Origin of the sequence: Dactylosporangium sp. McL0621, assembly GCF_049995355.1 — a bacterium.
Classification (GTDB): Bacteria; Actinomycetota; Actinomycetes; order Mycobacteriales; family Micromonosporaceae; genus Dactylosporangium.
This window is the reverse complement of record NZ_CP188259.1, coordinates 3,402,294-4,295,247: the sequence shown is the minus strand read 5'-3', so window position 1 is coordinate 4,295,247 and position 892,954 is coordinate 3,402,294. Positions and strand designations below refer to the sequence as shown.

The window sequence follows — 892,954 nt, the reverse complement described above, 5'->3', positions numbered from 1 at the left end:
CATGCCGAGTGCATCGCGACCTGCTGGCTGACCGAGCCCAGCATCGCGCACGCCGCCCGGTGCCGGCCCCGCGTGCCGACGACCAGCAGGTCCGCGCCGGCCGCCGCACGCAACAGCACGTCGGCCGGGTGACCCGGTACCGCCTCGGCCCGGACGTCCACGCCGGGGGCGGCGGCGCGCGCCTCCCCGGCCACGTCGGCCACGAACATGTCCGCCAGCCGCCGGGCGGTCTCGGCCGGGCCGCCGCGCGGTGCGAGGGCCGCCGGCAACCGCCAGTGGTACGCCAGCAGTACACGCAGGGGCGCACCGCGCAGGGCGGCGGTGGTGGCCGCCCATCGCAGCGCCGCCAGCGATGGCTCTGCGCCGTCGACACCGACCACGACACCCTCGTCGACCATGTGATCCACCTCCCTGGTCGCCGCGGGCCGACTTGCCCCCTCGAACGCCGATCATGCGCCCGCGCCGCATTCGCGTGACTTTCGGCCTTGTCACTCTCACCCCTCGCGGAGGCAGCATGAGGTTGGGGGAGCTTCCGGACCGACGAGGAGGACTCCGATGACATACAGATACGGCCCGGTCGTCGCCGGGTTCGACGGCTCGGCCCACAGCCTGGGCGCGCTGCGGTGGGCCGCCGACGAGGCGTGCCGGTGCACCCGGACACTGCAGCTCGTCACGGTGCTGCCCGAAGAGGCCGACGAAACCCCCGCCCGGGACATCGCGCAGCGGGCAGCCGAAGAGGCACGGCGCTGGCGGGTCGGCATCGCGGCGATCGCCGAGATCCGGCACGGCTCGCCGACGGACGTGCTGCGCGAGCTCGCCCAGGACGCCCGGCTGGTCGTGGTCGGCGGGCAGGGCGCCAACGCCGCCGAGGACCGGCCGACGGGCTCGGTCAGCCGGGCGCTGGCCGCCCGGGCGGACGCACCGGTACTCGTCGTGCACGCAGCCGACCGCTGGGCCGGGCCGGAAGCGACGCTGCCGCTGGCGGCTCCCGTCGTCACGGGGTTCGACGGTTCCGACTCCGGACGCCGGGCGCTGCGGCTGGCCTTCGAGGAGGCCGCGGCGCGCGGCCTGCGGCTCGTCGTCGTGCAGGCGTGGGCCCATCCGGACCTGTGGCGGCCGGGTTCGGTGCGCGGCTGCGACCTCAGCGCCCACGAACGGGTCGTCCACGAGGCACTGTGCGAGGCCACCGCGCGCTGGCACGCCGATTTCCCCCTGGTCGACGTCGAGGTGCGCAGCGAGCCGGGCGACGCCGTCCGAGCGCTGGCGGTGGCCTCGCAGTGGGCCGGGCTGATGGTCGTGGGAACCCGCTGTCCGGCCGACCGGGTACAGCCGGACAGTCCGTCGGTCGCCGGGCGTGTGCTGCAGCACGCCGCCTGCCCGGTGCTCGTCGCCCACGGACCCGCCGAGGCCTCCGCGCCGCGGGTGATGCACGCGGCCTGAAGCCCCGGCCGGCCGCCGGCAGGGGCTCAGGCGGTTCCGGCCGAGACATGGACACCGGCGATGCCGGCCGTCGTGCGGACCAGCGCCTCGGCCACCGCCAGCTCCCTGTCGTCGTCGAACCGCCCGTCGATTGTCGCGACGCCGTCCTGCACGGCGACCGGCCAGCGCCGCCGGCCGCCCGCGTAGTTGTCCAGACGCCGCTGGGCCTCCTGCTCGGCGGCGGCGTCGCACGGCACCAGCGTGCGCAGTACGTCACAGCGGCTGACCACCCCGACGACGTGCTCCTCGTTGACGATCGGCACCGTGTGGGCGTCGCGCTGCACCATGACGGCGGCGAGATCCGCGACGTCGGCCGTGGGCCACGCCGTCACCGGCAGACCCCCCATCACGTCACGCACGAACGACGGCTCGCCGTCCCGCCGGCTCACCGACGCCGCCCGCCGCAGCACGTCGCGCTCGCCGACCATGCCGACCAGCGTGCCCCCGTCGTCGACGACGGGGACCGCGGTGATCGAATACCGTTCCAGCAGCGCCACCGCGTCCGCGACCGGTGCATCGGCGCGGACGGTGTACACCGGGGTACTCATGATGTCCTTGGCGTGCATCGCTCCTCCTCGTCTCGTCCGGGCCGCCGGCTCACCGGCCGGCGGAGCCGTGTGGCAGGCCGGCCCCGTCCAGGGCACCCCGCGCGATCGCGGCCACGCGCCGCTGCTGCGGGGTCTCGGCCGACATCTTCGTCGCACCTCGCTTACCGGGCTTGCGGATTCTCCGTACACCTTCATCGTCTTCGGCCGCGTGCCGATCGTTCAGGGACCTTGGTCCGCAGTCGCCGTGGCGCAGGTCCGGACTTCCGCGGCGACCTCCGCCGCCACCCGGTCGGCCGCCCGTTCCACGGCGGGCGACAACCCGACGCCGTATCCGAGGTCGGCGGCCTCGATCGCGAACACCAGCATGCGGGCCGGCAGCCGCCCCAGCTCCCCGGCCAGCCGAACGGCGTCGCCCAGGGCCACCGTGGGCGTGCTGGACGAGCCGCTGTCCGGCTTGAGCGGCCCGGGCACCGGCCAGGCGGTGACGAGCCGGTGGACCCGTCCCGGGTGCGGCGGCCGGATCCGGACGGCGTCGACGAGCACGGCCAGGCGTCGTTGCTGCCACAGCAGGATGAGCGCGCACGCCTCGCCGTCGCTCTCGGCCAGCGTGACGCCCGGCAGCCCGGCGGCCCGCAGCCGCGCCACGACCGCCGGCCCGACCCCGTCGTCGCGCCGGTACGGGCTGCCGACCCCGATGACCACCGCGTCGGGCCTCATGTCCGCTCCACCGTCAGGTCGAGCGCCCGCAGGTCCTCCGGGGCCGGGGCCCGGTAGAAGCCGCCGACCCGCACGTTGACGGGACGGATGGCGCGGCCTCCGACGAGTTCGAGCACCGCGTTGCCGGCCTGCTTCCGGGCCGGCCCGCGCTCGACGGCGCCGCGGTGGTCGCGGGCCATCTCCACGACGCCGTCACCGACCGCGGCGGTGAACGCCTCGGGCCTCCAGGTTGCCGGCGTCGTCGACGTAGTCATCACCGCACCTCCTGAGCACGCGCGGCCGCCAACTCCACAATGCTCTGCGAATCGGGGCACCGGCGAGCATCACGCGCAGCACACCGTTGCCCACCGGTCAGCCGGGCGGCCGGTAAAGGTCCAGCAGCCGCAGCCGGGTCGCCTGCATGCGGTCCACCACGACCGCCAGGAAGCGGGTGGTGAGCTCGTAGCCGAGCGCCGGATCGGCGTGGCACAGGCCGCGCACCCCGGCGGCGTCGAACGCGATGCTGAGCACCGGGCTCACCGTCTCGGCGCTGAAATGCCAGCGGTACGGCGGGAAGAGCCAGGACCAGCCGAGGACGCTGCCCGGCCCGAGCGTCTCGATCACCAGCTCGCCGCGGCCGGGCACCTGCGTGCGGAGGCTGACGGTGCCGTCGCGGATCAGCCACCAGCGCCCGGCGTTGCCGTTCTCCTCGAAGATCCTCGTGCCGGCCCGGAACGGCGCGCGCCGGGCCCACCGCGAGAGCACGTCGATGTGCTCAGCCGGCAGGCCGGCGAGAAACGGGTGCGCGGCGAGCAGGTCAAAGGTCGTGATCATGACGGTCCCCTGTCGTTCGAAGCCCACGTTGCAGCGTCGCCCCAGGCCGCACCCGGCGTGGCCCGTTGGCGCGACCTCACCCCGTCGGCGCTGCCTGCGCCGGCGCCTTGCCGTCGCCCGGCGCCGCAGCGACGGTCTGCGCCGCAAGGTCGCCATGCTCACCGCGCAACGGCAGCGGCTCCGGGAACGGGCCGACGCAACCGCGCGGACCTGGCGAACGGCGCTGGATACCCCGGCTCGAGGCCGGGCTCGCCGCGACGGAGTCCCAGCTGGCCGAGCTGGAGGTCGCCGACACGGTACGACGGATCCGTGCGGTCCCGCGGCGGTGATTGCGGCCCGGAATGGGCAGATCGTCGTGGACCGGTCCCGACGACACCGAGGAGATGGCCATGTCCGCACACGCATCCAGTCCGGCCACGACGTACCGGGTCGGACCGGTCAGCCGGGAGCTCACCCGCGCGGCGGCGGCCGCGTTGCATGCGCCTTCCTTCCTCAACACCCAGCCGTGGCACTGGCGCATCACCCACGACACGGCGCTGCTGTACGCCGACCGGCGACGGCGGCTGGGCATCCTCGACCCCACCGGCCGGCTGCTGGTACTCAGCTGCGGCGCCGCGCTGCACCACGCCTGCGTGACACTTGCCGCCGACGGGGTGTACTTCGAGGTGGACGCGCTGCCGTCCGACGGCGACCCGGACCTGCTCGCGGTGGTGCGGCACCGCGGCGCGGCCGAGCCCTCCACCCGGGCCCAACGCATGCGCCGGGCCATCCACTCGCGCCGCTCCGACCGGCGCCCGTTCGCCGACCGGCCCGTGCCGGAGCCGGCGATCGAGCGGCTGTGCGTGGCCGCCCGGCGCACGGAAGCGCGCCTGCAGATGGTCTGGGCCCGGGATCTCGGCGATCTCGCCCGTGCCGCGGGCGAGGCGGCCGACGCGCAGTTGGCCGATCCGGAGTACCGTGCCGAGCTCGCCGCGTGGATACGGTCCCCGGGCGAGGGCCACGACGGCGTGCCCGTGGACACGCTCGCGGCGCTGGGTGCGCGCCCGGTCCCGGTGCGCGACTTCTCCGCCGCTGGCGCGGCCGCGACCATCACCAGCCGGGTCGACATCGCCGACCGGCAGGCCCGTTACGGCATCATCGTCACCGATGGCGACGGGCAGCACGACTGGCTGACCGCCGGCGTCGCCCTCTCCGCGGTCCTGCTCACTGCGAGCGCCGAACACCTGGCCGCGTCGCCGATGAGCGACCTGGTGGAGCACGAGGTCGCCCGCGGTACCCTGCGGCGGATGCTGGGTGGCGTCGGCTACCCCGCGATCGCGGTACGGATCGGTGTTCCGGCGCCCGGCGAGCCGCCGCACCCCGCGCCCCGCCGGCCGGCCGCCGAGGTCATCGAGGTGATCGCCGACGAGATCGTCGACCCTGCGCGAGGGCCGGCCGACGGGCGCACCGATGATGGGAACAGGCCGCCCGGCGTCGGGCCGCCCGCCCGCTGACAACCGATCAGCCGCCGAGGGGGGCAACGACCGGCGATTGCGTGCGCATCGGCGGGCCCGAGCCCGCGGACGGCCCGGGCGGGCGCTGATCGCCCGGCGTGCCCGGCGTACCGCCGCCGAGCGTGCGCTCAGCGCCGACCTCGAGCCCTGGCGGGGCAAGTTCCCCACCGTCGAGGTCGTTCCCCGCGTCGAGCACTGCCCCACCGTCCCGGCCATGCTGGACGCCGCCCGCGACGCGCTCATGTTCGTCATCGGCGCCCGCGGTCACGGCGGATTCCTCGGCGTACGGCTCGGCGCCGTGGCGCTGCAGGTGCTCGAGCACGCCGGCACGCCCGTGCTCGTGGCCCGCCGCTCCTGAGCGGCCCGACGGCCGCACAGGACGAGCCCGCCGGGCCGGCCATGGCAGTCCGGCCTCGTGGCCCGCCGCCCTTGAGCGGCCCGACGGCCGGGCAGCCATGCACGAGCCCACCGGGCCGGCCATGGCTGCCCGGCCGGGGCCCGGCGCACGATGGAGTGAGGCGCCCGAGGAGATGATCGTCATGACGATGACCGCGGAGACCACGCACGAGGCACGCAGCCGTGCCGCCGGCCGCCGCATCGCCGTCGGCGTCGACCTCACCCCCGGCGGGCTGGCCGCCCTGTCCTGGGCGACCGAGGAGGCCATCGCGTCCGGCGCCCGGATGACGATCTGCCACGCCCGCGCCCCCGGGGACCCGCACGCCGCGGCGCCCGATCTCGACACGCTGATCCTCACCCATCCGGACCTGGTGCGCCGTGTGCGCTGGTGCCGCCAGATACTCGGCGGGAACAACGTAACCCTCGAGCTGCCGCTCGACGACGTGACAACGGCGCTGCTGGAACTCAGCGAGCGCGTCGATCAGCTGGTGCTCGGCGCCCACGACGCCGTCCGCCACCGGCCCCGGACCCAAGTCGCCCAGGTCACCGCGGGCGCGATGTGCCCGGTCGTCATCGTCCGGCCGGTGCCGGCGCATGGGAACGCACCGTTCGCCGGTCATATCGTCATCGGTGTCGACGGATCGCCCGGGTCGGCGGCGGCGATCCCGTTCGGCTTCGGCCTTGCGTGGCGGCACCACCGGCCGGTCGCGGCCGTCCACGTCGACAACGAATGGCCCGGCGACTACTGGTTCGACGAGCAGTGCCTCGAAACGCACTTCGCCGCCGAGCCGGCCGCCCTGGAGCTGCTGGCCCGCGAGATCGAGCCCGTCGCCGCCGGCTATCCGCACGTCGCCGTCAAGCGGGCGGTGTTCGGCGGCGACCCGGCCACCGGGCTGCGCCACGCGGCGACCGGCGCGGCCCTGCTGGTGCTGGGCCGCAACGGCCACCACCTTCCAGCGCTGCTGCGCCTCGGATCGGTGAACCACGCGTTCACCGAGCGGGCCGACTGCGCGGTGGCGATCGTGCCGGAGCACGCGGCGGCCGGCCGAGCCTGAGGAGGTGGCCCCGAGCATGCACACCGACCCTGCGGTGGTCGTCGGCGTCGACGGCTCGGCGCAGAGCGCTTGCGCCGTGGACTGGGCCGCGGCCGACGCCGCCCGCCGGCGGCGCCCGCTGCGGATCGTCCACGCGTCCCTGTGGCCGGTGCTGCACGCGCCGCTGGGCCTGCCGATGCCGCTCGGCTACGAGCGGGCGATGCGGGAGATGGCCGGCGACATCGCGCGCGAGGCCGTCACCCGGGCCACCCGCATCGCGCCGTCACTCGACGTTTCTACGGACATGCCGGTGCAGCAGGCCGCCGCCGCGCTCCTCGACGCGTCCCGGCACGCCGACCTCGTGGTGGTCGGCAACCGCGGGCTCGGGGGCTTCACCGGCCTGCTGATCGGCTCGGTCGGGGTGGCCCTGGCCACGCACGCCGTCTCACCAGTCGTCGTCGTCCGGCCCGGCCGGTCCCCGGGCGACCGCAGGGCCGGTCAGGTGGTCGTCGGTATGGACGGATCGCCGGATGCCGAGCGGGCGCTGCAACTCGCTCTCGAGCAGGCGTCCGTCCGGGGCTCCGGCCTCACGGCGGTGCGCGCCTGCCGCCGGCCCGGGGACGGCCTGGACGGCGATGCCTTCGCGGCGTCGATCGCCGGCTGGGCGGCCAAGTATCCGGATGTCGAGATCAGCCAGGCCGTCGTGCCCGGCCGGGCGGCCGCGGTTCTCGTCGAGCGGTCGGCCGGTGCCGAGCTGCTCGTCGTGGGCTCCCGCGGGCGCGGTGGCTTCACCGGTCTGCTACTCGGCTCGGTGAGCCAGGCGGCCATTCACCACGCGGCCTGCCCCGTCGCCGTCGTCCGCTGATCAGGGACGCGGCGACCGGGGACTTCCGGCCTGGTCGGTGCGCTGCGGCGCAGGTAGTCATGGAGAAGACACGACGTGTCCGGAGGTAGCCATGAACGCGAATATCGGTGACCGGATCGTGCTGGAAGGCACGCATCTCGGCGACGCCCGCCGCGAGGGCGTGATCGTCGAAGTGGCGCACGGCGACGGTACGCCGCCGTACACCGTCGAGTGGGAGGACGGCCGGCGCACCGTCGTCTTCCCGGGGCCGGACGCCCGCATCGATGGCACGGCCGCGGGCCGGGCCGGCCGGTGACGAGCACGAGGCGAACATGTGGAGAGCGCGCCGGAGAGGTTGGAGGTCATCATGCTGGTAGCGAAACAATGGACGGTCGAGATCGCCATCGGTGAGCACGACGGCAACACGGCCGCGGAGGCGCGGCTGCAAACCGAGGACGACACACACCTGGTCGGCATCGGCAGCGCCCGGCTGCACCCGGCCGACGAGGACATCCCCGAGATCGGCGACGAGGTGGCGGTGGCGCGGGCGCTCAGCGACCTGGGGCACCGGCTGCTGCTGGCCGCCGCGGCCGACATCGAGGCGGTGTCCGCGGAGCCGGTACGGCTGACCTGGTGACCGTGCCGGCCGCCGTCCGGTCCCTGGTGCGAGCCGCGCCGGTGGTGTACAACCGGCACAGGCCCACCAGGCGGCCGGAGGGCGGACCGCATGCGGGAGTTCGCTGAGTTCCTCGGCGCACAGGCGCCGTTCGACACGCTGGACACCGACGACCTGGCCCGCCTCGTCGCGCACGCCGAGGTCGAGTACTTCGCGGCCGGGGCGACCGTCGTCACCGAGGGCGAACCCCTCACCCATCTGTGGGTGGTCCGCACCGGCGCCCTCGAGGTCGTCGAGGCGGACCGGGTCGTGGATCTGCTCGGCACCGGCGACACGTTCGGCCAGGAGTGGCTGCTGTCCGGCCTGGCGCCGCCGATGCGGGTGCGGGCCCACGAAGAGAGCCTCTGCCTGCGCATCCCCGACCCGCGCGGCTACCTCGCCCACCCCGATCGGCTGCGCTACTCCGCCCGCCCGGACCGGCGGACCAGCACGGTCGGGCTCGCGCGGGCCGGCCAGCCGCTGGGCCGCGTGATGCGCCCGATCGTGTGGTGCGACGCGACGGAGCGGGTTCGCGACGCCGCCGAGCGGATCGGCGCCGCCGGGCTGTCGTGCGCGCTGGTGCGCACCGGCACGGCCGCGGGCCCGGGAATCGTGACCGACCTCGACTTCCGCCGCCGGGTGGCGACCGGTGAGGTCGGCATCGACGATCCGGTGGCCGCGCTCACCTCGACGCCGGCGCTGACCGTCGAGGAGGATGCGGCCCCGGCCGGCGCGCTGCTGCGCATGCTCGAGCACGGCGTGCACCACCTGGTGGTGACCGGCCGCGGCGGCGAACCGGTGGGCGTGCTGCGGGCGGTGGACCTGGCCGGGGCCGAGGTGCGCGACCCGCTCGTGGTCCGCTCGGCGATCGCCGACGCCCGCGACCCCGGGCAGCTGGCCGCCGCGTGCGAGCTGCTGCCCGCGATGCTCGCCGAGCTGGGCGCGAGCGGCGTGCCCGCCACCCAGATCGGCGCCATCCACGCGGCGGTGGTCGACGCGGCGATCCGGCGGACCATCCGGCTGCTCCCCCACCCGGCCCTCGACGGGCTGCGGCACTCGTGGGTCCTGCTCGGCTCCCTCGCCCGCCGCGAGCCGCTGCCGCTGTCCGATGTGGACACGGCGTTGATCTGGGCCGACCCGCCCGCGGGCACCCCCGACCCGGCGGCGGCGATCCGGCCCGAGGCGCGCGACGTGCTGCGGAGCCTGCAGCGGTACGGGTTCACGCTGTGCGGCAACGGCGCCAACGCCCACAACCCGGTGTTCAGCCGCGCCCGCTCCGCCTGGATCGCCGCGGCCCGCGACTGGCAGCACGACCCGACCCTCGACAACGCCCTGCTGCTGTCGGCGATGGTCGCTGACAGCCGCCCGCTGACCAACCCGCGGCTGGGCGAGTCGCTGACCGAGACGATCCGCTCCCACACCCGCACCAGCCAGTTCCTGCGGGCCCTGCTCGACGAGGCGCTGCGCTGGCGGCCGCCCACCGGGTTCTTCCGTGACTTCGTGGTGCAGCACAGCGGCGAGCACCGCGGCCGGCTCGACCTCAAGCCCGGCGGGCTCACCCCCGTCGTGTCGCTGGCCCGCTGGATCGCCATCGCGGCCGGCGACGCCACCGGCACGACCGTCGAGCGGCTGCGCCGCGGCGCCGCGCTCGGCCTGCTCACCGGCGACGAGGCGGAGACGCTCGCGGGCGGGTTCGAGAGCATCTACGACCTGTTGCTGCGCCACGAGACCCGGGCGCTGGGGGCCGGTGCGTCGGCGGCGTCGACGTTCATCGCCCCGAAGGAGCTCGACTCGCTCACCCGGCGGCACCTGCGCGAGACATTCCGCGCCATCGCGCTCGTCCAGGCCCGCGTGGACCGCACCTGGCTGCAGCGGCTGCCGGACTGAGGGCCCGGCGATGCGACTGCGGCCCACGGTACCGCTGCCGGCTCCCGGCCCGGACACACCGTGGCGCGCGGCCGAGTTCTGCGTCATCGACCTCGAGGCGACCGGCCTCGACCTGCGCCGCGACGAGATCGTGTCGTTCGGCGCCGTCATCGTCCGGCACGCCCGCATTCCGTGCGGGGAGACGGTGTACCGCCGGCTGCGCCCCTCCCGCCCGATCTCCGTCGCCGCGATGACCGTCCACGGCCTGCGCGGCGCCGACCTCGCCGACGCCCCACCGCTCGACGACGTCGTGGACGAGCTCGCAAGCCTGCTCGGCGGCCGGGTGCCGGTCGCCCACGCGGCCTGGGTCGAGCGCGCCTTCCTGGACCGCGCGCTGCGACCGCGTGGCCGGCGGCTCAACCGGACGCTGATCGACACCGCCGCGCTCCTGCGCGCGGCGCGGCTCGCCGAGGCCGCCCCCGGCCGCGAGCCGAACCTGGAGTCCGCGGCGCGGCGGCTCGGCCTGCCGGTGCACACGCCGCACCACGCGCTCGGCGACGCGTTCACCACCGCGCAGCTGCTGCTCGCCCTGGCCACCCGGCTGGAGGGCGGCCGGCGGCCGCTCACCGTCGGCGATCTGGACGCCGTGACCCGCCACCACCGGACGGCCTGACGCGCCACCGCCGCAGCGCGGCCACGCTCACCCCCGGGGCATCACCCGCGACCGCGCAACGCTGAAAGGGAACAGACACCCGGACAGCCAGGAGGTCTCCATGCTTGCGGAGCACAGCGTCGTCGTCGGCGTCGACGGTTCCGAGTCGAGTCTCGACGCGGTCGCCTGGGCGGCGGCCGATGCGTCGCGGCGCGCCCGGCCTCTGCACATCCTGCACGCGTTCCTGTGGCCCGCGATGTACGCGCCGATCACCGCGCCCATGCCGATGAGCGCCCCCTACGAGGAAAGCATGCGGCAGGTCGGCGAGCAGACCCTCGCCGCCGCGGAGGCCCGGGCCCGGACGGTGGCGCCCGGCATCCGGATCACCACCGCCACGCAGGTGCAGTCGTCGGCATCCGCGCTGCTCGAGGCCTCCCGGCACGCCGGCGTCCTCGTGGTCGGCAGCCGGGGCCACGGTGGCTTCGCGGGGCTGCTGCTGGGCTCGGTCGGTGTGCAGCTGGCCGCGCACGCCGAGTGCCCGGTCGTCATCGTGCGCAACGAGGAGCGGCCGGCCGGGCCCGAGGCGGGCCGGGTGGTCGTCGGGGTCGACGGCTCGGGCGACAGCGACGATGCGCTGCACTTCGCGTTCGAGCAGGCGTCGTACCGCGGCGTGGGCCTGACCGCCGTGCTCGTGTACGAGTGGTCGGCGTCGACCGGCCCCGCCCGCGGCATGTGGCCGCCGGCCGCCGACGCCGACGCGGTGCGCGAGGAGCACGAGCGCGCGCTTGTCGAGTCGGCGAGCGGGTGGGCGGAGAAGTACCCCGACGTCGACTTCCGGCCCGCCGTCGTGAGCGGCCGCCCGGGGCCGGCCCTGAACAACCGGTCCGCGGGCGCCGAGCTGCTCGTCGTCGGCTCCCGCGGCCGGGGCGGGTTCACCGGGATGCTGCTCGGATCGGTGAGCCAGACCGCGATCCACTACGCCGGCTGCCCGGTGGCCGTCGTCCGCCAGCGCTGAAGCGTCAGCCGGCCGCTGGGAAGGAGAGCACGGCGGCCCCGGAGACGCGGTCGGCGGCCAGGTCCGCGAGAGCCTCGCCGGCCGCGTCCAGCGGGTAGGGCGTGGTCGCGACCCGAAGGTGGTGCCGCTGCGCGAACTCGAGGAACTCCCGGCCGTCCCGGCGCGTGTTCGCGGTGACGCTGCGCAGCGTGCGTTCCTGGAACAGGTGCTCCTCGTACCGCAGCGGCGGGATGTCCGTCAGGTGGATCCCGGCGACGGCCAGGGTGCCGCCCCGGTCCAGGGCCGCGAGCATCGGCGGCACCAGCGTGCCCACGGGCGCGAACAGGATCGCCGAGTCGAGCGGCTCCGGCGGGGCGGTGGCCGAGGCCGACGCGGCGCCGAGCGACAGGGCGAGGTCGCGGGCGGCCTCCGAGCGCGACACCACGTGTACCGTCGCACCCTCCGCGATCGCGACCTGGACGGCCAGGTGCGCGGACGCGCCGAAGCCGTAGAGGCCCAGCCGGCCGCCCGGGGGCAGCTCGCTGCGGCGCAGCGCCCGGTAGCCGATGATCCCGGCGCACAGCAGCGGCGCGACCTCCTCGTCGGTGTAGCCGGTGGGCAGCCGGTACACGTATTCGGCGGGCGCGACGCAGTACTGCGCGTACCCGCCGTCGGCGTCCCAGCCGGTGTACCGCGAGTACGGGCACAGGTTCTCCGCGCCCTGGCGGCAGTACCGGCAGCGTCCGCACGTCCGCCGCAGCCAGGCCACCCCGACGCGGGTGCCGGCCGCCGGCTCGGACACGTCCGCCCCGACCCGCTCGACGGTGCCGACGACCTCGTGCCCGGGCACGGTGTCGGGGCGCCGCGGCGGCAGGTCGCCCTCGGCCAGGTGCAGGTCGGTGCGGCAGACGGCGCAGGCCCGCACCCGCACGAGCACCTCGTCGGCGGCCGGCTCGGGCACGGGAATCTGCACGCGGCGCAGCGGCTTCCCGGCGATCGGCCCGGGCGCGTGCACCTGCCAGGCGGTCATCATGGTGCCATGCTGCCCGGGCCCCGGCGGATAATGCACCCATGACCGACTCCCAGACCCTGCTCGAGGCCGAGCGCCGACTCCAGGCCGCCCAGCGCGCCGGCGACGTGGCCGCGCTCGACACGCTGCTCGACGACCGGCTGATCGCCATCGGCCCCGACGGCAGCAAGGTCACCAAGGCCGACGACCTGGCCGCCCACCGCAGCGGCACGTCGGTCGTCACCGGCCTCGTGGAGGAGGATCTCGACCTGCTCCTGATCGGCGATCTGGGCGTCACCTTCTTCCTCGGTACCGTCACCGGCACCTACGACGGCGCGCCGTTCGATGCCCGGCTGCGCTACACCCGCACCTGGGCCCGCGACGCGGACCTCGGCTGGCGGGTCGTCGCCGCGCACATCAGCCCCGCCTGAAGCCCCCGGGGGCCGGGATCAGGCGCGGGCCCGCGGCGGCGCCGAGCAGGGCGAGCCCGCCGAGCAGCAGCGGGGTGAGCACGAGGCCGGCGATCAGGTTGCCGCCGATGGCGTCGCCGAGCACGTAGCTGGCGACGTCGGGGTAGCCGCTGTGCGGGAACGCCGCGACGTCGTATGCGGTGCCGAGCGCGAACCGCCCCTGCCCGAGGACGACGCCAAGGCCGAGCGCGAAGTGCAGCGGCGCGGCCAGCACCACGGCCAGCCACCCGGCCCGCACGCCCGCCGCGCGGTCGTCCGCACGGAGCGCGGCGCCGACCGCCACGAACAGGACCACGGCCGCGGCAACGGGCGGCACCAGCGGCGCGACCCCGCCCGTCAGGCCCCGCGCGGTCCAGGCGACGGCCGCCGCGACGGCGCCGCCCAGCCCCCACCACAGCACCGCGGGCGTGTCCGCCCCACCCCGGGGCGGGGCCAGCGCGACGACGAGGTACGCGGTCAGCACCAGCGCGAAGACCACCGTCAGGACGTGGGCGTCGTCGGCCGTCGCCGCCGGGTGGACCGCGGCGATGGCGACCACTACCGCAACCGCGGCGGCGACGCCGGCCAGCGCCACGCCGGCCACGACCCGCTCGGGCGCCGTGCGGGCCGGGCGCGGATGCCGGGCGGCCGCGAGGGTGGCGTACCCGCCGAGCAGCCCGCCGAGCACGGTGACGAACAGCCACAGGCTCGGCACCGCCCGCGCGGCGGCCAGGCTGCCCGTCGCCGCGCCGGCCAGCCCCGCCCCGGCGACGAGGGCGACCCGGGCACGGCGCTCGGGCGGCGGGAACAGCCCGACCCACACCACCCCGGCGGCGAAGCGCCGGCGGGCACCGGGGCCGTCGATGTGGCCGAGCTCGGCGAGCATGGCTCGGCCCCACTCGCGGCGGTGCGACGGCAATCGGCGGACCGCAAAGCCGGCGACCCGCGCCGGCAGGTCGCCGCGGTCCCGGCCGGACAGCAACCAGACCGCGGCGACCACGATCAACACCACGAGCACGACGAAGACCGGCATCACACGCTCCGAACCCGAGTTGGAAGGGCCGCTGACTAACTCTATATAGCAAGAGTTATCCCGGCAAGTCCCGCGGCCGGTCCTGTGTGCGGCGGCGCGGGGCGGGTAGTCGGGTCCGGACGTGACGTCTCTGGAGGTGGCGAGGTAGCCATGAACGCGAATGTCGGTGACCAGATCGTGCTGGAAGGCAACCACGTCGGCGACGCCCGCCGCGTGGGTGTGATCGTCGAGATCGGGCACGGCGACGGCACGCCGCCGTACACGGTGGAGTGGGAGGACGGCCGGCGTACCGTCGTCTTCCCGGGGCCGGACGCCCGGATCGGTACCGCGGCCGTCGGACACCGGTCGGCCTAAGTCGGCCGCCGCGGGGAAGAAACGCCCCATGCATCGGTACGGAGCCTATGCGACGGAGTTCGTCGGAGCCTTCTTCCTGCTGTTCACCGTCGGCACGAGCGTGCTGTCCAATGCGCCCCTCGCGCCGCTGGCGATCGGGGCCGTCCTCATGGTGATGGTCTACGCGGGCGCGCACGTGTCCGGCGGGCACTACAACCCGTCGCTCACCCTCGCCGTGCTCGTGCGGCGGCGCATGGCGCGGCCCGACGCCATCGCCTACTGGGCGGCCCAGGTGCTCGGCGGCGTCATCGGCGCGGCGTTCGCGCTCTGGGTCGTCAACCCCGCGGCCGTGGGCCAGCTCGCCCCGGACGGACGGCAGCTCGCCGCGGCGCTGCTGGCCGAGTTCCTGTTCACGTTCGCGCTGGCCTACGTGATGCTCAACGTGGCCACGAGCCGCAGCAACCCGAACAACTCGTTCTACGGCCTCGCGATCGGCTTCACCGTCGTGGCCGGCGCGATCGCGGTCGGCCGCGTGTCCGGGGCGGCGTTCAACCCGGCGATCACCCTGGGGCTCACCGCAATGGGGCTGCTGCCGTGGTACCTCGCGCTGCTGTACCTGCTCGTCCAGCTGCTCGCCGGCGTGGCCGCGGGCCGCGTCTTCCTGATCCTGAACCCGGACGAGGCCCGCGTGGCGCACGAGGAGCCGGTCGGGGCCGAGCGATGAAAGCGCACGGCCCCGACCAACGGTTCACACGAGCGACAGCGCCCGGTCGCTGATGACGCACTGCATGCCGAAGAGCGCGGCGCGGCGGCGGGCGAAGTCGGCCAGGCCGGGCGAGTCGGCGTAGTCGAGCGCGTACAGGTCCACGCCGTAGCGCGGCAGCTCCTCGGCGACCCGGGCGTGGCCCTCGAGGACGTCCGGCGGCCACGGCGCGTACCCGTCCGCCGTCCAGCGGGCCGAGAACGACTCGAAGAGGATGCCGTCGACGTGCCCGGCCAGCTCCGGCAGCAGCCCGAAGCCCCGGTTGGCCAGCACGTAGCCGGAGCCGGGCAAGGCGCGGATCGCGGCGACGAGCTCCATCAGCGCCGGCAGGTCCTCCGGGAACGTCAGCTCGACGTTGAGCGTGTCCAGGAACAGCCCGGCGAAGCCCGCGTCCACGGCGTCACGGGCCTGGCCCAGCACATGCTCGCGCCAGCCGGGATGCCCGACGTGCACGAACGCGCCGCCCCAGTCCGGGTTGCGCTCCGCGCGCTGCCACGGCGCCGGCGGGCCCTGGTCCTCCGACAGCGACAGGTACGCCAGCGGGTCGGTGCCCGCCGCGCGCAGCCGGTGCAGCTCCGGCGTCGGGTAGAACTCCGGCTGCAGGACCGCCCGCGGGTAGTCGGCCAGCTCGGCGACCCGGCCGGTCCCGTAGTAGAACACGATCGGCGGCGCGTCGCTCATCGGCGGTACCACTCGACGGTGCGCCGAACGCCTTCCTCCAGCGGCACGGTCGGCTGGTAGCCGGTCAGGTCCCGCAGCAGCGTCAGGTCCGGGCAGCGCCGGGTGACCGCACCGGGCGCGCCCGCGGCCGGCTCGATCTCGGCGTCGGCGCCGGTGAGCCGCAGGACGAGCTTGGCCAGGTCGGCGATGCCGGTCTCCGCGGTGTCGTCGCCGATGTGCACGATCCGGCCGTCCGCCCGCGGGCTGGCCATGAGGCGGACCATCGCCTCGACGGCGTCGTCGACGTAGCAGAAGGCCCGGGTCTGGTCGGCCCCCGGCACCCGCAGCGGCCGCTCGCCCCGCAGCGCGCGCAGGGTGAGCTCCGGGATGGCGTGGTCGGTGCCCATCCGGGGCCCGTACACGTTGTGGAAGCGGCCCACCACGGCCCGGAAGCCCTTGGCCCGCGCGCCGTGGACGACGGCCGCCTCGCCGAGCAGCTTGCTCACCGCGTAGGCGTAGCGCGGGGCGGTGACGTCGCCGACGGTGACCGGCACCGACTCGCCGGTCGGCACGGGGGCGATCCCGGCGTCGACGGCGCCCGCGTACACCTCGCTGGTCGAGGCGAAGAAGACGTGCTCCCCGGCCGCGACCCAGTCCAGCAGGTGCAGCACGGCGAGACTGTTGACGCGCACCACCCGGGCCGGGTCGGCCTCGACGTTGCGCACCCCGACCACGGCGGCCAGCAGGTAGATCTGGTCCCAGCCGTGCGGCAGCACCCGCCACGTGGCCGGGTCGGTGAGGTCGCCGTGCTGGACGCCGAGGCGCGGCCCGCGGGCCAGCTCGCCGAGGTCCAGGTCGTTGCGGCCGCGGGAGAAGTCGTCCACGATGGACACCTCGCACCCGTCGTCGAGCAGGCGGCGGGCCAGGTGCAGGCCGATGAAGCCCGCCCCGCCGAGCAGCAGCGCCCTCATGCGAGCACCCCCTGCGGCTGGTAGCCGATGCCGGCGTAGCGAACGCCGGCGGCCCGCAGCGCCTCCTCGTCGAGGATGCGCCAGGAGTCGAAGACGACGGCCGGATGCCCCACGCCGAGCACGGAGTCGGGCTCGATCGCGCGGTAGTCGGGGTGGTCGTTGACCACGAGCACGGCGTCGGCCTCGCTGAAGGCCTTGTCGATGCTGATCGGCTCCCCGCCGTACTGCCGCATGACCGCGTCGGAGACGAGCGGGTCGTGGCCGAGCACGGTGAGGCCCGCCGCGGAGAAGACCGGCATCATCGTGGCGATCGGGGTGCCGCGCATGTCGTCGGTGGCCGGCCAGCCCTTGTAGGCCCAGCCCAGCACCGCCAGCGTCATGCCCTCCGTGCCGCCGCACTCCTGCCGGATGAGCTCCACGACGGTCCGCGCCACATGCACCGGCATGAACTCGTTGAGCCGGCGGGCCGGCTCGATCAGGAACGGCTGCCGCTCGCCGCTCTCGCTGAGCATGATGTACGGGTCCTTGGACAGGCAGCCGCCGCCGACGTAGCCGGGCCGGGCGAGGTCGGGCCGCGGATAGTCGAGGTTGGCCGCGCCGATCACCTCGAGCGGGTCGAGGCCGTGCCGCTCGGCGATGAGCGCGATCTCGTTGCCGTACGCGTAGATGAGGTCGGTGTGGCAGTTGTTCGACAGCTTCACCAGCTCCGCCGTCTCCAGGCCGGAGACGGGCACGAGCCGCTCGGCGAGCCCGCCGAACAGGTCGAGCCCGTCGAGCAGGCTCTCCTCGTCGAGGCCCCCGACCACCTGCGGCAGCTCCACGAGCTCGCGCAGCGCCTGGCCCTGGATGGTGCGCTCGGGCGCCATCACCAGCCGGGCCGCGCCCCACGCGGCGCGCAGCGGCGGCAGGACGATGCGCCGGCTCGCGCCGACCGGCACGGTGCTGCGGACCACGACGAGCGTGCCGGGCGTGCACGCCTCGGCGACGTGGCGGGCGGCGGCGGCGAGGCTGGTCAGGTCGGGCCGGCGGGTGCGCTCGTCGACCGGCGTGGACACGCAGATCACGGCGGCGTCGACCGCGCCGTTGGGCAGGGCCGTGTCGACGAAGATGTTCCGCCCGACGTGCTCGGCGAACGCCTCGGCGACGCCGGGCTCGTAGATGTGCGGATGGCCGCGGTTGAGCGAGTCGACGACGGCCGGCTGCACGTCCATGCCGTGGACGGTGAAGCCCTTGCGGGCCAGGGCGGCGGTGAGGGTCAGGCCGACGTAGCCCATCCCGATCACGCCGATGGTGCGTGCCATGTGCGGTGTTCCTCTCGGTGTTGGTTGCCCGGTGCTGGTTGCCCGGTCCTGTATGTCCGGTGCTGTATGTCCGGTGCTGTATGTCCGGTGCTGTATGTCCGGTGCTGTATGTCCGTGCTGGTTGCCGGTCAGCCGCAGGGCGCGGCGACGCGGTCGAGCTCCCGGGTGGTGACGGTGCCCAGGAAGCCCTCGGTGCGGTAGCGGGTGCAGGCGTCGCGCACGGCGGCGGGGCGCCGGGCGTAGTCGACGGCGAGCACGAGCTTGCCGGCGTCGCGCAGGGCGCGGGCGTCGGCGAGGTTCTCGGCGCAGTAGTCCTCGGTGCAGGGCCGGTCGGTGGCGCGGTAGAACAGCTCCTCCAGGCCGATGCCGTCGATCGCATCGGTGTAGCCGGGGTAGCGGCGCAGCTCGGGCGAGTTCTGCGGCACCACCCAGAAGCCGGGCCGCCGCTCGCGGGCGTACCGGCCGATCCGGTCGAGGAGCCCGACCATCGCCAGCGCGAGGCGCTCGCGGGTCCAGCCGCGGGCCAGGCCCAGGTCGAGCTCCTCGTACGCGAGCGGGGTGTCGAGGTACACGCCGTCGAACCCGGCGGCCAGGGCCCGGTCGAGGCGCGGCCGCACGACCCGGTCCCACCACCGCTCGTCCCAGTACCGCACGAAGTACTCGTCCGGCCAGTCCTCCCAGCGGTTGAGCACGAGGTCGCCGGCCTCGCGGGCCAGCGCCGGGTACTCGGGCCGGAACTTCTCGACGCTGCCGATCTCGAAGTAGGCCAGGACGCGCTTGCCCGAGGCCCGCAGCGCGGCGATCTCGTCCGGCCGGAACCAGTCCGAGCCCGCGTCCCGGGCCAGGTCGATGACGGCGAGGCGCTGCGGGGCCCGCGCGAGCGCCGCGAGCCCGTCGTCGTCGTAGCCCTGCAGCTGGTACACCCAGCCGTCCCCGGCCACCGGCGAGCCGTGCTGTCCGCCGCCCGAGCAGCCCGGGACGGCGAGCGCGACGGTCGCGGCGAGCGCGGCCCCGCGCGCCAGCGAGCCGTTCACCGCCCCGCGCCGTCGAGCGTGGCCCAGATCTGCTTCACCGACTCGGCGAGGGTGTGGGTCGGCACCCAGCCGAGCACCGCCTCGGCCCGGGTGATGTCGGCGCGGATCCAGTCGACCCCGGCCGAGCGGGCCGGCCCGGCCCCCTGCTCCATGATCGCGCCGCTGTACCCGGCCGTCTCGGCCAGCCGCCGCACGGCCTCGCGCGCGGTCACGGCGCGCCCGCTGCCGATGTTGACGACGCCGGCGCCGGGCTCGGGCCCGGTGGCCGCGGCCGTGACCGCCGCGGCCACGTCGCGCACGTCGACGAAGTCGCGGTACGCGCCGAGCGGACCGAGCAGCACCTGCCCGGCCGCCCCGGCCAGCGCGTCGCGGATGAGCACCGCGGCCCGGCCGAGCAGGTTGTCGCGGTTGAGGTTGGGCCCGATCGGGTTGAACACGCGCAGCGTCACCCCGTCGACCTGCCCGGCCGCGGTGGCCAGCTGCAGCAGGCGGGTGCCCGCGAGGTGGGTCGTGCCGTACTCGCCGACCGGCGCGCACGGGTGGTCCTCGGCGACGCTGACGCCGTGCGCGACCGGGCCGTACTCCCCCGCCGAGCCGAGCCGGACCAGCCGCGCGCCCGGGGCCGCGGCCGCGACCGCGTCGATGAGCCGGACGGTCGCCACCGTGTTGGCCTCGAGCAGGTCCAGGGCGGTGCCGCCGAGCCGGCCGGTGCAGTTGACGACGACGTCGGGGCTCGCCTGGCGCACCAGCGCGGTCAGGGCGGCGATGCCGCCGGTGACGAGGTCGTGCTGCGCGCGGCCCGGGCTGGTGAGGCTCGTGACCCGCGGGTCGGCGGCGAGCGTCGCGGCGACGCTGGAGCCGACGAAGCCGGACGCGCCGAAGAGGAGAATCCGCAGTCGCTTCACGCCGCCACCTCGCTGCGCACCGGGAGCAGGGCCGGCTCGAGCTCGCCGAAGCGCCGGTTGGCCTCGTCGTACTCCTCGGGCCGCCCGATATCGAGCCACACCCCCTCGAAGTCGTAGCTGTCCGGGAACTCCCCCTGCCGCAGCAGGTCCTGGATCAGCCGGTCGAAGCCGAGGGCCAGGCCCGGCGGGTACGGCTCCAGCGTCTTGCGGGCCATGCCGTAGATGCCCATCGAGACGCGGTGGCGGTACGACGGCTTCTCGGTGAAGCCGACCACCCGGTCCTCGACGACGTCGAGGACGCCGAACTCCATCCGGGTCGTCTGGGCCGCGGTCGCGATCGTCAGCGGCGCCCCGCCGCGGCAGTGCCGGGCCAGCAGGTCGGCGAAGTCGAGGTCGGTGAGCAGATCGCCGTTCATGACCAGGAAGTGGTCGGGCAGCTCGTCCTTGACGAGGAACAGCGGGCCGGCGGTGGACAGCGGCACCCGCTCCTCGGCGTAGCTGACGTCGAGGCCCCAGCGGGAGCCGTCGCCGACGAACGCGCGGATGAGCGGGCCGAGGTGGTTGATGGCGAGCGTGACCGAGGCGAAGCCGCGGGCCGCCAGCTGCTCCAGGACGATGTCCAGGATCGCGTGCCGCTCGCCGATCGGCATCAGGGGCTTGGGCAGGGCGGTGGTGAAGGGGCGCAGCCTCACGCCCTTGCCACCGGCCATGATGACCGCGTGCATATAGGTTCCTGCTTTCGAATTGAGGTCCGACGGTGTTCAGGCGCCGCCGAAGGCGTCGTCTTGGGAGGAGCCCGTCACCGGTACTGCCGCACGCGGCCCAGCGACGGGAGGAGGGCCGCCACGAGCAGCCCGAGCAGCAGCGCGACGCTGCCGAGGAAGGCGGTGTGCGCCACTAGCGCGGCGGCCAGCGCGACACAGAGCCGCAGGTAGCCGCCGTGCGCCGCCAGGACGAACACGAGCAGGACGGCGCCGGCCAGCAGCACGCTCGCCGCGGCCATCGCCGCCACGGCCGGGGTGAGGCGCCCGGCCTCGCCCAGGGCGGCCAGCACGACCGCCGCGCCGGCCCCGGCGACGAGCGCGCACGCGCCGACGTCCAGCGCCAGCCACCACCACAGCCGCCACCGGAAGCCCGGCGGCCCCCAGGGGTCGTGCAGCAGCTCCCGGGCCCGCTCGCCGAACCGGCGGGCCCGCCACTCGACGAAGCCCATCGACACCACCAGCGGCACCGTGGCCAGCAGCACGTCGAAGTGGTGCGCGAGCAGCGGCGCCTGGGGCAGCAGGACCAGCGCGGCCAGCAGCGCGGTGGAGAGCACGACCAGCGCGAAGGTGCCCCACCGGCCGCGCATCACCGTGCGCAGCCGGCCGGACCCTGACGCGCCGGGGCCGGCCGCGCCGGGCACCTGCAGCGCCCGGCTCAGCGCGACGCCGAAGGTGACCGCGATGCTGACCACCGCGGGCACGATCGCGGCCACCGGCGGCCAGTCCCCGGCGAGCACGAACCCGCCGCCGGCCACGACCGCCGGCGCCATCAGGGTCACCAGCCAGGCCTCGTCGCGGAAGAACAGCAGCACTGTCGCGGCGAGCTGGTACACCGTCACGGCCGGCACGAGCACCGCGGCGATCGGGTCGCCGCTCACCGCGGTGATCGCCGCCCCGAGCGCCCCCGCCGCCGCGACCCCGAGCACGCTGCCGCGGGCCAGCAGCCGGCCCGCGGCGGGCTCGTCGCCGGCGTTGACGTGCTGGTGCGCCAGCCAGGTCAGGCCACCTGACCACACCCAGCCGAGCAGGCCGGCGGCGACGATCGCGAGCACCGGCGGGCGCGGCGCGGCCGTGATGACCGCCGGGAACAGCACGCTCGGCAGCAGGTAGAGCCCGCCGTGCAGCAGCTCCCGCCACCCGTGCCGCCGGGCCCGGCGGCGAGCCGGGGGCTCCTCACGACCGGACAGCCGCCGGTGTACCGCACCGGCGAGCGCGAACACGTCGGCGTAGCCGTAGCCGACCCGGGCGTCGCGGTCGGTGACGCCCTGGGCCTCCAGGAGCGCGGCCACCTGTAATCCGTCCACGAACCCGCCGACGGCACGGTCGTGCAGCTCCGCGGCGAGCGCGTCGACAGGGTCCGCGCCGGTCCCGGGCCGCCCCGGCCGTGGCGCGAGGGACACGATCGGCAGTGCGACCGTGGCCGCCGCCGCCCAGCCGCGGGCGGCCAGGGCCATCGAGCCCGGGCGCGCCCCGACGGCCGTCATCGCAGCGCCGCCGCTGGCCCCCGCGCACCCAGCGCGGTCGGCACGATCAGCCGCTGGTACAGGCTGCGGTACGCGTCCAGCGACTGCGCGAGAGTGAACCGGTCGAGCACCCGCTGCCGGGCCCGGGCCGCCATGTCCCGGCGCAGCGCCGGATCCAGCAGCAGCGTCACGCACGCGTCGGCGACGGCGGCCGGGTCGCGCGGCGCGACCACGAACCCGGTGTCGCCGACCGCCTCCGAGACCCCGCCGACGTTCGTGCACACCATGGTCCGGCCGCACGCCATCGCCTCGATGACCGAGTACGGGAACCCCTCCGAGATGCTCGTGAGCGCCACGACGTTGCCACTGTGGTACGCCGCGACGGCGTCGGGCGCGCTGCCCTCCAGCCGGGCCGAGTTGGCCAGGCCCAGGCCCTCGATGAGGGCGCGGCAGCTGTCGCGGTACCGCAGATCGATCGCCGCCCCGTAGATGCGCAGCCGTGCGTCGGGCACCCGCGCACGGACCCGGGCGAAGGCCCGGATCAGCGTGTGCAGGTCCTTGAGCGGGTCGATCCGTCCCACGTAGACGATCGTCGGCTCGTCCGGCTCGGTGTGGGCGCTCGGGAACAGCTCCGGCGAGATCCCGTTGTACATCGTCCACATGCGGTCGGGGTCGGCGCCGTTCTGCAGCTGCCAGCGCCGGTTGTACGCCGAGTGCGGCGCGAGGGCGTCGGCGAAGTGGTACGCGGCCCCGGCCAGGCCGCGCTGGAAGGCCAGCAGCAGCGCCGCGACGGCGTGCGGCAGCTCCCCGCCGACCTGCTCCAGGTAGCGCTCCCGCAGGTATACGCCGTGCTCGGAGATGAGCATGGGCGTCTCGTACTCCCACTTCGCCGCCATCGCCACGAGCGTCGAGAGCCCGTTCATCGCGCAGTGCACCACGTCGGCCCGCGGCGGCGGCACGCTCAGCGGCCGCAGCATGTTGCCGATCAGCCCGGTCGCGTGGGCCGCGTCGGCGAGCGTGAGCCGCCCCTTGTCGGCCTCGCCCCACCGGTCCTGCAGCCGGCCCAGCGCCGCATTGGAGCGCAGCGCGCCCGCCACGTCGCCGCCGTCGGCCGCGTACTCGTACAGCCCCCGCAGCGCCAGCAGGAACCGGCTGCGCTGGACGACCCCTAGCTGGGGATCCGGCTCCGGCACCGTGACGAGCGCGGCCAGGAACGCGTCCAGCGCCGCGTGGAACATCGTGCGCGTGGGCCGGCCCGGGCGCCGCACCCGGGGCCGGCGGCGCTCGGCGCTCCACAGTGGAATCGCCATCACCCGCTCGAGGTTCGCCGGCAGCTCCCACCGCACCGTCTCGGTGCCGTCGACGGTGAGCGCGACCGCCTCCCAACGGTGCTCGGGCAGGCCGTGCACGAGCTGGTCGCACCAGACGCTGACCCCGCCGAGCGCCTGCGGGTAGGTACCCTCCGACACCAGCGCCACCCTCATGAGCGCGGGCTCGCCGGGACGGTCACCGCGGTGCTGCCCAGCGTCAGCCGCGAGGAGACCTCCGGGCCGTACGCGGTCGAGCCGGTCCCCGAGGCGCCGCTCACGGTCAGCGAGCCGGCCAGCGGGGCGGTGACCGTGATGGTGCGCGCCGCCGGGTCGTAGACGGCGTCGGCGCCGCCGCGCAGCTCCGCGAAGTGCGCGTTGCGCTGGGTCGCGTACGCGGCCAGGGTCGGCCAGTCCGGGCTGAGCACCGGCACGTTGTAGTAGGCGCTGTACTTGGCCAGTACCCGGTCGAGCCAGTCGGTCAGCAGCGTCTTGCCCGAGCCGTAGTCGTGCAGGTTCGCGATGTGGAAGGTGTGCGTGTACAGCGATCCGGTGGCGAGGTGGGCGAGCGCGACCTCGGCCTCGGCGTCGAGCACCTGCGCGTAGGTCAGGTTCGCCGGCCAGAACGGGAACTTCCCCGTAGGCCCGTAGAACGAGTTGTAGAACGCGGTCTCCTCGGCCGGGGTCGTGGTGTGGTACGCGATGTTCGTCGGCCAGTCCGGCACCACGGTGATGCTGGGCTCCAGCGGGTGCACCCGGGCGCAGTTGAAGCAGTCGGGCACGTGGCTCGGGAACGACATGTTGCCGTGCACGTACTTCACGCCGAGGTCCTTCGCCGCGGCGAGGAACTGCGGGTTGGAGGCGGCGAGCCCGTGGTCCGTCGGCGGGTCGACGTCGTCGTCCGGGTTGTCGTTGTAGACGCCGAGGCCGGAGTACTCCCCCGTCTTGAGGATCGTGTTGGGCTGCGGCAGGCCGAGCTGGGTGGCGACGGTGCGGTTCCCGGCGATCTCGTTGGTCGTGGTCGCGTAGTCGGTGGTGTTGAGCTCCGGGTGGGTCAGCGTGTGGTTGATCCAGCGGAACTTCGTGGCCAGGCACCGGCTCGTCGCGGTGAGCGTGCTCGCGTTGCCGTTGGGGCTGCAGGTCGTACCGGCGTTGAGGTTCGCGTCGCCGCCGTTGTAGGCGAGGTTCAGGGTGAGACCCGAGGCGAGGGGGTAGGCGGCGCGCAGCGCGACCTGGCGCTGGTTGGCGTTGTACGCCTCGTGGCCGGTCATCGCCCAGCCCGGGTCGGATTCGACGTGCCCGTCGGGGTAATAGTGGTCCGCGGTGTTGAACCAGTCGTCGACGTCGACATCGAGGAAGTGCCGCTGCTCGCCGAGGAACAGCCCGCGGCTGGCCCAGCGGAACATCCCGTACGTGAGCAGGTAGGACTGCGTGAGGTACTGGTTGGAGGTGAAGGTGAGGGCGAGGCGCTCCCGCCCGTCCGTGGACGTGGTCCGCACGCCGAGCACGTCGGCGCCGTTGACGAGCACCGGGTCGGCGGCGCAACCGGCGGTGACGCGGGTCCGGTACACGTACGACTGCAGGATCGGGACCTTGGCGGTCGACTTGAGCGCATCGAACACGCCCGCGCCGGCCGCGGTCAGCGACGCCGGCAGGATCGTGTCGCCGGTGGCGGCCTCACTCGACGCGGACAGGCAGTAGTCCTCGGGGAAGGTGCCGTAGCTGGTGTACAGCGTGGCCTGACGCACGGCGTAGTCGCGCTCGTAGGCCCACAGGGTGTTCCACTCCGTGCCGTCGAGCCCGCTGACGTAGGCGCCGCCGTTGTCGTACAGCAGCATGCTGCTCGTGAGCAAGATCGCGTTGTACTTGCCGGCGCCGTCAGGCCTGGTCAGGGTGGCCGCGGTGAGCGGCTGGCCCCTGGTCAGCAGCACGTCGTAGGCGGCGCCGACGCGGTCGAGGGTCGAGCGCCAGGTGTCGACGCCCCAGTCGGCCGCGTCGACGCCGACGACGAGCGCGCGCAGCCCGACCTTGGCGGCCGCCGGCGCGGCGAGCGTCGACGGTCCGGCCAAGGTGGACTGGGCCTTCGGGCGCACGGAGAGGTCACGCTTCAGCGGTACCGAACCCTTGACCTTGGGCAGCGGTGCGCCGGGCTTCACGGCCTTGCGCGTTCCCGGTTCGCCGAGGATGACGGCGTGATCTTTACTGGGCTTGGTGGGAGCGCGCGGCGGCGCGGCGGCGGCCCCTTGGACGGTGCCGAGCATGAGTACGGTGCTGACGGCGGTGGCGGTGAACAACTTGAGCAGGCCCATGGAAACTCCGGTTCGAACTGGCCGTGCGGCGAAAGAGGGCGCACGAGGCCAAGGCCGGACAGCGCGACGGCGTGCCGGCGGCGAGGTTTTGGTGGAACGTGCCGATGTTACGAGCGCGAAACGCGGCGCAGAGCCGGACACAGCATGACTTCGGGGGTGGCCTTCGCCCGCGCTGCGGGTGGCGCTCGCCCGCGCCCCGGGGTAGCCCCGCCCACGCCGCGGGTGATCCGGAAGCGGTCGTCCGGACGGCCAGGCCGGGGATCGTCCCGATGCAGCCACTCGACGGATGCCGGCCGCCGGTGCGGGGCGCGTTCAATGGGCTTGGGGTCGTCGTGGCAGCAGGTGGCGCCAACCGGACGCCATCGCCCTCCGCAGCACGGCTGCCGCCGCGGCGACCCGATCAGCCCCGGCACCGCGCCATCCGGGCCCGACCCGTATGGACGGCGCCGCGCCCTTGCGCGCCCCGCCGGCTCCGGAGAAGACGCCGGGTAACGGCGGCGGGCCCGCCGGGAAAGTGACGCGGTTCAGCGCCGCATCGACGGCGAGCTCGATCACGCCGGCTACCACGAGGCCATGGCGGCGCTCGCGGAGCAGGATGCGATCGCGTATCCGCTCGCGGTTGCCAAATCGCTGTTGTGAATCGCCGGCGGCCGAGGTGTCGTCGTTCGTGCCTCGTCGCCTCGCCTGATTCCGGAGTGATTCCGCCCCGGACGGCACATCAAACCGCCCGGCCCGGGCAGCCAACGTCTTGTAGCCGCAGGTGGAGTGAGTGCAACGGCACTGCTCACCACCGGCGCCGGGGCCGCTGCGGCCACCGGGCTCCGTGGCAACCCGAAATCGCCTGGGTGATTTCTCGCGAACCAGCACATGGAGCCGTCCGGACCGGGCAGCCGCGAGCGATGCACACGGCCCTGCTCGATGCGGCGAGGGACGCCCGGCTCGCCCCGTCGATCCTCAACACCAAGCCGTGGCGCTGGGAGACCGTCGGCGCCGCGCTCGAGCTGCACGCCGACCCCGCCCGCCGGCTGCCGCACCTCGACCCGCACGGCCAGCTGATGACCCTCAGCTGCGGCGCGGCGCTGCACCACGCCCGCCTGGCGCTGGCCGCCGCCGGCTACGAGCCCGTCGTCGAGCGCCGGCCCGACGCCGACCACCCGACGCTGCTGGCCCGCATCGGCCTCGGCGAGGAGCGCCCGGCGGGGCGCGAGTGCCTGGAGACGTACCGCTGCCTGCCCTTGCGCCGCACGGACCGCCGCCCGTTCCCGCCCAGCGCCCGCGTACCGGACGCCACCCTGACCCGCCTGCGCGCCGCCGCCCAGGCCGAGCGCGCCCACCTGTACGTCCTCGCGCGTGAAGACGTCGCCTATCTGCGGTACGCCGCCCAGGGCGCGCACACCCTCGGCGCCCACGACGCCGAGATCGCCGCCGAGCTCGAGCGCTGGGCCGGCGCCGCCCGCCCCGCCCCGCTGCGCGACGCCGGCTCCGGCGCCGAGTACCTGGTCGTCGCCACGGACGCCGACGGCCCGGACGACTGGCTCAGAGCGGGCGAGGCGACGAGCGCGGTCTGGCTGACCGCGACCGCCTGCCGGCTGGGCGCCTCACCCCTGAGCGAGGTGGTGGAGGTACCGGGCGCCCGCGCGCTGATCCGCAGCCTGCTGCACCCGCCGCGCGAGCCCCAGCTGGTCCTGCGCGTGGGCATGGCCGCTCCGAACTGACCGGGCTCCCGGCTGCGGGCCCCGGCTCGGGAAGCCGCTCGCCCGTGTACCGCACCGCCCTCAGCGACGCCGAACCGCCCAGCCCGTGCACCTCGAAACCGGAATGCGCGAGCACGGCGAGCAGCCCGCCGCCGTCGACGTCGTCGGCCGGCGCGGGCAAGCACAGCCTTGCCTTCGTTGCGGAGCAAGGGTTTGCGGCCGTACCGTCGCCTCTGGGGGTGGGTGATCGGCGATGAGTGAACAGACACTGGACCGGACGGTCGCGGCGGCCGCGCACACCGGTGAGCCGCACGGCGGCGGGCACTCCGGGCGGGCGAACTGGCTGCGCGCCGGGGTCCTCGGCGCCAACGACGGCATCGTGTCCACCGCGGCGCTCGTCGTCGGTGTGGCCGGCGCGACCACGTCCACCGTGGCGATCCTCGCGGCCGGGACGGCCGGGGTCGTGGCCGGCGCGGTGTCGATGGCGCTGGGCGAGTACGTATCGGTGAGCACCCAGCGCGACACCGAGCGCTCGCTGCTCGCCCACGAGCGGCGCGAGCTCGAGGAGTTTCCCGAGCAGGAGCTCGAGGAGCTGACCACGCTGTACCGCGCGAAGGGTCTCTCCGAGGCGACCGCGCGGCTCGTGGCGCAGGAGCTGACCGCGAAGGACGCGTTCGCCGCGCACGCGGAGGCCGAGCTGCACATCGACCCGGAGGCGCTCACCGACCCCTGGCAGGCGGCCGGGGCGTCGGCGGTCTCGTTCACCATCGGGGCGCTGCTCCCGCTGCTGGCGATGGTCCTGCCGCCGCCGGGCAGCCGGATCGCGGTCACCGTGGTGGCCGTGGTGCTGGCGCTGGCGGTGACCGGCGCGGTGAGCGCGCGGCTGGGCTCGGCCGCGGTCGGGCGGGCCGTCTCCCGGCTGGTGGCCGGCGGCCTGCTCGCGATGGCCGTCACCTACGGCATCGGGCAGCTGGTCGGCACCGCACTGGGCTAGGGCCTATCTGACGGATCTTGAGGTGGCATGGCGCCGTGAAGGCCGGCGGCCTGCGGCGGTTGCGCGCCGGACGGGTCGGTGCGATCAACAATATGGCCAGCATCGACAACCGGACGCTGCTGGCCCGGCGGCAGGTGCGCCACGACGGCCGGGTCGTGCTGTTCATCCCCGAGGGGGAGACGCCGCGGGTGCGCAGCGTGACGGTCCGTGGTGACGAGGGTGCGCAGTTCGCCGGCCGGTGGTTGAGCGCCGAACTCGCCGTCCGGCGCCGGACCTGACGAACCCTGGGTTGACCGCCGGCCGGGGACGGCCGGTCGGCGGTGCCTCAATGGTGCGCCGGCTTCGACGGCCCGGTATTCTTGAACTTGATGCCGCCGGCCGGCTCGGACGACGTGCAGGCCGTCATCGCCTGGGTCACCACTGTGTTGGTTTCGATGGGCTGCAGGCTCTGCGGCGGATCGAAGTAGCCGTCGCTGTCGGGGTCCGGCCAGCTCGGCACGTCATGTGCCCGGATACACTCCGCCCATTTGCGTGCCTTGGCCAGCTCCTCGGCGCTCAGCGGTGGCCGCGACGGCCGCTGTCCGCCCCCCTTGCCGGCGCGGAACAGGTCTGCGCAAGCGGCCGGCTTCTCCACGTCGGGTGCGGAGTCCGGGATCACCCAGTCGCCACTGTCGTTCATGACGGGGTCGGGCCAGTCGGGATACCCGTTGGCACGCATGCACTTGGCCGCATCGATCAGCGTCTGGTGGGCGTCCCTCGCGCTCGGTGTGGCGGCCGGCTGGTTGGCGGATCCGTGCGTGCCACCGCTGCACCCGGCGAGGGCGAACATCGCGGCTCCTGCCACGGCGAGCGTACGTAGCTTCATGGCTTGACGTTGGCTGACGCCGCTGGCATTGGCCTCCCCCAAATGTTGCCGCAGGTGGCCCGATTTTGGGGGTGGGCCGCGCCGCCGCGAGCTCAGCCGCTCCGGACATCGATCAGCGTCGGGTACCGTGTGGCGTGGCCGGTGATCTGTCCGATGTGGAATGGCAACGGCTGGAGCCGCTACTGCCGAGCATGGTTCCGGGGCGGGGTGGCCGGCGGCGGGATCACCGGCAGGTGATCAACGGGATCTTGTGGCGGATCGAAAATGGCGCGAAGTGGCATCAGGTGCCGGACCGGTACGGGCCGTGGAAGACCTGCTATCACCGGTTTGCGCAGCGGGAGTCCGACGGAACGTGGGCGCGGATCGAGCAGCGGTTGCAGGCCGACGCCGATGCCGCCGGCGAGTTGGACTGGCGTGCCCAGGCCGATGCCACGATCGTGCGGGCGCATCAACACGCGGCCGGTGCGCGTAAAGGGGGCTGAGCACGGATGAATCACGTGCCGCACAGGCGATCGGCCGGTCCCGGGGCGGGTTGACCACGAAGGTTCATCTCCTCGCCGAAGGTCGCGGCCGGAGCCTGGTCAAGCGGCTGACCGCCGGGCAGGCGGCGGATAGCAAGAAGTTGGTGGCGCTGCTGGATGCGGTCGCTGCCCCGCGTCCGGGTGGGGTGGGCCAAACCCGACCGGACCACCTCAAGATCCGTCAGATAGGCCCTAGCCGAGAAACGGCGGTGCCGGCCCCGACGCGTGAGCGGGGCCGGCACCTTTTCCGGGGTGCGGTTATGCGGTGGCGCAGCTCACCGACGTCGGCGCACTGCCGCTGGCGGTGAAGCCGTAGGTCGTCGAGGCGCTCGCCCCGAGCGAGCCGTTGTACGTCTCGTTGCGCACGGTCACCGGCGAGGTCGACGTGACCCGGCCGTTCCACAGTGAGCTGATCGAGACGCTGCCGCCGGACCAGACGGTGTTCCAGCCCGAGATCGCGGCCGTGCCGGAGTTGCGCACGGTCACCTCGCCCTGGAAGCCGCCAGACCAGCTGTTGATGGTGCGGTAGGTCGCGGTACAGCCGGACGTACCGCCGCCGGGAGGAGGCGTCGTGCCGCCGCCGCCGTTGATCGTGGCGGAGAACGCGGTGACCGCGAGGCCCTGACCGCCGATCCACGGCTCGAAGCCGGCCTGGATGCTGGTCAGGTACCACGCCGTGGTGGCCTTGCCGCGGGAGATGACGTCGTTGATGAACGCCTTGACGTCGAAGTTCCAGCTGCTCATCGCCGACGGCGCGACGTACGACACCACGTCGTTGCCGCCGTTGTTGCCCTGCCAGACCGCCCACGAACGCCCGGCGACGCTCGCCGAGCCGACCTGGCTGCCGACCGGCTGGATCGAGCCCTGCCGGTTGAACCAGATCATGATCTCGGTCGCGTTGACGCCGTCCTTCTTGGCCGTCGGGTCGAGCCAGATGTCGTACGCGGCGTCATACGTGGCGCCGTTGATGAAGTTGTACGAGATGCTGGTCTGCGCCGAGCTGATCGCGCTGATCTGCATCGGCAGGTTGGTGCCCGGCGAGCAGTTCGTGTAGTGGCAGCCGACGTAGATCGCGGGGTACGACGCCGGCGCCCCGTTCGTCGGCTTGTTCGCGTTGATCTGCGAGATCGCGAAGCCGGTACTGGTCACGTTGATGCACTGGGTCGCACTGTTGCCCCAGTTGTTGTTCATGACCACGTACTTGCCGCCGATGGTGGTGGAGCCGTACTGCTCACAGATCTGGGTGTCGGCACCGGCCGGCGATGCGGGCCCCATCACCGCCACCAGGCCGCCGACGACGAACAAGCCGGCCGCCGCGACTGCGCGCAGCGTTCTGCTCATGTGTTGCCTCCTTGCATCGGTGGAGCGAGCGGGAGCGCTCTCCTGAACGCGGACGCTAGGCAACCGCGCGCACCCGGGCGACCCGGAGGCGTGACATTCAGTATTGTCGCTGCTCAATGGGCCCGAGCGACGGTGAAACGTACACGTGCTTGATTCGCCCCGTCCGTGCTGGGTAGGGGCAACGGATGTGACAGGTCCACGCACGTTCTTCGGGCAGCCGCGGCTGCTCGCGCACCTGTTCGGTGTCGAGCTGTGGGAACGGTTCTCGTTCTACGGCATGCAGGGAATCCTGCTGATCTACCTGTACTACTCGGCCGAACGCGGCGGGCTCGGCATCGACCAGGACACCGCCACGAGCATCGTCGGCGCGTACGGCGGCGCCGTGTACCTGTCCACGATCCTCGGCGGCTGGGTGGCCGACCGGCTGCTGGGCCCGGAGCGGGTGCTCTTCGCCAGCGCCGTGCTCGTCATGGCCGGGCACATCAGCCTCGCCGTGCTGCCCGGGCTCGCCGGCGTCGCCGTCGGGCTGGTCCTGATCGCCGTGGGCAGCGGCGGCGTGAAGGCCAACGCGACCTCGCTCGTCGGCTCGCTGTACGCCGAGGACGACCCGCGCCGCGACGCCGGGTTCTCGCTGTTCTACCTCGGCATCAACCTGGGCGCCCTGGCCGGTCCGCTGCTGACCGGGCTGCTGCAGCAGGAGGCCGGCTTCCACTGGGGCTTCGGCCTCGCCGCCGCGGGCATGGCGGTCGGCCTCGCGCAGTACACGGTCGGCCGCCGCCACCTGACCGGCCCGGCCCGCGAGGTGCCGAACCCGCTCCCGGCCCGCCGCCGGCCACTCGTCGCCGCCGTGGCCGCGGCCGTGGTACTGCTGATCATCGCCGTCGTCGCCTTCGGGCTGCTGCCGGCCGACCGCCTCGCGACCGCCGTGGTGGTGCTCAGCGCCGTCGCGGCCGCGGCCTACTTCGTCGTCATCCTCACCAGCCGGGCCGTCACCGGCATCGAGCGCCGCCGCATGCTGGGCTTCATCCCGATGTTCCTGGCCAGCGCCGTGTTCTGGTCGCTGTACCAGCAGCAGTTCACGGTCGTCACCATCTACTCCGACCAGCGCCTCGACCGCACCATCCTGGGCTGGGAGATGCCGGTCTCCTGGGTCCAGTCGATCAACCCGGTGTTCATCATCGTGCTGTCGGGCGCGTTCGCCGCCCTGTGGACCCGGCTCGGCGACCGCCAGCCGTCGACCCCGGTCAAGTTCGCCGCCGGTACCGCGCTCATGGGTGTGGCGTTCCTGCTGTTCCTGCCGCTGGCCGGGGGCGGGCCGAACAGCGCGCCGCTGCTCGCCCTGGCCGGGATCCTCCTGGTGTTCACGGTCGCCGAGCTGCTGCTCTCCCCCGTCGGGCTCTCCCTGGCCACCAAGGTCGCCCCCGCCGCGTTCCGCACCCAGACGGTCGCACTGTTCTTCCTGTCCGTGGCCCTGGGTACCGCCGCCTCCGGAGTCCTCGCGCGCTACTACAGCGCCGAGCACGAGGTGTGGTACTTCGGCATCCTCGGCGTCACCGCCCTGCTCTTCGGGGCCGTGCTGGCCGCGCTCACCCCGCTGGTGCGCCGGCTGCTCAGCGGCGTGCGCTGAAAACCGTGCCACAATGGTCCAATGAGCACCGTCAATGCGCTGGGCGCGGTGCCGCTGCTCGTGGCGCTGGCCCTGACCGGTGCGTGCAACAGCCGGGCCGCCCCGCCGCCGGTGCCCAGCGCGGCTCCGTCGCCGGCCGTGCCGCGGCTGCGCCCGGGCACCCGGGTCGAGCTGACCGCCGCGGTGATCCGCGTGTTCGGGCCGCACGCGTTCCTGGTCGCCGACGCGGACCTGCCGCCGGCCGGTCAGCTCGTCGTGTCGGACGCGCCGGTGACGGTGGAGGTACCCGACCTCGTGACCCTCACCGGCCGGGTCGAGCAGCTCGACCGGGCCGCGCTGCAGCGCTACGGCGCGGAGGACCCGACCGGCGTGGTCATCGTGGCCGCGTCGGTACGCGGGTATCCCGCCGAGTCCCCGGCGCCGTAGGCACGTCCGTGCCAGGATCGGGGAATGGACGAGCAGCAGCGGGCGAAGATCGCATCGGGCCGCGGGTTCGTCGCCGCGCTGGACCAGAGCGGCGGCAGCACCCCGAAGGCGCTGGAGCACTACGGGGTGGCGGAGTCGCAGTACGCGACCGACGCCGAGATGTTCGACCTCATGCACGAGTTCCGGTCGCGGATCATCACCTCGCCCGCGTTCACCGGTGAACGCATCCTCGCCGCGATCCTGTTCGAGCAGACCATGGACCGCGACGTGGCCGGCCTCGCCACCCCGGCGTACCTCTGGCAGCACAAACAGATCGTGCCGTTCGTCAAGGTCGACGAGGGCCTCGCCGAGGAGCACGACGGCGTGCGGCTCATGAAGCCGTTCACAAGGCTCGACGACCTGCTCGCGCGGGCCGCCGGCCGCGGCGTCTTCGGCACCAAGATGCGATCGGTCATCACCGGCGCCGCCCCGGCCGCGATCGGCGCCGTGCTCGACCAGCAGTTCGGCTACGCCGAGCGGATCCTCGACGCCGGCCTCGTGCCGATCATCGAGCCCGAGGTCGACATCCACAGCCCCGACAAGGCCGCGGCCGAGCAGGTGCTGCGCCGGGGCATCCTGGAACGCCTGGGGCGCCGGCCGGTCATGCTCAAGCTGACCATCCCGGACGAGGACGACTTCTACGCGGAGCTGATCGGCCACCCGCAGGTGCTGCGGGTGGTCGCCCTCTCCGGCGGGTACTCCCAGGAGGAGGCCGACGAGCGCCTCGCCCGCAACCACGGCCTGATCGCCAGCTTCTCGCGGGCGCTGACCGAGGGCCTGCGGCGCGACCAGTCCGACGACGACTTCAACGGAGCGCTCGACCGCTCGATCGCGGCGATCTACCGGGCGTCGACCACGTAGCGGCGGGCGGTCCGGGCGCTCCACCGGCCGTCGCGGTGCTCGACGTCGATCTCGTGCTGGAACGCCCGGGTGATGTTCGCGCTGGTCAGCACGTCCAGCGCGGGGCCCGCGGCGACCACCCGGCCCTCGGCCAGGATCAGCGCGTGGGTCGTGGTCTCCGGCAGCTCCTCCAGGTGGTGCGTGACGAGCACCGAGGTGAGCCCGGGGTGCGTCCGCGGCAGCAGGGCGATCGTGTCCAGCAGCTGCTCGCGCGCGGCCACGTCGAGCCCGGTCGACGGCTCGTCGAGCAGCAGCAGGCGCGGCTCCGAGACGAGCGCACGGGCGATCAGCGTGCGCCCGCGCTCGCCCTGCGACAGCGTCGGCCACCGGTCCGCGACACGCGGAGTGAGCCCGAGCAGGTCGATCAGGTCGTGCGCGCGGGCCCGTTCGGCCGCGGTCGGTTCCCAGCGGTTGGGCGTTTCGACGGTACCCGTAATGCCGGTCAGGACCACCTCTCCCACGGTGAGCGGCGAACGCAGCGGGTGCCGGGGGTTCACGTGCCCGATGGACCGCCGCAGCCGCTGCAGCTCGACCCGGCCGAGCTCATGGCCGAGGACGTGGACGGTGCCGGTGGTCGGGTGGGTGACGGCGCCGCAGAAGCCGAGCACCGTGCTCTTGCCGGCGCCGTTCGGCCCGAGCATCGCCCAGTGCTCGCCGGCTTCCACCTCGAAGCCGACGCCGTGCAGGATCTCCTTGCCCTCGCGCCGGAACGTGACCTCGCGCAGCCGCAGGACGCTCACATGTACTCCTTCACGCCGTCGATCAGCCCGTACGACGCGGCGACGGCGCCTTCTGCGTCCCTGGCTCGGATGGCCCGCACGATGGCCGCGTGGGCATCGCGCACGTCCGGGTCCTCGGGAAAGACCGCGGTGTCCTCAATGGACTGATGGATGACGCCCTCGACCGCGTCGAAGAGCCGCAGCAGCAACGGATTGCCGCTCGCGACCACGACACCACGGTGGAACGCGGCATCGGCGGCGACGTACCCGGCCCGGTCCCGCGCCTCGTGCGCCGCCGCCCGGGCCGCGAGGGCGTCCTCGAGCGCGGCCACCGCATCGGACTTGGCTTGCCGGGCGGCGAGCCGGGCCGCGGCCGCCTCCAGTCCGGCGCGCGCGTCGAGGACCGCGGTCAGCCCGGCCGCGACCTCGTCGCGCACGAGCACGCCGGTGATCTCGTCGGTGGCGCGCACGTAGGTGCCGTCGCCGATGCGCGGCTCGAGCAGCCCGGTGGTGCTGAGCGCCCGCAGCGCCTCCCGCACCGTCCCGCGGCTGACCCCGAGATCCCCGGCGAGCTGGTGCTCCCCGGGTATCCTCGCCCCGACGGCCCAGTCGCCCCGCTGGATGAGCCCACGGAACCGCTCGGTCACCTGCAACACGAGCGGCGCCTGCCGGACAAGATCGCGCACCCGGCGAGGGTACAACAGATGTCCGACATTTGCACGGACCCGGTGAGGCCGCCCGGAATGCCGGAAATCCTGGGGATCGCGAAATTGGGCAATGGGCCGGCGCGTTGTACCCGGGCGGGAGCATCAGTAAATATTTCAATTGATAAATGTCGTCACCCCGGGGGGGCCGTTGCGGGATGGAACTGAGCCGTCTCATCGACTTCGACCGCGTCGACGTCATCTCCCAGATGAGCTATCCGCCCCGGCCGGTGCTGGTCGTCGGCGGAGTGCTGCCCACGCCGGGCACCACGGTCACGTTGGTTCCCCTGATGTACATCAGCCGGCCGCAGTACTACGGCATCCAGGTCGTCGGCACGATCGAGAACATCGGCGCGCAGCCGATGCCGGTCGCCGAGCCCGCCGAGTACCACGTGCAGCTGGACCTGACGGGCATCACCGGCACCGAGGGGATCGAGGTGATCGGGGCTACACGCACCGAACGAGTGGCACTGCCGACGCCCGAGCCGACCGAAGAATCGAGCTGATCCCATGCCGAACCCGTCCATGCCCACCGTGCAGTACGGTGACAAGGGCGAGGCCGTGTCCCAGGCCCAGCGCGCCCTGCGCCGCACCCCGAACCTGACCCTCGAGGTCGACGGCGACTTCGGCTCCAAGACCGAGGCCGCCACCAAGGAGTTCCAGAAGCAGGCCGGCCTCCCGGTGACCGGCGTCGTCGACGAGGCGACCTGGCAGGCCCTGCCCACCGGCCTGCCGATGCCGACCCTGCGCAAGGGCGCGAAGGGCGACCTCGTGCGCAACCTGCAGACCATCCTCACCATGGGCGCGTTCGACCTGTGGAAAACCACCCCGCAGGGCATCGACGGCAACTTCGGCAGCAACACGGAGGCCTCGGTGCGCGCGTTCCAGGCCTGGGCCCGGATCGGCGTCGACGGCATCGTCGGGCCGGAGACCTGGAACACGCTGAGCGCCCTGGAGTTCGTGGTCGGCATCCAGCACACCGTCGGGGTCATGCCGGCAGCCGGGCCCTGAGACCCTCCGCCTGTACGCGCACCACGGCCCGATCCCGCCGGAGTTCCTCGGCCCGCTCACCCCGGCCCCGGTCCTGACCCACTTCGCCGAGTTCCTCCCGCCCGCCCGCGTGGCGTCCGTGGCCGACCAGGCCCTCCGGGAGTCCGGCAGGGCCGCGGCCGGCTGAACGCAGTGACGGCGCGGACCGCATCGTCCGCGCCGTCAGGCCGAGCTCGAGCCGCCGAGGCGACTAGGCCCTGTCCTGCCGATCATGCCGGCCTGCGCCGGGCCCAGATTCCCCCTGCGCGCACCCCGCGAAGGCCGGGTTACAACACCGGTAGCCAGGCCTCCGCGGGGCACACGCAGGCGAAATCTGGACCTCGTCTCGGCTCGGCATGACCGGCAGGACAGGACCTAGTTGCTGACGCCGCGGCGGCTGTAGAAGCCGGCCACCGCCCAGACGCCGAGCGCGGCGAGCACGACCTGGATGACGATCTCGAGCCAGTCCACGCCCGACGTGTCGGCCCAGCCCGCGGCGCGGGCGATCGCGGTGCCGATGAGGGCGGCCACGATACCGATGACGATGGTCAGCCAGATCGGGATGTTCTGCTTGCCGGGCACGACCAGGCGCCCGAGCGCGCCGATGATCAGGCCCACGATCAGTGCGGAGATGATGCCGCCGACGGTCATGTCGTACCTCCAAAGCTGCGGACCGTTCCGCTCACCACGGACGATTCCCGACGCGGCGCGCCAGCAAACACCGCCACCGAAGGGATCGGCTCGTCCGCCGCGCCGGCGCCGAGGACACTCAGCAGTGCCAGGGCCTCGGCGTCCCGGGACCCCGGCGGCGCACTGTAGAGCACCAGGTGCTGGTCGCGGTCCGTGAGCGTCAGCGCGTCGCAGTCGACGGTGATCTCCCCCACGACCGGGTGCCGGAACGTCTTGCGCAGCATCGGCTCGGCCTGCACGTCGTGGCGCGCCCAGAGCCGGGCGAACTCGGGGCTGCCGGCACGCAGGTCGGCGACGAGGGCGGTCACGGCGGGGTCGGACGGGTACCGGGCGAGGGTCGAGCGGAGCTCGGCGACGACGTGGCCGCGGAACTGGGTGGCGTCGGAGACCCCGTACAACGGCGTCCCGCCGGGCGCCGGCTCCAGGAACGCCCGGCGCGCGAGGTTGCGCTCCGGCGGGGCGAGCGCGGCGAAGTCCTCCATGAGCGCGGCCGCGAGGTCGTTCCAGGCCAGCACCTCGAAGGCGGCCGACGTCACGAACGCGGCCGTCTGCGGCAGCCGTTCCAGCAGCGCCAGGATGCTCGGGCGGACGTCGCGCCGGTGGCGTCCGGTGCGGCTCGGCGCCGTACCGGCGAGGACGTGGAGGTGATCCGACTCGGCCTCCGTGAGCCGTAGCGCGCCGGCTATCCCGGCGAGCACCTCGCCCGACGGGCGCGGGGCCCGGCCCTGCTCGAGCCGCACGTAGTACTCCGTGGAGATGTGCGCGAGGACCGCCACCTCCTCGCGGCGCAGGCCCGGCGTCCGGCGCCGCGGGCCTGACGGCAGGCCGGCCTCCTCCGGGCGGACCCGCTCGCGCCGGCTCCGGAGAAACGCGCCGAGCTCCTGTTTGTCCATACCTCGAGTGTGCCCGCCGCGCGGCGGTGGAGCCTGGTACCGCCTGTACCTGCCTCCGGCCGGCGAACCGCGCTGACATGGTCCTCATGCGCAACGACATCGACATCGCACCCATCGGCCTGCTCACCGGCAAGGTCGTGTTCATCACCGGCGCCAGCCGCGGCATCGGGGCGGCCGCGGCCCGGCTCTTCGCACGTGAAGGGGCCGCGGTCGTGCTCGCCGCCCGCGGTACCGACGCCCTCCAGCGGATCGCCGCCGAGATCCGCGCCGCCGGGGGCGTCGCGGATGCCGTGCCGCTGGACCTCGCGGACCGGGCGAGCATCCGCGCCGCCGTCGACCGCGTCGAGGAGCTGCACGGCCGGCTCGACGGGGCGTTCAACAACGGCGCGGCGATCCAGGCGCCCGGCCCGCTCGACACGACCAGCGACGAGGACGTCGAGCACCAGTTCGCGGTCAACTTCCGGGCCCACTGGACCGCGATGACGGCCGAGGCGGCGCTCATGCGGCGGGGCGCCGGCGGGGCCATCGTCAACACCTCGAGCATCGGCAGCCGCCGCGCGAACCCGGACCTTCCCGCGTACGGGGCGATGAAGCGCGCGCTCAACAGCATCACCGAGACCGCCGCCGTGACCTGGGGCAAGCACGGGGTCCGGGTGAACGGCATAACCCCCGGCGGCACCGCGACGGAGATGATCGACGCGTGGGAGGCGGCGTCCCCGGGCGTCGTCGCGCGGATCAACGCCAGCATCCCGCTCGGCCGGATGGCGGAGCCGCGCGAGGTCGCCGAGGTGGCCGCGTGGCTGCTCAGCGATCGGGCCTCGATGGTGAACGGGGCGATCGTGCCGGTGGACGGGGGCGCCGGCGCCTGACGGGAAGGGCGGCGGGACCGTCCCGTGCGGCGTCCCGGGGACACCGTTCCGCCGCAGGTCACGGCCGGGATGTCGTCCCAGCGTCCCAACTTCGGGGTGATCCGTTGTGCCCGTACCGGCGGTGCTGCCACGGTACTCACCGCGGTCGATGGAGGTCCCGTCGGCCACCGGAGTACACGAGGGGACTACGGGTGACACGAGAAGTATCCCGGCGGCGCTGGGCGCGCCGTGCCGTACCGCTGGCCGTGGGCGCGCTGCTCGCCGGCGTCGTGCCGAGCCTGGCGCCGGCGAGCTCGGCCTACGCCGACCCGGGCTGCGGCAGCCAGCCGGTGGCGAACAACGACGACGGCTACATCGTGCTCGGCGAGGCGGCCCCGCTGCACAAGGCGCCGTACAACGCGTGCGGCGTGTTCCAGACGGTCGCGGCCAACACCAAGATCTGGACCTGGTGCACGATCGAGAACGACTACGGCAACACGTGGATCTGGGGGCGCATCGACGGCACCCAGACCCAGGGCTGGATGTACATCGAGCACGCCAAGGAGGTCCAGGAGGTCCCCACCGTCGACGACGGCTGGTGCCCCGGTGAGGCCCCGGCGAACCCGGCCGCGATCGACGGGACCGACCGGATCGTCGAGCAGACGCCGCCCGTCGACGCCGACGACGCGCTGCCGCCCACCGTCTTCGACCCGGCGACCGACGTCGACGCCACGGTACCGCCGGTCGGCGGGGCCGAGAAGGGCACCGAGCCGGCCGCCGACTACGTGGCCCCGGAGGGTGTGGAGGACGTCCCCGCGGCGGCCGCGCTCGCCTCGTCCATGTACGGCAAGCCGATCAAGCGCGACAAGGTGATCGCGCGGGCCAAGAACTGGTACAGCCGTAACGCTCCGGCCTGCCGCACCCGGGCGCAGGCGTCCGAGAGCTCCAGGGGGCCCCGGTAGGCGTGGCGCAGCAGCTCCAGCTCGATCGGGTCCAGCATCGCCGCGCCTACTCGGCAACCGCCCGCAGCTCCACGAGCAGGCCGTCACGGTCCTTGAGCACGGAGCCGAGGATCCGTCGTCCGGCGGCGAGGAGGTCGGCGACGTGCGGGGTGCTCAGTTGGTACATCACCAGGGACCCGTCCCGGTAGGACGTCACGATCCCGGCGCGCCGGAGGACCGCCAGCTGCTGCGACAGGTTGGACGCCTCGATCTCGATCTCGGCGAGGAGGTCGCGCACCGGCCGCGGGCCGTTCTGCAGCAGTTCCAGCACGCGGATCCGCACCGGATGGCCGAGCGTGCGAAACATCTCCGCCTTCGCCTGATACAGCGGCACCGACATCGCTGGATCCACCTCCGCCCCGAATCCTTCGCCGCCAGGCTAGCAGTTGGTTGACGCAGGGCACCGTTTCCGGAAGGTGGCCTCAACCCTGCGTGCTGTAGCGGAGATTGGCCTCGGACCGGCCGTCCAGGAGGTCGAACATGAACGTGAGCTGGGACGAGCAGACCACGGTGCAGCCGCCCGGCACCGCGGCGGCGGCGGTGATGAGCAGCCGCGCGGTGAAGGCGTCGGCGAACCGCAAGCCCGCGGCGTCCACCGTCATCGGGCGCGGGCGTCGGCGGTGGTCAATTTCTGGATGTGCCCCTCGAACGGGTGATCCTCCCGATCGAGTCGGTTGGTCACCGCGGGTTCCGACGCCCTACCACGGGGCGAGGGTGCCGTCGTAGTGGTGGAACCCGCCCGTCGGGCCGTCGGCGGGGAGCAGGGCCAGCCGTACCGCCGCCTCGGCGGCCTCGGCCGGGTCGCCGTCCGCCGCCGCCGCGCGCGGGTTCAGGTCCGTGCGGCGCAGGCCCGGGGCCAGGGCGTTGACGCGGAAGTCGGGCAGGGCCTGGGCGTAGAACAGGGTCAGCGCGTTGAGGGCCGTCTTCGAGGAGCGGTACGCCGCGCCGCCGCCGCCGGTCTGGAACTGGCGGCCCTCGGCGCTCCAGGTCAGGGAGCCGGTACCGCTGGAGATGTTGACGATCCGCGGGTTCGGCGAGCGGCGCAGGGCCGGCAGGAAGGCGTTGGTGACCGCGAGGACCGCGAACAGGTTCGTCTCGTAGGTGCGGCGGAACGCGTCCAGGGTGGCGTCGGGCGGGGCGGCGCCGTCGACGATGATGCCCGCGTTGTTCACCAGGACGTCCAGGGAGGGCACCGCGGCCGCCGCGGCGTCGATGCTCGCCTGGTCGGTGACGTCGAGCTGGATCGCGCGGGCGCCGGAGCCGATCTCGGCCGCGGCGGCCGAGCCGTTGGCGAGGTTCCGGGAGCCGACGTACACCTGCAGGCCCGCCGCCGCCAGCTGCTGGGCGATGTGCCGGCCGATGCCCTTGTTGGCGCCGGTGACCAGGGCCGTGGAAAAGTTGCTCATGAGGTCAGCCTGGCGCCCGGCGAGCCGTGGTTCCAGGCACAACCGATGCCTGGCAAGACGGAGGTGCGGCCATATGGCACGGGTGGAGCTGGGCCGGTTCCTGCGCGACCGGCGCGAGGCGCTGCTACCCGGCGACGTCGGGCTCCCGGTCGGGGCCCGGCGGCGCACGCCGGGGCTGCGCCGGGAGGAGGTCGCGGGGCTGGCGAGCATGTCCGTGGAGTACTACGCCCGCCTCGAGCAGGCCCGCGGGCCCCAGCCGTCGCGGCGCATCCTCGATGCGCTCACCGCCGCGCTGCGCCTGGACCCGGCCGAGCGGCGGCACCTGTTCCGGCTGGCCGGGGCCGCGCCCGTCGCGCCGCCGGGGCCCGTCCGGCACGTGCGGCCCTACGTCGCGGGGCTGCTGCACCGGGTGGACGCGGCGGCGGTGGTCACCTCCGCGGCGTACGACATCGTCGCCTGGAACCCCCTGGCCGAGGCGCTGCTGTCGAATCTGGGCACCGAGCCCAACCTGGCCCGCCGGCACTTCCTCGGCCGGACTCCCGGCACGGAGGAGTTCGGACACATCGTGGTCGCCCGGCTACGGGCCGCAGCCGACCGGTACCCGCACGACGAGCGCCTCGCCGCGCTGCTGACCGAGCTGCGGGGCAGCGCGGAGTTCCGGCACGTGTGGGGGCTCAACCCGGTTCGCGCCGCGGGGCACCGATCGAAGACGCTGACGCACCCGCGCCTGGGGCCCCTGCGCGTGGACTGCGACGTCCTGGAGGTCCCCGACGACGACCAGCAGGTCGTCTTTATCACCGCCGACCCCGGCTCGGCGTCGGCCCGGGCGCTGGACGAGCTGGCCGGACGCCGTCTTTCCTCGCCCGGTCCTGGTGCTATACGGTCGCGGTGTGAGAATTGAACGCCACTGGTGGAACGGCGACAACAGCCTGCGCGGGCGTCGGGACGTGTACATCCGCACCGATGGCGAGTCATGGGAGGTCGAGGCCCGCGTCGGCGGCGGGGCCGGCCGGTCGAAGGTTCATCAGTGCCCGGGCCAGCAGTCGGCCGAGATCCTGGCCGGGGCGTGGCGGGCGAGTGGGAGCCGGTGGCAGGTCGTGACTCCCTGATCACCACCTGGCTTCGGGTAGATCTTCGGGTAGACTAGTATCTCGGCCGCCCCCAATGGCGGCCGAGTTCGATGTCCCACCGCCACGCGCCGCGGCCGCGACGGTCAGCGCCGGGCTGGGATATCCCCCTTCGACGTTCGGAGCCTCCATGGCGGCACGCCGCCCGCACAACACCACCACAGACACCACAGACACCACCTTCGCCGGTCTCGGCGTGCCCGCCGCGCTCACGCGCGTGCTGGCCGCGAGCGGCGTCGACCGGCCGTTCCCGATCCAGGCCGCCACGCTGCCCGACGCGCTCGCCGGGCGGGACGTGCTCGGCCGGGGCCGCACCGGCTCGGGCAAGACCTACGCCTTCGTCCTGGCGGTGCTCACGCGCCTGGCCGCCGATCCGACGCCCCGGCGGGCCGGTCGGCCCCGGGCGCTGATCCTGGCGCCGACCCGCGAGCTGGCCACCCAGATCCACGAGGTGATGGCGCCACTGGCCCAGGCGCTGCAGCTGCGCACGACGACCGTCTTCGGCGGCGTCGCCGCCCGTCCCCAGATCAACGCGCTGCGTGCCGGGGTCGACGTCCTCGTGGCGTGCCCGGGCCGGCTCGCCGACCACGTCGACGCCGGTCACGCACGCCTGGACGCCATCGAGATCACGGTGCTCGACGAGGCCGACCACATGGCCGACCTGGGCTTCCTGCCGACGGTACGGCGGCTGCTCGACCTGACCCCGCGCACCGGCCAGCGCCTGCTGTTCTCGGCCACGCTCGACGCCGGCGTCGACGTGCTGGTGCGGCGGTACCTCACCGACCCGGTCGTGCACAGCGTCGACACGGCGCTCTCCCCGGTCTCGGCGATGACCCACCACGTGCTGCACGTGCAGGCCGAGGACCGGTTCGCCGTCCTGGTCGAGCTGACCGCCGCGCCGGGCCGGACCGTCGTGTTCACGCGCACCAAGCGCGGCGCGAAGGCGCTCACCCGCCGGCTCGTCACGGCCGGCGTGTCCGCCGTGGAGCTGCACGGCAACCTGGCCCAGGCCGCCCGCACCCGCAACCTGCGGGCGTTCTCGGACGGGGCGGTGGGCACGCTCGTGGCCACCGACATCGCCGCCCGGGGCATCGACGTCGAGGACGTCGCCCTGGTCGTGCACGCGGACCCGCCGTCGGAGCACAAGGCGTACCTGCACCGCTCGGGCCGCACCGCCCGGGCCGGCGCGGCCGGGACGGTCGTCACGCTCATGACCGGCGGGCAGGCGTCCGAGGTCCAGGATCTGACCCGCAAGGCCGGCATCACCGCGACCACGACCCGGCTCCGCCCGGGCGACGCGCTGCTGCGCACCCTCGCCCCGGGCGAGCGGACGCTGGTCCCGCAGCCGGCCCTGCCGGAGCCGGAGCAGCGCCCCCGCCGGCAGGCGGCGGCCAAGCGGCCCAACACCGACAAGCAGCGCTCCGCGCCCACCCGGGCCGGCGCCGAGAAGCGGTCGAACACCGACAAGCGGACCAGCACCGACAAGCCGCGCTCCAGCGGCGAGAAGCGGACGAGCGTCGACCAGCGGGCCGCCCCGGCCCGCGGCAGCGCGGCCAGCTTCTCCAGCCGGGCCCGGCCGGGCGCCCGCCGCGGCGGCCGCTGACCCCGAACGATCAGGCGGCCGGCTCAGCCCGGCCGCCCACGAAAAGCCCACAAAAAAGGCGGCCGGGTGCAAAGCCCCGGCCGCCGACAACGCGTGCATTCCCGATGAGCCTGAGTCAGGCCCCCGCCGCCTGCGGCGTGCGCCCGACCGCGTGCAGGTGTCGCAGCGCCTGCGCGTAGGACGTCAGCAGGCCGGTCTGGCAGTAGGTCAGGTCGTGGGCGCGGCAGAACTGCCGGACCACTTCCTGGGCGCGGCGCAGGTTCGGCCGCGGCATGCTCGGGAACAGATGGTGCTCGATCTGGTAGTTCAGGCCGCCGAGCATGAAGTCGGTGAGCCAATGGCCGCGGACGTTGCGCGAGGTGAGCACCTGGCGGCGCAGGTAGTCGGTGCGGTCGTCCGGGTCCAGGATCGCCATGCCCTTGTGGTTGGGGGCGAAGGAGCAGCCGAGGTACAGCCCGAACAGCCCCTGATGCGCCAGCACGAAGACCAGCGCCTGCAGCGGCGAGAGCACCAGGAACACCGTCGTGAGGTAGCCGACGACGTGGACGCCGAACAGCGCGGTCTCCCACGCGGAGCGGCCGGTGGCGCGCTTGGCGAGGGCCCGGACGCTGGACAGGTGCAGGCTGATCGCCTCGAGCAGCAGCATCGGGAAGAACAGGTAGGCCTGGCGGCGGTAGATCGCCGCGGCGATCCGGCCCCGGCCGCTGGCCTGGGCGGCCGTGAACGCCAGGGCCCCGATGTCGATGTCGGGGTCCTTGCCCTCCTCGTTGGGGTGGGCGTGGTGCCGGTTGTGCTTGTCGACCCACCAGCCGTAGCTCAGGCCGATGGCGAGGTTGGCGTGCAGCACGCCCACGACGTAGTTGGCCCGGTGGGAGCGGAACATCTGGCGGTGCCCGGCGTCATGGCCGAGGAACCCGAGCTGGGTGAAGACAAACGCCAGGAAGGCGGCCGTCGCCAGCTGCCACCAGGACCGGCCGATCAGCACGAAGGCGACCCAGCCGCCGAGGAACAGTGCGGTGGTGACGGCGATCTTCCACCGGTAATAGGTGGACCGTCGCTCGAGGAGCCCGGCGGCCTTGACGAGACGGAGCAGATGCGCGTATTGACTGCCGGATCCGGGCCGGACCGCGGGCAGCGTCGGCTGCGGTGATGTCATGGTTCGGCCTCCTGGCTGGCGCATGGATGCAAACCCGGCCGGCCGGTGGTCCACCGGCCGGCCGGGTTTACGCTTCGAAGCTCAGAGGGCGCGGATGTTGGCCGCCTGCGGCCCCTTCTGGCCCTGGGTGATCTCGAACTCCACCCGCTGGTTCTCCTCGAGGCTACGGAAGCCGCCCGTCGAGATCGCGGAGTAGTGGGCGAACACGTCCGCGCCGCCACCATCCGGGGCGATGAAGCCGAAGCCCTTTTCCGAGTTGAACCACTTCACGGTGCCGACCGTCATGTCCTGCTCCTTAGCAAGGCAGTCGGAGGTCACACTGTGTGACCTCCCCGCGTCGCCGCTTTGATGACCTTGCTCCGGGAACCCGGCAATACTGAACTGCGCCCGTAGGTGTGATACCCACGGGCGCGGCAACGTATGTGGAAATCAAGACTGCAACAGTCTTAACCGTAGCACGTACGGGGCCCCTGGGCTGGGTTGTCGGCCCCGGGCATACCCGTGAGTGGGCGCGGGGCACCTGGGCCCGGCCTAAGGTCGACAGGGTGAGTCCCGAGACCTTGCTGCTGCTCGCCCTGGGCGCCCTCGCCGTCGTGGCCGCGGCGCGGTGGCTCGGCGAGCGGACCGCGCTGCCGGCCGCCGCCCTCCTGCCGGTCCTCGGCATCCTCTACGCGGTGCTGCCCGGCCCGAACATCGAGCTGGACCCGCACATCGTGCTCACGTTCATCCTGCCACCGCTGCTGTACTCGGCGGCGCTGGACTCGTCACTGCTGGCGATCCGGGCCAACCTGCGCATCGTCATCGGCCTGTCGGTGCTGCTCGTGCTGGCCACGGCGCTGCTCATCGGGGCCGGGTTCGCCCTGTTCGTCACCGGGGCCACCCTCGCCGCCGGGGTGGCCGTCGGCGCCGCGGTCGCCCCGCCGGACCCGGTCGCGGCGCTGGCCGTCGGGCGCAAGGTCGGGCTGCCGCCGCGGCTGATCACCATCATCCAGGGCGAGGGGCTGCTCAACGACGCGACCGCGCTGACCATCCTCAACGTGGCGGTGGCCGCGGCCGTCGGCGGGCACTTCTCGTTCCCGGTCGCCGCCGGGCGGTTCCTGCTCGCGGCGGCCGGAGGCACCGCGGTCGGCGTCGCTGTCGCGTTCGCGATGCGGATGCTGCGCCCGATCGCCAAGGACGCGCTGCTGGCCAACGCGGTGTCGCTGGCCACACCGTTCGTCGCGTACCTCGCGGGCGAGCGGCTGCACGTGTCGGGGGTGCTCGCCGTGGTGGTCGCGGGGCTGATCGTCGGGCACGACACGCCGCGCTCGGGCACCGGCGCGGGCCGGCTGCAGACCAGCGCGGTCTGGCGGCTCGTGGACTTCCTGCTGGAGGGGCTGGTCTTCCTGCTGATCGGCCAGCAGCTGCCGGCGGTGCTGCGCGGGCTCAAGCAGTACGACGGCAGCACCATCGCGATCGCGCTGGTCGTGTCGCTGGCGGGCACGCTGCTGCTCCGGCCGGTGTGGCTGGTCCTGACGCAGGCCGCGCACCTGCTGCTGCGCCGCGAGGACGAGGGTCTCGCCGGGCGCGAGATCGTGGCCCTGAGCTGGTCCGGGACCCGGGGTGTGATCAGCCTCGCGGCGGCGTTCACGATCCCGCTGACCACTGACGCGGGCGAGGGTTTCCCGGACCGGGACCTGCTGCTGTTCTGCACGTTCGTGGTGGTGCTCGTCACGCTCGTCGGGCAGGGGCTGACCTTCGCGCCGCTGGTGCGGCTGCTCGGGCTGCGGCCGAACGCGGTCGACGAGGCCCGGGAGCGCAACGAGGCCCGGGCGGCGGCGGCGCACGCGGCGCTGGACCGCCTCGACGACCTCGACGAGGACGAGCCGGCCGAGCAGCGCGAGATCGAGGCGCTGCGGCGCAAGTTCAGGGAGCAGCTGCGGCGGTACGAGCACCGCCTGGACGTGCTGCAGAACGCCGACTCCGACGAGCTGCCGGTCTCCGAGCGCTACGAGGCCGCCCTGCGCATCCGGCGGCTGGCGATCGAGGCGCAGCGGGAGGAGATCCTGCGCCGCCGGGATGCGGGCGGCCTCTCCGACGAGGCGCTGCGCCGGCTCGAGCGCGAGCTCGACCTGGAGGAACGGGTCCTGCCCGACCGTCCGAACTAATCCCATCTGATGACTGGGATTGACGAACCACGCCCATCTTTACTACATTACCTACTCACTAAGTAGGCAACCTAGACTTTAGACTTCGAGGATGGCTCCGTGAAGCTGCGTACCCGCGTGCTCGCTGTCAGTACAGCGTTCCTCCTCTCCGGGACCGCGCTGAGCGCCTGCGCCGGCACCGCCGACAACTCCACGTCCGCCGACAGCGGGGGCGCCGTGACGCTCGCGCTCGTCGCGTACTCCACCCCGCAGGCCGCGTACGAGCAGCTCATCGCCGCGTACCAGAAGACCGACGCGGGGAAGAACATCAAGTTCACCCAGTCCTACGGCGCCTCCGGCGACCAGAGCCGGGCGGTGGCCAGCGGCCTGAAGGCGGACATCGTCGCCTTCTCGCTGGAGCCGGACATCACCCGCCTGGTCACCGCCAAGCTCGTCGACGCGAGCTGGAACAGCGACCAGTACAAGGGCATGATCACCGACTCCGTCGCGGTCATCGGCACCCGCAAGGGCAACCCGAAGAACCTCAAGACGTGGGACGACATCGCCAAGCCGGGCGTGCAGGTGCTCACGCCGAATCCGTTCACCTCCGGCGGCGCGAAGTGGAACATCCTGGCCGGCTACGGCGCCAAGTCGAGCAAGGGCAAGAACGCGGCGGCCGGGGCGACCTACCTCGACGCGCTGTTCAAGAACGTCCCGGTGCAGGACAACAGCGGCCGCGCCTCGCTGCAGACGTTCACCAGCGGCAAGGGTGACGCGTTCATCTCCTACGAGAACGAGGCCCTCTTCGCCCAGAAGAACGGCCAGGCCGTCGACTACACCGTGCCCGACGACACGATCCTGATCGAGAACCCGATCGCGGCGACCACCAACAGCGCCCACCCGGCCGAGGCCAAGGCGTTCGTCGAGTGGCTGCACACGTCGGCCGCGCAGAAGATCTACGCCGAGAACGGCTACCGCCCGGTCGTCAAGGACGCCGGCGGCCCGTCGTTCCCGACCCCGTCCGGCCTGTTCACCATCGGCGACCTCGGCGGCTGGTCGAAGGTGAACAAGGAGCTGTTCGACCCGGGCACGAGCGTCATGGCCTCCATCGAGCAGAAGCTGGGCATCTCCACCTCGGCCGCCCCGAGCCCGGCGGCGTCCAAGTAATGACCGCCACGGCCGTTCAGAAGCCCACCGGGTCCGGCACCGCGCCGGGCCCGGCCGGGCCGCGTGCGCACCGGCGCCGGCCGCCGGTCGGCACCGCCCTCAGCCTCGGCACGGCGGTGCTGTACCTCAGCCTCATCGTGCTCATCCCGCTCGCCGCCGTCGTGTGGCGCTCGACGGACGGCGGCTGGGACACGTTCTGGCGGGCCGTGCGCACCCCGGATGCGTGGGCCGCCCTCGAGCTCACCGTCGGCGCCTCGCTCGTCGTCGCGCTGATCAACGTCGTCATGGGCACCGTCATCGCCTGGGTGCTCGAGCGCGACAAGTTCCCGGGCAAGAGCGTCGTCGACACGCTCATCGACCTGCCCTTCGCGCTGCCGACAATCGTCGCGGGCCTGGTCCTGCTGGCGCTGTACGGCACCAACAGCCCGCTGCACATCAACATCGCCTACACCAGGTTCAGCGTCGGGGTGGCCCTGCTGTTCGTGACGCTGCCGTTCGTGGTGCGCACCGTGCAGCCGGTGCTGCGCGAGCTCGACCGGGACATGGAACAGGCGGCGTACTCGCTGGGGGCCTCCCCCGCCACCACGTTCCGCCGGATCATCCTGCCCAACCTCGCCCCCGCCATGATCTCGGGCGCGGGCCTGGCCTTCACCCGGGCCATCGCCGAGTACGGCTCGACGAACCTGCTCACCGGCAGCATCCCGTTCGAGACCCAGGTGTCGGCGGTGAACATCTTCGGCCGCATCGAGAGCGACGACACCACCTCCGCGGCCGCGATCTCGACCGTGCTGCTCGTGGTCGCGTTCGTGGTGCTGATCGGCCTCGACCTCTTCCAGCGCTGGAGTGCCCGCCGTGGCTAAGTACCCGTTGCGCATCCTCGCCCTGGTGTACCTGCTCTTCCTGCTGGTGCTGCCGGTCGGGCTGGTCATCTGGCGCACCTTCGAGCACGGCCTGCGGCCCGTCCTCGACACGCTGACGTCGGAGAACGCGACCCACGCCTTCGCCGTCACGCTGTCGGTGGCGATCTGGTCCGTGCTGGCCAACACGCTGTTCGGCATCGTCGCCGCGCTGCTGCTCGTGCGGCACCGGTTCCCCGGCAAGCGGCTGCTGAGCGCGCTCATCGACCTGCCCCTGGCCGTGTCGCCGGTGGTCGTCGGCCTCGCGCTGATCCTGGTGTACGGCAAGTTCGCCCCGGCCGGCGGCTGGCTGGAGCGCAACGGCCTGCAGATCATCTTCTCGCTGCCCGGCATGGTCCTCGCGACCGTCTTCGTCTCCCTGCCCCTCGTCGTGCGCGCGATCGTGCCCGTGCTGGAGGAGATGGGCGACGAGCAGGAGCAGGCGGCGCACACCCTCGGCGCGTCGCGCTGGCAGACGTTCCTGCGCATCACGGTGCCGGGCATCCGCGGCGCGCTCGGCTACGGCATCGTGCTCTGCCTGGCCCGGGCCCTGGGCGAGTACGGCGCGGTCGCCGTCGTCTCCGGCCGGCTCGTCGGGCAGACGCAGACCGCGACGCTGTTCGTCGAGGAGCGGTACCAGAACTACGACCAGACCGCGGCGTTCACCACCGCGACCGCCCTGGCCATCATCGCCATCGCGATCCTGCTCATCACCAAGCTCCTGCGGCCGAAAGAGAACGCCTGATGGCCATCGAAGTCCGCGACGTGAACAAGTCGTTCGGCAAGACCCCGGTCCTGCGCGACATCTCCGTCGACATCGCCTCCGGCTCCCTGACCGCGCTGCTCGGCCCGAGCGGCGGCGGCAAGTCGACCCTGTTGCGCGTCATCGCCGGCCTGGAGCGCCCCGACACGGGCTCGGTGCTCATCAACGCGGTCGACGCGACCGGCCTGACCCCGCAGCGGCGCAACGTCGGCTTCGTGTTCCAGCACTATGCCGCGTTCAAGCACATGACGGTGTACCGCAACGTCGCCTTCGGCCTCGAGGTCCGCCGCCGCCCGAAGGCCGACATCCGCAAGCGCGTCATGGAGCTGCTCGAGCTCGTCCACCTCGACCAGTTCGCCGACCGCTACCCGGCCCAGCTCTCCGGCGGCCAGCGCCAGCGCATGGCCCTCGCCCGCGCCCTCGCGCCCGAGCCGGAGGTGCTGCTGCTCGACGAGCCGTTCGGCGCCCTCGACGCCCAGGTTCGCAAGGAGCTGCGCACCTGGCTGCGCCGCCTGCACGACGAGGTCCACGTCACCACCGTCTTCGTCACCCACGACCAGGAGGAGGCGATGGACGTGTCCGACTCGATCGTCGTCCTCGCCGACGGCGTCGTGCAGCAGGTCGGCACCCCGGGCGAGATCTACGAGAACCCGGCCAACCCGTTCGTGATGAGCTTCCTCGGCCCCGTCACGCACCTCGACGGCAAGCTGGTCCGCCCGCACGACGTGGCGCTGTCCCGCGACCCCGGCGGTACCGCGGCCACCGTCACCCGCGTGGTCTCGCTCGGCTTCGAGGTCCGCATCGAGGCCCGGGCCGGCGACCGCGACGTGTGGGCCCAGCTGACCCGCGCCGGCGCGAAGGCGATCGACGTCAAACCCGGCGACACCGTGTACTTCAGCCCATCCGCCGAGGCCCGGACCTTGGCCGCCGTGTGACGTCGTCCGTTCGCATGCTGCCCAAACGCATCGAGTACTCGATCCGGGCCCTGGTCGCCCTGGCCGGCGCCGCCCCGCAGACGGTGAAGGCCCAGGACGTCGCCGACGCCCAGGACATCCCGCCCGGCTACCTCTACGACCTGCTGGCCGACCTGCGCCGCGCGGACCTGGTGCAGGTCCAGCGCGGCACGGGCGGCGGCTACGCGCTGGCGCACCCGGCCGCGACCCTGACCCTCGGCGAGATCGTCCGCCGGCTGGACGGGCCCGGCCAGGACCCCCCGGCGGGCCATGACCTGCCGCCGGACCGCGCGATCGAGCGCCTGCACCACCTGTGGGACCGCGCGAACCGCGTGCGGCTGGACTACCTCGACGCGGTCACCCTGGCCGACCTCATCAACACGTCGGCGTAGATTCCGGGGCATGGCCACGCTGACGCCGGTGCGCGATCAGCCGTACGGGCTGCGGCAGGGGCGCATCGCCGACCCGTTCGGGCACCACTGGCTCATCGGGCGCCCGCTCGACGATCCGAGCGGCGACTGAGCCCGGTGACCGGGTCCAGCAGCGCCGACGCGTCGGGCCAGGCCAGGCGGAGCTTCACCGGGTTGCCGTTGAGCCGGGCCGGGTCGCCGCCGGGCGCGGACACCGGCGCCTCCTCGACGCAGCGCGCCCCGCACGCGGAGTAGAACGCCCGGGCCGCGGTGTTCTGCCGCAGCACCCACAGGTACACGCCGCCGCTCTTGACCGCCCGGGCGCCGCGGGCCAGCAGCTGCGAGCCGATCCCGCCGCGGCGGGCCTCGTGCGCGACGTGCAGGTTGTCCACGAGGCTGCCCCACCGCGGATGGTCGCCGAGCACGACGTGCACGAAGCCGACGAGCCGCCCGTCGCGCTCGGCGAGCACCGTCGCCGTCCCGGCGGGCGCGGCGAGCCTCGCCGACCACACGGTCCGCCGGTCGGCGACCACGTCACCGTCGAGGAACGCGTCGGAGTAGGCGCCGCGGTAGTGCCGGCGCCAGCTGTCGGCGTGCAGCTCGGCGACGCGGCCGGCGTCGCGCACGTCGGCGGACCGGAACTGGACAGCAATCATGGGTCGGACACCCCTCGAACCGTCGCGGCTTGCCCGGCACGGGATGCGCCGAGCCCGGTCCTCACCCGGGGCACCCCGCCCGCGAACGGAGGGTTGCCGGCCAGCAAGCCGGGGCTGAACGCTGACACTCATGACCGTCGCCGGGAACCTATCACCCGTTCCCCGGTCCGGGCTCGGGGGTTTCCCCGGTGCCGGGACCCGATCACCGCGGACAGGATGATCGGCGATGGTACGCACCGCTCTCAAGGGCCTGCTGACCCGCCGGCGCCGGCTCACGCTGTCCGGCGTGGCCGTGGTGCTCGGCGTCATGTTCGTGTCCGGCGCGCTCGTGCTCACCGACACCCTCGGGCACTCCTACGAGGAACGCTCCGTGCGCGCGTACGCCCGCACCGACGTCTCGGTCGCGCCGCCGGCCGGCTCGGTCGCGCTCGACGCCGCGATGGTCGACCGGCTCGCGGCGGTGCCCGGCGTGGCGAGCGCGACGGGTGTCGTGTCCGCCGACGGCGCCCGCCTGATCGGCGCGGACGGCAAGGTCGTCGCCTCGCCCGACCGGCCCCGGCTCGGGGTGAACTGGTCCTTCCAGGCCGGGCTGGCCGCCCTGCGCTCCGGGCGCGGGCCGGGCGCGGACGATGAGATCGCCGTCGACGCGGACCTCGCCCGGCGGGCCGGGGTCGGGGTCGGCGACCGGGTCGGCGTCCTGACCCTCCAGCCCCGCCGCACGTTCACCGTGGTCGGCGTCTTCGAGCCGGTCACGGGGCAGCCGACGGTCGCCTTCACCGACGCCGCCGCGCAGCGGCTGATGCTCGGCGAGCCCGGCGCGTTCTCGTCGGTCTCGCTCACCGCCGCCGCCGGCGTGCCGCCCGACGTGCTGCGCGACCGGGTCGCGGCCGTCCTCGGCCCCGGCTACCCGGTCCGGACGGGCCGTCAGCTCGGCCGTGTGGCCGCCGCCGCGTTCGCGTCGTCGCTCGGCCTGTACAACGACATCCTGCTGGGCTTCGCCGGGGTGGCGCTGTTCGTCGGCTCGTTCCTGATCCTCAACACGTTCGCGATCCTCGTGGCCCAGCGCACCCGGGAGCTGGCCCTGCTGCGCTCGCTCGGCGCGAGCCGGGGCCAGATCGTCGGTTCGGTGCTGGCCGAGGCCGGCGTCGTCGGGCTCGTCAGCTCGGCCGTGGGGCTCGGCGCCGGGATCGCGGCCGGCGCTCTGCTGGCGTTCGGCGCCGTTCACTTCCGCGGTACCGCCGGCTCGGGCCTCGACGTGACCGGCGTGGCGGTGCCGGCCGACGCCGTGGTCGCCGCGTTCGGCGTGGGCCTCACCGTCACCGTCGTCGCCGCCCTGATCCCGGCGCTGCGCGCGACCCGGGTACCGCCCCTGGCCGTGCTGCGTGAGGTGGCCGTACCCGACCGGCCGCTGACCCGGCTGAGCGTCGCCGGCGCGGTGGTGCTGACCGCCGGCACGGCGCTGCTCGGCCTCGGCCTCGCCGGCCGCGCCGGTGACGGGCCGGCCGCCGCCATCGTCGGCGGGGTGCTGCTGGCCTTCGCCGGCGCGGCCCTGCTGACGCCGATCGCGGCCCGGCCGGTCATCGGGCTGCTGCGGCGCGGCTTCGCCCGGTCGGTCCCGGCCCGCCTGGGGCTGCTCAACGCCGGGCGCAACCCGCGCCGCACCGCGATCACGGCCGCGGCGCTCATGGTCGCGGTCGCGCTCGTCAGCGGCGTCTCGACGGTCTTCGCCTCGGCGATGAGCAGCGTCGGGTACCTCGTCGACGACCAGGTCAAGGCCGAGTTCGTCGTCGCCGGGGACACCAACGGCAGCGGCCGGGCGGGCTTCGACCCGGCGGTGCTGGCCCAGGCCGCGCGGCTGCCCCAGGTGCGGGCGGTCACCGGCCTGTACGAGGGGACGGCGCTGATCGGCGGGCAGCCCGCGTACGTCGAGGCGGTCACCGACCTGCCCGCGCTGCGCGACATGCTCAGCCTCACCCCGGCCGCGGGCACCATCGGCCCGCTCGGCGACGACCAGGTCATCGTGGACGAGCGCAACGTCACCGCGGCCGGCCCGCACGTCGGCGACCGGATCACCGTCCGGCTGCCCCGCGGCCCCGAACGGCGGTTCACGCTGGCCGGGATCTACGCCGACACCGACCTGCTCAACGGCTGGCTGCTGCCCGCCGCGGCCGGCGCGCAGCTGCGCAACCCGCTGCCCGGCAAGGCCTTCGTCGACCTGCGCCCGGGCGCCGACGTCGCCGCGGCGAAGGCCGCCCTGACCGGCCTGCTGGCGTCGAGCCCGGAGATCGGCGTCGCCGACCGCCACGAGTACGTCGGGCAGCGCAACGCGAAGGCGGGCCGCCTGCTCACGCTGACCCAGATCCTGCTCGCCCTGGCCGTCCTCATCGCGGTGCTGGGCATCGTGAACACCGTCGCCCTGTCGGTGCTGGAGCGCACGCGGGAGCTCGGGCTGCTCCGGGCGATCGGCCTGCACCGCGCCCAGACCACCCGGATGATCTCCATCGAGGCGATGGCGATCTCCGTCTTCGGCGCCGTGCTGGGCGTCGCCGTCGGCGCGGGCCTCGGCGCGGCCATGGTGCGGGCCCTGCGGCAGCAGGGCGTCACCGCGCTGACGCTGCCGTGGGGGCAGATGGCGGCCTTCCTGGGGCTGGCGGTGGCGGCGGGCGTGCTCGGCTCGATCCCGCCCGCGATCCGGGCGGCCCGGATGCACGTGCTGCGCGCGATCGCGGTTGAGTGAGCCGGCTACGGCCTGGTCGCGTACGCCCCGACGAACGCCGGGGTCCACAGCACGGCGCCGCGGGCGACGGCGTCGGCGCGGAGGCGGTCGGCCAGGGTGTCGAGGTCGAGCCGCTCCGGGTCGGCGACGTCCAGCTTGGCCATCATCGGGGCGAGGCCGCGCGTGATGCCGGCGAGCCACGCGTACCCGCCGTAGTGCTCGCCGCCGCCCACGAGGGCCTCGTGCAGCATGGCCGGCTCCGGCAGGCCCGCGGCGACGTACGCGGCGAAGAGCTGCGGGCCCATGCGCGTCTGCATGCCGGCGCGGCGGAACGTCTCGATCGCGAGGTGGCCGATGTCGTTCCAGAGCAGGTCCGCCGGCAGCGAGCGGGCCGGGATGTCCGGGTCGAGGTCGATCTCCTGGAAGGCGATCACGCCGCCCGGGCGGACGCGCTCGGCGACGTGGCGCAGGGCCTCGGCGGGGTCGGCGCGGTACATGAGCACGAGCCGGCCGACGGCGGCGTCGAAGGGGCCGTCGAGCTCGGCGCCGCGCACGTCACCCTCGACGAAACGGACGTTGGCCAGCCCCAGCGACTCGGCGCGGCCGCAGGCGACCCGCAGGACGGCGGGGTCGACGTCCACGCCGACCACCTCGCCCTCTGGGCCCACGAGCTCCGCGGCGAGCAGCGCCACGTCGCCGCTGCCGCTGCCGACGTCGAGCACCCGCATGCCGGGGGCGAGCCCGGCCGCGCGGAAGAGGCGTTCGGTGGTGCCGTGCAGGAAGACCGCCTGCCGGCCGAGGCGCGCGTACTCCTCCTGAGTCCGCGCCAATGCGTACGCCGGGTCGCCATCGGTTGCATGCACCATCGCCCCAGCCTCCTCTCTGCGATCCTGCGGCGCTGTCAGCTAACTGCGATGAGCACGAGCGCCGCGGCCACCGGCGCCGTCGCCAGCAGGATGTTGCCGACCCGCGGCCGGCGCAGCACCGGGCCGCCCGGGCCGGGCCCGGCCGGGGTCCGCTCGACCAGCTCGACGACCGGGCGCATCCGGGCGTCCGCGGTACCCGGCCGGATCGAGCTGACGGACAGCATCGCCGGCTCCCAGACGCGCACGCTGATCTTCCGGCCGTCGTCGAGGACCATCCGCAGCGACAGGTACTCGGCCGTGGCGAACCCGGTGATCCGGGACCGCGGCACCTCGTACCGCACGAACGTGTTGCCCACCACCACCCGTGCCGGGTCGACGGTGAAGGTCACGGCCGGCCCGTCGAGGTAGGCGAAGACGACCACCAGGGCCGCCGCGCAGCCGAGCAGGCCGACGGGCAGCCACGGCGACGGCTGGTTCGCGGCGACGGCGATGGGGAAGATCAGGATGACGCCGCCGCCCACGAGGAACGGCAGCAGATCCATCCGGCGGATCGTCATGGACCGATGATGGCACCATCGCGCGAGGTCACCTCCGGAACCCGGCCCGCGTAGCGCTCGTACTCGCGGCCGTACCGGGCGCGCAGGTCCCGCTCCTCGAAGCGGATGCCGACCGCGATGTACCCGCTGGAGGCGACGGCGAAGACGAGGTGCCCGGCGCTCATGTGCGGCGTGGCCCAGAACGTGATGAACAGGCCCAGCATCATCGGGTGGCGGACCAGCGCGTACAGGCCGCGGCCCGTGAACGGCGGCTCGCGGTAGGCGCGCCGGCGAAGGTACACATAAGCCTGCTTCAAACCCAGGAAGTCGGCGTGGTCGACCGCGAACGTGGCCCAGACGACGAGTATCCACGCCGCTGCGAACAGGGCCCAGATCGCGGCCGACCACGGCCCGCCCACCCGCCAGATCGTCGCGGGCGCCGGCTGCCACCAGCCGAACACCGCGAACAGCATCAACCCGGCGGCCAGGACGTAGGTGCTGCGCTCGACCGGCGCCGGGATGAGCCGCTTGAACCAGGCGCGGGCCATGACCGTGTGCTGGACGGCGAACGCGAGCAGCAGCGCCCCGTCGATCGCGAGGGCGGCGCCGGCCGGTCGGGTGGCGGGCCCGTCCATGCCGCCCGCGAGGAACACGACGGCCCAGGCGGAGCTGAGCAGGAAGCCGGCGTACGCGATGACGGCGTATCCGGCGATGACGAGGCGCATGCCCCCGATCGTGCCCGGGCCGCCCGCCCGGAACAGGCGGGGAAATACCTCAGTTCGCGGCCCACCAGGCGGCGATCTGCGCCCGCGACCGGAAGCCCATCCGCGCCCGGATCCGCTCGACGTGGGCCTCGGCCGAGCGTTCGGTGATGCCGAGGCGCTCGCCGATCTCCCGGTTCGTGGACCCCGCGGCGATGAGCGCGGCCACCTCCCGCTGCCGCGCGGTGAGCGTCGGCCCGGCGCCCCGGTGCCGCCCCGGCAGCCCCAGGAACTGGCGGATCAGGCTGGTCACCGGCCGGGTGTCACCGATGTACGGCAGGTGCGAGCGCCCCGCGACCGCCTCGAACCGCGCGTGCGCGATACCGCCGGCGAGCCGCCGCCCCTGCTCGACGGGCGCGGCCCGGTCCCGGAGCCGGTGCACGACGAGCGCCGGCGCGCCGATGCGCGGGAGAAGATCCAGAACGTCGATGCGGTACGCGAGCCCGAGCATCGCGTGCGCCGTGTCCGCGTCGGCGGCCTCGCGCTGGTAGCGGGCGAACGCGGCCCGGGTCACGGCGTCGGCGTCGGGCGCGAAGACGTCGGTGAGCAGGTCGGAGCCGAGCCCCCAGTGCTGGCGGACTAGGCCGAGCACGTGCCCCCGGATCTCGGGCGAGGCGATGTCGGCACCGCGGGCCCAGCCGCCGTACAGCACGAGCCGCCGCACCGAGCCGGGCTCCAGCGCGGCCCAGGCGGCCGCGACGGGCGCGCCGAGCGAGATGCCCATCAGATCGAACCGCTCGACCCCGGCGGCGGCGACGACCGCGCGGAGGGCGTCGAGCTCGTGCTCCAGGGTGTACTCCCCCGCGCCCTCCCGCGGCGGGGAGAGCCCGGTGCCGGGCTTGTCGTACCGGATGAGCTTCCGGCCGTCGGCGAGCGCCTCGTAGAAGGCCCGCTCGGCGGGGAGCGCCCAGCCGCGCTCCAGGTGGCCGAGCCAGCCGGAGACGTACACCAGCGGCGGCCCGGACCCGGTCACCGCGTAGGCGACCTGCCCCCCGGCGGCCGGGGCCGCCATCGCGATCCGCTGGCTCATCCCGGCATTGTGCCCTTTTTCCGGCGCTTGGCGATGAGATCCGCGATCGCGTTGTACAGGCGGCCCACCCAGGACGGGTCGCCGCCGCCCTGCAGCGACTGGACGCCGAGGAACTGCGCGTTCGGGTCGGCACCGCTGCGCTCGTAGTCGGCGTTGGACTGGCCCGGCAGGCGTTTCGGCTGCGCGCTCATCCCCCCATGATGGACGGCACAACGACTCTCGTCGAACTTTTGCCCGAGTACAGTTCGATCATGAGGCTGGGAATCGTCGGGGCGGGCGAGGTGGCGTGGCGCCATGCGGCGGCCGCGGCCGGGGTGGACGGGCTCACGCTCACCGTCGTGGCCGACCGGGACCCGGACCGGGCCGCGCGGCTGGCCGGGCGGTACGCGGCCCGCGCCGTGACCGCGTTCGACGACGTGCTCGCCGCCGCGGATCTGGTCGTGCTCGCGGTACCGCACGCCGACCACGAGGCGCTGACGGTCCGCGCCGCCGCGGCCGGGCGGCAGGTGCTGGTCGAGAAGCCGATGGCGGTCACGGCCGCGGCGTGCGACCGAATGATCGCGGCGGCCGGGGAGCGCCTGCGGGTCGGGCAGCAGGGGCGGTTCTTCGCGCAGGTGCGGGCCGCCCGCGAGGAGCTCGACAACCTCGGGATGCCGCTGTTGTACCTCGAACGCCGCTCCACCGACTACGCCCGCGCCGACCGCCCGGCCTGGTTCGCGGACCCCGCCCGGGCCGGCGGCGGGATCGCGATGCTCGTCGGCGTGCACAGCATCGACCGGGCGAGCTGGCTGCTCGGCGGCCGGCCGCACGCGGTCGCCGGGACGGTCGCGACCCCGTCCGGCTGGACGGTCGAGACGAGCGCGGCCGCCACCGTGTACCTCGACAACGGCCGCCGCGCCCACCTCACGCTCGTGGACTCGCCCGCGTTCTTCCACGAGACCACGATCGTCTGCGAGCGCGGCACCCTGACCATCGACCCCGGCGGCGTGAGCGTCGGCGCCCGCCGGGTGCTGGACGTCGACGGCGACGCGGAGTACACCGCATCCTTCCGCCGCCAGTACGAGGCCATCCTGCGCGGCGACCCGACGGCGACCCCGCAGGAGGGCCGGCACGCGGTCGCGGCGGTCGAGGCGTGGTACCGCTCCGCCGCCGGCACCGGCGAACCGGAGACGGTCAGGCTCTAGGCGAAACCGCGGCGCCTTCTCAGCGGTCCTACACGGTATGCGACTCGTGACCGCACTGTGCGGCGTGCTGCTCCTCGCCGCCTGCGCCGCCCCCGCGCCCGCGCCCGCCGGACCGCCCGCCTCCGCCGCGCCGACCCCGCGTTCGCCGGCCCCGACCCCCGGCCTGTGCGGCGACCCCGGGCTCGACGACAAACAGGTGGCCTTCCCCAGCGGCCACGGCACGTTCCTGGCCGGGTACCTGCTCGGCACCGGCGACGTGACGCTCGTGCTCGCCCCGCAGGCCAGCGCCACCGGCTGCTCCTGGCTGGCGTGGGCGAAGGGCAAGGCGGCGGCCGGGTACCGCGTGCTCGCCTTCGACTTCAACGGCGAGGGCCGCTCGCCCCGCGCCGACACCGGCCACGGCTCCGACGACGTCACCGCCGCCGTGGCCTTCGCCCGCACCGCCGGCAGCGGCCGCGTGGTCCTGGCCGGCGCCTCCCGCGGCGCGACGGCGACCCTGATCGCCGCGGCCCGCCTCGACCCGCCGCCGGCCGCCGTGATCAGCCTGTCGGGCCCGGGCGACTACGCGGGCGAGAGCGCGCGGGCGGCGGTACCGAAGCTGACCGCCCCGGTCCTGTACGTGGCGGCCACGGGCGACAGCGCGTTCGCGACGGCGGCCCGGTCCATGTACGACGCCACCCCGGGCGAGCGCCGCAAGCTCGTCCTGGTCCCGGGCAGCCTGCACGGCACGGGCCTGCTCACCATCACCGCCGAGGGCACGGCCGAGGCGACGCGGGCCGTCGACGACTTCCTGCGCACCATCGCCTGACCCCCTTAGGGAAGCCCCTTGACCCCGAATGACCTCCGACGTCCGGAAGCTGCCGGCCGGGTTCGGGCGGCTGTGGACGGCGCAGACGGTGTCCTCGCTCGGCGACGGGGTGACGCATGCCGCGCTGCCGCTGCTGGCGTTGACGTTGACGTTGACCCGGGACCCGATGGCGCTGGCCGTCGTCACGGCCGCCGGGACGCTGCCCTGGCTGCCGCGACTTTGCACGGTTGCGATCGCGGCTGTGCGCGCGATATCAGGTCAGCGCTATCGCCGGGCGGACGCGCATCGTGCCGAAGCCGTCGTCGGCCGCGACCTGCGCCGCGTAGTCTGCGTCGCGGTACGCGGTGGCGATCGTGAGCCAGGACAGGAAGCTGCCGACGCCGCCGCACACGGCACTGCCTCCGTCGCCGCCGCACACGATGTCGCGGCTCGCGGTGCGTTCCTCGCAGTAGGGGTCCTGGCCGATGTGGAGGCCGAACCGGTTGGGCCCGCGATGCGGCCCCGTCTTCGCCGTCCACGGGTCGCTGTCCGGGCTGGCGTCGCCCCACCGGAACAGCGTCGTCGCGCCGGCGCCGCAGGCATGTTCCCATTCGTCCGGCGACAGCAGCCGCTGCCCGAGCGCGGCCAGCCGGGCCACTTCCCCGTCGTAGGAGGGCTTGCCGAGCAGCCAGGCGGCCTCGACCGTCCAGTCCGGCCGGATGATCGCCCGGGCGGCGCCCGACCACTCGATCTGCCGCGGCACGGACGGCAGCCCCGGGCCGGGGAGGCGCCGGGTCTTCTCGACGCGCCGCACCACCTCGGGATGGTCGGGCGGCACGGCCACAAGGCCCGCCTCGACGGCCTCCACGGCCACGAGCAGCGGTGGCACCACGACGGTCCGCGCGGGTGAGGTGACCGAGTCGGTGAACTGCCGGATGTCGCCCTCGATGCCGTACTCCTCCGCGGTGTCCGCGAAGCTCGCCTCCTGCTCCGGCGTCGGCTCGAACCGGCCGCCGTCGAACCCGACCGTCACCGCGCCGCCGGGCACGAACGCGAACTGCTCGTCGCCCACCGCGAACAGCGCGACGGGCCCGCGCCGCCCGGCGTACTCATGCGGCCGGACCTCGGTCAGCTCGGACCCGGACCGCTCGGCGATCGACCGCGCCACCGAGGGGGCGGCGTCGGTATCGAGGCTGAACCACTGCGCGGCGTCGACGATCACCGCCGCAGCCTAGCGGCCGTTGGAGGGCGTCGCGGGCGGCGGCCGGGTCTAAGCCTGTTTGGTAAGGCGTTGGATCGTCGGCCTGAGTGGCTCCGCCGGGGCCGGTGGAGCCACTCAGCCTGAGGAGCCGGCCCGGATCAGGCCCGTCTCGTACGCGTACACGCGGTCGCGCAGGTTGAGCTTCATGAGCACGCGGCCCACGTGGGTCTTCACGGTCGCCTCGCGCAGGGTGAGCTCGGCGGCGATCTCCGCGTTCGAGCGGCGGCGGGCGGCAGCGATACCGCATCACCGGAACGACGCACCGTCACCGAGAGGCCGGTGTCGTGCATCTGCGCGACCAGGTCGTCCAGGAGGTCCAGGCCGACCGGCGGGCCGGTGGCGCCATCCCCGCGCAGCCGGCCCAGGCCCGTCACCCGGATCGAAGCGCGGGTATGCGTTCTTGCCATCGGACGACCGGTCCCTTACCGTGAACTGGCCAGTTAACACTGAATGGTTAACATCATGGGGAAGCGGCATGACGATCCTGGATTCCACGGCTGCGCAGATTGGACGCCCGCGGATTGGACGCCCGTGGGCGGTCGCCGCAACGGCCGTCAGCTACGTGCTGGCGACACTGCTCGCTTCGTTCCTCGCCAATCCTGCGCACCCGAAGGCCTTCGCCGTGGTGCCGATCGTCCTGGCGATGATCACGGGGGCGGTCGGCGCGGTGACCATCGGCCCGCTCGCCCAGCGCCTGCCCATCCGGCTGCCGACTCGGTTGGCCGTGGTCACCATGCTGGTCTACCTGCTCATGACCGTGAGCAACGCGGTTGAGGCCCTGCTGTTCATCAAGGACGCTTCCGCGCTGATCCTGCTGACCGGAGCTGTCCTGGCCGTCGGCATAGCCGTTCCGGCCACGGTGCTGTGGCCGCCGCCGGAGACCGGCCGCAGCGTCCCCGCCGCGCTGCGCTCGACCCTGAACAGCCGGCCATGGTGGGCGTGGAGCTGGCGGTTCGTCGTTGCCAGTCTGGTCTGGGTGCCGGTGTACTTCGTGTTCGCCGCCGCCGACGCGCCGTTCGTGCATCGCTACTATGCCGAGCAGCACACACCGTTCGTGCGGCCCGACGACGGTCTGGTCGCATTGGCCGAACTTTCCCGCGGCGTTCTGCACGCGCTTGTGCTGGCCGTCCTGGCGGCCCTGCTGCTGCGCTCGCGGCGGTCGACATGGTGGTGGCTGGCCCTGGCCTTCGCGGTGCTCAACAGCTGGCTGCCACTGATTCAGCGTTCAGACTGGCCGTTGTATCTGCGCACCGCAAACCTCGTCGAGATCACCTGCGACGCCATAATCTACGGCGGCCTCGTCACGGTACTGCTCACAGCCCGGCGCGATAAAGATCGGCAATGAGCGATGCGGCATGATTGGAGGTCATGCCTGAGCGACCGACCCGCCGACTGCTCGCCGCCCCCGAGCGCGCCGCGAGCATCCTTACGGCGGCCGCCCGGGTGTTCGCTCGGCAGGGCTATGCGGCCACCACCGTCGATCAGGTGGCGGCCGAGGCGGGGGTGAGCAAGCTCATCGTGTACCGCCACTTCAACTCCAAACGTGAGCTGTATCTGGCCATCATCACGCAGGTACGGCAACGACTCGCGAACGTGCCCAGACCCACCGCCCCGGTCCAGCCCGAGGACGGCCTGGCCGCGATCCGTCACGCGACGGCGACGCTGGCCGCCACATTCGCCGTGGCTCGTGAGCTGCCCGACGCATTCCGGCTTCTGCATCGGCACGCTCCCCGGGAGCCCGAGTTCGCCGAGCACGCCGCCCTGCACGGCGGCACAGTGGAAGCCGAGGCGATGCTCGCCGGCATCGACGATCCGTTGATCCGGGGCTGGATGGCCCGGATCATCAGCAAGACCGTGGACGAGGCCTTCCTCGACTGGCTCGACGCCGGGGACCCTGACCGCGACGACGAGATGGTCGAGCGGGTCGCGTTCCTGCTGGGCGGCATGGTCGGCTCCGCCTGGGTCCGCGCCCGCGCACTCGGCCGACCGGTCGATCCGCCCAGCGACACGACACCACCCACCGCGACCTCCGCGTAGCAGGCCCACACCCACCCCATCTGCCGCGGATCAAGTACGGCGCAGGTGTCGTGGATTACGCGGAGTTTGACGGGGCGCCGCAGGTCGGGCAATGGGTCGTCTCGGCGGGCAGTGACCGGCCGCCGGCCGAGCGTCGATCCGTTGCGGCGAGGGTCAGGAGCAGCAGTGCCGGTCCTACGACGGCGACCACTACCCCAGCGGCGGCCATGGCTGACCATTCCGGAACGATCGGCCGGCCCGGGCCGGCGTTGTCGAGCATCGCACCGATCGGGTTCAGGGCGAGTATGCCGATCGGCGTGAGCAGGATCAGCAGCGCCCAGACACCGCGGGAGTCATGGCGGGCGGCCAGGGCAAGCGCGAGCAGCGTTGCGCCGATGAGCAACGTCGTCGCGGCGGCCGGCAATGCCACTACGGCGCACGGGTAGTAGTCGCCGTTGAAGCCCAGGCGCGGTTCGGTGGCCGCGGCAACCGGCACGGTCAACGCCGCGGCGGCGAGCGGCGCCAGCCGGACCCACCAGCGGTACCGTGCGGAGGCGCCGAGCGCGACCACACCGAGAACGACCTGGGGCAGCAGCACGCTCAGCGGTGGGCGGAGGATTCCGGTCAGCATCGCGGCCGGCAGGACGCCCGCGGTGACCAGCACGGCGAGGAGCACCGCGCGGCGAAACCACCGGCCGGGAGCGACGGCGTGCACGACGGCGGCCAGCAACCACAGCGCCCACGCCGCCACCCCGAGGGACAGGAACGGCCCGGTCTGCGCAGACCAGGGCGCTCTGGGTGCCAGCACCTCGAGGACCGCCCACCAGCTCGCGAACGCGCTGGTGGTCGTCAGCGCGAGCAGGCCGGCGAGCCGGAAGCCGACGCCGGGCGCGGTCCGCAGGCGCCGGCGCAGCCCACCGGCCGCGAGGTCGGCGATGTCGGCGGGCGAGGGTCTCCTGCGGCCGGGCGCGGCCAGGGCCAGATAGGTGTCCACCAGTTCCGAGCCACGCTTGCGCCGATCGTGGGCCGGATAGAACAGCGCCATCCAGCGCGCATAGCGCCGTTCGAGATCGGTCATCGCCGGGCGTCCCCGGTCATGCCCTTCCGGGCGGTCCGGCTGGCTTTCCGGCAGGCTCATGCGAATCCTCGGCTCGGGCGGGGCGCGGCCTTGGCGGCGCGCAGCCGGGTGGTTGCCGCCTTGACGTTGCGGCGCATGCGTTCGGTCTCGGCGGCCAGCACCTCGCCGCCCGGCTCGGTGAGCCGGTAGTAGCGGCGCAGCCGGCCGTCGACGATCTCCTCGTGGTCGACGCCCACCAGGCCCGCGTCGACCAGCCGGTCCAGCGCGCCGTACAGCGTGCCGGGCCGCAGCGAGATGCGGCCGTCGGACAGCCGGGCCACCTCGGCGATCAGGCCGTAGCCGTGCATCGGCTCGCCGGCGAGGGCGGTGAGGATCAGGAACGTGGGTTCACGCAGTGGGGTTTCCACGCGGACCAATATATCGGCTGCGAAGGTATGACGGAACATCGCCACCGCCTGTGACCTCGTCACGTCGGAGGAGCCTGCCATGGGGAACGCGACGTGGGGCGCCGGCCACCACACAGGCGGCGTCGACGATCACCGCCGCCGCCCAGTGGCCGTCGGAGGGGTCCAGACCGGCCGTGGGTTCGCCGAGGGACAGGATCTCCGGGTCGGCCGCCCTTACGGCACGGCCGGATCGGCGGCGCCGGCGCGCTCCAGCAATCCCGGGAGGTCGCGCATGTCGTGGAAGACGGTGGTGCCCGGACCCGCCAGGCGGTCCGCGGCGGTGAGCCCGCCGGCGTAGGCCAGGCAGGGCATGCCCGCGGCCCGGGCCGCCTGGGTGCCGTACCGGCTGTCCTCGACGACCACGCACGCCGCCGGTGGTACACCCAGGCTGTTCGCGGCGTGCAGGAACAGGTCGGGCGCCGGCTTGCCCCGGGCCACCTCGGTGGCGCTGAAGATCCGCCCGGCGAAGCGCTCGTACAGCCCGGCGTGGCCCAGGGTGTGCCGCAGCTTCTCGTGCGTGCCGCTGGAGGCCACGCACGTCGGCGTGGTGATGCGGTCCAGCGCCTCGACGACCCCGTCGACCGCGGTCAGCCCGGCGTCCACGGCCAGCCGGTGCTCGGCCTCGAACCGCTCCGTCCAGGCCGCGGCCGCGGCGGGGCCGAGCTGTGCCCCGATACTTTCGGCGATCGCCGCGTGGGAACGGCCGATGAACCGCTCGATCACCTCGTCCGCGGTCAGCGGCCAGCCGAGCCGCGCCAGGACGGCCACGTTGACCCGCACCGCAATACGTTCACTGTCGACCAGCACGCCGTCGCAGTCGAAGATGACGAGCTCCGCCTTGTTGATCATCGAGCCAGCATAGCCACGGGCACCCGAAGACCCGGCCCGGCCGACTGTCGCTGGTCGGCCGGGCCGGGGTTGTGCCGGGCCGGAGTTGTGCCGGGCCGGGGTTGTGCCGGGCCGCGGCCCGGAGCTCACCTCAGGCGGTGCAGGACACCGTCGGCGTGGCGTTCGTGCCGGTCCACGTGCCCGTGAAGCCGAAGGACGTGGTGCCGTTCGCGGGGATCGTGCCGTTGTACGCCATGTTCGTCACCGTCACCGCGGAGCCCGACGTCGTCAGGGTGCCGTTCCACAGCTGGGTGATGGCCTGGCCGTTGGCGTACGTCCACTTGACCGTCCACTTGGAGATGGCCGACGTGCCGGCCTTCACCGTCACCGCGACCTGGAAGCCGCCCGGCGAGCCCGGCCATTGGCTGGTGACCTCGTACGTGGCGGAGCAGGCGCCGTTGGTCGGTGGCGGCGACGACGAGGCCGGCGGGGACGACGGCGGGCGGGAGGACGGGGGCTGCGAGGACGGCGGGCGGGAGGTCGGGCCGCCGGTCGGGCCGCCGCCGCCCGCGGGCGGGTTCAGGTACGGGCCGACGATGTTCATCTTCGTCTGGTTCACGGTGTTCCAGTCGTCGCCGACGATGCCGCCGGTGTCGCCCGAGTCCGGGTTCCACGACCAGTACGTGAACGACATCCCGTTGGTGCCGCTGCCCATGTACGCCATCAGCTTCGTCAGCCACTGCGTGTCCAGCGGGTTCTGCAGGGTGCTGCCGAACTCGCCGACCAGCACCGGGGCGATGTTCTGCTTGTACAGGTAGCCCCAGAAGTGGTCCCACACGTCGGGCAGGTTGTTCGGGAAGTTCGGGTCCTTGAACCACGGCTGCCGGTCGTACACCGAGATGCCGTAGTCGTGCGCCGAGTACACCAGGCGGTTGGCCACGTTGAGCCGGACCGGGTACGTGCCCGCCTTGGACAGGTTGCCGCCCCACCAGTCGCACGCCATCGGGTCGTCCGGGACGTTGTCGTACACGTTCGGCGACCCGCCGTTGCCGTCGCAGCTGACGCCCTCGACGAAGATCAGCCAGTTGGGGTTCGTCTGCAGGACCGCGTTGCCGATGCGCTCGGCGGCCAGGCGCCAGTCCTTCGTGGTGTCGCCGCAGCCCCAGCAGGAGCCGGTGCCGTTGGGCTCGGTGCCGTCGGCGTGCGGCTCGTTGAACAGGTCCGCGCCGATGACCGTCGGGTTGTTCGCGTACCGCGACGCCAGCGACTGCCAGTCGGCGATCTCACTGGCCTCCGACGCTGCGGCGGTGTACCACAGGGCGGTCTGACCGGCGGCCGTGGGCCGGTGCCGGTCGAGGATGATGCGCATCCCCTTGCCGCCGGCGTAGTTGACGACCTTGTCCAGGATCTGCAGCGGGGACAGCCCGATGAGGTCCGGGTTGGTGTCGGTGTTGATGCTCGTGGCCGTCGCGCCGGCGCGCAGGGAGTCGCCGGTGTACGGCACCCGGATGGTGTTGAACCCGAGCTGGGCCATGTGGTCCAGCTGCTGGGTCCAGCTCGCCGGCTTGCCCGCCCACAGCCCGTGGAAGGTGTGGTTGTCGGTCTCCATGCCGAACCAGTTGATACCGGTGAGCCGGACCGTCGCGCCGGTCGAGTCGACGATCTTGTTGCCGCTGGTGTGCAGGTAACCGGTGCCGGTCCCGGCGGATGCGCTGCCGGCGCTGAACGTGACGGCGATCAGCGCACCGGCCGCGACCGCAGCCAGGGCCGCCGCACCGCCGACCGCTGTTCTCGTCCTGGAAGGTCTGAGGCCCATGCCCGCATCGTGAGCGCCGAAAACGATCGCCGTCAATCACGGACCGTCACGGACCACCGCTTACGTGCGGCGGCGGCTGAAACTTACGGTCACGACGACGCCAGCCGGTACACCGACACGTGCGAGCGCGACTCGCCGGTGAACTCGGCCCCGGACCAGTCGGCGTCGCGCGACTCGAGGGTGAACCCGGCCAGCTGTCCCATCAGGTCGAGCTCGGACGGCCAGATGTACCGGTGCGGGCTGCGCCCCAGCCGGGCGTGCCGGGTGCCGTCGAAGTCGAACGTGAAGTGGTGCGACACGATCCGCTGGTTGAGCACGTCGAACGTGTCCAGGCCCAGGTAGCCCGGCTCCGAGCCGAACACGACCGCGGTCTGCCCCGGCGGCAGCCGGCGCAGGTCCGGCACCTCCAGCTCGACGACGAACCGTCCGCCCGGCACGAGGTGGCGGGCCGCGTTGCGGAAACACGCGACCTGCTCCGGCTGGGTCAGCAGGTTCGAGATGGTGTTGAAAACCAGATAGACGAGGTTGTACTCGCCCGGCGCCGTCGCGTGCGCCATGTCGCCGACCACGACCGGGATCTCGGACTCCTCTGCCTTGGACCGCAGCCGCGCCAGCATCGGCCCCGACAGCTCGATCCCCGTCACCGGCACCCCCGCGGCGTGCAGCGGCACCGCAATGCGCCCGGTGCCGATCGCGAACTCCAGGGCCGCGCCACCGGCGGCGAGGGACGCGAGCCGGGCCACCGCCGGGTCGACGACCGCCGCGGCGAACATGCCCTCCCCCGGCGTGTCGTAGCGCTCGGCGGTGTCGTCGTCCCAGATCTCGTCCTGTCGCATGGCCTCGACCATTTCGGACCGCGGCGCCGGTTGTCCAGTCAATTGGGCCCGGGGAACACGGCGGTGTCCTCGCGCACGACGGTCGGCAGGTGGTCGGGGATGCGCCGGGCCGGGCCGAGGCCCGCGGCCCCCGGCTCCGCGGCCGGGAACAGCGTGATGTCGTGGAAGTGGCGCAGCCCGCGCTCGTCGCGCCGGCGGGACCACCGCTCGCCCGGGTGCTCGGCGTGGTCGGGGAGGCTCAGCCGGTACCGCCGCCGCAGCTCCTCGATCGTCGACGCCGTCGCACGCCAGGTCGTCGTCACGTGCCCGCCGCCGACGGCGTACGTGCGCTGCTCGTCCAGCATCAGCTCGGCCAGGCCCGCGGGCTCGCCGCCGGCCAGTAGCAGCGCCCCGGCCGTGACCGCGAACCGCGGGTGGCGCAGCACCAGCGGCTCCCCGCCGATCAGCCGGGCCACCAGCGGCGTCGCCGCCGCCCGCCCGGTCAGCAGCCACGGCACGCCGTCGCCGAGCCCGGCCGCGGCCAGCGCCGAACGCGCCGTCACGACCGTCGCGGCCAGGGCCGGGCGCAGCGCCGCCTCGAGCTCGCCGCGGGTCAGCAGCCCGGCGCCGGCGTTCAGCGGCTCCAGGGTCTCCTGCCGCGACAGCGCCTCCCGGGCCTCACGGGCGTTGTCCAGCAACAACATCCAGCCCCGCCGGTCGTGCGCCGGCTCGCCGAGCGCCTCGCGGAACCGGTCGGCGGCGAGCCGGTCGAGCACCAGCCCGCCGGTCGGGTTCGTGTCCGCCGCCACCACCTCGAACGCATCCCCGGCCCGCACCACGACCGCGGCCTCGAAACCGCCGGCGCCGAGGTGGTACACCAGCACCGCCCCGCCGTCGGGCACCTCCCGCCCGGGCAGCAGCGCGCAGTACGCGGCCGCGGCGACCGGCCGGGCCACCAGAGACGGCGTCGGCAGCCCGGCGGCGACGGCCGCGTCGGCGAGCGCCTGCCGCCGCGATTCGGGCCAGCTCGCCGGCACCGTGAGCACGACCCGCTCCGGGCGCGCGTCCCCGGCGATGCGGCGCAGCGTCTGCGCGGCGTCGCGGACCGCGGTCGGGCTGCGGCCCAGCTCGAGCTTCGGCGCGGGCCGGAACCAGTCGAAGTCGATCCGGGCCCGCCGCACCGCGTCGGCGCCGGTGACGTAGCCGGCCGCGTTGACCAGCACCGCCGACGGCAGCTCCTCGGGGCCGTCGACCCGCACCGGCGCCACCACCCCGTCGGCGCCGCACACCAGCGCCACCGTGGCGGCGGTGCCGTAGTCCACGACGAGCCACCGCACGCTCATCGGCCCACACTAATGCCATTCAGTACACGTCGCGCACGTACCGTTTCTCCGCCGCCAACTGCTTCACGTAGGCCGCCGCCGCGCCCTCGTCCATCCCGCCGTGCGCCGCCACGATCTCGCGCAGGGTCGCGTCCACGTCCTTCGCCATCCGGGTCGCGTCGCCGCACACGTAGAAGTGCGCCCCGTCGCGCAGCCACGACCACAGGTGCGCCCCGTGCTCACGCATCCGGTCCTGCACGTACACCTTCGCCCGCTGGTCCCGCGAGAACGCCACATCCAGCCGGGTCAGCACCCCGCCGTCCCGCAGCCGCTCCAGGTCCTCGGCGTAGTAGAAGTCCGTCGCCCGCCGCTGCTCGCCGAAGAACAGCCAGTTCGCCCCGCGCGCGCCCCGGGCCTGCCGCTCCTGCAGGAACGCCACGAACGGCGCCACCCCCGTCCCCGGCCCCACCATGATCATCGGCACAGTGTCGTCGGCCGGCGGCCGGAAGTGCGGCGACCGCTGCAGGAACACCCGCACCGGCGCGTCCGGGCCGGCATCGGCCAGATACGTCGAACAGACCCCCTTGCGCACCCGCCCGGCCCCGTTGTCGAAACGCACCACCGACACCGTCGTCGCCACCCGGGTCGGCGACAGCAAAGGCGACGACGAGATCGAGTACTGCCGCGGCTGCAACCGCTTCAGCACCCCCACCCACTCGTCCGCGTCCGCCTTGACCGCGTGCTCGGCGACGACATCGACGGCCTGCCGCCCCCAGGTGTACTTCGCCAGTTCCCCCTGGTTGTCCGGGCGCAGCAGCGTCCGCAGTGGACTGTCCGGGCCCCGGTCGGCGACGAAACGCATCAGATCCGGGGTGATCCGCGTGATGTCGAGCCGGTGCAGCAGCGCCTCCCGCAGCTCGACCTCCCCGCCGACGTCCACGATGGACACCGGGTCCAGCCCGGTCACCGCCAGCCACTCCTCGACCAGGTCGGCGCAGTTGACCGGCCACACGCCGAGCGCATCCCCGGCCGCGTACCCGAAGTCGGCGTCCACGTCGAAGACGAACTGCCGCACCTCCTTGGCCGACCCGGGCCGGCTCAGCAGCCGGTTGCCGCGCAGCGTCGCCGCCACCACGTCCCCGCGGCCCGCCTTGCGCGGCGCCGCCGCCGTCGCGGGACTGCGCAACGCCTGCAGCACCGCATCGAGCCAGCCGTGCGCCGCCGTCTCGAAGTCCGGCTCGCAGTCGACCCGCGCCGTCAGCGGCTGCGCCCCCAGCTCCGTCAGCCGCGCGTCCAGACGCCGGCCGTGCCCGCAGAAGTCCGCGTAGCTCGAGTCGCCGAACGCCAGCACCGCGTACCGCCGCCCGTCCAGCCGCGGCGCGTCACCCTGCAGCGAGTCCCAGAACGCCGCCCCGTTGTCCGGCGCGTCACCGTCGCCGAACGTGCTGGTGATGACCAGCAGGTCGTTGCGCCCGCCGAGCAGGTCCCCGGCCGCCACCGTCATCCCGCGCAGGTTCGCCCGCCAGCCCTCGTCGGCCAGCCGCCGCTCGACGTGCGCGGCGAACTCCTCCGCGTTGCCGGTCTGCGACGCCCACAGGATCTCGATCGTCCGCGCCGGGCTCTCGGCCGCCGCCGGCGCCCCCGGCCGGTGGTAGGAGCCGGCCAGGTACCCGTCCACCCACGCGCCCCGGCCCGCGTCGAACGGCGCCCCCGCCGGCAGCCGCGGCACGAACCCCGGCGCCGGCGGGTTGTGCTCCAGGGCCCGCAGGAAGCCGCCGAGGTACATCCGCTCGACCTCCGTGAACGGCGGCGGCCCGGAGTCCAGGGCGTCCACCGCGGGCCCGGCCGCGACCCGGGTCAGGCTCACCGCGCAGACCTTCAGCTCCGGCTGGAACGAGATCGGGTCCACCGCGTCCGACGTGACCGCGTTCACCGCGACATCGGCGCCGAACAGATCGCCCCAGTGGAACGGCGCGAAACAGTTCCCCGGCCGCACCCGGTCGGTGACCGTCGCCGGCAGCACCGCCCGGCCCCGCCGCGACGCCACCTCCACCGAGTCGCCGTCGACGACCCCGAGCCGCTGCGCATCCGCCGGGTGCAGCTCCACGAACGGGCCCGGGTTGAGCTTGTTGAGCTTCGCCACCTTGCCGGTCTTGGTCAGCGTGTGCCACTGGTGCTGCACCCGGCCGGTGTTGAGCAGGAACGGGAAGTCGTCGTCGGGCAGCTCCGCCGGGTCCAGATGCGGACGCGGGAAGAACACCGCCCGGCCGCTCGCCGTCGCGAACGTCAGGCGCGGCCCGGCGCCTTCGTTGCGGTACCGGATGGGATTGCGGCTCTTCGACCCCGGCGCGGCGGGCCACTGCACCGGCCCCTGCCGCAGCCGCGGGTAGTCCACCCCGCGCAGGTCATAGCCCGTCTGCGGGTTGTAGAAGCCGCGGATCTCGGCGAACACCTCCTCCGCCGACTCGTAGCGGAACGCGTCGCCGTAGCCCATCGCCACCGCGACCCGCGCGATCAGCTCCCAGTCCGCCAGCGCCTCCCCGGGCGCGTCGGCGACCGCCCCGACCAGCGTCAGGTTCCGCTCCGAGTTGATCATCACACCGTCGATCTCCGACCACATCGCGGCCGGCAGCACGACATCGGCGAAGGCGTTGGTCTCCGTCTCCGCGTAGGCGTCCTGGGTGATCACCAGCTCGGCCCGCTCCAGCCCGGCCACCACCGTCTTGCGGTTGCCGACCGACGCGACCGGGTTGGTGCAGATGATCCAGCACGCCTTCACCTCGCCGGCCGCCATGCGCTCGAACAGCTCGACGGTCCCCCGGCCGACGTCGGTGCGCAGCGTGCCCCCGGGCAGCCCCCAGGCCCGCTCCACGAACACCCGGTCGGCCTCCACCAGCACCGAGCGCTGCCCCGGCAGGCCCGGCCCCATGTACCCCATCTCCCGGCCGCCCATCGCGTTGGGCTGCCCGGTCAGCGAGAACGGCCCGCTGCCCGGCCGGCAGATCGCGCCCGTGGCCAGGTGCAGGTTCACCAGCGCGTTCGTGTTCCAGGTGCCGTGCGTGCTCTGGTTGAGCCCCATCGTCCAGCAGCTCATCCACTCCCCGGCGCCCGCGATGGCGTCCGCGGCCCGCCTGAGGTCGGCCTCCGGCACGCCGGTGATCTCCGCGACCCGCTCCGGCGCGTAGTCGGCCAGGAACGCCGGCATCGCCTCCCAGCCCTCGGTGTGCTCGGCGATGAACGCCTCGTCCACGTGCCCGCCGGCCACCAGCAGGTGCAGCAGCCCGTTGAGCAGCGCCAGGTCGGTGCCGGGCCGCACCGGCAGGAAGATGTCGGCCTTCTCGGCGGTCGCGGTGCGTCGCGGGTCGGCCACGATGAGCTTCGCGCCGGCCTTGATGCGGTCCAGCATGCGCAGGTACAGGATCGGATGGCAGTCGGCCATGTTGGAGCCGATCACGAAGAACAGGTCCGCGCGGTCGAAGTCGTCGTAGGAGCCCGGCGGCCCGTCGGCGCCGAGCGACAGCTTGTACCCGCTGCCCGCACTGGCCATGCACAGCCGCGAGTTGGACTCGATCTGGTTCGTGCGCACAAAACCCTTGGCGAGCTTGTTCGCCAGGTACTGCGCCTCGAGCGTCATCTGCCCCGACACGTAGAACGCCACCGCGTCCGGCCCGTGCTCGTCGATGATCGCCCGCAGCCGCGCCGCCGTGTACGCGATCGCCTCGTCCAGCTTCGCCGCGGCCCGCGGCTCGTCACGGCCCCGCCGCAGCTGCGCGCGCTCCAGCCGCCCGGGCCCGGCGAGCATCTCGGCGCTCGTGGCCCCCTTGGTGCAGAGCCGCCCGGCGTTGGCGGGGTGCTCCTTGTCGCCGAGCACCTTGAGCACGCGGCGGCGGCCGTCGGGGTCCGTCGCCACGTCGAGGACCATGCCGCAGCCGACCCCGCAGTAGGAACAGACCGTGCGGGTCTGCATCACGCGACGAACGTACAAACGCTCAGTTACGCACGTGTCACACCGACTTCTCTTCCTGAATTACGCCGAGCCCACATCGCCGCCTTTCACGCTGTGAAGACCCCTCACCGGCGGTCTTTCGGCCCGGCTTGTTCATGTCCACGTTATGTTGGCGTCCTAGGAAACTAGGATCTGAGCTCGGCGGTGGCGCGGTCCAGGCCGAGGTCCAGCTCGGAGCGGTACCAGCGGATCTTCTCCCGGATCCGGCCCTGCTCGTCGCGCAGGGCGGCGATCTTCGCCTCGATGTCGCGGTCGTGCTCCTCCAGCAGCTCGGCGCGCTCGGCGAACGTGTCGTCGCCGCCGCGGGCCAGCTCTGCGTAGCGCAGCATCCGGGCGATCGGCATGCCGGTGTCGCGCAGGCAGCGCAGAATCCCCAGCCAGTTCAGGTCGTCGTCGGTGAAGACGCGCTGGCCGCCGGCGTTGCGGTCCACGCTGTCGAGCAGGCCGATGCGCTCGTAGTACCGCAGCGTGTCGAGCGTGAACCCGGTCCGCTCGACCGCCTCTCGCGGGGTGTAGGTCATGCCCCAGTTGTACCGGTACAGCGGCCGGAAGGCGACCCCGCCCGGCCCGCGCAGCACCGGAAGATGAACGGCAGGTGGACGACGGTCGAACATTCCGGGCGTACCGCTTCCCTGCACTGTCGCCACCGCAGAACCGGCGCGACGATCAATGCGTGACAGAAACCACCGTGGTGCTTGTCCTGGTGATCGTGACCGCCCTCGGGTTCGACTTCACCAATGGCTTCCACGACACAGCGAATGCGATGGCCACCTCCATCGCCACGAAGGCCCTGCGGCCCAAGACCGCCGTGCTGCTGTCGGGCATCCTGAATCTCGTCGGTGCGTTCCTCAGCGTCGAGGTCGCGCTCACCGTCACCAACGCGGTGGTGAAGATCCAGAACTCGGACGGCACACCGAAGGCGAACCTGCTCGAAGGCGGCGGTTCCGCGCTGCTCCTCATCGTGCTCGCCGGCCTCTGCGGCGGGATCGTCTGGAACCTGCTGACCTGGCTGCTGGGCCTGCCCTCCAGCTCCTCCCACGCGCTGTTCGGCGGCCTGGTCGGCGCCACCATCGCGGGCCTGGGCTGGGCCGGGGTCAATTGGAACGGCAACGGCACCAAGCTCGACGGTCTCGTCGGCAAGGTGCTGCTGCCCGCGGTCATGTCGCCGGTCATCGCGGGCGTGATCGCCGCGGTCGGCACCTGGCTGATCTACAAGGTCACGATCGGGGTCGCGCAGCGGTTCACCGACAACGGGTTCCGCTGGGGCCAGATCGGCTCGGCGTCGCTGGTGTCGCTGGCGCACGGTACGAACGACGCCCAGAAGACGATGGGCGTCATCACCCTCGCCCTCATCGCCGCCGGCGAGTGGCACGACACCAAGAGCATCCCGTTCTGGGTCAAGGCCGCGTGCGCCCTCGCCATCGCGGCCGGCACGTACCTCGGCGGCTGGCGGATCATCCGCACACTCGGCAAGGGCCTCGTGGAGATCGCGCCGCCGCAGGGCATGGCCGCCGAGTCGTCCTCGGCCGCCGTCATCCTCGTCTCCAGCCACCTCGGGTTCGCCCTGTCCACGACGCACGTGGCGACGGGCTCCATCCTCGGTACCGGCGTCGGCAAGCCCGGCGCCCAGGTGCGCTGGGCCGTGGCCGGGCGCATGGTCCTCGCCTGGCTGATCACGCTCCCGGCGGCCGCCGTCGTCGGCGGCGTGATGTGGTGGATCGGCCACCTCATCGGCGGCCTGGCCGGCGCCGTCGTGGTCTTCCTGATCCTCGTCGCGCTCGCCGGGTACATGTACTGGCACTCGCGCAAGAAGCCCGTCGATCACAACAACGTCAACGATGAGTGGGAGCCCGCTCCCGCCGAGATGGCCGAGGCGGTCCGCTGATGTCCCACAACCTGCAGTTCGCCTTGCAGGCCGCCTGGCGGGTCCTGCTCGCGGGCCTGATCCTCGGCGCCGGTCTGCCGACCCTCTTCGCGCTCGGCGTGCGCTCGCTCGCCTGGGGCGCCGGCGGCGACGCCGAGGTCCACGCCGGCGGCACGGCCGGCCCGAAGGCGCAGCCGATCGGGACGGTCCTGGGCTGGGTGTGCTTCATCGTGGTGCTGCTCGGCGTCGTGCTGGGCATCACCTTCATCGTGGCCAGCGGCTTCGGCAAGGCGCTGAGCTTCGAGCACATCTACCCGACGATCGTCGACAAGAAGTAGGGAGCATCCGTGAGCGAGTCCCGCTCCAACTTCCTCGTACGCAGCATCGGCTGGCTGCGCGCCGGCTACCCGACCGGCGTGCCGCGCCAGGACTACGTGGCCCTCCTGGGCATCCTGCGCCGCAAGCTGACCGAGGACGAGATCCGCAAGATCGCCCGCGACCTCGCCGACCAGTCCGAGGGCGACCCGATCTCGGCCGAGGACATCGAGGGCATGATCAAGGACGAGGTGCTGCAGACGGCGACCCCCGAGGACGTCGTCCGCGTCTCCGCGCACCTCGCCGCCGGCGGCTGGCCCCTGGCCGACCCGCCGACCGAGTAGAGCGAACTACCGCGAGCGCCCGCACAGTCCTGTGCGGGCGCTCGCGGCTGTGGTGGGCTTTAAGGAAGCTTTAGAAAGGTTCCGGAGCCGCGCCGGTCGCGCCTACCATGGCCGCGGCCGTGATCAGCTACGTGTGGAGTGGGCTCGTGTCGAACACCGTGCTGGCACGGTTCACCCGGAACAGGCTCGCGATCGGCGCGGGCGTGGCCGTCGTCGCCGTCATCGGCGGCCTGACCGTGTACTTCAGCGGCGCCTCCGCCGAGCCCGAGCCCGTGGCCGCCGGCGCCGACAGTGGCCTGGCCACCGCCTCCGGCCCGGCCGACCAGTCGTCCGCGGCCGCCACGGCCCCGTCGGCGTCCGCACCGGGGGCGGCGACCGCGTCGGCTACCGCGGCGGCCAAGCCGCCCGCGACCGGCTGGGTGCCGGTGGACAAGGCGGCGTGGAAGGCGCAGACCGACGCGTACAACGCGCTGAAGACCGACCCGGTCCCGGCCGGCGTGGGCAACCTGGCGGAGTTCCGGGCCGACTGCGCGTACAGCCACTCCGCCGCCGACGACCCGATCGTCTTCCCCGGCCTGCCGGGCGCCTCGCACATGCACTCGTTCGTCGGCAACGCGGCCACGAAGGCCGACACGACGCCGGCGGACCTCATGAAGTTCACGGCCACGAGCTGCAAGCCGGCCCAGGACCACTCCGCGTACTGGGTGCCGACGCTGTACGACGCCGCGACCGGCAAGCCGGCGGAGACGACGGGCTTCCGGGTGTACTACCGGACGCTCGCGAGCACGTCGGCCGGTCAGCTGCCGATGCCCACCGGGCTGCGCATGATCTCCGGGGACGCCAAGAAGAGCCAGCCCACCCCGCGGGGCGCGAAGGGCCAGTTCTACTGCGCGTTCTACGGCCCCGGCGACCTCGACGGGATCGCCCGCAGCACCAACGGCAACTGGCCGATCTGCGGCGGCACCGCGACCCTGCACTTCATGCTGCAGTTCCCGGACTGCTGGGACGGCGAGCACCTGGACAGCCCGAACCACAAGGACCACGTGGCGTACGGCGGCAACAACACGTGCCCGGCGAGCCACCCGGTGAAGATCCCGGCGCTCACCTTCGACATCCAGTACGGCGTGAAGGGCACGACCGAGGGCTACTACCTCTCGTCGGACAAGGAGGGCCGCAGCGCGTCCTCCATGCACGGCGACGCGTTCGTGGTGTGGGACCCGGCCACCATGAACAGCCGCACGAAGAACTGCCTCCTGCAGCGCCGCACCTGCGACGACTTCGGCTACCAGAAGTGACGCGGCCTACGGCCCGTCGCCCGGAGCCTGCCGCGCCGTAGCGCGGGCGTTCAGGAAGGCGCGCTCGGGCTCGTTCGTGGCCAGGGCCGACGCCCGCCGGTAGGCCTCCGCGGCCTCGCCGGCGCGGCCCAGGCGCTCCAGCAGGTCGGCCTTGATGGCGGGCAGGTAGTGGTAGCCGGCCAGGCGCGGGTCGCCCTCCAGGGCCTCGACCTCGCGCAGGGCCGGGCCGGGGCCGTGCACCCGCGACAGCGGCACGGTGCGGTTCAGGGCCACGACCGGCGACGGCCAGACGGCGAGCAGCTCGTCGTACAGCCGCAGGATCTGCGGCCAGTCGGTCGCCGCGAAGGTGGGGGCCTGGGCGTGCAGCGCCGCGATCGCGGCCTGCAGGACGTAGCGGCCCGGGCGGCGGCTCAGCGCGCCGGCGATGAGCTCGTGGGCCTCGGCGATCGCGGCCCGGTCCCAGCGGGAGCGGTCCTGGTCCTCCAGGCGCACCGGGCGGCCGTCGGCGCCGGCGCGGGTCGCACGGCGGGCGTCGGTGACCAGCAGCAGGGCCAGCAGGCCGCGGACCTCCGGCTCGCCGGGCAGGAGCCCGCGCAGCAGGCGGGCCAGCCGCAGCGCCTGGTCGGCGAGGTCGGCGCGCAGCAGCGTCCCGCCCGACGGGGCGGTGTGGCCGGTGGTGTACAGCAGGTGGATCACGCCGAGCACGCCGCGGAGGCGTTCGGGGAGGTCGGCCGCGGCGGGGACGCGGTACGGGATGCGCGCCGCCGCGATCTTCTTCCTCGCGCGGGTCAGCCGCGCGGCCATGGTCGCCTCGGAGACCAGGAAGGCGCGGGCGATCTCGGCGGTGGTCAGGCCGCACACGATCCGCAGGGTGAGGGCCGGCTGCACGTCGGGGGCCAGGGCCGGGTGGCAGCACAGGAAGACCAGGCGCAGCCGCTCGTCGGGCGCGGCGTCGGCGAGCCGGTCCAGCGCCGGATCGTCACGCTCGTCGTCGTTGTCGTCCGGGGGCGGGGTGAGGAACGCGAGCTTGGTGCGGTAGACCCGTTCGCGGCGGATCGCGTCGACGGCGCGGCGCCGGGCGGTGGTGGTGAGCCAGCCGGGTTCGCCGGGACGCCGTCGGCGGGCCACGACCGCAGGGCGGCGGCGTACGCCTCCTGCACACACTCCTCGGCGAGCTCCAGGTCGCGCGCGACGCGCACCGTGGCGGCGAGCACGAGGCCCCAGCCGCTGCGGTGCGCGTCGGCGAGCGCGGCCTCGACGCTCACGAGCCCGACGGCGGGCGCACGAAACCGCCCGCGATCGGCCGTACCTCGACGCCGCCGCCCATGGCGATGACCGGGTTGCCGCCGGCGATCCTCAGCGCCGCGTCGAGGTCGGGCGCCTCCAGGATGTAGAAGCAGGCGACGACCTCCTTCGCGTCCACGAACGGCTCGTCCGTCACCCCGTCGCCGCGCAGTGACGTCGCCGTCGCGCCCGGCTCCAGCGCGAACGCCGCCACCAGCGCGCCCGACGCCTCGAGCTGCTGCGCGTGCCGGTCGTGCACCTCCAGCTCGCCGGCGTCGGCGGCCGCGTCCGCCGCGTAGATGAGCACCGCGTACTGCACCATTTTCGTCCTCCTTGCCGAAATCCTGAACGTCCTGCACTGCCCTGTCGAACGGACCACCGAAAATCGACAGCTCAGCCGAAAACTTTCAGAATGCTTTTCAGGGCGGTGGCCCGGGTTTTCGGCGTGCGGGCCTTGAGCAAGGGCAGAAAGAGGGTGTGCCGCGCGCTGCGGGACAGCGCCGCGTACGCCGCCGCGGCCCCGGGGTCCGCCGCCAGGGCCGCCGCGCCCGCAGCACGAGGTCGTCGAACCCGCCCTCGGCGAGGTCGAGCGTGCACAGGCCGTGCTGGCTCATGTGCCCGGCGGCATCGGCCAGGCTGGAGCGGAACCGGTTGTTCACCGTGATCATCGTCGCCACCCGGGTGACGCCCGTCGCCTGCCCCAACGCGTCCGCGAACGCCGCGTACAAGGACGGGTGTCGTGGTCACACCGAGCCGCGCGGCGATGGCGCGCAGGGCCCGCTACAGGGCGGGTGACAGGAAGTCCAACTCCCAGTAACGGTCCTCCGGCGGTGCGGCGTCGTCCGGTCCAGCGTCGTGCCGGGTTCCAAGGCCCTGACGGCGGTCATCGCCAGCGAGCTGCCGGATGCTGCCATCTCCTTCCAGATGGACGGCTGACCCCAGCTCAGCGGGCCCATCCCGCCACCGTCACCCGCGAAACGGGACGCCGATTCGCTCTACCAGCCGCTCATCATCCCGGTGGCTCCGTTCGACCGACGATACCCAGCGAGGCACTTTATCGGTCGACAGCCATACGCCCAGGCGGCCCGGGCTCGGACGGCCACCGGGAAGCGGCGTCACACTGGTCACGCGTCGGCGGCTTCCGCCGCGACCCTCCCCGGATCGCTGGAGCGGGGTGGGCGGTGCGGGTGGTCGTGGCCGGCGGGGCGTCCTGCCAGGAGATGCGCGCGGGTGGTGACGTCGCCTGTGACCACGGTGCCCCGGGCGGTGAGCACATCTTCGACGGCGCCCAGCCAATGCTGGTAGTAGGTCCACTGCGTTCCCGTGGCCGGCGTCGCCTCCCACGCCGCGATCCGGGTGACGAGCGCGGCCCGGAACTGTGGCCAGTCGAACACGCCGGCCTCGCACAGCGCGACCGCCATGCCGAAGGCGCGGCTCTCCCACGGCTCGGCGAACACCAGCTCGCCGTTGGCGCGGGGCGGGGCGGCCGGGCCCTCGACGTCCAGCGGGGCGCTCACAGCGGCTGTACCTTCGCCACGCCGACCATCGCGTCGCGGGTTACCAGCGGCACGAGCTGCTGCTCGGACAGGTGGTCGGTGCCGGCCGGGCGCTCGGGCAGCACCAGCCAGCGGACCTCGCTGGTCGAGTCCCGCACGATGATCCGCACGGTGTCGGCGAGCTCGAGCCCCATCTCGGCGAGCACCGCACGCGGCTCGCGGACCATACGCGCCCGGTAGGCCGGATCCTTGTACCAGCTCGGCGGGAGCCCGAGCACGGGCCACGGGTAGCACGAGCACAGCGTGCAGACCACGACGTTGTGCACGGCCGGGGTGTTCTCCACGACCACGATGTGCTCGCCCTGCGAGCCCGAGAAGCCCAGCTCCTTGATGGCGGTTGTGCCATCGAGGAGCAGACGCCGTCGGTACTGCGGGTCGGTCCACGCCCGGGCCACAACCTTGGCCCCGTTGAGTGGGCCGATGTCCGACTCGTAGTCGGCGATAATCCGGTCCAGCGTCTTCGGGTCGATCAGGCCACGCTCGGTGAGCAGCTGTTCGAGCGCCTCGGTGCGCAGCGCGGCGGCAGGACGTTCGGTCACGCGGGTGTCTCCAGATAGGACTCGAACAGCTCAGCGGTGACGGCGAAGGGCTCGGCCGCGGCGCCCCACAGCTCCCGGGCGTCGAAGCGGACCGAGTACACGTGCTGCGGGTTCTCGCCCAAGAAATGGGCGTTGGTGTCCGGCAGTACCGAGGCCGGCTGGACGAGCTCGACAACGCCGGCATGGCCACGGAGGTACCGCGGCAGCCTGGTGTGCCCGGGCGGCGACAAATTCCGGGCCCGGACCCGCTGGCCGGCGGAGAAGATCGGCGCGGTGTCCACGCTGCGCAACGAACCGGGGCCGCTCGGCGCGTAACCGGGCCGGGCCGGCGCGGGGATCGGCGGCTCCGCGACCCGTTCCCCGCGCAGGTTGGCCGCCCGGGCGTCAACCGCGGCCGGCGCCAGGATCGCGCTGTCGGTCAGCATCAGCTCAGCGGCGTTGCGCCAGCGCCCGAAGTACCCGTCATCGAGGTAGGCGGACCGGTCCAGACGTTCGAGTGCATGCCGGAACGCGTCGATGTTCCCCCCGGCCACCCGGATGGACAGGATCGTCAGCGCGAACGCCCGCCCCTCCCACCGTTCAGCGAAAACCGGTTCGCCGGCTCTCGGCGGCCGCACACGGCCCCAGCCTCCGGTTCCCCCCATGTCGGCGATGCCGTCCATGGGCGGTCGCTACCCGCCTTCGGGCCCACGACACCTGCAGAGACCGCCCGGTTAGAGGATCTTGGACAGCTTCGAGTCTTCAGGCGGCGCTGAGTCGGTACCGGGTGCCGCTGCTGCTCTGGACCCATTGGTCGGGCAGCGCGGCGGCAAGGGCGTGCTGGGCCCGCCACCCGGTGCAGTGTCCGGGGACGAGCAGGCCGGGCGCCATCTCGGTGAGCGCTCGGACGGTGGGGCCGATGCTCGGAGCGAAATACGCGCCGTTGAGGTGCAGCCCACCGAGCAGCGCGTGCAGCCGGGAGATCCCGGTCAAGCGCTGGGCGTGGCGGACGATGTTGACGGCGCCGGCGTGCCCGCAGCCGGTCACGATGACCAGTCCCTGGCCGCGCACGTTGACGACGAGGGCCTGGTCGTCGAGGACCAGCGGGTCGGGTTCCCAGGTTGTGCCGGTCCAGTGCTGGTGTGCTGGGGGCATGCCGTGTTCGAAGTCGGTGGTGCGGTCGACCTCACCGGTGAGCAGGATGGAGCCGCCGACGAGCAGGGACGGCTGGCGGCGCTCGATCACGTCGAAGCCCTCACCGGTCAGCGCGCGTTTGCTGAGTGTCGGCAGGTCGTCGAACCCGCCGCCGGGCCGGGCGAGGCGGCGGCGGGTCCACACCAGCGGGTGGACAACCATCGGCAAGGACCGGGTACCGCGCCGCCCGGCGAGTCCGGCCAGGCCGCCGGCGTGGTCGAAGTGGCCGTGGCTGACCACCACGGCGTGCACGCCGGACAGGTCGAGGCCGAGCCGGTCGGCGTTGGTGACCATCGCATCCGGGGACAGCCCGGTGTCGAACAGCACGGACGTCGTGGTGTCGCCGCGGCGGACGGTGACCAGGGCGGAGAAGCCGTGCTCGGCCATCAGCCCGACGTTGGTGAACCCCGGCTCGAACTGGGGCGCTTGGGTTGTTCCGGCCGTGAACGGCGCTCGGGTGATTGTGTTGTCACCCGTGAGCAGGGCGTCGTAGACGTTGTCGACCAGCGTGGTGACGACGACGTCGTCCACCGGCTCCAGTGCGATCGGGTCGGCCGCGCTGCCCACGACCGTGCGCGGCATCGCGGCGTGGACGTCGTCGGCGGTGGCCGATTCCTTGCACAAGGCTGCTACTCCTGGGTGGCCGGGTCGATGATCTCGATGAGCCCGGTGTTGACGTCGTAGACCAGGCCGGACACGAGCCGGCTCGGCGGCAGAGCATGCCGGGCGATGGCGGTGTCGACGCGCACCGACGCGTACGGGTCGTCGACCGCCTTGTTCTGCAGCTCGTCCGCCGGGATCTCGAAGAACGCGGCGAGCTGCTCGGGGTAGTCCGCGAGGCGGGTGATGCCGCAGTCGGTGTGGTGCAGGATCACCAGGTGCCCGCTCCTCGGGGGCCGACCCTGGCCAAGCCGGCCCAGCAGGGCCCATTCGCGCAGCGTCGCCGGGGTGATCCGGCCGCCGATGTTGCGCATCACGACACTCTCGCCGAGCTCGAGACCGAGGACATCACCCGGGTCGACCCGGGAGTCGACGCAGCCGAGCACCTGCAGGGTGTCGGCGGTCGGGAAGGGAAGGCCGGCGAACGCCCGCGTCGCGGCGAACGCCGCGTTGCGCCGGAGCAACTCGCCTGTGCTGATGCCCATGGCCAGCAACGGTACCCCCGCCGGAACATCCCAACCGAGATCGCTTTGACCGTCATTCGGAGTGAAGGAGGTTGACGGCGACAGACCCCCACTTCGATACAGCCCCTGGGTTCAGGGCGACGGTCCCGACGCGCCGATCACCCGGCCACGGTCGCCGACTCGTCGGAGATGAAGCGGTCGTAGCGGTCCAGCCAGTCCCCCACATCGAAGGCGGCGCGAGCGGCGTCCGTCACGATACCCGGGACCACTGCGTGCGGGACTTCAGGATCCGGGCCTCATCCCGAGTCGCCTCGCGGAAGAAGTTGCCGAAGTGGTCCTCGACGAACGTGCTCATCGACGTGGTGCTCATCTTGTAGACTTGGGGAGTACCGCTGCCGGAAGTGGCTCCCGCTGAGGGCCCGCCGATGGCTGTCGATCCAGCCGTGGGCGATGGCGACGTCGCCGGCCTCGTCAGTGGTCAGACCACTCTCGCCCTTGCGCGCCACGACCAGCCAGGCCTCCCGCTCGGTCGCGCCCGGCCCGGACAGCCAGGCGTCGAAGGCCGCGCGTCGCCGAAGACGAGGCTCACAGCATCTCCAGGTAGTGCGGGTTGTACATGATGCCGAGCAGGTTGCCGAAGGGGTCGAGCACCGTCGCGGTGACGAACCCGTGGCCTCGGTCCTGCGGCGGCTCGTGCTCCGTCGCGCCCAGCTCCAGCAGGCGCGCGACCTCGGCCTCGACGTCGTCGACGTGCCAGTACAGCACCGCGCCGACCGGGCCCGCCGGGGTGCCCGGGGCTCGGAAGCGGGCGTCGATCAGGCCGAGCTCGGCCTGGCGGTCGCCGAGGCGCCACTCGGCGTAGCCGTCGCGCAGGAAGTACGGCTCGGCGCCGAGCATCCGCGTGTACCAGGTCCGGGCGGCGGCCCAGTCGGAAGCGAAGTAGCTGACGGTCGCCATTCCTCTGAAGGTCATGCCACTTACCCTCTCCGCAGTTGCGGAACGTCTGGTTCCTAAAATCAAGAAATGTTGGTCCGGGTACTGCGCCTGCTGTCACTGCTGCAGCAGCGGCGGGAGTGGCCGGGCGGCGAACTGGCCGCGCGGCTCGAGGTCACCACCCGCACGGTGCGCAACGACGTGGAGCGGCTGCGCGAGCTCGGCTACCAGATCGACGCGACGACCGGGCCCGGCGGCGGGTACCGCCTCGCCGCCGGCGCCGCCCTGCCGCCCCTCGTGCTCGACGACGACGAGGCCGTCGCCGTGGCCGTCGGGCTGCGCGCGGCCGCGGCCGGCAGCGTCGCCGGGATCGAGGACGCCTCCCTGCAGGCGCTGACCAAGCTGGAGCGGACCCTGCCGAGGCGCCTGCGGCCGCGGGTCGACGCGCTCAAGAGCGCCACCGTCTCCGCGGCCGGCGGCGGCCCCGCGGTCGACCTCGACACGCTCACCCGCATCGCCGCCGCCGCGCACGGCCACGAGCGGCTGCGGTTCGACTACGAGTCGCATGGTGGCCAGGCCACTTTGCGCGACGTCGAGCCGCACACCCTCGTCTACACCGGGCGCCGCTGGTACCTGCTCGCCTGGGACGGCGACCGCGGCGACTGGCGCACGTTCCGCGCCGACCGGATCATCCCGCGGCCGCCCGACGGCCCGGTGCAGCGGTTCGTACCGCGGGACCCGCCCGGCGGCGACGCGGCCGCGCACGTGCTGCGGGGCGTGACCGCCGCCCCGTTCCGCCACCGCGTGCGGATCCGTTTCGCCGCGCCGGCCGCGGTGATCGCCGAGCGCAGCACGCCCACGTCCGGCCGGATCACGCCGCTCGGCGACGACGCCTGCGAGCTGGCGACGGGCACCGACTCGCTGTACGACCTCATGACGTACATCGGCAAGTTCGAGGTCCCGTTCACCGTCCTGGACCCGCCGGAGCTGCGCGACTTCCTGCGCACGCTGGCAACGCGGTATCTGCAGGCGGCCGGGGACGTACCATCGCAGGGGTGCGGGAGCTGACCTCCGACCGGCTGCGGCTGCGCGAATGGCGCGCCGACGACGCGCCGTTCGTGCTGGACATGTGCTCGCGGTGGGAGGTGCAGCGCTACATCGGCGCCGCCCCGCGCATGCTCACCGACCTCGACGACGCCCGCGCCACGATCGCCCGCTGGCGGAGCCACGACGACGGCACGCACGGCGTGTGGTCGGTGCGCCGCCGGGAGGACGACGCCCCGCTGGGCACGCTGCTGCTCATCGGCATCCTCGCGTCGGGGCCGGACCTGCCGCTGCAGCCCTCCGGCGAGACGGAGATCGGGTGGTACCTGCACCCGGACGCCTGGGGCCGCGGCTACGCGACCGAGGCGGCGGACCTGGTCCTGCGCCAGGGTTTCTTCGACGAGGTCATCGCGGTGACGTACCCGCAGAACGCCGCGTCGCGGGCCGTGTGCACGCGGCTGGGGATGCACCACCTGGGGCCGACGGACCGGTACTACAACATGACGTGCGAGCTGTTCTCCACTACGCCACCGCAGTAGGGGCGCCGGGGTCCAGGGCCGCCTCGACCGCCACCGCCTCGAGGCCGCGCAGCAGCGCCTCCACGTCGTCCGGGGCGATGACGTGGGTGTCGCAGAAGACGATCGCCTGCGTCGCGCCCGGCAGCTCGTCGACGTGCACGATCAGCGGCTCGAACGGCACGTCCTGCCGGGTCGTCCAGGTGAACGTGCCGCCCCCGGCCGCGGCGGCCACATCGGCCGGGTCGGGCACCGGCGCGCCCGCGGTCGCGGCGTCGTCGCGGCGGTCGTTGAAGTAGCACGGCAGCTGCAGCCCGGGCCGCTCCGCGCTCACGCGGTCCACGAGGGCGTCCAGGCCGGCCGGGTCGTAGTACGCGTGCTTGTACGTGCTCAGCGCCGACCGCCGCGCCCGCTCGAACGCGTCGGCGAACGTGACCCCGGCGACGTCGAGGCGGCCCAGGCCGTACTGCGCGAGCATGCACACCACCCGGTCCAGCCCCGGCCGGAAGCGGTTGTTCACCATCGGCCGCACCACGACCGGGTTCAGGCCGGTGACGCGGGCGAGCGCGATCGCGAACACGGCCAGCAGCACGGGCGCGGCCGCGATGCCGGTACGGGCCGTGACCGAGCGCAGCGCCATGCTCAGCGCGGCCGACTGGAACTCGCCGCGCCAGTGCCGCGGGGCCTGCGGGGCGCGCGACTCGGGGTACCGCCGCAGCGGCATCTCCCGCAGGATCCCGTCCCAGTGCCGCAGCGCCATCGCGTGCTGCCGCTGCCCGGACGCGGAGGCCTGCCAGCGGGCCTGCTCCAGGGGCTGCAGGTCGGGCACCGGCGTCTCGGGCCGCTTGTCGAGCTCCTCGAGCAGCACCCCGGCCCCGAAGCCATCGGTCACCAGGTGGCACATGACCACGACGAGGTGGGTGTACGCGTCGCCGTGCCGGATCGCCGCCATGCGGATCGGCCAGTCGCGCTCGAAGTCGTACGGGTCGTTCTGCAGCTTCAGCCGGATGCGCTCGGGATCGGCGGCGTCGAAGACGTCGAGGGGGACCTCGCCGGCGTCGGCCACGATCTGCACGGGCTCCTGCCCGGGGCGCAGGCGCAGCCGGGTGCGGGCGGTGGGGAAGCGGCTCATGAGGTACCGCAGCCGATCGCGGATCTCGTCGAGCGTCGTGCCCTCGGGCAGCGGGCCCCAGGCGCCGTTGGGAATCCAGGACTCCTGCCGCACCATGGCGCGCCAGATGTCCTGCTGGCCCCAGGAGAGCTCGCCCTCCCCGGCCCCGTCGCCGCCGAAATCCACCATGTACCGCTCGGTCATCCACAGGATGCTATGCAAGCATCGATCTTCGACCACATCGGTTCGGCGACCGATGTTCTTCCTGTGCATGCGGAGGCCGTACATGCCATTCACGGGGGCCCGGCGACGGGAGCTGCGCCGCCTGGCCCGCCGGGGCCTGGCCCACCCCGACCCGCAGCTGCGGCGCCCGGCGGTGGCGTGGGCCCGCCGCCGGCGCGTGAGCGCGCTCGCGGTCGGGCTGGAAGCGCTCGGGGTGGCGGCCCTCGCCGCGGGCGCGTTCTACGGGTCGGCGGTCCTCGTCGCGCTGGTCCGGCAGTACACCTGCAACGACGGGCTCAACCAGCTCTTCAGCTGGTTCCACCCGCGGTGACACGGCCCGGCGGCGGGCCCCTCGTGAGGGCCCGCCGCCGGTCTCGGCCCGGTCAGCCGTTCGAGGTGTACAGCTGCCGGATCTCGTCCGCGCTCAGTGCACGGTCGTACAGGTGGACCTGGTCGACGGTGCCGTCGAGGTAGTCCACCGGGTTGCCGCCGTACTTGCCGCGGCCGATCACCGTGTTGCCGGTCGGGGCGGCCTGGGGCAGGCAGGCGCTCGCGGTGCCGGCCAGCTCGCCGTCGACGTACAGCCGCAGCTCGCCCTTCACCGTGTCCCGCACGCCGACCAGGTGGTACCACTGGCCCACGTTCGGCTTGACCGGGGCCAGGGCCCGCACGCCGGCGAAGCTCATCGCGAAGCGCTGGTCGGCGCCGGAGTACTGCAGGTAGAAGTCGCTGTTCGACGGCCCGTCCTGGCTGACGACCGTCTGGAACGCGCCGTCGGCCTTGTCGAGCTTGACCCACGCCGCCGCGGAGTAGTCCGAGGCGGTGTTCAGCAGCGGCTTGCCCGCGTCCAGGTACTGCGTCGAGCCGTCCAGCGACACCCCGTTGCCGTTGTGCGCCTCCACGAACGCGGCCCCGCCGACGAGGTTCGCGTCGTTGTCGCCGGCCGCGTCGGCCGCGACCGTGCCGTCGGTCTCGTCCAGCGGGTAGAACACGACGCCGGTGAGCCCGGGGGTGCCCGGCGGCGGCTGCGGGACGTTGGCGGCCGAGCCGTCGGCCTCCTTGATGATCTTCTGGTTGATCGCCTTGACCTGCTTGAGGTCCATCTTGGTGACCTGGCGGTCGTAGGTGAAGAAGCCGTTGAGCTCGGCCTCGACGTCGGTGATCTGCGTGTAGATCGAGCCGCTGATCCCGCACGACCTGGCCGAGGTGATGACCGCCTGCTGGTTCTCGACGTACTTGCGGGTCAGCGTGGCCGAGTCCGGCTCCATCTCGTACGCCTGGCCGTCGCCGAACCACATGTGGTTGGACGTCTTGAGGCCGAAGCCGCCGTGCTCACCGTCGATCGCCACCCGGTTGCCCGACGGCGACGGCGAGGCCGGCCCGAGGTACTGATGGAAGTCGATCACGTCGCCCCGGCCCGAGTCGCCGTGCGAGTTGCAGCAGTTCACGCCGCTGTGCGCGTCGACGAGCCGGGTCGGGTCCTGGGCCTTGACGTCGTCGGCGATCCGGCCGGTGGCGGCGCGGTCCCACTCGCCCCAGCCCTCGTTGAACGGCACCCACGCCACGACCGACGTGAACGAGCTGTGCTCGCGCACCATCTCGTGCAGCTCCGACTCGAACTGCCCGCGCCAGGCCTCCGGGATCGGCCCGGTGTTCGCGGCCGGCATGTCCTGCCAGATCATGAGGCCGAGCTTGTCCGCCCAGTAATACCAGCGGTCGGGCTCCACCTTGATGTGCTTGCGCACGGCGTTGAAGCCCATCGCCTTGTCCTGCTCGAGGTCCCACTTCAGCGCGGCGTCGGTCGGCGCGGTGTACAGCCCGTCCGGCCAGAAGCCCTGATCCAGGTTCGCCAGGTTGAACAGGATCTTGCCGTTGAGCGTGATGCGCAGCTTGCCGTCGGCGCCCGGGGCCGTCCCGATCTGGCGCATGCCGAAATAGGAGCCGACGGTGTCGACGGTCCGGTTGCCGTCGACCAGGCTGACCTGCAGGTCGTAGAGGAACGGGTTGTCGGGCGACCAGAGCTTCGGATTCGGTACCGGCAGCCGCAGCTCGGCCCCGGGCGCGCCCGTCACCGTGCCGACCACCTTGTTGCCGTTCTTGGCGACGGCCTTCACCCTGAGGCCGGCCCCGCCCGCGACGGTCGCGGTCAGCTTGAGCGCGCCGCCGGCCACGTCCGGCGTGGTGGCCAGGCCACTGATCGAGGCCGCGGGAACGGGCTCCATCCAGACCGTGCGCCAGATGCCGGAGCTGCCCTGGTAGAAGATCCCGTGGTCGGAGGTGCGCCGCTGCTTGCCGATGGGCTGGCCGGTGGCGTCCGTGAGGTCCTCGGCCCACACGATGAGCTCCTGCGGCCCGGTGGCGGTGAGCGCGTCGGTGACGTCGGCGTCGAAGCCGTCGTACCCGCCGCGGTGCGTGGCCACCTGGGTGCCGTTGACGTACACCTTCGCGTCGTAGTCGACGGCCCCGAAGTGCAGCTGGAGCCGCTGCCCGGCCCAGCCCTCGGGGACGGTGAAGGTCCGGCGGTACCACATCCGGTCCTCGTGCCGCTGGATGCCCGACAGCGCGGACTCGATCGGGTACGGCACCAGCACCCGCTCACCGAGGCTCTGCCCGGTGGGGACGGCCTGGTTCACGTCGGCGCGCGCGAACTCCCACACGCCGTTGAGGTTCTGCCACTTGTCCCGGGTCAGCTGCGGCCGCGGGTACTCGGGCAGCGCGTTGTCCGGGCCGACCTTGCCGGTCCACTTGGTCGCGAGCGGCGGGATGCCCACGTGCCAGGCGGGCGAGGTGTCCGGCGGCGGCGCGGCGCCGGCCCCGGCCGGGACGGCGAGCACGACCGCGAGCGCGGCGGCGCCGGCGGCCATGAATTGGCCAAGTCGTCTGTCCAGTCTTCGCATGACGGAGTGCCCCTTCGGCGGTGGCGGAGCGGGTGAAGAGTGCACTCATCTGAACAAATATGCTCAGCAACCGTCAAGAGACGCCGACAAGTACGTGCCAATCGAACACATTCGCACAAGCCGGTGGACGGTACCCTGGCGCGATGTCGGAGCATGACATCGAAGACCTGGTGCACGAGTCGATCCTGCTGCTGGACCGGCAGCGCCCGGCCGACGACCCGCGGCTGCGCGACCGGTGCACGACCCTGTACGCGTTCCAGCGCGGCCACGACTGCTCGCACACCATGGGACGGGTCGAGGACATCCTGCTGCGGTGCGGGCACACATACCGCTTCCCCCTGGCCGAGCTCCCCCAGCACGCCGGCGTCCCGAAGCTCGGCGACGAGACCGACGACGAGCTGCAGGACGGCTACACCCGCGGGCCCTGGCTGTACTGCGAGGCCGGCACCCGGATGTGGCGGGCCATGGTCCGCGAGGGCCGCCTGCGCGGGGCCGACGCGAACCCCCCGCGCCCGGCCCCGCTCGTCGAGGTCGTCGCGGCCGTGGCCGAGGCCGCCGAGCGCGACGGCGAGGTCGGGCTCATCGCGTTCTGGTGGGGTCTCGGCCATCGCACGGTCGTCGGCGGCACCCCGTTCGCGCCCGAGGACCTCGCGGAGATCCCGGCGGTCATGCGCCTGCGAGAGGCGGTCCGGCGCACGGAGGCCTGGTCGTACGAGCTGCCGGACGGTTTCCGCCCCACGGACGACGAGCTCGAAACGCTCGACGACGAGCTGGAATCCTGGTGGTACCGTATCGCCGCCTGACCCCAACTACGGCGCGGAAGCGGGCGTGCGGTGGCCTCGATCGGTTTGTTCCAGCTCGTGCTGATGCTGCTCGTCCTGCTCCTGATCCTGGTGCCGATCCTGGTGGTGCGGCGCCGCGCCAAGGCCCGGCGCGCGAGTCCGGCGAGGCCGTCGCCGCCGCGGCCCTCGTTCCCCCCGGCCGCGCCGGCCTCCGCCGCGCCGGTCGCCGCGACGCCGGTCTCGCCCGCGCCTTACTCCGGGCCGGCGACGCCCATCTCCGGGCCGGCGACGCCCATCTCCGCCCCACCGGTGGCCGCGCCGGTGTCACCCGCGGCCGTGCGTTTCCCCGATCCGGCGATGCCCGCCGGCCGCGGCGCGCATCTCGGCATCGACTTCGGGACCTCGAACACCGTCGCCGTCCTGCGCACCGCCGACGGCCGGCACCTTCCCCTGCTGTTCGACGGCTCCCCGGTGCTGCCCTCCGCGGTCTTCGCCGCCGACGACGGCCGCCTCGCCGTCGGGCGCGACGCGCTGCACCTCGCCCGCACCGCCCCCGAGCGGCTCGAGCCGGCGCCGAAGCGCTGCATCGACGACGGCCACCTGCTGCTCGGCGGCGACGAGCACGCCGTGCCCGCCGTGATCGGCGCCGTCCTGGCCCGCGTGCTCACCGAGGCGCGCCGCACGCTCGACGGCGCGACCCCCGCGGTGACCGTCACGCACCCGGCGGCGTGGGGCCCGGCCCGGCGCGAGACGCTGCTGGCCGCCGCCGAACGCGCCGGGGTCGCGGCCGCCGAGCTGCTGCCGGAGCCCGTCGCCGCGGCCCGGTTCCTGACCCGGCTGCACGGCACGGTGGTGGCGCCCGGCGGCGCGATCGCGGTGTACGACTTCGGCGCCGGCACCTTCGACGCGACCGTGCTCGTCCACCGCGGCGGGCGCTTCGACGTCGCCGCGACCGAGGGCCTCGGCGACACCGGCGGCCGCGACATCGACGCGGCGCTGCTGGATGAGGTCGCCCGCGTGTACGCCGCTCGCGACGCCGCGACCTGGCAGCGCCTCGAGCGCCCGGCGACCGCCGCCGACCGCCGCGCCCGCTGGACATTGCTCGACGACGTGCGCAACGCGAAGGAAATGCTCTCGCGCGCCTCCTCCACGCTGCTGTACGTCCCGCTCTTCGACGACGAACTGCTGCTCGCCCGCGAGCAGCTCGAGGCCGTGGCCGCCCCGATCGTCGAGCGCACGGTGGCCGCAACCAAGTCGGCGCTGTGGACGGCCGGGCCCGCCGCGAGTACCGTCGCCGCGGTGTTCCTGGTCGGCGGAGCGAGCCGGCTGCCTCTGGCCACGACCGCCCTGCACCGCGCGATCGGCGTCACCCCGACCACGCTGGAGCGGCCCGAGACCGTCGTCGCCGAGGGCGCCGCGGCCTGAGCGGGAACGCCGGGGTCCAGCCGGCCGGGGTGCAACACAGCGCTACCCGCTGAACCGCCCGGCGGTCGCGCCCTCGAGCCGACCGGCCGGGAGCCGCCGCCCGCAGATCGCCAGCAGCAGGTCCTGCGCCGCGCCCCGCACGGGCTCGCCGGTGCCGTGCCGCCAGTCGAGATCGGTGGCCTCCAGCCGAAGCCCCTGCAGGTCCACGCCGAAGAACGCGATGTTGCGCGGCTGCAGGCCGCCGAGCACCAGCGCGATCCGGTCGAGCGGCACCCGCCGGCCCAGGCCGAGCCCGGCGGTGATGTCCAGGCCGTGGATGACCTCGTGCGACAGCGCGCCGACCGGCCCGCCGCCGGGCGGGGTCCACGGGTTCCCGGCGTTGTCGCGCACCGCCGCCAGCAGCTCGCCGGCGCTCATCCGGGCCGCGTCGCGCCGGGCGGTGCGGTCGGCCATGCGGTTGAAGCTCCCGCCCGCCCGGGCCAGTTCGAGCAGCGTGCGCGGCACCGAGGTACGGAACGGCTGGGTGGTATGCGCGACCACCTCCCGCACCCGCCAGCCCGCGCACAGCGTCGGCGCGTCCCACTGCTGCGAGGTCAGCCCGGCCAGCACCTCGGCGAGGTCGGCGCGCTCCCCCGCGGTCGCCGCCCGGATGTCGTCCTCGGTCACGTACAGCTCCTTCCGTCGGGATGTCCCGGTGGAGATACGGGCCGGGCGCGGCAGACTCATCGGGTGGTGCTTGACGAATTTCGGGTGGAGCTGACGGGGTACTGCTACCGCATGCTCGGCTCCGGCTTCGAGGCCGAGGACGCCGTGCAGGAGACCCTCGTGCGGGCGTGGCGCGCGGCCGACCGCTACGACGAGCGGCGCGGGTCCGTGCGCACGTGGCTGTACCGCATCGCCACGAACGTCTGTGTCGACATGCTGCGCAGCGCCCAGCGCCGCGCCCTCGCGATGGACCTCACCGCGCCGGCGCGCGCCGGCGACGCCCTCGGCCCGGCGCTGGCCGACGGGGTGTGGGTACACCCGATCCCCGACGCCCGCGCCCTGCCGGAGGACCTCGTCGTGCGGCGCGAGACGATCCGGCTGGCGTTCGTGGCGGCGCTGCAGCACCTGCCGCCCCGCCAGCGCGCCGTGCTCATCCTGCGCGACGTGCTGTGCTGGAGCGCCGAGGAGGTCGCCGGGCTGCTGGAGTCGAGCACGGCGTCGGTGAACAGCGCCCTGCAGCGGGCCCGGGCGACCCTGCGCGCGCACGCCCCCGCACCCGGCGACCCGTGGCGGCCGTCCGACACGGCCCAGCGCGAGCTGCTCGACCGGTACTGCACCGCCTTCGAGCGCCACGACATCGACGCGCTCGTCGCCCTGCTGCACGAGGACGCGACCATGTCGATGCCCCCGTTCGCGTGGTGGCTGCGCGGCCGCGCCGACATCCGCCGCGCCCTGCTGGACCCGGAGGCCGCGTGCGCGGGCGCGCGCCTGGTGCCGGTTCGCGCGAACGGCTCCCCCGCGTTCTGGCAGACCCGCCCGGGCCCGGACGGCACCCACACCCTGTTCGCGCTGGTCATCCTGGACGTGGTGGACGACGCGATCGCGGGCATCGTCACCTACCTGGACGCGCCCCGCCTGCGCCCCCTGTTTCCGTGACGACCTCGACGTCAAGCTCCGGCCACCCGGCGCGGATCAGCGCCGCCAGCTGCGGCAGCGGCCCCGGCGCCGACTTGAACGTGACCGTCGTGCCCGTGCTCCCGTCCCCGGGCACGGCGAGCAGCTCGCCGGCCGGGATCCCGAAGTGGTACCGCTGACTCCACGCCCCCTCCCGGCGCCGGTTGGTGTGCACGAGCCACTCGCTGAGCGCCGCGACGACGGAGATCCCCCGGCGCGGATGCCCGTCCGGGAGCCGCTGCGCCTCGGGGTGGTCGAAGAACCGCAGGTCCGGCGTGCCCATGACGGGCTTGCGAACGGCCCGCCCACGCTCGTCGACCCGCGTGTCGGTGCCCCGCCCGTCGTCCACAATGGACACCGACCCGTCGCGGTGCCGGGTGACCCGGCACCATCCGGCCTCATCCGCGGCGTAGGCGACGACCTCGAGGACGAGGTGCACCAACCCTCCGGGCGCGTACTCCTCCGGCCGCGCCCGGACGGCCGCGAGGTGCCCGGCGTCGACGTCGCGCTCCCAGGCGTGCGTCACACGGCCGCCCGCACGGCGAGGGCCGCGGGCGGCATCAGCACCACGCCCGCAACGCCGCGGCCGCCCAGTCCAGCGCCGTCGAGGTCGGGGCCCGCGCTGCGCCGCTTCGGGTTCGGCTCGAACCGGGTCGGGTCCAGGCGCGCGCCGCGTTCGGCGTCGCGGCCGGTCTGCAGGCCGCCGGCGTCGTCGGCGAGGATCGCGGAGGGCAGTAGCGGGGAGGCGTCGAACAGCAGCGGTTCGTACCGCTCCCCGCCCAGGTGCAGCACCGCTACGGTGTGCGAGCTGCCGAAGTCGATGCCCAGCCGGGCGCCGCGACCCACCATGGTAGTCGACGGTAGAGGGACGGCGGCCGGACTCGGATCGCCCGATCGGTCACGAGACCCCGGACGACGCCACGACAACCGGCCGGGCCGCGGTATCGGCGTCGGCATCGGCATCGGCATCGGCATCGGACTCTGCTTCGCCACGATCCCCGCCGTTGCCCTCGGCGACGCGAAACCCGACGAAGCCGGCAGCGCCGGCGGCTCGCTCAGCTCCATCCAGCAGCTCGCCTCGGCCGCGGTCACCTCGATCTTCTTCCACGCCGCCGCCTCCGGACTGGCCCATGCGATGAAGGTCAGTCTCATCGTCGTCCTGGCCGTCACCGTCCTGAGCCTCCCGATCGTCGCCCTGATGCCCCGCACGGCACCGCCAGAACCCCGGCAGTGAGCAACCGGCCGGCGTGGACGAGCGTGTCAATGCAGGCCTTGAACTAAGTCGCATATTGACGCCGGCCCGCGCGACGAATAGCCTCCGATGGATCTGTTAAGTAACCTCACAAATCCGCCTGGGGAGGTAAGCAGATGCGCAGACTCAGGTCGTTGGCGTCCGCCGCGCTGATGGCGACGATCGCCGCGACCGGCCTGATCGTGGTGGCGTCACCCGGCGCCGCGCAGGCCGCGGTCGTGTGGAACGAGGACTTCAGCGGGGCGTCCGGGCAGGGCGTCGACGGGTCGAAGTGGAACTTCGACACCGGCGGCGGCGGCTTCGGCAACTCCGAGCTGGAGTACTACAACAGCGGCACCAGCAACGTGTACCAGGACGGCCAGGGGCACCTGGTGATCGAGGCCCGGCGCGAGAGCGGCGGGCACAGCTGCTGGTACGGCACGTGCCAGTGGACGTCCGGGCGCATCCAGACCGCGGGGAAGTTCACCCAGCAGTACGGTCGCATCGAGGCCCGGATCCAGGTGCCGAAGGGCAACGGGCTGTGGCCCGCGTTCTGGATGCTCGGCGGCAGCAACTGGCCGGGCGACGGCGAGATCGACATCATGGAGAACGTCGGCCGGGACCCGAACACGGTCTACGGCACGATCCACGGCCCCGGGTACTCCGGCGGCAACGCGGTCGGCGGCACGCGCAACATCGGCCAGCCGCTCGGCAACGCGTACCACACGTTCGCCGTCGACTGGTCGCCGAACCTGATCGTCTGGACGATCGACGGCTCGGAGTACTTCCGGGCCACCCCGGCCAGCACCCGCGGCAACCCGTGGGTGTACGACCACCCGTTCTTCATCATCCTCAATCTGGCCGTCGGCGGGAGTTTCCCCGGCAGCCCGGACGGCAGCACCCCGTCGGTGAACCGCATGCTCGTCGACTACGTGCACGTGAGCACCACGGGCACCCCGCCGGCGGGCGGCACCAGCGCGCTGCGCGGCAACGAGAGCGGCCGCTGCATCGACATCCCGTCGGCGAACCCGGTGGACGGGGCGCGGCTGCAGGTGTGGGACTGCAACGGCACCGGCGCCCAGCAGTGGACGATCGGCTCGGACGGCACCGTCCGGGCGCTGGGCAAGTGCATGGACGCGGCCGCCGCCGGCACCGCGAACGGCACGGCGGTCCAGCTGTACACGTGCAACGGTACCGCCGCCCAGCGCTTCACCCTGTCCGCCGCGGGCGACCTGGTGAACGTCAACGCGAACAAGTGCGTCGACGTCGCCGGGCACGGCACCGCCAACGGCTCGCAGCTGCAGCTGTGGGACTGCACCGGCGGGGCCAACCAGAAGTGGACCCGCGTCTGAAATTCCCGTTGTACAGGGCCCCGGCCGCAACCGGGGCCCTGTACAAAGGCTCTATGACGACGCTCGATGCACTCGAGGGCCTGCACGGGGCCGTGGCGGTCCGCGACGGCGAGACGCTGCTGGAGCACTACGGGTCCGGCCCCGACACCCGGTGGGCGCAGGCCCTCGGCGACATCGACTTCGGGCCAGAGACCCTGCACGACATCCGGTCGGTCACCAAGAGCGTGACGGCGCTGCTGTACGGCATCGCGCTGGGCGAGGGCAAGGTGCCCGCCCCGTCCGAGCCACTGCTGCGGTACTTCCCGCAGTACCCGGACCTCGCCGCCGACCCCGAGCGCGCCCGGCTCACCGTCGAGCACGCCCTCACCATGTCCCTCGGCCTCGAGTGGCGCGAGGACGTGCCCTACACGACCGTGGACAACTCCGAGGTCGCGATGGAGTTCGCGCCCGACCGGTACCGCTACATCCTCGAGCGCCCCGTCACCGCGCCGCCCGGCGCCGCCTGGTCCTACTGCGGTGGCGCGACGGCGCTGCTCGGCCACCTGATCGCCGAGGGCACCGGCACGGCCCTGCCCGAGTACGCGCGCACGAGGCTCTTCGAGCCGCTCGGCGTCGAGCACTTCGAGTGGATCATCGGCCGCGACGGCGTCCCGTCGGCCGCGTCGGGCCTGCGCCTGACCCCGCGCGCCCTGGCCCGCGTCGGCGAGCTGCTGCTCGACGCCGGCGCCGGCATCGTCCCTGAGCCGTGGGTGCACGAGGTGATGCGGCCGCGCCTGCGGACCGACTGGGGCCACGACTACGGCTACCAGTGGTACCTGGGCGAGTTCGACGGTCACCGCGAGTGGGCCGCCATGGGCAACGGCGGCCAGCGCCTCTACGTCCTGCCGGACCTGCGCCTGGTCGTCGCCGTGACGGCCGGCAACTACGACGGCGACGAGCAGTGGAAGACCCCCGACGCCGTGCTGCGGGAGTTCGTGCTGCCGAAACTGGCCTGACCGGACCGTCCATTTTCGCCCGTCCCGTTCGTCGTATTTCGTAGGAGCACGACTTCGCAGGAGGAGGGGAACGATGACGCTGCCCGAGATCGTCTCGCGGGAGGAGTGGCTCGCCGCGCGGCAGGCGCTGCTCGAGCGCGAGAAGGAGGCCCGGCGGGAGCAGGACCGCATCAACGCCGAGCGGCGGCGGCTGCCGATGGTCCGCATCGACAAGCCGTACCGGTTCCACGGCGCGGACGGCCCGGCCGGGCTCGCCGACCTGTTCGCGGGGCGGCCGCAGCTGATCGTGCAGCACGTCATGTTCGACCCGGACTGGGACGCGGCCTGCCCGAGCTGCACGGCGGGCATCGACGAGATGGCCCCCGCGCTCCTCGAGCACCTCGCCGCCCGCGCCACCACCTTCGTGCTGGTGTCGCGGGCGCCGTACGAGAAGCTCGCCGCCTACGCCGCGGCGCGGGGCTGGGAGATCCCGTGGTACTCGTCCCACGGCGACGACTTCAACTTCGACTTCGACGTGTCCTTCGACGAGTCGGTGAAGCCGCCGGTGTACAACTACCGGGCGCTGCCCGTGATCCCCTCCCCGGAGCTGCCCGGGTTCAGCTGCTTCCTGGCCGACGGGGACGCGGTCTTCCACACCTACTCGACGTTCGCCCGCGGCACCGACTTCGGCGGCGCCTACGCGCTGCTGGACCTGACGGCGCTCGGGCGGCAGGAGGAGTGGGAGGAGCCCAAGGGCCGCGCCGAGCACGCGCGGGCCGCGGTGCCCGACTTCGCGGTGTGAGGTCACCCCACCGCGCGGAGGGGCCAGGTCGACGGGTCGTCGAGGTTCGCGCTCGGGGTCAGGCGCAGGGTGTACCAGGTCGCCTCCGCGGGCGTGAACCAGGTCGCGTGCGACTCGAAGTCGGTCAGGTAGAGCTCGTAGCCACCGAAGTCGGGGATCCACAGGCCGTCGCCGAACTGGCCGGCCTCGGCGCGCCACTGGGCGGGGCGGCCGGCGATGGTGCGGTCGGCGGCGAAGGAGCTCGTCTCCGTCCTGGGCCGGCCGTCGGCCCAGATGAGGATGATCTTACCGTCGGCGCGCTCGACCGTCAGGCCCGAGTACACCCACACGTTCTTCGGTCCGGGGCCGCCGCGGCGGATCGCGGTCTGGCACTCCGACCAGTGCGCGCCCTCGGGCAGCTCGGCGAGGCGCAGCGGCATCACGCAGCGCTGCACCGCGTCGAGCCGCACCGCCCGGGCGACCTCGGGCAGCAGGTCGCGGTCGTCCCAGTCCAGCGCCGACAGGCCGTCGACGCCGCCGAGCCGCCACTGCACCGCCCGGGTCGAGCCGGCGTTGGCGAACACCCAGCCCTTGACCGTGTCGGGGTCGCTGCCCAGCTTGATGGCGACGACCGGCCGGAAGTCCGCGTCCATGCCGGTGAACTGCTCGTAGCCCTCGCCCGACACCCACTCGGTCATCGCGATCCGGCTCGCGAGGTTGCCCGGCAGCTTGGCCAGGTCGACGTCGAAGTGCAGCAGGGCGCGGTCGCTGCCGATGCCGCCGGGCGGCGCCGCGGTCTCGGCGGGCAGGGTCGTGCGGCCGGGCGCCGGGGCGGTCTGCCCCGACACCGCGATCGCGGCGATGGCGACAATGCAAACGGCGGCGGCGGTACCGGTGAGCCGGCGTCGGCGCCGGACAGTCCGCGCGCGGCGGGCGGCCCGCTCACCGAGATCGGCGGCCGCCCGGGTGTGCGCGGCCCGCTCGGCCAGCGTCGCCCTGACCCGGCTCTCGAGGTCCGTCATCGGTGTCGCTCCCCTCGTAGTCGTCGCGCAGGCGGCCGAGCGCGCGCATCGCATGTGTGCGCACCGTGACCGCGCTGCAGTCGAGAATCCGCGCGATCGTGGCGTCGTCGAGGTCCTCGTAGTACCGCAGCACGACCACGGCCCGCTGCTGTTGTGGCAGCGCGCGAATGAGCCGCCACAGCGCGTCGCGCTCGGCCGCCTCCGCGTCGAGCTCGCCCGGCACCGCCACCTCTTCGCTCACCGTGACCACGAGCTCACGGTTGCGCCGGCGGCGCCACCACGAGCGCGAGCCGTTGAGCACGAGCCGGCGCAGGTAGACGTCCGGGTCGTCGCCGCGGCGGATGTGGGCCCAGCGCAGGTACGCCTTGGTCAGCGCCTCCTGCACCAGGTCCTCGGCGCGGTGCTCGTCGCCGGTCAGCAGCGCCGCGAAGCGCACGAGCGCCTGCCCCCGGGCCGCGACGTACTCCTCGAACGTCACACCAGACAGAGTCCCCGCCGGGGCCGCCGCGTTGACCGCCGATCGGGCAAACTTTGGCGCGTGGAGCACGTGACGTACCCGAAGATCCCCGCCGTGCTGGCCGGCGCGTCCTCGGCCGGGCCCTGGATCGCCACCGAGAAGATCCACGGCGCGCAGCTGACCATCGCGTACGACGGCGCCGCCCTGCGGGTCGGCAAGCGCAAGGCGTGGCTGCGCGACGACGAGCCCTTCTTCGGCTGGCAGCTGCTGCGCGCCACCCTCGAACGGACCGCCCGCGCCGCGCTCGGGCGCGGGGGCGCGTCGGTGCGCCTCTACGGCGAGCTCTACGGCGGGCATTACCCCGGTGCCGCGGCGGTGCCCGGGGCGAGCCCGGTGCAGACCGGCGTCTGGTACGCCCCCGGCATCCGGTTCGCACTGTTCGACGTGCTCACCGACGACGGGCCGGTGTGGCTGTACGCCGACGTCGCCGCGGTCGCCGCCGAGGGGGGCGCGGACGTCGTGCCGCTGCTCGCCCGGGGCACCAGGTCCACTGTGGACGCCGTGCCGATCCGATTCCCGACCCGGGTGCCGGCACTGCTCGGCCTGCCGCCGCTGGACGGCAACCTCGCCGAGGGGGTCGTGCTGCGCCCCGACGCCCGCCGGCCGCTGGCGTCCCGGCCGGCCCTCAAGCGGAAGATCCCCGAGTTCGACGAGGCGCGCTTCGGCGAGGCCCGGCCGTGGGACCCGCACCTGTCCCCCGCGGCCGCCGGCCCCCTCGCGGCGACGCTCGTCAACCCGGCGCGGGTGGCGAGCGCCCGCTCCAAGGTGGGCCCGGACGACGCCGCGGCGCTGGAGGAGGAGCTGGTCCTGGACGTGCTCGTCGACCTGGTGGACGCGTTCCCGGCACTGCCGGCCCGCGACGACCTGGAGGCCGTCGTGCGGGCCGCGGTGGTGGCACGTTTCCGGGATTCGACGGCCGGCGAAGCTCCGTAACGTATTCCTCAACAGCGACAACGACATCCCAGGGGGATACCGATGAGCGACATCGACACCTACGACGGCGGGCACGACGGCGGCGACGTGGACTACGGCCACTACGAGGCCGGCCAGGAGCACGGCGCCCTGGACCAGCTGCACCAGGCCCACGGCTCGGAGCACGACGCGCACAGCCAGTTCGGCGTGTACGAGAACGACCACCACGCGGCGGAGGCCACGAACTTCGCGCAGGGCCACCACCAGGAGTTCGACCAGCCGGGCGTCGTGCACGCCGAGTCGGACGACTACACCAACTACAACCACAACGCGTCCGAGGACGACCACGTCTTCGCCGCCGAGGGCTCCCAGGACTCGCACCAGGCCGAGTTCGGCGAGCTCGACGCCCTGTCGCAGCGCTTCGACGCCGCGTTCGCCGAGGGCACCCAGTACCACGGCGGCGAGGGTCAGTACGGCGTCGCGGCCAACTGATCGCCTCCCCCTGGCTCAAGGCCGGTCACCCTCGGGTGACCGGCCTTCGCCGTGTTTCAAGCAGGGACGTGCAACAGGTCCCCGCCGCGCGACCGGGCGGCCACGAGCACGGCCAGGATCACCAGGTCGGCCAGGCCGAGGATGACGCCGAGCGCGGCGAACCCGCGCCCGCGCCGCCCGTTCGCCGGCCGCCGTAGCGCCCACAGCCCGAGCACGACCGCGAACGGCCCGAATACGACGTTGAAGAAGAACAGGCCCGCCACCCCGAGCACCAGCGACGCCACGATGCGGTCATCGGGCCGGCGCCGCGTCACGGCCGGTTCCGCCATGGTGTGCCCCCTCACCGGTCACGCAGCCGGCGCAGCGGCCACCGCCGGGCGACCAGCAGTACGGCGCCCGCGAGCGCGACGCCCAGCAGCATGAGCAGCGGCTGCCCGGTCAGCGCGGCCGGCCCGACGACGAGCAGCGCGACGAGCACCGCCCCAACGAGCAAGGCCATCGGTCACCCCTTTCAGTGGACAGTTGTTCACTCAGTTGTACACGATTTCGGTGCACGGGTGTTTACTGAGTGATGTGCCCCATACCCGGCAGGAGCAGAAGGCCCAGACCCGCCAGTCGCTGCTCGACACCGCCCTGCGCCTGCTCGAGCACCGCAGCCTCGACAGCCTCGGCCTGCGCGAGATCACCCGCGAGGTCGGCATCGTGCCCACCGCCTTCTACCGCCACTTCCCCGACGTGCCGAGCCTGGGCGTGGCGCTGGTCGAACAGTGCCTGGGCGGCCTGCGCACGGCCGTACGCTCCGTTCGCGACGGCATCGCCGACAGCGACGCGGTGATCGGCCGCTCCCTGTCGGTGCTTGTCGCGCAGCTGCACGAGCGCCGGGAACAGTTCCGGTTCATCGCCCGCGAGCGGTACGGCGGCGTCGCCGACGTCCGCCGTGCGATCCGCGAGCAGCTCGACCTGTCGGCGGCGGAGCTGGCCACCGACCTGCTGACCCGGCGCCTGCCCCACGCGGCCGCGCTGGAGCGCTGGGACGCCCAGGACCTGCGGATGCTGGCGGGCCTGCTCGTCGACCACATGGTGCAGACGGCCGCGGCGCTGCTCGAGCTGCCCCCGTCCGACGCGGCCGCCGAGGCGGACGTGCTGGACCTGGCCGGGCGGCAGCTGCGCCTCATCGCCCTGGGCAGCCGCCACTGGGCGACCGGGTCCGCGCCCGGACGGTAGGGTCGCGGCGTGGGCTGGCGCGACGCCCTGGACTGGCGGCCGCTGCCGCCCGATGCCTGACCGGATTTTTTCCGGGCGCGGTAAATGGATCGCGTACTTCAGCGTCTTCGCCGTGCCCAAGGGCGAGGGTTACGCCAAGGCCGCCCAGTTCCTGGTACCCAAGGACGCCCAGATGAACTGCCGGACCATCGCCTGACCCGGGCCGCACGGCCGGGGCCCGGACCACGACCCCGTGGTTCGGGCTCCGGCCGTTTCAGTCGAGCTTGCGCCGGGGCGTTTCCCAGCGCATGACGAGCTCGGTGCGGCCGGTCGCGGTACGGCGGGCGGACCACGAGGCCTTGGGCGTGCGGGCGTTGCTTTCGGTCGTCATGACGGCTCCTCTCACTACGTTCTGACCATCGGTTGGTCAGCTGAAGTCATCATGCCGTTAACCTCCGGTTCAACTCCTTCGCCTAGTTGACACAGCGCCCGTGAGCCCACCCACACGCGGACGGCGCAGACTGGTGCCCGATGAGCTTCAGCGCGTTCGCCAACCACGTCCGCAACCCCGCGCACCCGCACCGGCGGCGCGTGTCGGCCCTTCGCTCCTGCGTCCAGCTGTACCGGCCGATCGGCTTCGAGGCCGGCCTGAGCTACCTGCGCGAGGTCGCCGGCCAGTACGACGCCGACGAGGCGGCCCTGCTGCGCGCGCTCGACGCCCTGGCCGCCAGCCGCCGGGGATGGCACGAGCACCAGCGCCGCTACGACGCCGAGCGGCGGGCGGCCAAGCTCCTCGGCGGGCGCCGCCCGCGCCGGTCCGTGCCGAACCCGTACCTCGGCCCGGCGGTCTGGTACGGCGCCGCCCGCCCGGCCGCCCGGCACGCCGTGGCCTTCTGGCAGCGCCGCCGCCTGCCCGCCCTCGTGGCGACCCACGACCCGCTCGCGGCCCGGCTGGGCGTCCTCGCGGAGACCTGCCGGGTCAGCGGCGGCGAACTGTCCTCGTCGGCCCGCGACGGCCTCACCGCGACGGCGGACGCGCTGCGGGCACGCCTCGGATCCGGGCTCTACGCCGACGACGTGGTCGCGTACTTCCGGACCCGGGACCTGCTGTCCCTGGTACACCTGCTGCGCACGGCAACTCAGGAGTAGGCGAAGAACCGCGTGTGGTCCAGCATGTCCCGCGGCGTCACGTCGTTGCAGGGCGGCATCGGCTCGTCCAGCGCGACGACGTTGCGCGTCCGGGCCGCCGGCAGGTAACCGGCGGCGGGGTGGGCCGCCCGCCACCGCGCCCACAGGCTGTCGACGAAGCAGTGGTGAGCCAGTGGAATGCCGGTTCTATCCACGCCCCCTCAACGATCGTGCGCCCGATCCGGGTGTCTACGCTGCGCCCATGCGCACGAGCCGCCGTTGTGTGAAATGCCAGTGCCCGCGCCTGTGGCACATCGACCCGGTCATGATCCCCGACAACGACGGCAGCAACCTGGTCGCGCTCCTGCCGGGCGTGGCCCGCCTGGCCTCGGGCGCGGCCACGGGCGGCGAACTGCGCCAACGCATCGAGGCGGGCCGCTTCGAGGCGTGGGTCTGCACCGCCTGCGGATACACCGAGTGGTACGCCCACGAGGTAAACGAAACCCTGGCGCGGCTCGCGCGCAACCCCCGCTCGGGCGTGCGCCACCACGACGCCGACGCGCCGCCGGCCTGAGCCTCAGGCGAGGGCCTCGGCGATCATCCGGTGGCCCTGCGCCTCGAACCCCTCGTCGCCGACCTGGTACGCCCAGCACGCGGTCCCGATCGCCTCCCGCACCCGGTTGCGATGCCACGCCCCGGCCTCGCGCGGGTCGCGGCCGTACCCGGCGAGGAAGGCCTCCTCGCAGCGCGGATCGCACCGGAACTCCTGCACGGCGAGCCGCGCGAAGTCGGTGAGGGCCGGCCGCAGCCCGGCCCGGCCGAAGTCGATGACGCTGACGGTGCCGTCGCGGATCAGCCAGTTGCGGGTCTGCCAGTCCCCGTGCGTGGGCACGAGCACGGCGGGCGGCGCCGGCCACGACGCGATCTCGGCGCGCAGCCGCTCGGTCGTGTGCGCGTCGATGCGGTGCGCCGCGTCGAGCCGCGCCAGCTGCTTCGCGTTCTCCCGCCGCTCGTAGTCGTCGTCGGCCACGGCGCCCTGGGCGTGCAACAGCGCCAGCAGCTCGCCGGCCTGCCGGTACACGTCCGGCTCGCCGGCGTGCCCGGTGCCGAGCACGAGTTCGCCCTCCAGGTACCGGGTGACGAGCACCTTCGCGTCCACGCTGCCGTGCACGAGCTCCGGCGCCCGCCCCCGGCTGGTCCACGGGCCCAGCCAGTGGCGGTGCGCCTGCAGCTCGCGCTCGATGTGCTGGTCGCCGGGGCCGCCGGCCTTGAGGATGTACCGCATCCCGCCGTGACGCATCTCCAGGACGGTGGTCTCGACCAGCCCCCAGCTGTGGTCCCGCTCGACGGCCGCGCCGGGCAGCCACCGCTCGACCAGCGCCCGTTGCGGCGCCGAAAGGCTCTCGAGGCCGGAAGTCACAGCAGGCATCGTACGAGCAACGGGTCAGCGCCGCCGGTAGTGGAGCAGGAGACAGCCGCCGGAGCGGTCGGAGTCGACGAGCTCGAAGCGCTGCATGTCGCCGGGCTCCTCGAAGAGGCGGGCGCCGCGGCCGGCCAGCGTCGGCGCGACGACGAGGCGCAGCTCGTCGACGAGCCGCTCGCGCAGCAGCGAGCGGGCCAGGGTCAGGCTGCCGTGGATGCCGATGTCGCCGCCGGTGGCGCGCTTGAGGCCGGCGACGTACGGCGCCGCCGGGCCCGGGACGTGCGTGGTCGCCGACCAGGGCAGTGCGGGCGCGGCCGCCGAGAACAGGAACTTCGGCGTGTCGTTGATGAAGTCCGCGAACGGCTGCATCGTGGAGGACGGCCAGTGCGGCGCCCACTTCTCGTACGTCCGCCGCCCCAGCAGCACCGTGTCCTGACTCGCGATCACCCGGTCGAGGTTGTCCATGAGCCGCTCGTCGGCGTCGGTGAACCACCCGCTCTCCCCCGGCTCCTCGGCCACGCCGTCGAGGGACATCAGCTCGTACAGCACCACGTTGCGCATCGCGTCGGTCCTCTCAGCCCCGGCGGGGCTTCTCGCCGTCCGGCTTCACGAGCCGGTCGCCCACTTCGAGCTGGCTCCACAGCTCCCGATCCACCTTGACGTCCAGGTGGGTCCCGTCCTCGAGCCGCACCTCGAGCCGCCGGTACAGGTTGGAGCCGTCGAACAGCGCCCGCGACTTCTTCGCCACCGTCCCGCTCCACGCGTCCTTGTTCGTCGTCATGTACAAACCGTAGGAAATCGCGGAGCCGGGCGCCTCCGGCTCGGGACGGGTCTTGCGTCTACGACTTCAGGATGAGAAGAGCACCGTACGATTCCAGGGGTGCTGCTGACGGATCATCTCATCACCGTGCCGCTCGACCACGACCGCCCGGACGGCCCCACCATCGAGGTGTACGCGCGGGAGATCGCGGCCGCCGACGGGCGCGACCGGCCCTTCCTGGTCTACCTGCAGGGCGGCCCGGGCCACGAGGCGCCGCGGCCGTCGGCCCGGCCGATGGCGCCCGCCTGGCTCGAGCGGGCGCTGCGGGACTTCCGGGTCATCATGCTGGACCAGCGGGGCACCGGACGCTCGACCCCCTACGGCGCCCCCGGTCCGGACGCCGCGGCGGACGCCGAACGGCTGACCCACTTCCGCGCGGACGCGATCGTGCGGGACGCCGAGTGCCTGCGGGAGCATCTCGGCGCGCGCCGCTGGAGCCTGCTCGGGCAGTCCTTCGGCGGGTACTGCTCGCTGCACTACCTGTGTGTCGCCCCGGACAGTCTCCGCGAGGTCCTGTTCACCGGCGGCCTGCCGCCGGTCGGGCGCCCGGTCGACGACGTCTACTCGGCCACCTTCGACGCGATGCGCGTGCTGAACCGGCGCTACCACCGGAGGTACCCGCAGGACGCGGCCCGGCTCCGCGAGCTGCTCGACCGCTGCGACGCGGGCGAGGTCCGGGCCCCGGACGGCCATCCGATCTCCCGGCGGCTGATGCGCACCATCGGCCACCACCTGGGCACGGACGGCGGCGCGGAGAAGGTGCACCACGTCCTGGAGCTGGACCACGCCTCCCCCGGCTTCCGGCACGACGTCGCCGCGATGCTGCCGTTCGACGCCCGCAACCCGCTGTACGCGGTCCTGCACGAGTCGAGCTACGCCGACGGCGGCGCCACCCGCTGGTCCTCCGACCGCGTGCAGCCCGACGACTTCGCCGGCGGCTCCCTCCTGCTCACCGCCGAACACCTCTACTCGTGGCACTTCGAGGACACGCCGAGCCTGCGACCGTACCGCGACGTCGCCGCGATCCTCGCCGAGCACGAATGGCCGCGCCTCTACGACGCTGAGGTCCTGGCCCGGGTCGACGTGCCGTGCGCGGCAATCATCTACGCCGACGACCCGTACGTGATCCGGCGGTACTCGGAGGAGACCGCCGACCGGCTGCCCGGCCTGCGCCGGTGGCTCACCGACGAGTACCTGCACAACGGCCTGCGCACGGCCGGGCACCACGTGCTCGACCGCCTGCTCACCCTGGCCCGGAACTGAGCCCGCCGGCGGCATCGAGGATCACCCGGGCGATCCGCCCGGCGCACGACCGGCGAACGGCGCCGCGGTGGCGGAGCCGCCTCCGCGAACGGCAGCGGCAACGGGCGCACCCCGACCACCTCGACCGGGCGCGGCTCGCCGGGCTGGGTGTTGATCACCGACGCAAGGTAGCGGACGCTCAGGCCCGGAGGCGGCGCGCCCCGGTCACAGGTGGGCCTTCACCCACGCCGGGGCCGGGTTGACCCGCGACTCCCCGCCGAAGACGACGGTCGGCACGGTCTCGTCGCCGCCGGTCACCGCGCGTACCGCCGCCGCGCCCTGCGGGTCGGCCCAGATGTCGACCCAGTGCAGGCGCCGGGCGCGCCGGCCCAGCGACGCGCGCAGGCGGACGCAGTACGGGCAGCCCGGCCGCCAGTAGACGATGCCGCGGCCGTCGGCGGCGCTGAGCCGCTGCGCCTCGGCCGCCGGCAGCGAACGCGGAAAGCCGCGCGGCGACACGGCCACGGCCAGCACCACGAACACCGCGGCCAGGACGTACCCCACCGGCTTCGTCGTGCCGAGCGAAAGCACGCCGACAGCCAGGGCGACGATCGTCGCGGTCCATCTGCGCATGCCGCCGACGGTACCCGAGCCGGCCGCGGGCACCAGGCTCGGCGGGCCAGGGCGGCCGCCAAGAGGCTGGGCCGCGAGGTCGGCCCACCGGCGACCGAGTGGCCGCCGGGTGGCTAGGCTCGGCGGATGATCACGGAGTTCGGGGTGGAGCTCGAGGACGGGCGGCTGCTGCACGCGTACGACTCGGGCGGCGACGGGCCGGTCGTGTACTGGCACCACGGTACCCCCAACATCGGCGAGCCCCCCGCCCCGCTGTTCGAGGCCGCGGACCGGCTCGGGCTGCGCTGGCTGTCGCACAACCGGCCCGGGTACGGCGCCTCGACCGCCGACCCCGGCCGCACCGTCGGGTCCGTCGCCGCCGACGTCGCGGCCGTCGCCGAGGCGGCCGGCGTGCGGCGGATGGCGGTGATGGGGCACTCCAGCGGCGCCGCGCACGCGCTCGCGTGTGCCGCGCTGCGGCCGGAGCTGGTCGTCGCCGCCGTCGGGATCTCCGGGCTGGCGCCGTTCGAGCTGTCGGCGGCGAGCGGCTTCGACTGGTACGCCGGAATGTCCGACGGCTCCGCCGGCTCGCTGCGCGCGGCGCGCGCCGGCCGGGCGGAGAAGGAGCGGCACCTGGCCGCGGCCACCGGCGAGGAGGACATCGGGTTCCTGGCCGCCGACTGGGAGGCGCTGCAGTCCGACTGGGCCTGGTTCGACGAGATCGTGCCGGCGGCGCTGCTCACGGGGCCCGGCGGGCTCATCGACGACGACCTGGCCAACGTCGGGCCGTGGGGCTTCGACCCGGCCGCGATCGCCTGCCCGGTGCTGCTCATCCACGGCGCCGCCGACCGCATGGTGCCGGCCGCGCACAGCGCGTGGACGGCGGCGCAGATCCGCGGCGCCGAGCTGCGTCTCATCCCCGACGCGGGCCACATCACCGCCATGCGTCAGGGCGCCGCGGCCCTCGCGTGGATACAGGAAAAGGGGGACGGCCGGAGCCGTCCCCCCGCGAATCCCTAGGCGTATGCCTCCAGTTCGTAGATGCGCGCGGCGTTGTCCGTGGTCTGCGTCGCGGTGATGATGTTCAGCCGGACGTACCGGCCGGTGACGTTCACCGCGCTCGTGGTCACGTCCGCGGTGTTGCCGCGCGGCGAGGCCACCGTCGTCCACGTGCTGCCGTCGCTGGACACCTGCAGGTCGAAGTCGCGGGTGTCCCAGGTGGCCGACTCGCCGCCGGCGCCCGCGTGGCGGACCACGATCGAGCTCAGGTGGTTCGAGGCTCCCATGTCGACCTGGAGGAACTTGTTCGTGCCCAGCGAGCACCACTTGTCGGAGTTGCCGCCGGAGACGCTGCCGTTGACCGCCTTCTCCGGGCCCTCGCTCGTGGCGCAGGAGGAGTCGGCCGTGGCCGCCTTGTTGAGCAGGAGGTTGCCGCCGGTCGCGGCGCCGTAGACCTCGAACTCGTAGATGCGCGCCGCGGCGTTGCCGTCGTTGGCCGGCGTGGTGATGTCCACCTTCACGTAGCGCGCGGTCCGCGCCGTGAACTGGTTGAGGGTGCGGCTGGACCGGTTGCCGGAGACCGTCGCGGCCTGGCTCCAGTTCGTGCCGTCCGTGCTGGTGGAGATGGTGTACGCGCCGGTGTTCCAGCCGGTCTGCTCGGCGCCGAGGCCGGCGTGCTTGAGCACGACCGAGCCGACGGACTGGTTGGAGCCGAGGTCGACCTGGAGGAACTTCGTCGCCGCCGAGGAGCAGAACTTGCTGTTGTTGGCGAGGCTGCCGTCGACGGCCTTGTCGGCCGACTCGGCCGCGGCGCAGCTGGCCGAGCCCGTCGCGGTCTTGCCCTGGGCGAGGTTGGTGCCCAGGTTCGGCGGGGTCGCCGGCTGGGTGGCGCCGTCGGTGAAGGACGGCGGGACGTCACCGGTGCCGGTGCCCCACGACGAGGGGCTGGTGCCCATCGTGTACTGCAGGGTGCCGCCCGCGGCCAGGTCCGGGTAGCGCAGGTAGTTGTGCGAGACCGCGTTGCCGTTCAGGGTCAGGCTCTGCACGTACTGCGACCCCGAGCTTCCGCCGTTGATCTGGACGTTGCCGCCGGGCCGCTGGATGAGGATCGACGAGAACGACGGGCCGTTGATGGCGAGGGTGTCCGCGCCCGGGGTCGCCGGGTACATGCCCAGGGCCGCCCAGACGTACCAGGCCGAGGTGGCGCCCAGGTCGTCGTTGCCGGGCAGGCCGCCGGCGCCGGTGGTGAACTGCTCGTTCATGACGCGCCGCACCGCCGAGGAGGCGCCGGCCGGGTACTGGGCGAAGTTGTACGCCCACGGCACGGCGTGCTCGGGCTCGTTTCCGAGGTAGAAGTACGGCCGGGACAGGCCGGCGTTGAGCTCGGTGAAGTGGTGGTCGAGGCGCTGCTTGGCGGTCTGCGGGCCGCCCATCAGGTTGATCACGCCGGCCTGGTTGTACGTGGTCATCCAGGTGTACTGCGCGGCGTTGCCCTCGGTGTAGGGGCTCTCCTGGGCCGGGTTGAGCGGCCAGGGCCAGGTGCCGTCGCTGTTGCGCGGGTGGATGAAGCTCGACTCGGTGTTGAACGTGTTGCGCCAGTACTGGGCGCGGGTCATCGCCGAGTTGTAGGTCGTGGTGTCGCCGAGGGCCTTGGCGAACTGGGCCACGGCGAAGTCCGAGGCCGAGTACTCCATGGAGTCCGACGGCGCCCCGGGGATGTACTTCTTGGACTCGTACTCCGCCTCACGCCCGCGGATCGGCGAGCCCTGCGCGCCGGCGCCGGCGACCGCGTTCTTCATCAGCTGCAGCGCGGCCGCGGTGTCGAAGTTGCGGGCGCCGAACTGGTAGGCGCTGCCGACGATGATCGGGCCCGGGTCGCCGGTCATGACGAAGTCCTCGTTGGTCTGCTGCGACCACTTGGGCAGCAGGCCCCCCTGCTGGCCGTCGAGGACCATCGACTTCATGATGTCGCTGGTGATGTCGGGTGCGATGAACGCGACGAGCGCGGCCCAGGAGCGGTAGATGTCCCAGCCCGAGTAGTTCTGGTACACGTTGTGGGTCGCCGTGTGGGTCGCGTTGTCGAAGCCGCGGTACTGGCCGTTGACGTCGCTGGAGACGTTCGGGCTCTGCAGCACGTGGTACAGCGACGTGTAGAACTTCTGCAGCTCGGTCGCGCTGCCGCCGGTGGCCTGGATGCGGTTCAGCGCGCTGTTCCAGGCGTTGTTGGCGTTGGTCCGCGCGGTGTCGAACGACGCGGTCTCGGCGTTGAGGTTCGCGGTCGCGTTGGCGACGCTGACGAACGAGACGCCGATCTGGGCGTTGACTGTCGCGTTGGACGTGGTGTCCCAGGTGACGAAGCCGCCGGTGTTGGTGCCCGAGGTGCTCGCCGAGCCGTTGCTGATCGTCGAGCCGTTCCAGGTGCCGAAGGACGCCGGGGCCCGGTCGAAGTGGATCGAGAAGTAGATCGGGTAGGTCTTCGACGAGCCGCAGAACCCGCCGGCGGTGACGTTGCCGGTCACGTTGCTGCCGGAGATGCTGATGCCGCCGCTGCGGTTGCCCGTGGCGCTCCGGCTGGTGTTGATCAGCAGCCGGGACTGGGTGTTGGACGGGAACGTCAGGCGCATCGCGCCGGTGCGGGTGGTCGTGGTGACCTCGACGTCCGTCGAGTACTTGTCCAGCCGGTTCTTGTAGTAGCCGGCCTGGGCGGCCTCGTTGGTCTTCGTGTACGCCGAGGCGTAGCCCGTCCACCCGGTGCCGGGCGAGGTGCCGAGCGCGCCGGTGACCGGCAGCAGCCCGATGTCCTCGTTGTTCGAGCAGCCCGCCCCGTCGAAGTGGGTGAGGCTGAACTCCTCGATGGTCCGGTCCTTGTCCCGGTACCCGGACGGCGACGCGGTCGGCGTGTCCGGGCTGAACTGCAGCATGCCGAAGGGAACGGTGGCACCGGGGTAGGTGCTACCGCCCGCGCCGCCGCCGACCGGGTTCGGCGAGTTGCTGTCGTCCGTACCGATCAGCGGATTCACGTATTGGGTCAGGTTGAGGTCGGCGGCCTGGGCGGGGGCCGCGAACTGCACAACGGCGAGGGTGCTGCCCAAGAGGGCGGCTCCCGCGCCGGCGAGCAGCCGGTCGACCTTGCGGGATCGGGGCATGGTGTCTCCCGTTCGGTGGCGGTGAGGACGGGAGAGCGCTCTCGATGGACATTCATAGTCCCTGATCCGCGTTTGGTCAACATTTGTCAATACAGACGCTGGTCAAACCCTCGTCACTCCCCGCAAATCCACCGCAACGGTGTGCCACCGCCCGGGCCGCCGTGCGGCATCGCCGTCCCGGCGACCACCCGCGCGTCCTCGCTCAGGCCGCCGACGGTGTAGTAGCCGAACCCCTCGAGCGCGGGCAGCCGGACGTCCCCGCGCGGGCCCGCGAGGTAAGGCGACGTGCCGTTGCCGCCCGCGACCGTGCCGTCCGCGGCGATCGCGCGCACGCGGCCGGCACCGCGGTCGAAGCGCTGCGGCTCCGGGTCGGCCGCCCCGTCCAGCGGCCACCGCACGCCGTTGCCGAAGTCCACGGCCCAGCGGCCCACGATCGCGTCGACGCTGCCGTTGGTGTCGCCGCCCGGCAGCCGCAGCGCGACGGCGGTGCCGTCGGGGCGCCAGAGGTACGGCTGGAAGACGGTCTTGTTGTCGGTCACGTAGCCGCCGGCGGTCCCGTCCGCCCCGAGCGCCAGCGCGACGGAACCGTGCTGGGCCGGGGTGGCCAGCAGCACCGGACGGCCCGGGTCCCGGAACCGCCACAGCACGGCCCGCCGGCCGCCGTCGAACGTGGCGGTGCCGGCCACGTCGCGGCCGGCGTTGACGGCGGAGCCCTCGGACCGCACGTCGCCGGCGAGACCCGTCGGCCTGGTCATGATCTGGTCGAACCCCGTCGTGATGATCATCGCGCCCTGGGTCGCGCCGTCGAGGGCGACGGTGCCGTTCGCGGTGATCCCGGCCAGGGCGGTCACCGCGATGTCCCGCCGGACGGCCACGAGCTCGCTGTCGTGCCAGATCGCCACACCCGGGCCGTCCGCCAGCCGGGCCGCCGCCCAGTGCCCGGTGGGGTCCACGACCGGCGCGAGGGTCTCGCCGTTGCCGGGCATCGGCAGCGCCTCGGCGCGGCAGGACGGTGCCGACGCGGACGGGGTCCGCCCGGGGTGGGCCGGCCGGTCGTCGGGGACGGGCGAGCGCACGCCGGCGAGCGCGGCGGCGCCGATGGTCACGACGAGCACCAGCGCGGCGGCCCCGCCGGCGATCGCGTTGCGGCGGCGGCGCACCCCCGCCCGCCCGATCCGCACGAGACCCTCGGCGGTCAGCTCGGTGCCGGGCGCGTCCACGTCGCGCAGTTCCTGCAGCGGGTTCATACGGCACTCTCCTCGGCGCGGAGCAGCATCCGGCGCAGCGTTCGCAGTCCATGGGAGGTCTGGCTCTTCACGGTCCCCTCCGAGCGGCCGAGCACCCCGGCCACCTCCTCCACCGGCAGGTCGCACAGGAACCGCAGCACGAGCACGGTGCGCTGGCCCTCCGGCAGCGCCCGCAGCGCCTGCCGCAGCACCATCACCTGCTCGACCCCCGGGCCGTCGGGCTCCCGCACGACCTCCGGCGGGCTGTCCCAGAGCGCGACCCGGGACCAGAACCGGCGCCGGTCGGACAGCGCGGCCCGCACGACCATGGTGTGCACGTACGCGTCGAGGTTGCGTACCTCGCGGATGCGGGTCCAGCGCTGGTACAGCGTGGTCAGCGCGTCCTGCACCGCGTCGTCGGCCCGGTGCCGGTCGCCCAGGAGCTGGTAGGCGATGCGGTGCAGGCGCGGCAGCCGCGCCGCCACGTACTGCGTGTAGTCGTGCTCGGGTTCTGGTCGCAACGCTGGCGATCCCTTCGGCCGGCGGTCACAGGGTAGAGGCGGCCGCGCGGCGCTCGGGTTGTATGCGATTTCGATCTGTCAATGGTTGGCAAAAGTGCCGTGTACATTTCACGGACTCAACAACTTCGAACAGGTACCCATGAAATCCATGGGGATCGTTGACACTTTGCATCGGAAAATGTTTGCTACGTCACGTGAGCCCGCCATCGCACCCCACTCGCCGGGACCTGTTCCGCCTGGCCGCCCTCGGCGGGATCGTAGGCTCGGCGCTCGGCCCACTGCTGTTCGAAGAGGCCGCGCACGCCGCCACCACGTTCGCCCCGATCCGGCCGCCGGCCACGCCCCTCGCCGTGCGCTCGCCGTACCTGTCGACCTGGCTGCGCGCCGACACCCTGCCCGGCAACTGGCCCACGTTCTGGGCCGGCGCGGTCACCGCGATCACCGGCATCGTGCGCGTCGACGGCCAGCCGTACGTCTTCATGGGCGCCCCGTCCGGCGGCTGGCCCCTGGCCGCCCAGACCGCGCTCGTGATCACCGCGACCCGCTCGACCTTCACCATCGCGGCGGGCCCGGTGCGGCTCGAGGTCGAGTTCTTCTCCCCCGTCGACCCGGCGAGCCTGCGCCGGCAGTCGGTGCCGATGTCGTACCTGAGCATCACCGCAACCTCGGCCGACGCCGGCACGCACCAGGTCAGCCTCTACGTCGACGTGTCCGGCGAGTGGGCGCACGGCGACCGCACGAAGCAGATCACGTGGGCCACGCAGACCGCCGGCTCCCAGCGGGTGCACACGTTCCAGCCCGCCGCGCCGTCCGTGCTCGCCGAGACCAACGACCAGGCGTCGTGGGGCACGGTCGTCTTCAGCACCGACGACGTGGCCGGGCTGACCTGGCAGACCGGGGCGGACGCCACCGTGCGGGCCGCGGCCGCCGGCACCGGCGCGCTGCCGGACACCGCCGACGCCAACCAGCCCCGCGCGATCAACGCGAGCTGGCCGGTGTTCGCGTTCAACCGGGCCCTCGGCGCCGTCGGCCCGGCCGGCAGCGGCCCCGTCGTCTTCGTCATCGGCCACGTGCGCACGCCCGCGGTGTCCTACCTCGGCACCCAGCTCGACCCGTACTGGCGCACCCAGTGGGCCGCCTGGCCGGACATGCTCGCCTGGTTCCGGGCCGACCGCGACACCGCCCGGGCCGTCGGCGCCGCCCTCGACGCCCAGATCGACGCCTGGGCGCGGGCGGCGGCGAACGACCAGTACGCCGCCCTCTGCGCCCTCGTGGTGCGCCAGGCCTTCGGCGGCACCGAGCTGGTCAGCCGCGGCGGCACGCCCTGGGTGATGCTCAAGGAGATCTCCTCCAACGGCGACTTCAGCACGGTCGACGTCATCTACCCGGCGTTCCCGGCCTTCCTGCAGCTCAGCCCGCGCTGGCTGGAGCTGCTGCTCGCCCCGCTGTTCGACTACACCGAGGCGCAGGGCTTCGACAAGCCGTTCGCCCCGCACGACCTCGGCGTGTACCCCAACGCGTTCGGACGCATCGGCCAGGACGAGGAGGACATGCCGGTCGAGGAGTCGGCGAACATGCTCGTGATGGTCGCGGCGCTGCTCTCGCGCCTGCCGGCGGCCAGGGCGGGCGCGTACGCCACGGCGCACTACGCGAAGCTCAAGAGCTGGGCCGACTACCTCGTGGCGAACCTGCCGGACCCGGGCAACCAGAACCAGACCGACGACTTCACCGGGTTCATCGCGCACAGCGTGAACCTGGCCCTCAAGGGGATCGTGGGCATCGGGGCGATGGCCGACATCGCGCGCCGGGCCGGCCAGCCCTCGACCTACGCGGCGACGGCGCGGCAGTACATCGCGCAGTGGGCGGCCATGGCGCAGAACAGCGCGCACAGCCACCTGAAGCTGACGTACGACGGCGCGGACCCGACGTGGAGCCTGAAGTACAACGGCTTCGCCGACCGGGTCGCGGGCACCAACCTCGTGCCGCCGGCCGTCGCGGCCGAGGAGGCGGCCTGGTACCTGCAGAACCAGCACGCCTACGGGGTGCCGCTCGACCCGCGGCACACATACACGAAGGTCGACTGGGAGCTGTGGACCGCGGCGTTCCTCACCGGGCAGAGCGCGGCCCGGGACATGCTCATCGGCAAGGCGTACACCTTCGCGAACACCACGCCGGCGCGCGTGCCGTTCACGGACTGGTACGACACGGACAGCGGCAACCAGTCGGGCTTCGCCGCGCGGCCGGTCGTAGGCGGGGCCTTCGCCCTCATGACGTTGCGCCACACGCCGAACGGCCTGACCGGGTCGTGGCCGCTGGGCACGCCGGCCGCGTCCGAGCTCCCGGTGGTGCGCACCGACAGCTCGTTCACGGTCATGGCCCGGGTCAACCCTTCCGACCTCTCCGGGTTCCGTACCGCGGTCAGCCAGGACGGCGCCCGGGTCAGCGGGTTCTACCTGCAGTACTCCGGCAGCGATGCCCGGTGGGCGTTCGCGATGACGGCCGCCGACGCCGACAGCACCGGCTCGACCCGGGCGCTGTCCTCGGCCGCGCCGGCCCTGAACACCGCGGTGCACCTGGCCGGGGTGTACGACGCCGAGGCGGGCCAGCTGCGCCTGTACGTCAACGGGGTGCTGCAGGGGCAGGCCGGGTACACCTCGGGCTGGCCCGCCAGCGGCGCCCTCGTCATCGGCCGGGGCAAGTGGAACGGGGCCGCGGCCGACACGTTCGCCGGCACCGTCGCGGACGTGCGCACCTACGACCACGCGCTGCCGGCCGCCACGATCGCCGCCGCCGCGGGCCTGGCCACGAGCCAGGTCGCGGCGTACCCCTTCGACTCCGCCGACGCGTCCCTGACCCTCAGCGGCGGCGCGGCGCTCGGCGGCGGCTACAGCGGCACGGGGCTGGAGCTCAACGGCAGCACCGGCTTCGCGACCGCGGCCCGGCTGGTGGACACCGCGGCGAGCTTCTCCGTCTCGGCGTGGGTCCAGCTCGCGGCGACGTCGAACTTCGCCACGGTGGCGGCGCAGGACGGCGTGCAGGCGAGCGGGTTCTATCTGCAGTACTCGGCGGCGGACAACGCATGGGCGTTCGCGATGCTCGCCGCCGACACCGCGAACGCCGCGGCGACCCGGGCGGTGTCGCCGTTCCCGCCGCGAACCGGCGGATGGACGCACCTCGTGGGGGTGCGCGATGCGTCCGTCGGCCGGCTGCGGCTCTACGTGGACGGTGCTGCAGTGGCGGATGCCGCCATGGGCGTCGCGTGGGCCGCGGGCGGGGCGTTCACGATCGGCCGGGGCAAGTGGAACGGCGGCGACGCCGACCACTTCCCCGGCCGCATCGACCAGATGAGGGTCTGGACCAGGGCATTGACCGACGCCGACGTCCGCGCCATCGCGTAACCCGTATCTGGCAGGAAGTTTGCCTGTTGACCGAGGGCTGAGCACCGACGTACAACGTTGTGAGAGCGCTTTCTGTAAAGGAAGTTAATCGTGGCCGCCATCCAACGAACGCTCGCCGTCCTGCTGCTGCTCGTCGCCGGCCTCGCCGTCGCGCCCGCAACCGCCCAGGCGGCGGCCGCCGTCTGCGCGCAGTACTGCGACACCCGCGACCCGTCCCTGGCCCGCCAGGAGACGTTCCCGGCCGGCACGCTGCTCATCAACAACCGCCGGATCGTGCTGCACCTGTCCGACCTCGACGGCCTGGCCTGGGGCTCGATCGACGCCGGCACCGAGGGCGAGTCGGTCTGGCTGGACCGCTCCTTCGACGGCGGCGCCACCTGGGAGGGGCTGCTGGGCAAGGCGGCCATCCCGGCCACCTGGACCGGCACGCGCACCCTGATGTACAACCTCGCCGACCCCTCGCACCACCGCCGCGGCATGGTCCGCGCCTGCGGCGACGCCCACGCCGTGGCCTGCACGGGCTGGGTGCACGCGTCGGTCTGCGCCGCGACCTGCGACAACGCGACCGGCGGCACGGACGCCGACCCGGTGCGCGCGGTGACCCTCAGCGGCCGCACGATCGCCCTGCACGTCGACGCGGGCGGCCTGGCCTGGGGCACGATCACGAACAACCGGGCCGGCGACGAGGTGTGGCTGGACCGCTCCTTCGACGCCGGCGCGAGCTGGCCGGGTGGGTCATCCCTGGGTCGTACCACCGGCGGCCGCACGAACCGCTTCAACGTCACCGACCCCACGTCACTGCTGTACGGCGGGGCGGTGCGCGCCTGCGGCCGGGCGGTCGAGAGCCAGAACGGCGCGTGCACCGCGTGGGCCCGCCCGTCCTCGGCTCGCATGCGTGCCGCGGCCGACGCGCTCATGTACTCCTACGACCCCTACCCCGCCTGGTACCCGTCCAGCTGGTGGAACTCGGCGGTCGCGCTCAGCACGGTCATCCAGTACATCCGCCGCACCGGCGACCAGACCTACGCCTGGGCGGTCAAGCGCACCTTCGACGTCAACCGGGTCGCCTTCCCGGCCGGCGCCCGCTCCTCCGACCCGGTCGAGGGCCACTTCATCAGCCGCTCCGTCGACGACACCGCCTGGTGGGGCCTGACCTGGATCGACGCCTACGACCTGACCCACGACGTCACGTACCTGAACGAGGCCGTGACGATCGCCGGCTACGTGTCCGGCTTCTGGGACACCTCGACGTGCGGCGGCGGGGTCTGGTGGGACCGCGAGCGGACCTACAAGAACGCCGTGACGATCGGGCTGTACCTGCGCCTGACCGCCGCGCTGCACAACCGAATCGCCGGCGACACGGCGTGGCTCAACAAGGCCGTCACCGGCTGGAACTGGTTGCAGAACAGCGGCCTCGTCAACGCCGCGAACCTGGTCAACGACGGCCTGACGACCGACTGCCACAACAACGGCCAGACGGTGTGGACGTACAACCAGGGCCTGGCGATCGGCGCCGCGATGGAGCTGTACCGCGCGACCGGCACCGCCAGTTACCAGGACGCGGCCCGCCGGCTCGGCAACGCCGCCGTCGGCTCCTCCCTAGTGCGCAACGGGGTCCTGACCGAGTCCTGCGACCCCGGCCAGTCCTGCGACGACAACCAGAAACAATTCAAGGGCGTGTTCATGCGGTACCTCGCCGAAGCCGGCCAGTTCCAATCCTTCGCCGACACCCAGGCCAACTCCCTGTGGCCGACCCGCGACCCGATGAACCGCATCGGCAGCCGCTGGGCGAGCCCGCCGTCCCCGCCGGACTGGCGCACCCAGGCGAGCGCCCTGCAGGCCCTGCTGGTGGCATCGTGAGCGCGCGCCACGCGCGGCACGTGGGCATCCTGCTCCAGCTGCGCTCCCGCCCGTGGGTCTCGGCCGCGGCCCTGTCCTGCCGCTTCGGCGTGGACGTACGCACCATCTACCTCGACATCGACCTGCTGACGGCCGCGGGCCTGCCGATCGAGGCGGTCCCGGGCCGGGCGGGCGCGTACCGCCTGGCGGCGCACGCCGTGGTCCCGGCGGTGGAGGAGCCCTTGGGCGACACGGTCGAGCCGCTGGACCACTACCTGCGGGGCGCCCGGAGCCGGGAACAGCTGCGGCAGCTGGGCCAGCGCGCGTACGCCCGCCAGCAACGCTTACTCCTGCACCGCCTGGCCGCTTCCTAGCTCGCTGCGCTCGCGGTGGGGGAGCTTCGCTCCACCCACACCCCCTCAAAATCTCCGCCGGCGCGCTCGGGCGGCGAACAGTTGCGCGAGCACACGGCACGCCGCCGCGTCGACGAGGAGCACAGGCGCTTCGCGAGCCGCCGACACGACCACCAGGAACCCAGCCGCCGCGCGAACCGGCGACGCGGCGCGGTCCCCGCCGCGTCGCGATCTGGCGCGGCGTCCGCGCCTGTGCTCATCGGGGGCTCGCAGTGCGGTGCAGGCGGGTCACACGAGGCGCTGGCCGCCGTCGACGTGCGGCAGGGTTCCGGTGATGTGATCGTTGCGGATCAGGGCCAGGATCGCCGCGGCGATGTCCTCCGGCGCCGCCCGGGTAGCCGGCGGCGGCGGCTGGTTCGGCCTCAGCGGGTCTTCGGCTCGCGCTGGACCACCTCCACGACGGCGCCGGAGGCGGCGTCGACCCGGAAGTGCCGCCCGGCGGACAGCGGCCGGTCCAGCGGGCGGACCCGCAGCTGCACGCCCTCGGGCGCGACCTCGCGGGCGGCGGCCAGCGCGTACTCGTCGGGGTCGAGGTCCGGCTCGCCGGCGTCCTCGGTGCGGGACACGGCGAGGGTGAAGTGGATCGCGCCGGTGATCGCGTCGAAGACGAGCCGGTAGTCCTCGAGCGTCACCCTGCCGTACTGCGGCGGCACCAGGCCTGTCTGGAAGACGAGCCCGTTGACCGCGGCCCAGCCCTGCCCGACGTACACCCGGAAACTCACGGCCTTGCAGTCGTCGTGCTCGGCCCGCGACGCGGTCGGGTACTCCCACACGCCGGTGCCGCCGTGGCGGAACCCGACGAAGGAGTGCGCGGCGACCGAGTAGTGCCAGGGCGCCGACGGTACCTGGGGGAACGGGTACTCCGGCGGCCGCACGTCGGACAGGCAGGCGACGGCGAGCACACGGCAGCGGGGAATGCGCACGATGTGCTCGCCGATCACGTACGACTGCGCGGCGGGCGTGACCGAGTAGTCGAGGATGTTGTCGGCGGCGACGTCGGTGCTGGCGATGAGGTCCATAGGGCCGTTGTAGTCGCGGTTCGCCGCTCACCGCCGTTGCTGCCGCATTTACGACTGCCGTTGCCGGTCCAGCGCGTCCGGGTCGCCGGAGGTCGCGGGGCCGATGCCGGGCGGCAGGTGGCGCACCGCCAGGGCCACGGCCTCCTCGGCGGTGGCGGCCGTGGCGAGCGGGCCGTCCTCGTCGGCCACAAAGCCCCTGGTGACCGAGAAGTTCGGACCCCGCCCGGCGTGCAGGCACACGGGGACGATGTCCAGCGCGGGACGGGTCCGGGTCGAGAACCGCAGGGCCACGTGAGTGGTGAACGGGTAGAGCTGCCGCAGCCGGGGCTCGGCGTACGCGGCCTCGACCAGCGCCTCGTACTCGGGCCAGGTCCACTTCAGCGCCAGTTCCGCGGCTTCCCGGCGCAGCTGCTCCCACTCCGCCTCGGCCATCTGAGCCGGTTCGCTGCCCGGCCACTCCGACCGCCCGGTCAGCTCCATGAACGACGCCGCCTCGACGATCCCGGCGAGCGCCGCCCCGTCATGCCACCCCTGCGCGGCCCGGGCGACCTGCGCCAGATCCGGCGTCTCCCCTCCGATCACGGTGAAGCCCTGAGCCCGCTCGCGGCCGGTGACGTACCAGAGCCGCTCGACACGGCTGGCGGACACCTCCAGCTCCTCGCGGTGCGCGACGGCGGCCGGCACGACCGCCGAGTACAGCGACTCCGACTCCCCGACCGGCACCGGAACGGCCAGCCCGAGCTCGGCCACGACGTCCCGCAGCGCGGCGGCGAGGCTGCCCGCGACGGCAACCTCCGGATAGAGAACAGCGGGCTCGGGGTACGTCGGCATGCGGCAGTTCTCCGTTCAGCTGGTGTGGCCCAGTGCGCCGGTGCGCAGGATATCGGCCGTGCAGCGCAGCAGCCGGTGGCAGAGGACGGACTCGTCAGCCCACCGCTGCCAGGACTCGGCGTCCTCCGCCACGCGGGTGTCGAGGCCCGCGAACGACCGGTCCTCGACCGGGTCGCCGGTGACCGGGTCCACCACGGGCGAAGCAGGCTCCGACGGGTCCGGGTACCGCAGCACGAACGCCAGCGCCGCCGCCTCGGTGCGCAGCCGCTGCGCCGAGACGAAGCACATGACCCCGGCCGGCGAATCGGCGCACAGCACCCGTTCCAGCCGGCGCGGGAGCACGACGACCTCCTGCTGGCAGGCGGCCAGCAGATGGTCGAAGGCCGCGCCGCGGTCCGGCAAGGTGTCGTACGCCTGGTACATCCCGGGCTCGTACGGCGGCTCGGCCGCCGGTGCCGAACCCACCACCGCGACGTGCCGGGCCAGCCAGTCGAGCCGGTCCGCCCGGCGGGCGTGGGACGAGTACGGACCCATCGACTCGCCCAGCAGGCACGGATCGGTGCCCGGGTCCAGCGGCGGGTCGATCTCGTCGAGTGCGCGGGGCTCCCGGTGCTCGGCCAGGCCGAGACCGCGCAGGGCCTCGTTCATCGCGCCGAGGTAGGCCTCGCGAGCGGCGAGCGGCCAGTGCTCCTCGCCGTCGGGATCGGTGCACAGGAACAGGCCGACGTCGAGGCTGAAACCCATCGCCGGATGCTACCGGGTGCGCAGGCCGTCGAGGATGAGCGCGAGCATGTGCGGGGACCGGTCCCCGGGCCCCGGCGCGGACCGCCAGAGGGCGCCGGTGAGTTGCAGGAAGTCGCCGGGGTCGGCGTCCGGACGGATGCTGCCGTCCCGCCGGCCGGCGTCGAGGAGCTCGGTGATGGCGCCGATGACCGGGCCGTAGGTCTGTTCGGCGATGGCCTGATGCGCGCCGGAGCTGAGGGCGTCGCCGAGACCGTGCTTGCGGCGCATGGCCTCGACGAGATCGGTGGTCCACCGGCGCAGCGCCTCCAGCGGCGGCAGCTCGGCCAGCAGCGGGGGCACGGTACCGATGATCCGCTCGATCTCCTCCTGGTAGACGGCGAGGACGAGCGTCTCGCGGCTCGGGAAGTTCCGGTAGAGGGTGCCCGCACCCACGCCGGAGCGCTGGGCGATCTGGTTCATCGACGTCTCGCCGTCCTCGGCGAACGCCTCGCGGGCGGCCTGCAGGATGCGAGCCCGGTTCTCGCGAGCGTCGGCACGAACCATCGGATCCCTCACCCTTGCTAAGTGGAGAGCTCTCCACTACCGTAACTGGAGAACTCTCCACAAAGTCTAGCGGAGGAGCAGCGGATGACAACTGTCCTGGTCACCGGGGGATCCGGGTTCGTCGGGAGCCGGTGCGTGCTCGCGCTGCTCGAGGCCGGGCACGACGTGCGCACGACGGTCCGCGACCTCGGGCGCGAGCCGGCCCTGCGCGCGCAGCTGCGCGCCGCGGCCGCGTTCGACGACGCCCGGCTGACCGTCGTGCGGGCCGACCTGCGCGGCGACGACGGGTGGGCCGGCGCGGCCGACGGATGCGAGTACGTGCTCCACGTCGCCTCGCCGACCCTGCGGCACGCGCCGGGGGACGAGCGGGCGATGGTCGACGCCGCCCGGGACGGCGTGCTGCGGGTGCTGCGGGCGGCCCGGGCCGGCGGCGTCCGGCGGGTCGTGCTGACGAGTGCGTTCGGGGCCGTCGGCTACGGGCATGCGCGCCGGTCGGCGCCGTTCACGGAGGAGGACTGGACGAACGTCGATGCCGACATCGCGCCGTACCAGCGGTCGAAGACGCTGGCCGAGCGCGCCGCCTGGCGGTTCGTCCATGAGGAGGGCGACGGGCTCGAACTGTCGGCCGTGCACCCCACCGCGGTGCTCGGGCCCCTCCTCGGCCCCGACGACCCGCCCTCGCTGCGGGTTATCCGGGGCATGCTGTCCGGCGACATGCCCGCATGCCCGCCGTTCGGCACCGGCTGGGTCGATGTCCGCGACGTCGCCGAGCTGCACCTGCGCGCCATGACCGACCCGGCCGCGGCCGGGGAGCGGTTCCTCGCGACCGCCGGGCCCAGCCTGCGCGTCGTCGAGGTCGCGCGCATCCTGCACGAGCGGCTCGGGCCGCGGGCGGCCAAGGTCCCCACCCGCGAGATGCCGCTCGTGGTGGCCCGCGTGCTCGGCCTCTTCAACGCGCGCCTGCGAGCGCTGCGCCCGCAGCTGGGCCGGGACTTCGACGCGTCCAGCGCCAAGGCCGAGCGCCTCCTCGGGTGGGTGCCGCGCCCGATCGGGGACACCATCGCCGAGACCGCCGAGAGCCTCCTGGCGCACGCCTGATCAGGCGCGGCGCAGGGCCATGAGGGAGCGCGAGCCGGCCGGGGTGACGTCGACGGTGGCGAGGCCGGCCCGGGCGGCCACGGTGCGCAGGTGCTCCAGGGTGCGCTCGCGGCCGTTGAAGTAGCACAGCATGCGCAGGTCGCCCTCGGTGTCGAAGGTGTCGCCGATGTGGTCGCAGACGAGGACGGTGCCGGTGTCGCCGGCCGCGTCGGCGCAGCGTTGCAGGATGCGCTCGGCGTCCTCGTCCGGCCAGTCGTGCAGTACACCCGAGAGCACATAGCCGCCCGCGCCCGGCGGCAGCTCGTCGAAGAAGCTGCCCGCAACGACGCCGGCCCGGTCGGCCAGGCCCGCCGCGGCGATCGCCCGCTCCGCGCGGTCCACGGCGCCCGGGAGGTCGACGACGGTGCCGCGCAGGCCCGGATGCGCGGCCAGGATCGCGATGAGCAGGCTGCCGTCACCGCCGCCCACGTCGACGACGTGGCCGAGGGCGGCCCACGGGTAGGCGGCGGCGACGTCGGGGCCGGCGGTCGTCAGCCGCGACCGCATCAGGCCGTCGAACTGGGCCTGCCTTGCCGGGTCGGCGACCAGGTCCTCCCAGAACGGCCGGCCGAAGCGGCGCGGGAAGACCGGCTCGCCGGTGCGCACGGTGTGCAGCAGGTCGGCGAAGCACAGGTCGGCGCGGCCGACGGAGCCCTCGAGGTCGAGCCACGGCCGCTGGCCGCCGGGGTGGTCGTCGCGCAGCTGCTCGCCGAGGCCCGTGAGCGCGTAGCCGGTCTCGGCCCGTGTCACCACGCCGGCCGTCGCCAGGTGCCCGAGCAGCCGCGCGAGCGCTTCCGGGTCGGCGCCGACGCGGTCGGCGAGGGCGTCGGCGGTCGTCCGGCCGGCGGCGATGTGGTCGGCGAGCCGCAGCGTCGCCGCGACCCGGATCGCCATCGGCGTGAGCAGGTCCGCCGCCGCCCACAGGCTCGGTTCTTCGCTCATCGGGCCGCCTCCAGCCATTGCTCGGGGTCCCGGCCGCCGACCAGGCCGAGGTACTCGCTCGCCGGCGCCACCCCGGCCAGGCGGCGCAGCTGCGGCGTGAGGCTCCGCAGCCGTTCGGGCCCGGTCGCCAGGGTGTGGTTGTCGGCGGGCCGCAGCCACGGCAGGACGTGCTCGCAGATCAGGGCGCGGCGGGTCGCCGGGCCGCGGTTCTCACCGGCGGCGTGCCACAGCCGGCCGCTGTACACCACGGCGCTGCCGGCGGGCATAACGACCGGGACCAGCTCGTGGGGCTCGGGGCGCCGCCCGGCCGGCCAGCGGTGGCTGCCCGGCGCGACAACCGTCGCGCCGTTGTCCGCGGTGAAGTCGTCGAGGGCCCAGATGACGTTCGTCTCCGCCTCGACGTCGCGGGGCAGCGGATACACACCCGCGTCGAAATGCAGCGACTGGGCGCCCTGGCCCGGGTCGACCGCGGTGAGGAACAGCATGCCGAACTGGTACACCGGGCCCAGGCGCTCCGCGACGAGCGCGTGCACCGCCGGGTGGGTCAGCGGCGCCTCGAAGGCGCCGACGCTACCCAGCAGGGAGTACACGCGCCGGGTCTTCCGCCCGTCGAAGTCGTTGCCGCTCCACCCGACGCCGTGCAGCAGGTCGTCGGCGTGCCGGACGGCCGCCGCCAGCCGCTCGCCGGCGAGCAGCGCGGGCAGAACGACGAAGCCGTCGGCCTCCAGCGTCACGGGTGCGTCCCCTGGTACTCCTGCGCCGCCGCCGTCGGGTCGAGCGTCGGTCCGGAGGGCAGCAGCGCCACGAACGGCAGCGGCAGGCGGCTCGCCGACGCCGGGTTGAGCTGCAGGCGGGCCACCGCGTCGGCGGAGACGATCGGGAAGCGCTGGCCCGACTCGGTCACGAGGTTGTAGCCGCCGTCCTGGCCGGCCGTCGTCGTCGCCAGCACCAGCGCGCCGGTGCCCGGGACGATCGCGACCGACGTGGCCAGGTCAGTGTCGGGGCCGGCCTTGGTGGCGATCGGCGGGGCCGACGCCGGCGCCGGCATCTCCGGCGGCAGGCTCACCGACACGGCCCAGGGCGCGTCGCCGGGCGGCGTGCCGGGCGTGGTGGAGATGCACAGCGGCTGCCCGCGGACGGGGTCGACCGCCTTCGGTACCTCCTTGGGCCAGCCGGACCTCCCCGGCACGGCCTGCTTGGAGGTCGCGGCGTTGACGGCCCCGCGGTCGGCCTTGACCAGCTTGCTGTCGCCGGCCAGCAGCAGCGTGGCGGTCAGCGGCGAGACGGCGCTGAGCCCGTCGGACTGCACGAGGAAGTAGCCCGGGCCCGGGCCGGTGCCCTGGGTCTGGAGCACGTCGCCGACGTTGGCCTGGACCGGCAGCGTCGTCTGCGGGGCACCGCCGTGCTGCACGGCCGGCACCGCGATCTCCGGGCCCTCGGGCAGCGTGTCGAGCACGCGCGGCGGCACGGCGATCGGGCGGGCGTCCTGCAGGCCGAGCAGCGCGCGGGTGTTGCCGGTCAGCCGGTACCGCCGGCCGAGGGTGACGAGCCAGGTCGTCCCGCCGTCCTCGGCCACGACCGCGGACTCGGCGCCGAGCGCCCCCGGCGCCGGGGCGGGCAGGCCGACGAGCACCTCGACCTCGGGCCGCACCACCTGGGAGCCCGACGGGAGCATGCACACCGTCCACGGGCCGGCGGCCAGGCGCTGCGGGATGCCGTCGGGCGCGCCGGGGATGCCGACCGGCAGGCCGCGGCGCTTGCCGTCGAGGGCGGAGGAGCGGACCTCGGTGGGCCGGCCGCCGCCGACGAGCAGCGCCGAGCTGAGGTTGAGCGCCGGGTGGAGCACGCCGTCGACCAGCACGTACCGGTCGCCGCTGCCCTTGACCAGGACCGCGCCCGAGTCCGGCAGCGAGGGGCCGCCGCCGCCGCCGAGCAGTCCGGCGACGCCGAAGCCGGCCATGACGAGCACGGCGATGACCGTGCTGCCGACCATCGTGCGGTTCAGGCGGCGGTGCGGGTCCTGGCCGGCCTCGTCGGAGCCCAGGACCAGGCTCGTCACCCGCCGCCGGCTCTCGTAGTCGTAGGCGGCGACGTGGTCCCGGGTGGTCGCCATCGCGTCGCTGCATCCTCACCGTCGGGTTGTCCAGGTGCGTCCTGCGGCACCATGATACGGGCAACGGATCGATACCACTGACCGGAACGGGGCGGCGGAAGTGGCGGTACAGGCGTACGAGGCGGGGGCCCGGCCCCGTCGCAGCGGCGGGCGGCTGCGCATCGGCCGGGGGCGTCTGCTCGCGCTCGAGGCGGCCGTCGGGGCCGCGGTCGCGGGCGGGGCCCTGCTGGGCGTCGGCGGCTGGACCCTCGTCGGCGTCGCGGTCGTGGTGCTGGCGGTCGCGCTGGCCCGCCGGGACCGGCGCTGGCTGACCGACCTGCTGGCCGCGCGGGTGCGCCGGGACGCGGCGGCGAGCGTGCTCGCGGCCGCCCGGCCCGCGGCCGCGCCCCCCGTGGCCGGCCTGACGGCTCCCCCGCCCGTCGCGGCGCCCGTGCTGGGCGGCCCGGCCCAGCTGGGCGCGGCGGCCCGGATCGCGCCGCGGCTGGAGGTGGCCGAGTGCACCGACCGCAACGGGCACCCGCTCGGCGTCGCGTGGGACGGGCAGGGCTTCGCGGCCGCGCTCGAGCTGGACACCCGCACGCCGGTGCGGGTGGACCTGGGCCGCCTCGCCGCGTTCGCCGCCGACGACGACGTGCCGCTGGCCGGCGTACAGGTGCTGATCGAGCAGCTCGGGGTCGCCCGCACCAACGGCAACGGCGCCGTGCCGCAGGCCCGCGACCCGTGGCCGGGGGCCGGCATCCCGCTCATGCGCCGCGCCTGGGTGTCGGTGCGCTACGAGCCGATCTGGGCGCCCGAGGCGGCCCGGCGGCGGGGCGGGGGCGGCGCGGACGGCGCGCGGCTGGCGGTCGCCGCGGCGCTGGCCCGGCTCCGGGTGCGTCTGCTGGGTCAGGGCGTGTCGACGGTACCGATGGATGCTCCGTCTTTGGCCCGAACGCTGCGCGGTGTCGGGGACCCCGCCCCCGACGGCGCCGTCCGGCGCGACGCGTGGGTCACCGGCGGCGGCCACCACCACTGCCTGGGTGCGGCGGTCGCGTCCCCGGCCGACTGGCTCGCGCTGCTCGACGCCGTCGCGCGCGGCCCCGCGAACCGGGCCGTGCTGTCTCTCGCCGTCGAGCTGGACGGCCCGGCCGCCCGCACCCGCGCCGCGCTGCGCGTGGTCGGCGCCGACCCGGCCGACGCGCGCCAGGCCCGGCAGCGCCTCCTCGACGCCGGCCTGGCCACCCCGCTGCCCGGCGCCCAGGCCGCCGGCGTGCTGGCCACCCTCCCCCTCGGCGGCGGCCCGCGCCCGCTGACCGGCGCCATCGGCTGGACGTCGCGATGAGCCGCCGCGACACCCGCCCCCGTGCGGCCGCCCCGGCCCCGCGCCCGGCCGCGCCCGGCGACGCCGACCTGACGATGCTGCCGTCCGTGCGCTGGGACTCCCCCGGCCACGTCGGCCTGGCCCTCGACATCCCGATCGGCGGGCTGTACCTGGGCACCGACCGCGCCGGCCGCCCCGCCGCCGTCGCCGCGATCCAGCCGCACCCGGTCCGCCTCGGCGTGCTCGGCCACCCCGCGCTCGCCGCGGCGCTGGTCTACCGCCTGGTCGGCGTCGGCTGCCACGTCGCCGTGCTCACCGCCGACGACCGCTACTGGGCCACGCTGCGCACGCTCATCAGCGGCCCGGGCCTGACCTGGCTGGACGGCCCGTCGAACTGGCCCCCGGCCCCGGGCAGCGCCCCGGCGACGTACCCGGGCCCGCAGGTCCTCGTCGTCGACCACCCGAGCCCGCCGCCGATGTGGGTCGGCGAGCACCCGTGGTGCACGGTCGTGCACGTGAGCGCGGCCCCGCCGGAGGGCACGGAGTTCTGGTCGCGCGTGGACGCGATCCTGCTGACCGGCCAGGGGTACTCGGGCGTGGTCGCGCGGCGCTTCGGGCACCCGGACGCGGCCCTGGCCGACGAGCTGCGCCCGGGCGAGATCGCGCTGGCCGACCGGCACGGGGTGCTGCCGATCCTGTTCCCGCGCACCCCGTAGCCGTTCGGGTCGACGACGGTCGCCGGATCGCCGGGGGCGGTGCACGGGCGGGCGATCCACTCCGCGATATCGGCCGCCTACGATGCGCATGCGGGCCGGGTCCCGCCATCCCCGAGCGGAGGCGGCGTGCTGATCTGCGGCGTGATCGCGTACGGCACCGTGCCGGGCTGGTTCCTGCTCGACGCGCTCGCCGGCCGCGACCGGGGGCGCGTCGCCGGCGGCGTCCTGATGCTCGTACTCACCGCGGGCATCGCCGCGCTCGCGGGCGGTCCGGCCGCGGCCGGGCCGGCGGCGCTCGGCGCGCTGCTCGGCTGCGCCGCACACCGGCTCGTCCGGCACCGGGCCCGGGCGGCCGCCGTCCAGGAGGAGTTGCCGTGACGTTCATCGAGTGGGGCGCGTTCGCGTTCGGCGCCGTGATCGGCTGGTTCACCTACTACGTGAACCGGTACCGCGCCTCGGTGCAGCTCGCCGACGTCGCGACGATCGTCGGCGCCCTCGGCGGCGGGGCCGTCCTCGCCCTGTTCCCCGAGAAGACCCGGCTCTTCGCCGCCTACGGCCTGGGCCTCGCGGCCGGGTTCTTCGTGTACTTCGTGCTGCTGGTCATCATGGTGTGGCGCGCGAAGGGGTTCACCGCCGCGTACTTCCTCGACGGGCGCCGGCCCGCGCTGGACAAGCACGAGATCGCCGGCGACGACTCCCACCCGATGCTCGCGGGCGAGAACGCGGCCGCGGGCCTCTGATGCCCGGCTGGCTGCATTGGCTCCTCGACGCGGGCCGGGTCGCACTCGGCGCGGTCGCGCTGGCCATGGTGTGGAAGCTGCGGGAGGCGTGGCGCCGGTGGCGGTACCACGAGGTCCGGCGCTGGTCCGACCTGCTGCGGATCCGACGGCCGGTGTGGCCCCGGCCGGACCTGGTGGCGGTGGCGATGGTCCACCCGCCGTCCGTCGTGAGGTGGGTGCTCGGGTGGTTCCCCCGGCGGCCCGCGACGAGCGGGCCGCTGGTGAGCACCGGCATCGCCGAGCACGGGAAGCCGAGACGGACGCTGCCCCCGGACCGGTGCCTCGAGCCCGGCACCGACTACGTGTTCTGGTTCGCGACGGGGGCCAGGCCGCTGCGCGGCGCGATCGACATCTCGTTCCGGGCGCTCGTCCCGCCGCCGGACGCCGGGCCCGGCACGCAGCTGCACGTCGCCGTCTTCGCGTACCCGGACGAGCTGGTCCTCGACCCGGCCGCGGACGTCGGCGTGCTCTCCGTGCACCCCGGCGGCATCCGGATCGCCGAGCAGCCCGCGGCCCGCTACACCGGCTCGGACCGGCTCTGCTTCCCGTTCCGCACCCCCGCCCGCGAGGGCCGGTTCCGGCTGCGCTGCAACGTGTACTGCCGCCGGACGCTGCTGCAGTCCCGGGTCGTCGAGGTCACCGTGCGAGCCGGCGGCACGGCCCCCGAGGCCCTGCGGACCGTCGTGGACTACGTCGCCGGAGGCGCGCTCGACCACGACACCCTGACGGACGTCGAGCCCCTGCGCCTGTCGGTGCTCGTCAACGACAACGGCGACGGCACCAGCGCCTTCCGGTTCTTCGGCGAGCAGCGGCTCAAGGCCGACGTCGTGCTGGACCGGGGCGAGCTGCAGGACGAGATCGACCGGGCCCGCCGCACCCTGTCCCACGTCGCCTGGGGCGACGCCGGCGGCTGGACGGAGGGGGCACGGTACCGGTACGGGCGGCTGCCCGGCTCGACGTTCCACGACGACCTGATCACCATGGCGCTGTCCGGGTACCGGTTCTGGGCGCACACCGCCGGGCGCTTCGCCGAGCGGGTTGAGCCGCCCCTGCCCCGGGAGGTGGACCCGCCGATCAGCGGGCTGCAGTCGCTCATGCGCCGTCCGGGCGTGGTCGAGGTGGCCGGCAAGAGCGGCCTCACGTTCACCGTCCCGGTGGCGCTGTTCTACGACCATCCGCTGGACACGGTCCGCGAGCGGCTGCGCGTCTGCCCGGACGCGCTGGCCGCGATCGGTGCGGCCGGGTCGGGCGCCGAACTGGCGGCCACGGCGTGCTTCCGCGGTGAGTGCCCGGCGTACCACGATCGGAACATCGTCTGCCCCGGCGGGTTCTGGGGCTTCCGGCACGCGGTCGCGCTGCCGCAGTCGCTGACCTACGCCGTCGCCGGCGACGCGGTCCCGGACGACGGCCCCGACGGCCGGTACCTCGACGTGACCGACCGGCCGAACGTCATCGTGGGCGTGGCCGACGAGTTCGCCGGCGCTCACGAACAGTGGGTCGCCTCGCTCGGCGCGACCCATCGCCGCTACGACGACCGCGACGCACTGCTGGCCGGCCTGCGGGACCGGGCCTTCGGCCCGCACCTGGTCTACCTGTACTGCCACGGCAGCGACCGCGCCGGCCTGCCCGCCGTGGTCGTCGGGCAGTCCGGCTCGCCGGGAATCGGGTACGAGCTCATCGCCGACGGCGGGGTGTACTGGCCGCGGACCCACCCGCTCGTGTTCCTCAACGGCTGCCGCACCGCCACCGTCGAGCCGCGCGTGGCGATGAACTTCGTGGACGCGTTCGTCCGCGTCGCCCGCGCCTCGGGCCTGATCGGCACCGAGATCACCACCGACGAGCGGCTCGGCGCCCGGTTCGGGCGGGCGTTCCTGGAGTGTTTCGTCGAGCGGCGTGACCCGCTGGCGGCGGCCCTGCTCGATGCCCGGCTCACGCTCCTGGCCGAAGGGGACCCGCTCGGCATGGCCTTCGTCGGGTACGCCGCCCCGCAGCTGCGCATCCGCGTCCGGCCGCCGGCCGCCGTACCCGCCTGAGCGGTCCTGTCCCGGGCCGGCCCGTCAGGCGCGTCCGGCCGCCGGCCGCCGTACCCGCCTGAGCGGTCCTGTCCCGGGCCGGCCCGTCAGGCCCGCGGCGCCTCCGGCAGGGCGGGGCGCAGGTAGACCGTGGTGCGGGCGCCCTTGGCCGAGCGGGCCCGCGTGAACAGGCTGTGCAGGCGGCCCGTCCGCTCCGGCCAGCCCGGCAGCAGCCGCGCCGCGACCGCGTCGAACGCGCGGCGGTCGCCGGTCGTGCCGAGCCAGGCGCCGACCCGCCGGGCGATCTCGGCGTGGCCGATCATCGGCCGCATGAAGCCGGAGGCGGTCGACACCTCGCAGACGCGGCCGGTGGCGAGGTCGACGCGCAGCATGATGCCGGCGCGGTGGGTGGCCGCCACCTCCTCGGTCAGCACCCCGGGGATCGCCGGGCGGACCGGGTCGAGCTCGGCCGGCAGTCCGGCGTCGGCGAGCACGGCGGTGACCAGCTCCGGGCGCCAGCCGGGCAGCTCGTAGTACACCTTGACGCCGATGCGGCCGCCGGGCGCCAGGCCGATGCCGAGCTCCTGGCAGAAGCCGTGCCCCTCCAGCTTGGCCAGCACGTCCAGCGCCGGGGCCCCGGCCGGCAGGCCCAGCCCGCGCAGCGCCGCGGTGACCCGCCGCCGGGCCCCGCCGTCGTCGAGGTGCTGGTGCAGGCTGCTGAGGTACACCTTGAGGACCTCGCGCCCGCCCGCCTCGGCGTCGACGCCGGCCCAGACCCAGAAGCGGTTGCCCTCGGGCACCGGCAGGGCCGGGTCGACCATCGCCTGCAGGGCCGGGCGGGCGTCGAGCCACGCCTGCTCGCAGCCGAGGAGCCCGGCGGCCCGGCCGATCGCGTGCAGGCCGCTCACGGCCCGCGAGAACGCCGGCAGGACGGGGTCGCCGACCTCCACGGTGTACCGCAGCGCCGGCGCCCCGTCGGTGACCGACAGCTCCACCGGCAGCCCGCCGGCCAGACCCGACAGCTGCGCGCTCGGCCACGGCGCGGGCGCGGCCAGCGACTCCCGGGTCAGCTCGCCGAAGACCGCGACCGCGCGGGACGGTTCGACGCCGAGGTCGGCCGCGACCTGCCCGATCAGCCGGTCGTAGCCGTGCCCGAGCGCGTCCCGCCCGGGCGCGGCCGTGACCGGCGCCGGCGGGGCGGACGGCAGCGGCCCGGCGGCCAGCAGCGCCCGCAGCGCGGTGGCGGTGGTGAACACCCCGCGGGAGTCGATGCTGCGCTCGGTGAGGCCGCCGCCGCTCGGGTCGGGCACGAGCAACTCGGCGTCGCCGGCCCAGCCGCCGCCGGGGCGCTCGGCGGCCAGCAGCGGGGCCGCGTCGGCGGGCGCGTCGGTGAGCACGAGGGCCTGCAGCCACAGCGCGTGGCCGAACGCGGTGACCGGCGGGCGCACCGGCGCGGGCACCGGGGTCAGGCCGGGCCGGCCGGCGACCGCCCACGCCTCCAGCGCGAGCACGGTCGGGTACCCGTCCTCGGCCCACCAGATGCTCGTCCACCGGCCCGGCGGCTTCTGCCAGCCCGCGACGAGCCGCAGGAAGCCGTCGGCCAGCGCGGCCCGGTCGAGCACGCCGGCCTCGTGCTGGGCCAGCAGCGCCGCCGCCGACACGTCCGGCGTGGGCTCCGACCAGCGGCGGGTGCGGGCGACGTCGCGATAGGTGCGGTACCCGGTGCCGGTCTCGTGCGCGGCCAGGAAGGCCAGCGCCGGCGGCGGCACCGGCCGGCCGCGGGCGGCCAGCAGCCGCACGGCCCACGCCGTCGAGTCGGCGTCGGGCGCGACGCCGCGGTTGTAGCCCCAGACGCCGCCCGGTCCGGCCGCGCCCAGCAGCCAGCCGGCGGCCGCGTCGGCCCCCTCGGCCGCGGCCGCGCGCACCGGCGGCGGCAGGTGCTCCGCGTTCGCCGCGGCGGCCAGCGCGGTGCCGGCGTAGCCGGTGACCCACGTGTCCGAGCACCCGACCGCGACCATGAAGTCGCTCCAGCTCCCGCCCGGGTGCTGCAACCGGCGCAGGTGCTCCACCCCCCGTGCCGCAGGCTGCATGACGCACCGACCCCCATCCGGCGCGGCCGGGCGGAATCGCCGGGGCCGCGGCTTATCGACGTGCATGGCAGAATACGGGGTAACCGTGATCCTTCGAAGCGCCGCCCGCGGGGGGCAGGAAACGGGGAGTGTATCGATGGGTGACTTCTCGCAGGAGTCGTTGGTCGCCGCGGCCGGGGTGGACCCCTGGAAGCTGCGCGACCAGTTCACCGCCGGTGATCCGGAAGAGATCTACGCCATGGCGCGCGGGTTCAACCAGGCCGCGGCCCAGCAGGGCGACGCCGTCACGCTGGCGACCAAGGGCCTGGAGACCGCCGGCGACGGCTACAAGGTGAACAACGCGACGCCGATCGACGTGAACGCGCAGGTCGCCGAGGCCAGCAAGCAGCTGGGCAACAACGGCGAGAAGCTCGGCAAGATCGCGAAGCTGCTGTCGGAGACGGCCAGCGACCTCTCGCAGCGCTCGTCGACGGCGAAGACCCAGGTCACCACCCTGGAGAACGACGTCAACGGGATCATCGGCGAGTGGAACCAGCAGGTCCGGCAGTATCACAACGACCCGGACTTCCAGCAGAACCGCCAGCAGTACATGGCGCCGTTCATCTCCCGGGCGGTGCAGAAGGTCAAGGACGCCGGCGGGCCGCTGAACACGTCGATCGGCGACTACGAGAAGTACCTGTCCGACCACCTCAAGGCGATGGCCGACCTCGGGTACATCCCGCCGACCCAGCTCGACGAGGGCCCCGGCGACGTCGACGTGCCCGACCCGAAGGCGGCCGCCGACGGCACCGTGGCGGCGACGAAGAACGGCGACCCGGCCGCGGCCAAGGCCGCCTTCGACAAGAACACGCAGTACCTGAACCTGCTCAACGCGAAGCAGAAGGCCGGCGTCCCGCTCACCGAGGCGGAGAAGAACTGGCTGAAGGGGTACTACGAGGAGATCACCCCGCACTTCGGCGAGATCAAGGACTGGGCCGACAAGCAGGCCGGGGTCAAGCCGGGCGAGAAGCCCGACCAGAAGAACCCGTTCGTGCAGATGGTCAGCCGCGTCGGCGACGGCTTCCTCAACCTCTCGCAGAACGTGCCCTACAACGAGCTGCCGAAGTCGGCGCGCGACATCATCGCCAGCAACCTCGGCGTCACCGACCCGAGCGACCAGGCGGGCCTGTGGGCCACGCCGGGCGAGCGGCACCTCGGCGACGAGTTCCCGCCGAAGACCGACCCGGCCCTGCTCAAGGCCGCGGGCTTCGTCGGGCTGCTCAACGACTACTCCAGCGACACGGTGAAGCCCAGCGACGCCCTCGCGTCCAACCTCAAGGACGCGTCGCTGCGCTGGAAGCACCAGATGAACGTCATGTACGCCAACTACAAGGCCGACTTCCCGATCGCGCACGGGTACAACGGGTCGCTCAAGGAGCTGTCGGTCGACGACTGGAACAAGCTCATGCCGGACGAGCTCTCGTCCGACGCGCTCGGCGTGGTGGCCCGCAACCGCACGTTCACCAACGACTGGATCGTCAACAACGCGGCCGAGCGGCGCGAGGTCATGGGCATGAACTGGCAGTCCGGCCAGGGCGCCGCCGACGTGCTGATCTCGGCGAGCATGCGCGGGCACGGCCTCGACGACACCAAGGCGGCCCAGGCCGGCCTGGCCATCGTGCAGGACGCCGGGACCGACTACAACGGCCTCGCGCACATGGCCAACGAGAAGGTCAAGGGCGCGATCGCGAACGTCGGCATGACCTACGTCGACTCGTTCGCGCAGTACGACACCGGCCCCAACGGCGTGCAGACGATCACGCTGCCCGACGGCACGAAGATCTCGGGCTTCCAGATGGACGCGGCCACCCGCAGCAACTTCCTGAAGTTCGTCGCGGCCAGCGACCCCGACGTCTACCAGCACTTCCGCGAGGGCACGCTGACGCGCGGCCAGGAATACCTGCAGATGGTGATGGCGCAGGGGCACACCGATCCGCACGACCCGGTCTACCAGCAGGCGATGGCCGACGCGATCCGGCTCACGAGCAGCACCGACGCCGCCGCGGCCGGCGTGCTCAACGATGCGGTCAAGGAAGGCGCCACCGCCGACCAGACCAAGAAGATGGCCGAGGACCTGGCCTACGCGCAGGCGATGTCGGACTACAACACCAAGAAGGGCTACGTCGACGGCGTCAGCACGCTGTTCGACATCGCCGGGCTGGCTCCGCTGCCGGGGCCGTACAGCACGGCGCTGAGCGTCGGCTCGACGGCGTTCGGCATCATCACCGACGCCGCGATCCAGGAGCCGGGGGCGCCGGACCAGAACACCTACATCACCAACCTGCAGGGGTACGTCAACGACCTGGCCAACGCCAACACCTCCGAGGCCGCCGCGCACGCGCGGGTGCAGGACAACATCGTGAACATGACGGTGGGCGCCCGCAACGCGACCGGCCACCCGATCATGGTGAGCGACGGCCACGGCGGCCTGGTCCCGGTGAGCATCGACTCCGACGGGCAGTATCCGGAGTCGACGGTCCGGGCGATCTACAACAACCTCGACCCGTACACCCAGGACCTCGGCAACCGCACCGTCGACGGCACCATCGGTGGCCCGGACACCGACAGCAACCAGCACGGCGGCGGGTACAACACCCAGTTCGCCACCGACGCCTCCGGCACCGGGCCGACCCAGGTCGGCTCGCTCGGCGACTCGGGCGGCAACTGGTCCAACACCGACGACCAGTACCGCATCTACTACGGCGACGAGACCCGCTGGACCTACCACGAGCCGACCACCTGGGACGGCGGGTACCAGGATCGGCAGGTTCCCGACGGCAAGGGCGACACCGAGACCACCGCCCCGGTCATCCCGGTCAAGTGACGCTCGCCCGGCTCGGCACCGCGGCGCGCCGCGCCGCGGTGCTGATCGGTCTGGCCCTGCTCGCCGCGTGCACGTCGTCCGGCCCGGCGCCCGGCCCCACGCCGACCAGCGCCGGCGCCCCGGCCCCGTGCCGCGTGGACCTGTTCACCGGCGGCCCGAGCGCGGGCCTGGCGATCCTGTGGGCCGGCCCGCTCCCGGGCGCCGACGCCGAGCAGGACGCGCGGGCGTCCCTGCCGGCCGCCCTCACGGCGATCGACGTGCGCACCGGCCAGACCCGCTCCTACTGCCCGCTGCCCGCGCCCTCGGCCGGCGTCCTGCGCGGGCAGGACCACGTGCTCGGCATGCAGCAGGACGGCGCCGGCTACCCGCCCTTCCTGACCGACCTCGACCTGCTGCTGCGCACCCAGTTCCTCTCCCCCGACCTCCACTGGTTCGCCGCTCCCGGCCTGCCGCTGGTCGACGTCGCCGCCGGCCGCATCACGCCGACCGACTGGGCCGGCACGACCATGGGCCTGGGCCGCGACCTGGCCCTGATCAAAAACGAACAGGGCGCCTGGTGTACCCGCTCGCTGCCCCCGAAGTCCGGCGAGCCCTGCACCCCGCTCACCGCCCCGGCCGGCGCCGGCGGCTTCGTGATCGGCGCCGACGGCCGCCCCGCCTGGGTCCCGGCGGCCGCCCAGCCCTTCGCGTTCGGCTCGACGACGGCGTACGCCATTACCGACGGCACCCGCCTCTACGCCGGCGACACCCGGACCGCCGCCGCGCGCAAGGCGGCCCCGCAGGCCCTGCTGCCCGCCGACCCCCCGCTCGACCTGACCCCGACCGGCCGCGGCGGCTTCGCCACCCTCGTGCCGGGCCAGCCCCAGGCCCTGCACAGCGTCAACGACTGGTTCACGGTGGACTCGATCGCCGGCGGCCGGATCCGCACCGCCTACCACCACACCGCCGCGCCGAACGCCGACACGGCGTGGATGTGGGGCGGCGCGGTGGAGCGCTCCCGCACCATCACTGACGACGGCCGCGTCGCGGTGACGGCCGCCGCGGACCAGCCATCGGGCACGCGCTTCGGCGCCGTGGCCGAGGGCGACACCAAGGCCCACGACCTGACCCGGGAGCGCGGCCTGCGCTGCCCGAGGCCGGACTCGTTCTGCCGCATCCTCGCCTGGCCGGACGGCACCCTGAGCAACGAGAGCGCCCCCGCGCCCTAGGGGCTGTATCGAAGTGGATGGCCGGGCTGCGGCGGACTCAGACGCCGCCGGGAACCGTAGCGGTCACACCCCGATACAACCCCGGTATCGGGGCGCGCCCGGCGCGGCCCCAGCCGACGCCTGAGCCTCGCCTCGCTCCGACCCCCACTTCGATACAGCCCCTAGTGTCCTGAGTCGTTGATTCGTTGGCAGTATGCGGCGACTGTTTCGAGGATCTGGTCTGCCGATTTGGTCCAGACGAACGGTTTGGGGTCGGCGTTCCAGGCCTCGATCCAGGTGGCGACGTCGGCTTCCAGGGCGGCGACGCTGCGGTGGGCTGACCGGCGGAGTTTGCGGTTGGTCAGCTCGGCAAACCAGCGTTCGACCAGGTTGAGCCAGGATGAGTACGTCGGCGTGAAGTGCAGGTGGAACCTCGGGTGGGCCAGCAGCCACTGCTGGATGGCGGGAGTCTTGTGGCTGGCGTAGTTGTCCAGCACGAGATGCAGGTCCAGGTCGGGCGGGGTGGCCTGGTCGATGGTGCGCAGGAACCGCAGGAACTCCTGGTGCCGGTGTTTGCGCTGGGTCTGGCCGATGACTTTGCCAGTGGCGACGTCCAGAGCGGCGAACAGGCTGGTGGTCCCGTGCCGGACGTAGTCGTGGGTGACCCGGCCGGGCACAGCAGGCATCATCGGCAGGATCGGAGCCGTGCGGTCGAGAGCCTGCATCTGCGACTTCTCGTCCACGGCCAGAACCATCGCGGCATCGGGCGGGTCCAGGTACAGCCCGACGATGTCGCGGACCTTGTCGATGAACAGCGGGTCGGTCGAGAGCTTCCAGCTGTCGACCTGGTGCGGCTTGAGCCCGAATGCCCGCCAGATCCGCGAGACGGCGGTCTGGTTCAGACCCACAGCTTTGGCCATTGACCGGGTCGACCAGTGACTGTCCTGATTGGACGGTGACTCCTCCAGTGTCTTGACGATGACCGCCTCGACCTGGGCATCACCAATCTTGCGGGATGCGCCGGGGCGTGGTTCGTCGAGCAGTCCGTCGAGACGGTCGACGACGAACCGCTTGCGCCACTTGCCGATCGTCGGCAGCGACACCCCGAGCTGGCGCGACGCCTCACTGTTGGACAGGCCATCCGCACACGCCAGTACGATCCGCGCCCGCAGGGCGAGAGCCTGCGCCGTCTTCGGCCGACGCGCCAGCCCCAGTAACGCCTCCCGCTCCGCGTCGGTCAACTCCAGCGCGGCGAGCTTCGGACCGCGACCATCACCCACGCTGGCAATCTATCAACGAACCAATGACTCAGGACACTAGTAGTGCTTTGTTAGGTTTGTCCGTGTTTGTTGCGGCGTAACTACCACCGGCACGAGTTCGCGTTCTCCGAGGCCGCCTGGTCCGGCGGATGGCGGGTCGGCCTGCTCGGACCGCTCGACTGCCGCGTGCTGATGAGCGGGCCTGACCACGAGGACCCGCGGCACTGGCTCGCCTCGACGATGTTCCACACCTACGGCGGCCAGTGGGCGCGGTGCGTGCAACGGCTACGCGCCGAGCCCTCCACGCCCGGCTGGCTGCGGGCGCTGCTGCCGCCGGAGCACTCGCCGCGCCCCGGCGGCCGGGCCTGAGCGCTACGCGGCGTGCTCCTTCGCATCGCCGGCCCGTGCGTGTTGACGAAGGCGGGAATCGCCATGCGCCGCGGTCCGCGTACACCTCGATGGCCCGACCGGCCCCGGCTGCGGACCCATGTGGACGATGATCGAGCGACTCACGGGCCGCTCCGATACGTTGCCCGGCCCAGCGCTGTGAGCACGGCGTGTGCGGTGTTACGGCCGCTGGCACCCCATACGCCCGCGCCCGGGAAGGTGCCGGCACCGGTCAGAAACAGGCCGTCCACCGCCGTGCGGTAGCGGGTCAGCTCGCGTCGCCGGCCGAGCAGCGCGCTCAGCGGCCCGCCGCTGAACGATGGCGCGTAGCCCCGGCTCAGGCCGAAGTCCCGCTCGTAGTCCACCGGCGTCATGGCCCGCCACGCGCCCACACCGTCCAGGAAACCCGGCTCGGCCAGCGACGCCAGCTGGGTGAGCCAGCGTCGCGGCTCGGCGGAGCCGGCCCAGCCTCCGGTCAGCCCGTACGGTGTCCACAGCACCTCCAGGCTGAGCAGGTGCCCGCCGCCGGGCGGACGCATCGCCGGGTCGCGCACCGACGGCACGTTGACGAGGAACATCGGCGGATCGCTCACCGCGGACGCCGGCCCGGCGACCATCGAGGCGGGCGGCGGGCTCACGACCGTCGTCGCCACGTGCGGGACAACGTCCACAGTGGACAGCGCGCGGAATGCCGGCGGCGCGGCGACCACGGCGTCCACCTTGGACTCATAGCCGTCTCGGGACGGCCAGGTGCCGCGCCGCAGTGAGGGCGGCAGCCAGTCGATGAATACGGTACGCGGGTCCACCGCGCACACCACGGCCGGCGCCGCCAGCTGGGTGCCGTCCGCGAGCCGCACGCCCCGCACGGCCCGGCCTTCCACAACAAGCTCCGCGACGGGGCTGGCGGTGCGGATCGAGCCGCCGGACGCGGACACCACCGCCGCGAGCGCGCTGGGTAGCGCACCGCTGCCGCCGGCCGGGCGACCGACGCCGACGAGGTGGCGCACGACCGGCCCGGCGGCGGCCATCCCGGTCCCGGGCGCAGCCGGCGACACGCCCCACACGCCGGGGCCGGTGGTCGCGAACGCCGACTGGATCCAAGTTGGCAGGCCGAAATCGTCGAGCACGTCGAGGAGGCTGCGCCGCCGCCACGAAAGCAACTGGGCGGCGGTCCGCGGCGCGGCCAGCCGCAGCAGCGATCGGAACGACGGCGGCGCTGCCGCCGCCGCGAGCACCAGCCGGGCGAGCGGCAGGGTGGCGTCGACATAGCGCCGGTAGGCGGCGGCGACGGCGGCGGGCAGTCCGGCGACGGTCCGGTCGACCGAGCGGTACTGCACGAACGCCGGCTCGTCGCCCCAGCCGATGGCCACCTCGACCGGGTCGACGTCGAGATACGTCAGCCCGTGCTCGGCCAGGCCCAGTTCCTCGACGATGCCGGAGGCCAGCACCATGGTGTGGTCGCAGTTGCAGATGTTCACCCTGGCGCCGATGGCATCCACCGTGGACGCACAGCCCCCGACGGTGCCGCGGGCCTCGACAACAACGACCCGGACCCCGGCGCGGGCCAAATAGGCGGCGCACGTCAGCCCGTTGTGGCCGGCCCCCACGACGATGACGTCAGCCACCGTGAGAGAACCGCGCGATCTCGGCGAACGCGAGGCCGGCCTGGCGGAGCATGCCGTCGTAGAGCGCCTTGCCGTGTTCGGCGCTGGCAAGGGTCGGGTCGCCGAGGGTCCCGTCGGTGCCGAAGTCGTCGCTCGACCAGCCGAACGACACCGGCCCGCCGAACCGGACCAGGTCGAAGCCACTGAGCTGGGTGGGCACGTTGCGGGTCGCCAGGTCCATCCGCACCAGGTCGGGCCGCAGGTGCAGGACCAGCGAGGTCTCGTCCTTGCCGCCGTGGATGCCGGTGCCGAACTCCTCGGCTGCAGACGCGCCGCCGTGGTCCGGCGGCAGCGACGGGTGCATGACGAACGTGGCGAGGCCGAAGTCGAGCCGCAGCTCGCGGGCGCAGACGTTGAGCAGCGCGGTGTTGCCACCATGGCCGTTGAGGAAGACGAGCTTGCGCAACGGCGTGTTCGCCACGCTGCGGCCGAGGTCGTGGACGACCGCCATGAGCGTGGCGGCGGACAGCCACAACGTACCGGGCGCCCAGGCGTGCTCGTTCGACTTTGTGCAGGCGAGCGCCGGCAGCAGCCACAGCTCGTGCTCGTTGCCGCAGGCCTCGACGACGTCCTGCGCAAGGGTCTCGGCGACGAGGAGGTCGGTCGCCAGCGGCAGGTGCGGCCCGTGCTGCTCGATCGCGCCAACCGGCAGGACGGCGATCCCGTGCGCGGGCAGGGCGGCGACCGCCGGCGACGTCAACGAGGCCAACCGTCTCATGGCGCTCCCAAGAAGCCTGGAGGTCTCGCTCCCGAGGAGCCGAACACGTCCTTGGCGTGCCGATCGGTGATCACGCCGTGCTCGGCGCGGCGTGTCCACGTGGACGGTACGTGGATCACGGCCGGTCCAGCAGGGGTAGCACCTCGGTCGCGACCCGCGTCAACTGGTCCTTCACCCGCGAGTAGGGGTCGCCGGGCATCGCCGGGAACAGGACGAGATCGTGCAGGCCGAGCTCGTCGCGGTACCGCTGGATGGCGGCAGCGACGTCGACCGCGCTTCCGACGGCCCACACGCCCTGGCCGACCGACTCCTCCAGCGTCGGCAGGAAGCCTGCGGGTGCGGGCGCGCCGTCCGGCCCGTTGTAGCCGCGGCCCCAGCCGTAGGGGCCGAGGAACTTCCAGAACTCGTCGTGGCCGGGCCGGACCTCGTCGAGGGCCTGTTCCCGGGAGTCGGCGACGGCGACGTTGAGGACCAGCAGGCGCCGCTCCCCCGGTCCGAGCGGCCGGCCGTGGTGCTGCTCGAAGAGCGCGCCGAACTCGTCCCAGTCGCGCCGCATCCGGTTGCGTTCCTTGAGCCAGAACACGCCGCCGTAGCCTCGGCGCGGCACCTCCTTGAGCGTCGGCGCACTGGTGACCGCCTGCCACGTCTCGAACGGGAACACCGGCCGCGGCACGAGGGTCAGCGTGGTCACCTCGCCACCGCGGTCCGGGATACCGGGCGGCGGAAGGCTGAAGTGCTTGCCCTGGAAGGCGAAGGTCTCCTGCCCGACCGCGGCTTCGATGACGTCGAGGGCCTCGGCGGTGAGTTCGCGGTTGCGCCGGTCGGCATCGGCGGCGTCCGGGTTGTCGTGGCTGCCAACCGAGAACTGCCCGGCGGTCAGTGGCAGCATCTCACGCGGCACGGTGCCGCGCCCGACGCCGAGGATGCCGCGCCCGCCGCTGAGGTTGTGCACCAGTGCGAAGTCCTCGGCCAGGCGTAACGGGTGCCACTGTCCGACGACGTTGAACATGGTGCCGATCCGCAGCCGACTCGTCCGCGCGGCCAGAAACGCCGAGAAAAGCAAGCCGTTGGGCACCACCTCGTAGCCCTCGTGCTGAAAGTGGTGCTCGGTCAGCCAGAAGCTGTCGTAGCCGAGCCGTTCGGCCAGGATGCCGCATTCCAGCAGCTCGCGATGGGCGTGCAGGACGGCATGCTGGTCGTAGCGCCGGTCCAGCGGATCCGGGCCGCCCGCACCGGAGTCGGGCATCTCGACGCCGCCGAAGAGGAAGATGCCGACCCGCATGTACACCACCCGATGTTGGGCCCATCAACATTCGTCACGATGGTCCCGGCAGGTGTCGCCGCGATCAGCGAGTTGTTTCGGCGAGAAAAACTACTCCCGGATGCCGACGTTGTGCTGGACCAGGATGACGCGCACCGGGCCCGGGGCAGCGCGGCGCCACCGATGGCGGATGCCACCCGCGTAGTACAGGCTGTCGCGCTCACCGAGCACGCTGAGCGCGCCGTCGACGTCGACGTCGATGGTGCCCTCGGCGACATAGAGGAACTCCTCGCCACGGTGCACGTAGTACTCCTCGAAGGTGTCCGGGGCGCCGGTGAACTCCAGCGGCAGCATCGCCCGCTCGCCGTGGACCAGCGAGCGCACCGTGCCGCCCGGCGAGTCCACCGTGGGCAGCTCGGCCAGGGCGGCGCGGCTCGGCACGACGGAGACCGGCTCGGCGCCGGGTAGTGCGAGCAGTGCCTGCGCGGTGGTGTCCAGCGCCGCGGCGACGGCGGTCAGCGATCGCATGCTGGGCCGGGCGACGCCTCGCTCGACCTGGCTCAGGAACGGATGGCTGAGCCCGGCCCGGCCGGCGACGTCGACCAGCGTCAGGCCGAGGCTGCGCCGCCTGGCCCGGATCGCGCCGCCGAGCTGACGCAGGATCTGGTCCTCAGTCACTCGCGCTCACTCGATGCTCATTGCCCGCCGAGATCGATCCGTTGACGGTCCGCGAGCGGCACCGGCCTCGGACCGGCCGGCACCGTCCACCCGCCGGCGTCCTCGGGCCCGACGGTCCACCCGTTGCGGGGAGTGCCGATGTTGACCACACCAACATGCTGCCCCCGGGGCGTTTCGGCGCGATTACCGGACGGGCTCGCCCGGATCAGGTCCGGGGCAGCTTGCCGGGATTGAGCAGGCCGTCGGGGTCGAAGCGTTTGGCGGCGGCGCGGATCAGGTCGAGCCGGTCGTGGTGCAGCACCCAGGTGTGGGGGTCGTCCACGTGCACCTCGACGCCGGCCAGCGCGTCCATGCCCGCATAGAGCGACGGCGTGTCGACGTACCGCGTGAACAGCATGCCGACCCAGGTGCGGGATCCGCCGATGTGGAAGCCTTCCAGGTGGACCAGTGAGTCGGGGACCGTTGCGGCGACCTCCGCGCGGCGGTGGATCAGGCCGCGGCCCATGCACTGCAGGTGGGTCAGGTCGGGCCGGACCTTGCGCACCCGGTGGGTGACATGGTTGTACGACAGCGAGGCGAGCAGCGCCGGGCCGTTGGCCCGCACGCCGGTCACCGTGCCGCCGGACGACACCACGATCGCGGTCGCCTCGGCCACGCTGCCGACCGACAGGATCGCCCGCAGCGAGACCTTGTCCGGCGGCATCGCGGCGTCCATCGGTCGGTAGGTCGCGACGATGCCCGCCTCGTCCAGCGACACCAGCCGCGGCGTCGGGGACAGCTCGAAGAGCGCCTCGCCGGCGGCCGCGGCCTGCTCCAGCGTGTTGAAGGCTGCGAACAGCGCGGTCCACTCGACGGCTGGGCGCAACGCCACGGTGGCCCCGGCGATCACGCCGCTGACGCCGAAGGCGTGCGCCATGGCGGTGTTCTGCGGATACGGCACGGTGTGAAGCTGCGCCCGGTCGGTGCATGCGGCCACCCGCAGCTCGTGGAGGTAGCCGGTCCAGATGGCGCCGTTGGCCAGGGAGCCGGTGCCGCCGGACCCGCCGGCGATGAACCCGCCGATCGTGCTGCCCACGGTCGACGGCAGGATCGCCAGTTCCTGGCCGGTGGCTCGCGCCGCCTTCTCCAGCGCGACGAACGAAGCACCCGCGTCGGCGCTGATCGCACCGTCGGAGACCCGGTGGATTGTGGTGGCGCGGCTGGTGTCGAGCACCATCCCGCCGTACAGCGGGATGCCCTGCCCGTAGTTGCCGGTGCCCTGCCCGCGCGGCGTGACCGGCACGCGGTGCCGGTGCGCAAGCGCCACGGCGACGGCGATCCCCTCGGCGTCCCGCGGGAACACCACGACGTCGGCGACTCCGCCGGGCAGCAGCGGCGCGAGAACCGGGCTCATGTGCGCCCAGTCGGTGGACGCGGAGAGCCGCCCGGCGTCGTCGCGGCGCAGCGCCTCGGCGCCGAACGCCTCGACGAGGTCGTCGGTGAGGGCGTCCACGGTGGACGGCGGCACAGGGTGCGCGTCCTCGGGCAGCCGGGCCGGCTCCCGGCCGGGAGCGCGACGGCTCCCGGCCGGAGAGATGGCGTTCATCACTTGAGACCGATGGACGGGTCGATGAACTCGTTGGTGGCGATGTCGGACGCCTTGATGTCGGGCTTCATCTGCTTGTTCTGCGCGGTGAAGATGGGCTTGGTGATGTCGATGAGCGCCGTCAGCCGGGAATCCTCGAAGTTGCCCAGGGTGCTGTCCTTGCCGTTGCCGACGATGCCGAGCGCCTTCATCTGCTTCACGCAGTTGTCGGCGACGCCCTGGCTGTACGTCCAGCCGTTGTTGTACCTGGTTACCAAGTCAAGGATCAGCTTGTTCGTCGACGCCGGGTCGTTCATGAAGTCGACCTGCGCCTGCTGCATGATCGGCACCAGCTTCTTCAGGCAGGGCGCCAGCTTGTCCTTCTCTCCGCTGCGGATCGACAGCATCTGCTGGTAGAAGTCGAACCCCGCGTCGGCGATCAGCTGGTACTTCACCGGCTTGCCGAACGCCTTGACCTCGTGCTCGTAGATGTAGGGCTCGGCGGTGGCGAAGCCCTGCTGGGCGAACTTGCCGCCGCTGGCCACGAAGTTGGCCGGCGTCCCGTCGTAGGAGCCGTCGACCTGGGACTTCTTCAGGATGCCCTTGCCGGTGAAGTACTCCATGTAGGTGGCGCCCTGGAAGTACAGGACCTTGCTATCGGTCTTGCCGATGTCGGCGATCGTCGTCCAGTCGGGGTGCGCGTCCGGCGACCACATGACGATCTGCGGGCTCTTCTCCAGGCCCGCGAAGACCCCGAGCGTGGGCTGGGTCTTCGACAGCGCGATCGCGTCGTCGCTGCCGCCGTAGCCGAGGGTGATCGAGGTGTCGGTGTACATCTGCGCGGCGACGCTCTGGAAGCCGATCGCCGGGCCGCCGGCCCGAATCTCGATGTTGACGCCGGTGTTGGTGCCGTCCTTGGCGACCAGCGCGCCGGTGACCCGCTTCTTGTCCGCGTCGATCTTCGGGTTGGGGCCGACCATCTTGTAGGTGCCGCCGTGCTCGCTCTCCGGGTTCCAGTCGGTCTGCACGACGACCGTCGACGGGCAGACGCTCGCGAGGTCGTATTGGGACCCGGCCGACGTGGAGGGGGCGGGCGGGGCGCTGGAATCGGTGCTGTCGTCGGTCGCACAACCGGCCAACGCGAGCATGGAGAAGGCTGTCACCATTGCTGTCCACTTCGGACGGATCATGTACACGCTCCCCTGGGGGTGGGAATTTACTCAGCCACGGCCGGCCTGGTACCACTTGCCGACGACACGCCGGCCCAGCCAGCCGAAGAACAGGAACACCGCGATGCCGAGCAGGCTGGCGAGGAGGACGGCCGCGTACATCTGCTCGGTCTGCAAGCGTGATCGGTATACGTCGATGAGAATGCCGAGGCCCGGCTCGCCCTGCTTGAAGAAGAGATCACCGACGAGCGCGCCGATGACCGACAGGCCGGCCGAGATGCGGAAGCCGGCGAACATGGCCGGCAGACTGGCCGGGAACAGCAGCTTGAACAGCCGGGTGAACCGGCCCGCGCCGTGCAGCCGGAACAGGTCGCGTAGCCCGGCGTCGGCGGACTGCAGGCCGAAGAGGGTGTTGGCGATGATCGGGAACAGCGCGATGAGCACGCACACCAGCAGCCGGCTCTGGAAGCCGAACCCCGTCCACAGCGCGATCAGCGGCACCAGCGCGAGGACCGGGATGGTCTGGAGAATGACGGCCCAGGGGTACAGCGACAGCTCCAGCCACCTCGCCTGGCTCATGACCACTGCGCCGGCGACCCCGATGACGATGGCGATGGCGAGGCCGAGCAGCGCCACCTCGGTGGTGAGCCACAGGCCGCGCATGAGGTTCTGGAAGTTGATCGGATCGAGGAAACCGACGTCGATGATCTGGTGCGGCGGCGGGAGCAGGAAGCGGCGGCTCTCGTCCAGAACGTAGTAGGAAATCGTGTACCAGCCGCCGACGATCAGCGCGAAGACGCCGACAGGTGGCAGTACCCGCCACAGCCGCATCCGCCGGCGCCTCCTTTGCGGCATCTCGCCGGCGTCGATCACGGCGATGCCGGTCGAGGCTTCCAGGACACTCATGCGTGCGCTCCCCGGAGATGAGCGGAGATCGAACCGCACACCGCCGCGAACTGCGCAGAGAAGCGCAGCGACGGCTCGCGCGGGTACTCGAACGGGATCTCGACGTCGGCGAGGATCCGGCCCGGGCGGCCGGACATGACGAGCACCCGGGTCGACAGGAATACCGCCTCCATCACCGAATGGGTGATGAACAGCGCCGCGAAACGCTGCAGGCGGAACAGTGACAACAGCTCGTCGTTGAGCCGCTCCCGGGTGATCTCGTCGAGCGCGCCGAACGGCTCGTCGAACAGGAACAGGTCCGGCGACAGCGTCAGCGAGCGGGCGAGCGACGTACGCATGCGCATGCCGCCGGACAGCTCGTGCGGCATGTGCTTCGCGAACGCGCTGAGCCCCACCAGCTCGAGGGCCTCGGCCGAGCGTTTGCGCCGCTCCGCCTTCGGCAGGCCGTGCAACTCGGCGAGCAGTTCCACGTTGGCCCGTACGGTGCGCCACGGCAGGAGCGTGGCGTCCTGGAAGACGTACCCGAGCCGGGCGGCGCCGACGTGGACGTGGCCCGCGGTGGCCTCGTCCAGGCCGCTGGCGATGCGCAGCAGGGTGCTCTTGCCGCAGCCCGACGGCCCGACGATCGAGGTGAAATCGCCCGCCGCGACGGCGAAATCGGCGCCGGTCAACGCCACCGTGCCGTCCTTGAACGTCTTGTCCACGCTGCTGAACTGCAGTGCTGTCTTCGTCGCGAGTGTCACGGGCATGGGGTCCCTTCGAGCGAGTTCACCTTCGTGGTCAGTCGGGCGCGGGCGGTACGTGCAGGATGCGGGTCACCGTCGTCCTGGCGACCAAGCGACCGGCACGCCAGACGAGGCGGTCCTGATCGGCGGCCCCGAGCGCGGCGACGAGGTCCTCGCCGCGCAGCGCCACCAGGTCGGCCGGCCGGCCGGCCTCCACGGCGACCGCGGGCAGGCGGAGCGCCGCCCGCGGCGCCGCTGTCACCGAGGTCACCGCGTCGGCCGGGCTGAGGTGGCCGGCGGTCACCATGAGGGCGGCGACCTCGAGCGGGTCGCCGCGGCCGACCGGGTGGAACGGGTCGCGGAGGTTGTCCCCACCGGCCGCGACGAGCGCCCCGGCCGCCCGCAGCGCGTGCACGGCGGTCAGCCCGCGTGGTGTGCCCACCGGCCGGTCGCGCCCTTGCAGGAACAGGTTGGTCTGCGGGAGCGCCACCACCGCCACCCCGGCCGCTTGTACAAGTTCGGCGACCCTCTGCTGGACCGCTACCGGCTGTACCGCCAGGCTCACGCAGTGGCTGGCGGTGGCGCCGTGCGCGAATCCGGTCTGCAGCACCAGCTCGGCCAGGACGGCGAGGGTCAGCTTGGCCGGGTCCAGGGTCTCGTCGGTGTGCAGGTCGATCGGCTTGTCCGCCTCACCGGCGGCGTCGAGGCAGATGCCGACGGCCCGGTCGGGCGCGGGGTCGAGGTGCGGGCAGCCGCCGGCGATGTCGGCGCCATTGCGCAGGGCGTCGCGGAGGTTTGCCCCGGCCTGGCCCGCCAGAGGGTTGCCAACGAGGGCTACGAGCTGCAGGTCCACGGTGCCGGCCCACGCCTCGCGGACCTCGGCGAGGGCCTCGAGCGCGCGCATGCCCATCGTGGAGCCGACGTTGACATGGCTGCGGACCGCCGTCGTGCCGTGGGCGAGCATGACCCGCAGGGCCTTGTCGGCCCGCCGGGCGATGTCGGCCTTGGTGAAACGGTCCGCGGCGGCGTCCATCGCACGGATGGCGCCGAGCAGGTCGCCGGTCGGGTTGCCGATCTGCGAGGCGGTGAGTGCCTTGTCGAGGTGGGCGTGCGGCTCCACGAACGAGGGCAGCAGGACGTATCCGGTGAGGTCGGTATCGCCGTCGTCCAGACCCGCCGACGGCACAACGGCCGAGATGGCGCCGTCCGCCAGTCGGACGTCACACTGCCGCCCGTCGGGCAACGTCGCGTTGCGCAGCCAGGTCATGGGCGCAGCTCCCGTCCGATCGTGGCCAGGTCGCGCGCCGTGGCGAGTTCGTGGCCCGCCCGGGTGCCGGCGGACAGGTTGACACCGTCGACGCCGGGGTGCGCGAGCAGTCCGCGGGCGAGCGAGATCGCCGCGTCGATGCCGGCGACGCGCTGGTCCGCAGCCTCGAACAGGCGCGCCAGGTAGCCGGGCGGGAGCCGGCCGGCGGCGAAGCCGGCCAGTACACGTGCGGAAACCGCATCCGTGGCGACGGGAACGCAGACGAGGACCGTCCCGGCGAACCCCGCGCCCCGCAGCGCGTCGACCGCTCGTCCGACCGGCTCGGCGCCGCCGCAGTGGTCGACCACGACGACGTCGGCGCCGGCGGCGACCTTGGTGAGCAGGCGCGGGAGCCGCAGCCCGGCCGGCGGGCTCGCCGGGTTGTGGGCCACCGACACGCGCAGCCCCGCCCGGCGGGCCAGGGCAGTGAGGTCGGTGGAGTCGAGGTCGAACACCGGCATCGCGTCAGGGCGGTGGCCGAGCGCCGGGTGGTCGCCGGTCACGCAATGCACCCCGGCGGCCCCCGCGTCCGCGCAGGCGGCAAGCTCGCCTTCGAGCGCGACGCGGTTGCGATCGCGGCAGTTGATGCCTGGCCAGGCAGCGACGCCCTCGTCAGCGAGGAGGCGGGCGCGGTACGACGGCGGGAACTGGACCCGTTCGGCGCCGTGATCGCCGAGCAGGAACGCGTCGGCCGAACCGGCGAGGATACGGGCGCTCGCCCGCAGGCTCGCGGCGTCCAGCGGCGCGCCCGGCAGGTCGGTGAGGACGAACGGCTTCGCGCTTTCCCGGCGTGTGCCCTCCTCGAACGCAATCGGGAACGGCCACGCGCCGGTGTACGGGCAGGGGCCGAACGACGGCACCTCGCACGCGCCGGAGTCCGACACGCCGGCGCAGGGGCCGTGTGCCATGTGCTTCGGACACGCCGCTCGGGCGACCTCCCAGGCGGTCGACGCGATGTTCGCCACATCAACAATCTCGTGGTCTTCGCAACACCGGCGGTTTCACTCCCATGACACTTGCGTTTCCACGCCGCCGGCCGCCCCACCCGCCCACCAACCCGACGAGAAGGGCAAGCTCCCTGCCGACCACGGTCTACCAGGCGATCGACGCTCTCCCGGCGAACCCCGCGCCCCGCAGCGCGTCGACAGCAATGCGAGCGTCACGCCGCGTAACTGGCGACGCGCGTCAGGCTGCCGCACTGCGGGGGCGCTGCGCCGAACCGGGGTGATCCCGGCCGCCGGTGGCGGCGGGATCACCCCGGTCGTCGGTCGGCCGGGAGGCTAGAGCTGGCCGAGGCTGAACGTCCAGATGCCGCGTCCGTGCGTGGCCACGTACACCGTGTTGTCGGTCGCGGAGTACTCCACGTCCATGCCGACCGTCAGCGGCAGGCCGGCGCCGAGGCGCTGCCAGCCCGTCTGCCCGGCGGCGCGGTAGAACGTGGCCAGGTCGGTGGCGAGCACCAGGGCCCCGTTGGGCAGGATCTTCACCGCGTTGGACGGCACGTCCGGCAGGTTGCCGGTGACGTCGGTCCAGGTGGTGCCGGAGTCCTTGGACTCGAAGACGTGGCCGACGCCGGCGCCGGGGCCTTCGGTGAAGCGGCGGTTGAAGCCGTTGATCGCGACGAACACGTGCGCCGCGTCCGCCGGGTCGACGCCGAAGCCGGAGACGTACCGGTTCGGCACCGTGCCGTCGATCGGCAGGGTGACCTGGTGCCAGCTGCCCGGGTCGTTGACCTTGCCGACCGCGATGCCGCGGGCGAAGCCGGCGTTGTTGCACGGGCCGCACCAGCCCACGTACGCGACGCCGTTGGACACGCTCACCGAGGTGGCCTGGTGCCCGGCGCCCAGGTCGTACACGTTGTTCCAGCCCTTGCCGTTCTGGATCGCGAAGCCCTTGGTGTTGACCCAGATGTGCTGGCCGCCGGCCACCCACACCGAGCTGTTGTGGTCGTCGGCCGCGAACGGCGCGATGAACCGGGCCGGCTCGTCGCCGGGGCTGGCGGTGTACGGCTGGATGTCGCGCGACGTGGACTGGCTGAGCGTGCCGTCGCCGGTGTTGGCGTTGCAGTTCTCGGTGACCCGCATGGCCAGGTTGGTGTACTCCTGGACCTGCTTGCAGCCGTTGGCCGGGTCGGCGAGGGAGTCGCCGCCGTCACCGCCGAAGTTGGAGCCCATCACGGTGTCGTTCGCGCGGAGCACGGACGCGCCGTTGTCCTGCAGGCCGCCGCTGACCACGACGCCGTTCGCGGCCGGGTCCTTGCCGACGGAGACCGAGTAGTACTGCAACGCGTCGATCGTGCCGTCGTTGAGGCTGACCCAGTCGGTCGCGTGCCCCTCGCGGTTGGTCTTGCCGTTGACCGGGCGCTTGAAGACACCGCCGTCGTTGCCCACGTACACCGAGCCGCCGGCCACCGCGACGGAGTGCTGGTCGGAGTGGGTCGTCTTCGGGCAGCCGTTCTTCGCGTCGTAGATGCTCCAGCAGGAGAAGTAGAAGTTCCAGTATGGCCCCACCGTCTTCCACGACGAACCGCCGTCGGTGGTCTCGTACACCTCCTCCAGGCCCAGCCAGACGTGCATCGGGTTGGCCGGGTCGACCTGCAGGAACTGGTTGTACCAGGCCTGGATGCCGGGGCCGTAGCCCTTGCCGCCGACCGACTGCTTGAGCGCCGAGCCGGAGTTCGCGAGCTTCTGCGAGTCGGCGATCTTGCTCCACGGGCCGGCCGGGGAACCGTTGTTCGACACGTACACGCCGCCGAGGTAGCTGTTGACCGTGCCGGAGGCCTTGTTCAGCAGCCGCGGCGACTGGTTGATCGCGTACAGCTTCGAACCGTCACCGGCGAACGCGAACGTCACGTTGCCGATATCGTCGGCCGGGATGGAGCCGGTCGGGTTGACCTTCCTCCAGCCGCCCGCGGTGTAGTCGGCGGTCTCGTAGAAGCCGTTGTACGTGTCGCCGGAGCGCCACGCCGACGCGACGATGACGTGCTTGCCGTTGTGCGGGTCGCCCGCCACGTCGTTGACGATGTTCTTGTACGCGGCGTTCGCCGCGCCCGCCTGGGAGCCGCCCGGCAGGTAGTCCGGGTTCGGCGTGAACTCGAGCTTCCACGCGCCCGCGGCGCTGCCTACCGGGTGCGAGTAAAGGCCGCGGTTGGTCGCGGCCCACACCTTGCCGTCGAAGAAGCGCAGCTTCTTGATCGTGGTGCTCTCCAGCTCGGTCCCGCCGACCCGGTCGGCCGGGCTGAAGGTGCCGGTCCGGGGGCTGGCCAGCCGGTACACGCCGGCGCCGACGTAGCTGGTGCCGCCGGTGTTCGCCTCGCCGGTCGCATACCACAGCGACCCGTCGCCGGCCAGCACCAGGTACCCGCTGGACAGGCTGGGCAGGCCGTCGGCGATCGGGGTCCAGTTGCCGCCGCCGGTGCTGGAGCGCCAGACGCCGCCGTCGGCGCCCGCCGCGTAGACGTAGCCGGCCTCGTCCGCCGCGAGCCCGGTCATCCGGCCGGTGACCGGGCCGGAACCGCCGGAGGAGTTCGACGCGTAGTCTCGGTAGCGCGGGTCGTCCGAGTCGTACTTGAGCTTGGTGATCTCCCGCCAGTTGCCGGCCGTCGACGGCATGGCGGTGAGTTGACTGTACGCCGCGCCGTACGCGCCCGGGGCGACGATCCCGGGGGCGTAGCGGGCCTGGGAGAACTGCTCGGCGATGGTGGCGGCCTCGAAAGCCTCCTCGCCGGCCTCCGCGGGGTCCTCGCCCGCGATCATCTCCGCCCGCTCGCGCGGCTGGAACGGCAGGCCCTCGCCCGGTTCGTGGGCTATGCCGAAAAATTCCTGCAATTCGTGATTGGTCGCGGTGACGGCGGTTAACGCCACCACGACCGCCACGGCGCCCAGGGCGATAGCGCCCTTGCGCCGTCGGGATAGTGCCATCTGTCGGTTCCTCTCCGGCGTTGCGGTGTCGATGAGGAAGCGAGAGAGGCGCCCGCGGCGTTACTCCAGGTCGCGCCCGCTGTTCATGGCGACCCGCCGGCCCGCGGTGTCGCAGGTGTGAGCGGTGGCCAGCCCGCCCGGCTGGCTGCGCCCACACTGCTCCACCCTGATCACAGCCACAGGCAATGCGAAACTCCGTACCGGAGCAGCCGTGCGGTTCTCGGCCGTGGCACACTCAAGCGACGCCCACGACTGGTAGGTGCACATGCGACACGATCAATCAGCGACCCCGCTGCCGAAGATCGACACGACGGTGCCGCATCCCGCCCGCCGCTACGACTACTGGCTGGGCGGGAAAGACAATTTCGCCGCCGACCGGGAGTCCGGAGACGCGGTCGCCGCGGCGTTCCCGACCATCCGGACCGCGATTATCGAGAACCGTGCTTTCCTGCGCAGAGCCGTCACCTTCCTGACCGCGCAGGCGGGCATTCGCCAATTCTTCGACATTGGCACGGGTATCCCGACCAGCCCCAACGTGCATGAGATCGCCCAGAGCATCGCACCGACCGCCCGGGTGGTCTACGTCGACAACGATCCGGTCGTGCTCTCGCATGCACGTGCGCTGATGACCAGCGCACCGGAGGGCGCCACCGCCTACATCGACGCCGACCTCCGCGACCCGAACAAGATCCTCAACGACGCGGACCTGCGTCGTGTGCTGGACATGTCTGCGCCGGTCGCGCTGATGCTGGTCGCGATCCTGCATTTCATCCCGGCGGAGGCCGACCCCTACGGCATCGTCGCCCGACTGGTCGACGCCCTACCTTCGGGCAGCTACCTCGTCATGTCGCACGCGACCTACGACTTCATGCCGCCGGAGGCCATCGCCAAACTCGACGCCGCGGACAGCGGCCAGATCAAGTTCAACCCACGCAGTCGCGACGACTTCGCGCGGTTCTTCGATGGCCTGGAACTGCTGCCTCCAGGGATCGTGTCGATTGCCGAATGGCGAGCCGAGGACGAGCCCGCCCCCCGCCCCACGGCGGCCGAGATGGCCTCACATTGCGCCGTTGCGCGGAAACCCTAGGCCCAGGTCCAGGGATCTCGAACCCGGCCAGCCGGTCCGCCCGGATCTGGGCGAGCTCAGCGGCTGGAACTTCTACGCCGGAGGCGCCCTGGACGAGTCCGACGTGACCGACGACGTGCAGCGGGCGACCGGCACGCCACCGCGCACATTCGCCGCGTGGTGCCAGGCCCACGCCGCCGAGTTCAGCGCGTAGCGCCCGACCGGGCCGCTGTCACGGGCGGATGCCGGTCAGTCCGCCCGCCGATGTGGCGCCGCACGTGCGACTGGCGTACCTATGGGCGGTCATTGCTCGCTTACGCGACCGCGCTGGTCGGCGATCCTCCCGGCAGAGCCCGGCGGCGCGGCGCCGCGCCGCGCCATACGTCGTGTACCGCGGGAATGAGCGTTACGCCACGTCCGGGGTCTCGAACACCGCGGCCGAAACATTGGTGGTGGACGCTCGCGCTGGCTGGATTCCCGGTTGAGCGAGAGGTGGGACATATGGAGCTCCTGGTGGTGACGGCCCAGTTAGCCGATGGGCCGGCGAGCCGGGTGTTGCCCGCCCTGGACCTGCTGGCGCATTCGCGGCGGCTTGTCGGGTATGACGTGCGCGCCTGGGGCTCGGGCCCGGACTTCGACGTGGTGCTGATCGATGCCCGGCGCAAGCTGATCGAGGCCCGCGGGGCATGCCGCATGCTGCGCACGACCGGGCTGCGCGTGCCGATGCTCGCCGTGGTCGAGGAGGCCGGGTTGGTCGGCGTCGGCGTCGACTGGGGCCTCGATGATGTCGTACTGGCAGATGCCGGCCCGGCTGAGGTCGAGTCCAGGCTGCGACTGGCCACCCAGGCGGCCTCGGCAGCGGCCGGTGCGTCTGCCGGCCTGATCAACGCCGGCGCGTTGAGTATCAACCCGGACACCTACGCCGCCAAGCTCAAGGGCCGCTCGCTCGACCTGACGTACAAGGAGTTCGAGCTGCTGAAGTTCCTCGCGCAGCACCCCGGCCGGGTGTTCACCCGTGACCATCTGCTGCGGGAGGTGTGGGGCTACGACTACTTCGGTGGGCACCGCACGGTCGACGTGCACGTGCGGCGGCTCCGCGCGAAGCTCGGCACTGAGTACGAGTCGATGATCGGCACGGTGCGGCAGGTCGGGTACACGCTGGTGCTCCCGCCCCGGGCCGTGATCCAGCCGATCGTCGCCGAGGCGGAGGCCCTGCTGCTGCAGGCCTAGCGGTGCGGGCGGGCGGTGGGCGGCCGACAGCAGCACCTCGCGCCGGCGGTGCCCCCGGCGCAGGACAGCCGCTGTCAGGCCGGCCACCGGCACCGCCGTGTCGCCTAGCGCTGCAGGGTCAGCACGCCCGGCCGGTACGGCAGGCGGTCGTAGTCCGTCCCGTCGGAGCTGGGGCTGCGGCCCTGGTAGAGCATTTTCAGGTTGCAGGGGTCGACGGTCTTGGTCTGGTCGGGGTTGGTGCGGACGAGGTCGCCGTGGCTGATGTCGTTGGTCCAGGTTGCGCCGCTGTTGGCCTTGCCCGCGAAGGGGCTGCTCTCGGTGGCGGCGTTCGGGGTCCAGGTGCCGGAGAGGCTGGTGGCGGTGAACGAGCGGAAGTAGCGGCCGTTCGCGCCCATGGCCTCGACGAGCATGAGGTACTGGCTCTGGCCCTGGATCTTGTACACCTCGACCGCCTCGAACAGGTTGGCCCGCGTGTCGCTCATGATCGTGGTGTAGTTCGAGCCGAAGCTGCCGGGGAAGTTCCCGATCGGCATGCCGGCCCGGTAGATGTTGCCGTTGTCCCCGGCGAAGAACAGGTACATGTTCGTGCTGTCGCCGATGACGGTCTGGTCGATCGGGGCCCCGCTGGGAAAGCTGCCCGAGAACAGCGTCTGCGGCGCCGACCAGCCGTTCACGTTCGCCGGGTCGCTCGACGTGCGGTAGGAGAACGCCGGGCCGCCCCACTGGTACGCGAGCACCCAGGTCTTCTTCGGGGCGAAGTAGAACAGCGTCGGGGCGACGGCGGCGAACGGCATCGCGTTCTGCCGGGCCGCGGTCATGTCGGACCAGTTCGTGAAGGGGCTGAAGTTCATCGAGCCGTATGTCGATCCGGTGTCGTGGGCGCTGGCGTAGACGATGTGCTGGCCGTTGTACACCACATTGGTGAAGTCCTTGAGCGCGACCCAGCCCGCCTTGGGGGTGGCCAGCGGGCCGGTCGACGTCCACCGGTACGTCGAGGGCAGCGCGCAGGTGCCGGTGCTGCCCCCGTCGACCCGGCCGAGACCGCTCGACGCTGACGCGCTGGGCCTCGTCCGGGCCGACGGTCCGGCGCTCGCGGCGGCCGCCGGCGCCGGCGACAGCGACCCGGTGTCGGTCGGGGTTGTGCCGGCGGCCACCGCGCTCGAGGCATCGTCGGCAGCCGGTCGGGGCGAACTGCCTGCGCAGCCGGCGGCGGCCACCAGCACGGCCGCCGACACGGCGGTCGTGAACGCGGGCCGCCACCGGCGGCGCAGGTGCGAGGGGAGCATGTCCAGGTTCTCCTTCAGCCGTTCCCGGTCGACTCGACCACCTTCAGTGGTTCGCGGGGACGGAAAGGCTGCCCGGACACGCAAGAATCGCGCAGGGTGACGGGACACATCCCCCGGACACATCGTTGCTGGTCTATGCGCGTCGGCGTAGGAAGGACTCGACGGCGGCGCGTACCTCCGGCGCGGAGGAAGACCGCGCCGACCCCGCGCCCGCGCGGCAGTTTCACCGCCGCCGACAGGTCGTCGTCGTAGCGCGGATCGACCGGCACCCCCGCGGAGGCCTGCGACGCGCCGTAGCCGTTCAGGTCGATCGAGAAGGCGAGGTAGCCGAGGTCGGCGAGGACCCGTGCACGCGGGCCGGGGCCGCGGGCGTGTGCCCGCGGCCCCGGATATCGTGCTTGTCGCTCAGGCCATACCGTCGGCGACCGACTTCGAGACGCCCGTCTGGGCGGCTACCGTCGTCACCTGGACGAGTTCGTCGCCCGCGGCGGCCGTTGTGTCGGCGCGCTGGCCGTGGACGTCGGTGTTCACCGACGCGGACTGGGCGCCCTTCGCGTGCTCCGCCTTCGCCTGGTCGAGCACGTTGGCGAGGGCGCCCGCCGGGCCGACGTCGCCGAACGCGCCCGCCGAGACGAGCGTGCCGTTCACGGTCTGGCCGGCCGTGTCCGCCTGCGCGCTGGCCTGGCGGCTGGTCCGGCCGCCCTGCCGCAGGGTCTCGGTGTCGTACGACATGTCCGCCACGACGGCCTCCTCGTCAGTCCTCGCCCAGCACGCGCGGGCCGGCTTGGTCCAGGTTCGCCGACCATACATCGTCCTCGACGAGCCATTCCGGGCGCTTGCGCTGCTTGTCCTTGCGCTCGTCGCCGTGGCCCGCCTGGGTCGGGGGCAGGTACGCCCCGCGGCCGCCCTGGCCCGCCGCCCCGCCCGCACGGCCACCGGCCGCCTCGAGCGGCTCGCCCGGCAGGCGCCCGGCGCGGCCGCGTACGGCCCCGCCCGTGCGTCCCCCGGCCGCCGCGGTGGCGCCCGAGCCCGGGTACAGCAGCGACTCCTCCGCCACGCCGCCCATGCCCCGGCCGCCACCGGCCCGGCCCAGCCGTCCGGCGCGGCCGTTGAGCAGCGCCTCCTCCTGGGCCGACCCGCCGCCGGAGCGTGCGGTGGCCCGGGCCCGGCTGGTCCAGGTCGACTCCGGCTCGGTGACGAGCGACTTGCGGACGCTGCCGCGGCGCCCGTCGAGGCCGCCCGTCTGGCCGCCGGCCGACATCGGGGGCACGAACGGCCGGCCGCCCTGGCTGGCCTCCTTCAGCGCCAGCTGCTCGGCCGCGTAGGCCTTGGCCGCCATGCGGTCCGCGGCCTGCTGACGCAGCTGGTTGGAGGCCGGGTTGTTCGGGTCGAGGCTCGGCGGGACCAGCCCGCCGTACATGCCCGCGAGGCCGGTGGTGCCGCCGCCGCCCCCGCCGCCCCCCGCCAGCGGCGGGGTGAGCGAGAGGTTGCCGCCGCCGAGGAGGCCGGTCGAGGGGTTGCCCCCGTCGAGGCCCTCCAGCCGCGACGCGTACTGCTCCACGTCGCCGAACGGCTTGCCGGTGACCGGGTCGATCCAGCGGCCGGTGGTCGGGTCGAACTCCTGGCCGGTCGCCGGGTCGATCAGGTATCCGGTGCGCGGGTCCTTGACCCAGCCGCCGAAGTCGCCGTCTTCCGGGCCGAGCACCGAGCTGCCGGGGTAGGTGCCGGAGCCGACCTGGGAGCCGTTGCCGGTGGTGATGGTACCGCCGGAGACGGAGCCGATGAAGGCGCCGGTCGAGCCGCCGTTGCCGTCGCCGCCGCCGGTCGACATCGGCTGGGCGGAGCCGTTTGAGCCGCCGGACCCGCCGCCGGATCCGGAGCCGCCGGTGTCGGAGCCACCGCCGCCGGCCCGGGTGGGGGCGGCGTCGAGCGAGCCCGGCTTGAACGCGTCGTAGGCCGTGGACCACTTCTCGATCTCGCCGTTGAGCACCGCGGCGGCCTGGGCCTCGCGGCGGTTCATGGCGTTGACCTTGCCCATCGACAGGGCGTCCTCCGGACCGAGGATCCGGTCGACGTCCTGGCTGAAGGAGTAGTCCTCCTCGTACATCGTGATCTGGGCGTTGCTGCCGGTGGTGGACGCCTTCGACAGGCCGCCCGCCACCTGGTCGGCGTAGCCGCCGACGTTCGTCATCCACTTCGCCAGCGGGGCCGCACGGTCGCCGAAGTTCTGGTACGGCTCGCCGTACTGCGCGGTGACGTCGTCCGCGGTGCCCTGCAGGTGCCCGGAGGCGCCGCGCACCGCCTCGGCGAAGTTGCGCCAGGTCGTCGCGACCGACTCGATCGTGTACGGCTGGCCGCTCTCGAGCTTTTCCTTGGCTGTCCAGTAATCGTAGTTGGCCATGATCGCTCCGGGTTATTCGGCGCGGGAGTGGCCGCGGCGCGCCGCGGCCTGGGTGGCCGGATCAACGTCGTGCGCCAGCTGCGCCGCGGCGAGCGTGCGGCTGGCGAGGTCGGAGAGGTCGAGGCCGACCTTCTCCAGCTCGCCGAGCATCGCGTGCGTCGCCTCGTACAGCCGCGAGTAGGCCGCCTGCCCGCCGGGGATCTGGCCGACCGCCGCGCTGGGCAGCAGGTTGTCGACCAGTTGCTGGCGCAGGTCGGCCGGCGCCTGGTTCTTCCGAAGGTCGGCGGCGGCCTTCTCCAGCCGCAGCGGGTCGAAGACCTGCCGACCGTTGTCGGTCCATCCGTACGCGTCGCCCACCGTCATTCCCTCCAGAGGCGCCGTGACCAGCGGGCCGGGTGGTTGACCCGGCCCGTCCTGCCCGTGTTCAGCCGGCGATGACCCGGCTCATCTGCTGGTTGGTGTCGGCCGAGATCGACGCGACGTTGTTCACCGCGACCTGCTGCGAGTTGAGGTCGGCCGTGTACTGCGCCGTGCGCTGGTGGTAGCGCGCGGTGCGGTCCTCCAGGGAGGAGCCCGTCAGCGCGTCGAGCGCCTCGGACACGACCCCGGTCAGCTTGCTGCGCACGCCTTCCCAGATGCGGTCCCAGTCGGCCTGGGAGTTCTTGGTGACGGATGCGATGCTGACGATGTCTTCGTTCTTGAACTCGATGTAGCCGTTGCCGCTCATACGATGACCCTCTCTCTCACATTCCGTTGGCGACCGACGAGCCGACGCCGGCCTTCGCGGCCTGCGTGGCCTGGTCGGACCCGGACTCCGCGGTGGCCCGCAGGGCGGCCAGGTCGTTCTGCAGCTCGGTCAGCGTCTCGGACAGCGCCTTACCGCCACCGCCGAGGCCGGAGAACGTCGACGAGGTGATCTGCCCCGCCGGCGCCTTCATCGCGGCCTCGCTGAGCCCCGCCTGAGCGAGGATCTTCTGAGTCACGCCCTCCATCTCGGAGACCGCCTGGTTCACGACGCTCTCCGCGGACAGAACGGCCGCCAGATCAATCTTCACACCGGACACTTCGCACCCTCCTCAAGGTGGTGGTTCGTTCAGCTCGCCGGTTTGTCCTCCAGCACCCCGCAGGACTCGGTGAAGTGGTCCTCGGCCGTACGGAGTGCGATGTACACGGGGATCACCTTGGAGTCGTCCTTGGCCTTGGAGGCCGCGATCGCGGCGTCGATGGCGGCGTCCGCGTCGGCCATGTCCTGGTAGACCACGTAGCTCGCGGGGACCTTCTGGCTCTTCAGCCGGGACCGGGAGTCCTCGATGCCGCCCTTGTAGGTGGGCAGCAGGCCTACCCCTTCCGCCCAGACGTCGTCGGGCACCTTCTGACCCTTCGTCACGTACGGCACCTGGTTGTTACCCCAGGACGCCCCGACGAAGTGGATCGCGACCTGGGCATACCCGCAGGTCGAGTTCGACACCGCGGCGACGCCCGCCGGGCGGGTCAGATTGCGTGACGGCGGCTTGGTGTAGCTCGCCGACGGCGGCCCCGAGGTGGTCGGCGCGGCCGTCGTTGCGGGCGCCGCGGGACTGCCGGGAGCCGAGGTCGCGGGGCTGCCCACCTGCGGGTCCTTCGAGTCCGAGCAGGCGGCGACGAGTGCAAGCACCGCCACCGCGCCGGCTGCGGCACGAATGCCCCGCGCGGTTGAACGCTCCTTCATGACCTTGAACACCAGGCTCCCCCGTCGGATACCTTCATCAATATATCGGTCCTGGCAACCTTTGTCCGTCCAGAAGACTCATTCCGCGTCGGGACGGGCGTCGAGCCGGGCCAGCTGGACGGGGACCGACCCGTAGCGGCGGTGCACCAGGGTGCCGCGCCCCGGCGGCAGCGGCGCCGGCCGCACGCCGAACATCGGCGCCTCGTCGCGCGGGGCGCTGAGCACCACCGCCGGGTAGCTCAGCTCGCGCATCGCGCCGAGGAACGGGTCCATCAGGGCCCGGGCGGCGCCGCCGGCCCGGCGGGCGACGTACGGGTACATGCCGATGTCGCGGGCCTGGGCCATGAAGGGCAGCAGCGGCAGCAGCGGGTTGCTGCCGGCCGTCACCAGCTCGTAGTCGTCGACGACGACGTACACGTCGGGCCCGGTCCACCAGGTGCGGTTGCGCAGCTGCTGCGGGGTGACGTCGGCGCCGGGCAGCCGCTTGGTGAAGCCCTCGACCAGGCCGGCGACGAGCTCCTCGGCCTGCGTCTGGTTGGCCGCGTAGCCCAGCAGCGACTCGCCCTCGAACTCGCCGAGCATGGTGCGCCGGTAGTCGAACAGGATCACCTTGGCCTGCTTGGGCTCGAAGGTGTCGACCACCTGCCGGGCCACCATCCGCAGCGTCGAGGTCTTGCCGCACTCGGCGTCGCCGAACACGACCAGGCCCGGCTCGCGCCAGTCGAACTCGACCGGGCGCAGCCGCCGGCCCTCCAGGCCGAGGACCATGCCCTGCTCCTTGGACTCCTTGGGCAGGTCCGCGAACTCGACGAGATGCGGCAGCAGCCGCACGGGCGGCGCCGACGGGCCGTCCCAGTAGTCGGTGACGGCCTGCACGAGCCCGTTGACGCCGGTGGACAGGTCGTCGGCCTGGCGACGGCGGTCTATTCGCGGTACCGCCGCCAAGAACTGCATCTTGTCGGAGCTCACGCCCCGGCCCGGCCGGTCGCCCGGCACCGTCAGCTGCGCCTTGCGGTCGATCTCGGAGTCGAGCGCGTCGCCGAGCTTGAGCTCGAGCTTGGTGCCGATCAGGTCGCGCAGGCCGAAGCGCAGGTCGAGCCAGCGGTTCGCGGTCAGCATCAGGTGCACGCCGTAGGTCAGCGACCGGGCGGCCAGGCTGATCAGCGACGTCTCGACGTCCTCGTAGTCCTGCCGCACCACCGACCAGCCGTCGACGACGAGGAACACGTCGCCGAAGCGGTCGTCGTCGACGGTGCCGGCCTCGCGCAGCCGCCGGTAGTCGGCCATCGTGTCCACGCCCAGCTCCCGGAACCGCCGCTCGCGGTCCTCGATGACGGCGGTGACCTCGGCGACGATCCGGCGGGCGACCTCGGCCTCCTGCCGGCCCGCGACCCCGCCGACGTGCGGCAGGCCGGACAGCCCGAACAGGGTGCCGGAGAAGTCCAGGGCGTAGAACTGCACCTCGGCCGGGGTGTGCCGCAGCGCGAGCGCGCAGATCAGGGTGCGCAGCAGGGTGGACTTGCCCGAGCGCGGGCCGCCGACGATCGCCGCGTGCCCGCCGGAGCCGGCCAGGTCGACCCACATCGGGTCGCGTCGCTGGTAGAAGGGCCGGTCCACGATGGCCACCGGCACCCGCAGCGGCGGCGAGAGCGGGTCGGCGCCGTAGCCGCGGCCGGGGCGCACGCGCAGGTCGGGCACGAGCGTGTCGAGGGTGTCGGGCGCGCCCAGCGGCGGCAGCCAGACCCGGTGGGCCGGCGTGCCCTGCCCGGTGAGCTGGCCGACCATGGTGGAGAGGATGGTCCGGCCGCCGGCCTCCGCCTCCGCGAGGTTGATCGTCTCCGTCGTGTCCTCGGAGCTCGAGCCGGGCCAGGGCACGGTGGTACCCGGGGCCGCCGGCGGGCTCGGCTGGTACTCGGCCCGGAACGCCCGCACCTCGAGCCCGCCGGCCAGCAGCTGGTCGCCGACCTGCTCCTGGCTGCCGTACGGCCCCGACACGTAGGCCGCGCGGAAGCGGCGCAGGTTGGCCGACTCGCCGCGCATGTACCCGTGCCCGGGCGCGCTGGGCAGGCTGAACGCGTCGGGCACGCCGAGCACGGTGCGGCTCTCCTGCTCGGTGAACGTGCGCAGGCAGATGCGGTACGACAAATTCGCTTCGAGCCCGCGCAGCCGCCCCTCGTCGAGCCGCTGCGAGGCCAGCAGCAGGTGCAGGCCCAGCGACCGGCCGAGCCGGCCGATCTGGGCGAACAGGTCGGCGAAGTCCGGCTTCTGCGACAGCAGCTCGGAGAACTCGTCGACGACGATGAACAGGCTCGGCAGCGGCGGCAGGTCGGCGCCGCGCTGGCGGGCCCGGTCGTAGTCGCGCACCGAGACGAGGTTGCCGGCCGCGCGCAGGATCTCCTGCCGCCGGTTCATCTCGCCCGACAGCGCCTCCTGCATGCGGTCGACGAGCGCGAGGTCGTCCTGCAGGTTGGTGATGACCGCGGCGACGTGCGGCAGCGTGGCCATGCCGGCGAAGGTGGCGCCGCCCTTGAAGTCGACAAGCACCAGGTTGAGCTGCTCGGGCGCGTGCGTCGAGGCCAGCGCCAGCACCAGGGTGCGCAGCAGCTCCGACTTGCCCGAGCCGGTGGCCCCGATGAGCAGGCCGTGCGGGCCCATGCCGTCGTACGCGGACTCCTTGATGTCCAGCTCCAGCACCGCGCCGTCGGCGGCGATGCCGATCGGGGCCCGCAGCCGGTCGCGCAGGGGCCGCGGCGCCCACAGCGCCGGCAGGTTGAGCTGGCCCGGGTCGTCGATGTCGAGCAGCCCCGGCAGCGTCTGGTCCACAGTGGACAGGTCCTCGGCCTGCGCGGTGGCCACGTCGAGGCGGAACTCGGCGATCTGCTGGGCGAGGGACTCGGCCACGGCGGGCCGCAGCACGTCGGGCCGGCCGAGCGGGGTCAGGCTGGTGCCGACCCGGGTGTCGAGCCGCCCGTCGGCGACGACCAGCTCGACGCCGTGGCCGCGGACCAGCTCGGCGGTGCGCCCGTCGAGGTCGACGACGGTCGCCGCCTGCAGCCCGTCGGGGTTGAGCAGCAGCTCCAGGCCCGTGGTCAGGCCGCCGTCGAGCACGATCAGCAGGTGCGGCACGTCGGGGTCGGCCGCGGCGTGCCGGTTGAACCCGGGCCGGTTGGCCAGCTCGTCCTCGAGCCAGTCCTCCAGCGCGGCCAGCGACGGGTTGACCAGCCGCACCGGGCCGGCGTGGTCGACCTCGGTGCGGTGCTGGGCGTGCGGCAGCCACTTCACCCACGACCAGCCCGACGCGTCGGCGTCGGCGGTGCAGACGACGACCCGCAGGTCGGTCGGGGCGTGCCAGGTGACCGCCTGGGCGACCAGGGCCCGGGCGAGCGTGCGGGCCTCGTCGCGGTCGCCGGAGAGCGCCACGGCGGCGTACCGGCGCAGGGACAGCTGCACCGGCAGGCCGGGCACGGCCGAGTGGCTCGCGATGAACCGGCGCAGGGCCAGCGCGCACAACGGGTCGAGGTCCTCGACCGGGCCGGTCTCGCCGGGCACCAGCTGGGTGGCCAGGAACTGCGGGCCCAGGCCGAGCCGCAGCCAGCCGAAGTCGGGGTCCAGCGGGCGCCGCTCCCACAGCCGCGGGCTCGCCGCGGCCGCCCACAGCTGGTCGGGCGTGGGCGCGACCCAGCCGGCGGCCTCGCGCTGCGCGTCGGCGGTGCGCCGCACCCGCTCCCGCATCCGGGTCAGGTAGCGCAGGTAGTCGCGGCGGTTGTTCTCCGCGTCGGCGCGGGCGGTGGCCCGGGCCCGCAGCAGCGAGCCGGCCACCATGGCCAGCGAGGAGAACAGGAAGAACGAGCCGGCGACGTACGTGATCGGGTTGGGCGGTGCGGCGAAGAGGTACGCCACCGAACCGAGGCCCGACAGTGCGGGCAGCGCGGTCAGCCAGACGTTGCCGGAGTCCGCCCGGTGGACCTCGGGCGGCGGTTGCAGCAGTACCTCACCCTCCGGCACGCTCGGCCGCGGAACCCGGGGCGGGCGGCGGAACGCGGTGGTGGGCAACTCAGAACCCCCGTGTGACGTAATGTGACCGCCGTTGCGGCCGGTGGAACTCTTCGATCGATGAAGTTACCCTACTGACCGGCACGACAAGGGGACACGAGCAGCACCGGCATCGCCCGCGGGGGACCTTGATGACACGGAGTACGGCGACGTTACCGCCCGCTGACACCGGACACGGCGGCGCCTTCTGCCGCATCCGGCTGGCCGCGCCCGGCGTGCAGGTCGATCTGGCCGTGCCGTCGGCGGTACCGCTGGCGCGTCTGCTGCCCATGCTGCTGCGGCAGGTCGGGCAGGCCGACACCGACGCGGCCGGCTGGGCGCTGTCCACCGCCGAGGCCGACCGTCTCGACCCGGGCACGACGCTGTCCGAGGCCGGGGTGGCCGAGGGCGGGCTGCTGGTGCTGCACCGCGCATCCGAGCACATCGCGCCGCCCGTCTACGACGACGTCGTCGAGCTCATCACCGAGGGCGGCGTGCTGCGGCCCTGGGGCAGCCGGGAGCTGCGGCTGGCCTGCGCGGTGCTCGTCGCCGTGGCGATGCTCGGCGTCTTCGGCGCCCTCGCGGCCGCCGGCGGCATCCTGCCCGGCGCGCTCGCCGGCGGTGTCGCCGCCCTGCTGCTCGCCGTCGCCTGGGCGATGTCCCGGGCCGCGAACGACCTGCCGGCCGCGACCCTCGCGGCCGCGCTCGCGGTGCCCGGCGCGGCCCTGTGCGCGGCCGAACTCCTCGGCGGCGACTGGGGCCGCGGCCACCTGCTCGTCGCCGGCGCCGCCGCGCTGCTCGTGGCCGCGGTCGGCCCGGCCGTGGTCGGCGGCGGCGACCACGTCTTCGCCGCGCTGGGCATCGCCGCCCTGGGCGCGGGCCTCGGCGCGCTCATCGCGATCCTCGCCGACACCCGGCCCGCCGCGGCCGCCGCCGCCGTCGCCCCGCTCGCGCTGGCCGCGACCACGATGCTGCCGGCCCTCGCGCTGCGCTCGGCCCGCCTGCCCCGCCAGCCGCTGCCCCGCTCGGCCGAGGACCTCGCCGGCGTGCAGGGGCAGCTCGACCTCGAGCGGGCCACCGCCCAGATCGCCCGCGCCCGGCGGCTGCTGTCCGGGCTCCTCGCCGGCTGCCAGGCCGTCGTCGCCGGCGGCGCGCTGGTGCTGGCCGCGGACTCCTCGCTGTGGTCGCGGCTGCTGGCCGGCGTCCTCACGCTGCTGGCGCTGCTGCGCGGGCGGCTGTTCCGCGAGCGGGAGCAGGTCGCGGCGATCGCGGTCGCCGTCTCGGCCACGCTGCTCGCCGGCGCCGCGATCCTCGTCGTGCGCTTCGCCGGGCACACGGCCCTGCTGACCGGCGTGCTGGCCCCGGTGCTGGCGGCCATTGCGCTGCTCGCGGCCGTGATCGGCGGGCTGACCGGGCGGCGCAAGAGCACTCCGCGGCTGGCCCGGAGCCTGGATGTGCTCGAGACGATGATGATGCTTTCCGTGGTACCGCTGGCTCTGGCCGTCTGGGACGTCTACCGCGCGCTGATGGATCTGCGGGCGTGAGGCTCTCCGCCCTCGCCACCGTCGCCGTGCTGCTCGTCCCGGCACCGGTGCCGGCGCTGGCCCCGGCCGGCTGCCGCAACCCGCCGCCGAACGGCCAGCCGCTGCCGGCCAACGCGCCCCGCGACCCGACCATCGCCCGCCTGGGCCTGGAGCGCGCCTGGGACCTGTCGACCGGCGCCGGCGTGACCGTGGCCGTGGTCGACTCCGGCGTCGACGACCACGCCAAGCTCAAGCCGGCCCTGTCCCCCGGCTTCGACTACGTCGGCTCGCAGACCCCGCCGGGCTGGCAGCGCGTCCCGGGCGGCGTGGGCGACTGCGGCGACAACGGCAACAGCCACGGCACCGCGGTCGCCGGCCTGATCGCGGCCCGCCCGGCCGACGACGACCGCGTGATCGGCGTGGCGCCGGGCGCGATGATCGCCCCGGTGCGCTTCCCCGACGGCATCGACAACGCGGCCCCGGAGATGATCGCCGCCGCCATCCGCACCGGCGCCGAGTCGGGCCAGGTCCTCAACCTGTCGTTCGCGCTGCCGGTGGACCGCCCGCAGATCCGCGACGCGATCCAGTACGCGCTGAGCCGCAACGTCGTCGTCGTGGCCGCCGCGGGCAACGAGTCGTCGACCGGGGACACGAAGTGGTACCCGGCCGCGTACCCCGGCGTCCTCGCGGTCGCCGCGCTCAAGCAGGACGGCACCCCGCTGGCCCAGTCCAACCGCGGCGACTGGGTCGGCATCGCCGCACCGGGCGAGGGCCTCACGGCGCCGTCGGCGGGCGGCGGGTACGTCGGCGTGAGCGGCACCAGCTTCGCCACCGCGCTCGTCTCGGGCGTCGTCGCCCTGGTGCGGTCCCGCTTCCCGAACCTGTCCGCCGCCGAGGTCGTCCGCCGCCTCACCGCGACGGCGGTCCCGCTCGGCGCGGCCCGCGACGACCGCGTCGGGGCCGGCATGGTGGACCCGTTCGCGGCGCTCACCGCGCGGGTCGCACCGGCCCCGCCGAGCCCGAGCGGCTCGGCCGCGGCGGCGCCGGTGGGCCAGGTGCGCGTGCTGCCCCGGCCGGACGAGGGCGGCGGGCTGGCCGAGCGCTGGGGCGTGCTGCTGGGCGTGTTCGGCATCCTGATGCTGGCGGCGGTCCTGGCGTACCTGGGGCGGCTGGCACTGCGGGCGGCGCGGCAGCGGCGGGCGGGGGCGGGCGGGCCGGAGACGCCCGCGGAGCCGGTGGTCGACCCGCCGGACATCCGGCTGGCCTGAGCGGGGCCGGCCCGAGCCGGCCGAAATCACGTGGATCGATATCGCGCGGCGGGCTATGGTCGCCGCATGATGTACCAGCATCCGTTGGCGTACCTGCTCGGGATCGAGGGCCTGGCGCTCCTGCACGGGTGGGGCGGGGAGTACGACGAGGAGTTCACGCAGCGGCGGCTGGCCGAGGTCCGGACGCTGCTGGCCAACCCGGCGTTCACCGGGCACGAGGGGGTGCCGGTCGGACGGGGCGACACGCGCACCGGGTACCGGCAGTGGGCGGCGACCTACGACGAGCCGCGCAACAGCCTGTTCGACATCGACGAGCCGGTCATGCACCGGCGCATCGAGGCGCTGCCGGTCGGCGACGCCCTCGATGCGGCCTGCGGCACGGGGAGGCACGCCGAGTACCTTGCCGGGCAGGGGTTCACGGTGATCGGCGTGGACAGCTCGCCGGAGATGCTGGAGCGGGCCCGCAACCGGGTACCGTCCGGCGACTTCCGCCTGGGCGACCTGCGCGAGCTGCCGCTCCCCGACGACAGCGTCGACCTCGTCGTCTCCGGCCTCGCACTGGCCCACTCGCCCGCGCTGGAGCCGGTGCTGACCGAGTTCGCCCGCGTCCTGCGCCCCGGCGGGCACGCGGTGATCTCCGATACGCACTGCGAGATCGACTTCCGCGGCTCCGTCCCGCACGCGCTCGGGCCGGACGGCGAACCCGGCGTCGTCGCCACGTACCGGCACACCGCCGGCGACTTCGTACGCGCCGCGCTGGCCGCCGGGCTCCGGATCCGGGCGTGCGAGGAGCCGCGCGGCTCGGGCACGGACCAGTCGCCACCGCCACCGCCGGTACCTCTCGCGGAGGCGCACCCCGGCGACTGGGCCGGTTGGCCGTGGTCGCTCATGGCGCTACTGCCCGAGGCGGCGTCGGCCGCGTGGGCGATACCCGCGGTCATCGTCTGGGACTTCGAGCTTCCCCCGGAGGATCCCTGGCCGGCGTAGCCGGGCTCGGTGGCCCCGGGCAGCGACGCCAGCTCGCCGGTGCCCGCCGGCCGCACGGCGATGACGATCATGAGTGCCCTCCACCGGCGGTCGGCCCGGGCCATCCACCAGGCCCTCGGCCTGGCCGCCGCGGCGGACGTCACCTGACCCGGACCCGCGGCGGGTGATGGCGGGGCAGGGGGCCGGGCCGACCGTTGCGGGTATGGCGTTCTTCGACGGGTTCGAGGAGTTCGACATCGCCGCGGCGGGGACGACGATCCACGGCCGCCGCGGTGGCAGCGGGCCGCCGGTACTGCTGCTGCACGGCATCCCCGAGACGCACCTCATGTGGCGGGAGGTGGCGCCGCGCCTGGCCGAGGAGTACACCGTCGTCGCCACCGACCTGCGCGGGTACGGCGACAGCGGCAAGCCGCCGAGCACGCCCGACCACGAGCCGTACAGCATGCGCGCCATCGGCCGCGACCAGCTCGAGGTCATGGCGGCGCTCGGCTTCGACCGGTTCGCCGTGGCCGGGCACGACCGCGGGGCGCGGTGCGCGTACCGGCTCGCGCTCGACCACCCGGAGGCGGTCGAGCGGCTCGCGGTCATGGATGTCGTACCCGTCGGCGCCGCGTACGACCGTGCGGACCGCGACTTCAGCCTGGCGTACTGGCAGTGGTCGTTCCTGGCCGCGCCCGAACCGGTGCCGGAGCGGTTCCTGGACGCGGCCCCGGCGAACCTGGTCGAGCACATGCTCGACGCGTGGACCGCGGTGCCCGGCGCCGTCCCGGCCGACGTGCGGGCCGAGTACGTCGCGAAGTTCCGCGACCCGGCCACCGTGCACGCGGTGTGCGAGGAGTTCCGGGCCTCGGCGACGCTGGACTTCGAGCACGACGAGGCCGACCGCGGGCAGCGGACCATCAAGTGCCCGGTGCTGGTGCTGTGGGCCGAGCACGGCGAGGTCGCGCAGCTCTACGACGACCCGCTCGAGGTCTGGCGCGAGTGGGCCGGCGACGTGCGCGGCGGGCCGATCGCGGCCGGGCACTTCATCCCGGAGGAGTCACCCCGGGACACCACCCAGCGGCTCCTCGCGTTCCTCAACCATGGCTGAGGTCCGGTACGGGTTCGCCGACGTGGACGGGCTCGCGGTGCACTACCGCGAGGCCGGGCCGACCGGGGGGCCCGTGCTCCTGCTGCTGCACGGCTTCCCGTCGGCGGGCCACATGTACCGCGACCTGATCCCGCTGCTGGCCGACCGCTTCCGCCTCGTCGCGCCCGACCTGCCGGGCTTCGGCCGGTCCGGGCCGCCGGCGCGGAACACCTTCGAGCACCTCACCGACGTCGTCGACCGGTTCACCGAGGTGCTCGGCCTGCGGGAGTTCGCGTTGTACCTGTTCGACTACGGCGCGCCCGTGGGGTTCCGGCTCGCGGCGCGGCACCCCGCGCGTGTCACCGCGATCGTCTCGCAGAACGGCAACGCCTACGAGGACGGGCTCAGCGACGCGTGGGCGCCGATCCGGGCGTACTGGCGCGACCCGTCGGCCGCGAACCGGGCGGCGGTGCGCACGATGCTGGCCCCGGAGACGACGATCTGGCAGTACACCCAGGGCGCCGCCGACCCGTCGCGCGTCGGACCCGACGGGTACGAGCTGGACAACCACTACCTGGCCCGGCCCGGCGCCGCCGAGATCCAGCTCGACCTGCTGCTCGACTACGCGAGCAACGTGGCGAGCTACCCCGCCTTCCACGCGTACTTCCGCGCCCACCGCCCGCCGCTGCTGGCGATCTGGGGCCGCAACGACCCGTTCTTCCTGCCGGCGGGGGCCGAGGCGTTCCGGCGCGACCTGCCCGGGGCCGAGGTGCGGCTCCTGGACGCCGGGCACTTCGCCCTGGAGACCCACGCCGAGCCGATCGCCGCCGCGGTGCGCGAGTTCCTGTCTCAGGCGTTGACGCGCAGCCACGCGGTGGCCTCGGGCGCGGGCAGGGGCCGGGCGTAGAGGAGCAGCGACCGCGCGCCGTACCGGACCATCCGCGCCCCCTCCGCCCCGGCTATTCGGTCGCGGCGGGGCGTTGTTTAGGGTGATCCGATGGAATCGTCTGCCGTCGAGCCGTTGTCGATCGGGGTCCAGATCGGGCTGCGCGTGCCCGTCATCCTCGTGGCGCTCGCGGGCGTGTTCGTCGCGCTGCTCATGATCAAGCGGCTGGGCGCGCTCAGCGGGATCCTGGCGGCGGGCGGGAGCCTGCTGATCGCGGCCGACCAGGCGGCGACCATCGCGTGGGTGCTGCACCTGCGGTCGATGACGTCGGGTGGCGATCTCGACATCGACACGTACAACACGGTCGCCAACGCGTATCTGGTCGCCGACGCCGTGCTCATCACCATCGGCGTGGGCCTGGTCGTGGCGTCCTTCCTGACGCGCCGCCCCTCCCCGCCCGACCTGGCGGCACCGCCCGTGTTCGCGCCGCCACCGCCGGTGCAGATCCCCCCTCCGCGCCTCTGACCGGAGGTGGCGCGTTGACCACGGACAGCGACACCTGGCAGCGGCCGATGCCCGACGCCCGCCGGCTGCGCATCGACATCGCCATCGGCCTCGCCGTCGCCGTCATGGCGCTGGCCAACTTGACCCTGACCCGCAGCGTCGGGGCGTTCATCGGGCACCCGCCCGGCCTGCCCGAGCAGGTCGTCTGGGCCCTGCTGTGCACCCTGCCGCTGGGCTGGCGCCGCCGCCGGCCCGACGCCGTGGCCGTGATCGTCTCCGTCGCCTTCATCGCCGGCCAGACCCGCTACGCCCCGGAGCAGCAGCTCACCACCGGTGCCCTGTTCGCGGCGATCTACACCCTGGGCGCCTGGGGCCCCAACCACCGCCGCTCCCAGTGGCTGCGCGTCGGCATCATCGCCGGGATGTTCATCTGGCTGGGCATCTCGTACCTCATCGCCCTGCCGCACCTGTCCGCGGCCGAGTTCGTCAAGGCCGACGGCCCGGTCTCGCCGATCCTGGCCGCGCTCATCAACGGCGTGCTCGTCAACGTCCTGTACTTCGGCTTCGCGTACTACTTCGGCGAGATCGCCTGGACCGCGGAGCGCCGCCGCCACCTGGTCGAGGCCCAGGCCGCCGAGCTCGTGGCCGCCCACGAGGAGGAGGCCGCGCGCACGGTACTGCACGAGCGCCTGCGCATCGCCCGCGAGCTCCACGACGTGGTCGCGCACCACGTGTCGGTCATGGGCGTGCAGGCCTCAGCCGCCCGGCGCGTCTTCGACCGCGACCCGCCGAAGGCGAAGGAGGCCCTGGCCGCGGTCGAGCAGAGCGCCCGGACGGCGGTGGACGAGCTCCACCGCATGCTGGGCCTGCTCCGCCACGCCGACCCGGAGCCCCCACCGCACCCGGTCGCCGCACCCGCACCCGGCGGCGCCCCGGACTCCTCCCCCGCGACCGCGCCCGCCGCCGTCGGCCTGCACCGCCTGGCCGAGCTGCTGGACTCCGTGCGCCACGCGGGCCTGGAGACGACCCTGGGCGTCTTCGGCGACGAGGTCGACCTGCCGGAGTCGCTGTCCCTGGCCGGCTACCGGATCGTCCAGGAGGCCGCCACGAACACCCTGAAACACGCGGGCGCCACCCAACTGGACGTGCGGATCCGCTTCCACACCGACGAGCTCGAGCTCGACGTCGCCGACAACGGCCACGGCACGGGCCGGCGCACGACGGGGGGCCTGGGCCTGATCGGCATGCGCGAGCGCGTGGCGGCGCACGCCGGCACCCTGGAGACCGGCCCCCGCACGGGCCGCCCCGGCTTCCGCGTCCGCGCCCGCTTCCCCCTCACCCGCCCCGCCCCGAACCCCTGACTCGGTCCCGCCGATCCCGGCACCGGCCGAAGGCGTGCGCACCGGTGAGCACGGGGCGGCCGGACGCCACCGCCGGAGACACCCCCGACACCGGGCAAAGCGGGCGGCCACCTCCCCGCCGAATGCGGTCACCTATTCGTCCACCGCCTACGGTGTCCCGATCTCCGCCGGTTCCGCTTCGGCCGCCCGCCGCGTCCACATATCGGCCTCGGCTGTCTCGCCCCGCTGCCGGAGGAGGGCGGACAGATCGGTCATCGCGAAGTACAACCCGGCCTCGGCGGCCTGACGGAGCAGCGGTTCACCGGCCTCCGGCCGGCCCGTCTGCCGTTCGAGACAGGATAGGAGGTACCGCCCGAGAGGATCGCCCATGTTGGCGGCCTGCCGCCACCAGGCCTCGGACTCCTCGCCTCTTGACTGCTGGTTGAGGACCATGCCGAGCCGAGTCATCGCGTCGACCTCGCCCTGCTCGGCGGACCGCCGTAGCCACAGCTCGGCTTGGGCGAGATCGCCACCCTGCCACCACAGGAGGCCGTAGTTGGTCATGCTCAGGGCGTCTCCCTGTTCTGCCGCGACCTTCAACCAGGGCGTGGCGTCCTCCACGGCACCGAGACTCAGGAGCAGGCCGCCGAGGCGGACGCCCGCATCCTGGTGGCCCAACTCGGCAGCGCGCCGGTACCACGGCAGTGCGGCCTCTGGGTCATCAGCGTGACGAAGCGCGGCAAGTATGAAGGCGGCATGGGCACTCCCGCGATCCGCGGCCCTGGTGAGCCACCGCTCCCCGCTGCCGGTGTCGCCGCCCAGCCACAACTGAGCTCCGACCGAGGCCGCGGCTTGGGCGTGACCGGCCTTCGCTGCCTGTATCCACCAGACCATGGCGCCCTCGGTGTCATTGCGATTCCCATGCAGGCAGCCGAGCTCCCACATGGCGTCGGCGCTGCCGTACCGCGCCGCCTGTCGCCACCATCTGACGGCTTCCGCCTCGTCGCCCCGATCGCGGCACTCGACGCCGATCTGATGGCTCGCGTCGCCGTGGCCGGCCTTCGCCGCCCGCCTACGCCACATCTCCGCCTGCTCGTCATCGCCCCGACCGTGCATCAGGTAGCCAAGGCCGTACATGGCCTCCGGCAATCCTGCGGCAGCCGCCACGCGGTACCGCTCCTCGGCGGCGCCGACGTCACCCCGTTGGGCCAGAAGAACGGCGAGGTTGTAGGTAGCCTTCACGTAACCCCGCTCGGCCGCACGGTGGAACCAGTCGATCGCAGCGTCGACATCGCCGGTTCTACTGCTCACCAGCCCCAGGCAGTAAACGGTTTCGACGTTGTCAGCTCCGTCCAGAGCACGCTGCAGCCACTCCTGCGCCCAGCCTGAATAACCATGTTCGCCCAACCGGACGCCGATGTCGTGCGCCGCGTTCGGATCAGAGTCACCCGCGCATCGGTCGAGCCAGTCCCGTGCCTCCGCGTCGGCGCCGCGGTCGGCCAGCAGTAGGGCGAGCTCGATCATCGACTCTGTCCGACCGGCAAGGGCGGCCTCCCGATGCCACCGCTCGGCCGCTTCCCGGTCACCACGCTGCGTGGCGCGGACCGCAAGATTGGCCATGGCGCCCGAGTTGCCCATCTCAGCGGCGCGGACGAACCAGCTCTCCGCCGACTGTTCCTCCCCGCGCAACACCGCCGTGATCCCACGGCCCGCGATGGCGTCGACATCCCCGGCTTCGATGCCGACCTGCAACGCTGCATCCGCCGCGTCGAGATCGCCGTACGAAATGGCGTGGAAAGCGATGACCACCGCGTCGAACGGCGGAACGAGATCGAGCACGCCCCGCCAGACGGCGGACACTGGTCTGTCCTCGACAGGTCCGTCGCCGCGCTGCGCAGCGTCCAGCAGATAATCCGGCGCGACGTAGGTGTTGCCGTCACGTGGCTCCAGGCAGGAGCTCGCGCCCAGCTGGAGACGTGCCGCCCAGCGGAGGCCCTCGTCGGCCGGGGGAAGATCGCTGCGATGCCGAAGTGCGGGGGGCAGGTAATGACGGTGCAGCCGGTCGAGTACCTCGGCCGGGACCGGCTTGTCGTAACCGGCTCGCCGGCAGTCGACCGCGGCACTGATCAGCGCCTGCCCGACGTGGAAGAGCAGTCCGCCCCCATCCCTCCAGCGACGCAGCAATACATGGCCGGCGGCGAGGAACTCGCCGAACCCTACCCGTGCTCGCAGCGCCTGAGCGATGCGCTCGTCGGCCAGGAGGTCGACACGGAGGTCGGCGACTTCCTGGTCGCTGAGCACCGGGGCCACCGATATTTCGCGGTGCAGGGGCAGCACGCCACCGCCCTCGGCCCGGCTCAGCTCCTCGTCGCGCATGGTGGCGATGATCGGAATCTGGCGCAAGTGCATCAGTGCGGCGGCCAGGCCGTCGCCACCCAGATAGTGCTCCAGATCGTCGAGCCAGATCACCACGTCCTTGCCGAGGCGTGACGCGGCCAGTTCCCGCAATGCCGGTCCGTTCAGTGGCACCACCAGCCGGTGGTCCGGGCACCGGCGCCGCAGAAGTTCGTACGCTGTGCGGGTCTTGCCGGACGCCGCACGTCCGCGCACGATCGTCAGGCCACCGCCGCTCAGGGCATCGTCCAGAAGGCGGTCGCAGTCTCGGGGAAGGTAAGGCGGAAGCGCGCGTCTCCGTCCGTCACGACGGTAGGTGCCGATGGCCGGCTTGACGCCCAACTGAAGAGGGTCGAGCTCGCGGACCAAGGGAAGCCGGCCGTCGATCAGGTGGCTCGTCAGGCCGACGGGGCTACTGCCGCGCAACCGCCGCCAGACGCCGGCAAACGGCGGCTGCGCGCGAGGACCGTTGACGTTCAGCTGCTGGACCACGTTGGCGTGGACACCGACGTGACCCGGCAGGTCGTTACCGGAGGCGACCGGTCCTACGCCGTCCCCGGAAAGAAAGGGTGGGGCGGGCTCCCGTAGTTCACCGTTACCGGGCCAGTCATCGTGACCGCTGCCGCCCCATAGTTGGTGGTGATCCGCAGCGTCTTGTCGCCCAACGCCGCCGACAACCGCCGCGCCGCGGCGAGGATCTCCGTATCGCGATCGGCGCCGGAGTCGGCCAGATCGTTGCCGAGCCGGTCGCGCAAGGCATCCCGTTCGGGATAAGGCGAATCCACCACCGCCTGGGCGTGCGGCCGGCCGGCAAGGCGGCGGTTCAGCAGAACGCGGAGGCCGTCGTAGGCGTCTCGCGCCTCGGCGTTGATCGCGTGATCCGCGCCGGCCTCAGCGTACCGGGCCAGCGCCTCGTACAGCTCCTCCCCGACATCCACGGCCGGTCACATTACCAACATCGACGCGCCGATCCAGTCGTGTCACACGCAAGGATGAACGTCGCCGCGGTGCCGCCGGAGACCATCGCGGAGATCGCCGACCGGGTGTACGTCCCGCTGATCCGTTCCACCGCTGTAGGGAAGGCGACTGCGATCGAGGGCCGCGGGCGGGACAGTGGGCGCCAGCATCGACCCTAGTCGATAGGAGTGTTCATGCTTCCACGCCCCCGCCAGGTCGTCGCCGTCGTCGTGGCCGTGCTGGCCGCCCTACTGATCGTCCCCGTGTCACCGGCCGCGGCCGCCACCGCCGACCGCTTCGGGTTCGCCCTGGTCGACAACCCGACCGTGCCGATCTGGACCGCGCTGAACCCCGCCTACTCCTACGGACCCGGCGCCACCGGCGGCCGGGTCGCCCCCGGCCGGTTCCTCGTGCGCTTCCCCGGCGTCGGGACCGGCGCGCGCGGCAACGTGCACGTGACCGCCGTCGCCGCCGACGGCCGGTTCTGCGAGACCGTCCGCTGGTACTCCTCCGGCCTCGACGAGATCGTCGACGTCCAGTGCTTCAAGCCCGGCGGCGGCCCGGCCGACACCCCGTTCACGGTGCTGTGGACGGTCAGCTCCGGCATCCTGCTCGGCGGCCCCGGCGCCTACGCGTCCGTCCAGGTGGTCTCGAACGCCGTCGCCCAGTCGTACAACTCCGCCGGCGGCGCGGTGACCGCCACGCCGGTGGGGATCGGGATCTACGCCCTGCGCTTCACCGGCGTCGGCGACCCCTCCGGCGTCCTGGCCGGCAACGTGCAGGTCACCGCGGCCCAGCCCAACGCCCAGCCGCGCCGGTGCAAGATCCTGCGCTGGGGCGCGTCGGGACTGGACGTCATCGTGTACGTCACCTGCCACGACCCGGCCACCGGCGCCGCGCTGAACAGCGACTTCACCGCGTCGTTCCACCGGGAGCGCTCGGTCTACGCGTCGTTCGGGCCGCCGAAGTACTTCGGGTACCTGTCGACGCCGTTCGGCGGACCGACGAACTACTCGTACCCGCTCGGCGTGGGCGCCAACGGCTTCGGCCCGTCGGGCCCGGGCACGTACACCGTCAAGTTCCCGCTGCTGCACGAGAAGGAGACCACCGCCCACGTGACCGCCATCGGCGACGGCCCCGTGTACTGCACGATCCAGAAGGTCTGGGCCCGCGCCGGCAGCGACGCCGTCGTGCCGGTCGCGTGCTTCGCCAACAGCGGCGCACCCGAGAAGAGCGAGTTCAGCGTCACCTTCTCGTCCAGCGTGTGATGCGCTAACGTCTCGCGGATCATGGGACAGGTACTGGCCCGGCCGGCCGGGCACGGGGTGGTGCTGCTGGGGTACTGGCCGTACACCTACGCGCGCCACCCCTCCGCGCCGGACGCCGTCGAGGTCGCCAGCCGGCGGCCCGGCGGCCCGGCGACGGCGGTCGTCGACCCGGCCCGGCCGCACGGCGCGGACGGGATCGTCGACGTCGAGCCGGGGCCGGACCATCCGTCCTGGGTCATCGCGCTCGTCTTCACCGCCCGGTCGCGGGCGGCCGGGCGCGGACCGACCCGCCACGGCCTCGAGTGGATGCTGGGCCTGGTCTGATGCTGGTACGGCTGCTCGGGCCGGTCGACGTCACCGTCGGCGGGCAGGTGCACGCGCTCGCCGGGCTGCGGCGCAAGGCCGTGCTTGCCGTGCTCGGTCTGCACCGCGGCGCCGTCGTCGGCGTCGAGCGGATCGCCGCGCTCGCGTGGGAGGACGGCGACGCCGAGGTGGCGCCGAACACCGTGCAGCGGCACGTGTCCGGGCTGCGCGAGGTACTGCAGGACCGGCACGCCATCGAGTCCCGCCCGCCCGGCTATGTGCTGCACGCCCCGACCGACCTCGCGCTGGTCGAGGAGCACGTGCGGGCCGGGCGCGCGGCCGGGGCGGCGCGGACGGCGGCCGGGCACTTCCGGGCCGCGCTCGAGCTGTGGCGCGGGGCGTCACTGGACGGCCTGGAGCTGGACTGGCTGCGTGCGCAGGGCCGGCGCCTCGACGAGCTGCGCCGCGACGTGCGCCTCGACCTGCTCGACGCGCGGCTGCGCCTCGGCGAGCACGACGCGCTGGTGTCGGAGCTGGCGGCGCTGGCCGCGGAGCACCCGTTCGACGAGCGGGTCCACGGGCAGCTGATGGCCGCGCTGTACCAGGGCGGGCGGCCGGCCGAGGCGATCGCGGCCTACGAGCGGCTCGAGGCGGCCCTCGACCGGGAGCTCGGCCTACGCCCCGGCGTCGAGCTGCGGGCCCGGCGGCAGGCGATGTCAGCGATGCCCGTGACCCGCCCGGCGCAGCTGCCGGCCGCCGTACGCGCGTTCGCGGGCCGGGCCGCGGAGCTCGACGCGCTCGACGCTTTCGATGCCCAGGAGGGAGTCGCGGTCGTGTCCGGCACCGCCGGGGTCGGCAAGACGGCCCTCGCGCTGTTCTGGGCGCACCGGGCGGCCCCGCGGTACCCCGATGGGCAGCTGTACCTCAACCTGCTCGGATTCGACCCCGCCGGTGCCGCGGTCCGGCCCGGGGACGCCCTCGCGGTGCTGCTGGAGGCGCTGGGGGTGCCGGCTCAACAGGTACCGAACCAGCCGCCGGAACGCGAGGAACTGTATCGATCCGTGGTCGCCGGGCGGCGCCTGCTCATCGTGCTCGACAACGCCCGCGACGCCGAGCAGGTGCGGCCCCTGCTGCCGGGCGCGGGCCCGTCGCTGGTGCTCGTGACCAGCCGCGACCGCCTCGCCACGCTGACCGGGCACGCGATCTCGCTGGGGCTGATGAGCACCGGCGAGGCGCGCGACCTGCTGCGGCGCCGGCTCGGCGAGGCGCGGGCGGCCGCCGAGCCCGACGCGGCCGACGACATCATCGGCCTGTGCGCGCGGCTGCCCCTCGCGATGAGCGTCGCCGCGGCCCAGGCCGTCGCCCGGCCCGGCGTCGCGCTGCACCGGCTCGCCGCCGAGCTGCGCGACGCGGCCCGCCGCTGGCAGGTGCTCAACGGCGGCGACCCGGTCTCCGACGTGCGGGCGGTGCTGTCCTGGTCGTACCGGGCCCTGGGCCCCGGCGCGGCGCGGCTGTTCCGGCTCATCGGCGCGCACCCCGGCCCCGAGTTCGGCGTCGCCGCCGCCGCGAGCCTCGCCGGGGTGCCGGCCGCGACCGCGACGGACCTGCTGGGCGAGCTGGGCCGGGCGAGCCTGCTCGCCGAGCCGGAGCCGGGCCGGTTCACGCTGCACGACCTGCTGCGGGAGTACGCCCGCGAGCTCGCCGCCCGCGACGGCGACGACGGCGCCGGCCGGCGGGTGCTCGACCACTACCTGCACACCGCCATCGCCGCGGCCCTCGCCATCAACCCGTCCTGGCTCCCGGTCGCCCCGCCCCCGGCCGCGCCGGGCGTCGTGCTCCCCGGCCCCGGGGCCGGGCTGGAATGGCTCCTGACCGAGCGGGCGAACCTGCTCGCCGCCGTCCACGCCGGCCCGGACGTCCACGCCTGGCAGCTCGCCTGGGCCCTCACCGACTTCCTCGAACGGCAGGGCCGGTGGGACGACTGGCAGGCCGCGCACACCGCCGGCCGGGGCGCGGCCGAGCGCCTGGGCGACGCGCGGGCGCTCGCACACCTGCACCGGGGCCTCGGGCGACTGCGAATGTGGCAGCGTCGGTACCCGGAGTCGCGCGCCCTGCTCACCGGGGCCCTCGAGCGCTTCCGGACCCTCGGCGACCGGCACGGCGAGTCACGCACCGAGCACAACCTCTGCCAGCTCGCCGACCGCGACGGCCGCCTGCCCGACGCGGCCGCGCACGCCCAGCGCTCCCTCGACCTGTGCCGGGGGCTCGGCGACCAGGCCGACGTGGCCAAGGAGCTCAACGCCATCGCCTGGTGTCGCATGGAGCTGGGCGACCTCGAGCCCGCCCGGGCCGCCGCCGAGGAGGCCGCCGCGATCTACCGCGGCTTCGCCGACCCGGCCCAGGAGGGCGCGGCCCAGCACACCCTCGGCGACATCCACCGCCGGCTCGGCGACTTCGCCGCGGCCGCCGCCTGCTACGAGCGCGCCCTGGAGCTCTCCGGCGGCGTGGGCGACCGCTTCGCCGAGGCCCTGGCGCTGGACGGTCTCGGCGACGCCCGCGCCGCCCTGGACGGCGACGACCGCGCGGCCCGGCCGTTGTGGCGGCGGGCCCTGCGGATCCTGACGGACCTCGACCGCGCCGAGGCGGACGGGGTCCGCGCCAAGCTGCCGGTCAGCGGGCGGCCTTCGGCCTGAACACGCGGTACGAGTTGGCGGTCGCGGTCACGACGGCGGCGATGAGCACCACCCAGACGACGATGGGGCTGAAGCCGCTGCCGGCCTCGGCGCGGCCCTGCGCGGTCTGCACGAGGGACCCGCTGTTGGCGATGTCGACCTCGGGCAGCGGGATCGGGGGCAGCTCGCCGAACCGGACGAGGTTGGTGCTCTCCAGCATGGACAGGTGGCCCTCGACGACGGTGTTCGCCTCCTGCGCGACCTTGCGGACGATCTCGTTGCGGGTGCCGGAGCGGACCGCGGCGATGATCGGGAAGATCTTGCCGTGGGCGGCCCGCAGCCGGGTCACGAAGATCTGGTCGAACTCCTGGTTGGAGGAGGCGCCGCGCATCTCGTCGAGCCAGCCGGTCTGCTGGGCGGTCGGCGTGGTGGGTAGCGTGACGCCCAGCTGGTTGGCCGCGTCCACGACGTCCTGGTCCAGCTTGACGTGCTGCTGGGCGATCATGGACCCGATCTGGCGGACCACCGGGTGCGCGCCGCGCTCGGCGGCCATCTGACCGGCCGGCATCTCCCACAGGCCGGCGGTACGCACGCCGTTGAGCAGGGTCAGGTCGGCGTTGCTGAGCTGGGTCGGGATCGGCGGCCCGGCCATGGCCACGGCCGGCGCCGCGAGCGTCACGGCCCCGGCGCCGAGCAGCACGAACCAGGCCCGCAGGAGCATGCCCGCCCGGCCCCGGCCGGAGAATCGTCGTCGGCTCACACCATGCAGTTCGGACGGCGGGGCCGGTTCGGTTCAAATCCCTGAGCAATAATTTCCCTGTGCAATGAACCCGCGGCCCGGTCCCGCCGTACCCCGGAGCGACGGCACCTCACGTCCGGTGCGAACCGGACCCGGGCGGGGAAAGGTCGGACGCGGATGCGCGGCAGGCAGGCGGGAGACGATCTGACCCTGACTCGGAGCAGCCGCGAGGTGCGACCCCGGCGCCGCCCGATGCCGGTGGTCGCCGCGGCCGTCGCGGTCGCCGTGCTGCTGCCGGTCGCCACGTACACGCACGTCGGCCGGCTGGCGACCGCCTACGTGTTCGTCGTCCTGCACTACTACGTCGGCGTCGTCGCGCTGGTCGCGCTGTCCCTGACGGTGATGGCCGGCCTGGCCTCCACCGACCGCGTGGTGCTGCGGATCGGCCAGCGCGTCCTGCTGCAGACGGCCCACCGGGCGACGGCCATCGTCGCGATGGTCGCGCTGGGCGTGCACATCGCGGTGAAGGTGCTCGAGGCGCACGCGGCGATCGGGGACGCGGTGGTGCCGTTCTTCTCGCAGGGCCGCTCGCTGTTCATCGGCTTCGGTACCGTCGCCGCGTACCTGATGCTCCTGGCGTACTGGTCGGGCCTGGCCCGGACCCGGTTCGTCGGCCGCGTGCGCCCCTGGGTGTGGCGGCTGCTGCACAGCTGCGCGTACCTGTCCTGGCCGGTCGCGATGCTGCACGGGCTGAACGCGGGGCGCGCGGCCGCCACCTGGGTGACGGTGAGCTACCTGGTCTGTGTCGTGCTGGTGGGGCTGGGCCTGCTGGTACGCGTCCTGGCCCGGTTCGGCCGCTACTCCGTCGGGGTCAAGCCGGCGCCGTTCGTCGGCCTCAACACGCAGACGGTGGTCATGCCCCGCATCCCGGCCTCGCGTCCGTCCGCCGATTATCCGTCCACCGGCTACTTGGATGCACCGCCGCGACGGGGCGGCGGCTCGCAGCTGCGGCTGACCGCGGCCGGCGCCGCGCCCGAGCGGCCCGCTCGCGGCCGGCACAGCGCCTGAGCCCGGCGGCGTCGCGATGGACTCGGAACAGGTGATCAGCCTGGGCTGCCACGGCCCCGCCCGGCTGCTGGCCGGCGTGCGGGAGTACGGCCGGCTGGACCTGTGGGCCCAGACGAAGGTGTACGGCGAGCCGGAGCCCATCCCGCTGCCGGAGCTGATCGAGCTGGCCCAGCAGGTGCGGCTGGGCGGGCGCGGCGGCGCCGGCTTCCCGTTCGCGCGCAAGCTCGAGGCGGTGGCCAGGTCGGCCCAGCGCCGCGCCCTGCCCGCGGTGGTGGTCGTCAACGGTACCGAGGGGGAGCCGGCCGCCTTCAAGGACAAGATGCTGCTCAGCATGGTGCCGCACCTCGTCCTCGACGGGGCCCTGATGGCCGCGTGGGCGCTGCGGGCCCGCGAGCTCGTGATCACGATCGCCGACGACGGGTTCGCCGAGGAGTCGCTGCTCGACGCCCTGGAGGAGCGCCACGGCATGCCGATGCGGACCCGGGTGGTGATCGTGCCCCACCGGTTCATCTCCGGCGAGGCCGGCGCGCTGGTGCGCGGCATCAACGGCGAGGCCCACATCCCGCCGGGCCGGAAGGTCCGGGCCAGCGACACCGGGGTCGACGGGCTACCCACCCTGGTCTCCAACGCGGAGACCTTCGCGCAGCTCGCGGTGGCCGCGGCGGTCGGGCCGCGGGAGTACGCCGCGGTCGGCACGGCCGAGGAGCCCGGCACCGTGCTGCTCACCGTGACCGGCGCGGCCCGCCGCCCGGGCGTGATCGAGACGCCGACCGGCACCCCGCTCAAGGAGATCCTGCGGGTCTGCGGCGCCCCCACCGGCCAGGGCGTGCTGACCGGCGGGTACCACGGCACCTGGATCACTCCGGAGGACGCCGGCCAGGCCGAGATCTCCCGGCGGGGCTTCGAGGAGGTCGGGGGCTCGCTCGGTGCCGGAATCCTCGTGCCGCTGCCCGAGGACACCTGCGCGCTCGGCGAGGTGGCCCGGGTGGCGTACTACCTGGCCGCCGAGTCCGCCGGGCAGTGCGGCCCCTGCCGGCTGGGCATGCCCGAGCTGGCCGGGCTGCTGACCGGCGTCCTCGACGGCAGCGCGTCCCCCGATGCCGTCCGGGCCCGGTCCTCGGCGATGCGCGGCCGCGGCGCCTGCAGCCATCCCGACGGCAGCTCCCGGTTCGTGCTCTCCGCGCTGGAGACCTTCGCCGACGACGTGACCGCGCACCTGTACCACCGGGGCTGCGGCCGCAAGGTCCGCGGCGTGCTGCCCGTCCCGGACGGCACGGCCGACGGTGGCGCCGGGCGCCTGTCGGTGGACTGGAGCAGCTGCGCCGGCCACGGCCTGTGCGCCCACGTCCTGCCGGAGCTGATCCGCCTCGACGAGAACGGCTTCCCCACCATCCCCGACGCCGCCGTGCCGTCGTGGCTGGAGGCCCAGGCCCGCCGCGCCGTCGACATGTGCCCCGCGCTCGCCCTGCGCCTCGGCGGCTCCTCCGGCCACGACTCCCCGCGCCCCGATCGCCCGGCACCGCGGCGCCGGGAGATCACCGGCGGCTGACGCCGGCCGGCGCCGCCGCGCCCGGTGATCACAGGTAGCTGACGCCGGTCAGCGACTCGGCCGCCGCCCACAGCCGCTTGCCGACCGCCGGATCGGCCGCCTCCCGGCTCATCCGCGCCTCGGTGACCGGCCCCCGCGTCTCCCCCAGCCGGGCCGGCCCGAAGAACTGCCCGCCCCGCACCTCCGGCCCGGTCGCCGCGCGCAGCTGCGGCTGGGCGCCCTCCTCCACCGGCTGCGTCAGCAGCAGCCCGGCCCGCGCCATCAGCCGCCCGGCCCGGCCGCGGTGCTCCCAGGCCCGCGGCGTCAGGTTGGTGCGGGTCAGCCCCGGGTGGGCCAGCACGCTGAGGATCGGCGAGCCGGCCGCGCGCAGCCGGCGGTCCAGCTCGACCCCGAAGACCGTGGTGGCGAGCTTCGACCGGCCGTAGGCGGCCGCGGCCCGGTACCGGCGCTCGAACATCAGGTCGTCGAAGTCGAGGTGCGCGTTCTTGTGGGTGATCGAGCTCAGACTGACGACCCGGGCCGCCTTCGCCGCGGCCAGGTTGTCCAGCAACAGCCCGGTCAGTGCGAAGGGCCCGAGCATGTTGGTACCGAGGTGCAGCTCGAACCCGTCCGCGGTGGTCCGGCGCGGCCCGAGCAGCACCGCGCCGGCGTTGTTGACGAGCAGGTCGACCGTCCCCAGGCCGGCCGCGAAGGCCCGGACGGAGGCGAGGGAGGCGAGGTCGAGCTCGCGCACCTCGACGTCCCCGCCGATCCGGCGGGCGGCCTCCGCCCCGGCGGCGGTGTTGCGCACGGCGAGCACGACGTGGGCGCCGCGGCGGGCCAGCTCGGCCGCGGTGACGAGGCCGAGGCCCGAGTTCGCGCCGGTCACGACGGCGGTCGATCCGTTCATCTGCTGCTCCTGGTGGTGGTCATTCGGGGCCGGACGGACTCCGACGCTAGGACCACCGCGGCCGGCTTCGGTCGTACGCGGTTGCCTAGGTCTGCGGGTCCTACCCGCCGCGCCCGGGGCGGGGGCACACTTGCGGCATGGCCCATCCGTACGCCCGCGAGCTCGGCGACTTCCTGCGCGCCCGGCGCGGCCGCCTGCACCCGCACGACGTGGGCCTGGAGCCGGGCGGCCGGCGCAAGGTCACCGGGCTGCGCCGCGAGGAGCTGGCCCTGCTGGCCGGCCTGAGCACCGACTACTACCAGCGGATGGAGCAGGGCCGGGAGGTACGCCCGTCCGACGACGTCCTCGACGCCCTGGCCGACGCCCTGGCCCTCGACGACGAGGAGCGCCGCCACCTCTTCACCCTGGCCCACGCCGCCCGCCGCCCGATGCCGGCCCGGCCGGACCACGCCCCGGAGCGGGTCCCGGACGGCACGCGCCGGCTGCTGAGCGTGCTGGACACCCCGGCGGTGGTACTCGGCCGGCACCTGGACGTGCTCGCCTGGAACCCAATGGCCGAGGCCCTGCTCGGCGACCCGAACGCCGTCCCGCCCGACCGGCTCAACATGCTCCTGCTCATGTTCGACGACACCATGACGAACTCCCGGCGCTGCGCGGACTGGGAGCGCCAGGCCCTGGACTACATCGGCATGATGCGCGCCGCGGTGGCCACGGACCCGACCCACCCGCGCGCGACGGCGGTCGTGGGCGAGCTGAGCATCCGCAGCGCCGAGTTCCGCCGGCTGTGGGGCCGACACGACGTACGCGAGTCGGTGAGCGGCACCAAGACCTTCCACATCCCGGAGGTCGGCGACATCGCCCTGGACTGGGACACCTACCCGCTGCCCGGCAACCCGGGCCCGGTCATGCTGGTCTTCACCGCGGAGCCGGACAGCCCCGACGCGGACCGCCTGCGCCTGCTGGCCACGCTGCACGCAACCCGCACCGCCGGACCCGGTCGTCGACCGGCCTGACCACCCGCGCCAGCGCCGCGGCCGCCGGCCCGGCGAGCTCGTCGAGCGCCTCCTGCAGGAGCGCCCGGGGGTGGCGGCCGCAACAGTCGCGGCAGTCCGCCTGTCGCCCGGGCGGGCGATCCATGGCCGTCGTGACGATGGCCGCCGGTCAGCCCGGCCGCACGGCCACGGTGGCGACGACCTCGATGCCCTGGCGGAGGGTCGCGACCACGAGGCAGCCCCGCTCGGCGACCTCGACGAGGTGGGCGAGGTCGGCGGGCAGGCACGAGTCGCAGGTCACCTCGAGACGGATCGCGCCGAACCGGCGGGGGTTCGCCGCGAACGAGCCGGTGACCCGGCACCGCACGCCCTCGACGGGGATCGAACGCGCCGCGGCGGCCGCGTACAGCGTGCTCAGGAAGCAGCCGCCGACCGACGCGAGCAGCATCTCGCCGCCCATCGGTCCCGCGTCCGAGCCGCCCTGGGCCGACGGGCGGTCCATGACGATTGTGTACTCCCGGATGCTGGCGACGGATGCCGTGCGGCCGGATTGCACCAGGGCGACAGCCAACTCATCCATGTTCGTCATCCTGCCGTCCCGGCGGGCGCGGCGGCAACACAGCATCGACGCTCGGTGAGTATCGGTGTCCGTCAATCAGCACCATAGAAGTAGACAGTGCGGAAGCACCATGGCCATTAATTATGGCTATGCGCCGTCCACGGATTCTCATCATCGGGTCAGGCCTTGCCGGCACCGCTACGGCGATCCGGCTGCTGCGGTTCGCACGCACGCCGCTCGAAATAGTGTTACTCGAGCGGCGGCCCGACTACCGGTACGCCGGCGTGGCCTACCACCGGGACGGCAACCCGTGGGACCACGTCTTCAACATCCAGGCGGGCCGCATGTCGGCGTTCCGGGAGGACGTCGACGACTTCGTCCGCTGGGCCAACCACGAGGCCGACCGGCGGCAGTGGCCGGCGCCGTGGACCGACTTCGAGTTCGTCGAGCACGGGCCGGCCCCCCGCCGGATCTACCACGACTACCTGACCGACCGGATGGCCGAGGCCCGCCGCGAGGCGTATCCGGACGTCGACCTGGTCGAGGCCGAGGGCGAGGCGATCGACCTGGGGGTCGCCGCCGGCCGTGTGGAGGTGGCGATCCGGCCGGCCGGCGAGGCCGCGACCCCGGCGACGCTGACCGCGGACCACGTCGTGCTCGCGACCGGCCTGGAGCTCAAGTCGCCGGCGTTCGCCACCGGCGTGCTGGACCATGCGGCGTTCGTCCGGCACCCGTACTCGACCGACGGCGTCCGGAGGCTCCTGGCGGTACCGCCGAAAGCCAGCGTGGTGATCGTCGGCACGGTCCTCAGCGCGTTCGACTCGGCGGCCCTCCTGCTGCGGCAGGGCCACACCGGCGCCATCCACCTGGTCTCCCGGTCCGGGACCACACCGCGCACGTACCCCGACGACCACCAGCACGGCGTCGTCGAGCTGCCCGCGCCCGAGCGCCTGCTCGAGCCGTACCGCGACCGGGAGGAGTTCCTGGCGCGCATCGAGGCCGAGTGGGAGACGGCGTGCGGCGCGGTCCGCGGCGACCATCCCGGCATGGACCGGACCGTCGTCACCGAGCGCGTGGCCAAGGCCTGGGAGCCGTACCTGCCGAAGATCATCGAGCGGATCCCGACGGACGAGCTGCGGCGCCTGCTCGACGACTTCGGCACCCAGATCGCGGCGCTGCGCGTCGGGGCGGTGCCGTACACCACCTCGATCGTCGAACACGCCATCGCCGCCGACCACGTTCCGGTCGAGGTCGTCCTGGGCCGCATCGAGCAGGTCGACCCCGTCGGGCCGGACCGGCTGGCGGTCACCGTCGCGGCCCCCGCGACCAGGCGGGTCATCCTGGCCGACCTGGTCGTGTGCAACTTCGGCCGGCAGACCGACTACACCCAGGTCGGCTCGCCGCTGTGGAAGAACCTGCTGGCCAAGCACCTGGTCATGCCCCATCGGCGCACCGGGCGGGGCATCGAGATCGACGACCGCGGCACGCCGCTGGGCCACGACGGCGAACCGGTCACACCGCTCTCGGCCATCGGCGTGATGCGCGAAGGCGACGAGATCGTGCGCAACGGCCGGTCCGGCGCGTTCGCCTTCAACCTCGCCGCGATCAAGAACCACTCGATCGTCGTGGCCGCCCACGTGATCGAACGGTTCGAGCTCCACGGCGACGACGCGGCGCGCCGGGCGGCCACCGATCACCGGCACCGCCTGCTGGCCGGCGAGTCGACCCAGATGGCGTTCGACCACGCCGTCTCGCTCGAGGTCAAGCGGCTCGCGGCGCGGTCGCGGGCGGAGCGCCGGCGGCTCGACGACCGTCTCGGGGCCCACCTGCGGGCCATGGACGGCGGTCAGGACGACCTCATCGGCACGCACGACCACCTGACGCGGGTCGCCGTGAACCAGGCGGCGGTCGAGCGGCTCACCGACATCTCGGTCACCCCGCGCCAGCTGCGCCGGCAGCTGCGGATCACGAACGACGAGGAAGCGGGGATCTCGTGACGGAACGACGGATTCGCGGCGTCCTGCTGACCCCCGGGCCCGAGCCGGTGCTGCGTGGACCCTGCAACCGCACGGGCCGGCCGTCCGAAGGCTCCATCCTCGTCGTGGCCTCGCTCAGCCCGAACCTGTACGACGCCGTCCTGGCCGCGCGCGCGGTCATCTGCAGCCGCGGCGGATCGACCGGCCACATGCAGTCGATCTGCCGCGCCAAGCGCATCCCCGTGCTGCGCGTCGACCCGGCCGACCTCGACGAGCTCGTCGGTGTCGTGACGCTCGACCTGGAGGCGCAGTCCGTCACCATCGGCGCCGGCGGCGGTACCGGCCCCGCCGCGGCGCCGGCGAGCCTGCCGTCGCCGGACCTGCTCGGCTCGGCCTGCGCGGTGGTCGCCGACGTCGAGGACGTCCGCACCGTGAACGCCGACGACGTCGGGGCGGCGCGCATCGAGTCGTTCTTCCTGCGCGAGGAGTTCCTGTGCCTGGCCGCGGGGCTCAGCCCGATCGACGCGCTGCATGGCGGGGCGGCCGCCGTCGACGCCTACGGCCGGGCCGTCGCCGGGCAGCTGCAGACGTACATGGCCGCGCTGCGGCCCGGCCAGCGGCTCATCCTGCGGATGCTCGACCTGCGCTCCGACGACGCCGCCCGCATCACCGAACGCACGCCGATCCACAACGAGCCCAACCCCGATATGGGCCTGCACGGCACCCGCTGGCTGCTCCGGTCGGCCTCCTACCCGCGGGCGTTGCACGTGGCGCTGGAGACGCTGCGGGCCCGGCTCGGGTCCGGCGCCGGCCGCGTGAGCCTCTCGGCCCCGTTCCTCAACGACGCCGAGGAGTTCGCCCGGCTGCGGCCGCATCTCGGGCTGCCCGCCGAGACGCCGCTGTCGGCGTTCATCGAGACGCCCGCGGCCGTCCACGCGACCTCGGCCATCTGCGCCGCCGGCGCCGACGAACTGTTCATCGGTACCAAGGATCTGGTCCAGTTCTATCTGGCCGCCGACCGCAGCAACCACCTGGTGGCCGAGTCGTACCGCACCCGGCACCCGGCCGTGCTCGACGGTCTGCGCCGGGCGGTCGCCGACGCGCGGGCGGCCCGGACCCCGGTCCGGCTGTTCGCCCTCGCCGCCGACCTGCGGCACTACGCGGAACGGCTGCCGAGCCCGACCGGGTACATGATGTGCGTCGGCGAGCTCCGGCAACTGTTCGCGGATCTCGCGCGCATCTAGAGCGCCGGGTGCAAGTCGGCGGCGATTCCCGGGTTCGCGGTGGCCTACGTCGCGGTGGGATGCGCCGGTCAACGGGGGCGGCGGCCCGAATGCCCGGAGGATCGGCTGTGTTCGGACGGGGTCGTCACCGTGAACGTGTCGTGGTCACTCGTGCCGCATTGGGCGGTGCGGTGCTGGCCGTCGTGCTGACCGGTAGCGGCGGCGCCGCAGGGCCGGTGGCGGCCTGGGCCGGATCGGGGGCACACGGCGGCGGCACGCCCCAAGCAGCACGGCGGCGCGATCCACCTGGCCGGCCGGGACACCGGCGGCACCACGGTCACCCTGCCCCTGCCCCTGCGCAGCGCCCCGAGCGGGTAGGAGGGCCCCGCTACAGCAGGTCGGCGTCGTGGACGAGCATCGCCAGCTGGGTGCGGTTGTCCAGGTCCAGCTTGGTCATGATGTGGGTCAGGTGGGCCTTGACCGTCGCGACGCTCATCGACAGCTCGGCCGCGATCTCGGCGTTGGTCAGGCCGCGCGCGACGCCGACCGCCACATCGCGCTCCCGCGGGCTCACGGCGGACAGCTGGCCGCGGGCGCGCTCGAAGCCGGCCGCGTCCGCCGCGACCCGCGCCATGAGGCGGCGGGTCACCGCCGGGGACAGGATCGGATCGCCCGCCGAGACGCGGCGTACGGCGTCGACGATGCGCTCCGGCGGGGTGTCCTTGAGCAGGAAGCCGCTCGCGCCGGCGCGCAGCGCGCGGACCACGTGCTCGTCGGTGTCGAAGGTCGTCAGGACGATGACCTCGGGCGGCTGGGGCCGGGCCCTTGCGCGGCGCGTGGCCTGGATGCCGTCGACCCGGGGCATGCGCAGGTCCATCAGGACGACGTCGGCGCGGTGGCGGTCCAGGGCCGCCGGGAGCTCGTCGCCGTCCGTCAGCGTCGCCAGGACCTCGATGCCGGCCGCGCCGTCGAGCATCATCGTGAGCGCCGCGCGTACCAATGGATCGTCGTCCACCACCAGGACCCGGACTAACCGCTCGTGCACGGCAGCTCCGCCCGCAGCCGGAACTCGCCCGTGGCCGTCACGGCGTGCTCCAGCGTGCCGCCGGCCAGGCCGACGCGCTCGGTCAGGCCGATCAGGCCCACCCCCGAGCCGGACAGGTCCGGCAGGTCCTCCGTGACCGGGTTGCGTACGTCGAGCACCAGTCGACCCCCATCGATCTCCAGCCTGATCGTAACCGGCCGCCCGGCCGCGTGCTTGCGGGCGTTGGTGAGCGCCTCCTGCACGACCCGGTAGGCGGTGCGGCCGACCGCGGGCGGCACGTCCGCGCCGGCGCAGCGGTGGTCGAGGTGGACGGTCTGGCCGGCGGCGACGGCCTCCGCGACCAGCTCCGGCACGTCGGGCAGGGAGTGCACGGCGCCGAGGTCCTCGTGGCGCAGCACCGCGATGACCTCGCGCAGCTCGTCCAGCGCCTGGTGCACGCCCTGCCGGATGACGCCGGCGGCCTCGGTCAGGCGTTCGGGCGGGGCGTCGGGGCGGTACTCCAGCGCGCCCGCGTACATGGCCAGCAGCGACAGGCGGTGGGCGAGCACGTCGTGCATCTCCCGGGCGATGAGCGTGCGTTCGGCGAGCCGGGCCTCGCGCACCCGGCGGCCCTGCTCGGCCTCGGCCCGCCAGGCCCGCTCGCGCAGGGACAGCAGCAGCTCGTGGCGGGCCCGCGCCCACACGCCCCAGCCGAACAGCGCCGCGTGGGCAACGGCCATGAGCAGCAGCCACCAGCCGTAGGCGAGCCCGGGGTACGGCCGCCAGAACCCCTGCACCGCGTGCCCGGCGAGGCCGGTCAGCGCGACCACCACCGCATCGCGCAGCGGACGGCGCCGCGCGGCGGTGAAGACGGCGGAGGTCGCGGCCGGCGTCGCTGCCGGGGAGAGCGCGGCGAGCACGCCCAGCGCGAGGCCGCCCGCGATCGGCCGGTACAGCGCCACCACGACGCCCGCGACGGCGAGCCCGCCGGCCGCGATGTCGAGCGGGCCGTGCGTCGCCAGCAGGCTCGCCGCGGTCAGCGCGCCGATCGCGACCGCCACGATGGCGGCGGCGAGGCGCGGCGGTCCGTTGGGGGTCACGGATGCAGGCTAGGCGTTGATCAACTGCGGCGGCCACCGACCAAAGTCGTAGCCGGGCGTGCCGGGCGGTCGATGTGGCGGGCCCGGCCCCGCGCCCAGACTCGTCGGCATGACAACTTCCTTGCCGCGGGCCGGGGTCGTCGGGGCCGCCGTCGTCGCGGCCGAGGCCGTGTTCCTGCTCGTGCACGCCGCCGGCGCCGACCTGAGCGTTCCCGGGCAGGGCCCGGTCGGGGCGGTCGCGGTCGGGGTCACCGCCGCCCTCGCCGGGCTGCTGGGCTGGGCGCTGCTCGCGGTGCTCGAGCGCACCACACGCCGGGGCCGGACGATCTGGGTCGTGACGGCGGCGGCGGTACTGCTGCTGTCGTTGCTCGGTCCCCTGGGCGCGGCGACCGCGGGCGCGGTGGCGGGGCTCGCCGCCCTGCACCTGACCGTCGGCGCCGTCCTGCTCGCCGGGCTGCCCCGATGACCGCGCACCTGGTCCGGCGCGCACACGGCCGCTGGACCTTCGGCGACGCCACCCTGCACACCCGCGGCTCGATGCGGCGCGGCACCCTGCGCACCGCGGCCGGCGACTTCGACGTCGAGGCCACCGACCGCCGCCGCCTCGGCGTGGCGGCGCGCATCGACGGCCGGCCGGTGGTCGCCCTGCGCCCGGACGGCGCCCGCGTGCCGGGCGCGGGCGCGGCGGCGCGCTGGAGCCTGGGCCGGCACTCGGCCACCCTGACCCGCGGCGAGGCCCGGGTCCACGTGCAGTCCGGCTGGCGGGGCGGACGGCTGCGGGTCGAGGTCACCGGCGACTGGGCCGAGGCGGACCTCGTCGTGCTGACCGCCTGCTTCGCCGTGCTGACCCGCCGGCGGCAGCGGCTGATCACCGCGATGGCGATCGCCATGGCGTCGGGGGCCAGAGGACCGCGGTAAGCCGGCCCCGACCCGTTCGACCTCGCGGGCTGGACCGTCGTGCGGCCGAGATGGCGCGCCGGCTCGGCGGTGACCCGGCCGAGCCTGGTCCGCTTCCGGCCGGTCGGGCCGGTGGTCGACGAGTCCCGCGGCCGCCGGGCCTGGCTTGGTACTGGCGCAAATTGGTTTGTTATGGAAACCTATTGGCATGACAACCAAGCCCGAACTGACCCGCCGGCGCCTGCTCGCCGCCGCGCTCGCCGCCGGGGTTGCCGCTCCGCTCGCCGCCGGCCGCGGGTGGGCCGCCGCGCCCGGTGGTCCGGCCCGGCTCACACTGCCCCGCCCCACCGGGCCGTACGACGTCGGCACCGTGGACCTCCGCCTCGCCGGCGCCCCCGGCGGGCGGGACCTGATGGCCGGCGTGTGGTATCCGGCCGCCGCGGACGCCCGGCGCCATCCGGTCGCGCCGTGGATGCCCGCGGCGCCGATGCGCGCGCTGCTCGCGGACAACGGCTTCGACCCCGGCGTCGCGGCGGCGCCCCTCACGGCCGGCCGCACGGGCGCGGCGGTACTGCGGACAACCGACCGGCGGCCCGTGGTCCTGTTCTCGCACGGCGCCGGCGGCCACCGCTCCGAGACCACCATCGTCGTCCAGGAGCTCGCCAGCCACGGCTACGCCGTCGTCACGGTGGACTCCGCCGACTCGTACAACGAGCTCACCGTCCCCGCCGACGACCTGCCGGTCACGCCGTGGGACCACGCCCACGACGTCCGCTTCGTCCTCGACCGCATCGAGGACATCGCCGCCGGGCGCAACCCCGACGCCGGGCGCCGCCCGCTGCCGGCCGGACTGGGCGACGCGCTCGACCTGCGCCGCGTCGGCATGTTCGGCTGGTCGAAGGGCGCGACCGCGACCGCCCTCGTCATGAACCAGGACCGCCGCGTGCGGGCCGGGCTCGGCTTCGACGGCCCGATGCAGTCGCAGCCGCCGGTCGAGGGCCTCGACCGGCCGTTCATGCTGATGACCGCGGAGTTCGGCCGGGCCGCCGAGCCGAGCGTCGAGGAGTTCTGGTCGCGGCTGCGCGGATGGCGGCTCAACGTGCAGGCCGACGGCGCGCGCCACGGGGCGTACTGCGACCACCAGTGGCTGATCCCGCAGCTGGCCACGCTGACCGGGATGAGCGCCGAGGACCGCGCCGACTGGATCGGCACCCTCGACCCGTCCCGGGCCGTGCGGATCCAGCAGGTGTACCCACTGGCCTTCTTCGACCAGCACCTGCGCCACCGGCGGCAGCGCATCCTCGGCGGCCCGAGCCGTGCCTTCCCGGAGCTGCGGTTCATCCCTTGATCCGCGGCGGCGGGGTGAGTCCCCGGGGTAGTCCTCGCCGGGCGGGGCTTACGCCGGGCGGCGCGGGTAACTGCGGGCGTGCGGCAACGACTGATCCGGCGCGGTACCGAGGAAGGCACCGCGGCCGGGATCTACGGGCTCATCGTCAGCGCCGCCGTCATGGCGACCTCGCACGCACACTCCGCGGCGGCGACCGCGGCGGCGGTGCTACTCACGCTCGCGGTCTACTGGAGCGCCGAGCGCTATGCCCGGCTCGTCGCCGAGCGCATACACGACGGCCACCGGCCGAGCTGGGCCGAGGTACGCCGGCAGCTCTCGCTCGGCTGGGAGATCGTGACGGCGTCGGCGCTGCCGCTGGTCGTGCTCGTCGGCCTCGAGGTCCTGCGGGTCGAGCAGTACCAGGCGGTGCTCGTCGCGCTGGCGTGCAACACCGGCCTGCTGGCCCTGGGCGGCTGGGAGATCGGCCGCCTCGGCCGGCTGAGCACCGGTGAGCGCCTCGCCTCCACCGCCGTGGCCGGCAGCTTCGGCGTGGCGCTCATCGTGCTCAAGGCCGCTCTTCACTGACCCGGCATCGTCACAGCGGTTGCCGGGCCGGCTTGCCGTTCATGCCGAGCAGTGCCGACTTGGCCCGCTCGTACTCCGAGTCGCTGAGCACGCCCCGCTGCCGCAGATCGGCGAGCTTGCCGAGGTCGTCGGCGGGGCTCGACACGGCCGGCGCCCCCGCGGAGCCGGCGGCTTCGCGCACGTACTGCCGCATGCGCTCGTCCTGCTCCCGCGCCCGCTGCGCCGAGCGCTCGTTCATCGAGCGGCCTCGGGCGATGAGGTACGTCAGCGCCCCGATCCAGGGCAGCACGATCAGGAAAACCGTCCAGACCGCCTTGCCCCACCCGGACACCGACGGGTCCCGGAACAGGTCCGTCAGAATGCTGATCATCAACCAGATCCATGCGAACACGAGCATGAACCAGATGGTCGAAAGCACAATGTCACCAAACGACAGGTCCATCGTCGACCTCCCAGACGTCAAACCGTTGATTTCTCGATCGGCGCGGCCGCGGACCGCCGCGCCTGAACCGCGATCGCGATCTCGACCGCCCCGAGCACCACAGCGCTGATGCCGGTCAGCAGCACCAGCACGCGCAGCGACACGCCGGGCCATGCCACGAACAGCACGCCGACCACGATCGCCGCGCCGCCCAGCGCGAGCAGCGACGTCCGCGCCCCTCCGGACGCGAACAGCCCGAGCAGCACCGCGGCGAACCCGCTGAGCAGCCAGGCCAGGCCGATGAGCACCGACACCGTGACCACCCCGGCCCGGGCCGAGCTCAGGCTCGCGATGCCGACGGCCAGCAGCAACACCCCGAACAGCCCGTCGACGACCTGTTGGACCGACACGTGGCGCGCGGTCGCCGGACGCCGCCGGAACGCCCCGGCAATGCGCATCGCCCCGATGACCAGCAGCCAAACGCCGGCGAGCACCCCGAGCAACCGCAGCGTGGCATGTGGCCAGGCGAGCACCGCAACACCGAACAGCGCCGTGGCCACACCGACGCCGACCAACCGCCAGAACGGCACCTCGACGTCACGACGAACCGTCGCCGCCGCCGGGTGCTGAGCGTGCCCCGACATGCTGGCCATGGGCCGCACCTCCCTTCGCACACCGCTCCTTGTGCGAGGCCGGAATCACCTCACAACCTCACGGTCCACCCGCGGGGGAGGCCGTCCATGACCCGCGCGGGGTGAATGGGCGGGACTGCCCAGCCCGTGCGATCGCGAAGGCGCGGGGCGCCAGCTTCCCGGGCGGCTTCGATCTGCGTCATGGTCGCGGCGCGCAGCAACCGGTCCACGTCATCGTCGTCGTCTTCGCTCGGTGGCCCCGGCCGGAACCTTGCGTAGAACTGATCGGAGGCATCCGTAGGTGTCCGGAACCGGCGGCGGCATGGCCGGGAAGCCGCCGCGTAAGGGCAGCTCAGCACGTTGCCGGCGTCCGGATGCCTTCGGACTGCTCCGGATGCGTGGCCGGAGGGCGGCCCGGGCTGGTGGAGTGCCAATCGTCAACCAAGGGCGCCCCGGCCGGGACCCGATCATCTGGCAACCAGGAGTCCCGATGCAGCAGTTGCACAACATCCTCGCGCGCCGCCGGCTCACGAAGGCGCGCCCGCCGGAAATGACGGCGCGGTACATGTGTCTCGCGGTCGACGTCCAGGCGTACAGCGGCCGCGACGACCTCGGGCAGGCGGAGATTCAGCGGCATCTGATCGACCTGCTGGACCTCGCGGGAGCACGGGCCGGCCTCGACCGCCGCCGCTGGACCCGGCAGCCGAGCGGTGACGCGGAGCTCGCGTTGATTCCCGCCGGCGAGCCGCTGGGGCGCGTCGTCGGCGACTTCGGCCTGGAGCTCGCGGCGGCCCTGTGGCGGTACAACCGGGCCCGGGACCCGCAGTCGTGGCTGCGGCTGCGGCTTGCCCTCGACGACGGCCCGGTCGACCTGTCGCGGAACGGCTTCGCGGGCCGGGCGGTCGTGGGGGTCAGCCGGCTGGTCAACGCCCGGCCGCTGCGCCAGGCGATCGGCGCGGCCGAGGGCGTGGAACTGGCGGTCCTCATGTCCGAGGGGGTACACCGCGACTGGGTCGAGAGCGGGCGGTCGGCGGTCCGTCCCGGCTGGTGCCGGCGCGTGGGGGTGTCCGAGAAGGAACACGTGGTCGACGCCTGGCTGTGGCTGCCCGGTGCGAACGCCCACGGCGTGGCGCTGCTGTGACGGGCCCGACCGGTTGCAGCGTGCCGGGGTGCAGCACCGGGCGGCGGGGGCGACGGCAGGTCGGCCACGATGTTGTACCAGCGGCGGGGCATCTCGGCCTCGGTGAGCAGGATCTTGGTGTCGGCGTCGTTGCGCATGGCCACCATCAAACGTCAGCGGCCGCGGGGTTCGCGATCCCTCGTGGCGGTGGACCGTGCCAGGCCAGCTGGACGACCTGCCGTCCGTGCCGGCGCGACACGTGCCGGCCCCGGCCGGGCGGGAGGGGCTCGGGCCGGACGCCGGCGAGCACCTGGCCCTCCTCGCGCGGGCCGGACAGCACGATCCCCGCCGCGGACAGGTCGCGCAGGAGCGCGAGGACCGGCTCGAACATCGCCCGCGCGGCGCCTTGGACCCGGCGGGCGACCACGAGGTGCAGCCCGATGTCGCCGGCCCGCGGCAGGAGGTCCAGCAGGCCCGACAGCGGGTTGGCGGCCCCGGCCACGAGGTCGTAGTCGTCGACGAGGAGGAACAGCTCGGGCCCGCGCCACCGGCCGGGCACCCGCTCGCCGAGCGCCTTGACGACCTCGCCCAGGACGTCGGCGGCGGCCGAGGGGCCGGTGCAGTACCCGATCAGGTGCGACCGCGCCACCGCGCCGAGGAGGTGCCGGCGGTAGTCGAGCACGACGATCCGGGCCTCCTCCGGCCGGTACGCCCGCTCGATCGAGCGGGCGAGCCCGCGCAGGAACGAGGTCTTGCCGGACCCGTCGTCGCCCAGCACGATCAGGTGCGGGTCGGCCTCGAAGTCCGCGACCACCGGCCGCAGGGCGAGCTGCTCGACGCCGATCGGGATCCGGCCGCGCCGCGGCTCGGGCAGCGCCTCGGGCGACAGCCGTCCGGGCAGCTCCTCGACGGCCGGCACCGGCTCGAACGGCCAGGCCGCGCGGATCGCCGCGACCGCCGCGTCGAGGTCGCCGTCCCCGGCCAGCCGCGGGCGGGCCACCATCATGGGCCGGCGGTCGGCGGTGAGGCCGCGCCCGGGGAGGTCGTACGGGATCCGGCTCGCGTCCCGCCGGTCGAGCTCCGACTCGGCCGGGTCGCCCAGGCGCAGCTCGATCCGGGTGGTGAAGGCGTCGCGTAGCCCGGGCCGCAGCTCGGCCCAGCGCCGCGCCGTGACGACGAGGCGGATGCCGTGGGCGGGCCCGCGCCGGGCCAGGTCGTGGAGCAGCACCTCGAGATCCTCGAAATCCTGGCGTACCGCGCCCCAGTCGTCGATGAGCAGATAGGCGCGTCCGGCCGGCTCGCGGTCCAGGCGGGCGTGCAGCTCGCCGACGATCCGCGGCACCAGGTCGCGCCGGTGGCGGTCGGCGACGGCGGCGGTGTGCGGCAGGCCGGCCAGCGGGGCGAGGGTCCGGCCGCCGAGGTCCAGGACGTACAGCTGCGCCTCGACCGGCTTGTGGGCCAGGGCCAGGCCGAGCGCGAGCGTTTGCAGCGCGGTCGACTTCCCGCTCTGGTGGGCGCCGACGATCGCGATGTTGCCCTCGTCGAGCGGGGTCCTGAGGACGTCGTACCGCCGCTCGAAGGGCCGGTCCACCCGGGCGAGTGGCACACCGTCCCGCCGCAGGCCCTCCGGGTCCGCCACGAGCGGGCCCAGGAGGTCGCCCAAGGTCGGCGACTCGGTCAGCGGCGGCAGCCACATCGGGGTCGCGGGCGGGGCCGCGGCGCGCATCCGTTCGGTGAGCACCTCGGCCACGTTCGGCCGGCCCCAGGGCGCGAGGCCCCGCAGGACGCGCTCCCAGGCCGGGCCGGCCGGGGGCCAGTAGCGGTGGTACGCCATCGGCCCGCGGAACCGGACCGGCGCCTCGGAACCGGACCGCACGTACCCGGCGCCGGGGGTCATGGGCAGCTCGAACGCGTCGGGCATGCCGACCAGGACGCGGCTCTCCCGCGCGGTGAACGTGCGCAGCGCGATCCGGGACGACAGGTAGTTGTCCAGGCCGCGCAGCCGCCCCTCCTCGAGCCGCTGCGAGGCGAGCAGCTGGTGCACGCCGAGCGACCGCCCGACCCGGCCGATCTGCACGAACAGGTCGACGATGCCGGGGTTGAGGGAGAGCAGCTCGGTGAACTCGTCGACGACGACGAAGAGCGCCGGCGCGGTCCGGGCCGGCTCGGCCCGCCGGGCGAGCTCGCCGGCGACGGTGTCGAGGAAGCGGTCGACCAGGTCCGGCGACGCCGCGATCCCGGTGATCATCGCCGCGACGTGGGGCAGGCTCTGCAGCGCGCTGAAGGTCGAGCCGCCGTAGTGGTCGACGAAGACGAAGTTGAGCTCCTCGGGCGAGTGCGTGACGGCGAGCGCGAGGATCAACGTGCGCAGCAGCTCCGACTTGCCCGAGCCGGGCGCGCCCACGATCAGGCCGTGCGGGCCCGCGTTGAAGTCGAGCGTGACCGGCGCGCCGTCCGTCCCCACGCCGAGCGGCACGCGGAGCCGGTCGCCGCCCGGGCGGGACGGCCAGCACCGCGCCGGGTCGAAGGCGGCCGGGTCGCCGAGGCCGTGCAGCGCCTCGAACGGCACCTGGTCGCTGCGGCCGTCGTCCGCCACCGCCGGCGCGGGCACCTGCCGGGTGATGTCCAGCAGCGCGGACCGCGCGGCGGCCACCAGCGGCTCGGGCCCGTCCTCGGTCGCGCCGGCCAGCGCCCGCACGATGGCGAGCAGGTCGCTGCCGGGCCGCAGCGCGAGCTCGCCCAGCTCGTCCACCGCCCGCAGCGCGGACTCCACCGGATACCGGCGCTCGAGCGTCTCCCGCGCGGCGGCGAGGCGGGGGTCTGACACCGCCCCACCGTAGCCGGAACGCCCGGTGAGCGCGGCCCCCGCCTACGGCAGGAACCCCGGGTCCGCGGCCAGCGCGGCCAGGTGCGCCGGCGTGAGCACCGGTTGCGACAGCCAGTCCGCGGCGCCGGTGGGGCGGTAGGTGTAGGGGAACTCCGCCGCGATGACGAGCCAGCCGCGCCGCGTAGTACTCGGCGAACTCCTGTTCTCGGTCCACGGCCTGGACACGTAACGAGTCGCGCGGGGGTTGCATCGACGTCGTCAGATGCTGCGCAGCTCGCGGTCGCGCCAGGCGGTGGCCCACGACGTGCGGCCGTTCGTGCGCAGCAGCGAGCCCTCGTAGATGCGCGCCCCGGCCAGCAGCGCGCCGGCCGCCGCCGCGGCCAGGATGACCAGCGACGCGAACGGTTCCCAGGCCGCCGCGGAGCCGTCGAAGAGGCGGACGGGCATCGCGGTGGGGGCGGAGAACGGGACGTAGGACAGGATGCGCATCGCCGCCGGGTTGTCGCCGAGGAAGATCACCAGGAAGAACGGGAGCATCACCAGCAGCTGCACGGGCATGCCGACGCTCGACACGTCCTCGAGGCGGTTGACGAGTGCGCCCACGGCGGCCCACAGCGCGGCCAGCATGATGAAGCCGAGCACGAAGAACGGGATGAACCAGCTCATCGCCGGGGCCAGCAGCGGCAGCAGGGTGCCGGCGTCGTCGCTGAACTGCGAGCCGACGATGCTCACGACCGCGATCAGCGCGACCTGGGCGAGGGCCAGGATGCCGCCGGCGGCGACCTTGCCGATGAGCAGGGCCCGCACGGGCACGGCCGCGACCAGGATCTCGACCATGCGGGTCTGCTTCTCCTCGACGACGCTCTGCGCGATCTGGATGCCGAACGTCAGCGATGTGAAGAAGAAGACCAGCGCGAACATGAAGGGCACGAGGAAGGCGGCCAGCTGGTCGACGGCGTCGGGATCCAGAAGGTGTACCTCCGGAGCGACCGACAACGCCGAGACGACGTCGTTCGGCGCGTCCTTCATCGCGAGCACCTCGGCCGAGTCGCCCTCGGCCACGACCGCGGCGTCGGCGTCGCCGTCGCGGACGGTCTTCTCGGGGTCGGCGACGACCTTCACGTTCAGGCCCGCGTCGCGCAGCCTGCCCTCGTACGGCGAGGACTGCGCCACCGCGACCGAGGACGGCCCGCCCGCGAACAGGGCCGGCAGCACCGAGGAGCCGAACGCGAACAGCAGGAAGAACAGGGTGCTGAACAGGAACGTCTTGTCGCGCAGCTTCACCTTGAGCTCGCGCGCGGCCACGAGCCGGACCGCCTCCAGCAGGTTCATCGGGTCACCTCTCGGAAGATCTCGGCGAGCGAGGGAACGACGGGGCCGAACGCGCGCACGGGGCCGCGGGCGAGGGCTTCCCGGAGTACAACCTGGTCGTCCGCGGTTTCGGCGAGGTCGAAGACCGCCCGGTCGCCGTCCAGGTCGACGACCGTGACCCCGGGGTGGTCCCGCAGCCAGCCGGTGTCGCCGTCGACCCGCAGCTCGTAGCGGGGCTCGGCGAACCGGGCGCGCAGCTCGTCGCCGGTGCCGGTGGCCCGGATCCGCCCGGCGGCGATGATGACGAGGTCGTCGCAGAGCCGCTGGACGACGTCGAGCTGGTGGCTGGAGAACAGCACCGGCACGCCCGCCGCGGTCCGCTCCCGCAGGACGCCGACGACGGTGTCGACCGCGTGCGGGTCGAGGCCGGAGAACGGCTCGTCGAGCACGAGCAGGACCGGTTCGTGCACGAGCGCGGCGGCGATCTGGGCGCGCTGCTGGTTGCCCAGCGACAGCTGCTGCAGCGGGTCGTCGGCGCGCTCGGTGAGGCCGAGGCGCTCGAGCAGCTCGACGGCGTTGCGCCGGGCCCGTTCCAGCGTCAGCCCGTGCAGCCGGCCGAGGTAGATGAGCTGCTCGCGGACGCTCATCTTCGGGTACAGCCCACGCTCTTCCGGCATGTAGCCGACCTGCCGGCGGATCTCCTTGCTCAGCGGCGCGCCCTGCCAGGTCACCGTGCCCGAGTCGGCGGCGAGGACCCCGAGAATGATGCGCATCGTCGTGGTCTTGCCGGCGCCGTTGGCCCCGACGAAGCCGGTCATCCGCCCGGTACCGACATCGAACGTGATGTCGGAGAGCACCTGCCGGTCGCCGAAGCGCCGGTTGACCGCCTCCACCCGCAGTGCGTCACTCATGGGCATCACGGTAGGCGCCGCGCGGCCGCCGCGAATCCGGCTGGCGATTTACCCGCGGGGTCCGTCGCGCGACGGACCCGGCGTCACCACCGCGTGCTCGTACGCGAAGACGACCGCGGCCGTGCGGTCGCGCAGCCCCAGCTTGGTGAGGACCCGGCTCACGTGCGTCTTGACCGTCGCCTCGCCGAGGTGCAGGCGGCCCGCGATCTCGGCGTTGGTCGCCCCGCCGGCCAGCTCCACCAGCACCTCCCGCTCGCGCGGGGTCAGCTCGGCCAGCAGCGCCGCGCCGCCGCCCGCGGGCCGCCGCCCGGGCCGCGCGAACGCCGCGATGACCCGCCGCGTGATCTCCGGCGCCAGCAGCGCGTCGCCGCGCGCGACGATCCGCACCGCGTCGATGAGCGCCTCGGGCGTGCCGTTCTTGAGCAGGAAACCGCTGGCCCCGGCCTCGAGCGCGGCGAAGAGGTAGTCGTCGCGGTCGAACGTGGTGAGCATCAGCACCGCGGGCGCCGGCCCGGCCGCGGTGATCTCGCGGGTCGCCGCGAGCCCGTCGACGCCGGGCATCTCCACGTCCATGAGCAGCACGTCGGCGGGGGTGCTGCGGGCGAGCTCGACCGCCTGGCGCCCGTCGGCGGCCTCCCCGACCACGCTGAGGTCGTCCTCCGTCTCGAGGATGACACGGAACCCAGTGCGGACGAGCTGGTGGTCATCGGCGAGCAGCACCCGGATCATGCCCGCGACCTTAGTATCCTCTCGCTCCATGGGTGCGATGGTGTTCACGGGTGGCCCGATCTGGACCGGCGACGGCGGCCGGCCCACGGCTCTCGCCACCGAGGGCGGCCGGATCGTGGCGGTCGGTGACCTTCCCTCGGTCCGTGCGGCCCTCCCGGGCTCGTACGAGCTCGTCGACCTCGCGGGCCGCCTGCTCGTCCCCGGCCTGCACGACGCGCACGTCCACCCGGTGCAGGGGGCCCTGGAGCGCCTGCGCTGCGACCTGTCGCACCTGGCCGACCGCGCGGCCTACCTGGCCGCGGTGGCCGCCTACCCGGCGGACCGGCCCTGGGTCACCGGCGGCGGCTGGTCGATGTCGGCGTTCCCGGGCGGCCTGCCGAGGCGCGAGGACCTCGACGCGGTGGCCCCGGACCGCCCGGTCTTCCTGCCCAACCGCGACCACCATTCGGCGTGGGTCAACTCGGCCGCCCTGCGCGCGGCCGGGATCGACGCCGGCACCCCGGACCCCCGCAACGGCCGCATCGAGCGCTCCGCCGACGGGACGCCCTCGGGTGTACTGCACGAAGCCGCGATGGACCTGGTGACCCCGCTGCTGCCGGAGGACACCGAGGCCGACTACGACCGGGCGCTCGCGGAGGCCCAGCGGTACCTGTTCTCGCTGGGCGTCACCGGCTGGCAGGACGCGATCGTCGGCTCGTACGCGGGCTCCCGCGACCAGTTCGGCACCTACACGCGCGCGGCGGCCTCGGGCGCGCTGCGGGCCCGCGTCGCCGGCGCCCTGTGGTGGGACCGCGACCGCGGCCTGGACCAGCTCGAGGCGCTGCTGGAGCGGCGGCACACCGAGGGCCGTTTCGTCACCCGCACCGTGAAGATCATGCAGGACGGCGTGGCCGAGAACTTCACCGCCGCGATGCTCGACCCCTATGTGGGCAAGGACTTCTGCGGTACCTCCAATGTGGACCCGGCACTCCTGGGCTCCTATGTGTCCACGTTGGACGCCGCGGGGTTCGCGGTGCACTTCCACGCCATCGGCGACCGCGCGGTCCGCGAGTGCCTGGACGCGGTGGCGGCGAGCGGCAACACGCAGCGCCACCACATCGCCCACCTGCACGTGGTCGACCCGGCCGACGTGCCGAGGTTCGCGGCTCTGGACGTGACCGCGAACATCCAGTCCCTGTGGGCGACGCACCACGAGCAGAACGACACCCTGTGCGTCCCGTTCTTCGGCCCGGAGCGAACGGCGCACCAGTACCCCTTCGGCGCGATCCTGCGGGCGGGCGGCCGGTTGGCGGCGGGCAGCGACTGGCCGGTGTCGACGCCGGACCCGTGGCCGGCCATCCATGTGGCGGTACACCGGACGGAACCCCCCGGCTCGGCCGAGTCGGCGTGGCCGTCGGCGCAGACCCCGATGCTGCCGGAGCAGGCCCTGACCCTGGAGCAGGCGCTGCGGGCCTACACGGCGGGCTCGGCGTACGTGAGCCACCTCGACGCGGAGATCGGCACCCTGACCCCGGGCAAGGCCGCGGACCTCGTCGTGCTGGACCGCGACCCGTTCGAGCCCGGCGCCGCCCTGCACGACACCCGGGCGGACCTCGTCCTCGTCGACGGCGCCCTCGTCCACGAGCGCTGACCGCGAATCCTCGCCCGGGCGGCCACCACTTGGTTCACCCAAGGGCGACGGGTCTTCGCCCTGGATACCGGACGTATCGTCAGGACGCGGGCCCGGAAAGTAGGAAAACCGTCTACTTCCGGGCCTACGCTGATGATGGACTGGCAGCATCTGACGCCGTACCTTACTTCGGTGTTTTCCATGTCTTCCGTCAGTGGGGAGCAGCGGTGACCGCTGCGCAGGACGCCGCCGTGAGCGGCGAGGGGACGTCGGCCGAAACCGGCCGCGGTCCGGCGGTCGTCCGGGTGGAGCGCCCGGATGCCGCCGCCGTGCGTGAGCTCGCGGGCCGCGTGATCGCCGGCGCGGCCGGGCGGCCGCTCGACACGCAGCTGCGGCGCGTCGCGGTGCTCTGTCACGAACTGCCGCTCGCGCTCCGGGAGGCCCTCGTCGGCCTCCGTCTGGCCGACGACACATCCGGGGGGCTGGTCGTCTCCGGCCTCGCGGTACACGAGACGGACCTGTGCCCGACCCCGGCCACCGGCCGGCGCGAGGACCGGCTTCCGGGCCAGGACGGCTACGACCCGGAGCTCGCCCTGGCCGATGCCACCCTGCTCCTCATCACCTCATTCCTCGGTGACCCGATCTCGCACGCCGACATCGAGGGCGGACGGCTGATCCGGGACGTCTGCGCCAAGCGCGGCGACGAGACGCAGCAACTGGCCACCGGCTCGCGGGGTGAGCTGACGTACCACTGCGAGGACGCGTACCACGACCTGCGGGCCGACTGGGTGCTCCTGCTGTGCCTGCGCAACCCGGAGCGCGCCGCCACGAGCTTCGCCAACATCGACGACATCGAACTGGACTCCGAGGTCCGGTCGCTGCTGTTCGAGGAGAAGTTCTCGATCGACCTCGACTCGTCGCACCAGCCGGGCCGGCTCCGGCCGCCGACGAGGCAGATCGCGGTGCTGAGCGGCGATCCGGCGCAGCCGTTCGTGTGCCTGGACCCCGAGTACATGACCAAGGACCTGGCCGACGGGGCGGCCCGCCGCGCGCTCGAGACGATCGAAGGGGCGGTGCAGCAGGGCCTCCACGACGTCGTCCTCGAGACCGGCGACCTCTTCGTCATCGACAACCTGCGCTCCGTCCACGGGCGGCGGTCGTTCCGCGCCCGGTACGACGAGAAGGGACGCTGGCTGCGGACGGTGCACGCCGCCGCGGACCTTCGCCGCTCGGCCGGTCAGCGCACCGGGTCACACGGACGGGCGGTCCTCGCGCACCTGTGACGCCGGCCCGGCCGGCTGGAGCGGATCCGGGATCGGCCGCTGCTCGACCGCGGCCTCCCACAGCTCCTGGAAACGCAGGACCCGGCCCTCCACGAGCACCCGGTCCAGGACGAGGCGGGTGGTCAGCGCCCCGGATTCACCGCGCTTGGTGACCGGGGCGGTCTCGTGCGAGATCTCCTCATCGAAGATGACCAGATCGGCGATCGTGACATCCGTCGGCACCGGGCCGATGCCGAGCAGCCGGATGTCCACACCCATCGTCCGCTGCGTGCTCAGGATCCGCTGGACGAGCTCGTTGCCCATGTCGTCCGGGTCCTCGAAGATGAAGACCCGCTTGATCTGCACCCCGCGCCGCAACGCCAGCCGCTGCTGATCCAGGTAGCGCAGACCGAGATCGGTGAGCCAGAACTCGCCCTCCCCACCCTGGATCGTCGTCCAGGCCGTCGCCATGATCGATTTCTGCGACTGTTCGGTGAGGGCGAGCAGGTACTCGCGGTCCTCGCCGTCGTAGAACAACTCGAGCCCGCCCGACAGGTGTTGCAGCGTTCCGGCGAGGCGCTCCATCTCGCTGTTGGCCACCCGCAGCACCAGCGGGCTGCTCGGCTCGGAGAAGTAGCCGACCCGGCGGATGAGCTGGTGCACCGCCTCATGGTCCAGCGCGGAGTTCTCGATGTCCTCGTGCAGCCGGGTCGCGTCGTTGACCCCGGCGAAGCCCTGCCGGATCGACTCCTGGAGATCGCGGACGATGCGCCGCTCGTCGCGCTCGAAGGCCTTGAGGCGCTGCTCGAAGTCCGCCAGGTACTGCACGAGCAGCGCCGAGCCGCCGGCGATGAAGGTGAGCACCAGCTGGTCGGCCAGCGAGACCTGCAGCGCCTTGTCCAACAGCGCGGACCCGGCGAACGTGACGAAGCCGGTCAGTGTCGTCCAGCCGATCTTCTGCAGGAACGGCGTCCTGGTGGTCGCCCCACCACCGCGATCGTCGGCCACGCCGCCTCGCCTTCGCCGGGGAAGTGGACCCAGATAGATACAGTTTAATATCTTTGGGCGTCCGACCGTGTCCGAGATCCGGGGCGCTTTTTCATGCGGGCGGCCACGATGCCACCATGGACAGACATCGCCTCGCCCTCGGGCCCGCGTGCGTGCTGGCGTCCGCCGCCGCGCTCGTCGCCACCCCGGCCCCCGCGTCCGCCGACCCCGTGCCCACGTGTGCCGCCCAGGTGATCCCGTTCGCGCCCGGATTCCAGACCTTCGTGACCGTCAACAACACCACCGCCGCCCCGCTCACCGGCTGGCGGATCACGTTCCAGCTGGCCGGAACGGCGACGATCACCAGCTCCTTCGGGGGGAGCATCGCGCGCGCCGGCTCGGCGGGCACGATCACGCCGGCGGTGTACTTCGCGACGCTGCGGCCCGGCGGTCAGGCGAACGTGGGGTTCGGCGGATCGGCTGTACCTTTCACGCCGCCCATGGGCTTCGCGCTCAACGGTCTGCCCTGCGCGGCGGCGGGCTGGTAGCTCCGCCGGCCGAGGCCGGATAGCCTCCCCGGCATCGGCGGGCGGTCCTCGACATCGGCGGCCGCCGGGTCGAGCCTCGATCCGGCGGCCGGCATCGCGACGCTCGCCGACCTCGGCCGGGCCCTGCGCGACCTGCGCCGGCGCCACGCCCGGGACGGCGGGGGCGGCGAGCTCACCTACCGCCAGCTCGCCGCCGCGACCGGATGGTCCCGCGGCGTGATCGGCGGGTACCTCGCGGGCCAGGTCCTCCCGCCGACCGACCGGTTCGACGCCCTCGTACGGCTGCTCGGCGCGACGCCCGCCGAGCAGGGCGCGCTCGCCACGGCCCGGGACCGGGTCGCGGACGCGCGCCGCCAGGGCGGACCGGCCTGGGTGGCCGTACCGCGGCAGCTCCCCCTCGACAGCGCCGGCTTCACCGGCCGCGAACAACAGCTCGCCGACCTCGCCGGCACGCCCGACGGCACCGTCGCGCTCGTCGTCGGCACCGCGGGGGTCGGCAAGACCGCGCTCGCCGTGCGGTGGGCGCACCGGGCCGCCGCCCGCTTCCCCGACGGCCAGCTCCACGCCGACCTGCGCGGGTACGACCCCCGCCGGCCCGTCGCGGCGGCCGACGCCCTCGCCGGCTTCCTGCGCGCGCTCGGCGTCGACGGCGCCGGCATCCCCCGGGCGGTGGCGGAGCGGGCCGCGCTGTACCGCAGCCTCGTCGCCGGCCGCCGCGTGCTCGTGCTGCTGGACAACGCGTTCGGCGCCGACCACGTACGCCCGCTGCTGCCCGGCGCCGCGTCCTGCCTCACGGTGATCACCAGCCGCGACGACCTGGCCGGCCTGGTCGTCCGCGAGGGCGCCCGCCGGATTCCGGCTCGACCCGCTGGGCGAGGCCGACGCGGCGCGGCTCCTGCGGGCGCTGCTGGGCGAGCGGGTCGACACCGAACCGGCGGCCGCCGCCGCGCTCGCGCGCCGGTGTGCGGGCCTGCCGCTGGCGCTGCGCATCGCCGCCGACTTCGCGGCCGGCCACGAGGGGCTGCGCCTGCACGACGTGGTGGCCGACTTCGACGGCGCCGCCCTGGACCGCCTGGACGTGGGCGACCCGCGCAGCGCGGTGCGGGCCGTGTTCTCCTGGTCGTACCGTCACCTCGGCCCGGCCGCCCAGCGACTCTTCGCACTCCTGGGCGTGCACCCCGGCACCGACCTGGACGGCCCGGCCATCGCGGCCCTCGCGGAGCCGCGGGACGCCCTCGCCGAGCTGGTCCGCGCGCACCTGGTGGCCCGGATCGGCCCGGACCGGTACGGCCAGCACGACCTCCTGCGCGCCTACGCCGCCGAGTCCGCGCACACCGCCCTCTCCCCCGACGAGCACCGGGCCGCCCTCGTCCGCCTGCTCGACCATCACGTCGGCGCCGCGTCGGCCGCCGCGGCCGCCCTGTTCCCGCACGACCGGCCGGGCGTGCGGCCCGCTCCCGGCGGTACCGAAGCCGCGCGTTTCGCCTTGGACCGGGAGCGGGACAACCTGGTGGCCCTGGCCGGGCACGCCGCCCGCCACGGCCTCGCCGCGCACGTCGTCGAAATTTCCGAAGCCCTGTGGCGGTACTTCGAGGTCGGCGGCCACGCCCGCGAGGCGCTCGCGGTGCACGGCGCCGCCGCGCGGGCGGCCCTGCGCGCGGTGCCGCCCTCGCCGCCGGAGCGGGTCGCCCGGGCGCTCGCCAACCTCGGCGGGACGTACTGGTGGCTGGGCGAGCACGCCCGCGCCCGGCACCTGTTCGAGCGGTCCCTGGTCTGGCACGAGCGCGGCGGGGATCGCGCCGGACGGGCGCGGGCGCTGGCCCGGCTGGGCCTGGCCCACGAGCGGCTCGGCGACTACCCGCAGGCCCGGGCCGGCCTGATCCGGGCCCTCGCCGCGTACCGCGCCCTCGCCGACCGCCACGGCGAGGGCTCCCAGCTGCTCAACCTCGGCGGCCTGCAGCGGCGCCTCGGCCGGTACGGCCCGGCCCGGCGGCACCTGCGGCGGGCGGCGGCCCTGTTCGCGGAGCTGGGCGACGCCCGGCTGGAGGGCTACGCGCTGGGCAACCTCGGCGTGCTCGAGAGCCTGGTCGGCCGGCACGAGGACGCGCTCGAGCAGCTGCGGCGGGCGCTGGCGGCCTGCCGCTCGTGCCGCGACCGGGGCGGCGAGGGCAGCGCGCTCGCCGCCCTCGGCGCCGCCCAGCTGCGGCGGGGCCGCCCGGCGGAGGCGCTCGACCCGCTCGACCGGGCGCTGGCGATCAGCCGCGAGACCGGCGAGCGCGGCCTGCGCATCGAGGCCCTGAACGGACTCGGCGCGACCCTGCACGCGCTGGGCCGGGCCGGCGCCGCCGCGGACCGGTACCGCGCCGCGCTCGACCTGGCCCGGCGCGCGGGCGACCCGCACGAGGCCGCCCGCGCCCTGGCCGGCCTCACCGAGCTCGGCCGCCGGTAGTAGGCGAGCCGATCAGAACTCGGCCTCGAGCGTCGCCAGCCGGTGGCCGAGCGGCGGGGCCGGCAGCAGATCCGGGCTCTTGTACGCGGGCCGCACCTCCGGGAACCGGTCGAGCAGGATGCGGAAGCACTCGTCGGTCTCCATCCGGGCCAGCGCGGCGCCCAGGCAGTAGAAGGTGCCCATCCCGAAGGCCGTGTGCCGGTTGGGCTTGCGCGTGATGTCGAAGCGGTCCGGCTGCTCGAACACGTCGGGGTCGCGGTTGCCGGCCAGCATCGCCAGGTAGAACTGGCTACCGGCGGGGAACGGATGCCCGGCGACCTCGACCGGCTCGGTGCTGACCCGCACGATGACCCCGGCCGGCCCGTCACAGCGCAGCATCTCCTCGACGGCCGAGGGGGTGAGCCCGGGGTCGGACCGGAGCAGCGCGAGCTGGTCCGGGTTGTCGAAGAGCAGCAGCAGCCCGTTGGCGATCAGGCCCGCGGTCGTCTCGTGCCCGGCGAAGAGCAGCAGCACACAGTTGGCGACGATCTCGTCCTCGGTCACGGTGCCGTCCCGCTCCGCGGCGGCGAACATGCTCAGAATGTCCTCGCGGGGCTCCCGGCGACGCTCATCCACCAGTACCCGCAGATAGTCCTGCATCTCCAGCACGCTGCGCTGGGCCTGCCGCAGCATGGCCATGTCCGCGATCTGGAAGACCGCGAGAATGTCGCGGGACCACGCCTGCAGCTTCTCGCGCTCGCTCGTCGGCATGCCCAGGATCTCGGCGATGACGTTGGCCGGCAGCGGATAGGCGAGGTCCTTGACGACGTCCATCCGCCCGTGCGGAGCGACCGCGTCGAGCAGCTCGTGCGTGATCTCACGGACCCGCGGGCGCAGCGCGTTGACGGTGGCGGGCGTGAAGTACCGCTTCAGCAGTTGCTGGAACCGGACGTGGTCCGCGGGAACGGTGTGGCCCATCCACATCGCGATGGAACGCCGCAACGGCAGCAGCTCCTCCTGCTCCGTCTCGCTCAGCCGCTCCAGGCCCCGGCCCAGGTTAGCCGTGTCCAGCCGACGGTCCTTCAGCACCGAGACGATGTCGGCGTGGCGCGTCAGCAGATACGCGTCGAGCTGGGGAATCCAGCTGACCGGGCTCTCGTCGCGGATCCGGTGCAGCAGCGTCATCGGATCGGCCATCGCCTCGGGCGTGAAGATGTCGTACGACCGAAGTGCTCCGCTCACATCTGTCATAGCCCGATCCTTGCCAACAAATCGTCTGACGGCTATGTCCGCGGCGGCGTCCGATTTGGCGGTTGGTGCGCATACCGCTCATGCGAGGGCCGGCCCCGGCCACAGGGCACCGCGAGCCAGGGCCGGCCGGTTCCCGGTCAGACGTCGGCGCGGGCGGCGGACGGCGCCGCCGGTACCGCCCCGGACGGCTTGCCGCGCATCTTCATCGGTTCCCCCTCGCGGCCGCCCGCAGCGGCCTCTCGCACCGGTACACGGTCCAACCCGTTCCGCGGGAAGGAACGGCTTGCGAACCACTGCCGAAACCCGTCGTTCGGCGATTGGCTCGCCCGGGCCCAGCACACCGCAAGTCGTCTGGCCACTCGCGGCGTCCGGCGCGGGGAACGGGCTGCCGCTGGCCGGCGAGGTCTGGACCGGCCTACGGCCGATCAGCGCTCGCCGCTGAGGGTCCCGCCGCGGGCCGCCGGACTCAGAACGTGCGCGTGAGCCGCCGCACGGTGAAGTGAATGCGCGCCTCACCGGCGAGCGTGCGCGCGGCCACGCCGGCCAGCGAGCCGACAAGCCACACGCAGGGCACGAGCACCATCCCGGCCATGATCGACAACACCACATCGGCTCCTTCCACGGGTCTACATCGTCGCTCCGCCGGGTGACCCTACCGGGTGCGCGCACGTTGCCGTCGCGGTGCAAAAAAAACTTGGCCGTGGGGTAGCCATTTCGCGCCGGTCGGCGCGTTCCTTGAGCGTGACGTTCGAGGAGTTCGTGGCCGCGCGGCTGAGTGCGCTCGTGCGCTATGCCACGGTCGTCACCTGGGACCCCGACCTCGCCGAGGACATCGTGCAGAACGTGCTCGTCCGCGCCCAGCCGCGGTGGGCGCGCATCGGGCGGTTGGAGGCGCCGGAGCGGTACGTGCACCGCATGGTCGTCACCGAGTTCCTCACGTGGCGCCGGCGGCGAAGGGCGCGGCTGCTGCACGCCGGGGAGAGTCTCGAGGGGCTCGTCGCGCCGCAGGACGATCCGACCGGGCGGTACGACGAGCGCGACGCGGTCATCCGGGTCGTGGGTACCCTGCCGCCGCGCCAGCGGGTCGTGATCGCGCTGCGCTTCTACGAGGACCAGACCGTCGAGTCGATCGCCGAGGTGCTCGGCTGCCGGGTCAGCACCGTGCGTACCCACCTCGGCCGCGCGCTGACCACGCTGCGGGCCGCGCTGCCCGCCGCGCTCACGCAGCTGGAGGAGGCGTGATGAGCGACCGGCTCGAGACGGTGCTGCGGGAGGCGCAGCGGGTGCGGGCCGCGCAGGCCCCCGACCCCGACCGGATCCGTCGGGCGCTGCCCGTCCTGGCCGCGCGCCGGGCCCGCCGGCGCCGGGCCGGGCTGGTCGCCGGGGCCGCGCTCGGGGTCGCGGTCGTCGTCGTCGCCGCGCTGCTGGTACCAGGGCGCCGGACGACGCCATTGCCGGAGCACCGGCCGGACTCGAGCCCTCCGGTCGCCGCCTCCGCGCCCGCCCCCGTGGTGCTGCCGCAGGTCACGGAGTCGTACGCGCCCGGCTGGGTGCCGTCCGGATTCCGCGAGCGCAGCCGCGGCGCCGTGTTCGACACGAACGGCGTGCGGGTCGGGCGGACCTGGCGCAAGCTGCCGTTCGGGCCCGGCGGGCGGCCCGCGGTCAGCGACCCGTTCCTGCGGGTGGTCAGCGTGCCGGAGCAGCGGTACGACGGCGGCACCCCGATCGAGGTCGGCGGGATCAACGGCTGGTACGTCGGCCCCCAGCCGGGCAACCGGACCGCCCTCGTGGGCTGGTCCCCCGCGCCGGGCCGCACGGTCATCGTGGACAGCAACGCGGTCCTGGACCGGGCGGACCTGCTCCACGTCGCCGAGTCCGTCCGTCTCGACACCGCGACCGTGCTGCGCCCGCCGCTGGCGCTGACCTGGTCCCCGGCCACGGTCGGCGTCGTCTCCTACGAGTACGGCGGCGACAGCCCGGCGGCGTGGTTCGCGTCGGTGGACCTGGAGAACCCGGTCGACATCGCCGGCTCGCTGAGCGTCACGGTCGCCCCGGGCACCGACGCCGTGGACGGCGGGGAGACCGTCCACGTGCACGGCATCCTCGGCCGTTTCGTCGTCGACGAGTCGACGACCGACCGCAACCCCAGAGAATGCGCGGTTGCACCGGTCGAAGCCGCCGGTGACCGCCGGTTGACCGTGTGCGGGCCGATCCTCGGCCCGGGCGGCCCCCGCATGGCGAAGGACGACCTGCTCCGCGCGGCGGAGACGGTCGATCCGGCCATGCGCGCGGACACGGCCTGGCTGGGTTGACGGCGGATCAGGCGGTGACGGTCACGTGCAGCCGCCACGGTACCTGCGGCGACGGGCACGGTATCGGCTGGTGCAGGCACGCGGCGTCGGAGACGGTGGACACGTCGGCCCGGCCGACGGCGGCCGCGGTGTACCGGGCGAGCAGCGCCTGCCCGGTCGGGTAGCCGCCGGTGGAGCCGGCCAGGGCGAGGACACCGGCGGGCGCGACCGTCGGCGGCCCGTACATGGCGGGCAGGCTCACCACGAGCGTGTCGCCGGTGCGCAGCGTGACGGTGCCGGCGTTGTCGGCCTGGGTGACGGTGACCGTGCGGCCCGCGGAGGGCAGAACGGTCACGTGTACCAGCCATAGCGCCACGGGCCGCGCGCACGGCGGTGTCGTGTGCAGGCACGGGTCGTCGGTCTGCGAGCTGACGTCGGCGGTTCCGGGCGCGCTCGCGCGGTACCGTGCCAAAACCGGCTGACCGCTCGGAAAACCGCCGGTGCTCGACTGCGCCGACAGCGCGGGGCCGGATGCGACCGGCGGGCGGTAGTTCGCCGGCAGGGACACGGCGAGGGTCTGCCCGACGTAGAGGGTGAGCGTGGTGCCGTTGTCGGCGACGGTCGCGGTGACGTCGGCGGAGCCCTGCGCGGCGTCGTTCGCGCAGTCCAGGACGGGCGCGGGCCCGGTGCCGGCGAGCTGCATCCCGAACGTGATGGACGCACCGGGGGCGAGGGCGCCGTTGTAGGAGGCGTTGACCGCGGTCGCCGTGGTGCCCGCCGCCGACACCGTGGCGTTCCAGGCCGAGACGACCCGCTGCCCGCTCGCCGGCGTCCAGGTGACGGTCCAGCTCGTCGCGGCCGCCGGCGCCGTGTTGACGACGGTCACCGTGACGATCTGCCCGCCGCCCCACTGCGAGTCGATGTGCGCGGTGGCGGCGCAGCCTCCGGCCGCGGCGGTCGCCCCGGAGGCGCTGCCGGCGAGCACCGGCGCGAGGGCGAGGGCGACGAGCGCCGCGGTGGCCACCGCCGTCCCGGACAGTACGCTCCGCTTCGAAACAGCCATGCCAGTCAGTCTCGACCCGGGAGCCAACGATGACCACCGATACGACGCTGGCTCGCATCGGCGAGGCGGTAGAGCTGCACCACGGCCGGCACCAGCCCGCGGCCGCCCGTGAAAGGTTCACGGAGATCTGGGCGGACATCGGCGGGGAGGACGGGGATCCGCTGCACGTCTGCGTGCTCGCGCACTCGATGGCCGACGTCCAGGACGACGTACGCGAGGAGCTGGTCTGGGATCTTCGCGCGCTCGCGGCCGTCGACCGGCTCACCGAGGACCGGGTGGCCCGGGCCGGCGTGACGCTGTCCGTGGCCGGCCTGCAGCCGTCGCTGCACCTCAACCTGGCCGACTGCTACCGCCGGCTCGGCGATCCCGGGCGCGCCCGCGAGCACCTGCGCCTCGCACGGGAGGGGATCGGCGCGCTCGGCGACGACGACTACGGACGGCTGATCAGAAACGGACTGGAGCGGCTGACGCGGCAGCTGGCCCCCGAGTGACCGGGGCGGGCCGGGAGCCGTGGCCCCCGGCCCGCCGCGGGGTCAGCAGAAGTAGCCGTCGATCACGTAGCCGTACCGGTTCAGGATCGGCGAGAAGCCGTACAGCATGTTGTTCGCCGCGTGGTACGACACCGCGAAGTGCCAGCCGTTCTCCAGGTGGTCGACCGCATGGCCGTCGGGCTTGGCCTCGCTGCGCAGGTACAGGCCGTCCGCGTGGCAGATGGTCTCGGTGACGCCGTCGTGGCCGCCCGCGGCCGCGGCCGGGGTCGTGGTCGCTCCCAGGGCCAGCGCGGTCGCGACGACGGCGCCGGCGATCAGACGTGTACGCATCGGGTTCTCCTCAGCTCATGCAGTTCAGCTGCATCCAGCCCCAGTCGTTCGGGCCGAAGTCCTGGGTGTAGCCCCAGCCGTTGTTCTCGGCCTGGGCGCCGTGGGTGTGGCCGACGTCGTTGCCGTAGTACAGCGTCCGGACCAGGTCGAACGGGCCCGAGCCGACCGCGTAGTGGGCGTAGAAGCTCGCCGACTGGCAGATCACGGAGTGGTGCTCGGGCGGGGTGGCCGCGCCGGCGGGGGTGGCGGCCGCCGCGACCAGCGCGACGGCGGTGCCGACGGCGGCGATGGTCCTCTTCATGTCCGGTCTCCGATCAGTCGTTGTCGTTGAACAGTCGAGCGGGCCGGGTCACGCACCCGATCGGCACGAAGCCCCAGCCCAGGCCGGCGTCGCGCACGACTGCGGCGGCGCCGTCGTCGGTGGTGAAGCGGTACCGCACGCTCGCCCCGATCGGCGCGGCGGCCGGGTTCGCCCAGTGCCCGCCGTTGGCGCCGAAGTCGCTGCCGTGGAAGTAGTTGTAGTAGAGGGTGCAGCCGGTGACGGCGGGCACGGCGGTCCCGTCCGTGGCGTCGTGCGCCGGGGCGTTGTAGTCGCGCCCGACCGTGCGGCGGTGCGACAGCGCGTCGCTCGTGGCCGCCGAGCAGGTGTCGGCGACGTCACCGCGGGCCGCGCCCAGAGATCCGGGCAGGACCCAGCCGCACATGTTCACGGCCGTGACCGCCCGGCCGTAGTGCCAGTTGCCCGCGGTGGTGACCTCGTCGTCGAAGGTGTCCCCAGGCATCGCGCGGCCGATGTAGTACCCGCTGGGCTTGTTCACGATCCAGCTGCCGCCCCCGGCGATCGGTGCGCCGGTGCTCGGCGACGGCGCGGTCTGAATCGCGTGCGTGTGGCCGGCGTGGGCCGGCTCGGCGCCGAGGAGCACGGCCGCCGCCGCGGCCCCGGCGGCCGTCACAACCATCCGTCTGTCCATGTCTCGTTGGTATGCCGGCGCGCGGCCGTTCGGCTAGGCTGGCGGACGAACCCGGATAGACCCGAATGGATTCGACGGAGTGTTCGGATGGTTTCGGACGGCGCCGCCACCTCGGACGTTGTGGAATTCCTGGCCGATCTGCGGGCGCTGCGGGCCGAGGCCGGCGCGCCCAGCTACACCGCCCTGGCCCGTGGCTCGGGGCTGCCGCGCAGCACCCTGCACGACGCCCTGACCGGCGCCCGGCTGCCGAGCCGGGAGGTGACGCTCGGCCTGGTCCGGGCGTGCGGCGGCGACCCGGACGCCTGGCAGCGGCGCTGGACGGCGGTCCGCACCGACCTGGACGAGCCGACGCCCACGCCCCCGGCCGCGCCACCCCCGCCGCCGTCGCACCGGCTGCGTGTCGCCGTGGTCGCGGCCGCGCTCGTCGTGGCCGCGGCGCTGGCCGGCGGCTGGGCGCTGTGGCACGACGGCGACTGCACCGGCACGCGCGTCTACCGCGTGGACGAGGCGGGCGCGGTCCTCGACGGCGACGAGCACCCGATCGGCCGGGTCAGCGCGGGCGACACGGTCCGCGTCCGCAGCCTCGCGCACGACAGATTTCCGCATCGGTACCGGGGGACGGTCGACGCCTCCGGCACGACCGGCTACCTCGACGAGGCCAAACTGACGTTCGTGCGCACGACCTGCTGAGTCAGCGCACGCTGCCCGCCTCGATCCGCCGGCTGTCGGAGCCGCCGCCGAGACCGTCGCCCTCGGCCGCTGCTGGCACGCCGGCGGTGCCGCGGACGCGATCGGCCAGGTGCTCGTGCGCGACTCGACGCTGGGCGGGCACGTCCGCCAGGCTGGCGCGTGGCAGGACATGAGCGGGTTCTTCTGGAAGACGTGCCGCTTCTCGGAGTACAACAGCACCGGAGCCGGCGCCACCCAGGGCACCAGCGACCGGCCGCAGCTGGGCGCCTCGACCGCCGCGTCCTACACGGCCCAGAACTACCTGCTCGGAAGGCCAAGCAGCTGCTCGCGATCGTACGCAAGCGGGTCTGACTAATCCTCCAGCCGGGCGGCCGAGAGCCGGGGGTCGGGCTCGCCCTCCTCGTTGAGGCCGTCGAACACCTCGGCGCGGTACTCGCGGCCCGCGTCGTCGTACAGCGTCACCCCGAACGGCTTCTGCAGCCCCTGCTCCCGGATCTCGGCCAGGCTGCGCGGATGGCGCAGCCAGACCCGGCCCAGCTCGTCGCGGTCCGACATGTCGGCCCAGACCCGCGGGAAGGCGTCGTTGCGCACGAAGACCTCGAAGCCGTCGGGCCCGTCGATGGTGATCCGGCCGCAGTTGGGGCACCGGAACAGGTCCTGCGAGACGTACAGCGGGTCCCCGCCGTCGGTCGTGAACAGGGCCGCCCACGGTACGAGCCGGTGGTGCGCATCGCTGAAGTCCCGCAGGACGTGGCCGCATCGGCAGATGAATCCGCTCCCCATGCTACGGAATGATCCACCCTTCGCACTCGAAGTCCATGCCCGCCCGGGGTACCCGTGCGGTCTTCGGGTCGATCTCCCCCCAGGCGCCGGACAGCTTGACCTCGTCGTTGCCCACCGGCGGGGCCACGCCGGCCGGCTTGTAGGTCTGGATGCTCAGCTCCGCCTCCGGATCGGTGAAATCGACGGTGGCGTCGAGCCACTCATCGTTCTTCATGTTCAGGAACCGCACCGACTTGATCGACGAACCTTGCCGCTTGAGCTCGTCGATCGTGGCCTGGGCCTTGGCGTGGGCGTCCTCCTCGCCCTCCCGGGACCACACGACCACGTGGTCGGCCTGCTTGTCCTTGCCGATGAGGTCACCCGCCTTGCCCATGATGTAGCTGGCCCGGCCTCGGGCGTCCGTGGTCACCTTGGGCTCGTAGATGTCGACGGTCTCGACGTCGACGATCTCGCCGTCCATCCACGTGACCCGGAGCAGATCGGGCTTGCGGTTGTCGTTGTTCCGCACGACCGGGATGTACTGGGTGCCGCTGCGGGTCTCCGCGTTGTACCCGTGGCCGGTGTCGCGCAGGTCCTTGTTCAGGAAGCGCATCGCCTCGGCCTCGTCCGCCGACTGGGCCCGGTCGTTGATCCAGTAGGTCTGGCCGTCCTTCGTCGTGAGCGGACGGTCGTGGCTGTGGCCGGGGTTGGGGTCGCCGAGGACGCCCGCGGGGGGCGGAGTTTCGCCGGGGGTCTTGTCGCTGCCCGGGCCGTAATACTGGTAGTCGAAGCGGAGGCCGGTCGGGTCCGAGCCGTTGACGGGGTCGTCGGCGGCGTAGGTGTAGCCGCCGATCTGGCTGACATCCGCCGTCTCCAGCACCGGGTCGCGCTGCAGGAAGTGCCCGGCACCGGGGTCGTAGGCGCGGGCGCCCAGCAGGTCGAGCCCGGTCGCCGGGTCCTGCGGCCGGCCGACGAACGCCCGGCCGTCGACCCACGACGGCGCGGCCGCACCGCGCGGCGCGCCGAACGGGGTGAAGCCGCGCCGGGCCTCGGCCTGACCGGCGCCCGCGGCGATGGTCAGGGTGTGGGTGCCCTGGCCGTTGCCGAACTTGTAGACCAGGCTCCCCGCTGACGAGCGCACCACGGTCGGGCCGCCCGGGATCTGGTAGTACCGCACGCCGCTGACCGCCGCCGCGCCGACGTCGAGCGTGAGCTCCTCGTCGCCGAGGTACAGCGTGACCTTCGCCGCGCCGCCGGTGGTGTCGCGCTGCAGCAGCAGGTTGCCGTCGGCGTCGTAGCGGTAGGTCGCGCTCTTGCCGGCGGCGCTGTCGGTGACCGAGGCGGTCAGGTTCTGCGGGTTGTAGGTGATGGTCTGGTTGGGGCCGCCGGCCATGGTCCGGGTGACGGTGTTGCCGGTGTTGTCGTACACGTAGTGGTCGGTGCCGGCGCCACCAGGCCCGGCGTTGATGGTCGACTGGACGGCGTCGGGCTGGCCGGAGTCACCCGTCGAGCCGGTGTAGGTGCTCGTCCGGACGTTGTCGTGGGCCGCGTTGCCGTCGAGCGCGTGGCTCACCAGGCTGGTGCGGTTGCCGGCGGCGTTGTAGGTGTACGTCTCCCAGTACTTCGCCGGTCCGCCGAGCGTCGCGGCCGACGGCACGGTGGTGTTGCAACCGCCGATGTTCGGCACCGACGGGCTCGCCGCGGCATGCGCGCCGGCGCTGTCGGTCCAGGCCTCGCCGAGTTGCCCGAGCGGCGTGTAGGCGAAGCACTGCAGATCGGTCGGGCCGCCGTCCTGCACGTCGCGGCTGGCGGTGAGGCGCCCCGCCGGGTTGTAGAAGTTGACGATGTCGTCGACGTGGGTCGAGCCCGTCTGCTTGTCGATGAACTGCTCGGTGACGCGGCCGGTCGCGCGGTCGTAATGCGTGGTCTGCACGACCTGGTTCGGCATGTCGCCGAGGGTGACCGTCGTCAGGTTGCCGTACGGGTCGGCGATGTCGGAGGTCAGGTAGTCGGCGGCGCCGGCCACGACGGTCGGCACGCCGTTCTGGTTGTACTGCCTGGTGACCGTCTCGGCCGGCAGCCCGCCGTCCGCGTTGTACGTCGTCGTGGCCGTCGCGCCGGTGATCGGCTTGTACGCCGTGGCCGTGGAGTAGGTGCCGGCCAGCAGGTTCTCGTCGGCGGGGGCGCCGTGCAGCGCGTCCGGGATCGTCACGGATGCGCCGGTCACGGCGCCGCGGTTGGTGTACCCGGTGATCGTCCGGACATAGGCGGCGCCGTCCACGTAGGCGGTCGACGTGGCCAGGCTGCCCTTGCCGCCCGGTGCCGTGTCGTACGTCCACGCGGCGACCGGCTTGCCCCCGCCGGTCTCGGAGGTCTTGCGGCCGAGCTTGTCGTAGACCCACTCGACGGTCTGCGGGCGGGAATCGGTCGACGACAGCAGGTCGCCGGCCGGGCTGTACGACGTCGTGGTCGTGCCTGAGTCCGGGTCCTTGGCCGTCTTCACGTAGCCGTGCAGGTCGTAGGTGTAGCTCCAGACCTGGCCGCCCGGGCCGGTGACCGTCGCCTGCTTGCCGTTGGGCAGGTAGGTGTAGGCGATGGCCGAGGCGTGGGCGGGGTCGCCGTCCGGCGTGGCCCTGGTGTAGTGCCACAGGGCGGTGACCCGGCCGCGAGCGTCGGTGAACTGGCTCGTCGGCGTGCCGCCGGCCGGCGGGATGACGTCGGTGCGGTCGGCCCCCGGGTAGGCCGTCGTGGTGGTCCACTGCGGCTGGCCGAGGGAGTACAGCGTCACGCCCGTGGGCCGGCCCTGCCCGTCGTACGCGGTGACCTGCTCGCCGGGCACCGAGGCGTCCGCGGCGGGGTACAGGCTGGAGCTGGGGAATGCCGTGACGTCGTAGGCGTCCGTCTTCTTCGTGGTCCAGCCGTGCGAGTCGTAGAAGGTGTCGGCGACGAGCGAACCGTTGTGGCCGTCGAGCGCGACGCTCTGACTCTGGCGTACCCGGCCGAGTCCGTCATAGATGGTGTACGCCCACGCGTAGGTCGAGTCGTCGCGCAGCGACCGGGTCGAGGACCACGACGGGCCGGCCGTGCCGTTCACGGTATACGCGTAGACGATGCTCGCGGACTGGGTGGTCGCCCGGCCCGGCAGCCACACGCCGGTGAGCCGGCCCAGCCCGTCGTAGGCCTCCGAGACCGCGTTGCCGTTCGGGTCCACGGTCTTCGTCGGCAGCTGCCGGGCCTGATCCACCGTCGTGGTGGTGGCCTGCCCGTAGGTGACGTCGGTGGTGGTGACCGTCGTCGGCAGCTGCCCCGACGGCGGGGCGTAGTCGGTCCGGGTGACGAGGCCACGGCCGTCGGTGCCCAGCCCGAGCCGGCCGTAGTCGTCGAATGCACCGTCCGTCAGGGTGTTGGCGTAGACGGGGGTCGCGCCGGCGTAGTGGTCGATCTCGGCCGTCTGCGTGACGTTGCCGACCGTGGCGATCACGCCGGGCGTGGTGGTGTTGCCGTCGTAGTAGGTCAGGCGGTCCAGGACGGTGTTCGCCGCCGTGGGCGCCGGGCAGTTGCCCGTGCCGATCGGGGCGCCGCTCACCGCCACGGTCGTCCGCCGCGTCTCGTAGTTGACCATCCCGGTGTTCCGGCCGGAGCCCGGCGGGGTGGCGTAGGCGGTGGTGGAGCAGACCTCCTGGGTGCCGGCGGTGCCGGCGAGCGACACGTCACCCTGGTCGTCGGAGTGCAGGAGCAGCCCGCTGGTGGGCGAGTGGACGTTGACCGTCTGGGTGGTGCGCCAGGTGCCGTCGGCCCGCAGCGAGAGGTTCTTCGACACGCCGTTGGCGACGAAGTGGGCCGCGCTCGGCGGGAGCCCCGGCGGTGTCGTCCGGGCGTGCGTGGCGGTCTGCGCGGACCACGGCAGCCCTATCGTCTTGGCCGTGACCGTGCCGCCGGCCTGCGTGTACGTGTCGGTCTCAAGCAGCGTGCCGGAGTACTCGTTCGCGTCGACGACGGCGTCGCCGACACTGTCGGTGACGGTGACCGACTTCTGGGTGCCCCCGGTCTGGCTGTTGTAGTCGCCGTTCATGCCCCGCAGGTAGGTCGCCGATTTCTGCGTGACCGGGTCGGGCGCGGCGCCTTCCAGGGTGAGGACCTGCCCGAAGCCGCGGAACTGGTTCCACGACCGCTGGGCGTTCTTGGTTGTCACCGAGTCGTCCCGGTGCCAGGCGGCGTCGCCGACATAGGTGTAGCCGGTGACCTTGTCCACCGAGCCGGCCACCGGGTCGTGCTGGACGACCTTGGACACGACCCACTTCTGGAACCAGTCGGAGACCGGGTCCGTCTGCCCCTTGCCCTGCCAGTACTGCTGGTAGCAGAGCATGGTGTTGTTCGTCGTGGACGGCAGGCGCGAGGCGCCGGGGGTCTGGTCGCAGGCCGGGATCGTGGCGGTGCTGTTGGCGTAGGTGACGGTGACCTGTTCACCGGTCTCGGTGGTGATCTTGTCGATCCGCTGGTGGTTGTACGCCGGCCACGTGCCCGAGCCCGGCACCCGGTTGGCCATGGTCTGCGTGCCGGTGAAGACGACCGGCGGCAAAGCGGCCGCGGTCGGTGCGTTGTTCCCGGTGTGCGTGACCGAGTCGAGCCACAGCGACGGGCTCGAGCCGTCGTTGGCGTCCGGGAACGAGTGCGCCAGCGCGTAGGTGTCGACGGGCTTGTAGGTGCCGCCCTTGTTCACCAGGGTCTGGATCTGGGCCAGCTCGACCGTGGAGAAGTACGAGATGCCGGTGTTGTTGCAGGTGCCGGTGGACGGGCAGATCTGGTCGAACGGGGTGTCGGGCCAGTCCGGCGCCGTCGTCTTGGTCAGGTTGTCCACGGTGGAGCATTCGGCGGCCGTACCCTTGCACCGCTGGACCGTGCTGAACACGACCTCGGCGGCCGGGTTCGGCGTGGCCTGGCCGGCAACGTCGGAGGCCCGCCAGCCGTAGTTGATCTGCTTCAGGTAGCCGGCGCGGGTGTACGGCGTCAGGGTGCGCGCGCTGCCGCGGGCGTAGTAGTTCGTCTCGGTGCCGTAGGAGTACGTCGTGGTGTTGCCGTGCGGGTCGACGACGTAGTCGAGGTTCCACCGGTACGCCATGTTCGGCGTGAAGCTGTTGGCGCCCTGCCCCGCGTTGTAGCAGGGGTCGCCGGCCTTGGGGCAGTAGATCGGTTCCGTCCAGGCCGAGCTCGACGCCGGGTCGGCGCCGGTGCCACCCTCGGCGGCGGGCAGGTGACCGGCGCCGAAGTACAGCCGGGTGCCGTCCTGCTGCGTGACGACCCAGTACTCGCCGTTGTAGGCGCCGTTGCCGCCGCCGGTCTTCAGTTCGACCGTTGCGCCGTTGTCGGTCCCGATGTGCCACTTGTGGGACGAGTCGTCGTAGACGAGGTCGCCGGACATGCCGGCGGCGTCCAGCGAGACCTCCTGGCCGCCCCAGCCCCAGCAGGTGTCGCCGGAGCTCGCGATGTCGTCGTCCTTGCACGGCAGGTACGACCGCTCGATGTAGCCGGGGTTGTACGACCAGCCCGAACCGACCCAGTCCGACTGCGCGTTCGTCGAGGCGGTCATGCCGTCGACGGACGCGGACGAGTAGGCCAGCGTGACCTCGGGCGCCTTGCCGCCGAGCGTGGGCGGCAGGGTCACCGGATACGAGTACGAGAAGGCCCCGGTGTTGGAGGTGGACCACCCGTCCGACGGCTTCAGGCTCGTCGCCGCATAGCTGCCGGCGGAGCCGTCCGGCGCGCTCTCGGCGGCCAGGGCGACCAGACCGGCCACGGGCCGCGCCGACTCGGCGCTCATCGTCGATGCGCCGGCGCCGCCGGTGGCCGCCGGCACGGTGACCAGGGTCGTGAGCCGGCCGGTGGCCGGGTCGACGGACGTCGCAAGCGGGGTGCGGGTCTGGCACTCGACCAGCTGCGGCGTGCTGAGCGCGCACGACGGCAGCTGCACCAGGCGCAGCCGCTGCGCGTAGTTGCCGCCGAAGCGCCCCGCGAACGCGCCGGGCGAGACCTGGACCTGCACCGGGGCCGCGGCGGTGGACGCGTCGGCGCGGCGCACGCCGAGCAGCAGGCCGGACGCGACGCCGGCGGCGTCCGCCCGGTCCGGCGCGGCGACGTCGACCTGGACCACACCCGGCGCGGCGGCGTTCCCGCCGACCCAGACCGGCGCGCCGTCGACCGCGGCGGGCCGCCCGCGGTGCTGGCGCTCGTGCTGGTCGAGCGTCCGCGCCGCGACGTCCGGCGCGGCGAGCGTCACCGTCCGCGTGCCGGCGGCCGGCGGGACGAACGCCGGCGCCTGGTACTGCGGCATCTTCGGCACGCTCGTCGCCTCGACCGACTCGCCGCGCTGGTGCCCGCGCGGGACCGGCTGGGCGGTGGCCTTCGGCGTGTTCGGAGGCGTCCAGGCCCCGCCCGTCGCCGCCGGCGCCGCCACGGCGTTCGCGGCGAACGCGAGCTGCACCCCGACCACGATCGTCGCCGCGAGTACGGCGGCGCGGCGCAGCGAGTCGCGGCGCCGGCCGAACATCAACTTGAACGCGAAACCGTCCATCGCAACCCCCGCTGCCCGGATGACCGCCGACGCCCGCGTCGAGACCAGGTTCGGTGACGCGCATCGATGCCGACCAGACCGTAGACCCGCCGGCCGCCCGGGCGCCCTCCCGTTCCCCGTGACAAACCTCACGCGGCGCAGTCAAACGGCTGCTCGCTGCGAACATGCGGTGGCGACCCGCCAAAGTGTCCACTTCGGACGTAAAGCGATCATTGACGCTGGACGATTGCAGGCCGCCGGATTGATCGCGACGGCTCTATCATTTGCGCCATTTCCGCGACCCGGAACGGGGCTGGGTCGCCGCGCGCTGTTCGGCGCGGCCGGGTCCCGACGCTCCGACCGCACCAGGAGGCAGCAGGATGCACAGCAGGAAACGGCTCGCAACGGCGTTGTCCGTCGCGCTGGCCTTACCCGTGGGCGCGCTGGCGCTCGCCACACCCGCCCAGGCCGCACCGCCGGCCGGTTCCGAGGCCGCCGCCACGGCGCAGGCCAAGTCCACCGGCAAGGCCGTGCCCGTCGAGTCGGCCCGCACCGCCTACACCGACACGCTCGCCAACCCGGACGGCTCCTACACCTTCACCTCGGGCGCGCAGCCCCGGCACGGCTGGAACGGCAAGGCCTGGGCCGACCCCGACGCCACCCTGCACGCCAACAGCGACGGCAGCCTCTCCCCCGCCGCCGCGGCCTCCGGGCTACGCCTGTCCGGCGGCGGCACCGGGCCCCTCGCCGTCTTCGACGACCGCACCGGCCACCTCATGTCCATCACCATGCCGATGACCCTGCCCAAGCCCACCCTCGACGGCGCCACCGCCACCTACACCAACGTCCTCACCGGCGTCGACCTGCGCGTCACCGCCACCGTCCACGGCGGCATCACCGAAGTCCTCGTCGTCCACGACGCCGCCGCGGCGGCCGACCCGGCCCTCGCCGACCTCCGGCTGCACACCAAGCTCACCGGCCTCAAGATGGCCACCGACCACCAGACCGTCGACGCCGTCGACACCACCACCGGCCGGTCCGTCTTCGCCGCACCCCCACCCACCATGTGGGACTCCGCCCGACCGGCCACCCTCCGCGGTCACGCCGACGAGTCCGCCATCACCGGCGACGAACGGCCCGCAACCTCCACCGGACGCGGCCCCGGCAAGGCCGCCCACATCACCGGGATTCCGCTCCGCACCGACGGCGGGTCCATCACTTTGACCCCGCCCGCCGCGGCCCTGCACGGCGCGGACGTCACCTACCCGCTCTACATCGACCCGGCCATCGCCCCGGTCGCCAGCCCCGAGGCCTACGTGCAGTCGTACCACACCTCGACCCCGGCCTATAACCCCGGCGACAACCTCCGCGTCGGCTTCTCCGACTGGAGCGACGGCAGCGGCTGGCTCCCCGGCATCACCCGCAGCTACCTGCACTTCGGTCAGATCTCCGCAATGGCCGGCAAGCAGATCACCGAGGCCCACATCCAGCTCACCCAGACCGGCGCCTCCTGCAGTGGCAGCTACACCCTGAAGGCCGCCACCAGCTCCGACTTCGGCTCGAACCTGACCTGGAGCAACCAGCCCGGCATCGGCGGCAGCCCCACCGACTCGATCACGGTCAGCGGCACCAACGGCGGCTACCAGATCCCGGCCACCAACATCGCGACAAATGCCCGCGACGCCGGCTGGGCGACGGTGAGCGTGGTCCTGTGGATGTCGACCGAGAGCGACCACTGCGCCTACCGCAAGTTCGCGCTGAACCCGTCGCTCGTCATCACCTACTGGTCCACGCCCGACCAGCCGACGGCTCTGAGCGAGACCAACGGCGGCCAGACGTACCCCTGCAACACCACCGCACCCGGCACCCTGATCCCCGCCGCGACCAGCAACCAGATCGTCCTCAACTACAGCATCTCCAGCCCCGACACCGGCGGCGACGCCCTCTACGGCAACGCCTGGGTCGGCGTCGACGGGGGTGCCCGGTCGCCGATCACCACCTCCATCCCGTACTCCGGCGGCAGCTACGCCATCCACGACACCATCACCGTCGCCGACGGCAAGCAGTACTCCTGGAACGCCCAGGCCGACAACACCCACCTGTGGGGCCCGGCCACCGCGGTCTGCTACTTCCAGTACGACGCCACCGCACCCGGCGCACCCGCCGTCAGCAGCGCCGCCTACCCGCCCCAGGGCCCGACGACCGTGACTGCCGGCGGCTCCGGCACGCTCACCCTGACGGCGTCGGACGGCGGCAACAATCCCAGCGGCGTCACCTCCTTCAACTACAACGTCAACGGCACCGGCATCGCCTCCGGCGGCAACGGGCAGCAGGCCATCGCGGCCGCCGGCGGCTCGGCGACGCTGACGGTCCCCCTGTCGGCGCTGCGCTGGGGTACCAACACGGTCTGGGTCCAGACGGTCGACGCGGCCGGCAACGTCTCACAGCCGGTGCACTACGACTTCTACGTCCAGCAGTCGGCGTTCGGCGCCTACACGCCCGGCACCGCCGGCGACCTCAACGGCGACAACAAGCCCGACCTCGTCTCGATCGACGCCGCCGGGAACGTCCGCATCTTCTCCAACCCGGACGTCGTCTCGCCGGACCCGTACGGCAACACCGGGACCGATCCGCTGCAGTACGGCGGCCGCGTGCTGCTGGCCTACAACCAGGACACCCTGTGGCCGGGCGGCACCTTCGCCGGGGCCCTCGTGACGCACGGCGGGTCGTTCAGCGGCAACAACACCGACGACCTGGTCATCGTGCAGAACGGCAACCTCGCCGTCGCCCAGAACGCCGCGGGCAACGGCACCACCTGGACCATGACGACCGACCTCGGCAAGCCGGCCTGCGCCTCGTGCGCGCACTACAACGGGGCCGACTGGTCCTCGGTGACGCAGGCGATCGCGGTGCCGACCACCCCCGGGGCACGCCCGGACCTGCTCACCGTCGAGTTCTACGACGGCGCCACCCGGCTCTGGCTGTACACCCCGGCGAGCGGCGCGATCGGCTTCACCACGCCGACGCTCATCTCGAGCAACTCGGGCACCTGGCAGTGGGACCACATGCAGCTGCTCGGGGCGGGCTTGGTGCCCGGCGTCGGCGGCACCGCGCTCTTCGCCCGGGACATCGGCAACGGCAACATCGTGATGTTCCCGAACGGCACCAGCCCGATCGACGTCAGCCTGGCCGCGGCCGTCGTCTACGCCGGCAAGGGCCTCGACGGCAGCTACCCGCTGGTCGCCACGACCGGGCGGGTCGACCCCAACGGCAACTGGCCGCTCTGGGCGGTGGCTCCCGACGGCACGCTCAACGTCTTCAACGCGCACACCGCCGCCGGCAAGACGACCTGGGCGAGCACCACCGGCCGGCCCATCTCACAGGCCGCCTGGGGATCGCACGAGGTGGCGCTCGGCTCCTCGTACTCCCCGCCGGGCGTCAGTGCAATCAACCCGGACGCCGCGTGGTACTCGACGCTGTTCGGCACCCAGTCGTACAGCGCGCCGGCCCTGGCCACCGCCGCCCTGGCCCCCGGGGTGACCTCGGGCTGCGCGTGGTCGGCCTGCGCGCTCGGCGTGGCCCCGGGCCAGTCCCTGTCCATGCCCAACGGCGACCTCTTCACACTGCGCCCGGTGTCCGTCGGCGCGTTCGACGCCTGGTACACCAAGGGCGCGATCCTGCCCGCGCCCGTGGACAGTAACGGCACGTTCGCCGAGCACATCTCGTTCCTGGGCTCGGCCACGACCGTGGCCGGCGGCACGGGTGTCACCATGAAGGTCACCTACACCAACGGCCATACCCAGAACATCCCCGTCCGCTTCTCCGACTGGACGCTGGGCAACGGCGCCTGGGGCGTGGACCCGGGCAACACGATCGTGGCCACCAGCACCTACCGGGTGGACGCGACCGGCGCCAAGCAGACGCGCAACGTGTACATGTTCGCGACCACGCCGGCGGCGCTGCTCGACAACGGCCAGCCGCTGTCGGCGACGGGGGCCCAGATCGCCTCGATCACCCTGCCCAACGTGTCCGGGGTGGCGGTGTTCGCCATCGCCGTGAACTGACCGCACCCGGCGAAACGGCCCGGCCGGGCTCCGGCCGGGCCGTTTCATCGTGCGCAACCGCCTGACCAGCGGCCGGACCCCGGGCAGCCCCCGCTCGGGCCACGGCGCGAGGGCCGCTACCGTGTTGCGGTGCGCAGCCTGGGACGCGGTCGGTGACCACCTACTACCCGGCGCGTCCGGCGCCGGCCCGGCGCCCGGCGCCCGCACCCCCGCGGGCGGCGGCCGGCGCGGAGCCGAAGCAGCGGCGGTTCCGCCCCGACATCGAGGGGTTACGGGCCGTAGCCGTCCTGCTGGTCGTGGCCGACCACGCCGGTGTCGGGCGGATCACGGGCGGTTACGTCGGCGTCGACGTGTTCTTCGTGATCTCCGGCTTCCTCATCACGCTGCACCTGTTCCGGGAGCTGCAGAAGACCGGGCGCATCCGGTTCGGCGCGTTCTACGGCCGGCGCATGGTCCGGCTGCTGCCCGCCTCCACCGTGGTGGTGCTGACCACCGTCGCGGCGGCCTGGGCGTGGATGTCACCCATTGCGGCGAAAGCCGTCTCGATCGACGCGCTCACCGCCGCCGCGTACGGCATCAACGTCCGGCTGGCGGTGCAGGGCACCGACTACCTCTCCGCCGAACGGGAGCCCTCCCCGCTGCAGCACTTCTGGTCACTCGCGGTCGAGGAGCAGTACTACTTCATCTGGCCCCTCCTGCTCGTCGCCGCGTCGGCGGCCTGGATGCGCCGCGGGCGGCCGAGCCGGCTGTCGGCGGCGCTCGCGCTGACCGGTCTGGCCGCGGTGTCGTTCGGTATCTGTGTGTGGCAGACCGGCCACGCCCAGCCCTGGGCGTACTTCGGCATCCAGGCCCGCGCCTGGGAGCTGGCCGCCGGGGCGCTCGTCGCGCTCGCCGCCGACCGGCTCGAGCGCCTCCCCGCCGCCGTCGGGGCCGTGGCCACCTGGGCCGGGCTCGTCATGATCGTGGCGGCGGCGTTGCGGTACAGCGAGACGACCGTGTTCCCGGGCAAGGCGGCGCTGCTGCCCGTGGCCGGCGCGGCGCTGGTCATCGCCGGGGGCTGCGCGGCACCGGCGTACGGCGCCGGGGTCCTGCTGCGCACGGGCCTGTTCCAGTGGTTCGGCAAGCTGTCGTACAGCTGGTACCTGTGGCACTGGCCGCTGCTGATCCTCGCCCCGCACATCGCCGGGCAGGAGCTCAACGTCTGGGTGCGGGTGGCCGTCGCCGCGGGCGCGCTGATCCCCGCGCGGCTGTCGCTGCTGCTGGTGGAGAACCCGATCCGGTTCCACCCCGTGTTCAAGCGCCGGCCGCGGCGGGGGCTGTTCCTCGGCGTGACGACGACGGCCCTGGCGGTCGGCGCCTCGGTGATCTTCATGGGCCTGCCGATGCGGGTCCAGGGCGAGGGCACCGCGCAGGACACCGCCGCGGTCGTCTCCGACGCGCAGCAGCTCGCCGAGGCCCGCCAGCACCTGCTCGAGCTCATCCGGACCAGCGCGACCGTCGCCGCCATGCCGCAGAACCTCGTCCCGCCCGTGACCGCGGCCGGCAAGGACCTGCCCCAGGCCGACAAGGGCTGCCTGGCCTCCCTCGACGAGTCCGCGACCGCGCCCGCCGTCGCCCTGGGCTGCGACCGCCACGGCGTCCCGAACGCCCAGACCACCGTCGTGCTGTTCGGCGACTCGCACACCGAGCAGTGGTTCGACGCGATGGACGCCGTCGCCAAGAAGAAGCAGTGGCGGCTCGTGGTCCTCGCGAAGAGCGGGTGCACCCCGGCCGCCGCGCTGACGATCAAAATCAACTCCCGGCGGGCGTACACTGAGTGCGCCGACTGGCGCGAGGACGCCTTCGCGTTGATCAAAAAGCTCAAGCCCGCGCTCGTACTCCTGTCGACCCGTACCTACACCGACCCGCCGGTCAACGGCCAGGGCGCGCCGGCCGTCGACAAGGCCCACGCCGACACGGCCTGGGCCCAGGCCACCGTCGCCTCCGCCACGAGGCTCGCCCAGCTCGGCGCCCGCCCGATCATCATGCAGGACACCCCGGACCCGCGCGGCGTGAGCGTGCCGGACTGCGTCGCCCAGCACCCGGCGGCGGTCCAGCAGTGCGCGCTCAAGGTGCCGACCGCCGAGTACGCCGCCCGCAAGACCGCCATCGAGACCGCGGCCCGGCCCGCGGGCGTCGCCGTGCTGGACCCGACCGAGTGGTTCTGCACCGACACGCTGTGCCCGGCGATCATCGGCAACACCCTCGTGTACCGCGACGGCAGCCACGTCACCGACAGCTACGTCAAGCTGCTGACCCCGCTGCTGACCGCCGCCCTGACCGGGTGACGACCGGCCCTCAGGACGTGCGCAGGGCGTCGGTGGGGTTGAGGCGGGCGGCCCTCGTCGCCGGGTAGAGGCCCGCCACCGCCCCGATGACCAGCGCGGCGCCGAGCCCCGCCCACACCCCCGTCGCCGGCAGGAGCGGTTGCCAGCCGCGGTAGGTCGCGACGGCGTACGTGACGACCGCGGCCAGGACGGTGCCCCCCACGCCACCGAGGGCCGACAACAGCAGCGACTCGCCGAGGAACTGCACGGCGATGTGCCCGCGCGCGGCGCCGAGGGCGCGGCGCAGGCCGATCTCGGTGCGCCGTTCGAGGACCGAGATGACCATCACGTTGGCGATGCCGACGCCGCCGACGAGCAGGGCCACGGCGCCCAGGCCGAGCAGCAGGGCGGTGGTCGAGTCGGCGACGAGCAGGCGGGAGGCGAGGGCGTCCGACGGGCGGCTCACCGCGACGCTGCTGGGCTCCATCGGGTTGGCCGCGCGGGCCAGCATCGTGGCGACCTGGGCCGTGCGGGCGGTGTCGGTGCGCACGTACAGGCGGGTCGGGTGGCCGTCGTAGCCGAAGTAGTCCGCGGCGACGGGCAGGCCGATGAGCACGGCGCGGTCGACCTCCGGCGCGAGCTCGAACGGGCGCAGGATGCCGGCCACGGCGAACCAGTGCTCGCCCACCCAGACCCGGGTGCCGGGGTCCACGCGGACGATGCCGAGGGCGGAGGCGGCGTCGTGGCCGAGCACCACCACCGGGTACCGCTGCGTCGCGTCGTTGAGGAAGACCCCGGTGTCGAGGTGCCCGTCGAGCGTGTCGAGCAGCGACGTGTCGGTCGCCCGCACCTCGATGCCTCCCCCGCGGTACGCCGGGATCCGGTCGGTGCGGAAGACCTGGACGCGGGCGATGGCCGCGGTGGCGGTGATCTTCTGCACGCCGGGCGTGCGGGCGACGCCCGCGGGCGCGGTGGGCGGCAGCTTGGCCTCGTCGCCGCCGACGCGGGTGCCGTTGGCCACGGTGAGCAGGTCGGTGCCGAGCCGGTCGATGCGCGAGAGCAGGTCGGCCTGGCTGGAGCGGGTGATGCCGAGCACGCCGGCGATGGCCGCGATGCCGATCGCGATGCCGAGGGTGGACAGGGCGGCGCGCAGGGCGCGGCTGCGGATGCCGATGGTGGCCAGGGGGAGCAGGTCGGCGGCGCGTACCCGGGATCTCATGCGGTCCGTCCGGTGTCGGCGACGACCCGGCCGTCGCGGAGGTCGACCCGGCGCGGGCAGGCGCCGGCGACGGTGGCGTCGTGCGTGATGACGAGCAGGGTGACGCCGTCGGCGTGCAGGTCCTGCAGCAGGGCGAGGATCTGGGCGCCGTTGGCGCTGTCGAGGTTCCCGGTCGGCTCGTCGGCGAGGACGAGCGCCGGGCGGCCCACGATGGCCCTTGCGATGGCCACGCGCTGGCGCTCGCCGCCGGAGAGCTTTCCGGCCGGATGCGCGGCCCGGTGACTCAGGCCGACCCGGTCGAGGGCCTCGGCGGCCGCCCGCCGGCGCTGCCGCGCGGGCACCCCGCGGTACAGCAGGCCGTTGGCGACGTTGTCCACGGAGGACAGCTGGTCGAGCAGGAAGAACTGCTGGAACACCACCCCGAGCGCGTGGGCGCGCAGCCCGGACAGCTGCCGGTCGGTGAGGTCCCCGACCGCGCGGCCGGCCAGCCGGACCGAGCCGGACGTCGGCCGGTCGAGCCCGGCGGCGAGGTTGAGCAGGGTGGTCTTGCCGGAGCCGGAGGGCCCGACGACGGCCACCATCTCGCCGGTACCGACGGTGAGGTCCACCCCGCGCAGCGACTCGACCGGTGGCGTGCCGGGGTAGGTGCGGCCGGCGTTGCTCAGGCACAGCACGGCGTCGTTCACGAGGCCGGCACCTCGACCCGCACGCCCACGGTCAGCCCGTCGCCGGTGACCTCGACGGTGCCCGCGTTCTCGTCGAACAGCCCGGTCTGCACGGTCACGAGCCGCCGCCCGGCGCCGTCCACGACGGCGACCTGGTAGCCGCCCGCGGCCCCGGCGAGCAGCGCCGTCACCGGCACGAGCAGCACGTTGCGCCGCTGCGCCCCGGTGATCGCGACCTGCACGGGCGCCTGGTCGAGCACCGGCGCGCCGGGCGGCAGGGTGACGGTGACGACCATCGGTACCGTCGCCGGCCCGGGCGCCCCGTTGCCCTCGGTGGCCGTCGTGGCCACGGTGCCGACCTCCCGGACGGTGCCGTCCAACGCGGTGTTCAGCCCCGGAACGGTGACCTTGACCGGGTCGCCGGGGTGGACACTGGCCTGCCGGGAGGCGGTGAGCGCGACCCGGACCACGCGCGCGGTCGACGACACCGACAGCACCGGCGCGCCCGGCCCGGCCGTGCCCCCGGGCGCGACGACGGCGTCGCCGACGCGCAGCGCACCGGGGAGGAACACGACCTGGCCGAGCGGCAGCCCGCCGGTGCGCTCGGCCACGGGCAGGCCCCGCGCCTTCTGCCAGCGCCGGATCGCCGTCGCCGTGGCGTCGCCGAAGTGCCGGTCGACGGTGATGCCGTGCTGCGGGTCCAGGCCGAGCTCGACGAGGTTCTGCTCGAGCTGCAGCACGTCGGCGCCGTCGCTCATGCCGAGGGCGAGGTCGCGGTAGGCGGGCGTGGTGCCGTAGAGCAGCACGGCGGGCACGCCGGCGACCGCGTACAGGTCCGCGCCGCGCACGACCGCCGTGCCGGGCGTGGCCACGGCGGTCACCACGCCGCCGGGCAGCTGGTTGACGATGGTGTACGCACCGTCGAAGCCCAGCGTGCCGGCGACCTGGACGCGGGCCGTCACATCGCCCCGGGCCACCGGCGCGGTCGTCGTGTGCAGCTGCGGCGCGGCGACCGGCGCGGCCGAGGGCCTGCGGGTCACCGCCCAGCCGATCAACCCGGCCGCCACCGCGAGCACCGCGGCGACGACCGTCCACGGGCGGCCCTTCACGAGATCGCGATCTTCTTGTCGTACAGGTGCTTGCAGGCGTCGATCGCGGTGAGGACCCGCTCCGACTTGCCCTCCTGCTCCAGCGGCGTGCCGACGAGCGGGAAGGTGCCGTCGGGCTTCGGGTCGGGGAAGCCTTCGATGCCCTGGTCGCGCATGCACTTGGCGAACGCGCGCAGCTTCTCCATGTCCTGCGCGCTCGGCGTCGTGTCCCGGTGGGGATCGCCGAGCGACATCGACTCGTCCATGATCGCCTTGCACTCGGGCTGCTGCTCCATGATGGTGCGGATCTGGTCCTTGAGGTCCGGCACCTCGCCCGGCCAGGCGAGGTTGCCGTCCTGGACCACCGGATCCGGGAAGGCGGGGTACCCGTGGTCCCGGGCGCACTGCGCGAACCGGCGCCCGATGCTCAGCGCCCGCTCCGAGTCGAAGCTCGCACTCGGCGACGCCCCCGGGCCGCCGGAGCCGGAGGAGCAGGCGGACGCGCCGCCGGCCAGCACGGCCAGCAGGGCGATCACCACGAACGGTCGACGTGTCATGCCGCCCAGCTTCGTCGCCGGAACCGTCGTGCGCGTCTGGCCGCCGGCCGACCCCGGCATCTGTCGCTCGACGGATGTCCGGCCCCGCGCACCCACGTACGCTGGGCCGATGCAGCACAGCCCGGAGCGCCGCCGGCTCTTCCTGGACGGGGCGCTCATCGTCGTGCTCGTCGCCGCGACCCTGCTCTGGAGCGACGCCTTCCTGATGTTCAACCAGCGGGACGCCAAGGTGCTCGACACGTTCGGCACGGTGGAGGCCTGGCACGCCCACGTCTTCTGGTGGTGCCTGGCCGGCGTGCCGGCCGCCGTCGCGATCCCGCTGCGGCACTTTCGGCCCCTCACGGCGATGGTCCTGGCGTCCGGCTCGGCCACCGTCCACATGCTCGACGGGTTCATGAAGTCGCCGCCGATGGACGTCGCCGTGCTGGTCGCCATGTACACGCTGGCCGGGTCGCACCACGCCCGCCGGACCGTCGTCGCCGCGCTGGTCGCCGTCGAGGCGGTGCTGTTCGCCGGCGGCTTCTCGAACGAGACCGGGCTGTTCACCGGCAACTACGGCGGGCCGCCGAGCACCTTCGGCGACCGTTCGGCCAAGACCGCGTACGCCATCGTGCACGGCGACGGCCTGCCGCTGCTGCTGCAGGTCATCCGGTCCATCAGCGTGCCCGCCCTGCTGCTCGCCGCGACCTGGGCCGTCGCCGACAGCGCGCGGACCCGCCGGGCCCATCTCGCGACGCTGCAGGCCCGCGCCGACGACCTCGAGCGCGAGCAGCAGCAGCGCACCGCGCTCGCCGTCGCCGCCGAGCGCGGGCGCATCACCCGGGAGCTGCACGACGTCGTCGCGCACGGCCTGTCGGTGATGGTGGTGCAGGCGCAGGGGGCCAAGGCGGTGCTGAACCGCCAGCCGGAGCGCACGGAGGCGGCGCTGGGCAACATCGTCACGACCGGCCGCGCGTCCCTCGCCGAGATGCGCCGGCTGCTCGGGCTGGTGCGCACCGAGCCGCACGCCGACCTGGCCCCCCAGCCGAGCCTCGCCACCCTGCCCGGCCTGGTCGACCGGGTGCGGGACAGCGGCACGCCGGTCGACTTCCGGGTCACCGGGGAGCCGGCGACGCTGCCGGCCGTCGTCGAGCTGGCGGCCTACCGCATCGTCCAGGAGGCGCTGACGAACTCGCTCAAGCACGCGACGCCCGGGGCGCACTGCACGGTCGGGCTCGACTTCGACCACACCGGCGTGACCGTCCGGGTGGCGGACAACGGCGCGGCGGTACCGTCACCCGTGCCCGGCAACGGCCTGCGCGGCATCACCGAACGGGTCCATGCCCTCGGCGGCGACCTGCGGGCCGGCCCCGCGGACGGCGGCGGGTTCGAGGTGCGGGCCCGGCTCCCGGTCACCGCCGTTCCCGCGGAGCTCGTCGCGTGATCCGCGTCGTGATCGCCGACGACCAGATGCTGGTCCGGGCCGGCTTTCACATGATTCTCGACGGTACCGACGACATGGCGGTCGTGGGCGAGGCCGCCGACGGCCTGCAGGTGCTGACCGTCGTCGCCGGCACCCGCCCGGACGTGGTCCTCATGGACGTGCGGATGCCCGGCATCGACGGCATCGAGGCGACCCGCCGCATCCGGGCGGGCCTCGAGCCGGACGAGCCGCCCCACGTGATCATCCTGACGACGTTCGACCTCGACGAGTACGTCTACGCGGGGCTGCGCGCGGGCGCGGCCGGCTTCCTGCTCAAGGACACCCTCGACGGCGAGCTGCTGCAGGCCGTGCGGGCGGTCGCGGGCGGGCACAACGTCGCCGCGCCGACCGTCACCCGCCGCCTCGTCCAGCACTTCGTCGCCACCGGCCCGCGGATCGTCGACACCGCGCCGCTGGCCACGCTGACCGCCCGCGAGCGCGACGTCCTCGAGCGCATCGCCGAGGGCCTGTCGAACCAGGAGATCGGCGACCGGCTGGCCATCTCCGAGGGCACCGTCAAGACCCACGTCAGCCGCATCCTGGCCAAGCTCGGCCTGCGCGACCGCATCCACGCCGTCATCTACGCCCACCAGAGCGGCCTGGTGTAGCCGCTCAGGACGCGGCGAGGGCCTCCGTGGGCGACAGGCGTGCGGCCCGCAGCGCCGGGTAGAGCCCGGCCAGGCCGCCGACCAGCAGCGTGGCCGCGACCGCGCCCGCGGTGGCCCACGGCGGCACGACCGCCGGCCAGCGCTGGTAGGCCGCGTACCCGGCGGTGACGGCGACGCCGAGCAGCACGCCGCCGCAGCCGCCGAGCGCCGACAGCAGCAGCGACTCGGCGAGGAACTGCAGCCGGATGTGGCCGCGGGTGGCGCCGAGGGCCCGGCGCAGGCCGATCTCCGACCGGCGCTCCAGCACCGAGATCACCATCGTGTTCGCCACCCCGACCCCGCCGACCAGCAGCGCCACTGCGCCCAGACCGAGCAGCAGGGCGTTGAGGGTCTCGTCGGCGGCGCGGCGGGCGGCCAGCACGTCGGACGGCTTGGAGACCGCGACGGTGCCCGGCGCCTGGGGGTTGGCGGTGGCGGCCAGGACGGCGCGGACGGCCTCGACCCGGCTCTCCTCGCTGCGGGTGTACACCGTGGTCGCGTGCCCGTCGAAGCCCAGCGCCGCGGTGGCGACGTCCCAGCCGACCAGGACGGCGGTGTCCAGCTCGGGGGCGAGCGCGACCGGCGCGAGGACGCCGATCACCGTGAACCGCCCGGCGCCGACGAGGATCTCGGTCTGCGGGCCGGGCCGGCCGACGCCGAGCCGGTCGGCCGCGGTCGCGCCGAGCACGGCCGCCGGGTAGCGGCCGGTGGCCGCGTTCAGCCAGGTGCCGGCGCGGACGGTGGCGCCGACCGTCCGCGGCAGGCCCAGCCGGGCGGCCAGCACGACCAGGCCGTTGGTCTCGGCCTTCGGGATGCGGTCGGAGCGGTACACGTGGGCGCCGTCGACCGCGCCGGTGGCCGCGACGGCCGTGACCGGGCCGATCCGGCCGATCATCGGCTCGGCCTCGGCCGGCAGGGTCGCGCGCTGCCCGTCGATGGTGTGGCCGGGCGCGACGGTGAGCAGGTTGGTGCCGAGGGCGGCCAGGCGCTGGTCGAGCTGCGCCTGCGAGGAGGACGAGATGCCGACCACGGCGACCATCGCGGCGATGCCGATGGCGATGCCGAGCGCGGAGAGCAGCGCCCGGGCCGGGCGGGCCCGCAGCCCGGCGCCGCCGGCCCGCAGGAGGTCACCGGGCGCCAGGCGGGACGGCGACGGGCGCGTCACGCCGGCATCCCCACCGTCAGGCCCTCGCGCACCCCGTCGCCGCTGATCTCGACCCGGCCGCCGGCGAACAGGCCGGTCTGCACCCGGACGTAGTGCGTGCCGGCGCCGTCGACGACCTCGACCCCGTAACCGCCCTCGGCGAGGGCGAGCAGCGCGGCGACCGGCACGGTGAGCACGTTCTCGCGCCGGTCGGCGGTGAACACGACGGTGACCACGGCGGCGTCGATGCCGTTCGCCGCCGCCGGGTCGGCCAGCGCCACGAGCGCCTCGATCCGGGTCCGCGGCGCCGCGGCGGCGCCCGGCGGCTGCTCGACGACGGTCGAGACGCGCTCGACCCGGCCCGGTACCGACCGCCCGTCGGGCAGCCGCACCCCGACGGCGACGCCGGTGCGGGCCAGCCGCTGTTCGGACACGTCGAGCAGAACGGTCACGCGGCGGCCGGTCCCGGTGTACTGCAAGATCTCGTCGCCGCCGCCGGTGGAGCGGTTCACGCCCACGGTGACCGCGTCGATGCGGATCTCGCCCGGCGCGAACAGCACCCGGCCCAGCTCGACCGCCCCGGTCGGGGGCAGGCCCAGGTCGTGCTGCCAGCGCCGCACGGCGGTGGCGGTGCTCGCGGAGTACGTGGTGTCGACGGTGAAGCCCGCGTAGCCGAGGGCCGTGAGGTTCTCCTCGAGCTGCCGCACGTCGGGGCCGGTGACCCCACGGGCCAGCGTCCGGTACGCGGTGATGTCGCCGTAGAGCAGGACGACGGGCGTGTCGTCGACCCGGTACACCGCCTGCCCGCGGGTGACGACGTCGCCGGCGAGCGGCACTTTCGTGACGATGCCGTCGATCCGGCCCGCGAGCGTCGTCCGGGCGCCGTAGCCGAGCTCGCCGGGCTGCTCGTCGGTGTCGAGCATGGTCTGCCGGGTCACCTCGGCGGTCGCCGGCGGCCGGGCCGCGGGGCCCGGGTCGGGGCCGCCGCCGCGGAACCCGAACCCGCCCGCGGCCACGGCGGCCGCGCCGGCCGTCAGCACGCCCAGGCCCCACAGCGCGGCGGTGGCGCCGCGCGGGCGGCGGCTCACCGGGACGGGGCGGGCGACTGGCCGCCGTGGCGCATGCAGGCCGCCGCCGCCTCGTCGTACTGCGGATCGCGCAGCACCGACTCGGGAACGTTGTGCTCGAGGTTCGGCTCCGGGTCCGGGAACTCCTCCACGCCGTGGGCCCGCATGCAGCGCGCCTCCTCCCGCGCCGCGCCGACCTTCAGGGCCAGGTCGTCGGCGCTCATCCCGACCTCGAAGGGCTTGCACGCCTCGGTCGCCCGGGCCAGCACGTCGGCGTCGATCGCACTCTTGTCGTAGCCGCCGCCGATGCGGACGCCGCCGGCCGCGTTGACCACCGGGTCGGCCTCCGGGACCCCGTGCTCGCGCATGCACCGCGCGTGCCGCAGGCCCTGCTCCTGGGCGCTCAGCGACGCGGTCGCCGCCGGCGTCGCCCCACCGCCCGCGCTCGCCACGTCCTTGCCGTCGTCCGCCTTCGTGCACGCGGCCGCGGCGGCCAGCAGCAGTGGCAACAGGACGGCGATCCGCCCACCCCTCGTCATGCGCTCCAGTGCAGCGCAACGGCCGCAACGGTACCGTTGCGGCGCCTGTAACGCTGGTGTAACCCCCGATCGCGCAGAATGGCCGGGTTGTGGAGGGTGCGTCGTGCGAGTGCTACTCATCGAGGACGAGCCGCTGCTGGCCGAGCAGGTCGCCGACGGGCTGCGCGACCAGGGCATGGCGGTCGACGTCGCCGCCGACGGGCTGGACGGGCTGCACAAGGCGGTGACCAACCCGTACGACGTCGTCGTGCTGGACCGCGACCTGCCGCGGCTGCACGGCGACCAGGTGTGCACCGCGCTGGCGGCCGCCGACGGCACCGCGCGCGTCCTCATGCTCACCGCGGCCGGCGAGGCGGCGGACCGCGTCGCCGGGCTGACCCTCGGCGCCGACGACTACCTGCCCAAGCCGTTCGTCTTCGCCGAGCTGGTGCTGCGCATCCGGGCGCTGGCAAGGCGGGCCACCAACGCGCCGCGGGTGCTGCGCCGCGCCGGGCTCACCTTCGACACCGCCCGGCGCGCCGTCACCCGCGACGGCCGCACGGTCCCGCTGACCACCAAGGAGCTGGCGGTGCTGGAGATCCTGATGAGCGCCGACGGCGCCGTGGTCAGCTCGGAGGCGCTGCTGGACCGGGCCTGGGACGAGCACGCGGACCCGTTCACGGCCACCGTGCGGGTCACCGTGGCCCGTCTGCGGCGCAAGCTCGGCGACCCGCCGCTCATCGCGACGGTCGTGGGATCGGGGTACCGGCTGTGAGACACCCGTCGATCCGGCTGCGCCTGACCGTGGTCTACGCGATCGTGCTCGTGGTCACCTCCGCGGCCCTGCTGGCGCTCAACTACTGGCTGCTGTACCACACGCTGTACAACAACATCCACGACCCGACGGCGGCGCAGCTGGCGCAGATGCGCGGCGCCGCGCCCGACGCCGGCTCCGACCTGGACGTGAAGCTGCGCAGCGTCGACATCGACGCGGCCCGGATCGCCGCCCTGCGCCGTCAGACCCTGCTCGGTACCGCCGGCGCGTCCGCGATCGGGCTGCTCGTCACCGCGGTCGCCGGCCTCGCGATCTCCTGGATCGTCGCCGGGCGCCTGCTGCGGCCGCTGCGCACGCTCACCGCGACGACGCGGCGGATCTCCCAGGACCGGCTGCACGAGCGGATCGCGCTCACCGGCCGCCAGGACGAGCTCAAGGAGCTGGCCGACACGTTCGACGAGATGGTCGGGCGGCTGGAGGCGGCCTTCGCCAGCCAGCGCCGGTTCGTCGCCGACGCCGCGCACGACCTGCGCACCCCGCTGGCGATCGTGCGCAGCGGGATGGAGGTCCAGCTGGCGAAGCGGCGGAGCACGCCCGAGCAGTGGCGGGCCACGGCGGACCGGGTCCTCACCGCGACCGCCCGCGCCGAGCGGATGCTCGACGGCCTGCTCGCGCTGGCCCGCAGCGACAGCGGCGTCATCGCCACCGAGCCGTACGACCTGGCCACGGCGGCGGCCGCGGCGGTCAGCGGCGCCGACGAGGAGGCCGACCGGGCCGGGCTCGCCGTGACCTGCGACCTGCGCCCCGCCCCGGTCGCCGGGGACCCCGTGCTGCTGGACCGGCTGGTCGGCAACCTGGTCGACAACGCCGTCCGGCACAACCACGACGGCGGCTGGGTCGAGGTCGTCACCGGTCGGGGCGACGGGCGGGCGGTCGTCAGCGTCCGCAACAGCGGCCCGGAAATCCCGCCCGCCGCGGTCGACCGGCTGTTCGAGCCGTTCCAGCGGCTGGTCTCCGGCCGCGCCGCGGGCGCCTCGTCGACCGGCCTGGGCCTGGCGATCGTCCGCTCCATCGTGCACGCCCACGCCGGCACGATCACCGCGACGCCGAACGCGGACGGCGGCCTCACGGTCGCCGTCACGCTGCCGGTCTACGGGTACACGTAGGCGTAGAACCGCTGGTCGCGGACGCTATCGCTCCCCCGGGAATGATCTCGGCCCGGCCGTGGTTGAGCCCTTTGTCGGTGTGCTTGTGTCCCCGGGCCGCAACTACAAATGCCGTCGTGGACTACCGTTCGGCTGGAGCCACGTCGCGCCACTCGCCGCGAGGCGACCACACACCGGCACCCTGGAGACCCGGCGCCATGACGGCGCCGGGTTTCTGGGGCTGAGGGTCCGCCTCGGCCAGGCGCGCCGACGGCAAACCGAGCGCACGCGGGCTCTCCATCGCACTCCTCAGCCGCCCGGTGGGGCACCGGACGGCGCGGTCGGTGCCGTGGTGACGTAGCGGCCGGTCGGCTCCAGGTCCGCGCACAAGCGGCGGGGGAAGCTCGGCGCCGCGCGCAGCACGGCGTCGCAACCGCCGGTGGTCGTCTGGGCGACGACGGTCCAGCCGGCCGGCTCGTTGTGCAGGAAGTACCGTCGCACGGCCGTGTCGACCGTGCAGCCGGGGCGGGGCTCGGCACCGCACGCCGCCGGGTCGTCGGGCACCGTCATGACGAGCCAGGTGCCGTCGCAGGCCTCGACGCTGCCCTGCGAGTGACGCGACACGTCCAGGCCGCGGACGGCCGCGCGCGTCCACACCGGGTCGCAGCGGTCCGCCGGCGGGTCACAACCCAGATCTTCCGAGCAGCGGGTGTACGCCCCGTCGCGCAGCGCCCACGCCTGCTCGTTGAGGGTCAGCGGGCGGTGGCCGATCGGCTCCTTCGCGGTGATCGTGACCCGGACGGGCGTGAAGGTGGGGCAGGCACCGAAGGTGGCCGACTCCGCGGAGTCCTGCACGATGCTGGCGAAGATGACGCCGTTCTCCTCCTGCTGGTTCGTCACCCGCACGTCGCGTGAGCAGCCCTCGCGGCCGGCGAGCGCCCTGACCTCGACGGTGACCGTGCTGTCGCCGGGGCCGGGGGTCACGCCGCTCACCTCGGCCTGGTACGTGGTCCAGGTGGCGGACGCGCTCGGGCCGGGCGGAGGCGTCGCCGGCCCGGGCGCGGCGCACGCACCGAGCAGGACCGGCATGAAGAGCAGGGCGGCGATGCGGCGCATGTCCCCATTCTGCGGGATCAGCCGATGACGACCTGCCCCTCGGCGTCGACCGCGGCCGGGTACACGGTCAGGCTCGGCTGGCCCGTCGTCGAGCAGCCCGTCGTCAGGTCGAAGGCGTGCTGGTGCAGCGGGCACACCACCTGCCGCAGGTCGGTCAGGCCGTCGGCGAGGGGGCCGCCCGCGTGCGGGCACACCGCAGACACCGCGCGCACCGTCCCGTCACGCAGGCGGAAGACCGCGACGACCGCGCCGTCGACGTCGTAGGCGCGACCCTCCCCCACCGGGATGTCGGCCAGCGGGCCGAGGACGGTCACGGCTGCGCCACCGACTGGAACTGGCCCGGCGTCGCGGCCGCGCGCCGTTCCAGCCACGGGTCGCGGTACGCCGCCACGGAGGCGGACATCGCCTCGTCGAGGCGGGCCGCCCAGCCCATCGCGTCCTCGACCACGACCGCGCGAATGTGGTCGATGCCCAGCCGCGGGACCCAGGAGTACGTGCGCTCCAGCCAGTTCGCGGACTCCCGGTAGTACTGGATGAAACGCCCGGTCAGCGTGAGCACCTCGGCGGCCGTGGACACGGTGGTGAGCAGGTCGCCCTTGCGCACGTGCGCGCCGGCCGCGCCGCCGACGTACAGCTCCCAGCGGCCGCCCTCGATGGCCACCACGCCGAGGTCCTTCACGTAGGCCTCGGCGCAGTTGCGCGGGCAGCCCGTGACCGCGAGCTTCAGCTTGCCCGGGGCCTCGATCCCCTGGTACCGCTCCTCGATCGCGATCCCGAGGGCGGTCGAGTCACCCAGGCCGAAGCGGCAGAACTCGGCGCCGACGCAGGTCTTGACGGTGCGGAAGGACTTGCCGTACGCCCAGCCGGAGGGCATGTCGAGGTCCTCCCACATCGCCGGGAGGTCCTCCTTGCGCACGCCCAGCAGGTCGATGCGCTGCCCGCCGGTGAGCTTCACCATCGGCACCTCGTACTTCTCCGCGACCTCGGCGATGCGCCGCAGCTGGGCCGGGGTGGTGACGCCGCCCTTGAGCTGCGGTACGACCGAGAAGGTGCCGTCGCGCTGGATGTTGGCGTGCACGCGGTCGTTGATGAACCGCGCGTCGCGCTCGTCGACGTAGTCGGCGCCCCACATCATGCGCAGCAGCGAGGCGAGCCCCATCTTGCTCTTGGCGTCCTCGGCCCCGCCGGGCGCGAGCGCCGCGAACACCGCCGACACCGAGCGCAGGCCCTGAGCCCGGATCGCCGTCATCAGGGCGTCCTTGTCCAGCGGTACCCCCGGCACGTACCACGACGCCGAGGGGTCCTCGGCGACCGCGCCGCCCGCGGCCCACTCGACGATCTGCGCCACGAGGGACTTGCAGGAGCCGCAGCCCTTGCCGGCGCGGGTGGTCTCCATCGCCGCGCCCACGGTGGGGAACTTCGGCTCGGCCAGCATCTTCTTCGTGACGCCGTTGCAGTTGCAGACCTGCACGTCGTCGGCGAGCTCGGCCACGGCCGCGGCGTCGTCGGGCGCGCTCAGGTCGAACAGCAGCTCGGCGCGCTCGGGCGGCAGGGGCGAGCCCTCGTGGTACGCCTGCGTCAGGAAGGCGACGCGGCGCACGTCGCCGACGAGGGTGGCGCCGACGAGCCGGCCGTCACGGATCACGACGCTCTTGTAGACGCCGCGGCCCGGCTCGGCGAAGACCAGCGTCTCGTCGTCGTCGCGCTCGCCCTCGCGCAGGCCCATCGAGGCCACGTCCACGCCGGCGACCTTGAGCTTGGTGGCGGTACGGGTGCCGTGGTACTCGGCGGACGGGTCGGCCCCGGTGATCTGGTCGGCGAGCACCCGGGCCTGCTCCCATAGCGGCGCGACGAGCCCGTAGGTCTCGCCGCGGTGCTGCACGCACTCGCCGACGGCGTAGATGTCGGGCTCGTCGAGGGCCTGCAGGTGGTCGTCGACGACGATGCCGCGCTCGACCACGAGCCCGCTGGCCGCGGCGAGCTCGGCGTCGGGGCGGATGCCGGCCGCGATGACCACGACGTCGCAGGGCAGGTCGCGGCCGTCGCGCAGCCTGACCCCGGTGACGGCGGTGCGCCCGAGGATCTCGGTGGTGCGGGCGCCGGTGATGACCTCGATGCCGAGCGCCTCGATGCTGCGCCGCAGGATCGCCCCGCCCTGCGCGTCGAGCTGGGCGTGCATGAGGTGGCCGCCGGAGTGCACGAGCGTCACGTGCGGCAGGTGCGCCTGCAGGCCGCGGGCCGCCTCGAGGCCGAGCAGCCCGCCGCCGATGACGACGGCCCGCTCGTGCTGGCGCGCGTAGCGGACCATGGCGCGGGTGTCGTCGAGCGTGCGGAACGCGAAGACGCCCTGGTGGTAGCCGCGGCTCGGGTGCCGGATGCCGGGGATGGCGGGCACGTGGGCGCTGCTGCCGGTGGCGATGATGAGCTTGTCGTACGCGCGCTCGGTGCCGTCCTCGGCGTGCACGACCCGGGCGAAGCGGTCGATGCGGGTGACGCGGACGCCGGCGCGCAGCTCGATGCCGTGCTCGCGGTACCACTCCAGGTCGTTGAGGAAGATGCCGGACTCGTCCTCGGCGCCGCTGAGCACGTTGGACAGCAGGATGCGGTTGTAGTTGCCGTACGGCTCCGCCCCGAACATCGTGATGTCGAACTGCTCCGCGCCGCCGCGCTTGAGGATCTCCTCGACGGTCCGCGCGCCGGCCATCCCGTTGCCGACCACGACCAGCCTCGACCTGGTCATGCGCCCTCCGCTTCGCTCCGGACCGGTCATGCGATCTCCACCAGCCCGAGGTCGACGACGACGGTCGCGCTGACCCCGGCGGGAGCGGCGGCGTGCAGCTCGATGCTCGTGCCGGGCTCGAGGTCCTCCACGACCCGCAGGGCCACGTGGGTGCCGTCCTTCGCGCCGACCGGGAAGTACCGCATCGGCTGCCCGTCCCGCACGAGCACGAGGCACACGAGCTCGGCGGCGGAGTTGCCGGCGCGAAGGTACACCGGCTGCATGGTGACCCCGTCGGGCACCACGTAACTGAGCGCCGCGTCGAGCAGTGCCGGCGCGTCCAGTCCCTTGCCCTCGAAGCGGTAGACGCCTTGCAGGAAGCGTGGAGTGCTGCGCATGCCGCCATGGTGGCCACGCGGTGTTGCCAGGCCGTCGCCCGCTTGTTACCGCCGCCTGCCCGGTCTGCTCACAACGGCGGATCCGCCGCGGAGAGGTCCGCCGGTGTGCTGTGCTGGTGGAGTGCGGGACCGTCGGGTGGGTCGGCTTCGACCGTGACGTTCGCACGCACCGGCCGACGCTGCGCGCCATGACGGCCACCATCACGGGCGCCACGGAGGACGCCTCGACCAGCCGGGCCATGCCGGTCAGGGTCACCGCCGTCTCGGCGCCGGCACGCTCGAAGCAGCCGGTCAGGGCCAGGGCGCCGAGGAGCAGCACCGCCGCCCCCTTCGTACGATTCACCGCTCGTCTCCCTCCGGTCGGGGGCCTTCCACGACCGACGTTACGGGATAAAACGGGCAAATGCTTGGGAAACGGGAAACGATAGAGTGTTGACCATGAGTGTCCGGTCCTTCATCGCAGCGGCCGAGCGTGACGTCGACGCGCTACACAGCCTGGTGTTCCGGCGCGGCGGCGAGGTGGTGGCCGAGGGCGCCTGGCACCCGTACACGCTGGACCGGCCCCACCGCCTGTTCTCCCTCAGCAAGAGCTTCACGAGCACCGCGGCCGGGTTCGCGGTCGCCGAGGGCCTGCTGTCGGTCGACGACCCCGTGGCCGCCCACTGCGACGGCCGGGGCGACCCGCGCCTGCTCGTGCGGCACCTGCTGTCGATGACGACCGGGCACGTGATCGAGCCCCAGCTCGCCGGCCGGGACTGGCTCACGTCGTTCCTCGACACGCCGGTCGAGAAGGAACCCGGCACGCACTGGCTGTACAACACCCCCGCCACCTACACCCTGGGCGCCATCGTGCAGCGGCTCACCGGGCAGCGGCTGGTCGACTACCTGCGGCCGCGGCTGTTCGACCCGCTCGGCTTCGGGCCCGTCACGTGGGAGCAGTGCCCCGAGGGCCGCGACGTCGCCGGCTGGGGCATGTTCGCACGGACGCACGAGATCGCGCGGTTCGGCCAGCTGTACCTGCACGACCCCGACGGCATCCTGCCGCCCGGCTGGGCCGCCGAGGCGACCCGCACGCAGGCCGACAACGACGACGGCGGCGGCGACCTGCCGGACTGGAACCAGGGCTACGGGTTCCAGTTCTGGCGCTGCCGGCACAACGCGTTCCGCGGCGACGGCGCCTTCGGGCAGTTCTGCGTCGTGATCCCCGATCGGGACGTGGTGCTGGCGATGACCGCGGGCACCACCGACATGCAGCGCGTGCTCGACCTGGCCTGGGAGCATCTCCTCGACGACCTGGCGCCGGACCCGGACGCGACCGCGAGGCTGGTGCTGCCGGCCGTCCCCGGTGGACCGTCGGCCGTGGAGGGACGGTTCGTCGTCGCCGCGCCGCGCCAGGCCCACCCGAGCGACTGGCGGCCCAGCCACGAGCGGGTGCCGACGATCCGCGCGGTGACGCTCGCCCCGGGCCGGGTCGTGTTCGAGGACGCGGCCGGCACCCAGGAGCACCCGTACGAGCCCGGCGCCTGGGTGCCCAACGGCGCCACCGCCGCGACCGGCGCCTGGGAGGGCAACGTCTTCACGCTGCGGGTGGCCTATGTGGACGGACCGTTCATCCGGACGTACCGCTGCGAAGCCGACGGCGACGAGCTCGTCATCCACCCGAGCGACAACGTCTCCTTCGGCCCGACCGGCTATCCGGCGGTGCGCGCCACCCGGGCCTGAGCGGTCACGCCCGGCTGTAGCGGTGCTTGACCCCGGGCGGGAACCACTCGGGGTCGCCCGGCGCGCGCAGCTGCACGACCGGCGTCTGGTACGTCGGCGGCACGTAGTTCGCGAACTCGCTGTTGAGCCGCAGCAGCGCCTGCCGGATCGCCGCCGCCACGAGCGCGGTGTCGGGCGCGGGCCGGTCCGGGGCGCGCTCCACGACGACGGCGAGGCGGCGCTCCTCGTCGGCCTCGGTGCGCACCTGCAGCACGAACTTGCCTGTCACGTCGTCGGCGATGTCGGGGTGCTCCAGGGCGACGGTGACGTTCTCGGGGTACACGTTGGCGCCGAAGTACGACACCGTGAACAGCGAGCGGCCGAAGACGTACACGAACGGCCGCTCGTCGCCGTCGCCCGGCTCGAACCCGTGCGCGCGGCAGAACGCGACCAGCTCCGCGTGCGCCAGCAGCCCGCCCTCGTCCGCGATGTGGTACCGGATCAGCGGCACGCCGCCGTCGCCGGTGAACAGCAGGGTCCCCTCGTGCGTTTCGAAAAGGCGGGTCATGGGGTCGTACTGCACCAGCGTCGGCAGCCGCGAGTCGCCGAACAGCTCCCGGGCCAGCTCGGGCCGCCCGGCGAGGAACCGGCGCACGCGCACGCTCAGCGGCGTCTCGTTGCCGAGCACCCCGGCGTCGGCGGTGCCGTACAGCGACGCCGATCCGCGGTCCGGCTCGCCCATCCCGGCCCGGCGCCCCAGGAGGTCCCGCCACTGCTCGGAGAACACCTCGCCGGCCAGCAACATCCGCACCCCGAACGCGGGCCAGTCCACGCCCCGGCGCACACCCTCGTCGACGACGTTCTTCACGAACGGCGGATACCCGGCCAGCACCGTCCGCTCGTACCGCGGCGCCAGCTCGGCCACCACGCGCAGGATCTCCTCGACGCTGTTGCCGGGCGTGGCCACGGTGACCGGGTAGCCCTTGGCCGCGAGGTGCCGGCACGCGGCCGCGGTGTACATCCCGCCGACCCAGCTGCCGAGCGCGAAACACACCACGACGAGGGTGCTCGACGCGCCGGCCCCCAACCCGTTGACCAGCGCGTCCTCGAACCGCCGGGCCACGGCGAGCTCGTCGACGACCGAGCGCGGCCACACCGTGGGCTGCCCCGACGACCCGGACGACACGGCGACGGTGTCGTTGCCGTCGAGCCGCCCGCCCCGGCAGCGCTCGGGCAGCGGGAACCTGCGCAGGTACGACTCCTTGGTGACCATCGGCAGCCGCGCGAAGTCGCCGGGCGTGCGCACCGCCGCCGGGTCGACGCCGTGCCCGGCGAGGAACGCCGCGTAGGCGGGCACGGCGGTCGCGACCTCGCGGAACAGCTCGAGGGCCCGCTCGGCCGGATCGCCCTCGAGCGGCGCGGCCGGCGCCGCGTAGAACTCCGAGAGCCGCTCCAACGTCCGCGCCGCCCGCTCCTGCATGCCCAGGACGCTATCGCCCTACGGCTAGGATGAGGAACCTATGGCGCGCATTCTGGTCACCGGTTCGACTGACGGCATCGGGCTGGAGACGGCCCGCACCCTGCAGGGGCTCGGGCACGACGTGGTCTTCCACGCCCGCAGCGAGGAGCGCGCCGCGGCGCTCGAGGACAAGCCGGAGGTGCTCGTCGCCGACCTCGCCGACCTCGGGCAGACCCGCGAGATGGGCCGCGCCGCCGGGGCCTTCGACGTGGTCATCCACAACGCGGGCATCGGCGGGCAGGACGAGCGCCGCGAGACCGGCGACGGCATCGAGCGGATCTTCCAGGTCAACGTGCTCGCGCCCTACGTGCTCACCGCGCTCATGCCACGCCCCCGGCGCATCGTGTACCTCACCAGCGGCCTCGAGTCCGTCGGCGTCGCCGACCTCGCCGACCTGCAGTACGAGCGCAAGCCCTGGCACGGGATGCAGGCGTACAGCGACTCCAAGCTGCACGACGTGGCGCTCGCGTTCGCTGTCGCACGGCGCTGGCCCGAGGTGTACAGCAACGCCGTCGACCCCGGCTGGATCCGCACGAAGCTCGGCGGCCCCAACGCGACCGACAACCTGCCGGAGGGGGCCGAGACGCAGGTCTGGCTGGCCACCGGGGCCGGCGACGCGCTCGTCACCGGCCGGTACTTCAAGCGCCGCCAGGACCTCGAGCCCAACGCCGCCGCGCGGGACGTGCGCTACCAGGACGGGCTGCTCGCGGCGTGCGCGGCGCTGTCCGGGGTGCGGCTGCCTTGAGGTACGCGATCGGCCTGCCGACCGTCGGACCGTTCGGCGACGCGCGGGCGCTGCTCGACCTGGCCGTCGCCGCCGAGCGGCACGGGTGGGACGGGGTGCACCTGTGGGACCACGTGCTGTACCACGAGCCCGGCTGGCCGGTCACCAGCCCGACCGTCGTCGCCGCCGCGATCGCCGCGGCCACGACCCGCGTCCGGATCCTCCTCACCGTCGCCGTCCCGCGCCGCCAGGTGCAGGAGGTCGCCCAGGACACCGCGGCGATCGACGCGCTGTCCGGCCGCCGGCTGACGCTCGTGGCCACGCTGGGCTCGATGGACCGCGAGTACACCGAGTTCGGCCTCGACCCCGGCCTGCGCGCCCGCGGCCGGGAGATGGACCTGCGGCTCGACCGGCTGCAGGACCTGTGGCGCTCCGCGGGCGCCCCGCCGGTCCCGATCTGGTGCGGCGCCTTCTGGCCGCGCACCGCCGGGCTGCGCCGGGCCGCCCGGTTCGACGGGGCCATGCCGATCTTCGAGGACCAGCGCTCGGCACCGGTACCGGTGGCCGGCGTCGAGGGCTGCGCGGCGTTCGTGCCCGGGAAGGACCTGGCCCTGGAGGGGTTCACGGACGGGCCCGCGGACGCGGACCGGCTCGCGCCCTACGCCACGGCCGGGGTCACCTGGTGGATCGAGGCCCTCGGCTGGTGGCGCGGCGACCTCTCCGCCGCCGCGGCCCGGGTCGCGGCCGGCCCGCCGCGCCGGTAGCAGCTGACCGCGACGGGTTCGCGGGCCGAGCCGGAACGCGCTCCCCCGCCGGGCCGGACGACAGACCCGGACGGCCGCTTGCCCCGCGACGCGGGCGACCCGGAGACTGGCGGGTGCCATGGACACCTTTCACATCGTCACAATCGGGCCGCCGGAGTCGGGCAAGACGGTGTACCTCGCCGCGATGAACCACGCGCTGGGCAACCAGGCCGCGCTGGGCCGGCACCTGTCCGCCGTCATCGAGGACCCGGCCCCGCGGTCCGCACTGCGCCGGCTCTACCAGCGCATCTGCGACCCGTCCGAGCGCGCCTGGCCGCCGAGCACGCTCGCGTTCGACCCGATGCGGGAGTACGCGTTCCGCGTCTCGGTCACGTGGACGCGCCGCCTGCTCGGGCAGCGCACCCGCCTGTACAACTACACCGTCTTCAACGTCTCGTACGTCGACTACGCCGGCGAGTGGGTGTCCGACAGCGACGAGCACGCCGCCGAGCTCGTCGGGGCCCTGGCCGCGCGGGCCGAGCAGGCGCACGCGCTCGTCGGGGTCATCGACGGGCTGCGGCTGCTGCAGTACATGGAGGGCAACCCGGCCGCCGAGTCGTTCCTGACCACACAGGTGCGCCCGGTGGTCGAGTTCATGGAGGGGCGCAGCGCGCCGGTGCACTTCGTGATCACCAAGTGGGACCTGTTCGCCGGGCGGTACACCCTTGCCGACGTGCGGGCGCGGCTCCTCGGCGTGCGAGCGTCCGGGTTCGAGCGGCTGATCGGGGCGCGGACGGCCGAGGGCGGCGGGCGCCGCTCGGCGGTCGGCACCGTCCGGCTCATCCCGGTCAGCTCGGTCGGCGGCCTGGCCGTGCTCAAGGACGACTGGACCGTGGAGAAGGCGACGGGCGGCGAGCCGGAGCCGGTCAACGTGATCATCCCGTTCGTCGCGGCCGTCAACGACATCGCCGCGCACGCGGCCGAGCAGCTGCGCGCCGCCCGGCCCGACCCCGCGGGGAACGACCGGCTCGGCGACGGCGTGCAGAAGGCCGGGGCCTCCCTGCGCGAACGGCTGGCCGCGGCCGACGCGCCGGACCTGCGGATCGGCGTCACCGGCATCGCGATCAACCTGCGCACGATCGTGACGTTCATGGCCACCGGCGGCAAGGAGGCGGTCAAGATCCTCGGCACCCCGGCCGCGCGCACGTACCGCTCGGTGCACCGCCAGGCCCAGCGCGTCCGGGCCCGCGACATCCGGGGCGTGACCAGCCCGGAGGGCGCCCTGTACTACATCGCGCGGGAGCTGCGCCGGCACCTCGACGCGTTCGAGGCGCGCGAACCGGCCTCGATGTTGTCGGCGCCCGGCTCCGTGCCACACTGACGCCGTGGAGGCGTGGCCGTTCCTGGTCGGCCGGGGGCGCACGACGACCTCCCGGACGATCGTCGCGCCCGCCTTCCTGGTCCCCGGCGGCCGCTACCGCGACCTGGTCCCCCGCCCCGACGACGCCGCCGAGACACCGGGCGGGCTGCTGCGCCGGCCGTACGGCGCCACGCACACGATGTTCTTCCGCACCGTCGCGGCGACCGACGACGCCGGCGCCGCGCTGCTGGACCGGGTGAACCGCCCGATCACCCTGGCCGTCGGGGTGCTCGTCGACGGCGAGCGCCCCGACGTGGACCCGGACACGTTCGCCGCGGGCGAGCGGGCGGCGCTGACCGTGTACCGGCGGTTCCTGCTCGACGGGGAGCGCCACGACCTGCCCATCGCCGCGCACGCCCTGGGTACCGGGGCCCCGGCCCCCGCCGTGGACTCCGGGCCGGCCGCCGGGCCGCCGGCCGTCGTGCCGCCGAGGCCGGTCGGCGATCCCGGGGCCGACCCGGGGACCGATTCCGACTCCGGTTCCGGGCCCGGACGACGGCCGGGCTGCTCGCTGTGGCCCGTGTTCATCGTCATCGGGGTCGCCGTTCTCGTGCTGCTCGCCGGGGCGTTGCTCGTCGCCCTCGGCTGACCGGCCCGGGCCGCCTACGTTAACGTGCGCCAATGGCTTCCACGTTCGGCGAGCTGCGCAGCGGGCTGGTGATCGTGAGCCCGTTCGTGGTGAGCGCGCTCGCCGCCGTCATCCCGAAGTTCTGAGGCCCGGGCGGATCAGGCCGGTCTCGTAGGCCAGGATCACGGCGTGGACGCGGTCGCGCAGCTCCAGCTTGGCCAGGATCCGCTTCACGTGGGTCTTGACCGTGGACTCCTCGATGACCAGGGCCGCGGCGATGTCCCCGTTGGACAGTCCCTGGGCGATCAGGGTCAGCACGTCGCGCTCGCGCGGCGTGAGCTGCTGCAGGCGCCGGGCCGCGCGGGGGTCGGGCTCGGCCGCGCCGGTCAGGTGGGCCACGACGGTGCGGGTCACCTGCGGCGCGAGCAGGCTGTCGCCGCCGGCGACGGTGTGGATGCCGGCGATGAGCTGCTCGGGCTGGATGCGCTTGAGCACGAACCCGGCCGCGCCCGCGCGCAGGGCGCCGAGCACGTAGTCGTCGTCCTCGAACGTGGTGAGGATGAGGATCCGCACGGCCGGCGCGGCGGCGGCGATGCGGCGGGTCGCCTCGATGCCGTCGAGCACCGGCATCCGGATGTCCATGAGCACCACGTCCGGGCGCAGCGCCACCGCGCGCTCGACCGCCTCCGCGCCGTTGGCGGCCTCGGCCACGATCTGCAGCGACTCGTCCACCGACAGCACCGCGCACAGCCCGGCCCGCATGAGGTGGTCGTCGTCGACGACGAGCACGCGCAGCGGGGCGGTCATCGGTGCGGGAGGACGGCCGAGAGCCGGAACTGACCGTCGGCGCCGGCCGCGTGCAGGGTGCCGCCGAGCAGGGTGGCGCGCTCGCGCATGCCGACGATGCCGTGGCCGCCGGGGCCCTCGCCGCGCGGCGCCCGGGCCGGGGCCGGGTTTGTCACGTCGATCTCCAGCCGGTCCGGCGCCGAGCGGACCGCGACCGCCGCGCTGCCCGCCCCGTGCCGGGCCGCGTTGGTCAGGGCCTCCTGCAGGATTCGGTACGCCGCCCAGGCGACGCTGCGCGGCAGCGGCGGGACGGGCTCGGGCAGGTCGGCGTCGATGCGCAGGCCGCCGACACGGTGCCGGTCGATCAGCTCGCGCAGCGCGCCCGGCTCGGCGGGCACGTCCTGGCGGTCGTCGCGCAGGGCCCGCACCAGCCGGTCGATGTCGGCGATGGTCTCGCGGGCGACGGACTCGACGGTGTCGAGGGCCTCGCGGGCCCGCCGCGGATCGCGGTCCTGCAGCAGGCGGGCCGCCCCGGCCTGGACCAGGATCACGTTTATCGCGTGGCCGGCCGAGTCGTGCAGCTCGCGGGCGATGCGGGTGCGCTCGTCGGCGGCGGCGAGCCGGCGTTCGCGCTCGGCGTCGGCGCGCACCTGGGCCAGCCGCAGGTCGCGCAGCCGGCTGCGGTCCCCGGCGACCCAGAGCCCGGCGAAGGTGGCCGCCCACGCGAGCAGCTCGGTGGAGATGTCCCAGACCCGCACGCCGATGGACGCGTAGGCGAGGGCGACGGCCGGGACGAACGCGTTGACGCCGGCGAGCGCGAGCCAGCGCGGCCCGGGGCGGGCGCCGCTGTACGCGAGGGCCACCGAGTAGGCGGCCGCGCACGTGGCCACCGGCGCGTCGAGGGGGTAGCCGAGGCGCAGCAGCGCGACGCTCGCCAGGGCGCTTACCGCGTAGCCGGCACCGGGAGCCCGGTGGCGCACCGCGAGCGGGGCGGCGGCGACCACGGCGAGGACGACCCCGAGCGCGTCGAGGTGGCGGGACTGCGGGTCGGGGGTGCCGAAGCCGCCGGCCGCGAGGATGGCCAGCGTCGCCACCAGCGCCCCGGCGGCGAGCAGGCCGCCGGCCACCGTCCGCCGCGCTCCGGGATGGGCCATGAGTCCCAGCGTAGGCCGCCCGCGAGCCCGTCGGATCGTGCCGGGGACCGAGCCGGCCGTCCCCCCACGGGGGTACGGCGCATGGCTACCACGGGGTGTTTCGGGGCGGTGCGTGTCATTCGTACGGTCGCCGGGTGTTCGAGCGAATCGCAGGTTGGGCGTATCGGCGGCGCTGGCTGGCGCTTGCCGCATGGGTGCTGGTGCTCGGCGCGGTGTCCCTCGGGGCCCGGGCGGCCGGCGCGGAGTACCACAACGATTTCTCTTTGCCCGGAACCGAGTCGCAGCGCGCACTGGAGGCGCTGGAAGGCTCGGCCCAGGCCGGGGCGACCGTGCAGGTCGTGCTGCACGCGAGCGGCGGGCTGGCCGGGCAGCGGGCGCGCACCGGCCCGATGCTGGAGCGGCTGCGGACCCTGCCGCACGTCGCCGACGTGCGCGAACCGGTCGCCAACGGCGACGGTACCGTCGCCTATGCCACCGTCACCCTCGACGGGCAGGCCCAGGACGTGCCCGCGGCCGACGTGCGCCGCGTCATCGACACCGCCCGCGGGGCGGCCGGCGACGGGCTGCAGGTCGAGCTCGGCGGCGACGCCGTGCGCGGCGCGCAGGAGTCCGGCGGCGGGGCGGCCGAGGGCGCCGGGCTGCTCGCCGCGCTCGTCATCCTCGTGCTCATGTTCGGTTCATTGCTCGCCGCGACCCTGCCGGTCATCATCGCGGTGTTCGCCGTCGGCAGCGCGATCGGGCTGGTCACCCTGGCCTCGCACGCGGCCACGGTCGCCGACTTCACCACGCCGCTGCTGATCCTGGTCGGGCTGGGCGTGGGCATCGACTACGCGCTGCTCGTCTTCTCCCGGTACCGCACCGAGCTGCTCGCCGGCCACCCGCGCGAGGAGGCGGTCCGCCGCGCCCTGGACACCGCCGGCCGGACGGTGTTCTTCGCCGGCTGCACGGTGATCGTGGCGCTGCTCGGCCTCGTGGTGCTCGGCCTCGGCTCTCTGCAGGGCGTCGCGGTCGCGGTGGCGGCCACGGTGCTCGTCACCATGCTCGCCGCCCTGACGCTGCTGCCCGCCCTGCTGGCCGTGTTCGGCGGCCGCGTCGAGCGGTCCGTGCGCAGGCGGGCCCCGAAGGGCGACCGCTGGCGGCGCTGGTCCGGCGCGGTCCAGCGCCGCCCGTGGCTCGCGGCCGTGCTGCCGGCGATCGCGCTGCTGGCCCTGACCGCGCCGCTGCTCGGCCTGCGCCTCGGGTTCGCCGACTCCGGCACCGACCCGGCCGACACCACCACCCGCCGCGCGTACGACCTGCTCAGCACCGGCTTCGGGCCCGGCTTCAACGGGCCGCTGGTCGTGGTCGTGCAGGGCGGCTCCGGCGCCGCGGACGCCGCCCGGGAGGCGATCGCCGGCACCGCGGGCGTGGCCGAGGCTTCTGCCGGCGGTACCGCCACAGTCATCGTCTTTCCCACGACCGGACCGCAGGACCGGCGGACCACCGAGCTGGTCGGCCGCCTGCGCGCCGAGGTGCTGCCGCCCGTCGCCGCCCGGACCGGGGCCACGTTCCTGGTCGGCGGCTCCACGGCGGCGGTGGTCGACTTCGCCGACGCGGTCGCCGGGCGCCTCCCGGCGTTCGTCGGGGTCGTGGTCGCCGTGTCGGCCCTGCTGCTGCTCGCGGTGTTCCGCTCGGTCCTGATCCCGATCAAGGCGGCGATCCTGAACCTGCTGAGCGTCGGCGCCGCCCTGGGCGTGGTCACCGTCGTCTTCCAGCACGGCCTGCTGGGCGAGCGCCCCGGCCCGGTCGAGGCCTACGTCCCGGTGATGATCTTCGCGATCGTGTTCGGCCTGTCGATGGACTACGAGGTATTCCTCCTGGCCCGCATGCACGAGGCCTGGCGCCGCGAACGGGACCCGGCGGCCGCGGTCACCGAGGGCCTGGCCACGACCGGTCAGGTGGTGACGGCCGCCGCGGCGATCATGGTGCTGGTGTTCGGCTCGTTCCTGCTCAGCCCCGACCGGATGCTGCGCCAGTTCGGCCTGGGCCTGGCCACCGCGGTGCTGCTCGACGCCGTGGTCATCCGCTGCCTGATCGTGCCGGCGGTCATGCAGCTGCTGGGGCGGCATGCGTGGTGGCTGCCCGCCCCGGTGGCCCGCCGCCTGCCCGAGGTTGCCCTGGAGAGGTCCGCCTGACATCATCTAGGTTGTCTAGATGACCTGGAGGACCTCGGTGACGAAGGCGCCGCTGTACGTGCGGATCGAGCGGGAGCTGCGGGCCCGGCTGGACGGGGCCCGGCCGGGCGACCCGCTGCCGGCCGAGGCCGCGCTCGCGGAGGAGTTCGGCGTCGCGCGCATGACGATGCGCGCGGCCCTCAATGCGCTGGAGACCGACGGGCTGATCGAGCGCATCCAGGGCCGGGGCACGTTCGTGCGGCAGCGCCCCGTCCCCCGCGCCGCCGGCACGCTGATGAGCTTCCAGGACCAGGTCCGCAGCTGGGGCCGCACCCCCTCGTCGCGGCTGCTCGCGGCCGGGCTCCGAGCGGCCACCGCGGAGGAGGCCGCCGCGTTGCAACTGACCGCGGCGGCACCGCGCGTGGTGGCGATCGCCCGCGTGCGGCGGGCCGACCGGACGCCGCTCGCGGTGGAGTACGCCTGCTTCCCCCCGCACCTGACCGCCCTGCTCGACGCCGACCTGGAACGCGGCTCCCTGCACCGCGCCCTGCACGACCTCGGCCTGCGACCGACCCTCGGCTCGTCGACCCTGACCGCCCAGCCGGCCGGCCCCGACGGCGAGCGCCTGCACGTGCCCGCGGCCGAGCCGCTCCTCGTGGAGACGCGGCTCATCGTCGACCAGCACGCGGCGCCGCTGGAGTACACCGTCAGCCGCTACGTCGGCTCCCGCTATGCCCTGCACGTCACCTTCGACGTGCAGCCGCCCACGACCGGAGCACCGTCATGAACGTCGCCAAGATGATCGACCACTCCCTGCTGCGCCCCGAGCTGACCATCGCCGACGTCGCGCACGGCTGCGAGATCGCGGCCCGGCGCGCCACCGCCTCGGTCTGCGTGCGCCCGTCCGACGTCCCGTTCGCCGTGACCGCCCTCGCCGGCACCGGCGTGCTCGTCGGCACCGTCGCCGGCTTCCCGCACGGCGACACCACCACCGCCGTCAAGGCGGCCGAGACCCGGTCCCTCGTCGAGGCCGGCGCCGACGAGATCGACATGGTCCTGCACATCGGCCGGCTGCGCGACGGCGACGCCGCCTACGTCCGCGACGACATCGCCGCGGTGGTCGCCGCCGCGCAGGGCCGCGTGGTGAAGGTCATCCTCGAGAACGCCTACCTGACCGACGAGCAGAAGGTCACCGGCTGCCGCGTCGCCGAACAGGCCGGGGCACACTTCGTGAAGACCAGCACCGGCTTCGCCCCGGGCGGCGCCACCCTGGCCGACATCCGACTCATGCGCGCCACCGTGTCCCCGTCAATCGCGGTCAAGGCCGCCGGCGGCGTACGCACCCTCGACACGCTGCTGACCCTGCACGAGGCGGGCGCCACCCGCTTCGGCGCGACCGCCACCGAGACGATCCTGGACGACTTCGCCGCGCGAGAACGCGGCGAGCACCCGACCCCGCCGCCTTCAAGCGACGGCTACTGACCGAGTGTGAGGTCCGATTTCCGCCGGACCGGAACACGGCGAACCGGGCAAGCCTGCCTGGATGGCCATCCCCCCGGCGGCGCCGGCGATGATCCGGCCCTGGCCGACCGCGCCCGTGCTCGCCGGGGCCATGTTCCCAGAGCGGCCCCCGCCCGTGGGCCGGGCGGGGGCTCTGTTCAGTAGGCGATGTCCACTACCACCCGGGTCGGGCTGTCCAGCAGCATGACCCGGAAGCCGTGCGCGGCCGCCGTCGTGATGTCCGCGGTCATCAGGCCCGCGCCCAGCACGTCGAAGTGCACCGAGCGCAGCGCCGGCAGGCCGATGTTCACGGTGTCCGGGATGCTCGCGGCGTGCGAGGCGTGCGGGGACGTCGTCGCCGAGCCGGCGCCGGTGAAGAGCACGCGGACGACCGGGCCGCTGCCGGTGTACCGCACGTCGAGCGTCGGTCGCCGGTCGCCCGCCATGTCGAAGACGATCCGGTCGTACCCCGGGTGGCTCCCCGACCGTACCGCGTCGACGAGCGCGTCCGGGGCGTCGCCGGAGTACACGAACGGCCCGGACCCGAACGGGTCCGTCGGCTGGTGGGCCACGTCCACGGCGATGCGGTCCGGGCCGGTCAGGACCAGCACGCGGAACCCGACGCGGTCGTTGACGCCCAGGCCGAAGCTCGCGTGGCCCTCGAAGTACCCGCCGGACTTGATCTGGCGCAGGGTCGGCAGGTTCGGGTCGTACACGGTGCCGAGGTTCACCGCCGGGACGCCCGTGCCGGTGAAGACGACGAGCAGGGTGGTGGCGCCGGCGACCGGGATGGTGTTCCCGCGGCCCTGTTCGACCAGCGGGGCGTACTCGACGCGCCAGCCGGGCGTGCCGCCGGTGAAGTCGAAGACGGTCCGGTCGTAGGCGTCGTGGCGCCCGGTGCGGATGCCGGTCAGGACCGGCTGCCCGGGGCCGGAGGGTGCTCCGGCGACGGGAGAGGTGCTCGTCGGGGCGGGCAGGTCCGCGGCCTGGGCGGTGGCCGGCAGGGCCAGCACCAGACCGGCGCAGGCCGCGGCGGCGAGCAGAGAACGACGCATGATCGTGCTCCTTCCTGTTTCGAGGTGCACGGTTGACGCGGGATCATGCGCGCCGGTTTACGTCGCGTGCCCGACACTCACCGCCCGCGACGGCGCGGCCGGGGCGCCACGGCGCCCACGGCCCAGGCGAGGTGGCGGCGCGGCCACGACGCCGCAGGGCCGGAAACGTTGACATTTGTCGATCAAAGGTCGTGTGATGGTGGGATGCGCAGCGTTGCCATCATGGCCGTTCTGCTCGGCCTCCTCACGTTCCCGGGGAACGCGCACGCCGCTCCGCCCGCGTGCGCACCGCCCGTCGCGAGCACCACCCAGCCCGGTTACACCGTCGTCGACCCCGCCTGCGACCCGGACGGCACGCCCTTCGTGCCCGTCGCCGGCTCGGCGGTGTACACCGGCATCCTCAACGGCGCCGCCTACCGCCTGGAGAAACCGTCGCACTGGAACGGCGAGCTCGTCGTGTACGCCCACGGCTACCGGGGCGACGGCCGGACCGTCTTCGTCAACAGCCCGTCGCTGCGGGCCCACTACCTGGCGCGCGGCTTCGCCTGGGCCGCCTCCGGGTACCAGACCAACGGCTACGACGTCGGCCAGGGCGTGCGCGACTCCTACGCCCTCATCGACCTGTTCAAGAACCGCACCGGCACCCGGGCCCGGGACGTGTACATGACCGGGGAGTCGATGGGCGGGCACGTCACCGCCGCGGCGATCGAGCACTACCCGCGGGCGTTCGTCGGCGCGATGCCGGTCTGCGGCGTGCTCGGCGACGCGGAGCTGTTCGACTACTTCCTCGACGCGAACCTCACCGCGGCCGCGCTCACCGGCGTCAAGGTCACGTTCCCGGCCGACCCGGCCGCGTACGAGGCCCAGGTCCGCCAGGAGCTGCCCCGCCTCGACGGGCGCTGGGCGGACGTGGTCGAGCAGCGCAGCGGCGGCACCCGGCCCGGGTTCGACCAGGCCTTCGCCTACTGGAACGCGCTGCCCTCGATCCCGCCGCTGACCACGGTGCCGTTCCTGTTCGGCCTGTACCCGGGGCTGACCGCCGGCACCATCGGGATCGCGAAGGGCAACGTCACCTCGAACCGGTTCACGGTGTACCAGGAGGACGCGAGCCCGTGGCTGACGCGCGACGAGCTGCGGCTCAACCGTGACGTGCTGCGCGTGGACCGCACCGACAGCCCGAGCCGCGACCTGAGCGGCGTCCCGCGCGTGGACGGCCGCCCGCCGGTGCCGACCCTGTCGATGCACACGGTCGGCGACCTGTTCGTGCCGATCAAGATGGAGCAGGTGTACGCCGAGCGCGCCCGCGCCAACGGCCGCTCGAACCTGTTCGTGTCGCGCGCGATCCGCGCGCTGGGGCACTGCGAGTTCACGCAGTCGGAGCTGGAGCAGGGCTTCGACGACCTGACCCGGTGGGTCCGCACCGGCCACCACCCGGCGGGCGACGCTATCCTCGACCCGCGCGCGGTCGCCGACCCGCGCTTCGGCTGCCGGTTCACGCTGTCGGACCGGCCGAACTTCGGCCCCGCCTGCCCGTCACACGCGGCGTAGGACGGCCACGACCTTGCCGAGAATGGTGGCGTTGTCGCCGGGGATGACCTGGTACGCCGGGTTGCGCGGCACGAGCTCCACGTGCCCGTCGCGGCTGCGGTACGACTTCACGGTCGCCTCGCCGTCGAGCATCGCCGCGACGATGTCGCCGTTCTCGGCCACCTGCTGCTGGCGCACGACCACGATGTCGCCGTCGCAGATCGCGGCCTCGATCATCGAGTCGCCCTTGACGTGCAGGGCGAAGAGCGTGCCGTGCCCGACCAGGGTGCTCGGCAGCGTCAGCTCGTCGTCGGGCACCTGCTCGGCCAGGATCGGGCCACCGGCGGCGATGGTGCCGACGAGCGGCACCGCCACGCCCGGGTCGGTGCCGTGGGCGGCGCCGTCGTAGGGGCCGCGGATGTCGACCGCGCGCGGCCCGTGCGCGTCGCGGCGGAGCAGGCCGAGCTTCTCCATCGCCTTGAGGTGGTGCGCGACCGAGGACGGCGAGCCGAGCCCGATGGCCGCGCCGATCTCGCGCACGGTCGGCGGATATCCGCGCCGCTCGATCGACTCGCGGATGACCGCCAGGATGCTCTGCTGCCGCGGGCTCGTCATGTCCGCACGATACCGCAGAGCTTCGATCAGGTGTACGAATCGCGTCAAGATTTGATCCATCCGTGGGACGGCCCGCGCGCTGTTCGGCCCAGTACATCGACGGCCGCGAGGCTTATGCTGACCGCCATGCTCGACAGGCCACTGGTGTCCCGGCACACGTACCCGGACCGCGTCGCGCACATCCGCACTCTCGCCGGGGCCGGTGACGACGACGGCCTGGCCGCCGAGCTGGTCGACCTCGCCGCCGCGAACGACGACCGCTGGGCCTTCGACGGGGCGACCGTCCGCGCCGAGCTGCAGGCGCTGCCCGACGGCCGCCGCTCCGGGCTGATCCTGCGGGTGATCGAGCGCGCCACCGCCGCGACCCCGCCGGTGCGCACCGAGCGGCTGCTGGTGCAGCTCCTCGAGGGCATCAGCGCCGACGGGCTGTCCTGGCGCGCCGGCCGGTACCTCATCGACGCCGTCTCGGTCTGGACCGCCGCCGCGCCCGAGATCCTCGCGGTGTTGGCCGAGGTCGCCGAGCGCGAGACGGGCGCGTGCCCGCCGGCGCTCCTCGCGGTCATGCGGCGCACCGCGCACGAGGGCGACAAGCACTGGCCGGCCTGGTTCCGCGCGCCGATGCAGCCCTGGCTGGACCGCACGGCCGGCCGGCTCAACGTCGGCGAGGCGTGGGCCGAGGCGGCCGACACCGAGACGCCCGGTCCCGCGCTGCTCGCCCACGCGCTGGCCGCCTCCGGCGCGAAGCCCGCCTCCCGCTGGGCCGTGCGCGCCCGGACCCTGTTACCGGAGCTCGGCGGCGACGAGACCCGCGCCCTGATCCGCCGCTGGTTCGCCCTCGTACCCCGGCCCCGCACCATCGCGCTGCGCTCGGCGGAGCGCTGGGACCCGAACGAGGTCCCCGACCCGTACAACGCGCGGGCCCTGCGCGGCCTGCTGTACCTGCTCGCCGTCACCCCGCCGCACGAGGACGACGTCGCCGCGATCGGGCGGCTGGTGCAGTACAGCGGCGAAAAGATCCCCGGACACGGCCCGCGCAGCCAGATGCTCGCGCACGCCGGCATCCACGCCCTGGAGCGCTTCAGCACCCTGGCCGCCCTGCGGGAGCTGACCCGGCTGCGCTCCATCGGCCAGCCGCCCGGCATCGCGGCCGCCCTGACCGCCGCCATCGCCGCCCGGTCCGTGGCGCTCGGCGTCGACCCGGCCCGGCTCTGACGCCCGGCCGGGGAATGCGCGGCCGGGGCCGGGCGTCACATCTGGCATGAGTTCGCGGATCGTCTCCTGTGTCCGGTGCGGGCAGCGCAACCGCGTGCCGGCGGCCGCCTCCGGCAAGCCCGTGTGCGGCAAGTGCCGCGCGGCGGTGCCCTGGATCGTCGACGCCGACGAGACCACGTTCGGCGAGGTGGCCGAGCGCTCCACCACGCCCGTCCTGGTGGACCTGTGGGCCCCGTGGTGCGGCCCGTGCCGGATGGTCGGCCCGGCCCTCGAACAGGTCGCGGGCGAGCTGGCCGGCGCGGTGAAGCTCGTGAAGGTCAACGTCGACGACGCGCCCGGCCTGCAGCGCCGATTCGACGTGCGCGCGGTGCCGACGCTGATGATCGTCAAGGACGGCCGGGTGATCGCCCGCCAGGCCGGGGCCGCCTCGCCCGCGGCGCTGCGCGGCTGGGTCGAGCGCACCCTCCAGGCGACGAAGACCGCCTGAGGCGGGCGCTACCGGACCGCGGCGCGGGCGGCGACGTCGGCCATCGCGGCCCGGTACGCCGATCGCTCCAGCTCCCCGCGCAGCAGCCCCTCGATCGCCTCCCACTCGGCGGCGGCCAGCCCGTCGGCGTCCGGCGCCGCGGCCCGTGCGCCCGCCCGCGCGGCGAACCGCGTGCGCGGCGGCGGCAGCGGGCCGAAGCGCGACGCCAGCCAGAGCGCGGCCCGCGGCTCGTAGGCGCTGCGGCGCCGGTCGCGGCGGATCAGCCGGGCGTGCGCGGCGATCAGCCCGGCGTACACGAGCGCGATGAGCAGGGCGACGATCAGCGGTGCGGGCACGACCCAGTCTCCCACGCGTAGGCTGTCCGCCGTGGCCGACATCCGGGTGTACCGCGCCGGGCCCGCCGACCTCGCCGCGATCCTGCCGCTCGTGCGGGAGTTCTGCGCCGCCGACGGGCACGAGTACGACGAGCCGCGGGTCAGCCGCGCGCTCGGCCCGCTCCTCGCCGGCGATGCGCACGGCCAGGTCTGGCTGGTCGGGTCGGCCGCCGGGTACGCGGTCGTCACGTGGGGCTGGAGCCTCGAGTCGGGCGGGCGCGAGGCGCTGCTCGACGAGATCTACGTGCGCGAGCGCGGCCACGGGGCCGGGGCCGCGCTGCTCGAACGGGTGCTCGCGGCCGCGGCGCAGGCGGGCGCGGCCGTCATGTTCCTGGAGACCGAGGCGCACAACGACCGGGTCCGCGGCTTCTACGCGCGGCACGGGTTCACCGCCGACGACTCCGTTTGGATGAGCCGGGCGCTGGACTGACGAACGGGTAACCGTACAGTGTCACGTGCGGAAGCGTCCGGGGCACGGCACCGCCCCGGACGCCTCCCCTCAGCGGAGCCGCGGCGTGAGGCGCCCGAGGATCTCGGCCAGCACCGCGGGGCTTGTCGCGAAGTTCAGCCGGGCGCAGTCGCCGGTGTCGACGTCGGTACCCTCGGCGAACTCCGCCCCTTCGCTGAGCCGCACCCGGGCGGTCTCCTCCAGCCAGGCCGCCGGCGCGGGGGCCCGCAGGCCGCCGAGCCAGGCGAGGTAGGTGCCCTCCGGCTCGGTGTACCGCAGCGGCAGCCCGCCCGCCCAGGCGCTGACCGCGGCCCGGTTCGCGGTGAGCGTGGCCCGCAGCCCCTCCAGCCAGCCGGCGCCGTCGCGCCACGCGGCCACCGTCGCGAGGCGGCCGAGGGTGCTCGGGGTACCGAAGATGTCGGGTGGCATCGCGTCGAGCCGGGCGCGCAGGGCGGGCGGGCCGACGTGGGCGACCGCGCAGCGCAGCCCGGCGAGGTTGAAGGCCTTCGTCGCCGAGGTGGTGGTGACGGTGCGCCGGGCCGCCTCCGGGCCCAGCGCCGCGAACGGTATGTGCCGGTGCGGGGCGTACACCAGGTCGGCGTGGATCTCGTCGGCGAGCACCGGCAGGTCGTGCCGCTCGGCCAGCTCCAGTACCGCCTCGAGCTCGGCGCGCCGGAACACCCGGCCGCTGGGGTTCTGCGGGTTCACGAGCACCAGCAGCCGCACACCGTCCATCGGGGACTGTCCGAGCGGGACGATCCGCCGGCCGCTGCGGACGATCGCGGCGAGGAACGGCGGATACGCGGGCACGTGGATCGCCACCCCGTCGCCGGGCCGGGTGGTCTGCTCGATCATCACCTGGAGGACCTGCAGCACGTCGGTGAACACGCGGGTGTGCCCGCCGCTCGGCGTCCACCCGTGGCGGCCGGCCATCCACGCCTCGAACGCGGCCGGCACCGGGTCGCCGTCCGGCCAGTGCGGATAGCCGAAGTCCTCCCGGTCAACGGCATCGAGCAGCGCATGTCGTACCGCGGGCGCCACCCCGAGGTCCATGTCGGCGACCCAGGCCCCGATCGTGTCGGGCGCGACCGCGCCCCACTTGACCCCGGTGCCGCGCCGCAGCCGCGCGGTGTCGACTGTGGACTGCGGCCGGAGGAGGTCGCGCAGGATCTCCATCTGGCCGTGGTGCTGGGCGAGCTCCTCGTACACGTGCAGCAGCGCCGCCCCCTGCGTAGCGATGCCGGCCGGCCCGAGGAAGCTCTTGTCGGGCACCGCCCGCAGCGGCGCCGCGAAGTCGGCCGCGCGCGCATCGGCCGCCAGCTGTACCCGCGTAGCGTCCACCCGCGCGATGAGCGGCGCGACGGGCCCGGCGGCGGTGAACTCGGCGTCGCGGTCGCGCTCGACCACCCGCCCGGCCACGAGCGCCCCGGCCCAGTAGTCGACAACGCCCAGGCAGTGCGTCAGCAGCGCGTACGGCGAGCTGGCCCCCTGCACCGGCGGCCGCGTGCTCGCCAGCTCGTCCCCGAGCCCGCCCACGATCCCGGCCATCCCGGACAGCGCCCGCCCGGTCGCGTCCAGGTACTCCTCGACGGTGATCACCCCTGCGCCTCCCCTCGCGTCACCGCCTTGACCGGTGACGCGAGGAAGCTTGCGCCGGCCCGCCGCCGCCTGTCAAGCGGGCTTGCCCAGGACGGCGTCACCTGCCATGGTGGTGACGTGACGTTCGTGTTCGTCAGCGGCGACCTCGCCCTGGACTTCGCCGCGACCCGCAAGTGGCGCCGCCGCCCCGACCCCGACGAGCTGCTGCCCACCGGTGCCGACGCCGCCCGCTGGGCCGTCGAGGCCGGCGTGCTGACCCGCCCGCCCCGGATCGCCGACGAGGAGCTGCGCGAGCTGCTGACCCTGCGCGAGTCCGTCTACCGCCTGGTGCACCCGGCCGCGGCCCCGCCCCGCCCGGCCGACGTGCGCGTGCTGAACCGCGCCGCGGCCCACCCGGGCCCCCGCGCGTCGTTGACGGCGGACGGCGTACGCCGCACCGGCGACGGCCAGGCCCTGGCCGCCGCGATCGCCGGCGCGGCCCTGACCCTGCTGGAGACTCACCCGTCGATCCGCGAGTGCGCGGGCGAGGACTGCACGCGCCTGTTCGTCGACCGCTCGCGCGCGGGCAACCGCACCTGGTGCGGCATGGAGGAGTGCGGCAACCGGGTGAAGGCCGCGTCCTACCGCGCCCGCCGCGCAGCGCCCCGGACCGGCCGCTGACGCGCGCACCAGTCCAGGTGCACGCCGGCGACGCGCCCGGCCACGGGCACTGTAGTCGGCGGTCAGCCGAGAACCAGCGTCCCGCCGACGCGGCGCGGGATGCGGCCGCCCTCGGGGACGTCGCGCAACTCGTCCGGCAGCAGTTCCGGCGGGACGTCCTGGAAGCAGACGGGGCGCAGCCAGCGGCGGATCGCGCTCGTGCCGACACTGGTGTGCAGGGCGTCGGTGGTGGCCGGGTACGGGCCGCCGTGGTGCATCGCCCACGCGACCGCCACACCCGTCGGGTAGCCGTTCCACACGACGCGCCCGGCCGTGCGGTGCGCGTGGTCCAGTAGCCGGGCGGCCAGCGGCCGGTCCTCGTCGTCGGCGTGGATGGTGACGGTGAGCGCGGGCCCGAAACGGCGCAGCGTGGTGAGGGCGTCGTCGTCGGTGTCGTACTCGACGACGATCAGCTCGGGCCCGAAGCACTCTTCCAGCAGCGGGCCCTCGAGCGCGTCCGGCCGGGCCCGCAGCAGCAGCGGCGAGCCCCGGAAGCCCTCGGCCGGCCCGTCGCCGCCCCGGGCGAGCACCTCGACGCCGGCCGCGGCGAGCAGGCGCCCGGCGCCGTCGGCGTACGCGTCGGCGATGCGTTCGCTCAGCATGATGCCGGCGCCCGCCGCGGCGACCCGGTCGGCGAGCGCCTGCGTCAGCGCCGCACCGGCCTCACTGGCCGGTACGACCGCGATCCCCGGCTTGGTGCAGAACTGCCCGACCCCGAGCATGAAGGAGGTCGCGAGCCCGTCGCCGATCTGTGCGCCGCGGTTACGGGCGGCGGCGCGGCCGACCACGAAGGTGTTGACCGCGCCGAGCTCGCCGTAGAAGGGAATCGGCGCCGGCCGGGCGGCGGCGAGGTCGGCGAGCAGCCGGCCGACGCGCAGCGAGCCGGTGAAGCCGACCGCGGTGATGTCCGGGTGCTGCACGAGCCGCGCCGCGGTCTCCTCGCGGTACACGAGCGACACCACATCGGTGCTCAGGCCCGCGGCCCGGGCGCCGGTTAGCAGCGCGTCGCGGGACTGCAGCGAGGTGGCGGGGTGGGCCGGATGGACCTTCGCGACCACGGGGCAGCCGGCGGCCAGTGCGGAGGCGGTGTCGCCGCCCGGAACGGAGAAGGCGAACGGGAAGTTGGCGGCGCCGAAGACCGCCACCGGCCCCAGCGGGACGAGCATCCGGCGCAGATCCGGGCGCGGGCCCATCGGGGTCGGACCGGCGTGGTCGATGGCCGCCTCGAGGTAGGCGCCGTCGTCGAGCACGTCGGCGAAGAGCCCGAGCTGATACGCCGTGCGGGTCAGTTCCGCGTTCAGCCGCTGCGGGCCCAGGCCCGTCTCACGGTCGGCCACCGCCACCAGCGCCGTGCGGCGCTCCTCGACCGCGGCCGCCATGGCCCGCAGCATCGCCGCCCGGCCGGCCCGCCCGGCCCCTTCGAGCTCGCGGTGTGCGGCACGGGCGCGCTCCCCCAGCCGGTCGAGGTCCTCGGCGGGGATGTCGAGAACCTCGGTGGTGGCGCGCGTGCTCGGGTCGATGCTGACGATCACGGTGTGTACTCCTGAGGGATTCCGCGCCGGACCGGATTGGTCAGGGTGCCGATCGCGTCGATGGTGATCCGGACCGTGTCGCCATCGGCCAGGGTGAACGGCGCCGCCGGGACGAGACCCGTTCCGGTGGACAGCACCGCACCGTCCGGATGAACATCGCCACGCATGACGTAACCGACCAGCTCATCCAGACGCCGGTGCAGCAACGACGTGCTGGTACGGCCCCGCCAATGCTCGCGGCCGTCCCGCTCGATCGCAAGGTCGATCGCGAGCTCGTACGGATCGCTGACATCCCAGGCCGGCGTGATCCACGGACCGAGGGCGCACGACCCGTAGTAGGTCTTCGCCTGCGGCAGATACAACGGATTCGCGCCCTCGATACTGCGAGACGACACGTCGTTGCAGACGGTATACCCGACGATCTCACCGAACCGGTTGATCACGACAGCAAGCTCCGGCTCCGGAACGTCGACCTCCGAATCAACCCGGATCCCGATCGGGGCACCGGGGCCGCGTACCCGCCACGGCACCGACTTGAAGAACAACTCCGGCCGCTGCGCGTCGTACACCAGCGAATACACGTCCGAGGCCCGTTCGCTGTCCTCGATACGGGCCTCCCGCGACACCTGATAGGTGACACCACACGCCCACACCTCGGTCGACGCGTCGACCGGGGCCAGCAACCGCACCCCGGACAGTGGCACCACGGGACCCGACCCGAACCGGGACAACCGCGTCCGCAACTGCGCGGTCGGCAGATGCCACAACTGCGCGAGCGCCGAGACCCCCTCGACCTCCGTGACCGTGCCGTCGGTATGAAGCCCGACGTGGACGTCGCCGTCCAGCTCGTACCTGACGATGTTCAAGGCCTGCACTTTCTGAAGTCGTACGTGCGATCCGCCGGCCGGACGGAGGTCAGCCCTTCACCGCGCCCGCGGTGAGCCCGTCGGTCAGGAAGCGCTGCCCGAAGGCGTACATGAGCACGACGGGGATGCTGACGAGCAGCGACGCGGCGGCGAGCTGGCCCTGCGGCACGACGTCCCCGGCGATCATCGACTGCATTCCCACGGGGAGCGTCTTGTACTCGTCCTTCGTGAGGAAGACGAAGGCGAACAGGAACTCGTTCCAGGCGTTGGTGAGGGTGAACAGCCCGACGGCCAGCAGCCCCGGCTTGGCGAGGGGCAGCATCACCCGGCGGAACGCCTGGAGTCGGGAGCAGCCGTCGACCAGCGCGGCCTCCTCCAGCTCGACCGGGATCGACGAGAAGTACCCCGTCAGCAGCCAGGTGGCGAACGGCAGGGTGAAGGTCGGGTACGTGAGCACCAGCGACCACAGCGAGTCGTTGAGCCGCACCCCGATGAGCAGCTGGTAGAGCGGGATGAACAGCAGTGCGCCCGGCATCACGTAGGTGAGCAGCACCGTGACGGTGAAGCCCTGCGCCCCGCGGAACCGCAGCCGGGCCAGCGCGTAGCCGGCCAGGGCGGCGCAGACGAGGGCGGCCACGGTGGACGCCAGGGATACCAGCACGGTGTTGAGGTACCAGCGCTCGAAGGGCTGGCTCGTGAACAGGTCGCCGAACTGCTGCAGGGTCCAGGGCTGCGGCCAAAGGTCGCTGTAATGCATGACGATCTGGTCCTCGGACTTGAAGGCGGTGACGGCGATCCAGTACAGCGGCCCCAGCCCGAAGGCGAGCAGCCCGGCGAGCGCCACACCGGACCCCAGGTTCGACACCAGGGACGACGCCCGGCGATGGCCCCGGGTGGGCAGCGCCGAGACCACCCGCCCGACCGCCAGCGCGATCAGCAGGATTCCTCCGAGTACCACCGCCGCTTTCCAGAAGATCTGCGGCGAGGCCCAGAGCAGCAGCAGGGCGACGGCCCCGGCGATGACCCACGGCCGCGCCTTCCTCAGCTTTCCGGCCGGGCGGCGCGGCGCGGCGCCGGCGTCCCGGCGCATCGACCGGACCAGGACGAACACCAGGCCGCCGATGACCGGCAGCATGACGAGCGTGACCGCCGCCCCGGCGCCGTACTGCAGCTGCAGGATCGCCTTCGAGTAGGCGACGAGCACGTACGGCGCGGTCGCGTCGCCCGGGCCGCCCTGCGTCAGCAGCCAGATCAGGTCGAAGTTGTTGAACGTCCAGATCGAGGACAGGGTCACCGTCACGGTGATCACGTGGCGCAGTCCGGGCAGGGTCACGTGGACGAACCGCCGCAGCGACGAGGCGCCGTCGATGGTCGCCGCCTCGTACAGGTCGGCCGGGATGGCCTTCAACCCCGCGAGGAACGTGACGGTGAAGAACGGCACCCCCTTCCAGACGTTGACGAGGATCACCGACGGCATGGCCAGCGACGGATCGGACAGCCAGCCGGCCGGCCAGCTGTCGACCAGGTGGGCGCCGGCCAGCAGCGGCCCGATCCCGGACTCGGTGAGCAGCGCGTTGACGCTGCCGAAGATCGGATCGAGCAGCGAGCGCCAGCTGAACGCCGTCACCACCGTCGGGACCACCCACGGCAGCAGCAGCAACCCGGCCAGCACCGCCCGGCCGCGACGCCGGTGGTGCAGCAGCAGGGCCGCGGCGAGCCCCAGCACCACCTTGAACACTTCGGCGTACGCGGTGAACACGAACGAGTTCTCCACGCCCGTGCGGAACTGCTCGTCGCCGGCGAGGGCGATGTAGTTGTCCAGGCCGACGAACACGCTGTCCGGCCCGTGCCGCTCCGTCGTGCTGGTGAAGACCGACCGGGCGATCGGCACGAGCACGAGCCCGCCGACCAGCACCGCCGTCGGCGCCAGGAACAGCGCGGCCAGCCGCCAGTCGCGGCCCAGGCGGCGCTGGGTCGGGGTGAGCGAGCCGCGCCCCGGCAGCGGCGATGCCGCCGCCGCCGGGACCGGCGCGGTGCGGACCGAACTCACTGCGGCAGCCCTTGCTGGTTGAAGATCTGCACCATCTTCGCGTGGGCGGCGGTGACGGCCTTGGCGGGCGCCGTGCCCTGGACGACCTGCTGCATCATGTCGGTGAGGACGTAGGCCCCGACGGCGGCCTGCTGGCCCGCGCTGGCCTTCTGCGGGTAGGCCAGGCCGGTCTTCGTCTTCAGCGGCAGCGACAGCTGAGTGATCTTGCGCAGGACGGAGAACGCGGGGTCGCCGCTGGTGAAGAACGGGTCGGCATCCCAGACCTTGTCCCAGGCGGGCAACGCCAGGCCGGGCGCCTCCTTCGCCACCCCGAGCAGCGCCTTCGCGCTGACCAGGTACTGCGCCAGGAGCTTGGCGAGCGGAGCGTTCTTGGCGCCCTTGAACACGACGAAACCCTGGGACTGGCCGAGCAGCAGGGGGGTGTCGGTCGCCGGACCGATGCAGTCGGCGAACACGTGGGTCTTGTCGTAGACGGGGTTCTTCTTGGTCTTGGAATCCGCGTAGACGCTGAACTGGTTGCGGGTGTAGCCGAGGATGCCGGCCAGCCAGTTCTCGTTGTTGCTGGAGTCGGTCCAGGACGCGACGCCCGGCGGGAGCATCGCCTTGTACTTGGGGTTGGTGTAGATGTCGCCGAGGAAGGTGACCGCCTGCACGGTCTCGGGGGAGTCGAAGATGACCTTCCGGCCGTCGTTGTCCACGATGGAGCCGCCGTAGGCGTTGATCAGCGCCTCGATCATGCCGTTGGCGTCACCGGACCGGTTCACGGTCATGCCCCAGCCGTACCGGCGCTTGCCCGGATCGGAGATCGCCAGGCACAGGTCGCGCAGCTCCTCCCAGCTGTAGACATCCTTGGGGGTGATGCCCTTGTCCTGCATCCAGTCCTTGCGCAGGAACGACCCGATCCCGATGAAGTGGTACGGGATGGCGTACCACTTGCCGTCGAAGACGCAGAAGTTCTTCGACTCCGCCGTGGGCTCGCCGTACTTGGCCTTCAGCGCCGTGACGACGTCCGTCACGTCCTCCAGGTCGCCCAGTGAGTGGAACTGCGCGACGAACCGCGAGTCGGTCATGAACGCCAGGTCGCGGGCCACGCCGCCCTTCACCTCGGCGTCGATCTTGGCCACCACGTCACCGGCGTCGGCCTGGACCAGACTGTTCTCGATTTTCGTGCCGGTGGTGTCGGCGAAGGTCTTGATCGAGCTGTCGAGGGCGGCGTTCGCCGCGGCCGAGTACAGCTTCTGCGACAGCACGCCCATCGCGGAGCCCTTCAGCGGCACCGCGGCGTCGACGAGCTCCTGCGGGACCTCCGGCTGCACCTTGGGGGCCGACTTCGAGGGGCCGTCGCCGCACGCGGCCAGACCAGCCGCGCCGAGCAGCCCGACCCCCATTCCTAGAACGTCGCGCCTGGACCACGACGATGTTTCCTTCATGATTCCGGACCTCCTTCATCTCGCCTCATCACTGCACGCTCAAGGGAGGCGAAGAGGCGTGCCGTCTCTGCGGATGACAGCCGCAAAACCACCGACCGCCGCGCGCGAACTCCACGACCTCAATACCTGCAAAAGAGCGCAAAACATTGACGCTTGTAGCTAGATGTGGCAATCCCTTCCGCTGGCGGGCGGGATGGCGAGGATCGTCTGTCCCCACAGGACGGTGCGACCCGCCCTGGTAGCGCTGTTCGGTATTTCGAACACCATTCGATATATCGGTAGGACGCGACGGTAAAGGACCGCGCCCAGGGGTGTCAATGACGTCGATGGCCGGTTGCCGGCATCGCGCGCCGGACGGGCGGGTCAGCGCGGTGCGCGGTACCCCAGCCGGGTCGACAACGCGGCGGCACCGTCGCGGACCAGCCGCGTCCACTCCGCGTGGGCCGCGGGCGTCCACCGGATGATCGGCGCGGAAACACTCATCGCGGCTACGGTCGCGCCGGTGTGATCGCGGACCGGCGCTCCGACGCAGCGGACCGCGCTGTCGGACTCGCCGTCGTCGAACGCCACGCCCTCGGCGCGGATGCGGTCGAGCTCGACACACAACCGCGCCGGGTCGATGATGCTGTCCGGCGTCATGCCGGGCAGCTCGCCGGGCGGCAGGAGCGCGTCGCGGTCGGCCGGGTCGAGGCTCGCCAGCAGCATCTTGCCGACCGCCGTGCAGTTCGCGGGGAGCCGCCGGCCGACCGCGGACACCATCCGGACGGGGTGCGTGCTGTCGACCTTCACCAGGTAGATCACGTCCGCGCCGTTGAGCACGGCGACGTGCACGGCCTCGTTGCAGGCGGCGGCGACGTCCTTGGCCACGTCCTGCGCCTCCCGGGCCAGGTCCAGCTGGCCGGCGAACGCGGCGCCGAGCTGGAACAACGGCATGCCGAGCCGGAACTGCACCGGCTGGCCGGGCACGGCGATCAGGTAGGACCGCGCGACGAGCGTGACGAGCAGCTCGTGGACGGTGGTCCGGGGCAGGCCGAGCCGCTCGGTGATGTCGCGGGCCGACAGCAGCGGCTGGTCAAGAAAGAGTTCGAGGATGTCGAGGGTGCGGATGACCGCGGGTACCACGCGAGGCATGTCGAGTCCTTTCGAAATACCGAACCGTGTTCGATATTTCGACAGGATAGCGCTGGCGCGGCGCTCCCACCGGCACGGCCACAGCTTGCCCCGGCTGTGCGGCCACGACGACTCTAGACCCCTGCCCGATCCGGTTCGGCGCCGCCCGTCACGATTCCGAATGTCAGATCGTCGTTCCGTCCGTGGGAAAGTAATTGGGGTAAGGGGTTCCCGGGTGTGACCGCGAGCACTACCATGCGAACACCATTCCAATGATCTGATCGATATTCCAGTGAATGGAATATCGAGGGGAAGGCGTCATGCAGTCACGTCGCAGTGCGCAGTGGTACGCGGGAAATGACCGCAACAGCTACATCCACCGGGCCTGGATGCGCCGAGGGCTGCCGGCCGACGCGTTCGACGGACGGCCGCACATCGCGATCGCCAACACCGCCTCCGACCTGACCCCGTGCAACGCCCACCTCGACGAGGTCGCCCGCAGCGTCAGCGATGGCATCTACGAGGCCGGCGGCATCGCGTTGAACCTGCCGGTGGTGTCGCTCGGGGAGACGCAGGTGCGCCCGACGGCGATGCTGTGGCGCAACATGGCCGCGATGGCGACCGAGGAGATGCTGCGGGCCAACCCGATCGACGGCGTGGTCCTGCTCGGCGGGTGCGACAAGACCATCCCGTCCCTGCTGATGGCCGCCGCCTCGGTGGACCTACCCGCCGTCGTGATGCCCGGCGGCCCGATGCTGACCGGGACCTTCCGGGGCGTCCCGCTGGGCTGCGGCACCGGCGTCTGGCAGCTGAGCGAGGAGGTCCGTGCCGGCACCCTGAGCGCCGCCGAGTTCATCCGCTCGGAGTCCTCGATGATCCGCAGCAAGGGTCACTGCAACACCATGGGCACCGCCTCCACCATGGGCCTGCTGGCCGAGGTGCTCGGCATGACCCGGCCCGGCACAGCCGGCATTCCCGCGCCGGACAGCCGCCTGCTGGAGGCCGCCCACGCCACCGGTGTGCTCGTCGTGGACATGATCGAAGCCGGTCGGCGGCCCAGCACCGTGCTGTCCCGGGGCTCGTTCCTCAACGCGATCGTGGCCCTCGCCGCCCTCGGCGGCTCCACCAACGCGGTGGTCCACCTGCTGGCCATCGCCGGCCGGCTCGGTGTCGAGCTCACGCAGGACGACTTCGACCGTACCGGCTCGCACGTGCCGCTGCTGGTGGACCTCCAACCGGCCGGCCGGTTCCTGATGGACGACCTGTACCGGGCGGGTGGTCTGCACGCGGTCCTGAACGAGGTCCGCGACCTGCTCGACCCCGCCGCGCTCACCGTCACCGGGCGGCCGCTGGTGGAGCACCTCGACACCGCGCAGGTCTACGACCGGGAGGTCATCCGGCCGCGGGAACAGCCGCTGCAGCCGGCCGCCGGGATCGCGGTCCTGTACGGCAACCTCGCGCCGGACGGCGCCGTCATCAAGCCCGCCGCCGCATCACCGGAACTGCTTTCGCACCGCGGTCCGGCGGTCGTGTTCGACTCGATCGAGGACCTGCACGCCCGCCTCGACGATCCGGACCTCGGCGTCACCGCCGACTCGGTACTGATCCTGCGGGGCTGCGGCCCGAAGGGCTACCCCGGCATGCCGGAGGTCGCCAACCTGCCGCTGCCGGCCAAGCTGCTCGCCGAGGGCAGCCGGGACATGGTCCGCATCTGCGACGGCCGGATGAGCGGCACCGCGTACGGAACCGTCGTCCTGCACGTCTCGCCGGAGGCCGCCGTCGGCGGGCCGCTGGCCAAGGTCCGCACCGGCGACATGATCGTTCTCGACGTCGCGGGCCGGCGCCTCGACGTCGACATCCCCGACGCCGAGCTCGCCGCCCGAGAGCCCGCCGCCGCCGCCGTGAACGCCTTCGCCCGCCCGCGGCGCGGCTGGGAGCGCCTCTACGTGGACACCGTCGGCCAGGCCAACGTCGGCGCCGACCTCGACTTCCTGCTCGGCTCCAGCGGCGATGCGGTCTCCCGCGAATCCCACTGACGAAGAGCCCCGGTGAGCATCCCCGCGGGGTAGCCGGGTCCCGCCGCCGGGACGGTGCCCCCCGCCCGGGCGGCCGGGCGGGGGGTCCTCGGACCGGTTCAGTTGCCGGCGGAGTTGAAGCCGGCCACCTCCGAGGCGGTCAGGGCGCGGCTGTAGAGCCGCACGCTGTCGATGGCGCCGCTGAGGTACGGGTCGGCGTACTGCGAGCGCCCCAGCCAGTTCTGCGTCGTGTTGCCCAGGCTCGACGGGCTCAGGGTCAGTGACGCGTTGCGGGCGACCTCGGCGCCGTTGACGTACAGGATGCCGAGGTTGCCGCTACGGGTCACCGCCACGTGGGTCCAGGCGCCCGCCGGCAGCGCGGCCGGGGCGTCGATGCGCTGTTCGCCGCCCGCGCCGCCGGTGGTGATGGCGAAGCGGGCCGTGCCGGCGCTGGAGCGCGGGGTCAGGAACATGTTGACGCCGGTGCCGGTGCCGAAGTCGAAGACCCGGGTCCAGCTGGTGAGGGTGTCGATGCGCACCCACAGGGCGATCGAGAACGCGGTGGCGCCGTTGAGGATGCCGGCCGGCAGCGACACGTAGCCGTTGGTGCCGTTGAGGCCGACCGCCGAGCCGGTGCGGCCCGTGGTGTACGTCGTGTTGCTGAGCGTCGCCGTCTTGCCGTTGCCCGTGGCGTCGGTGGCGCTGTTGTCGAAGGGGTAGTAGGCGACGAAGGCGGGCAGCGTCGGACCGCCGCCGGTGACCGACCAGTAGACCGAGTACCGCTGGCCGTGCACCTTGTAGAAGGGCTGGAGGGTGACGCCGTTCGCGGTGTACTGCAGCGGCGTGGACGTGGCCGTGAGCGTGGCGGGGTCGAGGACCGGCAGGGCGGAGAGGTTGTTGGTGCCGAAGAGCCCGCCGAGGACGATCGGGCCGACCTTGACCGCCTGCACGGTGCTGTTGTCGTTGGCGGACTCCCGGGTCAGGGCCATCGGCAGCGTCAGGTCGACGACGTCGCCCGAGGCCCAGGTGCGGGCGATTGTCGCGTAGGTGCCGGGCTGCGGCGCGGCCTGGGCGGTGCCGTTGACCTTCAGCTGGGCGCCGGTGGCCCAGGCCGGGATGCGCACCTTCACCGTGAAGGTGCCCGAGCCCGTGACGGTGAGCTTGGTCGCGCCGGCGTCCGGGAACGTGGTGTCCTGGCGGATGGTGACGCCGCGGGCCGACCAGGTCAGCACCGACGGGATGAACAGGTTGACGTACAGGGTGCTGCCGCCGTCGTGGAAGTAGATGGAGTCGTTGTACTTGGTGTTGCTCTCCATCCCGGTGCCGTGGCAGCACACGAAGCTGTTGTAGTCGTTGCTGTACGTCTTGATGCCGCCCGCCCGCAGCGGCACGTAGTAGCACTGGAACCCGTGCGAGGAGTTCGGGTCCTGGGAGGCGAGGGTCTGGTTGTACACCGCCTTCTCGTAGTAGTCCATGTAGTCGGCGCGGGCCGGGTTGGTGAGGAACAGCTGCCGGGTCAGCTTGAGCATGTTGTACACGTTGCAGCACTCGGCCGTCGTGTCCGACAGCTCGCTGGCGATGCGGTCCGGGGCCTTGAAGTACTCGCCGTTGGAGTTGCCGCCGATCGCGTACGTGTGGTGCCTGGTGACGATGTCCCAGAAGTTCACGGCGATGTCGCGGTAGCGGGTCGTGCCGGTCGCGTGGTACTCGCGGATCGCCCCGATGATCTTCGGGATCTGGGTGTTGGCGTGGTAGTTGTTCAGCGCGTCGGTGTTGCTCGCCAGCGGGTCGAAGATCTCGGCGTGGTCGAACTGCTGGGCGGCGGCGAGGTGGTTGGCGTCGCCGGTGAGCTGGTACAGGTTGGTCAGCACCTCGTTCATGCCGCCGAACTCGGTGTCGAGCATGTTCTGGCGCTGGGTCTGGGTGAGCCGGTCGTTGCGGAACTTGACCCACGACGCCATGCCGGTGAGCACGGTCAGCGCCTGCGCGTTGCCCGCGAGCAGGTGCATGTCGAGCAGCCCGGCCATGATCTTGTGCAGGGTGTAGTACGGCGCCCACACCGACTGCCGCGCCTCGACCCGGTCGATGAAGCTCTCCGGGAAGGCGCTGAGATAGCCGGTGTTGTACCCGGCCGTGGCGGCCCGGGCCTGGCACTGGGCGAGCACGGTGACGAGCTGGTCGCCCTTGGTCTTGAAGGCGGTGTTGCCGGAGCCGGCGTAGGCCTGGGCGAGCGCGCTGAGCAGGTGGCCGGTCGAGTGGCCGCGCAGCTCGGTGGTGGGCGACTCCCAGCCGCCGCAGGCGGTGGCGGACGAGGAGAGCCCGACGTTGAGCCGGAAGGTGTGCAGCATCCGGTCGTTGTCGAGGAACAGCAGGTACGACTGCGTCCGGCCCGCGTTGGCGGTGAACGGGCTGGACAGCAGCTGGACCGAGCTCAAGGGAAACGCGTAGGCCGAGACACCGATGTCTGACCTGGTTGCCGCCAGGGCGATTCCCGGGCGGACCAGCGCGGTGGCGGCCGCGCCGGTCGAGACCGCCAGAATGGTGCGGCGGGTGGGCATGGGGCTCCTCCAGGGTGGGGGTCAGCCGCGCAGCGCCCCCGACATGAAACCGCGGACGTAGCTGCGCTGCAGGATGAGGAACAGCACCAGACAGGGCACCGCCATGAACGTCACGCCGGCCTCCAGTGCGGCGTAGTCGATGGCTCCGAACGTGGCGGTGCGCATGTTCACCACGGCGAGCATCATGGTGAACTTGTCGGTCGAGTTGAGCAGGATCAGCGGGGCGAAGAACTCGCTCCACGAGGTGAGGAAGGCGAAGAGCCCGACGGTGATGAGGCCCGGCTTCACCGCGGGCAGCATGACGCGGACCAGAGCCTGGAAGGTGCCGCAGCCGTCGAGCAGCGCCGCCTCCTCGAGCTCCTTGGGCACCGCCTCGAACGAGTTGCGCATCATGAACACCGAGAACGGCAGCTGGAACATGATGAGCACGAGGCTGAGCCCGATGATCGAGTCCTGCAGGCCGATCCAGCCCAGCAGGACGTACAACGCGATGAGAATCGTCGCGTAGGGCACCATCAGGATGGCGAGCGTGAGCAGGAACAGTGCGTTCTTGCCGGGGAAGTCGAAGCGGCCGAACGCGTAGCCGCCGAGGCCGCTCACGAGCAGCGTGCCGCCGACGGTGAGGGCGCTGACCGCCACCGAGTTGAACACGTGCTGGAAGTGGATGCCGTTGTCGGAGGTGAACAGCCGCGCGTAGTTCTCCAGCCCGAACCCGCTCTTCGTGCGCACGGAGGCGAAGGCGCTCCAGGCGAGCGGGAACAGGAACAGGATGGCCAGGGCGGCGCCGGTGAGCCGTCGCATGTCAGCCCCTTCTGCGCAGCATGCCGAGCTGCACCACGTTGAACACGATCAGGACGAAGAGCAGCACCACCGAGATCGCGGCGGCGGAGCCGAGGTCGAGCTCGATGAACGCCTTGCGGTAGATGACCATCACCAGCGAGGTCGTGCTGTTGTCGGGCCCGCCGCGGGTGAGGATCCAGAACTGGTCGAAGGCGAGCAGGGAGCCGGTGACCATGAGCGTGGTGACGAGCGCGAGGGTGGGGCGCATCAGCGGTACCGTGATCCGCCGGAACGTCTGCCAGCGGGTCGCCCCGTCCAGCTTCGCGGCCTCGTACACGTCGACCGGGATCGACTGCAGCCCGGTGAGCAGGATGAGCATGTTGAAGCCGGCGAAGCGCCACAGCACGAGCCCGACCGCGGAGCCGAGCGCGCTGCTGGGGCTGCCACTGGTCCACGACACGTAGCCGTGCAGCAGCCCCAGTTTCTCGAGGATGTCGTTGACCGGCCCGATCTCATCGCTGAGCAGGCCCAGGAACAGCAGCGAGGCGCTCGCGAAGCCGACCGCGGCCGGGATGAAGAACGCGGTGCGCAGCAGCCCGATGCCGCGGCCGGGGTGCTGCACGAGCAGCGCCAGTCCGAAGGACAGCGCGAAGAGCAGCACCGTGACCACGACGGTGTACTTGAGCGTGAACCAGGCCGCGGTGGCGAGCAGCTCGTCGTCGGCCATGCCGGCGTAGTTCTCCGGCGCGTTGAGCTCCGGGGCGCCGAGCAGCGGCCAGTGGTGCAGCGACATGTACGCCACCAGGCCGAGCGGGACGAGGAAGAACATGCCGACCATGAAGGCGGTGGGCGCGGCGTAGAGCGCGCCCACCCACTGCCGGTTGAGCCGGCGGCGGGGCCGGGCGGCCGGCGGGATGACCGCCGGCCGCTCGTCGACGAGCAGGGTCATGGTGTCTCTTATTTCTTCAGCGAGGCCGTCAGCGCGGTAGCGCCGTCGTCGAGGGACTTCTTCGCGTCGCCGTACAGCGCGCCGCGGAACGCGGTCACCCACGGGCTCTGGGGGTCGTTGTAGGTGGCGTTGAAGTTCTTGGCGTAGGGCGTCCTGCCCTTGCCCATCAGGCTGTTGATCTTCACGACGCGGGGGTCGCTGGACGAGTACTTGTTCGACGCCAGGTCCGTGCGCACCGGCACGCCCTTGCCCTTGGCGATGACCTCCACCTGGGCCTCGTCGCCGAGGGTCCAGGCGAGGAAGTCCCACGCCTCGGTGGCGTGCTTGCTGGTGGCGCCGATGCCGATCGCGTCGCCGCCGACGAACGTCGACTCGCCGCCGGTGAGGCCGCTGATCGGGGCCACGCCGAGCTTGAAGTTCGCCTTCTCCTCGATCAGGCCGAGCCACGCGGCCGGGCCGGGGGCGATGCCGATCTTGCCGCTCTGCAGGGCGCCGAGCCAGGTCGGGCCGGCCTCGTCCTTGGACGCGGGGGCGGCCACGCCCTCGTCGTAGAGCTTGCGGTACAGCGCGAAGACGTCGGACATCTCCTTGCCGTTGATGTTGCTGGTGGTGCCGTCCTCGTTCATGACGTCACCGCCCGCGGCCCACACCGACGGCCACATGGTGAACACGTTGCAGCCGCCGCAGTTGCCGCCGAAGTAGGTGCCGTTGACGTCCCCGCCGAGCTTGTCCACGGCGCGGGCGTCGTCGGCGAACTCCTGCAGGGTCGTCGGCGGCTTCTCCGGGTCGAGCCCGGCCTTGGTGAAGAGGTCCTTGTTGTACAGCATCACCGACATGTCGATGGTGTGCGGCACCGCGTAGACCTTCTTGTTCCAGGTGCCGTTGCGCACGTGCGCGGGGGCGACCTTGTCCTTGAAGGGCAGCGCGTTGAACTTGCCGGTGATGTCGGTCCACAGGCCCTGGGACGCGTACTGTGGCGCGAAGACGACGTCGGAGGCGAAGAGGTCCGGCAGGGCCTTGGCGCCCGCGGCGGAGGCGAGCTTGGCCGGGTACTCCTCGTTCGGGTACGCGGTGACCTGAACCTGGTTCTTGTGGGTGGCGTTGTAGGCGGCCGCGTAGGCCTTGGACTGCGTCTCGGTCGCGGCGCGCGTCCACAGTGTGAGCGATGCCCCACTGTCCGCGTTGGCGGGGGCCTCCGCGGCCTTGTCGTCGCCGCACGCGGCGGCGCCGAGCACTAGCGTCGCAGCGACGATGCTGCCCATCCAGCGTTTCACGCTCGTTCCTTCCCTAGGCAGTTCATTGTTTGTGAGCGTTCTCAAGATGCAAGGGGTGTGGCGGTGGAACTGCGCACGATCAGGCTCGGCGCCGAGCGGAACTGCTCGCCGCCACGGGAGCCTGTCGAGATCTGGTCGACGAGCAGGGCCAGGCTGTGCCGGCCGAGCTCGGCGAAGTCCTGCCGGACGGTGGTCAGCGGCGGCAGGAGGTACGGCGCCTCGGGCACGTCGTCGAAGCCGACGACGCTGACGTCGCGGGGCACGCGGCGCCCGGCCTCGTGCAGGGCCCGCAGCACCCCGATCGCCATCTGGTCGTTGCCGCAGAACACGGCGGTCACCTCGGGCCGCTCGGCGAGGCTGAGTCCGGCGGCGTACCCGGCCGCGGCGCTCCAGTCCCCGGCCAGCGGCGCGGGGGCCGCTCGCCCCGCGTCCTCCAGCGCGGCCCGCCACCCGGCCCGCCGCTCGCGGGCCTCCGGCCAGTTGGCCGGCCCCGCGATGTGGTGCACGGTGCGGTGCCCGAGCTCCAGCAGGTGCCGGGTGGCCAGGGCCGCGCCGGCGGTGTTGTCGATGGCGACCATCGGTACGCCGGCGTCCTCGCCGTCCGTGCCGATGATGCCCAGCCCGACGATCGGCACGTCCAGCGGCTCCTGGCGCAGCGCCGTCCAGGCCGCCGCGACCGGCGCGAGCGTGACGATCCCCTCGACGGCCTGCTCGCGCAGGCGCCGTATGGCGTCGCGGACCTGTGGCACATCGGGCTCCCGGGCGCTGGCGATGCTGACGAAGTAGCCGGCCTCCCGGGCCGCTCGCTCGATGGCGTGAACCATGAACGAGGGCCCGAAGAGGGTCGTGTCGAACGTGACGAGCCCGACGGTCTGGCTCCGGTTGGTGGCCAGGGTCCGGGCCGCGACGTTGGGCTGGTAGTCCAGCGCCCGCATCGCGGCCAGGACCCGGGCCCGGGTCTCCGACCGAACGTTGGGATGGTCGTTGACCACCCGCGAGACGGTCTGGTGGGAGACCCCGGCGAGGTGGGCGACGTCCCGCATCGCCGGTGGTCTCCGCACGGTGTGCATGATCAGCGCCGGACCTTCATCAACCCAGCGCCTTGACCTCGAGCAGCCCCAGGGAGGAGGTGCCCGTCGCGGTCAGCTGGACTCGTAGCCGGGTCGTGGAGACCCCGGTGAAGGTGACGGTGTTGTACGCGTTCTTGGTCAGCGTGTACGAGCTCGCCCCGGGCACGTCGACGTACGCCGAGCCGTCCCAGTACTGCAACTTCCACGCCGAGGGCATGTCGATGCCGCCCTCGTCGTCGAAGAAGTACACCTGCGCCTTGTTCACCGACTGGGCCGAGGCCCACTGCAGCTCGGCCCACTGGGTGCCGGTGTTGGGCCAGGTGCCCCAGCGGGAGCCGTCGTTGGCGGCGCCGATGTTGGAGCTGGCCGGCTCGTCGCCGTTGTTGATCGCCGCGCAGCTCTCCCACGAGGACGTGAAGGAGCAGGACGGCGTGGCCGACAGGGCGAGATTGGTGACCGGTGGCGGCTGGGTGCCGCCGCGGTTGTACATCTTGATCTCGGTGAGCCCGGTCTTGGCCCCGGATGCGTTGGTGGCCAGCACGCGGACCCGCTGGGCGCTGACCGCCGGGAAGGTGACCAGGTTGTAGTTGCCCTTCGGGGTGCCCGGGCTCTTGGCCTGGCTGGGGACGCTGACCCAGGCCGTGCCGTTGTAGTACTGGATGTCGTACGACGACGGCGCCCGGTAGGTCGCCGAGGCCGGGCGGCTGTCCTTGAAGTACAGCCGGACCTCGTTGACGGTGCGGGCCTGGCCGAAGTTGACCTCGTACCAGTCCTGGCTGTTCGGCGAGCCGCCGGCGCCCCAGAAGGGCTCGTTGGTCGGGTAGCCGTCGCTCGCGCCGCCGGTGGACGAGCCCGACCCGGTGTAGGAGGCCGAGACGGTCGCGCCGGTGACGAGGTTGGTCGGCGGGGTGGTGGCGTTGTCGACGCCGGCCTTGGCCATGATGTCGACGACGCGGCTGTCGGTCTGCACGACCTGGGTCGGCGACTGCAGGCTGGTGTACGCCTGGCTGTAGGCGACCGTGCCGGTGGTGGTGACGGTGCCGGTGGCGGGGTCCCAGGTGAACGGCACGAGCGAGTTCACGGTGGCGACCCGGGTGCCGTTGATGAAGATGCTGTAGCCCTGGGGCACGCCCGGGTAGCGGGTCACGCCGTCGGCCGGGTCGTCCCACACGATCGTGAGATCGGCGTTGCGGTACCGCAGGTTGTTGACGGTGAAGTGGTCCCACCCGATGTTGATCGGGGACAGCTCGACCTTCGCGTCGTTGCGCGGCCGCAGCCCCGCGACGTCCTCGATGATCGTCCAGTTGCTGCTGCCCAGGATGTTGTGGTGGATCCACGAGCGGTAGGTGATCGACGAGCCGTTCCAGTTCGCCCAGAACTCGTTGGCGTCGGGGTACGCGACGTTGCCGTTCACGTACTGCGCCCAGGCGTTCCAGTACAGCAGCTTCTTGTACCAGTCGTTGGTGAGGTACGTCGTCGGGTAGTTGCGCAGCGCCGAGCTCAGCAGCCGGAACTGCACTGTCGAGTTGATGGTGGAGAAGTTGTTGCTACCGGTGCCCGAGGCCGCCTTGTCCGCCTGGTCGGCGGTGTAGAACGGGAAGATCGGGTACTGGGCCGGGTCGTCGAACAGCCGCAGCGCCTGCTTGTACTGCGTGGTGTTCGGGATGGCGCCGACCGCGAACGGGTAGTAGATGTTGATCTCTTTCCAGGGGTTGAACGCCCCGTCGGAGGCCATCCGGTTCTCGAACAGGTTGTGGCTGGGGTTCCACAGCACGTTGACGATCGCGGCGCCGATCTGGTCGGCGAGGGCGTTCATCTCGTTCGCCTTGGCCGTGTTGCCGACCGCCGCGTACGCCTGGGCGGCCGCCCGGGCGCCGCTGTACTGGTAGGCCGCCTCGCCGCGGTCCATGTTGCCGGAGCGCCAGTGGAACGACACCGCGTCGGCGTCGTTGCCGGTCAGCGCGCCCCAGTCGTACTCGATGAGCTTGTTGTTGTTGGTGTCGTACGTCGCGAGCTGGCCCTTGACGTCGCCCTCGGCGTACTTGGCGAGGTTCTGGGCGAGCGCCGGCTGGCCGCCGTGGATCTGGTAGCTGCGCCAGGCCGCCTCGGCGATGTACTGGGTGTAGCTGTTGGACCAGTTCTCCGGGTCGCCGGGGTTGTCGACGAACCGGCCGTTCTTGGAGACCTGCCCGACCGAGAGCCAGTCGCCGTACGCGTACAACGGCGTGCGCAGGTACTTCAGGTCGTCGATGTGCATGGGCTGGGTCAGCGCGATGGCGTTGTTGTAGCCGAGCGCGCCCTCGACGGAGGTCGGGAACTGGTACGTCTGCCCCGGGATGTTCGCGTCGAGGTTGTTGAACCGCATGAGCCACCAGCGGTAGAAGTAGTTCTTCGTCAGCGCCGGCTCGGGCGAGTCGAAGAACGGGATGTTGTCCGCCCACCACTTGTTGTACGCGCGCACGTGGGTGGCGAACGCGGTGGCGTTGTCGTAGCCGGCGTAGGCCGTGTACTCGGTGGACGACTCCGGGATCTCGCTGGCGACGAAGCCCATGACGACCTTCGCCGTGGCGGTGGCGCCGGCCGCGATGGTGATCGACCGGTTCAGCCCGCCGGAGGAGGCCGCGAAGCCGTCACCGGAGAGCTTGGTCGTGAGCGTGGTCAGGCTGTTCTTGGTGCCCGTCGAGCCGGTCAGCTCGTTGCCGCTGCCGCTGGTCGCGTACGGCGAGACGGCCCGCAGCGTCAGGGTGGTCGACCCGGTGCCGTTGTTCTTGATCGACAGGTTGGTGACCGCGACGTTGTTGTTCGTGATGAACTTCTGCTGGGTGATGGCGACCGAGCCGCTGGTGAAGACGCTCTTGGCGTAGCTGGGCGCCTGGAAGCGCTGCGCGGTCTGCTCCGTGAACGTGCCCGGGCTGGCGGTGACCGAGTACGCGTTGGCGTCGCTGATGCTCTCCCAGTACGCCACATGTCCGGCGAACCCGAGCACGCCGGGGTTGTAGGTCTTCATGAACAGCGCGCGGCCGCGGGTCATCAGGATGGCCCCGTCGGCGTCGGCGGGGTCGCTGCCGCCGCTGCGGCCGAGGAGGCGGTCGACCCAGAAGTCGGTGCCGCCGCTCTCGGCGTTGTAGATGGTCTGCATCATGTTGCCGGTGGTGTAGCCGACGGGCGCGGCCGGGATCGAGGACGAGCCGGTGAACGTGGGATAGCCGATGGTCTGGGCCGCTGCCGCCGGCGGGGCGGATGTGACGACAACGGCGACGGAGGCGGTCAGGGTGGTCGTCAACGCGAGTGCCAGCCTGGACTTCCAGCGGGGGTGTGGCATCGCGTCACCTCCAATGCGATCGGTGTTACGACGGTGTGGTGGGGAGCCAGACGCGCATGGCGGACGCGCCGCGGCGGGCCCAGCGGTGGTACGGCACGAGCGGCACGACGATCGGCTCCGGGCGCTCGGTCGTCGTGGTCCGGTCGCGGTACGGCCAGGCCAGCTCGACCGGCCGGATGGCGCGTCCCTTCACCGCGCCGTTCTCGGGGGCGACCGACGTGTCGACCTGCAGCTCGTCGAGGTCGACGCCGTCCTCCTGGTCGATCGACTCGGCGCACATGACGACCGGGCCGACCTCGACGGCGGCACACCCGCGCACGGCGTCGACGCGCGGGTCGGGGAACGTCCAGCGGGGCCGCACCGGCAGCTCGAGGCGCAGCTGCTCGCCGGCGGCGAAGACGCGCCGCTCGACGTGCTGCCCGCCGCCGGCCCAGTCGGGCACCCGCAGGGCGATGGTGCGCTCCGCGGCCGGCGCCTCGACGACGGTGACCGTGACGGTGCCGTCCTCGGGGTAGGCCGTCTCGACCTCGAGCCGCAGGCCGGCGGCCTCGACGGTCATCGGGGCGTACTGATGGATCTGCACTCCCTCGTCGTCCTCGGTGACGAAGTAGGTGCCGAGGGAGGCGGTGAGCCGGGCGACGTTGGTCAGGCAGCAGGACACCTCGAACCACGGCGCGCGCTGGCCGCCGCCGAAGCGCAGCTGCTCGTGCTCGGCCGACGGGACCTCGGCGCGGGTGCGCTGGTGCAGGGTGTGCGCGTAGAAGAAGGAGCGGCCGTCGTCGGCCACCGCAGCGGCGATGACGTTGTGCAGCACCCGCTCGACGATGTCGCCGTAGCCGCTGTCGCCGGTGGCCAGCAGCAGCCGGTGGGCGAGCATGACGGTGGCGACGCCGGCGCAGGTCTCGGAGTAGGCCCGGTCGGGCGGCAGGGCGAAGTCGTCGCCGAAGGCCTCGTCGAGGTGGCGTGAGCCCATGCCGCCGGTGATGTAGGTGCGCCGGGCGAGGGTCCGGCCGAACTGGCGGACGACGGCGGCGAGCAGCTCGTCGTCGCCGGTCTCCACGGCCACGTCGACCGCCCCGCAGGCCAGGTAGAGCGCGCGCACCGCGTGGCCGCCGAACACCTCGGCGTCGCGGATCGGGGTGTCGTCCTGGAAGTACCGCCAGCCGAACTCGTGCTCGGGGAGGCTGCGGTGCCCGCGCCGCTCGATGAACTTGGCGGCCATGTCGAGGTACCGGCGCTCGCCGGTGAGCCGGTAGAGCTCGACGAGCCCGGGCTCGACCTCGGGGTGGCCGTCGAAGCCTTCGTCGGCGAACCGCTCGCAGACGTGGTCGGCGACCCGGCAGGCGACCTGCAGCAGCTCCGGGGCGGCGCCGGTGCGCGCGGCGGCGACGGCGGCCTGCAGCAGGTGCCCGGCGCAGTAGAGGTCGTGGCCGAAGTTGGCGTCGCTGTACCGCTCCGGCTGCCCCGGCCGCCCGTAGGCGGTGTGCAGGTAGCCGTCGGCGGCCTGGGCCCCGGCGGCGAGCGCGGTGAGCTCGGCCAGCAGCTCGCGGTGGTCGGTGCCGCCGGGCCGGCCGGTCTCCCAGCTGGCCGCCTCGGCCAGCTTGTACACCTCGGAGTCGGAGAACTCGCGGCCGCGGCGGCGCAGCGAGGCGTCGGGGTCGCGGAAGTTACCCGTCCAGCCGAGGCGGTCCAGCCAGAACTTGCAGTGCTCGATGGTGGCGGTGCCGTTGACCGCCTGGCGCTGTCCCCAGAACCCGCCGGTGAAACGCACCTGGTGCGTACCGACGGGCCGCAGCGCCCCGCGCGCGGGCGCGACAGGTCCCGGATGGGCTGTCACGGCCACCACCTTTCTCAACATGCTCGAAAACCTTTTCGGGAATGGTGGCAGCAGGTTACGGCCCTGTCAACGGTCTATTCCCGGTGGTCCAATATGTGTGACAGTTGTGACGGGTCGCCGCGTTCGCTATGCTCCTCGAAAAGTTTTCGAAAGGATGCGTCTGACGTGGGCAGAAAGCGCGCGCAGGTCACCTTGACCGACGTCGCCAAGCGGGCCGGGGTATCGATCGCGACGGCGTCGAAGGCGCTCAACGCGCGCGGCGAGGTGGCCCCGGCGACCCGCCGGCGGGTACAACAGGCCGCCGAGGAGCTGTCGTTCCAGCCCAACGTGCTGGCACGCGGCCTGATCTCGGGCAACACCCGCACGATCGGGCTGCTCACCGACGAGCTGTCCGCGGCCCGGTTCGCCATCCCGGTGCTGCTCGGCGCCGAGAACGCGCTGGGCAACGAGCAGATGAGCGTGCTGCTGTGCGACGCGCGCGGCGACGCGATCCGCCGCCGGCACTACATCCGCACCCTGCTGGCCCGCCAGGTCGACGGGTTCATCATCCTCGGCGACGCCAACGACGTGCGCCCGTCGCTGACCCGCGACATCCCGGTCCCGGTCGTCTACGCGTACTGCGAGTCCGACGACCCCGCCGACCTCTCCGTCATCGCCGACGACGCCGGCGGCGCCCGCCTGGCCGTCGAGCACCTGGTGTCGCTGGGCCGCAAGCGGATCGCCCACATCACCGGCGACCCCGGCTACCGCGCCGCCCGCGACCGCGCCGCCGCGTTCGCCGAGATCCTGGACGCGGCCGGCCTCGCCCCGGCCGGCGACCCGCTGTTCGGGCAGTGGTCGCAGCGCTGGGGCCGGCACGCGACCGCCCGCCTGCTGGCCGCCCACCCGGACGTCGACGCGATCTTCTGCGGCAACGACCAGATCGCCTCCGGCGCCGCCGAGGCGCTGCGCGAGCTGGGCCGATCCGTCCCCGACGACGTGGCCCTGGTCGGCTACGACAACTGGGAGGTCTTCGCCACCGAGTGCCGCCCGCCGCTGACCACCGTGGACCTCAACCTGGAGCAGCTGGGGGCAACGGCGGTGCAGCACCTGTTCGCGGTCCTGGACGGCGTGCGCCACGAGGGCGTCGTCCGCCAGCCGGGCCGCCTGGTCGTCCGCGAGTCCACGGGCGTCGCCCCGGCACGCTGACGAAAACTTTTCGGTGGCTCAGGCCGCCGGTTTGGTGTCGAGATAGGCCAGCACGGCGAGCACCCGGCGGTGGGTGTCCGGGGACTGGTCGAGGCCGAGCTTGGCGAAGATCTGCGTCGTGTACTTGCTGACCGAGCCCTCGCTGAGGAACAGCCGCCTGCCGATGATCGCGTTGGACAGGCCCTGCGCCATCAGGGCCAGCACGTCCAGCTCCCGCTCGGTCAGCCCGGACGGGGCCCGGCCGGGGGCGAGGAGCTGGGCGATGACGTCGGGGTCGACGGCGGTACCACCGGCCGCGACCCGCCGCAGCGCGTCGACGAACTCGTCGGTGTCGGAGACGCGGTCCTTGAGCAGGTACCCGACCCCGCCGCCGCCGGCGAGCAGCTCGCGCGCGTAGAGCTGCTGGACGTACTGCGACAGGATGAGCACCGGCAGCCCCGGCACCTCGCGGCGGGCGGCGAGCGCGGCCCGCAGCCCCTCGTCGGTGTTCGTCGGCGGCAGGCGCACGTCGACCACGGCGACGTCGGGCCGGTGCTCCAGCAGGGCGGTCAGCAGATCCGGGCCGTTGTCGACGGCGGCGACGACCTCGAACCCGTAGCCGGTCAGCATCCGCTCGATGCCGGTCCTCAGCAGGTAGAGGTCCTCGGCGAGGACAACGCGCACGGCACCTCCAGGGTGGCGGTCGTCGGGCCGCCGGGGGGACTGTCGACGGTGAGCGTACCGTCGAACGGCCGCAGCCGCCGCCGCACGCCCGCCAGGCCCGTGCCGCCGGCCGGGTCGGCGCCGCCGATCCCGTCGTCGGTGACGGCGAGCCGCAGTGTCCCTCCACTGTGGATCAACCGCATTTCGGCGGTACCCGCACGAGCGTGCTTGGCCACATTGGTCAGCAGTTCCGCGGCGGCGAAGTACACCGCGGACTCCAGCGGCGGGGCGGGCCGGCCCGGCAGGTCGGCGTCCACCGTCACGGCGAGCGGATGCTCCAGCGCGAGCAGCCGCAGCGCGTCGACGAGCCCGCGCTCGGTCAGCACCGGCGGGCGGATGCCGTGCACGAGGTCGCGCAGCTGCCGTACCGCGTCCCCGGCCGTGGCCCGTGCCTCCCGCAGCAGCTCGTCGGCGCCGTCGGGGTCGGCGCGCAGCGCCCGCTGGGCCAGGCTCAGCGTGAGCTGGATGGCCACGAGCCGGGCCTGGGCGCCGTCGTGCAGGTCGCGCTCGATGCGCTCGAGCTCGGTGGCCTGGGCGTCGAGGGCCTCGGCGCGGGTGTCGGTGAGCTGCCGGACGCGCTCGTTGAGCCGCGCGCTGCCGGTCGGGGCGAGCAGCGCCCGCGTCCACCGGCCGTGGTTGCGTGGGCCGGTCAGCCACAGCAGCGTGCCCACGACCGGGTCGGCCGCCAGCCACACCAGGTCCCGCCAGGTCGCCGGGTCGCGGGCGACCCAGTTGAACCACAGCGAGACGACGGCGACGGGGCGGTTGCGGTGGTAGTCGTACCCGGTCCAGAACCAGCCCTGCTCGGTGCGCTCGATCGCCGGCCGCGGCGGGTAGGGCCGCTCGATGCCGAGGCCGAGCCGGCGGTGCAGCGCCCGGCTCACGTCGGCGAGGCGCCGCGAGCCGGCCACGAGCAGCACCAGCGCGGGGAACGAGAGCGCGCCGTAGAGGTGCGTGAAGGCCAGCGGCGGCACGGCAAGGAGCGCCACCGCGGGCACCTTGAGGGCCAGCAGGGCCAGGCTCACCGCACCGCGCCGCACGCCACCACCTTAGGATGCGGCGCGGGCGATCCACACCGTGCGGGCCGCGCGGATCGTGAGGTCGTCGCGGCGCAGCACGGACTGCGGGCCGTCGGCGAGCAGCTCGTCCAGGGCCGCGAGGTCGTCCGCGGTGAGCAGGTCGGCCAGGCCCTCGCGGGTGCGCAGCAGGGACGCGTGCGCGTAGCGGCCCGCGGCCTCCGGCAGCGGCGCCTCCATCGTCACGCCGAAACGCCGCTCGGCCTCGACCTTCAGGCCCGCCCCGGCCAGGACCGCGGCCCAGTCGGCGCCCATGTACGGCATGTCCTGCTCGCGCCGCCGGGCCATCGCCGTGTGGCAGCGCTCCTCCACGCCGCCGGCCGCGCCCTCGGGCAGGAACCGCGGGAAGGCGTCGAGCTCGGCCAGGGCGAGCCGGCCCTCGGGGGCCAGCGCGGCGCGGATGTCGCGCAGCACGCGCGCCGGGTCGGCCATGTGGTGCATCGAGTTGGCCGCCCAGATGAGGTCGAGCCCGTCGAGGTCGGCGGGCCAGCCGGCGTCGAGGTCGGCCCGCAGCGTGCGGACCCGCTCGCCGAGGCCCCGCGCGGCGGCGTTGGCGGCGAGCCGCTGCAGCATGGCGTCGTCGCTGTCGACGGCGGTGACGGTGGCCGCGCCGAACCGGGCGAGCAGCTGCAGGGTGCCCGCCCCGGTCCCGGCGCCGAGGTCGGCGATCGTGCGGGTCGGGCCTTGCGACGCCACCCACGCCACGATCCCGGCGTGGTAGTCGTGCAGCACCGCCGCGTCGAGCTCGAGCAGCTCGGCGAGGCCGTCGTGGGAACCGTGGCCGGCGTGGGCGTGGTGATCGTGATGGTGACCGTGCGTGGACATGGACCGAATGTAGCCGGACCTTGCGCGTATCGCATAGCATCTTGCGTATGAAGCAAGACGAAGGCGACGGCGGGGACCTCGACGCGCTGGTCCGCAAGCGCATCCGCGGGCTGCGCGCGGCGCTCGGCATGTCCCTCGACGACCTGGCCGCGGCGTGCTTCATCAGCCCGTCGACGCTCAGCCGCATCGAGACCGGCCACCGCCGCATCAGCCTCGACCAGCTCACCGCGATCGCCCGGGCGCTCGGCACGAGCCTCGACCAGCTCGTCGAGTCCGCCGACGCCGACGTGGTGATCCGCCCCCGCCACGAGCCGCAGCGAGGCGTCACCACGTGGACGCTGCGGCACGAGGCCGGCCCGGGCGGCACGACCGTGGCCAAGATGCGCATCGACCGGCCGCTGCCCGGCCCCGACCAGCTCAAGGCCCACCCCGGCTTCGAGTGGTTCACGGTGCTGTCGGGCACCATCGCGCTGCGCCTCGGCGAGCGCCTGATCCTCGTCGAGACCGGCGAGGCCGCCGAGTTCTCCACGATGGTCCCGCACGCGTTCGGCTCGCACGAGGGCCCGGCCGAGATCCTGGGCATCTTCGACCACGACGGCCGCCGCACCCACCTGCGCAAGCTGCCCTAGGGGCTGTGTCGAAGTGGATGGCCGGGCTGCGGCGGACTCAGACGTCGGCGGGAACCGTAGCGGTCACACCCCGATACAACCCCGGTATCGGGGCGCGCCCGGCGCGGCCCCAGCCGACGCCTGAGCCTCGCCTCGCTCCGACCCCCACTTCGACACAGCCCCTAGATCGCGTCCCAGGGGATGCTCGCCTCGGCGTCGGCGACCAGGCGCATCAGCACGGTGTCGACGCCGAAGGTCACGTCGTCGACCGCGGCGACCGAGGCCACGCCGATGGAGTTGGCGACGAAGGCGCCCCGGAACGCGCCGACGTCCGCGAGCCCGACCCGGGCGTCCTTCGACGGCAGGCGCGGCTTGAGCAGCTGCATCGCGATCCCGGGCAGGTGCGGCGCGTCCGGCCACGTCACGACGGTACCGTCGAAAAATCCGATGTTCGCGATCGCCGCCTCGCACACCGCGCCGGTCGGGTCGACCAGCAGGGCGTCGTCGAAGCCCTCGGCCTCGGCGCGGCGGCCCCAGTAGCCCTGCCCGAAGCCGCCGACGTGCTTGAGGTGCGCCGCGGGCCGCACATAGGGCGCCGAGCGCAGCCGCAGCGGCTCCGCGGGCGGCCGGTTCGGCGGCCGCACGAAGACCATTGTCGTGAGTTCTTCGCGGCGGTACACGTTGATGCGCACGGAAGCGTCGGGCACCCCGCGCACGGCGTGGGCGAGCAGCTCCCGCACCCGGCCGGTGTCCAGGTCCGTGCCGAACAGCTCGCGCGTCGCCCCGGCCAGGCGCGCCAGGTGCAGGTCCAGCCCGCGGACCCGGCCGCCACGCACCTGCATCGCGGTGAAGTGGCCGTAGTTGGACAGCAGCGGCTGGTACAGATCCGCGACGGTCGGCTCGCGCCCGTCGACCTCCACCCTGATCGGTTCCACGCTCGCCAACCATAGTCCGTCAGAGGTCCAGCGCGGCGACGACGCTCGTCCGCTCGTGCTGGTAGATGACCGAGCTGCGGAAGCCCACGATCTCGCGCCGCTTGCTGAACTTGTCCATGAGGAACGCGTGGAGGGCGTCGACGCTCGGCACCGCCACGTGCACGAGGAAGTCGTCGCCGCCGGTGAGCACGAAGTACGACAGCACCTCCGGCAGCGTGCCCAGGTAGGCCTTGAACGCCTCGATGACCTGGCGGCTCAGCGGCCGGATCTGCACGTGCAGCAGGGCCTGCACGTGCCGGTTGAGCGCCGGCAGGCTGATCTCGGCGTGGAAGCTGGTGATGACGCCGCGCTCGCGCAGGCCCCGCACCCGCTCCAGGCACGTCGACGGGGCGATCCCCACCGCGGCGGCGAGGTCCCGGTTGGTCTGGCGCGCATCGCGCTGCAACTCCTCGACGATCGCCGCATCAAGTTCGTCCACGACCGGGATTTTACGCGGCTTGCCGAACGATGTTCGGATATTCGCCGCCGGTACCGGCGCAAGTCCTAACGTCGGCCCATGGAACACGAACGCATTGTGATTCGCCGGGGCCCGCGCAGCGGCCGGCCGATCATCGTGGCGGTCCACTCGACCGCGCTCGGCCCGGCGCTCGGGGGCTGCCGGCTCAAGGAGTACGACACCTGGGAGCACGGCCTCGCCGACGCCCTGCGGCTCTCGGCCGCGATGACGGCGAAGTGCGCGGTCGCGGGCCTGGACCACGGCGGCGGCAAGACGGTCGTCGCACTCCCCCGCGGCGCCGGCTTCAACAGAACCGCGGTGCTGCACGACGTCGGCGACGTGATCGAGGAGCTCGGCGGCGCCTACGCCACCGGCCCCGACGTCGGCACCGGCCCCGACGACATGGCCGTCATCGGCGCCCGGACCCGGCACGTGTTCTGCCGCCCGGACGCGAGCGGCGACTCCTCCCCCGCGACCGCCACCGGCGTCATGGCCGCCCTGCGGGTGCTCGGCGGGGACCGGTTCGCGGTGATCGGCCTCGGCCACGTCGGCGCCGACGTGGCCGGTCGCCTGCTCGCGGCCGGGCACCGCGTGCTCGTCACCGACGTCGACGAGCGCAAGCGGCACCTGTTCCCGGCCGCCGGGTGGGTGGCGCCCGGCGAGATCCTCGACGCCGAGGTGGACGTGCTCGTCCCGGCCGCACTCGGCGGGCTGCTGACCCCGGCGGCGGTGGCCCGGCTGCGCTGCCGGGCGGTCGCGGGGCCGGCCAACAACCAGCTCGACGCGCCCTCGACCGCCGACCTGCTGCACGCCCGCGGGATCGTCTGGGCCCCCGACCACGTCGTCAGCGCGGGCGGCGTGGTGTACGCGACCGAGGTGGAGCTGCACGGCGCGACCCCGGACGCGGCGACCGCACGGGTCGAGAAGATCGGCGAAACGCTGCGGTCGATTTTGAACCGTGCGGCGGCCGAGGGCACGACCCCGCTACGGGCGGCCGAGAACCTCGCCCGTTCGCGGTTCACGGGCTCAGGTTGAGGTTCTGGAACGTCGCGGTGCCGTTGAAGGCGTTCACGCCCAGATACCCCGACGCGTACGTGCCGTCGGAGGCGTCGATCACCTTGGTGCCGTTGAGGTACACGGCGATGCCCGGGCCGCGCGCGACCACCTTGAGGTGGTACGTGCGGCCCTCCAGGATCGGGGTCGCGAACACGGCGATGTCCTGCCCCGGGCGCCACAGCTTCACAAGGCCGCCGGTGTCCACGTTGGCCGTGTAGTGCTGGGTGCCGTCGGCGCTCGCGCGGAACGTCAGCGCGGCCGCCACCCCGTTGACGACCCGCACGTCGCCCTCGTACGTGAGGTCGGCCGCCGTGGTGGCGCTCAGGGCGAACGCGTCCGTGCCCGAGTTGCCCCGCAGGCCCGCGCCCGGGACGGTCCACGACCCGCCGGCCGGGTGCCACGGGCCGGCCAGGTTGGTGCGCAGGCCGGTCCCGTTCAGGGTCGGGTTGGCCAGGATCGCGGTGCCGTGGAAGACGTTCAGGCCCAGGCGCCCCGAGGTGTACGCGGTGTCGGTGGCGTCGATGACCGGGTTGGCGCCGTGGTCCAGGTAGACGCGGATCCGCGACCCGGCCGCCACGACCTTGAGGTGGTAGTAGCGGCCCGCGACGATCGGGGTCGCGGCGACGGCGATCTCCTTGCCCGGTCGCCACAGCTTCACCACGCCGCCGGTATCCACGTTGGCCGTGTAGTGCTGGGTGCCGTCGGCGCTGGCGCGGAACGTCAGCGCGGCCGCGGTACCGCTGACGACCTTCACGTCGCCCTCGTAGGTGAAGTCGCCGGCGGTGGTGTTGCTGAGGTAGAACGCGTCGCCGGTCGCGGTGGCCTGCTTGCCGCCGGCGGTGTCGGTCCACGCTCCGCCGACGGCGCTCCAGGGGCCGGCGAGGTTGCCGTCCAGTGTGGACTCCCCGGTGCCCCAGGCCCTGCCCAGGCGGTAGAACTGCAGTGACACGAGGTTCACGGCGCCGCCCTCGGCGTACGCCTGGATGCCCTGGCTCGTGCCGGCCGAGTTGAAGTTGACGTTGTCGCTCACCGAGAGCCGGCCGTCGTTGCCGAACACCTCCAGCTGCCCGCGGTCGACGAGCACGCGCATCCTGACGCGACCGTTGACGGGGGCCAGCGGGCGGCCGTACAGCGTCGCCGCCGCCCGGTCGTAGCCCACGGCCCGGTCGTAGGTGCCGTCGGCGCGGGTGTGCAGCCGCAGGCCGAACGAGCTCGCGGTCGCGCCGGCGACGTCGAACTCGGCGGTGACCTCGTAGGTGTCGGCGGTCGCGACGGCGAGCGGGCCGCCCGGGCTCACCGACCGGTTGGAATAGGCCTGGCCACCTGACCTCAGTGTCGAAATCTCGCGGATCGGGGTGCGGGTGAGGCGTACACCTTCGGGAAAGGTCTTGAGCGCCAGCTCCGCCGGGAACGTCTGGTCGCCGGTCCAGGTGCTGCCGTGGTTGCCGGGCTGCCAGCTCATCTGCACGACCCGGCCGTCGGGGACGCCGGTGAAGGTCTGCCCGGCGTAGAAGGTGCCGTCGGCGGTGTTCGTGCCGAGGTCCATGCGTTGCGGGGCGGACCAGTCGGGGCGGAACGTGGTGCCGTCGAAGGCGCCGATGACGTACTCCCCCGAGGCGTCCGCCAGCACCCACTTCACGGTGCCGGTGCCGTCGACCGCGAGCGGGAACATGTCCGGGCACTCGAAGAACCAGCCGGCGGCGAAGCGGCTCGCGTACGTCCAGTCGAGCAGGTTGGGCGACGTGTAGAACGTGGCGCCGTTGCCCCCGCCGTCGTTCCACACGACCATCACCCAGCGGTTCGAGGCGGCGTGCCAGAACACGTGCGGGTCGCGGCTCGTCCCGCTCGGCACGGCGACCTTGCGGCCGCGGTCGAAGGTCTGGAAGGTCCGGGCGCCGTCGGTGGAGTAGTGCACGGTGACGCCGTTGGTGCCGGAGAACACCAGGATCGGGTCGTCGTCGCCGGACTTGAGCCCGGTGACGTTTGCGGTGTCGACCACGCCGTTGCCGGACCACAGGTCGCCGGGGTGCACGCCGGGCTCCAGGGCGATCGGGCGCTGGGTCCAGTGGACCATGTCGGTGCTCGTGGCGTGGCCCCAGTGCATGGTGTCCCAGGCCAGGCCGTGCGGGTTGTGCTGGAAGAACAGGTGGTAGGTCCCGCGGTAGTAGACCATGCCGTTCGGGTCGTTCATCCAGCCCGCGCGCGGGCTGAAGTGGAACTGGCCGCGGTACGGCTCGTCGTAGGCGGTGGCCGGATAGGGAAACTCGGGATAGTCGGCAACGGTGCCGGCGGAGGCGGTCCCCGGCGGCAGCGCGACGAGCGCGGCGGCGGCGAGCAGCAGCGCGGACAGCAGGCGTCTCATTTCCCGGGTCCCCTTCCTGACAACGTTGTCAAAACCGCACCCGCGATACCCCGGCCATAAGCCGTGCGCGGGTACGTCAACGTTGTCAGTGTTCGCCTTACCGTGACGTTCGTCAATATGTCGCATCGGAGGACGGTCCCGGGACTGCGCTGCGTAACTTTCACGGCCCGGTCCGGACGGTCCGGAAGCGCTTCGACTGCGATTCCGGTTGTCAGGCATCGATGGATCTCCGATGTCCCGGGACCGGCTCCCGCGGGCCGTGATCGACGTTTCGACGGTCGACAATCCGTGACAGCATTCGCAGCCACGTGGAGCCCTCACATGGGGAGACGGGCGTTCTGGCGAAAGCTGATCTTCCGAGGGCTCCACGGCCGCCACCGGCCGGAGATCTCCGGAATGGGTTTGCAGCGTAAGTTTCAGGCCCGTTACCAGGCACTTACGAGGTAGACGGCGCCTCGGCGGTCGATCGCCTTGACGCGGTCCCGGGACGGTACGGACGGTTACCCCACCTCGATTCTGACCCGTCAATGTTAGGAGAGTCGATGAGGCGCAAGATCGCCCTCATATCGGCAGCCGCCCTCGTGGCGACCGCCGGCGCCGTCGTGGTCGCCAATCAGGCGTCCGCGGCCGCCGGGTGTTCGGCCAAGTACGCGATCGTCAGCTCGTGGCCGGGCGGGTTCCAGGCCCAGGTCGACGTCACCAACCTCGGTGACTCGGTCTCCAGCTGGAACGTCGGCTGGGACTTCGGCAACAGCTCGCAGACGATCACCCAGATCTGGAACGCCAACAAGACCCAGTCGGGCGTGCACGTCAACGCCACGAACGTGAGCTACAACGGCAACGTCGCCACCAACGGCGTGATCTCGTTCGGCTTCACCGGCGCCTGGAGCGGCAGCAACCCGGCCGGCACCAACTTCACCCTCAACGGCACCGCCTGCACGGGCAGCACCACCGGTGGCTCGTCCTCGCAGTCGCCGTCGGCCTCGACCTCGCCGTCGAACCCGACAAACGGCACCCCGAGCGTGACGCTCACCAGCCCGACCAGCGGCTCGACGTTCACCGCGCCGGCCACGATCGGCCTGGCCGCCAGCGCCAGCGTCACCGGCAGCACCATCAGCAAGGTCGACTTCTACAACGGCTCGACCCTGCTGGGCACCGACACCAGCTCGCCGTACACGTTCAGCTGGACCAACGTCGCGGCCGGCAACTACACCCTGACCGCCAAGGCGACCGCCGCCAACGGCAACACCGCCACCACGGCGGGCGCGGCCGTCAGCGTCACCACCGGCGGCGGCAACACCGGCACCCACCTCGACAACGCGTTCGTGGGCGCCAAGTGGTACGTGAACCCCGACTGGTCGGCCAAGGCCGCCGCCGAGCCCGGCGGCAGCCGCGTGTCCAACCAGCCGACCGGTGTCTGGCTCGACTCGATCGCCGCCATCACCGCGCCGTCCGGTTCCGGGTACACCACCAGCCTGAGCAAGCACCTCGACAACGCCCTGGCTCAGGGCGCGACGCTGGCGCAGTTCGTGATCTACGACCTGCCCGGCCGTGACTGCGCGGCGCTGGCCTCCAACGGCGAGCTCGGCCCGACCGAGATCGACCGCTACAAGACGGAGTACATCGACCCGATCGCCGCCATCGAGGCGAACCCCAAGTACGCCGGGATTCGCATCGTCAACACGATCGAGATCGACTCGCTGCCGAACCTCGTGACCAACGCGGACGGCCAGGCGGGCGCGACCGCGGCCTGCGCGACGATGAAGGCCAACGGCAACTACGTGACCGGCATCCAGTACGCGCTGGGCAAGCTGCACGCCGCCGGCACCAACGTCTACAACTACATCGACGCCGCGCACCACGGCTGGATCGGCTGGGACAGCAACTTCGCCCCGTCCGCCCAGCTGTTCGCCAGCACCGCGAAGGGCGCCACCGGTGGCGTTGCCACCGTTGACGGCTTCATCACCAACACGGCGAACTACTCGGCCCTCTCCGAGCCGTGGGTGCAGCCCACGACCACGGTCGGCGGCCAGAACATCCGGCAGTCGAAGTGGGTGGACTGGAACCAGTACACCGATGAGCTCACGTTCGCCCAGGCGTTCCGTACCGCGCTGGTCGGCCAGGGCTTCAACTCCAGCATCGGCATGCTGATCGACACCAGCCGCAACGGCTGGGGCGGCTCGGCCCGGCCCACCGCGGCGAGCACGTCGACGGACATCAACACCTACGTCGACGCGTCCCGCATCGACCGGCGCATCCACGCCGGCAACTGGTGCAACCAGAGCGGCGCCGGCCTCGGCGAGCGCCCGCGGGCCACTCCGGCCGCCGGCATCGACGCGTACGTGTGGGTCAAGCCTCCGGGCGAGTCCGACGGCTCCAGCTCGCTGGTTCCGACCGGCCCGAACAACCCGGGTGGCAAGGGCTTCGACCGCATGTGCGACCCGACCTACACCGGTAACGGCCGCAACGGCAACAGCCTGAGCGGCGCGCTGCCCAACGCCCCGGTCTCCGGTGCCTGGTTCTCCGCGCAGTTCCAGCAGCTGATGCAGAACGCCTACCCGGCGCTCTGAGCGGCCCGCACCAACCTGTACCACCGCACCAAGGAGGGCCCCCGGTCGCCGGGGGCCCTCCGCCCGTCTCCGGCCCCGAACGGCATCACCGGACCGGCACCCGGCGCCGCCGAACGAGTGATCAGGTCACCCTCCCGATCGTGGATGGCGGCGGTGGCGACCTGGCGTCATCATGGGGGCACCCACCAGCATGGGCCTGATCGAGCGCCGCAGCAGCGACGCGGTCGGGGTGCAGCGACAGCTTCCTGGGGCTGCAGATGGCCGCCCGCCCGGACGTGTTCCAGCACCGCTTCCGCACGCTCGTGGACAAGTCGGCCCCGATCGCCGGGCCGGTCGCGCTGACCGTCTCACCCCACGACCGGGCGCTGTCCACCTCGCCCTGGGCGCGCACTCGGACATCTGGTATCCCGAGACCGTCCACCTGCTGCTTTCGCTGGCCGCGCTCAGCCGCTGACCTACCTTCCACGTTTCAGAACGCGCCCATGCGGTACAGAGGGAGCCGTGAACCAATTCGTGGTGGTGGCCAACCGGCTGCCGGTGGACGCGGGCCCCGGCGGGCTGGTCAGCGCCCTCCAGCCCATCGCCCGCAGCTCCGGCGGGGCCTGGGTGGGCTGGACCGGCAACCCCGACGAGCGGCCCGAGCCGTTCGAGCACGAGGGCGTGCACATCCAGCCGGTCGAGCTCACCGGCGAGGACGTCGACCACTACTACGAGGGGCAGTCCAACTCGACGATCTGGCCGCTGTTCCACGACGCCGTCGAGCCGCCGGTGCACCGGCGGGCGTGGCGGGTGGCGTACGAGGCGGTCAACCGGCGCTTCGCCGAGGCGACCGCGTCCGTCGCCGCCGAGGGGGCGACGGTCTGGGTGCACGACTACCAGCTGCTGCTCGTGCCCGGGATGCTGCGCCGGGCCCGGCCCGACCTGCGCATCGGGTTCTTCCTGCACATCCCGTTCCCGCCGGTCGAGCTGTTCATGCAGCTGCCGCGGCGCACCGAGTTCGTGCGCGGGCTGCTCGGCGCCGACCTGGTCGGCTTCCAGCAGCCGCTGGCCGCGCAGAACTTCATGCGCCTCACCACGCAGCTGCTCGGCCTGCACCCCCAGGGTGAGCGGGTGGCGTACGAGGGGCGCACGGTCACCGCCCGGGCGTTCCCGATCTCGATCGACGTGGCCGAGATCGAGGGGCTCGCCGCCGATCCCGAGGTCCAGCGGGACGCCGCCCAGCTGCGCAAGGACCTCGGCGGCGACCGCCGGCTGCTGCTGCTCGGCGTCGACCGCCTCGACTACACCAAGGGCATCGACCAGCGCATCGAGGCCTACGGCGAGTTGCTCGCCGACGGCACCATCAGCAACGACGAGGCCGTCCTGGTGCAGGTCGCCACCCCGAGCCGGATGCGGGTCGCGCAGTACCAGCAGCTGCGCGAGCGGGTCGAGCGCGAGGTGGGCCGGATCAACGGCGAGTTCGGCGACGTCGGCCGGGTGCCGCTGCACTACCTGTTCCAGTCGCGGACCCGGGCCGAGCTCGTCGCCCTGTATCTCGCCGCCGACATCATGCTCGTCACCCCGCTGCGCGACGGGATGAACCTGGTGGCCAAGGAGTACGTGGCCGCGCGGCGGGACGAGGGCGGCGCGCTCGTGCTCAGCGAGTTCACCGGCGCCGCGAGTGAGCTCGACGACGCCTTCCTCGTCAACCCGTACGACGTCGACGACCTCAAGCGCGGCATCGTCGCGGCGATCGCGACCGGCCCGGAGGAGCTGACCGCCCGGATGCGCCGGATGCGCGAGCGCGTGCGCGCGCACGACGTGGATCGCTGGGCCCGGGACTTCCTCGACGTGCTCGGCTGAGGGAACCGCTGCGCGCCCGGCCCCGTCCTAGGGGCATGCGTAGCGCCGCGGTCCTCGTCGTTGCCCTCGCGATGCTCGCCGGGTGCGCCCGTCCGCCGGGCGCCTCGGTGGCGGCGCCGCCGACCGGCGCGCCCGAGATCCACCCCGCGTGGACGTCGTGCGACCAGGCGGCCGGCCCGGGCTGGGCCGACTTCGCGGCGCCGCTCGGCTTCCCGCGCCTGCCCGCCGACTTCGCGCCCACCGCGGTCGTGGTGTGCGCGACCGGCCCGCAGCCGCGCGCCGACGGGGGCGAGGACATGGTGCGGCTGGAGAAGCACGGAAGCGATGTCGAGGCGCTCACCCGGGCGCTGCGCCTGCCGGACCTGCCCCGCACCGCCGGGGCGTGCACCGCCGACATTGTCGGCGTCGTGTGGTTCGCCGTGTTCGACGCGGCCGGGCGGTGGCTGCGGCCGGGCGTCGCCGGGGACGCGTGCGCCAAGCCGCGGATCGAGGTCCGGGATGCGCTAGAGCATCTGGCGTTGACGACAGTGCATACGACGGTGCTCGGGGAGACGAAGTCCTCGGCCGCGGCGAGCAGCGGGTGCGAGCAGCGCTGGGCCGACATGGTCGGCGCGGTCACCGCGATGCCGGGCGACGCGCCCGCCGACCGCCCGGCCGGCGCGCCGCCGGGCCCGATGCGCCTGTGCCTGTACCGTGTGCCGCCGTCCGAGCAGGGCAGCGGCAAGCCGGGCGGCGACTTCGAGCGCGGTGGCCCCCTGCCCGACCAGCGCTGGACGGCGTTGCGCGCCGAACTGCTCGCGGCCGGCGATGCGCCGGGGCCGTGCACCGCCCACGCGAGCCGGTTCGCCCTGTTCCGGGCGCCCGACGGGCGGGGCGGCGAGGTGTACGCCGAGCTCGACGGCTGCCACCGCCTGCTCTTCGACACCCCGTCCGGCAGCGCGCTGCGCCAGGGCACCGCCGAGCTCGCCGCGCACATCGACCAGGCCCTGTGAGCCGGGCCGGGGAGGACCCCGGCCCGGCCTCGGGTCAGGCGACGATGTGCAGCGCCGGGTCGAGGGCGAGCGCGGCCAGCTTCTCGTCGTCGAACGGCAGCGCGGTAAGCGACGGGGCGGAGTTGCCGGGCAGGAAGTTGCCGGACTTGGACTGCGCGACGAACACGACCGTGCCGTCCGGGTACTGGTACGCCGACCAGTTGGCGATCCGGTCGTCCTGCTCGCCGCCGGTCGCCACCGCGACGCTCCTGCCCCCGCTCGACACGATCCTGCAGCTGGCCGCCGCGGACCAGAACTTGAGGTCGCACGGGGTCGCGCCGGTGCGCAGGCCCGGCTCGTACACCTCCACGATCAGCTGCCCGGCCGCGTCACCCTTGCGGATCTCGGTGGCGACGAGGTAGCTCCACGCGTCCTTCCCGCCGACCTTGTCCTCGAACTGGGCCTGGACGAGGTTGGTCTCGGCGCTCGCGACCGCCGTGTACCCGGCGGGCAGCAGCTCCGACACGTGCTTCGCCAGCGCCACCGCGGCGTCGGCCTTCTTGCCGGCGCGGGCCGTGCGGTCGCTCTGCGGCGAGCCGTCGGGGCCAGTCGGCCACACCGGCTTGGTCTCGCTGCCGGTCGCGCCGCCCGGCACCCCGGGTGCCACGGTGGGCGTGCCGCTGCCGGGGGGCGCGGCCACGCTCGGCGTGCCGGGGCCGGCCGCCTGCTGGGCGCCCGAGCCGGTGGTCGCCACCACCAGCCCGAGGGCCGTGAAGGCCGCGAGCAGACCCGCCCCGGCGGCCCCGGTGGCGAGCATCCGCAGGCGCGCCGCGCGGCGGCCGGCCTGCAGAGCGCCACCCGGCGACATGCTCGGCGGCACGTTGCTGTGGTCGAGGGCATCGCGCAGCGAGGCCCGGAAGTCCTGTTCGTCCATGATGTTCGCGCTCTTCCTCAGTCGGTGGTGAACGTCGGGCTCAGCTGGGCACGCAGGGTCTGCAGTCCCCGCGCGGCCTGGCTCTTCACCGTGCCCGCCGAGCATCCGAGCAGCTCGGCGGTCTCGTCGACGGAGAGGTCCTCCCAGTACCGCAGCACCAGCACGGCGCGCTGCCGTGGCGGTACCGAGGTCAGGGCCGCGAGGACCGCGACCCGCTCCTCGGGCCCGGTGTCCACGACGGCCGGCTCCGGCGGCGTGTCGCTCGTGCGCACGCGCCGCCACCAGCCGAGCCGCCGCTCGTCGAGGTACGTCCGCACCAGCGTGCGGCGCACGTACCCGTCGAGCACCTCGTGCCGCGAGACCCGGTGCCAGGCGAGGTACAGCTTCGTGAACGCCGCCTGGGTGAGGTCCTCGGCCCGGTGCCAGTCCCCGCACAGCAGGAACGCCGTGCCGCGCATCGCGTCCGAACGCGCGGCGAAGTACTCGGCGAACGCTGTGTCCCGATCCGTCATGCGCTACTCACGACCGCGGACCCCCGCCAGGTTGCATGCTCCCGGAAAAAATCTCCGCCCGACAGGATGACCAGCTGCCGGGTGGCGCGGGTCATCGCCACGTACCGGTCGACCGCGCCCTGCACACCTTCGCTCACGAGCACCACCAGGTCGAACTCGAGGCCCTTGGCCAGCTGCGGGGTCAGCGACCGCACCCGCCCGGTCGCCGGGAACGACGGGTCGCCGATGACGCACGCGACGCCCTCCGCGTGCTCGGCCAGCCACGTGTCCACGATGGTGCGCAGGTCGGCCGTGGGGCCGTGCACCACCGGGGCGCCGTGGCGGATCGACGTGGGCACGTTCGCGTCGGGCAGGGCGGCCCGGATGACCGGCTCGGCCTCGGCCATGATCTCGGCCGGCGTGCGGTAGTTGACGGTCAGCGCGGCCAGCTCGATCTGGTCCAGGCCGACCCGCTCGAGCCGCTCCCGCCACGACTCGGCGAACCCGTGCCGCGCCTGGGCGCGGTCGCCGACGATGGTGAAGCTGCGCGACGGGCAGCGCAGCAGCAGCATCTGCCACTCGGCGTCGGTCAGCTCCTGCGCCTCGTCGACCACGATGTGCGCGAACGGGCCGGCCAGCGCGTCCGGCTCCACCCGCGTCAGCGCCGCGGTGTCGACGAGGGCGTCGTGGAAGTCTTCGACGCGCAGCATCGAGACCAGCCCGGCACCGTACTCGTCGTCGGCGACGGCCGCGATGTCGTCCACGACCCGGTGCATCCGCTCGCGCTCGGCGGCGGCCTCGGCGACCTGGCGGTGCCGGCGCCGCACCGCCTCCGGGTCGCCCAGGCGCTGCCGGGCCGCGTCGAGCAGCGGCAGGTCCGGCACCGTCCACGCCGACGGGTCCGATCGCTGCAGCCGGTGTACCTCCTCGCCGCTCAGCCACGGCGCGCACTTGCGCAGATACGCCGGTACCGTGAACAGGTCCCCCACCAGGTCGGACGCCTCGAGCAGGGGCCACGCGCGGCCGAACGCCGCCGCCAGCTCCCGGTTGCGCCGCAGTTCCCGCGGGTCGACGTCGTGCCGGTCGGCCAGGATCTCCACCAGCTCCGCCCAGACCGGGTCGCGCGCCTCGTTGTGCGCGACGCCGGGCTCGGCCGCCGCGAACGCCTCGGCCCAGACCTCGGGGGTGAGGCGCAGGTCGGCGTCCTCGGCCGGCACGAGCGTCGTCGTCGTGGGCGGCCGCTCGTAGAAGCGCACCGCTGCCTCGATCGCCGCCACCATCCGGGCCGAGGACTTGAGCCGGGCCACCTCCGGGTCCGGCTCGGCCGCGGCCGCGGCGCCCTCGGCGACCAGGTCGCGCAGCGTGCACGTCCGCACGCCCTCCTCGCCGAGGCTCGGCAGCACGTCGGAGACGTAGGCGAGGTACGGCTGGTGCGGCCCGACGAAGAGCACACCGCCGCGGCGGTGGCCCAGCCGCGGGTCGGAGTGGAGAAGGTACGCGGTGCGGTGCAGCGCGACGACGGTCTTGCCCGTGCCCGGCCCGCCGTCGACGACGAGCGCCCCGGCCGAGCCGGCCCGGATGATGGCGTCCTGGTCGGCCTGGATGGTGCCGAGCACGTCGCGCATGCGGGCCGACCGGTCGCCGGCGAGGCTGGCGATGAACGCCGACTGGTCGTCGAGGGCGGCGTGGCCCTCGAAGCCGTCCTCGGTGAACACCTCGTCCCAGTAGTCGGTGATCCGGCCGCGGGTCCAGCGGTAGCGGCGGCGACTGGCCAGGCCACTCGGGTTGGCGTGGGTCGCGCGGAAGAACGGCTCCGCGGCCGGGGAGCGCCAGTCGAGCAGCAGCCGGCGCCCGTCGGCGCCGGTGAGGCCGAGACGCCCGACGTACACCGCCTCGGACCCGTCCGCGCCGACCATCCGGCCCAGGCACAGGTCGAGGCGGTAGCGGCGCAGCGTGCGCAGGCGGGCGGTGAGGCGGTACACCTCCTGGTCGCGGTCCATGGCCGCCTGCCCGATCCCGGCGGGCGCCCGGCGCTCCGCGTCGAGGCGCGCGGACAGCTCGGCGGTCACCTGCTCCAGGCGCGCCGCAATGGCCGCGAAATGTTTTTCGTCCCCGGCGATGAGGCCCGGGTCGGCTTTCGCAAGGTTTTCGGAAAGGTCGAAAACACCGGCGGTCACTGATGGCATGTGCGCGGTCCCCCCACGAATTGGTGCAAGGCCGACGATTCTGCGCCGCCACCGGGGTCTTGCCGCAAGCCCCCACCTGCGGTATACGTTGAGAGTGGAGGAGCGCAGGGCGCTCCTCTTTTGCATGCGCTCGCTGTTCCACGCGAAGGCACGGGTTGGAACGCCCTCAGGGGCGCCGCGTCGTGCTTCGTCGACGGCCGTGTGCGACCTGGTGCTCACCGTCACGGGCAGCACGCCGCCCTGGACGTGACCGGCCTCCGGGTAGCGGGCGCGTCACGCCCGCCAGCCGACGCTCTGGGCCCAGTCGTCGGCGCGGCGGACGATGTCCCAGACGAACGCCCCCTTCGCGGCCACGTAGCCCGCCCGGTCGTCGCGGAACCGTTGCGCGCACGCGCGCTTGACCGCCGCGTACTCGCCCGCGGCGTCCGGGTGCACGCGCAGGAAGTCGCGGAAGAGCAGCGGGAACTGCTGCGAGAAGCTGCCCGCCTCCCGGACGTGGATGTGCGTGCGGCGACGGCCGGGCGGCTCGCGGAAGTACCGCTTGGTGCGCTCGGGATTGTCGGCGCGGTAGCGGTACCCGAGAAGCTCGATCGGCTCCCGGAACGGGTCGACGGGCTCGAGCGCGACCACCGAGACCTGCACGTCGATCACGGGCTTGGCGGCGAGCCCGGGCACCGCGGTGGACCCGATGTGGTCGATCCGCACCGCCGCGCCGCCGAGCGCTTGCCGCAGCGCCGCCCCGATCTGCGCGAACTCGTCCGCCCACTCGGCGCGGTACTCGACGATCTCGATCGGCTCCCCCACGCCCGCCATGATCCCACTCGGTTGGGGATTGCATTCCGTCATTGACTGCCGAAAGGTGAGGCGTTCACCGTCTTCGACTAGGGGCTGTATCGAAGTGGGGGTCGGAGCGAGGCGAGGCTCAGGCGTCGGCTGGGGCCGCGCCGGGCGCGCCCCGATACCGGGGTTGTATCGGGGTGTGACCGGCGTGGTTCCAGCCGGCGTCTGAGTCCGCCGCAGCCCGGCCATCCACTTCGATACAGCCCCTAGGAGTGGCGCCGGCGCGATGAGCGAGACGCACCAGGAGATCACTGCCTCCGACCGTGCCCGCCACGCGGAGGCCCCGCCGGCCCCGCACATCACCGAGGACCGCATCGCCATGACCAGGGCGATGGGCGGGTCCGTGCCGGCGCAGCGGAAGAAGCCCAAGAAGGGCAGGAAGAAGTAGCGCTCGCCGGCACGGCCTCCGGGTCGGCGGCTGTGTTAAACTGCAAACGTCGTTCGCAGTTTGGCTCGGGAGGAGAGCGGCATGGCTCGGGAGGAGAGAGGCATGGAGCAGCGGATTGCGGCGCCCGACGGGGCGGACATCGTCGTGCACAGCGTCGGCAGCGGGCCCGGCATCGTCGTGGTGCACGGGGGCGGGGTCACCATCGGGATCTACCGGCGGCTCGCGAACCAGCTCGCCGACCGGTTCGCCGTGCACCTCTACAACCGGCGCGGGCGCGAGGACGCCGGGCCCCGCCGCGAGCCCTATACGTTCGAACAGGACATCGACGACCTCGGGGCCGTGCTCGCGCACACCGGCGCCCGCAACGTCATCGGGCACAGCTCCGGCGGGTTCATCGCGCTCCAGGCGGCGCTCCGGCTGCCGATCGAGCGGCTCGCGCTGTACGACGCCGCCGTCGGGGTCGAGGGGATCTTCCCGGGCGGGTGGCTCGACGACGCTCGGGCGGCGGCCGCGGCCGGGGACATCCCGCGCGCGATGGCGCTCACCAGCGCCGGGATCAACACCCACTCCGCGGCCGCCCGGCTGCCGCTCGCGGTGCAGATCGCGATGTGCCGGGTGTTCCTGCGCACGCCGATCGGGCGGATGATGGGCGGGCTCCTCGCCTCGACGCTCGACGAGTCGCACCAGATCCGGCTCGCCGAGGGGCCCGCCGAGCTCTGGGCCGGCGTCCGGGCCCGGGTGCTGCTCGCGTACGGGTCCGCCGGGCCGCAGTACTACGCGCCGCTCAACGCGGCCCTCGGCGCGGCGATCCCGGACGCGCGCGTGCTGCCCATCCCCCGCAGCGGGCACGACGGGCTCAACCGGGCGCCCGGCCGGGTCGTCGAGCCGATCGCCGCCTTCTTCGGCGAAGGCGCCAGTGACGTCAGTGGAGCCAGTGACGTCAGTGGAGTCAGTGGAGTCAGTGGATCCACGGAAGATCCGGAGGCATCTCGTACGTCACGCTGACGTCGAAGCCGCCGTCCCCCTGCACGGTGAAGGTCAGCCCGAACCGGGACGGGCTGCCCTCGGCCATCATCACGGCGCGCAGCGCGAGGAGGGTGTCGCTGAGCTCCTCGGTCCACGGGTCGGCGAACGCCACCCAGCCGCTGCTGTCCAGGGGGCCCGTCGCGGAGTGGAACTCCATGCGTGTGCCGGTGTAGTGGTCGTCGACCTCGGCGAGCAGTACCGCCCGCACGGCATCGGGCGGGGTCACCTTGCGCACGATGCCGACAATGGTGTCCATACAGGACTCGGCATCGACCATGGTCACAGCATACGGGCCATCGTCGCAGGCCGGCGCGGCGGTCAGCCCGCGAGGGCCGGGTTCGCCGCCAGCAGCGGGCGGCCGTCGGCGAGCACCGTGCGGGCGGCCAGGGCGTGGACCAGGGCCCGTCCGCCGCTCACCGAGCCCTCCTCGTCGTTGCCGACCGCGGCCGGGGGCAGCCGCAGGACGACGAGGCGCCCGCCGCCGGTGTCGGTGGCGTCGACGTCGAGCCCGCCCACGTCGACCCGGGCGGCGGAGTCGCGGAGCCAGGTGGCGAGGGAGAACACCGGCAGGCCCCGCCGCCACCGGTTCCAGTCCTGGCGCACGTGCACGATGTCGATCCACGCGTAGTCGGCCTCCCACACCCGGCCGAGCTCGGCGACGAGCGCGGCCAGCTCGGGCAGCCGCTCCTCCAGCGCCGGGTTCATCAGCGGCTTGGTGCCCACCTGCAGCTCCGCGCGCGTGCCGGGCCGGCCCGAGCCGGCGTCGCGCCACGTCACCCACAGGCGTCCACGGCCGAGCCCGAGCGCCTCGACGCCGGTGTTGCCGCCCGCCTCGAGCTCCTGCCGCAGGGCTTCGGCGGTGTCGTCATCCGCGTCGGTACCGATGGGAAGCCGATCGCCGCCGGGGCTCATCCGCACGGTGTCGGCCTCACCCGGGAACGCGGCGGACAGCGCGCGCATGGTCGTGATCAGGCGGCCGGACCCCTCGGCCGCCGTGAGTAAGCGGGACGGCCCGTCGGTCCAGATCTCCCAGCGGTACATTGCGCCCTCCGAAGGTCCTCGTGCCCAGTCGTCGCACGGCGGTGCGTCACCAGCGCCTCCGAACGGCCCGTGCCCCATACCCAGCGCGCCGCAGTCGCACGCGCCGGTGCCGTGCCGCGTTCGGCCGACAAATGTGCACGTACCGAACGCATCGTTCGAACCCGTACGAGAAGCCCGTTGTGGACATGCCGAAATGCACCGCTCGTTCCGGTACGACGCGTTCGCCCCCCGGCGTCGTTCGTTCCCGTACGATTCGGCAACTTACACGCATCCCCGACGGTCCCGTCGACCGCCTCGTGTCTGCACTCGACACGGGCGTGATGCTATCGGAACCGGCCCTCTCCCCGTCGTCCCGATTACGGACCGTAGTGAGCCAGCGCCGCCAGGACCACCTTGGCGTGCGCCTTCAGGACCGGGTCGCCCAGTGCCGCCGTCGCGCGGCCGAGCGGCGTCACGCCGGTGTGGTCGGGGACGTCCGCGCGGGCGCCGTGCCCGATGAGCCACCGGATCTGCTCGAGATGACTGTCCAAGGTGGACGGTGGGGCGGTCAGGGCCCGGTGCACGGTGTCGTCCAGGGCCGTCTGGCCGTTGATCGCCGGACGCTCGTTCAGCGCCGCCGCGAAGGCGAGCGGCGGCATGTGCGCGGCGATCGCGCGCAGGCACGCGAAGTGGTTCAGCACCGCGGCGCGGATGACCGCGTCCACGGCCATCGGGTGGCGCTCCGGCCGGCTCGGCCGTCGTGGTGCTCGTGAGCCGGATCCGGAAGGGGCGGCCGTCGGAGGTGTTCAGCTCGATGGTGCGGCCGCTCTCGTCGTAGCTGATGACGTAGCCGGCGATGAGATCCGAGAAGGTGAAGTCGATGGCGTTGGGCACTGCGCCTCCTAGTGGGACAGCAACACGGCGATGCTCCGGCCGTGCACGGTGTACGCCGGGCCCGGCACCGCGGGCTCCGCGCCCTCGTCGCGCAGGTCGTCGCCGGCGGGCAGGGCGGTGTCGATGGCGCGCACCCAGCGGCGGCCGTCGGCGGGGATCTGGAAGTCCAGCGGCTCCCAGTACATGTTCATCATCAGATGCAGGTCGGGGCCGCCCGCGCGGCCGCGGACGGTGCACGCGAGCGCCCGCGACTGCGGGTCGGACCAGTTGGGCGCGCCGAGCTCGGTGCCGTGCCAGGCCACCTCGTCCGGCGTGTAGAACTCGTTGGCGCGCAGCGTGGCGTGGCCCGCCCGGAAGGCGATGAGGCCGCGCCAGTAGCGCAGCAGGCCGGCGTGCATCCCGGCCAGGTGCCAGTTGACCCAGCCGATCGGGTTGTCCTGGCTGTACGCGTTGTTGTTGCCCTGCTGCGTGCGGGCGAACTCGTCGCCCCCGAGCAGCATCGGCACCCCGCGGGCGAGCATGAGCAAGGTCGCCAGGTTCTTCATCTGCTGTTCACGCAGCGCCAGCACGCCCGCGTCGTCGGTCGGGCCCTCCACGCCGCAGTTCCAGCTCATGTTGTCGTCGCTGCCGTCGCGGTTGCCCTCGCCGTTGGCCTCGTTGTGCTTGTGGTCGTACGAGACCAGGTCGGCCAGCGTGAAGCCGTCGTGGCAGGTGACGAAGTTGACAGAGTTGCCCGGGGCGTGGCCGCGCCCCTGGTACAGCGAGGCGCTCCCGCCGAGCCGGTCGGCGACCTCGCCGACGAGGCCCGCGTCGCCGCGCACGAACCGGCGCATGGTGTCGCGGAAGCGGCCGTTCCATTCGGCCCAGCGGTAGCCCGGGTAGCGCCCGACCTCATAGGCGCCGGCCGCGTCCCACGCCTCCGCGATGATCTTCGTGTCGGCGAGCGTCTCGGACAGCTCGATCTGCCACACCACCGAGGGTTCGTCGAGCACGGCGCCGCCGGCCCCGCGGGTGAGCACCGCGGCCTCGTCGAAGCGGAACCCGTCGACGTGCATGTCGCGCACCCAGAACTCGAGGCAGTCCTTGATGAGCTTGGTGACGATGGGGTGGTTGGCCATCAGCGTGTTGCCGCAGCCGGAGTAGTCGTCGTAGTACCGCGGGTCGGCCGGGTCGAGGTGGTAGTAGTTCGCGTTGTCCAGCCCGGCGAAGCTGAACAGGGGCCCGAGTTGGTTGCCCTCGTCGGTGTGGTTGAACACCACGTAGAGGATCACCTCGATGCCGGCGGCGTGCAGGGCCCGCACCATGTCCCGGAACTCGTCGAGGTGCTCGCCGCCCCACGGGTTGCGGCAGTACCGCGCGTGCGGCGCGAAGAACGCGGCGGTGCTGTACCCCCAGAAGTTCCCCCCGCCGTCGTCGAAGTCCGCGACGGGCATCAGCTCCACGGCGGTCACGCCGAGCCGGCGCAGGTGCGGGATCTTCTCCGCCACGCCGGCGAAGGTGCCCGGGTGGGCCACCGCGGCGCTGGGCGAGCGCGTGAAGCCCCCGACGTGCAGCTCGTAGATCACCTGATCGGCGAGCGGGCGGTTCAGGGGGCGGTCGCCGCGCCAGTCGTACGCGTCCACGTCGACGACCACGCCCCGCAGCGACGTCGCGGCGTTGTCGCCCGGCCGGCAGGCGGCGTCGCGGTCCCAGCGGGCGCGGGAGACGCCCTTGGCGTACGGGTCGATGAGCACCTTCTCCGGGTCGAAGCGGTGGCCCGCGCCGTCCGGGCCGGTCACGCGGTACCCGTAGAAGGCCCCCGGCCGCAGCCCGCGCACGTAGCCGTGCCAGGTCGCGAAGCTGCGGTTGGCCTGCGGGTCGAACCGGAACGTGCGGCTCGGGGCCACCGCGTCGCACGAGTCGAACAGGAGCAGTTCGACCCCCGTGGCGTGCTCCGAGAAGAGTGCGAAGTTCACGCCCCGGCGTCGCATCGCGCCCCGAACGGATGGGCCCGTCCCAGTTCGAGCGTGAGGGTGTCCTGGTCCAGGGCCTGGGTGGTCATGGCGCCGACCGTAGCAAGACGATCACCGTCCGTGATCGGATCGCGCGTTCTGGGTCGGCCGCACCCGGCGCCCACTACCGTATGAGCGCGCGGAGTTGTGGCTCGTGCGGGACGTCCCGGCCTGGCTGGTCGGGCTCGTGCTCATCGCCGGGCTGCCCGGCCTGACCCTCGCGTTCGACACCCTCGTGCACCGGCGCCTGTCGCACCGGCGGCTCAAGCGCCACAACGAGGTCACCGGCGTCATCGTGGCCACCGTCGGCGTCGCCTACGCGATAGTCATCGGCCTGTGCGTGGTGTCGCTGTGGGACGGCTACAAGGACGCCCAGGACACCGTCCGCGACGAGGCGGTCGCGCTGACCCCGCTCGTGCCGGGCAGCGTGGTCTTCGGCGCCGACCTGCAGCGGCAGATCCGGGCCGAGATCGTGCGCTACGAGCAGGACGTCATCGACGGCTGGCCCGCGCACCTCAACACCGACCCGGACCCGCGCCGCATCGCCGACCTCGACCGCATCACCGGGATCGTGGGGGCGCTGCAGCCGGCGACGGAGGCGCAGAAGGCGTACGTCACCGAGGCGATGCGCACCATCGGCCGCGCCGAGTCGCTGCGCCAGGCCGCGAAGTCCGAGGCCGACGACCGTCAGATGTCGCCGGTGATGTGGATCGGCGTGCTCACCGCCACGCTGGCGCTCCTGGCGCTGTGCCCGCTGTTCGGCCTCGACGACACCGCGGTGCGCCGGACGCTGCTCGCGCTCGCCTCGGCCGTCATCGCCACCAACCTGTTCCTGGTGGTCGAGATGAACTTCCCGTACTACGGCGCGTTCTCGGTGGGCACCGACGCCTACCGGGCGGTGGTCGCCGCGCTGTCCTGAGCGTGGCGGTGCAGGTTGCGCATCGCCAGGATCGACGAGCGCACCTCCTGCAGCAGCTCGGTCGTGCTCAGCGGCCGGCCCCAGTCCGCCGTCGCGGCGTCGTCGAAGCCGATGGTCTCGATGCCGCAGCCGTACCGCGAGCCGAGCAGCCGGATCGCGTCGCAGTGCTGATGGCGCACGTAGGGCGCGTTGGTCACCAGCAGCACGCGATCGGTCCTCGCCGGCGTCCGTACGATCTCGGCCCAGCCGGTGAGCGTGTCGGCGGTGTTGGCACGCAGCGGCGGCCGGGTCGACGGCGCGGCGAGCACGTGGATGTCGCCGTCCCACTCGCGGTGCCACTCGTTCACGGTCCGGGCCTCGCCCAGGTGCAGGAACCTGCGGAACGCCGCGGCCATCATGTCGGCCTCGGTGTCGACCGGCCCGAGCCCGAGCCGCGCGCCCTCGCGGAACTCGCGGTCGTCGCGCCACCGCTGGCTGCCCAGCCCGGTGAGGGTGGTCGTGACGAGCCCGTCCGCGAGCAGGCGGGCGGTGTAGTCGGTGCGGCCGAGCGCGACCCGGATGCCGCCGCCGAGCACGAGCACGTGGTCGTAGCGCCGGTGCGCGGGCGCGGGCGGCCCGCCCATCCCGAGCGCGTGCATGAGGTCGCGGATCCGCCGGTCCCGGTCCGGTTCGAAGTCGATCCGCTCGGTGTCGAAGCGCTCCTTGACGCCGCCGCGGTAGTCCCAGACCGCGCAGAACCCGGCCAGCGCGTCCAGGTCGGCGCTCGGCGTCCCCCCGAACTCGGCGACCAGCTCGGCCAGCGCCGGCGCGGCGGCCCACGCCTCGACGGACGCGGCCACCTCCCGCGGGTCTTGGCCGCCGGGCTCACAGGGCGGCAGGACGAAGGGCTCCATGGTCCCCGCAGCCTACACAGCACGGCTATTGTGGCCCACGTGCCGGACGAACTCGCGTGGACCGGGCACGGCGACCCGGCCGGACCGCCGGTGGTGTTCCTGCACGGCACCCCGGGCTCCGCGGACGACCACCCGCCCGCGTCCGGCACGCGCCTGATCCGCGTCGAGCGGCCCGGGTACCGCGGCTCGGCCCCGGCCCGGCGCCCGACCCTGCTCGGCGTCGCCGACGGCATCGCCGTGCTGATGGACTCGCTGGGCATCGAGCGCTTCGGCGTGCTCGGCTTCTCCGGCGGCGCCCCCTACGCGGCGGCCTGCGGCGCCCGCTTCCCGCACCGCCTCACGGGCGTGGTGACGGCGAGCTTCACCGGCCCCGACCGCGAGCTGCACACCGTGCACGGCGCGGAACGCCGGCAGGCCTGGACGCTGCGGCACGTGCCCGGCCACGGCCGCCGGTTCGTGACCCGCGCCGCCGCCGGCTTCGGCCCGGACGCGGCCGGCGTGGCCGGCGACTGGCTCGCCACCGACATCCGCCCGTGGGGCTTCCGCCTGCGCGAGGTCGCCTGCCGCACGCTGATCTGGGCCGGCGCCGACGACCCGGGCCGGGCCGTCCCGGACGCCCCGCTGATCGCCGCGCGCCTGCCCGCCGCCGAGGTCGACATCGCCGCCGCCGGCCACACGCCGGGGGCCGCGCACTGGGCGTCGATGCTGGCCTGGCTGAGCAGCGGACCAACGTTTTCTTAACGGGCGGCGGATAGCGTCCGGCCGGCCGGTGCGCCCGGGGGGTCCCGCCCGGGCGCGCCGCCGCGGCCCGTGCGGGCTACCGGCCGAGGCCGGCGTCGCGGGCGCGGACGATGGCCTCGGCCCGGTCGGCGACGCGCAGCTTGGCGAAGATGCTCGACACGTTGTTGCGCACCGTCTTCTCGCTCAGCGCGAGCCGCTGCGCGATGGCCGGGTTGGACAGGCCGCCGGCGATCAGCTCCAGGATGTCGTGCTCCCGCGCCGACAGGGCCGGGAAGGCCGGAGCCGCCGAGCGCTGGCCGCCCTGGAAGAACGCCGCCATCCGGGCCGCCACGGCCGCGCCGAAGATGACCTCGCCGGCCGCCACGGCGGTGACCGCGCGCAGGATCTGCTCCTCGTCGGCGCCCTTGAGGATGTACCCGCGCGCGCCGGCCCGCATCGCGGCGAAGACGGACGTGTCGTCTTCCAGCATGGTGAGCATGAGCACCGCGGTCTGCGGCCGCGCGGCCAGGATCCGGCGGGTGGCGTCGATGCCGCTGACCTCGGGCATGCGGATGTCCATGAGCACCACGTCCGGCTCGGCCGCGGCGCACACCTCGACCGCCTGCCGCCCGTCGGCCGCCTCGCCCGCGTAGGTCAGGCCCGGGCTCTCCTCGACGAGGGTCCGCAGCCCGTTGCGGAACACGGGATGGTCGTCGGCGACCACGACACGGATGCTCATGAGGGCTCCAGCGGCAGACAGGCCCGCACGACCGTGCCGTGCGGGCCGGCGGCGGCGACGGTGCAGTCGCCGCCGAGCTCGGCGGCTCGTTCGCGCATCGAGGCGATGCCCACCCCGGCGCGGTACCCGTCCGGCAGGCCCACGCCCTCGTCGGCCACCTCCACGGTCAGCGCGCCGTCCAGGGTGATGCGCACGCTCGCCCGCCCGGCGCCGGCGTGCCGGGCGACGTTTGTCATCGCCTCCAGCGCGATGCGGTACGCCGCCACCTCGACCGCGGCCGGCAGCGCGAGCGCGTCCGGCGGCCCCGACACGTCGAAGTCCCCGAGGCCCAGACCCTGCTCGCGCAGCGCGCCGACCAGGCCGAGCTCGTCGAGCGCGGGGGGCCGCAGCCCGTACACCAGCCGCCGCACGTCGCCCACGGCCAGCTGCACCTGCTCGGTCAGCGCGTCGAGCCGGTCGGCCACCGCGGCCGGGTCGGTGGCGATGTCGCGCCGGGCCCGCCGCAGCCCCAGCACGACGCCGGCCAGTCCCGGGCCGAGACCGTCGTGCAGGTCGCGGCGGATGCGGCGGCGCTCCTCCTCCGTCGCGCTCACCAGGCGCTCCCGCGAGCGGCGCAGGTCCCGGGTCAGCGAGACGGCGTGCCCGGCCGCGGCGACCTGCCCCGCGAGGCCGGCCAGCAGCCGCGCCTCGGCCGGTGTGAAGGGCTGGTCCGGCTCGCGGCGTCCCGCGCGCAGCACCCCGATCGTCTCGCCCGCGAACGTCAGCGGGTACTCGTCGCACACCGTCGGCGTGCCGCTGTCCACCCGCGCCGGGCCGAGGTCGATCGCCACGTACGGCAGCCGCAGCGCCTCGCGGACCGTCCGCGCCACCCCGGGCAGCACCTCGTCGGCGGCGGCCGCGTCCTCGAGCCGGTGGCCGAGCCGGACCAGCGCCGCGTACGGGTCGTCGCGGTCGCCGTAGCTGATCCGGTTGGCCAGCCGCTGCAGCGCCTCCCGCAGCGGCAGCGCGGCGAGCAGCGTCGCCACCGCCGCGACCGGCCCGCTGAGCACCGGCGCGCCGAGCGCCCGCGCCCCGGCGGCCACGGCCAGGTAGACGGCGAGCACGGCCAGGCTGAGCCCCGTGTACACCAGCGCGCGGTTGACGACCTTGCGCACGTCGTACAACCCGTAGCGCCGGATCGCCAGCCAGGCCGTGATCGCCAGCACCAGCAGCCCGGACAGCTCGGCCCCGAGCGCGTTGTTGCTGTCGCCGGTCGCCACGACCGCCACGCCGCAGGCCCACCAGGAGGCCGCGATCAGCCAGGCCGCCGGGGTCAGCAGGCGCAGCGCCGGCGTGCGCGGCCGCCGTTGTACCGCCCACGCGTTCAGGGTCGCCAGCGGCGGGACGAGCGCGATGCTCGCGCCCAGCGCGTCGGCGACGGCACCGGCCGGGCCGGGCAGCGCGGTCGGGTTGGCCCGCTGCGGGTGGTCGAGCAGGTGCGGCGCGAACAGCTCGTTGACCAGCTGAGCGGCCAGCACCGCCAGGGCCAGCCAGAGCACCGGCCGCCAGCGTCGCGACGGCAGCCGCCCGTCGGGGAACAGCAGCAGGCCCAGCACCGGTACCAGGGTCAGGGCCGGGGTCCAGGGCCAGCCGTCGAGCCAGCCGGCCAGCGGGGTGTACCGGGCGTGCGAGTACACGAAGGCGCCGGCGGCCAGCGGCACGCTCACCCCGCAGGCGAGCAGGGTCCAGCCGACCGGGTTGCCGGGCTCGCCGCGCACCACCGCCGCCCCGACCAGGGGCACCGACAGGAACAGCAGCACCAGCGCGGCCAGTCCCAGCCCGGCCGGGTCGCGCCGGTAGCCCACGGCGAGCACCGTCGCCAGCACCGTCAGCGCGGCGGCGACGGCGACGGCGGTGCGGGCCACGGCGGCGGCGTTCGGTCGCGTCATCTTCCTTCGATTCTCGCGGCGCCGGCGGTGGCCCGGCTCAGCCGACCGGCTCGGGCACCCGGTCCGACCCGGCGGGCCGCCCGCCCCGGACCAGGTGCTCGCCGCACGCGCTCAGCCGATCGCCCCGACCGGCTCGGCCGCCCGGCTCTCCCCGGACCAGGTGCTCGCCGCACGCGCTCAGCCGATCGCCCCGACCGGCTCGGCCGCCCGGCTCTCCCCGGACCAGGTGCTCGCCGCACGCGCTCAGCCGATCGCCCCGACCGGCTCGGCCGCCCGGCTCTCCCCGGACCAGGTGCTCGCCGCACGCGCTCAGCCGATCGCCCCGACCGGCTCGGGCACCCGGTCCGACCCGGCGGGCCGCCCGCCCTGGACCAGCCGCACGGCGCACGCGGCGAAGCCGGCCAGCAGCAGGACGAACCCGGCCGCCGCGACGACCCGGACCCCGGCCGCCTGGCCGCCCATCTCGGCCAGCGGCCAGACGGACAGCGCGACCCCGGCCCAGGCCGGCACCGCCCGGGACCGGATCAGCGCGATGCCGAGCAGGATGAAGCCGACCACGTGCCCGACCAGGTAGAGCGCCACGAGCCCGGTCAGCACGCCGCTTGTCGCGTACCCCTCGACCAGCGCGACGGCCCCGGCCCGGTCGGCCTGCCCGGCCGCGACCTGGACCACGATGTCCTGGCCCAGCAGGTATCCGGCCCCGAGCGCGGTGCCGAACGTCAGCGCGGTGCCGGCCGTGGCCAGGCGCGACCGGCCGGCGACCAACCCGGCGTACAGGACCGCGGGCAGGACGAGCAGGATCGGCAGGTCGAGCACGACGGCGAGGCGCATCGCCCCGGTGTGCGCGGCCGCGGCGGCCACCTGCTCGGCGGCGGAGTCGCCCGGCCCGACCGGGCTGACCAGGAACTGGATGAGCTGGCCGAGCGGGGCCAGCAGCAGGCAGGCGACGCCCGCGCCGCGGTGCCAGAGGGAAGTACGCATCGTCTCGCTCCCTGCGATCGCCCGCCCGGTCGGCGGGGTCGCAGGCAGCGTCCCGCCGCGGGACGTCCCGGAGGTAGTGACGGCTGTCCCGCGGCGCCGGGAAACTCGAGCGGCGGTCGATCCGGCAGCGCACCGCAAACGCCGCCGGCGACTCGAGCGGCGGTCAGGCCGGCAGCGTGTAGCGTTCGCCGCCGCTGGCGAGCGGACGGTCAGCCCCGCAGTGCGCGGCAAACGCTGCCGTTCGCAAGCGGACGGTCAGCGCCGCAGTGCGCGGCAATGCTCGCCGTCGGCAAGCGGACGGTCAGCCCGGCAGCGCGCTGCGTTCGCCGCCGTTGGCCAGCACGACGGTACCGTTGACATAGCTGCTTCGATCTTCGACCAGGAACAGCACGACGTCGGCGATCTCGTCGGGCTCGCCGATCCGGCCGCGGATGTTCGCCCCGGCGAGCATGCCCGGGTGCGCGGCGATCAGCGGCTCCGAGCCCTCCGTGCGGACCGGCCCCGGCGAGACGCCGTTGACGCGGACGCCCGCGGCGCCGAACTCCGTCGCCCAGGAGCGGGTGAGCAGCTCCATCGCGGCCTTCGAGGCGCCGTACGCGGTGCCCACGGGCGCGGCGGACGTCGCCGCGGTCGAGGTCACGTTGACGATCGCGCCGCGGCCGCGCTTGGCCATGCCCGGGGCGAGCGCACCCACCAGGAGGTACGGGGCGCGGGTGTTGACGGCGAGGTGGCGGTCGAAGTCGGCCGCCGTCGTGTCGGGCGTGCCGAGGGACGTGTACATGCCGGCGTTGTTCACCAGGATGTCGACCTCGCCGGCCGCGGCGGCGAGCCGCGCGACATCGTCGGCGTCGGCGAGGTCGGCGGCGACGAAGCGCGCCCGGCCGCCCCGCCCTTCGATCTGCGCCACGACCTCGGCGCCGCGGCGCGGATCGCGGCCGTGCACGACGACCTCGGCGCCGCGGTCGGCGAGCTGGACGGCGACGGCTCGCCCGATGCCGGCGGTGGCGCCGGTCACCAGGGCGGTGCGGCCTTCGAGTGCGGACATGTCCGAACCCCTTTCTGGGTTGACCTACCCAATTTGTAGCAACGAATTTTGGGTTGAGCAACCCATTCGGTAGGCTCGGGACCCGTGAGCGACAGTCCGCCGAGGCCGCACCGCCTGACCGCGAAGGGCCAGGCGACCCGGGAGCGCATCCTGCGGGCCGCGACCGACCTGATCGCCGTGCGGGGCGTGGCCGGCACCGGCACCGAGGACGTGCGCAAGGCGGCCGGCATCAGCGGATCGCAGCTGTACCACTACTTCGACAGCAAGCAGGCCCTGATCCGCGCGGTCATCACCCGCCAGGCCGAGGCGCCCCCGGTGCCGGGCCGCCCGATCATGGGCCCGCTCGACAGCTTCGACGCGCTGCGGGCCTGGGCGGACGCGGCGATCGAGCACCACGAGGCCGGCGGCGGTCGCGGCGAGTGCACGCTCGGCTCGCTCGCCGGGGAGCTCGCCGTCACCGACGACGCCTCGCGCGAGGACCTCAGCCGCGGGTTCGTGCGCTGGCAGGGGCTGCTGCACGAGGGGCTGCGGGTCATGCGCGACCGCGGCGAGCTGCGGGCCGACGCCGACCTCGAGGAGCTCGCGCTGACGCTGCTGGCCGCGCTGGAGGGCGGGAACCTGCTGAGCCACACCATGCGCAGCTCCGGGCCGCTGCGGGCGGCCATGAACGCGGCGCTGGCCTACATCGGCTCCTTCGGGACCCGAGCGGCCTGACGGTCGGCTCAAGCCGGCAGCGGCGCCGCGCCCTTCCCCTTGAGCGACGCCTTCAGGTCGTCGTGCCCGGACGCCGCGGCCACGACGCAGCCGGTGCGGCCGTCGCGGGGGCTGGCGAGCGCGTACGAGCGCAGGTCCCGCCGGGCGGCGAACTCGTCCACCGGCTGCCCCAGATAGGCCGCGGCCGCCTGGCGGCAGCTCGCCTCGTGGTCCCCGCCGTCGACGACCGCGCCAACGTACTCGGCCGAGTGCGGCTCCCCGCAGGTCTTGTACTGCAGCCGGCCCTCGTCGTAGTAGTGGCCGCAGGTGATCGCCAGCGGGCGGTCGCCGGACATCGCCCCGTGCAGGCTGCCGGTGTACTGGGTGGCCGAGTCCTCGGAGTCGCTGACGACGACGAGCGCGCAGGCGAGCGAGGTGAAGTCCTCGCGGACGTACCGCAGCCGCTGCAGCTGCACCCGCGCGTCGGCGAGCGGGCCGCCGAGGAACTCCTCGGCCGATTCGTGGCAGCCCTTCTCGGCGCCGTCGGCGTAGAAGAAGTCGATGATCTCGGCCTCGTGCGGGTCGCGGCACGGGGCGGGCGCGAGCTGGTCGATCTCGACCGTGGTGCCGTAGCAGCCCTTGTCGCCGGACGCGTGGTGGTTCGGGGCGAAGTGGCGGAACAGCGCGAAACCACAGCAGGAGAGCACCAGCGCGACGGCGACACCGATGGCGATCTTCGTCTTCACGCGGGGAACATACACGCCCCTCAGGCGGCGCGGCGCCGGGCCATCACGGCGAGGATCACGGCCAGCGCCGCTGCCTCGGCGGCGGCGGTCGCGCCCGCGGTGCCGAGCGGGCCCCAGAGCGGTACCGCCACGGCCACCGCCACCGTGAGCAGGCCGGCGACGATGCCGATGGCCTTCGTGGCCCGGCTGTAGTGCCCGTCGCCGATCCAGTTGAACAGCACGGCCCGGGTCACCGCGAGGCACGGCAGGGCCAGCATGAACACGGCCAGCCAGGTGGAGGCCTCGCGCTGGGGCAGCGACAGCACGGTGTCGGTCAGGAACGGGGCCAGGATCGCGACCGCCGCCGCCATCGGCACCGCGCACGCCAGGGCCACCGCGACCGAGAAGCCGGCCGGGTGGGCCGTCTGCTCGATGCCGAGCCGGCTGCGGGCCCGCGCCACCATCGGCACCTGCAGCGCGGACTGCACGACGCCGCCGATGGCCTGGTAGGCGGTCACGATCGCGCCGAAGCTGCCCATGACGGCCGGGCTGGCGACCACGGACAGCACGAGCGTGCCGAAGCGGGCGACGTACAGCTCGCCGAGGGAGTAGCCGAAGAGGTGGCGGCTGGAGCGGTACCCCTCGAAGGCCCGCCGCCACGACAGCCCGCGCAGCAGATCGGCCCGCAGCGACCCGTGCTTGCCCAGCACCAGCTCGCCGGCGAGCAGCTGGGCCAGCCCGGCGGTGGCCAGGGCGACCGTGAGCGGCACGCCGAGCAGGACCATCACCAGCGAGACCGCCTTGCTGGTGCAGATGAGCACGGCGCTGGCCAGGAAGCGCATCCGGCGGTTGAAGTCGGTCTGCTGCAGCGTGGCGAGCCCGTTGCCCAGCGCCACCACGCCGGCCGCGGTGAGGGCGCCGATGCCGTACCCCCGCGTGGCGTAGAACGCGCCGACCGCCACGGTGCCCAGCAGAAGGCCGGGCACCACGACGATCATCCACTGGCTGCGCACCAGGGCGCGCTGCTCCTCGGTGCCGTTGAGGTACAGCAGCGCCGAGCCGCCGCTGAGGAAGATGAGCACGAAGGCGAGCGCGGACGTCATGACCGTGTACGCGCCGACCTCGGCGGTCTGCCCCAGTTTCGTGCACAGGGCGAGGATCGCCGCGCTCAGCAGGCCGTTCGCGACCACCGCGCCGGCCGCGATCGCCGAGTTGCGCGCGAGTGCGCGAACGCCCGGCCGCGTCGCGGGGACCGGGTCGGCGACCAGCTCTGCCATGGGCCGAACGTAGCAGGCGCGATCAGTGCGGATCGGCCGCCTCGCCCGGCGGCTGCATCAGCTCACGCAGCAGGGTGAGGTCGATCGCGGGCGAGCCGGACGGCTCGGGGTTGCGCTGGGCCGCGGCCAGGTGCGATGCGACCAGGCGGTGCACGGCCTCGGACTCGCCGGCCTCGATGAGGTCCAGAATCTTCCCGTGTACCGCTCCGGCTTCCTTGCGCTGGCTCAGCGGTACACCCCGGGGCTCGGTCCGGCTCGCCCAGCCCTCCTCGTGGCTGGACCACAGCGCCTCCAGCGCCCCGGCCAGCACGATCAGCGGCGGGTTCCCGCACAGGCCGACCAGGGCCTCGTGGAAGCGGCGCGACACGCCGACCACGGCGGGCAGGTCGCCGATCCGCGCGAGGTACTCCTCGTGCAGCTCCCGCAGGCGCGGCACCACCGTGCGCGCACGGTCCGCCCGGGCCGCGCACAGCGCCGCGCACGCCGGCTCGACGTGACGCAGGGCGACCGCGACATCACCGATCCCGGAGCGCTGGGCGGCGAGCACCAGGCCGAGGTTGTACCCCAGGTTGGCCGGGGACGGCCGGTGCACGACGGCACCGCCCAGCCGCCCCCGGCGCACCGTGATGAGGCCCTCCGCCTCCAGGATGCGCATCGCCTCGCGCAGCGTCGGCAGGCTGACCGGGTACCGCCGGATCAGCTCCTCCGACTTGGGCAGCGGGTCACCGTCGGCGAGCCCGCCGCTGATGATCTGCGCCCGGATGCGGTCGGCGACCTGCTCGGCGAGCCGATGGACGCGTACCCGGGGCTCCACGGCCGTGAGCTTAGTAGGCGTCCGGGTCCTGCTGCACGGCGTCCGGGACCGGGTGCCGGTACAGCACGGAGGCGTTCTCCCACGTCATCTTGCGCACGTCGGCCGCGGGCAGGCCGCCGATCTCCTCCTCGATCGTGCGCTGGGTGTGCGGCCAGGTCGAGTCGCAGTGCGGGTAGTCCTGCTCCAGCAGGATGTGGTCGACGCCGATGACGTCGCGCAGCGCGAACGTCGACGGGTCCTCCACGGCGCAGAAGTAGAAGTTGCGCAGCAGCACCTCGGCCGGGGTGAGGTCGATGCCCTTCCAGGTGCCGTACATCTCGTGGTAGCTCAGCATGTGGTTGAGCCGGTCGACGAGGCCGGGCACCCAGCCGATCCCGCCCTCGGAGAGCACGATCTTGATGTCGGGGAAGCGGACCGGGATGCGGGAGTACAGCCAGTCGACGGCGGAGAACATCGAGTAGCCGAAGAACAGCACGCCGACCACGTCCGGCGGCGCGTCCTCGGCGGTCGACGGCGAGCTGCCCGACGAGCCGATGTGCAGGTTCACCACCGTGCCGGTCTCGGCACAGGCGCGCATGATGGGGTCCCAGTGCCCGGTGTGCAGCGACGGCAGGCCGAGCAGGTGCGGCGCCTCGGTGAACGTCACCGCCTTGAAGCCGCGCTCGGCGTTGCGGTAGATCTCCTGCGCGCCCACCTCGGGGTCGAGGAAGTACGGCAGCTGGCACGGGATCATCCGGTCCGGGTACGCGCCCGACCACGCCTCGATGTTCCAGTCGTTCCAGGCCCGGGTGGCCGCGAGCGCGAGCTCGGCGTCGGGGGTGGACAGCTGCAGGCGCTGCCCGGCGAAGCCCGGCAGGAAGGACGGGAAGCACAGCGAGGCGTACACGCCGGACAGGTCCATGTCCTTGATGCGCTCGTGGATGTCCCACGAGCCGCGGCGCATGTCGTCGAACCGGCTCGGCTCCATGCTGTACTCGTCGACGGGCCGGCCGACGACGGCGTTGAACCCGACGTTGGGGAACTCGCGGCCGTCGTACATCCAGACGTGGCTGCCGTCCTTCTCGATGACGCGCGGGGTCTGCTCGGCGTACTTGGCCGGCATCCGGCCCTCGAAGGCGTCCGGCGGCTCGACGATGTGGTCGTCGACGGAGATGAAGGTGTACTTGCGCTCCTGGCGCGGCGGGTCGGGCAGGAACGTCACCTTGTCGCGGTCGGCGGTGGTGAAGCTCGTGTTGCGCAGGAGCTCGTCGATCGAGGCCATGTGCTCTCCTAGTCGAGGACGTCGGGTTCGTGGCGGAGGAGCTTGCGGACCGCGCCGGCCCAGTAGTAGTCCGAACCCCGCTCCAGCAGGGACTTCTTCATGCCGGCGCGCAGCCCGGGGGCGATGGCGAGGGGGTCGCGGCCCAGCAGCATGACGTCGTACGCGAGCTTGCACGCGCGGTCGATGCTCGCGGAGCGGTAGGTCGCCTCCTGGATCGTCGGCGCGGTGACGATGATCCCGTGGCTGGCGAGGATGACGACGGACTTGTCGCCGATCCGGCGCGCCAGGTCGGCCCCGAGCGCGGCGTCGTCGACCTCGCCGGTGTACTCGTGCACGAACGCCAGGTCGCCGTCGAACATCGCCCCGGTCTGGTGCACGATCTCGGGCAGCACGCCGACCGCGGCCAGCACGGTCACGTAGTACGGATGGTTGTGCACGACCACCCGGGCGTCGGGCCGCGCACGGTGCAGCTCGGTGTGGATGTGGAACGCCGGGGTCACGTCCCAGCGCCCTTCCTTGACGGCCCCGTCCCGGTCGACGACGCACAGATCCGAGGCGGACACCTCGTCCCACCACAGGCCCCACGGGTTGATCCACATGTCGCCGGAGTCGTTCTTGACCATCGTGATGTGCCCGGCGATGTTCTCGCTGAAGCCGTCGCGGGCCAGGATGCGGAACGCGCAGGCGAGGGCCTGGGCCTCGGTGAGCTCGACCCCGATGGGCGGGGTGATGCGGGGCGACCAGACGGCGGTGCCGCCGGCCTTCTCGGTCACGGTTGTCACTCGCACCTCCTGAAAATCTTTTAAAAGATTTAGCAGTCGGTACCGGTTGAGGCAAGCAAACGCTTGGTTGTTTTCTGTGCCACTTTTCGTCGGGTCTCGCCCTGTGCTCTCCCCGCTGGGTCTCGCCCGGCGCTTTCCCCGCTGGGCCTCGCCCGGCGCTCTCCCCGCTGGGTCTCGCCCGGCGCTCTCCCCGCTGGGTCTCGCCCGGCGCTCTCCCCGCTGGGTCTCGCCCGGCGCTTTCCCCGCTGGGCCTCGCCCGGCGCTTTCCCCGCTGGGCCTCGCCCGGCGCTCTCCCTGCTGGGTCTCGCCTGGCGCTCTCCCTGCTGGGCCTCGCCCGGCGCTCTCCCTGCTGAGCCCCGCCCGGCGCTCTCCCCGCTGAGCCTCCGTGTGTGCCGACTCCTCCGCCGGGTTGACGGACTTACGCCGCGCACCCGCTCTTCCGCCACGCCGACGGGCTCACACCGTGCGCCCGCTTGAACGCGACACTGAACGCGAAGGCATCGGCATATCCGGCCTCACGGGCGACCACGGCAACGGTGTCGTCCCCGGCCCGGAGCCGGTCGGCCGCGAGGGCCATGCGCCAGCCGGTGAGGTACGCCAGCGGCGGCTCCCCCACCTGCCGCACGAACCGAGCGGCAAAGGCGGCGCGGGACAGCCGCCCCACCGCGGCAAGCTCGGCGACCGTCCAGCGCCGGGCGGGCTCGGCGTGCATCCGCTGCAGCGCGGCGCCGACCGCGGGATCGGCCAGCGCCGTGTACCACCCCGGCGGCTCCGCCTCCGGCCCGGCACACCAGGCCCGCAACGCCACGACGAGCACGAGGTCGAGCAGCCGGGCGAGCACGGCATCCTGCCCCGGCTCGTCCCGGGCGGTCTCGGCGGCGAGCAGCTCGAGCACCGGCCGGGTGCGAGGCCCGGCCGGGACGACAGCCAGGGCCGGAAGCATGCCGAGGAGCCGATCACCGACGGCTCCGGTCACATGGAACGCCCCGCGGAGCATGGTCGTGGCCCCGGGGGCGTCGTCACCGTACGTGCGGGGAGCGAGCGGCACCCGCTCCGGCGCCACCTCACCCGAGCCGGCCACGAACTTACGTCCACCCCGGATGACATACCGCGCCGGCGCGTCCGGCGCAGACGCGACCGTGTACGGCCCGCGAGCGGTGATCAGCGCAATGTCCCCGGGAGCAAGCACGGCCGCCGGCCGACCAGCACCCAAGACGCGAACGGCCGCCGGCCCGCCGATGGCGGTGACAACGGTGAGGGGCGGAACATCCTCGTACGTCATCGACCACGGCGCCCGCTGAATGAGCTGCCGCACGAGCGCGTCGCCGGCCCGGCCCCGGTGCAGCAGATCGCTGAGCACGTCCACGTGAGCCGATGCTAGTCACCCCCGCGCGCCAGAGCTGCGAACGCGGGACTCGACCACGTGCCCGGGCCCAGCCCCGACACCGACCCCAGCCCCGGCCCCAGCCACGGCCCCAGCCCAAGCCACGGCCCCCGCCCCAGCCCCCGCCACGGCCCCCGCCACGGCCACGGCCCCCGGGACTTGGCCCCCGGGACTCGACCACGTGCGCCCGGCCGTGACCCTTGCACTCGACCCGATCTCCCGGCCGCGGTCCTGGCCCTGGACTCAACCACAGGGCGTCGGGCCCTGACCCCGACCACGAGGCCGCGGGGAGTCGGCGCCGCTATCGGGATCAGAAGGCGTACGGCCCGAACCGCCCCCACGCCACCACCGCGGCCAGCACCAACAGCACCCCGCTCGGCACCAACGCCGGAACCTCACCGCGCCGCAGATGCATCACCACGGCACCGACCATCACCAGGGCAAGCCCGGTACCGGCAACCGGCACCAGAATCGGCGCGACCCCGACCACGGCGGGCATGCGCACCATCGACCCGGACGGCCCATACCCCGGCCCCCGCCCGTACTAGGACCTTGCACAGCCGCGGCGGCCCAGATTTCCACCTCGCCAACCAGGCGCCGGGCGGACTCCGCCTTCCTAACCAAACGCCGGGGCGGACTTCCGCCTCACTAACCAGACGCCGGGCGGACTCCGCCTTCCTAACCAACGCCGGGGCGGACTTCCGCCGCGTCAGGCAGCAACGCCGGGCTCTGGGCGGATCGTCGGCCTCGATGGGCGACGGGGCCGCCGGGACAGGGCGACGGCATACCGCCGACCGGCATCGGCGGCAACGAGCACACCTGGGACCTCGCCCCCTCGTCGCCGGCGGCGTTGCGCCGCGAAGCACACCTGGACGACCGCAAAGGTTTCGGCGACGATCGCCCATGGCCCGTCCACCGACCGAAACGGTTTCCTAAAAGGCATGGAAAACGTTTTGGTTTTCGGCGGTACCGGCAAAACCGGCCGGCGCGTCGCCGACGTGCTGCGTTCGCAGGGCCGTGCGGTTCGCACGGCCGCGCGCACCGGCGCCGACGTCCGGGTCGACCTGGGCGAGCCCGGCACCTGGGGGCCCGCGCTGGACGGAGTCGCCGCGGCCTACCTCGTCGAGCCCGACCTGCGATCCGTGCGGCTGCCCGGTTTCGTCGCCGCGGCCACGCAGGCCGGCGTCGAGAGGTTCGTGCTGTTGTCGGCGCCCGGAGCGGTACACGATCGGCATCCGCTCTTCGCCGTTGAGGCCGCCGTGCGCGCATCCGGCGCCGCGTGGACGATCCTGCGGCCGGGCTGGTTCGCGCAGAACTTCACCGAAACCGATTGGCATGGCCACTTGACCACTGGTGAGCTCGCGCTGCCCACGGGCGACGGGCGGACCGCGTTCGTCGACGCCGAGGACATCGCCGAGGTCGCCGCGGCCGCGCTGACATCCGACCGGCACGACGGCGAGCGGTACGCGCTGACCGGCCCCCGCGCGCTGTCCTTCGGCGAGGCGGTGGACCTGGTCGCCGCCGCCACAGGGCTGCGGGCCCGGCACGTGGACGTGACGCCCGGCGAGTACGTCGAGCGCCAGGTCGCCGGCGGTGTGCCGCGCCCGGTCGCCGAGATCCTCGCGGGCGTCTTCACCGCCATCCGCGACGGCCGGGACCAGGGCGTCTCCGATGGAGTGGAGCGTGCCCTGGGCCGGCCGCCGCGGCCGTTCGAGGAGTACGTGAGCCGGCTGCGCACGGGATGACGAACGTCGCCGGGATCCTCCCGTGCGTCTGCACAGCCACCGTGGGCGGCCCGGGACCACGGCACACCCCTGGGCCAGCCTCTGCGACCGTCCGAGGACTACGTGAGCCGGCCGCGCACGGGATGACGAACGTCGCCGGGACCCTCCCGTGCGCCTGCACAGCCCACCCACGGCGGCCGGGACCGACGCACGCCCCGGGCCGGCCACCGCGGACCCCGCTGTGCACGGGATGACTACCATCGCCGCACACAGCGGACCGAGCCTCGACCAGCCGCTGCGGCCGGTCGAGGAGTGCGTCAGCCGGTTGCCCGTGGGATGGCCACCGTCGCCGCACGCAGGGGGCCGAACCTCAGGTAGGCCCAGCCGGCCTCCGGTACCGTCCCATCCGTCACCGCCTCCGCGTCGATGGCCGTCAGCCTCCGGTGGAGCGGGAACGTCTTCGTCACCCCCGGCGCGAGCTCCCCGACCGTGCAGCGCGTGATGAGCAGCGTGTTCTGCGTGACGATCGGGCAGACCGACGCGCCGGTCGGGACGCCGTGCTCGAAGTACACGTCGAGGACGGCGTCCCGGGCCGTCCCGGTCCCGTCGTTGCGCACGGTCAGGGTGAGCACGGACTCCCGGTACCCGTCGGGCTCGGCCGGGGCCAGGGCCAGCGCCGCGGTCACGACCAGGCCGTGGCTCGACGTGCTGAACGTCGTCGGGCCGCGGTCCTGTGCGAAGCCCGCGCCGGTCCAGTGGTAGCGGCGCCACTGCGGCACCGCCGGGTCCGTGTACTCGTGGCGGTCGCTGACCTCCAGCCAAACGTGGCCGTCCGCGTCGGTGCCGATGTCGGGCACCCAGCCGATCCCGCCGGGCTGAACCTGGAACGTCACGAAGTCGCCGAGCGCGCGGACGCCGTCGGCGGTGCCGGTGAAGGCGACGACCGCCTGGCTGCCCAGGTCGCTGCCCTCGCAGTTGTACAGCGCGATCGTCTCTGCCTTCCCGTCGCCGTCGACGTCCGTCTGCGCGACGCTGTCGAGGCGGACGCTGCCGCTCCGGCCGCCGGTGAAGGTCGCGGCGCCGTCCGGGCACCGTCCATTGTGGGCGGACGTGGGCATCGTGACGGTACCGTCGCACAAAAATCGCACATCGCCGGACGGACTCGTGCAGTCGGCCTTGTGCGAGTGCAGCGAGGGGGCGACGCCGTCCGGTGGGACGGGGCTGCCGGTCGGGTCGGGCGGGGGCGTTGCCGAGTCGGCCGGGGGCGGCGGTGTGCCGGTGTTGCGCGCCGCGAAGGCGGCCACCGGGGCGATGACGGCGACCGCCGCGACGAACGCGGCGACACCGATCCGCACGGTACGGCGGCGGCGCACGGTCGCGCGCACCGGCGCCAGGCCGGCGGGCTTGACGCGGGGCGCGGCGGCCGCGGTGAAGTCGGCGAACGCCGTGTCGAGCCGGCGGTCGATGTCGTCAGCCATTGCGGCCCTCCCCGGCGTCGCTGAGCCGGGCGGCGAGCGCGGCACGGCCCCGGTGGAGCCAGACGCGTACCGTGCCCTCGTTCGCGCCGAGCTGCTCGGCGATGTCGGCGACCGCCAGGTCGGCCAGGTGGTGCAGGACGACCGCCGCGCGCTGGTTCGCCGGCAGGGTCGCGAGCGCCGCGGTGAGCGCGACGCGGTCCGGCCCCGGGCCGTCGACGTGCTCGACGCGCTGCCGCTGGAGGAACTCGGCCGCGGCCCGCGCCCGCCGCCACCGGCTGGTGGCGAGGTTCCACGCGACGCGGCGGACCCAGCCGAGCGGGTCGTCGTAGGTGCGTACCCGCTCCCAGCGCGGCAGCGCCCGGCAGAACGCCTCCTGCACGAGGTCCTGCGCGGCGGCCAGGTCGCCGGTGTACGCCCACAGCTGCAGCGTGAGCCCGCGCACGTGGGCGGCGTAGAACTCGTCGATGTCCGGGCTGGCCGGCGCCCTGGCCTCCGCGCGCAACGTCTTCACACCGCTCCTCCCCGACGGCGGCCGGCGTCGCCCGGCCCTCCGGGAACGAACACGCATGGACCCGCCGCGGCGTTACACCCCGCGCTCGGCGAGTTCGGCCAGCTGGGCGGTGACCGTTCCCCAGCCGTCGACGAAGCCGAGCTCCTCGTGGCGCGCCCGGGCGGCGGGGTCGCCGTGCCGCACGACGACGCGGTACTCCGTGCCGTCCGGGTGGTCGCCGAAGGTGATCTCGGCGGTCATCGGCACCGGGGCGGGGACGGCCGGGCGCCAGGCACTGTCGAGCGCGTTCGTGAACACGATGCGCTCGAACTCGTCGACGATGATGAAGCACGCGTCGAGGTGCGGGACGAACGAGACGCCGTCCTCGCTGAGGCGGGTGACGAAGCCGCCGCCGGGCCGTACGTCGAGACGGTCGACGCGCGTCTGCGCCGGCGCCGGCACCCACCACTGCTCGAGGCGGCCGGGGTCGGTCCAGGCGCTCCACACGCTCTTGCGGGGCGCGCGGATGAGGCGGTTCAGGGTGAGGTCGAGGTCGGGGTTCACGGCTGGTCCTCCAGGGTCTCGGTGACGAACTGTTCGAGGCGGTCGGTGCGGCCCAGCCAGATCCCGCGCTGCTCGGCGAGCCAGTCGTCGACGAGCGCGAGGCGCTCGCGGTTGAGCGTGCAGGTGCGCACGCGGCCCTCCTTGACGGTGCGGATCAGGCCGGTGCCCTCGAGCATCCGCACGTGCTTCATGAACGACGGCAGCGCCATCGGAAACTCGCGGGCGAGCTCGCCGACGCTGGCCGGCCCGAGCCCGAGCCGCCGGATCACGGCCCGCCGCGTCTGATCGCCGAGCGCGACGAAGACGCCGTCCAGCTGCGCCGAATACTGAGCCATGGGGCTTAGTATTGCGCGCCGCGATAGTTAGCGCAAGAGCTAGGTGTTCTCAGCTCGATCCGCGCAGCGTCAGGGTCGTCGGCAGGCGGCCCGCGGGCGGCAGCGCCGGGTCGAGCAGCCGGCGCACGGCGGACGCGGCCTCGTCCTCCGCCGGCATGTACACCGAGGACAGGTCGGCCATCTCGGCCAGCGCGCTGCCGTCGAAGCTCACCACCGCCACGTCGTCGGGCACCCGCCGCCCGGCCTCGCGCAGCGCCTGCAGCACCCCCATCGCCGACACGTCGCAGGCCGCGAACACCGCGTCCAGCTGCGGGTTGTACGCGAGCAGCTCCTTGGCCGCCGCGTACGCCCGGGCGCGGGTGAAGTCGCCGTCGATCGAGGCGACGGGCTGCCCGGCGCCTGCCATCACGCGCAGGAAGCCGGCCTTGCGCTCCAGGGCGCACGGCGTCGCGGGGCCGAACACCGCCCCGACCCGCCGGCGGCCGGTGGTCACGAGGTGGTCCGCGGCCTGGTACCCGCCGCCGTCGTTGTCGGGCGCCACGTACGGGATCCCGGGCGCGGTCTCACCCAGCGCGATCGTCCGCGCGCGGCGCATCCGGGCCGCGGCGGCGAGCGGCATGTTGATGAGGACCCGGCCGAACGGCGGATCGTCGTCGCTCGCCGGCGGAGCGTCGACCCGCCGCACCTCGAGCGCGATGTCCTGCCCGGCCAGGGCGCGCAGGGCGCCGGTGAGAACGCGGCCATAGTACGGCTTGACGCTCATCGCATTCGGATCGGCATCGACAATCAGGACTTCGATGCGCTCCGTCCGCCCCGCACTGGAGCGCCCCGTCGCGAGCGCCCGCGCCGCCGCGTGCGGCTCGAACCCGAGCTCGGCGGCGACCGCCCGGACCCGTTCCCGCACGGCTTCGGTGGTGCCGGGCAGCCCGTTGAGCGCCCGCGACGCGGTGGCCCGCGACACCCCGGCCGCAAAGGCCACGTCGGCGAGCTTGGGACGCTGTTGATCCATGCCTAGAACGTACTTCAGGCGACCCGCGTGCTACATCCACCGGAGGCCTTCCCTGGTGACCCTCGCGACAAGCAGCGGCGGCGGTACCTCCCGAGCCGCCCACGCCTCCGCGCGCGCTACCTGATCGAGTAGTGGGCGGTGTCCCGGGCGGTGCCTAGCCTCGGCAGTGTGTACGGATACGTGATCGCCGACGTGTTTACCGATACCGCGCTCGAGGGGAACCCGCTCGCCGTCGTGCCCGACGCGGCCGGGCTCTCGTCCGAGTGCATGCAGCGCATCGCGCGCGAGATGAACCTCTCCGAGACCACGTTCGTGCTGCCGCCCGCGGCCGGCGGCGATGTGCGCGTGCGCATCTTCACGCCCGTCGGGGAGCTGCCGTTCGCCGGGCACCCGACGTTCGGCACCGCCGCGGTGCTCGCCGCGACCGGGCACCCCGGCGTGCGCGACGGCGGGCTGCGCATGGAGACCGGGATGGGCGTCGTGCCGTTCCGGTTCACCGGGTGCAGCCCCGACCGGCGCGCGCTCACCGCGCGGATGCTCCAGCCGATCCCCGTCTGGGAGCCGTACGCGCGCGCCCGCGAGCTCGAGGCGGCGCTCGGGGTGGAGGCGTCGACCCTGCCGGTCGAGGTGTACCGCAACGGGCCCCGGCACGCGTTCGTCGGGCTCGCGAGCGTCGCGGAGCTCTCCGCGCTGCGGGTCGACCTGCGCGCGCTCGCCGCGCACGAGGACCTCGCGGCCAACTGCTTCGCTCCCACCGACGACCCGATGGTGTGGCGCGCGCGGATGTTCTCGCCGGCCTACGGGGTGGCCGAGGACGCCGGGACCGGGTCGGCCGCCGGCCCCCTCGCGCTGCACCTGGGCCGGCACGGGCTGGTACCGCTCGGGCAGGCGATCACCGTCCGGCAGGGGGTGGAGATGGGCCGCCCGTCCACGATCCGCGCGCAGGTATCGATGCTCGGCGACCGCGTCGAGCGGGTCGAGATCGCCGGGAGCGCGGTCGTGGTGGCGGACGGCCGACTCCACATCTAGGGTCGCGCGGCTGAGGTTTCCCGACGTACAGCACCGCGACCGTGCCTGCGACGAGCACCGCACCCACGGTGACACCCCACGAAATTTTCATTGACGCGTTTCTCTCGCAAGCGGCCTCGCGGCGCCGAATACCTTGGGAAAACGATTTCCCCGGCGCTCGAACATAATCCTGGCGGCGAAGGCCGTCAATGGACGGGCACTGCAACAAACCTGCAAACGCCGCGCCTTGCGGACCGGGAAAACGCTTTCCTAGGATTGGGGTCCTTCGATGACCAGGAGGATCCATGCGTCCAAACAAACGCACGTGGCTGGCCGCCTCGGCCGCCGTCACGGCGGTCGCGGGCGTGGTGCTCGCCACCCAGGTCGCGTTCGCCGACACGGCGTTCAGCGCGACCTTCGAGGACGGCTCCACCAGCGGCTGGTCGAAGTCCGGCGGCACCTGGAGCGTCGTCACCGACGGCAGCAAGGTGCTGCAGCAGTCCAACGCCGGCAGCGAGAACGCCCGCGAGTTCGCCGGCGACAGCGGCTGGACCAACTACACCGTCCAGGCCAGCGTGAAGCCGCTGTCGCTGGGCTCGGGCGGGTTCGCCGGGCTGCTCGCCCGCTCCACCAGCTCGACCACGTTCTACCGGCTCGCGCTGCTGCCCGGCAACACGGTGCAGCTGCAGGCCGTGAACAGCGGCTCGGTGACCGTGCTGGGCAGCGTGTCGCGGACCGTGTCGACCGGCACCTGGTACACCCTGGCCATCGCCGTCAACGGCAGCTCCATCAGCGGCTCGGTCGACGGGACCACGGTCGCCACCGCCAGTAACAGCTCGATCACCAAGGGCCGCATCGGCCTGCAGACCGCCTACTCGAGCGCGAACTTCGACAACGTCACGGTCACCACCGGCGGGACCAGCCCGACCCCGTCACAGACCACCGGCTCGCCGACCGCCAGCGCGAGCCCCAGCCCGAGCCGCTCCGCGAGCACCTCGCCGAGCCCGTCGACGAGCCAGCCGCCGTCCTCGGCGCTGTACGTCTCCCCCACCGGCAGCGCGGGCAACCCCGGCACCCAGGCCAGCCCGACCACGCTCGCCTCGGCGATCACCCGGGTGACGGCCGGCGGGACGATCTACGTGCGGGGCGGCACCTACAGCCTGTCCTCGACGATCACCATCGCGGCCGGCAACAACGGCACCTCGGGCGCGCTGAAGAACATCACGGCGTACCCCGGCGAGACCCCGGTGCTGAACTTCTCGGCGCAGTCCGAGGACCCCGCCAACCGCGGCCTGTCCGTGAACGGCAACTACTGGCACATCACCGGCCTCGTGGTCGAGCGCGCGGGCGACAACGGCATCTCGATCGGCGGCAGCAACAACACCATCGAGCGGGTCGTCACGCAGTTCAACCGGGACAGCGGCCTGCAGATCTCGCGCATCGCCTCCGACACCCCGAAGGCCAGCTGGCCGGCCAACAACCTCATCATCAGCAGCGAGTCGCACGACAACGCCGACTCCGACGGTGAGGACGCCGACGGCTTCGCGGCCAAGCTCACCATCGGCACCGGCAACGTCTTCCGCTACGACGTCTCGCACAACAACATCGACGACGGCTGGGACCTGTACACGAAGACCGACACCGGCGCGATCGGGCCGGTCACGATCCAGGACTCGCTGTCGTACAACAACGGCACCCTGAGCAACGGCCAGGTCAACACCAACGGCGACCGCAACGGCTACAAGCTCGGCGGCGAGGACATCGGCGTGAACCACGTCGTGCAGCGCAGCATCGCCTACAAGAACGGTCACCACGGGTTCACCTACAACAGCAACCCGGGCTCGATGACCATCTCGAACAACCTGTCCATCGACAACGCCGAGCGCAACTTCTCCTTCGACGAGGGCACCTCGACGTTCCGCAACAACACGTCGTGCCGCTACGCCGGCGGCGGGTCGAACGACAAGACGATCGGCAACACGGACAGCTCCAACCAGTTCTGGACCGGCACCAACGGCTCCCGCTGCACCAACTACAGCGGCGCGCTCGCCTGGTCCTTCGCCTCCGACGGTCACCTGGTGGTCACCCTCGGCGGGCGGACCGTGAGCCTGTAACCACGCACGGCTTCCCCGCCTCGCTTACCGTAAGCGAGGCGGGGTAGTCGCGGGCGATGACGGATTGCACGATCGGCGACTACCTCCTCATGCGCCTGCGGGAGGTCGGCATCCGGCACGTGTTCGGCGTGCCCGGCGACTATCAGCTCGAGTTCCTCGACCAGATCGAGGCGGCCGACGGCATCGACTGGGTCGGCAACTGCAACGAGCTCAACGCGGCCTATGCCGCCGACGGCTACGCCCGGCTCAACGGCATCGGGGCGGTCGTCACGACCTTCAGCGTCGGCGAGCTCAGCGCGCTCAACGGCATCGGCGGCGCGTTCGCCGAGCGGGTGCCGGTGGTGTCCATCGTGGGCACCCCGGCGACGTTCGTGATGCGGGAGCGCCAGCTCGTCCACCACACCGCCGGCGACGGCGAGTTCACCCGGGCCCTGCACTGCGCCGCCCAGTACACCGCCGGCCAGGCCAAGCTCGGCCGCGACAACGCCGCCGAGGAGATCGACCGGCTGCTGCGCCTGTGCTGGCTGGAGAAGCGGCCGGTGTACCTCATGCTGCCCTCGGACGTCGCCCAGCAGCGCATCGCCGCCCCGTCGGCGCGGCTGGCCCTGCCGGAGCCGACAAGCGACCGGCCGATGCTGGCCCGCTTCGCCGCCGACGTGCGCGAGCGCCTCCGCGGCGCGGCCTCGACGACGATCCTGGTCGGGCCGGAGGTGGACCGGTACCGCCTCGGCCCGCAGCTGCTCGCCCTCGCCGACGCGCTCGGCTGCCCGGTCGCCACGCTGAGCAGCGCCAAGGGCGTCTTCCCGGAGACCCACGACCAGTTCGCCGGCGTCTACGCGGGCGCGCTCAGCCCGCCCGAGGCCCGCCTGGCCGTCGAGGACGCGGAGTGCCTCCTCGCGGTCGGGTGCTGGTTCACCGACTCGGTCACCGGCGGCTTCACCCAGCGCATCGACCCGGCCCGGACGGTCGAGCTGCACCCGTCGTCGGCGTCGGTCGGCGGCATCCCCTTCGCGAACGTCGCCATGAAGGACGGCCTCACCGCGCTCGCCGAGGCGCCGGAGCGGGCGAGCGGCCGCGGCCCGGCCGCGCACCGGCGCATCCCGTCGAGCCCCGAGCCGGTCGCGGGCGCGAGGCTGGCCCAGGAGCGCTTCTGGCCGCAGATCGCCGGGTTCCTGCGCCCCGGCGACGTCGTCGTGGCCGAGCAGGGCACGTCGTACTTCGGCAGCGCCGCCCAGCCCCTGCCGCGCGACTGCGCCTTCGTCGGGCAGCCGCTGTGGGGCTCGATCGGGTACACGCTCCCGGCCCTGCTCGGCACCATGCTCGCCGCCCCGGACCGCCGGCACGTGCTGTTCATCGGCGACGGCTCCTTCCAGCTCACCGCGCAGGAGCTCGCCACCGTGCTGCGCCTCGGGCTCAACCCGGTCATCGTGCTCGTGAACAACGACGGGTACACCGTGGAGCGCTGCATCCTGGGCGAGAACGCCGCGTACAACTCGATCGCGCCGTGGCGGTACGACCGCCTCGTGCAGGCCTTCGACCCGCAGGACCGGGCCGTCACCGTCGCGGTGGGCACCGAGGACGAGCTGGCGGCGGCGCTGGACAAGGCCGGGGCGACCCGCGACCGGCCGGTCTTCATCGAGGCGCGGATGGGCCGGATGGACGCCCCGGAGGCCCTCGTGCGCATCGGCAAGGCGTTCGCGGACGCCGACTACCACCACGCGCCGGTGTAACCACCGCAGGTGAGGCGGGTGGCAACCGACCGGCCCACCGTTGAGCCATGGAGCAGGTCGCGGTCGCGGATCGGCCGGTACAGCAACGAAAACCGCGCCTCACGCCGCTGGTCGGACCGGCCGTCGTGGCCGCCGTCGCGTACGTCGACCCGGGCAACGTGGCCACGAACCTGACCGCCGGCGCCACGAGCGGGTACCTGCTGGTGTGGGTCGTCGTCGCGGCGAGCCTCGTCGCCCTGCTGGTGCAGTTCCAGGCCGCGAAGCTGGGCGTGGCGACCGGCCGGAGCCTGCCGGAGCTGTGCCGGGAGCGGCTGCCCCGCTGGGCGAGCCTGCTGCTGTGGGGCCAGGCCGAGCTCGTCGTGCTGGCGACCGACCTGGCCGAGTTCGTCGGGGCGGCGATCGGGCTGCGGCTGCTGTTCGGGCTGCCGGTCGCCCCGGCGGCGCTGGTGACCGCGGCGGTGTCCATGGTGCTGCTGGAGCTGCGCCGCCGCGGCCGCCGCCGGTTCGAGCTGCTGACCGCCGCGGCCCTGCTGCTCGTCGGCGCCGGCGTCATCTACGACGTCGTCGCCGTCGGGCACCAGTCCCCGGCGGGCCTCGCGGGCGGCCTGGTGCCACGCCTGGACGGCGTGCAGAGCGCGCTGCTGGCGATGGGCATCGTCGGGGCGACGGTGATGCCGCACGCGATCTACCTGCACTCCGCGCTCGCGGTGCGGCCCGAGTTCCGGGTCGCCGACGCGATCGGCCGGCGGGCGCCCGGGCTGGTGCGCCGCGCGCTGCGGCTGGACTGCGGCATCGCGCTGGGCGGCGCGGCCGTGGTCAACGTCGCGATGATCGCGCTCGGGGCCGGGCTCGGGGCGCTGACCGCCGGCGGCTGGACGGGCGACATCATCGCCGCGCACGGCGAGATCGCGGCGCGGGCCGGCGGGGCCGCGGCGCTCGCGTTCGCGGTGGCGCTGCTCGCCTCCGGGGTCTCCTCGTCCGGGATCGGCACCCTGGCCGGCGACTTCGTGATGCAGGGCTTTCTCGGATGGCAGATCCCGAGCCGCGTGCGAAGGCTGCTGACGATGCTCCCGGCGGTCGCCGCGCTGCTGCTGGGGGCGCCGCTGACCACGCTGCTGGTGCTCAGCCAGATCGTGCTCTCGCTCGGGGTACCGGTGGCGCTGTTCCTGCTCGTGCACTTCTGCCGGGACCGGGCGCTCATGGGCGGGCTCGTCAACGCCGCGGCCACGACCAGGGTCGCCGCGAGCGCCGGTTTCGTGGTGGCCGCGGTCGGCCTTTTCCTGCCGGTGCTGCTGCTGCTCTGACATCCACCGAGGACTGTCCCATGCCGACACTGCCGCGCCTGCGCGCCCGCATGCTGGCCTTCGCCGTCGCCGCCGGGCTCGCGCTCGGCCTCGGCGTAGCGCCCGTCGCCGTGCTGGCCCTCGTCTTCGCCGCCGCAGCGATCCCCGCTGCCGTCCTGATTTCCGGAGGTGTACCGCAGGCGCGCGCCCTGTGCCGCCTGCGGCCCGCCGCAGCCGAGAAGGAGCGCACATGAACCCTGAACCCATTCCGCAGCCCGAGCGCGGCCTGTCGGGCGGGCCCGACACCGGGCCGCGCAACGTCGAGCTGGACCGGCAGAACCCCGACCTGCTCGCGCCGCCCGAGACCGACGCGGGCACGCTGCCGAACCTGAAGTTCTCGATGTCGATGGCGCACACCCGCATCGAGGACGGCGGCTGGACCCGCGAGGTGACCCAGCGCGAGCTGCCGGTCGCGACCGAGCTCGCGGGCGTCGACATGAAGCTCGACCCGGGCGCGTACCGGGAGCTGCACTGGCACAAGCAGTCCGAGTGGGCGTACGTGCTGGAGGGCAGCTGCCGCATCGGCGCGGTCGACCAGGAGGGCCGCAACTTCCTCGAGGACGTGGAGAAGGGCGACCTGTGGTTCTTCCCGCACGGGGTGCCGCACCACATCCAGGCGCTCGACGAGGGCGTCGAGTTCCTGCTGGTCTTCGACGACGGCCAGTTCTCGGAGAACTCGACGTTCATGATCAGCGACTTCTTCGCGCACACGCCGAGGAGCGTCATCGCGAAGAACTTCGGCTGGGTACCGGAGCAGCTGGACCGGCTGCCGGAGCGGGAGAAGTACATCTTCTCCGGGCAGGTCCCGCCGCCGCTGGAGCGCGACCAGGTGGTCAGCCCGACCGGCGACGTGCCCCGCACGTTCAAGCACCGGCTGCTGGCGCAGGAGCCGGAGCACTTCCACGGCGGCCGGGCCCGCGTCGCGGACTCCACGAACTTCGCCGCCGCGGACACCATCAGCGCCGCGCTGGTCGAGATCGACCCGGGCGGCCTGCGCGAGCTGCACTGGCACCCGACCGACGACGAGTGGCAGTACTACATCTCGGGCCATGGCCGGATGGGCGTCTTCGCCAGCTCGGGGCTGAACCGGACCTTCAACTACCGGGCGGGCGACGTCGGCTACGTGCCGTTCGCCTACGGCCACTACGTCGAGAACACCGGCCGCGAGCCGCTGGTGTTCCTGGAGATGTTCCGCAACCCGAAGTTCGAGGACATCTCGCTGAGCCAGTGGATGGCCAACACCCCGCCGCAGGTCGCCGCCGACGCGCTGAACCTCCCGCGCCACGTGGTCGAGTCGATCCCGAAGTCGAAGGCGCGGATCACGATCTGACGCCCGCCCGGCGGCGCCCCGCCTGCTACGGGCGGGGCCTCGCGTTGCGCAGCCGGATGCCGCTGAAGGCCATGCTGCCGGCGATCACCTCGTCCCAGAAGGGCCAGAGGTTGGGCAGCACGCGCAGCTGGATGCCGGCCGCGGCGTGCACGTCGAGCAGGTTGCCGACCGGCTCCGCGGGGCCGAGCGGCACGACGGGCTCCTCGGCCACGCGGGCGTGCGAGCCCGGCCCCTCGCCGAACCGGCGGAACCGCTCGGCGGCGAACCGGTACGCGTACAGCCGCGTGGTGCGCATCGCGTCGAGCCAGCCGAACTCGATGGCGTGCACGCGGTCGCCGCAGCCGGCCCCGGCGATGCGCTCCCGGTCGGCGTCGGTGGTCGTGTCCGTCGCCCAGGCGAGGGCGCGCGGGCACTGCCGCGGGAACCAGTAGTCGGGCGCGCGGGCGGCGTCGACGGCCCAGACGTAGGCCTCGGGCTGCCGGGCGGTCGCGGCCACGTGCGGGACGAACCGCTCGATCGTCGGGTCCTCCGAGAAGTGCAGCACCTGCCCCGGCTCCGGCCGCATGACGGCCCTCAGCCGGCGGCGACGTCGAGGAGGTACCAGTTGCCCTCGACCAGCGCCGCGGAGAGCAGGACACGCCAGCCGGTCCGCGCCTGGGCGGCGATCTCCGGCGGCACCGCGACCGCCCCGATCTGCTCGAACGTGATCTCGCGCCGGCCGACGGCGACGACGGCCCGGTGCTCGTCCTCGACCATCTCCTCGGCGAGCTCGACGAGCTCGGCCGGGTCGGGGGCGTCGGGGTCGTTGGCGACGTGCTCGCCGAGCGCCTCGACGAAGTCCTCGAGCGACGCGCCCGCCTCGGCCGGCTCCTGAGCATCGGCCTGCTCCTGAACCGGCGCGGTCGGCTCCTCGGCCGCCGCGACCGGCTCCTCGGCCGCCCTGACCAGATCCTGGGCCACCGTCAGCTCCGGGTAGTCGCCCGACCACGCCCAGCTGACCTCGTGCTGCCGGGTCGCGGCGCGCAGCCGGTCCCACAGCCCGCCCTCGCCGCCGCCGCGCACGTAGTCGCTGTGCACCCGCACCTCGACCACCGTCGGGCGGGTCAGGCACTCCAGGCCCGCGACGACCGCGGTGAGCGCCATCCGGTCGGCGGGCGCGCCGGGCTCGCCGCCCTGGACCTCGCGCCGGTGCCGCCCGTACGTCAGGACCGCCGCCCAGGCCCCGCCGGCCCCGGCCGCGTGAACAAAGGCCTGCTTGGAAGTGTCGTCGACCACAGGCCCATCTTCGCACCCGCCGCCGCGATGACTCCGGTCCCCCGCCGCGGTCAGTACCGGTGAGCACAACTTCTGGAGGACCGGTGGACAGCAGGGAACGGACGAGCGCGGGGCAGCGCTGGGTGCTGGGGCTCAGCGCGCTCGGGGCGGTGATGGTGGCGCTGGACGCGCTGGTGGTCGCGGCCGCGCTGAGCACGATCAGGCGTGACCTCGGCGCCTCGATCGAGCAGCTGGAGTGGACGGTGAACGCGTACAGCCTGAGCTTCGCGATGCTCATGGTGACCGCGGCGGTGGCCGGGGACCGGTGGGGGCGCCGGCGCACCTACGCGGCCGGCCTGGCGCTGTTCTGCGTCGCGTCGGCGGCGTGCGCGCTGGCGCCGTCGATGCCGGCGCTGATCGCGGCCCGGGCGGTGCAGGGCGCCGGGGCGGCGGTCGTGATGCCGCTCGCGATGAGCCTGCTCGGGGTGGCCTTCCCGCCCGAGCGCCGGGGCTGGGCGATCGGGATCTTCAGCGGGCTGACCGGGCTGGCGGTGCTGGGTGGCCCGGTGCTCGGCGGCGTAGTGACCGAGGGCCTGGCCTGGCAGTGGATCTTCTGGATCAACGTGCCGGTCGGGGCGGTGGCGATTCCGCTGGTGTACCGCATGATCCCGGAGAGCCGCGGGGTCGTGCGCCGGCTCGACCCGGGGGGCCTGGTGCTCGTCACCCTGGCCGTGCTCGCGCTCGTCTGGGGCGTCGTGCGCGGCCCGGCGGCCGGCTGGGGCGGTCCCGAGGTGCTCGGCGCGCTCGCGGCCGGGGTACTGCTGCTGGCCGCGTTCGCCGCATGGGAGCGGCGCGCGCCGCAGCCGATGGTGCCGACGGCGTTCTTCCGGGTGCGCTCCTTCACCGCCGGCAACGCCGCCGGGCTGCTGCTGACCGCGGCGCTCTACGGTGCCGTCTTCTTCAACGCGCAGTACATGCAGAACGTCCTGGGCTCGGGCCCGGCCCGCGCGGGGCTGCAGCTGCTGCCCTGGACGGCGACGCTGTTCCTGGTCGCGCCGCTGGCCGGCCGGCTGGTCGACCGCCTCGGCGAGCGCCCCCTGGCCGTGACCGGGCTGGCGCTGCAGGCGGCCGGGATGCTCTGGATCGCCGCGGTCGGCGGCGCTGCGAGCTACCCCGAGCTCATCGCGCCGTTCGTGCTCGCCGGGTGCGGGGTGTCGATGGCCATGCCGGCCACCCAGAGCGCGAGCATCGGGGCGCTGCCGCGGGAGGCGGTGGGGATCGCCTCGGGCATCTACAGCATGATGCGCCAGCTCGGCGGCGTGGCCGGCGTCGCCGTGCTGTCCGCGGTCTTCACGGCCTCCGGCGGGTACGACGCGTTCGCTCCCGCATACGGCCGCGCGATGGTCGCGTGCGGGGTACTGTCGCTGCTCGGAGCCGTGGCCGGCCTCGGCATCGCGGCCCGCCCGGCCCTGGTGCGGGAGATGGTTTCGACGTGAACATCGAGGACGAGTTCGGGCGGCGCCGCGGCGAGCTGCTCGCGCACTGCTACCACATGCTCGGCTCGCTGCACGACGCCGAGGACGCCGTGCAGGAGACCTACCTGCGGGCCTGGCGCGGGTTCGCCCGGTTCGAGCGGCGCTCGTCGGTCAAGACGTGGCTGTACCGCATCGCGACCCGGGTCTGCCTCAACGCGCTCGCGCACAGCAGCCGCCGGATGGTGCCCTCGGCCCTCGGGGCGCCCGGTACCGACCCGGACGACCTCGAGCCGCGCATCCCGGAGGCGAGCTGGCTGGAGCCGTTCCCCGACCTCGTCGGGCCCGACCCGGCGCTGGTCGTCGGCGCGCGGCAGTCGCTGCGCCTGGCGATGGTCGCCGCGCTGCAGCACCTGCCGCCCCGGCAGCGGGCGGTGCTGATCCTGCGCGACGTGCTCGTCTGGCCGGCCGCCGACGTGGCGGGGCTGCTGGAGACGAGCCCGGCGGCGGTCAACAGCTCGCTGCAGCGGGCCCGGGCCGAGCTGGCCCGGCTCGCCCCGCACGAGGAGGAGATCGGCGAGCCGGCCGAGCCCACGCGCCGGGCGCTGCTCGACCGGTACGCCGACGCGTTCGAACGCGCCGACCTGGCCGCCCTAGAGGGCCTCCTGACCGCGGACGTGCGATGGGAGATGCCGCCGGTGCCGACCTGGTTCGCCGGCCGGGCCGACGTGCTGCGGCTGCTGCGGGCGAAGCTGCGGCCCGAGCCCGGCGCCCGCGTGCTGGTGCCGACCGGGGCCAACGGGCAGCCGGCGTTCGCGTGGTACGTCCGCGACCCCGACGGCGTCCACCGCGCGCACACGATCCAGGTGCTGACCCTGTCGGGCGCCCGCGTCCGCGCGGTGCTCGCGTTCCACCGGGCCGACCTGTTCGACGCGTTCGGCCTGCCCGGCACGCTCCGCCACGCGCAGCCGGCGGCCGCCCGCCGATGAGGAACGGGGGGCGCCGGTTGCCCGGCGCCCCCGCACGGGCTATGACGGTCCGGGCCGGTCATCCTGTTCGGATATCCGGTCGGCCCGCCGGGCGATCTCACCGGCAACCGCGGTGACCTGGTCGCCGAGGTTGTGCAGCCGGTCCTTGGTGGCGGCGGCCGGCGACCGCTCGGCGCTGCGGTGCAAAATCGCCTCGGCGTCCTCGAGCTGGTCGGCGGTGTCGCGCATCACGGAGGCGGTGCGCTGCTGGCTCGTCTCCTCGTCCCTGACGGTCATGACGCCTGTGTACCCACGGCCGCGCCCGGTCATCCGTGCGACGGCGGTCACCGGGTGCGATCAGCCGACGGTGTTCACCGGGGACTGCGGGCGCCGGCCGGTGAGCACCCGGACGGCCTCCTCGGCGGCGACGGCCCGCACCGTGCGCAGCGACTGCTCGGAGTAGTACGCGGCGTGCGGGGTGACGATGGCGTTCGGCAGCTGCAGCAGCCGGTTGTCCGGGCGCCAGTCGCGCTGCTTGGCCGGCTCCTCCTCCAGGTCGTCGAGGGCGGCCGCGGCGATGGTGCGGTGCGCCAGGGCGTCGGCGAGGGCGGCGTCCTCGACGATCGGGCCGCGGGCGGTGTTGACGAGTACCGCGGAAGGCTTCATCCGGGCCAGCGTCGCGCGGTCGAACAGGTGGTAGGTGTCGCGGGTCAGGGGGGCCTGGATGACGAGGTAGTCCGACTCCTCGACCAGCGTGTCGAACGAGACCGGGCGCACGCCGGCGGCGCGGACGCGCTCCTCGGCGACGAACGGGTCGTGGCTTCGCAGCTCCACGCCGAAGGGCCGGGCCCGCTCGGCGATCAGCTCGGCGATGGCGCCGAAGCCCAGGAGGCCGAAGACCCGCCCGCGCAGCCGCCAGATCGGTTCGCCGGTCTGCCACTGCCACTCGCCGGCCCGGGTGGCGGTGTCGTACTCGTTGATCTTCCGCGCGGCACACAGCCACAGGGCGATCGCGTGGTCGGCGACCTCCTCGGCGCACCAGTCGTTCGGCGCGTTCGTCACCTGGATGCCGTGCCGGGTGGCCGCGTCGATGTCGACGATGTCGACGCCGGTGCCGTACCGGGCGATCACCCGGACGTCGGGCAGCTGGTCCATGGCGGCCGCGCCGATGTGGGCGTACTGCGTGAGGATGCCCCCGGCGCCGCGGCCGTAGCGGATGACCTCCTCCTCGGACTTGCACTGGCGCACGTCCAGGGCGAATCCGGCCTCCTCGATGATGGCGCGCTCGATGTCCGCATCGCCGAAGTCGGAGTCGGCGATCATGATGGTGCCGCGGTCAGTGTGAGTCACGGGGCAGTCCCTTCGTGTGCACGACGTCGCGGTAGGCGACGGCGAAGTCGAGGCAGCTTCCGGTGTCCATCTGGCCGGTGTGCGCCCGGAACAGCTCCTGCCAGGGCGTCTGGTTCTCCAGCGGCGGCGGCGTGTACGCGCGCCACCGTTCGGCGATCTCGTCGTCGTCGATGTCGGCGTCGAGGCGGTGGGCGGCGACGTCGAGCGTGATGCGGTCGCCGGTGCGCAGGATCGCGAGGTTGCCGCCGACCGCCGCCTCCGGGCTCGCGTTGAGGATCGACGGGGCGTCGGACGTGCCGCTCTGCCGGCCGTCGCCCAGGGTCGGGATCGCGTCGACGCCGCGCAGGATCAGGGCCGTGGGCGGCTGCATGTTCACGACCTCGGCCGAGCCCGGGTAGCCGATCGGCCCGGTGTTGCGTACCACCAGGATGCAGTGCTCGTCGATCTCCAGCGCCGGGTCTTCGATGCGCCGGTGGTAGTCCTCGGGCCCGTCGAAGACCACCGCGCGCCACGTCACCGTGGGCGCGGCCTGCAGCCGGGCCCGCAGGTCCCCGGTCAGCACCGACATCTTCATCATCGCCGAGCGGAACAGGTTGCCGTGCAGCACGAGGAAGCCGCCGCGGGGCGCGAACGCGCCGTCGTAGGTCGCGATGACGTCGGGGTCGCCGCTGGTCGCGTCGCGCACGTTGGCACCGATCGTGCGGCCGTTCACGGTCATCGCGCCGGCGTGCAGGCGGCCGGCGTCGAGCAGCGCCCGCATCACCGCCGGCACGCCGCCGGCGCGGTGGAAGTCCTCGCCGAGGTACTCCCCGGCCGGGGCGCAGTTGGCCAGGATCGGCACGTCGCCGCCGACGCGCTCCCAGTCGTCGTTGGTCAGCTCCACGCCGGTGTGGCGGGCGATCGCGACGAGGTGGATCGGGCAGTTGGTGGAGCCGGCGATCGCGGCGGTGGTGACGATCGCGTTCTCGAACGCCTCCCGGGTCATGATGGCGCGCGGGGTGAGGTCGGAGCCGACCAGCTCCACGGCGCGCCGGCCGGTGTCGTAGGCGATCTGGCCGCGCTCGCGGTACGGGGCCGGGATCGCGGCGCAGCCGGGCAGCGACATCCCGAGCGCCTCGGCGATGCTGTTCATCGACAGGGCGGTACCCATGGTGTTGCAGTGCCCGACGCTCGGCGCCGAGCGCGCCACCCGGTCCATGAACTCGGCGTAGTCGATCTCCCCGGCGGCCAGCAGGCGCCGCGACTGCCAGATGATCAGCCCGGACCCGGCGCGCCGCCCGTCGACGTACCCGTTGAGCATGGGGCCGCCGGAGAGCACGATCGCGGGGATGTTGACTGTCGCGGCCGCCATGAGGCACGCCGGCGTCGTCTTGTCGCAGCCCGTGGTCAGCACGACGCCGTCCAGCGGGTAGCCGTACAACACCTCGACCAGGCCGAGGTAGGCGAGGTTGCGGTCCAGGGCCGCGGTGGGGCGCTTGCCGGTCTCCTGCAGCGGGTGTACCGGGAACTCGAGCGGAATGCCGCCGGCGTCACGGATCCCGTCGCGTACCCGTTCGGCCAGCCCGATGTGGTGCCGGTTGCACGGCACCAGGTCGTTGCCGGTCTGCGCGATGCCGATGACGGGCCGGCCGGACTGCAGCTCCGCCGGGGTCAGGCCGAAGTTGAGGTAGCGCTCCAGGTACAGCGCCGTCATGTCGGGGTTCGCCGGGTTGTCCCACCACTGCCGGCTGCGCAACGGCGGCGCGGTCATCGCGGGGCCGGGCCTTCCGAGCCGGCCGGGTACTCCTCCAGCGGCACCAGGTCCTTCGCCCAGGCCTCCAGCACCGGCGTGACCACGCGCCAGGACTCCTCGGCCTCGTCCGCGCGGATCGACAGCGCCGTGTCGCCCTTGAGCACGTTGAGCAGCAGCCGGCCGTACGGCGGCAGCGCGCCCGGCGCCGGCGTGGCGGCGAGGGTGAGCGGCACGAGCCCGTCGGCATGGGTCGAGGTGCCGGTCAGGTGCAGCGAGACCGTCTCCGGCTCGAGGCCGAAGCGCAGCACGTTGGGCTCGGCCGTGACGCCCTCGCCGAACGGCAGGTGCGGCACGGCCCGGAAGTGGACCGCGATCTCGTGCCGGTTGACCCGCACCGCCTTGGCCGTCCGCAGCCGGAAGACCGTGCCGCGCCAGCGCCAGTTGTCGACCTCGAGCAGCAGCTCCGCGAACGTCTCGGTGTGGTGCGCCGGGTCGACGCCCGGCTCGTCGACGTAGGCGGGCACGCACGCGCCGGCGCTGTAGCGGGCCCGGCGGGTGCGGCGGGCGGCGTCGTCGAGGGTCAGCGGCCGGATCGAGCGCAGGACGTCGACCTTGCGGTCGCGCAGGTCCCGCTCGCCCAGGCTGATCGGCGGCTCCATCGCGACCAGGCACAGCAGCTGCAGCAGGTGGTTCTGCAGCATGTCCTTGAGCGCGCCGACGCCGTCGTAGTACCCCGCCCGGCCCTCCAGCGCCAGCGACTCGTCCCAGATGATGTCGATGCGCTCGATGTGCGAGCTGCTCCAGATCGGCTCCAGCACCCGGTTGGCCAGCCGGACCCCGAGCAGGTTGAGCACCGTCGCCATCGCCACGAAGTGGTCGACCCGGTAGATGCTGCGCTCCTCGTACAGCTGCGACAGCAGCCGGTTGAGCTCGACCGCGTCGTGCAGGCTCTCGCCGAACGGCTTCTCCAGCACGATGGTGCTGCCCTTGGCGGTGCCGGCCGCGTGCAGCGCCGACGCCGTGGCCGGAAAGATCGACGGCGGGAGCGCCAGGTAGGCCGCGACCGGCTCGTCGCGTGGGATCGCGACGGCGAGGGCGTCCGCGTCGGTGACGTCGGCGCGACGGTACCGGGCGGCCGTCACCACCGCCCGCCGCTGCTCGGCCGGGACGCCGGGCGCGTGCCGGTCGAGCTGCTCGGCGGCCCAGGCGCGGAACGTCTCGTCGGTCCAGTCCTCCCGCCCGACGCCGGTGAGCCCGAACCCCGCATCGAGGTGCCCGGCGGTGCGCAGCGCGCCGAGGGCGGGCAGCAGGTACCGCCCCGTGAGGTCGCCGGTGGCGCCCAGGATCACCAGTTGCTGGATCATCTCGCCAGTCCTTCCTTCGCTCGTGCGAGGTTGACGCCACTGGCGATCACGCCGATGTGGCTGAACGCCTGCGGGAAGTTCCCGACGAGCTCCCCCGTCGCCGGGTCGATCTGCTCGGACAGCAGGCCGAGCGGGCTCGCCCGGCCGCACAGCGAGGTGTAGAGCGCCTCGGCCTCCTCGAGGCGCCCCTGGCCGGTCAGGTTGTCCACGAGCCAGAAGCTGCAGAGCAGGAACGCGCCCTCGTCGCCGGCGATGCCGTCCGGGGACTCGTCGTGGCGGTAGCGGTACAGCAGCCCGTCGCCGGCGCCGAGCCGCTCGGTGACGGCCCGGGTCGTCGCCACCATCCGCGGATGGTCGGGCGCGATGACGTGCCGCAGCGGCAGGGCCAGCAGGCTGGCGTCGACCCCGCCGTCCCCGCCGAGGTGCTCGGAGATCGTCTGCGCCCCCTCGTCCCACGCGTCCTCGACGATCGTGCGGCGGATCTCGGCGGCCTCGTCCCGCCACCGCGGCGCCGGGCCGGGCAGCCCCAGCCGGTCCGCCATGGTGGCCGCGCGGTCGAGGGCCACCTGGCACAGGGCGGCCGAATAGGTGAAGACCTGACCCTCGTTGCGCACCTCCCAGATGCCCTGGTCGGGCTGGCGCCACGTCCGGGCGGCCGTGTCCGCCAGCCCGGAGAGCCCGGCCCACAGTCCCGGGTCGACCTCGCCGCCGGCCCGCGACCACTGGTCGGCGCAGTCCAGGATCTCCCCGTAGACGTCGTGCTGGCGCTGGTCGGCGGCGCCGTTGCCCCAGCGGACCGGGGCCGAGCCGCGGTACCCGCCGAGCGCCGCGTCGATCCGCTCGTCGGGGACCGGGCCGCCGGCGAGCGTGTACATGATCCGCGGGCGGCGGCTCTGCTCGAAGGCGTCGAGGACCCAGCCGAGGAACGCGTCGGCCTCGCCGCGGAAGCCGATGCGCCGCAGCGCGAAGACGGCGAAGGCGGCGTCGCGGATCCAGGCGTAGCGGTAGTCCCAGTTGCGCACCCCGCCGACCGGCGCCGGCAGCGAGGAGGTCGGCGCGGCCGCGACCGAGCCGTTGACCCAGTGGTCGCACAGCTTGAGCGTGACCGCGGCCCGGCGGACCATCGCCTCCTGGGGTCCGTCGTACCCGAAGCCGCTCATCCAGCGCCGCCAGGCCGCGGCCGTCTGCTCGAGGCTGGCCGCGGCGTCGAGCCGGTGGTGGCGGTGGATCCGGCCCCACGACAGCACCAGCTCCAGCCGGTCACCCTGGGCGAGGTCGTAGCGGTTGGTGAGCCCGCCGTCGAGCGGATGGCTGGAGCGCAGGTGCAGCCGCACCCCGGGCAGCCGCGCCGCCTGGATCTCCAGCCCGCCGAGTGCGGCCCGGGCCGCGCCGCCTCCGCGCGGCTGCACGTCGACCCGCAGCTCCACGGCGCCGTCGAGCACCTCGACGAGCCGGACGAGCTCGCCCCGGTCGGCCGGGGTGTCCTCGGTGAGGTCGGCGCCCGAGCGCAGCGCCAGCGCGTCGGTGATGCGCACGAGCCCGCCGGCGGTGCGCAGCTCCGTCTCGAGGACGCCGGAGTCGGGGCGGTACCGCTGCCGCCCCTCGATGACGCCCTCGGGGGCCACGGCGAACCGCCCGCCGCCGGCGTGGTCGAGCAGGCCGCAGAACAGCGGATCGGCGTCGAACCCCGGCACGCACAGCCAGTGCACGCTGCCGTCGAGGCCGACGAGGGCGGCCGTCGCCCCGTCCCCGATCAGCCCGAGATCCTCCAGCGGCGGGAATCCGTCGCGCAGGCGCAGCGGACGAAAGGATGGTTCGAGATCCAGCATCCCGCTGCCTCCACGGTACGACGACCGGGCGTGCCTACCCGGCCCCGCGGACGCCTAACGCGACGGCCGCTTCGGCGTGCCGGCGGGCGGCCGTGACCACCTGGGCCGCTCCCGCGAGGGTGAGCACCGCGACCGCGCCGAACGCGACAAGGGTCGCCGCGTCGGGGTGCAGCACGGACTGCCCGCGCGCGGCCTGCCGGCTCAGGATCGTGAACACCCCGGCGTAGCCGAACCCGGCGGCCCCGACCAGCCGGGCCCGGACCCGCTCCGCGCGCAGCCACGCCCGCCGGGTCGCGAGCACGTTCAGGATCGCGGCGACCGCCAGGAGCACCTGGATCGCGTGCAGACCGGCGAAGTGCGGCACGCGCAGGTCGCCGCCGGTCGTGCTCCAGTTCGTCAGGAACATGCCGTGCCCGTCCGGGTCGCCGACGCCGTGCGCGCCGACCAGCGACACCGCGTGCCCGTTCGCGTCGATCTCCGTACGCGGCGCCGGACCGGCGGAGCCGCTCAGCCACAGCGCCACGACCATGCCGGCGAACGCGAGCCCGAGCCCCGCGCGCAGGGCCCGGTCGAGGGCCCGGTCGCCGGTCCGCTGGACCAGCAGCAGGATCGCGATCACCAGCGTGGCGAGCAGCAGCGGCATGATGCCGAAGGAGAACACGGTCTGCACGGTCCGGGCCACGTCATCGGTGTCCCGGTTGAAGTGGCTGAACGTCCCGTGCGCGGCGGCCCAGGTCACCGCCCCGACGTCGAGCACCCCGGCGACCGCGAACACGGTCCCCACCCACCATCCGGCGCGCCGGCCCCGGGTCAGCCGGGTGAGCAGCCACGCCAGCGTCAGGCTGTAGACGCCCATGGCCACGCCGAACTTCATCGGCTTGGCCCACACGGGCTCGCCGAGCAGCCGCCGGTCGTCGGCGAACAGCCCCACCGCGGAGACGACCGCCAACCCGAACATGAGCAGTGCGTGGCCCACCAGCGGCCGGTGCCAGGCCCGCACCGCTCGGCCGAACCTCGTGAGGACGTTCATCGGGCGCTCCAGACCGCGATGCCGATAGATGCCCTCAGCGTCGGCGTTCCGCCCGCCGGTGACCATCCGACCACCCCCCGGACGCGACCGGGGGCTATCCCCCGTGGAAGAACGCGCGGATGTCCGCGGCGAGCAGGTCCGGCACCTCCATGGCGGCGAAGTGGCCGCCGCGCTCCAGCTCCGTCCAGTGCCTGATGTCGTACAGCCGCTCGGCCAGCGGCCGCACCGACTGGGTGATGTCGTGCGGGAGCACCGCCACGCCGACCGGCACCGGGCACGGCTCGATCCGCCGGGGCGTCTCGCGGGCCAGCCGCGCCGCGGACGCGGCGGTGCCGGTCAGCCAGTACAGCGAGACGTCGGTGAGCATCCGCTCGTCGCTGATCGGCGCGGCCGGGTCCGTCCACTGCGCGAAGCGCTCGGCGATCCAGACCAGCTGACCCACGGGCGAGTCGGTCAGCGCGTAGCCGATCGTCTGCGGGGTGAGAGCCTGCAGCGCCTGGTACGGCGGGCGGTTCGCCATCACGTGCCGGATCTTGTCCAGCCGGGCCTCGTCGGCCGCGGACAGCTCGAGGCCGGCGGCCGGGTCGGGCCGGGTCGGCAGGTAGTTGACGTGCACCCCGGTGACCCGCTCGGGGGCGACCGCACCGAGCGCCAGGGAGATGCCCGCGCCGAAGTCGCCGCCCTGCGCGCCGTAGCGCTCGTAGCCCAGCCGGTGCATCAGCTCGGCCCAGGCGCGCGCGACCCGGACGATGTCCCAGCCGCGCTCGTGGGTCGGCCCGGAGAAGCCGAAGCCCGGGATGGACGGGATGACGAGGTGGAAGTCGCGCGCGAGCGGCTCGATCAGGTCGAGGAACTCCAGGAACGAACCGGGCCAGCCGTGGGTCAGGATCAGGGGCAGCGCGTCCGGGTCGGCCGACCGGACGTGGACGAAGTGGATGTTCTGCCCGTCGATCTCGGTGGTGAAGTGCGGAAGCCGGTTGAGCTCGGCCTCGTGCTCGCGCCAGGCGTACCCGGTGCGCCAGTACTCGGCCAGCTCACGCAGCCGCGCCAGCGGGAAGCCGTAGTCCCACCCGGCGCCGGCGACCTCGTTGGGCCAGCGGGTCCGGGCGAGGCGGTCGGCCAGGTCGTCGAGGTCGGCCTGCGGGACGGCGATGCGGAACGGGGAGATCATTTGGACTCCTAACGTTTGTGTCACTAACGTTTATACACCTAACGGTGCCGCGGGCGATTCGTTAGGCTTGTCACATGGAGCAGCCGGCCGAGACGACGCCCGCACGGTGGGAGGGCCTGCCCAGCTGGCTGCTCACCCAGACCGCCGGCTATGCGCACCGCCTGGTGGGCGACGGTTTCTCGGCCGCCGACGCCAAGGGGTACCACTACCGCGTGCTGGCCACGCTCGCCGACCTCGGCCCGGCCAGCCAGGCCGATCTGGGCCGCCGCAGCGGCATCCACCTCAGCGACATGGTGGCGACCGTCAACGAGCTCGCCGACCGCGACCTGGTGGAGCGCGCCCCGGACCCCGCCGACCGGCGGCGCAACATCGTGTCGCTGACCACGGCGGGGCGGCGGCAGTTGCGGCGGCTGGAGCAGCGGCTGGCCGAGGTGCAGGACGAGCTGCTGGCGCCCCTGCCGCCGGCGGACCGGCGGCGGCTCACCGAGCTGCTGTCAACGCTGCTGGAGCACCACAGTCAGCGCCGCCCCTGAGGGAGCTACTCGGCGGCGTGGCGGCGGCTGAGGCGGCGGTACGGCCGGGAACGCATCGCGATCGCGGTGGCGACGATGCCGACCACGCCGGTGAGGACGAACACGAGCGCGATGCCGCGGTCGGCGCCGGTGCCGAACCAGCGGCCGATCGTGCGCGCGCCGAGCCCGTCGGTCATGAACGGGATGAACACGAACTGCGCCACCGGGGCGATCAGGAACGCGGTCAGCGGCGCCGCCGACTGCTCGACGCTCTGCGCGAACCCGAACACCCGCCCCTGCCGCTCGTACGGGACCACCTTCTGCAGGATCGTCTGCTCCGCGGCCTCGGCGTACGGGACCAGGAGCATGTAGACGTACATCCCGGCGGCGAGCAGCACGATCGAGGAGCGCAGCGGGAAGAGCAGCGTCACCGTCCACAGCACGAGGTTCACCGCGAGCAGCAGCCAGACCGGGTTGCGGCCGAGGCCGGTGCGCGCGATGAGCAGGCCGCCGACGATCAGGCCGGTGCTTAGCGCGCCCCACAGCAGCCCCCACGCCTGCACCGACACGAGCGACAGACCGTACGCGTCCATGAGCGCCATGAACACGCCGCCGAGGAAGTTGTTGAACGCGGAGAAGACGATGAGCGCGGCGAGGCCGGGCACCTGGGCCACGATGCGCAGCGTGCCGCGCAGGTCGACGCGGCCGTGCCCCTCGCTCGCCCCGGTGGCGGCCGCCCGCTCGTCGATCCGCACCACGGCGAGGTGCGCGAGCGCCAGCGTGAGCACGCCGGCCGCCAGGACGAGCACCCACGTCATGCCGCCGGCCGCGACGAGCACGCCGCTGATGACCGACGTGACGAGGAACGTGACCCCGGAGGTGGTACCGACGAGCCCGTTGGCCCGGTCGCGGCTGTCCTCCTCGACGAGCACGGTGACGAGCGTCGGCAGCGCGATGGTGCGGATGTTGCCGGCGATGACCCCGAGCATGAGCAGCACGATGAGCACCCACAGGCGGCCGCCGGCCGGGTCCCGGAACGCGCCCGCGGGCGCCGTCTCGTGCACGGCGAGCGCCAGGAGGTACAGCAGCAGCGAGACGCCCGCGGAGACCTGCATCATCGCCTTCTTGCCCCGGTGGTCGACGAGGCTGCCGAACCAGATTCCGGTGGCGGCGGTCAGCACCAGGAAGATCCCGGAGACGACCCCGGTCGCGAAGACCGAGCGGGTCTCGAGGAACACGTAGAACGTGATCGCGAACCACACCGTGAAGTTGATCACCGACACGAGCAGGGTGCTCACGAGCAGGTGGAAGAAGGCCGGCCGGTCTCCGCGGATGGTCATCCCCCGACCGTATGACCTGAACCCGGGTTGATGTCCAGCGATTACGGGCCGCCGCGCTTTCCCCGCCGCCGCGCCGGTACCGTCGCGGGATGGACGATCTCGAGCTCGCGGAGGAGCTGCGCGTCTCGATCGGGGACTTCGTGCGGCGGGTGCGCGTGCACGACCGGATGCCGCCGGGCCAGGCGGCCGCGCTCGGGCACCTCGACCGGGGCGGGCCGCTCACCATCGCCGAGCTGGCGCGGCGCGAGCAGGTCAGGCACCAGTCGATGACGCGCACCGTGAACCTGCTCGAGGGGCTCGGCCGGGTCGCGCTGCGGGCCGACGACCGCGACGCCCGGCAGCTGCTCGTGGCCATCACCGCGGCCGGGCGCGCCGCGCTCGACGAGGAGCGCGGGCAGCGGGCCGCCGCGATCGCCCGGGCCATGCACGACGACCTGGACGAGTCGGAGCGCGAGGTGCTGCGGCGGCTGCCGGCCATCATCCGCAAGCTGGAGCCATGACATTGCTTACAGTTCAGCTGTACAGCATTGCTGTATATTCGACGCCATGCGATTGACGAAGTACGCCCACGCCTGCGTCGCCCTGCACAAGGACGGGCGCACGATCGTGCTCGACCCGGGAACGTTCACACCCGAGGCCCGGCCGGTCGTCGCCACCGCGGACGCCGTGCTCATCACCCACGAGCACTTCGACCACGTCGACGAGGAGCTGCTGCGGGCGCACCCCGACCTGCCCGTGTACGGCCCGGCGGCGATCCGTGCGAAGCTCGGCGAGCGCGTCACGGTCATCGCGCCCGGCGACGAGCTGGACGTGGCCGGCTTCACCGTGAGCGGTCACGGCGGCCGGCACGCCCCGATCCACGCCGACATCCCCCGCGTCGACAACGTCGGGCTGCTGGTCGACGGCACGGTCTACCACCCGGGCGACTCGTACCACGCGCCGGCCGCGCCCGTGCGCGTGCTCCTGCTGCCGACGAGCGGCCCGTGGACGAAGCTGGGCGAGGCCGCCGACTTCGTGCGCGCGGTCAAGCCGGAGCGGGTACTGCAGATCCACGAGCTGATGCTGAGCGACCTCGGCCAGGCCTCGACCGCGAACATCCTCGGCGAGCACGGCCTCACCGGCGTGCCGATCGAGCGCCTGAGCCCCGGCGAGAGCACAGAGGTCATCTGAACGTCGTGCGGTAGGCCTGCGGCGTCACACCGGTCGCGCGCTTGAACTGGGCGCGGAAGTTCGTCGGCGACGCGAAGCCGGCCAGGTGGGCGATGCGCTCCACCCCGTGCTCGGTCGTCTCCAGCAGCTCCTGCGCCCGCCGCACGCGCGCCGCGGCCAGCCACTGCATCGGGCTGCGCCCGGTCTCCTCGTGGAAGCGGCGGTTCAGCGTGCGCACGCTCAGCCCGGCGTGCGCGGCGATCCCGGCCAGGCTCAGGTCCCGGTGCGCGTGCTCCTCCAGCCAGGCGAGCACCGGGCCGATCCCGGCGCCGTCCGGCGGGGCGGACGGGCGGGCGATGTACTGCGCCTGACCCCCGTCCCGGTGCAGCGGCGCGACCGCGAGCCGGGACGCGTGCGCGGCGGCCGCGGCGCCGTGATCCCGGCGCACCAGGTGCAGGCACATGTCGACGCCGGCGGTCGCCCCGGCCGAGGTGATGAACTGTCCACTGTCGACGTAGAGCACGTCGGGGTCGAGGTCGACGGCCGGGTACCGGCGGCGGAACTCCCCGGCGGCGGCCCAGTGCGTGGTGGCGCGCCGGCCGTCGAGGAGCCCGGCCTCGGCCAGGGTGAACGCCCCGACGCAGATGGACGCGATCCGGATCCCGGCCGCCGCGGCCGACCGCAGCGCGTCGAGGGTCACCGGGTCCAGCGGCTCGTCGACGTTGCGCCCGGGCACGACGATCGTGCCGGCCCGCGCGAGCGCGTCGAGCCCGTGCGGCACCTCGAGCCGCAGCGGGCCCGCGGCCACCGAGGGGGTGGCCGCGCAGACCTCGACGCGGTACCCGGGCACCCGCCCGAGCGTCTCGATCGGCGTCGCGAGGTCGAACGCGATCGTGTCGGGCAGCGCAAGCACCATCACCGTGTGCACGAGACCCCCTGGCAGGAAACAGCCGGACAACGGCAATCCTGCCACTGGGCGCGCGCGCCGCGCACGGCGAGCATCGTTTGTGTGCTGATGCAGATCGTGTTGTTCGACGGGTTCGACCCGCTCGACGTCGTCGCCCCGTTCGAGGTCCTCGCCGAGGGCGCCGCCGTGGCCGGCCAGCCCGACGAAGTGCGGCTGGTCGCCGTGGGCGGGCCGCGGGAGGTGGTCGGGGGCACCCGGGGGCTGGCCCTGCGCGCGGCGGCCGCCCTCGACCCCGACGCCCCCGGGTACGTCGTCGTCCCCGGCGCCTCCGGCCGGTCGGACGAGATCCCGGCGCTGCTCGCCGGGGTCGCGCGGTCACCGGTGATACCGGCGGTCCGGGCCGCCCTGGCCAACCCGGGCGTGACGGTGGCGACCGTGTGCGGCGGCTCCCTCATCCTGGCGATGGCGGGGCTGCTGGACGGCCGGCCCGCGGTCACCAACGCGCAGGGCATGGACGCGCTCGCGGCCACCGGCGCCCGGCCCGTCCGCGCCCGCGTGGTCGACGACGGCGACCTGGTCACCGCGGCCGGGGTCACCTCCGGGCTGGACCTGGGCCTGCACCTCGTCGAGCGCGAGTACGGGCCGCCGGTCGCGCTGGCCGTCGAGGAGATGTTCCAGTACGAGCGCCGAGGGATCGCCTGGCGCTGATCTAACAGATGTTGCGTCGATACTTGCGTCGCTGAAGGTTGAGGGGTATCACTCGGAGAAACCTTTCCATCATCGAAAGATTCTCGAGAGGGTACGCGATGCGGATTGCGACGGCGATCACCGGCCGGCTCGGTGCGATCATCGTCCTGCTGGTCGCGGCGGGCCTGACGGCGCTGGCGTTCGTCACCTCGCCCGAGCAGCCGGCCGCCCAGGCCACCGACGGGCTCCCCGCCGGCAAGCAGTCGACCCGCGTCACCGAGCTCGAGGACCGCTTCCCCAGCGGCCGCACCCAGACCGCGCTGGTGGTCTTCGAGCGGGCGGGCGGGCCGCTGACCGAGGACGACCGCAAGGCCGTCGACCGGGCCCGCGAGGCCGTGCACGCCCAGGCGCCCGCGGCACCGTCCGACGACAAGCAGGCGCTGCTCGTCGCCGTGCCGCTGAAGGCCGGCGGCATCGAGCAGGTCGCCGGCGAGGTGGAGCGGCTGCGGGCCACGGTGGCCGCCGTGCAACGACCCGAGGGTCTCACCGTCCTCGTCACCGGCGGGCCCGCGTTCGCCCGGGACATCTCGGCCGCGTTCGAGGGCGCCGACTTCACGCTGCTGGCCGCGACCGCGATCGTCGTGGCGGTGCTGCTGCTCGTGACGTACCGCAGCCCGATTCTCTGGCTCGTCCCCCTGGCGGTGATCGGCACCGCCGACCAGGTCGTCGCGAAGCTGCTGCCCTGGGTCGCGAAGGTCGCCGGCCAGCCCACCGAGGGACAGGTCAGCGGCATCGTGTCCGTGCTGGTCTTCGGGGCCGGCACGGACTACGCGCTGCTGCTGATCGCACGGTACCGCGAGGAGCTGCGCCGCACCGACAGCCGCCGCGGGGCCATGGCCGCCGCCCTGCGCGGGGCCGCCCCGGCCGTCGTCGGCAGCGCCACCACCGTGGTCCTCGCCCTGCTCACCCTGCTCTTCGCGGTGCTGACCACCAACCGCACCCTGGGCGCGGCCGCCGCGCTCGGCGTCGTCGTCGCGCTCGCCTTCGGCCTCGTGGTGCTCCCGGCCGCCCTGGTCTGCCTGCCCCGCGGCGTGTTCTGGCCGTTCGTGCCGCACGTCGGCTCCGACGAGCCGGCCCACTCGGGGCTGTGGGCCCGGGTCGCGGCCGGGGTCCAGCGCCGCCCGCGCATCGTGCTCGCCGCCGCCGTGCTGCTCCTCGCCGGCCTGGCAGCGGGGCTCGCCGGCACGAAGATCGGGCTGTCGCAGACCGAGCAGTTCCGCACCCAGGTCGAGTCCGTCACGGGCGCCGAGACCCTGGCCCGGCACTACCCGGCCGGCGCCGCCCAGCCGGTCACGGTCATCGTGAACGCTCCCAGCGCCGACCGGGCCGTCGCCGTCGCGCACGGCGTCGCGGGCGTGGCGAAGGTCGGCGACCCGGAGCGCTCCGACGACGGCACCCTGGTCACCTTCGACGTCGACCTGACCAGCGGCTCCGGCACCGCCGCGGCGGACCGCACGGTCAAGGACCTGCGCACGGGCCTGGCCGGCCTCCCGGGCGCGCTCGTGGGCGGGGACCCCGCGGCGGACCTCGACGAGCGTGACGCCAACCTTCGCGATGATTTCGTGGTGGTACCGCTGGTGCTCGCGGTCGTCCTGCTGGTCCTCGTGCTCCTGTTGCGCTCGCTCGTCGCCCCGCTGCTGCTGCTGTTCACGGTCGTCGTGAGCTTCGCGGCGAGCCTCGGCGCCGCCAGCCTCGTGCTGCGCCATCTCCTGGACATCCCGGCCCTCGGCACCGCCGTGCCGCTGCTGGCGTTCCTGTTCCTGGTCGCACTGGGCGTCGACTACAACATCTTCCTGGCCACCCGGGCCCGGGAGGAGGCGACGCACCTCGGCACCCGGGAGGGCATGGTCCGGGCCCTGGCCACGACCGGCGGCGTGATCACGTCGGCGGGCATCCTGCTGGCCGCGGTGTTCGCGGTGCTCGGTGTGCTCCCGGTCATCGTGCTCACCCAGATCGGCGTCATCGTCGGCATCGGCGTGGTCGTCGACACGCTGATCGTGCGCACGATCGTGGTGCCGGCCCTGGCCCTGCTGCTGGGCGACGCGTTCTGGTGGCCGGCCCGCGTCGCGGCGCCTCAGTCGGTGGACAGCCGGGACCAGATCTCGGTGTCGTAGCGCACGCCCTGGTACAGGTACGACTCCCGGATGACGCCGTCGAGGCGCATCCCGAGACGCTTCGCCACCGCGGAGCTGGCGGTGTTGTCGGTGCGGCACTTCCACTCGACGCGGTGCAGGCCCCGGGTCTTCAGCGCCCAGTCGATGAGGACCCGGGCCGCCGCGGTGACCAGGCCCCGCCCCTGCCCGGCGGGCTCGAGCCACACGCCGATCTCGCAGTTGCCGGACTCGGCGCTGAAGTTCACGTACATCGTGCCGCCGACCAGGGTCCCGTCGAGCCAGATGCCGAACAGCCGCCCGGCGTCGCGGGCCTGGAGGTCGGCGTACCGCTGGAGGGTGGCCCGGGTCGAGTCGAGGTCGGTGCTGACCGAAGCCCACGGAATCCACGGGTCGACGACGGCGCGGGCCCGGTCCATGTGCGCGAGGAACTCCGCGGCTTGCCAGGGCTCGAGCGGGCGCAGTTCGGCCCCGCCCTCGATTGAGACGCTGAACATGATCCTCACCGTACGCGGAGCCACTCGCCGAGTCGACGGCGCGCCGACATACGGGGCACCGCCGCGGCCGGCCTCGAACCACGGCTAGCCGGTCACTCTCACCGTGCCGAGCCACGGCACGGCCGCACGGTTCGCACGGCCGCACGGCGCAGACAGCTGCACGGCTCGCGCGGTTGCGCAGGTCATGCGGTCGCACGGTTCGCACAGCCGCACGGGTCGGGCCGGTTCAGGCGTCGACGGTCACCGTCACGGTGTGCCAGCCCGTGGCGCCGTCGGGGAATGGAGTGGCCCGCTGCTCGGGCTGGACCGCTCCGGTACGGTCGGTCGCCCGCACCCGCAGCGTGTGCGACCCCGGCGTCGCCGCCCAGGTCATCCGCCACTGCACCCATGTGTGGTCCGACGGCACCGGCAGCAGCTCCGCCCGGCTCCACGGCTCCTCGTCGACCTGCACCTCGACCTCGGCGATCCCGCGCCCCTGGGCCCAGGCGACCCCGGCCACCGGTACCGACCCGGCCCGCAAACGCCCGAACGACTCCGGCCGGTCGATCCGCGAGGCCGTCTTGACCGGCCCGCGGGGCGCCCAGCCGCGCGCGACCCAGTACGCGTCGACGGCCGCGAACGTGGTCAGCTCGATGCTGGTGAGCCACTTGCACGCCCCCGCGTACCCGTAAACGCCCGGCGTCAGCATCCGCACCGGGAAGCCGTGCTCCAGCGGCAACGGCTCCCCGTTCATGCCCACGCACAGGAGCACATCGGGGGTTTCGAGCACCGTGCGTACCGGTGTGCCGATACTCATCCCGTCGACCGACCGTGCAACCACCTGGTCGGCCGCGGGGTCGATCCCGGCCTCGCGCAGCAGCGGCGCGAGGGGCACGCCGAGCCAGCGGGCAGTGCCGATGTACGGGCCGCCGACCTCGTTCGAAACGCAGTTGAGCGTGATGTGCCGTTCGACGAGGGGCCGCTGCAACAGTTCCGCAAAGGTGTACGTGTGCGGCCGCTCGACCTGGCCGTGGATTCGCAGCCGCCAGCCACCGAGGTCGACCCGCGGCACGGTCAGTGCGGTGTCGACCCGATAGAAGTCCCGATTCGCGCTCACAAACCCCGGCTCCGTCCCCATCGGCAATGCCGGCGCCGGGTCTGCCGGCGCGGGCAACCGCACCGCCTCCCGATCCCGGGCCGCGGCGCCGCCCCGGACCCGCCGCGTGACGACCGCTCCCCCACCGGCGGCGACGGTTACGGCCGACACCGCCGCGGCCGCCTGCAGGAACGCTCGCCGGTCGAACCCCGCCGGCGCCACCTCCGACTCCGGCTGCGGCTCCAACTCCGGCGCCGGCCCTGACTCTGACTCCAGCTCCAACCTTGACGCTGGCGCCGGCTCCGGCCGCGGCCCCGAAGCTTGCCCCAGCTCCGGCTGCGACCCCGAACCTGGCACCCGCCCCGCCAACGGCCGCGTTTTCGGCGTTGGGTTTCGGTGCAGCGACCACAGGGCGATCGCGGTGACGGCGCCGCCCGCCAAGGACGGCAGCGCCGCCAGCGGGCCGGCGGTCGGGCGGCTCACCGCGGCGGCCGCCCCGGCGATCGCGAACAGCGCCGCGCCGGCCGTTCCGAACCATCGGCGGCGGGCCGCCAGCACCCCGACCGCCACGGCGACGGCGGCGAGCGCGAGCGCGATGCCGCCGAGCAGGACCGGCTTGTCGGCGGTGCCGAAGGTGCGCACCGCGAACTCCTTGACCGGCGTCGGGGCCGCGTCGACGAGTACGCCGCCGACCGCGACCGCCGGCCGGTCGCGGGGTCCGTGAGGGACGCGACCAGCTCGGCGACGGCGATCCCGGCCGCCGCGGCGAGCAGGCCCGAGAGGCCTGCCCGGCGACGAATGACCACTGTGGACATCAGCTCTTGGGTATGAGGACGGTGTCGATGATGTACACGGTGGCGTTGGCGGTCTGGACGTTGCCGCACACGACCATCGCGTTGCCGTTGACCGTGAAGCTGGTGCCGGAGCCGGACACGGTCAGCTCGCCGCCCTGCAGGGTCTTGTGCGTGCCGGCGAGGTCCGACGGGCTGAGCTTGCCGGGCACGACGTGGTAGGTGAGCACGGACTTCAGCGTGGCCGGGTCCGCGAGGACCTTGTCGAGGTCGGCCTTCGCGATCTTGCCGAACGCGTCGTCGGTCGGGGCGAAGACCGTGACGTCCGTGGCGTTGTTGAGCGAGTCCACGAGGCCCGCCTGCTTGACCGCGCCGACCAATGTGGACAGCAGCGGGTTGCCGGAGGCGGCCGAGGCGACCGGGACCTTCGCCATCGCGTCGAAGCTGCCCGGGTTGGCGGGGTCGGACGGCACCGCCGCACAGCCCGCGCCGAACTGCGTGCCCATCATCGGGGCGGCGCTGGACGGGGCGGCGCCCGTCGTCATCGGCGCACCGGTGGTCATCGTCGAGGCCGGGGCCGCCGTGTCGTCCGAGCTGTCGCCGCACGCGGCGAGCGACAGGACGAGGGCGGAGGCGGCGGCCACGGCGGCGAGCTTGGTACGAAACATCAGCAACCCCTTCAATCGGTACGTTCACCGATGATTCGCGGCCGAAGCCGTTCCGGATGGGCCGAAGATCCGCTGAACTTCCACCGATGCCCCGTCCGGGTCAACCGAGAGCGCTCTCACCATGTATCGGCAGCTCAACGCTGCAACAGAGAGCGCTCTCTACAAACCCGTCATTGACACTCGTCGCATTTCGCGCGCATGATTCGCAAGGACCCCATCCGAAGCCGCCACTTCGACCCCCACGGAGTCCACTCCATGCGCCTGAGAAAAGGCCGGCCCATCGCGGTCGGCGCCCTCGCCGTTGCCGTCGTCGCGACCGCACTGACCTTCCTCGCCCTGCCGAACGCCGAGGCCGCCACGCTCGGCTCCGGCAGCTACGCCACCACCAACCCGGCCGGCACCACCGGCCCGACCGGCTGCGGCAGCATCGCCACCAACCCCCGCCAGTACGTCACGGCCAACGCCCCCGCCGGCGCCGTGCCCACCAACGACTGGTGGTCCTCGCTGCTGTTCAAGCGCACGGACTGCAACTACGCCCTGCCGCTGGAGGCCCACCCGATGGCCTTCAAGCCCGCCGCCGGCGGACTGGGCGTGTCGTACACCACCGACGCCGCCATCTCCGGCACGGCGACCGGCGTCGGTGAGTACCACTTCCCCTACACCACCGAGTTCACCCTGGGCGTGACCGGCCTCAACGCGCCGAGCACCCTGGTGGACGGCTGGACCGACTGGACCGTCACCCCGTCGTGGTCCGACGGCGCCCGCACGCTGAAGGCGACCATCGGTCACGGGCTGCCGTTCGTGTACGCCCGGACCTCCGGCGGCAACGCCCAGCTCACCTTCGGCGGCGCGCCCACCGTGTGGTCCAACAGCGGCGCGCGCGTCGGGTTCACCGTGCGCGGCCACGACTACATGGCCTACGCCCCCACCGGCGCGACGTGGACCGTCAGCGGCTCGGCCATCACCTCGACCCTGGCCGGCAAGGACTACTACTCCGTCGCGCTGCTGCCGACCACCACGTCGACGCCGGCCGCGGACCGTACCGCGCTGGCGAACACGTACGGCCAGTACGCGCACAACCACGTCACCGGCACCCGCGTCGCCTGGAGCTACGACCAGGCGGGCAGCGCCGTGAACGCCACCTACACCGTCACCACCACCGCCCGTGAAGGCACGGGCTCCGGCACGGTGCTGGCCCTCTACCCGCACCAGTGGAAGAGCCTCGCCGCGGGCAGCCCCATCGCGCAGACCTATGTCTCTGCGCGCGGGCCGATGAAGGTGCTCACCGGACTGGGAGCGTTCACGACGACGACGCGCTACCAAGGTGTACTGCCGGAGATTCCCGCCGTCGCCGACTCCTCCGGCGCCGATCTGTCCACGGTGGGCGGCTACCTCGACCAGGTGGCCACCGGCGACCCGCTCGCCGGGTTCGGCGACGACACCTACTGGACCGGCAAGGGCCTCGGCCGCGCCGCCCGGGCCGCGGAGCTCGCCGACCAGCTCGGCCGCACGGCCCAGCGCGACGCCCTGCTCGGCGCGATCCGCACGCGCCTGACGGACTGGTTCACCGCGGGCTCGGGCGAGGCCGGGCGGCTGTTCGTGTACAACCAGGCCTGGGGCACGCTGATCGGCTACCCGGCCTCGTACGGCTCGGACCAGGAGCTCAACGACCACCACTTCCACTACGGCTACTACATCGCCGCGGCCGCGACCCTGGCCAAGTTCGACAAGGCGTGGGCGGCGTCGAGCGCGTACGGCGGGATGGTGAACCTGCTCATCCGCGACGCCAACAACCCGGACCGGGCCGACACCATGTTCCCGTTCCTGCGCGACTTCGACATCTACGCCGGGCACGACTGGGCCTCCGGGCACGCCTCCTTCGGGGCCGGCAACAACCAGGAGTCGTCCTCGGAGGGCATGAACTTCGCCAACGCGCTCATCCAGTGGGGCATCGCGACCGGGAACACCGCCGTGCGCGACGCCGGGCTGTACATCTACACGACCCAGGCCCAGGCGATCCAGGAGTACTGGTTCGACTCGGCGAACCAGAACTTCCCGGCGACCTTCGCCCACAACACGGTCGGGATGGTCTGGGGCGACGGCGGGGCGTACGCCACCTGGTTCAGCGCCGAGCCGGAGATGATCCAGGGCATCAACATGCTGCCGGTGACCGGCGGCTCCCTGTACCTGGGGTACAAGCCGGCGTACGTCGCGACGAACTACAACGAGATGACGACGAACAACGGCGGTCCGCCCACGGTGTGGCAGGACGTGCTGTGGTCGTTCCAGGCGCTGGGCAACGGCGACCAGGCGCTGGCGAACCTGCGGGCGAACTCCGGGTACACCCCGGAGGAAGGCGAGAGCAGGGCCCACACCTTCCACTGGATCCGCAACCTCGCCGCCCTGGGCACGGTCGACACGTCGGTGACCGCGAACACGCCGTTGTACGCGGTGTTCACGAAGAACGGCCAGCGCACGTACGCCGCGACGAACCTGACGACGGGAGCGCTCACGGTCACGTTCTCCGACGGCCACACGCTGACCGTCGGGGCCGGGAAGACGGCGACGAACGGGGCGTACACCTGGAGCGGCGGGAACGGCACCAGCAACCCGCCCTCGTCCCCACCGCCGACGTCGAACTCCCCGTCGCCGTCGCCGTCGGTGTCCAGCTCACCTCCGCCGCCGGCGGGCTCGAACAAGTTCTTCCTGCGCTCCGGGCCCGCGCTCAGCACCACCGCCGGCAGTGCCGCCACGACGCAGACGGTCACCGCCGCGAACGGGAACTGGGACGGTAACCCGCACAATCCCGTGACGTACACGGCCTGCGGCATCACCGGAGGAACGAACGGCACGGCGACCCAGTTCACGTTCCACGTCGACGCCGGCGGCACGGTCGGGCAGGGGATCCAGGCCCGCGTCTCGTACGACTTCACCGGCGGCGGCAGCTACGGCCGGGTCGAGACGTACCGGTACTTCGCCACCGACCCGGTCGCGGGCACGGAGCAGTACACCCAGGCCGTGGGCCTCTCCTCGGCGACCGGCACGCTGTCGGCGATGAACCACGGCTGTGTGCGGCTCGAGCTGTGGAACGCCATCGGCAACGCGAACACGACGGTGCGGGTCGACGCCAGCGCCGCCAACGGCAACCAGTCGGCGCTCACCATCCCGTACACGGTGGCCTGACCACGCGCGGCCGGGTCAGTCGTCCAGTGTGACGGTGACGCTGACCCGGCCCCGCTCGTCGCGGCGGGACACGGCGTGGCCCGGCCGGTCCTCGCCGTCCAGGTGCAGGCTGATCGGGCCGCCGGCGCCCAGGAAGTTGCGCCACCACGCCTTGGCGTCCGGGAACTGCACACCGATGAGCACGGTGTCGCCGGTACGCCGGTACGCCACCGGCGTGCTGAAGGTGTTCCCGGAACGGCGGCCCGTGTACGTGACGACGGTCAGGCGGCGCCGCACGACACGGCCGAGGCGCGGCGAGTCCCGCAGCCGCAGCACACAGGCGTTGACGCGGCGCACGGCGCCCCGGTGCAGCTCCACGGTGTCGTCCTCTCGGTCGGATTCGCTTGTGTCGCAACGGTACCGCCGAAATGGAGCCCCCTGTCCAGTTGCCGCTAAAGTGAGCAACATGGGTCACGGGGCTTCTCAGTTCGCCGCCGCCGCGCTCGCCGCGTTCCCGGGCGTGTTCGACCGGGAACGCGAGATGACCCGGGGCGTGGCGGCGTTCGCCGAGCCGGCCGGCCGGGCCCAGGCCGCCGGGCGTCTGCGTGCGGACTTCGTACCGGATGATCTGCCGCTCGTCCTGCAGGCCAACTGCGGCGTCACGGACTCGGGGCGCCTTGCGGCGTACCTGCTGGACGCGTTCGCCGCCCGATGAAAGAGGGCTCCTTGCTCATTCGCGAGTTCGGCTGGGCCGACTACGACGCCGTCGTCTCCGTGTGGCGCACGGCCGGCAGCGACCCACTGCCCCGGGCCGAGCTGGAGGCGAAGCTGGAACGCGACCCGGAACTGTTCCTGGTCGCCTCCGACGGGACGATCGCCGGGGTCGTCCTGGGGACGTACGACGGGCGGCGCGGCTTCATCCTGCGCCTGGCGGTCGACCCGGCCCGCCGGCGGGAGGGGATCGCCACCCGGCTCCTCGCCGAGCTCGAGCGCCGGCTGAAGGCGCTCGGCTGCCCGCGGATCAACCTGTTCGTGCTGCCGGACAATGCGGCCGGGCTCGCCTTCTGGCGGTACCACGGATATCTTCCGGCCCCTGACGTGGTGTGCACCAAGCCGCTGTAGCGCAGGAGTGCGGTGACCGCCGCGACCGGCGGTCACCGCACCTCGGGCCCGGGAGGATCAGGCGTAGGTCTCGAACTCGGCGACCTTGGGTGTCCCCGAAGCGCCGGTGATCCTGAACGTGACCTTCTTCAGCGACGTCGACGTGAAGCTGATGACGCCCGCGCCGCTGCCGGACTTCAGCACGGCGCCGTTGTCGGCGTTGATGACCTGCCAGGATCCGATGGTGCCGGCGGAGCCGGACGCCTCACGGATGTTGATCTTCGAGATCGACTTGGCGGAACTCCACTTGACCGAGATGTCGCCGGTCGAGCCGGACGGCGACCAGTAGGTGCTGAGGCTGCCGTCGATGACGTTGCCGTAGCTCGTCCCGCCGCCCTTGCTGGAGCCGTCCGCGCCGGCCCCGATGCTGAGGTTGGCGCCCGACGGCTGCGACTGCGTCGGGGTCGGGGTCGGGGTCGCGCTCCGCGTCGGGCTGGCGCTGGTGGTCGGCCCGCCCGTGGTGGCGGTCGGAGTCGTCACCGTGCAGGAGCCGTTGGACACCTGCAGGCCCTTGTTGGCTCCGGCGGTCTGCGTGACGACGGTCGGCACGCAGCTGGCGGCGTCGAGGGTGTACGAGTACGGGATGCTGACGCTCGTGTTGGACTGCACGTTCGGACCGGCCGGGTGGTTCTCGGTGCCCGGGCTGGTCCACGTCACGTTGTCGAAGATGTTGCCGGCGACCTGCCAGCCGCCCATCAGGTCGGTGTAGAACGTGCCCAGGACGTCGGCGGAGTCCTTGAAGTAGTTGTTCTCGACCTTGGCCTTGCCGCCGTCACGCGGGTTGATGCCCGACTTGTTCAGGCTGACGTAGTAGTTGTTGTAGATGTGCGCGGTGGCGGCGCGCAGCAGCGGCGTGCGGGAGTCGATGTTCTGGTACAGGTTGTGATGGAACGTCACCGGGCCGTTACCCGTGTCGCTGTCGCTGGACCCGATGAGGCCGCCCCGGCCGGAGTTGCGCAGCGTGTTGTACGACACGGTCACGTAGTTCGTGCCGGCCTTCATGTCGATGAGCGAGTCGTAGCCCTGGTCCTCACCGCCCGACGCCAGCAGCGAGTTGTGGTCCACCCAGACGTTGTGGACGCTGCTCTCCATGCCGATGGCGTCGCCGCCGTTCGAGGTGGGCGAGCCCGACTTCTTCACGTTCTGCACGGTCACGTTCTGGATGATGATGTTGCTGGACTCGCGGATGTGGATGCCGATCTGGTCGAAGACGGCGCCGCCGCCGACCCCGACGATCGTCACGTTGCTGATCTGCTTGAGCTCGATGACCCCGGCGGCGGTGTTGCAGCTGTCGCCGGAAACCTTGGCGGTGTTTCCGACGGTGATGGTGCCCTCGACCTGGATGGTGATCGGGGTGCTGCTCGACGCCCGGTTACACAGGGCGGTGTGGATCGCGGTGCCCGTGGTGGCCCGGACCGTCTGCCCGCCGGCGCCGCCGGTGGTGCCGCCGTTCTGGGTCGCGTACCCGGTGACACCGCCGGTCGCCGCCGACGCCTGCGGTACCACGAGTGCCACGCCGATCGCAGTGGCGGCGCCTGCCGCACCGACCGCCAGAAGCCGCAACGCGACTGGTCGTCTCATCCTCGTTCACCTTCGTCTCGCTCGAGAGGGGTGTCGCTGTTTCCCGCGGCCGCTAGGAAAGCGCATTCCTCATCAAACTGACGCCCGGTCGAACGGAAGTCAATGGATCGGCGTTTGCAGGATTGTTGCAGCCGTCGATGCCTTGGGCCCGCATCAGCCGTTGCGGTGGTGCTTCTTCACGAACGTGAAGCCGGGGGCCAGCGGCTCGTCCGGGAACTGCCCGTTGTCGATCGCCTGGCGGTGCAGGGCCAGAGCGCGCGGGGACGGCCGGGTGCCGGGCTGCAACTTTCGGATGAACCCGGCCACCCAGTGCTCGTGCCGGTTGGAGGGGTCGTGCTCGGCGGGCTCGTCGGGCCGCGCCGCGGGCTCGATCAGCGGCGCATAGAACAGCATCGGTACCGCCTCGGACCCGTCGCCGGGCGGGAACGACGGCTGCCCGCCGGCGTCGAGGCTGCCGGCGACGCGGGTGACGTACCCCTCGCGGATGAGCTGCTCGACGGCGTTGCGGAGCAGGAACGTCCCGCGGGCGCCCTTGCCGAGCCCGGCGCGCCTGACGAGATCGCCCTCGGGGAACACCGCACTCCCGTCCTCGAACACCCGGCCGTACTTGCGCACCGCGTCGAGCACCTTGCCCCGGTTCGAGTTCGCCGGGCGGAACTCGTGGGTGACGGTCAGGGGGTCGTACTCGTGGAAGTACGCGACGCCGTCGACCTTCAAGGGCTCATCCAGCGGTACCGTGCGCAGCACGATCTGCCGGCGCGCCGGCTGCCACGTGACGGCGACGAGCACGCCCACGTGGACGTCCTCGGGCCACGCGATCCCGACGCGGCCGTCCTCCTCGAGCTCGGCGTCGAACACCTGGCGCGTCGGGGTCGCGCCGTGGGCGCGGTGGTCGAGCAGCACGGTCGCGGCGCCGGCGCACTCGGGCGGAACGGGACAGGCGGCGCCGTCGAGGTCGGCGCGGCGCAGCGCGTACCTGGGGCTGGCCGTCTTCACGCTGCGAATTTACCTGGCCGGGGGGATCGACATGTCGGGCGCTTCGCGCCGCGACATGTCGGATTTATACCCTGACCGGGGATTTATCGGTGCGGAGGCGGACTCGATCGCACCCCCGGCGCGACGGCGGGGGTCATTGAGGGGCGCCGTGAGGCGGAGGCGGCGGGCCCCCGTGGTGCGGAGACGGCGGCGGGCCCCCATGCGGAGGCGGCGGCGGCGGCCCACTGTGCGGTGGAGGCGGCGGCGGCCCACCGTGCGGCGGAGGCGGCGGTTCAGCACCCGGCGGCGGAGGCGGCGGTTCAGCACCCGGCGGCGGAGGCGGCGGTTCGGCACCCGGCGGCGGGGGCGGCGGCGGAGTGGTGATCAGCGGCTGCTCCGGCCAGACGAGCAGGACCGGACACGGCGCATGGTCCACGACGAACCGGGTGTGACGCCCCAGGCTGCGCGGACCCACCCGCGTACGATCGCCGTCCCGCGCGACCACGAGCAGATCGGCGCCGAGGTCGTTGCAGGCGGCGACAACCTCGTGCTCGGTACGACCGCGGCGGATCGAGATCTCGACCGGGCGGCCCAGGCGCTCGGCGGCCGCGGCGAGCAGATCCCGTTCGGCGGCCTCGGCGGCGGCCTCCATCGCCGGCCCCGGGTCGCGGTGCCCCCGCCCGAGCAGACCGCTCCAGGCCCCGCTCACCTCGCCGGCCGCGGCCGGGTCGACGACGTGCAACAGCGTGATGCGCGCGCCGGTAGGGGCGTGGTGCGCGGCGGCCGTGGTGGCGGCGGCCCAGGTGCCCTCGGCGAGCCAGACGAGCACGTTCATGCCCTGAGGTTCGCAGATGATCCAGTAAGCCCGCCACCGCTGGAGGAATTTACCTAATACCCCGGCGGGGTATAAATCGGATATGTCGTGGCGCGGAGTGCCCGACATATCCGCTCAAACGCCCGCGATCCGCAAGCCCGCCCAGAGCGCTGCCACCGCCGCCACCAGCGCCGCCGGCACCGTCAGCAGGCCCAGGCGCAGGAACTGGGCCACCGACGGCGCCGCGTCCCGCGCGTGCAGGATCTGGCGCCAGAGGAGGGTCGCCAGCGAGCCCACGTACGTCAGGTTCGGGCCGACGTCCACCCCGATCAGCACGGCCAGGAGCAGGCCCGGGTTGTGCTGGACGGCCGGCAGCAGCACGAGGGTCGCCGGGAGGTTGTTCAGCACGTTCGCCAGCAGCGCGGCCAGCCCCGCCACGGCCAGCAGGCCGAGGAACGACGCTCCGCCCGGGGTCAGCGTGTCGACCAGCGCTCCCAGGCCGTGCTCGCGCACCGCCAGGACCACGACGCCCAGGCCGAAGACGAACGCGCAGAACGCCGGGTTCGCGGCCCGGATCGCGGCCGGCAGGGCGAGCTTGCGGGCGCGGACGAGCGGGACCGCCAGGGCCGCCGCGCCCGCCACCGCGGCGAAGGCGGGGTGCACGCCCAGCGGCTGGCCCGCGGCGAAGCCGGCCAGGGTCAGGGCCAGGACGACCAGGGCGTACCGCGGGGCCCCGACCGGCTCGGCGGCGGGCGGGTCCGAGGCCACCGCCAGGTCGGCGGCGAAGAAGCGGCGCAGGATGAGGTACTCGACGCCGATCACCGCGAGCCACGGCGCGGCCATGAGCCCGGCGAAGGTGGCGAAGCCCAGGCCGCTCGCGGCGAAGGCGAGCAGGTTGGTGAGGTTCGAGACGGGCAGGAGCAGCGACGCCGAGTTGGCCAGGTGGGTGCAGGCGTAGACGTGCGGCTCGGGGCGGGCCCGGATGCGCAGCGCGGCGGTGAAGACCACCGGGGTCAGCAGGACCACCGTCGCGTCGAGGCTGAGGGCCGCCGTGACCAGGGCGGCCGCGGCGAAGACGGCGCCGAGGAGGCGTTTCGGGCGGCCGCGGGAGTGGCGGGCGGCCCGGTCGCCGATGTACGCGAAGACGCCGTGGGCCTCCGCGAGGTACGACAGCAGCAGAACGGCGGCGAGGAAGCCCACGGTGGGGCCCAGCTCGCGCACCTCGCCCGCGGCGTCACCCCACGGGACGAGGCCGAACAGCACGGCCAGGGCCGCCGCCGGGACCGCCGCCACGGCCTCGGGCAGGCCGAAGGGCCGCGCCACCGCGAAGGCGAGGACCGCGACCAGCAGTAGCACCGCGACGACCAGCACGGCGGCAGCCTACGTGCAAGATCGGGCCACCGCAGCGCGGACCGCGGCCGAACAGAGGGCGAGCGACACGAGCAGCCCGGGGTGGTCGGTCGCCTGCTGCAGGTCCAGCGGCGTGGTGGCGGTCAGCACGTGGTCGGCGGTGGCGATCACGTACTGCACCGAGCCGTCGTCGGCGCGGACGTACGCGTCGCCGGGCACGCAGCCCTGGGCGCGGTCCGGCAGGTTGAAGTCGCCGGCGGTGACGGTGGGCTCGTACCCGGCGCTCGCGTGCAGGGCCGGGATCGCGCTGCCGAAGAGGTACCGGCACTGCGCGAACGCCACCGCGGGCACGGTGTTGGCCAGGTGCGTCGTGCACGCCTGGTACGCCCCGCGCGCGTGCACGCAGACCCAGGCGCGCTCCTCGGGGTCGTTGGTGTCCTGGTCCGGGTACAGCCCGCCGTCGACCACTGTCGCGCGGCGCGGGCCGGCGATGCGGGCGAGGAGCCCGATGCCGTACTCCTCCCCGTTCACGCACGCGAACGGCCCGCCGGTGCGCCGGTCCCCCGCCGGCTCGAACGCGCGCACGATCGTGTCGCCCGGGAACACCCACGCGAGCACCGCGCCCAGCGCCTCGACGTCCCCGGCGCAGATCTCGTTGAGCGTGACCACGTCGGGGCGGTGGGCGCGCATGACCGCCGCGGCGACGTCGATCACCCGGCTCGTGTAGCACGACGCGAACCCGCTGTGGCACAGGTTGAGCTGCAGCACCCGCAGCGGGGGCCGGGACGCCTCCCCGGGCGCGGGCGCGGCGCCCAGCACGCCGGCCGCGACGCAGGCGAGCAGGGCCGCCACGCGTCGCAGAACGCGCCCCCTCATGCCGGGCAGCATATCGACCGGGTTACGGTCGCGTCATGCCCTCGTCCGCCGCCACGCTGCTGGTCTTCGGTCGCGGGGTCGTCGCGGCCGGCGGTGGGTGGGCGCTCACCGCCGACAGCCTCGCCCGCGTGGGCGCCGCCGCCGAGCACGTGGCCCGGGCCGGCGCGCCCGCCCGGATCGTGTTCACGGGCGGGTGGGCCGGCGTGTCCGAGGGCGCGCCGGAGCCGCCCGCGGGCCGCCGCGAGGGCGACCTGATGCTGCGCGCCGCCGAGGAGGCGGGCCTGGGCCGTTTCTGCCGGTTGTACGCCGAGACGCGCTCCCGCAGCACGCTGGAGAACCTGCTCAACCTCGTCGAGGACGGGCTGGTCGGCGGCCCCTACAGCGCCGCGGCGCCGCTCGGGCTCGTCTCCCACGCGTGGCACCTGCCGCGGGTGCGGTACCTGGCGGGCAAGATCCTGCGGCTGCACGGCCCGGCGCTGCTGGACATCCCCGCGGCCGGGCCGTGGCAGTCGGAGCGGCTGCTGCGGGCCGGGTCGCGGCTGTGCTTCCTCGGCGCGAGCGGCTCCGCGGCCCTGCGCCGCCGCGAGCGCCTGGCCACCGCCCTGCTGCGCCGCACCGGGCGCTGAGTGATCTCTCCCCCGCCGGGGTATCGACGAGGGATGATCGTGCTGCTGCCGGCGTACCGCCCGGGCTTCCACCTCCCCGAGCTCATCACCGCCCTGGGCGACGTCGACCCGGCGGTCGTGGTCGACGACGGCAGCGGCCCCGAGGCGGCCGCGGTGCTGGACGCGGCCCGCGCGCTCGGCGCGACCGTGCTGCACCACCCGGCCAACCGCGGCAAGGGCGCCGCGCTCAAGACCGGCCTCGCGCACATCGCGGAGGCGTGGCCGGGCCGCGGCGTGGTGTGCGCCGACGCCGACGGCCAGCACCGCGCCGAGGACATCCTGCGCGTCGCCCGGCACACCGAGGTCACCGGCCGGATCACGCTCGGCGTGCGGACGTTCGGCGCCGGCACGCCGCTGCGCAGCCGCATCGGCAACGGGTTCACGGCGGCCCTGTTCCGCGCCGCGACCGGCCGGCGCCTCCACGACACCCAGACGGGCCTGCGCGCGTACCCGGCCGATCTGCTGCCGTGGCTCAGCGGCATCCCCGGCGAGGGCTTCGACTACGAGATGCACGTACTGCTCGCCGCGGTCCGCGCCGGCCACCCGTTCGACGAGGTCGGGGTGGCCACGACGTACCTGGACGGCAACGCCGCGTCACACTTCGCCCCGCTGGGAGACTCGGCCCGGGTGTACCGCCCGCTACTGGCCGGCCTGTTCGGGTCCGACGCCCGCGAAGGCTAGGTCCTGTCCTGCCGATCATGCCGGCCTGCGCCGGGCCCAGATTCCCCCTGCGCGCACCCCGCGAAGGCCGGCTTACAACACCGGTTGCCAGGCCTCCGCGGGGCACACGCAGGCGAAATCTGGACCTCGTCTCGGCTCGGCATGATCGGCAGGACAGGACCTAGACCGCCTCGCCGGGCTGTCCGGCGCCGACGCCCGCGAAGGCTAGACCGCCTCGCCGGGCTGTCCGGCGCCGACGCTCGCGAACGCCAGGTCCAGCACGTCGGCGAACCGGCCCGTTCCCCCGTCCGCGATCCACCCCGCATACGCCACATCCAGGCACGACAGCGCGGCGAACACGAGGGCCTGCGCGGGCACGTCGCCGCCCGGACCGGGGCCGAGCCGCTCCCGCATGATCGGCGTCAGGATCCGCGACCACATCAGGTGCTTCTCCAGGTGCCGGGCACGCAGCGAGGCGGAGCCGTTCACCACCCGCATGACCCGCAGCGTGCGCTCCGCGTTGGTGTCGGACAGCTCCGCGATCGGCTGCAGGGCCGCGCGCATCGCCCGCCACGGGGACTCCCCGGCCGGCCGGGCGGCCAGGGTCGCGGCGACCAGGTGCCCGGCCGCGGCGGCGTCGCCGAGGACGGCGTCCTCGTTGGCACCAACGCGAGAAGAGGCACGAACATGCGACAGCGCACCCTAGGGCGGCAGGGGCTGACCGTCTCCGAGATCGGGTACGGCGCGATGGGCATCCACCTCGCCTACGGACCGGGCGACGAGCAGGAGGGCATCGCCACCATCCGGCGCGCCCACGAGCTCGGCGTGACGTTCTTCGACACCGCCGAGCTGTACGGCTGGGGCGAGAACGAGAAGACCGTCGGCCGCGCGGTCAAGGACTTCCGCGACGAGATCGTGATCGCGACCAAGTTCGGCTTCACCCGCGACTTCGGCTACGACAGCCGCCCGGAGCACATCCGCGAGGTCGTCGACAACAGCCTGCGGTACCTCGGCGTGGATCAGATCGACGTCCTGTACCAGCACCGGGTCGACCCGAACGTGCCGATCGAGGACGTGGCCGGGACGGTCAGGGAGTTCGTCGACGCGGGCAAGGTCAAGTACTTCGGGCTGAGCGAAGCCGGCGCGCAGACGATCCGCCGGGCGCACGCGGTGCTGCCGGTGTCGGTACTGCAGACCGAGTACTCCCTCTTCGAGCGCGACGCCGAGCAGCTGTTCCCGACGCTGGACGAGCTCGGCATCGGCTTCGTCGCCTACTCGCCGCTGGGCCGCGGGTTCCTCACCGGCAGCGCGAAGCCGGCGGACGAGTACGACGCGAGCGACATGCGCCGGACGGACCCGCGCTGGCAGCCGGGCAACTACGAGCGCAACCTGGCGGCGGTGCGGCGCCTCACCGAGCTCGCGAAGGGCAAGGGCGCGACGGTCTCCCAGCTGGCCCTGGCCTGGCTGCTGACCCGCGGCGAGCAGGTCGTGCCGATTCCGGGCACCCGCAGCCTGGCCCGGGTCGAGGAGAACACGACCGCCGCCGGCCTGGAGCTGAGCCCGGAGGACCTCGCCACGATCGACGAGATCCTCCCGACGGGTGGCTTCGGCGCCCGGTACGCGGGCGGCCGCACCCCCACCTGGGTCTAGTACTAGTTGTCCCCGAGCGGGTCGAGGCCGCCGTCCAGGCTAGCCACGCCGCAGTTCGGGGCCGACCAGAACCGGCTCGGGCGGCCGTCGACGTGCGTGTGGTCGTTGTGGTCGGGGTAGCCGGGGCCGAGGATGCCGGCGAAGCCGTGGTTGCGGGCCTCCTGGGCGAGCTGGCACAGCGTCCGGGAGCCCGAGACCAGGTCCGCGGCGTCGCCGTAGAGGTGGCGGCTGCTGGAGGCGCCGCCGACCGCGCTGTTGCACGAGGTACTGCGGAAACCGCTCGTGACCGTGATCGGCGCGTCGCCGAGCGCGTGCCGCAGGGCCTGCAGCTTCCTCAACGCCCCATGCGCACCCGGATCGCCGTGCCCGCGGGGCCGGTCGACAGCTCCACGAGGTCGCACATCTGGTGGGTCAGCAGTAGTCCCCGGCCGCGCTCACCCGTCGGCGCGACCGGCCGGCGCCCGGCGAGGGGGTCGCCCAGGAACCCCTGGTCGCTGACCTGCACCACGAGCGCGCCATCGTCGGACCACAGATGCAACATCCCGCCGCCACCGGCGTGCCGGATGGTGTTCGTGGCCAGCTCCGTGACCACGAACTCGAGGTCGGAGACGCGCTCGCCGGACAGCCCGGCCGCCGTGGCGTGCCCGGCGACGGCGCGGCGCAGCACCCGCACGGCGGCGATCGAGTCGTACCGCAGCGCGGTGGCGTGCGCCGGGGCGGCCAGCGCCCGGCTGTGCTCGGCGAGGGCCGCGGCGGGGGCGTAGTCGGCGCTGTCCGTGACGCCCGCGGCCCCGGCCAGGCGAGGGTGGGTGCGCCGGGCCGTGTCGACGTCGGACGGGTGCAGCCCGGCGGTGTCGTACGGGCACAGCGCGGTCGCGTCCACGCCCGTGAAGGCCAGGTTCACCAGGGCCTCGTGCACGGCCACGGCGGAGCGCTCGGCGCCGGTGCGCCCCACCCACATCGGCTGGCCGAGCAGGGCGGGGCGGCGGCCGGCGTGGCGGGCGCAGTACTCCAGCAGCGCCGGGATGATCCGGCCCGGGTTGCGCGAGGTCGCCTCGGCGTCCCAGAACGTCACGGCGGCGGCCTCGTCGCCGAGCCTGGCCCGGATGCGCTCGAGCTGGGCGCCGGGCACGGCCACGAGCACGGGCCGGTCCTCGTCGCGGGCGGCGCGCACGTAGGCGACGGCCGCTTCGAGGTACTCGGCCGCGGACGCGTACAGCAGCGCGGTGTGCGTGAAGAGCGTGCCGGTCATCCGAACACCACCGGGGCCGGGCCGCACAGGCGCACGACCCGCTGGAACGTCGGCTCCGCGCCGACGATGCACAGGCCGCCGGGCACGGTCCGGGACGTGCGCAGCAGGGCGGTCACCGTGGTCAGGTCCGCGAAGCGCAGCTCGCTGACGTCGACGACCAGCGGGTGGCCGTTGGCCCGCGGTATCAGATCGGCCAGCATGGGCTCGAGGCAGCCGCCGTTGGAGGCGTCGAGCTCGCCGGTGAGCCGCACGCCGAGCGGCGCGTCGGTCCGGGCGACGCGGGCGACGGGGCGGTCGCCGTCGCCGTCCGCGGCGGCCGTGTCCGGGTGCCCGCCCGAGCTCGGCGAGCAGGGCGGGCTCGAAGCGGCGGGTGTCGTAGAGGCACAGGCCGGCCGCGCCGGAGCCGGCGTAAAGAGCGTTGATCTGCCGTTCGTACCCGACCAGCTGCTCGTCCGCCAGACGCCCGAGCGACCACACCATGTCGCCGGCGAAACGGACGCCGTCGTAGCCCTCCCGGCGGGCCTCGGCGATCACGCCGGCGAGCATCGCGATCCACGCGTCCGCGTCGAACGGGCGCGTGACGTCGACGGGCTCGGACGTGAACTGGCCGCGGCGGCGGGCCTCGGCGGCGCCCGGGATGTCCGCCTCGGCGGCCCCGCCCCGGTAGTGCACGATCTTGTGGTTGGACCGCAGGCCGCCGGCGACGTAACCGGCCAGCGCGTCGAGGTGGTCCTCGTCGTCGCCGTAACGCCAGCACACGTGGTCGCCGGGGGCCAGATCGGCAGCGGTCGCGGCGCGCGCCCTCATGCGCCCAGGGTACCGGCCTCAGACCGCCAGGTGGGAACGGGGCATCGACGGCTGCGGACGGTCGGTCCGAGCGCGGCGGCGTCGTGATTCACGCCGGTCCGAGCACGGCGGCGCCGTGGTTTAGGCCAGCACGAGCGCGGCCTCACGCAGCAGGCGCCGGGTCAGCACGATCCGGTCGGCGTCGTCGAGGCCGGGCAGGTCGCCCAGGCGGTGCGGGCGGCCGTCCAGGGCGGTGCGAAGAGCGGCGGCACAGGAGTCGGGCAGCGTCAGGGTGCGGTCCGGCAGGTGTACCGCGACCAGCCCGCCCGAGGGATCGTCGAGCCGGAACGGCAGCCCGGGCCGGGCCGCGACAAGCACGTCGGCGCCGAGGCCGGGCAGGGCCGCGGCCTGGGCGATCGGGCGCAGCGGCGAGGGGCGGGCGGCCGTCCAGGCCGGCCCGCGCAGCTGCGCGGCGACGTCCTCCGGCGTGAGCGAGTCGAGCCACGCGTGCAGGGCCGCGACCGTGTCGGCGAGCACCGGCGCGACGGCCTTGGGGTCGGCGGGGTCGAGCCCCAGCGGCAGCCCGGCCCGCAGCGCCGGCTCGGACGCGGCCATGGCGGCGAGGGCGTCGACGAGCGTGAGCCGGGTCGGGGCGTGCAGCCCGACGGTGAGGTGCAGGGACCACTCCCCATCGGTGGTGGCCGCGTGCACCCAGCCGCGGGGCAGGTAGAGGGCGTCGCCGGGGGTCAGGACCGCGTCGATCGCCGGGCGCGCCCCGGCGGCCGCGGCCACCTCGTCGGCGACGCCGCCCCACGCCTGGCGCGGCACCGGCGTCTCGAGCACGGGCTCGTGCACGAGCCACCGCTTGCGGCCGCTGACCTGCAGCACGAACACGCCGTGGGTGTCGTAGTGCGGGTCGAAGCCGCGGCTCTGCGGCGGCGTGAGGTAGGCGTTGATCTGCACCGGCGTGCCCAGCTCCTGGCGCAGGGTGGCCGCGAACGCCACCAGCGGCGGCGACATGCGGTGCAGGCCCTGCAGCACCAGGGTGGCCCCGTCGGCGAGCAGCGCGAGGACCTTCTCGTCGTGCACCTGGTCGCCGATCTCGGCGCCGGCGCCGCCCCCGCCGGTGTAGCGGGCGGCCGGGATGACGTGCCCGTCCTTGGCCATCCGCACGAACGGGGTGCGCAGCGCCCGGCCGCCGAGCAGCTCGTCGACGCCGTCGAGGGTCAGCAGGTCGAGGTAGTCGCTCAGGCCGGGCGAGAGCAGCGGGGCCCGGTCCCAGTACCGCTCGGCGAACTCCCGCCTCGCCACCGAGACGCACCGCGGCAGGCCCTTGCGGCTTTCGTCGATCGCCATCCGCGGCTCTCCTCCTGGACTCATCCGGACGGGGTGACCTGGGGGGTACCCACGTCCGGACGTCCCAACCGGATTCGCGCTCAGCCCTCGATCGACGCGGCCGCCCGGCGCAGGCGGCCCGCGGTGCGCGCGGCACCGAGGGCGACCATGGTGTCGTCCAGCGGCGGCGAGACCGGCTTGCCGACCAGCGCGAGCCGGGCGGTCATGAACGAGCGGCGGCGGTTGAGGCCGGACTCGGCCACGACCCGGTCGAGGGTGGCGGTGATCTGCTCCTTGTCGAACGGGTCGAGCACCTCGAGGTTCTTCGCGAACGTCTCCAGGATCGCGCGGGCGTCGCCGGCCGGCAGCCCGTGCTTGGCCAGGTCGGCGGCCTGGACGGCGACGGTGTCGGCGGCGAGCCAGTCCAGCTGCTCGGGCAGCTCGGCGAGCTTCTTGGTGCGCTCCCGCAGCGGTACCACGAGCGGGCGGATGTCCTCGGGATCCAGGCCCTCGGGCAGGAACGGCGCGGCGACGCGCAGGTAGGCCTCGTCGTCGAGGGTGCGCAGGTAGTGCCCGTTGAGCCAGTTCAGCTTGTCGATGTCGAAGACCGGGCCGACCGGGTTGACGCGGGCGAAGTCGAACGACTCGACCATCTCGTCGAACGTGAAGACCTCCTGCCCGTCGGGCATCGAGTAGCCCATGAGCGCCAGGAAGTTGAGGAGGGCCTCGGGCAGGTACCCCTCCTCCTGGAACCACTTCAGCCGCGCCGCGGGGTTCTTGCGCTTGCTGATCTTCGAGCGGTCGATGTTGCGCAGCAGCGGCATGTGCGCGTAGGTGGGCGGGGTCCAGCCGAGCCAGCCGTACAGCAGCAGGTGCTTGGCGGTCGAGCTGATCCACTCCTCGCCGCGGATCACGTGGGTCACGCCCATCGCGTTGTCGTCCACGACGACGGCGAGGTGGTACGTCGGGAAGCCGTCGGCCTTCAGGATGACCTGGTCGTCCGGCTCGGGCGGGGTGATCTTGCCGCGGATCAGGTCCGCGAACGAGATCTTGGCTTCGCGGGGCACGAGCATGCGGATGACCGGCACCTCGGTGAAGCCGGGCAGCTCGGCGCGCTCCTCGCGGGTCTTGCCGTAGCACATCCGGTCGTACCCGGTGGGGATCTTCAGCTGCTGCTGGCGCGTGCGCATCTGGGTGAGCCGCTCCGAGGAGCACCAGCACAGGTAGGCGTGCCCGTCGGCGAGCAGGCGCTCGGCGACCTCGCGGTAGACTGGCAGCCGCTCGCTCTGCCGGTACTGCTTCGCGGGCCCGCCCACGTCCGGCCCCTCGTCCCAGGTGAGGCCGAGCCAGTGCAGGGTGTCGAAGACCTGCTCCTCGCTGCCCTCCACGTAACGCGTGCGGTCGGTGTCCTCGATGCGGAGGATGAACTCACCGCCGTGCTTGCGCGCGAACGCCAGGTTGAACAGGGCGACGTACGCGGTCCCGACGTGCGGGTCGCCGGTCGGCGACGGGGCGATGCGGGTGCGTACGGGGGCCTCGGAAGTGCTCACTTACCGAATTTAGCCTACGCGCGGTTCTTGCCTGACTGCAGGACGGCGTCAAGCTGGTTCAGAGGTCGTACTCGAACCAGATGCGGTGGGTGCCGTCGTCGTCGACCCCCAGGCCCCCGGTGCCGGTGATGCCGGCCAGCTCGCCGGTGCCGCTCGCGGCGACGATGGTGAAGTACTCCCCGGTGCGGTCGCTGCCGCTCGTCGAGGCGCTGTGCACGAAGTTGAACGCGCCGCGGCGGCCGCCGACCGAGCCCTCGAAGGACTCCATCGCCACGTACGTCCCGGCGCCGGACGCCTGGTCGAACGCGGCGGTGAACAGCGTGGCCGCGCGGCCCTCGATCTCGCCCGCGAACGCCTTCTCCATCCGCGCGATCCCGACCGGCAGCGCCGTCTCGATCTCCGGCTCGGGCGTGACGGACGTGGGGACGAAGCTCTTCACGGTGAAGGTGCCATCGGCTCGCATGCCCGGAGCCTATCGCCGCACCCTAGGATCGTCCGGGTGAGCGGACGTTCGTACATGCTGGCGGCCCGGATGCCGATGTCACGCGAGGCGTTCGAGACGTGGCTGGACGAGCCGGCCCCGGGCCCCGAGGCGATCGGCGGCGCCACCCCCGGCGGCTGGGCCCCGCCCGCCGCGCCGGCGACCGCGCGGCAACGGCTGGCCGCCCGCGCCGCCGACGGTTTCACGCTGGCCCGCCACCGCGAGGGGATGCTGGAGCTGTACCTGTACGACTACCACGAGGACTGGGACGCCACCCAGACCGAGCTGCTGCTGCTCGCCGCGGCCGGCCGGCGCGCCGAGGCCGAGTCGGCGATCCTGTTCTGGGGCGGCAGCCTGTACCCCGACCTCCCCCTCGGCGGCGACGAGCCCATCGCCGTCCTGCTCGCCGGCCCGGACGGGGCGCGCTTCACCGACCGGTACCGGCTCTCCGCCGTCCTGGACCACCTGCGCCCGGTCGAGGCCGCGTTCCTGGCCGCCGCGGGCACCAACGGCGAGGACGCGACCTGGAACCCGGCCGGCGTGCTCGACCCGGCCCTGGAGCCGTCCGGCTGACCGCGCGCACTCGACGGCGAACGCAAGCACCGGTCACGCCGGGGCGTTGCGGGCGGCCAGGGCGTGGAACAGGCGCTTGGGCTCCCAGTGCCCGTCGTCGTAGGTGCGCACCACGGCGTACGAGGCCATGTCGAGGTCGCGCGCCGGGTCCGCGCGGTGCGGCAGCGCGGGCGCGCCGAACGTGAACACGAACGCGCCCGCGGCCCCCTCCGCGTCGAGGATGCGCAGCAGGTCCATGACCTCGGCCGCCTGCAGCTCCTCGTCGCGCACGAACGCCCCGGCGAGCCGGTCGCGGTCGTCGCGGTCGACGATGGCCCAGGCGAGCCCGCCCTTCAGCTCGGCGCCGCGGTACGTGCAGCAGCCCACCTCGGTCGCCACGACCGGCTTCCCGTGCGCGAGGTGCCGCCGGAACCGCTCCCCGAAGTCGGTACGGTTCCGCCTCCCCCGATAGGTGTCGACGCACACGACGTCGAACGGCGCCCAGTCGACGCGCTCGATGGGCGCGGAGGCGTACGAGACCCGCCCGCCGAACACGTCGCGAACCTCGCGCGAAAGCCGGCCCAGGAACGCGTTCAGCGGCCGGTTGTGCGCCCCGAGGAGCCGCATGCGCAGCATCTGCTGAGGCCGCAGCCGCTCGAAAAGCGTGTCACCCTTGAGGATGCCGCGCATGAACAGCGTCAGCTCGCACCCGGCGAGGAACACGATCCGCCCGGGGTCGAGCTCCTGCGCGGCGGCCGCGAGGGCCCGGGCGTTGGCGAGCGTCCCGGCACCGTCGGCGTCGTGCAGGTGCGGCGAGAGCCAGACCTCGAGGCCGAGCTCGAGCGCCATCTCCGTGGCGGCCAGGAGCCGGTCCCGATCGGTGCCGGAGACCCGGACCGCGTCGCAGTGCAGCTCATCGCGAATGACCGCGAGGTCGCGCCGCGTCTCCCCGTCATCGAACACGGGCCGCGAGTGGAACGGCCCGGTCACCGTCCCGACGTCGTAGTTGATTCCCCGAATCCCCATACCGTCAACCCTAGTTGACAAGTGGCGAGGCTGTCAACGACGGTTGACACGAGCTTGTCGATGCCACCCGAACGGCGGCGCTCCCCAGGCCGCGCCGTTCGGGCACGTTTCAGGCGTTGTGGTGCATGGCGTGGGCCACGCTGCGGCGGCGGGTTCGCACCGCCACGTCGATCAGCGTCGCCAGGATGATGAGCGCGGCGAAGGACTTCGCGGTCTCGTCCGCCGGGGTCGCGGCGAAGACCGGGCCGGCGCCGATCACCCACGTCAGGACCGCGCACAGCACCAGGTTGTAGGCGAGGTCGGCGGTCGCCAGCGGTGTGCGCCAGCGACCCAGGAGCGCGAGCACGACCTGGATCGCGACGCCCGCGAGCATCAGGGCCAGGACGATCGGGCCGCGGTACCGCAGAAACGCCCCGTCATAGGCGAGCGCGTCGTACGCCGCCGGGGCCGCGCGCCCGCCCGTCGCCAGGCGGAGTGCGGCCGGCGGGTCGAGCAGGATCAGGGTGCCGAGCGCGAAGAAGGCCACGCCGGCCAGGCGGGCCGGGCGGTTCACGCGGTCGGTCGGCAGCGGGCGCGGACGCCACTGGGCGGGGCGGCGGCGGCGCAACCAGGCCGCGGCCGCGAAGCCCGCGAAGAGCAGGCCCAGCCAGGCGAAGACGACGGGCCAGGCGGCGTCGGACGCGGCGCGGAAGTCACGCACAGGCTTGATGAGCTCGCCCAGGAACGCGCCGAGCTGGATGACGGCGGCGCCGCCCGCGGCCAGGGTCAGGAACCGGCGGGTGTCCACCGGGTCGATGAGGGCGACCGGCGTGCCGTAGCGCGCCGCCACGTCCGCCGGGTGGCCGAAGCGCCGCAGCAGCTCCGTGACGTCGTCCGCGCCGGCGGCCTCCTCGGCCAGCAGGTCGCGCAGCTCACGGGCGACGTCGTGGCGCTGCCGGCGCGGCAGGAGCACGACCACGTCCGCGACGTAGCGCTCGATCAGGTCTTCGGTGGTCATGGCGCCGCTCCAGTCTCCAGCAGTTGCCCCATCGCTTCGTTGAGCCCGCGCCAGGTCGAGGTGAGCCGCTCGTACAGCGCCAGGCCCTCGGCACTGAGCCGGTAGTACCGCCGCGGCTTGCCCTCCGCGGTCTGCCACTCGCTGCTCAGCACGCCCTGCGCCTCGAGCCGGCGCAGCAGCGGGTAGAGCGTGCCCTCCTCGATCGGCAGGCCCTGGTCGAGCAGCGACTGCCGCAGCTCGTACCCGTAGCGCAGCGAGCGCAGCTGGGAGAGCACGGCGAGCACGAGGACGCCCCGGCGCAGCTCCTGCTCGAGCTTGTCGTGGACGGCCGGGTTTACCATGTGCCACACAGTACCATGTGGCGCACAGCAAAAACACGATTGTCGGGCCTGCGACGATGACGCTGTGGACGTACAACGACTCGGACCGGACGACTGGGAACTCTGGCGCGACGTCCGGCTCGCCGCCCTCGCCGACTCGCCGGAGGCGTTCTCCTCGACGCTCGAGCGCGAGCAGGCCTACGGCGAGTCGCGCTGGCGCGAGTGGCTGAAGCCGGCCAAGGGGCTGAAGGCCGTGGCCCGCGAGGAGCAGAGCGTCGCCGGGACCGCCGGCGTGTGGGTGCCCGAGGACCGCGACGGCGCCGGTGAGCTCTTCGGCATGTGGGTCCACCCGTCGTGGCGGGGGCGCGGGGTCGGGGACCGGCTCGTGGCCGAGGCGCTCGCGTGGGTACAGGAGCGGGATCTCAAGGCCCTCGACCTCTGGGTCGTCGGCGCGAACGCGGCCGCGGAGGGCCTCTACACGCGCCACGGCTTCCGACGGACCGGGGAGTCGCAGCCCTACCCGCCCGATCCGTCGATCACCGAGTACCTCATGCGGCGAGAGCGGTAGCCAGCATCAGCCCCACGGCGGCGGCGCCCAGGCCGGCCACGACCGAGGCGAGCACGTTCATCGCCGCGTAGAACCGGGCCCCGGTCCGGGCCAGCCGCAGCGTCTCGTAGCTGAACGTGGAGTACGTCGTCAGGGCGCCGCAGAAGCCGGTGCCGAGCAGCGCCGTGACGGCCGGGCTCGCAGGCAGGCCCAGGATCAGGCCCAGCAGCATCGACCCGAACACGTTGACGGTGAGCGTGCCCCACGGGAACGCTGAGTCGTGGCGGGCCTGCACGAAGCGGTCGGTGAGGTACCGCATCGGCGCCCCGACCGCGGCCCCGAGCGCGATCAGCAGGATGGTCACCGCGCCCGCCGCACGACGGCCTCGGCCAGCGCGGTGCCGGCCCACACCGCCAGGACGGCGCCGACGAGGGTCGCGGCCAGATAGCCCAGCGCCGCCCAGGGCGAGCCGGCCGACGCGGTCTGATGGATGTCCACGGCATAGGTCGAGAAGGTGGTGTACCCCCCGAGCACTCCGACCCCGGCGAACGGGCGCAGCAGGCGGCGCTCGGTGGCCACCTCCGTGACGATGACCATCAGCACGCCGATCAGCAGGCAGCCGGTGACGTTGACGACCAGCGTCGACCACGGGAATCCGCCGCGGGCGTGCGGCCAGGCCTGCGCGACGCCGTAGCGGGCGAGGGCGCCGCACACGCCGCCGGCCGAGATCGCGCCCAGCACCGGCCACGGGCTCGGCCGCAGCTCGGCCCGCTGGGCCGGCACGTGGAGATCGACATCGGGGTCCACGGTGCTCCTCCCTACCAGGGCGTGGCGCAGCTCCACTGGCAGGGACCGTTGGCGTCGTCGCGGTTCATCCCGGGCGTCCCGGGATCGGCGGGCCCCACCGCCGTGCGCTCACTCTAGCGCAGGCCGGCCGAGCGCCGCCCGGGCGTTGAACCGCACGTTCTCGTCGTCGTCCCCCTCGGCCGCGGCGGCGAGGACCGCGCGGACCTCGGCGTCGCCGGCGTACGACTCCAGGGCCATGGCCGCGTGCTGCCGGACGACCTCGTCCTCGTCGTCGCGCAGGGCCGCGGCGAGCGCCCGCCCGGCCGCGGCGGGGTCGGCGGGCGGCCACAGTCGCAGCACCGTCATCGCCTCGATGCGCGCCAGGTCGTACGCGTCCGGGTCGGCCACCAGCGCGACGAGGAACGGCACCACGCGTGGGTCGCCGAGGTACTCCTCCAGGTAGCTGCCCTCCGGCGCGGTCCGGAACGCCTCGAGCCGCCGCTGCACGTCGTCCATGGCGGCCATCATGCCGCCTGAGCGTCGCGATCACAGTCAGCGGTTCTTGCGCAGGTACCAGAGCAGCAGCGCGGCCGGCACCAGCATGATCACGCAGCTGGTCAGGAAGCCGCCCGTCCTACCGAAGCCCGGGTAGGGGCGTACCGTGACCAGCGCCCGCGGCGTGATGAAGACCGCGATCTCGCGGCGAAGCGGACACACGCGAAACGTCCGGGGACCGCTCCACAGTGGACGTAGGCGGGGCCTCCGGGGCCGGTCAGCGGCGCACGCGGGACGGGGACGGGCCGCACAGGGCCGCGCGGGTGCCGGTGGCCTCCAGGATTCGGGCGGGCAGGCCTGTCGGATCGAGGACGCGGAAGCCGCAGCCGCGCTCGGCGGCCAGGTCACGGGCGTCGAGCAGGGCGCGCAGGATCGCCGGGTGGATCAGGGTGGCCCGGCCGATGTCGACCTCGACGGCGTCGGGGCCGCCCGCGATCGCGGCCTGCAGGGCGGCGGCCAGCTGGGGGCGGTTCAGGCGCTCCAGGCGCCCGCCGGCGACCACGAGCACGGTGCGTGACGCTTGGCGGTTGCGCACCGTGATCCAGCCGGTCCGATCGTCGTCCATGACCATCGTCGCCCCCGTCTCGTCGTTGCGCCGGGTGTGTTCCAGCCTCTCGGGGAACTCCGAAGGGGCACTACCGCGAGAAGCGAACGATCAATGTCACCACTTAGCTCGTGAGCGAATGTGCGTTTTCGAAACAACAGCGCGCTGAGCGGGTAACGTCGGCGGGATCGGAGGTGGTCCGTGGAGCCGAACCATGACGAACCCGGCTTGATGGAGATTCACACCCGCGACCGGGACGTGATCGCTGACGCATTGAACCATATCGTCACCCATCGGGCCGGATCACGTTCGGTGACCCGGCCGACGTGGACCTGTCGATGCGCGCGCGGGAGCACGGCGAGCTCGGCGGGGTGCGGCTGCGGCTCGGCGGGGTCGGCTACGCGGCGGCGTCGGAGCCGGCCGGGTACCTGCTGGCGGCCGTCGTCGAGGGCGGCGAGGTGGCCATGCGGGTCCGCGGGCGGGACTTCACGCTGGGCCCGGACGACGGCATGCTGTTCCCGATGAGGCACCCGTTCCTCGGCGAGTACGGCCGCTCGACGATGGGCGCGGTGAGCCTCCCGCTGGCCTACGTGGCCGAGCAGGCCGAGGCCGAGTCCGGGCTGCCCGCGGCCGACCTGCGGTTCGAGGGGGCGTTGCCGGTGTCGGAGGCGACGCGGCGGCACTGGTCGGCCACCGGCATGTTCCTGTCCCGCCAGCTGACCGCGCCCGGCGTCGACCTGCCGCCGCTGATCGCCGGGCAGCTGCGGCGCCTCGGCGCGCTGAGCCTGCTCAGCGTCTTCCCGAACACGACGATGACCGCCGCGCGCACCCCCGCCGACGGGCGCGTCGCCCCGGCGGTGGTCCGCCGCGCGGTCGAGTTCATGGAGACCAACCCCGACTGGCCGCTCACCGTCGCCGCGATCGCCGCCGAGGCGGGAGTCGGGTCGCGGGGGCTGCAGGTCGCGTTCCGGCGGCACCTCGGCCTCACGCCGATGGAGCACCTGCGCCGCGTCCGCCTCGAGCGCGTACACCGCGAGCTGCGGGCGGCCTCCCCCGGCGACGGCGTCACGGTGCGCGAGACCGCGCGCCGCTGGGGCTTCGCCAACCCGGGGCGCTTCGCCGCGGACTACCGGGCCGTCTACGGCCAGCCACCCAGCCGGACCCTGCGAGTGTGAGCATGACGACGCTGTTCGAGACGACCGACGCCGAGGCCGCCCACCAGATGCTCGTGGCGACCTACGGCGCGATGCGCTTCAGCGTCACCGGTGAGCGGCACCGGGCGCGGGTGGCGCGGCGCACGGTGGGGCCGATCGAGCTGCACCACAACACGTTCTCGATGCGCTTCCACGTGGACGCCGACCCGGTCCGCCGGGTCACGATGGGCCGCGTGCTCCGGGGCTCCTTCTCGTACCGCGGGGGCGCCGGCCAGTCCGACAACGAGACCGGCGACGTCTTCATGATCGCGCACCCGGACTCGCCGTACCAGTCGATAAACGTCGACGTCGACCTGGAGTTCGCGGTCATCGACCCGGCGCTGCTGGCCCTGGTCGCCGACACCGACGCCGGTCCCGGCGGGGAGCCGTTCCGGTTCACCGGCACCCACCCGGTCTCGGCCCAGGCCATGCGGCTGTGGGGCACCACCTACGACTTCGTGCGCGACAACATCGCCGACACGCCCGCCGCCCGCGAGCCGCTGCTGGCCGGCAACGCCGCCCGGCTGCTGCTGGCCACCGCGCTGGCCACGTTCCCGAGCAACCTGAGCCACGACCCGGCGGTCGGGGACCGTCGCGACGCCCACCCGGCGACCCTGCGCCGCGCGGTCGCGTTCATCGACGACAACGCGCACCGCGACATCAGCCCGGCCGACGTGGCCGGGGCCTCGCACGTCACGATCCGCACGCTGCAGCTCGCGTTCCGCCGGCACCTGGACACGACCCCCGGCGCGTACCTGCGCCGCGCCCGCCTGGAGCGCGCCCACCGCGACCTGCTCGACGGGGACCCGGCGTCGACGACCGTCGGCGCGGTCGCGGCCCGCTGGGGCTTCGCCAGTCACAGCCGGTTCACCGCGCACTACCACGCCGTGTACGGCCAGCTCCCATCGGACACGCTGCGCGACCTGTGACCGGGCCCGTCACTCGTAGATCGCCAGCGTCCAGGTGCACTCGTCGGCGGTGACGACCATGAGGGTGCGCGGCCCCGCGCTGCCGCCCTGCTCGAACACCCCGCGCTCGGCGGTGCCGCTCTTCGACACGATGTCCCGGCCGCCGAGCTGGTCGTCGGCGATCGCGAAGTGCTGCGGCGTGGGGCAGGCGAACCCCCACGCGAGGTTCCACGGGGTCTTCAGCGACGGGGTGTCGAGGTTGTCGTTGCCGTGGCCTTCCCTGTGCCACACCGGCGTCCGCGTGCCCGCGCCCGCGCCGGCGCCCTGGGTGACGAAGTCGAGCTGGAACTTGCAGCGGCCCTCGCTGACCACGTCGATCGGGTAGTGGTTGCGGCCCTCGGGCCCGGCACCCCAGATGTGGATGAGTCCCTGGCCGGTCGGGGTGGTGCCCTCGACCGGGTTGCGGTCGTTCTGGTCGTGCCCGTCGAGGTACCCGTTGTCGCCGTTGGTGCCGACCTCGATGCGGAACACGACGTTGTTGAACACGTCGGCCGGCGACTTCTGGCAGTCCCAGTACTTGAACCGCACCCCGTTGCCGGCGTTGCCGGGCTCGTAGTCGGGCGAGTTGTCGCCGTACCCGAAGCGGCCCGAGACGTCGGGCTCGGTGACCGCCACCGTCTTGAGGATCTGCTCGCCGAGCCCGGCCGCGGGCCCGGTGCTCGCCGCGACGGCCGCGGTCGTCGGCGGCGGCCCGGCCGGCACCGTCGTCGGCGGCGTGGCGGCCGGGGGCTCGGACGAGCCGCCGCATCCGCCCGCGAACAGGACTACCGCCAGGGACACCGCGACACCGGGTACACGCACGCCAAGATATTTGCATCAATGCAAGCAGAAAAACCTCGGCGGAACGGCTGCCGTGGTTCGTACGATGCGGCGGTGCTGATTCGCGAGAAGGCCGAGTCCGACGCCGCCGCGTGCCTGGAGCTGCTGCTCGAGGTACACCGGAAGGACCATTATCCGCTGCACATCACGGCCGGGCAGGTCCCGGAGTTCCTCGAGTCCGGGCACGAGGCGGCCGCGTGGGTCGCCGAGGAGGACGGCCGCATCGTCGGGCACGTGGCGCTGCACACCCCGCCGGCGGACCCGACGCTCGAGCTGGCCGCCGCGCGGACGGGCCTCCCGCTGGACGGCCTGGCCCTGCTGGCGCGCCTGTTCGTGGCCCCGTCGACGCGCCGCACCGGCCTCGGCCGCACGCTGCTGCGCCACGCGACGGCGCAGGCCCCGGCCCTGGGCCGCCGCGCGGTGCTGGATGTCGGGCAGACGCTGGCCTCGGCGGTCGCCCTCTACGAGGCCGAGGGCTGGTCCCGCGTCGGCGAGCTGCACCTGCCCCTCGACGAGGAGACGATGCTGGATCTTTGGGTGTACGTGAGCCCGCCGGCCGGCGCTCAGTAGCCGATCGCCGCCGCCGCGACGTTGCGCATGTTCGTGGCCACCGCCGCCGTCAGGTACAGGTTGGTCAGCCCGCGCGGGGACTCGCGGAACAGGATGCCGTACAGGGTCGCGGCGTCGAGGTAGATCGCGGTGTCGTTGGGGTGCTTGCCGTCGGCGACGATCAGGTACGACGTGCCGTTGCCCGCGATGATCGTCTCGAACTCGTCGGAGATCGGGGCGACCAGGTTCGGGGTGGGCAGCGACGCCGACAGGGCGGCGTAGTTCGTGTCGATCGCGGCGGTCTCCGCGGCCCGGGTCGCGAACGGGGCCGGGTCGACGAGCGCCCAGTTCTTGAACAGCACCACGCGGCCGCCGGGCTTCAGGGACCGGGCGAACGTGGGCGCGTACGTGCTGAGCAGCGTGTTCGTGGCCTGTGCCGGGTTCGTGGCGACCAGCGTGCTGTACTCCTGCAGCACGATGTAGTCGTACTGCTTCGCGCCGCTCAGGGCCGCCGTCACCTCGCCGCCGTCCCAGGTCTGCTGCAGGGTGTTGCCGAAGTGGATGACCTCGGTGACGTTCACGGTGCGCCCGGCCGCGATGGCCAGGTGCCGGACCAGGGCCGGGGTGTCCTCGCCGGAGGCGGCGGTCGCGGTACCGAGCAGGCTGTTGCCGACGAACAGCACGTCGAGCGCGGCCGGCGCGGTGGCGGACGATGTCACGGTGAAGTGCACGGTGGCGGCCGCGCCGAGGGCCGCCCCGCCGGGGGCGAGGGCCTGCACGGTCAGCGTGTACGTGTCCGGCGTGGCCAGCAGCGGGCAGTCGACATAGTCGTTGCACAGGAAGTACGGCGCCTGCGTCTCGGTCCGCGTATAGCTGCTGCCCTTCGCGCCGGTCAGGGTGAACGCCACGCTGCCCGGGCTCACCCCGGCGGCGATGTCGGCGCGCACGCTGAGGTTGCGGTTGGCCAGCCGGGTCAGGTCGACGACGGCGTTGTCGGTCAGCGGGCTGAGCCCGAGGATCGGCTTGTGCGAGGCGTCGTTGACCAGGGACAGGCCGGCGATCGCGCGGGTGGGGCCGGGGTTGCCGCCGGCGGTACCGAAGACCTGGAACTCCCAGAACGAGTAGCCGTAGACCGGCAGCGCCCGTGTGGTGACGTTGATGCGCACGTACCGCGCGGTGCCGGTGGCCGCGATGCTCTGCTTGCCGCCGGCGCCCGTCGTGGTCTGGAAGGCCTGGGTGTACGCGCTGCCGTCCGACGAGAACTGGATCGTGAACGCCTTCGCGTACGCGTTCTCCCAGGTGATCTCGATGCGCCCGACGGATGCGGCGGCGCCGAGGTCGACCTGGAACCACTGGGTGGCCGCGAACGCGCTGGACCAGCGGGTGCCCGTGTTCCCGTCGACCGCGGCGGCGGCCGGGGTGCCGGCGCCCTCCTGCGAGGAGGCGGTGACGGGCTTGTTCTGCGACAGCACGACCTCGCCGGCCTGGGCGGGCGGGACGAGGACCCAGGCCGGCGCGGCGGCGAGCACGAGTGCGAGAGCGCCCAGGAGCGGGCGCAGGCGAGGCGTCATGGCGGTGACTCCCGGATGCGTGACGACGGAGGCGAGAGAGCGCTCTCTCGCCTCGTCAATGTCTCACCCGTGTCAACCCCTCGTCAGCCTTTGAACACGCTCAGCCACAGTCCGGTCACGCCGGTGAGGCGCCCGGTGTCCAGGGTGTAGTGCCGCTCCCGGCCGACGGCGGTGACCACGACCAGGCCGGCCGCCTCCAGCTCGCGCAGGTGGCGGGTCACGGTCGGCCAGGCGTGCGAGAAGCGCCCGGCGAGCTGCCCGGAGGTCATCGCGCCGCCGCGGGCGTGCAGGACCTGCAGCACGTGCCGCCGCGTCGGGTGGGCGAGCGCATGGAACACCGCGTCGATGTCGGCCAGCTCGCGCTCGCCCTGGCTGAGGCCGCCAGCGCTCAGTGCGCGACCGCCAGCGGGTGTACCGCGAGATGGGTGCGCACCGGGGCCGCGCCGCCGGGCGCCCACATGGTGGCCATCCGCTCCCAGATCTCGCTGATGGCCGGGTGGGTGTGCGCCTGCTGGGCCGCGCTCTCGCTCGACCACTCAAAGATCTCGACGACCGGCACGCCGCCGTCGTCACCGGCCGCCCCGGCGTAGTACTGCGGCGGGGTGGCGGTCACGAGCTCCAGCTCGCGCAGGATCGGCCAGTGCCGGCCGAGCAGGTCGCGGAAGTCGCCGAGGGCGTCGGAGCGCACCCGGTACGTGCTGATGACGGTGAGGTCCATCGCCGAAGCTTAGCAGAATTGCTAAGTAGTGCGGACCTCCGACAGGTCGGTGCTGCGGCGCAGGAAGAGCAGGCCGGCACCGGTCGTGGCCAGCACCGACAGCAGCGCCACGCCGCCGTCGCGGCCGAGCTCGCGCCACGGGATCGCGACGGCGCGCACGACCTCCGGGCTGCGGGTCTGCGTCCAGTGCTGCGGGTCGGTCCCGGGATTGCCGCCCCGGCACACGTCCGCGGCCGCGCTGCAGCTCAGCACCGCGTCACCGCCGGCGCGCGCCTCGGTGCCGAACGAGCGCGCCAGGCTCAGCCCCACCACGAGCGCGAGGAGCACGGCCGGGATCGCGGGGAGCAGCGTCTGCCACAGGATCGCCCGGCCGAGGGTGCCGCGGGGCACGCCGGTGGCGACGAGCGAGGCGTACTCCCGGCGCCGCGAGACGATGCCCTCGGCGACGATCACGAGCAGCGCGGCCGCGGTCAGCACCATGCCGGTGAGCACGGCCGCGTCCACGAGGTCCATGGTGCGCAGGTAGAACGGGTCGGGCGGGCCGAAGTCGTCGCCCGGGTACGCGAGCCGGAAGGCGGCGAGCTGCGCGTCCTGCTGCGCCGCGAACTGGGCCCGGATCCCGGCGGCGCCCGCGCCGAAGAGCACGCAGATCAGCAGGACCGCGAGGGTACGGCTGCCGCTCCACGGGTCGGCGACCAGGCGGGCGGATGCGAGTACCGTCGACGGACGCCGGGCCCAACGGGCCATCAGCCGGCCGCTCCACCAGGTCAGCCACCCGGTGCCGAGCACGACCCCGAGCCCGGCCGAGCCGACGCCGGCGATCAGCAGCAGCGCGACGAGCCAGCCCGGCGGGTACGGGATGTGCAGGTGCCGGTGCAGCTTCGCCCACGACGCGACCAGCCCGAGCAGCAGCACGCCGGCCAGGATGAACCCGCCCGCCCAGGGCCGCGGCCCGCGCGTGCGGCGTACACGGCGCACGACCCCGAACGGGCTCACCGTCACCCGGCGCATGACCACCGCGGCGGCCAGCGCGGCGAGCACCGGGATCCCGGCCACGGCGACGAACACGAACCAGGCGGCCGGCCACACGTCGGTCGGCAGCGGCAGCAGCCCGTCGGGCCCGGGCCGGTGCAGCAGGCGGTGCCCGGCCGCGAACACGCCGAGCCCGGCGAGCGACCCGAGCAGCGCCGCGAACCCGGTCTCGGCACTGGAGATCGCGACGGTCTGGGCGGGCGTGGCGCCGGCCATCCGGAAGGCGGCGAGGCGGCGGTCGCGCTCGGGCGCGCCGAGCCGCGTGCACTGCCCGGCCAGCGCGAACACCGGGATCGTCATGAGCAGCAGGGTCAGCGTGGTCCCGGGGCGCAGGCCGGGCTCGCGCAGCAGGGCGTTGCTGTACTGGTTCGCCCACTCGTCGGAGCCGGTGCCGTGGAACGAGAACCGGCCGATGGCCACGACGTTGGCCGCGGTGAGCACGGCGAGCGTGGCGAGGGCGGAGGTGAGCGCGGTGAGCACGACGCGCACGGTGTCGGTGCGCGACCCGGCCAGCCCGAGGCGCAGCAGCGTGCCCGGCCTCATCGTCCTGCCCACTGCATCGTCCTACCCACTGCGTTGATCGCGGCCGGTTCGCGTCCCGGCCGTGCCGTCCCAGCCGCCGCCCGTGCCGTCCCAGCCGCCGTCCCGGCCGCCGGCCGTGCCGTCCCAGCCTCACCGTTCCCCGCCCAGCCGCCGGCCGTGCCGTCCCAGCCTCACCGTTCGCCGCGGCCGGTTCGCGGCCGGGCTCTGTGCCGGTCACCGGCCGTGCCGTCCGGTCGGCACCGCGATGCCCAGGCCGCTCGCGTCGAGCTCACCGTCGCGCAGGACGATCTCGCGGTCGGCGTACCCGGCGACCCCGCCTCGTGCGTGACCAGCACGACGGTGGTGTGCTGCTCGTGCGCGACCCGGACGAGCTGACCCAGCACCTGCTCACCGGTGAGCGTGTCGAGCGCACCGGTCGGCTCGTCGGCGAAGACCACCCGCGGCTCCGTGACGAGCGCCCGTGCCATCGCACACCGCTGCTGCTGCCCGCCGGACATCTCCCCCGGCCGGCTGTCGGCCACCCCGGCCACCCCGACCCGCTCGAGCCACCCGAGCGCCGCGGTCCGCGCCTCCCGCCGCCCGGCCCCGGCGAGCAGCAGCGGCAGGGCGACGTTCTGCGCCGCGGTCAGGTCGGCGACGAGCTGCCCGAACTGGAACAACACCCCGAACTCGGTGCGCCGCAGCCGCGAACGGGCCGCCTCGCTCATCGTGTCGATGCGGTGGCCGCGGTACGTCACCTCGCCCGAGTCGGGCCGCATGATCCCGGCGAGACAGTGCAGCAGCGTGGACTTCCCGCAGCCGCTGGCCCCGGTCACGGCCAGGATCTCCCCCTCGGCGACCCCGAGCGTGACGCCGCGCAGGGCGGGCGTCGCCCCGTACGAGCGCACCACCGCCCGCGCCTGCAGGATGTCGGTCATGTGGGTACCCCCGGGTGCATTTCGGCGACCCGGGCCAGCGTGGTGCGCAGCCAGACCAGGTCCGCATCGAGATGGGCGATGGCGTAGTCGGCCGCGATGACGTCCCCGAAGCCGGCGCCGGGATCGGTCTTCACGGCCGTGAGCTCGCGCAGGCGATCGGCGTGGGCCTTGCGCTGCGCGGCGAGGTAGGCGACGGCCCGCTGCGTGTCGGGCCACATGAGCGCGACCATCACCTTCGTGAGCAGCGCGGCCCCGACGTGCGGCGCGGGCGGCTCGACGGTGGCGACCCAGCGCTCCAGCTCTTCCCGGCCGGCGTCGGTGATGACGAACGCGGTGCGATCGGGCCCACCGGCACGGTCCTGCCCGGCCTGGGTGACGAGCCCGTCGCGCTCGAGCCGCCCGAGCGTGGCGTACACCTGCCCGAAGCCGAGCGGCTTGGCCTTGGGCAGCGTGCGGTCATAGGCGTGCTTGAGGTCGTACCCGTGCCGCGCCCCACCTAGCAGCCCCAGCAACACGTAAGACGCGGACACGCCCTAACTATTCATCGAATGAATAGCGGTGTCAACACGCCTTCTGAGGCTGGTCGGGTTCCCTCAGCCGGACGCCTTCCTCTTGGCCACGTCGTACGCCAGGTGCAAAAAGTCCGACCCGGCAACCGCGGCCGCGACCCCCATCCCGAACCGGGTCAGCCGCGGCGCGAACACCAGCCCCGTCGCCAGCCCTCCGGCAACCCAGACGCCGGCGCAGAATGGACAGGTCACCAGTTCACCGACGGCGTGCCGGGCCCCGTGCCCGCGCGGGCTCTCGTTGAGCTCGGCCTCCCCCGCCGCCTCCTCGAACTCGGTGAACGGCGCCCGGATGGGGCTCGTGATCGCATCCTTGGTGAGCAGCCGCGAGATCTTGTGCGTAGCCACGGCGAGCAAGGCCACGTCGCCGACGGCGGGCCGCTCGGGCAGCTCCCGCCCGGTGAGCCGCGCCACCCCGGCCACGGCCCCGGCGACGGTCGCGAAAACCCCGAGCACCGTCGCGTACCCCTTGAGCGGCCGCTCATCGCCCGCCTTGCGCGCGTAGCGACGAGCCGTCCGGGAATCGATGTCCGCCATGCCCTGTCCGCTACCCGGTCCGCCGATCGGGAAACACCGCGCGCGCAAGCCGTCAGCGCCCGGCGAGATAGCCCTCGACGAGCCGCCGCGGCGCACAGGACAGCCAACCGTCCACAAGGGATTCCTCAAGACGCCGCAGTTGTACCTCGCGCAGGGCCACGAGCACCGCCGCGTACCCGTTGAAATGCGGAATCGTGAAGAACCCGGGACGCTCCTCGGCGAGCACCGCTTCCTTCTCCCCGAGATCAGCGACCCTGATCGCAACGATCGGCCCCACGGGCGGCCGCTCGTCGCCGAAGCGCTTGATGTCGGCCTTGCTGAACGACCGCTCCCAAGCGAACACCTTCCCGCCAACCGCCCACCGCCGGTTGCCGTCGCGCTCCTCCTCGACCACCTCGGGCAGCCGCCCCGCGAGCACCGACACCTCGTCAAGGGTCACCATGCACTCAACGTACCGGCCAAGAGGCCTGACCACTGGCACGCGGGGCCCATCAGTTGTCCAGGTGTCACCAGGAGCCGCGCTAGGGATCACATGGCCCGCGGAATCCTTGACGAGCCGATCACGCTCTGCGCGGCAACGAACCAGCCACAAGCCCCACCACACCGAGCCCCACCACAACGGGCCCCACCACAACGCGTCCCACCACAACGAGCCCCACCACAACGGGCCTCGCGGCAACGAACCAGCCACCGAGCCTCGCGGCAACGAGCGGTCACCGGGCCTCGCGGCAACGAGCGGTCACGGGCCTCGCGGCAACGAGCGGTCACGGGCCTCGCAGGAACGAACCAGCCACCGAGCCTCGCGGCAACGGACCAGCCGCCGAGCCTCGCGGCAACGAGCGGTCACCGGGCCTCACAGGAACGAATCAGCCGCGAGCCCCATAGCGACCATCCGACCACGGGAGGCGCCCCCGACGGAGCCGGTCGCCGGTTTCGCCTGGAGAACGGCGGCCCGCTCTGCAAGGCTCGCGGAGTGACCCGTTCCCGAAAGCGACAGCTCGAACTGGACTGGCCAGCCGGCCCGGTGCGCGGCCTCGATCACGCCGACGCGCGGTTCGACGGCGCCGACCTGACGGAAGCGGACATCGCCGACTGCACGTTTCGTCACTGCGAGTTCGTCAACGTCCGTTTCAACTGCGCGGTTCTGCACGAAGTTGCACTCCTCGACTGCACGTTCACCGGATGCAACTTCTTCGACGCGCAACTGAGCGAGTGCCGCCTGGCCGGCAGCGCATTCGACCGGTGCTCCTTCAGCGGCACCGTCGTCACCGGCGGCGACTGGACCGAGGTCAACCTGGCCCGGGCGGACCTGTCGCTGGCCGAGTTCACCGGCGTACGCCTGCGCCGGGCCGACCTGAGCGCCGCCCGCGGCCAGGGTGCGGTCCTCACCGCCGTCGACTTCGCGGGCGCGACGGTAGCGGAGGCGGATTTTACCGGCGCCGACCTGCGCGGCAGCGTACTGACCGCGTTCGACCCGCGCGTGGCCGAACTGCGCGATGCCATCATCACCGCCGAACAGGCCGTCGACATCGCAATCGCCGCCGGCTTCCAGATTCGCCTGTAAAGAGCCCGCGCAAACGAACACGGCCTGCGCAAACGAACACTGCTAGCGAACGAAAGAGCAGGCGGCAAACGAACAGTGCGAGCGCAAACGAAGAGTGCCAGCGCGACGAACAGGGCGAGCGCGACGAACAGAGCGAGCGCAACGAACAGAGCGAGCGCGAAGAACAGGGCACGTGCAAACGAACAAGACCAGCGCGACGAACAAGGCGCGGGCAAACGAACGGTGCGAGCGTAAACGAACAGAGCGAGCGCAAACGAACAAGGCCAGCGCGAAGAACAGAGCACGTGCAAACGAACAAGACCAGCGCGACGAACAAGGCGTGCGCAAACGAACGGTGCGGCGCGACCAACAGGGCACGTGGAAACGAACAAGACCTGCGCAAACGAACGGTGCGGCGACCAAACAGAGCACGCGGAAACGAACAATGTCGGCGCAAACGAACGGAGCCTGCGCGACAGAAACGGCCAGACAGCCAGCACGACGCACCGCCGGCCGTCTGCGCTCACCGAGCGCGGTCGCCCAAGCCCGCTTCGGTCAGAATTTTGCGACGGCGGCGACCGGACAGCAGGTCGACGTACACGACGCCGTCCAAATGGTCGCATTCATGCTGCAAGCACCGCGCCAGGTAGCCCGACCCCGTCACCGACACCGGCCGCCCCTCCACGTCCACGCCCGTCACCGTGGCGACCGACGCGCGCCGCAGTTCGGTGTGCGGCCCCGGCACCGACAGGCAGCCCTCTGTCTCCTTCGTCGTGGCGCCGCGGCGCGAGAAGGGCTCCAGCACGGGGTTCACGATGTGCCCGGCGTGGCGCTCGCCGTCCGCATCCGGACAGTCGTACACGAACACGCGCAGCGACACGCCGATCTGGTTCGCGGCCAGGCCCACCCCGTCGGCCACCTTCATCGAGGCGCGCATGTCGTCGACCAGCCGAGCCAGGTCCGGGCCGAAGTCGGTCACCTCGGCGCAGGGCCGGTGCAGCACCGGCTCGCCGTACAGCGTGATCGACCGCGCCCTGCCCTTCGCCATCGGACCAAGCTACAGCAGCTCAAGCTACAAGCAGCTCAAGCCACCGCAGCTCAAGCCACCGCAGCTCAAGCCACAGAAGCTCAAGCCACAGAAGCTCAGGCCCCGAACGTGCGGCGCAACTCGCGCTTGAGGACCTTGTGGCTCGGGCCCAGCGGAAGGGTCTCGACGAAGCGGATCTGGCGCGGGTACTTGTGCCGGCCCAAACGCTCCTTCGACCACTCCACGAGCTCGTCCTCGGTCAGCGGTACCGCCGGATCCCGGACGACCACCGCGCAGATCTCCTCGCCGTGCACCGGATGCGCCACCCCGATCACCGCGACCTGCATGATCCCCGGGTGCCGGGCCAGCGCCTCCTCGACCTCCCGCGGGTACACGTTGAAGCCACCCCGGATCACGAGGTCCTTCTTGCGGTCGACGATCGTGATGAAGCCCTCGGCGTCCTTCGTGCCCAGGTCGCCGGAGCGGAACCAGCCGTCCACGATCGCGGCGGCGGTCTCGCCGGGGCGGTCGAGGTACCCGGCGAAGACGTTGTGCCCGCGAATGACGATCTCGCCCAGCTCCCCGGCCGGCAGGAGCTCGATGCGCTCCTCGATCTCAGGCCGGGCGACCTCCACCTCGACGCCCCAGATCGCGTGCCCGACGGTGCCGGCGCGCGTGCCGAAGTGGGGCTGGTTCGTGGTGGCGGTGGGCGAGGTCTCCGACAGGCCGTACCCCTCGAAAATGTTCGTACCGAAGGCCGCGTTGAACTTCTCCAGCACCGCCAGCGGCAGGGCGGCCCCGCCGGAGATGCACAGGCGCAGCTGCGGCCGGTCGGCCGCGGCGCGACCCTCGGCGGCGGCCAGCAGCGCGACGTACATGGTCGGCACGCCGTGGAAGACGGTGACGTTCTCGCGCACCATGAGGTCGAGGGCGGCCTCGCCGGTGAACCGGGCCAGCATCACCAGGGTCGCGCCCAGGCGGAAGGTGCCGTTCATGCCGACGGTCTGGCCGAACGTGTGGAACAGCGGCAGGCAGCCGAGCACGACGTCGGACGAGCGGGCGTCGTTGGCGTCGAACACGTTGACGATCGTGTTCATGACCAGGTTGAGGTGGGTGAGCACCGCGCCCTTCGGCTCGCCGGTGGTGCCGCTCGTGTACAGCACGACCGCCGGGTCCTCGGGCGCCCGCGAGACGTAGGTGCGCAGCGGCGGGGCGTCGAGCAGGTCGGCGGGGGCGACGACGTCGACGCCGGCCATCCCGGCCGCGGCCGCGCCCATCGCCGCCTGGCTCGGGTGGCAGACGAGCAGGCGGGCGCCGCTGTCCTTGAGGGTGTACGCGGCCTCCTCGGCCGTGAGCAGCAGGTGCACGGGGACGACGACTGCGCCCAGGGCGAGCGCCCCGAAGTACACCCGCGGAAAATCCACGACGTTGGGGATCTGCAGGGCCACCCGGTCGCCGGGGCCTACGCCCTGGTCGCGCAGGGCGGCGGCGCAGGCCAGAGCCTCGAGCCAAAGGGTTTCGTACGTCACCCGCTGCTCCCCGTCCACGACGGCGACTTTGTGCGGGTACTTGCGGGCCGACTCGGCCAGCACGGCGGCGAGGGACAGGGTCGCGCTCATGCGCTCTAAACTAACGCTGGAAGTTTTTCCCCGCCAGCTTCAATTTGCATCGGTACTGCACTAACCTCCTCCGGCATGGAGCGGTTCCGCACGACCGATGGGATCAGCATCGCGTACCGCCGCTGGGGCGACCCGTCCGCCCGCCCGCCGGTGGTGCTGCACCACGGTTTCATCGTCGACGCGGTCACCAACTTCGAGGCCCCGGGCGTTGTCGCGGCCCTGGTCGGCGCGGGCCGGCACGTGATCGCCCCGGACGCCCGCGGCCACGGCGCGTCGGGCAAGCCGCACGACACCGCCGCGTACGGCGAGGAGCGCATGGCCCGCGACCTCATCCAGCTCCTGGACCACCTCGGCATGCGCGAGATCGACCTGGTCGGCTACTCCATGGGCGCCGTGGTGTCGGCGATCTTCGCGGCGAACCACGACCGCGTGCGCCGCCTCGTGCTCTCCGGCGTGGGCGCGGCCGTCGCCGAACTCGGCGGCCTGGACGTCCGCGCGATGCCGCCGTCGGAGGTGGCGGCGGTACTGCTGACCGAGTCCCGCAGCGCCATCGAGTCCTCGCCGGCGGTGGGCTTCCGCACGCTGGCCGACGCCCTGGGCGCGGACCGGGTGGCCCTCGCGGCCCAGGCCAACGCCGCGAACCGCACGCCTATCGCGCTGGAGCGCATCACCGCCCCGACCCTGGTCCTCGCCGGCGCCGACGATCCCCTGGCCGTCCGCCCGCAGGACCTGGCCGCCGCGATCCCGGGCGCCCGGTCGCGGGTGGTGAGCGGCGACCACATGACCACGCTGCGCTCCCCCGCGTACCTTCCGGCGCTGCTGGACTTCCTGAACTCCTAACCGCCCTCCTCCCGCATTCCGCCGGTTGCCGTGAACCGGAATGCCTCGCCGTGGTGAGTACAGGTGACGACCTGTACTTGGAGGTGGGTATGGCCGGAGTCGAGGTGCCGACGGTGGACGACTCGTCCGTCATCGTCTCCTCGTTGCGGGAGCCGCAGCAGTTCGCGGTCCTGTACGAGCGGTACGCGGGCGATGTGCACAGGTACATCTACCGGCGGGTCGGGCCGGATCTGGCCGACGACCTGGTCGCCCAGACGTTCCTGGTGGCGTTTGCGCGGCGGCACACCTACGACGCATCGGTGCACCGTGCCCGGCCGTGGTTGTTCGGCATCGCCACGTGGGAGATCTCCCGGCATCGGCGGGTCGAGTCGGCACGGTACCGCGCGCTGGCCCGCGCCGCCCCGGACCAGCCGGTGCCGGAGGGGATCGCCGAGCGGGTGGCCGATGCCGTGACCGCCCGCGTCGCCTATCCCGCCCTGGCCGAGGCCCTCGCCCGCCTGAGGGCCGGCGACCGCGACTGCCTGCTGCTGTACGCCTGGGGTGACCTGACCTACGAGGAGGTCGCCGCCGGGCTGCGGATTCCGGTCGGCACCGTGCGGTCGCGGCTGAACCGGGCCCGGCGGAAGCTGCGCGACGCGTTCGGCGGGAACGATCCGATGGCCATCAAGGAGGAGAACGAATGAGCGCCCTCGACCAGCTCGGCATCATGCTCGACCCCGGGCACGGGCCCGCCGACCACATCGGCCACGACCTGCGGCGGGCGTTCTCCCAGCCGCCCCGCCGGGCCCCGCGGCGGAACGTCAGGCGGCTCGTCACCGCCGGCGCCCTGGCGACGATGCTGGCCGCCGCCGTCCTGGTGGTACAGGCGACCGGGCAGCCGCAGGCCGGCGCCGCCGACGTGCTGAACCGAGCGGCCGCCGCGGCCGGCCGGGAGCCGGAGCTGGCCGCACGGCCGGACCAGTTCGTCTTCAGCGAGTGGTGGGGCGTCGTACCCGACAACCAGCAGGTCCGCTACCTGCGGACCTGGACGTCGGTCGACGGCCGCCGCCCGGGCGAGCTCCGCTACCGCGTCAAGGGCAGCACCGAGTGGCACGCCGAGCCCACGCCGGCGAGCGGCCGGCCGGCCTACCACGACGACCTCCCGACCGATCCCGACGCGATGCTGCACTTCCTGTACACGCACGACATCCCGATCTGCGACGGCAACAACAGCTGCGTGCCCCGCGGCCTCGAGCCAGCCGAGAACATGGCCTTCCACGTCGCCGGCGACCTGCTGCGCGGATACGTCACCCCGAAGGCCCGCGCCGCCCTGTTCCAAGCCGCGGCCAAGATCCCGGGCACGGAGGTCGAACGCGACGTGCTCGACGCGGCCGGCCGCTCCACGATCGGCGTCCGGCTGCCCGACGGCGACGAACGGGGCGACTGGACCGAGCTCCTCTTCGACCCGAAGACCTACCGGTACCTCGGATTCCGCATGTCCACGGGCGGCAAGATCGGCGTGACGGCCATCGAGCGGGTCAGCATCACCGACCGCCCCGGCCAACTACCGTAGGCCGAGGCCCGGGCAGTCCCGGCGATCAGTCCGGCTGCGAGCCCGAGCCTCGCAGCCCGGCGATCCCCTCCCGGCCGTAGGCGGCGGGCAGCAGCAGTCCCCGCGGCCGGTCCACCGGGGCGTCTTCGGCGAGCGCCCGCTCGACCAGGAACCGGACGTCGCCCTGGACGGCGGGTTCCCACAGCGCGACGAGGTCGACCGGCGCCCCGAGCTCGATCAGCAGCCGCGCGGTCTCCCCGAACCCGCGCCAGGTGACCGACTGCAGCGACTCCGCAGTGAGCGGCGCACCCGCGGCCGGCAGCAGCCGGGCGCAGGCGGGGTTCGCGGCGTGGCCGAGGGCGTCGTGCGGGAACATGCCTCAGATGATCTCAAGGTTGGCCATCATGCCCATGTCTTCGTGCTCGGTGTTGTGGCAGTGGAAGAGGAACCGGCCGCGGTACCCGTCGAAGCGGGTGATGATCTCGGCCGACTCGCCGGGGCGCAGGGAGACGGTGTCCTTCAGGCCCGCGTCGTGGGGCAGGGGCGGGCCGCCGCCGCGCGAGAGGACGCGGAAGCCGGTCAGATGCAGGTGGACCGGGTGGTGGACGTCGGCGACGAGGCGCCACACCTCGACGTCGCCGAGCCTGGTGGTGACGTCGGCACGGGCGGGATTGAAGGGCAGGCCGCCGATCAGCCATCCGCGCTCGCCGTCCATCCGTCCGGCGCGGAAGGAGAAGTCGCGCACGGTGGCGGCGTCCGGGCGCTGCCAGGCCGGCAGATCGGTGCAGAGCACCGGCGGGACGCGGCTGTCGTCGGCGGTGGCGCGGGCGATGCGGAAGGCCATCACGTCGCGGGTGCGGCCGGTGCCCAGCCGGTTGCGGAGCCGGACGCGGCCGCCGGTCGGGACGCCGGCGAAGTCGATGATCACGTCGAAGCGTTCGGCGGGGGCCAGCGGCAGGAGTCGATGGGTGACCGGCGCCGCGAGCAGGCCCTGGTCGGCGCCGATCTGGACGAGGTCGAGCCGGCGTCCGTCGTCGGTGACCGCCTCGAGTTCGTAGTGGCGGGCGTTGGAGGCGTTGAGGATGCGCAGCCGGTACCGGGCCGCGTCGGCCTCGTGCACGGGCCACGGGGCGCCGTTGACGAGGATCACGTCGCCGAGGACGCCGGCGGAGTACGCCTCGGTCACCCCCGGGCGGTCCCGCAGGGTGGCGTCCAGGGACGGGTAGGCGAGGCTGCCGTCGGCGGCGAACGCCCGGTCGGCGATCATGAGGGGCAGTTCGCGCGCCCCGGCGGGCAGGCCGAGATCGTCCTCGGCGTCGTCGCGGACGATCTGCATCCCGGCCAGGCCCCGCCAGATCGCGGGCGCGGTGAAGTCCATCCGGTGGTCGTGGTACCACAGCAACGCCGGCCGCTGGTCCAGCGAGTAGGTGTAGTCCCGCGTCAGCTCGGTCACCACGGCTCGCGGATCGTGCCCGCCGTGCCCCATGTGCATGGCGCCGCCGGGCCCGCCCTTGGGCAGGACGAGGTCGGTCGGGTACCCGTCCGAGTCGGCCGGGGTGTGTCCGCCGTGCAGGTGCACGACGGTCGGCACGGGCAGCTCGTTGCGGTGCGTCACGGTGACGGGCCGGCCGCGGCGCGTCTCGATCGTAGGACCCGGGAACGTGCCGTCGTACGTCCACAGCCGCGTCGGGACGCCGGGGAGGATCTCGGCGATCGTCTCCCGCTGGGTGATCGCATAGCGGCCGGGGCCGACCGGCCGCAGTACGGCGGGAACCGGCAACGGCACCTGGAACGGCGGCGGCAGCGGTACGGCGCTGCGCAGCTCGGCGCCGGTGGTCGACGGCCGCCGGGCCAGCGCGGCCGAGACCGACAGGCCGGTGGCCGCGACCACCCCGAGCGCCCCGCCGATGCCCAGGATCCGTCGCCGGGACATGCCGCGGCCCTCGTCGCGTTCAGGCATCGCGGGCCTCCCGGCGCCCGAGGGGCCCGCGCCAGACGCCGATGAACTGCACGACGATCGCCGCGACGGTCATCACGCCCAGCGGGATGTGCAGCCACAGCGCACCGTCCCGGCCGGCGAAGTACTGCACCGTCTCGGCCGCCACCAGACCGATCGTGGCCGGCAGCGGCCAGATCTGACGCAGCCGTACCCAGACCACGATCGCGGCGATCAGCTGCAGGTAGCCGATGGAGGTGACCACGTCGGCGCCGGCCGAGTGCCAGCGCAGGCCGTCGAAGTCACCGGTGAGGTACAGCCCGGCGGACACCGGCTGGCCGACGAGTGCCACCACGTGCGCGCTGACGACCGCCCGCAGCGTCCACCCCGCGGGGCTCGTACGGGGCACGGCCACGATGAGCATGCGTCTCCTTCCGGTTCAGGCCGCGGCCGGGCGGAAGGCCGCCACGCGGTGGGCGACCCATTGGGCGTAGGTGAAGGGCGGCCGGCCGCTGACGTCCTCGACCACCGGCAGGACCTCCGCGGTCGTACCGTCCCGGGCGGCCAGCCCGTCGAAGAGCTGGTCGACCACGGGCCCCGGCATGCCGCGGAGCAGCATCTGCTCCCGGAACCGCGTCCGGGACACCTCCTCGAAGCGCAGCGGCCGCCCGATCGTCTCGGCGATGATCCGCACGCGCTCGACCTGGGTGAGCGACTGCGGCCCGGTGAGCGTGTACGCCTCGCCGGTGCGTCCGTCGAGGAGGGCGCGGACGGCGACCGCGGCGATGTCCCGCGGATCGACCGGGGCCATCGCGGCGTTGCCGTACACCCCGCGGACGACGCCGCCCTCGATGATCTGCGGCGCCCAGGCCAGATCGTTGGTCATGAACGCGCCGGGGCGCACGAACGTCCACGGCAGCCCGGAGGCGGCGACGGCCCGTTCGAGGTTCAGGTGCCGTTCGCCGATGTACCCGGGCGAGGGCGCCGTGACGCTCGCCGACGACAGCAGCACGACGTGCCGCAGGCCGGCCGGCCGGGCCGCGTCGAGGAATGCGTCGACCCCGGTGGAGGCGGGGAACAGCAGCGCCCGCTCGATGCCGGACAGTGCCGCGGGCAGGGTTTCCGGCCGGCTCAGGTCGCCGGGCACGACCTCGACGCCGGCCGGGAAGGTACGGCCGCCGGGGTTGCGGGTCATGACGCGGACGTCCTCGCCCACATCGAGCAGCCGGCGGACGACGTCGGCGCCGACATTTCCGGTGCCGCCGGTCACCAGGATCGGGTCAGGGCTCAAGGTCGACCACTCCCTGGCCGCCGGGCATGTCGAGGGGCACCGACACGTGGTCGTGCGCGATCAGCCAGGCGTCGTCGATCTTCCGGAAGCAGTATGTGACCCGGACCCACATGCCGCTGGTCGCCGGCCCGTGCTTCGGCGTGCCGCCGAGCCGCGCGAAGGCGTGCCCGAACGCGATGTCACCGGCGACGGTGAGCGTCAGGTCGCGAACCTCGTACCGGAGGCTCTCGAAGAACGCGAACGCCCTCTCCCAGTTCCTGAGTTTCGCCTGTACCCCGACATGCTGCAGGGGCGGCTCGACATCGAAGGACACGACGTCGGGCGCGTACACCCGCCGCAGTCCCTCAAGATCCTTGGCGGCCAGTCCTTCGATGATCCGGTCGATCTGACGGCGAATCTCTGCTTCAGCCATGCCGACCACGCTATGCCCGCGAAGCTATCCCGTCTAAGATCAGTATTGTCATGGCGTTATATCCGGGGAGGCATGATTGGAGCTGAACGCACTCCGGCAGTTCCTCGTGGTGGCCCGGCTGGAGCATCTGAGCCGGGCGGCCGACGAGCTGCGCATCGCCCAGCCCTCGCTGAGCCGCACCATCGCCCGGCTGGAGGGCGAGCTGGGCGCGGCGCTGTTCGACCGCAGCGGCCGGCTCCGGCTGAACGACACCGGCATGCTCTTCCGCGATCACGTCGAGCGCGCCCTCGGCGAGCTCGACGCCGGCCGGCGCGCCGTCGCCGAGGCCGCCAGCCACGGCGTCGGCACCGTACGCCTCGCGTCGGAGACGTTCCTGACCCTCACCGGACCGCTGGCCGCCTACAAGCGTGCCCATCCCGCCACCGAGATCGAGCTGCACTGGTCGCCGGCCGAGGACATGAACCGCCGCCTGCGGGCCCAGGACGTCGACCTGTGCGTCGCCTCGCAGCCGATCCACGCCGAGGGCCTGGAGTCGGTGCAACTGTTCGACGAGGCGGTCGGGGTGGGCGTACCGCTCGGTCATCCGCTGGCCGGCCGCCCGTCCGTGACCATCGACGAGCTCGCCGATCAGCCCTTCGTCACCGCCCGCAGGGGGCACTGGCTGCGCCGGCTGCTCGATCGGCTCTTCGCCGCCCGCGGCCTCACCCCGAAGGTCGTCTGCGAGAGCGACGAACACGGCGCCATCGCGGAACTGATCAGCGCGGGACTCGGCATCGGGCTCGTCCCGGACTTCGCAGGCCGCCTCGCCGCACGGACCGCCGGCGTCTGGATTCCCGTCGACAGCGCCGACTGCCGCCGCACGGTGAGCCTGTACTGGGCCACCGACAGCCACCCGTCGACGGCCGCCCGGCTGATGCGCACCACGATCACCGGCTGGAACTGGCTAGACTGCCGATCCAGCGGTAGTGACGAGGCCAGCGGGGGCGGCGAATGAGTACCGACGAGCGGATCGAACGGGCCCGAGAGGTCTACCGGCAGGCCGTGTACGGCGGCGACACCAGCGCGCTGGCCGACGCCCAACTAGGCCTGGACGCGCTCGAGGCCGACACCGCGCTGGCGCGCGGGATGATCCTGCACGCGCGGTTCCAGAACGCCGAGGACCCCGCCGAGGACCCGGACGAACTGCCGTTGTTCGAGCGCTCGCTCGCGCTGTACCAGGCCCTGGGCGACCCGCGCGGCGAGGGCGAGGCGTTGTTCTGGATCGGGTGCCTGCACCAGTATGTCCGGCGCGACGACGAGACCGCGGTCCCGTACCTCGAACGGTCCCTCGACCTGGCCGCGCGGGCCGGTGACAAGCCGACCTGGTCGGAGGCGCTGCGCCACCTGGGCATCTCGGCGCACCGGGCCGGCCGGCTGGACGAGGCGCGCGAGCGGCTGGAGGAGTCGTCGCGGCTGCGGCGGGAGGTCGGGGCCCTGCCGGGCGTCGCGTCCAACATGATCGGGCTGGCGTACATCGCCGCCGCCCAGGATCGCCGCGCGGACGCGGTCGCGACGCTCGACGAGGCGCACGCCATCGCCGGCGCGCACGGTGCGCACGCCATCGTGCGGCACATCGAGGAGGCCCGGACGCGGATCTGAGCGTGCGCGAGGATCGGGGTCATGGCGAACGTCTGGTCCGGAGTCACGATCGACTGTCTCGATCCCGTGCGGGTGGCGCGCTTCTGGAGTGCGCTGCTCGGCCGGGAGCCCGGCCCCGCCCAGGACGGCTGGGTGTACCTCGGCGAGCGCGGCGACCCCCAGCCGCGCCTGGTGTTCCAGCCGGTGCCCGAGCCACCGGCCGGGAAGGTGCGCATCCACCTCGACGTCGCCGTCGACGACATCGAGGACGGCATGCGGCAGGTCGAGGCGCTCGGGGGCCGGGCCACCGGCGAGCGGCACGACTACGACGCGGGCGTGGTCGTCGTGATGGCCGACCCCGAGGGGCACGAGTTCTGCCTGGTGCAGTACTACATCAGCCCTTGACCCCCGATGCGGCCACGCCGCTGACGAAGAAGCGCTGGAAGACGATGAACACCACGGCGACCGGGATGATGGTGAGGATCGAGCCGGCCATCATCACCGGGTAGTCGTAGCTCTGCCCGCCCGCCCCCCCGCGGCCCAGCGTCGACAGGCCGAACGGCAGCGTCCACAGCGACGGGCTCGCCCGGACCACGATGAGCGGCAGCAGGAACTCGTTCCACACGCCCTGGAACGACAGGATGGTCAGGGTCAGCAGCGCCGGCCGGGCCAGCGGCAGCACGATGTGCCAGTAGGCCCCGAAGATCGAGGCGCCGTCGATGCGGGCCGCCTCCTCCAGCTCACGGGGCAGCTCCACGAAGAACTGGCGCATGAGGAAGATGCCCATCGCGTCAACGGCCAAGGGCAGAATCATTCCGGTGTACGAGTTGAGCAGCGTCAGCTCCTTGAGCACCAGGAACCGGGGCACCGTGAGCACGATCGGCGGCACCGCGAGGACCGACACGACGCCGGCGAAGACGATCCCCCGGCCGCGCCACTGCAGCCGGGCGAGCGCGTAACCGGCCAGGGAGTCCAGGAACACGCGCAGCAGCGTGGCCACGACGGTGATGAGCAGCGAGTTGAACGTCCACAGTGGAAAGTCGCTGTGCAGCAGCACGTCGGACCAGGCCCGCAGGTCGGGCGAGGCCGGCCACGGGGTGACCGGGTGGGCCGCGACCTCGGGCCGGGACTTGAACGAGGTGGCCAGGGACAGGATGAACGGGTAGATGAAGATGACGGCGAACAGCGTCAGGAGGGCCCGGCGGATCATCAGCGCTCCCTGCGCAGGACCAGCCGCTGCAGGCCGGTGAAGACGAGGATGATGACGAACACGATGAAGGCGATCGCGGCCGCGCGGCCCATCGCGGAGTTCTGGAAGCCCTCGCGGTAGACGAGATACGCCGGCGTCAGGGTGCTCTTCTGGGGTCCGCCGGAGGTCATGGCGTACACCTGGTCGAACACCTGCCAGGTGCCGATCAGCCCCAGCGTGATCACGAGGAAGAGGGTGGGCTTGAGCATCGGCAGCGTCACGCGCCAGAACAGCTGCACGCGGCTGGCCCCGTCGACCTGCGCGGCCTCCTCGACCTCGGTCGGGATGTTCTGCAGCCCGGCCAGGAACATGAGCATGAAGGTGCCGGTCGTGGTCCAGGTGGCCAGGATCATCACGGAGCTCAGCGCGACGCTCGGCCCGGAGAGCCAGTCCCACCACGACAGGTCGAGGAACTCGTGGCGCAGCGGGCCGGGCGGCGCGTCGACGCCGACGGCGCGCAGCAGCAGGTGGATGAGCCCGTCGGAGTCGTCGAGCCAGACCAGCCCGACCTTGCCCGGCAGCAGCGCGGACAGCACGGTGTTGACCACGCCGGTCGGGCTGAACAGGAACACGAAGATGAACGCGACCGCGATCGAGCTGGTGACCGACGGGAAGTAGAACGCGGCCCGGAAGAACGTGCGGCCCTTGAGCAGCTTGGTGTTGACGATGACGGCGAGCACCAGGGCCAGGAACGTCTGCGCGGGCACCACGCCGATCACGTAGTACAGGTTGTTGCGCAGGCTCTTGGCGAAGTCCCCGCGCACCACGCCGGAGTGGGCGAGCAGGTCCTGGTAGTTGTCCGCGCCGGCCGGGGTCGAGGCGGACAGCGGGGTGAGGCCCGACCAGTCGCGGAAGCTCACCCACAGCGCGAGCAGGATCGGCGCGACCATGAACACGCCGAGCAGGATGAGCGCGGGCGACACGAACAGCCATCCGGCCAGTCCCTGCCGCCCGCGGATGTCGCTCCCGCGCATCAGCCCAGCACCGAGGAGCCGGCCTTCTGCGTGCCGGTCACCACGTCGTCGACGGTGTTGTTGCCCTTCGCCAGGCCCTGGATGCCGTCGTTGAACGTGTCGATGACGGTGCTGAAGCCCGGCACGAACACCGACTTCTTCGCGTAGTCGGCGCCGGAGACGAACGCCTTGAGCTCCGGCTTGTCCGCCAGCCACTTGCCGGCCAGGGACTTGCGCGACGGCATGACCGGGAACTCCTTGGTGATGGTGAGCTGCTCGTCCGGCGAGGTCAGGAACTTGACCAGGTCGACGGCGGCGGCCTTGCTCTTGGAGGCCTTCGCCACGCCGTAGCAGACGGAGAACGACATGGTGCCCTTGCCGGCCGGGCCCGCGGGGAGCTCGGCGACGGCGTACTTGGTGTTCGGGAAGTCGTTCTTCATCGCGCCGACGATCCAGTTGCCCTCGACCGTCATCGAGGTCAGGCCCTTGCCGAAGGCCTCGCCGCCCCAGCCGGCGCCGACCGCCGCTGGGGTGCCGAACCAGCCGGCCTTGTGGTTGTCGGTGAGGTACTGCAGCGCCTGCCGCATTTGCGAGGTGTCCATCGTCATCTTCGTGATGCCGTCGTCGGTCGGCCACGCGCCGGCCTGGGCGAAGAACGCGCCCCAGCGGTAGAACTCCGGGGCCAGGACCAGGCCCGGGTGGCCCGGCTTGGTGAGCGCCTTCGCGGTCGTGGCGAGCTCGTCCCACGTCGTCGGCGGCTTGAGGCCCGCGGCCTGGAAGTCTGCGGTGTTGTAGACCAGCTGCAGGGTCGAGAAGTCCTTGGGCGCGCAGTAGTACGTGCCCTGGTACGTGAACGACTGCTTCAGCGTGTCGTAGAAGTCGCCGGGGTTGTCGACCTGGTCGCCGATCGCCTCGAGGGCGCCGCTCTTGCCCAGGTCGGGCAGCTTGTTGTCGTTGACGTAGAACACGTCCGGCGGCTGCCCGCCGGCCAGCGCGGTGGTGAGCGCGGTGTCGTACTCGGGCAGCACCTTCAGCTCGACGGTGTTGCGCCCCTGCTTGTTGTAGTCGTCGATGGCCTTGCGCAGCACGGCGTCCTCGGCCGGGGAGGACGAGAACGCGAACATGGTGAGCTTCGCGCCGGTGGCGTCGCCCTGCTTGCCGCTGCCGTCGTCACCGCAGGCGGTGGTGGCCGACAGCAGGCCGGCGAGTATCAGGGCGAGGACTGGTCTGGTCTTCCGCATGGTGGGCGCTCCTCGGGGTGTCAGGGCGTAGAGCTGGACCCCCGCACGATCAGCTCGGGGGGCAGGAGGCGGGCGGCGTCGGGGGGTGGGGGGTTGAGCAGGGCGGCGATCATCGCGTGGCCGGCCGCCTCGATCGGCTGCCGGACGCTGGACAGGTCGAGGGCGGCGGCGGTCGGGGTGTCGTCGAAGCCGACGACGGCGAGCCGGGCGCCGCGGCCGCGCACGGTGCGCAGCAGCCCGGCGGCGAGGGTGTCGGTGGCGACGACGACGGCGGTGGGCGGGTCGGGGTCGTCGAGCAGCCGGGCGCCGAGCGCCGCGCCGACGGCGAGCGAGTCCTCGCCGCGCAGGTCGGGCCCGAGTCGCAGGCCGAGCGCCGCGCACGTCGAGCGCCAGCCCTCGGCGCGGCGGTCGCCGACGGCGGAGCCGGGCGGGTACCCGACGAAGGCGATCCGCCGGTGCCCGGCCTCGGCGAGGTGCCGGGTCGCGGCCGCGGTGCCGGCGGTGTTGTCGACGTCGACCCAGGGGTGGCCGTCGTCGTCGCCGGTGCGCCCGAACGCCGCGAACGGCACCCGGTGCGCGCGCAGCGCCGGCGGCCGCGGATCGCCGGAGTGCAGCCCGTAGAGCACGAGGGCGTCGATGGCGCCGGCCTTGTGCAGTGCGACGGCGCCGGCGACCTCGCCCTCGGCGTCGTCGGCGGTGTAGAGCAGCAGGTGGTGGTCCTCGGCGCGGCCGGCGTCGGCGAGGGCGTGCAGGAAGCGGTCGTGGATGCTGCCGAGCGCGTGCGGGTGCACGGGCTCGAGGCGGTACCCGATCATGCGCGACGACGAGGCGCGCAGCCCTTGGGCGAGGCGGTTGGGCCGGTACCCGAGCCGGTCGATGGCCGCCTCCACCCGCTCGCGGGTCTCCGGCCGGACCCGCTCGGGCGCGTTGAGCACATTGGACACGGTCTGCCGGGACACCCCGGCGGCCTTGGCCACGTCCTCGACGGTGGGCTGCACAATCGCTCCCGAATGTCGTAAGGTGCGTCCGTGTTGAACGTTCAAATCGACATTCGCGAGCAGTTTGAACGTTCAACACCGGATGTCGGGACAGTCTCATCCGCTCGTCGGCTTGTCAAGAGGTACCGATATGCGCCAGCCCTACCTGCACGAGCACGTCACGTGCGTGGCCGCCCCGGCGACGTGGCTGTCCGGCCCGTCCGGCGAGCTCGGCGCCGATCCGGACGGCTTGTACGTGGCGGACCGCCGCGTACTGGCCCGGCTCGCCGTCACCGTGGCTGGGCACGCCCCCGTGCCCATCGGCGTCCGCCGCACCGGCGCGTCCACGGCCGAGTTCACCGCGGTCGTACGCGAACTCGGCGACGACGGCCCCGACCCGACGGTGACCCTGACCCGCCGCCGAGCAGCCGACCCGAGCGGCGGCACCGAGACCTTGGTGCTCACCAACGCGTCCCACGCCACGCTGCGGGTAGCGGTCGAGGTGCACGCGGCGACGGACTTCGCGCGCATGGGCGCGGTCAAGGACGGCCGGACAGGTGGCCTGACCACTACGGAGCTGACCTCGTCGGCGGCGTCTCCGGATGGGATGACGGTGACGGTCGCGGCCGACCCGGCGCCGACGGGCCCCGGGCTGCGCTGGGAGGTAACGCTTGCGCCGCGCCAGTCATGGATCGCGGCCCTGACCTTCACGCGCGGCCTCGCCGCGGTGGGCCCAGACGACCTCGCCACCGAGCGGCCAGGTGGCCAAGCCACCACTCAGCGCCCGGACGGCCTCGCCACGCTGCGTCCCGAAAGCCCCGCCGCCGAGGGTCCAGGTGGCCACGCCACCACTGGGCGTCCGGACGGCCTTACGAGCGCGCTGTACGACACCGACCCCGACGTCACCCCGCGTCCCGGGAGCCCTGCCACCGAGGGACCAGGTGGCCAAGCCACTCAGCCTCCCGACCGCCTCGCGGCGGAGCGACCGGACGGCCTCGCCACCGAGCGGCCAGGTGGCCAAGCCACCACGCAGCGCCCGGACGGCCTTACCAATGCGCTGCACAACAGCGACCCCGACGTCATCCCGCGTCCCGGGAGCCCTGCCACCGAGGGGCCAGGTGGCCAAGCCACTCAGCCTCCCGACCGCCTCGCCACCAACCGGCCCGACAGCCTCACCGCGGAGCGACCGGACGGCCTCACCACCGAGCGGCCAGGTGGCCAAGCCACCACTCAGCGCTCGGACGGCCTTGTCACGCCGCGTCTCGAAAGCCCCGCCACTGAGCGACCAAGTGGCCAAGCCACTCAGCCTCCCGACGGCCTTACCACCGCGCGGACCGACGGCCTCGCCACCGCGCGGACCGACGGCCTCGCCACCGCGCGGACCGACGGCCTCGCCACCGCGCGGACCGACGGCCTCGCCACCGCGCCGCCCGATGGCCTCGCCACAGAGCGGCGCGGCAGCCTCGCCACCGCGCGGCCCGGTCGGCATGCCGCTCGGCGTCCGGACGGCCTCGCCGGTGAGTGGTCAGGTGGCCTGGTCACTGGGCGTTTCGACGGTGCGTCTTTGCTCGCCGTCGCGGCCGATGACCGGCGCCTCGGTGTGCTCGTGCGGACCGGGGTTGAGGACCTCGATGCGTTGCGCCACAGCCAAGGGTCCGACGTGTACTACGCCGCGGGCAGTCCCTGGTATCTGACGCTCTTCGGCCGTGACTCGCTGTGGGCGGCCCGCCTCGCGTTGCCGCTCGGACCGGCGGTCGCCGCCGGCACGCTGCGTGCCCTGGCCCAACGGCAGGGCGCGCGGCACGATCCGGACACCGACGAGGAGCCCGGCAAGATTCTGCATGAGGTCAGGCCACCTGACGCCTCGTACCATCTGCCGCCCGTCTACTACGGCACCGTCGACGCGACCGCGCTCTGGGTGAGCACGCTCGCCGACGCCTGGCGCTGGGGGCTGCCGGCCGCCGAGGTGGAACCGCTGCTGCCGAACGTGGAGCGGGCCCTGGCGTGGCTGGGCGGGCACGAGGGCTTCATCGCGTACCGGGCCAACGGCAAAGGCCTGACCAATCACGGCTGGAAGGACTCCGGCGACGGCGTCCAGCACGCCGACGGGCGCATCGCCGAAGGTCCGCTGGCGCTGAGCGAGGTCCAGGGGTACGCGTACCGGGCCGCCCTGGACGGCGCCGCCCTGCTCGACGCGTTCGGCCGCCCCGGCGCCGCACACTGGCGGGCGTGGGCCGCGGAACTGGCCGAGCGCTTCCGCAAGGCGTTCTGGTGCCCGGGCGGCTACCCGGCGATCGCCCTGGACGGCACGGGCGCGCAGGTGGACAGCATCGCGTCGAACATGGGCCACCTGCTCGGCACGGGCCTGCTCAACGCCGACGAGAGCCGCACGGTCGCCGGGCATGTCGCGGCGCTCGCCTCGCCGTTCGGGCTGCGCACGGTGTCGCCGGCCTCCGCCGGGTACAACCCGCTGTCCTATCATCTCGGCTCGGTCTGGCCGCACGACACCGCGATCACGCTGCTGGGGCTGGCCCGCGACGGGCACCCGGCCGAGGCCGCACGGCTGGTGCGGGCGCTGCTGGCCGCGGGCGAGCGCTTCGGGTTCCGGCTGCCGGAGTTGTACGGCGGGGACGAAGCGGCCACCGCGTACCCGGCCGCGTGCCGTCCCCAGGCGTGGTCGGCGGCCGCGGGTCCGGCGCTGCTGACGGCGCTGCTCGGCCTCGACCCGGACATTCCCGCGGGCCGGATCGCGCTGCGCCCCCTGGCCCCGTCCCCCGTCGGCGCCTACCGCGTCAGTGGCCTGACCATCGCCGGCGCCGAACTGGACGTGTCAGTCACCGCCGACGGCTCGGTCACCGTCCACAGTGCACCGCCGGGCGTTCAGGTGCTCAGGTAGCCGACACGTCGCACTCGTACCAGGTGCCGGGCTGGCCCCCGGGTTCGGCCGGGCCGACCGGGACGAACCCGTTGTTGGTCAGGACCTTCTGCGACGCGACATTCGGGTGGGAGGTGGCCGCCCGCAGCGTGCGCAGCCCGTGCTGGGCCGCCGCCAGCCGGCACAGCTCCCGGACGGTCGCGGTCGCCACGCCACGGCCGGCGACGTGCTGCGCGACCCGGTAGCCGAGATCCGCACGGTGCGCTTCGATGTTGTACAGATTGAACCGTCCGAGTACCGAGCCGTCCTCGGCGACGAGCACGTAGTACGCACAGACACCGGCGTCCTGCTCGGCCAGCGACTCGTCGTACCGGTCGGCGAACTGCTCGAAGAAGTCGTCGCCGCGATCGGAGATCGACGCCGCGAAGTAGGCGCGGTTCGCCGACTCGAAGGCCAGGACGGCCGGGGCATGACCGGCGTTCAGCCGCTCCAGTTCGGGCACGGCCCGACCTTACCGACGTCGCCCGCCGTGGTCACCGCAATTACAGCGCCGGCCGCGTCCGGCGCGAAGGTACCGCCGCGGTAGCGTGGGCCGGTGATGGAGAGCGTCGATGCGTCGGCCGACCGGATCTTCGGGTGGCTGCGGGAGCACGCGCCCGGCACGGCCGCGACGCTCAAGCCACCCGCGGGCCCGGACGCGCTCGATGCGGCCGAGCGCGAGGTCGGCGCGGCGTTCCCGCACGACGTGCGGCGATGGTACGGCCGGGCCGACGGCATGGAGTGGACGTACCCGTGGCGCGGGGCGCTGATCCCGTCGTTCCACCGGCCGTACCCGCTGGCCATGGCCCTCGACATCCGCAACATGATGCTCGAGGTCGCCGCGCAGTTTCCCCAGGAGCGGCCGCCCAGTGCGGTCGCGGGTGAGCCGAGCGCGATCTGGCAGCCGTCGTTCCTGCCCATCGCCGCCGACACCGGCGGGGTGAAGCTCCTCGTCGACCTGCGCGACGGGGAGCAGCGTGGCTGCGTCATGGAGTACGACAAGGTCTTCGCGTGTCAGGGCCGGGCGTCCTGGCCGGGCGTCGCGGCGATGCTCGCCGACGTGGCCGGGGCGCTGGTGCACGACCGGGTCGCCGGCGGCTACCGGCCGCAGGTCGACGAACAAGGCTGCCTGTATTGGCGGTACCCGGAAGGGCTCTGGCTCGGCCGCGACGCCGGCCTGTACACCCCCGGGCTGGCCCGCGACCTCGCCGAGCTGGCCGGGCACGCCGCCGCGACCGACCACGCCGACCCGGACCGGGCCGCGCTGATCACCGCCCGGGCCGCCCGCGTGGTCGACGCACTCGTGGCGGCGGGCGAGAATGCCACGGCGGGACGGCCGGCCCGCTACGACGATCCGGACCCGAACGACGAGGCGGCGCTGCGGGTGTACCTGACCGGGCACGGCGGGCTCGCCGGCGTCGCCCGGCACCTCGCGGACGCCGGTGAACGTCTCGTCGCCTTGTGTGCGCCGTTCCACGAGGAGCACGGCGCGCCCCATCGCCCGGGCCGGCCGCCGCTCCTGCCGGCCACGGTCCGCGAGCGGGGCGACATCGTCTTCGACGGCGTCATGTCGTGGCCCGATCTGGTGGCGGGCCTCGGGTGGCTGCTCCGGTCGGCGATCCGGGGCATCTCCGAGCTGCGACCGGCCGAGGCTCGCCAGCCCCACCGATCCAGGCCGCGCCGGCGCTGAGCCGTGTGCTGCACGGCAGTACACGGCACGGTGCCTGAGCCGTGTGCTGGACGGCAGTACACGGCACGGTGCTGAGCCGTGCGCCGGGACGCGGCACGGTGCAGGGTCGTGGCTGTCAACCCTTGCGCAGCGCGTCGGCCAGCAGCTCGACGAGGTGCTTGCCCGGCTTGTCGGCCAGGTCGGCGGCCTGCGTACGGCACGAGAAGCCGTCGGCCAGGAAGACGTCCCCGGGCTCGGCCTTGTCGAGGGCCGGCAGCAGCTGCTGCTCGGCGACCTGGACCGACACCTCGTAGTGGCCGCGCTCGACGCCGAAGTTGCCGGCCAGGCCGCAGCAGCCGCCGAGCCGCGTGACGGTCGCGCCGGTCGCCTTGAGCAGCTTGGCGTCGGCCTCCCAGCCCATGACGGCGTGGTGGTGGCAGTGCGGCTGGGCCACGACCCGCACGCCTTCGAGGGACGGCGGGGTCCAGCCCGGCGTACGGGCGAGCAGCTCGGCGACGGTGACCGTGGCGGCGCTGACGGCCCGCGCGGCGTCGGTGTCGAGCAGCTCCACGAGGTCGCTGCGCAGCACGCCGGTGCACGAGGGTTCGAGGCCGACGATCGGCACGCCGCGCTCGACGGCGTCGGTCAGCTTGGCGACGGTCGAGCCCAGGATGCGCTTGGCCGCGTCGAGCTGGCCGGTGGAGATCCAGGTGAGGCCGCAGCAGGTGGACTCGCTGGTCAGCTCGGGCGCGTAGCCGGCGGCGGTGAGGACCTCGACGGCGGCCTTCGCGATGTCGGGGGCGAAGTGGTCGGTGAAGCTGTCCACGAACAGCAGGACCGGCTTGCCCTCGAAGGCGCGGCCACGGTACCAACGCCGGAACGTCTGGCGCGCAAAGGCGGGAATCGAGCGGCGCGAGTCGACACCGGCGGTGAACAGCGCCAGGTTGCGCAGCCCGGGCGCCGTCGTGAGCGCGTTGGCGAGGCGCGGCAGCCGGGACGCCAGCCGCGACCACATGGGCAGGCGACCCAGCGAGTAGTGCGAGCGCGGGCGGACCCGGCCCTTGTAGCTCTGGTGCAGTACCTCGGCCTTGTAGGCGGCCATGTCGATGCCGGTCGGGCAGTCCGACGCGCAGCCCTTGCACGACAGGCACAGGTCGAGGGCGTCGTGGATGGCGGGGGCGCGCCAGTCGGGGGCCAGGTCGCCGTCGAGCATCTCCTGCAGCACGCGGGCCCGGCCGCGGGTGGAGTCCTTCTCGGTACGGGTGGCCAGGAACGACGGGCACATCACGCCGCCGAGCGCGGTGGTGTCGGCCCGGCACTTGCCGACGCCGGTGCAGCGGTGCACGGCCTGGTTGAAGTCGCCGTGGTCGGAGTGGTACCCGAACGCGAGCTTCTGCTTGACCGGGCGCGCCGCGGCGACGCGCACGTCGGCGTCGACCGGGTCGGGGTCGACGAGCACGCCGGGGTTGAGCAGGTTGCCGGGGTCGAAGGCGTGCTTGACCGCGCGGAAGAGGCCCATCGCCTCGGCGGAGTACATGCGGGGCAGCAGCTCGCTGCGCGCCCGGCCGTCGCCGTGCTCGCCGGAGAGCGAGCCGCCGTAGCCGACCACCAGATCGGCCGCGTCCTCCAGGAACGCCCGGAACTTCCCGGGCCCGCCCGGCCGGTCGAGCGGGAAGTCGAGCCGGACGTGGATGCAGCCGTCGGCGAGGTGGCCGTACGGCATGGCGGTGAGCCCGTGCCGCTCCACCAGCACGTCGAAGTCGCGCAGGTAGTCGCCGATGCGCGCCGGCGGCACGGCCGCGTCCTCCCAGCCCGCGTGCGCGGGAAGCCCGGACGGGGCGCGCCCGGCCAGCCCGACGCCGTCCTCGCGGATCCGCCACAGCGGCGCGGCCTGCGCGGTGTCCTCGACCACGAGCGCGTCGACGGCCCCGGCCCCGGCGGCCAGGCGGCGGGCGCGGTCGCGGCACTCGCCGAGGTCGTCGCCGGCGATCTCCACGAACAGCCACGAGGCCCCGCCCGGCAGCGGCGGCACGGCGTCCGCGCCGCGGCGGGTGCGCACGACCTCGACCAGGCGCGAGTCGATGCCCTCGCAGGCGGTCGGGGTGAAGCCGAGGATCGCGGGCACGGCGTCGCCGGCCGAGCCGAAGTCGGGGTACCCCAGCACCACAAGCAACCGGTGGGCGGGGTCGGCCACCAGCCGTACCGTCGCCTCGGTCACCACCGCCAGGGTGCCCTCGCTGCCCACGAGCAGCCCGGTCAGGTCGAAGCCGCGCTCGGGCAGCAGATGCTCGATGGCGTACCCGGACACCTGCCGCGGGAACGTGGCGAACTCGGTCCGCGCGACGGCAAGATTGCCCTGCACGACGGCCTGCAGGGTGTCGGCGATCGCCTTGGCCCCCTCCAGGGCGGGGCGGCCGCGCTCGTCGCGCCCGGTCGACAGCCGCTCACCGTCGATCGTGAGCGCGTCGAGCCCGACGACGTTGTCCGAGGTCCGGCCGTACCCGAGGGTGCGCGCCCCGCACGAGTTGTTCCCGATCATCCCGCCGATCGTGCACCGCGTGTGCGTGGACGGATCGGGCCCGAAGCGCAGCGCGTGCGGGCGGGCCGCGGCCTGCAGGGTGGCGTGCACGGCGCCGGCCTGGACCCGCGCCGTGCGGGTGCCGGGGTCGACCGCGAGCACCTTGTCCAGGTACCGGCTGAAGTCGAGCACGACGCCGCGGCCGATCGCGTTGCCGGCGACGGAGGTACCCGCGCCGCGGGCGGTGATGGGCACGCCCAGCGTTCGGCACACCTCCAGCGTCGCCGCGACCTCCTCCTCGGAGCGGGGCCGCACGATGGCCTTCGGCACGACCCGGTACAGCGAGGCGTCGCTGGCGTAGGCGGAACGGTGGGCCGCATCGGTGAGCACGTCGCCGACCCCGGCCCGGCCGAGGCGAGTCACCAGATCATCAGCAATGTCGGCCGTCATGTCCCTGCCACTCGCTCGTGAGCCGGACCGCGTTCGGCCTCTTCGCCGCCCCCGGAACGCTCGTTGGAGATCCCCGCAATCGTAGACGCCCACCCGAACGGGCCACGTACCACCTACTTAGCGGCTGTTGCGTCTTTCGTCCGGTTTCGGGGTATTCTTGGCAGCGTCACCGCCTAGTGCCCGCCGCAGCCACAGCGCGGCGACGGTGATGGCGGCCGCCAGTCCGGGCGGCCGGCGCCGGGCCGGCGGCATCGCTGCCGGCGCGGCGGCAGTCGCCGGCTTGGGTTCGCCGACGCCGGGCCAGCGGCACCGCGACCGGCGCGGCGGCAGTCGCCGGCTTGGGTTCGCCGGCGCCGAGCCAGCGGCACCGCGGCCGGCCCGCACCCGTTCCCGGCGATGGTCCGCAACTTCGTCGGCGGCATCAGCGTCGAGGCTCACCGCCCTGGTCGTCCTGCTCGACGGGGTCCCGGCTTTCGCCCTCACCGCCCGCCCCGGCCTCGGCGGCCTGGGCGTCACCGGCTACACGGCGCCCACTCCACCGCGTTCGTCACGGCGTGGTCGAGCCCGATCCGGGCCGGCACGGTGGCGACCGACGCCAACGGCGGCTTCACGGTGTCCGTCACGATTCCGGCGAGCCTGGCCGCGGGTCAGCACCGGGTCGTCGCACAGGGTGTGGCGCCGGACGGCACGGCCCGTGCGATGGGTATGACGGTGACCGTGCGCGCACGGTCGCACGGGTTGGCGGTGACCGGGGTCGGACGGGCGCACGGGCCGGCGGTGCCCGGCCCGGACGGGCGCACGGGCCGGCGGTGCCCGGCCCGGACGGGCGCACGGGCCGGCGGTGCCCGGCCCGGACGGGCGCACGGGCCGGCGGTGCCCGGCCCGGACGGGCGCACGGGCCGGCGGTGCCCGGCCCGGACGGGCGCACGGGCCGGCGGTGCCCGGCCCGGACGGGCGCACGGGCCGGCGGTGCCCGGCCCGGACGGGCGCACGGGCCGGCGGTGCCCGGCCCGGACGGGCGCACGGGCCGGCGGTGCCCGGGCCGGACGGGCGCACGGGCCGGCGGTGCCCGGGCCGGACGCGGCGCAGATGGCGCTGGCAGTGCTCGGGCGGCGTCAGCTCTGGCCGGTGTACCGATAGACGCTGAACACGTAGTCCGGGCAGACGAGCTGGCAGGCGGTGCATCCGGTGCAGCCCTCGTGCAGCAGCGGGTACCGGTAGCCCAGCTCGTTCAGCTCGCTCGACATCGCCAGGACGTTGGGTGGGCACGCCGCGATGCACAGCTCGCAGCCTTTACATTTGTCGATATCGATGACGAGCGTGCCTCGGGTGGTGCGGTTCACGGGTCGCTCCCTTCCACGACGTTCGCGACGTCGTCCCAGCCCTCGTCGTGCTCGTGCGCGCGGCCGGACCCGTGTGCGTTCCCGTGCTCCGGACCGTGCGCGTTCTCATCCCCGTGCGCATTCCCGGGCGCTCGGCCGGGCTTGAGTGCGTTCCCGTGCCCGTGCTCCTGCCCGTGCGCGCGGCCGTGCTCGTTCTCATCCCCGTGCGCGCGGCCGTGCTCGTTCTCATCCCCGTGCGCATTCCCGTGCGCTCGGCCGTGCTCGTTCTCATCCCCGTGCGCGTTCCCGGGCCTGTGCGCGGGCACGTGTGCGGTCCCGGGCCTGTGCGCGGGCCGGGGCCCGTGTGCGGTTCCGTGCTCTCCATCGTCTGTGGCCGGGAAGACGCCGCGGCGGTGTAGGGCGGCTATCGCGTTCTCGGCGGTCAGGTGAATGTGGGCCAGGGCCGCCTCCCCCGCCGCGACCGGGCGGCCGCCCCGCAGCGCCATGTACTCGGCGTGCAGTGCGGACCGTTCGTCGGCCAGGTTGTCGTCGATGGCGAAGCGGGCCGCTACCGGGACCAGGCCCGAGAAGGTCCGCAGCAGGGCCCTCAAGTGGTTGCCGCCGCCGGCTATGTTCACGACTCGGCGGAACTCGCGCGCCAGGGACTCGAACTCGTCCGGGTCGTCGCAGCCGGCCAGGGCCTCGTCGAGTTTGCCCAGCGCCTCGATGACCTCCGGGTCGCGCCGGCGGGCTACGCGGCGGTTGGTCAGGGCGCTGAGCATGCCGTACAGCTGGAACGCCTCCCGGACCGTGCCGTCGTCGAACTCGGCCACGAACGCGCGTTTGTAGTGTGCGCGCTCGACCAGCCCGTCGCGCTCGAGCTGGATGAGGCCCTCGCGCACCGGTACGCGGCTCACGCCCAGCTCCTCGGCGATGGCGTCGAGGTCGAGGCGCTCCCCGCTCCTCAGCTCGCCGGCGAAGAGGCGGCCGAGCACGTAGGCGGCCACGGCCTCGCTGGTGTTGGCCCGTTCGAGTTTCACGGCTTGATGATTTCACCGAGACGGTACGTCTGCTCCATCGTGTCCTGCTGATACGACGGGCCCTCGGCCGTGGGGACGAACCAGCCGGTCGGGCACATGGTGAGGATCTCCACGAGCGAGAAGCCACCGCCGGCGAGCTGGGTTTCGAAAGCCTTTCGGAGCATGCGTTTCGTCTGCAGTACCGCACCGGCCGTCGAAACCGCGCCCCGCGCTACGTAGCCGACGCCGCGCAGCCCGGCGACCAGGTCGGCGACCGGGATCGGGTAGCCGTGGGTCAGCGGGTCGCGGCCCTCGATGCTGGTCTTCGTGCGCTGGCCGAGGACCGTCGTCGCGGTCTGCTGGCCGCCGGTGTCGCCGAAGACGCCGTTGTTGAGCATCACGCAGGTGATGTTCTCGCCGCGCGCGGCCGTGTGGAGTACCTCCTGCAGGCCCTCGTTGGCCATGTCGCCGTCGCCCTGCAGCGTGAACACGGCCACGCCGGGACGCACGCGCTTGATGCCGGTCGCGCACGCGGGCGCACGGCCGTGCAGGCACTGCAGCACGTCGACGTCCATGATGCGCACGAAGCTGCCGTAGCAGCCGTGGCCCACGACGCCGATGGTCCGCTGCACGATGTCGAGCTCCTGCAGTACCTCCAGAAGGATCCGCAGCGCGACGGGCTCGCCGCAGCCGGGGCACAGCGAGTGCTCCCCGAGAATGAGGCTGGGCTTGAAGTCGGCGACCTGCTTCGCGCCGTGGCCGGGCGGCTGGGTGGTGTCGATTGTCACAGGGCCTCCAGGATGCGGCGGCGGATCACGGGGGCGTCCAGCAGCGGGCCGTACGACAGCCCCGACTCGGCGATGCTGACCCCGCCGATGAACCGGACCACGCCGCGGTCGTGGGCGTGGATGCGAACGTCGTCGAGCATCTGCCCGCCGTTGAGCTCGAACACGAGCACGCGCTTGGCGGTGCGGGTCGCGGCGGCGAGGGCATCACCCGGGAACGGCCAGAGGGTCACGGGCCGGAACCACCCGATGTCGTACCCGTCCTGCCGCAGCTCGGCCACGACGTGCTCGACGAACTTCGCGGCCGAGCCGAACGAGACGACGACCGTCTCCCCGGGCTCCGGCGACTGCTCGTGGCGGGCTTCCAGCTCCCCGATGCGGTCGAACTTCTCGGCGATCGCGCGCCAGTGCCCGTCCGGCCCGGGCCCGGGGGCGGTGGCCTTGCCCATCGCCCACGTCCACACCTGCCGGCTGTGCCCGGTGCCGCCGCCGGTGCCGTCGAGCGCCCAGTCCTTCGGCGGCAGCGGCCCGAAGTCGCGGCGCCCGACCTCCACCCCGACGCGCGTCTGGGCCAGGAGCGGGTCTGCGTACAGTACAACCGGCGCCCGATGCTTGTCCGCGAGGTGGAAGAGCAACTGGGTGTGCTCGACCGCCTCGGGGATGTCCTTGGGCGCCAGGGTGATGGTCCGGTAGTCGCCCCAGCCGCCGCCCCGCGTGGCCTGGAAGTAGTCCTGCTGGTTGCGGGCCAGGTTGAACACGACGAACGGGGTCTCGTTCAGGGCGGCCTCGGCGATCGCCTCCTGCATGAGCGCGATGCCCTGCCCGCACGACCCGGTGGCCGCGCGCGCCCCGGCCGCGGCGGCGCCGAGGGTCATGTTGACGCCCTCGATCTCGCTCTCGGCGTTGAGGCACACGCCTCCGGCCGCGGGCATTCGCTGCGACATCTGCTCCAGCAGACCGGTGAAGGGCGACATGGGGTACCCGGCGAAGAACCGGCACCCCGCGACGAGCGCGGCCTCGGCGATGGCCGCGGAGCCTTCGAGCAGTTCCAGCGTCATGCGGCAACCCCCTCCAGGGCCCGGGCGCCGGCCTCGAGCGCGCGGGCGTTGGCCGCGGCGTGCTGCCGGCGGTACGGCGGCAACAGCTCTTCCATCGCCGACACCAGCGCGGCGGCGGCGACCAGGCCGGTCAGCGCGTTGTACGCCCCCAGCAGCACGAACCCCGACGCGTTCGGCGCCTCGACGCCTTTCGCGGCGGCCATGGCGTCGACGGCGAACACGCGCAGGTCCGGGCGGAACGCCTCCGGGTCGACCAGCGGCGTGTTCGCCAGGACGAGCGCCCCGGTGCGCAGCCGTTCCTCGACGCCCTCGCTGTACCGGTGGTGGGCGAAGACGGCCGACCACGCCGACGGGAGGATGGGCAGCGCCTTGAGCGGGGCGTCGCCGATGACGACGCCGGCCTTGGAGGGGCCGCCGCGCATCTCGCCGCCGTAGTCGGCGGCGAGCATCGCGTACCGGCCCTCGCGGGTGGCGGCGAGGGCCAGGGTCTTGGCGAGCAGCTGGATGCCCTGGCCGCCGATGCCCGTGACGAGCACTTCACGCTCCACGCGCGCCTCTTCTCGATCTCATGCCCGGTCGCGCCTTGCCGCGCGCCCGTTCACACCTTTTGCGCTCCCGCCTCGGGCCGGCCGTTCCAGCCGCCCCTGCCGGTCGCACCGCGGTCTTCGTTGCTCACCGGACCGGCCATCCCGCGATCCCGGCCATCCCGGGCGGCCCCCTCGTCTCCGCCCGCGATCCGACCTTGACGCGGTTTGAATATTGAATACAAAATCTAATCCGAGCGTCAAGGGAGGCGGCGAATGCTGGCACTGGTCCTGCACGGCTTCGGCAACGCGGCCGTCGAGGAAGTTCCCGACCCCGTGCCCGGCCCGGGCGAGGTCGTCATCGACGTGACCTGCGTCCAGCCGAGCGTCACCGAATGCATGCTGCTGGCCGGCGAGCCGATCGCCATGCACCAAGTCCTCGCCGCGCGCCTCGCCGCCGGCCCGACCCGCTTCGGCGGCCACGAGTTCGCCGGCGTGATCAGCGCCGCCGGCCCACCGATTCCGACAAATCCCCCGTCAGGCGAAAAATCCGATAAGTCGTGGCGCGGAGTGCCCGACTTATCGTGCCAGCCCGGCGACCTGGTAACAGCCGTCGAGACCGCCGCCTGCGGAAGATGCGCCGCCTGCCGCCGCGACCGCCCCGATGCCTGCCCGGCCCCCAGCGTCCTCGGATTCACCGGACCCGGCGCCTTCGCCGAGCGGGTCGTCGTGCCCGCGCGGACCGTCGTGCGCGTCCCCGACGGAGTGTCCGCGGCCCAGGCCGCGGCCGTCCAGCCCCTGGCCGGCGCGATCCACGGCCACGCCGTCGCGGCCGTCCGGCCCGGCGACACCGTGCTCATCATCGGCGCCGGCGTCATGGGCTTGCTGCACACGCGGGTCGCGCGGCTCGGCAACGCCGGGCAGATCATCGTCACCGGGCGCAGTGCGGCCAAGCTCGAGCTCGCCCGGCGCGCCGGGGCCGACCTGGTGCTCGACGCGACCCGCGAGGACGTGGTCGCCCGGGTGCTGGAGGCGACCGAGGGCATCGGCGCCGACGTGGTGTTCGAGTGCGCGGGCGAGTTCGAGCAGGCGGCCCGCGGCGTCCGGCGCGGTGGCACGATCGTCATGGTGTCCGTGCTGCCGAACCATGCCCCGGCCCCGCTCGCCCTGCTGCGCGAGCGGTCGGTCGCGCTGCTGCACCCGCGCTCGGGCGCCGGCGGGTACGCGCCGGGCAGCAGCGTCTTCGAGCACGCGCTGCGCCTGGTGCGCCGCGGCGACGTCGAGCTGCAGGGGCTGATCAGCCACCGGCTCAAGGGTATCGAGGCGCTGCCGGAGGCCTTGGAGATCACGCGGTACAAACACCGGTACGGCGCTCTCGGGCCGGCCCAGGTGGAGCTCGCATGAGCCTGTTGATCGGTGACATCGTCACCACGGCGGCGCTGACGGTACCGGGTGCGACGGCCGCCACCCTCGGGGCCGACGAGCTGACGTTCCGCGAGCTCGACGCGCGCGCCGACCGCGCCGCCAACGCGCTCGCCGGGCTGGGCGTGGGCCGCGGCGACACGGTGCTGTGGTGCGTGACGCCGACGCTGCGCTCGGTGGAGGTGTTCGTCGCCTGTGCGCGGCTCGGGGCGCTCTTCGCGCCCGTGAACCCCGGCCTGCCCGGCGAGGAGCGCGACCGCATCCGGTCCTATGTGGACCCGAAGGTCGTGCTGTCCGATGTGGACTTCTCCGCGGCCGTGCTGCGGCCGTCCACGCTGGACGGCGGCGCGCCCGGCTTCGCGCGGGTCCCGCTCGACGACCGGGACGCGCACATCCTGTACCTCACCAGCGGCAGCACCGGCGCGCCGAAGGGGGCCCTGGTCAGCCACCGGGCCAGCTGGCTGCGCGCGGCCCCGGGCGGCGGCACGTTCACCAGTGGCCTGCGCGGCGACGGCGGCGTGGTGTGCACGTTCCCGCTGTACCACTACGGCGGCTGGCACTACGTCATGGAGGCCTGGCAGCACCGCACCGCGGTACACCTGGTCCGCCGGGCCGACGCCGCCGACATGATCGACGTCGTGGAGCGCCGCCGGCCCTCCGCGCTGTACTGCATCCCGGCCGTCTGGGAGCGCCTGCTCGACCCCGAGCACCGCCGTGCCGACCTGCGTTCGCTGCACCACGCCGACACCGGCACGTCGGCCGTCGCCGCCGACCTCGTGCCGCGCATCAAGTCGCGGCTGCCGGGCACGACGACCACCATCCTGTACGGCTCGACCGAGGCCGGTCGCATGGCCGCCCTGCACGACTGGGAGCTCGAGCGCCGCCCCGGCAGCGTCGGGCGGCCCGCGACCCCGAACGCGCTGTGGCTCGGCGACGACGCCGAGGTGTGCACGAGCGGCCCGGCGGTCATGAACGGCTACCTGGGCGCCGAACCCCTCGACGGCGTGTACCGCTCCGGCGACGTCGGCCGCCTCGACGAGGACGGGTACCTCTACCTGACCGGCCGCACGCGCGAGGTGATCCGCACCGGCGGGGAGTCGGTGGGCCCGGCCGAGGTCGAGCAGGCGCTGCGCGGCCTGCCGGGCGTGCTGGACCTGGCCGTCGTCGGCGTGCCCGACCCGCGCTGGGGCGAGGTGGTCTGCGCGGTACTCGTCGTGCCGCCCGGCGCCGAACCGCCGGCGGTGGCCGACGTCCGCGCGCACGTGGCCGGCCGCCTGGCGTCGTACAAGCAGCCGCGGCGGGTGTCCATCGTGGACGCCATCCCGCGCACCGCGGCGACGGGCCAGATCCAGCGCACGCGCCTGCGCGCGCTAGTGCTCGGCGACTGATGCGTCGTACAACTCCTGGGCCCTTTCGACCTCGGGCATGTGCGCCTCCGCCCAGGCCTTGACGGCGGCCATGAGCGGCAGCAGGCCGGCGCCGAGCGGGGTGAGCGCGTAGTCGACCCGGACGGGCACGCTCGCGGTGACCGTGCGCGACAGCAGCCCGTCGCGCTCCATCGTGCGCAGCGTCTGCGTCAGCATCTTCTCGCTGACGCCCGCGATGCGCCGGCTCAGGTCGCTGTACCGCCGCGGCCCGTCGGCGAGCGCGGTGAGCACGAGGCTTACCCACTTGTCGCCGATGCGGTCGAGGAGCTTGCGGGCCGGGCAGTCGGCCATGAACGCGTCGTACTCGCGCGCCGCCGCGGCCCGCCGCTCCCCCGCCGTCCGCGTCGCCATGGCGCACCCTCCCGTCCGGTACGCACCCCGAAGTGCGCCCTTCCGGTTGGAGAGTAGCTCTCCATAGGTTGGGACGCATGCGAGCAGTGATCATCCGTTCCTTCGGCGGCCCGGAGGTCCTCGAGATCGCCGAGGTCCCCACCCCGTCCCCCGGCCCGGGCGAGATCCGCGTCCGGGTGACGGCCGCGGCCGTCAACCCGGTCGACCTCCAGACGCGCTCGGGCGCCCTGGCCCGGGCCGGCATCATGGCCCCCCGCGCGGTGACGGGCCTGGGCTGGGACGTCTCCGGCGTCGTCGACGCCGTGGGCGCGGGCGTGACGGCGTTCGGCCCGGGCGAGCGGGTCATCGGCCTGTCGGACCGCCCGGGCCTTTCCCTGAAGACCCAGGCGGAGTTTGTACTCCTGGAAGCCACCGCGGCCGCCCACCTGCCCGGCGGCGCCGACCCGGTCGCGGCCGCCACCCTGCCCCTGAACGCCCTGACCGCCGCCCAGGCCCTGGACCTCGTCCCCGCCGCCGCGCGCGCCACCATCCTGGTCACCGGCGCGGCGGGCGCGGTCGGCGGCTACGCCGTGGAGCTGGCCGCACGGACGGGCGCGCGGGTCGTGGCGGTCGCGGCGGAGCGGGACGCGGCCCTGGTCCGTGCGCTGGGCGCGGCCCACCACGTCCCGCGGACCGCGGCCGCGGAAGCCGTACGCGCCCTCGTGCCGGGCGGCGTCGACGCCGTCATCGACGCGGCGAACCTCGGCATCCGGGCGATGGACGCGGTCCGGGGCGGCGGCACGTACGTCGGCGTGCTGGGCAGTCCGCCGCCGCCCCTGCGCGGCATCCGGGTCGCGAACGTGTGGATCCGCGCCGACGGCGAGCGGCTGGCGAGCCTCGCCGCGGCGGGTCTCACGCTCCGCGTCGCCGGTACCCTCCCGCTGCCGCACGTGGCGGAGGCGCACCGGAGACTGGAGGCGGGCGGGCTGCGGGGCCGGCTGGTGCTACTCGCCGAGCAGTGAGGCCAGGCCGGCCACGTACTCCGGCACGAACTCCGGGTTCCAGCGCGCGAAGTACACCGCCGTCGACAGGTTGTGCACGGCGTGGCCGAGCCGGACCCGGGCCGGCCAGTCGTCCGGGAGCGGCAGCACCGCGTCGTACGCGGCCAGGAAGGCCGGGCGACCCTCGGGGTAGGCGGCGAAGATGTGCTCGTCCAGCTTGCCGAAGTCGAGGAACCGGTCGGCCCAGCGGCCGTGCTCGAAGTCGAGCACGCACTCGATCCGCCCGTCGCGGAGCAGGAGGTTCGGGCGCCACAGGTCGCCGTGGACGAGGGACGGGGCGGCATCGACCGGTACCGCCGAGATCGCCCGGTGCAGGGCCGCTCCGGTGCACTGCAGAAGGTCGGGCGGCAGTACACCCGGCGCCTTGGCCAGCTGCTCGTCGACCCGCGCGCGCAGGAACGTGCGCACGTCGGGGTACGACGAGCGGCCCAGGACGTCGCCGAACCGCGGGCCGGTGCAGGCGTGGATGCGGCCGACCACCGTGCCGAGCTCGGCCGCGAACGCCAGCCGGGCCTCGGCCGGCATCGCGTCCCAGGCTCCGTCCGCGGGCGTGCCCGCCCGGAACTCCTGCACGAGCAGCGGCCCGCCGACGAACGAGCTGAACGGCAACAGGGCCCGGAACCGCACCACCGGAACGCCTCCGTCGGCGGCGTGGCGGGTCGCGGCGATGAGGCGGCGCATGTGCTCTGGGTCGGGGTTGCGGACCGGCGTCTTGGCCAGCAGCGGCCCCTCGTCGGTCTCGGCGACCCACTGGCGGCTGGTGTACCCGGCCTCGAGCGGCCGCACGCCGGCGACCACGAGTCCCGGGCAGGCCTCCAGCAGCGCCGAGCGCACGGCGTCGAGTCCGATCGTCACCGGGCCATGGTAGGCGGTGTCCAGGCCTGGGCCTGGACGCCCGCGGCAACGCGACAGGCAACGGCACGATCGTGCAGCAGTACACCGGCAACGGCACCAGCGCCCAGCAGTAGCGGGACGTCGACGTTCCGTGACGCCGGACGCGCGGCCGTGAGCTCCGGGCCACCCCGGACTTGCGACCGCGCGCCGGGCGTGGAGGATTGGCCCCGACACATCCGGCGGGAAGGAGCCCCCATGCAGGTCGGCGACGTGGTCGAGGACTTCGAGCTGCCCGACGAGACCGGCGGTCCGCGCCGGCTCAGCACGCTGCTGGAGCAGGGCCCGGTCGTGCTGTTCTTCTACCCCGCCGCGCTCAGCGCCGGCTGCACCAAGGAGGCCTGCCACTTCCGCGACACGGCCGCGGAGCTGCGCGAGGCGGGCGCCCAGCCGGTGGGCATCAGTGGCGACGAGGTCGAGCGCCAGGCCGAGTTCGCGGCCAAGCACAGCCTCGGCTACCCGCTGCTGGCCGACCCGGCCGGCGCCGTCCGCGAGCAGTTCGGCGTCAAGCGCGCGTTCGGCCTCATCCCGACCAAGCGCGCGACGTTCGTCATCGACACCGACCGCCGCGTGCTGGCCGTGGTCCGCAGCGAGATCCGCATGGACGCCCACGCCGACAAGGCCCTCGAGGCCCTGCGGGCCAGAACGAAATCCTAGAGGCTCCGGGCTACCGCGGCGTCCGTCGCGGGCCCGGACCGTAACTCCCGTGGCCTCACCGTCCGCCGTTTCCAACGGCGGACGACGCTGCGCGACCGACTCACCGTCCGCCGTTGAAACGGCGGCGGACGCTGCGCGACCGCCCCATCGTCCGCCGTTGGAAACGGCGGAAGACGCTGCGCGACACCTTCACTGTCCGCCGTCGAAACGGCGGAGGACGCTGCGCGGCCGCCTCACCGTCCGCCGTTGGGAACGGCGGACGGTGCCGCGCGACCGCGGAGGCGGTCGCGCAGCTGGGACTTGGCGACCTTGCCGCCCGACCCGCGCGGCAGGTCGTCCACGATCTCCAGGCGCTCGGGCCAGTTCTCGCGCGACACCCCGCGGGCGTCGAGATGCCCGCGCAGGTCGTCGAGGTCCAGGGCCGCGCCCGCCCGCAGCACCACGAACGCGCACACCCGCTCGCCGAACGTCGGGTCGGGCACCGCGACCGCCGCCACCATGGCCACCGCCGGATGCGTGCCCACCTGGTCCTCGACGGCCGCGGCCGAGATGTTCTTCCCGCCGCGGATGATGAAGTCGGACTTGCGGTCGACCACCCGCAGGTACCCGTCGGCGTCGACGGTGCAGATGTCGCCGGTCAGCATCCAGCCGTCCGGGGTGAAGAGCCGCTCGTTGGCCTCGGGGTCGTTGAAGTACCCCAGACAGGTCGCCGGCCCCGCGCACGCCGCCTGCCCCGGCCCGCCGGCCGCGGTGACGTCGGTCCCGTCCTCGGCGAAGAGCCGGACCCGCATCCCGTCGATGACCTTCCCGGCGGTGCGCAGCCGCTGCTCGACGGTGTCGGTGACCGAGGTCCGCGACAGCGCCCCGGTCTCGTTGGAGCCGAAGAACTGCAGCACCCTCGCCCCGGTACGCCGCTCGAACTCCGCCGCCCGCTCGAACGGCACCGCCTCGCCCCCGGTGAACATGCACCGCAGCGACGACAGGTCCACCTGCTCCAGGACCGGCGAGTTGAGCATCATGATGAACTGCGTGCTGACGCAGCACACCACGGTCACCCGCTCCCGCTCGATGAGCCGCAGCGCCTCGTCGGCACTGAAGCGCGGCATGACGACCGTCGGGGCGCCCAGTATCGTCGGGGTGAAGTTGGCGGTCCACTGCGCGAAGCCGTACGGCGCCGGGATGAGCGTGAGGAACGCGTCGTCGCCGTTGAGGTCGCCGCACTCCCGCGCGAGCTCGTGATAGTAGAACCAGCGGTCCTGGTTGTGCACAACGCACTTCGGCATGCCGGTCGTCCCGGACGTCGAGTTGAGCAGGTGGATGTCCCCGAGCCCCAGCTCCCGCCCGGGAAGCTCCCGGCCCGGCTCGGCCGAGACGTCGTCGATGACGAGGTGCGTCCCGATCCCGAGCCCGTCGATCAGCGCGGCCACCGGCTCGCCGCGGTGCGACTCCAGGCTCACCAAGGCCGAGGCACCGCCCACGGTCAGCAGGTGCCGCACCTCCAGCCGCGCCGCCCGCGGCCCGATCGCGACCACGACCACGCCGGCCTTCATCGCCGCGAGGTACACCACGTGCACCGCCACCCCGTCGGGCAGCAGCACCCCGACGCGCGCGCCCCGCTCGAGGCCCGCATCCACCAGCCGCAGCGCGAAGGCGGACGACCACGCGTCGAACTGGCGCCACGTCATCCGGTCGTCGCCGGCGACGAACGCGAGGCCGCCGGGGTTCCGGGCCGCGTGCCGCCGCACGACGTCCGGCAGGGTCGCTCCGTCTCCCGCCTGCGCTCGGGCGTTACCCCATCGCCCGACGTCGGCGAGCCGGTCCGCGACGTACCGTTCGTGAACGCTGCCGGCCGCCGGAGCCGTACCGGGTGGGAAGTGCACGAGCCGACCCCTCTCGCATCTACCAAACAAGCGCTTGGTTGTGTCATTCTGTGTCGGTCGGAGAGACGGTGTCAAGGCGGGAGAGCGCGCGCGTGGACGACATCTGGCTGGCCCCGATCGGTGAACCCCTGGATCTGGCGGTGACGGCGGGGCTGCCACCGGTACCGCTGCCGGATCAATGCCACGTCGAGCAGCTCATCTGGCACGGCGACCCGCTCACGGGCCCGCTGCGCGCGCACGTCACGGCGCGGAGCACGGACACGGTCACGCTGCGCATCGGCGCCGCCGGCCGGATCGTCGCCGACGTGCGCATCCGCCGCGGCCCGGCGCGCACGCCGAGGCCCCACGCCCTGCTGGACCCGCACCCGGAGCCGGGGGTGGCGTACACGCGCCTGTTCCCGGTCACGAAGGACGTGACGACGGACCACGTGCCGGACGCCGAGCCGGTGCTGAGCACGCCGTCGATGATCGCGTTCATGGAGGACACCGCGGCCGACATCCTGCGCGCGCGCTTCGCCCCGTCGACGGCGTCGCTCGGCACGTGGATCGGCGTGCGGCACACGGGCCCGGCCCGCACCGGCCAGACCGTGACCGTGACGGCGGTCCTGGCCGAGACGCGCGGCCGCCGGTACCTCTTCGACGTCCGCGCCACCGTGGACGGCCACGAGATCGGCGCCGGCCAGGTGGCCCAGATCCTGATCAGCGTCGCCCGATGAACCCGGCGCCGATGCAACGGATCGGCGGCCCGGCTTCGTGAAGGTCATGTGCGAGGCGAATCGCTCACCTTCGAGGAGTTCCTGGCCGCGCGGCTGCCGGCCCTGAGCCGGTACGCGACGGCGCTCGCCGGCGACCCCCGACACCGGCGCCGACGTGCTGCAGGACGTCCTGCTCAAGGCCCAGCCGCGGTGGTCGCGCATCGCGGCGCTGGAGGAGCCCGAGGCGTACGTGCGCCGGATGGTGATCAACGAGCTCGTCTCCGCGCGCCGGCGGATCCTGGCCCGGCGGCGAAGGGAGTCCACGCACGTGCCGGCGCCCGTCGCCGACGGCAGCGACCAGCGCGCCGACCGCGGGGCCCGGGGTGCGGCCGTACTTCGACACCGCCACCGCGACGCCGGTCGACGTCGCCGGCGGCCGGGCCTGGCTCGACGGGGCCGGCCAGGCGCTCTTCGCGGAGGCCCTGGACGGCCGCAACGTCCAGCTCAGCACCACCAGCGAGGGCGTCGGCCTGGCCCGGGTCGCGCGCGAGCTCGACTTCGGCCCCGTGCCCGACATGACCTGGTACGGCGGCCGCTGAGGGTCAGGGCACGGCGAAGCGGCGAGCGGCGTCGGCGCGCAGGGCGGCCTTGTCCACCTTGCCACCGGTACCGAGCGGCAGTCCCGGCAGTTCGACGAGGTGCTCGGGCCAGTTCTGCTTGCCGACCCCGCCCGCGTCGAGGTGGGTGCGCAGGTCGTCCAGGGTGAGCGGGCCGCGGGTCACGACGTAGGCGCAGGCCCGCTCGCCGAGCACCGGGTCGGGCGCGGCGACGACCGCGACCGCCGCCACCGCCGGGTGCCCGGCGACCGCCTCCTCGACGACGAGGGCGCTCACGTTGTGACCGCCGCGGATGATGAAGTCGGCGATGCGGCCGGTGATGGAGAGGTACCCGTCGGCGTCGATCGTGCCGACGTCGCCGGTGAGCAGGCGGCCGTCGGGGCGGAAGAGGGCGGCGTTGGCGGCGTCGTCGTCGAGGTACCCGGGCGTGCACCCCGGCCCGGCGACCGAGATCTGCCCCTCGCCGACCAGCTCCAGGCGCATCGCCGGGATCGGGCGGCCCGCGGTCGTCAGGCGGCGCTCCGGCGGATCGTCCACCGTGGTCACCGAGATCGGGCCGGCCTCGTTGGAGCCGTAGAACTGCAGCACCTTGGCGCCGGTACGCTCCTCGAACTCGCGGGCCCGGGCCAGCGGCACCCGCTCGCCGCCGGTGAACATCACGCGCAGCGAGGACAGGTCGGTCCCGGCGAAGCGCGGGGAGTTCAGCAGCATGATGAACTGGGCCGTCACCGCGCACAGGACCGTCACCCGGTGCCGCTCGATCAGCCGCAGGGTCTCGTCCGCGTCGAACTCGGCGGTCAGGACGGTCGGGTAGCCGTACATCGCGGGCACGACGTGGGCGCTCCACAGGCCGAAGCCGTAGGGGGCGGGCAGCACGCTGGCGAAGACCTCGTCCGGCCCGAGCCGGGCCGCGGCGTGGGCCAGGGGGCCGAAGTACTTGCGGTTGTTCAGCGTCTGGCGGACCACCTTCGGCAGTCCCGTCGTGCCCGAGGTGGAGTTGAGGAAGAAGATGTCGTCGGGGCCGAGACCGGGGCCCGCGAACCCCTCGGCCGGCAGTGCGTCGAGGTCCAGGACGATGTGGCGGTGGGCGCCGCACGCCGCGGCGATGTCCGCGCCCGGGCGGCCCCGGTGCTCCGCGCGGGTGGCCAGGGCGGCACCGGTCTTCTCCAGCAGGTGCCGGATCTCCGCGTCGCCCGCCCGCGGGCCGATGCCGACCGTGACCAGGCCGGCCTTCTGTGCGGCCAGGTACGCGACGTGGGTCAGCGCCCCGCCGGTCAGCAGCACCGCCAGCCGGTCCCCCGGCGCGAACCCGGCGTCCACATAGGACCGGGCCAGGCGGGAGGACCGGTCGTCGTACTCGGCCCAGGTGAAGGTGCCCTCCGGGGTGTGGAAGGCCACCCCCGAGTTGCGCGCCACGTAGTCGGCGATCGTCGCCCGGGAGGAGTCAGACACCGGCTCCCCCGTCCAGGCGCAGCACCGCTCCCGTGGCGAACCGCGCCTCGGCCGAGCCCAGGTACGCGATGGCCGCCGCGACCTCCGCCGGATCGGCCACCGGCGGGTCGACCAGCGCCCCGCCGAGCGCCGCGAGCCGGGGATGCGGGTTCGGTACCGCCGCGAGCCCGGCCCGCAGCGGCGTGTCCACGGACCCGGGGCACACGCACGTGACCCGGACCCCCGAGGGCGCGAGCTCCACCGCGAGGGAGCGGGTCAGCGACACCACCCCGCCCTTCGCGGCCGAATAGGCGGCGCTGTACCGCCAGCCGCGCACCCCCGCGAGGGAGGCCACGTTGACGATCGCGCCCCGCGCCGCGACGAGGGGGTCGAGCGCGGCCCGGGCGACCAGGAACGTGCCGGTGAGGTTGATGCCGATGATGCGCTCCCACTCGGCAAGCGTCACCTCGGACGTGTGCTGGTAGGAGGCGACCCCGGCGACGTTGGCCACCAGGTCGAGCCGGCCGCCCCAGGCCAGCGCGGCCGCGACCGCCGCGGCGACCGCGGCCTCGTCGCGCACGTCGCACTCCAGCGGCAGCACGTCGTCGGCCGGCGCGACGGGGGCCACGTCGAGGGCCGCGACCCGGGCCCCCTCGCGCAGCAGCCGCCGCACGGTCGCCGCGCCGATGCCGGAGGCGGCCCCGGTGACCAGGGCGACGCTGCCGGCGTACCGGTGTGCGCTCACGAGGACGAGTCGCGCATCGAGCGGGCGTCGTGCCCGGCCAGGGAGTCGCGGCCGACCTCGGCGTTGTGGGCGTGGGCGACGTGGTGCAGGCCGAACACCGAGTCCATCCCGGCCCGCAGGCCCATGAGGTCCTCGGCCTGGTTGACCGCCTTCTTCGTCAGCGCCAGCCCCAGCCGCGGCATGGCCGCGATACGGGCCGCGATGTCCATCGTGGACGACTCCAGGTCGGCCCGGGGCACGACGCGGTTCACCATGCCCAGCGCCAGGGCCCGCTCGGCCGGGACGCGCTCGCCGAGGAACAGGAACTCCTTGGCGTAGCGGGGGCCCATGACCCACGGGTGCGCGAAGTACTCGACGCCCGGGATGCCCATGCGCACCACCGGGTCGGCGAAGAACGCGTTGTCGGCCGCGACGACGAGGTCGCAGCACCAGGCGAGCATGAGCCCGCCGGCGATGCAGGCGCCCTGCACCATGGCGATGGTGGGCTTCGGCAGCTCGCGCCAGCGGCGGCACATGCCGAGGTAGACCTCGGACTCGCGGGCGTACCGGCTCTCGGCGCCCTCCTTGCCGACGTGGTCCCACCACAGGCCGGCGCGCCGGTCGAAGCTGGTGTCGACGTCGCGGCCGGGGGTGCCGATGTCGTGGCCGGCCGAGAAGTGCTCGCCCGCGCCGGCCAGGACGATCACCTTGACGTCGTCGTCGGCCGCGGCGCGGTAGAAGGCGTCGTCGAGCGCGTACGTCATCTGCGAGTTCTGGGCGTTGCGGTACTGCGGCCGGTGCATCGTCACCACCGCGACGGGGCCTTCGGTGCGGTACAGAACGACGTCTTCGCTCATTGGACGTCCTCCAAAAGGGATGTGGCGAGGCGGTCGAGGCGGGTTCCGGTGTCGGCGAGGGACTCCAGGGCCCAGGCGCGTTTGAGGTACCGGTGCAGCTCGTACTCGACCGTGTAGCCGATCGCGCCGTGGCACTGCACCGCGTGCCGCCCGGCGTCGTGGGCGGCCTCGGCGGCGAGCACGACCGCGGCGTCGACCGCGCGGTCCGCGTCCACGTCGTGCTCGACGGCCCAGGCGGCGGCCAGCACCTCGGGCGCGGCGAACTCGAGGCCGAGCAGAGCGTCGGCGAGGTGGTGCTTGACGGCCTGGAAGCTGCCGACGGGCGCGGCGAACTGGTGGCGCTGCCCGACGTAGGCGACGGTGAGGTCGAGCATCCGCCGCCCCAGCCCGACGAGCTCGGCCGCGAGCGCGAGCCCGGCCCGCCGCCGCGCGGCGCGGACCAGCCCCGGGTCCTCGGTCAGGATGTCGGCGCCGGTGGACACGACCGCGTCGAGGTGGGGGTCCACCGTGGACACCAGGGCCCCGGCCGCCGCCCCGATCCGGGCGACGTCCCCGTCCAGGTGCAGGATCCAGTCGGCCTTGGCCCCGAACGGGGTCAGGCCGCCCGGGCCGGCCAGCGCGATGCGGGACCCGCCGTTGCCCCGCGGATCGCCGAGCGCGGCCAGCAGCGGGCCGGCGACGAACGCCGTGGCGGAGAAGGGCGCGTCGATCGCCGCGTACCCGGCCGCCTCCAGTACCCCCACGAAGTCGGTCGCGGTGAGCCCGAGGTCGGCGAAGACATCCATCGCGACGAGGGCATCCCAGTCGCCGGCGGCCAGGGGCGCCCGGACCGCGTCGGCGAGGGCGAGTTGCTCGTCAGTGGGCGCGAATCGCATCGGCAGGCCTATCGGGGCAGGCCGAGCACGCGCTCGGCGACGATGTTGCGCTGGATCTCGTTGGTGCCCGCGTAGATCGGGCCGGCGAGGGAGAACTGGTAGCCGCGGGTCCACGGCGAGTCGAGCAGCGCCTCCGCGCCCAGCAGCTCCAGCGCCACCTCGTGCAGGTCGATGTCCAGCTGTGACCAGTAGAGCTTGTTGAGGCTGGCGCGGGCCCCGGGCGGGCGGCCCTCGACCAGGCCGGTGACCTGGTGCAGGGTGAAGTGGCGGTACGCGCGGGCGCGCAGCCACGCGCGGGTGACCCGCTCCCGGGTCGCCGGCCGCAGCCGCTCCTTGTGCGCGGCCGTCAGGGCGATGAGCCGCTCGGCGGCGTGCAGGAACCGCCCCGGGGAGCGCAGCGTGAGGCCGCGCTCGGAGCCGGTGGTCGCCATCGCCACCTTCCAGCCCTGGTGTACGCCACCGAGCACGGCGGAGTCGGGGATGTACACGTCGTCGAGGAACACCTCGGCGAAGCCCTCGTCGCCGTCGAGCCGGCCGAACCCGCGCACCGTCACGCCCTCGGCGTCGAGGGGGACGAGGAAGTACGTGAGGCCGCGGTGGCGGGGCGCGTCCGGGTCGGTGCGGAACAGCCCGAACAGGTGCGTGCAGAACGCCCCGCGGGTCGTCCACGTCTTCTGCCCGGTCAGCCGCCAGCCGCCGTCGGCGCGCACCGCCCGGCTGGCGATCGCGGCGAGGTCGCTGCCGGCGCCGGGCTCGGACCAGCCCTGGGCCCACAGGTCCCGCGCGGCGGCCATCCGCGGCAGCAGGGTGTCGCGCTGCTCGTCGGTGCCGAACTCGAACAGCGTCGGGGCGAGCAGGAAGATGCCGTTCTGGGTGACCCGCTGCGGGGCACCGGCGGCGTAGTACTCCTCCTCGAACACGAGCCACTCCCACAGCGACGCGTCGCGGCCCCCGTAGGCGGCGGGCCACGACACCACCGACCAGCGCGCCTCGAACAGCCGCCGCTCCCACTCCAGGTGCGCGGCGAAGCCCGCGCGGGTGTCGCCGGAGGGCAGCGGCTCGGCGGGCACGTTCGCGCGCAGCCACTCGCGGGCCTCGGCGCGCAACGCCGCCTCGGCGGGCGTGTCCGTCAGGTCCACCGCGGTCATCGGCCGAACTCGTCCCGCACCCGGTCGGCGACGCCCGTGAGGTTCAGCTCGAAGGTGAAGCCCTGCTCGTACCGGTAGCTGCGCTTCGGATCCCACGGGTCGATGCCGTTGAGGGACTCCTTGGCCGCCCGGATCACGTTGGGGTCCTTGGCCGCGATGTCGTGGGCGACCTCGAGGGCCGCGGCCCGCAGCTCGGCGCGCGGCACGACCCGCAGGACCGACCCGAAGGCGTGCAGCTCGGCGGCGGTCGCGGTCGCGGAGGTGTACATCATCGCGCGCATCCTGTGCTGCGGGACCAGCCGGGACAGGTGGGTCGCGGCGCCGAGCGCGCCCCGGTCGACCTCGGGCAGCCCGAACGTGGCGTCCTCGGACGCGACGATGATGTCGGCGTTGCCGCACAGGCCGATGCCGCCGCCGAGGCAGAAGCCCTGTACGGCCGCGACGACCGGCACCGGGCAGTCGTAGACGGCGGCGAACGCGGCCGCGCAGCCCTTGTTGACCTGCACGAGGGCGCCGAAGTCCCGGGCCGCCTGCAGCTCCTTGATGTCGACGCCGGCGTTGAAGCCGCGGCCCTCGGCGCGCAGCACCACGGCCCGCACCGCCGGGTCGGCGCCGGCCGCGTCGAGCGCGGCGGCGAGGTCGAACCAGCCCTTGACCGGCAGCGCGTTCACGGGCGGGTTGTCCATGACGATCTCGGCGACGCCGCGCTCGTCCACTGTGGACTCAATCATCGTTCCTCATCCGTAGCGAAGGTCGCCCAGCCGTACACGGCGACGGTGCCGTCCTGTTTCGTGCAGGTCATCTCGACGTCGAGCTCGCCGGGGCGGCGGGCGGTGACGGTGCCGTCGCAGGTGACCGTGTCGCCGGGGAACACCCGGGCGGCGAAGCGGACCCGGAACGCGCGCACGTTCTCGGCGCCGAACCGGTCGGTGGCCCAGGTGGCCAGGAACCCGGCCTGGAGCATGCCCAGCGACAGCGGGGCGGGCAGCCCGGCCGCGCGTGCGAACGTCTCGTCGTGGTGGATCGGGTTGAAGTCGCCGGACGCGCCCTGGTACCGCACCAGGTCCGTGCGCGTCAGCGGCCCGATCACGAGCGCGCTCATCCGGTCTCGACCCCCGTCAGCCTCGCGGTGGCGACGAGCCGGCCGGTCCCGTCGCGGAACTCGGTCACCATGACGGCGAACGCGAGCGGCCCCGAGCGGCCCTCCTTGCGGGTCACCGACTCGATCCGGGACACACCGGTGAGCCGGTCGCCGGCGCGCGGCGGCGGCCCGTGGAACACGAACTCCTGCTCGGCGTGCAGCCCCCGCTGCTGGTCCATGGCGACCGCGGCCCACGGGTCGGCCGCGCCGGACTGCCAGAAGAACGCGGTGGTGAGGAACGTCGGCGGCACGACCGGGTCCTCGGTGTCCAGATAGGACGGGTCGGCCGAGCGGGTCGCCCGGGCGAACTCGCGGATCTTGCCCCGCTCGATGTCGAGGGTGAACGGCTCGCCGGTGCGTCCGGCGGCGCTGTCGTCAACCATGGCAAACCCCTACGGATGCTGACTGCTGACCGAGACGACCTCGCCGGTCATGTACGTGCTGTAGTCACTGGCCAGGAAGACGATCACGTTGGCCACCTCCCACGGCTCGGCCGGCCGCCCGAACGCCTCGCGCCCGGCCAGCTCCGCGAGCAGCTCCTCGGTGGTGACCTTGGCCAGGTGCGGGTGCATCGCGAGGCTGGGCGCCACCGCGTTGACCCGCACCCCGGCCTTGGCCGCCTCGATGGCGGACACCCGGGTGAGCGCCATGACCCCGGCCTTGGCCGCGGCGTAGTGCGCCTGGCCCTCCTGGGCCCGCCAGCCGATGACCGAGGCGTTGTTGACCACCACGCCCCGGCCGCGCGGCATCATGTGCCGCAGCGCCGCCCGGGTGCAGCGGAAGGTGCCGGTGAGGGTGACGTCGAGGACCGCCGACCACTGCTCGTCGGTCATGTCGACGATGTTCGCGGTGCCGCCCAGCCCGGCGTTGTTCACGAGCACGTCGAGACCGCCGAGGCGCTCGGTCACGGTGGCGAAGAGCCGCTGGACCTGGGCCTCGTCGGTGACGTCGCACGGGACCGCGAACGCGGCCGCACCCAGGCGCTCGGCGGCCTCGGCGAGGCGGCGCTCGTGCCGGTCGCTGATCGCGACGGTGGCGCCTTCCTCCACGCAACGCTCCGCGGTCGCGAACCCGATGCCGGTCCCGGCGGCGGCGGTGACGAGCACCGTACGGCCGGCGAGCAGGCCGTGGGCAGGGGTTTTCTCCACCATGCGATCACTCTACCAAGCGCTTGTTTGGTTTACTACCGCCGGCCGCGTCCGGCGAGACCCCGGCGTCGGGCGGGCCGGCCGAGCGGGCCACGTCCGGCGGGGTCTCGGCACCGGGCAGGCCGGCCGGCCGGGCCACGTCGAGCGGGACCTCGGCACCGGGCGGGCCGGCCGAGCGGGCCGCGTCGAGCGGGACCGAGGTCTCGGTGCCGGTCGGGAGCGACGGCCGGTCGGGCTCGGGCTCGGTCAGCGGCTCGACCTCGCGGAGGGACGTGCGGCTGCGGACGGCCAGCTCCTGGTACACCCGCGTGCCGTTGGCCTTCCAGGCGAGTTCCTCGGGTGTCAGGTCACGCACGACCCGGGCCGGCGACCCGGCCGCCAGGGTGCGCGGCGGGACCACGAAGCCGGCCTTGACGAAGGCGTGCGCGCCGACGAACGCCTCGGCGCCGATCTCGGCCCCGTCCATCACGACGGCGTTCATGCCCACGAGCGCCCCTTCGCCGACCCGGCAGCCGTGCAGCACCGCGCCGTGCCCGACGTGCCCGTGCCGGCCCAGCACGGCCTCGGTGCCCGGGAACGTGTGGAATACGCACGAGTCCTGCAGGTTCGAGCCGTCGAGCATGACGATGCGGCCGAAGTCGCCGCGCAGGCTGGCGAGGGGCCCGACGTAGCAGCCGGCGCCGATGTGGACGTCGCCGATGAGGACCGCGGTCGGGTGCACGTACGCGTCGGGGTGCACGACGGGGATGACGCCCTCGATGGAGTACGCGGGCATCAGGACAGCCGTTTCAGCACGGTCTCGGCCTCGGCCATGATCCGCTCGACCAGCGCGGCGACGCTGGGCAGGTCTTCGATGAGCCCCGCGACCTGCCCGCTGGCCATGACGCCGGCGTCGGCGCGCCCGTCGACCATCGCGTTGCGGATGAGCATGGGGGTGTTCGCGGCGAGGAGCACCTGGTCGTACCGCAGCCCGTGCCCGCGCATCGCCCGCCCCTCGCGCAGCAGCGACACCCACGAACGGCCGGAAAGTTTTCGAAAAGCTTTCGCGCTGCCGAAAGCGCGGGCGAAACGGCGTCCGGGGACCGACGGTTTCGCGAGGGCGTCGACGAAACGTGTGCGCAGGACCCGCTGCGGCACCCCGTCGAGGGCGTCGGTGACGACCGTGTCGGTGACGGACGCGGCGAGGTAGCGGCGCTTGACGTCCTCGGCGATCGGGCTGTCGGTGGTGAGCAGGAACCGGGTGCCCATGGCGATCCCGGCCGCGCCGTAGGCGAGCGCGGCGACGAGGCCGCGCCCGTCGTGGTAGCCGCCGGCCGCGACCACGGGGATGTCCACCGCGTCGACGACCTGGGGCAGCAGCAGGGAGATCGGTACCGGGCCGGTGTGCCCGCCGCCCTCGCCGCCCTGCACCACGACGGCGTCGGCGCCCCAGGCCGCGACCTTCTCGGCGTGCCGGCGCGCGCCGACCGAGGGCACCACGACCACCCCGGCCGACTTCAGCTTCTCGATCAGCTCCGGCTTGGGGGCCAGGGCGAACGAGGCGACCCGGACCTGCTCGCGGATGAGCAGGTCGGCGCGGCGGGCGGCGTCCGGCGCGTCGGCGCGCAGGTTGACCCCGAAGGGCTTGTCGGTGCGGGCGCGCACGTCGGCGATCGCGGTGACGAGCTCGTCGAAGGAGAGGGTCGCGCTGGCGAGGATGCCCAGGCCGCCGGCGTCGGCGGTGGCGGCGGTGAGCCGGGCGTCGGAGACCCAGCCCATGCCGGTCTGCACGATCGGGTACCGCACCCCGAACAGCTCGCAGATCGGCGTCCGCAGCGCACTGGTCATCCCGCGACCTCCCGCGACCGCGCGCCCTTGGGGTCGATGACCTCGCGGATGAGTTTCAGCTCATTTTCGGTGGGCTTTCGGGTTTCGGGTACCTCAGCGGGTACCACCAAATCGAAAGCCGTCGCGTCCAGCACTTCGGCGATCGTCACGCCCGGGTGCACCGACACCAGGCGCATCCGGTGGTCCTCGGTGCCGAAGTCGAACACGCCGAGATTGCTGACCACCCGGCGCAGCTCGTGGAACTTCCCGGCGGCCGGGTGGGCCGCGGCCCGGTCGTAGCCGACGCCGCTGACCATGTCGACGGTCGCCACGAACGAGCGCTTGCCGTGCCGCGGCACCCAGTAGCTCGTCGGGTGGCTCACGGTGTTCCCGGGCGCGCCGCGCACGCCGAGCAGCTGGCGGGTCGGGCGCGCGAAGTCGCCGATGGCGGAGATGTTGGCGTTGCCGTACCGGTCGATCTGGCTCGGCATCATCATGACGTGCCGGTGGCCGGTGTAGAGCAGGTCGAACACGGCCCGGAACGGCATCCAGCCCTCGACCTCGGCCGGGGCCTCGCCGATCGCCCAGGTGCCCCGGGCGAGCATGGCCTCGCCGTCGGAGAGCAGCAGGTCGGGCGCGAACGTGGCCCGGGCGAGGCGGGCGGCGATGAGCGGCACCACGCCGATCGGGCTGGCGAGGATCTCGCCGTCGCCGCGCCAGGCCTCGGCGCACGCGACCGTGCAGATCTCGGCGCGGGTGACCTCGCGGTCGGCTTGCGTTTCGGCCGCGCCGCTTTGGGTTTCGGCCACGCCGTTCTGGGTTTCGGTCATGCTGCCACGCCCCGGTTTTCGACGGCGGCGTGGTAGGCGGCCTCGTCGCCGTTGAGGTAGCGGTCGTAGAAGACCTGCCAGAGCTGCGGGTCGGCGGCGGCCTCGGCGTACTCGCGCTGGAACGCCTCGTCGCGGCCGTAGTCCGGGTCGCAGGAGGTGAAGTGCGCGCCGCCGGGGGCCTCGACCACGCCGTGCACCATCCAGCGCTGCAGCAGCAGGCTCTGCACGGGCGCCTCCCGGGTGAGCTCGGCGGTGGGCACGATCCGCTCCACCGACACGTACGCCTGCTCGGCGGCGGTGCAGAAGAGGTCGTCGAAGTACGGGTCGGGCCCGAGGTACTGTGCGTTGCCGTGCACGTCGGCACGGTTCAGGTGCACCAGGGCCGCATCGAGGTGCAGGGCGGGCATCGCGACGAGCTCCTCGCCACCGTACGGCGACGCGACCGTGCGCAGCGCCGGGTTGACCGTGAGCACGTCGGAGCCGAGCCCGACGCGGCTGGGCAGGAACGGCAGCCGGCACGTGGCGGCGTAGAGCCCCCACCGGAGCATGCCCTCGTCGTACTCGGTCACCTCGACCGCCGCCGCCTGCCGCGCCGCGCGGAAGTGCGGTTCGAGCGGGATCGAGTCGAGCGACACGAACCCGTAGATCAGGTGCCGGACCTTCTTCGCGGCCAGCAGCAGGCCCACGTCGGGGCCGCCGTAGCTGACGACGGTGAGGTCGGTGAGATCGGAGCGCAGGATCGCCCGGATCAGGGCCATGGGCTTGCGCCGCGACCCCCAGCCGCCGATCCCGATGGTCATGCCGGAGCGTAACCGCGCCACGACCTCGTCTGGGGACATCTGCTTGTTCGCCATCGCTGTGTTTGGCCGCCTTACTCCCGCAGGCTGACTTGCCCCACGACCGTACCAAGCGCTTGCTTGCTTACGCTACACTCGTTTTCTCGCGGGGTCGGTACACTCCGGCGGGATACACCTCCTTCTCTGTAAAGGACATCGGGATGGCGCGGGAGTCTGGGGAAAGGCGCGAACGGATCCTCGCCAGCGCCGCGGCGCTGTTCGCGAACAAGGGCGTCGCGGCGACCACGGTGCGTGAGATCGCCGACGAGGTCGGCATCCTGTCGGGCAGCCTGTACCACCACTTCGAGTCGAAGGAGGCGATGGTCGACGAGATCGTCACCTCCTACCTCGAGGACCTGCGGACGCGGTACAAGCGGGTACTGGCCGCCGACACGGACCCGCGCACGCGGCTGCACGACCTGATCGTGGCGTCGCTCGAGGTGGTCGAGGCGCATCCGCATGCCACCGAGATCTACCAGAACGACGTCAACTATCTGATCCAGATCGAGCGTTTCGGATACCTGCGCAACGCGGGCAAGGAGGTCCAGGCCGCCTGGCTCGAGGTCATCGAGGCGGGCATCACCCAGGGCGTCATCCGCTCGGACCTGGACCCGAAGATTCTGTACCGCCTGATGCGTGACGCGGTCTGGCTGTCGGTGCGCTGGTTCAAGCCGACCAAGGAATACCCGATCACGCGCCTGGCCGAGGACTGCACGTCTCTGTTCCTGGACGGCCTGGCGCGCACCTGACCGTACCGCTACACCGCCGTCAGAGCACGGTGGAGCCGGCCCACCGCGGGCACACGCCCTCGGCACGGGCCGCACAGCGCACGGCACGGGACCGCACGGAGAGTGCACGGGCCGCACGGCACACGGACCGCACGGAGGGTGAACGGGCCGCAAACTGCACGGGTCGCACGGAGGGTGAACGGGCCGCACGGCGCACGGAGTGCACGGCGCACGGAGGTCGCACAGTTCGACGGCCGCACGGCGCACGGAGCGCACGGAGCGCACGGCGCACGGAGATCGCACAGTTCGACGGCCGCACGGCGCACGGACTACGCCGCCAGGAGCCAGCCCGCGCCGATCGCGCCCGCCACCATCAGCCAGCGCACCAGGTGCTCGGCGCGCCCGCCCGTGCCGAAGCGCAGCCCCCGCGGAGCCCGCAAGCGGCGCCAGCGGCGGCCGCCCAGGTTCAGCGGGAACAGCGCCGGCACGCCCGTGTTCGTGAGGGCGTCCCCCGCGATGTGCGCCAGGCACCCGAACGCGACCGGCAGTCCCAGCCACCACCAGCCGTCCGCGGGGCCGAACGTGATCAGCGCCGCGGCGACGACCGCCCCGCCCAGGGTCGCGCCCAGCGTGCCCCGCTTGCGCTTCGGCCACAGGGCACGCACGGCCAGCCCGGCTGTCGCGAACGTCACCACCGCCGCGGCGACAAGACCCCCGAGCCACCCGGCGGCCGCCGCGATCAGACCCGTGACGAGCGCCCACAGCACGGTGTGTGTCAGCGTGCGGTGCCCGTCGAGATCGCGCACGTCCAGCGGGGTCCGGGTCCGGGCGTGCAGCACGGCGCAGGCGCGACCGATGCGCCGGCACAGGAAGCGGCTCACCGGGCCGAACGTGTACGCGACACAGGAGCTCGGGTGGTCGCAGTCCGGCAGCAGCGCCGCCCCGGCCGCCACGACCGTGCCGACGACCACCACGGGCGGTCCGACCGGCGCCCCGGCCGCGGCCAGCAGCGCACAGCCGCCCAGCCAACCGGCCGCCCCGGACACGGCGTGTGAAGATCCCATCACGAAGTCGATAGTGATCCATCGACGCAAACGGTCATAACGGATATATAGCCATATACCCGGCGCGCAGCGGAACGGTATGGAACACCGACCTGGGTAAACCACCCAACGCGATGGAGGATCACCGTGTTGAACCACACCGCACCGCGGCGCCTGGCCGTACTGGTCGCGGCCGTCTCGCTCGCCGCCCCGGCCGTCGCCGCCGAACACGCGACCGCGCACGTCAGCCGCGTGGTCGCCGACCCGCCGCCCAGCACCGGCGGGGCCGGCCCCGGCACCGACCGGCCCTGATCACAGCCGGTGCAGGCCCACCGGGCTCACAGGGCCGACCGCCCCCGCCGCGAAGGCCGCCGCCACCGATGACACGGTCCAGGCCGGGTTCAGCGTGCCGTGGCCCTGGACCGTCGGGTGGGCGATCATCGACAGCTCGTCACCGTCGATGCGGATCACCTGGCCGTGCAGGGCCGCGGCGGCGTCGGAGAGCAGGTACACCACCGCCGGGGCGTTTTGGGCAGGTGGCTTGGCCACATTCTGGCCCTGGGCCGCCGCGCCCAGGTACGCCTCGTAGGCGTCCGCCATGCGGGTGTGCGCGTTCGGGGACACCGCGTTCACGCGCACGCCCGTGCCCACCAGGTCGGCCGCCCAGCAGTACGTCAGCGACGCCACCGCGCCCTTGCTCGCCCCGTAGGCGCCCATCGCCGCCGAACCCGCGTGCGAGCCCGACGTCACGTTCACGATCGAGCCCGTGCCACGTTCCAGCATGGCGCGGATGGCGTGCAGGCCGCAGTACGCGGTGCCGAGCACGTTCACCTCCAGCACCGCGCGGAACTCGTCCGGGTCCTGTTCGCGAGGGTCGGCCAGGCGGAAGATGCCGGCGTTGTTCACCAGCCCGTCGATCGCCCCGAACTCGGCGACGCACGCGGACACCAGCGCGCCCGCCTGCTCCCAGTCGGCGACGGAGCCCGCGAAGGAAGCGGCCCGGCCACCGGCGGCCCGGATCTCGCCGGCGACCTCCTCCGCGAACGCGGCCTCCACGTCGTTCACCAGCACCGCGGCGCCCTCGGCCGCGGCCAGGCGCGCGTACGCGGCCCCGAGCCCCCGCCCGGCCCCGGTGACGACGACCGCCTTGCCGTCCAGGTGCCCGCTCACGCCGCCACCTCCGCAAGCTCCGGTGTCGACGCGACACAACTGTGCTCATGGTGAGCGGCCCCTCCGCTCCGCTCCGGACCGCTCACGACAGGCGCTCCAGGATGAGCGCCATCCCCTGCCCGCCCGCGGTGCACATCGTCTCCAGCCCGATCGACCGGTCGCGGAAGGACAGTCCATTGAGGAGGGTCGTGGCGATCCGGGCACCGGTCATACCGAACGGGTGGCCCAGCGCGATCGCGCCGCCGTGGACGTTCACCTTTTCGGGGTCGGCGCCGATCTGGCGGTACGACGGGATCACCTGCGCGGCGAACGCCTCGTTGATCTCGATCAGGTCGATGTCGCCGATGCTCATGCCGGCGTTGGCCAGGGCGCGCCGGGTCGCCTCGACCGGGCCGAGCCCCATGATCTCCGGGCTCAGCGCCGACACGCCCGTCGCGACGATCCGCGCGAGGGGGGTGAGGCCGAGCTCCCGGGCGCGCTCGGCGCTCATGACGACCACTACGGCGGCGCCGTCGTTGAGGGGGCAGCAGTTGCCGGCGGTGACGGTACCGTCGGGCCGGAACACCGGCTGCAGCGTGCTCACCTTCTCCAGCGTCACGCCCGCGCGGGGGCCGTCGTCGCGGGCGAGCTCGGTGCCGTCGGGGAGGGTGACGGGCGTGATGTCGAGCTCCCAGAACCCGTCGGCCTGGGCCTTCTCGGCGTTGTTCTGGCTGCGCACGGCGAACTCGTCCTGCTCGCGGCGGGTGACGCCGCTCAGGGCGGCGACGTTCTCGGCGGTCTCACCCATCGCGATGTACGCGTCCGGCAGCTCCCCCGCCGCCCGCGGATCGGTCCAGGGCAGCGTGGACGCGCGCTCGGGCCAGCGGGGGTTCCGCGTGCCGGGCATGCCGTCGGCCTTGCCGGCCGGGTAGTGCGAGACGACCTCGGCCCCGGCCGCGACGAACGCGTGGCCCTCCCCCGCCCGGATCGCGTGGAAGGCCATCCGGATCGCCTGCAGCGAGGAGGCGCAGTAGCGGTTGACGGTGGTGCCGGGCACGACGTCGAGCCCGAGGTGCATCGCGACCTGGCGGCCGAGGTTGTACCCCTGCTCGCCGGCCGGCTGCGCGCACCCGAGGATCAGGTCGTCCAGGGTGGCCGGGTCGAGCGCGGGCACCTTGGCCAGCGCCCGTCCGATGATCTGGGCGGCGAGGTCGTCGGCGCGCACCCCGGCGAGCGAGCCCTTGTAGGCGCGGCCGATGGGCGAGCGCGCGGCGGAGACGATGACGGCGTCCACAGTGGAACACCCCTTTCATTGGGAGACGGTCCAGCCCCCGTCCACGGGCAGCAGGACGCCGTTGACGTACGCGGCGGCCGGGGAGAGCAGGAAGAGCACGGCCGCGGCGACGTCCTCCGGCCGCCCGGCCCGGCCCATCGGGTTGCGCTCGATCAGGGAGCGGCCCAGGGGCGTGTCGGCGAAGCCGGCCATGCGCGGCGTGTCGATGAAGCCGGGCGCGACCGCGTTGGCCCGCACCCGCGGGGCCGTCCGCGTGGCCAGATGGCGGGTGTACCCGGCGATCGCGGCCTTCCCCGCGGAGTACCAGGCGGAGTCGGTACCGACGAAATTGCCCGCGACCGAGGCAACGTTGACCACGGCCGCGCCGTCGGGCGGCCCGGTGGCGAGCCACGCGGAGGTGACGAGCTCCATGCTGCCGGCCGTCGCCACGAGCCCGTCGGCGAACGGCAGCGCCGGGCCGCCGCTGGCCGGTCCCGCGTTGTTGACGAGGTACCGCGCCGGGCCGACCTCGGCCAGGGCGGCCTCGACCGCGGCCCGGTCGCGGACGTCCACGACCATGTCGCCGCCGCGCAGGTCCCACACGACGGGGCGCAGGCCCTGCTCGGCGGCGAGCCGGGCGACGGCGGCGCCGATGCCGCTCGCGCCGCCCGTGACGATGACGGTGTCCATGTCAGCGGCTCCGGAGGGTGGTCTTGAGCACCTTGCCGCTGGCGTTGCGCGGCAAGGCCTCGACGGGCACGAACGAGCGGGGCAGCTTGTAGTTGGCCAGCCGGTCCTTGCAGTAGGCGGCGAGGTCGGCCGGGTCGAAGGCCGAGCCGGCGCGGGGCACGACGAAGGCGCGGGCGACCTCGCCGAGCCGCTCGTCGGGCACCCCGACGACGGCGACCTCGGCGACGGCCGGGTGCCGGGCGATGACCTGCTCGATCTCGGCCGGATAGGCGTTGAACCCGCCGACGATGAACATGTCCTTGAGCCGGTCGGTGATGCGCAGGTAGCCGCGCTCGTCGAGCACGCCGACGTCGCCGGTGTGCAGCCAGCCCTCGGCGTCGATCGCGTCGGCGGTGGCGGCCGGGTCGTCGAAGTACCCCCGCATCACGTTGTAACCGCGGACCAGAACCTCGCCGGAGGTACCGTCGACGCAGACCTCGACGCCGGGGACCGCGGCGCCACAGGTGGTCGCGACGGTGAGCGGGTCGTCGTCGGGCCGGCACATGGTGGCCGTCCCGCACGATTCGGTGAGCCCGTACGCGGTGAGCACCGTCTCCAGGGCCAGCTCGGCCCGCAGCCGCTCGATCATCACCACCGGGACCGTCGTCGCGCCGGTGACCGCGACGCGCAGGCTCGACAGGTCGTGGTCGTTGCGCTCGGGGTGGTCGAGCATGGAGGTGTACAGCGTCGGGGGCCCCGGCAGCACCGTGATCCGTTCGCGCCGGACGAGCTCGAGCGTGGTCGGCACGTCGAAGACCGCCTGCGGCACGATCGTGGCGCCGCGCAGCAGGCAGGCGATGACGCCGGCCTTGTAGCCGAAGGTGTTGAAGCAGGGGTTGACGAGGAGGTACCGGTCGCCCTCCCGCAGCTGCGCGAGCTCGCTCCAGGCGACGTAGAGCTCGGTGCTCTGCCGGTGGGTGAGCATGGCGCCCTTGGGCCGGCCGGTGGTGCCGCTGGTGAAGAAGAGGTCGGACAGGTCGTCGGGGTACACCACCGCGTCGACGTCCTTGCCGACGGCCATGAACCGGTCCCACTCGGCGAACGCGACGATGTCCGTCAGCGCCGGGGTCGGCGTCTCGGCCGCGGCCTCGGCGAGCCCGGCGACGAAGCGGTTGCCGAGGAAGCCGTCGTCGACGAGCAGCAGCCGGGCGCCGCTCCTGGCCAGGATGTACGCGGCCTCCGGGCCCTTGAATCGCGTGTTCAGCGGCACGAGTACCCCACCGGCTGAGACGATGCCGAGGGCGGCCACGATCCACCGCCAGCCGTTCGGCGCCCACAGCGCCACCCGGTCGCCCTTGGCGATCCCGCGCGCGGCGAGCGCCTCGGCGCAGCGGGTGACCTCGGCGCCGAGGTCGGCGTAGGTGAGCCGGACGTCGCCGTCGACGACCGCCTCGCGCTCGCGATGGTGCGCGGCGCCGGCCCGGACCAGGTCGGGGATGGTGCGCGCGTCCAACGGTTCCATGGAGGGCACCTTACCAACCAAGCGCTCGCTTGGTAAGGTCTCGACCATGACGGAGGCTTATCTGGTCGAGGCGGTCCGCACGCCGGTCGGCCGGCGTGGCGGTGGCCTGGCCACTATCCACCCGGCGGACCTGGGCGCGCACGTACTCAACGCGCTGGTCGAGCGCAGCGGCGTCGACCCGGCGGCGGTCGACGACGTGATCTTCGGCTGCGTCGACGCGCTGGGCCCGCAGGCCGGCAACATCGCGCGCACCAGCTGGCTCGCGGCCGGGCTGCCCGAGCACGTGCCCGGAGTGACCGTCGACCGGCAGTGCGGCTCCTCGCAGCAGGCCGTGCACTTCGCCGCGCAGGCGGTCCTGTCCGGCACCGCGGACCTGGTCGTGGCCGGGGGCGTGCAGAACATGAGCGCCATCCCGATCTCGGCGGCGATGCTCGCCGGGCAGCAGTACGGCTTCGACGACCCCTTCCGCGGCTCGGCCGGCTGGCACGCGCGCTACGGCACGCAGGAGATCAGCCAGTTCCGCGCGGCCGAGCTCATCGCGGCCGAATGGGCGCTCACCCGCGAGCAGATGGAGGCGTACGCGCTGGAGAGCCACCGCCGCGCCGCCGCCGCGATCGACTCGGGCCGTTTCGAAAGGGAGATCGCCCCGATTTCGGGAATCGTTGCGGACGAGGGCCCGCGCCGCGACACCACTCTGGAAAAGATGGCGTCCCTGCCCACCCTCAAGCCCGGCGGCGTCGTCACCGCGGCCCTGGCGAGCCAGATCTCCGACGGCGCCGCGGCCCTGCTCGTCGCCTCCGAGCGCGCGGTGGCCGAGCACGGCCTGCGCCCCCGCGCCCGCATCCACCACATCAGCGTCCGGGCCGACGACCCGGTCTACATGCTCACCGGCCCCATCCCGGCCACCGAACACGCCCTGCGCAAAAGTGGCCTGACCATTGACGATATCGACCTCATTGAGATAAACGAGGCATTTGTACCGGTAGTGCTGGCCTGGCAGCAGGAGACCGGCGCCGACCTGGAACGCGTCAACCCCCTCGGCGGCGCGGTAGCCCTCGGCCACCCGCTCGGCGCGACCGGCGCCCGGCTCATGACGACGCTGCTGCACGAGCTGGAGGCGCGCGGCGGCCGGTACGGTCTGCAGACCATGTGCGAGGGCGGGGGTACGGCCAATGTCACAATCATCGAGCGCCTCTAGTCCCGCGGCCGTCGTCACCGGCGGCACCCGCGGCATCGGCCGCACCATCGCGTCCCGGTTGGCCGCCGCCGGCTACCGCGTGCTCACCTGCGGCCGCAACGACCCCGGCGACCTGCCGCCCGGTGTGGCGTTCCACCGCGCCGACGTACGCGAACCGGCGGAGGCCGCGGCCCTGATCGCCGCCGCCGTGGACGCCTTCGGCCGGCTCGACCTCGTGGTCAACAACGCCGGCGGGGGCCCGCCGGCGCCGGCCGCGACCGCCTCCCCCAACCTCGTCACCGCCGTGGTGAGGCTGAACCTGCTCGCCCCGTTCTTCGTCGCCCAGGCCGCGAACGCCGTCATGCAGACCCAGCCCACCGGCGGCCTCATCGTGAACATCGGCTCGGTGTCGGCCCTGCGCCCGGCCCCGGGCACGGCGGCCTACGCGGCGGCGAAGGGCGGCCTCGAGATACTCACGCGCGCCCTGGCCCTGGAATGGGCCCCGAAGGTGCGCGTGAACACGGTCACGGCGGGCGTGGTACGCACAGCGGACAACGAGGCCCACTACGGCGACGAGGCGGCCCTGGAGGCGGTGGCGGCGACGGTACCGCTGGGGCGCATGGCCACTCCCGACGACATCGCGTCCGGCGTACTCCTCCTGGCCTCCCCCTTGGCCGGGTACATGACGGGCGCGTCCCTGCTCGTCGACGGCGGCGGCCAGCGCCCCCGCTACTCGGACGCCGTGGGCGGCTGACGGTCGCACCGTCCGGCCGCCCCTAGTAGTGCGCCGGCTGCCGTCCGTTGCGCTGGCCCGGCACCGCCTGGCCGGGATGCTCCGGAGCCGGCTCGACGGCATCGGCCGCGGCCGGGGGGCGGTGGAGCGCATCGAGATGCTGCTGCGCGTTCCTGCTCGCCCCGAGCGTCGCGCGAATCAGGACCTCCTGCATCTCGGCCGCGGCCGGGGTGGTCCAGCGCCCGGTTCTCCATCGTGCCGGTCGCCTCCTTGAGCAACCGGAGCTCGTACTGCGCGTGCCTGGTTCGCCGGGCCCGGGCGCGCTGCATCCCGATGACCGCGATCGGCGCGATGGCCGCGGCCAGGAAGCAGAACGTCGCCGCGAGCAGCATCGCGGGCATGAACGGCGCGAGCACCGGATGCCGGTCGAGCTGCATACCCCCGACCGCGAGGGCGGCGGCGGTCACGACGAAGACGAGGCCGAGCGCGACGGCGAGCCGTCTCGACCCGTTCCGGTCGTCGTCGAGCTCCGCCTGGACATCGTGGGGCAGGTCGTCATGTGCGGCCGGCTGGCTCATTCCCGTGGCCTCCTTCGCTGAGAGCTGCCGTACAGTCCGCAGTCTGCTCATCAGCGAGCTGGAATCGCATCGTCGACCGGGCCGTGGCGGGCGCCGATCAACCCCTCGGCCGAAAGGCCCACACGGTCCGCCGGGCTCTCGCGGAATCGAATGCCCGAACGGACGCCCTAATGACCGGCCGGTCCGGCGCGGCGTCACCGGATCGGGGTCGTCCGTTCGACCGAGTGCGTCTCAGATCGGGAAGTGGCCGCGGCGCCATTGCCAGTGGTGGCCGGACTTCAGGTGGTCGGCCGCCGCGCGTTGGAGGGCGGTGTTGCGCGGCAGCTGGTCCAGGGGCGTGCTCAGGCTGCGGAACACGAAGCGCAGCACCTCGACGTCGGCGTCCAGGCCCTCCGGCTCCTCGTACGGCTCCAGCTCGAACCGCCGCTGGAAGCGGACGATGTTCGAGCTCTCCGGCAGGTACTCCAGCAGCTGCGGGTCGAGCAGCCACGAGCCGCACGCGAACGCCGTGTAGGGCTCGTCCGGGAAGTGACGCGGGAAGAACGCGCGGGCCTCGTCGAGGGACGCGTCGATCGCCTCCGGGGTCAGCGGGCCCGCCTCGGGGATGTGCAGGTCGATGGCGGTGCCGCCGCGCTGGTGCTGCAGCCGGCCCAGCTCGTAGAGGCCGCCGCGCGCGTGCAGGGTCAGCCAGCTCTGCATGACCGGCCAGCCCTCGCGGTGCATCCGGCGGTCGACCGCCAGGTTGCGGCCCAGGTCGGCCAGGGTCACCCAGGACACCGTGTCGGGGATGTCGTGCTCGCGGTGGTACTCCCGGACGACGTCGACCAGGGCGAGGTACGCATATACATAGAGGTGCCGCCAGGCGAGGCCCCGGTCGCGCGGCAGCTCCGGACCCGGCGCCAGCCAGACGTGGCCGCCGAGGTCGGCGCGGACCAGGGCGATCGAGCGGTCGAGCAGCCAGCGCAGCTCCGGTGTCCACAGTGGAGAGCCGGGGTCGGGCCAGCCGGCCATGATCTCGGCGGCGTCGTCCGGCCGCACCGCGAGGCGGTCGAGGAGTGCGGGGGCGTCGGCCTTGGCGGGCAGCGGGGCCGGCGGCCGGTCGCCGGCCAGCTCGTGTACGCGGTCGATCTCTTCGACGGGTACGCCGAGCCGGGCGGCGGTTTCTTCCAGATCCACACGAACGACTCTAACGGGCTGTGGAAAAATCGCTGTCCGCGGCCGGGCCACGGTGGTAGACAGCCCGGGTGGTAGAGACTCTCCCGCTCATCGACGAGCGCTCGGCGGCCTTCCGCGCCGCGATCGCCGCCGCGCCCGACCTCGACGTGCCGGTGCCGAGCTGTCCCGGGTGGACGCTGTTCGACCTGGCGCAGCACCTGGGTCAGGGGCAGCGCCGCTGGGCCGTCATCGTCGCCGCCGGGCCCGCCGCGCACCCCCCGGCCGAGGGCGCGCCCGAGCCCGCGCCCCGGGAGCGGGAGGAGCTGGCGGGCTGGCTGGCCGCAGCGACGCAGCGGCTCCTTCACGCGGTACAAGAGGCCGGGCCCGACCGCGGTTGCTGGACCTGGTGGGACGGCTCCGAGTCGCCGCTGACGGCCGGGGCCGTCGCGCGGCACCAGCTCCAGGAAGTCGCGGTGCACACCTACGACGCCGAGCTCGCCCTGGGCGCCCCGCGGCCGCTACCGGGTGCGGTGGCCCTCGACGGGGTCGAGGAGTTTCTGGCCACGTGCTGCGCGGGCGCGTACCGCTGGCCCCACGAACCCGCCACCATCGACTACCGTGCCGCCGAGGGTCCCTCGTGGCGCCTGTCGCTCGCGGCCGGCGGCGTCCGGCTCACCCGGTTCCCCGGCGCGGCCCCGGACGCGGCCGACGCCTCCGTCCGGGGCACGGCCGGCGAGCTGGTCCTGGCCCTGTACAACCGCATCACCGTGGACGCCCTGGAGGTCGGGGGCGACCGGCGGCTGTTCGATCTGCTCCTGGAGTGGGACCCGGACGAGTAGATGAAAGTTACGGGATCGGCGGGCTCGTCTGCTTGATCATCTGGAGGCTGTCGAGGCGGTAGAAATCGCAGCGTCCGGTGCCGCCGGCCGACACGTACAGGTCGTGGACGCCGGTGGGGGTGGTGGCCACGCCGAGGCGCAGGCTGGACTGGTACCACTGGGCGCAGTTGCCCGTGGTGCCGATCTGCAACGTCAGGAACGGGGTGGTGGACGGCGAGTCCAGGCGCAGCTCGATCGTGCCGGGGCCGGTCGAGCAGGAGCGCCAGGTCGCGTAGCCGCTGGCCTGGCCGGGCGCGCCGAAGTCGACGGCGTCGAGGCGCAGTTGGTCGCCGGGCGAGAATGCGACCGCGTGGCCACCGGAGGCCGCCGGGTCGGTGAGGACGCGCACGCCGTGCTGCGCGTCGTACGACTCGGCCTCGACGACCGAGCCGAAGGTCCGCACGGTGGCGGCGGCGGGCGGGGCGGCGGCGGTCACGGCGAGCACGGCGGCGCCGGCGACGACGAGGGTTCGTCTCATAGAGCACAGTCTATTGACAAACACGTGATTGACAGTCGTCAATCAGACGCCTAGCTTGGGGCCGGGGAAAGCGCTTACCTGCCGAAATTGGAATGGGTGGTACCGCCAACACCACTCGCCCGCCCGCCCTCACAAGGGAGAAGCCATGCCAACCATGGCAACCCGCCGCCGCACCCTGATCGCCGCGTTCTCGGCCGCCGTCGTGGCCGTCGGCGGCTCACTGGTGCTCGGCCAGTCCGCGGCCGTCGCCGCGGAGTCCAGCCCCGTCGGTTACGCGAGCCTCAACGGCGGCACGTCCGGCGGCTCGTCCGGCACCGTCGTCACCGTGACCTCGGCCTCCGCGCTCAAGTCAGCGCTGAGCTCGAGCACGTCGCAGACCGTGCGGATCTCCGGAATGATCTCGATCTCCGGGATGTACAGCGTCGCCTCGAACAAGACCGTCATCGGGGTCGGCTCCGGCTCCGGTGTCACCGGCGGCGGCTTCAACCTCTCCGGGGTGCGGAACGTGATCATCCGCAACCTGGTGTTCAAGAACGCGAGCGACGACTCGATCAACCTGCAGAACAGCACGACGAACGTGTGGATCGACCACAACGACCTGTCCAACGGGTACGACGGGCTGATCGACATCAAGCGCGGGTCGGACTTCGTCACCGTGTCGTGGAACCACCTGCACAACCACGACAAGTCGATGCTGCTCGGCCACGACGACGGCAACGGCGCGCAGGACCTCGGTCACCTGCGCGTGACGTACGTGCACAACTGGTTCGACGGCACCAACCAGCGCCACCCGCGCGTGCGGTTCGCCAACCCGGTGCACGTGCTGAACAACTACTACAGCAACATCGGCTCGTACGGCGTGGCCTCGACCATGAACGCGGGCGTGTACGTCGAGCGCAACTACTTCGAGAACGTCGCGCACCCGACCGTGACGCAGACCGGCGACTCGGACCCGGGCAACATCAAGGTGCTCAACAACTACAAGGTGAACTCGGGTACCGAGGAGGTCCGCAACGGCGCGAGCGTCGCGGCGATCCCGTACTCCTACACGCCCGAGGCCAACAGCACGGTGAAGGCGACCGTCATGGCGGGCGCCGGCACGGGCAAGATCTGACCCTTGTGGACGGTGCCCGCCCCGGTGCGGGCACCGTTCCCGGGTGGCTAGGCGAACGCGCGGGCCAGCAGGAGCCGCCGCAGGGCCGGGGGGTCGCCGAAGAGCAGATGGCCCGCGGTGGCGCGTTTGAGGTACCGGTGCGCCGGGTGCTCCCACGTGAACCCGACGCCGCCGAGCAGCTGGATCGCGTCCCGGGTGATCGTCCACGCGGCCTCGGTGGCGGCGAGCTTGGCCAGGGGGGCGGCGATCGCGAACTCGGCGGTGCCGAAGCAGCGCAGGGCGTAGCGGGCGGTCGAGGTCGCCTGTTCGAGCAGCACGTAGAGGTCGGCGACCCGGTGCCGCAGCGCCTGGAACGTCGACAGCGCCACGCCGAACTGGTGCCGGGTGCGCAGATGCTCCACAGTGGAGTGCAGCGAGGCCCGGGCCACGCCGATGGACTCGGCGGCCAGCAGCGCGTGCATCACGGCCAGCGCGTGCGCAGCGCCGGCCGGGGCGACCAGGCGGGCCGGGGCCGCGGTGAGGATCAGCGTCGCCTGGCCGCGCGTGACGTCCAGCGTGGGCACCGGCTGGACGACGGCGGCGTCGGTCGCGTACAGGTCGCCGCCCACCTCGACGAGGAACACGTCGGCGGCGTCGCCGTCCAGGACGTGCTCGACCCGCCCGTCGAGCACGGTACCGTGCGCGGTCGGCCGGGCCTCGACGGCGCCGCCGAGGGCCAGGGTGGCGATCGACGTGCCCTCGGCCAGCGGCTTCAGCAGGTCGGACCCGGGGTCCAGGGCGAGGATCGCGGCCGTGGTGGACAGCAGCGGCGCCGAGAGCAGGGCGGCGCCGGCCTCCTCCAGCACGATGCCGGCCTCGACCGCGGAGGCGCCGAAGCCGCCGTGCTCCTCGGCGACGGCGAGCGCGGTGAGGCCGAGCTCGCCGGTGAGGCGGGCCCAGCTGTACCCGGGCGAGGCGAAGAAGTCGCGGACCGACTCGCGCAGGGCGACCTGCTCCGGGGTGAACTCCACAGTGGACCCTCCTACGCTCGGGGTACGCGGCCGAGGAGACGGTCGGCGATGATGTTGCGCTGGATCTCGTTCGAGCCGCCGTAGATGGTGTCGGCGCGGGTGAACAGGAACAGGCGCTGGGCGTCGGTCAGCTCGTACGGGGCCGCCCGGGCGACCGTCGCGGCCGGCCCGTCCACGGCCAGGGCCAGCTCGCCGAGGTCGCGGTGCCAGTTCGCCCACAGCAGCTTGGCGACGGACGCGGCGATCGGGTCGGGCTCGGTCGCGGACAGCGTGCGCAGCGCGTGGTGGCGCAGGCCCTGCAGTCCGGCCCACGCGGCCACGATCCGGTCGGCGACGAGCGCGTCGTCCAGCGCGCCGGACGCCCGGGCCCGGTCCACGATGGACTCCAGCTCCCGGGCGAAGCCCAGCTGCTGGCCCAGCGTGGCCACGCCGCGCTCGAAGGCGAGGGTGCTCGTGGCGACCTTCCAGCCGTCGCCGGGCGCCCCCACCACCATGTCGGCGTCGGTGCGCGCGCCGTCGAAGAAGACCTCGTTGAACTCCGAGGTGCCCGTCAGCTGCACGATCGGACGCACGTCGACGCCCGGTTGACGCATCGGCACGAGCAGGTACGACAGTCCGTTCTTGCGCGTCTGTGCACTGGTGCGAGCGAGCACGAAACACCAGTCGGCGATGTGCGCCAGCGACGTCCAGACCTTCTGGCCGGTGACGCGCCACTGGTCGCCGTCGAGCTCGGCCCGGGTCTGCACGCCGGCGAGGTCGGAGCCGGCGCCGGGCTCGGAGTAGCCCTGGCACCACAGCTCCTCGCCGCGGGCGATCGGCGGCAGGAACCGGGCCTTCTGCTCCTCGGTGCCGTGGGCGATGAGGGTGGGCGCGAGCAGGTACTCGCCGATGTGGGACAGCCGCCCGGGGCCGCCGGCGCGCGCATACTCCTCGAAGAACGCGACCTGCTCGGCGATGCTCGCGCCGCGACCGTACGGCTCCGGCCATCCGAGCCCGATCCAGCCGCCGGCGCCGAGCTCGCGCTCCCACTCGGCCCGCAGCTCGAGGTGCTCGTGCTCGCGCCCGGGGCCGCCGGTGCCGATCAGCGACGCGAACCGGCCGGTCAGATGCTCGGCCAGCCAGGCCCGGATCTCATGCTCCATAGACGGCCGCCGGTGCGGGGGCGCGGGAGAGCAGCTCGCGCACCACGGGGCCGAGCTCGGCCGGGTCCCAGCGGCGGCCCGCGTCGGTGGCCGGGCCGTGCTGCCAGCCGTCGGCGACGCCCACGCTGCCGCCGGAGACCTCGAAGACGCGGCCGGTGACGAAGCCGGCCTCGGCCGAGGCGAGCCACACCACGAGCGGCGAGACGTTCTCCGGGGCCATCGCGTCGAAGCCGTCCGCGGGCGCGCGCATGGCGTCGGCGAACACGTCCTCGGTCATCGGCGTGCGCGCGCTCGGTGCGATTGCGTTCACGGTGATGCCGTAGCGCGCAAGTTCGGCCGCGGCGACCTGCGTCATGGCGGCCACGGCGGCCTTCGCGGCGCTGTAGCTGACCTGCCCGACGCTGCCCATGAGGCCCGCGCCCGAGGTGGTGTTCACGATCCGCGCGGCCACCGGCGTGCCGGCCTTGGCCAGCGACTTCCAGTACGCGGACGCGTGCCGCAGCGGGGCGAAGTGCCCCTTGAGGTTGACCCGGATGACGGAGTCCCACTCGTCCTCGGTGACGTTCGTGGTCATCCGGTCGCGGGCGAGCCCGGCGTTGTTCACGAGCGCGTCGAGGCGTCCGGTCGTTTGTGTCGCCTTCTCGATCAGAGCGGACGCGAACGACCAGTCGGCGATGTCGCCGGGAACAGCGGTCACCCCGCCGCCCGCGGCCGCGCACTCGCCGGCGACGGCCTCGAGGGCGTCCGCGCTCAGGTCGTTGAGCACCACGTGGTGCCCGGTGGCGGCGAACGCGAGCGCGTGCGCGCGGCCGAGCCCCTGCCCGGCGCCGGTGATGATGACCGTTCTCATACCCCGAGAACCTCCCGCTGGTAGCGCCGCACCTTGTCGCGTACCCCGACCAGATCGTCCGGGTCCGCACGAATGACCACCCGGGCCACGCCCAGCGAGCGCAGCAGCTCCAGCTCCCCGCGGTCGCGCGGGGCGCGCGCGGTCACCTCGACGTCGTCCGGGTCGCGGCCCACCGCCGCACACTCCTCGCGCAGCGCCCTGCGCAGCCGGGCGAACTCCTCGCCGCGCACACCCAGCGGATACCACCCGTCGCCGAGCCGGGCCGCCCGGCGCACCGCGGCCAGACTGTGCCCGCCGACCACGATCGGCACCGTGCCGCGCACGGGCCGGGGCCGTGAATGCACGGGGCCGAAAGAGACGAAGCGGCCGTCGTACCGTGCCGGCGCACGCGTCCACAGCGCGCGCATGGCCTCGAGGTACTCGTCGGCGCGCGCTCCGCGTTCGGCGAAGGGCACGCCGAGCGCGTCGTACTCCTCGCGCAGCCAGCCGACGCCGATCCCGGCGAGCAGTCGGCCGCCGCTGAGCACGTCGACGGTGGCGAGGCGCTTGGCCAGGTCGACCGGGTTGTGCTCGGGCAGGATGAGCATCGCGGTGCCGAGCTTGAGCGTCGTGGTGTGCGCGGCGGCGAAGGTGAGCCAGTGCAGCGGGTCCGGGACGTCGTCGTCCGCGCCGAGGCTCATGCGGCCGCTGGAGTCGTACGGGTACGAACTGTCGTAGTCATCGGGCACCACGATGTGCTCGACGGCCCACACCGACTCGCAGCCGAGCTCCTCCAGCAGCCGCACGAACCGGGCGACGGTGGCCGGGCCCGCGCCGCCGTGCGACGGCATGACCCCGAGTTTCAGCTCCACGGCGGGTACTCTACCAAACGCTTGCTTGGTAACGTACCCGCCATGCAGCAGGATTTCGCCGCACGCTCCGGCGTCGCGGTCGTCACGGGCGCGACCGGTGGCATCGGGTCCGCCGTCGCGCACATGCTCGCGGCGCGCGGTTGTGCGGTTGTGCTCGCCTACCGCTCGGACGCGGCGGCGGCGGCCGCCCTGGCCGCTTCCCTGCCGCGCGCTGTCGCCGTGCGCGCGGACCTGACCGACCCGACCGCTTGCGCCGCACTGATCGAACGCGCAGGCGAGGTCCACACGCTTGTTCACGCCGCCGGCCCCCACGTGCCGATGATGCACCTGAGCACGGTCACACCGACGCAGTTCGCCGAACAGGTCGCGCAGGACGTGCTCGCAAGCTTCAACATCGTGCACGCCGCACTGCCCGCATTGCGCGCGAGCCGCGGCAGCCTGATCGCGGTGACGACGGCGGCCACGAAGCGCTTCCCGGTGCGCGACGGCCTGTCGGCGGTACCGAAGGGCGCGGTCGAAACCCTGGTGCGCGGCATCGCCGCCGAGGAGGGCCGCCACGGCGTCCGCGCCAACTGCGTCGGCCCGGGCATGCTGACCGACGGCATGGCGACGCGCCTGATGGCCAGCGGCGACCTGAACGAACACGCCCTGGCGGTGACGCGCGCGAACATCCCGTTGCGCACGTTCGGCACCGCAACGGACGTGGCCGAGGCGGTGTGCTTCCTGGCGAGCGACCGGGCCCGCTTCATCACGGGCCAGAAACTCGACGTCGACGGCGGCTACGCGGCCTGACCCGCCCGTGTCACGGCACGACCAACCGGATCACGCCCGAGATCGGCACAAGGGTGTTGGCCGCTCTGCCGTGAGTTCGGACTTTCTGAACGTGTTGAGCGGCGAACTCGCAGGCTCGGCTGCCATTTTCGCAGCGGCTTCACCCCGGCCGGGACCGGGCCCCGCAGCCGCATCTTCCCGAGTTGCGCGATGGCCTGGGTGCGGCACATTCGGCAGTGCTCGTACAGCACGCGAACCCGGCGTTCACAACCGACGCAATGCCCGATCTGCACCGCCGGGAAGTTCAGGGTCAGCTCGACGGCGACCCGCCAGCCTTGGCGGCCTCGGCAAGGCGGGCAGACACTGTCGCCGTAAAGATCGCCCCACGACAGGCTATGGCGGCAGAAAACTGATGTGCCCACGGAACCAAGAAGCCGGGGACGGGGACCGCCGGAGGCCGATTCGTCGGGGATTCGTCCGGTCGGGCGAGCCTCAGCCGTCGGTGACCCGCAGGGTGCTCAGCGACGGGTCGGCCGCATAGGCGATTCTGACCCCGGCCAGCCGGGCCTGGTCGAGGGCCGCGAGCGCCTCCGCCGTGATCTGCTCGCCGGGCGCGAGGATCGGAATGCCCGGCGGGTACGGCGCTACGAGCTCGGCGCAGGTCCGTCCCAGGGCCCGGTCGATCGGCACCGCCCGCGCGGGGGCGAAGAATGCCTGCCTCGGCGGCATCGCCGCGACCGGTTCGACCCGGTACGCCGCGGGTCCGAGGACCGGCCGGGGTGCGGCCCGGTGCCGGCGGACCGAGGCGGCCAGGGCCGTGGTCAGGCGTTCGAGGGACTCGGGGGTGTCGGCCAGGGAGACGACGGCGACGAGGACGTCGCGGTCGGCCGACTCGATCGGCAGGCCGGCCGCCAGGAGGTCCCGCTCGACGAGGTTGCCGTCGGCGCCGGTTCCGAACAGCAGCAGCGTCAGTTTGAGCGGGTCGGCCGCGGGACCGTCCAGGACGGTCAGGCCGTCGATGCCGCGGAGCGCGGCGCGGGCCTGACGGGTGGCGGCGACGGCGGCGTCGAGCAGGGCTTCGCCGTCGCGTTCGAGCAGGGCTCGGGCGGCGTCGATGCTGGCGAGTACGGCGCCCGCCGGGCTGGTGGTGGCGGTCGCCTCGACGCCGGCGTCCAGGCGGGCCGCGTCGACGCGGCCGGTGCGGGCCAGCACGAGCGCCGCCTGGCTCCAGGCCGGGAGCGTCTTGTGGGCGCTGGTCACCATGACGTCGGCGCCGAGCTGGAGTGGGTGGCGCGGCAGGGCCGGGTGGAAGCCGAAGTGGGCGGACCACGCCGCGTCGACCACCAGCGGCAGGCCGAAGTCGTAGGCCGCGTCGGCGAGGCCGGCGATGTCGCCGACGGTGCCGACGTAGGACGGGTCGCCCACGAACACCGCCCGCACGCCGGGATTTGCGGACAGCGCGCGCCGCAGGGTCGCGGGGGCGACGCCGAGCGGGAGGCCGGTGGCGGGGTCGACCTCGGGGCGGACCCAGACGGGGGTCAGGCCGGCCAGCACCAGCCCCAGCAGGAGCGAACGGTGCAGGGTGCGGCTCACCACGACCCGGTCGCCGTCGCCGGCGACGGCCAGCGCGACGGCCTGGTTGGCGTGGGTCGCGCCGCCGGTGGAGAAGCGGCAGAAGTCCGCGCCCCACAGCCGGGCCGCGCGGGCCTCGGCCGCGGCGAGCACTCCGGTGCTCAGCTTCATGGTGTCGAGGCCGGCGTAGAGCGGGACGTCACCGGCGACCACGTCGCCGACGAGGTCGGCGCGCTGCTTGTGGCCCGGGATGGTGAACGGCGTCGGCGGGCTCTCCGCGAAGCGCAGCCAGGCGTCCAGCAACGGCGCGTCGGCGCGCAGGCCGCGCGGGTCAGTCGGCATCGGGCGCCCCGACGGAGCTGACGCGCAGCCAGGCGTCCAGCAACGGCGCGCCGACGCGCAGGCCGCGCGGGTCAGTCGGCATCGGGCGTCCAGGCGGCAAGGACCGTGACCAGGGCGGCGGCGAGGGCGCGGACCTGGCGCAGGTCGACCCACTCGTCGACTGCGTGCAGCCCGCCGCCCGACGGGCCGCACACCAGGGTCGGGGCGACCCGCTGCCACAGCGGTGCCTCCATCCAGTACGGGGCGTCGAACGTCGGCCCGGTGCCGAGCTCGTCCCCCAGGCGGCGGGACAGACCGGCGGCCGGCCCAGTGTCGTCCAGGCGCCAGCCGTCACGGTGCGCGACGAGTTCGGCGGTGGCGTACCACTCCGGCCTCAGCAAGGAGCGCACCTCGGACAGCGCCCCGGCGCTGTCCCGCCCCGCCGGCGTGCGCAGCTCGACCAGGCACTCCGCGTGGTCGGGCACCACGAACGGCGACTCCCCGCCGCGTGCGACCGTCACCATCAGGTCGCCGCCGCCGGCCCGTACGGCCGCCGACCGCTCGTCGACCGCGTGCAGCAGCCGGCCCAGATGAGTGACCGCGTTGACGCCGAGGCCGGCCTGGGAGCTGTGCGCGGCGAGGCCGGTGAAGCGCACCCGCACGACCGCGAACCCGCGCAGCGACCTGGTCAGGGCGAGGTCGGTCGGCTCCGCGATCAGGCAGGCGTCCGGCCGGACCCCGAGGCCGGGGAGGGCGTCGATCACGGCCTCGCTGCCCAGGCTCGCGTCCTCCTCGTCGGCCACCAGCGCGAGCACCGGGCGGACGGGCGCGTTCGTGGCCACGAGGTGCTCCGCGGCGGCGACGATCGCCGCCACGCCGCCCTTCATGTCCGCGGCGCCGCGGCCGAAGAGCCGGTCCCCGTCGAGCCTGGGCGCGAACGGCTCCGGCATCCCGGCGACCCCCACGGTGTCGAGATGGCCGTTCAGCACGAGGGCCGGGCCCGCGGCCGGGCCCGGCGGCACCGCGACCAGGCTGGGGCGGCCGGGCCGCCCGGGCGCCGGGACCACCGTGGTGACGAAGCCCGAGGCCTGCAGCCGCGCGCGGAGGTGCCCGACGATCGCCGTCTCGCCCGCGGCCCCCGGGACCAGGCCCGGGTTGACGCTGTCGATGCGGACGAGGTCGCCCAGCAGCGCCACCGCCCCGGCCTCCACGTTTCGCATGGCCCGAGCGTAGACACCCGGAGATCACCGGGACACGCGCAGATCCTCCGGCACGGCGTACCAGTTGTCCGGGCGGTCCACGATCGGCGCCGACAGGCCGGTCTCCAGCACGCGCTCCAGGCGCAGCAGGAACGCGGCGATCCCCGCGGCGCCCTGCATCCAGGTCGTGCCCGGCGGCAGGAGCGGCTCGTCGATGCGGTACTCGATGAAGCGCCAGTTGCGGCCGTCGACCGCGCGGGCGACCAGGGCGTCGCCCATCGTGCGGGCTCCGTCGAGGTAGGACGGGTCGGCCAGGGACTGGGCCGCGTCCAGCAGGACGTCGCCGACGCCCGCGGTACCGCAGCAGCGTCCGTCGTTGTCCCAGAAGCCCGGGCGCAGCCGCTCCGGCAGGCCCGAGGTGAGCACCGAGTGCAGGCAGCGGCGCCGCAGCTCCTCGACCGGATGGCCGCCGACCGCGGCGACGCCCGCGCGCTCCAACGAGGCGAACAGCTGGGAGGTGCCCGTCGGGCCGTGGCACCAGGTGTACGTCACCGGCTCCACCTCGCGCTTGGAGCGCGGGATCGTGTGCTCGACGACGAAGCCGCCGCCGGAGAGGTCGGCGATCGCCAGGAGGTGCTCGGCGCCCCGCCGGGCGGGATCGGGCCAGCCGGCCAGCGCCAGGGCGGCGGCCACGCCCGCGGTGCCGTGGGAGAAGTTCGGCGAGCTCGACGGGTAGTCCGGCTTCATCCGCCAGTCCAGCCCGCCCTCGGCCGGCTCGGCCCCGCCGGCCAGCGCCGCCGCCGCGGACGGGTACTCGACGCCGAGCCAGGACAGCGCGAGCAGGACGCCGGCGGTGCCCGAGATGACGTCGTGGTACGCCGGCGGCGGCAGCGACAGGATGCGCGCCACCGCCGCTGACTCCCGGCCCGGGGTCAGCAGCCGCAGGGCCGTCGCGTCGCCGGCCAGGCCGTCGAAGAGCGACACGTCCGTCCGCGTGGGGATCTGCCGTTCCAGGCGCGCCACGATCCCGGCCGCCAGCGCCGATTCGGCGTCGGTCAGGGCGCGGTACTGCCGGATCTCGGCCAGCACCGGCGCGAGGCCCGCGATCCCGGCGTAGAACGAGTCGCGGTATTCGTCCCGGTCACCCGGGACCGAGACGGGCAGCCACGGGCCGTCGGACTCGCCGATCTGGTCGAGCACCCATGCCCAGGCCGCCTCGCCCAGCGCTCGGTATGAGGTCACCGAACGGACGGTACCGCATCCGGGAAGAGCCGATCGAAGACCGCGGTCCGCTCGAACGCCATCGCGTAGTCGCGGGCCCGGTTCTCCCGCGCCGACCGCTCGGCCGGCGACATCTCCAGCACCACCCGGTCGAGCGCCGCGGCGAGCCCGTCCACGTCGAACGGCTCGACGATCACCGCGGTGTCGCCGACCGCCTCGCCGGTGCCGCCGGTAAGCGTCGTGACCACCGGGCCGCCGCCGGCCAGCATCTTCTCGGCCAGGGCGATGCCGAACGTCTCGACGAAGTCGGGCTCGGGGCGGGTCGGCAGCGCGTAGGCCGCGCAGCCCCGCATGAGCAGCGGCTTCTCGGTGTCGTCGACGTCGGTGAGGAACACCACGCGGTCGTCGCCCGCGGCCAGGGCCCGGACCTCCTCCAGCGCCGGGCCGGTGCCGGCGACCACGAGCCGGACCGTGGAGCGGCAGCGCATCCGCCGGTACGCCTCGACGAGGTCGTGGATGCCCTTGGCCCGGGCGACCCGGGACAGGAAGAGGATGTACCCGTCCCGCTCGAGCCCGCGCCGCGCCAGCGCCCGGTCGACGGCGGCGGGGTCGAGGCCGAGGTACGCGGAGGCGTCGATCGGCGGGTAGCCGATGGTCACCCGGAGGCGGCACTGCTCGGCGAAGCGGGTGCCGCAGCGGGCGTCGACCTGCTCGGCGGCGGCGATGATCTCGTCGCGGGTGTACTGCGACACCGCCACGAGCTCGTCGTTGCCCAGGAACGTGGTGAACAGGGCGATCGCCGCGCCCATCCGCCCGTCGCGCAGGCAGGAGCGGATCACGTTTGTGACGTCGGAGCCGACGGCCTTGGCGACGGTGCGCACGTCCGGGTTGAAGCCGGCGGCGCGCACGGCCGCGACGGCGTCGGCCACGACGGTGGCGTGCGGGACGAGGTACATCGACAGGCACGTGGTCGGCACCGGCTCCAGCAGCAGCTCGGTCAGCCGCCCGGTGAGGCCGGCGAGGTGGCGGCCGTCGGGCACCCGGTAGTCGCCGACCGGCTCGGGCCGCTCGACGGTGATCCCGGGGCTGTACGGCAGCAGCCGGTCCAGCGGCTTGAGCGGCAGCCCGGCCGCCTGCAGCGCCGCGATGGGCCAGGTCAGCAGCCGGACGTCGTCGAAGCCGCGGCGCAGCGCGACCTCCGCGAGGTTGCGGGCCTCGCCGGAGTGGCCGCAGATGACCGGGTCCGCCCGGACCACGATGACGAGGCGGCGGTTGATGTACGTCACCTGGTCTCCTTCGCTGCGAACGCCTGGTCGGACGCCGACGGGGGCCGTTGCCGCCGGCCCTGCCCCCACGGCGACGGCTCGGGGCCGAGGCGGAGGTGCAGCCGGCCGCCCCGGTGGATCTCGGCGGCGCTGATGTGGGTGGCGTCCAGCCGCCGGCCGTTGAGGGTCACCGACTGGACGTACTGCGGGGCCGGGTCACCGTCGAGCCCGTCGGCGCCGATGGGCGTCGCGCGGTGGCCGCTGGTCTCCACGATGAACTCCCGGTCGCCGACCCGCACGGCGGAGCGCTCGAAGGCGGGCGCGTTGATCAGGAAGAGGCTCTGCCCGGCGACCGGGAACAGCCCGAGGGACGCCCACACGTACCAGGAGCTCAGGCCGCCCGAGTCGTCGTTGCCCGGCAGCCCGCCCGGGCCGGTGCCGAACTGCCAGGTGAGCGCGGCGTGCACGATCTCGGCGGTCCGGTCGGGGCGCCCGGCGTAGTGGTAGGCCCACGGCGCCTCCATGTCGGGCTCGTTGTTGAGGCCCTCGAAGCGGTTCAGGGCGTAGCCGGCGAGCATCTCCGCGGGCGGCGGGCGGCGCCCGGGCTGGGTGACCGGCTCGGCCCCGAAGCCGAAGAACCGGTCGAGGTTGCCGATGAACTCCTCCTCGCCGCCGCCGAGGGCGATGCGGGCGGCCATGTCGTGCAGCAGGCGGAACGAGTAGTTCCACTTGCCGCCCTCGTAGAACTCGGAGTCGCGCAGCAGGCCGGTGACCGGGTCGAAGGCGTTGATCCAGTGCCGGCTGCGCCGCTCGAGGTCCTCGGCGAGGCGCACGTCGTTGAGGGCTCGGGCGACCTGGGCGGTGCAGTGGTGGGCGTAGGCGAGGTCGAGGGTGTGGCTGATCGGGTGGACGATGCCGTGCTCGAAGAAGTCCTCGCCGTACATCCGGCGCAGGTCGTCGACCATGTGCACGAGCGCCCAGTTCCAGTCCAGCTCGGCCCGGCCCAGCGCGTGGGCGTCGGCGAGCACGGTGTGGGCCAGGGCGCTGGCCTGGCGGAAGAAGCGGTCGGCGCCGCGGGCCATGCGGTACCCGATCGGGAAGTTGCCCTCCTCCTCGCAGACCCGGATCAGCGACTCCAGCAGGTCGGCGGCCCGGTCGGGCGCGACCGCGGACAGCAGCGGCAGCTGGGTCTTGTAGATGTCCCACATGGTGCACACGTCGAACGCGAACGGGCCGGAGTTCGGCCAGAACGGGCTCTCGTCGTCGCCGAAGCACGGCTTGATCAGGGAGTGGTACATCGCGGTGGCGAACACGGTGCGCCGGGCCGGGGTGCCGCCGTCGACCGTCACCCGCCCGAGGTGCTCGCGCCAGCGGTCTTGGGTCGCGTCCCGCACCCGGTCGAACGCGTCGCCGCCCGGCCCGCACTCCCGCTCCAGGTTGCGGGCGGCCTGCTCGCAGCCGCGCAGCGAGAAGCCGAGGCGGATCTCGACCGTCTGCCCGGCGCGCGTCGGACCGATGAACAGCATGCCGAACGGCCGCAGGGTCGTGTGCCGGATGCTGTCGAAGTCGAGCCGTGTTCCGCCGTCGATGAGGCGCCGGTCGTACCACAGCATCTGCCGCCAGCCGCGGCTGACCACCTCGGCGTGCACGGACAACGGCACGCCCTCCATGTCGACCGTGCCCTGCACCCGGCCCTGCCCGAGGCTCTCGGCCTGCGCCCGCAGCGGCACCGTGCGACCCAGGTCGATGGCCAGGCCGCCGCACGAAAGGTCGACGACGATGCGGGCGCTGCTGCTCTCCGGGAAGGTGTACCGGTGCACGGCGACCTTGGCCCCGACGGTGATCTCGCAGCGGATGCCGGTGTCGAGGGTCGCCGCGTAGTACCCGGCCTCGGCCACCTCGTCGTGCAGGGGCCAGGACTCGCCGAGCGAGTCGAGCGGCTGCACCATCGGGGTGACCCGCACGTAGTTGTAGTACTTGCGGATCGCGCCGGTGCCGGACTGCTGGAAATGGGTGAACCCGGAGGCCTGGAGCCGGTCGAAGAGCAGCTCCGGCACGCCCTCGGTGTTCTTGGCGTACCGGCCGTAGCCGGTCGGGTACGCCCCGGAGTACGCGCAGGCCGAGACCATGCCGAACGGCGAGGTCGCGCCCGGGTGGGTGTTGCCGACCTGCGGCTTGGGCCACCACCAGGTAGCGGCCAGACCATGCGCCTTGGGCAGGTCGGTCGCGGCGGTACCGATGAAGGGGTCAACGTCGTCGAAGATGACGGGACACTACCCCCCGCCGCTGTGAGGTGGGTTTCACGGAGATGAAACCTCGCTCCGCCGGCGGCGGGGGGCGGTGACGATCAGCCTCCCGTGAACGACGGGGTCGTGCCGCACTTGGCCTTGGCGTCCAGGCACACCTTCACGAGCGGGCCGAGGTTCTCGGGCTTCCACGCGTTCATGAAGTCGCCGTGCATCGACGAGGCCATCCCGGAGGAGAGCGCCAGCCCGTCGCCGCCCAGCGAGTCGTAGTTGACCATGAACGAGAGGTTGGGGATCGCGACCGGGTAGTCGCCCTGGCACTTGCCGTTCACCGCGTTGCCCATGTGCGACTTGTGGTCGGGCGAGTCGATGTGCTTGCCGTCCCAGCAGTCGGCGAAGGTCAGCTGGAAGATGAGGTTGCCGCCGGCCGCGCAGACCGGCCAGTTGCCGTCGGCGCTGCGGCCGGTCTCGGCGCTGCCCGCGCACCAGAACTGCCCCGACGCGCCCTTCGGCGTCGCCGTCTGCTTCTTGGCGTCACCGGAGATCATGACCAGGCCGGGCGGGAACGGCATCGTGACCGACGGGTCGGGCAGGCGGGACCCGTAGTACACCCGGAAGCTCTTCATCTTGACCGGCTGCCCGTTCTTCTGCAGCTGCGGCACCCAGTACGCGCTGTTGTCGCCGGGCGCGTTGCAGTTGGTGGCCTCGCCGAACAGGTCGGCCGGCTTGCTGGTCGCGGTGACCTTCGGCCCGAAGAACGTGTGCATGTGCGACGCGCCCGCCAGGCCCGGGAACACGATCGGGTCGTCCGGGGCCTCGCCCGACACCGCGCAGTCGGTGTGGAACTCCGACACGCGGGTCGTGCCGGCCGGCACCGGGAGCTGCTGGAGCTTGTTGAACGCGGCGACCTGCTGCTGCCAGGCGGCCTGGTCGACGTCCACCCAGCCGGCGGTGCCGGTGCCGGTGCCGCCCGTGGCGCCGCCGGTCGGGCCGCCGGTCGTCGGCGACGGCGCGGCGGTCGTCGGCGGGGCGACGGTCGCGGTGGCCGGCGGCCGCCCGCCGCTGCCGAGGGTGAACCAGTTGACGTTCACGAAGTCGTACTGCTGGGCGCTCTTCATGACCGCGACGACGGTCTGCTTGCCGGCCGGCACCGAGGTGGCGGTGGCGGTCACGGTCTTCCACGACTGCCAGTTGCCGGTGTACGCGACCGGGAACGTGGCCAGCAGCGTCCCGGCCGGCGAGCCCAGGTGCAGCTCGATGGAGCCGCCGGCCTTGTTCTCGGCGGCGATGCGGACGCTCAGGTCGGCGCCGGCGAGGGTCACGTTGTCGTACTGCAGCCAGTCGCCGTTGGCGAGCCAGCCGACGTTCTTGCCGCCGCCGGCGTCGCGGGTGTTCTCGGTCTGCGCGCCGCTCTGGGCCGAGTAGGACTCGGCCTCCAGCTTCGGCGCCGTGTTCTCGTCCGCGCTCGCGGTCGCCATATAGGCGCCGCCGGCGCCGGCGACGACCGCGACCGCGGCGGCGCCGAGGAGTACTCGGGTTCTGAGGCGCATGTCGATCCTTTTCTGCAGGCTCGGGTGCGCCGCCAGTATTCAAAGCGCCTGTATGCAGGTTCAAGAGGGCAAAGGAAAACTTAGAGAGCGCTCTCTGGAAGATCGTGGCCAGGCCTCGGGAAATCGCTCGATTACATTTTTTCGAAATCCCGTTCTTAAATCTTCTTTAGCGACGGTACGTGTGCGGGCGCACGCACTCAGCGAGCGATCTCGACCCCCTGCACCCCGTCGAGCCGGCGCAGCGCCTCGGCGATCGCGGGCAGCGAGGTGTCGTTGTCCCCCTGGGCCGTGAGCACGATCGACTGGTCGTGCCCGGCGTAGTCGATGCGCAGCACGTGCGCCGTGGGCAGGGCGGCGACCGCGGCGCGCTCGACCTCGTCGAGCGCGTGGTCGGGGGCGAGGGTCAGGGTCACCCGGATCCGGTGCCGGTCGGGCAGCCAGTTGGCCTCGGCCACCTTGAACAGCCACAGCGCGGCGAGCGCGACCGCGGTGACGGCGACCGCGGCCCAGTACAGCTTCAGGCCGGCGGCCACGCCGATCGCGGCGGTGACCCACAGCGAGGCCGCCGTGGTCAGCCCGCTGATGTTCACGCCCTCCTTGAAGATGGCCCCCGCGCCGAGAAAGCCGATGCCGGTGACGACCTGGGCCGCGACGCGGGTCCGGTCGGAGCCGAGCTCGTAGCCCGCGGCCGTGAACAGCGCCGCGCCGACGGCGACGAGCATGTGGGTGCGCAGGCCCGCGGGCTGGGCCCCGATCTCGCGCTCCAGGCCGACGAGGGCGCCGAGCAGCAGCGGCGGGATGACGGTCCAGTCCATGACACGTTGTACCGCCGCCGGGCCGTTCCCGCCACTCAGCCGCCGGGGCAGGTGTTGGTGCCGCCGCTGAAGGTGACGCACTGGCGGCCGGTCGGCTCCGGCTCCGGCGCGCCGAGCTGCCGCGTGCCGACCAGGCTCAGGATGATCGCGGGCAGCAGCGTCACGCCGGCCACGACGAGCGCGATCTGCGGCAGCTTGGCCAGGCGCAGCCAGCGCGCCACCCCGGCCACGACGAGCGGTCCGACGATCAGCACGGCCGCGAGCAGGAACTCCAGGCTGCCGAGGCGCTCGTCGGGCGCCGTGCCCTCGGACTCGAGCACGCGGGCGAGCACGGCCCGGGTCAGGCCGGCGACCGCCACCAGCCAGCCCGCCGCGAGCGCGGCGCAGGCCAGGACGCCGGGCAGTCTCGAGGTCACGCGTCCACGGTAGCGGGGGCGAGCGCGGCATCGATGACCGCCGTCTCCAGGTCGCGCGCGCACTGCTCGATCGCGGCCGGGGTGTAGCGGTGCGTGTCGCCCCACATGGTGTACACGATCCGCCCCGGCTCGTCCTCGACGTGCAGGTAGAACGTGCCGTCGTAGGTGTCCTCGCGCCCGCCCCAGTGCACGGTGCCCGCCGCGCGGGCCGCCCGGATCGCCTGGGGTGTGGGCGCCTCGCCGCCGATCTCGTCGGTGCCGCGGCGGCGGTCGTTGAGGTAGCACGACCACGCCTCCAGGTCGCGGGTCGCGGCGGTGCCGTCGAAATAGCCGTGTTTGTACGCCCCGAGCGTCGCCGCCCACGCCCGCGCCGCGATCTCGTCGAAGGGCATGCCGACGTCGATCACGCAGAGGCCGAACTGGCGCAGGCTCGTCACCGCTTCGCCGAAACCGGGCCGGAACCGGTTGTTCACCACGATCTGCACCACCGCGGTGGGCGAGCCGGTGACGCGGGCCAGGGCGACGGCGTAGGCGGCGAGCAGGATCGGGCCGGAGGCGAGCCCGGTGCGGGCCGCGACCGCGCGCACGGCGAGGGCCAGGGCCGGGGACTCGCAGACGACCTCCCAGTGGCGGGGCTCGCCGTGGCCCGGATCGGCCGCCTCGGGGTGCGGGACGGCCGGGACGCGGTCGAGCTGGCGCTCCCAGTACCGCAGCGCCTTCTCGCTCTGCCGCAGCGCCGCGGGCTCCTGCTGGAGGGCGGCGAGCTCCAGCGGCCGCACCCCGGCGATGGGCGCCGCGGCGGCCCCGAGGTGGGCCAGGTCGCGCACGATCGCGTCGATGCCGAAGCCGTCGATGATGACGTGGTAGTACATCAGCACCACGTGCGTCGGCGTCTCCCCGTCGAGCACGACGCCCATCCGCACCGGCCATTCGCCGAACGGGTCGAAATGCCTGGTCTGGTACCGCACCCGCAGCGCCTCCGCGGTGACCTCCGGGTCCGGCCCGGCCTCGACGAGCTCGAGCCCGATCGCGCCGGACGCGTGCACCCGCTGGCGCGGCGGGCCGCCGTCGACCGGCACCAGCCGGGTCCGCAGCGCCTGGTGCCGGCTCACGATGAAGCGCAGCAGGTCCGCGAGGTGGGCGACGGTCTCGCCGGGCGCGGCCGGGACGGTGCCGCCGATGTTCATCGTCCGGCCGGTGCGCCGCATGAGGTCCCAGACGTCGCGCTGCCCCCACGTCAGCTCCGCGGTCCCGGAGCCCTCGCCCTCGAACTCCACCACGATGTCCACGCGGGCGAGTGTCCCGCCGCGCCCGCCCCGGCCGTCAACGGCGGCCGCCGGCCCGGGGTATCGCCGCTGGTGGCGTGTGAAAGTTTCACGCCCCGTCCGGCCGCGCACCGGGCCGGCGGCCCATCCGGCGCCAGGCGAGCACCGAGCAGAGCCCGAAGCCCAGCGCGTTGGCCAGGCCATGCGTGGCGACCATCCACGAGAGCGGCAGGTACGGCACGCGCACCACATGACCGAGCGCCCAGTCCAGCGCGAGCACCATCGTCGCGGCGAGCACGACGGCGGCGACGGCGAGCAGGGCCCGCACGACCGGGTCGGACTGGCCGGGCCGGACCGTCCGCAGCGTGATCGCGGCGGCGATCCACATGCCGGCGGTGAGCACCGCGGCCCCGGCCAGCTCGAGCCAGTCCCCCACGAAGAACCCGGCGAGCACGAGCCCGGTCCCGGCGGGCACGGCGAGCGCCGCGGCCGGCCCGCCCCGCGTCCCGCCGCCGTACGCGCCGACCAGCCCGGCCACGAGCGCGGCGGCGAACCCGGCGTAGTGGAAGTGGGCCTCGGTGAGCGCGAGCACGTCGAGGCGGAAGCCGAACAGCCGGTAGCCCACGCGCTCGGCCACGAGCGCACCGGCCGCGATCGAGGGCGTCACGAGCGCCGTGACGGCGGCCGCCGCTGCTGGGGCCGCCGCGGCACCGGCCGCTTTGGTAGGGGCCGCGAACGCCGTCCTCAGCCGGGGCCAGGCGCGGGCGGCGAGGACCAGCGCGACGAGCAGGTACGGCACCGCGAGCCCGGCCGCCAGGGGCCCGCGCGGCAGCCAGAGGGACACCGCACCGGGCACGGCCCCGGCGAACCACACCCACCGCCGCCCGGCGGGCCAGGCCCCGGGCAGGAGATCCAGCCCCAGCGGCACGATCACGAGCATGCCGAGCCCCACGAGCGCGGCGACGAGCACGCGCGCCCAGTCCGTAAGCCCCACGACGCCTCCCCTAGTTGAACGTGTTCAACTCAGAGGATAGACCCCCGGCATGGGTGAGCCGCCGCCCGCCGGGACACCCCACGGAAATGTGAGGGCTTGCTCACCGATTTCGGCGCTTAGCTCCCTGCATCTGTTTGCAGTTATCAGGGAGGCAACATGTCACAGTCAGGCCTGCGTGCCCTACGGGTCTTGACGCTCGCCGCCGTCGGCGTCGTCCTGCTCATCGCCGGGCCCGCGGCCCTGCCGAGCTGGTCGGAGACGACGGCTCCGGTCACCGAGGGCCATCCGACCCCGTACCCCTCGAATACGCGCCACACCAAGTCCCCGTCGCCCTCGCCGTCGAAGTCGCCCAGCAAGTCACCGTCGAAGTCGCCGAGCAAGTCGCCGTCGAAGTCGCCGAGCCAGTCGCCCACCGTGTCCGCGTCCGCGACCTCGCTGCCGGTGACCGGCGGCGCGACCAGCGGCACGCTCACCGGGCTCGTGGTCGGGGGCCTGGCCGTGACGGGCGTGGGCGGGCTGCTGGTCGGTCTCGGCCGTCGCCGGCTCAAGTTCCGGGCCTAGACGGCGCTCTTCAGCACGCCCATCTTCGACTGGTACACCGCGTCCAGGGCCTTCCCACCGTCCTCGCACACGGCCACCGTCTCGCCGCGCACCAGGACGTAGCCGCGATCCACGGCGCCCCGCACCGCGCCCAGGGCCGGCTCGGCCATCAGCACGGCCACGCCGTCGCGGGCCAGCTGGGTCACCGTGCGCAGCAGCTCCTGGACGATGAGCGGGGCCAGCCCGGTCATCATCTCGTCCAGCAGCAGCACGCGCGGCGAGCCCATCAGGGCCCGGGAGACGACGAGCATCTGCTGCTCGCCGCCCGACAGCACGCCGACGAGGCTGCGCAGGCGCGTGCGCAGGATCGGGAAGCGGTCGATCGCGGTGTCCACGGCCGAGCGGGGCAGCCGCAGCAGCTCGGCCATGACCTGGAGGTTGTCGGCGACGTTGAGCTTCGGGAACAGCTGACGGCCCTGCGGTACGACGGCGATGCCGGCCCGGGCCCGCGCGGCGGGCTTGAGCCGGCTCACGTCCTCGCCGTCGAGGAACACCTTGCCGGCGGCGGCCACGGAGCCGTAGGCGGCGAGCAGGGCGCTGCTCTTGCCGGCGCCGTTGGGGCCGACGAGCGCGGTGACCTGGCCGCCCGGCGCGGTCAGGTCGAGCCCGGTGACGGCGCTGGCGTGGCCGTAGCGGACCGTCAGCCCCTCCAGGCGGAGCTCATGAGACGACATGCGGGGCGTCCTCCTCATCGGGCTCGTCGGCGGTTACCCCGAAGTACACCTGCTGCATCTCGGGGCTGCCGAGGCACTCCTGCGGGTTGCCGTCGAACACGGCGCGGCCCTGGTCGAGCAGCATGATCCGGTCGACCAGACCGGCGACCAGGTCGACGTTGTGGTCGACCAGGATGACGGCGTGGCCGCGGCGCTGCACCGTGCGGACGACCTCGACGATGCCGTGCACGCCGGCCGCGTCGGAGCCGGCGAACGGCTCGTCGAGGAGCAGCACCAGCGGGTCCTGGCCGAGGGCGCGGCCGACCTCGACCAGGCGCTGCTCGCCCAGGGACAGGTCGCCGGCCGGGCGGTCGAGGCGGTCGATGCCGAGCTCCTCGGCGAGCTTGCGCACGGCCTCGGCGTCGGACGCCAGGTGCGGGCGGAAGGCGCCGGCGAAGCTGCCCGCGACCATCTGCCACACCGTGCCGTGGCGGCGCGCGGCCCGGCCCAGCAGCAGGTTGTCGGCCACGGTGAGCTCGAGGGCCAGCTGCGGGTACTGGAACGTGCGCGCCAGGCCGGCCTTCGCGCGCCGGGCGGCCGGGCCGGAGAGGCGCTGCCCGCGCAGGGTCAGCTCGCCCTCGGTGGCCGGCTGGGCGCCGGAGATGAGGTCGACCAGGGTCGTCTTGCCGGCGCCGTTGGGGCCGACGAGGCCGAGGATCTCGCCCGCCCGCAGCTCGAACGAGACGTCCTGCAGGGCGGTGACCCCGCCGTACCGCTTGGTCAGCCCGGAGCCGACCAGCAACGTCTCAGCCACGTCTTCCCCCCACGAGTCGGGCCAGCCGGGTGGCATAGCCGATCACGCCCTGCGGCGCGAGCAGCAGGATCACGAGCACGCCCAGGGCGAGGATCAGCGTGCCGCTGGTCTGCACCGCCGGGAAGTTCAGGGTCAGCTCGACGGCGATGACCGCGCCGAGCACGGCGCCCCACGGGGTCGCCGAGCCGCCGATGAGGGGCATGAAGATGGCCAGGAACACCAGGTTGAGCGTGAACGTGTCGGGCGTGACGCTGCCGGCCGAGTAGGTGAACAGCCCGCCGCCGACGGCCGCGATCGCCGCGCCGATGGCCAGCGAGACGAGGTTCATCACCGACACCCGTACGCCGGCCGCCTCCACGGCGCGGGGCGCGTCGCGCATGGTCCGCACGATCACGCCCCACGGCGACATGCGCAGCCGGTCGAGCAGGAACGCGATGACGCAGACGACGACCAGCGAGCCCACCACGACCTGGTAGTGCGAGGGCACCCAGCCGAGGATGTTGAGCCTGCGCAGCGAGCCGAGGCCGCCGGAGCCACCGGAGAGGCCCTCGGCGTCGACGAGCAGCGCGGTGAAGGCCATGCCGAACAGCAGCGTGACGGCGGCGAGGAAGAACCCGGACAGCCGCCGGGTGGCCAGGCCGAGCAGCACCGCGACGGCGGCCGCGACGACCGGGCCGGCGATCCAGGCCAGGATCAGCGGCAGGCCGGTGCGCGAGGACAGCAGGCCGACCGCGTAGCCGCCGATGCCCGCGTACGCGCCGTAGGCCATCGACAGCGAGCCGGCCATGAGGTACGGCACGTACATGCCCAGCGCGATGAGCGCATAGGTGGCCGTGGTGGTGACGAGGGTCTGCTTGTAGCCGTCGGCGCCGACCCAGAGCAGGATCAGCACCGCGCCGACCACGCCGAGGGTCAGCCCGAGGGAGCCGGGGACGCGCTTCACGACACTCTCCTAGGTCCGGATCCGGCGTACGAACAGGCCGCTGGGCTTGAAGGCGAAGAACAGCAGGGCGACCAGCAGCAGCCCGTAGACGTGGGACTGGCCGCCGAAGTAGTAGGGCACGAACACCTCGACCAGCCCCAGCAGCAGGCCGCCGACGAGCGGCGCCCAGACCGAGCCGGTGCCGCCGACCACCATCGCCAGGAAGCCCGACAGCGCCCAGCTCAGCCCGGACAGGGAGCTGACGCCGGCCTTGGGGGCGAACAGCAGGCCGGTGATGCCGGCCAGCAGCCCGGAGACGAGGAAGGCGATGAGCCGCACCCGGTTCACCGGCAGGCCCAGCAGGCTGGCGGCGTGGGTGCTGTCGCCGACCGCCCGCAGCAGACGCCCGGTCCGGGTGTACCGGATCCACAGGGCGGCCGCGGCGAACGCGACGACGGTGAACGCCAGCAGCAGCACGCTGCTGGGCTGGACCACGGTGTCGCCGATGGACACCGGGTCGAACGTGAGTAGGGCCTGGCCCGGGAGGGTGGTGTAGCCGAAGAGGTATCCGCCGAGCTGCTGGATGGCGAAGAGCACCGCGGCCACCGCCACCAGCGCCGGCAGCTCGCCCCGGCCGGAGCGGCGCTGCACCTGCCGGACCACGGCCAGCTCGGTGACGACGGCCAGCGCGGCCGAGGTGAGCACCGCGATCCCGGCGGCGGCCCAGACGTTCATATCCTCATACAGCACGAGGTAGGACGTGCACAGGCCGCCGACCATCGCGTACGGGCCGATGGCGAAGTTGAAGAACCCCGCCCCGACCAGCACCAGGTAGTAGGCCAGCGCGAGCAGCCCGAAGAAGCATCCCATCTCCAGCGCGGACAACCACAGCTGCAACTGGCCCACGACGTCGCCTTTCTTGTCCGGACGGGGATTTTCCGGTGGGGTTACTTGTTACACGGGGGCTGGAACGTGGCCCAGGGGCCTTTCGGCTTGTTGTCCGAGCCGAACTCGATCAGGGACAGTCCGCACGGCCCATCGGCGCCAAGGTGCTTGCTGGCGCTGAAACTGAGCGTGAAGTTGGCCTGGCCGAACGTGGCCGGGTACGCCTGGATGCTCTGGATCGCCTCGTTGAGCTTCTTGGAGTCGTCCACGCCGCCGGCCTTCTCGATGGCCTGCTTGAGCACGTGCACGGCGTCCCACGCCTGGGCGTCGTACGCGGTGATGTCGTAGTCCTTGCCGTTCTTGTCCTGCAGGAGCTTGATCAGCTCCTTGGTGCGCGGGTTCTCGCTGTTGATCGAGCCCATGAAGATGAGCCCGTTGAGCGCGCCCGGCGAGGCCAGCTTCCACGAGGACGGCTGGTTGCCGATGGAGGCGAGCGAGAAGCGCTTGGTGCCGGCCATCTGGGTGCCCAGGGTGTTCTGCGCGAGCACCTCGAAGGCGCCGCCGACGCTCGTCACGAGTACCGCATCCGGCTTGGCGTTCTTGAGCCGGGCCACCTGGGCCGACAGGTCGCTGGCGTTGGCCGCGCCCTTCTCCGTGGCCACGAACTGCACGCACGTCATCTGCGCGAACAGGGCCTTGTCGAGGGCCGCGATCGTCGTGGTGTCGTCGGTGAGGACGCCGATCTTGGTGATGCCGGCCGCCGCGAACGCGCCGCAGTAGACCTGGGCCCAGTCGTTGGTGGTGTTGGCGAGCATGTAGATGAGCTCGTTGTCCGGCGGTGTGACGAGCGTGGCGGTCACGCCGGTGGGGGCGATGGCGGGCAGGCCGAGCTGGGTGAGCGTCGACTTCGCCTGGAGGATGGCGGCGCTGCCGCTCTGCAGGAACAGCGCCTTGGCGCCCTGGCTGGCCAGCTTCTGCAGCGTCGCCGGCACCTTGGTCGGGTCGGACTCGTCGTTCTCGACGACGAGCTTCAGGGGCCGGCCGAGGACGCCGCCCTTGTCGTTGATGTCCTGGATGGCGAGGCGGATCGTCTTGCCGGCGATCACGCTGTACGCCGCACCGGAGCCGGTGCTGTCCTCGTCCATGCCGATGATGATCGGCGCGCCGGTGGCGGTCCCGTTGCTCGGCTTCTGGTCACCCGCCTTGTCGCCGCAGCCCGCCAGCGCGAGCGCCGTGAGCGCCAGGCCGACGACGATACGACGAGACCTCGTCGCTAAAACGCCCATGTGTACCCCTGTCGGAATTATACGAATCGTCAGCCTAGGGTGGAATGTTCGCTCGATTCAAAACCTAACAAGCGCTTGGTTTTTACATCTTGGCGACGGTCGACGGGCGTGTCAAGGACACGACGGACACCTGCGCGTAACAGAACTGTGAAAGTCCGACCGCCCTGAGCTGCGGTACCGGCGGTGCGGTACACATGACGCATGCAGCTGATCAAGACGTTCCCGGCGGACCGGTTCGCCGGTGCCCTGGACTCGTGGCAGTGGATCGGCCTGGAGGACAAGACCCCGGCGTACGCCTCGCTCTTCGGCGACATCTTCCTGCGCGGGCTCGACGGGATCTGGTGGCTGGACACGGTCGGCGGCACGCTGCAGCGGCGCTGGCCCAGCATGGAGGCGGTCTCGGCCGAGCTCAACACGGCCGAGGGGCAGGAGCGGTACCTGTTCGCCGGCCTCACCGCGGAGCTGGCCCGCCGCGGCCTGACCCCGGCCGCGGAGCAGGTCTACGACTTCAGCCACCCGCCGGCGCTGGGCGGCGCGATCGACCCGGACAACGTCGACGTCATCGACTTCGTGGTCGGCGTCAACATCGCCGGCCAGCTGCACGACCAGCTGCGCGCCCTGCCGGAGGGCACGCAGATCCGGGGCGTGTCGTTCGACGACGGCCGCCTGGTCGTCGAGTACTAGGGGCTGTATCGAAGTGGATGGCCGGGCTGCGGCGGACTCAGACGCCGCCTGGAACCACCCCGGTCACACCCCGATACAACCCGGTATCGGGGCGCGCCCGGCGCCGCCCCAGCCGACGCCTGAGCCTCGCCTCGCTCCGACCCCCACTTCGATACAGCCCCTAGTCGCCGATGCGGCGCACGGTCTCGGTGGCCCGGCGCACGGCCTGCAGATAGGGCGTGACCAGGTTCCCGGCCTCCACCGGGGCCGCGGTGCCGTGCAGGTACGCGTTCACGGCCGAGAAGGCCGGACCCAGCGGGCCGGTGCCGTCGGCCAGGGCCGACTTCGTGGTGTCGCTCAGGGGCGGCGCGGCGATCCTGACCTACGCCCGGGCTCCCCGCAGCGCGTAGGCGGCGAGGCCGGCCGCGGCCAGGGCGAGCGCGCACACCAGGGCCGCCGTGGTCGCCGCGGGCTGGACCGGCCACGCGGCGACCTGCATCCGCACGTCGGCGCTCGGCCCCAGCAGCGGCAGCACCGCCACGAGGGTCCACAGCAGCGGGGCGACCCAGGCGTGCGCGGCCCCCAGCACGGCGGCGCCGAGCGCGGCCAGCCCGAGCAGCCCGGCGATGTCGCGCACCACCACGGCCAGCGGCTCGAACCGGGCCCCGACCAGCCCGGCCACGAGCACCGCGACCGCGCCGAGGTGCGCCGCCCGGCGTGCGGGCCAGTGCACGGCACCGGTGCGTTCCAGCGCCTCGTCCGGGGCGCCGAGCCCCGCGCCGAAGGCGACCACCGCGAGCATCGCCGTCAGCGCGCCGAGCCGGACGTCGGCGCGCACGAACCAGGCCAGACCGGCGACGGCCACGGCGACCGCGAGAGCCGCCGGCACCCGCCGCGAGCGGAGGTACAGGCCCAGCCACCTCATGACGTCAGGCCCGCGAACGCGTCCGGGCGGCAGGCCAGCACCGCCTCGCGCGCCGCCACCATCAGGCGGCGCTGCTCGTCCTCCGGGCGGGCCCGCAGCGCCGTGTAGGCCGCGGCCGGCTCCGGACGGGCCGGGGCCGCGCCCGTCAGCCAGGCCACCGCCAGCTCGCGGCCCTCGAAGGCGCCGGCCGGGGCCGGGTCGCAGGTCTGCTCCCAGGCGGCGCCGAGCACGAGCCCGGGGAACGAGCCGTCGCGCAGGTCGGCGCGGCCGTTCGCGCCGATCGAGGGGGCCAGGAAGACGAGGGTGCCGGCGGCGTGCGGCGGGTCGGCGGGGCCGGTGCCGTAGACGGGCGCGCGGCTCTCCACGGCCCGCGTCGGCGCGCCCGGCACCCGCGCGGCCAGGGTCGCGAGGGCGGCGCGGACCGGGCCGGCGATGTCGGGCAGCAGGGCGGCGTGCACGCGCGTGACGCAGACCTGCGGGCCGTGGTCGTCGCAGATCAGCTCGACGGCGCCCGGATCGTAGGCGGCCGCCGCCGCATAACCGCCCGAAGGCAGCAGCGGTACCGCGACCGCCGCCCCGAGCACGGCCGGCAGCAGCGCCGGGGCGACGGTCCGGGGCCGGGCGACGGCCAGCAGCAGGCCGGTCGCGGCGAGGGCGGCGAGCCAGAGCGCCTGCACCAGGCTGACCCGGGCCGCGACGGTCTGGAAGTCGTCGATGCCGCCGGCGTACACCGGGGTGAGCAGCAGCGCCGCGGCGTCCGCGCCCGCGCCGGGCGCCACCCGCGCCCACTCCGGCACCATCCCGACGACGGCGACGCCGAGCACGGCCACGACCGGGGCGGTGACGAACCGCGGCACCGCGCGGCCCGCGGCCAGGCCGAGCCAGCCCCCGGCGAGCAGGGAAAGCGCGCCGACGCCGGCCACGGCCAGGGCGGACGGCGGGAAGTACCCGGACGTGGGCACGACCCGGGCGAGCCCGGCCAGGAACGTCAGCGCGTACGCGGCGAGCAGCCCCGCGCCGAGCGCGCCGGCGGTGGCGAGGATGCGGTGCCGGCGGGGCCGGGGCGTGGCGGCGAAGAGCTCGCCGACCCCGGCGCGGGCCTCGCGGCGGCCCAGCGCGGCACCACCGGCGAGCGCGATCGGGAACAGCACCAGGAGCAGCACGCGCAGGGCGGCGGCGAGCTGCAGCCAGCGGCCCGCGAACGCCTGGGGGAAGGAGAACAGCAGGGCGGTACCGATGACGAAGGACGCCACCGCCACGACGGCCGCGGCCGATCGGCCCAGCTCCAGGCGCACGACCCGGGCGATCACGCCGCCACCGTGCCGCGGTGCTCGCGCAGCAGCGCCGAGTAGCCCCGCTCGGTCGCGCTGTCGCCGGCATCGCCGGTCGCGCCCCGCTCCGCCAGGTCCGTCGCCGCGCCCTGCCACACCAGGCGGCCCTCGTCGAGCAGCACCACGTCGGTGCAGGCGGCGGCGACGTCCTCGACGAGGTGCGTGGAGACGAGCACGCAGCCGCCGGCGCCGAGGTCGCGCAGCAGGGCGCGGAACTCGATGCGCTGCTCGACGTCGAGCCCCACGGTCGGCTCGTCGAGCAGCAGTAGCTCGGGGTCGTTGACGATCGCCTGGGCGATGCCGGCGCGGCGCAGCATGCCGCCGGAGAGCGTCTTCATCCGGGCGTCGGCCCGGGCGGTGAGCCCGACCCGGTCGACGGCCCGCTGTACGGCGCCGGGGATGTCGCGGCGGGGCATCTCCTTGAGCCACGCCATGTACTCCACGAACTCCCGCACCGTGAACTGCGGGTAGTACCCGAAGTGCTGCGGCAGGTAGCCCAGCCGGCGCCGCACCGGGCGCAGGTCGGCTCGCCCGGTCACGGGGGTGCCGAGCAGCGAGAGCCGGCCGCCGGCGGGCTCGAGGACCGTGGCGAGGGCGCGCATGAGCGTGGTCTTGCCGGCGCCGTTCGGGCCGAGCAGGCCGTGCACGCCCACGCCCAGGGCCAGGTCGAGCCCGTCCACGGCGAGCCGGCGCCCGGCCCGCACCCGCAGGGCCTCGGCACGGACGTTCATCGCCGAGCCTCCGGTCGCGCCCGGAGCCGGGCCACGGTGTTGATGGTCATCGCAAAGCCTCCGATCGGCCCCGGAACAGGGCCACGGCGAACAGGACGGTGGTGACGGCGGCCCAGCCGGGCCCGGCCGGGGCGGCGAGCAGCGCCGGCAGGCGGGCCGCCACGATGCTGGGCGCCACGACGAGCACGGCCCAGCCGGCGGCGAGCCCGAGGGCCGCCCGGTCGACGCCGGTGAGGCCGCCGAGCGCGAGGCTGGCGGCGGTGAAGGCGAGGCACGGCAGCAGCCAGAGCGCGGGCGCGTGCCCGGTCGCCCGGCCCGCGACCGCGAGCAGCGGGATGACGGCGGCGAGGACGGCGAGGGTACGGCGCAGCAGCAGTCCCAGCCCGAACCGCGGCACGGATGCGAGCAGCTCCCAGGCCGGGTCGGTGCGGCGGCTCCACGCGGCGGCGACCGGCAGCAGCGGCGCGACCGGGGCGAGCAGCAGGACGAGCGAGGGCAGGCTGGTGAACGTCTGCTCCAGGGCGACCGCGGCCACCATCAGCGCGGCCGCGGCGGCGAGCCACGGCGCGACCCGCCCGGCGAGCCCGGCCGACCGGAACCGCCGGGCGCGAACCGGCGCCGGGCCCTGGTCGATCCCGGCCGCGATACCGGCGGCCGCCCGGTCCACCAACGCCCGGATGTCGTCGTTCATGACAGTGCCTTCCGCAGTGCGAGACGGGCCCGCCGCGCGCGGGTCTTGACGGTGCCCTCGGGCATGCCCAGCAGCGCCGAGGTCTCGCGGACGGTGAGCCCGTCGAGCACCAGCGCGCGCAGGACGTCGCGCAGCTCCGGCGGCAGGGCGAGCATGGCCCGGCCGAGGTCCCCGTCGAGGTCGGCGGCGAGCGCCTGCTCCTCCGCGGCGGGCGCCACGGCCGGGGGTTCCGGCGGCGGTACCCGCTCCGCCCGGGCCCGCCGCCGGAACGCGTCGACGAGGCGGTTGGCGGCGATCGTCCACAGCCACGCGGGCGCGTTGCCGCCGAGCCCGGCGCGGGCCTGGCTGCCGGCCGAGCGCCACACGGCCAGGTAGGTCTCCTGGAGTACATCGGCGACGAGGTCGTCGTCGGCGCAGCGCCGCCGCAGCCGGGCCGCCAGCCACGGGGCCGTGCGCCGGTACAGTTCGTCGAACGCGCGCCGGTCGCCGCGGGCGGTGCGCCGAAGCAGCTCCTCCTCGTCGAGCGCGTCCAGACCTCGTCTCACATCTCTCCTGACGACCGCCGCGGGAGCCCAGGTTCTCATCCGCGTGTGATCCGGGCCACAGGATGTTCCCGCCAGCAGGGTGGTTGTCCGGGTGAACCCGCTGGCAGCCTCGTCGGGATGCGCCGAGCCGTTCCTATCCTCGCGTTCGTAGCCGTGCTCCTCGTCGCGATCGGAGTCGCCGTCGTGAAGCCATCACGCCCAGCCCGCACCGCGCCCACGGGCGGGTTGCACGTGAGCGGGGCGAGCATCGTGGAGGCCGGCGGACGGCCACTGGTGATGCGCGGGATCAGCCACCCCTACGCCTGGTACCGCGACCGCACCGGCGCGTTCGCCGACATCAAGCGCCTCGGCGCCAACACGGTGCGCGTGGTGCTCACCGGCGACGTGACGGCGGGCGAGGTGGCCACGATCGTCGGGCACTGCAAGGACAACCGTCTCGTCTGCGTGCTGGAGAACCACGACACGACCGGCTACGGCGAGCGCGCGGACGCCGTCACCCTCGACCGCGCCGCGGACTTCTGGACCGGGCTCGCGCCGACGCTGCGCGGCACCGAGGACTTCGTCGTGGTGAACCTGGGCAACGAGCCGTACGGCAACGGCGACACCTCGGGCTGGGCCGGCGCGACCGGCGCGGCGATCGGCAAGGTGCGCGCCGCGGGCCTGCGCCATCTGCTCATGGCCGACGGGCCGAACTGGGGCCAGGACTGGTCCGGCGGCATGCGCGACGGCGCCCCGGCGGTCTTCAACGGCGACCCGCAGCACAACACGGTGTTCTCCGTACACATGTACGGCGTCTACGGCACGGCCGCGAAGGTCACCGAGTACTTCGACGCGTTCCGCCGCAACGGGCTGCCGCTGGTCGTCGGCGAGTTCGGGCCGCGGCACACCGACGGGCCGGTGGCCGCCGACGCCATCGTGCGCGAGGCCGACGCGCGCGGGATCGGGTACCTCGGCTGGTCGTGGTCGGGCAACGGCGGCGGGGTGGAGTACCTCGACGCGGCCGACGGCTTCGACGCCGGCCGCCTCACGGAGTGGGGCCGCCACCTCTTCGACGGGATCCGGGCCACGTCGAAGGAGGCGGCGGTCTTCGAGCGGGCCGCTTCATGACGGCCGCTTCATGACGGCTTCGCGATGACCAGGAACCGGTTCTCGGCCCGCCGCGCGAACTTCATGAAGCCGCGCAGCCCCGGCAGTCCCTCCATGAGCCCGAACACGGGGATCAGGGCGATCACGGCGACCGGCTCCCACCAGCGGCGCCGGCCGCCGGCCGAGACCCCGGCGTTGACCCGCAGCCCCTCCCAGTACATCCAGATCACGTAGGCCATGTTCACCGCCCACAGCGGGATGATGAGCACCGTCGTCGGCGACGTGTTCGGGTCGGCGATGAGCAGGCCGACCAGCATGACGACCATGACGTTCTGCAGCGGGCCGATGACCCAGGACAGCACCGAGTAGCCCAGCAGCAGCCGGTTGCGCAGGGGCAGTGTCCGGTTGAAGACCAGCCCGGCCAGGCCCCAGGACCAGCGCTCCCGCTGGCGGAAGAAGTCGCCCAGGCTGGCCGGCGACGCGCCGTAGCAGCGCCCGCCGAACCAGGCGCTGCGGCCCGGGTACCGCTGGCTGAAGATGAGGGCGAACTGGGCGTCCTCGACCAGGCTGCGCGGGCCGAAGTCCCAGCCGATCGTGGCCTCGACCGAGGCCCGCACGAGCAGCAGCTCGCCGTGCACGCCCGCGCGCGGGGTACCGCCGCCGGTCCAGGCCGAGAACCGCCCGACGTCCTCGGCCGGGCGCGCGGAGTCGGCGAGCCAGGTGAGCTTGTTGAGCGCGTACTCGCGCGGGTAGGTCAGAATGCCCTGGGCCAGGTGCTTGGCGGCGTCGCCGGCGGCGCGCTGCTCCTCGACGAACCGGGCCATCGCCAGCGCGGTGTCCGGGCCGACGCCGGTGTCGTCGTCCATGTGCAGCACCCAGACGTCGTCGCGGGCCTCCCCCTCGTGCACGCGCAGCTCGTGCGCGTACTGCGCCGCCCGCGCCTTGAACCGGGTGCCGTTGGGGGTGCGGTAGTCGGCCGGGACCGCGACGACCCGCACCCGGTCGCTCTCGGCGGCCAGCTCCTTGATCCGGGGCTCGGCCTCGCAGCCCTCGTCCACGACGATGTCCACGCGCAGGTGCGGAAAGCAGGGCGGCAGCCAGCTGATGTACGAGCGGACCGAGCGATCCAGCGCCGGTTGGGTGTCGTCCCGGCCGACGGTGGGCACGACCACGATGAGCGACTCGGCGGTGCTGGTCGGCCCCTGCCCGTTCCAGCGCGCCGCCGAGTCGCGGAGCCGTTTTCGGGTGCGGTTCACGCCGAAGATGCCGGTGAGCGTGGTGAAGATGGGCCACGTCCACAGCACGGTCAGCGGCCAGCCGAGCACGCCGGGATGGGGTTGGGTGAGCCAGGTCTCGCTCACCACGATGATCAGGTACGCCAGGATCAATGGCGAGTACGCGGGCCGCCAGCGGGCGAGCCGGCGCTGCGAGGCTCCCACCGTGCGCAGCTACCCGGGACGAGACGGGGGTATGCCGTCGGCACACCCCCGTCCTTGAAAAACGTCAGAACGTACCAGCGGTGTTGCACTTGGCCTTCTGCCGCACGCAGTCCTTGACCCGCTGGCCCATGGCCGTGTTGTCCCAGGCGAGGAACGAGTCGCCGTGGATCGAGGAGGCCATGCCCGAGGCCAGCGTGAAGCCGGCCGCGCTGCCGTGGGTCGGGTACGCGATCACGAACGAGATGTTCGGGATGGCGATCGGGAACTGGCCCTGGCACTTGCCGTTGACCGCCCCGCCGACGTGCGACTTGTGGTCGGGGCTGTCCAGGTGCACGCCGTCCCAGCAGTCCGGGAAGACCAGCTGGTAGTTGAGGTACGCGGTGGTGGCGCACCGCGGCCAGTTGCCGTCAGTGCTGCGGCCGATCTCGCCGCCGGCGCCGGCGCACCAGAACTGGTTCGGCGAGCCCGCCGGGGTGGCCACCTGGAGCTTGGCGTCGCCGGAGATCATCCGGAAGCCCTGCGGGAACGGCATCGTCGGGCTCGGGTCCGGCAGCCGCGAGCCGTAGTACACGGTCACGCCGCTGGGCTCGACGGCCACGCCGTTCTCGTACAGCGTCGGGATCCAGTACGCCGACAGGTCGTTGGCCGGCCCGCAGCTGGTCGCGGTGCTACCCAGCAGCGACTCGGTCGTCGTGTTCGCGTTGGTGCTGCGGTTGCCCAGGAAGCTGTGCATGTGCGAGGCGCCCGGCAGCCCGGGGAAGACGATCGGGTCGTCCTTGAACGAATGGCTGTACGTGCACGCCGCGTTGAACTCCGAGACGCGCACCGCGTTGGCCGGAGCCGGGTGCGTCGGCAGCGCGTTGAACGCCGCCACCTGCGCCTGCCACTTGTTCTGGTCCATGTTCACCCAGCCGGCCCCGCTGCTGGGCGGGGTCGTGGTGCCGCCGGTGCCGAAGACCTGGAACTCCCACAGCGACACGCCGTACTGCGTGGCCCGCTTGGTGGTGTTGAGCTTCACGTAGCGGCCGGAGCCGTTCACGGTCAGCGTCTGGGTGCCACCGGTACCGTTGACCGTGGTGTTGATCGTGGTCCAGGCGGCGCCGTCGGCCGAGGTCTGGATGGTGAAGTCCTTGGCGTAGGCGCCCTCCCAGCTCAGCACCACCTTGGTGATGATGGCGCTCGAGCCCAGGTCGACCTGCAGCCACTGCGGGTCGCTGAACGCGCTCGACCAGCGGGTGCCGGCGTTGCCGTCGACCGCGGCGGAGGCGGGGGTGCCCCCGTTCTCCGTGGACGACGCGGTGGCGGTCTTGCCCTGCGAGATGGGGGTCTCGGCCGCGTCGGCTGAACGCAGCGCGAGGTTGGTCAGGAACGTGCCGGCGAGCGCTGTGGCCGCGGCACCGATCAGAATCGTGCGCAGCCGGGATCGGCCCGCGCGTGCGGGTCGGGTCATGAAGCATCCTCCGGGGTCGGCGGGTCGGCCGGGGGCGGAGTCCGGCCGATCTTGCCAGAGAGCGCTCTCTGTGGAGTTCCCACTGTGAACCCCCCACTTGACGCATGTCAATGCCTGGCCGAAATGGGAGAGCGCTCTCCCAAGACCCTCGCTCAGGACGCGCGCGGAGAGCGCTCCCCGGCGAATCGCTCCTGCGCGTCGAGGACGGCGTCGCCGTACCGCAGCGCCCACTGCCCCATCGCGCGCATCGGCTCGAGCAGCCCCTCGCCCGCGGCGGTCAGGGCGTAGTCGACGCGCGGCGGCGCCTCGCCGTAGGGCCGGCGGAAGACCAGCCCGTTGTACTCCAGCCGGCGCAGCGCATCGTGGAGGACCTTGGGCCCGAGCCCGCCGATCCGCTCGACGAGCGCGCGCGGGCGCATCGGGCCGTAGGCGCCCAGCGTGAAGACCACGACGCTGTCCCACCGGTTGGCCAGGACCTCGAACGCGATCCGGGCCTGGCAGTCGGCGGTGAACTCGTCCTCGTCCATCAGCCGATTCTGCCCCGCCCGACGGACACCGCGCGGTGTCGATCGGCGCGTCTAGCGTTCGCCGCATGAAGATCGGCATTCTCGGTACCGGCAACATGGCCACCACCCTCGGCGGCGCCTGGACCCGGGCCGGCCACGACGTCCTCGTCGGCGGCCGGTCCACGGGCACCCTGCGCACCGCCGCCCGCCACGGCGAACTGGTGCTGTTCGCCGTCCCCGCCCCGGCCGCCCCGACCCTGGCCGCGGACCTGGCGGACGTGCTCGCCGGCCGGATCGTGCTCGACTGCACGAACCCCGTCGGGCCCGGCCCGGACGGCCCGATGCTCACCGTGCCACCCGGCTCGTCGATCGCCGCGCAGATCGCGACGGCGGCGCCGGGGGCCGCGGTGGTGAAGGCGTTCAACGTCTGCCACGCGAGCATCTGGACCCTGGACCCGCCCGCGTTCGAGGGCCTCCCCCTCACGGTGCCCTTCTGCGCCTCCACCCCGGCGGCCGGCGAACAGGTCGCGGCCCTGATCGCGTCGATGGGCTGCACCCCGGCCCCGTGCGGCGGCCTGGCCCGGGCGCCGTACCTGGAGGCGACCGCGGCCCTGGCGATCGGCGTCTGGTTCGCGGGCGGCGCGGCCCGCGGGATCTTCCCGGAGCCGGCCCAGGTCCAGGCCCAGTCCTAGGCCGAGCGGCGCAGCAGCAGCCGGATGGAGCCGTCGGTCTCGCGCTCCTCGCCGGCCACCTCGAAGCCGTTGTGCTCGGCGTACTCCAGCGTCGCGGCGCGCCCGTACTCCTGGGTGAGCCGCTGCAGCCACGGGTCGCCGTACTCGCGCCGGTCGAACTCGCTCACGATCGCCTCGAACGTGCCGTCGACGCTGCGCCGGAAGCCGATGTCGTTGCTCATCTCGCTGATCTGGGCGCGGCGCACGATCACCTCGGCGCGCTCGGGGCGGGCGTCGCCGCGGTAGCCGTACAGCGTCTGCGCGACGTCGTGCACCTCGGTCTCCTCGAAGCCGACGGCGGCGAGCGCCTTGGACAGCAGCGCGGGGTCGCGCAGCGCGGTACGGACGCGGGTGAAGTGCGACATGGGCTCCCCTTAGGCGAGGCGGACGACCGGGCGGCGGTCCAGCAGCCAGATCTTGCGGTCGAGGTCGAAGGCGGACACGGTCAGGCGTTTCTGCGAGTCGATGCGGAACTCGAGCAGGAAGCGGTCGGCGCCGGCCTCCGCGGGCGGGTCGGCCTCCAGGAACGTCGGGCTGTCCTCGTTGAGCCACAGCGAGGTGCGCTCCTGCCGCTGCTGCTCGCTCACCGGGGTGGCCCGGGCGCCGCCGTCGCGGTCGAAGACGATCTCCAGGTCGGCGCTCGCGTCGCGGTACGTGGCGTGCGCCAGCTCGTAGACGGCCAGGCCCAGGCGGCGCTGGCCGGTGCGCACGCCGCGGATGGTCAGCGACCGGACCGGCGCCTCGGTCGGGTACGGCGTGCCCGCGGCGACCAGCGGCTCGAACTCGTAGCCGCCGGTGCGCTGGTCGACGTGGCGGATCGCGTAGTCGTGCTGGATGTGGTCGTGCAGCTCGCGGCCGCCGGCGATGCCCGCGGCGCCGACCGCGACCGCCTCCAGGGGCCGGTCCAGGTGCAGCACGCCCGGCTCGAACTGCATCCGCAGCAGGTCCTGCACGGCCGGGATCAGGCTGGTGCCGCCGACCAGGAACACCCGGGCCAGGTCCCCCGCCGGGAAGCCGCGCGCGGCGGCCGCGTCCAGCACCCGGCGCAGCGTCCGGTTGACCCGCCCGAGCAGGTCCTCGTCGCGCAGCAGCCGCTCCAGGCCGGCCCGGGTGACCTCGACCGGCCGGGCCGCGCCGGGCACGGCGATGCGGGCCGTGTCCCGGTGGCTCAGCGCCACCTTGGCCGCCTCGGCCTCGGCCAGCACCGCGGCGAACACCTGGTTGTGCCGCACCGGGTCGCGGGGCGCGCCACCGGAGCGCTCCAGGGCCCAGCGGGCCAGCAGCGCGTCGACGTGGTTGCCGCCGACGTCGGCGCCCGCCTTGGCCACGACCCGCACCCCGGCGCCGCCGGACGCCTCGTCGGGGTCGCGCACGACCACCACCGACACGTCCAGGGTGCCGGCGCCGAAGTCGAAGACGCAGAACGCATCCCCGGGGCTCATCCGGCCGCCGTACCCGACCGCCGCCGCCGTCGCCTCGTCGACGACCCGCAGCCGGGCCTGCGGCAGGTCCCGGCCGACCTCGGTGACGAGCCAGTCGCGGTACGCGTCGAAGGTCTCCACCGGCGCCGTCGCCACGATCTCGAGGTCGTCGGCGCCGACCGCGAGGACCGCCAGCGCGGTGACGCCGCGCAGGAAGTCGGTCGCGGCCTGCCGTCCGGTGATCGGCCGCCCGCCGACGGTCCGCGGCACGTCGGCGACCCGCCCGGACAGGTTGCTCTTCATCGACCGGAAGACGGTCCCGCCGGGCCCGGGGTCGGCGAGCCCGCCGGCGCCGATCGCGGTGTGCACGCGGCCCTCCGGGTCCGTCCGGTACGCCACGATCGACGGCACGACCCGCTGCGGCAGCCCCGGCACCGGCTCACGGACGACGTCGTACCCGGGCAGCGGCACGGGCTCGGCCCGCTGCGCGACGGCGTCCCACCCGGCGACGACGGTGTTCGCGGTGCCGAAGTCGATCCCGATGCGCGTGGTCAAGCCGCTGCCTCCCCGGCGAGCAGCGCCCGCAGAAACTCCGGCACCGCACGGCCGCCCGGCTCCAGGAACGCGTCCAGCTCGTCCACGTCCCCGGGGCCGAGCGAGCCGAGCGGGAGGTGCAGGAGCGCGTACACCGGCGGGGGCAGCACCTCGCGCAGCAGCCGGGCCTGCCCGGCCAGTCCGTCGGGAGCGGCGGCGAGCGCACGGGCGATCGCCGCGTCGACCGGGTCCTCGGGGGGCCCGGTGAACCGCGCGACCGCGTCGATCGCCTCGGGCAGCGCGAGGTCCCGCACCCGCCGGGCCGGCCTGACGCCCGCGAACGTGCTCCGCTTCATCGACGCAATCCTCCCCGTGCCGGCGCCCGCCATCAGCATGCCATCCGGGCGCTAGGATTTTCGATCGTGCTGAACGAGCTGATCGCCGCCTACCGTCCCGCCGACGCCGACGAGGAGGCCGACGTGGCCCGGGTGCGGGCGCTGCTCGCGGCCGGGGGCGACGTGTGGTCGCGGGCGACGCCGCTGCACGTCACCGCGTCCGCGCTGGTCGTGCACCCGGCGTCGGGGCGGGTGCTGCTGCGCTGGCACGCGCGGCAGGAGGCGTGGCTGCAGGTCGGCGGGCACGGGGACCCGGGTGAGACCGACCCGGTCGCCGTCGCGCTGCGCGAGGGCGCGGAGGAGACGGGCCTCGCCGACCTGGTGCCGTACCCGGACGCGGCCCGCGCCGAGATCGTGCACGTCGTGGTGGTGCCGGTGAAGGCGAAGGGCGACGAGCCGGCCCACGAGCACGCCGATGTGCGGTTCGTACTGGCCACCGGTACACCCGAAGCGGCCCGGCCGGAGAAGCCCGACGCGCCCCTGCGCTGGCTCACGGTGGCCGGGGCGCTCGAGCTCGCGGCCAGGTCCAACCTGCGGGAGACGATCGTGCGGGCGGGCCGGCTGCTCGCCGCGTAGCGTCAGCCGAGCGCGATGTCGTCGTCGGCGAAATGGTCCCGGCGGCCCAGGGCGACGTCGGCCGCGAAGCGGATCCGCAGGCAGTCGCGCAGCAGGTCCAGCAGCGGGCGGAGGCGCGGGTCGCGCTCGTCGTGCTCGAGGAGGGCGCCGAGGTCGCCGGGCGTCAGCGCCGACAGCGGCCGCTCGGCCAGGCGGTGGACGGCGGGCGGGCGTACCTCGATCGCGTGCTCGGTGCGCAGCCAGTGCGCGCTGAGCGCGAGGCGGCCGGCGGCGGCGCGCGGGTACGGGATCCGGGCCGACCCGGCGTCGACGTGCGGGCGGGGCTCCAGGGTCGCGGCGTCGCGCACGTGCAGCCGCTCGCCGCCGGTGTCCAGCACGAGCAGGCGAGCGCCGAGGGCGTCGAGGTTGCGGGCCGCGGGCAGCGCCACGACGGCCTCCTCGACCAGCTCGTTCCCGGCGATCCTCCAGCGGTACAGCCGCGACTCCAGCCCGGCCGGGCCGCCGGGGCGCTCGAGCGCGACGAGCCGGCCCCCGGCGGTGAACGCGATGCCGTCCGGGCCGCCCCGCCACGGCAGCTCCAGCAGCGGGCGCCCGTTGACGTCGAGCAGGACGATCAGGTCGCGGGTGGCCACGGCGATGTGCCGCGCGTCCGGGGCGCCGGCCAGGCGGGCGCCGGCCCGCACGTCGGCGACCGGCGCGGCGGAGGCCCAGACGAGCGCGTGGCGGGCCCCGCAGACGAGCCGGCCGTCCCCGGCCAGCGCGACCCAGCCGCCGCCGTCGCCGAGGGATGCCAGGGCCGGGAACGCGCGGTCGCGGATCAGGTCGCGGCGGAAGCCGTCGGCGAAGAGCGCCAGGCCGCGGCCGTCGGCGGCGATGACGGCGTCGCCGAGGTGCACGGCCACGTGCCGGGTCGTGCCGATGGCGAGAGTGTCGGCCAGGTTGCCGCCGGTGAGGTCGAGGTCATACGCGTGCCGCGCCCCGCCGGTCAGCGCCGCGTCGAGGAGCCGGTGGCCGGCCTGGTCGCGGTAGACGGCCGCGACCCGCCCGGCGTCCGGGGCGAGCGTGAGGTCGACGAGCTGGCCGGGTACGTCGATGGTGACCACGGGCGGCAGGGCGCGCACGGCCGCGGCGATCCGCTCGGGGTCCTCGGCGGCGAGCCGGTCGAACAGGGCCGGGTCGGCCGGGCGCCAGGACCCGAACCCGGCGACCGCGGCGACCGCCTCGGCCACGGGAAGGTCCCCGACCATCCGGCTGCCGCGGACCCGGGCGGCGACGGCGGCGGGGTCGAGGTCGCCGGCCATCGCCTCGATGAGCCGTCCGCGCCGTTGCACGCCCGCGGCGGCCAGGGCCTCGGCGAGCAGGGCGGCGTCGGGGTCGAGCGCGCGGTACCGCCGCAGCTGCCCGGTCAGCAGGAACAGCGCGGCGGCCGTCCCCGGGTCGGCCGGGACCACGTCGTTGCGGGCACACCAGGCGGCCAGTCCCGGCCGGTCCAGGGCGAGGGCGGCGAGCCGATCCAGGACGCCGGGGTCCCGCCCGGCGAGGACGACCCTGCGGGCCAGGCGGGTGAGCGGGTGCCGTTCGCCGCGGGCCGCCGCCGCGACGAGCGAATCCCCGTGCAGCCAGCGGCCGAGGATCACGGCCGCTCGCCGCCCAGCGCGATCCCGTCGCCGAAGCGCAGCCGCAGGCAGTCGCGCAGCAGCTCCAGCAGCTCGCGGACGTCGGCGGGCGGGTGGCTGCCGGTGAGGTACCGCTCCAGCACGCCCAGCTCGACCGGCGTCAGCTCGCCGAGGGGGCGCTCGGGCAGCTCGCACAGGTCGACGACCCGCGGCGGCCCGCCCGGCAGCGGTACCACGGCGACGGGCGGGCCGAGGCGGGTGAGGGCGAAGGTGGCACGGTCGAGCCGGCCCGGGTCGGCCGCGGCGAGCAGCTCGAACAGCCGCGCCTCGGTGGAGCCGTCCAGCGGCCCCGCGCCGAGGCCGAGCACCGCGTCCGCCGCCTGCGCCACGGGGAGCCGCCACACGAGCCCGGCCCGCCCCGAGCCGGCCCCGGCCACCAGCACGGGCTCGACCCCGGCGGCGGCCATGGCGGCGAGCAGCGGCCCGCGGTCCTCCAGGCCCGGCGACTCCAGCACCGCCCGCAGCGCGCTGCCGTCGGGATCGGCCGCGTGGTACTGCTCCGCCTGCCCGGTCACCAGCAGCAGCATCGCGGCCACGGGCGGGCGCACCGCCTCCGACGCGTGCTGCGCGCACCAGGCCGCCAGCCCGGGCCGCCCGGCCGCGCGCAGGCACAGCGCCTCGAGGTCCGGCCCGCCCCGCTCCAGGACCCGCTGCCGGGCGGGGGCCGCGACCGGGTGCCCGTCGTCGCGGGCGGCCGCGGTGAGCAGCTCGTGGTCGTCGAGCGCCGCGAGGCAGTCGGCCCGGACGGCCGCCCAGAGCGCGGGGTCCGGCGACGGTACCGCGAGCAGCGCCCGCCACACCGCCTCCGTCAGCTCGGCGCTGACCCGCTTGTCCAGCAGCCACTGCAGGCTCAGCCCGGCCGCGCGGTCCCCGGCCGCGGCGTCCTCCACCAGGCGCCGCCAGGTCGCGTTCACGCCGCGCCCCCGATCTCGATGTCGTCGTCGGCCGCGACCGGGCCGTCCCCGAGCGACACCTCGGTGGCGAAGCGCAGGCGGGCACAGTCGCGCAGCAGCTCGTACAGCTCCCGCCGCCCGCTCGGGGCTTCGCGCGCGGCGGCGTCGAGCCGGCCGGCGTCGGCGGGGGTCAGCTCGCGCAGCGGCCGCCGGGCCAGGTGGTCGGCCCTCGAGGGCAGCACCCGCAGGCCGTACCGCGGCTCCTCCGCCCGCCAGGTGACGAACGCGAAGCGGCCGGCCGCGTGCCGCGGGTACACCTGGATCGAGGCGTCCCCGATCGCGGCCGGTGCGACCGGCTCCAGGCTTGCCGCGTCGTAGTACTGCAGCCCGCTCTCGCGCGCCACGAGCAGCCCGGTGCCGTCGACGACATCGAGGTTCTCCGAGTGCGGAGCGGCCGTCTCGGCCACGGCCTCGAGCCGGTCGCCGTCGATGCGCCACCGGATGAGGCGCCCGTCCGCCAGCGCCACGAGGTATCCGGGCTCGGCGAGCGCGACGCCGCCGTACCCGGAGCCGCCGGCCGGGCGGGCGAGCAGTTGGCGGCGCCGCCCGTCGAGCACGACGAGGGTCTTCTGGGACGCGGCGGCGATGTGCTCGCCGTCGGGGGACGCGGCGATCCACCGGCCCGGGGCGCCGCCGAACGCGGTCTGGGCCGCGACCGAGCGGCTGGTGACGCGGCGCGGATCGCCGAAGATCAGCAGGCCGTCGATGCGCAGGGCCACGAACCCGGTGCCGAGGCGGACCACGCCGCAGAACTGGGCGCCGGAGTGCAGCGCGACGTGCTGGCCGCGCTCGTAGCGGGACAGGCCGAGGCGGTCGATGCCGACGACGGCGTCGCCGTAGTGCACGAGCATCCGCGGGCTGGACGGGAAGAAGCCGGTCCGGGCGGTCAGGGTGTAACCGCGGTAGTCGCGGCGGTACCGGCTCAGGACCCGCCCGGTGTCCGCGTCGACGTCCACCAGCCGGTCGCGCCGGCCGTCGCCGCCGTCGACGGCCAGCCGTTCGCCGCCGGGCGAGAACGCCACGTCGATCGGGCTTTCGAGCAGCGGGATGTCGTACGGCTCGGGCAGTGCGGCGACCGTGGCGGCCAGCGCGGCCGGGTCGGCCGCGGCCAGCCGATCGAACAGGGCCGCCGCCGCGGCCGCGGCGGGGCGCCAGGAGCCGAACCGGGCCACGGCCGCGGCCGCGTCGGCGGCCGGCAGCTCCCAGAGCGGCCCGGCCCCGGGCCCGCCGCCGGCGACGACGGCCGGGTCGAGGCCGGCCGCGGCGACCCCGGCGAGCAGGCCGCCCTGCCGGGCCGGGCCGCCGCCGGCGAACGCGGCGCGCAGCAGCGCGTGGTCGGGGTCCAGGGCGTGGTACCGCGCCCGCTGCCCGGTCACGAGCAGGAACCCGGCCGCGGTGGGCGGGTCGGTGGGCTCGAGGTCGTGGGCGAGGAGCCAGGCGGCGAGCTCGGGGCGTTCGGGCGCGAGCCGCCCGAGGTCGTCGACCGCGGTCGCCGGCACGTCGTGGCCGCCGCCGAGGACGCGCTCGCGGGCGTATTCGGCGACCGGGTGCCCGTCGCCGCGGGCGGCCGCGGCGACGAGGCCGGCGCCGGTCAGCGTGTGCCGCCGCAGGGGCGCGATCCTCCGCCACAGCCGCCGGTCCGGCCGGGGCACGGCCAGCAGCTCGGACCACAGCCGGTCGACGAGCGCGGTCCGGCCGGCCAGGTCCGGGGTGAGCTCGGCGACCCGGGCCGCGAACCAGTTCAGTTCAGCTCACCCTCCCAGCCGTCGGGGTCGCCCGGCAGGTCCAGCTCCAGCCCGGGGCCGGGGCCGGGCGCGGCCGGGTCGCGGCGGTCGGCGCCGGCCGAGGCGGGCTGGGCCCGGCCCTGGCGCAGCCACGCGCGCAGGTGCTCGATCACCTCCCGCTGCGACCGGCTCAGCGGCACGGTGCGCAGCAGGGCCTCGGTGACGTCCGCGGTGCGCACGTCGCGGTCCTCGGCGAAGGCGTGGTACATCGCGTCGATGACCGCCTGCTCCAGCTCGGCGCCGACGAAGCCGTCGGAGATCTGGGCCAGGTGGTGCACGTCGAAGGCCTCGGGGTCGCGGCGGCGCTTGCGCAGGTGTACCGCGATGATCTCCCGCCGTTCCCGCTCGGTCGGCAGGTCGAGGAAGAACACCTCGTCGAACCGGCCGCGGCGCAGCGTCTCGGGCGGCAGCGCGGCGACGTCGTTCGCGGTGGCGACCACGAACACGGGCGCGGTCTTCTCCTGCATCCAGGTGAGGATGGTGCCGAAGACCCGCTGGGAGGTACCGCCGTCGAGCCCGCCCGCGGCGAGCGCCTTCTCGATCTCGTCGATCCACAGCACGCACGGCGCGACCGTCTCGGCGAGCTGCACCGCCAGCCGCACCCGCTCCTCGCTCTCGCCGACGAGCGAGCCGAACAGCGCGCCGACGTCGAGGCGCAGCAGCGGCAGCCGCCACTGCCCGCCGATCATCTTCGCGGTCAGGCTCTTGCCGGTGCCCGGGATGCCGATCAGCGCGAGGCCCTTCGGCGCCGGCAGGCCGTACTGCGTCGCCTCCTCCGAGAACGCGCGCTCGCGCAGGGTGAGCCACCGCTTGAGCGCGTCGAGGCCGCCGACGTCGTCGGTGCTCTCCTCGACGGGGTAGAACTCCAGGGCGCCGCTCTCCCGGACGACGGCCTTCTTCTCCTGCAGTACCGTGTCGATGCCCCGCTCGTCCAGGGCCCCGTCGCGCACGATCGCCTTCGCGAAGGCCCGCTTCGCCTGGGCCACGGTCAGCCCCAGCGCGGCCTGGGCCAGCTTGGCCCGCCCCGGCCCGGTCAGCGCCGCCCGCACGCCCGTGGTGCTCGCGATGAGCGCGTCGAGCTCCTGGCGCAGCAGCGCCTCGGTCGGCAGCGGCAGCTCGACGACGACGGCGTCGTTGCGCAGCTCGACCGGCACGCCGCGGGTCGGCGCGACGACGACGAGCGAGGCTCCGGTGTACACCAGCTGCTGGGCCAGGTTCTTGAGCTTGCGCCGGATGCGCGGGTCGCGGCCCCAGAACTCGTGGAAGTCCTTGAGCACGTAGATGTCGCGCCGCTCCGGGGCCTTGTTCGCCAGCTCCTTGATCTTGTCCAGCGCGGTGCCGGGGTCGCCGGTCTCGGGCAGCGGCCGCTGCCCCGCGGGCGCCTTGGCCGCGGACGTGAAGTGGTCGGCGACGTCCCACACGACGAGGTCGGCGCCGGGGTCCCGCTCGCGCCGTACCTCGTCGAGAATGTCGATGGCCCGCTGCTCCTCGATCGTGACGAGCACGATGAGCGCGACGCGGGCGCGCAGGTACAGCCGGATCTCGTCCTTCACGGTCACGCCGCCCCTATGCCCGGTGCCGCCATGCCCGTGATCGTGAGGGTCCCGTCGGCGCCGACGAGCACCTCCAGTTCGGGCACGGATTCGAGGTCGATGTGGCGGTACCGTCCGGTGCGCCACCAGTACGCCTTGTTCGACGACCCGCGCAGCCCGCCCCCGAGGTGCGCCCGGCGCTGGTACCGCCCGGCCACGACGAGGTCCGCGTCGGCGACGGCCGACAGCCGGGCGGGATCGCTCTCGATCTCCGGCCGCGAGTACCCGGTGAGGATGATCAGCCCCAGCCCGGTGCGCCGCTTGAGCCCGGCCGCGAACGCGGCGACGGCCCCGGGCTGCTGCAGCGGCTCCCCGCCGGTGAGCGTGACGCCCTCGATCCGGTCCTGCTCGGCCTCGGCCGCGGCCAGCAGCTCGTCCACGGTGCGCCGATCGCCGCGCCCGCCGTCCGGATGCGTGTCCGGGTTGAAGCAGCCCGTGCACGCGAGCGAGCAGCCCTGAACCCAAACGGTCATCCGCTCGCCGGGCCCGTTGGCGCGGCTGCGCGGCATGACCGCGTGAATCAGCAGCGACCCGGTCAATGCCAGAGCCGGTTCGGCTGGTCGATCTCGGTCTCGGTCTGCACGTAGGCCTCGGCGGTGAGCTCCTGCGCCTCGACGTCCCCGCCGAGCAGGCCGACAAGCTGCTCGGTGTGCTCGACGCAGACCATCCCGTCGACGCCGGTGACGTGCAGCTCCACCTTGCCGTCGGGCCGGATCACGACATCGACGATCTCGTCAGCCATGCCGACACTGTAATCCCTGCTCGCTACGCTCGCGGTGGGGGAGCTTCGCTGAGTTCCTGGCTCGCTACGCTCGCGGTGGGGGAGCTTCGCTCCACCCACGCCCCCTCAACATCTGCGCCGGCACCTTCAAGCAACGAACAGGTGCGCGACAACCGGGCCGCCGGCCGCTCGCATACGGCTCGACCGGCTCGTTCCCCGCAGCGCCCGCACGCGTGCGTCGAGCGCTCACCACCAGTAGTTGTCCTGCGGTGTGTAGGGCGCCTCGAGTTCGGCGATCTCGTCGCCGGTGAGCTCGAGGGCGAGCGCGGCGACGGCGTCCCGCAGGTGGTGCGGCTTGGTCGCACCCACGATCGGACAGCTGACGACCGGCTTGGTCAGCAGCCAGGCCAGGGCGACCTGCGCCATCGGCACCTCCCGGGCCGCGGCGACCCGCTGGATGGCGTCGACGACCGGCCGGTCGACGTCGCGGTCGAACGCCTTGGCGACGGCGTCGGACGCGGACCGGGCGGTCTGCGCGCCCCACGGTCGCGCCGCCCGGCCTTTCGCCAGGGGCGAGTACGGCGTGAGACCGACGCCCTGGTCGAGGCACATCGGGATCATGTCCCGCTCTTCCTCGCGTTTGAGGATGTTGTACTGGTCCTGCATCGCCGCGAACGGTGTCCACCCGCCGAGCACCGCGACGTGCTGGAGCTTGGCGAACTGCCAGGCCCACATCGACGAGGCCCCGAGGTACCGGACCTTGCCCGCCTGCACCAGCCCGTGCAGCGTGGCCATGGTCTCCTCGGCCGGCGTTTCCGGGTCGAAGCGGTGGATGTAGTACACGTCGATGTAGTCGGTGCCCAGGCGCCGCAGCGACGCGTCGGCCTGCTCCAGGACGGCCTTGCGGGACAGGCCGCGGCCGCCGGGTCCGTCGTGCATCTTCCCGCTGACCTTGGTCGCGAGCACGACGTCCTCGCGCCGGGAGAACCGGTTGATCGCGCGGCCGACGAACTCCTCCGACGTGCCGCCCTGGTACACGTTCGCGGTGTCCCAGAACGTGACGCCGAGCTCGACGGCCTGGCGGAAGAACGGCGCCGCGGCGTCCTCGTCCAGCGTCCACTGGTGCATGCCCTCGGCGGCGACGCCGTAGCTCATGCAACCCAGCCCGATCCGGCTCACGCGCAGACCGGTCCGGCCCAGCCGTGTGTACTCCAATGTAGTGCCCTTCTCCTGGCCGGCCGCCGACGTGCACCTCCAGGGTGTCAGCGCCGGACCGGTGCCGGTACCCCGGGGTCCTGCTCACCCCCCGGCGAGCAGGACGAGCACCGCGCGGCCCGGTCCGTGGAGGGTGCGGCCATGCCGATGCCTGGAAGGTTCACGTCCTCCATGGAAGCGGCTCGCGCGCACCGGCGGGAGGGTCTGCCGTAGCAGGTAATGACAGAACCCCCATGCCGGCCGCCGGTCAGGCGCTCCCTTCGGTGACCACCATCCTTCCGGCCAGCTGCCGGACCGCCGCGAACGCCCCGTATGCGAGCACCCGCACCAGCTCTGCGTCCCCGCGCGGCCCGACCGAGCTGCGCCACGCGGCCACGGCGGACTCGGTCAGCCGGTACGGCGCCAGGGCCGCCAGCAGGGCCAGCCGCGCCCCCGCCCGCTCCTCCTCCGGTACCGCGTCCAGCACGGTCCCCGGCCACCCGCCGAGCTCCGGATGCTCGCCCCGCCACGCGGCCACCGCCTCGTGCAGGACCGCCCGGGCGGCGTCGCCGAGCAGCTCGCCGCCGGCCGTGGCGGCCCGCTCGAACGCCGCCCACGCCACCGCGACCGGCCCGTCCCCGGCCCAGGGCGAGGCGACCGGGCCGGCCGCCGGCTCCAGCAGGGCCAGGCTCTGCCCCGGCGTCAGGGTGCGGCGCACCGTGCGGGACAGCACGAACCCGGCCGCCCGGCGCGACGGGGAGCGCAGCGCCCCGCCCGGCAGCGGCGAGCCGGGGCGCAGCGCGTCGACCATGCGGTTGATGAAGTGGTTGGCCAGGGCCGTGCCGACGTACTCCGGGGCGAGCGCGACCGGGAACGGCCAGGGCGCGGGCGCGGCCGAGCGGGTCGAGCGGGCCCAGGCGACGAGCGCGTCGGGCTCCTCGCCGCGCAGGACCGCGGCGGCCAGGCCGTGCTCGCCGGTCGCGTGCAGCATGGCCGTGTGCGCGTCGATGCAGAACGGGCAGCGGTTCACCACGGCCACGGCGGCCGCGACGGCCTCCTTGCGGGCCCGCGGGGCGGTGCCGGTGAGCATCGACTCGCGCAGCACGGCCCAGAGCGCGGCGTGCAGGTCCGGTGCGGGTGAGAGGTGCGGTGCGAAGAGCGCGCCGAGCTCGTGGGCGGACGCGGCGTACACCGCGGCGACCGTCCCGGTGGCGGCGCGGCGCGGCACCGGGACGACGAACCGATAGGGCGAGGACATCGGAGAGGACCCCCTTTCAGGAACCGATCCTTTCCGGTTCGGGGGCGGCTGTCGTCAGGCCAGGGTCGGCACTTTCGCGTACATCCGTGGTGGTACGCAGCAGCGCCAGCACGGCGATGCCGCCGGCCAGGGCGATGGCCGCGCCGATGCCGAAGATACGGTCGAGGCCCTCGGCGAACCCGGCCGCCGAGGCGCCGCCGCCCAGCACGTCGCCGGCCCCCGCGGCGAGGACGGACGCGAAGACGGGCAGCGCGAGCGCGTACCCCATCTGCCGGAACGTGTTCGACGCGCCGCTGGCCATCCCGGCGCGCTCGGCCGGTACCGCCGCCAGGGTCGCCGACGCGAGGACCGGCGTGCTCAGCCCGACCCCGACGCCGATGACCGCGAGGGCGGGCACCACCGCGGGCCAGCCCGAGCCGGGCCCCACCAGCAGGCCGAGGGCGTCGCCGGCCGCGATGAGCAGCAGGCCGACGCCGATGCTGAGCCGGGCCGGCACCGTGTGCAGCAGCCGCCCGCCGGCCCCGGCGACGACGAACGCGACCAGCGACATCGGCGCGAGGACCAGCCCGGCGTCCATCGCGTCGAGGTGCAGCACCGACTGCGCCCACACCGACACGAACACGAGCCCGGCGAACGCCGACGCGGTCAGGGCCGCCGCGCCGAACATGAGCACCGAGAACGCGGGCCGCCGGAACAGCGAGAGGTCGAGCATCGGCTCCCGGCGGCCGCGCTCCACCAGCACGAAGGCGAGCACGGCGAGCGCCCCGGCGACGAGGGCGCCGATGGTGAGGCGGTCCCGCCAGCCCGCGTCGCCGGCACGGATCAGGCCGTACACCAGCAGCGTCGCCGCCGCCGTGAAGCTCGCGATGCCGGGCAGGTCGGGGCGCCCCGCCGGCCGGGTGCTCCGCTCGCCGGGCACGACCCGCGCCAGCAGCAGCGCCGCGGCCGCGACGGGCAGGTTGACCAGGAAGATCGAGCGCCAGCCGACGTGCTCGGTGAGCAGCCCGCCGAGGATCGGCCCGGCCGCGGCGGCGGCGCCGTTGGCCGCGCCCCAGACGCCGAACGCGAACGAACGGTCCCGGCCCTGGTACGCCCGGCCGAGCAGGGCGGCGTTCGTGGCGTACATGGCCGCGGCGCCGAGGCCCTGCACGCCCCGGGCGGCGATGAGCGCGCCGACGTTCGGGGCGAGCCCGCAGGCCAGCGACGCGACGGCGAAGACGACGAGCCCGGCGACGAAGACACGCCGGTGGCCGGCCCGGTCCGACAGCGAGCCGGCCGCCATGAGCATCGCGGCGAGGACGAGCACGTACAGGTCGACGGTCCACTGCAGCGCGCCGAACGACGCGTGCAGGTCCCGGGCCAGGGCCGGGGCGGCGATGCTGACGATCGTGATGTCGATCAGCAGCATGAGGGTGCTCAGCGAGACCGCGAGCAGCGGCAGCCATTTGCGCATGCGCCGAGCCTCCCGCGTTTCCCCGCATGCGACTCCGTGAGGCGGGATTTCGGCGTTATCCGGCACGCGGTACCGTTGCGGCGGTGGATCCACTCACGTTCGACGAGCTCGACCGCCGCATCGCGCACGCCCTGCAGATCGACGGCCGGGCCCCGTTCAGCCGCATCGGCGAGGTGCTCGGCGCCTCGGACCGCACGGTCGCCCGGCGGTACCGCCGGCTGCGCTCGGAGGGCCTGCTCCGCGTGGTCGGGCTGCCGGACGCGGCCGCCCTCGGCCACGTCGACTGGCTGGTGCGCATGCGCTGCACGCCCGACGCCGCCATGCCGGTCGCCACCGCCCTGGCCCGGCGCGCCGACACCTCGTGGGTGCTCATCCTGTCCGGCGGCACCGAGATCTCGTGCATCACCCGGACCCGCCGCCAGGCCGAGGAGGGCGACCTGCTGCTGCAGAAGCTGCCCCGCTCCCCCAAGGTCACCGCCGTGACCGCGCACTGCGTGCTGCGCGGCGTCGCCGGCCTCGAGGGCTGGCCGGGCCGCACCTCCGCGCTGACCCCCGGCGAGATCGCCGCCCTGCGCCCCGAGCCGACCGCCCCCGCGCCCGGCCCGGTCACCGCGACGCCCGCCGACAACGCGCTGCTCACCGAGCTCGCCCGGGACGGCCGCGCGGACTTCCCCGCGCTCGCCCGCGCCACGGGCTGGTCGGAGACGACGGTCCGCCGCCGCCTGGAGGAACTGCACAGGAGCAAGGTGTTGTACTTCGACGTCGACGTCGAGCCCGCGTCGTTCGGCTACCACGCCGAGGCGCTGCTCTGGCTGACCGTCGCCCCGTCCGCGCTGACGCCGGTCACGCGGGCGCTCGCGGCCCACGAGCAGATCGGGTACGCCGCCGCCATCACCGGCCCGGCGAACATCTCGGCCACGGTCGTCTGCCGCGACCTGGACGCGCTGTACGACTACCTGGCCGAGCGCGTCGGCGCCCTGGAGGGCGTCACCGGGGCGGAGACGTCCCCGGTCGTACGCCGCCTGAAGGGCGCGGGCACCCTGCTGGTCCCGTAGCTCAGGCGGCCGGGCCGAGCAGGCGCAGGAGCACGGTGGCGTCGGGGGTGAGGGCGTACAGGACCGAGGTGCCGGCCCGGTGCCGCTCGGCCAGCCCGGCCGCCAGCAGCGTCGACAGGTGCTGCGACACGGTGCTGGGGGCCAGGCCGAGCTCCCGGGCCAGGCCGGTCGTCGTCGCCGGCGCCACCAGCGCACGCAGGACGGCGGCCCGCGCCGGGCCCGTCAGCAGCGCGAGCCGATCGTCGCCACCACCACCGGCGCGCGCGGCCCGCCGCGCCGCGAGCACCCCGGCGCCTCGGGCCTGGTAGGTGACCATGAGCACCTCCGGGTCGTCGGTGGAGCACATGAGCACGTCCTGCGCGAACAGCACCGGCACGAGCAGCAGCCGGCGGCCGGCGGCGTCGACCGCGGACTCGACCGGCTTGACGAGCCCGAGCACCGGCGGCTCCCACCGGACCCGCCCGCGCAACTCGCCGAGCACCGCGGCCGGCCCGGCGGTCGCGAGCGAGCGCGACCGGGCGAGCACCTCCTCGTCGAGCGCGGTGCGGATCGCGGGCCAGAACGGCGCCATCGCGGCCTGCCAGAACACCGCGAGCGCGGCGGCGAGCCGGTCGAGGGCCGCGGCGGGATCGTCCCGGTACGGCGCGAGCGCCGCCGGGCCCCCGCCCGGGTAGTGCTTGGCCAGCTGCGCGCGGACGGTCGGCGGCGGCGTCGAGCGCAACGCCGCCAGCTCCTCGCCGATCGAGGGCCCGGCCGACGGCGGCGGCGGCGAGAACACGTCCGGCGTGGGGCGCTCGTGCCATCGGCCGTGCAGCGCCGGGTACAACCGCAGCGGTCCCAGCCGCGGGTCGTCGCGCAACACGGCCCGGGCCCGCTCCGCCCACGCCGTGTAGGGCCACGGCACCGCCCCCGGGCTGCGCAACAGCAGGTGGAGCGCCCCGACGACCTCATTGAGCGGGCTGGTCGCGAGCCGGGTCCGGGCCAGTGTCCGCGCGTCGAGCCGAATGCGAATCACGGCCCGGACGCTGCCCGGCGGCGGGCCGTTTGTCCAGCCCTCACCGCACCCGGGCGATGGTGATCCCGTCGGCGACGGGCAGCATGACCGAGTCGACCCGGGGATCGGCGAGCACCTGCCGGTTGAACTCGGCCACGATCCGGCTCGGCTCGTCGACCGGTTCGAGCACCCGCCCGCCGCGCAGCACGTTGTCCACGACGATGACGCCGCCGGTCCGCATCCGGGGCACGACCTCCGCCCAGTACCGCGGGTACGACACCTTGTCCGCGTCGATGAACGCCAGGTCGAACGCGGGCCCGGCCGGCATCGCGGCGAGCGTCCCGGCCGCCGGCCCGAGCCGCAGCTCGACCCGTGGCCCGACCCCGGCCCGATCCCAGTACCGCCGGGCGACCGCGGTCCACTCGGCCGACACGTCGCAGCACACGAGCCGGCCGCCCGCCGGCAGCGCCCGGGCGATCGCGAGCGACGAGAGCCCGGTGAACGTGCCGATCTCCAGAGCATCCCGCGCCCCGGTGATCCGGGTCAGCAGGGCGAGCAGCCCGGCCTCCTCCGAGGACACCTGCAGGTCGTACGCCTCCGGCAACGCGGCCCGCGTCTCCTCGATCAGCTCGACGGTCAGGGCGTCGCGGGCGCTGTCGAACGCGGCGACGTAGTCGAGCAGCGCATCGGTAAGAGCAATGGTTCGAGTCGTCATACCGCGGACCGTACGAAGGCGGGCCCGCCCTCAGGAAGCCATTCGGCTCCCGCCGAATCACGTCAACTCGGGTTGACGCGCCACTTACTGTCAACTACGGTTGACACATGACGGGGACTCAGACTCTCGTGGCGGCGGCGACGCCCGGTCGCCCACCGCGCCGCCCCAACCGCCTGCTCCGCGCCGGTCTGGTCGCCGGCCCGCTGTTCACCGTGACCTTCCTGGTCGAGCCGGTTCTCCACGCCGGGTACGACCCCCTGCGGCACCCGGTCAGCTCGCTCGCGCTCGGGCCCGGCGGCTGGGTGCAGACCGTCAACTTCGTCGTCGCCGGCCTGCTGTGCCTGGTCTTCGCCGTGGGCCTGCGCCGCGCCCTGCGCCCCGGGCCCGGCGCCGTCGCCGCCCCGCTGCTGCTGGCCGTCTGGGCCGTGGGGCTGCTGGGCGCGGGCGCGTTCGCCACCGACCCGGTGAGCGGCTACCCGGCCGGCACGCCGCCCGTGCCGGACCCGCCGACGTGGCCCGGGCGGCTGCACGACCTGGCGTTCTCGCTGCCGGGCTTCGTCGCGTTCGCCGCGGCGATGCTCGTCCTCGCCTACGCGTACGCCCGCCGCCGCTCCCCGCTCCGGGCGGCGTACTCCGCCCTGAGCGCCGTCGCCTTCGTCACCCTCTTCGTGCTCGCGACCGCCGGCTTCGGCCAGAACCCGCACCTCGTCGGCGTCGCGGGCCTCCTGCAGCGCCTGACCGTCGGCGTCGGCTGGCTGTGGCTGACGCTGGTCGCGGTGGGCGCTATCAGAAGGCCCGCAGCGTCACCGTGAAGGTCGCGGGTTCGGGGCGCAGCTCGTACTGCGGCAGCACGCCCGGCCCGCAGGCGGCGCTGCCCAGCCCGTGGTGGGCGTGGTCCAGGTGCAGATGGATGCGGTCCTCCGCCACCAGCTCCGAGCGGTGGCGGGCCGCGTCCAGCGCCGCCGTCGACCAGCGCCGCGCGGTGAAGTCGATGCGCGGCGCCGCCTCGACGCGCAGGCCGTGGCCGTCCGGCCCGGTGAGCGTGAGCCAGTGGGCGTCGGCGCGGTTGCCGTTCTCCTGCGGGTACACGTAAGGCGTCGTCAAGTCGTCCACAGTGGACTCGTAGCGGCCGGTCAGCGCGGCGGTGCGCGAGTCCGGGTACGCCTCGCCCGGGCCGGCCCCGAACCAGGCCACGGCACCGAGGTCCGCGGGCAGCTCGAGGTGCACGCCGAGGCGCGGGAGCGGCACGTCCCAGTCGCCGGCCGGCTCGACCCGCACGGTCAGCTCGACGGCGTCGCCGAGGGTCCGCCAGGTGTACCAGGCCAGCAGCGCCCGATCCGCCGCCGCCGGCGCCACCCGGGTCGCCACCACCAGGGCGTCGGGGCCGAGCTCGAGGCCGAGCAGCCGGTGGGTCATCCGGTGCAGCCCCGCGGCCCGCCAGCGGGCGGCGACCGGATCGTGGCCGAGGCGGTCGTTGTCGATCGGCGCCCGCCAGACGTCGAGCACGGGCCCGCGCAGCGCGAGGCTCCCGAGCCGCGTGAGCGTCCCGTGCACGGGCTCGAACTCGGCCGCCCCGAGCCGGATGACGCCCCCGTCCCGCCGCGGCCCCGCCCCCGCCGGCACACCCGGGACCGGGGCGGCCGCGCGGAGCTGGACCTGCCCACTGCCCAGCACAAGCCCGTCCGGCGCAACGGTGTGCACGGTCAGCCAGGCCTCAGAACCCGACGAGTCGGCCGCCCCGCTCCCCGGCTTATCGGCCATATCATGATTTAGTGCTACGACGACCATCTCCCCCGCCGCCACCACCGGCAGCGGCACCGACCCCTCCGCCCCCGGCCCCCCGTCGACCGTGACCGACCAGCGCAGCTCCGCCCCGGCCAGGCTCCGGAAGACGTACCGGCTGCGCACCGTCACCTCGCCCGCCCCGACGTTGAGGCGGACCGGGGCGTACACGGCCGCCAGCTCGGTGAGCCCCGGCGACGGCGTGCGGTCCGGGAAGACGAGCCCGTCGATGACGAAGTTGCCGTCGTGCAGCGGCTCACCGAAGTCGCCGCCGTAGGCGTAGTCGCCCTCGGGCCGGCGGATGCCGTGGTCGAGCCACTCCCACACGAAGCCGCCCTGGCAGCGCGGATGGCGGTCGAACAGCTCGTCGTACTCGGCGAGCCCGCCCGGCCCGTTGCCCATCGCGTGTGCGTACTCGCACAAGATGAACGGCAGGTGCGGCACCTGGCCCTCGCCGCGCCCGATGGCGTCGACCTCGGCGTGGCCGGCGTACATGCGGCTGTAGACGTCGACGTGCGCGCAGCTGCGGTCGCCCTCGTAGTGCAGCGGCCGGCCCGGGTCGCGCTCGCGGGCCCAGTCCGCCATCCGGCCCAGGTTCGCGCCGACGCCGGCCTCGTTGCCCAGCGACCACATGATGACCGAGGGGTGGTTCTTGTCCCGCTCCACCATCCGCCGCATGCGGTCGACGCACGCCTCGGCGAACCGCGGGTCGTCGCTGGGGTTGCCGCGCCAGCCCACCGGCTCGAAGCCGTGCGTCTCGTAGTCGCACTCGTCGATGACCCAGAAGCCGAGCTCGTCGCACAGGTCGAGCACCGCCGGGTGGGGCGGGTAGTGGCTGGTGCGGATCGCGTTGACGTGGTGGCGCTTCATGAGCTCGAGCTCGGCGCGCACGACGTCGGGCGGCACGACCCGGCCGAGCTCCGGGTGGAACTCATGGCGGTTGACGCCGCGCAGGACGATCCGCCGGCCGTTGACGGTGAGGATGCCGCCGGTGACCGCCACCGTGCGGAAGCCGATGCGCAGGGTCGCCGTCTCGGTGGCGGTGGCGACGACGAGCTCGTACAACCGCGGGGTCTCGGCCGTCCACGGCTCGACCGGGCCGGCGTCGTGCGCGGTCCCGGCCGGCAGGCGGTCGAGCCCGAGCTCGGGGATGCTCACGACCGCGTCCGCCGGCCCCTCGACCCGCAGCCGGCCGCGGCCGTCGGGCTCGTACCCCGCCTGCACGAACACGTCGTCGACGCCGCCGGCCGGCCGCGCGAGCAGGGTGACGTCGCGGAAGATGCCCGGCAGCCACCACATGTCCTGGTCCTCGAGGTAGCTGCCCGCCGACCACTGGTGTACCCGCACGGCCAGGACGTTCGCGCCGCCCGGCCGCAGCGCGGCGGTCACGTCGAACTCGGCGGGCAGGCGGCTGCCCTGGGTGACGCCGAGCTCGACGCCGTTGAGCCACACCCGCCCGCACGAGTCGACGCCGTCGAAGCGCAGCCGCGCCCCGAGCCCCGCGAACCCGGCCGGGACGTCGAAGACGAGGCGGTGGTCGCCGGTCGGGTTGTCGGTCGGCACGTGCGGCGGGTCGACCGGGAACGGGTAGACGACGTTCGTGTACGCCGGGCGGCCGAACCCGTGCATCGGCCAGCTCGACGGCACCGGCAGCTCCGCCCAGCCGGTGTCGTCGAAGTCGGGCGCCCAGAACCCGGCGGCCGCCTCGGCCACGCTGGGCGCGAGCCGGAACCGCCAGGTGCCGTTGAGGCTCAGGCGGGGCGCGTCCGTGCCGAACGCGGCCCGCGGCGCGGTGGTGCCGAGCGGACGGCCGAAGCCGGTCAGGTAATCCACCCGGTCACCGTAGCGCCACGGGCCGTCAGCCGGCCGCCACGATCGACCATTGCTGGTTGGCGGAGCTGCTGTCGCCGTACTGGGCCAGGTCCGAGCCGTTGGTGGTGCGGCCCATGCCGTCCAGGTAGAGGCCGGTGCTCCGGTTCTTGATCCGCACGGTGTTGGCCACGGTGACGACCGTCCACTGCTGGTTGGTCGCGTTGGTGTCGCCGTACTGGCCGGCCGCGCTCCCGTTGGCGGTGCGGCCCATCCCGTCGAGGTACAGGCCGGTGGCGCGGTTCTTGATCCGCACGTAGCTGCCGTCGTTCTCGATGACCCACTGCTGGTTCGTGGCGCTGCCGAGCGCGTACTGGCCCGCGTTCGACCCGTTGGCGGTTCGCCCCATGCCGTCGACGGCCAGGGCGGTGCCGCCGTTGCGGATGGTGACGTACGTGCCGCCGCCGGTGCCGACGCCCCAGGCGTACTGCAGGCGGGCCAGTCCGGAGGCGTTGGCGAGCGTCAGCCGGATGCCGGAGCCGCTGCCGGTCTTCGTGGTCAGGCTGTACCAGTCGCCGTCGCGCAGGCCCGGCCAGTACACGCTGCCGACGCCGAGGCTGCGCAGCTTGCTGCTGACCCCGCGCAGGTAGTCGGCGAAGAACGTGCCGCTGGGCACGCTGTAGTCGATTTTGTCGTAGTTGACGCCGTTCTTGCTGCCCGGGCCCATCGGGCCGCCCCACTCGGTGACGATGGTGCGCGAGGCGTAGGAGCCGATGTAGTTGCCGACGTGGTTGGCCCAGTCGGTCTCGTCCTCGTACGGCGGGCTGACGAAGAACGAGTAGTCGTGCGCGGCCAGCAGCGTGTTGTCGAGCCGGCTGTCGCCGCCGACCGCGGCCAGGTTCTGCGCGTAGCCGGCGCCGTCGAGGATGACGCGGCCGCGGGGCACGGACGGGTACCGGGCCAGCCAGCCGTTGTAGAGGTTGTTCAGGTCGGTCGTGCTGTAGCCGTACGGCTCGTTGATGACCTCGAAGTAGGCGTTGGGGTTGCTGCCGTACTTCGCCACGACGGTGTCCCACATCTGGTTGAAGCCCGCCGTGGTCGCCGGCTTGCCGTTGCTGTACGCCCAGTACGCCAGGATCACGTTGCCCTTGGCGAGCGCGGCGTCGACGGCGCCGGTGTACGTGGCCCAGTACCCGGACACCGTCGGCTCGTTGATCGGCATCCGGACGGTGTTCGCGCCGGTGATGGAGTACAGCTGCCCCACCACCTGGTTGGCGACGGTGCCGGCGGACGCGTACGTGTCCGAGGCGCTCAGGCCGGACACGTACAGCACGCCGTTGACGAAGTTGTCTCGGGCGTCGGCCCAGTTCACACCCTTCAGCTGGCTCGTCGCCGCGCCGGCCGGGGCCGGGACCCCCACGGCGGCGACGGCCACCGTGGCGAGTACCACGCACATCCGCAGCGCGGCGGTCAGGCGATGGCGGCCCGCCACGGTTCGGGACAGATTCACAGCTCTCCTTCCGCTCGGTCGAAACCGACCGATGTCCGAGAGCACATCCGAACCCGGCGCGGAAGGCGGTCGCCACGATCCGTACAGAACCGTTCGCGATCGTTCAGATTCGTTCGCCGCCGTGGCCGATAGATTGCCGGCATGCAGATCAGGCTGCTGGGACCGGTCGACATCGCCGTCGGCGGCGGCATCCGCACCGTCGCCGGGGACCGCCGTACGGCTCTGCTCGCCGTCCTCGCGCTCGCGCACGGTGAGGTCGTCGGCACCGGCCGGCTCATCGAGGCCGTCTGGGGCGCAAGCCCGCCCGCGACCGCGCTCAACACGCTGCAACAGCACGTGTCGTACCTGCGGCGCGCCCTCGCCGGCGGCGGCGCCGTCGCGGCCCGGGCGCCCGGCTACGTGCTGCGCGTCGACGGCGGCGAGGACCCGACGGACGTGGCCGCGGCCGACCGGCTGATCCGGGCCACCGCCGACACCGACGACCCCCGCGAGCGGGTGCGGCTGCTGCGCGCCGCCGTCGCGCTGTGGCGCGGCCGGCCGCTGACGGGCGTCGCCGGGCTCGAGGACGACGCCGAGCGGCTGCACACCGTCTGGCTGCGGGCGCAGGTCGCGCTGGCCGAGGACCGGCTGCTGCTGGGCGAGCACGCGGCCGTGGTGACCGACCTTGAGCGGCTGGCCGGGGACCATCCGTTCGACGAGCGGCTGCACGGGCTGCTCATGCTCGCGCAGTACCGCTGCGGAGACCACCGGGCCGCCCGCGGCACCGCCCGGCGGCTGCGCGAGACCCTCGGCGCCGACCTCGGGCTCGACCCGGGGCCGACGGTGCGTGACCTGGAGGCGGCGATCGAGCGCCGCGACCCCGCGCTCGCCGCCGGCACCGCCCCGGCCGCCGCGCCCCCGCCGGCCCCGGCCCAGCTGCCACTGGCCGTGCGCGGCTTCAGCGGCCGGGCCGGCGAGCTGGCCCGGCTGGACGCGGCCGCGGCGCAGGACGGGCCGGTCGTGTGCGCGATCACCGGGCCGCCGGGCGCGGGCAAGACCAGCCTGGCCGTGTACTGGGCGCAGGGGGTCGCGGACCGGTTCCCGGACGGCCAGCTGTACGTGAACCTGCGCGGCTTCGACCCGCGCGGCGCCGCCACCGACCCGGCCGAGGCGCTGCGCGGGTTCCTCGCCGCCCTCAACGGGCCGGAGACGCTGCCCGAGGAGCCGGACGAGCTCGCCGCCCGGTTCCGCGCCACCGTCGCCGGCCGCCGGCTGCTCGTGGTGCTCGACAACGCCCGCGACGCCCGACCAGGTGCGCCCGCTGCTGCCCGGCTCCGGGCCGTCGGTGACCCTGGTGACCAGCCGCTCCGGCCTCGGCCCGGCGGAGGGCCACCCGACCACGCCGGGGTTGCTCGACGACGACGTGCACCCGACCGCGCCGGGCCTGCTCGACGACGACGTGCACCCGATCACGCTGGGGTTGCTCGACAACGACGCGGCCCGGGAGCTGCTCGCCGGTCGGCTGGGCCGGGACCGGCTGGCGGCCGAGCCGGACGCGGTGGACGAGATCGTCGCCCGCTGCGCCCGGCTGCCGCTCGCCCTGGCGATCGCGGCCGCCCAGGTGGCGACGCGGGCCGGGGTGTCGCTCGCCGACCAGGCGGCCCAGCTGCGCGCGGCCGGGGGCGGGCTCGACGCGCTCGACGGCGGCGACCCGGCCACCGACGTGCGGGCGGTCTTCTCCTGGTCGTACCGCGCGCTGGACCCGGCCGCGGCCCGGCTCTTCCGCCTGCTGGGCCTGCACCCGGGCCCGGACCTGACCGCGCCCGGCGCCGCGAGCCTCGCGGGCGAGCCGCTGGAGCCGGCCCAGGCCGGGCTGCGGGCGCTGCGGCACGCGAACCTGCTCGCCGAGCCCGTGCCCGGGCGCTACGCGCTGCACGACCTGCTGCGCGCGTACGCCACCGGGCTCGCGCAGACCGAGGACCCGCCCGGGGACCGGCGCGCCGCGGTGCACCGGGTGCTCGACCACCACCTGCACACGGCGCACGCCGCGGCGCTGGCCATCGACCCGGGCCGCCGCCCGCTGAACCCGCCGGAGCCGGTGGCGGGGCTGACCGTCCCGCGCCTCGGCGACCCGAGCCGGGCGCTGGCCTGGTTCGAGGCGAACCACCGGGTGCTGACCGCGGCCGTGCAGCTCGCCGCGGACGAGGGCTTCGACGTGCACGCGTGGCAGCTGCCGTGGACGATGACGACGTACCTCGACTGGCGCGGTCACCGCGCCGAGCTCATCGCCGCGCAGACCGCCGCGCTCGGCGTCATGCACCGCATCGGCGAGGTGCCCGGGCGCGCCAACGCCCACCGCGAGATCGGCCGGATCCTGCACCGCCTGGGCCGGCGCGAGGAGGCCGCCGAGCACCTCGCCGAGTCGGTGCGGCTCCACGCGGAGCTGGGCGACGCGATCGGGGAGGCGCGGGCGCGGTACAGCACCGGCATGCTCCTGACCGCGCAGGCGCGCCACAAGGAGGCGACCGAGGAGTTCGGCCGGACCCTGGCCCTCGCGGAGCAGGCCGGGGACCTGCTCTGGCAGGGCCGCACGCTCAACGCGCTGTCCTGGGCCCACGTCGAGAACGGCGACCTCGCCCTCGCGCTCGAGGTCGGCGCGCGCTCCCAGGCGCTGCTGCAGCGCGCGGGCGACCGGCACGGGGAGGCGTTCGCCTGGAACAACAACGCCGACATCCACCACCGCGGCGGCGACTACGCGGAGGCGACCCGCGCCCACCGCCAGGCCATCCGGCTCATGGACGACTTCGGCGACCGCGCCTCCCACGCCCGGATGCTCGTTGAGCTCGGCGAGACCCGCCTGGCCGCGGGCGACCGGGCGGGCACCCGGGAGGCGTGGCGACGGGCCCTGCGGCTGTACGAGGAGCTGGGCGACGCCGGCGCCGAGGCGACCCGGCGGCGCCTCGACGACTTGTGAGGGTGTCGCGGAGGTTCGGTGCACGGGCGCGGATCTCAGCCTCGCCCGGCCTAGCGTCGGGGCGTGCGGACAATCGATGTGCTGGTCGTCGGGGCGGGCCTGGCCGGCCTGCACACGGCGCGGTTGCTGGCTCTCCACGGGCTCGACGTCGTCGTGGTGGACAAGCGGCGCTCGCTCGCGGCCGGGGTCCGCACGACCGGGATCTTCGTACGCCGCACCCTCGACGACTTCGACCTGCCGGAGCACCTGCTCGGGCCCGGGGTCCGGGACGTGGTGCTGTACCCGCCCTCGCGCCGCGACCCGGTCCGGCTCACCAGTGAACGCGACGAGTACCGCGTCGCCGACATGCCGGGCGTCTACGAGCATGCGCGGCGGCAGGCGGAGGCGGCCGGGGCCGAGGTGCGCCTGGGCACCCGGTACGACGGCGCGGCCGGCGGGGTGGTCCGCCTGCACGGGTGGGAGCCGGTGCGGGTCCGCTTCCTCGTGGGCGCGGACGGGGCCCGCTCGCGGGTGGCCCGGGACCTCGGGCTCGACGTCAACCGGCGGCTGCTGGTCGGGGCCGAGCTGGTCCACCCGGTCGCCGCCGGGAGCCGGGTGCCGACGTTCCACTGCGTGCTCGATCCGCGGGTGGCGCCCGGGTACCTCGGCTGGGTCATCGACGACGGCCGGCACGCCCACGTCGGGGTGGCCGGGTACCCGCGCGCGATGCCCAGGGGCGTGCGGCACCTGCTCGACGAGTTCGCCGCCGGCGCGCCGGGGCGGGCGGCCCCGACCGGCCCGGTCGACCGGCGCGGCGGCCTGATCCCGGTCGGCGGGGTGCTGCGGCGGCTGGCGGGCCCGGGCGGCCTGCTGGTCGGGGACGCGGCCGGGGCGGTGTCGCCGCTGACCGCCGGTGGGCTCGATCCCTGCCTGCGCCTGTCGCAGCTGGCCGCGTCGGTCGCCGTGGCCTATCTGCGCAGCGGCGATCCGCGGGAGCTCCGGCGCTACGACGGCGGAATCCTGCGATCCCGGTTCCGCGGGCGGCTGCTGCTGCGCCGGGCCTTCGCCGGGATGCGGTCACCGGCGTTGGTGGAGGCGGCGGTCGGGGCGATGCGCGGCCGGGCCGGACGGGCGGCGGCCGCGCGCGTGCTGTTCGGCGACGGCTCGTTCCCGGACGTCGGGCCGGGTCGCCGCCGGGGCGGCCGCACGGTGACCGCCCCTGGGTGACCCGTTCCACGGTCACGCCGCCACCGGCGTCGGGCGGCGCAGCGCCGCCACGCCCAGGGCCGCCGTCAGCACCGCCAGCGCGGCCAGGAAGCCGCGGTCCAGGGCGCCGTCCGCCTGGCCCAGCAGCCCGAACACCGTGTGCGCCACGAGCGCCCCCGTCACCGCCGCGATCAGGTGCTCCCGCGACCAGGAGGCGCCGGCGCTCCACCGGCGCATGCGGTACACCAGCAGGACCACCACCGCCGTCGCGGCCGCCATCGGCAGCAGGGCCCACGAGCCGTGGGTGAACAGCGGCTGCCGCGCGCCGCCGAAGGGCCAGGCCAGCCCGAAGAACAGCAGGGCGGCGGCGCCGGTGGTCAGGGCCAGCGGCCGAGGGCTCGGTGCGCGCTGCGGAAGAGCCGGTTTCGGGTGTACCCGCAGAGCCACCACGGCCACCCCCAGCGCGACGGCCGCGAAGCCGAGCACCGCGCCCAGCGGCATCGTGTAGCCGGGGTCCTCCGCCGGCGGCACCGCCAGGCGCACGATCGCGGCCCCGGCCAGCGCGACGACGCCGGTCGCGACGAGGCCGCCGCGGCGCAGGTAGGGGCGGGTGCCGTGGGCCGGGAAGCAGAGCTCGACGAGCACGACCGGGATCGTGAGGCTGAACACCGCGTGGTACACCAGGTTCAGCAGCGTGTAGTCGGTGTTCAGGCCGAACAGCCGCGGCGCCCAGTCCGCCGCGTGGTAGAGGTGCGGGCTGGTCAGGCTCTGCAGCACCAGGCCCTCCTCGACGATCCCGTAGGCGACGCCCATCAGCAGCAGGTTCGCGTAGCCGCCGCCGGTGCGCCGCACGATCTCGCGGAGGAAGAGCGCACCCCCGCCGTACATCGGCGCGAACACGAGCAGGACCCACGCCGTGCGCAGCGGGATCGTGCCCAGGCTGAGCTCGGCGACGAGCGGCGCGGCGAGCACGAGCAGCCACGCGGCCCGGCGGTTGCGGGGGCGCTCGTCCGGCCCGGCCGGGAACGCCGAGCGCATCACGGGACGGTTCACGGCGACGATCAGCAGAGCCAGGAGCGCCAGTTGTACCCCCTGCAGGCCGCGCAGCCACGCCGGGTACTCGGCGGTCAGGAACAGGTACGCCACCGCGATGAAGCCCACCGCGGAGACGATCCGCACCCGGCGGTAGGCCCCGGCGGCCCCGGCGCGGAGCCGGCGGATCACCCAGATGTAGAGCACCGCGACCGCCAGGAGCGGGATCGGCCGCGTCCACAGGGTGCGTTCGAGGGCGGCGGGGTCGGCGCCGGGGTGCCGGGCGTGCTGGTGGGCCAGCACGTCGTGGCGGAAGACGAGCGTGAGCACGGCGAAGGAGACGCTCACCGTCAGGGCGGCGATGAGCAGGCCCACGACGAGGCGGATCGCGTTGCGCTGCTGCGGGTTCATGCCGTCGACGTTATGGATTTCGGCGGTGCGGCACCTCGGCCCGGGGACCGGTCTATTTCCTCATTCTTCAGGCTGAGGGGCGCGGCTTGACCAGCCCGAGGTCGTACGCGAGCACGACCGCCTGCACCCGGTCGCGGACCCCCAGCTTGCGCAGGATCGCCGACACGTGCGTCTTCACCGTCGCCTCGGTCACCACCAGCTGCGCCGCGATCTCCGCGTTGGCCGCGCCCCGCGCCAGCCGCCCCAGCACCTCCCGCTCCCGCTCGGTGAGCTGCGCGAGCGCCCCGACCGGGGCCGGCGGGGTGGTGTCGGTGGCCACGAACCGGTCCAGCAGCCGCCGCGTCGCCGTCGGGGCCAGCAGCGCCTCCCCGCGGGCCACGACCCGGATCGCCTCCACCAGCTCGGCCGGCCGGACGTCCTTGAGCAGGAACCCGCTCGCCCCGGCCCGCAGCGCCGCGTAGAGCGTCTCGTCCAGGTCGTACGTCGTCAGGATGATGACCCGCGGCGCCGGCCCGGCCGCGGTCAGCCGCTGGGTCGCCGTGACCCCGTCGGTGCCCGGCATCCGCACGTCCATGAGGACCACGTCCGGCGCCGTCTCGGCGGCGAGCCGCACCGCCTCCGCGCCGTCGCCGGCCTCCCCCACGACCTCGAGGTCGTCGCGCGCCTCGATGATCATCCGGAACCCGGACCGGACCAGCGCCTGGTCGTCCGCGATGAGCACCCTGATCGTCACGCCGGTCCTCCCGTTGCTTCCCCGATCGGCAGCCGCGCCTCCACCCGGAACCCGCCGCCCGGGTGCGGCCCCGCCGTGAACACCCCGCCCAGCAGCCGGGCCCGTTCCCGCATGCCCGCGAGGCCCTGCCCGCTGCCCTTGTTCGCCCACGGCGACGCTCCGCCGCGGCCGTCGTCCTGCACGTGTACCACCAGAGCTCCGTCGTCGATCCGGACGTGCACGGTCGCCTTGGACCCCTGCGCGTGGCGCAGCGCGTTCGTGAGGGCCTCCTGCACGATGCGGTACGCCCCCAGCTGCACCGCCATCGGCACCGCGCCCTCGCCTTCCCGCACCACCTCGACCGCGAGCCCGGCCCCGCGCACCGACTCGGCGAGCCGCTCGAGGTCGTCCAGCGACGGCTGCGGCCCGCTCTCGTCGCCGTCGGACTCCCGCACGGTACGCAGGAACCAGCGCAGCTCCGCCAGCGCCTGCCGCCCGGTCTCCTCGGTGCGCCGCAGCGCCTCGCGCGCCTTCGCCGGGTTCACGTCGAACACGTCGTCGGCCGCGGCCGCCTGCACCACCATCACCGACACCGTGTGCGACAGCACGTCGTGCAGCTCCCGCGCGATGCGCGCCCGCTCCTCCAGCGCCGCCTGCCGCCGCTCCGCCGCCCGCCGCGCCCCGCGGGCCCGGGCCTGGGCGCCCCAGCTCCACGCGAGCAGGCACGCCCCGAGCCACAGCCCCGCCGGCAGCCACCGCTGCTGCGCCGCCGCCGGCCCGCACACCGCCACCACCGCGAGCCCGAGCATCCAGAGCGAGTCGGAGGCGGGACGCAGCCAGGCGTAGGTGCACAGCACCACGAACGCGAACCCCGGCCCGAACGCCGGGAACAGCACCTGGAAGCCGGCGCCGGCCGCCAGCACGACGGCCGTCCCGGCCCGCGGCCGCACATCCACGAACCACAGCGCGAGCGCCTGGGCCACCACGAGCACCGCGGCCACGGCCCGCGCGCCGGCCACGCCGAGCACCGCCGGCTCGAACCACAGCACCGGCACCGACACGGCGAGCGAGGCGACCACGAGCAGACGCCGCCACCGCGGCGCCAGCCGAGCCGTGTACCCGTCGCCCATGCGTCCGAACCTAACGCATTTAATGCGTTGCCCGGGCTCGAGCGCGGCGCGTACCGTCGTTCAGGTAAGCGAACGGGGCACACACACCGAGAGGCCGCAGCGATGACGACGTGGACCGGGACCGAAGCCGGGCAGCAGCAGCTGCTGGGCACCGGGCTGTTCACGCTCGCCGAGCGGCCGGGACGGTGGCGAGGGTAAGCGCTCTTTCGGGAGCCTCCCTCAGCCGCCCGCCCCGCACCCGGGGCCGGGCGGTTTTGCTTATGCGGTTCTGCTTATGCGCTTTTGCTTAGGGGCGTAGCTCAACTGGTTGAGCACCGGTCTCCAAAACCGACGGCTGCAGGTTCGAATCCTGTCGCCCCTGCGTCACGTGCGTTCGTTGACAACTCCACAGCGGATGGATCATTTTTGGCGGGTTCGGCCAGCGGTCAGGCCGCCGCGTTCTCAGCGCGGAAACAGGGGTTCGACTCCCCTACTCGCTACCAGGCCATCGGGGTGTACACGGCGACATGCTTGGCTTCCACCCAAGAGTAACGGGTTCGATTCCCGTCGATGGCTCTCAGACCTTCCCTCATCGTCCAGCCGGCAGGACACAGCACTCTGGATGCTGGAAGCGTGGTTCGAATCCATGTGAGGGAGCGCGATGCCAGCGCAGCATGAACGGTGGTGCACCGGATTCGTAACCCGGAGGAGGGAGTTCGATTCTCCCCGTTGGCTTAGGCCCAGGTAGCCCAACTGGAAGAGGCCGCCGGCTCAGACCCGGCGCGTTGGGGGTTCGAGTCCCTCTCTGGGTACCGCAATCCATCCACTGTGGAGTTGTCGCCGAAAGTGCTAGCCGGCGTCAGGAGTCCGCCGACGGCGGGATCGGGATGCCCGTGATCGTCTCGACGTCCGCGGTCAGGCTGGGCAGCGACTGGTGGGGGCGCGGCTGGTTGGGCAGCGGTGCCCCCGCCTCGGCGCGCACCTGCAGGACCTTCAGCGGGTCCTCCTTGACCGTCTGCAGGATGCGGCGCAGGTTCTCGTCGCGGATCTCCTGTAGGTCGATGTTCTGGATGAGGTTGTTCTCCATCATGCTCTCCAGGAGCTTAAACAGCCCGTCCCGGTCGGCCTCGTTGCTCTTGGCGACCATCTCCAGCGCGGTCCGGGTGTCGGCGGGGTTCTTCGCCATGTGCAGCATGAGCAGGCCGTGGTCGCCGTGGATGGCGTTGCGCACGGCCTCCATGCGGGCCGTCTCCAGCTCGTGCTGGTACGTCAGGCGCAGCTGCTCGAGGCGGTGCGACGTCTGCTCGTACTGGTAGTCGTGCTCGACCGCGCGGCGGCGGCGCATCGCCTCCTGGGTCTGCTGGTCCAGGGACAGGAAGGCGGCGAACCGGTACACGGTGATGCCCTCGCTGAGCTCGAGGGGCTCCTGGCCGAGCGAGTCGTTGATCTCGTCGTTGGCGTCCGCGCACTCCTCCGGCGTGTAGCGGCGGCTGATGCGCCGCATGCGCTCCATGAGCCGCCAGCCGGCCACCATGAAGCCGTCCTGGACGCGGCGGCGGACGACCTCGGCCGGGTCGTGCACCCGGAAGCCGAACTGCAGCCGGGCGTAGAACCGGAAGATGTCCTCCTTGCTGGGCAGCTCGTCGCTGATGTGGAACTCGTCCTCGCGGTCCGCGGTGCCGACGTCGTAGCGGTAGCGGTAGCCGCGCATCGTGTTCTCGAACGGGTACAACGGACGCCCCAATGCGACGAGGTCGCCGTTGGGGCGGGCGTAGACGGCGGTCACGGCCGCGCGCAGGGGCTTGGCGCCCTGCCCGGGGCCGAGCCGGGTGAGCGGCTCCTCGTGCAGGATGACGCGGCCGTTGCGGCCGGAGAAGGGCGACGCCGTCCCCGGGGCCGGGGCGGGCGGCATCGGAACGTTCTGCCGGGGCACGATCGGCCCGTTCGGGATCTGCTGGTTCATGACGCCTCACTTCGTTTCGGACAACGCCTGGATGACACTCGCCGCCACGCGCGGCGTCGGTTCGGGGTTGCGGCCCGTGGTCCAGTCATGGGCCAGCTGGAGCAGGATCTTGCGGGTGCGGGCGTCCCGGGCGATCGCGCCGGCGAGGCGGCCCATCGCCTCGCAGGAGCGCCGGTCCGGTTCGACGGTCACGGCCCAGCTGCTCAGGGCCCACTGGGCGTCCTGGAAGATGGGGCCGTTGAGGGTGGCGTGCCACAGCCCCGCGATCGTCGGCCACAGCTCGGGGCGGGTCTCGGCGAAGTACAGCAGCAGCGGCCAGCGCAGCGTGTCGTCGTCCTCGCCGACGGCGTCGGCCCTGCGGGTCACGTCGAGCGCGATGCGCAGGAAGGCGATGTGGCCGTTGGTGATCCGTTCCGGGTACCGCCGGTCGCCGAGCCACCGCACGATGACCGTCAGCACCGCCGCGGCCAGCTTGTCGTTCCAGTCGATGAGCTCGGCGAGGCTGAGCCCGATCGCGTTGGCCACGTCGTTGTCCGGGGAGTCGGCGAGGTACTCCAGCCCGGCGAGCGCCTGGTGCGGGGCGGACGGGCCGAGCCCGGAGCCGTAGACGCGGGCGGCGGTGGCGCGCAGCTCGGCGGCGTCGTCGTCCTCGTCGTCGGGCGTGCTCCAGGCCCGCACGACCCGGCGGACCTGCTCGGTCAGGCCGCCGACGCTGGCGGGCACGCCGAGGGCGATGGCCGCGGCCTCGCGCTGGCCCTTCGCGCCGCTGCGGGCCCACGGTTCGATGACCGCGTTGAGCAGGTACTCGAACGCGCGGGTCGCGAGCAGGCCGACCGCGGTGGCGACCCAGGTGCGGACCTGCTCCGACGGGTCGCCGCCCAGCTCCCGGAACCAGTCGACCAAAGCCGGGCGCACGTCGTCGTACTCGTCCCAGACGCGGTTGATGACGGCCGGGCCGTACTCGGCGTCGTCGTAGGACATCACCTGCGCCGGGGTGTCGCCGTACCGCGACGGCAGCGTGGTGTGGGTGATCCGGGCCCGCAGGCGGCGCAGCCGGACCGCGCGGGTCTCGCGGAACGGATCGGGGCGCGGCGCGAGCGGGTTCACCAGGCGGATGCCCGTGTCGGTGGTGCGCATGGCGGCCGGGTCGTCGAGGCGCGACCGCAGCCGCGCGGCCGCGTAGTTGACGATCTCGAAGGGCAGGCCGTTGAAGAGCGCGAGCGCGACCGCGGTACAGCGCAGCGGCAGGTCGTCGAGGCGGTCGAACCACGCGTCGAAGTGCTCGGCCGCCCGCTGCCGCATCGCGTCGAGCACCCACGCGACGTCGACCGCGCCGCCGCCGGTGCCGTGCGCCTCGGCCAGCAGCCGGGCCAGGTCGGCGACGTCGCGGCAGCTGGGCTCGCCCTGCAGGAACTCCCGTACCGCCGCGGCCACCTCGGCGCGGCGCAGCAGCTCCTCGGCGGCGACGGCGCTGCGCAGGCGCCAGCGCAGGTGCGCGGTGAGCACGTCGGCGGCGGCCGGGGACGCGCCGAGGGTCCGCACGTAGCCGCGCAGGCCCTGGTCGGTGAGCGTCGCCCCGGCCGGCACGATGATCACCAGCCGGGAGCCCAGCGGCCGCAGCCGGGCCTCCAGGCCGTCCACGTCGAGACAGGTCAGCGAGCGCACGGCCGCGTCGGACAGGCCGGAGAGCAGGTAGCCGGCGGCCGCCTCGAGCGACTCGACGGCGAGGTCGGCCAGCGGGCGGCGGGGGTCGAGCCGGTACATCGGCCCGGCCCCGAGGTCCAGCAGCAGCCGCAGCGCCGCGGTGTCGGCGCCCTCGCGCGGGGTGGCCCGCAGCAGCACCACGTGCACGCCGCCGACCAGCCGGCTGAGCTCGGCGAAGCCCGCGGGCGGCACGAAGGCCGCGCGCACCGCGTCGGCGCTGTCGGGCCCCAGCCGCCGCAGCAGCTCCGGGGCCTTGGCCTCGGAGCCGTGGTAATGGACGGTGACGTCGCGGCCGGCGACGGTGCCGCGGTTGAACGCGTACGCGCCCATGGTCGCCTGCGCGGCGCGCAGCAGCTCGTTGGTGGTGCTGACGGCACCCAGGTTCAGCACGCCGCTGCCGACCCCGCGGGACGGGGCGTCGCCGTCGGCGGTGCCGGTGCCGGCGGCACCCACGGTGGGCGGCGGCGCCTCGTCGGCCATCAGTCGGTCCCGATGCGCAGGTCGCGGCCGATGGTGACGTCACGGCCGGCGATGATGCCGCGGTTGCCGGCGTGGTCACCGGGCGGCGGTGCGGGCGCGGCCGATCCGGGCAGGCCGTCGGGGCGCGCGTAGCCGGGCACGTGAACCCACGCCGGGGTGTCGAGCTCCTTCTCGCTGACCCGCACCTCGTGGAACGAGTCGGGGTCGAGCCCGAGGTGGCCCTGGCGGACGATCGAGCGGTACATCTCGTCGGAGACGATGAGCGCCGTCTGCGCCCGCCGGCTCGCCGCGAGCGCCGCTTTGAGCGCGGGCGCGTTGAGCAGCCGGGCCGTCGCGTTGACCATGGTGCCGATCCAGCCGGCGCCGTCGATCGCGGCGTACCCGGCGTTGACGGCGACCCGCATCCGCACGGCCGCCTCGGCGCCGGCGAGCGCGTTGTGCCGGCGCAGCAGGCCGTCGAGGCGGGCGACGAACGGGTCGATGAGCCCGGTCACCGGCACGTACGCGGGGGCCAGCACCAGCAGGCTGTCGCCCTGGTCCTGCCGCTCGCACTCGTCCCACGGGATGCCCGCCCCGTGCGCGGCCTGCCGGATGGTGTCGTGCATCGCCCGGCGTACCGCCGCCTGCCCGGCTTCCGTGCGGCTCGCGTAGGCCTCGACGTCGACCGCGAGCAGTGAACTGTGGCGTGGCACGGGAGCCATCGCGCCTCCATGGGCCCGTTCGGCAGTGACGATTTCCGAACGGGACGTTATCGGGGCGCTACGCGGAGTGTCATCGGCAAACGGACCGCCGCCGTCGCATGAACGGGGCGGCGGCCGCGTGTTTCGGGGATGCCGTTCCGGAATGTCAGCTGCCGGTGATGTGCTCCGGCTCGATGGTGAGCAGGAGGCGGACCTGGTCGCGGCCGCCGAACCACGGGTACGGGCCGCCGAGGTAGCGCTGGGCCAGGACGTCGATGTGCTCGGCCGCGCCCTCCTCGGTCACGGCCACGACGCGGCCGCGGACCTGGAAGTAGCGGCGGGGCTCGGCCGGGTCACCGATGGCCACGGCGACGCGCGCGTCGCGCTCGATGTTGCGCACCTTCTGGTGGCCGCGCACCGTGTTGATCAGGACGTGCTTGCCGTCGGTGTCGGCCCAGGTCTGAGTGATCTGGGGCGAGCCGTCGGGCATGAGGGTGGTCAGGTAGCACAGACTGTTGCGCTCGAGCAGCTCGCGCAGGCCATCGGGAAGATCCACGGCGCCCACGGTACCCCCGGAGGCCGGTCAGGTGCGCAGCACGCGCAGCAGGGCCAGGGCGTAGGCGTCGCCGGGCGTGGCCCCGAACGAGTCGGCGTGACCGTCCACGGCCACGCGCCAGCCGTCGCCGGAGCGCTCGAGGGTGCCGAAGCCGGGGCCGAGCCGTTCGCGCAGCTGGTGCTCGTGCGGCAGCCAGATGGCCTCGTCGCGCTCGATGTCGTCGAGGGCCCACTCGGTGGTGCCGTTGAAGCCGATGACCGTCTCGCCGCCGGGGAGGTCGTGCACCTGGATGATCATGTCGCTGAGCACGAAGGCCTGGTCGTCGAGGTCGCGGTCCGGGATGGCGAAGCGGTCGCCCGGGGCCGGCCGCCACTGCAGGCCCGCCGCGCGCAGCTCGACGGCCAGTTCGATACTGATCACCGTTCCATGGTGCCCGATCACGTAGGGTTCGCGGCTGCGCCTCGACGGCGAGGTGCGGCGCACGCCCACCGTGACGCAACCGGGTATCGACGGCCCTGCCATGATGGCGCGCATGGCGGTGATCACGATTGCCTTCGCGCCCGGGGACGCGGCGCACCTCGATGCGGTACGGACCTGTGGGTGCTGGTCCGCGCGGCCGGCTTCGACGCGCGGCTCGAGGCCCGTGACGGCCTCGCCACCGACGGTGTCGTGTTCGAGGCCGGGTCGCGGCACCGGACGGTGACGAAGCTCGGCGACGACGACCTCGCGTGGCTGCGCGAGCACGACGCGGCCCGCACGACGCGCCACGACCTGCGCCTGGCCGTGGCCGTGGACGGCGGCCGGGTCCGGTGCACCGCCACCCTCGCCGGGGAGGTGCTCGGCGAGCGCGACGAGCCGCTGCCGTTCGGCCGCGACGAGGTGTGGGAGCTGCTCGACCGGCCCGACGCCGAGGCGCGGCTGGCGCGGCTCGGGCAGCGGCTGAGCGGCGCGCTGTTCGACGCCGACGCGCTGGACTACGTGACCGTCCTGCTCACCGCGGGCGTGGACGGCACCGTGCTCGACGTCGTCGTCGAGGGCGACGGGCCCGCGCACGAGCTGCCGTTCGAGCTGCTGCGCCTCACCGACCAGCGGGTGCTCGTCGGCGTCGGCGGGGTGCGGCTGACGCGGATGGTCACCGGCGTGCGGGTACCGTCGCATCCGGCGTCGCCCGGGCCGCTGAAGATCCTCGTGGCGGTCGGGGCGCCCGAGCGGACCGCGAACCCGCCGCTGGACGTCGAGGCCGAGATGCAGGCGATCGTCTCCGTCGCCGGCGGGGTCGGGCGGGCCGAGCTCACCATCCTCGAGGTGGCCGGGGTGGCCGAGATCGCCGCGGCGCTGCGCGGCGACGCCTACCACGTGCTGCACCTGTCCGCGCACGGCTCGCCCTACGGCGTGGAGCTCGAGGACCGTGACGGCAACGCGGTCGAGGTGAGCGCCGAGGACCTCGTGCGCGCGCTGCGCCGCGGCGGGCGGGCGCTGCCCCTCATCGTGCTGTCCAGCTGCGGCGGGGCCGCCGACGCCGACGCCGGGCTGGCGGTCACGCTGCTGCGCCACGGCGCCGACCGGGTGCTGGCGATGCAGACCTCGATCACCGACTGGTACGCGACGCGGCTGCTGACCGGCGTGTACCGCGCGCTCGCCGAGGACAACGCGACAGTCGCCGCGGCCGTCGCCCGGGCGCGGGCCGAGCTGTTCGACACGGCGGCCGGGCGGCGGCCCGAGTACGCGGTGCCGGCCCTGTTCGCCGCGTCCGACGGGCCGCTGTGGGACGGCGGGGCTCCCGCGGTACACCTGGCGAATCCCACCGATCTGCCGACCGGCGCGGGCGTGCGCGAGCTGCTGCTGGGCGACCTGGTCGGGCGGCGCGGGCTGCTGCGCACGGTGACGCGGACGCTGCGCGACGACGTCGCCGGCGCGCCGCTGGCCAACGGGGTCGTGCTCACCGGCCCGGCCGGGATCGGCAAGACGGCGCTGGCGGGCCGGGTCGTGACCCGGCTGCGCGACGACGCCGACCCGTGGGCGATCGTCGTGCACGCGGGCGTCTGGAACCCGCCGCAGCTCTTCGCGGACCTGGCCGCGGCGGGTGTCGCGGCGGCCGGCCCGGACGAGCTGGCCGATGCGCTGCGCGAGCGGCGGATCCTGCTCGTTTTCGACGACTTCGAGCAGAACCTGACCGTCGGCGGTGACGCCTTCGCCGACCCGGGCTTCGCGGAGGTGTTCGCGACGCTCACCGGCGCCGCCGAGCGCGGCAAGATCCTGGTGACGAGCCGGTATCCGCTGCCGGGCGCGGCCGCACTGTCGCGTGTGGACGTCGGGCCGCTGAGCGACGCCGAACTGGCCCGGCTCCTGCTGCGCCTGCCCGGCGTGCGCGCACTGTCCACGGAGGACATGCAGCTGATCGTGGCGACCGTCGGCGGGCACCCGCGGCTCGTCGAGTTCGTCGACGCGCTGCTGCACGGCGGCGCGCGCCTGCCCGAGGTGACCGAGCGGCTGCGCACGCTCACGCGGCTCGAGCACCTGCAGCGCGCCGCCGCGCCGGACGCCGCCCGCCAGGCGGTCGCCCTCGGCGCCCAGGACGTACTGCTGACCGAGCTGCTCGACCTCGTCCCGGCCGACGCCCGCGAGACGCTGCTGCAGCTGGCCGTGTCCCGGATCCCGGTGGGCGCCGAGGACCTCGCCTTCGCCGTGCTCGGCCGCGAACCGTCCACGGAGGACACCGCGGCCGTCGCCGCGCATCTGGACCGGCTCCGCGACCTGACCCTCGCCGGCCTCGCCGACGGCGGCGCAGTGGTCGAGCCCTGGCTGCGCGAGGCGCTCACGAAGGCGCAAGGCGACCGTTTGCCCGAACGCCACCGGCGCGCCGCGGCCGCGTGCCGGCGCATCCTCGACGCGGGCCGGGCCGCCTTCGCGACCGTGACCGAGGGGGTGTACCACCTCGACGGCGACGAGCTCGCCGACTTCGCCGCGCTCGTGCTGCCGAAGCTCTCGGGCGAGGTGGCGGTCGCGGCGTTCCTCGGCGACGTGACGCAGAAGCTGCCGGCCGGGCACCCGGCGTACCTGTCGCTGCTCACCCGCGAGCGCGACGCCCTGGAGGCCACGGGCAGCACCGCCGCCGCCGCGCAGAAGGGCGCGGAGGCGGTCGCCGTCACCGGCCGCGCCGCCGCCGCCGCCGACACCGGCGCGCAGATCGCGCTCAGCTCCGCCCTCGACAGCCAGGGCCGGCTGCTGCACCGTCTCGGCCGCCTCGCCGACGCCCGCCGCCACTACGAGCGGGCGCTGGCGATCGACGTCCGGCTCGCCGAGGCCGACCCCGCCGACGTCCAGCTGCGGCGCAACGTCGGCACGAGCTACCTGAAGATGGTGCGGCTGGCCCTGGACGACTCCGACCCGGACCGGGCCCGCACGATGGGGGACGAGGCCCTGCGGATCCGCCGCGAGCTGGTCGCGGCCGACCCGGACAATCCCGGGCTGCGCTGGGATCTGGCGGTCGGCCTCGGCAGCGTCGCCGCCGGCGGCCGGGCCCCGCTGGAGGAGGCGCTGGGCATCTGGCGCAAGCTCGACGCCGACGACCCCGGCAACGGCCCCCTGCTCTGCCACCTCTTCGACTGCCTCGACGCCCTGGCGGGCCTGGACCCCGGCAACGCCCGCGACCTCACCATGGAGGCCGCGGCGATCGCGGGCCGGCTCACCGACGCGGACTCCGGCAACGCCGGCTTCCAGCGCCGGCTGCTGCAGTCGTACTGGCGCCTCGGCGACATGGACCTGCACGCCGGCGACGTCGCCTGCGCCGCGGGCCACTTCACGGGCGCGGTCGCCCTCGCCCAGCGGCTCGCCGGCGACGACCCGGACAGCGTCGACGCCCAGCGCGACCTGGCCACCGCCCACCGCCGGCAGGCCGACTACGCCGTCGCGGCCGAGCACCCCGAGGAGGTCCGCGGCCACCTCGAGGGCGCCACGGAGGCCGCCGAGGCGCTCGTGCACCGCTTCCCGCGCACCGGCGCCCTGCACCGGGACCTGGCCGAGGCCCGCGAGCGCCTCGGCGACTGGCTGCGCGACACCGGCGACCCGGTCCAGGCCCGCGCCCTCTACCGGCTGGCCCTGGCGAGCCGGCGCCGCCGCGCGGTCCTGGACCCCGAGGACACCGGGTCGCGCCTCGCCCAGGCCGAGGTCCACGCCCGCATCGCCGCCCTCGACGAGGCGGCCGGGCACCGGGGCCGCGCCCGCCGGCAGTGGCAGGAGGCCCTCGAGCTCGCGAAGATCCTGAAGGCGGAACCGCAGATGTCGTACTTCGAGCAGCGCCTGACCGCCGTGTCCTGACCTCGGTGTCACATTCCGGGCCGCGGCGGTGCTTGGAAGATGTGAAGCAGGAACTGCTGCCGGCCGAGCGGAGGGGCGCCGAACCCGTGTCGAGTCCGCCGAGGCGAGGACCGGCCGTGCGGGCCGACCTCGAAGAGGTCTTCCGCACCGCGTACCCGCGGGTCGTCGCCGTCGCCGCCCGCGTCCTGGGCTCACGCGACCAGGCCGAGGACGTGGCGCAGGAGGCGTTCCTGGCCTTCGGCCGCTCGGCGGTGCCGGCCGGCGAGGCGCTCGGCTGGCTCTGCGTCGCCGCCGCGCACACCGCCCTGAACCATCTGCGCACCGGCCGGCGCCGCGCCTCCCGCGAGGAGGCCGCCGGCGCCGCCGACCCGGTGGCGCCGGACGTGGCCGACGACGTCGTGGCCCGCGACGAGCGCCGCCGGGTGCGGGCGGCCCTGGCCCTGCTGCCCCGTGTGCCGGGCCGGGCTCGCCGCGGCCGGCGAGGACGCCGGCCTGATCGAGACGCTGCTGCGCCAGGAGCCGGAGGTCGACGTCGACGCGGGCTGGCGGCGGCTGTCGGTGAACCTCGACACGCCCGAGGGCCGCAGCGCCACCGTGGCCCGGCCCGGCCGGTGGCGGACCGGCTGGCGCAGCCCGGTGATCGCCGCGGCCGCCGCCGTCGCACTGCTGACCGGGGCCACCGCCGCGGCCGCCACGGACTGGCTGCCCATCTTCCGCACCGAGCGGGTCGCCCCGGTGACGGTCTCGCCGGCCGACCTGGTGAAGCTGCCGGACCTGTCGGCGTACGGCGACGTCGCCTTCACCGAGCGCGCCGACGTGCGCGAGGTCCCCGACGCCGACGCGGCCCGGGCCGCCTCCGGGCTCGGGGTGCCCCGGCTGGCCGGCCCGCCCCGCGGGGTGAGCGGCGCCCCCACGTACCACGTCGGCAACCGCGCCAGCGCCGTGTTCACCTTCTCCGCCGCCAAGGCCGCCCGCACCGCCCAGGCCCTCGGCCGGCCGCTGCCCCCGCCGCCCCCGGGCCTGGACGGCAGCCACTTCCGGTTCACCGCCGGGCCCGGCGTGGCCGTCGTGTGGCCGTCGGCGTCGGGGGCGCCGGCGCTGATGGCCGGCCGCGTGCACGCCCCGACCGTGGACTCCTCCGGCATCGCGTTCGCCACCGCCCGCGACTACATGCTGTCGCTGCCCGGCCTGCCCGAGTCGGTCGCGGCCCAGCTGCGCACGTTCGCCGCCGACGGCACCACGCTGCCGCTCATCGTGAAGTCCGGCCAGGAGACCAACGCGACCGCGGACGTCAACGGCGCCCCGGCGATCGTGCTCAGCCTGCGCGACAGCACGATGTCGGCCGTGTTCTGGGTCAGCGACGGGGTCGTGACCGCCGTGGCCGGGACGATGAGCGCCGACGAGGTGCTGGCGGCGGCCCGGGGGCTGCGGTGGAACCCGTGAGCGAACCGTCGGCCGCGGTGTGGTGCTCGGGGCTGCGCAAACGGTACCGCAAGCGCACCGCCGTCGACGGTGTCTCGTTCTCCGTGGCGCGCGGCGAGGTCCTGGGCCTGCTCGGGCCCAACGGCGCCGGGAAGTCCACCGCGATCAAGATCCTGCTCGGGCTGGTCCGCGCCGACGCCGGCGAGGTGCTGCTGCTCGGGCGCCCCGCGGCGGACCCGATGTCCCGGGCGCGGGTCGGCTATCTGCCGGAGCTGTTCCGGTACCAACCCTGGCTCACCGCCCTTGAAGTGCTCAACCTGCACGTCCGGCTCGCGGGGACCCGCGTCCCGGAGCCGGACCGGCGCGAGTGCCTGGGCCTGGTCGGGCTCGCGGACCGCGCCGGCGACCGGGTCGGCGGCTTCTCCAAGGGCATGCAGCAGCGCCTCGGCCTCGCCGTCGCGCTCGTGGCCCGGCCCGAGCTGGTCGTCCTCGACGAGCCGACGAGCGCGCTGGACCCGATCGGCCGCGCCGACGTGCGCGACCTGCTGCTGTCGCTGCGGGACCTCGGCGTCGCGGTACTGCTCAACTCGCACCTGATCGGCGAGGTGGAGCGCGTCTGCGACCGGGTCGTGATCCTCGACCACGGCCGGGTCGCCGCCGCCGGCACCCTGGCCGAGCTGCTCGGCCGTCGCGAACTGCGCCTGCGCCTCGGCGACGTCGGGGCCGGCGCGGAGGCCCGGCTGGCCGCGGCCGGCCCGCTGGCCAAGGACGGCGACACGTACACCGTGACCCTCCCCGCCGAACCGGACGAGTCAACGGTGCCGGCCCTCATCGCCGACCTGGTCGGCCTCGGCGTACGCGTGCACGCCGTCGAGCCCGGCCGGATCACGCTCGAGGAGCGCCTGCTGGACATCCTGCGCACCGGCAAGGGGGACCAGCCGTGAACACCGTGCTGACGATCGCCGCCCTCACCCTGCACGAGGCGGCCCGGCGCAAGGTGCTGCGCTCGCTCGCCGTGCTCACTGTCATCCTGCTCGGCCTGAGCGCGTGGGGCTTCGACCGCCTCGACGCCGAGTTCGGCGACCTGACCACCGGCGAGTCCCGCATCGCCGCGTCGGTGGTGCTCAACCTCGTCATGTTCGGGCTGTCGCTCATCGCCGCACTCGGCACCGCGTTCCTGGCCGGCCCGACCCTGGCCGGCGACGTCGAGTCCGGCATCGCCCAGGCCATCCTCGCCCGCCCGGTCCGCCGCCCCGCCGTCCTGCTCGGCAAGTGGCTCGGCCTGGTCGTCTTCGGCGGCAGCTTCGTCAGCCTGGCCGGCCTCGCCCAGCTCGTCATCGTGCGGGCCACCGTCGGGTACTGGCCGCCGCACCCCGTCGCCGGGCTCGCCCTGCTCGCGGGCCAGACGACGGTCCTGCTCACCCTCGGCCTGCTGCTGTCGGCCGTCATCTCCCCGATGGCCTCCGGCGTCGTGGCCGTCGGACTGTTCGGCGCGACCTGGGTCGCCGGCGTCGTCGGCGCGATCGGCGCGGCCCTGGGCAACACCGGCGTGGCCCGCGTCGGCGCCGTGTCCCGCGTGCTGCTGCCGACCGACGGGCTCTGGCGGGGCGCGATGAACGCCCTGGAGAGCCCGGGCCTGACCAGCTTCGAACCGTCGATGGCGGGCCACCCGTTCCTCAGCGACGCCCCGGCCACGGGCGGGTACGTGGCGTGGTCGGCGCTGTGGGTGGCGGTCATCCTGGGCCTGGCGGCCACGGCCTTCTCGCGGCGCGACCTGTGACGCCGCGGTTTGGCGGCGGGCATTAGCCTCGGTGGGATGCGGGTCCTGGTGGTCGGCGGCGGCGTGGGCGGGCTGGGTCTGGCCCAGGGCCTGCGCCGCCGCGGCGCCGACGTGACCGTCTTCGAGCGGGACGCCGGCCCGCGGGCCCGCCGGCAGGGGTACCGCCTGCACCTGGACACCCGGGCCACGTCGGCCCTGCGTTCGTGCCTGTCGCCGGCCCTGTTCGCGCGGCTCCCCTCGGTCACGGGCCCCCCGAGCCGCCGCGTGACGGTCCTGACGCACAGCACGTCGGTCGACCGCGGCGCCCTGCGGAGCCTCCTGCTGGCCGGCCTGGACGGCACCGTCCACTTCGGATCGGCCTTCGCGCGCTACGCGTCGCTCCCGGACAACCGCATCCGGGTGTACCTCACCGACGGCTCCCACACCGACGGCGACGTCCTCGTGGGCGCGGACGGGATCGGCTCGGGAGTGCGGGCCCAGTACCTCCCGGACGCCCGGCTCGTCGACGTCGGCACCCACTGCGTCTACGGCCGGACCCCGCTGGAGGGCGTCCGGTCGTCGGTTCCGCCGCCGCTGTGGGACGGCTTCTGCCCGGTGACCGACCGCCGCCGCCTGGGCCTGGCCCTGGGCCTGGTCCGCTCCGCCGCCGTGGAGGACTACGTGATGTGGTGCCTTTCGGCGCGCGCGGGCGTCCTGGGCCCCGACCTCGAGTCCCTCTCCCCCGCCGCCCTGCACGCCCTGGTCGCCGCCCGCCTGACGTCCTGGCACCCGAACCTGCGCCACCTCATCGGGGAGGCGACGGTCGCGGAGACGTTCGCGTTGTCGGTCCGCTCGTCGGTACCGTGTCCACAGTGGACCCCGACCCGGGTGACCCTGCTCGGCGACGCGATCCACGCGATGGCCCCGCCCCAGGGCTCGGGCGCGAACCTGGCCCTGCTGGACGCGGCCCGGCTGTGCGAGGCGCTGACCGGCCCCGGCGAGCTCCTCCCGGCGATCGGCGCCTACGAGACGCACATGACCGCGACCGGCTTCGCCGCCGTGCGGGCCTCCTTGAAGGCCTCCCGCCCGTCGCTGCTGGGCCGCCTGCCGGCGCGCCGCTGAGCCGCGTCACTCTTCCCAGACGGACACCAGCGGCAGGCCCCGCTCCCGCCGGGCCGCGTCGACGAGCCGCTGGATGAGCTCGGTCTTCGCGCGCGTGTAGGAGTCACCGCCGTGCCCGGCCGCGGCCAGGCCCTGCTTCAGCCGCCCGTACTCCGCGCGGCCCGCCGCATGCGCCAGGAGGTGATCGCGCAGGAGTCGCTCGTTGCGGGTGGGCCAGGACGCGGCGGTGACGATGTGCAGGTGCACGGCGGGCCCGGCCCCCGGCTCGCGGCGGTAGAAGAGCCGCTCGGGCATCCCGGTCTCGATCGGCGCGTACCCGAGCCCGATCCCGGGGACCGCGTCGAGGGCGGCGACCGCCGCCATGAGGTCGATCACCGGCTTCGCCGGCAGCCCGGGCACCGCGGTGCTGCCGACGTGCTCGATGACGGCGAACACACCCGGGTGCGCGTCCTGCAGCTCGGCGATCGCCGCACCGGCGTGGGCCGGCCAGGCGGGGTCGTGGTCGTGGACCTCGATGCTCATTCCGGGAAGTGTGCCCGCAGCGCGGGGATCCCGCCAGAACGTCGACGGTGTCGGTCAGGGCACGACGCTCCCCTGACGCGTCCGGAGCTCACCCCGCACCGCGCCGCCCTTTCCGCCCGCATCCGAGCCGCCGTCGCCGCCGACCCGCACTGGCGTCAACCTGCGTTACTGGGGTGCGCACGACCTTCCTTGGACGGAGCCCTCGAAGCCGGCCTACGAGCCGCGGCAGGGCACCGACGACGACCCGCCTTTCCAGGGCGCTAGCCGGCCGCGACCTGTGTGCGGGCGACAAGCCACTGGACGGCGTCGAGGTCGGCGTAGCAGCCCTGCAGGTGCCGGTCCGCGGCCGCGCGCGGGTCGAACGCGGTGCGGGCGTGCAGCACACGCGTGTTGTCGAAGATCACGCAGTCGCCGGGCCCGAGCCCGAAGGTGACCATGGCGCCGGCCCGGTTGAGCAGCGCATCGAACGCCCGGTACGCCGCATAGAACGCCTCCAGCCCCTCCCGCGGCCCGGCGAGCGGCTGCAGTGAGCGATTGTTGTACCGGATCTCGCGAATGCGTCCGATCTCGTCCACCCCGATCATCGGCCGCTGCGCGCTCAGCCGCCCCCACGCGAACGTGGCCGGCATGCGCGACAGCACCGCGAAGTGCTCGGGATGCCGATCCCGCAGCAGTACCGCGGCCCGGAACCCGTCCACCAGCCCCGACTCGCCGCCGCCGTCGGCCGCGGCGCGCAGGCAGTGCAGCAGTTGCAGCGTCGGCACCGGGTCGCGGTACGGGTTGTCCGTGTGCGGCGCGATCGCGCGCGAAGTGAACGCCAGGTTGCCCGGTTGCCGCTCGATGCGCACATCGAACAGTTCGCCGTAGTTCGTCGTGCGCACATGTCCGAACGTGCGCGCGACGGCCAGGACGGTGCCGGGCGCGACCGGCGTGTCGCGCAGCAGCACGAACCCGGTGCGCCACAGCGCGTCCAGCGCCGGCCGCGGGTCGGCCCGGAACCCGGCCCACCCCGCCTCGGGCGGCGCGACGCGGTCCCACAGGTCCTTGCCGGTCTCGGTGCGCCCGTCGCCGGCCGCGTCGACGTCGCGGTGCCGGTCCAGCCAGTCGCGCTCGAACCGCGCAACGTGCCCGTCCGTGAAGTGCACGGACACGGTACCGCCGGATTCGGCCGAGGCCGCGACGCTCACCTCGCCGTCGAGGTCGGCGACCGTGTGCAGCTTCTGGCCGCTGCGCGGGTCACGGCAGGCCGGGCACGGGCAGTTGTCGCGCAGCCACAGCGCCGGGAACGGCAGGTCCATGCCGCGCAGGGTGTCACTGATGAATGAACACATGAACAACGGCACCCTTCCGGTGGAGCCGCCTTGTCCCGGGCCCCCGCCGTCGGGCATCGTCGGATGTCGACGGACGGAGGCTCCCCGTGGCCGCACCCAGCGCCGAGGACTCGACCGACACCGTGGCCCGGCCCGTGCCGCGCCAGGCCGGGCCCGCGGACTCGGTGCTGCCCGAGCTGCGGGAGATGTGGTGGGAGAGCGGGGTGCGGGCCCGGGCCGAGGCCGGCACCTGGGCGGTCTTCTCGGAGCTGCCGCGCCTGCTCGCGGCCGCGGTCCGGCTCAGCTGGCGGGCCGACCGGGCCCGCACCCTGCTGGTCGGCGTGGCGACCGTCGGCTCGGGGGCGCTGGCCTCGTTCGGGCTGCTCGCGACCCGGCGGGTGCTCGTCGAGCTGTTCGCGGGCGGCCCGACACCGCAGCGGGTCACCGCGGCCCTGCCCGCGCTCGCGGTGCTCGCCGCGGTCACCGGACTGCGCGCGGGTCTGGGCATCGCGACCGGATACGCGCAGAACGGGCTGACCCCGCGGGTCGACCGGGAGGTCGAACGCGCACTGTTCGAGGTGACGACGGCGGTGCGCCTGGACGCCTTCGACGCCGACGCGTTCGCCGACGACATGGAACGCGCGTCGCGGGGCACCGACTCCGCGGTCGGCCTCGTGCAGGGCGCCATGAACCTGCTCGCGGGCCTCGCGGGGCTGCTCGCCGTGGCCGCCGCGGTGATCGTCATCCACCCGTTGCTGCTGTTCGCGCTGCTCGTGGCGACGGTGCCGAACGCGTGGGCGGCGCTGCGGGCCGGGCATCACCGGTACCAGACCTTCATCGCCGGCTCGGTGCGCCGCCGGCGGCTGTGGCTGCTGCACCGGCTCATGGCCGAGCGCGACTCGGCGACCGAGCTGCGCTCCTACGGCCTGCGCCGGTTCCTGCTCGACCAGTACGACCGCGTGATGGGCGCCGAGACCGACATCCAGCTGGCCCTGGCCCGGCGGGTCACGACCACGACCAGCGTCGGGTCGGTCGTCGGCGGGATCGCGACCGTCGGGGTGTACACCCTGCTCGGTTTCCTGCTCGTTCGTGGTCAGATCCCGATCGCGGCGGCGGCAACCTGCGTCATCGCCGTGCAGACCGCGCAACGTTCGCTCACCACCGTGACCCTGCAGATGGACCGCATCTACACCGACGGCCGGCACTTCGGCGACTACACCGGGTTCATGCAGCGCGCCGCGCAGTACCTGCCCGGCGACGACACCGGCGAGCGGGCCACGCCCGGCCCGCTGCGCCGGCTCGACGTGCGCGGGGTGAGCCTGGCCTATCCGGACCGCGACACGCCGGCCGTCGACGATGTTTCCCTGTCGGTGTACGCCGGGCAGACGGTCGCGTTCGTCGGCGAGAACGGGTCCGGCAAAACCACGCTCGCCTCGGTCATCGCCGGCCTGCGCACGCCGGACGCGGGCACCATCGACTGGAACGGCCGCCCGCTGCCCGACTGGGACCCGGCCGCGTTGCAGGCGCGCATCGCCGTGGTCACGCAGGAGTACCACAAGTGGCCGTTCACGGCCGCCACGAACATCGCCATCGGCGACACCGCCACCGAACCGTCACAACCGCGCATCGAGTCCGCGGCCGCCCGGGCCGCGGCCCACGAGATGATCGTGGAGCTGCCGCACGGGTACGAGACGCTGCTGGACCGCACCTTCGCCAACGGCCAGGACCTCTCCGGCGGCCAGTGGCAGCGCATCACGGCGGCGCGCGGCTTCCTGCGCACCGCGGACCTGCTCATCATGGACGAACCGTCGTCGGCGCTGGACCCGCGCGCGGAGGACGCCCTGTTCCAGGCGATCCGCGACCGCCAGGGCCGCCTGACCACCCTGCTCATCACCCACCGGCTGGCCAACGTCCGCCACGCGGACCGCATCTACGTGCTGCACCACGGCCGCATCGTCGAGGAGGGCACCCACGACGAACTGATCGGCACGGGCGGCCGCTACAGCGAACTGTTCCGCCTCCAGGCCGCGGGCTATCTCGCCTAGCCTCACCGCAACACCAGCAGGTCCAGGGCATCGACGACCGGACCGGACACCGTGCGTGCGGCCTCGCGCAGACGGGCGGCACCGGCCGCGTACGCCTCGTCGCTGATCAGCTTCAGCGGGGTGTGCGCGTCACGCCGCAGCCCCGCGGCGAACTCGGCGAGCGACGCGGCGGTCACCTGCGGGACGGGCCCGCCACCCGCGGTCACGAACCCGGCGGTGGCGAACGCCGCCTCGACGCCGGCGATGCTCGGATAGCGGTCGAGCACGGCGACGGCCTCCGGGAACCAGCGGAACAGGCTGATCCCCTCGTGCCGGCCGGCGAACGCGGACCGGATCAGCACGGGCGCGCCCGGCTTCAGCACCCGCCGGATCTCCCGGGCGGCCGCCGTCAGGTCGGGAATGTGGTGGATCACGGTGGAGAGCCAGACCGCGTCGAGGCCGGCGTCCGCGCACGGGATGTCGTCGGCGGCACCGGGTACGACCGGCTCGAACACGGCACGCTCGCGCATCGCCGCGGCCGGTTCCACCGCGACGACGTCGACCTCGGGCCACCACGAGCGGAAGGCCCGCGCCCAGCTGCCGGTGCCGCAGCCGAGGTCGAGCACGCGCATCCCGGGCCGGGCTGCGAAGTGCCGTTCGATCGCGGCCCGCCAGGTCGCAAGGCCTTCGTCCCGCAGGTGCCGGGTCGCCTGGAACGCGGCCGCGTCCGCACCGTCGTACGCGATCAGAGCCATGCCCCGACCCAACCCCCCGACCACGGCGCAGGCAAGGGGAAGTGCACCGATTCACACCGCACCCGCGTCCACTATGGATATATGTCGAGGATGCGGCGGCGGGACCCTATCGGGCGCGCCGTGTGGCGCAGCGCCTCCCGCACCACCTCGACCGCGGGAGCGCCGCTGGGTCGCGACCGTCACGCACCTGACCCGCCAGCTCGCGGTGCCCGACGCGAACCTGCCCCCGCTGCTGCTGGAGCAGCTGCGCCGGCTGGCCGCCGCGTCCCTGCTCGTGGTGTTCCCGAACACCACGATGACCGCCGCGCGGCTCCCCGAACCGGGCCGCATCCCGCCGGCCGCGGTACGCCGCGCCGTCGCCTTCATGGGCGCGCACGCGGTACGCGCGATGAACACGCTGCGGTTGGGCAGCCCGGTGAGCTCGTCCTGCTGCGCCTGGCGCACCAGCCGCCGCTGGTAGCCGGTCGCGACGAGCGTGAACACGACGATCATGCCCAGCCCGACGGCGAAGGACGACAGCGTCGCCACGAACACCAGCTGCTCGACCCGGTCGAGGCGGGCGCCGGCGGCCCGGGCCGCGGTGTCCTGGGCGTCCTCGGCGTCGTGCAGCAGCGTTTTGATCTGGCCCTCGGCCGGGTCGACCTCGTCCTGGTCGACGCGGCGGATCTCCACCGGGTCGGCCCGGTCGACCGCCAGGAACAGGGCCTCCATCGCGGTCAGGTACTGCCGGTGCAGCGTGCGGGTCCGCGCCGTCAGCACCCGGTCGTTCGCGCCGCCGCGCGCCTCGATGTCCTCGAGCGCCGTCTCCAGCTCGCCGGCCGCGTCGGCGTGCTCGACGCGGGCGTGCCGCTCGGGCTCCAGGCGGTACTGCTGCTCGGCGATCACCTCCAGCGACACCGCCTCGTGGGCGCGGTGGTACGCCTCGGCCAGCGACGACGCCGTGCGCGCCGACGTCGCCGCGTGCCGCGTCGTGACCGTGCCGACCACGCTCACCCCGGTGAGCACCAGCAGCACCGCGGCCAGCCCGATGAACGCGACGCGCCGCTTGGCTTGCGATCGTGACACCGCTGCTCCCGTCCGCGCCCGGCCCACCGTGGGCACTACCCGGATCGTCGGCACCGTTCGGGCTCCGTTGACCGTCCCGCGGTTGCGACTCGGGATCACACGGCCTTACACGTCCTAGGATCCTAGGTGTTATTCCCCGGGACCGTCGCATTCGGTACGTTCTCCTGCGCGATGAGTACTCCCCCCGCCGTACCGGACCCTCGGCGCGTCGACGACCGCGCCGCCTTCGCCGAGGCCCTCACCGCGCTGCGCGAGCGGGCCGGCCTCTCGGTGCGCCAGGTCGCCGCGAAGGCGGGCGCCCGCACGTCGCTGAGCACCCTCGGCGACTGGTTCTCCGGCCGGGGCCTGCCGTCGCTGCACTCCCAGCCGCTGTTCGTGCGCGTCCTGGAGGCGTGCGCGGTGCCCGCCGCCGCGACCGGGGACTGGCTCGACGCCTGGCACCGCATCCGGCACCGGCCCGTGAGCCGCGGGGCCGACGGGGAGCCGTACCGGGGCCTGGCCAGCTTCCAGCCCGCCGACGCCGCCTGGTTCTTCGGCCGCGAACGGATGACGGCCGCGCTGCGCGAACGGGTCGAGGCCCGCCACGCCGCCGGGGGCGGGCTGCTGCTCGTCGTCGGCGCGTCCGGCTCCGGCAAGTCCTCGCTGCTGCGGGCCGGCCTGGTCGCGACCCTGCGGGCCGAGGGCTGGACGGCCGAGGTCGTGACGCCGGTCGCCGGCACGCCGGAACTGCCGGCGACCGGCCGGGTCCTGCTCGTCGTGGACCAGGCCGAGGAGCTGCTCGATACGGGCGGCTTCCTCGAACCGCCGGACGGCACCGTCGTCGTGTTCGGCCTGCGCGCCGACTTCTACGCCCAGGCCCTGGCGCACCCGGCGCTGCTGGAGGCGGCCCAGGAGCACCAGTTCACCGTCGGGCCGATGACCCGCGAGGAGCTGCGCGCCGTCATCACCGAGCCCGCCCGGCGCGCCGGCGTCGACGTCGAGGCCGGCCTGGTCGAGGTGCTGCTGGCCGACCTCGGCGCCGAACACGCCACCCTGCCGCTGCTCGCGCACGTGCTGTTCACGATGTGGCGCGCCGACCGCCGGCTCACCCTCGCCGGCTACCGGCGGGCCGGCGGCATCAGCGGCGCCGTCGCCGCCACCGCCGAGGAGGTGTACACGGGGCTGCCCGAACAGCGCCGCGACCTCGCCCGGCGCCTGCTCACCGCCCTCGTGCACGTCGGCGTCGACACCGTCGACACGCGCCGGGTCGTGCCCACCGCCGGGCTGCTCGCCGAGCTCGCCGTCGACACCGCCGACGCCGCCGACGCCGAGGAGACCCTCGAGCGCTTCGTGCGCCACCGGCTCGTCACCGCCGAGGACGGCACCGTGCGGCTCAGCCACGAGGCGCTGCTCACCGCGTGGCCCCGGCTGCACGGGTGGCTGCGGGCCGGGCGGTCCGGGCTGGTCGTGCGCCAGCAGCTCGCCGCGGCCGCCACGACCTGGCAGCAGGAGCGGCGGGACCCGAGCGCGCTCTACGGCGGCACCCGGCTGGCCGCGGCGCAGGACTGGGCCGCCGAGCACCCGGCCGAGCTCGCCCCGCCGCTGGCCGAGTTCCTGCGGGCGAGCACCCGGCACGCGCGGAGAACGACGCGGCGGTTGTACCGCACCATCGCCGCCCTGTCCGTCCTGGCGCTCAGCACGCTGCTGCTGGCCGGGTACGCCTTTCAGGAGCGCCACGCCGCCGTCGGCCAGCGCAACGCGGCCCTCTCCCGGATGATCGCCGGGCGGGCCGACTGGCTGCGCGACCGCGACCCCACCCTGGCCCGGCAGGTGGCCCTGGCCGCGTACCGGACCGCCCCGACGCTCGAGGCGCGCTCCAGCCTGCTCGACGCGACCGCCACCCCGACCCCGGCCCGGCTCGGCCCGTTCGACCGCGCGGCCCAGGCGGTCGTGCGGCTGCCCGGCGGCCCCCTGCTCGCGGCGGCGGGCGCCGATCACACGGTACGACTCTGGGACACCTCGGCCACCCCCGCCCGCGCCCTCACGCCCCTGCCCGGACCGGCCGCAGCCCTGTTCGCCCTCGCCGCCGCCCCCGACGGGCACACCCTGGCCGCGGCCGGCGCCGACGGGAAGGTCTACCTCTGGGCCGACGCGGTCCGGTCCGCGGCCCCGGCCATTCTCGACGGCCCGGCCGGCACCGTCTACGCCCTGGCCTTCAGCCCCGACGGGCACACCCTGGCGGCGGCCGGCATTGACAAGAAGGTTTACCTCTGGCGCCTCGACGCCGGCCCGCCGTCGGCCACGACCGCCGACGGACCGGCCGACACCGTGCAGTCCCTCGCCTACAGCCCCGACGGGCGCACCCTCGCCGCCGGCACCGCCGACCGGCTCGTGCACCTGTGGAGCGTCGCCGGCCCGGCCGCGCCCGTGCACCTCGCCGCCCTGCCCGGGCACACCGGCAAGGTCCTCGCCGTCGCGTTCAGCCCCGACGGCCGGCTCCTGGCCAGCGGCGGCGGCGACGCGACCGTCCGCCTCTGGGACGTCGCCGACCCCGCCCGCGCGGCCGCGCACGGAGCCCCGATCACGGGCCCGGCCAGCTGGGTCAACGCGGTCGCCTTCGGACCCGGCGGCGATACCGTGCTCGCCGGCTCCAGCGACAAGAGCGTCACCGTGTTCGAGGCCGCCACCGGCCGCCGCCTGCAGTCGCTGCCGCACCCGGCCCCCGTCACCGCCGTCGCCCTCACCGCCGACGGGCACGGGCTGGCCACCGCGAGCACCGACGGGTACGTGCGCACCTGGACCCTGCCCGGCCCGCTGCTCACCGGCCCGAGCGGCGGCGTCTTCGCCACCGCGTACAGCCCCGACGGCGCCACCCTCGCCGTGGCCGGCAAGGACCAGACCGTCCGGCTCTGGCACCTCACCGACCCGGCCGGCCCCACCCTGTGGACCGCCCCGCTGAGCCGCCCGGCCGGCGCCGACGGGTACGCCGGAACCGCCGCCTACGCCCCGGGCGGCAAACTCCTCGCCGCCGCCACCCGCAAGGGCGAGATCGACCTGTGGGACGTCGCCGACCCGGCCCGCCCGGCCCGGCTCGGCGCCCCGCTGACCGGCGCGAAGGACCTCATCGAGACCCTCGCGTTCAGCCCCGACGGCACCGTCCTGGCCGCGGCCGGCGACGACGGCGGCGTGTACCTGTGGGACGTCGCCGGATCCCGGCTGCTGGCCACGATCCCCGGCTCCAAGGCGATCGTGCTCTCCGTCGCCTTCCACCCGGACCGCCCGCTGCTGGCCGCGACCGACACCGACGGCAACGTGCGCCTCCTCGACCTCGCCGACCGCGCGCACCCGCGGCTGCTGACGACCCTGGACGGGTTCGCCGGCTACGCGTACAGCGCCGCCTTCAGCCCCGACGGCCGCCTCCTCGCCGCCGGCAGCGCCGACAAGAGCATCCAGCTGTGGACCATCGCCGACCCGGCCCACCCGGTGCCGCTCCCCCGCCGCCTGACCGGCCCGGCCAGCTACGTCGACTGGATCACGTTCGCCCCCGGCGGCGACCGCCTCGCCGCCGCGTCGACGGACGGCACCGTCTGGGTCTGGGACGTGCACGACCCGAACCGCCCGGCCGCGGTCGCGACCCTGGGCCGCGCCGACGAGGCCTACTACGTCGTCGCGTACAGCCCGGACGGCCGGACCCTGGCCGCGGGCGGCGACGACGCCACGACCCGCCTGTGGGACACCGACCCGGCCCGCGCGGCCGCGGCGATCTGCACCGGCGCGGGCGCGGCGATCAGCCGGTCGGAGTGGGAGCAGTACATCCCGTCGGCGCCCTTCACCCAGCCGTGCTGAGCACCGCTACTCAGCGAACCCGGGTACCTCCACCCATTCGCCGGCGCCCATGCGCCGACAGGATGTGCGCATGCGGAAGACATTCATACTCATGACCGTCGTGGCCGTGGCGCTCGTCGCCGGGAGCACGCCCGCCGGCGCTGCCCCACGCCCGCGGCCGATCGCCGACCGCCTCATGCTGCAGGCCGGGGACCTCGGGGGCAGCGTGCCCGGCCCGGTCGAGGACGGCCTCGCCTGGCCGCTGCTGCCGCAGCCCTGCGCCGGCGCCCCGGTGCCGCCGCCCGTGGTCAGCCGCCAGCAGGCCGCCGACTACGAGAGCCGGTACCGCGTATACGAGAACGTGGCCCGCTACCGCGGCCCGAACGCGGCCCGCGCGTACGTGACCGAGCTCAAGGCCCAGCTCACGCGCTGCGGCGCCGGCGGCGGCGACAACGGCTTCGACCCGGTCGCCGACGACGTGTACGGGCCGGACTCGACCCTCTTCACCGGCAACTACGACCTCGGCGACCGCTACGTGGGCTACGGCGTGGCCGCCACCGGCCGGTACGTCGTCGTGGTCCTCATGTCCGACCCCGACCTCGGCGCGGCCGACCTCACGCTGCTCAACGACCTCGTGTACCGCGCAACGGCCCGCGTGCGGACAGCGGCGTGAGCCGGCGGCTCAGAACGCGAACGCGTTGAAGGGCTCCGGGTCCGTGCGCAGCGCCCGGCCGAGCGCGGCGACCGCGCCCGCCCGGTGCTCCCGGACCCGGCCCGCCGCGGCGAGCAGGGCCGCGGACATGCCGCCCAGGTACAGCGCGCCCAGCGACTGGATCGGCAGGGTCAGGTCGGGCGCGGCGGTCGTACGCGTGCACGAGGCCCCGTCCGGGGACAGCTCCAGGCGCCAGGTGCCGGCGTTGGACGGGGCCATCGGGTCGGCCTCGACCTCGACGACGAGGGTCGCGGCGGCCTCGTACGCGCGCGCCTGCACCGCCCGCGGCAGGTCCAGGATGCGCAGCCAGAGGCTGTCGGACTGGCGGGTGACGCGCATCGCGCGCGGGTTGCGCAGCATCCAGCGCAGCGGCTCGTCGGCGGGGCGGGCCGGCGCCACGATGCGGCGGGTCAGGTCGAAGTCGGTGAGCAGCGCCCACAGTGCCCGGTAGGCGTCCGGGGTCGCGGCCTCCAGGGCCTCCACGACGAGGGTGCCGGTGTCCTCGATGCGGGTGGCGTAGGGCAGGCGGTACTGCGCGATGCCGTCGGCCGTGCCGGAGCCGTCGCGGTGCACGAGGTACCGCATCGGCCCGAACGTGCCCGCCGGCTCGTCGTTCAGGCCGTCCCACCGGCGGGGCTGCGGGCTCAGCTCGCCGACCCGCTCGCGGCGCACCCGCGCGTGGACGGCCGGCCACACCGACCGGGCCGTGGCCGCGTCGGCCAGCTCCAGCTCGCCCGCGGGCGGCTCGGCGTCGGCGAACGCGGCCTCGGCCCGGTCGAGCTCCCAGCGGGTGCGGCGGGTGGCGGGCGCGAAGCCGTACAGGCCGTAGATGCCGCCCTCGCTGGCGCTCAGCCCCGCGAGCGCCTCGCCGCGGGCCCGGGCCTCGTCGAACATCGCCTGCATCAGGCCGCGCAGCAGCCCGCGGCGGCGGTGGGTGGCGCTGACCGCGGTGGCCGTCACCCCGCCCAGGGCGACGGGCCGCGGCCCCGGGACGGTGACGTCCATGGCGAGCATCGCCGAGCCGCCGACGAGCCGCCCGTCGACGAACGCGGCCTGCGGGTGGAAGCCCTCGCCCAGCACCCGCTCGGCCCAGGCGTCGAGCTGGGCCGCCGAGGCGGGCGCGTTCGGCGGCGGCCACGCCTCCGGCCCGCCGTGCCACGCCGCGGGGGCGGGCTCCCAGTGCGGCAGGCCGTTGACGTAGGGCAGCACCTTCAGGTACGCGTGCGCCTCGGCGGGCTCGATGGGCCGGATCTCGATCGTCACGCGTCCATTCGTACCCGATCCCGCCGGTTCGCGATCAAGCTGGTCGCCGTCACCGCGCCCAGGGTCGCGAGGATGACGACGAGCGAGAGCGGGGTCGGCACGTCCGGCAACGCGGACCACACGGTGTGCGCCCAGTGCAGCACCAGCTTGACGCCGATGAACGCCAGGATGATCGCCAGGCCGTGGTTGAGGTGGCGCAGCTGCGCGAGGGCGTTGCGCAGCACGAAGTACAGGGCCCGCAGGCCGAGCAGCGCGAACGCGTTGGTGGCGAAGACCAGGTACGGGTCGCTCGTCACGCCGTACACCGCCGGGACGGAGTCGACCGCGAACACCACGTCGGTCAGGAACACCGCGGCCACGACGAGGGCCATCGGGGTGAGCGCGCGCCGCCCGGCCGGCCGGATCGTCAGGCGGGCGCCGTGGTACTCGTCCGTGACCGGCATGAGCCGCCGCAGCAGCCGGGTGACACGCATCTGCCCGGGGTCGACCGTGTGCTCGGTGCTGCGCAGCGCGTCGCGCAGCACCTTGGCCGCGGTCACGATGAGCACCGCCCCGAAGAGCAGGAACGCCCACGTGCCGGCGCTGAGCAGGGCGGCCCCGGCGGCGATGAAGATGCCGCGCAGCACGAGCGCGCCGACGATGCCGTAGAGCAGGACGCGCTGGGTGAGCTTCGTCGGTACCGCGAACGCGGTGAGCAGCAGCATGAAGACGAACAGGTTGTCGACCGAGAGCGACTTCTCGACCACGTAGCCGGTGAAGAACTCGACGCCGGGCTCCGCGCCGTGGGCGAGCCACACGTAGACGCCGAACGCGGCCGGGAGCGCCAGGTAGAAGACTGACCACGCGAGCGCCTCGCGCATCGGCACGTCGTGGGGCTTGCGGGTCAGGACGAAGTCGAGGGCGAGCAGCCCCAGCAGGACCGCGATGGACACCGCCCACAGCTGGGGCGACGCGATGGTGGATGACATTCGGGCTCCTCGAACGCAGCCTTGCACGTTCGAGGTCTCCCTCACCCACCTGCGGTGGGTGGCCGCCCGGGAGCCGCGTCAGCGGCTCGTACTGACCGGGAACGGCCTTGCGAGGTACTCCCCTCAGACCACGAGGATACCGGGCCCACCTGGACGTTTCCTGAACGTCCCGGCGCCGGGGCCTATCCGGACGTCAGCTCGAAGCCCGCCGGCGCCCCGGCCTCCGTGCCGGCGCCGGCACCAACGCCCGTGCCCGGATCCGTCCCGGTGCCGCCGGTCGGGCCGCCGGTCGCGGGCGGGTCGGTGCTCACGTTCGCCGGCTGCGACTCCGACGGGTCCGGGTCCACCGTGCCGGTCGGCGACGGCGTCTCGGTGGGGGTCGGGGTCGGGGTCGGCGTGGGCGTCGGGGTCGGCGTCGCCGCCGGGGACGCGGTCGGCGAGGCCGTGGACGACTCGGCCGGCCGGGTCGGCGTGCCGGTCGACCCCGGCCGCCCGGGCGGCCGGGTCGTGCTCGTGACCGGCCGGGTCTTCGACGTCGTCTCCTCGGTCGCGGCCGGCTGGGGCGCGCCGGTGGTCGGCGCCGCGCTGACCGGCGGCGCGACGTCCTGCCCGGTGGGCGGGGTGTCGACCGGCGGCACCGCGGCCACCTCGGGCGGCCGCCCGAACCACGGCACCACCCCGCTCTGCGACGAGCCGAGCGCGCCGACCGCCCCGGCGAGCACGGCCACGACGCCGACGCTCACCGCCCCGGTGCGAAACGCCCAGCGCCGCGACCGGAACCGCCCGGCCCGCTCCCACAGCCGGTGGCCGAAGTCCCGCATGCCGCCGTTGAGCCCGCCCTCCCCGACCAGCCCGATGCGCGCCAGCGCCTCGAGCACCGGCGGCCGGGCGGCCGAGTGCCGGGAAGCCGCGTGCCGGTCGGCCGAGTGCCGGGCCGCGGGGCGCTCGGCCAGCGGGCGGGTCGCCTCGTCCTCGGGCGACGCGACGGCGGAGCGGATGACGACGGCGTTGTCGCTGGCCAGGAGCCCGGCCGAGTGACCGCGGTCCGGGCGCCCGACGAGGTACTCCGGGTCGAGGGGCCCGGTGGGGATGTCCGTGCGGCCGGGATCGGTGGCCCAGGCCAGGTCCTCGGCGGGGTGGCCCAGGTCCTCGGGGGTGCGGGCGCGCTCGGCCCGGGCGGAGGCCGCGAAGCGGTCGGCGAACGCGGCGCGGGCCGCGAAGCCGAGGCGGTCGGACAGCACCGAGCGGCCGGAGCGCAGGGACCGGCCGAAGCGGGCGGCGCGCGACGGGCGCCCGGCGTAGGGCACCTCGGGGCGGAAGTTGGCCAGGACCGCGGTGCGGCGCGACTCGGCCGCCTCGCTCAGCCAGGCCGGCAGGTCGACGGTGGTGCCGGAGAGCTCGGCGAGGACGAGCGCGATCTCGTCGCTGGAGGGCCGGACCGCGGCATCGGGGTCGATGCAGCGGTCGACCAGCTCGAACAGCTCGGCCGGCACGGCGTTGCCGACCTGCCCGCCGATGCAGCCGGCGAGCACGGTGCCGAGCGCGCGGACGTCGGCGGCGGCCTCGGCCGGGTCGTACTCGCTGTCCCCGGCGAACCCGATGACCTTGGCGCCGAGCTCGCCGAGCAGGATCTTGGCCGGGCTCAGGCTGCCGTGGGTGACCCACTGCCCGTGCGCGTGGGCGAGTGCGGCCGCGACCTGGGCGCCGATGCGGGCGGCGGTGCGCCACGACATCGGCCCCTCGTCGAGGCGCACGTCGAGCGACGGGCCGTCGGCGAGCTCCATGACGACGTACGGCACGGAGGTCCGCTCGTCCAGGTCGGCGATGCCCACGTCGTAGACGGCGGCGATGTTGGCGTGCACGAGCCGCGCGGCGGTGCGACCGTCGGCGAGAAACCGGTCGGTGGCCTCCGCACTGATCTCGTGCGGGCTGGTCTCGTGCGGGATACGAACCGCGACGGGCCGATGCAGCAGCCGGTCGGCGCCGCGCCAGATCTCCGCGGTGCCACCGGCCCCGGTCACCCGGTCCAGGCGATACCGCCCATCAAGCTCCATGGTCTCCTGCAACGCCCCCCAGCTCTGCCCGGATGCCCCACCCTTTGCCGCACTGCAACACTACCGTCCACCACCCAACCACCGCGTGACGGTTAGGTGTCAGTTCGGCCGGTCTCGCGGCATGTGCAAAGACAACGACGGCGTGATCGATGTCGTACCATCCGCCAATGAGCCCGGACGCCCGCTCGGTGTACCGGTGGGCGGTGCTGGCGATCATCGCCGGCTGCATCGCGGTGTCCTACCTCGTCATCACCCACCGCGCCGCGCGGCCCGGGCCCACGGCCACGGCCGGTCCGCGGCCCGCGTTCCAGCTGCCGTTCCCCTGCGGCGAGGTGTGGACGCTCACGACGTACCCGGGCCACGACGACTTCGACATCGACTTCTTCGCCGCGAGCGGGGCGACCGCCGGCCGCAGCGTTCTCGCCTCGGCCGCCGGCACCGTGACCTGGGCGGGGTGGAGCGCGACGCTCGAGGACGGCCGGCCGGCCGCGCCCGGGGCGTCCGGGACCCGCGGCGGGCTCGGGTACGGGGTGATCATCGACCACGGCGGCGGCTGGTTCACCGAGTACGGCCACCTGGCCGCCGCGCCGGGGGTGCGCACCGGGGAGACGGTCAAGGGCGGGCAGGGGCTGGGCGTGGTCGGGCACACCGGCTCGACGACCATCGACCACCTGCACTACGAGCAGCTCAACGACACCCTCGACCCGAAGCGGACCCGCGGCAACGGCGACAAGGTCGAGGCCGTGTTCGACGGGGTGCCGTCCGGGATCACGAGCGACGACCGCTCCCCCGACCAGACGCGCACGAGCCGCAACTGCGCGCCGCCCGGGGCCTGAGCCCGGCCCGCCGCGCCGCGAGCAGCAGCAGGGCGGCGAGCAGCACCGCGGCCGGCACCGACAGCTCCGCGAGCAGCGTGTGCCACCGGGCCGTCAGGGCGTCGTGCACCCCGGCGGCGTCGCCGGACAGGCGCGCGCCCAGGGTGCGGGTGAGGTACGCGGACGCGACGGCGCGGCCGCGGTACACCATGATCAGGACGACCCCCGCGGCAACGGCGGCCAGGAACGCCAGGCGACGTGTCACACCCCCGGGGCGGTCCGGGCGGGGACACGGGATGGAACGGGCTCAGCGCTCCCGCGGCCCGAAGATGGTGCGTTCCGACTCGGCGATCGGCACGTCGTTGATGCTCGCCTCGCGGCGGGCCATGAGCCCGTCGGCGTCGAACTCCCACAGCTCGTTGCCGTAGCTGCGCCACCACCGGCCGGACTCGTCGTGGCACTCGTACTGGAAGTGCACGGCGATGCGGTCGTCGTGGTACGTCCACAGCTCCTTGCGCAGCGCGTAGTCCAGCTCCCGGGCCCACTTCCCGCGCAGGAACGCCACGATCTCGTCCCGCCCGCGCAGGAAACGGTCGCGGTTGCGCCACACCGAGTCGGGCGTGTAGGCGAGCGCGACGCGCTCCGGGTCGCGGGTGTTCCACGCGTCCTCGGCCGCCTGCACCTTGGCGCGGGCGGTCTCGAGCGTGAAGGGCGGCAGCGGCGGTCGCAGGCTCATGCCCGCGACGCTACCCGCGCCGCGGCGAAGCATGCCGCGGCGAACCGTCATGCGACTGTCACGGCGCTGCGGAAGTTCGGTCATATCGATTCGTCACATTTGCAGCGGTCCCCCTGACGAAGGAGCGAACGCACCGTGGACGTCGAACGCACCGCCCTGCCCGGAATCGGCCTGCGGCACGAGTTCGTGACCGCCAAGGGTCAGCACGCGGCGGTCGTGTCGCACGTCTCGGGGCGGCGCGACGTGGTGCTGTACAGCAGCGAGGACCCCGACACCGTCGTCGCCACGCTCTCCCTGAACACCGACGAGGCCAACGGCGTCGCCGAGCTGCTCGGCACCGCGCGCATCGTCGAGCGCCTGGCCGACCTGCAGCGGCAGGTGACCGGGCTCAAGACGGTCCAGGTGCCGATCACGGCCGGCTCCCCGTACGACGGGCGCAACCTCGGCGCCACCCAGGCCCGCACGCGCACGGGCGCCTCGATCGTGGCCGTGATCCGGGCCGGGCAGATCCTCGCCAGCCCGCGGCCCGACTTCGGGTTCGTCCCCGGCGACCTCGTCGTCGTGGTCGGGACGGCCGACGGTACCGCCGCCGTCTCCGACATCTTCGCCAACGGCTGAGCGTATGCACGGTGCTGCCGTCCTGATCGAGATCGGGGCCGTCATCCTGGGCCTGGGGCTGCTCGGCGCGGTCTCGGCGAAGTTCGCGATCTCCCCCATTCCGCTGTACCTCATCGCCGGCCTGGCGTTCGGCCGGGGCGGCATCCTGCCGCTGGCCACGAGCGAGGAGTTCACCGCGACCGGCGCCGAGATCGGCGTCATCCTGCTGCTGTTCACGCTCGGGCTGGAGTACACCGCGCCGGAGCTCGTCGGCACGCTGCGGCACAACGCCGTGGCGGGCGTCGTCGACCTCGTGCTCAACGCGGCGCCCGGGGTCGCGACCGCGCTCATCCTGGGCTGGGGCCCGGTGGCGGCGGTGGCGCTGGGCGGCGTGACGTACGTGACCTCGTCCGGCATCACCGCGAAGGTCCTCGCCGACCTCAACTGGCTCGGCAACCGCGAGGTGCCGGTCGTGCTGTCGCTGCTGGTCTTCGAGGACCTCACGATGGCGGTGTACCTGCCGATCCTGACCGCCCTGCTGGCCGGCGTCGGGCTCGTGGCCGGCCTGACGACCCTCGCCATCGCGGCCGCCACGATCACCGTCATCCTCGTCATCGCGCTGCGCTTCGGCCGCTACGTGGAGATGTTCGTGGCCTCCCCCAACGAGGAGGTACTGCTGCTCAAGGCGCTCGGCCTCACCGTGCTCGTGGCCGGCGTCGCGCAGCTGCTGCAGGTCTCGGCCGCGGTGGGCGCGTTCCTCGTCGGCATCGCCCTGTCCGGCCCGCTCGCCCACACCGCCCGGCAGCTGCTCAGCCCCCTGCGCGACCTGTTCGCCGCGGTGTTCTTCGTCTTCTTCGGCCTGCACACCGACCCGGCCGCGCTGCCGCCGATGCTCGGCATCGCCCTGCTGCTGGCGGTCGTCAGCGTGCTCACGAAGCTCGCCACCGGCTGGTGGGCGGCGCGGCGGGCCGGGATCAGCCCGATCGGCCGGGCCCGGGCCGGCGTGGCCCTGACCCCGCGCGGCGAGTTCAACATCGTCATCGCCGGGCTGGCCGTGTCGGCCGGGCTCAACGAGAGCATCGGCCCGCTCGCCGCCGCGTACGTGCTCGTGCTCGCGGTGCTCGGCCCGGTCCTGGCCCGCTCGCTGGAGCCGCTGAGCCGGCGCATCGCCCGGCGCCGCGGCGGCGGTGCGGAAGGAGCGCCCGAGCCGGCGGGCTAGCCGGCCGGGAGCTCCTCGGGCAGGCCGGTCAGCCGCGCCGACAGCGACCACAGCCGCGCGGCGTCGGCCGGGTCGGGCCGGAACGGGGTGACCGCGCAGTCGGCGCAGTGCACGCCGCCGAGGTCCGGGGTCACCGCCGCCCACAGCTGGGTCGCCGCGCCCTGCTCGACGCTCTTGAAGTACCCGGCCGCCCGCCCGTCCTCGTCGATCCAGCCGGCCGCGACCATCTCGTCCCGCGTGAGGTGGCGCTGCAGCGGGGTGAGGATCGCGCCCGGGTGTACCGACGAGGCGCGGACCCCGTGCGGGCGGCCGAGCACGTCGAGGTGCGCGGCGAACAGCGCGTTGGCCGCCTTGGACTGCCCGTAGGCGGCCCAGCGGTCGTAGGGCCCGGAGGCGAAGTAGGGGTCGTCCCAGCGGATCGGCGCGTCGGGCCGGACGTTCGACGACACGGCGACGACGCGGGCGCCCCCGGATCGGCGCAGCGCGGGCCACAGGTGGTGCACGAGCGCGAAGTGCCCGAGGTGGTTGACCGCGAACTGCAGCTCCCGGCCCGGCCCGACGCGCGTCTCGGGGCAGGCCATGACGCCCGCGTTGGCGATGAGGATGTCGACGGTACCCATCGCGGCCGCGAAGTCCGCGACCTGGTCGAGGTCCGCGAGGTCGAGCCGGCGCGCCGTCACCCCGGCCGGCCCGGCGGCCCCGGGCTCGCGCACCCCGGCCACGACCGTGGCCCCGGCGCGGGCGAGGGCCTCGGCGCACACCCGCCCGATGCCGGAGCCGGCCCCGGTGACGACCGCGGTCCGCCCGGTCAGGTCGATCCCGGCGAGCACGTCGGCGGCGGTACTGGAGGCGTCGAAGGTCATGCCGGGCACGCTACGAGCTAGACCGCGGTCTAGCTCAAGCCCGCTACGCTCGCCGGATGGAGCTGACCATCGGCCAGGTCGCCGCGCACACCGGGCTCAGCGTGCACACGCTGCGGATGTACGAGCGCGAGGGGCTCTTCCACACCGAGGTGCGCCGGGATGCGGCCGGGCGGCGGGTGTACGGGCAGCCCGACCTCGACTGGCTCGACGTGTGCACGAAGTTCCGGGCCACCGGCATGCCCCTGGACGCGATCCGCCGCTTCGCCGTGCTCGTGCGCGAGGGCCCCGGCAACGAGGCCGAGCGCCTCGAGCTGCTGTGCGCGCACCGGGCCCGGGTCGAGGAGCAGCGGCAGCGGCTCGACGAGTGCCTGGCGCTCATCGAGGGCAAGGTCGCCACGTACTCCGCGCACGTCGCCGCCGGTACCGCCGCCGCGCTCTGGACCGGTTGAGCGTCACCCGGCCGGACCCGTCGCCAGGCGCACGTTCGCGGTGTGCGAGCGTCCGCCGCGGTCCATCCACGTCACGCGGACGGTGTCGCCCGGCTGATGGCCGTCGATGAGGGCGGTCAGCGCCGAGGCGCCGGCGAGGTCCTCCCCGTCCACGGCGCGGATCACGTCGCCCGCGGCGATGCCGGCCCGCTCGGCCGGGCCGCCCGCGAGGACGCCGGTGACCGCGGCGCCGCCCGCCTTGCCGTCGGCGTCCGAGGTGGTGACCCCGAGCAGCGCCGTCGGTCCGATGTGGATGGTGTCGGACGAATCGCCGTTCTCGATGCGCTGCGCGATGGCCAGCGCGGCGTTGCTGGGGATGGCGAACCCGACGCCCTGCCCGGTGTCGGTCGCCGCGGCCGTGTTGATGCCGATGAGCCGCCCGGTGCGGTCGACCAGCGGGCCGCCGGAGTCGCCGGGCTTGATGTCGGCCGCGACCTGGATGAGCCCGGCCAGCCGCTGGGAGCCGCCGCCCTCGGGGTCCTGGGCGGTGATGGTGCGGTTGAGGCCGGTGACCGAGCCGGACACGGACTCCCCGCCGTTGCCGCCCGCGTTGCCGACCGCCACGATCTCGTCGCCGACCTTGACCTTCGAGGAGTCGGCGACCCCGAGGCGGGTCAGCCCGGAGACGTTGTCGAGCTGGATGACGGCGATGTCGTGGGTGCGGTCGTACCCGACGACGGTCGCCGGGAACGAGCGCCCGTTGGCCACGGTCACCCCGCTGATCGCGGTGGCGCCGGCGATGACGTGGTTGTTGGTGAGCACCAGCCCGGTGGAGCTCAGCACCACCCCGGTCCCGGCGGCGCGGGCGTTGCGCAGCCCGAGCGTGCTGGTGATGTTCACGACGCTCCGGTTGACCGAGGCCGCGATGGCCGCCTTGTCCAGCGGCGCGGCCGACGTCGCGGCCGGCGAGGTCTCCGACGGCGGGTCCGACAGCGAGTCGGCGGGCAGCGCCGGCGCCGCGCCGGGCTGCGCGACGGTGGGCGTGGGCCGCGGCTTCGGGCCGTCCGAGCGCGCCTCGAGGGAGGCCACCAGCCCGGCGACGCTGACCATGGCGGCGAGCCCGACGAGCATGACGATGCCGACGACCCACCGCAGCAGCGAGCCGCCCCGGTGCCGCCCGCGCCACTCCGGCGCCGCCGGTCGCCGCTCGGCCGGCGGCCCCCAGTCGGGGCCGCCCCAGTCGTAGGGCCGGTTCCACTCCGGCGGCCGGGGCGGCGGCACGGGCCCGTCGCCCCAGCCGTCCCAGCCCCGCTCGGCCCCGATGATCGAGGTCACGGGCACCGCCGTGACCGGCACATCGGCGTCACGAGCCACCGCGACACCCTGCGCGTAGCGCGAAGCTGACATTCGTCCACCACCCGCCCGGGAGTCGGCCATCTACCGGCCACTACGGACGCGGACGGCCCGAGGGTTCGATCTCGCTGAAAAAACGACAAATACCTATGGCTCGGGCCGCCTCACCGGCGGACCGTGCCTCCCGCGAGGAATCCCGGCGCCCGTGGCGCCACGAACGAAAGACCGCACCGGGGCTTGCCGCCGCGCCGGGGCTTTGCTCGACTTGTCGCGTGGACATCGAGTTCAGCGGCGAGGTCTGGCACTGGCGCGGTCCGGCCCCGCACCACTTCGTGACCGTCCCGGCCGACGACTGCGCCGCGATCGCGGACGCGGCCCGGATGGTGAGCTACGGCTGGGGCATGATCCCGGCCGCCGTACGCATCGGCGGCTCCTCGTGGAGCACGTCGCTGTTCGCGAAGGACGGCGGGTACATCGTGCCGCTGCGGGCCAACGTGCGCCGCAACGAGGGCATCGACGTGGGCGACACCGTCACGGTGCGCCTGACCATCGGGTGAGCGGCGGGCAACCTACGCCCCGTCGCGTTCGTCCGGCGCGCCGGACGCGCGCCCGGGCCGGTTCCCCGGCACCGAAACGGCCTTGAGCCCGCGGACCGCGTCCGTGTAGTAGTCGTCGAAGGCCTCGAGCACGCCGTGGATCTTGTCGACCGTCAGGTCGTCCCGGTGCAGGCGCACCGGCCAGTCGTGCGATTCGACGTGGTAGGTGGAGTCACCGAACACGTGCACCTCCTGGACGCCAGGCTACCAACCGCACACAATCAGCACCATTGAAGTCACTCTCGGTGTTCACCCGCCGTGCTCCTTGTGGGCGGTGAAGAGGTCCCGGCTGGCCGAGAAGTGGACGTACTCCCAGCTGCGCATCAGGTAGAGCGATCCGGCGAAGACGGCGTTGAGACCGCTGACCAGCGTGAGAACCGACCACGCGAGCGAGGCGTTGCCCAGCACCTCGAGGTGGTACGGGTTCGGCCAGTGCAGGTAGGCCAGCTGGGACTTGTACACCATGAACAGCCCGCTGCCGGCCACTGAGGCGAGAGCGGTGAACACGAGGGACAGCCGGGCGGCCAGCGTGCCCTCCAGAAGCCGGCGCGCGCTGCCGGCCTCGTAACCGAGCCACGCCGCGGCGACGGCCGGGAACACGAGGAGGAAGGCCGGAACGTCCGTTCCCGGGTCGGGCTTGCGCGAAGCGACGAAGCCCACCAGCCAGATGAGGATCGTCGCGGCGATCGCGGCGACCGCCGCCCGGAACACCGAGCCGGGCGGGACCTCGTAGAAGCGGAACCGCACCTCCGGCAGCACGTCGCCGTTCTTCAGGTCGGGCACCGGCCCGGGGAAGAAGCGCGTGTAGAAGTGCGCGTAGCGCTGCCCGGCCCGGCGGCGGAAGCGGAAGTACGGCGGTGGCGGCGGCTGCGGTCCGCCGTTGCGCCAGGTGCGCTTGGCCCGCCGGGCGTGGGCCGTGCAGTACTCGACCAGGCCGGGAGCGCTGTGCGAGCCGAGGTAGACGCCTTCCTGCGCGTCGACGATCAGGTGGTAGCTCTGGCTCGTGAAGGCGTTCTCCAGCGGAATGCTGATGTCCACCGGGCTGGCGTCGAGCAGCAGCCGGGCCCGCCCCTTGAACCAGTTGAGGACGCCCTCGCCCCGCGCCCTGGCCAGCACCAGCGTCGGCGTGATGAGCCGTTCGTAGGTCACGATGAACCGGCCGTCGGCGGGCCACGGCACGGCCACCACGACGGCGTAGTGCGAGGCCAGCCCGTCCGCGAGCGCCACCGCCATGTCGATCGCCGCGGGATTGGACAGCAGCGGCTGCTGGTCGCCCTGGTCGGTGAGCCGGCGCAACGCCTCACCGCTGGACGGGCGGCGCGCCCGGCCGCGGTACATGATCCCTTTCAACGCCCGGTGCTCGGCCGCGATCGCCTCGGCGTGCTTGTCCGGATCGATCGCGGTGCCGTGCGCGACGTCGAGGAGGGTTCGCAGCGAGAGGGCGACCAGTTGCAGGTACTGGCGATATGAGAGCACGGGAAGGTCCGCCCCCGTCCCGTCCATCACACGGAGGTTGTCGACCAGTTCGCCCTTGCGCGGCATGAGCACGGGAAAGAGCACCGTGCCGCCGTTGCCCGGCGGCGCGATGGTGAGGTGGGACTCGATCGTCACCCGCTGCGTCAGCGTTCGCTGGCCCGGCTCGTACCGCTCGGTGATCCGCTCGCGGACCTCGGCCGGCGCGACGACCGCCAGCGTGAAGGCCTTGACCTGCTGGGCCGTCAGGCCGCTCCTGGCCCCGGCCCGCTTGCCGGCACTGCGCTGCAGGATGTAGACCTGCCTGTCGGGCAGCTTCCAGATCCGGGTGGTCTGATGCGACTCCAGCCGCGGACCCATGTAGTGCTTCCGCGTGAACCACAGCCCGATGCCGGCCAGCACGCCGGCCGCCGCCAGGCGGGCGGTCCAGCGCATCCACGCCGCGGCCGTGGTGGGGCCGCCGATGACGGCGACGGCGATGAGCACCGCGCTGAGCACCACCAGGCCGATCCGAATCCCCGGTCCCAGCCCCGGTTTCGTCCCCGTCCGGCCGGCCGGAGCCGGCTCACCATCGCCGGAGTCGGACATGATGCCTCCACCCATGACCCGCGGTTCGAGCAGGTCGTTCACGGTCCGGTAGACCCAGTCTCCGAGGCCGGCGCCGGTTGCCCAATCGGGCGATGGGAGGCCGGTGGCGATTCGTCCGGTAGCCTTCGCCGACGAACGCCCGAATCAGTCCGGGTCCGGCCGCGCCCATTTGTGAGCCTTACCAACCTGCGGATTCACCGGCCGTTCATCGTGCGTCCATCGAACACCCACGAACTGACGTACACGCATTCGGCCGTGGCGTAGGAGAGTGCCTCCATGACCATTTCTCGTCGTCAAGTGCTGTCCGGAACGGCCGCCGCGGGTGTCGGGCTGACCGTCGCCGGCGCACTCCCGACCCTGGCGGAGCCCGCGGCGGCCTCGCACGGCGTTGACGGGAGCCGGCCGCACGGCAATGGCCGCCCCTTCCCGCCGCTGCAGGACGACCCCACGAGGCCGTCGCGGTCGAGCCGAACCTGCGCCACCTGTACCTCTCCGAGGACGCCTCCGGCCCCAACGGCCTGTTCTACCGCTGGACCGCCCCGAACGGCGTGCGCCTGCGCCAGGGGGCGTGCGCCTGCGCCAGGGCCTGGCCAACCAGCTCTCCGACACCGCCGGCAAGCTCGAGGCGATGCAGATCCGCCTCGACGACGGCAGCATCCTGCCCGACGTCTCGTACCTCACCTCGGCGCAGCTGGGCCGCCCGTTCAAGGTCAGCTGGATCGAGGTCCCGGACCGCGACGCGCGGACCAAGACCATCCGCACCCAGTTCGCCGACGGCGAGGTCACCCGCGGCAAGAAGTTCGAGGGCGTGTGGAGCACCTCCAAGGGCTGCTACATCGTCAACAGCTTCGCCTTCGGCGCGAACGACCTGCCGGCCGACGCCACCAAGCACGACGGCATGGTGTGGTTCTACGACTACGACGACCAGACCATCACGCTCGTCACGTACTTCCCGCACAACCCGAACGCGGAGACCGAGGGCGCGTTCCCGAAGTACGCCGACCTCACGTTCGACGGCCCGGACAACGTCACCGTGACCCCGTGGGGCTCGCTGGTGCTGGCCGAGGACGGCGTGCGCGCCTCGCACGTGCTCAGCGCCATCCCGGGCGGCCCGACGTACGCGATCGCCCGCCTCCAGCTCAGCAACGGCACCTCGAACGGCGCGCCGACCTACTCGGAGTTCACGGGCCCGACGTTCTCGCCGGACGGCCGGATCCTGTTCGTCAACGTCCAGGCGCCGGGCATCACGCTCGCGATCACCGGCCCGTGGGAGAAGTACCTCGGCTGAGGGCAGGGGCCCGGGCGCTCCGTCGCCCGGGCCTCACCCGGCCGCGAGCGGCCGGACGTAGACGATGAAGCCCCGGTTCTCGGCCACCTGGTCGTAGAGCCGCCGCGCGGTCGCGTTGCCCTCGTGGGTGTGCCAGTACACCCGCTCGCAGCCACGGTCCCGCGCCACGTCGGCGACGGCCGCGATCAGCGCCCGCGCGACGCCCCGGCCCCGCACCTCGGCCGCGGTGAACAGGTCCTGCAGGTAGCACGCGTCGCCGGACGTGGTGCTCGGGTGGAACAGGTAGTGGGTGAGCCCGACCGGCCGCCCGTCCAGCCGCGCGACGAGAGCGTGCACGCGCTCGCCCCGCCGGAACTCCCGCCACGCCTGCTCGTAGCGCTCCGGCGGCCACTCCCGGCCGTAGAAGGCGTTGTACCCGGCGAAGAGCTCCTGCCACGCCGCCCGATCGCCGTCCCGCGGCGCGCCGATGTCAAGATTCACGACGCCAGCCTAGGACGACGTCCAGAGGACGACCGCCTCGGTGCGGCTGCGCACGTGGAGCTTGGCGAAGACGTGGTTCAGGTGGTTCTTCACCGTCTTCTCGGTCAGGCGCAGCCGGTGGGCGATCGCGGCGTTGGACAGGCCCTCGCACAGCAGCTGCATCACGTCCTCCTCGCGCTCGGTCAGCCCGAAGTGGGCCCGGGCCCGGGCGCGGCGCTCGGTCTGCTGGTGCCGGGAGCGCTCGCGGGCCTGCTGGTCGCGGACCATCGACGCGGCGACCGAGGCGGCGACCGGGGACAGCCAGCCGCGGCCGCCGGCGACCTCGCGGACCGCGCGCAGCAGCTCGGCCGGGTCGAACTCGCCGTGCACGAGATAGCCGCGGGCGCCCTGGTGCAGCATGCCCGCGATGAGCTCGGCGTCGTCGTCGCTGGTCAGGACGAGGACGCGGGTGTACTGCGCGATCGTGGCGAGGACCGACAACCCGTCCGCGATCGGCATGCGGTGGTCGAGCAGCGTCACGGTGGGCCGCAGGCGCCGGGCCGCGGCGATCGCCTCGCGCCCGTTGGCCGCCTCGGCGAGCACCCGGATGCCGCCGTCGCCCTCGAGGATGCCCCGCAGCGCCCCGCGCACGATCGGGTTGTCGTCGACGATGAGCACCCCGAGGTGGGGCGCGCCCGGCCACGTCACGAGGCACCGGCCACGGCGCGCGCGCCCAGCGGGACCCGGACGGTGATCGTGGTGCCCGCCCCGGGCGCCGAGTCCACCCGCAGCTCGCCGCCGACGGTCCGGGCCCGCTCCGTCATGCCCACGATCCCGAAGTGCCCGGCGGTCTGCAGCCGGGAGAGATCCCGCGGTACCGCGAAACCCAGCCCGTCGTCGGCCACCTCCAGCAGCACGCCGCGCCGCGTCGGGGCGAGCCGGACGACGACCCGCCCGGCCTGCGCGTGGCGGGCGATGTTGGCGAGCGCCTCGCGGACGATGCGGCTCAGCTCGTACGCCACGGGGATCGGCGGATCGACGGGCTTCAGCACGGTGCGCACCGGCACCCCGGTGGCCGCGCTCCAGGCGTCGCAGAGCTCGCGCAGCCCGGTGGCGAGGTCGCGGTCGGGCACGTCCAGGCGCATCTCCTCGAGCAGCTCGCGGGCCTGCCGGGCGGCCGCGGTCGCGCCCGCGGCGACGGTGCCGGCGAGCTGCTCGGCCAGGGCCGGCTGGCGGCGCAGCGACGTCGGCAGGGCCAGGGCGGCCAGGGACACGCCCCGCAGCGTCTTGCTCACCGAGTCGTGCAGCTCGCGGGCGAGGCGGGCCCGCTCGGACGCGGCCGCGGAGCGCTGGGCGGAGGCGACGAGGCGGCGGGACAGCTCCAGGTACCGGGTCAGCGCCGAGGTCAGCACCGACGCGCCGAGGCCGGCGAGGGCCCCGGCGACGGGCAGGGCGACGACGAACGCGGCGATCTCGGCGGGCGGCTCCAGGCGGTGCAGCACGCGGCCCAGGACGGCGAAGCCCAGCGCGGCGTGCAGGACCCACACCGGCACCGCCCGCAGGCCGAGCAGCACCCCGGCCAGGGCGCCGGCGCCGGCGGCGAAGCAGAAGTACGCGACGCCGCCCCGGCTGACCGCGAGCACGGCGAGCACGAGGACCGCGTCGGCGGCGACGGCGGTCAGCGGCAGCGCGACGAGGCGGGGCCAGCGGGCCAGCAGGCCGAGCTGGGCGCCCGTGCCCACGGCCACCAGCGCCAGGGCCGCGACGACGGGCCACCGGTCGGGGACCAGCAGCAGCCCGGCCGCGGCCGCGATCATCGTCGCGACCGCGCGGCCCACGAGCACGGCGCGGGCCAGCGCCGCCGCGGCCACCGCACGGTCGGTACCCACCACGGCAGGGACGCTACTGGGCGCCCGTGCGCGGCCGTAGCGGGGGCAGGGCGCCCAAGCGGGATTGTACCGCACTTAAGCCGGACCTAAGTCAGGCGACGACGACCTCGTCCAGGTCGGGCGCCGGGGACTCGTCGTTGTAGAGGGTCAGCCGCACCTCGCCGGCGGGCAGGTCGGCGGTGAACCGGAACGACTGCGGCACCGTCCAGTCCGGCCCGCTGACCGGGAACGTCCGCGGCGCGGCCGCGTTGACGCGCACCTTCAGCGCGCGGGCCCCGTCGGCCTCGTAGTACACGGTCACCGTCCTGGGGCCGGCGCTCGGCAGCGTGACGCGGACGACGAGGGTGCAGTCGGCGCACAGGTACCGCACCCGCTTCCCGCCCCGGCAGGTCCCGCACGCGGTGGCGGAGGCCCCGCCGGTGAGCGTGTTCGCCGGGTCCTCGGCCTGGACGCTGATCGGCGCGAACGACGACGACGCCGGCGGCGCGGCGCCGGGGCTCAGGCCCGGCTGGAAGGCGCTGGCGAGCGGCTGCGGCGCCCGCGACCGCGACGCGCCCGGCCGCTCGTCGTGGGTGGGTGCGATCAGCGGCGGCACGGCGATCGCGGCGCCCGCGATGCCGACGGCCACGGCGGTCACCCCGATCCACTGCCGCGACCTCTGCGCCGGCCCGCCGCCGTCAGTCACACGTGCTCCTCGTCCCTCCGGCGACCCGGGCCCGACAATACGCCACGGCGCCGCCGCCCTTGATGGACGACGGCGCCGCGGGCGGGGGTGCGCTTACGGCAGGACGTAGTTGTTGTTCAGGACGTACGGGGCGGGCTGCTGGTCGTCACGGCCGTCGTGGCCCTGGGCGTCGCACTGCCGGGCCGCCACGATGCACCCGTCGATCATCGCCTTGAGGGTCCGGTCGTCCCACGCGTTGACGAAGTCGTAGTGGAACGTCGGGCCGGCGCCGCTGGCGAAGTGCACCTTCGACATGTCCCCGTTGACCGGCCAGGCCATCTTGAACTCGAGCTTCGGCACCGCGACCGGGTGGTCGTCGGGGCAGACCACGCCCGCGGCCGAGTGGGTGTCGACCGGGTAGGCCATGTGGCTCTGGTGGTCCGGCGAGTCCAGGTGCAGCCCGTCCCAGCAGCTCGGGGCCTGGTACCGGATGTTGAGCTTCACGCTGCGGTCGGTCGGGCAGCTCAGCGGGATGTTCTTGTTCTCGTAGCTGTCGCCGCACTCGAAGCCCTTCTCGGTCGCGGCGAGGAACTTGTCGGCGTCGGTGTTCTTGGCGCTGCCGACGACGAAGCGCAGGCCCTTCGGGAACGGCCGGATCGTGCGGTAGTCCTGCACGCCCGTCTTGTAGTAGATGGTCTGCAGGCCCTCGGGGTTGACCGCGGTGTCGCCGTTGTACAGCGTGGGCATCCAGTACGCCGACAGGTCGCCCTTGGCCTTGCACGTGGTCGCGCCGGCGGTGAGCGAGTCGACGGTCGTGTTCGCGTTCGTCGTGGTGTTGCCCATGAACGTGTGCATGTGCGACGCGCCCGCGAGCCCGGGGAACACGATCGGGTCGTCCTGCAGGTTGCTGCGGCTGACCGAGCAGTTGGCCTGGAACTCGTGGAAACCGCCCTTGTTCGGCGGTACCTCGTGCGAGGGCCTCACGTTCGTGACGGGGTTCGGCGCCATGATCCAGCCGGCCGGGGCGGTGGCCGCGGACGTGGGCGTCGCGCCGCCCGTGGGCACCGGCCCGGCGCTGGACGGCCCGCCGGTGACCGGGCCGACCGTCGCGGTGGCCGGGGCGCCGGAGTTGCCGAACACCTGCAGCTCCCACAGCGAGTAGCCGTAGCCGGAGGAGCGGGCGGTGCCGTAGAGCCGCACGTAGCGGCCCATGCCGGTGACGGCCAGGGTCTGCTTGCCGCCGGTCGAGGTCGTCGTGGAGTACACCGTCAGCCACGTGGTGCCGTCGGAGGAGATCTGGATCTGGTAGGCGGTGGCGTAGGCCCGCTCCCAGTTCAGCACCACCTTGCCGATCGCGGTCGGGGCGCCGAGGTCGACCTGCAGCCACTGCGGGTCGCTGAACGCGCTCGACCAGCGGGTGCCGGCGTCGCCGTCGACGGCGGCCGAGGCGGGGTAGGCGCGGCCCTCGCTGGAGGACGCGGTCGCCGGCTTGCCCTGGGACACGGGCACGGCGTCGGCGCTGGCGGAGCGCAGCGGGCCGGTGGCGAACCAGCCGAGCAGGCCGACGAGCGCCACCGCGACGCCGGCCAGCACGATCAGCCGCGACCGGGGCTGGTGCCGGAGGGACAGGGTCATCGATTCTCCCGTTGGGGTTGGATCACCACTTGGCGTCCCGAACGCTAGTGATCGGCGGCCCCGCGATCCTGGGCCCAAAGACCCAGACCGGGTCCCAAGGTCCAGGGTGATGCTGGCCACGCTCGCCGGGGCTGCGCGACGGCGTTCCTTGGCTACGCTCGGTGGATGGGCAGTGAGCGGGAGGACGGGTTCGAACCACGGTCCCGGGTCGGGGCCGTGTTCGTCGCGCTGCTGGAGGGCGACGAGGACGCGGCGGAGCGGGCGGCCGAGCTGCCGCCGGACGAGCACGACACGCCGGTGCTGGCGGCCGCGATCCGCCTCGCCGTGCGCAGCCTCTTCGACGAGGACACCCCGCCGGAGTCGGTGGCCGAGTTCGTGGCCACCATCGCGCAGGACGTGGAGATCGACCCGGCGGTGGGCGAGGCCCTGCTGCGCACCCAGCTCGGCGAGGAGGGCCTCCTGGAGCCCTTCCCGCCCCAGGACGTCTCCGACGCGACCTGGTCGATGCTGGGGTACCTCTGCGAGCACCGCCTCGGCCGGGAGGACTCCCTGGAGCTCGTCGCGCACGCCGAACGGGAGGCCCTGCCCGAGGCGTAGGCCCTAGGGTGGGCGGGTGACCGACACTCAGTGGACCTCCGACGCCGTGGGCACCGGGCAGTACGCCGACGTCAACGGCATCAACCTTTACTACGAGACGCACGGGTCCGGGCGGCCCCTCGTCCTGCTGCACGGCGGGCTCGGCTCCGGCGAGATGTTCGGGCCCGTCATCCCCGCGCTGGCCGAGCGGCACCAGGTCATCGCCGTGGACCTGCAGGGGCACGGGCGCACCGCCGACGTGGACCGGCCGCTCGACCTGGGCTCGATGGCGGCCGACATCGCGGCGCTCATCGAGCACCTCGGGCTCGACCGGCCGGCCGTGGTCGGCTACTCCCTCGGCGGCGGCGTCGCCCTGCGCACCGCCGCCGACCACCCGGGGCTCGTGTCCCGGCTCGTCGCCGTGTCCGCGCACGCGTGGACCGAGGCGATCTACGAGGAGATGCGGGCCCAGCAGGGGCAGGTGACCGGGGCGGCGGCGGAGTTCATGAAGGAGACGCCGATGTACCAGCTGTACCAGCGCGTCGCCCCGCGCCCCGAGGACTTCCCGCGGCTGCTGGACAAGATCGGCGAGTTCATGGCGCAGCCGTTCGACGTGCGCGACGCGATCGCCGGGCTGCAGGTGCCGACGATGCTCGTCGCCGCCGACGCCGACATGGCCCCGCCGAGCCACTACGTCGAGGTGTTCAAGCTGCTCGGCGGCGGCCTGCGCGACGGCGGCTGGATGGGCGAGGGCCGGCCCGAGGGCGGCCACGCGCTGGCGATCCTGCCCGGGCTGACCCACTACACGATCTTCGCGTCGCCGCTGCTGGCCGCCGTGACGCTGGACTTCCTCGCGCGCGACTGAGCGCGACCGGACCGCACCCGAGGTGGGCGTCCCGGGCCACCCGGCCACGGCAGGATCGGGGCCGGGACGTCTCACCGAGGGGGTACGCCGTGATCGGCAACGGCTGTGTCGTGGCGGTCGACGACGACGAGGACCTGCTGCTGTCCTGACCCGTCAGGCCGCGGCGACGAGCGCGTCGCGCAGGCGGTCCAGGGCGTCGCGGCGGGCCCCGGTCAGCGCGGGCTCCCGCCGCAGCACGGCGGCCTCCACCGGTACCGTCCGCGGCAGCTCCGCCACCGCCGCCCGCACCGCGCCGAGCAGCGCCGGCCCCCACAGCCCGCCCACCACGACCAGCCCGGGATCGGCCAGCGCGACGATCGCGGCCACCACCCCCGCGACCGCGAGCCCGACCGCGCGCCGGTTCGCCGCGGCGAGGGGCGCGGGCGCGGCGGTCGCGGCCAGCAGCGCGTCGGGGTCGATGGCGGTGGAGTCCGGCCGCCGTACCCCCATCCGCCCGAAGACCTCGATGAACGGCACCGCGCGCCCGTGCGGGCCGATCGTGAGCAGGTGCGCGATCTCCCCCGCCAGCCCGCCCCGGCCGCGGGCGACCTCGCCGCCGCCGACGATCGCGCAGCCGAGGCCCTCGCCCAGGTACAGGTACGCGAAGTCGTCCCCGGCGTGCTCCCGCTCGGCCCGCGCGGCCCAGTTCACGTCGTTGTCGACCGTGACGGGGCCGGCGACGTGCGGGGCGAGCACGGCCACCGGGTCGAGCTCGCCGACGAGGAACGGCGAGTCGGGCAGGTGCACGAGCCGCCCGGTGGCCCGGTCGACGGGGTCGGCCGCGCTGACCACGGCGAGCCGCGGCCGCCGCTCGGCAAAGGCACCGCCGGCCGGCGCGGCGGCGGGGACCACCGAGGCCGCGGCGGCCGACGACACGGCCGCGGCCGTCGACGCGACGCCGGGGACCACCGAGGCCGCGGCGGCGGATGAGACGGCTGACGGCAGCGTGGCGGCGACGGACGCCAGGGCCGCGGCGACCTCGGCCGGGGACGCCGGCCGGCCCAGCGGCCGCTCCGTGCGGGCGACCGTCTCCCCGTAGGCGTCGACGAGCTCCCCGGTGATGCCCGCCGGCCCGATCGACACCGCCAGGGCCGTCCCGGCCGCGGCCGACAGGGCGTAGTAGGAGCCGACCCGCCCGCGGCCCCGCCCGCCGGGCGTGCGCTCGCCGGTGTCGGCGACCAGGCCGCGCTCCTCCAGCCGGCGCACGCTCTCCCCCGCCGTCGGCTTCGAGATGCCCGTCTCGGCGGCCAGCTCGGCGCGGGTCAGCCGGCGGTGCCGCATGAGGGCGCGCAGCACCCGCTCGTCGGTGAGCGAGCGCACCAGCTCCAGGGAGGGCGACGGCGAGGCGTCCATGTGCCAATTCTAGACAGGAGCCTTGCCTAGAGAGCGGCGGGGCGCGTACGGTCGGACTTACAAATAAGGAGACCTGACTAGAAGGAGCCCGCCGTGCCCGCACCCGCGCTGCCGCACTGGGAGGAGACCCCGGCCGACCTGCCGGGCGCGATCCGCGAGATCAAGGCCGCGATCCGCGCGCGCATCGCCGCGTCCGGGCGCACCGTCGAGGAGGTCTTCGCCGTCGTCGAACGGCGCGTCGAGGCCGAGGTCGAGCAGGTCGAGGCCGCACTCAAGAACGGCGAGCCGGTGTGGCCCGTGATCGACTACGCCGACATCGAGGCCGGCACCGTCGCCCCCGAGCAGCTCGAGCGCCTCCAGCGGCGCGGCTGCCTCGTGGTGCGCGGGCACTTCGAGCGCGAGCAGGCGCTCGCCTGGGACGCCGGCATCGTCGACTACGTCGAGCGCAACGAGTTCTTCGAGCACTACCGCGGGCCCGGCGACGACTTCTTCGGCACCGTCGGCTCGCGGCCCGAGATCTACCCGATCTACTGGTCGCCGGCGCAGATGCAGGCGCGGCAGAGCGACCGGATGGCGAAGGTCCAGGCGCTGCTGAACCGGCAGTGGAAGTACGACTCCCAGGGCCGGCGCTGGTTCGACCCCGACCGCGACTCGCTCTACCCCGACCGCATCCGCCGCCGCCCCGAGGGCGCAGACTCGGCCGGCCTGAACACCCACCTGGACCCGGGCACGCTGGACCTGTGGATGACCGAGGCGTACCAGCGGGCGTTCCGGCACCTGTTCGACGGCCGCGTCGAGGAGTACGACCCGTGGGACGCGGCCTACCGCACCGACGGCCCGCAGTACCCGGGCTCGACCATGTGCTCGGCGTTCCGCACGTTCCAGGGCTGGACGGCGCTGTCCGACATGGACCACGACCAGGGCGTGCTGCACACGGTGCCGATCCCCTCGGCCATGGCGTACCTCATGCTGCGCCCGCTGCTGCCCGACGTCCCCGAGGACGACATGTGCGGGGTCACCGTCAACCGGGTGTTCCCGGCCAACGAGCGCTGGCACCCGCTGCTCATGCGCGCCCAGGCCGGCATCCCCGACGTGCGGGCCGGCGACTCGGTCTGGTGGCACTGCGACATGATCCACAGCGTGGCGCCGGTCCAGCGGCAGCGCGGCTGGGGCAACGTCATGTACATCCCCGCGGCCCCCTGGTGCGCGCGCAACGAGCGCTACGCGGCCGAAGTCCGCGCCGCCTTCGCGACCGGCTCCAGCCCGGCCGACTTCCCCGAGGAGCACTACGAGCGCGACTGGCCCGAGCGCTTCCGGGCCGAGCAGCTCAACGCGACCGGCCGCCGCGGCCTCGGCCTGCAGGCGTAACCAGGGCGCCGGGCTGCGGCCCGCCCGGGGCCGGGTTACGCTGCCCTCCTCATGAACAATGACCAGCGTTCCGGATCGGGGCTGAAGATCACGTCCGGCACCGGGCCGGACGGCGTGGTGCTGGTGGTCTCGGGTGCCCTGGACTACACGTCGGTGGAGAGCTTCGCCGCGGAGGCGGCCCGGGCGTTCGACGGCGGCGCGGAGTGCGTGACCGCCGACCTGAGCGGCCTGGCCTACTGCGACTCCTCGGGCGTGGCCGCCCTGGTCCGCGCGCACAAGCAGGCGGTCCGCGAGGGCCGCCGGTTCGTGGTCCGCAACCCGAACACCACGCTGAGCCGGGTCTTCGCCCTCACCGGGCTCGACGCCGTGCTGACGGTCGAGAGCTGACTCAGGCGCCGGGCAGGCGCACGGTGTCGAGCCAGAACTGGTTGATCTGGCGCACGACGCCGACGAAGTCGTCGTAGCCCGACGGCTTCGTGATGTAGGCGTTGGAGTGGTCGCCGTAGCAGGCCATCACGTCCTCGACGGCGCTCGACGTCGTCAGGACCACCACCGGGATGCTCGCCACCGCCGCGTCGGACTTCACCTGGCGCAGCACCTGCCGGCCGTCGACGCGGGGCAGGTTGAGGTCGAGCAGGATGAAGTCGGGGCGCGGGGCCCCGGCGTGGGCGCCGCGGCGGTAGAGGAAGTCCAGCGCCTCCTGCCCGTCGCGGGCCACGTGCAGCTCGCTGGTCTGGGCGTCGTCCTCGAAGGCCTCCCGGGCCATGAGCTCGTCGCCCGGGTCGTCCTCGACGAGCAGGATGGTGGCCGCGCGGTGGACGTCCGGCATGGCGGGCGGTTCCTTTCACCGAGCGTCGAGGGTGGGCCGAACTGTACGGCAAACCTCCACCGTTTGCACACGAACCGAAGGCTCTGCGGCGGTACCGTCAACGCCCATCCGCCTCGTCGTGGGAGTGCTCGCCGTGGACGGCGACGCCGGGCTGTGGCTGCTCGACGCCGGCCGGTTCACGCGGGTGGCGACGGGCGACTTCCGGGGCGTCGCCCTCTCCCCCGGCGGCCGGCGGGCCGCGGCGCCCGGCGGGACGGGGGCTGGTTCTCCACCCGCTGGTCGCTGCGGGTGGTCGGGCCACCCCTGTCCTGAGCGTCGCGTTCCCAGGCGGCCCGGTGGTTCGTGGTGTCGAATCGACGCATGAGCCCGTCGCCCCACCTGGTCGCCCGCGGCGCCGCCCGGCCCCGCACGCTGGTCCTGCTGCTGCCGGGCGGCCGCGCGCGGAGCACGGCCGCCGCCGTGCCGTTCGGGGTCGCCGCCCTGCGCATGGTGCCCTTCGGCCGGGCCGTCGCCGGGCCGGGGGTCGCGGTGTGGCGGCTGCGGTACCGGTACCGGGGCTGGAACGAGCCCCGCCGGCACCCGGTCGCCGACGCCCGCTGGGCCCTGGCCGAGGCCGCCCGCCGCCACCCGGGTGTGCCGGTCGTGCTGGTCGGGCACTCGATGGGCGGGCGGGTCGCGCTGCACACCGCGACCGAGCCGGGCGTGGCCGGGGTGTGCGCGCTCGCGCCCTGGATCGAGCCGCCCGACGACGCCCTGCCCATCGACCCGGCCGTACCGCTGCTGCTGGCGCACGGCGACCGCGACCGCGTCACCGACCCCGCCGCGTCCGCGCGCTTCGCCGCCGTCCACGGCGCCCGGTTCGTGAGCGTCCCGGGCGAGGGCCACGCGCTGCTGCGCCACTACCGCACCTGGAACCGCCTGGTCCGCGAGTTCGTCGGCGCGCTGGTCACGCCCTGAGGTCCGCGAACACGACCACGTTGTCGCGGTAGTGCCCCGTCGAGCGGTCGAACTCGCCCCCGCAGGTGATGAGGCGCAGGCCGGCGTGGTCGATCGGGCCGTACACGACCCCGGTCGGGAACGCATCCTTCGGGTGCCGCTCGACCCCCGTCACCACGAACACCGCCCGGCGCCCGTCGGCCCGGTCAACGTCGATCTCGTCGCCGGCGGTCAGGTCGGCCAGGCGCGCGAACGCCCCCTTCGCGCCGTGCCAGTCGACGTGCCCGGCGAGCACGGCCGGCCCCAGCGATCCGGGCGCGGGCGCACCGGTGAACCAGCCGACGGTGCCCGCGTCCGGGGGCACCTCCATAGCCCCGGACGCGTCCGTGCCCAGCCGCATGAGCCCGCTCGCCACGCCGAGCCCCGGAATGGCGACGCGGGTCGGGTCGGCGGCGGGCAGGACCGGACCCCGGGTGAGCTCGGGCGCCCGCGCCCCGGCGGGCCCGGCGGCGGGCCCGCCGGCGGACGAGGCGGCGGGCACGCCGGCGGACGAGGCGGCGGGCACGCCGGCGGACGAGGCGGCGGGCACGCCGGCGGACGAGGCGGCGCCGGCGGAGGCGGCGGACGAGGCGGAGGCGGCGCCAGCGGGGGGCGACGGCGGGCGGCCCGGCGACGGCGAACCGCAGCCGCCGAGCCCCACCACCGCCACCGCCGCGACGGCGACGAGGCGGATTCGCATCGCTCAGGCCCGCCGCCGGCGCACCAGGGCCACGCCGAGCACCCCGGCCAGGGCGGCCCCGCCCACGGAGTAGATGACCGGCGCGGACACGGGCCCGCCGCCCAGGGTGCTGCCGTCGCCGGTGTTCACCCCGCCCGCGGGCACCGAGCCGGCCGCGGCGCCGGAGACCATCCCGCAGGTGGCCGGGTCGGTCGCCTCCTCGGGGATGTTGGGCACGCCGAGGGACTTGGCGAACGTGGACTCGCTGAGGGCGTCCAGGTCGTACTTGCCGTTGCGGTTCGCGTCGATGCCGTGCTGCACGATGTGCAGGTCGTGCAGGTGCGCGATGTTGCCCGCGGGCAGCTCGGCGGCCGGGATCGTGCGCTCGTAGGTCAGCTCGCCCCGCGCGTCGGCCGCCGGCATCCGGTCGACCGCGAGCCCGCTGGCCTTCGTGGTGTCTCCGGTGGTGGTCAGCGAGATGAAGATGTCGCCGTACATCGGCAGCCCCTCTTCGGTGCTGACGTACCCGTTGTGGTTCGTGTCGGCGGACTTGTCGGGGCAGTGGAAGTCCATGGCCCCCGGCCGAGCCGTGGATGTGCTGCGCGTGCGGCGAGTTCGGGGTCATCCCGGTGGAGTGGATGGCGATCTTCAGGTCCCCGGCGTCGGTCGCCGTCAGCGTGGCGGTGCCGTGCGCGCCGGTCGTGTTGAGGTCCAGCAGCTCGACCTGCACCGACTCGGCGGCGAAGGCCGGGCTCGGCAGGGCCAGCACGACGGCCGCGGGCAGTGCGGCGATCGCCAGGAACTTCGTGGACTGTCGCATGTGGAGGCTCATCTCCCAACGAGAAGGGCACCCGGCCCATGCCGCCGCGGCCGACCACGCGCAGCAGCCGGTACCGCCCGCCGACCACTCCGGCGACTCCACCGTCCAAGGCCATCCCCGGCATTCGGGGCCGGCCCGGCCGCGGATTGGTCAGGGCCGGGATCCGGCCCCGAAGCGCAGGCCGTCGATGAGCAGGTCGACCATGCGCCGGTCGGCGGCCGGGTCGACGCCGGTGCACAGGCGCGACACCGCGTGCAGGATGTGCATCGGCGCCACGTCGGCGCGGACCTCGCCCGCCTCCGCCGCGGCCGCCAGCAGCCCGGCCAGCGCCGGCTCGAAGCGCTGCTGGAAGTACGCGGGCAGCGGCTCGAAGGCCGGGTTGCCGGAGTGCAGGGCCGAGTGCAGGCCGCGCTTGGCGCTCACGAACCCGGTGAAGCGGTGCAGCCAGCGCACGAGCGCCTCCAGGGGAGGGTGCTCGGCGGCGAGGACCTCCGCGGTGCCGGCGCACGCGTCGACCTCGTGCCGGAAGACCGCGGTGACCAGGTCGGAGCGCTCCGGGAAGTGGCGGTAGAACGTGGCCAGGCCGACGCCCGCCCGGGCCGCGATCTCGCGCACGGGCGCGTCGACGCCGGACTCCGCGAAGACCTCGCGCGCGGCCTCGACCAGCGCGTCGAAGTTGCGCCGGGCGTCCGCGCGCTTGCTGGGCGGTTGCGGTTGCATAAGTGAGAAGACGTTCCGTATCGTAGTAACTGATAAAGCGTTCCACTTAGCGTACAGGAGGACCGCGATGCGTTACCGCACGCTCGGCCGCACCGGCATCCAGGTCAGCCCCTACTGCCTCGGCGCGATGATGTTCGGCGCCATCGGCAACCCCGACCACGACGACGCGATCCGGATCATCCACAAGGCCCTGGACTCGGGCATCAACTTCGTCGACACCGCCGACGTGTACTCCCGCGGCGAGTCCGAGGAGATCGTCGGCAAGGCGCTCAAGGGCCGCCGGGAGCACGTGGTGCTCGCCACCAAGGTCAACGGGGCCATGGGCGAGGACCCCAACCAGCGCGGCACCTCGCGGCGCTGGATCATGGCCGAGGTCGAGCACTCGCTGCGGCGGCTGCAGACCGACTACATCGACCTCTACCAGGTGCACCGGCTCGACCCCGACGTGGAGCTCGAGGAGACCCTGTCCGCGCTCACCGACCTGGTGCGCAGCGGCAAGGTGCGGGCGATCGGCTCGTCCACCTTCCCCGCCTCGGCGATCGTCGAGGCGCAGTGGGCCGCCGAGCGGCGGGGGCTGCAGCGGTACCGCACCGAGCAGCCGCCGTACTCCATCCTCGACCGCGGCATCGAGCGCGAGATCCTGCCCGTCACGCAGCGGTACGGCATGGGCACGCTCGTCTGGAGCCCGCTCGCCCAGGGCATGCTCACGGGCCGGTTCCGCAAGGGCCGGGACGCCGGTACCCACCGCAGCGGGCTGCCCTTCAAGCACTACCGCGACGAGCGCCGCCTCGACGCCGTCGAGGCGCTGATCCCCCTCGCGGAGAAGGCCGGGCTGTCGCTGACCCACTTCGCGATGGCGTTCGCGGTCGCCCACCCGGGCGTCACGTCGGCCATCATCGGGCCGCGCACCATGGAGCAGCTCGACGACCTGCTCGCCGGGGCCGGCGCGACCCTGGACGACGCGATCCTGGACGAGATCGACGCCGTCGTCCCGCCCGGCACCGACGTGGGCCGCCTCGACATGGCGTACAACCCGCCCGAGATGCAGCAGGCGGCCCTGCGCCGCCGCCCGCCGGCCGAGCGGACGGCGGGCTAGGCTCTGTCCTGCCGATCATGTCGAGCCGAGACGAGGTCCAGATTTCGCCTGCGTGTGCCCCGCGGAGGCCTGGCTACCGGTGTTGTAACCCGGCCTTCGCGGGGTGCGCGCAGCGCCTTGGGCGGGCCGGCTTGGCGCAGCGCGCCGGGCCGGCCTGGGCGAGGGTCTGGGCCCGGCGCAGGCCGGCATGATCGGCAGGACAGGGCCTAAGCCGGGCGGCCCTTCGCCTCCAGCACCGCGGACGACAGGACGCCCGCCTCGGCCATGCTGTCCACGGCCCCGAGGTAGTGCTCCTCCAGCATCTGCACGATCGCCTCGCCCGAGCCGACGCGGAAGATGTCGACCACGTACTGGTGGCGGCGCACCGCCTCGTCCAGCCCGATGTGCTGGCGGTCGATCGACGAGCGCATGAGGGCGCCCATCTGGGCGTCCAGGGTGCGCCACAGCGCGGCCAGGCGCTGCTTGCCCGCGGCGTCGATGATGCAGCCGTGGAACTCGGTGTCGAGGTCGATCATGGTGGCCACGTCGCCGTCGGCGGCCACGTCGGCCATCCGGTCCACGACCTGCTGCATGCGGGCGAGCACGCCGTCCTTGCTGCCGGTGATGCAGCGGACCGCGCCGGCCTCCAGGACGAAGCGGGCATAGCAGGCGTCGCGGATGTCCTCGTAGGACATGCGCGTCACGATGCTGTGCCGCCGCGGCGAGATGTCCACCAGCCCGTCGACGCTGAGCTGGCGCAGCGCCTCCCGGACGGTCGAGCGGCTGACCCCGAGCTCCTCGGCCAGCGGCGCCTCGACGAGGCGCTGCCCGGCTTCGTACTCGTTGTTGAGGATCTTGCGCCGGAGCACGAGGTACACCGCCTCGGGCAGCGACCGGTGCAGGAACATGCCGGGGTCGGTCATGGCCGGAAGTCTAGGTCGTCGGCCCGCAGGCCGAGGTGCTGGTCGCCGTCGACCCCGACCGGCAGCGCGGCCACCGGGCCGCACAGCAGCGGCATCAGGCCGGGGCCGTGGCCGGGCTGCGGGCTGCCGCCGTGCACGATCACGCCGACCGTGCGCCAGCCGCGGCGGTACCCGGCGTTGTGCCGCACGTCGAGGTCGTCCACGGCCACGAAGTCGCCCAGCCGCAGGCCCGGCGGGACCTCCTGCAGGTCGAGGTCCCACATCTGGGCCGGGCGGCCGATGCCGTTGCCGACGACCGAGGACGGGACGATCCCGCGGACGCCGAGCGGCAGCGCGAGCCGCGGCAGCATCCGGGGGTCGGTGTTGACGAGGAACAGCCCGGGCAGCGTGGCGCCCTGGCCGTGGGCGCGCACGGCGATCGCGTCGCCCGGCAGGAGCTGGGCCAGCACGTCGTCGGGGAAGACGACGATGACCCGGCCCTCCTCGCCGCGCTTGCCCAGCACCGTGCCCCGGGCCCCGGCGGCGGCGCCGGTGCGCACGACGGCCTCGTTGCCCAGGCACGCGAAGGCGGTGAGCGCGTGCCGGGCGGCCTGGTCGCGGTGCTCGAGGGTGACGCCGGGGGCCGCGTGGTCGGCGTCGTGGTCGAAGACCCCGTCGCCGAGGCGGACCCCGAGCACCACGCCCGCGGAGCCGATCGGCACGTACGGGGCGCCGTCGGCGTCGACGAGGTACGGCGAGGACCCCATCGTCGGGGTCTCCACCGCCCCCGTCAGGTTCATGGCGACCGTGTTCACAATCAGACTCCCAGTCGTGAAAGGTTCGCGTCCGCGTCGTCGACGATCGCGAACGCCTCCGCCGGGCCGCTGAGGATGGTGCTGGGCCCGGGGCCGTGGCCGAACAGGCGGCAGTGGCCGGTGCTGATGACGCCGACGGTGAGGTACCCCCGGCGGAAACCGCGCCCGAAGCGGTGGTCCTGGTCCTCCAGCACGACGAGGTCGCCGAGGCGCAGGGACTCCAGGCCCAGGGACAGGTCGTCGGCCTGCCCGGCGTAGGCCCCCATGAGGTCGGTGTTGGCGAACTCCGACACCATCCCGGCGCCGGCCCCGACCGCGGCGGCGGGCACCCGCGCGGCCACCCCGACCTCGAGCCGCCCGTCGGCGCGGGTGGCGATCGGCAGCGCGTCGAGCAGCGCCGGGTCGAGGTTCTTGGCCACCACGGCCGGGTGGTCGAGCAGCTTCAGCCCCTGCCCGGTGGCGGCGACGCTGACCCGGTCGCCCGAGCTGACCAGCGCGAGCCGATCCTCGGGGAGGTCGACGAGGACGTACGCGTGCTGCCCGGTCACCCGCCCCACGGCGCCCGCCGCCGGGCCGCTGCGCACGGTGACGAGGTTGCCGACGCAGGACAGGAACTGCAGGGCCATGTTCGCGCCGGGGTCGGCGGCCCGCACCGACAGGCCCGGCTCCAGATGGTCGCTCGCGTAGCCGGTCGCGGGGTCGCCGGGGTGCGCGCCGAGCGTGACCCCGCCCATGCCGGGCAGCAGGAACGGGGTGCCGTCGGCGTCGACGCGGAAGCCGTGCCGGTCCGCGAGGGCCGGCCACACCTCGCCCGCGAGGATCTGCGTGACGAGCCGTTCGCGGTTGGTACGCACTCCGCTCATGCCGTCACCTCCGCTGCGCTCCGGCAACGGCATGACGAGAGCTGAGCTTCATGATGAGCGGCCACTCCGCTTCGCTGCGTACCGCTCATGCCGTCACCTCCGCTGCGCTCCGGCAACGGCATGACGAGAGCTGAGCTTCATGATGAGCGGCCACTCCGCTTCGCTGCGTACCGCTCATGCGGCGGCCCCGAAGCGGAAGCCGTGGCCACGCATGGCGGGCGCGCTCACGGCGCCGTTCCACACGTTCATGACCGGCTGGGAGCGCACGGTACGGCCGACGCCGTCGACGGTCGCGAGCAGGTCGAGGACGGAGTGGGTGAACCGGGCCCCGGCCACGGGCGCGGCGAGGCGCCCGTTCTCGATGAGGAAGCAGCCGTCGCGGCTGACCCCGGTGATGGTGCCCGCCACCCGGTCGACGAGCCGGGTGTACCAGAAGCGCTGCACGTACAGGCCGCGCTCGACCCCGGCGATGAGCTCCTCCTCCGTGTGCGGGCCCGGGCTCAGCACGATGTTCGCCGCGACCGGGCTCGGCGGCTCCTCCCGGGCCACGTGCGCGTGCCCGGTCGAGGCCGAACCGAGCGCCCGCGCGCTGGCCAGGTCGGTGACGGCGGCGCCGACGAGCCCGCCGGTCAGCAGCGGCACCACCGACTTCGGGGTGCCCTCCAGGTCGAAGCCGATCGGCAGCCCGTAGGGCGAGGTGGCGTCGTCGGCGACGTTCACGAGGGTGGACGCGACCCGCTCGCCGCGCCGGTTGGCGACCAGCCCGACGCCGGCCGCGGCGAGCTCGCCGGAGAAGCCGAACGCCTCCAGGAACCCGAGCAGCTCCCCGGCCGCCTGCGGGCCGAGCACGACGGTGTAGTGGCCGTCGGGCAGCGGGCCGCGGCCCCGCCCGGCGACCGCCTCGCGGACGGTGCGCGCCACGGACCGCTCGGCGTCGAGCGCCGCGGCCGAGCGGTGCAGGTCGATCCAGTGCGAGGTGCCCTCGTCGACGGTCGCGGTGAGGCTGCCGATCGCCTCGGTGGCCCGGGTGTGGTGCGCGACCCCGGCGCTGTTGACGACCGCGAGCTGGGTGACGGCCCGGCCGAACATCCCGGCCGCGTGCCCGCCGGCCGCCTCGGCCCGCGCCATGGTGGCGGCGGCGAGGGCCGCGCGGGCGCCGGCGTCGAAGGCCGCGGTGTCGTCGTGCCAGAGCTCGAGCTCCGGCACCGCGGCCGGCGCGGCGATGGTCGCCGTGCCCGGGCCCCCGGCGCTCTTGGCGAGCGCGCGGGCCAGCTCGGCGGCGCGGGCCACGGCGGCGTCGAGGCCGCCGAGGACGCCTGTCGCGGCCCGGGCGGCGTGCCCGTCGACCAGGGCGCGCACGGTGTACTGCGTCTCGGTGATGTCCTGCGGCTGGTGCACGCGGCCGCCGGCGAAGCGGGTGTACTCCCCCGCCTTGCCCAGCAGCGCGATCTCCACCGCGTCGGCGCCGGCGGCCGAGGCGGCCCGCTCCAGCGCCGGGACGAGCCGGTCGGGGTCGACTGGGGTACGCATCACGCGACTCCGATCCTGAGGCCGCGCACGAGCATCGGCGCGGCGCCGTGGCTGAGGAAGCCCCACTGCTTCGGCTCGCCCTTGCCGCACGGGTAGCCGAACGCGCGGAACTCCGACGGGCCGGCGACCGCCTCGACCGAGCCCCAGAACTGCGGGGTGACGCCGCCGTAGGAGAAGTTCTTCAGCAGCCGGCCGCGCCGCCCGCCCTTGACCTCGTAGACGACCTCGGTGCCGAACTGGAAGTTGAGCCGCTGGTTGTCGATCGACCAGCTGCGGTTGTCGTCGATGTAGTAGCCGTCGCCCATCCGCGCGAGGAGCTCGTCGAGGCTCCCGCCGGTGCCGGGCTGCAGGAACACGTGGGTGGCGAAGCAGACCGGCAGGTAGGCCCAGCCGTCGGAGCGGGCGGCGCCGGTGAGCGCGAGCCCGGACCGGGCCGCCGCGTCCCGGTTGGACAGCGTGTTGCGCACGATGCCCTCGTCGACGAGGTGGGTGGCGCGGGCCGGGGTGCCCTCGTCGTCGAAGGCGAAGCTGCCCCGGGTGCCCGGCACCGTCGGGTCGGAGGTGATGGTGACGGCCGGGGAGCCGTACCGCAGCGAGCCCACGTCGCCCGGCGTGATGAACGAGGTGCCGGCGTAGTTGGCCTCGTCGCCGAGCATCCGGTCGAGCTCGAGCGCGTGCCCGGACGACTCGTGGATCTGCAGCGACACCTGCTGTGCGCCGATGACGACGTCGGCGTGCCCGGACGGGGCGACCGGCGCGGTCAGCAGCGCCACCGCCTCCTCCCCGACCCGGGCGGCGTTGTCGAGCATGCGCAGCGAGGAGAGGTACTCCCACCCGGCCGCCGCGGTGTTGCCGTGGAACGAGTTCGGGTAGCTGCGCCGCTGCACGTCGCCGTGGCCGCTCGCGGTGACCACGAGCATCGCGCCGGTCTCGGTGAAGTGCTGGTGCTGGCGCGCGCCCTCGGTGTCGGCGTAGTGCCGGTGCTGCCGCTTGGCGTTGATGCCGGCCTGGGCCGCGGCCACCTCGGCGGGCGCGGTCGCGGCGGCCAGCCAGGCGGCGAGCAGCTCCTGCCGCCGCGCCGGGGCGACCGCGAACGGGTCCTGCTCCACCGCGGTCTCGTAGCGGCCGCTGACCGGCTCGCGGGGCGGGAGGTCGACCGGCTTGCCGCTGCCGGCGAGGGCGACGGCGACCCGGTGGGCCTGGACGGCGGCCGCCTCGGCGTCGGCGTGCTCGGCGAGCGGCCGGGCGGCGAAGCCCCACTGCCCGTCGACGAGCACGCGCACGCCGATGCCGATGTTGCCTTCGATCCGCTCGTCGGGGTCGGCGCCCTTCTGGACGTACGACCGCAGCTCCTCGGCTTCGATGAGCCGCGCGTCGGCGAACTGCACCCGCCCGGCGACGGCGCCGAGCGCGGAGTCGAGGATGCGGGCCGCGGCGGCGTCGTCGCCGAGCGACCCCCAGTCGTGTCCGCTCATGCGGCGTCCTCGGTCAGCGGCAGGGACACCCACGAGCGGGTGCGGAACGAGCGCTCGAACGCGTTGATGGTCTCCTGCACGAGCGCGCCCTGGCCGAAGTCGCCCTGGTTCTGCGGGCCGCCGGAGAGGATCTCCGTGGCGAAGTCGGCGCAGAGGTTGGAGTAGAACAGGAAGTCCCAGTCCTCGCGGGAGTGCCCGCCCTCGGGGAAGAACTCCTGGGGGATCTCCCGCTCGACGAACTCGACCTCCTGGCGGGTCGCGGTCTTGATGGTCTGGCAGATGCCGAACTCCTCGACCAGCCGCACGATGATCGCGCCCTCGGAGCCGTAGATGCGGGCCTCGATGCCGGGGAAGTTGCCGACGGTGACGTACGAGGACTGGATGGAGGCGAGCAGGCCCCCGCCGAACTCGGCGATCCACATGTCGCCGTCGTCGATGTTGAGCCGCTGCATGAGCCCGGTGTCGCGGACCATGCGCTCAGGCACGAAGTTGCGCATAGTGCCGACCACCGACTGCAGGTCGGCCCCGGCCCACCAGTGCATGATGTCGATGATCGGGGCGCCGTAGCCCTCGATGGACGAGGTGGCGATGACGTCGGGGTCGGCGTCCGGGTCGACCTGGCGCATCGGGGTGGCCGGGTCGATCCACTGGCTGTTCTGCTCGTACCCGTTGAAGACGTACGGCTGCCCGACGAAGCCGGTGTCGATGAGGTGCTTGGCGTACTGGATCGCCGGCGCGTAGCGGAACGTGAAGCCCAGCTTGGTCTTGAGCCCCTTGGCGTGGGCCAGCTCCGACAGCGCCCGGGTCCGGCGGTAGTCGTGGTGCACCGGCTTCTCGCAGAGCACGTGCTTGCCGGCGTCCAGCGCGGCGGCGGAGATCTCGAAGTGCGCGCGGTTCGCGGTGGCCACGTCGATCACGTCGATGCCCGGGTCGTCGAGCAGCTCGCGGTAGTCGGTGACGCGCTTGGCCACGTTGAACTTGTCGCCCGCCTCGTTGACGGTGGCCTCGTCGGTGTCGGCGACAGCCACGACCTCGACGCGGGAGTCGCGCTGCCAGCCGGGGATGTGCGCGCGCTGGGCCCAGCGGCCGGCGCCGACAACGGCGACGCGGAGTTTGTCAGTCATTACAAACGTTCCTTTCAAGGGGGTCGTGCTACCGCCGGACGCGGGGATCGATGGCGGCGTATGCAAGGTCGACGAGGAGGTTCATCAGGACGATGAAGAACGCGGCGAAGAGCACCGCGCCGGTGATCATCGGGATGTCGAGGGTGCCGATGGCGTCGAAGGTGAGCTTGCCGATGCCCGGCAGGCCGAAGACGGACTCGATGACGACGACGCCGCCGAGGAAGTAGCCCAGGTCCATGCCGAGCATGGTCAGCAGCGGGCTCAGGACGTTGCGCAGGCAGTGCCGCAGCAGCACGACCCGCTCCGGCATGCCCTTGGCCCGGGCCGTCTGCACGTACGGGCTGCGCAGCGCCTCGAGCATGTTCGTGCGGGTGAGCCGGGCGTACCAGGCGGCGCCGCCGAGGCCGAGGGTGAACCCGGGCAGGATCAGGTAGTTGAGGTACGGCGACTCGTAGCCGCTGAGCGGGAACACGCTGGACTTGTACGCCAGTGCGTACAACAGCAGCAGCCCGAGCCAGAACGGCGGGGCGGACAGGCCGACCAGCGACGTGAGCGTCACCGTGCGGTCCAGCAGGCCCTTGGGCCGGTAGGCGGCGACGATCCCGGCCGGGACGCCGAGCAGCACCTCGAACAGCACGCCGAGCAGGGCCACGGCCGCGCTGACCGGCAGCGCGCGCCAGATGGCGTCGCCGACCGACGTGCCCTGCAGGGCGTAGCTGACGCCGAGGTCGCCGTGCAGCACCTGGCGCAGGTAGGCCCAGTACTGGTAGCCGAGGCCGCGGTCGAGGCCGAGCTGGGTGTGGATGGAGGCGACGGTGGCGGGGCTGGCGTTGGGGCCGGCGATGAGCCGGGCCGGGTCGCCGGGCACCACGTGAGTCATGAAGAAGGCCAGGGTGACGACGCCGAAGAGCACGACGATCGCCTGGGGCAGCCGGCGCAGCAGGAAGCGGCTCATGTCAGCGACGCTCCGGGGCGGTCGGGTCGAGCAGGTCGCGCAGCCAGTCGCCGGCGAGGTTGAACGACAGGACGGTCAGCAGCAGGCAGACGCCGGGCGCGAAGAGCAGCCAGGGCGCGATCTGGAAGTACTCCTTGCCCTGCTCGATCATCTGGCCCCAGGAGGGGTCGGGCACCGGCACGCCGACGCCGAGGAACGACAGCGACGCCTCGATGAGGATCGACGAGGCCACGCCGAGGGTGGCGTACACGATGATCGTCGGCACGAGGTGCGGGAAGAGGTGCTTGCGCATGATCCTCCAGTGCGACAGGCCCAGGGTCCGCGCGGCCACGACGAACTCGCGCTCCTTGAGCGACAGCACGAGGCTGCGGATGATGCGCGCGAGGGCGGTCCAGTAGATGAGCGCGATGACCACGACGACGTTGCGGGCGCTCGGGCCGGTGACCGAGATCAGCGCGATGCAGAACAGCAGGATCGGGAACGACATCACCACGTCGGTGATCCGCATGAGCACCGTCTCGACCCAGCCGCCGAGGTAGCCGGCGACCAGCCCGACGAGCACGCCGAGGACGGTGGCCAGGCCGTTGGCGAGGATGCCGATGACGAGCGAGACCCGGGCGCCGTACAGCAGCCGGGACAGCACGTCGCGGCCGTTGGGGTCGGCGCCGAGCGGGAAGCCGCCGCCGGGGCCGACGGGCGCGCCGGTGGCCTGGAGCCCCTCCGGGTAGGTGGTCAGCGGCGGGTGTGGGGCCAGCAGCGGCGCCAGGATCGCGGCCAGGGCGAGCAGGACCAGCAGCGTGATGGAGACTAGCGCGGGCCAGTCGTGGCGCAGGCTGCGCCGGGCACGCCGCCAGAAGCCGGGCGCGGCGACCTCGCTGCCGACTTCAATGGGTACGGTCACGGCGTTGCCTCCTTCCGGAGCCGGGCTCGGGGATCGCGGCGATCAGCTCGCGGGTGTACTCGTGGGACGGCTGGGCGAACACGGCCTCGGCGGCGCCGGTCTCGACGATCCGGCCGCCCTGCATGATGGCGATGTCGTCGGCCATGAACCGCAGCGTCGACATGTCGTGCGAGATGAACAGGTAGGCCAGCCCGTCGGCCTCCTGCAGGTCCTTGAGCAGGTTGAGGATCTGGGCCCGGACCGACACGTCCAGCGCCGAGACCGCCTCGTCGCAGACGAGCACCTGCGGCCCGACCGCCAGGGCCCGGGCGATCGACACCCGCTGGCGCTGGCCGCCGGAGAGCTGGTGCGGGTAGCGGCCGGAGAAGCCGGACGGCAGCCCGACCCGGTCGAACAGCTCGCGGACGCGGACGGTGTGGTCGGGGCGGGGCACGCCGGCGGCGACGAGCGCCTCGGCCACGTTCTCGCCGACGGTGAGCCGCGGGTTGAGCGAGTCGTACGGGTCCTGGAACACCATCTGCATGTGCCGGCGGAACCGGCGCAGCCCGGCGCCGCGCAGGGTCGTCACCTCCTGCCCGCCGATGCGCACCGAGCCCGACGCGGGCTCGACGACCCGCATGAGGGCCCGGGCCACGCTGCTCTTGCCGGAGCCGGACTCGCCGGCCAGGCCCAGGGTGCGCCCGGGCGCAATGGCGAAGCTGATGGCGTCGACCGCGGTCAGCTCCTCGCGGCGCCAGCCGGTGCCGCGCTTGCGATAGGCGACGGTCAGGTCGCGGACGTCGACGGCGGGTTCAGTCACGGCCGCCCTCCAGGGGGAAGTGGCACGCGGCGGCGACGCCGGGTCCGGTCGGGCGCAGGGCGGGATCGGTGCTGCGGCACAGGTCCTGCGCGCGGGGGCAGCGGCCGGCGAACGCGCACATCCCGGACGGCACGTCGCCGAACGGCGGGGCGCCCGGGATCGTGGGCAGCCGCCGGGGCAGCGGCCCGCGCAGCCGCGGGATGCTCTCCAGCAGCGCCCGGGTGTACGGGTGGGTCGGCCGGGCCACGATCTCGTCGGTCGGGCCGGACTCGACGACCTGCCCGGCGTACATGATGAGGATCCGGTCGCAGAAGCTCGACACGACGCCGAGGTCGTGGCTGATGAGGACGGTCGCCGTGCCGTGGCGGTCGGTGAGCTCGTCGAGCAGGTCGAGCACCTGGGCCTGCACGGTGACGTCCAGCGCGGTGGTCGGCTCGTCGGCGACGATGAGCCGGGGCGTGCAGGCGGCCGCGATGGCGATGCACACGCGCTGGCGCATGCCGCCGCTGAACGCGTGCGGGTACTCCTTCAGCCGCCGCTCGGCGTCGCCGATGCCGACGGTGCGCAGCAGCCGGGCCGCCTCCTCCCGCGCGGCCGCCTTGCCCAGCCCGCGGTGGTGGCGCAGCCCCTCGGCGAGCTGGGTGCCGATCCGCAGCAGCGGATTGAGGCTCGACATCGGGTCCTGGAAGACCATGGCGATGTCGGCGCCGCGCCAGCGGGCCAGCCGCTTGGCGTCGAAGGCGAGCACGTCGGAGCCGTCGAAGCTGATCCGGCCGCCGACGCCCGCGGTCTGGGGCAGCAGCCGCATCACGGCCTGCGCCGTCACGGACTTGCCGGAGCCGGACTCGCCGACGATGCCGACCCGCTCGCCCGCGGCCACGGAGAACGAGACGCCGCGCACGGCGGCGGAGCGTTGCCCGTCGCGGTCGAAGTCGACGGTGAGGTCGTCCACCTCAAGAAGCGTTGTCACATGCGTGTCCTCAATCACAGACCTCGTCCGTGCAGACGCGGGTCGGCCGGCGACGGCGCTGTTGGGTCCCGCCGGAGCTCCTGCAAGCTCCGGCGGGAGCGCCGCGTCAGCGACCGGCCGTGCCCGTCGTCTTCCAGTAGTTGGTCATGTCCCAGCCCCAGATGGGCTGCGAGTGGTAGCCGCCGACGGTCTTGCCGAACACCTCGGTCTTGGAGCCGTAGTAGAGCGGCACCACCGGGTTGTCGGCGAGCATCGCCTTGGTGGCCTGGACGTACAGGGCGGTGGCGGCGTCGTTGTCCTTGGCCGCGAGCGCCTGGTTGACCAGGTCGTCGACGCTCTTGTTGCAGTAGAACGGGTAGTTCTGCCCGCCCGGGATGGCCGCCCCGCAGGACAGCAGCGCCTGGTAGAAGTCGCTGGCGTCGGGGTAGTCGGCGACCCAGAAGGTGAGCGTCATCGGCGCCTTGTTCGGCGTGCCGGCGAGGTCGAAGAAGGCGCTCTGCTGCACCGGCTTGGCGTCGACCGTGATGCCGATCTTGCCGAGGTCCTGCTGGAGCTGGGGCAGCAGCGCGGTCCAGGGCGAGGTGTTCCAGGAGTACATCGTGGTCGAGAAGCCGTTGGGGAAGCCGGCCTCGGCCAGCAGCTGCTTGGCCTTGGCGATGTCCTGGTCGTGGACGAGCTTGTCCTTGGTGTAGCCGGTGATGCCCGGCGGCAGGTACTCGTTGGCCACGCTGCCCTGCCCGGCGACGAGCTTGAGCAGGAAGCTGCGGTCGAAGGCGTACGAGACGGCCTCGCGCACCTTCGGGTTGTCGAACGGCGCCATCTGCGTGTTCATGGTCACGTAGTACGTCGACGGCTTCACGATCGTCTTGATCTGCGGCTTGAGCGACGCGTCGCCGGAGACGGTCAGGTAGTCCGCGGCCGGGATCGGGTCGCCCATCAGGTCGATGGAGCCCTTCTGCAGCGACAGCAGCTGCACGTGGGGGTCGACGCCGAGCTTCTCCACGACCTTGTCGACGTACGGCTTGGGCGCGTCCCAGTACTTCTGGTTGCGGTTGACCACGATCTCCTGGCCGGGCGTGAAGTGGTCCATCACGAACGGCCCGGAGCCGACCGGCTTGCTCGCGGTGCCCTGCTCGATGATCGACGCGTGCGGCATCGCCAGGACGTACTTGAACGAGCTGTTCGGCGCGGTGAGCTTGATCTGCACGGTGCCGTCGTCGACGGCGGCGATGCCGGCGAGCGTGCCGGTCGGGCTCTTGGCGTAGTCGGCGGCGCCGGCGACCCCGGTCCAGAAGCTCTGCACCGGCGACTTGGTGGCCGGGTCGAGGATGCGGGTCAGGGACCAGGCGACGTCCTTGGCCGTGACCGACTTGCCGTCGCTGAAGGTCATGCCGGAGCGGAGCTTGATGGTGTACGTCAGTCCGTCCGCACTCACCTCGGGCAGCGCGGTCGCGGCCTGCGGCTCGATGTTCATGGTGTCGCCGACGTAGTCGTAGAGCCGGTCGTACAGCATGCGCATGTTGTTCCAGCAGGTGGCGTCGTAGCACACCGCCGGGTCGAAGGTCTTGGGGTCGCTCTGGTAGGCCACGGTCATGGTGCCGCCGTAGCGGGCCTGATCGCTGCCGCCGGCGTTGGGGGTGGAGTCCTTGGCGTCGCCGCCGCCGCAGGCCGCGGTGAGCGCGACCACGCCGGCCGTGAGCGCCGCCAGGACGATTTTCCGTTGGGAAGGCATCCGAGCCTCCTTCGTTGTCTTACTGGGGGGATGGGGGTTGGGCGATGTTCGTCAGGCCGCGGACGATGTCGTCCGGGGCCGCCGCTAGGGAGAGCCGGACGTGGCCGGCTCCTTCCGCGCCGAACGCGGGGCCCGGCGCTACCGCGGTCCCGGTTCGGTGCAGCAGGTCCACTGGGGATACCTCGGTGCGCAGCCACAGGTAGAAGGCGCCCGCCGGGCGGGTGGCGGACAGGCCCAGCTCCAGCGCCGTGCGCAGGGCGATGTCCCGCCGGTCGCGGTAGGCGTCGCGCATGACCCGCACGGGGGTCTGGTCACCGGTGAGGGCGGCCACCGCCGCGTGCTGGGCCACGGTGTTGACGCAGGACACGGTGGCCTCCTGCACCCGGGCCAGGCCGGCCGCGAGCTCGGGGGTGGTGACCGCGTACCCGACCCGCCAGCCGGTCATCGCGTAGCTCTTCGACAGCGAGTACACGGTGACGGCCGGGACGCCGGGCGCGGCGGCGGCGAAGGGGACCGCCGGCCGGTCCAGCCACAGCTGGTCGTAGCACTCGTCGGAGACGACGACGAGGTTCCTCGCGGCCGCCCACTCCCCCACCGCCGCCAGCTGCCCGGCATCCCACTGGTAGCCGACCGGGTTGGACGGGGAGTTGACGAGGATCGCCCGGGTGCGCGGGCCGCGCAGGCTCTCGAGGTGGTCGTAGTCGGGGCCGTGGTTCGCCGCGGGGTCGAGGCGGTAGCCGCGCGGGACCGCGCCGAGCATGGTCGCCAGGGTCGAGAAGTTGGTCCAGCCCGGGTCCGGCACCAGGATCTCGTCGCCGGCGCCGAGCAGCGTGCGGTAGGCCGCGAACAGCGCCCCGACCCCGCCGGCGCTGACCACGATCCGGTCCGGTGCGGTGTTGCCGAGGCCGTTGTCGCGGGCGAGCTTGGCCGCGATCGCCTCGCGCAGGGCGGGCAGCCCGGTGCTGGGGCCGTACCTGGTGTGCCCGGCCCGCGCGGCCGTGTGCGCGGCCTCGACGATGTGCGCCGGGGTGGCGAAGTCGGGCTCGCCGAACTCGAGGTGGATCGCGCCCGGGACGGCCCAGGCGGCGTTGGCGATGGCCCGGATGCCCGACGCGGCGGTGCCGGCCACCTCGGCCGCGATCACGTGAGGCTCCGCATCAGGCCGCCGTCGCAGGACAGCAGGCTCGCGGTCACGTAGGACGCCTCCGGGGAGGCGAGGAAGCCCACGGCGGCCGCGAACTCCTCCGGCCGCCCGTAGCGCCCGGCCGGGATGCCGGCCATCGCGGCCGCTCGCACCGCGGCGACCTCGGCGCCGGTGCGCTCGGCCCGGGCCGCGTCCAGCGCCGCGACCCGCTCGGTGTCGATGCGGCCGGGGACGACCCCGTTGACGGTGACGCCGTCGCCGGCCACGAGCCGCCCGACCGTCTTGAGCCAGGCCGTCAGCGCGGCGCGGCCGCCGTTGGAGTAGGACAGGTCGGGCAGGGGCTCGCGCACCCCCGAGGAGAGCACGGCGACGATCCGGCCGGACCCGCGCTCGCGCATGCCGGGCAGCAGCCGCGTGGCGAGGTCGATCGGGGTCACCGTCAGCAGCTGCAGCGCGGCCCGCCAGCCGCCGGCGTCGGTGCGGTCGGCCGGCACCGGCGGCGGGCCGCCGGCGTTGAGCACGAGCACGTCCACGCGCCCGAGCCGGTCCAGGGCCGCCGTGGCGACGGCGGCCGCGCCGGCCGGGTCGGCGGCGTCGGCGCTGAGCGTGTGGACGGTGACGCCGTGGCGGGCGCGCACCTCGGCGGCGACCAGGTCGAGGCGTTCGGGGTTGCGGGCCCACAGCAGCAGGTCGTGGCCGCGGCGGCCCAGCTCGTGGGCGATGGCGGCGCCGAGGCCGGAGCTCGCCCCGCCGACGACGGCGGTCACGGGGAAACCTGCAGCGGCTCGGTCGCCGGGGTCAGGCCGACGCGGGCCAGCACGTCGTCGAGCTCGGCCAGCGTGGCCGCGTCCGGCAGCGGGGTGAGCGCGCGGGTGCGGGCGGTGGCGATGACGCCGCGGCGGCGCAGCACCTCCTTGCGGATGCCGAGGCCGACGCGGACCTGGCCCTCGAAGACGAGGTACGGCAGGAAGCGGTCGTTGATCCGGGCCGCGCCCGCGGTGTCCCCGGCCTCGTAGGCGAGACGGATGGCGCGCAGGATCTCCGGGTACGCGAAGCCGGTCATCGTGCCGGCGGCGCCGCGGCGCAGCTCGGAGTAGGCGCTGACGCCGCCGAGGCCGCCGAACACGGTGAGCCCGGGCCGCTGGGCGAGGAGCCGGCCGATCTTCGGCGGGGTCGGCGGGTCCTCCAGCTTCACCACCGTGCTGCCGGCGGCGTCCAGGGCCGCGAGGAGCGCGGAGACGGGGAGGGTCACGCCGGTCGCGGCCGGCTCGTCCTGCACGATCACTGGCAGCTCGCTCGCGATGCCCTTGTAGAACGCGCCGATCTGGTCGGTGTCCTTGAGCAGCGGCGGGGCCGAGACCATGACCGCGGCCGCGCCGGCCTCGGCGGCCCGGCGGGCGTTGGCCGCCACGATCGCGGCCGACGGCGCCGAGCACCCGACCGCGAACGGCACCTTCCCCCGCGCGGCCGCGGCCACGGTGCTCAGCACGGTCTCGCGCTCGCCCGCGGTGAGGTCGGCCGCCTCGCCCATGACGCCGAGGATGGTGATGCCGTCGACGCCCCAGCTCGCCGCGGCGGCGACGATCCGCTCCAGGCTCGCGGTGTCGACCTCGCCGCCCTCGGCGAACGGGGTGGGGCTGATGTACCAGGTTCCCCTGAGCATGACGCTCCTTCAGTAGCCGCGGTCGCGGTGGTAGAGGTTGCGCAGCGGCTCCCCGGCCAGGTGGCGGCGCAGGTTGTCGCAGAACAGGTCGGTGATCGCCGCGTTCTCGGTGGCGACGGTGGACGCCGAGTGCGGCGAGACCAGCACGGAGTCGAGGTCCCACAGCGGCGAGGCGGCCGGCAGCGGCTCGGCGGTGAACACGTCGAGCGCGGCGCCCGCGAGCCGCCCGCCGGTCAGCGCCGCCACGAGGGCCGGCTCGTCGACGACCGGGCCGCGCGAGATGTTGACGAGGATGGCCCCCTCCGGCAGCAGCTCCAGCTGCTTGGCCCCGATCAGCCCCTCGGTCTCGGGGGTGAGCGGGCAGCACAGGACGAGGACGTCGGTGGCGGGCAGCAGGTCGTCGAGCGCGGCGATGCGGTCGCGGCCGACGCCGGCGACGGTGCAGCCGAGGGCCTCGAAGGAGCGGGCGACCTGCCGGCCCATGCCGCCGACGCCGACGACGGTGACGGTCCGGCCGGCCAGCTGGGCGGTGGTGTACCGCTCCCAGCTCCGCGCGGCCTGGCGGCGGCGCAGCTCGGGGATGCCCTTGACGAAGTACAGCGCGCCGGCGACGGCGAACTCGGCGAGCGGGACGGCGTGGATGCCGGCCGCGGTGGTGAACGTGATGTCGCTGCGCTCCAGGCCGGTGCGCTGCACGAAGCCGCCGATGCCGGCGCTGGTGGCCTGCACCCAGCGCAGCCGGGGCGCCCGCTGCGCCAGTCGCGCCGGGTCCTGCCAGTCGAAGTCGAAGGAGACGTCGGCCCGGGCGAGCAGCCCTTCCCACCGTTGCCCCTGCGCGGCGCTCAGCGGGCGCGGGGTGCCGGTGTGGTCGCAGCGGTACCGCGGGACCGGCAGCAGCTCCGGCTCGTACAGGACCTCGACGCCCGGGGCCGCGGCCGCGATGCGGTCGACGTGCTCGGGCTCCAGGTAAGTGGCGATCAGCACCGCTGTGTGGGGCATGCCAGAACCTTAACGGTCGACCGCCGATTGTCGACAACCGACTTTCACCTGTTACCAGCTCTTTACATGATCCACCGCGGCCGGACCCATTTGTCACGAAACGGGAGGACAAATTTGGCCGGGGGTCCTTGGCGAGTCGCCAATCCATCGACCAATATGAACGCATCGTCGCGATTGGGGTTCGAATGACTGCCGTGCGTGAGCTGCCGCTCGCCGGGGAGCAACGCTGCCCGTTCGGTCCGCCTCCGGAGTACGCCGAGCTGCGCGCCGCGGGCGGGGTGACCCGGGTGGCCTGCCCCACCGGCCTGGACGCCTGGCTGGTGACCCGCTACGCGGACGTGCGGGAGGTGCTGGGCGACCCGCGGCGCTTCAGCAACCGGCCCGGCACCGCCGCGCACATCCTCGCCGGCTACGCCGGCGACGGGCCCGGCGAGGGCGACTTCTCGCGCATGGACGGCGCCGAGCACCTGCGCTTCCGCCGGCACATGGCGCCCGAGGTGTCGAACATGCGGCGGATCGCGCAGCTGCGCCCGCTCGTGCAGCGCATCGTCGACGCGCGCCTCGACGCGCTCGCGCAGACCGCGCCGCCGGTCGACCTCTACGCGTCCTTCGCGCGGCCGGTCACCACCGGCGTCATCGCCGAGCTGCTCAGCGTGCCCGAGCCCGACCGGCCGCTGTTCCAGCACGCGGCCGAGGCCCTGTTCGCGGGCGCGTCCAGCGCCGACGAGGTGGCCGCGGCGCTGAAGCCGCTGCTGGAGTACCTCTACGGCATGGTCGTGACCCGCCGCGCCGAGCCCGGCGAGGACGTGCTCAGCCGGATGATCGTGCGCAGCGACCAGACCGACCGGCCGTTCACCGACAACGAGCTGATCGCCATGAGCGCCGGGCTGCTCATCGCCGGCTACGACACCACCGCGAGCATGATCGGCCACGGGGTGCTGGCGCTGCTGGAGCACCCGGACGAGCTGGCCCGGCTCCGCGAGCGGCCGGAGCTGGCGGCGGGGGCGGCCGAGGAGCTCGTGCGCTACCTCGGCGTCGGCGCCGGCCTGCTGCGCGAGGTCGTCGCCGACACCGAGATCGCCGGGCAGCCGGTGCGGGCGGGCGACCTCGTGGTGGTGGCGATCCAGTCCGCGAACCGCGACGAGGCGCTGTACGCCGACGGCGACCGGCTCGACGTCGGCCGCGCGCCCGGCCCGCACGTCGGCTTCGGGCACGGGCCGCACCAGTGCGTCGGGCAGCAGCTGGCCCGGCTCGAGCTGACCGCCGTTCTGGCGACGCTGCCGCCGCGGGTGCCGTCGCTGCGGCTGGCGGTGCCGTTCGACGACATCCGCTTCAAGACCCGGACCGCGGTGCTGGGGCCGGTCGCGGTGCCTGTCGCCTGGGACGAGGTGCTCCCGGCCCTCGAGGACGGGCTCTGATGCGGGTCGAGGTCCACCTGGACAGGTGCATCGGCTCGGGCGTGTGCGCGCTCGTCGCCCCGGACGTGTTCGACCAGCGCGACGACGACGGCGTGGTGATCCTGCTGGCCGAGCACCCGCCGGCGCAGCACCAGGAGGCGGCCTACGAGGCGGCGAACCGCTGCCCGGCGTCGGTCATCGAGATCCACACCAACCGCTGGCCGCGGTACCGCCGGCCCGCCTCACCGTAGGCCCGCGTGCAGCGCGCCCAGCAGCGCGCCGTCGGGGGTGTCGCCGCCGAGCTCCCAGCAGAACGCGCCGGCGAGGCCCTGCTCGCGCACGTAGGCGGCCTTGCCGGCCAGGGTCTGCGGGGTGTCGTAGCTCCACCACTGCCCGCCGCACCGGGCGTAGGCCGTCCCGCCGACGGTCCCGGTCGGCGGGCAGGCGGCGCTGAGCACGCGGTAGTCCTCGGCGCCCGGCCCGCGCCCGCCCGGGGCCGGGCCGCTCGCCGGGCCGCCCGGCGCGTCCTGGGTGACGCCGGTCCAGCCGCGGCCGTAGAAGCCGATGCCGAGCAGGATCTTCGCCGCGGGCACGCCGTCGCCGCGCAGGCGGCCGATCGCCGTCTCGGCGTCGGCGCCCGGGTGCGCCATGCCGGGGTACCCGCGCAGCGCCGCCTGGGGCGCGGTGGGCCCGGCCGGGTCCCCGGTGCCGGCGTAGTCGTAGGTCATCGCCATCATCCAGTCCAGCCCCGCGGCCGCCGCCGCGTAGTCGGCCCGCTCGAGCCGCCCGCCGGCCGTGGCGTCGGCGGTCACGGCCGCGGTGACGAGCCGGTCCGGGCCCAGCGCCGCCCGCAGCGCCGACACCACCGCGGCGAGCGCGCCCGGCCCGCTGGTGTCGCAGGCGGCACCGCAGGCGTTCGGGTACTCCCAGTCGACGTCGATCCCGTCGAAGAGCCCGGCCCAGCGCGGGTCGTCGAGCTGGGCCCGGCACGAGGCGGCGAACGCGCCCGGGTCGCGGGCCGCGTCGGTGAAGCCCGCGGAGCCGGTCCAGCCGCCGAACGACCACAGCACCTTCAGCCTCGGGTGGCGCCGCTTGAGCTCGCGCAGCTGCCCGAACTCGCCCTCGGCGGCGCCCGCGCAGCGCCCCCCGGTGACGGCGCCGAACGCGTAGACCAGGTGGGTGAGCCGGTCGGCCGCGCCGCTGCGCTCCAGGTCGGCGACGTGGTACGGCTGCGCCCCGCCGCGCGGCAGGTAGTACCCGACGAGCAGCTTCGGCGCGGGGTGCGCCGGCTCGGCCGCGGCCCCGCAGGCCCCGAGCAGGAACAGGACGAGTAGTGCCGCCGCGCGCCGCATACCGGTCCAACGCGTGCGGCGCTCACGAGTTGCGGATCAGCGCCGGCCGGATGTCCCGCGCTGCCAGGCCTCCAGCGCCCACCAGCAGCGCAGGGTCGTGAGCACCGGGGCGCCGTCCTCGTCGACGGGCAGGCCGGTGCGCTCGTGCAGGGCCCGCAGCCGGTACCGGACCGTGTTCGGGTGCACGTGCAGGGCCGCGGCCGTGCGGTCGAGGCGGCGCCCGTGGTCGAGGTAGGCCAGGGCGGTGCCGGCCAGCTCGCGGTGGAAGGCGTCGGCCGGGTCGAGGCGGCCCAGCAGCGCCTCGGCGAGCGCCGCGCCCAGCGAGGGCTGGGCGGCCAGGGCGGTCTCGGCGGCCAGGGCCGCCACGGTGTGCACGCCGGTGCGTTCGAACCGCGCGGCCCCGGCGAGCGCGGCGACGCACAGGCGGTAGCCGTCGCCGGCGCGCTCCAGCGGCAGCGGCGGGCCGACCACGGCCGTGACGCCGGGGCCGAGGCCGGCCGGGGTGCGCGGGGCCAGCCCGGCGAGGCGGCCCTCCACGGTGCCGAAGACCCCGCCGCACGCCGACAGCCGCGGCTCGAGCGCCTCCGCGCGGGCCGGGTCGGTGACGTCGAGGACGACGCAGCGGTACCGCCCGCCGGCCCGCAGCCCCACCGCCGCCGCCTCGTCCGAGCCGCCCGCGAGCAGCAGCGCGCGCAGCACCCCGTCGCGCTGGTCGCGGCGGCCGCGGGCCCGGGCCCGCTCGGCGGCGTGGTAGCCCTCTACCACGTGGCGTTCCAGGGCGCCGACGTACCGGTCGAAGTCCAGGGCCGCGCCCAGCAGTACCTCGTCGGGGATGCCGGCGGCGCGGCCGAGCGGCACGGCGACCTCCAGCACCCGGGTCCGCGCGGCCCGGATCGCGCACAGCAGCCCCGCGCACGGCACCCCCTGCGCGGCCCGGTCGCCCCCGAGCCGGGCCGCCTCGGCGAAGTCCGGGTCGGCGCCCGCGAACGCGGCGATGCCGGCGGACAGCAGCAGCGCCACGTGCCGGCGGCTCTCGGGGGCGGGCAGCCGCGCCACGTCGGGCGAGGCGGCGCGGGCGGCGGCGACGAGCTCGTCGACCAGGCCCTCGTCGCCGGCCAGGGCGGCCAGCAGCGGCGCGAGCGGGGTGGGCACATCTGCCTCGCTTGTGGGTGCGGCACAACCGCCCGGCGCGGCGTTGTGCGCGGGAACCTATCGACCGCCACCGATCGGCGATTTTGCTGGAGGTTACCGCAGAGTAACGACAAAGCCCAGGGAGGCCGCGTGACTGCCATTCCCGCCAAGCGCCGGCGCGCCGTACTCGCCGGCCTCGCACTGCTCGCCACCGCCCTCGTGCCCGTCGCCGCCGCGCCCGCGCCCGCCGCCGCGGCGCCCGCGCTGCAGGAGGTGATGTTCGTCGGCAACAACTGGGACGGCACGGTCGACGTGATCCGCTCCGGCGGCACCTACGCGAAGCTCGGCCGGATCAACGTCGTGCCCGACCGCGGCCAGCGGCTGCTGGAGATCTACCTCAACCCGGTCCGCCTCGCCTTCTACCTCGGCGTCCAGCAGGGCCCGGGCGAGGGCCACGACCAGCTCGTCGACGACATGTACACCACCCCGGACGGCAGCGCGCTCGTCGTGTCCCGGCCCAGCTTCGCCGACGTCGCCGCCATCGACCTGCGCACCGGCGCGCTGCGCTGGCGCTTCCCGGTGTCGGGCTACCGGGCCGACCACATGGCCGTCTCCCCCGACGGCACCCAGGTCGCCGTCTCCGCCTCGACCTCGAACACCGTGCACGTGCTGGACATCGCCACCGGCCGCCAGCTGGGCTCGTTCGGCGCCGGCGACAAGCCGCACGAGAACATCTACACCGGCGGCGGCCGGTACCTGTGGAACATGTCCATCGGCGAGGTCAACACGGCGCTGGACGACCCCTGGCTGGACTGGACCAAGGGCGACCGGCACATCACCGTCGCCGACACGCACACGTTCCAGGTGGTCCGCACCATCGACATGCGCCAGCGGCTCGACGCGTTCGGCCGCGGCGACCTCTCCGACGCCGTCCGCCCGGCCGTGTTCACCCCGGACGAGCGCACGCTGTACTTCCAGGTGTCCTTCTTCAACGGCCTCGTGGAGTACGACGTCGCCGCCGACCGCATCACCCGCGTCAAGGAGCTGCCGAAGAACCCGGCGACCAGCGCGGACCGCACCACGTGGGTCAACGACTCCCGCCACCACGGCCTGTCGATGAGCCCGGACGGCGCGAAGCTCTGCGTGGCCGGCACCATGGACGACTACGCGACCGTCGTGGACCGCGCCACGCTGCAGGAGGGCGCGCTGGTACCGGCGAGCAAGCCCTACTGGGCGACGGTCAGCGGCGACGGCCGCGACTGCGTGATCTCCGAGTCCGGCGCCGACCAGGTGACCGCGATCAGCTTCGCCACCGGGCAGAAGGTCACGAGCGTCCCGGTCGGCGACCATCCCCAGCGCGTGCGCATCGGGCACGTGGCCACTGGCTGGACGGCGCCGTGATCCCCGAACGGTAAGGCGGTTGCCGGGCGGTTGCTTCCGCCCGGCCCGCTCAGGTGCCCCGCGCCGCGGCCGAACCCTTCCCTGAGGAGATCCAACGGGGAGGTCGCATGGCGCCACGATCGTCGGCCGGCGGGCTCGCGCGCGACCCCGTGCTGCTCGCCCTGGGCACCCTCGCGCTCGCCGTGCCGTTGTGGTTCCTCGCCGGGCCGGGCGGCTCCGCGGTGTCATCGTGCGGCTCGGCGGCGACGAGTTCGCGGTCGTGCTGCCGCACACGGACGCGGACGCGGCCCGGCGCCTGGCCGACGCGCTGACCGGGGCGCTGAGCGAGCCGTACGCCCTCGGCGGCACCGAGGCGCGCGTCGGCGCCAGCGTGGGCGTGGCCACCGGCACCCCGGCCGGGCTCGACGCGCTGCTGCGCGACGCCGACGCGGAGATGTACCGCCGCAAGACCGCCCGCAAGACCGTCGCGCTCATGGCCTGAGCGCGCTGGGTTAGGTTGGTCCGGTGCCGCTGACCGTCGGGGTGGAAGAGGAGTTCCTGCTGCTCGACCCCGAGTCGTGGCACAGCCTCCCGCTCGTCGAACGGGTGCGGGCCGCGCTGCCCGCCGAGCTGCGGCCGGCCAGCCGCCACGAGTTCCGCCTCAGCATCCTGGAGATGGTGACGCCGGTGTGCACGGACCTCGGCGAGCTGCGCGGGCACCTCGCGGCCAACCGCCGCGCCGCCGCCGAGGCCGCGCGGCGGACCGGGGTGCGGCTCGTCGCGGTGGGCGCCACGCCGGTCGCCGAGCCGGATCGCAGCGTGGCCCATTCGCCGCGGTACCGCGCGATCGCCCGCCACTACGGCCCGATCGCGCGCGACCCGGCCCTGTGCGGCGCCCACGTGCACGTCGGCGTGCCCGACCGCGACCTCGCCGTGCGGGTGTGCACCGCGCTGCGCCCGTGGCTGCCGCTGCTGCAGGCGGTGACCGCGAACTCCCCGTTCGCCGGGGGCGAGGACACCGGCCACGACAGCTGGCGCGGGATCGCGGGCGAGCGCTGGCCCGGCATCGGCCCGACGCCGCCGCTGGACTCCTTCGCCGACTACGAGCGCACGGTGGCCGAGCTGGTCGCGTCGGGCTCGATGTTCGAGCCCGAGCTCGTCTGGTGGTACGCGCGCCCGTCGCTGCTCTACCCCACCGTCGAGGTCCGCGTCGCCGACGCGTGCCCGACGAGCGACGACACGGTGCTGCTCGCGGCGCTGGTCCGCGGCCTCGTCGCCACCCTGTCGGCCGAGGTGCGCGCGGAAAAGGCGGCGCCGGCGGTACCGGAACACCTGCTGCGGGCCGCGCACTGGAACGCCTGCCACACCGGCCTCGCCGGCACGCTCACCGATCCGCTCCGGCGGACCGCGCGGCTGGCCGGGGACATGATCGCCGAGCTGTTCACCGCGATCGCGCCCGCCCTCGCCGCCCACGGCGACCTCGAGCTGGTCCAGGCCGGCCTGCTGCGCCTGCGCGACGAGGGCAACGGCGCCACCCGCCTGCGCCGGGCCGCGCGGTCGTCCGGCGGCCTTCCCGGCGCCCTGCACGCCCGGGCGGAGGAGACGGCGGCCCCCTGACCACCGTCGCGGCTGTGCCCGCGGGCGACTTCAGCGATCCGCCGGAACCGTGATCGTGGCCCGGGTCGGGCCGCCCGCCGGGCTGTGCACGGCCAGGGTGGCGTCGACCGCGTCCAGGCGCTCCGCGATGCCGCGCAGGCCCGTGCCCGCCCCCGGGTCGGCGCCGCCGCGCCCGTCGTCCTCGACCGTGATGCGCAGCGCCGCGGCCGTCCGCGCGAACGTCACCGTCGCCGCCGTCGCGCCGCTGTGCTTGACCACGTTCGCGAGGCACTCGGAGATCGCGAAGTAGGCCGCCGTCTCCGCCGCCGGGGACAGCTCCCCCGGCTCGTCGCCGGCCACGGTGACCGGCACGGCCAGGTTCAGGGCCAGGGCGCGGGCCGCGTCGCGCAGGCCGCGGTCGGCCAGCACCGCCGGGTGGATGCTGTGCATCACCGCGCGCAGGTCGTCCAGGGCCGCGACCGCCGTCGTGCGGGCCTCCTCGACGAGCTTCGCGGCGCCGTCGGGGTCGAGGCGGACCAGGTGGCCGGCCAGCCCGAGGGTCAGCGACAGCGACACGAGCCGGGCCTGGGCGCCGTCGTGCAGGTCGCGCTCGACGCGCTTGAGCTCGGCCGCCTGCCGGTCCACGGCGCCGCGGCGGGAGCGGGTCAGCGTGTCGACCCGGGCGGCCAGCGCGGCCTCCCGCCGCCGGATCAGCGCGTAGGCGCCGAGCAGCAGCGAGAGGCCGAGGATGGTCCAGGCCGGCCAGAAGTACCCGCCGCCGGTGGCCACCCAGACCGTGAGGTCGGCGACGGCCATGACGACACAGCCGATGGCGGCTTTGCGTACCGTCAGCGTCGTCGTCATGGTCATCCTCATCGGTAGGCGAACTTCCGCAGGACCGTCTCGGCCGGGCCTCGGCGGCCCCGGTCCGCCAGCATCTTCGCCGCGAAGGCCGACGCCGCCCAGACCACGACCGCGCAGACGGCCGCGGCCCACGTCCCGCCCAGGTGCAGCGCCCACGGGCTGAAGAGCGCGACCCAGCAGAGCGACTGCAGCAGGTACCCGCTGAGCGACCGCTGCCCGAGCGCCACCACGGGCTCGAGGGGCCGCGGGGTGCGGCCGCCGAGCTTCAGCGCGACGAGGCCGAAGAGGGCGACGTAGCCGGGGCCGCCGTACTCGCCGGTGACGCCGTGGACCTGGGCCATGGCCTCGACGGTACCGGGGCCGGCGTGCACGAGCCCGGCGCAGATGAGCGCGTAGGGCAGCGCGCCCAGCGTGGAGATGCCAAGCGACACGACGGCGGTGCGGCGTAGCAGCGTGCGGTGCGCGGCCGGCTCCTCGAGCACCCGCCGGCGCGCCGCCCAGATGCCGAGCCAGACGATGACGATGAACGGCAGGACGGTCGCGGTGTGCACCGGCCACTCGGCGAGGCGGTCGAGCATCGAGCCGAGGTACGTGGGCGCCGCGAGCGACGGGTTCGGGCTGTTCACGATCCCGGCCGTCCCGCCGTGCGCGTTCGCGAGCGCGATGCCGGCGAAGATGAGCGCGTACACCGTCTGGATGCCCCAGAGCCAGAGGACCACCTTGTGGAAGCGGTCGCCGCGGCGCACCAGGAGCAGGGTCGCCACGATGCCGACGATGCCGTAGGCGCCGAGGAAGTCGCCGAAGTACAGCAGGGTGGCGTGCACCGCCCCGAAGGCGACGAGCAGCCCGTTGCGGCGCAGCAGCACCCGGTCGGGGTTGCGCCGGGCCAGCTGGACGAGGCCGTAGCCGAACATGACGGCGAACACGGGGTACGCACGGCTGTCCACGAACGTGGCGAGCCCGAGGTTGACGAACCGGGCGAGGCCGTGCGGATGGGTTTCGAGCCCGGGCTGGCCTTTGAACGCGAAGTTGGCCGCGTTGGCGAGCGCGATGAACAGCAGCATGGCCCCGCGGGCGAGGTCGGGGGCGAGGGCCCGCTCGGACCGCCGGACGGGCCCGGCGGCGACGGCCTGGTCGATTGTCATGCGTATGAGCTTCTTCGCCGGGCCGCTCGCCATCGAGGACGGTGGAACCCGTCCGGCGGTGGTACTACTACCCCAGTTCGCCTTCCAGGTAGGCCAGCACCGCGAGGACGCGGCGGTTGTCGTCCTCGGAGGCCTGCAGGCCGAGCTTGGCGAAAATGCTGTTGGTGTGCTTGGCGACGGCCTTCTCGGTGATGAACAGCGCGGCGCCGATCGCGGCGTTGGAGCGGCCCTGGGCCATGTGCGCGAGCACCTCGCGCTCCCGGGGGGTCAGGCGGTCCAGCGGCAGCGTCTGCCGGCGGCTGTCGAGCAGCGCCGCGACGACGGTCGGGTCGAGCGCGGTCCCGCCGGCCGCGACCCGCCGCACGGCCGCCACGAACTCGTCGACGTCGGAGACGCGGTCCTTGAGCAGGTACCCGATGCCGCCCCGCCCGTCGGCGAGCAGCTCGCGGGCGTAGAGGCGCTCGACGTACTGGGAGAGCACGAGCACCGGGAGCCCCGGCACCTCGGCCCGGGCCGCGAGCGCGGCGCGCAGCCCTTCGTCGGTGAGCGTGGGCGGGAGCCGCACATCGACGACGGCCACGTCGGGCCGCCGCTCGACGAGCGCGCGGAGCAGCTCGGGCCCGGTCCCGACGGCGGCGACGACCTCGAACTGATGGGCCTCGAGCAGCCGGATCAGGCCGTCGCGCAGCAGGGCAAGGTCCTCGGCCACCACGACTCGCACGCGGGCCACCCTACCGAAGCCCGCCGTGGCTCGCGGCCCACGCCCCGTCGCGTAGGGTCACCGTCGTGAGCAGGTTCGCGCTGGCGGTCGACTACGGGACGTCCAACACCGTGGCCATCCTGCGCTGGCCCGACGGCAAGACGCGGCCGCTGTTGTTCGACGGGTCGCCGCTGCTGCCCTCCGCCGTGCACGCCATGCCCGACGGGCACCTCGCGACCGGACGCGACGCGATCAACAGCGCCAAGCTCGACCCCGTGCGGTTCGAGCCCAACCCGAAGCGGCACGTCGACGAGCCCGACCTGCTGCTCGGCGACGCGACGGTGCCGCTCACCGATGCCGTCGCGGCCACGCTCGCGCGGGTCGCGGCCGAGGCGCGGCAGGTGGCGGGGCGGGGCGTCGACGACCTCGTCATGACCTACCCGGCCGAGTGGGGCTCGGCCCGCCGGGGCGTGCTGACCGAGGCGGCGCGCCGGGCCGGGTTCCCGCCGCCGCGGCTGGTGCCGGAGCCGGTCGCGGCCGGGCTCTACTTCACCGCCGTCCTCGGGCGCGGGGTGCCGCCCGGGGCGAGCGTGGTCGTGTACGACCTCGGCGCCGGCACCTTCGACGCCTCCGTCGTCCGGCGCGGTGCGGGCGGGTTCGAGACGCTGGCGTACCGCGGGCTCGACGACGTCGGCGGCGTCGACCTCGACGAGCTCGTCGTGCAGCAGATCGGGGGTGTCGCCGGCGCGAGCGACCCCGACGCCTGGGCGCGGCTGTCGGCCCCGCGCAGCGCCCCCGATCGGCGGGCCGCCCGGGCCCTGCGCGACGACGCCCGGATGCTCAAGGAGCGGCTGTCCCGCGAGTCGTCGGCCGGGCTGCTGGTGCCGATTCTCGACCGCGACCTGCACGTCACCCGGGACGAGCTGGAGCAGCGGGCGCGGCCGCTCATCGCGCAGACGGTCGCGGTGACCGCGGCCACCGTCGCCGCGTCCGGGGTGCCGCGCGAGCAGGTGGCGGGGCTGTTCCTGGTCGGCGGGTCGACCCGGATGCCGCTGGTCGCGACCGAGCTGCACCGCGCGCTCGGCATCGCCCCGACGGTCCTCGACCAGCCCGAGCTGGTGGTGGCGGAGGGCGCGCTGGTCACGGAAATCCCCGCGCACCGGGTCCCGGCCCCGCCGGCCCCGGCGCCGGCCCCGGCCCGGCACCCCGCGATGCCGGCCCGGCACCCGGTCCCGCCGCCGATGCCGATGCCGGCCCAGCATCCGGTCACGCCGCCGGCGCCGATGCCGGCCCAGCGCCCGCCGTCGATGCCCGTCTCCGCGACGCCGGTTTCCCCGCAGCCCGTGTCCCCGGGGTGGGGCGCGCTGAGCCCGGTCAGCCCCGGCGCCGCGCCGATCGTGCCGCAGCGGCCGGTCATCCCCCAGCAGGCCGTCCCGATGATGCCCGCGCCGCCGGCGCCGCTGCCGCCGTTCTTCCCCGCCGGGGGCCGGATGCCGGCCGACTTCCGCACCGGCACCGGCGCGATCATCGGCAAGGCGGCGGCCCGGATCCTGTGGATCCTGCCGTTCTTCCTCGGCAGCATCCTGGCCTTCGGGGCCGTCTACGAGCCGACCGGCAACGAAGACCTGGGGATCATCCCGACCCTGCTGATCTGGGTGTACATCCTGGTGTGGCTCGGCAGCTCGATCGTCCGCATGGTCCGGGCCCCGGGCGAGCCGCACCGCCTGCTCATCGACGAGCACGGGCTCACCGTCACCGTGCGCGGCCGCGCGGTGCACGTGGCCTGGGCGCAGCTGGAGCGGGTCGAGGTCCGGCGGCGCGGCTTCTTCCGCCGCCCCACGCTGCTCATCGTGCCCCGGCCCGGCACCGGGCTCGCCGCGCACCCGGACTGGCGGGGCCGGGTCATCGGCGGCGGGGAGGCGCTCAAGGTGGCCGACCTGCGCACCCTGGGCGCGCATCGCACCGCGGTCAGCTCGGCCGTGCGGCAGTACCTGCCCGCATGAGGATCCCGACCGACGCCGAGATCCGGGCGCTGCACGAGCGTCTCGCGCCCACGCCGCAGGCCTTCGCGCTGGTGTACACGCACTGCGAGATCGTCGCCCGGATCGCCGCCCCGCTCGCCGGGCCCGATCTGGACCCGGCCCTCGTGCGCGCCGGTTGCCTGCTGCACGACATCGGGGTGTACCGGCTCGGCGCGGGTGAGGCCTACATCCGCCACGGCCTGCTCGGCCACGAGGTCCTCGCCGGGCTCGGGTTCGCCGAGACGCTGTGCCGGTTCTGCTCCCACCACACCGGCGTCGGGCTGACCCGCGAGGACGTGCACCGGCAGGGGCTGCCCCTGCCGGTGGACGACTACGTGGCGGAGACCGGGGAGGAGCGTCTGGTGATGTACGCGGACAAGTTTCACAGCAAGTCGACGCCGCCCCGGTTCGTCTCCGCCGCGGCGTACGCGGTGGCCGTGAACCGCTTCGGCGACGACAAGGCCGCGGTGTTCAAGGCGATGGTCGCCGACTACGGCGAGCCCGACCTGGCCCCGCTCGCCGCCGAGTACGGCCACGCGATCGTCTAGGCTCTGTCCTGCCGATCATGTCGAGCCGAGACGAGGTCCAGATTTCGCCTGCGTGTGCCCCGCGGAGGCCTGGCTACCGGTGTTGTAACCCGGCCTTCGCGGGGTGCGCGCAGCGCCTTGGGCGGGCCGGCTTGGCGCAGCGCGCCGGGCCGGCCTGGGCGAGGGCCTGGGCCCGGCGCAGGCCGGCATGATCGGCAGGACAGGGCCTAGAGCGCCGCCAGCATTGTCAGTGAGCGCTCCAGCACCAGGGCGGTGGCCTCGGCGTCGTACGACGGCAGGGACGCGTCGGTGAACAGGTGGGCGTCGCCGTCGTACAGGTACAACTGCGCGGAATCGGCCAGCCCGACCAGCTCCCGGGCCGCGTCGGCGTCGCCCTCGCCGCCGAAGAAGGGGTCTGCGGACATGCCGTGGACCTGCACCGGCAGGCCCTGCGGCCAGGGCCCGATCGCCCACTGGCCGGTCACCGGCAGGCAGGCCTCGTAGAGCAGCGCGCCCCGCGCTCCCGGCCGCGTCTGGGCCAGGCGCTGGGCGGTCATGACACCCCAGGAGATCCCGGCGTACACCATGCCGTCGTACTCCTCCCAGCCGCGCTCCGGCAGCGTGCCGGCCAGCGCCGAGCCCTCCTCGAGCGAGCCGGGCAGCGCGCCGTCGAACAGGTCCGGCGTGTGCACCGTGTGCCCGCCGGCGCGCAGCCCGCCGGCGAACGCGCGCACGCCGTCGGTCAGCCCGCGCAGGTGATGGAAGAGCACGACCTCGGCCATACTCGGCGCCTCCATGATCGTTTGAGATTTTTCGGACGTTCGAACACCTTAGAATGACCGGACTATGCCGGTCAATGACTCCCTCCCCGACTACGAACTCGGCGACATGCTCGTGGTGACCGCGCCCGAGCAGCTGCGCGCGCTGGCCGATCCGCTGCGCTCCACGCTGCTCGAGCTGGTGCTGGAGCGCGCCGCGACCGTCTCCGAGCTCGCCGTGGCCGTCGGGCGGCCGAAGGGCACGGTGGCGTACCACGTCAACCACCTCGTCGCCATCGGCCTGTTCAAGGTTGTGCGCACTCACAAAGTCCGCGCGATCGAGGAGCGCTACTACGGCCGGGTCGCGCGCACGCTGTACGTCGGCGTCCTGTCCAGCCCCGAGGACCGGCGCCTCGCGGCCGGCATCAACGGCCTGGCCACCGCGGCCGCCGAGTCGGCCGCCGCGCACGCCGCCGACGACCTGCGCTGCACGCTCGTGCACGCGCGCATCCCGCGCGAGGACGTGCGCGCCTTCTGGGCCGAGGTCCAGGCCCTGGCGCGGCGCTTCGCCCAGATCCCGCGCGCCGGCGACCAGGTGTACGGCTTCGCGGCCGGCCTGTACCCGACCGACGCCCCGGCCCTGCCCGACCCCGGCGACTGAACCCTCCCCGGCCTGGGGGCGCCCGGCAGCGCCGGACCCGGCCCCGGAGACGGGCGGCACGGTCGCATAGGGTCGGCGATCGTGATCGAACGGGTGCTCGACGCGATCGGGCTGAGCGACCTCGCCGACCGCTGGCTGCTCACGATCCCGGACCGGGCCGAGCCGATCGCGGCGGAGATCGTCGAGGCGAGCCCGCGGCAGGTGCGGGTCCGCAGCGTCGGCTTCGGGTACGAGGGCGGCATCGGCACCGTCTTCACGCTCGCCGTGCCGCCCGGTGATGGGCTGCGCCGCGGGTAGAGTGCGGGCGTCCGGGTTCGACGGAGGAGGCCCGCGTGGTGCGCAAGGCGGAGGCCATCGTCGCGGAGCTGCGCCGCCGGATCGACGCGGGTGAGCTGCGCCCGGGCGAGCCGCTGCCCACCGCCAAGGAGATCATGGCCGAGTGGGGCGTCTCGATGGGGCCCGCGTACCGGGCGCTGACCATGCTGCGCCAGGACGGGCTCGCGGAGCCCGGGGCGCAGGGGCGCGGGTCCGTGGTCGCCGAGCGGCCCGCGGCCGCCGGGGCCGGGATGCCGGCGCTGCCGGCCGAGGGCGCCGAGACCCGGGCCGGGCTCGTGCGCGCCGCGATCGAGATCGTCGACGCCGAGGGGCTGGGCGTGCTGTCGATGCGCCGGCTCGCGCAGCGCTTCGACGTGGCCAATGTGTGGCTGCTGACGTACCTGCGCGACAAGGCCCAGCTGCAGGTGCTCATGTCCGACGCCGTCTTCGCCGAGCACCCGCCGCCGGAGCCGGCCGGGGACCGGCGGGCGCGGCTGGAGGCGCTGTGCCGGCTGCACTGGCGGATGTACCGCCGCCGCCCCTGGCTCGCCGTGACCGTCTCGTTCAAACAGCCCCGGATCAGCCCGCACATCGTGGCGCACACCGCGTGGGCGGAGGCGGCGCTCGCCGGGACCGGGAGCCCGGCGATGGCCGCCGCCACCGCCGCGAACTATGTGCGCGGGAGCGCACTGAGCCGCGGCGGTGACGACGGCGCCTTCGAGGCCGGCCTGGGCCGGCTGCTCGACGGCCTTACCGGTTAGTTGGGCGCGCCGTTGAACACGAACTGGGAGCCCGGTTCCTTCACGACGCTGCCGGTGGCGGAGTTGGTGATGGTGACGTTGGTCAGCGTCGCGCTGCCGCGGGCGCTGCCCATGGCCAGGATGCCCGCGCCGTTGTTGGACCGGTCGATGCGGACGTTGGTGATGGCCACGTTCGGGTAGGCGCCGCTGCCGGCCTTGAACTGGATGCCGTCGTACGTGGAGTCGATGACGTCCGTGTCGCGGATGGTGACGCCCGGGATGTCGCCCTGCGGCGAGAACAGCGTGATGGCGCCGAACTTCTGCTGCTCGCCCCAGAACACGCCGCCGCAGCGGTAGAGCCCGTTGTTGGCGATGGTCGTGGTGCCCGAGAACGCGATCGGGGAATGGTCCGTCGCCAGCATGATGCCCGGGTAGTTCATCGTGTCGGAGACGAGGTTGTTCTCGATCGCGTTGCCGTAGCCGCCGTAGACGGCGATGCCGTTGGCCCGCCACGGCAGCTGGATGGTGTTGTTGGTGAAGTGGTTGTCGTGGCCGATGTCCACCGACTGGTCCTTGACGTACGTGCTGGACCAGACCGCGAGCGAGTCGTCGCCGGTGGTGCGGAACGAGGAGTTGAACACCTTGGAGTTGCGCGTGCCGTTGGCGAAGTTGATGCCGTCGGCGTAGGTGTCGCGGATGCGCATGCCGGAGAACTCGAGGCCGTCGCCCGGGTTCCAGTACGCCGGGGTGTCGCTGTAGTCGCGGCCGACCCAGGCGCCGACGTTGGTGTGCTCGATCCACACGTTGGCGATCTTCGTGTTCTTGCCGAACCGGCCGTTGAGCCCGTGGCCGCGGTCCTTGCGGTTGGTGGTGTCGCCGAAGATGGCGATGTCGGAGAGCTGGACGTTGTCGTCGATGTCGAAGCCGACGTTGCCCTCGTGCGGGTGGTTGATGTTGCCGGTCACGTTCTGCGGCTCGGTGGTGGTGTACAGCTGCGAGTACCACATCCCGGCGCCCTTGATGACGGCGTTGCGGATGCCCTTCTGGTTGTACTGGCCGCGGGCCGGGTCCGGGGTCAGGATCTTCTGCTCCTGCCGCCACTGCCCGGCCGGAATCCACACGCAGCTGATGACGCCGTTCTGGTCGTCCATCACCGCGCGCTGGATGGCGGCCGTGTCGTCGAGCCCGTCGTTGGCCACCGCGCCGTACTGCGTGATCGACGTGCACCCCGCCGGCTGCGACAGCTGCGGGGCGACCTGCTCGAGGTCGACCATGTCGATGTAGTAGAACGACGCGTTGTCGCCGCTGTCGCGCTGGAGCTTGAACTTCGTGCCCGCCGGGTAGCTCGCCGAGAGCAGCGCGTGCGACTCGTCGAAGAGCCGCCGCGCGTCGCCGCCGGGGCTGTTGGACAGCGACTCGGTGTCGTCACTGGTGCCGTACAACCAGCTGAAGTGCGACGAGAGGGTCACCTTCTGCACGAACACGTTGTTGGCGTAGAGGCTGATCGTGTAGTCCTGGCCGCCGCCGGACGGCGAGTCCGGCACGGAGTTGCGCACCACGATCGAGTTGGCCTGGTTGGTGGAGGTGAACTCGACGTACTGCCCCTGGCTGTTCAGGCGCACCGACGCACGGCCCGAGCTCTCGGTGCCGAAGTTTGTGTGCCCGAACGTACGAAGCGGGTCGGCGGTGACCAGGGTGCCGTTGTAGCTCGCGGCCTCGGCCTCGTACTCGGTGTACGGCACCGCGGCCCCGCGCCCGACCACGACGGAGCGCGACAGGCTGTTGTTGTCCTCGTGGGTCTCGGCGACGGCGTTCGTGGCGTCGGCCGTGGCGGTGATCGTCGCCCCGCCCGCGACCGCGGTCCAGGTGCCCGGGACGGCCACGGTGACCGTCTGCCCGGCGCCGATGGTGCCGGTGTTCGCGTTGAGGGTCGTGCCGCCCACGCTCACCCGGGTCACCGTAGTCGCGGTGACGGCGGTGGTACCGGTGTTCGCGACCGACACCGTGAAGGAGACGGCCGCGCCCGCCGCCGGGCTCGCCGGGTTCGACGCGACCGCGCTCACCTGGAGGTCCGGGCCGGGCGCCTGGGTCACCACGAGCGGGCTCGCGGTGGTGAAGGCGTTGTTGTCGTTGTTCTGCTCGACGACCGTGTTGGCCGGGTCGACCGTCGCGGTCAGCGGGTAGCTGCCGATCGGGCGGGTGCCGGCGCTGAGGGTGACGGTGGCCGACGCGCCGGCGGCCAGCGCGGCGACGTTCGCGGAGCCCGCGAGCGACCCGCCGAGCGCGAAGTTGACCGTGGTGGCGGGGGCGGCGGCGGTACCGCTGTTGCGCACCGTGGCCGACAACGTGATCGCGGTCGTCTCGTCGACCGTCGCCGGCGACCAGGACGCGGCGGTGACCACGAGGTCCGGGTTGGGGGCCATCGTGCCGAACGCCTGGAACTCGGCGACCTGGCCGCCGGGCGCGCCGCTGTTGGCGAAGAACTGCAGCTGGATGTCCGCGACCCGGGCCGTGACCGGGATCGTGATGCTGTTCTGGGTGCCGCCGGGCGCGAACGGGTAGTCGGCGCGCGGCACGATCACGGTGAAGCCGCTCGCGGACTGCTCGCGGCCGAGCACGGCAAGGCTCTGGGTGCGCGGGCCCCACGCCGTGTCGGGGTTGAGCTTGATGACGAGCGAGTTGAGGTCGGCGTTGGCGCCCAGGTGCACGGTGAGCGTGGCCGGGTACCCGCTGGACTCCCAGTAGGTGCCGACGTTGCCGTCGACCGCGTTGGCGGCGACGAACGAGAACACCGAGGAGCTCGCGTCGACCGGCTTGCCCTGCGACAGGTTCGTGCCGCCCGGCGGCTGGGTGCTGCCGTCGCGGGTGACGTGGTTGCTGTCGGCGCTCTCGGTGCCGGCGGTGTCGCGGGCCCGGACCCAGTACGTCACCGTCGTGCCGGCGGGCTGGGTGTCGGTGTACGTGAGTGTGCCCGCACTTACCGTGGCGCGCGCGGTGCCGTTGGCGTAGACGGTGTACCCGCCGATGCCCAGCGACGACGAGGACGCGGTCCAGGTCAGCTTGATCTGCCCGGAGCCGGGCTCGGTGAACGCCAGGTTCCCGGGCGCGGTGGGCGGGTTGGTCGTGGTGGTGGCGCCGTACACCTCGAACTCGGACAACTGCCCGGCCGGCCAGCCGGTGTTCGCGGTGATGGTGGCGCGCACGTACCGGACCGTGGCCGCGGTGAAGCCGATGGTCACGGTGTTCGCGCTCGCCGGGTCGAACTGGCGCCCGGCGGACGCGGAGAGGGTCGTGCCGAAGTTGGTGCCGTCGGTGCTGCCGGTCAGGGCCAGGGTCTCGGTGCGGGCGCCCCAGCTGCCGGTCGGCAGCTTGAGCTTGACCTGGTCGACGCTGACCGCCGAGCCCAGGTCGACCTGGATCCACTGCGGGAAGGCGTTGTTCGCGCTCTCCCAGTAGCTGCCCTGGTTGCCGTCGGTGACGTTGCCGGCGGTGTAGGGGCCGTTGACGCTGCTGGCGGTCGCGGTCCGGCCCTGGGCGAGGTTCGGCCCGCCGGCGGCGACGGCGGGCTGGGCGGCGGTGAGGCCGACGGCGCCGGCGGCGGCCAGCAGGACCGCCAGGGCGCCGGCGGTGAGTCTTCTTCTGGGCATGGTTGTCCTTTGTCCGGGCGGGGTGGGGTGTGCCCAGCGGACGGTTGGCGGTGCGTCAGCCGGAAGTTGCAGTTGTCTGCTTACTTTTTGCGGACAAGGACTTAAAGGTTGCAGACATCGACGCATTCGTCAACGTCACACTGCAATTCGTCAACGTCGCCATGCAAAAAGGCCGGTCCCCCCGGGGGCCGGCCTTTGGTCAGGCGGATTCAGAGCTGGGCGCCGCCGTCCGCGCCGCCGTCGGTGCCGTGCGGGTCGGCCCCGCCGTCGTTCGGCCCCTCGGCCGACACGTGGCTGCGGACCTCGTGCTCGTCGTGCTCCTCGTCGTGCGGCACGCCGTTGACGTTGGAGTGGTGCTCCGAGTGCGAGTGGTGCTCGGAGTGCGAGGTGTGCGAGCTGGTCGTGGTGATGTCGTCATCGCTGAGTGCCATGCCGCTGGTGTACCCGTTCCGCGCCGTCCGGTAACCGCTCAGCTCGGCGCCCGTCCGGCCGTCGCTCAGCGGCCCCGGAGGAACGACACGGCCTCGGTCAGCGCCAGGTCCGTGAGCGCCGGGTCGTAGCGGGCGCCGACGTCACGCATGAACGCGTGCTCGCCCCCGGCGTACACGTGCAGCTCGAGGTCGTCGTGGCCGGCCGCGTACAGGGCGGCGAGGATCCGCACCCGCGCGTCGGCGGGCACGTGCGGGTCGTTCGCGCCGAACACGACCATGAGCCGGCCCTCGACCGCGGCCGCGCGGGCGAGCGAGTCGGCCTCGTCGGCGCCGAGCTTCCCGTCGTGCAGGCCCGTCGGGTAGAAGCACACGGTCGAGGCGACCCGCGGGTCGAGGGCGGCCCGGAAGGCGAGGTGCCCGCCGATGCAGAAGCCGGCCGCGTGCAGCGTCGTGACGTCGGCCCGGCCCGCGAGGTGGTCCAGGACCGCGGCCCGGTCGGCGTCGAACTCGGCGGTCGTGGTCGCCGCCGCGGCCGCCAGCCCCGCCGCCTTGCCCGCGTCGTCGAACTCGAGCGCGATCCCGGCCACGGCCCCGCGCGGGTAGATCTCGGGCACGCAGAGGAGGAACCCCTCGGCCGCGAGCCGGCGCGCGGTGCGCAGGGTCGACTCGGTGAGCTGGAAGATATCGGTGTACAGCAGGACGCCCGGCCAGGGCCCCGCCCCCACGGGGGCCACGACCAGCGACCGGATCACGCAGCCGGTCGCGTGCACCATGACCTCGTCCTCGCGCAGCTTCATGCCCGCTGACCTTACCGGCGGGTACCGCACAAACTGCGCAACTCCGCTACGATCGCCGCCCATGCGCGTCGCCGTTCGCCTGGGCCAGGCCGCCCTCGTCGTCCTCCTGCTCGCCGCCGCCTTCGGGGTGTGGCGCGCGACGCGGGCCGTCCCGTCCTCGGCCGTCCCGGCCGCCTCGCTGCCGGCCGACCTGGTGCTCGGACCGGACGGCATCGGCCGGCTGCGGCTGGGCATGTCCGAGCAGGCGGCCCTGGACACCGGCGAGTCGAGCGTCAAGCCGGGCTGGCAGAAGCAGCACGACTCGAAGTGCTTCTCGGAGACGACCGCTGGCAAGGTCAACGTCATGTTCTCCAGCCACCACGGCCTCGCGGTGCTCAGCGGCCCGGAGCGCACCCGCACGCCGGAGGGCATCCGGGCCGGCGCGACGGTGGCGGACGTCGCCGTGGCCTACCCGACGATCATGCACCCGGACCTCGGCACCGCGGCCGAGCAGGTCGAGCTGATCGGCAACGTGAACGTCCCGGTCCCGGGCAACCCGGCCGCGATCTACGTCTTCTTCTTCCGCCTGGGCAGCGCCGACCCGGCCACGGCCCGCCTCCAGGTGATCCTGCTGAGCCTGCTGGACCAGGACCAGGAGTGCACCCGCGCCGACTAGTCGTGCAGCTGCGCCAGGTCGAGGGCGTGCCACGCGTCGCCCTGGTGCCACCACACGACGTGGTCGCGGGCCAGGGCCTGGTCGGTGTCGTCGGCCAGGGTCACCAGGCGGTTGGTCCGGATGTCGTACAGGGCCAGGCGGTGCGTGGAGTCGTACGCGGTGCGCGTTCCGGTCTGCAGTACCGGCTCGAAGCGGTCCAGCAGCGCGACCGCGCCGGTGGCCGGGAAGGTGTCCACGCCCCCGACGCGGCGGCGGGCGGTGCCGTCCGGGTGCAGCACGGCGTAGCTGGTGTCGCCGCCGGTACCGGCGGACACGACCGAGCGGCACCAGACCGGGCCGCAGTCGACCGTCTCCGCGGCCGACTTCACGACCGTGACACGCGCGCCGGTGTCCAGGTTGCGCAGCTCCTGGCGGCCGCCGGCGCGCGCGGCCGCGGCCGTCTGCAGCCAGGGCCACGCCGAGAGCTCGTACGCGCCGTCGACCTTCGCCGCCGTCACCGGGCCGCCCGCGAGCGGGACCGAGCGCACCTCGGTGTCGCGGCCGGTGGCCGCGGCCCAGTACACCCGGCCGTCGTGGACCACGAGGTCGTGCTCGCCGCCCGGGAACTCGCCGTCGCCGGTGTCGGCGGTCAGCGGTACCGCCGCCGCATCGCCGTCGAGGGAAGCCTTCCACAGGCGGTGCTGGAGCGGCTGGGTCGCCGTGGCCGTCGACTCGATCCAGTAGACGTCGCCACCGGCGGCGGTGAAGCTCGTGAAGCGCGGGTAGCGCTCGCGCTCGGCGCGGGTCAGCTCGCGGACCCGCTCGCCGGTGCGCAGCAGGACCCGCTGGGCGGCGCCGTCCGGGGTCGCGGCCACGCCGACCGAGGTGGTCGCGTCGAGGTAGAGGCCGGGCGAGTACTGCGTGCCGTCGGCGAGCCTCCCCGGCGCGACGGCGACCGTGGCGGCGGGCCAGGCCTGGCGCAGGGTGCGCTGCGGCGGCGCGGACACGGCCGGAACGGAGGAGCCGGGCGGACCGCTGACGACGAGCCATCCGCCGACCAGCAGCGCGACGCCGAGGGCGATCGAGCGGATGAGCCGGGCGCGGGCCACGTCACGCAGCGTACCCGCGCGAACTGGAGCCTTTCGGCCCTGCCCGCGGGTGGCTGCGGCGGAGCACGCTGAAATCGGGAGCCAACGTGAGGAGGAACCCGATGGAACCGCAGGGCATCGTGGTCGGGTACGACGGGTCACGCGAGGCGCGACGCGCGGTCGAGTGGGCCGCGGCCGAGGCCGGGCGCGGCGGCGGCCGGCTGCACATCGTCACCACTTACGAGATCACCTGGCCCGGGGCGTACTACGCCGCCGTCGCCGAGCAGGTCGACGCGGCCCGGCAGGCGGCCGAGGCCATCCTCGCCGAGATCACCGACGAGGTGCGCGACCTCTCGACCGGCGTCGACGTGTTCGGGGTGTGCGCGGCCTCGTCCGCGGCCGCGACGCTGCTCGACCTCGGCGACGCCGGGGCGCGGATGCTCGTCGTGGGCAACCGCGGCGCCGGCGGGCTGACCAACCTGCTGCTCGGCTCGGTGAGCCAGCAGGTCGCCACGCACGCCAAGGTGCCGGTCGCCGTGGTCCGCGGGCGGCCCGACCCGTCGCTGGGCCCGGTCGTCGTCGGCGTCGACGGGTCCGCGTCGGGCGACCACGCGCTCGGGCTCGCGTTCGAGGCGGCCCAGGAGCGCGGCCGGGCGCTGGTCGCGGTGCGCGCCTACCCGCCGGCCAGCGCCGACGAGGCCCGGGAGCGGGTCGCGCTGGAGGACGCCCTGGCGAACTGGGCCGGCAAGTTCCCGGACGTCCAGATCGCCCAACTCGTCGCCCCCGGTCGCCCCGCCGCCGTGCTGGTCGACACCTCGCACACGGCGACGCTCGTCGTGGTCGGCAGCCGCGGCCACGGCGGCTTCGCGGGCCTGCTGCTCGGCTCGGTCGGCCAGCAGCTCATGCACCACGCCGACTGCCCGGTGCTCATCGTCCACTGAGGACGGTCACGGGCGGGAACGTGCCCCGGGCGGCCGCGAGCCGGATGCCCTCGATGCCGCGGTACGCGCCGTAGAACCTGGTCAGTCCCACGGCGCGCACGGCGATGTCACTGCTCATGCCCGCATCCTGCGGCCGATCGGCTCGGCGCCCCAGGTCCGGGGGCCCGGACGACATCGGCGGTCCCCGTTGCCGGGGCCCGGCAACTACTCGGCGACGGTGATCACCTCGTCGGGGCCCAGCCGCGGCGTGTGCGGCGGGCCCGCGTGCTCGGGGTCGGCCACGCCGAGGCGCAGCACGAGGTAGGGCCAGCCGACCTCGCCCAGCATCCGGCGCAGCGCCGCGCGGGTGAACTCCAGCTCGACCGGGCTGCTCAGCGGCAGTACCGCCGTGCCCCGCCCGGTCGCGGTCAGCCACAGCTCGCCGAGGGCCTCGCCGGCCCGCAGCCAGTCGGGGCGCTCGTCGCCGTCGCCGTAGAGGATGGCGTAGTTCGCCGCGGCGTCGTGCCCCTCGCCGGCGTCCAGGGTGCCCGCCACGCCGAAGTCGCGCTCGGCGACCGTGGTGGGCGGGCGCTGCGCCGGCAGGGCGGTGGCCGGCACGCCGGTGCCCCCGGTGCGCTCGCCGCCGGCCCAGGCCGCGGTCTCGGCCCGCATCCGCTCGTCGCGGGACTCGGCGTCGCCGGCGTGCTCGATCATCACCGCGAGCTGCAGCACCTGGTCGTGGCGCAGCACGTGCAGGCGGGCCCCGCCGCGGCGGGCGCCGGCCGCGAGGGCGTCCAGAGCCTCCTCCGACACCGGCTCCTCGGTGACCGCGCGCCGGTCGGTGCGCCGTACCCGCAGCAGCTGCAGCCGGTGCATGTCGTGCGGGTCGGCCGGCGCGGGCTCGACGGCCCGCACGACGGCCAGCGGCTCGCCGGAGGGGCGGTCGACCTCGTACTTCCAGCCGGACGCGGCCAGCGCGACGAGCGAGTGGTGCAGGGCCGCGCCGCAGCTGAGCACCATGAGCCGCCCGTCGGCGTCCTGTTCGCGCAGCTGCCGCCCGGGCTCGGCGTAGAGCTCCAGCCGGTCGCCGCGCACCACCCAGCGCCAGGGCTGGGTGTTGTGCACGGAGGGGGCCAGCCGGGCGGCGTCGGCCGCCGCGGCCAGGGCCTCGGATGCGGTGGTGGTCATGACAGGCTCCAGTCCCGCACGTCGGGCATGTCCTCCAGGTGCTCCACGACGTACGTCTCGTGCTCGGCCAGCTTCTGCTCGCACCACGCCTTGAGCTCGGTGGCGCCGGGCGGGAGCCGCCGGGCGTTGTTGATGGCGTCCATGACGAGGTGGTACCGCGAGACGCGGTTGCGCACCGTCATGTCGAACGGGGTCGTGGTGGTGCCCTCCTCGATGAAGCCCCGGACCCGGAACCGGTCGGCGTCGGGCCGGCCGTGCACCAGCTGGTGGATGGCGCCGGGGTACCCGTGGAAGGCGAAGACCACGTCGACGGTGTCGGTGAACAGCTCGGTGAACTGCACCTGGCTCATCCCGTGCGGGTGGTCCTTCGGCCGCGGCAGGGTCATGAGGTCCACGACGTTGACGACGCGGACCCGGAACTTCGGCAACCGCTCCCGCAGGATCTGCGCGGCCGCGACGGTCTCCATGGTGACCACGTCACCGGCGCAGGCGAGCACGATGTCGGGGTCGCTGGTGCCGTCGTCGGTGCCGGCCCAGTCCCAGATCCCGGCGCCGCGCGCGCAGTGCTCGGCGGCGGCGTCCATGTCCAGCCACTGCAGCTGCGGCTGCTTGTCGATGACGATGAGGTTGATGTAGGAGCGCGAACGCAGGCAGTGGTCGGCCACGGACAGCAGGCAGTTGGCGTCCGGCGGCAGGTAGACGCGGGCCACGTCGCCGCGCTGGGTGAGCACGACCTGGATGAGGCCCGGGCCCTGGTGGCTGAATCCGTTGTGGTCGTTGCGCCAGGCGGTGGAGGTGAGCAGCACGTTGAGGCTGGGCACCTTGGCCCGCCACGGCAGCCGCTTGGCCTCCTGCAGCCATTTTCCGTGTTGTACCGTCTGCGACGCCGACACCATCGCGAACGCCTCGTAGGTGGCGAAGATGCCGTGGCGCCCGGTGAGCGTGTAGCCCTCCAGCCAGCCGTGGCAGTTGTGCTCCGACAGCACCTCCATGACCCGCCCGTCGCGGCCGATGGCCACGTCGGCGTCGGTGACCCGCTCCATGAAGGCCCGGTCGGACACCTCGAAGACGGCGCCGAGCCGGTTGCTGTTGGTCTCGTCGGGGCAGAAGAGGCGGAAGCGGTCGGGGTTGTCGCGGTACAGGTCGCGCAGCAGCTCGCCCAGGCGCCGGGTGGACTCGGCGCGGGTCGTGCCGGGCAGCGGGACGTCGACGGCGTACTTGCGGAAGTCGGGCAGGTCGAGGCCCTGGGTGAGCACGCCGCCGTTGGCGTGCGGGCTGGCGCTCATGCGCAGCTCGCCCTCGGGCGCAAGGGCGCGTACCGCCGCGGCCGGAACCCCCCGCTCGTCGAAGAGCTCCTCGGGCTTGTAGGACCGCAGCCATGTCTCGAGCAGCTTCAGGTGCTCGGGGTTCTCCTTCACGCCGGACAGCGGCACCTGGTGCGAGCGCCACGTGCCGGTGACCTGGACGCCGTCGACCTTCTCGGGCCCGGTCCAGCCCTTGGGCGAGCGGAGCACGATGAGCGGCCAGTGCGGCCGGGTGCCGTCCCAGTCCCCGCCGCGGGCGGCGTCCTGGATGTTCCTGATGCGCTCGTACGCGTCGGCGAGCACGGCCGCGAACCGGTGGTGCATGCCGGGCAGGTCGCCGCCCTCGACCTCGAGCACGACGTAGCCGTGGCCCTCCAGCAGGGACCGTACCTCCGCGGGGCTCTTGCGCCCGAGCACCGTCGGCCCGGCGATCTTGGCCCCGTTGAGGTGCAGGATCGGCAGCACCGCGCCGTCGCGGGCCGGGTTGATGAACGAGACGCCCTTCCAGGACCCTTCGAGGGGCCCGGTCTCGGCCTCCCCGTCGCCGACGACGGCGACGGCGAGCAGCTCCGGGTTGTCCATGACGGCGCCGAACGCGTGCACGAGCACGTAGCCGAGCTCGCCACCCTCGTGGATGGATCCCGGGGTGGTCACGGACACGTGGCTGGGGATGCCGCCGGGCGCGGAGAACTGCCGGAACAGCCGGAGCAGGCCCTCCTCGTCCTGGGTGACGTCGGGGTACACCTCGGTGTAGGTGCCCTCGAGGTAGCCGGCGGCGACGAGCGCCGGGCCGCCGTGCCCGGGCCCGGCGAGGTAGATGGCGCGCTGCCCGGTCTGCGTGATGAGCCGGGACAGGTGCGCGTAGACGAACGACAGGCCCGGGCTGGTGCCCCAGTGCCCGAGCAGCCGCGGCTTGATGTCCGCCGCCTCGAGCGGGCGGCGCAGCAGCGGGTTGGCTTGCAGGTAGATCTGCCCGATCGTGAGGTAGTTGTTCGCTCTCCACCACGCATCCAGCTGTGCGATCTCGGTCTCGTCGAGCTCAGCACGCAGGCGCTGTGTCATGACCTCTCCCGTTTCGTCGCGGCCTCCGCTTCCAGGGTGACCGTAACGAACCCCGGCGGTCAGGGCCGGAGGTCCCGAGATTCCCGGGACCGGCGTTCCTTCGGGCATGATTCCGGGTGTGGAGTTCGACGAGGAGGAATGGGCGGCCTTCACGGAGGCGCTTCAGGACGCGCTGGAGATGTACGGCGCGGCCGAGGGGCAGGACCCGGAGTCGGGCTACGTCGCGCTCGCGGCCGGGATCCGGAGCCGGTGGTACACGAGTTCGACCTGACCCGGCTGCTGGCCAGGTGCCGGGCGGCCGATCGCGGCGAGTGGCCGGACCTGTGCCGCGAGCAGGTCACCGACTGGTCGGAGAACTACTCCCTGCGGGCCTGGCTGACGTCCGTCCGGTTCGCGGAGGTCGCCGACCGGCTGGAGGCGTGGCCGGCCGCGGCGCGGCTGCGGCACTACGAGGCCCCGCCGGCCGACGACCACCAGCCGTTCAGCGTGCAGCGTCCGGACGGGACGTGGCTGGCGTTGCTGGTCGAGGGCCCGGAGCTCGACGGCGTCGCCGGGCTGCGGTGCTTCGTGCCCTGGAGCGCGGTACGGGCCTGGGGCGTGACCGGCGATGAACTGGTACGACGGGCGCATGCTTAGGGCGCGCCTGGCGGTGGCCGTGGGCCTCCTGCTCGTGGCGGCCGGCGTCGCCGGCTTCGCGACCGTGGGCCGCGGGCTGCGCACGACGTCGGTCCACGTCGGCGCGGTGCCGGTGGAGCTGGTCCGCCCGGACGGCGCCGCGGCGGGCGGGGCGGCCCGGCCGGTGGTGGTGGTCGTGCACGGGTACGCCGGGTCGGGCCGGCTCATGCGCCCGTTCGCCGACACCCTCGCCCGGCGGGGCTACGTCGTGGCCCTGCCCGACCTGGCCGGCCACGGGGCCGACCCCGAGCGGCTCACCGAGGCGGCGCTCGACCGGGACCTGGCCGACGTGGTGCGCTACGTGCGCGGGCGGCCCGACGTCGACCCGGCCCGGGTCGCGCTGGTCGGCCACTCGATGGGCGCGGCCGCCGTGGTGCGGGCCGGCGCCGCCGACCAGACGATCCGGGCCACCGTGGCCATCTCGGTCGGCGACGACGCGACGGCGGCGATCCGGCCGGGGCCGCGGCACCTGCTGGCGCTCTACGGCGCGTTCGAACCGTCGGGGATCGGCGCGACCACCCGGGCCACCGGGGCCGAACGGGTGGTGCGGGTGCGGCTCGTCGAGCACATCGGCGTCCTCTTCGCCGACCGCACCCACCACGAGACGGCCCGCTGGCTCGACCAGACCCTGGACCACCGCCCGGACCGGCCCGTCATCGCGGCCAAGGGCCGGCTGATCGCGGGCGCCCTGGGCCTGGCCGGCGGGCTGATGGTCCTGACCGGCGCGCTGCTGGCGTGGCGGACCCGCGACCCGGCCCCGCCGCCCGAGCGCGGGCGCCTCGGCCTGCGCATCGCGGCGGTGCTGGTGGCGCCGATCCCGGGCGAGGTGGCCGGGGTCGTGCTGTACCGCGTGCTGCCCAACCCGGTGACCGGGTACCTCGTGGGCTACTTCGCCGGGTGCGGCGCCGCCCTCCTCCTGGCCGCGCTGCTGATCCGCGGCCCGGCTCGGCCGGCCCGGCCGCCGCTCGCACCCCTCGCCTTCGCCGCCGGGTTCGCGGTCGCCGCCCTCGCCGCCGTCGCCCTGCCGGTCCACTTCGGACTGACCGACATCGCGCCGCACGGGCCGGACTGGTGGCTCGTCGCCCTGCTCGCCGGCGCCACCGCGGCCCTGCTCGCCGGGGCGCACGCGGTGCTCGGGCCGCCGTGGAGCTACGCCGCCGTGCTGGCCCTCTGCCTGCCGATGCCGGTTGCGTCCGCCGTCGGGGCCGCCCCGGGCTTCCTGGCCCTCATCTCGCCGCTGGTCATGGTGCTGGTCGCGCTGCACCTGGGGCTGTGCGCCGCGGCCCGGGCCTCCGGCATCCCGTGGGGACGGACGGTGGCGGCGGGCGCGCTGACCATCGCCTGGCCGGTCGCCGTGGTCCTGCCGATCATCGGCTAGCCGGCAGCTACCCGACCTCGGCCAGGGCCAGGGCGGCGTGCTCGCACCAGTGGGTGTGGCCGAGCTCGGCGAAGCGGTCGTGGGCGGTGCGCAGCAGGGCCCGGGCCTCCTCCACGCGGCCCTCGGCGAGGCGCAGCCGGCCCAGCTCCAGGCGCGCCCGGGCGGCGCCGGTCTCGTCGCCGTGGCGGGCGAACATCGCCAGGGCCTCGGTGCAGCGCTCGGCGGCGGCCGGGGCACGGCCGTCGGCGGCGTCGAGGCGGGCGAGGTCGAGGCTCAGGTACGCCACCCCCGGCTCGTCCCGCAGCAGCTGGGCGTCGCGCAGGCTGCGCCGGAAACAGGCCAGGGCCTCGCGGCGGCGGCCGTGGGCCTCGTACCACATGCCGAGGCGCCGCTCCATCATCGCCGCCTGCCGGACGGCGCCGATGCCGCGCAGCCGGTTGCGGCAGTCGCGGTAGGCGTCGGCGACCGCGGGCGCGTCGGGGTCGTCCTCGTGCTCCCAGCGCACCAGCTTGGCCTCGGCGTTGACGGCCATGTACTCGTCCCCGCCCTCCCGCGCCGCGGCGATCGCGCGGCGGAAGTGCCGGCGCACGTCGTCGCCGTCGTGGCGCCACTCGGCGATCTCGGCCATCGCGAACAGCGCCACCGAGCGGCCGACGGCGTGCCCGGCCGCGTCGAAGATCTCGTAGGCGGCGACGGCGTCGCGGTCGTCGACGCAGCCGCCCTCCGACGCCACCCGCTGGGCCAGCGAGACGAGCATGCACGCCTCCCCGACCCGGTCGCCGGTGCGCCGGGCCGCGGCCAGGCCGGCCCGGGTGGTCTCGTCCCACAGCTGCCAGTGGCCGCGGATCTCGAGGTGGCTGCGCAGCACCCAGGCCAGGCGCCAGCACAGCTCGTCGAGGCCGTGGGCGTGCGCCTGGTGCACCGCGGCCGCGACCGAGCCGACCTCGGCGTCCAGCCACGCGAGGGGGTCGGTGAGCACCGACCAGTCGGTGCTGTCGGCGCGCTCGGACACGCCCCAGGCGAGGGCCGGGCGGTCGCCGCTGTAGGACTCCACGGCGGCCAGGGCCGCGCCGAGCCAGCCGGAGAAGATCCGCGCGGCGGCGGCCCGCACGTCGGCCGGGCCGTCCTCCTCGGCGCAGCGCTCGGCGGCGAAGAGCCGCACCAGGTCGTGCAGGTGGTAGCGGGAGGTGCCGACGCTCTGCACCAGCTGCGCGTCGGCGAGCTCGTCGACGACCAGGTCGGCGTCGACCTCCTCCTCGCCGACGGCGGCGGCGACCGTCCACGCCGGGAACGGGCGGGTGGCGAGGGCCCCCAGGCGGCGCAGGGCGGTGCGGGCCGGAGCACCGAGGCCGCGGTACGACACGAGCAGGCTGGCCGCCACCCCACCGTCCGATGTGGAGAGCGCGGCGAGGCGGCGGCGCTCGTCGGCGAGGCGCTCGGAGTAGGCGGCCACGGGCAGCTCGGCCCGGCCCGCGAGGCGGGCGCCGGCCACGCAAAGAGCCAGGGGCAGGCCGCCGCAGTACCGGATGACGTCCCCGGTCGCCGCCGGCTCGGCCCCGGTGCGGCTCGCCCCGGCGATCTGGTCGAGCAGCGCGCGGCTCGGGCCCGGGCCGAGCAGCCCCAGCTCCAGGTGCTCGGCCTCGGTGAGGCCGAACAGCCGCGGGCGGCTGGTCACGAGCACGACGCCGCCGGTGCCGGGGCTCAGCGCGCGTACCGTCGCCGCGTCCGGCGCGTCGTCCAGCACCAGCAGCACCCGCCGCCCGGCGAGGCGGGCCCGGTACAGCGCCTCCCGCTCCCCCGCCCCGGCGGGCACGGCCGAGGGCGGGACGCCGAGCGCGATGAGCACCGAGGCGTGCGCCTCCCAGGCCCCGCCGGGCGCGCCGAGGCGCACGTGCAGCTGACCGCCGGGAAATCGCGACCGTACCCGATGGGCGACCGCGACCACGAGCGCGCTCTTGCCGATCCCGGCCGCGCCGCACACGGCCAGGATCCGGGTCTCGTCGCCGTCGCCGTCGAGCCGGCGCAGCAGCCAGTCGACGGCGTCCTCGCGGCCGACGAGCAGCCGCGGGGGCGGCGGCAGCAGGCACGGCGCGTCGCGCTCGGGCCGCGGCTCGGGGTCGGCCTCGGCGTCCAGGAGGATGCTCTGCTGCAGGTCGCGCAGCTGCGGGCCGGGCTCGATGCCGAGCTCCTCGACGAGGCGGCGGTGGCCGTCGCGGTACACGGCCAGGGCCTCGGCGCGCCGGCCGCTGTGGTGCAGGGCGGTCATGAGCTGGGCCCGGAGCCGCTCGGCGTACGGGTGCTCGGCGACGAGCGCGGTGAGCTCGGGCACCGGGTCGCCGCCGACGGCGAGCTCGGCGTCGAAGCGCTCGGCGAGCACGGCCAGGCGCAGCTCGGCCAGGCGGGCGCCCTCGACGGCGAGCGGCGCGGTGTCGAGATCGGCCAGGGCCGGTCCGCGCCACAGGCCGGCGGCGCGGCGGTACAGCGCGACGGCCTCCTCCGGGCGCCCGTCGGCGGCGGCCCGGCGGGCGTCGGCGGCGAGGCCGGTGAACACGCCGAGGTCGATGTCGGACGGGTCGGCGGCCAGGAGGTACCCGGACGAGACGGTCCGCACGGTCTCGTCCCCCAGCACGGTCCGCAGCCGGTGCACGGTGCTGTGCACCTGCTGGCGGGCGGTGGCGGGGGCGGTGTCCCAGGTCGCGTCGATGAGCTCGCCCAGCCCGACGGGCCGGGCCGGGCGCAGGAGCAGGACCGAGAGCATGGCGCGCTCGCGCCGGCCCCGGGGCCGCCACATCGTGTCGCCCTCGCCGATCTCCAGCGGGCCCAGCATGCGGTACCGCACGGCACCTCCCCGTATGCACATCGTAGGCCTTTCGTAGCCGTACGATAGCCTTCGATGCCATTGTGCGGGGGCGGGCGGCCTCCCCCCTTTGGGTCGCCCGCCCCCTTGCGCGCTACTGGAACAGCGCGGCGATGTCGTCGTAGGCGGTGACCACAATGCCGAACACGAGCCCGGCGCCGCCCGCGACGATCGCGCCCGGCACGGCGACGGCGCTCCCACCGGCCGCGGCGGCCAGCCCGGCGAGCGCGATCACGACGAGCACGCTGTTGCGCACGATGTGCCGCCGCCCGAGCGGCGTGGCCGAGGCGCCGAAGCACCGGCACGGGGCCCGGTTCCCGCCGCGCAGGCTGATCGCGATCGCGACCGCGAAGACGGTGAGCAGCCCGGCGGCGACCACGAACCCGCCGACGGCGGCCCAGCGCAGCGGCACGAGCAGCAGCGCGACGACGGCGACCTCGGCCGCGACCGACGCGGCGGCGGCCGGACGGGCGGCCCGCACCGGCACGACGCGCATCTGCAGCAGCGAGTCCACGAACGCGCGGTAGGCCCGGCCGGAGCCGACCTTCCCGGCGAGCGCGACCGCGAACACCGTCGCAACGAGCAGCCGCGCCGCGACTTCCACGTACCCCATCGCCACACCTCCCCGTGATCGACGACAGCCTATCCTCCGACGCGCCGGCGCGGCGGTACTTCGATCCCGCCGGGCGGCCGGCTCTCCGTCACGGGACCCGGCTCTCCGTCACGGGACCCGGCTCTCCGTCACGGGACCCGGCTCTCCGTCACGGGACCCGGCTCTCCGTCACGGGACCCGGCTCTCCGTCACGGGACCCGGCTCTCCGTCACGGGACCCGGCTCTCCGTCACGGGACCCGGCTCTCCGTCACGGGACCCGGCTCTCCGTCACGGGACCCGGCTCTCCGTCACGGGACCCGGCTCTCCGTCACGGGACCAGGACGACCTTGCCGGCGACGGTGCCGGACTCGGCCAGCCGCACGGCCTCGGCGGCGTCGGTCAGCGGGAACCGGGCGGCGACCTGGGCGGTCAGCGACCCGGCCGCGAGCAGGGCGAAGACGTTCGTGAGGTCGGCGCGCAGCTTCGCCTGGAACGCGGACCGGCGGCGCCGGCCGGCCCAGAGGTTGTAGAAGCCGGCCCGGCGCCCGTTCGGCAGAACGTTCCACCACAGCAGGCGGCCGAACAGAGCCAGGACGGGCAGCCGCGAGCTCCCGGCGTCGTCCCGGGTGGCGGCGGTACCGTACGAGACCAGCGCCCCGCCCCGCCGCACGAGCCGCCAGGACTCGAGGATTCCCGGCCCGCCGACGTGGTCGAACACACCGTCGTAGCCCTCCGGCGCCAGGGCGCGGGCCTTCGCGTACAACTGCGGGTCCCGGTAGTCGATCGGCTCGGCCCCGAGCGCCCGCACGGCCTCGTGGTGGCGCGGCGACGCGGTGCCCACGACCCGGATCCCTTCGTGCCGGGCGAGCTGGACGAGCGTGGAGCCGACGCCGCCGTTGGCCCCGAGAACCAGGACGGTCCCGCCGCGCGGCACTCTTGCCAGCCGGTGCAGCATCTGCCACGCGGTGACCCCGTTGACCACGACGGTCTCGGCGTCGGCGGGGTCGACACCGTCCGGGACCGGCACCAGGTCACCCGCGTCGACGAGCGCCGCGGTGGCCCAGCCGCCGATCTTCGTCACCGCGGCGACGCGGGTACCCACCAGCGACCCGTCGACGCCGGGCCCGACCCGCTCGACCCGGCCGACCAGGTCGTACCCGGGCACGAAGGGAAACGGTGGCTGGTCGTAGTACTTACCGCGGCGCATCTGCTGCTCGGCGAAGGACACGCCGCTGGCCTCGACGCGCACCAGGGCCTGACCGCGGCCGGGCTCGCCCAGTTCACGGCCGCGGATCTGCAGGCCCCCCGGCTCGACAACACCGGGCAGAACGATCTCGGTTGCGTACATTTGGTACCTCCCTGATATTAAGTATGTGTGCACTCACTTACAAACGCGGCCAACAAAAAGGCCACTCAGCTCCGGCCTCGCTCAGCTCCGGCCTCACTCAGCTCCGGCCTCGCTCAGCTCCGGCCTCACTCAGCTCCGGCCTCACTCAGCTCCGGCCTCACTCAGCTCCGGCCTCACTCAGCTCCGGCCTCACCTCGCCTACGGCACGTGGCGCATCCCGGAGGTGAGCGCGCGCGCCCAGGACTCGTCGACGTCGTCGAGCCCGGCGGTGACGATCAGGTGGCACAGCTGACCGTAGGCGACGAACCGCTGGATCTGGTGGTCGTCGGCCCCTTGGATGCGCAGGAACGCGACCAGCCGCCCATAGCCGGACCGCACCGCGGCCCCAACCTCGGGAATGTCGCTGACGCTCTGCGCATGCACCTGAAGCAGGAGCAGGTTCTTGTCGGCGATGAGCGCGGCGTAGGCGTCGCCGAGGTGCTCGAGGAGCTTCTCGGGGTCGCGATCGGGCGCCTCCTCGGCCGCCATCCCGAGGGTGAGCAGGATCTCGGCGTAGCATGCCTCGACGGCGGCAACGAAGAGCCCGAGCTTGCCGGAGAAGAGCCGCAACGCGTACGCCTCCGAGATCCCGGCCGCCGCCGCAACGGCCGTGACCGGCGTGGCGTGGTAACCGTTGCGAGCAAAGACGGCAACGGCGCGATCAATGAGAACGGCCCGACGGGCCTCGGCGGTGCTGCGCATGTAAGTGAGTACACACAAACAAACTCCGCTTGTCAAGCGGCGCTGCCGCCGCCCCTGGACGCCGTAAGGAGCCGCGTGGGCCCGCACCGATGCCTGGCTGGCCGAGTTCGCGCCGATCAGCACGGCCGCCCAGCCCCAGCAACCACCCATGGACCCCGCCGACCGCTGTAGCCGTCGCCGCCCATGGACCCCAGTCGGCCGCTGTAACCGTCCCTACCCAGGACACCACGCGAGCCACGTGGGGGCGCACCGCCGCCCGGCTGGCCGAGTTCGCGCCGGTCAGCACGGCCACCCAGCCCCAGCAACCGTCCGCCACCCATGGACCCAAGGCGGCCGCTGTAACCGTCGCCACCCATGGACACCGTGCGAGCCACGTGAGCGCGCACTGACGCCTAGCTCGCCGGGTTCGCGCCGGTCAGCACAGCCGCCCCCGCCGGCCGCGGTACTGTCGCCAGCCATGGACGCCGTACGGGCCGCGTGGGCGCGCATCGATGCCTGGCTCGCCGAGTTCGCGCCGGTCAGTGCGGGCCGCACTGGCCTCGCCAGCCGACCCGGCGGCGGTCGACGCGGCGAATCTGCCCGACGACCTGGCGGCCGGGCTGCTGTGCCACGACGGCCTGCGGACGTGGACGCCGCTGTTGCCCGAGGGCGAGCCGCTGTCGCTGGCCGAGGTGCTCGAGTTCCGGCGGATCCGGTTGGAGGTGGCCGCTGACGTCGACGGGTTCACCGTCCAGCCGTGGAGCACCGAGCCCCTGGCGGCACGAGCAATGGTGGCCCTGCGGCGGCATCGACGGCACCTACCAGGTCATCGACCTGCGTCCGGGCGCGGGCGGCCGTGTCGGCATTGCGCCCAACTCCGATGCCGCCGACTTCTCCCAGGGCTGGCGGACGTACGGCGCCTACCTGGCCGACGTCGCCGGCGCGCTCGAACGCGGCCGGCCCGTCGGGCTGTGGTACCCGACGGTGGTGCGTGGCGGCGAACTGTCGTGGGAACTCACTACGACGTGACCGCCGCACACCCAACGCGCAGCCGCCCCGTAGTGCGCGACGACTAACAGCGGCGGAAGCGAACTACGACGTGACCGCCGCACACCCAACGCGCAGCCGCCCCGTAGTGCGCGACGACTAACAGCGGCGGAAGCGAACTACGGCGTGACCGCCGCACACCCAACGCGCAGCCGCCCCGTAGTGCGCGACGACTAACCACGGCGGAAGCGAACTACGGCGTGACCGCGGTGCGCCCGTCGCGCGGCAGCGTCGGGTCCAGCACCCAGTGCTCGTCGACGCTCGCGCGGTACAACCGGAACGGCCCGCCCTCGGCGATCTTCTCCGCCGTGAAGGCCTGCGCGCCCTTGGCGAGACAGCCGCGGTTGTACGCGTCCAGCCCCTCCGCCACGATCTCGGCCCGCCCGCTCATGTAGACCGCCCTCGCCCCGCCGATCGGCGCGTTCGAGTCGTACACGACCAGGCTCAGCCGCGGCCGGGCCAGCAGGTTGCGCGAGTGCCGGGTGCCCGGGTCCGAGAGCCAGTACAGCGTCGCGTACCCATCCAGCGCGTAGAACACCGGCGACACCCACGGCTCGCCGTCGGCGTCCGCGGTGCCGAGCACCACGTACCGGTTCTCGTCGAGCATCTGCCGCGCGTATGCCTCGAGATCCATCAGGCGGAGCCTACCTCCAGCACGAGCTTGCCCCGCACGCCGCGGCTCAGGCGCCGGTGCGCCTCCGCCGCCTCGGCCAGGGGCAGCACGTCGCCGATCGCCGGCCGCAGGGTGCCGGCGGCGAAGCGCTCGACGACGCCGAGGAGCTGGGTCCGGTCGTACCGCGCCGAGACGACCCGCGGCCCGATGCCGCGCTCGGCCGCGAACGGGCCGCCGGGCACCCAGAACTCGGGGACGACGGTGACGTACCGGCCGCCGTCACGCACCCGCGCGAACGCCTGCCGCGCCCGCTCGCCGCCGACCACGTCCACGGCCGCGTCCACCGGCCCGTCGTCGACGACCTCCAGGCCGCGCCCGGGCGCGAGGGCCTTCGCGAACGCGCCGACGGCGCCGCGGCCGTTGACGTGCAGGGTGCGCACGCCGTCGCCGAGCGCGTCGAGGGCCTGCCAGGCGGTCAGGCCGGCCAGCGGCAGGGCGGCCGCGGCGACCGGGTCGGCGCCGTCCGGCAGCGGTACCACGAGGTCGGCGGGGAGGGCCACGAACTGGGCGTACCCGCCGCGCTGGGTCGCCTTGTGCAGGGTGAACGCTACGACGGGCGCGCCGGTCGCGGCGTCCTCGCCGGCCACGTCGTAGCCGGGGACGAGCGGGAAGCGGACCGGCTCGGCCCAGCGGTACCGGCCGGCGACCATGCCGGCGTCGGCGGGGTTGACGGCCGCGGCGCGGACCCGCACGAGGACCTCGCCGTCCTTGGCGACCGGGCGGGGCAGTTCCAGTTCGCGCAGCGGATCGCCGAACGCCTCGACGCCGGCGGCGTGCATCAGTGTGCTCATGGACCCGACGCTAGGGTCGCGGCGGGCGCCCGGCCTTGACCTACATCAACGCCGGGGAGTGACGCAGCCGACTCAGGGCCTCCGGGGTGATCCCGACGTACGCCGCGATCTGCCGCTGCGTCAACCGCGCCGCGAGCGCCGGCCGCTCGGCGAGGAAGGCCCGGTAGCGGGCGGCCGCGTCGGCGCCGAGCAGGTCGCGGGAGCGGCGCTCCTCGTCGAGGAACAGCCGCTCGTGCATGGCGTGCAGCATCGCCTGCCACGCGGGGTGCCCGGCGCAGAGGGCCTCGAACGCGGGCCGGGCCGCGGTGAGCAGCTCGCACGGCTCGAGGGTGTCGATGAACTCGGCCGACGGGGCCCGGCGCAGGGCCGCCGCGTACGCGCACACGAGCTCTCCCTCGGCCCGGAAGGCCCGCACCCGCTCGGCGCCGCCGTCCCCCACCAGGTAGATGCGGGCCAGGCCGCGCACGATCAACGACACCCGGTCCGACGGCTCGCCGGCGCGCTGCAGCAGGGTGCGGGCCGGAACCCGGTGCGCCCGGAAGATCCGGTGCGCCCGGGCCAGCTCGTCGTCCGGGATCGGCGCCCAGCGGCCCAGCGCGGCATCCAGGGCCGCGTACCCGTTCACGCCAGGCGCGCGGGGAAGCCGCCGGTCGCGACCGGGCCCCAGCGGTCGATCGTGATGCGGATGAGGGACTTGTCCTGGTCGCGCATGGCCTGGCGGTACTCGTCCCAGTCGGGGTGTTCGCCGGAGATGCACCGGAAGTACTCCACCAACGGCTCCAGCGCGTCCGGCATGTCGATGACCTCGGCGGTGCCGTCGACCTGGACCCAGGCGTCGTTCCAGTCGTCGGACAGGACCAGCACCGACACCCGAGGGTCGCGGCGCAGGTTCGTCGCCTTGGCCCGCTCCGGGTACGTCGAGACGACGATCCGGCCCTCCGTGTCGACCCCGCACGTCGCCGGCGAGGCCTGCGGGCGGCCGTCGGCGCGGGTGGTGATGACGATCCCGTGGTGGCGCTTGCCGAGGAACTCGAGCAGCGCCGGCCGGTCGACGCGGTCGTTCGTCGCGATTTTGCGTGCCATGTCCCGACCGTACCCGGATCTGGCTCTCACGAGGGAGGACCGCCGACGCACCCGGGCGGCAGAATGTCGGCATGCGCGTCCGGGCCCTCGACCTGCTCATCGCCGCGGCGGTGGCGGCCGCGACGATGTTCCCCGCGGTGTGGTACCTGCCGTTCGACCCGGGCACGCTCCTGCTCGGGCTGCTCGCCTCGGCGCCGCTCGTCTGGCGACGGCGGGCGCCGGTCGTCGTGGCCCTGGTCACCGGCATCGCCACGACCTGGCTGTCGCTGCTCAACGTGCTGCCGGACATGCCGTACGGGCAGCTCGTCGCGACGTACACCTGGGCCGAGCTGGCCGCGCCGGCCTGGCGGATCGCGGCGATCGTGCTCACCACGGCCGGGGTCGGGATCTCCCTGGTGCTGCCGCAGGAGAACCCGCCGTCCTTCGGGTACGTCGGCCTGATGTTCGTCACCGCCTACGCGCTCGGCGCCGGGGTCCGGGCCCGCCGCGACCGCATCGCGTTCCTGGAGGAGCGAACCCGCCGGCTCACCGAGGAGCAGGCGGCCGCGGCGACGAACGAGCGGGCCCGGATCGCCCGCGACATGCACGACGTGCTCGCCCACTCGGTCGGGCTCATGGTGGTGCAGGCCGAGGGCGGCGCCTCGGTGGTGCGCACCGACGCCGGCCGGGCCGAGGCCGCCTTCGACGCCATCGCCGAGACCGGCCGCGAGGCGCTCGTGCAGCTGCGCCACGCGCTCGGCGTGCTGCGCGAGCGGGAGCCGGAGCCGGCCGCCCTCGAGGCGATACCGTCGCTCGTGGAACGCGCCCGGCGCACGGGGCTCGACGTGCGCCTCGAGCGGGGTGCGGTACCGACGCTGGATCCCCGGGTCGGGGCGACGGCGTTCCGGGTCGTGCAGGAGGCGCTCACCAACGTGGTCAAGCACGCGGGCGCCCGGCGGGTCGTGGTGTCGCTCGCCTCGGACGAGGGCGGCTTCGCGGTGACCGTGCGCGACGACGGCCGGGGCGGCGCCGCGGTCTTCGGGCACGGTCTGTCCGGGATGCTCGAACGGGTGCAGGCGGTCGGCGGCCAGCTGCGCACCGGCCCGCGGACGGACGGGCCGGGCTTCGAGGTCGCCGCGACCCTGCCCGCGGCGGCGCGGCCGTGACCCTGCGCGTGGTGGTCGCCGACGACCAGGACCTGGTGCGGGGCGGGCTGTGCATGATCCTGGGCTCGCAGCCGGACATCCTGGTGGTGGGCGAGGCCTCGGACGGGCGCCAGGCCGTGGAGAAGACCAGGAGCGAAGCGCCGGATGTCGTACTCATGGATGTCCGCATGCCCGTTATGGACGGGATCGCGGCGACGCGCGAGATCTGCGCCGCGACGGACGCCCGGGTCCTCGTCCTCACCACGTTCGACCTCGACGAGTACGTGTACGACGCGCTGCAGGCCGGCGCCAGCGGCTTCCTGCTCAAGGACATGCACCGCACCGAGCTCGTGGCCGCGGTACGCACCGTCGCGGCCGGCTCGTCGCTGCTGGCCCCGACGGTCACGCGCCGCCTGATCGCCGACGTGCTGCGCCACCGCCGCCCGGCCGGGGCCCCGGACCGGCGCCTGGCCGCCCTGACCCCGCGGGAGGTCGACATCCTGCGCGAGGTCGCGCGGGGCCAGTCGAACGCGGAGATCGCGGCGGCCCTGTACGTCACCGAGCACACGGTCAAGACGCACGTGTCGAACCTGCTGGCCAAGCTCGGCCTGCGCGACCGGGTCCAGGCGGTGGTCCTGGCCTACGAGTCCGGTCTGGTGCGGCCGACGGCGTTTTAGCACCGCGGCCGGGCAACCGCAAGACTTGTGGCGGGGCCGGGCGATGCCGACCCTGAGGGGCATGTTGGCGGTACCCTTCACCGGCCCCGGCTCCGGTACTGCGGAACTGACATGGGGCCAGCGCGCGATCATGCAGGCCATGCGGCGGGAGCGCTCGTGGCTGCCGATGGGCGGGCATCGGCCGGTCGCCGCCGGTACCACCGTCGCGGACGTGGTGGCGGAGCTGCGGTACACCATGGAGCGTTGGCAGTCGTTCCGCACCCGCATCCGGGACGGCCGCCAGGACGTGGCCGCGTCGGGGATCGCCGTCCTCGAGGTCGTCCCGGCGGACGGGGGCGACCCGGCCGAGATCGCCGCGTCGGTCGAGGCCGGCTACCGTGCGACCGGCCTCGACCTGGCCGCCGACTGGCCGATGCGCATGGCCGTCGTCTGCGACCGCGGCGTACCGGCCCGCCTGGTCGCCGTGATGCCGCACCTGGTCACCGACGGCCTGGGCGCGGCCGCCATGGTCGCCGAGTCGACCCGCCGCGAGCCGTCCCCGCCGGCGGGCCCGCAGCCGCTGGACCTGGCGGCGTGGCAGGCCTCGCCCGCGGGCGCCCGGCAGGACACGGCGGCCCGGCGGCACTGGGAGCGCCACGCGGACGGCCTGGCCCCGTTCTCCGCGCCCGCCCTTCCGCAGCGGTACCGCAAGTGCGTCCTCGACTCCGCTGCGCTCGCGACCGGCCTGCCGGCGGCCGCGGCGCGCCTGGGCGCGGACGAGTCCACGGTGCTGCTCGCGGCGTACATGGCGGCCCTGGCCCGGGTCACCGGCCGCGAGACGATCGCGGTGCGACCGGTGGTCAGCAACCGCTTCCGCCCGGGACTGTCCGATGTGGTCACTCCGCTGGCCCAGCTCGGGCTGTGCGTAGCGTCCGTGCCGCCGTCATTCCCGGACGCGGTGGCGGCGGTGTCACGGGCGGCGCTGGCGGCGCGGAAGTACGCCTACTACGACCCGTACGCGACCGAGCCGCTCCCGACCCCGTGCTTCAACGACCGGCGGGCGATGTCTTCGGGCGGCGGCGGGTCGCCGTCCCCGGCCCTGGCCTGGTCGGTCCAGCCGGGGCCGACGGAGCCGCTGTTCCTGCACGTGGACGGGGTGCCCGGGGCCGTGCGGTTGCTCTTCGACGTGGACACGGCGTGTTTCTCGCCGGCTTCGGTGGAGGCCGTTGCTGTTTGCATGGTGTCGCTGGTGGGATAAGCCGGGCGCTCCGCGCCGCGACTTATCCGACTTATACCCCGACGGGTCTTATGGCGGTACGAGCGCGGGTTTACCCCGACGACTCGGGGCGCCGTCTTGAGCCCTTTTTGTCAAGCGCTGCCTTGAGCCCGATAAGTCGGGCGCTCCGCGCCACGACTTATCGGATTTATGCCTTATTTCCGATTCCGACCAACGGCTCCCGCTGCGCCAGCCACGCCTCCGGAATCCCGCCCCGACCGGTGAACGCGGCCACAACCCCGCCGACGATCGCGCCCGTGGTGTCGACGTCCCCGCCGGCCTCGACGCACGCCCGGATCGCCGCCGGATAGTCGCCCAGTCGCGTCGCGGCCACCCACAGCGCGAACGGCACCGTGTCCTGCGCGAGCACCTGCGAGCCGTTGCCGAGCTCGTACGCCGCCTCGCCCACACTCGTCCCGAGCAGCCCCCGCGCCCGCCGCAGCCCGTCGAGGACCTGGCTGTCGACGAGGTACCCGGCCACCGCATCCAGCAGCTCCCGAGGCTCGGGCCGGTGGCGTACCAGCCGCGCCCACCCCACCTCGGCCGCCGCGACCGCCACGGCCACCGCACCGAGAATCCCCTCGGCGTGCGCGTGCGTGACCTCGGCCGAGCGCATCGCCTCCAGCGCCGCCGTACGCGTGTCCCCCGCATGGAACGCCCCGAGCGGCGCGACCCGCATCGCCGCCCCGTTGCCCATCGAGCCCTGCCCGCCGAACGCGTCGCGGGCCACGACGCGCCACGGCTCCCCCTCACGGATGCGGCGCAGGATCACCACCGCGCCGCCGCCGTACCCGCGGTACGGCTCGAACCGCCCCGCGAACGCGCGCGCGAGCCGGTCCTGATCCACGGCCCCGGGCCGGCCCAGCTCCGCGGCGAGCACGCTCGCCATCTCGGTGTCGTCGGTCCACGGCCACGAGCCGGCGGGCGCCGTGCCGTCGAGAAGGTCTTCCCAAGTGGTACCGGGAACAAAGAACTGCGCCCCAAGGGCGTCTCCCACACTCAGCCCGTCCAGGCTGTCCATACAGAGTCCGAAGTCGGTCATCGCAGAAATTGTCGTACCCCACCGCTAGATTCGGCCACATGAACGTCGTGCAGGAGTTCCGGTATCTCGCCCCGTCGACCGCCGGCGCGGGCGGCGTGGCCCTGCAGACCAGCGGCGGCCCCGAGGCCAACCCGCGCTTCTTCGCCGGATACCTGACGACTCCCCCGGCCGCCGCGGCCGGCCTGCTCGCCGTCGCCGACGTGGCCCGCACCCGATACCACCGGCCCCGCGACCCGGCCAGCCTCGACCCGGTCGTCACCGGCAGCGCCGACCGGCTCCGGTTCGAGTCGTTCTCCGGCTGCTGCGGCGTGTACGCGCGCCTCGACATCCTCCCGCCCGGCCTCGACGGCGAGCTCCTCGGCCACGGCACCACGAACGTCGACGTCAACCCGCCCCTGCGCGAGGCCCTGGCCCGCATCGCCGGCCTCGATCCGCTGCACCTGTCCGTCGGCCCCGACGCCCTCACCGCCAAGACCCTCGACGGCACGGTCGTGGAGAAGAAGGTACCGCTCCCGGCCCGCTGGCTGCGCGGCTTCGCCGAGGTCCACGTGCTGTCGGCCGGCTTCGACCTGCGCGCGGAGTTACCCGCGACCGAGGCCGCGGCGTTCCTGCGCCGCCTGCCCGGCGCGAGCGACCGCTCGACCCTGTGGGCGGTCCCGTCCGGCCGCACACTGCGCCTGACCTCACGCCCGGTGCCGGAAGCGGTCTGCCTGGCCGGCGCCGGACGGCTAGCCGCATTACGACCTTTGCTGCGGTACTCCAGCAGCCTCCGCATCTACGGCCCCCCACTCACGACCGGCTCCCCGCCCGTGGCCAGCGCGTGGGAGCTGCAGACGGAAGCACTGCGCCTGACCCTCACCCTGTCGCCCGAGGTCCACCGCGGCTTCTCCGGCGAGGGCGCCGCCCTGACGTCCCTGGCCTCCGACGAGGTCACCGACGACGCCGAGCTGGTCGGCGCCCTGCTGTCCTGGGACCCGACCATCGACGTGGCCGCCCTGGCCGACGCCGCCGGCCTGGAGCCGCCCCGGGTCCGCGCCGCCCTGGCCCAGCTCGGCACCGCGGGCCGCGTCGGCTACGACGTGACCGAGGCCGCGTACTTCCACCGCGCAATGCCCTACGACGCCGCCCGCGCCGAACGCGACAACCCACGCCTGACGAGCGCCCGAGCCCTGGCCGAGTCCGGCGCCGTGACCCTGGACGCCGCCGTGCCCCCAGTCAGCGCCGTGCCCCAGGGCGGCGCAGCAACCCAGGGCGGCGCCATGCCCCTAGGCGGCACCGTGACCCAGGACGGCGCAGTAACCCCGGGCGGCGCCGTGCCCCTGGGCGGCGCCACGTCCGCAACGGTCCGCAGCGGCGACGAAACCTACCGCGTGCGCCTACTCCCGGACGGCACCACAACGTGCACCTGCCCGTGGTGGGGCAAACACGGCGGCCACCGCGGCCCGTGCAAACACGCCCTGGCCTTCACCATCGCCACCGCCCAGGCCAACACATGACCGCCCCCATCCCCATTCCCATCCCCGACCCCGCCCTCACCGCCCGCACAAGCGCCCGCGACTTCCACTCGCACACCGCCGCCGGCACCCGCGGCGCTCATTCGCGCTCCATGGCCGGGACAAACGCATGATCAATCTCAACCTGATCAGCAACGGCAGCGCCGCCGAGCTCGCGAAGGCGGTGGCGGCGCTGGACGATCCCGGGCGGGCGGCCGCGTTCAAGGCCCTCGAGGCGTACGCCAAGCGCACCGCCGAGGAGTCCCGCCGCGGCGAGGCCAACACCGCCCTGGCCGTGGCCACCGTCGGCACCGCCCCGTCGGCCGCGGCCGCCGCCCGGCTCCTCCGGCCGCGCCACTTCACCCCCATCCCGTCCAGCGCCCCGGCGGTCGTGGCGACGGCCCGCACCCGGGGCGTTCCGTGGCTGCCCGACCTGGCCGCCCGCCTGGCCGACCGCCGCAGCGACAACCTGTGGGACGGGTTCTGGGAGTTCGTCGCCGCGCTGTTCACCGCCGAGGGCTCCCCGCCGCCGCCCGGCGACTGGTTCGTGCTCGGCTGGCTGCTCTCCCTGTCGTACCCGGGCGAGGGCCGCCTGCGCTCGACCCCGATCGCCGAGCGGCTCCGCACCGACCCGTTCCTGGACGCCCTCCTGCCGCGCGTGTTCACGGTGGACGGCGCGGGCGAGCGCCTGCTCGTCTGGGAGGTACGCGGTCGCCCCGGCGGCAAGCTGGCCCTGGTCGAGGCCCTGGCCGAACTGTCGGCCGAGGGCCGCCTGGACCGTACGACCCTGATCGCCGCAACCTTGTCCCGCCTCCTGCGCGGCGACCGCCTCGCGGCCACGCGCGCCTACCTGACCCTGCTGACCGCGCTGTCCCCGACACCGCAGGAGGTGACGAACGCCGGAGGCGACTACCTACGGCTCCTCGCCGACGCCCAGGTCACCGTGGCCACGGCGGCGCAGAAGGCACTGCGCACGGCGGAGACGCTGGACCTGGACGCGGTCCTGGAGGCGTCCCGGGCCGTCCTGCGCCGCCCCGACAAGACCCTGGTACGCACCCAGCTGACCTGGCTCGAGACGCTGATCCGCCGCCACCCGTCCCGCAAACCCGACATCGTGCGGACACTGGCCGAGGCCCTGGACCACCCGGCGATCGACCTCCGCGAGCGAGCCGCCGCCCTGATCGCCAAGCACACCCCGGCTCCCCCGCCCGCGACCCTCTCCGAAACCGCCGCGACCGCCACCGCCGCGGCGACTATCCCGGCCGTGCTCACCACCGTCTCCGGGGACGACCTCCCACTCACCCCGCCGTCCCTCCCGGCCCCGCCGCCGATCGCCGACCCCGACGAGCTGGCCGAGGAAGTCGCCGCCTTCTACAGCGACCGCCCCTTCTCCGCGCTGCTGCCCCTGGAACGGATCCTCGACGGCACCGTACGTCTCGCCGCCGCCGGCCACCCCGCCCTCCGCGCCGCCCTCAGCCCGGTGATGGAGCGCCACCGCGAGGGCATGGGCGACCACACCTGGGACCCGAACTGCCTGTGCGGCGCCTTCACCCGCCTCCTGCTGTCCGCCGCCGACCCGGCGCAGGCCGCCGCACCGAACGCCGAGCGCCACGGCTGGGCCGCCCTGCTCACCGCCGCGCGCCGCTTCCTGCCGCTGGGCGAGGCACCACCGGACCGCCGCATCCCGCCCCCGCAGCGCCTCCTGCGCGCCCGCCTGGCCGAGATCGGCGTGCACCTGGCCGGCGGCGACCTGCCGGCGGGCGGCCTGCTGAGCGCCCCCGAGTCGAGCAACGGCGCCCTGACGACGGAGACCCTCCTGGCGCGGCTGACCGCCCGGGGCGAACGGGAGCCGTGGCCGTGGGACCTGGCCCAGGCGATGCTGCGCCTGCCGCCCGGCCCCGACCCGACCGCGGCGGCCCGGTCCGAGGCCTTGGGCACCGCGGCCGGCGCGCGCCTGGCGACCTGGCTGCACAGCGGCGGCCTGCCGACCCCGCGGTGGCAGGTCAACGTGTGGACCCGGCCACCGCTGAAACCCCGCGACCAGTACCGGTTCGGCAATCTCCCGACCGTGCGTATCGAGGTAACCACGGCGCCGCCCGGCCTGCGGCCCACGCCGCTCCCCAACCCGCATCCCACAGCACCGCCGCCGCAAAGTCCGGCGTCCCCCACCGCGACGCTCGCCCCAGACTCCGCCGCGCCGCCGCCGCGAAGCTCCGCGTCTCCCGACCCACGCTCCGCGGCGCCGCCGCAAAGTCCCGCGTCCCGCACCGCGACGCTCGCCCCAGACTCCGCCGCGCCGCCGCCGCAAAGTCCCGCGTCCCGCACCGCGACGCTCACCCCAGACTCCGCCGCGCCGCCGCCGCGAAGCTCCGCGTCCCCCGACCCACTCTCCGCCGCGCCGCGGACTGCCTCAGCTGTAACGGATTCGCGTCCGGCGCCGGTGCTCGACGACCGGGACGTTGCCGAGGCGGCGGCCGGCCGTGAGACGTTCGGTCTGCTCGGTGCTCCCCCGCCGCCGATCGGCACCGGCAGCGGGGGCTGGCACCGGCTGTGGCCGGGCATCCTGCCGTGGCACCGCGGGCTGGTGGCCGGGTTCGCCCTGGCCGACGCGGCCGCCACCGCCGACATGGACCAGCGCGGCGGTGCCGGGGTCCTGCCGCTGCTGGCCGAGACCGCGGGCGATGGCGGGCCGGCGCTGCCGATCGCCGTCGCGTACGCCCTCGCCGCGCGGCACGAGGCCGACCGTCTCGCTGCCGTCGACGCTCTGCTGTTGCTGGCCGCGGACGGGGCCTTCGACGCGGAGACGGCCGGGCGCTACCTGGGGCTGCTCGCGACGGCCGGGGCGGTCACGGTGAACCGGGCCGTGCAGCCGCTGCGCGACGCGGCCGGCGCCGGGGCTCGGCTCAGCGTGTTCCGGCTGCTGGCGGCCGCGCTGCCGGCGCTGCTCGGGGCCGAGCCGCCGCCGCGCGGTACGCCGGATCTGTTGACGCTGGCCGCTGAGACGGCCGCGGCGGGGCCGGGGCGGGTGGAGATTGCCGGGCTGGCCGAGCTCACCGCCCGCAAGGGCTCGTCACGACTGGTCGTCGAGGCCCGGCGGCTGGCCAAGGCCGTTTCCTGAGGGGGTTCAGGCCACCCGGCGGCTGGCCAAGGCCGTTTCCTGAGAGGGTTCAGGCCACCCGGCGGCTGGCCAAGGCCGTTTCCTGAGAGGGTTCAGGCCACCCGGCGGCTGGCCAAGGCCGTTTCCTGAGAGGGTTCAGGCCACCCGGCGGCTGGCCAAGGCCGTTTCCTGAGAGGGTTCAGGCCACCCGGCGGCTGGCCAAGGCCGTTTCCTGAGAGGGTTCAGGCCACCCGGCGGGCTCGTCACGACTGGTCGTCGAGGCCCGGCGGCTGGCCAAGGCCGTTCCTGAGTGGGTCAGGCCACCCGGCGCACCGCTCCCGGCGGCGGCGGGGGTGCCAGGTCCGGGTGGAGCACCGCGGCTAGGGCCTCGACGCCGTCGATGAGGCGGGGGCCGGGGCGTACCACCAGGCCGTCGGCGTCGATGGCCCAGACCTGGGCGGCGGGGAAGCGGGGCGCGACCCGGGCCGCCTGCTCGGCGGCGCCCTCCAGGTGGTAGCCGCACGGGGAGACCACCACGATGTCGGGACGGGCCCCGGTCAGGTCCGCCCAGTCGACCGCGACCGACCGCCGGCCGGGCCGCGCGGCCACCGCCTCGCCGCCGGCCGCCGTGACCAGGTCGGGTACCCAGTGGCCGGCGGTGAACGGCGGGTCGACCCACTCGACGACGAGCACGCGCGGCCGCGGGCGGGCCGCGACCCGCTGGGCGACCGCGGCGAGACGGGAGCGCAGGCCGGTGACCAGGTCGGCCGCGCGCGCAGGTACACCCGCGCGCTCGCCGACCGTCACGATGGTGGCGAGCACGTCGTCCAGCGAGTGCGGGTCGAGGGACAGGACGTCGGCGCGGCAGCCGAGGTGTTCCAGGGCGTCCTCGACGTGGTCCGACGGCAGGGCGCAGACCCGGCAGAGGTCCTGCGTGAGGATGAGGTCGGGGGCCAGGCCGGCGAGGGCGCCGGCGTGCAGCGTGTACAGGTCGGCGCCGGCCGCGAACTGGTCGCGCACGTAGGCGTCGATCTCGCCCGGGGTCAGGTCCTTCGTATCGCGGCCGCCCACGACAACGGTCTTCTCGGCGCGGGCGGCGGGCGGCTCGTCGCACTCGAAGGTGACGCCGACGAGGTGGTCGCCGAGGCCGAGGGCGTACACGATCTCGGTGGCCGACGGCAGCAGGGACACCAGGCGCATACCGGCGAGCCTAGTCCGCGCGCAGCGATGCGACCCCCGCGCCGGTCAGGTCGTCCAGGGCGACCAGCCGCCCGCAGACGAGCAGGAGCAGCGCGCGCATCGGGCCCTCGATCGCCGGGCCGGTGCCGAGGTGCCAGGCGGTGTCGGTGGCGCTCAGCGAGTACCGCTGCAGGGTCTGCTTTATCGGGAACGGGCGGGGCCAGTGCATGGTCATCATGCGGGTCGCGGCGGCCGCGGCCGCGTCGGGCGGCACGGGCAGGTCGCGGCCCAGCGGGATGGCGATGTCCTGGCTGTGCACGAGGATGTCGGTCAGGGTTTCGTACCGTGTGACGCCCAGATTCGGCCGCCGCGAGCCGATCGACGCGCGGAGCCGGGCGACGAGCTCGTCATCGCTCAGCGAGCGGGCCTGCACCACGGCCATGTCGCGGAGCGCGCGGTTCAGGTTGCCCCGGGCGCGCAGCACGATCGGCAGGCGGGACAGGAACGCGCCCGGGCCCATGTGCTGCATGGTCAGGTGGGCGGCGACCTCGCGCACCGTCCACTGTGTACAGAGCGACGGCCGTCGCCACTCCTCCGGCGTCAGCGACGACAGGAGGTCGGCTACGGCGGCGTACTGGGAGTCCACGACGGACCACAGCCGGTCGGTGTTCATGGCGCCTCCTCGGCGTTCGCGACGACGGCCTCGGCCAGGGTGCGCAGCTGCGCCGACGGGTCGAAGGCCGGATCGGGGGCGGCCAGCTCGTGCAGGACGATGCCGGTCCAGTGGTTCATGATGATCGGGGCGTCGCGGTCCGGATCCCGGGAGCCGCTGGCGCCGATCCAGGCCGTGGCCCAGGCGTTGACCTCCGCGCCGGTCGCCAGCAGCCGGGCGCGCAGGCCCGGGCGGATGGCGGCCTCCAGGAGGATGGCGTACCGCGCCAGGGTCAGCGACCGCTGCGGGCCCGTCGCCTGGTGCGCGAAGCGGGTCAGCACCTCGGCGAGCTCGGCCGGGCCGGCCGGCCGCACCTGGGTGGCGATCTGTTCCCAGCTGGCCCGTTCGCGCTCGGCGAAGCGCTCGACCACCCCGTCGATCAGGGCGTCGCGGGTGCGGAAGAGGTTGGACGCCGAGCCGGCGGGCAGGCCGGCCGCGGCGTCGACGGCCCGGTGGGTGAGGGCCCGGATCCCGCCCCCGCCGATGACCTCGATCGCCGCGTCGAGCAGCCGCTCCCGCCGATTCCCCACCCCGCCAGACTACATCTGTAGTTCCGCCGGGCCAAGCAGGCGGAGGGGTTGCTCCAGTTGCGGGCCGGCGGGGGCCGATAGCTGGCAATCGGCCAGGTGACCGACTGTTATTCTCGCCGACCATGACAGCTGCGCGCCTGCGCCTCGGGGTCGACTTCGGGACCTCCACCACCATCGCGATGCTCCAGCGGCCCGATGCGCGCGTCCAGCCGCTGCTCTTCGACGGCTCGCCGCTGCTGTCCTCCGCCGTCCTGCTCGGGCCCGACGGGCAGCTGCACACCGGCCGCGACGCCGCCCACCTGGCGCGCAGCGCCCCCGAACGGCTGGAACCGAACCCGAAGCGTCGGATCGACGACACGGCCGTGCTGCTGGGCGGGGCCGAGGTCGGCGTGCGCGACCTGATCGTCGCGGTGCTGAGCCGGGTCGCGCGCGAGGCCGCGCGGGTCGACGGGCCGGTGCGGGACCTGGCGCTCACGCACCCGGCGAACTGGGGGCAGAACCGGCGGGCGATGCTCGCCGACGCCGCGCGGCAGGCCGGGTTCGTGAACATCGAGCTGGTCGGCGAGCCGACGGCGGCGGCCACGTACTTCGCGCACACCCGCGGCGCCGGGCTGCCGCTCGGCGCGTGCGTGCTGGTGTACGACCTCGGGGCCGGCACCTGCGACGTCACGCTGCTGCGGCGCACCCGGACCGGCTTCGAGCAGGTCGCCTCCGACGGGCTCAACGACGTCGGCGGCCTCGACGTCGACGCCGCCGTGGTGGCGTTCCTGCAGGCCACGTACGGCGAGCTGTGGACGTCCCCGGCCCAGCGGCGGCAGCTGTGGGACGACGTGCGCTCGGCCAAGGAGATGCTGTCGCGGGCCAGCGGCACCGTCATCGGGGTGCCGGCGCTGGGCCGCGAGGTGCCGCTGGGGCGCGAGCAGCTGGAGGGGCTGACCCGGCCGGTGCTGCGCTCGACGATCTCGATGACGCGGGCGATGGTCAACGAGTCCGGCGTCGGCACGGCCGCGGTCGCCGGGCTGTTCCTGGTCGGCGGCTCCAGCCGCATCCCGCTCGTGGCCACGATGCTGCACGAGGCCCTCGGCATCGCGCCCGTCGTGGCCGAGCAGCCCGAACTGGTGGTGGCCGAGGGTTCGCTGTACGTCAACCGCAGGCCCGGCTCCGCCCCCGCGACGGCCCCGGTGTCGGCGGTACCGTCCTCGGGCGTCCCCTACCCGCAGACGAACACGTTCACCGCGACCCCGGTCTCGGCCCCCGCGTACGCCCCGGCCCCGGTGTCGCCGCCGGTCCCGGGCTACCCGCCCCCGCCGCTGACCCCGCAGCAGCCCTTCCCGATGCCGCCCCGGATGGCGCCGCCGCAAGCCCCGCCGCACGGCCTGCCGCCGGCCCCGCCCCCGGCCCGGCCGGCGAGGAACCGCACGGCGCTCGTCGCGATCGTGCTCGCCGTGGCCGTCGTGCTCGCCGGCGGTGTCGCCGGCGCGACGTACCTGCTGCGCGACAGGAACAACGGCCAGGCTCAGGGCCCGACGGGCGGCACGAACACCGGGGCCGCGAACGCGCAGAAGGGCCCGGGCAGGTACGTCCTCGACAACGTGCCCGAGGACGAGTGCGCGAAGTCGGACGCGAGCGTGTACTTCGACGTGTTCGAGGGCGAGATCGCCAAGCCGTCCGCGGTCCGCACGCCGAACGCGACGGTGAACTCGAGCAGCTGCGCGTACACGCGCTCGCACGCCGTCACCGACCCGCAGCAGCAGCGCACGGCGAGCATCTCGTTCAACGTGTTCGCCTTCAACGACGTCTCGCTCGCGCAGACCACCCAGAACCAGGAGGCCGCGTCGGCGAAGATCGCCGGGCCGAACGAGACGATCCCGGGCTTCGGCGAGGAGGCGATCATCTACGAGACCCCGGGCACCGGCGACGCCGCGAACCGGGAGCTCCGCCTCACGCTGGGCATGCGCGACAGCAACGTGCGCCTGCAGGTGTACTTCTACGCGACCCGCGCCGACGGGGCGCCCTGGACGCAGAAGGAGAAGAACGACCTGCGCGACAAGACCGTCGAGGCCGCGAAGGCGACGTTCGCGAAGTCGGCCGCGGGCATGAAGCGCTGACACGGCGAAGGCCGGCCACGCGATGCGTGACCGGCCTTGAGCCAGGGGGAGGCGATCAGTTGGCCGCGACGCCGTACTGACCCTCGCCGCCGTGGTACTGGGTGCCCTCGGCGAACGCGGCGTCGAAGCGCTGCGACAGGGCGTCGAGCTCGCCGAACTCGGCCTGGTGCGAGTCCTGGGAGCCCTCGGCGGCGAAGACGTGGTCGTCCTCGGACGCGTTGTGGTTGTAGTTGGTGTAGTCGTCCGACTCGGCGTGCACGACGCCCGGCTGGTCGAACTCCTGGTGGTGGCCCTGCGCGAAGTTCGTGGCCTCCGCCGCCTGGTGGTCGTTCTCGTACACGCCGAACTGGCTGTGCGCGTCGTGCTCCGAGCCGTGGGCCTGGTGCAGCTGGTCCAGGGCGCCGTGCTCCTGGCCGGCCTCGTAGTGGCCGTAGTCCACGTCGCCGCCGTCGTGCCCGCCGTCGTAGGTGTCGATGTCGCTCATCGGTATCCCCCTGGGATGTCGTTGTCGCTGTTGAGGAATACGTTACGGAGCTTCGCCGGCCGTCGAATCCCGGAAACGTGCCACGGCCAGGAGCCGGGCCAGCCGCGCGTACCCGTCGGCGCCGTGGCCCGCCGCGACCGCCCGCTCGAACAGGGCCCGCAGCGCCGGCAGCGGCCCGGGGTCGACGCCGAGGTCGGCCGCGGCCGCGGCCACGTGGGCGATCGAGGTCCGGGCCGAGCCCAGGCTGGACGGGGTGCCGGGGTACGTGTCCTCGGCCAGGTTCCGCGCGTACCGCTGCGCCATCTCCGGCAGCAGCGCGCCGGCGCCGCCGGCGAACCGCGCGAACAGGTCCAGGTCGAGCCCGGCGGCGAGGGCGAGCGCGAAGGCGTGCAGCAGCCCCCCGGTCGCCGTGGTGAACAGGTCGAGCAGCGCCATCTCGTAGGCGGCGGCCGTCGCCGGGTCGGGCCCGAGGTACACGGTGTTCGGGGTGAAGCACCGCAGCACCGCCGCGTGCGCCTCGAACCGGGCGCTCTGTCCACTGTAGAGAATCGTGGCGGCCGGCGAGCCGATCGCCGGGGCCGGGGTGAGGATGGCGCCGTCGAGGTAGCCGAGGCCCCGCGCCGCGGCCCAGGCGGCGGCCGCGCGCGCCTCGCCGGCGTGGCCGCTGCCGAGGTTGACGAGCACGCCCGGCCCTCCGGCGCCGTCCAGCGTCCGGTGTACCGCGGGATAGTCCAGCAGGCAGCACACGGTCAGCGGCGCCGAGCGCAGCGCCGCGGCGGCCGATCCGGCGAGCACGGCCCCGCGGCCGGTCAGCTCCCGCGCCCGCTCCGGGGTGCGGTTCCACACGACGGTGGCGTGCCCGGCGTCCAGCGCCGCGCCCGCCAGCGCCCGCCCCATCGGCCCCAGCCCGATGACGGCCACGTCGAAGTCGCTCATGCGCACGACGCTAAACCTTCACGTTGACGTGAGAGTCAAGCCCTGCGACAGTACGGCATGCGCATCGGCGAGCTCGCCCGGCGGACCGGCACCACCCCGCGCGCCCTGCGGTACTACGAGGAGCAGGGCCTGCTGCACCCCGACCGGCGGCCCAGCGGCTACCGCGAGTTCGGCGCCGGCGCCGAGCACACCGTGCGGCACATCCAGCTCCTGCTGTCGGCCGGGCTGAACACGGCCACGATCGCCGAGATCGTGCCCTGCATCCCCGACGGCCGGACGGTGCTCGCGCCGACGTGCCCGGAGCTGCTCGGCGTGCTCGCCCAGGAGCGCGAGCGCATCGACGCGAGCATCGCCGGCCTGGCCGCCGCCCGGGCGGTGCTCGAACGCATCATGGGGGGCTGACCCCGGGGGCTAGCCCCCCGAAAACCTCGGGCGAATTCGGGAGGCAGCCCCAGTGCCGGGCCCGGCCGCGCCCGGGAGCCTGAAGACATGCCGCAGATGCGCGTCGTCAAAGGACTTCTCGTCGCCGTCATGCTCGCCGGGAGCGGGCTCGTCGGGGGCGGTGCGCAAGCCGGCGCCGTGGCCGGGGTACCGCGGCCGGGGTTTGCCGTTGCGCCGTCGCTCGTGCAGCGCTGGGCGCCGATCCACCACCAGGACGTGGACGCGCACGGCCGGCACGCCGCGGGCGGACGGGCCGACGAGATCACCCGGGTGGACTTCGACGGCGACTGGGACGGGCGCGACAACTGGGAGCACGCCGGCGGCGCCGCGGCGGCCGCGTACGCGTACGCGTCGGTGGTCGAGACGGGCACCCACTGGTTCCTGACGTACCTGTTCTTCCACCCGCGGGACTGGACCAACCGCCCGTTCTTCGACTCCGAGCACGAGAACGACGCCGAGGGGGCGCTGCTGGTGGTGGCGAAGGACGGCACGCCGTACGGGCGGCTGCGCGCGGCGATCACCGTGGCCCACGCGAACTTCTTCTCCTACGTGCCGCCCGGCAGCCCGTGGCGCGGCGGCGGGGAGACGGTCGACGGCACCCTGCCGATGCAGACCTCGACCCGCGACGGGCTGGCGCACCCGGTCACCGAGCAGGAAGCGCACGGGCACGGGCTGCGGGCGTACCGCGGGCGCTCCGGCGGCGTCGTGTACTACCCGGCCCCGGCGGCCGAGGTGCCGCGCGGCCCCGGCGACACCGACGTCGGGTACGCCCTGATCGACGTCTTCGCCCCGGACGGGCTCTGGGCCCACCGCGACGACCCGGCGCTGTTCGCGGCCCCGGGCACCTTCGCCGGCGACGCCCCGCGGCGCGGCCGCGACGCGTGCGGGCACGGCACGTTCCGGTGCACCACCGACTCGGCGCACGCCCCGTGGGGCTGGGACGATCACGACGACGTCCCGGGCCGCGGCGAGCTCGCGACCGACCCGGCCCGGGTGGCGGCCGCGTACTTCGCCATCCCGGAGCCGTTCGCCCGGACCTACGTCGCGAACACTTTCCGGGACTCCGGCGAACAGGGGTTGTGAGGGAGACGGACTTGGCACCGCCGGAGACCGACGCCGACCCGCTGCAGGACCGGTTCGCGGACGTCTTCGACCGCCACTACGAGCACATATACGCCTACGCGGCGCGACGCCTCGGCCCCGACCTGGCCGAGGACGTGGCATCGGAGACGTTCCTGGTCGCCTACGACCGGAGGGCCGGCTTCGATCCGGCCCGCGGTGACGTGCGCCCGTGGCTGTACGGGATCGCCTCGAACCTGATCATGCGGCACTCGCGGGCCGAGGCCCGCCGCTACAAGGCCTACGCGCGGGGCGCCGAGCCGGACACCGGGCCGGACGAGGCCGAGCTGGTGCCGGGGCGGGTCGACGCCGGCAGCGCCCGGGCGGGGCTCGCCGCCGCCCTCAACCGGCTGTCACTGGCCGACCGCGACGTGCTGCTGCTCGTCGCGTGGGCCGGGCTCACCCAGGCGGAGGCGGCCGTGGCCCTGGGCATCCCGCAGGGCACCGCGCGCTCGCGCCTGCACCGGGCCCGGCAGGAGATGCGCAAGGCCCTGGATTCCGACACGGAGATGGAGCGGTGATGGACGAGATGACGGCGCTGCGGGAGGCGTTCGGGCCCGACCCCGAGCCGGCCGCGGGCACCCGCGACCGGGCCCGGGCGGCCCTGCTGCGGCACATGGAGCCCGCCCCGGTCGCGGCCCCGGCGCACCGGCGCCGGCGGTGGCCGCTGCGCGTGGCGCTCACGGCGGCGGCCGCGGCCGCGGCGGTGATCGGCGTCGTGGCGGTGGAGAACTTCGGCACGGTCGACGACAGCGGCAAGGGCTACAGCACGGTCGGCCTGCCCTTCCCCAGGCCCGCGAGCGCCGCCGAGGTGCTCACCAACGCGGCCTGGGCCGCCACGCGGAAGCCGTGGGCCGACCCGCGGCCGGACCAGTTCATGTACAACGAGTCGCTCCAGCTGCGCAACGAGGCCGCGTACGAGCGCGACCACCCCAACGACCCGATGGTGCCCGGCCACACCCGCACCATCACCCTCCAGGAGTGGAAGCGCATCGACGCCCAGGTGATGGCGACAAACGAGGGCGGCGAGCTGAAGGTGTACCGGCAGGGCGGCGACGTCACCTGGGGGCAGCTGGACTACAACCAGCTCAAGACGCTCGACACGCCCGACAAGGTGCTCGCCTGGGACAAGGCGCCCAAGAACTACGGTGTCGAGCTCGACGCGCTGCTCGGCCAGTACGTGCTCCCGCCGAAGGTCGAGGCGGCGTTCTACGGGGCTCTCGCGCGCGGCCAGGACGTGCGGCTCAACCCGGACGCGGTGAACCTCGACGGGCGGCCGGCGATCGGGCTCGGGCGGGTCATCGCCGGGTACCTCGCGCAGGAACTGCTGTTCGACCCGTCCACGTACCGGCTGATCGGCGAGCGCCAGGTCGCCGTCGCCGAGCATCACGAAACGGACGAGCACGGCGACGACGACTTCACCCCGGTGGGCGCCCTGCTCCGCCAGGTGATCTACACCCGGGCGGTCATCGTCGACCGGGTCGGCGCGACCGGGTAACGCCGTTTGACAGGACGGTTAGGGAGTTGGCAAACTCCCTAACCGTGCTCGACGTCGAGGTCCTGAAGGCGCTGGGGAACGAGAAGCGGCTCGCCGTGCTCGAATGGCTCGCCGACCCGCGGGCGCACTTCCCGCCGCAGCGCGACGGCGACCTCGTCGAGGACGGGGTCTGCTCCGTCTTCATCGCCGGGAAGCTGGGCGTCAGCGCGCCCACCGCGAGCGAGCACCTGAGGCTGCTGACCGCGGCCGGCCTGCTGCGGGCCACGCGGATCAGGCAGTGGACCTTCTACCGCCGCGACGAGGAGCGCATCGCGGCGGTCAAACGGATGCTCGCGGAAGAATGGTGACGGCGTGTACGAGAAGCTGATGGCCCGGCTGGACGAGGGCGGCGCGCGGTACCGCGTGATCGACCACGCCCCCGAGGGCCGCACCGACGAGGTGAGCGCCCTGCGGGGCCACGAGCCCGCCTGCGCCGCGAAGTGCCTCGTGGTCATGGTGAAGCTGGGCAAGAAGACGAGCCGCTACTACCTGGCCGTGGTCCCCGGCGACGCCCGGGTCGACCTGGCCGCGCTCAAGGCGCTCGCCGGCGGCACCTACGTGTCGTTCGCCTCCACGGACCGGGCCGAGGCGCTGGCCGGCAGCGCGAGCGGGACGATCCTGCCGTTCAGCTTCCACCCCGACCTGACCCTCGTCGCCGACCCGGCGCTGCTCGATCACCCGGAGCTGTACTTCAACGCCGCCCGCCTGGACCGCTCCCTCGCGCTGAACAGCGAGGACTACGCCAGGCTGGCCGAACCGCGCCTGGCCCCCATCACCCTGGCCTAGGCATATAACGGATTCCGTTATATGCTTCATCCATGCCCCTCAAAGAGTCGGCGTTCCTGATCCTCTCCGCGCTCGCGGCCGAGCCCACGCACGGCTACGGCATCATGAAAGACGTCGAGCAGCAGTCGGACGGCGCCGTGCGGCTGCGCCCCGGCACCCTCTACGCGGTCCTGGCCGAGCTGGCCGAGGCGGGCCTCATCGAGGTCGACAGCGAGGAGGTGGTGCAGTCCCGGCTGCGGCGCAACTACCGGCTCACCGCCCCCGGCGCGCAGCAGCTGGCGGCCGAGGCCGACCGGCGGCGCGCGGCCGCGAACACCGCGGGGCGCCGCCTGCGCAACAGCGGCCTGCTCGCCGGCGGAGGTGCGGCATGACGGCCCCGCTGGAGGCCCGCTACGAGCGGTTGCTGCGGGTGTACCCGGCCGCCTTCCGCCGCGTCCACGGCGAGGACATGCTCACCACGATGCTGGCCGACGCCGGCGAGGGCCGCCGCTGGCCCCGCCCCGGCGACGCCGCCGACATCCTCTTCCACGCCCTGCGCCAGCGCCTGTTCCGGCGCCCGGGCGGCGGCCTGCTCGACTCCGGCTGGTCCGACGCGTGCGCGCTGCTCGGCCCGGTGCTCGCGGTCGTGCTCGCGACGCTGCGGCTCACGGCCGCGGCGCGCCGCGCACTGTCGGGGCTCTCGTCGCAGTGGGCCACGCCGCCTCACGTCCTGAACCCCGGCGCCACCGTCCTGCTCCTGGCCGCCGCCTGGGCGATCGTCGCCGCGGCCGCGTTCGCCGGGCGGCGCCGGATCGCGGCCGGGCTCGGCTGGGTCGCGCTGCTCATCGAGGCGGTGACGCTGCTGCGGCGGTTCCCGGACGACCCGGTGGCGGTGGTGTACGGCCTGTGGTGGCTCGCCCTCGGCCTCGTCGCCGCCGTGGCCCTCACGGCCGCCGGCCCGCGCCGCCCGGGGGCCGTCGCCGGCCGGTGGCGCCTCGCCGTGCTCCTGGCCGCCCCCGCCGTCATCGGCGCCGTCCTGGCCGTCGGCGGCTCCGGCCTGCTCATCGACCACACGCGGGGCGGCTACAACGCGTTCTACCTCCAGGACCTGCCCGGCCTGCGGTCCGCCACATCCGGCTGGGGGCTGGAGGGGGCGGACGCGACCCAGGTGGACCTCATGCTGCTGGCCATCCTGGTCGCCGTGGTCGCGGGGTCCGTCGCGGTAGCGCGGCTGCCCGGGCCGGTCCGGCGCCGGATACTCGTGGCGGTCGCACCGGTGGCGACCCTCGCGGCGCTGGTCGAGTTCGGCTTCAACGGCTGGGCGGTGTCGAACGTGCACATGGGGCACAACATCCCGCTCGTGCCCGGGCAGTGGGCCTCGCTCGTCCTGCTGCCGTTGCTGGTGTTCCTGCTCGGCCTGTGGTGGGTGCGCCGGCGCGACGAGACCATGCGCCTCGCCGCCCTCGGCGCGGCCGCCGAGCGCGAACGGAGCTAGCTAAGCTAGCCCGGCACGCCGGTCGCCAGGGCATCCTCGATGGCCCCCCGGGCCGCGTCGCGGAGGGCGGCGAGGTCCGCGAAGGACGACGGGTCGAGCGCCGGCAGGACCTCGACCCGGGCGTCGATCCGGTCGCGCAGGATCAGCCCGTGCTTGGGCAGCGCGCGGCCGGTCCCGTGCACGGCGATCGGCAGGACCGGCACGCCGTGGCGCCGGGCCAGTTCGAACGCGCCGTCCTTGAACCGCTGCAGCTCGCCGTCGGGCGTGCGGCTCCCCTCGGGGAACATCATGATCGGGCAGCCCGCCGCCAGCAGCCGGTCGCAGGCCGCCATCATGCTCCGGACGGAGTCGCGGTCGCCCCGGCGCAGCGCGACGTAGCCGTTCAGGCGCATGTTCCAGCCGATGAACGGCAGTTTGAAGATCTCCTGTTTCGACACCCATTTGAACGGGCGGAACAGCGCGAACAGCACGATGATGTCGATCAATGACGCATGATTCGCGACGAGCACCGCGGGCCCGCGCCACGGCAGCCGGGCGCGCCCGGCGACCCGCAGCCGCCACAACGGGTTGATCCAGATGTAGGACACCGCCCAGACGCTGGTGTACAGGTGCAGCAGGAATCGCCGGCGGTCGAACGGCAGCGCGATGATTCCGACAATCACCGCACCGACGAAGTAAATCGGGCAGGTCACCGCGATTATCACCCAATAGGCGACCGAGAACACGCGCAGCATGGTGTCGATTGTTGCGCGGATTTGCCATGCTGGGAAAACAAAAAACGCGGAGGCGGTACGGGTGGATCACCGTCAATGGCGAAGTCGATGGCGCACCATTCGCCGGCCGTATCGCCGGGTCCGGGTCCCGCGCGGCCGGGCCCGGCGGATCTACGAGCGGCTGTGCGTCCTGGCGTGGCGCTGGGGCTGGGTCGTGTGGGTCACGATCGGCGTCCAGGTGGCCGGCAACCTGGCCTCCTCGGCGCTGGTGTCGCCGCCGAACTGGCTGCGGTCCCTGCAGGACACGCCGCTGGGCTGGCTGCTGACCCACCCGACGATCGCGGTCCTGGCCTTCGCGCTGCTGAGCATCGTGACCGCGGCGGTGTTCGCCGGCAGCCATCCGGGCCTCCTCCGGCGGACGCCCGACGCGCGCCGGGCCTACCTGACCCGGGTGATCAAGGAGCACGAGCAGATCGCGCTGACCGGCATCCCCGAAAGCCTCGTCTCCGACAGCGTGAGCCTCGACCAGATCTTCGTGGAGCCGGCTTTCCTGCGCCGGGCGGTCGCCGAGTACCCGCTGACCGCCGACGAACGGGCCAAGCTGCGCCGGGCGCTGGACTCCCCGTCGGCCGAGGAGGTCGAGCGCATCCTGTCCGGCATCGAGCGCAAGCGCGGCGGCATCGGCGGCGACGAGCGGTACTCCCTCGGCGACGTGCTCGGCCAGCTCGAGCCGGAGAAGCCGATCCTGGTCATCCAGGGCAAGCCGGGCGCCGGCAAGAGCACGCTGCTGGCCCGGATCGCCCTGAACCTGGCGCGCCGCAGCCGGGGCGACGCCGATCCGCTGCCGACCGTGCCGGAGCCGGTCGCCGTGCCGATCTTCGTGCAGCTGCGCGAGTACGCCGACGCGTGCGCGAACCGCGCGCCGGAGGCCGTCAGCCTCCGCGAGTTCATCGGCATCACCGTCGGACGGTGGACCATCGACAACGTCGGGGAGTACCTCGACTCCGCGCTGCGCAGCGGCGCCTGCACGGTGCTCATGGACGGCCTCGACGAGATCAGCGACATCGCCGAGCGCAAGGCCGTGCAGCGCGCGATCCGCGACTTCGCCCGCAACTACGCCCCGGCCGGCAACCGGCCCGGGCGGCCGTTCAACCGGTTCCTCATCACGTCCCGGCTGGCCGGCTACGACCAGCACGCGTTCCCGGACGCCGCCGCCCACGTCACCATCGCCGACTTCAGCATCGAGCAGATCGACACCTTCCTCACCCAGTGGAACCACGCGATCGGCCGGTGGGACCCGGAGCTGCGCCTGGCCCGGATCGCCGACCGGCCCGAGCTGGCCGGCCAGCGGGCGGCGGCCGAGATCGCGCAGCTGCGCGATCTCATCAACGGGCGGCCGGCGCTGCTGGAGCTGGCCGGCAACCCGCTGCTGCTGGCCCTGCTGACCGTCATGCACCACAACCAGGTCGCGCTGTCACTGCGCCGCAGCGAGATCTACGGCACGATCGTGCGGACCATGCTGGAGAGCCGCAACACCACGACGCAGCTGCCGGTCGTGCCCGAGGAGGCGGCCATCGCCAAGCTCGGCCCGCTCGCCGTGCGCATGCAGTCGGCCCACTCCAACAACCTCGCCGACCGGCCGACGGTGATGGGCAGCGTCTCCGACGCGACCCGCCGCTACGCGCCCGGCGAGGACTCCTCCGTCCCCGCGGTCGAGGCGTTCCTGCAGCTGGTACGCGTCCGGGGCGGCGTGTTCGGCCGGCGCACCGAGGAGTACTACGGCTTCGCCCACCGCAGCTTCCAGGAGTACTTCGCGGCCCGCTACCTGCTGCGCGAGGCGCTGCTGGACCCCGGTGCCGGGGCCGCGGCCCTGGTCGCCTCGGCCCGGGACGACAGCGGCGTGTGGCGGGAGCCGTTCGTGCTCGCCATCGCCTGCGCCAGCGACCTCGACAGCGACGGGCCCGAGCTCGCCAACCGGCTCCTCGGCGAGCTGATGGACGGGCCGGCCCCGCGCACGCCGGGCGACGTGATGCTGTGCGCCGAGTGCCTGGTCGACGTCCGCCCGGGAACGGCCGCCCGCGACCTGCAGCGGAGGATCTGCGCCGCCCTGCTGGACGTCTACGCCGCCGCGCACGCGGCCCACGACTGGCCGACCTGCAGCCGTGTCGAGCAGGCCGCGCACGGACTGCTGCTGCGCCCGCAGCGGCGCACCGGATCGCTGTCGGCGTTCACGGAGGTGGTCGCGGCGACCATCGACACCGACGGACCGCTGCTCGAGCCGACGACGGCGTTGCTGGCCATGGTCGCCGGCGAGGTGGCCCACCACTCCGCGGAGGCGCTGATGCCGCTGGTCCCGGCGGTGATGACGCTCGCCGGCGCGCCCGCCGTCGGCGCGTTCCGCCCGCGGCCGGGCGTGCGACCGGTCGCGCCCGACGTGCAGGGCTACTGCGTCACGGTACTGTCGCTGCTCGACGCCCAGGGGCCGGCCGGGGCCGAGCTCGCCCAGGTCCGGGAGCGGCTCGGCGGCCGCCCGACCACCCTGGAGATGGCCGGTCGCATGTCGCTGCTGGCCCGCGCGCTGCTGACCCCGACCGTCGCGCCGGTCCGCAAGGACATGAACGAGCGGTACCGCAGCGCGCTGGACGCGTGGCGCGGCCTGCTGCGCGGCACCGACCAGATCGGCGGCCGGGCGGTCTCCGCCGCGGTGGACATCCACCGGCGCCTGCTCGACGCGGCCGACCAGGTGCGCTACCCGCTCGCGGCGATGCTCGTCGAGATGCTCGAACGCGCCGGGCGGGGCCCCCACGGCGAGGAGGTGGCGACCGGCCGGTCGTACCTCGCCGAGCAGATGCGCGCCGGCACGTTCCTGCAGTACCGGATGGCCGCGATGCTCTGGACCGCGGTGCTGGACGACGCCCCGAGCCAGGAGGCCCTCGCCGCCCTGCTCCGCGAGCAGTTCACCGGCCCGGACGGCGACCGGCAGCTGTTCGCCCGCTGCTACCTGGCGATGCTCTGCGACGACAAGCGCACGTCGTCCTACACCGACTACCTCGAACGCATGCGCTCGGTGCTGCGCCACGACCGGTTCGTGGTGCGCAGCGCCGAGGACTTCCGCGACCTGCACCGCCTGCGCGACCTGCAGACGCTGCGCGGCCTCGAGTACACCCGCTTCGCGCGCTACATGACGTACCTCGGCTATCTGCGGTGCGTCCGCGGGCTGCACTTCATGCGGGCCGCCCGCGTGCAGCGCCCGCTGGTCGCGACGTCCGCCGTGGCGTGCAAGGCGCTCGCCGACCTGCAGGCGTGTGCCCAGGACGCGAAGGAGACCTGGAAGGCGCTCGACCTGGTCGGCATCGTCCGCGACTGGGTCACCAGCCGGGCCGGCGAGCGCGACGAGGCCGAGCCCCGCCCCACCGTGGTCTGCGAGGCCGTCGGCGACATGCTCGCCGGCCTCGACCGCGGCGAGCTGGCCGGCTCCATGCTGTCGCTGCTGGAGGACTGCCTCGACGTCGAACCGACCCTGGCCGAGTTCCCGGACCGGCTGGCGCCCACCGTGCGCGACGAGCACATCGCGGAGATGCTGCTGCGGCTCGCCGACCGCCCCGACGAGGGGCTGCAGCCCCGCTGACGCCCACTTCCCCGCGCTGGAGGCCCCGATGACCGGAACCCGGGTGGACGATCCGCTGACCGAGCGCACGATCCGCGTCCTCGACGCGGTCCTGCACGACTACGGCGGCCGCCGGTTCGCCGTGCGCGACTGGAACGGCCGGCGCTTCGACCCGCCCGGCGACGCCGAGTTCACGCTGGTGCTGAACCGGCCCGGCGCCCTGCGCGCCATGTTCTTCCCGCTCAACGACCGCACGTTCGGCGAGGCGTACGTCATGCGCGACATCGACGTCGAGGGCGACCTCGTCGCCGCGATGCGCGTCGCCTACACGATCATCGAGTCGCCGGTGCCGGCCACGGCGCGGGCCCGGCAGCTGCGCCTGCTGCTGTCGCTGCCCCGGGCGGGCTCCGGGCGCCCCCGGGAGCTGCGCGTCAGCCTCGCCGGCCGGGCCCATTCGGTCGCCCGGGACCGGCTGGTCAACGACTTCCACTACAGCCGCTCCAACGACTTCTACCGGCTCTGGCTCGATGCGTGGATGGCGTACACCTGCGGGTACTTCCGCACCGAGACCGACACCCTCGACGCCGCCCAGGTCCAGAAGTTCGACCTGGTCTGCCGCAAGCTGCGGCTGCGGGAGGGCGACCGGCTCCTCGACGTCGGCTGCGGCTGGGGCGGCCTGGCCATCCACGCCGCGAGCCACTACGGCGCGATCGTGCACGGCGTCACCAACAGCACGGCCCAGGCCGAGCTCGCCACCGAGCGCGTCGCCGCCGCCGGCCTGAGCGGGCGCTGCCGGATCGAGCTGACCGACTTCCGCGACCTCGACGAGGCCCGGCGGTACGACCGCATCAGCTCGGTCGGCCTGGTCGAGCACCTCGGCCCGGCCGTGTGGCGGACGTACCTGGCCAAGGCCTGGCGCCTGCTCGAGCCGGGCGGCACCCTGCTCAACCACGGCATGACCGGCAAGGCCGGCGAGCCCATCGGCTCGCCGTTCCTCGACGCCTACGTCTTCCCCGACGCCCGCCTCATGACGATCGGCGCCACCGTCCGGGCCGCCGAGGACGCCGGCTTCGAGGTGCTCGACGTCGAGAACCTGCGCCGGCACTACGCCCGCACGATCCGTAGCTGGCGCGAGCGCCTCGACGGCGCCGAGACGCAGGCCGCCGCGATCGTCGGCGACCGGACGGTCCGGGTCTACCGGATCTACTTCGCCGGCCTGGAGCACGCCTACCGGCGCGGCCGGATCAACCTGCACCAGACGCTGCTGCAGAAGTCCCCGGGCGGCGCCACCGACCTGCCGATGACCCGCGAGGACTGGTACGGGCAGCCCCTAGCGGTCGGGGCGCTGGCTCCGCTCGCCGAGCACGGTGCGGAACAGCGCCTCGCGCAGCGCCAGCTCCCGCGGGTCGTCCCACAGGTGGAAACCCGCGCGGTTCATGGCGTACGCGAAGCCGACGCGGGTCTCGGGGTCGGCGAACCCGAACGAGCCGCCGGCCCCGGGCGTGCCGAACGCGCGGTCGCCGGCGGCCCCGAACCGGAAGGCCGGGAACGGCTTGATGTAACCCAGTGAGAACTGGGTCGGCACCCGCAGTACGACATCCTGGAGGCCGCCGCTGGGCGTCTCCGCGGGCCGGACCAGCGCGTCCAGGGTCGCCGGGCCGAGCCCGAGGACCGCCCCGCCGGCGGCCGCGTCGCCGTAGGCGCGGGCGATCGCGCGGACCTCGCCGGTGCCGTTGGCCGCGGGCAGCTCCAGCCGCCGCACCTCGGGGAGGTTGTAGTTGCCGGTCTGGCCGAGCACCTTCGGATTGGTGAACGAGCGCGCCGTGACGCTCCTCGGGTTGAGGAAGCCCAGCACGAACCCGCGCGGCAAGGTGCCCATGTGCAGCAGCATCTCGGCCGGCTTGAACCCGTGGATGTGCGCGATGCGCTCCGGGTCCACGGAATCGGGCACGCCGATGTGGAACTCGATGCCGAGCGGCGCCGCCACCTCCTCGGCGAAGAACCGGCCGAGCGTGCGCCGCCCGGGGTCGACGCGGCGGATGAGCTCGCCCTCGTACCAGCCGAGGGAGATGGCGTGGTACCCGTGCCGAGTCCCCGGGGCCCAGGCCGGCCGCTGCGCCGCGAGGGCGGCCGCGACCACGTCGAGGTCGGCGAGGTCCCCGACGCTCAGCGGCCGGTCGATCGCGGGCAGCCCGGCCTGGTGGGCGAGCAGCTGCCGGACCGTCACCGCGTCCTTGCCGGCGGCGGCGAACTCGGGCCAGTACCGCGCCACGGGCGCGTCGTGGTCGATCCAGCCGCGGGCGTGGGCGACCGCGAGCGCGAGCCCCGACACCCCCTTCGTCGTGGAGAACACGGTGACGAGCGTGTCCTCGCGCCAGGGCTCGCGGCGGTGCCCGTCGCGGTAGCCGCCCCACAGGTCGACGACCTTGCGGCCGTCGCGGTACACGGCGCAGGCGCCCCCGATCTCGCCGCGCTCGGCGAAGTTGCGCCGGAACGCATCGGCGACCGGCCCGTACCCCTCATCGACATCGCCGCCGACGAGGTCCGGCGGAACGTCCACCTTGAACACCATGCCGTGGGACGATACGCCGCCGGGCGATCTTTCGGCATTGGCCGTGCATCTTTTCCGGCCTCACCCGGCCAGGTGGTAGCGGGTCACCACCACGCGGCCGTCGAGCACGCGCGACCCGTCCGGCTCCAGGTCGAGCCGCCGCCCGGGCTCGGCGAAGAGCGGACGGCCGCCGCCGAGAACGACCGGGTGCACCGCGATGTGGTACTCGTCGATGAGCCCGTGCGCGGTGAGCGCCGCCGCGAGTCCGCTGCCGCCGGTCAGCAGGATGTCGGCCCCGTCCCCGGCCTTGAGCGCGGCCATCTCGCCCGGGAGGTCGTCGCGGATCACGCGGGCGGTCCAGTCGTCGCCCTCGTACGTCCGCGAGCACACGACCTTCGGCGTGGCCCGCCAGAACGGGGCGAACGCCCGGGTGTGCGGGTCGTCGCTCATCGACTCGGCCTGCGGCCAGAAGCCGACCATCATCTGCCAGACCGGGCGCCCGTACAGCAGCGTGTCGACCCGCTCGTCGAGCGCCTCCGAGTACGCCGAGAGCTCCGGCCCCATCACCGGCCAGTCGAACTCCCCGTTCGGCCCGTCGATGAACCCGTCGACGGAGGTGTGCACCCAGTAGATGACCTTGCGCATGTTCCCGCTCCTTCGTGTCCGGTCCTTTGCCCATCGGTCGGAGCCGCGGACGCCCGCTCGACACATCCTTGCGGACATGTGCGCACAATTTCTGTGTGGGATCGAAGCCGCTGCTGTTCCTGGACGTCGACGGGCCGCTCATCCCGCTCGCGCACCGCGGCGCGGACCCGCACCCGGCGGCCGCGGCGGCCGCCGCGCGGCACGGCAACCCGATGCTCGCCCGCGTCGACCCGGCCGACGGGCCGCGGCTGCTCGGGCTCGGCTGCGAGCTGGTCTGGGCGACCACCTGGGCCGCCGACGCCAACGAGGTGATCGGCCCGCTGCTCGGCCTGCCGCGGCTGCCGGTGGTCGCCTGGTCCGAGGACGACGAGGTGGACCCGGACGGCCGGCACTGGAAGACCAAAGACATCGTGGCGTGGGCGGCCGGGCGGCCGTTCGTCTGGGTCGACGACGAGATCACCGCGGCCGACCGGACCTTCGTCGCCCGGCACCACACGGCCCCGGCGCTGCTGCACCGCGTCATGGGCCGGGCCGGGCTCACCGCCGCCGACTTCGACGCGATCCGGGACTGGGCCGCGGACTGAGGCCTTCTGGTTCCGGCCGCCCGGGACCGAGGCCTTTGGCGCCGGCCGCCCGGCCTGCGGCCGTTGGTTCCGGGCGCTTGGTTGCGGCCGCTGGTTCCGGGCGCTTGGTTGCGGCCGCTGGTTCCGGGCGCTTGGTTGCGGCCGCTGGTTCCGGCGCTTGACTACGGCCGCTTGACTACGGCCGCTGGGCTCCGGTCGGCGCCGAACACGGGCGAGGCGCCGGCCGCGACGGCGACGGCGAGCACGGCGGCCCCGCACGCGGCCAGCCGATGGACAGCACGATCCCGATGAGCGCCGGGTCGCCCGCCGATCGCGCACCACCGTCTCGGCCGCTCCCTGATGTCAGAAGTGTGCCATCATTCTGCTCCCATCTCGGGCGCGACAGAACTCTGACATCGCCCTTCTGCGATTTTCCGTGCATTTCGGAGGCCAGCGCAGCTCTGCTGGGCGGCGGTTACATAGTTGGAACCATCGAGAAATGTCAGAGTAATGACACGGGACCAATCTGCTCTCACCTGCAGCAGCCGGCTGCACCTCGTTGGCGATACCGGGCTGAGCGCTTGGGACGCCGGCGGCCCGGCCCGTGACATGAACGGCCGCACCGACCGCTGGGCCGCGACCCCGGCGACACGCCTCCTTGACCAGGAACGGAGTTCCCGCATATGTCCAACACCAACAAGCGGCTACGCACGCTTGTCGCCACGGGCGCCTTCGCGACGGCCGTCGCCCTCGTGCTCGCCGGCTGTGGCGCCCGCGCCGGCGACGAAACGTCCGTCAGCAAGTCGGCCGGACCCAGTTGCGTCGACACCTCCGGCAACACCATCAAGCTCGGCTTCCTCAACTCCCTCACCGGCGGCATGGCGATCTCCGAGAAGACCGTCTCCAACGTGCTGCACATGGCCGCCGACGAGATCAACGCCGGCGGCGGCATCCTCGGAAAGAAGATTCAGTACGTCCAGGAGGACGGCGCCACCGATTGGCCCACCTTCGCGGAGAAGACCGAGAAGCTGCTCACCCAGGACTGCGTCGGCGCGATCTTCGGCGGCTGGACCTCGTCCTCCCGCAAGGCCGTCAAGCCGGTCGTGGAGAAGAACAACGGCCTGTTCTTCTACCCGGTGCAGTACGAGGGCCTCGAGGCGTCGCCGAACATCTACTACACCGGTGCGACCACGAATCAGCAGATCATCCCGGCGATGGACTTCCTCGCCTCCAAGGGGGTGAAGCGGCTGTTCCTCGCCGGCAGCGACTACGTCTTCCCGCGCACCGCGAACGCGATCATCAAGCTCTACGCGGCCAAGCTCGGCATCGAGATCGTCGGTGAGGAGTACGTACCCCTCGACAAGGACGACTGGACCACGCAGGTGGCGAAGATCAAGGCGGCCAAGCCCGACTTCATCTTCAACACCATCAACGGCTCGTCGAACGTCGGCTTCATCAAGGCCTACTACGACGCCGGCCTCACCGCGGCGACGACGCCGATCATCTCGGTGTCGATCGCCGAGGAGGAGGCGCCGGCCATGGGCCACGAGGTCACCGGCCACTACGCGTCCTGGAACTACTTCCAGTCGCTCAAGACCGACACCAACCCGAAGTTCATCGAAAGCTGGAAGGCCTACCCCAAGAGCAGCGGCGTCACCTCCGACCCGATGGAGGCCGCCTACATCTCGCTGTACCTGTACAAGGCCCTCGTCGAGGCGGCCGGCTCGTTCGACGTCAACGCGGTGAACGCCGCAGCGAAGAAGAACACCATCACGTTCGCCGCGCCGGAGGGCACCGTCACCCTCGACGGCGAGAACCACCACATCTCGAAGCCGGGCCACATCGGCCAGATCAACGCCAGCAAGCAGTTCGACATCGTCTGGTCCTCGGACAAGTTCATCAAGCCCGACCCGTTCCTCAAAGGCTACGACTGGTTCCCGGCGAACGTCCGCGACCAGCTCGTGAAGGCCGCGGGCTGATCGGCCCACCCCCCACCCGGACGCGGGGTTGCGTGTCGCCTGCGGCAGGCAACCCCGCGTACCCGGATCCGAATCCCCCCTCGCACCCACCCCCGCACAGAGAGTGAGAGCACGTGGACGCATTGATCCCACCGCTGCTGAACGGCAGCGCACAGGGTGCGCTGCTCCTGCTCGCCGCGCTCGGCCTCTCGCTCACCTTCGGCCAGATGGGCGTGATCAACATGGCCCACGGCGAGTTCCTCATGATCGGCGCCTTCACCGCCTACCTCGTCCAGCAGGTCATCGATTCCAGCGATCTGTCGATCCCGGTAGCGCTGCCGGTCGCGTTCCTCGTCGCCGGACTGTTCGGCCTCCTGCTGGAGGTCAGCATCATCCAATGGATGTACCGCAGGCCCCTCGACACCCTGCTCGTCACGGTCGGTGTCAGCCTGATCCTGCAACAGGCGGCACTGCATATCTTCCCGTCCCAGGGCGTCCCGGTGGAGAAGCCAGGCTGGCTCGACGGGCAGTTGACCATCCTGGGCTACGACTGGCCGCTGCGGCAGGTGTTCACCATCCTGCTCGCGACCGTCTGCGTCGCCGCGCTGGCGGCGTGGCTCAAGTACACCTCGTTCGGCCGCCGCATCCGGGCGACCGTGCAGAACCGGGATCTCGCCGAGGTCGCGGGGATCTCCACCCGCACCGTCGACCGCCTGACCTTCTTCGTCGGGTCGGGGCTGGCCGGGGTCGCCGGAGTGGCCGCGTCGCTCGTCGGCGGCACGAACTCCCAGATGGGCTCGCAGTACATCATCCCGGCCTTTCTCGTCGTCGCCGCCGGTGGCATCGGCCAGCTCAAGGGCACCATCGTCGCCGCGTGGGCGGTGGGCGTCGTCCTCTCGTGCTTCGCCTACTGGACGACCGGCAGCCTCGCGCAGGTGTTTGCCTTCATCCTCGTGATCGTCTTCCTGCAGCTGCGCCCGCAGGGCCTGTTCACGGTGCGAACCAGGAGTCTGGTATGACCAAACTGAAGCCACGGCTTTCCCTCTTCGGCATCGGGGTGTTCGCCGTCCTGCTCCTTGCGGTCGCTCCCCTCGTGCTCACCGACCACTGGCTCGGCAACCTCGGCAAGTACTGCTGCTGGGCGATGGCCGCCGTCGGCATCGGCCTGGCGTGGGGCCGAGGCGGGATGCTCGTGATGGGGCAGGGGGTGTTCTTCGCCCTCGGTGCCTACTCGATGGCCATGCACCTCACGCTGGAGACCGCCGGTGACGGGGTCCCGGGGTTCATGGTGCTCTACGACCCGCTCGCGCCGCTCCCGGCGTTCTGGGAGCCGTTCCGCAGCGTTGCGTTCACCCTGCTGGCTATCGTGCTGCTCCCGGTGGTCGTGGCCGGCATCCTCGGCTACGCGCTGTTCAAGCGCCGCGTGAAGGGCGCGTACTTCGCGATCCTGACGCAGGCGCTCGCCGTCGCGCTCGCCACCCTGGTCAGCTCCACGATCCGCGAGACCGGCGGCGACACCGGGCTCAGCGACTTCAAGTACTTCTTCGGTTTCGTGCTGAAGGACCCGGCGAACAAGAACATGGTGTACCTCATCACGGCCGCGCTGCTCGTCGTGTGCCTGCTCGTGGTGTGGCAGCTCTACCGCAGCCGCTTCGGTGAGCTCCTCGTCGCCACCCGGGACGCCGAGGAGCGCGTGCGCTTCCTCGGCTACGACCCGGCCAACATCAAGCTCGTCGCCTTCGTCCTCGCAGCGCTGATGGCAAGCATCGGCGGAGCGATGTTCGTGCCCATCGTCGGCATCATCACGCCGGCCGAGATCGGCGCTGCCGCCTCGATCCTCATGATCGCGGGAGTTGCCTTCGGCGGCCGCGCCTCGCTCTTCGGCCCCGCGCTCGGTGCGATGGCGGTCGGATGGGGACAATCGAGCCTCGGCTCCACCTGGCCCGACGGCTGGACCTACATCGTCGGCCTGCTGTTCATCGTCGTCATCCTCTTCCTGCCGAAAGGACTGTCGTCGGTGCCCGCCAGGCTCGCGGCAGCGCGCCGGAGCCCTGGTGAACAGCCAGCAGCTGCGACCGCGGCCCTGCAACTCGAGGAGGCGAAGTCGTGACCGACGCCTCGCTCGTCGTCACCGACCTCCACGTCGAGTTCTCGGGCTTCGTCGCGGTCGGCGGCGTCTCCTTCGACGCGCACCCTGGCGAGGTCCGGTTCCTCATCGGCCCGAACGGCGCCGGCAAGACGACCTGCATCGACGCCATCACCGGGCTCTCTGCGGCCACCGGGTCGGCGAGGCTCGGCGAGCAGGAGCTGCTCGGCCGGCCGGTGCACAAGATCGTCCGGCTCGGGGTCGGCCGCACGTTCCAGACCGCGAGCGTCTTCAACGAGCTCTCGGTGCTGCAGAACCTCGACATCGCCGCCGGACGCCACCGCCACTGGGCCTCGCTGCTACGGACCCGGCGTGGCGTCGACCCGTCGATCGGGCAGGCGCTTGAGGAGACAGGACTCGCCGGCGAGCTCGCCACGCCGGCCGGCATTCTGTCGCACGGCCAGAAGCAGTGGCTGGAGATCGCAATGCTGCTCGTGCAGGACGCGAGGGTGCTGCTGCTCGACGAACCAGTCGCCGGCATGAGCCAGGACGAGCGCACCGCGACCGGCGAGCTTCTGCAGCGCATCGCGACGAAGCGCGTCGTGCTGGTGGTCGAGCACGACATGGACTTCATGCGCCGCTTTGCCACGCGCGTGACGGTGCTGCACCAGGGCAAGGTGCTCTCGCAGGGCTCGGTGGCCGAGGTGCAGGCCGACCCCAAGGTGCAGGAGGTCTACCTCGGCACTACGGGAGCCGCGACCACGGCCGCCATGGCGGTCGTGCCCGAAGCGGCAGCTGTCGGGCTCGCAAGCTCGCCGGTAGTGGCAGCCAGGACGCAGCAGCAGGAGGAGGACTGACATGCTCGAGCTCACCGACATCGAGGCCGGCTACGGGCGCACGCGGGTGCTGCACGGCGTGACGGTGCCGGCCGGGAAGGTCGTGGCCGTGCTCGGCCACAACGGCGCCGGCAAGACGACGCTGCTGCGTGTCGCGATCGGGCTCATCAAGCCGACGAGGGGCCGCGTGTTGTTCGACGGCGAAGACATCGCGTCGCTCGCCCCCAACAAACGCGTCGCTCGCGGCATGGCGTACGTGCCGCAGGGCCAACAGGCGTTCGGCCAGCTCACCACGCTCGAGAATCTGCAACTCGTCGCCGACGGACGCCGGGGCGGCAAGGCCCTCATCGACGCGCAGCTGGCTCGCTTCCCCGCGTTGGAGCAGTTCGCAGCCCGGAAGGCAGGCCTGCTCTCGGGCGGGCAGCGCCAGCAGCTCGCGATCGCCCGCGCACTCATCACCGAGCCGAAGCTACTCATCCTTGACGAGCCGACCGAGGGTATCCAGCCCACGATCGTCGCCGAGATCGAGCGCACCATCGTGCAGCTGGCCGGCGAGGGCATCAACGTGCTACTCGTCGAGCAGCACATCGGCTTCGCCCTCGAGGCCGCTGAGCGTTACGTCGTGCTCGCCTCGGGCTTCGTCACCCAGACCGACGAGGGGGGTTCGGCAGCCATCTCCACCGTGCGAGCCGCCATGGCGATCTGAGCCGACATTACCGGTTTCCAGGCCTGCAATACTTTCGTAACAACGAACCCGGAACATGCCCCACGCCCGGCGCGTGAGGGGATGCCACTGTGAGCAGGACAGGCAACGCGCGCGCGGCCGCGGAGGACAGCCTCGAGGACTATGCCTTCCGATATGTGCCGCGCACCTTCCGGCGCTGGAGCGCGGCCTCCGTCGGCGCGACAGCCCTCGGGTCCATCGCGTTCCTCGCCGATTTCTCGATCGGCGCGACCGTCGGCATCGACCACGGCACCGCCAATGCCATGCTCGGCATCCTGTTCGCGTCGGTCATCATCGTCATCGTGGGCGTACCCGTCGCCTACTACGCCGCCCGCTACAACCTCGACCTCGACCTCATCGCCCGTGGCTCGGGATTCGGCTACTACGGCTCGATCATCACAACCGTGGTCTTCGCGGGCTTCACCTGCATCTTCTTTGCCTTGGAGGGTGCCATCATGGCGCAGGGGCTGCAGGTGGCGACGGGGACGCCGCTATGGCTCGGCTATCTCGTCTCGACCGTGGTCGTGATCCCGATCGTCATCTACGGCATGCGTGCGCTGGAGCGCCTGCATTTCTGGACGACGCCCCTGTGGCTCGCCCTCGCCCTGCTGCCGCTGCTGTGGATCATCGTCTCCGACCCCGAGTCAGTGCGCGCCTTCATGTCGTTCAACGGCAACTCCGACGGCTCGATCAGTTTCGGCGCCGTTGTCTCCAGCGCGGCCGTGTGCTTCGCCCTCACCCCGCAGCTGGCCGAGCAGATCGACTACATCCGTGCCATGCCGCCGCGCACGCCGTCGAACGCCCGCTCGTGGTGGACGTCGTTCGCGTTGTCCGGCCCGGGCTGGGTCATCTTCAGCGGCACGAAGCAGACGATCGGGGTGTTTCTCGCCGTCTACGTCCTCGTGAAGGTGGATCCCACCCTGGGGCACTCCGCGACCGAACCGGTCAAGCAGTTCGTCGGCATGTACCAGACTCTGTTCCCCGATTGGCTCGCGGTCGTCCTCGCCCTCGTGCTCATCGTGGTCGCACAGGTGAAGATCAACGTGACGAACGCGTATTCGGGCTCGCTCGCGTGGTCGAACGTCTTCACCCGGGTGGCGAAGCACTACCCGGGTCGCACGATCTTCGTGCTGCTCAACCTTGCGATCGCATACGCGCTGATGATGCTGGACGTCTTCACCCTCATCTCCTTCGTCCTGAGCCTCTACGCGAACGTCGTCATGGCGTGGCTCGTGACGATCGCCACCGATATCGCGATCAACAAGTGGGTGCTGCGCATCTCGCCGCGCTTCCCGGAATTCCGCCGCGGCATGGTGCACGACTGGAACCCGGTGGGGCTCGTGTCGGTGGGGCTCGCCTCGGTGCTCTCGCTGCTCGCGTTCGCCGGGCTGCTCGGCACCGCCGTCAAGCCGTTCTCGGTGCTCATCGCGATCGGCGTCGCGTTCGTCACCACGCCGGTCGTGGCCCTCGCCACGCGGGGGCGCTACTACCTCCGCCGCCGCTCCGACGGCATCGACTCTCCCCTGTTCGACGAGCACGGCAACCCCTCAGGCGAGCGGCTCCGCTGCCATGTCACCGGGTACATGTTCGAGCGGCCGGATATGCTGGCCTCGGCCCAGCGAGGGTTGCACGGCCAGGTGCAGTACGTCTCGTCGCTGGCGCTCACGCTCGACGATTCCGATCGCTACGTGCTTCCGCCGGAAGTCACCGGCCCCCCGCACTGGGCGACCGATCGAGGCAGGGGGGAACGTGATGGAGGAGCCGGTCGACACCGCGACCGCGATTCTCGCGAGCGCGGCGGTTTTGCTGCGTGAGCACACGTTCGACGACATCTCGTATCGCGCCCTCGCCGATGAGGTCGGCATCTCGGAGCGCACGGTCTACCGCCAGTACCCCACGCGTGCGCACCTGCTCGCCGCACTGTCGAACTGGATTGAGCAGACCCATTTCCCGCTGCCGCCGTTCGTGACCGTGGCCGATTTCCGCGCTGCCGTGCACGAGCGCTTCCGCGCCTTCGACGCGTCGCCCGCGTACGCATTCGTCGGCGCACGGGCGTCTACGATCTCGCTGACGCTCGACGCCGAGCCCGCCTACATCACGCGTGCGATCGAGGCGATGCTCGACGTGTCGGCTTCGACGCTCAACCGGCGGGATCGGCGGCGGGTCGCGGCATCTCTGCGTTACTTCTCGTCGGCGATGTTCTGGGCGCGACTGCGCACAGGCTTCGACCTGGATGCCGGCGAGATCTGCGACGCGTTCGATCGCGCGGTGGGCACGGTGCTCGCGAGGCTGCCCGACGCGACGTTGGCGGAGCTGTGAGCAGGTCGACGGCCGTCCCGGCGCTGAGCGGCACGCAAGCGGCAATCCTCGCCGCCTACGCCGAGCTGATCGAGGAAGTCGGCAGCGACGACGTGTCGTACCGGCTCGTCGCCCGCCGGGCGGGCATCGCCGAACGCACGGTGTTCCGCAACTATCCTACGCGGGTCGATCTGCTGCTGGCGACCGCAGCGTGGATCGAGGCGACGGTGTTCGTCCGCGAGGAGTCGCACTCGATATTCGACGTCCCCCTCGCGATCCGCGACGCGATGCAGCGGTACGACGCGCGGCCGGAGCTCGCGCACGTCGTCGCCGAGACGGCAATGCGCGGCGTGAGCGGCGCGGCGCCGCCGCCCGGCCGGGCGCACCTCGAACAGCTGCTGGACGCCGAGGTGCCATCCCTCGACACGGCGCAGCGCAGAGCCGTCATCGTGGCGCTGTCCCACCTCGACTCCGCCGCGACCTGGGTGACGTTTCGCCGCGAGTTCGGGATGGACCGGCGTGACATCGCCGACGCAGCCGCATGGGCCGCGGAGGCGGTGCTCGACAGCATTCGCGACCGCGTCGTCCCGTAGGCGCCGGACCGGCCGACCGAGCTCGGTGCATGCAGAGCCGGAATGGGCGGCGTGGTGCGATTCATGGCACGGGGAGGGCCGACGAAAAGCCGGCCAATCGGCCGGCTTTCCTGGCGTCGGGGGTTCACCGCGGGGCGAAGTGGCCCGTCGCGAAGGCCACCGCCGCGGTGCGGTCCTCGTCGCTGGTACCCCACGCGGCCTGCACGACCGCCCCCCACGCCTCGCAGCTGCCCACCGCGAACGCCTTCGCTTCGGCGGTGTCCTGCCACGTCGCCGGGTCGAAGGCGGCCGCGCCCAGGTGCATGAACAGGCCGAGCAGGGCCAGGTCCCAGCCGCCGCCGATGCCGATCGTGCCGCCCGGGCCGAACCGGCGCACCATCTCGTCGACGATCCCGGCCGGCGCGGTGTGCTCGAGCTCGAGCGCCGTACGGTCGCCGTCCGACGGGGCCAGGCGCAGCTCGACCTCGCTCGCCATCCCCTCCCCCATGGACCAGGTGACGCGCAGCAGCCGCGGCGCCTCGCAGCGCAGGACCTCGCCGCCGGCGTTGCCCTGCAGCTGGTACGAGCCGCCGGGGCGCAGGTCACCCTCGACCGGCGCGAGCCAGCGGGCCAGGCGGGCCGGGTCGGTGCAGGCGTCCCACACGTCCTCGACGGTCGCGTCGTACGTGCGGCGCAACAGCACCGAGCGGCCGTCGCCACCGGTGGACAGCGGGGCGTTGCCCAGCTCGCGGTGGGTGGCGTTGATCTGGTTGACGAGGTCGATCACGGTTCCTCCTTGTCTCGGGCGCGGGCGCGCCGGCCCCGGGCCAGCTCGGTGGCCAGGGCGTCGAGGTGCTGGTCCCAGAAGCCGCGGAAGCGGTCCAGCCAGGCGTCGATCTCCCGGAGCGGGGCGGCGTCCACGGCGTACAGGCGGCGGGTGCCGTCCGCGCGCACCGTGGCGAAGCCCGCCTCGCGCAGCACCTTGAGGTGCTGGGAGACGGCCGGCTGGGAGATGCCGAACTCGGCCCGGACGGCCTCGCTGATCGCGCCGGCGGGCCGCTCGCCGTCGGCGAGCAGCTCCAGGATCCGCCGGCGAACAGGGTCGCCGAGCACGTCGAACGCATGCACGAGCCGAGAGTGTCATCCGCGGCTTATATAAGTCAAGGCTGAAATAGCTCGGATGCGGTTCAATGGCGGTATGGAGTGGATCCCGGCACTGATCCTGGCCGTCGTCGCGGTGCTCGCCCTGAGCACGCGCCGCGGCGGCGACCCGGACGCGGCCCGCCGCCTGGCCGCGGTCGAGCGCAAGCTCGACCTGATCATGGAGAACCTGGGCATCCAGGAGCCCGTGCCGGACATCAACCCGATGGTCCTGCAGGAGCTGCAGCAGGGCCGGAAGATCCAGGCGATCAAGGCGTACCGCGAGGCCACGGGCGTCGGCCTCAAGGAGGCCAAGGACGAGGTCGAGGCCATCGGCCGCCGCTACGGGCTGCAGTGACGCCGTGCGGTGGGGCGGGGCCCGGTGCCCGGTGCGCGACGTCGAACAGGCGTGGATCGAGCGGTCGCTCGGCTGGCTGACCGCGCAGTTCGGCCGCGCGGCGCTGTTCGGCGACGTGTTCACGCCCAGCGACGAGTACTTCCCCGGCGTCTACACGGGCAGCACCGGCGACGTCGAGGCGGTCGTGCGGCGCCTGTGCGCGCGCATGGGCGTCGAGCGCGGGGCGATCGCGCTGGAGTACGACACCGACGGCCTGGACCCCGAGCTCGCCGGGCACATACCGCTGCTCACCGACGGGAGGACGGCGGCCGGGCACTACCAGGTGCGGGACGGGCGCGCGGTCGTCACGCTCCGCGCCGACCTCACCGCCCGGCCGATGGCGCTCGTGGCCACGGTCGCGCACGAGCTCGGGCACGTGCGCCTGCTCGGCGAGGGCCGCGCCGACCCTGACGCCGGCGACCACGAGCCGCTGACCGACCTGTGTGCGCTGTACTTCGGCCTCGGCATCTTCGGGGCCAACGCCGCGTTCGAGTTCGCGCGGCGCACGCAGGGCAGGTACACGTACACGGGCACGACCCGCCTCGGCTACCTCACCGAGCCCATGTACGGCTACGCGCTGGCCCGGTACGCCTGGCTGCGCAACGAGCCCGACCCGGCCTGGGCCGGCTTCGTCGACACCAACCCGCGCGCCGTGCTCAAACAGGGTCTTCGGTACCTCGCCCGCCCGCAATGAACGCCAGCACCGCGAACAGCGCCGCCGCCGGAGCCGCGGGCGACAGGCCGAGCGACCAGTCCGGCGCCTCGGTCTGCTCCGGCAGCCGCGCCGGCAGCGGGTCGTCCATGATCGCGATGGCGACCACGGTGCCGCGCTCCTGACTCTCCGCCCGGGCCCGGTCCAGCAGCCGCTGCCGGGCCTCGGCGCTGATCCGCGTCCCGACCTCCACCTCGGTCCGCGGCTGCGCCCACGCGTAGAGCATCGGCGCCGCCAGCAGCACCAGGAACGCCACGGCGGCCAGCGCGGCCCGGTGCACCCCGCGCCGCCAGGGCAGGCACGCGGACACGGCGAGCGCGGCCAGGCCGACGACGAGCAGCGTGCCCTCGAACTCCCGCACCCCGCCGGCGGTGAGATCGATCAGCACGTTGGGGAAGCAGCGGCCACCGGTGCGCGCGTCGACGTCCAGCGCGAGGGCGGCCAGGCAGGCGATGCCGATGCGCCGGGCCACGAGGACTTGCCGGGTCCCGGTGACGCTCAGGGTGTACAGCAGGAAGGCCACCATCGTCAGGCTGCCCGTCCACGGCAGGACGTGCCCGGCGATCAGGCCGGCGACGTGGGTGGTCGCGAGCCCGGTGACCAGCAGCCGCAGCCAGCCCTGCTCCCCCATGCCTTCATCCTGCCATCAAGCGACACCCGGTGATGTCCCCGGCCGCGCCGGCGCGATATGTCGGGCGCTGGCGCGCCACGACATATCGGATTTTTCGCCTGACCGGTCATATGTCGGTTACGCCACAATCGCCAGCCGGCGCGCCACCGGCAGGCCACGCCGGCGCGCGGACAAGGAGGCCACGCCAGCGCGCGCACAGGAGAAGGCCACGCCGGCGCGCGGACAAGGAGGCCATGCCAGCGCGCGCACAGGAGAAGGCCACGCCGGCGCGCGGACAAGGAGGCCACGCCAGCGCGCGCACAGGAGAAGGCCACGCCGGCGCGCGGACAAGGGGGCCACTCCGGCGCGCGAACATAAAGGCCACGCCAGCGCGGACAAGGAGGCCGGGTCGGCGGCGTGGACACAGAGCCACGTCAGCCGCGCGGACAGGGGCCGGCGGCCAGCACGTGGTACACGTCGGCGACGAGGCGGCAGGCAACGGGCGCCGGCGCGGTGCGGGCGAACACGTGCGCCCCGGGCGGGGCCGCCGGGCACGCCGCGAGCAGCCCCAGCCCCACCACGATCGCGAGACGCACCCCGGGCCGGCGCAGCAGCGGCGCCGGCCCGGAGCACGTACCCGCGGGACAGTGGTCGAGGTCGATCACCGCGCCATGTTATCCGGCGGCGACGAGCTCGCGATCCACAGTGGATGGACGCGCCGGCGGGCGGGACGGCCACCAGTTCGCGCGGCCGAGCAGCGTCATCGTGGCCGGCACGAGCAGCATCCGCACCACGGTGGCGTCGAGCACGATGGCCACCACCAGGCCGAGGCCGATCTCCTTGATGGGCGCGAACCCGCCGAGCAGGAAGCCCGCGAACACCACCACGAGCAGCAGGGCCGCCGAGGTGACGATCCGCCCGGTCTGCTGCAGGCCGACGGCGACGGCTTCGCGGGCGTCGGCGCTCTGCAGGTACCGCTCCCGGATTCTGGCCAGGAGGAACACCTCGTAGTCGACGGAGAGGCCGAACGCGATGGCGGCGACGAGTACCGGCACGGTGAGGTCGACCGCGTCGAGCCGCCCGGTGCCGAACCAGCTCGCGAGGTGGCCGTCCTGGAACACCCACACGATCGCGCCGAACGCCGCGGCGATGCTCAGCAGGCTGGTCAGCACCGCCTTGACGGGCAGCAGGACCGAGCGGGTGAACAAGGCCAGCAGCGCGAAGGTGGCCACGAGCACGACGAGCGCGGCCCACGGCCCGTACTCGGCGAGCATGGCGCGGTAGTCGACGAGCCGCGCGGCGTCGCCGGCCACCAGCACCTCGAACGGCGCCGGCAGGTCCCGCACCGCCTGCAGGGTCGCGCGGCCGTCGGCGGTCCAGGGCTGGTGCGCCGGCGTCGCGCGCACGACGCTGACGTCGGCGGAGACCGGTACAACCTCCACTGTAGACACACCCGGCACCGAGCGCACCCGCGCGGCGAAGTCCGCGGTCGCGGCGGCGCCGGCGGGCGAGCGCACGACGGCGGCGATGGCGTCGGGGCCGACCAGGTCCGGGAAGTGCGCGGCGAGCACGTCGTACTGCTTGCGCGTCTCGGTCGTCGCCGGCAGGGCGCGCGCGTCACTGTTGGTGAGACGAAGATGCAGCGACGGTACCGCCAGCAGCAGCACTCCGGCCGCGGTGACCAGCGTGACCAGCAGCGGGCGGCGCTGGACGGCGTGGGCGAGCCGGCCGAACACGCCGGCTCCGGCCGCGGCGCGCGCCGGTTTGATCCGGCCGCCGACGAGCCGCAGCACGGCGGGCAGCAGGGTGAGCACCGCGAGCATGTCCACGACGACGACGCCGGCGCCGGCCAGGCCCATCGAGCGCAGGAACGCGTCCGGGAACACGGTGAGGCCGAGCAGGCTCGCGGCGACGGTCAGCCCGGTGACGGCGATGGTGCGGCCGGCCTTGGCGACGGCCCGCCGCAGGGCCTCGTCGCGGTCGGCGGTCTGGGCCAGTTCGGTGCGGTACCGGCTGATGAGCAGCAGCCCGTAGTCGACCGCGAGGCCCATGCTCAGCATCGTGGCGACCTGGATGGCGTAGACGCTGATGTCGGTGACGAAGCTGCCGAGGTACAGGATCCCGAAGGTGGCGCCCGTGCCGGCCAGGGCGACCATCAGGGGCATCAGCCCCGCGACGAGGCCGCCGAAGACCACGATGAGCAGGATCAGCACCACCGGCAGCGTGAAGATCTCGGCGCGCTGGACGTCGCTCTGCGCCTGCATGCCGAACTCGGTGTCCGTCAGCGGCCCGCCGGCGACCGTGATCCGGCCCGGCGCGGCCGCGCGGATGCGCTCGGCGACCGCGCCGGCCTGGGCCTCGGTCGCCTCCGCCGTGAGCGTGATGTCGGTGAGCACGGCCTGCCCGTCGGCGCTGGGCAGCGGCGGGGCAACCTCGGTCACGCCGGGCATGGTGCGCGCGGCCTCGAGCGCGGGGCCGGCGTCGGCGCCGCCGGTGACGACGACGGTGAGGTGCTGCCCGGCGGGGCCGCCGGCCTGCTCGCGCAGGTCGAGGGCGCGCTCGTTCTCGCTGCCGGGCACGGTCGCGACCTGGGCCGTGAGCTTCTCGAACACCCCGCCGCCGAAGCCGACGCCGAGCCCGACGACGCCGACCCAGATGAGGATCGTCAGTATTGTTCTGGACATGCGTCGATGCTTTCGCCGGGGCCGCCTAGTCCGCATCGCCGACAGGAGCGGGACGGATCCCTCGTGAGAGGGATCCTCCGTGCCGTCCGCACCGCCTTCCGCGCCGGCCTGCCCCTGGACGCCCGCGGCGCGCCGGTGCCGGCCTCGCTCATCGCCGAGCTGCTGCTCGACGGCCCGGCCGCGCGGCCCGGGCGCACCGCGCGCATCGACCTGAGCGGTGCGCGCATCACCGGCCGGCTCGACCTGACCGGCGCGCGCATCGACTCGCCGGTCCGGCTGCGGCGCTGCACGTTCGAGCATCCGCTGGTGCTCGACCACGCGGAGCTCGGCTCGCTGAACCTCGACGAGTGCACGCTGCCGTCGCTGGACGCCGAGTCACTGCGCGTGCGCCGCTGGTTCGGGATGCGCAGGGCGACGGTGACGGGCGAGGCCTGGTTCCACCACGTGCGGGTCGACGGCGCGCTGGACCTGTCGGGCACCGCTTTCGGCGGCGCCGTGAACCTGCAGCGCGCGGTGGTGGAGGGCGATGCGCGGATCGGGCACGGATCGACGTACGGTTGCGGCGTCCGGCTGGAGGGCGCGCGCATCGCCGGCGACCTGAACATCGCGCAGTGCACGATGCGCGCACCGGCGGACGGAGGCCCGGCGATCGCCGCGAACGGCGCCGTGGTCGGCGGCGGCGTGTGGGCCCACGAGCTGGTCGCCGAGGGCATGGTGATGTTCATCGGCCTGCGCGCCGCCGCGGCGATCGTGCTGCAGCGCTCGGTACTGCGGACTCCCGACGACTCCGCGCTGCTGCTCATCGAGGCCGAGACGCGGATGCTGACACTGCGCCCGGACCCGTCGTCGACCGGCGCCGTCGTGCTGCGCGACGCGCGCGTGGGCCGCCTGGTCGACGACCCGGTCGGCTGGCCGGCGGCGTGCACGATCGAGCTCGGGGGCCTGACGTACGATCGGATCAGCCGCCGCTCGAGCGACACGACCGCCTGGACCGCCCGCGAGCGCCTGGCCTGGATGGCGCGCTACGACCCCACGTTCGCGCCGGGCCCGTACGACCAGCTCGCCGCGGCCCTGCGCCGCGACGGCCGCGAGCAGGAGGCGCGCCAGGTCCTCCGAGTGCGCGAACGCCTGCGGCACCGCGCGATGGGCCGCCTGGGCGCGGTGTGGGGCGCGGTGCAGGACGCGACGATAGGCTTCGGCTACCGCCCGGCGCGGGCGCTGCTGTGGCTGGTGGCGGTCTTCGGCGCGGGGTCGGCGTGGTTCGCGTGGAGCGGCCCACTACCCCCGGTGAAGCCGGGCGAGTCACCGACCTGGGACCCGCTGCTGTACACCCTGGATCTGCTCGTACCGCTGGTCGACCTGGGCCACGAACACGCCTGGAACCCGGCGGGCCCGGACAAGGCGGCCGCCGTCCTGATCATGGCCGCCGGCTGGGTCCTGGCAACAACGGTGATCGCCGGCGCGGGCCGCGCCCTGCGCCGCTGAGGATTTCGGCAACGGCCGCGATCACCGGCGCGGACCATCTCCCTGCACCGCTGACGGTGGCCCTTGGCGGCTGACGGGGGCCCTTGGCGGCTGACGGGGCCCTTGGCGGCTGACGGGGGCCCTTGGCGGCTGACGGGGCCCTTGGCGGCTGACGGGGCCCTTGGCGGCTGACGGGGCCCTTGGCGGCTGACGGGGGCCCTTGGCGGCCCGGCGATCATCGATAACGACGGCGGTTCTAGAGCGGCCCATCGTAGGAGCGGCGAGGCCTTGCCCATCGACGACATGTTCGTGCGCGCCCACACACAACCACCAAAAGCGGACCGGCAGGGAAACCCCAGCAGCATGGCGCCCGGCGGCCACAATGATCGCTGGCGTCGCCCGCATCGCCGGCCGTTGAGCGCGTCTCGTCGTAGGAGCAGCGAGCCCCGCCGATCGGCGACATGTTCGTGCGCGCCCACGCACAAACCACCAACGGCGGCAGCAGCGGTGAAACCCCAGCATCGTGGCGCCCGGCGGCCACACACAACCACCGACAGCGGCACCAGCAGCGAAAAACCCAGCAGCGTGGCGCCCGGCGCCACAGCGATCACTGGCGCCGCTGGCCGTTCTAGTGCGGCCCGTCGTAGGAGCGGCGAGCCTCGTCGATCGACGACATGTTTGTGCGGGCCCACATACGGACCGCTGACAGCGGCTCGAGCAGGGAGAGCCCCAGCGGCGTCAGGGCGTACCCGGCGTCGGAGGTGCGCAGGAGGCCGTCGCGCTCCAGGCTGCGCAGCGTCTGGGTCAGCATCTTCTCGCTGATGCCCGGGGTTGATGCGCGCAGTTCGCCGAAGCGGTGCGGGGCCGTCGCGAGGCGGTCCAGCAACTGCACCGTCCAGCGGTCGGCCAGGCGAGCCAGGGTCTGGCGGGTCGCGCAGGTCTGTGGGCAGGAAAGGTCGGCGCCGGCGGGCAGCAGCGTGCCGGGCCGCGGGCGGGGAGCGGTCGGAATTGAGGGACGACGCACAGGATCGACCATAGACGCGCACTTGTCAGTGCGTACGGCTGTCCAGGTCACAGTCCGACCGGACGGGCAGCAGTCGGAAGTGAGGGACCACGCACAAAATCGGCCATCGACGCGGCACTTGTAAGTCCGCACGTCCGCGCAGCCCACGGTCCGACCCGGCGGGGAGCGGTCGGAAGTGAGGGGGGACGCACATGAACGACCATGGGCGTGCACTTGTCAGTGCGGACGTCCGCGCAGACCGCGATCCGACACGAACGGTGAGCGGTCGGAAGTGAGGGGCGACGCACAGGATCGACCGTGGACGCGGCACTTGTCGGTGCGTACGGCTGTGCAGACCGTGGTTCGACCCCGCGGGCGACGGCGGCCCGTGTGGTTGTAAGTGTGGACGCACTTGCAAGTGCGTACTTGTGCGTAAAGGACGGTTCGGCCGAGGGTTTGGGGCGTGGACATCGGCGAAACGGTCATTGAGATTGGCGAAACGCGCGTTGAGTTTGTCGTGGACGGTGAGGTTCGTGGGGCGGCTGAGGAGTTCTTTCCCGGCAGTGACTGGGGGCCGCACCGCCACCTGCTCGACCCGCACGGCAACGTGGTTGCGCGCGTCGGGGCGTTCCTCGTTCGTACATCGAGCGACACGATTCTCATCGACGCCGGCCTGGGAAGGAGCGGAAACGAAACGGAGCACGACGGCGCGCTGATCGAGAATCTCCGCAAACTCATGGTCGCGCCCGAAGAGGTTGACCTCGTCGTGCTCACCCACCTGCACCGCGACCACGTGGGCTGGGTCGGGGCCTTCCCCCGCGCCCGCTACGCCGTCGACCAGCGCGAATGGGACTACTGGAGCGACCGCCCCGGCGGCGTCGGGCCCGACCCCGACCGCGTGCTCGCACACATCGAACAGCGCCGCGAACGCCTCGACCACCCTCATCTGCACGCGATCCCCACGCCGGGGCACACACCCGGGCACACGAGCGTGCTCGTCACGAACGGCAGCGACCGGCGGCTGCTCGTCCTTGGCGACCTGGTGCACACGCGCGCGCAAATGGACGAGCCGGACTGGCGGTTCCGCTCCGATGTGGACGCCGACGAGGCCCGCAGGAGCCGCAAGGCGATCTTCCAGCAGTACCGCGACGGGCGCACGGTACTTGCCGCAGCGCACGTGAAGGGGCCTGTCGCGTGAAGTTACTTGCCAGTACCATCGCGCCACACCCCCCGCTCCGAAGGAGGCCCGATGGCACCGCCCGCCCGCCGCCGCTCAGGCTACTGGTTACTCGTCATACCTACGGTCGCGCCGCTGCTCACACCCCTGTACGACCGCGCCGACCCAGCGCTGTGGGGCGTGCCGTTCTTCTACTGGTACCAGATGGCCTGCGTCCTGCTCGCCATGCTGATCATCGCCGGGGTGCACCTGCGCAACCGCCGGCAGGAGTTCGGCCGATGAACGGCGGGGTCGAGTCCGCCGTCTTCGTCGGGCTCATGATCGCGATGCTGCTGCTCGGCGTCGGCGCGGCCCGCTGGCGGCGGCCGCGGGACATCCACAGCCTCGAGGAGTGGGGCGTCGGCGGCCGGGCCTTCGGCAACTGGACGACGTGGTTCCTGCTCGGCGGGAGCATGTACAGCGCGTACACCTTCGTCGCCGTGCCCGCCCTCACCTACGGCGTCGGCGCGATGGGCTTCTTCGCCATCCCGTTCGCGACGCTCACCACGCCGCTGTCGTTCATCTTCACCACGCGGGCCTGGTCGGTCGCGCACCGGCACGGGTTCGTGACGCCCGGGGAGTTCGCCGCCGCCCGCTTCGGCTCCCGCGGGCTGGGCGCGGCCGTCGCGCTCACCGGGATCGCGGCCACCATGCCGTACATCGCCGTGCAGCTCAGCGCGTTGCGGGCGGTGCTGCAGACGGTCGGGATGCGAGGTGAGTGGCCGCTGCTGGCCGCGGTCACGGTGGTGGCGCTGTGCACGTTCCGCTCCGGCCTGCGTGCGCCCGCGCTGCTGTCCATCGCCAAGGACGTGCTGCTGGGCTGGGTCGTCGTGGCCGCGCTGCTGATCGTGGCCATGAACGGCGGCTGGGGCGAGTCGTTCCGGCGGGCCGGCGCGCACTTCGCCGCGACCCCGTCGCCGTCCGACGGGCTGCTGCTGGGCGGGTCGGCCGGGCAGAGCGCCTACCTGACCATGGTCATCGGCTCCGCGCTGTCGATCTTCGTGTACCCGCACGCGCTCACGACGATGCTCGCCGCGAAGGACCGCTCGACGGTCCAGCGCAACACCGCCGCGCTGCCGATCTACTGCCTGGTGCTCGGGCTCATGGGCATGCTCGGCTTCTTCGCGCTGTCGCAGGGCGTGCTCCCGGTCGGCCACGACCTCAACACCGTGATGCCGCAGCTGTTCCACGCCCTCTTCCCGCCGTGGTCGTCGGGCATCGCGCTGGCCGCGTTCGGCATCGCCGCGCTCATCCCGGCCGCCGTCATGTCCATCGCCGCCGCGAACGCGTTCACGCGCTCGATCTACCGCGCGTACCTGCGCCCGGGCGCCGCCCCGGCCGAGGAGGCGCGGGTCAGCCGCTGGACGTCGCTGGTGGTGAAGGTCGGCGCGGTCGGCTGCATCCTGCTGCTCGATCCGGCGTTCTCGGTCGACCTGCAGCTGATCGGCGGGGTCATCATCCTGCAGACCATCCCGGCCGGCTTCGTGGGCCTGGTGACCGGCTGGTTCCACCGCCTGGCGCTCATCGCCGGGCTCGTCGTGGGTCTCGGGGCCGGGCTCGTGATGTTGTACCGCATCCCGCAGCCGGGTCCGGGCGGCACCATCGCCAAGGCCCACTTCGGCGGCTCGATCACCACGATCGCCGGCTGGCCGGTGTACGTCGGGATCGTCGCCCTCGCCGTGAACCTCATGGTCGCCGTGCTCGGCACTATGCTGCTGCGCGCCGCCCGGGTGCGGCCCGGCCGCGACCACACCCGCCCCGAGGACTACGACGCGGACGCCGACGACCCGATGGTCAAGCGCCTCGAGAACCTCCTCGACGGCCTGCCCAGCAGCCCCGCCGGCGTCCACGCCGTGCACCGCTATCCACGATGAACAAAAAGCTGTCCACGATGGACACGAACCGCTAGAACACGCGTAGTTCGTAGATCCGCGCCGCGCCGTCGGCACCCTGCGTCGGGGTGCCGGCGGTGAGGCGCACGTACCGCCCGGAGACCCCGCTGACCGGATGCGTCGTGTTCGCGGCGGTGTTGTTCGTGACGCCGACCGCCTGGGTCCACGTCGTGCCGTCGTTGGACACCGCGATGGTGAAGGCCCTGGTGTTGTACGCGGCCGACTCCCCGCCGGCCTGCGCGTGCGCGACCTCGAACCGGGAGATGCTCTTCGTCGCGCCGAGGTCGACCTGCAGCCAGGCCCCCGCCACCGACGAGCAGAACTTGTCGGAGTTGCCCCCGGCGACGCTGCCGTTGACCGCCTTCTCCGGGCCCTCCGACGCCGCGCACGGCGTCGAGCCGGTCGCCGGGCGGCCCTGGGCGAGGTTCGTCCCGGGCCCGGCCGGCGCGCCGACGGCCACGTTGTCGAACGCGGCCGCGGCGTTGAAGACCCGCACGCCGTCGGCCCCGGAGGCGTAGGTCGCGTCGGTCACGCTGATCCGCGGGGTGGCCAGGTCGTCGACGTACACCTTCAGCGACGATCCGACCGCGGTCACCCGCAGGTGGTAGGTCGTGCCCACGGCCACGGTGAGGTTCGCCGCGCCGAGCTGGGTCCAGTTGTTCGCGGCCCGGCCCAGCACGACCCGCCCGGCCGGGCTGATCCCGGCGTAGTAGCCGCTGTACGCGTCCGTGCCGGTCGCCGCGCCCGTGGCCCGGAACACCAGGCCCGCGTCGCCCGAGCCGGCGGTGACGGTGACGTCGGCGTCGTAGGTGAGGTCGCCGAAGTTGGTGTCCAGCAGCGCCTTGCCGCCCAGCGAGCTGCCGGCCTCGTAGCGGCCGTTGACGGCGGAGAAGCTGCCGCCGAAGGTCTTCCAGCCCAGCGCGTTGGCGTCGTTGAAGTTGTCCTTGACCCGCATGGTGACGCGCTGGATGGTGCCGTCGGCGTTGAAGTTCATGCGGTCGTAGGCGAGCTGGCGGTGGTTGCCGTCGGTCTCGCTCAGCGGCCGGCGGTGGTAGAAGATGTACCACGTGTCGGTGCCCGGCACGTTGACGACCGAGTTGTGCCCGGAGCCCTTCGCGACCGCCGGGTCCTGCGCGAGGACCTTGTCCAGCCGCGTGAACGGGCCGGTCGGGGAGTTCGCGATCGCGTACGACACCGAGTAGTCCGGGCCGGTCCAGGCGCCCTCGGACCACATCAGGTAGTACTTGCCGTTGCGCTTGAACATCTGGGGGCCCTCGACGTACCCGGACGGCGTGATCTCCTTGTAGGTGCTGCCGTCGGGGAACGTGCCGATGCTTGTCATGTCGGCGTTGAGCCGGGCGACGTTGGCGTGGCCGTGCCCGCCGTAGTAGATGTAGGCCTGCCCGTCGTCGTCGATGAAGACGTCCTGGTCGATGGGCTGGGCGCCGTTGTAGTACTGCCCGATGAGCGGCTTGCCCAGCGCGTCGCGGTAGGGGCCGGCCGGGTTGTCGGCGACGGCGACGCCGATGCCGCCCAGGGCGGAGTTGTTCTGGATGTCGTTGGCCGCGAAGTACAGGTAGTACCGGCCGTTGCGCTGGATCGGGGCCGGGGCCCACACCGCGTACGACGCCCAGGAGACGTTCGCGGTGGTGAGCACGTTCGGGTGCTTGGTCCAGGTGACCAGGTCGGTGCTGGAGAAGGCGTCGAGGTACGTCTGCTCGGCGTAGCTCTTCGACGTGGTCGGGTAGACCCAGTACGTGTTGTTGTAGACCGCGATGTCGGGGTCGGCGTACCAGCCGTCGGCGAACGGGTTGCCGGCCTCGGCGGTGGCGTACTCGGGGATCGCGGCCGCGGCGGGAACGGCGGGCGCGAGCGCGGCTAGGAGCCCGGCGGCGACGAGGCCGGCGAGCAGGCGTCTGGTCATCGGTGGCGGCTCCGATGCTCGAGGGGAAACGCTCAGGTTCCGTCAAAGATGCACACAACTCAACGGACCAGTCAAGCGTCATCGATGCAATCGGAGCCGCCGGTTCTGTCAATTCTTAACCCGCGGTGTACCCGTTCGACGTGTACGTCCGCGCCAGCGAGCCGGGGACGGTGAAGTACGCGGCGGCGACGTGCGCCGGGTCGGTCGCGAGCTCGCCGCGGCCGGGCACGTCGTTGCCGTCGTCCCAGCCCCACGGCGCGTTCGCCGAGTCGGTGGTGCAGTCCCAGGTGCCGTTGCCGCAGCTGTCCGCGCCGGTGTTCGTGTCGTCGCCGGCGAACGTGCCGTAGCCCGCGAACAGGCTCGGGTTCGCGCGCTGCGCCCACAGGCCGCCCGGCGCGAGGACGTCGATCAGCTGGTACTGCACGTCGCGGTCGTTGGCGCTGGAGGGCACCTCGGCGGTGGTCGCCGACGGGTAGTACACGATGCCGTCGCCGTCGCCGTTGTTGTCGATGTTGAAGTACGGCCACGCCTTGAGCCCGTGCCCGTGCGCCTCCTGCGCGGTCACCGGGTGCTGGAAGCCGTCGTGCGGCGACGCGGCGAGGGACAGCGTGCCGTCGATGGTCTCCCCGCCGTTGGTCCAGCCGCTGCCGGCCGGGGTGAACGAGTAGAAGTCGCTGTGCGCGACGGTCACCGCAGCGCGCAGCACGCCGTAGGCGGAGCCGTCCTTCTCGACCGCGAGGAGCACGCCCTCGGCGTCGTTCTCGTGCTCGCCCTCGAAGAACGGGTGGTCGATCCAGTCGCGCGGGTGGAAGAACATGTAGGTGAGGTACCAGTGGGTACCCGTCTCGACCACCGAGTAGTACACGTAGGCCCGCAGCGCGTAGCCCGGCGCGTGCTCCCAGTTGTTGCGGCCCACGAGGTCGCCGTCGTAGTCGACCTTGCTGAGGTAGTCGGCCCGGCCGCCGATCGCGTGCGCGCCGGTCTGGTCGACGTCCTGGTAGTGGATCGGCGCCCAGCGCAGCGCCAGCGCCGCGGGGGTGACCGCCGCCCGCGCCGGCGCCGCGAAGCCGAGCGCGACGAGGGTCGCGGCCGCCGCCGTGGCCAGCGCGAGCCCGGCCGTCCTGATCCGGTGATTCATGGGCATCCCTAACGTGCGAACCGTCGATTGACGGACGCGAATGTAGGAATGCATCGACGACGCTCGATGACTCGGTGGCGTACGCCGGACGAATCGTGGTGGAACGAGTCAGATGACGCGGTTCAGGGCCGCCCGGATCGCCGCGGCGGTCGCGGGCCCGCCGGTGTGCCCGTCGCCGACCACGACCAGCTCGCTGCCGGGCCAGGCGCGCGACAGCCGCCAGGCGTTCTCGAGCGGGCCGCCGAGGTCGAGCCGGCCGTGGATGAGCACGCCCGGCACGCCGCCGAGCCGGGCGGCCCCGGCGACGAGGTCGACGCCGTCGAGGAAGCAGCCGCGGGCGAAGTAGTGGGTGCAGATGCGCACGAAGGCGAGCAGGGCCCGGGGCGGGCGGTCGCTGTACGCATTCGGCTTGCCCTGAGCCTCGTGGGCGATGACCGCGTCCTCCCAGGTGACCCACTCCCGGGCGGCGCGGTCACGGGTCGCCGGGTCGGCCATGAGGCGGTCGTAGGCGGCGGGGAGGTCGTCGGCGTGCCCGGCGAAGGCGCTGAACCGGTGCCACTGCTCGGGCACGAACCGGCCGACGCCGCGGTACAGCCACTCCAGCTCCGCCCGCGTGCCCGTCGTGACGCCGGCGAGCACGACGGCCGCGACCCGGTCCGGGTAGCGCTCGGCGTAGGCCAGGATGAGGGTCGAGCCCCAGCTCCCGCCGTACAGCAGCCAGCGCTCGACGCCGAGGTGCTCCCGCAGCCGCTCCATGTCGGCCAGGAGGTGGCCGGTGGTGTTCGCGCTCAGGTCGGCCCCCGGCTCGCTCGCGTGCGGGGTGCTGCGGCCGCACATGCGCTGGTCGAACTGCACGATGCGGTACCGGCCGGGGTCGAAGAGCCGCCGCACGCCGGGCGAGGAGCCCGAGCCCGGGCCGCCGTGCACGACGAGCGCGGGCACGCCGGCCGGGTTGCCACCGACCGAGTAGTACATCCGGTGCCCGTCGCCGACGTCGAGCAGCCCTTCGTCGTACGGATCATCGATCATGATCTTCCTTATCGATCGTTTGGGTCGGGAATGCGACCGGGGCCTTGATATTGACATTGATCGTCACTGCGATGGACCGCATGAGCCAGGGTGCGGCGGTCGCCGTTCGCGAGCTGTGGTACGTCGCCGCCGCGCTTGTCGCGCCGCGGCGGTCCGTGGCGGCGATCGAGCGCCGCCGGCTCGACGGGGTCAACGCCATGCTCGCGGCCGCCCGCGCCGACGTCGAGCACTACCGCGACCCCGCCTACGCGCGCCCGCTGGCCCGCCTGGCCGACCTCGCGCGCCTGCCCATCATCGGCAAGGCCGAGGTGCGCGCGCGGCCCGAGCGCTTCCACGCCCCCGAGCGCGGCTGGTTCCAGACCGACACCACCGCCGGCTCGACCGGCTCGGTGCTCAAGGTGCGCCACGACGCCGGCGCCTACGGCTACCACGGCGCCACCCTGCTGCGCCGGTTCCTGCGGGCCGGCTGCCGTCCCTGGTGGACGATCGCGCACCTGAAGCCGTTCCCCCGGCCGAGCCGGTGGTTCCAGCGCTTCGGGCTGTTCCGGCGCACCGTGGTCCACGCCGGGCGGCCCGGCCGGGAGCTGGCCGAGGCCGTCCTGGCGCTGCGGCCCGGCGTGCTCATGGGCTACCCGGTGATGCTGCGCGCCGTGCTGCGCGAGCTGAGCCCGGAGGAGCTCGCCCGGCTGCGGCGCTCGCTGCGGCTCGTCCTCAGCGAGTCGGAGCTGCTCACCGCGGAGACGCGGGCGCTGCTCACCGAGGGCTTCGGGGTGCCGGTGCGCGACGAGTACTCGGCGTTCGAGGTGCTCACCATCGCCACCGAGTGCCGGCACGGGTCCATGCACGTCGACGCGGACCGGGTCGTGTTCGAGGTGGTCGACCCGGACGACGGGCGCCCGGTGCCGCCCGGGACGCCCGGCGTGGCCGTCGTGACGCACTTCCGGGAGCGGGCGATGCCGCTGGTGCGGTACCGCATCGACGACCGCGTCGCCGAGGTGCCCGGCGCGTGCCCGTGCGGCAGCCGGTTCGGCCGGATGCGCCTGCTCGACGGGCGCATCGAGGACAGCCTGGTGCTGCGCGACGGTACCGTCGTCTACTTCGGCGCGTTCGCGGCCGTGACGCTCAAGCAGCCGGGCATCGCCGAGTTCTCGGTGCGCCAGGACGAGGCCGGCGACGTGACGGTCTCGCTGCAGCTGGACCCGGCGGCCGGGCTGGGCTTCGACGAGGTCTGCGACGGCGTGCGCGGGATGCTGCGCGAGCTGCTCGGCTTCGACCTGCCGCTGCACTTCCGGCGCATCGACCGGCTCGAGCTCACGCCGGGCGGGAAGGCCCGCCTGGTGCGGTCGCGCTACCGGCCGGACGGCGGGCCGTCATCGTGAACGACCACGGCACCCGCGCTCACGCCGGGCCGGAAGGTCCGCCCCGCGCGGTCGCGGCACCGGCCGGGTGGCGGGCCGCCGCGAACAGCCACGGCACCCGCGCGAGCCAGCCGGCCGCCAGCGCCACCAGTGCTCCGGCCGCGCCGCCGCCGGGGATCAGCAGCAAGCCGGCCAGGGCCACGACGCCGAGGCCGGCCAGGGCGCTCAGCGCCGAGTTGAGCCGGGCCCGGTCGTCGATGCTCTCCACCACGAACGCCGCGCCCGACACCGCCAGGAACGTGGCGATCTCCACCGCCAGCGCGACGACCAGGTGCCCGGCCAGGCCCGCGGCGACCGTCGCGACCACCCCGGCCAGGCCCGCCCCGACGAGCCCGCGCCGTACCCGGGCGGGCGAGCCGGCCGGGTCGGCCGCCAACCAGACGAGGATCGCAGGTTGCCAGAGCCGCAGGACGTAGTTGCTCAGCGCGCCGAGCGCAACCGAGACGGTGAGCCCGATGTAGAGCAGGCTGCCCTGGGCCGCCGGGGCGAGGGCGGCCAGCTCGGCGTAGAGCACGGACACGGCGGCGTTGCCGAGCACGTCGCCGGCCGCGAAGAGCCCGCCGGTGCGCACGGCGGCGACGACGGCCGCGCGCCCGGCCCCGCGCCACGCCGGCCGCAGCACGGCCAGCAGCACGGCGACGATGGCGGCGGTGACGGCGATGAGGAACGCGAGCACCCCACCGGCCCCGAACCCGGCCAGGGCGGCGAGGGCGACCGCGGCCCCGTACGCGGCCGAGAGCACGGCATAGGCCGCCGGATCGGCCCCGGGCCGGCCCCGCAGCCGCAGCAGGGCGACGAGCACGGCGAGGGCGCCGGTGCCGGTCATGAAGGCGATCCCGGCCGTGTACCGCGGGCCGGCACCCCCGGGATCCAGCAGCTGGGCCGCCGCGCACGCCGCCAGCGCCAGCGCGAACGGGAACAGTCCGAGCGCCGCGAACATCCCCTCGAGCGCCCGCCGACCGGGCCCGACGGGCGCACCGGCAGCACCGCGCATCGACTCGACCGTGCCGTCCGCGCCGACGCCGACCGACCCGGCCGGGACGACGGGGACCGGGGCCACGGGGGCGCCCTCGGCGACGGGAACCGGTTGGACCAAGTCGGCCGCGGCGACCGGGGGCAGCGTGACCAGGGCGGACCGCTCCACCCCGGTGGCGGCCAGGGCGAAGGCCCACAGCCCGACGCCGACCGCCGCCGCGTAGCCCGCGAACTCGTCCGGCCCCCACACGGCCAGCAGCGCGAACCCGGCGCCGTACTGGGCCAGCCGCCCGGCTCCGCGTCCGGCGAGCAGCAGGGCGACCGTGCGAGCGCGCATGCGGCCATTGAAGCATCCGCATCCGAGCTCGTCCTCGAGCTCGCCGACCCGCTCTCCCCCACGCCGCCGCCCGGCTGGGCCGAGGCGATCCGGCACGCGGGCCTGCACCACCTGTGGGACTGGCCGGTGATCCACACGATCGCGGCCGAGCGCGGCGGCGGCGTGATCGCCGGGGTGTTCCGTGCCGGCGGCCGGCCGATCGGGCTGGCCGGGGCGCGCGTGCACGGGCTGGGCCGGCGCCGGGTGCTGGCGGGCGTGGCCGACGTCGAGCACCCGGCGATCGGCGCGCTGCCCGGCCTGGGCCTGCCCGACGGGCTGCCGGGCACGCTGGACCCGGCCGGGCGCCCGGGGCCGGAGCTGCTGGGCGCGGCGGTGCTCGCGTTCGAGCGGGCCGTGCGGGCCGAGTTCGGGCCGAGGGTCCCCGCGGTCGCCTATCGCCAGGTGTACCGCACCGAGCTGCCCGTGTTCCTGCCCGGCGTCACGCTCGTGCGGGCCGGGGCCCCGGTCGCCGTGCTGCGCAACCGGTTCGGCGGCTACGAGGCGTACCTGGCCTCGCTGAGCAAGTCGCGCCGGGGCGACCAGCGCCGGCTGCTGCGGCGCATCGACGCCGACCCGGACACCGTGGTCTGGTCGGGCCCGCCGGCCGAGTCGGGCGTCGACCTGGCCGAGCTGCACCGGCTCACCGCCGACGCGGCCCGGCGCAACCACACCCGGCGCTGGCCGCCGCTGCGCATGTGGTCCCTGCGGCTGTTCACGACCATGCTCGGCCTGCCGGACGTGCGCATGCTGACGTACAAGGAGCCCGACGGCACCCTGATCGCGGCGACGGCGATGTTCGACCACCCGGTCGCGCCGCTGCTGGGCCCGTGGGGCGCGCCCCCGCTGGGCGACCGCCGCACCGGCCTGTGGTTCGACCAGTTCAGCCGGCAGCTGCGCGACCTCCTCGACGCCGGGCGGCCGCTGGTGCTGGCCGGCAAGGGGGCGCGCGAGGCCAAGGAGTCGCTCGGCTTCACGTTCGAGCCCCAGTGGACGGTGCTGCGCCGGCTGGGGCGCTCCGCTCAGAAGTCGTCGTAGCCGAACACCGCCATGCCGAAGGCGGCCAGCATCGCCACCACCCACAGGCCCTGCACGACGCGCAGGGCGATGGTCCAGCCGTGCGAGGTGTGCGCGCACGGCTCCAGGCTCGGCCGGTGCCGCCCTGACGGGTCGGCGCGCACGCGGGTGTGGTCGCCGGGGTCGAGGCCCTTGTCGTCGCAGTAGATCCAGCCGAGGTCGCGCTCGGTGCGCAGGTCGCTCACCCGGTACCGCCAGGCGCATCCGCTGTCCGAGGACTGGCAGTCCTTGTCCATGACGGCGACCGCCTGCCACTGTTCCGAGTGGATCTCGACGTCGACGGTGGTGAGCCAGATCAGGGCCCAGACGAGCGCCAGCGCCGGCACCGCGAGCGCGCAGCCGGCCTCCTCGCCGCCGTCGAGCGCGACGAGGGCCGGCACGAACGACACGACCACCCAGGCGACCAGGCCGACGGCCAGCGTCGCGATCCCGCGCCACCAGCCCGTGGAGCCGATGTGCCCGGCCCAGATGCACAGCCCGGCCGCCCCGGCGACGACCGCGGCGGCCGCCAGCCCCCTCAGGTACCTCATCCCGCACCGCCTCCCCCGCGGCGCCGGCGAGCATCACCGGCAGCCGCGAGGATATCCACCCCGGACAATGCCCCGGCATCAGAAATTGCTGAGCACCGAGACGAAGACATCGTTGATGCTCGACGGGTTGCGGGCATCGTAGGCCGCGGCCCGCGACGAGCGCGCGATGCTCGACAGGGTCTTGAGGTCGGACTTGTCGCCGAAGGCGATCGCGAAGACCCGCACCGAGCGCTCCAGGCTGTCGGCGTTGACGTCGCGCAGCAGCGCGTCGAGGTCGTTGTCGCGCGGGTACTCGTTCTTGCCGTCGGTCAGCAGCACGATCGCGTTGATCCGGTCGGTCGCGTACCCCTGGACCATGCTCTGCTGGGCGGCCCGGACGGTCGTGTACAGGGCCGTGCCGCCCTCGGGGTGCAGGCCCTGGATCGCCGTGGTGAGCGGCCTCTGGTTGTCGCGCATCGGGCCGAAGGGGACGACCTCGGCGTACGGCCGCGGGCCCCCGGCCTCCTCGGTCGAGAACTGCCACAGCGACACCTCGTCGTCGGGGTGCAGCCGCTTGAGCCCCTCGATCGCGGCGGCCTTCGCGGCCTCCAGCCGGGTCCGCCCGCCGCCCGCCGGCTCGTTCATCGAGCCTGAGACGTCCATGACGAGCAGCACCCGCGCCTTCTTGCGCAGGTCGTCCCAGCCGGCCAGCATGCGGGACAGGATCTGCGGGGCCGGCGGGTCGATGAGCGACAGCGCCGGCTCGCTCGCGGGCAGCCCGATCGCCGTGGCCAGCGCGGGGCCGGCCCGGCCCTGGTAGTCGCGGAAGCCGAGGTCGGCGAGACGCTGCTGCTGCGCCGGCTGCCGCAGGAAGCCGAGGAAGTCCGCGGCCGCGGCCCGCTGCTCCGCCGTCGCCGAGGCCAGGACCACGTACGGGTGGTCCATCATCAGCGTGCCGTCCTTCGGGTGGATCGCCACCAGCGGCACGCTCGGCCGGCGGCCCTTGCCGATCTGCGCGGGGTCGCCGTCGGGGGCGCCGGAGTCGTACAGGTACAGCAGCTGCTCCTGCATGGCGATCGCGCTGACGTACGACGTCGAGCGGCCCTGCGCGTCGGCCTCGGCCAGGTTGCCGAGGAACTTCACGGCGTCGTCGGCGTAGTGCACGACGCTGGCCTCGACCCCGCGCACGAAGTCGCGCACCTGCGGCCGGGCCAGGTCGGCGTCGGTGAGGTCGCTGGACTTGCCGCTCGCCGCGTAGTACGCCGCGGCGGTGGCGGCCAGGCCCGACGTGGACAGGTGGGGGTTGTCCTTGCCGAGCGTGAACCGGCCCCACTCCGGGTGCCCGTAGGCGCCCCAGCCGCGCGGGTCGCTTGCGAGGGCGAGCACGTCGGCCCAGCCGAGCGGCTTGCCCGGCCAGCCCAGCGCCTCGGCCATCGGCTTGGGCATGGCGATCGTCAGCGGGCTCTGCGCGATCGAGGGCACGTCGGCGTCCGGGGTGTCGTCCAGCGGCGCGGCCCGGTCGGTGCCGGTGGCGCGCTCGCGGGCGAGGCCGAGCCACAGCGACGACGAGGGCGCCCACACCTGCGGGGCGGGCCCGTCGGCGCCGGTGTTCCAGCCGGCCACGATGGACTCCATCGCCGCGCCGGAGGTCTTCTTGTGCACCGAGACCCCGGCGCAGTGCCCGTCGAAGACGCGGCCCGCGGTGTTGTACCGCGACGCCAGCTCCGCGAGCAGGTCGCCCTTCTCGGTGGAGGCGCTGACCTCGATCTGCACGCAGTCGCCGCGCCCCCGGTTGCCCTCGGCCTCGCCGTCCGGCCGCAGCCACACGTAGGTGCCGGCGACGGCGATGACGCCCACGACCACCGCCGCCGCCAGCGGGGCCCGCCGCCTCAGTCCGGCCGGCACCAGTACCTCACCTCGTCCTTGGACAGGTTCACGATGAGCGCGATGTTGACGACGATGCCGACCAGCGCCTGGAGCACGACGCCGGACGCGAGCGTGACCAGGCCGCTGAGTCCATTGAGGACACACACCGCGATCGCGATGCGGCGGGCCCACTCCCGGCCGAGGAACACGAAGACCCCGGCGAGGATCTCGGCGGCGGCGAGGACCGCCCCGGCGTAGACGGCGAAGGTGACGAAGCCCGGGATGTCGTCCTCGCCGGCGACCAGCCCGGCGAGGAACAGCGACAGCACGGTGCCGAGCAGGCCGAAGCAGAAGAGCAGGATCGAGACGGTCCAGACCTCGCGGGGCCGCTTGGTGATCGGCGTCGTCACGGGGCCACCTCCGCCAGCCGCAGGCTCGGCCGCGGCTCGTCCTCGGCGAAGGCGAGGCCGACGCCGGTCAGGGCCAGGGCGGCCAGGACGTAGATCGAGACGCTGAGCGCGGTGCCGGTCGAGGCCACGAGCTTGACCGCGATGATCGGCGCGAGGGCCCCGCCGAAGATGCCCGCGATCTGGTACCCCATCGAAGCACCGGAGTAGCGCAGGCGCGCGGCGAACTGCTCGGCCACGAAGGCGGCCTGCGGCCCGTACATGGCCGCGTGCGCGACGAGCGCGACGACAACGGCGAGCACGATCGCCGCCCGGTTGCCGGTGTCCAGCAGCGGGAAGAACGCGAACGCCCACAGCGCGGCGCCGATCGCGCCGGCCGCGTACACGGGCCGGCGCCCCACCCGGTCCGACAGCGCGCCGAACAGCGGGATGAGCACGAGCTGCAGCGCGGAGCCGATCAGCACCGCCGAGAGCGCGACGCCGCGGGGCAGTTTCACGGTGCCGGTCACGTACGTCAGCACGTACAGCGTGAACACGTAGAACGCGACGTCGGTGCCGATCCGGGCCGCCATCGCCACGAGCAGGCTGCGCGGGTGCTTGACGAGCACCTCGACCAGCGGCATCCGGGCCGCCTCCGCGGTGGTCCGCACCTCGGCGAACTGCGGCGACTCGGCGACCGCGAACCGGATCCACAGGCCGACGAGCACGAGCACGCCGGAGAGCAGGAACGGCAGCCGCCAGCCCCACGACAGGAACGCGGCGTCGGACTGCACGGCGTTGAGCACCCACAGCACGCCGGCCGCGAGCAGGTTCCCCGCCGGCACCCCGACCTGCGGCCACGACGCGTTGAGCCCGCGCCGCTCGTCGGAGCCGTGCTCCATCGTCATCACCACGGCGCCGCCCCACTCGCCGCCGAGGCCGAGGCCCTGCAGGAACCGCAGCGTCACCAGCAGGATCGGGGCCGCGGCGCCCCACGTGGCGTAGGTCGGCAGCAGCCCGATGGCGAAGGTCGCCCCGCCCATGAGCACCAGCGTCACGACGAGCACGCCCTTGCGCCCGGCGCGGTCGCCGAAGTGGCCGAAGACGATCCCGCCGAGCGGCCGGGCCACGAAGCCCACGGCGTAGGTGGCGAAGGCGAGCAGGGTGGCCGTCATGCTCGCGAACGACGGGAAGAACAGCTTGCCGAAGACGAGGGCCGCGGCCGAGCCGTAGAGGAAGAAGTCGTACCACTCCAGTGAGGTACCGACCAGGGCGGCGAGAATGACCCGCCGCGGTGCTGAGTGGTGCTGGTTTATCCGCTCTGCCATGGGTGGGCTCCTAACGGATCGCGAGACCAGGCTCACCGCTCAAGGTAGAGGATTGTTCAACGATTCAGCAATAGGAGGTTTTCTATCACTTGACGGAGTGAGTACTCACTCCGTAGTCTGGACGCCATGACGGACAGCAACGCCCCCCGGCGGCGCGCGCCGGGCATGAGCACCGAGCAGCGCCGCGAGATGATCGTGCAGACCGCTTTGCCGCTGGTCGCCGAGTACGGCAGCAACGTCACCACGGCCCAGATCGCCCGCGCCGCCGGCATCGGGGAGGCCACGATCTTCCGGGTCTTCGCCGACAAGGAGGAGCTCATCCAGGCGTGCATCGCGCGCGCCCTCGACCCGACGCAGCTCATCGACCACCTCGAGACCATCTCGCTGGAGCAGCCCCTCGCCGACCGCCTGCTCGAGGCGGCTGAGGCGGTGCAGGGCCACTTCGGGCGGATGGGCGCCGTGCTCGGCTCGCTCGCCGCGACGGGCCGGCCGCTGCAGCGCACCCCGCCCACCGCCGAGGACGGCCGGCGGGTGCGCCGCGACGAGTCCCAGGCCGCGACGAAGACCGCGATCGCGGACCTGTTCCAGCCCGACCAGGCTCAGCTGCGCGTGCCCGCCCCGGCGGCCGCCGAGGTGTTCCTGGGCTTCATGTTCGCCCGGGGCCGCTCACCGCTCACGGCGGACGTGGAGGCGGCCGACCTGGTGGACCTGTTTCTGCACGGCGCCCTCAAGTAGGCGCCGGCCCTCACGCCTCGAACGCGTCCAGCAGCTGCCGCTCGGCCGCGTCGAGGTAGACCGCCAGCGCCTTGTCGGCGGCCCGGGCGTCGCCGGCTGCGAGCAGCTCGTAGATCTTGCGGTTGGTCAGCAGGTACGGCTCGTGGAACTCCCGCGGCGCCGACATCACCAGGAACACCAGCCGGAGCTCGGCCAGCAGCCGGCGCACCGTCTCGCTCACCCGGCGACTGCCCGCCAGGCCCGCCACGGCCTGGTGGAACCGCATGTTCGCGGTGCCGACCTCGACCCAGGCGCCCCGCGCCGCCGCCTCCTCGGCCGACTCCACCGCCTCCCGGATGGGCTCGAGCGCGCCCGGCGGCGCGGCCTGCACCCCGCGCACCGCGGCCCCCTCCAGGATGCGGCGGATCGCATACAGGTCGCGCACGTCGTCGGCGGTCAGCTCGCGGACGAACACGCCGCGGTTGAACTCGTGCGTCAGCAGCCCCTCGTGGGACAGCAGCCGGAAGGCCTCACGGAGCGTGTTGCGCGAGACCCCGAGCGCCTCGCGCAGCGCCTCCTCGCTCAGCCGCGTGCCGGGCGGGAACACGCCCTGCGTGATGCGGTCGCGCAGCACGTCGGCGACCCGCTCGCCGTAGCCGCCGCGGTCGAGCTGGGCCCGGTCGTCGGCCAGCGCGAGGGTCCAGTCACCGGCAGGGGCAGCACGCGTCACGCTGTGCAGCATCGCACAATGGCGGATCGTTGAACAATCTATCCTCGCACGGCCGGACGCTAGGCTCTTCGGGTGCCCGTGATCCGCATCGTCGCCGCCGTGCTCCGCGACCCCGCCGGCCGCTGGCTGCTCGTACGCAAGCGCGGCACCTCGGTCTTCATGCAGCCCGGCGGCAAGCTGGAGCCGGGCGAGGCCGCGCCGGACGCGCTCGTGCGTGAGCTGGCCGAGGAGCTGGGGCTGCGGGTGGAGGCGGCCGAGCTCGGGCACGTGGGCCGGTTCACGGCGCCGGCCGCCAACGAGGCCGGCTTCACCGTGGACGCGGACGTGTACACCGCCCCGCTGCACGGCCCGGTCGAGCCCCTGGCCGAGATCGAGGAGCTCTACTGGCTCGACCCGGCCGCCACGGACGGCGTCGAGCTGGCCCCGCTCCTGCGCGATCACCTGCTGGCGGCCCCCTCGATGCAGTAGCCGGCGTCGATGTAGGCGGTGCGCCGGAAGCCCCGGAAGGCCAGCCGGACCGGGCGGCCGGCGGCGGCGAAGGAGGGGCGCACCGGCAGCCCGGCGCAGTACCACTCCCCCGCGCCACCGGCCCGCGACTCCGCCGACTCGAGGATGTCGCGCAGCAGGCGGGCGGCCAGCCGGCCCAGCTCCTGGCCCGGCGGCGCGATCGCCCGCGATCGCCTCGACGCGCACGGACGGCGCCCAGCGGTGCAGCACGTGCAGGGCGGCGGGCAGCGGCGGCTGGAGCGGGACCAAGGTCACGTCCTCGCCCGCGTTCCATCCCGTTCCAAGGTCCCGGGAGTACCATCGCAGCGCAGTGCATCGATGACGTTCGGTGACCGAGGGTGAGGGGCGATGAGCGACCGACCGGACGAGCCGTCGCCGTGGGCGCGGCCGGCCGACCCGTCGCCGTTCGACGCCCCCTCGCCGTGGGCGTCCCCGCCGTCCCGCTACGCCGGGGCGCCGCCGGACGCGGACGCCGACGAGGAGGAGCCCGAGCCGGCTCCGCCGGTCTCGCCGATCTGGCCGGTCCCGCCGGTCTCGCACCGTCCGGCCGCGCCGGCCCGGCGATCCTGGATGCCGGTCGCGCTCGCCGCCTGGGTCCTCGCGCTCACCGTCGCCGCCGTCGTGGTGATCGTGCTCGCCGGGCGGCACGCGGCCGGGGACGACCCCTCGGCCGGCATCGCCGCGGCGGTGAAGGCGATCGCGGCATCCGGCGGTACCCATGCGGAACTGACCTTCGGCGATCGCAACGGCACGCTCGTGGACGCCGAGTTCACCGTCACCGCGGCCGGGCTCGGCACCGGCCTCGTCACCGACCCGGGCGGCGGCCGGGCGGAGGTGCGCACCAACGGCACCCGGACCGTCGTGCGCGCCGACACCGCCTGGTGGTCGCGGCGCGCCCCCGCGCAGGCGTCGGCGCTCGCCGACAAGTGGATCCTGCCCAAGGACGGGCTGATCCTGCCGATCGACATCACCCGCGCGCTCACGCCCAAGGGCCTCGCCGAGTCGGTGCGCTTCGCCGCGGCCGGGCATCCGAAGCCGGGCGGCACCGTACCGTGGCAGGGCCGCGACGCCGACATCGTCGACAACGACAGCTGGCTGCTGCTGCTCACCCGCGCCGAGCCGCGCTCGGTGGTCTGGTTCGGCGGGCACCTGACCGGCTTCGGACCGCTGCAGCCCGCGGCCTGGAAGCCCGGCCGCGCGGCCGCCCCGAACTTCGTCCCCGCCTACCAGCCGAACAACGTGCCGCCGTACGTCGGGGTCACACTGTCCACACCGGACGATGCCACCCTCGCGAAGGTGACCGAGCAGGTCGGCCAGGTGCTGCCGCCGCCGGATAGGGCCGCGGCCGCCGACGCGCCGCCGCCGCCGGCGACGCAGGACTCGGTCCGGCTGACCGCGCCGCGGTTCGTGTCCCAGCCCGACGACGAGGGCTGCGGCGGCGGGCAGTGCTCGTGGACGGTCAAGGTGACGAACGCGGGCACCGCACCCTGCGACGCGACCGTGATCGCGACGGTGACCCCGGGCATGGAGCCGCGGGCCACGCACCTCGGCGTGCTCGACCCGGGCCAGTCGAGGACCACCGCCTCGATGCGGTTCCGGGCGGCGGCCGCCCACGCGCTGTACCACGCGCAGGTGTACTGCCCGGCGCTGGACGGCCTCGACCCCGGCCCCCGGCAGCGCCTCGCCGCGGTGCAGCTCGACCCGGCGTACTCGCCGCCGGTCCGGGAGCTCGACCCGGCGCTGCAGACGGTGCTGCTGGGCGCCGCCGACGCGATGGTCCACGGCCGGACGAGCCTCACGCCGGCGGACCGTCAGCTGCTCCTGGACGCGCTCGACCTGGTCGTCGCCGGCCAGCTGATCCCGGAGGTGCAGGAGATCACCGGCTCGGGTCGCGTGGAGAACCCGGACGCGCTGCCCGGGGTGCTGCGCAACGCCTCCGGGGCCGCACCGGCCGCCGACCAGCTGCCGTTCCGCCGGGAGCTGGAGCTGGCCGCGAACCTGCTGCGCAACGACCCGGACGTGCACCTGCGGCTGGACGACCGGACGCCCACGCTGACGGACACGACGGGGAAGCGGGTGTACCGGCTGGCCGCCGTGACCGGGGACCGCCTGCTGCCGGCCCGGCCCGCACCCGCCGAGGGGCTGGTCCTCGTGGTGTACCTCGAGCCGACCCGGCCGGAGCACGACCTCGACCGCCCGGGGTTCGTCAAGCTGCTGCACGAGCCGCGGCACCGGGCGGCCGCCGCCGACACGCTCTGCCCCGGCGGCCGGCCCGCGGTCGCCGAACTGGTCCTGGTCAACCGGCACGGCGAGGAGCGCTGGACCGCCGGCCAGCTGCGCGAGCTGGCCGACGGCTGCCCCTGAGCCGGTTGGCGCAGGCTCCAGACCTGGCCGGACCGGGCGCCGAGCAAGCTAGGCGACCGATCGGCCGCCGCTTCCCGACACTGTGGGACGCGTCGTAGTCGCGGCGGCGCGGCCCTTCCTACTCTCCAGTAGCCCACGCTCGCGCGGGCCTTACCTGGAGGACATACATCATGAAGCACATAACTGCCGCGCTCGTCGGCGCGCTCGCGCTCGCCTCCCTGGCGGGCTGCGAGACCTCGATCAGCACCGGAACGACGGGCACGGCCAAGGCCGTGAACAACGCCGCCGCGGTACCGCCGCAGGAAGCCCTGACGAAGGCGGTGAAGACCCTCGACACGACCGCGTACAACGTCGCGCTCAGACAGGGCGTCATGACCGGCGGCGGCCGCGTCGACCCGGCCGCCGGCAAGGCGGTGCTGACCATCGGCGGCGACGTGGACCTCGGCCTCGGCGACGGCAAGACCCACCTCTCGGTCGGCTACACGATCCTGGCGCCGGAGCTGTACATCAAGGCCGACTTCGGCGACACCATCAACGAGCACTACGGCATGGACCCGGCCGCGTGGATGCACGTCGACCGCTCGAAGATCACGGGCTCGCAGATCCCGCTGACCGCCGCCGGCCGGATGGACGTGGGCATCGTCGAGCTGCTCTCGAACACCGCCGGCGTCAAGCGTGCCGACAAGACGCACTACACCGGCACCATCGACGTGACCACGGTGAAGGGCATCATGGCCCCGACGTCGGCCGCGGCGAAGAAGGAGGGCGCGAAGACGCTGCCCTTCACGGCGACGGTCGACGCGCAGAACCGCCTCACCGTGTTCACCATCGACGGGGCCTCGGTGGACGAGAACCTGGCGATGGAGGTGACCTTCACGGGGTACGGCTCGATCGACCCGGTGACGGCCCCGGCCGGCGCCATCGAGTGCCCGGAGCCGGTCTACCAGCTCATCGGCTGACCCGGTCCGCCGCCGGTCCCGTCGCGACCCGCGGCGGGACCGGTCGTGCGGTGCAGGATCTCCGCCAGCTCGGCGGGCATGGTGCTCAGGACGTTGTGGCTCGTCGGCATGGTGTGGACGGTCCACTCCGGGTCGGTGCGCAGCTTCTCGTACAGCTGGGTGAACGGGCTCGCGCGCCACTCGGTCATGTACACGTAGGCCCGCCGGTGGCGCATCGGGTGGCGCAGGCGGATCGCCTGGAGCAGGGAGGCGAGCGGGTGCGCGGTGGCCCTCGGGTCGAGCCGCGGCGGGGGCTGCACCGAGTAGCCGTCGGCCTTCGCGCCCGCGGCGAAGACCTCGCGGAACGCGTCAGTGGTCAGGGTCCAGCAGGAGTCGCCGTCGGCCGGGACGTACGCGTCGACGTACACCAGGCCCGACACGCGCTGCGGGGCGCGGTCGGCGACGCCCGAGACGACCATGCCGCCGTAGCTGTGGCCGACCAGCACCACGTCGTGCAGGTCGGCCTGGTCCAGGCGGGCCAGCACGTCGTCGATGTGGGTGTCCAGGTTCACGGCCGGGTGGGCGAGGTGGGCGCGGTCGCCCACGCCGGTCAGGGTGACCGGCACCGGCGTGTGGCCGCGGGCCTGCAGGGCGTCGGCGACCGCGCGGTACGCCCAAGCGCCGTGCCAGCCGCCGGGAATCAGTACGAAGGTCGCCATACCGGTCAGGGTGCCACAGGGCATAGGCGGGGCTCGGGCGGGTACAGCCGCGGTATGGATGACAACACACCCATCATCTCGGGGAACCCGGCGGCGGCGCGCACGGTCGACGCGTCCGGGGACCGCCCTGCCCGCACCGGGGCGGAGCAGGAGTGGACGGCCGAGGACCTGGCCGTGGCCGAGGGGCGCGACCCGACGCCGGACAACGTGCGGCGCGCCCAGCATGAGCTCGACGAGCTCGGACCGGCCGCGATCGAGAAGACCGTGCCGTAGCCCCCGTTCAGCGGCGGCCGGCGGGGACGGGGACGAGGCAGTACTGGGCGTGGTCCTTGATGACGAAGGGCTGGTCGACGTCCGGGCAGCGCTCGGCCTTCGGGATCTGCTCGGTGATCTCGAACGCGCCGCGGGCGTCGCAGTCGACGACCGTGGCGCGCTCGGCGCTCTGGGCGACGCACTCCCCCACCTGGAACTGCCGCTCGGGGAGCGCGCCGGTCATTTTCAAGGCGATGACGGTACCGGAGCCGAGCGCGACAAGCGCCACGAACAGCGTGAGCGCGGCGCTGACGGGCGGGCTGAGCCGCTTGCGCCGGTGCGCCCGCGGGCGGGTCGCCCTCGGCTGCCGCTGCTCCCGCCGCCACCGGGCCTGCTTCTGGTTGCGGGCGGCCAGGGTGAGCTTCGGCGCGGGGAAGCGCGGGGCGGGCGAGACGGCGACGTCGGACAGCGGGGGCTCGGCGTCCGGGTCGCCGTCGTCGCCGTCATCGGACGGATCGGCCAGGGCGCCGCGGCGGGTCGACTGCATGTAGCGCCGCACGACCCGTACCAGCGCGCCGAAGTCCTCGACGTCCGGCTCGGGCTCGGCCTTGGTCACCGTGGTCTTCTCCTCCACCTCGGGCTCCGGGTCGCTGACGGTGAGGAGGGCGGGCTCTTCTACCGCTTCGCTGCGGGAGATGGTCGCCCAGGGCACGAACACGGACGCCTCTTCCTCTTCCTCGTCCGCCTCCTCTTCGGCCTCGGGTTCGACCTCGACGGCGATCGGTTCTGGTTCTCGCTCCGGCTCGGCCTCCGGCTCCACCGCGATCGGCTCCGGAGCCGGCTCCTCGGCCGCGCGTACCGTCCGGAACTTCGTCACCATCAGGTCGAGCTCCGCCTCGAAGACGTCCAGCTCGGCCCCGGACGCGCGCAGCCCGATCCCCGCCGCGTTCAGGTCCGTCTCGGCCAGGTCCATCTCGCTGCGCAGCTGCATGACCTCGTTGGCGATCGAGACGAGAGCACGGACACGGTGCGGCCGGTCCGCTGCACCACAGCGGCGTCCACCGACCCCGCTCCAAGATCCAAAACCACGGCGGCGGTACCGTCGGGCAGCCCCAGCGCTCCCACCTCGTCTGCGTGCAGTGCGGCCGCGGCGGGCTCGGGTACCAACCGGAGCGGCCGCAGCCCGACCAGCGCCGCGGCCCTCTCGAGCACCTGCGTCTGGGGCCGGTGCCAGTGCGCCGGGTGGGTGATCGCGACGCTTGCCACCGGTCCGCCGACGACCTGCGCGCGACGGCCGCGATGTGGGTGAGCACGGCCGCGAAGAGGCTGCGGACCGGGCACTCGACCCCGCCGAGCACGACGGCGCCGCGGTCGATGCTCCGGCGCGGGTACGGCTCGAAGCGGTCCGGGTTCGCCGCGCCCGCCTCGCACGCGGCGACGCCGGCGACGAAGTGGGGCGCGTTGTCCAGGCACACCGCGGACGGCTCGAGCAGAAGCAGCTCGCGCCGTCCGTCGGGCCGGGCCAGCACCGCGGCGGTGCGGGCCGTGCCGAAATCGATCCCCAGGTGGTAGCCCCCCACGCCTACCAGTTAATACGACCATAGCGGATCAAAGGCCACAGAACGGTGAGGACGGATGCGTACGTTGCGCAGCAATCGGGCGCGCGTGCGGTACACCGGACAAAACCGGCACGACGTCGAGTCGTACTTTGGACCGATCCGCCCCGCCCGCCACCCCATACCATTGACACGATGCTCGCCAAGCTCCGATCCTTCTGGGACGAACCCGGCCCGGCCGACGCCCCCGTGCGGGTGTGGCGCGACTGGCTGCTCCTGGTCGGGTTCACGGCCGCGGTGGTGCTGGAGGTGCTGCTGCGGCCCGGGTTGCCGTACCGCTGGTTCACGGGCGCGGTCGCCCTCGTCGTCCTGCCGACGCTGCTGATCCGGCGCACCCGGCCGCTGCTGGCCGTCGCGTTCGCGTTCGGCGCGTGCGGGATCGCGCCGTTCGTGACGGGCCTCGACCTCGGCCTGAACAGCTTCGTGTTCGTGCTGTTCCTCGGCTACGCGCTGACGCGCTGGGGCTCGGGCCGCCAGGCGGTGCTCGGCGCCGCGATCATCACCGCCAAGCTGGCCGTCGGGTGGCTGGCGGGCCACGCGGGCCCGGACGACACCCTCGCCGGCTTCGGCATCCTGTTCGCGGTGACGGCGCTGGGGGCGGCGGTGCGGTACCGGGCGCGCTTCCGCCTGCGCGAGCTCGACCAGGTGAAGCTCCTGGAGCGCGAACGCCTGGCCCGCGACCTGCACGACACCGTCGCCCACCACGTCTCAGCGATGATCATCCGCGCCCAGGCCGGCCTGGCCACGGCCCCGTTCAACCCCGACGCCGCCACCGACGCCCTGCGCCTCATCGAGGCCGAGGCGACACGGGCCCTGACCGAGATGCGCGGGATCGTTCGGGTCCTGCGCACCGACGAGCCGGCCGAGCTCGCCCCCACGCCCGGCCTCGCCGACCTGCACGGCCTGGCGGGCGCACACCGCGTGGGCCCGGCCGTCGACGTGGCCATCAGCGGCGACATCGAGGACCTGCCGGCCCCGATCGGCACGGCCGTGTTCCGCCTCGCCCAGGAGTCGGTGACAAACGCCCGCCGGCACGCCCGCAACGCCACGCGCATCGAGGTGAGCGTGGTGGCGGACGACGCCGCGGTACGCCTCCAGGTCACCGACGACGGCGAGACGGCCCCGCCCCGAGCGGCGACGTCGGGCGGCTTCGGCCTGCTGGGCATGATGGAGCGAGCGGGCCTGCTCGGCGGCACGTGCTCGGCCGGCCCGGCCCCGGTCCGAGGCTGGACGGTAACCGCGGTCCTGCCGCGCGCCTAGCCACGCGGGCGACCAGCCTAGGGAGCCCGACACAACGGCGACCCGACCCAGACGTCTCTGCGCACTCAGCACACTCCCCCGCACCTGAGGCACGCAACCCGGCCGCGGCCCTCCCGCTCACAACGCGCACGAAAACGCACATCGGGCTCCCTGATTGCGCGCAACGCTCACGAGACCGCGCATTCGCCCAGAGACCGCGCACATCGCTCAGTGGACGATGCAGTCGCTCACGCGAAGGCGCGCACAACGAACAGACCGCGCAATCGCTCACTGCACTGCGCGCAAAGCACACCAGACCGCGCAACCGCTCACGAGACTGCGCGCAAAGGGCAATGGGTTGCGCAATCGCTCACGAGACTTCACGCAACGCACACCAGACCGTGCAATCGCTTACAGGACTGCGCGCAACAACCAACCGACCGTGTAATCGCTTACGAGACTGCGCGTAACGGGCGACGGGATGCGCAATCGCTCACGAGACGCTGCGCAAGGCTCCTGTGTGGTGGGTCAGGACGGTCCGCAGGGCGTCCGCGTCCGAGGGCGTGGCCGGGGTCAAGGTGAACAGCAGCTGTCCCGAGCCGTCCAGCGTGGCCAAGGCGTCGTAGCAGACCGTGATGACCCCCGCCGCCGGGTGCCGGATGCGCTTGGTCCCGTGGGTCCGTTCGTGCACCGTGTGGTCGTCCCACCAGGCGGCGAACTCGCGGCTCTCGCGGTGCAGGCCGTCGATCACCTCGCCCAGGCGGGCGTCGTCCGGGTGGCGGGCGCGGTTGGCGCGCAAGTTGCCGACCGTCTCGCGGGCGACGCACTCCCAGTCCAGCTGCGTCCGGCGCGGGCCGTCGCCGAGGAACAGCAGCCGCGCCGTGTTCGCGGCCAGGCCGGTGCCGAAGTCGGCGCCGAACAGGGCGGTGGCCGCGGCGTTCCAGGCCAGCACGTCGAAGCGGAAGTCGACGAGGTACGCCGGCAGCTGCGGCATCCCGTCGAGCACCGCGAGCAGCGACGCGGCGACCGGCGCCGGCTCGTGGCGGGCCGCGGGGGCCTCGCCGCGGGCGATCAGGTGCAGGTGCTGGCGCTGGGCCTCCGAGAACCGCAGCGCGGCCGCGAGCGCGTCGAGGACCGCCGTGCCGGGGGTGCCCGCGCGGCCCTGCTCCATCCGGATGTACCAGTCGACGCTCACCGCGGCCAGCTCCGCCACCTCCTGCCGCCGCAGCCCCGGAGTGCGCCGCCGCGGTCCGCCCGGGAGCCCGACGTCGTGCGGCGTGAGGCGGGCGCGCTGAGCCCGCAGGAAGTCGCCGAGCTGCGTCGTCATGCGCCAATGGTGGCACCGCCGGTACCAGGTTCCACGCGATCTCCCACGGACCAGGAAGCCCGGGAAGGCTGAACGGCATGAGAAAGCTCATCGCCATCCTCGCCGGCGCCGGGGCCCTGCTCGCCGGCTCCGCCACCGCCGCGACCGCGCACCAGACGAGCGGCGGTTTCGGGTACCACACCGTCCGCCGCGGCATCCCCGACGGCGCCGCGCGGTTCGCGGTCGCCAGCCCCGACGTGCGCGACGGCGGGAAGTTCCCGGCGGACATGTTCGCGAACGCGTTCGGCTGCGCCGGCACCAACGCGCGCCCGCGGCTGCGCTGGTCGAGCCCGCCGGACGGCACGCGCAGCCTCGCCGTGACGATGTACGACCCGGACGCCCCGACAGGCAGCGGCTTCTGGCACTGGCTGGCGTGGGACCTGCCGGCCGGCACCCGGACCCTCGACGCCGCCGAGCCCGCCGGCACGGTCGACGGCACCGGCGACGCGGGCGCGCCCGGCTACCTCGGCCCCTGCCCGCCGGCCGGGGACGTCGGGCACCACTACGAGATCACCGTGTACGCCCTCGACACGCCGAGCCTCGCCCTGCCCGCGAGCACCCCGCCCGCGGTGGCCGCGTTCACGATGGGCCCGCACGTCATCGCCTACGGCCGGCTCACGGTGACCGCGCGGCGGTAGCGCGGGTCCTACCGGCGGTAGCGCGGGTCCTACCGGCGGTAGCGCGGGTCCTACCGGCGTCCGCCGAAAGTACGGGAAAGCCGCGGCCCAAGTTCCGATGAACGCCACGCCCCCGATGGCCACCATCGACGGTATGAGAGCGATTGCGCAGCAACGGTACGGCTCCGCGGAGGAGCTGCGGCTCGTCGACGTCGAGACGCCCGTGCCCGGCGAGGGCGAGGTCCTCGTCCGGGTACGGGCCGCGGCCGTCAACGCCCGCGACTGGCACATCATGCGCGGCGACCCCTACGTGGCGCGGCTGGCGATGCCGGCCAGCTTCGGGCCCCGCGGGCCGCGCCGCGCCGTTCGCGGCAGCGACTTCGCGGGCGTGGTCGAGGCCGTCGGGCCGGGCGTGACGAGCTTCGCGCCCGGCGACGAGGTCTACGGCGACCTGCGCGAGCACGACGGCGCCTTCGCCGAGCTGGCCCGGGTCCCCCTCGACCATCTCGCGCACAAACCGGCCGGCCTGACGTTCGAGCAGGCGGCGGCGGTACCCCTGGCCGGCACCACGGCCCTCGTCGCGCTCCAGGACATGGCCCAGGTCCGGCCCGGCGAGACGGTGCTCATCAACGGCGCCTCCGGGGGCGTCGGCACGTTCGCGGTACAGCTGGCCAAGGCCTTCGGCGCGACCGTCACCGGCGTGTGCAGCACCCGGAACCTGGGCCTCGTCACGGAGCTGGGCGCGGACGGCGTCATCGACTACACGCGCGAGGACTTCACGCGCTCCGGCCGACGGTACGACGTCGTCCTCGACCTGGTCGCGAACCGTTCGCTCGGCGAGCTCAAGAGGACGTTGACCCCGCAGGGCCGCCTGGTGCTCAGCGGCGGCGGCACCTCGGCCGGCGGCCGGCCGCGCGTCTTCGGCCCGATGGCCCTGGTGATCCGGGCCCGGCTGGCCGCCCGCTTCGGCGACCGGCGGGTGCGGCCGATGCCCGACGTGCCGCCGACCCCGGCGAGCGGCCTGAAGATGCTGCGCGGGTACCTCGAGTCCGGCGAGGTCGCCCCGGCGGTGGACCGCACCTTCCCGTTCGCGCGGGCGGCCGAGGCGGTGCGCTACCTGGAGATCGAGCACGCCCGGGCCAAGGTGGTCATCAGCATGGGTACGACCTGAGTCGTACCCCGCACCGGCCGCACGCTCGACCTCGGACGGATTCCCGGCGCCCGGAAACGCCCTAGCGTCGGGGGCATGATCGAGGTTGAGGGGCTGACGAAACGGTTCGGGGCGGCCACGGCCGTCGACGGGCTGAGCTTCACCGTGCGACCGGGGCTCGTCACCGGGTTCCTGGGGCCGAACGGGGCCGGGAAGTCCACGACGATGCGGATGATGATCGGGCTCGACCGGCCCACGAGCGGAACGGCGACGATCAACGGCCGGGTGTACCGCGACCACGCCGCCCCGCTCTGCGAGGCCGGCGCGCTGCTGGAGGCCCGGTCCGTGCACCGCGGCCGGACGGCGCGCCAGCACCTGCTCGGCCTGGCCCGCACCCACGGCCTGCCGGGGCGGCGCGTGACCGAGGTGCTGGAGCAGGCCGGGCTCGGCGGCGTCGCCGACCGCCGGGCCGGCGGGTTCTCGCTCGGCATGTCCCAGCGGCTCGGGATCGCCGCGGCGCTGCTCGGCGAGCCGGCCGTCGTGATCCTCGACGAGCCGGTCAACGGGCTCGACCCGGACGGCGTGCTGTGGATCCGCACGCTGCTGCGCGACCTCGCGGCCCAGGGCCGCACGGTGCTCGTCTCCAGCCACCTCATGAGCGAGATGGCGCTCACCGCCGACCACCTGCTCGTCGTCGGCGCGGGGCGGCTGCTCGCCGACTGCAGCCTGGCCGAGCTGGTCCACGGCGGCCGGTGCCTGGTCCGCTCGCCCCGGGCCGCGGAGCTGCAGGCCCTGCTGCCGCAGCCGACGTGGGCCCGGGACACCGAGACGTTCGAGGTCGAGGGGGTCGAGGCCGCCGCGATCGGGGAGCTCGCGGCCCGGCACGGCATCGCGCTGCACGAGCTCACCCCGCAGCGGGCGTCGCTGGAGCAGGCGTACATGGACCTGACCCGCGAGAGCGTCGAGTACGGGGTGGCATCGTGAGGTACCGAAACATCGTGCATGCGGAGTGGGGCAAGCTCTGGGCGCTGCGCTCGACCTGGGTGGTCTTCGCCGTCGTCGGGGTGCTCGCGGTCGGTCTGGCCGCGGCGATCGGCGCCACCGCCGAACATCCGGCGCCGGGGCAGGCGTTCCTCGCGATCGACGTGTTCTCCATCCTGCTCGGCGTCTTCGGCATCCTGATGGTCACCGGCGAGTACGGCTCGGGGCTCATCCGCGCCACGTTCGCGGCGGTCCCCCGGCGGCTGCCGGTGCTGTGGGCGAAGGCGGCCGTGCTGACTGCGGCGACGGTACCGCTGATGCTGCTGGTCTGTTCCGGCTCGCTGCTCGTCAACCACGCGCTCACGCCGGAGGCGCACCGTTACCCGCTCGGCGACGGCGGGCTGGTGCGGGCCACGCTCGGCGCCGCCGCCGCGCCCGTCGCGCTCGCGCTGCTGGGGCTGGGGATCGGGGCGCTGCTGCGGCACACCGCGGCGGCGATCACGGTGTACGTCCTGTCGATGCTCGTGCTCCCCGCGCTGCTCGGCGCCGCGCTGCCTGCGTCCGTCGCCGACGACGTCGTGCGGTGCGTGCCCGTGGCGGCGGCGCAGGCCCTCTACGCGCTGCCGGGCGGCGGCGACACGGCCCGCACGCTGCCGCCCGGCCCGGCGGCGCTGGTCCTGCTCGCCTGGGTCGCGGCCGCCCTCGCCGCCGGCGCGGTCACGCTGCGGCGCCGCGACCCGTGACAATGGCTCCCATGAGGCTGCGCACCGACATCGCGATCGCGGCCGCGGTGGCGCTCGCGTGCGGGATCGTGCTCACCGGCCGCACCGGCGCCACCCAGCACGGCGGCGACTGGCTGGACTGGCTGTCGGTGGTGCTGGTGCCGGTACCGCTGATCTGGCGCCGCCGGGCCCCGGTCCTCGTGCTGTGGGTCACCGCGGGCCTGCTGACGCTGCAGGGCCTGCTGCACATCGAGTCGCCCGCGGGGCTGTTCGTGCCGCTGGCCGCGCTGCACGCCGTCGCCCGCCACCGCCCGGCCCGCTTCGTGTGGCCGGGCGTCGTGGCGGTGATCCTGCCGGGCTGGCTCAACCGTACCGGCGGGAGCTTCCCGTGGACCGCGTTCGCCGCCGTCACCGCGATCACGGTCGCGATCGCGCTGATCGGCATCAACCAGAGGACGCGGCACGCGTACCTGACCGAGCTGGAGGACCGCGCCCGCCGCCTCGAGCTCGACCGGGACCGCCAGGCCCGCCTGGCCGTCGCCGAGGAGCGGGCGCGGATCGCCCGCGACATGCACGACATCGTCGCGCACCACCTCGCGGTCATGGTGGCCCTCGCCGACGGCGCCGCGGCGACCGTGCCGGCCGACCCGCCCCGCGCCGCCGACGTGATGCGCCAGGCGTCGGCGACCGGGCGGCAGGCCCTGGCCGACATGCGCCGCCTGGTCGGGCTGCTGCGGCGCGACCCCGGCGACGAGCGCGCGCCGCAGCCGGGCCTGGACGACCTGGACGCGCTCGTGGACGGGGTCCGCGCCGCCGGGGTGCAGGTGGAGCTGACCCGGGAGGGCACCCCCGGGCCGTGGGGTCCGGGGGCGGGACTGGCCGTCTACCGGATCGTGCAGGAGGCGCTCACCAACACCCTCAAGCACGCCGGGCCGCACGCGAAGGCCGAGGTGCGCATCCGGTACGGCGAGCGCCGGGCCGACCTCACCGTCCTCGACGACGGCGGCGGACGGCCCGCCCCGGCCGGGCACGGGCTCACCGGCATGCGGGAACGGGCCGCGGTCTACGGCGGGCAGATCGAGGCCGGCCCGCGCCCCGGGCCCGGCTGGCGGGTCGAGGCGCACCTGGCGTTCGAGTCGTGAGCGTCTCGGTGCTGCTCGTCGACGACCAGCCGCTGCTCTGCCTCGGCTTCCGCCTGGTCCTGGAGGCCCAGCCCGACCTGCGCGTCGTCGGCGAGGCCGGCAACGGCGAGCAGGCGATCGCGATGACCCGCGCGCTCGACCCCGACGTGGTGCTCATGGACGTGCGCATGCCCGTGCTCGACGGCATCGAGGCGACCCGCCGCATCGTGGCGTCCGGCGCCCGCGCCCGCGTCCTGGTGCTGACGACGTTCGACCTGGACGAGTACGTGTACGCGGCCCTGCGCGCGGGCGCGAGCGGCTTCCTGCTCAAGGACGTGCCCCCGAACGACCTCGTCACCGCGATCCGCTCGGTCGCCGGCGGCCACGCGGTCGTCGCCCCGGCGGTGACCCGGCGCCTGCTGGACACGTTCCTCCCGCACTTGCCGGCCCCGGGCACGGCCCGCACCCCGCCGGCGCTGGATACCCTGACCGGCCGCGAGCGCGAGGTGCTGACCCACGTGGCGCGCGGCTCGTCGAACTCGGAGATCGCCGCGGCCCTGCACCTGTCGGAGGCGACCGTCAAGGTGCATGTGGGCCGCCTGCTGGCGAAGCTGTCCCTGCGCGACCGGGTGCAGATCGTCGTGTACGCATACGAGAACGGATTGACACCACCACGCCCGGCGTGACCACCATGATCCCGGCGAGCCCGAGCGCCAGCAGGCGCCGCCGACGCGCCTCGGCCTGCAGCTGCTCGTACGTGGCCCGCCGCTCGACGACGTCCCCGCGCGACGAGACACACACGTCGCCGGGCCCGATCAGCACGGCGCCGGGGCGCGGGTTGGCCTCGAAGCAGGCGAGCCGGGTGGGCGTGAGCTTCCAGTCGACACTGCCCCAGTCGACGTCGAACCACGAACCGTCGTGACAGGCGTCGGTCGGGCAGTACTGCCGGACGGGCAGCTCCCACCCTTCACGGACGACGACCGCCCCGGCAAGGAGCCCGACGAGGAGCGCCCCGATCACGGCGAGTGTGCGCATACCGCTTCCGACGCACACACCCCGCCGGCGGTTCCAGACCCGAGCCATACCCGGAATGTCGAGGACAACGGCCGATCCGTTCCCGTCGCAACGGTGACCGGCCTTGAACCGCCGAGCAGACACATCGACTGGATCGGCGGAGCCGGCCGCCCCGGGGACGGCCGGAAGTCCTGTCGCTCACCCGGGACGGTGACGCAGTACCGTCGCCGAGCTGCTCGCCGTCGGCCGGAACGTGACCGAGGTAACGACCGGAATGCGGGGAAACTCCATACTGTTGCCACCGGTCGTGGCCGAGACTGTGATGATGACCCGACCCCGAGCCCAGCCGCCGCTGTCCGCCTGGCGCCGGCTCCGGCTGACGCTGGTGCTCGGATTCCTGACCGCCCTCGGGCCGCTGACCATCGACATGTACCTCCCGGCGCTGCCGACGATCACCACCGGCCTGCACGCGTCGGCGGCCGCGGTGCAGCTCACGCTCACCGGTACCCTCGCCGGTCTGGCCATCGGGCAGCTGATCGTCGGGCCGTTGTCCGACGCGTTCGGGCGCCGGGTACCGCTGCTCGCCGGGATCGCGGTGCACGTGACCGCGTCGGTGCTGTGCGTGTTCGCGCCCAACCTGGCCGTGCTCGGCACGCTGCGGGTATTGCAGGGCCTCGGCGCCGCCGCCGCGTCCGTGGTCGCCATGGCCGTCGTGCGGGACCTGTTCAACGGGCTCGCGGCGGCGCGGCTGCTGTCGCGGCTCATGCTCGTCGTCGGGGTCGCCCCGATCCTGGCCCCCACCATCGGCGGCCTGGTCCTGCGCCTGACCCAGTGGCGCGGGGTTTTCGTGGTACTCGCCGTGGCCGGTCTGGCGATCCTCGCCGCCACCGCGTTCGCGCTGCCCGAGACCCTCCCGGCCGGGCGGCGGCGCGGCGGCGGCGTGGGCGGCACCGTGCGCGACTACGGGCGCCTGTTCGCCGACCGGGTGTACGTCGGGCTGATCATCGTCGCCGGGCTGTCGATGGCGGCGCTCATCGCGTACGTCAGCGGGTCGAGCTTCGTGTTCCAGGACGAGTACGGCATGAGCCAGCAGCAGTTCGCGTTCGTCTTCGCGGGCGGGGCGGTCGGCCTGATCGGCGCGACCCAGCTCAACGTGCGGCTGCTGCGCCGGTGGACGCCGCAGCGGATCCTCGCCGGCGCGCTGGTCGCAGGCGTCGCGGCCGGGGCCGTCCTGCTCGCCCTGGCCGCCACCCACACGGGCGGGCTGCTCGGCGTGCTGCTGCCGCTGTGGACGGTGCTCGCGATGGTCGGCCTGGCCATGCCCAACGCCCCCGCGCTGGCCCTGTCCCGGCACGGTGAGGCCGCCGGTACCGCGGCCGCGCTGCTCGGCGCCGTCCAGTTCGGCGTCGGCGCGCTGGCCGCTCCGCTCGTCGGTGTCCTGGGCGTGGGCGCCCTCGCGATGGCGATCGTGGTCTTCGGGGGCATGGCGGCCGCGGCTCTGGCGCTCTGGCTGGTGGTACAGCCGCAGCATCTTCCGGCCGAACAGCTCGATCCCGCCGTGGCGGTCGCCACCCACTGATCGTTCACCGAACGGACTGCTGTCGGCCGGTTACGCGATGTGCGAGGGCCGGAACGGCGTGGCCGCGTTCGGCTCCGCCCCACTGCCAGCCCGCGGAGCACCCGCTCGCCCGTGGCCGCCCAGAGCCACACCTGCCGGACGCGCCGCAGTCCGTCCGGTACCACGACGTCCGGCGCCGAGGTCGACCTCCACCGCATCGAACGGTCGCGGTACCGCCCCGCCGTCTGCCGGCCCACGGCGATGTCAGGCAGCCGCGACCCGGGCCGGTGTGCGGAAGGCCGTCACGGCGACGGTGGCGAACGCGACGACCAGGGCCACGTTCACCGCCACCGCCAGCCAGGCGATGTTCGCGATGTGGGCGACCGGCCACGCGATCGACGCCACGCCGAGCAGGGCCGTGTTCCACAGCGGTCCCGTGCGGCGCACGACGAAGGCGGCCAGCAGCAGGGTCAGCGGGAAGCACAGGCCGAGCGGCTTGATCAGGTTCGCGGCGCCGGACGCGTCGACGAGGTCGGTGTCGCCCAGGGAGACGTGGATGGTGTTGAAGCCGTAGGCGACGTTGCCGGCCACGCCCAGGGCGCCGACGATCAGCAGGGCCGCGCCCAGGGCGCCGTCGGTCAGGGTGAGCAGGCGCACGAGTACCAGGGCGTAGGCGGTGGCGCCGAGGACGTGGAGGACGGCGGCGGTCGGGTCGTTCCAGCCGCGGGCCGCGTACAGGCTGTCGGCGACCAGGTAGACGACCGGGGCGGCGATCAGGGATGCGGTGAGCACGCGGTCCCCGGGGGAGCCCGGTGATGAGGTCATGGGAGTACGGTCGCCGTCCCGGGGCCGGCGCGCATCCGGGCCGGCCCTGCGATGTTGCCGGGTTAACCCTGGTCCTCACGGCGGCGCGGGCTGGCACGATGCAGACGTGGTGCGCACCGGGACGCTGGGCTGGGTGGCGGGCGCGGCGACGGCCGTCCTGGTCGCCGGCGGCGGCGTGCTCGGGGTGCACGTCGGCAACCTGCACAACGGGCTCATCGCGGCGTCGTTCACGCTCGTCGGGCTGTACGTGGTACGCCGGCGGCCCGGGAACGCGGAGGGGTGGCTGCCAGCACGAGCGCGAGCACCGGCGCGTGCTCGCGGTCCTGCGCTTCCTCCGGGCCTGAGCGCGCTCAGCGCCGCTGCCGGGCGATCGCGTCGGCGCCGACCGGCGTGAACAGGTTGACCAGCGTGCCGTCGGGGTCGCGGAACAGCAGCGACCGGTTGCCCCACGGCATGGTGGTCGGCTCCTGTACCGGCACGCCGATCACGTCGCGCAGCCGCGCGAACTCGGCGTCCACGTCGTCGACCCGGAACTCCACGATCGCCGTCCGGTTGGCGGCCGGCTCGGCCGAGCCCGCGCCGAAGAGCGCGACCGTGGCGGTACCGCCGATCGCGAGCGTCGCGCCCGGCAGGGCCAGCTCGGCGAAGTCCGGCGTGTACCGGCGGGCGGTCTGCCCGGTGACCTGCTCGTAGAAGTCGGTGAGGCGGCCGACCTGGTCGGTGATGAGGCGAACCGATGCGAAATCCATGACGCCCACCGTAGGAGCGATACCGGACAAGGTCCGCCCGGTTTTGGCAGAATGTTGAACCATGACACGGCCGACCGCCCGGGTGCTCGCCCTCCTGGAGATCCTGCAGGGCGGCGGCACCCACACCGCCGTCGCGCTGGCCGGGCGGCTCGGGGTCGACGAGCGGACCGTGCGCCGCTACGCCGAGCACCTGCTCGACCTCGACGTGCCGGTCGAGGCGGTGCGGGGGCGCTACGGCGGGTACCGGCTGGGCCCGGGCTTCCGGATGCCGCCGCTCATGCTGACCGACGAGGAGGCGCTGGCCGTGCTGCTCGGCCTGTCGGGCGGGCGGGTGACGGCAGCGTCGGGGGCCGCCGCGGCCAAGGTGCGCCGGGTGCTGCCCAAGGCGCTCGCCGCCCGTCTCGACGCGCTGTTCGCCACGGCCGACTTCGGCGCGCCGGCGCGCTCGCACGAGGAGACGGGACCGCAGGCCTCGGTCATGCTGCGGCTGGCCGAGGCGACGCGGCAGCGCCGGCCCGCGGTGATCGTGTACTCCGACCGCAACGGCCGGCGCAGCGAGCGGACCCTGCATCCGTACGGCATCGTGGCGCACGCCGCGCGCTGGTACGTCACCGGGCCCGACTCGGCCTCGGGCGAACTGCGCACGTTCCGGCTCGACCGCATTGTGGAGGTACACCTCGCGGAGGGCTCTTTTGCCGTTCCTGACGGGTTCCGTCCGGCCGACGTGGTGCGGACCGGCCTGGCCGGGACGCCGTGGCGGCACGAGGTCGTCGTGGCCGTGCGGGGGACCGCCGAGGAGGTGCGCGCGCGGCTGCCCGGCGGGCTGGCGAGCATCGAGCCGGACCCGGGCGAAGGGCCTGACTGGGTGCTGGTGCGGCTGCGCGCGGAGCGGCTCGACTGGCTTCCGGGGCTGCTGGCCGGGCTCGGGCGGCCGTTTCTCGTGCGCGAACCCGCGCAGTTGCGCGATGTGATCCGCGCCTGGGCCGACCGTGTGGCGGGGTGCGCGGGGGCGACGACACCGGAAGAGGCGGCGAACCGGTACGGGCCGTGAGGGCCCGTCGTCACGAAACTTACGGCGGCGGCATACCCGATCGGGCGAATTTTACGAAGTGGTTCCGCGGTGGAGCGGGCGGCACATGCGCGGAAAGGTCGTCATTAGCCGCTAATGCCGACAATCGGACACATTGCCGAACGGAGCGCCGTACGCTTGGGCATACGGCGCTCCGGTTGGCGCTTGAGTCTCTTGCGAGGACCCGTCAGAGAGCGCGAACGTTCTCCGCCTGAGGACCCTTCTGACCCTGGGTCACCTCGTACTCCACCTTCTGACCTTCGGTCAGCTCGCGGTAGCCGCTGCTGGCGATGGCGGAGTAGTGGACGAACACGTCCGCGCCGCCGTCGTCCTGCTGGATGAAGCCGAAGCCCTTTTCAGAGTTGAACCACTTGACAGTACCGCTAGCCACGCTTTTCCTCCTGATAGCGGAAAACCAGAACCTCGCCAATCGCCGGCGAGGTGCTTCCGCTCGATGAACCATACCTGCCGTCGGTCCGCACCCCAGCACCGCAGGCACAAGTCACCGGGCCGGCGGTCTACCGCATCCGGTGCGTAACCAAATGCTCGTATCCGCGCTCATAATCGCACACCGCGACGCGAACAGCTTCCCCGAGGCGTACCGAACTTTCGGCAACGGGGCAGAGCGAGGGTTACGGCCCCCGATCGACGTACATAACCCCGGTGTCGCGAGCGCTCAGCGAGGGCCTTTTGCGCTCCGAACCCGGCGCCAGGTCGTCATCAAACTGTGATCCAAGGGAGTCGCCCGGCGATTGTTACCGACGCGTACGAAATGGGGTGAGCGTGGCCCGGATCAGGTCGGCCACGCCCCAGTCGGGCTCGATCTGGGCCAGCACGGCGAGGTGCTGGCGCAGCTGGATGATCGGCATGCGGTCCCGCCAGCCGGCGTCGAGCGAGGTCAGCTCCGCGTACACGTCGAAGAACCGGCGCGCCTCGGGCGGCGGTACGGCGGACCACAGGTGCGCGAGGTCGACCTCGGCCCACGTGTAGGACACGGCCGGGTCGATCAGGGCGGGCCGCCCGTCCGGGGTGGCCATGACGTTCGGCGCCCACAGGTCCCCGTGGGTCAGGCAGGCCGGCCGGTCGGGCAGCAGCTCGGGCAGCCGGTCGCAGAGTCGTTCCAGCGCGGCCCGGTCCGCGGGCCCGAGGGCGGCGTCGACGCGCGGCTCCCCGAGCCACCGCAGCAGCCGGTGCTGCGCGAAGAACGCGAAGCCGTCCTCGGCCCAGGTGTTGACCTGCCGGCGGCGGCCGAGCCAGTTGTCGCGGGGCCAGCCGAAGCGCTTGTGGGTGGTACCCCGGTGCAAACGGGCCACCGCGTGGGCCAGCTGCTCCCAGAAGGCCGCGCGGCCCGGCCGTGCGCGCAGGACCGACAGCACGAGCAGTTCCCGGTCGGCGAGGATCACGTCGGGCGTCGCCACACCGCCGAGCTCGCGCAGGGCGGCCAGCCCCTCGGCCTCGGCCGCGAACACGTCGCCGTCCGGCGCCTCGGCGAACGCCTTCACGAACACCGGCGGCGCGTCGCGGCGGGTGGCGATCCCGGCGAGCGCCGCGAGACCACCGCTGACGGGCTCCACGGCGACGACGTCACCCAGCCCGGCCCGGTGCAGCCGGTCGAGCAGCAGCGCCGTCACGACGGACTCCAGCCTGAGCGGCCGTCCCTCCATGGCACCCGCTCATGGTCGCGCATCGTACTGATGGGCCGGGCCGTCGAGTGGATCATGGCGAAACGGTACCGTCTCCGCGTGCGGCCAGTGCGGTCCTGCGCCGCATCAGGGCGGTCCTCGCCCGGCGGGCCGCGCGGAGGTTCACGGCCGCCAGGACGCCCAGTGCCACGACGACGGCCAGCAGCGTCGGCTCGAGCTTGTGCCGCACGATGGTGATGACCAACGCGCCCGTCGTGAAGGCGAGCCACGCGCCGGCCCCGAGCCAGGCGGCGACCACGCGGTCGCGGGCGAACAGGGGTACGCGCCGGGTGACGGCCCAGGCGCCGAACCCCGCCCAGCCCAGACCGATCGTCATCAGGGCCGCGAACGCCACCTGCGTGCGGGGCGGCAGGCCCGGCTCCGTCGCCCACAGCAGGCCGATCAGGGCGCTGCCGGTCAGGCCGGCCAGGGCCACGACCAGGTAGGCGACCCGCCGGCGCAGCGACAACGGCGCGTCCAGCCGCGCCAGGACCTCTTCCGGCGTCATGCCTCGTACCCCTTCCGCTCCAGCTCCACGCGCAACAACCCGCGGGCCCGGTTGAGCCGCGACTTGACCGTTCCGACGGGGACGGCGCAGATCTGGGCGCACGTCTCCAGCGGCAGGTCCTCCAGGTAGAACAGCAGGAGCACCTCGCGCTCCCGGGCCGGCAGCGCGGCCAGGGCGCCGGCCAGGGTCTCCCGGTCGACCACGCCCTCGGTCGCGTCGTGGCCCGCAACGTCGTCGATCGGTTCGGTGTCCGGGCGCGCGTACGCGACCCGCAGCCGGTTCATCACCGCCCGGCGCGCGACCGTGAACAGCCACGGCGTGAACCGGTCCGGCTGCCGCAGGCGCGGCAGCCCCTTCACCACGGCCAGCCAGATCTCCTGCACCACGTCGTCGTCGGTACCGCCGAGCATCCGCCCCACGTACCGCTCGACCGCCGGGTGCCAGGCCCGTACCAGCTCGGTGAAGGCCTCCCGCTCACCCAGCTGACAGCGGACCACCAGCAACTCGTCGCTCATCGGCCCTCCTTCGCCGGTTCAGTCGGCGCGGAGGGCCGGAAGGTTCACGGTGCTGAGGGAAAATCGGCGCGGCCCGGTTGGGTGCTAGGCGAAATCGGCGTGGACGCGGCGCTCGACCGCGTCGACGGTCATGGTGCCGCCGTGCGGCAGGATCCACTGCGGGCGCGTATGGCCGAACGGGATGCCGACACAGACAACCGCCTCCGGGTTGTACCGCGTCACCTCCGACACGACCGCGTCCCGCTGCTCCGCGCGCAGGCGGGAGCGCTCCTCCGGCTCCGGCCGGCGGGTGAAGTCCGAGACCGGCGGACGCGCCAGCAGTACCGCATCCACCGCCGCCAGCAGGCCCCGCTCCCCCAGCGCGCGGACGATCCAGGCGACGTTGCGCGCCGGGAGCAGCTCCTCCGACGTCTCCAAGAGCATCACGCCGCCGGCGAGGGCGTCCGGGGCGGGCGAGGACCGGCCCGCGGTGAGCACCCACTCGAGCACCTCGATGCAGCCGCCCCAGGTGCGGCCGGTCACCGTGCGGGCCGGGCCGTGCCAGCTCCACGGCTCGGTCGGCGCGCGGTCGCCGTACGAGGACAGCGCCCGCGGATCGTCCCAGCCGACGCCCACGTCCTCGGACTCGCCCGGGTCGGTCACCTCCAGGCGCTCGCCGGTGAGCAGGGCCGCCCGCAGCGAGCGGGCGTGCACCTCGTCGACGGCCGGGCCCGGGCCGAGGTGTACCTGGGTGGAGCCGCCGTAGAAGCTGGCGATGCCGTTGGCCCACAGCCACTGGTGCAGGTTGGTGTTGTCGCTGGTGCCCAGGAACGGCTTCGGGTCGGCGCGGGCGAGCGCGGGGTCGAGGTGCGGTACCACCGTGATCTGGTCCTCGCCGCCGATCACCGCCAGGATCGCGCGGATGTCCGGGTCGGCGAAGGCCGCGTTGATGTCCGCCGCCCGGGCCTCGGCCGAGGCGCCCACCCGGCGGGTCGTCGGGTACTCCACCGGGACGAGGCCGGTGACCTCGGCCAGGCGGCGCATCGCCTGCTCGTGGACCGCCGGGAACAGGCCGGGCGCGGCGAACGACGGCGACAGCACGGCGACGCGGTCACCGGGTCGCGCTTTCGGGGGATGCATCAGGCCGGGCACGTTGCCAGCCTCGGCATCCCGGCGGAGTTCGTCAAACGAGATCTGTGCGACCCGTCAGAAGTTGGACAGTACGTCGTTGAAGACGTTGCGGATGTCGAGGGCGTTCTTGGCGTCGTAGCTGCCGCCCCGGGCCGCGCCCGCGATGCGGTCCAGCGATGCCGCGTCGGCCTCGGAGCCGTACGCGATCGTGAAGACCCGCACCGGCTTCTCCAGGCTGCCGCGGCCGAGCTCGGTGACGAGCCGGCCGAGGTCGTCGTCGGCCGGGTACTGGTTCTCGCCGTCGCTGAGCACCACGACCGCGTAGATGCGCCGGTCGGTCTGGGCGTCGCGCATGTGCGCGACGGCCGCGCGGATCGTGGCGTACAGCGCGGTCTCGCCGTGCGGGCGCAGCACGTCCACGGACTGCTTGTACCGCGCCGCCGACGGCCCCGCCGGGCTCAGCGGCATCAGCTCGCGCCACGGGTCCGCGCCGCTGCGCTCGGGGCCGCTGAACGCCCACAGGCCGATCGAGTCGGTCGCGGCGAGGCTGTCGACGGCGGGCCCGGCGGCCTCCTTGGCCAGCTGCAGCCGCGTCTTGCCGGAGTCGCCGACCTCCTGGGACATGGAGCCGGACTCGTCGACGACGATGAGCACACCGGCCGGCTTGCGGACCTGGCCCCACAGCGCCAGCAGCGCCTCGACGGTCTTCGCGTCGGGCGGCGGGACCGTGGTGAACGCCGGCTGCGTCTGCAGGTTGGCGTCGGCGAAGCTCGCGTGGTCCTCGACGTCGCGGAAGCCCTCGGCGAGGAACAGGGCGGCCTGGGCGGGCTCGTGCACGTACCGCAGAAAACTCTCGGCGGCGGCGGACTGCTCGGGACTGACCCAGGGCTCGCGCAGGATCGCGTAGGGGTCGTCGGACGCGATCGTCCCGTCGGCCGGGTAGATGGCGACCAGCGGGGTCTTCGGCGGGGCCTGCTGCCCGCCGTCGAGGAGGTTGCCGCGGTTGTACTGGTAGATGACCTGCTCCTCCAGCGCGATCGCGCTCACGTACTCCAGCCCGCGCCCCTCCTGATCGGCCTGGTACAGGTTCTTCGTGAACGTCGACGAGCTGCTGCCGTAGTGCACGGCGGCGAGTTCGAGGCTGTGCAGCCGCCCGGCGTCGCGCCCGAGCGCGGTGGCCGTGGAGGCGAAGGAGAGCAGGCCGGTCGTCGAGGTGTTCGGGTTGGTCTTGCCGAGCGTGAACGGCCCCCACTCAGGGTGGCCGTAGGCGCCCCAGCCGCGCGGGTCGGCGGCGAGCGCGGCGAGGTCCGACCAGCCGATCTTCGCCTTGGGCCAGCCGATCGCCTCGGCCATGGGCTTCGGCATGCCGATGACGACCGGCGTGTGCGTCACCGACGGCAGCTCGCCGTCGGCCAGCACCGCGGGCCGGGCCGCGCGGAGGCGCTCGATCCACACACTGGACGAGGGCGACCACACGTCGGGACGGGCCTTCTTGTCCAGGGTCGTCCCGGCGGCGAGCGCGTCGGCCATCATGCGCGAGCTGGCGATGCTGACGTGCACGTCGACGCAGCCGCCCGCGGGGTGGTACCGGCGCGCCAGCTCGGTGAGCACCGGCGCCTTCTCGTCGGAGCTGACCAGGTTCAGCGACAGGCAGTGCTGGCGCCAGGCGGTGAAGTACACGAGCCCGGCCCCGGCCAGGACGAGCACCGCGAGGACGGCGGGCCACCGGCGCTTCTTCCGGGGCACGATGCCGCGTCGCCCGTTGGCCGGCGGCCTGGGAGGCGAGGTCGCGGAGACCGGCGGGGGCGGCGCGGGTGCGGCGGCCGGCGGGGGCGGCGCGGGTGCGGCGGCCGGCGGGGGCGGCGCGGGTGTGGGGGGCGGCGCCGGTGTGGAGTCGGCCAGGAGCGTCGCGCCCTCGGCGACGATCAGCTCCGGGCGCTCGGTCGCGGCCGGCGAGGCGCCCAGCCGGCGGTGCAGCGTCGTGGCGACCAGCGGCATCCGGGTGCCGCCGCCGACGAGCAGGACCGCGTCGAGGTCCGCGGCGGCGACCGCGGCCTCCCGCAGCACCGCGCGGGTCTGGTGGATCGTGCGGTCGAGGATGGGCGCGGCCAGCTGGTCGAGCTGCTCCCGGCCGAACGGCGCGTCGTCGGCGAAGAGCGGGATGTGGATCGCGGTGGCGGCCGCCCGGGCGAGGCTCTCCTTGGCCGCGCGCACGTCGTCCCACAGCTGCCGGGCCGCGCGTCTGTCCTCATCGGACTCGGGGTGGGTGAGCCGCCGCCACCGGCCGGGGTCGCGGCCGGCGTAGACGGCGCCGAGGTACGCCACGATCGCCGTGTCGATCTCCAGCCCGCCGGCGTCGTCGAGGCCGGCCTCGGCCAGCACCTCGAAGCCGGCGCCGGTGCGCTTGACGACGGACACGTCGAACGTGCCGGCGCCGAGGTCGTAGATGAGCGCGGTGCCGCCGGCGCGCAGCGCGCCGTGGGCGTGGGCGGCGGCGACCGGCTCGGCGACGAGCCCGGCCCGGTGCACGCCGGCGTCGCGGGCCGCGTCGAGCAGCACCTGGCGCCGGCGCGGCCCCCAGCCCGCCGGGCACGCGATCGTGACGCTCGCGGGCGCCTCGCCGGCGACGCGCACGGCCTCGTCGTACACCCGGCGCAGCACCGCCCCGATGAGCTCGGTGACCGGCACCTCCCGGTCGCCGAGCACCACGGTGCCGTGGTCGATGCAGCGCTTCGGGTGCGGCTCGAAGGCGCTGGGGTCGGTGCGGGCGGCCCGGATCGCGTCCCGCCCGACGAGCAGCGTGCCGTCCGGGGCGCGGCACACGGCCGAGGGCAGCAGCTCGGAGCCGTCGAGGAGGAGCGTTTTGGTCGTACCGTCGGCAAGGCGCAGGACCGCCGCGGTGTTCGATGTACCGAAGTCGATTCCCAACCGAATCCCGGTCACGCCGGACACAGTAGGCTCGGCGCGCAAGCACAGGCCCGCTCCACCACGATGTTCACCGACCGGTCACCCGTCTGTCAGGCTGGTCCGGTGCACATCGTCGCGCTCGGCAGCTCCTTCGCCGCCGGCCCGGGCATCGAGCCGGTCCTCGACCGCCGCACGGGTCGTTCGGGCCGCAACTACGCCCGGCTCCTCGCCGAGCGCCTCGACGCCCGGCTGACCGACCTGTCCGTCTCGGGCGCCACCACCGACACCCTGCTCGTCGACCAGGTACCGCCCGACGCCGACCTGGTGACGATCACCGCCGGCGGCAACGACCTCGGCTACGTCGGCGGCCTGATCCGCACCGCGATCAGCGGCCGCCTCCGCGCCCACCGGCTGACCCGCCCCCTGGGCCGGCGCCTGGCCCGGGCCGCGGTACCGCCGGTGGGCCCCGCCGACGCCGAGCGGGTGGCCAAGGGCCTGGCCCGCGTGGCCGCCGCGGCGCGGGAGCGGGCCCCCGGATGCCGGGTGGTGTTCGTGGACTACCTCGCGCTGCTGGGCCCCGCCACCGTGTGGACGCCGGCGACCCCGTTCGATCCCGAACAGATCGCGGCGTTCCGGGGCATCGCGGACCAGCTCGCCGCGGCGTTCGCCGGAGCGGCCGGGCGCACGGGCGCCGAGCTGCTCCGGGCGTCGCGCCTCAGCGAAGGGCACGCGCTCGGCTCGCCCGAGCCGTGGGTGACCGGCTTCCGGCCCACGATGCGCCCGGCGCCGTTCCACCCGAACGCGGCGGGCATGCGGGCCGTCGCCGACGCGCTCGCCGGGATGCTCCGATGCCCGCCCGCCACCCGCCGCGTCCGGGTCCACCCCCCTAGCTGACCTGCACCGCCGCGTCGTCGATGACGAACGACGTCTGCAGCGAGGAGTCCTCGGTGCCGGTGAACTTCAGCGCGACCGTCTGCCCGGCGAACGCCGACAGGCTGTAGCTCTTCTGGACGTACCCGGAGGCCTTGTTCACGTTCGACAGGGTCGCCAGGGTCGTCGAGCCCGCGGTGACGGCCAGCTTGTCGTACGCCGTCGTCGTCGTGGTCTCCGCGGTGTCGATGTGCACCCAGAACGTCAGCGTCGCCGAGCAGCCGGCCGGGATGGTCACCGACTGCGACAGGCTCTCGGTGTGCGTGGAGCCGTAGCCCAGCAGCCAGGCGCTGTAGGTGCCGCCGTGCGCCGCCTCACCCTGCGAGGACCACTGGCCGATCGCGCCCGTGGTGCCGGCCCAGCCGGTGGTACCGGACTCGAAGCCCGGGTTCGTCAGCACCTGCGCCGCCGTGCAGCCGGTCGGCGGCGGCGTGGTGGTGCCGCCCACCGACGTGGCCCAGATCGTCGAGGCGACGCCGTCGGCGGCCCGGTTGAGCACCGTCGCGCTGATGTTGCTCGCGGTGTCGCAGGCCTGGTGGTAGCAGGAGTCGTACGCGCTGTTCGCGGTGCCGCCCCACTTCGACGCCTGCGCCGAGGTCTTCTTCGCGCTGGCGCCCGCCGCGTAGCCGGAGGTCGCGATGCCCACGCGCTCGAACGAGTAGTCGTCGGAGCGGCCCGCGCCCTCGGTGTTCTCCTCCGGCTGCAGGCCCAGCGTGTCCCAGTACGCCTTCATCGGCGCGGCCGCCGCCGACGTGATGTGGTTGATGAAGTAGCCGCCGTTGGGCGAGCCCACCATGTCGAAGTTGTAGTAGGCCTTGATCTGCGTGCGCTGCGTGCTCGTGAGCGCGTTGGCGTAGAAGGCCGAGCCCTGCAGCCCCTGCTCCTCCCCGGCCCACCAGGCGAACCGGACGTGCCGGCTCATCGTGGGGTTCTGCTGGGCCAGCACGAGCGCGTTCTCCAGCAGCGTCGCCGAGCCGGAGCCGTTGTCGTTGATCCCCGGCCCGGCGGCCACGCTGTCCAGGTGCGCGCCGAACATGGTGACCTGGTCGGACGGCCCGCCCGGCCAGTCGGCGACGAGGTTGTTCGCCCGGTACGTGCAGCTGGTGCAGGTCTGCTCGGCCACGGTGTACCCGGCGGCCTGCAGCTTGCCCTTGATGTAGGCGACCGAGGCGGTGTACCCGGCCGTGCCGCTGCGCCGGGTGCCGCCGTTCGCGGTGGCGATCGAGTTGAGCTGGGTCAGGTGGGCCTGCACGTTGGCGACGGCGATGTCCGGCGCCGCGGCGAGCGCGGGGGTGAGGGTCACGGGCGCGGCAGCGGCCGGGATCGCCAGGCCGGCGCCGGCGAGCAGGAGTGCGGCGGACACGGTCAGTGTCAGCGCCGCGGAGCGGGATCGCATGGGTGAGCTCCTCGATCGGAGGAAGAAGGTGGCGAGAGATTCGCATATATCGATACCAGCGATCAAGTGGCCGGCCCATACCACCCGGCCCATACCGCGCCCGCGTCTCGCCCGGTCCAGGTGGCGCCCGGCGGCCGCGCCGGCGGCAGGGTTGCCGGTGAGAACTGACGAGAGGGGCGGCCCGATGTTGCCGGACACGTCCGCGGTCGCGGCCGCGCTGGCGGTGGCCGAGCGCCACTGCTCGCCCGCGCTGCTCAACCACTCGGTGCGCACCTACGCGTGGGCGGCGGCGTACGCCACGGCGCACGGCATCGACCGCGACGACGAACTGCTCGGGGTGGCGGCACTGCTGCACGACATCGCGCTCACACCGTCCTTCGACAGCCACACCGTGCCGTTCGAGGAGGCGGGCGGCGACCTCGCCCGGGTGTTCGGCCGCGCGGCCGGATGGCCCGCGGCCCGGGCCGACCGGGTCGCCGAGGTCATCGTCCGGCACATGCGCGACGACGTCGCCGCGGACGCCGACCCGGAGTCGCACCTGCTGCAGGTCGCGTCGAGCTTCGAGGTGGTCGGCCGCCGGCGGGAGGAGTTCCCGGCCGGCCTGCGGGCGGCGACGCTGGACCGCCTCCCCCGGCTCGGCTTCCGCGACGAGTTCCTGGCCCGCTTCGAGGACCAGGCCCGGCGCAAGCCGGAGAGCGCCGCGGCCGGGTCGGTGCGCCGCAACCTGGCCGAGCGGATCACCGGTAACCCCCTGGACGAGGGATGAGTACGCGGTAAAGGCGGTCCCGCGATCCGTTTTGTACCATCGGGCGGTGGCGCACAACGATCAGTCAGCTGCGCGGCCGGCCGTACGCGACGCCGCCGGCGGGCGAGGCGCCGCCGGCGGGCGAGGCGCCACCGGCGGGCGAGGCGCCACCGGCGGGCGAGGCGCCGCCAGCGGGCGAGGCGCCACCGGCGGGCGAGGCGCCACCGGCGGGCGAGGCGCCGCCAGCGGGCGAGGCGCCGCCGACGAGCGCGACACCGCCGACGAGCGCGACACCGCCAGCGGGCGAGGCGCCGCCGGCGATCGCGACGCGCGCGCCGACGAGCGCGAGATCCAGCTGGAGCAGCGCGGCACGGTGGCGCTGTTCCAGCAGCAGGGCGCGAGCGTGCGCCGGGACGCCATGGATGTGCGCGAACGCCACTTGGACGATCGGGGACGGCGCGCCGACGAGCGCGACCGGGCCGCCGACGAGCGCGACGCCGTCGCGGACCAGCGGGAGATCGACGGCGAGCTCGACCGGAGCTGGGGCGAGCCGAGGAACTGACCCGGGCGGAGCCGGCCGGAGGGCTACCCCGGCGGCGCCCTTCCGGAGGGCCACTCCGGCCGGCGCTCTTCCGGACGGCTACCCCGAGCGGCGCCCTTCTGGAGGGCCGAGCCGGGCGGCGCCCATCCGGGGGCCGAGCCGGGCGGCGCGCTTCTTGGAGGGCCCGCCCGGCCGAAGGGCTACCCCGGGGGCGGCGCCCGACTGAAGGGCTACGACGCGGAACGGGGGTCGCCCGGCGGGCTGACCCGGGCGGTGCCGGCTGGCGGGCTACGACGCGGACGGGGCCGCGCCCGCCGGGACGATCCAGCTCGCGACCGCGCCGTGCGGGGAGTAGTCGACCGTGGTGGGCCGCTGCCCGGTGGGGGCGGAGAACGTGATCCAGCCGCGCACGCAGGTGCCGTTCGCCAGCGGCCGGGAGGTGAACGGGTACTCCGGCCGGGGGAACGCGTCGTTGTTCGTCTCCGCCGCGACCGCGATCGAGTTGTCGGCGTAGTGCAGGCCCCACGTCTTCCAGTCGACGGTGACGTTCTGCTTCGCCGAGTCCAGCGTGCACACCTGCACGTCGGCCGATGCCCAGGAGTACCCGGGCGGCCCCGCGGTCGGGCCGCCGGTCACGCTGGGCTGCCGGAATTCGTACACCGTGGCGTTGACGGTGTCGAGCAGCCGCGCCGACTGCCCCATGGCGATCGGCGGACCGGCGGTGGGCCGCGCGGGTGGGGTCTTCGCCGGTGCGGTGCTGCGGTGCGCCGACGGCCGCGGGTGCTTGTTGTCGGAGCCACCGCAGCCGGCGAGCGCCAGCACGGCCGGGACCAGCAGGAAGGATACGGCCAGGACGCGTCGATTCACCGTTCGAGCGTAGTCGGTGCGTGCCAGTTCGGCCCGGCAGCGCCAAGGCCCGGCCGACCGACGGCCCGCCCGCCACATTGTCCACAATGGACTCCACGCCGATGTTCGCACCGGCAACGACACGCCAGACCGCGCGCACCCCCGCACACCAAGCGCAACGACACACCGGTCCGCGCACACCACCACGCCGGTCCGCGCGCAACGGCGCGCCGGCCCGCGCACAACGCAACGCCAGGCCGTGCCCCGACAGCGCGCCGCGTGCAACGCCATGCCGGGCCGCGCTCACCACCACGCCGGGTCGCGCGCAACAGCGCGCCGCGCGCAACGACACGCCGGGCCGCGCTCACCACCACGCCACGCGCAACGACACGCCGGGCCACGCACAACGCAACGCCAGGCCGTGCCCCGACAGCGCGCCGCGCGCAACGACACGCCGGCCCGCGCGCAAAAGGCCACGCCACGCGCGACGACACGCCGGGCCGCGCGACCCGGCACGCCACGCGCAGCGACACGCCAGGCCGCGCGCGCAAAAAAGCTCCACGACCGGGTGAATGGGCATTCGGCCAGTTCTCAGGATCGGTCCGGGAGGATGGGCCGGGGCCGCTGACCCGTGCGGCGAAAGGACGACGTGCATGGATCGGCGGACACTGCTCCTGGCGGCCGGCGCCGTCACCCTCGGCGGCTGCGGCGGCCAATCCCAGGCCCCGGCCGCACAGAGCCCCGACGCCGCAAGGAACCCCGGCACCGCGAACAGCCCCGGAGCCGCGAAGAGCCCCGACGCCACCGGAAGCCCGAGCGCCGCAGGCGGCCCGCCCCCGAAGGCGCTGCCCCCCGAGGTCGACAGCGGCCCCCGCGACGTGCCGGCCGTCGCGCTCACGTTCCACGGCCAGGGCGAGCCCGGCGTGGTCGGCGGCCTGCTCGACGCCCTCGCCGCCGAGCGGGTCAAGGCGACCGTCCTCGCCGTCGGCGTGTGGGTCCGCGGCCAGCCGGAGCTGGCCCGCCGGGTCCTCGCCGACGGCCACGAGCTGGGCAACCACACGCTCAACCACGATGACATCAAGGGGATGAGCGACGATGCCGCGTACGCCGAGATCGCCGGCTGCGCCGCGGCCCTGCGCGAGGTGAGCGGGTCGATCGGGCGCTGGTTCCGGCCCTCGCAGACTCAGCGCAGCACCCCGCGGATCCGGGCGCAGGCCCAGCGCGCCGGGTACGCCACCTGTCTGTCATACGACATTGACTCACTGGACTACACGGACCCCGGCGCGGACGCGATCGTGCGCCATACGCTGCAGGGCGTGCGCAACGGTTCGATCGTCAGTCTGCATTTCGGGCACGCGGGCACCGTCACCGCGCTGCCGAAGCTGCTCGCCGGCCTGCGTGACCGCGGCCTGCGCCCGGTCACGGCCTCGGAGCTGTTCGCGTGACCGCCCGGCTGCTGACCGGGCGGATCGTCGCGGTCCTCGTGCTGCTCGGGGCGCTGGTCGCAGCCTGCTCCTCGGCCAAGGCCCAGAGCGAGCATCCGGCCGGGCCGGGCGACGACAACGCCCCGGCGAACCAGGCCGGGGCGGCGAGCGGGAGTGCCGGCTCGGGGCCGAGCGGGAGTGCCGGCCCGGGGCCGAGCGGCAGCGCCGGCACGAGGCCCGGCCCGGGCCTGCCGGGGATGCCGCCGCTGCTCGACCCGCACGACGTGTACGCCGCGGACCGGCCCGGCGCGCTCGCCGAGCAGGTCCGCAACGACCCGGCGCGCATCTACGTGCCCAACCTCGGCAGCGACACCGTGTCGGTCATCGACCCGGCGACGTTCAAGGTCATCCAGACCGTCAAGGTCGGCGGCGGGCCGCAGCACGTGGTACCGGCGTGGGACCTGCGCACGCTGTGGGTGAACGACAACACCGGCAACGCGCTGGTGCCGATCGACCCGGCGACGGGCACGTTCGGCAAGCCGGTGCCGGTCGACGACCCGTACAACCTGTACTTCACGCCCGACGGCAAGTACGCGATGGTCATGTCCGAGGCCCGGCACAAGATCGTGTTCCGGGACCCGCACACGATGGCGATCGTGCGCGAGCTCACCGTGAACTGCTCCGGGGTCAACCACGCCGACTTCTCCCCCGACGGGCGCTACTTCATCGCCACGTGCGAGTTCTCCGGCGACCTCATCAAGGTCGACGTCGCCCGCCAGGAGGTCATCGGCCAGCTGCACCTGACCGGGGACCACGCCATGCCGCAGGACGTCAAGATCGCGCCGGACGGGAACACCTGGTACGTCGCCGACATGCACACGTCCGGGGTGTGGATCGTCGACGGCGACCGGTTCACGGTGCGCTCGTTCCTGGCCACCGGCGCGGGCGCGCACGGGCTGTACGTCAGCCGGGACTCGAAGTACCTCTACATCGCCAACCGCGGCGAGGGCTCGGTGTCGCTGCTGGACTTCGCCACCGGCAAGCTCGCGGCGAAGTGGCACATCCCCGGCGGCGGCAGCCCCGACATGGGCGGCGTGTCGGCCGACGGCACGGTGCTGTGGCTCTCGGGGCGGTACAACGGCGAGGTGTACGCGCTGTCGACCGCGGACGGGCACCTGCTGGCCCGGATCAAGGTCGGCACCCAGCCGCACGGCCTGTGCATCTGGCCGCAGCCGGGCCGCTACTCGCTGGGCCACACGGGCATCCTGCGCTGATCACGGCCCGCCGCCGCCCAGCTCCTCCTCGGAGTCGAACACCTCACGCAGGTACGCATCGAGGCTGTCCACGGTCGCGGCGCGCTCCACGACGCTGCGGGTCGCGGAGTCGGCCGAGGTCGCCTCGTGCTCGATCGCGTTCGCCGCGTCGAGGACCGACCCGGCCTGGTCCAGGACGTTGCGCAGCTCGGTGCGCACGGCGCCCGCGGTCTGGTCGATGATGTCGCCGGCCCGGCGCCGGGTGTTCTGCTCGGCGAGGCGCTGGCGCATCGTCGCGCGCACCAGCTGGTCCTCCCGCGCCGCGCGGCCCTCCTCCAGGCGGGCCTCCTGCTCCTGCATCGCCTCGAACATCAGGTCCAGCTGCCGGCCGAGGTCGCCGATCTCGCTCGCGTCGCGGTTGGGGCCGATCCGGCGGCCGCGGTCACCGGAGGCGAGCAGGTCGCTGATCCGCCGCGCCGAGGCCAGCACGCTGCGGGTGAGCAGCAGCGCGGCCGCGACGGCCAGCACCAGGCCGAGCAGGATGATCGCGGTGACGATGGCCCGGACCTGCTGGTACTGCCGGTTCGAGCGGTCGACCCGGTCCCGGGCCGCGGCCACCTCGGTCGTGAACAGCTGGTCCAGCGGGTCGGCCATCGCCTCGTCGGCGGCGGCGAGCGGCCCGTTGGCGGCGGCGTGGGCCTCGACCAGGCGACCCGGGTCGGCCGCGGCGAAGACCTGCTGGTCCCGCACCGTACGCCAGGCGTGCAGCAGCGTCGTGAAGTCGTTCATCCGCTGGTCGCGCTCGTCGCCGGCGCCCGGGTGGGTGTCCAGGTAGGCGGCGATGTCCTCGTCGGCCTCCTGATCGGTCGCGGCGATCTCGGTGCGCTGCTCCGCGCGGCCGGCCGCGTCGGCCGCCAGGTACTCCCACACCTCGACCCGGGTGTCGCCCTCCATGTCCCGGAGGTCACCGAGCGCGGCCAGCGGCCGCACCGACTGCGAGTCGAGTTCGACCACGCTCGCGTGGGTCTGCCCCAGCCCGACGAGCGCGACGGCGCTGCCGACGACGGCCGGCACGGCGCAGACCGCGACCACCAGGTACACCCGGGCGCGCAGCGAGCGGCCCTTGCCCTGCTTCGGTTGCTCCATGTCGCGATACCCCTCCACCAGAGGCATCGGCACCCGGCGGCCCCGGTTTACCTTCTGCTACTGTGCCCATCATGGCTATAGCCGAGTTGGACAGTGCCCGCCCGGCCTGGGCCCGGCCCGCCGTCGCGGCGATCGGCGGTGCGACGGCGGTGGCGGCGCTGCTCGCGGCCGCCCGCCTGCCGGTGCCCGATCCGGTGGTCCGGGCGGAGTCCGCGGCGGTCGCCGGCTCCGCGTTCGCGCTCATCGCGGTGGCGTGGTGGCTGACCGGCCGGCCCGGCGTCCCCGACCGGCGTATCGTGCTGCGCCTCGGCCTGGGCTCCGGGCTGCTCCTCGGCGGCCTGTGGATCGCCGAGATCGGCTTCAACAACCTGACGCCGCACACGGTGTCGACGGCCGCCGCGCGCGGCGTGCTGGACAACGCCACCTGGGCCGTCGTCGGGGTCGTCACGATCGCGGCCGCCGCGGCGGTCACGGCGCGCACCCGCCGCTGGCGCTCCGGGCTGCGGGCGGGCGTGTGGTCGGGCGCCGGCAGCGGGCTGGGCGCCGCGCTCGGGGGCGCCGTGCTGCTGGCGCTGTTCCGCCCGTCGGTCGAGCACGACCCCCTGATGCAGGACGAGTGGCGGCGGCTCGGCGGGGGCGTCGGCCTGCCCGCGTACGTCACCCGGGAGACCATGGCCGGCGTGGGCGGGCACCTGTGGGTGCTCGGCGTCGTCCAGGGCGCCCTGCTCGGCCTGGTCGCGGCGGCCGTGACGATCGCGGCGGTCCGGGCCCGCGCCGCCGCCCGACCGGCGACGGCGGCCGGCGATGGCGCGTAGGCCACCCCAGCCGGCGGCGCTCGGCGAGGCCGCGCTGCACGTGCTGCTCGCGCTGGCCGACGGGCCCCGCCACGGGTACGCGATCATGCAGACGGTCGCCGCGGAGTCCGGCGGCGGCGTGCGGCTCGGCCCCACCACGCTGTACCGCACGCTGCGTACCCTGCACGAGGCCGGCCTCGTGGCCGAGGTCCCGCACGACGACCCGGGCGACGACGCGCGGCGGCGCTACTACGACATCACCGACGACGGCCGCGCCGCCGCCCGCGAGCAGCTGCGCCGCCTGCAACGGCTGATCGACACCGCGCGGGCCAAGCCGCGGCTGCACCCGGACCCGGCATGAGCGTCCCGCGGCAACGGCGCGCGTCCGTGGCCGTGTACGGCGCGATCCTGCGCCTGTACCCGCCCGCGTTCCGCGACCGCTGGGCCGGGGAGACCGTCCTGCTCTTCGCCGAGCTGGCCCGGCGCCGGCCGCCCGGACCGGCGGGCACCGCCGCGCTGTGGCTGCGGCACCTGCCCGACCTGGCCGGGGGGCTCTTCGCGGAGTGGTACCGGGAGCTGCGCCGCCGGCCCGCGGTCCGGCACCCGGCCCTGACGCACGGCGCGCCGGCCGGTGCCCTGCTCAGCATCGTCACGGTCGCCGGCAACCTCGGCCACCTCTGGGCCACCCCGGCCGCACGGGTCGCGTCCTGGCTGATCAGCGGGGCGGCGATGGGCGTGCTGGCGCTGACCGGGCCGGCCACGCTCGCCGCGGCCGGCACGGTCGGGCGGGCGCTGCGCCACGGCCTGCTCGGCGGCGTGATCGCGTTCACGGCCGCGAACCTCACCGCCACCGCCGTGGTCCTCATCGGCCTCGACCGGCTCGGCCGCGACTCCGTCCAGCTCGCCGCGTTCGCCGCCAGCCACGAGACGGACTTCCGGGTGTACCAGATCCACGAACTGCTCGGCGGCTGGTTCTACGGCACCGTCGCCGGCGCGGGCCTGGGCGCGGCGCTGTCCGGCCTCGCCGCCGCCGGGATCCGCCTCGGGCGCCGCCTGCGCTGACGGCGGAGGACCGGGCGCGCGTACGGCCGCAGAGGCGCCGGCGGTTGCGGTCTGTGGAAGATGCCACGTCGCGAATCCGGGCCCGGCCGAGCCGGCGAATCCGCTGATGACCCGCGCATCCACGCGGGTCGACACCAGCCGGAAGGGGCGTTTCGCCAATGCTTGCTCGTCTGTCCATGCGCCGGTCCGCGGCCGCGCTGGCCGCGCTGGCCGCCACCGGTGCCGTCGTCCTCGGCGCGCCGCCCGCGCACGCCGCCGGCACCTCCCAGGTGTCGGTCGTGCACGGGATTCCCGGGCAGCCGGTCGACGTGTACGTCAACGGAAAGAAGACCCTCAGCGACTTCAAGCCCTCCACCGTGGCCGGCCCGCTGCAGCTGCCGGCCGGCAAGTACGACATCGTGATCGTCAAGCCCGGCGACCCGGTCACCAGCCCGATCCTCAAGGTCGACCAGGCGGCCGTGCCGGGCGACGCGAACATCAGCCTGGTGGCGCACCTGAGCGCCGACGGCAAGCCGGCGGTGACCCCGTTCGTCAACGACGTGTCGAAGCTCGCGCCGGGTCAGGCGCGGCTCGTGGTGCGGCACACCGCGGCCGCACCGGCGGTGGACGTGCGCGCGGGCGGGCAGCCGGTGTTCAAGAACCTCACCAACCCCGGCGAGGCCAAGGCCGACCTGCCGGCCGGGCCGGTCAGCGCCGACGTGGTCCTGGCCGGCACCACCACCGTCGCCATCCCGGCCGCGAACCTGAACCTGGCCGAGGGCACCTCGACGATCGTGTACGCCGTCGGCTCGGCCGAGGGCAAGACCCTCGGCGTGGTCGCGCAGACCATCACCGGCCTGCACGGCACCCCCGGCGGCGTGCCGTCGGGCAGCGGCGGCGGCGCCGACCACGGCCCGGCCGGCTGGGTGTACGGGGCGGGGCTCGCCGGCCTGCTCGTGGCGGCGGCCGGTGCACTGGCCCTCCGCCGCGGCCGCCGGGCCGCCCCGGTCCAGGGCTGATGCCCGCTCACAAAGAGGCCGACGGGCCAGGGCCGACGCCCGCTCACAAACAGCCCGACGGGCCACGGCCCACGCCCGATCGCAAACAGCCCGACGGGCCAGGGCCGACGCCCGATCGCAAACAGCCCGACGGGCCAGGGCCGACGCCCGATCGCAAACAGCCCGACGGGCCAGGGCCGACGCCCGCTCACAAACAGGCCGACGGGCCACGGCCCACGCCCGCTCCCGAAAAGCCCGGAGGGTCCCCGCGCATGCGCGCGGGGGCCCGCCCCGGGCCGGCGGCCGCCGCCACGGCCCTGGTCGTCGGGGTCGCGGCGCTCGTGGCCGCCGTGGCGACCGCGTGCACCCAGCGGCCCCCGGGCCCGGCCGGCGCCTCGGCCGCCGCCGCCCTGGCCGCGTCGACACCCGCGTCCGCCCCCGCCGCCCCCGGTCCGCCGGCCGCGACGGTGGTCGCGCCGGCCGGGTTGCGCATCGACGCCCTGGGGCTCTCCGCTCGGGTGGACCCGGTCGGCGTCGACGCCGCCGGCGACGTCGCCGTGCCGCCGAGCGTCGACGTGGTCGGCTGGTACCGGTACGGGCCGGGCCTGGAGGCGACCGCCGGGTCGATCGTGATCGCCGGGCACGTGGACACGGCCGAGCAGGGCGGCGGGGCGTTCTTCCGGCTGCGTGAGCTCGGCCCCGGCGACGCGGTCACCGTCACCGGCGACGACGGCCGGGCCTACCGGTTCGCGGTCGTGGCGCGGGAGGTGTACCCGAAGACGCAGATCCCGCTCGAACGGTACTTCGCCCGCGACGGCGCGCCCCGGCTCACCCTCATCACGTGCGGGGGCCCGTTCGACTCACGCACCCGGCACTACCGCGACAACGTCGTCGTCACCGCCGTGCCGTCCTTCATGCCTGCTGCAGCGCCGTGAGCAGCTCGGCGGTGGTGAACGGCTTCTCCAGCAGCCGGACGTCGGCGGGCAGCGTGCCGTGCGTGGTAAGGACGGGCCGGGCGTAGCCGGACATGTACAGCACGGCGATCCCCGGCCGGCGACCGGTCATCTCGTCGGCCAGTTCCTTGCCGAGCATGCCGGGCATGATCACGTCGGTGAGGAGGATGTCGATGGGGCCGGTGTGGGCCGACGCCCGGATCAGCGCCTCGGGGCCGTCAGCCGCGGTGAGCACCTGGTAGCCGCCCCGCACCAGCATGCGCTCGGTGACCTGCCGCAGGGCGGGCTCGTCCTCGACGAGGAGCACGGTGCGGCCGTCTCCCTGGAGGGCGGACGCGTCCGGGACCTGGTCGGGGGTGGCGCTGGGGGCCACGTCGGTCGCCGGGAGTAGCACCGTGATCGAGGTGCCCAGGCCGGGCTCGGAGTAGATCTGCACCGTGCCGCCGGCCTGGGTGACGATGCCGTAGACGGTGGCCAGGCCGAGCCCGGTGCCCTGGCCGGTCGGCTTGGTGGTGAAGAACGGCTCGAAGGCCTTGTCGATGACCTCCTGGGGCATGCCGGTATCGGTGTCGGAGACCCGCAGCCGCACGTACCGGCCCGGTGCGAGGTTGCCGCGGGCGGCGGCGTGCTCGGCGTCGAGGTCGACGGTGGCGGTGTCGATGGTGAGCCGGCCGCCGGCGGGCATCGCGTCGCGGGCGTTCACCGCCAGGTTCACCAGCACCTGCTCCAGCTGGCCGGCGTCGGCGACGACCGCGGGCAGCCCGGGCGCGGCCGCGGTGGTGAGCGTGATGTGCTCGCCGATGGAGCGGCGCAGCATCTGCTCGACCTCGGACAGGACGGTGTTGAGGTCCAGCGGCCGGGGCCGGGTCACGTCGCGGCGGGCGAAGGCCAGCAGCTGGTGGGTGAGGTCGCTGCCGCGGCGCCCGGCCCGCGCGATCTGCTCGGCGTCGGCGGCGTACGGCGTGCCGGCGCCGTCCTCGACGATGAACTCCGCGTAGTTGAGGATGACGGCGAGCAGGTTGTTGAAGTCGTGGGCGACTCCCCCGGCGAGCTGCCCGAGGCTCTCCAGCCGCTGGGTGCGCTGGAGCCTCGCCTCGGCGACGCCGAGGAGGGCGTCGGGGGCCGCGTCGAGGATGGCCTGGACCTGCCGCTCGTCCCGGAGCTGCCGAAGATCACGCGCGCCAACCGGGCGTTCCTGCACCGCGTGGTGCGCTTCGCCGTCGAGTCGGGCGTCCGGCAGTTCCTCGACCTCGGCTCCGGCATCCCCACCGAGGGCAACGTCCACGAGATCGCCCAGGCCCTCGACCCGGCCAGCCGCGTGGTCTACGTCGACCTCGAACCGACCGCGGTCCTGCACGCGCGGGAGATCCTGGCGGGCGTGCCGCGGACCGCCGCCGTGCAGGGGGACCTGCAGCACCCGGACGGCATCTTCGCCGACCCCGCGGTCACCGGCCTGCTCGACCTCGACGCCCCGGTGTGCCTGCTGATGATCGCCGTGCTGCACTTCGTCCCGTCCGGCCCGCCGATGCCGGCCGCCCTGCGCCGGTACCGCGAAACCTTCGCCCCCGGCAGTTGCCTCGCGATCTCGCACGCCACCGGCGGCGCCCGGCCGGAGGAGCTCGGCCGGGTCGCGGACCTCTACAGCCGCACCGGCACACCGCTCGTGGTCCGCGACCGCGACGAGGTCGCCGCCCTGTTCGACGGCTGGCGGCTGGTGGCGCCCGGCATCGTGTACGGACCCCTGTGGCGCCCCGAACCGGATCAGCCGCCGGCCGCGGACCCCGCCCCTCGTACATCACCCTGGCGGGCGTCGGCATCAAGCCCTGACCCCCGGCCGGGAGCGGGGGAACCCGCGGGCGGCCGGACCCCGCAGCGGAGCCCGGCCGTCACCCGGCGAGTGGGGGCTCAGTTGACGTACACCAGCGGACTCCCGGCCACCGAGGTGTCGGCGACGGGGCCGTAGCTCGCGGTGAAGTAGCCGTTCGGGAAGCACGCCGACGGGCCGGAGAACTTGTTGAACTTCTGGTCCGTGAACGTGATCGACCGGTCGTCGTTCGACGCGACGCCCAGAACGAGGTTGGCGTCCGCGCGGTACACACACGTCACCGTGCCGAGCGCGGACCGGAGCTTGATCGTGGTCTGCCTCTACTCGGTACTCGCACTCGTCATGGCGCTCGCGTCGTGGATCACGTCCAACCTCGGCGGCTTCCTCATCGGCCTGCTGCTGGGCGTCGTCGGCGGCTCGCTCGCCTTCTCCTGGGCGCCGGTCGAGGAGGAGTCACACGCGGAACCGGCCGACGGCCTGCTGTAGGTCGCTCGCGACGCGGTTGAGCTCCGACACGGTCTGGTCCACCTCGGTCAGCGTCGACGTGGTGGACTGGGCCGCGTCGGCCACGCCGGCGATGTTGCCCGCGATGTTCGTCGCGCCGTGGGCGGCGTCGCCGACGCTGCGGCTCATCTCGCCCGTGGTCGCCGTCTGCTCCTCCACCGCCGAGGCGATGGTGAGCTGGTAGTCGTTGATCCGGGCGATGATCCGGCTGATCTCGCCGATGGCGTCAACGGCGTTGGCGGTGTCGGACTGGATCGTCTCGACCCGCCGGGAGATGTCCTCGGTGGCCCGTGCGGTCTCCTGGGCCAGGTCCTTGACCTCGCTCGCGACGACCGCGAAGCCCTTGCCGGCCGCGCCGGCCCGGGCCGCCTCGATTGTGGCGTTGAGCGCGAGCAGGTTCGTCTGCTCGGCGATCGAGGTGATCACCTTGACCACGTTGCCGATCTCGGTGCTGGAGTCGCCGAGCTTCGACACGGTCTGGTTGGTCTGCTCGGCCACGCCGACCGCCTCGGAGGCGACGCGGGCGGCATCGTTGGCGTTCTGGGCGATCTCGCGGATCGAGGCGCCCATCTCCTCGGAGCCCGCGGCGAGCGTCTGCACGTTGTGCGACACGGTGCCCGCGTCGCCGGCCACGACGTTGGCGCGGGCCGCGGCGGCCTGGGCGCTGTCGCCGATGCGCGCCGTGACGCCGGTGAGCCGCTGGGTGCTGGCGCCCAGGGTGCGGGCGGCGGTGGCGAGGGTGTCGACGGTACGGCCGATGCCCGCGTTCGCCTGGTTCACGGCGACCGCCATGGCGCCGAGCTCGTCGCGGGCGTGCACCTCGGCGCGCTTGGTGAGGTCGCCGTCGGCCGCGGCCAGCAGCGTGTCGGAGACCGTGCGCAGCTGGCGGTTCATGCGCCGGCCGATGAGCCCGACGAGCGCGAAGGCGACGACGAGCCCGACGATGAGCGACCCGATGGTCCAGTTGCGCGAGGTGTGGTACGAGTTCAGCGCCGACGCCGCCTCGTCGGCCGCCTCGGCGTTCTCCAGCTGCTGCAGCTGCGCCAGCGACTCGTTCATCTGCGCCTCGAGGCTCTGCCACAGGTTGTTCTGCTCGGTCGCGTTGGACGGCAGGGTGATGCCCGGCTTCGGCTGCTCCTGGAACACCACGACGTTGCGCATGTTGGAGTAGCTGGTCCAGGCCGTGGCGAACTTGTCCACGGCGCCCGCGCGGGCCGGGGAGTCGACGGTGCGCTGACGGTACCGCTGCAGCGCATTGTCGATGAGCTGGTCACCGGTGTCGCGGGCCTGCTTGGCGCGCGGGCCGAGCGTCGGGTCGTAGCTCGACCAGGCCTGCAGCGCCTGCCCCCGGTAGTTCTCGGCCACCCCCTGGCGGATCACCACCAGCTGCTGCACGCTCTCCAGGTGCCCGCCTAATCGGCGGCCGCCGACCCCGGTTTAGGTTTGCTCCGGCGGGGGCGTCGGGACCCCGCCGGGACCGCCGGCGACAGCGCGGGCCTCGGCGGCGGGACCGCCGGCGACAGCGCGGGCCTCGGCTCCGGCGGCAGCGCGGTCGGCGCCCGGCCGGCGCCGACGGGCGCGCTGGCGGCAGGTCGGGCCGCAGTAGCTGGGCGGGCGGCCGGTGGTGTGCCGGTGCAGCCGGGCCCCGCACTCCAGGCAGTGCCCCGTTTCGTGACGCCGCCCGGGCTCGTTGTCACGAAACTCGCCGACTTTCGTGAACAGCCCGTCGAGCAGCAGCCGCACCAGGCGCGCGCCGCGGGCCCGGCTGTGGTGCGCCGAGCGCAGGGCCGCGCCGCCGACGATGAGCGCGGCCAGGTCGTCGGCCTCCACACCGGCCGGCACCGCGCCGGCCCGCCGCGCGGCGTGCAGCAGCCGGTCCAGGGCCCGGCCGAAGTCCTGCGCGGCCGCCGCCAGCTCGGCGCGGGGCCAGCTCTTGTCCGCGGTGAGCCCGGCGCAGACGCTCATCCGCCCGCTCGACTGCTCGATCGCCTCGACGAGGAAGCCGAGCAGCGCGTCGCCGGGCGTGGCCCGGGCGGCCCACCGCTCCGCCGCGCGCACCAGGCCGCGGACGTGCTCGGCGAGCACCGCCTCGACGAGGATCTCCTTGCTCGGGAAGTGCCGGTGCACGGTCCCGGCCCCGACCCCGGCGCGCTGGGCGATCCGGCTCAGCGGCACCTCCAGCCCGTCGTCGGCGAAGACCCGCATCGCGGTGCGCAGCACGGTCTCGCGGTTGCGGCGGCCGTCCGTACGTTCGGCGCTCATGTCACGAAATCCTTGTCGTCGACCGGCAAGCGGGTGGATCGTTCCGGTTCATGTCAGTATCACGCAGGCCCGGGACCATCGTCGTCACCGGCGCCACGGGGAAGCAGGGCGGCGCCACCGCACGACGGCTGCTGGCGCTCGGACGGCCGGTCCGGGCCCTGGTCCGCGACGCCACGAGACCGGCCGCCGCCGCCCTGGCCGCCGCCGGGGCCGAACTCGTACCCGGCGACTTCGACGACCCGGCGAGCCTCGCGTCCGCGCTCGACGGCGCCGCCGCGGTGTTCGCCATCCCGCCGGTCACGTTCGACACGGCCCTGGAGGCGGCCCGGGGCCGGGCCCTGATCGACGCGGCCGCCGGGGCCGGGGTCGAGCAGGTCGTGCTCAGCACGGTCGCGTCGTCGTCGCGCAGGGAGCAGTCGGCCGAGGGCAAGAAGCTCATCGAGCGGTACCTGCTCGAGCGCATCAGGTTCGCCACGGTCCTGCGCCCGGTGCGCTTCATGACCAACTACATCGGCCCCGGGGTACTCGGCGTCGACGGGATCGCCCAGGGGGTACACCGGCATCTGTTCCCACCGGACGAGCCCATGCAGATCATCGCGCTCGAGGACGTAGCCGACTTCGCCGCCCTAGCGTTCGCCGACCGGGACCGGTACGCGGGGCGGACCCTGGAGCTGGCCGGCGACGACCCGACCCCGGTCGCGGCGGCCGCGGCGATCAGCGCGGCCACGGGCACACCGCTGCGGTACGAGCAGATCCCGCCCGACGAGGCGGCCGCGCTCGGCCCGATGTTCGCCGAGACCCTGCGCCGCTGGGAGACCGGCGGGGGCTGGCACGCGGACATCGAGGCCCTGCGCGTCATCCACCCCGGCCTGCGCACGCTGAACGACTGGCTGAGCGAGTCCGGCGCCGCCGCCCTGCGCTGACGCGAGGGCGGGCGACGAGGAGTCCGACGAGTCATGACCGCCCCGCGCGTGGTCGTACAGGAGGCCGGTCGTCGAGGCGGCCGGCCTCCTGAACCCCCTAGGCGTGTTCCACGGCAGACACGGCCGGCGCGCGGCGCAGGCGGCCGGTTCGGGCGGTGAACGCCAGCAGGATCAGCGCCGGTACCGTGATGACCACCAGCGTGACCACGCTCGCCTCCGGACCGAACGCGCCGCCCGTCAGCCAGTCCGCCCCGGTCAGCGTCGTGCGGTACAGCGAATGCGCCGCCTCCTCGCCCGACGAGCTCACGCCGAAGACGCCCGCCTGCACCGTGTTCCAGGCGAAGTGGAACCCGATCGTCAGCCACAGCGAGCGCGTCGCCAGGAACAGGACGCCGAAGAGCAGGCCGCCCGTCAGGGTGATGGCCAGCGCGGCCTGGACCGTGGCGTTGGCGTTGATCAGGTGCATCGCGCCGAAGAGCAGCGACGAGACGATCAGGGCCGCCCAGCCGCCGAAGCGTTCGGCGACCATGCGGGCGATGACGCCGCGGAAGAGGATCTCCTCGTTCGCCGCCACGCACGCCATGATGCCCGCCGTGACGGCCAGGCCCTCGAACGAGCCGCGGGTCTGCGTGTCCCAGCCGCCGAGCAGGCGGATGCCCAGCATCACCAGGCCGAAGGCGGCCGCGCCGAGCACGAGGCCGGGGAGCAGCCAGCGCGCGGCGTTGGACGGGGACACCTCGGGGGCGGCCGGGCGGCGCTCGATCCAGCGGCTCAGCCAGGCGTACCCGACCACCGCCACGACCGCGCTCGTGAACCCGGCCGACACCGCCCACGTCGGGTCGTCCGAGCGCGCCGCGGTCACGCCCTCGGTGACGGCCAGGAGCGCGAAGGCCGCGATCAGCATGAGCGGGAAGCGCAGGATGAACCTCATGCCGGCCAACCGTAGGGATCGACGAGGCTGGAAACGTCACCCCGCCGTGGACATCCGGTGTGGCTCGCGCGAGGGACTACCGGGCCGTCACGCTCCGGAGCGGACCAGGCCGCTCTGGAACGCGTAGACCACCGCGTGGACCCGGTCGCGCAGGTCCAGTTTGGTCAGGATCCGGGAGACGTACGTCTTGACGGTCTCCTGGCTCAGCGTCAGCTCGGCCGCGATCTCCGCGTTCGACATGCCCCGCGCGATGAGCTTGAGCACCTCCATCTCGCGCGGCGCGAGCAGCGCGGCGGGCCCGTCGACCCCCGGCGACGGGCGCAGCCGCTCGCCGAAGTGGCCGATGAGCCGGCGCGTGACGGCCGGCGCGACCAGGGCGTCGCCGGCCGCGACCGTGCGCACCGCGGCCACCAGCTCGGCCGGCTGGGCGTCCTTGAGCAGGAAGCCGGCCGCACCCGCACGCAGGGCCCGGTACACGTACTCGTCGAGGTTGAACGTCGTGACCACCAGCACCGTCAGCGGGTCGGCGACCTCGGGGCCGGCGAGGCGGCGGGTCGCCTCGATGCCGTCGAGCACCGGCATGCGGATGTCCATGAGCACGACGTCGGGCCGCAGCTCGCGGGCCAGCCGCACGGCCTGCTCGCCGTCGGCGGCGGCGCCGGCCACGGCGAACCCGGGCTGGACGCCGAAGATCGTGGTGTACGCGGTGCGGATCAGCGGCTGGTCGTCGCAGACCAGGATCCTCATCCCGCCACCCCGACCGGGATCGACGCGCGGGTCAGGAAGCCGCCGGCGGGCGTCGGCCCGGCCTCGAACGAGCCGCCGAACACGCTCACCCGTTCCCGCAGGCCGGCCAGGCCGCGACCGGCGCGCGCCGGGCCGCCCGACACGGCCGAAGACCCTTCCGTGTGTACCTCCACCTCGACCGCGTGTTCGGAATGCGCGACGCGGACCAGGGTGGGCCGCCCGGGCGCGTGCTTCACGGCGTTGGTCAGGGACTCCTGCACCACCCGGTACACGGTCAGGCCGACCCCGCCGCCGGCGTGGCCGGCCTCGCCCTCCTCGCGCCAGTCCACGGGCTGCCCCAGCGTGCGGGTCCGCTCGACGAGGTCGGCGATGCGGCCGACCACCGGATGGTCGCCGAGGTCGTCCGCGTCGAGCACGCGCAGCAGGTGCCGCAGCTCCCCCAGGGCCTCCCGGCCGGTGCTGCTCACCGCGGCCACGCCCGCCCCGGCCACGCCCGGGTCGCTGGTGAGCACCAGCCCGGCCGCGTCGGCCTGCAGCACCATCGCGGTCACGTGGTGGGTCACGACGTCGTGCAGCTCGCGGGCGATCACGGCGCGCTCGGCCGCGACGGCGAGGGCCATGCTGTCGCGGCGGTGCTGCTCCGCGGCGGCGCGCTGCCGGCGCATCCAGCGGCCCGCGCCCCAGAAGGCGGCCAGCACGGCGTAGAACTCGGTGTACTGGATGATCGTCTGCCCCGAGCCCATCCGGTGCAGGGCCACCACGAGCGCGACGTAGCCGCCGGTGAGCAGCGCCGGAAGGGCCCAGCGGCGGCGCCGCTGGTGCGCGCCGAGGGCGTACAACGCGAAGGGAAAGGCCAGCGTGGCCGCGGAGTGCGCGTAGCCCAGGCACTGGTAGAGGCCGAAGCCGGCCGCCGTGAGCAGCGCGCACGCGGCCGGCCACCGGCGGCGGAGCACCAGCGGGGCGCAGAGCGCGGCCACGAGGGCCCAGCCGCGCGCGTCCAGCGGCCGGTCGGGGAACTCGGGCAGGTCGGCGCCGACGCCGGCCATGCCCGGCACCAGCGACACCGCGAGCAGCCCGGCGGCCCCTGCCGCGTCCTGGAGCAGGACGGGCAGGCCGCGCCACCGGTGCCACCACGAGGCCGGGACGGTCATGGCCGGGAGCATAGCCAGCCCGGGGCGGAGGCGACGAAGAGCGCCTGGTGGCATGCTGTTGCGGTGACGCAAGCACAGCATCCGGCGGGCGACCCGGGCGAGGTGGCACGGGCGTTCGAGGAGATGCCGGCGGTGCTCTGGGCGTTCGCAGGGCCGCAGCACCGGGTGGTCGCGGCCAACCGGGCGGCGCGGGCCAGCGTCGGCGACCGGGAGGGCATCGTCGGCCGGCCGATCCGCGAGGTCATTCCGGAGATGGCCGGGCAGCAGATCTTCGAGATGATCGACGAGGTGTACGCGACCGGCCACCCGGTCTCCCACGCCGACCGGCGCGTGCTGGTGGACCGCAACGGCGACGGGCACCTCGAGGAGGACTTCTACACGTACACGTTCCTGCCGACCCGGGGCCCGGACGGCGCGGTGACCGGCATGGTCGTGCACATCGTGGAGACGACCCGGTGGGTGCGCCGGCGGCAGGCGGCCGAGGCGCGCGCCGACGACTCCGAGCGGCGCTACCGGGAGGCCCGCGACGTGGTGCTGGGCCTGCAGCGCAGCCTGCTGCCGGCCGGCGTGCCGCTGCTGCCCCGGCTGCGGATCGCGGCGCGCTACGTGGTGGCCGGGGCCGACGCGGCGGCCGGCGGCGACTGGTTCGACAGCGTCGTGCTGCCCGACGACCGGGTCGCCCTGCTCGTCGGCGACGTCGTCGGGCACGGCGCCGAGGCCGCGGGCGTCATGGGGCAGCTGCGCGCGGTCGCGCTGCAGGCGCTCGTCTCCGGGGCCGGGGTCCTCGACTCACTGCGGCGCCTGGACACCCTCGCCGGCTGCATCCCGGCCGCCGTGGGGGCCACCGTCTGCCTCGTGGTGGTCGATCCGCGCACCGGCGACCTGGAGTACGCCTCCCGCGCCCACCCGGCGCCGCTGCTGCTCGGCCCCGGCGGGTCCGCCCGCTTCCTGGACGGCGCGCCCACCGGCCCGCTGGGCGCGGACGGCAAGCCGGCCCGGCTGCACCACGACCGGCTCGGCCCCGGCGAGCTGGTCGTGCTGTACTCCGACGGGCTGATCGAGCGCCCCGGCCAGGCCCTGTCGGCCGGCCAGGCCGAGCTGGCCCGGGTGGCCACGGCGGTGCTGTCCGAGCCGGTCGCGCCGGGCAGCACGCTGCCGGCCCTGACCGTCGACCGGCTCGGCGCGCTGCTGGTCGAGCGGTTCGCCTGGGCCGGGTACCGCGACGACGTGACGGTCCTGGTCGCCGAGCGGCCGCCGGAGCCACCGGAGCCGCCCGCGCTGCGGCTGGCCGCGGTCCCCGCCAGCCTGGCCGCGGTGCGGGTCGCGATGCGGGCCTGGCTGGGTGCGCTCGGCGTCCCGGCGCGGCCGGCCCAGGCGGTGCAGCAGGCGCTCGGGGAGGCCGCCGCGAACGCGGTCGAGCACGCGTACGGGGCCGGACCCGGGGAGTTCACCGTCGCCGCGGGCCTGGACGAGCGGGGCGTGCTCCAGCTCACCGTGACGGACCGGGGGCGGTGGCGGCCCGCGCCGGACGACCCGCAGGACCGCGGCCGCGGGCTGATGCTCATGCGGGCGCTGGCCGACCGGGTCGAGGTGGCCGCCGGCGAGCTCGGCACCACGGTCACCATCGAGCACCGGCTGCAGCGGCCGGCCCAGGTGAGCGCGGGAGCGGCCCCGCCCGAGCCCGCGGCGGAGGCCCGCGAGGTGCCCTTCCGGATCGAGGCCGGCGCGGACGGGCCGCGGGTGCTGCGCGTCTCCGGCGCCGTCGACCTGGCCACCGCCGACGAGCTGGAGCGCGCGGTGCGGGTGGCCGGGCGCGGCGGCCTGCTGCCGGTGACGCTCGACCTCGCCGGGGTCACCCTGCTGTCCAGCGCCGGCGTCCGGCTGCTGCACCGCCTCGACGCCGGCGCCGACCCGGCCGGCCTCCGGCTGCGGGCACCGCGCGGCGGCGCGGTGCACCAGGTGCTCGCCCTGACCGGCCTCGAGCACCTGGTGACCTGAGCCGGAGCGGGTCAGGGGTGGGTGGTCAGCAGCGACAGGGCGTGCTCGGCCACGGTGATCAGGGTCTGCTTCACCGAGTCCCGCGAGCGGGCGTCGATCAGGGCGAGCGGCACGTGCCCGGCGATGGCCAGCGCCTGGCGCACCTCCTCGGCGTCGTAGCGCGGGGCACCGTCGAAGCAGTTGACCGCGGCCAGGTACGGCAGCCCGCGGTGCTCGAAGAAGTCCAGGGCCGCGAAGCTGTCCTCGATGCGGCGGGTATCGACGATGACGACCGCGCCGAGGGCGCCCCGGACGAGCTCGTCCCACATGAACCAGAAGCGGGTCTGCCCGGGGGTGCCGAAGAGGTACAGGATCAGGTCCTTGGCGATCGTGATGCGCCCGAAGTCCATCGCGACGGTCGTGGTGCTCTTCGCCGGGACGGCGGTGGCGTCGTCGACGCCCACGCCGGCCGCGGTCATGACCGCCTCGGTCGTCAGCGGAGTGATCTCCGAGATGGCGCCGACGAGCGTGGTCTTGCCGGCGCCGAACCCGCCCGCGATGAGGATCTTCACGGCGGTGACCCGGTCCGCGCCCGGGCGTAGCCGCTCAGAGGTTGCGGAGTCCAATGAGAACCCTTTCCAAGACGTTGATCCGTTCCTGCGTGTCGCCTGCCTCGAGCGGCTCGTGCAGGGTCAGGATCCCTTCGGTGATCATGTCGGCCACGAGGACGCGGGCGACGCCGAGCGGCACGCGCAGGCACGCCGCGATCTCGGCCAGCGACTGGGGGCGGTCGGTGCACAGGTGCGCGATGCGCTGCCAGTCACGCCCGGCGTACCGGCTCGCCTCGACCCCCTGTCGCATCGTCAGCATCACGGCCTCGATCGCGATCTCGCGCGTGGGCTCCGTCCGGCCGCGGGTCACCGCGTACGGACGCACCAGAGCCCCGCGCGGGTCGTCCTCCCCGCCCACCACCATCGCCGCCCGCCCTTCAGCCGCTCTCCCCGCCGGAGTTGCCTACCGGGCCACCGTCTCGCGCGGAGGTGACACCAGCGATTGGCCGACCCGCTCGACCAGCAGCGCCATCTCGTAGCCGATGTGGCCGACGTCGCAGTCGCGGGCGGCGAGCACGACGAGCGACGAGCCGTCGCTGATCGCCATGAGGATCAGGTAGCCGGCCTCCATGTGCACGATCGTCTGCTGCACGTTGCCGCCCTCGAAGTGCCGGGCCGCGCCGTACGTGAGGCTGACCAGCCCCGCGGTGATGGAGGCGAGCTGCTCGGCCCGGTCGGGCGGGAGGTCGCCCGTGGCCGCCAGCAGCAGGCCGTCGGCGGACACCGCGATGACGTGCGCGACCCCCTCCAGTGGCTGGGCGAAGCTGTCCAGCAGCCAGCTCAGGCTCTCCAGTGCGCCGGACCCCGTCATCTGCGATTCTCCTCCGTTGCCTGGGCGTGGTCGGTCGTTCCCGCGCCGGCCTGACGCCCGCGTTGCACTCCGCGTTGGTACGACGAAAGCAGCCCGCGCAGCTCCTCGGCGGTGGGCCGGTTGAGCTTGCGCGGCCGGTCGGGCACGCTGCCCGGCACGAGCTGGGCCTGCGGCGAGCGGATCGGCAGGCCCGAGCGGGTGCTGGCGTCCGTGGACGGTTTCTGCGCCGCGGCCGCGGCCCGCCAGCCGTCGTCGGCCCGGGTGCGCCAGCGCGCGGACGCCGCCGCGGCGTCGGCCGGAGGCGGCACGGGTACCGACGGCGGCGCCGCCCCGGGGGCCGGCCGGCCGGCCGGGGCGAGCAGCGTCGGCCCGGTCATCGCGCTGTGGCCCCGCTCGTGGAACCAGGTCGCCTCGATCTCGCGGAAGATCGGCAGCTCCGTGGTGTCGTCGTCGGCCTCGGCCAGCATCGGCGCGGACACCGGGGCCACGAGGTCCGCCCACCGGTCCTGGAACGTCGGCTCGGCCCGGACCGGCGCGGGACGCGGCGGCTCGGGCCGGGCCGGCACGGCGCGGGCGGGCGCGGCGGCCGGGCGCCGGGCCGGCAGCGAGCCGACCGGGGTCCGCGGCAGCACGAGCGCGCTGCCCGGCATCGCGATCTCGGCGACCGTGCCGCCGCCTCGGTTGTCGCGCAGCTGCACCGTCATGCGGTGCCGGGCCGCGAGCCGGCTGATGACCGCGATGCCCATGAGCCGGAACGCGCCGACGTCGACCGGCGCCGGCTCGGCCAGGCGGCGGTTGAACTCGGGCAGGGCCTCGGGGGCGATGCCGAGGCCGCGGTCCTCGACCCGGACGATCGCGCGGTCGCCGAGGCGCTGGCCGGACACGACGACCGGCGCGTGCGGCGGCGAGAACCGGGTCGCGTTGTCCAGCAGCTCGGCCAGGAGCCGCACGACGTCGTTGACCGCCGGGGCGGCGATCGCGAGGTCGTCGTCGATGTCGCCGAACTCGATCCGCTCGTAGAGCTCGATCTCGGACTGGGCGGCCCGGACCACGTCCTGCAGCGGCGCGTCCTGGCGGCGCGGCGGGGCGGTGTCGGCGCCGGCGAGCACGAGGACGTTCTCGTCGTTGCGCCGCATCCGGGTGGCGAGGTGGTCGAGCTGGAACAGCTGCGCGAGCCGCTTCGGGTCGTCCTCGCCGCGCTCGATCCGGTCGAGCTGGCCGATCATCCGGTCGACGAGGGTCTGGCTGCGGCGGGCCACGCTGAGGAACATGGTCGAGACGCTGTTGCGCAGCACGGCCTGCTCGGCGGCGACCCGGACGGCCTCGCGGTGCACGGTGTCGAAGGCCCGCACCACCTCGCCGATCTCGTCGCGGCTCTCGAACCCGGCCGGGCCCCGGACCTGATCGGCGATCTCCTGCGGCGAGCGCTCCTGCACGGTCCGGGCGTCGCGCAGCCGCAGCACCAGCTCGGGCAGGTCGTGCTCGGCCACGGTGAGCGCGGTCTGCCGCAGCCGCCGCAGCGACCGGATCATCGAGCGGGCCGTGACGAACGCCAGGCCGACGACGAGCGCCAGCACCGCGAACAGCACGGCGGACTCCAGCACCACCTGGCGGCGGACCGCGGAGCCGATGGCCGCGGCGTCGCCGACGAGCTGGTCGTCGAGGCGCGCCTCGGTCCAGCGCATGAGGTCGTTGACCGCGCCGAAGACGGCCACGGCGTCGTCGGCCTCGACCGTGCGCGGCTGGCCGACGCTGCGCTGCAGGGTGCTGGTGAGGTCGTCGGCCATCTGGGTCGCGTCACCGGCGATCGCGGACTCCACGATGCGCCGCTGGGGCACCGTCGCCGACAGCGAGAAGGCGACGAACGCCTCCTGCTGGCCGGTGAGCGTGGCCAGCAGCGTGGTGAGCTGGTGGGAGTCGAGGGAGCCGGTCTTCAGCGCGGCGTAGCTCACCGCCTCCTGCTCGGCGACCCGCGCCTTGGCCTTGGAGAACGCCGCGGCCGCGCGCAGCTCGTCGGAGAGCGTCTGGTCGGTGCTGACCTGGGCCACGGCCTCGCGGTAGGCGACGAGGTCGTCGATGACCACCCCGTAGCGCAGCAGGACCTCGCCGACGGACACGCCCTGGCGGGCGCCGACGTCCTTGCGGATCGCCGACAGCGCCTGGAGCTGGTCGTCGATGCGTTCCAGCCGGTCCCGCACGCTCGCCGGCACCTCGCCGAGGGAGCCGCGGCGGTTGGTGTACCCGGAGACCGCGGCGTCGGTGCGCACGATCTGGCGGTTGTACGCCTCCGACTTCGCCTCGGGCGAGGACAGCAGGGACGCGGCGGCCATGCGCTCGAGGTGGATCTCCTGGGCGACGCCGGACACGTCGGCGGACAGCCGGGTGAGGGCGCCGACGGCGGACGCGTCGCTGGCCCGGCCGCCCGCGTCGAGCAGGCGCAGGGCGGCGAGCGTGACGATGGCCAGGAGCGGCACGAACAGGATCAGGCCCAGCTTGGACCGGATCCGGGCGTTGGCCAGCCGCGGCCGGCGCAGACGGAATCCGCCACCGGACGGCCTCTTCGATGCGGGCATGCGCAGTATCTCCGCGGTCGGTCGCCTATGACGATCCCGGCGAGTGTGACGTTCGGGCAGGTGGAACCCGGCGGCCTCGGGACGCAGGACACGGCATATAACCATGAAATGGCCGATCCCGGAAACCCTCTCGGCCCGGCGGACCGCGGCGCCGCCGGAGCGATCCGAGTCGATCAACAGGGCTACCAGGGCATTTACCGAGACCACTGAGTAGATCAAACCAGGGGATGTAGGCAATTTCAACAGGTTGTTAACACGAGATTCAGCAACACCGCCGGAACGCGCATTTCGAACCACTTGACCACCCTCGTGCGAGTTGGCAAGGTGTGCATCCGAATGAACGCGGATTCGATCGAGGGGAATCGACTTGCGGCGCTGGCGCTCTGTTGCGGCGATGCTGGCGGTGACCCTGACATCGACCGGTGCGTGCACATCGGAAAATGTCGAGAACGGGCCCGATATCGTCGTGGCGGCAAGCCTGGAACTGTCAGGCAGTGCGGCCGATATCGGCGTGGCCTACCAGCGGGCGCTGGAGCTCAAGGCGGCGCAGATCAACGCGAGCGGGCTGCTCGGCCGGCGCAAGCTGACCGTGCGGGTCCAGGACAACCGGGGCGACCCGGCGACCGCGCTGACCCAGATCACCGCCTTCGCCGCGGACCCGTCGGTGACCGCGCTCATCACCGGCACCTGCGCGGACTGCACCAGCGGCGCGGCCAAGGTGATCGAGCAGGACCACCTGCCGACGATCGCGTTGTCGCCGGTCGCGGACGTCATCGCGCCGGCCGCGGAGCGCCGGTACATCTTCCGCCTGGCCCCCAGCGCGGACGACGACGCCGTCGTGCTGACCGGCGAGCTCGGCCGGGCCGGCCAGCGCAAGGTCGCGCTGCTGGCCAGCGACGACGCCTACGGCAAGCGCGGCGCGGACGCCCTGGCCCGCGAGGCCGGCAAGATCAGCGCGAAGGTCGTCGCCCGCGCCCAGTTCGCCCCGGCCGACAGCGACCTGAGCAAGGCGGCCCACACGGCCCTGGCCGGCAACCCGGACGCGGTCGTGATCTGGGGCTACCCCCCGCAGGCGGCGCTGGCGGTCGGTGCGGTGCGCGCCGGCGGCTACCACGGCCAGGTCTACCTCGACGCCGTCGCCGCGGGCGACCTCTTCCTCGGCGGCCCGTTCGCCGGCACCGACGGCACCTCCCTGGTGTTCACGCCGACGCTCGCCATCGACGACGTCATCGCGACGACGCCCGCGAAGGCGGCCCGGCGCCAATGGTTCCAGGACTACACGTCGCGCTACGACACCTACCACGGTCACGCCTCATTCGCGGCGGACGCCTTACAGCTCATCGTGAATGCCGTGGTCCAGTCGGGTTCGGTCGACGGCGCCACATTGCGGACCCGACTGGAAACCGCTCAGGTGGACGGGCTCAGCGGCTCAATTCGATTCACACCCGACAATCATTCCGGCTTCACGCCGCAATCGCTGACGATGCTCGAGGCCCGCGCCGGCCGTTGGCGCCTGCTCGGTTAGAACAATTGTACGAAACCGCGAACGTTGAGCACTGAAAAGTTGAGAACTTGAAACTGGGGGTCAGGCCGTGAGACGTTATCGCACATTGCTCATCTCGGCGCTCGCCGTGGTGCTGATCGGCGCGGGCGGGTGCTCGTCGAAGGCCGATCCGCAGCCCGCGGCGGCCGGCGGGGACAAGCCGGCGGACAAGGTCACCTACCTGACGGCGTTCGGCGCGGTCGGCCGCGACGCGTTCGCCTGGGTGGCCCAGGACAAGGGGTACTTCAAGGAGGCCGGCCTCGACGTCACCATCCAGCTCGGCGCGGCCACCGGCGAGAACCTCAAGGGCCTCGCGGCCGGCCAGGCCCAGTTCGCGAACCTGGACCTGATCGGCGCGTGGATCCTCGCCGGCAAGGGCGACTACAAGGACTTCCGCACGATCGCCGCGATCCACCAGCAGACCCTGGTCTCCATCATCGCGCTGGACGGCAGCGGGATCACCGCGCCGAAGGACCTCGAGGGCAAGAAGCTCGGCGCCGCCACCGGCTCGGTGAACCAGCTGCTGTTCCCGGGCTACGCCAAGCTGGCCGGCATCGACCCGACCAAGATCCAGTGGGTGAACGCCCAGCCCGCCCAGCTCCCGGCGCTGCTGGCCGGCGGCCAGGTGCAGGCGCTGAGCACGTTCCTCATCGGCTCCAAGGGCATCGAGAAGGCGGCCGGCGGCAAGAAGACCATCGTGCTGCCTTACAGCAAGTACCTCGGCGACCTCTACGGCAACGGCATCATCACCACGTCGAAGATCGCCAAGGAGAACCCGGACCTGGCCCGCCGGTTCCGCGACGCCTGCCTCAAGGCGCTCAAGTACACGATCGAGCACCCGGACGAGGCCGCGCAGATCCTCAAGAAGGCCCAGCCCGCCGCGGACGTCACCGCCGCCGTCGGCGAGATCACGCTGATGACCCCGTACGTCACCTCCGGCAGCGGGATCGGCGTCATGGAGCAGGAGCGGGTGGCCCGCGCGATCGCCACGCTCCAGGGCTCCGGGCTCATCCCGGCCGGCCTCACCCCGGACGCGGTCGTGGACTTCTCGCTCACCCCGAAGGCCTGAGCATGACCACCTCGATCGAGCCCGGCCCGTCGCGGTACTCCTTCGACAACGACGACCCGGAGTCCGTCGGCCGGCACAGCCACCTGTCGGACATCCTCGACCCGTTCACGTTCCAGCGGCTCGGCACGCTCGGCGACCTGACCGGGAAGCGCTGCCTCGAGGTCGGGGCGGGCGGCGGCAGCGTCGCCCGCTGGTTCGCCGAGCAGACCGGGCCGACCGGTGACGTGCTGGCCACCGACCTCAACGTCCGGCTCATCCCGCTCGACGCCGGGTTCCGCGTGCTGCGCCACGACCTGGTCGCCGAGCCGGTGCCGGACGGGCCGTGGGACGTCATCCACGCCCGGCTCGTGCTGCTGCACATCCCGCAGCGCGAGGCCGTCCTGGCCCGGCTCGCGGAGTCGCTGGCCCCGGGCGGCGCGCTGGTGATCGAGGACTGGGCGACCGAGTTCGGCAATCTGTGCCTGGCCGCGCCGGACGACGAGACGGCCGGGCTCATCGACGAGTACCGCGACACGCTGGTGAACCGGGTGCTGCCCGGGCGGGGCAACGACCCCGCCTGGGCGGCGCGGGTGCACGCCACCATGCTGGCCAACGGGCTCGTCGGCGTCGACACGGCCATCGACGCCGCGTCGTGGCCCGGCGGCAGCCCCGGCGCGATGCTCATCGCGGTCAACGTCGCCCAGCTGCACGACGACTTCATCGCCGCCGGGTTCACGGAGGAACGGATCCAGCGGCTGTACGCCGCGGTGCAGGACCCCCGGCTGGTTGTCCGGAGCCACTTCACGTACTCCACCATCGGCCGGCGGCCGGGCGGGTCATGAGATCACGCTGGGCCGGAGCGTCGCTGCCCCTCGTCGGGGCGGCGGCGTTCATCGGTGTCTGGTGGGGCGTCACCGTGGTGTTCGGCATTCGGTCGTTCTTCCTGCCCTCGCCGCTGGACGTCGTCGCGGCATTCCGCGCGCAGCCGGAGTACCTGCTCACCGAGGCGTGGTCGACGCTGCAGATGACGGCGATCGGGTTCCTGATCGCGCTGGTCGCCGGCCTGCTCATCGCGATGGTGCTGACCATGTCCCGGGCGGTCGAGCGGGCCACGATGCCGTTGCTGGTCGCGCTCAACTCGATCCCGAAGGTGGCGCTCGCGCCGCTGCTGATCGTCTGGATCGGGTACGGCGCCGGCCCCAAGATCGTGATGATCGTCCTTATCGCCTTCTTCCCGATCGTGGTGTCGGCGGCCGCCGGGCTGTCCTCGACCCCGGCCGACCTCGGCGAGCTCGCCACCTCGCTGTCGGCGTCGTGGTGGCAGGCGTACCTCAAGGTGCGCCTGCCCTGGGCGCTGCCCCAGGTGTTCGTGGGGCTCAAGCTCGGCATCTCCCTCGCGGTCATCGGCGCCGTCGTGGCCGAGATCAGCAGCCCCAACGGCGGGCTCGGCGCCGTCGTCGTGCTGTCCGGCACCTCGCTGGACACCCCGCTCGCGTTCGCCGCCATCACCCTGCTGGCGATCCTGAGCATCGCGCTGTTCTACCTCGTCGTGGGCCTGGAGCGGCTGCTGCTGCCCTGGGCGCGCGCGATCTCCGCGTAGGAGGGGTCATGATCGAGCTGGCCGGGGTGTCCCGGACCTTCCGCACCCGCTCCGGCGACGTCGAGGCGCTGCGGGCGATCGACCTGACCGTCGCGGCCGGCGAGTTCCTGGCCGTCATCGGCCGGTCCGGCTGCGGCAAGTCGACGCTGCTGCGGCTGGTGGCCGGGCTGCTGACGCCGAGCGCGGGCCGGGTCGCCGTCGCCTCGGCGCCGGTCACCGGCCCGCGGACCGACGTCGCGCTGATGTTCCAGCGCCCGGCGCTGCTGCCGTGGCGCTCGGTGCTCGGCAACGTGCTGCTGCCGCTGGAGATCCGCGGCCGGGTGCGCCCGCCCGACCGGGACCGGGCCCAGGCGCTGCTCGACGCGGTCGGCCTGGCCGGCTTCCACCGCCGGCTGCCGCACGAGCTCTCGGGCGGCATGCAGCAGCGGGTCGCCCTGTGCCGGGCCCTCATCCAGCGCCCGAGCGTGCTGCTCATGGACGAGCCCTTCTCCGCGCTGGACGCGCTGACCCGCGAGGAGCTGGCCGGGCAGCTGCAGCAGGTGCACGTGGAGATGCGGCCGACCACCATCTTCGTCACCCACTCGATCCAGGAGGCGGTGCTGCTGGCCGACCGGGTCGCGGTGCTCAGCAGCCGCCCCGGCCGCGTCCAGCGCATCATCACCGTGGACATCCCGCGCCCGCGCTCCTTCGGCCACAACGCGCACCTCACCGACGTCGCCGCCCACGTGGCCGAGCTGACCGACCTGCTGCACGCCAACGAGGTCCCACGGAGCGTAATCACGTAACACTCTTTACAAATGACTAAGTTTTGTTTACTAATGGGGATGGACAGCCTTCGATCGCCCGCCTCCCGGGAAGGTCTCTACCCCCATGCCCAAGAAACGACTGCTCGCGCTCGTGGCCGCGGCGGGCCTCATGCTCGCCGGCGCCGCGGCCGCGATCCTGCCGACCGCGGCCGCCGACGCGGCCGCCGCCTGCGCACCGGCCTACGCCGACGCAACCGTCTACACCGGCGGCATGCAGGCGTCCTACAACGGCCACAACTGGACCGCCAAGTGGTGGACGCAGCACGAGGTGCCCAGCACCGGCGGGTCCGGCGTGTGGGCCGACAACGGCGGCTGCGGCGGCAGCACCGGCGGGGGCGGCGGCACGGGCTCGTGCAACTACCCGAACTGGGTGGCCGGGCAGTGGTACGCCACCGGAGCGATCGTCCGGTACACCAACGGCGGCTACTACCAGGCGACGCACGACAACCCGGGCTACGATCCGACGATCAGCACCTGGTTCTGGTCCCCGTTCTCCTGCAGCGGCGGCGGTGACACCGGCGGCGGCGGGTCGACGACCGGCTTCGTGGTCAGCGAGGCCCAGTTCAACCAGATGTTCCCGAGCCGCAACGGGTTCTACACGTACGCCGGGCTGACCGACGCGATGAAGAAGTACCCCGCGTTCGCCACCACCGGCAGCGACACCGTCAAGCGCCAGGAGGCCGCGGCGTTCCTGGCCAACGTCGGCCACGAGACCGGCGGGCTCGTGTACATCAACGAGATCAACACCGCCAACTGGCCCACGTACTGCGACTGGAGCCAGCCCTACGGCTGCCCCGCCGGCCAGTCCGCCTACCACGGCCGCGGCCCGATCCAGCTCAGCTGGAACTTCAACTACAAGGCGGCCGGCGACGCCCTCGGCGTCGACCTGCTCAACAACCCCGACCTGGTGGCCACCAACTCGTCGATCTCGTGGCAGACCGGCCTGTGGTACTGGATGACCGGCACCGGCAACGCCGGCACCACGTCGCACAACGCGATGGTCAACGGGCAGGGCTTCGGCACCACCATCCGGGCCATCAACAGCATCGAGTGCAACGGCGGCAACCCCGCCCAGGTGCAGAGCCGCGTGAACCTCTACAACCAGTTCGTCGGCATCCTCGGCGTCCCCGCGGGCGGCAACCTGTCCTGCTGAGTCCCGGTCACGGGCGCTCGGTGCGGACCGGGTCGCCCCGGATCAGCTCGTCGTGCACGTGCCACCGCGCCGCGGCCAGGGTCTGGGCCGCGGCGCGGTCGCCTTCCTCCAGACGCTCGCGCAGCCTCCGCATCGCCAGGCTCCGGTTCAGACCGAACTGGCGCTCGGTGTCGACCACGACGACGAGGCCGCTCGGGCGGTGGGTGGCCCGCACCGCGGTGCTCACCTTGTTGCGGCGCTGGCCGCCGGGCCCGCCGGTGCGGCAGGGCACGACGTCCACGTCGGTCTCGTCGAAGCCGGTGCGCGGGGCGTCGAGCGAGCAGCGCCGGGCGGTCACGTACCAGTTCTTGCGCCCGTGGTTCGGCCGGTACGGGCTGGGCGCCTGCCAGCACAGGGTGCCGGTCCACGCCGCGGCGAGCGTCTCCGCGCCGGGGCCGTCGAGCCCCAGCACGACGGAGCGCAGGGTGCTGACACGACACAGGCCTCGTCGGTGGCGAGCCCCGTCGGCCGCCGCCGGGTCGCGTTCGTCGCCGGGCACGCTCTCCGCGCGCCGCACCGCCACCCCGCGCCGGGCCGCGTCGCCCTCCAGGCGGGCGGCGAGCCCGGCCACGGCCCACGAGCACTCCAGCGGGCCGCGGCCGGCCGACAGCATGAGGTACACCGTCATGGCCGGGCCCACGAGCGCCGCCGGTCGCGTTTCGGCGCCTCCGCCGGCTGGTCGGCGGTCTTGTAGGTGACGACCGGCACGGTCACCGCCACCGGCGTCGCCAACCCGTGCGCGACGAGGTCGGCGATCACCTGCTCGATGCGCTTGTACGCGGTCGGCGCCTCCTCGAACAGCAGCTGCCGGTCGCCGCAGACCACGAGCGAGCCGACCGGGGTCCGGCGCAGCTCCTCGACGGTGTGCTTGGCCCGCCCGCGGCGCAGCGCGTCGGCCCGGGACATCTTGCGCCCGGCGCCGTGCGCGACCGACCAGCCGGCGTCGGCCCCGGCGTGCGCGGCCACCACGTACGACGGGGTGCCGCGGGTGCCGGCGATGAGCACGTCGCGGCCGTCGCCGGGCGCGGCGCCCTTGCGGTGCAGGTAGTGCCCGTCGCGGACCTCGACCAGGTTGTGGCACTCGTCGACGATCGGCTCGACCGGCTCGGCGCCCAGGGCGAGCGCGACCCGGGCCGCGAGCAGGCGCCGGTTGAGCGAGCCCCAGCGCACGGCGTCGTCGTGCGCGGCGAGGTAGGCGGGCGGGTCCGCGGCGGGCCCGGCCCCGTGCACCTCGGTGTGGGCGCGCAGGATCCGCTCGCCGAGGCCGCGCGATCCACTATGGACGATGAGCACGAGCGCGCCGGCCGCGAGCCCGAGCCGCTCCGCGTGGGCACCGTCCTCAATGGAGCCGATGCGGGCGAGCTCGACGAAGTGGTTGCCGCGGCCGACGGTGCCGAGGCCCTCCATGTATCCGGCCGGCACCGGCTTGCCCCGCGACGCGAACGCCCACGCGGGGTCGTCGGCGTCGGGCGCGAGCGGCACGTCGAGGTCCGGGAACCGCGCCGCGAGCCGGTCGGGCGAGGGCTTCTTGAGCGCGATCGGGAACACGGCGATGCCGCAGCCGATGTCGGAGCCGACGAGGAACGGGTACAGCACGGACGAGCGCATCGCGGCGCCGATCGGGGCGCCCTTGCCGGGGTGCAGATCGGGCATGCCGGCGACGTGCACCATGCCGTCGAGGGCGGCGACGTGGTGGCACTGCGCGACGGCGTCGGTCTCGATCCAGCTGTTTTCGGATGCGAAAAGGGAGACGCTGGCAGACAAAAGGAGAAGTCCTTCGGGAAGACGGCACGGACGGAGGTCGGGTGGCTGGGGTGGTCCGTCAGTACGTCATGCCGTCGATGGTCCCCGGCCGCGCGCCCGGGAACAACCGATTTTCGCGCCTCAGCTGTAGGTGATGCTCCACCACACGAACATCGCGAACGAGAAGGCCTGGCCTCACTCTGCGTCATCGTCTGGTCGGCTTTCGGTCACGAAGAGTGCCGGCGGCGGCGTACCGTCAGCAATGGTTACGCGAAGGCCGGGAAGGTAGCCGCCACATGAGCACGCCGGAGCCCGGCCCGATCGCGGCCCGCCGGTGGCGATGGCCGCTCCGGTCGTACCTGATCGGGCTGGTCGTGCTCTTCGTGGTCGCGGCCGGGGCCGGCATCGACGCGGGCTGGGTTCAGGCCCGGCACGACGCCGTGTCCGCCGCGCGCGCCGACGCGTCGATGGCGGCGGACCTCGCGGCGCGGGAAATCCAGGAGCAGCTCGACACCGTTCGCGAAACCGTCGGCTCCCTCGCGTCGAGCCCGGGCGCGGCCCAGGTGTTCGCCGACCCGGGCACCTGCCGGCTGGCGTTCTCGCTCGGCGGTGCCGACGACGGGCACCTGGACCTCCTGCGCCCCGACGGGACCGTCGTCTGCTCGTCCCGGTCGTGGCCCGGCGCCCCGGCGGCGAACGCCTACGCCGGGGCCTCCTGGCTGCCCGGCGCGGCCCGCACGGCGCAGGCCGTGGCGCCGGTCCACGACGAGCGCACCGGACGGGCCGCCTTCCTGGTCACCGCCGTGGTCCCCGGGCTCGGGCTGGTGGCGGCGTTCGTCGACCTGGCCGCCCTCGGCGCGGCGGCGGGCCGGCTCTTCGAGGCGACCGCCGCCGCCGACCCCGCCTGGCGCGCCCTGCACGCCGACCTCAACGAGATCGTCGCGGCCGGCGACCGCGCGACCGGCCTCACCCGGCAGCTGCTGTCCTTCGCCCGGGCCGACCCCGCCCCCGAGACCCGCAGCCTGGACCTCAACACCGTCGTCACCGACCTCGACACGCTGCTGCGGCGCGCGCTCGGCGAGGACATCACCGTCGTCACCGACCTCACCGCGCAGCCGTGGCCGATCCTGGCCGACCCCGGCCGCCTCGAGCAGGTCCTGGTCAACCTCGCGGTCAACGCCCGCGACGCCATGCCCGGCGGCGGCACTCTCACCATCGAGACCGCGCCGGTCACCGTCGACGAGCACTACGCGGCCCAGCACCCGGGCATGCGAACCGGCCGGTACATGCGGCTACGGGTCAGCGACACCGGCACCGGCATGAGCCGGGCCACCCGGGAGCGGGCCTTCGAGCCCTTCTTCACCACGAAACCCAAGGGTCACGGCACCGGCCTCGGCCTCGTCACCATCTACGGCATCATCACCCAGGCCGGCGGCTACGCCCAGATCTACTCCGAGCTCGGCCACGGCACCACCATCACCGCACTGCTCCCGGCCACCGACGACCTCGCCGAACCGGACACCGCACCCGCGCCGAGCGAACGGCCGTCCGCCGGCGGGACGATCCTGCTCGTCGAGGACGACGACAGCCTCCGCGCGATCACCGAACGCATCCTGCAACGCGCCGGCTACACCGTCCTGTCGGCCGCCACCGCCGCCGAGGCCCAGCAACTCGCCGGGGCCCATCCCGGCATCGCGCTGCTCCTCACCGACGTGATGCTGCCCGACATGCACGGACCCGCCCTCGCCGCCGCCCTGCCGGCCATCCACGCCGGGCTGCCCGTGGTGTACCTGTCCGGGTACACCGAGACGATCCTCGCCACCCGCAGCACCATCCCCGCGGGCGCGACCCTGCTCACCAAGCCGGTCGGGGCCCACCAGCTCCTGCACACCGTCGCCCGCGCCCTGGACGGAACCGCCGCGCCGGCCGGCCGTCAGTGGGCGTAGCGGTCCCCCGCGTACTGCTCCAGCGACTCCTTCACGAGCTCGTCGCCGAAGCCGCTGGTGCTCGTCAGGAAGAAGACGCTGTACGGGCGGGACCAGAACCGGGCGGTGCCGTGGTCGCTGCCCAGGGCCGTGTTGCTCGCCGGGGTGCAGACGAGCCAGCGGCTGCCGCGGTACGGCCGGATGTACACCGTCGCCATCAGCGACCACGGGAACGTGGTGTCGTGGCCGCCCTTGGTCACCGTGATGCCGGTCCCGTCGATGCGCAGCGGGCGGGTGTCGCGGGCGCTCACCGCCCACTGGAACAGCTTCCAGGCCAGGCCCGCGCCGCCGCCCAGGATGAACAGCCAGCTCAGCAGCGTGAACAGGACGCCGTCGAAGAGTCCCAGCACGACCCCGGCCACGAAGAGCCCGCCGAAGCGGAGCGTGGCCCGGCCGTGGTGGCGGTACGGGTTCGGGATCAGCTTGCGCTTGTCCGGCTGCGGCGTGCCGTACGCGGGCGGCATCGGGCCCGCCATGGGGGCGGGGGCGGGCGCCGGCGGCATCTTCACCGTCACCGACTCGCGGCGGGTCGGCGGCGCGGCCTCGGGCGGGGGCGGGGGCGTCCACGGGGGTGTCGTCGCGACCGGCTCGCGCAGGGTGCCGCCGCTGGGCATGGGGACCGGGGCCGAGACCGGGGCCGCGGGCAGCGGTGTCGTGCGCGAGCGCGGCGGCGGCTCGTTGGCCTGCATCGCGAGGTACCGCAGCGCCCCCTCGGCCACGACGAGCTCCGGGTGTTCGACCCGCCGCGGCGAGCGCCCCGTCGCCTGGCCCAGCAGCGTGCCCACGAGGGGCGTGCGGGTCGCCCCGCCGACGAGGAACAGCTCGGCCCGGTCGTCCCGGCCGATCTTCGCGCGGCGCAGCACCTGCTCGGTCATCGCGACCGTGCGCTGCAGCAGGACGCGGGCGTCGCGCTCGAAGTCGCCGCGGGTCACCGACACGTCCTCGTCGATGAGCGGCACCTGGACGCGGGCCACGCGCTCGGTGCTGAGCCGCTCCTTCGCGCCGCGGCAGTCGTCCCACAGCAGCCGGGCCGACCAGCGGTCCATGCCCTCGGGCTCCATGAGCCGCGCCCACTCGTCGGGGTAGCGGTCGCCGGCCGAGCGCCCGACGCGCCGCTGCACGACCTCGTCGAGGTCCAGGCCGCCGACGTCGTCGAGGCCGGCCTTGGCCAGCTGCTGGAACTCGCGGCCGGTGCGCAGCACTGCGGTCACGTCGCAGGTGCCGGCGCCGAGGTCGTAGACGACGAGCGGGTCGCCGTCGGCGACGGTCGCGCCGGACGCGATGAGCTGGGCCGCGGCCGCCTCGGGCTCGCTGACGAGGGACGGCTGGTGCAGCCCGGCGTGCCCGGCGGCGGCGCGCAGCACGCCCTGCCGGTCGGCGGACCAGGCCGCCGGGTGGGTGAGCACCACCCGCAGCCGGTCGGTGCCGGCCAGGCGGACCGCCTCGGCGTACACCTGGGCCAGGGTCGCCCCGATCAGCTGGGCGATGTCGAACTCGTCGCCGCCGAGCAGCACCCGCCGCTCGCCGATGCGCCGCTTCGGGTTCGGCTCGTAGCGGCCGGGGTCGAGGCGGGCCGAGCGCACGGCGGCGTTGCCGGTGACGAGCGAGCGGTGCTCGTCGGCCCAGACGGCCGAGGGCAGCAGCGGGCGGCCGTCGAACTGCAGGGCGAACGGGGCCTCGCCGGGCGGCTGCAGGTACGCGACCGTGTTCGTCGTGCCGTAGTCGATACTCAGCCGGAACTCGCTCACTTGCCGCCTCCCTGGAGGGCGAAGATGACCACGGCGACGAGGGCGACCACGACGAGCGCGGCCCCGCCCACCAGCAGCAGCAGCCGCGGCGGGATGCGGGCGGCCCGCCCGGTGTCGGGCACGGCCGCGGAACGCATCACGGTGCCGCTGGAGACGGTGCGCTGGCGCAGCGTGGTGCGCCGCTCGGCGAGCAGCAGCTCGGCGCGCTCCGGCCAGATGTCGTCGAGCCCGGCGGCCAGATAGAAGTCCCGCGCCGCGAGCTGGTCGACCCGGGCCTTGCCCACAAGGCTCGGCGGGAACCGGCGAAGAGCAAAGGCCAGCGCCGGCGGTACCTCCGGTGCGTCCTCCCGCGCGAGGAACTTCAGCACGTCGTGCAGCTCGCGGCCCTGCTCGGCGCCGAGCTGCGCGCCGAACACGGCCAGCAGCAGGCGGTACCAGCGGTCCTGGGCCACGTGTGCGTCGCCGGGCAGGAACGGGATGCAGTAGATGAGGAAGTCGGTGCGCTCCAGCGCGGTGTGGGCCGCGTCGAGGGCCGTGGCGTCGAACCGGCGGGCCTCGGCCGCGCTGAGCAGCAGCTCGGTCATCTGCACGTCGGAGCCGGTGTGCCGGTTGGCCAGCTCGATGAGGTCGGCGAGCGCGATGCGGTCCAGGAGCGCCTTGACGCCGGGCGACTGCAGCGCGGGCGGCACCCCGAAGGACGCGGCCAGCTGGACCATCTCGACGATCGCGGCCGGGCCGGCGCTCGCGTTGCGGCCGTGGCCCGCCCAGGCCCGCAGGTGGTTGTCGACGAGCCCGGGGTCGAAGGCGGAGCGGCGCAGCGCCTCGCGCAGGGTCTTGCTGGCCCCGGCGCGCATCGCCCGCTGCACGACGAGCCGGGTGACGACCTGGCTCGCGCCGGGGTGGCGCGCGGCGAGCGCCCCGCCGCCCTGCCAGGCCTGGTACGCGCCCGCGAGGTCGCCGTCGTTGAGCTTGGCCGCCTCGGCCTCGATCTGGCGCTGCCCGGCCTCGGTGTGCAGCAGCTCCAGGTGCTCGGGCGCGGCCTGGCCGGAGGTGACCGCCTGCAGCAGCGTGGTCTGCAGGATGCGGCCGCCGACGAGCACGTCGCTCTGCCACTGCCGCACGTCGGCGGAGCCGGCGATGTTCCGGCCGCCGCGCAGCGGGGCGAGCTCGGCCGCGCCGCCGCGGCGCCACATGTCGGCCAGCTGCTGGGTGAAGCCGTCGACCCGGCCGCCGCCCGTGCCGGGGTAGAGCCGGTCGCGGGTGGCCGCGTAGCCGCTGCCGCCGGTGACCGCGTCCAGGAAGACCAGGCGGGGCAGGTCGGGGTCGGTGTCGTCGTCCTCGTTGGCGGCGAAGGTCAGGTCGCGCACGTCGCCGAGCACGTCGACGAGGCCGCGCACGAGGGCGGTGGCGGGCGCGCCGGGCATGACCACGGTCAGCGGGCCGGCCGGGTTGGCCAGGACCCGGTCGAGCAGCTCGTCGAAGACCGGGCCGGGGTCGGCGACCGGGCGGGCGTTGGCCGCGTCGGCGTGCTCGCGCAGGGCCGAGTAGGGCACGGCGGCGAGGCGGCCGGGCGGGTACGCGCCCGGGTCGTTGCGCCCGGCCCAGTGCGGCCAGTGCTCGAGGCCGAGGGCGAGCTGGACGTTGACGAGCTCGGCCGGGCCGATGAGGGCGTGCGCGATGGCGGCGCCGGGCCGGCCGTGGTCGTCGCGGGCCGGCACCTTGTGCAGGACCACCCCGTTGCCCTCGACGCGCAGGTAGGCCAGCGACGCGCGCTCGTTGCGGCCGGGCGCGCGGGTGATGCGCAGGGCCAGCCGCTCGTCCCACCACGCGACCGCGGACTCGGGCAGCGAGGTGGCGTCGGGGCCGACGCCGTCGTTGCCGGCGGCCGCCGAGCGGGACCGCCAGCGGAACACGATCTGGTCGATTTGCCCCGATTGAACGCGTCCCGTTGCCTGGGTCATCGGATTCCAGCCCCTTTCCGGATCGTCAATTTCCCAGAACTGCCCGGTCGAGGACGCCGGTCATGGCGAACAGGGACAGCAGCGGGCGCAGCACCCGGCGCGGGCCGAAGCCCTCGGCCGGGAAGTGCCCGTCGACGGGCGCGACGCCGGCCGCGGAGGCGTAGTGCAGGCTCACGTCGCTGACCCGGTTGACCGGCGGCAGGAAGCGCTCGGCGCCGTTGGTGGCGAGGAACTCGTACACCTCCTCGCTCTCCTCGGCGACGGTGTTCAGCCGCGCGTTGTCGTCGCGGCCGAGCCAGCGGGCGACCTCGGGCCGGCGGGCGGCGAGCAGGTCGGACTTGGCCACGACCATCGCCGCCGGGATCGGCAGGAACTGGGTGGCCTTCTCCCCCCGCACCTCGACCAGGCGGTCCATGACGGCGTTGAACGCCGGGTCGCCGTAGACGGTCGCGGGCTCGCCGAGCGCCGAGGGCAGCGCCTTCTCCGGGTCGACGACGAAGATGAGCGCGTTGACCGCGGACAGGAACGACGTGTCGAGGAACCGGTCGCCGGAGCGGCGCCGCCGCAGCTGCTCGCCGGCGACGTCGAAGAACGCGACGGCGAAGTCGCGCCGGGCGTGGGCGCTGTACACCTTGGCCACGTAGCTGAACGCGATCGGGCTGATCTGGGTCAGCGGCAGCTGCTCGCGCCGGTGGCAGAACGGCTCCACGAACCGGGTCATGTAGTTGTGCTCGATGGCCTCGTCGAGGCGCTCGACGCGCAGCCCGAGGTCGGCGAGCTCCAGGTTGTTGCGCAGCGCCTCGACCATCGCGGCCAGCAGCAGCGTCTTGCCGGCGGCGCGGTGGCCGACCAGGCCGATGACGATCGGGTCGCCGTAGTCGCCGTAGCGGTCGGGCAGGTAGTGCGTGGTGGCCATGCCGTCGCGCATGAGCGTGCAGGAGCGCTGGGCGCCCAGGCGCCGCTCGGCGAAGGCCTCCTTGGTCTCGTCGGCGCCGCGGGGGCGGAACGGCCGGTGCTGCTGGGTCTCCACGTCGACCTCGACCCGCTGCGCCTTGCTCCAGTGGATCCACTGCAGGCAGATCGGGCAGAGGACGCGGCCGAGCAGGCGGCTCGGGCTCGCGAGGTTCACTTGGACCCTCCCAGGTTGGTGACGACAAGGATGACCAGCAGGAGGGGCAGGCCCACCACCACGAGCGCGAGCACGCCCATGATGATCTTGCTGCTCAGCTCGTCGCGGCTGTACCACAGCACGTCGACGAGGCCGCGGGCGAAGCGCCAGGCGACCTGCTGGGGGGCGCCGCGCTGCTCGCGGTACTGCCGCTTCGCGTCCACGAGCCGCCGGAACTCGTCGCGGGCCGGACTGAGCGGCACGGCCGCCCGGGCGACGGCGGGCGCTGTGGCCGTGGGCTGCGGGGAGTACTGCTGCGGGATCTTGATCGTTGCGGTGGTGGCGTCGGACGGGTCGGTGCTCTGCCAGACCGGCTCGTAGCGGGCGTCCTCGACGCGCCGCAGCAGCTCGTGGGCGTCGGGGCGGTCCCGCGGGTCGTCGGCGAAGACGCCCTCGAGCAGCCCGGAGAGGGCCGAGCCGGCGAGCCGCCCGAGCTCCTCGCGCACGGCGGCGGCCGCGGCCGGCCCGCGCTGCAGGGCGATGCAGAACACGACCATGCCGGCCTGGTACACGTCGTGGGCCTCGGTCGCCAGCCGCAGCCCGTCCGGGCCCGGCGGCGGCTGCCACTGCGGGTCGAGGGCGGCCCGGGCCGGCTCCCCGACCGCGACCGTCTCGCCGAGGTTGACCAGCTGGGCGTGGGTGCCGTCCCACAGCACGAACTCCGGCATGATCGTGCCGTGGGTGAGCCCGGCCTTGGCCAGGGTCTGGATCGCCACGAGCAGGTCGCCGAAGATCGTCAGCAGCGTCTCGGGCAGCGGCGCGCCGGGCTGCCCGGCCACCGGCACGCCGCGGTACGTGCTGGTGACGTGCGGGTCCGTCCCGTTGAGCTCGAACTCGACGACCCGGCATACCTGCGCCGGGTACGAGGTGCCGGGCAGCGCGTCGAGCTGCTTGCCGGCGTGGACCTCGGCGTGGACGAGCCGCTGGGCGTCGGCGGTGCGGGCGGTGCGGCGCAGCACCCGCTCGCCGGTGTCGGTCAGGCGGCCCCACTGCAGCTCGAACTGGTCCGTGAACCGCCGGTCCGGGTCGAACTCGATGTGCACCGTCATGTGGGCAGTCGCTCCCCGTCGTCGGCGTTGATGGCGAACAAGGTGTATCCGTTGTCGACGTACAGGACACCGTCACCGGCGACCGGCGCGCGGGTGACGACGATGTCCGGCGCGGACCAGCGGGTGGTGCCGTCGTGGCGCGAGTAGGCGTGCAGCACGCCGGCGTCGACCACGTACACCAGTGTCCGGGTCGCGTGCACGCCCGGCCACACGGCGACGCCCGGCACCTTCCAGCGGATCTCTCCGTCGGGGCCGAGCGCGGTCAGCCCGCCGGGCTCGGCGACGAAGACGGCGCCGGGCACCGCGTGCGGCACCCCGTCGCCGGGCAGCCGCCAGCGTAGCGCCCCGTCGGCCGGATCGAGGCCGAGCAGCTCGCCGCCCGCGGGCTGCACCACGATCTCGGCGGTCGCGGCCGGCGCGACCCGCGGGGGCAGCCCCTTCTTGCGGAATCGGCCCACGCCGTCGTGCACGCCGAGGCCGAGCAGCTCGTCGCCGGCCCGGACCAGCACGAGGTCCCCCGCGACGGCCAGGGCTCCGGCGGGGGCGCCCAGTTCGCCGTGGGCCCAGCCGGCGGTACCGTCGCCGCGCCGCTCCCGGACCATGCGCCCCTGCACGATGGCGACCCCGCCCGGGACCGGCACCGGGCGCAGCGCCGCGGCCGCAGTGCGCCAGACCTCCTCCCCCGTGGCCGCGTCGACGGCGACGAGGTTGCGCTTGCCCGGCCCGAGCACGTGAACGTGTCCGTTCGTGTACACCGGCTCACCGTGCGCGGCGACCGGGACGCTCCACCGCTCCTCCCCGGTGCGCAGGTCGATCGCGATCGTGCGTCTCGGTGTCGCAGTGATGAGCGTCTCCCCGGCGTAGACCGGCCGGCAGCCGGGGATCGTGGGCTCCGGATGCCGCCAGCGCTCGGTGCCGTCGCCGGCCTCCAGCGCGTGGACGCCGTCGTCGGCGCTCACCACCACGGTGTCGCCCTTCGCCACGATCTCCCCGCGGGACATGGCGTGCCCGGCCCGCCAGGGACGGTTCCGGCCCAGCCGGAGCAGGCCGTCGGCGGCCTTGCGGCGGCCTTCGATCGCGGCCAGGACCGGCGCGGGCAGCCACGGGCCGGTCGGGTCCTTCAGGCCGGCGGCGAGGCGCTCGCGGACCTGGCGCGCCGTGGGCCGGTCCTCGGGGGCCGCCTCCAGGCACTTGCGCAGCGTCCAGGTCATGCCGGCCGGGACGCCGACGAGGTTGGGCGCGCTGTAGTGCACGGCGTAGAGGTACTCGGCCATGTTGGCGCCGTCGAAGGGCAGGCGGCCGGTCGCGGCGCGCACCAGGACGGCGGCGAGGGCGAACACGTCCGAGGCCGGGGTGCCGGCCTTGCCCGCGAACCGCTCGGGGGCGATGTAGCCGACCGTGCCGTGGAAGTACTGCGAGGCGGTGAGCCGCGGGGCGTCGTCCGGCCGGGCGATCCCGAAGTCGATGATCTTGATCTGGTCCTGGAGCACGAGCACGTTGCTCGGCTTGAGGTCGCGGTGCACGACCCGCGCGTTGTGGATCGCGGCCAGCCCGTCGGCGAGCGCCGCGCCGAGCCGCCGGACCAGCTCCTCGGGCAGCGCCCCGGTCAGCTCCTCCGCCTCCGCGAGGGTGATCCCGGGGAGGTACTCGGTGGCCAGCCAGGGCGGCGCCCCGGCCGGGTCGGCGTCGAGCAGCCGGGCGGTGTGCTCGGAGCGGATCTTCGCGGCCAGCTCGACCTCGCGCCGGAACCGCTCGACGAGCTCGTCGTCGTAGCCGGCGCCGAGGTGCAGCGTCTTGACCGCGGCGGCCGCCCCGGACGCGTCCCGGCCCAGGAAGACCTGGCCCATGCCGCCGGCGCCGAGCCGCCCCAGCAACTGGTACGGCCCGAGGCGGCGCGGGTCCTCACGCCGTAACGGGTCAACCACCGCTGCTCACGAGGTCCATGGTGCCTGCCTGGCGCAACTTCGTACCGTCACCGTGCCACCACATTGCGGTCCGCTCATCGAAGCGGTATTCCCGTCGTACCTGCGGACCGTACTCGGCGACGAGGTGAACCGCGTCGACGATGTACCGGAACTGGTCCTCGGAGAGGTAGTACGCGAAGCTCACCCGCGCCCACCCCGGCTTCACCCCGAGCCACCCGGCGACCGCCTGCCCGGCGAGCCGCTCCGCCTCGCGCGGGCCGATGCCGAGCAGGTCGTGGCCGTACGGGCCGGCGCACGAGCAGCCGCCGCGCGCCTGGACCCCGAACAGGTCGCTGAGCAGGGTGACGACGAGGTTGTGGTGCAGCCCGGGCACGGTGAACGACACGATCGGCAGCCGGTCCGGCCCCGCGTCGCCCAGGATCCGCAGCGCCGGGTCGCGGGACCACGACTCGAGCGCCCGGCGCACGTAGTCGTCCTCGCGGCGGCGGATCACGCCGAGGCCGACGGTGCGGTGCAGGTTCATGACCAGGCCGGCCCGGATCGACTCGATGATCGCGGGGGTGCCGCCCTCCTCGCGGTGCGCGGGGTCGTCGATGTAGTGCCGGCCGCCGGGGTGCACGTAGACCACCGTGCCGCCGCCCGGGACCGTCGGGACCGGGTTGCGCAGCAGGTCCTTGCGCACGACGAGCACGCCGGGGGTGCCCGGGCCGCCGGGGAACTTGTGCGGGGACAGGAAGACGGCGTCGTGGCGGGCGGCGCCGATCTCGACGTGCGGCCCGGCGGCGGCGTAGTCCCAGCAGGCGATCGCCCCGTGCCGGTGCAGCAGCTCGGTGACCCGCTCGACATCGGCCTTCCGGCCGGTGACGTTAGACCCCGCCGAGAACGCGCCCACGATGCCGCGCCCCCGGTTGCGGTGCAGGACCTCCTCGAGCGCCTCCGGATCGACGCGGATCACCTCGGCCCCGGACTCGCGCCACAGCAGCTCGTTGGAGTGGTGCTCGTAGGGCCCGACGAGCACCAGCGGCCGTTGCCGGCTCTGCGCGAGGATGCGCACGAGCTTGTCGATCGCGGCGGTCGAGCCGGACCCGGTGAAGATCACGACCTGGTCGTCGCCGGCCCCGACCGCCGCGTGGACGGCCCGGCGCGCCAGCTCGCGCAGCTCGGTGGTCCGCCGCCCGGTGGCGCTCGCCTCCGTGTGCGTGTTGGCGTACCACGGCATGACGTGCTCGCGGATGTGGTCCTCGACGAACCCGAGCACCCGCCCGGAGGCGGTGTGGTCGGCGTAGACGAGCGGCCGGACCCCGAACGGCCCGGGGACGCCGATCCCGTCCCCGATGACGGACTCCCTGATCTGCCGCACGACCGGCGGCTCTTCCAGCACCATGACGGCTCCCCTGCGGATGCGTGTGACCGAGGCCACGCACGCAGGGGACCGGCCGGCCGCCTCGCGTCAGGAAGCCGACTGCGGGGCCGCCCCGGCGAAGGCCGCATCGCGGAGGTCGTCGCTGAAGGCGATGTGCCCCGGGCGCTGTTTGGCCCGGTACATGGCCTCGTCGGCCAGCTGCACCAGGCGCGCCGGGTCGATCGCGGCCTCCTCCGGGGACTCGACCACCGTCACGCCGATCGACGTCGTCACCGCGACCTTCTCGCCCGAGGACAGGACCACCGGCTCGGCCACCGCGTCGAGGATGCGCCCCAGCACCGCCGGGACGCGCCCGCCCGACACGAGCTGCTCCAGCAGGACCACGAACTCGTCGCCGCCCACGCGGGCCACGAAGTCCGTCCCGCGCACCGTCGTGGTGAGCCGGTGCGCGATCGCCACGAGGAGTTCGTCGCCCGCGGCGTGGCCGTAGCGGTCGTTCACCGGCTTGAAGCCGTTGAGGTCGAGGAAGAGCACCGCCATCGGCCCCCCGCCGCGGTGCACGCGGCCCGCGGCGTCGTGGATGCGGTTCACCAGGCGGCGGCGGTTGGCCAGGCCGGTCAGCGGGTCGTGGGAGGCCGCGTGCTCCTGGAGGCGCTGCTCGGTGACGTCGCGGTTGACGTACACGAAACCCTCCCCCGTCCCGTCGGGCCCGGCGAGCGTGGAGACCGACGACAGCACGGTGAGCGGGGCCCCGTCGAAGCGCCGCTCACGCAGCTCGCCGCTCCAGCGGCCGTGCGCGGCCAGGTCGTCGAGCACCCGGCGGGGGCCGACGTCGACGTCGTCGTCGGTCGAGCAGGCGGTGGCCAGCAGGGCGAAGAGGTCGCAGCCGATCGCCTCGCCGGCCGGGTACCCGTAGAGCCGCTCCGCCCCCGCGTTCCACGAGTCGATCACGTTGTCCGGGGTGCAGGAGATCACGGCGTCGGAGATGGCGTCGAGGAGGTGGCTCTGGCGGCGGGCGTCGTCGAGCAGGGCCAGCGCCGCCCCGAGGGCCCGGCCGTGCTCCAGGGCGGCCGAGGCCACGGCGGCGACCGCCTGCACGAGCTCGGCCTCGTCGCCGTCGAGCGGCCCGGCGATTTCGAGCGTGCCGACCGTGCGGCCGTACAGCGTGAGCGGCGTGACCGAGGCGCGGTCCGGCGACGGCGCGGCCACGGCGCCTTCCGGCGACGGCGCGGCCACGGCGCCTTCCGGCGACGGGGACGAGGCTTCTTCCGGCGGCGCGGCGGGGGTCGGGTGCAGCGACACCGACACCGACACGGTGCGGCCCGGCAGCTCGGGCTCGAGCACCGACGTGAGGTACTGCAGCATCCGCTCCTCGTCGGGTGCGGCGCCGAGCAGACGCGCACCGACGGCGGCGACGACACCGAACCGGGACACGAACCTCTATCGGCAAGGAACCGCCCGATCTGAACCAATGTACGATGGCGCCATCATGGCGCCAATGAGAACTTTCGCCACCGCCGGCCCGGTCGCGGTGACCGTGGTGCTCGACACCGGCCGGGTGCGCGTGGTCGCGTCCGACCGGTCCGACACCGTGGTCGCGGTGCTGCCCGCCGGCCCGAGCGCGTCGGCGGTGAACGCGGCCGAGCAGACGACCGTCGACCACGCCGCGGGCGCGCTCACGGTGAAGGCGCCGCACCGGGCGATCCTGCGTCCGGGCGGCGGCATCGACGTGGTGCTGGAGGTGCCGCGGGGCTCGAGCCTGGAGGTGCGGACCGTCCGGGCCGACATCCGCACCGAGGGCGAGCTGGGCGCCTGCCGGTTCAGTACCGTCTCCGGACCGATCCACCTCGAGCACGTCGGCGCGCTGAAGGTCTCGACGTCCGGCTCCGACGTGGTGGCCGGCCGCGTCGACGGGGTCGCCGACGTGCAGGGCGCGACGTCGAGCGTGCGCCTGCAGGACTGCGCGGCCGACGTCGAGGTGGCCACCGCGAACGGCGGCATCACGGTACTGCGCGCGGCGGGCGACGTGAGCGCCAAGACCGCGAACGGCTCGATCCGGATCGGCGAGGTGGCCCGGGGCCAGGTCCACGTGAGCACGGCGCGCGGCTCGATCGAGGTGGGCATAGCAGCGGGCACGGCCGCACACGTCGACGCCCGCTCCACCCTGGGCAGCGTGCACAACCTGCTCGAGGTACGCGACGGGCCCGAGGGTTTCGCCGAGCGCGTGTCGGTCTATGCGCGCACCTGGTACGGCCAGATAACGCTGCAACGCGCGATGCCCTGAGTGTTTCCAGCTCGCGGTGGGGCCCTCCATCTTCGGCGGCGCGCTCGGGCATCGAACAGGCGCGCCCCCGCTTCACCGCACATCGTTCATCCGTAACGCGATCAGATCGCGCTCAAAGTCCGCGACGGGCCGGAGCGGTTCGCCGGGGACGTGTCCGCTCATGCGCGCATCACGCCCCGCCGGGCGATGCCCGGACGATCCAGGCGGCGACCTGGGTGCGCGATGCGAGGCCGAGCCGGCGCCTGCTACTTCGTCAACACCGCGACGACGATCCTGTCGATCGACCTGATGCCTGAACCGGCTTTCACACCGCGAGATGTCCGGCGGCCCCGTCACTCGCTTTTCACTCGCGGCGGCCGGATAAGGAACGCCCGCCGGGCATCCTCCCCCTTCAACCGTTGCCGAGGCATCAGGAGGGGTCATGCCGGTGTACGACCGAACGACGATTCCGCCGACGGTGGGGCGGGGCAGACTCGACCCGGAGCTGGCCGCGTGGCTGCCGTCCGGTCCCACGCTCGGCGCCGACGTGCCGGTCGCCCAGGGCCGCCGCGACCACGCCGTGCTCGGCGAGGGGCCCTGGCCGCCGATCGGCACCGTCGAGACGCTCGTGCTGCCCGGGCCGCACGGGTCGCTCACCGTCCGCCGGCACACGCCGACGCGGCCGGCCAGCGACCCGATCGGCGCCCTCGTCTACGTCCACGGCGGCGGCTTCACCTACGGCACGCTGGACGAGTTCGAGACGGCGATGCGGGTCATCGCCGAGCGGGCCGGGATCGCCACGTACGTCGTGGACTACCAGCTGGCGCCCGAGGCGAAGTACCCGGTGCAGATCGAGGAGATCGAGTACACGGTGCGCTGGCTCTTCGACAACGCGGCCGCGCAGGGGGTCGATCCGGCGAAGATCGCGCTGGGTGGCGACTCGGCCGGCGGCAACATGACGTGCGTCGTCGCGCTGAAGCTGCGCGACGAGGGCGGGCCGCGGCTGGCGCTGCAGGTGCCGCTGTTCCCGGAGGCGGCCTTCCCCGGCGACACCACCGCCGGCAGCGAGAACCGCAGCGGGCTGTACCTGGAGACGAACGGGATCTACGAGATGGTCCGCAACCTGCTCAAGAACACCGACGACGCCCGCGACCCGTACGTCACGCCGATGTACGCGCCCTCGCACGCCGACCTGCCGGACACGATCCTGGTCACGAACGGCTTCGACCCGCTGCGCGACGTCGGCCACGCCTACGCCCGCAAGCTCGCCGCGGCCGGCAACAACGTCACCTACGTGCACAACCCCGACCTCACGCACGGGTTCCCGCAGTTCACGCGGTACTCCGGCGCCTGCCACCGGGCCACCGAGGAGCTCGCCGACCTCATCAAGGCCCGCATCGGGTGAGCCGGGGCCCTACGCTTCCCGATCGTGTCGCACACGTGGGAGCAGCGGGTCGTCCCGGTGGACCGCCTCACGACCCGGCCGGCCGCTGCCGTAGCGCCCGCCTCAGCCGGCCAGGGCGTGCAGCCGCTGCTCGGCGCGGTCCGGGATCTCCGTGGCCAGCTCGCTCATGATGCCGTTCGTCCAGCGCAGGGCCGATAGGTACGCGGCGACGATCGCGCCCGGCTCGCCGTGGTCGTTGTACGGGTCCGGGTCGGTGTAGGCGCGCGCGGCGACCAGGATCGCGCCCAGCGGGCCCGCGCCCGAGCGGAGGGCGTCGCGCAGCTGCGGGGCCAGCGGCAGGCCGGCGACGACCTCGTCGATCGACCGCGCGAAGTGGTCGGCCACGGCCGAGAGCAGGCCGCCCAGGTACGCCGCGTCGCCCTGGCCCTCCGCGCCCGGGAAGTCCGGCGAGGCGGCCAGCAGCTGGCACAGCCGGGCGCGGACCAGCATGCGCGCCAGCTGCTCGTGGTCGGCGGTCGTCAGGTCGGAGACGAGCATGAGCGTGACCCACTGGCGCAGGCGGTTGAGGCCTATCGCGACGATCGCCTCGCGCACCGACGTCACCGTGCGGGTCAGGCCGAACGTCGCCGCGTTCGTGGCGCGCAGCACGCGCATGCTCAGCCCGGCGTCCTGGCCCACGAGCGACACGACCTCGTCCAGGTCGACGTCGTCGGCGGCGAGCGCGGCCAGCACCCGCAGCCGGGCCAGGCGGCCCGGGGTGAGCGCGATGGTCGTGTCGACGTGCGGCCGGCCGAGGATGTGGCCCTGGAAGAGGTCGAACCCGAGCTCGAAGGCGAGCCGCAGGGACTCCGGGCTCTCCAGGCGCACGGCGACGAGCTGGAGGTGGGCGTACCGCCGGCAGAGCTCCACGCACGCGCGCACCCCGGCCTCGTCGGCCGCCAGCATGTCGATCTTCACGTAGCTGACCAGGGGGAGCAGGACCTCGCGGGGCCCGCCGTAGACGAAGTTGTCTATGGCGAGCGTGAAGCCGCGCTCGGACAGCACGGTCAGCCCGGCCACGAGCGGGTCGTCGACCTCGACGCCGGCCTGGACCTCGAGCACGGCCTGGCTGTAGTCGAAGGGCAGCGGCGTCGTCCCGGTCAGGAACGCCTTGGTGACGTTGAGGAAGCACACCTTGCCGCCGGTGAGCTCGTCCAGGCCGAACTCCGTGAACGCGGCCACGAGCACGCGCGCGGTCGCGTGGTCGTCGGTGCGCGCGGCGGTCGAGGCGTCGGTGCCGGCCCGGAAGAGCAGCTCGTACGCGACGACGGCCCCGTCGCGGTCGTAGATCGGCTGCCGGCCGACGTGTGCCGTCGTGAACATCTCCGTGCTGGGTTCCACCCGTCGATTGTCAGGCGAGCGGGCCGGCAATGCGACCAAACCGGCAAATCGGTAGTAAATGCCGGTGGCCCTGAACCGACCGAACCGGACGGGCCACCGGCGGCTCCGATCTCGCGATCCCCGCCGGCCGGACATCGAGGCGGGCAAGGTACACACGCGGGCCGCCGTGCCGGGGTCAGGGGGCTGACCGGACTCCGCTAAAGCCGCGTTCCATCCCGTTCCATCCGGCGCCGGGCCACCGCCGCGGCCGCGACCAGGCACACGCCGAGCGGCACCGCGAGCAGTCCGGCCCCGGCGATCCCGGCGACGTCGAGCCCGCCGGCCGGGGTCACGCGCAGGATCGCGCCGTCGTCGGCGATGTACAGGTTGCCCGCGCGGTCCACGGCCAGGCCGGCCGGGGAGGCGAGCGCCGGGCCGGGCACCGGGGCGCCGGCCGATCCGTTGCCGGCCACGATCCGCGGGCGCCCGCCCGGCGTGATGCTCGCGACACGGTGACGCGCGTCGCTGACGTACACCGTGCCGTCGCCGCCGACCGCGACCCCTTCGGGCCGGTCGAGCCCCGCCTCCGGGCCGCCGGCCACGACCGTCACGGTGCCGTCGGGTGCGATGTGCACCACCCGGTCGCCGCCCGGATCGGCCCCGACCAGGCCTCCGCCGGCGTCCGCGGCCAGTTGGGCGAGGCCGGCGGTGCCGGCGAACCGCGTGATGGTGTCGGGCCGGCCCGCGGCCGCGGCCGGGGCGGCGAGTGGCGTGGCGAGGACGGGCAGGACGATCGCGGCGGCGAGGCGCGGATATCACACACCCACAAAACGCATAATTCGGGAAAAGGGTTACCGGTCACGGGGTTACCGATGGCAACGCAGAAGTTGTACCGTCCGGCTGGTGCACTGGATCAGCCGCTTCTACGACGCGCACTGGCAGGTCACCGCCGGGCAGTCGATCAGCTACCGGGAGATCGTGGGCAACGCCTTCGGGCTCGCGTCCGCGCTCTTCGGGCTGCGCCGCAGCGTGTGGGCGTGGCCCGTGGGGATCGTCGGCAACGTGCTGCTGTTCACCGTCTTCGTCGGCACGGCGGCCGGGGCGGAGCAGGCGACGACGCCGCTGTACGGCCAGGCCGCGCGCCAGGTCTTCTTCGTGGTCACCAGCGTGTACGGCTGGTGGCGCTGGCGGCAGTCGCGGCACTCGGGCGGCGGGCCCGCGGTACACCCGCGATGGGCATCGGCCGGGGAACGGCTCGTGCTCGTGGCCGGCGCGGCGGTCGCCGTGGTCGCGTGCTTCTACGTGTTCCGGGCCGTCGGGGCGGGCTTCCCCGTGCCGTGGTGGTACTACCTCGCCGACTCCTGGATCTTCGTCGGCTCGATCGCGGCGACGTACGCGATGGCCCGCGGCTGGGTCGACTTCTGGCTGTGCTGGATCGCCGTCGATATCGTCGGGGTGCCGGAGCTGCTGCACTTCCGCTACTACCCGTCGGCGGTGCTGTACGCCGTCTACGCGGGCTTCGTGATCTGGGGCTTCCTCGTCTGGCTGCGCATCTCGCGCCGCGAGCGGCCCCAGCGCCGGTCGGTGGAGCCGGCGCTGGGGACCGCCTGATCGCGGTGGAGGGTCAGCCGGTCGGGAAGTTGTCCGCGGTGCGGATGCGGTTGCGCAGGTACGTGCCCGACTCGCTCAGCGAGTTCGCGTTGGTGTACGAGCCGGCCGCGCACGTGCCCGGCTTGAACGCCGCGCTGCTCTCGTTCGCGTCGGAGTACGTCCAGTTCGCGTAGCTGATCTTGTTCTGGTCGAGCAGGTCGAGCCAGGCGGTGGTGCTGGCCAGGTCGAGCGCGCCGCCGCCGGTGGCGCTGACGGTGCCGAACTCGGTGACGAACAACGGCAGCAGCTTCGCGGCCCGGGCCACGGTGGACCGGTAGTTGTCCTTGTGCGAGGCCGCGTAGAAGTGGAACGTGTACATGATGTTCGTGGCGTTGACCGGGTTGTTCACGATCTCGGTCTCGCTCGAGCCGTCCGACACGCCCAGCGAGGACCAGCCGCGGGTGCCGACGATGACCACCGCGTCCGGGTCGGCCGCCCGGATCACCGGGATGACCTGCTCGGCGTAGCTCTTGATGCCCTGCCAGCTCACGCCGTTGGGCTCGTTGGCGATCTCGTAGATGACGTTCTTCTTGTTCGCGTTGCGCTGGGCCACGGAGGCGAAGAAGGTCTTGGCCCGGTCGAGGTTGTAGTTCGGGTCGCCCGGGGTCAGGGTGTGGAAGTCGATGATCGCGTACATGCCGCGCGCCTCGGCCAGGTCCACATAGTTGTTGACCTGGGCGGTGAAGCCCGACGGGTTCGTCTCGTAGCCCTGCTCCTGCACGTACATGGCGATGCGCAGCAGGTCGGCCTTCCAGTCGTTGGCGAGCGCGTCCAGCGAGGAGCCGTTGATGCACGACGCGAACCACTGGATGCCGTGCGTGCTCATGCCGCGCAGCTGGATGGCCTTGTTGTACTGGTTGCACAGATTCACGCCGCACACGTGCAGCTGCCCGTTGATGGCCAGCGGCGTGGTGCCCGTCGGGGTGCTCTGGCTCGGCGACGGGCTGGTGCTCGGCGATCGCGACGCCGACGGGCTCGTGCTGGGCGACCTGGACGGGCTCGGGGACTGCGTCGTCGGCGTCGGGGTGCTGACCGAGCCGGTGCAGGTGACACCGTTGAGCGTGAACGAGGCCGGGTTCGGGTTGGAGCCGGTCCACGTACCGTTGAACCCGATGCTCGTCGAGGCTCCGCTGGCGAGGCTTCCGTTGTAGTCGAGGCTCTTGGCGGTGACGGCCGAGCCGCTCTGGGAGTACGTCGCGGACCAGCCCTGGCCGACCTTCTGCCCGGCGTCGGCGAACGTCCAGCCGAGGGTCCAGGAGCTGATCGGGTCGCCCAGGTTGGTGATGCCGACGTTGGCGGTGAAGCCGCCGGGCCACTGGTTGGTGGTGTACGTGACGCGGCAGCCGGCGGCGGCCGAAGCGTTCATCATCGGCGACAGGATCAGGCCGCCGGCCACGAGGGCCCCGACGGCGCCGGCCACCCCGAGGGTGCGGCCGCGCGGCAGGCGTTTGAGCAGGCTCATGTGGATGTTCCTCCGGGTACGGGGTCGCCGGACGGCTGGCTCGCCCGGGACCGGGATCGTCACGCGCCGCCGTCGACCCACCCAAATACGACGCCCGTCGATGCCCGGTTGAACGGGCCCTGACCTGCGGCTTAATCAAGCACACAGACTGAAATATTCACATCTAAGCGCTTCGACAAATAGCGGTAAAGCCGGGCATAAATGAGGGCCGGATCGATACCCGCGGAAGGCCGGTGCGGTCCGCGGAGGCCTGGAGCCGAACGAACCCGGCCCATCGCCCCGGGACGGTGACCACGGTGAGGAAGGATTCGGTGCGGTCCGTGGAGGCCCGGAGTAGAACGAACCCGGCCCCTTCCGCCCCGGACGGCGACCCACGTGTGGGAGGGGGTTTGGGTGGAGCGGAGCTCCCCCAATGCGGAGCGCAGCGCGAAACACAGCGGGTTTGGGTGGAGCGGAGCTCCCCCAACGGGGAGCGCAGCGCGAAACACAGCGGGTTTGGGTGGAGCGGAGCTCCCCCAACGGGGAGCGCAGCGCGAAACACAGCGGGTTTGGGTGGAGCGGAGTTCCCCCAGTGGGGAGCGACCGAAGGGAGCGCGAAACACAGCACCCGGAATGCGGCGTCCGAACGGCGGTGCAATGCCGGATGCGCGCCTGCACACAATGACGCCGTGCCCGAACCCGAACTCGCCGTCCTCCGCGACTCCATCCACCGCCGGGGGACGATCGACGTCACCGGCGCGGCCGCGGTCGTCGAGGAGTACCTCGGCGGCGTCCTGCACGACGCGGGCGCGCCCGGCAACGACGCCGCCCGCCGCTGGGCCCGCGACCGCCTGCGCCTGTTCATGGTGGTCAGCTGGGGCAACTGGTTCGGCGTGCTGGAGCGGCTGCCGCGGGAGTACCCGACGCTGCGCGCCGAGTGGCGCGAACTGCTCGGCGCCCCGTCCCGCTACGGCCCGGAGTACCTCGTGGCGTGGTGGTGGCACCTGCAGCCGACGATGTTCCAGCCCCTGGTCGCGACCCAGCTGCGCGAGATGAGCGCCCCCCTGCGCGACGGCGTGGCGAACATCCTCAAGGACGGCGGCGACTTCGAGGGCCGCCTCGTCGACTGGGCCTCCTTCGGCGCCGCCTGACCGCGGCCCGGCGGGCGATTGACCCGCGCGGTCATCCCGGCCACGGGTACCTTCGGGGCGGAGACCACACCGGAGGTACCGCATGCTGCCCTGGTCCGCGCCGCTCGCCGGCCGCTTCGAGGAGCTCGTCGTCGACAGCGCCGTCCTGCGCGGCAACGCGCTCGGGGACCCGCACGAGCGGCCGATCCAGGTGTACCTCCCGCCGGGCTACGACGAGGACGAGTCGCGGCGCTACCCGGCGATCTACGTCGCGCAGGGGTACACCGGGCACATCGCCATGTGGTGGAACCGCGTCCCGTTCCGGCAGCCGTACCCGGAGCTCGCCGACGCGATGTTCGCCCGCGGCGAGGCGCCGCCGGCGATCGTGGTGCTCTTCGACGCGTGGACGTCCCTCGGCGGGAGCCAGTTCCTGGACTCGCCGGCGACCGGGAGGTACCACACCTATCTCTGCGACGAGGTCGTGCCGTTCGTGGACGAGCGCTTCCGCACCCTCGCCGCGCGCGAGCACCGGGGCATCAGCGGCAAGTCCAGCGGCGGCTACGGCGCGATGGTGACCGCCATGCTGCGCCCCGACGTGTTCGGCGCGCTGGCCACCCACGCCGGCGACGCGCTCTTCGACGTCTGCCACCGCGCCGACTTCCCCCGCCGCGCACGCCAGCTGCGCGACCACTTCGGCGGCTCCTACAAGCGGTTCCTGGCCGAGTTCCGCAAGCGCACCACCCCGCGCGACGGCGACATCGAGCTGCTGGAGATGTACGCGTACGCCGCCGCCTACTCCGCCGACGACGACGGCACCGTCCACCTGCCGTTCGACGCCAACGGCGCGGTGATCCCGGACGTGTGGCAGCGCTGGCTCGACCGCGACCCCGTCGTCATGGCCGGCCAGGAGCGCTACGCCGAGGCCCTGCGCTCCCTGCGCGGCGTCTGGATCGACGCCGGCAAGCGCGACGAGTACTACCTCGACCTCGGCGCGTCCGCGTTCCTCGACAAGGTCCTGGCCGCGGGCGTCAAACCGCCGCAGCTGTACTTCGAGCTCTTCGACGCCGGCCACGGAGGGATCGAGTACCGCTACCCGCTCGCCCTCGCCTGGCTCAGCGAGCGCCTCACGCCGTAGCCCGCCTATTTGCGCCGGTCGGCGTTGAGGTCCAGGAACTTGATGACCAGCTCCTGGTGCGGGACCTCGATCCGCCCCGGATGCGTGGACGGCAGCCGCGGCACCGGCTCGCCCAGCCAGGCGAACAGGTGCTCCAGGTCGCGCAACTCCCAGTACCGCCAGTGCGGCGGCCCGTCCGCCCAGGCGAGCCGGTAGGCCTCGCACGCGTGCGCGACGGCCTCGTCCCGCTCGCCGAGGGCGCCGTAGGCGCGGGCCAGCGGATTGTGCGGCAGATGCGCCGGGTGCATCCGCGGGAGGCGCTCCACCGACTCGGCGATGGCCCGGCGGGCGTCGTCCGGCCGGCCGAGGCCGGCCAGCGGCAGCGCCTGCAGCGCCGGCGTCGACTCCCCGCCGGCGTCGCGGACGAGCCGCTCCATCTGCTCCGCCGCGTCGAGCACGGCCGGCCAGTCGCCCACCCGGGCGAAGTACTCCCAGCGGAGGTTGAGCAGGCCGAGGCGCTCGTCCCAGTCGCCGACCGGCTCGAGCTCGGCCGGGTCCAGCTTGCCTTCGAGCAGCCGGATGTACAGCAGGAGGTACCGCGCGGTCGTGTGGCTCCACGACTCGCGCGCCCTCCGGCGGAGCCGGTCGGCCCGCTGCAGCATCGCCCGGGCCTGGTCGAGCCGGCCGCTGTCGAGCTCGAAGCGGGCCGACTCGACGGTGTCGCCGTACTGCTGCTCGACCTTGAACAGCGCGGCGACCTGCCGCCGCAGGTCCAGGCAGCGGTTCGCGGCCAGCAACTGCCCGGTCGTGTAGTAGAAGCGGCGCAGCGCGGAGAGGCAGTCGATGATCGTGCCGACCCGCGCCCACCGGAGCGCGCTGCCCAGGTCGCCGGCGACGAGCGCGATCGCCTCGGCGTACCGGCCCGTCATCGAGTACGCGAGCGACAGGTCGTTGCGCAGGCGCGGCGAACCGGCCTCGGCCATCGGGGCGAGCAGCTCGGTCACCGTCGTGTAGGCGCCGAGTCGTTTGGTGAGCGGCTCGCTCAGCTCACGCCAGACGCCCTCGGCCTCCTGGTGGCGTTCGGCGCCGACGAGCGCGACGAAGATGGCGATCGTCCGGTGCAGGTCGTCCACGCTCGCCGCCCGGCCGGTGTTCTCCGGCGGCAGGGCCTGGAAGTACTTGCCGACCTCCTCGTTGGCGCGGACCCGGTCCTCGCGGTCGAGCTGGTCGTGGGCGTACGCGCGGATCAGCGGGTGCAGGTCGTAGGAGTTCGACGGGCGGTCCCACCACAGCAGGCCGCGCTGCTCCAGGTCGTGCAGGGCGGCGTCGAGCGCGACCCGCGCGTCGAGCTCCCGCGCACCCGGCCCGCGGCGGCGGAACGGGTTTATCGCGTCGAGCGTCGCCCAGGCCACCTCGCTGGTGAACACCGAGATCAGGCCGAGCAGCTCGCGGCTGGGCGCCGGGAGCCCCGCGAACGCGACCTCCAGGATGTGGCTCTGCCGCTGGGTCAGGCGCGAGTCCCTGACCGTGAAGGCCCGGCCGCCCGCCGGGTCGACCAGCCAGCGATCGAAGTCGCCGGGCGCCGGGCGGAAGTCCCGCACGAGCGCGGCGATCAGCGCGATGAGCAGCGGGTGGTTGCCCAGCGGCCCGAAGAAGGCGGTGGACTCCGGCGGGGTCGCCCGCACCTGCAGCCGTTGCAGCAGGCGTACGACCTCGTCGTCGTCGAGTCCGGGCAGCTTGATGCGCTGGACCGGGTTGACGAAGTCGAACCGGCGTTCCAGGGCGGCCGGCATGAGGCGGCTGCTGATGAGCACCTTCGACGGGGTGGCCTCGATGAGCTCCCGGACGAACGTATCGGCCAGCGGCTCGATGAGGCCCCGCTTGTCCGGCTCGACCTCGTCGTCGCGCAGCTTCGACGGGTCGAAGCGGTGGTAGGCGTGCAGCAGCCGCTCGAACCCGTCGAGCACCACCAGGTACGGGCGGTCGCTGAGGTGCGCCATGACCTCCCGGATGAGCGTGCTGCCGTCGAGGCGTTCGATCTCGCGCATCGGCGTGCGGGTCAGGTAGCAGTACAGCTCCCGCAGGAACTGGGTGATGGACGCCGAGCCGCCGTAGAAGCTCCACCAGAACCGTCCCGCGAACCGGTTCGTGCCGTCCTGGCCGCGCGTCCACTCCCACGTCAGCGCGCTCTTGCCGGTGCCGCCGATCGCCTCGACGACGAGCACCGGGCGCTGCCGGTCGCGGGCCCACGCGTCGAGCGTCCGCAGGTGCTGCGCCCGGCCGGTGAACGGGGTGTTGCCGACGTAGCGCGGCCGGGCGCACAGGGCCGGCGGCTCGGGCATGGTGAGCGCGGCCAGGTCCGGGGGCGGCGCCACGCTCTCGATGCGCGCGTTGAGCAGCACCGAGAACAGGCCGCGGCGCAGCGAGTCCGGCCCCGTCGCCGCCGGCGGCACCAGGATGCCGGGCAGGTCCCGGGCCCAGGCGTCGGGGGCGCCGCCGCCGGGCAGCAGCACGGCCCGGCCACAGGTCGCGGCGAGGCGCCGGCGCTCGGGCACGGGCAGGTCCGGCACGTCCGGGACCGGCTCGAGCCCGACGCGGCGGCACACCTCGTCGGCCGCCTGCCACCACCCGGCCGGCCCCACGACGTACACCCGCCGCGACCGCTCCCACTCGTGCAGGCGGCGGTACAGCTCGGCCGGGTCGACCCCGTAGTTGTTGACGGTGTTGTGCGAGCCGACCGCCACACCCCGCGCGAACGGGAGGTAGTACGCATCGGTGGGGCGCGGGCCGTCCATCGCCTCCCAGCATGGCCAGGGCCGCAACCGGAGTCGATGGGCCGGACAGCCAGCGAACGGGCACCACCGGCAGGTGCCGCCGCGGGCCGTTCGGCTGCCATGATGGCCCGACCCGACGTGGGAGGCGCAGCATGGACCCATTGGCACTCGTCCTCGGCGCGCTCGCCGCGGGCGCGGCGGACCTCACGGGCGGCGCGGTCACGGACGCGTACCGCGCGCTGAAGCGGCTCGTGGCGGCCCGCCTGAGCGGGCGCGGGCCGGCGCAGCTCGCGCTGGCGCAGTACGAACGCGATCCCCGGACCTGGCGCGAGCCGGTGGCCGCGGGCCTGCGCGGCAGCGGCGCCCTCGCCGACCCCGCGGTCCTGGAGGCGGCGCAGCGGCTCATGGCGCTGGTCGACGCCGACGGGGCCCGGGCCGGGCGGTTCGTCGTGCACCTGACCGGGGCGCAGGGCGTGCAGATCGGCGACCACAACACGCAGCACAACCGCTTCGGCGCCTGAGCCCGGGGCGCGCCGGCCGGGTCGGACCCGGCCGGCGCGCAACGTGGAGGCCGTGGCTCAGTTGTGGACCCACTTCTGCTGGGCCACTCCGGTCGCCTCCCAGATCTGCAGCTGGGTGCCGTCGGCCGAGGCGCCGCCGGCGGCGTCGAGGACCTTGGCCGACTGCGGGTTGCGCAGCGTGCCGTCGGGCTGGGCCAGCCAGACCTGCGCGGCCGAGCCGTTGCAGTCGTACAGCTGCACCTTGGTGCCGTTGGCGGTGCCGGCGTTGTCGACGTCCAGGCACTTGCCCAGGGCGCGCAGGGTGTCGCCGGTACGGGTCCAGCTCTGCGCGCCCGAGCCGTTGCAGGTCCACAGCTGGATCTTCGTGCCGTTGGCGGTGCCGGCGTTGCTGACGTCGACGCACTTGCCGCCGATGCCCGTGATGGTGCCGGTGTGGTCGCCGCCCCCGCCGGCCGGCGCGACGGCGATGTTGTCGAGGTTGACGTGGCCGATGTCGCCGGTGTCCACCTTGTACGCGACGGTGTTGCCCCCGGCCCGCAGGGTGAGCGTCTCCGTCTGGGTCGCCCAGGTGTCCCAGTTGCCGGTGTCGGCGAGCGACAGCTGTTTCACCCTGGCGCCGTTGAGGTACAGGCTGACGGTCTTCGCCCCGGCCGAGGGGTTGGGCCCGTTGCTGAAGCGCAGCGCCACGTTGTAGGAGCCGGCGCTGGGCGCGGCGACGCTGAACGTGGCCGCGGCGCCGGTGTTGCCGAGGCCGGCCACGAAGCCGCTGCCGGTGTATCCACTGTGGTCGGTGGCGACGCCGGCGCTGCCGCTCAGGCCCGAGTTCTCGGCCTCCTGCTGGCCCGTGGGCGGCAGCGTGCCGTCGGCGAGGGCGTTGAGGGTGTACCACGCCTCGGTGCTCCACAGCGACTGGCCCGTCGTCGAGGTGAAGGGCCGCGGCGAGCGCACGTACACGACCCGGCCGGGCTTGAGGCCGGCAACTTGCACGGTCACCTTCAGGCGGTCCGCGGAGAGCGTCGCCGAGGTGACCGGGAGGGTCTCCTCGTCGACCTTCGGGCCGCCGTAGGCCGGGGTGGAGACGTACCGCCACTGCTTGAAGGTGTAGTGCGAGGCCAGCTGGGCCGCCGTCTCGGTCGACACCGGCTGGGTGTACTCCAGCTCGAAGCCGCCCGGCCGGACCCGCATCGCCTTGAAGTCGAACGTGCCGGCGCCGTTCGGGGTCAGCTTCTGCAGCCCGTACGTCAGCTTGCCCTCCTGGCCCCAGTTGCCGCCGGCGCCGAGGCCGCCCGCGTAGAGCGCGCCGTCGGGGCCCTCGCTGATGCGCAGCACGCCCATCTCGAGCCCCTGCGTCATGCGGAACACGGCGCCCTGGTACTCGCCGCCGACCTGCTCCAGGTAGGCACGCTGGACCCCGCCGTAGGTCACGTCGCCGAACGCGAGCTGCCCGGCGTACGGTCCACTGTGGAGCACCAGCGGCGTGCTCGGCGAGTTGGCGATCTCGTTCTGCGGCAGCCACAGCACCGGCTGGGTGATCGGCTGGGCGTCGAACAGGCCGTCGGGGTTGGTGTAGTGGCCGAAGAAGCGGTCCGGCTTGATCTGCACGAGCTTCGACGCGGGCAGCCAGCCGCCCTGGTTGTCGGTCACGAACAGCTCGCCGGCCGGGCCCCAGCCGATCCCGTCGGGGGTGCGCAGGCCGCCGGCGACGTACTGCACGGCGCCGGTCGAGCGGTTGATCTTCAGGCTGGTGCCGCGGTTCGCCGAGCCCTGCGGGTCCGTGGTCGCGCCGCCCTCGTTGATGGAGACGGACAGGTTCAGGTAGAAGTACCCGTCCTGGTACAGCAGCCCGAACGCGAACTCGTGGAAGTTGCCGTCGAAGGGCCAGGTCGCGACGGTGCGGTACCGGTCGATCAGGCCGTCGCCGTTGGTGTCGGTGAGCTCGGTGAGCTCGTGCTTCTGCGACACGTAGATGACGCCGTCGACGATCTTCAGGCCCATGGGCTCCTTCAGCCCGGAGGCGATGCGGGTGTACTGCACCTGCGCCGGCGAGGTGGCGCCGGTGACGTTGCGCAGGATGTACACCTCGCCGGTCGTGTTCAGGCTCCCGCCCCAGGTGGCGATCGCGAGGCGCCCGTCGGGGAACCAGTCCATCGCGCTCACCTGCGGGTTGAAGCCGCTCGGGCGCAGGTTCGTGAGGGTGTACCCCGGGTGCACCGACGACAGCGGCAGGCCGTCGCCCGGCGAGTCGGCGGCGCCCTCGCACTCCTTGCGCCCGGGCGCGGTGACCCGCACGACGCCGGAGTCGGTGCTCAGCACCGAGTTGGGCACGAGCGCGAAGGCGGACGCGCCGGGCGGGCGCCAGTCGAGGGTCAGCTGCTGGCCGCCGGTGCGCTCGAAGAAGTCGATGCGCAGCGCGTGGTACCCGGCGGTGAGGCTGACGGTGCCCTCGACGGCGGTGGCCCCGTGCAGCCCGTCGTTGGTGATCACGGTGGCGCCGTCGATGGCGAGGCGGGAGCCGTCGTCGCTGGTGAGCCGGAACGCGTACGAGCCGGCGGCGGTGATGTTGACGTTGCCGATGACCTGGGCCTGGAAGTAGTCCTCGAGCCCGCCGAAGTCGGCGGCGGTGGTCCAGTTGACGGTCGGCACGAGCTTGTCGACGTTGGGCGTCTGGCCGGGCTTGAGCACGCAGATCGAGCTCTGCGGGGTCTGCAGGTCGAAGACGCGCAGGGTGACGCCGGGCTCTTGCGGTGGCACCGCGGCCTCGGCGGGAACCGCCGGCAGCAGGCCGGCGACCGCGAGCAGCGGGGCGAGGAGGGTCGTCCATCGCTTCAAGGGGAACGCTCCAAGGGGTAGGAGCCGTCATGGACTCCCGCGCGCGCTCGCCGAAGACGGGCACGGGTCATCGCCGCGCTGCCGGTACTGGCGGAACCGACGGACGTCGATGTGTTAGGTCACGCTAGGGGACTTCCGTCGAAAAGTCGACAACTTCTGCTGAAGATGGCGAAAGCTTGTCCGAATTGGACGCTTACGCCAGGTCGTCCCACAGGGCCGGCGGAATCGGGTGCTCCAGCAGCGCCGCGTTCTGCGCCATCTCCGCGGCCGAGCGGGCCCCGACCACCACGGCGGCGACCGCCGGGTGCCGGAACGGGAACTGCACCGCGGCCGCGAGCAGGGGCACGCCGTGGCGCTCGCAGACATCGCGCACCCGGCGGCCCGCGTCCTCGTCGAAGAGCCCGCCGCCCTGGTACACCCCGGCGGCCAGGACCGCCACCCCGCGCTCCGCGCACAGCGGCAGCAGCTCGTCCGCGCCCGAACGGTCCAGCAGCGTGTACCGCCCGGCGAGCATCACGCAGTCGACCCCGGGCTCCGGCGCCTCGCGGACGAACCGGGCGGCGACGTCCGCGTGGTTGACGCCGAGCGAGACGGCCGCGATCCGCCCGGCGCGGCGCAGCCGGTCCAGCGCCGGGTAGGCCGCGCCGAGCGCGGCCGCGTAGTTCAGGTCCGGGTCGTGGACGTGCAGCACGTCGACCCGCTCCAGGCCGAGGCGGTCCAGGCTGTCGGAGAGCGAGCGGTACACCCCCTCGGCCGTGAAGTCGAGGCGCGGGCCGACCCCGGCCGGCGGGTCGGCCCAGATCGGCTGCCCGTCGGGGCCGCCCGCCTCGATGAGCCGGCCGACCTTCGTGCACAGCACGTACTCGTCGCGCGGCCGCCCGCGCAGGGCCCGCCCGGCGCGGCGCTCGGAGCGGCCGTAGCCGTACACCGGAGCGGTGTCGAACAGCCGCACCCCGAGCCGCCACGCGGTGTCGACGGTGTCGCGCGCGTCCTGCGGCGGGACCGGCGCCCGCAGGCCGCCGATCGAGGCGAGCCCGAGGCCGAGCCGGGTCACCGCCAGGCTCGTGCGGCCCAGGAGCACACGGTCGCCGGCCTTCACGCGCTCAACGGTACCGACAGCTGCTCGTCCGGTACCGCCGCCAGATCGAAGGCGTAGTGGAGCAGGCCGTCCTCGTAGGTGGGGCTCCAGCCCGGCCCCACGAGGGCCCGGATGAGGCCCTTGCTCGCCGCGTTGCCGCCGGACACGTCGGCCTGGATGGTGCGCACCCCCGCCGCGACCATGCGGTGCACCAGGGCCCGGATGAGCACGGTGGCCAGGCCGGTGCGCTGCCACGGGTCGGCGACCAGCACCGCCAGGTCGGCCGCGGTCGAGCCGGCCGGGCAGCGGCCGTACTCGGCCCAGCCGCACAGCTCGCCGCCGTCGAGGGCGACCTGGGCGTCCCACTCGGGGCGCGGACCGGCCGCGATGTGGCGCAGGTAGAACACGGGCAGCCGGCCGCCGCTGCCGACGAGGAAGCGCCGGTCGATGCTGTGCGCGGACAGGTGCCGTTCGGCGCCCGCCACCAGGTGCTCGTCGCCCGTTCGCCATGGCCGGATGAGCATGGGCTGAGTCTAGAACTCGAACCCAACCCCTGTGACCGGGTACGTGACGGGGCCCACACCCGGCAACCGGGCGCCGCAACACCGCGTGGCCATGCCCCCGACGCCGGGCGGTCGCCTGCCTGGGGTACAACCCCTGATCATGTCTGCCGTCGTGCTGTCGGTCCTCGCCGCCGCCATATTCACCACCTCGGCGGCGATGCAGCAGCGCGCGGCGCGCCGGATCAACCCGGACGTACACGGCCGGGCGCTGCCGGTGCGGGTGTTCCTGCTGGTCCGGCGGCTGGTGAGGGACCGCTGGTGGCTGGCCGGCTGGCTGCTGAACGTGGCCGCGTTCGCCGCGCACGCGTTCGCGCTGCACCTCGGCTCGCTCACGGTCGTGCAGGCGCTGCTGGTGTCGCAGCTGCTGTTCGCGATGCTCACGGTCCGCCACCCGCCGGCCCGGGCCTGGCTCGGCACCATCGCCGTCTGCTCCGGGCTGGCCCTGCTCGTCGTGGCGCGTCCGTCGGTACCGCACACCCTCGAGCGAACCGATGTGCTCCCCGCCGTCGGGATCGCCGTGGGCGTGATCGTGCTGTTCATCGCCGGCGCGCACCTGCTGCCGGCCCGCACCGAGGCCCGCCTGCGCGGCGCGCTCGCCGGGGTCGCGGCCGGCGTGTGCACGTGCCTGACCGCCGTCTTCGTCGTGCTCGTCACCGACACCCTGGCCCGCGAGGGCGTCCGGGGCCTGGCGACCGACTGGTCGACCCTGGCCGTGATCGCCTCGACCACGGCGAGCGGCCTGCTGACCCAGGACGCGTTCGCGGCCGGCTCGCTGCCGACGGCGCTGACCGCGATAAGCATCGCCGACCCGCTCTGCAGCGCGCTGTTCGACGCGACCGTCTTCCACGCGGGCTGGCGCGGCGCCCGGTGGTGGCCCTGGAGCCAGCTGGTCGTCGCGGCGCTGCTCGTCGCGGGCGTGGCGCTGCTCTCGGCTACGGGACGCGCAGCCGGCCGGTCGCCCGGGCGAACACCTCCAGCAGACCGTCGACCGTCGCCGACCACGGAAACTGTTCCCCCACCGCCCGCGCGTCCGAACGACGGCGCTCCGGCGGCTCGCTGAGCAGCTCCTCGACGCCGTCGGCCAGCCCCTTCGGGGTGCCGTCGGTGACCCGGCCGGACGCGGGGCGCAGGATCAGCTCCCCGGCCGCGCCCTTCGACGGGACCACGACCGGCACGCCGCACGCGAGGGACTCGAGGGTGGCCAGGCCGAACGTCTCGGCGGGCGACGGCGACAGCGAGATGTCGGCGGTGGCGACGAGCTCGGCGAGGCGCGTGCGCTCGGCCACGTGGCCCAGGAAGCGCACCGGCAGGTCCTCGGCGAGGCGGGCCAGGCGGCGCTGCAGCGGCCCGGTGCCGATGACGTCGAGGGTGGCCGGCACCCCGCGCCGGCGCAGCTCGCGCAGGGCCTCGATGGACAGCTCGGGGTGCTTCTCGGTGGACAGGCGGGAGACGGTGACGAGGCGCGGGCCCGGCTCGCGGTGGGCGGGCTTGAACGTCTCCAGGTCCACCCCGAGCGGCACCCGGTGGATCTTCTCGCGGCCGAAGACCTCGAACTCCGCGGCGGAGAAGGACGATGTCAGCACGATGTGGTCGACGAGGCGGTGCAGGCGGCGGTTGATCGCGGCCGCCGCGGAGTCCAGCGGGAACCAGCGCGGCACCCGGGTGCGCAGGATGGCGTTGATGCGCTCGTGGGAGACCAGCACCAGCGGTACGCCCCGGGACCGCGCCCAGGGCGCGAGCCAGCCGATGCTGAGCTTGTCGTTGGCCTCCAGGACGTCCGGCTCGACCTTGTCCAGCAGCTCGCACACCCGGCGGCGGGCGGTGAGCACCCGGTAGCCGCCGGTGCCGGGCAGCAGCGGGCTGCGCACGGTGAGGTGGCGCCCGTCGGGCAGCGTGATGTCGCGGTTCTCGGTGCCGGGCACCAGCGTGACGCGCTCGTGGCCGGCCGCGATGTACCCGCGCCCGGTCTGCTCCACGCAGGTGCGCAGCCCCCCGGAGACCGGGGTGTAGAAGTTCGCGAGCTGGACGATCCTCACGACGCCGCCGCGTCCAGGACGGCACCGTAGGTGGTGGCGCGGGCGCCGGCCTTCAGCGCGCCCTCGATGGCGCGCAGCGTGTCGTCGCGCAGCCCCGGGCGGTGCAGGTCGTCGGGGTGCAGCGCGACGCGCACCAGGCCGCGGCGGCGGGTGGCCCAGGCCGCGCCGGCGCGCAGGACGGCCGAGCCGAGGCGCTCGCCGGTGCCGCCGGGGCGGTGGGAGAGCGCGAATCCGCGGCGGGCACGGCTGGGCCCGGCGCCGCGCAGGTCCTTCACGCCGAAATGATCCGTGGTGTACCGGAAACCGGCGCCGGCCAGCGCCCGCTCGGCGGCCGGCGAGGCGAGCCAGCCCGGCGGGGTGAAGCCGGTGGTCTTCAGCCCGAGGCGGTCGAGCACGTCCTTGGCGTCGCCGAGGCGGCGGGCGGCCTGCCCCTCGTCGAGCGCGGCGAACTCGGCGGCCCCCCGGGCCACGGCCCGGCCGACGGCGCGCCGAACGGCCCGCCCCTCCGGCCCGGCCCGGTGGCACCAGCCGTGCAGCACCAGCTCGTCCCCGCGGGCGGCGCGGTCCCGCAGCACCTCGGCGTAGTCCCCGTGGTCGGCGAGGGACATCCCCCGCCAGGGCCCGGGGATCACCAGCAGGGACACCGGGATGCCGAGCGCGTCGGCGTCGGCGCACCAGCGGGCGGTCTCGCCGGCGGTCGCCGGCGCCACGTCGTGGACGCTGACCACCAACAAGGGTTCCACAGTCGTCATCTAGGCCCATCACACCAGGTCAGGGCGGGCGTGCCGCATCGAGTCGGGGTACCTGTCGCCGGACGTTAGCACGTGCCGCATAACCGCTCGGGACCGCGACCACGCACCGCCCGACAATGCGGCGCACGTCACGATCGCATCGATGAACGTCCGCTCTCGCGCACATGAACCGCGCGTGTACAGATGGGGTTCGCGGAACGCGGGCCGGTCGCCCTCCGCCTACGACTCCGCCGCGGATTCGCTGAAGACCGGGTACCTGATCCACAATGGACAGCTCGACCGGTCCGACGAGGGCACCGGGCAGTCGTTCGCGGCGCGGGCCGGCGATCCGCAGCGCTTCGCGGCGCAGACGCTGACGCTGCCGTACTAGGCGGTGGACAGGTGAATCGTCGTCATCGGCAGCATCTCGGGGGCGCTCTGGCTGACGTTCGGGCGGTACACGTTCACCTCGACGTACTTGCGGTCCAGGTCGCCGGTGTCGGTGAAGTCGAACGTGCCCCGCGTCAGCACGAACGGGCCGTAGGCGAGGGTCTGGCGCACATCGGCGCGGGACCGCTGGCGGTCGCCGACCGCGCCCAGCAGGAGCAGGGCGGCGTCGAACGCGGCACCGGCGTGCCGGCCCGGCGGCTGCTGGTACGCCTTGCGGAACTCCTCGCCGTAGATCCGGTCGCCCCACTCGCCGCACCCGCACACCGCGAACGTGTTGACTGCCGCGTTGCCGGCCAGCCGGGAGAACTCGAGGTCGAGCAGCGGCTCGCCCCCGACGACCGGACCGCCGAAGCCGGCCGCGCGCAGCGCCTTGACCAGGTCGGCCGCCTCGCCGGTGGAGCCGGTGAAGTAGACGGACTCGGCCCCCGACGGCAGGACCTTGCCCACGACGGCCGCGTAGTCCTTGAGCCCGGCCGGGACCTGGGCGGTGGCGACGACGGTCAAGGCGGTGTCGTGCCGCAGGCGATCGGCGATCCGCAGGTCGAGGGCGCTGTCGTGGCGCACCATGAACACCTTGCCGGCGCTGAGCCTGGCGCTCAGCAGCACCGCGGCGGCGTCGGCGACGTCGAGGTCGGTGGGGTACAGCCGGTGGAACATGCCCAGGCCCAGCGCCGCGACGGCCGGGTCGCCCGCGGACGGCGTGATGAAGGGCAGGCCCCGGGCGTCGAACCACACGCCCGCCTGCCCCACCTCGGCGCTGCGCAGCGGCCCGACGACACCGACGACCTCGTCGCCGAACCGGGCCAGCGCGTCGGACAGCTGCGACGGCGTGCCGTGGCCGGTGTCGGCCTCGACCAGGCGCACCTGGCACCCGGTCACGTTCGACGCGTTGTGGCGGTCGACGGCGAGCTTGACCGCACGCCGGGCGTCGAGGGCGTCGGGGCCGAGCTCGTCGGCGCCGAGGAAGCCGATGGCCGGGCACTTGCCGGGGTCGAACGACGACTCCAGCACCGGCGCCATCGGCACGGGCACCTCGTCCGCCGGCGACGCCGCGGTGGTGACGCGGGCCGCGGGGCCGTCGCCGGCGGCGTTGTCGTCGTCGTCGCTCTGGTCGCACGAGACCGCGCAGCACACGATCGCGGCGATGGCGGCAAGCAACGCGGCCAACACGACCTTCTTGTTCGTCGTGCTCTTCGGCGAAGAGGGTTTCGGCGGCGTTTGCGAAGACCGGGGCGCCTTCGGCGTGCGCGAGGAGCCGGGCTTCGGTGACGTGCGGGAGGAGCCCGGCTTCGGCGGCGTGCGCGAGGAGCCCGGCTTCGGCGACGTGGGCCGAGGCTTCGCCGGCGGGGTGACCGGCGGCGAGACCGGCGGGGCCGGCGGCGAGACCGGCGGGGCCGGCATCTCCGGAGGCACGACCGGCTTGGCCGGGGAGCCGATCTCGAACGGCTTCGGCTCGGGGAACGCCTGCTTGCCGAACGACTCGGGCAGACGGCCGTCGGGCAGCTCCATGCGGTCACCATAGAGGGCGGTACCAAAAGGCGGGAACGCCTAAACTGGTCAGGCCACCAAGTCATCTGGAGAGTAGCCGTGACCGCCGAGTTCACCCCGCTGGACCGCTCATCGGCCGCCGCGCAGGCGATGCGGCAGATCCAGGAGATGATCGTCGACGGCCGGCTGGCCGCGGGGCAGCGCCTGCCCGCCGAGCGCGAGCTCAGCGAGATGCTGCAGATCAGCCGGCCCACGCTGCGCGAGACGATCCGGTCGCTGGTCAGTCTCAACATTCTGGAGAGCCGGCACGGCTCCGGCACCTACGTCGCGGCGCTGGACACCAAGACCCTGCTCGAGCCCCTGCAGTTCGTGATGTCGCTGAGCGTCCGCACCGTCGACGAGCTCTTCGAGGCGCGGCTGCTGATCGAGCCGGCCCTGGCCGCGCTCGCCGCCGCCCGCGCCGACGCGGGGCAGGTGGCCGTGATGCGCGCGGTGCTGGACAACCCGGACCGGGTGGCCACGGACGTCGCCCTGCACCGCCTGGTCGCGGACGCGGCCGGCAACGCCGTGCTCGCCGCCCTGCTGCAGACGCTGTCGACGCTGGGCCAGGCGAGCCGCGCCCTGACCGCGACCCGCCCGGGCATGCTGCGCCGCACGGCGGCCGAACACAGGGCCATCGTGGACGCCATCGACCGCCGCGACCCCGACGCCGCCCGCGCCGCGATGACCGAACACCTGGAGCGCGTCGCGGCCGAGGCCAGGCGCACCGTGGCCTGACCGGCCGGCCTGACCGCTGCCGAACCAACCACCGCGAACCGGCCCGCACACGGGCCCTGAACGAAGCCGCGCCGGCCCGCCCACTGCCGAACCAACCACCGCGAACCGGCCCACACACGGGCCTGACCGAAGCCGTGCCGGCCTGACCGCTGCCGAACCAACCACCGCGAACCGGCCCACACACGGGCCTGACCGAAGCCGCGCCGGCCTGACCGCTGCCGAACCAACCACCGCGAACCGGCCCACACACGGGCCTGACCGAAGCCGCGCCGGCCCGCCCATCGACCGGTGCCGCCGATGCCGCGGCGAGGGCCGCCGCACGTCGTCCGCCCCGAAATATGCACTGTCCGAAGCGCTCGGATTGGCTTGACCACTTGGCCGCATGCGGCATAACTTGGCCGGTATGAGACTTGCGCGGATCGGGGACGCCGGCTTCGAGAAGCCCGTCGTGGTCGATGACGACGGGACGTACCGTGACCTGTCCGGCATCACCGCCGACATCGACGGCGCCTTCCTGGCCGGAGGCGGCCTCGACCGGGTCCGCGCCGCGCTCGGCGGCGGCGGTGGCGGCGGTGGCGGCACCCTCCCCCGGCTCGACGTCCCCGACGGCACGCGCCGAGGAGCGCCCCTCACCGGCATCGGCAAGGTCATCTGCATCGGGCAGAACTACGCCCGCCACGCGGCCGAGTCGGGGGCCGAGCCGCCGTCCGAGCCGATCGTGTTCATGAAGGCGGCCGACACCGTCGTCGGGCCCGACGACGACGTGCTCATCCCGAAGGCCAGTGTCAAGACCGACTACGAGGTCGAGCTCGCGGTCGTCATCGGGCGCACCGCGCGCTACCTGGACAGCCCGGCCGACGCCGCCGCGCACATCGCCGGATACGCGGTAAGCAACGACGTCTCCGAGCGCGAGTTCCAGCTCGAGCGCCTCGGCCAGTGGGACAAGGGCAAGAACTGCGAGACGTTCAACCCGCTCGGCCCCTGGCTGGTGACCCCCGACGACCTCGACGTGCCGGCGCTGCGGCTGCGCTCCTGGGTCAACGGCGAGGCCCGGCAGAACGAGGTCGCGGCCGACATGATCTTCGGTGTGCCGCACCTCGTCTGGTACGTCAGCCAGTTCATGGTGCTGTACCCGGGCGACGTCATCAACACCGGCACCCCGGCGGGCGTGGCCATGGGCCTGCCCGGCCAGCCCTACCTGCGCGCCGGCGACGTGATGGAGCTCGAGATCGAGGGCCTCGGGCGGCAGCGCCAGCGGCTACAGGCACACACCGTCCACTAGCAGCGCGATCGAGCGCTCGGCGTCGGCGGGCGCGCCCGACAGCATCGCGAAGAGCAGGGCCAGGTCGTCCGGCACGAGGCCGGGGCGCACCTGGCCCTGTTGCTGGGCCCGGCGCAGCGCCGGCGTCAGCGCCGCCCCCAGCCGGCGGTCGAGGCCGTCGGCGGCGGCGATGAGCGGGCGCATGACGGCGTACAGGCGCAGGGCCGTGCCGAGCAGCTCGCGAAAGGTGCACGCGTCGTCGGCCTCCAGCCGGGCCAGCTGCTCGGACACGACGGCGGCGACCAGGGTGGGCCGGTCGCGGAAGTGGCGGTACAACGTCGCCTGCCCGACCCCGGCCCGGCGCGCGATCTCGGGCATCAGCACCGCGGCGCGGCTCAGCATCAGCTCGCTCGCCGCGCGCACGATCGCCGAACGGTTGCGCTGAGCATCGCGCCGCTGCGGTGTCGGAGACCCGTAGAGCACCCCGGTATGTTACCGGCCGGTAATGAGAATGTCACGAACTTCTAATTCTCGGAACGGGCTCCTACGCTCCCAGCACTCAGGAAGCGAAGCGCTACCCCGCCAGGAGCGTGCGCATGACCCGTACCCGAAGAGCCCTGACCCTGCTGGCCGCCGCCGCCCTCGCCGCGGTAACCCTCCAGGCGCCGCCCGCGGCCGCGGCCACCCCCACCACCAGGTTCGTCGACATCACCGGCAGCGGCGCCGGAGTCACCCTGAAAGCCAACGTCGTCGCCCCGGCGACGAGCGGCCGGCACCCGGCCATCGTGTTCCCGTCCAGCTGGGGCCTCAACGACCTCGAGTACCTCGCGCAGGCGAACGCCCTGGCCAATCGCGGGTACGTCGTCGTCTCCTACACCCCGCGCGGCTGGTGGGCCTCCGGCGGCGAGATCGACACCGCCGGCCCGCAGGACCTGGCCGACCTGTCCAAGGTCGTCGACTGGACGATCGCGAACACCACGGCCGACCCGGCCCGCATCGGCGCGGCCGGCGTCAGCTACGGCGCCGGGATCAGCCTGCTCGGCGCCGCCTTCGACAAGCGGATCCGCGCGGTCGTCATGATGAGCGGCTGGACCGACCTCGTGTACAGCCTCTACGGCGACAACACCCGCCACCAGCAGTCCGCCGGGCTGCTGAGCCTCGCCGCGACCCTGCTCGGCCACCCCGGCGCCGACCTGACCGGCAAGCTCGCCGACTTCAACGCCAACCGCAACGTCGACGAGGTGAAGGCCTGGGCCAAGGCGCGCTCCGCGGCCACGTACCTCGACGCCATCAACGCCAACCAGCCCGCGGTGATGATCGCCAACGCGTGGGGCGACTCGTTCTTCCCGCCGGACCAGCTCGTGGACTTCTTCGGCCGGCTGCACACCCCGAAGCGGCTCGAGCTGCGCCCCGGCGACCACGCGATCGCCGAGTTCACCGGCATCCTCGGGCTGCCCAACGACGCCTGGACGAGCCTGTACCGCTGGTTCGACCAGTATCTCGCGGGCGTCGACACGGGCATCGGGGCCGAGCCGCCGGTACAGCTGCAGCCCTTGAACGCGGGCTCCGAGCACTATGCGTCGTGGTCGGCGCTGAACAGCTCGGTCCAGCGCTACGGGCTCGGCTCGATCCGCTGGCTCGACGGCACCGGCCTGCTCGGCGGCGCCCCGAGTACGGGGTGGAGCAAGACCTTGCCGGGCGACCTCGACACCGTCGCGAACGGCGGCGTGGTCCTGCTGACCAACGGCGTCGGCGCGTTCACCGGCCAGCAGCCGCAGATCTGGCTGCCCGCGGTGGACCGGCTGCGGGCGGGCGTCTGGGCGTCGGAGCGGCCGGGATCGGCGCTGCGCATCCGCGGCATCGCGCAGGTGCACCTGAACCTGACCGGCACCGCCGCGCAGGGGACCGTCGTGGCGTACCTGTACGACCTCGACAGCCTCGGCAACGCGAAGCTCATCACGCACGCCCCGGTCAGCTGGCTCGGCACGGCGACGGGCAGCCGCTCGGTCGACGTGGCGCTCTCGGCGACCGCGTACGACGTCCCGGCCGGTCACTCCCTGACCCTGGTCGTGGACACCGTGGACCCGCTCTACTACGACGCGAACACCCTCGGCGGCAGCGTGACTGTCGCCGGTGGCTCCTACGTGGACGTGCCCGTCCGGTAGAACAGGTACATGAACATCATCCGCACCGACCACGTCCTGGAGGTGCCGCTCGACCACGACGACCCCGCGGGCGAGACCATCGCCGTCTACGCCCGCGAGGTCGTCGCCCCCGGCGGCGGCGACAAGCCGTGGCTGGTGTTCCTGCAGGGCGGCCCCGGCAGCGCCTCGCCGCGCCCGCTCGGCCGCGACTCCTGGATCGACCGGGCCCTGGACGACTACCGGGTGCTGCTGCTCGACCAGCGCGGCACCGGCCGCTCCACCCGGGTCAGCCGCCACAGCGTGGCCCGCCGCGGCGGCCCCGAGGCCCAGGCCGCCTACCTGGCGCACTTCCGCGCCGACAGCATCGTCCGCGACGCCGAGCGCTTCCGCCGCCACCTGCTCGGCGACGCGCAGTGGACGGTCCTCGGCCAGAGCTTCGGCGGCTTCTGCGCCGTCACCTACCTGTCCCTCGCCCCCGAGGCGCTGCGCGAGGTGCTCATCACCGGCGGCCTGCCGGGCCTGCACGCCCGGGCCGAGGACGTGTACCGGCGCACCTACCCGCGGGTCGCGGCGAAGAACGCGGCCCACTACGCGCGCTACCCGCAGGACGTGGCCGCCGTCCGGGCCATCGCCGGGCACCTGCGCGAGCACGACGTGCGGCTCCCCGGCGGCGCCCCGCTGACCGTGGAGGCGTTCCAGACGCTGGGCCTGGCGCTGGGCTCCAGCACCGGCTCCCACGAGCTGCACTACTTGACCGAGGATGCCTTCGAGGCTTCGGGTGTACTTTCTGATGCCTTCGTCGCCCAGGTGCACCACCGCATCAGCTACGCGACGAACCCGGTCTTCCCGCTGCTGCACGAGTCGATCTACGGCCAGGGCGACGGCGCGACCGCCTGGGCCGCCCACCGCCAACGCGGCGCGCACCCCGAGTTCGACGCCCTGGCCACGGACGCCCCGGTCTACTTCACGGGCGAGATGACGTACCCGTGGGAGTTCGCCAACGACCCGGCGCTCACCCCGCTGCGCGAGGCCGCCGAACTCCTCGCCGAGCGCGGGAACTGGCCCCGCCTCTACGACCCGGAGGTGCTGGCGCGCAACGAGGTCCCGGTCGCGGCGGCCGTGTACTACGACGACATGTACGTCGACCGCGAGCTCTCCCTGGCCACCGCCGAGGCCATCCGGGGCGCCCGGGTCTGGGTCACCAACGAGTTCGAGCACGACGCCCTGCGGGTCAGCTCCCGGCCGGTGCTCGACCGCCTGATCGCCCTGGCCCGCGGCGAGGCCTGATCAGGCGCCCGGCGTGGCCTGGTAGCGGCTGATGAGCTCGCGCAGCATCGCGTTCTCGGGGCGCAGCCGGGCCAGCTCCCGCTCCAGGACCCCGGCCCGCTCGAACTGGGCCAGGGCCCGGCCCTCCAGCTGATGCTCGATGCCGGCGAGGCGGGCCTCCTCGGTCCGCAGCGCCGAGCCGGCGGCGGCGGCGGGGCCGAGCTCGGCCCGGGCCGCGGCCAGCTCGGCCTGCAGCCGCGCGACCCGCTGCTCCGCCTCCTGCCGGGCCAGCCGCAGCTCGGCCTCCAGCATCTTCGCGTCCTCACGTCGGCCGATACCTGCCGACCGAAAATACCAACCGGGGTCACGCCGGGGGCGCGCCCGCGGCGCGAAACCAGCCGATCGGCCCGCAACGGGCTCCGAACAGACGCCGGGGCGGGCGCCGATCGGGCGCCCGCCCCGGTCTCCTAACCCCCAGTAACGCTCAGCGTCGCGGCTTCTGCGGCGCCCGCGGCTGCACGAGCGGCGGGCCCGCGGCGGCCAGGTCGCCCTGGACCGTGCGCAGCGACTTCTTCGGCTGGTAGTTCGCGTCCCACAGGCAGCCCGCACCCTCCGGCGGGTTCTTGAACCAGCCGGGAATCCACGAGTGCTTGTCGGTGAAGCCCCACACCGTGAACGACAGGCAGTGGCGGTTCATCAGGCACGCCTGGAGCAGGACGTGATAGTTGTACGCCGCGGCCTGGTCGCGCGCGTTGAGGTCGGCGCCGGCCGCGTCCAGGGTCGGGTCGGACGCGTTCTTGAGGAGGCTGCGCGCGTCCACCTCGGTGAAGGCGACGGCCAGGCCCAGGTCGGTGAAGCGCTGCAGCGCGTCGGCCACCGCGAGCACGTCGTAGTTGCCGTACTGGGTGCTGAGGTGGCCCTGGCTGCCGACGCCGTCGATCGGTACACCCTGGGCCCGCAGCTTCCTGACCATGTCGTAGACGAACTGCGTCTTGTCGCCGGCGCCGCCGTCGCCGAACGCCTCGATGTTGTAGTCGTTGTAGAACAGCAGCGCCTTGGAGTCGGCGGCGCGGGCCCAGCGGAAGGCGTCGGCGAGGTAGTCCGGGCCGAGCAGGTCGGCGAACTTCTGCTTCAGCGAGCCGGTGTTGCCCCCGAGGTGGATCGCCGACGGGGTCTCCCACGGGTCGGAGACGGCCTCGTTCACCACGTCCCACTGCCAGATCTTGCCGCGGAAGTGGGTCACGACGTCGGTGATGTGCTTCTGCAGCAGGGCGCGCAGCTGCGGGCCGTCGATCGTGCCGTCCTGGATGCCGGTGGACAGCCAGCCCGGCAGCTGGCTGTACCAGGCCAGGACGTGGCCGCGCACCTGCTGGTGGTTGCGCTGGGCGGACGCGACGAACGCGTCGGCGGTGGCCCAGTCGTAGGTGCCGCGGGTCGGCTCGAGGCTCTCCCACTTCATCGCGTTCTCGGCCGTGACGGTGGAGAACTGGCTGTCCACGAGGGACTTGTACTGCGGGTCGGCGGCGTCGCCGTAGGCGGCGGCGTCCACGGCGGTGCCGACGGCCAGGCCGTTGCGGGCGGCGAGTCCGCGCAGGCTCTGGTCCTGCGTCGCCGGCGGGCGGGGGCCGCCGGCGGACGCCGCGACGGCGCCGAGCGTGACCGCGGCCACGGCCGCGACGAGGCCGGCCGTGGCCATTCTGCGTAATGTCATCTGGTGGCTCCCGATTGTTTCGAAACAATGGACGGGAAACGCCTTACGACATCGACGCTATTGGGCCGTCAATACCTCCGTCAATAGTTCACGTTATCGAAACATTGCCAATCATTGACTTGAGTTCGCGACGCGCTTGCTCACGATGTCGAAGGCGACGGCGGCGATCAGTACCAGGCCCTTGATGGCCTGCTGCCAGGCGGCGTCGACGCCCAGAATCGAAAGGCCCATGTTCAGCACGCCCATGATCAGCGCGCCGATCACGGCCCCCGTCACCTTGCCGATTCCGCCGGTCACGGCCGTGCCGCCGATGAACGCGGCGGCAATCGCGTCCAATTCGTAGTTGGTGCCCGCGCCCGCCACGCCGGCCCCCGCGCGCGAGGTGGTGACGACCGCGGCGACGCTCGCGAGGATGCCCATGTTGACGAAGATGAGGAAAGTTACACGCTTCGTCTTCACGCCCGACAGTTTCGCCGCGGCGAGGTTTCCGCCCATCGCGTAGATGTGCCGGCCGAACACGGTGTTGCCCATGATGTACGTGTACAGAATGACGAGCGCGCCGACGATGATGAGCACGTTGGGGGTGCCGTCGGTGCTCTCGGCGAGCAGATAGGTGATGTACGCGATGAGGCCCGCGAACACGACGAGCTTGCCGATGAACGCCGCGCGCGGCTCGAGCCGCAGGTCGTAGCGGATCAGCTCGCGGCGGGTGCGCAGCTGGGAGAAGGCGAGGCCGCCGATCGCGACGATGCCGACGAGCAGCGTCATGCCGTCGAGGTTGCCGAGGAAGCCCAGCGAGTTGGGCAGCGACTTGGCCGCGATGGCGCCGAAGCCCCGGTCCTGCACCGGCACCGTCTGGCTCACCGCGAGCACGGCCAGGCCGCGGAAGAGCAGCATGCCGCCCAGCGTCACGATGAACGCCGGGATCCCGACGTAGGCGATCCAGAACCCCTGCCAGCAGCCCACCGCGATCCCGACGGCGACGCTCGCGGCCACGGCGACGGGCCACGGCCAGTGCCACTCGGTGATCATCAGGGCGCAGTACCCGCCGATGAACGCCACGATGGAGCCGACGGACAGGTCGATGTGCTGGGCGACGATGACCATCACCATGCCGATCGCGAGGATCAGCACGTACGCGTTCTGCTGCACCAGGGCGGCGACGTTGTCCGGGTACAGCAGCCGGCCGTCGGTGAGGATCTGGAAGGTGATGACGATCGCGATGAGGATCGTCAGCATCCCGTACTGCCACAGGTTCTGACCCAGGTAGCCGCGCAGCGACGAGACCTCGGTGGGCTTCGTCTCCGGTTGCAGCGTCTCAGTAGTGCTCACCGGCTGACCCCGCTCTTGTCCATGGTCATGTACCGCATCAGGCCCTCCTGGGTCGCCTCGGCCCGGTCCACCTCGCCGGTGATCCGGCCCTGGCTCATCGCATAGATCCGGTCGCAGATCCCGAGCAGCTCCGGCAGCTCGGAGGAGATCACCACGACCGCCTTGCCGGCGTCGGCCAGCGCGTTGATGATTTCGTAGATCTCGTACTTCGCGCCGACGTCGATGCCGCGCGTCGGCTCGTCGAGGATGAGCACCTCGGGCTCGGTGAAGAGCCACTTGCTCAGCACGACCTTCTGCTGGTTGCCGCCGGAGAGCTTGCCGGTGAGCACGGCGACGGAGTCGGCCTTGACCCGCATCTCCTTGCGCAGCCGCTCGGCCCGGTGGACCTCCTCGGCGTTGTTGACGACGCCGAGGCGCGCGACCGCCGCGAGCTTGGCCGCGGTGATGTTGCGCTTGACGTCCTCGATCAGGTTCAGGCCGTAGCGCTTGCGGTCCTCGGTCGCGTAGGCGATCCCGTGGGCGATGGCCTCGTCCACGGTACGGACGCGGATCTCCTTGCCGTGCAGGAACACCCGCCCGGAGATCCCGGTGCCGTAGCTGTGCCCGAAGACGCTCATCGCGAGCTCGGTGCGCCCGGCGCCCATGAGCCCCGCGACGCCGACGATCTCCCCGCCGCGCACGTTGAGGGCCGCGCGGTCGACGACGACGCGGCTGCGGTCGATCGGATGGTGCACGGTCCAGTCCTCGATGCGCAGCACCTCCTCGCCGATGCGCGGGGTGTGCTCGGGGAACCGGTGCGCGAGATCCCGCCCGACCATGGCGCGGATGATCCCGTCCTCGGACACGGCGTCGGCGCCGTGCATGCCGAAGGTGGCCACGGTACGGCCGTCGCGGATCACGGTCGTGGTGTCGGCGATCGCCGCGATCTCGTTGAGCTTGTGCGAGATGATGATCGACGTGATCCCCTGGTCCCGCAGCTGGCGGATCAGGCCGAGCAGGTGCTCGGAGTCGGCGTCGTTGAGCGCGGCGGTCGGCTCGTCGAGGATGAGCAGCCGCACCCGCTTCGACAGCGCCTTGGCGATCTCGACGAGCTGCTGCTTGCCGACGCCGATGTCGAGGATCTTCGTGTCCGGCTGCTCGTGCAGGCCGACGCGGGCCAGCAGCTCGGCGGCGCGCCGGTTGGTCTGCGGCCAGTTGACGATCCCGCGGCGGGCCTGCTCGTTGCCGAGGAAGATGTTCTCGGCGATGGACAGGAAGGGGCTGAGCGCGAGCTCCTGGTGGATGATCACGATGCCGCGGTGCTCGGAGTCGCGGACCGACTTGAAGTGGCACGGCTCGCCGTCGAAGACGATGTCGCCCTCGTAGCTGCCGTGCGGGTACACCCCGCTGAGGATCTTCATCAGCGTGGACTTGCCGGCGCCGTTCTCGCCGCAGATGGCGTGCACCTCGCCCTCGGCCACGCTCATGGTCACGTCGGCGAGGGCCCGGACGCCGGGAAACGTCTTGGTGATCCCGCGCATTTGCAGGATGGGGCTGGGCATGGGGCTCCCCTTGGGAACTGGCGAGGGCCGGGGCCGCGTCGGCGGCCCCGGCCCCTTCGGGCTGAGGTGTTACAGGCCCAGGTCGGAGGCCTTGAAGAAGCCGGAGTCGACCAGCTTCGACTTCACGTCGTCCTTGGTGACCACGACGGGTGGGAGGAGGTAGGAGGGTACGACCTTGACGCCGTTGTTGTACGTCTTGGTGTCGTTGGTCTCCACCGCGGTGCCCTTGTTGATCGCGTCGACCATCTTCGCGACCTGGTCGCCGAGGGTGCGGGTGTCCTTCCAGACCGTCATGGACTGCTTGCCGGCCAGGATGTTCTTGGTGTTGGCCAGGTCGGCGTCCTGCCCGGTGAGCAGCGGCCAGTCACCGCCGGGCTTGTACCCGTGGGAGTCCAGCGACTGCGCGATACCCAGGGCCAGGGAGTCGTTCGGCGACAGCACGACGTCGACCTTCTTGCCGCCGGTGTAGAACGAGTTCAGCCGGTTGTCCATCTCGGCCTGGGCCGTCTCGGTCTTCCAGCCGTTGATCGAGACCGTCTTCCAGTCGTCGTTGCTGGCCAGCTTCTTCCCCGAGGGGATGACGAGCTTGCCGCTGTCGACGTACTGCTTGAGCACGTCCCAGGCGCCGGCGAAGAAGAACTTGGCGTTGTTGTCGTCGGAGGAGCCCGCGAACGGCTCGAGGTTGAACGGGCCCTTGCCCGCGTCCAGGCCGAGCTTGGACACGATGAACTGGCCCTGCAGCTGCCCGACCTTGTAGTTGTCGAACGTCGCGTAGTAGTCCACGTTCGGGCTGGAGTTGATCAGCCGGTCGTACGCGATGACCTTGACCTTCTTGTCCGCGGCCTGCTGCAGCACCGGGGCCAGGGCCGTCCCGTCGATCGACGCGATGACCAGGATCTTCGCCTTGTCGTTGATCATGTTCTGGAGCTGGGTGATCTGCTGGTCGACCTTGTTGTCCGCGTACTGCAGCGAGGTCTTGTACCCAGCCTTCTTCAACAGGTCCTCGAGGTGGGCGCCGTCGTTGTTCCAGCGCTCCAGGCTGCGGGTCGGCATGGCGATACCGACCAGCGCGGGACCGCTGTCACCGCCACCGGTGGTGTCGTCCTTGCGGGTGTCACTGCAGGCCGACGTCGTGGCCAGCACTGCGGCCAGAGCGGTGGCGGCCAGGATCTTGAGGGTCTTGCCCATCCCTGACGCCTCCTTTCGTATCGGGAGGACGGGGTGTGCGCGCAGGGTGTCGGGGTTTGTTAACGCCGCGAACATACCTCCCCGCAGCGGCGAGCGCATGTAACAGATCAGTAACACCAATGTCCGCGATGTGACCGTAACAACATTAGAGCTAATGTAATTAGTGCTAATGTATCTGCATGACGGATCTTCGGCAGGTCTTCGACGACCTGGTGCGGTTCGAGACCGATCTCTGGAACGGCATCGACGCGCGGCTGCGGGCGGCCGGCGCGGTGCCCCTCGGCAGCCTCAACGTGCTGCAGGTCGTGGCCCGGACCGAGGCGTGCCGGGTAAACGACATCGCCGACGCGCTGTCGATCACCATCGGCGGGGCCAGCCAGGCGGTCGACCGACTGGTCGCGCGGGAGCTCCTCGCGCGCCGGCTCAACCCCGAGGACCGCCGATCGTCCATTGTGGAGCTGACCGGGGCCGGCGCGGCGGCGACCGCGGCGGCCGAGGAGGTCTTCGACGCCGAGCTCGCCGCGTGGTTCGGCGGCGTGCTGACGGGTAACGCCCTGCGGAGCTTCGCCCGCACCCTTTCCACCCTGCGCAACTGGAGACGAACATGACTTCATCCCCTTCTGCTCGCGCCGTGCGGTTCGACACCTTCGGCGGGCCCGAGGTGTTGTACGTGGCCGAGATCCCGATGCCGTCACCCGGCCCCGGTGAGGTGGTCGTCGCCGTGCGCGCGGCCGGCGTCAACCCCGGGGAAAGCGGTATCCGCACGGGGGCGCTCGAGTTCAAGTACCGGACCGCGCTCCCCAGCGGCGAGGGCAGCGACCTGGCCGGCGTGGTCACCGCGACCGGCCCCGGCGTCACCGCGTTCGCGCCCGGCGACGAGGTGCTCGGCTTCTCCTGGACCCGCTCCAGCCACGCCACCCACACCGCGGTGCCGGTCACCCAGCTCATCCCGAAGCCGGCGGCGCTGTCGTGGGAGGTGGCGGGCGCCCTCTACGTCGTGGCCTGCACCGCCTACGCCGCGACCCGCGCGGTCGGCGCCCGGTCCGGCGAGACGATCGCCGTGTCGGCCGCGGCGGGCGGGGTCGGCACCCTGACCGTCCAGCTGCTGCGCCACCTCGGCGCCCGGGTCCTGGCCATCGCCTCACCGTCCAACCGGGACTGGCTCGCGGCCCACGGCGCCGAGCAGATCACCTACGGCGAGGGCCTCGCGGACCGGCTGCGCGCGGCGGCACCCGAGGGCATCGACGCCTTCATCGACCTGTTCGGGCCGCAGTACGTCGATCTCGCCCTCGAGCTCGGCATCCCGAAGGACCGCATCAACACCATCATCGCCTTCCAGTCCGCCGAGCGCCTGGGCGTGAAGGCCGAGGGCAGCGAGGACGCGTCCACTGTGGATGTTCTCACGTACATGGCCGGGCTCGTGGCCGACGGCATCCTGGAGGTCCCGATCGCCGCCACGTACGCGCTGGACGACGTGGCGAAGGCCTTCGAGGAGGTGGATCGCCGCCACACCAGGGGTAAAATCGTCCTCCTGCCGTGACTCAGGCCGTCGCGGCCACCGCGCGGCGCAGGGCCTCCAGGGACTCGTCGATGTCGTCGTCATCGGTGGACCAGTTGCTCACCGACACGCGCAGGATCGTGCGGCCGCGCCAGCGGGAGCCCGACATCCACGCGCGCCCCTCGGCGAGCAGGGCCCGGGTCACCGCGGCCGTGCGCTCGTCGTCGCCGAACGTGGCGCACACCTGGGTGAACACGACGTCGTTGAGCACCTCGGCGCCGTCGATCGCGGCGATGCCCCCGGCCAGCCGGCGGGCGTTGCGCGCGAACCCGTCCACCATGTCCGCGACCCCCCGCCGCCCCAGCGAGCGCAGCGCGGCCCACACCGGTACCCCGCGGGCCCGCCGGGACAGCTCGGGCACCTTCTCGAACGGGTCGGCCGGCCCGCCGGGGCCCGCGGGCTCGATGAGGTAGCTGGCCTCGACGCCCATCGCGGCCCGCAGCGCCGAGGGGTCGGCGACGATCGCGATCCCGCAGTCGTACGGCACGTTCAGCGTCTTGTGCGCGTCCGTCGCCCACGAGTCGGCGCGCTCGAGCCCCGGCACGAGTCCGCGCAGCCCCGGCGATGCGGCCGCCCACAGCCCGAAGGCCCCGTCGACGTGCACCCAGGCCCCGCGGGCGTGGGCGAGCTCGCAGGCCTCGCCGATCGGGTCGAACGCTCCACTGTGGACGTTCCCGGCCTGCAGGCACACGATGGTGGGCCCCGCACCGGTGTCGTGCAGCGCCTCGGCGAGCGCGTCGAGGCGGATGCGGCCCTGCTCGTCGGCGGCGACCGGGGTCGGGGCGCCCAGGCCGAGGTACCGCAGCGCCAGATCGAGCGTGTCGTGCCGCTCCTCGCCGACCAGCACGCGGATGCGCGGAGCCCCGAACAGCCCGTCGAAGTCGAGGTCCCAGCCGTGCCGGGCGAGCACCCGCCGCCGTGCGGCGGCCAGGCCGGTGAAGTTGGCCATCGTGGCGCCGGTGACGAACCCGACGTCGGCCCCGGCGGGCAGGCCGAGCAGCTCGAGCACCCAGGCGCCGGCCGCCTCCTCCAGCGCGGCGGTGGCCGGTGTCGGGAACCGCATGGCGCCGTTCTGGTCCCAGGCGCTGACCAGCCAGTCGGCCCCGAGCGCGGCGGGCAGCGTGCCGCCGATGACCCAGCCGTAGAAACGCCCGGACGGCATCGCCATGAGCCCCGGCTCCGCCGAGCGGGCGAGCAGGTCGACGACCTCACCGGCGTCGGCCGGCTCCGCGGGCAGCGGCCCGCCGACGACGGACGCGAGCGCGTCGGCGTCGGCGCGCGGGGGCACGGCCCGCCCGGCGAGCGAGCCCAGCCAGGCCCGGGCGTGCGAGTCAGCCGCGGCGAGGGCGGCGTCGTAGGCGTCCTTGTGCGCACTCATGGGGTCCACTCTGCCCCCTCCGGAGCCACTCGCGTCGAGGTCCACCTCCGAAGTGGCGGACCCCGCCCCGGCCGACCTCGCCGGGCGTTCAGGTCGTGAAGCGCGCCAGCAGGATCGCGAGGCGGCGGTCCTGCTGCTCCCGCGGCAGGCGTTCGCCCCGGGTCAGGGTCACCAGCCCGTGCAGCGCCGCCCACAGTGTCTCGGTCAGCAGCCCCACGTCGTCGCCGCCCGCGAACGGGGTCAGGGCCGACACCAGGGCGCCGAACGCCGCCCGCAACGGCGCCGGGGTCTCCTCGGCGGCGAAGGGCAGGTCGACGGCCCGGGCGAACATCGCGTCGTAGAGCGCGGGCCGCCGGTCGGCGAACCCGAGGTACGCCGCCGCCACCGCGGCCAGGGCCGCCCGGTCCCCGCCGGCCGCGGCCCGGGCCGCTTCCAGCTCCGCCGCGAGGTCCGCGAAGCCCTCGACGGCGACCGCCGCCATGATCGCGTCCTTGCTCTTGAAGTGGCTGTAGAGGACCGGCTGGCTGTACTCGACCCGCTCCGCCAGCCGCCGCGTCGTCACCGCCTCCCAGCCCTGCGCCTCGGCGAGCTCCCGCGCCGCCGCGACGATCAGCCGCTCCCGCAGTGCCCGCTCGCGTTCCCGCCGACCTTCGCTAGTCATGCTTGAAATTCTAGCACCGCTAGCGCTAGCATCGACACTACTTCTAGCAACGCTAGCGAAGGGCTTCCGAAATGTTGGCGAATGGCCTGGCGATCGTGCTCAACCTGTTCATCCTGTTCATCGGCGGGCGCTTCCTGGTGCAGCCCCGCCCGGCCGCGACCGGCTACGGCGTGCCCGGCGACGGCGCCTACCTCGCGGTCAAGGGCGTGCGCGACATCACGTTCGGCCTGATCGGCCTGGCGCTGCTCGCCTTCGCGGGCACCACGGCCGAGGCCTGGTACATGCTGGTCGTCGCCCTGGTCCCGCTCGGCGACACCGTGATCGTGCTGCGCAACGGCGGCACGAAGGCGGCCGCGTTCGGCATCCACTTCGCCACCGCGATCGTGGTCCTGATCAGCGCGGCGCTGCTCTTCCTGGCCTGAGGTCAGAACATGCCGTTGGCGTTGCGCGCCTCCCCGGGGATCGGCTGCATCACGTCCCAGTGCTCCACGATGCGGCCCCCCTCCAGGCGGAAGATGTCGACGATCGCCGTGCCCGGCTGCCCCGGCACGCGCACCCCGTGGACGTGCCCGACGACAAGGTCGCCCTCGGCCACGAGCCGCCGCACGTCCGCCCGCAGCGCCGGGAAGTCCCGCCGCAGGCCCGTCACGAACTCCTCCAGCCCGGCCAGGCCGTCGGCGATGCGGGGATTGTGCTGGGTGTACCGCGGGCCGACGAGCCCGGCCGCCGCGGAGTAGTCCTTGCGGTTGATCGCCGCATCGTAGAAGGCGCGCACGACGTCCTTGTTGTCCATGGCCATCCCCTCGAAAGTAACTATACAGCTGTAGCGCTACGACCGTAGCGCAACGAACGTTGTCCTACAATGGGCGCGTGGAACGCGGACGGAACCCACGCGGGCAGGGCGATCGGCTGCGCGCCGAGATCGTGCATACGGCCCTGCGCCTGCTCGACGAGCTCGGTGACGACCAGGCGCTGTCCCTGCGCGCCGTGGCGCGGGAACTGCGCATCGCGGCGACCTCGGTGTACCTGCACTTCGAAGACCGCGACGCGCTCGTGCTCGCCGCGCTCCGGCAGTGCCAGGCCGAGCTGGCCGCCGCGACCGCCGGGGCCGAGTCCGCGGCGACCGGCCCCCGGGAACGGTTACGCGCCCGGGCACTGGTGCTGGGGGCGTGGGCGCACGAGCACCCGGGCCTGTTCAAGGTCCTGCACGAGACGACGCTGCACCAGCGCGCCGACATGAGCTTCCGGGAGGAGGTGGCGGCGGGCACGACCGCGGCCGTGCAGCGGTGCATGGACGCGGGCGACGCCCCGCCCGACGACGCGGCGACGGTGGCGCTGGACCTGCGGACCGCCGTCCACGGGGCGATCTCGATGCGCGTCAACCAGCCCGGCCGGCCCTGGCCCCCGCTGGAGGAGCAGGTCGACCGCTTCCTGGCCCGCCTGGTCTACCGCACCGGATAGAACCGGCTACGCGGCCGTCAGCGCGAGCTGCAGGGCCAGGCGCTCGTCCGGATCGTCGAGGCGGTCGCCGAACAGCTCGCGGAGGCGGCGCAGGCGGTACCGGATGGTCTGCGGATGGGTGTGCAGGGCCCGCGCCGCCGGGATCACCTGGCCCTGGCAGCGCAGCCAGGCGTGCAGCGTCTCGGTCAGCGGGCGCCGGGCGGCCGGGGAGAGCGCGGCCAGGGGAGCCAGGGCGCGGGCGGCGAGGCGGTCGGCGACCCCGGGCTCCCAGCCCAGCAGCAGCGGTACCAGCACGTCGTCGCAGTCCAGCACCCCGTCGGGCAGCCGCGCGGCCTGCTGCAGCTCCAGGGCCTTGCGCGAGATGCGGTACGAGCGCCGCGCCTCCCGCACCGGCACCGTCGGGCCGATCGCCGCGCGGCGGCCGGCCAGCGCGCGGTCCAGCGGGCCCGTGCTCAGCAGCCGGGTGGCGCCGTCGATGACCGTGGCGATCGCCCCGCCGCCCGCGGCCCGGGCCAGGTGCTCGGCGTCGGTGCCCTCGACGCTCACCGCGCACACCTGCGCGGGCAGCGGCCAGTTCGCGGCCTCGGCGGCGGCCGCCAGCGCCGGCTCGGACGGCGGCTCGGGCTGGACCAGCAGCGTGATGAGGCGGCGGCGGACCTGCGCCCAGTCCCGGGCCGCGTCCCGCTGCTCGTCCAGGTACCCCTCCGCGGCCGCGCCGGCGAGGGCGTCGACGTAGCCGAACAGGGCGGCGGCGGTGGAGTACAACTGCGGCGGTTGCAGCGGCCCCGGGCGCTCCACGAGCGCGGCCCAGAACGTCTGCGCGCCCAGGGTGAGGATCGAGCGCAGCGCGTCGACGCGGTGCCCCTCGCGGTACTCGGTGCGGCCGAGCTCGGCGAAGAGCGACAGGGTCGGGGCGAGGTCGGCGCCGGAGATGAACGTGGCAACGGCGGTCTCGACGCCCAGGGTGAGCCCGTGGCCCTGGCCGCCGGTGAGCGAGCGGCCCTGCTCGCGCATCGCGGCGCGGACCGCGGTCAGCACCGTTGTTGTCACCGGGGTGACAAACTCCGGCGGAAAATGTGTTTCGGGCACCAACGATTTTGGCACGGGGGTGCCTAGCCTGGTCGGGTGGATGCGGATGTGATCGTGGTCGGGGCCGGACTCGCCGGGCTGGTGGCGGCGGCCGAGGTGGCCGACGCGGGCAAGCGGGTCATCCTGCTCGACCAGGAGGGCGAGCAGAGCCTCGGCGGGCAGGCGTTCTGGTCGTTCGGCGGGCTGTTCCTCGTGGACTCGCCGGAGCAGCGGCGGATGGGCATCAAGGACTCGGCCGAGCTCGCCTGGCAGGACTGGCTGGGCAGCGCCCAGTTCGACCGGCCCGAGGACGAGTGGCCGCGGCGCTGGGCCGAGGCCTACGTGCACTTCGCGGCCGGCGAGAAGCGCGCCTGGCTGCGGGCCATGGGCCACCGCCTCTTCCCGGTCGTGGGCTGGGCCGAGCGCGGGGGCGGGCCGGCCGACGGGCACGGCAACTCGGTACCGCGCTTCCACATCACGTGGGGCACCGGCCCGGGCGTCGTGGAGCCGTTCGAGCGCCGGGTCCGGGCCGGCGACAAGGTACAGCTGCGCTTCCGGCACCGCGTCGACGAGCTGCGGCCCGGCGGGGTGGTGCGCGGCACGATCCTGGAGCCGAGCACCGTCGCGCGCGGGCAGAGCAGCTCCCGCGCCGCCGTCGGGGAGTTCGAGCTGTCGGCGGCCGCGGTCATCGTCACGTCGGGCGGGATCGGCGGCGACCACGACCTCGTGCGCAAGGCGTGGCCCCAGCGGCTCGGCCCGGCGCCGCGGCGGATGGTCGCCGGGGTGCCCGCGCACGTCGACGGGCGGATGCTCGGCATCACCGAGGCGGCCGGCGGGCGGGTCATCAACCCGGACCGGATGTGGCACTACACCGAGGGCCTGCGCAACTGGGACCCGATCTGGCCCAACCACGGCATCCGGATCCTGCCCGGGCCGTCGTCGCTGTGGCTGGACGCGACCGGCCGGCGGCTGCCGGCCCCGTGCTTCCCCGGCTTCGACACGCTGAGCACCCTGCGGCACATCACCGCCACCGGATACGACCACAGCTGGTTCATCCTCACCCAGAAGATCATCGAGAAGGAGTTCGCGCTGTCGGGCTCCGAGCAGAACCCCGACCTCACCAACCGCAGCGTCCGGCAGGTGCTGCAGCGCGTGAAGAAGGGCGCGCCGGGGCCGGTCGAGGCGTTCAAGGAGCACGGCGCCGACTTCGTGGTGGCGAACACGCTCGACGAGCTCATCGCCGGCATGCAGCGCCTCGAGCCCGGCGTGCCGCTCGACGCCGCCGCCATCAGGGGCACCGTCGAGGCCCGCGACCGCGAGATGACCAACACGTTCACGAAGGACGCACAGATCACGGCACTGCGGGGGGCGCGGTCGTACCGCGGGGACAAGCTCATCCGCGTCGCCTCCCCGCACCGGCTGCTGGACCCGAAGGCCGGGCCGCTCATCGCGGTGCGCCTGAACATCCTGACCCGTAAGACGCTCGGCGGGCTCGAGACCGACCTGTCCGGCCGGGTGCTGCGCGCCGACGGCAGTCCGCTGCCCGGCGTGTACGCGGCGGGCGAGGTCGCGGGCTTCGGCGGCGGGGGCATGCACGGGTACAACTCGCTGGAAGGAACGTTCCTGGGCGGTTGCCTGTTCTCGGGCCGCACCGCGGGCCGCGCCGCCGCCGAGGCGGTCTGACCACCGCGGGCGGGAGCGCGCCGCGCGGCGCACACCGGGCGGTCCGGCCACTGCGCCGGTAGCATCGGCGACCATGCGACGACCGCCCCTTTCGGGCCTGCTGGCACTCGCGGCGACCGTCCCCGGAGTGGTCGTCGCGCTCGCCGGCGTGCACCTGCCCGCCCCCGCGGCCGCGCTCGTGTTCGGCGGCGCCATCATCGGGGCCGCGTTCGTGCTCGCCTGGGCGGCCGAGGCGGCCCAGGTCGACGTGTCCGCCGGGCTGGCCGTCGCCGTCCTCGCCCTCATCGCGGTCCTGCCCGAGTACTCCGTCGACTTCGTCTTCACCTGGCGCGGCGGGGAGGCGGCGGCGCAGTACGGCGCGGACTGCCACCCGCCCGGCGGCGACGGCACCCCCTCGTGCTCCCTCGCGCTGGCCAACATGACCGGCGCCAACCGGATCCTGGTCGGCATCGGCTGGGTCGCCGTCGTGCTCATCGCCTGGCGCCGCTCGAAGCGGCGCGGGATCAGCCTGGGCCGCGCCGACGCCGTACCGCTCGCGTTTCTCACCATCGCCTCGCTGTACTGCCTGATCCTGCCCTTCAAGCGGACCCTCACGCTGTGGGACACCGCCGTGCTCGTCGCGGTCTTCGTCGCCTACAGCTGGCGGGTGTCGCGGGCCCCGGCCGGCGAGCCGGAGCTGGTCGGGCCGTCGGCGTGGGTCGGCGGGCTGGCCAAGGTCCCGCGCCGCACCACGGTCGTCGCGCTGTTCGTGGTCTCGGCCGCGGTCATCCTGCTCGCCGCCGAGCCGTTCGCGGCGGGCCTCGTCGACACCGGCCAGCAGCTGGGCATCAGCCAGTTCCTGCTCGTGCAGTGGGTGGCGCCGCTGGCCTCGGAGGCGCCCGAGCTGCTGGTGGCCGGGTTGTACGCGTACCGCCTGCACACCACCGAGGCGCTCGGCGCCCTGGTGTCCTCGAAGGTCAACCAGTGGACGCTGCTGGTCGGCACGCTGCCCGTGGTCTTCGCCGTGTCCAGCGGTGGTACCTCGGGCCTGCCGATCGAGCCCGCCCAGCGTGGCGAGCTGCTGCTGACCGCGGCCCAGTCGCTGCTGGCGATCGCGCTGCTGCTCGAGCTGACCCTGAGCCTGCGGGCGGCGCTGACGCTGCTCGGGCTGTTCCTGGTGCAGTTCGTGCTCGGCGCGGTCCTCCCGGCGCGGTGGCACGACGACGAGCTGGTGGCGCTCAGCGCTGTGTACCTCGCGCTCGCCGCCGTCGCCGTCGTGCGCAAGCGCGCGTGCCTGGTGCCGATGCTGCGCGACGGGCTGCGCACGCCGTACCGGCAGCTCGGCGAGAACCTGCACTGCACCACGACCGGCGGCGGTCGCCTCCGCCTGCGGACCCGGCTCCGGGAGCTCGTCGGCGCCGAACAGGTGGCGGGGCCCCACCTGCCGTAATCTGCCACGCGTGACGGATCGAGGACGGCTCACCAGCCAGCGGCTCTTCGCCCTGACCCTCGGCGCGATGACGCTGCTCATCGCGCTCGGGTCGTGGGCCGGGTACGCCTCCCTGGCCGACACCACCCGGGTCTCCGACCGCCTCCAGCTGCGCATCTCCCCCGCCGCCACCGCCGTCGTCGAGCTGGGCGCGGCCCTGGTCGACCAGGAGACCTCCGTGCGCGGGTTCGTGCTGGCCCACGAGCGGCAGTTCCTCGACCCGTACAACGAGGGCGTCACCTCCGAGCAGCGCATCGCCGACCGGCTGCGCCAGCTGCTCGCCGACGAGCCGAGCGCGCTGGAGGGCCTCGAGGCCGTGGAGCGGGCGGCCGCCGGGTGGCGCACCGGGTACGCCCAGCCCCTCATCGCGAACCCCGACCCGCAGTCGCCGCTGGCCGTGTCGAGCAAGGCGGCGTTCGACGTGCTGCGCGGCGACGTGAACGTGCTGCAGCAGCGGGTCGACGCGGCCCGCGGCGCCGGGCGCAAGGCCCTGGACAGCTCCCGGCACCGCCGCGACACCATCTTCGCCATCATCGTCGCCGGGCTGCTCGTCGGCCTGTTCGTCATCGCGGTGATGCTCCAGCGGGTCGTGCTGCGGCCCCTCGAGCGCCTGCAGGACTCGGTGCGGCGGGTCGCCGACGGGGACTTCGAGCACCACGTGCCGGCCGCGGGCCCGCCGGACCTCGCCGCGCTCGGCGCCGACGTGGAGGCGATGCGCGAGCGGATCGTCACCGCGCTGGCCGAGAGCCGGGGGCAGGAGGAGCGGCTGCGGCGCTCCAACTCCGACCTGGAGCAGTTCGCCTACGTCGCCAGCCACGACCTGCAGGAGCCGCTGCGCAAGATCGCTTCCTTCTGTCAGATGCTGCAGCGTCGGTACGCCGAGCAGCTCGACGAGCGCGCGAACCAGTACATCGCCTTCGCCGTCGACGGGGCGACCCGGATGCAGGCGCTCATCAACGACCTGCTCGCCTTCTCGCGCGTCGGCCGGCTGTACGACAACGTCGCCGACGTCGACCTCAACGCCACGATGCGCCGCGTGCGCTCCGACCTGGAGGTCCGGCTGGAGTCGGCCTCCCTCGAGTGCGGCGAGCTGCCCATGGTCAAGGGCGACCCGACGCTGCTGGCCATGCTGCTGCAGAACCTCGTGAGCAACGCGGTGAAGTTCCGCAAGCCCGACGAGGACCCGCAGATCGTGGTCGGCGTCGAGCCCGAGGACGGCTTCCACCGCTTCTCGGTGCAGGACAACGGCATCGGCATCGAGCCGCAGTTCGAGGACAAGATCTTCGTCATCTTCCAGCGGCTGCATCCGCGGGACGTGTACCCGGGCACCGGCATCGGCCTCGCGATCTGCAAGCGCATCGTCGAGCACCACGGCGGCCGGATCTGGCTCGACGCCGCCTACACCGGTGGCGCGCGCATCTGCTTCACCCTGCCCGCGGTCGCGGTCTAGGGGCTGTGTCGAAGTGGGGGTCGGAGCGAGGCGAGGCTCAGGCGTCGGCTGGGGCCGCGCCGGGCGCGCCCCGATACCGGGGTTGTATCGGGGTGTGACCGGGGTGGTTCCAGCCGACGCCTGAGTCCGCCGCAGCCCGGCCATCCACTTCGACACAGCCCCTAGGGGCGCAGGACGACCTTGCCGGTGGTACGGCGGGCCAGCAGGTCGGCGAAGGCGCGGCCGGCCTCGTGCAGCGCGTACTCGGCGCCGGCGGCCGGGCGCAGCTCCTTCGCGGCGACCAGGCCGAACATCGCCTGGAGGGGCTCGGCGTAGGCGCCGGGGACCTCGAGCGCCGGGCGCAGCCAGAAGCCGGCCACGGCGAGGTTGCGGTCGGACAGCTCGCCGGGGTCGAGCGGCGGGCGGCCCTCGCGTGAGGCGTTGCCGAAGGTGACGAGCCGGCCGAACGGGGCGAGCACGTCCAGCCCGGCGGTGAAGACCCGGCCGCCGACGGACTCCAGCACCACGTCGACCGGGCGGCCGCCGTTTGCGTCTCGGACGCGCTCGGCGTAGCCGTCGGGGGCGCCGTCCACGGCCGCGTCGGCGCCGAGGGACAGGGCGAGCGCGCGCCGCTGGGGCGTCGAGGCCGCGGCGATGACCCGGCCCGCGCCGAAGTGCCGGGCCAGCTGTACGGCGAGCGAGCCGACCCCGCCCGCGGCCGCGTTGACCACGACCGTCTCCCCCGCGGCCAGCCGGGCGCAGCTGCGCAGGACGTGCCAGGCGGTGAGCCCCTGGACGAGCAGCGCGAGGGCTTCGGCGTCGGTGACCTCATCGGGTACCGCCACCGCCGCGTCGGCCGCGACGGCCGCACGCTCGGCGAAACCGCCGCCCGCGAACGTGTGCGCGAGGACCCGCCGCCCGTCGCCGGTGCGGCCGACGACCTCGGTGCCGGGGACGAACGGCAGGGCCGGCGCGGGCCGGTAGGTGCCGGCGATGCGGCTCGTGTCGGCGAAGTTCACCCCGGCCGCGGCGACGTCGACGAGCAGCTCGCCGCGGGGCTCTTCGGTCTCCACGAGCTCGAGGACCTCGGGGCCGCCGAACCTGGTGCACTGGATCGCTCGCACGACCGCCCAGCCTACTCAGGGTCGCCGAGCGCGGTGTCCCGCAGGTCGAGGCGGCGCTGGAGGCGGCGGCGGGTGGCGTCGCCGATCTCCCCCTCCGCGTAGAGCCGGTCGAGCTCGCGCAGCTCGGCGGCGATGAGCTCGCGGCGGACCTCCTGCAGGGGGATGTGCTCCGGCGCCGGCTCGGGGCGCGCGTCGATGCGGTGGCGCAGGGCGCGGCGGAGGGTCGCGGCGGGCTCAGGGGGTACCGAATCCAGCTCTTCCAATCGGGCCAGCGCCGCCCGAGCGGTGGCGGAGTCGGCGCGGATCTCCTCGGCCCGCTGGTCGGCGCCGCTGGCGGCGATGCCGGAGCGGCGCACCAGCGGGCTCAGCGTGAAGCCCTGCACCGTCAGGGTGAGGACGATCACGGCGGCGGTGATGGTGACGGTGAGCTCGCGGCCGGGCAGGTCGAGGGGCACCGACAGCGCGGCGGCCAGGGGCAGCACCCCGCGCGCGCCCGCCCACGACACGACGGCGGCGCCGCGCAGCGACCCGCCGCCGAACGCGGCCAGCGGGAAGACCCACAGCACCCGCACGGCGAGCAGCGTCGCCGTGACCGCGAGGACCTCGACGAGCAGCCGCGGCGGGTCGGTGGCCACGTCGGCGACGAACCCGGGCAGGGTGAGGCCGATGACGGCGAAGACGACGGACTCGAGGAGGAAGACGACGGTGCCGTACACGGCGTGCAGCTGCAGGCGGATGCCCGGGTTGGTGAGACCGGGCGCGAGGCCGCCGAGGATGACGCCGGCAACGACGACCGCGGTGACGCCGGAGACGTGGACGGCCTCGGCGGCGACGTACGCGGTGTAGGGGGTGAGCAGGGCGATCACCGTCTCCAGCACCGGGTCCTCGGTGCGGCGCCGGATCACCGCGACGCAGGCGGCCACGAGCGCACCGACGACCGCCCCGCCGCCCGCGAGCAGCACGAACAGGCCGCTCGCCCGCTGCCACGACAGCGCCCCGCCGGCCGCCGCCCCGGCCACCGCGACCCGGAACAGCACCAGGCTGGTGGCGTCGTTGAACAGGCTCTCGCCCTGCAGGAGCGTGCTGACCCGAGGGGGCAGCGGCAGGCGCCGGCCGAGCGCGGTGACGGCGACCGGGTCGGTGCTGGCCAGGATCGCGCCGAGGACGAAGGCCATGGCGGCGGGCAGGCCGGTGAGGGCGGCGGCGACGAGCCCGACGCCGGCGGCCGAGGCGAGCACCAGCCCGACCGCGAGGATGGTGACCGGGCGCCACACCCGGCGCAGCTCGCGCCAGGAGAGGTCCTCGGCGGCGGCGTACAGCAGGGGCGGCAGGACGACGAGCGAGACGACCTGCGGGTCGATGCTCACCCGCGGCACGAACGGCAGCAGCCCGACGGCGACGCCGGCGACTACGAGCAGCGAGGGGGCGGGGACCCGGAACCGGCGGGCGGAGACGGCCACGACGGTGGCGAGGACGATCAACGCCAGGACGGTTTCGACGCTCTGCACACTCGCCTCATCTGCTCAGCCGGTACCAACTCTAGACGGCGCCGCGGAAAAAGTGTCGTACCCACCGGGTAGCGTGCCGGGCGTGCTGACAGAACTCGATGCGGTGGATTGGCCGGACCTCAGCCACGCCTACGGCGAGGCCGACGACGTCCCCGACCTGCTGCGCCGGCTGGCGACGGGCGACGCCGAGGCGCTGCACGCTCTGTACGGCAACATCTGGCACCAGGGCACCGTCTACGAGGCGACCGCGCCCGCCGTCCCGTTCCTCATCGAGGTCCTCGACGCCCCCGAGGCCGACACCGCCGGGGTGCTGCACCTGCTGGCCTCGATCGCGCGCGGCTCGTCCTACCTCGACGTGCACGAGCGCCTCCTGCCCGCCGCCGAGCAGGGCACCGCCGAGGTCACCGCGCAGATCGCCCGGGAGCTGGCCTGGGTGACGGCCGCCCACATCGCGGTCGCCGCGGGCCGCCCGGCCTACCTGCGCCTGCTGTCCGCGGGCGCCGCGGAGGACACCCGCGCCACGGCCGCCTACGTGCTCGCCGCGGTCGACGACGCCGCCGACACCGCCGCGCTGCGCGACTGCGCCACGGCCGACCCGAGCCCCGTGGTGCGCGCCGCGGCGATCCTGGCCCTCAACGGCGGCGGCGTGACCGACGCGCGGTTCCTGGCCGACCCCGCTCCCCTGCCACGGGTGACCGCGGCCATGGCGCACATCGTGCGGGAGAGCCCGGCGCCGGTCCGCCCCGAGCTCGCCGCCGTCCTGGCCGCCGACGCCCCCGCGGCCCTGCCCGACGTGGCCCGCCTCCCGTGGGACGTCGACGACCCCCTGGCCTGGGTCCTGAGCGCGGCCGAGCGCGACTGGCCGGCCCAGGTGCACATCCTCGCCGCCTGGCTGGAGCACCCCGACGCCCTGGTGCGCGCGGGCGCCGCCTACGCCGCCGAGGAGCCCATGCGCACCTGGCGCGCCGCGGCCCCCGCCCTCGCCCCGCTGCTGGCCGCCCGCCTGGACGACCCCGACGCCACGGTGCGCTACTGGGCCGCGTCCCACCTGGCCGCCGCGGGCCGCATGGGCAACCCGCCGGTGGCCGACGCGCTGTGGGCGGTGGCCTCGCGCGGACCGGGCCTGGACGCGACGGCGGCCCGGGCCCTGACGGCGCTCGTCTCGCTGCAGGACACCCGCGCGGACGCCTTCATCGCGCGGGTCCTGGCCGCACCGGCGGTGCCGTCGCTCTCGGAGCTGTCGGGGTCGGAGCGGCTGAGCGCGCTGACGGCCGCGACGAACGAGCGCAACCCGGCCGTGGGCTGGCGCCGCGCGGTCCGCGAGCAGCTGGGGTCGGCCACGGCGCCGGTGACGGCGCTGGTCTTCGACCTGAAGGCGCTGCAGCCGGCTCTGCCACGGCTCGGGCCTTGGGCTACGCGGACGCGGGCGGGTCTGGTTGCGGCTATCGGGCGGGCCCGGCCGGGCTTCGAGCAGAACCTGCTGATTGCGACGGCCGCTCGGTTGCTGGCCGCCGCGGCGCCGCTTGCCGACCACGCCGCTCCCGTTGCTGATCACGCCGCTCCGGCCGACTCGGGCCCGACGCCGCTTTCCGATCACGCCGCTCTGGCCGACGCCGGCCCGACGTCGCCGGCCGACCACGCCGCTCGCGTTTCTGATCACGCCGCTCCCGCCGACTCGGGACCGACACCGCTTTCCAATCACGACGCTCCGGCCGACGCCGGCCCGACTTCGCCTGCCGACCACGCCTCCCCGGCCGACGTGAGCCCGACGCTGCTTTCCGATCACGCCGCTCCTGCCGACGCCGGCCCGACGCCGGTTGCTGATCACGCCGCCCTGGCCGGCGCCGGGCCGACGCCGCCTGCCGACCACGCCTCCCCGGCCGGCGCGAGCCCGACGCCGGTTTCCGAGCTCGCCGCTAGCCCGTCGCACACTCCCGGCCTCGTCGTGAGCCCGTCGCAGTCCCCCGGCCTCGACGCTCTGCCCGACTCGGACGACCGCGTCGCGCTCGGCGCAGCCGGGCCCGCTCGGTCGGGGGGCGATTCCGCCGGTTCTTCCCCCGGCGCCGGGCCGGCCGCCGGCCTCGCTGGTCCCGGTGAACTCGCGGCGCTGGTCTCGGTGCTGCGGGGCTGTCTCGGGCCGGAGCACCCTTCGACCGCCGCGATCGAGGCGCTCGGGTCGCTCGGTCCGGCCGGGGCCGGTGCGGTGCCGGAGTTGGCCGCGCTGCTCGAGCACGCCGAGCCGACCGTGCGCCTGCCCGCCGCGGCCGCCTACGCGCGTCTCACCGGCGACCCGGCCCCACTGCTGGCCGCGGCCGAGGCGGCCCTCGACGCGCCGCGCGCCTGGCAGCGCACCGAGGCCCTGCACGCCCTGCCCGCCGCCGGTCGCGCGGCGTCCGCCCTGGCCCCGCGCCTGCTCGCCATGTTCACGGACGAGGACGAGTGGCAGTCGATGCGGGCCGCAATCGCGTACTGGCATGCCACCGCCGACCCGGCCCCCGTCGTCCCGCTGCTGCTGCAGCACGCCACGAACAGCCCGCGCGGCCTGGAGGCGGTGCGCGGCCTGGCCACGATCGGCCCCGCGGCCGCCGCGGCCCTCCCGCTGCTGGAGGCGGCCATCGCGGCCCCGGACCGCCAGCCCCACAGCGACGACTCCTGGGGCCACGACGACGACGTGTGGCTCGACGCCTGCACCGCCGCCGTGGCCAGCATCGGCGCCGCCCCTCGATGACACCGCGCGACCCGGCCGGGCGAGACGCATCCACCGGGCAAACCGGGGTGGCGATGCCTGCGCCGTGGATCGCCGCCGCCGCTCAATGACGACCGTGTGGCCCCTGCCGCCGCTGTTCAGGGACGACCGTGTGACTCCGGCCGCGCATGACTCATCTGTCGAGCGCCCCCTGCGCCGCCGCTGCTCCATGACGACCGCCGCCGCTCCTCAGTGGCCGTGGTGGTACTGGTGGACCACTGCGTGACCCCGGCCGCGCGAGATCATCCAGCGGTTCACCGGGGTGGTCAGCACGAACGCGACGACCAGGGAGAACGCCAGCGACAGCCAGAACAGCGCGCTGGTCAGGCCGGCGTTCATCGCGCCCGGCACGGTCACGATCACCAGGTTGTCCAGGATCTCCATGACCGCGATCGACACCGTGTCGGCGGCGAAGGCGACGGCCAGCGCGGCGCGCAGACCGACACCGGCCCGCAGCACGCCGCGCATGGTCAGCGCGTAGCCGAACACGAACGCCAGGACCACCGACAGCACGACCGTGGCGGCGTTGTGCAGGCCGAAGCCGGTGCCGATGACCATGCCGAGCACCTCCCCGATGGCGCAGCCGGTGAGGCAGTGCAGTGTCGCCCGGGCCGCCGTGGCCCAGCTCGTGTGGGTGTGCATCTCCATCGCGAACCTCCGATCCGTCGCCGGTGAGCATACCCCCAGGGGGTATAACAACGAAGTGATGCGGCCCACGCCGAGCCGGGTCCGGAAATTTCGGAAATGGGGAACTCAGGTCACCGGCTGGGGGTACGCGACCGGACTGCGATGGCCCGCCTGGTCGACCGCACGCACGCCGAAGTGGACGTTGTCCTTGGCCACCGGGATCGTCGCCGTGGTCACGTCGCCGACCGGGATGACGTGGGTCCAGTCCGGGGCGGTGCTGTCGCGCCACAGCACCTCGTACCCCGCCAGGTCCGGCTCCGTGCCGCGGGTCCAGCGCAGAGTCGTGTCGTTGGTCAGCACCGCGGCCACGATGCCCACGCCCGCCGGGGTGGCCGGGGCCTGGGCCAGGGACCAGAGCGTGGCCGCGTTGACCTTCGCGACCCGGGTCATGTACGCGAAGTCGCAGAACTGGGGCAGGTCGCCGAACTGCGTGCCGTTCTCGACGCGCACGTCCTGGTGCTCGTGGTCGAAGTTCTCGCGGGGCTCGGTCAGACGGCCCGCGGGGTACCCCTGCTGCAGGAACGGAATGTGGTCGCTGCCGCGCAGGAAGCGGTCGCGGCGCCACACCACGCGGATGCGCATGCCCGTGGCGTCGTTCTCGGCCACGTCGCGGGCGAAGCGGGCGAGCTGGCGCGACGGGCCGTCGTCCTCGCCGCCGACGCTCTGGCGGGTGGCGGCCTGGGCGGCGGTCTCGCTCGTGGGCACGCCCTCGACGAACAGGCGTACGGCGCGCGGGTCGGGCGGGGTGCCGTCCCAGGCCTGGCTCGCGCCGATGATGTCGTTGCTGAACATCGCGGCGACCTTGGCGCCGGCCGCCTTGAACTGGGCCGCCATGTACGTCGAGCCGAACAGGCCCTGCTCCTCGCCCGCGAACGCGGCGAAGACGATCGTCGACTCCACCGGGCGGGTGGCGAAGACGCGGGCGAGCTCGAGGACCACGGCCACGCCCGAGGCGTCGTCGTCCGCGCCGGGGGCGTCGGCGGTGAAGTTCATGACGTCGGTGATTCGCGAGTCGTAGTGGCCGGAGACGACGTGGATGCGGTCCGGCGCGACGGTACCGCGCAGGGTGGCCACGACATTCGTCACCGTGACCGGCTCCGGGTTGCGGGCGCCCGGCGGCTGTACGAAGGACTGCAGCTCCACCGTCATCCGCCCGCCGGATGCGGCCGCCGCCGCCTGGAACTGGGCGAACAGCCAGTCCCGGGCGGCGCCGATGCCGCGGGCCGGGTCGGTCTGGCTCGACAGGGTGTGGCGGGTGCCGAAGGCCACCAGGCGGGTGACCGTGGCGCGGATGCGGTGCTCGTCGAGCTCGCCGAGGAGCCGGCGCAGGTCGCGGTCCGGGGCCTGCGGGGCCGGGCGGCGGCCCGGGCCGGTGTCCAGGTCGAGGTCGGCCGCCGGCTCCGCGTGGGCCGGGGTGGTGCCGGCGAGGGTGAGGGCGGCCGCGGGCACGGCGGCGGTGGCCGCGGTGAGCAGGGCGCGCCGCGTGGCAGCCGGCTTGGTGGGTGGTTCGCGATCGGTCTGCATGCCTCCGCATCCTGGCCCGGCTCCGTCAGGAAGTAAATAAGCTTCGATGGATCAGGAAGTCCTCGACGAGCGCGGCGATCTCGGGCAGCCGGTCCTCGAGCGCGAAGTGGCCGGTGTCGAGCAGGTGCAGCCCGGCGCCGGGCAGGTCACGCAGGTAGGCCCGGGCGCCCGCCGCGGTGAAGAACGCGTCGTTGGCACCCCACACGATCAGCGCCGGCGGCCGGTGCTCGCGCAGGTACCGCTGCCACCGCGGGTACTGCGCCACGTTGCCGCGGTAGTCCAGGGCGAGCTCGGTCTGGGCCCGCACGCGGCCGGGCCGGTCGAGGAAGTGCTGGTCGAGGGTCCAGCCGGCCGGGTCGACCAGGCGCGGGTCGGGCACGCCGCCCTCGTACTGGCCCCGGGTCACGGGCTCGGTGAAGAGCTCGCCGACCTCGTCCGCGGCGATCGTCGCGCGGGCCAGGTCGCTCAGGCCCTCCTCGTACGCGTTCGCGTTCTGCAGCACCAGCCCGGCGATGCGCTCCGGGTGCCGCGCGGCGAGCCGGAGCCCCACGGGGCCGCCGAAGTCGAACGCGTACAGGACGAACCGCTGGAGCCCGAGGGCCGCGACGAAGCCGTCGACGACGTCGGTCAGAGCCTCGAAGGTGTACCGGAAACCCTCCGGCGCCTCCGTGAAGCCGAACCCGGGATAGTCGGGCGCGATGAGCCGGAAACGGTCTCCGAGTGCGTCCATGAGCCGGCGGTACTGGTGCGAGCCCGACGGAAACCCGTGCAGGAGCAGCACCGGCGGCGCGTCGACCGGCCCGGCGGCGCGGTAGAAGACGCGGACGCCGCCGACGTCGACGAAGTCGTGCACATGCTTCGGAAGCCGATTCATGCATTAGTCATAGGGCGTCGCCAGCTAATGCGTCAACGGTGATGTGTATCATTAGTCGGCGTGGAGGTCCTCGACCTGATCAACAGCCGGCCGGACGACGGGGACGAAGAGGTGCCGGCCGCCGTCCGCGGGGTACGCACCCTGGCCGCCCGGGCCGTCGAGGCCGCCCGGCACGGGGGAACGCCCGACCCCGCCGACGTCGAACGGCTCAACGCGATCATGCGGGCGGCACCGGCGTACCCGGTGCTGGACGGGCGCACCCTGACCCGGGCTCGCGACGGCTCGCCCGCGCAGCAGGCCGCGGCGCGGCTGGCCGAGGCGACGGCCGAGCTGCTGGTGTCACCGTCCGTGACCGCGATCAAGCAGTGCGCCGCCCCGGACTGCGTCCAGCTGTTCCTGCCCGCGAACCCGCGGCGGCAGTGGTGCTCGGCCGCGCGCTGCGGCAACCGGGCGCGGGTGGCGCGGTACTACCAGCGCCACCGCACCGTCTAGATCGCGTCGGCGAGGATGTCGGCGACCGCGACCCGGGTCGGGTCCGGGTTCGCCCAGCTCCAGTTCGGGTGCGCCCGGTTCGTCAGCAGGACCAGCACCAGCTTGCGGCGCGGCTCGACGACGATCTCGCAGCCCGTGAACCCGGTGTGGCCGTAGGCGCCGGAGCCGGCCAGGCGGCCCATGAACCAGGACTGGTCCAGCTCCAGGCCGATGCCGTGCGTCGAGGAGCGGTTCGGGCGGTCGACGTCCGTGGCCGGCAGGCCCGAGTTCTTGTTCGTCAGCATGTTGCGGACCGTGGCCTCGGACAGGATGCGCTTGCCGTTGTACTGCCCGCCGCCGAGCAGCATCAGGCCGAGCACGGACAGGTCGGCCGCCGTGGTGAAGATGCCCGCGGAGCCCGCGACGCCGCCGAGGACGTTGCAGATGTCGTCGTGCACGGTGCCGCGCAGCAGGCCGCGCGACGAGCGGGCGTCGGTCGCCACCAGGCGGTTGGCCTTGTCCGCGGCGCTGAGCCAGCCGAGCGGCTTGAAGCCGGTGTCGCGCAGGCCGAGCGGGCCGGTGAACTCGCCCTTCACCTGCTGGTCGAGCGGCTTGCCGGTGAGCTTCTCGAGGATCTGCTGGGTGAGCAGGAGGCCGAGGCTGGTGTACCGGAACAGGGTCCCGGGCGCGACGCCGTCGGCGAGCGGGGTCGAGACGATGTACTCCCACCGGGCCGCGTAGTCCGGCTTCTTCGACGTCTCCGGGATCGACGGGCCGACCGGCAGGCCGCTGGTGTGCGTGAGCAGCATCTGCACGGTGACCGCGGACTTGCCGGGGCCGTCGAAGGCGGGCAGGTACTGCGCGACGGGCGCGGCCAGGTCGAGCTTGCCCCGGTCGACCTGCTGCAGGGCGAGGATCGTGGTGAAGACCTTCGTGACCGACGCCACGTCGAAGATCGAGTCGGGCCGCATCGCCACGCGGGCCTTCGCCGCCAGCTCGACCGGGCCGGCGCCGTAGCGCAGCGCGTCGCCCACCGCGGCGAGCGTGGTCACCTTGCCGCCGACGTTGACGAGCACGACCGCGCCGGCGTAGCCCGGGTGCTTCGGGTTGTCCGTGGTCGGCACGAGGTAGTGCTTGAGGGTGTCGACGAGCTTGCCGCTGTACGGCGCCGACAGGACCTGCCCGGAGACGGCCGCGCCCGGCGAGCCGGATGCGGACAGCCCGGCCACCCCATCCGCGGCGACCGGCTCGGCCGCGGCCGCGTCGGCCGGGACGCCGGAGGCCGAGCCCGACGGGTCGGCCCCCGCGGGCGTCGCCGGGTCACCGCCGCAGCCGGCGAGCGCGGCGACGGAGGCGGCGAGCCCGCCGCCGAGGATGGCGCGCCGGCCGAATCGAAGATCAGAGGACACGGCGGGGATTGTTGCATCCGCGGTGCGGTCGCCGTACCCCCGAACAGCCAATTCGGACACTGTCAGGATGAGGGGATGAGCAGCGGCCGTGCCCGGGGCACCGTGGTCGCGGCCGCCGGGCTCGCCGCGGCGACCGCGGTCCTCGAACCGCTGCGCGGGCACCTCTCGCTGGCCTCGGTCACGCTGCTGTACCTCGTGCCGGTCGCCGGCGCCGCCGCGGCGGGCGGGCTCTGGCCCGCGCTCGGCGCCGCCGTCGCCGCCGACCTGCTGCTGAACTTCTTCTTCGTGCCGCCGCTGCACACGCTGAGCGTGGCGAGCTTCGACAACGCGATCGCGCTGGTCGTGTACGTGCTCGTGGCGGCCGCGGTCGCCGTGGCGATGGACGTCGTGGAGCGCCAGCGCGCGGCGGTCGGCCGGGCCCGGGAACTGGCCGAGGTCGACCGGCTGCGCACGGCGCTGCTCGACGCGGTCAGCCACGACCTGCGTACGCCGCTGGCCGGGATCAAGGCCGCCGCGTCGAGCCTGCGCAGCCCCGACCTGCGGTTCTCCGACAACGACCGGGCCGAGCTGCTGGCCACCGTCGAGCACGCGACCGACCGCATGACGGCCCTGGTCGAGAACCTGCTCTCGCTGAGCCGGCTGCGCGCCGGGGTGCTGTCGGCGCACCCGGAGCCGACCGCTCTCGATGCGGTGGCGGCCGAGGTGGTACTGCACCTGCCCGATCCCGAGCACGCGCGCGACCGGGTGGCTCTGGAGGTACCGGATGACCTGCCGCTCGCGCGGGCCGATCCGGGGCTGTTGACCACGGTGCTGGCCAATCTCGTCGCGAACTCGCTCGCGGCCGCGCCGCGCGTGCACATCACCGGCACGGCGCACGGGTCGCGGGTCCGGCTGGCCGTCGCCGACAACGGCCCAGGCGTGCCGGCGGCGCAACGGGCGGCGCTGTTCGAGCCGTTCCAGCGCCTCGGGGACCGCGGCGGGGCCGGGCTCGGGCTCGGCCTGGCCATCGTGCGCGGGTTCACGGAGGCCATGGGCGGCACGGTCACCCCGTCCGAAACGCCCGGTGGAGGCCTGACGATGACCGTGGAGCTGCCCGGAGCATGAGCAGCGTCCTCATCATCGACGACGACGAGCCGCTGGAGCACAAGCGGCTGCTGCCGGACCCGTCGCGGCCGCGCTACTTCGTCACCGAGCCCGGGATCGGCTACCGCCTGCAGCTCACCCCGTAGCGGCGGGACAACACGCGGGGCCGGGATGTGGTGTCATGGCGCACCCACCTCTTTCACCCCCGGGGGACATCATGATCCCGCACTATCGCGGCGCCGTCATCGGCGCCGTCGTCGGCGTGGCCGGCCTCGCCCTCGCGGCCTTCCTCGCCACCTCGAGCAGCGTCAGCTGTGACGGCCACGACATGTCGCCGGGCGACCAGTGCGTCCACATCTCCGACAGCGGCACGCGCACCGTCAACTCCTTCGACGACGAGCTGTCGTCGCAGCGGACCACCGGCGCGCTGAGCGGCGGCGCCATCGCCGTGCTGTTCCTCGGCCTGGCCGGGGCGCAGCTGGCCGGCGGCCGCCGCCGCGAGCGCGAGTCGGCCGCCGCCGGGCAGGCGACCCGTGAGCTGCTGAGCATCCCGCTGCCGCCGGACCCGGCCGCGCCCGCGAACCCGCCGCCGCCGACGATCCCCGCGGACGCCGTCCAGGCCGCGTGGCAGGCCCAGCTCGGCGGGTACGTGACCTCGCTGCAGCCCGGCAAGCGCTCCGCGGCGCTGATCTACGTGGGTCTGCTCGCGGCCGTCGGCATCCTCATGTTCGCCCTCGCCGCCGGCCGGGGCGGGACGCCGGCCGTCGTCTTCGGGCTTATCGCACTGGTGCCGGTGGCCGCGTGGGTCGCGGTGCTGGTGCGCTCGCCGCTGGTGTCGAAGAAGGCCCGCCAGCTCGGCTTCCACCTGTTCGCCCACGGGTTCGTGCGGGCGACCGCGGCGGGCGTGCAGGCCTACCAGTGGGACCAGATCGTCACGATCTACCAGTCGATCATCCGGCAGCAGGTGTACGGGGCGACGACGAACACGAACTACATCTACGCGCTCGAGTTCGCCGACGGCCGCGCGCTGACCCTCAACAACTTCTCCGCGGACATGCGTGTGCTCGGCCCGATCCTGCAGGAGCAGGTGGCCCGGGTGCAGGTGCCGCGGGCGCTGCAGTACCTGCACGCGGGCCGCCCGATCCCGTTCGGGGCGTACACGCTGACGAACGCGGGCGTGACAAACGGCGGCAAGAGCGCGCCGTGGTCGGAGATCGGCGGCCTGAAGGTCGCCAACGGCGCGCTGCGGCTGAGCCGGCGCGACGGCAAGGCGATCCTCGGCGGCCGGAAGGTCAGCACCATCCCGAACTTCCTGACCTTCGCGACGCTCGTCGAGCGGATGGCGGGCCAGCCGGCCTCAAACGTTCGCCTGTAGGAACTCCTCCCACGTGCGGCGGCCCACCGCGCGGTCCGGGGCGAGGTTCGCGCCTTCCCGGATCGCGCGGTACGCGCCGCCGCCCATCGGCATCCGCACGACGGGCCGCCGCCGGCCGGCCGCGCGCAGGTAGGAGCGGACGAGCTCGTCGAAGCCGTACGCGCGCGGCCCGGCCAGGTCCGGCACGAGCCCGGCGGGCTCGCCCAGCGCCAGCTCGGCGAGGCGCGCGGCGACCTCGGCCCCGTCGACGGGCTGGAAGCGCACGCCGGCCGGGACGGGGACCACCGGCATCCGGGCCAGCTGCCGGACCGTGGTGAGGGTCAGCTCGTGGAACTGGCTGGCCCGCAGGGTCGTCCACGGGATGCCGGACTCGGCGACGAGCACCTCGGCGGCGCGCTTGGCCGCGAAGTACCCGAACGCCATGCGGTCCATGGCGCTGCGCACGGGGACGCGGTCGGCCCCGACGACCGAGATGTACACGACGTGCTCGGCCCCGGCCCGGACCGCCGCCTGCAGCAGGTTGGCCGCCTTGACGTCGTCGCCCTTGGCCGAGCCGGCGCAGTGCACGATCGTCGCCGCGCCGTCGACGGCCCGCTCGACGTTGTCGTTGGTGGCCAGGTCGCCGAGGGCGTACTCGACGCCGGGGGCCTGTTCGGCGGGCCGCCGCCGGGTGAGGACCCGGACCGGGCGGCCGGCCTCGCGCAGGTGGGGCAGCAGCAGGCGGCCGAGCGTCCCGGTGCCGCCGGTGAGCAGGATTGCAGTGGTCATACCACCCCGACCCGCGAACGGCCGGGAATGTGACTAGCGCGCGTTGAAGACGCGCAGGGTCCAGTCGTCGAACCGGCGCCACGCGTCGCGCAGGAGGCGGCGAGCCTCGGCGGGCTGGACGTTGGGCAGCGGAAGCATGAGCAACTCCTTCTGGATCGATTCAGTAACTCCACCGTAGATGACGCTGAGTGATCGACTCCACCGTTTGCGGTGTGGGCCTCGACACGCCGCCGGAGTGGTTGCAGTAGGCCGCGGCCGATGGACCGGCGCAGGAAATCCGCTGGCCGGCGGGGCGGACGGGCTGCTATCAACGTCGGTGTGATCGCCGCTTGAGCCGTACCCTGCACACCGACCCCTACCATCGCCGCGCCGCGCGCCGGCCGGCCGTCGTGGCCGTCCGCGTCCGGGCCGCGCGTCCGGGGTTCGTCCACCCCGCCTCCCCCGCCGACATCCGGCGGCTGCTCGCCTTCTTCGGGCCGGCCGCCACCTACGGCCTGCGCGCGGTCGAGCTGCGCCAGCGGCCCGGCCCCGGTTTCGCGGTCGCCGCGCTCCGGGTCCCCGGGATCGTCCGGCTGTTCGAGCAGCCCGAGCCGCCGTGGGTGCTGCCGGGCCGGCTCGGCCCGCCCGACCTGGCGCGGCTGCGGCGCGCCGGTGCGGTCGTCTCGCCCGGACCGGCGGCCACGGAGGTCGGGTGGCCCGGCCACTCGCTGCGCGACTTCGTGCTCTTCGACGGGCTCATGCACGAGATCGGCCACCATGTCGTGCAGCACGCGGCGAACAGACACCGGACGGCGGCCATGCGCACGGCCGACCACGAGCGCCGCGCGGATGCGTACGCCGCCCGCGCCCGGGCGGAGGCGACCCGTTGGTGACGCTCGTCGGGGACGGTGTCGAGAACCCCGCCAACGCCGAGGCGCTCCTGGAGGCGGCGGCGATGTTCGATGTCGCGTGCCGGTTCCGCGACACCCGCGGCCTGGCCCGTCACCTGCCCGCACTGTCCACCGTGGACACCGGGGCGCTGCTCGCGGCGCCGGTCGTCGCGGTCGACAACGCGCCCGGGGCGGAGTCGGTGTACCGGACGTCGGGCATCCACAGTGGAGCGTCAATCGTGGTCGGCAACGAGCGGCGCGGCATCCGGCCCGATCTGCTGCGGGCCGCCGCGCGTACGGTGCACATCCCGATGCCGGGGCGCGGCGTCAACACCCTCAACGTTGCCACGGCGGCCGCGGTGGCGCTGTTCTACCTGCGCGGGGCGGGCGGGCGGCGGGCCGTACGGGCGCCGCGGCCCGAGTCGCAGCGGCCCGGTGTGCTGCTCGCCGCGCCGCGGGACCATGTCGAGGCCGGCAGCTCGCTGCGCTCGGCGGCCGCGTTCGGCTGGGCTTCGGTGGCGGTCGAGGACCGCGACAAGGTCTGGTTCGGCACGCCGCGGCCGGTGCGGGCCGAGGGGCGGGCCGCCGCGCGCAGTCACCGTAACCCGCTGCGGGTGGTGCCGAGCGAGGGGCCCGATCCGGCGTACTCCCGGATCGTCGTCTGCTCCCCCGCCGCCGACGGGCCGCCGGTGCACCGGACGGATCTCACCGGGGCGGGAACGCTCGTGGTCATCCCGGACGAGGGCTGGGCGCCGCCGCCGGGGTGCGCCGTGACCTGGGCCCGGGTCGAGGCGCCCGGCGTCACCGGGCGTTACCGGCTCGTCACGGGCGTCGTGCTGGCCGAGATCGCCCGGCAGCTCGGCGCCCGTGCGGCCGGGCGACCGCCCCGGCGCGGGCTGTCCTACGGCAGCGACCTGCGGCTCACCGCCCCGGGCGACGGAGACCTCGTCGAGGCGTGGGAGCTCCTGGCGTACTGAACCCGGTGCCCGGGCGCCCGTGGACTGAGGGGCGGCGTGGGAGCTCTCGCGGTACTGAACCCGTCACGTCTTGGTTCTCTGCGGGGTCGACCGGGAGAGGATCGAACGTGGAGAAGGGAAGTGCCGTGGACGAGAGCGAATGGCTGACCGGGCAGTTCGAGGCGCACCGGGCCCGGCTGCGGGCGGTCGCGTTCCGCATGCTCGGCTCGGCCGCGGAGGCCGACGACGCCGTCCAGGACGCCTGGCTGCGGGTGAGCCGCGCCGGGGCCGGCGGGGTGGACAACCTCGCGGCCTGGCTCACCACGATCGTGGCCCGGGTCTGCCTCAACCAGCTGCGCGCCCGTACGCAGCGCCGCGAGGACCCGCTCGAGGTGCACGTGCCCGACCCCATCGTCAGCCCGGTGGCCGGCGTCGACCCGGAGCACGAGGCGCTGCTCGCCGACTCGGTGGGCCTGGCCCTGCTCGTGGTGCTGGAGACGCTCACCCCGGCCGAGCGCCTCGCGTTCGTGCTGCACGACATGTTCGCGGTGCCGTTCGAGGAGATCGCGCCGATGCTCGAGCGCTCCCCGGCCGCGACGCGCCAGCTCGCCAGCCGGGCCCGGCGCCGCGTCCAGGGGCGCCCGACCGCGCCCGACCCGGACGTGGCCCGCCAGCGCGCGGTCGTGGACGCGTTCTTCGCCGCCTCCCGCGAGGGCGACTTCAGGGCCCTGGTCGGCGTGCTCGACCCCGACGTCATCCTGCGCTCCGACGGCGGCCCGTCGCGCCCGCGGCTCACCTTCACGCTGCACGGCCCGGAGCAGGTGGCGACCCAGGCCCTGGCCTCGTCGCGGCTCTCCCCGTTCGTGTACCCGGCCCTCGTCAACGGCGCCGCGGGCGTCGTGGTGGCGGCGAGCCCGGACCGCCCGCTGTTCGTGATGGCGTTCACGGTCACCGACGGGCGGATCGTCGCCATCGACGTGCTGGCCGACCCCGACCGGCTGCGCGCGCTGGACCTCGCCACATTGCGCTGAGGAGGCGCGGCGGCGCTGGCCCTCGCCGAGGCGGCGGCCGCGCGGTTGCCGGGCCATCATCTGGGGCCATCATCTGGGGCCGGCGGTCCGGGCCGACCTGCCGGAGCGCCTCGGCCGCCGCACCGAGGCCCGGGCGGCCGGGGATGAGGCGATCGGGCTGGTGCGCACCGAACCCGAGCGCGAGTACCGGCGGCGGCGGGTACGGTCGGACGGTGATCCGTAAACGGGTGCTCGTCTCGGGCCGGGTGCAGGGCGTCTACTACCGCGACACGTGCCGCCAGGTCGCCCGCGACCGGGGCGTCGCCGGCTGGGTGCGCAACCTCCCCGACGGGCGGGTCGAGGCGGTGTTCGAGGGCGGCGCGGAGCCGGTCGGGGCGCTGCTCGCCTGGGCCGGCGAGGGCCCGCCGCAGGCCGCCGTGGCCGGCGTCGAGGCGTACGACGAGCCCGTGGAGGGCCTGACCGGCTTCAGCGTCCGCTGAGCCGGCCGCCCGTCGGCAACCGCCCGTCAGCCGCCGGCGGAGCTGCGCTGGGCCTCGATCGCGGCCCGCATCGACTGGGCCAGGCCGATCGCCTGGACGACGGACAGCACCGGGGTCAGCAGCTCGAAGGCGAGCCCGTCGGGGCGCAGCGACAGCAGGGGGCTGTTGTTCACCAGCCGGGCGACCTCGCGCTGCTGCTCGTCGGTGACCGTGAAGCGGCGGGCGGTCCAGTTGCCGCGGGTGCTCAGCGTGCGCCCGCCGGCCAGGGCGAGGGTGCTGGGGCGGCCGGCGCCCCAGAAGCCGAGCCGGAGGTGGAACAGCGAACCGCCGCGGGCGTCGGTCAGGTAGTAGTTGCGCCCGGCGAAGCCCTGGCGGTGACCGGCGGCGAGGACGGTACCGGCGGCCGGGTCGAGAATCTCGTAGCGGGCCCGCATCGACCAGTTGTGCCAGCGGATCGTGGCGACCGGGCGGCCGTCGGCCAGAGTGACCGGCGACACGCTGCCGAACGGGGCCTTGTCCGGCAGCAGCAGCGTTCCGGCGTACGGGGCGAAGACGTCCATGCCCCCAATGGTCGCGCCGCCGCGCAACAAGGGCACCTCGAAGGGCCACGGCGACACCGTCGAGGCCGGCGGCATCCCCCTCACCGTCCACGCCGCGGGCGCGGCCGAGAGCCACGCCGACTCCTACCTCGTCACGGGCGACCGCGTCTTCATCGGGGACCTGGCCTTCAACGGCGTGCACCCGTACACCGCGGACGGCCACACCGGCGCCTGGCTGTCCACTCTGGACGACCTCGCCGAGCGCCTGGACGGGGCCGCGCTGCACCCCGGCCACGGCCGCCCGGGCGACGCCCGGATGCTAGCCGACCAGCGCCGCTACCTGCTGATGTACCGCGAGGCCGTACACCGCCTCGCGGTCGGCGCGCCGACCCTGACCGAGGCCGCGAAGGCCCGCCTGGAGGAGCTCATGACGAGCTTCCTGCCGGACGCGCCGCTGGCCTGGATGGTCGGCCTGGGCGCGGACGCGGTCGCCGCCGAGCTCGCGGGCGCGATGGTGTAGCGGTCAGTCGCGCTGGAAGACGAGCAGCTGGCTCGTCTCGTACTGCGGCTCCTCGGCGAGCCCGGGCAGCGCCGCCTCGATCCGCGCGAAGCCCGCCGCGGCGACCTCGTCGCTCATGAGCTCGAAGACCGAGACCGCACGCATCCGCAGGCGCTCGACCTCCTGGGCCAGGGTGGCCGAGCGCAGCCAGGTGACCTCCTCGTGGGCGACGGCCGTGAACCCGCCCCCGGTGAAGGCGCCGCGCACCTCCGCCTCGGACGGGAACTGGGCCCGGTCGATCTCGCGCCACTCCGGCACGACGCGGAACCACCAGACGTCGGGCATGCGGTCGGGGAAGTTCGCCTGCACGAAGATCCGGCCGCCGGGCCGCACCACCCGGCGCAGCTCCCGCACGGCGGCCGCGCGGTCGGCCACGTGGTGCCAGACGAAGAACAGCAGGGCCGCGTCGACGGAGGCGTCGGGCAGCGGGATGCGCTCGGCCGAGCCGGCCCGGTAGGTGACGCCCGGGTGCGCGGCGCCGGCCACGGCCTGTTCGCGCATCCGGCCGGACGGCTCGACCCCGTGCACGGGGCCGCCGAAGGTGCTCGCCAGCGAGGGCGTCAGGCGGCCGGTGCCCGAGCCGAGGTCGAGCCAGGCCAGCGGCCGGGTGGCCGGCAGGTGGCGGGCGAACACGTCCATCCACGTGCGCAGCGCGGCGGGCGGCACCTGCCGGGCGGTGGCGTACACGGTGTGCAGCCGCGTGTCGTAGTCGACCTTCTCCATGTCAGCGCTCCCCCTCCAGCACAACCCGCATCTCCTCGATGCCGCGCTCCACCCGGGCCCGCACCGCCGGCTCGCGGTCGTGCGGGAGCACGTCGGTCGTCCACACGAGCCGCGCGGCCGCCCCGCCGTCGTGGTCGAAGACCTCGAACGTGGCGTGGTGGTGGGCGAGCGTCAGGCGGCCGGGGCCCTGCACGGAGTACGCCAGGCGGCGGAGCCCGTGGTCGACCGCGACGATGAGCTCGCGCACCTCGGTGCCGTCGGGCATCGTGAGGATGCGCTCGTCACCCTCGACGCGCGCGGCGGCGACGCGGCCCGGCAGGAGCCGCCGGTGCACGTTGCCGACGTCGGCGACCGCCGCCCACACCGCGCCCGGGGGCGCCGCCACGACCGTCTCGACCCGGATGGATGCCACGCCGCAGTCTAGCGATCACGGCGGGGCGGGCGCCGCCCCGGACGACGATCACGGCGGGCGGGCGCGGCCCGGACGACGATCACGGCCACCCGACGTGGGGGGCCGGGGCGGGGGCGGCCAGGATCCGGCCGGTACCGCCGCCGAAGGGGTCCTGCGGGTCCCACTGCGCGGCGCAGATGAACAGGGTGCGGCCGTCGTCGCCGCCGAGCATCACGGCGAAGGGCGCGCGGTCCAGCTCGACGCGGTCGAGGATGCGGCCGCCCTCGGCGACGCGGACGGCCTCGTTGCCGCCGCTGGAGGTCCACACGGCGCCGTCGGCGTCGAGGCAGATCCCGTCGGGGCCGATGCCGTCGGCGAACACGCGGCGGTTGCCGAGGGTACCGTCGCCGGAGATGTCGAACGCCGTAAGCCTTCCGGAGAACGACTCCGAGACGATAAGCGTGCCGTTGTCGGGCGTGACGGCCATGCCGTTGGGGAACGCCAGGTCGTGCTCCTGCCGCTCGACGGTGCCGTCGGGCCGGATCAGGGCGATGAACCCGGGTTTGTAGCCGGGGCGCTCGGTCAGCGGCCGCGGGTCGGGCCGCTTGATGAACTCGAGAAAATCGAAGCCGGCGCCGTTGACGTACGCGTTGCCGCGCCCGTCGACCACGAGCTCGTTGCACCCGCCGGGCAGCGCCGAGAGGTCCGCGTGCGCCACGAGGGTGCCGTCGGGCTCGAGCCGCAGCAGTCTTCCGTCCGGCTTCGGCTCCTTCGGTACCACGAGCAGGCGCCCGTCGGGCAGCCAGCCGATCGTGTGCGGGTCGGCGGCCAGCGGTACGACCTCGTGGTCGCCTCCGGGCGTCACGGCGATGACCTCGCCGGCGCCCCAATGGCAGAACCAGAGCCGGCCCTCGTGCCACCGCGGCGACTCGACCAGCTTGAGACCGTCGAGAAGGATGCGTGCGTTCGTCATACCGCCTACACGAACGGCCCACCCCCGCTTTCGACACGCCCGCCGGCCGCCGCGGTGCTCAGACCCTCGAGATCGATGTGGTACCAGCTGGACCGCATGAAGGCGTGCAGCTCCCCGCCCCGAGTGACGTACCGCAATCTGTTGGTCTCGATTCCGTCCGGCAGCACGACCCGGCACTGGGCGCCCAACCGAGGCTGGTCGTCGCGGCCGATCCGCAGCATCGTTGCGACGTCGTACTCCGGACCCCAGCCGTTGATCAGGGCGAGATCCCGGCCGCTCCGAAGGAGGTGGCGGGCCGACTGGTACGGCGATGCTCCCCAGTCGGTCACCTGGGCGCCGGTCGCGGAGAGGATGTGGAAATCGGTGAAGGGACAGAAGTATGCGGTTTCGCCGGCCACGTTGAGCGAGTAGCAGTCCGAGATGACGGGCAGCCCGGAGTTCTGTGGATACAGCCAGTCGACGGTCAGGTCGCTGTCGAAGCGCGCGAGGCCGTGTCCTTCCGGACCGCTGCCGCCCATCGCCTCGTCGAAGTAGCCGGCCCACACCTTGCCGGAGGGGGAGGCCAGCAGCTCCTCGACGGCGTCACCGACGTGGGCCCGGTGCTGCAGATCGCCGCTGCCGGTCCATACTTCGGCGTTGGCCTTCCCCGGCCGGGTCCGTGCCGCCGCCAGCAGCACGCGCCCCTCGGGCAGCGGCTGCACGAAGCTCACCCGCAGGTCCGTCTCGACATCGACGGCACCGATGACCCGTCGCCGGCCCGGGACATGCCACGTCACCTGCTTGCGATTGACGCCCTCGCGAAACTGCCACACGGCCAGCGCGGTGCCGTCGGGACCCACGCCGACCGCTTCGGGCTCCCGCATCGTGTCGGCCGGACACGCTGACCTCACGAATCCGTGGCGTCGCAACGGCGCGACGGGCAGCTTCAGAACCTCCAGTCGCCGCCGGAGCTTGGCCCGATCGTGCTCGGCGTCAGTGCTCATGGGTCAAATCATCTGCTCCGGCCCAGCCGGAGCTCAACTGATCAGGACCGGCGTGGTGCGGTTGCTCGTGTCGCCGACGCCCAGTTCGCCGCTGGAGTTGAGGCCCCAGCACCACAGCCGGCCGTCCACGCCGATGCCGCACGAGTGGGCGGGGCTCGCCGACACGGCGCTCCACTTGTGCTCGTTGATGAGCCGGATCGGCTGGTTGCGGTTCGTCGTGCCGCCCAGGCCCAGCTGGCCGTAGTAGTTGGAGCCCCAGCAGTACCGCGTTCCGTCGGTCATCAGGCCGCAGGCGTGCGACCCGCCGACGGACACCGAGGCCCATCCGCCGCCCGGCGTCATCGTCGGCGTGGTCCGGCCGGTGTTGTCGCCGACGCCGAGCTGGCCGCTGCCGTTCTCGCCCCAGCAGTACAGGCGGCGGCCCGTGGAGATCGCGCAGCCGCTCTCGTTGAAGTCCGAGGCGGAGATCGCCAGGAAGGTGCCGTCGTCCGGGTTCGAGGGCACGTCCCAGCCGTTGCCGGTCGTGCCGAGGCCGAGCTCGCCGGAGCTGTTGTCGCCCCAGCAGTGCCGGCTGCCATCGGACTGCAGGCCGCAGGTGAACGTGTCCCCCGCGGTGACCGACGTCCACACGTTCGCGTCCACGACGGTCGGCACCGAGCGGTTGACCTCGTCGCCGAGGCCGAGTTCCCCGATCTGGTTGTACCCCCAGCAGGCCAGCTCGCCGCTGGAGCGGACCGCGCACGTGTCGTCGCCGCCGGCGGAGATCGAGTCCCACACGCCCTCGTGCAGCAGCCGGATCGGCGCGTTGCGGCGCAGGAGGTCGCCGAGGCCGAGCTCGCCGTAGGAGTTGTCGCCCCAGCAGTACCGTGTCCCGTCGGTCTTGAGCGCGCAGGTGTGGTTGAGCCCGGCCGACACCGTGCGCCAGCTCCCCGCCCCGACCTTCGCCGGCACGGCGCGGTTGGTGGTGTCGCCGACGCCGAGCTGCCCGAAGCGGTTCAGGCCCCAGCACCACAGCGTGTGGTCGGACTGCACGCCGCAGGTGAACCCCCAGCCCGTGCTCACGTTGAGCCACGTGGCCCCGGCCGCGTTCGCCCGCACCGGCAGCCCGGCGATCAGGACCGCCGCGACCAGCGCGACGACCACCGCCCGCCCGGCGGCCCGAACTCTGCTCGCGCTGTCCATGGCGGGGCCCCTTCCGGCGGCGATCGGAGAACCCGCACCCTAGGACCCGCACCGCCGATCGGCCCACCCGACGGGTTTCCGCCCGCGCTGCGGGGCTGCCCAGCCGACCCGGCGGGCGGGAAAATTTCACAGAACCCGGCAACGATGCTCAGCGCGGCGCGCGCGAGCGGTTCAGCCAGCGCAGGACCTCGTTCGCGTGGGTCGACGGGGCCGGGATCGGGTCGAAGACGTGTTCGACGCGGCCCTGCGACACGACGAGGGTCACGCGGCGGTACAGCGTCATGCCGCCCTGCTCGAACGTCGGCAGGGCCAGCGCCGCGGCGAGGGTCAGGCGGGGGTCGGGGATCAGCGGGTACGGCAGTCGCAGGCGGTGCGCGAGTTCCTGCTGGTAGCCCAGCGACTGCGCGGACAGCCCGTAGACGCGGGCGGCCCCGGCGACGAGCAGCTCGCCGTGGTGGTCGCGGAACCAGCGCGCCTGCTCGGTGCCGCCGCGCGCGCCCGGGATCTCCAGCAGGCCGTCGGGCAGGTCGACGCCGGGGCGGCCGGTCAGCGGGTACACGAACAGGATCGTGCGCCCCGGGCCCAACCGGCCGAAGTTCACCGCCTCGCCGTTGGTCGCGAAGATCTCCACGTCGGGCAGCTCGCGGCCGGCGAGGTCCGCGGGCTCGGCGGCGGGGCCGGCGAACTCGGCGACCCGCACCAGCGCCAGGCGCTCCTCCAGGGCCTCGCGCTGCGCCGTCAGCTGCCCGATGCGCGACTGCAGGCCCGAGATCGCGCCGCGGTACGTGGCCAGCGCCGCCGCGCACACGTCCGACTCGTCGGCGCCGGCGGCGAGGCTCTCGACGAACGGCCGGGTCTCCTCCACGCTCAGGCCCAGGGCGGTCAGCTCGCGGATCTGCACGACGAGGCGCTCGGCGACCGAGTCGTACTCCCGGTAGCCGTTGGCCGTCCGGCGCGGGACGACCAGTCCCAGCGACTCGTAGTACCGCAGCGCCCGTATGGTGGTCCCCGAGCGCCGCGCGAGCTCCCCCACGCGCATCCCCCGACGATAAACCCGAACCCCAGGGTACGGGTCAAGGTGTTCGTCATCGCGTCGCGCACACCGGCGCTGAGCTGCCAGGATCTGCGCTCATGACAGTCATCGAAGCAGTCGCCGCCCGCCAGATCCTCGACAGCCGCGGCAATCCGACGGTCGAGGTCGACGTGCGCCTCGCCGACGGGTCGCTGGGCCGGGCCGCGGTGCCCTCCGGCGCGTCGACCGGCGCCGCGGAGGCGGTGGAGCTGCGCGACGGCGACCCGGAACGCTTCCACGGCAAGGGGGTCGCGAACGCCGTCGCCAACGCCACCGGACCGCTCGCGGCGGCCGTGCGGGGCCTCGACGCCGAGGACCAGGCGGCGGTCGACGCGGCGCTGATCTCCTGCGACGGTACCGCCGACAAGCGCCGCCTCGGCGCCAACGCGATCCTCGGCATCTCCCTGGCCACCGCCCGGGCCGCGGCCGTCGCCCGCGGCGTGCCGCTCTACCGCTCGCTCGACCCCGACGCCGCCGTGCTCCCGCTGCCGATGATCAACATCGTGAACGGCGGCGCCCACGCCGACAACCCGCTCGACTTCCAGGAGTTCATGATCGCCCCGGTCGGCGCGCGCACGTTCTTCGAGGCGGTGCGCATGGGCTCGGAGGTCTTCCACACCCTGCGCCGCGCGCTGGCCACCGCCGGGCACAACACCAACGTCGGCGACGAGGGCGGGTTCGCGCCCCAGTTCACCACCGCCGACGAGGCCCTCACGTTCGTCACCGACGCGATCGCCGCGAGCGGCTACGAGGCCGGGCGCGACATCGCGATCTGCCTCGACCCCGCGGCGTCGGAGTTCTTCAAGGGCGGCGCCTACGACTACACCGGCGAAGGCCTGAGCCGCTCCGTCGGGGAGCACATCGACTACCTGTCCGGGCTGCTGCGGCGGTACCCGATCATCTCCATCGAGGACCCGATGGCCCAGGACGACCTCGACGGCTGGCGCGCCCTCACCGAACGCGAGGGCGCGAACACCCAGCTCGTCGGCGACGACGTCTTCTGCACCGACGCCGCCCGTCTGCAGGCCGGCATCGACGGCGGCTGCGCCAACGCGATCCTGGTGAAGGTCAACCAGGTCGGCACCCTCACCGAGACACTGTCCACCGTGGACACCGCCCGGCGCGCCGGGTACCGCGTGGTGATGTCCCACCGCTCCGGCGAGACCGAGGACACCACGATCGCCGACCTCGCCGTCGCCACCGGCTGCGGGCAGATCAAGACCGGGTCGGTGTCGCGCTCGGACCGCACCGCGAAGTACAACCGGCTCATCCGCATCGAGGAGGAGCTCGGCCCGCGCGCGCGGTTCGCGGGCCGGTAGCCTCGGCGGGGTGGTGATGTCGGCGGCGGAGGACCAGAACCGGCGGCTGCTGCGCGCCCGCGACGCGATGGACCGCGACTACGCGCGGCGGCTCGACCTGCCCGCGCTCGCCCGGCTCGCGCACATGTCCGAGGGCCACTTCAGCCGCACGTTCCGGGCCACGTTCGGCGAGACCCCGCACCGCTACCTGCAGCGGCGGCGCATCGAGCGCGCGATGGCGCTGCTACGCGACCCCGCCAGCTCGGTCACCGACGCCGGGCTGCGGGTCGGGTTCGACAGCCTCGGCGCGTTCAGCCGGGCGTTCCGGGCCGTCGTGGGCGTGGCGCCGTCGCAGTACCGTGCCCGCGGCCTCGTCGCCCGCGCGCCGGTGTGTTTCGTCAAGACCTGGCTGCGACCGGTCAGTTTCGGCGAAGCGCCCGGTGCCGTCCCGCCCGTACGGTGACAGGCATGTTCAACGCGATCACGATCACCACGGTGCGGGTCCTCGACCAGGACGAGGCCCTCGACTTCTACGTCGGCAAGCTCGGCTTCCAGGTCGACGAGGACGTCGACATGGGCTTCATGCGCTGGCTGACCATCTCTCTGCCGTCCGACCCGGGCCGGCAGCTGCTGCTGGAGGTACCCGGCCCGCCGGCGCTGAGCGAGGAGACCGCCGCCCAGGTGCGCGACCTGCTCACCAAGGGCGCCCTCGGCACGGCCGCGATCCTCACCACGGACGACTGCCGGGCCGTCCACGACACCCTCAAGGCCCGCGGCGTCGAGTTCACCCAGGACGTCGAGGTCCAGCCGTACGGCACCGACTGCGTCTTCCGCGACCCCTTCGGCAACCACATCCGCGTCACGCAGATGGCCGAGCAACCGGCCGAAATCACCGAGGACGACATCGCCCGCTGGCGGGGCTGACCGGCTACGACCCTGCGCGCCCGGGGCGCCGCTTTCCGCGTGGCGCACCGGATCCACCGGTACCCGCCGATGCACGGCACCGGGCCACGACACGGTCGAGCTGGAACCCACCCCGGATCCGTCGGAGCTGACCCTGACCGTCACCTTGAACACCTTCCGCGGCGACGTCCAGGTGTCGTTGGTACGGACCTCCGCCACCTGACGCTCACAACGCCGGCGGTGGCGCCAGGATCGATGCGGATCCGCGGACTTCTGCGGACGCGAGGGAGCCGGTGATCTGGCCCGCGGAGCGAGGCCAGTGGCTGCGTAGCAGCCATGGGGGGTGCGGGGTGGGAACCCCCCGCCCCGCGCGCCAGCGCGGAGAAACACAGCACCCTCGGCAGGATTCGAACCTGCGACCTCCGGCCTCGCATGCCGGTGCTCTCGTCCAACTGAGCCACGAGGGTATGGGGTGACCACCGGGACTTGAACCCGGACCTTCAGAGCCACAATCTGATGTGCACCGTCCCGTACACCATGGTCACCGTGTCCGCGCCAGGGTTCGAACCTGGGACCTCCGCCGTGTGAAGGCGGCGCTCGTTCCGGCTGAGCTACGCGGACCTGTTCTGCCTTGCCGTACCCCGGGCCGGTCTCGAACCGGCGGCCTCCGTCCTGTCACGACGGCGCTCTGGCCATCTGAGCTACCAGGGTCCAACTCGCTGCGCACCCCGAGCAGGATTCGAACCTGCGACACGCGGCTCCGTAGGCCGCTGCTCTCTCCGCTGAGCTACCGGGGCTAAGGTCCTGTCCTGCCGATCATGCCGGCCTGCGCCGGGCCCAGATTCCGCCTGCGCGCACCCCGCGAAGGCCGGGTGACAACACCGGTAGCCAGGCCTCCGCGGGGCACACGCAGGCGAAATCTGAACTCCGTCTCGGCTCGCCATGATCGACAGGACAGGACCTGGTCCCGTCGGTTGGACTCGAACCAACTGTCTCCTCGTTATCAGCGAGGCGCCCCTACCTGCGGGCCGCGACGGGGTGGAGCCGAAGGCCGGAGTCGAACCGGCGGCCTCTGTCGTACCAGGACAGCGCTCTCCCTTTCTGAGCTACATCGGCATCGTCGGAAACCGGGGAGTCGAACCCCGCACTTCCTGGTCCCAGGCCAGGTCCGGTCACCGAGCCGGTCGTTTCCGAGGTGAAGAAAAGAATGCGCAAAGAATTGCGCAGGAAGGGCACATAAAAAAACCGCCCGGGTCCCTGTTCGGGGCGGGCGGTCGAGGTTGAGGCTGGTCAGCCTACCCTCGCCACCGGCCCGTGGGACGGATCACGGGAATGACATGCGGTCGGGGAGTCGGAATGACAACCACTCGTCGGGTGTTCATCTCGGGCTCCTCCTTCGGCATGTTGGGCGCTGCGGTTCGACGTAGACAACAGTACGCGGGCAATGCCACCCCGGCAATGGATTAATTTGATGCAACAGCGAGGGGCGCCCATGCGTGCAGTTGGATGACGGTACACACGGGAGGACCTGAGTGGACTTCGACGAATACGTACGGCAGCGCGGGGCCGCGCTCGTGCGCCTCGGGCGGCTGCTCACCGGCGACCGGCACCAGGGCGAGGACCTGGCGCAGGACGTGCTGGCGCGGGCGTTCGTGCGCTGGGCGCGGATCGCGGCCGACGGGGCGCCGGACGCGTACCTGCGGCGGGCCCTCGTCAACGCGGCGATCTCGCGCTGGCGAAGGCCGAGCTCGCGGGAGGTCGCGATGGCGGCGCCCGCGGAGGTGGCGGACCTGACGGATCTCGGGGAGCGGGCGGCCGAGCGGGATGCGGCCTGGCGGCTGATCCGGCGGCTGCCGGCGAAGCAGCGCGCGGCGGTGGTGCTGCGCTACTACGAGGACCTCGACGACGCCGCGATCGCGGGGCTGCTGGGGTGCTCCGAGGGGACGGTGCGCAGCCAGGTGAAGCGAGCGCTGGACACGCTGCGGGCGCGTCTGGTGCCGGACGGGGCTTTGAACGGAGAGCGGGGATGAACGATCTCGACGACATGGTCCGCGCGAGCCTGGCGGCGGCGGCGGACGACGACGTGCACGTGGAGCGCCTGCTGGCGGGGGTGCGTGCGAACGGTTCGCGGCGGCGGCGCCGGCGGCGGCTGATCGAGGTGACGGGCGTGGTCGCGGCGGTGGCGGTGGTCGTCGCGGGCGCGGCGGTGGCGCTGCGGCCGGCGCCGGACGGGGCCCCGGCGACGCCGTCGGTGCTGCCCACCGGGCGGCCGGTTCCGGACGCCGTCTCGCCGCTGCAGGACCCGGGCGTGGTCGGCGTGGCGCCGGTGCTGCACCTGACCTTGGCTTCGGTGCCGTTCCCGGTGGACACCGTGCGGTACTCCGACGAGGTCATGCCCTGGCCGATCGACGTGGCCGACGAGAACCTGCTCGTGAACGGCCGCAACGGCGAGCACGTCAGCGTGCGGGTCAGCACGAAGGAGACCGGCGCGCCGAAGAATCCGTCCGAGACCCTGACGCCCGAGGCGGTCGACGTCGGCGGCGTGCCGGGGCAGTTCGTACGACATCCCGGAGGGGCGTTCCCGGCCGGACCGGCGTCCTCGGTCCTGACGTGGCGGGCCGGCGCGCTCTACTTCCGGCTGAGCACCTCGTATCCGGATCCGCAGCAGGCGGTCGCCCTGGCCCTCGGCGTGCGGCTGGATCGCGCGCACTCGTGCGGGCCCTCGTTCCGGTTGCCGGCGTCGCTGACGGCCGGCCTGACGTTGCAGAGCTGCCGGCTCTCGTTCAAGCAGGGGCGGGTCAACGAGACGGCGTCCCAGTTCGCCGGGGCGGACCACCGGCAGTTGTCGGTCCAGGTGAACAACGCCGAGGACCCGGGCCTGCAGCCGAGCGGGATGCCCGCGCTGGCCACCGACGTCGTCGACGGGCGGCCGGTGTGGCTGATCGAGGGGTACAAGCGGGCGACGCTCTCGCTCGGCGGGGCCTGGATCCAGGTCGACGGGGACGACTGGGAGCAGGTGAAGCGGGTGGCCGGGGCGGTCGAGCCGCTCGGGTTCGACGCGCAGCAATGGCCGATCTAACCTCGGGGGCATGAGCCTGGAGGGCACGGCCCAGGATTACCGGTTCTTCGCGAACGTGATGGCCCGCGGGAGTTCGCCGCTGTACGAGCGGCTCGCGCTGGGTGTGGCCGGGGACGCCGGGATGCTCGAGGTGCTGGAGGGGCTGCCGCCGGAGAAGCGGCAGCCCAACCTGCTGTTCGCGGCGGCGCGGCTGGTCGCGGGGACGCCGGAGGGGTACCGCGGGCTGCGCGACATCGTGTTCGGGCGGCGCGACGAGGTCGTGGCCGTGATGCTCGCCCGGCGGACGCAGACCAACGAGCCGGGGCGGTGCGCGGGGCTGTACCCGGCGCTCGCCGCGCTGCCGCAGCCGCTCGCGCTGCTGGAGGTCGGGGCGTCGGCGGGGCTGTGCCTGCTGGCGGACCGGTACGCGTACGAGTACACGGGAAGCGATGGAAGCGTCACGCGGGGCGGTGCCACGGACGGGGCGCCGGTGCTGCGCTGCCGGGTCGACGGGCCGGCGCCGGCGGTGACGCCGGGCGCGGTCGCGGTGGCGTGGCGGGCCGGGATCGACCTGAACCCGCTCGACGTCACCGACGAGGAGGACGCGCACTGGCTGCGGGCGCTGGTCTGGCCGGAGCAGCGGGAGCGGCGGGCCCGGCTGGACGCGGCCCTCGAGCTGGCCCGGCGGGACCCGCCGCGGGTCGTGGCCGGGGACCTCAACGAGCGCCTCGACGCCCTCGTGGCCGAGGCGCCCGCCGGGGCGACGCTGGTGGTGCTGCACACGGCGGTGGTGGACTACGTGCCGGAGCCGGCGCGCAGCGCGTTCGCGGAGCGGGTGCGCGCGCTGCCCGGGCACTGGCTGTCGCAGGAGATGGCGCACGTGTTCCCGGCCATCGCGGCGCGGCTGCTGGAGCCGCCGCCGCGGGACGAGGTCGCGTACGTGCTGGCGCTGGACGGGCGGCCGCTGGCGTTCACCGCGATGCACGGCTCGTGGCAGCGGCCCCTCGTCTCCTAGGCTAGATGGCGATCCAGGTGGCGCGGGCGACGGCGATCGCGGTGCCGGCCGGGTCGTACACAGTGGACAGTGCCTGGGCCTTGCGCCCCTCGCCGCCGAGGAACCGGCCCATCACGAGGCAGGTGTCGCCGGGCCGGGCGACCGCGTCGATCCAGACGGCCAGGCGGCCCAGCACGTACGGGCGGCCGTCGCCGATGACCGACCAGCCGCCGGGGCAGTCCAGCACGGCCCACATGGTCACGTCGGTGACGTCGGCCGGGACGAGCCAGGGGGTGGCGGTGCGGTCGCCCGGCACGGGGCCGGGGCGCAGGCCGAGGCCGTCGGCGCGGTCGGTGCCGCACACGTAGCAGGTGGGGAACGGGTGGTTGCTGAGGCCGGCGTAGCGCTTCGTCGCCTCGGCGGCCTCGTCCAGCGGCACCGGCGGTACAACCTCCGGCCTGTCCGCCGGTGCGGGACGGGCCTCGGCGACGAGCTCGTCGCCGTGGAACAGCGCGCCGTCGAGCCGCAGGTCGACGTCCAGCGGCGGCGGGCGGCGCAGCGTCACCTCCGCGGGGGCGAGGCCGAGCTGGGTGGCGAGCAGGCCGGCGCTGTAGCCGCCGTTGCCCGAGCCGGGTGGGCCGTTGTAGCGCGCCGCGATCCGCATCCTGCCGGTCTACCACACCGCGCCGTTTGAACATTGTGTTGAAAACTAAGCGTTGATACGGTACCGGCATGAGCGAACTCCTGAACCGGCCGGACCCTGCCGCTCGGCGCGCCGAGCGGGTGTACGCGGCGCTGACCCACCTGACGGCGCGGCACGCGGGCTCGCCGGAGCTGCGGTCGCGGCACGTGCACGCCGACGTGCCCGCGCCGCACGAGGTGGTGCGGGTCGCCGCCGCCATGGCCGCGGGCGCGGTGCCGCCGCAGCCCGGCGAGCCGCCGCTGGACGAGTCCGACCTGGTCGCGGCGCTGACGCTGCTGCCGGACGTGCGGGCGGAGCTGGACCTCACCGAGCGGTACCTGCTGCAGACCGCCCGGGACCGCGGGATGACCTGGCAGGACATCGCGCTGAGCCTGGGGCTGGGCAGTCCCCAGGCGGCGCGGCAGCGCTACGAGCGGCTCACGGCCCGCACCGAGGAGCTTTAGGGGCTGAATCGAAGTGGATGGCCGGGCTGCGGCGGACTCAGGCGTCGCCTCGCTCCGACCCCCACTTCGATACAGCCCCTAGCGGCGGAAGCCGCCCTCGGTGTTGATGACCTGGCCGGTGATCCAGGCCGCGTCGTCGGTGGCGAGCCAGGCGATGAGGCGTGCCGGGTCGTCGGGCTCGCCCCAGCGGCCGGTCGGGAAGTGGTGGCGCACGGCCTCGAGGTCCTCGGGCGAGGCGTAGCCGGTGTCGACGGGGCCCGGGTTGACCGTGTTGAGGGTGATCCCCCGGCCGGCCACCTCGTCGGCCAGGGTGCGGGTGATGGAGGCGACGGCGCCCTTGCTCGCCGCGTACGCGACCTCGCCCGGCATCGGGCCCAGGTCCTGGCCCGACGTCATGAACACGATCCGGCCGCCGGGCCCGCCGTCGTGGCGGGCCACGAACGCCTGGGCGAGCAGGATCGTGGCGCGGGTGTTGACCGCGTAGTGGGTGTCGAGCATCACCGCGTCGAGGGCGCCGAGCGGGCCGTCACCGCCGCTGCGGGCGTGGTTGCACACGAGGATGTCCAGCCGGCCGAGCTCGCCGTGGGCCGCGGCGACGAGACGCTCGGGCGCGGCCGGGTCGGCGAGGTCGGCGCTGCCGTGGGCGAGCCGGGCGTCCGGGCCGGCCAGCGCCTCGCGCACGCCGGTGGCGACCGCGTCCGGGCCGCCGGGGTCGGCGCCCCAGGGCTGGTCGCGGTCGTGCGGGACGAAGTGGTGCAGGTACAGGCTCGCGCCGAGGGCGGCCAGGCGGCGGGCGACGGCGTAGCCGATCCCGGCCCGCCGGCTGACCCCGGTCACCAGCGCGGCCCGGCCCGACAGGGGAAGATCCATCGGGCCAGGATGTCAGGGGAAGACGGTGGGCCGGTAGCGGGGCAGCGGGTTCAGGCCCTGCTTCGCCTCGTACATCTTCTTGTCCGCGTGCGCGATCAGCGCGTCGGCGTCCAGGCCGCCCGGGCGGGTCCAGGCCACCCCGACGCTGGCCCGGGGCCGCAGCACCGCGCCGTTGAGCTCCAGCGGCGCCGACTCCAGCGCCGCGCCCAGCGCGAGGGCGAGGTTCTGGGCCTGCTCCAGGCGGGGCACGTCGCGGCCGACGACCACGAACTCGTCGCCGCCGAGGCGGCCGACCACGTCGCCGTCGCGGACCGTGGCCCGCAGCACGTTCGCGACGTGGGCGAGCATCCGGTCGCCGGCGGCGTGGCCGAAGCGGTCGTTGACGGGCTTGAAGTCGTTGAGGTCCACGAACACGGCGGCGGTGCCGTAGCCGGCGGCGGCGAGCGCCTCGGACAGGGCGCCGAGCGTCGCCCCGCGGTTGCGGCAGCCGGTCAGCTCGTCGATGGTGGCGCGCCGGTGCAGCTCCTCGCGCAGCCGTACCTCCTCGGTGACGTCGGCCAGGCACACGACCGCGCCGGCGACCCGGCCGTCGGCGGTGGTGAGCGCCCGGGCCTTGGCGCTGGCGCGGCGCAGGCCGAGGCGGGGGTCGCGGTAGCCGTACTCGATGTCGGCGTCGGTGCCGTCGCGCAGGACCCGCGCGAGGGCCTCGCCGACCATGGGCCGGTCCGCGGGGATCACGGGCTCGAGCTGGGCCGCGCCGAGCTCGCCGCCGATCTCGGTGCCGACCATGCGGGCGCCGCGCGCGTTCTGGTACACCACCCGCCGCTGCGCGTCGATCTGCACCACGGTCATCGGCAGCGCCTCGGTGAGCCGGCGCAGCAGCTGCTCGCTGGCCCGCAGCGCCTCCTCGGCCATCTCCTCGGTGATGTCGAGCATCTCGGCGAACACGTACGGCTCGGCCCTGGCCTGCGGGCTGTGGTTGGTGATCTCGAACCAGATGACCCGCCCGTCGCGGTGCAGGTGCCGCAGCCGGATGCGCCGCGCCTCCCCGGCCGGGGTGGGCGAGCAGGTCCATCCAGCCCGCGATGGCCCGCAGGTGGTCGTCGGGGTGCACGAGGTCCAGCGAGCGGCGCCCGGCCAGCTCGGCCGCGGTCCAGCCGAGCACGCGGTGGATCTGCGGGTCCGCGTCGACGATGACGGCCGCCTGGTCCTTGCGCAGGGTGACCAGCCGCGGCCGGATGTCCTCGTGCTCGAGCGCGCTGACGCCGTCGAGATCGGTGATGACGAGCACGATGACGTCGTACCGGTGGCGGGCGTCGATGAGGTGCAGCCGCGCGGGCCGGTCCGGCTGCGACCGCGGGAGGAAGCGGCAGTTGGCGACGCCCTCGGCGAGCAGGCGGTGCCACGCGTCGACGATGTCGGCATGGTCCTCGGGCAGGGCGAGCTCGATCGCCGAGGCCGGCCCGTGGATGGGGCGAAGCCCGGCGGTGCGCAGCGGCTCCGGCAGGTCGACGAACAGCCCGGTGGGCCCGACGGCGCCGATGAAGGCGTCCGGGTACCGCGCGATCGTCGCCTCGAGCACCGCGTCGCGGTCGGCGGGTTCAACCCTGGTCTCGGCCATGACCGGACATCGGCACGAGGCCGCCGAAGTCAAGGAATCACGCGGCGCCGGGGCGGATGAGACCGCTCTCGTAGGCGAACGCGACCGCCTGCACCCGGTCGCGCAGGCCCAGCTTGGTCAGCATCCGCGAGACGTACGTCTTCACGGTCGCCTCGCCGAGGAAGAGCGTCGCGGCGATCTCGGCGTTGGACTGGCCGCGCGCGACCAGGCGCAGCACGTCGACCTCGCGCTCGGTGAGCTCGGCCAGCCGGGCGGCGGCGCGGGGGTCGGCGGCGGGCGCGGACGCGTACGACTCGATGACCCGCAGCGTGACGGCCGGGTCGAGCAGCGCCTGGCCGGCGGCGACGGTGCGCACGGCGTGCACGAGCTGCTCGGGCGGGGCGACCTTGAGCAGGAAGCCGCTCACCCCGGCGCGCAGGGCGGCCCGCACCGCCTCGTCCTCGTCGAACGTGGTGAGGATGATCACCCGGGCGGCCGACTCGGCGAGGATGTGCCGGGCCGCCTCGATGCCGTCCCCACGCGGCATGCGCACGTCGAGCAGGACGACGTCGGGGGCGGTGCGGCGCACCTCCGCCCGCGCGGCCGGCCCGTCCGCGGCCTCGCCGACGACCTCGATGTCGTCCTGGTGGTCGAGCAGCATGCGCAGCCCGGCCCGGATCATGGCCTCGTCGTCGGCGACCACCACGCGGATCACCGGGATCACACCGCCCCCAGGGGAAACACGGCCCGCACGGTGAAGCCGCCCGGCCGCCGCCCCGCGCTCAGCGTGCCCGAGGACGCCGCGACGCGCTCCCGCATACCGATCAGGCCGAAGCCGGGCGGGTCGCCGCCCGGGGCGTCCCGGGTGTCGTTGTCGACGGTCAGCGAGACGCTCCCCGGCTCCCGGCGCAGCACGACCGTGGTCGGGACGGGCCCGGCGTGGCGCAGCACGTTGGTCAGCGCCTCCTGCAACACCCGGTAGGCCGAGATGTCGAGGGTCCGCGGCAGGTCGTCGAGGTCGCCGTCCACGGTGAGGGTGACCGGCAGGCCGGCCGCGCGGACCTCGCCGACGAGCTCCTCGGCGCGGGCGAGCGTCGGCGGCGCCGCCGGCGGGTCGCGCAGGATGCCGACGAGGGCCCGCATCTCCCGCACCGACTCCCGGCCGAGCCGCTCGGCGCCCTCCAGCATCTCGGCCTGCGGCGTGCCGGCCGGCAGGGTGCTGCGCACGGCGCCGAGCTGCAGCACCATCACGCTGATCGAGTGGGCGACGGCGTCGTGCATGTCGCGGGCGATGCGGCGGCGCTCCTCGGCGACCGCGGCGTGCGCGCGGGCCTCCCGCTCGGCGTCCAGCGCGGTGTTGAGCCGGGCCAGCAGCTCCGCGCGGTCGCGCAGCCGCCGGGCGACGAGACCGACGCCCCACGCGCCCCAGGCCAGCAGCCCGAAGAACATGTTCTCCCAGGCCTGGGCGCCGAGCCCGGCGACGGTGGAGCCGGCGGCCCGGCCCGCGACCCAGGTGCCGGCGCCGGCCAGCAGGTGCAGGGCGAGCGGGGCCCGCCAGGAGGCGCGGGCGACCCGGTACCCGGCCCAGCCCGGCGCGGCGAAGAAGCCCAGGACCGCGGCCCCGGTCGGGCCGTCGAGCCCGCCGAGGACGGCGATGGGGAAGGCGAGCCCGACCACCGCCGCCCCGGCTAGGGGGCGCCACGCGGCCAGCACCATGCCCCCGGCCACCGCGGCCAGGGCGGCGGCGGGCGCGGCCGGCGCGGCGGAGAACTGCCCGTCGAGCAGGATCTCGGCGGTGCCGATCACCGCGAGGGCCGCGGCCAGGCCGAGGGGCACGATCTTGCCGTCCATGCGGCGAGCCTAAACGGCCCAGGTCAGCCGGCGGGTCGGCCGTACGACGGACACCGTGACGACGCCGCGTCCGTCGCCGGGGGGACGGGAGTCGAGCCGCGCGCGGGCAGAGTTCGGGCGGCGATCTCCCTAGCGTTTCCGGCATGACGAACAAAACCTCTCCCGCCCAGCGGGTCATGCTTGTCGCCGCCGGGGCCGCCCTGCTCGCGGGCGCCGCCTGCTTCTTCGCCGGCCTGGCCACGTCGCCCCCCGAGGTGGACGAGACCAAGGCCTCCTACCTGCGCTCGCTCGCCGCAGACCCGTTCACCACCCAGCTGTCGGCTCTGCTGCTGCACTACGGCAACCTGCTCATGGGGGCGGGGCTGCTGGCGGTACCGCTGCTGGTGCGCGGCCGCCGCGGCGCCGTGGTCACGGTGACCGGGGCGCTGCTCGGCGCGCTCGGGCTGCTGGAGATGTCCGGGGCGCTGCTGTCCGACTGGTTCCACATGGAGATCGGGCGCAACCTGCCGATCGAACAGGCGGTGCTCGTCTCCGACAAGGTGCTCGCGCACCCGGCCGAGCAGCTGGCGTTCAACCCGGGGCCGCTGGTGTCGCTGGCGCTGCTGGTGACGTTCGTGGGGCTCGCCCGGGCCGGGGTCGTGGGCTGGTGGGCGGTGCCCGCGATCGTCGCCGGCTACGCGGGGATGCTCTTCATGCCGTACGACACCCCGATCCTGCCCGCGGTGGGCACCCTGCCGATGCTCGCGGCGATGGGCTTCGCCGGCTGGCGGGTGCTCGGCCGGGCCCGGGTCGGGGCGGCTCAGCCGGCCGCGGAGACGGTCCTGGTGTCGTAGTCGTCGCGGGCCTCGAGGATCTCGCCGATGTGGGTTTCGGACCAGTCCTTGAGGGCACGCAGGATCGGCACCAGGGTGCGGCCGAGCGGCGTCAGCTCGTAGTCGACCCGCACCGGCACCGACGGGGTGACGGTGCGGGTCACCAGCCCGTCGCGCTCGAGCGTCCGCAGCGTCTGGGTGAGCATCTTCTGGCTCGCCCCGGCGATGCGGGTGCGCAGCTCGCCGTGCCGCATCGGGCCGGTGGCCAGGGCGTTCACGGCCAGTCCGGCCCACTTGTCGCCAATGGTGGCGAAGACCTGGCGGGTCGGGCAGGCGGCCATGAACGCGTCGTACATGACCCGCTCGTCGGCGCGGCGCTGCTCGGCGGTCTTGGTCACGTGGGCCCCTCCCGGTGGTATAGGCACTAAAAGGTACCTACTTCCTGACAGTACCCGACCCGGAGCAGGCTTTCGACGTCGGAAACCAAGCGTCCTTGGAGGAAGCAATGCGCGCAGTCGAGGTCTCGGGGTACGGCGACGCCGAGCGGTTGCGGCTCGCCGAGCGGCCGGAGCCGGCGGCGGAGGCGGGCCGGGTGCCGGTCCGCGTCACCGCCGCCGTCGTCAACCCCGTCGACATCTGGACCCGGGCCGGCGCCATGGCCGGCCAGCTGCCCGGCCTGAACCCGCCGTTCCTGCTCGGCTGGGACTTCGCCGGGACCACCGCCGACGGCACCGCGGTCGCCGGCATGGTGCCGTGGTTCGACGAGGGCGGCCGCACCGGTACCTACGCGGAGGCCCTGCTCGCCGACCCGGCGTGGCTGACCCCGATCCCGGCGGGCGTCGACCCGGTCGACGCGGCCACGGTCGCCCTCAACGGCCTCACCGCCCAGCAGGCCCTGGAGCTGCTCGCCCTGCCGGCCGGGGCGCGGCTGCTCGTCACCGGGGCCAGCGGCGGCGTCGGCGGCTTCGCGGTGCAGCTGGCCGCGGCCGCCGGGCTGGACGTGACCGCGGTCGCCTCCGGCGGCGACGAGGCGTTCGTGGCCGGCCTCGGGGCCAAGGAGGTCCTCTCCCGCGGCGCCGAGCTGCCGGCGGGCGCGTTCGACGGCGCCCTGAACGCGGCCAGCACCGAGGGTGTGCTCGCCGCGGTCCGCGACGGCGGGGTGTTCGTCGCGGTGACGGACCCGAGCGAGCCGCGCACCGAGCGCGGCGTCCGGGTGGAGACGGTGCACGTGGTGCCGTCCTCGGCCGGCCTGGCCGCGCTGCTGGGTGAGCTCGCCGCGGGCCGGCTGGTGACCCGGGTCGCCGACCGCCTGCCGCTGACCGAGGCGGCCGCGGCGCACCGCCGGGTCGAGACCGGCGGCCTGCGGGGCAAGCTGGTGCTGATCCCCTGACCCGGCCGGCGGCCCGGCGAACGGTCCCGGGTCGGACAGATCGGGCGGTGGCGGGCACAATCGTGGCGTGAGACGCGCGACGACGATGGTGCTGGCCGCCGCCCTGATCACCGCCGGCTGCTCGGATGCCGCGCCGCCGGGCGGGGCACCGGGATCGGCCGCGCCGAACGGGCCGGTGGTGCGCATCATGCCGCTGGGCGACTCGATCACCGACGGGCACGAGTCCCCCGGCGCGTACCGCACGGAGCTGTACCGGCAGCTCACCGCGGCCGGCGTGCGCGTCGACTTCGTCGGCTCGAAGCAGAGCGGGCCCGCGAGCCTGCCCGACCGCGACCACGAGGGGCACGGCGGCTACCGCATCGACGAGATCGACGCCGGCGCCACCGAGTGGGTGCGGGCGGCCGACCCGCGCCTCGTGCTCCTGCAGCTGGGCACCAACGACATGCTGCTGAACTACGACGTGGAGCACGCGCCCCAGCGGATGTCGGGGCTGATCGACCACGTCATCGCGGCCGCGCCCGGCGCCGACGTGTACGTCGCGTCGCTGCTGCCGCTGGACGACCGGGCGGCGCAGGCGCGCGCGGCGGCGTTCAACGCGGCGCTGCCCGGCATCGTGCGGGACAAGGGCGCGCGGGTGCACTTCGTCGACATGCGCGACGCGCTCACGCCCGGCGACCTCGACGACGGCGTCCACCCGACGGCCGCCGGGTTCGCCAAGATGGCGCTGGTGTGGGCGGCGGCGCTGAAACCGGCCCTCACCCCGGCCGGCCGCCCGTCGTCGAGCGGCACCTAGAACCGGCCGCAGACCCGGGGCGCTCACCGCGGCGCGCCGCCCGTCGCCGAGCGGCACCTAGAACCGGCCGCAGACCCGGGGCGCTCACCGCGGCGCGCCGCCCGTCGCCGAGCGGCACCTAGAACCGGCCGCAGACCCGGGGCGCTCACCGCGGCGCGCCGCCCGTCGCCGAGCGGCGGCGCCTAGAAGCGGCCGCAGACCCGGGTGAGGACCGCGTCCCAGTCCTCCGGCACGGCGTCGTCGCGCCAGGCCACGTGCTGGTCGGGCCGCACCAGCACGAGCCGGCGGCCCCAGCAGGCGCGCACCGCCGGGTCGTGGACGGGCAGGTGGGTCACCGGCAGCCCGCGCGTCTTGGCGACGCCCGCGAGGGCCCGCCCCTCGCCGGAGTCGGTCAGGTCGACCAGGGTCAGCTGCGGGCCGAACCGGTCGAAGAGCTGCCCGCCGTCGGCGAGGCGCACGGCCGGGGGCCGGCCCCCGGGCCAGGTGCTCGGCGTGATGCGCTGCCCGTGCGGCACCGGCGGGCTGCCGCGCTCGTGCCAGACGACGGGCGAGGACGCGTACCGGCCGCCGTAGCCGATCCCGATGTCGTCGGCGAGCGCCGGCTCCTGGCGCAGGAACGCGGCGAGGTAGTCCTGCGGCGCGCCCGCGGCGGCCAGGCGGGCGAAGCGGCGCCCCGTCTCCAGCCCGCGGGCCAGCAGCTCCCGGTCCATCAGCGCGCGCGGGCGGCGCTCGGCCTCGTAGCTGTCCAGCAGCGCCGGGCCGCCCCACCCGTGGCACGCCGCGGCCAGCTTCCAACCGAGGTCGACCGCGTCGCCGATGCCCGTGTCGGCCGCGTCCGCGGCCGGGCGGAACGCGTGCGCGGCCTCGCCGGCGAGGAAGACCGGGCCGCGGCGGTACACCTGCGCCACCGGCAGTGTGTCGTCCCACTCCCGCACGCCGAGCACCTCGACCGCGGCCCCCAGGCCCTCGAACAGCGGCCGGGCCGGGTCGGCGGGCTCCCCCGCCTCGACGGGCCGGTGCCCCACCCAGACGTGCCGCTCGGGGCGGGACAGCAGCGTGAGGGCGCCGACGACGAGCGTGGACAGCCCCGGCCCGCGCGAGTGCAGCGCGAGGTCCCGGCAGCGGAACGAGATGGCACGGTACGCCGTGTGCGCCCCCGGCAGCGCGTCGAGCCCGATGTCCGCGCAGCGCCGCACGACGCTGGCGGGGCCGTCGCAGCCCACGACGTACCGGGCGCGGATCGCGTGCTGCACGCCGTCGGGCTCGCCGACCGCCGTGACCGCCGCCCCGTCCTCGCCGACGCGCACGGCCGTGCACGCCCAGCCCTCGCGCAGGTCGACGAGGGGCGCGGCCCGCAGCGCGGCCCGCAGCACCTGGGCGAGCGGGCCCCGCGCGATCTGCTGGTGGTGCTCGGCCGGGGCGGTGCCGTCGTTGACGGTGGCGTACCGCTGCACCAGCTCATACACCGAGGGCCGCTGCGCGACGAGGACGGGCGGGCGGTCGAGGCGGCGGCTCCACACCATGTCGGTGGCCTCGTCGGCGCCGAGCCCGGCCCGGCGGATGCCGGCCGCGAGCCCGAGCCGGCGCAGCAGCTCCATGCTCCGGCCGCCGATGTGCACCAGCCCTGCGGGCTCGGCCCCGGGCGCGTCGAGCACCATGCTCGCCACCCCGTGGTGGGCGAGCTCCAGCGCGAGCACGGCCCCGGCCGTGCCGGCGCCCACGATCAGCACGGACGTGTGCAGTACCGCCGCCACCTGGTGATTGTGGAGGCGCGCGGCGACCGTGCAGAACAGCCGTTCGGCCCCCCGGTTCCGGGGCGGAGCGGCCGCCCGTACTTTTGACCGGTCCGCCGAGATCCGCACTTCCGTAGCCTGGAGCGCGTGACGGCCTGGAATCGCGTGCTCGACCTGGCGCTCGTGGTGGGCGGCGGCGCACTGCTCGCCGCCACCGCGCTCGCGCTCGCGGCCAGCTGGGGCGGGCTCTACTGGGCGCCCGGGCTGCTCGCCGGCGCGGCCGTCCTCGCCGTCGCGCTGCTGCGCCGGCGGGCGCCGCTGGTGACCGCCGGCATCGGGCTCGCCGTAGCGGTCGCGGCCGTCGTCGCGGCCCGGGTCGCGGGGCTGCCGGTCGAGCCGCAGCCGGCCCTGGCCCTCGGGCTCGCCGTGCTCGCCGGCAACGCCGTGCGCCGGCTCGAGCCCCGGGCCGCCGCCGGGGTCGCGGGCGGGGCGCTGCTCGTGCTCGCGGCCGGGCCGCTGCTCTCGGCGCACCACTCGTCCGGCGGGGCCACCGTCGTCGCCGTCGCCGACGTGCTCGCGTGGGTCGCGGGCGTGGGCTGCGGGCTGTGGCGGCGGCTGGAAGGGCACCGGCGGCAGGAGCTGGCCGAGGGGGTGCGCCGGGAGGAGCGCCTCGCCCTCGCGCGCGAGCTGCACGACGTCGTCGCCCACCACGTCACCGGGATCGTCGTGCAGGCGCAGGCGGCCCGGGTGGTGGCACGGCGGCACCCGGAGCGGCTGGAGGGCTCGATCGCCGGGATCGAGGAGGCCGGATCGGAGGCGCTGGCGGCGATGCGGCGGATCGTGTCGCTGCTGCGCGACGCCGGCGACGCGGCCCCGGCCAGCGGCGGCCCGGAGCGGCTGGAGGCCCTCGTGCGGCGCTTCGAGGACGGGGAGGCGCGGGCGGTGCACCTGGAGATCCCCGACGCCGGGACGGCCTGGCCGCCCGAGCTGACCAGCACCGTGTACCGCGTCGTGCAGGAGTCGCTCACCAACGTGGCCCGGCACGCCGCCCAGGCCGCGACCGTGCGCGTGCGCGTGGCCCAGTCCCCGGCCGGCGTGACGGTGTCGGTGACCGACGACGCTCCCCCGCCGGCCCGCGCCGGCCTGGCCCCGCGCCCCGGCGGCTTCGGGCTGATCGGCATGCGGGAGCGGGTCGAGGCGCTCGGCGGCGAGCTGCGCGCCGGCCCGCGCGCGCCGCACGGCTGGAGCGTCGAGGCGAGGCTGCCCCGATGACGATCCGCGTGCTCATCGCCGACGACCAGGCCATGGTCCGCGGCGGCCTGCGGCTGATCCTGGAGGACTCCGGCGACATCGAGGTCGTGGCCGAGGCCGCCGACGGCGTCGAGGCGATCGAGGCCGCCCGCCGGCTGAGGCCCGACGTGTGCCTCGTCGACATCCGCATGCCCCGCCTCGACGGGCTGGAGGTGACCCGCGCGCTGGCCGGCCCGGGGGTGGCCGCCCCGCTGCGGGTCATCGTGGTGACGACGTTCGACCTGGACGAGTACGTGTACGGCGCGCTGCAGGGCGGGGCGGTCGGCTTCATCCTGAAGGACGCCGGCCCGGCGCTGCTGGTCGAGGCGGTCCGCGCCGCGCACGCGGGCGACGCGCTGGTGTCGCCGTCGATCACGGTACGACTGCTGCGGCACTTGAAACGCCCGGCGCGGACGGTCCTGTCGGAGTCACGCCTGTCGGAGCGGGAGACCGAGGTCGTGCGGCTCATCGCGCGGGGGCGGACCAACCAGGAGGTCGGCGCCGCGCTCTTCATCTCGCTGAGCACCGTGAAGAGCCACGTGTCGACGATCCAGGCCAAGCTGGGCCTGCGCAACCGCGTCGAGATCGCGGCGTGGGCGTGGGAGCACGGGGTGGCGCGGGAGGACTAGTCTCGAACGCGTGTCCGAAGCCTCGAAGGTGCCCGGCCTGCTGTACACCCCCGACTGGATCGCCCCCGACGAGGAGCGCGCCCTGCTCGCCGCCATCGACGCGAGCGCCTGGTCGACGGAGCTGCGCCGCCGCGTCCAGCACTACGGCGTGCGCTACGACTACACCAGCCGCGCCGTGGCCGCCGGCGAGCGCACCCCGCTGCCGCCGTGGGCCGCGCCGCTGACCGCCCGCCTCGACTTCGCGCCCGACCAGGTCATCGTCAACGAGTACGAGCCGGGCCAGGGCATCAGCGCGCACACCGACTGCGTGCCGTGCTTCGGCCCGGCGGTGGCCGCGGTGAGCCTGGGCTCGGCCTGCGTCATGGAGTTCGGCCACGGCGACGTGCGGGTCGGCGTGCCGCTGGCCGCGCGGAGCCTGTGCGTGATGACGGGCCCGTCGCGGTACGAGTGGCGCCACGCCATCGCGGCCCGCAAGAGCGACCCGGCCCCGGACGGCGGCCGCGTGCCCCGCGCCCGCCGCGTCTCGGTGACCTTCCGGACCGTCCTCACCGGCCGGTGAGCGTCCGGCGGCCGGGAGGGGCTCGGCGCCGAGCTGCTTCGCGGCCGGCACCCCGAGCAGCCCGACCGCGCCGTCCCCGGCCACCGCGACCGTCCGGCCGGGCCCACCTCGACGGCGACGGCGGCGAACCAGCCGGTGCCGAGCACGTCGGAGGCGGCGAGCAGGCTGGGGACCAGATCGTCGGGCGGCCGGCCGGGGTGGCGATGGCCGAGCACGCGCTGTACGCCTGGGGCAACTTCATCCACGAGACCCGCACGGCCAGTGGGACCTGGCCCTCGTCAGGCTGACCTGACGCGACCCCTCACCGCGTCCGGGCGGCCCGGGATTCGCTCCGCGAACTCCGCGCGGGACGGCGGAGCCGGGAAGGGGCTCGCGAAGTACTGGGTCTCGTGCGCGACCCGGCCGTCGGCGAACTCCATGAGGCTCACCGAGTAGGTCGGCGTGCCGTCGTAGGTGATGACGCACTCGCTCACCCACAGGTCGCCCCCGCCGCTGATGCGCAGCACGGTGAAGTGCCGCTCGGCGGGGTGGGCGCCGCGCTGGGCGGCGATCGTGGCGCGGCCGCGGAACCGTTCACCCGATTGGGGGTAGTCGAGGATCGCGTCCTCGGCGTACAGGTCGTGCTCCGCCGCGAGCTCGCCCGCCTCCGACGCCCGCCAGTGCTCCTCGATCGCGGCACGGGTCCGCTGGTCGGCAATCACGGTCCGACCCCTTCCCCGCTCCGGGCCGTTCAACCGCGCTCAGCACTTCAGGGTGCCCCGCGCGCCCCGTCACCGCTACAGGTGACCCGCCGCCTCCCACGCCGCCATGAGCAGGGTGAAGCCGCGCGTGTCGGCGATCGTCGTGGCCATCTTGTTCGGGGTGTAGGCGAAGGTCAGGCGCGCGTCGAGGTCCGCGATGACGATCGAGCCGCCCATGCCGCCCCAGTAGATGGTGTTCGGGTTCGGCATCATGCCGCCGTTGACGGCGAAGCCCAGGCCGAACCGCACCGGCATCTCGAGAATGAGGTCGGGGCCCTCGACCTGGACCTCGAGGGCGCGGCGGGCGCCGGCCTCCGACAGCAGGCGCCGGCCGGCGGCCTCGCCGCCGTTGGCCAGCACGGCCAGGACGGTCGCGGCCGAGCGGGCGTTGCCGGTGCCGTTGCCGGCCGGGATCTCGGCGCCGCGGAAGGCGCGGGTGCGGGTGTCGGCGACCTCGAGCTTGGGCAGTGCCGCGTTGCGCTGCAGCTCGGTCGGGTCGGCGAAGGGCATGGTGTCGGTGGAGCCCGGGATCAGCTCGGCCACCCGGGCGTCGTGCTCGGCGGGCAGGCCGATGTGGAAGTCGGCGCCGAGCGGCTCGGCGATCTCCTGCCGGAACACGGTGCCGAGGGTGCGGCCGGTGATCCGGCGGACCACCTCACCGATCAGAAACCCCTGGGTGACGACGTGGTACCCGCTGGCCGTGCCCGGCTCCCAGAACGGCGCCTGCGCGGCGAGCAGCGCGGTCGCCTTGTCCCAGTCGTACAGGTCGGTCACCGTGATCGGCTCCGCCCAGCCGGACAGGCCCGAGGAGTGGCTGAGCACGTGCGCGACGGTGATCGCGTCCTTGCCGCTGGCCGCGAACTCGGGCCAGTACCGCGCGACCGGCGCCGCGATGTCGAGCTCGCCGCGGTCGGCCAGCAGCAGCGCGGTCAGGGCGGCCATGGTCTTCGTGACCGAGTAGACGTTGAGAATGGTGTCGCGTTCCCACGGGCGGGTCGCGGCCGCGTCGGCGTGGCCGCCCCACAGGTCGACGACGGTCTCCCCGTCGATTGTCACGCACACCGCGGCGCCGACCTCGGCCCCGCTGGTGAAGCTGTCCTCGAACACCTTGCGCAGCGGTGCGAACCGCTCTTCCGCGAAGCCCGGCATGGCCCGGAGTATCCGCCCCGGGCCGCGCCGACTTCCAGCGATTTACCGGCGTCGGTGCCGGAGCAGGAACCCGTCGTTGAGCAGCCGGATCTCCCCCGCGCCGGGAATTTGCCGCGGGGGAGATCCGGCGAGCGGGTCAGGCGGTGAAGGCCTTGACCTCCAGGAGGCCGACCGAGCTGGTGCCGGTGGACTGCAGCACCACCCGCAACCGGGTCGTCGAAACCGTCGTGAAGGTCACGGTGTTGTACGCGTTCACGTTGACGGTGTAGCCCGAGGCGCCCGGCACGTCGGTGTAGGCGCTGCCGTTCCAGTACTGCAGCTTCCAGCTCGACGGCACGTCGATGCCCTGGTTGTCGTCGAAGAGGTACACCTGGGCCTTGTTCAGCGACTGCGCCGAGGACCACTGCAGCTCGGCCCACTGCTGCCCGCTGTTGGGCCACGTGCCCCAGCGCGGGTTGACGGTGTCGTTCGACGACGGCGGGTCGATCCCGTCGTTGATGGCGTTCACCGACTCCCACGACGACGTGTACGACGCCGACGGCGTCGCCTGGCCGGCCACGTTCACGCCGCCGGTCGGGGGCGGCGTCGTGGTGCCGCCGCCGATGGCCAGGTCGGCGCTGCTGAAGCCGGTGAAGGACGGGTTGATGTCGGTCTCGCCGCCGCCGCCGTCGCACTTGCGGTCGGGGTTGAACGCGAGGTAGGTGCCGGAGCCGCAGGCGATCGCGAACTCGGCGTCGCCGCCGACCACGATGTTGCCCGACAGGTTCGCGCCGCCCTGGATGAGCGCGTTGTCCTTGACGACGGCGTTGCCGCCGACGGTGCCGCCGTTGACCCAGCCGAGGCCCTCGATGCGGGCGTTGCCGGTCACGGTGCCGGCGTAGACCGCGGCCTTCGGGCCGACGTAGGCGGTCGAGGCGACGCTCGCGTTCCCCGCGACCCAGCCGCCGCCGTTGGAGTGCCAGTGGCCGCCGTTGGTGGCGGCCGGCTTCACGTAGCCGGGCTCGAAGCCGGACGGGGTGGCGCCGGAGACGCGGAACTCGTAGGGGAAGCGGCGGGCCTTGTTGTACCCGTCGAGGAACGCGTAGTGCGGCACGGCGTTCGGGGTCGCGGTGACGACCAGCCACACGTCCTTCTCGCCGGCCTGCAGCTGGAAGTCGATCTGGCCGTCGGTGCCGGTGGTCAGCGGGGAGTACCGCGGCGTCCCGTTCCTGACCGCGACGAGCCCGAACGTCCAGCCGGTCGCGCCCGTCTCGGCGTGGCCGCGCAGGCGCAGCTTCACCAGGCCGCCGTCGGTGGCCGGGACCAGCTTGATCTTGTTGAAGCCGTAGTCCGACGGGGCGACGCGCGAGTTGATGCGGAAGTGGCCGAGCGAGGCGTCGACCGCCTCGACGTTGCCGCCGTTGTACGCGTTGTTGAGGAAGCCCGCGCCGTACACGTTGTTGATGAACGGCATCAGCGTGGACTTGTTGCCGAAGTCGTACGTCACCGTGCGGGTCGCATACTCGCCCACGCGCCGGTTCAGCTCGGCCTGGGTGATGCCGGTGATGCGACGGTACGTCTCCAGCGGGTGCTCGTTGCTCTTCGCCTCGTTCCAGATGCGGTTGAACATCGCGAGGCCGTCGCGGTCCTTGATGTACTGCGCGAGCATCCAGTTGCCGTAGTGGTGGCGGCTGGAGCTGTAGTAGAGGTTCTCCGAGCGCAGCCAGCGGCTCAGGTCGCCGGCGGCGGTGGTGGGCAGCGCCTGCATGGCCATGAACTCGGCGCTGGTCTCCCAGAAGGTGCCCGCGCCGGCGTCGGTGAAGCCGTAGCCGGAGCGGCCCAGGAACGTGTAGTTCTGGAACACGTGCCCGAGCTCGTGCGCGAGGCCCCAGGAGCCGGGCAGCGCGGCCTTGGGGTCGATGTTGATGACGCCGACCTTGCCGTCGACGGAGCCGCCGGTCGCCCAGGCGTTGAGCTCGGTGCGGTTCCACGTGTTCGTGACGATGACGACGATCTTGTACTGCGCGAGCAGCCCCTGCTCCTACGTGAACTGCATGGTGTTCACGTAGAACGAGTACAGGTTCTCCAGCTGCGTGATGATGCTGTTCGGGTCGAAGTTGTAGGGCGACGGCGCCGAGGTCGGGGTGGTGCCGGACTTCTCGCCCCACAGGAGGATGAAGTTGTTCGACTCCCTGGTGCGGTTCTGGGCCCACGGCACCTCGCCGGTCTGGGTCCAGCGGGCCGGGATGTAGACGGACTTCGTGGCGGCGGAGGCCGGCCGCGCCTGCAGTGCGACGAGTACGCCGGCGATCACGACGAGCGCGAGCACCGGAGCCAGCCAGACGCGGCGGCGTAGACGGGGATGGATGGGGGTCATAGCCCGCAATCTGGTCCGAAAACCTTTTCGGCGCAAGGATTGCCTGGAAGAGCCGGTGCACGGTCCTTCCAGGCCCGAAAATTACATCAGTACGCGGCCTCCACCTGCGCCGTCACCGTCTGCCCGGCCACCACGCCGGTGGCCTTGACCGTCACCGTGCCGGACGGGATCGACGCGAGGCGGGAGTTGAACGACTGGTACGCCGACCTGCCGGGCGCCACCCCGGCGACCGTGCGCGTGCCGTACGCCGTGACGAGCTCCAGCGTGAGCGGCACGCTGTCGGCGTTGCGCGCGCTGACCGAGACGTACATCGTCGCGCCGATGCGCTGGGTGCGCGCCTCGACCTCGACCGCGAGCGCCGGCCCGGTGGCCAGCTCCCGCTCGGCCGCGACCGCCGCCGCGACCACGGTGTCGCGCTCGGCCGCGCTCAGCAGCGCGCCGGCCAGCTCGGTGACCGCGGCGACGAACTGGGCGTGGCTCGCGAACGGGGCCCGGTCCCACAGCAGGTCGAGCAGGGTCGGGCCGTCCGTGCCGGGGGACGTGACGCCGGAGACGGGCACGTCGTAGGCGGGCAGCCCGTCGTTGCGCTTGCGGTTGGGCACGCCGGTGTCGGCCGAGCCGAAGACGATCGTCGGCTCGGCCCGGCGGAAGTACGACGACGCGGCCTGGTTGTCGGCGACGTAGTACGGCCGCAGCGCGAACCCGCCCGCCGTGAACGCCGGGTCCCCGGCCGCCGTGACCGCCCCGGCCGTGACCGCCGCGCGCGAGTAGTCGCCGTCGAGCTTCAGGTACCGGTACAGCGACAGCTCCCGCCACGCCGCCCCGGCGCCCGGGCTGCCGAGGATCTGCAGCAGGACCGGGCCCCAGAAGAGCGCCTGGGTGTCGGGCCGGTCGATGGCCCGCTCGACCCGGATGCTGAACGGCATCCGGATCTCGACCACGTCGCCGGAACTCCAGGTGCGGCTCAGTGTCACGTAGGAGCCGGGCCGCGCGTCCAGGTCCTGCGCGGTGCCGTTGACGGTGACGGTGAAGCCGCGACGGACCCAGCCCGGCACCCGCAGCCGCACGTCGAGGGGCCCGGTGCCGTCGAACGTCAGCTTGGTGTGGTCCTCCCGCGGGTACGCCGTCGTCTGCGTGACCGTGAAGCCCTTCTCGGCCCACGTGAGGGTCGAGGGCAGGTAGAGGTTGACCCACAGCGTGCCGCCGTCGTCGGACTTGAGGTAGACGGTCTCCTGGTACTTGGTGTGGTTCTCCAGCCCGGTGCCGCCGCAGCAGGTGCCGGTGTTGCCGTAGCCGCGCACGGTGGCGGTGGTGAGGGGCTGGAAGTAGGTCACCTGCGGGTCGCCGGTGGCCGCGGTGTCGGCCCGCGACCCGGGGATCATGTTGAGCAGGCCGCGCTCGTAGTAGTCCATGTAGGCGGGGTCGTGCTCGTGCAGGAAGAGATTGCGGGCCAGCTTCATGACGTTGTACGTGGTGCAGGTCTCGGCGCCGCTGGCCGGCACCGAGTTGGCGATGTCGTCGCGGTTCTGGAACAGCTCGAGGTTGTTGTTGGAGCCGGGGTAGTTGCCGCTCGTGCCGCCGTGGGCGAACGTGCGGTGCGGCACCACCATGCCGTAGAAGTTCTTGGCCGCGGTGAAGTACTCCGCTCCCCCGCCGTGCTCGAAGATGCGCAGGTAGCCGATGAACTGCGGCACGTGCGTGTTGGCGTGCAGGCGCTCGGCGCGGCGGCGGCCCGGCCGGTTCTGCGGCGTGACGACGAGGATGTCGCGGTTGTCCACGCACGCGCCGAACAGCGACTCGCGGTTGTCGAAGCACTTGGCGGTCTCGAGGTGCCGGGCGTCGCCGGTGAGCTGGTAGATCTCCGGGAAGACCTCGTTGGCCCCGCCGAACTCCCCGCCGATGTACAGGTCCCACATGTAGTTGAGGTCGTCGCGGGTCAGCGGGCCCGGGTAGTCGGGGTGATTCTTGTCGCCGACGGTGAGCGCGAGATGGGCCCAGCCGGCCATCTTCGTGACGACGTCGAGGGCCTGGGCGTTGCCGGCGTGGTAGTACGCGTCCAGCAGCCCGCGCATGATCTTGTGCTGGGTGTACCACGGCGCCCAGGTGTTCGTCTCGGCGTTGCCGCCGTAGACGGCCCAGCGGGGCGGCCCGAGGCGCAGCGCCGCGTCCTCCGGGATCGCGCCGAGGTAGCCGGGGAACGTCGGCACCCAGTCCGCCGCCCCGGCCGTGGAGGCGGCCACGACGCCGGCGTCGCGGCCGTTGGGCGAGGCGTCCTTGAGCGCGCTGCCGTCCGTCTCGTCGAACTTGTACCACGCGATGTTGCCGCCCCCGGTGCTGCCGGACGGGGAGTCCAGCAGGGTCAGCAGCTCGGTCTGGCTCAGCGCGCGGTCGAAGATGTGGAACTCGTCGACGGTCGCGTCCAGGAACGGGTCGCCGTACTGCGACCGCCCGATCCACCGGTTGCCCGGGTTGCCGAGGCGGGACGGGTTGAGCGTCATGCCGGTGTTGGTGCCGGCCGGCTGGGCGTTGACGTAGAGCGTGCCGGTGCTGCCGGCCAGCGTGACCGCGAGGTGCACCCACTGGCCGGTCGGCAGCGCCGCGTTGCCGTTGATCTGCTGCTCCTGGCCGGAGCCGCCGACGGTGATGGCGAAGCGCGGCACGTTGCCGGTCACGCCCGCCCGCGGGGTGAGGAACATGTTCACGGTGGTGCCCTGGCCGAAGTCGAACAGCCGGGTCCAGCCGGCCGTGGACGCGAGGTTGATCCAGGTCGCGATGGTGAAGTCGGTGAGCTGGTTGATCGCCTCCTGGGGCAGGGTGCAGTACTGCGCCTTGCTCGCCCCGTTGAGCTTGAGGGCGTTGCCGAAGCGGCCCGGGACCCGCCCGATCGACGGCGGCGGCTGCTCCCCGCCGCCGCCCGGGCCGGCGTCCATCCGGGCGGTGATCGCGGCCTGGCACGCGGCCAGCTCGCCGACCATCCAGTCCAGCTTGGTCTTGTAGACGGCCTCGCCCTGGTCGGCGTAGGCCTGCGCGAGGGCGGTCAGGTAGTGCCCGGCCCAGTGGCCGCTGAGCAGCCCGCCGTCCTCCCAGCCGCCGGGCACGGCGACGCCCGCCGGGTTCGCCCGGCCGGCCTGGTTGTTGAACAGCACCAGGAACCGGCGCTCGTCGTAGGCGCGCAGGAACGCCTTCGTCCGATCGCGCTTCTCCTGGAACAGCCCGCCGCCGAGCTTGACCTCGCCCAGCTGGAACGGGCGGACGGGGGCGGTGCCGCCCGGCCCCGGCTGGGGCGGGACGGCGGCGGCCGCGGCCCCGGAGAGCTCGGGGGCCAGCGCGGCGGTGGCGGCGCCGAGGGCGGACGCCTGCAGGAGCGTGCGGCGTTTGATGGCGGTCATGGGCTTCCTTCCGCGGAGAGACGGCCCTCGTGGCGGGCGCGCTCGAGCAGCCGGCGGTGCAGGCGCCAGGCCAGGAACAGCGCGACCAGTGCGAGGACGACGAGCAGTTGCGGCCACGGCACGAGCCAGGAGCTCACCGCGACCGTGACGGGCGGGCCGGCGCCGGTGACGGTGACCGCCGTGCGGACGCGGCCCAGCGCCCACACCCCGCCGACGGTCGTCCCGTCGGTGCGGGCGCCGCCGGGCAGCAGCTCGCCGCCGCCGGCGTCGCGGGCCCGGACGTTGGCCCCGAACAGCTCGGTGACCTCGGCGCGGGCGCGGGGCTCGACCCGGATGTTGCCGGTGTTGGTGGTCGAGTATCCGATGTGGAGGGTGCCGGAGCGCAGCGGGTTCCACGAGCGCTCGTAGCGCACGGTGAGGCGGTCGGCCGACACCTTCGGGGTGACGGTGCCGCTGGCCCGCAGCATCACCCGGAAGCCGACCCGGCTGTCCACCGACACCGTGCCGGAGCTGCTGAACACCGACGCGGCGATGCCGGCCGGGTGGTCGCCCGGGGCGGCGTCGCGCGGCACGGTGATGGTGAACGGCACCACCTTGGTCTCGTTCGGCCCGACGGTGACGTTCTGCCGCACGGCGATCCAGGTGCCGCCGTCCTTGGAGGGCTGGTCGGCGGGGAGCATGTTGAAGCGGCCCTTGTCGGTGAGATACCCGTCGGCGGCGCTCAGCGCGAAGGTCGCGGACGCCTTGCCGAGGTTGCGCACGGCCATGTGCTCGGTGACGGCCTGGCCCGGGTCCAGGGTCCGCTCGATCCAGTGCCGCTCGTCGGGGCCGTTGTCGGTGGCGGGCTGCACCGTCCACGTGACGGCGTCGGCGAAGGCGGGGACGGGGGCGAGGGGCACGGCCAGGACCGCGGCGAGCACGGCCGCGGTCCGGGCCAGGTGACGGTTCATCTACTCGAACAGGGAGACGGTGATTGTCGCGTGGTAGGAGCCGGCCGTCACGTCCGAGGGCGTGCGCAGGAACAGGTCGGCGTTCACGTCGTACGAGCCGCCGGTGACCGCCGCCGAGTCGTACGTGGACACCAGCAGCTCCTGGTCCTTGAGGCCGACGTTGTTGCCCGGCTGGGTCGGGTCGTCGAGGACGGTCACGACCTCCTCGCCCTCCGCGACCTGGCCGGTGTCGCCGCCGTCGATCAGGTGCGGCTTCCAGCCGAGGTGGTCGGCGGTGATCGCCGGCTGCCCGGCGGTGCCGGTGAAGTTGCTCGACGTGCCCAGCACCGCCCAGCTCGCCCCGGCCGGGATCTCCTGGGCGGTGCGGGTGTCGGTGACGGTGACCTTCGGCAGGGTGCCGGTGAACTGGCGCACCAGGGCGGTGGAGCCGTTCTCCGCCAGCGTGACGGCGTTGCCGGCGACGGTGAGGGCCAGCACGCCGGGCTGGTGGACGGCGGGGATGTCGACGGTGACCTGGACGTCGCTGGAGTCGCCGGGATCGGCGGCGGCGACGCCCGCGAAGGCGGTGCTTCCCGCCAGCACGGCCGTGGCGGTGGCCACGTGCAGTCGAGCGCGTGCGTTCATGGTGCTCCTAACAGGTGAGGGTGCCGTAGTCGGCCGTGACGGGTGCGAAGCCGGGGATGCGGACGGTGGCGGTGCCGGCCGGGATGGATGCGGCGCGGGCCGGGAAGGACTGGTAGGCGTTCGCGCCGGGCGCGACGGCCGCGAAGGACCGGTTGCCGTACGCGGTCTCGACGGCGACGTCCACCGCCGTGTCCCGGCCGTTGTGCGCCTGCACGGCGAGGTACGCCTTGCCGGCGATGCACCGGGGCTGGGCGGTCACCGTGACGGGCACGGTGCCGGGGTCGTCGGCGAAGACGCGCCACTCGGTGACGGCGACCGCCGAGTAGGTGGTGCCGTTGCCGTTGGCGCTGACGGTCGCCCGCAGCCGGGACGTGACGATCGGGGCGAAGGTGACGGTGTTGAACGCCGTCGTCGAGGTGCCGTACGGGCCGGCCACGTCGAGCCAGGCGGTGCCGTCCCAGTACTGCAGCCGCCACCCGTCGGGCTCGGCCACGCCGTCGCCGGTGCCGCGCTCGGAGTCCTTCCAGAACTTCAGCTCCGCGCCGGTGAGCCGGATCGGCCGGGCCCAGTCGTACTGCACCCACTGCGTCGCCGGGCGGCTGTCGGACCAGGTGCCCCAGAGCTGGGCCTGGGCCGGGTTCGCCGGGTCGGCGTTGTCGTTGAGGGCCGTGACGCTGTTCCAGGCGGCCGTGTACGACGCGGTCGGGGTCGCGATCGGCCCGATGTTGCCGCTGAGCGGCCCGGACAGGTCGGCCGGGATCGTGACCGTCTTCGCGCTCTCGACGTTGCCGGCGTTGTCGGTCGCCCGGAACGACACCGTGTGCTTGTTCGCGTCGGGGGCGGCGACCGGGCCGGTGTAGGCGGCCCACGCGCCGGTGTCCATCGCGTACTCGACGCGGGCGACCCCGGAGGTGGCGTCGGCCGCGGTGAGGGTCACGGACCGGCCGTTCACCGCGGAGGTCGTGGCCGGCCCGGTCGCGTCGATGCGCACCGGCAGGCTCACCGGGTCCGAGACGTTCCCGGCGCGGTCGGTGGCGGTCGCGGTGACCGTGTGCCGGCCGTCGCCCGCCACGGTGACGTCGGCGTAGCGCACCGGGGACGCGCCGGCGGCCGGGCCACCGTCCACCGTGGACTGGATCGTCATCCGCCCGCCGCGGTCGTCGACGGCCGCCACCCGCACCTTGACCGCCGAGCGGAACCAGCCGCCGGTGCCGGCGCTGCCGCTCGGGGTGAGCGTCACCGTGGGCGCGGTCGCGTCGCCGGCGGTGTCGCCGGGCGAGATCACGGTGACCGCCGCCGGGACCTGGCCGGCGGCGTAGCCCAGAACCGAGCCCTTGACCGTGAGCCGGCCCGGCTCGGCCGCGGTGACCGGGTCCCAGAACACGGGCACCTGGAGCGTCTCCGCGCCGAACGTCACCGGCACCGTGCCCGGCAGCTCGGTCTCGCCGACCTCGACCGTCATGGCCGGGGCGGTGACCGCGGCCGGCTGCGCGGCGAGCACCTTCCACTCCTCGACGGCGACGGCCGAGTACGTGCTGCCGTTGGTCGAGGCGTCGAACACGGCCCGCACCTGCGTGGTGGTGACCGGGTCGAAGGTGGTGTTCTGGAAGCCCGCCGTCGACGTCGCGTACCCGCTCGGGTTCGCCACGTCGGCCCACTGCCCGGTGGCGAGGTTCCAGTACTGGATCCGCCACCGGGCCGGGGCCGCGACGCCGACGCCGCTGCCCTGGGGCTGGTCGTTCCAGAGGTCGATCTGCGAGCCTGCGATGCGCATCGGCTGGTCCCAGGTGTACTGCACCCACTGCTGCGCCGGGTTGTTGCCGGTCCAGGTGCCCCACATGTCCGGCGGGAGCGGGTTCGCGCGCACGATCTCGTCGTTGAGCGCCTTCACCCAGTACTGCGTCGGCACCGGGTCGTTGGAGACGGTGACCTCGGCCTCCTGGGCGATGTTCGCCCGCGGGGTGCGGTCGCGCTCCTTGACCGGCGTCTGGACGACCGGCTTCATCCGCGGCGGGGACTGGGCGTCGTCCCACTCCACCTTGTCGATGGCGACCGAGCGGCGGAAGTGCCCGCCCCCGGCCGCGTCGGCGGTGTGGTAGGTGATGTACCACTGGCCCTTGAACTGGATGATGCCCGGGTGGCTGGTCGTGGAGGAGACCGGCGCCAGCACCGTGCCGCGGTAGGTCCACGGCCCGGACGGCGACGCGGCGGTCGCGTAGGCGATGCAGGCGTGGTAGTTCGCCGGGGTGCAGGGCGAGGTGGGGCCGGCGTTGTTGCCCGCGTACGCCAGGTAGTAGGTGCCGTTGCGCGCGAAGAGCCACGGCGCCTCGAAGAAGCCGGTGAGCCCGGTGACGGGCTTCTGGGTGCCGACGGGCGTCTTCATGTCGGCGGCGTACTCCAGCATGCGCAGCTGGCCGAAGGTGCCCCAGTACACGTAGACGTGGCCGTTCTCGACGAGGACGGTCGGGTCGATGTTCTGGATGTCGTTCGCCGCCGGCACCCGCTGGGAGATCAGCGGCCCCCCGATGTAGTCGGTCCACGGTCCGGCCGGGCTGTCGGAGACGGCCAGGCCGATGGCGAACTTGTCCGCGGCGGTCGACACGCGCTCGCTGACCGGGAGGTACCAGTAGTAGCGCCCGTCCGGGCCCTGGACGACCTGGCCGGCGTACGCGCGCCCGGCCGTGGCCCACGCGAACAGCGTCTCCGGGCGGGCCAGCGACGGGTAGTGCGTCCACTGCCCGCCCGGGACGTCGCTCGTGCGGAACGCGCCCCACTCGTTCATCTGGAAGTCGTTGGTGGTCGGGCCGGCCTCGTCGTGGCCGGTGTAGATGTACAGGTCGTCGCCGGCGACCAGCGGGGCCGGGTCGGCCGAGTAGTAGCTGCCGTCGGCGAGGATCGGGTTGCCCGGGTGGGTGAAGGTGTACGAGTCGGCGGCGTGGGCCGGGCCGGCCGGGCTGACGAGCAGCCCGGCCAGCACCAGACCCGCCACCGCCGCGAGGCGGAGGGGTCGCAACGGAGCCGTCCTAACAGGTGGAGGCGGTGTAGGGGGCCTTGATCTCCGTACTGCCGCCGGGCCCGGTAACCCTCACCATGGCCGTGCCGGCCGGCACCGAGGCGGTGCGGGCGTTGAACGACTGGTAGGCGGTCTTGCCCGGGGCGACCCCGGTCACGGTCCGCGAACCGTACGGCGTCACCAGCTCGAGGTTCAGCGTCTGGCTGTCGGCGTTGCGGGCGTTGACGGAGACGTAGGCGGTGCCGGCGATGCACTGGGTCTTGGCCTGGACCTCGACGTGGTACTGCGGCGCCGTCTGGCCCGGCACGTCGTACACCTCCCACTCCTGCACGCCGGGCGCGCCCTTGCCCTCCTCGGTCCCGCTCGCGGTGAGCAGGGCCCGCAGCTTCGTGGTCGTGACCGCGGTGAAGGTCACGGTGTTCCAGTCGGTCGCGGAGGTGCCGTAGGCGGTGGGCCGCTCGACGTCGGCCCAGGTGCCGGCGGCGGTCCAGTACTGCAGCTTCCAGGCGCTCGGCGGGGCCACCCCGGCGCCGGTTTCGTCGACGTCCCGGGTGAACCAGACGCGCGACCGGTCGACGGTGACGGGCGCGGACCAGTCCAGCTGGATCCACTGCTCGCCCACCTGCGGCCAGGTGTTCCACACGTCGGTGTTCGGCCCGATCGGCCCGGTCGGGGCCGCCCCGTCGTTGATGTTGTCGGCGGTGACCCAGCCCGGGGTGTACGACGCGGACGCCGTCGCCGTGCGGGCCACGTTCACCGGCGCCTGGCCCGCCGCGACCGCCAGCGTGCCGACGGCGGACGTGTTCCCGGCCTTGTCCACCGCCCGGTAGTCCACCGTGGTGGCGGACGAGCCGATGGGGACGGCGCCGCTCGCGTTCGTCCAGTCCTGGGTCACCACGCCGCCGACGGTGAGGCGGTACTGCACCGCCCCGATCCCGGACAGCGCGTCGGTGCCGGTGATGGTCACCGAGCGGCTGCCCGCGTCGAGCGCCGCGGTCGCCGCGGGCGCGGTCCGGTCGATGCCGATGCTCCGCTCGGTCACCGCCGAGACGTTGCCGGCCTTGTCGGTGGCCCGCGCCTTCACGGCCGTCGAGCCCTCGTCCGTGATCGTGACCGGTCCGGTGTACCCCTGGAAGCCCCCGGTCCCGACGGCGATCTCGAGCTTCGGGGACGGGTCGGCGTTGTCGGTCGCGGTGGCCGTCACCGTGACGTTGGACGTCGTCCAGCCGCTCGCCGGGGCCGGATCGGCGGCCAGCGACGCGACCGGCGGGGCGGTGTCGCCCGGCCCGCCGGCGCCGACGGTGACGGTCGCGGTGGCCGCCTTGTCGGTGCCGGCCACCTGGCCGCTCACCTCGAAGGTGCCCGCCGCCGCGTACCTGGCCGGGTCGATCGGCGCCCAGGTGACCGCGACGCCGCTCTGCCGGGATCCGTCGTTGTACCCGACGGTGACCCCGGCCGGCAGCCGCGGCGCGACCCCGGCCTTCGTCGACACCGCGACCGGGTCGACGGTGTTGATCTGCACCGGGTCGGGGCCGCGCACCCAGACGTGGGCGGTCGCGGTGAGCGTGGTGCCGGCGACGAAGCCGGAGACCGTGAAGTCGCCGACCGCGGCCACCTTCGCCGGGTCGATGCTGCCCCAGGCCACCGCGACCGGCAGCGTGGTGCCGTCGGCGTAGGTGACGTCCACCGTGGACGGCAGCGTGGGCACGACGCCGACCTGGGTCCGCGCGTCCACCCCCTGGACGGAGCTCGCGGCGGCGGCGAAGACCCGCCACTCGGAGACGCCGACCGCCGAGTAGGCGGTGCCGGCCGCGTTGGGCAGCGCGTTGAACGTGGCCCGCAGCTTCGTCGTGGTGACCGCGCCGAACGTCACCTCGTTGGTGCGCCCGCGCACGGCCGGGTCGAAGCCCACCGGGTTCGCCACGTCCTGCCAGTTCGCGCCGTTCTGTTCGTTTCCCTCTGGGAGATACTGCACCTTCCACGACTTCGGCACCGCGACCCCCGAGCCGCCCGTGGTGCTGTCCGACCAGAAGTCGACGGAGGCGCGGTCGACCCGCACCGCGGCCGGGAAGTCGTACTGCAGCCAGCGGGTGGCCGGCTCGCTGCCGGTCCACGTGCCCCACAGGTCGGTCTGCGCGCCGCCGCTGAACAGCGCGGGCTTGCCGTCGTTGACCGCGTTGACGTTGTTCCAGCCGGCCGTGAAGCTCGCCGACGGGGTCGCGGTCGCGGCCACGTTGATCTCGCCCTCGGCCAGGGCGGTCGCGTTGACCACGACGTCCTTGGTCGAGCTCGCCTGGCCGTTGGTGACCGTCAGGCGCAGCGTGTACCGGCCGGACTTGGTGAAGCGGGCCACCGTGCCCGGCGCGTTCGCCGGCTCGAAGGCCACGGAGCCGCCGCCGGGCGCGTCGGTGACCGTCCACGCCGAGGTGAGCGCGGCGCCCGGGTCGCCGTCGTCCTGGGCGAGGCCGATGACGCGGGCCGAGCCGGCCTGGCTGTAGGACGAGTCGAGCCAGGCGTCGGCCAGCGGCGGGTTGTTCACGGCCGAGGGGGCCGCGACGCCGGTGCCGAACGCCTGCACCTCCTTCACGCCGGTCCTCGCCCCCGGGGCGTGCTGCACGGTGATGCGCAGCTTCCTGGCCTTGACGCTCGGGAACCGGACCTGGTTGAGGTTGCCGCGCGGGTACGCCGGGGCCCGGTACTCGCTCGGCACCAGTCTCCAGCCGCTGCCGTCGTCGTAGGAGACGGTGAACTGGGCCGGCGGGGCGTAGCCCGGGGCGGTCGCGGTCGTGCTGGTGTTGTAGAAGTACACCCGTACGTCGTCGATCGAGCGCTCGCCCTGCAGGTCGATGTCGATCGAGTCGGAGGCGTTGGGCGATCCGGCGGTACCCCAGAACGGCTCGTTGATCGTCGTGCCGTTGACGGCGCCGGCCGGGTCGCGCCCCGGGGCCGAGAAGGTCGCGGTGGCCGGGCGGCCCTGGGCGAAGTTCTCCGAGCCGGTGCTGGCCGGGCTGATGTCCGCGCCCGCCTTGGCCATGACGTCGACGATGCGCGCGTCGGGGCCGTAGGTGACGTCCTGCGGCGCCTTCACCGTGATCGCGGTGTGGCTCAGCACCTGCACGCCGGCCGCGGCCTCGACCGTGCCGGTGGCCGGGTCGTAGACGAGCTTGCCGAGCTTGTCGGCGGTGAACGCGAGCTGCCCGTCGAGGTACACGGAGTAGCCCTCGGGCACGTCGTTGCCGTAGTACCGCCGGCCGCCGGGCGCGTCCCACACGATGGTGAGGTCGCGGTCGCGGTAGCGGATGTTGTTGGCGGTGAAGTGGTCCCAGCCGATGTCGATCGGGTCGAGCTCCACCTTCGCGTCGGAGCGCGGGCGCAGGCCCATCGCGTCCTCGATGACGGTGAAGTTGGTGGCGCCCAGGATCGTGTGGTGGATCCAGGAGCGGTACCCGATGTTCTGCGGGTCGGCGGAGCCGTCGGCCCAGAACTCGTTCTGGTCCGGGTAGCGGTTGTCGCCGTTGTTCTGGTACTGCGCCCAGGCGTTCCAGTACAGCAGCTTCTTGTACCACTCGGCGTCGATGTAGCTCGTCGGGTAGTCGCGCAGCACCGAGGCGAGCATCCGGAACGTCACGGTGGAGTTGATGACCGAGAAGTTGTTGCTGCCGGGCTCCCCCGCCGCCGCGGCCGCGGCCTTGTCGGCCTGGTTCGCGGTGGTGAACGGGAAGATGGGGTACTGCGCACTGTCCCCGAAGAGCCGCAGCGCCTCGGTGTAGGGCTGGGTGTAGTCGGGGTCGCCCGGCTTCGGCATCAGCCCGACCGAGAACGGGTAGTAGTTGTTGATCTCCTTCCACGGCACGAGCTGGTTGCCGGCGACCAGGCGATGCTTGAGCAGGTTGCCGCTGAGCCCCATCTCGTCGGGGGTGCTGCGGGCGGGCTCCCACAGGTACTGCAGCACGGCCGCCTTGATGCGCGCGGCGAACGCCTCCATCTCGTCGGCCTTGGCGGTCTCGCCGGCGGTGCGGTAGGCGGCCGCGGAGGCCTTGGCGTTGGAGTACAGGTAGGCGTTCTCGGTGCGGTCCATGTAGCCGGGCTTCCAGTGGAACGACACCGCGTCGGCGTCGTTGCCGGTCATGGCGCCCCAGTTGTACTCGATGAGGCCGTTGCCGTCGAAGTCGTACGCCTGCTGCAGGCCCTTGACGTCGTACTCGGCGTACTCGGCGAGGTTCTGCGCGATCGCCTTCGGCCCGCCGTGCAGCTCGTAGGAGCGCCAGGCCGCCTCGGAGATGTACTCCGTGTAGGAGTTCGACCAGTTGGCCGGGTCGCCGGGGTTGTCGACGAACTTCGAGCTCTTGGACACCTCGCCGGCCGAGACCCACGGGCCGTAGGAGTAGGCCGGGTCGCGGAAGTACTTGAGGTCGTCGACGAACATGCCGGCGCTCAGCACGATCGCGTTGTTGTACCCGAGCACGCCCTCCATCGACGTCGGGAACTGGTAGTCGTTGCCCGGCAGGTCGGCGTCGAGGAAGTTGTACCGCATGAGCCACCAGCGGTAGAACAGCGTCTTGTCGATGTTGTTCTCGGGCGTGTCCAGGTAGGGCACGTTGTCGGCCCACCACCGGTTGTAGTCCGTGACGTGCTCGGTGTAGGCCGCGGCCGGGCTCAGGCCCTTGACGTGCGCGTACCCGGTGCCGGATGCCGGCTGCTCCCTGGTGATGAAGCCCAGCTGCAGCTTGGTGGTCGCGGGGCTCGCGGCCGGCACCGCGATCGTCTGCCGGAGCGTGCCGTCCACCGGCGCGAACCCGTCGCCGGAGAAGCGCGGGAAGATCGTGGTGAGCTGGTTGAACGCGCGCACCGCGCCGGTCAGCTCGCTCACGTCCTGCGTCTTCGCGAAAGCGGAGCTCGCGGTGAGCGTCACGTTCTTGGCGGTGCCGTTGGTGCTGGACAGTTCCAGGTTCGTCACGGCGGCGTTGGCGTCGGTGATGAACTTCGTCTCGGTGATGCGCAGCCCGCTGCCGGTGTTGGCGAACACCGTGCGGAAGTAGCTCGGCGTCTGCTTGCGCTGGTTCACGTCCTCGGTGAGCGCGACGTCGGCGCCGTCGATCGAGGCGGTGACGGTGTACGCGCCCTGGCCGCCCGCGATGGACTCGATGTAGGCGACCTCGCCGCCGAAGCCGAGCACGTTCGGGGCGTGCGTCTTCATGAACACGGCGCGGCCGCGGCTGAACAGGTACTGGTTGGCGTCGCCGTTCGAGCCGCCCGGCTGGTTGCCGGCGCGCGCGAGCATGCGGTCGATCCAGAAGTCGTTGTCGGGGCTCGAGCCCGCCCCGGCCGCCACGTCGGCGTCGAAGATCGCCTGGAGCTGGTTGCGGGGGTGGTACCCGGTCCGCTCGTCCGGCACCGGGTTGGCGCTGCCGGTGAAGGTCGGGTACGGGGTGGCGGAGTTGGGTGCGGCGTGCGCCGGCACGGGGCTGAGGACGGTCACCAGCAGGCCGGCGATCGCGGCGGCGGCCGCGGCGCGGGTTCTCACGAACTGGCCCCTTTCTGCGAGAATTCGTTGGCTTGCAGGTCGGCCCGCGCGACCTTGTCCCCGTTGCGGGCGAGCACCTGCACCTGGGCCTCGTCGGAGAGCACCCAGGCGATGAAGTTCCAGGCCCGGTCGGCCTGCTTGGAGTCGCGGGAGATGCCGATGTCGTCGGCGCCCCGGTCGTTGAGGACGAACGGCAGCGCGTGCTTGGCGCCGGCCTGCACCGAGGGCTGGTCGAGCTGCGCGGCGAAGGGCAGGCGGGCGATGTCGGTGGTGAGGTCCCGGTAGAGCCCGCGGCCGGTCCAGCCCGGCACGTCGGCGACGGCCCCGGCGAACAGGTCGGGCAGCGCCCCCGTTCCGGCGGCGGCGTCGACGCGGGCGGGGAGGTCGGGCGCGAGCGTCAGCTCGACGTGGTTGGTGTGGGTCGCGTTGTACGCGTCGACGAGGAGGGTCGCTTGAACCTCGAGCGGCGCGCGGACCCACAGCGCGAGCCGGCCACCGGAGTCGGCGCCGTCGACGGCCGGCGACGGCGGGGGCGGCGCGGGCTTGGGCGGCGACCCGGAGCATCCCGCGAGGACCACGACCGCGACGAACGCGGCAAGCACGCGACGAAACATGACCACCAATCCACGAAAACCTTTTCGGGCATGGTGGCAACCCGTTACGGCCGTGTCAACGGTCCATTTAAGCCGTTCGAACGGTTGTTACAACTGTGACAGCCATCGCTACGTTCCGACCCGCGCCGAAAACTTTTCGAAACGCCGCGCTGACGTGCCCGGAAACGCTCCCACCGGCCCGGAGCACGCGCACAGAGAGACGGCACGCCGTTCCATGACCGCTTCGGGGCAGATTCCCGATACGCCCGCTTCGTCGTAAGTGCCACTCCCGGCGAGGCGCCGCCACCGGTGCGTCACGCCCCGTCACGACCCGCGCAATGGTCCGATTGAGCAGTCCTCACGGAGAATCGGTAACGAGGGGTGAGCCGGCGTGCAGTGGTCCGAGGAAGTCGCGGCGGGGGCGTGGATCGTCCAGGGGCTGCATCCGTTCGGCCGCGATGTCGGCAGCGTGGTGCCCGACGTGTTCCCGGCGTACGCGCGCGTGCGGCACCCCGGCGCCGGGACGCTCGACCGGCCGCGGCTGGACGCGCTCCTGGAGGTGCTCGCGCGGCACACCACCGGGGCGGAGGCCTGCTGGTTCGCGGTCTGGGACGGCTACGCCGGGCTGCAGGGGCCGCCCGCCACGGCCGCGCTGACCCGCGGCGGAGGCGATGCCGCGCCGCGGGCGGGGGCGACCGCACCGGCGGCGCGGCTGCGGGCCCCGGAGCGCTCGTACGCCCTGCACCGCGGGACGCTCGGCGCTGCGCGGGCGCTGTGGGACTTCTCGTGGGCGCAGAGCCCCAACCTGTGGTGGCCCGCCGGCCGCTCCTGGTGTGTCGCCTCCGAGGTCGACCTCACGTCGACCTACGTGGGCGGCTCGGCCGCGCTCGTGGACGACCTCGTGGGCGATCGCCGGCTGGGCGCACAGGCGGCCCGCCCGCACGACCCGATCGGCGCCGGCGCGCCGGCCTGAGCGACGGCGGCCCGAGCGACGGCGGCCTGGACGGCGGCGGCCCGAGCGACGGCGGCCTGGACGGCGGCGGCCTGGACGGCGGCGGCCTATTTGGCAGCGGTCAGTGCCGCGGCCTCCGTGAAGGCCGGGGACTCCTCGGGGCGGCCGAACAGGTAACCCTGGCCGTAGCGGTAGCCCATGCGGTACAGGGCGTCGGCCTGGCCGGCCGTCTCCACGCCCTCCGCGATCGCGGTCAGGCCCAGGTGCACCGACACGTCGACGAGCGCCGTCGCGATCACCGAGCGGCCGCCCCCGGCGAGGTCGTCGACGAAGGACTTGTCGACCTTGAGTACGTCGACGGGGCGGTGCGCAGCAGGCCCAGGGAGGAGTGGCCGGTGCCGAAGTCGTCCAGGGCGATGCGCACCCCGAGGGCCTTGATGGCCCGCAGCGCGTCCAGGGCCGTCGAGCTGTCGAAGACCGCGGTCTCGGTGACCTCGACGGTGAGGCAGGCGGCGGGGAGGGCGGCTTCCCGCAGTACCGACGCCACGAAGGCGGGGAAGTCCGGCTCCGACAGCTGCCGGGCCGAGACGTTCACCGACACGTAGCCGGGGGCCGCCGCGCCCAGGTCGCGCCGCCAGGTGTGCAGGCGCTCGGCCGCGGCGCGCAGGATCCACGCGCCCAGCTCGACGATGAGGCCGTTGTGCTCGGCGACGGGCACGAACGCGACCGGGCCGACCAGGCCGCGCTGCGGGTGCCGCCAGCGCACCAGGGCCTCCACCGCGACCGTGCGCCGCTCGGGCAGGGCCACGATCGGCTGGTACACCAGGAAGAACTGTCCCTCGTCGAGGGCGGTGCGCAGCTCGGCGCCCAGCTGGGCGTGCTCGGTGGCGCGCTCGTCCAGCGCCGGCTCGTAGCGCAGGTGGCGGCCGCCGGTGACCTTGGCCGCGTACATGGCGACGTTGGCGCGGCGCAGGGGCTCGAACGGGTCGGTGGTGCCGGCGTCGTCGGCCACGCCGATGCTCGCGCGCATGAGCAGCCGGTGCGGGCCGACGGCCAGCGGCTGCTCCATGGAGGCGACGATCCCGGCCACGATCCGGTCCGCGACCGCGGCCGAGGTCCGCGGCAGGTGCACGGCGAACTCGTCCCCGCCGAGGCGGGCCACGGTGTCGCCGGGGCGCACGAGGCCGGTGAGGCGCTCGGCCACGGCCCCGAGGAGCCGGTCGCCGACGTTGTGGCCGAGGCGGTCGTTGACGCCCTTGAAGTCATCGAGGTCGATGAGGGCCATGTGGGCGCGCCGGTCCGGGCCGAGCTCGGCGCGGATGCGGGCCTCCAGGGCCCGGCGGTTGGCCAGGCCGGTGAGCTCGTCGCGCATGGCGAGCGTGCGCACCTGGTGCACGAGCCCGGCCATGCGCAGCACCGAGAGCAGGAACAGGGCGGCGGCGCAGATGCCGACCGCGAGCCACTCGATGTGGCGCGGGTCGCGGAAGCCCTGGATCACGAGCACGGCCGGGGCCAGCAGCGACGAGCCGGCCATGACGCCAGGCGGGCCCGGCCGCGGGGCACGGCCTCGTTGCGGGGCGCCGCGTCCGAGCCGCGGACCGAGGGGGTGCAGAGCGGCCGCGGCCCAGCAGACGTAGGACAGCATCCAGCCGGCGTCGAAGGCGCTGCTCTCGTACGCGGTGTAGGAGATCACGACCGAGTACGCGATGTCGGAGGCGAGCAGCAGCCCGAGCCCGGCCACGACCAGCCGCGTGCTGACGTCCCGCTCCGCCCCGGCGACCACGAGCCGGGCCACGAGCGCGAGCAGCAGCACGTCCGCGGTACCCGCCGACCGTCAAGGCCCCGGCGAGCAGCCACCATAGCCACCGCTTCTCCCGCACCTGGGCACTATCGGCAGGTTGCGCGCGCGGCTGAGTGTGATCGGTACCATCGGCCCATGGCGCTGCTGTACCGTGCGGATCTCACCCCCGGCAAACTCGACCTCCTCGCCGCCTGGCTACCGGGCCGCCCCTGGTACGCCGGGCCGGAGCGGCCGGACCTGCAGAAGGTGTCCGCGTTCCGCTTCGACGACCCGGCCGGCGCGGTCGGCGTGGAGACGATCCTGGTCCGGGCCGAGGCCGGCGGGCCGGTGTTCCAGACCCCGCTGACCTACCGCGACGCGCCGCTCGAGGGCGCCGACGCGTACCTGCTCGGCACCTCGGAGCACTCGGTGCTGGGCAAGCGCTGGATCTACGACGCGGCCGCCGACCCGGTCTACGCGGCCTGCCTGGCCACGGCCGTCCTCACCGGCGGCACCGAGGCCCCGGAGGAGCTGTCCGACGACGGCGTGGTGCGCTCGCGCACGCCCTCGATGTCGGTGCGCGGGACGGGTTCGCCCTCCGCGGCGGTACCGCCGGTGACGGCGATCGACGCCATCAGCGACGCGAATCCGACCGTGGTGTCCGCTTCGTCGGTTTCGCTGACGATCTTCCGCGTCCTCGACGGCACCACGGCGGCCGACACCCCGGCGCTGATGTGGGAGTCGCAGCCGCTCGCGTTGGTTCGAGTCATTTAAAAAGTCCCGAAACCCGGTACATTCCGTGCATGACCGTCGATCGGGCGGTGGCCCCCGCCGCCCTCGGTCGGGCCGTGCTGCTCGGCCGGGGCGCCGCCACGCTCACCGCGGCCGGGACCGGGCTGCGGCTCGCCCCGGACCCGCGCCCGCTGCTGCTGTCCGTGGCCGTGCTGCTGCTGGCCCATGCGGCCGGGCTGGCCGTGCTCGCGCGCAACCCTTACGTCGTGCGCCACCCCGTGCCGCTGCTCGCCGCCGACACCCTGCTCACCCTGGCGCTGCTCGCGGCCGATCCGGGCATCGCGTACTTCTGCGCCGCCGCCGGCGCCGCCGCGCTGGCCGGGGTCGTCATCGGGATGCACGCCCTCTGGCTGGCCGCCGCGCACGCCGCGCTCGGGTACGCCGTCGCCGCCCGCGTCCTCGCCGCCAGCCCGGCCCACGCCGAGTTCGTGCTCGCCTTCCCGATCGCGTGCATCCTGGCCGCCACGGGCGCCGCGGTGGCCACGGCCGCACTGCGCCGCCACGTCGAGCTCTCGGTCCGGGTCGTCGCCTCGGCCCAGCGCGCCGCGGCCGCCGACGAGCGCGCCCGGCTCGCCCGCGAGCTGCACGACTCGGTGGCCAAGACGCTGCGCGGCGTCTCGTTCGCGGCCCTGGCCCTGCCGCAGAGCCTGCGCCGCCACCCCGGCCTCGCCGAGCGCCTCGCCGACACCGTCTCCACCGGCGCCGCGGCCGCCGCCCGCGAGGCCCGCGACCTGCTCGACGGCCTGCGCTCCGACGAGCCGACCCGGGACTTCGCCGCGGTCGTGACCGACCTGTGCGCGGCCTGGCAGCGCGCGACCGGCGTCGAGGTGCGCCTCGACCTCGCCCCGGGCGACCCGCCGCTGCCGGTGCGCTACGAGCTGTGCCGCATCCTGCAGGAGGCGCTGCGCAACACCGCCACCCACGCCGCCGCCACCACCGTCACCGTGCGCCTGGCCGCGGTCGCCGGCCGCCTGGTGCTCACCGTCGCCGACAACGGCCGGGGCTTCCCGGTGCCGCCCAGCCTCGTGGCGCTGCGCACCGAGCACCGCTACGGCCTCCTGGGCATGTCCGAGCGCGCGAGGCTCTCCGGCGGCGCCCTGCGCGTCCGATCAACCCCCGGCGGCGGTACCTCGGTCGAAGCCGCCATCCCCGCATGATCAGCGTCCTCGTCGTCGACGACAACCCGATCGTGCGCGCCGCCCTGCGCGGCTTCCTCGACGGCGCCCCGGACGTGACGGTCGTCGCCGAGGCCGCCGACGGCCTCGAGGCCCTCGCCGAGGCGCGCCGCACCGGCCCGGCCGTGACCCTGCTCGACCACCGCATGCCGGTCGCCGACGGGCTGTCCGTCCTCGCCGACCTGGCCCGGCTGAGCTCGGTCCTCGTGCTCACCAGCGACCCCGACCCGGGGCTCATCGCGCAGATGCTGCACGGGGGCGCCCGGGGGTACCTCATCCACGGCGCCTTCACCCCGGGCGAGCTGCACCGCGCGGTCGTCGCCGTGGCCTCCGGGTACGGCTGGCTCTCCCCCGCCGCGGCCGCGGTCGCGACGGCCACCATGCGGGCCCGCCCGGCCGGCCGCCCCCGCCCGCGCCACGGCCTGACCCGCCGCGAGCAGGACGTGCTCGACCTGCTGGCGGAGGGCCTGTCGAACGCGGCGATCGCGCACCGGCTGCTGCTGACCGAGAAGACGGTGAAGAACCACCTCCACCGCGCCTACGCCAAGCTCCGCGTGACGAACCGCACCGAGGCCCTGCTGCGCTGGACCGGCCGCACATGACGCCCGGCCGCCGCTGGGGGTGGGTCGCGCTCGCGGTGGGCGTGGCGGCGGTCGTCGCGATCGTCCCCCCGCTGCTGCTGCCGTCCGAGTCTTCCCCGGGCGCCACGGCGTCGGCTTCCCCTTCCGCTTCCGCCTCGACTTCTGCTTCTGCTTCTGCTTCTGCTTCGGCGCGGCCGTCCCCCAAGACTCCGACGGCGTTCGCGCCGATCCTGGTGCACGCCGCGGACCGCGCGAACCTCCGCAAGGGCGCCCGCGTCATCGACTGCCCCACGTGCGACGGCGGGAGCCGCGTCGGGTACATCGGCGGCCCCAACACCCTCGCCATCCGCATCCCCGATGTCCCCGCCGCCGGCGAGCGGACCCTGGTCATCGTGTACGAGACCGAGGTTCTCCGCACCCTGAAGGTGGCCGTGGCCGACGGGCCCGTGCACACCCTGACGCTCGCCGGCGCCGGCGACTACCTCATTCCCGCCCGCACCTCCCTCACCGTGTTCCTGCCGGCCGGCAGCACCTGGATCCGCTGCTTCAACGACGCCGGCGACGCCCCCGACATCAACCGCATCGAGCTGCGCTGACGCCGGGGGCCGGTGCCGCCGGTCAGAACGTGCCGGCCGTGTTGCACTTCGCCTTCTGGACGATGCAGTTCTTCACCCGGTGCCCCTGCGCGGCGTTGTCCCAGGCGAGGAACGCGTCGCCGTGGAACGAGGACGCCATCCCGGACGCGAGCGTGAACCCGTCGGCGGTACCGCTGGTCGGGTAGGCCAGCACGAACGACAGCGACGGGATCGCGACCGGGTACGCCCCGCCGCAGGTGCCGGTGTACGCGTACGACACGTGCGACTTGTGGTCGGGGCTGTCCAGGTGCACGCCGTCCCAGCAGTCCGGGAAGACGAGCTGGAACATGAGCGTGGCGCCCGGCGCGCAGAGCGGCCAGTTGCCGTCGGCGCTGCGCCCGGTCTCCCCGCCCGGACCGGCGCAGTAGAACTGGTTGACCGAGCCGGCCGGCGTCGCCTGCTGCAGCTTCGCGTCGCCGGCGATCATCCGGAAGCCCTGCGGGAACGGTACCGTCGCCGCCGGGCTGGTCAGCCGCGAGCCGTAGTACACGACGACGCCCTTGGGCTCGACCGCGACGCCGTGCTCGTAGAGCGTCGGCACCCAGTACGCCGACAGGTCCGGCGCCGGCGCGCAGCTCGTGCCCGCGTTGGCCAGCAGCGTGTCGCCGGTCGAGAACGCGTTGGTGCTGTGGTTGCCCAGGAAGCTGTGCATGTGCGACGCGCCCGGCAGCCCCGGGAAGACGATCGGGTCGTCCTTGAACGAGTGGCTGTACGTGCACGACGCGTTGAACTCCGACACCCGCACCGCGTTGGCCGGCGCCGGGTCGATGGCCATCGCGTTGAACTCGGCCAGCTGCGCGTTCCACCGGGCCGGGTCGACGCCGACCCACCCGGCGCCCGAGGTCCCGGTCGCGCTGGGCGTGCTCGCCGCCCCGCCCGTGAACGAGAACCAGTTGATGTTGACGAAGTCGCGGCCGCCGGTGCTGTTGCGCAGGACCGCGAACACGGTCTGCGCCCCGGCCGGGTGGCTCGCGGCGGTGGCGGTGAGCGTGGTCCAGGCCTGCCAGCCGCCGGTCGGGGCGACGGTGATCTGGGCGAGCACCGGCCCGGTGAGCGAGCCGGTGCGCAGCTCGATGCTGCCCGTCCCGCCGGTGCCGGCGGACGCGACGCGGGCGCCGATGCTCAGCGCGCCGGCCGCGCCGAGGTCGACGCCGTCGTAGCGCAGCCAGTCACCGTCGGCGAGGTAGCCGACGGCCTGCCCGCCGCCGGTGTCGACGGTGTTCTCCACCTGCGCGCCGGACTGCGCGCTGAACGCCTCCGCCTGCACGGTGACCGGGGTGGCGGCGTCGGCGGTCGTCACCATGGCGGCGGTGACGACCAGAAGGGCGGTGGCCGCGGCCCCGGCGGCGGCGATGAGGCCCCTGACGTTTGGCACGAGGATCTCCTAACTGCTTGCGACGTGCGCGAACGATGGCGAGGGCGCGCCCACCGTACGGCCGGGGTCCAGGGACCAAAGACCCAGTCGCGGGGCCCAATTTCCGGGCTATGCCTCGACAACGAAGTCCGCCATCATCGCCATGTCCTCGTGCTCCAGGTTGTGGCAGTGCAGCATGAAGGTGCCGGTGTAGTCGGTGAACCGCACCGCGACCGCGACCGCCTCCGAGGCCCGCAGGTCGACGGTGTCCTTCCACCCGTGGTCGTACGCCCCGAGCCCGTTCTCGTTGCGCGAGACCACCTGGAAGTGGTTGAGGTGCAGGTGGATCGGGTGGTGGAAGTCGGTCACGAACCGCCAGTGCTCCACCTCGCCCAGCCGCGGCCGGGCCAGCGCGCGGCCGGGCCGGTACTCGAGATCGTTGATCCGCCAGGTGCCGTCGGGGCCCTGGTTGAACCGGAACGTGCGGACGCGGGCGGGCGGCGGCAGCGGCTCCACGGTGCGGCTGAGCTCCTGCGGTACCGCCGAATCGTCATCGCGCCCCGCCCCCGTCACGTCGAACCGCATGACATCGCCGCCGTCGCGGTCGACGAGCCGCACCTGGGCGCCGGGCTTGTAGCGGCCGAAGTCGACGACCACGTCGAACCGCTCGGCGGGCGCGATCGCCAGCGAGTCGTGCCCGATCGGCCGCTGCAGCAGCCCGCCGTCGCTGCCGATCTGCAGGAACGCGTTGCCGCCGGGCGGCGGCGGGTCGAGCTCCAGCTGGTACCGCCGCGCGTTCGACGCGTTGAGCAGCCGCAGCCGGTAGCGGGCCGGGTCGACCTCGTGCACCGGCCAGGGGAGGCCGTTGACGAGCACGACGTCGCCGAGGACGCCGTTCATGTACGCCGAGTCGCCGGTCGGGTACCGGAACGAGCCGTCGGCCTCGAACGCCCGGTCGGTGATCATCAGCGGCAGCTCCCGCTCGCCCCGGGGCAGCGGCAGCGCGTCCTCCTCGTCGTCGCGCACGAGGTGGAAGCCGGCGAGGCCGCGGTAGACCGCCGGCCCGGTGAAGCCCATGCGGTGGTCGTGGTACCACAGCGTCGCGGCGCGCTGGTTCATCGGATACCGGTAGGTCCGCCGGCCCACGGTCATGTCGCCGGCCATCGCGGCCATGTCGTGGTGCGTCGTTCCCGGGCTTTCGCCCTCGGGCATGATCTCGTCGATCGGGTAGCCGTCGCTGCCGGCCGGCGTGTGGCCGCCGTGCAGGTGCACGACCACGGACTCGGGCAGCTGGTTGCGGTGCGTCAGGCTCGCGGCCCGGCCCGAGCGCGTGACGACCGTCGGTCCGGGGAAGCTCCCGTTGTACGTCCACGCGCGCGTCGTCAGCCCCGGCAGGATGTGCAGATCGGCCTCCCGCTGGATGATCTCCTCGCCGGTGAGCACGGGCGGGACGACCAGCCGCGCCGCGAACGGCTCCGGCAGCGGCGCGCGGCTGCGCAGCAGCTTCCCGGGCCGCTTCGGGGTGAGCAGCGACCAGCCGATCCCGGCGGCGCCGAGCGCGGCGGCCCCGGCCCCGAGCAGCGCGCGCCGTTTCACGCGGCCACCGCCTGGGTCTCGGCCGCCTGGGTCCCGGCCTTGCGTTTCGCCGCCGGCAGCGGCGTCCTCCACGCCCAGACGGCCCCGTGGGCCGCGCCGACCGCCATGAGCACGCCGATCGGGACGTGGAGCTCGAGGATGCGGAACACGCCGAGGACGCCCTGCGCCGCGAGCACGACCGGCAGGATGACGCCCTCGCGGGCGAGCGACGGCGGCCGTTCCCGGCGCCCGGGCAGGAAGACCAGGACGGCCTGCAGCAGGGCCAGGACGACCATCGAGAAGCCGGCGATCATGTGCCAGCGCAGCACCGCGTAGTGCCCGCTGAGGAAGCTTCCGGCCAACAGCACCTGAGCCGCGGCGAGGACTGCGAGCGCGGCGCTGGTGCCCCGCAGCGCCATGTGGACCGTTCGTGCGTTCATGGCCGCCGATCCTGCTCCGCCGCGGAGATCAGGTCGTCAGACCAGGGTCTAGATCTTGTACCACGCTGGAATGACGACCCGGATACCACTGTGGGCCGACGCGCCGCCGCCGCCGACCGCCTAACCTCGAGTCCATGAAACTGGCCTTGCGCTCCGACTCCGGGCAAGCGTGGCGCGACCCCGCGCTGGCGGCCGGGGCCGCGGTGGTCGCGGTCGGCGGGGCGCTGACGGCCCCGGCCGGGCGCACCGACCTCGACGCCCCGGGCGTGGCGCTGCTCGTCGTGGCCGGCCTGGCGCTCGTGGTGCGGCGGCGCTATCCGCGGCCGGTGCTCGCGCTCGCGGCGGGGAGCCTGCTGGCCTACCTGGTGCTCGGCTACCCGGGCGTGGGGCCCGCGGTGCCGGTGCTCATCGCGCTGTATACGACCGTGCACCGCGGGCACGGCCGGACCGCCCGGGCCGTCATCGCCGCGATCCTGGTCGTCGGGATCGTGGGCGACGCCATCAGCTCCGGGGCCCGGCCGGCGGACGTGTTCCAGCGCTGGTTCCTCATCATCGGCTGGATGGTCGCCTCGAGCGTGATGGCGGAGGTGACCCGGCAGCACCGGGCCTATCTCGAGCAGGTCGAGCGCCGCGCCGAGGAGGCCGAGCGCACACGCGAGGAGACGGCCCGCCGCCGCGCGGTCGAGGAGCGCCTGCGCATCGCCCGCGAGCTGCACGACTCGCTGACGCACAGCATCTCCATCATCAAGATCCAGGCGGGGGTCGCGGTACATCTCGCGCGCAAGCACGACGAGCCGGTCTCCGACGCGCTGCTGGCGATCCAGCACGCGAGCACCGACGCGATGCGCGAGCTACGCAGCACGCTCGAGGTCCTGCGCACCGGCCCCGACCCGCTCACGGCCGCCTCCGACGACGCCAACGGGCTGCAGCACCTCGACCGGCTCGCCGAGGGCGCACGGCAGGCGGGCCTGCCGGTGACCGTGCGGATCGCGGGCCCGCGGCTCGACCTGCCGCCGCCGGTGGACGGCACCGCCTACCGCATCGTGCAGGAGGCCCTGACCAACGCGGCCCGGCACGCGGGGCCGGCGGAGGCGACGGTGTGCATCGAGTACGCCGCGGACGCCCTCACCATCCGCGTCGAGGACAACGGCCCCAAGGCGGCGGCCCCGGTCCCGGGCGTCGGCCTGACGGGGATGCGGGAGCGCGTGACGGCCCTGGGCGGCACCCTGTGTGCGGGCCCCCGTCCGGCGGGCGGCTTCACGGTCGAGGCCCGCCTGCCCCTCGCCGCTCCGGCCGTTACGGCGGTGCTCGCGTGATCCGGGTGCTGCTCGTCGACGATCAGGCGCTCATCCGGGCCGGGTTCCGGGCGCTGCTCGCGGCCGAGGACGACATCGAGGTCGTGGCCGAGGCGGTCGACGGGGAGCAGGCGGTCGAGCTCGCCGGCGAACACCGGCCCGACGTGGCGCTCGTCGACATCCAGATGCCCGGCGTCGACGGGATCGAGGCGACGCGGCGGATCGCGGGCGACCCGGCGCTCGCGGACGTGCACGTGGTGATTCTGACCAACTACGGGCTGGACGAGTACGTGTACGCGGCGCTGCGGGCCGGGGCCGCGGGGTTCATGGTGAAGGACACCGAGCCGGCCGACCTGCTCTACGGGGTGCGGGTCGCGGCCCGGGGCGACGCGCTGCTGTCGCCGGCGATCACGCGGCGGCTCATCGGCGAGTACGTGGCGCGCCCGCCGCGGGGTCCGCTGCACGGGGCGGTGAACGCCCTCACGAACCGCGAGCGCGAGGTGGTCGCCCTGGCGGCGCGGGGGCTGTCCAACGACGAGATCGCCGGGCGGATGGTGATCAGCCTGGCCACGGCGAAGACGCACATCAGCCGCGCGATGACGAAGATGCACGCCCGCGACCGCGCGCAGCTGGTCGTGTTCGCCTACGAGTCGGGCCTCGTCACCGCCTGACCGCGACCGCGGCCGCGCCCGGCCGGGCGGTAGGACACCGCCGCGGCCGGGCCGGAACCACCGGGGCGTCGTCAGGGCGTCAGGGCGTCAGGGCGGTGGAGCGCACGGAGGCGTGCGCCGGCGGGGCATCGGTTCGGCTTCCCCCAAGGTGTGGTGCTCCGATCGGGAGCGGTCACGCCGAAGTGCCAGGGGTCGATGAAGAATCCGTACCGGTCGTTGCGGCCGACTCGCCGGCCGGCATCAGGCCGATTCCGGGAGCCTCGTGCGCCGGAACCGGGGTCACCGTGGATCATGTCCTCATGTCGCTTGTCGGTCGTGGGGCGGAGCTGCGCTCGCTCGGCCGCCTGCTCGGACGCGCGCGCGACGGCGGGGGCGCGGCCGTGGTGCGCGGTGAGGCCGGCATCGGGAAGTCGGCGCTGCTCGCCGCGGCGGTGCGCGCGGCCGGCGAGCAGAACCTGCGCGTGCTCGCGACGACCGGGCTGCAGAGCGAGGCGCAGATCGCGTTCGCGGGGCTGTACCAGCTGCTGCGCCCCGTCCTCGAACAGGTCGAGCGCCTCCCCCGGCCGCAGCGCGACGCGGTGCTCGCGGCGTTCGGGCGCGGCGACGCGGCCGTCCCCGACCTGTTCCTGGTCGCGCTGGCCACGCTCGGCCTGCTCGGCGAGGCCGCGGCCGCCATGGGGGCGCCGGTCCTGGTCGTCGTCGAGGACGCGCAGTGGCTCGACCGGGCCAGCGCCGACGTGCTGGTGTTCGTCGCGCGGCGGCTGGAGTACGAGCCGGTCGTGCTGGTGGCGGCGCTGCGCGACGGGTTCGACGGGCCGTTCGCGGACAGCGGGCTGCCCGAGATCCTGTTGCCCCGGCTCGAACCCGCCGCCGCGGAGCAGGTGCTCGACGCGCGGGCGCCCGGACTGCCCGGCGCGGTACGGCAGCGGGTCCTGCACGAGGCCGCCGGCAACCCGCTCGCGCTCGTCGAGCTGCCCGCCGTGCTCGACGCCGGGGACGCCGGGGCGCCGACGGCGGTGCTGCCGCTCACCGCGCGGCTGGAGCGGGCGTTCGCGGCCCGGGTGTCGGGCCTGCCCCCGGCCACGCGGGCGGTGCTGCTCACGGCCGCGCTCAACGACGGCGAGGCGCTGCCGGAGGCGCTGGCCGCGGCGAGCCTGGCCACGGGGGGCCCGTGCACCGCCGACGACCTGACGCCGGCGATCGCGGCGCGGCTGGTCGAGGTCGACGCCGACGGCGCGCGGCTGCGGTTCGTCCACCCGCTCATCCGCTCGGCGATCCACCAGGGGGCGGGGCTCGGGCCGCGGCACCGCACGCACGCCGCGCTCGCCCGGGTCATCCCCGACGACGACCGCCGGGTCTGGCACCGGGCCGCGTCCACCGCGGGCCCGGACGACGAGATCGCGGCGGAGCTGGACGCGGCGGCGGTGCGGGCCCAGCGCCGGGGCGGTGTCGCGGCCGGGGTCGCCGCCCTCGAGCGCGCGGCCGCGCTGAGCCGCGACCCGGGCGTGCGCGGCGAGCGGCTGCTGCGCGCGGCGGAGCAGGCGTTCGAGCTGGGGCGGCGCGACGCGGTCGTGCGGCTGCTGGGCGCGGCCGACCGGCTGGAGCTCTCGGAGCGGCAGCGCTGGCGGACGGCGTGGATCCGCGACAGTTTCGACGACGGCGTGCTCGGCCGGGCGCAGGCGGCGTGGTCGCTGGCCCAGGTGGCCGAGCGGGCGGCGGCCGAGGACCCGGATCTGGCGCTGAACCTGCTGTACGGGGCGGCGTTGCGGTGCTGGTGGACCGAGCCGGGGGCCGAGGCCCGGGCGAGCGTGATCCGGGCGGCCGGGAAGACGGCGGTGGCCGAGGACGACCCGCGGCGGCTGGTCGTCCTCGCGTACACCGCCCCGGTCGACTGCGGCGAGGTCGTGCTGGAGCGGCTGCGGCGCCCGGGCCTCGCCGGCGACGCCCGGGCCGCCCGGATGTCGGGCAACGCGGCCATGGCGGTCGGCGCGTTCGACCTCGCGGCCGGGTTCTACTCCGGCGCGCTGGCCGACCTGCGGGCGCAGGGGCGGCTGGGGCTGCTCGCCCGGGCCCTCGCGCTGCAGGCGTGGACGTCGGCCCAGCTCGTCGACCTCAACGTCGCCATGCCGGCCGCCGATGAGGCGTTCCGGCTGGCCCGGGACACGTCGCAGCCGATCATCGCCGCGACGGCCCGGGCCGCCCAGGCCATCGTGGCCGCGCTGCGCGGCGACGAGGACGCGGCCGGCCGGTTCGCGGCGGAGGCGGAGCGGGCGAGCCTGGCCGGCGGGGCCCGGGCGGTGCTGGCGGCCGTGCAGCACGCCCGGGGGCTGGCCGCGCTCGGCGCCGGGCGGCACGGGGACGCGCTCGCCGACCTGCGGCGCATCTACGATCCGGCCGATCTGGCGTACCACGGCGGGTACCGCTGCTTCGCCGTCGGCGACGTCGTGGAGGCGGCGGTGCGGGGCGGGCAACCGGAGGCCGTCGCCGGCCTGGTCGCGCAGATGTCGGCGGTCGCGGGGCGGACGCCGTCGCCGGCGCTGCACATCGGTCTGCGCCACGCGCGGGCGCTGCTGGGCGGCGACCACGCCAACCTGGAGGCCGACCTGAGCGCGTGGCCCTTCGCCCGGGCGCGGGCCCAGCTCGTCCGCGGCGAATGGCTGCGGCGGCAGCGGCGGGCGGCCGAGTCGCGGGCGCACCTGCGCGCGGCCCGCGACACGTTCGACGCGCTGGGCACCATCCCGTGGGGCGACCGGGCCCGGGCCGAGCTGCGCGCCGCGGGCGAGACCAGCCGCCGCCGCGCGCCCGACGCCCGCGACCGGCTCACGCCGCAGGAGCTGCAGATCGCGCAGCTGGCGGCCGAGGGGCTGACCAACCGCGAGATCGGCGAGCGGCTGTACCTGTCCCACCGCACCATCGGCTCCCACCTGCACCGGATCTTCCCGAAGCTGGGCGTCACCTCGCGCGCGCAGCTGCGTGACGAGGTCGTGTGACACAACCCCGAAGCCGGGCGTCACGTCGCGCGCCCAGCTGCGTGACGCAGTCGTGTGACACAACCCCGGAGCCGGGCGTCACCTCGCGCGCCCAGCTGCGTGATGCAGTCGTGTGACGCAAGCGGGGCCGGGCCGCGGCGCCGTAGGGTCGGTCCATGACTTCCAGCACGCCTGTCCTGTTCATCCACGGTCTGTGGCTGCACGCCACCTCCTGGGCCCCCTGGTCCGAGCTCTTCACGGCTGCCGGCTACGAGACCGCGGCGCCGGGCTGGCCCGGTGAGCCCGGGACCGTCGAGCTGGCCCGCGCCGACCCGGACGCCGTCGCCGGCCACGGCATCGACGACGTCGTCGACCACTACGCGAAGATCATCGACGGGCTGGGCGCGAAGCCGATCCTCGTCGGGCACTCGTTCGGCGGGATGATCGCCCAGAAGCTGCTCGGCCAGGACCGCGCCGCGGCCGCGGTGGCCATCGACGCCGCGCAGATCAAGGGCGTGCTGCCGCTGCCCCTGTCGTCGCTGCGGGCGACCTTCCCGGTGTTCAAGAACCCGGCCAACCGCAACCGGGCCGTGTCCCTCACCGCCGAGCAGTTCCGCTACGCCTTCGGCAACGCGGTAAGCGAGCAGGAGTCCGACGAGCTCTTCGAGCGGTGGGCGATCCCGGCGCCCGGCAAGCCGCTGTTCGAGGCGGCCGCGGCCAACTTCGACCCGCACTCGCCGGCCAAGGTCGACACGGCCAACGAGCTGCGCGGCCCGCTACTGCTGATCATGGGCGGGCGCGACCACACCGTGCCCGAGGCGGTCACCAAGGCGACGCTGAAGCAGTACCGGCACTCGGACGCGGTCACCGAAATCCACGAGTTCGCCGACCGGGCGCACTCGCTGACCATCGACCACGGCTGGCGCGAGGTCGCCGACGTCACCCTGGCCTGGCTCGCCCGGCACGGCCTGTAGACGTCATGGATCTGCATCTGACGGGCAAGGTCGCGGTCGTCACCGGGGCGAGCAAGGGCATCGGGCTCGCGATCGCCCGCGCCCTCACCGCCGAGGGCGCCACGGTCGTCGCCGGCGCGCGCAGCCTCACCACCGAACTGTCGGACCTGGCCGCCGGGGCCGCGGTCGAGCCGGTCGCGGTCGACCTCGGCACGCCCGACGGCCCGGGGCGGCTCGTCGCGGCGGCGGTCGCCGCGCACGGTGGCCTCGACATCCTGGTCAACAACGTGGGTGCGGTACGGCCGCGCCCGGGCGGCTTCGCCTCCGTCACCGACGACGACTGGCTCGCCACCCTGACCATCAACTTCCTGGCCGCCGTGCGCACCACCCGGGCCGCGCTGCCGCACCTGATCGAGCGCGGCGGCGGGGCGGTCGTGACCGTCAACTCGGTCAACGCGCGGCTGCCCGACCCGCTCGTGATCGACTACAGCGCGGCCAAGGCGGCCCTGGGCAACTTCTCCAAGGCGCTGTCCAAGGAGGTGGCGCCGCACGGCATCCGCGTGAACACGGTCAGCCCGGGCCCGGTGAGCACCGGGCTGTGGCTCGGCGCCGAGGGCGTCGCGGTGACCGTGGCCGCGGCGGCCGGGGCCACGCCCGAGGACGTGGCCCGCGGGGCCGCCGCCGGCTCGGCGACCGGGCGGTTCACCGAGCCGGGCGAGGTCGCCGACCTCGTCGTCCTCCTCGCCTCCGGGCGGGCCGGCAACGTCACCGGGGCCGACTTCGCCATCGACGGGGGCCTGATCCAGACCCTCTGACCCGCATCAGCCGGCCAGGTGACCCCAGTCCGGCTCGAGCTCGCGCCACGTGCCCTGGGCCGCCGCGGTGCCGTCCTTCAGGACGACGACGCGGTCGGCCTGGGTCAGGGCGGCCCGCTTCGACGTCGAGCCGATCACCGTCACGCCGTGCTCGCGCAGGGCCTGCCACAGCGCCAGCTCGGTCGTCACGTCCAGCGCCGAGGACACGTCGTCGGCGATGAGCAGCTCCGTGCGCGGGGCCAGGGCGCGGGCCAGGGCCAGGCGCTGCAGCTGCCCGCCGGACAGGCGGGTGCCCTTGTGCCCGATGAGCAGGCCGAGGCCCGCCCCGGCGGCGGTCAGGTCGTGCTCCAGCTGCGCGGTCGAAACGGCGCTTGTCGCGTCGACCTCGTGGCCCAGGGCGATGTTGTCGGCGACGGTACCGGAGAGCACGCGCGGCAGCTGCGCGACGTACCCGATCTGGTTGGGCCGCAGGAACATCTCCGGCTCGGTCACGGGCTCGCCGTTCCAGCGCAGCTTCCCCGTGTGGTGCACGATCCCGGCCAGGGCCCGCAGCAGCGACGACTTGCCGGAGCCGACCGGGCCGACGACGAGCACGAGCTCGCCGCGCTCGACGGACAGGTCGAGGTCGCGCACGGCCACGGTGCCGTCCTCGTGCACGGCCGCGAACCCGTCCAGCTCCAGCCGCCGCAGCGGATGGCGCGGGGCGGTCGGCGGCGCCGGGGCGGTGCCCGCGGACAGGTCCACGCCCGGGACGGCCGCCGCGTACTCCCCGTTGCCCACCATCTCGACGGTCCGCCGCGTCCACACCCGCGCCGAGGGCAGCTGCGAGATCAGCGAGGCCGTCGTCCAGGCGAACCAGCGGGCCGAGCCCAGCGTCGACACCGCCACGAGGGTGGCGCCGGCGGTCAGGCGGCCGGACAGCAGCAGCGCCCAGGCCCCGATCGGCAGCAGGCCGCTGGCCAGCGCCGGAGTGGAGCGGGCCCACACGCTCACCGCGATCTCCTGCCGGACCCGGGCACTGCGGACGCGGTCGAGCTTCGCCAGGTGCGCGAGCACCGGGACGGTGGCGCCGGCCAGCTTCACGGTACGGGCGGCGGACAGCGACGACACGAGAGCCGTGGCGAACGCGGCCCGCGCCGTGACCGTGCGCTGCGCCGAGCGCTTCAGCACCGGGCCGAACAGCGTCGCGGTGAGGCCCGAGAGCACGATCGTCGCGGCCATGAACGCGGCCGGGACGAACGAGCCCGCCACGACCGTCATCGACACCAGGACCCACAGGCAGATCCACTGGTCGACGAGGTTGTCGGCGAGCATGACCACCCGCTCGGTGTCGCCGCCCTGGGCGACGACCTCGGCCGGGGTGTGCTTGCTGACGCGGCGGGCGCCGGTCTGGCCGTGCACGAGCCGGAGGCTGATGCGCAGCAGCTGGCGGACCCACCACTCCGGGAACCACTTGCCGGTGTAGTACGGCAGCGCCATCGGCAGCAGCAGCGCCGCCGTGATGCCGAGCGCCGGCCACAGCGTGCCGCCGGCCCCGTCGACGAGGTCGGCCCACAGCCACGGCAGCACGGAGCCGTCGAGGCCGGCGAGCGTCATGAGCCCGAACATGGCCACGGCGACGAGGCCGTACCGCCAGTCGTTGGTGGCCAGCTTGAAGATGTTCCACATCGTGCGGGCCGCCGGCAGCTTCGGCAGCGGTGGCGGGTCGGCCTTGACCGCGGCGGTGGAGACGACCGGCGCGGCGGCCGGGCCCGGCACCGGCACCGGCGCCGCGGACGAGGCCGCCAGCAGCGCGGCGAAGCGCGCCGAGGAGGCGAGCGGGCCGGCCTCCACCACGGCACCGTCGGCGAGGACCACGACCTCGTCGCACTGCTGTACCGACGAGAGCCGGTGCGCCACGATGACGCCGATGCGCCCGTCGAGCAGCCGCGCCGTGGCCCGCTGCACCTGGGCCTCGGTCACCGGGTCGAGCCGCGCGGTCGCCTCGTCGAGGATGACCACCTGCGGGTCGCGCACCACGATGCGGGCGAACGCGACGAGCTGCTCCTGCCCGGCCGAGAGCACGTGCCCGCCGTCGCCGAGGCGGGTGTCGAGCCCGTCGGGCAGCTCGGCGACCCAGCCGGCCAGGCCGAGCTCGTCGATCGCCCGCGCGGCCGAGCCGAGCAGCCCGGGGTCGAACAGCGCGATGTTCTCGGCGAGCGTGCCGGCGAGGATCTCCGTGCGCTGCGGTACCACGGCGATCCACCGGCGCAGCTCCTCCACGTCGAGGTCGAGCAGGTCGGTGCCGCCCAGGAACACCGTGCCGCGGGGGATGTCCACGGCGCGTGTGAGGACCTTGGCCAGCGTCGACTTGCCGGAGCCGGTGCGCCCGATCAGGGCATAGGAACGGCCCCGGGCGAACGTGAGGCTCACGCCGCGCAGGGCCGGTTTGCGGGAGGTCTCGGAGTACCGGAAGGTCAGGTCGCGCACCTCGAGGTCTCCGGCCGCGGGCGTTCGTCCGCCCACGGGCTCCTGTCTGGCGTCGCGCAGGAGTTGTATCCGGGCCCAGGCGCCGAGCGCGTACTGCAGGTCGGGCACCATCCGGCTGGTGTGCTCGACTGTCGCGCCGAAGCCCAGCGCCAGCAGCCAGACCGCGCTGAGCCGGGCCACGTCGATGCGGCCGGTCGCGAGGGCCCACACGCCGCCGAGCACGATGAGCGCGATGGTGAACCGCACGAAGGCGGAGGCGACGGAGGTCACGGCGGCCGAGCGGACCCAGACCTTGCGGCCGCGCTCGAGCACGACGGCGGCCCGGCGCGCGTAGAGGCGCAGCACGTAGGGGCGGGCGAGCGAGGTGCGCACGTCGTCCTGGCCGTGGATGCTCTCCTCCATGACCGCGGCGAGGTCGCTCCAGGCCTCCTCCTCGCCCATCCGGCTGGCGACGATCTTCGCGGCCGGCTTGCGCAGCCCGAGCGTGAGCGCGACGGCGATGACGATCATCGCGATGCCGGCCGGCCACCACACGAACAGCGTCGTCGCGACCGACAGCACCGTGTAGCAGGCCGACTGGGCGATGCGCACGCCGGCGTTGCGCATCTCGGAGGCGACCTGGTAGACGTCGTTGTCGATGCGGTCGAGCAGCTCGCCGACCGGGGTGGTCTCCAGGGTCGGCAGGTCCTGGCCGAACGCGACCCGGCACAGGCGCCGGCGCACGTCGGCACACCAGTCGGCGGTGAGCCGGGCCATGATGAGCCCGACGCCGAGGTCGGTGAGCACGGCCGCGACCAGGGCGGCCGCGAGCACGCCGAACATCACCCAAGATCGATGGATGAGCACGGCTCCGCCGACCGCGGACGCGGCGGCCTGCCCGGCGGCGCCGAGCACGACGAGGAAGGCCACGACCGCGGTTCTTCGCGGTGACGTGGCCCAGAGATCACGGATCAGACGCATGGTGGCGGGGCCCCCCGGGGTTACTTGCTGCGGTGCCTCCAGCCTGCCTCGGGAGCCGGGGGCGGCTCAACGCATTTACGGGCGGCGAAGTAGTCGAGCACGTTGTCGAGGGTGGCGCCGCGGCCCTGCTCGACCGCGCTCCGCACGGCCTCGGCGCCGAGCCCGGCGCAGGCCCGGGTGTACACGTCAGTGGTCCACGGCCGCGTCGCGTCGGGCCCGCCGCGGATCGTCTCGGCCGCGGTGAGCAGCGTCACCGCGCGGGCCGCGGCGCCGCCCAGCAGCGCGGCCTCGGCGGCGTCCTCGACCACGGTGGCGACGGCGAGCGCGTCGAACGCGGCGCGGCCGTGCCCGACGGCGACCCGGATCGCGTCGTCGGCCGCGGCGTGCTCGCCGTCGTGGGCGAGCAGCACCGCGCGGCCGGAGTGCAGCACGGCGAGCATCTGCGGCGAGACCCGGTTGTCGCCGACGAGCGCGAGCGCGCGGCCGAAGCGGGTGCGGGCCTCGTCGAGGCGGCCGAGGCGCAGGGCCAGGTAGGCGTCGATGAACTCGACGAAGGCGATGCTGTCGGGCACCCCCGAGCGCTCGGCGGTCCGGCGGGCCTCGGCGAGCGTCGCCTCCGCCCGGGCGTCGTCGCCGATGAGGTAGTACTGCTGCGCCAGCCGCACCTCCGTGATCGGCCGGTCCTCGGTGGACCCGAGCAGGCGCAGGTAGGTCAGGGCCTCCTCGTAGTGCGCGATCGCCTCGCGGTACCGGCCCTCCTGGCCCTCGGCCTCGGCGAGGGCGGCGAGCGCGAACGACATGCCCCACCGCTCGCCGATGCCCTGGAACGCGGCCAGCGACGCCTCGAACGCGGCGCGCGACTCGGTCGTGCGGGCGCCGGTGTTGAGCATCGTGTGGCCGACGAGCAGCCGGCCGAGCCCGGCGATCCACGGGTCGGGGTCGTCGGACAGGGCGGCGATCCGCTCCAGCACGGCGCCGACCGGGCCCTCGCGGTAGAGGCCGGCGACCGCCTGGAAGAGCCGGAACAGCGGATGGTCGCCCTGGTACCGCACCGCCTCGGCGAACCATTCGTCGAGCATCTCCACGTCGCCGAGCCCGTCGAACCCGTTGACCGCGGCCACCCCGCAGGCCATGGCCCGAGCGTCGGGGTCGGACGGGCCGGGCATCGACAGCGCCGCCGAGGCCAGGGCCGCGCCCTCGACCCGGTGGCCGCCGAGCCACCAGTACCAGCCGACGACCGCGACGAGCCGCACCGCGAGGTCGCTGTCCCCGGCCGCGATCGCCCGCCGCAGCGCCCCGTGCAGGTTGTCGTGCTCGGCGCCGAGCTCGGCGAGCGCCTCGAGCTGGCGGGTGCCGCGCAGGTGCGGCTCGAGCCGCCCGGCCAGGTCGAGGAACCAGGCGCCGTGCCGGCGGCGCAGCTCGTCGGTCTCGCCGGCCTCGTCCAGGCGTTCCAGGCCGTAGGCGCGGATCGTCTCCAGCATGCGGTACCGCAGGTCGTCCCCGGCGATCAGCAGCGACTTCTCGGCCAGGGTGGTGAGCAGCTCGTCCGGGTCGCCGAGGCGCCCGTCCGGGTCGCAGACGGCGGCCGCGGCCGTCACCGTCGCGCCGCCGGAGAAGATCGCCAGGCGCCGCAGCATCGCGCGCTCGGGCCCGGCCAGCAGGTCCCAGCTCCAGTCGACCACCGCGCGCAGGGTCTGGTGGCGGGGCCGGGCGGTGCGGCTGCCCCGGGTGAGCAGCCGGAACCGGTCGTCGAGCCGGTCGGCGATGTGCGCCGGGGTGAGCGAGCGGCAGCGGGCCGCGGCGAGCTCGATCGCCAGCGGCATCCCGTCGAGGGCGCGGCAGATGCGCGCGACCGCCTCCGGGTCCGGGGCGAGCCCGGGGCGTACCGCCGCCGCCCGGTCGGCGAACAGGCGCGCCGCCGAGTCCTCCCCGAGCGGCTCCACGCCGTAGAGCGTCTCGCCGGTGATCCCGAGCGGCTCGCGGCTGGTGGCCAGGATGCGCAGGTGCGGGCACTCCCCCAGCAGCCGCTCGGCGAGCTCGGCGGCGGCCGCCACGACGTGCTCGCAGTTGTCGAGGATCAGCAGCAGGCGCCGGTGGGCCAGGGCGCCGGCCAGGCGGCGGGGGGCGTCGTCGGCGTCGACGCGGCGGCCGCCGGTGGTGGGCTTGCCGGCCGGGTCGCGCAGGCCCAGCGCGCCCCAGACGGCCTGGATGACGTCGCCCGGGTCGGTGACCGGGGCCAGCTCGACCAGCCAGACGCCGTCCGGGGCGGCCCCGGCCAGGGTGCGGCCGGTCTCCACGGACAGCCGCGTCTTGCCGGCGCCCCCGGGCCCGATGAGCGTGACGAGCCGCCCGCCGCTGACGAGGCGGCCGACATCGGCGACGTCCGCGTCGCGGCCGACGAAGCTGGTGAGCCCCGCGCGCAGATTGCCCTCGGCGGGCTCCTTCTCCTGACCCCGCAAAATCTGCAGGTGTACCGCAAGCAGCCCCGCCGACGGATCGGCGCCCAGTTCCTCGGCCAGGCCGGCCCGGCACCGCTCGAATGCGGCGAGCGCCTCGGCCCCGCGCCCGGCGTCGGCGAGCGCGCGCATGAGCAGCCCGACGAGCCGCTCCCGCCGGGGGTGGGCGGCCACGAGCGCCTCGAGCTCGGCGACGACCCGCTCCCCGATGCCGAGCTCGGCCTCGAGCCGGTCCTCGACCGCGGCGAAGCGCAGCTCGTCGAGGCGGGCCCGCCACGGCCGGGCGAACGCGGCGTCGCCGGCGTCGGCGAGCGCCGGCCCGCGCCACAGCGCCTCGGCCCGCCGGAACAGCGCGACGGCCGCGGCCGGCTCGGCGGCGGCCCGGGCCCGCTCGACGAGCGCCTCGAAGCGCAGGTGGTCGACGTCCTCCGGCTCGACGTCGAGGAGGTACCCGGTCGGCCGCGCCTGCAACACCCCGTCGGGCAGCACCCGGCGCAGCCGCGACACCAGCGACTGCAGCGCGTTGCCGGCCCCGTTCGGCGGATTCTCGCCCCACAGGTCGTCGGTCAGCCGCGTGGCGGTGACGACGCGCCCGGGCTCGAGCGCGAGCAGCGTGACCAGCACGCGCAGCCGCGACCCGCCGACCTCGACGGCCGCCCCGTCCCCGGCGTGCACCTCGAGTGGCCCGAGCAGCCCGATCCGCACCCTGCCGATTGTCTCTCCCCGTCCGTTCGCGTGCGCCGGCCGTGGTCTAGGGTGCCGGGCGTGGCCCTGCAGCCGATCCACACGGAGCGGCTCGTGCTCCGCGAGCCTACCGTCGCCGACGCCGGCGACGTGCTCGTGTTCCGCGGCGACCCCGAGGTGCAGCGGTTCAACGACGAGCCCCTGCGCACGGTCGCGGAGACCGAGGCGTTCCTGGAGTACCTGCTCGCCGAGGCCGCCGCCGACCTGCGCCGGCACTGGGCGCTGGAGCTGGGCGGGCGGGTCGTCGGGCTCATGGGGCTGCACAGCTGGCAGCGCGGGCACCGGCGGGCCGAGCTCGGCTACGACCTGGCACGGGCGCACTGGGGGCAGGGGTACGCGGCCGAGGCGGCCCGCGCGGTCCTGGCGTTCGGCTTCACGGCGATGCGGCTGCACCGGGTGCAGGCGCAGACGATCGCGGTCAACCACCGTTCGGTCCGGCTGCTGACGTCGCTCGGCTTCACCCACGAGGGGACGCTGCGGCAGTACTCGCTGGAGGACGACGGCGCCTTCCGGGACAGCGCGCTCTTCGGCCTGCTGCGCTCCGAGTGGACGCCAGCGGTCTGACAGGGCTCTGTCAGCGCCCCGGCCCAGACTGCCCCGTATGACCGACTCGAGTGCCGCCGTCTCCGCCGACGGTACGGCGATCAGCTACCGCAGCACCGGCGACGGACCCGGGCTCGTGGTGGTGCCCGGCAACAACCGCCGTGCCCACCACTACGACGCGTTCGTGCGGGCCCTGCCCCGGTACCGCACCCACGCGATCGACCGCCGCGGCCGCGGCGCGAGCGGCCCTCAGGGTGCCGCGTACTCGATCGAGCGCGAGGCCGAGGACGTGCTCGCGGTGGCCGCCGCGACCGGCTCCGAGCTGGTGTTCGGGCACAGTTTCGGCGGGCTGGTCGCCCTGCACGCGGCGCTGCGGCGGCGGTTCACGGGCCTGGCCGTCTACGAGCCGGGCGTGAGTCTCGACGGCTCGTTCGACCTCACGTGGGTGCCGGAGTTCGGCCGGCTGGTCGCGGCCGGGCGCCACCACACGGCGATGGCCACCTTCACCAAGCGCACCGGGCTGCTGCCGATCCCCGCCGTCCCGATGGCGGTGCACTACGCCCTGGCGTTCCTGCTGCTGCGCGGCCGGGACGGCGCCGAGACGCTCGCGATGATGCCGACGTCCCCGGCCGAACTCGGCGAGATCGCCCGGCTGGACTCCGACGGCTCCCGCTACGCCGCCGTCGAGACCCCGGCGCTGCTGCTCGCCGGTTCGAAGACGGTGCCGTATCTGCTCGAGGTGGTGCCGCGGCTGGCGGGGATCATGCCGGCGGCGCGGCACGAGATCCTGCCCGGCGCCGACCACAACGCGCCCGACCTGAACTCCCCGGAGCTCGTGGCCCGGCACGTGGACGCGTTCTTCACGCGGTGATCGTCGGGGCACCGGGAGTACACCTCCCGATGCCCCTTTCTCCGATCAGCTGCCGAAGACCTGGAACTCCCAGAGGGAGTAGCCGTAGGCCGTCGCGCGCTGGGTGCCGTTCATGCGCACATAGCGCCCCGCGCCGGACACGTTGAGCGACTGGTTGCCGCCGGTGCCGGTCGTGGTGCTGTAGACGTCCGTCCAGGTGGTGCCGTCGTTGGACGTCTGGATCTGGAAGGCCTTGGCGTAGGCGGCCTCCCAGTTCAGGTTCACCTTGCTGATCGTGTGGGTGGCGCCGAGGTCGACGCGCAGCCACTGCGGGTCGCTGAACGCGCTCGACCAGCGGGTTCCGGTGTTGCCGTCGGTGGCGTTGGCCGCCGCGCTGGCGGCGTTCTCCGTCGACGACGCGGTGGTCGCCTTGCCCTGGGACAGCAGCGTGCCGCCGCCCGTGCCGCCGCCGGGGGTGCCGGTCAGGCCGAACTCGTACAGCGAGTACCCGTAGGCGGTGGCGCGCTGGGTGCCGTACACCCGGACGTAGCGCCCCGAACCGGAGACGTTCAGGGTCTGGTTCCCGCCGGTGCCCGTGGTGGTGCTGTAGATGCTCGTCCAGTTGGTGCCGTCGTTGGACGTCTGGACCTGGAACGCCTTGGCGTAGGCGGCCTCCCAGTTCAGGTTGACGCTCGTGAGGTTGTACGACTGGCCGAGGTCGACCTGGAGCCACTGCGGGTCGCTGAACGCGCTGGACCAGCGGGTGCCGGCGTTGCCGTCGGTGGCCGCGGACGCGGGGGTGCCGGCGTTCTCGCTCGAGGAGGCCGTGGTCGGCTTGCCCTGGGCGATGTTGGTACCGGCCGGGGGCGGGCTGGTGGTGCCGCCGCCCTTCTTGTTGTAGACGGCGACCCAGTCGATGTTCATCTGCCCGCCGGAGATGGTGGCCGCGTTGGGGCCACCGCCGAACGCGTCGGGGAAGCCGCCGCCCATCGCCAGGTCGTAGATGATGAAGAACGGGTGGTGCACGGCGTTGTTCCACGTCGTGGCGTCCACGCGGGTGGCCGGCAGCGTGAAGTAGTTCGCGCCGTCGAGGTACCAGCGGATCTCCTCCGGCGACTTGGACCGGTCGATCTCCACGGCGTAGGTGTGGTACCCGGTCTGGCACCCGGCGCACGCGCGCTCGCCGCTGCCGAGGCCGGTCGACTCGTTGCACGGGCCGCCCGGGTTGGTGCCGCAGTGCAGCGTGCCGAAGACGGAGCTGCGGCCGTTGATGTCCTCGAGGATGTCGACCTCGCCGCTGGTCGGCCACGTCGTGCCGGTACGCAGCGTCGAGCCGAGCATCCAGAACGCGGGCCAGTAACCGGCGCCGTTGGCGGTCGTGACGTTCGGCTGCTGGATCGAGGACTCCATGCGCACCACGTCACCGGCGTCGGCGCCGAAGGTGGCGGCCTGGGTCTCGATACGGCCCGACGTCCAGCCGGCCCGGGGGTCGGTACCGGAGTGCAGGGCCCGCAGCACCAGGTGCCCGCCGCCGTCCTGGAAGACGTTGGCGGTGCTGTTGGTCATGGTCTCGATCTCGCCGGTGCCGAACGTGCTGCCCGGCCCGGTGTCGTACTTCCACGTGCCCGTGTTGACACCGGTGTTGGCGGCACCGTTGAACTCGTCGCTCCAGGTGAGCGTGAAGCCGGGCGGCGGGGCGGGCGCGGCCGCGGCGGCGAGCTGAGCGGCATCGGACGTGCCGGCGTTGAGCACAGCGATGATCCCGACCAGGGCGAGCGTAGCGGCGGCGGTGACACCCGCGGCCCAGCCCTTGATCCGGCGTTGCCTGGGGTAGTGCATGGCTCTCCTATTTGGGGTGCAGGCGGATAGAGAGCGCTCTCTTGAATCGCACGCTACTCCCGCCCTCCCCTGCCGCGTCAAGCCAGGAGAGCGATTTCCCGGATGGGCTGCATTCCTGGCTCGCTACGCTCGCGGTGGGGGAGCTACGCTCCACCCACACCCCCTCAGGACCTTCGCCGGCGCGCCCGGGTTCACAGCGTCAGCACAGTTCGCCGCGCGGGCGGCCCCATCGACGTCGCCTAATGCGACTCGGTCAGGAACTCCTCGATCAGGCCGGGCAGCGACGGCGCCTCGGTGATGTCGTAGTGCGTGCGCCCCGGAATGATCGCCAGCCGCGACGCGACGCGCTTCGACGCGTCCCAGTCCGCGTCGCGCAGCCCGCCCCCGAGCAGCGCGTAGAACTCGGCGATGTGCGCGGGCGGGACCGAGTCGGCGTCGGCGTACACGAGCATCGTCCGCGCCCGGATCCGCGCCGCCTCGGGCGACCAGTCGTAGTCGCGCCGCAGCAGCTCCCCCAGCTTGGTCGCGAGCACCGGCCAGTCCTCGACCCTTGGCGCAACCTTGGCGTAGGCCGCGTACAACGGCGACGCCTTCATGCCTTCGGCCGCTTCGGGCCCGAGCTGCGCCATCCCGGCGAGCACCTCGGGAAACCACCCGGCGCGCCGGACGGGCGTGGAGATCGCGACGAGCCGCCGGACCACGCCGGGGTGCTGGATGGCGACGCGGATGGCGGTGCCGGCCCCGAGGGAGTAACCGACCACGTCCACCGTGTCGAACCCGAGCGCCCCGATCAGCGCGGCGACGTCGTCGGCGCAGGTCTCGTACCGCAGCGGCCGCCCGGCATCGGGGGTGTGCCCGTGCCCTTGGAGCTCGACGGCGACGACCCGGCGCCGCTCGGCGAGGGCGGGCAGGAAGGCCCCGAACATCTCGACGGTCCAGAACCCGCCGTGCAGCAGGACGAGCGGCTCACCGTCGCCGTGCTCCTCGTACCACAGCGAGACCCCGTTCACCTCGGCGTACGTCATGCAACGACCCTAGTGGCTAGGGTGTGGGGCGGAGGCGTATGGGCGGCTGGTGCCCCTCCCGGTCTTCAAAACCGGTGTGGTCCAGGATCTGGGCCAGGCGGGTTCGATTCCCGTCCGTCTCCGCCAACCAGCCCTTTCACCACCGAACCCCCGATGACCTCGCCAAAACGGAGATCATCCGAGGGTCCGGTCCGGCACCGACACTCGTCTCACTCGATCCCATCGGCGCCCGGACACACTCACTGCGCGCGGCAAATCCACGGCAAAGTTTCCTCAGGGCTCCGGATGCTCGTCGTCGTCCACACCCAGGGCGTCACTGATGCGTCGCCGGGCGGCGTTCTCCTGGCCCTCGATGCACTTGGCGTAAACCCTCAGCAGGACCTGGACGCTGTGTCCCGCCCACTCGATAGCTCCCGGTTTGCAACGTCGTAGGCCCAAGCGACGAGCGACATGGATCGACCATAGTCGTAGACGGACCATGTCCGCCTCGCCGGCTCGTCCTTTTATCCAACGTCAAGCCCCCAGCCAGTCCACCCTCGGGAGCTTGACGGATCTAGACTCCTTGCCGATGACTCGGGCGGCCAACAGGAGGCGACCCTTCGTACTCGCTAACCGAGAATTGCACGCCCAGTTGACGGTTCAGCCCGCCGTGTACAGCCTTCAGTGTTTCAGCCCCGATGGCGCGCCAGGCACACTCAGCCAGGCAGGCCAGGTGTCGGGCTCCAGTTGATCCGTTACGGATCAGCTTCACTTGACGGGTGACAGTCGGCCGGATCTCTCCGATTCTGTTGTCACAGTGCGTAACCGGCATGCCCCCTATCGCCGGGGGTGGCGATCCCCAATGCCGGTCAAGACGCTCGGTCAGCGGCATGTGCGTGCGCCCGGAATGAAGCAGTTCACCTTTGGAACGCGAGCTCCTGGTCAGATCAACTAAGCGACATTGACGGAGCCCCTTAGGCTTGAGTGCCTAGAAGTGTGGAGGCGGCCGTGGAAGTTGATCTCAGGGGTAATTATGAGGACCCGCAGGACGTCCGGGATCAGGCAAACCGGATATGGAGCCATGCGCTGCACAACTTTGACGATCTGGTCCAACGGAACAACTTCTTTCTTATCGCCGAGTCGATGATCGTCGTCGCATATTCAGCCATTCTGGCGAGTGGAACTAGCGGATCGGAGCATCCCGGCGTTACACGTGCAGCAGCCGTGATATCGGCGTTCGGCCTAATGCTGACCGCGGTTTGGGCATACGTGTGCCACGTGCAGTGGGTGCAGGTAAAGGTCCTGCGGATCCGCGCCGCGGAAGCTCTCCCGGAGTACAGGACGACGCTCGCGCAAGCGGCTCAAAGCCGCCTGTCTCCAACAGCTCTAATGACGTATGCCGTGCCGGCGCTTGCGGCAGTTATGTGGATCTTGCTTTTTGCCCTCGCGCTGTAGGGCAACAATTTGCATCGACGCTGAAAGGTCGATGATGCCCGCGTGCTGACGGAAGAGTCGAGTGTCTGGCACAGGTGCAGTGACATTCGTTCAATGGCGTGGCCGTGACGAACCACTTGTGACCCTCACGGCCACGCGAGATTCTGGGCAGATAATCATGCCGCTGTCGCGAGCGAGCGGATCGCGGCAGACATCCCATGTTCTATTTTGTCAAGGGGTGGGTTGAAGATGGCCCAGGCGGTGGCTTCGTCGTAGGTGGTGCCGGTTTTGAGGCAGCCGTGGAGGATGCCGACGAGGCGGTTGCTGAGCTGGCGAGCATGGCGCCCTCACTGATGCACTCGCCCGCCGGGATGTACTGCGCCTTCGGCACAGCGTGCTCAGTGCTGCGGAGGCTGCCGCCGCTGGTGAGGGACAGCGCGGGTACCGGCAGCTGCGGTCCGAGCTCAAGATGATCTCGGCGTTGCCGGTGGCCGAGCCGCGCGGTCAAGCCGACGATCTGGCCCGGCAACTACGCGAGGTCGACATCCTCATCCAGCGCACCAACTGGGAGGCGGAGCTGCTGGACTGAGACGACGAACGCGGAGCAGGTAGCCGACGTGGAGGCGTGCACGAACCCGAGAGCCGGCGGGTAAATCGGCTCCTTTCTCCGGCGCGCCGCGGGCAGGCGCGGGGTTCGACTCCCCGAGACACAGCGCACGCCCAGCACGGCGCACAAGTCACGGAGCATTGAGTACGGCACACCACCGGGTGCAGATCCACGACGGCGAGGGCGGGCAAGGGGCATTCCGCGTACCACGGCTGCGGCCACCCGATCACGAGCTGCCAACCGATCGAACTGCAGCGATCGTCGGCGGTCGACACCAACCAACGCACCGGATCGCGGCTATGAGCGCATGTCGATCAAGCTTCTCGCTACGGATGCATCGAGGGCGCGTGGGAGAGGCCGATGATCAGGCCCTCGCTTGACTGAAGTCGAGCAACGGTCTGTCCCCACGGCTCGGTACGTGCATCGTGCAGCAGCGTGAAGCCCCTCTCCTTCAGCTCGTCCGCAGCGACCTGGACCGCGCCAACGTCCGCGACCTCGAACTCGACGCTCGCTTGCGGCACCGGCCGCTCCGCTGGCCAGTCAGGTATGCCGAAACACGCCTGCGCAGCCTGAGTCAGCGGCCAGACCCCGAATGACTTGCAACCGTCGATCTCTTCGCTATGCAGGTAGCCGTCACCTTCCGCAGCCAGCGGCAAGCCAAGTGCGTCCAGGTACAACCCTCGACTGACGCTCGGGTCCGGGGTGATCACGGCGACGCTGGTCATGAACTTCACATACATGATGTCATCTTCCGTCATTGAATCCGACCGGTCCGCCGATCTTCTCATTCTGCTCCGACAGCGCCCCCAACGAACTCCGCGAAAGGCTTGACTGCAGGGTCCTCGATGGTGCCGAAACCACCGACCGTCAGGCGCTATCGAAGACCGCGAACGCCTCCGCGTGCACCTGGGTCCACGCCTGCCGATCCATGCGAATCACCGCGGGCACGAATACATGCCGCGAGTGCGAGCAGCATCCGAACAACTGAGCGTCGCGTTGACCATTCGCGAGACAGCCGGCGGGCGCGTGCGACCGGAAGCGTCATAACGCCGACGACGTCGAAGCCGTCGCAAGCTCACAGACATGGGTCCAAGATCCACGTACTGAATTCGGCAGGACAGGAAGCCTCGGCGCCGCTTCGGCCTGTTACTCACTGTGACGACGACGGTCCCGTCGCCGCGCAACACTTGCGGCATGTGAGTGCGTTCAGTCGATTTCGCATTAGCCATGCGTGTCCTCCCTTACTACGTTCATTACAAAGTTTTCACTAAGGCCATATGGATGAGGGTTTCGCGACAAAGCGATCTGCGCACCCAAAGGTTCCAAGGATCGGTGAACAATCCGCCCAACAGCCAATACGGTCAAGCGCAAGGCGAGGTCCCGCTCAGGAAGCAGGTCCGCGAGGAGCGACGATCTGGCTGGGCGGGAATCGTAATGGACTCCGCCCTCACGGTTTGCGTAGTGAGTGATGACGTCCTGAACGGATACTCTCTGCTCGCCACTTACTATCACGTCATACTGGCGAAAGGTGCTGAGGTTTCCGGTTCGCGGCTCGACCGGCGCCGCGTCGACTTCAGTAGGCGATACGCGCGCCCGAATGAGAAGGTCCTTCAGCATGGGATCGAGCCAGTGCATGGAAACCCACGCTGGCGCACGCCCACCTTCGCCACTGGTCGCCACGCGAACACCACTCCACGCGTAGACAGGCCTGAAGCCATAGCTCTGATTCGCTTCGACCCATAGGGGGCGGCCGTCGAACAGTAGCCTTCGTACCAGCCCTGCTACTTGAACCATGTCGTACTCGGAGGCACGCAAGTCGCAGCGTCGACGTAGGTCTTCGAGCGTATCGAGAAAGAGGTCTTCTGGCTTCACATCTGCGACCGTAGCGGAACTCCACCGCACGTTCGACTCCGTACTCACCGTGGACCGACCGAACGGAACCCTCTGGCTGGGCGCCGCCGAGGTCAAGGTGCCAGCCCGTCCGGCCGTGATGTTCGCCGCGCCATCGCTGATCTGGCACTACGTCACCGCGCACTCCTACCGATGACCGCTTGATTCCGTCGAGGCAGTGCGGCGACACAACCACGACTGGACCGCGGTACCAGGCCCCTTGATCCCCGGACGACGCCGAGCGCGCCACCTTCGATTAAGACGGAAGTCGGTTCGCCCGTTCGCGCAGAAACTGATCGTCGTACGGGTTATCTGACCGGGTGCTGAATTGTTCGCCTCCGTACAGAGATTCGTAGCGGACCTCGACCACGAGCCGGCGCCGAAGCAGCTCCCAGAACCACTCGTCGCGGCTTCGCTCGTAGTCGTCGAGGGCCATGAAAAGCTCGTTGTATCCCGCCGCAAGTGCCCAGCCCGCATGGAAAGTGAGGGCGTACGGCCGACGCCGGAGGGGTCGCCGCAGCTCATTGACGGTCACTTCGTCCCAGGCACCGATGTGCTTGCCGTCCAACGTCACAGACGTAGCCGTCACGATGGCCGGGCCAAGCCCGACGTTGCGCAGTCGCATGCCGGATTGGCCGCTAGCCACGATCTGGTACTCGAACTGCAGGAACGGTCGCACCGAGCGGCGATTGTGTTCTTGTACGGCTCTGGTCTGCGAGATCGAGACCGCCAGCGAGGCTACTGCGATGCCGGTCGCGCAGATTGCGGTGACCGTATTGGCGTCCACCGCCCCATTGACTCATACCTTCGCAAGGGACCGGCACACCTGACATGCAGCGATCAGGGACCCGCTCTTCGGCAGAAGAGGATGCCTGAGACACCAGCGTCGTGGACGGCCGGCGTCACGGTCCGTGTCCGGCATGCTCAAGGCGGGTGTAACCCGTCAACCGGAGTCACCGTGTAATGGATCAAGCGGAGTACGACTGCCAGGCACGCCAGGCCATGTGCAAACTTTCTGTACGTCTTCAAGGCGGCCCGAGACGGGCCGCACGCGCCGCCACCCGGGCGCCTGGCCGGCAGCTCGCTTAGCCGCTCGCCCGCCGGCCAGGCCCGAGGCCCGGCGGCTGGCGCGGATCGCGGTGATACGGGCCGCCGGGAACGACGCGGCAGGCGTGGCGGGCGTGGCGGCGCGCCAGTGTGCGGGGCCGCTCCTCCGAGGTCAAGGGCGCTTCGCGTCGCAAGCGACGGCCCTGACGGGCCGCCCTGGACCTCAGAGCCTCTGCGACCCTTCGGGCAGGTGAGCGCGGGCAGGCCGATGGCCTGCCCTTAACGAGGCCGCGCGCCGCCACGCCCCGCCGCCCCTGACGTCAAGGCCGCCTTGACGCGCAACAGCTCAGCACGGCAACTGCGCATGGGGCCTCGGTACCCAAAAAAATCAAGTGCCCTAGACCGTATAGCGAGCGCAAACTAGATGAGCTTGAACACGGAAAGGACTCCCAATATGTTCGATGCCTCATACCAGCACTGGATTCGATACTCTACCGCTTTGGCTAAGGTTCTTCCGGAGAACGACGTTCGATTCGAACTAGACGCAGAAGTGAGGCTACGCCTACAGCAGTTGTCGCTAATCATACGCGACCTCAGAGCCCAAGAAACTGCCCTGCAGCCCTCGCGTGCAGAGACAGATCGCGCCGATGCGTTCATCCGAGAAAACTACGCTCGCTTCAGAAGTGGCGATATTAGTGACGAGGAATGGATTCAGGGATCGTCGCTGGCCTCGACCATGAGTGGGAAAGAAATGCTTGACACTTGGGGTCGCATACGCTACCTCACGGAAGCATTCTATTTCTGCGCCTGGCGGCTTCGCTGTGTCTTAAACGGTGAAAAACGGCACAAATTCAAGTTTCTTCCAAAAATTCAGGCTAGCGAGGTCAATTCCGTGCGAAACCTCCTAATTGAGCACCCAGAGAATCCATCCGGCGGCTTGAATTTCAATAATTCGCTTACATTTACTACTGCTGGCCCGGTAATGCGATCATCAACAATTATAGTGAGCGGGAACGACGGCCGAACTGATCCCGGTGGGGATTCAGTCGACGTCGGACTATATGTCACAGCTGAACGGTTGAACAAAGAACTTGAAGAGAAATTCACCGTCGCCTTGAATGCGCTCAACGCCTTCATCTCAACCAGTGACCAAGACAGTGGCGGCCCAGTGCTGACTCCAAATGGATGACTGCTCGGCACTATGACCTCGTCCTTAGTCAATAATGGCGCCCCACCCGAACTGGGCTTCGGCGCTGCTATTACGGTAGAACCGCTACTGGCACTTCTAGCCGACAACGGTATATTTCCCGGATCCAATAGACAACTGATGGAGGAACTTGGTTTCAGCGCCAAGCGCTCGGCAGGTTGACCCCTACCGTGCGCGTGGTTCAATATGCTGGCGACCAGTGCCTCAATGCCGTCCCGCCGGTACAGCAGCTAAGTACAGCAACCGCCGCCACCTCCCGAGCCGTCGGTTCCAGTTCCGGCCGATCCCGCATTCGCGGCGAATCGGCTGCAGGTCCTGCGAGAGGAGGCACGCTAGACCGGGTTGCAGGCAACAGAGCGCGGTCAATGAACCGCCCATCCAAATATGATGGGACCGAAGAAGCAGCTTATGTTCACCGCCACAAACACGACGAATCCGAAGAGTCCCGCTCGGCTCCAGACATCGTCTCTATACCATTTAGGAGTAAGTCCAATGACGGCCCCAGACACAAGCAAGCTTGCACATAACGAATACTTCAAGGGCCAATGCGTGACAGAATAAATAGGAAATACGAGGTATCCACCCAAAACAAAAACGTTGGAGAATGCAAGAACCAGAAGTGCGTCCATTGTCAAGAATGCCATGACAGTGACCGTGGCAAGGATGGGTTGGAGCCATGGCGGTACCCTCTTAAGAACGCCAAGGCCAGTCGGCTTCCTGGGCGGATGCATGACGGTCATTGTGCCTCAACCATCTATCTGCGTCACCCGACGCACGGTCGAACACGTCTATCATTCGAACGTATCTGTCACTGCGTTCAGTCAGCCGTTTTCGCTCGTCACGTGCGACAGACCTACGGAAGCACCTCGCCGAACGGGGTGCCGAAGTTTTGCTCGGCTGCGGCCGACCTCATGCACGTACATGTCGGAGCACCGTCGCCACAAGACGGCTACGCGCCCTCCGGGGGCGGCAGCGTAACACGTGGCACGCCACGGGAGTGCATCAACCGATAGCGATCAGTTAGACGCCTGCCATCGAGGCATTGTCTACGTTCCCGGTCCGCAGCAGTACCGAACTCGGCCTAACATGCGCTGATGGCCGCAACCGACGTAGCTCTCTGGGTACCTCTCGCCTCCGGTGCTCTCGGCATCGTGGGCGCTCTAGCCGGCGTCGGGCTTACCCAACGGGCGACCAGGGACCGTGAGGATCGCCGCTGGGAGCGCGAGCGCGAGCTGGACCAGGTCCGGTACGAACGCGAACGCCTTGAGCGACAACGGGAACGTCGCGCCGCCCTTTACGTGGATATAGCTGAGTACGTGCAGGACCAGCAGTCCATTCTGGAGCTGACGACTGACGAGTACGCAAGCCGCCGAGCCGAGATACCGAACCTGCAGCATCCAGATCGCCTGACAGCGCGAGTGAGATTGTATGCAACGCCCCAGGTGGACGAGAGCTGGTCCGCCCTCGTTCGGGCAGTGGAAGGGATCGATTGGGAGTGGACCGAGGGAGACATCAATCATGGAACCCACGGCAGCTGGCTTGATCCGGACAATGCTGCCGTAGTGGAGCTTGACAAAGCGATCAAGAAGTTGCAGTCGGTGCTGAGGGCAACCGTCGACGAGGAGACGTGAACGAGCGAGGCCGCCTCGATGACTACGGAAGATGGAGGAGTTCCGAAGCCTCTGCGTCTCGGATCGCAGTCCACGGCAAATCGGCGGCAACGGAACTCGGCGGACGCCTGTTGTCGCTGCTCGCGTTGCGTGCGTCGTCCGGTCTTCAAAACCGGTGTGGTCCGGAACCCGGGCCAGGCGGGTTCGATTCCCGTCCGTCTCCGCCAACCAGCCCCTTCGGCACCAGTCTCAGGGCTCGATGCCGGACGGGTTGGGGTTGCCGGGCGGAGTCCTTCAGGGCGCGGAGCGCGTCGAGGAGCCCGGCTGCCGGGTAGCCCGTTTCCAGCCAACCGAGTGCGAGTCCGGCCCAGTAGTCGCTCCAGCAGCCCAGCGCGTAGCGCAGTACCGCGGTGAGCAGCTCGCCACCGCCCTTGACGGCCGAGACCGCGTCGACGACGGCCTTCTGCGGCTGTTGCAGGAGCGGCAGGAGCCAAAGCAGGCGGTCGTACGCACGCCACACGGTGTGCCGGGGCCAGACGGTGTCGTCCTCGTTCCAGATGATCCAGGTGCCTCCGGCGTCTTGGCCGAGGGTCAGGCCGCGATCGTTGACGGCGATGACCGGGCGGTCATCCCTGCCGCCGGCGTACGGTTCGTGCGTCACGCGTCCATCGTGCCGCCTGGCGTGGTGGTTCGGGTTGGCGGACCTGGATCGAACGATGGGTTCGGCGGCGGTGCGGGCGACCTCGGCGAGCAGTGTCGCCAGCTGTGGTGCCCGATCCGGCGGGTCAGGTCGGCGGCGACGTGACCGGCCGGGCGGGTGGCGTCAACGCTGATCTCCCAAATGGAGATCTGCGGGGAGTCCGAACCGGACGGCCAGATGGTCGGCCACTCGAACAACCGGCGGCGGCCGCGAGCACGAGCCTGAGAACGACAACCGCGAGGGTCAGCCGTTTCGGCATCCTCAGACCGCCGCGACGAGGAATCCGGCCAGAGGAACGCGGTAGAGGTCCGGGTCGTCGGCGTACGCCTGCCCCTCCTGGACGAAGCCGAACCACTCGCGCAGGACGTCTTCCGCCAGCTCCAGGGGGTGGAACGGCAACGGGTACGGGTCCTCGTCCTCGTCCGGCTCGACCGGGTGCTCGCCGGCCCAGTACGGGGCCTCGAACGCGAACGGCGGGCCGATGTTCTCCTGGACGCCGTGGTCCGGCGACAGGCTCAGCGACCGCCAGACCCGGCCGTCCCCGGTCCACACCGCGAACGCTAGCCAGTCGACGACGCTGTGCATCGCGTGCAGGTACAGCGTCCGGCCCTTCGCCTCGTCCAGGAAGCGCCGGTCGAGCGTCGAGGGCCGATCCAGCGCGACGTCGCCGGTGCACACGATTGACAGCCCGGGGAAGCAGGCGGCGTACACGTACCCGTCGGCCGGGTTCGTGTTGCGTGCGAGGGTGCCGTCCTCGACCTCGGTCAGCCGGTGCCCGGGATACAGCCGCTCGACGAGGCTGCGGGTCGCCGCCCGGTCCAGGGGCGGCGCGGCCTGGAGCACCGGGCGCACGTCGCCCTCGGTGTAGAACAGCATCCAGTCCTTGGCACCCATGCGCTGCCCCTCCCGTACGCGACGCGCAGCAGCGTAACGGAGGGGTGGTCACGCGGCCGCGCCCAGTGCCGGAGGGGCGGGGATCGCCGAGGCCAGGAACCCGTCGAGCGTGAAGTGCGGCGCCGGCCGGGTCG

Annotated in this window: 855 protein-coding genes, 14 tRNA genes, 11 pseudogenes and 1 riboswitch (2 of these 881 only partly in view); of the genes and pseudogenes, 367 read left to right on the top strand and 513 right to left on the bottom strand. The window is 73.7% G+C overall.

All coding sequences use genetic code 11. The features are described 5' to 3' along the window. Positions 1-398: the beginning of a universal stress protein gene (locus tag ACPPVO_RS20425; protein ID WP_426512793.1), read on the bottom strand. It extends 484 nt beyond the left edge of the window; 398 of the gene's 882 nt are visible here — the first part of the coding sequence; the start codon lies at positions 396-398; its stop codon lies off the left edge, out of view. Between the two features lie 157 nt (positions 399-555). Between ACPPVO_RS20425 and ACPPVO_RS20420 the strand changes: the two genes are divergently transcribed. Next, on the top strand, positions 556-1,440 hold the full coding sequence (locus ACPPVO_RS20420) for a universal stress protein (protein ID WP_426512792.1): 885 nt from the start codon (positions 556-558) through the stop codon (positions 1,438-1,440). 26 nt (positions 1,441-1,466) lie between these two features. Here ACPPVO_RS20420 and ACPPVO_RS20415 read toward each other — a convergent pair whose 3' ends face one another. The 4 genes from ACPPVO_RS20415 to ACPPVO_RS20400 form a co-directional block, all read right to left on the bottom strand. Beyond that, a complete protein-coding gene (locus ACPPVO_RS20415) occupies positions 1,467-2,045 on the bottom strand; it encodes a CBS domain-containing protein (RefSeq protein WP_426512791.1) in 579 nt (192 codons plus the stop codon). A gap of 201 nt (positions 2,046-2,246) precedes the next feature. Further along, positions 2,247-2,744, bottom strand: coding sequence for a hydrogenase maturation protease (locus ACPPVO_RS20410; RefSeq protein ID WP_426512790.1), 498 nt, complete (start codon positions 2,742-2,744; stop codon positions 2,247-2,249). Further along, positions 2,741-2,998 carry a hypothetical protein gene (locus tag ACPPVO_RS20405; protein ID WP_426512789.1) on the bottom strand — a complete coding sequence of 86 codons (258 nt, stop codon included), beginning with the start codon at positions 2,996-2,998 and terminating at the stop codon, positions 2,741-2,743. Before ACPPVO_RS20405 ends, ACPPVO_RS20410 begins: the two co-directional genes overlap by 4 nt. A gap of 97 nt (positions 2,999-3,095) precedes the next feature. After that, the gene (locus tag ACPPVO_RS20400; protein ID WP_426512788.1) at positions 3,096-3,557 is read right to left on the bottom strand and encodes a Crp/Fnr family transcriptional regulator; all 462 of its coding nucleotides are present in this window, start codon (positions 3,555-3,557) and stop codon (positions 3,096-3,098) included. A gap of 389 nt (positions 3,558-3,946) precedes the next feature. Between ACPPVO_RS20400 and ACPPVO_RS20395 the strand changes: the two genes are divergently transcribed. The 9 genes from ACPPVO_RS20395 (at position 3,947) to ACPPVO_RS20355 (ending at position 11,512) form a co-directional block, all read left to right on the top strand. Further along, positions 3,947-5,050 carry an Acg family FMN-binding oxidoreductase gene (locus ACPPVO_RS20395; RefSeq protein ID WP_426512787.1) on the top strand — a complete coding sequence of 368 codons (1,104 nt, stop codon included), beginning with the start codon at positions 3,947-3,949 and terminating at the stop codon, positions 5,048-5,050. 37 nt (positions 5,051-5,087) lie between these two features. Beyond that, complete coding sequence (locus ACPPVO_RS20390) at positions 5,088-5,408, top strand: universal stress protein (protein WP_426512786.1); 321 nt, start codon at positions 5,088-5,090, stop codon at positions 5,406-5,408. 181 nt (positions 5,409-5,589) lie between these two features. Beyond that, positions 5,590-6,501, top strand: coding sequence for a universal stress protein (locus tag ACPPVO_RS20385; RefSeq protein WP_426512785.1), 912 nt, complete (start codon positions 5,590-5,592; stop codon positions 6,499-6,501). Positions 6,502-6,517: 16 nt separating this feature from the next. After that, complete coding sequence (locus ACPPVO_RS20380) at positions 6,518-7,345, top strand: universal stress protein (protein ID WP_426512784.1); 828 nt, start codon at positions 6,518-6,520, stop codon at positions 7,343-7,345. 91 nt (positions 7,346-7,436) lie between these two features. Continuing rightward, entirely contained in the window at positions 7,437-7,640 is a 204-nt protein-coding gene (locus ACPPVO_RS20375; protein ID WP_426512783.1) for a DUF1918 domain-containing protein, read from the top strand. A 51-nt stretch (positions 7,641-7,691) separates the two neighbouring features. Further along, positions 7,692-7,961: a DUF1876 domain-containing protein gene (locus tag ACPPVO_RS20370; protein ID WP_426512782.1), complete on the top strand. Its 270-nt coding sequence runs from the start codon at positions 7,692-7,694 to the stop codon at positions 7,959-7,961. A 90-nt stretch (positions 7,962-8,051) separates the two neighbouring features. Further along, positions 8,052-9,866: a putative nucleotidyltransferase substrate binding domain-containing protein gene (locus ACPPVO_RS20365; RefSeq protein ID WP_426512781.1), complete on the top strand. Its 1,815-nt coding sequence runs from the start codon at positions 8,052-8,054 to the stop codon at positions 9,864-9,866. A gap of 10 nt (positions 9,867-9,876) precedes the next feature. After that, positions 9,877-10,518: an exonuclease domain-containing protein gene (locus ACPPVO_RS20360; RefSeq protein WP_426512780.1), complete on the top strand. Its 642-nt coding sequence runs from the start codon at positions 9,877-9,879 to the stop codon at positions 10,516-10,518. A gap of 100 nt (positions 10,519-10,618) precedes the next feature. Then, complete coding sequence (locus tag ACPPVO_RS20355) at positions 10,619-11,512, top strand: universal stress protein (RefSeq protein WP_426512779.1); 894 nt, start codon at positions 10,619-10,621, stop codon at positions 11,510-11,512. A 4-nt stretch (positions 11,513-11,516) separates the two neighbouring features. Here the strand turns inward: ACPPVO_RS20355 and ACPPVO_RS20350 are convergent, their stop codons facing one another. Beyond that, complete coding sequence (locus ACPPVO_RS20350) at positions 11,517-12,524, bottom strand: zinc-dependent alcohol dehydrogenase family protein (protein WP_426512778.1); 1,008 nt, start codon at positions 12,522-12,524, stop codon at positions 11,517-11,519. 38 nt (positions 12,525-12,562) lie between these two features. Here ACPPVO_RS20350 and ACPPVO_RS20345 point away from each other — a divergent pair, with 38 nt between their 5' ends. Beyond that, positions 12,563-12,931, top strand: coding sequence for a nuclear transport factor 2 family protein (locus ACPPVO_RS20345; RefSeq protein WP_426512777.1), 369 nt, complete (start codon positions 12,563-12,565; stop codon positions 12,929-12,931). On the opposite strand, the gene ACPPVO_RS20340 is transcribed toward ACPPVO_RS20345, so the two are convergent. After that, positions 12,918-13,982 carry a hypothetical protein gene (locus ACPPVO_RS20340; RefSeq protein ID WP_426512776.1) on the bottom strand — a complete coding sequence of 355 codons (1,065 nt, stop codon included), beginning with the start codon at positions 13,980-13,982 and terminating at the stop codon, positions 12,918-12,920. The genes ACPPVO_RS20345 and ACPPVO_RS20340 overlap by 14 nt on opposite strands. 150 nt (positions 13,983-14,132) lie before the next feature. On the opposite strand from ACPPVO_RS20340, the gene ACPPVO_RS20335 reads away from it, so the two are divergent. Next, the gene (locus tag ACPPVO_RS20335) at positions 14,133-14,336 is read left to right on the top strand and encodes a DUF1918 domain-containing protein (RefSeq protein WP_426512775.1); all 204 of its coding nucleotides are present in this window, start codon (positions 14,133-14,135) and stop codon (positions 14,334-14,336) included. Positions 14,337-14,364: 28 nt separating this feature from the next. Further along, a complete protein-coding gene (locus ACPPVO_RS20330; protein ID WP_426512774.1) occupies positions 14,365-15,039 on the top strand; it encodes an aquaporin in 675 nt (224 codons plus the stop codon). Between the two features lie 24 nt (positions 15,040-15,063). Here ACPPVO_RS20330 and ACPPVO_RS20325 read toward each other — a convergent pair whose 3' ends face one another. The 10 genes from ACPPVO_RS20325 to ACPPVO_RS20280 form a co-directional block, all read right to left on the bottom strand. Continuing rightward, positions 15,064-15,759 carry a hypothetical protein gene (locus ACPPVO_RS20325; RefSeq protein ID WP_426512773.1) on the bottom strand — a complete coding sequence of 232 codons (696 nt, stop codon included), beginning with the start codon at positions 15,757-15,759 and terminating at the stop codon, positions 15,064-15,066. After that, entirely contained in the window at positions 15,756-16,709 is a 954-nt protein-coding gene (locus ACPPVO_RS20320; protein ID WP_360383867.1) for an NAD-dependent epimerase/dehydratase family protein, read from the bottom strand. The genes ACPPVO_RS20325 and ACPPVO_RS20320 overlap by 4 nt, the downstream gene beginning before the upstream one ends. Next, positions 16,706-18,010: a nucleotide sugar dehydrogenase gene (locus ACPPVO_RS20315; protein WP_426512772.1), complete on the bottom strand. Its 1,305-nt coding sequence runs from the start codon at positions 18,008-18,010 to the stop codon at positions 16,706-16,708. Before ACPPVO_RS20315 ends, ACPPVO_RS20320 begins: the two co-directional genes overlap by 4 nt. Positions 18,011-18,138: 128 nt before the next feature. Further along, on the bottom strand, positions 18,139-19,044 hold the full coding sequence (locus ACPPVO_RS20310; RefSeq protein WP_426512771.1) for an endo alpha-1,4 polygalactosaminidase: 906 nt from the start codon (positions 19,042-19,044) through the stop codon (positions 18,139-18,141). Next, positions 19,041-19,949 carry an NAD-dependent epimerase/dehydratase family protein gene (locus tag ACPPVO_RS20305; protein WP_426512770.1) on the bottom strand — a complete coding sequence of 303 codons (909 nt, stop codon included), beginning with the start codon at positions 19,947-19,949 and terminating at the stop codon, positions 19,041-19,043. The genes ACPPVO_RS20310 and ACPPVO_RS20305 overlap by 4 nt, the downstream gene beginning before the upstream one ends. Continuing rightward, a complete protein-coding gene (locus ACPPVO_RS20300; RefSeq protein WP_426512769.1) occupies positions 19,946-20,674 on the bottom strand; it encodes a sugar phosphate nucleotidyltransferase in 729 nt (242 codons plus the stop codon). The genes ACPPVO_RS20305 and ACPPVO_RS20300 overlap by 4 nt, the downstream gene beginning before the upstream one ends. Positions 20,675-20,748: 74 nt before the next feature. After that, on the bottom strand, positions 20,749-22,197 hold the full coding sequence (locus tag ACPPVO_RS20295; RefSeq protein ID WP_426512768.1) for a hypothetical protein: 1,449 nt from the start codon (positions 22,195-22,197) through the stop codon (positions 20,749-20,751). After that, positions 22,194-23,645 carry a GT4 family glycosyltransferase PelF gene (gene pelF / locus ACPPVO_RS20290; RefSeq protein WP_426512767.1) on the bottom strand — a complete coding sequence of 484 codons (1,452 nt, stop codon included), beginning with the start codon at positions 23,643-23,645 and terminating at the stop codon, positions 22,194-22,196. Before pelF ends, ACPPVO_RS20295 begins: the two co-directional genes overlap by 4 nt. An 11-nt stretch (positions 23,646-23,656) precedes the next feature. Next, positions 23,657-25,792, bottom strand: coding sequence for a hypothetical protein (locus ACPPVO_RS20285; protein WP_426512766.1), 2,136 nt, complete (start codon positions 25,790-25,792; stop codon positions 23,657-23,659). A gap of 312 nt (positions 25,793-26,104) precedes the next feature. Further along, positions 26,105-26,659, bottom strand: coding sequence for a hypothetical protein (locus tag ACPPVO_RS20280; protein WP_426512765.1), 555 nt, complete (start codon positions 26,657-26,659; stop codon positions 26,105-26,107). Positions 26,660-26,691: 32 nt separating this feature from the next. Here ACPPVO_RS20280 and ACPPVO_RS20275 point away from each other — a divergent pair, with 32 nt between their 5' ends. From ACPPVO_RS20275 to ACPPVO_RS20265, 3 genes are all read left to right on the top strand, one after another. Then, positions 26,692-27,507: a hypothetical protein gene (locus tag ACPPVO_RS20275; protein ID WP_426512764.1), complete on the top strand. Its 816-nt coding sequence runs from the start codon at positions 26,692-26,694 to the stop codon at positions 27,505-27,507. A 232-nt stretch (positions 27,508-27,739) separates the two neighbouring features. After that, positions 27,740-28,480, top strand: a complete 741-nt coding sequence (locus ACPPVO_RS20270) for a VIT1/CCC1 transporter family protein (RefSeq protein ID WP_426512763.1) — start codon at positions 27,740-27,742, stop codon at positions 28,478-28,480. Between the two features lie 92 nt (positions 28,481-28,572). After that, on the top strand, positions 28,573-28,758 hold the full coding sequence (locus ACPPVO_RS20265; RefSeq protein WP_426512762.1) for a hypothetical protein: 186 nt from the start codon (positions 28,573-28,575) through the stop codon (positions 28,756-28,758). A gap of 47 nt (positions 28,759-28,805) precedes the next feature. Here ACPPVO_RS20265 and ACPPVO_RS20260 read toward each other — a convergent pair whose 3' ends face one another. Further along, positions 28,806-29,345 (bottom strand): hypothetical protein, encoded by a 540-nt coding sequence (locus ACPPVO_RS20260; RefSeq protein WP_426512761.1) that lies wholly within the window; start codon positions 29,343-29,345, stop codon positions 28,806-28,808. 134 nt (positions 29,346-29,479) lie between these two features. Between ACPPVO_RS20260 and ACPPVO_RS20255 the strand changes: the two genes are divergently transcribed. Then, positions 29,480-29,827 carry an IS5 family transposase gene (locus ACPPVO_RS20255; RefSeq protein WP_426512760.1) on the top strand — a complete coding sequence of 116 codons (348 nt, stop codon included), beginning with the start codon at positions 29,480-29,482 and terminating at the stop codon, positions 29,825-29,827. 297 nt (positions 29,828-30,124) lie between these two features. Here ACPPVO_RS20255 and ACPPVO_RS20250 read toward each other — a convergent pair whose 3' ends face one another. After that, entirely contained in the window at positions 30,125-31,207 is a 1,083-nt protein-coding gene (locus tag ACPPVO_RS20250; RefSeq protein ID WP_426512759.1) for a GH12 family glycosyl hydrolase domain-containing protein, read from the bottom strand. A gap of 187 nt (positions 31,208-31,394) precedes the next feature. On the opposite strand from ACPPVO_RS20250, the gene ACPPVO_RS20245 reads away from it, so the two are divergent. The 3 genes from ACPPVO_RS20245 to ACPPVO_RS20235 are packed head-to-tail and all read left to right on the top strand — an operon-like array spanning position 31,395 to position 34,160. Continuing rightward, positions 31,395-32,834, top strand: a complete 1,440-nt coding sequence (locus ACPPVO_RS20245) for a peptide MFS transporter (RefSeq protein ID WP_426512758.1) — start codon at positions 31,395-31,397, stop codon at positions 32,832-32,834. 21 nt (positions 32,835-32,855) lie between these two features. Beyond that, a complete protein-coding gene (locus ACPPVO_RS20240; RefSeq protein WP_426512757.1) occupies positions 32,856-33,260 on the top strand; it encodes a hypothetical protein in 405 nt (134 codons plus the stop codon). 24 nt (positions 33,261-33,284) lie between these two features. Continuing rightward, a complete protein-coding gene (locus ACPPVO_RS20235; RefSeq protein ID WP_426512756.1) occupies positions 33,285-34,160 on the top strand; it encodes a fructose bisphosphate aldolase in 876 nt (291 codons plus the stop codon). Here ACPPVO_RS20235 and ACPPVO_RS20230 read toward each other — a convergent pair. Next, complete coding sequence (locus tag ACPPVO_RS20230; RefSeq protein ID WP_426512755.1) at positions 34,139-34,939, bottom strand: ABC transporter ATP-binding protein; 801 nt, start codon at positions 34,937-34,939, stop codon at positions 34,139-34,141. The genes ACPPVO_RS20235 and ACPPVO_RS20230 overlap by 22 nt on opposite strands. After that, positions 34,936-35,604 carry a FadR/GntR family transcriptional regulator gene (locus ACPPVO_RS20225; protein ID WP_426512754.1) on the bottom strand — a complete coding sequence of 223 codons (669 nt, stop codon included), beginning with the start codon at positions 35,602-35,604 and terminating at the stop codon, positions 34,936-34,938. The genes ACPPVO_RS20230 and ACPPVO_RS20225 overlap by 4 nt, the downstream gene beginning before the upstream one ends. Before the next feature lie 176 nt (positions 35,605-35,780). Between ACPPVO_RS20225 and ACPPVO_RS20220 the strand changes: the two genes are divergently transcribed. Further along, positions 35,781-36,128, top strand: coding sequence for a hypothetical protein (locus ACPPVO_RS20220; protein WP_426512753.1), 348 nt, complete (start codon positions 35,781-35,783; stop codon positions 36,126-36,128). A 4-nt stretch (positions 36,129-36,132) separates the two neighbouring features. Continuing rightward, complete coding sequence (locus ACPPVO_RS20215; protein WP_426512752.1) at positions 36,133-36,633, top strand: peptidoglycan-binding domain-containing protein; 501 nt, start codon at positions 36,133-36,135, stop codon at positions 36,631-36,633. 393 nt (positions 36,634-37,026) lie between these two features. Here the strand turns inward: ACPPVO_RS20215 and ACPPVO_RS20210 are convergent, their stop codons facing one another. Then, entirely contained in the window at positions 37,027-37,302 is a 276-nt protein-coding gene (locus ACPPVO_RS20210; RefSeq protein ID WP_426512751.1) for a GlsB/YeaQ/YmgE family stress response membrane protein, read from the bottom strand. Beyond that, positions 37,299-38,234 (bottom strand): helix-turn-helix transcriptional regulator, encoded by a 936-nt coding sequence (locus ACPPVO_RS20205; RefSeq protein WP_426512750.1) that lies wholly within the window; start codon positions 38,232-38,234, stop codon positions 37,299-37,301. The genes ACPPVO_RS20210 and ACPPVO_RS20205 overlap by 4 nt, the downstream gene beginning before the upstream one ends. A gap of 86 nt (positions 38,235-38,320) precedes the next feature. On the opposite strand from ACPPVO_RS20205, the gene ACPPVO_RS20200 reads away from it, so the two are divergent. Continuing rightward, positions 38,321-39,103 carry an SDR family NAD(P)-dependent oxidoreductase gene (locus ACPPVO_RS20200; RefSeq protein WP_426512749.1) on the top strand — a complete coding sequence of 261 codons (783 nt, stop codon included), beginning with the start codon at positions 38,321-38,323 and terminating at the stop codon, positions 39,101-39,103. Positions 39,104-39,294: 191 nt separating this feature from the next. After that, positions 39,295-40,044 carry a hypothetical protein gene (locus ACPPVO_RS20195; protein ID WP_426512748.1) on the top strand — a complete coding sequence of 250 codons (750 nt, stop codon included), beginning with the start codon at positions 39,295-39,297 and terminating at the stop codon, positions 40,042-40,044. Between the two features lie 46 nt (positions 40,045-40,090). On the opposite strand, the gene ACPPVO_RS20190 is transcribed toward ACPPVO_RS20195, so the two are convergent. From ACPPVO_RS20190 to ACPPVO_RS20180, 3 genes are all read right to left on the bottom strand, one after another. Beyond that, entirely contained in the window at positions 40,091-40,423 is a 333-nt protein-coding gene (locus tag ACPPVO_RS20190; RefSeq protein ID WP_426512747.1) for an ArsR/SmtB family transcription factor, read from the bottom strand. 82 nt (positions 40,424-40,505) lie between these two features. After that, a complete protein-coding gene (locus tag ACPPVO_RS20185; RefSeq protein WP_426512746.1) occupies positions 40,506-40,685 on the bottom strand; it encodes a hypothetical protein in 180 nt (59 codons plus the stop codon). A gap of 96 nt (positions 40,686-40,781) precedes the next feature. Next, positions 40,782-41,489, bottom strand: a complete 708-nt coding sequence (locus tag ACPPVO_RS20180) for an SDR family NAD(P)-dependent oxidoreductase (RefSeq protein ID WP_426512745.1) — start codon at positions 41,487-41,489, stop codon at positions 40,782-40,784. A 73-nt stretch (positions 41,490-41,562) separates the two neighbouring features. Between ACPPVO_RS20180 and ACPPVO_RS20175 the strand changes: the two genes are divergently transcribed. The 3 genes from ACPPVO_RS20175 to ACPPVO_RS20165 all read left to right on the top strand — a co-directional run bounded on the left by ACPPVO_RS20175 (position 41,563) and on the right by ACPPVO_RS20165 (position 44,219). Then, positions 41,563-42,390 (top strand): helix-turn-helix transcriptional regulator, encoded by an 828-nt coding sequence (locus tag ACPPVO_RS20175; RefSeq protein ID WP_426512744.1) that lies wholly within the window; start codon positions 41,563-41,565, stop codon positions 42,388-42,390. Further along, a complete protein-coding gene (locus ACPPVO_RS20170) occupies positions 42,380-42,598 on the top strand; it encodes a hypothetical protein (protein ID WP_360383949.1) in 219 nt (72 codons plus the stop codon). Before ACPPVO_RS20175 ends, ACPPVO_RS20170 begins: the two co-directional genes overlap by 11 nt. 148 nt (positions 42,599-42,746) lie before the next feature. Then, complete coding sequence (locus tag ACPPVO_RS20165; protein WP_426512743.1) at positions 42,747-44,219, top strand: DEAD/DEAH box helicase; 1,473 nt, start codon at positions 42,747-42,749, stop codon at positions 44,217-44,219. 115 nt (positions 44,220-44,334) lie between these two features. On the opposite strand, the gene ACPPVO_RS20160 is transcribed toward ACPPVO_RS20165, so the two are convergent. Both ACPPVO_RS20160 and ACPPVO_RS20155 read right to left on the bottom strand, forming a co-directional pair. Continuing rightward, positions 44,335-45,375, bottom strand: coding sequence for a fatty acid desaturase family protein (locus ACPPVO_RS20160; RefSeq protein WP_426512742.1), 1,041 nt, complete (start codon positions 45,373-45,375; stop codon positions 44,335-44,337). An 81-nt stretch (positions 45,376-45,456) separates the two neighbouring features. Continuing rightward, positions 45,457-45,660 (bottom strand): cold-shock protein, encoded by a 204-nt coding sequence (locus tag ACPPVO_RS20155; protein ID WP_426512741.1) that lies wholly within the window; start codon positions 45,658-45,660, stop codon positions 45,457-45,459. 260 nt (positions 45,661-45,920) lie between these two features. Between ACPPVO_RS20155 and ACPPVO_RS20150 the strand changes: the two genes are divergently transcribed. The 6 genes from ACPPVO_RS20150 to ACPPVO_RS20125 all read left to right on the top strand — a co-directional run bounded on the left by ACPPVO_RS20150 (position 45,921) and on the right by ACPPVO_RS20125 (position 51,672). Continuing rightward, positions 45,921-47,522, top strand: coding sequence for a Na+/H+ antiporter (locus ACPPVO_RS20150; protein WP_426512740.1), 1,602 nt, complete (start codon positions 45,921-45,923; stop codon positions 47,520-47,522). A 99-nt stretch (positions 47,523-47,621) separates the two neighbouring features. After that, complete coding sequence (locus ACPPVO_RS20145; RefSeq protein ID WP_426512739.1) at positions 47,622-48,668, top strand: sulfate ABC transporter substrate-binding protein; 1,047 nt, start codon at positions 47,622-47,624, stop codon at positions 48,666-48,668. After that, on the top strand, positions 48,668-49,528 hold the full coding sequence (gene cysT / locus ACPPVO_RS20140) for a sulfate ABC transporter permease subunit CysT (RefSeq protein ID WP_426512738.1): 861 nt from the start codon (positions 48,668-48,670) through the stop codon (positions 49,526-49,528). The genes ACPPVO_RS20145 and cysT overlap by 1 nt, the downstream gene beginning before the upstream one ends. Beyond that, entirely contained in the window at positions 49,521-50,309 is a 789-nt protein-coding gene (locus ACPPVO_RS20135) for a sulfate ABC transporter permease subunit (RefSeq protein ID WP_426512737.1), read from the top strand. Before cysT ends, ACPPVO_RS20135 begins: the two co-directional genes overlap by 8 nt. After that, positions 50,309-51,262: a sulfate/molybdate ABC transporter ATP-binding protein gene (locus ACPPVO_RS20130; protein ID WP_426512736.1), complete on the top strand. Its 954-nt coding sequence runs from the start codon at positions 50,309-50,311 to the stop codon at positions 51,260-51,262. Before ACPPVO_RS20135 ends, ACPPVO_RS20130 begins: the two co-directional genes overlap by 1 nt. Positions 51,263-51,276: 14 nt before the next feature. Beyond that, a complete protein-coding gene (locus ACPPVO_RS20125) occupies positions 51,277-51,672 on the top strand; it encodes an RrF2 family transcriptional regulator (protein WP_360383971.1) in 396 nt (131 codons plus the stop codon). A gap of 92 nt (positions 51,673-51,764) precedes the next feature. Here ACPPVO_RS20125 and ACPPVO_RS20120 read toward each other — a convergent pair whose 3' ends face one another. Next, complete coding sequence (locus tag ACPPVO_RS20120) at positions 51,765-52,346, bottom strand: N-acetyltransferase family protein (RefSeq protein WP_426512735.1); 582 nt, start codon at positions 52,344-52,346, stop codon at positions 51,765-51,767. Positions 52,347-52,366: 20 nt separating this feature from the next. Next, a riboswitch (SAM riboswitch) is annotated at positions 52,367-52,482 on the bottom strand. Between the two features lie 90 nt (positions 52,483-52,572). Here ACPPVO_RS20120 and ACPPVO_RS20115 point away from each other — a divergent pair. After that, positions 52,573-55,083 (top strand): ABC transporter permease, encoded by a 2,511-nt coding sequence (locus ACPPVO_RS20115; RefSeq protein ID WP_426512734.1) that lies wholly within the window; start codon positions 52,573-52,575, stop codon positions 55,081-55,083. Positions 55,084-55,088: 5 nt separating this feature from the next. Here the strand turns inward: ACPPVO_RS20115 and ACPPVO_RS20110 are convergent, their stop codons facing one another. From ACPPVO_RS20110 to ACPPVO_RS20090, 5 genes are read right to left on the bottom strand one after another with little or no spacing between them, the layout of a single operon-like run. Continuing rightward, the gene (locus ACPPVO_RS20110; protein WP_426512733.1) at positions 55,089-55,928 is read right to left on the bottom strand and encodes a class I SAM-dependent methyltransferase; all 840 of its coding nucleotides are present in this window, start codon (positions 55,926-55,928) and stop codon (positions 55,089-55,091) included. Between the two features lie 35 nt (positions 55,929-55,963). Continuing rightward, on the bottom strand, positions 55,964-56,485 hold the full coding sequence (locus ACPPVO_RS20105) for a hypothetical protein (protein ID WP_426512732.1): 522 nt from the start codon (positions 56,483-56,485) through the stop codon (positions 55,964-55,966). Further along, complete coding sequence (locus ACPPVO_RS20100) at positions 56,482-57,189, bottom strand: methyltransferase family protein (RefSeq protein WP_426512731.1); 708 nt, start codon at positions 57,187-57,189, stop codon at positions 56,482-56,484. The genes ACPPVO_RS20105 and ACPPVO_RS20100 overlap by 4 nt, the downstream gene beginning before the upstream one ends. A gap of 49 nt (positions 57,190-57,238) precedes the next feature. Then, on the bottom strand, positions 57,239-58,255 hold the full coding sequence (locus tag ACPPVO_RS20095) for an alpha/beta fold hydrolase (RefSeq protein ID WP_426512730.1): 1,017 nt from the start codon (positions 58,253-58,255) through the stop codon (positions 57,239-57,241). Then, complete coding sequence (locus tag ACPPVO_RS20090) at positions 58,252-58,446, bottom strand: hypothetical protein (RefSeq protein WP_426512729.1); 195 nt, start codon at positions 58,444-58,446, stop codon at positions 58,252-58,254. Before ACPPVO_RS20090 ends, ACPPVO_RS20095 begins: the two co-directional genes overlap by 4 nt. A gap of 60 nt (positions 58,447-58,506) precedes the next feature. Between ACPPVO_RS20090 and ACPPVO_RS20085 the strand changes: the two genes are divergently transcribed. Together ACPPVO_RS20085 and ACPPVO_RS20080 are read left to right on the top strand one after the other, a co-directional pair. Beyond that, the gene (locus ACPPVO_RS20085; RefSeq protein WP_426512728.1) at positions 58,507-59,439 is read left to right on the top strand and encodes a Gfo/Idh/MocA family protein; all 933 of its coding nucleotides are present in this window, start codon (positions 58,507-58,509) and stop codon (positions 59,437-59,439) included. 37 nt (positions 59,440-59,476) lie between these two features. After that, complete coding sequence (locus tag ACPPVO_RS20080; protein WP_426512727.1) at positions 59,477-60,247, top strand: alpha/beta hydrolase family protein; 771 nt, start codon at positions 59,477-59,479, stop codon at positions 60,245-60,247. Positions 60,248-60,500: 253 nt separating this feature from the next. On the opposite strand, the gene ACPPVO_RS20075 is transcribed toward ACPPVO_RS20080, so the two are convergent. Both ACPPVO_RS20075 and ACPPVO_RS20070 read right to left on the bottom strand, forming a co-directional pair. Continuing rightward, on the bottom strand, positions 60,501-61,448 hold the full coding sequence (locus ACPPVO_RS20075) for a hypothetical protein (RefSeq protein ID WP_426512726.1): 948 nt from the start codon (positions 61,446-61,448) through the stop codon (positions 60,501-60,503). A 114-nt stretch (positions 61,449-61,562) separates the two neighbouring features. Next, complete coding sequence (locus ACPPVO_RS20070; RefSeq protein ID WP_426512725.1) at positions 61,563-61,661, bottom strand: hypothetical protein; 99 nt, start codon at positions 61,659-61,661, stop codon at positions 61,563-61,565. Between the two features lie 301 nt (positions 61,662-61,962). Here ACPPVO_RS20070 and ACPPVO_RS20065 point away from each other — a divergent pair, with 301 nt between their 5' ends. Then, positions 61,963-62,832 carry a hypothetical protein gene (locus tag ACPPVO_RS20065; protein WP_426512724.1) on the top strand — a complete coding sequence of 290 codons (870 nt, stop codon included), beginning with the start codon at positions 61,963-61,965 and terminating at the stop codon, positions 62,830-62,832. 23 nt (positions 62,833-62,855) lie between these two features. After that, positions 62,856-63,524 carry a TetR/AcrR family transcriptional regulator gene (locus tag ACPPVO_RS20060; protein WP_426512723.1) on the top strand — a complete coding sequence of 223 codons (669 nt, stop codon included), beginning with the start codon at positions 62,856-62,858 and terminating at the stop codon, positions 63,522-63,524. A gap of 55 nt (positions 63,525-63,579) precedes the next feature. On the opposite strand, the gene ACPPVO_RS20055 is transcribed toward ACPPVO_RS20060, so the two are convergent. From ACPPVO_RS20055 to ACPPVO_RS20020, 8 genes are all read right to left on the bottom strand, one after another. After that, a complete protein-coding gene (locus tag ACPPVO_RS20055; RefSeq protein WP_426512722.1) occupies positions 63,580-64,581 on the bottom strand; it encodes a hypothetical protein in 1,002 nt (333 codons plus the stop codon). Positions 64,582-64,637: 56 nt separating this feature from the next. Beyond that, positions 64,638-64,988, bottom strand: coding sequence for a PadR family transcriptional regulator (locus ACPPVO_RS20050; RefSeq protein ID WP_426512721.1), 351 nt, complete (start codon positions 64,986-64,988; stop codon positions 64,638-64,640). A gap of 213 nt (positions 64,989-65,201) precedes the next feature. Next, positions 65,202-65,876, bottom strand: a complete 675-nt coding sequence (locus ACPPVO_RS20045) for an HAD family hydrolase (protein ID WP_426512720.1) — start codon at positions 65,874-65,876, stop codon at positions 65,202-65,204. 130 nt (positions 65,877-66,006) lie between these two features. Then, a complete protein-coding gene (locus tag ACPPVO_RS20040; RefSeq protein WP_426512719.1) occupies positions 66,007-67,671 on the bottom strand; it encodes a cellulase family glycosylhydrolase in 1,665 nt (554 codons plus the stop codon). An 89-nt stretch (positions 67,672-67,760) separates the two neighbouring features. After that, a complete protein-coding gene (locus ACPPVO_RS20035) occupies positions 67,761-68,507 on the bottom strand; it encodes a class I SAM-dependent methyltransferase (RefSeq protein ID WP_426512718.1) in 747 nt (248 codons plus the stop codon). A 38-nt stretch (positions 68,508-68,545) separates the two neighbouring features. Then, complete coding sequence (locus tag ACPPVO_RS20030; RefSeq protein ID WP_426512717.1) at positions 68,546-69,829, bottom strand: Hsp70 family protein; 1,284 nt, start codon at positions 69,827-69,829, stop codon at positions 68,546-68,548. A gap of 19 nt (positions 69,830-69,848) precedes the next feature. Beyond that, a complete protein-coding gene (locus ACPPVO_RS20025) occupies positions 69,849-73,775 on the bottom strand; it encodes a molybdopterin-dependent oxidoreductase (RefSeq protein ID WP_426514658.1) in 3,927 nt (1,308 codons plus the stop codon). Between the two features lie 164 nt (positions 73,776-73,939). After that, positions 73,940-74,335, bottom strand: coding sequence for a MerR family transcriptional regulator (locus tag ACPPVO_RS20020; RefSeq protein WP_426514657.1), 396 nt, complete (start codon positions 74,333-74,335; stop codon positions 73,940-73,942). Between the two features lie 152 nt (positions 74,336-74,487). Between ACPPVO_RS20020 and ACPPVO_RS20015 the strand changes: the two genes are divergently transcribed. From ACPPVO_RS20015 to ACPPVO_RS20000, 4 genes are all read left to right on the top strand, one after another. Further along, positions 74,488-75,699 (top strand): inorganic phosphate transporter, encoded by a 1,212-nt coding sequence (locus tag ACPPVO_RS20015; RefSeq protein ID WP_426512716.1) that lies wholly within the window; start codon positions 74,488-74,490, stop codon positions 75,697-75,699. Then, positions 75,699-76,016: a hypothetical protein gene (locus ACPPVO_RS20010; RefSeq protein ID WP_426512715.1), complete on the top strand. Its 318-nt coding sequence runs from the start codon at positions 75,699-75,701 to the stop codon at positions 76,014-76,016. Before ACPPVO_RS20015 ends, ACPPVO_RS20010 begins: the two co-directional genes overlap by 1 nt. 9 nt (positions 76,017-76,025) lie before the next feature. Then, the gene (locus ACPPVO_RS20005) at positions 76,026-76,337 is read left to right on the top strand and encodes a DUF3349 domain-containing protein (protein WP_426512714.1); all 312 of its coding nucleotides are present in this window, start codon (positions 76,026-76,028) and stop codon (positions 76,335-76,337) included. Between the two features lie 119 nt (positions 76,338-76,456). Beyond that, positions 76,457-77,632 carry a DUF1996 domain-containing protein gene (locus tag ACPPVO_RS20000; RefSeq protein WP_426512713.1) on the top strand — a complete coding sequence of 392 codons (1,176 nt, stop codon included), beginning with the start codon at positions 76,457-76,459 and terminating at the stop codon, positions 77,630-77,632. A 6-nt stretch (positions 77,633-77,638) separates the two neighbouring features. Here ACPPVO_RS20000 and ACPPVO_RS19995 read toward each other — a convergent pair. The 9 genes and pseudogenes from ACPPVO_RS19995 to ACPPVO_RS19955 form a co-directional block, all read right to left on the bottom strand. After that, positions 77,639-78,846 (bottom strand): annotated as a pseudogene (locus ACPPVO_RS19995) (RNA polymerase sigma factor). 47 nt (positions 78,847-78,893) lie between these two features. After that, positions 78,894-79,238 (bottom strand): YciI family protein, encoded by a 345-nt coding sequence (locus ACPPVO_RS19990; RefSeq protein WP_426512712.1) that lies wholly within the window; start codon positions 79,236-79,238, stop codon positions 78,894-78,896. A gap of 71 nt (positions 79,239-79,309) precedes the next feature. Then, a complete protein-coding gene (locus ACPPVO_RS19985; protein ID WP_426512711.1) occupies positions 79,310-79,513 on the bottom strand; it encodes a YdeI/OmpD-associated family protein in 204 nt (67 codons plus the stop codon). A 527-nt stretch (positions 79,514-80,040) separates the two neighbouring features. After that, complete coding sequence (locus tag ACPPVO_RS19980; RefSeq protein ID WP_426512710.1) at positions 80,041-80,433, bottom strand: nitrile hydratase accessory protein; 393 nt, start codon at positions 80,431-80,433, stop codon at positions 80,041-80,043. After that, on the bottom strand, positions 80,430-81,011 hold the full coding sequence (gene nthA, locus ACPPVO_RS19975; RefSeq protein ID WP_426512709.1) for a nitrile hydratase subunit alpha: 582 nt from the start codon (positions 81,009-81,011) through the stop codon (positions 80,430-80,432). Before nthA ends, ACPPVO_RS19980 begins: the two co-directional genes overlap by 4 nt. Continuing rightward, on the bottom strand, positions 81,008-81,673 hold the full coding sequence (nthB, locus tag ACPPVO_RS19970) for a nitrile hydratase subunit beta (RefSeq protein WP_426512708.1): 666 nt from the start codon (positions 81,671-81,673) through the stop codon (positions 81,008-81,010). The genes nthA and nthB overlap by 4 nt, the downstream gene beginning before the upstream one ends. Before the next feature lie 79 nt (positions 81,674-81,752). Next, complete coding sequence (locus ACPPVO_RS19965) at positions 81,753-82,808, bottom strand: MBL fold metallo-hydrolase (protein ID WP_426512707.1); 1,056 nt, start codon at positions 82,806-82,808, stop codon at positions 81,753-81,755. A 5-nt stretch (positions 82,809-82,813) separates the two neighbouring features. Further along, positions 82,814-83,329 carry a carbonic anhydrase gene (locus ACPPVO_RS19960; protein ID WP_426512706.1) on the bottom strand — a complete coding sequence of 172 codons (516 nt, stop codon included), beginning with the start codon at positions 83,327-83,329 and terminating at the stop codon, positions 82,814-82,816. Between the two features lie 564 nt (positions 83,330-83,893). Continuing rightward, positions 83,894-84,280, bottom strand: a complete 387-nt coding sequence (locus ACPPVO_RS19955; protein ID WP_426512705.1) for a VOC family protein — start codon at positions 84,278-84,280, stop codon at positions 83,894-83,896. A 51-nt stretch (positions 84,281-84,331) separates the two neighbouring features. Here ACPPVO_RS19955 and ACPPVO_RS19950 point away from each other — a divergent pair, with 51 nt between their 5' ends. Next, positions 84,332-85,309 (top strand): helix-turn-helix transcriptional regulator, encoded by a 978-nt coding sequence (locus ACPPVO_RS19950; protein ID WP_426512704.1) that lies wholly within the window; start codon positions 84,332-84,334, stop codon positions 85,307-85,309. Further along, positions 85,297-85,824 (top strand): GNAT family N-acetyltransferase, encoded by a 528-nt coding sequence (locus ACPPVO_RS19945; RefSeq protein WP_426512703.1) that lies wholly within the window; start codon positions 85,297-85,299, stop codon positions 85,822-85,824. The genes ACPPVO_RS19950 and ACPPVO_RS19945 overlap by 13 nt, the downstream gene beginning before the upstream one ends. Here ACPPVO_RS19945 and ACPPVO_RS19940 read toward each other — a convergent pair. Then, positions 85,808-87,115: a condensation domain-containing protein gene (locus ACPPVO_RS19940; RefSeq protein WP_426512702.1), complete on the bottom strand. Its 1,308-nt coding sequence runs from the start codon at positions 87,113-87,115 to the stop codon at positions 85,808-85,810. The genes ACPPVO_RS19945 and ACPPVO_RS19940 overlap by 17 nt on opposite strands. Before the next feature lie 82 nt (positions 87,116-87,197). On the opposite strand from ACPPVO_RS19940, the gene ACPPVO_RS19935 reads away from it, so the two are divergent. Beyond that, positions 87,198-87,464 carry a hypothetical protein gene (locus ACPPVO_RS19935; RefSeq protein ID WP_426512701.1) on the top strand — a complete coding sequence of 89 codons (267 nt, stop codon included), beginning with the start codon at positions 87,198-87,200 and terminating at the stop codon, positions 87,462-87,464. A 52-nt stretch (positions 87,465-87,516) separates the two neighbouring features. On the opposite strand, the gene ACPPVO_RS19930 is transcribed toward ACPPVO_RS19935, so the two are convergent. Next, the gene (locus ACPPVO_RS19930; protein ID WP_426512700.1) at positions 87,517-90,030 is read right to left on the bottom strand and encodes a LamG-like jellyroll fold domain-containing protein; all 2,514 of its coding nucleotides are present in this window, start codon (positions 90,028-90,030) and stop codon (positions 87,517-87,519) included. 143 nt (positions 90,031-90,173) lie between these two features. Here ACPPVO_RS19930 and ACPPVO_RS19925 point away from each other — a divergent pair, with 143 nt between their 5' ends. Together ACPPVO_RS19925 and ACPPVO_RS19920 are read left to right on the top strand one after the other, a co-directional pair. Then, on the top strand, positions 90,174-90,833 hold the full coding sequence (locus tag ACPPVO_RS19925) for a hypothetical protein (protein WP_426512699.1): 660 nt from the start codon (positions 90,174-90,176) through the stop codon (positions 90,831-90,833). Between the two features lie 30 nt (positions 90,834-90,863). Beyond that, entirely contained in the window at positions 90,864-92,237 is a 1,374-nt protein-coding gene (locus ACPPVO_RS19920; protein ID WP_426512698.1) for an Hsp70 family protein, read from the top strand. A gap of 42 nt (positions 92,238-92,279) precedes the next feature. Here the strand turns inward: ACPPVO_RS19920 and ACPPVO_RS19915 are convergent, their stop codons facing one another. Then, complete coding sequence (locus ACPPVO_RS19915) at positions 92,280-92,903, bottom strand: maleylpyruvate isomerase family mycothiol-dependent enzyme (protein ID WP_426512697.1); 624 nt, start codon at positions 92,901-92,903, stop codon at positions 92,280-92,282. 63 nt (positions 92,904-92,966) lie between these two features. Here ACPPVO_RS19915 and ACPPVO_RS19910 point away from each other — a divergent pair, with 63 nt between their 5' ends. Beyond that, positions 92,967-93,878 carry a sigma-70 family RNA polymerase sigma factor gene (locus tag ACPPVO_RS19910; RefSeq protein ID WP_426512696.1) on the top strand — a complete coding sequence of 304 codons (912 nt, stop codon included), beginning with the start codon at positions 92,967-92,969 and terminating at the stop codon, positions 93,876-93,878. Here the strand turns inward: ACPPVO_RS19910 and ACPPVO_RS19905 are convergent. Both ACPPVO_RS19905 and ACPPVO_RS19900 read right to left on the bottom strand, forming a co-directional pair. After that, complete coding sequence (locus ACPPVO_RS19905; RefSeq protein ID WP_426512695.1) at positions 93,835-94,422, bottom strand: hypothetical protein; 588 nt, start codon at positions 94,420-94,422, stop codon at positions 93,835-93,837. The genes ACPPVO_RS19910 and ACPPVO_RS19905 overlap by 44 nt on opposite strands. Then, positions 94,419-94,745 (bottom strand): hypothetical protein, encoded by a 327-nt coding sequence (locus tag ACPPVO_RS19900; RefSeq protein WP_426512694.1) that lies wholly within the window; start codon positions 94,743-94,745, stop codon positions 94,419-94,421. The genes ACPPVO_RS19905 and ACPPVO_RS19900 overlap by 4 nt, the downstream gene beginning before the upstream one ends. On the opposite strand from ACPPVO_RS19900, the gene ACPPVO_RS19895 reads away from it, so the two are divergent. The 4 genes from ACPPVO_RS19895 (at position 94,744) to ACPPVO_RS19880 (ending at position 98,255) form a co-directional block, all read left to right on the top strand. Beyond that, entirely contained in the window at positions 94,744-95,130 is a 387-nt protein-coding gene (locus tag ACPPVO_RS19895; RefSeq protein ID WP_426512693.1) for a hypothetical protein, read from the top strand. The two genes, ACPPVO_RS19900 and ACPPVO_RS19895, sit on opposite strands and share 2 nt — an antisense overlap. Positions 95,131-95,264: 134 nt before the next feature. Continuing rightward, on the top strand, positions 95,265-96,479 hold the full coding sequence (locus ACPPVO_RS19890) for a ricin-type beta-trefoil lectin domain protein (protein WP_426512692.1): 1,215 nt from the start codon (positions 95,265-95,267) through the stop codon (positions 96,477-96,479). 53 nt (positions 96,480-96,532) lie between these two features. Beyond that, the gene (locus tag ACPPVO_RS19885) at positions 96,533-97,474 is read left to right on the top strand and encodes a serine hydrolase domain-containing protein (RefSeq protein WP_426512691.1); all 942 of its coding nucleotides are present in this window, start codon (positions 96,533-96,535) and stop codon (positions 97,472-97,474) included. Positions 97,475-97,547: 73 nt separating this feature from the next. Then, on the top strand, positions 97,548-98,255 hold the full coding sequence (locus ACPPVO_RS19880; protein ID WP_426512690.1) for a DUF899 domain-containing protein: 708 nt from the start codon (positions 97,548-97,550) through the stop codon (positions 98,253-98,255). A 2-nt stretch (positions 98,256-98,257) separates the two neighbouring features. Here the strand turns inward: ACPPVO_RS19880 and ACPPVO_RS19875 are convergent, their stop codons facing one another. Together ACPPVO_RS19875 and ACPPVO_RS19870 are read right to left on the bottom strand one after the other, a co-directional pair. Beyond that, positions 98,258-99,256, bottom strand: coding sequence for a hypothetical protein (locus tag ACPPVO_RS19875; RefSeq protein WP_426512689.1), 999 nt, complete (start codon positions 99,254-99,256; stop codon positions 98,258-98,260). After that, positions 99,177-99,734 (bottom strand): SigE family RNA polymerase sigma factor, encoded by a 558-nt coding sequence (locus tag ACPPVO_RS19870; protein WP_426512688.1) that lies wholly within the window; start codon positions 99,732-99,734, stop codon positions 99,177-99,179. The genes ACPPVO_RS19875 and ACPPVO_RS19870 overlap by 80 nt, the downstream gene beginning before the upstream one ends. 60 nt (positions 99,735-99,794) lie before the next feature. Here ACPPVO_RS19870 and ACPPVO_RS19865 point away from each other — a divergent pair, with 60 nt between their 5' ends. Both ACPPVO_RS19865 and ACPPVO_RS19860 read left to right on the top strand, forming a co-directional pair. After that, on the top strand, positions 99,795-100,706 hold the full coding sequence (locus ACPPVO_RS19865) for an RNA ligase family protein (protein ID WP_426512687.1): 912 nt from the start codon (positions 99,795-99,797) through the stop codon (positions 100,704-100,706). A gap of 42 nt (positions 100,707-100,748) precedes the next feature. After that, positions 100,749-101,177 (top strand): hypothetical protein, encoded by a 429-nt coding sequence (locus ACPPVO_RS19860; protein WP_426512686.1) that lies wholly within the window; start codon positions 100,749-100,751, stop codon positions 101,175-101,177. 56 nt (positions 101,178-101,233) lie between these two features. Here ACPPVO_RS19860 and ACPPVO_RS19855 read toward each other — a convergent pair whose 3' ends face one another. Together ACPPVO_RS19855 and ACPPVO_RS19850 are read right to left on the bottom strand one after the other, a co-directional pair. Beyond that, positions 101,234-101,506, bottom strand: coding sequence for a DUF4190 domain-containing protein (locus ACPPVO_RS19855; RefSeq protein WP_360394888.1), 273 nt, complete (start codon positions 101,504-101,506; stop codon positions 101,234-101,236). Between the two features lie 11 nt (positions 101,507-101,517). Continuing rightward, entirely contained in the window at positions 101,518-101,676 is a 159-nt protein-coding gene (locus ACPPVO_RS19850; RefSeq protein WP_360394886.1) for a hypothetical protein, read from the bottom strand. A gap of 74 nt (positions 101,677-101,750) precedes the next feature. Between ACPPVO_RS19850 and ACPPVO_RS19845 the strand changes: the two genes are divergently transcribed. The 3 genes from ACPPVO_RS19845 (at position 101,751) to ACPPVO_RS19835 (ending at position 103,529) form a co-directional block, all read left to right on the top strand. Further along, on the top strand, positions 101,751-102,401 hold the full coding sequence (locus ACPPVO_RS19845) for a TetR family transcriptional regulator (RefSeq protein ID WP_426512685.1): 651 nt from the start codon (positions 101,751-101,753) through the stop codon (positions 102,399-102,401). 52 nt (positions 102,402-102,453) lie between these two features. Next, positions 102,454-102,597, top strand: a complete 144-nt coding sequence (locus ACPPVO_RS19840; protein ID WP_426512684.1) for a hypothetical protein — start codon at positions 102,454-102,456, stop codon at positions 102,595-102,597. Positions 102,598-102,911: 314 nt separating this feature from the next. Further along, positions 102,912-103,529, top strand: coding sequence for a hypothetical protein (locus ACPPVO_RS19835; protein ID WP_426512683.1), 618 nt, complete (start codon positions 102,912-102,914; stop codon positions 103,527-103,529). Here ACPPVO_RS19835 and ACPPVO_RS19830 read toward each other — a convergent pair. Continuing rightward, positions 103,520-103,723: a hypothetical protein gene (locus ACPPVO_RS19830; RefSeq protein ID WP_426512682.1), complete on the bottom strand. Its 204-nt coding sequence runs from the start codon at positions 103,721-103,723 to the stop codon at positions 103,520-103,522. The two genes, ACPPVO_RS19835 and ACPPVO_RS19830, sit on opposite strands and share 10 nt — an antisense overlap. A 47-nt stretch (positions 103,724-103,770) precedes the next feature. Here ACPPVO_RS19830 and ACPPVO_RS19825 point away from each other — a divergent pair, with 47 nt between their 5' ends. Further along, the gene (locus tag ACPPVO_RS19825; protein WP_426512681.1) at positions 103,771-104,082 is read left to right on the top strand and encodes a hypothetical protein; all 312 of its coding nucleotides are present in this window, start codon (positions 103,771-103,773) and stop codon (positions 104,080-104,082) included. A 3-nt stretch (positions 104,083-104,085) separates the two neighbouring features. Here ACPPVO_RS19825 and ACPPVO_RS19820 read toward each other — a convergent pair whose 3' ends face one another. Genes ACPPVO_RS19820 through ACPPVO_RS19810 form a run of 3 tightly spaced genes read right to left on the bottom strand, consistent with a single transcriptional unit; the run spans position 104,086 to position 105,712 of the window. Further along, positions 104,086-104,928 (bottom strand): phosphotransferase family protein, encoded by an 843-nt coding sequence (locus tag ACPPVO_RS19820; protein ID WP_426512680.1) that lies wholly within the window; start codon positions 104,926-104,928, stop codon positions 104,086-104,088. A gap of 24 nt (positions 104,929-104,952) precedes the next feature. Next, on the bottom strand, positions 104,953-105,492 hold the full coding sequence (locus ACPPVO_RS19815) for a dihydrofolate reductase family protein (protein ID WP_426512679.1): 540 nt from the start codon (positions 105,490-105,492) through the stop codon (positions 104,953-104,955). Between the two features lie 13 nt (positions 105,493-105,505). Continuing rightward, complete coding sequence (locus tag ACPPVO_RS19810) at positions 105,506-105,712, bottom strand: DUF7489 domain-containing protein (protein ID WP_360394878.1); 207 nt, start codon at positions 105,710-105,712, stop codon at positions 105,506-105,508. A 99-nt stretch (positions 105,713-105,811) separates the two neighbouring features. Here ACPPVO_RS19810 and ACPPVO_RS19805 point away from each other — a divergent pair, with 99 nt between their 5' ends. Then, complete coding sequence (locus ACPPVO_RS19805) at positions 105,812-107,014, top strand: alpha/beta fold hydrolase (RefSeq protein ID WP_426512678.1); 1,203 nt, start codon at positions 105,812-105,814, stop codon at positions 107,012-107,014. 204 nt (positions 107,015-107,218) lie between these two features. Here ACPPVO_RS19805 and ACPPVO_RS19800 read toward each other — a convergent pair whose 3' ends face one another. Further along, positions 107,219-107,626, bottom strand: a complete 408-nt coding sequence (locus ACPPVO_RS19800; protein WP_426512677.1) for a glutaredoxin domain-containing protein — start codon at positions 107,624-107,626, stop codon at positions 107,219-107,221. Positions 107,627-107,752: 126 nt separating this feature from the next. On the opposite strand from ACPPVO_RS19800, the gene ACPPVO_RS19795 reads away from it, so the two are divergent. After that, positions 107,753-108,625 (top strand): alpha/beta fold hydrolase, encoded by an 873-nt coding sequence (locus tag ACPPVO_RS19795; protein WP_426512676.1) that lies wholly within the window; start codon positions 107,753-107,755, stop codon positions 108,623-108,625. Here ACPPVO_RS19795 and ACPPVO_RS19790 read toward each other — a convergent pair. The 3 genes from ACPPVO_RS19790 to ACPPVO_RS19780 form a co-directional block, all read right to left on the bottom strand. Beyond that, positions 108,622-111,750, bottom strand: coding sequence for a GH92 family glycosyl hydrolase (locus tag ACPPVO_RS19790; RefSeq protein ID WP_426512675.1), 3,129 nt, complete (start codon positions 111,748-111,750; stop codon positions 108,622-108,624). The genes ACPPVO_RS19795 and ACPPVO_RS19790 overlap by 4 nt on opposite strands. A 113-nt stretch (positions 111,751-111,863) precedes the next feature. Then, positions 111,864-112,997 carry a hypothetical protein gene (locus ACPPVO_RS19785; protein WP_426512674.1) on the bottom strand — a complete coding sequence of 378 codons (1,134 nt, stop codon included), beginning with the start codon at positions 112,995-112,997 and terminating at the stop codon, positions 111,864-111,866. Continuing rightward, positions 112,994-113,497, bottom strand: a complete 504-nt coding sequence (locus ACPPVO_RS19780) for a SigE family RNA polymerase sigma factor (protein ID WP_426512673.1) — start codon at positions 113,495-113,497, stop codon at positions 112,994-112,996. The genes ACPPVO_RS19785 and ACPPVO_RS19780 overlap by 4 nt, the downstream gene beginning before the upstream one ends. A 194-nt stretch (positions 113,498-113,691) precedes the next feature. Here ACPPVO_RS19780 and ACPPVO_RS19775 point away from each other — a divergent pair, with 194 nt between their 5' ends. The 3 genes from ACPPVO_RS19775 to ACPPVO_RS19765 all read left to right on the top strand — a co-directional run bounded on the left by ACPPVO_RS19775 (position 113,692) and on the right by ACPPVO_RS19765 (position 119,108). Beyond that, complete coding sequence (locus ACPPVO_RS19775; RefSeq protein WP_426512672.1) at positions 113,692-116,895, top strand: glutaminase domain-containing protein; 3,204 nt, start codon at positions 113,692-113,694, stop codon at positions 116,893-116,895. A 90-nt stretch (positions 116,896-116,985) separates the two neighbouring features. Then, the gene (locus tag ACPPVO_RS19770; RefSeq protein ID WP_426512671.1) at positions 116,986-118,755 is read left to right on the top strand and encodes a glycoside hydrolase family 76 protein; all 1,770 of its coding nucleotides are present in this window, start codon (positions 116,986-116,988) and stop codon (positions 118,753-118,755) included. Then, positions 118,752-119,108 carry a helix-turn-helix transcriptional regulator gene (locus tag ACPPVO_RS19765; protein WP_360384546.1) on the top strand — a complete coding sequence of 119 codons (357 nt, stop codon included), beginning with the start codon at positions 118,752-118,754 and terminating at the stop codon, positions 119,106-119,108. Before ACPPVO_RS19770 ends, ACPPVO_RS19765 begins: the two co-directional genes overlap by 4 nt. A gap of 401 nt (positions 119,109-119,509) precedes the next feature. On the opposite strand, the gene ACPPVO_RS19760 is transcribed toward ACPPVO_RS19765, so the two are convergent. Genes ACPPVO_RS19760 through ACPPVO_RS19745 form a run of 4 tightly spaced genes read right to left on the bottom strand, consistent with a single transcriptional unit; the run spans position 119,510 to position 122,284 of the window. Further along, positions 119,510-120,166, bottom strand: a complete 657-nt coding sequence (locus ACPPVO_RS19760; RefSeq protein WP_426512670.1) for a hypothetical protein — start codon at positions 120,164-120,166, stop codon at positions 119,510-119,512. Positions 120,167-120,214: 48 nt separating this feature from the next. Further along, complete coding sequence (locus tag ACPPVO_RS19755; RefSeq protein ID WP_426512669.1) at positions 120,215-120,997, bottom strand: DUF6193 family natural product biosynthesis protein; 783 nt, start codon at positions 120,995-120,997, stop codon at positions 120,215-120,217. Positions 120,998-121,012: 15 nt separating this feature from the next. Beyond that, a complete protein-coding gene (locus ACPPVO_RS19750; RefSeq protein WP_426512668.1) occupies positions 121,013-121,741 on the bottom strand; it encodes a hypothetical protein in 729 nt (242 codons plus the stop codon). A gap of 9 nt (positions 121,742-121,750) precedes the next feature. Next, positions 121,751-122,284 (bottom strand): TetR/AcrR family transcriptional regulator, encoded by a 534-nt coding sequence (locus ACPPVO_RS19745; RefSeq protein WP_426512667.1) that lies wholly within the window; start codon positions 122,282-122,284, stop codon positions 121,751-121,753. An 84-nt stretch (positions 122,285-122,368) separates the two neighbouring features. On the opposite strand from ACPPVO_RS19745, the gene ACPPVO_RS19740 reads away from it, so the two are divergent. After that, entirely contained in the window at positions 122,369-123,382 is a 1,014-nt protein-coding gene (locus tag ACPPVO_RS19740) for an SDR family oxidoreductase (RefSeq protein WP_426512666.1), read from the top strand. Here ACPPVO_RS19740 and ACPPVO_RS19735 read toward each other — a convergent pair whose 3' ends face one another. The 3 genes from ACPPVO_RS19735 to eccB are packed head-to-tail and all read right to left on the bottom strand — an operon-like array spanning position 123,383 to position 126,476. Beyond that, positions 123,383-124,363 carry a methyltransferase gene (locus ACPPVO_RS19735; protein WP_426512665.1) on the bottom strand — a complete coding sequence of 327 codons (981 nt, stop codon included), beginning with the start codon at positions 124,361-124,363 and terminating at the stop codon, positions 123,383-123,385. Further along, a complete protein-coding gene (locus ACPPVO_RS19730; RefSeq protein ID WP_426512664.1) occupies positions 124,360-125,097 on the bottom strand; it encodes a phytanoyl-CoA dioxygenase family protein in 738 nt (245 codons plus the stop codon). The genes ACPPVO_RS19735 and ACPPVO_RS19730 overlap by 4 nt, the downstream gene beginning before the upstream one ends. Beyond that, positions 125,094-126,476 carry a type VII secretion protein EccB gene (eccB, locus tag ACPPVO_RS19725; protein WP_426512663.1) on the bottom strand — a complete coding sequence of 461 codons (1,383 nt, stop codon included), beginning with the start codon at positions 126,474-126,476 and terminating at the stop codon, positions 125,094-125,096. Before eccB ends, ACPPVO_RS19730 begins: the two co-directional genes overlap by 4 nt. A 100-nt stretch (positions 126,477-126,576) precedes the next feature. On the opposite strand from eccB, the gene ACPPVO_RS19720 reads away from it, so the two are divergent. The 5 genes from ACPPVO_RS19720 to ACPPVO_RS19700 all read left to right on the top strand — a co-directional run bounded on the left by ACPPVO_RS19720 (position 126,577) and on the right by ACPPVO_RS19700 (position 131,304). Beyond that, positions 126,577-127,797, top strand: a complete 1,221-nt coding sequence (locus ACPPVO_RS19720; protein ID WP_426512662.1) for a type VII secretion protein EccE — start codon at positions 126,577-126,579, stop codon at positions 127,795-127,797. After that, entirely contained in the window at positions 127,794-128,492 is a 699-nt protein-coding gene (locus ACPPVO_RS19715; RefSeq protein ID WP_426512661.1) for a hypothetical protein, read from the top strand. Before ACPPVO_RS19720 ends, ACPPVO_RS19715 begins: the two co-directional genes overlap by 4 nt. A 126-nt stretch (positions 128,493-128,618) precedes the next feature. Further along, a complete protein-coding gene (locus ACPPVO_RS19710) occupies positions 128,619-128,870 on the top strand; it encodes a hypothetical protein (RefSeq protein WP_426512660.1) in 252 nt (83 codons plus the stop codon). Continuing rightward, the gene (locus ACPPVO_RS19705; protein ID WP_426512659.1) at positions 128,867-129,232 is read left to right on the top strand and encodes a hypothetical protein; all 366 of its coding nucleotides are present in this window, start codon (positions 128,867-128,869) and stop codon (positions 129,230-129,232) included. Before ACPPVO_RS19710 ends, ACPPVO_RS19705 begins: the two co-directional genes overlap by 4 nt. Continuing rightward, complete coding sequence (locus ACPPVO_RS19700) at positions 129,232-131,304, top strand: hypothetical protein (protein WP_426512658.1); 2,073 nt, start codon at positions 129,232-129,234, stop codon at positions 131,302-131,304. The genes ACPPVO_RS19705 and ACPPVO_RS19700 overlap by 1 nt, the downstream gene beginning before the upstream one ends. An 86-nt stretch (positions 131,305-131,390) precedes the next feature. On the opposite strand, the gene ACPPVO_RS19695 is transcribed toward ACPPVO_RS19700, so the two are convergent. Next, the gene (locus ACPPVO_RS19695) at positions 131,391-133,373 is read right to left on the bottom strand and encodes a hypothetical protein (RefSeq protein ID WP_426512657.1); all 1,983 of its coding nucleotides are present in this window, start codon (positions 133,371-133,373) and stop codon (positions 131,391-131,393) included. A gap of 136 nt (positions 133,374-133,509) precedes the next feature. On the opposite strand from ACPPVO_RS19695, the gene ACPPVO_RS19690 reads away from it, so the two are divergent. Next, positions 133,510-136,236, top strand: coding sequence for a hypothetical protein (locus ACPPVO_RS19690; RefSeq protein ID WP_426512656.1), 2,727 nt, complete (start codon positions 133,510-133,512; stop codon positions 136,234-136,236). After that, positions 136,233-137,444, top strand: coding sequence for a hypothetical protein (locus ACPPVO_RS19685; RefSeq protein ID WP_426512655.1), 1,212 nt, complete (start codon positions 136,233-136,235; stop codon positions 137,442-137,444). The genes ACPPVO_RS19690 and ACPPVO_RS19685 overlap by 4 nt, the downstream gene beginning before the upstream one ends. A gap of 161 nt (positions 137,445-137,605) precedes the next feature. Here the strand turns inward: ACPPVO_RS19685 and ACPPVO_RS19680 are convergent, their stop codons facing one another. Next, entirely contained in the window at positions 137,606-138,712 is a 1,107-nt protein-coding gene (locus ACPPVO_RS19680) for an IS630 family transposase (RefSeq protein ID WP_426514656.1), read from the bottom strand. A gap of 57 nt (positions 138,713-138,769) precedes the next feature. Here ACPPVO_RS19680 and ACPPVO_RS19675 point away from each other — a divergent pair, with 57 nt between their 5' ends. After that, positions 138,770-139,051: a hypothetical protein gene (locus ACPPVO_RS19675; protein ID WP_426512654.1), complete on the top strand. Its 282-nt coding sequence runs from the start codon at positions 138,770-138,772 to the stop codon at positions 139,049-139,051. A gap of 140 nt (positions 139,052-139,191) precedes the next feature. On the opposite strand, the gene ACPPVO_RS19670 is transcribed toward ACPPVO_RS19675, so the two are convergent. The 11 genes from ACPPVO_RS19670 to ACPPVO_RS19620 all read right to left on the bottom strand — a co-directional run bounded on the left by ACPPVO_RS19670 (position 139,192) and on the right by ACPPVO_RS19620 (position 152,980). After that, complete coding sequence (locus tag ACPPVO_RS19670) at positions 139,192-140,694, bottom strand: phytoene desaturase family protein (protein ID WP_426512653.1); 1,503 nt, start codon at positions 140,692-140,694, stop codon at positions 139,192-139,194. Next, complete coding sequence (locus ACPPVO_RS19665; protein ID WP_426512652.1) at positions 140,687-141,451, bottom strand: creatininase family protein; 765 nt, start codon at positions 141,449-141,451, stop codon at positions 140,687-140,689. The genes ACPPVO_RS19670 and ACPPVO_RS19665 overlap by 8 nt, the downstream gene beginning before the upstream one ends. Before the next feature lie 115 nt (positions 141,452-141,566). Continuing rightward, complete coding sequence (locus ACPPVO_RS19660; RefSeq protein WP_426514655.1) at positions 141,567-142,733, bottom strand: LLM class flavin-dependent oxidoreductase; 1,167 nt, start codon at positions 142,731-142,733, stop codon at positions 141,567-141,569. A 90-nt stretch (positions 142,734-142,823) separates the two neighbouring features. Further along, a complete protein-coding gene (locus ACPPVO_RS19655) occupies positions 142,824-143,390 on the bottom strand; it encodes a helix-turn-helix domain-containing protein (RefSeq protein ID WP_426512651.1) in 567 nt (188 codons plus the stop codon). A gap of 205 nt (positions 143,391-143,595) precedes the next feature. After that, on the bottom strand, positions 143,596-144,975 hold the full coding sequence (locus ACPPVO_RS19650) for an FAD-binding oxidoreductase (RefSeq protein ID WP_426512650.1): 1,380 nt from the start codon (positions 144,973-144,975) through the stop codon (positions 143,596-143,598). Then, positions 144,975-146,144 (bottom strand): hypothetical protein, encoded by a 1,170-nt coding sequence (locus tag ACPPVO_RS19645; protein ID WP_426512649.1) that lies wholly within the window; start codon positions 146,142-146,144, stop codon positions 144,975-144,977. Before ACPPVO_RS19645 ends, ACPPVO_RS19650 begins: the two co-directional genes overlap by 1 nt. A gap of 30 nt (positions 146,145-146,174) precedes the next feature. Next, positions 146,175-147,029 (bottom strand): ABC transporter permease, encoded by an 855-nt coding sequence (locus tag ACPPVO_RS19640; RefSeq protein ID WP_426512648.1) that lies wholly within the window; start codon positions 147,027-147,029, stop codon positions 146,175-146,177. Then, complete coding sequence (locus tag ACPPVO_RS19635; protein WP_426512647.1) at positions 147,026-147,778, bottom strand: ABC transporter ATP-binding protein; 753 nt, start codon at positions 147,776-147,778, stop codon at positions 147,026-147,028. The genes ACPPVO_RS19640 and ACPPVO_RS19635 overlap by 4 nt, the downstream gene beginning before the upstream one ends. A 31-nt stretch (positions 147,779-147,809) precedes the next feature. Next, positions 147,810-149,021, bottom strand: a complete 1,212-nt coding sequence (locus tag ACPPVO_RS19630) for an amidohydrolase family protein (RefSeq protein WP_426512646.1) — start codon at positions 149,019-149,021, stop codon at positions 147,810-147,812. Continuing rightward, positions 149,018-150,025, bottom strand: coding sequence for a methylenetetrahydrofolate reductase C-terminal domain-containing protein (locus ACPPVO_RS19625; RefSeq protein ID WP_426512645.1), 1,008 nt, complete (start codon positions 150,023-150,025; stop codon positions 149,018-149,020). Before ACPPVO_RS19625 ends, ACPPVO_RS19630 begins: the two co-directional genes overlap by 4 nt. Before the next feature lie 315 nt (positions 150,026-150,340). Beyond that, complete coding sequence (locus tag ACPPVO_RS19620; RefSeq protein ID WP_426512644.1) at positions 150,341-152,980, bottom strand: glycosyl hydrolase; 2,640 nt, start codon at positions 152,978-152,980, stop codon at positions 150,341-150,343. Between the two features lie 265 nt (positions 152,981-153,245). Here ACPPVO_RS19620 and ACPPVO_RS19615 point away from each other — a divergent pair, with 265 nt between their 5' ends. The 3 genes from ACPPVO_RS19615 (at position 153,246) to ACPPVO_RS19605 (ending at position 155,276) form a co-directional block, all read left to right on the top strand. Beyond that, entirely contained in the window at positions 153,246-154,067 is an 822-nt protein-coding gene (locus tag ACPPVO_RS19615; protein WP_426512643.1) for an SAM-dependent methyltransferase, read from the top strand. Continuing rightward, positions 154,051-154,260, top strand: a complete 210-nt coding sequence (locus ACPPVO_RS19610) for a hypothetical protein (protein ID WP_426512642.1) — start codon at positions 154,051-154,053, stop codon at positions 154,258-154,260. Before ACPPVO_RS19615 ends, ACPPVO_RS19610 begins: the two co-directional genes overlap by 17 nt. A 287-nt stretch (positions 154,261-154,547) precedes the next feature. Beyond that, a complete protein-coding gene (locus tag ACPPVO_RS19605) occupies positions 154,548-155,276 on the top strand; it encodes a winged helix-turn-helix transcriptional regulator (protein ID WP_426512641.1) in 729 nt (242 codons plus the stop codon). 104 nt (positions 155,277-155,380) lie between these two features. Here ACPPVO_RS19605 and ACPPVO_RS19600 read toward each other — a convergent pair whose 3' ends face one another. From ACPPVO_RS19600 to eccCa, 8 genes are all read right to left on the bottom strand, one after another. Beyond that, a complete protein-coding gene (locus ACPPVO_RS19600) occupies positions 155,381-156,562 on the bottom strand; it encodes a non-reducing end alpha-L-arabinofuranosidase family hydrolase (RefSeq protein WP_426512640.1) in 1,182 nt (393 codons plus the stop codon). A 405-nt stretch (positions 156,563-156,967) separates the two neighbouring features. Beyond that, on the bottom strand, positions 156,968-157,303 hold the full coding sequence (locus tag ACPPVO_RS19595) for a hypothetical protein (protein WP_426512639.1): 336 nt from the start codon (positions 157,301-157,303) through the stop codon (positions 156,968-156,970). A gap of 13 nt (positions 157,304-157,316) precedes the next feature. Then, positions 157,317-158,963, bottom strand: a complete 1,647-nt coding sequence (locus ACPPVO_RS19590; protein WP_426512638.1) for a hypothetical protein — start codon at positions 158,961-158,963, stop codon at positions 157,317-157,319. 12 nt (positions 158,964-158,975) lie between these two features. Further along, positions 158,976-159,320, bottom strand: a complete 345-nt coding sequence (locus ACPPVO_RS19585) for a hypothetical protein (RefSeq protein ID WP_360384486.1) — start codon at positions 159,318-159,320, stop codon at positions 158,976-158,978. 67 nt (positions 159,321-159,387) lie between these two features. Continuing rightward, positions 159,388-159,690, bottom strand: a complete 303-nt coding sequence (locus ACPPVO_RS19580; RefSeq protein ID WP_426512637.1) for a hypothetical protein — start codon at positions 159,688-159,690, stop codon at positions 159,388-159,390. Between the two features lie 16 nt (positions 159,691-159,706). Continuing rightward, positions 159,707-160,018: a hypothetical protein gene (locus ACPPVO_RS19575; protein WP_360384482.1), complete on the bottom strand. Its 312-nt coding sequence runs from the start codon at positions 160,016-160,018 to the stop codon at positions 159,707-159,709. A gap of 38 nt (positions 160,019-160,056) precedes the next feature. Next, positions 160,057-160,671 carry a hypothetical protein gene (locus tag ACPPVO_RS19570; protein ID WP_426512636.1) on the bottom strand — a complete coding sequence of 205 codons (615 nt, stop codon included), beginning with the start codon at positions 160,669-160,671 and terminating at the stop codon, positions 160,057-160,059. A gap of 78 nt (positions 160,672-160,749) precedes the next feature. Next, positions 160,750-164,724, bottom strand: coding sequence for a type VII secretion protein EccCa (gene eccCa, locus ACPPVO_RS19565; RefSeq protein ID WP_426512635.1), 3,975 nt, complete (start codon positions 164,722-164,724; stop codon positions 160,750-160,752). Positions 164,725-164,855: 131 nt separating this feature from the next. Here eccCa and eccD point away from each other — a divergent pair, with 131 nt between their 5' ends. The 8 genes from eccD to ACPPVO_RS19525 all read left to right on the top strand — a co-directional run bounded on the left by eccD (position 164,856) and on the right by ACPPVO_RS19525 (position 172,301). Beyond that, positions 164,856-166,247, top strand: a complete 1,392-nt coding sequence (gene eccD, locus ACPPVO_RS19560) for a type VII secretion integral membrane protein EccD (RefSeq protein ID WP_426512634.1) — start codon at positions 164,856-164,858, stop codon at positions 166,245-166,247. After that, positions 166,244-167,494 (top strand): type VII secretion-associated serine protease mycosin, encoded by a 1,251-nt coding sequence (gene mycP / locus ACPPVO_RS19555; protein ID WP_426512633.1) that lies wholly within the window; start codon positions 166,244-166,246, stop codon positions 167,492-167,494. Before eccD ends, mycP begins: the two co-directional genes overlap by 4 nt. Before the next feature lie 66 nt (positions 167,495-167,560). Continuing rightward, positions 167,561-168,481 carry a class I SAM-dependent methyltransferase gene (locus tag ACPPVO_RS19550; protein ID WP_426512632.1) on the top strand — a complete coding sequence of 307 codons (921 nt, stop codon included), beginning with the start codon at positions 167,561-167,563 and terminating at the stop codon, positions 168,479-168,481. Between the two features lie 9 nt (positions 168,482-168,490). Continuing rightward, complete coding sequence (locus ACPPVO_RS19545; RefSeq protein ID WP_426512631.1) at positions 168,491-168,628, top strand: hypothetical protein; 138 nt, start codon at positions 168,491-168,493, stop codon at positions 168,626-168,628. Between the two features lie 55 nt (positions 168,629-168,683). Continuing rightward, positions 168,684-169,571, top strand: coding sequence for an alpha/beta fold hydrolase (locus ACPPVO_RS19540; RefSeq protein ID WP_426512630.1), 888 nt, complete (start codon positions 168,684-168,686; stop codon positions 169,569-169,571). Beyond that, positions 169,564-170,457 carry an alpha/beta fold hydrolase gene (locus ACPPVO_RS19535; RefSeq protein WP_426512629.1) on the top strand — a complete coding sequence of 298 codons (894 nt, stop codon included), beginning with the start codon at positions 169,564-169,566 and terminating at the stop codon, positions 170,455-170,457. Before ACPPVO_RS19540 ends, ACPPVO_RS19535 begins: the two co-directional genes overlap by 8 nt. A gap of 90 nt (positions 170,458-170,547) precedes the next feature. After that, positions 170,548-170,961: a hypothetical protein gene (locus ACPPVO_RS19530; RefSeq protein ID WP_426512628.1), complete on the top strand. Its 414-nt coding sequence runs from the start codon at positions 170,548-170,550 to the stop codon at positions 170,959-170,961. Between the two features lie 47 nt (positions 170,962-171,008). After that, the gene (locus tag ACPPVO_RS19525; RefSeq protein ID WP_426514654.1) at positions 171,009-172,301 is read left to right on the top strand and encodes a sensor histidine kinase; all 1,293 of its coding nucleotides are present in this window, start codon (positions 171,009-171,011) and stop codon (positions 172,299-172,301) included. Positions 172,302-172,448: 147 nt separating this feature from the next. Here ACPPVO_RS19525 and ACPPVO_RS19520 read toward each other — a convergent pair whose 3' ends face one another. Further along, positions 172,449-175,166, bottom strand: coding sequence for a tetratricopeptide repeat protein (locus ACPPVO_RS19520; RefSeq protein ID WP_426512627.1), 2,718 nt, complete (start codon positions 175,164-175,166; stop codon positions 172,449-172,451). Positions 175,167-175,219: 53 nt separating this feature from the next. Beyond that, positions 175,220-175,612, bottom strand: a complete 393-nt coding sequence (locus tag ACPPVO_RS19515) for a hypothetical protein (protein ID WP_426512626.1) — start codon at positions 175,610-175,612, stop codon at positions 175,220-175,222. A gap of 213 nt (positions 175,613-175,825) precedes the next feature. On the opposite strand from ACPPVO_RS19515, the gene ACPPVO_RS19510 reads away from it, so the two are divergent. From ACPPVO_RS19510 to ACPPVO_RS19500, 3 genes are read left to right on the top strand one after another with little or no spacing between them, the layout of a single operon-like run. Further along, on the top strand, positions 175,826-176,899 hold the full coding sequence (locus tag ACPPVO_RS19510; RefSeq protein ID WP_426512625.1) for a hypothetical protein: 1,074 nt from the start codon (positions 175,826-175,828) through the stop codon (positions 176,897-176,899). A 21-nt stretch (positions 176,900-176,920) separates the two neighbouring features. Beyond that, entirely contained in the window at positions 176,921-177,223 is a 303-nt protein-coding gene (locus tag ACPPVO_RS19505) for a hypothetical protein (protein WP_426512624.1), read from the top strand. Next, entirely contained in the window at positions 177,223-179,895 is a 2,673-nt protein-coding gene (locus tag ACPPVO_RS19500) for a BTAD domain-containing putative transcriptional regulator (protein ID WP_426512623.1), read from the top strand. Before ACPPVO_RS19505 ends, ACPPVO_RS19500 begins: the two co-directional genes overlap by 1 nt. Here ACPPVO_RS19500 and ACPPVO_RS19495 read toward each other — a convergent pair. Continuing rightward, a complete protein-coding gene (locus ACPPVO_RS19495; RefSeq protein ID WP_426512622.1) occupies positions 179,873-180,634 on the bottom strand; it encodes a DUF4142 domain-containing protein in 762 nt (253 codons plus the stop codon). The two genes, ACPPVO_RS19500 and ACPPVO_RS19495, sit on opposite strands and share 23 nt — an antisense overlap. A gap of 210 nt (positions 180,635-180,844) precedes the next feature. On the opposite strand from ACPPVO_RS19495, the gene ACPPVO_RS19490 reads away from it, so the two are divergent. Next, positions 180,845-181,681, top strand: a complete 837-nt coding sequence (locus ACPPVO_RS19490; RefSeq protein WP_426512621.1) for a hypothetical protein — start codon at positions 180,845-180,847, stop codon at positions 181,679-181,681. A 16-nt stretch (positions 181,682-181,697) separates the two neighbouring features. Next, positions 181,698-183,230: an NADH-ubiquinone oxidoreductase-F iron-sulfur binding region domain-containing protein gene (locus ACPPVO_RS19485; protein WP_426512620.1), complete on the top strand. Its 1,533-nt coding sequence runs from the start codon at positions 181,698-181,700 to the stop codon at positions 183,228-183,230. 28 nt (positions 183,231-183,258) lie between these two features. On the opposite strand, the gene ACPPVO_RS19480 is transcribed toward ACPPVO_RS19485, so the two are convergent. Then, a complete protein-coding gene (locus tag ACPPVO_RS19480) occupies positions 183,259-184,119 on the bottom strand; it encodes an oxidoreductase (protein ID WP_426512619.1) in 861 nt (286 codons plus the stop codon). A 137-nt stretch (positions 184,120-184,256) separates the two neighbouring features. Here ACPPVO_RS19480 and ACPPVO_RS19475 point away from each other — a divergent pair, with 137 nt between their 5' ends. Next, entirely contained in the window at positions 184,257-185,132 is an 876-nt protein-coding gene (locus ACPPVO_RS19475) for a helix-turn-helix transcriptional regulator (protein ID WP_426512618.1), read from the top strand. A gap of 148 nt (positions 185,133-185,280) precedes the next feature. Here the strand turns inward: ACPPVO_RS19475 and ACPPVO_RS19470 are convergent, their stop codons facing one another. Continuing rightward, on the bottom strand, positions 185,281-185,691 hold the full coding sequence (locus tag ACPPVO_RS19470) for an OsmC family protein (protein ID WP_426512617.1): 411 nt from the start codon (positions 185,689-185,691) through the stop codon (positions 185,281-185,283). Here ACPPVO_RS19470 and ACPPVO_RS19465 point away from each other — a divergent pair. After that, entirely contained in the window at positions 185,646-187,667 is a 2,022-nt protein-coding gene (locus ACPPVO_RS19465) for an FAD/NAD(P)-binding protein (protein ID WP_426512616.1), read from the top strand. The two genes, ACPPVO_RS19470 and ACPPVO_RS19465, sit on opposite strands and share 46 nt — an antisense overlap. Next, positions 187,664-188,890 (top strand): putative PEP-binding protein, encoded by a 1,227-nt coding sequence (locus ACPPVO_RS19460; RefSeq protein WP_426512615.1) that lies wholly within the window; start codon positions 187,664-187,666, stop codon positions 188,888-188,890. The genes ACPPVO_RS19465 and ACPPVO_RS19460 overlap by 4 nt, the downstream gene beginning before the upstream one ends. A gap of 367 nt (positions 188,891-189,257) precedes the next feature. Here ACPPVO_RS19460 and ACPPVO_RS19455 read toward each other — a convergent pair whose 3' ends face one another. Beyond that, entirely contained in the window at positions 189,258-189,848 is a 591-nt protein-coding gene (locus ACPPVO_RS19455; protein WP_426514653.1) for a response regulator, read from the bottom strand. A 50-nt stretch (positions 189,849-189,898) separates the two neighbouring features. Continuing rightward, positions 189,899-190,993, bottom strand: a complete 1,095-nt coding sequence (locus tag ACPPVO_RS19450) for a sensor histidine kinase (RefSeq protein ID WP_426512614.1) — start codon at positions 190,991-190,993, stop codon at positions 189,899-189,901. Between the two features lie 109 nt (positions 190,994-191,102). Between ACPPVO_RS19450 and ACPPVO_RS19445 the strand changes: the two genes are divergently transcribed. The 4 genes from ACPPVO_RS19445 to ACPPVO_RS19430 all read left to right on the top strand — a co-directional run bounded on the left by ACPPVO_RS19445 (position 191,103) and on the right by ACPPVO_RS19430 (position 193,802). After that, entirely contained in the window at positions 191,103-191,459 is a 357-nt protein-coding gene (locus ACPPVO_RS19445) for a DUF6069 family protein (RefSeq protein WP_426512613.1), read from the top strand. Continuing rightward, positions 191,456-191,911, top strand: a complete 456-nt coding sequence (locus tag ACPPVO_RS19440) for a hypothetical protein (protein ID WP_426512612.1) — start codon at positions 191,456-191,458, stop codon at positions 191,909-191,911. Before ACPPVO_RS19445 ends, ACPPVO_RS19440 begins: the two co-directional genes overlap by 4 nt. A gap of 187 nt (positions 191,912-192,098) precedes the next feature. Further along, positions 192,099-193,238 (top strand): alpha/beta hydrolase family protein, encoded by a 1,140-nt coding sequence (locus ACPPVO_RS19435; RefSeq protein ID WP_426512611.1) that lies wholly within the window; start codon positions 192,099-192,101, stop codon positions 193,236-193,238. 78 nt (positions 193,239-193,316) lie between these two features. Beyond that, positions 193,317-193,802, top strand: coding sequence for a hypothetical protein (locus ACPPVO_RS19430; protein ID WP_426512610.1), 486 nt, complete (start codon positions 193,317-193,319; stop codon positions 193,800-193,802). Positions 193,803-193,812: 10 nt separating this feature from the next. On the opposite strand, the gene ACPPVO_RS19425 is transcribed toward ACPPVO_RS19430, so the two are convergent. Beyond that, positions 193,813-194,199 (bottom strand): PLD nuclease N-terminal domain-containing protein, encoded by a 387-nt coding sequence (locus ACPPVO_RS19425; protein ID WP_426512609.1) that lies wholly within the window; start codon positions 194,197-194,199, stop codon positions 193,813-193,815. A gap of 62 nt (positions 194,200-194,261) precedes the next feature. Then, positions 194,262-194,876, bottom strand: coding sequence for an HdeD family acid-resistance protein (locus tag ACPPVO_RS19420; protein ID WP_426512608.1), 615 nt, complete (start codon positions 194,874-194,876; stop codon positions 194,262-194,264). Positions 194,877-195,345: 469 nt separating this feature from the next. On the opposite strand from ACPPVO_RS19420, the gene ACPPVO_RS19415 reads away from it, so the two are divergent. After that, the gene (locus ACPPVO_RS19415) at positions 195,346-195,996 is read left to right on the top strand and encodes a hypothetical protein (protein WP_426512607.1); all 651 of its coding nucleotides are present in this window, start codon (positions 195,346-195,348) and stop codon (positions 195,994-195,996) included. A gap of 145 nt (positions 195,997-196,141) precedes the next feature. On the opposite strand, the gene eccCb is transcribed toward ACPPVO_RS19415, so the two are convergent. The 5 genes from eccCb to ACPPVO_RS19390 are packed head-to-tail and all read right to left on the bottom strand — an operon-like array spanning position 196,142 to position 201,783. Next, positions 196,142-198,802, bottom strand: a complete 2,661-nt coding sequence (gene eccCb / locus ACPPVO_RS19410; RefSeq protein ID WP_426512606.1) for a type VII secretion protein EccCb — start codon at positions 198,800-198,802, stop codon at positions 196,142-196,144. Between the two features lie 42 nt (positions 198,803-198,844). After that, positions 198,845-199,027 (bottom strand): hypothetical protein, encoded by a 183-nt coding sequence (locus ACPPVO_RS19405; protein ID WP_426512605.1) that lies wholly within the window; start codon positions 199,025-199,027, stop codon positions 198,845-198,847. Between the two features lie 33 nt (positions 199,028-199,060). Then, complete coding sequence (locus tag ACPPVO_RS19400) at positions 199,061-200,134, bottom strand: ABC transporter permease (RefSeq protein ID WP_426512604.1); 1,074 nt, start codon at positions 200,132-200,134, stop codon at positions 199,061-199,063. Continuing rightward, positions 200,131-201,024, bottom strand: coding sequence for an ABC transporter ATP-binding protein (locus ACPPVO_RS19395; RefSeq protein WP_426512603.1), 894 nt, complete (start codon positions 201,022-201,024; stop codon positions 200,131-200,133). Before ACPPVO_RS19395 ends, ACPPVO_RS19400 begins: the two co-directional genes overlap by 4 nt. Before the next feature lie 48 nt (positions 201,025-201,072). After that, on the bottom strand, positions 201,073-201,783 hold the full coding sequence (locus tag ACPPVO_RS19390; protein WP_426512602.1) for a response regulator: 711 nt from the start codon (positions 201,781-201,783) through the stop codon (positions 201,073-201,075). Between ACPPVO_RS19390 and ACPPVO_RS19385 the strand changes: the two genes are divergently transcribed. Further along, positions 201,782-203,383 (top strand): amidohydrolase, encoded by a 1,602-nt coding sequence (locus ACPPVO_RS19385; RefSeq protein ID WP_426512601.1) that lies wholly within the window; start codon positions 201,782-201,784, stop codon positions 203,381-203,383. The genes ACPPVO_RS19390 and ACPPVO_RS19385 overlap by 2 nt on opposite strands. Positions 203,384-203,589: 206 nt before the next feature. Beyond that, positions 203,590-204,645: a TauD/TfdA family dioxygenase gene (locus ACPPVO_RS19380; RefSeq protein WP_426512600.1), complete on the top strand. Its 1,056-nt coding sequence runs from the start codon at positions 203,590-203,592 to the stop codon at positions 204,643-204,645. On the opposite strand, the gene ACPPVO_RS19375 is transcribed toward ACPPVO_RS19380, so the two are convergent. Then, a complete protein-coding gene (locus ACPPVO_RS19375; RefSeq protein WP_426512599.1) occupies positions 204,613-205,632 on the bottom strand; it encodes a hypothetical protein in 1,020 nt (339 codons plus the stop codon). The two genes, ACPPVO_RS19380 and ACPPVO_RS19375, sit on opposite strands and share 33 nt — an antisense overlap. Before the next feature lie 116 nt (positions 205,633-205,748). On the opposite strand from ACPPVO_RS19375, the gene ACPPVO_RS19370 reads away from it, so the two are divergent. After that, positions 205,749-206,159: a cellulose binding domain-containing protein gene (locus ACPPVO_RS19370; RefSeq protein WP_426512598.1), complete on the top strand. Its 411-nt coding sequence runs from the start codon at positions 205,749-205,751 to the stop codon at positions 206,157-206,159. Between the two features lie 1,036 nt (positions 206,160-207,195). Continuing rightward, complete coding sequence (locus ACPPVO_RS19365) at positions 207,196-208,608, top strand: tetratricopeptide repeat protein (RefSeq protein ID WP_426512597.1); 1,413 nt, start codon at positions 207,196-207,198, stop codon at positions 208,606-208,608. 12 nt (positions 208,609-208,620) lie between these two features. On the opposite strand, the gene ACPPVO_RS19360 is transcribed toward ACPPVO_RS19365, so the two are convergent. Together ACPPVO_RS19360 and ACPPVO_RS19355 are read right to left on the bottom strand one after the other, a co-directional pair. Next, positions 208,621-209,838 (bottom strand): cytochrome P450, encoded by a 1,218-nt coding sequence (locus ACPPVO_RS19360; protein WP_426512596.1) that lies wholly within the window; start codon positions 209,836-209,838, stop codon positions 208,621-208,623. Positions 209,839-210,304: 466 nt separating this feature from the next. Then, positions 210,305-210,445, bottom strand: coding sequence for a hypothetical protein (locus ACPPVO_RS19355; RefSeq protein ID WP_426512595.1), 141 nt, complete (start codon positions 210,443-210,445; stop codon positions 210,305-210,307). A gap of 134 nt (positions 210,446-210,579) precedes the next feature. On the opposite strand from ACPPVO_RS19355, the gene ACPPVO_RS19350 reads away from it, so the two are divergent. Together ACPPVO_RS19350 and ACPPVO_RS19345 are read left to right on the top strand one after the other, a co-directional pair. After that, positions 210,580-211,080, top strand: a complete 501-nt coding sequence (locus tag ACPPVO_RS19350) for a SigE family RNA polymerase sigma factor (protein ID WP_426512594.1) — start codon at positions 210,580-210,582, stop codon at positions 211,078-211,080. Beyond that, entirely contained in the window at positions 211,080-212,150 is a 1,071-nt protein-coding gene (locus tag ACPPVO_RS19345) for a hypothetical protein (RefSeq protein WP_426512593.1), read from the top strand. Before ACPPVO_RS19350 ends, ACPPVO_RS19345 begins: the two co-directional genes overlap by 1 nt. A gap of 7 nt (positions 212,151-212,157) precedes the next feature. Here the strand turns inward: ACPPVO_RS19345 and ACPPVO_RS19340 are convergent, their stop codons facing one another. Continuing rightward, positions 212,158-213,192 (bottom strand): cellulose binding domain-containing protein, encoded by a 1,035-nt coding sequence (locus ACPPVO_RS19340; protein ID WP_426512592.1) that lies wholly within the window; start codon positions 213,190-213,192, stop codon positions 212,158-212,160. 29 nt (positions 213,193-213,221) lie between these two features. Between ACPPVO_RS19340 and ACPPVO_RS19335 the strand changes: the two genes are divergently transcribed. After that, complete coding sequence (locus ACPPVO_RS19335; protein ID WP_426512591.1) at positions 213,222-213,683, top strand: hypothetical protein; 462 nt, start codon at positions 213,222-213,224, stop codon at positions 213,681-213,683. Between the two features lie 42 nt (positions 213,684-213,725). Here ACPPVO_RS19335 and ACPPVO_RS19330 read toward each other — a convergent pair whose 3' ends face one another. From ACPPVO_RS19330 to ACPPVO_RS19320, 3 genes are read right to left on the bottom strand one after another with little or no spacing between them, the layout of a single operon-like run. Then, a complete protein-coding gene (locus tag ACPPVO_RS19330; protein WP_426512590.1) occupies positions 213,726-214,013 on the bottom strand; it encodes a hypothetical protein in 288 nt (95 codons plus the stop codon). A 10-nt stretch (positions 214,014-214,023) separates the two neighbouring features. Further along, positions 214,024-214,314, bottom strand: coding sequence for a hypothetical protein (locus tag ACPPVO_RS19325; RefSeq protein ID WP_426512589.1), 291 nt, complete (start codon positions 214,312-214,314; stop codon positions 214,024-214,026). Between the two features lie 13 nt (positions 214,315-214,327). After that, positions 214,328-214,984: a hypothetical protein gene (locus ACPPVO_RS19320; RefSeq protein WP_426512588.1), complete on the bottom strand. Its 657-nt coding sequence runs from the start codon at positions 214,982-214,984 to the stop codon at positions 214,328-214,330. Positions 214,985-215,071: 87 nt separating this feature from the next. On the opposite strand from ACPPVO_RS19320, the gene ACPPVO_RS19315 reads away from it, so the two are divergent. Beyond that, a complete protein-coding gene (locus ACPPVO_RS19315) occupies positions 215,072-215,674 on the top strand; it encodes a helix-turn-helix domain-containing protein (protein ID WP_426512587.1) in 603 nt (200 codons plus the stop codon). 1 nt (position 215,675) lies between these two features. On the opposite strand, the gene ACPPVO_RS19310 is transcribed toward ACPPVO_RS19315, so the two are convergent. The 3 genes from ACPPVO_RS19310 to ACPPVO_RS19300 form a co-directional block, all read right to left on the bottom strand. Further along, positions 215,676-215,816, bottom strand: a complete 141-nt coding sequence (locus tag ACPPVO_RS19310) for a hypothetical protein (protein ID WP_426512586.1) — start codon at positions 215,814-215,816, stop codon at positions 215,676-215,678. A 209-nt stretch (positions 215,817-216,025) separates the two neighbouring features. Beyond that, a complete protein-coding gene (locus tag ACPPVO_RS19305) occupies positions 216,026-216,457 on the bottom strand; it encodes a hypothetical protein (RefSeq protein ID WP_426512585.1) in 432 nt (143 codons plus the stop codon). A 1-nt stretch (position 216,458) separates the two neighbouring features. Next, complete coding sequence (locus tag ACPPVO_RS19300; protein WP_426512584.1) at positions 216,459-223,004, bottom strand: RHS repeat-associated core domain-containing protein; 6,546 nt, start codon at positions 223,002-223,004, stop codon at positions 216,459-216,461. A 359-nt stretch (positions 223,005-223,363) separates the two neighbouring features. Between ACPPVO_RS19300 and ACPPVO_RS19295 the strand changes: the two genes are divergently transcribed. Next, positions 223,364-227,047 (top strand): DUF7594 domain-containing protein, encoded by a 3,684-nt coding sequence (locus ACPPVO_RS19295; RefSeq protein ID WP_426512583.1) that lies wholly within the window; start codon positions 223,364-223,366, stop codon positions 227,045-227,047. 152 nt (positions 227,048-227,199) lie between these two features. Continuing rightward, positions 227,200-229,374: an acyltransferase family protein gene (locus ACPPVO_RS19290; protein WP_426512582.1), complete on the top strand. Its 2,175-nt coding sequence runs from the start codon at positions 227,200-227,202 to the stop codon at positions 229,372-229,374. A gap of 10 nt (positions 229,375-229,384) precedes the next feature. Here ACPPVO_RS19290 and ACPPVO_RS19285 read toward each other — a convergent pair whose 3' ends face one another. The 4 genes from ACPPVO_RS19285 to ACPPVO_RS19270 are packed head-to-tail and all read right to left on the bottom strand — an operon-like array spanning position 229,385 to position 232,882. Further along, a complete protein-coding gene (locus tag ACPPVO_RS19285; protein ID WP_426512581.1) occupies positions 229,385-230,572 on the bottom strand; it encodes an ABC transporter permease in 1,188 nt (395 codons plus the stop codon). Next, complete coding sequence (locus ACPPVO_RS19280) at positions 230,569-231,258, bottom strand: ABC transporter ATP-binding protein (RefSeq protein ID WP_426512580.1); 690 nt, start codon at positions 231,256-231,258, stop codon at positions 230,569-230,571. The genes ACPPVO_RS19285 and ACPPVO_RS19280 overlap by 4 nt, the downstream gene beginning before the upstream one ends. After that, the gene (locus tag ACPPVO_RS19275) at positions 231,255-232,346 is read right to left on the bottom strand and encodes a peptidoglycan-binding protein (protein WP_426512579.1); all 1,092 of its coding nucleotides are present in this window, start codon (positions 232,344-232,346) and stop codon (positions 231,255-231,257) included. Before ACPPVO_RS19275 ends, ACPPVO_RS19280 begins: the two co-directional genes overlap by 4 nt. Then, positions 232,343-232,882 (bottom strand): hypothetical protein, encoded by a 540-nt coding sequence (locus tag ACPPVO_RS19270; protein ID WP_426512578.1) that lies wholly within the window; start codon positions 232,880-232,882, stop codon positions 232,343-232,345. The genes ACPPVO_RS19275 and ACPPVO_RS19270 overlap by 4 nt, the downstream gene beginning before the upstream one ends. A gap of 109 nt (positions 232,883-232,991) precedes the next feature. Here ACPPVO_RS19270 and ACPPVO_RS19265 point away from each other — a divergent pair, with 109 nt between their 5' ends. Both ACPPVO_RS19265 and ACPPVO_RS19260 read left to right on the top strand, forming a co-directional pair. Beyond that, positions 232,992-234,305, top strand: a complete 1,314-nt coding sequence (locus tag ACPPVO_RS19265) for a sensor histidine kinase (protein WP_426512577.1) — start codon at positions 232,992-232,994, stop codon at positions 234,303-234,305. Next, positions 234,302-234,952 carry a response regulator gene (locus ACPPVO_RS19260; protein WP_426512576.1) on the top strand — a complete coding sequence of 217 codons (651 nt, stop codon included), beginning with the start codon at positions 234,302-234,304 and terminating at the stop codon, positions 234,950-234,952. Before ACPPVO_RS19265 ends, ACPPVO_RS19260 begins: the two co-directional genes overlap by 4 nt. 4 nt (positions 234,953-234,956) lie before the next feature. Here the strand turns inward: ACPPVO_RS19260 and ACPPVO_RS19255 are convergent, their stop codons facing one another. Genes ACPPVO_RS19255 through ACPPVO_RS19245 form a run of 3 tightly spaced genes read right to left on the bottom strand, consistent with a single transcriptional unit; the run spans position 234,957 to position 237,741 of the window. Continuing rightward, entirely contained in the window at positions 234,957-236,156 is a 1,200-nt protein-coding gene (locus ACPPVO_RS19255; protein ID WP_426512575.1) for an ABC transporter permease, read from the bottom strand. Beyond that, complete coding sequence (locus ACPPVO_RS19250; RefSeq protein ID WP_426512574.1) at positions 236,153-237,223, bottom strand: peptidoglycan-binding protein; 1,071 nt, start codon at positions 237,221-237,223, stop codon at positions 236,153-236,155. Before ACPPVO_RS19250 ends, ACPPVO_RS19255 begins: the two co-directional genes overlap by 4 nt. After that, positions 237,220-237,741, bottom strand: coding sequence for a hypothetical protein (locus tag ACPPVO_RS19245; RefSeq protein WP_426512573.1), 522 nt, complete (start codon positions 237,739-237,741; stop codon positions 237,220-237,222). Before ACPPVO_RS19245 ends, ACPPVO_RS19250 begins: the two co-directional genes overlap by 4 nt. A gap of 103 nt (positions 237,742-237,844) precedes the next feature. Between ACPPVO_RS19245 and ACPPVO_RS19240 the strand changes: the two genes are divergently transcribed. Together ACPPVO_RS19240 and ACPPVO_RS19235 are read left to right on the top strand one after the other, a co-directional pair. Further along, on the top strand, positions 237,845-238,495 hold the full coding sequence (locus tag ACPPVO_RS19240) for a response regulator transcription factor (protein WP_426512572.1): 651 nt from the start codon (positions 237,845-237,847) through the stop codon (positions 238,493-238,495). Further along, entirely contained in the window at positions 238,492-239,661 is a 1,170-nt protein-coding gene (locus ACPPVO_RS19235; RefSeq protein WP_426512571.1) for a sensor histidine kinase, read from the top strand. The genes ACPPVO_RS19240 and ACPPVO_RS19235 overlap by 4 nt, the downstream gene beginning before the upstream one ends. A gap of 288 nt (positions 239,662-239,949) precedes the next feature. Here ACPPVO_RS19235 and ACPPVO_RS19230 read toward each other — a convergent pair whose 3' ends face one another. The 4 genes from ACPPVO_RS19230 to ACPPVO_RS19215 are packed head-to-tail and all read right to left on the bottom strand — an operon-like array spanning position 239,950 to position 243,873. Then, a complete protein-coding gene (locus ACPPVO_RS19230) occupies positions 239,950-240,756 on the bottom strand; it encodes a hypothetical protein (protein ID WP_426512570.1) in 807 nt (268 codons plus the stop codon). A gap of 17 nt (positions 240,757-240,773) precedes the next feature. Next, positions 240,774-241,070, bottom strand: a complete 297-nt coding sequence (locus ACPPVO_RS19225; protein WP_426512569.1) for a Rieske (2Fe-2S) protein — start codon at positions 241,068-241,070, stop codon at positions 240,774-240,776. Further along, the gene (gene nirB, locus ACPPVO_RS19220; RefSeq protein ID WP_426512568.1) at positions 241,067-243,496 is read right to left on the bottom strand and encodes a nitrite reductase large subunit NirB; all 2,430 of its coding nucleotides are present in this window, start codon (positions 243,494-243,496) and stop codon (positions 241,067-241,069) included. The genes ACPPVO_RS19225 and nirB overlap by 4 nt, the downstream gene beginning before the upstream one ends. 26 nt (positions 243,497-243,522) lie before the next feature. Next, positions 243,523-243,873 (bottom strand): molybdopterin oxidoreductase, encoded by a 351-nt coding sequence (locus tag ACPPVO_RS19215; RefSeq protein WP_426512567.1) that lies wholly within the window; start codon positions 243,871-243,873, stop codon positions 243,523-243,525. 438 nt (positions 243,874-244,311) lie between these two features. On the opposite strand from ACPPVO_RS19215, the gene ACPPVO_RS19210 reads away from it, so the two are divergent. Further along, positions 244,312-245,595, top strand: a complete 1,284-nt coding sequence (locus tag ACPPVO_RS19210; RefSeq protein ID WP_426512566.1) for a serine hydrolase domain-containing protein — start codon at positions 244,312-244,314, stop codon at positions 245,593-245,595. A 4-nt stretch (positions 245,596-245,599) separates the two neighbouring features. On the opposite strand, the gene ACPPVO_RS19205 is transcribed toward ACPPVO_RS19210, so the two are convergent. After that, positions 245,600-247,054: a phenylacetate--CoA ligase family protein gene (locus tag ACPPVO_RS19205; RefSeq protein WP_426512565.1), complete on the bottom strand. Its 1,455-nt coding sequence runs from the start codon at positions 247,052-247,054 to the stop codon at positions 245,600-245,602. Between the two features lie 40 nt (positions 247,055-247,094). Between ACPPVO_RS19205 and ACPPVO_RS19200 the strand changes: the two genes are divergently transcribed. From ACPPVO_RS19200 to ACPPVO_RS19185, 4 genes are all read left to right on the top strand, one after another. Further along, entirely contained in the window at positions 247,095-247,838 is a 744-nt protein-coding gene (locus ACPPVO_RS19200; RefSeq protein ID WP_426512564.1) for an SDR family NAD(P)-dependent oxidoreductase, read from the top strand. Then, the gene (locus ACPPVO_RS19195) at positions 247,835-248,581 is read left to right on the top strand and encodes an LLM class flavin-dependent oxidoreductase (protein WP_426512563.1); all 747 of its coding nucleotides are present in this window, start codon (positions 247,835-247,837) and stop codon (positions 248,579-248,581) included. The genes ACPPVO_RS19200 and ACPPVO_RS19195 overlap by 4 nt, the downstream gene beginning before the upstream one ends. Before the next feature lie 118 nt (positions 248,582-248,699). Next, complete coding sequence (locus ACPPVO_RS19190; protein WP_426512562.1) at positions 248,700-249,941, top strand: hypothetical protein; 1,242 nt, start codon at positions 248,700-248,702, stop codon at positions 249,939-249,941. 4 nt (positions 249,942-249,945) lie between these two features. Beyond that, positions 249,946-250,569 carry a hypothetical protein gene (locus ACPPVO_RS19185; RefSeq protein WP_426512561.1) on the top strand — a complete coding sequence of 208 codons (624 nt, stop codon included), beginning with the start codon at positions 249,946-249,948 and terminating at the stop codon, positions 250,567-250,569. A gap of 108 nt (positions 250,570-250,677) precedes the next feature. On the opposite strand, the gene ACPPVO_RS19180 is transcribed toward ACPPVO_RS19185, so the two are convergent. Both ACPPVO_RS19180 and ACPPVO_RS19175 read right to left on the bottom strand, forming a co-directional pair. After that, complete coding sequence (locus ACPPVO_RS19180; RefSeq protein WP_426512560.1) at positions 250,678-251,355, bottom strand: response regulator; 678 nt, start codon at positions 251,353-251,355, stop codon at positions 250,678-250,680. Further along, a complete protein-coding gene (locus ACPPVO_RS19175; RefSeq protein ID WP_426512559.1) occupies positions 251,352-252,488 on the bottom strand; it encodes a sensor histidine kinase in 1,137 nt (378 codons plus the stop codon). The genes ACPPVO_RS19180 and ACPPVO_RS19175 overlap by 4 nt, the downstream gene beginning before the upstream one ends. Before the next feature lie 134 nt (positions 252,489-252,622). On the opposite strand from ACPPVO_RS19175, the gene ACPPVO_RS19170 reads away from it, so the two are divergent. Genes ACPPVO_RS19170 through deoC form a run of 3 tightly spaced genes read left to right on the top strand, consistent with a single transcriptional unit; the run spans position 252,623 to position 256,123 of the window. Continuing rightward, positions 252,623-254,662: an MMPL family transporter gene (locus ACPPVO_RS19170; protein ID WP_426512558.1), complete on the top strand. Its 2,040-nt coding sequence runs from the start codon at positions 252,623-252,625 to the stop codon at positions 254,660-254,662. Positions 254,663-254,681: 19 nt separating this feature from the next. Further along, entirely contained in the window at positions 254,682-255,428 is a 747-nt protein-coding gene (locus ACPPVO_RS19165; RefSeq protein ID WP_426512557.1) for a GntR family transcriptional regulator, read from the top strand. Further along, positions 255,425-256,123 (top strand): deoxyribose-phosphate aldolase, encoded by a 699-nt coding sequence (deoC, locus tag ACPPVO_RS19160; protein WP_426512556.1) that lies wholly within the window; start codon positions 255,425-255,427, stop codon positions 256,121-256,123. Before ACPPVO_RS19165 ends, deoC begins: the two co-directional genes overlap by 4 nt. 176 nt (positions 256,124-256,299) lie before the next feature. On the opposite strand, the gene ACPPVO_RS19155 is transcribed toward deoC, so the two are convergent. Next, complete coding sequence (locus ACPPVO_RS19155) at positions 256,300-257,196, bottom strand: AMIN-like domain-containing (lipo)protein (protein ID WP_426512555.1); 897 nt, start codon at positions 257,194-257,196, stop codon at positions 256,300-256,302. Between the two features lie 222 nt (positions 257,197-257,418). Between ACPPVO_RS19155 and ACPPVO_RS19150 the strand changes: the two genes are divergently transcribed. Continuing rightward, the gene (locus ACPPVO_RS19150) at positions 257,419-258,744 is read left to right on the top strand and encodes an alpha/beta hydrolase family protein (RefSeq protein ID WP_426512554.1); all 1,326 of its coding nucleotides are present in this window, start codon (positions 257,419-257,421) and stop codon (positions 258,742-258,744) included. Here ACPPVO_RS19150 and lexA read toward each other — a convergent pair. After that, positions 258,730-259,338 carry a transcriptional repressor LexA gene (gene lexA, locus ACPPVO_RS19145; RefSeq protein WP_426512553.1) on the bottom strand — a complete coding sequence of 203 codons (609 nt, stop codon included), beginning with the start codon at positions 259,336-259,338 and terminating at the stop codon, positions 258,730-258,732. The genes ACPPVO_RS19150 and lexA overlap by 15 nt on opposite strands. 126 nt (positions 259,339-259,464) lie before the next feature. Here lexA and ACPPVO_RS19140 point away from each other — a divergent pair, with 126 nt between their 5' ends. Together ACPPVO_RS19140 and trxA are read left to right on the top strand one after the other, a co-directional pair. Further along, the gene (locus ACPPVO_RS19140) at positions 259,465-260,550 is read left to right on the top strand and encodes a hypothetical protein (RefSeq protein ID WP_426512552.1); all 1,086 of its coding nucleotides are present in this window, start codon (positions 259,465-259,467) and stop codon (positions 260,548-260,550) included. A 46-nt stretch (positions 260,551-260,596) separates the two neighbouring features. After that, entirely contained in the window at positions 260,597-261,037 is a 441-nt protein-coding gene (gene trxA / locus ACPPVO_RS19135; protein ID WP_426512551.1) for a thioredoxin, read from the top strand. 8 nt (positions 261,038-261,045) lie between these two features. Here the strand turns inward: trxA and ACPPVO_RS19130 are convergent, their stop codons facing one another. Beyond that, a complete protein-coding gene (locus ACPPVO_RS19130; protein WP_426512550.1) occupies positions 261,046-261,387 on the bottom strand; it encodes a hypothetical protein in 342 nt (113 codons plus the stop codon). Positions 261,388-261,403: 16 nt separating this feature from the next. Here ACPPVO_RS19130 and ACPPVO_RS19125 point away from each other — a divergent pair, with 16 nt between their 5' ends. Beyond that, positions 261,404-261,841: an N-acetyltransferase family protein gene (locus tag ACPPVO_RS19125; RefSeq protein ID WP_426512549.1), complete on the top strand. Its 438-nt coding sequence runs from the start codon at positions 261,404-261,406 to the stop codon at positions 261,839-261,841. Positions 261,842-261,910: 69 nt separating this feature from the next. Here ACPPVO_RS19125 and ACPPVO_RS19120 read toward each other — a convergent pair whose 3' ends face one another. Further along, positions 261,911-263,458, bottom strand: a complete 1,548-nt coding sequence (locus ACPPVO_RS19120; protein ID WP_426512548.1) for an aminotransferase class I/II-fold pyridoxal phosphate-dependent enzyme — start codon at positions 263,456-263,458, stop codon at positions 261,911-261,913. Between the two features lie 117 nt (positions 263,459-263,575). On the opposite strand from ACPPVO_RS19120, the gene ACPPVO_RS19115 reads away from it, so the two are divergent. Further along, positions 263,576-264,118: a CGNR zinc finger domain-containing protein gene (locus tag ACPPVO_RS19115; protein ID WP_426512547.1), complete on the top strand. Its 543-nt coding sequence runs from the start codon at positions 263,576-263,578 to the stop codon at positions 264,116-264,118. A 62-nt stretch (positions 264,119-264,180) separates the two neighbouring features. Here ACPPVO_RS19115 and ACPPVO_RS19110 read toward each other — a convergent pair whose 3' ends face one another. The 5 genes from ACPPVO_RS19110 to ACPPVO_RS19090 form a co-directional block, all read right to left on the bottom strand. Next, on the bottom strand, positions 264,181-265,689 hold the full coding sequence (locus ACPPVO_RS19110) for an aldehyde dehydrogenase (NADP(+)) (RefSeq protein WP_426512546.1): 1,509 nt from the start codon (positions 265,687-265,689) through the stop codon (positions 264,181-264,183). After that, a complete protein-coding gene (locus tag ACPPVO_RS19105; RefSeq protein WP_426512545.1) occupies positions 265,686-266,555 on the bottom strand; it encodes a fumarylacetoacetate hydrolase family protein in 870 nt (289 codons plus the stop codon). Before ACPPVO_RS19105 ends, ACPPVO_RS19110 begins: the two co-directional genes overlap by 4 nt. A 49-nt stretch (positions 266,556-266,604) precedes the next feature. After that, positions 266,605-268,605 carry an ABC transporter permease subunit gene (locus ACPPVO_RS19100; RefSeq protein ID WP_426512544.1) on the bottom strand — a complete coding sequence of 667 codons (2,001 nt, stop codon included), beginning with the start codon at positions 268,603-268,605 and terminating at the stop codon, positions 266,605-266,607. Further along, on the bottom strand, positions 268,602-269,993 hold the full coding sequence (locus tag ACPPVO_RS19095) for an extracellular solute-binding protein (protein ID WP_426512543.1): 1,392 nt from the start codon (positions 269,991-269,993) through the stop codon (positions 268,602-268,604). Before ACPPVO_RS19095 ends, ACPPVO_RS19100 begins: the two co-directional genes overlap by 4 nt. Positions 269,994-270,398: 405 nt before the next feature. Continuing rightward, positions 270,399-271,166 carry an IclR family transcriptional regulator gene (locus tag ACPPVO_RS19090; protein WP_426512542.1) on the bottom strand — a complete coding sequence of 256 codons (768 nt, stop codon included), beginning with the start codon at positions 271,164-271,166 and terminating at the stop codon, positions 270,399-270,401. A 299-nt stretch (positions 271,167-271,465) separates the two neighbouring features. On the opposite strand from ACPPVO_RS19090, the gene ACPPVO_RS19085 reads away from it, so the two are divergent. Further along, positions 271,466-273,181: a dihydroxy-acid dehydratase gene (locus tag ACPPVO_RS19085; RefSeq protein WP_426512541.1), complete on the top strand. Its 1,716-nt coding sequence runs from the start codon at positions 271,466-271,468 to the stop codon at positions 273,179-273,181. 98 nt (positions 273,182-273,279) lie between these two features. Here the strand turns inward: ACPPVO_RS19085 and ACPPVO_RS19080 are convergent, their stop codons facing one another. Genes ACPPVO_RS19080 through ACPPVO_RS19050 form a run of 7 tightly spaced genes read right to left on the bottom strand, consistent with a single transcriptional unit; the run spans position 273,280 to position 284,950 of the window. Then, positions 273,280-275,718, bottom strand: a complete 2,439-nt coding sequence (locus tag ACPPVO_RS19080) for a beta-L-arabinofuranosidase domain-containing protein (RefSeq protein ID WP_426512540.1) — start codon at positions 275,716-275,718, stop codon at positions 273,280-273,282. 21 nt (positions 275,719-275,739) lie between these two features. After that, positions 275,740-276,519, bottom strand: a complete 780-nt coding sequence (locus ACPPVO_RS19075; protein WP_426512539.1) for a carbohydrate ABC transporter permease — start codon at positions 276,517-276,519, stop codon at positions 275,740-275,742. A 1-nt stretch (position 276,520) separates the two neighbouring features. Beyond that, a complete protein-coding gene (locus ACPPVO_RS19070; RefSeq protein WP_426512538.1) occupies positions 276,521-277,447 on the bottom strand; it encodes a carbohydrate ABC transporter permease in 927 nt (308 codons plus the stop codon). An 8-nt stretch (positions 277,448-277,455) separates the two neighbouring features. Then, positions 277,456-278,721, bottom strand: coding sequence for an ABC transporter substrate-binding protein (locus ACPPVO_RS19065; RefSeq protein WP_426512537.1), 1,266 nt, complete (start codon positions 278,719-278,721; stop codon positions 277,456-277,458). Positions 278,722-278,762: 41 nt separating this feature from the next. Continuing rightward, entirely contained in the window at positions 278,763-279,791 is a 1,029-nt protein-coding gene (locus ACPPVO_RS19060; protein ID WP_426512536.1) for a LacI family DNA-binding transcriptional regulator, read from the bottom strand. A 19-nt stretch (positions 279,792-279,810) separates the two neighbouring features. Further along, positions 279,811-283,113 carry a discoidin domain-containing protein gene (locus ACPPVO_RS19055; RefSeq protein WP_426512535.1) on the bottom strand — a complete coding sequence of 1,101 codons (3,303 nt, stop codon included), beginning with the start codon at positions 283,111-283,113 and terminating at the stop codon, positions 279,811-279,813. Between the two features lie 25 nt (positions 283,114-283,138). Continuing rightward, complete coding sequence (locus ACPPVO_RS19050) at positions 283,139-284,950, bottom strand: glycoside hydrolase family 127 protein (RefSeq protein ID WP_426512534.1); 1,812 nt, start codon at positions 284,948-284,950, stop codon at positions 283,139-283,141. Positions 284,951-285,115: 165 nt separating this feature from the next. Between ACPPVO_RS19050 and ACPPVO_RS19045 the strand changes: the two genes are divergently transcribed. Then, entirely contained in the window at positions 285,116-286,138 is a 1,023-nt protein-coding gene (locus ACPPVO_RS19045) for a LacI family DNA-binding transcriptional regulator (protein WP_426512533.1), read from the top strand. 18 nt (positions 286,139-286,156) lie between these two features. On the opposite strand, the gene ACPPVO_RS19040 is transcribed toward ACPPVO_RS19045, so the two are convergent. The 3 genes from ACPPVO_RS19040 to ACPPVO_RS19030 are packed head-to-tail and all read right to left on the bottom strand — an operon-like array spanning position 286,157 to position 288,741. Next, entirely contained in the window at positions 286,157-286,801 is a 645-nt protein-coding gene (locus ACPPVO_RS19040; RefSeq protein WP_426512532.1) for a LuxR C-terminal-related transcriptional regulator, read from the bottom strand. Further along, entirely contained in the window at positions 286,765-287,880 is a 1,116-nt protein-coding gene (locus tag ACPPVO_RS19035; protein ID WP_426512531.1) for a histidine kinase, read from the bottom strand. Before ACPPVO_RS19035 ends, ACPPVO_RS19040 begins: the two co-directional genes overlap by 37 nt. Positions 287,881-287,889: 9 nt before the next feature. Next, positions 287,890-288,741 (bottom strand): class I SAM-dependent methyltransferase, encoded by an 852-nt coding sequence (locus ACPPVO_RS19030; protein WP_426512530.1) that lies wholly within the window; start codon positions 288,739-288,741, stop codon positions 287,890-287,892. A 47-nt stretch (positions 288,742-288,788) separates the two neighbouring features. On the opposite strand from ACPPVO_RS19030, the gene ACPPVO_RS19025 reads away from it, so the two are divergent. Further along, positions 288,789-289,370 carry a helix-turn-helix domain-containing protein gene (locus ACPPVO_RS19025; RefSeq protein WP_360391112.1) on the top strand — a complete coding sequence of 194 codons (582 nt, stop codon included), beginning with the start codon at positions 288,789-288,791 and terminating at the stop codon, positions 289,368-289,370. A 161-nt stretch (positions 289,371-289,531) separates the two neighbouring features. On the opposite strand, the gene ACPPVO_RS19020 is transcribed toward ACPPVO_RS19025, so the two are convergent. Both ACPPVO_RS19020 and ACPPVO_RS19015 read right to left on the bottom strand, forming a co-directional pair. Continuing rightward, positions 289,532-290,284 carry an aminotransferase class IV gene (locus tag ACPPVO_RS19020; RefSeq protein WP_426512529.1) on the bottom strand — a complete coding sequence of 251 codons (753 nt, stop codon included), beginning with the start codon at positions 290,282-290,284 and terminating at the stop codon, positions 289,532-289,534. Between the two features lie 19 nt (positions 290,285-290,303). Continuing rightward, on the bottom strand, positions 290,304-290,762 hold the full coding sequence (locus tag ACPPVO_RS19015; RefSeq protein WP_426512528.1) for an Lrp/AsnC family transcriptional regulator: 459 nt from the start codon (positions 290,760-290,762) through the stop codon (positions 290,304-290,306). A 78-nt stretch (positions 290,763-290,840) separates the two neighbouring features. Here ACPPVO_RS19015 and ACPPVO_RS19010 point away from each other — a divergent pair, with 78 nt between their 5' ends. Beyond that, on the top strand, positions 290,841-291,815 hold the full coding sequence (locus ACPPVO_RS19010) for a Glu/Leu/Phe/Val dehydrogenase dimerization domain-containing protein (protein ID WP_426512527.1): 975 nt from the start codon (positions 290,841-290,843) through the stop codon (positions 291,813-291,815). Here ACPPVO_RS19010 and ACPPVO_RS19005 read toward each other — a convergent pair. Next, entirely contained in the window at positions 291,799-294,198 is a 2,400-nt protein-coding gene (locus tag ACPPVO_RS19005) for a GH32 C-terminal domain-containing protein (protein WP_426512526.1), read from the bottom strand. The genes ACPPVO_RS19010 and ACPPVO_RS19005 overlap by 17 nt on opposite strands. A gap of 542 nt (positions 294,199-294,740) precedes the next feature. Between ACPPVO_RS19005 and ACPPVO_RS19000 the strand changes: the two genes are divergently transcribed. The 3 genes from ACPPVO_RS19000 to ACPPVO_RS18990 all read left to right on the top strand — a co-directional run bounded on the left by ACPPVO_RS19000 (position 294,741) and on the right by ACPPVO_RS18990 (position 299,602). Continuing rightward, the gene (locus ACPPVO_RS19000; RefSeq protein ID WP_426512525.1) at positions 294,741-296,768 is read left to right on the top strand and encodes a glycoside hydrolase family 6 protein; all 2,028 of its coding nucleotides are present in this window, start codon (positions 294,741-294,743) and stop codon (positions 296,766-296,768) included. A 501-nt stretch (positions 296,769-297,269) separates the two neighbouring features. Then, positions 297,270-298,610: an alpha,alpha-trehalose-phosphate synthase (UDP-forming) gene (locus ACPPVO_RS18995; RefSeq protein WP_426512524.1), complete on the top strand. Its 1,341-nt coding sequence runs from the start codon at positions 297,270-297,272 to the stop codon at positions 298,608-298,610. 35 nt (positions 298,611-298,645) lie between these two features. Further along, positions 298,646-299,602: a hypothetical protein gene (locus ACPPVO_RS18990; protein ID WP_426512523.1), complete on the top strand. Its 957-nt coding sequence runs from the start codon at positions 298,646-298,648 to the stop codon at positions 299,600-299,602. Positions 299,603-299,636: 34 nt separating this feature from the next. Here the strand turns inward: ACPPVO_RS18990 and ACPPVO_RS18985 are convergent, their stop codons facing one another. From ACPPVO_RS18985 to ACPPVO_RS18970, 4 genes are all read right to left on the bottom strand, one after another. Continuing rightward, on the bottom strand, positions 299,637-300,515 hold the full coding sequence (locus ACPPVO_RS18985) for a hypothetical protein (protein ID WP_426512522.1): 879 nt from the start codon (positions 300,513-300,515) through the stop codon (positions 299,637-299,639). Positions 300,516-300,532: 17 nt separating this feature from the next. After that, entirely contained in the window at positions 300,533-301,027 is a 495-nt protein-coding gene (locus ACPPVO_RS18980; protein WP_360377403.1) for a SigE family RNA polymerase sigma factor, read from the bottom strand. Further along, entirely contained in the window at positions 301,024-303,192 is a 2,169-nt protein-coding gene (gene helR / locus ACPPVO_RS18975) for an RNA polymerase recycling motor ATPase HelR (RefSeq protein ID WP_426512521.1), read from the bottom strand. The genes ACPPVO_RS18980 and helR overlap by 4 nt, the downstream gene beginning before the upstream one ends. Positions 303,193-303,465: 273 nt before the next feature. Beyond that, positions 303,466-303,996: a GrpB family protein gene (locus tag ACPPVO_RS18970; RefSeq protein WP_426512520.1), complete on the bottom strand. Its 531-nt coding sequence runs from the start codon at positions 303,994-303,996 to the stop codon at positions 303,466-303,468. Between the two features lie 262 nt (positions 303,997-304,258). Here ACPPVO_RS18970 and ACPPVO_RS18965 point away from each other — a divergent pair, with 262 nt between their 5' ends. Both ACPPVO_RS18965 and ACPPVO_RS18960 read left to right on the top strand, forming a co-directional pair. Then, positions 304,259-304,420, top strand: a complete 162-nt coding sequence (locus tag ACPPVO_RS18965) for a hypothetical protein (protein ID WP_426512519.1) — start codon at positions 304,259-304,261, stop codon at positions 304,418-304,420. A gap of 102 nt (positions 304,421-304,522) precedes the next feature. After that, complete coding sequence (locus tag ACPPVO_RS18960; protein WP_426512518.1) at positions 304,523-305,425, top strand: alpha/beta fold hydrolase; 903 nt, start codon at positions 304,523-304,525, stop codon at positions 305,423-305,425. Here ACPPVO_RS18960 and ACPPVO_RS18955 read toward each other — a convergent pair. From ACPPVO_RS18955 to glgX, 4 genes are all read right to left on the bottom strand, one after another. After that, the gene (locus ACPPVO_RS18955) at positions 305,379-305,723 is read right to left on the bottom strand and encodes a hypothetical protein (RefSeq protein WP_426512517.1); all 345 of its coding nucleotides are present in this window, start codon (positions 305,721-305,723) and stop codon (positions 305,379-305,381) included. The two genes, ACPPVO_RS18960 and ACPPVO_RS18955, sit on opposite strands and share 47 nt — an antisense overlap. 41 nt (positions 305,724-305,764) lie before the next feature. Further along, on the bottom strand, positions 305,765-306,487 hold the full coding sequence (locus ACPPVO_RS18950; protein ID WP_426512516.1) for a hypothetical protein: 723 nt from the start codon (positions 306,485-306,487) through the stop codon (positions 305,765-305,767). A gap of 356 nt (positions 306,488-306,843) precedes the next feature. After that, positions 306,844-307,191, bottom strand: a complete 348-nt coding sequence (locus ACPPVO_RS18945; RefSeq protein WP_426512515.1) for a hypothetical protein — start codon at positions 307,189-307,191, stop codon at positions 306,844-306,846. Between the two features lie 177 nt (positions 307,192-307,368). Beyond that, positions 307,369-309,315 (bottom strand): glycogen debranching protein GlgX, encoded by a 1,947-nt coding sequence (gene glgX / locus ACPPVO_RS18940; RefSeq protein WP_426512514.1) that lies wholly within the window; start codon positions 309,313-309,315, stop codon positions 307,369-307,371. A 190-nt stretch (positions 309,316-309,505) separates the two neighbouring features. On the opposite strand from glgX, the gene ACPPVO_RS18935 reads away from it, so the two are divergent. Next, the gene (locus ACPPVO_RS18935) at positions 309,506-310,270 is read left to right on the top strand and encodes a hypothetical protein (protein ID WP_426512513.1); all 765 of its coding nucleotides are present in this window, start codon (positions 309,506-309,508) and stop codon (positions 310,268-310,270) included. On the opposite strand, the gene ACPPVO_RS18930 is transcribed toward ACPPVO_RS18935, so the two are convergent. Then, complete coding sequence (locus ACPPVO_RS18930; protein WP_426512512.1) at positions 310,240-311,163, bottom strand: hypothetical protein; 924 nt, start codon at positions 311,161-311,163, stop codon at positions 310,240-310,242. The genes ACPPVO_RS18935 and ACPPVO_RS18930 overlap by 31 nt on opposite strands. Positions 311,164-311,202: 39 nt before the next feature. On the opposite strand from ACPPVO_RS18930, the gene ACPPVO_RS18925 reads away from it, so the two are divergent. Beyond that, positions 311,203-311,904 carry an alpha/beta fold hydrolase gene (locus tag ACPPVO_RS18925; protein ID WP_426512511.1) on the top strand — a complete coding sequence of 234 codons (702 nt, stop codon included), beginning with the start codon at positions 311,203-311,205 and terminating at the stop codon, positions 311,902-311,904. A gap of 76 nt (positions 311,905-311,980) precedes the next feature. Here ACPPVO_RS18925 and ACPPVO_RS18920 read toward each other — a convergent pair whose 3' ends face one another. From ACPPVO_RS18920 to ACPPVO_RS18905, 4 genes are all read right to left on the bottom strand, one after another. Continuing rightward, the gene (locus tag ACPPVO_RS18920) at positions 311,981-312,622 is read right to left on the bottom strand and encodes a response regulator (protein WP_426512510.1); all 642 of its coding nucleotides are present in this window, start codon (positions 312,620-312,622) and stop codon (positions 311,981-311,983) included. Next, positions 312,619-314,550, bottom strand: coding sequence for a sensor histidine kinase (locus ACPPVO_RS18915; protein ID WP_426512509.1), 1,932 nt, complete (start codon positions 314,548-314,550; stop codon positions 312,619-312,621). Before ACPPVO_RS18915 ends, ACPPVO_RS18920 begins: the two co-directional genes overlap by 4 nt. 309 nt (positions 314,551-314,859) lie before the next feature. Continuing rightward, the gene (locus ACPPVO_RS18910; protein WP_426512508.1) at positions 314,860-315,531 is read right to left on the bottom strand and encodes a hypothetical protein; all 672 of its coding nucleotides are present in this window, start codon (positions 315,529-315,531) and stop codon (positions 314,860-314,862) included. A gap of 301 nt (positions 315,532-315,832) precedes the next feature. Further along, positions 315,833-316,576: an SDR family NAD(P)-dependent oxidoreductase gene (locus ACPPVO_RS18905; protein WP_426512507.1), complete on the bottom strand. Its 744-nt coding sequence runs from the start codon at positions 316,574-316,576 to the stop codon at positions 315,833-315,835. Positions 316,577-316,660: 84 nt separating this feature from the next. Between ACPPVO_RS18905 and ACPPVO_RS18900 the strand changes: the two genes are divergently transcribed. After that, entirely contained in the window at positions 316,661-317,290 is a 630-nt protein-coding gene (locus ACPPVO_RS18900; protein WP_426512506.1) for a TetR/AcrR family transcriptional regulator, read from the top strand. 8 nt (positions 317,291-317,298) lie between these two features. Here ACPPVO_RS18900 and ACPPVO_RS18895 read toward each other — a convergent pair whose 3' ends face one another. The 7 genes from ACPPVO_RS18895 to ACPPVO_RS18865 all read right to left on the bottom strand — a co-directional run bounded on the left by ACPPVO_RS18895 (position 317,299) and on the right by ACPPVO_RS18865 (position 324,011). Continuing rightward, the gene (locus ACPPVO_RS18895; RefSeq protein WP_426512505.1) at positions 317,299-318,015 is read right to left on the bottom strand and encodes a septum formation family protein; all 717 of its coding nucleotides are present in this window, start codon (positions 318,013-318,015) and stop codon (positions 317,299-317,301) included. Positions 318,016-318,035: 20 nt separating this feature from the next. Continuing rightward, positions 318,036-319,271 carry a lipopolysaccharide biosynthesis protein gene (locus ACPPVO_RS18890; RefSeq protein ID WP_426512504.1) on the bottom strand — a complete coding sequence of 412 codons (1,236 nt, stop codon included), beginning with the start codon at positions 319,269-319,271 and terminating at the stop codon, positions 318,036-318,038. A gap of 22 nt (positions 319,272-319,293) precedes the next feature. Then, positions 319,294-320,085, bottom strand: a complete 792-nt coding sequence (locus ACPPVO_RS18885; protein ID WP_426512503.1) for a FadR/GntR family transcriptional regulator — start codon at positions 320,083-320,085, stop codon at positions 319,294-319,296. 10 nt (positions 320,086-320,095) lie between these two features. Beyond that, positions 320,096-321,346, bottom strand: a complete 1,251-nt coding sequence (locus tag ACPPVO_RS18880; RefSeq protein WP_426512502.1) for an amidohydrolase family protein — start codon at positions 321,344-321,346, stop codon at positions 320,096-320,098. A gap of 8 nt (positions 321,347-321,354) precedes the next feature. Next, on the bottom strand, positions 321,355-322,128 hold the full coding sequence (locus ACPPVO_RS18875; RefSeq protein WP_426512501.1) for a class II aldolase/adducin family protein: 774 nt from the start codon (positions 322,126-322,128) through the stop codon (positions 321,355-321,357). A gap of 418 nt (positions 322,129-322,546) precedes the next feature. Next, positions 322,547-323,494 (bottom strand): AraC family transcriptional regulator, encoded by a 948-nt coding sequence (locus tag ACPPVO_RS18870; protein WP_426512500.1) that lies wholly within the window; start codon positions 323,492-323,494, stop codon positions 322,547-322,549. 328 nt (positions 323,495-323,822) lie between these two features. Next, complete coding sequence (locus ACPPVO_RS18865; RefSeq protein ID WP_426512499.1) at positions 323,823-324,011, bottom strand: DoxX family protein; 189 nt, start codon at positions 324,009-324,011, stop codon at positions 323,823-323,825. Positions 324,012-324,453: 442 nt separating this feature from the next. On the opposite strand from ACPPVO_RS18865, the gene ACPPVO_RS18860 reads away from it, so the two are divergent. Continuing rightward, positions 324,454-325,257 carry an NAD(P)H-binding protein gene (locus ACPPVO_RS18860; protein ID WP_426512498.1) on the top strand — a complete coding sequence of 268 codons (804 nt, stop codon included), beginning with the start codon at positions 324,454-324,456 and terminating at the stop codon, positions 325,255-325,257. Positions 325,258-325,553: 296 nt separating this feature from the next. Here ACPPVO_RS18860 and ACPPVO_RS18855 read toward each other — a convergent pair whose 3' ends face one another. From ACPPVO_RS18855 to ACPPVO_RS18835, 5 genes are read right to left on the bottom strand one after another with little or no spacing between them, the layout of a single operon-like run. Further along, positions 325,554-326,714 (bottom strand): hypothetical protein, encoded by a 1,161-nt coding sequence (locus ACPPVO_RS18855; RefSeq protein ID WP_426512497.1) that lies wholly within the window; start codon positions 326,712-326,714, stop codon positions 325,554-325,556. Next, positions 326,707-327,282, bottom strand: a complete 576-nt coding sequence (locus ACPPVO_RS18850; protein ID WP_426512496.1) for a SigE family RNA polymerase sigma factor — start codon at positions 327,280-327,282, stop codon at positions 326,707-326,709. The genes ACPPVO_RS18855 and ACPPVO_RS18850 overlap by 8 nt, the downstream gene beginning before the upstream one ends. 15 nt (positions 327,283-327,297) lie before the next feature. Further along, a complete protein-coding gene (locus tag ACPPVO_RS18845) occupies positions 327,298-327,768 on the bottom strand; it encodes an SRPBCC domain-containing protein (RefSeq protein WP_426512495.1) in 471 nt (156 codons plus the stop codon). Next, the gene (locus ACPPVO_RS18840) at positions 327,765-328,103 is read right to left on the bottom strand and encodes an ArsR/SmtB family transcription factor (protein ID WP_426512494.1); all 339 of its coding nucleotides are present in this window, start codon (positions 328,101-328,103) and stop codon (positions 327,765-327,767) included. The genes ACPPVO_RS18845 and ACPPVO_RS18840 overlap by 4 nt, the downstream gene beginning before the upstream one ends. Before the next feature lie 49 nt (positions 328,104-328,152). Then, complete coding sequence (locus ACPPVO_RS18835) at positions 328,153-329,112, bottom strand: LacI family DNA-binding transcriptional regulator (protein ID WP_426512493.1); 960 nt, start codon at positions 329,110-329,112, stop codon at positions 328,153-328,155. A gap of 168 nt (positions 329,113-329,280) precedes the next feature. Here ACPPVO_RS18835 and ACPPVO_RS18830 point away from each other — a divergent pair, with 168 nt between their 5' ends. From ACPPVO_RS18830 to ACPPVO_RS18805, 6 genes are all read left to right on the top strand, one after another. After that, positions 329,281-330,141, top strand: coding sequence for a PhzF family phenazine biosynthesis protein (locus ACPPVO_RS18830; protein ID WP_426512492.1), 861 nt, complete (start codon positions 329,281-329,283; stop codon positions 330,139-330,141). 284 nt (positions 330,142-330,425) lie between these two features. Further along, the gene (locus ACPPVO_RS18825) at positions 330,426-332,234 is read left to right on the top strand and encodes a family 16 glycoside hydrolase (protein WP_426512491.1); all 1,809 of its coding nucleotides are present in this window, start codon (positions 330,426-330,428) and stop codon (positions 332,232-332,234) included. 56 nt (positions 332,235-332,290) lie between these two features. After that, complete coding sequence (locus tag ACPPVO_RS18820) at positions 332,291-333,964, top strand: alpha-keto acid decarboxylase family protein (RefSeq protein ID WP_426512490.1); 1,674 nt, start codon at positions 332,291-332,293, stop codon at positions 333,962-333,964. A 47-nt stretch (positions 333,965-334,011) separates the two neighbouring features. Beyond that, positions 334,012-335,268 carry an Nramp family divalent metal transporter gene (locus ACPPVO_RS18815; protein ID WP_426512489.1) on the top strand — a complete coding sequence of 419 codons (1,257 nt, stop codon included), beginning with the start codon at positions 334,012-334,014 and terminating at the stop codon, positions 335,266-335,268. Positions 335,269-335,288: 20 nt separating this feature from the next. After that, positions 335,289-335,501, top strand: coding sequence for a hypothetical protein (locus ACPPVO_RS18810; RefSeq protein WP_360377313.1), 213 nt, complete (start codon positions 335,289-335,291; stop codon positions 335,499-335,501). Then, on the top strand, positions 335,498-336,637 hold the full coding sequence (locus ACPPVO_RS18805) for an oxalate decarboxylase family bicupin (RefSeq protein ID WP_426512488.1): 1,140 nt from the start codon (positions 335,498-335,500) through the stop codon (positions 336,635-336,637). The genes ACPPVO_RS18810 and ACPPVO_RS18805 overlap by 4 nt, the downstream gene beginning before the upstream one ends. A gap of 25 nt (positions 336,638-336,662) precedes the next feature. Here the strand turns inward: ACPPVO_RS18805 and ACPPVO_RS18800 are convergent, their stop codons facing one another. After that, a complete protein-coding gene (locus ACPPVO_RS18800) occupies positions 336,663-337,202 on the bottom strand; it encodes a DUF6886 family protein (RefSeq protein WP_426512487.1) in 540 nt (179 codons plus the stop codon). Between the two features lie 8 nt (positions 337,203-337,210). Further along, positions 337,211-337,912 carry a hypothetical protein gene (locus ACPPVO_RS18795; RefSeq protein WP_426512486.1) on the bottom strand — a complete coding sequence of 234 codons (702 nt, stop codon included), beginning with the start codon at positions 337,910-337,912 and terminating at the stop codon, positions 337,211-337,213. Between the two features lie 83 nt (positions 337,913-337,995). Between ACPPVO_RS18795 and ACPPVO_RS18790 the strand changes: the two genes are divergently transcribed. Together ACPPVO_RS18790 and ACPPVO_RS18785 are read left to right on the top strand one after the other, a co-directional pair. Then, positions 337,996-339,387 carry an MFS transporter gene (locus ACPPVO_RS18790; protein ID WP_426512485.1) on the top strand — a complete coding sequence of 464 codons (1,392 nt, stop codon included), beginning with the start codon at positions 337,996-337,998 and terminating at the stop codon, positions 339,385-339,387. After that, positions 339,384-340,352 (top strand): sigma-70 family RNA polymerase sigma factor, encoded by a 969-nt coding sequence (locus ACPPVO_RS18785; protein ID WP_426512484.1) that lies wholly within the window; start codon positions 339,384-339,386, stop codon positions 340,350-340,352. The genes ACPPVO_RS18790 and ACPPVO_RS18785 overlap by 4 nt, the downstream gene beginning before the upstream one ends. A gap of 39 nt (positions 340,353-340,391) precedes the next feature. Here the strand turns inward: ACPPVO_RS18785 and ACPPVO_RS18780 are convergent, their stop codons facing one another. From ACPPVO_RS18780 to ACPPVO_RS18750, 7 genes are all read right to left on the bottom strand, one after another. Then, positions 340,392-340,628: a hypothetical protein gene (locus tag ACPPVO_RS18780; RefSeq protein WP_426512483.1), complete on the bottom strand. Its 237-nt coding sequence runs from the start codon at positions 340,626-340,628 to the stop codon at positions 340,392-340,394. A gap of 60 nt (positions 340,629-340,688) precedes the next feature. Further along, positions 340,689-341,681, bottom strand: coding sequence for a C-terminal binding protein (locus ACPPVO_RS18775; protein WP_426512482.1), 993 nt, complete (start codon positions 341,679-341,681; stop codon positions 340,689-340,691). After that, positions 341,668-343,431 (bottom strand): IlvD/Edd family dehydratase, encoded by a 1,764-nt coding sequence (locus ACPPVO_RS18770; RefSeq protein WP_426512481.1) that lies wholly within the window; start codon positions 343,429-343,431, stop codon positions 341,668-341,670. Before ACPPVO_RS18770 ends, ACPPVO_RS18775 begins: the two co-directional genes overlap by 14 nt. Continuing rightward, positions 343,428-344,777, bottom strand: coding sequence for a glucose-6-phosphate dehydrogenase (locus ACPPVO_RS18765; RefSeq protein WP_426512480.1), 1,350 nt, complete (start codon positions 344,775-344,777; stop codon positions 343,428-343,430). Before ACPPVO_RS18765 ends, ACPPVO_RS18770 begins: the two co-directional genes overlap by 4 nt. Next, positions 344,774-346,606: a glycoside hydrolase family 15 protein gene (locus ACPPVO_RS18760; protein WP_426512479.1), complete on the bottom strand. Its 1,833-nt coding sequence runs from the start codon at positions 346,604-346,606 to the stop codon at positions 344,774-344,776. The genes ACPPVO_RS18765 and ACPPVO_RS18760 overlap by 4 nt, the downstream gene beginning before the upstream one ends. 34 nt (positions 346,607-346,640) lie before the next feature. Beyond that, on the bottom strand, positions 346,641-347,636 hold the full coding sequence (locus tag ACPPVO_RS18755; protein ID WP_426512478.1) for a hypothetical protein: 996 nt from the start codon (positions 347,634-347,636) through the stop codon (positions 346,641-346,643). Positions 347,637-347,730: 94 nt separating this feature from the next. Beyond that, the gene (locus ACPPVO_RS18750) at positions 347,731-348,807 is read right to left on the bottom strand and encodes an epoxide hydrolase family protein (protein WP_426512477.1); all 1,077 of its coding nucleotides are present in this window, start codon (positions 348,805-348,807) and stop codon (positions 347,731-347,733) included. A 74-nt stretch (positions 348,808-348,881) separates the two neighbouring features. On the opposite strand from ACPPVO_RS18750, the gene ACPPVO_RS18745 reads away from it, so the two are divergent. Further along, entirely contained in the window at positions 348,882-349,340 is a 459-nt protein-coding gene (locus ACPPVO_RS18745; RefSeq protein WP_426512476.1) for a MarR family winged helix-turn-helix transcriptional regulator, read from the top strand. 5 nt (positions 349,341-349,345) lie between these two features. Here the strand turns inward: ACPPVO_RS18745 and ACPPVO_RS18740 are convergent, their stop codons facing one another. Further along, on the bottom strand, positions 349,346-350,659 hold the full coding sequence (locus tag ACPPVO_RS18740; protein ID WP_426512475.1) for an MFS transporter: 1,314 nt from the start codon (positions 350,657-350,659) through the stop codon (positions 349,346-349,348). Positions 350,660-350,748: 89 nt separating this feature from the next. Between ACPPVO_RS18740 and ACPPVO_RS18735 the strand changes: the two genes are divergently transcribed. Together ACPPVO_RS18735 and ACPPVO_RS18730 are read left to right on the top strand one after the other, a co-directional pair. After that, positions 350,749-351,159, top strand: coding sequence for a MarR family winged helix-turn-helix transcriptional regulator (locus ACPPVO_RS18735; RefSeq protein WP_426512474.1), 411 nt, complete (start codon positions 350,749-350,751; stop codon positions 351,157-351,159). 46 nt (positions 351,160-351,205) lie between these two features. After that, positions 351,206-351,829 carry an MBL fold metallo-hydrolase gene (locus ACPPVO_RS18730; RefSeq protein ID WP_426512473.1) on the top strand — a complete coding sequence of 208 codons (624 nt, stop codon included), beginning with the start codon at positions 351,206-351,208 and terminating at the stop codon, positions 351,827-351,829. On the opposite strand, the gene ACPPVO_RS18725 is transcribed toward ACPPVO_RS18730, so the two are convergent. Next, complete coding sequence (locus ACPPVO_RS18725; protein ID WP_426514652.1) at positions 351,822-352,724, bottom strand: GlxA family transcriptional regulator; 903 nt, start codon at positions 352,722-352,724, stop codon at positions 351,822-351,824. The two genes, ACPPVO_RS18730 and ACPPVO_RS18725, sit on opposite strands and share 8 nt — an antisense overlap. A gap of 99 nt (positions 352,725-352,823) precedes the next feature. Here ACPPVO_RS18725 and ACPPVO_RS18720 point away from each other — a divergent pair, with 99 nt between their 5' ends. Beyond that, positions 352,824-353,423 carry a DJ-1/PfpI family protein gene (locus tag ACPPVO_RS18720; RefSeq protein ID WP_426512472.1) on the top strand — a complete coding sequence of 200 codons (600 nt, stop codon included), beginning with the start codon at positions 352,824-352,826 and terminating at the stop codon, positions 353,421-353,423. Positions 353,424-353,521: 98 nt separating this feature from the next. Then, the gene (locus ACPPVO_RS18715; RefSeq protein ID WP_426512471.1) at positions 353,522-355,576 is read left to right on the top strand and encodes an MMPL family transporter; all 2,055 of its coding nucleotides are present in this window, start codon (positions 353,522-353,524) and stop codon (positions 355,574-355,576) included. Here the strand turns inward: ACPPVO_RS18715 and ACPPVO_RS18710 are convergent. The 3 genes and pseudogenes from ACPPVO_RS18710 to ACPPVO_RS18700 all read right to left on the bottom strand — a co-directional run bounded on the left by ACPPVO_RS18710 (position 355,537) and on the right by ACPPVO_RS18700 (position 358,604). Next, a complete protein-coding gene (locus tag ACPPVO_RS18710) occupies positions 355,537-356,070 on the bottom strand; it encodes a GNAT family N-acetyltransferase (RefSeq protein ID WP_426512470.1) in 534 nt (177 codons plus the stop codon). The two genes, ACPPVO_RS18715 and ACPPVO_RS18710, sit on opposite strands and share 40 nt — an antisense overlap. A gap of 226 nt (positions 356,071-356,296) precedes the next feature. Beyond that, positions 356,297-357,960: pseudogene (locus tag ACPPVO_RS18705) on the bottom strand (molybdopterin-dependent oxidoreductase). Beyond that, positions 357,960-358,604 (bottom strand): fasciclin domain-containing protein, encoded by a 645-nt coding sequence (locus ACPPVO_RS18700; RefSeq protein WP_426512469.1) that lies wholly within the window; start codon positions 358,602-358,604, stop codon positions 357,960-357,962. Before ACPPVO_RS18700 ends, ACPPVO_RS18705 begins: the two are co-directional and overlap by 1 nt. Before the next feature lie 255 nt (positions 358,605-358,859). On the opposite strand from ACPPVO_RS18700, the gene ACPPVO_RS18695 reads away from it, so the two are divergent. Beyond that, entirely contained in the window at positions 358,860-361,787 is a 2,928-nt protein-coding gene (locus tag ACPPVO_RS18695) for a glycosyl hydrolase (protein ID WP_426512468.1), read from the top strand. A gap of 15 nt (positions 361,788-361,802) precedes the next feature. On the opposite strand, the gene ACPPVO_RS18690 is transcribed toward ACPPVO_RS18695, so the two are convergent. Then, positions 361,803-362,144: a nitroreductase/quinone reductase family protein gene (locus ACPPVO_RS18690; protein WP_426512467.1), complete on the bottom strand. Its 342-nt coding sequence runs from the start codon at positions 362,142-362,144 to the stop codon at positions 361,803-361,805. Positions 362,145-362,232: 88 nt separating this feature from the next. Here ACPPVO_RS18690 and ACPPVO_RS18685 point away from each other — a divergent pair, with 88 nt between their 5' ends. Together ACPPVO_RS18685 and ACPPVO_RS18680 are read left to right on the top strand one after the other, a co-directional pair. Beyond that, positions 362,233-362,481, top strand: coding sequence for a hypothetical protein (locus ACPPVO_RS18685; protein ID WP_426512466.1), 249 nt, complete (start codon positions 362,233-362,235; stop codon positions 362,479-362,481). 11 nt (positions 362,482-362,492) lie between these two features. Continuing rightward, the gene (locus ACPPVO_RS18680) at positions 362,493-362,888 is read left to right on the top strand and encodes a GNAT family N-acetyltransferase (protein WP_426512465.1); all 396 of its coding nucleotides are present in this window, start codon (positions 362,493-362,495) and stop codon (positions 362,886-362,888) included. Positions 362,889-362,945: 57 nt separating this feature from the next. Here the strand turns inward: ACPPVO_RS18680 and ACPPVO_RS18675 are convergent, their stop codons facing one another. From ACPPVO_RS18675 to ACPPVO_RS18655, 5 genes are all read right to left on the bottom strand, one after another. Continuing rightward, entirely contained in the window at positions 362,946-364,508 is a 1,563-nt protein-coding gene (locus tag ACPPVO_RS18675) for a pectate lyase family protein (RefSeq protein WP_426512464.1), read from the bottom strand. Between the two features lie 153 nt (positions 364,509-364,661). Next, complete coding sequence (locus ACPPVO_RS18670) at positions 364,662-365,504, bottom strand: hypothetical protein (RefSeq protein WP_426512463.1); 843 nt, start codon at positions 365,502-365,504, stop codon at positions 364,662-364,664. A 133-nt stretch (positions 365,505-365,637) separates the two neighbouring features. Continuing rightward, complete coding sequence (locus ACPPVO_RS18665; protein ID WP_426512462.1) at positions 365,638-366,318, bottom strand: universal stress protein; 681 nt, start codon at positions 366,316-366,318, stop codon at positions 365,638-365,640. Positions 366,319-366,432: 114 nt separating this feature from the next. Further along, positions 366,433-367,668 carry an SLC13 family permease gene (locus ACPPVO_RS18660; protein ID WP_426512461.1) on the bottom strand — a complete coding sequence of 412 codons (1,236 nt, stop codon included), beginning with the start codon at positions 367,666-367,668 and terminating at the stop codon, positions 366,433-366,435. Between the two features lie 9 nt (positions 367,669-367,677). Continuing rightward, positions 367,678-368,523, bottom strand: coding sequence for an endonuclease/exonuclease/phosphatase family protein (locus ACPPVO_RS18655; RefSeq protein ID WP_426512460.1), 846 nt, complete (start codon positions 368,521-368,523; stop codon positions 367,678-367,680). Between the two features lie 35 nt (positions 368,524-368,558). Between ACPPVO_RS18655 and ACPPVO_RS18650 the strand changes: the two genes are divergently transcribed. Together ACPPVO_RS18650 and ACPPVO_RS18645 are read left to right on the top strand one after the other, a co-directional pair. Next, entirely contained in the window at positions 368,559-369,149 is a 591-nt protein-coding gene (locus tag ACPPVO_RS18650; RefSeq protein WP_426512459.1) for a YdcF family protein, read from the top strand. Between the two features lie 33 nt (positions 369,150-369,182). Next, positions 369,183-369,869 carry a glycosyltransferase family 2 protein gene (locus ACPPVO_RS18645; RefSeq protein WP_426512458.1) on the top strand — a complete coding sequence of 229 codons (687 nt, stop codon included), beginning with the start codon at positions 369,183-369,185 and terminating at the stop codon, positions 369,867-369,869. A gap of 204 nt (positions 369,870-370,073) precedes the next feature. On the opposite strand, the gene ACPPVO_RS18640 is transcribed toward ACPPVO_RS18645, so the two are convergent. Next, complete coding sequence (locus ACPPVO_RS18640) at positions 370,074-370,412, bottom strand: hypothetical protein (protein WP_426512457.1); 339 nt, start codon at positions 370,410-370,412, stop codon at positions 370,074-370,076. 123 nt (positions 370,413-370,535) lie between these two features. Between ACPPVO_RS18640 and ACPPVO_RS18635 the strand changes: the two genes are divergently transcribed. Then, positions 370,536-371,498, top strand: coding sequence for an aldo/keto reductase (locus tag ACPPVO_RS18635; protein ID WP_426512456.1), 963 nt, complete (start codon positions 370,536-370,538; stop codon positions 371,496-371,498). A gap of 2 nt (positions 371,499-371,500) precedes the next feature. Here the strand turns inward: ACPPVO_RS18635 and ACPPVO_RS18630 are convergent, their stop codons facing one another. From ACPPVO_RS18630 to ACPPVO_RS18600, 7 genes and pseudogenes are all read right to left on the bottom strand, one after another. Then, on the bottom strand, positions 371,501-371,836 hold the full coding sequence (locus ACPPVO_RS18630) for a D-Ala-D-Ala carboxypeptidase family metallohydrolase (protein WP_426512455.1): 336 nt from the start codon (positions 371,834-371,836) through the stop codon (positions 371,501-371,503). Continuing rightward, complete coding sequence (locus ACPPVO_RS18625) at positions 371,833-372,750, bottom strand: anti-sigma factor RsbA family regulatory protein (protein WP_426514651.1); 918 nt, start codon at positions 372,748-372,750, stop codon at positions 371,833-371,835. The genes ACPPVO_RS18630 and ACPPVO_RS18625 overlap by 4 nt, the downstream gene beginning before the upstream one ends. Continuing rightward, on the bottom strand, positions 372,747-373,001 hold the full coding sequence (locus ACPPVO_RS18620) for an STAS domain-containing protein (RefSeq protein WP_426514650.1): 255 nt from the start codon (positions 372,999-373,001) through the stop codon (positions 372,747-372,749). The genes ACPPVO_RS18625 and ACPPVO_RS18620 overlap by 4 nt, the downstream gene beginning before the upstream one ends. A gap of 145 nt (positions 373,002-373,146) precedes the next feature. Next, positions 373,147-373,557, bottom strand: a pseudogene (locus ACPPVO_RS18615) (MEDS domain-containing protein); the annotation flags it as partial. Positions 373,558-373,677: 120 nt separating this feature from the next. Next, complete coding sequence (locus tag ACPPVO_RS18610; protein ID WP_426512454.1) at positions 373,678-374,892, bottom strand: cupin domain-containing protein; 1,215 nt, start codon at positions 374,890-374,892, stop codon at positions 373,678-373,680. 80 nt (positions 374,893-374,972) lie between these two features. Then, entirely contained in the window at positions 374,973-376,421 is a 1,449-nt protein-coding gene (gene gltX, locus ACPPVO_RS18605; RefSeq protein WP_426512453.1) for a glutamate--tRNA ligase, read from the bottom strand. Between the two features lie 58 nt (positions 376,422-376,479). Next, entirely contained in the window at positions 376,480-376,884 is a 405-nt protein-coding gene (locus tag ACPPVO_RS18600) for a DUF3224 domain-containing protein (protein WP_426512452.1), read from the bottom strand. A gap of 36 nt (positions 376,885-376,920) precedes the next feature. Between ACPPVO_RS18600 and ACPPVO_RS18595 the strand changes: the two genes are divergently transcribed. Further along, positions 376,921-377,475, top strand: coding sequence for a hypothetical protein (locus ACPPVO_RS18595; protein WP_426512451.1), 555 nt, complete (start codon positions 376,921-376,923; stop codon positions 377,473-377,475). A 33-nt stretch (positions 377,476-377,508) separates the two neighbouring features. On the opposite strand, the gene ACPPVO_RS18590 is transcribed toward ACPPVO_RS18595, so the two are convergent. From ACPPVO_RS18590 to ACPPVO_RS18580, 3 genes are all read right to left on the bottom strand, one after another. Beyond that, entirely contained in the window at positions 377,509-378,480 is a 972-nt protein-coding gene (locus ACPPVO_RS18590; protein WP_426512450.1) for a hypothetical protein, read from the bottom strand. Between the two features lie 109 nt (positions 378,481-378,589). After that, positions 378,590-379,477, bottom strand: a complete 888-nt coding sequence (locus ACPPVO_RS18585; RefSeq protein WP_426512449.1) for an HAAS signaling domain-containing protein — start codon at positions 379,475-379,477, stop codon at positions 378,590-378,592. Beyond that, positions 379,474-379,818: a PadR family transcriptional regulator gene (locus ACPPVO_RS18580; protein WP_426512448.1), complete on the bottom strand. Its 345-nt coding sequence runs from the start codon at positions 379,816-379,818 to the stop codon at positions 379,474-379,476. Before ACPPVO_RS18580 ends, ACPPVO_RS18585 begins: the two co-directional genes overlap by 4 nt. A gap of 64 nt (positions 379,819-379,882) precedes the next feature. On the opposite strand from ACPPVO_RS18580, the gene ACPPVO_RS18575 reads away from it, so the two are divergent. Further along, positions 379,883-380,365 carry a GNAT family N-acetyltransferase gene (locus ACPPVO_RS18575; protein WP_426512447.1) on the top strand — a complete coding sequence of 161 codons (483 nt, stop codon included), beginning with the start codon at positions 379,883-379,885 and terminating at the stop codon, positions 380,363-380,365. Here ACPPVO_RS18575 and crcB read toward each other — a convergent pair. The 5 genes from crcB to ACPPVO_RS18550 form a co-directional block, all read right to left on the bottom strand. Continuing rightward, on the bottom strand, positions 380,346-380,708 hold the full coding sequence (crcB, locus tag ACPPVO_RS18570) for a fluoride efflux transporter CrcB (RefSeq protein ID WP_426512446.1): 363 nt from the start codon (positions 380,706-380,708) through the stop codon (positions 380,346-380,348). The genes ACPPVO_RS18575 and crcB overlap by 20 nt on opposite strands. Then, complete coding sequence (locus tag ACPPVO_RS18565; RefSeq protein WP_426512445.1) at positions 380,705-381,151, bottom strand: fluoride efflux transporter FluC; 447 nt, start codon at positions 381,149-381,151, stop codon at positions 380,705-380,707. Before ACPPVO_RS18565 ends, crcB begins: the two co-directional genes overlap by 4 nt. 108 nt (positions 381,152-381,259) lie before the next feature. Then, positions 381,260-381,646 (bottom strand): HEAT repeat domain-containing protein, encoded by a 387-nt coding sequence (locus ACPPVO_RS18560; RefSeq protein ID WP_426512444.1) that lies wholly within the window; start codon positions 381,644-381,646, stop codon positions 381,260-381,262. Between the two features lie 36 nt (positions 381,647-381,682). Then, entirely contained in the window at positions 381,683-381,847 is a 165-nt protein-coding gene (locus tag ACPPVO_RS18555; RefSeq protein WP_426512443.1) for a hypothetical protein, read from the bottom strand. Positions 381,848-381,902: 55 nt separating this feature from the next. After that, positions 381,903-382,250, bottom strand: coding sequence for an STAS domain-containing protein (locus tag ACPPVO_RS18550; RefSeq protein ID WP_360377194.1), 348 nt, complete (start codon positions 382,248-382,250; stop codon positions 381,903-381,905). Positions 382,251-382,567: 317 nt separating this feature from the next. Between ACPPVO_RS18550 and ACPPVO_RS18545 the strand changes: the two genes are divergently transcribed. Next, positions 382,568-383,404, top strand: coding sequence for an AraC family transcriptional regulator (locus ACPPVO_RS18545; RefSeq protein WP_426512442.1), 837 nt, complete (start codon positions 382,568-382,570; stop codon positions 383,402-383,404). A 2-nt stretch (positions 383,405-383,406) separates the two neighbouring features. Further along, complete coding sequence (locus tag ACPPVO_RS18540; protein WP_426514649.1) at positions 383,407-384,351, top strand: helix-turn-helix transcriptional regulator; 945 nt, start codon at positions 383,407-383,409, stop codon at positions 384,349-384,351. A 9-nt stretch (positions 384,352-384,360) separates the two neighbouring features. On the opposite strand, the gene ACPPVO_RS18535 is transcribed toward ACPPVO_RS18540, so the two are convergent. Further along, on the bottom strand, positions 384,361-385,191 hold the full coding sequence (locus ACPPVO_RS18535) for a hypothetical protein (RefSeq protein WP_426512441.1): 831 nt from the start codon (positions 385,189-385,191) through the stop codon (positions 384,361-384,363). Positions 385,192-385,263: 72 nt separating this feature from the next. On the opposite strand from ACPPVO_RS18535, the gene ACPPVO_RS18530 reads away from it, so the two are divergent. Beyond that, positions 385,264-385,779 (top strand): GNAT family N-acetyltransferase, encoded by a 516-nt coding sequence (locus ACPPVO_RS18530; protein WP_426512440.1) that lies wholly within the window; start codon positions 385,264-385,266, stop codon positions 385,777-385,779. Here ACPPVO_RS18530 and ACPPVO_RS18525 read toward each other — a convergent pair. The 8 genes and pseudogenes from ACPPVO_RS18525 to ACPPVO_RS18490 form a co-directional block, all read right to left on the bottom strand. Beyond that, complete coding sequence (locus tag ACPPVO_RS18525) at positions 385,773-387,329, bottom strand: discoidin domain-containing protein (RefSeq protein WP_426512439.1); 1,557 nt, start codon at positions 387,327-387,329, stop codon at positions 385,773-385,775. The genes ACPPVO_RS18530 and ACPPVO_RS18525 overlap by 7 nt on opposite strands. 83 nt (positions 387,330-387,412) lie before the next feature. Beyond that, a complete protein-coding gene (locus tag ACPPVO_RS18520) occupies positions 387,413-387,667 on the bottom strand; it encodes an ArsR/SmtB family transcription factor (RefSeq protein WP_426512438.1) in 255 nt (84 codons plus the stop codon). Positions 387,668-387,717: 50 nt separating this feature from the next. Next, complete coding sequence (locus ACPPVO_RS18515; protein WP_426512437.1) at positions 387,718-388,047, bottom strand: hypothetical protein; 330 nt, start codon at positions 388,045-388,047, stop codon at positions 387,718-387,720. 21 nt (positions 388,048-388,068) lie between these two features. Beyond that, entirely contained in the window at positions 388,069-389,634 is a 1,566-nt protein-coding gene (locus ACPPVO_RS18510) for an FtsX-like permease family protein (protein WP_426512436.1), read from the bottom strand. A 201-nt stretch (positions 389,635-389,835) separates the two neighbouring features. Further along, a pseudogene (locus tag ACPPVO_RS18505) lies at positions 389,836-390,539 on the bottom strand (ABC transporter ATP-binding protein). Continuing rightward, complete coding sequence (locus tag ACPPVO_RS18500; RefSeq protein WP_426512435.1) at positions 390,536-391,069, bottom strand: PadR family transcriptional regulator; 534 nt, start codon at positions 391,067-391,069, stop codon at positions 390,536-390,538. The pseudogene ACPPVO_RS18505 and the gene ACPPVO_RS18500 overlap by 4 nt, the downstream one beginning before the upstream one ends. A 63-nt stretch (positions 391,070-391,132) precedes the next feature. After that, positions 391,133-391,642 carry a DUF1360 domain-containing protein gene (locus tag ACPPVO_RS18495; protein ID WP_426512434.1) on the bottom strand — a complete coding sequence of 170 codons (510 nt, stop codon included), beginning with the start codon at positions 391,640-391,642 and terminating at the stop codon, positions 391,133-391,135. 52 nt (positions 391,643-391,694) lie between these two features. Further along, positions 391,695-392,081: an MmcQ/YjbR family DNA-binding protein gene (locus ACPPVO_RS18490; RefSeq protein WP_426512433.1), complete on the bottom strand. Its 387-nt coding sequence runs from the start codon at positions 392,079-392,081 to the stop codon at positions 391,695-391,697. A gap of 534 nt (positions 392,082-392,615) precedes the next feature. On the opposite strand from ACPPVO_RS18490, the gene ACPPVO_RS18485 reads away from it, so the two are divergent. Continuing rightward, complete coding sequence (locus ACPPVO_RS18485; RefSeq protein ID WP_426512432.1) at positions 392,616-393,206, top strand: pentapeptide repeat-containing protein; 591 nt, start codon at positions 392,616-392,618, stop codon at positions 393,204-393,206. Positions 393,207-393,708: 502 nt separating this feature from the next. Here the strand turns inward: ACPPVO_RS18485 and def are convergent. Together def and ACPPVO_RS18475 are read right to left on the bottom strand one after the other, a co-directional pair. Further along, entirely contained in the window at positions 393,709-394,233 is a 525-nt protein-coding gene (gene def, locus ACPPVO_RS18480) for a peptide deformylase (protein WP_426512431.1), read from the bottom strand. Between the two features lie 95 nt (positions 394,234-394,328). After that, positions 394,329-395,831, bottom strand: a complete 1,503-nt coding sequence (locus ACPPVO_RS18475; RefSeq protein ID WP_426512430.1) for a long-chain-fatty-acid--CoA ligase — start codon at positions 395,829-395,831, stop codon at positions 394,329-394,331. A 75-nt stretch (positions 395,832-395,906) separates the two neighbouring features. Between ACPPVO_RS18475 and ACPPVO_RS18470 the strand changes: the two genes are divergently transcribed. The 3 genes from ACPPVO_RS18470 to ACPPVO_RS18460 all read left to right on the top strand — a co-directional run bounded on the left by ACPPVO_RS18470 (position 395,907) and on the right by ACPPVO_RS18460 (position 398,223). Then, positions 395,907-396,671, top strand: a complete 765-nt coding sequence (locus ACPPVO_RS18470) for an alpha/beta fold hydrolase (RefSeq protein ID WP_426512429.1) — start codon at positions 395,907-395,909, stop codon at positions 396,669-396,671. A gap of 89 nt (positions 396,672-396,760) precedes the next feature. Beyond that, positions 396,761-397,354 (top strand): RNA polymerase sigma factor, encoded by a 594-nt coding sequence (locus ACPPVO_RS18465; protein ID WP_426512428.1) that lies wholly within the window; start codon positions 396,761-396,763, stop codon positions 397,352-397,354. Next, entirely contained in the window at positions 397,351-398,223 is an 873-nt protein-coding gene (locus ACPPVO_RS18460) for a CU044_5270 family protein (protein ID WP_426512427.1), read from the top strand. Before ACPPVO_RS18465 ends, ACPPVO_RS18460 begins: the two co-directional genes overlap by 4 nt. A gap of 25 nt (positions 398,224-398,248) precedes the next feature. Here the strand turns inward: ACPPVO_RS18460 and ACPPVO_RS18455 are convergent, their stop codons facing one another. The 5 genes from ACPPVO_RS18455 to ACPPVO_RS18435 are packed head-to-tail and all read right to left on the bottom strand — an operon-like array spanning position 398,249 to position 401,841. Next, positions 398,249-398,578, bottom strand: a complete 330-nt coding sequence (locus ACPPVO_RS18455; RefSeq protein ID WP_426512426.1) for a hypothetical protein — start codon at positions 398,576-398,578, stop codon at positions 398,249-398,251. 3 nt (positions 398,579-398,581) lie between these two features. Further along, positions 398,582-400,162 (bottom strand): multicopper oxidase family protein, encoded by a 1,581-nt coding sequence (locus tag ACPPVO_RS18450; protein ID WP_426512425.1) that lies wholly within the window; start codon positions 400,160-400,162, stop codon positions 398,582-398,584. Continuing rightward, positions 400,155-400,562: a hypothetical protein gene (locus ACPPVO_RS18445; protein ID WP_426512424.1), complete on the bottom strand. Its 408-nt coding sequence runs from the start codon at positions 400,560-400,562 to the stop codon at positions 400,155-400,157. The genes ACPPVO_RS18450 and ACPPVO_RS18445 overlap by 8 nt, the downstream gene beginning before the upstream one ends. Before the next feature lie 15 nt (positions 400,563-400,577). Then, entirely contained in the window at positions 400,578-401,429 is an 852-nt protein-coding gene (locus ACPPVO_RS18440; RefSeq protein WP_426512423.1) for an NAD(P)H-binding protein, read from the bottom strand. Further along, on the bottom strand, positions 401,419-401,841 hold the full coding sequence (locus tag ACPPVO_RS18435; protein ID WP_426512422.1) for a YybH family protein: 423 nt from the start codon (positions 401,839-401,841) through the stop codon (positions 401,419-401,421). Before ACPPVO_RS18435 ends, ACPPVO_RS18440 begins: the two co-directional genes overlap by 11 nt. A 76-nt stretch (positions 401,842-401,917) precedes the next feature. Between ACPPVO_RS18435 and ACPPVO_RS18430 the strand changes: the two genes are divergently transcribed. Genes ACPPVO_RS18430 through ACPPVO_RS18420 form a run of 3 tightly spaced genes read left to right on the top strand, consistent with a single transcriptional unit; the run spans position 401,918 to position 403,863 of the window. Next, complete coding sequence (locus ACPPVO_RS18430; protein WP_426512421.1) at positions 401,918-402,835, top strand: LysR substrate-binding domain-containing protein; 918 nt, start codon at positions 401,918-401,920, stop codon at positions 402,833-402,835. Continuing rightward, positions 402,832-403,479 carry a tetratricopeptide repeat protein gene (locus ACPPVO_RS18425; protein WP_426512420.1) on the top strand — a complete coding sequence of 216 codons (648 nt, stop codon included), beginning with the start codon at positions 402,832-402,834 and terminating at the stop codon, positions 403,477-403,479. The genes ACPPVO_RS18430 and ACPPVO_RS18425 overlap by 4 nt, the downstream gene beginning before the upstream one ends. Positions 403,480-403,500: 21 nt before the next feature. Continuing rightward, the gene (locus tag ACPPVO_RS18420; protein WP_426512419.1) at positions 403,501-403,863 is read left to right on the top strand and encodes a VOC family protein; all 363 of its coding nucleotides are present in this window, start codon (positions 403,501-403,503) and stop codon (positions 403,861-403,863) included. Here the strand turns inward: ACPPVO_RS18420 and ACPPVO_RS18415 are convergent. Genes ACPPVO_RS18415 through ACPPVO_RS18400 form a run of 4 tightly spaced genes read right to left on the bottom strand, consistent with a single transcriptional unit; the run spans position 403,853 to position 407,899 of the window. Then, entirely contained in the window at positions 403,853-404,668 is an 816-nt protein-coding gene (locus tag ACPPVO_RS18415) for a carbohydrate ABC transporter permease (RefSeq protein ID WP_426512418.1), read from the bottom strand. The genes ACPPVO_RS18420 and ACPPVO_RS18415 overlap by 11 nt on opposite strands. Next, positions 404,668-405,681 (bottom strand): carbohydrate ABC transporter permease, encoded by a 1,014-nt coding sequence (locus tag ACPPVO_RS18410; RefSeq protein ID WP_426512417.1) that lies wholly within the window; start codon positions 405,679-405,681, stop codon positions 404,668-404,670. The genes ACPPVO_RS18415 and ACPPVO_RS18410 overlap by 1 nt, the downstream gene beginning before the upstream one ends. Beyond that, positions 405,681-406,901, bottom strand: a complete 1,221-nt coding sequence (locus ACPPVO_RS18405; RefSeq protein ID WP_426512416.1) for a sugar ABC transporter substrate-binding protein — start codon at positions 406,899-406,901, stop codon at positions 405,681-405,683. Before ACPPVO_RS18405 ends, ACPPVO_RS18410 begins: the two co-directional genes overlap by 1 nt. A 20-nt stretch (positions 406,902-406,921) precedes the next feature. After that, entirely contained in the window at positions 406,922-407,899 is a 978-nt protein-coding gene (locus tag ACPPVO_RS18400) for a LacI family DNA-binding transcriptional regulator (RefSeq protein ID WP_426512415.1), read from the bottom strand. A 130-nt stretch (positions 407,900-408,029) separates the two neighbouring features. Here ACPPVO_RS18400 and ACPPVO_RS18395 point away from each other — a divergent pair, with 130 nt between their 5' ends. Next, positions 408,030-410,774 carry a glycogen debranching N-terminal domain-containing protein gene (locus tag ACPPVO_RS18395; protein WP_426512414.1) on the top strand — a complete coding sequence of 915 codons (2,745 nt, stop codon included), beginning with the start codon at positions 408,030-408,032 and terminating at the stop codon, positions 410,772-410,774. Here the strand turns inward: ACPPVO_RS18395 and ACPPVO_RS18390 are convergent. After that, positions 410,767-411,255, bottom strand: a complete 489-nt coding sequence (locus ACPPVO_RS18390; RefSeq protein ID WP_426512413.1) for a GNAT family N-acetyltransferase — start codon at positions 411,253-411,255, stop codon at positions 410,767-410,769. The genes ACPPVO_RS18395 and ACPPVO_RS18390 overlap by 8 nt on opposite strands. A gap of 96 nt (positions 411,256-411,351) precedes the next feature. Here ACPPVO_RS18390 and ACPPVO_RS18385 point away from each other — a divergent pair, with 96 nt between their 5' ends. Then, the gene (locus ACPPVO_RS18385; RefSeq protein ID WP_426514648.1) at positions 411,352-412,482 is read left to right on the top strand and encodes an SMI1/KNR4 family protein; all 1,131 of its coding nucleotides are present in this window, start codon (positions 411,352-411,354) and stop codon (positions 412,480-412,482) included. 115 nt (positions 412,483-412,597) lie between these two features. Here ACPPVO_RS18385 and ACPPVO_RS18380 read toward each other — a convergent pair whose 3' ends face one another. The 6 genes from ACPPVO_RS18380 to ACPPVO_RS18355 all read right to left on the bottom strand — a co-directional run bounded on the left by ACPPVO_RS18380 (position 412,598) and on the right by ACPPVO_RS18355 (position 420,161). Further along, entirely contained in the window at positions 412,598-415,429 is a 2,832-nt protein-coding gene (locus ACPPVO_RS18380; RefSeq protein WP_426512412.1) for an FAD-binding and (Fe-S)-binding domain-containing protein, read from the bottom strand. 1,115 nt (positions 415,430-416,544) lie between these two features. Further along, positions 416,545-416,772, bottom strand: a complete 228-nt coding sequence (locus tag ACPPVO_RS18375) for a 4Fe-4S dicluster domain-containing protein (protein WP_426512411.1) — start codon at positions 416,770-416,772, stop codon at positions 416,545-416,547. Next, a complete protein-coding gene (locus tag ACPPVO_RS18370) occupies positions 416,769-417,791 on the bottom strand; it encodes a GntR family transcriptional regulator (protein WP_426512410.1) in 1,023 nt (340 codons plus the stop codon). Before ACPPVO_RS18370 ends, ACPPVO_RS18375 begins: the two co-directional genes overlap by 4 nt. Next, positions 417,788-418,558, bottom strand: coding sequence for a thiamine pyrophosphate-dependent enzyme (locus ACPPVO_RS18365; RefSeq protein WP_426512409.1), 771 nt, complete (start codon positions 418,556-418,558; stop codon positions 417,788-417,790). The genes ACPPVO_RS18370 and ACPPVO_RS18365 overlap by 4 nt, the downstream gene beginning before the upstream one ends. Next, complete coding sequence (locus ACPPVO_RS18360) at positions 418,555-419,613, bottom strand: hypothetical protein (RefSeq protein WP_426512408.1); 1,059 nt, start codon at positions 419,611-419,613, stop codon at positions 418,555-418,557. Before ACPPVO_RS18360 ends, ACPPVO_RS18365 begins: the two co-directional genes overlap by 4 nt. Continuing rightward, positions 419,610-420,161 carry a 2-oxoacid:acceptor oxidoreductase family protein gene (locus ACPPVO_RS18355; protein ID WP_426512407.1) on the bottom strand — a complete coding sequence of 184 codons (552 nt, stop codon included), beginning with the start codon at positions 420,159-420,161 and terminating at the stop codon, positions 419,610-419,612. Before ACPPVO_RS18355 ends, ACPPVO_RS18360 begins: the two co-directional genes overlap by 4 nt. A 252-nt stretch (positions 420,162-420,413) precedes the next feature. On the opposite strand from ACPPVO_RS18355, the gene ACPPVO_RS18350 reads away from it, so the two are divergent. Both ACPPVO_RS18350 and ACPPVO_RS18345 read left to right on the top strand, forming a co-directional pair. Then, on the top strand, positions 420,414-421,541 hold the full coding sequence (locus tag ACPPVO_RS18350; protein WP_426512406.1) for a zinc-dependent alcohol dehydrogenase: 1,128 nt from the start codon (positions 420,414-420,416) through the stop codon (positions 421,539-421,541). Beyond that, entirely contained in the window at positions 421,538-422,947 is a 1,410-nt protein-coding gene (locus ACPPVO_RS18345) for a class I adenylate-forming enzyme family protein (RefSeq protein ID WP_426512405.1), read from the top strand. The genes ACPPVO_RS18350 and ACPPVO_RS18345 overlap by 4 nt, the downstream gene beginning before the upstream one ends. Here ACPPVO_RS18345 and ACPPVO_RS18340 read toward each other — a convergent pair. Continuing rightward, a complete protein-coding gene (locus tag ACPPVO_RS18340) occupies positions 422,930-423,337 on the bottom strand; it encodes a winged helix-turn-helix transcriptional regulator (protein WP_426512404.1) in 408 nt (135 codons plus the stop codon). The genes ACPPVO_RS18345 and ACPPVO_RS18340 overlap by 18 nt on opposite strands. 77 nt (positions 423,338-423,414) lie before the next feature. Here ACPPVO_RS18340 and ACPPVO_RS18335 point away from each other — a divergent pair, with 77 nt between their 5' ends. Then, positions 423,415-424,338: an NADP-dependent oxidoreductase gene (locus tag ACPPVO_RS18335; RefSeq protein ID WP_426512403.1), complete on the top strand. Its 924-nt coding sequence runs from the start codon at positions 423,415-423,417 to the stop codon at positions 424,336-424,338. Here the strand turns inward: ACPPVO_RS18335 and ACPPVO_RS18330 are convergent. After that, positions 424,321-425,232 (bottom strand): phosphotransferase family protein, encoded by a 912-nt coding sequence (locus ACPPVO_RS18330; protein WP_426512402.1) that lies wholly within the window; start codon positions 425,230-425,232, stop codon positions 424,321-424,323. The two genes, ACPPVO_RS18335 and ACPPVO_RS18330, sit on opposite strands and share 18 nt — an antisense overlap. A 234-nt stretch (positions 425,233-425,466) precedes the next feature. On the opposite strand from ACPPVO_RS18330, the gene ACPPVO_RS18325 reads away from it, so the two are divergent. Then, positions 425,467-425,925, top strand: a complete 459-nt coding sequence (locus tag ACPPVO_RS18325) for a peroxiredoxin (protein ID WP_426512401.1) — start codon at positions 425,467-425,469, stop codon at positions 425,923-425,925. Between the two features lie 233 nt (positions 425,926-426,158). Here the strand turns inward: ACPPVO_RS18325 and ACPPVO_RS18320 are convergent, their stop codons facing one another. Next, on the bottom strand, positions 426,159-427,805 hold the full coding sequence (locus ACPPVO_RS18320; protein WP_426512400.1) for a class I adenylate-forming enzyme family protein: 1,647 nt from the start codon (positions 427,803-427,805) through the stop codon (positions 426,159-426,161). A gap of 92 nt (positions 427,806-427,897) precedes the next feature. Between ACPPVO_RS18320 and ACPPVO_RS18315 the strand changes: the two genes are divergently transcribed. Further along, the gene (locus ACPPVO_RS18315; RefSeq protein WP_426512399.1) at positions 427,898-428,521 is read left to right on the top strand and encodes a thioesterase family protein; all 624 of its coding nucleotides are present in this window, start codon (positions 427,898-427,900) and stop codon (positions 428,519-428,521) included. 362 nt (positions 428,522-428,883) lie between these two features. Beyond that, complete coding sequence (locus ACPPVO_RS18310; protein WP_426512398.1) at positions 428,884-429,099, top strand: hypothetical protein; 216 nt, start codon at positions 428,884-428,886, stop codon at positions 429,097-429,099. A gap of 3 nt (positions 429,100-429,102) precedes the next feature. On the opposite strand, the gene ACPPVO_RS18305 is transcribed toward ACPPVO_RS18310, so the two are convergent. From ACPPVO_RS18305 to ACPPVO_RS18245, 13 genes are read right to left on the bottom strand one after another with little or no spacing between them, the layout of a single operon-like run. Continuing rightward, positions 429,103-430,569, bottom strand: a complete 1,467-nt coding sequence (locus tag ACPPVO_RS18305; RefSeq protein WP_426512397.1) for a class I adenylate-forming enzyme family protein — start codon at positions 430,567-430,569, stop codon at positions 429,103-429,105. Beyond that, complete coding sequence (locus tag ACPPVO_RS18300) at positions 430,562-431,293, bottom strand: SDR family NAD(P)-dependent oxidoreductase (RefSeq protein WP_426512396.1); 732 nt, start codon at positions 431,291-431,293, stop codon at positions 430,562-430,564. The genes ACPPVO_RS18305 and ACPPVO_RS18300 overlap by 8 nt, the downstream gene beginning before the upstream one ends. Continuing rightward, positions 431,290-432,129, bottom strand: a complete 840-nt coding sequence (locus tag ACPPVO_RS18295; protein WP_426512395.1) for an enoyl-CoA hydratase — start codon at positions 432,127-432,129, stop codon at positions 431,290-431,292. The genes ACPPVO_RS18300 and ACPPVO_RS18295 overlap by 4 nt, the downstream gene beginning before the upstream one ends. After that, complete coding sequence (locus ACPPVO_RS18290; protein WP_426512394.1) at positions 432,126-433,004, bottom strand: acyl-CoA dehydrogenase family protein; 879 nt, start codon at positions 433,002-433,004, stop codon at positions 432,126-432,128. Before ACPPVO_RS18290 ends, ACPPVO_RS18295 begins: the two co-directional genes overlap by 4 nt. Positions 433,005-433,012: 8 nt before the next feature. Then, complete coding sequence (locus tag ACPPVO_RS18285; protein ID WP_426512393.1) at positions 433,013-434,152, bottom strand: acyl-CoA dehydrogenase family protein; 1,140 nt, start codon at positions 434,150-434,152, stop codon at positions 433,013-433,015. Continuing rightward, on the bottom strand, positions 434,149-434,883 hold the full coding sequence (locus ACPPVO_RS18280; RefSeq protein WP_426512392.1) for an enoyl-CoA hydratase family protein: 735 nt from the start codon (positions 434,881-434,883) through the stop codon (positions 434,149-434,151). The genes ACPPVO_RS18285 and ACPPVO_RS18280 overlap by 4 nt, the downstream gene beginning before the upstream one ends. Further along, the gene (locus tag ACPPVO_RS18275) at positions 434,880-435,254 is read right to left on the bottom strand and encodes a MaoC/PaaZ C-terminal domain-containing protein (RefSeq protein ID WP_426512391.1); all 375 of its coding nucleotides are present in this window, start codon (positions 435,252-435,254) and stop codon (positions 434,880-434,882) included. The genes ACPPVO_RS18280 and ACPPVO_RS18275 overlap by 4 nt, the downstream gene beginning before the upstream one ends. Next, complete coding sequence (locus ACPPVO_RS18270; RefSeq protein WP_426512390.1) at positions 435,251-435,676, bottom strand: FAS1-like dehydratase domain-containing protein; 426 nt, start codon at positions 435,674-435,676, stop codon at positions 435,251-435,253. Before ACPPVO_RS18270 ends, ACPPVO_RS18275 begins: the two co-directional genes overlap by 4 nt. 9 nt (positions 435,677-435,685) lie before the next feature. Continuing rightward, a complete protein-coding gene (locus ACPPVO_RS18265) occupies positions 435,686-436,444 on the bottom strand; it encodes an SDR family oxidoreductase (protein WP_426512389.1) in 759 nt (252 codons plus the stop codon). A gap of 4 nt (positions 436,445-436,448) precedes the next feature. After that, entirely contained in the window at positions 436,449-437,216 is a 768-nt protein-coding gene (locus ACPPVO_RS18260; RefSeq protein ID WP_426512388.1) for a hypothetical protein, read from the bottom strand. Then, entirely contained in the window at positions 437,216-438,268 is a 1,053-nt protein-coding gene (locus ACPPVO_RS18255) for an NAD(P)H-dependent flavin oxidoreductase (protein WP_426512387.1), read from the bottom strand. Before ACPPVO_RS18255 ends, ACPPVO_RS18260 begins: the two co-directional genes overlap by 1 nt. Further along, positions 438,265-439,077: a CoA-transferase subunit beta gene (locus tag ACPPVO_RS18250; protein WP_426512386.1), complete on the bottom strand. Its 813-nt coding sequence runs from the start codon at positions 439,075-439,077 to the stop codon at positions 438,265-438,267. The genes ACPPVO_RS18255 and ACPPVO_RS18250 overlap by 4 nt, the downstream gene beginning before the upstream one ends. Beyond that, entirely contained in the window at positions 439,074-439,931 is an 858-nt protein-coding gene (locus ACPPVO_RS18245) for a CoA transferase subunit A (protein ID WP_426512385.1), read from the bottom strand. The genes ACPPVO_RS18250 and ACPPVO_RS18245 overlap by 4 nt, the downstream gene beginning before the upstream one ends. Positions 439,932-440,074: 143 nt before the next feature. On the opposite strand from ACPPVO_RS18245, the gene ACPPVO_RS18240 reads away from it, so the two are divergent. Further along, on the top strand, positions 440,075-440,662 hold the full coding sequence (locus ACPPVO_RS18240; RefSeq protein WP_426512384.1) for a TetR/AcrR family transcriptional regulator: 588 nt from the start codon (positions 440,075-440,077) through the stop codon (positions 440,660-440,662). Between the two features lie 308 nt (positions 440,663-440,970). Here the strand turns inward: ACPPVO_RS18240 and ACPPVO_RS18235 are convergent, their stop codons facing one another. Next, positions 440,971-441,705, bottom strand: a complete 735-nt coding sequence (locus ACPPVO_RS18235) for a metal-dependent hydrolase (RefSeq protein ID WP_426514647.1) — start codon at positions 441,703-441,705, stop codon at positions 440,971-440,973. A gap of 126 nt (positions 441,706-441,831) precedes the next feature. Between ACPPVO_RS18235 and ACPPVO_RS18230 the strand changes: the two genes are divergently transcribed. Next, positions 441,832-441,996, top strand: a complete 165-nt coding sequence (locus ACPPVO_RS18230; protein WP_426512383.1) for a hypothetical protein — start codon at positions 441,832-441,834, stop codon at positions 441,994-441,996. Here ACPPVO_RS18230 and ACPPVO_RS18225 read toward each other — a convergent pair whose 3' ends face one another. The 4 genes from ACPPVO_RS18225 to ACPPVO_RS18210 form a co-directional block, all read right to left on the bottom strand. Further along, entirely contained in the window at positions 441,997-442,854 is an 858-nt protein-coding gene (locus ACPPVO_RS18225; protein WP_426512382.1) for an SDR family NAD(P)-dependent oxidoreductase, read from the bottom strand. Between the two features lie 82 nt (positions 442,855-442,936). After that, on the bottom strand, positions 442,937-444,127 hold the full coding sequence (locus ACPPVO_RS18220) for an acetyl-CoA C-acetyltransferase (RefSeq protein ID WP_426512381.1): 1,191 nt from the start codon (positions 444,125-444,127) through the stop codon (positions 442,937-442,939). A 15-nt stretch (positions 444,128-444,142) separates the two neighbouring features. Then, positions 444,143-444,796, bottom strand: a complete 654-nt coding sequence (locus ACPPVO_RS18215) for an SDR family NAD(P)-dependent oxidoreductase (RefSeq protein WP_426512380.1) — start codon at positions 444,794-444,796, stop codon at positions 444,143-444,145. Position 444,797: 1 nt separating this feature from the next. After that, entirely contained in the window at positions 444,798-446,297 is a 1,500-nt protein-coding gene (locus ACPPVO_RS18210; RefSeq protein WP_426512379.1) for a FadD3 family acyl-CoA ligase, read from the bottom strand. A gap of 46 nt (positions 446,298-446,343) precedes the next feature. Between ACPPVO_RS18210 and ACPPVO_RS18205 the strand changes: the two genes are divergently transcribed. Together ACPPVO_RS18205 and ACPPVO_RS18200 are read left to right on the top strand one after the other, a co-directional pair. Beyond that, on the top strand, positions 446,344-447,495 hold the full coding sequence (locus ACPPVO_RS18205) for an acetyl-CoA C-acetyltransferase (RefSeq protein WP_426512378.1): 1,152 nt from the start codon (positions 446,344-446,346) through the stop codon (positions 447,493-447,495). Next, complete coding sequence (locus tag ACPPVO_RS18200) at positions 447,470-448,228, top strand: SDR family oxidoreductase (RefSeq protein ID WP_426512377.1); 759 nt, start codon at positions 447,470-447,472, stop codon at positions 448,226-448,228. The genes ACPPVO_RS18205 and ACPPVO_RS18200 overlap by 26 nt, the downstream gene beginning before the upstream one ends. 22 nt (positions 448,229-448,250) lie before the next feature. Here ACPPVO_RS18200 and ACPPVO_RS18195 read toward each other — a convergent pair whose 3' ends face one another. Next, positions 448,251-448,421, bottom strand: a complete 171-nt coding sequence (locus ACPPVO_RS18195) for a hypothetical protein (protein WP_426512376.1) — start codon at positions 448,419-448,421, stop codon at positions 448,251-448,253. Between the two features lie 82 nt (positions 448,422-448,503). On the opposite strand from ACPPVO_RS18195, the gene ACPPVO_RS18190 reads away from it, so the two are divergent. Then, positions 448,504-448,806 carry a hypothetical protein gene (locus ACPPVO_RS18190; RefSeq protein WP_426512375.1) on the top strand — a complete coding sequence of 101 codons (303 nt, stop codon included), beginning with the start codon at positions 448,504-448,506 and terminating at the stop codon, positions 448,804-448,806. A 210-nt stretch (positions 448,807-449,016) separates the two neighbouring features. Here the strand turns inward: ACPPVO_RS18190 and ACPPVO_RS18185 are convergent, their stop codons facing one another. Beyond that, complete coding sequence (locus ACPPVO_RS18185; protein ID WP_426512374.1) at positions 449,017-449,961, bottom strand: acyltransferase domain-containing protein; 945 nt, start codon at positions 449,959-449,961, stop codon at positions 449,017-449,019. Positions 449,962-450,029: 68 nt separating this feature from the next. Between ACPPVO_RS18185 and ACPPVO_RS18180 the strand changes: the two genes are divergently transcribed. Beyond that, a complete protein-coding gene (locus tag ACPPVO_RS18180; RefSeq protein ID WP_426512373.1) occupies positions 450,030-450,779 on the top strand; it encodes a maleylpyruvate isomerase family mycothiol-dependent enzyme in 750 nt (249 codons plus the stop codon). A 7-nt stretch (positions 450,780-450,786) separates the two neighbouring features. On the opposite strand, the gene ACPPVO_RS18175 is transcribed toward ACPPVO_RS18180, so the two are convergent. Continuing rightward, positions 450,787-451,296: a carbohydrate-binding protein gene (locus ACPPVO_RS18175; RefSeq protein WP_426512372.1), complete on the bottom strand. Its 510-nt coding sequence runs from the start codon at positions 451,294-451,296 to the stop codon at positions 450,787-450,789. Between the two features lie 154 nt (positions 451,297-451,450). Here ACPPVO_RS18175 and ACPPVO_RS18170 point away from each other — a divergent pair, with 154 nt between their 5' ends. Continuing rightward, a complete protein-coding gene (locus tag ACPPVO_RS18170) occupies positions 451,451-452,410 on the top strand; it encodes a pectate lyase family protein (protein ID WP_426514646.1) in 960 nt (319 codons plus the stop codon). Between the two features lie 47 nt (positions 452,411-452,457). Here ACPPVO_RS18170 and ACPPVO_RS18165 read toward each other — a convergent pair whose 3' ends face one another. From ACPPVO_RS18165 to ACPPVO_RS18150, 4 genes are read right to left on the bottom strand one after another with little or no spacing between them, the layout of a single operon-like run. Beyond that, positions 452,458-453,420 (bottom strand): acyl-CoA dehydrogenase family protein, encoded by a 963-nt coding sequence (locus ACPPVO_RS18165; RefSeq protein WP_426512371.1) that lies wholly within the window; start codon positions 453,418-453,420, stop codon positions 452,458-452,460. Positions 453,421-453,431: 11 nt separating this feature from the next. Then, positions 453,432-454,562 (bottom strand): acyl-CoA dehydrogenase family protein, encoded by a 1,131-nt coding sequence (locus ACPPVO_RS18160; RefSeq protein WP_426512370.1) that lies wholly within the window; start codon positions 454,560-454,562, stop codon positions 453,432-453,434. Beyond that, positions 454,552-455,412 carry an SDR family oxidoreductase gene (locus ACPPVO_RS18155; protein ID WP_426512369.1) on the bottom strand — a complete coding sequence of 287 codons (861 nt, stop codon included), beginning with the start codon at positions 455,410-455,412 and terminating at the stop codon, positions 454,552-454,554. Before ACPPVO_RS18155 ends, ACPPVO_RS18160 begins: the two co-directional genes overlap by 11 nt. Continuing rightward, positions 455,409-456,263: an LLM class F420-dependent oxidoreductase gene (locus ACPPVO_RS18150; RefSeq protein ID WP_426512368.1), complete on the bottom strand. Its 855-nt coding sequence runs from the start codon at positions 456,261-456,263 to the stop codon at positions 455,409-455,411. Before ACPPVO_RS18150 ends, ACPPVO_RS18155 begins: the two co-directional genes overlap by 4 nt. On the opposite strand from ACPPVO_RS18150, the gene ACPPVO_RS18145 reads away from it, so the two are divergent. Next, on the top strand, positions 456,231-457,055 hold the full coding sequence (locus tag ACPPVO_RS18145; protein WP_426512367.1) for an SDR family NAD(P)-dependent oxidoreductase: 825 nt from the start codon (positions 456,231-456,233) through the stop codon (positions 457,053-457,055). The two genes, ACPPVO_RS18150 and ACPPVO_RS18145, sit on opposite strands and share 33 nt — an antisense overlap. Before the next feature lie 471 nt (positions 457,056-457,526). Here ACPPVO_RS18145 and ACPPVO_RS18140 read toward each other — a convergent pair whose 3' ends face one another. The 10 genes from ACPPVO_RS18140 to ACPPVO_RS18095 form a co-directional block, all read right to left on the bottom strand. Then, on the bottom strand, positions 457,527-458,948 hold the full coding sequence (locus ACPPVO_RS18140) for an aminotransferase class I/II-fold pyridoxal phosphate-dependent enzyme (RefSeq protein WP_426512366.1): 1,422 nt from the start codon (positions 458,946-458,948) through the stop codon (positions 457,527-457,529). A 71-nt stretch (positions 458,949-459,019) separates the two neighbouring features. After that, positions 459,020-460,147 (bottom strand): M20 family metallopeptidase, encoded by a 1,128-nt coding sequence (locus ACPPVO_RS18135; RefSeq protein ID WP_426512365.1) that lies wholly within the window; start codon positions 460,145-460,147, stop codon positions 459,020-459,022. 24 nt (positions 460,148-460,171) lie between these two features. Then, positions 460,172-461,368: a lanthionine synthetase LanC family protein gene (locus ACPPVO_RS18130; RefSeq protein ID WP_426512364.1), complete on the bottom strand. Its 1,197-nt coding sequence runs from the start codon at positions 461,366-461,368 to the stop codon at positions 460,172-460,174. Further along, on the bottom strand, positions 461,365-462,633 hold the full coding sequence (locus ACPPVO_RS18125) for a glycosyltransferase (protein ID WP_426512363.1): 1,269 nt from the start codon (positions 462,631-462,633) through the stop codon (positions 461,365-461,367). The genes ACPPVO_RS18130 and ACPPVO_RS18125 overlap by 4 nt, the downstream gene beginning before the upstream one ends. Beyond that, entirely contained in the window at positions 462,630-464,813 is a 2,184-nt protein-coding gene (locus ACPPVO_RS18120; protein ID WP_426514645.1) for a GH92 family glycosyl hydrolase, read from the bottom strand. Before ACPPVO_RS18120 ends, ACPPVO_RS18125 begins: the two co-directional genes overlap by 4 nt. A 146-nt stretch (positions 464,814-464,959) precedes the next feature. Further along, positions 464,960-466,408 (bottom strand): DUF1996 domain-containing protein, encoded by a 1,449-nt coding sequence (locus tag ACPPVO_RS18115; protein WP_426512362.1) that lies wholly within the window; start codon positions 466,406-466,408, stop codon positions 464,960-464,962. A gap of 197 nt (positions 466,409-466,605) precedes the next feature. Then, positions 466,606-467,223, bottom strand: coding sequence for an MgtC/SapB family protein (locus ACPPVO_RS18110; RefSeq protein WP_426512361.1), 618 nt, complete (start codon positions 467,221-467,223; stop codon positions 466,606-466,608). A 35-nt stretch (positions 467,224-467,258) separates the two neighbouring features. Beyond that, positions 467,259-467,639 carry a hypothetical protein gene (locus ACPPVO_RS18105; RefSeq protein ID WP_426512360.1) on the bottom strand — a complete coding sequence of 127 codons (381 nt, stop codon included), beginning with the start codon at positions 467,637-467,639 and terminating at the stop codon, positions 467,259-467,261. After that, positions 467,636-468,928 (bottom strand): condensation domain-containing protein, encoded by a 1,293-nt coding sequence (locus ACPPVO_RS18100; RefSeq protein WP_426512359.1) that lies wholly within the window; start codon positions 468,926-468,928, stop codon positions 467,636-467,638. Before ACPPVO_RS18100 ends, ACPPVO_RS18105 begins: the two co-directional genes overlap by 4 nt. 85 nt (positions 468,929-469,013) lie before the next feature. After that, complete coding sequence (locus ACPPVO_RS18095; RefSeq protein WP_426512358.1) at positions 469,014-469,898, bottom strand: YndJ family protein; 885 nt, start codon at positions 469,896-469,898, stop codon at positions 469,014-469,016. Positions 469,899-470,054: 156 nt separating this feature from the next. Between ACPPVO_RS18095 and ACPPVO_RS18090 the strand changes: the two genes are divergently transcribed. Beyond that, entirely contained in the window at positions 470,055-470,459 is a 405-nt protein-coding gene (locus ACPPVO_RS18090) for a hypothetical protein (protein WP_426512357.1), read from the top strand. On the opposite strand, the gene ACPPVO_RS18085 is transcribed toward ACPPVO_RS18090, so the two are convergent. Genes ACPPVO_RS18085 through ACPPVO_RS18065 form a run of 5 tightly spaced genes read right to left on the bottom strand, consistent with a single transcriptional unit; the run spans position 470,456 to position 475,058 of the window. Then, positions 470,456-471,172, bottom strand: a complete 717-nt coding sequence (locus tag ACPPVO_RS18085; protein ID WP_360376964.1) for an ABC transporter ATP-binding protein — start codon at positions 471,170-471,172, stop codon at positions 470,456-470,458. The genes ACPPVO_RS18090 and ACPPVO_RS18085 overlap by 4 nt on opposite strands. Further along, complete coding sequence (locus tag ACPPVO_RS18080) at positions 471,159-471,965, bottom strand: ABC transporter ATP-binding protein (protein ID WP_426512356.1); 807 nt, start codon at positions 471,963-471,965, stop codon at positions 471,159-471,161. The genes ACPPVO_RS18085 and ACPPVO_RS18080 overlap by 14 nt, the downstream gene beginning before the upstream one ends. Continuing rightward, positions 471,958-472,908: a branched-chain amino acid ABC transporter permease gene (locus ACPPVO_RS18075; RefSeq protein ID WP_426512355.1), complete on the bottom strand. Its 951-nt coding sequence runs from the start codon at positions 472,906-472,908 to the stop codon at positions 471,958-471,960. Before ACPPVO_RS18075 ends, ACPPVO_RS18080 begins: the two co-directional genes overlap by 8 nt. 9 nt (positions 472,909-472,917) lie before the next feature. Continuing rightward, complete coding sequence (locus ACPPVO_RS18070; RefSeq protein ID WP_360376956.1) at positions 472,918-473,793, bottom strand: branched-chain amino acid ABC transporter permease; 876 nt, start codon at positions 473,791-473,793, stop codon at positions 472,918-472,920. Positions 473,794-473,834: 41 nt separating this feature from the next. Further along, a complete protein-coding gene (locus tag ACPPVO_RS18065) occupies positions 473,835-475,058 on the bottom strand; it encodes an ABC transporter substrate-binding protein (protein WP_426512354.1) in 1,224 nt (407 codons plus the stop codon). A gap of 201 nt (positions 475,059-475,259) precedes the next feature. Here ACPPVO_RS18065 and ACPPVO_RS18060 point away from each other — a divergent pair, with 201 nt between their 5' ends. Next, entirely contained in the window at positions 475,260-475,742 is a 483-nt protein-coding gene (locus tag ACPPVO_RS18060; protein ID WP_426512353.1) for a hypothetical protein, read from the top strand. Between the two features lie 361 nt (positions 475,743-476,103). Here the strand turns inward: ACPPVO_RS18060 and ACPPVO_RS18055 are convergent, their stop codons facing one another. Genes ACPPVO_RS18055 through ACPPVO_RS18035 form a run of 5 tightly spaced genes read right to left on the bottom strand, consistent with a single transcriptional unit; the run spans position 476,104 to position 479,983 of the window. Further along, entirely contained in the window at positions 476,104-476,646 is a 543-nt protein-coding gene (locus ACPPVO_RS18055; protein ID WP_426512352.1) for a hypothetical protein, read from the bottom strand. Beyond that, a complete protein-coding gene (locus tag ACPPVO_RS18050; RefSeq protein WP_426512351.1) occupies positions 476,643-477,956 on the bottom strand; it encodes a hypothetical protein in 1,314 nt (437 codons plus the stop codon). Before ACPPVO_RS18050 ends, ACPPVO_RS18055 begins: the two co-directional genes overlap by 4 nt. Further along, positions 477,953-478,708, bottom strand: coding sequence for an ABC transporter ATP-binding protein (locus tag ACPPVO_RS18045; protein WP_426512350.1), 756 nt, complete (start codon positions 478,706-478,708; stop codon positions 477,953-477,955). Before ACPPVO_RS18045 ends, ACPPVO_RS18050 begins: the two co-directional genes overlap by 4 nt. 46 nt (positions 478,709-478,754) lie before the next feature. After that, a complete protein-coding gene (locus tag ACPPVO_RS18040; RefSeq protein ID WP_426512349.1) occupies positions 478,755-479,399 on the bottom strand; it encodes a hypothetical protein in 645 nt (214 codons plus the stop codon). Further along, positions 479,396-479,983, bottom strand: coding sequence for an RNA polymerase sigma factor (locus ACPPVO_RS18035; RefSeq protein WP_426512348.1), 588 nt, complete (start codon positions 479,981-479,983; stop codon positions 479,396-479,398). The genes ACPPVO_RS18040 and ACPPVO_RS18035 overlap by 4 nt, the downstream gene beginning before the upstream one ends. Positions 479,984-480,127: 144 nt before the next feature. On the opposite strand from ACPPVO_RS18035, the gene ACPPVO_RS18030 reads away from it, so the two are divergent. Next, positions 480,128-481,051: a glycoside hydrolase family 5 protein gene (locus ACPPVO_RS18030; protein WP_426512347.1), complete on the top strand. Its 924-nt coding sequence runs from the start codon at positions 480,128-480,130 to the stop codon at positions 481,049-481,051. Positions 481,052-481,059: 8 nt separating this feature from the next. Here ACPPVO_RS18030 and ACPPVO_RS18025 read toward each other — a convergent pair whose 3' ends face one another. From ACPPVO_RS18025 to ACPPVO_RS18015, 3 genes are all read right to left on the bottom strand, one after another. Then, positions 481,060-482,469 carry a glycosyltransferase family 2 protein gene (locus ACPPVO_RS18025; RefSeq protein ID WP_426512346.1) on the bottom strand — a complete coding sequence of 470 codons (1,410 nt, stop codon included), beginning with the start codon at positions 482,467-482,469 and terminating at the stop codon, positions 481,060-481,062. 64 nt (positions 482,470-482,533) lie between these two features. After that, complete coding sequence (locus ACPPVO_RS18020) at positions 482,534-483,919, bottom strand: DUF1996 domain-containing protein (RefSeq protein WP_426512345.1); 1,386 nt, start codon at positions 483,917-483,919, stop codon at positions 482,534-482,536. Between the two features lie 152 nt (positions 483,920-484,071). Next, positions 484,072-484,446, bottom strand: coding sequence for a winged helix-turn-helix transcriptional regulator (locus ACPPVO_RS18015; RefSeq protein ID WP_426512344.1), 375 nt, complete (start codon positions 484,444-484,446; stop codon positions 484,072-484,074). A gap of 65 nt (positions 484,447-484,511) precedes the next feature. Between ACPPVO_RS18015 and ACPPVO_RS18010 the strand changes: the two genes are divergently transcribed. After that, positions 484,512-485,117, top strand: a complete 606-nt coding sequence (locus tag ACPPVO_RS18010; RefSeq protein WP_426512343.1) for an NADPH-dependent F420 reductase — start codon at positions 484,512-484,514, stop codon at positions 485,115-485,117. Here ACPPVO_RS18010 and ACPPVO_RS18005 read toward each other — a convergent pair. From ACPPVO_RS18005 to ACPPVO_RS17995, 3 genes are read right to left on the bottom strand one after another with little or no spacing between them, the layout of a single operon-like run. Next, positions 485,114-485,521 (bottom strand): DUF1257 domain-containing protein, encoded by a 408-nt coding sequence (locus ACPPVO_RS18005; protein ID WP_360376921.1) that lies wholly within the window; start codon positions 485,519-485,521, stop codon positions 485,114-485,116. The two genes, ACPPVO_RS18010 and ACPPVO_RS18005, sit on opposite strands and share 4 nt — an antisense overlap. A gap of 9 nt (positions 485,522-485,530) precedes the next feature. Further along, positions 485,531-487,132 (bottom strand): Hsp70 family protein, encoded by a 1,602-nt coding sequence (locus ACPPVO_RS18000; RefSeq protein ID WP_426512342.1) that lies wholly within the window; start codon positions 487,130-487,132, stop codon positions 485,531-485,533. Further along, entirely contained in the window at positions 487,129-487,467 is a 339-nt protein-coding gene (locus ACPPVO_RS17995; protein WP_426512341.1) for a hypothetical protein, read from the bottom strand. Before ACPPVO_RS17995 ends, ACPPVO_RS18000 begins: the two co-directional genes overlap by 4 nt. Before the next feature lie 66 nt (positions 487,468-487,533). On the opposite strand from ACPPVO_RS17995, the gene ACPPVO_RS17990 reads away from it, so the two are divergent. Further along, complete coding sequence (locus ACPPVO_RS17990; protein ID WP_426512340.1) at positions 487,534-488,082, top strand: NUDIX hydrolase; 549 nt, start codon at positions 487,534-487,536, stop codon at positions 488,080-488,082. Between the two features lie 2 nt (positions 488,083-488,084). On the opposite strand, the gene ACPPVO_RS17985 is transcribed toward ACPPVO_RS17990, so the two are convergent. From ACPPVO_RS17985 to ACPPVO_RS17945, 9 genes are all read right to left on the bottom strand, one after another. After that, entirely contained in the window at positions 488,085-489,719 is a 1,635-nt protein-coding gene (locus ACPPVO_RS17985; protein WP_426512339.1) for a hypothetical protein, read from the bottom strand. Beyond that, the gene (locus tag ACPPVO_RS17980) at positions 489,716-490,672 is read right to left on the bottom strand and encodes a hypothetical protein (protein WP_426512338.1); all 957 of its coding nucleotides are present in this window, start codon (positions 490,670-490,672) and stop codon (positions 489,716-489,718) included. The genes ACPPVO_RS17985 and ACPPVO_RS17980 overlap by 4 nt, the downstream gene beginning before the upstream one ends. Next, positions 490,669-492,363, bottom strand: a complete 1,695-nt coding sequence (locus ACPPVO_RS17975) for a hypothetical protein (protein ID WP_426512337.1) — start codon at positions 492,361-492,363, stop codon at positions 490,669-490,671. Before ACPPVO_RS17975 ends, ACPPVO_RS17980 begins: the two co-directional genes overlap by 4 nt. A gap of 89 nt (positions 492,364-492,452) precedes the next feature. Continuing rightward, positions 492,453-494,054 carry an AAA family ATPase gene (locus ACPPVO_RS17970; RefSeq protein WP_426512336.1) on the bottom strand — a complete coding sequence of 534 codons (1,602 nt, stop codon included), beginning with the start codon at positions 494,052-494,054 and terminating at the stop codon, positions 492,453-492,455. Beyond that, positions 494,051-494,560 (bottom strand): 4Fe-4S single cluster domain-containing protein, encoded by a 510-nt coding sequence (locus ACPPVO_RS17965; protein ID WP_426512335.1) that lies wholly within the window; start codon positions 494,558-494,560, stop codon positions 494,051-494,053. The genes ACPPVO_RS17970 and ACPPVO_RS17965 overlap by 4 nt, the downstream gene beginning before the upstream one ends. A 62-nt stretch (positions 494,561-494,622) precedes the next feature. Continuing rightward, positions 494,623-494,829 (bottom strand): DUF2997 domain-containing protein, encoded by a 207-nt coding sequence (locus ACPPVO_RS17960; protein WP_360376899.1) that lies wholly within the window; start codon positions 494,827-494,829, stop codon positions 494,623-494,625. A gap of 225 nt (positions 494,830-495,054) precedes the next feature. Beyond that, positions 495,055-495,963 (bottom strand): aldo/keto reductase, encoded by a 909-nt coding sequence (locus ACPPVO_RS17955; protein WP_426512334.1) that lies wholly within the window; start codon positions 495,961-495,963, stop codon positions 495,055-495,057. A gap of 307 nt (positions 495,964-496,270) precedes the next feature. Further along, positions 496,271-497,260: a carboxymuconolactone decarboxylase family protein gene (locus ACPPVO_RS17950; protein ID WP_426512333.1), complete on the bottom strand. Its 990-nt coding sequence runs from the start codon at positions 497,258-497,260 to the stop codon at positions 496,271-496,273. 16 nt (positions 497,261-497,276) lie between these two features. Then, positions 497,277-498,713: an MFS transporter gene (locus ACPPVO_RS17945; protein WP_426512332.1), complete on the bottom strand. Its 1,437-nt coding sequence runs from the start codon at positions 498,711-498,713 to the stop codon at positions 497,277-497,279. Positions 498,714-498,796: 83 nt separating this feature from the next. Between ACPPVO_RS17945 and ACPPVO_RS17940 the strand changes: the two genes are divergently transcribed. Then, positions 498,797-499,768, top strand: a complete 972-nt coding sequence (locus tag ACPPVO_RS17940) for an Lrp/AsnC family transcriptional regulator (RefSeq protein WP_426512331.1) — start codon at positions 498,797-498,799, stop codon at positions 499,766-499,768. A gap of 1 nt (position 499,769) precedes the next feature. On the opposite strand, the gene ACPPVO_RS17935 is transcribed toward ACPPVO_RS17940, so the two are convergent. Both ACPPVO_RS17935 and ACPPVO_RS17930 read right to left on the bottom strand, forming a co-directional pair. Next, positions 499,770-500,783, bottom strand: coding sequence for an ArsR/SmtB family transcription factor (locus tag ACPPVO_RS17935; protein ID WP_426512330.1), 1,014 nt, complete (start codon positions 500,781-500,783; stop codon positions 499,770-499,772). A gap of 40 nt (positions 500,784-500,823) precedes the next feature. Continuing rightward, positions 500,824-501,477 carry an O-methyltransferase gene (locus ACPPVO_RS17930; RefSeq protein WP_426512329.1) on the bottom strand — a complete coding sequence of 218 codons (654 nt, stop codon included), beginning with the start codon at positions 501,475-501,477 and terminating at the stop codon, positions 500,824-500,826. A 107-nt stretch (positions 501,478-501,584) separates the two neighbouring features. Here ACPPVO_RS17930 and ACPPVO_RS17925 point away from each other — a divergent pair, with 107 nt between their 5' ends. Continuing rightward, positions 501,585-502,289: a DUF998 domain-containing protein gene (locus tag ACPPVO_RS17925; RefSeq protein ID WP_426512328.1), complete on the top strand. Its 705-nt coding sequence runs from the start codon at positions 501,585-501,587 to the stop codon at positions 502,287-502,289. Here the strand turns inward: ACPPVO_RS17925 and ACPPVO_RS17920 are convergent. Together ACPPVO_RS17920 and ACPPVO_RS17915 are read right to left on the bottom strand one after the other, a co-directional pair. Further along, positions 502,264-505,092, bottom strand: coding sequence for a glycoside hydrolase family 2 TIM barrel-domain containing protein (locus tag ACPPVO_RS17920; protein ID WP_426512327.1), 2,829 nt, complete (start codon positions 505,090-505,092; stop codon positions 502,264-502,266). The two genes, ACPPVO_RS17925 and ACPPVO_RS17920, sit on opposite strands and share 26 nt — an antisense overlap. 25 nt (positions 505,093-505,117) lie before the next feature. Further along, on the bottom strand, positions 505,118-506,290 hold the full coding sequence (locus tag ACPPVO_RS17915) for an RICIN domain-containing protein (protein WP_426514644.1): 1,173 nt from the start codon (positions 506,288-506,290) through the stop codon (positions 505,118-505,120). Positions 506,291-506,719: 429 nt separating this feature from the next. Here ACPPVO_RS17915 and ACPPVO_RS17910 point away from each other — a divergent pair. The 3 genes and pseudogenes from ACPPVO_RS17910 to ACPPVO_RS17900 form a co-directional block, all read left to right on the top strand. Next, a pseudogene (locus ACPPVO_RS17910) lies at positions 506,720-507,364 on the top strand (AfsR/SARP family transcriptional regulator); the annotation flags it as partial. A 547-nt stretch (positions 507,365-507,911) separates the two neighbouring features. Beyond that, positions 507,912-509,531 carry a tetratricopeptide repeat protein gene (locus ACPPVO_RS17905; RefSeq protein WP_426512326.1) on the top strand — a complete coding sequence of 540 codons (1,620 nt, stop codon included), beginning with the start codon at positions 507,912-507,914 and terminating at the stop codon, positions 509,529-509,531. 63 nt (positions 509,532-509,594) lie between these two features. Then, positions 509,595-510,737 carry an NAD(P)/FAD-dependent oxidoreductase gene (locus tag ACPPVO_RS17900; protein WP_426512325.1) on the top strand — a complete coding sequence of 381 codons (1,143 nt, stop codon included), beginning with the start codon at positions 509,595-509,597 and terminating at the stop codon, positions 510,735-510,737. Between the two features lie 12 nt (positions 510,738-510,749). Here ACPPVO_RS17900 and ACPPVO_RS17895 read toward each other — a convergent pair whose 3' ends face one another. The 3 genes from ACPPVO_RS17895 to ACPPVO_RS17885 all read right to left on the bottom strand — a co-directional run bounded on the left by ACPPVO_RS17895 (position 510,750) and on the right by ACPPVO_RS17885 (position 514,001). Then, positions 510,750-512,159 (bottom strand): hypothetical protein, encoded by a 1,410-nt coding sequence (locus ACPPVO_RS17895; protein ID WP_426512324.1) that lies wholly within the window; start codon positions 512,157-512,159, stop codon positions 510,750-510,752. 67 nt (positions 512,160-512,226) lie between these two features. Beyond that, positions 512,227-512,892 carry a response regulator transcription factor gene (locus tag ACPPVO_RS17890; RefSeq protein WP_360376871.1) on the bottom strand — a complete coding sequence of 222 codons (666 nt, stop codon included), beginning with the start codon at positions 512,890-512,892 and terminating at the stop codon, positions 512,227-512,229. Next, positions 512,889-514,001: a sensor histidine kinase gene (locus tag ACPPVO_RS17885; protein ID WP_426512323.1), complete on the bottom strand. Its 1,113-nt coding sequence runs from the start codon at positions 513,999-514,001 to the stop codon at positions 512,889-512,891. The genes ACPPVO_RS17890 and ACPPVO_RS17885 overlap by 4 nt, the downstream gene beginning before the upstream one ends. A 288-nt stretch (positions 514,002-514,289) precedes the next feature. On the opposite strand from ACPPVO_RS17885, the gene ACPPVO_RS17880 reads away from it, so the two are divergent. The 6 genes from ACPPVO_RS17880 (at position 514,290) to ACPPVO_RS17855 (ending at position 514,792) form a co-directional block, all read left to right on the top strand. After that, positions 514,290-514,362, top strand: a tRNA-Trp gene (locus ACPPVO_RS17880). A 46-nt stretch (positions 514,363-514,408) separates the two neighbouring features. Next, positions 514,409-514,483, top strand: a tRNA-Glu gene (locus tag ACPPVO_RS17875). 1 nt (position 514,484) lies between these two features. Next, a tRNA-Gly gene (locus tag ACPPVO_RS17870) sits at positions 514,485-514,556 on the top strand. Between the two features lie 9 nt (positions 514,557-514,565). Further along, a tRNA-Gln gene (locus ACPPVO_RS17865) sits at positions 514,566-514,637 on the top strand. A gap of 6 nt (positions 514,638-514,643) precedes the next feature. Beyond that, positions 514,644-514,715 (top strand) — tRNA-Thr (locus ACPPVO_RS17860). A gap of 3 nt (positions 514,716-514,718) precedes the next feature. Then, positions 514,719-514,792 (top strand) — tRNA-Leu (locus ACPPVO_RS17855). A 47-nt stretch (positions 514,793-514,839) separates the two neighbouring features. Here the strand turns inward: ACPPVO_RS17855 and ACPPVO_RS17850 are convergent. The 5 genes from ACPPVO_RS17850 to ACPPVO_RS17830 form a co-directional block, all read right to left on the bottom strand. Further along, entirely contained in the window at positions 514,840-515,943 is a 1,104-nt protein-coding gene (locus ACPPVO_RS17850; RefSeq protein WP_426512322.1) for a hypothetical protein, read from the bottom strand. 6 nt (positions 515,944-515,949) lie between these two features. Further along, on the bottom strand, positions 515,950-518,127 hold the full coding sequence (locus ACPPVO_RS17845) for a hypothetical protein (protein WP_426512321.1): 2,178 nt from the start codon (positions 518,125-518,127) through the stop codon (positions 515,950-515,952). Then, complete coding sequence (locus ACPPVO_RS17840) at positions 518,127-518,828, bottom strand: hypothetical protein (RefSeq protein WP_426512320.1); 702 nt, start codon at positions 518,826-518,828, stop codon at positions 518,127-518,129. The genes ACPPVO_RS17845 and ACPPVO_RS17840 overlap by 1 nt, the downstream gene beginning before the upstream one ends. Positions 518,829-518,973: 145 nt before the next feature. Continuing rightward, the gene (locus ACPPVO_RS17835) at positions 518,974-519,363 is read right to left on the bottom strand and encodes a PPOX class F420-dependent oxidoreductase (RefSeq protein WP_426512319.1); all 390 of its coding nucleotides are present in this window, start codon (positions 519,361-519,363) and stop codon (positions 518,974-518,976) included. A gap of 27 nt (positions 519,364-519,390) precedes the next feature. Beyond that, positions 519,391-519,783, bottom strand: coding sequence for a pilus assembly protein CpaE (locus ACPPVO_RS17830; RefSeq protein WP_426512318.1), 393 nt, complete (start codon positions 519,781-519,783; stop codon positions 519,391-519,393). Between the two features lie 180 nt (positions 519,784-519,963). Between ACPPVO_RS17830 and ACPPVO_RS17825 the strand changes: the two genes are divergently transcribed. From ACPPVO_RS17825 to ACPPVO_RS17800, 6 genes and pseudogenes are all read left to right on the top strand, one after another. After that, positions 519,964-523,680, top strand: a complete 3,717-nt coding sequence (locus ACPPVO_RS17825) for a CHAT domain-containing protein (RefSeq protein ID WP_426512317.1) — start codon at positions 519,964-519,966, stop codon at positions 523,678-523,680. Continuing rightward, positions 523,593-523,952: pseudogene (locus ACPPVO_RS17820) on the top strand (sigma factor); the annotation flags it as partial. The gene ACPPVO_RS17825 and the pseudogene ACPPVO_RS17820, both read left to right, overlap by 88 nt. A 178-nt stretch (positions 523,953-524,130) precedes the next feature. After that, positions 524,131-525,123 (top strand): hypothetical protein, encoded by a 993-nt coding sequence (locus ACPPVO_RS17815; RefSeq protein WP_426512316.1) that lies wholly within the window; start codon positions 524,131-524,133, stop codon positions 525,121-525,123. Further along, entirely contained in the window at positions 525,120-526,046 is a 927-nt protein-coding gene (locus ACPPVO_RS17810) for an ABC transporter ATP-binding protein (RefSeq protein ID WP_426514643.1), read from the top strand. Before ACPPVO_RS17815 ends, ACPPVO_RS17810 begins: the two co-directional genes overlap by 4 nt. Beyond that, a complete protein-coding gene (locus ACPPVO_RS17805) occupies positions 526,043-526,882 on the top strand; it encodes an ABC transporter permease (protein ID WP_426512315.1) in 840 nt (279 codons plus the stop codon). The genes ACPPVO_RS17810 and ACPPVO_RS17805 overlap by 4 nt, the downstream gene beginning before the upstream one ends. A 36-nt stretch (positions 526,883-526,918) precedes the next feature. Continuing rightward, entirely contained in the window at positions 526,919-527,983 is a 1,065-nt protein-coding gene (locus tag ACPPVO_RS17800; protein WP_426512314.1) for an FAD-dependent oxidoreductase, read from the top strand. 6 nt (positions 527,984-527,989) lie between these two features. Here the strand turns inward: ACPPVO_RS17800 and ACPPVO_RS17795 are convergent, their stop codons facing one another. Together ACPPVO_RS17795 and ACPPVO_RS17790 are read right to left on the bottom strand one after the other, a co-directional pair. Continuing rightward, positions 527,990-528,505 (bottom strand): GrpB family protein, encoded by a 516-nt coding sequence (locus tag ACPPVO_RS17795; RefSeq protein WP_426512313.1) that lies wholly within the window; start codon positions 528,503-528,505, stop codon positions 527,990-527,992. A gap of 260 nt (positions 528,506-528,765) precedes the next feature. Next, positions 528,766-529,836: a TauD/TfdA family dioxygenase gene (locus tag ACPPVO_RS17790; RefSeq protein ID WP_426512312.1), complete on the bottom strand. Its 1,071-nt coding sequence runs from the start codon at positions 529,834-529,836 to the stop codon at positions 528,766-528,768. A 122-nt stretch (positions 529,837-529,958) separates the two neighbouring features. Here ACPPVO_RS17790 and ACPPVO_RS17785 point away from each other — a divergent pair, with 122 nt between their 5' ends. After that, on the top strand, positions 529,959-531,860 hold the full coding sequence (locus tag ACPPVO_RS17785; protein ID WP_426514642.1) for an ABC transporter ATP-binding protein: 1,902 nt from the start codon (positions 529,959-529,961) through the stop codon (positions 531,858-531,860). A gap of 2 nt (positions 531,861-531,862) precedes the next feature. Here the strand turns inward: ACPPVO_RS17785 and ACPPVO_RS17780 are convergent, their stop codons facing one another. Both ACPPVO_RS17780 and ACPPVO_RS17775 read right to left on the bottom strand, forming a co-directional pair. Continuing rightward, complete coding sequence (locus ACPPVO_RS17780; protein ID WP_426512311.1) at positions 531,863-532,594, bottom strand: class I SAM-dependent methyltransferase; 732 nt, start codon at positions 532,592-532,594, stop codon at positions 531,863-531,865. Positions 532,595-532,645: 51 nt separating this feature from the next. Next, complete coding sequence (locus ACPPVO_RS17775) at positions 532,646-533,659, bottom strand: hypothetical protein (RefSeq protein ID WP_426512310.1); 1,014 nt, start codon at positions 533,657-533,659, stop codon at positions 532,646-532,648. 171 nt (positions 533,660-533,830) lie between these two features. Here ACPPVO_RS17775 and ACPPVO_RS17770 point away from each other — a divergent pair, with 171 nt between their 5' ends. Next, on the top strand, positions 533,831-537,484 hold the full coding sequence (locus tag ACPPVO_RS17770; RefSeq protein ID WP_426512309.1) for a helix-turn-helix domain-containing protein: 3,654 nt from the start codon (positions 533,831-533,833) through the stop codon (positions 537,482-537,484). 70 nt (positions 537,485-537,554) lie between these two features. Continuing rightward, positions 537,555-538,136 carry a hypothetical protein gene (locus ACPPVO_RS17765; RefSeq protein WP_426512308.1) on the top strand — a complete coding sequence of 194 codons (582 nt, stop codon included), beginning with the start codon at positions 537,555-537,557 and terminating at the stop codon, positions 538,134-538,136. A 9-nt stretch (positions 538,137-538,145) separates the two neighbouring features. Here the strand turns inward: ACPPVO_RS17765 and ACPPVO_RS17760 are convergent, their stop codons facing one another. The 3 genes from ACPPVO_RS17760 to ACPPVO_RS17750 form a co-directional block, all read right to left on the bottom strand. Continuing rightward, positions 538,146-539,438: a GNAT family N-acetyltransferase gene (locus ACPPVO_RS17760; protein ID WP_426512307.1), complete on the bottom strand. Its 1,293-nt coding sequence runs from the start codon at positions 539,436-539,438 to the stop codon at positions 538,146-538,148. Beyond that, positions 539,435-540,406, bottom strand: a complete 972-nt coding sequence (locus ACPPVO_RS17755) for a TerC/Alx family metal homeostasis membrane protein (protein ID WP_426512306.1) — start codon at positions 540,404-540,406, stop codon at positions 539,435-539,437. The genes ACPPVO_RS17760 and ACPPVO_RS17755 overlap by 4 nt, the downstream gene beginning before the upstream one ends. Positions 540,407-540,588: 182 nt before the next feature. Then, positions 540,589-542,460, bottom strand: a complete 1,872-nt coding sequence (locus ACPPVO_RS17750; RefSeq protein ID WP_426512305.1) for a protein kinase — start codon at positions 542,458-542,460, stop codon at positions 540,589-540,591. 167 nt (positions 542,461-542,627) lie between these two features. On the opposite strand from ACPPVO_RS17750, the gene ACPPVO_RS17745 reads away from it, so the two are divergent. Continuing rightward, the gene (locus ACPPVO_RS17745) at positions 542,628-543,296 is read left to right on the top strand and encodes a M23 family metallopeptidase (protein ID WP_426512304.1); all 669 of its coding nucleotides are present in this window, start codon (positions 542,628-542,630) and stop codon (positions 543,294-543,296) included. Here the strand turns inward: ACPPVO_RS17745 and ACPPVO_RS17740 are convergent. Both ACPPVO_RS17740 and ACPPVO_RS17735 read right to left on the bottom strand, forming a co-directional pair. Further along, complete coding sequence (locus ACPPVO_RS17740) at positions 543,229-543,540, bottom strand: hypothetical protein (protein ID WP_426512303.1); 312 nt, start codon at positions 543,538-543,540, stop codon at positions 543,229-543,231. The two genes, ACPPVO_RS17745 and ACPPVO_RS17740, sit on opposite strands and share 68 nt — an antisense overlap. A 42-nt stretch (positions 543,541-543,582) precedes the next feature. Beyond that, positions 543,583-544,011, bottom strand: coding sequence for a nuclear transport factor 2 family protein (locus ACPPVO_RS17735; protein WP_426512302.1), 429 nt, complete (start codon positions 544,009-544,011; stop codon positions 543,583-543,585). Positions 544,012-544,146: 135 nt separating this feature from the next. Here ACPPVO_RS17735 and ACPPVO_RS17730 point away from each other — a divergent pair, with 135 nt between their 5' ends. Together ACPPVO_RS17730 and ACPPVO_RS17725 are read left to right on the top strand one after the other, a co-directional pair. Further along, positions 544,147-544,629, top strand: coding sequence for a cation:proton antiporter regulatory subunit (locus ACPPVO_RS17730; protein ID WP_426512301.1), 483 nt, complete (start codon positions 544,147-544,149; stop codon positions 544,627-544,629). A gap of 4 nt (positions 544,630-544,633) precedes the next feature. Beyond that, positions 544,634-545,827, top strand: coding sequence for a cation:proton antiporter (locus ACPPVO_RS17725; protein WP_426512300.1), 1,194 nt, complete (start codon positions 544,634-544,636; stop codon positions 545,825-545,827). Here ACPPVO_RS17725 and ACPPVO_RS17720 read toward each other — a convergent pair. Continuing rightward, the gene (locus ACPPVO_RS17720; protein ID WP_426512299.1) at positions 545,824-546,690 is read right to left on the bottom strand and encodes an SDR family NAD(P)-dependent oxidoreductase; all 867 of its coding nucleotides are present in this window, start codon (positions 546,688-546,690) and stop codon (positions 545,824-545,826) included. The two genes, ACPPVO_RS17725 and ACPPVO_RS17720, sit on opposite strands and share 4 nt — an antisense overlap. A 56-nt stretch (positions 546,691-546,746) precedes the next feature. Here ACPPVO_RS17720 and ACPPVO_RS17715 point away from each other — a divergent pair, with 56 nt between their 5' ends. Next, positions 546,747-547,139, top strand: a complete 393-nt coding sequence (locus ACPPVO_RS17715; protein ID WP_426512298.1) for a MerR family transcriptional regulator — start codon at positions 546,747-546,749, stop codon at positions 547,137-547,139. A gap of 3 nt (positions 547,140-547,142) precedes the next feature. On the opposite strand, the gene ACPPVO_RS17710 is transcribed toward ACPPVO_RS17715, so the two are convergent. Further along, entirely contained in the window at positions 547,143-548,492 is a 1,350-nt protein-coding gene (locus ACPPVO_RS17710) for a S1C family serine protease (protein WP_426512297.1), read from the bottom strand. Between the two features lie 251 nt (positions 548,493-548,743). Here ACPPVO_RS17710 and ACPPVO_RS17705 point away from each other — a divergent pair, with 251 nt between their 5' ends. Then, positions 548,744-549,028 (top strand): DUF1905 domain-containing protein, encoded by a 285-nt coding sequence (locus ACPPVO_RS17705; protein WP_426512296.1) that lies wholly within the window; start codon positions 548,744-548,746, stop codon positions 549,026-549,028. A gap of 12 nt (positions 549,029-549,040) precedes the next feature. Here ACPPVO_RS17705 and ACPPVO_RS17700 read toward each other — a convergent pair whose 3' ends face one another. Both ACPPVO_RS17700 and ACPPVO_RS17695 read right to left on the bottom strand, forming a co-directional pair. Next, entirely contained in the window at positions 549,041-549,250 is a 210-nt protein-coding gene (locus tag ACPPVO_RS17700; protein ID WP_360389450.1) for a hypothetical protein, read from the bottom strand. Between the two features lie 66 nt (positions 549,251-549,316). Next, positions 549,317-551,128 (bottom strand): hypothetical protein, encoded by a 1,812-nt coding sequence (locus ACPPVO_RS17695; protein WP_426512295.1) that lies wholly within the window; start codon positions 551,126-551,128, stop codon positions 549,317-549,319. 568 nt (positions 551,129-551,696) lie between these two features. Here ACPPVO_RS17695 and ACPPVO_RS17690 point away from each other — a divergent pair. Continuing rightward, a complete protein-coding gene (locus tag ACPPVO_RS17690; RefSeq protein ID WP_426512294.1) occupies positions 551,697-552,416 on the top strand; it encodes an alkaline phosphatase PhoX in 720 nt (239 codons plus the stop codon). Between the two features lie 33 nt (positions 552,417-552,449). Here the strand turns inward: ACPPVO_RS17690 and ACPPVO_RS17685 are convergent, their stop codons facing one another. The 5 genes from ACPPVO_RS17685 to ACPPVO_RS17665 all read right to left on the bottom strand — a co-directional run bounded on the left by ACPPVO_RS17685 (position 552,450) and on the right by ACPPVO_RS17665 (position 557,063). Next, positions 552,450-552,896 carry an N-acetyltransferase family protein gene (locus ACPPVO_RS17685; protein WP_426512293.1) on the bottom strand — a complete coding sequence of 149 codons (447 nt, stop codon included), beginning with the start codon at positions 552,894-552,896 and terminating at the stop codon, positions 552,450-552,452. Between the two features lie 9 nt (positions 552,897-552,905). Further along, on the bottom strand, positions 552,906-553,583 hold the full coding sequence (locus ACPPVO_RS17680; RefSeq protein WP_426512292.1) for a response regulator: 678 nt from the start codon (positions 553,581-553,583) through the stop codon (positions 552,906-552,908). Further along, positions 553,580-554,767 (bottom strand): sensor histidine kinase, encoded by a 1,188-nt coding sequence (locus tag ACPPVO_RS17675; RefSeq protein WP_360389436.1) that lies wholly within the window; start codon positions 554,765-554,767, stop codon positions 553,580-553,582. Before ACPPVO_RS17675 ends, ACPPVO_RS17680 begins: the two co-directional genes overlap by 4 nt. Positions 554,768-554,855: 88 nt before the next feature. Next, positions 554,856-555,449, bottom strand: coding sequence for a hypothetical protein (locus ACPPVO_RS17670; RefSeq protein WP_426512291.1), 594 nt, complete (start codon positions 555,447-555,449; stop codon positions 554,856-554,858). A 93-nt stretch (positions 555,450-555,542) separates the two neighbouring features. Further along, a complete protein-coding gene (locus ACPPVO_RS17665; protein ID WP_426512290.1) occupies positions 555,543-557,063 on the bottom strand; it encodes a DUF1996 domain-containing protein in 1,521 nt (506 codons plus the stop codon). A gap of 165 nt (positions 557,064-557,228) precedes the next feature. Here ACPPVO_RS17665 and ACPPVO_RS17660 point away from each other — a divergent pair, with 165 nt between their 5' ends. Together ACPPVO_RS17660 and ACPPVO_RS17655 are read left to right on the top strand one after the other, a co-directional pair. Then, positions 557,229-557,660: a hypothetical protein gene (locus ACPPVO_RS17660; RefSeq protein WP_426512289.1), complete on the top strand. Its 432-nt coding sequence runs from the start codon at positions 557,229-557,231 to the stop codon at positions 557,658-557,660. Between the two features lie 46 nt (positions 557,661-557,706). After that, positions 557,707-558,504 (top strand): alpha/beta fold hydrolase, encoded by a 798-nt coding sequence (locus ACPPVO_RS17655; RefSeq protein ID WP_426514641.1) that lies wholly within the window; start codon positions 557,707-557,709, stop codon positions 558,502-558,504. Between the two features lie 153 nt (positions 558,505-558,657). Here ACPPVO_RS17655 and ACPPVO_RS17650 read toward each other — a convergent pair whose 3' ends face one another. Further along, entirely contained in the window at positions 558,658-559,896 is a 1,239-nt protein-coding gene (locus tag ACPPVO_RS17650; protein ID WP_426512288.1) for an ROK family transcriptional regulator, read from the bottom strand. A 93-nt stretch (positions 559,897-559,989) separates the two neighbouring features. Here ACPPVO_RS17650 and ACPPVO_RS17645 point away from each other — a divergent pair, with 93 nt between their 5' ends. Then, a complete protein-coding gene (locus tag ACPPVO_RS17645) occupies positions 559,990-561,264 on the top strand; it encodes a YbiU family protein (protein WP_426512287.1) in 1,275 nt (424 codons plus the stop codon). A gap of 51 nt (positions 561,265-561,315) precedes the next feature. Then, entirely contained in the window at positions 561,316-561,651 is a 336-nt protein-coding gene (locus ACPPVO_RS17640; RefSeq protein WP_426512286.1) for an STAS domain-containing protein, read from the top strand. A 1-nt stretch (position 561,652) separates the two neighbouring features. On the opposite strand, the gene ACPPVO_RS17635 is transcribed toward ACPPVO_RS17640, so the two are convergent. Continuing rightward, positions 561,653-562,093: a response regulator gene (locus ACPPVO_RS17635; protein WP_426512285.1), complete on the bottom strand. Its 441-nt coding sequence runs from the start codon at positions 562,091-562,093 to the stop codon at positions 561,653-561,655. 360 nt (positions 562,094-562,453) lie between these two features. Here ACPPVO_RS17635 and ACPPVO_RS17630 point away from each other — a divergent pair, with 360 nt between their 5' ends. Continuing rightward, positions 562,454-563,050, top strand: coding sequence for an alpha/beta hydrolase (locus ACPPVO_RS17630; RefSeq protein WP_426512284.1), 597 nt, complete (start codon positions 562,454-562,456; stop codon positions 563,048-563,050). Here the strand turns inward: ACPPVO_RS17630 and ACPPVO_RS17625 are convergent. The 3 genes from ACPPVO_RS17625 to ACPPVO_RS17615 form a co-directional block, all read right to left on the bottom strand. Continuing rightward, positions 563,040-563,768, bottom strand: coding sequence for a class F sortase (locus ACPPVO_RS17625; RefSeq protein WP_426512283.1), 729 nt, complete (start codon positions 563,766-563,768; stop codon positions 563,040-563,042). The genes ACPPVO_RS17630 and ACPPVO_RS17625 overlap by 11 nt on opposite strands. A 3-nt stretch (positions 563,769-563,771) precedes the next feature. Beyond that, positions 563,772-564,320: a hypothetical protein gene (locus tag ACPPVO_RS17620; RefSeq protein WP_426512282.1), complete on the bottom strand. Its 549-nt coding sequence runs from the start codon at positions 564,318-564,320 to the stop codon at positions 563,772-563,774. Positions 564,321-564,717: 397 nt separating this feature from the next. Beyond that, entirely contained in the window at positions 564,718-565,287 is a 570-nt protein-coding gene (locus ACPPVO_RS17615; RefSeq protein WP_426512281.1) for a TetR/AcrR family transcriptional regulator, read from the bottom strand. Between the two features lie 67 nt (positions 565,288-565,354). Here ACPPVO_RS17615 and ACPPVO_RS17610 point away from each other — a divergent pair, with 67 nt between their 5' ends. After that, a complete protein-coding gene (locus tag ACPPVO_RS17610; RefSeq protein ID WP_426512280.1) occupies positions 565,355-566,383 on the top strand; it encodes an aldo/keto reductase in 1,029 nt (342 codons plus the stop codon). Positions 566,384-566,589: 206 nt separating this feature from the next. On the opposite strand, the gene ACPPVO_RS17605 is transcribed toward ACPPVO_RS17610, so the two are convergent. The 15 genes from ACPPVO_RS17605 to ACPPVO_RS17535 all read right to left on the bottom strand — a co-directional run bounded on the left by ACPPVO_RS17605 (position 566,590) and on the right by ACPPVO_RS17535 (position 582,234). Next, entirely contained in the window at positions 566,590-567,285 is a 696-nt protein-coding gene (locus tag ACPPVO_RS17605; RefSeq protein ID WP_426512279.1) for a GntR family transcriptional regulator, read from the bottom strand. Then, complete coding sequence (locus tag ACPPVO_RS17600) at positions 567,282-568,079, bottom strand: DUF4438 domain-containing protein (RefSeq protein ID WP_426512278.1); 798 nt, start codon at positions 568,077-568,079, stop codon at positions 567,282-567,284. The genes ACPPVO_RS17605 and ACPPVO_RS17600 overlap by 4 nt, the downstream gene beginning before the upstream one ends. Positions 568,080-568,081: 2 nt before the next feature. Next, the gene (locus ACPPVO_RS17595) at positions 568,082-568,942 is read right to left on the bottom strand and encodes a DUF4438 domain-containing protein (protein WP_426512277.1); all 861 of its coding nucleotides are present in this window, start codon (positions 568,940-568,942) and stop codon (positions 568,082-568,084) included. Positions 568,943-569,116: 174 nt separating this feature from the next. After that, a complete protein-coding gene (locus ACPPVO_RS17590) occupies positions 569,117-570,472 on the bottom strand; it encodes a TldD/PmbA family protein (RefSeq protein ID WP_426512276.1) in 1,356 nt (451 codons plus the stop codon). Further along, a complete protein-coding gene (locus ACPPVO_RS17585) occupies positions 570,472-571,947 on the bottom strand; it encodes a TldD/PmbA family protein (protein WP_426512275.1) in 1,476 nt (491 codons plus the stop codon). Before ACPPVO_RS17585 ends, ACPPVO_RS17590 begins: the two co-directional genes overlap by 1 nt. Continuing rightward, positions 571,944-573,071, bottom strand: coding sequence for a Gfo/Idh/MocA family protein (locus tag ACPPVO_RS17580; RefSeq protein ID WP_426512274.1), 1,128 nt, complete (start codon positions 573,069-573,071; stop codon positions 571,944-571,946). Before ACPPVO_RS17580 ends, ACPPVO_RS17585 begins: the two co-directional genes overlap by 4 nt. Before the next feature lie 28 nt (positions 573,072-573,099). Further along, complete coding sequence (locus tag ACPPVO_RS17575) at positions 573,100-574,026, bottom strand: ABC transporter permease (protein WP_426512273.1); 927 nt, start codon at positions 574,024-574,026, stop codon at positions 573,100-573,102. A 1-nt stretch (position 574,027) separates the two neighbouring features. After that, positions 574,028-574,927, bottom strand: a complete 900-nt coding sequence (locus tag ACPPVO_RS17570; protein WP_426512272.1) for an ABC transporter permease — start codon at positions 574,925-574,927, stop codon at positions 574,028-574,030. Beyond that, the gene (locus ACPPVO_RS17565) at positions 574,911-575,726 is read right to left on the bottom strand and encodes an ATP-binding cassette domain-containing protein (RefSeq protein WP_426512271.1); all 816 of its coding nucleotides are present in this window, start codon (positions 575,724-575,726) and stop codon (positions 574,911-574,913) included. Before ACPPVO_RS17565 ends, ACPPVO_RS17570 begins: the two co-directional genes overlap by 17 nt. Continuing rightward, positions 575,719-576,696 carry an ABC transporter ATP-binding protein gene (locus ACPPVO_RS17560; RefSeq protein ID WP_426512270.1) on the bottom strand — a complete coding sequence of 326 codons (978 nt, stop codon included), beginning with the start codon at positions 576,694-576,696 and terminating at the stop codon, positions 575,719-575,721. Before ACPPVO_RS17560 ends, ACPPVO_RS17565 begins: the two co-directional genes overlap by 8 nt. Positions 576,697-576,802: 106 nt before the next feature. Then, positions 576,803-578,428: an ABC transporter substrate-binding protein gene (locus ACPPVO_RS17555; protein WP_426512269.1), complete on the bottom strand. Its 1,626-nt coding sequence runs from the start codon at positions 578,426-578,428 to the stop codon at positions 576,803-576,805. 19 nt (positions 578,429-578,447) lie between these two features. Then, on the bottom strand, positions 578,448-579,572 hold the full coding sequence (locus tag ACPPVO_RS17550) for a pyridoxal phosphate-dependent aminotransferase (RefSeq protein ID WP_426512268.1): 1,125 nt from the start codon (positions 579,570-579,572) through the stop codon (positions 578,448-578,450). Then, complete coding sequence (locus ACPPVO_RS17545; RefSeq protein WP_426512267.1) at positions 579,569-580,339, bottom strand: SDR family oxidoreductase; 771 nt, start codon at positions 580,337-580,339, stop codon at positions 579,569-579,571. Before ACPPVO_RS17545 ends, ACPPVO_RS17550 begins: the two co-directional genes overlap by 4 nt. Continuing rightward, positions 580,336-581,235, bottom strand: a complete 900-nt coding sequence (locus ACPPVO_RS17540) for a dihydrodipicolinate synthase family protein (protein ID WP_426512266.1) — start codon at positions 581,233-581,235, stop codon at positions 580,336-580,338. Before ACPPVO_RS17540 ends, ACPPVO_RS17545 begins: the two co-directional genes overlap by 4 nt. Positions 581,236-581,244: 9 nt before the next feature. Then, the gene (locus tag ACPPVO_RS17535) at positions 581,245-582,234 is read right to left on the bottom strand and encodes a D-2-hydroxyacid dehydrogenase (RefSeq protein WP_426512265.1); all 990 of its coding nucleotides are present in this window, start codon (positions 582,232-582,234) and stop codon (positions 581,245-581,247) included. Between the two features lie 194 nt (positions 582,235-582,428). Between ACPPVO_RS17535 and ACPPVO_RS17530 the strand changes: the two genes are divergently transcribed. Both ACPPVO_RS17530 and ACPPVO_RS17525 read left to right on the top strand, forming a co-directional pair. After that, complete coding sequence (locus tag ACPPVO_RS17530) at positions 582,429-583,652, top strand: cytochrome P450 (protein ID WP_426512264.1); 1,224 nt, start codon at positions 582,429-582,431, stop codon at positions 583,650-583,652. After that, on the top strand, positions 583,652-583,882 hold the full coding sequence (locus ACPPVO_RS17525) for a ferredoxin (RefSeq protein WP_426512263.1): 231 nt from the start codon (positions 583,652-583,654) through the stop codon (positions 583,880-583,882). The genes ACPPVO_RS17530 and ACPPVO_RS17525 overlap by 1 nt, the downstream gene beginning before the upstream one ends. Here the strand turns inward: ACPPVO_RS17525 and ACPPVO_RS17520 are convergent. Both ACPPVO_RS17520 and ACPPVO_RS17515 read right to left on the bottom strand, forming a co-directional pair. Next, positions 583,874-584,896: pseudogene (locus tag ACPPVO_RS17520) on the bottom strand (glycoside hydrolase family 18 protein); the annotation flags it as partial. The gene ACPPVO_RS17525 and the pseudogene ACPPVO_RS17520 sit on opposite strands and share 9 nt — an antisense overlap. Positions 584,897-585,019: 123 nt before the next feature. Continuing rightward, positions 585,020-586,135, bottom strand: coding sequence for a helix-turn-helix domain-containing protein (locus ACPPVO_RS17515; RefSeq protein WP_426512262.1), 1,116 nt, complete (start codon positions 586,133-586,135; stop codon positions 585,020-585,022). Between the two features lie 129 nt (positions 586,136-586,264). Here ACPPVO_RS17515 and ACPPVO_RS17510 point away from each other — a divergent pair, with 129 nt between their 5' ends. From ACPPVO_RS17510 to ACPPVO_RS17500, 3 genes are all read left to right on the top strand, one after another. Then, positions 586,265-587,515, top strand: a complete 1,251-nt coding sequence (locus ACPPVO_RS17510; protein ID WP_426512261.1) for a YncE family protein — start codon at positions 586,265-586,267, stop codon at positions 587,513-587,515. 229 nt (positions 587,516-587,744) lie between these two features. Further along, the gene (locus ACPPVO_RS17505) at positions 587,745-587,996 is read left to right on the top strand and encodes a diguanylate cyclase domain-containing protein (RefSeq protein WP_426512260.1); all 252 of its coding nucleotides are present in this window, start codon (positions 587,745-587,747) and stop codon (positions 587,994-587,996) included. 23 nt (positions 587,997-588,019) lie between these two features. After that, positions 588,020-589,111 (top strand): carboxylate-amine ligase, encoded by a 1,092-nt coding sequence (locus ACPPVO_RS17500; protein WP_426512259.1) that lies wholly within the window; start codon positions 588,020-588,022, stop codon positions 589,109-589,111. A gap of 30 nt (positions 589,112-589,141) precedes the next feature. On the opposite strand, the gene ACPPVO_RS17495 is transcribed toward ACPPVO_RS17500, so the two are convergent. The 3 genes from ACPPVO_RS17495 to ACPPVO_RS17485 all read right to left on the bottom strand — a co-directional run bounded on the left by ACPPVO_RS17495 (position 589,142) and on the right by ACPPVO_RS17485 (position 591,820). After that, complete coding sequence (locus ACPPVO_RS17495; protein WP_426512258.1) at positions 589,142-589,954, bottom strand: sensor histidine kinase; 813 nt, start codon at positions 589,952-589,954, stop codon at positions 589,142-589,144. An 8-nt stretch (positions 589,955-589,962) separates the two neighbouring features. Beyond that, positions 589,963-591,099 (bottom strand): DUF418 domain-containing protein, encoded by a 1,137-nt coding sequence (locus ACPPVO_RS17490; protein ID WP_426512257.1) that lies wholly within the window; start codon positions 591,097-591,099, stop codon positions 589,963-589,965. 67 nt (positions 591,100-591,166) lie between these two features. After that, the gene (locus ACPPVO_RS17485) at positions 591,167-591,820 is read right to left on the bottom strand and encodes a response regulator transcription factor (RefSeq protein WP_360389339.1); all 654 of its coding nucleotides are present in this window, start codon (positions 591,818-591,820) and stop codon (positions 591,167-591,169) included. A 65-nt stretch (positions 591,821-591,885) separates the two neighbouring features. Between ACPPVO_RS17485 and ACPPVO_RS17480 the strand changes: the two genes are divergently transcribed. After that, positions 591,886-593,802, top strand: coding sequence for an Hsp70 family protein (locus tag ACPPVO_RS17480; protein WP_426512256.1), 1,917 nt, complete (start codon positions 591,886-591,888; stop codon positions 593,800-593,802). Then, positions 593,799-594,368 (top strand): HD domain-containing protein, encoded by a 570-nt coding sequence (locus ACPPVO_RS17475; RefSeq protein ID WP_360389335.1) that lies wholly within the window; start codon positions 593,799-593,801, stop codon positions 594,366-594,368. Before ACPPVO_RS17480 ends, ACPPVO_RS17475 begins: the two co-directional genes overlap by 4 nt. 206 nt (positions 594,369-594,574) lie before the next feature. Here ACPPVO_RS17475 and ACPPVO_RS17470 read toward each other — a convergent pair whose 3' ends face one another. Continuing rightward, positions 594,575-595,144, bottom strand: a complete 570-nt coding sequence (locus tag ACPPVO_RS17470; RefSeq protein ID WP_426512255.1) for a dienelactone hydrolase family protein — start codon at positions 595,142-595,144, stop codon at positions 594,575-594,577. Positions 595,145-595,193: 49 nt separating this feature from the next. Between ACPPVO_RS17470 and ACPPVO_RS17465 the strand changes: the two genes are divergently transcribed. From ACPPVO_RS17465 to ACPPVO_RS17455, 3 genes are all read left to right on the top strand, one after another. Continuing rightward, positions 595,194-595,766 (top strand): ArsR/SmtB family transcription factor, encoded by a 573-nt coding sequence (locus ACPPVO_RS17465; protein ID WP_426512254.1) that lies wholly within the window; start codon positions 595,194-595,196, stop codon positions 595,764-595,766. A gap of 81 nt (positions 595,767-595,847) precedes the next feature. After that, on the top strand, positions 595,848-596,063 hold the full coding sequence (locus ACPPVO_RS17460) for a hypothetical protein (protein ID WP_426512253.1): 216 nt from the start codon (positions 595,848-595,850) through the stop codon (positions 596,061-596,063). A 35-nt stretch (positions 596,064-596,098) separates the two neighbouring features. Next, positions 596,099-596,842, top strand: coding sequence for a GntR family transcriptional regulator (locus tag ACPPVO_RS17455; protein WP_426512252.1), 744 nt, complete (start codon positions 596,099-596,101; stop codon positions 596,840-596,842). Here ACPPVO_RS17455 and ACPPVO_RS17450 read toward each other — a convergent pair. The 3 genes from ACPPVO_RS17450 to ACPPVO_RS17440 form a co-directional block, all read right to left on the bottom strand. Further along, the gene (locus ACPPVO_RS17450) at positions 596,839-600,468 is read right to left on the bottom strand and encodes a CARDB domain-containing protein (protein ID WP_426512251.1); all 3,630 of its coding nucleotides are present in this window, start codon (positions 600,466-600,468) and stop codon (positions 596,839-596,841) included. The genes ACPPVO_RS17455 and ACPPVO_RS17450 overlap by 4 nt on opposite strands. Before the next feature lie 209 nt (positions 600,469-600,677). After that, positions 600,678-600,899 carry a BatC protein gene (locus ACPPVO_RS17445; RefSeq protein ID WP_360389319.1) on the bottom strand — a complete coding sequence of 74 codons (222 nt, stop codon included), beginning with the start codon at positions 600,897-600,899 and terminating at the stop codon, positions 600,678-600,680. A gap of 65 nt (positions 600,900-600,964) precedes the next feature. Beyond that, positions 600,965-601,696 (bottom strand): dienelactone hydrolase family protein, encoded by a 732-nt coding sequence (locus tag ACPPVO_RS17440; RefSeq protein ID WP_426512250.1) that lies wholly within the window; start codon positions 601,694-601,696, stop codon positions 600,965-600,967. 61 nt (positions 601,697-601,757) lie between these two features. Here ACPPVO_RS17440 and ACPPVO_RS17435 point away from each other — a divergent pair, with 61 nt between their 5' ends. Beyond that, complete coding sequence (locus tag ACPPVO_RS17435; RefSeq protein WP_426512249.1) at positions 601,758-602,351, top strand: hypothetical protein; 594 nt, start codon at positions 601,758-601,760, stop codon at positions 602,349-602,351. Here ACPPVO_RS17435 and ACPPVO_RS17430 read toward each other — a convergent pair. Continuing rightward, positions 602,348-603,439, bottom strand: a complete 1,092-nt coding sequence (locus ACPPVO_RS17430) for a hypothetical protein (protein WP_426512248.1) — start codon at positions 603,437-603,439, stop codon at positions 602,348-602,350. The two genes, ACPPVO_RS17435 and ACPPVO_RS17430, sit on opposite strands and share 4 nt — an antisense overlap. 101 nt (positions 603,440-603,540) lie before the next feature. Between ACPPVO_RS17430 and ACPPVO_RS17425 the strand changes: the two genes are divergently transcribed. Next, on the top strand, positions 603,541-604,359 hold the full coding sequence (locus ACPPVO_RS17425; RefSeq protein WP_426512247.1) for a universal stress protein: 819 nt from the start codon (positions 603,541-603,543) through the stop codon (positions 604,357-604,359). Here the strand turns inward: ACPPVO_RS17425 and ACPPVO_RS17420 are convergent. The 3 genes from ACPPVO_RS17420 to ACPPVO_RS17410 form a co-directional block, all read right to left on the bottom strand. Further along, the gene (locus tag ACPPVO_RS17420; protein WP_426512246.1) at positions 604,346-604,477 is read right to left on the bottom strand and encodes a hypothetical protein; all 132 of its coding nucleotides are present in this window, start codon (positions 604,475-604,477) and stop codon (positions 604,346-604,348) included. The genes ACPPVO_RS17425 and ACPPVO_RS17420 overlap by 14 nt on opposite strands. A gap of 86 nt (positions 604,478-604,563) precedes the next feature. Then, the gene (locus ACPPVO_RS17415; protein WP_426512245.1) at positions 604,564-605,526 is read right to left on the bottom strand and encodes an Acg family FMN-binding oxidoreductase; all 963 of its coding nucleotides are present in this window, start codon (positions 605,524-605,526) and stop codon (positions 604,564-604,566) included. Then, positions 605,523-607,892, bottom strand: a complete 2,370-nt coding sequence (locus ACPPVO_RS17410) for a phosphoketolase family protein (RefSeq protein ID WP_426512244.1) — start codon at positions 607,890-607,892, stop codon at positions 605,523-605,525. Before ACPPVO_RS17410 ends, ACPPVO_RS17415 begins: the two co-directional genes overlap by 4 nt. A 118-nt stretch (positions 607,893-608,010) precedes the next feature. Here ACPPVO_RS17410 and ACPPVO_RS17405 point away from each other — a divergent pair, with 118 nt between their 5' ends. From ACPPVO_RS17405 to ACPPVO_RS17395, 3 genes are read left to right on the top strand one after another with little or no spacing between them, the layout of a single operon-like run. Beyond that, a complete protein-coding gene (locus ACPPVO_RS17405) occupies positions 608,011-608,163 on the top strand; it encodes a hypothetical protein (RefSeq protein ID WP_426512243.1) in 153 nt (50 codons plus the stop codon). Continuing rightward, a complete protein-coding gene (locus tag ACPPVO_RS17400; protein WP_426512242.1) occupies positions 608,142-608,528 on the top strand; it encodes a hypothetical protein in 387 nt (128 codons plus the stop codon). The genes ACPPVO_RS17405 and ACPPVO_RS17400 overlap by 22 nt, the downstream gene beginning before the upstream one ends. Then, complete coding sequence (locus ACPPVO_RS17395; RefSeq protein WP_426512241.1) at positions 608,521-609,945, top strand: alpha/beta hydrolase family protein; 1,425 nt, start codon at positions 608,521-608,523, stop codon at positions 609,943-609,945. The genes ACPPVO_RS17400 and ACPPVO_RS17395 overlap by 8 nt, the downstream gene beginning before the upstream one ends. Before the next feature lie 7 nt (positions 609,946-609,952). Here the strand turns inward: ACPPVO_RS17395 and ACPPVO_RS17390 are convergent, their stop codons facing one another. From ACPPVO_RS17390 to ACPPVO_RS17355, 8 genes are all read right to left on the bottom strand, one after another. Further along, the gene (locus ACPPVO_RS17390; RefSeq protein ID WP_426512240.1) at positions 609,953-612,784 is read right to left on the bottom strand and encodes a BTAD domain-containing putative transcriptional regulator; all 2,832 of its coding nucleotides are present in this window, start codon (positions 612,782-612,784) and stop codon (positions 609,953-609,955) included. A gap of 112 nt (positions 612,785-612,896) precedes the next feature. Next, the gene (locus ACPPVO_RS17385; RefSeq protein WP_426512239.1) at positions 612,897-613,415 is read right to left on the bottom strand and encodes a MauE/DoxX family redox-associated membrane protein; all 519 of its coding nucleotides are present in this window, start codon (positions 613,413-613,415) and stop codon (positions 612,897-612,899) included. 308 nt (positions 613,416-613,723) lie between these two features. Beyond that, positions 613,724-614,743, bottom strand: a complete 1,020-nt coding sequence (locus tag ACPPVO_RS17380) for a medium chain dehydrogenase/reductase family protein (protein WP_426512238.1) — start codon at positions 614,741-614,743, stop codon at positions 613,724-613,726. 198 nt (positions 614,744-614,941) lie between these two features. Then, entirely contained in the window at positions 614,942-615,484 is a 543-nt protein-coding gene (locus ACPPVO_RS17375; RefSeq protein ID WP_426512237.1) for a TetR/AcrR family transcriptional regulator, read from the bottom strand. Positions 615,485-616,703: 1,219 nt separating this feature from the next. Then, positions 616,704-617,144: a pyridoxamine 5'-phosphate oxidase family protein gene (locus tag ACPPVO_RS17370; RefSeq protein WP_426512236.1), complete on the bottom strand. Its 441-nt coding sequence runs from the start codon at positions 617,142-617,144 to the stop codon at positions 616,704-616,706. Further along, positions 617,144-617,974: a zinc-binding dehydrogenase gene (locus tag ACPPVO_RS17365; protein ID WP_426512235.1), complete on the bottom strand. Its 831-nt coding sequence runs from the start codon at positions 617,972-617,974 to the stop codon at positions 617,144-617,146. Before ACPPVO_RS17365 ends, ACPPVO_RS17370 begins: the two co-directional genes overlap by 1 nt. A 40-nt stretch (positions 617,975-618,014) precedes the next feature. Continuing rightward, complete coding sequence (locus ACPPVO_RS17360) at positions 618,015-618,599, bottom strand: Crp/Fnr family transcriptional regulator (protein ID WP_426512234.1); 585 nt, start codon at positions 618,597-618,599, stop codon at positions 618,015-618,017. Continuing rightward, on the bottom strand, positions 618,596-619,057 hold the full coding sequence (locus ACPPVO_RS17355) for a PPOX class F420-dependent oxidoreductase (protein ID WP_426512233.1): 462 nt from the start codon (positions 619,055-619,057) through the stop codon (positions 618,596-618,598). Before ACPPVO_RS17355 ends, ACPPVO_RS17360 begins: the two co-directional genes overlap by 4 nt. A 71-nt stretch (positions 619,058-619,128) precedes the next feature. Between ACPPVO_RS17355 and ACPPVO_RS17350 the strand changes: the two genes are divergently transcribed. From ACPPVO_RS17350 to ACPPVO_RS17340, 3 genes are all read left to right on the top strand, one after another. Beyond that, a complete protein-coding gene (locus ACPPVO_RS17350) occupies positions 619,129-620,202 on the top strand; it encodes a sensor histidine kinase (RefSeq protein ID WP_426512232.1) in 1,074 nt (357 codons plus the stop codon). Positions 620,203-620,255: 53 nt separating this feature from the next. Further along, a complete protein-coding gene (locus ACPPVO_RS17345) occupies positions 620,256-620,858 on the top strand; it encodes a response regulator (RefSeq protein ID WP_426514640.1) in 603 nt (200 codons plus the stop codon). A 61-nt stretch (positions 620,859-620,919) separates the two neighbouring features. Next, positions 620,920-622,095 (top strand): condensation domain-containing protein, encoded by a 1,176-nt coding sequence (locus ACPPVO_RS17340; RefSeq protein ID WP_426512231.1) that lies wholly within the window; start codon positions 620,920-620,922, stop codon positions 622,093-622,095. A gap of 166 nt (positions 622,096-622,261) precedes the next feature. Here ACPPVO_RS17340 and ACPPVO_RS17335 read toward each other — a convergent pair whose 3' ends face one another. Continuing rightward, a complete protein-coding gene (locus tag ACPPVO_RS17335) occupies positions 622,262-623,155 on the bottom strand; it encodes an ADP-ribosylglycohydrolase family protein (RefSeq protein ID WP_426512230.1) in 894 nt (297 codons plus the stop codon). 38 nt (positions 623,156-623,193) lie between these two features. Between ACPPVO_RS17335 and ACPPVO_RS17330 the strand changes: the two genes are divergently transcribed. Together ACPPVO_RS17330 and ACPPVO_RS17325 are read left to right on the top strand one after the other, a co-directional pair. Then, entirely contained in the window at positions 623,194-624,651 is a 1,458-nt protein-coding gene (locus tag ACPPVO_RS17330; RefSeq protein WP_426512229.1) for an SWIM zinc finger family protein, read from the top strand. Between the two features lie 127 nt (positions 624,652-624,778). Then, on the top strand, positions 624,779-627,766 hold the full coding sequence (locus tag ACPPVO_RS17325; RefSeq protein WP_426512228.1) for a DUF6493 family protein: 2,988 nt from the start codon (positions 624,779-624,781) through the stop codon (positions 627,764-627,766). Positions 627,767-628,060: 294 nt separating this feature from the next. On the opposite strand, the gene ACPPVO_RS17320 is transcribed toward ACPPVO_RS17325, so the two are convergent. From ACPPVO_RS17320 to ACPPVO_RS17310, 3 genes are read right to left on the bottom strand one after another with little or no spacing between them, the layout of a single operon-like run. Continuing rightward, entirely contained in the window at positions 628,061-628,945 is an 885-nt protein-coding gene (locus tag ACPPVO_RS17320; RefSeq protein ID WP_426512227.1) for an ABC transporter substrate-binding protein, read from the bottom strand. Between the two features lie 10 nt (positions 628,946-628,955). Further along, the gene (locus ACPPVO_RS17315; RefSeq protein WP_426512226.1) at positions 628,956-629,597 is read right to left on the bottom strand and encodes a maleylpyruvate isomerase family mycothiol-dependent enzyme; all 642 of its coding nucleotides are present in this window, start codon (positions 629,595-629,597) and stop codon (positions 628,956-628,958) included. Beyond that, positions 629,594-630,166: a TetR/AcrR family transcriptional regulator gene (locus ACPPVO_RS17310; RefSeq protein ID WP_426512225.1), complete on the bottom strand. Its 573-nt coding sequence runs from the start codon at positions 630,164-630,166 to the stop codon at positions 629,594-629,596. The genes ACPPVO_RS17315 and ACPPVO_RS17310 overlap by 4 nt, the downstream gene beginning before the upstream one ends. 122 nt (positions 630,167-630,288) lie before the next feature. On the opposite strand from ACPPVO_RS17310, the gene ACPPVO_RS17305 reads away from it, so the two are divergent. Continuing rightward, positions 630,289-632,274, top strand: a complete 1,986-nt coding sequence (locus tag ACPPVO_RS17305) for an Hsp70 family protein (protein WP_426512224.1) — start codon at positions 630,289-630,291, stop codon at positions 632,272-632,274. A 55-nt stretch (positions 632,275-632,329) separates the two neighbouring features. Here the strand turns inward: ACPPVO_RS17305 and ACPPVO_RS17300 are convergent, their stop codons facing one another. Together ACPPVO_RS17300 and ACPPVO_RS17295 are read right to left on the bottom strand one after the other, a co-directional pair. Beyond that, a complete protein-coding gene (locus tag ACPPVO_RS17300; protein ID WP_426512223.1) occupies positions 632,330-632,758 on the bottom strand; it encodes a hypothetical protein in 429 nt (142 codons plus the stop codon). Positions 632,759-632,800: 42 nt separating this feature from the next. Beyond that, complete coding sequence (locus tag ACPPVO_RS17295; protein WP_426512222.1) at positions 632,801-633,694, bottom strand: NAD(P)-binding domain-containing protein; 894 nt, start codon at positions 633,692-633,694, stop codon at positions 632,801-632,803. A gap of 57 nt (positions 633,695-633,751) precedes the next feature. On the opposite strand from ACPPVO_RS17295, the gene ACPPVO_RS17290 reads away from it, so the two are divergent. The 8 genes from ACPPVO_RS17290 (at position 633,752) to ACPPVO_RS17255 (ending at position 639,051) form a co-directional block, all read left to right on the top strand. Further along, on the top strand, positions 633,752-634,096 hold the full coding sequence (locus ACPPVO_RS17290) for a MerR family transcriptional regulator (RefSeq protein WP_426512221.1): 345 nt from the start codon (positions 633,752-633,754) through the stop codon (positions 634,094-634,096). An 87-nt stretch (positions 634,097-634,183) separates the two neighbouring features. Continuing rightward, positions 634,184-635,218, top strand: a complete 1,035-nt coding sequence (locus ACPPVO_RS17285; protein ID WP_426512220.1) for a hypothetical protein — start codon at positions 634,184-634,186, stop codon at positions 635,216-635,218. Between the two features lie 11 nt (positions 635,219-635,229). Beyond that, positions 635,230-635,775 (top strand): RNA polymerase sigma factor, encoded by a 546-nt coding sequence (locus tag ACPPVO_RS17280; RefSeq protein WP_426512219.1) that lies wholly within the window; start codon positions 635,230-635,232, stop codon positions 635,773-635,775. Beyond that, positions 635,775-636,752: a CU044_5270 family protein gene (locus ACPPVO_RS17275; RefSeq protein WP_426512218.1), complete on the top strand. Its 978-nt coding sequence runs from the start codon at positions 635,775-635,777 to the stop codon at positions 636,750-636,752. Before ACPPVO_RS17280 ends, ACPPVO_RS17275 begins: the two co-directional genes overlap by 1 nt. 26 nt (positions 636,753-636,778) lie before the next feature. Then, positions 636,779-637,099: an ArsR/SmtB family transcription factor gene (locus ACPPVO_RS17270; RefSeq protein WP_426512217.1), complete on the top strand. Its 321-nt coding sequence runs from the start codon at positions 636,779-636,781 to the stop codon at positions 637,097-637,099. Between the two features lie 4 nt (positions 637,100-637,103). Then, positions 637,104-637,577, top strand: coding sequence for a YbaK/EbsC family protein (locus tag ACPPVO_RS17265; RefSeq protein ID WP_426512216.1), 474 nt, complete (start codon positions 637,104-637,106; stop codon positions 637,575-637,577). A 32-nt stretch (positions 637,578-637,609) separates the two neighbouring features. Then, the gene (locus ACPPVO_RS17260) at positions 637,610-637,948 is read left to right on the top strand and encodes a PadR family transcriptional regulator (protein WP_360394227.1); all 339 of its coding nucleotides are present in this window, start codon (positions 637,610-637,612) and stop codon (positions 637,946-637,948) included. Then, positions 637,945-639,051 (top strand): hypothetical protein, encoded by a 1,107-nt coding sequence (locus ACPPVO_RS17255; protein WP_426512215.1) that lies wholly within the window; start codon positions 637,945-637,947, stop codon positions 639,049-639,051. Before ACPPVO_RS17260 ends, ACPPVO_RS17255 begins: the two co-directional genes overlap by 4 nt. A 5-nt stretch (positions 639,052-639,056) precedes the next feature. On the opposite strand, the gene ACPPVO_RS17250 is transcribed toward ACPPVO_RS17255, so the two are convergent. Further along, positions 639,057-639,785 carry a lysophospholipid acyltransferase family protein gene (locus tag ACPPVO_RS17250; protein WP_426512214.1) on the bottom strand — a complete coding sequence of 243 codons (729 nt, stop codon included), beginning with the start codon at positions 639,783-639,785 and terminating at the stop codon, positions 639,057-639,059. Positions 639,786-639,846: 61 nt separating this feature from the next. Between ACPPVO_RS17250 and ACPPVO_RS17245 the strand changes: the two genes are divergently transcribed. Beyond that, positions 639,847-643,392: an NACHT domain-containing protein gene (locus tag ACPPVO_RS17245; RefSeq protein WP_426512213.1), complete on the top strand. Its 3,546-nt coding sequence runs from the start codon at positions 639,847-639,849 to the stop codon at positions 643,390-643,392. 28 nt (positions 643,393-643,420) lie between these two features. Next, positions 643,421-644,569 (top strand): annotated as a pseudogene (locus ACPPVO_RS17240) (class I SAM-dependent methyltransferase); the annotation flags it as partial. A gap of 132 nt (positions 644,570-644,701) precedes the next feature. Here ACPPVO_RS17240 and ACPPVO_RS17235 read toward each other — a convergent pair. Together ACPPVO_RS17235 and ACPPVO_RS17230 are read right to left on the bottom strand one after the other, a co-directional pair. Continuing rightward, positions 644,702-645,943 carry a serine hydrolase domain-containing protein gene (locus tag ACPPVO_RS17235; protein WP_426512212.1) on the bottom strand — a complete coding sequence of 414 codons (1,242 nt, stop codon included), beginning with the start codon at positions 645,941-645,943 and terminating at the stop codon, positions 644,702-644,704. Between the two features lie 60 nt (positions 645,944-646,003). Further along, positions 646,004-646,567 carry a dihydrofolate reductase family protein gene (locus ACPPVO_RS17230; RefSeq protein ID WP_426512211.1) on the bottom strand — a complete coding sequence of 188 codons (564 nt, stop codon included), beginning with the start codon at positions 646,565-646,567 and terminating at the stop codon, positions 646,004-646,006. Positions 646,568-646,662: 95 nt separating this feature from the next. Between ACPPVO_RS17230 and ACPPVO_RS17225 the strand changes: the two genes are divergently transcribed. The 9 genes from ACPPVO_RS17225 (at position 646,663) to ACPPVO_RS17185 (ending at position 655,625) form a co-directional block, all read left to right on the top strand. Next, positions 646,663-647,151, top strand: a complete 489-nt coding sequence (locus ACPPVO_RS17225; protein WP_426512210.1) for an HAD domain-containing protein — start codon at positions 646,663-646,665, stop codon at positions 647,149-647,151. A 662-nt stretch (positions 647,152-647,813) separates the two neighbouring features. Further along, positions 647,814-649,109, top strand: a complete 1,296-nt coding sequence (urtA, locus tag ACPPVO_RS17220; RefSeq protein ID WP_426512209.1) for an urea ABC transporter substrate-binding protein — start codon at positions 647,814-647,816, stop codon at positions 649,107-649,109. A 113-nt stretch (positions 649,110-649,222) separates the two neighbouring features. Then, on the top strand, positions 649,223-650,107 hold the full coding sequence (urtB, locus tag ACPPVO_RS17215) for an urea ABC transporter permease subunit UrtB (RefSeq protein WP_426512208.1): 885 nt from the start codon (positions 649,223-649,225) through the stop codon (positions 650,105-650,107). Beyond that, positions 650,104-651,198, top strand: a complete 1,095-nt coding sequence (urtC, locus tag ACPPVO_RS17210) for an urea ABC transporter permease subunit UrtC (protein ID WP_426512207.1) — start codon at positions 650,104-650,106, stop codon at positions 651,196-651,198. Before urtB ends, urtC begins: the two co-directional genes overlap by 4 nt. Next, positions 651,195-652,031 (top strand): urea ABC transporter ATP-binding protein UrtD, encoded by an 837-nt coding sequence (gene urtD / locus ACPPVO_RS17205; RefSeq protein WP_426512206.1) that lies wholly within the window; start codon positions 651,195-651,197, stop codon positions 652,029-652,031. Before urtC ends, urtD begins: the two co-directional genes overlap by 4 nt. A 1-nt stretch (position 652,032) precedes the next feature. Further along, positions 652,033-652,716: an ATP-binding cassette domain-containing protein gene (locus ACPPVO_RS17200; RefSeq protein ID WP_426512205.1), complete on the top strand. Its 684-nt coding sequence runs from the start codon at positions 652,033-652,035 to the stop codon at positions 652,714-652,716. 89 nt (positions 652,717-652,805) lie between these two features. After that, a complete protein-coding gene (locus tag ACPPVO_RS17195) occupies positions 652,806-654,548 on the top strand; it encodes a purine-cytosine permease family protein (RefSeq protein WP_426512204.1) in 1,743 nt (580 codons plus the stop codon). Then, a complete protein-coding gene (locus tag ACPPVO_RS17190; protein ID WP_426512203.1) occupies positions 654,487-655,053 on the top strand; it encodes a TetR/AcrR family transcriptional regulator in 567 nt (188 codons plus the stop codon). Before ACPPVO_RS17195 ends, ACPPVO_RS17190 begins: the two co-directional genes overlap by 62 nt. Continuing rightward, positions 655,050-655,625, top strand: coding sequence for a TetR/AcrR family transcriptional regulator (locus ACPPVO_RS17185; protein WP_426512202.1), 576 nt, complete (start codon positions 655,050-655,052; stop codon positions 655,623-655,625). Before ACPPVO_RS17190 ends, ACPPVO_RS17185 begins: the two co-directional genes overlap by 4 nt. A 124-nt stretch (positions 655,626-655,749) precedes the next feature. On the opposite strand, the gene ACPPVO_RS17180 is transcribed toward ACPPVO_RS17185, so the two are convergent. Together ACPPVO_RS17180 and ACPPVO_RS17175 are read right to left on the bottom strand one after the other, a co-directional pair. After that, positions 655,750-656,391, bottom strand: a complete 642-nt coding sequence (locus ACPPVO_RS17180; RefSeq protein WP_426512201.1) for an SRPBCC family protein — start codon at positions 656,389-656,391, stop codon at positions 655,750-655,752. Continuing rightward, complete coding sequence (locus ACPPVO_RS17175) at positions 656,388-656,732, bottom strand: ArsR/SmtB family transcription factor (RefSeq protein WP_426512200.1); 345 nt, start codon at positions 656,730-656,732, stop codon at positions 656,388-656,390. The genes ACPPVO_RS17180 and ACPPVO_RS17175 overlap by 4 nt, the downstream gene beginning before the upstream one ends. A 70-nt stretch (positions 656,733-656,802) precedes the next feature. Here ACPPVO_RS17175 and ACPPVO_RS17170 point away from each other — a divergent pair, with 70 nt between their 5' ends. Further along, positions 656,803-657,102, top strand: coding sequence for a ribosomal protein L7/L12 (locus ACPPVO_RS17170; protein WP_426512199.1), 300 nt, complete (start codon positions 656,803-656,805; stop codon positions 657,100-657,102). A gap of 4 nt (positions 657,103-657,106) precedes the next feature. After that, a complete protein-coding gene (locus ACPPVO_RS17165) occupies positions 657,107-657,835 on the top strand; it encodes a hypothetical protein (protein ID WP_426512198.1) in 729 nt (242 codons plus the stop codon). Here the strand turns inward: ACPPVO_RS17165 and ACPPVO_RS17160 are convergent. The 3 genes from ACPPVO_RS17160 to ACPPVO_RS17150 all read right to left on the bottom strand — a co-directional run bounded on the left by ACPPVO_RS17160 (position 657,798) and on the right by ACPPVO_RS17150 (position 661,147). Further along, positions 657,798-658,484, bottom strand: a complete 687-nt coding sequence (locus ACPPVO_RS17160) for a hypothetical protein (protein ID WP_426512197.1) — start codon at positions 658,482-658,484, stop codon at positions 657,798-657,800. The genes ACPPVO_RS17165 and ACPPVO_RS17160 overlap by 38 nt on opposite strands. Positions 658,485-658,897: 413 nt before the next feature. Continuing rightward, a complete protein-coding gene (locus ACPPVO_RS17155) occupies positions 658,898-659,128 on the bottom strand; it encodes a hypothetical protein (protein WP_426512196.1) in 231 nt (76 codons plus the stop codon). Between the two features lie 9 nt (positions 659,129-659,137). After that, entirely contained in the window at positions 659,138-661,147 is a 2,010-nt protein-coding gene (locus tag ACPPVO_RS17150) for an MMPL family transporter (protein ID WP_426512195.1), read from the bottom strand. Positions 661,148-661,210: 63 nt separating this feature from the next. On the opposite strand from ACPPVO_RS17150, the gene ACPPVO_RS17145 reads away from it, so the two are divergent. Next, positions 661,211-662,632: a hypothetical protein gene (locus tag ACPPVO_RS17145; protein WP_426512194.1), complete on the top strand. Its 1,422-nt coding sequence runs from the start codon at positions 661,211-661,213 to the stop codon at positions 662,630-662,632. A gap of 607 nt (positions 662,633-663,239) precedes the next feature. On the opposite strand, the gene ACPPVO_RS17140 is transcribed toward ACPPVO_RS17145, so the two are convergent. Further along, positions 663,240-663,635: a winged helix-turn-helix transcriptional regulator gene (locus ACPPVO_RS17140; RefSeq protein WP_426512193.1), complete on the bottom strand. Its 396-nt coding sequence runs from the start codon at positions 663,633-663,635 to the stop codon at positions 663,240-663,242. A gap of 442 nt (positions 663,636-664,077) precedes the next feature. Between ACPPVO_RS17140 and ACPPVO_RS17135 the strand changes: the two genes are divergently transcribed. Genes ACPPVO_RS17135 through ACPPVO_RS17125 form a run of 3 tightly spaced genes read left to right on the top strand, consistent with a single transcriptional unit; the run spans position 664,078 to position 666,704 of the window. After that, positions 664,078-664,812, top strand: coding sequence for an MBL fold metallo-hydrolase (locus tag ACPPVO_RS17135; RefSeq protein WP_426512192.1), 735 nt, complete (start codon positions 664,078-664,080; stop codon positions 664,810-664,812). 51 nt (positions 664,813-664,863) lie between these two features. Beyond that, positions 664,864-665,073 (top strand): DUF3311 domain-containing protein, encoded by a 210-nt coding sequence (locus tag ACPPVO_RS17130; protein ID WP_426512191.1) that lies wholly within the window; start codon positions 664,864-664,866, stop codon positions 665,071-665,073. Continuing rightward, positions 665,070-666,704, top strand: a complete 1,635-nt coding sequence (locus ACPPVO_RS17125) for a sodium:solute symporter family protein (protein ID WP_426512190.1) — start codon at positions 665,070-665,072, stop codon at positions 666,702-666,704. The genes ACPPVO_RS17130 and ACPPVO_RS17125 overlap by 4 nt, the downstream gene beginning before the upstream one ends. A 31-nt stretch (positions 666,705-666,735) precedes the next feature. On the opposite strand, the gene ACPPVO_RS17120 is transcribed toward ACPPVO_RS17125, so the two are convergent. The 3 genes from ACPPVO_RS17120 to pip form a co-directional block, all read right to left on the bottom strand. Further along, complete coding sequence (locus ACPPVO_RS17120; RefSeq protein ID WP_426512189.1) at positions 666,736-668,646, bottom strand: family 43 glycosylhydrolase; 1,911 nt, start codon at positions 668,644-668,646, stop codon at positions 666,736-666,738. A 115-nt stretch (positions 668,647-668,761) separates the two neighbouring features. Next, on the bottom strand, positions 668,762-669,784 hold the full coding sequence (locus ACPPVO_RS17115; RefSeq protein WP_426512188.1) for a hypothetical protein: 1,023 nt from the start codon (positions 669,782-669,784) through the stop codon (positions 668,762-668,764). A gap of 108 nt (positions 669,785-669,892) precedes the next feature. Then, positions 669,893-670,813 carry a prolyl aminopeptidase gene (pip, locus tag ACPPVO_RS17110; RefSeq protein WP_426512187.1) on the bottom strand — a complete coding sequence of 307 codons (921 nt, stop codon included), beginning with the start codon at positions 670,811-670,813 and terminating at the stop codon, positions 669,893-669,895. 80 nt (positions 670,814-670,893) lie between these two features. On the opposite strand from pip, the gene ACPPVO_RS17105 reads away from it, so the two are divergent. After that, positions 670,894-672,192, top strand: coding sequence for a phenylacetate--CoA ligase family protein (locus ACPPVO_RS17105; protein WP_426512186.1), 1,299 nt, complete (start codon positions 670,894-670,896; stop codon positions 672,190-672,192). A gap of 19 nt (positions 672,193-672,211) precedes the next feature. Here the strand turns inward: ACPPVO_RS17105 and ACPPVO_RS17100 are convergent, their stop codons facing one another. Next, a complete protein-coding gene (locus tag ACPPVO_RS17100) occupies positions 672,212-673,543 on the bottom strand; it encodes a hypothetical protein (RefSeq protein ID WP_426512185.1) in 1,332 nt (443 codons plus the stop codon). A gap of 126 nt (positions 673,544-673,669) precedes the next feature. On the opposite strand from ACPPVO_RS17100, the gene ACPPVO_RS17095 reads away from it, so the two are divergent. Beyond that, positions 673,670-674,617: a hypothetical protein gene (locus ACPPVO_RS17095; protein WP_426512184.1), complete on the top strand. Its 948-nt coding sequence runs from the start codon at positions 673,670-673,672 to the stop codon at positions 674,615-674,617. Here ACPPVO_RS17095 and ACPPVO_RS17090 read toward each other — a convergent pair. The 4 genes from ACPPVO_RS17090 to ACPPVO_RS17075 form a co-directional block, all read right to left on the bottom strand. After that, positions 674,602-675,186 carry a hypothetical protein gene (locus ACPPVO_RS17090; protein ID WP_426512183.1) on the bottom strand — a complete coding sequence of 195 codons (585 nt, stop codon included), beginning with the start codon at positions 675,184-675,186 and terminating at the stop codon, positions 674,602-674,604. The two genes, ACPPVO_RS17095 and ACPPVO_RS17090, sit on opposite strands and share 16 nt — an antisense overlap. Before the next feature lie 78 nt (positions 675,187-675,264). Then, entirely contained in the window at positions 675,265-677,070 is a 1,806-nt protein-coding gene (locus ACPPVO_RS17085) for an extracellular solute-binding protein (protein WP_426512182.1), read from the bottom strand. After that, the gene (locus ACPPVO_RS17080; protein ID WP_426512181.1) at positions 677,055-677,441 is read right to left on the bottom strand and encodes a hypothetical protein; all 387 of its coding nucleotides are present in this window, start codon (positions 677,439-677,441) and stop codon (positions 677,055-677,057) included. The genes ACPPVO_RS17085 and ACPPVO_RS17080 overlap by 16 nt, the downstream gene beginning before the upstream one ends. Then, entirely contained in the window at positions 677,438-678,745 is a 1,308-nt protein-coding gene (locus tag ACPPVO_RS17075) for an MFS transporter (RefSeq protein ID WP_426512180.1), read from the bottom strand. The genes ACPPVO_RS17080 and ACPPVO_RS17075 overlap by 4 nt, the downstream gene beginning before the upstream one ends. Positions 678,746-678,871: 126 nt before the next feature. On the opposite strand from ACPPVO_RS17075, the gene ACPPVO_RS17070 reads away from it, so the two are divergent. Further along, positions 678,872-679,480 carry a TetR/AcrR family transcriptional regulator gene (locus ACPPVO_RS17070; protein WP_426512179.1) on the top strand — a complete coding sequence of 203 codons (609 nt, stop codon included), beginning with the start codon at positions 678,872-678,874 and terminating at the stop codon, positions 679,478-679,480. 10 nt (positions 679,481-679,490) lie between these two features. Here the strand turns inward: ACPPVO_RS17070 and ACPPVO_RS17065 are convergent, their stop codons facing one another. Beyond that, positions 679,491-680,189: a GntR family transcriptional regulator gene (locus tag ACPPVO_RS17065; protein ID WP_360387188.1), complete on the bottom strand. Its 699-nt coding sequence runs from the start codon at positions 680,187-680,189 to the stop codon at positions 679,491-679,493. Positions 680,190-680,261: 72 nt separating this feature from the next. Here ACPPVO_RS17065 and ACPPVO_RS17060 point away from each other — a divergent pair, with 72 nt between their 5' ends. From ACPPVO_RS17060 to ACPPVO_RS17050, 3 genes are all read left to right on the top strand, one after another. Next, positions 680,262-680,657: an NUDIX hydrolase gene (locus ACPPVO_RS17060; protein ID WP_426512178.1), complete on the top strand. Its 396-nt coding sequence runs from the start codon at positions 680,262-680,264 to the stop codon at positions 680,655-680,657. Between the two features lie 387 nt (positions 680,658-681,044). Further along, positions 681,045-683,060: a hypothetical protein gene (locus tag ACPPVO_RS17055; protein ID WP_426512177.1), complete on the top strand. Its 2,016-nt coding sequence runs from the start codon at positions 681,045-681,047 to the stop codon at positions 683,058-683,060. A 170-nt stretch (positions 683,061-683,230) separates the two neighbouring features. Further along, positions 683,231-684,019 carry a hypothetical protein gene (locus tag ACPPVO_RS17050; protein ID WP_426512176.1) on the top strand — a complete coding sequence of 263 codons (789 nt, stop codon included), beginning with the start codon at positions 683,231-683,233 and terminating at the stop codon, positions 684,017-684,019. Here the strand turns inward: ACPPVO_RS17050 and ACPPVO_RS17045 are convergent. Continuing rightward, a complete protein-coding gene (locus tag ACPPVO_RS17045) occupies positions 684,001-684,717 on the bottom strand; it encodes an alpha/beta fold hydrolase (RefSeq protein WP_426512175.1) in 717 nt (238 codons plus the stop codon). The genes ACPPVO_RS17050 and ACPPVO_RS17045 overlap by 19 nt on opposite strands. A gap of 54 nt (positions 684,718-684,771) precedes the next feature. Here ACPPVO_RS17045 and ACPPVO_RS17040 point away from each other — a divergent pair, with 54 nt between their 5' ends. Continuing rightward, positions 684,772-684,990 (top strand): hypothetical protein, encoded by a 219-nt coding sequence (locus ACPPVO_RS17040; protein ID WP_360387388.1) that lies wholly within the window; start codon positions 684,772-684,774, stop codon positions 684,988-684,990. A 7-nt stretch (positions 684,991-684,997) separates the two neighbouring features. On the opposite strand, the gene ACPPVO_RS17035 is transcribed toward ACPPVO_RS17040, so the two are convergent. Further along, complete coding sequence (locus ACPPVO_RS17035; protein ID WP_426512174.1) at positions 684,998-685,960, bottom strand: hypothetical protein; 963 nt, start codon at positions 685,958-685,960, stop codon at positions 684,998-685,000. Next, positions 685,918-686,310, bottom strand: coding sequence for an Hsp70 family protein (locus tag ACPPVO_RS17030; protein WP_426512173.1), 393 nt, complete (start codon positions 686,308-686,310; stop codon positions 685,918-685,920). The genes ACPPVO_RS17035 and ACPPVO_RS17030 overlap by 43 nt, the downstream gene beginning before the upstream one ends. Here ACPPVO_RS17030 and ACPPVO_RS17025 point away from each other — a divergent pair. Next, positions 686,271-686,573, top strand: a complete 303-nt coding sequence (locus ACPPVO_RS17025) for a hypothetical protein (RefSeq protein ID WP_426514964.1) — start codon at positions 686,271-686,273, stop codon at positions 686,571-686,573. The two genes, ACPPVO_RS17030 and ACPPVO_RS17025, sit on opposite strands and share 40 nt — an antisense overlap. Positions 686,574-686,720: 147 nt before the next feature. Next, positions 686,721-687,845 (top strand): sensor histidine kinase, encoded by a 1,125-nt coding sequence (locus ACPPVO_RS17020; protein ID WP_426512172.1) that lies wholly within the window; start codon positions 686,721-686,723, stop codon positions 687,843-687,845. A gap of 472 nt (positions 687,846-688,317) precedes the next feature. Here ACPPVO_RS17020 and ACPPVO_RS17015 read toward each other — a convergent pair whose 3' ends face one another. Further along, positions 688,318-689,151, bottom strand: a complete 834-nt coding sequence (locus tag ACPPVO_RS17015; RefSeq protein ID WP_426512171.1) for a helix-turn-helix transcriptional regulator — start codon at positions 689,149-689,151, stop codon at positions 688,318-688,320. A 77-nt stretch (positions 689,152-689,228) separates the two neighbouring features. Here ACPPVO_RS17015 and ACPPVO_RS17010 point away from each other — a divergent pair, with 77 nt between their 5' ends. The 7 genes from ACPPVO_RS17010 to ACPPVO_RS16980 all read left to right on the top strand — a co-directional run bounded on the left by ACPPVO_RS17010 (position 689,229) and on the right by ACPPVO_RS16980 (position 696,374). Then, positions 689,229-689,828 (top strand): YbhB/YbcL family Raf kinase inhibitor-like protein, encoded by a 600-nt coding sequence (locus ACPPVO_RS17010; protein WP_426512170.1) that lies wholly within the window; start codon positions 689,229-689,231, stop codon positions 689,826-689,828. Positions 689,829-689,961: 133 nt separating this feature from the next. Beyond that, the gene (locus ACPPVO_RS17005; protein WP_426512169.1) at positions 689,962-690,978 is read left to right on the top strand and encodes an NAD(P)-dependent alcohol dehydrogenase; all 1,017 of its coding nucleotides are present in this window, start codon (positions 689,962-689,964) and stop codon (positions 690,976-690,978) included. A gap of 75 nt (positions 690,979-691,053) precedes the next feature. Next, positions 691,054-691,941 carry an ATP-binding cassette domain-containing protein gene (locus ACPPVO_RS17000; RefSeq protein ID WP_426512168.1) on the top strand — a complete coding sequence of 296 codons (888 nt, stop codon included), beginning with the start codon at positions 691,054-691,056 and terminating at the stop codon, positions 691,939-691,941. Next, positions 691,938-692,681 carry a hypothetical protein gene (locus tag ACPPVO_RS16995; protein WP_426512167.1) on the top strand — a complete coding sequence of 248 codons (744 nt, stop codon included), beginning with the start codon at positions 691,938-691,940 and terminating at the stop codon, positions 692,679-692,681. The genes ACPPVO_RS17000 and ACPPVO_RS16995 overlap by 4 nt, the downstream gene beginning before the upstream one ends. Positions 692,682-692,692: 11 nt before the next feature. Then, positions 692,693-693,802 carry a sensor histidine kinase gene (locus ACPPVO_RS16990; protein ID WP_426512166.1) on the top strand — a complete coding sequence of 370 codons (1,110 nt, stop codon included), beginning with the start codon at positions 692,693-692,695 and terminating at the stop codon, positions 693,800-693,802. Then, positions 693,799-694,467, top strand: coding sequence for a response regulator (locus tag ACPPVO_RS16985; RefSeq protein WP_426512165.1), 669 nt, complete (start codon positions 693,799-693,801; stop codon positions 694,465-694,467). The genes ACPPVO_RS16990 and ACPPVO_RS16985 overlap by 4 nt, the downstream gene beginning before the upstream one ends. A gap of 653 nt (positions 694,468-695,120) precedes the next feature. Beyond that, positions 695,121-696,374 carry a multidrug effflux MFS transporter gene (locus ACPPVO_RS16980; protein WP_426512164.1) on the top strand — a complete coding sequence of 418 codons (1,254 nt, stop codon included), beginning with the start codon at positions 695,121-695,123 and terminating at the stop codon, positions 696,372-696,374. A 243-nt stretch (positions 696,375-696,617) separates the two neighbouring features. Here the strand turns inward: ACPPVO_RS16980 and ACPPVO_RS16975 are convergent, their stop codons facing one another. Beyond that, the gene (locus ACPPVO_RS16975; protein WP_426512163.1) at positions 696,618-697,178 is read right to left on the bottom strand and encodes a hypothetical protein; all 561 of its coding nucleotides are present in this window, start codon (positions 697,176-697,178) and stop codon (positions 696,618-696,620) included. Between the two features lie 106 nt (positions 697,179-697,284). Here ACPPVO_RS16975 and ACPPVO_RS16970 point away from each other — a divergent pair, with 106 nt between their 5' ends. Beyond that, entirely contained in the window at positions 697,285-697,572 is a 288-nt protein-coding gene (locus ACPPVO_RS16970) for a hypothetical protein (RefSeq protein WP_426512162.1), read from the top strand. On the opposite strand, the gene ACPPVO_RS16965 is transcribed toward ACPPVO_RS16970, so the two are convergent. Continuing rightward, positions 697,529-697,927: a VOC family protein gene (locus ACPPVO_RS16965; protein ID WP_426512161.1), complete on the bottom strand. Its 399-nt coding sequence runs from the start codon at positions 697,925-697,927 to the stop codon at positions 697,529-697,531. The two genes, ACPPVO_RS16970 and ACPPVO_RS16965, sit on opposite strands and share 44 nt — an antisense overlap. A 61-nt stretch (positions 697,928-697,988) precedes the next feature. On the opposite strand from ACPPVO_RS16965, the gene ACPPVO_RS16960 reads away from it, so the two are divergent. Beyond that, positions 697,989-698,978, top strand: a complete 990-nt coding sequence (locus ACPPVO_RS16960) for a helix-turn-helix transcriptional regulator (RefSeq protein WP_426512160.1) — start codon at positions 697,989-697,991, stop codon at positions 698,976-698,978. 205 nt (positions 698,979-699,183) lie between these two features. Here the strand turns inward: ACPPVO_RS16960 and ACPPVO_RS16955 are convergent, their stop codons facing one another. From ACPPVO_RS16955 to ACPPVO_RS16930, 6 genes are all read right to left on the bottom strand, one after another. Further along, entirely contained in the window at positions 699,184-699,387 is a 204-nt protein-coding gene (locus ACPPVO_RS16955; protein ID WP_360387245.1) for a cold-shock protein, read from the bottom strand. Between the two features lie 364 nt (positions 699,388-699,751). Continuing rightward, on the bottom strand, positions 699,752-700,660 hold the full coding sequence (locus tag ACPPVO_RS16950; protein WP_426512159.1) for a fructosamine kinase family protein: 909 nt from the start codon (positions 700,658-700,660) through the stop codon (positions 699,752-699,754). A 52-nt stretch (positions 700,661-700,712) separates the two neighbouring features. Then, on the bottom strand, positions 700,713-701,186 hold the full coding sequence (locus tag ACPPVO_RS16945; protein WP_426512158.1) for a hypothetical protein: 474 nt from the start codon (positions 701,184-701,186) through the stop codon (positions 700,713-700,715). Then, on the bottom strand, positions 701,183-701,701 hold the full coding sequence (locus tag ACPPVO_RS16940; protein ID WP_426512157.1) for an RNA polymerase sigma factor: 519 nt from the start codon (positions 701,699-701,701) through the stop codon (positions 701,183-701,185). The genes ACPPVO_RS16945 and ACPPVO_RS16940 overlap by 4 nt, the downstream gene beginning before the upstream one ends. 84 nt (positions 701,702-701,785) lie before the next feature. Next, a complete protein-coding gene (locus ACPPVO_RS16935) occupies positions 701,786-702,820 on the bottom strand; it encodes a S66 family peptidase (RefSeq protein WP_426512156.1) in 1,035 nt (344 codons plus the stop codon). Between the two features lie 66 nt (positions 702,821-702,886). Then, positions 702,887-705,754, bottom strand: coding sequence for an Hsp70 family protein (locus ACPPVO_RS16930; protein WP_426512155.1), 2,868 nt, complete (start codon positions 705,752-705,754; stop codon positions 702,887-702,889). Between the two features lie 87 nt (positions 705,755-705,841). On the opposite strand from ACPPVO_RS16930, the gene ACPPVO_RS16925 reads away from it, so the two are divergent. Beyond that, on the top strand, positions 705,842-706,612 hold the full coding sequence (locus tag ACPPVO_RS16925; protein ID WP_426512154.1) for an SGNH/GDSL hydrolase family protein: 771 nt from the start codon (positions 705,842-705,844) through the stop codon (positions 706,610-706,612). On the opposite strand, the gene ACPPVO_RS16920 is transcribed toward ACPPVO_RS16925, so the two are convergent. Further along, positions 706,605-708,044, bottom strand: a complete 1,440-nt coding sequence (locus ACPPVO_RS16920; RefSeq protein WP_426512153.1) for a M28 family peptidase — start codon at positions 708,042-708,044, stop codon at positions 706,605-706,607. The two genes, ACPPVO_RS16925 and ACPPVO_RS16920, sit on opposite strands and share 8 nt — an antisense overlap. Positions 708,045-708,201: 157 nt before the next feature. Here ACPPVO_RS16920 and ACPPVO_RS16915 point away from each other — a divergent pair, with 157 nt between their 5' ends. Further along, complete coding sequence (locus ACPPVO_RS16915) at positions 708,202-708,810, top strand: HD domain-containing protein (RefSeq protein ID WP_426512152.1); 609 nt, start codon at positions 708,202-708,204, stop codon at positions 708,808-708,810. Between the two features lie 64 nt (positions 708,811-708,874). On the opposite strand, the gene ACPPVO_RS16910 is transcribed toward ACPPVO_RS16915, so the two are convergent. Beyond that, the gene (locus ACPPVO_RS16910) at positions 708,875-709,228 is read right to left on the bottom strand and encodes a hypothetical protein (RefSeq protein ID WP_426512151.1); all 354 of its coding nucleotides are present in this window, start codon (positions 709,226-709,228) and stop codon (positions 708,875-708,877) included. Here ACPPVO_RS16910 and ACPPVO_RS16905 point away from each other — a divergent pair, their 5' ends adjacent. Beyond that, the gene (locus tag ACPPVO_RS16905) at positions 709,229-709,351 is read left to right on the top strand and encodes a hypothetical protein (RefSeq protein WP_426512150.1); all 123 of its coding nucleotides are present in this window, start codon (positions 709,229-709,231) and stop codon (positions 709,349-709,351) included. It begins immediately after the preceding gene. A 267-nt stretch (positions 709,352-709,618) separates the two neighbouring features. Here ACPPVO_RS16905 and ACPPVO_RS16900 read toward each other — a convergent pair whose 3' ends face one another. Further along, positions 709,619-710,197, bottom strand: a complete 579-nt coding sequence (locus ACPPVO_RS16900) for a hypothetical protein (RefSeq protein WP_426512149.1) — start codon at positions 710,195-710,197, stop codon at positions 709,619-709,621. Positions 710,198-710,829: 632 nt separating this feature from the next. Between ACPPVO_RS16900 and ACPPVO_RS16895 the strand changes: the two genes are divergently transcribed. Both ACPPVO_RS16895 and ACPPVO_RS16890 read left to right on the top strand, forming a co-directional pair. Further along, positions 710,830-711,621, top strand: a complete 792-nt coding sequence (locus ACPPVO_RS16895) for a polysaccharide deacetylase family protein (RefSeq protein ID WP_426512148.1) — start codon at positions 710,830-710,832, stop codon at positions 711,619-711,621. Further along, the gene (locus ACPPVO_RS16890; protein ID WP_426512147.1) at positions 711,618-712,874 is read left to right on the top strand and encodes a beta-propeller fold lactonase family protein; all 1,257 of its coding nucleotides are present in this window, start codon (positions 711,618-711,620) and stop codon (positions 712,872-712,874) included. The genes ACPPVO_RS16895 and ACPPVO_RS16890 overlap by 4 nt, the downstream gene beginning before the upstream one ends. Here ACPPVO_RS16890 and ACPPVO_RS16885 read toward each other — a convergent pair whose 3' ends face one another. Beyond that, positions 712,875-713,999, bottom strand: a complete 1,125-nt coding sequence (locus tag ACPPVO_RS16885; RefSeq protein WP_426512146.1) for an MCP four helix bundle domain-containing protein — start codon at positions 713,997-713,999, stop codon at positions 712,875-712,877. It lies immediately after the preceding gene. A 71-nt stretch (positions 714,000-714,070) separates the two neighbouring features. Between ACPPVO_RS16885 and ACPPVO_RS16880 the strand changes: the two genes are divergently transcribed. From ACPPVO_RS16880 to ACPPVO_RS16860, 5 genes are all read left to right on the top strand, one after another. Next, positions 714,071-714,814: a hypothetical protein gene (locus ACPPVO_RS16880; RefSeq protein ID WP_426512145.1), complete on the top strand. Its 744-nt coding sequence runs from the start codon at positions 714,071-714,073 to the stop codon at positions 714,812-714,814. After that, positions 714,804-715,154, top strand: coding sequence for a PadR family transcriptional regulator (locus ACPPVO_RS16875; protein WP_426512144.1), 351 nt, complete (start codon positions 714,804-714,806; stop codon positions 715,152-715,154). The genes ACPPVO_RS16880 and ACPPVO_RS16875 overlap by 11 nt, the downstream gene beginning before the upstream one ends. Continuing rightward, positions 715,151-715,855 carry a hypothetical protein gene (locus tag ACPPVO_RS16870; protein WP_426512143.1) on the top strand — a complete coding sequence of 235 codons (705 nt, stop codon included), beginning with the start codon at positions 715,151-715,153 and terminating at the stop codon, positions 715,853-715,855. Before ACPPVO_RS16875 ends, ACPPVO_RS16870 begins: the two co-directional genes overlap by 4 nt. Positions 715,856-716,013: 158 nt before the next feature. Then, on the top strand, positions 716,014-716,853 hold the full coding sequence (locus ACPPVO_RS16865; RefSeq protein ID WP_426512142.1) for a DUF4397 domain-containing protein: 840 nt from the start codon (positions 716,014-716,016) through the stop codon (positions 716,851-716,853). Positions 716,854-717,104: 251 nt separating this feature from the next. Continuing rightward, on the top strand, positions 717,105-717,767 hold the full coding sequence (locus ACPPVO_RS16860; protein WP_426512141.1) for a class F sortase: 663 nt from the start codon (positions 717,105-717,107) through the stop codon (positions 717,765-717,767). Here ACPPVO_RS16860 and ACPPVO_RS16855 read toward each other — a convergent pair. Next, positions 717,745-718,986 (bottom strand): ATP-binding protein, encoded by a 1,242-nt coding sequence (locus tag ACPPVO_RS16855; RefSeq protein ID WP_426512140.1) that lies wholly within the window; start codon positions 718,984-718,986, stop codon positions 717,745-717,747. The genes ACPPVO_RS16860 and ACPPVO_RS16855 overlap by 23 nt on opposite strands. Positions 718,987-718,989: 3 nt before the next feature. Here ACPPVO_RS16855 and ACPPVO_RS16850 point away from each other — a divergent pair, with 3 nt between their 5' ends. After that, a complete protein-coding gene (locus ACPPVO_RS16850) occupies positions 718,990-719,748 on the top strand; it encodes an SAM-dependent methyltransferase (RefSeq protein ID WP_426512139.1) in 759 nt (252 codons plus the stop codon). On the opposite strand, the gene ACPPVO_RS16845 is transcribed toward ACPPVO_RS16850, so the two are convergent. After that, positions 719,691-719,882: a hypothetical protein gene (locus ACPPVO_RS16845; protein WP_426512138.1), complete on the bottom strand. Its 192-nt coding sequence runs from the start codon at positions 719,880-719,882 to the stop codon at positions 719,691-719,693. The genes ACPPVO_RS16850 and ACPPVO_RS16845 overlap by 58 nt on opposite strands. Positions 719,883-719,892: 10 nt before the next feature. On the opposite strand from ACPPVO_RS16845, the gene ACPPVO_RS16840 reads away from it, so the two are divergent. Next, positions 719,893-720,096, top strand: a complete 204-nt coding sequence (locus ACPPVO_RS16840; protein WP_426512137.1) for a DUF6114 domain-containing protein — start codon at positions 719,893-719,895, stop codon at positions 720,094-720,096. Here ACPPVO_RS16840 and ACPPVO_RS16835 read toward each other — a convergent pair. Together ACPPVO_RS16835 and ACPPVO_RS16830 are read right to left on the bottom strand one after the other, a co-directional pair. Then, positions 720,064-721,509 (bottom strand): methyl-accepting chemotaxis protein, encoded by a 1,446-nt coding sequence (locus ACPPVO_RS16835; protein WP_426512136.1) that lies wholly within the window; start codon positions 721,507-721,509, stop codon positions 720,064-720,066. The genes ACPPVO_RS16840 and ACPPVO_RS16835 overlap by 33 nt on opposite strands. A 42-nt stretch (positions 721,510-721,551) precedes the next feature. Continuing rightward, the gene (locus ACPPVO_RS16830; protein WP_426512135.1) at positions 721,552-722,376 is read right to left on the bottom strand and encodes a TetR/AcrR family transcriptional regulator; all 825 of its coding nucleotides are present in this window, start codon (positions 722,374-722,376) and stop codon (positions 721,552-721,554) included. Between the two features lie 50 nt (positions 722,377-722,426). On the opposite strand from ACPPVO_RS16830, the gene ACPPVO_RS16825 reads away from it, so the two are divergent. Then, a complete protein-coding gene (locus ACPPVO_RS16825) occupies positions 722,427-723,299 on the top strand; it encodes an NmrA family NAD(P)-binding protein (RefSeq protein ID WP_426512134.1) in 873 nt (290 codons plus the stop codon). A gap of 97 nt (positions 723,300-723,396) precedes the next feature. On the opposite strand, the gene ACPPVO_RS16820 is transcribed toward ACPPVO_RS16825, so the two are convergent. From ACPPVO_RS16820 to ACPPVO_RS16810, 3 genes are all read right to left on the bottom strand, one after another. Next, a complete protein-coding gene (locus tag ACPPVO_RS16820) occupies positions 723,397-724,230 on the bottom strand; it encodes a CPBP family intramembrane glutamic endopeptidase (protein WP_426512133.1) in 834 nt (277 codons plus the stop codon). An 87-nt stretch (positions 724,231-724,317) separates the two neighbouring features. After that, positions 724,318-724,977, bottom strand: coding sequence for a response regulator (locus ACPPVO_RS16815; protein WP_426512132.1), 660 nt, complete (start codon positions 724,975-724,977; stop codon positions 724,318-724,320). Continuing rightward, a complete protein-coding gene (locus tag ACPPVO_RS16810) occupies positions 724,974-726,128 on the bottom strand; it encodes a histidine kinase (protein ID WP_426512131.1) in 1,155 nt (384 codons plus the stop codon). Before ACPPVO_RS16810 ends, ACPPVO_RS16815 begins: the two co-directional genes overlap by 4 nt. A 63-nt stretch (positions 726,129-726,191) precedes the next feature. Here ACPPVO_RS16810 and ACPPVO_RS16805 point away from each other — a divergent pair, with 63 nt between their 5' ends. Then, positions 726,192-728,126 (top strand): SpoIIE family protein phosphatase, encoded by a 1,935-nt coding sequence (locus tag ACPPVO_RS16805; RefSeq protein WP_426512130.1) that lies wholly within the window; start codon positions 726,192-726,194, stop codon positions 728,124-728,126. Positions 728,127-728,137: 11 nt separating this feature from the next. Here ACPPVO_RS16805 and ACPPVO_RS16800 read toward each other — a convergent pair whose 3' ends face one another. From ACPPVO_RS16800 to ACPPVO_RS16785, 4 genes are read right to left on the bottom strand one after another with little or no spacing between them, the layout of a single operon-like run. Further along, positions 728,138-728,731 (bottom strand): GTP-binding protein, encoded by a 594-nt coding sequence (locus ACPPVO_RS16800; RefSeq protein ID WP_426512129.1) that lies wholly within the window; start codon positions 728,729-728,731, stop codon positions 728,138-728,140. Further along, positions 728,712-729,080, bottom strand: a complete 369-nt coding sequence (locus ACPPVO_RS16795) for a DUF742 domain-containing protein (RefSeq protein ID WP_360387308.1) — start codon at positions 729,078-729,080, stop codon at positions 728,712-728,714. Before ACPPVO_RS16795 ends, ACPPVO_RS16800 begins: the two co-directional genes overlap by 20 nt. A 39-nt stretch (positions 729,081-729,119) precedes the next feature. Beyond that, positions 729,120-729,527 carry a roadblock/LC7 domain-containing protein gene (locus ACPPVO_RS16790; RefSeq protein ID WP_360387310.1) on the bottom strand — a complete coding sequence of 136 codons (408 nt, stop codon included), beginning with the start codon at positions 729,525-729,527 and terminating at the stop codon, positions 729,120-729,122. Beyond that, positions 729,524-732,100 carry a sensor histidine kinase gene (locus tag ACPPVO_RS16785; protein WP_426512128.1) on the bottom strand — a complete coding sequence of 859 codons (2,577 nt, stop codon included), beginning with the start codon at positions 732,098-732,100 and terminating at the stop codon, positions 729,524-729,526. Before ACPPVO_RS16785 ends, ACPPVO_RS16790 begins: the two co-directional genes overlap by 4 nt. Positions 732,101-732,494: 394 nt before the next feature. On the opposite strand from ACPPVO_RS16785, the gene ACPPVO_RS16780 reads away from it, so the two are divergent. From ACPPVO_RS16780 to ACPPVO_RS16755, 6 genes are all read left to right on the top strand, one after another. Next, on the top strand, positions 732,495-733,625 hold the full coding sequence (locus ACPPVO_RS16780) for an ABC transporter substrate-binding protein (RefSeq protein WP_426512127.1): 1,131 nt from the start codon (positions 732,495-732,497) through the stop codon (positions 733,623-733,625). Positions 733,626-733,692: 67 nt separating this feature from the next. Next, on the top strand, positions 733,693-734,712 hold the full coding sequence (locus ACPPVO_RS16775; RefSeq protein ID WP_426512126.1) for an ABC transporter substrate-binding protein: 1,020 nt from the start codon (positions 733,693-733,695) through the stop codon (positions 734,710-734,712). Between the two features lie 2 nt (positions 734,713-734,714). Beyond that, entirely contained in the window at positions 734,715-735,533 is an 819-nt protein-coding gene (locus ACPPVO_RS16770; RefSeq protein WP_426512125.1) for a class I SAM-dependent methyltransferase, read from the top strand. Continuing rightward, positions 735,530-736,291: an ABC transporter permease gene (locus ACPPVO_RS16765; RefSeq protein ID WP_426512124.1), complete on the top strand. Its 762-nt coding sequence runs from the start codon at positions 735,530-735,532 to the stop codon at positions 736,289-736,291. The genes ACPPVO_RS16770 and ACPPVO_RS16765 overlap by 4 nt, the downstream gene beginning before the upstream one ends. 8 nt (positions 736,292-736,299) lie before the next feature. Continuing rightward, the gene (locus tag ACPPVO_RS16760; protein ID WP_360387325.1) at positions 736,300-737,076 is read left to right on the top strand and encodes an ABC transporter ATP-binding protein; all 777 of its coding nucleotides are present in this window, start codon (positions 736,300-736,302) and stop codon (positions 737,074-737,076) included. Positions 737,077-737,161: 85 nt separating this feature from the next. Beyond that, the gene (locus tag ACPPVO_RS16755; protein ID WP_426512123.1) at positions 737,162-738,250 is read left to right on the top strand and encodes a glycoside hydrolase family 19 protein; all 1,089 of its coding nucleotides are present in this window, start codon (positions 737,162-737,164) and stop codon (positions 738,248-738,250) included. A gap of 7 nt (positions 738,251-738,257) precedes the next feature. On the opposite strand, the gene ACPPVO_RS16750 is transcribed toward ACPPVO_RS16755, so the two are convergent. After that, the gene (locus ACPPVO_RS16750; RefSeq protein WP_426512122.1) at positions 738,258-738,917 is read right to left on the bottom strand and encodes a peptide chain release factor-like protein; all 660 of its coding nucleotides are present in this window, start codon (positions 738,915-738,917) and stop codon (positions 738,258-738,260) included. Next, positions 738,914-740,053, bottom strand: a complete 1,140-nt coding sequence (locus tag ACPPVO_RS16745; protein WP_426512121.1) for an RNA ligase RtcB family protein — start codon at positions 740,051-740,053, stop codon at positions 738,914-738,916. The genes ACPPVO_RS16750 and ACPPVO_RS16745 overlap by 4 nt, the downstream gene beginning before the upstream one ends. Positions 740,054-740,328: 275 nt before the next feature. Here ACPPVO_RS16745 and ACPPVO_RS16740 point away from each other — a divergent pair, with 275 nt between their 5' ends. Then, on the top strand, positions 740,329-741,978 hold the full coding sequence (locus ACPPVO_RS16740; RefSeq protein WP_426512120.1) for an ATP-binding protein: 1,650 nt from the start codon (positions 740,329-740,331) through the stop codon (positions 741,976-741,978). On the opposite strand, the gene ACPPVO_RS16735 is transcribed toward ACPPVO_RS16740, so the two are convergent. From ACPPVO_RS16735 to ACPPVO_RS16705, 7 genes are all read right to left on the bottom strand, one after another. Then, entirely contained in the window at positions 741,966-743,765 is a 1,800-nt protein-coding gene (locus ACPPVO_RS16735; RefSeq protein ID WP_426512119.1) for an Hsp70 family protein, read from the bottom strand. The two genes, ACPPVO_RS16740 and ACPPVO_RS16735, sit on opposite strands and share 13 nt — an antisense overlap. After that, positions 743,762-745,678, bottom strand: coding sequence for a hypothetical protein (locus ACPPVO_RS16730; RefSeq protein ID WP_426512118.1), 1,917 nt, complete (start codon positions 745,676-745,678; stop codon positions 743,762-743,764). The genes ACPPVO_RS16735 and ACPPVO_RS16730 overlap by 4 nt, the downstream gene beginning before the upstream one ends. 73 nt (positions 745,679-745,751) lie before the next feature. Further along, positions 745,752-746,855, bottom strand: a complete 1,104-nt coding sequence (locus ACPPVO_RS16725; protein WP_426512117.1) for a hypothetical protein — start codon at positions 746,853-746,855, stop codon at positions 745,752-745,754. Beyond that, complete coding sequence (locus tag ACPPVO_RS16720; RefSeq protein WP_426512116.1) at positions 746,852-747,943, bottom strand: hypothetical protein; 1,092 nt, start codon at positions 747,941-747,943, stop codon at positions 746,852-746,854. The genes ACPPVO_RS16725 and ACPPVO_RS16720 overlap by 4 nt, the downstream gene beginning before the upstream one ends. Further along, positions 747,940-749,868 carry a protein kinase domain-containing protein gene (locus ACPPVO_RS16715; protein WP_426512115.1) on the bottom strand — a complete coding sequence of 643 codons (1,929 nt, stop codon included), beginning with the start codon at positions 749,866-749,868 and terminating at the stop codon, positions 747,940-747,942. The genes ACPPVO_RS16720 and ACPPVO_RS16715 overlap by 4 nt, the downstream gene beginning before the upstream one ends. Next, positions 749,861-751,252, bottom strand: coding sequence for an aminotransferase class V-fold PLP-dependent enzyme (locus ACPPVO_RS16710; RefSeq protein WP_426512114.1), 1,392 nt, complete (start codon positions 751,250-751,252; stop codon positions 749,861-749,863). Before ACPPVO_RS16710 ends, ACPPVO_RS16715 begins: the two co-directional genes overlap by 8 nt. Before the next feature lie 66 nt (positions 751,253-751,318). Further along, positions 751,319-752,665 (bottom strand): diguanylate cyclase domain-containing protein, encoded by a 1,347-nt coding sequence (locus tag ACPPVO_RS16705; protein WP_426512113.1) that lies wholly within the window; start codon positions 752,663-752,665, stop codon positions 751,319-751,321. Positions 752,666-752,729: 64 nt separating this feature from the next. On the opposite strand from ACPPVO_RS16705, the gene ACPPVO_RS16700 reads away from it, so the two are divergent. Both ACPPVO_RS16700 and ACPPVO_RS16695 read left to right on the top strand, forming a co-directional pair. Then, positions 752,730-753,515 (top strand): DUF4097 family beta strand repeat-containing protein, encoded by a 786-nt coding sequence (locus ACPPVO_RS16700; protein WP_426512112.1) that lies wholly within the window; start codon positions 752,730-752,732, stop codon positions 753,513-753,515. A 421-nt stretch (positions 753,516-753,936) separates the two neighbouring features. Then, a complete protein-coding gene (locus tag ACPPVO_RS16695; protein ID WP_426512111.1) occupies positions 753,937-754,899 on the top strand; it encodes an alpha/beta hydrolase in 963 nt (320 codons plus the stop codon). 102 nt (positions 754,900-755,001) lie between these two features. On the opposite strand, the gene ACPPVO_RS16690 is transcribed toward ACPPVO_RS16695, so the two are convergent. Continuing rightward, on the bottom strand, positions 755,002-756,279 hold the full coding sequence (locus tag ACPPVO_RS16690; RefSeq protein WP_426512110.1) for an EAL and HDOD domain-containing protein: 1,278 nt from the start codon (positions 756,277-756,279) through the stop codon (positions 755,002-755,004). A gap of 197 nt (positions 756,280-756,476) precedes the next feature. Further along, a complete protein-coding gene (locus ACPPVO_RS16685; RefSeq protein WP_426512109.1) occupies positions 756,477-756,896 on the bottom strand; it encodes a hypothetical protein in 420 nt (139 codons plus the stop codon). A gap of 265 nt (positions 756,897-757,161) precedes the next feature. On the opposite strand from ACPPVO_RS16685, the gene ACPPVO_RS16680 reads away from it, so the two are divergent. After that, a complete protein-coding gene (locus ACPPVO_RS16680) occupies positions 757,162-757,869 on the top strand; it encodes a nicotinamide mononucleotide transporter family protein (protein WP_426512108.1) in 708 nt (235 codons plus the stop codon). A 13-nt stretch (positions 757,870-757,882) separates the two neighbouring features. Here ACPPVO_RS16680 and ACPPVO_RS16675 read toward each other — a convergent pair whose 3' ends face one another. Further along, complete coding sequence (locus ACPPVO_RS16675; protein WP_426512107.1) at positions 757,883-759,370, bottom strand: cellulase family glycosylhydrolase; 1,488 nt, start codon at positions 759,368-759,370, stop codon at positions 757,883-757,885. Between the two features lie 668 nt (positions 759,371-760,038). On the opposite strand from ACPPVO_RS16675, the gene ACPPVO_RS16670 reads away from it, so the two are divergent. Together ACPPVO_RS16670 and ACPPVO_RS16665 are read left to right on the top strand one after the other, a co-directional pair. After that, positions 760,039-760,500, top strand: coding sequence for a hypothetical protein (locus tag ACPPVO_RS16670; RefSeq protein WP_426512106.1), 462 nt, complete (start codon positions 760,039-760,041; stop codon positions 760,498-760,500). Between the two features lie 82 nt (positions 760,501-760,582). Next, on the top strand, positions 760,583-761,614 hold the full coding sequence (locus ACPPVO_RS16665; RefSeq protein ID WP_426512105.1) for an alpha/beta hydrolase: 1,032 nt from the start codon (positions 760,583-760,585) through the stop codon (positions 761,612-761,614). A gap of 5 nt (positions 761,615-761,619) precedes the next feature. Here the strand turns inward: ACPPVO_RS16665 and ACPPVO_RS16660 are convergent, their stop codons facing one another. Beyond that, positions 761,620-764,388, bottom strand: coding sequence for a hypothetical protein (locus ACPPVO_RS16660; protein WP_426512104.1), 2,769 nt, complete (start codon positions 764,386-764,388; stop codon positions 761,620-761,622). 131 nt (positions 764,389-764,519) lie between these two features. On the opposite strand from ACPPVO_RS16660, the gene ACPPVO_RS16655 reads away from it, so the two are divergent. Continuing rightward, positions 764,520-764,888 carry a hypothetical protein gene (locus tag ACPPVO_RS16655; RefSeq protein ID WP_426512103.1) on the top strand — a complete coding sequence of 123 codons (369 nt, stop codon included), beginning with the start codon at positions 764,520-764,522 and terminating at the stop codon, positions 764,886-764,888. Positions 764,889-764,945: 57 nt separating this feature from the next. On the opposite strand, the gene ACPPVO_RS16650 is transcribed toward ACPPVO_RS16655, so the two are convergent. From ACPPVO_RS16650 to ACPPVO_RS16640, 3 genes are all read right to left on the bottom strand, one after another. After that, a complete protein-coding gene (locus ACPPVO_RS16650; protein ID WP_426512102.1) occupies positions 764,946-767,717 on the bottom strand; it encodes a ricin-type beta-trefoil lectin domain protein in 2,772 nt (923 codons plus the stop codon). Between the two features lie 193 nt (positions 767,718-767,910). After that, positions 767,911-768,816: an aldo/keto reductase gene (locus tag ACPPVO_RS16645; protein WP_426512101.1), complete on the bottom strand. Its 906-nt coding sequence runs from the start codon at positions 768,814-768,816 to the stop codon at positions 767,911-767,913. Further along, positions 768,813-769,319, bottom strand: coding sequence for an N-acetyltransferase family protein (locus ACPPVO_RS16640; protein ID WP_426512100.1), 507 nt, complete (start codon positions 769,317-769,319; stop codon positions 768,813-768,815). The genes ACPPVO_RS16645 and ACPPVO_RS16640 overlap by 4 nt, the downstream gene beginning before the upstream one ends. Before the next feature lie 91 nt (positions 769,320-769,410). Here ACPPVO_RS16640 and ACPPVO_RS16635 point away from each other — a divergent pair. Continuing rightward, a pseudogene (locus ACPPVO_RS16635) lies at positions 769,411-770,211 on the top strand (DMT family transporter); the annotation flags it as partial. 79 nt (positions 770,212-770,290) lie between these two features. On the opposite strand, the gene ACPPVO_RS16630 reads toward ACPPVO_RS16635, so the two are convergent. After that, positions 770,291-771,394 carry a glycosyltransferase gene (locus ACPPVO_RS16630; RefSeq protein ID WP_426512099.1) on the bottom strand — a complete coding sequence of 368 codons (1,104 nt, stop codon included), beginning with the start codon at positions 771,392-771,394 and terminating at the stop codon, positions 770,291-770,293. Then, entirely contained in the window at positions 771,391-772,137 is a 747-nt protein-coding gene (locus ACPPVO_RS16625) for a DUF2334 domain-containing protein (protein WP_426512098.1), read from the bottom strand. Before ACPPVO_RS16625 ends, ACPPVO_RS16630 begins: the two co-directional genes overlap by 4 nt. A 184-nt stretch (positions 772,138-772,321) precedes the next feature. Between ACPPVO_RS16625 and ACPPVO_RS16620 the strand changes: the two genes are divergently transcribed. Further along, complete coding sequence (locus tag ACPPVO_RS16620) at positions 772,322-772,516, top strand: hypothetical protein (protein ID WP_426512097.1); 195 nt, start codon at positions 772,322-772,324, stop codon at positions 772,514-772,516. On the opposite strand, the gene ACPPVO_RS16615 is transcribed toward ACPPVO_RS16620, so the two are convergent. Next, complete coding sequence (locus ACPPVO_RS16615; protein WP_426512096.1) at positions 772,513-773,742, bottom strand: branched-chain amino acid ABC transporter substrate-binding protein; 1,230 nt, start codon at positions 773,740-773,742, stop codon at positions 772,513-772,515. The two genes, ACPPVO_RS16620 and ACPPVO_RS16615, sit on opposite strands and share 4 nt — an antisense overlap. Between ACPPVO_RS16615 and ACPPVO_RS16610 the strand changes: the two genes are divergently transcribed. The 3 genes from ACPPVO_RS16610 to ACPPVO_RS16600 all read left to right on the top strand — a co-directional run bounded on the left by ACPPVO_RS16610 (position 773,720) and on the right by ACPPVO_RS16600 (position 776,122). Next, on the top strand, positions 773,720-774,097 hold the full coding sequence (locus ACPPVO_RS16610) for a hypothetical protein (protein ID WP_426512095.1): 378 nt from the start codon (positions 773,720-773,722) through the stop codon (positions 774,095-774,097). The two genes, ACPPVO_RS16615 and ACPPVO_RS16610, sit on opposite strands and share 23 nt — an antisense overlap. A 65-nt stretch (positions 774,098-774,162) precedes the next feature. After that, positions 774,163-774,840 (top strand): FadR/GntR family transcriptional regulator, encoded by a 678-nt coding sequence (locus ACPPVO_RS16605; protein ID WP_426512094.1) that lies wholly within the window; start codon positions 774,163-774,165, stop codon positions 774,838-774,840. Positions 774,841-775,243: 403 nt separating this feature from the next. Continuing rightward, positions 775,244-776,122 (top strand): fumarylacetoacetate hydrolase family protein, encoded by an 879-nt coding sequence (locus ACPPVO_RS16600; RefSeq protein ID WP_426512093.1) that lies wholly within the window; start codon positions 775,244-775,246, stop codon positions 776,120-776,122. Here ACPPVO_RS16600 and ACPPVO_RS16595 read toward each other — a convergent pair. Then, positions 776,099-776,584, bottom strand: coding sequence for a TetR family transcriptional regulator (locus ACPPVO_RS16595; RefSeq protein WP_426512092.1), 486 nt, complete (start codon positions 776,582-776,584; stop codon positions 776,099-776,101). The two genes, ACPPVO_RS16600 and ACPPVO_RS16595, sit on opposite strands and share 24 nt — an antisense overlap. Before the next feature lie 113 nt (positions 776,585-776,697). Here ACPPVO_RS16595 and ACPPVO_RS16590 point away from each other — a divergent pair, with 113 nt between their 5' ends. After that, complete coding sequence (locus ACPPVO_RS16590) at positions 776,698-778,266, top strand: CocE/NonD family hydrolase (RefSeq protein WP_426512091.1); 1,569 nt, start codon at positions 776,698-776,700, stop codon at positions 778,264-778,266. Between the two features lie 9 nt (positions 778,267-778,275). Continuing rightward, positions 778,276-779,532 (top strand): alpha/beta fold hydrolase, encoded by a 1,257-nt coding sequence (locus ACPPVO_RS16585; protein ID WP_426512090.1) that lies wholly within the window; start codon positions 778,276-778,278, stop codon positions 779,530-779,532. On the opposite strand, the gene ACPPVO_RS16580 is transcribed toward ACPPVO_RS16585, so the two are convergent. The 5 genes from ACPPVO_RS16580 to chvE all read right to left on the bottom strand — a co-directional run bounded on the left by ACPPVO_RS16580 (position 779,533) and on the right by chvE (position 785,283). Further along, entirely contained in the window at positions 779,533-779,823 is a 291-nt protein-coding gene (locus ACPPVO_RS16580) for a hypothetical protein (protein ID WP_426512089.1), read from the bottom strand. 172 nt (positions 779,824-779,995) lie between these two features. Further along, positions 779,996-781,222 (bottom strand): endo-1,4-beta-xylanase, encoded by a 1,227-nt coding sequence (locus ACPPVO_RS16575; RefSeq protein ID WP_426512088.1) that lies wholly within the window; start codon positions 781,220-781,222, stop codon positions 779,996-779,998. Positions 781,223-781,333: 111 nt separating this feature from the next. Then, a complete protein-coding gene (gene mmsB, locus ACPPVO_RS16570; RefSeq protein ID WP_426512087.1) occupies positions 781,334-782,554 on the bottom strand; it encodes a multiple monosaccharide ABC transporter permease in 1,221 nt (406 codons plus the stop codon). After that, the gene (gene mmsA / locus ACPPVO_RS16565; RefSeq protein ID WP_426512086.1) at positions 782,551-784,095 is read right to left on the bottom strand and encodes a multiple monosaccharide ABC transporter ATP-binding protein; all 1,545 of its coding nucleotides are present in this window, start codon (positions 784,093-784,095) and stop codon (positions 782,551-782,553) included. The genes mmsB and mmsA overlap by 4 nt, the downstream gene beginning before the upstream one ends. Before the next feature lie 69 nt (positions 784,096-784,164). Further along, positions 784,165-785,283 (bottom strand): multiple monosaccharide ABC transporter substrate-binding protein, encoded by a 1,119-nt coding sequence (chvE, locus tag ACPPVO_RS16560; RefSeq protein WP_426512085.1) that lies wholly within the window; start codon positions 785,281-785,283, stop codon positions 784,165-784,167. Positions 785,284-785,462: 179 nt separating this feature from the next. Here chvE and ACPPVO_RS16555 point away from each other — a divergent pair, with 179 nt between their 5' ends. Together ACPPVO_RS16555 and ACPPVO_RS16550 are read left to right on the top strand one after the other, a co-directional pair. Further along, positions 785,463-785,891 carry a MarR family winged helix-turn-helix transcriptional regulator gene (locus ACPPVO_RS16555; RefSeq protein ID WP_426512084.1) on the top strand — a complete coding sequence of 143 codons (429 nt, stop codon included), beginning with the start codon at positions 785,463-785,465 and terminating at the stop codon, positions 785,889-785,891. Between the two features lie 23 nt (positions 785,892-785,914). Next, the gene (locus tag ACPPVO_RS16550) at positions 785,915-786,823 is read left to right on the top strand and encodes an NADP-dependent oxidoreductase (RefSeq protein ID WP_426512083.1); all 909 of its coding nucleotides are present in this window, start codon (positions 785,915-785,917) and stop codon (positions 786,821-786,823) included. 1 nt (position 786,824) lies between these two features. Here ACPPVO_RS16550 and ACPPVO_RS16545 read toward each other — a convergent pair whose 3' ends face one another. Together ACPPVO_RS16545 and ACPPVO_RS16540 are read right to left on the bottom strand one after the other, a co-directional pair. Next, positions 786,825-788,219: a pyridoxal phosphate-dependent decarboxylase family protein gene (locus tag ACPPVO_RS16545; RefSeq protein ID WP_426512082.1), complete on the bottom strand. Its 1,395-nt coding sequence runs from the start codon at positions 788,217-788,219 to the stop codon at positions 786,825-786,827. Between the two features lie 88 nt (positions 788,220-788,307). Beyond that, positions 788,308-788,880 (bottom strand): TetR/AcrR family transcriptional regulator, encoded by a 573-nt coding sequence (locus ACPPVO_RS16540; RefSeq protein WP_426512081.1) that lies wholly within the window; start codon positions 788,878-788,880, stop codon positions 788,308-788,310. 71 nt (positions 788,881-788,951) lie between these two features. Here ACPPVO_RS16540 and ACPPVO_RS16535 point away from each other — a divergent pair, with 71 nt between their 5' ends. Beyond that, positions 788,952-789,302, top strand: a complete 351-nt coding sequence (locus tag ACPPVO_RS16535) for a DUF4267 domain-containing protein (RefSeq protein ID WP_426512080.1) — start codon at positions 788,952-788,954, stop codon at positions 789,300-789,302. A 2-nt stretch (positions 789,303-789,304) separates the two neighbouring features. Here the strand turns inward: ACPPVO_RS16535 and ACPPVO_RS16530 are convergent, their stop codons facing one another. After that, the gene (locus ACPPVO_RS16530) at positions 789,305-789,679 is read right to left on the bottom strand and encodes a nuclear transport factor 2 family protein (protein WP_426512079.1); all 375 of its coding nucleotides are present in this window, start codon (positions 789,677-789,679) and stop codon (positions 789,305-789,307) included. Between the two features lie 71 nt (positions 789,680-789,750). Here ACPPVO_RS16530 and ACPPVO_RS16525 point away from each other — a divergent pair, with 71 nt between their 5' ends. After that, entirely contained in the window at positions 789,751-790,341 is a 591-nt protein-coding gene (locus ACPPVO_RS16525; protein ID WP_426512078.1) for a TetR/AcrR family transcriptional regulator, read from the top strand. A gap of 6 nt (positions 790,342-790,347) precedes the next feature. On the opposite strand, the gene ACPPVO_RS16520 is transcribed toward ACPPVO_RS16525, so the two are convergent. Continuing rightward, positions 790,348-791,391, bottom strand: a complete 1,044-nt coding sequence (locus tag ACPPVO_RS16520) for a helix-turn-helix domain-containing protein (RefSeq protein WP_426512077.1) — start codon at positions 791,389-791,391, stop codon at positions 790,348-790,350. Between the two features lie 75 nt (positions 791,392-791,466). On the opposite strand from ACPPVO_RS16520, the gene ACPPVO_RS16515 reads away from it, so the two are divergent. From ACPPVO_RS16515 to ACPPVO_RS16505, 3 genes are all read left to right on the top strand, one after another. Next, positions 791,467-793,092, top strand: coding sequence for an FAD-binding dehydrogenase (locus ACPPVO_RS16515; RefSeq protein ID WP_426512076.1), 1,626 nt, complete (start codon positions 791,467-791,469; stop codon positions 793,090-793,092). 73 nt (positions 793,093-793,165) lie between these two features. Next, positions 793,166-794,521, top strand: coding sequence for a sodium:proton exchanger (locus ACPPVO_RS16510; protein ID WP_426512075.1), 1,356 nt, complete (start codon positions 793,166-793,168; stop codon positions 794,519-794,521). Between the two features lie 10 nt (positions 794,522-794,531). Then, complete coding sequence (locus ACPPVO_RS16505; RefSeq protein WP_426512074.1) at positions 794,532-796,010, top strand: sensor histidine kinase; 1,479 nt, start codon at positions 794,532-794,534, stop codon at positions 796,008-796,010. 161 nt (positions 796,011-796,171) lie between these two features. Here the strand turns inward: ACPPVO_RS16505 and ACPPVO_RS16500 are convergent, their stop codons facing one another. Continuing rightward, complete coding sequence (locus ACPPVO_RS16500; protein WP_426512073.1) at positions 796,172-797,113, bottom strand: zinc-binding dehydrogenase; 942 nt, start codon at positions 797,111-797,113, stop codon at positions 796,172-796,174. Positions 797,114-797,124: 11 nt separating this feature from the next. After that, positions 797,125-798,621 (bottom strand): Na+/H+ antiporter, encoded by a 1,497-nt coding sequence (locus tag ACPPVO_RS16495; protein ID WP_426512072.1) that lies wholly within the window; start codon positions 798,619-798,621, stop codon positions 797,125-797,127. Between the two features lie 82 nt (positions 798,622-798,703). Here ACPPVO_RS16495 and ACPPVO_RS16490 point away from each other — a divergent pair, with 82 nt between their 5' ends. After that, positions 798,704-801,349, top strand: a complete 2,646-nt coding sequence (locus ACPPVO_RS16490) for a hypothetical protein (protein ID WP_426512071.1) — start codon at positions 798,704-798,706, stop codon at positions 801,347-801,349. Between the two features lie 207 nt (positions 801,350-801,556). Here the strand turns inward: ACPPVO_RS16490 and ACPPVO_RS16485 are convergent, their stop codons facing one another. The 3 genes from ACPPVO_RS16485 to ACPPVO_RS16475 form a co-directional block, all read right to left on the bottom strand. After that, positions 801,557-802,015 (bottom strand): DUF4396 domain-containing protein, encoded by a 459-nt coding sequence (locus ACPPVO_RS16485; RefSeq protein WP_426512070.1) that lies wholly within the window; start codon positions 802,013-802,015, stop codon positions 801,557-801,559. A gap of 105 nt (positions 802,016-802,120) precedes the next feature. Continuing rightward, entirely contained in the window at positions 802,121-803,578 is a 1,458-nt protein-coding gene (locus ACPPVO_RS16480) for a M20/M25/M40 family metallo-hydrolase (RefSeq protein ID WP_426512069.1), read from the bottom strand. A 25-nt stretch (positions 803,579-803,603) separates the two neighbouring features. After that, a complete protein-coding gene (locus ACPPVO_RS16475; protein ID WP_426512068.1) occupies positions 803,604-804,452 on the bottom strand; it encodes an alpha/beta fold hydrolase in 849 nt (282 codons plus the stop codon). Between the two features lie 60 nt (positions 804,453-804,512). On the opposite strand from ACPPVO_RS16475, the gene ACPPVO_RS16470 reads away from it, so the two are divergent. Further along, positions 804,513-804,944, top strand: coding sequence for a CGNR zinc finger domain-containing protein (locus ACPPVO_RS16470; RefSeq protein WP_426512067.1), 432 nt, complete (start codon positions 804,513-804,515; stop codon positions 804,942-804,944). Here ACPPVO_RS16470 and ACPPVO_RS16465 read toward each other — a convergent pair. Continuing rightward, positions 804,941-806,332, bottom strand: coding sequence for a serine hydrolase domain-containing protein (locus tag ACPPVO_RS16465; RefSeq protein ID WP_426512066.1), 1,392 nt, complete (start codon positions 806,330-806,332; stop codon positions 804,941-804,943). The two genes, ACPPVO_RS16470 and ACPPVO_RS16465, sit on opposite strands and share 4 nt — an antisense overlap. Before the next feature lie 75 nt (positions 806,333-806,407). Between ACPPVO_RS16465 and ACPPVO_RS16460 the strand changes: the two genes are divergently transcribed. The 3 genes from ACPPVO_RS16460 (at position 806,408) to ACPPVO_RS16450 (ending at position 808,790) form a co-directional block, all read left to right on the top strand. After that, complete coding sequence (locus tag ACPPVO_RS16460) at positions 806,408-807,436, top strand: sensor histidine kinase (protein ID WP_426512065.1); 1,029 nt, start codon at positions 806,408-806,410, stop codon at positions 807,434-807,436. Then, on the top strand, positions 807,433-807,561 hold the full coding sequence (locus ACPPVO_RS16455) for a hypothetical protein (RefSeq protein ID WP_426512064.1): 129 nt from the start codon (positions 807,433-807,435) through the stop codon (positions 807,559-807,561). Before ACPPVO_RS16460 ends, ACPPVO_RS16455 begins: the two co-directional genes overlap by 4 nt. Positions 807,562-807,632: 71 nt before the next feature. Next, positions 807,633-808,790: a DUF6585 family protein gene (locus ACPPVO_RS16450; RefSeq protein ID WP_426512063.1), complete on the top strand. Its 1,158-nt coding sequence runs from the start codon at positions 807,633-807,635 to the stop codon at positions 808,788-808,790. On the opposite strand, the gene ACPPVO_RS16445 is transcribed toward ACPPVO_RS16450, so the two are convergent. Further along, positions 808,773-809,558, bottom strand: a complete 786-nt coding sequence (locus ACPPVO_RS16445; RefSeq protein ID WP_426512062.1) for an SDR family oxidoreductase — start codon at positions 809,556-809,558, stop codon at positions 808,773-808,775. The two genes, ACPPVO_RS16450 and ACPPVO_RS16445, sit on opposite strands and share 18 nt — an antisense overlap. Before the next feature lie 329 nt (positions 809,559-809,887). On the opposite strand from ACPPVO_RS16445, the gene ACPPVO_RS16440 reads away from it, so the two are divergent. The 4 genes from ACPPVO_RS16440 to ACPPVO_RS16425 all read left to right on the top strand — a co-directional run bounded on the left by ACPPVO_RS16440 (position 809,888) and on the right by ACPPVO_RS16425 (position 812,893). Then, on the top strand, positions 809,888-810,430 hold the full coding sequence (locus ACPPVO_RS16440) for a hypothetical protein (protein WP_426512061.1): 543 nt from the start codon (positions 809,888-809,890) through the stop codon (positions 810,428-810,430). After that, entirely contained in the window at positions 810,427-811,404 is a 978-nt protein-coding gene (locus ACPPVO_RS16435; protein ID WP_426512060.1) for a TrmH family RNA methyltransferase, read from the top strand. The genes ACPPVO_RS16440 and ACPPVO_RS16435 overlap by 4 nt, the downstream gene beginning before the upstream one ends. A gap of 125 nt (positions 811,405-811,529) precedes the next feature. Beyond that, positions 811,530-812,414, top strand: a complete 885-nt coding sequence (locus tag ACPPVO_RS16430) for a sigma-70 family RNA polymerase sigma factor (RefSeq protein ID WP_426514639.1) — start codon at positions 811,530-811,532, stop codon at positions 812,412-812,414. 212 nt (positions 812,415-812,626) lie between these two features. After that, positions 812,627-812,893: an acylphosphatase gene (locus tag ACPPVO_RS16425; protein ID WP_426512059.1), complete on the top strand. Its 267-nt coding sequence runs from the start codon at positions 812,627-812,629 to the stop codon at positions 812,891-812,893. Positions 812,894-812,919: 26 nt separating this feature from the next. Here the strand turns inward: ACPPVO_RS16425 and ACPPVO_RS16420 are convergent, their stop codons facing one another. Next, positions 812,920-813,453, bottom strand: coding sequence for a hypothetical protein (locus ACPPVO_RS16420; RefSeq protein WP_426512058.1), 534 nt, complete (start codon positions 813,451-813,453; stop codon positions 812,920-812,922). Between ACPPVO_RS16420 and ACPPVO_RS16415 the strand changes: the two genes are divergently transcribed. Then, positions 813,452-813,952, top strand: coding sequence for a hypothetical protein (locus ACPPVO_RS16415; RefSeq protein WP_426512057.1), 501 nt, complete (start codon positions 813,452-813,454; stop codon positions 813,950-813,952). The two genes, ACPPVO_RS16420 and ACPPVO_RS16415, sit on opposite strands and share 2 nt — an antisense overlap. Before the next feature lie 3 nt (positions 813,953-813,955). On the opposite strand, the gene ACPPVO_RS16410 is transcribed toward ACPPVO_RS16415, so the two are convergent. The 6 genes from ACPPVO_RS16410 to ACPPVO_RS16385 form a co-directional block, all read right to left on the bottom strand. Beyond that, a complete protein-coding gene (locus ACPPVO_RS16410; protein WP_426512056.1) occupies positions 813,956-814,714 on the bottom strand; it encodes a class I SAM-dependent methyltransferase in 759 nt (252 codons plus the stop codon). 1 nt (position 814,715) lies between these two features. Further along, a complete protein-coding gene (locus ACPPVO_RS16405) occupies positions 814,716-815,126 on the bottom strand; it encodes an SRPBCC family protein (RefSeq protein WP_426512055.1) in 411 nt (136 codons plus the stop codon). A 79-nt stretch (positions 815,127-815,205) separates the two neighbouring features. Next, positions 815,206-816,078, bottom strand: a complete 873-nt coding sequence (locus ACPPVO_RS16400) for an SMP-30/gluconolactonase/LRE family protein (protein WP_426512054.1) — start codon at positions 816,076-816,078, stop codon at positions 815,206-815,208. Positions 816,079-816,083: 5 nt separating this feature from the next. Beyond that, on the bottom strand, positions 816,084-817,061 hold the full coding sequence (locus tag ACPPVO_RS16395) for a hypothetical protein (protein ID WP_426512053.1): 978 nt from the start codon (positions 817,059-817,061) through the stop codon (positions 816,084-816,086). 33 nt (positions 817,062-817,094) lie between these two features. Next, the gene (locus ACPPVO_RS16390; protein WP_426512052.1) at positions 817,095-818,243 is read right to left on the bottom strand and encodes an RCC1 domain-containing protein; all 1,149 of its coding nucleotides are present in this window, start codon (positions 818,241-818,243) and stop codon (positions 817,095-817,097) included. A gap of 148 nt (positions 818,244-818,391) precedes the next feature. After that, entirely contained in the window at positions 818,392-819,282 is an 891-nt protein-coding gene (locus tag ACPPVO_RS16385) for a MerR family DNA-binding transcriptional regulator (RefSeq protein ID WP_426512051.1), read from the bottom strand. A 92-nt stretch (positions 819,283-819,374) separates the two neighbouring features. Here ACPPVO_RS16385 and eno point away from each other — a divergent pair, with 92 nt between their 5' ends. Genes eno through ACPPVO_RS16370 form a run of 3 tightly spaced genes read left to right on the top strand, consistent with a single transcriptional unit; the run spans position 819,375 to position 821,537 of the window. Then, positions 819,375-820,634 carry a phosphopyruvate hydratase gene (eno, locus tag ACPPVO_RS16380; protein ID WP_426512050.1) on the top strand — a complete coding sequence of 420 codons (1,260 nt, stop codon included), beginning with the start codon at positions 819,375-819,377 and terminating at the stop codon, positions 820,632-820,634. Positions 820,635-820,650: 16 nt separating this feature from the next. Beyond that, complete coding sequence (locus ACPPVO_RS16375; RefSeq protein ID WP_360392630.1) at positions 820,651-821,076, top strand: helix-turn-helix transcriptional regulator; 426 nt, start codon at positions 820,651-820,653, stop codon at positions 821,074-821,076. 5 nt (positions 821,077-821,081) lie between these two features. After that, complete coding sequence (locus ACPPVO_RS16370; protein WP_426512049.1) at positions 821,082-821,537, top strand: VOC family protein; 456 nt, start codon at positions 821,082-821,084, stop codon at positions 821,535-821,537. Positions 821,538-821,908: 371 nt separating this feature from the next. On the opposite strand, the gene ACPPVO_RS16365 is transcribed toward ACPPVO_RS16370, so the two are convergent. The 7 genes from ACPPVO_RS16365 to ACPPVO_RS16335 all read right to left on the bottom strand — a co-directional run bounded on the left by ACPPVO_RS16365 (position 821,909) and on the right by ACPPVO_RS16335 (position 822,632). Next, positions 821,909-821,983: transfer RNA gene (locus ACPPVO_RS16365), tRNA-Arg, on the bottom strand. A 1-nt stretch (position 821,984) separates the two neighbouring features. Beyond that, positions 821,985-822,061: transfer RNA gene (locus tag ACPPVO_RS16360), tRNA-His, on the bottom strand. Positions 822,062-822,063: 2 nt separating this feature from the next. Next, positions 822,064-822,137, bottom strand: a tRNA-Val gene (locus ACPPVO_RS16355). Positions 822,138-822,153: 16 nt separating this feature from the next. Further along, positions 822,154-822,227, bottom strand: a tRNA-Val gene (locus ACPPVO_RS16350). Between the two features lie 13 nt (positions 822,228-822,240). After that, positions 822,241-822,313: transfer RNA gene (locus ACPPVO_RS16345), tRNA-Arg, on the bottom strand. 165 nt (positions 822,314-822,478) lie between these two features. Further along, positions 822,479-822,554, bottom strand: a tRNA-Ile gene (locus ACPPVO_RS16340). 1 nt (position 822,555) lies between these two features. After that, positions 822,556-822,632 (bottom strand) — tRNA-Thr (locus ACPPVO_RS16335). Between the two features lie 416 nt (positions 822,633-823,048). Between ACPPVO_RS16335 and ACPPVO_RS16330 the strand changes: the two genes are divergently transcribed. Genes ACPPVO_RS16330 through ACPPVO_RS16320 form a run of 3 tightly spaced genes read left to right on the top strand, consistent with a single transcriptional unit; the run spans position 823,049 to position 825,589 of the window. Then, positions 823,049-823,546, top strand: coding sequence for a SigE family RNA polymerase sigma factor (locus tag ACPPVO_RS16330; protein ID WP_426512048.1), 498 nt, complete (start codon positions 823,049-823,051; stop codon positions 823,544-823,546). Next, entirely contained in the window at positions 823,543-824,595 is a 1,053-nt protein-coding gene (locus ACPPVO_RS16325) for a hypothetical protein (RefSeq protein ID WP_426512047.1), read from the top strand. Before ACPPVO_RS16330 ends, ACPPVO_RS16325 begins: the two co-directional genes overlap by 4 nt. A 10-nt stretch (positions 824,596-824,605) precedes the next feature. Further along, positions 824,606-825,589 carry a DUF2332 domain-containing protein gene (locus ACPPVO_RS16320; protein WP_426512046.1) on the top strand — a complete coding sequence of 328 codons (984 nt, stop codon included), beginning with the start codon at positions 824,606-824,608 and terminating at the stop codon, positions 825,587-825,589. A 1-nt stretch (position 825,590) separates the two neighbouring features. On the opposite strand, the gene ACPPVO_RS16315 is transcribed toward ACPPVO_RS16320, so the two are convergent. Beyond that, the gene (locus ACPPVO_RS16315) at positions 825,591-826,232 is read right to left on the bottom strand and encodes a hypothetical protein (RefSeq protein WP_426512045.1); all 642 of its coding nucleotides are present in this window, start codon (positions 826,230-826,232) and stop codon (positions 825,591-825,593) included. 68 nt (positions 826,233-826,300) lie between these two features. Here ACPPVO_RS16315 and ACPPVO_RS16310 point away from each other — a divergent pair, with 68 nt between their 5' ends. Then, on the top strand, positions 826,301-826,714 hold the full coding sequence (locus ACPPVO_RS16310) for a DNA-binding protein (RefSeq protein WP_426512044.1): 414 nt from the start codon (positions 826,301-826,303) through the stop codon (positions 826,712-826,714). A gap of 78 nt (positions 826,715-826,792) precedes the next feature. Here the strand turns inward: ACPPVO_RS16310 and ACPPVO_RS16305 are convergent, their stop codons facing one another. Then, positions 826,793-827,584 (bottom strand): SDR family oxidoreductase, encoded by a 792-nt coding sequence (locus ACPPVO_RS16305; protein ID WP_426512043.1) that lies wholly within the window; start codon positions 827,582-827,584, stop codon positions 826,793-826,795. Between the two features lie 12 nt (positions 827,585-827,596). Then, positions 827,597-828,532: a GGDEF domain-containing protein gene (locus ACPPVO_RS16300; RefSeq protein ID WP_426512042.1), complete on the bottom strand. Its 936-nt coding sequence runs from the start codon at positions 828,530-828,532 to the stop codon at positions 827,597-827,599. An 85-nt stretch (positions 828,533-828,617) separates the two neighbouring features. Here ACPPVO_RS16300 and ACPPVO_RS16295 point away from each other — a divergent pair, with 85 nt between their 5' ends. Continuing rightward, a complete protein-coding gene (locus ACPPVO_RS16295; RefSeq protein ID WP_426512041.1) occupies positions 828,618-829,265 on the top strand; it encodes a hypothetical protein in 648 nt (215 codons plus the stop codon). Here ACPPVO_RS16295 and ACPPVO_RS16290 read toward each other — a convergent pair. After that, positions 829,243-829,899 carry a response regulator gene (locus ACPPVO_RS16290; protein WP_426512040.1) on the bottom strand — a complete coding sequence of 219 codons (657 nt, stop codon included), beginning with the start codon at positions 829,897-829,899 and terminating at the stop codon, positions 829,243-829,245. The two genes, ACPPVO_RS16295 and ACPPVO_RS16290, sit on opposite strands and share 23 nt — an antisense overlap. A gap of 5 nt (positions 829,900-829,904) precedes the next feature. Further along, positions 829,905-831,035, bottom strand: coding sequence for a sensor histidine kinase (locus ACPPVO_RS16285; protein WP_426512039.1), 1,131 nt, complete (start codon positions 831,033-831,035; stop codon positions 829,905-829,907). Between the two features lie 143 nt (positions 831,036-831,178). Between ACPPVO_RS16285 and ACPPVO_RS16280 the strand changes: the two genes are divergently transcribed. After that, positions 831,179-831,868, top strand: a complete 690-nt coding sequence (locus ACPPVO_RS16280; RefSeq protein ID WP_426512038.1) for a hypothetical protein — start codon at positions 831,179-831,181, stop codon at positions 831,866-831,868. Here ACPPVO_RS16280 and ACPPVO_RS16275 read toward each other — a convergent pair. Then, positions 831,835-832,203: a winged helix-turn-helix transcriptional regulator gene (locus ACPPVO_RS16275; RefSeq protein WP_360381663.1), complete on the bottom strand. Its 369-nt coding sequence runs from the start codon at positions 832,201-832,203 to the stop codon at positions 831,835-831,837. The two genes, ACPPVO_RS16280 and ACPPVO_RS16275, sit on opposite strands and share 34 nt — an antisense overlap. A gap of 149 nt (positions 832,204-832,352) precedes the next feature. Here ACPPVO_RS16275 and ACPPVO_RS16270 point away from each other — a divergent pair, with 149 nt between their 5' ends. Beyond that, positions 832,353-833,237, top strand: coding sequence for an NADP-dependent oxidoreductase (locus ACPPVO_RS16270; protein ID WP_426512037.1), 885 nt, complete (start codon positions 832,353-832,355; stop codon positions 833,235-833,237). A gap of 67 nt (positions 833,238-833,304) precedes the next feature. After that, positions 833,305-834,030, top strand: a complete 726-nt coding sequence (locus ACPPVO_RS16265) for an SGNH/GDSL hydrolase family protein (RefSeq protein WP_426512036.1) — start codon at positions 833,305-833,307, stop codon at positions 834,028-834,030. Positions 834,031-834,212: 182 nt separating this feature from the next. On the opposite strand, the gene ACPPVO_RS16260 is transcribed toward ACPPVO_RS16265, so the two are convergent. Further along, on the bottom strand, positions 834,213-835,784 hold the full coding sequence (locus ACPPVO_RS16260; protein ID WP_426512035.1) for an FAD-dependent monooxygenase: 1,572 nt from the start codon (positions 835,782-835,784) through the stop codon (positions 834,213-834,215). Between the two features lie 126 nt (positions 835,785-835,910). On the opposite strand from ACPPVO_RS16260, the gene ACPPVO_RS16255 reads away from it, so the two are divergent. From ACPPVO_RS16255 to ACPPVO_RS16245, 3 genes are read left to right on the top strand one after another with little or no spacing between them, the layout of a single operon-like run. Continuing rightward, positions 835,911-837,035: a sensor histidine kinase gene (locus tag ACPPVO_RS16255; protein WP_426512034.1), complete on the top strand. Its 1,125-nt coding sequence runs from the start codon at positions 835,911-835,913 to the stop codon at positions 837,033-837,035. After that, positions 837,032-837,682 (top strand): response regulator, encoded by a 651-nt coding sequence (locus ACPPVO_RS16250; RefSeq protein ID WP_426512033.1) that lies wholly within the window; start codon positions 837,032-837,034, stop codon positions 837,680-837,682. The genes ACPPVO_RS16255 and ACPPVO_RS16250 overlap by 4 nt, the downstream gene beginning before the upstream one ends. A gap of 10 nt (positions 837,683-837,692) precedes the next feature. Further along, a complete protein-coding gene (locus ACPPVO_RS16245) occupies positions 837,693-838,241 on the top strand; it encodes an alpha-ketoglutarate-dependent dioxygenase AlkB (protein WP_426512032.1) in 549 nt (182 codons plus the stop codon). A gap of 278 nt (positions 838,242-838,519) precedes the next feature. On the opposite strand, the gene ACPPVO_RS16240 is transcribed toward ACPPVO_RS16245, so the two are convergent. The 10 genes and pseudogenes from ACPPVO_RS16240 to ACPPVO_RS16195 form a co-directional block, all read right to left on the bottom strand. Next, positions 838,520-838,942: a nuclear transport factor 2 family protein gene (locus ACPPVO_RS16240; RefSeq protein WP_426512031.1), complete on the bottom strand. Its 423-nt coding sequence runs from the start codon at positions 838,940-838,942 to the stop codon at positions 838,520-838,522. Between the two features lie 75 nt (positions 838,943-839,017). Continuing rightward, on the bottom strand, positions 839,018-840,130 hold the full coding sequence (locus tag ACPPVO_RS16235) for a serine hydrolase domain-containing protein (RefSeq protein ID WP_426512030.1): 1,113 nt from the start codon (positions 840,128-840,130) through the stop codon (positions 839,018-839,020). 136 nt (positions 840,131-840,266) lie between these two features. Continuing rightward, positions 840,267-840,638 (bottom strand): DUF7402 domain-containing protein, encoded by a 372-nt coding sequence (locus ACPPVO_RS16230; protein ID WP_426514638.1) that lies wholly within the window; start codon positions 840,636-840,638, stop codon positions 840,267-840,269. Between the two features lie 561 nt (positions 840,639-841,199). Next, positions 841,200-842,486, bottom strand: a pseudogene (locus tag ACPPVO_RS16225) (DUF6055 domain-containing protein); the annotation flags it as partial. An 86-nt stretch (positions 842,487-842,572) separates the two neighbouring features. Beyond that, a complete protein-coding gene (locus tag ACPPVO_RS16220) occupies positions 842,573-845,875 on the bottom strand; it encodes a beta-L-arabinofuranosidase domain-containing protein (protein ID WP_426512029.1) in 3,303 nt (1,100 codons plus the stop codon). Further along, positions 845,872-846,825 (bottom strand): hypothetical protein, encoded by a 954-nt coding sequence (locus tag ACPPVO_RS16215; RefSeq protein WP_426512028.1) that lies wholly within the window; start codon positions 846,823-846,825, stop codon positions 845,872-845,874. The genes ACPPVO_RS16220 and ACPPVO_RS16215 overlap by 4 nt, the downstream gene beginning before the upstream one ends. After that, positions 846,826-847,449 carry a hypothetical protein gene (locus ACPPVO_RS16210; RefSeq protein ID WP_426512027.1) on the bottom strand — a complete coding sequence of 208 codons (624 nt, stop codon included), beginning with the start codon at positions 847,447-847,449 and terminating at the stop codon, positions 846,826-846,828. A gap of 7 nt (positions 847,450-847,456) precedes the next feature. Next, positions 847,457-850,462: a family 43 glycosylhydrolase gene (locus tag ACPPVO_RS16205; protein WP_426512026.1), complete on the bottom strand. Its 3,006-nt coding sequence runs from the start codon at positions 850,460-850,462 to the stop codon at positions 847,457-847,459. A gap of 10 nt (positions 850,463-850,472) precedes the next feature. Further along, on the bottom strand, positions 850,473-855,986 hold the full coding sequence (locus ACPPVO_RS16200) for an OmpL47-type beta-barrel domain-containing protein (RefSeq protein ID WP_426512025.1): 5,514 nt from the start codon (positions 855,984-855,986) through the stop codon (positions 850,473-850,475). Further along, complete coding sequence (locus ACPPVO_RS16195) at positions 855,983-856,600, bottom strand: hypothetical protein (protein ID WP_426512024.1); 618 nt, start codon at positions 856,598-856,600, stop codon at positions 855,983-855,985. The genes ACPPVO_RS16200 and ACPPVO_RS16195 overlap by 4 nt, the downstream gene beginning before the upstream one ends. 370 nt (positions 856,601-856,970) lie before the next feature. Here ACPPVO_RS16195 and ACPPVO_RS16190 point away from each other — a divergent pair, with 370 nt between their 5' ends. After that, positions 856,971-857,552: a hypothetical protein gene (locus tag ACPPVO_RS16190; RefSeq protein ID WP_426512023.1), complete on the top strand. Its 582-nt coding sequence runs from the start codon at positions 856,971-856,973 to the stop codon at positions 857,550-857,552. Between the two features lie 86 nt (positions 857,553-857,638). Here the strand turns inward: ACPPVO_RS16190 and ACPPVO_RS16185 are convergent, their stop codons facing one another. Together ACPPVO_RS16185 and ACPPVO_RS16180 are read right to left on the bottom strand one after the other, a co-directional pair. Further along, positions 857,639-858,040 carry an EAL domain-containing protein gene (locus ACPPVO_RS16185; protein ID WP_426514637.1) on the bottom strand — a complete coding sequence of 134 codons (402 nt, stop codon included), beginning with the start codon at positions 858,038-858,040 and terminating at the stop codon, positions 857,639-857,641. Then, positions 857,960-858,903, bottom strand: a pseudogene (locus tag ACPPVO_RS16180) (putative bifunctional diguanylate cyclase/phosphodiesterase); the annotation flags it as partial. The pseudogene ACPPVO_RS16180 and the gene ACPPVO_RS16185, both read right to left, overlap by 81 nt. Positions 858,904-859,467: 564 nt before the next feature. On the opposite strand from ACPPVO_RS16180, the gene ACPPVO_RS16175 reads away from it, so the two are divergent. The 4 genes from ACPPVO_RS16175 to ACPPVO_RS16160 are packed head-to-tail and all read left to right on the top strand — an operon-like array spanning position 859,468 to position 862,455. After that, positions 859,468-860,085: a CG0192-related protein gene (locus ACPPVO_RS16175; RefSeq protein ID WP_426512022.1), complete on the top strand. Its 618-nt coding sequence runs from the start codon at positions 859,468-859,470 to the stop codon at positions 860,083-860,085. Between the two features lie 29 nt (positions 860,086-860,114). After that, positions 860,115-861,260: a sensor histidine kinase gene (locus tag ACPPVO_RS16170; protein ID WP_426512021.1), complete on the top strand. Its 1,146-nt coding sequence runs from the start codon at positions 860,115-860,117 to the stop codon at positions 861,258-861,260. Next, complete coding sequence (locus ACPPVO_RS16165) at positions 861,257-861,880, top strand: response regulator transcription factor (RefSeq protein ID WP_426512020.1); 624 nt, start codon at positions 861,257-861,259, stop codon at positions 861,878-861,880. The genes ACPPVO_RS16170 and ACPPVO_RS16165 overlap by 4 nt, the downstream gene beginning before the upstream one ends. Next, complete coding sequence (locus tag ACPPVO_RS16160) at positions 861,877-862,455, top strand: hypothetical protein (RefSeq protein WP_426512019.1); 579 nt, start codon at positions 861,877-861,879, stop codon at positions 862,453-862,455. Before ACPPVO_RS16165 ends, ACPPVO_RS16160 begins: the two co-directional genes overlap by 4 nt. A 22-nt stretch (positions 862,456-862,477) precedes the next feature. Here ACPPVO_RS16160 and ACPPVO_RS16155 read toward each other — a convergent pair whose 3' ends face one another. From ACPPVO_RS16155 to ACPPVO_RS16145, 3 genes are all read right to left on the bottom strand, one after another. Beyond that, positions 862,478-863,869, bottom strand: coding sequence for a DUF1996 domain-containing protein (locus ACPPVO_RS16155; protein WP_360381445.1), 1,392 nt, complete (start codon positions 863,867-863,869; stop codon positions 862,478-862,480). Between the two features lie 108 nt (positions 863,870-863,977). Continuing rightward, positions 863,978-865,444 (bottom strand): multicopper oxidase family protein, encoded by a 1,467-nt coding sequence (locus ACPPVO_RS16150; protein ID WP_426512018.1) that lies wholly within the window; start codon positions 865,442-865,444, stop codon positions 863,978-863,980. Next, complete coding sequence (locus tag ACPPVO_RS16145) at positions 865,441-865,863, bottom strand: hypothetical protein (protein WP_426512017.1); 423 nt, start codon at positions 865,861-865,863, stop codon at positions 865,441-865,443. The genes ACPPVO_RS16150 and ACPPVO_RS16145 overlap by 4 nt, the downstream gene beginning before the upstream one ends. 134 nt (positions 865,864-865,997) lie before the next feature. Here ACPPVO_RS16145 and ACPPVO_RS16140 point away from each other — a divergent pair, with 134 nt between their 5' ends. The 5 genes from ACPPVO_RS16140 (at position 865,998) to ACPPVO_RS16120 (ending at position 872,566) form a co-directional block, all read left to right on the top strand. Continuing rightward, entirely contained in the window at positions 865,998-867,179 is a 1,182-nt protein-coding gene (locus tag ACPPVO_RS16140) for a sensor histidine kinase (protein WP_426512016.1), read from the top strand. Further along, positions 867,176-867,829: a response regulator gene (locus ACPPVO_RS16135; protein WP_426512015.1), complete on the top strand. Its 654-nt coding sequence runs from the start codon at positions 867,176-867,178 to the stop codon at positions 867,827-867,829. Before ACPPVO_RS16140 ends, ACPPVO_RS16135 begins: the two co-directional genes overlap by 4 nt. A 299-nt stretch (positions 867,830-868,128) precedes the next feature. Then, positions 868,129-870,819 carry an AAA family ATPase gene (locus tag ACPPVO_RS16130; protein WP_426512014.1) on the top strand — a complete coding sequence of 897 codons (2,691 nt, stop codon included), beginning with the start codon at positions 868,129-868,131 and terminating at the stop codon, positions 870,817-870,819. Positions 870,820-870,974: 155 nt separating this feature from the next. Beyond that, positions 870,975-871,772, top strand: a complete 798-nt coding sequence (locus ACPPVO_RS16125) for an alpha/beta hydrolase (protein ID WP_426512013.1) — start codon at positions 870,975-870,977, stop codon at positions 871,770-871,772. 5 nt (positions 871,773-871,777) lie between these two features. Beyond that, positions 871,778-872,566, top strand: coding sequence for an oxidoreductase (locus ACPPVO_RS16120; protein ID WP_426512012.1), 789 nt, complete (start codon positions 871,778-871,780; stop codon positions 872,564-872,566). 6 nt (positions 872,567-872,572) lie between these two features. On the opposite strand, the gene ACPPVO_RS16115 is transcribed toward ACPPVO_RS16120, so the two are convergent. Then, positions 872,573-875,995 carry an ATP-binding cassette domain-containing protein gene (locus tag ACPPVO_RS16115; protein WP_426512011.1) on the bottom strand — a complete coding sequence of 1,141 codons (3,423 nt, stop codon included), beginning with the start codon at positions 875,993-875,995 and terminating at the stop codon, positions 872,573-872,575. Positions 875,996-876,015: 20 nt separating this feature from the next. Further along, positions 876,016-879,156: a BTAD domain-containing putative transcriptional regulator gene (locus ACPPVO_RS16110; protein WP_426512010.1), complete on the bottom strand. Its 3,141-nt coding sequence runs from the start codon at positions 879,154-879,156 to the stop codon at positions 876,016-876,018. 60 nt (positions 879,157-879,216) lie between these two features. Between ACPPVO_RS16110 and ACPPVO_RS16105 the strand changes: the two genes are divergently transcribed. Together ACPPVO_RS16105 and ACPPVO_RS16100 are read left to right on the top strand one after the other, a co-directional pair. Beyond that, positions 879,217-879,759: a GNAT family N-acetyltransferase gene (locus ACPPVO_RS16105; RefSeq protein WP_426512009.1), complete on the top strand. Its 543-nt coding sequence runs from the start codon at positions 879,217-879,219 to the stop codon at positions 879,757-879,759. A 37-nt stretch (positions 879,760-879,796) separates the two neighbouring features. Continuing rightward, positions 879,797-880,609 (top strand): alpha/beta fold hydrolase, encoded by an 813-nt coding sequence (locus ACPPVO_RS16100; RefSeq protein ID WP_426512008.1) that lies wholly within the window; start codon positions 879,797-879,799, stop codon positions 880,607-880,609. A 45-nt stretch (positions 880,610-880,654) separates the two neighbouring features. Here ACPPVO_RS16100 and ACPPVO_RS16095 read toward each other — a convergent pair whose 3' ends face one another. Together ACPPVO_RS16095 and ACPPVO_RS16090 are read right to left on the bottom strand one after the other, a co-directional pair. Beyond that, positions 880,655-882,427 (bottom strand): discoidin domain-containing protein, encoded by a 1,773-nt coding sequence (locus ACPPVO_RS16095; protein ID WP_426512007.1) that lies wholly within the window; start codon positions 882,425-882,427, stop codon positions 880,655-880,657. A 239-nt stretch (positions 882,428-882,666) separates the two neighbouring features. After that, entirely contained in the window at positions 882,667-883,452 is a 786-nt protein-coding gene (locus ACPPVO_RS16090) for an alpha/beta fold hydrolase (RefSeq protein ID WP_426512006.1), read from the bottom strand. A 30-nt stretch (positions 883,453-883,482) separates the two neighbouring features. Between ACPPVO_RS16090 and ACPPVO_RS16085 the strand changes: the two genes are divergently transcribed. The 3 genes from ACPPVO_RS16085 (at position 883,483) to ACPPVO_RS16075 (ending at position 885,454) form a co-directional block, all read left to right on the top strand. Next, positions 883,483-883,578 (top strand) — tRNA-Sec (locus tag ACPPVO_RS16085). 861 nt (positions 883,579-884,439) lie between these two features. Beyond that, the gene (locus ACPPVO_RS16080) at positions 884,440-884,886 is read left to right on the top strand and encodes a hypothetical protein (protein ID WP_426512005.1); all 447 of its coding nucleotides are present in this window, start codon (positions 884,440-884,442) and stop codon (positions 884,884-884,886) included. A 373-nt stretch (positions 884,887-885,259) separates the two neighbouring features. Continuing rightward, complete coding sequence (locus ACPPVO_RS16075; protein ID WP_426512004.1) at positions 885,260-885,454, top strand: hypothetical protein; 195 nt, start codon at positions 885,260-885,262, stop codon at positions 885,452-885,454. Positions 885,455-885,798: 344 nt separating this feature from the next. Here ACPPVO_RS16075 and ACPPVO_RS16070 read toward each other — a convergent pair whose 3' ends face one another. Both ACPPVO_RS16070 and ACPPVO_RS16065 read right to left on the bottom strand, forming a co-directional pair. Then, on the bottom strand, positions 885,799-886,212 hold the full coding sequence (locus tag ACPPVO_RS16070) for a VOC family protein (RefSeq protein WP_426512003.1): 414 nt from the start codon (positions 886,210-886,212) through the stop codon (positions 885,799-885,801). A 481-nt stretch (positions 886,213-886,693) separates the two neighbouring features. Next, complete coding sequence (locus ACPPVO_RS16065) at positions 886,694-887,344, bottom strand: hypothetical protein (protein ID WP_426512002.1); 651 nt, start codon at positions 887,342-887,344, stop codon at positions 886,694-886,696. A gap of 49 nt (positions 887,345-887,393) precedes the next feature. Between ACPPVO_RS16065 and ACPPVO_RS16060 the strand changes: the two genes are divergently transcribed. Further along, positions 887,394-887,519, top strand: coding sequence for a hypothetical protein (locus tag ACPPVO_RS16060; RefSeq protein ID WP_426512001.1), 126 nt, complete (start codon positions 887,394-887,396; stop codon positions 887,517-887,519). A 99-nt stretch (positions 887,520-887,618) separates the two neighbouring features. On the opposite strand, the gene ACPPVO_RS16055 is transcribed toward ACPPVO_RS16060, so the two are convergent. Continuing rightward, a complete protein-coding gene (locus ACPPVO_RS16055) occupies positions 887,619-888,149 on the bottom strand; it encodes a hypothetical protein (RefSeq protein ID WP_426512000.1) in 531 nt (176 codons plus the stop codon). 714 nt (positions 888,150-888,863) lie between these two features. Between ACPPVO_RS16055 and ACPPVO_RS16050 the strand changes: the two genes are divergently transcribed. Continuing rightward, the gene (locus ACPPVO_RS16050) at positions 888,864-889,598 is read left to right on the top strand and encodes a hypothetical protein (RefSeq protein WP_426511999.1); all 735 of its coding nucleotides are present in this window, start codon (positions 888,864-888,866) and stop codon (positions 889,596-889,598) included. A 1,112-nt stretch (positions 889,599-890,710) separates the two neighbouring features. Further along, positions 890,711-891,247 carry a hypothetical protein gene (locus ACPPVO_RS16045; protein ID WP_426511998.1) on the top strand — a complete coding sequence of 179 codons (537 nt, stop codon included), beginning with the start codon at positions 890,711-890,713 and terminating at the stop codon, positions 891,245-891,247. A gap of 145 nt (positions 891,248-891,392) precedes the next feature. Here ACPPVO_RS16045 and ACPPVO_RS16040 read toward each other — a convergent pair whose 3' ends face one another. The 3 genes from ACPPVO_RS16040 to ACPPVO_RS16030 form a co-directional block, all read right to left on the bottom strand. Further along, entirely contained in the window at positions 891,393-891,887 is a 495-nt protein-coding gene (locus ACPPVO_RS16040; protein ID WP_426511997.1) for a hypothetical protein, read from the bottom strand. Between the two features lie 300 nt (positions 891,888-892,187). Further along, positions 892,188-892,820: a DUF6928 family protein gene (locus ACPPVO_RS16035; RefSeq protein ID WP_426511996.1), complete on the bottom strand. Its 633-nt coding sequence runs from the start codon at positions 892,818-892,820 to the stop codon at positions 892,188-892,190. 48 nt (positions 892,821-892,868) lie between these two features. Further along, positions 892,869-892,954, bottom strand: the 3' portion of a protein-coding gene (locus ACPPVO_RS16030; protein WP_426511995.1) for a tRNA(His) guanylyltransferase Thg1 family protein. It continues 694 nt past the right edge of the window; the window shows 86 of its 780 coding nt (coding positions 695-780); the start codon falls outside the window, past its right edge; its stop codon occupies positions 892,869-892,871.

Coding starts and splice junctions, on each gene's coding strand:
- ACPPVO_RS20175 (WP_426512744.1), top strand. CDS start 41,563: ATGGCACGGGTGGAGCTGGGCCGGTTCCTGCGCGACCGGCGCGAGGCG.
- ACPPVO_RS18950 (WP_426512516.1), bottom strand. CDS start 306,487: ATGTACCGCTGGGAGATCTGGACCGACGGGCCGTCCCGCTTACTCACG.
- ACPPVO_RS18920 (WP_426512510.1), bottom strand. CDS start 312,622: ATGAGCATCCGTGTCGTGGTCGCCGACGACCATCCCGTGTTCCGCAAC.
- ACPPVO_RS16460 (WP_426512065.1), top strand. CDS start 806,408: ATGAGCAGCGGCCGTGCCCGGGGCACCGTGGTCGCGGCCGCCGGGCTC.
- ACPPVO_RS18035 (WP_426512348.1), bottom strand. CDS start 479,983: ATGAGAACCTGGGCTCCCGCGGCGGTCGTCAGGAGAGATGTGAGACGA.
- ACPPVO_RS17490 (WP_426512257.1), bottom strand. CDS start 591,099: ATGACAATCGACCAGGCCGTCGCCGCCGGGCCCGTCCGGCGGTCCGAG.
- ACPPVO_RS18110 (WP_426512361.1), bottom strand. CDS start 467,223: ATGGACTGGACCGTCATCCCGCCGCTGCTGCTCGGCGCCCTCGTCGGC.
- ACPPVO_RS18580 (WP_426512448.1), bottom strand. CDS start 379,818: ATGGTAAACCCGGCCGTCCACGACAAGCTCGAGCAGGAGCTGCGCCGG.
- def (WP_426512431.1), bottom strand. CDS start 394,233: ATGGCGAAGGGCAGGGCGCGGTCGATCACGCTGTACGGCGAGCCGGTG.
- ACPPVO_RS19855 (WP_360394888.1), bottom strand. CDS start 101,506: ATGGCGGAACCGGCCGTGACGCGGCGCCGGCCCGATGACCGCATCGTG.
- ACPPVO_RS19950 (WP_426512704.1), top strand. CDS start 84,332: ATGTTGGTCCGGGTACTGCGCCTGCTGTCACTGCTGCAGCAGCGGCGG.
- ACPPVO_RS16555 (WP_426512084.1), top strand. CDS start 785,463: ATGACGGATCTTCGGCAGGTCTTCGACGACCTGGTGCGGTTCGAGACC.
- ACPPVO_RS17010 (WP_426512170.1), top strand. CDS start 689,229: ATGAGAAAGCTCATCGCCATCCTCGCCGGCGCCGGGGCCCTGCTCGCC.
- ACPPVO_RS17850 (WP_426512322.1), bottom strand. CDS start 515,943: ATGAACCAGCAGATCCCGAACGGGCCGATCGTGCCCCGGCAGAACGTT.
- ACPPVO_RS18405 (WP_426512416.1), bottom strand. CDS start 406,901: ATGCGGAAGACCAGACCAGTCCTCGCCCTGATACTCGCCGGCCTGCTG.
- ACPPVO_RS19330 (WP_426512590.1), bottom strand. CDS start 214,013: ATGCGTACACGTCTGATCGCCGGCGCCGTCGTCGCGACCGCGCTGGCC.
- ACPPVO_RS18770 (WP_426512481.1), bottom strand. CDS start 343,431: ATGACCGCGCCGCCGTTGCGCAGCCGGCAGTGGTGGGACAACCCGGCG.
- ACPPVO_RS17765 (WP_426512308.1), top strand. CDS start 537,555: ATGCGGAAGACATTCATACTCATGACCGTCGTGGCCGTGGCGCTCGTC.
- ACPPVO_RS19790 (WP_426512675.1), bottom strand. CDS start 111,750: ATGCCCCGATCCCGCAAGGTCGACCGGCTGCTCGCCGGCGCGGGAGCC.
- ACPPVO_RS17170 (WP_426512199.1), top strand. CDS start 656,803: ATGGAGTGGATCCCGGCACTGATCCTGGCCGTCGTCGCGGTGCTCGCC.
- ACPPVO_RS16860 (WP_426512141.1), top strand. CDS start 717,105: ATGCGCGCGGGGGCCCGCCCCGGGCCGGCGGCCGCCGCCACGGCCCTG.
- ACPPVO_RS19425 (WP_426512609.1), bottom strand. CDS start 194,199: ATGCTCGTGTTCGCATGGATCTGGTTGATGATCAGCATTCTGACGGAC.
- ACPPVO_RS16450 (WP_426512063.1), top strand. CDS start 807,633: ATGATCCCGCACTATCGCGGCGCCGTCATCGGCGCCGTCGTCGGCGTG.
- ACPPVO_RS16920 (WP_426512153.1), bottom strand. CDS start 708,044: ATGCGATCCCGCTCCGCGGCGCTGACACTGACCGTGTCCGCCGCACTC.
- ACPPVO_RS18155 (WP_426512369.1), bottom strand. CDS start 455,412: ATGAGAACGGTCATCATCACCGGCGCCGGGCAGGGGCTCGGCCGCGCG.
- ACPPVO_RS17720 (WP_426512299.1), bottom strand. CDS start 546,690: ATGACCTTCGACGCCTCCAGTACCGCCGCCGACGTGCTCGCCGGGATC.
- ACPPVO_RS16170 (WP_426512021.1), top strand. CDS start 860,115: ATGACCGTCGATCGGGCGGTGGCCCCCGCCGCCCTCGGTCGGGCCGTG.
- ACPPVO_RS18260 (WP_426512388.1), bottom strand. CDS start 437,216: ATGCCCGCGTACTCCATCGAGGGCGTCATCCCCGTCGTGCACCCCGAC.
- ACPPVO_RS18730 (WP_426512473.1), top strand. CDS start 351,206: ATGCGATTGACGAAGTACGCCCACGCCTGCGTCGCCCTGCACAAGGAC.
- ACPPVO_RS16275 (WP_360381663.1), bottom strand. CDS start 832,203: ATGTACGACGCGTTCATGGCCGCCTGCCCGACCCGCCAGGTCTTCGCC.
- ACPPVO_RS16535 (WP_426512080.1), top strand. CDS start 788,952: ATGTTGGCGAATGGCCTGGCGATCGTGCTCAACCTGTTCATCCTGTTC.
- ACPPVO_RS19090 (WP_426512542.1), bottom strand. CDS start 271,166: ATGCCTCGCGTGGTACCCGCGGTCATCCGCACCCTCGACATCCTCGAA.
- ACPPVO_RS19400 (WP_426512604.1), bottom strand. CDS start 200,134: ATGAACCTGCTGGAGGCGGTCCGGCTCGTGGCCGCGCGCGAGCTCAAG.
- ACPPVO_RS18470 (WP_426512429.1), top strand. CDS start 395,907: ATGGAGCGGTTCCGCACGACCGATGGGATCAGCATCGCGTACCGCCGC.
- eno (WP_426512050.1), top strand. CDS start 819,375: ATGACAGTCATCGAAGCAGTCGCCGCCCGCCAGATCCTCGACAGCCGC.
- ACPPVO_RS17295 (WP_426512222.1), bottom strand. CDS start 633,694: ATGAGCGACTTCGACGTGGCCGTCATCGGGCTGGGGCCGATGGGGCGG.
- ACPPVO_RS19715 (WP_426512661.1), top strand. CDS start 127,794: ATGAGCCGCCGCGACACCCGCCCCCGTGCGGCCGCCCCGGCCCCGCGC.
- ACPPVO_RS20330 (WP_426512774.1), top strand. CDS start 14,365: ATGCATCGGTACGGAGCCTATGCGACGGAGTTCGTCGGAGCCTTCTTC.
- ACPPVO_RS16305 (WP_426512043.1), bottom strand. CDS start 827,584: ATGGATCTTCCCCTGTCGGGCCGGGCCGCGCTGGTGACCGGGGTCAGC.
- ACPPVO_RS20240 (WP_426512757.1), top strand. CDS start 32,856: ATGAGCACCGTCAATGCGCTGGGCGCGGTGCCGCTGCTCGTGGCGCTG.
- ACPPVO_RS18395 (WP_426512414.1), top strand. CDS start 408,030: ATGCGCCAGCCCTACCTGCACGAGCACGTCACGTGCGTGGCCGCCCCG.
- ACPPVO_RS17325 (WP_426512228.1), top strand. CDS start 624,779: ATGATCAATCTCAACCTGATCAGCAACGGCAGCGCCGCCGAGCTCGCG.
- ACPPVO_RS18385 (WP_426514648.1), top strand. CDS start 411,352: ATGGAGAGCGTCGATGCGTCGGCCGACCGGATCTTCGGGTGGCTGCGG.
- ACPPVO_RS16445 (WP_426512062.1), bottom strand. CDS start 809,558: ATGACCACTGCAATCCTGCTCACCGGCGGCACCGGGACGCTCGGCCGC.
- ACPPVO_RS19230 (WP_426512570.1), bottom strand. CDS start 240,756: ATGCGCCGCATCGCCGCCCTGCTCTTCATGCCGGTCCTGCTCGGTGCG.
- ACPPVO_RS17665 (WP_426512290.1), bottom strand. CDS start 557,063: ATGACCCTGTCCCTCCGGCACCAGCCCCGGTCGCGGCTGATCGTGCTG.
- trxA (WP_426512551.1), top strand. CDS start 260,597: ATGAGTTCGCGGATCGTCTCCTGTGTCCGGTGCGGGCAGCGCAACCGC.
- ACPPVO_RS20025 (WP_426514658.1), bottom strand. CDS start 73,775: ATGCAGACCCGCACGGTCTGTTCCTACTGCGGGGTCGGCTGCGGCATG.
- ACPPVO_RS17635 (WP_426512285.1), bottom strand. CDS start 562,093: ATGCCGGACGTCCACCGCGCGGCCACCATCCTGCTCGTCGAGGACGAC.
- ACPPVO_RS19370 (WP_426512598.1), top strand. CDS start 205,749: ATGGACAGACATCGCCTCGCCCTCGGGCCCGCGTGCGTGCTGGCGTCC.
- ACPPVO_RS19395 (WP_426512603.1), bottom strand. CDS start 201,024: ATGAGTGACGCACTGCGGGTGGAGGCGGTCAACCGGCGCTTCGGCGAC.
- ACPPVO_RS17160 (WP_426512197.1), bottom strand. CDS start 658,484: ATGGGGGAGCAGGGCTGGCTGCGGCTGCTGGTCACCGGGCTCGCGACC.
- ACPPVO_RS17015 (WP_426512171.1), bottom strand. CDS start 689,151: ATGACGACGCAGCTCGGCGACTTCCTGCGGGCTCAGCGCGCCCGCCTC.
- ACPPVO_RS16875 (WP_426512144.1), top strand. CDS start 714,804: ATGGCGCGTAGGCCACCCCAGCCGGCGGCGCTCGGCGAGGCCGCGCTG.
- ACPPVO_RS18215 (WP_426512380.1), bottom strand. CDS start 444,796: ATGGACACCGTCATCGTCACGGGCGGCGCGAGCGGCATCGGCGCCGCC.
- ACPPVO_RS20105 (WP_426512732.1), bottom strand. CDS start 56,485: ATGACGATCCGCCGGATGGATCTGCTGCCGTTCCTCGTGGGCGGCGGC.
- ACPPVO_RS20265 (WP_426512762.1), top strand. CDS start 28,573: ATGGCCAGCATCGACAACCGGACGCTGCTGGCCCGGCGGCAGGTGCGC.
- ACPPVO_RS19005 (WP_426512526.1), bottom strand. CDS start 294,198: ATGAGACGCCTGCTGTCCGCGCTGCTGCTCGCCGCCGCCGCGCTCGTC.
- ACPPVO_RS16575 (WP_426512088.1), bottom strand. CDS start 781,222: ATGACATTACGCAGAATGGCCACGGCCGGCCTCGTCGCGGCCGTGGCC.
- ACPPVO_RS18065 (WP_426512354.1), bottom strand. CDS start 475,058: ATGGGCGTTTTAGCGACGAGGTCTCGTCGTATCGTCGTCGGCCTGGCG.
- ACPPVO_RS17100 (WP_426512185.1), bottom strand. CDS start 673,543: ATGCGCGCTCGCACGGTCGCCCTGCTGCTCGCCGGACGCGGAGCCGGG.
- ACPPVO_RS17795 (WP_426512313.1), bottom strand. CDS start 528,505: ATGAGCATCGAGGTCCACGACCACGACCCCGCCTGGCCGGCCCACGCC.
- ACPPVO_RS19415 (WP_426512607.1), top strand. CDS start 195,346: ATGCAGCAGTTGCACAACATCCTCGCGCGCCGCCGGCTCACGAAGGCG.
- ACPPVO_RS18840 (WP_426512494.1), bottom strand. CDS start 328,103: ATGGCTCAGTATTCGGCGCAGCTGGACGGCGTCTTCGTCGCGCTCGGC.
- ACPPVO_RS17125 (WP_426512190.1), top strand. CDS start 665,070: ATGAACGGCGGGGTCGAGTCCGCCGTCTTCGTCGGGCTCATGATCGCG.
- ACPPVO_RS18140 (WP_426512366.1), bottom strand. CDS start 458,948: ATGCCGACTGACCCGCGCGGCCTGCGCGCCGACGCGCCGTTGCTGGAC.
- ACPPVO_RS18465 (WP_426512428.1), top strand. CDS start 396,761: ATGGCCGGAGTCGAGGTGCCGACGGTGGACGACTCGTCCGTCATCGTC.
- ACPPVO_RS16400 (WP_426512054.1), bottom strand. CDS start 816,078: ATGACGAACGCACGCATCCTTCTCGACGGTCTCAAGCTGGTCGAGTCG.
- ACPPVO_RS19895 (WP_426512693.1), top strand. CDS start 94,744: ATGGTAGTCGACGGTAGAGGGACGGCGGCCGGACTCGGATCGCCCGAT.
- ACPPVO_RS20335 (WP_426512775.1), top strand. CDS start 14,133: ATGAACGCGAATGTCGGTGACCAGATCGTGCTGGAAGGCAACCACGTC.
- ACPPVO_RS20020 (WP_426514657.1), bottom strand. CDS start 74,335: ATGACCTACACCCCGCGAGAGGCGGTCGAGCGGACCGGGTTCACGCTC.
- ACPPVO_RS20190 (WP_426512747.1), bottom strand. CDS start 40,423: ATGTCGGTGCCGCTGTATCAGGCGAAGGCGGAGATGTTTCGCACGCTC.
- ACPPVO_RS16090 (WP_426512006.1), bottom strand. CDS start 883,452: ATGACGTACGCCGAGGTGAACGGGGTCTCGCTGTGGTACGAGGAGCAC.
- ACPPVO_RS19085 (WP_426512541.1), top strand. CDS start 271,466: ATGCAGTCACGTCGCAGTGCGCAGTGGTACGCGGGAAATGACCGCAAC.
- ACPPVO_RS18700 (WP_426512469.1), bottom strand. CDS start 358,604: ATGTTTCGTACCAAGCTCGCCGCCGTGGCCGCCGCCTCCGCCCTCGTC.
- ACPPVO_RS17575 (WP_426512273.1), bottom strand. CDS start 574,026: ATGAGCCGCTTCCTGCTGCGCCGGCTGCCCCAGGCGATCGTCGTGCTC.
- ACPPVO_RS17355 (WP_426512233.1), bottom strand. CDS start 619,057: ATGGCACGCAAAATCGCGACGAACGACCGCGTCGACCGGCCGGCGCTG.
- ACPPVO_RS18280 (WP_426512392.1), bottom strand. CDS start 434,883: ATGATTGAGTCCACAGTGGACGAGCGCGGCGTCGCCGAGATCGTCATG.
- ACPPVO_RS17370 (WP_426512236.1), bottom strand. CDS start 617,144: ATGGATCTCGAGGCATACGCGCGGCAGATGCTCGACGAGAACCGGTAC.
- ACPPVO_RS17555 (WP_426512269.1), bottom strand. CDS start 578,428: ATGCCTTCCCAACGGAAAATCGTCCTGGCGGCGCTCACGGCCGGCGTG.
- ACPPVO_RS17915 (WP_426514644.1), bottom strand. CDS start 506,290: ATGCCGATCAACGAGCCGACGGTGTCCGGGTACTGGGCCACGTACACC.
- ACPPVO_RS17605 (WP_426512279.1), bottom strand. CDS start 567,285: ATGACCGACCCCGGCATGTTCCTGCACCGGTCGCTGCCCGAGGCGGTG.
- ACPPVO_RS17020 (WP_426512172.1), top strand. CDS start 686,721: ATGCTCGCCAAGCTCCGATCCTTCTGGGACGAACCCGGCCCGGCCGAC.
- ACPPVO_RS20360 (WP_426512780.1), top strand. CDS start 9,877: ATGCGACTGCGGCCCACGGTACCGCTGCCGGCTCCCGGCCCGGACACA.
- ACPPVO_RS16580 (WP_426512089.1), bottom strand. CDS start 779,823: ATGCTGGAGGCCGAGCTGCGGCTGGCCCGGCAGGAGGCGGAGCAGCGG.
- ACPPVO_RS19270 (WP_426512578.1), bottom strand. CDS start 232,882: ATGACACGTCGACCGTTCGTGGTGATCGCCCTGCTGGCCGTGCTGGCC.
- ACPPVO_RS19465 (WP_426512616.1), top strand. CDS start 185,646: ATGCCGTGCGGCCGGATTGCACCAGGGCGACAGCCAACTCATCCATGT.
- eccD (WP_426512634.1), top strand. CDS start 164,856: ATGACACGGAGTACGGCGACGTTACCGCCCGCTGACACCGGACACGGC.
- ACPPVO_RS17075 (WP_426512180.1), bottom strand. CDS start 678,745: ATGGCAGAGCGGATAAACCAGCACCACTCAGCACCGCGGCGGGTCATT.
- cysT (WP_426512738.1), top strand. CDS start 48,668: ATGACCGCCACGGCCGTTCAGAAGCCCACCGGGTCCGGCACCGCGCCG.
- ACPPVO_RS19955 (WP_426512705.1), bottom strand. CDS start 84,280: ATGACCTTCAGAGGAATGGCGACCGTCAGCTACTTCGCTTCCGACTGG.
- ACPPVO_RS17965 (WP_426512335.1), bottom strand. CDS start 494,560: ATGACCGTTTGGGTTCAGGGCTGCTCGCTCGCGTGCACGGGCTGCTTC.
- ACPPVO_RS18090 (WP_426512357.1), top strand. CDS start 470,055: ATGTCACAGTCAGGCCTGCGTGCCCTACGGGTCTTGACGCTCGCCGCC.
- ACPPVO_RS16235 (WP_426512030.1), bottom strand. CDS start 840,130: ATGCCGGGCTTCGCGGAAGAGCGGTTCGCACCGCTGCGCAAGGTGTTC.
- ACPPVO_RS17250 (WP_426512214.1), bottom strand. CDS start 639,785: ATGCTGCGCGTGTTCTCGGTCGCCTATTGGGTGATAATCGCGGTGACC.
- ACPPVO_RS19660 (WP_426514655.1), bottom strand. CDS start 142,733: ATGCGGGTCGGCATCTTCCTCTTCGGCGGCGTCGAGATGCCCGACTCC.
- ACPPVO_RS19890 (WP_426512692.1), top strand. CDS start 95,265: ATGCGCAGACTCAGGTCGTTGGCGTCCGCCGCGCTGATGGCGACGATC.
- ACPPVO_RS17050 (WP_426512176.1), top strand. CDS start 683,231: ATGAAGCACATAACTGCCGCGCTCGTCGGCGCGCTCGCGCTCGCCTCC.
- ACPPVO_RS19605 (WP_426512641.1), top strand. CDS start 154,548: ATGGAGCTCCTGGTGGTGACGGCCCAGTTAGCCGATGGGCCGGCGAGC.
- ACPPVO_RS16395 (WP_426512053.1), bottom strand. CDS start 817,061: ATGAGCACTGACGCCGAGCACGATCGGGCCAAGCTCCGGCGGCGACTG.
- ACPPVO_RS18265 (WP_426512389.1), bottom strand. CDS start 436,444: ATGGTGGAGAAAACCCCTGCCCACGGCCTGCTCGCCGGCCGTACGGTG.
- ACPPVO_RS17770 (WP_426512309.1), top strand. CDS start 533,831: ATGAGTACTCCCCCCGCCGTACCGGACCCTCGGCGCGTCGACGACCGC.
- ACPPVO_RS16100 (WP_426512008.1), top strand. CDS start 879,797: ATGACCGACTCGAGTGCCGCCGTCTCCGCCGACGGTACGGCGATCAGC.
- ACPPVO_RS18725 (WP_426514652.1), bottom strand. CDS start 352,724: ATGGTGCTTGCGCTGCCCGACACGATCGCGTTCGACCTCGCGACGCCG.
- ACPPVO_RS20155 (WP_426512741.1), bottom strand. CDS start 45,660: ATGACGGTCGGCACCGTGAAGTGGTTCAACTCGGAAAAGGGCTTCGGC.
- ACPPVO_RS18475 (WP_426512430.1), bottom strand. CDS start 395,831: ATGAGCGCGACCCTGTCCCTCGCCGCCGTGCTGGCCGAGTCGGCCCGC.
- ACPPVO_RS18270 (WP_426512390.1), bottom strand. CDS start 435,676: ATGGTTGACGACAGCGCCGCCGGACGCACCGGCGAGCCGTTCACCCTC.
- ACPPVO_RS17420 (WP_426512246.1), bottom strand. CDS start 604,477: ATGAGCAGTGACATCGCCGTGCGCGCCGTGGGACTGACCAGGTTCTAC.
- ACPPVO_RS17525 (WP_426512263.1), top strand. CDS start 583,652: ATGCGGGTCGAGGTCCACCTGGACAGGTGCATCGGCTCGGGCGTGTGC.
- ACPPVO_RS17755 (WP_426512306.1), bottom strand. CDS start 540,406: ATGTCATCCACCATCGCGTCGCCCCAGCTGTGGGCGGTGTCCATCGCG.
- helR (WP_426512521.1), bottom strand. CDS start 303,192: ATGCCATCAGTGACCGCCGGTGTTTTCGACCTTTCCGAAAACCTTGCG.
- ACPPVO_RS18600 (WP_426512452.1), bottom strand. CDS start 376,884: ATGCGAGCCGATGGCACCTTCACCGTGAAGAGCTTCGTCCCCACGTCC.
- ACPPVO_RS16120 (WP_426512012.1), top strand. CDS start 871,778: ATGGATCTGCATCTGACGGGCAAGGTCGCGGTCGTCACCGGGGCGAGC.
- ACPPVO_RS18160 (WP_426512370.1), bottom strand. CDS start 454,562: ATGGAGCATGAGATCCGGGCCTGGCTGGCCGAGCATCTGACCGGCCGG.
- ACPPVO_RS16475 (WP_426512068.1), bottom strand. CDS start 804,452: ATGAATCGGCTTCCGAAGCATGTGCACGACTTCGTCGACGTCGGCGGC.
- ACPPVO_RS17845 (WP_426512321.1), bottom strand. CDS start 518,127: ATGGCCGACGAGGCGCCGCCGCCCACCGTGGGTGCCGCCGGCACCGGC.
- ACPPVO_RS20315 (WP_426512772.1), bottom strand. CDS start 18,010: ATGGCACGCACCATCGGCGTGATCGGGATGGGCTACGTCGGCCTGACC.
- ACPPVO_RS17350 (WP_426512232.1), top strand. CDS start 619,129: ATGCGCGTCCGGGCCCTCGACCTGCTCATCGCCGCGGCGGTGGCGGCC.
- ACPPVO_RS18910 (WP_426512508.1), bottom strand. CDS start 315,531: ATGCGTACTTCCCTCTGGCACCGCGGCGCGGGCGTCGCCTGCCTGCTG.
- ACPPVO_RS19325 (WP_426512589.1), bottom strand. CDS start 214,314: ATGAAGAGGACCATCGCCGCCGTCGGCACCGCCGTCGCGCTGGTCGCG.
- ACPPVO_RS18005 (WP_360376921.1), bottom strand. CDS start 485,521: ATGTCGCACTTCACCCGCGTCCGTACCGCGCTGCGCGACCCCGCGCTG.
- ACPPVO_RS18720 (WP_426512472.1), top strand. CDS start 352,824: ATGCAGATCGTGTTGTTCGACGGGTTCGACCCGCTCGACGTCGTCGCC.
- ACPPVO_RS17105 (WP_426512186.1), top strand. CDS start 670,894: ATGAGCCAGGGTGCGGCGGTCGCCGTTCGCGAGCTGTGGTACGTCGCC.
- ACPPVO_RS16790 (WP_360387310.1), bottom strand. CDS start 729,527: ATGACGGGGTCCGGCGCACTGGAGAGCCTGAGCTGGCTGCTGGACAGC.
- ACPPVO_RS16610 (WP_426512095.1), top strand. CDS start 773,720: ATGGCGGCAAGCAACGCGGCCAACACGACCTTCTTGTTCGTCGTGCTC.
- ACPPVO_RS19435 (WP_426512611.1), top strand. CDS start 192,099: ATGACAACCAAGCCCGAACTGACCCGCCGGCGCCTGCTCGCCGCCGCG.
- ACPPVO_RS18915 (WP_426512509.1), bottom strand. CDS start 314,550: ATGACGCGACCGAACGCCGCCGCCGTGGCCCGCACCGCCGTCGCCGTC.
- ACPPVO_RS16530 (WP_426512079.1), bottom strand. CDS start 789,679: ATGGCCATGGACAACAAGGACGTCGTGCGCGCCTTCTACGATGCGGCG.
- ACPPVO_RS18635 (WP_426512456.1), top strand. CDS start 370,536: ATGCGACAGCGCACCCTAGGGCGGCAGGGGCTGACCGTCTCCGAGATC.
- ACPPVO_RS18960 (WP_426512518.1), top strand. CDS start 304,523: ATGGAGCAGCGGATTGCGGCGCCCGACGGGGCGGACATCGTCGTGCAC.
- ACPPVO_RS17315 (WP_426512226.1), bottom strand. CDS start 629,597: ATGAACACCGACCGGCTGTGGTCCGTCGTGGACTCCCAGTACGCCGCC.
- ACPPVO_RS17695 (WP_426512295.1), bottom strand. CDS start 551,128: ATGTCCGACTCCGGCGATGGTGAGCCGGCTCCGGCCGGCCGGACGGGG.
- ACPPVO_RS18985 (WP_426512522.1), bottom strand. CDS start 300,515: ATGGACGAACAGGACTTCCGGGCCTCGCTGCGCGATGCCCTCGACCAC.
- ACPPVO_RS16960 (WP_426512160.1), top strand. CDS start 697,989: ATGACACGGCCGACCGCCCGGGTGCTCGCCCTCCTGGAGATCCTGCAG.
- ACPPVO_RS19695 (WP_426512657.1), bottom strand. CDS start 133,373: ATGCAGCCTGCGGCACGGGGGGTGGAGCACCTGCGCCGGTTGCAGCAC.
- ACPPVO_RS17275 (WP_426512218.1), top strand. CDS start 635,775: ATGGACGAGATGACGGCGCTGCGGGAGGCGTTCGGGCCCGACCCCGAG.
- ACPPVO_RS18685 (WP_426512466.1), top strand. CDS start 362,233: ATGGGTCACGGGGCTTCTCAGTTCGCCGCCGCCGCGCTCGCCGCGTTC.
- ACPPVO_RS20420 (WP_426512792.1), top strand. CDS start 556: ATGACATACAGATACGGCCCGGTCGTCGCCGGGTTCGACGGCTCGGCC.
- ACPPVO_RS16390 (WP_426512052.1), bottom strand. CDS start 818,243: ATGGACAGCGCGAGCAGAGTTCGGGCCGCCGGGCGGGCGGTGGTCGTC.
- ACPPVO_RS19850 (WP_360394886.1), bottom strand. CDS start 101,676: ATGGCCTTGCTCGTTGGGGCGGTGCTCGTCGCGCTGCTCGTCGTCGGG.
- ACPPVO_RS19030 (WP_426512530.1), bottom strand. CDS start 288,741: ATGTCCACGCACGGTCACCATCACGATCACCACGCCCACGCCGGCCAC.
- ACPPVO_RS19335 (WP_426512591.1), top strand. CDS start 213,222: ATGACCACCGATACGACGCTGGCTCGCATCGGCGAGGCGGTAGAGCTG.
- ACPPVO_RS18290 (WP_426512394.1), bottom strand. CDS start 433,004: ATGCGATTCGCGCCCACTGACGAGCAACTCGCCCTCGCCGACGCGGTC.
- ACPPVO_RS16720 (WP_426512116.1), bottom strand. CDS start 747,943: ATGACGGTGCACATCGAGTTCGACCCGGACCGGCGGTTCACGGACCAG.
- ACPPVO_RS19010 (WP_426512527.1), top strand. CDS start 290,841: ATGGAACACGAACGCATTGTGATTCGCCGGGGCCCGCGCAGCGGCCGG.
- ACPPVO_RS19440 (WP_426512612.1), top strand. CDS start 191,456: ATGACCGCGCACCTGGTCCGGCGCGCACACGGCCGCTGGACCTTCGGC.
- ACPPVO_RS17585 (WP_426512275.1), bottom strand. CDS start 571,947: ATGAGCGGACACGACTGGGGGTCGCTCGGCGACGACGCCGCCGCGGCC.
- ACPPVO_RS20110 (WP_426512733.1), bottom strand. CDS start 55,928: ATGGTGCATGCAACCGATGGCGACCCGGCGTACGCATTGGCGCGGACT.
- ACPPVO_RS19200 (WP_426512564.1), top strand. CDS start 247,095: ATGGCGCGCATTCTGGTCACCGGTTCGACTGACGGCATCGGGCTGGAG.
- ACPPVO_RS20220 (WP_426512753.1), top strand. CDS start 35,781: ATGGAACTGAGCCGTCTCATCGACTTCGACCGCGTCGACGTCATCTCC.
- ACPPVO_RS18170 (WP_426514646.1), top strand. CDS start 451,451: ATGGCAACCCGCCGCCGCACCCTGATCGCCGCGTTCTCGGCCGCCGTC.
- ACPPVO_RS19750 (WP_426512668.1), bottom strand. CDS start 121,741: ATGGGTTTCAGCCTCGACGTCGGCCTGTTCCTGTGCACCGATCCCGAC.
- ACPPVO_RS16370 (WP_426512049.1), top strand. CDS start 821,082: ATGTTCAACGCGATCACGATCACCACGGTGCGGGTCCTCGACCAGGAC.
- ACPPVO_RS16975 (WP_426512163.1), bottom strand. CDS start 697,178: ATGACCTCATCACCGGGCTCCCCCGGGGACCGCGTGCTCACCGCATCC.
- ACPPVO_RS16990 (WP_426512166.1), top strand. CDS start 692,693: ATGAGGCTGCGCACCGACATCGCGATCGCGGCCGCGGTGGCGCTCGCG.
- ACPPVO_RS20210 (WP_426512751.1), bottom strand. CDS start 37,302: ATGACCGTCGGCGGCATCATCTCCGCACTGATCGTGGGCCTGATCATC.
- ACPPVO_RS16310 (WP_426512044.1), top strand. CDS start 826,301: ATGAGCGAACTCCTGAACCGGCCGGACCCTGCCGCTCGGCGCGCCGAG.
- ACPPVO_RS18380 (WP_426512412.1), bottom strand. CDS start 415,429: ATGACGGCCGACATTGCTGATGATCTGGTGACTCGCCTCGGCCGGGCC.
- ACPPVO_RS17375 (WP_426512237.1), bottom strand. CDS start 615,484: ATGCGCAGCACCGCCGAGGCCCGTCGGGCCGTTCTCATTGATCGCGCC.
- ACPPVO_RS19455 (WP_426514653.1), bottom strand. CDS start 189,848: ATGATGCTCGACGGCGCGGCCGGCATCGAGGTCCTGGCGACGCTGACG.
- ACPPVO_RS18540 (WP_426514649.1), top strand. CDS start 383,407: ATGACGACGCTGTTCGAGACGACCGACGCCGAGGCCGCCCACCAGATG.
- ACPPVO_RS18250 (WP_426512386.1), bottom strand. CDS start 439,077: ATGACCGAAACCCAGAACGGCGTGGCCGAAACCCAAAGCGGCGCGGCC.
- ACPPVO_RS19960 (WP_426512706.1), bottom strand. CDS start 83,329: ATGGGCATCAGCACAGGCGAGTTGCTCCGGCGCAACGCGGCGTTCGCC.
- ACPPVO_RS17950 (WP_426512333.1), bottom strand. CDS start 497,260: ATGTCCTCGCCCTATCGGTTCGTCGTCCCGGTGCCGCGCCGCGCCGCC.
- ACPPVO_RS20215 (WP_426512752.1), top strand. CDS start 36,133: ATGCCGAACCCGTCCATGCCCACCGTGCAGTACGGTGACAAGGGCGAG.
- ACPPVO_RS20340 (WP_426512776.1), bottom strand. CDS start 13,982: ATGCCGGTCTTCGTCGTGCTCGTGGTGTTGATCGTGGTCGCCGCGGTC.
- ACPPVO_RS16295 (WP_426512041.1), top strand. CDS start 828,618: ATGCGCCGCGCCTCCCCGGCCGGGGTGGGCGAGCAGGTCCATCCAGCC.
- ACPPVO_RS16770 (WP_426512125.1), top strand. CDS start 734,715: ATGACCACCTCGATCGAGCCCGGCCCGTCGCGGTACTCCTTCGACAAC.
- ACPPVO_RS20035 (WP_426512718.1), bottom strand. CDS start 68,507: ATGCGACAGGACGAGATCTGGGACGACGACACCGCCGAGCGCTACGAC.
- ACPPVO_RS20160 (WP_426512742.1), bottom strand. CDS start 45,375: ATGACATCACCGCAGCCGACGCTGCCCGCGGTCCGGCCCGGATCCGGC.
- ACPPVO_RS20115 (WP_426512734.1), top strand. CDS start 52,573: ATGGTACGCACCGCTCTCAAGGGCCTGCTGACCCGCCGGCGCCGGCTC.
- ACPPVO_RS16070 (WP_426512003.1), bottom strand. CDS start 886,212: ATGTATGTGAAGTTCATGACCAGCGTCGCCGTGATCACCCCGGACCCG.
- ACPPVO_RS18715 (WP_426512471.1), top strand. CDS start 353,522: ATGCGGATTGCGACGGCGATCACCGGCCGGCTCGGTGCGATCATCGTC.
- ACPPVO_RS16980 (WP_426512164.1), top strand. CDS start 695,121: ATGACCCGACCCCGAGCCCAGCCGCCGCTGTCCGCCTGGCGCCGGCTC.
- ACPPVO_RS18740 (WP_426512475.1), bottom strand. CDS start 350,659: ATGACCATCCGCGGAGACCGGCCGGCCTTCTTCCACCTGCTCGTGAGC.
- ACPPVO_RS18545 (WP_426512442.1), top strand. CDS start 382,568: ATGCGCGCGCGGGAGCACGGCGAGCTCGGCGGGGTGCGGCTGCGGCTC.
- ACPPVO_RS19785 (WP_426512674.1), bottom strand. CDS start 112,997: ATGAACCCGCTGCAGGAACTGCGCGACGTGGACGCGCCCGGCACCGAG.
- ACPPVO_RS17435 (WP_426512249.1), top strand. CDS start 601,758: ATGCGCGTCGCCGTTCGCCTGGGCCAGGCCGCCCTCGTCGTCCTCCTG.
- nthB (WP_426512708.1), bottom strand. CDS start 81,673: ATGGACGGCATCGCCGACATGGGGGGAACCGGAGGCTGGGGCCGTGTG.
- ACPPVO_RS18825 (WP_426512491.1), top strand. CDS start 330,426: ATGCGTCCAAACAAACGCACGTGGCTGGCCGCCTCGGCCGCCGTCACG.
- ACPPVO_RS16695 (WP_426512111.1), top strand. CDS start 753,937: ATGCCGGTGTACGACCGAACGACGATTCCGCCGACGGTGGGGCGGGGC.
- ACPPVO_RS18350 (WP_426512406.1), top strand. CDS start 420,414: ATGCTGGCACTGGTCCTGCACGGCTTCGGCAACGCGGCCGTCGAGGAA.
- ACPPVO_RS17190 (WP_426512203.1), top strand. CDS start 654,487: ATGGAGGAGCCGGTCGACACCGCGACCGCGATTCTCGCGAGCGCGGCG.
- ACPPVO_RS19245 (WP_426512573.1), bottom strand. CDS start 237,741: ATGACGAGGGGTGGGCGGATCGCCGTCCTGTTGCCACTGCTGCTGGCC.
- ACPPVO_RS16420 (WP_426512058.1), bottom strand. CDS start 813,453: ATGGACGTCTTCGCCCCGTACGCCGGAACGCTGCTGCTGCCGGACAAG.
- ACPPVO_RS18550 (WP_360377194.1), bottom strand. CDS start 382,250: ATGGACGACGATCGGACCGGCTGGATCACGGTGCGCAACCGCCAAGCG.
- ACPPVO_RS16965 (WP_426512161.1), bottom strand. CDS start 697,927: ATGGATTTCGCATCGGTTCGCCTCATCACCGACCAGGTCGGCCGCCTC.
- ACPPVO_RS17615 (WP_426512281.1), bottom strand. CDS start 565,287: ATGCAACCGCAACCGCCCAGCAAGCGCGCGGACGCCCGGCGCAACTTC.
- pip (WP_426512187.1), bottom strand. CDS start 670,813: ATGATCGATGATCCGTACGACGAAGGGCTGCTCGACGTCGGCGACGGG.
- urtC (WP_426512207.1), top strand. CDS start 650,104: ATGACCAAACTGAAGCCACGGCTTTCCCTCTTCGGCATCGGGGTGTTC.
- ACPPVO_RS20345 (WP_426512777.1), top strand. CDS start 12,563: ATGACCGACTCCCAGACCCTGCTCGAGGCCGAGCGCCGACTCCAGGCC.
- ACPPVO_RS17735 (WP_426512302.1), bottom strand. CDS start 544,011: ATGAGCCTGCGACCGCCGCTGCCGCCCTTCACGCTCGAGACCGCCCGC.
- ACPPVO_RS16130 (WP_426512014.1), top strand. CDS start 868,129: ATGTCGCTTGTCGGTCGTGGGGCGGAGCTGCGCTCGCTCGGCCGCCTG.
- ACPPVO_RS18055 (WP_426512352.1), bottom strand. CDS start 476,646: ATGAGGTGGCTGGGCCTGTACCTCCGCTCGCGGCGGGTGCCGGCGGCT.
- ACPPVO_RS18345 (WP_426512405.1), top strand. CDS start 421,538: ATGAGCCTGTTGATCGGTGACATCGTCACCACGGCGGCGCTGACGGTA.
- ACPPVO_RS17800 (WP_426512314.1), top strand. CDS start 526,919: ATGCGGGTCCTGGTGGTCGGCGGCGGCGTGGGCGGGCTGGGTCTGGCC.
- ACPPVO_RS16545 (WP_426512082.1), bottom strand. CDS start 788,219: ATGAGTGCGCACAAGGACGCCTACGACGCCGCCCTCGCCGCGGCTGAC.
- ACPPVO_RS16480 (WP_426512069.1), bottom strand. CDS start 803,578: ATGCAGACCGATCGCGAACCACCCACCAAGCCGGCTGCCACGCGGCGC.
- ACPPVO_RS17385 (WP_426512239.1), bottom strand. CDS start 613,415: ATGGGGTACGTGGAAGTCGCGGCGCGGCTGCTCGTTGCGACGGTGTTC.
- ACPPVO_RS19215 (WP_426512567.1), bottom strand. CDS start 243,873: ATGCGCAGCACTCCACGCTTCCTGCAAGGCGTCTACCGCTTCGAGGGC.
- ACPPVO_RS19300 (WP_426512584.1), bottom strand. CDS start 223,004: ATGGACGGTTTCGCGTTCAAGTTGATGTTCGGCCGGCGCCGCGACTCG.
- ACPPVO_RS16865 (WP_426512142.1), top strand. CDS start 716,014: ATGCTTGCTCGTCTGTCCATGCGCCGGTCCGCGGCCGCGCTGGCCGCG.
- ACPPVO_RS16325 (WP_426512047.1), top strand. CDS start 823,543: ATGAACGATCTCGACGACATGGTCCGCGCGAGCCTGGCGGCGGCGGCG.
- ACPPVO_RS18880 (WP_426512502.1), bottom strand. CDS start 321,346: ATGGCCTCGATCGACGAGCTCCTGCGCAACACGAGCTTCACCACCGCC.
- ACPPVO_RS17440 (WP_426512250.1), bottom strand. CDS start 601,696: ATGAAGCTGCGCGAGGACGAGGTCATGGTGCACGCGACCGGCTGCGTG.
- ACPPVO_RS19315 (WP_426512587.1), top strand. CDS start 215,072: ATGGTTTCGGACGGCGCCGCCACCTCGGACGTTGTGGAATTCCTGGCC.
- ACPPVO_RS18435 (WP_426512422.1), bottom strand. CDS start 401,841: ATGGCTGAAGCAGAGATTCGCCGTCAGATCGACCGGATCATCGAAGGA.
- ACPPVO_RS17625 (WP_426512283.1), bottom strand. CDS start 563,768: ATGCGAATCCGCCTCGTCGCCGTCGCGGCGGTGGCGGTGGTGGGGCTC.
- ACPPVO_RS17290 (WP_426512221.1), top strand. CDS start 633,752: ATGCGCATCGGCGAGCTCGCCCGGCGGACCGGCACCACCCCGCGCGCC.
- ACPPVO_RS18850 (WP_426512496.1), bottom strand. CDS start 327,282: ATGCGTGTTCGTTCCCGGAGGGCCGGGCGACGCCGGCCGCCGTCGGGG.
- ACPPVO_RS20165 (WP_426512743.1), top strand. CDS start 42,747: ATGGCGGCACGCCGCCCGCACAACACCACCACAGACACCACAGACACC.
- ACPPVO_RS16810 (WP_426512131.1), bottom strand. CDS start 726,128: ATGACCGTCCCGGCCTCGTGGTGGCACCGGTGGCGCGGCCTGCCCGTC.
- ACPPVO_RS16665 (WP_426512105.1), top strand. CDS start 760,583: ATGCTGCCCTGGTCCGCGCCGCTCGCCGGCCGCTTCGAGGAGCTCGTC.
- ACPPVO_RS16375 (WP_360392630.1), top strand. CDS start 820,651: ATGTCGGCGGCGGAGGACCAGAACCGGCGGCTGCTGCGCGCCCGCGAC.
- ACPPVO_RS16675 (WP_426512107.1), bottom strand. CDS start 759,370: ATGAGCCTGCTCAAACGCCTGCCGCGCGGCCGCACCCTCGGGGTGGCC.
- ACPPVO_RS16160 (WP_426512019.1), top strand. CDS start 861,877: ATGACGCCCGGCCGCCGCTGGGGGTGGGTCGCGCTCGCGGTGGGCGTG.
- ACPPVO_RS17415 (WP_426512245.1), bottom strand. CDS start 605,526: ATGACCACCACCGCATCCGAGGCCCTGGCCGCGGCGGCCGACGCCGCC.
- ACPPVO_RS17725 (WP_426512300.1), top strand. CDS start 544,634: ATGCACGGTGCTGCCGTCCTGATCGAGATCGGGGCCGTCATCCTGGGC.
- ACPPVO_RS16785 (WP_426512128.1), bottom strand. CDS start 732,100: ATGCCCGCATCGAAGAGGCCGTCCGGTGGCGGATTCCGTCTGCGCCGG.
- ACPPVO_RS16660 (WP_426512104.1), bottom strand. CDS start 764,388: ATGGACGGCCCGCGCCCCACCGATGCGTACTACCTCCCGTTCGCGCGG.
- ACPPVO_RS16195 (WP_426512024.1), bottom strand. CDS start 856,600: ATGTTTCGTCGCGTGCTTGCCGCGTTCGTCGCGGTCGTGGTCCTCGCG.
- ACPPVO_RS19620 (WP_426512644.1), bottom strand. CDS start 152,980: ATGGCACTATCCCGACGGCGCAAGGGCGCTATCGCCCTGGGCGCCGTG.
- ACPPVO_RS18275 (WP_426512391.1), bottom strand. CDS start 435,254: ATGAGCGCGCTCGTGATCGGGCCGCTGACGCGCACGGACCTGGTGCGG.
- ACPPVO_RS16210 (WP_426512027.1), bottom strand. CDS start 847,449: ATGAACGCACGCGCTCGACTGCACGTGGCCACCGCCACGGCCGTGCTG.
- ACPPVO_RS17750 (WP_426512305.1), bottom strand. CDS start 542,460: ATGGAGCTTGATGGGCGGTATCGCCTGGACCGGGTGACCGGGGCCGGT.
- ACPPVO_RS18415 (WP_426512418.1), bottom strand. CDS start 404,668: ATGATCCGCCGGGCCCTCCTGACGCTGTTCGCCGTCATCTTCATCTAC.
- ACPPVO_RS19525 (WP_426514654.1), top strand. CDS start 171,009: ATGCCCGACGCCCGCCGGCTGCGCATCGACATCGCCATCGGCCTCGCC.
- ACPPVO_RS18765 (WP_426512480.1), bottom strand. CDS start 344,777: ATGATCCAGCAACTGGTGATCCTGGGCGCCACCGGCGACCTCACGGGG.
- ACPPVO_RS18625 (WP_426514651.1), bottom strand. CDS start 372,750: ATGACCGGCACGCTCTTCACGCACACCGCGCTGCTGTACGCGTCCGCG.
- ACPPVO_RS18410 (WP_426512417.1), bottom strand. CDS start 405,681: ATGCGCGGGAGCGACATCCGCGGGCGGCAGGGACTGGCCGGATGGCTG.
- ACPPVO_RS16140 (WP_426512016.1), top strand. CDS start 865,998: ATGAAACTGGCCTTGCGCTCCGACTCCGGGCAAGCGTGGCGCGACCCC.
- ACPPVO_RS19360 (WP_426512596.1), bottom strand. CDS start 209,838: ATGACAGATGTGAGCGGAGCACTTCGGTCGTACGACATCTTCACGCCC.
- ACPPVO_RS18675 (WP_426512464.1), bottom strand. CDS start 364,508: ATGAGACGACCAGTCGCGTTGCGGCTTCTGGCGGTCGGTGCGGCAGGC.
- ACPPVO_RS17475 (WP_360389335.1), top strand. CDS start 593,799: ATGAGGATCCCGACCGACGCCGAGATCCGGGCGCTGCACGAGCGTCTC.
- ACPPVO_RS20375 (WP_426512783.1), top strand. CDS start 7,437: ATGAACGCGAATATCGGTGACCGGATCGTGCTGGAAGGCACGCATCTC.
- ACPPVO_RS17090 (WP_426512183.1), bottom strand. CDS start 675,186: ATGAGGTACCTGAGGGGGCTGGCGGCCGCCGCGGTCGTCGCCGGGGCG.
- ACPPVO_RS17715 (WP_426512298.1), top strand. CDS start 546,747: ATGGAGCTGACCATCGGCCAGGTCGCCGCGCACACCGGGCTCAGCGTG.
- ACPPVO_RS19340 (WP_426512592.1), bottom strand. CDS start 213,192: ATGGCTGTTTCGAAGCGGAGCGTACTGTCCGGGACGGCGGTGGCCACC.
- ACPPVO_RS19295 (WP_426512583.1), top strand. CDS start 223,364: ATGCACAGCAGGAAACGGCTCGCAACGGCGTTGTCCGTCGCGCTGGCC.
- ACPPVO_RS20365 (WP_426512781.1), top strand. CDS start 8,052: ATGCGGGAGTTCGCTGAGTTCCTCGGCGCACAGGCGCCGTTCGACACG.
- ACPPVO_RS18425 (WP_426512420.1), top strand. CDS start 402,832: ATGAGTACCGACGAGCGGATCGAACGGGCCCGAGAGGTCTACCGGCAG.
- ACPPVO_RS19900 (WP_426512694.1), bottom strand. CDS start 94,745: ATGGTGGGTCGCGGCGCCCGGCTGGGCATCGACTTCGGCAGCTCGCAC.
- ACPPVO_RS19540 (WP_426512630.1), top strand. CDS start 168,684: ATGGCGTTCTTCGACGGGTTCGAGGAGTTCGACATCGCCGCGGCGGGG.
- ACPPVO_RS16755 (WP_426512123.1), top strand. CDS start 737,162: ATGCCCAAGAAACGACTGCTCGCGCTCGTGGCCGCGGCGGGCCTCATG.
- ACPPVO_RS16880 (WP_426512145.1), top strand. CDS start 714,071: ATGGCTATAGCCGAGTTGGACAGTGCCCGCCCGGCCTGGGCCCGGCCC.
- ACPPVO_RS17660 (WP_426512289.1), top strand. CDS start 557,229: ATGGGCAGTGAGCGGGAGGACGGGTTCGAACCACGGTCCCGGGTCGGG.
- ACPPVO_RS20095 (WP_426512730.1), bottom strand. CDS start 58,255: ATGAGCCAGCGGATCGCGATGGCGGCCCCGGCCGCCGGGGGGCAGGTC.
- ACPPVO_RS18800 (WP_426512487.1), bottom strand. CDS start 337,202: ATGCGGCCGGAGCCGGGGCAGGTGCTGCACTTCTCGGAGGACCCGACG.
- ACPPVO_RS17070 (WP_426512179.1), top strand. CDS start 678,872: ATGACGGACAGCAACGCCCCCCGGCGGCGCGCGCCGGGCATGAGCACC.
- ACPPVO_RS17495 (WP_426512258.1), bottom strand. CDS start 589,954: ATGACGACGACGCTGACGGTACGCAAAGCCGCCATCGGCTGTGTCGTC.
- ACPPVO_RS20045 (WP_426512720.1), bottom strand. CDS start 65,876: ATGATCAACAAGGCGGAGCTCGTCATCTTCGACTGCGACGGCGTGCTG.
- ACPPVO_RS18820 (WP_426512490.1), top strand. CDS start 332,291: ATGACGGATTGCACGATCGGCGACTACCTCCTCATGCGCCTGCGGGAG.
- ACPPVO_RS19420 (WP_426512608.1), bottom strand. CDS start 194,876: ATGGCCAGCATGTCGGGGCACGCTCAGCACCCGGCGGCGGCGACGGTT.
- ACPPVO_RS19470 (WP_426512617.1), bottom strand. CDS start 185,691: ATGGATGAGTTGGCTGTCGCCCTGGTGCAATCCGGCCGCACGGCATCC.
- ACPPVO_RS17790 (WP_426512312.1), bottom strand. CDS start 529,836: ATGTGTTCATTCATCAGTGACACCCTGCGCGGCATGGACCTGCCGTTC.
- ACPPVO_RS18755 (WP_426512478.1), bottom strand. CDS start 347,636: ATGAACGTCCTCACGAGGTTCGGCCGAGCGGTGCGGGCCTGGCACCGG.
- ACPPVO_RS18760 (WP_426512479.1), bottom strand. CDS start 346,606: ATGCTGGATCTCGAACCATCCTTTCGTCCGCTGCGCCTGCGCGACGGA.
- ACPPVO_RS20385 (WP_426512785.1), top strand. CDS start 5,590: ATGACGATGACCGCGGAGACCACGCACGAGGCACGCAGCCGTGCCGCC.
- ACPPVO_RS17000 (WP_426512168.1), top strand. CDS start 691,054: ATGATCGAGGTTGAGGGGCTGACGAAACGGTTCGGGGCGGCCACGGCC.
- ACPPVO_RS18585 (WP_426512449.1), bottom strand. CDS start 379,477: ATGACCACCGAAGACCTGATCGAGCGCTACGTCGCGGACGTGGTCGTG.
- ACPPVO_RS19165 (WP_426512557.1), top strand. CDS start 254,682: ATGACCTGGAGGACCTCGGTGACGAAGGCGCCGCTGTACGTGCGGATC.
- ACPPVO_RS18255 (WP_426512387.1), bottom strand. CDS start 438,268: ATGACCAGTGCGCTGCGGACGCCGATCTGCGAGCTGTTCGGGGTGCGG.
- ACPPVO_RS16115 (WP_426512011.1), bottom strand. CDS start 875,995: ATGCGTCTGATCCGTGATCTCTGGGCCACGTCACCGCGAAGAACCGCG.
- ACPPVO_RS16815 (WP_426512132.1), bottom strand. CDS start 724,977: ATGAGGATCCTGGTCTGCGACGACCAGCCGCTGATCCGCACCGCGTAC.
- ACPPVO_RS17035 (WP_426512174.1), bottom strand. CDS start 685,960: ATGCAGCTGCGCAGCGAGATGGACCTGGCCGAGACGGACCTGAACGCG.
- ACPPVO_RS20395 (WP_426512787.1), top strand. CDS start 3,947: ATGTCCGCACACGCATCCAGTCCGGCCACGACGTACCGGGTCGGACCG.
- ACPPVO_RS20185 (WP_426512746.1), bottom strand. CDS start 40,685: ATGACGGTGGACGCCGCGGGCTTGCGGTTCGCCGACGCCTTCACCGCG.
- ACPPVO_RS17580 (WP_426512274.1), bottom strand. CDS start 573,071: ATGACTGACAAACTCCGCGTCGCCGTTGTCGGCGCCGGCCGCTGGGCC.
- ACPPVO_RS16285 (WP_426512039.1), bottom strand. CDS start 831,035: ATGGACGGCAAGATCGTGCCCCTCGGCCTGGCCGCGGCCCTCGCGGTG.
- ACPPVO_RS17395 (WP_426512241.1), top strand. CDS start 608,521: ATGCTTAGGGCGCGCCTGGCGGTGGCCGTGGGCCTCCTGCTCGTGGCG.
- ACPPVO_RS16270 (WP_426512037.1), top strand. CDS start 832,353: ATGCGCGCAGTCGAGGTCTCGGGGTACGGCGACGCCGAGCGGTTGCGG.
- ACPPVO_RS17335 (WP_426512230.1), bottom strand. CDS start 623,155: ATGACCGACTTCGGACTCTGTATGGACAGCCTGGACGGGCTGAGTGTG.
- ACPPVO_RS16045 (WP_426511998.1), top strand. CDS start 890,711: ATGGCCGCAACCGACGTAGCTCTCTGGGTACCTCTCGCCTCCGGTGCT.
- ACPPVO_RS17840 (WP_426512320.1), bottom strand. CDS start 518,828: ATGGCTCCCGTGCCACGCCACAGTTCACTGCTCGCGGTCGACGTCGAG.
- ACPPVO_RS19815 (WP_426512679.1), bottom strand. CDS start 105,492: ATGCGCAACGTGGTGCTGTACGAGCTGATGTCCCTCGACGGCGTGGCC.
- ACPPVO_RS16780 (WP_426512127.1), top strand. CDS start 732,495: ATGCTGGCGGTGACCCTGACATCGACCGGTGCGTGCACATCGGAAAAT.
- ACPPVO_RS20250 (WP_426512759.1), bottom strand. CDS start 31,207: ATGAGCAGAACGCTGCGCGCAGTCGCGGCGGCCGGCTTGTTCGTCGTC.
- ACPPVO_RS19285 (WP_426512581.1), bottom strand. CDS start 230,572: ATGAGATCCCGGGTACGCGCCGCCGACCTGCTCCCCCTGGCCACCATC.
- ACPPVO_RS17425 (WP_426512247.1), top strand. CDS start 603,541: ATGGAACCGCAGGGCATCGTGGTCGGGTACGACGGGTCACGCGAGGCG.
- ACPPVO_RS20100 (WP_426512731.1), bottom strand. CDS start 57,189: ATGCGCCTCGTCATCGCCGGATACGCCGTCATCGCGTACGCCGGCTTC.
- ACPPVO_RS18205 (WP_426512378.1), top strand. CDS start 446,344: ATGACGGAGGCTTATCTGGTCGAGGCGGTCCGCACGCCGGTCGGCCGG.
- ACPPVO_RS16510 (WP_426512075.1), top strand. CDS start 793,166: ATGCGACGACCGCCCCTTTCGGGCCTGCTGGCACTCGCGGCGACCGTC.
- ACPPVO_RS19210 (WP_426512566.1), top strand. CDS start 244,312: ATGAGTGTCCGGTCCTTCATCGCAGCGGCCGAGCGTGACGTCGACGCG.
- ACPPVO_RS19530 (WP_426512628.1), top strand. CDS start 170,548: ATGGAATCGTCTGCCGTCGAGCCGTTGTCGATCGGGGTCCAGATCGGG.
- ACPPVO_RS18495 (WP_426512434.1), bottom strand. CDS start 391,642: ATGGCGGACATCGATTCCCGGACGGCTCGTCGCTACGCGCGCAAGGCG.
- ACPPVO_RS19080 (WP_426512540.1), bottom strand. CDS start 275,718: ATGCCCACCCGCCGCACCATTCTGGCGGTCTCGACCGGCGCGGCCGCC.
- ACPPVO_RS19485 (WP_426512620.1), top strand. CDS start 181,698: ATGGACTCGGAACAGGTGATCAGCCTGGGCTGCCACGGCCCCGCCCGG.
- ACPPVO_RS20060 (WP_426512723.1), top strand. CDS start 62,856: ATGCCTGAGCGACCGACCCGCCGACTGCTCGCCGCCCCCGAGCGCGCC.
- ACPPVO_RS17330 (WP_426512229.1), top strand. CDS start 623,194: ATGAACGTCGTGCAGGAGTTCCGGTATCTCGCCCCGTCGACCGCCGGC.
- ACPPVO_RS19990 (WP_426512712.1), bottom strand. CDS start 79,238: ATGGTGCAGTACGCGGTGCTCATCTACGCGGCGGACGCGGCCGCCGAC.
- ACPPVO_RS18445 (WP_426512424.1), bottom strand. CDS start 400,562: ATGCTCATCGTGGCCGTGCCCCGTACGAGCCCCGCGGGGTGGACGCTG.
- ACPPVO_RS18780 (WP_426512483.1), bottom strand. CDS start 340,628: ATGACCGTCAGGGACGAGGAGACGAGCCAGCAGCGCACCGCCTCCGTG.
- ACPPVO_RS17130 (WP_426512191.1), top strand. CDS start 664,864: ATGGCACCGCCCGCCCGCCGCCGCTCAGGCTACTGGTTACTCGTCATA.
- ACPPVO_RS16320 (WP_426512046.1), top strand. CDS start 824,606: ATGAGCCTGGAGGGCACGGCCCAGGATTACCGGTTCTTCGCGAACGTG.
- ACPPVO_RS17115 (WP_426512188.1), bottom strand. CDS start 669,784: ATGAATCACCGGATCAGGACGGCCGGGCTCGCGCTGGCCACGGCGGCG.
- ACPPVO_RS20090 (WP_426512729.1), bottom strand. CDS start 58,446: ATGAGCGCGCAGCCGAAACGCCTGCCGGGCCAGTCCAACGCCGACTAC.
- lexA (WP_426512553.1), bottom strand. CDS start 259,338: ATGACGAGCCCGCGGCAGCAGAGCATCCTGGCGGTCATCCGCGAGTCG.
- ACPPVO_RS17120 (WP_426512189.1), bottom strand. CDS start 668,646: ATGACCAGACGCCTGCTCGCCGGCCTCGTCGCCGCCGGGCTCCTAGCC.
- ACPPVO_RS17365 (WP_426512235.1), bottom strand. CDS start 617,974: ATGAGCACACTGATGCACGCCGCCGGCGTCGAGGCGTTCGGCGATCCG.
- ACPPVO_RS20235 (WP_426512756.1), top strand. CDS start 33,285: ATGGACGAGCAGCAGCGGGCGAAGATCGCATCGGGCCGCGGGTTCGTC.
- ACPPVO_RS19095 (WP_426512543.1), bottom strand. CDS start 269,993: ATGGGGGTCGGGCTGCTCGGCGCGGCTGGTCTGGCCGCGTGCGGCGAC.
- ACPPVO_RS17345 (WP_426514640.1), top strand. CDS start 620,256: ATGATCCTGGGCTCGCAGCCGGACATCCTGGTGGTGGGCGAGGCCTCG.
- ACPPVO_RS19060 (WP_426512536.1), bottom strand. CDS start 279,791: ATGCACACCGTGCGGAGACCACCGGCGATGCGGGACGTCGCCCACCTC.
- ACPPVO_RS18745 (WP_426512476.1), top strand. CDS start 348,882: ATGGAGCAGCCGGCCGAGACGACGCCCGCACGGTGGGAGGGCCTGCCC.
- ACPPVO_RS19925 (WP_426512699.1), top strand. CDS start 90,174: ATGTCGGAGCATGACATCGAAGACCTGGTGCACGAGTCGATCCTGCTG.
- ACPPVO_RS18750 (WP_426512477.1), bottom strand. CDS start 348,807: ATGATCTCCCCGTTCCGCATCGCCGTCCCGCAGGCCGACCTCGACGAC.
- ACPPVO_RS20040 (WP_426512719.1), bottom strand. CDS start 67,671: ATGGGCCTCAGACCTTCCAGGACGAGAACAGCGGTCGGCGGTGCGGCG.
- ACPPVO_RS19510 (WP_426512625.1), top strand. CDS start 175,826: ATGCTTCCACGCCCCCGCCAGGTCGTCGCCGTCGTCGTGGCCGTGCTG.
- ACPPVO_RS18015 (WP_426512344.1), bottom strand. CDS start 484,446: ATGGACGAGGACGAGTTCACCGCCGACTGCCAGGCCCGGATCGCGTTC.
- ACPPVO_RS18810 (WP_360377313.1), top strand. CDS start 335,289: ATGCCGACACTGCCGCGCCTGCGCGCCCGCATGCTGGCCTTCGCCGTC.
- ACPPVO_RS19320 (WP_426512588.1), bottom strand. CDS start 214,984: ATGGACAGACGGATGGTTGTGACGGCCGCCGGGGCCGCGGCGGCGGCC.
- ACPPVO_RS19795 (WP_426512676.1), top strand. CDS start 107,753: ATGATCACGGAGTTCGGGGTGGAGCTCGAGGACGGGCGGCTGCTGCAC.
- ACPPVO_RS17150 (WP_426512195.1), bottom strand. CDS start 661,147: ATGTCCAGAACAATACTGACGATCCTCATCTGGGTCGGCGTCGTCGGG.
- ACPPVO_RS18665 (WP_426512462.1), bottom strand. CDS start 366,318: ATGAACGTGCTCGTCTGGCTCGCCGAGGGCACCTGGGCCGCCGCCACC.
- ACPPVO_RS17235 (WP_426512212.1), bottom strand. CDS start 645,943: ATGGTGTTCAAGGTGGACGTTCCGCCGGACCTCGTCGGCGGCGATGTC.
- ACPPVO_RS16710 (WP_426512114.1), bottom strand. CDS start 751,252: ATGGTGCTGGAAGAGCCGCCGGTCGTGCGGCAGATCAGGGAGTCCGTC.
- ACPPVO_RS17930 (WP_426512329.1), bottom strand. CDS start 501,477: ATGACGACTCGAACCATTGCTCTTACCGATGCGCTGCTCGACTACGTC.
- ACPPVO_RS19385 (WP_426512601.1), top strand. CDS start 201,782: ATGGGTGCGATGGTGTTCACGGGTGGCCCGATCTGGACCGGCGACGGC.
- ACPPVO_RS16750 (WP_426512122.1), bottom strand. CDS start 738,917: ATGACGGTGTACCTCATGCTGTCGGCCGGCCGCGGCCCGCTGGAGTGC.
- ACPPVO_RS17955 (WP_426512334.1), bottom strand. CDS start 495,963: ATGAGCTACGGCGTCGCCGCCGAGGGCATGCACCAGTGGACGCTGGAC.
- ACPPVO_RS17535 (WP_426512265.1), bottom strand. CDS start 582,234: ATGCCCCACACAGCGGTGCTGATCGCCACTTACCTGGAGCCCGAGCAC.
- ACPPVO_RS16700 (WP_426512112.1), top strand. CDS start 752,730: ATGAGAACTTTCGCCACCGCCGGCCCGGTCGCGGTGACCGTGGTGCTC.
- ACPPVO_RS17320 (WP_426512227.1), bottom strand. CDS start 628,945: ATGCGCCTGGTGTCCCTGCTGCCGTCGGCCACCGAGATCGTGTACGCC.
- ACPPVO_RS20010 (WP_426512715.1), top strand. CDS start 75,699: ATGTCCCACAACCTGCAGTTCGCCTTGCAGGCCGCCTGGCGGGTCCTG.
- ACPPVO_RS17445 (WP_360389319.1), bottom strand. CDS start 600,899: ATGGCACTCAGCGATGACGACATCACCACGACCAGCTCGCACACCTCG.
- ACPPVO_RS16165 (WP_426512020.1), top strand. CDS start 861,257: ATGATCAGCGTCCTCGTCGTCGACGACAACCCGATCGTGCGCGCCGCC.
- ACPPVO_RS18695 (WP_426512468.1), top strand. CDS start 358,860: ATGCGCCTGAGAAAAGGCCGGCCCATCGCGGTCGGCGCCCTCGCCGTT.
- ACPPVO_RS19265 (WP_426512577.1), top strand. CDS start 232,992: ATGCAGCACAGCCCGGAGCGCCGCCGGCTCTTCCTGGACGGGGCGCTC.
- ACPPVO_RS18460 (WP_426512427.1), top strand. CDS start 397,351: ATGAGCGCCCTCGACCAGCTCGGCATCATGCTCGACCCCGGGCACGGG.
- ACPPVO_RS19635 (WP_426512647.1), bottom strand. CDS start 147,778: ATGCCCGTGACACTCGCGACGAAGACAGCACTGCAGTTCAGCAGCGTG.
- ACPPVO_RS18640 (WP_426512457.1), bottom strand. CDS start 370,412: ATGCGCGCGGCCCTGCAGCCGATCGCGGAGCTGTCCGACACCAACGCG.
- ACPPVO_RS19860 (WP_426512686.1), top strand. CDS start 100,749: ATGAGCGACATCGACACCTACGACGGCGGGCACGACGGCGGCGACGTG.
- ACPPVO_RS17995 (WP_426512341.1), bottom strand. CDS start 487,467: ATGAAGCGGAGCACGTTCGCGGGCGTCAGGCCGGCCCGGCGGGTGCGG.
- ACPPVO_RS16655 (WP_426512103.1), top strand. CDS start 764,520: ATGGACCCATTGGCACTCGTCCTCGGCGCGCTCGCCGCGGGCGCGGCG.
- ACPPVO_RS16825 (WP_426512134.1), top strand. CDS start 722,427: ATGTCAGTATCACGCAGGCCCGGGACCATCGTCGTCACCGGCGCCACG.
- ACPPVO_RS19700 (WP_426512658.1), top strand. CDS start 129,232: ATGCCCGGCTGGCTGCATTGGCTCCTCGACGCGGGCCGGGTCGCACTC.
- ACPPVO_RS17380 (WP_426512238.1), bottom strand. CDS start 614,743: ATGTACGCAACCGAGATCGTTCTGCCCGGTGTTGTCGAGCCGGGGGGC.
- ACPPVO_RS20130 (WP_426512736.1), top strand. CDS start 50,309: ATGGCCATCGAAGTCCGCGACGTGAACAAGTCGTTCGGCAAGACCCCG.
- ACPPVO_RS17620 (WP_426512282.1), bottom strand. CDS start 564,320: ATGGACTTCCACTGCCCCGACAAGTCCGCCGACACGAACCACAACGGG.
- ACPPVO_RS17255 (WP_426512215.1), top strand. CDS start 637,945: ATGACGGCCCCGCTGGAGGCCCGCTACGAGCGGTTGCTGCGGGTGTAC.
- ACPPVO_RS19570 (WP_426512636.1), bottom strand. CDS start 160,671: ATGAAGGAGCGTTCAACCGCGCGGGGCATTCGTGCCGCAGCCGGCGCG.
- ACPPVO_RS18965 (WP_426512519.1), top strand. CDS start 304,259: ATGAGCGAGACGCACCAGGAGATCACTGCCTCCGACCGTGCCCGCCAC.
- ACPPVO_RS16940 (WP_426512157.1), bottom strand. CDS start 701,701: ATGAGCGACGAGTTGCTGGTGGTCCGCTGTCAGCTGGGTGAGCGGGAG.
- ACPPVO_RS18340 (WP_426512404.1), bottom strand. CDS start 423,337: ATGGCGACGCGGACGGCGGGGGAGCGGCGGGCCGCGGCGGCGCGCGAG.
- ACPPVO_RS19690 (WP_426512656.1), top strand. CDS start 133,510: ATGGGTGACTTCTCGCAGGAGTCGTTGGTCGCCGCGGCCGGGGTGGAC.
- ACPPVO_RS16050 (WP_426511999.1), top strand. CDS start 888,864: ATGTTCGATGCCTCATACCAGCACTGGATTCGATACTCTACCGCTTTG.
- ACPPVO_RS18650 (WP_426512459.1), top strand. CDS start 368,559: ATGCCCTCGTCCGCCGCCACGCTGCTGGTCTTCGGTCGCGGGGTCGTC.
- ACPPVO_RS19025 (WP_360391112.1), top strand. CDS start 288,789: ATGAAGCAAGACGAAGGCGACGGCGGGGACCTCGACGCGCTGGTCCGC.
- ACPPVO_RS20205 (WP_426512750.1), bottom strand. CDS start 38,234: ATGGACAAACAGGAGCTCGGCGCGTTTCTCCGGAGCCGGCGCGAGCGG.
- ACPPVO_RS16125 (WP_426512013.1), top strand. CDS start 870,975: ATGACTTCCAGCACGCCTGTCCTGTTCATCCACGGTCTGTGGCTGCAC.
- ACPPVO_RS17300 (WP_426512223.1), bottom strand. CDS start 632,758: ATGAGCGACATCGACACCTACGACGGCGGGCACGACGGCGGCGACGTG.
- ACPPVO_RS18815 (WP_426512489.1), top strand. CDS start 334,012: ATGGAGCAGGTCGCGGTCGCGGATCGGCCGGTACAGCAACGAAAACCG.
- ACPPVO_RS19500 (WP_426512623.1), top strand. CDS start 177,223: ATGCTGGTACGGCTGCTCGGGCCGGTCGACGTCACCGTCGGCGGGCAG.
- ACPPVO_RS18525 (WP_426512439.1), bottom strand. CDS start 387,329: ATGACGCCTCGCCTGCGCCCGCTCCTGGGCGCTCTCGCACTCGTGCTC.
- ACPPVO_RS19070 (WP_426512538.1), bottom strand. CDS start 277,447: ATGACCCTGCTCGTCGACGAGCGGCCGGCGGTCATCCCGCCGGCCGCC.
- ACPPVO_RS17925 (WP_426512328.1), top strand. CDS start 501,585: ATGACGGGGACTCAGACTCTCGTGGCGGCGGCGACGCCCGGTCGCCCA.
- ACPPVO_RS19155 (WP_426512555.1), bottom strand. CDS start 257,196: ATGCGTCGTTCTCTGCTCGCCGCCGCGGCCTGCGCCGGTCTGGTGCTG.
- ACPPVO_RS17960 (WP_360376899.1), bottom strand. CDS start 494,829: ATGGCTGACGAGATCGTCGATGTCGTGATCCGGCCCGACGGCAAGGTG.
- ACPPVO_RS19580 (WP_426512637.1), bottom strand. CDS start 159,690: ATGAGCGGCAACGGCTACATCGAGTTCAAGAACGAAGACATCGTCAGC.
- ACPPVO_RS16760 (WP_360387325.1), top strand. CDS start 736,300: ATGATCGAGCTGGCCGGGGTGTCCCGGACCTTCCGCACCCGCTCCGGC.
- ACPPVO_RS18710 (WP_426512470.1), bottom strand. CDS start 356,070: ATGTTCAGCGTCTCAATCGAGGGCGGGGCCGAACTGCGCCCGCTCGAG.
- ACPPVO_RS18240 (WP_426512384.1), top strand. CDS start 440,075: ATGGCGCGGGAGTCTGGGGAAAGGCGCGAACGGATCCTCGCCAGCGCC.
- ACPPVO_RS19445 (WP_426512613.1), top strand. CDS start 191,103: ATGACAACTTCCTTGCCGCGGGCCGGGGTCGTCGGGGCCGCCGTCGTC.
- ACPPVO_RS18020 (WP_426512345.1), bottom strand. CDS start 483,919: ATGACCCGACCCGCACGCGCGGGCCGATCCCGGCTGCGCACGATTCTG.
- ACPPVO_RS20085 (WP_426512728.1), top strand. CDS start 58,507: ATGAGGCTGGGAATCGTCGGGGCGGGCGAGGTGGCGTGGCGCCATGCG.
- ACPPVO_RS16410 (WP_426512056.1), bottom strand. CDS start 814,714: ATGGAGAAGGTCGACTACGACACGCGGCTGCACACCGTGTACGCCACC.
- ACPPVO_RS20380 (WP_426512784.1), top strand. CDS start 6,518: ATGCACACCGACCCTGCGGTGGTCGTCGGCGTCGACGGCTCGGCGCAG.
- ACPPVO_RS17470 (WP_426512255.1), bottom strand. CDS start 595,144: ATGGAGGCGCCGAGTATGGCCGAGGTCGTGCTCTTCCATCACCTGCGC.
- ACPPVO_RS18335 (WP_426512403.1), top strand. CDS start 423,415: ATGCGAGCAGTGATCATCCGTTCCTTCGGCGGCCCGGAGGTCCTCGAG.
- ACPPVO_RS20270 (WP_426512763.1), top strand. CDS start 27,740: ATGAGTGAACAGACACTGGACCGGACGGTCGCGGCGGCCGCGCACACC.
- ACPPVO_RS20080 (WP_426512727.1), top strand. CDS start 59,477: ATGCGACTCGTGACCGCACTGTGCGGCGTGCTGCTCCTCGCCGCCTGC.
- ACPPVO_RS17595 (WP_426512277.1), bottom strand. CDS start 568,942: ATGAGCGGAGTGCGTACCAACCGCGAACGGCTCGTCACGCAGATCCTC.
- ACPPVO_RS19180 (WP_426512560.1), bottom strand. CDS start 251,355: ATGACCGCCCCGCTGCGCGTGCTCGTCGTCGACGACGACCACCTCATG.
- ACPPVO_RS16315 (WP_426512045.1), bottom strand. CDS start 826,232: ATGCGGATCGCGGCGCGCTACAACGGCCCACCCGGCTCGGGCAACGGC.
- ACPPVO_RS17230 (WP_426512211.1), bottom strand. CDS start 646,567: ATGCGCAAGGTCATCTACTGGGTGCACACCTCCGTCGACGGGTTCATC.
- ACPPVO_RS19840 (WP_426512684.1), top strand. CDS start 102,454: ATGCCTGACCGGATTTTTTCCGGGCGCGGTAAATGGATCGCGTACTTC.
- ACPPVO_RS20275 (WP_426512764.1), top strand. CDS start 26,692: ATGCACACGGCCCTGCTCGATGCGGCGAGGGACGCCCGGCTCGCCCCG.
- ACPPVO_RS17945 (WP_426512332.1), bottom strand. CDS start 498,713: ATGCGCAAATGGCTGCCGCTGCTCGCGGTCTCGCTGAGCACCCTCATG.
- ACPPVO_RS19930 (WP_426512700.1), bottom strand. CDS start 90,030: ATGCGAAGACTGGACAGACGACTTGGCCAATTCATGGCCGCCGGCGCC.
- ACPPVO_RS17465 (WP_426512254.1), top strand. CDS start 595,194: ATGCCGGTCAATGACTCCCTCCCCGACTACGAACTCGGCGACATGCTC.
- ACPPVO_RS19940 (WP_426512702.1), bottom strand. CDS start 87,115: ATGACCGAGCGGTACATGGTGGATTTCGGCGGCGACGGGGCCGGGGAG.
- ACPPVO_RS17055 (WP_426512177.1), top strand. CDS start 681,045: ATGAGCGACCGACCGGACGAGCCGTCGCCGTGGGCGCGGCCGGCCGAC.
- ACPPVO_RS19055 (WP_426512535.1), bottom strand. CDS start 283,113: ATGCCACACCCCCGCTGGAAGTCCAGGCTGGCACTCGCGTTGACGACC.
- ACPPVO_RS18590 (WP_426512450.1), bottom strand. CDS start 378,480: ATGGGGATTCGGGGAATCAACTACGACGTCGGGACGGTGACCGGGCCG.
- ACPPVO_RS16175 (WP_426512022.1), top strand. CDS start 859,468: ATGGCGCTGCTGTACCGTGCGGATCTCACCCCCGGCAAACTCGACCTC.
- ACPPVO_RS19880 (WP_426512690.1), top strand. CDS start 97,548: ATGACGCTGCCCGAGATCGTCTCGCGGGAGGAGTGGCTCGCCGCGCGG.
- ACPPVO_RS16640 (WP_426512100.1), bottom strand. CDS start 769,319: ATGCTCATCCGGCCATGGCGAACGGGCGACGAGCACCTGGTGGCGGGC.
- ACPPVO_RS20415 (WP_426512791.1), bottom strand. CDS start 2,045: ATGCACGCCAAGGACATCATGAGTACCCCGGTGTACACCGTCCGCGCC.
- ACPPVO_RS18890 (WP_426512504.1), bottom strand. CDS start 319,271: ATGGCAGAGCTGGTCGCCGACCCGGTCCCCGCGACGCGGCCGGGCGTT.
- ACPPVO_RS16935 (WP_426512156.1), bottom strand. CDS start 702,820: ATGCATCCCCCGAAAGCGCGACCCGGTGACCGCGTCGCCGTGCTGTCG.
- ACPPVO_RS20285 (WP_426512766.1), bottom strand. CDS start 25,792: ATGGGCCTGCTCAAGTTGTTCACCGCCACCGCCGTCAGCACCGTACTC.
- ACPPVO_RS18295 (WP_426512395.1), bottom strand. CDS start 432,129: ATGAGCGAAGACGTCGTTCTGTACCGCACCGAAGGCCCCGTCGCGGTG.
- ACPPVO_RS20200 (WP_426512749.1), top strand. CDS start 38,321: ATGCGCAACGACATCGACATCGCACCCATCGGCCTGCTCACCGGCAAG.
- ACPPVO_RS17650 (WP_426512288.1), bottom strand. CDS start 559,896: ATGGACGCCTCGCCGTCGCCCTCCCTGGAGCTGGTGCGCTCGCTCACC.
- ACPPVO_RS20055 (WP_426512722.1), bottom strand. CDS start 64,581: ATGACCGATCTCGAACGGCGCTATGCGCGCTGGATGGCGCTGTTCTAT.
- ACPPVO_RS16385 (WP_426512051.1), bottom strand. CDS start 819,282: ATGCGCGTGGGGGAGCTCGCGCGGCGCTCGGGGACCACCATACGGGCG.
- ACPPVO_RS18360 (WP_426512408.1), bottom strand. CDS start 419,613: ATGACGCTGGAACTGCTCGAAGGCTCCGCGGCCATCGCCGAGGCCGCG.
- ACPPVO_RS19590 (WP_426512638.1), bottom strand. CDS start 158,963: ATGGCCAACTACGATTACTGGACAGCCAAGGAAAAGCTCGAGAGCGGC.
- ACPPVO_RS18285 (WP_426512393.1), bottom strand. CDS start 434,152: ATGACCGCGGTGGACCTGACGGACACGCCCGCCGAGGCGGCGTTGCGC.
- ACPPVO_RS18515 (WP_426512437.1), bottom strand. CDS start 388,047: ATGGACCTCACCGTCATCAGCACGTACCGGGTGCGCTCCGACGCCCTC.
- ACPPVO_RS17260 (WP_360394227.1), top strand. CDS start 637,610: ATGCCCCTCAAAGAGTCGGCGTTCCTGATCCTCTCCGCGCTCGCGGCC.
- ACPPVO_RS20410 (WP_426512790.1), bottom strand. CDS start 2,744: ATGAGGCCCGACGCGGTGGTCATCGGGGTCGGCAGCCCGTACCGGCGC.
- ACPPVO_RS20180 (WP_426512745.1), bottom strand. CDS start 41,489: ATGAGCAACTTTTCCACGGCCCTGGTCACCGGCGCCAACAAGGGCATC.
- ACPPVO_RS17640 (WP_426512286.1), top strand. CDS start 561,316: ATGAACAATGACCAGCGTTCCGGATCGGGGCTGAAGATCACGTCCGGC.
- ACPPVO_RS18060 (WP_426512353.1), top strand. CDS start 475,260: ATGCAGCTGATCAAGACGTTCCCGGCGGACCGGTTCGCCGGTGCCCTG.
- ACPPVO_RS20350 (WP_426512778.1), bottom strand. CDS start 12,524: ATGATGACCGCCTGGCAGGTGCACGCGCCCGGGCCGATCGCCGGGAAG.
- ACPPVO_RS20355 (WP_426512779.1), top strand. CDS start 10,619: ATGCTTGCGGAGCACAGCGTCGTCGTCGGCGTCGACGGTTCCGAGTCG.
- ACPPVO_RS17045 (WP_426512175.1), bottom strand. CDS start 684,717: ATGGCGACCTTCGTACTGATTCCCGGCGGCTGGCACGGCGCTTGGGCG.
- ACPPVO_RS17540 (WP_426512266.1), bottom strand. CDS start 581,235: ATGCTCAGGGGAACCTGGTACATCAGCCCCACCCCGTTCGCCGAGGGC.
- ACPPVO_RS17040 (WP_360387388.1), top strand. CDS start 684,772: ATGGATGACAACACACCCATCATCTCGGGGAACCCGGCGGCGGCGCGC.
- ACPPVO_RS20295 (WP_426512768.1), bottom strand. CDS start 22,197: ATGACGGCCGTCGGGGCGCGCCCGGGCTCGATGGCCCTGGCCGCCCGC.
- ACPPVO_RS18325 (WP_426512401.1), top strand. CDS start 425,467: ATGCAGGTCGGCGACGTGGTCGAGGACTTCGAGCTGCCCGACGAGACC.
- ACPPVO_RS19630 (WP_426512646.1), bottom strand. CDS start 149,021: ATGACCTGGCTGCGCAACGCGACGTTGCCCGACGGGCGGCAGTGTGAC.
- ACPPVO_RS16095 (WP_426512007.1), bottom strand. CDS start 882,427: ATGCACTACCCCAGGCAACGCCGGATCAAGGGCTGGGCCGCGGGTGTC.
- ACPPVO_RS18455 (WP_426512426.1), bottom strand. CDS start 398,578: ATGTTCCCGCACGACGCCCTCGGCCACGCCGCGAACCCCGCCTGCGCC.
- ACPPVO_RS16455 (WP_426512064.1), top strand. CDS start 807,433: ATGAGCAGCGTCCTCATCATCGACGACGACGAGCCGCTGGAGCACAAG.
- ACPPVO_RS18990 (WP_426512523.1), top strand. CDS start 298,646: ATGCGTAGCGCCGCGGTCCTCGTCGTTGCCCTCGCGATGCTCGCCGGG.
- ACPPVO_RS18805 (WP_426512488.1), top strand. CDS start 335,498: ATGAACCCTGAACCCATTCCGCAGCCCGAGCGCGGCCTGTCGGGCGGG.
- ACPPVO_RS16215 (WP_426512028.1), bottom strand. CDS start 846,825: ATGAACCGTCACCTGGCCCGGACCGCGGCCGTGCTCGCCGCGGTCCTG.
- ACPPVO_RS20405 (WP_426512789.1), bottom strand. CDS start 2,998: ATGACTACGTCGACGACGCCGGCAACCTGGAGGCCCGAGGCGTTCACC.
- ACPPVO_RS18645 (WP_426512458.1), top strand. CDS start 369,183: ATGATCGTGCTGCTGCCGGCGTACCGCCCGGGCTTCCACCTCCCCGAG.
- ACPPVO_RS19140 (WP_426512552.1), top strand. CDS start 259,465: ATGCTCGACAGGCCACTGGTGTCCCGGCACACGTACCCGGACCGCGTC.
- ACPPVO_RS20320 (WP_360383867.1), bottom strand. CDS start 16,709: ATGAGGGCGCTGCTGCTCGGCGGGGCGGGCTTCATCGGCCTGCACCTG.
- urtA (WP_426512209.1), top strand. CDS start 647,814: ATGTCCAACACCAACAAGCGGCTACGCACGCTTGTCGCCACGGGCGCC.
- ACPPVO_RS19345 (WP_426512593.1), top strand. CDS start 211,080: ATGAGCGACCGGCTCGAGACGGTGCTGCGGGAGGCGCAGCGGGTGCGG.
- chvE (WP_426512085.1), bottom strand. CDS start 785,283: ATGGGCAAGACCCTCAAGATCCTGGCCGCCACCGCTCTGGCCGCAGTG.
- ACPPVO_RS19615 (WP_426512643.1), top strand. CDS start 153,246: ATGCGACACGATCAATCAGCGACCCCGCTGCCGAAGATCGACACGACG.
- ACPPVO_RS19550 (WP_426512632.1), top strand. CDS start 167,561: ATGATGTACCAGCATCCGTTGGCGTACCTGCTCGGGATCGAGGGCCTG.
- ACPPVO_RS17885 (WP_426512323.1), bottom strand. CDS start 514,001: ATGGGCGACGGGTACACGGCTCGGCTGGCGCCGCGGTGGCGGCGTCTG.
- ACPPVO_RS18905 (WP_426512507.1), bottom strand. CDS start 316,576: ATGTCCGCACTCGAAGGCCGCACCGCCCTGGTGACCGGCGCCACCGCC.
- ACPPVO_RS16950 (WP_426512159.1), bottom strand. CDS start 700,660: ATGGAGGGACGGCCGCTCAGGCTGGAGTCCGTCGTGACGGCGCTGCTG.
- ACPPVO_RS16895 (WP_426512148.1), top strand. CDS start 710,830: ATGGATCGGCGGACACTGCTCCTGGCGGCCGGCGCCGTCACCCTCGGC.
- ACPPVO_RS19600 (WP_426512640.1), bottom strand. CDS start 156,562: ATGCTCCCCTCGCACCTGCGCCGCCGGTGGCGGCCCGCGTTCACGACC.
- ACPPVO_RS19755 (WP_426512669.1), bottom strand. CDS start 120,997: ATGCCGACGTACCCCGAGCCCGCTGTTCTCTATCCGGAGGTTGCCGTC.
- ACPPVO_RS16590 (WP_426512091.1), top strand. CDS start 776,698: ATGACCCGTACCCGAAGAGCCCTGACCCTGCTGGCCGCCGCCGCCCTC.
- ACPPVO_RS16600 (WP_426512093.1), top strand. CDS start 775,244: ATGAGACTTGCGCGGATCGGGGACGCCGGCTTCGAGAAGCCCGTCGTG.
- ACPPVO_RS19175 (WP_426512559.1), bottom strand. CDS start 252,488: ATGGCCCATCCCGGAGCGCGGCGGACGGTGGCCGGCGGCCTGCTCGCC.
- ACPPVO_RS20400 (WP_426512788.1), bottom strand. CDS start 3,557: ATGATCACGACCTTTGACCTGCTCGCCGCGCACCCGTTTCTCGCCGGC.
- ACPPVO_RS17285 (WP_426512220.1), top strand. CDS start 634,184: ATGCCGCAGATGCGCGTCGTCAAAGGACTTCTCGTCGCCGTCATGCTC.
- ACPPVO_RS19640 (WP_426512648.1), bottom strand. CDS start 147,029: ATGAGTGTCCTGGAAGCCTCGACCGGCATCGCCGTGATCGACGCCGGC.
- ACPPVO_RS18010 (WP_426512343.1), top strand. CDS start 484,512: ATGAAGATCGGCATTCTCGGTACCGGCAACATGGCCACCACCCTCGGC.
- mmsA (WP_426512086.1), bottom strand. CDS start 784,095: ATGCCCAGCCCCATCCTGCAAATGCGCGGGATCACCAAGACGTTTCCC.
- ACPPVO_RS18855 (WP_426512497.1), bottom strand. CDS start 326,714: ATGGCTGACGACATCGACCGCCGGCTCGACACGGCGTTCGCCGACTTC.
- ACPPVO_RS17200 (WP_426512205.1), top strand. CDS start 652,033: ATGCTCGAGCTCACCGACATCGAGGCCGGCTACGGGCGCACGCGGGTG.
- ACPPVO_RS19735 (WP_426512665.1), bottom strand. CDS start 124,363: ATGAGCGAAGAACCGAGCCTGTGGGCGGCGGCGGACCTGCTCACGCCG.
- ACPPVO_RS16485 (WP_426512070.1), bottom strand. CDS start 802,015: ATGGAGATGCACACCCACACGAGCTGGGCCACGGCGGCCCGGGCGACA.
- ACPPVO_RS19000 (WP_426512525.1), top strand. CDS start 294,741: ATGAGGCGCAAGATCGCCCTCATATCGGCAGCCGCCCTCGTGGCGACC.
- ACPPVO_RS19740 (WP_426512666.1), top strand. CDS start 122,369: ATGACAACTGTCCTGGTCACCGGGGGATCCGGGTTCGTCGGGAGCCGG.
- ACPPVO_RS17450 (WP_426512251.1), bottom strand. CDS start 600,468: ATGCCCAGAAGAAGACTCACCGCCGGCGCCCTGGCGGTCCTGCTGGCC.
- ACPPVO_RS20325 (WP_426512773.1), bottom strand. CDS start 15,759: ATGAGCGACGCGCCGCCGATCGTGTTCTACTACGGGACCGGCCGGGTC.
- ACPPVO_RS16765 (WP_426512124.1), top strand. CDS start 735,530: ATGAGATCACGCTGGGCCGGAGCGTCGCTGCCCCTCGTCGGGGCGGCG.
- ACPPVO_RS16820 (WP_426512133.1), bottom strand. CDS start 724,230: ATGAGGTTCATCCTGCGCTTCCCGCTCATGCTGATCGCGGCCTTCGCG.
- ACPPVO_RS17630 (WP_426512284.1), top strand. CDS start 562,454: ATGAGCCCGTCGCCCCACCTGGTCGCCCGCGGCGCCGCCCGGCCCCGC.
- deoC (WP_426512556.1), top strand. CDS start 255,425: ATGAACGTCGCCAAGATGATCGACCACTCCCTGCTGCGCCCCGAGCTG.
- ACPPVO_RS16280 (WP_426512038.1), top strand. CDS start 831,179: ATGACGAACAAAACCTCTCCCGCCCAGCGGGTCATGCTTGTCGCCGCC.
- ACPPVO_RS19480 (WP_426512619.1), bottom strand. CDS start 184,119: ATGAACGGATCGACCGCCGTCGTGACCGGCGCGAACTCGGGCCTCGGC.
- ACPPVO_RS17305 (WP_426512224.1), top strand. CDS start 630,289: ATGACAGCTGCGCGCCTGCGCCTCGGGGTCGACTTCGGGACCTCCACC.
- ACPPVO_RS19390 (WP_426512602.1), bottom strand. CDS start 201,783: ATGGAGCGAGAGGATACTAAGGTCGCGGGCATGATCCGGGTGCTGCTC.
- ACPPVO_RS19150 (WP_426512554.1), top strand. CDS start 257,419: ATGGCCGTTCTGCTCGGCCTCCTCACGTTCCCGGGGAACGCGCACGCC.
- ACPPVO_RS16795 (WP_360387308.1), bottom strand. CDS start 729,080: ATGGTGGTGGGCGGGGAGGACGACCCGCGCGGGGCTCTGGTGCGTCCG.
- ACPPVO_RS18135 (WP_426512365.1), bottom strand. CDS start 460,147: ATGCGAAACGTGGAGGCCGGGGCGGTGGCGCTGCTGGGCGACCTCGTC.
- ACPPVO_RS20370 (WP_426512782.1), top strand. CDS start 7,692: ATGCTGGTAGCGAAACAATGGACGGTCGAGATCGCCATCGGTGAGCAC.
- ACPPVO_RS18955 (WP_426512517.1), bottom strand. CDS start 305,723: ATGGTCGATGCCGAGTCCTGTATGGACACCATTGTCGGCATCGTGCGC.
- ACPPVO_RS16145 (WP_426512017.1), bottom strand. CDS start 865,863: ATGAACGCACGAACGGTCCACATGGCGCTGCGGGGCACCAGCGCCGCG.
- ACPPVO_RS16885 (WP_426512146.1), bottom strand. CDS start 713,999: ATGGAGCAACCGAAGCAGGGCAAGGGCCGCTCGCTGCGCGCCCGGGTG.
- ACPPVO_RS18245 (WP_426512385.1), bottom strand. CDS start 439,931: ATGGCGAACAAGCAGATGTCCCCAGACGAGGTCGTGGCGCGGTTACGC.
- ACPPVO_RS18195 (WP_426512376.1), bottom strand. CDS start 448,421: ATGCAGGAGGTCCTGATTCGCGCGACGCTCGGGGCGAGCAGGAACGCG.
- ACPPVO_RS19885 (WP_426512691.1), top strand. CDS start 96,533: ATGACGACGCTCGATGCACTCGAGGGCCTGCACGGGGCCGTGGCGGTC.
- ACPPVO_RS16945 (WP_426512158.1), bottom strand. CDS start 701,186: ATGACGCCGGAAGAGGTCCTGGCGCGGCTGGACGCGCCGTTGTCGCTG.
- ACPPVO_RS16830 (WP_426512135.1), bottom strand. CDS start 722,376: ATGAGCGCCGAACGTACGGACGGCCGCCGCAACCGCGAGACCGTGCTG.
- ACPPVO_RS19800 (WP_426512677.1), bottom strand. CDS start 107,626: ATGCGCAGATGGACCGCGACGATCGTCGCCCTGGCTGTCGGCGTGCTT.
- ACPPVO_RS16220 (WP_426512029.1), bottom strand. CDS start 845,875: ATGACCGCCATCAAACGCCGCACGCTCCTGCAGGCGTCCGCCCTCGGC.
- ACPPVO_RS19075 (WP_426512539.1), bottom strand. CDS start 276,519: ATGCGACGGCTCACCGGCGCCGCCCTGGCCATCCTGTTCCTGTTCCCG.
- ACPPVO_RS19205 (WP_426512565.1), bottom strand. CDS start 247,054: ATGCAGGAGCGGGCGGCGCGGACGTTGGAGCGGCTCTCGGAGTTCTAC.
- ACPPVO_RS18560 (WP_426512444.1), bottom strand. CDS start 381,646: ATGGACGACGTGCAGCGGCGGCTCGAGGCGTTCCGGACCGCGCCGGAG.
- ACPPVO_RS18735 (WP_426512474.1), top strand. CDS start 350,749: ATGGACGATCTCGAGCTCGCGGAGGAGCTGCGCGTCTCGATCGGGGAC.
- ACPPVO_RS18115 (WP_426512362.1), bottom strand. CDS start 466,408: ATGCGCCTCAGAACCCGAGTACTCCTCGGCGCCGCCGCGGTCGCGGTC.
- ACPPVO_RS17895 (WP_426512324.1), bottom strand. CDS start 512,159: ATGAACCCGCAGCAGCGCAACGCGATCCGCCTCGTCGTGGGCCTGCTC.
- ACPPVO_RS20260 (WP_426512761.1), bottom strand. CDS start 29,345: ATGAAGCTACGTACGCTCGCCGTGGCAGGAGCCGCGATGTTCGCCCTC.
- ACPPVO_RS18235 (WP_426514647.1), bottom strand. CDS start 441,705: ATGGGATCTTCACACGCCGTGTCCGGGGCGGCCGGTTGGCTGGGCGGC.
- ACPPVO_RS19665 (WP_426512652.1), bottom strand. CDS start 141,451: ATGAGACGGTTGGCCTCGTTGACGTCGCCGGCGGTCGCCGCCCTGCCC.
- ACPPVO_RS17610 (WP_426512280.1), top strand. CDS start 565,355: ATGCGTTACCGCACGCTCGGCCGCACCGGCATCCAGGTCAGCCCCTAC.
- ACPPVO_RS19875 (WP_426512689.1), bottom strand. CDS start 99,256: ATGACGGACCTCGAGAGCCGGGTCAGGGCGACGCTGGCCGAGCGGGCC.
- ACPPVO_RS18980 (WP_360377403.1), bottom strand. CDS start 301,027: ATGACGGATCGGGACACAGCGTTCGCCGAGTACTTCGCCGCGCGTTCG.
- ACPPVO_RS18210 (WP_426512379.1), bottom strand. CDS start 446,297: ATGGAACCGTTGGACGCGCGCACCATCCCCGACCTGGTCCGGGCCGGC.
- ACPPVO_RS19645 (WP_426512649.1), bottom strand. CDS start 146,144: ATGATCCGTCCGAAGTGGACAGCAATGGTGACAGCCTTCTCCATGCTC.
- ACPPVO_RS18085 (WP_360376964.1), bottom strand. CDS start 471,172: ATGTCGTCTCATGAGCTCCGCCTGGAGGGGCTGACGGTCCGCTACGGC.
- ACPPVO_RS16540 (WP_426512081.1), bottom strand. CDS start 788,880: ATGACTAGCGAAGGTCGGCGGGAACGCGAGCGGGCACTGCGGGAGCGG.
- ACPPVO_RS17780 (WP_426512311.1), bottom strand. CDS start 532,594: ATGGCTCTGATCGCGTACGACGGTGCGGACGCGGCCGCGTTCCAGGCG.
- ACPPVO_RS19835 (WP_426512683.1), top strand. CDS start 102,912: ATGAGCTTCAGCGCGTTCGCCAACCACGTCCGCAACCCCGCGCACCCG.
- ACPPVO_RS18450 (WP_426512425.1), bottom strand. CDS start 400,162: ATGCCTGAACGCGACGAGGGCCGCGGCATGTCCCGGCGACGGATCCTG.
- ACPPVO_RS17005 (WP_426512169.1), top strand. CDS start 689,962: ATGAGAGCGATTGCGCAGCAACGGTACGGCTCCGCGGAGGAGCTGCGG.
- ACPPVO_RS16035 (WP_426511996.1), bottom strand. CDS start 892,820: ATGGGTGCCAAGGACTGGATGCTGTTCTACACCGAGGGCGACGTGCGC.
- ACPPVO_RS16250 (WP_426512033.1), top strand. CDS start 837,032: ATGACGATCCGCGTGCTCATCGCCGACGACCAGGCCATGGTCCGCGGC.
- ACPPVO_RS16585 (WP_426512090.1), top strand. CDS start 778,276: ATGAACATCATCCGCACCGACCACGTCCTGGAGGTGCCGCTCGACCAC.
- ACPPVO_RS20120 (WP_426512735.1), bottom strand. CDS start 52,346: ATGATTGCTGTCCAGTTCCGGTCCGCCGACGTGCGCGACGCCGGCCGC.
- ACPPVO_RS19810 (WP_360394878.1), bottom strand. CDS start 105,712: ATGACGACGAACAAGGACGCGTGGAGCGGGACGGTGGCGAAGAAGTCG.
- ACPPVO_RS16870 (WP_426512143.1), top strand. CDS start 715,151: ATGAGCGTCCCGCGGCAACGGCGCGCGTCCGTGGCCGTGTACGGCGCG.
- ACPPVO_RS20125 (WP_360383971.1), top strand. CDS start 51,277: ATGCTGCCCAAACGCATCGAGTACTCGATCCGGGCCCTGGTCGCCCTG.
- ACPPVO_RS18610 (WP_426512454.1), bottom strand. CDS start 374,892: ATGGCGATCGACGAAAGCCGCAAGGGCCTGCCGCGGTGCGTCTCGGTG.
- ACPPVO_RS18200 (WP_426512377.1), top strand. CDS start 447,470: ATGTCACAATCATCGAGCGCCTCTAGTCCCGCGGCCGTCGTCACCGGC.
- nirB (WP_426512568.1), bottom strand. CDS start 243,496: ATGACCAGGTCGAGGCTGGTCGTGGTCGGCAACGGGATGGCCGGCGCG.
- ACPPVO_RS17745 (WP_426512304.1), top strand. CDS start 542,628: ATGAGCCCGGACGCCCGCTCGGTGTACCGGTGGGCGGTGCTGGCGATC.
- ACPPVO_RS19475 (WP_426512618.1), top strand. CDS start 184,257: ATGGCCCATCCGTACGCCCGCGAGCTCGGCGACTTCCTGCGCGCCCGG.
- ACPPVO_RS19825 (WP_426512681.1), top strand. CDS start 103,771: ATGCGCACGAGCCGCCGTTGTGTGAAATGCCAGTGCCCGCGCCTGTGG.
- ACPPVO_RS18655 (WP_426512460.1), bottom strand. CDS start 368,523: ATGAGGGGGCGCGTTCTGCGACGCGTGGCGGCCCTGCTCGCCTGCGTC.
- ACPPVO_RS19935 (WP_426512701.1), top strand. CDS start 87,198: ATGCCATTCACGGGGGCCCGGCGACGGGAGCTGCGCCGCCTGGCCCGC.
- ACPPVO_RS18040 (WP_426512349.1), bottom strand. CDS start 479,399: ATGAACGACGACATCCGGGCGTTGGTGGACCGGGCGGCCGCCGGTATC.
- ACPPVO_RS20300 (WP_426512769.1), bottom strand. CDS start 20,674: ATGCACGCGGTCATCATGGCCGGTGGCAAGGGCGTGAGGCTGCGCCCC.
- ACPPVO_RS18045 (WP_426512350.1), bottom strand. CDS start 478,708: ATGAACGTCCGTGCCGAGGCCCTGCGGGTGCGGGCCGGGCGCCGGCTC.
- ACPPVO_RS18860 (WP_426512498.1), top strand. CDS start 324,454: ATGGAAAACGTTTTGGTTTTCGGCGGTACCGGCAAAACCGGCCGGCGC.
- ACPPVO_RS19650 (WP_426512650.1), bottom strand. CDS start 144,975: ATGAACGCCATCTCTCCGGCCGGGAGCCGTCGCGCTCCCGGCCGGGAG.
- ACPPVO_RS19190 (WP_426512562.1), top strand. CDS start 248,700: ATGGACACCTTTCACATCGTCACAATCGGGCCGCCGGAGTCGGGCAAG.
- ACPPVO_RS16740 (WP_426512120.1), top strand. CDS start 740,329: ATGAGCACGCCGGAGCCCGGCCCGATCGCGGCCCGCCGGTGGCGATGG.
- ACPPVO_RS19505 (WP_426512624.1), top strand. CDS start 176,921: ATGGGACAGGTACTGGCCCGGCCGGCCGGGCACGGGGTGGTGCTGCTG.
- ACPPVO_RS18835 (WP_426512493.1), bottom strand. CDS start 329,112: ATGGATCAACAGCGTCCCAAGCTCGCCGACGTGGCCTTTGCGGCCGGG.
- ACPPVO_RS17410 (WP_426512244.1), bottom strand. CDS start 607,892: ATGACACAGCGCCTGCGTGCTGAGCTCGACGAGACCGAGATCGCACAG.
- ACPPVO_RS19535 (WP_426512629.1), top strand. CDS start 169,564: ATGGCTGAGGTCCGGTACGGGTTCGCCGACGTGGACGGGCTCGCGGTG.
- ACPPVO_RS19745 (WP_426512667.1), bottom strand. CDS start 122,284: ATGGTTCGTGCCGACGCTCGCGAGAACCGGGCTCGCATCCTGCAGGCC.
- ACPPVO_RS18175 (WP_426512372.1), bottom strand. CDS start 451,296: ATGAGACGAACCCTCGTCGTCGCCGGCGCCGCCGTGCTCGCCGTGACC.
- ACPPVO_RS17340 (WP_426512231.1), top strand. CDS start 620,920: ATGTTGGCGGTACCCTTCACCGGCCCCGGCTCCGGTACTGCGGAACTG.
- ACPPVO_RS18865 (WP_426512499.1), bottom strand. CDS start 324,011: ATGCCCGCCGTGGTCGGGGTCGCGCCGATTCTGGTGCCGGTTGCCGGT.
- ACPPVO_RS16415 (WP_426512057.1), top strand. CDS start 813,452: ATGCCCCCAATGGTCGCGCCGCCGCGCAACAAGGGCACCTCGAAGGGC.
- eccB (WP_426512663.1), bottom strand. CDS start 126,476: ATGGCGACCACCCGGGACCACGTCGCCGCCTACGACTACGAGAGCCGG.
- ACPPVO_RS19305 (WP_426512585.1), bottom strand. CDS start 216,457: ATGGGGAGCGGATTCATCTGCCGATGCGGCCACGTCCTGCGGGACTTC.
- ACPPVO_RS20030 (WP_426512717.1), bottom strand. CDS start 69,829: ATGAGCGTGCGGTGGCTCGTCGTGGACTACGGCACCGCCGCCACGGTG.
- ACPPVO_RS20065 (WP_426512724.1), top strand. CDS start 61,963: ATGACGATCCTGGATTCCACGGCTGCGCAGATTGGACGCCCGCGGATT.
- ACPPVO_RS17590 (WP_426512276.1), bottom strand. CDS start 570,472: ATGCGTACCCCAGTCGACCCCGACCGGCTCGTCCCGGCGCTGGAGCGG.
- ACPPVO_RS19760 (WP_426512670.1), bottom strand. CDS start 120,166: ATGGACCTCATCGCCAGCACCGACGTCGCCGCCGACAACATCCTCGAC.
- ACPPVO_RS18420 (WP_426512419.1), top strand. CDS start 403,501: ATGGCGAACGTCTGGTCCGGAGTCACGATCGACTGTCTCGATCCCGTG.
- ACPPVO_RS18930 (WP_426512512.1), bottom strand. CDS start 311,163: ATGGAGCCCTTCGTCCTGCCGCCCTGTGAGCCCGGCGGCCAAGACCCG.